Below are 922746 nucleotides of genomic sequence, written 5' to 3'. Positions count from 1 at the left end.
GACGCAGGGACGAACGCACAGGCAATTCGTCGAATGACGCAAGGGGATCGGGGGAAGACGTGACGGCTTTGGAGAGCATCTATATCGGTGGCAGCAACGGCAAGGACGAGATACTGACGCTGAAACTGGCCAACCGGCACGGATTGATCACCGGCGCGACCGGTACAGGCAAGACCGTTTCCCTCCAGATCCTCGCCGAGGGCTTTTCCGCAGCCGGTGTTCCGGTGTTCTGCGCCGATGTGAAGGGGGATCTTTCCGGCATCGCGGCCTGCGGCACCTCCAAGGATTTCCTGGAAAAGCGCGCTGAGGCGATCGGCTTCTCCGGCCGTTACAACTACGAAGCCTTCCCCGCCATCTTCTGGGACCTTTACGGCGAACAGGGCCATCCAGTCCGCACCACCGTGTCCGAGGTCGGGCCGCTGCTGCTGTCCCGTCTTCTGGAGCTGAACGACACTCAGGAAGGGGTGCTGAACGTCCTGTTCGAACTGGCGGATGACGAAGGCCTGCTGCTCCTCGACATGAAGGATCTGAGGGCGATGCTCGCCCATGTGGCAGACCGCGCCGATGAACTCTCGCGCCATTATGGCAATGTTTCCAAGGCCTCTATCGGCGCCATCCAGCGGCGGCTCCTGGTGCTGGAGCGTCAGGGCGGCGACCTGCTCTTCGGCGAACCGGCCCTCGACATCCGCGACCTGATGCGCACGGCTCCCGACGGACGCGGCATGGTCAGCATCCTGGCCGCCGACAAACTGATGCAGTCGCCCCGGCTCTATGCCGTGTTCCTGCTCTGGCTCTTGTCCGAGCTCTTTGAAGAGCTTCCCGAAGTCGGCGATCCGGAAAAGCCCAAGCTGGTGTTCTTCTTCGATGAAGCCCACCTCCTTTTCAATGGCGCGCCCAAGGCGCTGGTGGAGAAGGTGGAACAGGTCGTGCGGCTGATCCGCTCCAAGGGCGTCGGCGTCTATTTCGTCACCCAAAACCCGACAGACGTGCCCGAAACCGTGCTGTCCCAGCTTGGCAACCGGGTGCAGCATGCCCTGCGCGCCTTCACCCCCCGCGACCAGAAGGCGGTGCGCGCCGCAGCCGAGACTTTCCGCCCCAATCCGGAGCTCGACACGGAACGTGTGATTACGGAACTGGGCGTCGGCGAAGCGCTGGTATCCACCCTGGAAGGCAAGGGCGTCCCCTCGATCGTCCAGCGCACCCTTGTGCGCCCGCCCTCGTCCCGCCTTGGTCCCGTAACGGAGGCCGAGCGGCGGACGATGATCCAGACCAGTCCGATTTTCGGGCTCTACGACCGCTCGCGGGACCGGGAATCCGCCTATGAGCTGCTGATGGAGCGGGCTCAGGTCAAGCAGCGCCAGGAAGAACGGCAGCGCGCCGAGGAAGACCGGGTTGCCTCCCGAGAGGGTGCGCCGCGCAGGACGCGCTCCGGTTTCCAGATTCCTGACTTCGGCCGGGATGACCGTCCCCGCCCCGCCAGCACCCGCCAGCGGACGCAGCGCAGCTCAAGCCGGGACAGCGTGCTGGAAGCTGGCCTGAAATCGGCAGCCCGCAGTCTCGGATCATCCCTTGGGCGGGCCCTTGTGCGCGGCGTCCTCGGATCGCTGAAGCGCGGCTTCTGAGAGCATCAGGAAAAATTACAACTATCCTGACTGGTAAGTTTCAAATCTTTTCAGTCAGGATCCATATAATCAGGCAAGAATACTGGACACATCTGGAAACATTTTCTAAAAATTGTTTCAGAAACCCTTGTCCCAGATGATCGTTTTTCTGCCTGAGCCTCATGTCTTTCTCCCCCCCTCAAGAAGAAATAGCGCTTCAGGACAGCTTCTTTGAAGCAGCCCTTGCGCCGGAGAACTGGACTTCGAGCCTGGAACGTCTCTCCGACTACGTAGGGGGAGGTGCGGTCAATCTGATCCTGATCGAGAAGGCGGGAGCCCAGCCTGTCGACGTTCACTACGGCAAGGTCGATGAATTCGCCTACACAAGCTACATTCAGGACTACATCTCGATCGACCCGCGCATTCCCCGCGTCCTCGGCAGTCCCGTCAACACGATGTTGCTGGAGCATCAGGTTCTGACGGAGGAGGAGCGCCAGAAAAGCGCCATCTACAACGACCTCATGTCCCGCAGCGGCATGCGCAACCAGGTGATTTCCCTGCTTGCGGCGGACGATATCTTTGGCGGTTTCGGCGTGGCTCCTGCCCGCGATGCGGATCCCTTCTCGGCCGACCAGATCAGCCGCCTGTCCCGCCAGCTCACCAGCCTGAAACAGGCTGTTCGGGTCTACACGACCAACCGCGACCTGCAGCTCCAGCGCAATTCCCTCGGAGACCTGTGGAGCAAGTCCGGCAAGGCCGTTCTGCTGTTCGACGCTTTCGGGCAGGTGCTTTTCGCCAACTCCATGGCCGAGCATTTCATTCGCTCCGGCGTCCTGAAGCAGCGCCACCGGCAGATCGGCTTTGCAGACCGGGCGGCACAGGCGACCTGGATTGAGCTGTGGGCGCGCATGCGCCAGGACCCTGCCCCGCGCAGTCTTGAGTTCCTGGCCACCAGCAATCTTTCCCTGGAGCAGATCGGCGTGCGCCTCATCAGTGCCGAACCGCTGCTGTCCAAGGTCGCCAGCGCCAGCACCCCTGCCCTGGTCATGGTCCTGACTGTCCTGTCCGGCGAAACACCCATTACCCAGCAGGAAGTCGACCGGTTCTGCCAGCTCTTCGGCATCACCCAGGCGGAAAGCCGCGTGGTTTGCGCTGTTGCCAATGGCCTCAGCCTGGCGGAGCTGGCGGTGGAGCGGAACGTTTCGAATGACACCCTGCGCAAGCAGCTCAAGACCGCCATGGCCAAATGCGGCGTGACCTCGCAAAAGGCGCTGATCTCGCGCCTGGAGCGCTTTTGCTTCCTGACCCAGATCTGACAGACACTTGTGATCAAGACCTGCCGCCTTTCATCCGGTTGCGGTTTTGCATTTGCGCCATCCCGCCATCTGTGGCCATCTAGGGCTTCCTATCGGGCGTGGCCCCACCACGCCCGCATGACAAAAGTCCAGATATTCAAGGATTGCCATGAGCGCCCTCGACAAGGTCCTCGCACGGATCGATTCCGATCTCGACACCAGCCTCGAACGCCTGTTCGAGTTCCTGAAGATCAAGAGCATTTCCACTGATCCGGCCTACAAGGCCGATTGCCGGGCTGCTGCCGAGTGGCTGGCAGCGGATCTGACCCGCGCGGGAATTGCCTCCAGCGTGCGCGACACCACAGGCCATCCGATGGTCGTCGGCCATCACACATCCGGCAAGCCCGGCCCCCATGTGCTGTTCTATGGCCATTATGACGTTCAGCCGGTGGACCCGCTGGAGCTCTGGGATACGGATCCGTTCGAACCCCGCATCGTCACCCGTGAGGATGGCTCGAAGATCATCATTGCCCGCGGCTCGTCCGACGACAAGGGGCAGTTGATGACCTTTGTCGAAGCCGCCCGCGCCTATATCGCGGAAACCGGCAACCTGCCGGTGGATGTGACTGTGCTGTTCGAAGGTGAAGAGGAATCCGGCTCGCCGTCGCTCCACCCGTTCCTGACCGCCAACAAGGACGAGCTCTCCTGCGACCTGGCCCTGGTCTGCGACACAACCATGTGGAACGCGGAAACCCCCGCGATCTCCATCATGCTCCGCGGCATGGTCGGCGACGAAGTGGTGGTCAAGGCCGCCAGCCGCGATCTGCACTCCGGCTTCTATGGCGGCGCGGCCCAGAACCCGAACCACATCATCGCCAGCATCATTGCAGGTCTTCACGATGAAAACGGCAAGATCACCATTCCGGGCTTTTATGACGGCGTGATCGATCTGCCGGACGACATCGTCAAGATGTGGGACGGCCTGGGCTTTAACTCGGAAGACTTCCTGGGCAAGATCGGCCTAAAGACCCCGCGCGGCGAAAAAGGCCGTCTGCCTCTGGAGCACCTGTGGGCGCGCCCGACCGCCGAAGTCAACGGCATGTGGGGCGGCTATCAGGGACCGGGCAGCAAGACCGTCATCCCGGCCGAAGCCCATGCGAAATTCACCTTCCGCCTTGTCGGCGACCAGGACCCGGAAAAGATCCAGGAGGCCTTCCGCGCCTATGTGCGTTCCAAGGTTCCGGCCGATTGCACCGTCGAGTTCATTGCCAAGGAAGGCAGCCCCGCGCTCAGGATCGACTTCAACAACCCGTCGCTCGCCAAGGGCAAGGACGCCCTTTCCGCCGAATGGGGCACGGAAGCGGCCCTCATCGGCTGCGGCGGCTCGATCCCGATCGTCGGCGACTTCAAGCGCATGCTGGGCATGGACAGCCTCCTGATCGGCTTCGCGCTGGAAGACGACCAGATCCACTCGCCCAACGAGAAATACAATCTCAAGAGCTTCCACAAGGGCATCCGCTCCTGGGCCAGGATCCTGGACGAACTGTCCAAGGGGTAAGCTTCCGGATTACGGCGCCCATTTATGTTTGACGCCATGCCAGACTTGAGAAGGCATGGCGTCAAAACTCCTTCCCATTTGTTCATCGGAGGCAAAATTGTCTGACGCAAAGGTCGCTCTCATCACAGCTGGCGGTTCCGGCATGGGCGCAGCTGCAGCCCGCAAGCTCGCTGCAGACGGATACAAGGTCGCAATCCTGTCTTCCTCCGGCAAAGGCGAGGCGCTGGCCCATGAACTGGGCGGGGTTGGGGTTACCGGATCCAATCTCGAGACCGCCGATCTTCAGAGGCTGGTCGATCTTGCCATGGACAAGTGGGGCCGGATCGATGCTCTTGTGAACTCGGCCGGACATGGTCCCCGCGCTCCGATCCTCGAAATCACCGACGAAGACTGGCACAAGGGGATGGAAGTCTATTTCCTGAGCGCGGTTCGGCCGATCCGGCTTGTGACGCCGATCATGGTCTCGCAGGGCAGCGGGGCAATCGTCAACATCTCGACCGCATGGGTCACCCAGCCCACGGCCATGTTTCCGACCTCGACAGCCTTCCGGGCGAGCCTGACCTCCTTCACCAAGATCTTCGCGGACGACTATGCCTCAAAGGGCATCCGCATCAACAACGTCCTGCCCGGCTGGATCGACAGCCTGCCGCAGCTCGATGAACGGCGCGACAGCGTGCCGATGGAGAGATATGGCAAGGCCGAGGAAATCGCGGCAACCATCACCTTCCTCCTGTCAGAAGGTGCAGGCTACATCACCGGTCAAAGCATCCGTGTCGACGGCGGCGTCATCCGCTCTGTTTGACCTTATTTCCCCGCCTTGCCCTCCCCGCCCCACGCCTTTATCTTCCCGCCCTTCTGAAAAGGGTTCAGCGAACATGAAATCGATTTGCGTCTTCTGCGGGTCTAATTTTGGCACCCGGCTGGAGTATGAAATGGCGGCCCGGACGACCGGGGCGGCGATTGCGGCGAGCGGGCTGGCTCTGGTCTATGGCGGGGCCAAAGTTGGCCTGATGGGCGCAGTGGCCGATGGTGCGCTGGCCGCTGGCGGACGCGTGATCGGCGTTCTGCCCAAGGCGCTGCAGGAAAAGGAACTGGCCCACGAGGGTTTGAGCGAACTCCACATCGTCACCTCCATGCATGAGCGCAAGGCGAAGATGGCGGAACTGGCCGATGGCTTCATCGCCCTTCCGGGCGGCGCAGGCACGCTGGAAGAGATCTTCGAAGTCTGGACCTGGGGGCAGCTCGGCTTCCACTCCAAGCCGCTCGGCTTTCTCAACACGGAAGGCTTTTACGACGGGCTGCTGAGCTTCCTTGACCACCAGACCGGCGAAGGCTTTATGAAGCCGGAAATGCGCGGCATCATGCTGGCCGAGACCGACCCGGTCCGGCTGCTGGAGGCCTTTTCCAGCTACGAGCCGCCGAAGACCCCGAAGTGGATCAAGCGCGACGAGACCTGAGGCAGAGGGCCAAGATCTTCGGAAATCTTCAGGGGCGCCCACCTGCCGCCGCTGCGGAACAGACTCGCGGCAATCCCCAAGGCGCAGTTCTGCAACCTGCAACCTCTTGGCAGCCGGCAAAGAAGGGTGGTAAGGACCGGGTCACTTCATGGCCGGGCCGCCAAATCACCCTTTCAGGGCAGATCGGTCCCGCCTGTCCAACCCCGCTGCGGAGAAGGCTTTTCCCATCCGCACAGGGGCCCAGTTCCGTCCTCGGAGGACTATAAAAAATGCGCCTGTCGCTCGCCGGCTTTTCCTGTCTGATGGCTCTTTCTCTGGCGGCCTGTACGCCGACCATAGACGATGACGGCCCGCTGCAGATCGCGCGCACCTCCAACGTGACCCTGGTCCAGATCACGCCCGCTGGCGTCGGCGGCATCAATGCGGACACGACCTACGGCGAAAAGCCGATTGCCGCAGCATTGCCGGGCTTCACCACCAGTGGCACCCAGACAGCCGAAGAAGACAGCACCGAATGGGTGGTTGCCGCCTTCAACTCCGATGGTTTCCAGGTGCTGCAGGTCTTCAAGGGCTCCAACGGCAAGGTCCGCGCCGTCCACGGTGTCACCCATCACCTCACTGGCCCGAACGGTGAGCGCATCGGCATGACCTTTGCCGAAATCGGTACTTCGCGCGGCGACTGCCGCGACGGGCGGAACCTGTGGCGCGGCATGGCCATCTGCAAGGCCAAGGGCACGGACAACATTCAGCTCGTCTATGCCATTCCCGGCTATGACGGCCCCTTCGACCAGTTGCCGCCCCAGGGCGAATTGCGCGGCGCCATGCTGCAGCGGATCATCTGGACCGCGAAGAGCTGACCCAGCAGAGCGCGGCAGAGAAGCAAAAGACCTTCGCAATTCCCTCCGCGCCGTCCCGGCCTTGAGCCGGGACCTAAGCTGAACCTTTTATTTCAAAAGGTTAGAAATCGGAGTTCCCGGATCTTTAGCTTCGCTGCGTCCGGGAAAGCGTGACTGAAGGGCTTTTCTTCAAGCCCGGTTGCGGCTCCTCAGATCTGAGCCGGTGCGTTGATTTCGACCTCGCCAACCGGCCGCCAGATATGCGGCTTCTTGAGATATTTCTCCCGTGCGTCCGAATAGGCCATGAACAGCTGAAGCTCCCGCTCGCGCAGGCCCGGCAGGGACTTCGGATCAAGACCCGTCCAGGGCAGGAACGGATTGCGGCGCATGTGCCAGTGCACTTCGCAGCGGATGGTCGGCTTCTGCGACGGTGTGCGGCCATGGAAGGCAAAAGTGTCGGCAACGATCAAGGTGTTGGCCGGAACGGCCATGCGCACCGGCTGGGGCAGGCCCAGAGCCGACAGATCCTCATGAGGAATGCGGAAGGAACCGCTGGCGTGGTGGCCATCCGGATTCGCGGCGGCCGTCAGCGAGCATTCATGCTGCCACTCCAGACGTTCCGGGGTCAGCCGATGAGATCCGGGCACGAAGCAGAAGGGGCCATCTTCCTCGCCCACATCCTGCAGGAACAGCCAGGCCTTGGACGTGGCGTGGAATGTGTCGGAATGAACGTCCGCCTGCGGGTCCTTCTGATCGGACGGATTGACGATCACCGTCTGCAGGAAGCTCAGCGGCTGGCCGCCCTGGGATGCGGCATAGCGGATCTGGGAAACGGCCCGCGCATCGCGCACGGCACTCGCAAGCGCCGGGTTTCTGGCCAGGAGCTCCGGCGGCAGCGGGGTCATGCGGGTCACAGCCTGTCCCTGGCGCATTTCGCGGGCATCGAATTTCTGGCCAAAGACTTCCTTGCGAAGAGCCTCATACTGCTCATCTGGCAGGAAGTTCTTCGTCAGGAAAAAGCCGTTCTCGTCAAAGGACTTGCGGTCTTCGGCGCTCAAGGTTGAGGCCAGCCGTTCCCGCCGGGCGGCTGCCATTTTCGCGGCGATGGCCACCCGATTGCGATGAAGACCCTTCCGGTTGAGATAGGGGCTGCCGAGGATCGGGTTCTTGCGCAGGGACTTTTCCGCTCCCGCAACACCCATGAGCCAGAAGGGAGCATTCAGATAGTCGAGCGGTTTCATTCAATCGCCTTGTGTTTCAAATTTCTGATGATCCTAGCATGGGGAATGCGGCAGCAAAACAGCTTCCGCAGGGTCACCCGCTTCCGCCAAGTTCCATCGTGACGGGACCTGATTCCCCGTTTAAAGCTTGGGCATGAGCCAGATCCAGACCAGAGCCGCCCCGGACCCTAAAGCCTTGGCAGAGGACATCCTCGCCGGAAACCGGGCCGTTCTCGCCCGGGCCATCACCCTGGTGGAATCGCGCAAGGCAGAGCACCGGGCCATTGCCCGCGAACTGGTGCAGATCCTGCTGCCGCACACAGGCACCGCCCGGCGGATCGGCATCACCGGCGTTCCGGGCGTCGGCAAGTCCACCACCATCGACACGCTCGGCTCCAACCTGACGGCACTTGGCCACAAGGTGGCGGTTCTGGCTGTCGACCCCTCCTCGACCCGCACCGGCGGCTCGATCCTCGGCGACAAAACCCGCATGGCACGGCTGGCTGTCGATCCGGCGGCCTTCATCCGCCCCTCTCCTTCTGCCGGCACCCTCGGCGGCGTTGCGGCCAAGACCCGTGAGACCATGCTCCTGTGCGAAGCCGCCGGGTTCGACGTGATCCTGGTGGAGACGGTCGGCATCGGCCAGTCGGAGACGACGGTGGCCGAAATGGTGGATTTCTTTCTGGTCTTGATGCTGCCGGGCGCCGGAGACGAGCTTCAGGGCATCAAGAAGGGCGTTCTGGAGATCGCCGACATGATCGCAGTCAACAAGGCCGACGGGGACGGAGCCCTCCGGGCTAGGTCGGCAGCCTCGGACTATCGCGCAGCCCTTCACATCCTCGCCCCCCGCTCTCCCACATGGCACCCGCCCGTAGTCACGATCTCGGGCCTTTCCAACGAAGGTCTGGACGCTCTCTGGGAGCAGATCGAGCAGCACCGGGCGAAGATGACTGCGACAGGAGAGTTCCAGAAGCGCCGTGCCGATCAGCAGGTGGCCTGGATGTGGGACCTGCTTCAGCAGCGGATGATGGAAGCCTTGAAGAACGACACGCGCACCGCCGACCGGCTGAAGGAACTGGAGCTGAGCGTGCGCGGCGGCGAGACCGCCGTCTCCATGGCTGTCGAAGAGATTGCCGGCCTCATCGGGGTCTGACGAAAACACTTCGCTTCTCGTCAGACATTCGGGCATGGGCCTTGCTCTACAAGTGGCATGACCCAGCTCAAGCACCCTTATGAGACGACTGTTTCACCCGAAAAGACGGAGGCCCGGCCCGAAAAGGCACGGCTCAGCCGCCGGGCGTTTCTTTGCGGGACAGCGGCCCTGTCCGCTTTCGGGGCAGGCCTGTCCCTTTCCGGGACACGGGCGGAGGCTGCCAGCAACTTCATGAAGATGGCAGAGCTGCGCGGATCGATTGACGCCGCCGATTTTGGCCTGGTGCCGAACAGCCCGGACGACCAGACAGCTGTCTTCCAGCACGCCATCAACCGGGCCGTCGAAAAGGGCCGCGCCCTGTTCGTGCCTGCAGGCACCTATCCGGTCGCAAACCTGCGCTTTCCTTCAGGCACCTATATCGTCGGCATCCCCGGCCAGACCCGGCTCGTCTATCAGGGCGGCGGCGGACTGCTCGGCGTTTCGGAAGGCACGCGCAACATCGGCCTGACCGGCCTGACATTCGACGGGGTCAACCGGCCGATCGGCGATCATACTGAGGGCCTGCTGCACTTCTCCGGCGTGACCGATCTTGCCATTTCCGGCTGCACGATCACCGGATCCAGCCGCATGGGACTGTTGCTCGACCGCTGCGCCGGACGCGTGACCCAGTGTACTGTGACTGGCGCGGCAGAGGCGGGCATCCGCTCCAACGAGGCGACGGGCCTGCAGATCAGCGACAATGTGGTGGCTGATTGTGCCAACGGCGGGATCTGGGTGCACCGCTGGTCGGAAGGCGAGGACGGCACGCTTGTCAGCGGCAACCGGATCGAGCGGATCGGCGCCAAATACGGCGGCACCGGCCAGTGGGGCAACGGCATCAATGTCTTCCGTGCCCATGGCGTGGTGATATCCGGCAACCGGATCACCGATTGCGCCTTCTCGGCTATCCGTTCCAACACCGGTTCCAATGTCCAGATCACCGGCAACTCGTGCCTGCGCTCCGGCGAAGTGGCGATCTATTCCGAATATGCCTTTCAAGGGGCATTGATCGCCAACAACATCATCGATGGCGGCACCACCGGCATTTCGATTGCCAATTTCCTGGAAGGTGGCCGGCTGGCCGTCTGTACCGGCAACCTGATCCGCAACCTCTCCGCCGAAGGTCCATATCCTTCGGAAGGAGCCGGTTTCGGCATCGGCATCGCAGCTGAGGCGGACACGACCCTGACCGGCAATGTCATCGAAGGCGCTCCCCGTTTCGGCATGCTGCTCGGCTGGGGACCTTACCTGCGCAACATCATCGCCTCGCAGAACATCCTGCGCGATTGCGGAACGGGCATTGCCGTCAGCGTCGTCGAAGGTGGAGGACAGGCGTCGATCATGGGCAACATCATCCAGGGCGCCCGTGCAGGCGGCATCATCGGCTACCGCTGGACGGACATCGCTTCCGGCGAGCTGGATGGCTCGAAGGACTTTCCCAACATCGCGGTAAGCAGCAACAGCATTTCCGGCTGAGCCCAACCCTCACCCGCCGCTATGCGGCGACCTCTCCCAGGCTTGGGAGAGGTAGAAGGAGGAGAGGTTTGGGGACTACAGAACGTTTCTGATTGAGGGACATTCGGCCAGCTTGAAGTGACCCCAGGCACCTCCACACGCCTGAGCCTGCTCCCTTTCCCTTCAGGGAGAGGGTTGGGGTGAGGGATACAGCGAAGCTGCGGGAAAGGGTCTGATACTCTTTGCTTGCTCCGCCCCGGCCTCGCGATCCCGGTCCAACCCTCACCCGCCGCTGTGCGGCGACCTCTCCCAGACTTGGGAGAGGTGGAAGGAGGAGAGGTTTGCGTTCACAGAGAGGTTGGCCGGGAGGTAAACCTGCAGCCTAAGGCAAACCCATCCACACGCCTGAGCCTGCTCCCTCTCCCTTCAGGGAGAGGGTTGGGGTGAGGGTAACAGCCGAACTTATCAGGCCAGTGCCGCTCTCAGCGCTTCGACAAACTCATGGGACGGACGGACTTCGCCGGCCTTCACGTCCTTGCGGGTCAGAACCGCCGGGTTGGCAAAACGGGCAAGGACCTTGCGCTCCTCGACAGAGAGATCGAGCATGATTTCCAGGCAGGTGGCCATCATGGCTTCCGAACCGCGGGTGGCACCGTCATCGCATTTGAGGGCGATGCCGTAGCCCAGTTCCGGAACAGAGGCACAGAACACGCCTTCGGCGCCGGTCTTGGCAAAGACCCGTCCCCGGAAAGCTGCCATGACATCCGTGCAGAACCGGCCGGTTCCAGCCACCATGAAGGGCTCGTTGACGCAGGCCTCATAGAGCTTCTCGCAAGCCTCTGCCCGGTCAGGCTCCAGCCCTTCCCCGGTGCCGAACACGGCAAAGGCACGCGCAAGGCCCTTGAGCGGACTGGCATAGGTCGGGATCGAACAGCCGTCGATGCCGCAGACATCCTCGCTCACCGGTGCGCAGGTGAACTCCTCGATGACCTTGCGGATTTCCTGCTGGATCGGGTGATCCTTGGAGACATAGCCCCTCGTCGGCATGCCCAGAACCTTGGCAAGAGTCAGGAAGCCCGCATGCTTGCCCGAGCAATTGTTGTAGAGTGGTCCTGGCGCTTCATCGGCGCGCACGAGCGCTGCCACATCTTCCAGCCGCTTCGGCCAATGGGTGCCGCACTCCAGATCCTCTTCGCTCAGGCCTGCCTTCAGCAACATGACCCGCGCCGCGCTCACATGCACCGCTTCGCCATTGTGGGACGAGCAGGCAAGCGCCAGCTCCGCGTCATCCAGTTCCAGCGCTTCGGCAGCCCCGGATTCCACCAGCGGCAGGGCCTGCAGGGCTTTGATGGCCGAACGCGGAAACACCCGCTGCTCGATGTCGCCAATGGCGCAGATGACCTCGCCTGCGCTGTCGACAACGGCAAGGGAGCCCCGGTGACGGCACTCGACCAGATCACCACGGGTCACTTCAACGGTCACGGGATGGGTCATCGGCTTTCCTTGACTTGGCGTTTATTGGGCAGCGTCCACCGTGCGGGCGCTGGCAATCCAGCGGCCAAGGCGGTCGAGTGCCTCATCCAGCACATGATCCTGCTTGCAGAAACAGAACCGGATGAAATCCGTCGAGGCTTCGCCCGCATAGAAGGCAGAAACGGGAACAGCGGCAACGCCTGCTTCTTCCACCATCCGGCGGCAAACATCGACATCCGTATCGCCCAGCCCGAGACCGGTGATGTCGCAGGTGAGGAAATAGGTCGCCGCACAGGGCAGGACACCGAAGCCCAGATGGGTCAGGCCCGCAGCCATCCGGTCCCGCTTTGCGGCCAGATCGCCGGAAAGATCCTCGTAATAGGCGTCATCCTTGCCAAGGCCGAAGGCCACCGCCTTCTGCAGGTTCGGCGGCGTGGTGAAGGTCACATACTGATGGGCCTTGGCGATGGGATCGATCAGATGGGCAGAGCCGGTGACATAGCCGACCTTCCAGCCGGTGAGCGAAAAGGTTTTCCCGGCCGATCCGATGCGCACGCAGCGGTCATCCATGCCGTCGAACGTCATCAGCGGACGATGGGCTACCCCGTCAAACACCAGATGCTCATAGACCTCATCGCAAATGGCAAAGACATCATGCTGGACGCAGAGGCTGGCAATGGCGGCCAGTTCCGTCTCGTTGAAGACCTTCGCCGTCGGGTTCATCGGATTGTTGATGAGGATGGCCTTGGTGTTCTCGGTGAAGGCACTGGCCAATGCGACCAGATCCAGCTTCCAGGCAGGCGGAGAAACCCGCAGGCGCACCGGAATGCCCCCTGCCCGCTTCACCAGCGGCAGATAGCAATCATAAAGCGGTTCGACCAGGATCACTTCGTCTCCCGGCTCGATCAGGGCGAGAATGCAATCGGTCAGGGCTTCTGTCGCCCCGGACGTCACGACCACCTGGGTCTGCCAGTCGACATCCAGACCATAGAAGCGCTTGTTCGCCGCTGCCACCGCCTGGCGCAGCTCCGGCAGGCCGAGCATGGGCGGATACTGGTTCGGCCCGTCGATCAGGGCCTTGGCCGCCAGTTTGCGAATGTCGAGAGGGCCATCCACATCCGGAAACCCCTGTCCCAGATTGACCGCCTGATGCGCCACCGCGAGACGGGACATGGTCTCGAACACAGTGGTGGGCAGTCCGGTAAAAACGGGGTTCGTCGGCTTCATTGGAGATGTTCCTCCCAGGAGACTCACGCGCCACAAAGGCCTTTTCCGGCGTTGTAGCTGGAGGGGAAGGCAACGTCGAGGCCCAAGCCCCCGGTTGCTGTACGCCATCCCGTCTGAATAATGGCCACAACCCTCGAAATTTTGACGCAAACGCAGGCGTTTATCGACCTTCCACACTTCCCCACGGGTCACCCCGGGCGAGCACCGCGAGACCCGGGGTCAACTCGCGGATCTTCAGGCAAAGTGTTCAGGGATCTTCCCTGCACGTCCTCTTCTCATTTGAACCAACTCCAATTCGGGACGCGCCTCTGTGCGAAACCGCCACCGCTCTGCACATGAGTGGGCCCCGGCTCTCCGGCTTTGCCTGCGGCCGGGGTGACCGATGGGGGAAAGCCCGAGGGCAGCAGGCGCACTTACGCTAGAGATCCCTAGACAACGACATGCTGTTACAGATCCGCATCCCCTACACATACTTTACAACATACCAACTAGTCGGTATTATCATTTCATGACACAGACACCTTTATCTCCCCGCAAGCCCGATGCCCGGGAGAAGCTTCTTGCCTCGGCCCTGAGGCTGATCCGCACCAAGGGCTACACAGCCACAACCGTGGACGACCTTTGCAAGGATGCAGGGGTGACCAAGGGCGCGTTCTTTCACCACTTCCGCTCCAAGGACGATCTGGCCGTCGCCTCGGCCCGGCACTGGTCGCAGATTACAAGCGCCCTCTTTGCGGCAGCCCCCTATCACCTGCCGCAAGATCCTCTGGACCGGGTGCTCGGCTATCTGGACTTCCGCAAGGATCTCGTGCGGGGTGAAGTGGCGGAATACACCTGCCACGTTGGCACCATGGTGCAGGACGTTCACCTCAGCGCCCCGGAGATCCGGGACGCCTGCCACGACAGCATCTTCGGACATGCCCAGACCCTGGAAGCCGATATGGAAGCAGCCGCCAATGATCGCGGCATCACGCTTCCGGGTGGAGCCGCAAGCCTTGCGCTTCATACCCAGGCCGTTCTGCAAGGGGCCTTCGTTCTGGCCAAGGCGAGCGGCGACGCGGAAATCGTGCGCGACAGCATCGACCACCTGATCCGCTACATCCGCCAGATTTATCAATCACCTCATGTCGAAGGAGGAGACATGTCATGACCCATAGCGATGTCACATACCGGGAAACACCCCTTGGGCTGGAACTTGAACGGATCATCCCTGCCCCGCGCCAGGCTGTCTGGCGCTGCTGGGTTGAGCCGGAACTGCTGATGCAGTGGTTCTGCCCGAAGCCCTGGCGGGTTTCCAGGGCGGACATGAAGCTACGCCCCGGCGGCCGGTTCAATGTGGTCATGGAGGGCCCGGAAGGGGAACGGATGGAATGCCCCGGCATCTACCTGGAAGTCATCCCCGGCGAGGCCCTGACCTTCACCGACGCCTATCAGGAAGATTTCGTCCCCCAGCCCACGTCCTTCATGACCGGCTATGTCCGGCTGGAAGATACCGGCGAGGGGGCGACGCGGTTCATCTGGGGAGCTCGCCACTCCAGGGAGGAAGACAAGCAGCGGCATCTTGAAATGGGCTTCAAGGACGGCTGGAAGGCCGCGTCCGATCAACTTGAAACCCTCAGCCAGGAAATCGCGGCCCAATCCCGGGCCCCTGACTTCAAGGTTCCGGAATTCAAGGCAAAGGTTCGCACCTCGCTGTTTCTGGAAAAGGATGCGCTCCTTGCTGCCGAGTTTTACGTCTCCCTCCTGCCCGATAGTCGGATTGATGCGGTCTACCGTCCGGATCCGGCCGGACCGGAGCTGGTGGTGGAGTTCACGCTTGCCGGAACCCCCTACATGACCATGAACGGCAATCCGCAGGCCCAGCCGAGCTTCCTGTCCTCCATTTCGGTTCTGACCGAAGACCAGCCGGAAACAGATCGCCTTTGGCAAAAGTTGAGTGAGAAAGGCGGACAGCCTGGCAACTGCGGCTGGATCCAGGACCGGTTCGGCATTCACTGGCAGATCGTCCCCAAGGCCTTGCCCCGGCTGATGTCCCAGGGCGGCCCCGGCCAGGCCGCAAGGGTCCAGTCGGCACTGATGAGCATGACCAGGATCGACATCTCAGGACTGGAAGCCGCCGCCCAGGCCGCATGACATAATCCGCGTGATCAGGGCCAAGTGACCAGGGCCACGTGATCAGGGCTCCTCGTCAGGAGACAAAGGGGGCGCGAGACCTGAGGCTTTAACGCCAGATGGTCATCGGCTCCCCGCCCTGGATCCGGCCATCCATCCTGTTTGGCTGCGTGATGCGCAGGCTTGCGACCGGATCGCCAACGAAACTGGACAGAACCAGCTCATATCCCCTCAGGCTCCAGGATCCGACCTTGATCAGATCCGTGTTCATGCAGCCGAAGACGGAAGCCCGCCCTCCGCTTGCCCGTCCCTGGCTCAAGGTCAGTTCGCATTCCCGTCCGGCGGCCGCTACCCGCCATTTGCCAAGATAGGCTTCCGGGTTTGCGGCAGTCGGATAGGCTGACCGGCCGCCTCCCCCGATCAGATCAGACATCATGCCTGCCGCCGCATTGGGGTCCATGGAAACACGGACATTGCTTCCGGAACTGCGCGTGTGGCGTGTTCCATCTTCGCTGACCCAGGTTCTTGTCCGTGAACTGGAATAGTCCCGGCTGATCTGGCCACCGACCGGCGGAGGACTGATCCAGCCGGGTTCAGAGACACCATAGCCCGAAGGACGCTGATAGCTTTCGGCAGGACCATCGCTTTGACATCCTGAAAGAACCGCAGATGCCAACAGTCCGCAAACAAGCATTTTTCCTGAGATCACGCGCTTTCCAATCTATCAAAACGAGAATTGAAGCGAAAAATACAACCCAAACTCCTAAAAAGACTTATCAAAGGGACAATAGCGCCGGATGTATTCGAACATGCTCACCGGCGTCTTAATGCAGAGCAATCAAACAAGCTTCAATTCGATGAACCGTTCGCGCGGCAAGATCTCGTGGAGCAGCGGATACGTCTTTGACAACAGGCAATGCCTTCAAATTGCGAACCCCAGAACAAGGCATGCCCTTCCAATGCTTCCGGGCTGAACTCTTTGCGATGAACTCGAGTTTCACCGGTCACCAACAGGGCCGCAATTGCTGCAAAATGCTGGATGATTACGGCAAACATCCCCGGCACTGACTTGCTGACTTACAGAAAAGCGAGTAAAAGCCTCGCAAATCCTGAAATCCTCACGCTCCTTTGCGGCAGATTATCTGTTGCATCTCTGGCGGGCGTGGCAGTTCATTCCCTGAGCCAAGAGCTGGAGATCCCCGTGACAGCACGCGCCGCCGCGCCTCTTTCCGTTGCTGAAGACGTCAAACTCACCCCGTCGCGCATCAAGACCGAACTTCTCGCCGGTCTGACCGTTGCGCTGGCCCTCGTTCCCGAAGCCGTGGCCTTCGCCTTTGTGGCGGGGGTCAACCCGCTGGTCGGCCTCTATGCAGCCTTCTTCATCGGCCTGATCACTGCCGTCTTCGGCGGCCGCCCGGGCATGATCTCGGGCGCAACCGGCGCCCTCGCCGTGGTCATGGTGTCGCTGGTTGCCACCCATGGTGTCGAGTATCTCTTTGCCACCGTCGTGCTGATGGGGCTCATCCAGATCGCCGTCGGCCTGCTCAAGTGGGGCAAGTTCATCCGCATGGTGCCCCATCCGGTGATGCTCGGCTTCGTCAATGGCCTCGCCATCGTCATCTTCCTGGCCCAGCTCGGCCAGTTCAAGGTGCCGGATGGCGCAGGCGGCCTGACCTGGATTGCCGGGCTGGATCTCTATCTGATGCTCGGCCTTGTGGCGATGACCATGGCCGTGATCTGGCTGCTGCCGAAACTGACCACCGCCTTCCCGGCGCCGCTGGCCGGCATTCTGGCCTGCTCGGCCATCGTTCTGGGCCTTGGCCTCGACACCCGCTCGGTTGGCGACCTTGCCTCCATCGCCGGCGGTCTGCCGGAATTCCATATCCCGATGGTTCCCCTGACCCTTGAGACGCTGAAGATCATCGGCCCCTACGCCCTGATCCTCGCCGCTATTGGCCTGATCGAATCCCTTTTGACCCTGAACCTCGTTGCCGACTTGACCGGCACCAAGGGCGGTGCCTCCAAGGAATGTCTGGCCCAGGGCGCGGCCAACGTGGTCACCGGGTTCTTCGGCGGCATGGGCGGCTGCGCCATGATCGGCCAATCGATGATCAACGTGAAGTCCGGTGCCCGCACCCGCATTTCCGGCATCGTCGCCGCTCTGCTGCTCCTGTCCTTCATTCTGTTTGCCTCGCCCCTGATCGAGCGCATTCCGGTGGCGGCGCTTGTCGGCGTGATGTTCATGGTCGTGATCGGCACCTTTGCCTGGACGAGCCTGAAGATCATGCACCGCATCCCCATGACCGATGCGATCGTCATCGTGCTGGTGACCGGCGTGACCGTCTATTCGGATCTGGCAGTGGCCGTGGTGGTCGGCGTGATCATCTCCGCTCTCGCCTATGCCTGGAATGCCGCGAGCCGCATCAGCGCCCGCACCGGCACCTCCAAGGAAGGCTGGAAGGTCTACCGCCTCTCCGGCCCGCTGTTCTTCGGCTCGACCACCCGGTTCCAGGACCTTTTCGACATCGCCAATGATCCGGAAGATGTGGTCATCGACTTCATCGACAGCCGTGTTGTCGATCACTCGGGCCTGGAAGCCGTTGATGCGCTGGCGTCAAAATATGGTGCACTCGGCAAGCGGCTGCACCTGCGCCACCTGTCGCCGGACTGCCAGAAGCTTCTGTCCAAGGCCGGCCCTCTGGTGGAAGTCTCCGTGCTGGAAGACCCGGATTACGAAGTCGCCGTCGACTACGGCCACAAATTCGACCCGGCTCCCGCGAAGAGCTGACCGCCCTCTCCGAGAAACACAAACGCCGCGGCTTTCCCACCGCGGCGTTTTTTTATGACGAAGACAGCCCCTTCATCAGTCATCACGTCTGTTCGATGACCGGGGTGTCCCTCGATGGTCACCCCGGGCGAGCAGCGCGAGACCCGGGGCCTACTCATTTGCAGAGCTTCGCGATTGTGCTCCCCGCGCTATGGAAGCTAGAAAGCCATCAAGTCATTCCAAACAGGAGGAGCTTGCAGGCTCTGTCCGCACGCCATTCCATCCATTCCTCTCTGCAAATGAGTAGGCCCCGGATCTTCGCTTCGCTGCGTCCGGGGTGACCGTAGTGCGAGCTTCGGCTGTCTAACGAGACTGAGTATGCCCCGCTATGATCGGGCGACAGGTTTGTCATCAAACGAAAACCCCGGCACGTGGCCGGGGTTTGAATTCATGCCGGAAAAGATGCCTGCTGTGATCAGGCAGCGCGGCGGCGCAGGGCGCGGCGGGCGGGACGCCGGGAAGTGGCCACGGACAGGTCCACCGCACCGGCAGCTTCCAGGCAGCCGGACATCTGCGCCGTGGTGCCTTCCACCAGATCGATGGCAAGGAACCGGTGCCAGTCGACTGGGCCAGGCATGGTCACGTTTTCCAGGTGGCCGGCGCCGAAGCCGAACCGCTCGTAGTAAGGCAGATCACCCACCAGAATGATGGCGCCATGACCGGAAACGGCGGCCTGGTTCAGCGCATGACGCATCAGGCGCGCGCCAACCTTCTGGCTGCGGCAGGATTCTTCCACGGCAAGCGGGCCGAGCAGCAGGGCACGGTTGCCCAGAGCGTCGGTGACATGCCACAGGCGCAGCGTGCCCACCAGGTTGCCTTCGTCGTCCAGAGCGGTGAAGGCAAAGGCAGGAATACGGCCTTCGCGCAGACGCTCGGAGGTCTTCAGAAAACGGTCCGGACCGAAGGAGCGGTCGAGCAGGTCTTCCCGGGCACCGATGTGGACCGGAGCTTCATCAACAATGTCGATCATGGCGTGAGCCTTCAGATGACGTAGGAGGCGAGCGGTGCGAAGCCGTTGAAGCCAACAGTGGAATAGGTGGTGGTGTAAGCGCCGCAGGCTTCGATCAAGACCTTGTCGCCAATCGACAGGCTGACCGGGAGTTCATACGGCGTCTTTTCGTACATCACGTCGACGCTGTCGCAGGTTGGTCCTGCAAGGACACAGGGAGCGGTCAGGTCACCATCGCGCGCTGTGCGGATCGGGTAACGGATGGCCTCATCCATGGTTTCCGCCAGTCCGTGGAACTTGCCGATGTCCAGATAGACCCATCGGACAGTGTCTTCCGCGGACTTGCGGGAGATCAGAACAACTTCGGCTTCGATCAGGCCGGCGCTGCCGACCATACCACGGCCCGGCTCGATGATCGTTGCCGGCAGCCGGTTGCCGAAATGCTTGACCAGCGCGGCGAAGATCGCCTCACCGTAGCTCGGCACACCGGGAACGTCTTTCAGATAACGGGTGGGGAAGCCCCCGCCCATGTTGACCATCTTCAGCTCGATGCCGCGGAAGGCCATTTCCTTGAAGACGCCTGCCGCCATGGCGAGAGCGAAATCCCATGCGCCAAGATTGGCTTGCTGGGAGCCGACGTGGAACGAGACTCCGTAGGCTGCAAGTCCGTTGCGGTGGGCGTGTTCGAGGACGTCTGGAGCCATGGCCGGGTCGCATCCGAACTTGCGGGAGAGCGGCCATTCTGCGCCTGCGCCGTCGCAGAGGACCCGGCAGAAGACGCGGGACCCTGGAGCCGCACGGGCAATTTTTTCGACTTCTTCGAAGCTGTCCACGGCGTAGAGCCGGACACCGAGTTCGTAGGCGCGCGCAATATCTCGCTCCTTCTTGATCGTGTTGCCATAGGAAATCCGGGTTGCATCCGCACCGGTGGCCAGAACCATTTCGATCTCGCCCACAGAGGCACAATCGAAGGCAGAGCCGAGGCTTTCCAGCAGGCTCAGGATGGCCGGATCCGGGTTCGCCTTGACGGCATAGAAGACGGACGTGTCCGGCAGCGCCTTGGCAAAGGCACTGTAATTGTCACGGACGATGTCCAGATCCACCACGACACATGGGCCTTCACCCTGGCGCTGGCGGAGAAAATCGCGGATGCGTTCGCTCATCGGGTACTCCCGTCAATTCAACTTCACGTCGCAGGTAGCCAGATGTAAGAGCGTACGATCCCCCGAGGTGGAACCGGGAAGGCAAGCGCTTGCATATGGCGACGGTTGGGCGACGGGACCGTTGGACAAACGGTGACCGGACGCTTACCCGCGTGTGATGCCGTTGATTGGATCGGAAGACCGAACCGCACGTCTGGCAATGATGTAATAAGTGCCTCAAAAGTGACCCCGGAGGATGGAACCCCGGCAGAGACTAAAAGGCCCTCTTACGTCGTTGCTTTAAGCCGTCCGGTTTGCTGAGCCATCCCTTGATGGATCATCAGCGGCCCCGTCAGAAGTTTGGCACTTCTACGTGGACGACCACGGGCACGTGCGAATTTGGGCACCCCGTAGATGCGCTTATTTGCCCCTCGATTCAAGAGGAAATTTCAGGTGACGCGCATTTTTTTGAATGTGCACCGCACACAGTGCGGCGCATTCAAAAAACCCAGGAAAGCTCAAGGCTTTCAAGAGGCTATTGCCCTGTCAAAAAAGCAGAAGGGGCGCAAAGCGCCCCTTCTCCATCACTCGGGATTAGACGATCCGGACCTCAGTTGTCCTGATCCGGTTCGCCGCCGCCATGGAACCACATTCCCTTGCCGTGACGGCCTTCACCGCCCCGGTCTCCATGACGTTCTCCATGGCGATCGCCGTGACGCTCACCATGACGGCCTCCACGGTCGCCATCGCGGCCGTCCTTGCCATGGCGCTTGCCATGACGGAAGTCAGCCTTGGTGACGACACCGTCGCCGTTGCGGTCCATGTCCTCGACGAAATTCGCCATCGGACCGGCCATTTCCTCCTGGGTCAGACCCAGGTCACCGTCCTGGTCGAGCCGCTGGAACATGCGGACCGTGTGCGGCTTGGTCACTTCCAGCCAGATGGCCGGGAAGTCCTGCAGGGAGAACCCGCCGGAACCGTCCGTGTCGGCAAGGGCAAAGAACTTCGCCCGGCCAGCATCGAATTCTTCGCGGCTGACCTTGCCGTCCTGATCGGTGTCGAACTGGGCGAGCAAGGCAAACATGCCGCCGCCCATTGGGCCCATGCCCATTCCATGGCCCATACCATGTCCCATTCCGGGCATCATGCCATCACGGTCGCGGCGGCCCTTGCCATCGCGGTCACCATCCCGGTCCCCGTCCCGGCCATTCGCAGGCTTGTCCTTGCCAGCTTCACCAGCGGGCTTGTCCTTTCCGCCTGCACCGCGCGGTGCCGGGGCGAGGAAGCCGTCGCCATCCCGGTCCAGACGGCTGAACATGCGGTCGGTGGCCTTGTTGAACTCTTCCGTGGTGACCGTGCCGTCCCCATCCCGGTCGAGGTGCTGGAACATCCGCACCTGCATCGGCTTGGATTCGGCCAGGGCTGCCTCGCTGAACTCATCAAGGGTCACGGACCCGTTGCCGTCCTTGTCAGCGGCCTTGAAGCGGGCTTCGATGACGGCATTGACTTCATCCTGGGTGATGACGCCATCCCCATTCTGATCGAATTTTTCAAAAATGTGCTTGGCACCCCGGTCCCGGCCCGGGCCTTTACCACCCTTGTGCCAGCCCATCGGGCCCTTGCCATGCATCTGCGCTCCACCGGCCCAATCGCCGCCCCCCTGGGCGAAGGCGGTGACTGCGGAGCCGGCGACGCCAGCGGCCAGTGCCGCAATTGCAATTGTCCTGAACGGTTTCATGGTTATGAACTCCTAGTGGTACGTCTTGACGATCCTAACCTAGGGAATGTTTGTCGCAGAAATACCCTTGGATGAGGGGCCAAGTGTACCTGTCTGTCTCCATGACGAACAGCGGTACATCTTGTTACAATTTCACCAAACACCAAGCTTTCCCTGACCTTATCTCAGGAACTAGACAGAAAATGACAGCAACCCGGAGAGACAGGTGACTGAGCCCAACCCCCATATTCTGGTCGTGGACGACCATCGGGACATCCGCGAGACCCTTGCCCGTTATCTGGTCAAGAACGGCTTCAGGGCCTCCACGGCGGAAAGCGCTGCCCATGCGCGCAAGGCGCTGAAGGCGGCGGCTGTCGATCTCGTTGTCCTGGACATCATGATGCCCGGCGAGGACGGACTGTCCCTCTGCCGCCACCTGGTCAATGCGGAAAGCATGCCGGTGATCCTCCTCACAGCCATGGCGGAAGACACGGACCGGGTGATCGGGCTGGAGATCGGCGCAGATGATTATGTCACCAAGCCGTTCAATCCGCGCGAATTGCTGGCACGCATCCGCGCGGTGCTGCGCCGGGTCAATCAGGTGCCGAAGGACCGGGATCCGGTCAGCCAGGAGACCCTGGGCTTCGACGGCTGGGTGCTGAATGTCCCGCGCCGTGAGCTGTTCAATCCGCAAGGCGAGCCAGTTGCGCTTTCCAGCGGCGAGTTCCAGCTGCTCTGCGCTTTCCTGAAACGTCCAAAGATGGTTCTGAACCGGGACCAGCTGCTGGACCTGACCAGCGGCCGCACGCCCAATGTCTTCGACCGGTCGATCGACAACCAGGTCTCGCGCCTGCGCCGGAAGATCGAGGAAGACGTCAAGGACCCGAAGCTGATCAAGACCGTCTGGGGCGGCGGCTATATGTTCACCGCAGCGGTTGAGGACAATGCAGCATGATCAAGCGCTTTCTCCGCGCATTGCTGCCCTCCACCCTGGGCGGCCAGTTGATCACCCTTCTGGTGCTGGCAGTCGTGACGGCCCAGGCAATCAGCCTGTGGGCCTTTCACGACGAGCGGCGCCTTGCCTTGATGGAAGCCGCCAGAGACAATGTGTTGTCCCGCTCCGTTTCCCTGACGAAACTGATTGAGGACACGCCGGTCTCCCTGCACCCGCGCATTCTCGAAGCCTCTTCCAGCCGCAGCGCCGCCTTCTGGATCGGCCCGGAGCCGGTGGTGGCAAAGCCTGCGAGCAAGCCGTCCGAAATCGACCTGCAGAACTATGTCTCCGCCCAGTTCATCCCTTCAAGGGAAGTGCGGATCGACCTGGATTTCATCCGCAAGGGCGCAGGCGTGACCCGCCGCCTTCTCGGTGCCGACACCGCCCGCGAGCTGCGTGCCCAGCGCGCCCAGCGTGATCTGAGCGATGCCCAGCGCGAGGACCTCAGGGAAAAGCGGCTGGCCGCCCGCAATTTCCACCGGGACGACGAGCGGGGACGTCCCCAGATCGACCTGACCCTGTCGATCAAACTGGCCAATGGCTCATGGTTCAACATGGCGACCGACTATCGCCCGGCTCCGCCAAGCATCCTGCCGCTGGCCCTGCAGATGAGCCTGTCGATTGCGGCCATCATCCTGATCGTCGCGCTTGCCATGCGCCGGATATCTCGCCCCTTGCGCGAGCTTGCCCGCTCCGCCGACCGCTTTGGCAGGGGCGAAGATGTGCCGCCGCTGCCGCTGAACGGGCCGACGGAATTCCGTGCTCTGACCGGCGCCTTCAACGACATGCGCGACCGGTTGACCCGGTTCGTCAGCGACCGCACCCGCATGCTGGCCGCCATCAGCCATGACCTCAGGACGCCAATCACGTCTTTGCGCCTGCGGGCGGAATTCATCGAGGATGACGAAAACCGGGAAAAAATCATCGAGACGCTGGAAGAAATGGCGCAGATGACCGAGGCCACCCTGTCCTTCGCCCGGGACGAGGCAACCCGCGAGGAAACCGCAAGAACGGACCTCAAGGACCTGCTGGACGGGCTGGTCTGCGACCAGACGGAACTTGGCCACGACGCAGCCTTGAGCGAGGCCAGCAGCCCAGTCTTCGCCATCTGCCGGCCACTTGCCCTCAAACGGGCCTTGCGCAATATCATCGAAAACGGCATCCGCTACGGCTCGGCGGTGCGCATCGACCTGTCGACCGCAGGCAAGGAAGCGCTGATCCGCATCCGGGATCAGGGGCCGGGCATTCCTCCCGACCGCGTGTCGGATGTGTTCGAACCGTTCGTCCGGCTGGAGGAATCCCGCAGCGAGGAAACCGGCGGCATCGGCCTTGGCCTTGCCATCGCCCGCTCCATCATCCACGCCCACGGCGGAACCATCACGCTCCGGAACCATCCGGAAGGGGGACTGGAAGCGGAAATCCGTCTCCCGGTGGAGTGACCCTGCGCCTGCGGGTCACCGTTGCCGGGGCAGGAACAGCTGCCCCGACACCAGCTGCCTGAGCAAAAACGGCATGGGCGGCACCTGGCTGAGCGGGAACAGAAGATTGTCCCGGATCGGCGGCAGGAGCCTGCTGTCGCTTTGATAGGCTGGCGTGAACATGGCGCTGATCAGCTGATAGATCCGGATGTGCCAACGCCGCCGCCGGGCATAGGCGGGCAAGGCCTGATTGAGCGGCAGCCGCTCCAGTGCATCCGCGAGAGCGGCAGCATCCAGTAAAGCCATGTTCGCCCCCTGCCCCAGTTGCGGGCTCGCCCGCCGGGCCGCATCGCCGATGAAGACAATGCCATCCTCATAGGGGCGTGAAAGCGTTCCGTGGCTGTAGCGGGCCATGGTCAACTGGCTGGTGTCGGTGATCTGGTCCAGATAGGGAGCAACTTCAGGCCACAGAGAAAGCGCCTCCTCCTTCCAGGGGCCAAGGCCGCGGGCGCGCCAGGCCTCATGACCGTCTTGCGGCAGGGACCAGAAGAACGCGGCTTTCCTGACCGTTCCGCCGGGCAGGACACCAACGGGCAGGATGCCGATCATCCTGTCGGCCCGCAGATAGCGCTGGGACAGGTGATCCTCCGGCATCGCGCCCTCAACCCAGTCAAGCGTGCCCCAGACAGCGCCGAATGGCAGCGGCTTCGGGCGCATGGGGGACAGGGCGGAAGATGCGCCGGAGGCGTCCACGATCAGATCGAAGCGCTCGCTCTGCGCCTGCCCCTCGAACAGGAGCCTCCCCTTTTCGGCTCCCGTGATCTTGTGACCGGTCATCCAGCGGATGTCTTCGCCTTGTGCCTGATCATGGAGCGCCTGAAACAGGGCTGCACGGTGAATGCCCCGCCCGGTCTCCTTGCCGTAATGCACATCCAGCACCCGCCGACCGGAGCTGGCAGAACGCCCGAGGATCCGGTTGACCGGAGCACTCATCTCCCGCACCGCCGGGCCTGCGCCCAATCTGTCCAGAACAGCAAGGCCTGCGGACTGGATCATCAGCCCAGACCCAACGGGGGCAGGTGACAGGAACTGCTCGAAAACGGAGACCTCATGGCCCGCGCGGGAAAGAAGCGTGGCAGCGGCAAGGCCGCCGATACCGGCGCCGGCGATCGCAATTTTCATAAAGGAATCCAGATACAAACAAACACGGTCAAAAGACCGGAAGAAACCGGCTGTGCCCAACTGCCATTGGCGTGCCGGGGCAAAGGCCACCTGCCCTCAAAAACACCTATCCGGCATAGTCCTTGTCGCTGACCGGCTCGAGCCAGTCGGCAGCCGAGGCACCTTCCTTTTCCTGCAGTGCCAGATGAACCATCACGCAGTCCGCCCGTGCCCCATGCCAATGCTTGATATGCGGGGGAATCCAGACCGTGTCGCCCGGCAGAATATCCAGCCGGTCCTGCCCTTCCACCTGCACATAGCCCGCCCCCGTCAGCACCTGGAGGGTCTGGCCATAGGGGTGCGTGTGCCAGTTCGTCCGCGCACCGGGCTCGAACATGACTTTCGCTGCGGAAATCCGCGCCGGTCCCGGCGCATCGATCACCGGCTCCATCCAGACCGTGCCGGTGAAATACTCCGGATTGGCCCGCTGTGTCGGCCGCGACCCGGCCTTGTAGATCGTCAGATAGCTCATGGGACAGTCTCCGGATACAGATCTTGCGGCGGAAAGCCCGTTTTCGAGCACTCAGGTCTGCCTGTTGAAAGCAGGAACCTGAGAGCCCCAGATCAGGGCAGAATAAGCCGATGAAGCGCTTTTCGTAAGTGCGGCCGGGCGGAATTCTCTTTCGAGATCCAGATCTAGGTACAGCTCCGGGGCTCAGAACGTGGCAGGTGTGGCGACCCAGAGTATCCGGGTCACGCCCTTATCGATGTTCCGGTAGCGGTGCGGCAAGGTGGAGGCGAAGTAGAAACTGTCGCCGGGACCCAGCACATAGGTCTTGCCGGCCACGATCAGTTCCGCAGTTCCCTGCAGCACATAGCCGACTTCCTGACCGGCGTGATGAATATCCCCGCCGCTCTCTGCCCCCGGTTCCAGCGTGTGGATGTTGGCGTCCAGCATCAGATCGGGAAAGGTCGGTGACAGGCGTTCGAGCAGAATGGCCCCGCCCCCGCCTTCGCGCCGGACCCGAACCGAGGGGCGGCCACTGGCGCGGATGATGCTGATCTCCTCACCTTCCGGCGCGGGATCGGCCCCGAAAAGATGCACGATGGAGGTATCAAGCACGGCCACGATCCGGTGCAGCGTCCGCAAGGAAGGGGTCGCCTGCTCCGTCTCGATCTTAGACAGCATGGACGGCGAACAGCCGACTTCGGCCGCGACGGCCTTGAGGGTCATCTTCTTGGCCTTGCGCGCCTCGCGCACCCTGGCGCCGAGATCGGACAGGGCCATGCCATGCAAGGGCTCCGCATCACCAAGGCCCGTTGCCAGCACCAGAGAATCTTCCTCTCCGGCATCCTCCGGAAGTGCTGACGCCGGACCGGAGGCCGGCTTGTGGTGTTGGGTCATGCGGGTTCCGCCTGATTATTTTTTGCGCTCAAGGTGCCGTTCATTGCTCAATTGCAATTCAAAAATTGAAATTCATTCACTTTTTATAGTCAGTCATTTTTAAAAAGTTGAATGTCATTCAAACTTTTGTCAGGCTCCCTCCCCAAGGCATGAATGCCATTCAAGTCGCCCAAAGAAGGCGATCTCAGCAACGCTATCGCAGATACCACAGAGGGACAATGCAATGAATTCCAGGTTTGTGCGTAAAACGCAAAGACTTACACTGGCTGCAGCCACCGCCGCCAGCCTGCTGGCCACTGGCCCGGCCTTCGCCAAGGACACTGTTCACATCGGCTTCATCGGACCGCTGACCGGCGGCGTGTCCTCCATCGGTCTGGGCGGCCGCAATTCGGCAGACCTTGCCGTCAAGCTGCGCAATGCCGATCCGAATGCGAAATACACCTACGAAATCGAAGCGCTGGACGACGAGTGCAAGCCGAACGTCGGCGTGCAGGTGGCCACGAAACTTGCCGCAAACCGCAAGGTCGTTGGCGCAATTGCCCACTATTGCTCGGCCGTGGCCATGGGCACCGTGGACGTCTACCATAAGTTCGGCCTGCCGATGACGGTCTGGGGCGCGGTTCTCCCGGACATCACCTATGGCAACGAATATGGCGAGATCACCCGCGTCAACGGGACCATGATCAACCAGAACGAGACCGCCGCGAAGTTCATGCTCGAACAGGGCTACAAGACCTGGGCCGTGATCCACGACACCACCGACTACGGCAAGGGCCACAACACCTACTTCACCAAGTATCTGGAAGAAGGTGGCGGCAAGATCCTCGGCGCTTTCGGCGTGACCTCCGATCAGCAGGACTTCACCGCCGAGCTCACCCAGATCAAGCAGCTCAATCCGGATGTTGTCTATTTCGCTGGCCTCACCCCGCTGGGTGTGCGCGTGCGCCAGCAGATGGACAAGCTCGGCATCAAAGCCGTCTTCCAGGGCGTGTCCGGCATCAAGTCCGACGCCTATTTTGAAGGCCTCGGAGGGGAGCTTGCCGAAGGATCCGTTACCTTCCTGGAAGGGGCTCCTGCGGAAAAGCTGCCGGGCGGCGCCTTCTTCCTGAGCGAATATGAAAAGGCAGGCTACGACAGCGCGCCGGAAGCCTATGGCCCCTTCGCCTTCGCCGCGACGAGCCTGCTGATGGATGCCATCGAGGAAGTCGGTCCGGACCGCAAGAAGATCGTTGCCTACATGGCAACCGTGAAGGATCACGAGTCCATCACCGGCCCGATCACCTTTGACGATCATGGCCAGAACACCGTGGCCCTGATCACCCCCTACGTCGCTCAGAGCGGCCAGTGGGTTGTTTGGGAAGACAGCGAATACGCCTCCGGCGCACGCAAGCTTCCCGGCAAGCAGTAACCCCAGCTGTCGAATGACGCAGCCCCGGACCGGTCCGACCGGCCCGGGGCAATTTGAACTGCGTCCTCTTCCCGCTCAAAGGCTCGGATCATGGATATCGGACTTCTCGCACAATACCTGGCCAATGGCATCATGCTCGGCACGATGTATGCCCTTGTGGCCGTTGGCTTCACCCTCTTCTTCGGCGTTCTGGACGTGATCAAGTTCAGCCACGGCGACGTCCTGATGCTTGGCACTTTCGCCGGCTTCACCGTCTGGCTTGGACTGGAAGCCGCGGGGATCTCAAACCCCTGGGTCCAGCTTGTCCTGATCCTGATTGCCAGCATGGCCTTCACGGCAGCAGCCGGGGCCGCCATCGCGAAGTACCTGGTCCTGCCCCTGAAGAAGGCCCCGCCGCTGAACACCCTGCTCATCACCTTGATGCTCGGCACGGCGATCCGGGAAGCTGTCCGCCTGTTCTATCCGAACGGTTCCAATCCGAAGGCCTTTCCGTCCCTGCTGCCGGATGCCTCTGTCGATCTCGGCGGCTTCCTGCTGCGCGCCGACAGCGTCATCCTGGTTGTCGCGGGACTTGGACTGATCACGGGCCTGAACCTGATGCTCAACCGCACCCGCCTCGGCCTTGCCATCCGCGCTGTCGCGCAGGATGAGGAAACCGCGCGGACCATGGGCATCAACTACATGGTCGTGGTGCTTGCCACATTCGGCATCGGGTCCGGCGTTGCTGCCTTCGCCGGCATCATGAACGGCCTCTATTACAATGAAATCAACTTCGGGATGGGTCTGCTGCTTGGGCTGATCGGCTTCTCTGCTGCCATTGTCGGCGGCCTCGGAAACCTCTACGGCGCCATTCTCGGCGGCTTCATCTTCGCAGGCCTTCAGGTGGTCGGCTCGGCCTTGCTGCCCTTTGCCTCCGCTTACAAGGACGTCTTCGCCTTTGCCGTGGTCATCGCGATCATGGCCTGGAAGCCGACCGGCCTCATCCCCGAACGTACCAGCGACCGAGTCTGACAGATGACCGATATTGCCATCGACACGCCGTCCCGGCCCAAAGGCTGGCTTCCCGGTGTTCTCACCATCCTTTTCGTGGCTGTCTACAGCTGGGCCCTGCTGATTGCGGAAGAAGACTGGGAAGTGATGGGGCTGATCGCCCTCGCCGCCGCGGTCGTCGTCCTCGGTCTGTTCACCGGCCTTGGCAACAAGGTGAAGGCCTCCTGGTCCGCTCATGAAAAGCCCCTCAACCTGGGCGCGCTCATTGGCGTTCTGGCGGTGATCTTCACCCTCTCCGACCAGCATTTCCCGCTGCTGATGCTCACCACCACCCTGCTCTATTTCCTTGCCTCCCTCGGCCTGAACATCCAGTTCGGCTACACGGGCATGGTCAATTTCGCAGGCGCCGCCTTCTTTGGCGCAGGCGCCTACACCGCAGCGGTTTTCGGCAACGTGGAATGGTTCCCCCCGCTTCTGACCCTGGTCGCAGGCGGCCTGGTCGCCATGGCGCTCGGCCTGCTGCTGGTCTATCCCATCGTGCGCACCACCGGTCACTATGCAGCCGTGGTCACCATTGCCTTCGGCGTGCTGTTCAAGACCTTCCTGGAAGTCAACGAGATCCTCGGCGGCCCTCAGGGCCTGATGGTCAACTCCATGCGCCTGCCGGGCTGGGACTTCAACAACAGCCCCACGCTCTTCGGCATGGAAGCCTCCTTCTATTTCAACTACGCGGTCTTCGCGGCGATCCTGGTGGCTGTCATATTCACCTTCGTCCGGCGCATGGAGCGAAGCTGGCTGGGCCTCCATATGGACGCCGTGCGTCTGGATGAAACAGCCGCTGCCTGTTTCGGCATCTCGATCCACCGCACCAAGATCCTCGCCTTCCTGTCCGGCAACCTGATCCTCGGCATCGCCGGTGCGCTCTATGGCATGATGATCAGCTTCATTGCCCCCACCTCCTTCACCTTCTCCGACAGCCTGCTGATGGTCTCCATCGTGCTGCTCGGCGGAATGGGAAGCCCCTGGGGCGGTGCCATTGCTGCGGCCATCGTGGTGCTTCTGCCTGAAAAGCTGCAGATCCTGCAGGAATACCGCTTCCTGCTCTTCGCCGTGCTGGTGATGCTGGTGCTGCTGTTCCGTCCAGACGGCCTGCTGCCCCGCCAGATCCGCAACTACTTCCCCGGCGCGAGGAACGGACAATGACCAATTCCCTTCTGGAGTTCCGGAACCTCACCAAGCGCTTTGGCGGGGTGACGGCGCTGGACGATTTCTCCATGCACCTGAACCGGGGCGAAATCCTCGGCCTGATCGGGCCGAACGGCTCCGGCAAGACCACCAGCTTCAACCTTCTGACCGGCATCTATCCGGCCAGCGGGGGCAGCATCTTCTTCGATGGTGAGGACATCACCAACAAGAGCCCGCGCAAGGTCTATGAAGCCGGTGTGGTGCGCACGTTTCAGCGCTCGCGTCTCTGCCTGCCCCTGTCGATCTACGACAACATCATGATCGGCGACACCTCGCGCCTGAAGACCGGCATCTGCGCCAATCTTCTCGGCCGCAAGGCCTTCCGCAAGCAGTATGAGGAAACCTTTGAAAAGGCCCGCTCCCTGGTTGCCACCTTCTCCGGCAATCTGGCGGACCGAATGATGGAACCTGTCGGGGCCCTGCCCATGATCGAACGGCGCCGGATCGAGATCTGCCGGGCGCTGATCTCCGAGCCCCGCCTGCTGCTTCTGGACGAGCCGTCCGCGGGCATGACCCACGACGAGACCGATCAGCTGATGACCGACATTCTGGATGTGCGGGCACGCGGCGAAGGCCTCTCGATCATCATCGTCGAGCACGAAATGGGCGTTATCGAGCGCATCACCGACCGCTGCGTGGTGCTGAGCTATGGCCGCAAGATCGCCGAAGGGTCCTATGCCGAAGTGGCGGCGGACGCGGAAGTGCAGAACGCTTATCTGGGAGTTGACTGATGGCCCGCATCGAAATCCGCGGACTGCGCTCCGCCTATGACAAGGCCGATGTGCTGCACGACATCTCCCTCACTGTGGAAGAAGGCCGCATCACCTGCCTGCTCGGTTCCAATGGCGCGGGCAAGTCGACCCTGATCCGCGGCATTCTGGGACTGACCCAGCCGCACAGCGGCCAGATCCTGCTGGACGGGGAAGACATCACGCGTCTTCCCACCCACAAGATCATTTCCCGCGGCATCGCTGCCATTCCCGAGGGGCGCAAGATGTTCCCCAAGCTGACCGTGACCGAGAACCTGCGTCTCGGTGCCTATCAGGTCGGGGACGAGCGGACCATCCGCGCTCGCATGGACAGTGTCTTTGAGGCCTTTCCCCGGCTGGCGGAACGGCGGGACCAGTTGGCGGGCACCATGTCCGGCGGCGAACAGGCGATGGTCTCGATCGGGCGCGGCCTGATGGGCGCTCCCAAGATCCTGCTCATCGACGAACCCTCACTGGGGCTCTCCCCTCTCTATGTGAAGGAGAACTTCCGCATCATCGAGGGCATTCGCGACCAGGGGATCACGGTCTTCCTGGTGGAACAGAATGTGCGCCAGACCCTCGCCATTGCCGATTACGGCTATGTCCTGTCCGGCGGCAAGCTGGTGGGCGAAGGCACGGCGGAAGCCTTGCAGAATGACAGCGCGGTGCATGCCGCCTATTTCGGATAAGGCCATGAACGTCGTAGAACTGACCCGCCGTCTCGTTGCCTTCGACACGGTGAACCCTCCGGGCAACGAAGCCCCGGCCATGGATTTTTGCGCTGACCTGCTGAGATCCGCCGGCTTCGACTGCAGGGAAATCGCCCAGGGACCGAACCGCTCCAATCTGCTTGCCACGAAGGGCCTGGACAGCAAGCTGCCAGCCCTTGGCTTTACCGGGCATCTGGACACGGTGCCGCTGGGTGCGGCCCCCTGGTCGCAGCCACCGCACGGGGCAGAGGTTACCGGCGACAAGCTCTATGGCCGTGGCACCACGGACATGAAGGGCGGCGTCGCAGCCTTCATTCGGGCAGCCATCGACACGCCGGTGCCTCCGGGAGGCGTTGCCCTTCTGATCACCGCTGGCGAGGAAACCGGCTCCGACGGAGCGCGGGAAATGGTGCAGGCAGGAGATCTTCCCGCCATCGGCGCCTTAATCGTCGCCGAACCCACGCTCAACCGGGTCACCCAGGGTCACAAGGGGGCCTTGTGGCTGCGCCTTCTCACCCGGGGGATCACCGCGCATGGCTCCATGCCGGACAAGGGCGTGAATGCGATCCTGAAGATGGCAAAGGCCATTCAGGCCCTGGAGGATTTCGTGCCGGGTGAGTCCCATGAAGTAATGGGCAAGCCGACCCTCAACATCGGAACGATCTCCGGTGGCCTCAACACCAATTCGGTGCCGGATCTGTGCGAAGTGACCCTGGACATGCGCTCCGTGCCGGGCGTCGAACACGGCCCCTTGCGCGCAGCGCTGGCGGACCGGCTCGGCCCGGATGTCGAGATCGAGACGATCATTGATCTTCCCTCCGTCTGGACCGATCCCGCTGATCCCTGGCTGATGTCTCTCAGCCAGCATGCCGGACGCATTGCGGGCGCGGAAGCGGGACCGGCATCTGCACCCTATTTCACGGATGCCTCGATCTTCACGCCCGCCCTTGGCGGCATTCCGACGGTCATCCTCGGCCCCGGAGATCCGGCGCTGGCCCACCAGACCGACGAATACATCTCTCTTGACCGGCTTGCCCAGTCGGAAGAGATCTACTGCGAAGCGCTCAAGGACTGGAACCGGACAGAACAATGACTGAGACAGACAAGAAGCCGCGCTCCGCTCTGGAAACACGCAAGGCCATCGCGGAAGGCAAACTGACAGCCGTGGCTGCAACCGAAGAGCTGCTCGACCGGGTGGCTGCCCTGGAGCCGGACGTCGAGGCCTGGGTTCACATCAACACCAAGGGCGCGCTTGATGCAGCCGCTCAGCTTGACCGGTCCACGGACAAGGCTCCTCTTCACGGCGTAGCCTTCGGAGTGAAGGACCTTTTCGCGGTCAAGGATCTGCCCTGGCGCTGCGGTTCGCCGATCTGGAAGGACCGGACCGCCAGTTTCGATGCCCCGGTCATCGCCCTGCTGCGGCAGGCAGGCGGCATCGTTCTCGGCAAAACCGAAACCACGGAATTTGCAGGCTACAAGCCGAGCCGCACCCGCAACCCCGCCGCCCCCGGCCGGACGCCGGGCGGCTCCTCCTCCGGTTCCGCCGCTGCTGTTGCCTGCGGCATGGTTCCCCTCGCCTTCGGTACCCAGACCTCCGGCTCGATCATCCGCCCCGCCTCCTTCTGCGGTGTGGTCGGTTTCAAGCCGTCGTTTGACACGCTGGAGACCAGCGGCATTGCCCCCCTGTCCAGAAGCCTCGACACGGTCGGGCTTTTTGCCCGGGACGTGCCGGACATCGCCTTCGCCATGGAAGCCTTGACCGGAACAAGCCTGCAGCCCGGCGATGCATCGACGCCACCGGTCCCCCTCGGTGTGTTCCGCTCCGCCGCCTGGCCCTATGCAGAACCGGCATTGGTCACGGCCTGGGAAAGCTTCGAGGAACGGCTCGCCTCCCTTCAGGGGCCCGTCCCATCTCCTCTCCCGGATGACTTCACTGCGGCCCTTGATCCGGTGCTTGACCTGCATGTCCGGCTGATGGCGCTGGAAGCTGCCGAAGCACTTGCCCATGAATCGGCAATTGCACCGGAGCTGCTGTCCGAAGGCCTTGCCCAGCAGCTCGCAGATGGACGCGCGACCTCTGCCGGCCAGCGCAGGGAAGACCGGCAGCACCTCAACCGGCTGCGGGCCATGGCCTTCAACAGCCTGGCCCCGGATGCAGTCTGGCTGACGCCCTCCTCCTGCGGCCCTGCGCCAGCCTTCGAGGCGGGCACCGGCAACCCGGCCTTCAACCGCACCTGGAGCCTTCTCGGCCTGCCCTGCTGCAGCGTGCCGATCCTGTCAGATGCGGAAGGCCGTCCCATGGGCGTTCAGGTCGTCGGCGCCATGGGCAACGACCAGGGCGTTCTCGCCGCAGCCCATTGGCTGATGCAGGCATTTGCCTGAACCGTGAAAAAAGGGCCGGTGTTTCCACCGGCCCCAGAATGCTGACAAAGACCCAGTCACCCTTAAAGGCGTTAAATCAAGAAGAGTTGGATGTCATCCCTGCGAAGGCAGGGATCCAGTAACCATCTAAGGTAATTGTCTTTTTCAAAACCTCACTCTACGGGATACTAGATCCCGGTCTTGGTGCGGGGCACCAAACCGGGATGACCAGCAAACTTGACTGCTTTGCCATCAACCTCGGCCGGTGTTTCCACCGGCCCCTTGGTGCTTGCTTCTTGGGAGGATCAGAAGAAGCCCAGTTTGTTCGGGTTGTAGCTCATCAGGATGTTCTTGGTCTGCTGGTAGTGATCCAGCATCATCTTGTGGGTCTCGCGGCCGATACCGGACTGCTTGTAACCGCCGAAGGCCGCATGGGCCGGATAGGCGTGGTAATTGTTGACCCACACGCGGCCCGCCTGGATTTCACGGCCAAAGCGGTAGCAGGTGTTGGCATCGCGCGACCACACGCCGGCGCCAAGGCCATACATGGTGTCATTGGCGATCTGCAGCGCGTCAGCCTCATCCTTGAAAGTGGTCACGGAGACAACCGGGCCAAAGATCTCTTCCTGGAAGACGCGCATCTTGTTGTGGCCCTTCAGGATGGTCGGCTGAACATAGAAGCCGTTTGCCAGATCGCCGCCGAAGACGGCTGCATCGCCGCCCACCAGAACTTCCGCGCCTTCTTCACGGCCGATGTTCAGATAGCTCAGGATCTTGTCCTGCTGCTGGCGGGAAGCCTGGGCGCCAACCATGGTTTCCATGTCGCGCGGATCGCCCTGCTTGATCGCCTTGACCCGGGCAATCGCCCGTTCGATGAAGGCATCATAGATGTCTTCCTGGATCAGCGCGCGGCTCGGGCAGGTGCAGACTTCACCCTGATTAAAGGCAAAGAGCACGAAGCCTTCTACGGCCTTGTCGAGGAAAGCGTCGTCCTTGGCCATCACGTCACTGAAGAAGATGTTCGGGCTCTTGCCGCCCAGCTCCAGCGTCACCGGGATCAGGTTTTCGGTCGCATATTGCATGATCATGCGGCCGGTGGCCGTGGAACCGGTGAAGGCGATCTTGGCAATGCGCGGGCTCTTGGCCAGCGGTGCGCCGACTTCCGCGCCATAGCCGTTGACGATGTTCAGCACACCGGCCGGCAGCAGGTCGCCGATCAGCTCGGCCAGAACCATGATGGCAGCCGGGGTCTGCTCCGCAGGCTTCAGCACAACGCAGTTACCGGCAGCCAGAGCCGGAGCCAGCTTCCAGGCAGCCATCAGCAGCGGGAAGTTCCAGGGAATGATCTGGCCGACAACGCCCAGCGGCTCGTGGAAGTGATAGGCGATGGTGTCGCCATCAATCTCGCTCATCGTGCCTTCCTGGGCCCGCAGCACACCCGCATAATAGCGGAAGTGGTCGGACGACAGCGGCACGTCGGCAGCAGTGGTTTCGCGGATCGGCTTGCCGTTGTCCCAGGTCTCACAGCGAGCCAGGAGATCAAGATTGGCGTCGATCACATCGGCGATCTTCAGGAGAATGTTGGAGCGCTCGGCTGCGGACGTGCGGCCCCAGGCATCCTTTGCGGCATGGGCTGCATCCAGCGCCAGCTCAACATCGGCTGCATCCGACCGGGCCACTTCGCAGATCTTTGCGCCGGTGATCGGCGTGATATTGTCGAAATAGACGCCATTGACCGGCGCGACGAACTTGCCGCCAATGAAGTTGTCATAGCGGGTCTTGAACGGCGAGGTGTATTCGCGCGCAATCTGAGTCATTTGGTTCATGGAATTTCCTCCTCTGTGATCCGGCCTCCACCAGACACTTCAGAGGCTGCTCCGAACTTTCGCGCCCGTCACCCCGTCCGGACCTGCTCGCACGCGGCACCTGTCCCACTAGCGAGACAGGTCCTGCAGATTTCAGTTGATCCCCAGCCGCTTCATCCGCCGGTAGAGTGTTGCCCTGCCAACGCCGAGGGTTCGTGCTGCGGCAGATACATTGCCGCCTGCCCGGGCCAGCGCCCGGTTCACCGCCGCCCGCTCCGCCGTATCGAAGCCGCCCGGGCCATCCTCACGGCCGAAGAGATCGGAGGCGGGAATTGCTGTGACCGGACCGGTGGCGTTGAGCCGGAAGGCCTTGCGCGCGCCGCGGGTCGCGCCTAGCAGGATATCATCCTGATCGACGGCAAGCAGCATGGCCGCTTCGCTGTCGTCCGCCCCCGCCGCGATGATGCGGGCCTGAGGAAAGGCGGCGCGGAACGTATCCGCCTCGATCTGCCGCGCGGTCTGGGTCACCATCGCGGCAATGAGCTGGTTGAAGGCAACCGTCTGGTCGGCTCTGGCAGATGAGACATCCAGAGCCCCGATCAGCTCGCCCTCCGCGCCGAAGATCGGAGCATCCATGCAGCTCATGCCGGTGTTGCGGGCGTGGAAATGCTCGTCCCGGTGAATGATCACCCGGCGCCCTTCGGCAATGCAGGTGCCGATGCCATTGGTGCCTTCGGCAGCTTCCGACCAGTTGGAGCCAGGAGCCAGACCCCAGGCCTCGAAAGCGGACGCATCGCCGTCGGACATGCGCGCATCCAGAACGACGCCTTGCGCATCACTCAATAGCACGCCGCAGCCCGCATTGCCGACGAGGAGAAACAGGGCATCCAGTTTGGGGGCGGCCACGCGCAGCATGGCGTCCATCAGCTCGCGGCGCTCGCTCAGGGCAGCGCCGGAAATGCGCTCCAGACGCAGGCTCTGCGCGGGATCAAGACCATGATGGTCAAGAGAGCGGCGCCAGGACGCGGCAAGCCGCGATTGAGCCGCCGCGCTCGGGTGGCTCGCAACCTCCACCACTCGTTCCGCATGACGCGATTTCATTGCCAAAGCTTCCATCCTCCCGAGGCGCCTTTGCGGCGGCCTCTGGAGGGATGTTAGCGGATACGCCGCCTGCGGGAAAGATTGTGACAATCACGGCCCCTTCCCCTTGTGGAGAGCGGCCTTCGTGCAAGTGCCCGCAACGAGCCCTTTATTTGTCATGCAGACTGCGGCTGTCCACGGGCGCCTCGTCCCGCTCTTCCATGCCATAATCGCGGATGACGCCCGCGACCCGAAGCCGGTAGTCCTTGAAAAAGACATTGCGTCCGGCCGTCTGCGCCTTGCGGTGGGCCATCACCTTGCGCCACTCCGCCAGCGCTTCCTCATCCCGGAAGACGGAGAGCGAGAGCAGCTTGTCCGGATTGGTCAGGCTCTGGAACCTCTCTACGGAAATGAACCCGTCGATCTCCTCCAGCACCGGCTTCAGGCTCGCTGCCATCTCCAGATAGGCAGCCTTGTGCTCCGCATGGGGCATCACTTCAAAGATGACCGCGATCATGGATATTCCTCCTCACCTTTGGGGAGTTTCGGGAAGGTGGAGGCAGAGAGCAAGGGGGGAAATTGTGAGGGGCACAGAACATCTGAGCATCCCATCATCAAGGCCGCCAGGCCATCGGGCTGCGGCGGGATGAAACCGTCCAAATCGCTCAAATGTCACCCTGGACGCAGCGAAGCGGAGATATGGGGCCTACTCGTTCGCAGAGAGAGGCTGACCGGAAACGCAGAGATCCCCTCTCAGGAGAAGCTCGCACTCCTTTCACAAAGAACTGCAAGGCTCTGGCAATGAGTAGGCCCCGGGTCTCGCTTCACTCGCCCGGGGTGACGCCTAAGTGTCGCCTAGGGGAGGAGGGACAAAAGCGCTGCTCGAAGTCAGGAGACTTCAAAAGACTTTTTCTTCAACGGGTTAACGAGGTGCAGGCAAGCCAAACATTCAGAAGCAACGTGCCCAGCTTTGACCAAACATGCCGCGACTTTCGAAAGCAGGCCCCTCCCCGAATGTCACCCCGGACGCAGCGAAGCGGAGATCCGGGGCCCGCTCGTTCGCAGAGAGGCTGGCCGGAAACGCAGAGATCCCCTCTCAGGAGAAGCTCGCACTCCTTTCACAAAGCACTGCAAGGCTCTGGCAATGAATAGGCCCCGGATCTCCGCTTCGCTGCTTCCGGGATGACGAATTGATAGGTCTGTCACCAGCCTCTCCTGTCCCGGCACGAGGCCGGGACAGTGTTGTTACGGGCGAGGCCTTAGCCTGCGTTTTTCGCCTTGAACTCGATCCGGCGTCTGTGCAGCACCGGTTCGGTGTAGCCGTTGGGCTGGGCCGTGCCCTTGAAGACCAGGTCGCAGGCGGCCTGGAAGCCGATGGAGGCGTCGAAGTCTGCCGCCATCGGGCGATAAGCCGGGTCGCCTTCGTTCTGCTTGTCCACCAGGGCGGCCATACGCTTCATGGTTTCCATCACCTGCGCTTGCGTGCAGACACCGTGGCGCAGCCAGTTGGCGATATGCTGGGAGGAAATGCGCAAGGTGGCGCGGTCTTCCATCAGGCCGACATTGTTGATGTCCGGCACCTTGGAGCAGCCGACGCCCTGCTCGACCCAGCGGACCACATAGCCGAGGATACCCTGCGCATTGTTGTCCAGCTCCGCCTGGATATCCTCAGCGGACCAGTTCGGACGGGTGGCGACCGGAATGGACAGGATGTCGTCCAGCTTCGCGGGTGTACGGGTCTTCAATTCGCCCTGGCGCTTGGCCACATTGACCTTGTGGTAGTGCAGCGCATGAAGGGTCGCGGCGGTCGGGGACGGAACCCAGGCCGTGTTGGCACCAGCCTGCGGGTGGCCAATCTTCTGCTCCAGCATGGCCTGCATCAGGTCGGGCATGGCCCACATGCCCTTGCCGATCTGGGCATGACCCGGCAGGCCGCAGGCAAGGCCGACATCCACGTTGTTGTTCTCATAGGCACCAATCCAGCTGGCGGCCTTCATGTCGCCCTTGCGGATCATCGGGCCGGCTTCCATGGACGTGTGCATCTCGTCGCCGGTGCGGTCGAGGAAGCCGGTGTTGATGAAGAACACCCGGTCCCTGGCCTGGCGGATACACTCCTTCAGGTTCACCGTGGTGCGGCGTTCCTCATCCATGATGCCCATCTTGAGGGTGTTGCGGGCCATTCCCAGCGCATCCTCGATCCGGTCGAACAGTTCGGACGCGAAGGCGACTTCTTCCGGGCCATGCATCTTCGGCTTGACGATATAGACCGAACCGGCGCGCGAATTCAGATGCTTGCCGGATGCGCCGATGTCATGCAGACCGATCAGCGCCGTGACCATGCCGTCAAGGATGCCTTCGGGCACTTCGTTGCCATCCTGGTCCAGCACCGCGTCGATGGTCATCAGGTGACCGACATTGCGCACCAGCAGCAGCGAGCGGCCATGAAGCGACAGGGAAGACCCGTCCGGTGCCGTATAGACCCGGTCGCCGTTCATGCGGCGGGTCATGGTCTTGCCGCCCTTTTCGAAGGTCTCTTCCAGATCGCCCTTCAGGAGGCCCAGCCAATTGGAATAGACAACCACCTTGTCGTCCGCATCGACGGCCGCAACGGAGTCTTCGCAGTCCATGATGGTGGACATGGCCGATTCCAGAACCACGTCGGCGATATGCGCCTTGTCAGTCTTGCCGATCGGGTGGTTGGCATCGATCAGGATGTCGAGGTGAAGGCCGTTTCTGGACAGGAGAACGGAAGCCGGACTTGCCGCCTCTCCAGTGTAGCCCGCAAACTGTGCCCCATCTGCCAGAACCGTGGAGCTGGAGCCGGTGGCGATCTTCAGGACGCCGCCGTCGATGCTCAGGCCCGTGACATCCGACCAGGAACCGCTTGCCAGCGGGGTAGCTTCATCCAGGACCTTGCGGGCATAGGCGATGACTTCTGCGCCGCGGGCAGCATCAAACCCACCGCCAGCTGGCTTGGAGCCCATGGCATCGGTGCCATAGAGCGCATCATAGAGAGATCCCCAGCGGGCATTGGCTGCATTCAGCGCGTAGCGGGCGTTCATGACCGGAACGACGAGCTGCGCGCCTGCGACCTGGCCGATTTCCGGATCGACATTCCGGGTGCCGACCGTGAAGCTTTCACCTTCCGGAACCAGATAGCCGATCTCCGTCAGAAACGCCTTATAGGCGCCCAGATCAGGAACGCCCGGCTGGGCCTGATGCCAGGCGTCGATCTTTGCCTGCAGGTCGTCACGCTTGGCCAGAAGGGCGCGGTTCTTCGGCGCCAGATCATGCACGATCTTCGACAGCTCCTGCCAGAAGCGCTGCTGATCCACGCCAGTCCCCGGCAGGGCCTTGTCATTGACGAAGTCATAGAGGTTGCTCGCAACCTTCAGGCCAAAGGCATCGACACGGCTGGTCATGTGTATCTCCTGTTGCGGTGGCCGCCCGGAAGCAGCCCAATGTCTGGCAGCGTGAGGACGCAGGCTGTGTTGCACAGCGGTCTCCACCATATGCCCCTGTTTTGGGTCTGCAGAGGGTCAAGGTCAATCTGTGTCCGGCCTGAATGACTTTTTCCCTGAGGGAACAAATCGGCTTCATTTTCGCCAACCGGATTTCGCCGCGCCCCGCCAGAAGCTCTCGGCCAGACTGCAACGGCCTTGCACCGGGCAGAAATATCTGCAACCAAGAAGGCTGGACCGCCGGGGCTCGCGGTGACAGCCTCACATGCAGGCCGTCTCATCAGGATCTCCCGCTGCTCCCCATCCTTCCGCGGACCGCCCGCGTCATCCAAGAGTTTCCCAATGTCGGCCGCCTTCCGCACTCTCGTCTATGGCAATGCCATCCTGCTTCTCATGCTGACCACCCTGATGTGGGGCGGCAATACGATCGCGGGCCGACTGGCGATTGGCGAAGTATCCCCGATGATGGTGGTCGCCTTGCGCTGGGTGATCGTGAGCTCGGTGATGACGGTGACGATGTGGTCGAGAATTCGAGCGGAGTGGCCTCTGATCCGGGCCTCCATGGGCAAGATCGTGCTGATGGCGGTCTTCGGCTTCACCGGCTTCAATTCCCTGTTCTATGCCGCTGCCCATTACACGACAGCGGTGAACCTGGGCATTCTGCAGGGCTCCATGCCCATGCTGGTGCTTCTGGGCGCGCTGCTGTTCTACCGGGTGCCCGTGCGCCCGCTGCAGATCCTCGGGATCTTTGCCACCATGACCGGTGTCGCAATGATTGCAGCACAGGGGAGCCTCGAGACCTTGCTGAAGCTGACGATCAATCCGGGCGATGGGCTGATGCTGATCGCCTGCGTTTTCTATGCGGGCTACACGCTCGCCCTGCGCAGCCGCCCGCAGATTTCCGGCCTCGTCTTCTTCACGGTGCTGTCCATCGTCGCGGCCATCACTTCCATTCCGGGCATCCTTTATGAATCGGCGGCTGGCATCCTGCAGGTGCCGACCTTCAAGGGCTGGCTGATCATTCTTTATGTCGCCCTGGGGCCGTCCTGCCTGTCGCAAATCTTCTTCATGCGCGGCGTCGAGCTGATCGGTCCGGCGCGGGCCGGAATTTTCATCAATCTGGTGCCCATTTTTGCGGCCATCCTGGCGGTTCTGATCCTTGGCGAGGACTTCCGCATGCACCACGCCCTCGCCTTGACCCTCGTTCTGGGCGGCATCTGGCTTTCCGAGCGGCGCAGCAAGGCAGCAACCCAAGTCCAAGGTTAACGGCCCCTGCGGCAATATTTGCTCAAAACATCTGAAAAATGATCACCTTAGAGGCTTGGAATTGCCATAAGGGCGGGGCACATTGGTGATATCATGCATACACCGATCATTATCGCCGCATTTGCCGGACTGCTCGTCATAATCGCGCTGATCCAGCCCCTCGCCCGCCGCCTCGGACTGGCTCCGAGCGTGGTCGTTGCCATGGTCGGCACATTGATCGGAATTGGCGCCACCTATCTGCTCTACACGCCCCATACGGACGTGTTCAACGAACTGGCAAATGTCTTCGTGCATCTGCCGATCAATTCCGAGCAGATCCTCTACATCTTCCTGCCGATCCTCCTGTTCCAGACGACCCTGACGATGGACGTCCGGCGGATTTTCGAGGACATCGGCCCGATCCTGCTGATGGCCGTGGTTGCGGTGTTCTTCGCCACCTTCTTCATCGGCTTTGCGCTGCAGCCCTTCTCCGGAATGCCGCTGATCGCCTGCCTGCTGCTCGGCGCGATTGTTGCCACCACAGACCCCGTGGCCGTTGTCGCCATCTTCCGGGACATTGGCGCACCGGCGCGGCTTGGCCGTATCGTCGAAGGCGAAAGCCTTCTGAATGACGCCGCCGCCATCGTGCTGTTCGTGCTGCTGCTCGGCATCCTGACCGGCACCCAGTCGCCGGACCTCGGCGAAGCTGCAGCCGAGTTCCTGCGTGCCTTCGCAGGCGGCGTTCTGGCCGGTATCGTGGGCGGGCGCATTGCCGTCTTCATCCTGCCTACAATGCGCGATCTGCCCCTGGCACAGGTAACCTTCAGCCTCGCCCTGCCCTACCTGATCTACGTGGTCTCCGATCAGGCCTTCTCGGTCTCCGCCGTGGTCGCAGTCGTGTCCGCCGGGCTGGTCTTCAATCTCTATGGCCCAGCCAAGATTGCCCCGGAAAGCTGGAATTTTCTCCAGACCGTGTGGGAACAGATCGCCTTCTGGGCCTCGTCCCTCATCTTTCTGCTGGTCGCGATCCTGATCCCGCGCCTTGTCGACGGCTTCACACCGCTGGACATCGTGTTGCTGCTCATCCTCGTTGCCGCGGCCCTTCTTGCCCGCGCGGTGGTGATCTTCGGGCTCTTGCCCCTGCTCAGCTTCCTGAAAGTCGGCGAGGCCGTCAGCACCCCGTTCAAGACCGTCATCCTGTGGGGCGGCATGCGCGGGGCAGCGACACTGACCCTGGCGCTCAGCGTGTCCGAACACGCGGCGCTCACGCCGGAAGTCTCCAGCTTCGTGACCAAGCTGGCCACGGCCTTCGTGCTTTTCACACTGCTGGTCTATGGCACAAGCCTCAAGCAGCTGATCCACTTCCTGAAACTCGATCAGCTCTCTGCCCGCGACAAGGCGATGCGCAACCAATTCCAGGCGCTGGTTCTCTCGGACGTGCGCCAGGAAGTGGCCGAGACGGCAAAAGGCTACGGCATCGACAACCGGCTGGTGGAAATCGTCAGCGAAACCTACGATCACCGGGCCAGCGAAGTGGCGGAAGCCTCGAACCAGCTGGAGGACCTGAAGGACCGCGAGCGCGTCACCATCGGCCTGATCGCTCTGGCCGACAAGGAACGCTCGCTGGTGCTGAAGCACTTTCACGAGCGCACGATTTCCTCGCGCTTTGCTGCCCGCCACCTGGCCCTGGCCGGCCGGATCGGCGACCTGACGCGCACCGAAGGCCGTGCGGGCTATAACAAGGCGATCCGCGAACCCTTGCGTTTCGACTGGCGCTTCCGCGTGGCCCAGCGCCTGCACAAGCACCTGAAGATCGAGCGGTTCCTGCTGCGCCGCATTGCGGACCGGTTCGAGTTGCTGCTGGTCGACCGGATCATTTCCGGCGAGTTGATCGGCTTCAACCACCGGCGCATCACGCCGCTGGTGGGACAGCGTGTGGGCGACATCCTGGGCGATACGCTGACGAACCGCCACGAGGAAATCTGCCGAGCGATCGAGGCCCTGCGCCTGCAGTATCCGGACTATGCAGATGCGCTGGAGCTTCTGTTCCTGCGCCGCACGGCTCTGCGTCTTGAAGAAACCGCCTATGCGGAAGCCGCCTCCAGTGCCCTGATCGGGCAGGAGCTCTACAACGACCTGCAAGGCGAACTGGTCAAGGGCCGCATTGCCGCTGGCAAGCGCCCGAAGCTGGACCTTGGCATGGCCACCAAGGACCTCCTGACCCGCCATGCCCTGTTTGCCTGTCTGGATGATGCCCAGCGCAAGACCATCGCCAAGCTGATGCGCTCGCGCTTTGCCGTGCCCGGCGAAGTGCTGATCCGGCGCGGCGACCGGGGCGACAGCGCCTTTTTCATTTCTTCTGGCGCTGTGGAAGTGAACTCGCCCTCCGGCACCTTCCGCCTTGGCCGCGGAGACATGTTCGGCGAGATCGCCCTGATCACCGGCAAGCCGCGCACGGCGGATGTCGTCGCCCTCGGCTATTGCCAGTTGCTGATCCTGTCTCTTGCCGATTACCGCCAGCTGGTCGCCAAGGCTCCGGAAATCCGCGAGACCATGATGGAAGTGGCCGAGCAGCGCCAGATGATGAATGCGGCAGGACTGCTGCCAGAGCCCGAAGACGACCTGCTCGAAGATACGTCGCCTGAAACTCCTCCGGCTGAGACTGCGCCTCTGGACACGGAAGCTGCCGAAGCTGCTGCAGAGACGGAAAGCGCAGCCTCCGGCAGTGCCGAGGATGGTCAAACGGCGCTCGACGACGACCTGTTTGAAGCCGGCGAAAACGCTGAAGGAGAACCGGTCAAGCTGGACGAGCCGGTCATCGATCCGGAATTGATCGCACAAGGCGAGTTGATCGAGCCCGAGGTGATCACCGAAGCGGCCCTGGACACGCAGGAAGATGTCAGCCCCTTGCTCACTTCCGGAGAGGACGGGCAAGAACCAGTGCCTGAAACGGAAGCTGTCGAAGTGGAAGAGCTGGCAGCCCCTCAGGACGCCCCTGCGCTGTCTGCGGAGCTTGCCCCTTCAGAAGACATGCCCGCTCAGCCGGAAGACGAGACAAAAGCGGAAGAGACCGCCGAGCCCATGCCGGCTGCCGGCGTTGCAAATGACAACGGCCGCAGGCACTGAACGCCTGCAGCCGTTCGTTTGCTTCCAAAAGCGGAAAGCCTTGACCTCAGACGAGGCGCCGGAGGCTGTCAGCCCTCGCCTTCAGCAGCGCCGTCCTTCTTGCCCTTGAGCAGACCACCGAACCAGCCTTTTTTGGCCTCTTCCGGTTCGGCACTGTCTTCCTCACCGCCTGCCTGATCGGTCTGCGGGGCGACCACATTGCCGAAGGTGGTGAAAAACTCACCGGCAAGCCGTTTAGCGGTGGAATCGATCAGCCGCGCGCCAAGCTGGGCGATCTTGCCGCCGATCTGGGCGTCCACATCGTAATGCAGGATGGTCGCATCCTCGCCATCAGCCTCGAGACGCACAGTCGCGCCGCCCTTGGCAAAGCCCGCAACACCCCCGGATCCCTCGCCTGCGATCCGGTAGCTTTCCGGCGGGTTCAGATCCTCCAGCCTGACCTTGCCGTTGAAGGTCGCCTTCACAGGCCCGATCTTGAGCTGGACCTTGGCTTCCATGTCCGTGTCGGAACTCTTGACCAGTTCCTGGCAGCCGGGAATGGACTGGCGCAGAACCTCCGGATCATTGAGCGCAGCCCACACCGTGTCCCGCGGCGCCTGGATGCGCTGGCTATCGGCCATCTTCATGTCTGTCTCCTCCCGTCCTCACTCTGTCATCGATCCATATAGCGCCTTCTCCCCCAAGGGAACCGGTGGCTTAGGCTTCGGCCCCATAAATTTGATGAAAGCAGCGTGCGTACCGCTTTCCCCGATCCGGTGCTTGCAGCGGCAAATTCTCAACCCTAGGCTTCGATGGAAGCGAGCGGGGCCAATCCCGCTCCGGCGATAAACGGGAATGGGACGGACATGGCATCAGGCAAAGTAACGGACAAGGTGGTTCTGGTCACCGGCGCAAGCTCCGGCATCGGCAAGGCGACAGCAGCGACCTTTCTAAAGAATGGCGCGAAGGTCATCCTGACGGGACGGCGCGAGGACAGGCTGCAGGAAGTTGCGGCAAGTGCTGGCGGCGAAGCCTTATGCGTGCCCTGCGACGTATCGGACGCAGCGCAGGTCGATGATCTTTTCGGAGCCATCAAGGACCGGTTCGGCCGCCTGGACGTGTGCTTCAACAATGCCGGCAACAACGTTCCGCCCGCGCCGATCGACGAGATCTCCGTCGACGACTGGCTGAAGGTGCTGAACGTCAACCTGCATGGGGCCTTTCTGATTGCCCGGGGCGCCTTTGGCATGATGCGCCATCAGGACCCGCGCGGCGGGCGGATCATCAACAACGGCTCCATCTCGGCCCATGTGCCCCGCCCCGGCTCCGTGCCCTACACCACCACGAAACACGCGATCACGGGCCTCACCAGAACGCTCTCGCTGGATGGCCGCGCGTTCGACATTGCCTGCGGCCAGATCGACATCGGCAATGCAGCCTCGGAAATGACGGCCAATTTCTCCCAAGGCCTGCCGCAGGCCAATGGCACCAAGATGCCCGAACCGGTGATGGATGTTCAGAATGTAGCCGATGCCGTTCTGAACATGTCTTCCCTGCCCCTGTCGGCCAATGTCCAGTTCATGACCATTATGGCAAGTTCAATGCCCTATATCGGCCGTGGGTAACCACTCCGTTGGAGTGGATTTTGCCATGACAGCCCGCCAGAGACGCCAAACGCCTCTGGCGGAAATCACTTCAGGCCTTCTCTGCCTCAGGCCGGTACAGGGCAAGCCCTGAAGCCACAGCCCAGAAGAAGGAAACGCAGAGAAATCCGAGGGCGATGGCTGGCTGTGCACCGAGCACAAGGTCGAGCGCAAGCCATGCGGGAATGCCGGCAAGCGATGCGCCCAGGCGGTAGACCGTCTCCTTCCGGCTGCGCGCGTCAAGCCAGGTCCGGAACCGCCCGCCGGAAAATCGCAAGGCCGCCGCAGCTGCACCGTTCAGGGCCATCAACAAGGGTAAGGCTGCATCCGGCTGCCCCAATTGGACGAGTGCAAACGCAACCGCCACATTCGCCAGAATGGAAAGAAGGATCAGCATCGGGGGCTCCTGAGAATGGATCAGCGGCCAGTCTTCCCGGCACGCATCATTGCAAGCTGCGCCAAGTTACCCCTCAACCTTTAATTGTCTCAAGCTTTTCCTGAGTTTGCCCCTCATCTTTCCGTCCTGCCACCATCTCCCGCTTGCCGGCGAAGCCCTTTTGCTTGGCGATCTCGAAGCCGGCGGCTTGCAGGTTGCGGCGGACCCAGCCGGCGCTGGTGTAGGTGGCAAGGGTGCCGCCGGGACGGGTGAGGTCATGGGCGCGGGACAGAAGCCCGGCTTCCCAGAGTTCCGGGTTCTTTGACGGCGAGAACCCGTCCAGGAACCAGGCATCAATGGCGATCTGCGGCGGTGTCTCCCCCTCCCCATAGGCAAGGCCGCCGATCAACTTTCGTGCGTCGCCAATGCCGATGACAAGATCTGCCTGCCCGAAGCTCAGCCGGGTCCAGCCGGGCTGAGGGTTCCAGAGCGCCCGCAGACGGGCGGAGAGGTCTGACTGATCCGGAAAGGCCGAATGGGCTTTTTCGAGCTGCTCCGCCGTCATGGGATAGAGTTCGAAGGAAAGGAAGGTGAGTTTCGGTGCAGGCCGTTCCCTGGCAAAGGCTTCGATCGCCGCAAGGGTGGTCAGGAAATTGAGGCCGGTGCCGAAGCCGAATTCGGCGATGGTGAACCGCTCCCGCCCCACCCAGCGCTCCGGCAGGCCATTGCCGGCAAGGAACACATGGCGCGTCTCTTCCAGTCCGCCAGCGCGGGAAAAGTAAGTATCCCCGAACTCCGGTGCCCGCGGCACACCATCATCCAGCCATTCCAGTTCTGGTGCTTTCGGGGTCAGGTGATCAGACATCGGCGCGACGCTCCCTGTGTTGAGAGGTTTTACCCCCCTCTGCCCCCATACGGGGGCATCTCCCCCGCAAGGGGGGAGACAGCCGTGGGGAGAGGCTCAGGAGCAACGGCGAATCTGAAAGGACGCGGGAAACCCGCCTCCGCAGAGCCTGCAAGTCAGACTGAAACCTCGACACTTGCACCCGTCTCCCCCCTTGCGGGGGAGATGTCAGCGCCAGCTGACAGAGGGGGGCGAAGGCTTTCGGCAGGTTGCATGCACTCTTGCTCATCGTGCGTCTCCCCCTCACCCCTGCCCTCTTCCCAAGGCGAGAAGGAGTCATGCTCAGGCAAAAGGAGAGGTGGTTGCTCGAAAGCGTTTCCTTGCCGAGTGAGTTTTTCTGAAGGCTTGAAAGAAGCAGAAACCCGCCGCTGGCCTGAGCGCAGCTCCCTCTCCCTTCAGGAAGAGGGGTGGGGTGAGGGCGGAAAAGGTCCGTCTGGTCGAGGCGTCTTGTCTCAGTGGGCTTCAAGTCTGCCATTTCCCTTTGCGGTCCTGCGGCCTTGGCGGTATGTCCGGGGTCTCAGCGCTCTTCTACGCTGCTCCCCAGGCCGCGGCAATCGCTCTGCCTGCCTCCCGGGAGATCCCTCTTCGGACCAAAGGACTTTCATGGCCTCCTCCCGCTCCACCTTCGATCTGGCCGTAGTCGGCGCTGGTGTCTTCGGCCTTGCCATCGCCCGGGAAGCGATGCGCCAGGGATTGAGCGTCGTGGTTCTGGAAAAGGACAAGGTGGGCGCAGGGTCCAGTGGCGGGTTGCTGGGCGCCTTGATGCCCCACATGCCGGCCCGCTGGAACCCGAAGAAGGCCTTTCAGTTTGCCGCCCTTTCCAGCCTTGCCGCCCATGCGCAGGCGCTGGAAGAGGAGACCGGCGTCTCCACCGGCTATCTGCGCTGCGGGCGCATCCTGCCGCTGACCACCCAGGACAAGCTCGACCATCATCTGGAGCGGGCGGAGGAAGCGCTGGAACGCTGGCATCCGGAAGAAACCGGCTTCCGCTATCACGTAGAGCCAAGCGGCAGCCGGACAGACTGGATTTCGGCGCAATCCGCCCCCTTCGGACTGGTTCATGAAACCCTTGCGGCCCGCATGTCGCCGCGCGGATGCCTGGAAGCACTCGCCCGCTCTCTCTCCCTGTCGGACAGGGGCCGCCTGATCGAAGGCGCGGATGTGACCGGTTTCGACGAAGCTTCCGGCCGCATTTTGCTGGCAGAGGGGGCGGAAGAGATCGTGGCCGGGCGGCTGGTGGTTGCCACCGGCCATCACGCCTTCCCGATGATCGCGGAGCTGACCGGACAGATGATCGGCCGTGGGGAAAAGGGACAGGCCCTCCTGATGGAGGGCAAGGGCCTGGAGGACCGGCCCGCGATCTATTGCGACGGTCTCTATGTTGTCCCTCATGGCAATGGCACGGTGGCCGTCGGCTCGACCTCTGACCGGTCCTTCACGGACGCTGCCGTTGACCCGGAGCGCACACGGGAACTGGTGGAGCGGGCGACCGCCTTCTGCCCCAGCCTCGCAGGCCGGGAGGTGGTGAATGTCTGGGCCGGGATCCGGCCCCGCTGCAACCGGCGCGATCCGCTTGTCGGGCTGCTGCCCGGCCACAAGAAGACCTACGCGGCGACGGGCGGATTCAAGATCTCCTTCGGCATCGCCCATTTGGTGGCCGAATGCCTGGTGGCGGAGCTGACCGACCAAACGCCGGCAACACCCCTGCCCGGCAGCTTCCGCCCCGCCGCGCATTTCGAGTGAGTGGGTTTGAAAAGGCCAGCCTGACCGGACGGATTTGCGTCAAACCGTCCTTGGCCAAAGGCGCTTCACTCCCTAAGTTTGCGCCAGACCAATTCCTCCCGACCCTCCGGAGATATTCATGAGCCTTGAGAGCGTGCGCAACCATTTGGGCGAAGCGGCCCCGGACCTGACCGTCATGGTGACGGAAGCCAGCAGCGCCACCGTGGACCTGGCCGCCGCAGCCCATGGGGTGGAGCCGGGACAGATCGCCAAGACGCTGTCCTTCCGCATCAAGGATGAAGTCTGCCTGCTGGTTGCACGGGGCGATGCCCGCCTCGACAACAAGAAGGCCAAGGCGGCTTTCGGCGTGAAGATCAAGATGCTGGGACTGGATGAGGTCGAGGAACTGACCGGCCATCCGGTTGGCGGCGTCTGCCCCTTCGGACTGTCCCAGCCCCTGCGGGTCTTTTGCGATGTCTCGCTGAAGACCTATGAGGAAGTGATCCCGGCCGCAGGGGCGACCAATGCCGCCGTGCGCATCACGCCGGACCGCATGGCACACATCACCTCCGCCACATGGGTGGATGCCTGTCAGGATCCGCAGGGCTGACACTCACGGCTTTTACTGGGCCACGTACCAGTCCTTGCGGTGGTTGAGCGCAATCAGGGTGTTCAGGATGATGGCCCCGAACAGCGAGGCGATAACCGCCAGGCTGTCGATCACCGCAAAGCTGACGGCGAAGATGCAAAGATCAACGGCGAGCTGGAACCAGCCCGCCTTGAAGCCGGTCTTGTCCTGAATATAGAGCGCCAGCATGCCAAGACCGCCGGCGCTCGCCCCGTGGCGGAACAGGGCAATCAGCCCGACGCTGGCCGTGCAGCTCGCCACTGCGGCCGCCGCGAACATGTTCAGGTCACCGAACTGGATATAGTGGGGCATGAAATCGGCCATCAGGGAGATCGCCGTTGCCGAAATGAAGGAGCGGACGGTGAAGGCCACTCCCATGCGCTGCCAGGCAAAAACGTAGAACGGCAGATTGACCAGAAAGAAGACGACGCCGAAGCTCCAGCCGCTTGCATAGGAAATCAGGATCGAAAGGCCGGCGGTCTGGCCTGTGATCAGCCCTGCGGCCTTGAGGATCGTGATGCCGAAGGCGGCCATGACGATCCCGAACACCTGACCTTGCAGGTTGTCGATCCGGCTGTGAGCTGGAAGCTGCAATGTCTGTTCCCTGTGCATGTGCCTATCCCGTTGCCTGTGTCTTTCGCGATGCCATCACGGCCAACCATCCCGTTCTGGCCGATTTCCCGCAAATGCTCTATCGCGCAGCAAGGCCTGTGCCACAATCCGGAGGAACACGGGGTGCGGCAATCAGCCCGTTGGCGAGAGCTTGCGGACAAACCTGAGCCTGATAGTCTCGTTTTCATCAGAATTGAAGGAGTTTGAGGATGTTGGGGGTGTCGCGCCGGGAGTTTCTGCTCGGCACAGCCGGTGCAGGCGCAGCGTTTCTGGGCGGCGGCCTGATTGCACGGCAGGCCAATGCAGCCAATTTCACCCTTCCCATCACTTCTCTGGACCACACGCTTCTGCCCGAGACGGTCACCCGCAACATGATGGGCTTTGGCGCGGGCGGCCCGCCGCCTGTGCTGCGCATGAAGCAGGGCAAGCCTTTTGTGGTGGACGTCATCAACAATCTGAAGGAGCCGACCAGCGTTCACTGGCATGGCCTGCGCCTTAGCAATGCCATGGACGGCGTGCCCTATCTGACCCAAATGCCGATCGAGGCAGGCGAGACCTTCCGCTACACGATCACCGCACCGGATGCGGGAACCTTCTGGTATCACCCCCATTGCAACACGCTGGAACAGATGGCCCGCGGCATGACCGGCATTCTGGTCGTCGAAGACCAGGAAGATCCGGGCTTCGATCAGGACATCCCGCTCAACATCCGCGATTTCCGGCTGGGCGGGGACGGCCAGTTCATCGATTTCTACAAGCCGAGGCTTGCAGCCCGGGGCGGAACGCTTGGCACGGTTTCGACCGTCAACTGGAAGACGGACGAGACCCACGACCTTCCCGCGGGAAGCCTGGTGCGCTTGCGGCTGGCCGTAACCGACGTCACCCGGGTCGGCACCTATGACCTGACCGGCTTTGACACCGGCAAGGGTGCGGCGCAGCTCATCGCGCTCGATTCCAATCCCCTGCCCGCCCCTCAGGCTCCGGAGAACATCCTGCTGGCACCGGGCCAGCGTGCCGACATTGCCCTGCGGGTACCCGACACCGAGGGACAGGAAGTTCTGCTGACCCTCCAGACGGCCAAGGGGCCTCGCCTCCTTGCGAAATTCCGCTCCGTCGGAACCAGCCTGAACCGGGACCTGAAGGAGCTGCGGCCGCTGACACCCAATCCGGTGCCGGAAGCCGATCTTGCCAATGCGGAAGTGCTGGAGTTCGTCTTCGGCTGGTCTCCGGGTGGGGACGCTCCCAAGCCGAGCTTCTGCGGAACGCTGGGCTACACGTTCTGGTCCATCAACCGGGTGGCATGGGAAGGCGACAGCCCCGACCCGGTCGATCCACTGGCGGTGATGAAGCAGGGCAAGTCCTACATCCTGCGCCTGCGCAACGAGACCCAGAACGATCACCCGATCCATCTGCATGGGCTGTCCTTCCGGCTGCTGCGCTCCAACAAGCGCGAACTCCCGCCCCTCGTCACGGACACGGCCCTGCTGCAGTCCAAGGAAACGATGGACGTGGCGCTTGTGGCGGACAATCCCGGCAACTGGGCCTTCCATTGCCATGTCATCGAACATCAGAAGACCGGCCTGACCGGATATCTGAGGGTTGAGGCCTAGACCAGGCGCCATTGGCCGCTCCTTCCCCGCTGAGCCATCCGGGACGCTGCAATGCACGTCCCGGACGCGCATCGGTTGAATAGCTGCTATACAAGCTTCCAGATGACGTCTTGATTCTCCGGGCCCACGGTCCGTTTCCTCGACCAGATCACCGTCCCGGCCCATCAAGGCGTCCCATCGCCTTCAGATGCGAGGCTGATTGCGGCCGAGATCCCGAGCGAGGAACTCCGTGGCCCCTTCTGTGAGCCATATCCATGACTACGCTTTTGACACCGCGCAACACCGGCATTCTGTTTGCCGTGCTCGCGACGCTCTTCTTCTCGGTGATGGACGCCATGTCCAAATCACTGGTGGTGACCCACTCGGTCTGGTTCATCCTGATGGTCCGCTACTGGTTCCATCTGGTTGTCGCCATCATCTGGGCCAGTCTCAGCAAGCAGGGACTGCGCGGTGCCATGGCAACCAAGCGCCCTGCACTCCAGCTCATCCGCGGTTTTCTGCTGGTCAGCGAGATTGCCCTGATCATCTATGCCTACAGCATGCTGGGCCTTGCGGATGTGACGACCATCATCATGGTTCATCCGCTGATCGTGACCGGTCTGGCCGTGCTGTTCCTGGGTGAATATGTCAGCCTGCGCCGGGTCATGGCGCTTGTGCTGGGGCTTGTCGGCCTCGCAATCATCATGCAGCCGGGCAGCAACATGTGGAGCTATGGCGGCGTTGTGGCGCTTGCGGCCACCACCACCTTTGCGCTCTATCAGCTCTTCACCCGGATGGTCAGCGCCTATGACAATGTAATGACCTCGTTCTTCTATGCTGGACTGACGGGTGTGGTCCTGACCACCTACATGGGCCTCACCCACATGCCGCCGCTTGACCAGATCAACTGGCTGCTGGTCGTCGGGATCTGTATCTTCAGCACGGCTGCCCATTTCAGCGTGATGAAGGCCCTGTCCCTGACCCAGGCAAGTGCCATCCAGCCCTTCACCTACCTCCAGATCGTCTGGTCCATCCCGATCGGCCTTCTGGTCTTCGGCACCTTCCCGCTCTGGTCCACCCTGCTCGGCGCGGTGATGATCGTCTGCGCCGGTCTTTACTCCCTGCGCAACAGCGGCCCCGCGAAAGGCTGACGCTCACCTCTCAATCCAGAGACCAAATAAAGAAGGCGGCCACATTGGGCCGCCTTCACTGTTTTCAGAGATTGTTTCCGGCCCTCAGGCTGCCAGCGCCTTCCGGTCCTTGACCTGCAGCAGCACGACCGGTGTCCAGAGCAAAAGGCCCAGTGCCATGGTCGGCAGACCCGGTGCGATGAAGAGCAGGGATACAAGCCCCACCCACCAGCGCTGCCACTTCGGCATGGGGGCCAGGAAGAAGCCGGAGAAGGCCACCCCAAGACCTGCGATGCCCATCGCAGCGCCCGCCAGCGTGATGGCGAAGGCCGACCACGTGAAGCCTTCGGCAACGATCAGCAGCGATGGGGAATAGACGAAGACGAAGGGCACCAGCGCCTTGGCAATGCCGAGCCTGAAGGCCGTGTTGCCGGTCTGGAACGGGTTCGCCCCTGCAATGCCTGCCGCCGCATAGGCCGCGAGGGCCACCGGCGGCGTGATGTCGGCCAGAACCCCGTAGTAGAACACGAAGAAATGGGCGACCAGCGGCTGAACCTGCTGGACCGCAAGAGCGGGAGCTGCCACGGCCACCAGGATGATGTAGGTGGCCGTCGTCGGAATGCCCGCGCCCATGATGATACAGGCAAAGGCGATGAGGACCAGGGACATGAACAGCGACCACTGAGCCACCGTCGCATAGGACAGTGGCCAGATGGAGCCGAGTATGGCGCCAAGGTCATTGGCGGTCTGCACCACCACATAGCCGAGACGGAAGCCGACGCCGGTCAGTGTCACAACGCCAACGACGATGCCGACTGTTGCGGCGGCAGCGCCAACGGCGATGGTGTTGCGTGCCCCGTCCCCAAGCGCTTCCCACAGGTCGCGGATGGAGAGACGATTGACCGGGTTGAGCACCCCGACGATGACGCACGCAATGATGCCGTAGACCGCAGCATAGTCAGGCGTGCGTCCGGTCAGGATCATGTAGACCAGAATGATCAGCGGGATGATCGAGAGCCAATGCTGCTTCAGCACGATGCCGAGCTTGGGCAGTTCGGCAGCCGTCAGACCGCGCAGGCCCAGGCGCTTGGCTTCCAGATGCACCATGATGAAGATGCCGAAGTAATGCAGCATGGCCGGGAACAGCGCCGCGGCCAGAACATCGCGCAGCGGGATCTCCAGATATTCCACCATGATGAAGGCGGCAGCCCCCAGGATCGGCGGTGTGATCTGCCCGCCGGTCGAAGAGGTCGCTTCCACGGCGCCTGCGAAATGCGCCGGATAGCCGACGCGCTTCATAGCCGGGATGGTCAGGGCCCCTGTCGTCACCGTGTTGGCAATGGAGGAGCCGGAGATCGTGCCCATGAAGGCGGAGGAGAAGATCGCAACCTTCGCCGGGCCACCCGCATAGCGGCCGGCGATGACCATGGCCAGATCGATGAAGAGCTGACCGAGGCCGATACGCGTTGCCAGAACGCCGAAGAGAATGAACAGGAACACATATTTGGCCATCACGCCGATGGCGATGCCATAGATGCCCTGGTTGGTCATGTAGAGGTGGTTGACCAGCGCCAGCCAGCTTGCCCCGCCATGCTTCAACGGACCGGGCGCATAGGGCCCGAACAGCGCGAAGAGCATGAAGACGATGGCAATGATCGGCAGAGTTGGACCAACCGACCGGCGGCAGACTTCAAGGGTCAGCAGAATGAGAGCGCTGCCCATGAAGACATCCATCTGGGACGGATTGCCCACCCGCGAGGCAAGCGCCTCGGGTGGCAACAGGGGCAGATAGAGTGCCGCGCCAACCCCGAGCACAGCCCAGAGAATGTCAAGGAACGGAAGGCCATCCAGACGCCACCAGACCTTGGCCTGAGCCTGATCCACCGGGCTGCGCCGCCAGGAAAACAGCAGAAAAGCCAGGCAGAGCACGAAGGCCAGGTGAATGCCCCGGTGCAAAAGCTCCGGGATCAAGGCGAAACCGCCTGCATAGAAATGATAGATCGACATGGCTGCCAGAATGGCGCCAATCACATGGCCAGCCTTCGGCCCGGTCGGCCGGAACGCCAGCTCCGGATCATATTTGCGCTCGATCTCCGCCAGTTCTTCCGGCGTCAGTTCGGTGCTGCTCATCGCCCGCCCCCGTTTTGGAAAGTCTCGTTGGGTCAGAAACAGGAAAAGCGGGCTCCGGGGAGCCCGCTTTTCCAGCTTTTCGGCCTTACTTGATCAGACCAGCTTCCTTGTAGAAGCGTTCTGCGCCCGGATGCAGCGGAATGCCGATGCCGTCCAGAGCGGTTTCGAGGGTGATCACCTTGCCCTTGGCATGACCAACATCCAGCAGGACGCGGGTCTTGTCGTTCCAAAGTGCCTTGGTGATGTTGTAGATCAGGTCATCGGATTCCTTGGCGGACGTGATCCACTGAGCGCCAACGGCAACAGTCGCGGTGTCGCCAACGCCTTCATAGGCACTTGCCGGAATGTCGGACTGGGAGAAGAAGCCGTACTTCTCGGTCAGGGCAGCTGCGCCTTCGCCATCGATCGGGACAAGCTTGACCTTCACGGCAGAAGCCAGTTCCACGATCGCGCCGGTCGGATAGCCGCCAACGAAGAAGAACGCATCAATCTGGCCGTTGCGCAGTGCGTCACCGGCAGCGTTCGGCTTCAGGGCTTCCGCAGTCACCTTGTCGACGCCGAGGCCGAAGGATTCCAGGATCAGCTTGGCATCCACATAGGTGCCCGAGCCCGGCTCATCCAGGGACACGCGCTTGCCGGCCAGGTCAGCAACAGAGTTGATGCCGCTGTCTGCCAGGGTGACCAGGTGGATATGCTCCGGGAACAGGGCAGCAATAGCGCGCAGGTCTTCTGCGGCCGGCTTGCCTTCCATGGTGCCGGTGCCGGTGTAGGCCCAAAAGGCCGTGTCGGACTGGGCGAAACCGGAGTTGCGCAGGCCCGAGGAAATGGCGTTGAGGTTGTCAACGGAACCGCGCGAAGACACGGCCGAAGCGATCAGGCCCGGCACGCCGCAGCTGCCGCCTTCATCACACGGACGCGAGCCCGGGGGATTGGAGATGGCGTTGGCGATAACGCCGCCGATCGGATAGTAGGTCGCGCCGGTGCCGCCGGTGCCGATGGTGAAGAAATTGATGTCCTGCGCCTGCGCGGCGCCGCCGGCCAGCAGCAGAGCACCTGCAGCTGCCACAGCTCTCATGGACTTGAAAAAGGTCATTCGGACTTCCTCTCTGTTGGAAGGTATGGGTTTTCTCAGCTCGCTCCGGGCTTCGACCTGCTGGCCGCAAGCCCCTAAGACTTGGCCGGGGACTTGGCCGCCCCCTTGTTGACGTGAACATGCGGAAAGGTCTTCCGCAGTCAATGGCACCGGGCAAGGACTTCTCCCTCTCGTTGCCCGGATCAGCTCTATGTGGCTCGACCCGAACAGAGAGCGGCTTCCGCAAAACCCTAAATGCTGCCCTGGCCCCCAGCGGCGGAATGAGCCCACCAATGCGCTTGCCAACGCCCCACGGACGATTGCGGCACCTGGCACTCACATCAGACCTGGTCCACGCTTTCGCCCTGGCATAGCGACAAGGCTCTGGCTCTCATCACAGCCCGCCCCCAGACAACATCTTGCAGCTTGCCCGATGACCTATCCAAGACAAAAAAGCCTTTTAGGTCAATAGAGAAGACTCCTCTTCCCCACTCTCGGCCTGCAAAATCTCCCCTGGGGAAGATTCACCCCCCTGCCTCGCGAAAACCGCGGAGGCTCTGAAAGCGATAGAAGCGAGGACCTATTGGCTTATCGGAATGGACGTGGTGTCGACGGAAAGCCCCTCGAACGACTGCTTGAACGCATCGATGCACCCGGATCTCGCTCCGGAAGCATCGAGCCAATAGCCATATTTTTTCAGATAAGCCGCGTAGATAACCGGTGCGTCCCTATTGGAAAAGAACCCCAACAGCGTGTCCCAGAGCTCACGACAGACATAGGAGGAAGGCACCCCATCAGGCCGCTTTCTCTGATCAAGCGAAGAGAGATATCCGCGAATACCCTCATATTCTTTCCCGGAAATGGCCTCTTCAAAGGGAATTCCTGCCCCAGACGCTCCGACCAATGCATTTCTCAAGATCAGATCCAGATTGAGATTTTTGAACTTTTCCGCCTCAAAGACACCTACCAGTGACGGATCCACGTCAAATGAGACTGTAATATAGATACCATTGTTATAGAGGTCTCCACCTCCGCGCGGACCTCGGATGGAATAAACGACTTTGTTGGGATCATCGCTGCCATCATCAATGAATGACATTGAGACGTCAGTAGCCAGCTCTGCTTTGCGAGAAGAGTTCAACGCCTTGGCCATAATGCCAAGCGGCACTTCAAGGGACTGCGCCACATTCACCGCAGGCACGAGCGCCTTAAAGCTCAGGAGCCCGACCTGGTCGCTGAAATCATTATAAGTGTCGGTATTTACGGCCGCGTTCTCGGTTTTCTGCAGCTCAAGTCTGACCTGAAGGTGATTGTTGTTTGAATTGATCGGGAAATGGTCGGTCAGCCGGCCTTTGAAAGATATGTTGCTGGAAATGTCTGATGAGGTCGTGAAGAACAAGAAGCGTTTCTCTGACCAGGTAAAAGAAACAACGGCTCTCTTGGAGACTTCCCTCACGCCATTCTCCAGAATGAGGGTCAGAACATAGTTTCCATCCTCATTGCCAAAGGACTTGGAAACGACGGATTTCAAAAAACTTTCAAGACTACGTTTCGCATCATCCGGAACGACAGAAAATTCCACAGCATAAGAAACGCGTCCATAGACCTCATTCCATGGATAAACCGCCTTGTTCTCAGATGTTTGGTCAACCTTGATGTACTCCAAATACTGGGCGCTTGCGGCAGCGGAACTGAAAATCAAATACAGAAAAGCAAATCGAATTATACGCACCTTACCCCCCATCAACTAAAAATAGTACCTTGAAGATCATAGCAACCAGACAGAAGGCGGCAAGAAAAAACACAATAAACAGGGTAAGACATTCAGGCACCGGGAGCTCTCTCCCCAATTCCACTAGCGCCTTGCAGCATCCGCAGTCGTCTCCCCAAAGATTTCAAGCGGGAAAAAACGATTGCGGAGTTTCAAATTGCATTTGGAGCTCTGCGACAATGCTGCCGAAGAGAATTCAGGCAGATGGTCGCGAGACGTCCAATGCTCAAGCAGGGAGCAGTGATAGGCAACTGATTTTTGAGAGGGGGAAGGAGATGGTGCCCGGAGACGGATTTGAACCGCCGACACGCGGATTTTCAATCCGCTGCTCTACCAACTGAGCTATCCGGGCGTCTCTGTCAGCGGAGTGTTCCGCCGCGCTGAAAGCTTGGGTCTTATAGAAGCTGGCAAAGCGCTTGTCCAGCACCTCCAGGACTTTTTTCAGCGCCGTTTTCCGGACGCTGCAAAAAGCCCAAAGAAACCGCAGAAATCCTTAAGTTTCAGTCTCTTACCCAGACACAACAGCCTGGGGAAAACCTCTGACCTCTGGTTCCAGCCACCCCAATTGGAGCCGAAGCCCCTCCCCCGGGGCTAGAGGCGCCCGGAGACCGGAAAGAGCCTCTCGCGCCATTCACGCTTTGCGTCTGTCCGGTGCATGCCCGCAGGTCGAAAGCGCGGCGATGGTTCCCAGCAAAAAGGCCGCCTCGAGGGCGGCCTTTTCAAGTCTTACTGGAGCTGACCAGCGACGATGCCCGTCGCCTGCCATCCTGTGCCATCGTCGATGGTGAAATTCCCCATCACCCCGTCGATGAGACTATCCGGACCGGTCACGATCGCCGCATTGATCTGGCCTTGCATGATCTCGTTGGGATCGGCAATGCCGCCGCTGAACAGGTTGGTATCAGCACCGGTCGTCACTTCGGACATGTTCGAACCGAAGGTGTGACCATCGAAGTTGGTGATCGCAGCCGTCGCGTTGCGGGCCGCAAAATCGACTTCCAGTCCGAAATTGCCAGCTGCCAGATACTGCGCGCCGTTGTTCACGACACTGCCGACCGCATGACCGGCATAGGTTGCCGTGCCGCTGGTGGGCAGATCAGCGCTGGCCGTGGCATTCCCGGCAACCCAGGTGCCCAGATGCATGTTGTCGTAGCGCTCGCCATTGGTCAGGTTTGCCGCAGCATCCTCACCATTAAGCTGAACCGACGCCCCCCAGTAGCCCCACTCCAGGAAGGCACAGGTGCAGCGGTTGACGCCAACGAAGATGTCTGCATCCGCACCCGGCATCAGAGTATCGGGAATGAGGTAGCTGTTCGGGTTGTCCCCGTCCGGCTGTGTGACGATTGCACTGCTGTCGGTCACGACGAATGCTTCGCTCGTGTCCCGCATCTCGCGCGCGGCATAGGTATCGTCATCGATAAAGGTCGCACGGCCACTGCCGCCGCTGCCGTCCGTGTTCTGGCCAAAACCGAAGCTGTAGCTATCGATTTCGCTGTCAGCATCCAGCACATCCTCGACACTGACGAGCGCCGTCAAAGTGTTGCTGCCCGGCAGGAAGGTGATGCTGAAATCATCCGTGTCGGTGCTTGCAAAGAGCTTCGGCTCAAGAACACCACCGGTGACATTGTTGGACGATTCAAACACGCCGGTCGCAAAGCCCGCGAGAGTCCGCTGTGTCCGCTCGAAGGAGGAAACGGGCGTTTCTTCCGACAGGATGCCGACATGGACGGTCATGCTGAGCGGATCGGTGTAGTCAAGCGTATCCGGGCGAATGATATAGCCATCGCTGAACGGCTCATCAATATCAACGCCGCCGCTGATCACGAGACTCTGCGCATCCGACCCAAAGAAATTGGAGCCGTCAGACGCTGAAACGGTCTGGATCGTGCCGCCATAGCGGCCTGCAGTTTCCGAAGAATCCATCCGGTGGCTGCCGCGGCGGCCCGTGTCATAGGTCAGCTCACCAGCATCATCAAAGATGCTGCCGACGGACAGAGACAGGAAGGACTTCTGGTCTTCCCCGGTTCCCTGGATGAGGAAAGAGCTCGCCAGAACCTGAGACCCTAGCAGCGTGGAGGGATCGCTCTGGATCATGAGCAATTCCGTGGACTCGATCTCGTTCATGAAGCTTTCGCCCATCAACTGGGCAACCAGCGGGTTCATGTACAGAGCGTCGGTTTCAAGCGGAATCAGACCACCATCGCCGGTCTCAGTGCCCATGACAAAGGTCGTCAGCGGATCGGAAGACAGCTCATAGGTCCGGACCTGGGTCTCGGTCTTGTTGAACTGGGTCCAGTCGGTGCCAACCCCGTATAGGCCGAGGATCATGTTTGCGCCGTCGGGATCATAGACCGGACCGGTCTCGTCGAAGGACAGAGCCGGGAAATGGGCGAAGGCAACGAAGTCCTCGTTGCTCACCTGAACGCCGCGCGCGAAGCCGCTGATGTCGCCATATGTAGCGGTATCAATGTCTATTTCCGCATCAGGAACCACTTGACTGTCGCCCTGCTGGGAAACGTAGTCGCCGTCAGAGCTGAGGGTCTGAGTGTAGAAATAGACATTCGGCTCAGTGTCGAAAACAAACTGATAGAGCGGGTTGCCGTCCACTTCGCCATAATAGAGCGCGGTCGCGGATCCAGCAGTGATTTCACCGCCTTCGAACTCGACATCTTCGTCAGTTCCGTTCGAACCGCCCAGAAGCCCCTGGGCGCCCGGATTGGAAACAACAACTGTGCTGCCCGCCGGGGTATAGCCATCCCCTGCCCGCAAGATCCGGACGTTGACGATTTCAACCTCAGGCTCCGGCTGAGGGGGCGGCGTTTCTTCCGCGATCTCTTCCGTGTTCTCGTTCTGGGTGGTTTCCTGGATCTGGACCAGCGTTTCGTCAGTCTCGGTCACTTCCGTCGACTGAACAACTTCAGGCTTCGGTGTCGGCAAGGTGTTGGTCACCCCGAGATCGGAGTTTGCCTGACTGAAACCGGAATCCGTGACGGATGCTTCGGTCGGCTTCTGCGTTGCACCGCCGCTCTGCCCCGGCTTGCCGGAAAGGCCCTGCTGAACGCCGCCAAGATCCGCCTGGGTGGTCCGGCGAACCTCGGAGTTTGCCCCGCCGCCGCTGACCTGCAGCGTGTAGCCGGCCTCATAAACCCGGTTGGTATCGCCGTTGCGGCCGGTGAACGTCAGTTCCTCGCCGAAGAGGAGAGAGAAGACGCCGCCGCCGGAGGTCAGATCCATGTTGGCGATGCCGCCACGGATCCCGATGGTGCCGACCGGCGTATTGACGTTGACCCCGGCCTTGTTCTTCGACAGCTTGCCGCCGACGAAACGGGCAACGCCCTTGCCAAGGCTTGCGACCAGCTTGCCCTGACCCGTGTTCGGATCATAGACGAACTCATCGATCACCAGATCGGAATTCGGTCCGACCGTGAAGGTGGACCCGTCAACGAGCAGCACCTGAACCAGACCGGAGCCGGTGGTCTCGATCCGCTCACGGTAGATGACGTTGTCGCCAAGAACCTTGGTCTTGCGGTTGAGTCCCGGCGCGGTGCCGAAAGCAGACGTGTTGACCGCGGCGGCCACACCAACCTGCGACGCGGCCAATGCCGGCGCGGGGATCACGCTCGTGGCGGTCACGGGAAGAATAGCAGCCAGAAGGCCGAAATAACGAAGTTTCTGAAGATGGCGGCTGGTCATGAGAAGCCCCCTTTAAAAGTTCTTCGCAACAGACACCATCGCCGAAGCGTTGCTGTAGGTTGCCAGATCATAGTTGGAATAAACGCGCCGGAATTCGCCGGTCAGACCGATCGAGAAATCGTTCTTCAGCGGAACATTCAACGCCGCACGAACCCAGCCTTCATGGTCATTCTGGCTGTCGTTCTTGTTGATCAGCGGATCCGGGCTGTCGTAGAGGCGGCGGATATAACCGGCCTCCAGATCAATCGACCAGCGCTCCGGAAGGGCTTCAAACGGCGAAGCGAACTTGTAGGTCGCACCGACGCCGCCCCCGATTTCATAGCTCTGTTCCCAGGCCTTGGCGGTTTCTTCATAGTCACCAAAGATCAGCGTGCGGCCTGCCCAGTTCTGGGAGAACTGGTGAATCAGGGTCAGGCCACCCTTGTAGAAATGGCCATTGCGGTCAGAGACGGTCGAATAGGTGACCGTGTCATGATACCAGCGGTACCGGAACTCGAACTTGCCCGAGAGGGTCGTTGCCGGATCCAGACGCCATGCGAACCTGGAACCGAGACCCATGGCGCCAAGATAGTTGGACGTATCCAGACGCACGCCGGACAAAATGCCGTAGAAGCCAAGCCGGGCATTGTCGACGTTGAAGCGCCGCATATTGAAGGACGGACCGAAGGTCAGTTCCGCAAGGCCTGTGTCCAGCTTGGACAGATCCGCATAACGCGCTCCAAAGAGCAGCAGATCGGCTTCTAGCAGATCACCCTGGGTGCCCAGATCATAGCCGCCATGCAGGGTGGCAGCGACGAAGCCGTTCACATCGGACTGGCCGGTGGAGGTCTGGTTCAGCAGGAAGTTCACACCGTTCAGATTGATGCTGCGATCGCCCGGGCCGGCGTTGGCATTGCTCTGATAACGGGCACCGGCAAGCACCGTCGCGCGGAACTTGGCCGGGTTCTCATTGTTGCCGATGGCTGCCAGATATTCCTCAACGCGTGCCTGAACTTCCGGCGGCACTTCTGGGCCGGAAATTGCAGATTCAAAATAGCTGCGCGCGGCGTCCGTGCTGCCGAGACGGAAATAGAGCACGCCCAGCTCCAGTTGCACACGCGGCAGACCCGGAGAATAAATCAGCATGCGTTCAAACGTGCCGATCGCGGCTTCATAGTCGCCGATCTGGGCGGAGATCATCGCATATTCGAAAGAAACATCCAGATTGTCCGGCTGCTTCAGAAGAATGGTCAGAAGATGCGCCTGACGGGCTTTCAGCTCGTTGCTGGCCTGAGGATTTGCCCCCTGGGCATAGACTGGTGAAATGCTTTCGACAGCGCCGAGGCAAAGCCCCGCGCAAATCAATATGTTAAATAAATGATTAAACTTGACCGGCATGCCCCCGCCGCTCCTCTCAAATTCACAACTATCTAGCCTACAAAACTTCCAGACACCCGGCCAGCTTGCGCTGTCCCTTTCGTATCGTAAAGTTGCCGCGCGTAACTCAAATGCCACAGAAGCCCAGAGTTAAAGCTGCTCACATCCCCCAAATGGGGAATAGAACGGCCTTGATTTCTAGTCTCCACATGTAATTCGGCATGCTCTATTTCAGAAAACTCGCAAATAGAAATGCAAAAGGCGCCCCGTGCAACGGAGCGCCTTCCGATTCTGACTGACTGAAAAATGTCAGCTTTTACTTCGCGGTGATGCGGCCATCCGTGTAGGGAGTGTAACCGTTCTTCGCTGCCAGATAGTCAGCGACAACATCAGCAAGGTCCGGACCGAAGTCATAGGCATTCATGCCGCCAGAAGCGAAGACCTTGTAGCCGTCGCCACCAGCACGCATGTAGTTGTTGGAAACAACACCATAGACCTTGTCAGCTTCCAGCGGAGCGAAGGCACCGTTTTCCTCGACCATGACGTCCGAGATGCGCTCGCCTGCCGGCTTGGACTTGTCGAAAGTGTACTTCAGACCTGCAACCTGGGAGAAGCGGCCTGCGCCTTCTTCGATCTGGCTTGCACCATTCTCGAGAGCAGCAACCACATCGGCACCCTTGAGCCGGAAGGTTGCCAGCGTGTTCTGGAATGGCAGAACCGTCAGAACCTCACCCTTGGTCACCGGACCAGCGTCGATGGATGCACGAAGACCGCCACCGTTCTGGATTGCGATCTGGATGCCCTGTGCCTTCACACGGTCGAGCATGGCATCAGCCACCAGATTGCCCATCTCGCATTCCTGCGCACGGCAGATGGTGCGGTCAGCTTCGATCACGCCGGTGCTTTCGGCGATCACCTGGTTGCGCACTTCGTCAAGCGGCTTGGCGAGCTCAGCAACGCGCGCCAGAACAGCTTCATCCGGCTTCACGGATGCATCGAGCAGGATCGGCTCGCCTTCAGCCTTGATCACATTGCCTTCGTCATCAAAGGTGATCTCGATATCGCCAAGGAACTTGCTGTAGGCATAGGCCGTCACGATCGGCACGTCCTTGCCTTCCGCGTTCTTCACCACGGTCGGGTACGGGCCTTCGGCCTTTTCCTGGGTGTTGGACAGGAGGGTGTGCGAGTGACCGCCGACGATTACGTCGATGCCCGGCACATTCGCCGCAATTTCCTTGTCCTTGACGTAACCCTCATGGGTCAGCGCGATGATCTTGTTGACGCCTTCAGCCTGAAGCTTGGCAACAGCTGCCTTCAGGGCGTTTTCGGAATTGATGAAGCCGACGCCAGCGCCCGGAGAGGAGGTTTCAACCGTGTCTTCGGCCAGGGAAGAGATCACGCCGATCTTTTCGCCGCCACGCTCGAACACCAGGGTTTCGGCAACCCGGTCCTTCAGAAGCGGCTCGTTTGCCATGTCCAGGTTGCTGGAGATGACCGGGAACTTCACCTTGTCGAGGAAACCGGCAAGACCGGCCGGGCCGTCATCGAATTCATGGTTGCCGACAGCCATGCCATCATAGCCGATCAGGTTCATGAACTCGGCAGCCGCCGCGCCCTTGTAGGTGGTGTAGAACAGCGAGCCCTGGAACTGGTCACCGGCATCGAGCAGCAGATAGTTCTTGCCTTCGAGAGCCTTGCGCATCTCGTCAACCTTCGCCTTCACACGGGCGACGCCACCAAAGCACTTGCCCTCGCCTTCGTCTTCAGCGCCACAGGTCGAATCATACTTGTTGATCGACTCGATGCGCGAATGCAGGTCGTTGGTGTGCAGGATGGTCAGGGTATAGTCCGCGAATGCGGCACCGGAAAACGCCGTGGAAAGTACCAGCGCCGAAGCGCCAAACAGAAACTTTTTCATCAGAGCCTCGCCTTTGATCCGGGTCGTTGCCCGGTATGCGTACTGCTCCTGCCGGCCTGGAAATGTCGGGCCGGAAGAACAGCGATCCTCAACGGCCGGAACGAAATTCCGTCAGCCTCAGGAGCTGACGACCCTGCACTCTCAGCCATCGGACCCGTCTATGACACGGGTCTACGATTGCCATTATGACAGTGCAGAATTTTTCACGACAAGCGATATTTTTTACAAGCTTGCCCAAACAGTCGGCAAATCAGATGCTCTGCCGTCCTAAATGACGGCATCCTACTGAAATTATTAGCCGGTGAAGGTATCCGTGTCCGGATCGTCAATATCATCGGTCTCGACGACCGGGATGGAATAGCCCTCGGACAGCCAGCGGTGCAGATCGACCTTGGCGCAGCGGGGTGAGCAGAACGGATAGTCTTCTGTCGTCGAGAGCTTGGAACAGATCGGGCAAGGGCGCATGCGGCGCGGGGTGTCTGCCGGTGTCTTATCCGGGTTCTGGGACATGGGGCCCTCTCTCTTTTCAGGGTTTGCAGCTTGCAACAGGGACCTTGCAGGCGGCAAGTCCGGATCAGCCGGCCGCGGAGGCCGCCCAGTTGCCATGGACCGGATAGCCGGCAGCGGCAAGAAGCGCCATGGTCTCGGTCAGCGGCAGGCCCACCACATTCGGATAGGATCCAGTGAGCTTGGTCACGAAGCTGCCGGCGAGACCCTGGATGGCATAGCCACCAGCCTTGCCGCGCCATTCTCCGGAGGCGATGTAGCTGTCCATTTCGCGGCGGCCAATGCGCTTGAAGCGCACACGGCTCTCCACCACCTTCGTTCGCACGCGGCCATCAGGACCATGCACGCAAACGCCGGTAAAGACGCGATGTCCGCGACCGGACAGAAGAGACAGGCAGGCCAGGGCCTGATCGGTCAACTCGGTCTTGGGCAGATTGCGGCGGCCGACGGCCACGACCGTATCGGCAGCAAGAACCAGTGCCGTCTTGAGGTCTTCGGAGGCATCGGCGACGGCCCGTACGGCAGCCGCCTTTTCCTTCGCAAGGCGCAGAGCCAGCGCGCGCGGAGTTTCCAGCTTGCGCGGTGCCTCGTCAATATCGGCAGGCAGCAGGTGATCGGGTTCGATACCGATCTGCTGCAGCAGAGCCAGGCGGCGCGGAGATGCGGACGCCAGGATCAATGAAGGTGTCATTGTCATGCCTGCCAGGGCCTTGTTTCGGTGACGCTGCGAGGGTCTACTTGAAACGGTAGGTGATACGACCCTTGGTCAGGTCGTACGGAGTCATTTCGACAAGAACCTTGTCGCCAGCCAGAACGCGGATGCGGTTCTTGCGCATGCGTCCAGCCGTGTGGGCAATGATTTCATGATCATTTTCAAGTTTCACGCGAAAGGTCGCGTTGGGCAGCAGTTCCGTGACGACGCCCGGGAACTCCAGAGCTTCTTCCTTGGCCATATGGTATCCTGATTAAGGCGTTCAGATGAGCGGCGAACCTAACGGATCGCGGCTTGAAAGTGAACCGTTGTTTCGGCGCTCTTTCCCACAAAAGCGCCGATACATCAAGCCTTACGCATTTTGACTGCAAAGCAGGACCGTTAAGTCCTTCTTCCGCCATCGAAAGGCGCAGTGCAAAGTAGAGGGTTCCTCCTCCCCTAACCGCTCGGCGGCGGGGTCCATGCGAGGCGTTTCTTGATCCGCATGAGGAGCTGGTCGCGGATGCCCCGGTACGCGTCCATGATCTGCTCGCGGCTGCCGGTCGCAAGGGTCGGGTCCATCGTTGGCCAGTATTCCACGTCCACCGCCTCGGTACGGGTCAGCTCCAGTGCCTTGTGATGAGCCTCCGGAGCCAGCGTGACGACGAGATCGAAGCCCGACTCATCCAGTTCCTCGAATGTCTTGGGCAGATGCTTGCTGGTGTCCATGCCGATCTCGGCCATCACCGCATCGACAAAGGGATCGCGCTCGCCCTTGCGTACGCCGGCGGAGCGCACATAGATCTGGTTGGGAAACAGGTTGCGGGTGATCGCTGCTGCCATGGGCGAGCGCACGGCATTCATGCCGCATGCAAACAGCACCGCAGTCGGACGGACGCCCGGCCCGGTCAACGCGCTCACCCTTTCCAGTGCAGAGCGTAGACGAGGGTGAAAAGACGCCGGGCCGTCAGCATGTCGACCGTGATCTTGCCCTCCAGGCGCTCCATCAGGATGGATGAGCCTTCGTTGTGAACACCGCGCCGCCCCATGTCGATCGCCTCGATCTGGCTCGGGGAGGCATGGCGGATCGCTTCATAGTAGCTCTGGCAGATGAGGTCATAATCCTTCACCACCTTGCGCAGCGGCGACAGGGACAGGACATGGGTGACCAGAACCTCGCCGCCTTCGGTGCGGATCTCCAGCACCAGACGCTTTTCGACCACCGACAGCCGCAGAACATAATTGGCTGCGGGAAGCCCGATCGGCTGAAAACGGTTTTCCTCGATCAGGTCATAAATGGCGACAGCGCGGTCATGTTCGACGTCCGGCGTTGAACGGGCGATGGATTCCTCGTCCAGAATGACGTCGACCAGTTTCCCGCCGACATCCTCCGCCTTCAGAGCGGCCGCTTCATCCATGCCTGACACTCCCTGGTTCCGAACCTGTCCTCATGCGCGCAACGCTCCTCCCAGACCCTGGCGCCTCACCTCAAGGGTTGAGACCTAGAGGTTGAGACGGACCGCCACCGATCTTGCGTGACCGGCAAGGCCTTCCGCCTCTCCCAGCACAATGGCTGCCGGACCGATCTCCCGCAAGGACTGCGGCGTACACTTGAGGATAGACGTCCGCTTGACGAAGTCGAGAACGGAAAGCCCCGAAGAGAACCGGGCAGAGCGTGCCGTCGGCAGAACGTGGTTCGAGCCGCCAACATAATCGCCCACCGCTTCCGGCGTGTGACGGCCCATGAACACGGCCCCAGCACTGCGGACCTTCAGGAGCAGTGCCTCCGGATCGGCAACGGCAAGTTCGAGATGTTCGGCGGCAATCCGGTTGACCAGAGGCATGGCCTCGTCCAGGTCCCTGGTGACAATGACCGCACCGAAATCGCGCCAGCTGGCACCGGCAATTGCAGCCTTCGGCAGGGTCTTCAGCTGACGCTCGACCGCCTGTTCCACGGCACTGGCCAGGTCTGCACTGTCGGTGATCAGGATGGACTGGGCGACTTCATCATGTTCCGCCTGGGCCAGAAGGTCGGCAGCCAGCCAGTCCGGATCATTTTCCGCATCGGCGACGACCAGAACTTCGGACGGACCGGCGATCATGTCGATGCCGACCGTGCCGAACACACGGCGCTTGGCAGCCGCCACGAAGGCGTTGCCGGGACCGACGATCTTGCTGACCGGAGCAATGGTTTCAGTCCCGAAGGCCAGAGCGGCAACAGCCTGCGCGCCGCCAATCCGGTAGATCTCGGACACACCGGCAAGACGCGCAGCGGCCAGAACCTGCGGGTTCAGATCCCCGTCCGGGCTCGGCACCACCATAACGATGCGCTCCACACCGGCAACCTTGGCCGGCACAGCATTCATCAGCACGGAGCTCGGGTAGGAAGCCTTGCCGCCCGGCACATAAAGGCCGACAGCCTCGATCGCAGTCCAGCGTGAGCCAAGCTCAACCCCAACCGCATCAGTATAGCGGTCATCCTTGGGCATCTGACGAGCGTGGTGGCTTTCGATCCGGTCACGTGCCAGGGACAGGGCGTCCAGAACCTCTTGCGGCACGGCCTTCATGGCCGCTTCGATCTCGGCTTCCGTCACCCGCAGCTCAGCCATGCTGGCGGCGCTCAGGCGGTCAAACCGGGCCGTGTAGTCCAGGACAGCGGCATCGCCGCGCTTGCGGACATCTTCCAGAATATCCCGGACCACATGATCGACATCTTCCGACACCTCACGCTTGCCGGACAGCAGCTCGGCAAAGCGGGTTTCAAAATCGGCATCAAGGGTGGAAAGACGTATCGCCACGCTGGGGCTCCTCAAGTCCAATGTCCGGGAGGCCGTGCCTCCGGTTTCTCTGACAGGGCAGCATCTAAAGCCTGCCCTTCACTCCAAAATCAGTCCAGATCGTGGCTGGGCAGGTTCGGCGTGGACCAGGCAGCGCCCAGATCCGACATCTGAACCTCGATGCACTCGACCGTCAGCGCAAGGGCCGCGCCACCGGCGAAATCCAGACGGATGCGCCCGGCAGGTGCATCCTGCTCCTCGAAGGTCACGGCCAGAAGTTCGAGCACGTTTTCCCGCGCATCCTGACGAATGCCCGAGACCTTCATATCCAGAACACGGGAAACGGACAGGGCAGACCGGCGGCGCTCATGCTGGCGGCTGCGCTTGTCTGCAGCCTTGTCCCAGACGAACCGGTTCATGACGAACACGGCCTTCTGTTCGCGCGGCATATAGCGGATGTCGCCGACGATCATCACGGCATCCTGAACATGGGCGGAAACGACCTGAAGGTCTTCGGCATCGAGAGCGGTAAGTCTCAGACGGTCCATGGCGTTTGGCGTCATCCCTGATTGCGGCAGGACCGGAGCGGTCCGGCGGAAGAGGTCTCGTAGAAGTCCGGTGTCGAGCGGCCGGGCTGCGGCCGCAAATCAGACGGGCAGCCCGGAGGCTGCCCGAAAGTCATGACCTAGCTGTTAAATCCGGCTTTGACAATCCGCCAGAAGAGGCAGCTCAGCCGGAGATGCGCTCGATCTGCGCGCCGCAGCGGGTCAGCTTGTCTTCAAGACGCTCGAAACCGCGGTCGAGGTGATAGACGCGGCTGACGTGGGTCTCGCCTTCTGCGGCCAGACCGGCAATGACCAGCGACACGGAGGCGCGCAGGTCCGTTGCCATGACCGGCGCGCCGCGCAGGGTGTTGACCCCGTCGACGATAGCAGTGCGGCCATCGATATGGATCTGTGCGCCGAGGCGGGCCAGCTCCTGAACATGCATGAAGCGGTTCTCGAAGATGGTCTCGGTGATGCAGCTGCGGCCGCCTGCCCGGGTCATCAGGGCCATGAACTGGGCCTGAAGATCGGTCGGGAAACCCGGGAACGGCGCGGTGGTGATATCCACCGGCTGAATGCCGTTGCCATTGCGGTAGACGCGCAGGCCTTCCGGGGTTTCCGTGATATCCGCGCCGGTCTGGCGCAGGATCTCGATGGCGCTTTCCAGCAGGTCGGCACGGGCGCCCTGCAGCAGCACATCACCCCCGGTCATGGCGACAGCCATGGCATAGGTGCCGGTTTCGATCCGGTCGGCCACCACAGCGTGATGCGCGCCATGCAGGCGCTTGACGCCCTGAATGCGGATGGTCGGCGTGCCGGCGCCCTCGATCTGTGCGCCCATGGCCTTCAGGCAATTGGCCAGATCCACCACTTCCGGCTCACAGGCGGCGTTGACGATTTCCGTCTCGCCTTCGGCAAGGGTCGCCGCCATCATGATGGTGTGGGTGGCCCCGACCGAGACTTTCGGGAAGACGACGCGGTTGCCGATCAGGCCCTTGGGAGCCTTCACGACCACATAGCCAGCTTCAATCTCGATATCGGCGCCGAGCGCCTTGAGACCGTCGATGAAGAAATCGACCGGACGGGTGCCGATGGCGCAGCCGCCGGGCAGCGATACACGGGCTTCGCGCATGCGGGCGAGCAGAGGGCCAACGACCCAGAAGCTGGCGCGCATCTTGGAGACCAGCTCGTAGGGCGCTGTGGTGTCCACGATCTCGCGGGCAGTCAGATGCAGGGTCTGGCCTTCCAGATCGTCCTGACCGTTGCGCTTGCCGTTGACCGAATAATCGACGCCATGGTTCTGAAGGATCTGGGTCAGCAGAGCGACATCGCGCAGGCGCGGCACGTTGCTGAGCGTCAGCGTCTCATCCGTCAGAAGCGAGGCGATCATCAGCGGAAGGGCTGCGTTCTTCGCGCCGGAAATCGGGATCACCCCATTCAGCGCAGAGCCGCCCACGACCTTGATGCTGTCCATACCGCTATAACCCCCAAGAAGTCTGTTTGCCCCGGCGAAAGCCCCGCCTGGCGCGGAAATATATGTATTGCACCGCCGTCTACACGCAAGATGTGGCCCGCGCAAGGCGAAGACCCGGCAGAAGCCGGGAGTTTTCCGGCCTAAACCGGGCGAGTGCCGGTCAACAGCAAGGATCGCGCCGCTCTACCAACGGCAGACGCCGGTCGAACCGTCAGGATGACCGCTCTCTGGCAGCGGCCTTGCGCCGGCGCAAGTTTGCCCGCAAGGCTTCAGCCAGACGCTCTTCCCGCGTCGGCTTTGCCGGTTTCTCCTTGCCGCGCCGGTTCGGGACAGCCGCCTCGGAGGCGTCAGCTGCTTCGGGCGCATCCACGCCGTCCCGATCTTTTCCTGTGCCGCCGGCAGCGTCCACGTCGCTCATGTCAAGTGATCCCGCAGAGTGTCCCGTCAATTTGCCCCGAACAGGACAAGCTTCTGCTCACCGGTTCGGACCCTCTCTCTTTCCTGCATCAAGCAGGATCAAGGGGCAAGGGCAGCCTTGATGCCTTTCCACCAGGAGATTCCCCGGCAGGCTCCCGTGCCCGGCAAAGCTTTCCACAGGCCTGACGACGCCTCCCAAAGGCGACCAAGCCCTTGTTTCGTGCCATTTTTCAGCCCGCCCCTGCAAGTTCGCCATCCCATCCACAGGTCCAAAACAAAACTTCCCAAAAAAAGCGAAGATGGACGCTTGCGCCCCCCGGCCAACTGTGGCAAAAGCCACCGCATTCCGGACGGCATCGCCGCCGGGATCAAGCAGACGGTTCTTCCGCACCTGACCAACAGGCTGGTTCAAAACCAGAGGAAACGCACCGCAGATGCTGCCGTAGCTCAGGGGTAGAGCACTCCCTTGGTAAGGGAGAGGTCGAGAGTTCAAATCTCTCCGGCAGCACCATTTTCCAAAGACATTCAAAATACCCGGCATTTTGCAAGGCTTCGCTGTTGGCGCAGGTATTCTCGTATCTGCCGCCTTTCTGGTTTGGCAATGGGCACGATGGATCCGCGCGGTTCAGGGCAAGCGGATCAACTCCTCCGCGTCTGGCGGAAGTTTCGCTCATAATACTTGACTATAAAATTCATATTTATTAGTGCAGCAATCAGGATCCATCTTGGTCCGGCGGCAGTCATCTGCCGTCCTGCATTCTGCGCTTGCGCACGTCTTTCACCACGAGCCCTTCGACTGCCGGATGAACAAGGTTCTTCTCCCCTCCCCTGTTTCAGGACAGTCCGGACAATGACGTCCGCGCTGGAGGAGGTCTATCTGAGAATCCGGCGGTCCCTGACATCACGGATCCGGCGGATCGTCCAGGACCCGGGGATTGCCGAAGATCTGGTGCAGGAGACCTATATCCGGTCCCGATCCGCTGGCGAGGCCGGGACGATCGAGCATGCGGAAGCCTATCTGAACCGGACTGCCCAGAACCTCGCCCTTGATTACAAGCGCCGGCTCAAGCGGCAGGCCCGGGTGGAAGCCCGGCCCCTCGACGACAGCACCGCGGAGACGATTGCCAGCAACCAGCCCTCCCTTGATGAAATGCTTGCGGGCCGCGAAGATCTGAAACGTCTGGAAGCCGCCCTCTCCCTGCTGCCCGAGCGGGCACAAAAGGTGCTGATTCTCAGTCGTCTTGAGGGATGGAGCAACGCCCGCATTGCCGGACAACTCGGCATTTCGGAGCGGACGGTTTTCAACGACCTCAAACTGGCACTCGGCCATTGCCACGATGCGCTTTATGGAAGGAAGCGCTGATGGACCGCAAAATTTGCAGACTGAGCCAGAGACAAACGTCTGACCTATTGAACGGTTGTCGCAGCCATGGATGAGAAGCGGACAGATATGCCGGAGCACCGCCCGACCGAAACCCGAACCTCCCCTCAAGGGGAGCAGGACGCCCCATCCGTGACGGATGCGGCAGCCGACTGGTTTTTCAGGTTTCAGGCGGCTGCGGACCAGAGCGAGCGGGTTGCGCTTCAGCAGGGTTTCGATGCCTGGCTGGCTGAAGATCCCCGTCACAGTCAGGCCTTTGACCGGATTGCCGCCCTCTGGGAGGCCCCGGCTCTGGAAGGTGCCTTGCGGCTGCGGCAGGCGGAACTTTCCAAACCGGTTCCCCTCTTCAACGGCCGGAGTGTAAAGAGAGCCCTGGCGCCGCTTGGCATGGCCGCCTGCCTGGCTGCAGGTCTGGTCCTCAAGCTGGAAGACATTCGGGTCTATTGGCTTGCCGACTATCAGACAGCCGAAGGGGCGACAGGCCAGATCACCCTGCCCGATGGCTCAGCCATGACGCTCAATTCCGGCTCGGCCGTTTCCGTCGACTTTGACCAGGGACGCCGGGAGGTGGCCGTTCTCAAGGGGGAAGCCTATTTCGACGTGACCCACGATGAGGACCATCCCTTCAAGGTGACAGGGCACTTTGCGAGGGTGACCGTGCATGGCACCGCCTTCTCCGTGGACACAGCCGAAGACAGTGACGACGTCGTGCTGGAACGCGGCCACATTTCCGTGGAGCGGCTCGCCGATATTGGAGACAATGTCTCCCTGGTCGCAGGTCAGGCCGTGACCGCCACCGCGACAGCACTGACAGATGTTCGGGAAACCGACGCAGGGCTGGCCTTGTCGTGGCGCGAAGGGCGGCTGTTCTTTGATGACCAGCCGCTGGAAGTCGTGGCGAAGGAGCTCGACCGCTACATCCCCGGCAACATCGTCGTGCCCATGGAGCGGGTGCGCAAGTTCCATATTTCCGGAAGTTATCTGATCAGCGACATGGACAATGCCTTGCAGACGCTGGCGGATGCCGCGGGTGTCGGTTTGTGGCGCCTGCCGGGCGGCCTGATAATCCTGCAATAAATATTCAACTTTTTTTGCCGGTTTCCGAAAGCCGTTCGTCCAATCAAGTGAGAGCCCGGAAAACGCGAGTGATCCGGGCGGATTTCTGATTGGGGCAAGGGGTATAGTCGCAATGGTTCCGACCGTGCAGCGCAACACGAAGACACACTCGACAAGGATTGGACGCACGCTGCTCGTCCATCTGATGATGACCACCGGGCTGATGGCCCTTCCACTCGGTACGGCCCTGCCCGTGCTGGCGCAGCAGGCCGATGAAACGGCGGCCTTTGCCATCCCTGCCCAGCCGCTGCCGGCAGCGCTGACCAGCTTCATCCGCCGCTCCGGCTGGCAGATCAGCTATTCCTCGGATCTGGTACGCGGCAAGCGTTCCGCAGCCGTGAACGGCACCATGTCTGCAAGTGCCGCCCTGCAGCAGCTTGTTGCCGGTACGGGCATCAGCGTCCGGATCAGCGGTCCGCGGTCCGCTGCCCTCTACGACCCGGCAGCGCAGGCAGCTGCGGTCGGCGGTGACGGCACGCTGCTGGAACAGCTGACGGTCAACAATGAAGACACCGGCTATGTTGCCACCGACACGGTGACGGCCACCAAGACGGATACGCCGCTGGTCAAGGTGCCTCAGTCGGTCAGCGTGATCACGGAGAAGGAACTCAAGGACCGGCAGGTCACGGATCTCAACGACATTGTCGCCTATACGCCGGGCGTGCGGGCCGTGGACTATCCGGGCGGCCAGGGCATCGGCGCGATCTTCTACATGCGCGGCTTCCGCCACCAGTCCCAGCGCGCCTTCTATCTGGACGGTTTGCGCAATGGCTACAACCCTTACGATTCCAATCTTGAGCCCTATGGCCTGGAGCAGGTGAACGTTCTGCGCGGCCCCTCCTCCGTGCTTTATGGCGACGCGCTGCCGGGCGGCCTCGTCGACATGCGCACCAAGCGCCCGCCGAGCGAGCCTCTGCATGAACTCGGCGTCGAATATGGCAGCAACAACCGCCGCCAGGTCACAGGCGACTTCGGCGGACCGATCGATGCGGAAGGCAAGTTCAGCTACCGCCTGACGGTCCTGCACCGGGAGAGCGACACCCAGGTCGATCATTCGCCCGACGACATGCTCTATATCGCCCCGGCCTTCACCTGGACGCCGAATGACGCCACGCAGGTCACCCTGCTCGCTCAGTACCAGAAATGGACCACCGGCGGCTCCGAGCAGAGCCTTCCCTGGGACAGCGCGATCGGCGGCACGGCAGCCCCCATTCCGACCGACCTCTATCTCGGCGTGCCGGGCCTGACCGAATGGAACGGCGAGACCAAGTCCGTCGGCTATCAGTTCGAGCACCAGTTCGACAATGGCTGGACCTTCCGCAATGGCGCCCGCTACACCCATACGGAACTGGACTACATCTCGTCCTGGACCGATCCGGTCACGCTGGTCAGCAACCGCTACCTGAATGTCTATCTGCAGGACCGGCCGCGCGATTCCGACAGCTTCTCCTTTGACAGCAATCTGTCGAAGGACTTCCAGTTCGGCCAGATGGATCACAAGGTGCTGCTGGGCGCAGGCTTCGGCTATTCCCGCATTTGGGAATCGCGCACCAACAGCTCGAACGCCTTGGCGCTCGACATCAACAATCCGGACTATTCGTCCTACACCCCCAACTGGTGCTATCTCGGCGTCTATTGCCGGCCCTGGTTCGACAAGACCCTGTTCGTGAAGCAGTTCGGCGTCTACGCGCAGGACCAGGTCGACTGGAACAATTTCACCCTGACCCTGTCGGGCCGCTATGACTGGGTGGAAAACAAGACCGAGAACTACGCCTCGCGGACCCTGAGCGGTCTTCTTGGTGCAAGTGATGCGGTCGACACGGTTCAGGATCAGGCCTTCACCTATCGCGCGGGCCTTGCCTATTCCTTCGACAATGGCATCACGCCCTATGCCAGCTTCTCTACTTCGTTCGAGCCTCAGGCCGGCACGGCCTATAATGGCAGCGACTTCGAGCCGACCACCGGCCAGCAGTTTGAAACCGGTCTGAGGTTCAAGCCGGACTGGTGGAACGGTCTCTTTTCTGCCTCCTACTTCCACATTACCCAGCAGAACGTCACCTCTTCCGATCCGGATCACTCCGGCTATTCGGTTCAGACCGGTGAAGTTCAATCCCAGGGTTTCGAACTGGAGGCGTCCGGAGAGCTAGGCTACGGCTTCAACCTGCACGCCAGCTACACCTACACCGATGCGCGGGTGACCAAGGACAACACCAATGCAAACGGGGTCAACAAGACCGGGACCCGCGTGCAGGCCGTGCCCTACAACACCGCATCGGTCTGGCTGAACTACGACTTCCAGATGCCGGCACTCGAGGGCTTGAGCGTCGGCGCAGGCGTTCGTTATGTCGACAGTTCCCTGACCTTCGTCGACACCTCCACCGGAGCCCAGCTGGAAGTGCCGGACTATACGCTTCTGGATGCATCGCTGAGCTATGACTTCGGCGCAAAGATGCCCCAGTTGGCTGGCCTCTCCCTCACCCTGAGCGGCACCAACCTCACCGACGAGGATTATTACTCTCCGGGGTTCTATTCCAACTCGGTGATTGCAGGGCGCGGCCGGACGGTGAAGGCCAAGCTGAACTACCGCTGGTGATCCGCAGGCTTTGCCCGACATGACCAAATCCAACAGCACTGCGGAGGGGTTTTCCCCCCTCCGCCTTCGCCCGACCCGGCGGTCCGTCCTTGGCGGACTGGCGGGTTTGTGCCTTTCGCCCGGCACGGCCTTCGCTGAGGCAAGCCCAGCACGGGTTGCGGCCCTCGACTGGGCCAGCGCGCTCAATCTCCTCGCTCTCGGCATCGAGCCGGTGGCGGTTCCTGAAAAGCAGCGCTATGGCCAGTTTGTTGTCGCCCCGGCCCTGCCCGAAAGCACCGAGGAACTGGGGCTCCGGTCCGAACCCAATCTGGAACTGCTGGCACGGCTGAAACCGGATCTGATCGTCACCAACGGCGAATTGTCCGCCCTTCACGAGCGGCTTGACAGGATCGCCCCCGTGACGCTGTTCCAGCCCCATCCCTTTGGAGCCGACGCAACCCGCGGCGATCCCCTGTCCATCGGCTTTGAGCGGCTGGAAGCGCTAGCGGACACGACAGGGCGGCAGGATGCATTCGAGGCTTACAAGCAGTCCTCACTCGCCATGCTGGACGAAGCCGCGCAAAGACTTGGCGGATATGACGGCAGGCCTGTCTATCTGGTGACCCTGGTCGACCCACGCCGGTGCCTCGTCTTCGCACAAAACAGCCTCTACCAGCCCATTCTCGACCGGTTCGGCATTGCCAATGCCTGGAAGGACGGAGGCACCGCCTTTGGCCATCGAACGGTGACACTTGACGCACTGACCGCCGATCCTGAAGCGCGTCTGGTTACAATCGGCGACGAACGCCTGGTGCGCGGGGCAATTGCCATGAAGCTGCCCGTCCTCAGCAGTCTGGCCCCTGTCCGCGCCGGTCGCGTGACCTTCCTGTCCCAATCCCTTTTTTACGGCGGCGCCCCGGCGGCCCTGCGCTTTGGCCAGCTTCTGGCCGATGCGCTGACCGCGCCTGGCACCACCGGCTGACGTTCTTAAGCGAGCCTGTCGATGAGCGACCAAACCTCCGCTGTTCCTGCCGTTTCGGGCGGACTGCGCTCCGCCGCCTTGCCGGGCCTGTTTCTGGGCACGCTTGCGGCTGTGGCGGCAGCGCTCGTCTGGATCACCTTCAGCCGCCAGATCCCGGTGACAGGCTGGATGCAGACGATCCTTGCCCCGGACCTCGACAACACGGCTGAAGTGATCGCCCATTACAGCTATCTGCCACGCATCTCCGTTGCGCTTCTGGCCGGAGCGGGCCTCGCCTTTGCCGGGGCGGTGCTCCAGCACGTGCTCCGCAATCCGATTGCCGAACCTGCAACGCTCGGGATCGCCGGCGGCGCGCAGCTCGCCCTGACAATCGCAACCCTTTGGGCGCCCTGGCTCTTCGCCTTCGGGCGTGAATGGGTGGCTCTGACAGGCGCCGCGCTCGCCTTCACCTGTGTCCTGTCCATCTCCATGAGCCGGGGCCTGTCGCCGGTCTCCGTCGCTCTCGCCGGGCTGATCGTCTCGCTCTACACAGGCATGGCAGGAGCAGTGGTAACGCTCTTCAACCACGACCTCCTCATCGGCCTGTTCCTGTGGGGCGCTGGCTATCTCGACCAGACCGACTGGAGCAAGACGCTGTATCTGCTCTGGACCGTACCACCGCTGGCCTTCACTGCCCTGCTTCTCGTGCGCCCAGCCACCCTTCTCAGCCTGGGAGACAGCACCGCCAAGAGCCTTGGCGTGCCCGTCGGCCTGATCCGCTTTCTGGTGTTGGGCCTGGCCGTCGCATTGACAGCAGTGATCGTGGCCACGGTCGGCGTAATCAGCTTTGTCGGACTGGCAGCTCCGGCCGCCGTGCGGATGCTGGGCGTTCGGCGGCTGTTTCCCCAGTTGCTTCTGGCACCCGTGCTGGGGGCGCTCATCCTGCTCATCACCGATCAACTGATCCTGCTTCTGCCGGTGACTTACCGCGCCTTTCCGACAGGGGCCATGACCGCAATCCTCGGCGCTCCAATGCTGCTGGCCTTGCTGCCAAGGCTCAGGGCCGCGGAGCCGCCACGCCAGCAGGCAGCCCGGACGCCCTATCGTGCGCGGCGCCCGGCCGTGATCCTCGGCCTGCTGACGGCGGCTCTCTGTCTGATGCTTGCCCTGTCGCTGACCTCCGCAGGTAGCAATGCCGGGCTGCTCTTCGGCCATATGGACGAAGTTGCCGCATTCCGTCTGCCCCGCGCCCTGGCCGCCCTGTCCGGCGGCATGTCACTTGCCCTGGCGGGAGTCATCCTTCAACGCATGACCGCCAATCCCCTTGCCTCACCGGAAGTGCTCGGCATCTCTTCAGGCGCCATTCTCGGCGTCATTGCCGTCATGATCCTGATGGTCGCCCCCAACCGTCTCGATCAGATCGCGGGCGGCATGGCAGGTGCCCTGGCAGTCCTTCTGGTGATCGTGCTTCTGACCCGCAGGCAGGCCTTTTCCGGCACCCGCCTGCTGCTGGCAGGCATTGCCATGGGATCGGTCACAGGTCTCGTCATGGCGGTGCTGAAGACGTTTCAGGATCCCCGCCTCGGACAGCTTCTGACCTGGGTTTCCGGCTCGGTTTATGGCACTAGCCTGAACGAAGCGCTGATGGGCCTCGCTCTGGCCCTTGCCGCCCTTGCCCTCCTTCCCCTGATCAGCCGCTGGCTGACCCTGATGCCGCTCGGCACCAGCCTGCCCCGGAGCGTCGGGGTCCAGACGGGACGAGCCAACCTGTTGCTGCTTCTGATCGTCGCCGTCCTGAGCGCCAGCGCCACGCTGACCATCGGACCGCTCAGCTTCATTGGCATCATGGCGCCCCACTTCGCCCGCTATATGGGGCTCGTGCGCTCCGGAGAGCAGGCAATTGGAGCAACGCTTGCCGGCGGACTGGTGCTTCTGACGGCGGACTGGATTGGACGGACGGTGATCTTCCCCTACCAGGTACCGGCAGGTCTCCTCACAGCCATGCTTGGAGGGCCTGTGCTGCTCTACCTGATCCGCAAGCGCAGCTGAGAACCCTTTCGCAAGGAGAAGACGCAAGCTGCTGCCATTGCACGACTTTCCTTGCGTGCGCGAACGAAGCAGCCTATCCCAGTTGCCGTTAGCCTAGCGCCAAACCGGTGCGGCCCTGGAGATAGCATCATGCATCTGGAAGAAGCGATTTCCCTGCTCGTTGAAGCACGCAAATCTGGCAAGACCCTGGACCGGCTGCCGGAAAGCTGCCGTCCGCAAACCAATGCGGAAGCCTACCGGATCCAGAAAGAAGTCGCAGACCGCCTCGGTCTCACTGTTACCGCATGGAAAACTGCAGCCGCCGGGCCGACCGGTCCCGTTGCAGCGCCGATTTTTGCAGGGACGGTTCACAATGCGCCACTACGCTTGAAGGCTGCCGCACTGGAAACCGAAATCGCCCTGCGCGTGTCGAAGGATCTGCCGTCCCGCCCGGATGCTCCCTACAGCCGTGAAGAGATCCTGGCCCACGTGGATGCCATGGCCATGGCCTTTGAACTGGTCGACTGGCGTCTGACCTCTGCCGACCTCAGCCCCACCGAAAAGGCCGCTGACTATTTCGCCAATGCCGGGCTCGTCATCGGCACGCCGATCCCGATCGAAGGCGACATCAGCTCGCCCCTGGCCGACATCACCCTGACCTGCAACGGCGTTGCGGAACCTTACGTTCCCAACGAGATCGATCCGGTCGAATCCCTGCGCGCCTATGCCAGCACCGGCGGCGACCAGTTCGGCGGCCTGAAGGCCGGACAATGGGTCACGACCGGCTCCATGACCGGTGTGCAACGGTCACCCGCTGCCGGAAAATGGCACGCAAACTGGAAGGGGCTGACGGCCGTTGACCTTGAAATCGAAGGCTGATCAACTCATACTTTAGTCTAATTTATTGCTCCTGCACAAAATCGTCGTGCATTGCAAAAATTACGGGTAGTTCCCCGCAGAAGACTGTCATTGCTGCAAGGCAATATCCTGCCTTGCAGCTCCGTTTTCCGCAGATCCCCCTGCGTTCCGGACTGTCATCTGATCGTTGTGAAAGCAGGGTACAAAAGGTATTGCACATATGTGCAAAGCCTAGTTACCGCCTGTTTCCGGGCTTCCGGCGACAGCTTTCAACGAGCGGGGATACCTTGATGACCATTCTGTCTGCGAAGCTTCGGCAATCGACGGCCGCTGCCGTTCTTGCCCTCACTGCCACTGCTGTTTCCGGCGCAGCGCTTGCGAAGGACCTGACCATTACCGTGTGGTCCGGCGGCACCAATGAAACCGAATCCTACCGCATCGAGAACATCGCGATCGCAGCCGACCTGCTCGAGCGCGAATATGCTCTGCGTGGCGAAGAATTGAACATCAAGGTCGAAGGCAAGTACGACTTCGCCGGCTGGGCCGAGTTCAAGCAGGCTGTGACCCTGGCTGCTGAAGCCGGCACCGCACCGAACATCGTCGTCAGCTCCCACCTGGATCTGGCCCCGTGGAGCCAGGCTGGCCTGATCGTGCCGATCGAAGACTATGTCGATCTGGACGCATGGCCGCTGAACGACATCTACGAAAACCTGATCGACATCACCTCCTACAACGGCCAGGTCGTCGGCCTGCCGCAGGACGCCGAATCCCGTCCGTTCTTCTTCTGGCGCGAGACCTACAAGAAGATCGGCTACACCGACGAGCAGCTGGACGAACTGCCGGCAAAGATCCAGTCCGGCGAATACACCCTGAAGAACGTCTTCGAAGACGCCAAGAAGGCCGTCGACATGGAGATCGTCGAAAAGGGCTACGGCTTCTACCCGCGCCCGAGCAACGGCCCGGACTACGCCCAGTTCTACCAGTCCTTCGGCGGCACCCTGATGGACAAGGACAGCGGCAAGTTGGTTCTCGACAAGAAGGCCATGACCGAGTTCTACCAGTTCTTCGTTGACTGCGTGAACGCCGGCCTCACCCGCAAGAACCACCTCGGCACCGACTGGAACCAGTGGTACAACGAAGTGGCAACCGGCAAGGCAGCCACCTGGCACGGCGGCACCTGGCATTATGCCCGCTACACCGGCAAGGAAGGCCTGTCGGACTTCTTCGGCAACATCCAGTTCTCGCTGATCCCGGCCGGCAACGCAGAAGGCCACGCCAACACGATCACCCAGCCGCTGGCCTATATGATCACCAAGCAGAACGACGAAGAGGCCGTGGAAGTCGCAGCCCAGCTGGTGAAGATCGCTTCCGAACCGCGCCTGAATTCCTACCACGCGATCAAGTCGTCGCACCTGGGCATCTCCCGCCAGCAGTCGAACGTCGAGTTCTACGCCAACGACCGCTGGGCCGCAGAAGCAACCGAGCGTCTGCTTCCCTTCGCAAACGCCCAGCCGAACCACCTGAAGTACGGTCAGTTCTCCGAGCTGATGTACAAGGGTCTGGAAACCGCATGGACCGGCACGAAGTCCGCTGAAGACGCCGTGGCTGAAGTCGAAGTCGAAATGAAGGCCGCTCTTGGTGACGATCTGATCGTCCGCTAACCGCCTCCCCTGATGGCGGACGGGTCACTCCCTTTTTCCCGTCCGCCATTCACCCTCTAACAAGGGCAAAATTCATGCGGCGCTCCCATCTGCTTGGGCTCGGCTTTATGACGCCGGCCATCCTCCTCACGCTCGCGCTCTTCATCATCCCGGTCGTTCTGACCGGCGTCTTCTCCTTCACCAACATGAGCACATCGACCGGCATCACCGGTGGTGCCTATGAGATCAACCCGCGCTCCATCCGTCTGATGAAGGATGCAGGCCTGCGCGAGGGCCTGATCGGAGATCTGGAAGAGAACCTTTACAAGATCGACGCAGCTGGCCTGGCCCAGGTGGAAAAGGACTTTGGCAAGAAGCTCGCGGAGGAAATGAAGGGCGCCTATGACGGCCAGACCTTCAAGGACCGCCGTGAACTCGTCCGGGCCATCAAGGACCTGAAGTCGCGCCCCCGTTCCAGCCGCGACCTGAACAAGGCGGCTGACCTGTTCCAGAAATCCATCCTGAATGTGCGCTACGACGACGAGAGCGCCTTCCTGAACGGGCTGGGCAACCTGGGCATCACCCTTCAGGACGGCGAACAGGCGGAACTCACCCGTTTTGCCTATACGGGCTGGGTCTGGACGACCGAGAATTTCAGCAACATGGCGGCCATGCCCTCCACCTACCGGGCGGCCTTCAACACGGTGCTCTACATCGCCTTCACGCTGACCTTCAACATTGTCTTCGGCGTGTTCCTGGCGGTTGCGACCTTCTATCTGCCTTCAGCAGCCGCCTCGACGTTCCGGACCATCTGGTTCCTGCCGCGCATCCTGCCCCACGTGCTCTACGTGATCCTGTGGAAGTGGTTCACCTGGGACACCGGCTTCCTGTCGCAGGTTCTGGAGCCCTTTGGCGTCGCCCCACGCAACTGGATGATGGATACGGAAATCAACGCCTGGGTCAGCATCGTTTTGATCAACGGCTTCGTCGGCGCATCCTTGGGCATGATCCTGTTCTCCAGTGCGATCAAGGCAATCCCGTCTTCCATGCTCTATGCGAGCGAGGTGGACGGCGCCTCCCGCCTGCAGCAGGTCCGCTACATCATCCTGCCGCAACTGCGCTGGCCGATCATGTTCACTTCGATCTACCAGACGCTCTCCCTGCTGACCTCCTTCGACTACATCTACCTGGCGACGGATGGCGGGCCCGGCAGTTCCACGACGGTCTGGGCGCTCTATGCCTTCAAGACGGCGCTGAACAATTATGGCGGCAACCTGCAATACGGCTTCGGCGCGGCGCTGGCGCTCGTTCTGGTCGGCATCGGCATTCTGGCCTCGGTTCTCTACCTGCGGCTCTTCGACTTCAAGAGCATGAACGCCGCTCCGCGGATCGAGCAGTAGGAGGCTCTCATGACCAAGAACTTCAAGACCCTGCCGGTCTATATCCTCCTGAGCGTTCTCTCGCTCCCGCTGGTCATCATGTATGCCTATCTGGTGATAGACACATTCACGGTGACCACACCCGGCTCCCTCGTTCCGGGCCCCTTCACCCTGCATAACTGGCGGTTCCTCTGGGAACCGGCCAAGCCAGGCCAGGCCTCGATCTGGGCGGCAACCCTGAACACATTCCTGTTTGCCGGCGGCACGATGTTGATCGTGCTGATGACCTCCGCCACGGCGGGCTACGCCCTGTCCCGGCTCAGAATGCCGATGCGCAGCTTCATGCTCGCCGGCCTGATCATGCTGCACGCGTTTCCCACCGTGACGCTGATCATCTCGGTCTTCCTGATCCTGCAGATCATCGGTCTCTATGACACGTTGATCGGCGTGATCCTGGTGCGTGCCGCCCTAGACCTGCCGCTCGGCGTCTGGATCATGAAGGGTTTCTACGACAACGTGCCGTGGGAGATCGAAATGGCCGGGGTTCAAGACGGGGCCAGCCGTTTCACCGTCTGGTGGCGGTTGATCCTGCCGCAGATCCAGCCGGGCCTTGCGGCTCTCGGCATCTTTTCCTTCCTGCAGGCCTGGAGCGAATTCATCCTGCCGCAGGTCCTCGCTCCCGGCGCCAACGCCCAGGTCCTGTCTGTCTACATGCAGGCCGTGGTGAAGAGCGAAACTCAGATGGATTTCACCCTGTTCAAGACAATCGGGCTTTTCTACACCCTGCCCGTGGTCGTCATCTATCTGATCTTCAACAAGAAACTCATGAACATCTATGGCGGAGGCACGAAGGGCTGATGCGTATCCTGATCGACAATTTCACGAAGACATTCGGGACCACAACAGTCATCCGCGACATGACCCTGGACATCGAAAGTGGTGAGATGCTTGCGCTTCTCGGCCCTTCGGGATGCGGCAAGTCGACGACACTGTTCGCGGTCTGCGGCATTCACCGGATGAATGGCGGACGGCTTCTGTTCGGCGACCGGGACGTGACGACCGTCTCCTCTCAGGACCGGAACGTTGGCGTGGTGTTCCAGAACTATGCGCTCTATCCGCATATGAACGTCTTTGAGAACATTTCCTTCCCGCTCAAGATCCGGAAGGAAAGCAAGGCGGACATTGACGCCAAGGTGCGCGAGATGGCCAAGCTGGTCCATATCGAGGACCTGATGGAGCGCAAGCCAGCCCAGCTCTCCGGTGGCCAGCAGCAGCGCGTCGCGCTTGCCCGCGCCCTGATCCGCAAGCCGGACGTCCTGCTGCTCGATGAGCCGCTCGCAAACCTCGACGCCAAGCTGCGTCTGGAGATGCGCTCGGAAATCCGCCGCATTCAGCAGGAAACCGGCATCACCGCCATTCTGGTCACCCATGACCAGGTGGAAGCCATGTCCATGTGCGACCGGATCGCCATCATGAACAAGGGCCAGATCGTCCAGTTGTCATCGCCGAGCGAGATGTACAACGAGCCTGCCTCTGCCTTCGTGGCGGGCTTCATGGGCAACCCGCCGATCAGCTTCCTGGATGGCACCGTTGAGGGTTCATCCCTGCGTCTCGACCAGTCCAGCATCGTCCTGCCTCTGCCGGAAAGCAGCCGGCCTGCAAGCCCGGCGAGCCGGGTCAAGCTCGGGGTCCGTCCGGAATATTTCCAGCCAGAGAACCCGGACAAAGTCGAGGGCAAGATCAGCTTCATCGAAATCCAGGGCCGCGAGACCCTTTACGACGTGACGCTAGAAAACGGCGCGGTTCTGCGCTCAATCCAGAGTTCCGGCCCCCTCCACAAGCTGGGTGACACAGTCCGCTGGGGTGTCGACCACAGCCGCGTGCTGGCCTTTGACGAAAGCGGTGCCCGGCTATGACAAGCCCCTCCCCGACCACATCCAGAGTGGACATGGCCTGGCTGACCTCAGGCCGCCCGCTTGCCATCGCCCACCGGGGCGCCAGCGCCTATGCGCCGGACAACACGCTCGCGGCCTTCGCCCTTGCCGATGTGCTGGGCGCGGACATGTGGGAAGTAGACATCCAGTTGTCTTCCGATGGCATTGCCGTTGTCTGCCATGACAGCGACCTTAATGCAGTCGCCGGCCGGGATGAGCCTGTCTCGGCCCTGAGCGCGGAAGATCTTTCCACACTCGCCACGCTTTCCGGCGAGCCGATCCCGCTGTTCTCTCAGGTGGTGGAGCTGGCCCAGGCGAAAGGCGCAGCCCTCTATCTCGATGTGAAGAACAGCGCGGCTTATGAGGCAACCCTGAGGGTTCTTCAGGACACAAACTTCGAACGTGCCGTCTTCGGCATCAACGACCCGGCCTTTTGCCGCAAGCTGGTGGACGGTGGTTGCCCCTACCCGGTCTCTATCCTCTTCGGCATCGGCAAGGATCCGTTCGAGATGGCGGAGCTTTCCGGCGCGGATATTCTTCATCCATGCTGGGAGCGGGCGGGCGACCGGCCGGACCGGCTCCTGACCCCAGCCTTCTTTGCCGAGGCCCAGCGGCGCGGACTGCCGGTGGTCACATGGCACGAAGAGCGTCCGGACGTGGCAGCCAGCCTGCTTCAGCTGCCCGTTGCCGGGATCTGCTCCGACACGCCGCAGCTGTTGAAGTCTTACCGGCACCGCTTCCCGGACGCCCCCGAAGTTGTCTGCCACCGTGGCGCCTGTGCCATTGCGCCGGAAAACACGCTTGCCTCCGCTCATGCAGCCTTCGCAGCCGGTTTTCATGTGGTGGAGCTGGATGTGCGCCAGATTGCCGATGGCAGCCTGGCGGTCTTTCACGACCATAAGCTGGAGCGCACGACCGACGGCACGGGCCCGGTCGCGGCACAAACCGCCGATAGTCTTCAGGATCTGGATGCAGGTTCCTGGTTCTCCCGGCACTACACCGGCGAACCGGTGCCGTTCCTGTCCGAACTTCTGACCTGCGCCACCATCTGGTCGGGACAGCTCTATATCGAGCTCAAGGAAACGGATCCGGCTGCCATCCTTTCGGAAGTCGAACGCCATGACTTCTTCGGCAACTGCTTCTTCTGGTCCTTCAACGCCGAATATCTGCAGCAGATGAAGGCTCTGGAACCCCGGGCCCGGTTCATGGCGCGGCGGGAGGATTACGACAGCATCGAAGCCTGCCTGGCGGACCTGTCTCCTGTCATCGTCGAGTTCAATCAGGATAACCTTGATCCTGTCGACCTAGACAAGGTGCGCGCTTGCGGCGCCAGGATCATGATTGCTTATATGGGCCGGGACCGGGAGATTCAGGAGCGGATTCGGCAGCTTCGCCCGGACCTTGTGAACATCAACGATCTGTTCGGATGGTCCAGACTGATCGAAACCGCCTCGGCAAACTGACAGGGCAGCATGAGCGACACCAAGCCGCCAAAGCGCAAGGCGAACTCCATCGACGTCGCCATCCTTGCCGGGGTGTCCCGCTCCGCCGTTTCCAGAACCTTCACCGATGGAGCGAGCGTTTCGGAAGAAACCCGCAACAAGGTGATGCGAGCGGCGGAACAGCTCGGCTACCGGGTCAATGCGCTTGCCCGCTCCCTGCACAAGCGCTCGGAGCTGGTGGGGCTAGTCACGGCGGACATGCACAATCCCTTCCGCGCCGAGCAGATCGACTGGCTGTCCAAGCTGCTCGGCGAATTGGGCTTCAAGCCGATCCTTCTGCGCGGGGAACGCCAGACGGATGTGTCCGACATGATCGGTTCGCTGCTGGAATACCGGGTGGCGGGTGTGATCATCACCTCCGATACCCCGCCCCAGGAAATCTGCGAGGAATGCCAGCGCTATGGCGTTCCGCTGGTAACCATCAACAAGCAGGACACGGGCGCACCGCTGGACCGGGTGATCTGTGACTTTGAAGCCGGCGGCCGGATTGCCTTTGAGCATCTACATGCCGTTGGCTGCCGGAAAATGGGCCTCGTCCTGCCGGAACAGCCATCCTACACGATCGCTGGCCGTGCCGACGCCTTCCGCAGGCTCTGCGAGAAAGAAGGGCTTGAGCTGACGGAAGTCCGTCATGGCGGCCAGGACTACACGTCCGGTCTTGGCGCGGCGGATCTCGTCGGCGCGCAGAAGCACCGGATCGAGGGGCTTTTCTGTGTCGCGGACTATTTCGCGCTCGGTATCCTTGATGGACTGCGCCGCAAGCATGGCGTCCTCTTTCCGCAGGACATGCGGCTGATCGGCTTTGACGACATTCCCGAAGCCGGATGGGATGGCTACGCGATGACGACAATCCGCCAGAGCCGCGAAACCCTCGCCCGCCTCGCAATCGACCTCCTCTGCCGCCGGATCGACAGCCCGGAGCTGGATCACCAGGAGCTGATCTGCCCGCTGGAACTGGTCGTTCGGGAGACGTAAAGCCGTTTTGCGCTCAAGCTGTTTTGAGCAGGCGGTTACCCATTTGAGCTGAGCCACATCAGGCCCGGCATTTGCCGGGCCTGATGCATTTTCAGTGACTGATCATCCAGGGGCGCTTGGACGGGAAGGTCTTGCCGCCATCGGCGGTGAAGACCGTGCCCGACTTGCCCGTGCTGATGCCGGAGCAGCAGGAACAGCCCGAAGGATGCCGCTTCTTGCGGCCTTCGGCGGCAGCAGCCCGGCTGTCCCTGGTGGAGAGCCGAGGCTCATGCCGGGCCCGTTCGTTGGTCTCAAGAGCCGTCCGGCGCTCTGTCGACAGACCCGACATATGCGGAGCCTGAAGGATGGCTCTTGGAGCCTCCTGCTTGCAGGCCGGACAGGAGATCGGATCTGCATGCGCCGACATGGGCCGGAGCGCCCGGATCGGGCCGCAGTCCTCGCACAGATAGTCGTAAACCGGCATGAATGCCTCCTTAGAGATCCGGTGCGAGCGGGATGTCGATGGACCCGTCGAGGAACTTCGTCGGCCCGGCAGCGCCCGGCATCAGATCGAACTCGAAGATATCCGTCGGCAGCCACAGGGTTGCGCAGGCATTGGGAATGTCCACCACGCCGGAAATATGCCCCTGAACCGGGGCAGTCCCCAGGATCGCGTAGGCCTGAGCGCCCGAGTAGCCGAACTTCTTCAGATACTCGATGGCGTTCAGGCAGGCCTGACGATAGGCGATATGCACATCGAGATAATGCTGCTTGCCGGCTTCATCGACGGAGATCCCCTCGAAGATCAGGTAGTCATCGTATTTCGGCGTGATCGGCGACGGCTTGAAGATCGGGTTCTTGATGCCGTATTTGGACATGCCGTCCTTGATCAGGCTGACCTTGATGTGCAGCCAGCCGGCCATTTCGATGGCGCCGCAGAAGGTGATCTCGCCATCGCCCTGGCTGAAGTGAAGATCGCCCATGGAGAGCCCTGCCCCGTCCACATAGACCGGGAAGTAGATCTTCGAGCCACGCGACAGATCCTTGATGTCGCAATTGCCGCCATGTTCGCGCGGGGGCACGGTGCGGGCGCCTTCCGCTGCCGCCTTGTCCCGCGCTTCTCCCTTCAGTGCGCCCATATGGGCCGACTTGGTGTTGGGCAATTCGCACAGGGCCGGCACGCGGGTCGGATCGGTGGCCTTCAGCGCCTTTTCCCGGTCGTTCCACATGTCCAGCATCTTGCGGTCCGGCAGACAGCCGATCAGACCCGGATGGATCAGCCCGGCATAAGACACGCCCGGCACATGGCGGGACTTGGTGAACATGCCGTGGAAGTCCCAGATCGACTTCTGCGCTTCCGGGAAATGCTCGGTCAGGAAGCCGCCGCCATTCTGCTTGGAGAAGAAGCCGTTAAAACCCCAGAGCATCTCTTCCTTGGCACCGATATCAAGAATATCGACCACCAGAAGATCGCCAGGTTCCGCGCCCTTCACACCGATGGGACCGGAGAGATAGTGGACCTGTTCCAGCTCCACATCGCGCACGTCGGCTGCATCGTCGTCGTTCTTGATCTGACCGCCGGTCCAGTCATAGGTCTCGATCTTGAAATCGTCGCCCGGCTCGACCCACACGGCCATCGGAATATCCGGATGCCAGCGGTTGTGGATCTTCTCATTGGTATGCGGTGACTCCTTGAGATCCACCGAGATCAGGGTATCGGCCATCGTTTGCTCCTGTGGTTGGCGCCATCCCATGGCGCGGAGGGACTGTTCGGGATCAGACAGAAAGGAAGGCGGCCACCTTCTCTTCATTGACGCTAGCGCGGGGCTCGTCATGGACAAGACGGCCGTTCTCCAGCACGAGGATGCGGTCCGCGACATCGAGCGCGAAGGACAGCACCTGCTCGGAAACGACAATCGACAGGCCGCGCTCGTCGCGGATGCGTTTGAGAACACGGGCCATTTCGCGGATGATGGAGGGCTGGATGCCTTCGGTCGGCTCATCCAGCAGCAGGACCTTGGGGTTGGTGGCCAGCGCCCGGGCAATGGCAAGCTGCTGCTGCTGACCGCCCGAAAGATTGCCGCCCCGCCGGCCCTTCATTTCGAGGAGTACCGGGAACAGCTCATAGATGCCTTCGGGCACCTTGGAACGGCCGGAGACAGTCAGGCCAGTCTCGATGTTCTCCTGCACGGTCATGCTCGGAAAGATCATCCGGCCCTGGGGCACATAGGCAATGCCCTTGGCCACCCGGTCGAAACTCTTCAGGGCGGTGACGTCGATGCCATCGACTTGCGCCTTGCCGTGGCTGGTCGGCACGATCCCCATGAGCGACTTCATCAGCGTCGTCTTGCCCATGCCGTTGCGGCCCATGATGGCGACGATCTCGCCGGGGGCGACGGTGAAGTCCAGGCCGTGGAGAACCTCGCTCTGGCCATAGGCGACATGATATTGATCCACTGTGAGCATTGTCTGCCTCCTAATGACCCAGATAGACGTCGATGACCTTGGGATCGGCCTGAACCTTGGCCATGGAGCCTTCGGACAGGATCTTGCCCTGGTGCAGGACGGTGACCCGGTGGGCGATGTCCTCGACGAACTTCATGTCGTGCTCAACCACGAGCACGGACCGGCCCTTGGTGATCTCGTTGAGAAGTTTGGCGGTCTGCTTGCGCTCCGACACGCTCATGCCGGCGACCGGCTCGTCGAGCATCAGCAGTTCCGGGTCCTGGATCAGCAGCATGCCGATCTCCAGCCACTGCTTCTGGCCATGACTGAGCAGGGCTGCCTGCATGTCGAGCAGTGTGTCGAGAAAGACCATTTCGGCGATTTCCCGCACCCGTGAGACCACCTCTTCATCCCGCTTGAAGGTTAGCGCGCCAAAAACGTTGCGGCCGCGCGGGAAGGAAATCTCCAGGTTCTCGAACACGGTCAGGTCCTCGTAGATGGAGGGATTCTGGAACTTGCGTCCCACTCCTTCCCGAACGATCTCGTGCTCCTTCATGGAAGTCAACTCACGGTTGCGAAACTTGACTGACCCATCCGTAGCTTTTGTCCGCCCGCAGATCAGGTCCAGAACCGTGGTCTTGCCTGCCCCGTTCGGACCGATGATCACGTGGATCTCGTTCTCATCCACATAGAGGTTGAGGTCGTTGACCGCCTTGAAGCCGTCGAAGGACACCGTGAGGTTCTCGATCGACAGGAGGAAGTCCGTGTTGTTGGCTAGCGTATTCATGGACGATTGCTCCTATGCCTGGCTCATTCGGCCGCCTGGGGATCCTGGACCGGGGCATCCGGACCGCTCTTGCGGGTGTGCAGCCACTTCTTGACGCGGGGCGCGACCTGGGCCCGGTAGACACCGGCAAGACCGTTGGGGAAGACCAGAACAACCGCGATGAACAGCGCGCCGAGACCGAAGAGCCAGAGTTCCGGGAAGGTTTCGGAAAAGGTGGTCTTGGCCCAGTTGACGAGCAGAGTGCCGTAGACAGCTCCGAAGATGGACAGGCGTCCGCCGACCGCGCAGTAGATCACCATCTCGATCGACGGCACGATGCCGACGAAGGACGGCGACATGAAGCCGACCTGCAGGGTGAACATGGCCCCGCCGATGGCGGAAAGGACAGCGGCAAAGCAGAAGACGAAGATCTTGAAATTTGCCACGTCATATCCGGAGAACCGCACCCGGTCCTCCTTGTCGCGCAGGGCGACCAGAAGACGTCCAAGCTTGCTTTTCAGCACGAAGAGGCACAGCACGAGGACAGCCATCAGCAGACCGCCGTTGAGGAAATACAAGACGTATTTCGCGCTGTCCGTGCGGATGTCCCAGCCCATGAGCGTGCGCAGATCCGTGATGCCGTTGACGCCGCCGGTGTAGCCTTGCTGACCGATGATCAGGATGGTCAGGATGGCAGCGATGGCCTGGGTGATGATGGCGAAATAGACCCCGCCCACCCGGCGCTTGAACATGGCTGCCCCGACGATGAAGGCAAAGATGGCGGGAAGGATAAGGATCGCGGCAAGCGTGAAGCCGAAGCTCTTGAAAGGCTCCCAGAACCAGGGCAGCTCGGTGAGCTGGTTCCAGTCCATGAAGTCCGGAATGCCCGGGGTGGACTGGATCTTGGTGGCCTCCGGCGTGGAGGCCTCCAGCTTGAGGAACATGGCCATGCAATAGCCGCCAAGGCCGAAGAACACGCCCTGCCCGAGGCTCAGGATCCCGCCCATGCCCCAGCACAGCACCAGTCCGATGGCGACGAAGGCATAGGTCAGATACTTGCCGACCAGATTGAGCCGGAAGATATCGACGGAGACGGGCAGAACGATGAACAGCAGGGCAGCGAGAACCGCGAGTGCGAGAAGATCCTGCCGGGAGAGAAAGCTTTTTCCGTTGGTCATATGAGCCCCCTTCAGCGGCGGATTTTCAGAGAGAACAGGCCTTCGGGGCGCAGCATCAGGATGCCGACGACCGTCAGCAGCGTGAGCACCTTGGCCATGGACCCGGAGAGGAAGAACTCCATGGTCGACTGGGCCTGGCTGATGGCGAAGGACGAGGCGATGGTGCCAAGGAGGCTGGCGGCGCCGCCGAAGACGACGATCAGGAACGTGTCGACGATATAGAGCTGGCCGGCGGTCGGACCGGTGGACCCGATCATGGTGAAGGCGCTGCCGGCGATCCCGGCGATGCCGCAGCCAAGGGCAAAGGTCTTGCGGTCGACCCGCTCGGTGTTGATGCCGACGGCGCCTGCCATGACGCGGTTCTGAACCACGGCGCGGGTCTGCATGCCCATTCTGGAACGGAACATCAGGAAATAGACGGCGACCGCGATCACCAGGGTCAGGGCCATGACGAAGAGGCCGTTGATCGGCACTTCGATCGTATCGGTCAGGGCAACGGAACCGAGCAGCCAGTCCGGCAGGGTGACGCCGACTTCACGGGCGCCGAAGATCGAGCGATAGGCCTGCTGCAGCATGAGGCTGAGGCCCCAGGTGGCCAGCAGCGTGTCCAGCGGACGCTTGTAGAGATGCCGGATCAGGGCCCATTCGACCAGCGCGCCCAGCGCCGCCGAAGCGAAAAAGGCCAGGATCATCGCGCCGAAGAAATAAACGCCGAAGAGGCTGGGAACGTAATTCTCGACAATGTGCGAGCACAGATAAGTGACATAGGCCCCGAGGATCATGAACTCGCCATGGGCCATGTTGATGACCCCCATCTGGCCGAAGATGATGGCGAGACCGAGCGCCATGAGGACAAAGACCGAGAACAGGATGAGCCCGGCAAAGCCCTGCATGGCGAAGATGGAACCAAGTTCCGACCAGGTGTAATCGGCGAACATGCGCACGTCTCCATGCCGAGGAGCAGGTCCATGCTCCAGTCAAAAGGGGGAGGTTCGGAAAGACGGGTGCCGCAATGGCTGCGTCCTGCAGCACCCGAGGGGCCGGCAGCCGGAGCTGCCGGAGGGGAGGTCAGGACTTATTGGTAGCCTTCCGGGAAGGGGTTCGGCTCCATCAGGTCCTTGGTCTCGTAGACCACTTCATACTGGCCATCAGCCTTGGCGTGCCCGACACGGGTCTTGGACCACAGGTGGTGGTTCTCGTGGATCTTGACGTAGCCTTCCGGCGCTGTGGTCAGCTCGATGCCGGGAGACGCGGCCTTGATCTTGTCGATGTCGAAACTGCCGGCCTTTTCAACCGCAGCCTTCCAGAGCCAGGGGCCGAGATAGGCGGCCTGGGTCACGTCGCCGATGACGATCTCATCGCCATACTTGGCCTTGAAGGCTTCGACAAATGCCTTGTTGTTGTCGTTGTCGAGGGACTGGAAGTATTTCATCGTGGCATAGGCGCCGGCGATATTCTCACCGCCAATGCCGAGAATTTCATCCTCGGTCACCGAGATCGTCATGAGAACCGGCTTTTCCTTGGTCATGTCGATGCCGGCAGCCTTGAGCTGCTTGTAGAAGGCAACGTTGGAGCCCCCCACGACGATCGCATAGATCACGTCCGGCTTCTTCAGCTTGATCTTGTTGATCACCGAATTGAACTGGGTGTGACCGAGCGGATAATACTCCTCGCCCACGACGCTGAGGCCCAGCTTCTCGATGTGCTTGCGGGCAATCTTGTTGGACGTGCGCGGCCAGATATAGTCGGAGCCGAGCAGGTAGAAGCTCTTGGCGCCCTTTTCCTTCACCACCCAGTCAATGCCGGCGAGGATCTGCTGGGTTGCTTCCTGGCCCGTGTAGATCACGTTGGGAGACTCTTCCAGGCCCTCATAGAAGGTCGGGTAATAGAGCATGCCGTTATACTGTTCGAACACCGGCAGAACCGCCTTGCGCGATGCGGACGTCCAGCACCCGAACACGGCCGCCACCTTGTCCTGCACGAGCAGCTTCTTGGCCTTTTCGGCGAAGGTCGGCCAATCGGACGCGCCGTCTTCCTGGACGAACTCGATCTTGCGGCCCAGAACACCGCCCATGGCGTTGATCTGCTCGATGGCCAGCTTTTCCGCCTGCACCGAGCCGGTTTCGGAAATCGCCATCGTGCCGGTCACCGAGTGAAGGATACCGACCTTCACCGTATCAGCGGTGACCGCCAGACCGGTGGTGTTGGCATCGTCCGCATGCGCCTTGCCGACACCGAACTGAGAGAAAGCGGTTAGAGCGACAGCCGTCGCTGCCCCGAGGATCACGCCGCGCCTGGTCGAGCCAAGGCCGGTCTTTCTGCCGTTGTTAGTCATGGATGTCGCCACCTCCTGTGTGAGCTGCAGGTGCGGGGCCGGCATCGGCGCACCGCATGAGAGGAGGCTCGCGGAAAATGGTGCAGTGCCGCAATGCGTCAGTTGCTGTGGGTTAATTGACGTATTCCAATTTTCCGACCGATGTCCAAGACTACGGAAATCTGACAGAACAACGTATAAATATTCATGTTTGAACGGCGACTGAAAATCATTTCAGCCGCCTATCTTCATTTGAATATTTCTAAAACTTACATTCTGGAAACAGTTCAAAAGACAGACAAACACCGGCACGGTAATTGCTTATTACAAATCAAAAACAGAAATCAGGTGCACTACACGCAATATCTGCTTCGAAATTAGGCGATGGCGATGCCATTTCTGCGGCATCGCACAAAAAGCAACGTCTACGGCAGGATCGACTTGGGGCTGGGGTTATATGGCAGGTCATCAGCGGGTCGTACGCTTGCGCCGGACATACAATCAATGGGTCGCAAACCAGACCCTTGAGGACTACGCACTTCGCTTCACCGCCAAGAGCGGGCGGAGATGGTCAGCCATCCGGGTGGCCAACACCGCCCTTGGCGCGATTTCCTTTCTCGCCCTGGAGGCCATCGGCGCCTCGATCACCCTGAATTACGGCTACACCAATGCCGTCTCGGCCATCCTCTGCGTCGGACTGCTGATTTTCCTCACCGGCCTGCCGATTTCCTATTACGCCGTCAAATACGGGGTCGATATCGACCTCCTCACCCGGGGAGCAGGTTTCGGCTATATCGGCTCCACGGTCACCTCGCTGATCTACGCGAGTTTCACCTTCATCTTCTTCGCCCTGGAAGCCGCAATCATGGCGACGGCGCTGGAGCTCTTCCTCGGCATTCCGCTCAATATCGGCTACCTGATCTGCGCCCTGGTGATCATTCCCATGGTGATCTACGGCATCACGCTGATCAGCCGGCTGCAGGTCTACACCCAGCCGCTCTGGGTGGTTCTGCAGATTCTGCCGTTCCTGTTTCTCGCCTGGCAAGGCATCGCTCCGGTCGAGGAATGGCAGTCCTTCACCGGCAGGTTCGGAGACGAGAGCGGCTCCTTCAACGTGCTTCTCTTCGGCTCGGCCAGTGCCGTGGTGTTCTCACTGATTGCCCAGATCGGCGAGCAGGTCGACTTCCTGCGCTTCCTGCCGCGCGAGCGGCGGGGCAAGCGGGCCAAATGGTGGCTGGCCCTGCTGGCGGCAGGTCCGGGCTGGATCGTGATCGGTGCCTTGAAGCTGCTGTTGGGCTCGTTTCTGGTCGTGCTGGCCCTGTCCAATGGCGTGGCGCCCAATCTCGCCGTCGAACCGACCCATATGTATCTGGTCGCCTTCAAGCAGATGGCCTCACCGGAAATGGCCATGGCCCTTACCGGCGTGTTCGTGATCGTCTGCCAGATCAAGATCAACGTGACCAATTCCTATGCCGGGTCGATTGCCTGGTCGAACTTCTTCTCCCGGCTCACCCACAGCCACCCGGGCCGCGTGGTCTGGCTGGTGTTCAATGTGGTGATTGCCCTGCTCCTGATGGAACTCGGCGTCTACAAGGCGCTTGACCGGACCCTCGGGCTCTATTCCATCGTGGCCGTTGCCTGGATCGGCGCCATCTTCGCTGATCTGGTGATCAACAAGCCGCTGGGGCTCAGCCCGCCTCATATCGAGTTCAAGCGGGCGCATCTTTATGACGTCAATCCGGTCGGCCTCGGCTCGATGACCATTGCCAGCCTGCTGGCCCTCGTCGCCTATTCCGGCATTCTGGGGGATATCCCCCGCGCCTTTGCCAGCTATATCGCCCTTGCTGGTGCCATCGTTCTGGCGCCGCTGATCGCCTATGCCACCAAGGGCCGCTACTATCTGGCCCGCAAGGAAGAGCCGTTCCTGACCCCGGAAGGCAAGGCACCGGCCATGCTCAAGTGCTGCATATGCGAGCACAGTTTCGAGACCGAGGACATGGCCCATTGCCCGGTCTACACGGGCCCGATCTGCTCGCTTTGCTGTTCGCTCGATGCCCGCTGCGAGGATGATTGCAAGAAGGAAGCCCGCCTCGGCGACCAGTTGAAAGTCTTCTTCAAGACGGTGTTGCCGGAGACCATCGCCGTAAGGCTTGCCTCCCGGCTCGGGCTCTATCTCGGCATCATGCTGATTGTCGCCCTGGCGCTCGGCGGCATCCTCTCCTTCGTCTATTTCCACACGGAACCAGGCACGCTTGCAGGCTCACGGCTTGGCATCGGCCAGGCCCTCACACAGGTCTTCTTCATTCTCCTGATCATCTCCGGCGTCATGGCCTGGCTTTTCGTTCTGGTTCACGAGAGCCGCAAGGTCGCCAATGAGGAAACCCGGCGTCAGACCAGCCTGTTGATGCGGGAAATCCGCGCCCACAGCCGTACCGATCGGAAACTGCAAAAGGCCAAGGAAGCCGCGGAAGCGGCCAATCAGGCCAAGAGCCGGTATCTGATCGGCATCTCCCATGAGCTGCGTTCGCCGCTGAATGCGATTTCCGGCTATGCCCAGCTGATCCAGCGAGATCCGGATATTCCTGCCCGCAGGCGCGATGCGATCAAGGTGATCCGCCATTCCTCCGATCATCTGGCCGGGCTGATCGAAGGGTTGCTCGACATTTCCAAGATTGAGGCGGGCCATCTGACCATCTACCGCGACAGGTTCAACCTGCAGGATTTTCTGACCCAGATCGTCGACATGTTCCGCCTGCAGGCGGATGCCAAGTCCATCGAGTTCCGCTTCCTGCCTTCCGGCAACCTGCCGATCCATGTCTATGGCGATGAGAAGCGCTTGCGCCAGGTCCTGATCAACCTCCTGTCCAACGCGATCAAGTGGACCCATTTCGGCAGCGTCACCCTGAAGGTCGGCTATCAGAACCAGGTCGCGGAGTTTTCCGTGATCGACACGGGCATCGGCATTGCCGAGCGGGACCTGGAGCGGATCTTCATTCCCTTCGAGCGGGTGGAGACGGCAGAAAGCAGCTCCATTCCCGGTACCGGGCTGGGGCTTGCCATCACCAAGCTTCTCACCGAAGTGATGGGCGGAGACATTGGCGTGCAAAGCAGTCTCGGCAACGGCAGCACCTTCAGGGTCCGCCTGCTCCTGTCTGCAGCCCAGACGCCGGACCGCCCTGCCCCGGCAGAAAAGCAGATCTACGGCTACGAAGGGGCAACCCAGACCATCATGGTTGCCGACGATGATCCGGCCCAGCGCAACTTGCTGCGGGATTTCCTTGTGCCGCTCGGCTTCAAGGTCGTCACTGTGCCAAATGCCAAGGCCTGCCTTGAGCTGGCCGAAGAGGAATTGCCCGAGGTCTTCCTGCTGGACATCAGCATGCCAGGCATGTCCGGCTGGGAACTGGCCCGCAGGCTGCGCCAGTCCGGCCACGGTGCAGCCGTCATCATCATGATCTCCGCCAGTGCCGATGAGCGCGGCCGTGACCCGGTGCACCGGATCTTCCACGACGATTACCTGGTCAAGCCCTTCCGCCTGAAGGAACTGCTGGAACGGCTGCAGCACCATCTGAAGATCGTCTGGAGAACGGGAGAGCGTGAAGAAGCGCAGGCCCAGGCCCCCGAAGCGCCACTCTTTGCCCCCGGCATCCTGCCCAATGCGGAGAGCCTCAGGATGCTCAGGCAGCTGAGCCAGATGGGCCATATCCGCGGCATCCGGGAAAAGCTCGACGACATAGAGCGGCACCAGCCGCAATCGGCAGCCTTTGTCGCCCACCTGCGCGACCTCGTCAGCGAATTCGACATCAAACGCTATGAACAGCTTCTGGAGACAGTTGAGAATGATGATGATTGTTTCTAGTCCAAGCGACACAGTGCTGGTGGTGGACGACACCCCCTCCTCTCTCGGCATGCTCACCCATTCGCTCGAAGAAGCCGGCTACACCGTGCTTGTGGCCCCCGACGGGCAGCGCGCGCTGGACATTGCCTCGAGGATCACGCCCAACGCGATCCTGATGGATGCGGTGATGCCGAACCTCGACGGGTTTGAGACGGTCAAGCGGCTGAAACGCATGGATGACGTGCAGAACGTGCCCGTGATCTTCATGACCGGGCTGAGCGACACGGAGAATATCGTCCGGGGCCTTGAGGCTGGCGGCGTCGATTACGTGACCAAGCCAGTCAATACGGAAGAGCTGCTGGCTCGCCTGCGTGTCCACATCGCCAATGCCCGCAATGCCAACAGCGCCCATCTGGCGCTGGATGTCTCCGGACGCTTTCTTCTCTCCGTTACCTCCTCCGGCAAAGTCTGCTGGAACACGCCGCAGGCCAGAAGCCTGCTGGGACTGGACCGGCATGCGGAAGACCAGGATTTTGCCTCCGCCGTTGTGCTGCCCCAGGCAACCCTCGAATGGCTGCGCGCCTCCATCGCCGCCAGCAGCGCTGCAAGACCCGCAGACATTGAGGATCATTTCACGGAACTCGAAGGGACCGGCCTTCGCTTCACCTATGTCGGCGCGATCTCTTCAAATGAATATCTGCTGCGGGTCGCGAAAGGATCCCGGGTCGCAGGCAGTGATGCCCTGCGCCAGGAGTTCAGCCTGACGGAGCGGGAGGCAGAGGTTCTGACCTGGATCGCCAGCGGCAAATCCAACAAGGAAATCGCCAGCATCTTGGATATGAGCCCGCGCACGGTGAACAAGCATCTCGACCGGATCTTCGCCAAGCTGGGCGTCGAGAACAGAACCGCAGCGGCCATCCTGTCCCTGAAGAAGCTGCTGGATTGACCCGTTGCGGCGGTCTCACCCGCCATCGCGACCCTTCTGTCCGGTAGACATCCAGCGCACCTTCAAATACATGAATTTAAAATTCATGTATTTTCCCAACCGTTCCGCGGTGGGGATCTGAGGTGACAGGAGATCCAGGGCCATGCGGCATAGTATCAAGACAGTCGTGCAGACGGAATCCGCCCGCAAATATCTGCAGCAACTGTGCAAGCACTTCGCGCACAAGGTGCCCGCCAACTGGACCGAGGAAGCCGGCAGCGTGACCTTTCCCTATGGCGATTGCACCATGCAGGCCACAGAAAGCGAACTGGTGATCCAGTGCGAGACGGGAGAACCCGGAAACATCGCCCTGCTGAAGGATGTCATCGAATCCCATCTCCAGAAATTTGCCTGGCGCGAAACACCGCAGCTTATCTGGCAGGAACACCAGGCTGCCGCCAGCTGAGCGCTGAAAATGCAAAGAGCCGGAAAGCAGCAACGCTTCCCGGCTCTTTTTTTGTCGTCTGTCTGTGCCCGGATCAGGCGCTGGCAGCTTCGGTATCGACCGGCTTGCCCTTCTTGGGACCGGGGATCCGGAACCAGGCGATATAAAGCGCGGGCAGGAACAGCAGCGTGATCATGGTCCCGGCGAGAATGCCACCCATCATCGCATAGGCCATGGGCCCCCAGAAGATCTCCCGGGAGATCGGGATCATGGCGAGCGAGGCGGCGGCAGCGGTCAGCATGATCGGCCGCATGCGGTGCACGGTTGCCTCGAACACGGCCTCCCAGGGCTCGACCCCTTCCTTGCGCAGATCCTCGATCTGCACGACCAGAATGACCGAGTTCCGGATCAGGATACCGATCAGGGCAAGAACACCGAGCAGCGCCACGAAGCCGAGCGGCGCACCGCTGGGCACCAGAGCCGCAACCACGCCGATCAGGCCGAGCGGAGCCACCGCTATCACCAGGAACAGGCGCTGGAAGCTCTGCAGCTGCATCATCAGGATCGTCAGCATGACGAAGACCATCAGAGGAGCGACCTCCGCAATCGGGCCCTGGGACTTGGCGCTTTCCTCAACCGCACCGCCGGTGGCGATGAAGTAGTCCGGCGGCAGCTTGGCCTCGAGTGCCTTGATTTCCTTTTCAAGACGCATCACGACCGTTGCCGGCTGCACATTGCCGGTGATCCCGGCCATGACCGTGACCGTCGGCTGACGGTCCCGCCGCCAGACAACCGGCTGCTCCATCTCGTAACGGACATTCGCAATGGCCGCGAGCGGCACAGAGGAATTGCCCGAGGTCGGCATCTGGAGCTGCTGGATGGTCTTGATCGAGTGACGCTCCTCCGGGTCGGCGCGCGCCACCACATTCACCAGATAGATCGAATCCGGGATGCTAGTGACGGTGGTGCCACCAACGATGCTGTTCAGCTGGTTGGCAATGTCCATCGAGCTGATGCCGAGCTGGCGCGCCTTATCCTGCAGAACATCGACCTTCAGAACACGGCCCGGCTCGTTCCAGTCATAGACGACGCTGGTGACATTCTCGTCCTGGCCGACAATGCTCGCCACTTCACGGGAATAGGTGAGCACCTTGGCCACATCCGGACCGCTGACACGGTACTGGACAGGACGGCCGACCGGCGGTCCGAGCTCAAGGGTCTTCACATAGGCATCGATCCCGACGAAGTTCTCCCTTAGGATCTTTTCCAGCTTCGCCTGAACCGCCACGCGCTCTTCCAGCCCCTTGGTGACGATGACCACCTGACCGAAGTTCGGCTGCGGCATCTTCACATCATAGGACAGGATGAAACGCACCGCGCTCTGGCCGATATAGCTCGACCAGTGATCGATATCCTCTTCCTGCTTCAGATACTCCTCGAACCGGAGCACCTGATCGCGGGTATCGGCGATGGACGCGTTCTGCTGCAGGGTGAAATCGACAATCAGTTCCGGCCGGTCTGACGGCGGGAAGAACTGCTGCTGCACGAGGGCCATGCCCGCAATCGAAAGCCCGAAGGCACCGATTGTCAGGATGATCGTGATCCAGCGGAAGCGCATGGCCAACCGGAGCAATCCCTCGAAGGCACTGCCGAAACGGCCCTTCTTCTCGTGATGGGCCTTCATGGCCTTTGGAAGGAAGGTTACCCCGAGCAAAGGCGCGAAGAGCACGGCCACGATCCAGGATAGGATCAGCGACACGGCAATCACGACGAACAGGGTGAAGGTGAATTCCCCTGCCGCACTGTTGTTGAGGCCAACCGGAATGAAGCCTGCGATGGTCACAAGCGTGCCGGTGAGCATCGGGAATGCAGTCGAGGTGTAGACATATGTCGCCGCCTTGCTGAGCGGGTCGCCCCGCTCCAGCCGCGCCACCATCATCTCCACCGCGATCATCGCATCATCCACCAGAAGGCCGAGAGCAATGATCAGTGCACCCAGCGAAATTCGCTGAAGTGAGATTCCCAGATACTCCATGAACATGAAGGTCATGGCCAGAACCAGCGGGATCGACAGGGACACCACGAAGCCTGCCCGGAGACCAAGGCTGATGAAGCTGATCGCCAGAACAATGGCAACGGCCTCGAACAGGGCCTTGGTGAAGCCGCCCACGGCTTCCTCAACCACCTTTGGCTGGTCTGCCACCTGGTGAACACCAACCCCGACCGGGAGATCGGCAATAGCCTTCTGCAGCTCCTCATCCAGCGCTTCGCCGAAATCCAGCAAGTTCGCGCCAACGCGCATGCCGACGGCCAGGCCGATGGCCGGCTGACCGTTGTAGCGGAAGAGGTCAGACGGCGGATCCTGATAGCCACGGGTCACCGTGGCAATGTCGCTCAGGCGGAAGAAGCGCCCGTCGATGCGAAGGTTGACGTTCTCGAAGTCCTTCTCATCCCGGAACTGTCCGTCCACGCGCAGGCTGATGCGCTCGGGACCGGCCTGAACCACGCCCGATGGCACGACCGCGTTCTGCTCCTGCAAGGTGGCAAGGACACTGTCGCTGGTGATGCCCATGGCTGCCAGCTTGCGGGTGGAGAATTCCAGATAGATGATTTCGTCCTGAGCACCGAGCAGCTCGATCTTGCCGGTGTTTGGCACCGTGTAGAAGCGGGTGCGGACGCCTTCCACGTAATCGCGGAGTTGGCGGAAGCTGATGCCATCGGCCGTGAAGGCATAGACATTGCCGTACACATCGCCGAACTCGTCATTGTAGAAGGGCCCGAGCGTGCCGGAGGGAAACTCGGAGGCAATGTCGGCCATCATGTTGCGGACAAGCTGCCAGGTCGGCTTCACGTCCTTGGCCTTGGTCGTGTCCTGCAGGTTGACCATGACGATGGCGGACCCCGGGCGGGTCAGGCTCTTCGTGTAGTCGAGAGACGGGATTTCCTGCAGCTTCTTCTCGATCCGATCAGTGATCTGGCTGAGGGTTTCCTCGGTCGAGGCACCCGGCCACTGGGCCGTCACGAGCATGGTCTTGATGACGAAGTTCGGGTCTTCCTCACGGCCCAGGTTCACATAGGACAAAAGCCCTGCGACCACCGAGACGATCATGAAGTACCACATGAGTGACCGGTGATTGATCGCCCAGTCGGAAAGATTGAATTTCTTCATAGTGCCGGCTCCCCGCCGAGATGAACCTTTTGCCCTGGCTTCAGGCTATGAACGCCGGCGGTCACAATTCTCTGTCCCGGAACAACCCCGTCCTGGACCACGAAAGCCACATCTGTCTTGCGCCCAACGGTGACGGCAGCCTTCTCCACGGTCATGGAGGCCTCGTCGACCCGCCAGACATAGGTCTTGCCCTCTTCCTCAAAGAGCGAGGTCAGGGGGAGAGAAATAACCTCATCGCGGGCATCGCTGGAGCGAACGGTCACCAGGGAACCAAGACGGAAGTTGGGTGGCGGATTTTCCAGGGTCATGCGGACACGGCGGGTCCGGGTCGCGCTGGTTGCCTGAGGTGCAATCTCGCGAATTTCCGCCTTCACGGCAGGGCCCTTGACGGTCTGCAGGAAAGCTTCGAACACCTTGCCCTGAAGCTGGGAAATGAGCGCCTCCGGCACATCGACCACCGCATCGCGGGCGTCCAGACGCGCAATGCTGACGATCGTCTGACCGGCGCTGACCACCTGGCCAACGCTGGCATCGGTTGCGGTGACGACCCCGTCATAGGTTGCTGTCAGCCGCGTGAAGCCGAGCTGCTCCTTGGCCTTCTCGAGATCTGCCTCGGAGCTGGCGACGTTGGCCTCGGCGGTCTTGCGGCTTTGCTCCGCCGTATCCAGTGACGCCTTGGAGGAAACGCCCGTTTTGGCCAGAGCCTGAAGGCGCTTTTCTGCCCCTTCCGCATTGGAAAGCTGGGCTTTTGCCGCGGACAGGCTGGCTTCGGCCACCCGGACGGCAAACTCGAGGCTCGCCGGATCCAGCAGGGCAATCTGCTGGCCCTGCTTGACCTCGTCGCCGACATTGACCGACCGGCTGATCATCCGGCCGAGAACCTGGAACCCGAGATCGGTGGTGTAGCGCGGCTCAACGGTGCCGGTGAACTGGGCTTCTTCGGGCCACTGCTTTTCGGCCATGACGGAGAGAACCGGGCGGATAGGTTCGGCAACCTGCTGCTCTTCCTCGCCACAAGCGGTCAGGAGCGCGAGCGAAGCCAGCGCCGCGAAGCGAAAACCAACGGACATCATTCCGCCTCCTGCAGCACCGTCTCGACCTTGAGACCTGGGTAGAGATATTGCCCGCCGGCCGTGACGATGATCTCGCCATCTTCAAGACCATCCTCGATCAAGATCCGGTTGTTCTCATAGCGGGCGACCGTAACCTTGCGCAGGCTGACGGCCTGGCTCTGAGTGTCGACCACCCAGACGGCAGGTTCATTGTCCGTGGAACTCAGCGAACTCCACGGCAGGATAACCGTCCGCTCGGAACGGAACCTTGCCGCACCGGCGACGGGCGCACCCAAGGTCATCTCGGCAGGCGGGTTCTGGATGGAGAGTTTGACCTTCACGGACCCGGTCACCGGGTCGATGGTCGGAGAAATCTCGCGAAGGTGACCAACCGTCTTCACATCCGGGTCGGACTGCAGCCAGATCGAGAAGTCCGAGCCTTCCAGGTCATCGGACAAGAGGCCCTCAAAGACCTGGAACACAGCATCCCGTTCCCCGTCGCGGGCGATCGCGAAGACCTTTTCACCCGGCTGCACGACCTGACCGACTTCTGCGGAGCGTTCTGTGATCACGCCGTCCTCGTCCGCCCTGAGGATCGTCTCGTCCAATGTCTTTTCCGCATCCGCAAGCCGGGCCTTCGCCCCGTCGAGGTTGCCCTGGGCAACCCGGAAATCCTGTTCGGCGGAGTCATAGTCGCTGCGGGTGGTGAACCCCTTGGAGAGCAGTGCCTTCTGACGGTCCAGCGAGAGGGAGGCGTTGGTCAGGATGGCCGAGGACGAGGCCACGGAAGCGCGGGCGGCATCAAGATCCGCTTTCTGCTGCTGGGGATCCAGCCGTGCCAGGATCTGGCCTTTGGTGACATGATCCCCAACGCCGACAAGACGCTCGCTCACCCGTCCAGTCACCCGGAAGGCGATGTCATTGTGATAGCGGGCGTCGACTTCACCGACCAGAACAAGTTCCGGCGTGTAGTCCACGTGGACAGCCTTCTGGGCCTTAACAATAGCCAAAGGCTCGGCAAAAGCGGCGAGAGGACCAAATAATCCAATGCCGAAAACCGCCATTTTGATAAATGCCGGGACAATCTTCACATTCATTGCCTATGCAACCCCCGTCCGGCGCCCCCGGCAATGAGGGCTGCATCCCCTGAATTTTGAGGACACGGTCATTAATGACTGACTAGTTAGTCAATAAGAGACTTGATGACAAGACCTCGCCGCGCTAATTCTGAAAGCAGGCAGGAAAAATCCACACCGGCAATTGCCGGTCACGATACTACAACCAACGGAGAAATGAATGACCGCACGGCGGCGCAAGGCCGAACGTCCCGGAGAGATACTGGAAGCGGCGTTTGAAGAGTTTTCCAAGAACGGATTTGCTGCGACCAGGCTCGACGATATCGCTGCCCGTGCCAATGTCACCAAGGGAACGATCTACGTCTATTACAGCAACAAGGAAGTGCTGTTCGAGACCATGGTCCGCGAGCTGATGACCCCGGTCATTGCCGAAGTAGAAGCTTTGATGGCGATGGAAGCCACCGATGCAGAAGCGGTTCTGCGGGCCTTCATGAAGTTCATCTATGCGAATGTGGCTGCGGACCGTCAGTGCCTGGAGCTGATGCGCCTGCTGCTGCTGGAGAGCGAGCGCTTCCCGCATCTGTCCCACGAGCACTTCACGCAATTCGTCAATCCCATGCAGCTCAAGCTTCAGGACTGCCTGAACGAGCTGGCGGACAAGGGCCTGATCAGAAAGGCCCCTGCCCTGTCCCTGACCGACCTGATCTCGGGACCGGCCGTGGCGCTGAACGTCTGGCGCCTGCTCTTCCCTTTCGCCGGGGCAATCGACACGGACGAGCACATGGAAGCAGCGCTTGACCTGTTTCTCAACGGCTTGCTGCCCCGGGATTAAATCGGCTCAGGGCAGCCAGCCATCGTGCAGGGGATGGTCAGAGGCAAGCGGCAGATGCATGACCTTGCCCTCCCGGGCTGACGCATAGATCGCCGTGATCAACTCGATGGAATGCTCGCCCTCTTCCATGGCTGGCAGATAGAGCGGCTCCTTGCCATTGAGCGCCGCATGAATGTCCGTGAACAGCCCCAGGAACCTTGCTGGCGGCTCCTCGACAGAGGCGATTACCACATCGATTTCGGCCTGACGGGCCGGATCGGTTGCCTCGAAGGTCCAGGGCCCCTCCCCGATCCGGTAAGGATGAACACCGGAGGTCGCGGTGACATGTTCAAAACAGGCCCGGAAACGGGAAGAGCTTCCCGCAGATCCCAGAGTCACGGATGAGGTCACAAGAGCCCCTTCGGCCGTGCGCATGATTATAGCTGCGCAGTCTTCCGTCTCGATCGGGTTCACCCGCGTGTCGAGAAAAGCGGTCACGTCGCAGATATTGCCCGCAAGATGGGTCACCAGATTGTGGGCATGACAGGCGTGGGAGACGATGGCACCGCCCATTTCTCCTGCCCAGGTTCCCCGCCAGCGCTCAAGATAGTAGTCCGCCCCGCGCTGCCAGTGGGTTTCAAGCGACAGCGTGTAGGGCCTGCCCAGAAGGCCCCGCGCCTTCAACTCGTGAACTGCGCGATATCCGCCGCCATAGCGGTACTGGAATACGGGAAAGACCCGCTTGCCCGTCCGGGCGGCAACCGCCTTCATCTTCTGAACATCGGCAATGGAGCCCGCGAGCGGCTTTTCGCACACCACATGCTTGCCCGCCTCCAGCGCGGCCAGCGTCATGCGGGCATGGAGCTGTGGCGGCAGGCAAATGTCGACGAGGTCGATCTGAGGATCCGCACAGACCTCTTCGAAGCTTGTGACGGCCTTCGCGCCGGGGGCAAGCGCGGCCCCCTCCTGCGCCCGCTCCGGGTTGAGATCGCAGACGGCGCGAACCTCGAAGAGATCCGGAACCTCCGCATAGGAGGTGACGTGGGCCTTGCCGATACCGGCCCCGATGACGGCAACCCTGATCTTTCTGCTCATCTGGCCTGCTCCCGCTCGGCCATCTCCTGCGCTTCCAGCGCCAGCCGGGTCGCCAGGAAGGCATGGGCCTGGGTCATGGCCGTTTCCGTGCGCTCTGCCACATCCCATGCCAGGGCCGTATAGAAGGGTTTGCCTGCCCCGGTGGCATCGAAATGCTCCACTCCGGCCTTGTCCGCCAGGAACACGTGGTTGCCGCCCGGCCGCCCCGCGAGATCGATATACTTGCGCATCTCGATGGTGCCTTCGGTGCCCAGGATCGTGATCCGGCCATCCCCCCAGACCGGCAGACCATGAGGGGTCAGCCAGTCCACGCGGGCATATCCGCGGCCGCAATTGCCCTCCAGCAAGGCTTCGCCGAAATCCTGGAAATCCGGGCGGTCCGTATTCGCCGTGTTGCCGACATGAGCTGAAACCACCCTGGCCTCGGTGGAGCCGGTGAAATGCAGGAACTGATCGAACTGGTGAGCGCAGATGTCCGTCAGGATGCCGCCGGTCTGCTCCCGGCTCCAGAACCAGTCAGGCCGGACATCGGCATTCAGTCTGTGCGGGCCGAAGCCGACCGTCTGGACGACTTTGCCGATCCGCCCTTCCCCGATCAGACGGTCCACCAGTGCCGTGCTTTCCACGCCGACACGCTCGGAGAAAGACACGATCCAGCGCTGGCCAGTGCGCAGCGCGGCAAGCTGCAAGGTCTCGAGCTGATCCAGCGTGGTGCAGCCCGGCTTGTCGACCAGCACATCCTTGCCATGCTCCATTGCAGCAATGGCAACCGCCGCCCTTTCGCTGTTGATCGAAGCACTAAGGATCAGGGACAGGCTCTGATCCTCCAGGATTGCCTCCGGCTCCAGCTCGGGAATGCCGGACCATTTCTCCGCAGCCGTCTTGCGGCTGCTCTCCGGGGTCTGGCTGCCCGTGCTCCAGGCGACCAGGGTGAAGCCTGCCGCCTGCATGCCTTCAACCATGCCGTAGATATGTCCGTGATCGATGCCGATCACACCCATTCGCAGAGGAACTGCCATGACGCTGCCTGTCTGAAAGACCGAAGAGAGGAAGGAGGGGCACTAGGCCCCTATATGAATGCCACGGGACCGCAGCATGCTGGGTATATTGACCAGAGAACCGGTTTCGATGGAAGCATTTGCGGCAATGCCGGTCAGGATCGACCAGGCACCGGCCACATGATCGGAAGCGCGGCCGAAACGGTCCGGCTCCATGCCTTCCGGATCGAAGATATAGCCGAGCATGACCGGATCGGCACCGCCGTGATGGCCCTTTGCCTTGGGCACCTCCAGCATCACCGGCTTCTGGCCCGCAAGATTCAGCTCGGTCGTGATGGCATCTTCATCCGCATGGTCCCGTTCGCCGCCGAACACGCCGTGCACTTCCACATGCCTGTGGGTGATCTCGCCCTTGGTGCCCTGGAACTTGATCTCCAGCCCTTCCCATGGGGAATAGGCGGTCAGGGTGTAGTTGGCAGTGACACCGGACGCATAGCGGATATGGGCCTGCATCGTGTCCTCGATGCCGATCTCCTCATCAAAGACGCAGAGATCGCGGAAGTAGCCATCATCGGCTTCCGCATCGAGATAGAGGCTCTTGAGCGCCGCATCCTCGCCCATCTTGAGATCGAAGTCGCACTTGGCCGCGACCGGACAGCCCGTGCAGCGGGCGCCCCTGCCCTCAAGCCCGAGTTCCACGGCCATTTCCGGCCGGTAAAAAGCCCGACGGCCGGAGGCGAGGACCTCGACCGGCGCAGTGCCAAGCCACCAGTTCAGCAGATCGAAATGGTGCGTGGACTTGTGAACGAGAAGACCGCCCGAGTTTTCCTTCTGGCGATGCCAGCGGCGGAAATAATCTGCGCCATGCACCCGGTCCAGATGCCAGCGGAAATCGACAGCCGTCACCTCGCCGATGGTGCCCGAGGCGATCAGCTCCTTGATCTGGGTGCGGGCGGGCGAATAGCGGTAGTTGAAGGTGACCTTGATCTTGCGCCCCGTCCGGCGCTGCGTGTCTACGATCTGCTTCAGGCGTGACAGGTCGATGGTCAGGGGCTTTTCGCAGATGACATCACAGCCAGCCTCGAAGGCGCGGATGATATAGTCGGAATGCAGGAAGTCGGGCGTGGCGACCACGACCGTATCCGGCTTCTGCTCGGCAATGAGGCGGTCGAAGTCTGCCGCCAGATAGGTCGCAACCCCGTTGGTGCCCGGCTGGGAAACGGCCTTTGCCGCCTCGTTCAGCCGATGGGCGTTGCTGTCGCACAGGGCGACGATTTCATGCTTTTCCGGATAGTCCTCAACCACGGAATCGCGGAACATCTTGTGCCGCGACCCGCATCCAACGATGGCGATCTTCACTTGACTGGCTCTCGTTTTGTTAGCTCTCGACGCGCTGACCTGCGCTATCGAACACATGGAGGTCGGCAAGGTCGAAACCGAGGGTGACCTCCTCGCCGCTGCGATATTGGGACCGGCCGCTGTCGCTGACCAGAAGGGTTTGACCGGAAGACAGGGCGACATGCAGCAGGGTCTCGTTGCCCAGATATTCTACCAGGATGATCTTGCCCCGGGTCTGAACATCCCCGCCGCCCAGATGCATGCTGCCCGGACGCACGCACAGGGTCAGCGCGTCGTCGCCGGTGGCAAGCCCCGGCAACTGGAACGCGGGCATGCCGTCGATGGCAATGGTAGCGGCTCCCCCACTGCGCGACACTTTTGCTGCCAGCATGTTGATCTTTGGCGAGCCGATGAAACCGGCAACGAAGAGGTTCTGCGGCCGTGTGTAGAGTTCCTGCGGCGTGCCGACCTGCTCGATCTTGCCGCCGCGCAGAACCACGATCCGGCTGGCCATGGTCATGGCCTCCACCTGGTCGTGGGTCACGTAGATCATCGTGGTGCCAAGCCGGTTATAGAGCGAGGCTAGCTCGGCCCGCATCTGCACCCGCAGCTCGGCGTCCAGGTTCGACAGCGGCTCATCGAAGAGGAACAGCTGCGGTTCGCGCACGATGGCCCGGCCGATGGCGACGCGCTGCTTCTGCCCGCCCGAGAGCTGACGCGGCTTGCGGTCCATCAGCTGGCCGATCTGCAGGATGCGCGCAGCCTCCTCCACCCGGCGCTGGACTTCCGCCTTCGGCACATTAAAGTTCTGCAGGCCGAAGGCCAGGTTCTTGGCGACCGTCATATGCGGATAGAGCGCATAGCTCTGGAAGACCATCGACAGCTCGCGCTTGGAAGCAGGCAGGTCATTGACGATCTTGCCGCCGATGGAAATCGTGCCGTCGCTGATGTCTTCCAGACCCGCGATCATGCGCAGAAGGGTCGACTTCCCGCAGCCGGAAGGACCGACCAGGACGAGGAATTCGCCGTCCACCACATCCAGGTCCAGTCCCTTGATGATGGAAAGTGAGCCGTAGCTCTTGCCGACGTTGCGGAGCTCCAAACCAGCCATTCGTTCCAAGTCCTTATTTCATTCCCGAGGTGGCAATGCCGCGCACGATGAGTTTCTGGAAAGCCACGAAGAAGATCACCACCGGCACGAGCGACAGCACGGACATGGCGAACATCTGGCCGTAGGCGGACTCGCCTTCCTGGTCGAGGAACAGGCGGAGTGCCAGCGGCACGGTGTAGCTCTTGATGTCATTCAGGTAGATCAGCGGGGCTAGGAAGTCCTCCCACACCCAGATCAGGGAGAAGATGGCTGCCGTGCCCATGGCCGGAAGCGACAGGGGCAGGATGATGGCCCAGTAGATCTTGAAGGGCGAGCAGCCGTCGATCATCGCCGCCTCGTCCAACTCCCGCGGCAGCTGGCGGAAGAACTGCACCATCAGGAAGATGAAGAAGGCATCGGAGGCCAGAAACTTGGGCACGACGAGCGGCAGATAGGTATCGACCCAGCCAAGCTTCAGGAACTGAACATACTGCGGGATGAGCACCACGTGATAGGGGATCATCAGCGTCATCATCATCAGCGCGAACCAGATCGTCCGGCCGGTGAACTGCAGCCGTGCAAAGGCATAGGCTGCAAAGGAGCAGGAGATCAGGTTGCCCACCACCGACAGCAAGGTGACGATGGCCGAGTTCATGTAGAACACGGTGAAGGAGATGGGCAGCGCGTTCCAGCCCCTGGTGTAGTTGTCGAAGTGGAACTCTTCCGGCCACAGGGACAGGCTGCCGAAGATCTGGGTTTCCGGCTTCAGGGACGAGGCCACCAGCCAGAACAGCGGATAGAGCATCACCACGGACACGAGGATCAGGAACAGGTGCTTGAGATAGCGCGCCCTGCGGTTCCGCTGGTCCTGTTTTACCCGAAGCTCATGGGCAACCCGGGCGGCCTCGTCAAAGGCCATGGCCTTTTCGAGATCAGTCGCGGTCGTTGTCATAATGCACCCAGTATTTGGAAGACAGGAAGGCCAGCGCGGTGAAGACGCCAATGATGATCAGCAGCACCCAGGCCAGCGCCGAGGCGTAACCCATGCGGAAGAACTTGAAAGCCTCGTTGAAGAGATAGACCGTGAAGAACAGCAGGCTGTCCGCCGGTGCGCCCGTGCCATTGGAAATGATGAAGGCGCTGGAGAAGGTCTTGAAGGCATCGATGGTCTGCAGGACGAGGTTGAAGAAGATCACCGGCGCCAGCAGCGGCAGCGTGATGCGGGTGAACCGCCGCCAGCGCGGCGTGCCGTCGATTTCGGCCGCCTCGTAGAGGTCCTTCGGAATGCCGCGAAGGCCCGCAAGGAAAATAAGCATCGGCGAGCCGAACTGCCAGACCGCCAGCATCACCAGCGTGTAGATCGAGGTCTTCGGATTGGTGATCCAGTCCGTTCCCTCGATGCCCACGAGGGCCAGCATCTGGTTGACGACACCGGTCGCAGAGAAGAGCTCGCGCCAAAGGATGGCAATGGCGATGGACGCGCCCAGAAGGGACGGAAGATAGAAGATCGCGCGGTAAAGACCGATGGTCTTCAGGCCCTTGTCCAAAAGCATGGCAACAGCCAGGGCGAAGGCTAGGCGCAGGGGCACCGCGAAGGCCACATAGGTGAAGGTGACTTCGAGGGCCTTCCAGAAACGCCGGTCCCGGGTGAACATGTATTCGTAATTGCCCCACCCGATCCAACGCGGATCGCTGACCATGTCATAGCGGGTGAAGGACAGGTACAGGGACGCGAGAATCGGCCCGAGTGCCAGCAGGAAAAAGCCGAGCAGCCAGGGCGACAGGAAAAGGTAGCCGGGCGCGTTGCGCGCGAGAATGCGTTTCATGGGCAGTGCCTTGTTCTTCTAATGTGCGATGGGGCGCACGGCCCTCCCCCCGCAGGACGGGAGGAGGATTGGTCAGGCAGGCCTCTAGCGGGCGCGTTCCACGATGGACTGGGCATCCTCGATGAACATGGTGGCGGCATCGGCTGCGCTCATGTTGCCAAGGATGACTTCCGATGCGGTCCGGCGGAAGCTGTCGCGCACTTCGCCGGCCCCCTTGGGAGCGGGAAGCGGCAGCGGCGCCACCTTGTCCTGGATCGCGTTGAAGTAGGTCATCGTCAGCTGCTCGACAGGGCTGAGGTTCGGAGCAAGGGCCTCACGGACCTTGGCGGAACACGGAATGCCGCGCTCAAGGCCGAGGATCGCGGTGATTTCCGGATCATTGACCCAATCGTTCATGTAGGCGATCGCCGCATCCACATCCTTGGCATCGCGCGACAGGGACATGAACATGGACGGCTTGATGAACTGACCCGGCTTGCCATCCTTGAGGTGCGGCAGCATGGCGGCGCCCACTTCATCCTGCATCAGGGCCTGGGTGCCCACGACCTGGTTGGACCAGATGGCGGACATGGCCGCATCGCCCTTGATGATGCCGCGTTCAGCCAGCGCTTCGTCCAGGGTCAGGGTGCGTTCCTTGCCGACGATGATCTCCTTGGCGCGCAGGTCTGCCCAATGCTGCCAATAGGTGGACATGTCGTCCACGGTCGCCGAGACATTGCCGTCCGCGTCATAGAACTCGTTGCCGCGCTGGCGGATCCAGGCTTCAGCGTCTTCAATATAAACGGAGAGGTCGTCGCAGCCCTTGATCTTGCCGCCGCTTGCCTTGGTGACCGCCTCGCAGACTCGGGCGAAGTCCTCGTGGGTCCAGTTGATCGGATCGAACTCGACGCCGGCTTCCTTGATCAGGCGGGTGTTGTAGGTCACGACCTGGCTGTTCGAGCCGATGTTGAGGGCATAAAGCTGGCCATCAACCTTGCCGCCGGAAATCGGGCCCTGATCGAAGTCCTCGATCATCAGGGTCTTGCCGATATATTCGTCCAGCGGCTTGAGCGCGCCGCGGCGGGTGTATTCAAACAGATAGCGGTAGTCCATCTGCACCAGATCGGCCATGTTCCGGCCCGCGGTCTGGGTCGCCATCTTGGTCCAGTAGTCGCCCCAGCCGATGGTTTCGCCGGAAACTTCAATGTCCGGATGCTTCTTCTGGAAGGCGGCGATCACGTCGAAGGTCCGCTTGTCACGGTTCGGGTTGCCCCACCAGAAGTGCCGGATGGTCCGGTCTGCGGCCATGGCCGGAAGGCGCGGCAGCGCAGTTGCGGCGGCTGCCACACCCATGGTGCCCAGAAGGGTACGTCTCGTCAGTTTGGTCATTATATCTTCCTCCACTTTTTCCGGTGCCCTCCCCGGCCCGGACAGATTTCACGGGTCACCCCGTCATTCCCGCACAGCCGCCTCAGATATGGCTGCGCAAAAGCTCCGTCAGACACAGCATGGCCATGGCCTGCCCGTAAGGCATCGAGGTCAGCTTGATCTCGCGGTAGAAATCCAGGTCGCTGCCCATCGCGGTTCCGAAGGACACCTGCTGAAGCTCACCGTCCGCACTGATGTGATCGACCACGCCCTTCATCGCCCGCTCTGCGGTTTCCAGATACTCGCGGCCGAGATAGCGCTTGCGCACGCCCTTCATCAGGCCATAGGCAAAGCCAGCGGTCGCAGACGCTTCCACATAGCTATCCGGATCATCGATCAACGTGTGCCAGAGGCCCGTTTTCTGATCCTGATGTTCTTTCAAAGTCGCCGCCTGACGGGTGAGCAGCGACACCAGATGCCGGCGCAGGGCATCCCCTTCCTTCAGGTCGAGAAGCTCGATGAACTCGGGGATGGCAATGGTGATCCAGCTGTTGCCACGGGCCCAGAGTGCCTTGGCGAAGTTGTGATTGCCGTCGAACGTCCAGCCATGGAACCAGAGACCGGTGTGGGTGTCGCACAGATACTGGGCATGAACAAGGAACTGGTACTTGGCCTCTTCCACATACTCCGGACGGTTCAGCACAAGACCGATCTTGGCCAGCGGCAGCACGCTCATCATCAGCGTGTCGTCCCACATCTGCTGGTCGTTCACGCTGTTGTAGACGATATGCTGCAGGCCGCCTTCGCGGGTACGCGGCATTTCATGCATGACCCACTCGGCCCAGGTCTCCAGATAGGGCACGAAACGCGGATCCGGGGACAGCTCGTGAAGATGAGCAAGGGTCAGGAAAGGCGCGACCGTGTTGATGTTCTTGGTCGGTGTTCCCTCGGCCAGCCGGGCCTCGAACCAGTCCGTGATGATGGACATGGCCTTCTGATTGCCGGTCTGCTGCCAGTATTTGAACAACCCGTAGAGACCGATGCCGTGGGTCCACTCCCATCCGGCCCAACCCTTGGTGTCGATGACACGGCCATCTTCCAGCCTGAGCAGGAACTCGCCCGTCTTATCCTCGATGTTGATGAGGTTGTCGGTCAGGCGGTCAATCAGCTCACACACGCCGCTACGCGAGATAAAATGGTCTTTCTGCCTAAGCAGCGGATGCATGATGCCGGACCCTCCCAAGTCTTACGAAAAAATTTTCGGAACATCGTTTCGGAAAATAAGCAACCATACTCGACGGCAAATATCAACGCTGTTTTTGGCGAGGCAATTCCGCAGCGCACAATATGAAAACATGAATGTTTTCGGATTTTACCGGACCGCTTGACAGGCTGAAATTCAAAATTCAGAATGAGGTTCCGAAAAATAAAGAACAAGAATATGGCAGATCCACAGCCCAAAACCGAAAACGTCGCAGCCGTTCTCAAGGTCTTCGCCGTGCTGGAAACCCTCGTGGACGAAAAGCGCGCGAGCCTTGCCGATCTGGCGCAAAAGGCGATGACGTCAAAGACCACCGCCCACCGTTTGCTGCAAACGATGGTTGAGCTGGGCTATGTGGAACAGGATCCGGAAACGGAGAAATATGGGCTGACCCTGAAGCTGTTCAGCCTGGGCGCTCGATCGCTTAGCGAACAGACGGATCTCTTGCGGGTGGCGGACAAGGCGATGGCCAAACTGTCCCGCGCCACGGGCGAATCCATTAATCTGGGCATTCTGGATGAGCGCGACGGAAAGGTCGTCTACATCCACAAGTACGATTCCTTCTACAACCTGTCGATGAAGTCGACCCTGGGCCTGCGCAATCCCCTGCACAGCACATCCCTCGGCAAGGCCCTGCTTGCCTTCCGCAGCGAGGATGAGATTCGCGACCGGGTGAAGCAGATGTCGATGGTCAAGCTGGCGCCGCGCACCATCACCACCGCAGACGAGCTGCTCGGACAGCTTCAGCTGACGCGGCAACGCGGCTATTCGGAGGAAGTTGAAGAGAGCGAAGCCGGTGTGCGCTGCATGGCAGCCCCTGTCTTCAACCATCTGGGCAACACGATTGCCGCCATTTCCGTTGCCTTCCCGCTCTTCCGCTTCGATGAAGCCCGCAAGGGCGAGTATGTCAGCCTGCTGACCTCGGCAGCCGGCGAAGCCTCGGCCGCCCTCGGCTACCGCCCCTCGCAGATCTAACGGGTGCTCTGGCCCCTCTATTCCTTCGGCGGCAACGAGAAGGCGTTGAAAAGCGCCAGGGACTTCCAGGCGGTGAAGATTTCCGGCGGGCAATCATCCGCATCGACGAAATAGAGACCCGACATTTTCCGGCCGCCCATTTCCATGATCTGGCCATTGCCGATGGCCTCCGCCTCGGCCCGGTTTGCCTTGCCCACCCGGAAGAGAAACCGGCGCAGCCCGTTCTTCTCCCGCATGGCTCCACCCACCATGTGACCATTGACCAGAAAACAAGTCGCGCCCATCATGCGCTTCTCGCTGACACCCGGCAGACCGCCCAGGGCCTCGCGGAAAATCTGATCCAGTTCTTCATCGACAGCCATTCAGGTCCCTGATCCTCCGGCAAGGTGTCACCGCTTGGTCATTTTGCCATGTCAGGACAGGGCCGTCGCGCCCCGCATTGCAGAAAGCCGAAAGATGCCCGTCTCGCCCAACTCTCCGATGTTCTTTTCGAGACGGCAAATGATGGGCGCCCTGGCAGCGCTCGGGCTCACAGTTTCCACCGGGGTGGAGGCTGAAGAGCTGGGCCTGCAGCTGACGGGCGCGGCGGGCAAGGTTCTGGCCTTGCAGGACCTGGCCGGGGACAAACCGGTGCTCATCCACCTGTGGGCAAGCTGGTGCGCACCGTGCCGGGCGGAACTGCCGGAGCTCGCGGTCTTCAGGTCTGCGCTGCCGGAAGACCTCCAAAGGCGGCTGCTGATTGTCTCGGTCGACACCAAGCCTCTCGCTGCCGTCCAGTCTTTCCTGAGCGAGGATCTGGACTTGCCGGACCTGACGAGCCTGCAGGCGGCACCGGCAGAAGCCGGCCGCATCTTCAGAATCAAGGGCTACCCTTCAACGGTGTTCCTGAACGCGGACGGCAAGGTCACCCGCAGGATCGACGGCTCCGCCCCCTGGGGCGACGAGGCATACCAGTCAGAAGTCATCCGCTTTCTGAACGGGGAATAGTTCCCCCCTCCACCGTCATCCCGGACGCAGCGAAGCGGAGATCCGGGACCCACTCACTCGCAGAGCTTTTCTTGAAACGGGAACGGCTTGCAGCCCAAAGTACATTGAGAGCCGTTTCGGCAAAACTCCGTCAGCTTCCTTCTACTGCCCGCGTTCCCGAACAAGCGAGTAGGCCCCGGCTCGCGCTCCGCTTGGCCGGGGTGACGGCCCTAGAAGTTCCGAGCTTGATGAGACACAAAAGCGGCGCGGCATACGCCCGCCTCCACCCTCGCGGGGGAGATGTCAGCGACCGCAGACAGGATGTTAGTGGGAATGTCCAGCGTGGGAGTGGCCCTTGGCGTCGGCGGCTTCCACTTCGACGTCAACATCCAGATGACCGAGGTCGAGCTGCACTTCGACCTCGACAACGTCCCCTTGTTTCAGAGGTGCGGTCAGTCCGGTCAGCTGGAGGGCAAGGCTCTCCGGATCCAGATGCAGCTCGGAGCCGGGCTTGACCGGGACCTGCGGCAGCGGCACCAGTTTGGCCTCCCCGCCCTTGAAGTCGATGCCGACGAGAGCAACCGCACTCGCGGCTTCGCTTTCCCCGCCGATCAGTGTCACGGTCTTGTCCGAGCCGTTTTCCAGCTCAAAGAACACCAGCGCTTCCTCGTCTTCCGTTGCCCGGGTCCAGGCGTGAACGATGCGCACACCGCCCAGTTCGCTGACATGCTCGGCCTCCCCATGGTGATGACCGGCAGCATCTTCGCTGAAAGCGGGGACGGAAAGGGCAGCCAGCAGGGAGCAAGACACGGCAAAATTGGCAAGCATGGAAAGAAACCTTCAGCTTCTGAGGTCGGGAATCACCGGCCGGTTGAGAGAGAGAAGTGCGGGCAGCAGCGCCAGGAAAACGGTCAGGCTGACGAAGCCGGCAATGAGATGAAACTCCGGCCAGGAGAGGCTCGCCTCGACCAGAATGTCGGTCCGGCGGCTGATTTCCGCCGAGATGATGCCGCTTGCGGCAAATCCGGCCGCAAGTCCGAGCAAGGCTCCGGCCGCAATCAGCACCGAGGCATAGGACCAGACCACTGCAAAGACAAAGCGGCGCGGTGCGCCCAGGGCCCGCAACAGGGCAAGACGGCGGGAGAACAGCCGCACCAGCACCACCAGACCGGTGAGGACACCGGCCGTCACCAGAACCTGGGTCACCACGGCCATCAGGGACATGACCTGACGGATGTCGCCCATCAGGCTGTGGAGCCGGGAGAGGACGGCGCCGGGGAAGAAGGCCATGGTCTTGTCCGTGGTGAACTCGGACTTCAGGGCATAATTGGCCCAAAGCGCCTCCGCCCGGACCAGGACCGCTGGCGTACCGGGGAAATAGTCCGGATCGAAAGGCGGCCCGATCTGGTCTGCCCGCTCCGGCGCATGGCCATTGGCAAGGCCGTGCACTTCCCACACGGCTTCCACGGGAACCAGAATGGCCTTGTCCCACGGGCTGCCGGTGGCGGCCATCTTGCCGACGATCCGGGTCGTAGCCCCCGCGTGCGCCTCGTGATCGGCCCCCTCGCCGCTGCCATGGGCAGGCGTGAATTCCGCTCCGATGGCCAGATCCACCGCCGCACCGGCAATCGCCTCGCCCGGACGGGCAAACATCTGCCCTTCGGTCAGCGCGCCTGTCAGATGCTCGACAAATTGCGGCGTCGTGCCGACTACCGGGGAGCCTTCGAAGCTGTCCCCAAAGGCAATCGGGGCGGCGAGCTCCACATTTTCGGCAGTCGCGATCTTGTCATAGGCCGCGCCATCCAAGAGCGGCACGTCGCTCGGCTGCAGATAGACGGCGGCAAACATCATGGTGATCTCGCTACCCGGAGCCGAGACGATCAGGTCAAACTTCTCAGCTGCCCGCGCCGTACCCTGCCGGAGCCCCCGCTCCTGGGCGGTCAAGCCAACGCCAAGGCCAACGGACACCGCAATCAGCGCCACGAACATGAGATTGGTCCAGCGGTAGCGCCACAGCAACGAACGCACCAGAGCCAGCGGCCGGTAGCCTGCCGTCACGAACAGCCCGGTCAGGATCGCCGGGAGCAGCAGAAGCACCAGGATGACGGCATCCTGGGTGGCTGGAGCCAGATCCTGCCAATAATCAAGAAGCAACTCAGGCATGGGACGGCTCCAGCAGCTTTCCATCGGCGACTTCAAGACACCGGTCCATGCGGTCCAGAAGATGCCGGTCATGGCTGACCGCAATCAGCGTCTTGCCTTCCTTGCGGGCCAGATCGGTCAGATCGCCGATCAGCCGGTCGGCTGCGGCCCGGTCGAGGCTGGCGGTCGGCTCATCGGCCAGAATGATGTCCGGATCATTGGCGAGCGCGCGGGCAATGGCCACACGCTGGCGTTCGCCTCCGGAAAAACTATCGACATTGCGCCGCGAGCGGGAGACACCAAGGCGTTCCAAAAGGGCTGTGGCGCGGGATCTGATCGGGGCAATTTCCTGCCGGGGCGCAAAAGCGGCTGTCAGTGCGGCGTTGCCGAGGGCAGTCAGCTCCTCGAACAGCAGAAAGTCCTGGAACACCATGCCGACATGCTGACGCCGGAAGCGGGCCCGCTCTGCATCGCTGAACCGGGCAAGATCCTGCCCGCCCCAGTCGATCGTTCCGCCCACCTTGGGCTGAAGGCCCGCGAGCGCATAAAGCAGAGTGGATTTACCGGCCCCGGACGGGCCGCGAATGCCGATCGCCTCCCCTGCCTTCACCTTGAAGCTGGCAGGCTGCAGAAGGACGCGGCCACCTGCACCGGTGACCGTCAGGTCCAGCACATCGAGAGGCAGACCGGCCATGGCTCAGGCCTTGTCGTAGACGGCATCAACCAGGCGGACCCGGCTGACAAACTTTGTTTCCGGATCGGTGAAGGTGCCGAGCTCAAGCTTGCCGCGCGTCACGATGCGCGTGTTGAAGGAGATCACGTCGATCACCCGCTTGGCGTAGATGGCCAGAATATCGTCCGGCCACTGGGCTTCCGTTTCACAAAACGGGCAGACCGCCAGGGGGCGGTTGGTGAGGACGAAGAAATTGGTTTCCGCCTTGAGCGGCGGGGCCATGAAGCCACTGATCGAAACACGCTTTCCCTCGCGCTCCAGCGCATAGTCGGAAAAGCTGAGATCCTTGTTGTAAAGATCCCTGAGTTTCACCGTGTCATCGGCAAAGGCCGGGGTAAGGGCTGAAAGGCTAAGGCTTGCGGCGGAAAGCGCCGGACATCCCAGAGCACCCATGATGAATTGCCTGCGGTCCATTCGCATATTCCTTTTTCAAAACCCCAGCCCGAAAAGAAGCGAGAAAGGCCCGCAGGTGCGGGCCTTTCCCTGTTTTCCCGCAAATTACTTTGCGTTCACGGCATAGTTCATGACGTGGAAGATGTAGTTCTGCTCAACGACACCGTTGAACAGGTGTGCCCACGGGCCCTTTGCAAACAGGGCAACGTCTTCACCCGAGTGGGTTTCAGAAGACATCGGGATCAGAGCCTGCTGCAGGTAATCCGGGTCCATGGCCTGTTCCTGGGTCAGGTCCGGACGCGAACCGGTCCAGTTGTCGTCCTTCTTGAGAACGGAACCAGCGCCATTGAGGAAGCCGGCAACGGTGAACGGCTTGCCGTCATCGCCCAGCAGCGGCTTGTCCAGGTGCTTCACGCCAGCGCCATCGACATCGTAGCACAGGCCGGTGATCGGCGAACCGCGGCCACAATAGCCGTTGAAGGCGATCGCATGTTCGTGGTCGGCGGTCACGATGATGAGCGTGTCTTCATCGTTGGTCAGTTCGTCAGCCATTGCGATGGCGTCAGCGAAAGCCTTGCCGTCGGTCAGGGTGCGGAACAGGTTGCCATCGTGGTTGGCGTGGTCGACGCGGCCACCTTCAACCATCAGGTAGAAACCATTGTCGTTCTTGGACAGGTTCTTGATGGTTGCTGCGGTCATTTCGGCCAGGGACGGCTCGCCGGTGCGGTCGGTTTCGTACTTCATGTGAGAAGATTCGAAGAGAGCGAGAACCGGAGCGTTGCCGCCATCGCCGAGGGCCTTGAAGGTGTCTTCGTCCCAGGCGTACTGGGCGCCGAGAGACTTGGCTTCTTCAACGAGGTTGCGGCCGTCGGTGCGCTTGCCGCCCTTGCCCTCTTCGTCCTTGACGTCCTTCGGCAGGAACTGGCCACGGCCACCGCCCATGGCGATGTCGATAACGCCGGCCTTCATCTGATCGATGAGCTGAGCGGCGATGTCCTTCTGCTGGCAGCCTTCCGGCAGTTCAGCGTTGTTTTCCCAGTCGCGCTGAGCGGTCTTGGCGTAGACGGCAGCCGGCGTTGCGTGGGTGATACGAGCCGTGGAAACGACGCCGACAGACTTGCCAGCTTCGGAAACGATCTCGGCAAAGGTCTTCATCGTGTGATCCAGACCGGCAGCGCAATCGCCTTCGGCAACAGATTCATCAACGTTGATCATGCCGTTCTTGGACTTCACGCCGGTGTTCATGGCGGAAGCTGTCGGCGCGCTGTCCGGGGTCTGGCCATTGGTGGTGTAGGTCTTGACCAGAGCAGAGTTCGGGAAAGCTTCCTGCGGCTGCACATACTCGGAACCGAGCAGGCCGGCCTGCTGGCCGGAGAACAGACGGATCGCGTAGTTCGTGCCGACGCCATTGCCGTCAGCGGTGAACAGGATCACGTTCTTTGCACGCTTGGTGTTCGGCTGCTGGGCAACCATTTCCTGGATCTTGGCTTCAGCGTCCGTGAACCATTTGCTGTTCTGCTGCGGCAGAGCAGACTGTGCCAGAACGGCGTTGCTGCTGATGGCCAGAGCCATCACAGCGGCGAGTGCGGTCTTCATGTAAGTTCTCCCAGGTGTAGGCGGAGAGGAAATGCACGGCCTCATTAGGAGCGTTGTGTGACAGCTGGTTGACGGTTGCCCATGTTATGCGCCGGAAGCTGCAAACTTCACTTGCAGAATGACAGATCGGCATAGCCGTCATATTATTTTCATATGAACGTCTAGGAACATTCATATGAGCGCATTAGGCTTGGATTCTGCGGGAGCATCCGCTCCAGCCGCAGACACATCGAAGCAGAGCGCTGGCACCATCGGACCAGCGGGGAGATATCAGGGGTGACCGCACCCGTGCAAGCCAATCTTAGCAGCCGGCAAGCCGAGATCGCCGATCTCGTCCAGGCCTCCGGTTTCATGTCGGTGGAAGCCTTGGCCGAGCGCTTTGAGGTGACCACCCAGACCATCCGCAGGGACGTCAATGGTCTGTGCGAAATGGGGATCCTGCGCCGGACCCATGGCGGCGTGGAGCCGCCGGTTTCGGCCGGAAACATCCATTACAGCACCCGTCAGATTCTCAATCTGGCTCCCAAGAAGGTCATTGCGACCACTGTCGCGGGCCTTGTGAGCAACGGCCAATCCCTGGCGTTTTCCATCGGCACCACGCCGGAAATCGTCATGCAGGCCCTGTCCGGGCACGAGAAACTGAAGATCTTCACCAACAACCTGAACGTTGCCTTCACCGCCGCGGCCAATCTCAGCTTTGAGGTGACGATTGCAGGCGGACGACTGCGCAGCGGCGACCGGGACGTAGTGGGCCAGAGCGCCCAGGAATTCTTCTCCCAGTACAAGGTCGACATCGGCATCTTCGGCGTTGCCGGCGTGGATGATGATGGCACCCTGCTCGACTTCCACGAGGAAGAAGTGGCAGCCCGCCAGGCCATTCTCGCCAACTGCCGCCAGTCCTACCTGGTGCTGGACCACAGCAAGTTCACCCGACCGGCCCATGTGCGCGGCGGCCATCTGACCGATGTCAGCCACATCGTGACCGATGCGCCCTTGCCGCCTCATATCCAGCACCTGCTTGATGGTTCGCAGGTACAGACGATCGTCGGCGAGGACCAAAAGGGAGAGGCCTGAGCTTGTCAGGCCGGAGCTTGTCAGGCCGGAGATTTGTGACGGACCTCTCTACCGCGCCTTCCCGGACGAAGCGCAGCGGAGATCCGGGATCTCCCATCTTATTGTTATGGTGAAATAATGTGTCTCCAAGGATGGTCCCGGCTCAAGGCCGGGACGGCGCGGAGAAATGTCCTGAAGTCTCGGGTTTGGCCTTTTGCTTAACCAGAGTGTTCACGCCTTTGCCACCTGAGGGCGGGTGGAGACCTGACGGTTGCGGATCTGCCGAAAGGCGAAGGCCAGCAGGAACAGCCCGGTCAGCACCAGAATGATGGTCGGCGCCGGAGCGCTGTCCAGCCAGAAACTGGCGTAGACGCCACCGGTCATGGCCGCAAGCGTCACGGCAACCGCCGTCATCATCATCACGGAGAACTTCCGGGTGATGAGAAAGGCAATCGCGCCCGGCGAGATCAGCAAGCCGACAGCCAGGATCAGACCCACAGCGGTCAGGGTCGCGACAATGGTGACGGAAAGCACAGCCAGCAGACCGTAGTGCAGCAGCCGGACCGGCAGGCCGATGGCGCGGGCCTGTGCCGGATCAAAGGCATGGAGCAACAGGTCCTTCCACTTCACCAGAAGCAGCAAGGTCACGAGAACACCGACCGTTCCGGCGGTCCAGAGATCGTCCGGACCGATGCCCAGCATGTTGCCGAAAAGGATATGGTCGAGATGCACATTGGTGTCGACCTTGGTGTAGAGCACCATGCCGAAGCCGAACATGCCGGAAAAGACCACCCCCATCACCGTGTCCTGCTTCACCCGGCTGTTGTCCTTCAGGTAGCCGGTGGCCAGTGCGCAGACCATGCCGGCGCAAAAGGCGCCAATGACCAGCGGGATGTTGATGATGTAGGCGATCACGACACCCGGCAGCACCGCATGGCTGATGGCATCCCCCATCAGCGACCAGCCCTTGAGCACCAGGAAGCAGGACAGGATCGCCGTCGGCGGCGCCAGCAGCAGCGCCACCCAGAAGGCGTTCTGCATGAAGGGGAACTGGAACGGCATCAAAAGCGTGTCCATCATGCCTGCTCCTTCAGGGCGTCTGCGGCCCTGCGCCGGGCTGCCAGCAGGCCATGCTTGGGGGCCAGAACGAAGACCACCAGGAAGATCAGCGTCTGCAAGGTGATGATCAGACCGCCGGTGGCGCCGTCGAGAAAATAGGACAGATAGGCGCCGGCGAAACTGGTCAGCGCGCCGATGGCAACGCTCAGGATCAGGAGGCGCGGAAACCGGTCGCACAGCAGATAGGCCGTCGCCCCCGGTGTCACCACCATGGCAATGACCAGGAACGCGCCCACCGTCTGCAGCGCCGCCACGCAGGATGCGGACAAAAGCACGAAGAAGATGAAGCGCATGCGATCCGGATTGAGACCGATGGACCGGGCGTGGTTCTCGTCGAAGAAGGAAACCATCAGGTCCTTCCACTTCGCCAGAAGCACGGCGAGGGAAACAAAGCCGATGATGGCAAGCTGCAGCGTGTCCTCCGGCGTGATCGCCAGAATGTTGCCCATGATGATCGTGTTCACATCGACCGGCACGGGCGAGACGGACACCATGAACAGGCCGAGCCCGAGGAAGCTGGTGAAGATCAGGCCAATGACCGTATCTTCCTTGAGTCCGGTGCGCTGATTGAGAAACAGCATGGCACCCGCCGCCAGGCCGCCTGACAGAAAGGCGCCAAGTGCAAAAGGCAGCCCCAGCATATAGGCTCCGGCGACGCCCGGAACGATGGAGTGGCTGAGGGCATCGCCGATCAGGGACCATCCCTTGAGCATCAGATAGGCGGAGAGAAAGGCACAGACCCCGCCGACCAGCGCACTGACCCACATGGCATTTGTCATGTAGCCATAGCCAAAGGGCTCAAGCAGATAGGCGATCATCTCTCGCCTCCGGCAGGTGTCTCTTCCGCAGAGCCGGCCAAGGTCCGGGCCTCGTCCGCATAGAGCACGAAAGGCCGCTCGTCATCGGTCAGGATGGTGACTGCACGGGCATCGTCATCCTCATGAAGATCGGCTCCACCCAGGACGAAATGACGGAGCACGCCGCCAAAGGCCTCCATCAGGTTTTCGCGGGTGAAGGTGGTCGCAGTCGGCCCGTAACGCAGCACCGTGCCCTTGACCAGAACCGTCTGGTCGCAGAATTCCGGCACGGATCCAAGATTGTGGGTGGAGACCAGCATCACCCGGCCCTCAGCCTTCAATTCGCGCAGCAGAGTGATGATCGCCTCTTCCGTCTGCACATCCACGCCGGTGAAAGGCTCATCCAGGAGGATGACCCGGCCATCCTGCGCCAGGGCCCGGGCCAGGAACACGCGCTTGCGCTGGCCGCCGGACAATTCGCCAATCTGCCGCTTGCGGAAATCCGCCATGCCGACGCGCTCCAGCGCGGTAGCGACGGCCTTCTTGTCTTCGGCAGAGGGAATGCGCAGGAAGCCCATCCAGCCATAGCGGCCCATCATGACCACGTCTTCCACGAGCACTGGGAAGGACCAGTCGACTTCCTCGGCCTGGGGAACATAGGCCACCAGCCCCTCGGCCAGCGCCTTGCGCACCGGACGGCCCAGAATGCCGATTTCCCCGGCGCTCAGCGGCAGGAAGCCCATGATGGCCTTGAACAGGGTGGATTTGCCCGCCCCATTCACACCGACAAGGGCTGCGATGGAGCCTTCGGGAACGGCAAAAGTGGCATTGCGCAGGGCGGCCACGCCGTTGCGGTAGGTTACGCTGACCTGCCTCCCCCACAAGCCGGCAGTTTCCAGATGACGCGTCTCTTCCAAACTCACGGCTCAATTCCCGTTTCAGGAGACGAAAGAGCCAGCAGCTCTTTCGAAAAGATAACTGCCTGCTCCGCGCCCCTTACCGGGTGCTGCCGGTCAGGCCTTTGGCAATGGTGTCGCTGGTGACTTTCAGGAGATCAAGATAGGTGGGCACCGGACCACCCGCCTCCGACAGGCTGTCGACATAAAGAACCCCGCCGAAGGCAGCCCCGGTTTCGCGGGCAACCTGCTTGGCCGGGTCATTGTTGACCGTGCTTTCGCAGAAGACCGCCGGGATCTTGTGGTCCCGCACCGCATCGATCATGCGGCGGACCTGCTGGGGCGTCCCCGTCTGGTCCGCGTTGATCGGCCACAGATAGACTTCCTGCAGCTTGAGATCGCGGGCGAGATAGGAAAACGCGCCTTCACAGGACGCCAGCCAGCGCTGATCCTCCGGCACGGCTGCAAGCTCTGCCTTCACCGGCGCCATCACCTCCTCGACCTTGGCCTTGTAGGCCTCGGCATTGGCGGCATAGACCCCGGCATTGTCCGGATCCTGCTTGCTCAGCGCATCCCGGATGTTGTCGATGTAGATGATCGCATTTTCCGCCGACATCCAGGCATGGGGATTGGGCTTGCCCTCATAGTTGCCTTCGCGGATCGGCATGGGCGCCACGCCTTCCGACAGGGTTGCCGAGGGAACGCCGCGCATATTGGCCAGGAACTGCTCGAACCAGAGCTCCAGGTTCATGCCGTTCCAGAGAATGAGGCCAGCCCCTTGAGCGCGGATCAGGTCGCGCGGGGTCGGCTGGTAGCCATGGATTTCCGCACCGGGCCGCGTGATGGATTCCACGTCCGCCGCATCCCCTGCGACATTGCGGGCCATGTCTGCAAGCACCGTGAATGTGGTCACCACCTTCAGCTTGGCAAAGGCCGGCTGGGCGGCAGCTGTCCAGGCCGAAACGGCCAAGGCCAGAGCGATGGACGCTCCCCTGCCCCTTGCACCCGGCTTGCGCCGTCTTCCCGATGCCATGTCCACTCTCCTCGGCTTGCTGTTGTCCGGACGATATGGGACGCCGAAGGCTTCTGTCAATGCAAATGCGAATGATTTGCAAAAACTCATCCCAAGACACACTATGCAGCGCGCCAGCAGCAAGCCGGCGCGCGTGTCCTGACCTGATCAGGCTGCCAGCCGGATCAGCCGCTGCAGAGCAAGCTCATAACCCTGAACCCCGCAACCGGCGAGAACGCCATCTGCGCGCAGGGAAACATAAGAGTGATGCCGAAAACTCTCACGCTTGTGAACGTTGGAGATATGCACCTCGAACACCAGACCGTCGAAGGCATTGAGCGCATCCAGGATTGCGACGGACGTATGCGTGAAGGCCGCAGGGTTGATGACGATGCCGCAAGCGGTCTCGCGCGCTTCATGGATCCAGTCGATCAGCTGGAATTCCGCATTGGACTGATGAAACCGCAGCTCCATCCCTGCTGCATCCGTCAGCTTGCGGCAGGCCGCCTCGACATCCGCCAAGGTTTCCCGGCCATAAATTTCCGGCTGACGCTTACCCAGAAGGTTCAAATTCGGTCCATTGAGGACGTAGACGGTCTTCACCCTGCTCTCCCACATTTCCAAATCTGGAACACCCGGACAGAGAACTGCCGGGCTTTGCGATCATTATCAGATGCAGGCAAGGAAGGAAGGCGCGAGGGAAACCGGAGATGAAAAAAGGTCCGGGAACTTCAACGGAGGCGAATGGTTTTTTGGCTTATCCAGCTCTTCCGTTGAAGTTCACCGAAATTGATGGGGCACATGCTGTTTTTGATTTCATCCTATAAAATGAATTTTATCAGATGAATTGAGTTCCATGTCAAGTTTGAGTAGGATGATTGTGAACTAGGGACGCCCCATGCTTGACAAAGATCCAGACGGATCCGTTGGTGAGAACATTCACCGGCAGATCCGCAATGACATTATTTTCGGCCGGCTTTTACCTGGCCAGAAGCTTCGCCTGGAACCGATGCGTCAGGCCTATGGCATCAGCGTTGCCACCTTGCGGGAGATCCTCAGCAGACTGACAGCCGTTGGCCTTGTGACGGCGGAAGGACAGAAAGGCTTTTCCGTTGCCCCCGCTTCCGAGTGCGACCTCATGGAAGTGTCCGAACTTCGCATCATGCTGGAAGCCAAGGCCCTGAAGGATTCCTTCGCCCATGGCGATCTGAACTGGGAGGCCAATGTGGTGGCCGCCCACTACAAGCTTGAATCCGTCGAGGCGAAGGTCTTTGCACAGAAGGACGACATCCCACCGGATCTCAGGGAAGACTGGAAGCGCTACGACTGGCAGTTTCACCGCGCCCTGATCCAGGCCTGCCCTTCCAAGAACCTCTTGGATCTCCATGCGATCGTTTTCGGCAAGTTCCTGCGTTACCAGCTTCAGACAAAGACCATCCGGGGCGAGATTGCTGCCGACGAGCACCGCCAGCTTCTTGCCGCAGCAAAGGCAAGGGACACGGAAGCTGCGATTGCCATCTTGAAACAGCACATCTACGGCAGCGCCGCTCACCTGGCCCCCGCAGGCACCCCTTCGGCAGAAGACTGAAAACGATAGTTCCTTCAAGGCAATGGAATATTAACCTTGATTGTTAACCTTAAGGGACAGGCAGAACGCCGCCCGAGAGGAGACAAAGTTCATGGTGACCTATCGGCCAAGACTGGAATGCATGGAATCCCTTCACTCCGCGATCAACGGCTATCAGCATGTGCCGGCAGATGTGCTCGTGCGCTATCTGATCGATCACTACACCGTCGACCTCGACCTTCTGGTCGACTATCTGGATGGTCTTTCTGTCAAGGCAGAGCCCCAGCGGATCGCAGCCTGAACCAAGCATTGAGCACAGAGGGAGCCTGAAGGCGTCACGCCTCGGATCCCTTTGAGACCCCTCTCTTTTCAGAGACTTGCCGAGATCATTGGCGCTGCACCAACCTGTCGGCCTCAGAGCGGGATTGCGCCCGCCGCAGATCAAGCGCCGGCACCGCCTCACGCGGACGCGATCGTTCCCAAAATCGTTTCTCGGGAAGTGACAGAAGGCAACCGAGCCTCTTCCGGCCCGCAAGGGTCAGCCGATTGCGGCTGCGTTGCCCTCATTGCCCTGCCCGCCATCACCTTCAGAACCACCCTGCCAGATCTTCTGGCGGTTCCGGATCTCGCGCGGGGCGGGTCCGAAATAGGTCGAGGTCTTGATGAAGTCGCGCGGATGCAGGATCACGCTCGAGACTCGCTGATACAGGGCCTTTGCCGAAATCGGCTTGGACAAAAGTTCGTGAACACCCAGACGCCGCGCTTCCACGATCCGGCTGCGCTCGGTGTGGGCGGTCACCATGATGATCGGAATATAGGCGAAGGGATTGTTCGGCGTTCTGATCATGCGCACCATGTCGGCACCGTCCAGAATCGGCATCACCCAATCCAGGATCAGAATGTCCGGATTTGCGCGGTCCATGGCCTCAAGCCCGGACGCCCCGTCTTCGGCTTCAACGATGCGCCGGGCACCGAACCCCTGCAGCATGGTGCGCAGGATGGTCCGCATATAGGCGCTGTCTTCCACCAGCAGGAATGTCAGCGAGGCTAGATCGAGACTCACCAGATACCTCCGTGTTCACTCTCAGCCATGACATGAAAGTCTGAAGAAGGGGTTAGGGTCCGGACACATAAATCTGATTGGAATGGCGCATCAACTGGCGCGGAAAGGCAAGGCGAGTGGCGAAAAGCGGGCCGCCTGCCCGGTTGAGACGCTCAACGCCGCATTTCAATGCCAGTTGCGCGTCCCACAGGGATTTGGCGAAAATGGCCGGCTACCGCGTTGCAAGCCTTTGAAAGCCATTAGGCTTGCTACAGTCTTGCGCCTTGTATCCGGCCATTTTCGCTCAAACCATTCCCTTCAGATTTATGAGTCCGGACCCTAATAGGGGTGAACCCATAAGTATCGGTTCGCAAATCTGGAAAAAGCATTCAAAAAACGCTAAGTGTGTCGAATGGTCTTCGGGAATTGCTGAAATTGAGATCAATCAATTCCCGAAAGCTGCATGGCCTATAAGGTGCGCTTCATAGGCAGGGGCAAAAGCGCAGCCTGGCAGGACGGAAAAAGCCAAGCGCGTCAATCTGCCGTTAGACTAAAACGGGCCGGGAGTTTACGGTCCGCCGACAACGCCAGACATACAAGGTTCAGACAATGAACTATGAAGAAACCTTTGAACGCGCGATTGATGCTCTGCGTCAGGAAAAGCGTTACCGGTTTTTTGCTGATCTCGAACGAATCGCAGGTGAGTTTCCCAAGGCCATTTGGCGCGCCGAAAACGGCCTGGAACGGAAGATCACCGTATGGTGCTCCAATGACTATCTGGGCATGGGCCAGCATCCGGATGTGATCGAGTCCATGGCCGCGACCGCCCGCAAGATGGGCGCAGGCGCAGGTGGCACCCGCAACATTTCCGGCACCAATCATCCGCTGGTTCAGCTCGAGCTTGAACTCGCTGATCTGCATGGCAAGGAAGCGGCCCTGGTCTTCACCTCCGGCTTCGTCTCCAACGAGGCAGGCATCTCGACCATTGCCAAGCTGCTGCCGGACTGCCTGATCCTGTCAGATCAGCTCAATCACGCCTCCATGATCGCCGGTGTGCGCGGATCTGGCGCAAGCAAGCAGATCTGGCGCCACAATGATCTCGAGCATCTTGAAGACCTGCTCAAGGCGGCCGGCAAGGACCGGGCAAAGCTGATCGTGTTCGAATCCGTCTATTCCATGGACGGCGACGTTGCACCGATTGAACGCATTGCCGACCTGGCAGACAAATACAATGCCATGACCTACATCGATGAGGTTCATGCGGTTGGCATGTATGGCGAGCGCGGCGCGGGCATCTGCGAGCGCGACGGCGTCATGGACCGGATCGACGTCATCGAAGGCACGCTGGCCAAGGCCTTCGGTGTGATGGGCGGCTACATTGCCTCCAGTCAGGCGCTGGTCGATGCCGTGCGCTCCTATGCGCCGGGCTTCATCTTCACCACGGCAATCCCGCCTGCTCTTGCAGCCGCGGCCTGCACCTCGATCCGGCACCTGAAAGTGTCGAAGAGCGAGCGTGAAGGCCAGCAGCGTCAGGCACAGCGCACCAAGGAAACGCTGCGCGATGCGGGCCTGCCGGTGATGCCGTCGGACACCCATATCGTGCCGCTCCTGGTTGGCAATCCGGACCTGTGCAAGAAGGCCAGCGACATGCTGCTCGACAAGCACGGCATCTACATTCAGCCGATCAACTATCCGACCGTTCCACGCGGCACCGAGCGCCTGCGCATCACCCCGACCCCGCTTCATGACGACGCCCTGGTCGCTCATCTGCGTGATGCCTTGGTGGATGTGTGGAACGTTCTGGGCCTGCCGAAGGGTACCGTCGACGACAATTGCAATATCGTCGACGCCAATGGAAATGTCGCCCAGGCGATCTATCCGGCTGCCGGCGGCTAAAAATATTTCGATTGGTAAACGGTCGTTCATCTTTACGGGCTGGCAGTCAACTGCCGGCCCGTTTTGTTAGGAAACGGCTGAAACCTGCCGGAGTTTGCTCGATCTTCCGGTTCAGGACCATTTTTCAGGTTCGTTAAGAAGTGTCCTGCACGATCGCAAACCTCAGCGAAATAGCTGCAGACGAGCTCCAGAAAAACACCATTCAAAACAAAAGGATACGCGAGCTATCGCCTGTTTTACGGATGGTAAAAACCGAAAGTTTTAGCAAAAATGCTCCGCAGATTTCACCCCTTGGTAAAGTTGCGGGAGATTAACAACTTCTGACGGGGGATTTTAACTTGCCCTTCAGGGGTTCAGCACAGGATGCTCCGGGTCTGCGGAGAGGATTCCGCAGAGGGTTTTGTATTCAACAAGGTGAGTAATGGTGTCCCGTACGATCTTACAAACGAAGACCGCTCCGGAACCATTCGTTGCTGCTCGCCCACGATCCGGCAAGACGACGCCACGTCTGCGTGAAAACCTGCTGCTTTTGTCCGGTCTCGGACTGCTGGCAGTGGCTGCAACAATGGTTCTGAGTACGATCATATCCGGCTGAGGCATCTCAGCCAGATTGAGATGCGGTTTCTCCGCCGAAACCGCATTCTCCCCTTCCCTTGACGACTTGCTTTTCAGCCTGGCTTGCGATCGCGTCTGCGCTCCGCTCCCGTTCCTGTGCGCCTAGTTCCGGTCCTCCGGCAGGTCGTCATCATTCAGGATACGCCACTTCGCGCCTTCCAGATCATCATATTGTCCTGACTTGAGGCTCCACAGGAAGGCCACGAGCCCAAGCCCTCCAAGAAACAGCGCAACGGGGATCAGATAGATCAGAACAGACAAGGGAGCAGCTCCTAGCGGCTTCAGGATCTTGACCGGGAAACGCGAGGCCACCGGCAAGACACGCATTCAAACGCGATCAGCGGTCATTGCCCCAGCGCAGCCGCAAGGCATTGGCGGTCACCGCCAGAGACGACAGCGACATGGCGACAGCGGCAAGCAGCGGGGTCACGAAGCCTGCAACGGCCACGGGCACCGCAATGACATTGTAGATCGCAGAGATCCAGAGATTTTCCTCAATCGCCCGCCGGGCCTTTTTGGACAGGGCCAGAGCATCGGCAACCGGCTGCAGCTTGTCGCTCAAAAACACCGCATCTGCGGCGGCCTGGGACAAATGCACGGCAGACACCGGCGACATGGAGACATAAGCCCCCGCAAGCGCCGGAGCGTCGTTCAGGCCGTCACCGACCATCAGGACCTTGCGGCCCGCCTGCTTCAATTCTTCCAGACGGGCAATCTTGTCCGCAGGCTTCAGCCCTGCGTGCCAGCTGGAAATGCCCAGATCCTCGGCGGCCGTCCGCACAGCCCCTTCCCGGTCACCGGACAGAATCTCCAGCTCGTACCCCTTGTCCCGAAGAAGCCCGATGACCTTGACCGCATCCGCCTTGAGGCTCTGGCCCAGCGGCAAGAGACAGGCAGGCTCGTCTCCATGGCGCACCGCCAGAAAGGACGCACCGGGATAAAGGGCAGAAACTTCGGCAAGCTCTGCCTCTTCAACACCGCAGAATGCCGGGCTGCCCAGTCGCAGAAGCTTGCCATCTGTCTGGGTTTCGACGCCAGATCCGGTGACTTCACGCACGTCTGCAAAGGGCACGAGATTGCCGGCCCCTTCGGACAGGGCACGGGAAAGCGGATGCCGGCTGGAAACCGCCAGCCGCCGTGCCTTGGCGAGCAGACCTTCAGGAATGCCATCAGGATCGAGGAGATCAGGAGCTGCGATTGTCAGCGTGCCGGTCTTGTCGAACACGATCATGTCCGCATCCGCCAGCCGCTCGATCGCATCCCCGGAATTCAGCAACACGCCAGAGCGGAACAATTGGCCGGAGGCGACCACCTGTACGGCAGGCACAGCCAGCCCGAGCGCGCAGGGACAGGTGATGATCAGCACCGAGATCGCAATCACCAGCGACGGCTGCCAGCCCAGGCCATAGAACAGCCAGCCTGCGAAAGTGATCGCAGACGCCGTGTGAACGATCGGGGCGTATAGCCGGGCCGCCCTGTCGGCAATACGCACATAAAGCGACTTGGCCTGGGCCGCCGTCTCCAGCAGCCTGTTGACCTCATCCAGAAGCGTTGCCCCCGAAGCGGCACTGACCCGAAGGTGCAGCGTTCCGTCGCCATTGACGGTCCCGGCAAAAACATCGGCGCCGGGCGCAACGGCCACCAGAAGCGTCTCGCCGGTGACCAGGCTCTGGTCGATTTCCGAATTGCCCTGCACGACACGCCCGTCAACCGGGATCCGTTCCCCGGCGCTGACCAGAACCAGATCACCCGGATCGATCTTGGACAGGGGCACTTCGCGCACAGTGCCATCCGGGTTGATGCGCACGGCCACTTCGGCCTTAAGAGCCGCAATGTTTTCCGCCAGCGAGCGGGTGCGTCCCCGCATCATGTGGTCGAGATAGCGCCCGACCAGCAGGAAGAACAGCAGCATCACGGCGGATTCGAAATAGACCATGTGGTGATGCTGAATGGTCTGGACCAGCGACAGACCGACAGCAAGGAGAACGCCGATGGAGATCGGCACATCCATGTTGAGCCGCCCTGCCCGCACCGCCTTGAACGCGCTGACGAAGAACACGCGGCCGCAATAGGCCACCGTCGGCAGGCCGATCAGAGCCGAAAGCCAGTGGAAGAAGTCCCGGGTTTCCGGTGTGATGTCGGTGATATTGCCGGACCAGACGGAGACCGAGAGGAGCATGATGTTCATGCCCGCAAATCCGGCAACGGCCAGCGCCCTGAGGAGCTGCTTGCCGGTCTTGTCCTGATGCTGCTTCTGGGAGGCCGGATCAAAAGGATGCGCCGTGTAGCCGAGCCTGGACAGTTCCGAGATGATGTCATCCGGAGACGTCTTGTCCTTGACCCATTCCACCGCAAGACGGTGGCTGGTGAGGTTCACCCGGGCATTGACGAGACCGGGCAGCCGGGACAGGCCGCGCTCGATATCGCCCATGCAGGCGGCGCAGGTGATCCCCTCCACCGCCAGATCCATGTGCACCACCCCGTCTTCAGCGCCCTCACGGGCCGGGGTGGTGAAGGCATCCCAATCGCGCATATGCACGGTCACGGCAGACCTCTACTCGTTCAGGAACACACGGTTTTCGGACAGGAATATCCTTTCGCCATTCTGCATGGCGACGACTTCCAGCTGCCAGTTGCCCGCCGGAAGCGCATCGAGCTTGCCGGTGTAGACACCGCTCTCTGTCTCGCCAAGGTCAACGGTCAGATCCTGGCCCTGATAGACCGGATGCTTCAGCGTTGCCGTGAAAGCCAGACCCGTCAGCGGGGCACCGGTCTTGTCGCGCGCTTCCACGCGGACATCGCCGGAGCCGGTCAGGCCGCGGGTCAGGTCCACCCCGACCTTCCAGCCGCGCTCGCTTTGAGCGGTGGCCGCCGCAATGGTCTGGTTATATTCCTGTCCAGCCTTGTAGGAGCTCTCCACCACCACCCCGGGGAATGTCCCCAGGGCGTAGTAGATGAAGACGCCATTGGCCGCAAAGACCAGTCCGAAGAAGCCGAGCAGCCACATCAGGACGCCACGTCCGGTCAGCTCGCGGGCAGGCTTCGTGCCAGATACGGTTTGTGTCATGGTTTCCATCCTGCTCTGCCTCACGGCGCCTTGAAGAAGTCTTTTGCCGTCACGACCTCTCCCATCACGGACTCAGTCAGGCGGAAGACAATCGGCGTGCTTTCCGGCATTTTCACACCAGCCGGAGACGTGACCAGAACGCGCAGCTCGCGGGTCTGGTCCGGTCCGATCTCAATGATTGGCCGGTCGGCAAAGGTTGTGTCCACACCGACAGCCTCAACCTTCGTCCCCTGCGGCATCCCTTCTACATGAAGCATGAAGTGCCTTGTATGGGTACGCTTGTTGAGCAGGCGGACAGAATAGCCGTTGCGGATCGAGCCGTCCGTCTGGATCACATAGATCGGGTTGCGGTCATGCAGCGCGTTGATGCCGGCGAAATCGCGGGTCAGCAGCGCGGTGAGCATGGTCAGTCCGACAGCGACGATGACCGCTGCGTAGATGATCGTGCGCGGGCGGACGATGCTGTAGATCGGGTCCTTGCCCTCGATCCGGCGCTGGATGTTTTCATCCGTGTCATAGCCGATCAGACCCGTCGGCTTACCGACCTTGGTCATCACCGTGTCACAGGCATCGATACAGAGCCCGCACTGGATGCAGTCGAGCTGCAGGCCCTTGCGGATATCGACCCCTGTCGGGCAGGCATGGAAGCATTGGGCGCAGTCGACGCAATCACCGGCGGGAAGACCTTCGGCCTCCAGCTGCTTGTTGTGCTTCAGAGAGCCGCGCGGCTCACCCCGGTCCCAGCGGTAGGTGACGTTGAGTGCCTTCTCGTCTGTCAGGGCCGCCTGGATACGAGGCCAGGGGCACATGTAGATGCACACCTGCTCGCGCATGAAACCTGCCAGCAGATAGGTAGTGGAGGTCAGGATGCCGATCCAGATATAGGCGCTCCAGGGAGCCTGGAAGGTTGCGAGTTCGGTAACCAGCGTCGGGGCATCGGCGAAATAGAGCACCCATGCGCCGCCGGTCCACCAGGCAATCATCAGCCAGAGGAAATGCTTGGTCGCACGCTTGGCGATCTTCTTGCCGGTCCAGGGCTCCTTGTCGAAGGCAATCCGCTCACGCCGGTCGCCTTCTACCTTCCGCTCGATGAAGAGGAAGAGATCCGTCCAGACGGTCTGAGGGCAGAGATAGCCGCACCAGATGCGGCCAGCCACAGCATTCATCAGGAACAGGGCAACGGCTGCCAGGATCAGAAGACCCGTGAGGTAGTAGACTTCCTGCGGCCAGATCTCGATGAAGAAGAAATAGGCGCGCCGGCCGGTCAGGTCGACCAGAACCGCCTGATCGGGCGCGTTCGGACCCCGGTCAAAGCGGATGAAGGGCAGGAAGTAGTAAATTCCGAGAGTGATGAAGAGCAGGGTCCATTTGATCTTCCGGAAGAGCCCATGGACTGCCATCGGATAGATCTTCTTGGCCGATGCGAACCATTCCTCAGGTTCGCCACCGTGCCCGTGTTCGGTGTCGGCGCTCATGCCGTCCGTCCTTCTGTTCCGGATCCTGCCCCAAAAGGATCCTGTGGGTTCCGGCACGAGGCGGACGTGCCCGCCCGTGCTGTCTCCTGATTATCCGGCGCAAGGTTTTGACGCCTTGCGCCGGATCAAACCGGTCAGATTCCGGTGTGGTCTTTCAGACCGTCTTACTGGCCACCACCGAAGGAGTGGACGTAGACGGCAAGCGACTTGATCGTCGCCGGATCCAGGCGGCCTTCCCAGGACGGCATCACGCCGTTATGCGGGTTGGTGACCTGGGACTTGATCGCAGCCAGGGACTTCCCATAGAGGAAGGTCGCGGCGGTCAGGTTCGGGGCACCCATTTCCTGCATGCCCTTCAGATCTTCGCCATGGCAGGCCGCACAATTGTCGGCATAGACCGTGGCACCAGCTTCCAGATCGGCGCCTGCGTCCGTTTCCAGGCCGGTCTTGGAGGCAACGAAGTTGGCCACCTGATCGATCTGTTCCTTGGTCAGCAGCTCATCGCGGCCAAAGGCCGGCATGTCGCCGATGTGGGCTTCGTCATGACCGGACCGGATACCGAACTCGATCGTCTGGTAGATCTGGTCGATCGTGCCGCCCCACAGCCAGTTGTCGTCCTGCAGGTTCGGATAGCCCTTGGAACCGGTTGCACCGGACCCGTGACACGGAGCGCAGTTGTCGCCGAAAGCGGCTGCCCCGTTGGCATTGGCGAACTCCAGGAGTTCCGGGGTGGTGCGGATGTCCTCGAAGGAAGCATCCACCAGCTTTGCCCCGGTGACGGCGCGCTCTGCCATGCCGGCTTCATAGTCGGCAATGGCGTCGGCGCGCTGGCTGTAGCCCATGACACCTGTGGTGTATCCGGAGACCAGCGGCCAGGCCGGATAGATGACCCAGTAACCGATGGCCCACAGGATACAGGCGTAGAAGGAATAGAGCCACCAGCGTGGCAGCGGGTTGTTCAGTTCCTTCAGGCCGTCCCACTCGTGACCGGTGGTCTCGACACCCGTAATCTTGTCGATTTCTGTCTTATGTGTTTCCGACATGGATCAATCCTCCCGCAACGGGATCTGAGCGGCGTCTTCGAACCCCTTGCGGTTCTTCGGCCACAATGCGTAGGCCAGGACAGCGCCAAACATGATCATGAAGTAGAGAAGGCCCCAGGTCTGAGCGAAACCTGCGAAGGCAGTGTAGGTCTCATTCATCGCATCACCTCAGGTTTGCCTTGTCGTCGTAGATCGAGAAGTCGACGGTGGTGCCGAGCATCTGGAGATAGGCGACGAGAGCGTCCATTTCCGTGACTTCCTTCGGGTTGCCGTCGTAGTCGCGAACGACTGCGGTCGGGTACCGCTCAAGGAAGGCATCCGCGGCATCCGTGTCAGGCTGGGCCTGCGCCAGGATGTCCTTGGCTGCTGCGTCAATCTGCTCCTGTGTGTAGGGCACGCCGATGACTTCGTTGACCTTCAGGTGGCTTTCGATGTCCCGGGTGTTCAGCCGGTTTTCCTTCAGGAAAGGATAGCCGGGCATGACCGATGCCGGAACAACCGCACGCGGGTCCACCAGGTGGGCGACGTGCCAGTCGTCGGAGTACTTGCCGCCAACGCGTGCAAGGTCCGGACCGGTACGCTTGGAGCCCCACTGGAACGGATGGTCATACATGGACTCCGCAGCCAGGGAGAAATGGCCATAGCGTTCCATCTCGTCCCGCATCGGGCGGATCATCTGCGAGTGGCAGAGATAGCAGCCTTCACGGATGTAGATGTTACGGCCGGCCAGTTCGAGCGGCGTATAGGGACGAACGCCCTCGGTCTTCTCGATCGTGCTCTTCAGGTAGAAGAGCGGAGCGATTTCGACCAGGCCGCCGATGGCGACCATGACCAGAATGCCGACGAGGAGAACGATAGAGTTCTTTTCGAAGATTTGGTGTTTTGCCCAAACAGACATTTTGTCTCCTCCCCCTTATTCGGCCGCAGCCAGAGCGCCGCTCGGATTGGCTTCGGCTTCAGCAGCCTCGCCGTGACGAACGGTCATCCATAGATTGTAGGCCATGATCAGAGAGCCGAGGACGAACAAGAAGCCGCCAGCTGCACGGATCGCATAGTAGGGGAACATCGCTTCAACGGTTTCGATGAACGAGTATTCAAGGAAGCCGAGCTTGTCGTAGGCGCGCCACATCAGGCCCTGCATGATGCCGGAGACCCACATTGCGGTGATGTACAGAACAATACCGAGGGTCGACAGCCAGAAGTGCCAGTCCACAAGCTTCAGCGAGTAGAGGCTCTTCTTGTTCCACAGCCAGGGAACCAGGCAGTAGAGCGCACCGAAGGAAATGTAGCCCACCCAGCCCAGGGCACCGGAGTGCACGTGGCCAATGGTCCAGTCGGTGTAGTGCGACAGCGAGTTGACCGCACGAACGGACATGAGCGGACCTTCGAAGGTCGACATGCCGTAGAAGGCGACCGACACGACGAGCATGCGCAGAACCGGGTCGGTTCTCAGCTTGTCCCATGCGCCGGACAGGGTCATCAGACCGTTGATCATGCCACCCCAGGACGGCATCCACAGGATGATCGAGAAGGTCGCACCGAGGGTCGAAGCCCACTGCGGCAGAGCCGTGTAGTGCAGGTGGTGAGGACCAGCCCAGATGTAGATGAAGATCAGCGCCCAGAAGTGAACGATGGACAGGCGGTAGGAATAAACCGGCCGGCCAGCGCGCTTCGGAACGAAGTAGTACATGATGGCCAGGAAGCCGGCGGTCAGGAAGAAGCCCACCGCGTTATGGCCGTACCACCACTGAACCATGGCATCCTGTACACCGGACCAGACGATGTAGGATTTGGTACCGAACACCGACACCGGAATGGTGGCGTTGTTGACCAGATGCAGCATCGCGATCGTCACGATGAAGGCCAGGTAGAACCAGTTTGCCACATAGATGTGCGGCTCTTTGCGCTTCCACAACGTTCCAAGGAACAGGAACAGATATGCCACCCAGACAATGGTCAGCCAAAGGTCGGCATACCATTCCGGCTCGGCGTATTCCTTGCCCTGGGTTGCACCCAGAAGGTAGCCCGTGCCGGCAATCACGATGAAGGCGTTGTAGCCGATGATCACGAACCAGGGCAGCACACGGCCCGGCATGCGGGCGCGGCAGGTGCGCTGGACCACATACATGGAGGTTGCCAGAAGCACGTTGCCACCAAAGGCAAAGATCACTGCGGAAGTGTGCAGCGGACGCAGGCGGCCGAAATTCGTCCAGGGAAGGTCGAAGTTCAATGCCGGCCAGGCGAGCTGGGACGCGATGATCAGGCCTACGGTGAAGCCTGCGACACCCCAGAACATGGCTGCCACGGTGCCGAACTTGACCGGCCCCATGTTGTAGTTCGGCTTGCCGTTGATCTCCTGCGGAGCCAGCGTGCCGTCACTGTCGAAGAAAGTTTTGAAGATGGCGAACACACCGCCGGCAGCCACAAGGGCTCCGATGGTTGCGTGAAATGCCATCACTTGGTCGTATGTTTTGCCTGCTACGATTAGGCAGGCGAATGCCAACACCACAAGGAAAGCTGCAAACAGTCCTTCCTCGAGCGTGATGAGTCTGGCCTTGGTCTGTGCCATTTTCGCGCCCCAGTCTTATCAATCGTTACACTGTGCCAACGATTAGACGGACCATGCGCACGTTGCGCGGCAAGACACGTTGATTCAAATCAACCTGCCCCTCTGCCCCTCTAGAAAACCGCCGGTCAGTTCCTCGAGTGCGGCAATTGGCGCACACCGCCAAGCACCAACACCCACGCAACACAACTCAGAATAGCGGACATGCAAAAAAGAGGCATCAACCGCCGACCCCTCTTTCAGCTGCTGGTCCCGCATAGCTAACAGTGTCCGAAATATCAGCGGATGAGAAGACCCAATATGCCCCCGGAGCGTGTGAGAGACAAAATACCGCATGTATTACGGCAGCTTAGCGTTTCCTCAAAACCAGCGCCGTGACGATTGGAAGGAGAAGGACCATGCCGATGTAACGGGCAAGCTGATGGGCCGCAACGAAGGCCGGATCCAGGTCCAGCATGAAGGCCAGCAACGTCATGACTTCCAGTCCGCCGGGGGCATAGGCAAGCAGAAGCTGTCCGAATGGCAAGCCCAGGGCGTAGGAAACGGCCCAGGCCGCACCGGCCGAAACGGCAAGGCCAACCCCGACGGCGCCCAGCCCGACCCCAATCATGGACAGGAACGAGCGCCAGGTGGTCTGCTCGAACCGGCAGCCGATGAAACAGCCAAGGCCGATGTAACAGGGAATCAGCATCCATTGGGGCAGCGCCACCGGGATCGTGCCCGTGGCATTGAGCGCAGAGCTCATGAAGAAGGCGCCGGTGAGCCACCCGCCCGGCAGGCGGAGACGCACTGCAAGCAGGCTGGCAGCCGTGCATAGCGCAAAGAGAACTGCCAGTTCCGTGAGTGTCGGCAGGACCGGCCGCTCCATGCCATGCATCACATGATCCGTGCTGCCGGTCACCGCATAAGGCAGGACCGCCACCAGAATCAGCAGGCGGATCGATTGGGAGGCGGCGATCCGGGCGAGATCCGACTTGGTTTCCGCCGCAAGTGCCATGACGAAGGACAAGGCCCCGGGCAGCGCCCCGAAATAGGCGGAGGTGCGGTCCCAACCTGCTGTGATCCGCAGGAAGGCATAGGTCGCGAGCGTGACGAGAATCACCACGAGAAACAGCACCGCCATGGAAACCGGCCACTGGCTGACCCGCTGCACGACATCCGGACTGACGCCCGCGCCCATGGACAGGCCGAGAATGATGAAAAGCCCATTGCGCATGAGACCGGGAATGGCCACCGGCAGCCGCGACAGGGCGGCGATGGCAACCACGATCATGGCTCCCGAGAGCCAGGCAGCAGGAAGTCCGATGAACGTGAAGAGCAAGCCCCCCACCGCGCCGAGCGCAAGTGTCATGGCAAGAATGGCGGCCGGGCGCAGATCGAACACGCTGGAACCCTTTTTCGGCAGTTGAGAAAGATCAAGGACGGCGGGAGGTTGGGAAGGCAGTGTGCCGTCATGACTGACACATCTCTATCCTACGCGATGCGCAATGTCCCGCGCTACACCAGTTATCCAACGGCGCCGCACTTCAGCCCGTCGGTGACAGCCGACGCCTATGAAGGCTGGCTGGGCGGTCTGACGTCTTCGGATAGCTTGTCCCTTTATCTCCACGTGCCCTTCTGCCGGGAGATCTGCCACTACTGCGGCTGCCACACCAAGGCGACCCGGCAAGAGGCGCCGCTGGTCGCCTATGCCAGGACACTGGCGCAGGAACTGATCCTGACGGCAGGAAAGCTCGGCGGCCAGGGACCGGTGCGTCACATTCATTGGGGCGGCGGCACGCCAGGGCTCCTGCCCCGCGAAAGCCTTCTGGAACTGACGGGCCTGATCCGGGTCCTGTTTAATGTGGCGCCGGATGCGGAACACGCCATTGAACTTGATCCGCGCAATGTCACGCCCGATCTGGCCCAGACCCTTGCCGAATGCGGCGTCACCCGCGCCAGCCTGGGGGTTCAGGATTTCGACTTCGGAGTGCAAAAGGCCATCGGCCGCATTCAGCCCCACTCCGTGGTGGTCGCAGCCACCAAGGCCTTGCGGGACGCAGGGATCACCGCGCTGAACTTCGACCTGATGTATGGCCTTCCCGGCCAGAGCAGCGAAACGATCCGGGACACGGTGGCCAAAACCATCGCGCTGAAGCCCGGCCGCGTGGCCCTGTTCGGCTATGCCCACGTGCCCTGGATGCGCAAGCATCAACGCTTGATCGATGAAGCCACGCTGCCCGGCCCGGCCGAGCGCATCCGGCTCGCCGATCTTGCCAGAGCAGACCTTCTGGCCGCAGGCTACGAGCCGATCGGTCTGGATCACTTCGCCTTGCCGGACGACAGCATGGCCATTGCCCTGCACAACGGCACTCTGCGGCGAAACTTCCAGGGCTATACGACCGATCAGGGCGACCAGTTGCTGGGCTTCGGCGTTTCTTCCATCGGACGGCTGACGCAAGGCTATATCCAGAACATCGGTGATGTCGGTGCATGGCGCAGGGCCGTCGAGAGTGACCAGCTTCCGGTCGCCCGCGGCATGGCCCTGACCACGGACGATCTCCTTCGCGGCAAGATCATCGAAGAGCTGATGACCAGCTACACCTGCGATCTGGAAGAGGCTTGCCGGCGCTTTGACCAGCCGGTGGAAGAGCTCTCTGGTCCGGTCGGCGCTCTCAGCGAACTGATCGGCGACGGACTTGCGGAGGTCGACGGCTGGAAAGTGAAGATCCCGGCCAAGGGCAGACCCTTCGTCCGGCTCGCAGCCGCGGCCTTCGACGCCTATCTCGCCCCGGCCCATGCAGGCGAGCAGAAGCACTCGATGGCGGTGTGAGGCCGCATTTCAAGTTCCAAAAAGGCCGACATCGCGTGGTATCAGCCTCGGATTGCTGACAAAGACCCAATCACCCTTGATGGCGTCAAATCGCGAAGAGTTGGATGTCATCCCTGCGAAGGCAGGGACCCAGTAACCGTCTGAGGTAACTGCCTTTTTCAAGACCCCACTCTAGCGCGTACTAGTTCCCGGTCTTGGTGCAGGGCACCAAACCGGGATGACCAACAAACTTGGCTGCTTTGTCATGGGCCAAAAAGGCCGGCACCTGATGGCGCCAGCCTTTCCCGAAACGGGTCGATGGGAGCTTGTGCTTTTTTTGATGTGACCCGCGCCTGGGAGGTCAGATCAATGGAAGCCGGTCATCTGGCAGAGACCGCAAACGCGGTGCAGATGGATCTGGTCGGACTTGTCGGCGCGGATCACGCCCTTGCGCTTCAGTTCGGAAACCACGCGGCTGACCGTCTCGATGGTGAGGCCAAGGTAATCGGCGATTTCCTGGCGGGTCATGTGCAGCTTGATGTCACAGCTGTCATCCGTGCGCTCCGGATCAGGACCGACACAGCCGACGCCGCCCCGGTTGGGAACCAGATACATCAGGAAGCTGGCCACACGCTCCTGCGCCGACTTGCGGCCCAGCAGCACCGCATGGTCATGCAGGGCATTCATCTGCGAGGTCAGGCAGCGCGTCAGGCGGCGCTGGAATTCCGGTGAGGTTTCGACGTGGCGGAGATCGATTTCCTGAACCTGGGCATCGGTCAGGGTTTCTGCAGTGCAGTCATGCTCTTCCGAAGAAGCAAGACCAAAGATATCCCCCGGGCGCAGGACTTCCACCACCTGGCGGCGGCCATCAGGCAGCAGCTTGAACAGCATGACTGTTCCGCGCTCCAGATGATAAAGCCGGCGGGCTTCATCGCCTTCGTAATAGACGACATCGTGCGGAGCGAACTTCAGGCTCTTTGCACCGAACTCGGCAAAGCTGGCAATGGCTGCCTCATGCTTCGCACTGGCAGCATTGCGCCGTTGCAGATCCGTTGCAGCGACAATGTTCTGATCGAGGTAAGACATGTTTCCCCTCCTTGAAGAGCAACCGGAGAAGCAGGAGGATCACAGCTGCGATCCAGCCATCCTCCTGATCGATCTGCAATTTTGCAGCTGATCAGGCTTGGGATGAGAACCCTGCCTGCTGACCTGCCCCGTCCGACATGCCAGCATTGGTTGTTGAGAGGACCCTAGACGGAAGTTCGCATCTGCGAAATTCGGTCGATTGCGTAAGGCCAAATACATAGCCCGTATAGAAAATTAGACACAGACAGCAAAAACAGAAAGACACGCCTCAGCGCAACCGATCAGGCGGCTGAAAGGCATGCCATTCATACCCAGAAGCTCAGTTCAAGTGAGCAACCAGGGACGGCAGCGAGAGCGGCTTTCTAAGCACGACAATGTCGTCACGGCTGACCGGCAGCGAGCGGTCGATCATGGTTCGCGACCGGCCGGATATGACGATGAAACGGGCTGGATTTTGCTCGCTTTCAAGCTGACGAACCACTTCCTCACCGCCAATTCCCGGCAATCCGAGATCAACGATGACCATGTCGCCCGCGCCCGGACGGGCGGCATCCAGAAACGCCTCGCCATCATCAAAGCACACCGTCTGGTGCCCCAGCTCTTCCAGAAGGACCGAGAGGGCGTCTGAAACGGCCATATCATCTTCGATAATATATACCTGCACGAACTGGTTCCCGGCTCACATCATTGCGTCTGTCACAAAAATAGCGCTTCAAAGCCGTCTATTCTGTACGCAATAACACGAGCTGCCGTTAAGGAAATCGAAACGTTTCCCGGGAGCGGGCAAGCAGAGTTGAGGATTTCAGCCGGTTTCCGGCCCGCCAGATTGACACGGGCCGGTGTCCGAAAAATCTCTCAGGAGTGGCCGAGGACGATGCGGACCAGATCCGCCGCATTGCGGGCGCCAAGCTTTTCCATGATGCGGGCCCGGTGAACCTCGACCGTGCGCGGGCTGATGCCGAGCAGACGGCCAGCTTCCTTGTTGGAAGCTCCCCCGGTGATCGCATCCAGAACTTCACGTTCGCGGCGGGTCAGTTGATCTGCCCCTTCAAAGGTGCCCGGCTGATCTGCCCCGCGCTGGGACATGGCCATGATGCCTTCGTTGACCCGTTCGACGACCGTATCAGCGGTGAAGGGCTTCTCGATGAAATCGAAGGCACCGTTGCGGATCGCTTCCACGGCCATCGGGATATCGCCCTGACCGGAGATGATGAAGATCGGCGCCGGATAATGATCCGCGTTCAGGGCCTTGAGGATCTCGATGCCAGACCGGCCAGGCATGTGAACATCAAGCATCACGCAGGCTGGCTGGGTCTTGCTGGCAGAATCGATGAACGTATCGCCATCGGAAAAGGTCTCGACGACAAAGCCTTCCATGCTGAAGACGACCGACAGCGCATCCCGGACAGCCGGATCATCATCCACGATATAGATGGCTTTCGGTTCATTCGTCATGTGACCCACTTCCCTTTCAACCTGCCCTTTGTCAGAACTTTCGATTTCAAGCTCTAACCGGTTTTATTTCAAATACTTGTGACAGTCACTCATTCGCTGGCAAGCGCAGCACGAAGGTTGCGCCCCGGCCCATGTCCGGCATTCCAAGCATCAGATCTCCGCCGTGGTTCTGCGCTATCGAACGCGAAATCGCCAGCCCAAGACCCAGGCCTTTGCGTTTTTGTCCAGAGAAAGCCTTGAACAAATCCCCAGCAACTTCCTCTGGGACACCCGGACCCGTGTCAGAAACACGGATCTCTATGAAATCTCCGTCACTTCTGGCCGAGATGCTGACCTTCTTGATCTTGCTGCCAGCCACCGCTTCGCGGGCATTGCGCAGAAGATTGATCATGATCTGGCGAATCTGGACCGGATCGGCGGACAGGGGCGGCAGTCCCGGTTCCGTGTGGCAGGCGAAGAAGTCACGGCGCTCGTTGGTGCCCATGGCAACCAGATTGATACAGCCTTCCAGAAACTCCGGAATGCTGATCTCTTCGCGCTCCGGATCCTTCTTCTCGACCAGTTGACGCATGCGCTGGATGATCTCGCCGGCGCGCTCGGCTTCCTTCACCGCCTTGTCGATGATCGACAGGATCATCGGATCGATCGTGTCATTGCCCTGGGCCTTGCGGGAGACCGATTGCAGATAGAGCAGGATCGCTGTGAGTGGCTGGTTGAGCTCATGGGCAATGGCGGCGCCCATTTCGTCCATGGCGCTGATGCGGGTCATGTGAACCAGCTGGGCCTGAGCCTGGGCGAGACGCTCTTCAACAGAACGGCGGGGGCGAAGGTCACGGAGGATGCCGATGAACTGGCGGCCGGCCGGGGTCGAGGCATCGCCGACCGAAAGCTCTACCGGGAACTCGGTGCCGTCCTTATGGCGCCCGCGCACTTCACGTCCGATGCCGATGATGCGCTTCTCGCCAGTGTCCAGATAGCGCTGGACATAGGAGTCGTGATCCGCCGCATAGTCGGCCGGCATGATCGCGCTGACATTCTTGCCCAGCAGCTCTGAAGCGGTGTAGCCGAAGATGCTTTCGCAGGCTTTATTGAAGGCAAGCACCTGAAACCGTTCGTTGATCACAACGATACCGTCCACGGCCGTGTCAAAAACGCTGGCGAGCCGCGCTTCCGAAACAGTCCAGGCCGTTGCATCGGCGCCATGACTTGCGTTGTCCATATCCCCTCGCGAACGGGTCTTGAAACCTGCAACTGCAATACAGGTTAGTACTTACCCGTTCAGATTTAAGGGGTTCAGGAAAAAACGGCAAGCCGCAGGTTTTCAGGCCTTGGCCACCCAATCGACGATGCGCCCGACCACATCGCTCAGGTGGTCCTGGCGGCGGGCGAAGCAAAGCCGCAGAAACCCTTCTCCCGCAGCCCCGAATGCACTGCCCGGAGCCAGACCCACGCCGGTTTCCCGGACCAGATCAAGCGCCAGCTGGCGAGTGTCGGAGATGCCATCGACGCCGAAAAAGAAGTAAAAAGCGCCCTCTGGTGCAGCAAAGCGGATCCGCTGATGGGCAGAGAGCCCGTCAACCGTGATTCGCCGACCTTCCCGGGCACGGGCAATCTGTTCCTCCAGGAACTCCCGGCCCTTGGTGAGCCCGGTCAGAGCGCCGCGCTGGCTGAACACGGCCACGCCGGACGTGGTGTACTGAATGAGGTTCTCGATCACCTGGCCGAGTTCGGCCGGTGCAGACAGCCAGCCAACGCGCCAGCCGGTCATCGCCCAGTTCTTGGAGAAAGTGTTCACATAGAGAATGCGGTCATTTTCTTCGGCGACATCATAAAAGGACGGTGCCCGCTCGCCCGTGCCATAATAGAAGCGGCCATAGACCTCATCTGCGATGATCCAGAGGCCCAGCGCCCGCGCCCGCTCAAGGATCGCAGCCAGAAGCTCGCGGCTGGCAACCCAGCCCGTCGGATTGGACGGCGAGTTCAGGAAGATGGCCTTGGTGCGGCTGGTTACCTGCGCGAAGAGGCGGTCCACATCGAGGGACCAGCCTTCCGGCGAAAAGTCCATGGCGACCGGCACGCTTTTCGCGCCCATCACCTCGACGGCTGCGGCCAGGTTCGGCCAGGCCGGCGACGGATAGATGACCTCATCCCCAGCCCCGGCAACACACTGAACCGCAAGTTCGATTGCGTGCATGCCCGACCCGGTGACGAAGAACCGCTCCGGTGAGAAGGGACGGCCATAGAGTTCGCCGTGATAATCGGCGAGCGCCTGGCGCAGTTCGGGAATGCCGCGCTGATAAGTGTAGAACGTTTCGCCATCGTCCAGCGACAGCTTGGCAGCCTCGCGGATGAAAGGAGGCGTCGGCAGATCGCCCTCACCGATCCACAAGGGGATCAGGTTGCTTTGCTCACGCGCCGCATTGACGACTTCGACAATACCGCTTTCCGGCGCTTTCCGGGCTTCAGGGCGCAGGGTTTCAATGAGCTTCGACGACATCCGCCAGATTTCCCTTCAAAGAGTGGTCCATCTCTCATACCTGACGGCAGAGCCCCGGTCCCATTCATCTGTGTGAGAAATCGTTCACAAAATTTGATCAAAAGAGCCAGCAATGATGTTTCAAGGTGGGCCTTGTGAGCTTTCGGGAACAGGCGGCCACTAAGCTCTCGTTAGTCATCAACTCTGTTCTCAATAGTGTTCAAAAGGGCAAACCGGCCTTTCCTCTCGCCGTCATTCCGGGCTTGACCCGGAATCCATGCCGTTCCGCCTCCTGAAAGCACAGCTTTTCTGTGGGGCAAGGTTACGGCATGGATGCCATGGTCAAGCCATGGCAGGACGAAGACGGAGGGGATTTCTCCCGCGGAAAAGCTGACTTAGCCAGTTTTCCCGCCCAAAACCCATCCGCTTGTCATCCCGGCCAAGCGGAGCGCGAGCCGGGACCGGTGCCCCAAACGAGTATCGGTTTCAATCAACAGGCTATCGATACGCCTCGGCTCACCGATCCCGCATCTTCGCTTTGCTGCGTGCGGGATGACGAAAGGCCTGGCTTGCCATCAATCTCGGCCACCCCAGGACGGGGCGGCCTCGAAGAACGTGTCAGACCAAGACTACTTCTTCAGGAGATCGCGGATCTCGGTCAGAAGCACGATGTCCGCCGCGGGAGCGGCCGGAGCCTTGGGGGCTGCTTCCTTCTCACGGCGCAGGCGATTGACACCCTTGACCACGATGAAGAGCGCGAAGGCAACGATCATGAACTTGATCACCGCATTGATGAACAGGCCGAGGTTCCAGGTGACCGCACCGGCTTCCTTGGCCAGAGCCACGGTCGCATAGGGGCCTTCCGGCATGCCCTGCTTCAGGGTGATGAAGATCTCGGAGAAATCGACATTGCCGAGCAGCAGACCGATCGGCGGCATGATGATGTCATCAACCATGGACGACACAATCGCACTGAAGGCGGCACCGATCACGATACCGACGGCCATGTCGAGCATGTTGCCCTTGATGGCAAATTCCTTGAATTCCTTGAGCATGCGCCCTCCTGCTGCAACGGATCCGGGCAATTGCCCAGGGTCCCCCTTCGTCACCAAATCCTTAAGATGTTTCCCCGCCTCCGTCCATATGGCTCGCCGCTTCACCGCAAGACCAATAGACAGAACCGGCGACATATGATCCGATTTGGCGCAGGGGCGAATAAAGACAAGGCGTTGTGACAGCCGGAAGGCCCCTGGAGGAACCGCAACGGCATGATGCACGGCACATTCGTGATACTGGCTGCACTGGGCTATATCCTGCTGCTGTTCGCCATCGCCAGCTACGGCGACCGGATGCCGCGCCGGTTCATTCCCGGACGACGCGGACGGCCGTTGATCTATGCCCTGTCCCTGTCGGTCTATTGCACCTCCTGGACATTTTACGGCTCGGTTGGCGGGGCAAGCCACAATGGCTTCGAGTTCCTGACCATCTATGTCGGGCCGATCCTGGTCTTTGCCCTCGGCTATCCGGTGCTGCGGCGGATCATCAGCATTTCCAAGTCAGAGCGCATCACCTCGATCGCCGACTTCATCGGCGCACGCTATGGCAAGAGCCAGCCGGTCTCGGCTGTCGCGACCCTGATCGCTGTCATCGGCATCATCCCCTATATCGCCCTGCAGCTGAAGGCCGTTTCCCAGTCGATCACCACCATGATCGGGCCGCTGAATGCGCCCGAGGCCGTCCAGTGGATGCCTGTCTTCAACGACATGACCCTTCTGATCGCCATTTGCATGGCGGTCTTCACCTGGCTGTTCGGCACGCGGCATATCGATGCGACGGAACACCAGGCTGGCCTGATGCTTGCCATCGCGGCAGAGGCGGTGGTCAAGCTGGTTGCCTTCATGGCGGTCGGGATCTGGGTAACCTATTCGCTCTATGACGGGCCGGTGGACCTCATCCAGTCGATTTCCAGCGCACCTGAGGTGGCGGGCGTCTTCACCCAGTCGCTCAACCGGGACAACTGGCTGGTGATGACGCTTCTGTCTGCCTTTGCAGTGGTGGCCCTGCCCCGCCAGTTTCATGTGACGGTGACGGAAAACAATTCGGAAGCGGAAGTGCGCCGCGCCACCTGGCTGTTCCCGCTCTATCTTGTGCTGATCAACCTGTTCGTGGTGCCGATTGCAGCTGCTGGCCTCCTGCGCTTCGGCCATGACATCAACTCGGACACCTATGTGCTGGCCCTGCCGATCGACGCAGGCCAGGGCTGGCTGGCACTCTTTGCCTTCATCGGCGGTCTTTCGGCGGCCACCGCCATGGTCATCGTGGCCACCGTCGCTCTGGCGATCATGATCTCCAACGACATTGCCGTGCCGCTGATCCTGCGCCGGCGCAGCGAGGACGAACTGGTGGCCGCCGGCGGCAAGGACATGAGCCGCCTGCTTCTGACCGTCCGGCGCATGGCGATCTTCCTGATCCTGCTGCTGGCCTATGCCTATTACCGGGCGACGGGGAACACGGCAGCGCTTGCCTCCATCGGCCTTCTGTCCTTTGCCGCCATCGCCCAGTTTGCCCCGGCCCTGATCGGCGGGCTCTTGTGGCGCAGGGCAACAGCGAGAGGCGCTATTGCCGGCATGAGCGTCGGCTTTGCCATCTGGCTCTACACGCTGTTCATTCCGACTTTCGCCGTCTCCAATCTCATTCCCAGCACCTTTCTGGATACGGGCCCCTTCGGACTTGAATTCCTGAAGCCTCAGGCCCTGTTCGGACTGGAAGCCGCGCCCCTCGTGCATGGCACGTTCTGGAGCCTGGCTGGCAATGTCATCTTCTTCATCGTCTTTTCCCTGATCCGGAGGCCGGAGCCGGCGGAAAAGCTTCAGGCGAACATTTTCGTGCCTGCCGACCTGACCCCTGCTCCGAGCCTCCGCCTGTGGCGCACGACAGTGACCGCAGGCGATCTGCGCTCCACCATCGCCCGTTATCTGGGTGAGGAACGCACCGACAGGTCCTTCAACCGCTATGCGCGCGAACGCGGGCTGACGCTGGATCCGGCAAGCACCGCAGATGCAAGCCTCTTGCGCTTTTCCGAACAGATCCTTGCCAGCGCCATTGGCGCGGCGTCTTCCCGGCTTGTTCTGTCGCTGATGCTGAAGCGCCATGACCCCTCGGCAAAGGGCGCGGTCAAGCTGCTCGACGATGCCTCGGCGGCCATCCAATATAACCGCGACCTGCTGCAGACGGCGCTTGATCAGGTCCGCCAGGGGATCGGCGTGTTCGACCGGGACCTGCGCCTGATCTGCTGGAACCGCCAGTTCCGCGACCTTCTCGGATTGCCGACCGAATATGGCCAAGTCGGCACGACACTCGATTCCATCATCCGCTACAATGCGGAACGGGGTGAACATGGCGACGGCCCCATTGAGGCTATCGTCTCTGACCGGCTAGAACGTCTGGCGGTGGTCCAGGATACGTTCCAGGAGAGGCTCACCTCTTCCGGCAGCGTGCTGGAAGTCCGCATCAGCCCCATGCCGGACGGCGGCATCGTGACGACCTACACGGACATCACCGAACGGGTGATGGCGGAAGATGCCCTTGCCCGGGCCAATGAAACCCTGGAACGGCGTGTGCGCGAACGCACAGAGGAACTCACCTACGTGAACCAGCGGCTGGTGCAGGCGACCCATGCGGCTGAGGAAGCCAACATCGGCAAGACCCGGTTTCTGGCGGCGGCCGGCCACGACATTCTCCAGCCGCTGAACGCCGCACGGCTTTATTCCTCTGTGCTGGTCGACCGGCTGAAGGAAGGGGAAGCGGGGGATCTGGTGCGCAATGTGGAAGCAGCGCTGGAATCCGTCGAAGACATCATCGGCGCGGTGCTCGATATTTCCCGTCTCGATACCGGGGCTCTCAAGCCGGAACTTTCCGTCTTCCGGCTGGATGTGCTGCTGACGGCATTGAAACTGGAATTTGAGCCGGTTGCTCAGGAAAAGGGCCTGACACTGCGCTTCGTTCCCACCTCCCTCTCGGTCCGCTCCGACCGGAGGCTTCTGCGCAGACTGCTGCAGAACCTTGTTTCCAACGCGCTCAAATACACCTCCAGCGGCTCTGTGCTGGTTGGCTGCCGCCACAAGAGCGGCAAGATCGTCGTGGAAGTTCACGACACCGGCATGGGTATCCCGCCCGCCAAGCAGACGGTAATCTTCGAGGAGTTCCACCGGCTGGATGACGGCATGCGTGTCGCCAAGGGGCTTGGCCTGGGCCTGTCCATCGTCGAGCGGATTTCCAACGTGCTGGACCATCCGGTCAGCCTCAGTTCAAAGACCGGCCACGGATCCTGCTTCCGCGTGACCTTGCCGGTCGCGGCGGCAGTTCCTCTGGAAGCTGCCCCTTCTGTTGTTCCGGGAGTGCCCGGCCAGCTCACTGGCCTGTGTGTCCTGGCCATCGACAACGAACCGGACATTCTGAACGGCATGCGTCATCTGCTTGAGAACTGGCACTGCCAGGTGATCACCGCGCCCAATGATGTCGAGGCAGCCCACCTTCTGAACGAAGCTGGACAAAAGCCGGATGTCATTCTGGCGGATTATCACCTGGATGACGGCAATGGCATCGAGGCAATTGTCCGGCTGCGCTGGAAATTCGGCTCCCGCATTCCGGCCTTCCTGATCACTGCCGACAGAAGCCGGGGCGTGCGCAGTGACGCCTCGCGCAAGTCCATCGACATCTTCAACAAGCCCCTGAAACCTGCGGCCCTCAGGGCACAGCTGGCAAGATGCGCTGCGGAACGGGAAACGGCGGAACTGGAAGGCGTCAGCCCCGGGCAAACTGAGGCGTGATCACCTTGCCGCCACCGTCTTTCAGAAACCGGAACAGCTCACTGCTTCTGGTCGGCCGGCCGAAGTGATAGCCCTGCAGGCAGTCACAGCCTAATTTGCGCAGGGTTTCGGCCTGAACTTCGGTTTCCACGCCCTCCGCCGTCACGGTCATTCCCAGGGTATGAGCCATGGAAATGATGGCGGAGATGATGGCCTGACTGTCCTTGCCGCCGGACAGTTCGTCCACGAAAGACTTGTCGATCTTGATCCGGTCAAACGGGTAGAGCCGGAGATAGGACAAGGAAGAGTAGCCGGTCCCGAAATCATCCAGCGCAATGCTGACACCAAGCTCGGACAGTGCGTTCAGGATCGCCCCTGTCTGGCGGAAATCCTGGATCAGGACGGATTCGGTGATCTCGAGAATGAGCCGCTCTGAGGCAAGGCCAGTCTCTTCCAGGATGGCTTTGACCGTCTCGACGAAATCCGGAACCATGAACTGGATCGGCGACAGATTGACGGCGATGCTGATGTTGCCCGGCAGTTCCAGCGCCTGACGGCAGGCCCTGCGCAGAACCCATTCTCCGATCGGAATGATCAGGCCGGTTTCTTCCGCGACCGGAATGAACTCGGCAGGCGAGATGCCGTTGCGGCCTGGATGGTTCCATCGCAGCAGGGCTTCGTAGCTGAGGACAGACCCGTCCTTGCTGCTCACCACCGGCTGATAGGCAAGGTCCAGCTGATCCAGCTCGATCGCGAGGCGCAGCTCTTCCTCGATTTCCCGGCGGTTACGGATTTCCTCTTCCATGACCGACAGATAGGTCAGGGCACGTCCTCGTCCGAGGTGCTTTGCCTTGTAGAGAGCGATGTCCGCGTGGCGCATCAGCTCGTCCAGCGCACGGCCGTGGCCGGGACTGATGGCAAGGCCAATGGTCGCACCGACCTGCAGTGTCCGCTCGCCGATAAGGAACGCCGGACGCAAGACGTCGATGATCTGCTGCGCGAGAGCCTGCCCGTCTTCCGGATCGGAAAACCCGCCGATGGCGGCAAACTCATCGCCGCCGATGCGTGCCAGAAGGACCTTGCCCTCGCAAATCCGGGTCAGGCGCTCCGCCACCATGGACAGCAGCCGGTCCCCCACCGGATGACCGCAAATGTCATTGACCGTCTTGAAGTTATCCAGGTCGATCATGAAGATGGTCTGGCTGCGGCCGCTGGCATGGGCCTTGTCCAGTTCCCGCTGCGCCACCTTGAAGAACCAGCTGCGATTGCCGATTGAGGTCAGGGAATCATGCGCGGCCATATGCTCCAGCAACTCACTGGAGCGGCGGGCATCGGTCACATCCGAGCCAACGCCTCTGTAGCCGATAAAGGTGCCACGTTCGTCATAAGCTGGCCGGGCAGCCAGAGACCACCATCGCATTTCCTTACCGATCTGGACCGGCACGACCATGCTGTGAATGGATTGTCGGGAGATGAAGGCCTTCACCAGTGCCTTGCCCTCCTGGGCGATTTCCCCCGTCGCCTCCTGTTTCAGCAGAAGCCCGAAGTCCATCCCTTGCAACTCTTCACGGCTCCGCCCGCTCACTTCGACAAAACGATAGGAGACCCGCTGAAGACAGCCATCCGCGTCCGTTTCCCAGAGCCAGTCGCTGGCCGTCTCCTCGAATTCATTCAGCAGGAGAGCGATGAGTTCCTCTTTTCTCTTGGCTTCCGCTTCAGCAAGAAACCGGGAGACGAAAAGACTGGAGGACAGGATGACCGAGCCGAAAACAATGAAGCTGAAGCTGCACAGCAGGATCGCAAAGACGAGGCTGTTGGTGGTTCCCTCGATGACAAGCGCAACGATGGAACCCATGATCAGAATGCCGATCCAGGCGATGGCCGCAGCCGGAACGGTCGCAAGGGCGAAGCTCCCCGCCCCGATCATGCCGGTGGTCAGGGACGCAATGATGAGTTTCGTCTCGGGGCCGAAATAGGCGAAGGTAACGATTGGCACCACCGCCCAGAACGAGGACAGGACGACGGCATTGCGCACGGCCGCCTTCATTGCCCGTGGCGAGGCTTTCTTGATTGGCTGCCGCCGGCTCTTGAGCCAGGCCTTGATGCCAAAACCAAGGCAGAGCGACAGGCCGCAGACCCAGGCCGCCAGGACACTGGCCGGGATGGGGCCATGAAGCATCGCGACGACGACGAGAATATTGATGAGATTGGCGACGACCGTGAAAGGAAAGAGGTTCATGACGGCACGGATCTGAGCCGCACGCACCCGCGATGCCAGGGCGTCATCGATGACCTGCTTGCCGAAAGCAACGGACGTCGCAAGGCCGCGTGCCCGCACGGCCTCAGAGCGGCCGGGAGCAATGGTCTCCTCAGCCCCGGTGGTTTGCTTGCTCCCGTCGAGAGCATCAACCAGACCGAGAAAACTACCGATGCTGAAAATCGCCTTCACCGCAGCAACACCATCCTCTTCATCTGCGTCATGACGCAGGGAGAGGCAGGTGTATCTTACGGCCGCAAATTTCCGGTAAGCTGGACGTCTAAAATTCTAGCAAGTTTCTTAAGACCTGCCCGGACTGAAAATTTTCCTTTCAGCCGATCTGCCACTGCCCGGCCTCGATCTTCGAGGCGGCAATCACGGCCTGGGTCCGGCTTTCCACGCCCAGCTTTTGCAAGATGGCGGAGACATGCGCCTTGACGGTCGCTTCGGACACAGACAGCTCATAGGCGATCTGCTTGTTCAAAAGGCCTTCCGACAACATCATCAGAACGCGCACCTGCTGGGGCGTGAGAGTTGCCAGACGCTGGACCAGATCCGTCGTGCCGTCATCGGCGGACAGGTCCACTTCCGGCGGGGTCCAGACATTGCCCTCCATCACCGCTGAAATGGCATCGCGGATGACTTCGATCCCGTGGGACTTGGGAATGAAACCGGAGGCCCCGAACTTGATGCAGCTGCGGATTGCCTGGGGGTCCTCATTGGCGGACACGATGACGACGGGAACACCCGCGAACTGCGCCCGCAGATACATGAGGCCGGAAAAGCCGCGCATGCCCGGCATGGTCAGATCGAGAAGAACGAGATCCACATCGCTGCCGCCGCTCAGGAGAGCGGTCACATCCTCAAGGGTTCCTGCCTCCTCGATGCGGGAATCCGGATACTGAATTTCCAGCGTCTGTTTCAACGCCCCGCGAAACAACGGATGGTCGTCTGCAATGATGAATCGAAACGCTGTGTCCGGCACGCCGGGCTCCTCCTTGCTGTCCGGGCGGGTAACGTTCCGGCACCCTTGCCGGCGCCGAATCCAGTCAGCCCTCCCTCCCAGAAAGCCTGCCGTCTCGCGCCCGCCGCCAGCCTGCGTCTCCGCCTGCCGGCACATGTGCCGTATGTCTGCCCCGCCCCTGAGTTGGCAGTCTTTCTGCCTGATCTGACTTCATTTTTGCAGCGCTTATAAACTGCCGTCAATCCCACCGAAGTGAGCATCCCCTTCGTGGCAGCGATTTACTGTCTCAAACAGAAAATGGCGGTTCCAGCTAAGTAGTTGACCCTATCACGTTCCCAGATAGTGCAGGGTCACCGTCCGTTGGTGCTGACCTTTCCGGTGTTCAACAATGTAGATCGCCTGCCAGGTACCCAGATCCATTTGCCCGTCAATGACCGGGACCTGAAGAGAAACACCGGTCAGGTGGGACTTGATATGGGCAGGCATGTCGTCCGGCCCCTCCAGGTGATGCCGGTAGCCATCACCTTCAGGCGCAAGCCGGTCAAGTGCATCGATGATGTCTGCCTGAACATCCGGATCGGTGTTTTCCTGGATCGTCAGGGATGCGGAAGTATGTCTCAGGAACAAGGTCAGCAAGCCATCACCGGCTCCAGCGCTTTTCAGCCAGTCATTCACGGGCTGACTGATCTGGTGAAATCGTTGCCCCCTGGTCGGAACCACAAGACGGGCCATGGATTGCCGCAAGGAGCCCTCCGCCTCGTCCAATGTCCAAAGACCCAAAGACGAATGGGGTGCCATGAAAGTCGATCCTTCTTGCCGCCGCTTAATGAACCCAGTGATTTCAGGCCCTTAACAGAAGGAGGCCGGTATCTTTCCCGTTGGGACACCGCCCTGCCCCGTTAAATACAACAGAACAAAACTGCTTCAGAAATGAAACACACATCAGAGAAAATACGGACTTTTTTCGCAAATACAATCTCTGGTTTATCGACATAGAGCAATCATAAAACGATTACTCAAAAACAACGAATACAATGTGGAAATCGCCCCATAATCACAAGATAAGACACGGGCAACCGTGCAAAGTTAGGAAACATTCCGCAATGCCTTTTCAGGAAACTCTGCTTTCATTCGCAAGCCGATGGGAATGCGATGAGAACAACCATCTGAATATTCAATTTTATTTCGGGATTTTTGAAGAAGCTGACCGTCAGTTTCAGCTTTTGAGCGGCTTCTCCGATGCGATCGCCGGCCAGAGGCGCGTGCGTCACGTCCGCTTCCTCCGGGAAGTCAAAAGCGGCGACCTGGTGCGCGTGGCTAGCGGTGTTGCCTTTGACGGACCGCATATGCTGACCGTGGTCCATGAAATGTTCGACGGGGCGACCGGCGACCTGACGGCCACAGCCATCGACGGCTATGCGCCCAACGCTTCGTCCGCCCGCACCCTGCGCACCCGCTTCAAGGACTTCATGGTGCCGATGCCGGCCCATGCCAACCCGCAGGAAATCGCGGCAACGCCGGTGAACACACGCATGACCCTGGACACGCTCCTGTCCGCAGGCGCAGTGCTATCCCACCGTGCAACGGTTCTGGCCCGGCACCAGGGCGCGGACAATCGTGCGGATGATCAGTTCGCCGTCTCCTGCGCCAGCAATGCCTCACCGCATTTCTGGGAAAAGACGCCGTTGAAGCAGGCCTATCACAAGGAAAACGGCCTCGGACGCCTGACCACAGAGGCAAAACTGACCTGGCTCAGCCCGCTCAAGGCCGGGGATGCGATCCTGGTGCTGAGCAACCTGACGGCCGTGCAGGACAAGTCCTTCACCCTGCGCCATCACCTGTTTGAAAGCCGCACCAAACGGCTGGCTGCCGTTTGCGATTCCGCGGTTCTGCCGCTGGACCTGCAGATCCGCCAGCCCGCTGCCCTGCCCGAACAGACAAGGCGTGACCTGACGGCTCTCTGCCTCTGACAGGCAAATGACACGTAAAACCCCGGCAAGGCCGCAGCAAGATGTCTTGCCGGGACGTTCTCTCAAGGCGCGAAGTCAGCGTGCGGAAGGCTCGCCTTCCATATCCCGGCGCAGGTCCTGCATCAGACCGAAGAACCGGCGCATCGCCTTTTCAGAAAAATCCAGAACCTTGTTGAGCTCCTGCTCGTCCTTTTCGGAGAGTGACGGCTCAGTCTCCGCAGACTTGCCGTCTTCCGCCTTGGGAGAAGAAGGCAGCTCCGGTGCTTTCAGCGAGTTCCTGGCAGCTTCATCCAGAGCCTTTTCGCGCGCACCGGCTTCAAGCTCCGCAATCCGCTGTTTCAGCGCATCGATCTGGCCGTTCAAGCTGACAATCTCGGCTTCATAGGCATCTTCCGCCAGTGGCACCGGCGAACAGCGCCAGACCGCATTCTGCTTCTTGCAGACGCCCACCTTGCCGCTGTGCCGGTCAATCCGCAGAACATCTTCGCCGTTGCGGACAAGCTGGAAACGGTGGGGCGGACCGAACTCGGATTCGTCGGCATCAGCTGCCCCTTCGGAGCTTGGCACCGCATCATCCTGTTTTTCCGCCTCACGCCCGGCCTCCGGCTTGACACCTTCAGGAACACGGCCGTCGAATTTCTTGGCCCCGGCCGGAACAATGGCAGACCGAAGCCCGGCATCTTCGGCAAAGGCCGCCGGGGTCAGCGACAGGGTCAGCGGCAGGGACAAGACAGCCAGAACGGATCCGGCCGCGATCATCCGCAGTCCACCAGCCTTGAGAGTGGCTTTCATCCGCTTCGGTTCCATCTGTGCTTCTCCAGCCATCTGCCGTCTCATCCTTTGCCCTGAGTCCTGTTCTAGCAAATGCGAACCACAATCTCATGGTCAAAGAATGATGGAGGGCCGTCCTTCACAAAAGAACGGCCCTCCTGATCATGTCTTGCCTAGAATTCAGGCTGCCGCGCGCCTAGAGCGGACGGAAAGCCGGCCGGTCGGAGACCAGGGCCCGTTCCAGCAGATCCAGCCGGTCCTGCCCCCAGAAAGGTTCCCCTTTCAGGACATAGCAGGGCGAGCCGATGATGCCGGTTGCAATCGCGTCCTTCTTGTTGGCCTGATAGGCTTCCTCGACCTCATCGCCCTTGGCGGCAGTCAGAACCTTCGCCGCATCCGCGCCAAGGCTTTCCAGGACGGAGGTGATCACCCCCTCGTCGGCAATGTTCTGGTCCTTGGTCCAGATCGCCTGAAAAACACCCAGCGAATAGTCGAGCATATTGCCGCCGGACAGTTCGAAAGCGATGCCTGCACGATCCGCCAGTCCCGGAGCCACAGGAAAGAAGGCGGGCTTGAAGGTCAGCGGAATGCCCCTGGCTTCCTGCCAGCGTTGCAGTTCGATCAGGCGGTAGTCCATGCGGACAGGATGGCGCTTGGCAAGCGGCACGCCGCCACTGCTTTCAAACACGCCGCCCAGATCCACCGGACGGGCACGGATGGTAACGCCCTGCTTTGCGCAAAGCTCCCGAAAGGCCTGATGGCCGAGATAGGCCCAGGGCGACAGATGAGTGAAATAGTAATCGATGGTACGGGACATGCCCTCTTCCTTTGGTTTTCCCGGAGCCCCTCCTCCGGATGAATGCGCAGACCTTGACTACCCTGTCAGCAAGGCTTCCAGCGTTTCGATCCTGTCCGCCTCTGCGGGCGGCTTGTCCCACCGCAAGCGGGATATGCGCGGAAAGCGCATAGCCAGTCCCGACTTGTGGCGTGTCGACCGGTTCAGGCCTTCAAATGCCACTTCGAGCACAAGACCTGCTTCCTTGCCATGCAAAACTTCGCGAACTGGCCCAAACCGGTTGACCGTATTGGAGCGGACGAACCGGTCGATTTGCACCAGCTCCTCGTCGGTGAAGCCGAAATAGGCCTTGCCAACCGGCACAAGCACCTCGTTTTCCGGATCGCCGGACCAGACGCCGAACGTATAGTCGGAATAAAAGGAGGAGCGCTTGCCATGCCCCCGCTGGGCATACATGAGCACCGCATCCACCAGATAGGGATCGCGCTTCCACTTGAACCACTGGCCCTTCGGGCGGCCGGGTAGATAGGGAGCATCACGGCGCTTCAGCATCAGGCCTTCGACCGCCGCCGCATCCGGGCCGGCAAGAAGCTGCTCCGGGCTCTCGCGGGCAGCGGCGATCGCCTCCCAGCTGACAGCGGGCACTTCCGCGGACAGGTCGATCTCCGGCCTGCCCAGCGCCAGGATAAAGGCCTCAAGCTTCCGCCGGCGCTCCAGAAATGGCAGGGCACGCAGATCTTCCCCTTCCAGAACCAGAAGGTCATAGACCCGGATGGCAGCCGGATAGTCTCTTTGCAGCTTCGGCCCTGCAGTCTTCCGGTTGAGCCGCTTCTGCAAATCGGAGAAGGGCTGCACTGCCCCTTCCCGCCGCACGAGCAGTTCGCCGTCGATCACGGCATCAAACGTCATGACGGCCAGGATGTCCGGAAAGGCCGCGGATATATCCTCTCCCGTACGCGAATAAAGCCGTGCGACCTGCTGCCCTGCTTCATTTCTGGCGGCAGCTGCCTGAATGCGGATCCCGTCCCATTTCCATTCGACGAAAAGATCCTTGGCCGCATGATTTTCCGGATCGCTGTCCGCATCCAGAGGATGGGCCAGCATCACCGGCCGGAACGGCACCGGATCGCGCGACTGTGGCTTGTCTGCCCGCCCCTCGACCCAGGCGAACAGGGCTTCATAAGGTGGCTCAAGCCCGTGCCAGATCTCCTCAATCTCATCCGGCTGGACATTGCCGAGACGGGCGGCTGCGGTCTTGGCAAGGCGCGCAGACACCCCAACGCGCAGGCCGCCGGTCACGAGCTTCAGCAAGGCCCAGCGCCCGGTTTCATCCAGCCGGTCCAGCCAGTTGGACAGCAGTTCCGGGATCTCGGCCTTTCCCGCCGTCTTCAACGTTTCAACGACCGCCGCCAGGGACAGGTCCCCTTCCTTTGGCGCGGAGGAGGCCGGCGCCGGCCACATCAAGGCGATGGTTTCCGACAGGTCGCCGACAAAATCATAGGACAGGCCGAACAACACCGCATCGGTGCGGGCACTGACCAGTTCCCGCAGCAAAGCTGGCTTGGCATGGCGGAAGGACAGGTCCCCGGTCAGGGCCGCCAGTGCGTAGCCCCTGTCGGGATCCGGAACCTTGCGCAGATAGTCGACGAGCAACGCTTCCTTGGCGAGGCGCCCCGGCTCATAAGACAGTCGGTCGAGAAGGTGCGAAAACGCTTGCATCCGGGCCCAGGCGCAGAAGAACAGGAAAAGGATCAGTCCTCCTGACAATGTAGATGGTCCGGCCCTGTTGAAAAGCCCTCCGCAAAGCAGAAAGCCCGGCACCATGTCGATGCCGGGCTCAGGATGCGGACAAAGGCATCAGGTTCGCCTGTCATCAACTCTGTTCTCGAGAGTGCTGAAACGGGAAACCAGCCTTTCCTCTCGCCGTCATTCCGGGCTTGACCCGGAATCCACGCCGTTCCGCCTCCTGAAAGCTCAGATTTTCTGTGGGGTCAGTTTCGGCATGGCAGGACGAAGACGGAAGGGATTTCTCTTGCAGGAAAGCTGGCTTAGCCAATTTTCCCGCCCGAAACCTTTCCGTCGTCATCCCGGTTTGGTGCGTGAGCATCAAGACCGGGAGCCAGTATTCCCTGACGCAGCTTTAAAAAAACAGGTTGCCGCCCAAGGTTACTGGATCCCTGCCTTCGCAGGGATGACGAGCTTTTCGCGATCGTTTGTCCTCAAAAGCAGGGCCCGTTCCGAAGATTATTGCCCGGCACCATGCCGATGCCGGGCTTTGCTGGATTGCTGTGTGTTTGACCGGCAAGGCGCCGGCAGACGGGCCTCAGGCGGCGAGGTCGGTGTTCTGGCTTTCCTCGGTCTGGCGGCGCAGGGCGTCGCGGCGGGCGGTCAGGTCATTGCCCATTTCCTTCAGGAAGCCATGAACGGTGGTGGCGAGTTCCTCGACTATGTCCTTCACGTCTCTGGAAATGCCGTCCACGTGACCGGCCTCCTGCGAGGTCTGCTGAATGGCGCGGGTCACCCCGTCCACGCTGCGCAGCGCCTGAGAGGTGCCATCGGCGGCAACGGCGGCGCTGCGGGAAATCTCGCCCGTGGCAGCGCTCTGTTCTTCCACCGCAGCCGAGATGGCTGAAGTGACTTCCATGATGTTCTCGATGGAGACCGAAATCTCGCGGATCGAGTCGACGGCCCCATCCGTCAGTTCCTGCACGGCCTGGATCTGTCCGGCAATCTCCTCGGTCGCCTTTGCGGTCTGGTTGGAGAGTTCCTTCACTTCGGCGGCCACAACCGCAAAGCCCTTTCCGGCCTCGCCTGCCCGGGCGGCCTCGATGGTCGCGTTCAGGGCGAGAAGATTGGTCTGCTCGGCGATGTCACGGATCATCTGAACCACAGCACCGATCTTCTGGGCAGCCTCTGCAAGGCTGGACACATTGCGGTCCGTTGCCGTCGCAACTTCAGTGGCCGTGGAGATGATCGTCGTCGCCCGGCCTGCCTGGGCCAGGATCTCGTTGATGGCGCTCGACATTTCCTCCGCGGCTGAAGCCACCGACTGAACCGACGAGGACGAGTCCGAAGACGATCCATGAGCCACATCGGCAGCACGGGAGGCCGAGCCGGAGATGTCGGAGACCTTGCTGGCCACCTGGATCAGGCCCGAGACCTTTTCGTCCACATTGCCACTGACCTGGCCGATCAGCTGGCGGAAGTGCTCGATGATGGTTTCCACATGGCTCTGACGGCTGGCTTCGCGCTCCCGCTCTTCGGCAGCCTGGCGCTCAAGTGCGGCACGGGCACGGGCATTCTTCTGGAAGACAACGCCGGCACGTGCCAGGTCGCCAATGCTGTCGCGCCGGTCGGTCATCGGCATCTTGAAATCCAGATCAGACTGGGCGATCCGGTTCAGGCTGGTGGTGATCGCCTTGAGCGCTCCCGTGATGCTTCGCAGCTGCCACAGGCAGATGGCGAGCGTGACAAGCAGCAGGATCAAGCCTTCCGCCACTTCGATCATGACCTCGTTCCAGGCCTGATCAAGCAATTCCTGCGCACGCTCTTCAGCAGAGTGAATGAAGGTCATGGAGACTTCACGAACCAGCTCCAGACGCTTGGTTGCTTCCGCGAACCAGACATTACCATCGATGCCCTGACCATCCTTGGTCTCAGGCAGATGCAGCAGGATCTGGCGCCATTCCATGACCTTTTCGACAGATGGACCGGCTACGGTCTTTTCATAAAGTGCCAGCTGCCGCTCGGAAGCATGTTCCTCGAATTCGTCAAGGTTGGCGTGCTCAACGGCGACCTTCTCCACATAGTTCAGAAAGAGGTCAAAAGGCACTTCGCCGGTCGCAGCCACCTTGGCGAACAGCTGACCGCCATAAGCCCGCGCCAGACCACCCGCTTCCTTCGCATCAATAAGCATGTAGAAGGAGCTCATCTGCCGGGTGAAACGGGCATCGTCGCTGAATTCCACGATCGCGCGGACCACATCGCTGACCACATCGATGGTCTCTGAGTAGACCTCGATCACCTGGGCGGCACTTGCCTGCTTCCCGTCAACGGTCTTGCGGAACTCCTGCAGCTTGCCAAGCTCTGAGACTGCATTCCGGGTCACTGCTTCAAGGCGGGCGTCGTTAAGATGCATCCCCTCCACATGGACCTTCATGCTCGCCATCGCAGCATTGGTCGCTTCGCGCTGCTGGTCCACAAGACCGCGGCCCTGCGCTGAGTAGCTAGAGGCAATGAAGACGGCGGTGCGCCCGCGCTCTTTCTGCAATTCGTCGATGGCGCCTTCCGCAAGTTCTGCAACCCGCGTGAGCGGAACCAGATCTGCGTCATGCATCACCTCACGATAGCTTCCCGTGATAGCGATAACATCCGCGATCAGAAAAGCGAGAAGCGGAATGACCGCCAATGAGGCGATCTGAACACGAATTGATTTCAGCATAGAGCCCGTTCCTCTTGCACGACCAAACCGAGGAGGGAGATTACTTCACCGCTCTTGCAAAATAGTAAATCCGGACAATTAAACTTAAGAGCAAAACGAGTTTGTATTACTACTTATCGATCAAATTAAAAAAATAACTGTCAAAAATACGTAAGTTACGCCTCCCCAATGCTAATCATATGGATTAAATCGAGAAATAAACTTCAACTCAAAAATCTACCCCTGCAGGAAATCAAAAAACATCCAGAATTCAACAATTCAAGCAAGAAACCATTAGGTAAAATTCCAAAACCAGCACAAATGACTGATCCAAATCGAAAGCAAAATGTCTTCAGATGGATGCAACGCTGGCCCGGCCTCTCCGTCAGGCTGGCTAAAGACTTAATGGCAGCCACCCGGCAAGTCCGGCCGCAAAGGCAGCCATCCGGGACGAATTAACCGGTCCGGAGCAAGCATTTGAAGGGGTGAAGACACGCAGGTGCTTCCGGTTTCTGTAGACCTGAGCGGATTTCCCGCCTATATAGGGCCCAAATGGTACCGCGTTTCCGCGCATTGTCCGGCAAGAGCCCGCTGCGCCGCGCAGACTTCCTTTGAAAGTGATTGATGACAGATCTCAATAACGTCGCCCCGGCGTTGGCCGCCGCTTTGGCAAACCGGGGGTACGAAGCCCTTACTCCCGTGCAGTCGGCCGTCCTGACCGAAGCCCCCGCAGATGCCGACCTTCTGGTGTCCGCGCAAACCGGCTCCGGCAAGACCGTAGCTTTCGGCCTGGCGCTGGCGCCGACGATCCTGGGCGACGCAGAGCGCCTGGGCCCTGCAGGCGCACCGGTTGCCCTGGCCATTGCGCCCACACGCGAACTGGCCCTGCAGGTGAAGGATGAGCTGAGCTGGCTTTATGCCGATGCCAATGCCCGGACCGTCTCTTGTGTCGGCGGGATGGACCCGCGCACCGAACGCCGCAACCTGGACAATGGTGCACACATCGTCGTCGGCACCCCGGGCCGCCTGCGCGACCATATCGAACGCGGCGCCCTGGACCTGTCCGAGCTGCGCGCGGTCGTCATGGACGAAGCAGACGAAATGCTCGACATGGGCTTCCGCGAGGATCTGGAATTCATTCTGGACGCAGCACCGGCCAGCCGCCGCACGCTGATGTTCTCCGCAACGGTCCCCAAGCCGATCGCGGATCTGGCCCAGCGGTTCCAGCGGGATGCGGTGCGCATCAGCACGATCAACGCCCGCGAACAGCATGGCGACATCGACTACATCGCCCATCCGGTTGCGCCGAACGAGCGTGAAAACGCCATCATCAACGTCCTGCGTCAGCATGAAGCCGAAAAGGCCATCCTGTTCTGCTCGACCCGTGAAGCGGTGAAGCGCCTGACCAGCCGTCTGGCGAACCGTGGCTTCTCCATCGTCTCGCTCTCAGGCGAACTCAGCCAGGAACAGCGCTCCGCTGCCCTGACCGCCATGAAGAACGGCTCGGCCCGTGTCTGCGTCGCAACGGACGTTGCCGCACGCGGCATCGACTTGCCGAACCTGGACCTGGTGATCCACGCCGACCTGCCGACCGGCAAGGCCGCCCTGCTGCACCGCTCCGGCCGTACGGGCCGTGCGGGCCGCAAGGGCACCTGCGTGCTCATGGTGCCTTATCCGCGCCGCCGCGCCGCCGAGCGCACCCTGCATTTTGCCGGCGTCAAGGTGACCTGGGCTCCGGCCCCGACCGCTGACGACATCCGCGCCAAGGACCGCGAGCGCCTCCTGGCCGATCCGTCCCTTTCTGCTGAGATGGAAGCGGACGAACTGGCCATTGCCCGCGAGCTTCTGGAAAAATACGATGCGGAGCGCATTGCCGCTGCTTTCGTGAAGCTGCGCCAGTCGCGCCTGCCGGCTCCTGAAGACGTTTCCGAAGCCTCCGAGGACAACATCCGCGGCCGCGGCCCGGGTGAACAGGGCGGCCGCACCGCCGAGATCCGTGGCAAGTTCGAAGATGGCGTCTGGTTCCGCCTGTCGCTCGGCCACAAGCACCGCGCCGATCCGCGCTGGCTGCTGCCGATGATCTGCCGCGCCGGTCATGTGACCAAGAAGGAAGTTGGCGCGATCAAGATCTTCCAGAACGAGACCCGTTTCGAGATCGACGGCGCCCATGGCGAGCGTTATGCGGAAGTCATCCGCCGCGATGGCACGGGCGAAGACAATGTCACGATCACGGTGCTCGACGCCCGTGGCGGCAAGACCCCGCCCCCGCCCTTCGAGGACCGTGGCGGTGGACGCGGCGGCTTCGGCGGCGGTCCGCGCGGCGGTGGACGCCCGCGCCGGGATGCCTATGAAGGCGGCTCGGAAGACCGGATGGACCGTCCGTTCCGTGGCAATGACCGCAATGGTGGCGAGCGGGGTAATGATCGGGGCGGCGACCGCAATTTCGACCGGGCTCCCCGTGGTGACTTCGCAGGCCGTGGTCCGGCCAAGGGTGGCAAGCGCCGCCGCTTCGGCGACGACGAGCAGGCCCCGAACCATCCCGCCTTTGAACCGCTGGACATGAAGGCTCTGGCCCGCGACGGCGGCCGGGACCAGGACGGCGGCGACCGTCCGGCCCGCTTCCGCAAGGACGAGCGTCCGGCCCGCCGCGACTGGAACGCCGACAAGGCCCCCGAAGGCCGGGACGGCGGCAAGCCGGAAGGCAAGAAGCCCTTCAAGGCGAAAGCTGACGGTCCGAAGAAGAAGGCCCCGAAAAAGGCCAAGCCTTCCCGCTCCGAGCGCAAGGCCACCAAGGCCGGGTCATAAGACTGGATTTGAGACAAGAAAGCCGGGCAATTGCCCGGCTTGAGGTTGATGACAAAGGGATCCTCCCTCCCGTTCGTCATGGTCGGGCTTGACCCGACCATATGCAAGTCATTGACTTGTTTAGGTCCTCGGCTCAAGGCCGAGGATGACGGTGGAGAGGTAGAAGCTTAGTCAGCAGTCTGAAGCCGGGCAAACGCCCGGCTTTTTTAATGAGCTGCCCCCCCCCGCCACCGCGCTTTCCCGGAGGCAGCGAAGCGGAGATCCGGGATCTTTCGCCCATTTATTCTATTGAAAGAAATAGGATTTTTAGACAGATCCCGGCTCAGGGCCGGGACGGCGCGGAAAGAAAAACCTGAAGCCTTAGGTTTGTCATCAATCTCTCGATCGTCCCCCGGCCAAGCGCAGCGCGAGCCGGGGCCCACTCGCGCAAAGAAGGCTGCTGATGGCATCCTGCGGAAAGGGATCTCAAGCCAGACCCGTTTTCGCGATCTTCCGCGTCGTCCAGCAAAGCTCTGGCAATGAGTGGGCCCCGGATCTCCGCTTTGCTGCGTCCAGGGGACCAGCGGATCAGTTTCGGGCGGGAAAACTGGCTAAGTCAGCTTTTACGAGGGAGAAATCCCCTCCGTATTCGTCCTGCCATGGCTTGACCATGGCATCCATGCCGTAACCTCACCCCACAGAAAAGCTGTGTTTTCAGGAGGCGGAACGGCATGGATTCCGGGTCAAGCCCGGAATGACGGCGAGAGGAAAGGCCAGCTTGACCTTTTCAACACTCTTAAGCACAGAGTTGATGAGCAAGTGAGAGGTTTGTCATCAATCTTGAAAGCCGGGCAGCCATGAGCCCCTGCAGCGGGACAGCTTCTTCAACATGGAGACGCAGGAGCGCGGCAAAGCCAGCAGCTTTTTTTGATAAGTCAGCGATGTGCAGGAAGGCTGGCTGGGGCGGGAGGATTCGAACCTCCGAATGTCGGTACCAAAAACCGATGCCTTACCACTTGGCGACGCCCCAAAAGAGTTGAGATCGTATAGCCAAGCCCGCGTGCGGACGCAAGGCTTAGAACGGGTCCGGGACTGCTGTTTTGTCTGGGTTTTCCCCAGCAGGAAGACCGGCCCTTCCCTGCCCTCTGCCACAAGAGCCTTTTGCCGCCTCACTCATCCACAGGCAGGCGGCCAGCGCAGGCCTTTCTCTCGTCTTTTTTTCATCCCGCCCTTGCAAGCCTCTTGCAGGCGCCCGGCAGCAGTGCTAATAACCCGCCACACCAGACGGGCGGCACGCTCACTGGTTCCCGGCAAGCATTGATTTGCTTGATAAAAAATCGGTTCGGAGTGTAGCGCAGCCTGGTAGCGCACCTCGTTCGGGACGAGGGGGTCGGAGGTTCGAATCCTCTCACTCCGACCATTTTTCTCAAATACACAGCGTTAGGTGAGTGCCAAATCAAGACGTTTCAGCGTCTGGCGGCATTGCTGGCAGAGCTCTTCGTGGGACCTTCCGCGATAATAGCTCAGCGCAATCACGGCTCCATAGAGCGCCCATCCCCTTGCCCGGCTCCAATCATCCTCGGACAGGCCGCATTCGCTCCTGAAGAGGTCACGACTTTCTGGAGCAATCCATGTCCAGGCAGCCGCATAGTCCACCGCAGGATCACCAACGGCAGCAAGCCCCCAGTCGATAACGGCGGTGAGCCGGCCGTCCTGCGCCAGCATGTTGTCCGCCTTCAGATCTCCATGGATCCAGACCGGCCTTTGAACCGGCACAGCCGCACAGGCCTTGTCCCAGATCTTTCGTGCCGCCAGAACGTCGATCTCGTCTTCCAGCACATCGATGCTTGAAAGAACCGCTTCGGTTAAAAGCGGGAGCGGAACCCCGCGCTGGTGATTTCCCGGCCCGGCTTCTGGCGCGCCTTGCGGATCAACCAGATGCAACTGCCTTAGAAACCGGGCCAGGCATATGGCTGCCTGATCCGGCTGTGCGATTTCGCCAGGCACAGCGATCCGCCCCGGCTCCCAGCGGAAGATGCCGAAGTCATAGCCTGTGTCCTGTTTCGAGCTGCCATGAAACAGCAGGACCGGAACGGACAGCGGCAATCCCTGCAGCCTCGGCAGCCAACCGATCTCTTTCTCAAGTGGGATCACGGCGCTCCGCCGCTTCGGAAGCCTGAGAACAGCATCCTCCCCGAGCCGGAACAGGGCGTTGTCGGTGCCTGAAGACGCAACGTCCTGAATGGGAAGCTGAGCCCAATCAGTGGCATAGCTAACCAGAAGGTCTCTGGCCTGAACGATCGAAACACCGAATTCGTCCATGCAAAACCACCCCGATGCCGCAGGCTCACACCTGCTCGAGAGCCATATGTAATCTCAGCCTCGTTCGCCCAACTGACGATTTCACCTCATGCGTCTTGAGGCAAGCCGGAATGGAGCAAGCGGCCCATGCTTCGAGACGGGCCTGCTGCCCCTCACCCCACAGCCTTCGCGCGTTTCAGGCAGTCCTTCAAGGCCTCTCCATCGCCGATTTGCGCTGCCAGGAGCAGGATCAGGCGGGCGTTGAGAGCGTCGCTTTCGGATTTGGTCAGGCCCTCGTGAGCGGCCAGAAGGTCGGCGTAGAAATCATCCGGACGGGCAAAGCCCTGGAGCTGGTGCTGTGTCGTCATCTGCTTATGCCTCCCCCGCCTGATCCTGCTCCGAGATCCCCAGTGCCCGGCGCAGGGCCTTGTCAACTTCGTCCTGATCAAACCCCGTCCAGCGGGCGGCGATGTGCTGGTCGGGGCGCAGGAGATAGACGGCCTGCGGGGCCTCGCCCAGATACCGGGCGGCAAGCGCTTCGCCGGGCTCGGCCACGCCAAGACCCCGCACTTCAATACCGCACAAAGTCAGGCTGTCAGGCACCTTGCAGCCAATGCCAAGCAGTTGAAAGCTGCCGCCGAGGCGGTCTATCAGCCAGCCGCCGGCAAGCGGCGCATCGACGGCGGGCGCACCCGGGCGGGTGCGGACAGGCAATTCTGCGCCATCCGCGCCATTCAGGGGCGAGCCGTCATAGACGGCCGGCATGGACAGGCGGCCGGAGTTGACCAGCGGCCGGGCAAAGCTTTCGGTCTCCGAAAGATCCAGAACCGCATCGCGGAAGATCCGGCTGATCTCGGATTTCGGCGTGATGAAATCGGTCGAGCGGCTGGAGTTGAGAATATTCTCGTCTGCCGCAAAGACCCGTTCCTGATCGTAACTGTCGAGCAGGCTCTCCGGCGCCTTGCCATCCAGCACCAGCTTCAGCTTCCAGACCAGATTTTCCGCGTCCTGGAAACCGGAATTCGCACCACGGGCACCGAAGGGCGAGACCTGATGGGCGCTATCGCCCGCAAACAGCACCCGACCATGGCGGAACTTCTCCATCCGCCGGCACTGGAACGTGTAGATCGAGACCCATTCCAGGTCGAATTCCACCTCTTCGCCCAGCATCTGCTTCAGGCGCGGAATGACCCTCTCCGGCTGCTTTTCGGCTTCCTTGTCGATATCCCAGCCAAGCTGAAGGTCGATCCGCCAGACACCGTCCGGCTGCTTGTGCAGCAGCGCCGACTGGCCCTTGTTGAAGGGCGGATCGAACCAGAACCAGCGCTCGGTCGGGAAGTCCGCCTTCATGGTCACATCGGCAATGAGGAAATTGTCCTCGAACACCCGGCCGATGAAGTCGAGCCCCATCATGCGGCGCACGGGCGAGCCTGCGCCATCACAGGCAATCAGCCAGTCGCAGGCAAGGTCATAAGGTCCATCCGGTGTTGCCACCGTGATCCGGCATCCGCCCGCCCGGCTCTCGACACCGCTTACCTTGCTGTTGCCGCGGATCTCGATGGGCCTGCCTTCTGCCTGAAGGTCCCGCAGCCGCTCCACCAGGAACAATTCGCAGTAATATTGCTGGAGATTGATGAAAGCGGGCCGCTTGTGGCCATCCTCCGGCAGAAGATTGAAATCATAGACCTTCCGGTCGCCGAAAAAGACCTTGCCGACGTTCCACAGGACGCCCTTGTTCACATAGGCGTCGCCACAGCCAAGACGGTCCATGATCTCCAGCGTGCGCTTGGAAAAGCAGATGGCGCGGGAGCCGAAGCTGACCTTGTCGTTCTCGTCCAGAACGACAACCGGCACGCCTTGCTGGGCCAGATCGATGGCCACGGCCAGCCCGACAGGCCCGGCCCCGACGATGATCACCGGATGACGGACGGGCTCTCCCGCATCCTGATCCACGGAGCGCACATAGGGATAGAGCGGCGTTTCGAAAATCTTGGACATGTCTCCTCCCAGAGCCGATCCAGAAATGATTTTGACCGGCAGCCAGCGCCCGGATCTCCAGCGAAGGCAGCCTGCGCTGCCCCCTCCTCTTGCTGAAAGATCCAGGTGTCCTCCACCTGCCGGTCAAGGGATCTACTTATCCCTGAAGCTTCGCCCACATTTCTGCGTCGCGCTCGGCAGTCCAGATGCGCGGGGTGTCGATGCCGCGGGCTTCGTCATAGGCACGAGCGACATTGAACGGCAGGCAGTGCTCGTAGATGGCGTAGGTTTTGAACTTCGGATCACATTCGGCGCGCACTGCGTCCCAGGCTTCCTTCAGGGAGCCACCGCGCGCGGCCACCTTGGCCACCGGCCGGTAGGTCGAGGCGACGAAGTCGCGGGTGGATTCGATGGCCGCTTCCACCATGTCCGGACCGACCAGCGCATCGCCGCGCCCCGGAGCAATCGACCGTGGCTCGAAGGACTTGATGGCGTCCAGCGTGTGGCCCCAGTCTTCGAAATGGCCATCACCGCAATAGCAGGCCGAGTGATACTCGACGATGTCGCCGGTGAACATGACCTCTTCATCCGGCACCCAGGCGACGATATCGCCCGCCGTATGGGCCCGGCCCAGATGCATGAGATCCACCCGGCGCTTGCCGAGATAGACGGTCATGCGCTCGGAGAAGGTGGTGGTCGGATAGGTCAGGCCCGGAATGCTCTCGTGGCCCTGAAACAGGCGGGGAAAGCGCTGGAACTCGCTATCCCAGTCTTCCTGGCCGCGTTCCACGACCATGGCACGGGCCGTGTCGCTCATGATCACGGTCGGCGCGTTATAGGCCGCAGCGCCCAGCACACGCACAGCGTGATAATGAGTCAGAACCAAATGGGAGATCGGCTTGTCCGTGATGGACCGGACCTTTTCGATGACCTTGTTCGCCAGGCGCGGGGTGGCCTGGGCCTCGATGATCATGACGCTGTCGTCGCCGATGATCACGCCGGAATTCGGATCCCCTTCTGCAGTAAAGGCCCAAAGGTCCTTGCCCACTTCGGTGAAGGAAATCTTCTTCTCGCTCATGTCGCCGGCAGAGGCGAAGGTCTTGGTCATCGGGTCTTCCTTGAGGTTTGCGGGGTGCCTGCAAAGTTGCCCCCGCAAGCATCCCAATTTCGGACCGGCGGACCGGCCGTTCACTGACTGGAAATCTGGGCCGTCAGTTCATTGCGGATCGACAGCAGTTCGTTTTCCATCGGGGTCTGGATGTCATCGATCACCGCGCGGCCTTTTTCCTCGATCACGTTGAAGTAGGTCTCGGAATAGGCCTGATACTCGGGATCGGTTCCAAAGCAGGTCAGGCCCTGGAATTTGGCGGTCACGCGGGTGACGCCGCCTTCCGGACGGGCCGCCTCAATGGACAGGTTCTTCAAGGGGCAGCCGTCCTGACCGTTGACGATCACGTCCCAGTCAAAGGGCGAGCCCATTTCCTTGGCGGACGGGGTGTCTGCCGCCTTGCGGTACAGGGCAGCGAACTCCGCGCTGTAAAGGGAGGCAAGGCGCTTATCGGAGAAATAGTCCTGATAATCGCCCGGGTTTTCGGCCCAGTTCGCCTCGGCAGCGGCCATGACATCGCGCACCGGGGCCGTTGCATCAGCCGCCAGCGCCTGAACGGGCAGCACCATTACCGCAGCAAGCAGCCAAAACGTCTTCATTGGAATCAACCTTCTAGCAAGACCGCGCAAGCGGCGCGGCCCGCTGTATTTATCATGTCCCGCGCGTCCAGCATCGGGGATTTATACGGATCCCGATCACTTCCCTTTTCAAGCTGTCTTGCTCTTTTCGACCGTCTGCTCGATGGCCCCGAAAATGGAGTGGCCTGCCTTGTCGAACATCTCGATGCGGACAGTGTCGCCGAACTTCATGAAGGGGGTTACGGGCTTGCCCCCATTGATCGTCTCGATCATGCGGATCTCTGCAATGCAGGAATAGCCCACGCCACCTTCAGAGACCGGCTTGCCCGGTCCACCGTCCATCTTGTTGGAAACCGTGCCCGAGCCGATGATCGTGCCAGCGCTGAGCGGACGGGTTTTCGCCGCATGGGCAATGAGCTGCGGGAAGTCGAAGGTCATGTCGACACCCGCCTCAGCCCGGCCAAAGGCCTTGCCGTTGTAGTCCACCCGCAGGGGCAGATGCAGCTTGCCACCATCCCAGGCATCGCCAAGGTCCGCCGGCGTGACGGCCACCGGAGAAAAGGCTGAAGACGGCTTGGACTGGAAGAAGCCGAAGCCCTTGGCCAGTTCCGCCGGAATGAGGCCACGCAGGGACACGTCATTGACCAGCATGACGAGGCGGATGGCTTCGCGCGCTTCTTCAAGGCTCGCGCCCATGGGCACATCACCAACGATCACAGCAATCTCGCCTTCCATGTCGATGCCAAAGGCCTCATCGGCCATGCGGATCGGATCACGGGGAGCCAGGAAGCTGTCCGACCCGCCCTGATACATCAGGGGATCGGTCCAGAAGCTCTCCGGCATTTCTGCGTTCCGGGCCTTGCGCACCAGCTCCACGTGATTGACGTAGGCAGACCCATCCGCCCACTGATAGGCGCGCGGCAGGGGTGACAGCGCATCATGCTCGTGAAAGCGCATGGAGGGCACGGCATCATGGCTGAGACTCTCGGCCAGAACTTCCAGCTTCGGCGCCACCTTGTCCCAGTCATCAAGCGCAGCCTGAAGCGTCGGTGCGATATGGGTAGCCTCGGTGCAGCGTGTCAGGCTGTCGTTGACGATGACCAGCTTGCCGTCGCGGCTGCCGTCCTTGAGCGATGCGAGTTTCATTCAGCGTTTCCTAGATCTTGTTGTTGCCCTGCACCGACGCCGGTCGCATTACTTGTTCCAGGTGCCTTCTGGCGTCCCGTCGAACTTCTTCTCAAGGCTCTCCCAGCAGTCGATATAGTCATCCTGCAACGGCGCTTCCCTGGCTGCAAACTCTGTCAGATGCTGGGGGAAGCGGGTCTCGAACATGAAGGACATGGTGTTGTCCAGTTTCTCGGCCTTGAGGTCCGCGTTCGAAGCCCCTTCATAGGCATTCTTGTCGGGACCATGGGGCAGCATCATGTTGTGCAGGCTCATGCCGCCGGGAATGAAGCCCTGGGGCTTGGCATCATACTGGCCGTAGATGTTGCCCATCAGCTCGGACATGATGTTCTTGTGATACCAGGGCGGACGGAAGGTGTTTTCCGCAACCATCCAGCGTTCGCGGAAGAGCACGAAGTCGATGTTGGCCGTCCCCGGCACGCCGGACGGCGCGGTCAGGACGGTGAAGATCGAGGGATCCGGATGGTCGAACAGGATGGCCCCGACCGGGCAATAGGTCCGCAGGTCATATTTCACCGGTGCGTAATTGCCGTGCCAGGCAACGATATCGAGCGGAGAATGGCCGATCTTCGTCTCATGGAACTGGCCGCACCACTTGATGGTGATCTTCGACGGGGTTTCCCGGTCTTCAAAAAAGGCGACCGGCGACTTGAAGTCCCGGCGGTTGGCCATACAGTTGGCGCCGATTGGACCACGCCCCGGCAGCTCGAACTTCTGACCATAGTTCTCGCAGACGAAACCTCTGGCCGGGCCGTCCAGCAGCTCGACCCGGTAGACGAGACCGCGCGGAATGATCGCGATTTCCTTCGGTTCCAGATCGATGACGCCAAGCTCCGTGCAGAAGCGCAGGCGCCCTTCCTGCGGAACAATCAGCAGTTCACTGTCGGCGGAATAGAAATACTCGTCCACCATGGACCGGGTGACCAGATAGACATGGCTCGCCATGCCCACCTGGGTGTTCACGTCACCGGCCGTGGTCATGGTGCGCATGCCGGTCAGCCAGGTCAGCTCTTCCCCGGAATGGGGGACCGGATCCCACCGGTACTGGCCGAGAGAAATCACATCATCCACCACATGGGGTGCTGACTTCCAGTAAGGCAGGCTGACCTTGGCGTAACGGGTGGAATGCTTCACGGACGGCCGGATGCGATAGCACCAGGTGCGCTCGTTCTGATGGCTCGGGGCGGTGAAAGCGGTGCCGGAGAGCTGCTCGGCATAAAGGCCATAGCTGCATTTCTGCGGGCTGTTCATGCCCTGCGGCAAGGCACCGGGCAGAGCTTCGGTTTCAAAATCATTGCCGAAGCCCGGCATGTATTTCAGGTCATTCGCAGACATGTCCACGCGCTCCTCCCGAATGCGGTCCATGATGAATTAGTTACATATGTAACTTTTATCTGATGCATGGTCAAGAGGAGAGCTTGCAAGTTTCGTCACGTCAGATTAAAAAGAACAAAAGAGGAACATTAAGAGGTAAGCGGCATGTCCTTCATGATAAACTCTCATCAGATGGCGCTTCCGTGTTCCTGCGGATATGCCCGGCCGGGACACAGCAAGACGGCTGAAGAGCCCGTCACACTTGATGAGGAAACCGATATCGGCAAGCTCCTCGCCTATCTGCTGAAGACGAGGGACAAGGCCAAGATGATCCGGGAGAACTCCCCCGCAGGCAGCTATCTCGACAGCGTCCTGCAGCGGACCATCGCAGGCATTGAAACCGAAATCGCGACGCTCAGATATTTGAGCCCGGCAGATGCGGGCGACATCAAGTCAAAGTCAGCCCGGATGCGGCCGGCCCTGTAAGAGACACTGGGCACATGCGTCCGCCGGAAAATTCGCAGAATGATCTCAAGGCGTTAAAGAAACGGCACTTTGCCTTGGATTGTATGTGATGCGTATTCCAATCATTTCCAAAAGGTGACATTGAAACACAATCGGAAATATATCTTTCAGGAATTGACATGCTCAAGTTAGCAGCTCTTGCGTTCTCGCTTATTGCAGTTTCTTTGCCCGCCTCCGCAAAAACCATCTCGGACACTGTTCCGGCAGGCCGGTCTACTGTGGTCGGCAGTCATGCCGTCTATGGTCCGGGCTGCGTCTCCGGGCCGATCCCTGACATGAAAGTCAAAAAGCAACCGGAGCACGGCCGCGTCGAGTTCCGGACGAAAATTCTGCAGCTATCTGAGAAAGCCGGAAAATGCGCAGGCAAGAAGATCAAGGGCACCTTGATCATCTATACGCCCAAGAAAGGCTTCAAAGGTCCGGACAAGTTTACGGTCCAGTACGCCTATGAAAAATATGTCGGCACTCCGCGCATGAGCTTTGTGTCGGATACCTATAAACTCGACGTCAAGTAAGACGGCAGGAGGCCCGCCCCTTCGAAACAGGGCGGCTTGTTCCCTCAGGCGGCGGCTTCGTCGCCTGGGGCGGTCTGCCAGCCGAGATCTGTGAGGGTCACGATCCGGTTGCCACGCAGATCCGTGGCGCAGACCAGGAAGCCGCGTTCTTCCATGTGGCTGAGCAGCCAGCGGGCGCGTCCCGGCGAACGGGTGCCATAGGCGGTCGCGATCTCGATATTGCCCGGGCAAGGGTCCTTGGCCAGCGCGGCCTTCGCCAGCAGCAGATAGACGCCGCGCATGTCCTCCGGCAGTTCCGAGGCAATCAGCTCGGCCTTCTGCCAGTCGCTGTCATCAATATCGCCCTTTTCAACACCAGCCCGGGCAACCGACAGCTTCTCACGGAAGGTCTGAAGGTCAGGAGATCCGCCGGGCAGTTTCGCGATCCGGCAGCGGACCTGAAAATCCTGATAGAGCGAGGCGATCGGCTGGAAGGCCGCTTCCGGCTCCGCCAGAATCTCGCCGATGATGCGGCCAATGGTTTCTTCCCGCTCGCCGTAGTCCAGCAAGGTGGCGGCAGGTTCGATGGCATTGGCAGCCTCCCGGTCAGCGGCGGAGAGCTGATCCAGCACATCGGAGGTCGAGACAACCGGTTCTGCGATCCGCTGGCGCATGGGCACGGCTTCGCCCGGAGACGGGGTAAAGATGAGGTCCTTGGCTTCCGCCTTCGGCTGCTCGGGCAGCGGCATGAGCTTCGGGCTGCCTCCCCGGCCAGCCGTCTCCACCGCCCCGATCTTGACCGGCAGCGGACGGCGCGACAATGCCGGACCAAGAGCAATGAAATGTCCGCGCTCCAGGTTCCGGAAAGCTTCTGCCTGACGGCGTTCCATACCGAGAAGATCGGCGGCGCGGGCCATGTCGATATCGAGGAAGGTCCGGCCCATCAGGAAGTTGGAGGCTTCCGCCGCCACGTTCTTGGCAAGCTTCGCCAGGCGCTGGGTTGCAATCACGCCGGCCAGACCGCGCTTACGGCCACGGCACATGAGGTTGGTCATGGCCCCAAGCGAGCGGCGGCGGGCCTCTTCCGTTACTTCACCGGCAGCAGCGGGCGCAAAGAGCTGCGCCTCATCGACGATCACAAGCATCGGATACCAGAGATCGCGCTCCGCATCGAAAAGACCATCGAGGAAGGTCGCTGCGGCCTTCATCTGGCGGTCGGCGTCGAGCCCCTCCAGATTGAGCACAACGGACACACGGTGCTGACGCACCCGGCCCGCAATCATCTGCAGGTCTTTCTCGGTGCCCACGGCATCCACGACCACATGGCCGTATTTCTCGGCCAGCGAGACGAAATCGCCTTCCGGATCGATGATGGCTTGCTGAACCCACGGAGCAGACTGTTCCAGAAGGCGGCGCAACAGATGCGACTTGCCCGACCCGGAGTTGCCCTGCACGAGCAGACGGGTGGCCAGAAGTTCTTCCAGATCCATACCCGCGCGGGCTCCGCCCGCCATTTCCCCGATGTCGATACTAACCGTCATTCCGTTTCCCGCATCCCCGCTTGGCCGGACCGCTGTTTCTTGCGCAAGACCCTTCCCGGCTCTCCGGTGAAGGAAAACCCCGGAATGCCGGGCCGCTTGCGGACTTTGCTCTCAAGGGAACCGGAAACTCACCATGATTCCCGGCCAATGGCAAAACTCGGAGGCTGGAAAACCGCCGCTTTCCCCAGAGGTCACAGGTCTGATCACAGGAATTTCGGCCCAGCATGCGGCCATGGCTTGCGTCTAACGGTCCAGGACAGATCACGCAAGGGGGATATCCCCCTTCAGCCGAGCACAGACGGCCAGACAGCCGACCGGCTGCGGGAGAAGACTTCGATATGACCGATCCGGCCAAGCCCGAAATCAGTCGCCGTCAAAAGGGAGCGGCTGACACTGCGCGCCTTGAGCCGGTCTGCATACCGCCAGACGGCAACCGGCGGCACCATCTTGTCATCGCTCATGGTGACGAGCTTGACGTCCGCGTTCAGTTCCTCCTGCCGGGGCATGGGGAGGATGGTTCCAAGGTCTTTCTGATAGAACCCGCGCGTCGTGCACCATTTGCGCCATTGCCAGTAGACGCCAGCCGGCAGGTCTTCGCCAACTCCGAGATGCCGCCCGGGCAGATAACGCAGGGCCAGAACCGAAAGCGGCCCCGGGCCATACCAGAAGGCCAGTACCAGGGGCAGATAGCTGAGCGGATGATCTGCCAGATGCGCCATGCCGGCGCCAACCGTGATGACCCGCTCAAGACGCGGAGAGTTCCGCTGGAAGTCCAGCATCAGCCCGCCAAGCGAGTGGCCGACAATCCAGAGCGGCAGGGATGGCTCAATCTCCTCAGCAAAGTCGAAGGCAGCCGCCTGGTCCAGAACACCCCAGTCCGCCATGGTGGCCGGATTGCCGCGCAAGGAACCTGATCCTGACTGCCCGAAACCCCGGTAGTCATAGGTCAGAACCATGAACCCATGTTCCCTTGCCGCCCAGGCCGCGAAGTGCCGGTAGAAGGACTGCGGCACCCCTGTCGCCCCATTCAGCAGGATCAGGCCACGGGAAGCGCCCAAGGGCCGGTAGATCAGCCCCGCAAGCTGCAGATTGGCTGCAGGGATCCTGACAGCTTCGATGGTCACTTCATCCGACTGGTTCATTTCGCAAGCCTCTAGACTGATCGGTCTAACATCCAGCAACTAGACCGATCGGTCAAGAGGCGATATGATGGGGAATGACCCTGGCAACACGTGACCGCCTCATCCAGACCATGTCCTCCCTCTTGCGCAGCAAGGGCTATGGCGGATTTGGTGTCTCTGAAGTCCTGAGCCTGACCAGCCTGCCGAAGGGTTCGCTCTATCATCACTTTCCCGGCGGCAAGGCAGAACTGGCAAGAGAAGCAACACTCTGGGCCAGCAAGGCGATCTCCAGGGTGATCGAAAAGGCCTTCGCCGATGCATCAACCTTTCACGCAGGTCTGGCAAATGCGGCAGGACTGATCGGGGACTTCGTGTCCGCCAGCCAGTCCAAGGCGGAATCTCCTGCCTCCGGTGAACCAGTATCGGGGGGGCCAGTCTCGGTGAGGCCAGTCTCCGGTTGCCCGGTCTCAGGAATCCTGCAAGCCGAAAGCAGCACACCCGACCTTCGCGAGCTGGCAGCGACCATCTATGGCGGCTGGATTGACCAGCTTGCAGGTCATGCAGAGCGTCTGAATGAAATGGATGCCCACAAGACGGCAACTCTCGCTTTCATGACCGTTCAAGGTGCGTGGCATCTGGCCGTGGCGCAGCAAAGCCGAGAGCCACTTGATTTTCTGGCAGGCACCTTCCGGGACCAGGCCTGAGCCAGCCAACGGCTAACCAATTGGCATCATGCCGCTTCCAACCTCCCCTGTCCGGCCCTATCTTCCTATCAGGAGAATGATTTTGCGCCGGAAGGCAGGGGCAAGGTCCATGGGAGAAAATCAATGCAGATACACGCCGATCTGAGCAAAAAGGCCGTTGTGGCCAGCGCCGAACTTCCCTGGATCCCCTCTCCCATGCAGGGCGTCGAGCGCCGGATGCTGGAACGGGATGGCGCGGAAGTGGCGCGGGCAACCAGCCTCGTTCGCTATGCGCCGGGCTCTGCCTTCTCCGCCCACTCCCATGACATGGGCGAGGAGTTTCTCGTTCTTGAAGGCACCTTCTCCGATGAGACGGGCGATTACGGGCGGGGCATGTATGTGCGCAATCCGCCCGGATCCTCCCATACCCCGAACTCCAGGGACGGCGCGGTCATCCTTGTGAAACTCCGGCAGATGGCGCCCTGGGACAATCACGTGGTGCGTGTCGACACCAGCCATCCCCAAGCCTGGCAGGACGGCCGGCCGGGAGAAGCCATTCTGCCGCTCTTTGCCAATGCGCATGAGCAGGTGGACATGATCGACTGGGATCCCGAGGTAAAACTTCCGTCAGCGACCTTCCCCGGCGGGGTCGAATATTTCGTTCTGGCAGGCACGCTGGAGGACGATGAGGGCAGCTATCCAGCGGGCACCTGGCTTCGCCTTCCGCCAGGCACCAGCCAGAGCGTGCGCACCCTGACGGGCGTGCGCGTGTGGCGAAAGACAGGACACCTGCTCGGCGCTGGCTTCCAGGGATCTGAACCATAAAAAATCCCCCGAAGCACAGAGGGCACTCCGGGGGATTGTCATAAGCTCTTGTCAGCCACAGCCGTGAAATCAGCCGCCGAACTTGCCGGAGAAGGCGATTTCGGAGAGCGGCTTGCGCGGGCTTGGCTGCTCACGGTCCTTCAAGCCGTCGGGCAGGATCGAGGCATCGGCCCGGTGACCGATGGCGAAGCCGACTTCCGGCTTGAACCTTGCCGGAACGCCAAGGGCCGCGTTGATCTCCTCCTTCAGGATACCGGCCATCGCGTGGGCGTGATAGCCGAGCGCCGTGGCCTGAAGAGCTGCCTGCCCCCAGGCAGCACCCGCATCAAAGGAATGGCTGCCGGACGCACGCGGCTCCGCGCCTTCCTTGCCGTCGATCAGCGTGTCGGAGAAAAGATAGACCAGAGCGGAGGCATGCTGGGCCCAGTCCCGGTTGAACGGGTTCAGCAGATTGACCAGGGTCTCCCAGTTCTCGTCGCCGCGCAGGGCATAGACGAAGCGCCAGGGCTGGATGTTGAAGGCGGAAGGCGCCCAGCGGGCCGCTTCCAGAATGATCTTCAGATCGGTTTCCGGCATGGCAGAGCCATCAAAGGCGCGGGGAGACCAGCGGCTGACGAAGAGCGGCTCGACCGGATGATCAGCGGTGCGGTGGTCAGCGACATTGAAGTCACTGGTCTTATGAACGGTCATGGAAAATCTCCAGAGATATCGGCCGGTCTTGGGCGACCTGTTGGAATGATATGCAGGTGCGAGCTCACATATCCGGTTCGAAAGATTAAGTGAGCGTTGGATTCAAGGTCGGGGTTCTGCTCATCTGGGCAAAAGCAGAACAACAGCAGGCTCAGAGTTCCCTGCCCCATAGCTCGATCTGTGTGAGTGCGGGCAAATCGGAGGGGTCATCCGCTTTGACAAGGCTGTGAAGCTTTGCCCATTCCACTTCGCGCGCAGTGAAAGCGAAAGGCTGCACCTCGCCGGTTCGTTCGGTCGCGAAGACGTGCCCGGTACCATCGGACAGAGTGAGCGAGACCTGACGCCACCAGGAATCCTGTTTCCAATCTGCGCGCAGGTACAATTTCACCTCGTCAAGCAGCACCTTGCGGCCGAATTCAACGGTTATTTCCGCGTCTGGGCGCTTGTCGATCCCCCAACTCGTATAAGGCCATTTGCCATGACCATAGGTGGCCTTGATGCCATCGATTGCGTTTCTGGCGGCGAATTGCGCCTCTCCCCGGGTCACCGCATTGGCATGCGCATGGGGATAGAGCTCACCGTTTCCCGCCCAATCATGGGAGTTCAGGGCAAGATTGCGCCTGACCGATATTTCTTCAGGATAGGCGTAGCGCGCGGAAAGCTTCGACATTCCGCCGGTGAAGGCGTGAAGCGAATAGGGCTGGCGGTCCAGCCCGAAAGGAACCGGCAGCCTGAACGAATGGCCTTTCAGAAAGACAAGGCTGGGTGCGAGCGTATCATCCAGCTGCAGGAAAATGTGCCGCTGCGGCTCGGTCGATTCAATGGAGAGATAGTCGCCTTCGGCATAGTCGGAATTGAAAAGCAGGAAGACTTCGTCGCTGTCGATAGACTTGTTCTTGATCGCGCCATGCGCGTCGCAAACGCAGATTGTCAGGCTCATGGGTTCCTCAGCTCGGAGCACGAAACGGCCAATGGACACGAGTTTTCCGTCGAAGTCAGGACTTCCGGATTCGCGTGTGTTCGGGGCAGTTTCATAGCGGTATCATCAATTGTGAAATATGACACCACCGGCAACCACCTGCTGAGGTGAAGTCCCAACTTTGATGCGCGTCCGAAATCCCATCGGCCTTTCCTGAGAATGGCGCGGGCAAAGTGAACTTCGCTGGACTGTCAAACACCACCTTAACCCGGGATGACACAAGTCCTTCGATCTCGAGCGAAGAGGCGAATTACTCTCAATTGACCGAGCAAAATCTCTTTCTCATTGCATTTCCATTAGGCAAGTCAATACCCTTAAAGAGGGAAGTATTGATTTGCAAAATTTCAAGTTGTATATTCCGCTACGTAATTTAAAGTGGAGGAGGTTTTCTATGTATTCGAGAAGAACCATTCTGCAACATGGCAGCCTGACCGGCGCCGCAATTGCTTTCAGCGGAATTCTGCCAGGTTTAAAAGCAACGGCTCAGACCACCGTCCCCACCAGACACAGCCTGGGCGATATCGGCCTCGACGACAAAGACCTCGGCCTCTGGCGCGACTTTGTCGGCTACATGAAGGCGCAGCCTTCCGGCAACTCTGTAAGCTGGGTTGGCTTTTCCAGTATTCACGGCACTAACCAGGGCTTCAATTTGTGCCCCCATGGCGATTGGTACTTCCTGTCGTGGCACCGGGCCTATGTGTCCATGTATGAGCAAGCGGTCAGAACCTGGTCAAAGGACGACAGCTTTGCCATGCCCTATTGGGACTGGACAACTGATAGGCAAATACCCAAAGCCTATTCAGATCCCCAGTACAAGGGGAAACCCAACCCGCTCTACGACAGCACCAGAACTATGTCCGCGACGCAAAGCCTCCCCGACGACATGGTCGGGCCGGAGGTGATCCGGGGCATCCTTTCCGAAAGTGACTTCCAAGTCTTCGGCACATCAAAGAATCCGCAGCAAACGGATCTTGACCAGAGTTGGATCCCGAGAGGGGGGGGTGTTTCCGGTCCGCTGGAGAGCAATCCGCACAACAGAGTTCATTGCCAAGTGGGAGGCCAGATGTGCACGGCCACATCGGCACAAGACCCAATTTTCTTCATGCATCATGGAAACATTGATCGGATTTGGGCCTTGTGGAACCAACTGGGTGGTGTCAACACGACTGACAGTCTTTGGACGGACATGCCATTCGAGAACAATTTCCGGAAGATGGACGGCACCAACTACACCGTCATTTCTGGCAAGACACAAAGCACTGAAGCAATGGGCTACCAATACGATCTGCCCCCAGCAGCCGATCTGACGACGATCGCAATGGCACCACTTGGCGGCACGCTCAAAAGCGATTACCGGGCGATCCTCGGTGAAGGTCCCGCACCCGAGGGCCTGATCAAGGCTGTAAAGCAGAACAGCCGGGCTGCCACTGCGCTGAATCCGCTCGATGTCTCAGTCAACGTGTCAGCGGCTCAGGTGACGCAGGCCATCGAAGGCAGCACAAAAGCCATCAACTCTCTAGGCCTGTGGAGTTCTGCCAGCCGCTCACCCAAACAGATCGTTGCTGTGCTGCGGGACATACCACCGCCCACAGCCAATACCGCCGAATACCGTATCTTCGTTAACTGCGACTATCTCTCATTGGAGGTGCCAACGAGTGATCCTCACTATGTCGCAACATTCGGCTTCTTCGGAATCGCAGGCGATCACGAGGGACACGGAGGTGGACATGTTGCGAAGGAGCCGGGTTCCTATCTCGTCAATCTGACCGTAACGATGCAACGATTGGCGAGATTGGGACGCATCGCGGGCGATGACGTTGTTGTCCAAATTTTGCCTGTACCACGACAGGGCATTTCTCCCGCAGACGCGGCTCCAATCACGCCAGGTTCCGTTGAAGTCGCCATATTGTAGGCAGAGATGCCATCTAGTTTGAGAAGAGAGGGCGGCTATTGAGCACAGATTTTCAACTGCCGCCCCTCAAATTCGCCTGCGGAGATTTTTTGGTCCGAACCTGAAGGTGTCCCATGAGAGACTTTTTCGCTAATGGGCCTCTCCGCGAGGTATTTGGGAGCGCCGCTCTCCTTACATTGTCATTGAACGCCCATGGCATGGAGCGGTCAACTCATCCGGCTCCAGCCCCAGACGCAATACATTTGGCCGAAAGCGCTACATCAGGGGTGTATTCGGGCGTGGCAACAACTGGAAGCCCAGCAGTGCTTTGCCTGACGCCAGATCAAGCAGAGGCCAGTGCGCTAAAGTCTGGCTCGGTGCGGCTAATCCTATCCCTCGAAACCTACACGCCACCAGCAACCGACGCAGGAACCATCACAGTCACCAACGTAACCGCCGACGGGGTAAGGACATCGGAAATTGCGAAGATCGGTCTATTTCCAGTATCCTCTTTCGGTCCGAGCGATCCACCGCGACAGTTTTTCCTCCCTGTGGAAGCTGCAAACGAAATCCAGGCTGACATTCCACTATGTGTAAGCGTCTCCATCGGCACAGAGGCTTCCACGCGCCCACCTGCTGGCACCGGAAAAGGCGAAGCCAGATTCTCGTTAAAATCGCAGAAACTTGAATAAAAAAGCGGCTCCGGAAACGAGCCGGAACCGCCAAGGCCATAATTGGTTCAAGATCCTCAGGCGAAGTCGCCCTTGAACTGGTCGCGCAGGACGTTCTTCTGGATCTTGCCCATGGTGTTGCGCGGCAGGGTGTCCACCACATGCACCTGCTTGGGCTGCTTGAACTTGGCGAGCTTGTCCTTCAGCGCTGCGGCCACCGACGCTGTGTCGAGCTTGGCACCAGCCTTGGGGGCAACAACTGCCACAACGCCTTCGCCAAAGTCCGGATGCGGCACGCCGATGACGGCGCTTTCGGCAACACCTTCGATTTCATCCAGAAGCGCCTCGACTTCAGCTGGGTAAACGTTGAAGCCGCCGGTGATGATCAGGTCCTTCGAACGGCCAACGATGGAGACATAGCCATCGGCATCCACACGGCCCATATCGCCCGTGATGAAGAAGCCATCGGCCCGCAGTTCCTCGGCGGTCTTTTCCGGCATGCGCCAATAGCCCTGGAACACGTTTGGGCCACGCACCTCGATGATGCCGACATCCCCCTGGGCGAGAACCTTGCCACTGTCCGGCTCGGTCACGCGCAGCTCCACACCCGGCAGCGGATAACCGACGGTGCCCGGACGGCGGTCGCCGTCATAGGGGTTGGAGGTGTTCATGTTGGTCTCGGTCATGCCGTAACGCTCAAGGATCGCATGACCCGTGCGGGCGCTGAACTCCTTGTGGGTCTCGGCGGACAGAGGCGCAGACCCGGAAATGAACAGGCGCATGTGGGCGACCAGTTCCTTGGTGAAGGCATCCGAGCCAAGAAGCCGGGTGTAGAAAGTCGGAACGCCCATCATGCTGGAAGCGCGCGGCAGCAGCTTCAGCACCGTATCTAGATCAAACTTCGGCAGGAACAGCATGGAACCGCCAGCCATCAGCAGGCAGTTGGTGGCAACGAACAGGCCATGGGTATGGAAGATCGGCAGGGCATGCAGCAGCACATCGTCAGACGTGAAGCGCCAGTAGTCGACCAGCGTGCGGGCGTTGGAGGCCAGATTCTCGTGGCTGAGCATGGCCCCCTTGGACCGGCCGGTGGTGCCGGAGGTGTAAAGGATAGCCGCAAGATCATCCTTGCCACGGGCCACATCGGTGAAGTCACCGGATGCCCCATCTGCCAGATCACGCAGCGAGCCCTTGCCCGATGCGTCCAGCGTCTGCAGGCTTGCACCAACCTTGCCCGCCGTCGGGGCGAGCGCTGCCTGACGGGAGGGATCGCAGACAAAGACCTTCGGTTCGGCGTCGGTGACGAAATAGTCGATCTCGGCGGGGGTGTAAGCGGTGTTCAACGGCAGAAAGATGCCCCCTGCCCGCACGGTTGCCAGATAAAGCATCAGGGCATCCGGCGTCTTTTCAACCTGGACCGCGACACGGTCACCGGGCTGAACGCCGAGGGAGACCAGTGCATTGGCATAGCGCCCGGAAATTTCGATCACATCGCCATAGCTGATGACCGTTCCGTCCGCCGTCTCTAGGAAGGGACGGGACAGATCCGGCATGCGCGTGCGGATTTCGGAGAAAAGATGATTGGTCATGACAGTCTCTTTGTGTGTCATCAGTCAGCCCGCAACACCGGAAGGCGGCAGGCGTTGAACTCAGGCGGCAGGTACCAGCGGCTTTGCGTCAGGCACCAGCTTGGCTTGCTTGGTAACGGTGGAACTGGCCGCAACCGCACCGGTCGCAGCATAGGTCTCGTGGTTCTTCTCGATAAATTTCAGGTCATAGAGGTAGTTCACCATGATGCCATGAGACTGGGTGAGCCCATTGGGCGACAGATCCCCCAGCCAGTTGACCCGTTCCAGACGGGCCCCGTTGCCGATGTGGAACCGGGCGACAGGATCAAGGGCACGGCCCTTCTTGTCCTTTTCCCGGGTGAGATAATGGGCGCAGAGCGACGGCAGAACCGTCTCGAACGGCTTGGCAGCCGCAGCATCCGTAGCCCAGGCTCCTGCGGCCAGAGCCTCTCTCTGCGGTTCGCTGACCAGATCCTGGATAGCCGCATCGCCGCTTTCCAGAGAGCGGCGCAGCCAGCCTGCAAATCCGGGAACCGGTGACAGGGTGACGAAGGTCTTCAGGCCCGGCAGTTCGCGCCGTAGCTCTTCAACCACCTGCTTGATCAGGAAGTTGCCGAAGGAAATGCCCCTTAGGCCGTTCTGGCAGTTGGAAATGGAATAGAAGGTGGCGGTCGTCGCCTCTTCTGCCGTGATCTCCGCACGCTCTTCAGCAAGGATCGGACCGATTGCGCCCGGGATCTCGCGGGTTAAGGCCACTTCCACGAAGATCAGAAGGTCATCGACCAGAGCCGGATGGAAGAAGGCATAGAGACGACGATCCGCCAGACCTATACGGCGGCGCAGATCATCCCAGCCCTTGATCTCATGCACGGCCTCGTACTGGATGATCTTTTCCAGAATGTTGGCGGGCGTCGACCAGTCGATCCGGCGCATGACGAGGAAGCCCCGGTTGAACCAGGACGAGAACAGGTGTTCGAAATCCCGGTCCACATCCGCAAGGCCTGGCACCTCGCGCAGCATGGACAGAAGATCGGACCGCATGTCGACCAGCGCCCGGGTTCCGCCCGGCGCAAGGTTCAGACGGCGGATCAATTCCTGCCGCCGGGGTTCGGACACTTCATGCAGACGGTGCAGAAGCGCCTGATCCGCCGGGTCGGCATTCAGGGCGTCCAGCGCGGCACGGACTTCATCCGTGTCCGTGCCGAATTGGTCGCGCAGGGTTTCGAAGAAGGCCAGCTTGCGCTCCCGGCTTGCCGCCCGGTACCGCTCCAGAACCTCCCCCGCGATGGCCACTCCGGACGCTTCACCGCGCCCGGAGAGCAACGCTTCGCACAAGTCCGCCAGCGAGACTTCTCCCGGACGGCCAAGCCGGGATTCCAGCAAGGCACGGCCCTGCTCCGTTATCGAGGTCAGGAGATCGCTGAAAAAACTTGCGCTACTGCTCATACTGTCATCCTCGCATCATCTGTTCGGGCAACCAGGTCGCAATCTGCGGAAAGAAGCAGAGCAGGACTATGGCAGCCACCATGCACAGAACATATGGGACCGATCCGCGCAGGATCTCGCCCAGGGTGATTTTCGGTGCGATCCCGTTGATCACGTAGAGGTTCAGGCCCACTGGCGGCGTGATCAGGCCAATCTCCATGTTGATCGTCAGGATGACCGCGAACCAGTAAGGGTCGAAGCCGGCCTGAAGGATGATCGGCAGGAGGATCGGCGCGGTCATCAGAATCACAGCCACCGGCGGCAGGAAGAACCCGGCAACCAGCAGGAAGAGATTGATGATACCCATCAGCACCCAGCGGTTCACGTCCAGCGCCGTGATCCACTCCGCAATCGACTGCGTGATGAAGAGGGACGAGAGCGTGTAGGAAAACAGCTCGGAGGCACCGATGATCAGCATGATCATCACGCTTTCCTTGAGCGTGTCGCGGAACATGGCCGTGACCTTGGAGACACTCCACATCCGGTAGATGATCACCACCAGGATGATACAGAAGAGTGCGCCGACGCCGGCCGCTTCCGAGGGTGTGGCAACCCCGCCGTACAGCACGAAGAGAATGCCGGCGACGATCGCCAGGAACGGCAAGACCTTCGGCAGGACAGCGAAACGCTCGACCCAGGTGAACCGGCGTGACAGATCCATGAGACCGACGCCCTTGCGGTGGCAGTCATAGACCGTCCACAGCATGAACAGCGAGGTCAGCAGCAGTCCCGGCAGGATGCCCGCCAGGAACAGGCGCCCGATGGAGGTTTCCGTCGCGATGCCATACACGATCATGGTGACCGACGGCGGAATCAGGATCCCCAGCGTCCCGCCTGCGGCGATGGACCCGGCAGCGATCTCGTTCGGATAGCCACGCTTGGTCATTTCCGGAATGCCCATCTTGCCGATGGCAGCACAGGTTGCCGGAGACGAACCGGAGAGCGCGGCAAAGAGCGAACAGGCCCCGAGGTTGGACAGCACCAGGCCGCCAGGAACCCGGTTCAGCCAGCGGTCAAGCGCCTCATAAAGGTCCTTGCCTGCTGGCGACGAGGCGACCGCAGCCCCCATCAGGATGAACATGGGGACCGAAACAAGACCGATCGTCGCGAGCCCGTTGAAGAAGGTTTCTCCAAGGATCGACAGGCTGCCTGCGCCATCTACGATCAGCAGCGCGACAACGGAGACAAGACCGAGAGCGAAAGCAATAGGCGTTCCGATGCCGAGCAGCACCAGAAGCGCGAAGAGGACCGTAAGACCAGTGAAAAGCGGGCTCATGCGTCATCCCTCCAGATCTTCGCCAGTTCAGCGACATATTGAAGGGTCATCAGGCCGACACCGAGAGGCAGCGGCAGAAGCGGGATCCAGAGTGGCAGCTTCCAGACGGTTTCCGTAGTCCAGCCATAGGACCAGGCTTCCTCGAAATAGATCCAGCCAGACCAGGCCAGAAGCGCACAGAAGACGAGACCGGCAAGACCGGCAAGAGTGCGCACCACCTTGCGGCCAATGCGGCCCAAGGCCATTTCCAGAAGGTCCACATTCACATGGCCCTTCTCAAGAAGCACATAGGGCGAGGCCAGAAAGGTCATGGCGACGAGAGAGTAGATGACAAACTCTGTCTGCCAGACGGTCGAGGCTTTGAAGAAGTAGCGCAGCAGGGCCATCTGGGTCACGACCAGGATGGCTGCTGCGAGAAGAAGAAGCGCTGCAACTGCAGCAGCGCGGGAAAGGGTCGAAACCCATCGGATATATGCGGTCATAGGGCCGTTCCGGTACGCGCACCGCCCACCCGTCCGATTGCGCCGCGAAAGCAGCACTTCAGAGTGGCAGCAGCGCTGAAAGTCTTCATCAGGACAATCAGTTCCGGCCCACCGGGGCCGGAACTGCGGTTCGGAACGATCATTCGACAGCAAGAGCCTTATCGATCAGGGCCTGGCCGTTCGGGACGGTCTCGGCGAAGTTCTTGTAGGATGTCTCCTTGGCGATCGCGAGCCAGGCGTTGTAGTCATCCGGAGACATTTCGGTCACTTCGACACCCGCCTTGGAGAAGGCGTCAACGAGCTGGTCATCCAGGCCCTTTGCCTCGCCGGCGAAATAGTCCTGCGCCACCTTGCCGGCAGCCATCAAAGCATCCTGCTGCTCCTTGGAGAGCTTGTCCCAGCTGCGCTTGGACATGAGGATCGGCTCATACATGAACCAGAGGGCATTGGCGCCCGGCTTGGTCAGGCAGACGGTCTGTTCAAAGAGGCGATAGGACACGAAGCTGCCGGAAGACGTGTTGGCAGCATCCAGAACGCCGGTCTGCAGACCGGTGTAGATTTCGGAAGACGCCATCGAGGAGATGGAGCCACCGGCACCGACGAGCATCTGCTCAAATGCTGGGCCAGCAGCGCGGGTCACCTGACCCTTGATGGTGTCCGGGCTGGTGATGCACTGCTTCTTGGACGCAAACGCGCCGGCAAGCCATGCATCCGCGATCACCACGACGCCAGCGTCATTCACGATCTTCTTGATGTCATCCATGAAGGGTGAGTTGTTCAGGCGCGCAGCCCGCTCGTGGTTGCGGACAAGACCCGGCATCAGGGTCGCGGAGAACTCCGGATGACGGCCGGAGGCATAGTCCAGCGGGAAAGCCGCGATATCGAGCTGCCCCTTGGTCATGGCGCCCCACTGGTCCTTCGCCTTGAACAGGGACTGACCCGGATAAACCTGGACTTTCAGATCAACACCGGCCTTTTCCACCTCACGGGCCAGGATCTGAACCATCTCGTCGCGGACGTCACCCTTGCCGCCCGGCCACTGATGAGATGCTTTCAATACGGTTTCAGCCTGCACACCCGCGGTGGATGCGGCCAGCACAGCTCCAAGAGCAAGCGCGGTCTTGGCTACATAGTTCATTGTGGTTCCTCCCAATTGCGCGCACTGCGGTTCCCATGCCACAGCGATCGCGCGGATCGGCGCTCGTTCGCCTGGTGTCAGGCAATCACATTCAAAGCATGCGAGTCAACGATCTTTGTATACAAGACCAAATCCATTGCATAAGATCGCACCATGACAGAAGTTCTCGTCCACACGCGCCGCGCGGAAACCCTGCGCGAAGTTCTGGAAAACGACATCGTGACCGGGGCCTATCCGGCAGGAACCCGGCTGGACGAGGTCATGCTCGCGACACGGTTCAACGTCTCGCGGACGCCGATCCGCGAAGCATTGATCGAGCTGTCCGGCGCCGGACTTGTGGAGATCCGTCCCCGCCGCGGCGCCTTCGTGCGCGAGATCGGCATCACCCGTCTGATCGAGATGTTCGAGGTCATGGCAGACCTTGAGGCCATGTGCGGCCGTCTGGCTGCCCGCCGGATCCGGGCCGAGGAGCTGGCCGAACTGGAGCAGATCCACGAGGCCTGCGTCCATGCCAAGGCAGAGGGCGATCCGGATGCTTATTTCCGGGCCAACCAGGCTTTCCACGAGGCGATCTACAAGGCGAGCCACAATTCCTTTCTGGAGGAACAGGCATTGCTTCTGCAGAACCGGCTCAAGGTCTACCGCCGCCTGCAGCTGCGCGTGCCCAACCGCATTTCCGGCTCCCTCTCCGAACACGGCCAGATCGTCGAGGCGATCAAGGCAGGGGAACCGCAGCGCGCCGCCGAAGCCCTGCGCCAGCACATCCTGATCCAGGGCGAGCGCTTCAACGACTTCGTCGCATCTGTCGCCGGCCACGTCAAATCCGTCTCTTCCCGAAGCTGATTTCCGCCGCCCTTCCCCCTCCCATTCCCTGCGCTCTTTGGGCGCTGCAGATCTTCGTGGATGACACGACCGGGCGCGCGGTGGCTCTTGCATCGGTTTGCAGGGTGATGCACCCTTTGACCTGCCTTTAACGTCAAGGGGAGATGACAGTGGACAGGGTTCAGAGTTTTGCAGAAAAGATTGCCGATGGAACTGTCCATGTGATCGGCATAGCTCTTGGCATTGCGGCGCTGATAACCTTCATTGTCGTGCTCTGGCACAACCCGGATACCGGTCGTCAGGTCTCCGTGTTCATCTACGCAGGCTGCCTGCTGGCCATGCTGATCTGCTCGGCGCTCTACAATATCTTCGCCAAGGAGAACAAGACGGGCCTGCTGCGGCGGCTGGACCACGCCGCCATCTTTCTGCTGATTGCCGGCACCTACACCCCCCTCGCCTCCATGATCATCGGCGGCTGGACGGGCGGCATCCTGCTGGCCGTGATCTGGACGGGCGCGCTCATTGGCGTCGCCCTGAAGCTGTTTCACCTGCAAGGCGTCGAGAAGGTCACCGTACCGCTCTGCCTGGCCCTCGGCTGGGTGGTTGTCTTCGCCTTCAAGCCCCTGATGGACAATGCGTCCAACTTCGCCTTCTGGATGATCATCGCAGGCGGCCTGCTCTATACGGCCGGCACAGCTTTTTATGCCTGGAAGCGGCTGCCGTTCCAGAACGCGATCTGGCACGGCTTCGTCCTGGCTGCCGCAGTCTGCCATTTCGCCGCCGTTCTGAGCGATGTCGCTCTTGGCCCCGTCCTGAGCAGCTGAGCAGTCTTCAATGAAAAAGGGCGCCATCTGACGCCCTTCTCGAATTCTATCCTGATCCAGACCTCAGGAAGCCTCTTCCTGCTTGCCGAGCACCACAACCTTCGTGCGCAGAGGCACGCGGGAGAACAGGTCGATCACGTCCTGATGCCACATGCGGATGCAGCCGGAAGACACGTTCTTGCCGATGCTGGTCGGATCATTGGTGCCGTGGATGCGATAGAGCGTATCCCGGCTGCCCTGCCACAGATCCATTGCCCGGGCGCCAAGCGGGTTCTTGAGACCCGGCTCGAAACCCTTCTCCCAGTATTTCTTGAGCGCTGGCTTGCGCTCGATCATTTCCAGCGGAGGACGCCAGATCGGCCATTCGCGCTTCACCCGGATCTGTGCATCCCCGGCCCAGGCGAAGCCCGCCTTGCCGACGCCAACGCCATAGCGCAGGGCCTTGGTCGGTGTCAGGGTCCAGTACAGGAACGCATTGTAGGGGTCGACGATGACGGTGCCCGGCCGCTCTGAGGACTTGTAGTCCACCACCTGACGCCAGAAACGGCGATCGAAGGACTTGTAGTTGATGGCAGGAAGCTCGAAGTCACCATCGGTGCGGGCAGCATAGGCCAGCTCGTAATCGAACGTCTCGTCCGGCAGCGGCGGCTGATCGGGCAGACCGACCGTGTAGCATCCGGCCAGAGACAGACAGAGCGCCGAAAGACCGCCCATCATGAGGGCCCGGCGGCTGACGGACATGTCCGACGGCTCTCGGGTTTCGGAAAGATTGGAAGAAAAATCAGAAATTGCCATCAGCACCAGCTCGACAAGAAGGCGGAAAACGCCCACATGTCATGATGCAGCCGCCTGAACTTGGCAAGGGCTTTCGGAAGAATTCCTGCCCCCTTCGCCTTTCCTGTGATGCGTGGCACAGTCCGGTTCTTCTCCTGTCTTCGCAGCTCCTTGTCGAAGGCCCTCCCTGATAACGAGACCCAAAGCGCATGAACAAGCCAATTCCCGTTTTCGACGGCCACAACGACACGCTTTTGAAGTTCGTGCTGGAAAAGGGAACCGCACAGGAGCGGAGCTTCTTCACAAAAAGCGGAGCAGGCCATATCGACCTGCCGCGTTGCCTCGAAGGCGGACTGGCAGGTGGTCTTTTCGCCATGTTCGTCCCCTCGAACACCGGCCAGGATTTTTCCCGGCCCTACAACCCGGCGGATCCGGCGAATTACGCCGAAGTCGATCAGGCTGTCGCCCTGAACTTCACGTCCGCGATGATCGCCATGGCCCGCAAGATCGAGCGCGCCTCGCAAGGTCAGGTCCGGATCTGCCGCAGTGCTGCGGAAATCCGCAAGGCCATGGAAGAAGGCAGCCTTGCCGTGTCCCTGCATATCGAAGGTGCGGAAGCCATCGACAAGGATTTCAACGCCCTCGAAACCCTGCAGGCAGCAGGCCTGCGCTCGCTCGGTCCGGTCTGGAGCCGGAAGAACATCTTTGCCGACGGGGTGCCCATGGCATTCCCCTCTTCACCCGATACGGGCCCCGGCCTGACCGACACGGGCATGGCCTTGGTCAAAGCCTGCAATGACCTCGGCATTCTGATCGATCTGTCCCATCTCAACGAGAAGGGCTTCTGGGATGTGGCCCGCACCAGCCGGCACCCGCTGGTCGCCAGCCATTCCAACGCCCATGCCATCTGCGCCAGCGCCCGCAACCTGACAGACCGGCAGCTGGACGCCATCCGGGACACCGGCGGCCTTGCAGGGATCAATTTCCACGTCGCCTTCCTGCGCGAAGATGGCCGTCATGACCGCACGACGCCGCTGGAGACGATCGCCCGCCATGCGGCCTATCTGGTCGAAAAACTTGGCGAAGACCACGTTGGCCTCGGGTCTGATTTTGACGGCTGCATGCTGCCCCTCGACCTGAAGGATGTCTCGGGCCTGCCACGCCTGATCGACGCCTTCCGGGAGGCTGGCTTTGGCGAAGAGCTGATTGAAAAGATCGCCTGGAAGAACTGGCTCGACGTGCTGGAGCGAACGCAATCGCCAAGCCTTTGACGAAGCGAGAGCCGCATGCATTGATTTGCGGCGCCTCCCCTTTTACGGAGCCACGATAGGTAGAACGATCAGTTTACATAGTTATTTCTGACAATTCACTTGCGCCTTTTCCGCAACACCTCGTCACATCAGTACGATGAAACCAGAAATTTCCTTAACGGCAACGTATTAATACAGGCGCGCGCACCAAATCACTGCTGCTATGTTTCGAAGAACTGAAACAAGCTGGGCCGGGCACGGAATGGGGCATACGAGTTTTTTCAAATCCGATAGGGAAAACCTTCCGCCTGAAAAAGGGCATTCTGCTTTGCTGCGGGCGCGAGTGTGATGACATGCCCTGCACTGGATTGACACTTGAGGCCCTACTGGCCCCGCCGATTGCCGGAAAGAAGGCTGCGCCCGTCTATACCGAGCTGAAACGCCGGATCATGATCGGGCTCCTGACCCATGAAAGCCCGATCACGGAGCAATCCCTGGCGCAGGATTTTGCCTGTTCCCAAGGGACCATCCGCGAAGTTCTGCTCTGCCTTGAGCGCGAGGAACTGGTGGAGCGCCTCGGCTATCAGGGCACCTACATCACACGGCTGAGCGAACAGGAGGCCCTGACTTTCCTGCGCCTGCGCCTGGCCCTTGAAGGATCTGCGATCCGTCAGTCCGCCGCTCAAGTGACCTGCGAGAAGATGGCCCGTCTCAGAAAGATCGCCGGCTTCTATGCGGACTCACGCGGGGTCGAAGATTCCATCATCTCGGCGGAGCTGGACCGTCTCTTTCATCAGGAGCTCTTCACCCTGAGCGGCATGCCCGCCCTGATGCCGACCTTGAAACGGACCCTGCTGCAGTTGCATCGTTTCACGCTGACCCGGCATCGCGGCCATGTGATGTGGGGAGATCTCGCCCGCGATCCGCACAAGCCGATCCTGGACGCCTTGGAGCGCCGCGATGGCGAAGAGGCTCAGGAGCATCTCTCCCGGCATATCCTTGCCTTCTTCACCCAGTTCGCTTCCGATGTGCTCTATGACGAGTTCGGCAGCACGGATGCAACCGAACTGCTGCGCAAGCTGGCGTAACGACGGACGCTTTCGGCTTCTCCAAATGACAAGAGCCGGACAGGTTCCCCTGCCCGGCTCTTGTCGTTTCGAACTGATATGTCTTCAGGCGGAAGCCATCTGCTGTGTCAGCATGGCAGCAGCCATGAGCTCGCGGGTGTACTCGCTCTGCGGGGCCTCGAAGATGTCCCGCGTGCTGCCCGCTTCCACCACCTTGCCCCGCTGCATCACCATCACCGTGTCCGCAATCGCCCGCACGACCGCAAGGTCATGGGAGATGAAGAGATAGGTGAGGTTATGATCCAGCTGCAGCTTGCGCAGAAGATCAACGATCTGCTTCTGAATGGTCCGGTCCAGAGCGGAAGTCGGCTCGTCCAGAACCACCAGCTCCGGCTTCAGCACCATCGTGCGGGCAATCGCGATGCGCTGCCGCTGGCCGCCGGAAAACTCGTGCGGATAGCGATTGCGCACGGCCGGGTCCAGCCCCACTTCCTCAAGCGCCTGAGAGGTCCGCTCTTCCCGCTCACGGGCGGACAGCTGCGGCTCGTGCACGACGAGACCTTCGGCAATGATCTGTCCGACGGTCAGGCGCGGGCTGAGGGACCCGAAAGGATCCTGGAAGACCAACTGCATGTTCCGGCGCAGGGGCCGCATCTGTGACCGGTTCCGGCCCGTCACCAGTTCGCCGTTGTAGACGACACGGCCAGTGGACGGCAGAAGATTCAGCACCGCCCGGCCAAGGGTAGACTTGCCGGATCCGCTTTCCCCGACGATGCCAAGCGTCTGCCCCTTGCGCAGGGAGAAGGACAGGTCATCAACGGCTTTCAGGACCATGGACTGCTGGAACAGCCCGCCTTCGAGCACGAATTCCACCCCGACCTTCTGCGCTTCCAGAAGCAACTGTGCATCGGCAGCAACTGGCGCTTTGGTGCCCGTTGGCTCCGCATCGAGCAGCATCCGCGTATAGGGATGGGCCGGTGCGTCGAAGATCTGCTTCGCCTCGCCGGTCTCCACCACTTCCCCGCTCTTCATGACATAGACCCGGTCCGCAATGCGCCGGACGATGCCGAGATCGTGGGTGATGAAGATCACCGCCATGCCGAGCCGCTTTTGCAGATCGGCCAGAAGGTCAAGGATCTGCGCCTGGGTCGTTACATCCAGTGCGGTGGTCGGCTCATCGGCAATGAGGACATCCGGATCATTGGCAAGCGCCATGGCGATCATCACGCGCTGACGCTGGCCGCCGGACATCTCGTAGGGAAACGAGCGGATCTTGCGTTCCGGATCAGGGATATTCACCAGCTTGAGCAGTTCCAGTGCCCGCGCCTTGGCCGCCTTCCAGCTCAGCCCGCCATGGACGACCATGGGCTCGGCAAGCTGCCGGCCGATGGTGTAGAGCGGATCGAGTGACGTCATCGGTTCCTGGAAGATCATCGTGATCTTCTTGCCCCGGACCCTGTTCAGCTGACGGACCGGCAGACCGAGAATGTCTCTGTCTTCATAGATGACTTTGCCGCCAGTCTTGCCGTTGGAGGCAAGAAGGCCCATGGCTGCCATCATGGTCTGGCTCTTGCCAGAGCCGCTCTCGCCCACGATCGCGACCGTTTCGCCAGCCGCGACATTGATGTTGACGCCCCGCACCGCATTGACCGTGCCGGTCGGCGTGGAGAAGTCGACAGTCAGGTTCTGGATGTCCAGAACCGTCTTCTTTGCTTGTGTGTCTGTCATGTCCCGTCTCCTACCGGTCTTTCGGATCCAGCGCGTCGCGCAGGCCATCGCCGATGAAGTTCAGGGCGAAGAGTGTGGACGTGAGGAAGATGGAGGGGAACACCAGCATCCACCAGGCGCCCTGCATGTTGCGCGCGCCTTCGGAAATCAGCACGCCCCAGCTGGTCATGGGCTCCTGAACGCCCAGCCCCAGGAAGGACAGGAAGCTTTCCAGCAGGATGACCTTGGGCACCAGAAGCGTCATGTAGACCACCACCGGGCCAAGCGTGTTCGGAATGATGTGCCGCTTGAGAATGCCCCTGTCAGGCACGCCCATGGCTTCCGCCGCCTGCACATATTCCTGGCGCTTGATGGTAAGGGTCTGGCCGCGCACGATACGGGCCATATCCAGCCATTCGACGGCACCAACCGCAATGAACATCAGCACGAAGTTCCGGCCGAAGAACACCACCAGCATGATGACGAAGAAGATGAAGGGCAGCGAATAGAGAATGTCGACAACGCGCATCATCATCTGGTCAGCGCGGCCGCCCAGGTAGCCCGATGTCGCCCCATAGACAACACCGATGCTGATGGCGACCACCGTTGCCAGAAGCCCGATGGTGAGCGACACGCGGCCCGCAATAAAGGTACGGGTCATCATGTCACGGCCGTTGGCATCCGTGCCGAAATAGAAGCGCAGATAGTTCACGTCCGCATTCAGCACGGCGGATTTCTTGTCCTCCGACATGCTTTCAAGGCTGGGGTTCACGAACATGTCGCTGCGGTCGAAGTAGCGCGTGATGCGCGGATCGATCTCGCGGCTGGAGCTGACGGTGGCAGTGATCTTGCCATCGGTCTCGGTCAGGCTGTCAATCGACAGCCGGGCCCGCTTCAACAGGGCTTCGAAGGCCGGTTGAACCTGATCCGCACGCGGATAGGCCTCCAGACTGGCCGGAACCTTGACATAGTCACGATAGACCTTGTCGAAAGGATGCGGGGACAGCATCGGCCCGACGATGGAAATGATGGCGATCAGGCCCAGCACGATCATGCTGCCGACGGCGGCCTTGTTGGCCAGCAGACGGTCCTTGGCATCATCCCAGAGCGAACGCCCCTTGACCGGAGCGGAAACGGCTTGAGTTGTCATGGTCATGGCGCGCCCTCTCAATCGAACCGCACACGCGGATCGAGCAGCGCATAGAGCAGATCCACAATCAGGTTGAACAGGATGACGAAGCAGGCAACGACAACGACGGTACCCATGACCAGCGTGTAGTCACGGTTCAGGGCGCCTTGCACGAAATAGCGGCCAATGCCCGGAATGCCGTAAATGGTCTCCACCACCACGGAGCCGGTCAGAAGAGCGGCCGCAGCCGGGCCGAGATAGGACACGACCGGCAGGATGGCACCGCGCAGGGCGTGTACGACGATAACCAGATAGGCGCTGAGACCATAGGCGCGCGCGGTGCGCACATGGTTGGAGCGCAAGGCCTCGATCATCGAGCCGCGCGTCAAACGCGCCACCACTGCCACCTGCGGCAAAGCAAGGGTCACCACCGGCAGAATGACGTTGACGAAGGCGCCATTGTTCCAGCCGCCGACGGGCAGCCAGCCAAGCCAGACCCCGAGGATCAGTGTCAGGATAGGCGCCACGACGAAATTGGGGACGGTCACGCCGAGAGTTGCCGCTGCCATCACCGCGTAGTCGGTGCTCTGGTTCTGGCGCAGGGCCGCCACGACACCAAGCGTGCCGCCGACGACGAGCGCGAGGCAAAGCGCTGACAAGCCAAGCTGCATGGAAATCGGCAGGCTTTCAGCGAACAGCTCATTGATCGTGAAGTCGCGGAAATAGAAGCTCGGTCCGAAGTCCAGGGCTGCAACGCTCTTCAGATAGAGCAGGTACTGCGCCCAGAGCGGCTCGTTCAGATGATAGATCCGGCTGAGGTTTTCCATCACCTTCGCTTCCAGCGGACGCTCCAGATCGAAAGGCCCGCCAGGCGCGATCCGGATCAGGAAGAACGAAAAGGTGATGATGAGAAACAGGGTCGGGATGGCCCCGAGCAATCGCCCGATAACGTAGCGAAGCATGGATATACCCTTTTGTCTTTGACAGTGGTCTCGCGCCACCTTGACGGCAGGCCCTTTGGATCTGCCGTGTCATGAAACAGATCAGGCAGGCTCTGGCTGAACCTTCTGGGTCGCCGGAGCCTGCCTGTGTGATGCTTACTTGGAAATATTGATGTAGCGCGACGGATGCACGTTGAGGAGGTTGTCCTCAAAGCCCGAGACCTTGTCGGAAACAAGGTTGATAGAGCCATAGTACATCATCGGGATGAACGGCAGATCACGCATGAACAGCTCTTCGGCCTGCTTCAGGATGGCCGCACGCTTTTCAAGATCGATGGTGGCAGCAGCCTCATCCATCAGCTTGTCGTAATCCGGGTTCTTGTAGTGCGAGTAGTTGAAGCCGGTGTTGTCGGACTCGACCAGGAACAGGAAGTTCTGCGGGTCGGAATAGTCGCCGATCCAGCCTGCACGGGCCAGATCATAGTCACCGCCATCACGCAGCATGGCGTAATGGGTCTTGGTGTCGGTGTTGATCAGGGAGATCTCGACGCCAAGCGGCTTCCACATGTCGGCCAGAGCCACAGCGGTGTTCTTGTGGTTCTCGGACGTGTTGTAGTTGATGGTCAGCTTCAGCGGGTTTTCCGGACCATAGCCGGCAGCCTTCAGCAGTTCGGCCGCTTTTTCTTCGCGGTCGATCATCGGCATGTCCATGTAGTCCGCATAGGCCGGCTCACCATAGTTGCCGATGCCGGGCGGAACGAAGGAATAGGCAGCCACCATGGTGGAGCCCCAGATCTCGTCGGCCAGGAATTCACGGTCGATGGAGATGGACAGGGCCTGGCGGACTTCCGGCTTGGCAATTGCCTCGTCGTTGAAGTTCACGGCGTAATAATAGGTGCCCAGATACGGCGCCACGCGGAACTGGTCGCCCAGGTTTTCCCGCATGAACTTGACCTGCTCGGTCGGTGCGTCGTTGTTGGTGTCCAGTTCGCCAGCCTGGAACCGGCGGAGTGCCGCGCCACGGTCTTCGGTCGGATAGTAGATCACCTTGTCGACGGCCACATTCGCGGCATCGTGGAAGTTCGGGTTCTTCACGGCCGTGATGTGATCGTTCGGCACGAACTCGGTCAAGGTGAAGGCGCCGTTGGTGACAATGTTCTCCGGCTTTACGAAGTCAGTGCCGAACTTCTCCACGGAAGCCGGGTGAACCGGAAGGCCGGTCTGGTGCGCCAGAAGGTCAATGAAATAGGGAGTAGCAGCGCCGAGGGTGATTTCCAGCGTGTGGTCATCCACCGCCTTCACGCCCAGTTCCTCGCCCTTCTTCTCACCCTTGTTGATCGCTTCCGCGTTCAGGATCGGATACAGGACCGTCGCGTATTTCGCGCCAGTTTCCGGGTTCATGATCCGCTGCAGGGAGAAGACGAAATCGCCAGCAACGACCGGGTCGCCATTGGACCACTTCGCGTCATCGCGCAACTTGAAAGTGTAGGTCTTGCCATCATCAGAGACGGTCCACTCGGAAGCCACGCCCGGGATGATCTTGCCGTCTGCACTGTAGGCAACCAGACCTTCATAAAGGTCACGCAGGATGTGCGCTTCGTAGGTTGTCGAGGTCTTGTGCTGATCAAGCGTTTCAGGATCTGCCGTGTTGCCACGGTGATAGACCACTTCCGCCATCGCGGAAACGGACATGGCCGTCATGGACGCGGACGCCAGAAGCACCGCAGCCAGAGCCGTCTTGGTAAATGTTCGCAGCATGTGCTCTCCCCTTTTGGTTGTAATTGAGCCGTACGACAGCAGGCACGATTCCACGGAGCAGCACAGTTAGCAAGATTTCCCTAACGGTATTTTCCGGCAATGATCCAAAGAAGAATCCGTCACATTTGGTTCAAGTTCAAACTTGAACAGATTATTCCGGCGAGTTCGCCCCGCCGGAATAATTTTCCCGCAAAGGTGGATCAGCCTTCGCAGAAGCGCTCTTCACCACGATAGGTGATGAAAGTCCCCGAGCGGGGATCGAAAGAGCGGTACTTTCTGGCGCAATAGGCAGCCCATTCCGGTGTCCACGGCGCATAGGCGCGCGCGGGTGCATAGTAGACCGGAGGCGGCGGGGGTGGCGGCGCGTAATAGACCCGCGGCGGCGGCGGTGGTGCATAGCGAACCGGGGGCGGCGCATAATAAGCAGGCGGAGGCGGTGCCTGCGGAGCGGTCAGAACCGATCCAAGTACAGCCCCTGCAGCTAGGCCGATGATACCGGCAGCTGCAGCCTCGCCGCCATGATTGCGGTGCCCGGCAGCAGCCTCGCCGCTGGCAAGAACCGTTCCCAGAGCCAGTGCCCCGGCAAGACCCGCCGCACAGGCAAATCTACGGCTGAAATTCATGAAAGGTCTCCTGAGTCCCAAACAGACCGGCATTGCGCCTTCGCGCGAAATACCGAGCCTCACAAAAAACAACCGCAAAATTCAGCCCAAATCATGACGGAGCGCACCAAGGGGCTTGCAACTGGGCAGCGGATGGTTTTCCTGACCGCAATGGCAAGCCCCGGATCCGGGGCAGCCCCTTTCAAAGACATGGCAGACCCTAGACCTCATGGCCCCTCCTCTTCTGATCCTGCGCGACATCCAGCTGACCTTTGGCGGCACCCCGCTTCTGACAGGAGCCGATCTTTCGGTCTCAGAAGGCGAGCGCCTGTGCCTTGTCGGGCGGAACGGGTCGGGCAAGTCCACCTTGCTGAAGATCGCCGCGGGCATCGTGGAGGCTGACAAGGGCGAGCGGTTCTTCCAGCCGGGCCGGACCATCCGCTATCTGCCGCAGGAGCCGGACCTGTCCGCCTATGCCACCACGCTCGATTACGTGAACGAGGGGCTTGCCCCCGGGGACGATCCTTACCGTGGCCAGTATCTTCTGGATGTTTTGGGCCTGACCGGCAAGGAAGATCCAAAGGCCCTGTCCGGCGGGGAAGCGCGCCGTGCAGCTCTTGCCCGCACCCTGGCACCCGAGCCGGACGTACTGCTTCTGGACGAACCGACCAACCACCTCGACCTTCCGGCCATCGAATGGCTGGAATCCGAGCTGAAGAGCTTGAAATCGGCGATGGTCATCATTTCCCACGACCGGCGCTTCCTGGAGAACCTCTCCCGCGCCACCGTCTGGATCGACCGGGGACAGTCCCGCCGCATGGACCGCAGCTTTGCCCATTTCGAGGAATGGCGCGACCAGGTGCTGGAGCAGGAAGAACTCGACCACCAGAAGCTCGCAGCCAAGATCAAGCGCGAAGAGCACTGGATGACCTATGGCGTCACGGCCCGGCGCAAGCGCAACATGCGACGGGTGCGCGAGCTGTCGGATCTGCGCAAGCAGTATCGCGACCATCGCGGACCGCAGGGCACTGCCAAGCTTTCCGCCACCGACGCGGAAGCCTCAGGCAAGCTGGTGATCGAGGCAAAGTCCATCACCAAGACCTATGGCGAGCGCAGCATCGTTGGCGGCTTCTCCTCCCGTATCCAGCGCGGTGACCGGGTCGGCTTCGTCGGCGCGAATGGTGCCGGCAAGACCACGCTTCTGAAGATGCTGACCGGCGAACTGGAACCGGACACCGGTTCCGTGCGCCTCGGCACCAATCTGGAAATGGTCACACTCGACCAGAAGCGCGAGAACCTGGACCCGAATGATACGCTGTCTTCCGTCCTGACCGGCGGACGCGGCGACACGGTGGTGATCGGCGAAGAGACCAAGCATGTCATCGGCTACATGAAGGACTTCCTGTTCTCGCCCGAACAGGCCCGCACACCCGTCGGCGTCCTTTCAGGCGGCGAGCGGGCACGCTTGATGCTGGCCAGAGCGCTCGCCAACAAGTCCAACCTGATGGTGCTCGACGAGCCGACCAACGATCTGGACCTGGAAACCCTCGACCTACTGCAGGAACTGCTCGCGGACTATCCGGGCACGGCGCTTATCGTCTCCCACGACCGTGACTTCCTCGACCGCGTCGCGACCTCTGTGATCGTGTCGGAAGGCGATGGCAAGTGGCAGGAATATGCCGGCGGCTATTCCGACATGCTCGCCCAGCGCGGTGAAGGCGTCACCGCCCGCAAAACTGAGAAGGCGGAAAAGCAGGCCGCACTCAAGCGCAAGGATGGCCTTGCCGGAGAAAAGCCTGCTGCTGCCAAGCCAGCTGCGAAGTCCAAGCTGTCCTTCACCCAGCAGCATCTCCTGAAGACCCTGCCCAAGACCATCGAGGACATCGAAAAGAAGCTCGCAAAGCTTCAGGGCGAGATGAATGATCCGTCGCTCTACACCAAGAATCCGGACAAGTTCGCCAAGCTCTCTGCAGAGATCGCCAAGCTGACGGAAGAAAAGCATGCTGCCGAGGAGCAGTGGCTTGAACTTGAGATGCTGAAAGAAGAGATGGAGGGCTGAAACCAGCCTCCTGCCAACCACTTGCCAGCCGCGAAGCGGGCCTGAAGCTCTCATTCAGGTCCGCGCTCACCTCATCGCATATCCATAAAGCCGGGCGAGGTCATTGCCCGGCTTCTTGCTATTTCCCTGATATATCAATCGGTCATGAACCTTATCCCCTGCGGTCGGGACACAGGAATGACGATTGCTCGTGAGCTCATTCAAAAAGCCCGGGTCAATCGGACATTCTTACCTGTTGCTGCAAGAGGACTTTTGCAATGGCCAAGACTATTCAGACCATCGACTATCCGGAAGACCTGAAGGGCATACTTACCGATGGCGCCCTGAAGTCTGCCTTCCTGAAATACTGCCAGGGCAAACAGCTTCTCTATGCGTTTGAGTTCGCCTTCAAAAAGCCTGCCCCCAAGAATGCCGAGTTGGCCAAGACCTACTACAAGGCCCACTATGCCTCGGGTGCCCGGGCTCTCCCGGCTCTGCTCCAACATTCCGGTCTTTGCACGGCAGCGGCGAAACTCGCCCAGGGGCAAAAATGGGACGCCAAGTACTGGAAGCCCATTCACGCTGCTGCCCGGGCCTATATCCAGAAAGAGCTTCTAACGGCTCAGATCGATGACTTCTACAAGTCCGACAGCTTTACGCCTGCCCATCACCAGCACTTCACCAAGAAGTACAAGGCCAGCAAGACCGTTCAGGAAAAGCTCGGCGTCTACAAGAGCGACAAGCTCTTGAACCAGTTCATTGCCTCACTGGTGACCAGCAACGGCCAGGCCACGGCACTGGCAACCAAGCTGATCAAGAGCGAGAAGATGCTACAGGGAAACAAGCCTGCCGACCTGATCAATGCAGCGCAAAAGTACTTGCCGGAATGATGCCTGCAGAACGCCGATCTCTTGATACCTGAAAATGGTCTGCCCCTGAACGCATCGGTCCCGGCCATGAGCCGGGACAGAGCGGCACAAGCGCCAAGCCCCTGGTCTCAACCGAAAATCCGGGCCTTGTCCTCTTCCCCTAGAAGCTTCCATTCGCCTTCGGCGACACCTTCGAGATCAAGCTTGCCGATACGGATGCGGGCGAGTTCCTGGACGTGATTGCCGGTCGCGGCAAACATGCGGCGGACCTGATGGTAGCGCCCCTCGTGCAGGGTCAGGCGGACATGGGTTTCTGACAGAACCTCAAGCTCCGCCGGCTTCAAGGGCTTTACTTCGCTTTCCAGCATCATCTCGCCGGAAGCAAAGAGAGCAGCTTCGTCTCCCTTCAGCGGACGATCCAGAACTGCCTCATAGATCTTCGGCACCTCGGCCTTGGGAGAAATCACCTGATGCAGGAAGGTTCCGTCATCAGTGAAAAGCAAGGCGCCGGACGTGTCCTTGTCGAGACGGCCGATGGTGGAGAGCACCGGCTTGCGCATGCGGAACCGGTCCGGCAGCAGGTCATAGACCAGCCGGCCTTGATCCTTGGTCGAACAGGTATAGCCGACGGGCTTGTTCAGAAGCAGAACCATGCCCGGCGCCGGATCCAGCGGCTCGTCATCGAAGAGAATGTCCTCATGCGGTGTCGGGCTATCAGCCTTCAGGGTGTTGCCCTGCCGGTCGGTCAGCCAGCCATTGCGGATCGCAGTCTGGATTTCCTTGCGGCTGCCGTAGCCGAGATTGGCGATAAGCTTGACAAGACGCATGCTTATTTCCCCTTGGCCTTCACTGCCCGGATCACCTTGTAGCCGCCTTCATCCGCGATCATCTTCACATCGGCGAAGACCTCGTTGAGCGTATGCTCGTAGGGAAGGTGCCGGTTGGCGACGAGAAAGAACTGGCCGCCGGATCGCAGACCACGGGCAGCTGCCCGGATGAAGTTCTGCCCGACATCCGTACGGTCCGCCTTGCCGGACTGATGGAACGGCGGGTTGGAGACGAGGAAGTCATAAGGACCTTCGATACCCTTGGTCACATCAGACCAGACCCCGTTCATCGGCTTCTTGCCCTTGAAGGCAGCAAGGTTTTCTTCAGCCAGGTCCAGGGCCCGCTTTTCCGCTTCATAAAGATCCATGGAAGTGACCTTCGGCGCACGCTCCAGTACGGTACGGGCCAGGAAACCGAACCCAGCGCCAAGATCCGCACCGCGCCCTGCGAGCGTATCCGGCAGGTGATCGGCAAGAAGACGGGAGGCCGGGTCGATCCGGTCCCAGGCGAACAGACCCGGACGGCTTTTGAACGCCCCGTCCAGCACCTCGCGCGGGGCATCAAGGGCGGCCCATTCCGAAACCAGCGCCTGGTTCACGGTCGCCGTATCCACTGCGCCCCAAACCACACGGCACTTGTGCTTGGAGAGATGTTCGCTAGACCCGATCAGCGCTTCCAGATCCGCTTCCAGCGTCTTTGCGCCTTCCGTGTTCGGGGCGGATGCGATCACCAGACCACCGCAACGCACTTTCTGAACGGCGCGGGCCAGCTGCGCCCGGGCTTCCTGCCGCTGACGGGTGGGCAGAACCAGCACCGCGTCAAAGCCGGACGCGTCAATCTCCGCATCGACCTTCAGCCCCATGGCCTCCAGCGCATCCCGGTCCGGCGCAAAGCTCTGCTCGCAGACCAGCTTGTGGTCGCGAAGCATCGCCAGCTCGCGCCCGGCACGGGCCCGCAGGAACAGGATGTTGCTGTCCGCGGACAGTTCGACAGAACCATCTTCCAGCGGCAGAAGCAGGGTTTGCAGGGCGGGATCACTCATGAGGGTACACTCTTTCCAAATAGCGGCAGCAGGCCAGCAAAAGCGCCCCGCGGGCGGTCTGTTGCGCGAGCTATAGGGCCGAAGACATCCAAGGTCAAAGTCCAGCCTGGGATCAATGCGCGTTTCTCCAGGAATCTGCCCTCGTCAGCGAGCAAATCCTGTGCAAGTGTTCGCCCCGGAGAAAACGGGAGACACCTGGGGGAGCTTGCAATGAACCTGTCGAGAATGCTGGGAAGACGTGCTGAAGAAGGACGCCCGATCCGTGTCGGGATCATTGGCGGCGGCAAATTCGGTTCGATGTACCTGACCCAGGCCCGGCTCACCAAGGGCATCCACATTCTCGGGATTGCAGACCTCAACCCTCCCCGTCTGAAACAGACCCTTGCCCGGGCGGGCTGGCCGGACAGCCAGTCCTCGGCCACGTCCTTCACCGATGCCTACACAAGCGGAAAGACCTTCATCACCGACAGTGCCGACGCCCTGATCACGGCGGGCGGCCTAGATGTGCTGATCGATGCCACCGGCGACCCGGCGGCCGGTATCCGCCACTGCCTGAAGGCCATCGATTATGGCCGGCATGTCGTGATGGTGAATGTGGAGGCAGATGCGCTGGCGGGCCCACTTCTGGCCAAGCGGGCCGAAGCGCAAGGCCTCGTCTATTCGCTGGCCTGGGGCGACCAGCCAGCATTGATCGCAGAACACGTGGACTGGGCGCGCACCTGCGGCTTCAAGGTGGTCTGTGCAGGCAAGGGCACCCGGTACCTGCCGACCTATCACCAGCTGACCCCGGACACCGTGTGGGACACGCTGCAGACCTATCTGGCGCTCAAGGATCCGAACCAGATCAATCTGAAGATGTTCAATTCGTTCCTGGATGGCACCAAATCCGGCATCGAGATGACCGCCGTCAGCAATGCTACAGGCCTCGTGCCGCAGGAGAACGGACTGTCCTTTCCGCCAGCATCCCGCTTCGAACTGTCTTCGGTCTGCAAGCCGAAAGAATTCGGCGGCACTCTGACAAGCAGCGGCACAACGGAAGTCGTCTCTTCCCTGACGCGGGATGGCAAGGATATTCCCCATCACCTGGCCATGGGGACCTATGTGGTGATCGAGGGCGAGACCGACTATGCCCGCCAGTGTTTCACCGAATACCACATGCTGGAAGACGATAGCGGCCAGTTCGCGGCGCTTTACCGGCCAACCCACATGATCGGCATGGAGCTGGGCCTGTCCGTTGCCTCCGCCGTGCTGAGAGCCGAGCCAACCGGATCGCCCATCGGCTTCCACTCGGATGTGGTGGCGACCACCAAGAAAGCCATGCGCAAGGGCGAGGTGCTGGACGGCGAAGGCGGGTTCACGGTCTGGGGCAAGCAATGCCCCGCCAGCACGTCCCTTGCCCGCGGTTACCTGCCGCTTGGCCTCGCCAGCCATGTCGCCCTGAAGCGGGATGTCGGTGAAGGCGAAATGCTGACCTGGGACGATGTGATCCTTGACACCAGCGACATGGCCTACAGGTTCAGAAGAGAAATGGAGGCAGCATTCAGCTGACTGGGACGGAAGGGTGGACGCCCCTTCCCTCCTTGCCTTGTGAACCGAAAGACAGCGGAAAGGGCGCAGGTATCTGACCGGATATCGGCGCGGAGAGGACCGCATGACCTTGAAGTTTTTTTCCGACAAGAACCGCCCGGTTCATCTGGGGCCTTATCCGCTGGAACGGTTGAAACGCCAGATCGGTGTTCCTCGCCTGAGCAGGATACCGGCAATCGCCCCGCTGAGCTTTCACCGGCCCGAGCAGCCGGAGAGCATCGTCAACGCCATGGGCGAATATCAGGCGATGATGGATGCCCTGCGCGACGGGTTGGTCAATCCGGCAAGGGCGGACATTCCCTCAGACCCGCAGGAGCGGTCCAACCACCTCAAGGCCTTCGGCTATTTCAACGACGCTTCCATGGTGGGGATCGGCCGTATTCCGGACAGCGCTCGTCTGGAGGAAGCACGCCTCAATCCGGATATCGGCCGTCTTGCCCATGCCTTGATGACCCGCCAGACCAAGACCCTGGCCTCTGGCATCGATCTGATCATGGCGGACCTGAAGGACAGCATGAATGCGCCGCCGGGCTCAATCGAAACGCACAGCCATGCAGTCGTCTTTCTCTATGAACATCTGCGTGATCCCGAGGCTCACGAGCCTGGCTGCGACTGGATCATGGATGCTCAGGATCACCGGGCCTGCCTGCGCAGTTCCGAAACGGCGGTGGTGATCGCCAACTACATCCGCCTTCTGGGTTTCTCCGCCAAGGCTCACAGCCTGTCCTCGACCGACGTGGACCTCAATCAGCTGGCCGTTGCCAGCGGTCTTGTCACCGTGGAAGACGACCGGCTGGTTGCCCCCTGGCTGGGAGAACGCTTTGGCCTGGCCGTCGTCACGACCGACATGGATCTTGCCCATGATGCCCCGCTTGCTCCGATGGAGTTTCAGCCCTGGCGGCATCTACGCGGGTTCGACTGGTGGCTTGGCCGGCACTCGTCCAAGAATGCGCTCAACCGTGATCCCTTTCGCAACCGCCGCTACGTGGATGGCGCCTATCCCTTCGAGCGGCTGAAACGCGTCGACGAACCGACCACCTTTATCGACGAGATGAATGTCGCCCGGGTGCCCAAGCGCGCAGACATGTTCGCCCGCGCCCAGTTCGGAGACATGGGCAAATCCGTGCAGGACGGGGCAAAAGGTGGACATTATGCCAGAAAATCCGCGCCGAGCTTCGCCCAGCGCCGGGCACTTGGCGCCTTTGTCCTACTGCAGGATGGCGAAAGCACCGAGGGCCCGCGCCCGGCGGATGGCGAACGCAATGCCGCGAACCTGAAAGCGGCAAGCTATTTCCTCGGCGCGGATGCCGTCGGCCTGTCCCGCTGCCCGGAATGGGCCTGGTACAGCCACGATGCCACAGGCGCCCCGATCGATCCGCCCCATGATCAGGCCGTATCGATGATCATCGACCAGGGGTTCGAGACCATGGAAGGGGCCAGCGGAGATGACTGGATTTCCGTTGCTCAGTCCATGCGCGCCTATTTGCGGTTTTCGCTGATCGGCGGGGTTCTGGCCCAGCAGATCCGGAACCTTGGCTACAAGGCCAAGGCCCATACTGTGATGGACGGCGAAGTGCTTCAGCCTCCACTGCTGCTGCTCTCGGGTCTTGGCGAAGTGAGCCGCATCGGCGAAGTGATCCTGAACCCCTATCTCGGTCCCCGGCTCAAGTCCGGCGCGGTCACGACCGACATGCCGATGGCCCATGACAAGCCCATCGACTTCGGCCTTCAGGCCTTCTGCGAGGCCTGCAACAAATGCGCCCGCGAATGCCCATCCGGGGCCATCACCGCCGGGCCGAAGCTGATGTTCAACGGCTACGAGATCTGGAAATCCGACAGCCAGAAATGCGCCACCTATCGCATCACCACACAAGGAGGTGCGATGTGCGGACGCTGCATGAAGACGTGTCCGTGGAACCTGGAAGGCCTTTTTGCCGAAGCCCCCGTGCGCTGGGCGGCTTCCCACATTCCGGCAGCCGCTCCCCTGCTCGCGAAACTGGATGATGCCGCCGGACGTGGCGGGCTGAACCCCGTCAAGAAATGGTGGTGGGATATCGAGCTACAGACCGATGGCGCCTATCGTGCCGCCAATCAGCCGGTAAACCGCCGGGACCTGCAAAAGGATCTGGACCTCAAATACGAGGACCAGACGCTGGCGGTCTATCCCGCGCCGCTGGCACCCCCACCCTGGCCCTACCCCTTCCCCATGGACCGGGAGGCGGGAATTGCCGCCTATCAGGCGATGATCCCGGCCGCCGAATACCGCAAGCGGCTGGCAGCAGGCGATAGCACCATCTTCCACCGCTATCAGATTCCGGGAGATGCACCGGTCATCCAGGTCCAGGTGGTCAAGGCGGAAGCCATGACGGCGGATGTCACCAAATACGAACTGGCCACCGTCGACGGCTCTCCGCTGCCCGAATGGACGGCCGGTGCCCATATCGACGTGCTGGTCGCACCCGAATTCCTTCGTCAGTATTCCATGTCCGGTGATCCGGCCGACCTCGGCCGCTATCAGATCGGCGTCTTGCGCGAGGATCTGGGACGGGGCGGCTCCAGGCTCTTGCACCGGATCTTTTCGGAAGGCCGCAAGATCTTCATCTCCAAGCCGGTCAATCACTTCCTCCTGGAAGAAAACGCGGCGAAGACCTTCCTCATGGGAGGCGGCATCGGCATCACGCCCATGATCGCCTTCGCCCACCGGCTCAATGCGCTCGGCCGGGAGTTTGAGCTGCACTATTCGGCCGCCAGCCGGTCATCCGCCGGATATCTGCCGGACCTGGAAACAGTGCCCTGGAAGGACCGGGTCCATCTGCATTTCTCTAGTGAAGGCAGCCGTGCGGACCTGAATAAAATCCTCTCCGGCTATCAGGATGGATATCACGTCTACACCTGCGGGCCCGATCGCTACATGCAGGGTGTGATGGAAGCAGCAGTGCAACAGGGCTATCCGGAGGACGCACGGCACCTGGAGTATTTCGCGGTTCCCGAACAGCCGGACTGGGTCAATCATCCCTTTGAGCTGAAACTTGCCCGTTCCGGCCGAACCCTGTCCGTGCCAGCCGAAAAGACCGCCTCAGAAGTTCTGATCGAGAACGGCTATCCGGTGGACGTGAAATGCTCGGACGGTATCTGCGGTGTGTGCAAATGCGGCCTGATCTCCGGTGAGGTGGAACACCGGGACTTCGTGCTTTCCAACGCCCAGCGCCGGACCTCCGTCATTCTCTGCCAGAGCCGGGCGAAGGACGATGGCGGGGTGATGGAGATCGACCTCTAGGACGCGCGCCCTCAGTAGCTGGAGAAAGCCTCGCGCAGCACGCGCTCTTCCTGACGGATCCGCAGGAAGAGGATCACGAGATAGACAGGCAGGCCGATGGCCAGCGTCGTGACCGCATGGAGCGCGAGGGCAAAGCCGATCAGCTCCGGAATGATGTTGAGATAGTAGTTCGGGTGCCTGAGCGTCCGGAACAGCCGGTTGGTGACCAGAACATGGTCCCGGGCCACGATGATCTTCACCGTCCAGAACTGGCCCAGCACCTTCAACACCCACACCAGCGCCACCATGGCTAAAGCGTAAATTGCCAGCCCCAGATAGGTCAGGCCGGTGACGGGAGCCTCCCGCCAGACACCTTCGCCAATGGCGGCCAGATAGAAAACGATATGGGTCGCAGCCAGCAGGGTGGACGTGCCCGCATGATACTCTACCGCCCCATCCGCCTTCATCCGCTTCTCATTGCGGATCGACACGAACAGCGCCGCAAACCGCAGGAAGGCAGCAAGGAAGACAAAGGCAATCAGGAAGGAGGGCATGGGGAGGTCCTTAGCAAATGATCCGGCCATTCCCCCTCACCCTGGCCCTCTCCCCAAGGGGCGAGGGAACGGAGATGGAGAGATTTTCCGGACCGGAAATCATCATTCCAAGCTGCCACAGAAGCCGTGAGACAAACAGATCAGCGGCACGTTCCTGCCTTCTCCCTTGAGGGAGAAGGTGCCCGAAGGGCGGATGAGGGTGTTCTGCCCTCAGGACTCGTAAACGATCTCGCGGGTCTCGCGGAACTTCACCGTCGGGAACTTCTCGGTGACGTAGCCGATTTCCCAGGAGTTCTTGAACAGGAATACCGGCTTGTCGTCGCGGTCGTTGGCGACGGACATGCGGTGGGCTTCGATCAGCTTGTTCAGGGTCGGCTGATCGCACTCGATCCAGCGGGCGGTGGAATAGGGCACGGTCTCGAAGCCGATTTCGGTGCCATATTCATTGCGCAGGCGGTCGATCACCACGTCGAGCTGCAGCATGCCGACGACGCCGACGATCCAGTTGGAGCCAAGGTCCGGCTTGAAGATCTGCACGAGGCCCTCTTCCGCCAGATCCTGAAGCCCCTGACGCATCTGCTTCACCTTCATGGTGTCGCCGAGACGCACGCGGCGCAGGACTTCCGGCGCGAAGGCCGGCAGGCCGGTGACGTGGATTTCTTCACCCTCGGTCAGCGTGTCGCCAACGCGCAGCTGGCCATGGTTCGGCACACCGATGACGTCGCCCGGAAAGGCCTCCTCGGCAATTTCACGTTCTTCGGCGAAGAAGAAGATCGGCGCGGAGACAGCGATGCTCTTGCCCGCACGGACATGCTTCAGCTTCATGCCGCGCTTGAAGGTGCCCGAGCACAGGCGCACGAAGGCAATGCGGTCGCGGTGCTTGGGGTCCATGTTGGCTTGCACCTTGAAGACGAAGCCCGTGACCTTGTCTTCTTCCGGCATGATCAAGCGCCCGCCGGTAGCTGGCTGGGAATGGGGAGCCGGGGCATATTCCGCGATGAAATCGAGCAGATCATCAATGCCGTAGTCGCGCAGGGCCGATCCGAAGAACACCGGCGTCAAGTGGCCTTCCAGGAAGCTCTCCTTGTCAAAGGCCGCATAGCCGCCCTCGCCCAGCTCCACGTTCTCGGTCAGCTGGTCCATGATCCGGTCGAAGACGAACCCGGTCAGGACCTCATCCTCCAGGCCGGAGACTTCCAGAGTGCGGGCATAGGCGCCGCCCCGGTCACCGGAAGACGTGTGGAACTTCTGCTTCTGCCAGTCATAGACACCGAAGAAATCCGAGCCCATGCCCACCGGCCAGGTCATCGGCGCCACGTCCAGCGCCAGAGCCTCCTGCACCTCGTCCAGGATCTCCAGGGCATCACGGCCCTCGCGGTCGATCTTGTTGACGAAGGTGATGATCGGAATATCGCGCAGACGGCAAACCTCGAACAGCTTGCGGGTCTGGGTTTCGATACCCTTGGCCGCATCGATCACCATGATGGCCGCGTCCACGGCGGTCAGCGTCCGGTAGGTGTCTTCGGAGAAGTCCTCGTGGCCCGGCGTATCCAGAAGATTGTAGATGATGCCGCCACGCTCGAACGTCATCACCGAGGACGAGACCGAAATGCCGCGTTCCTGCTCGATCTTCATCCAGTCAGACCGGGCGCGGCGGCGTTCGCCGCGGGCTCGCACCTGACCAGCCGCCCGGATTGCCCCGCCCGAAAGCAGCAGCTTTTCCGTCAAGGTGGTCTTGCCGGCGTCAGGGTGCGAAATGATCGCGAAGGTGCGGCGGTTCTTGTAGGTGGCGGTCATGGCCTGTCCTTGCAGTCGCGGCACCCTTTCAGAACGGCGCTCAAACGGGCAAAGCCCGGCGCGCATCACACTCTGAACAGCGGTGCCGATTGATGTTTCGTTGGCGCAGGTTTCTAGAGGGTAAGAGCATCAATTGCTAGTGCTATGAACTCACTCACAATAATTCGCCGTCGCGATCTAGATTGAATCACGGATTAAATTGCACTGGCTTTCCAGAGGCAACCCAAACCTCCATTTCATCAAGAATTTCACGAGTTGGAAGGGTTTTCACTTGCTGCTCAGAGTGACCTTCATGGATTTTCTTTTCCATCATCCATCCTTGAAAGGTCACATACTCAGACTCAAGCTTTGCTGAACCCGGAGCCTCTATTTGTGCCTCAACTTTTAGAAAGTCACGAATATGTCGGATTACTTCTGAAAAATCGTCCTTATGCGAGACAACATCTTGACCCGAGATATCAGAAAGCGCGCGTTTCAAATCATAGGCATCTCTTTCAAAAATAAGATACTTCTTATCTCGAAATGCGGGATCGTTTCCTCGACGGAATCCAACATCAATGCCCAATTCAAAAGGCATATTCATTCTTGAATAATCGCCAATACGCTCAGAACGACAGATTGAAAGGTCATGAATAGAGAATCTGCATGACTTAATTAGTTCAACGATTTTATCGAGACGATTTTGACCTGCTTCCAGGCTCTCATTTGCCAACCTAGGTTTAAATCCCAGATATGTGACGCAGAAGAGCGCAGCTTCCAGAAGAGGTGCGTAAGCCTTATCAAATGGGCAATTTATAAAAACTGATTTATCGAAATCGATGTCTGGCAAATTTTAGCCTTTCGGAGGGAATGGGTCTTTCCCATAAGAATTCCGCTCACGAATCTTGCCATCCTTACCGTGAATGTACATTTCAGTACCGGATTTCTTTGCCTTTGATCTAGCAACCTGGACTGCTTCGCCCTGAGTATCAAAAGTTCTACTCGCACGGGATGCTCCAGAGCTGATTATGCTCCAGCGCCCAGAGCTCGGAACAACATGCAAAGACTTTTTAGTCATAGTGGTTACCTGTCGGCTCCCATCTGCCTCAATTAACTTCCTATGCCACAATATATTTTTTATGCAGGCTTTGTGCAAGAAATTGCCAGAGAAGATTGCAGGGGCCATACAAGCCTGCCCTGTTCGTAATTCATCAGCCCGAAGGAACCGGACGTTTGACGAAATCCAAAATATGGATCACGGGCATTGCCATGATCCTGGCCACAGCGGGGATCCTTCTTGCGATGGGACGGATCCCGATCTGTGAATGCGGCTATGTGAAATTGTGGACGCCTGCCGATGATGTGTCCGGCAGTTCCCAGCACATCGCCGACTGGTATACCCTGTCCCACATCATTCACGGCTTCCTGTTCTTCGCCCTGTTCCGCTATCTGCTCCCCCGCCGCAGCACCGGTGAATGGGCACTCGGCGCCATCTTCATCGAGGCTGCCTGGGAGCTGGTGGAAAACAGCCCCTGGATCATCGACCGGTACCGGGAAGCGACGATTGCCGCAGGTTATACCGGCGACAGCGTCCTGAACTCGGTCTTCGATATTCTCTGGATGCTGGCGGGCTTCTGGTTTGCCGCAAGGATGCCTGTCTGGGTGACGGTTCTGACTGCCATCGCCTTCGAGCTTCTGGCGCTCTATGTGATCCGCGACAACCTGACCCTCAACGTGATCATGCTGGTCTATCCGGTGGACGCCATCAAAGTCTGGCAAGGCGGCTGAGCAAGCCCGATCCTCATCTGCCTGTTCGTGAGACAATCGCGGCCGGAGCTGTTCACGCAGCTCCGGCCATTTTTTTGTTTCGATCTAATCGTCTGTTTCTGAATGTCTTTTTCCGCCAACCGAGAAAAAAGCAAAAAAATCTGCAGCTAGCTGCATCCAAACGCCTGTCCTGCGTGTCTCCCGTTTGGAAGGGCGGCCCCTGCCGCTCTGCTCCATCCAGACAGGGAGTAACTGGAATGACCCTTTTGAAGACCACTCTTGCCACCACCTGCGCACTTGTTCTCACCACCGGCCTTGCCTCCGCTACGACCGCTGTCGGCCTCACCGGCGACAAGACCCTGGTGATGATCGACAGCGCGACCGGAAAGGTTGGCAAGTCCATGAACGTGAACGGCGTCGACAGCCTTCTTGGCATTGATCTGCGTCCGGCGACCGGGCAGCTGATCGGCGTCAGCGCCGCGCATGAGGTCGTCGAGATCGATCCGGCCACGGGGGCTGCAAAGGTCATTTCCAAGATGGACAAGATGCTGCCGCTCAAGGATGGACAGCCGGTCATCGTCGATTTCAATCCGATGGCCGACAAGCTGCGCTTCATGACCGGCACCACCAATCACCGCGTCGATGTGGACAGCGGCAAGGTGACCGTGGACGGCAGCCTGGCCTTTGAAGCCAAGGACATGCATGCGGGCGAAGCGCCGAACATTGTTGCCGCGGCTTACATCAATTCCTTCGGCAAGCCGGAAAAGACCGCTATGTACGACATCGACGCCACCATCAACGCCGTGATCCGACAGGTCTCGCCGAATGACGGCACGCTGGCTGCCGTCGGCAAGCTCGGTATCGACAAGCCGGAGAGCTATGCCTTCGACATTGCCACGACGGCCACCGGGGAAAACACGGCCTGGCTGGCCGGTGGCAAGCAGCTGCACACAGTCTCTCTGGAGAACGGCAAGGTCACGGGAAGCTGGACGCTGGAAGGCCTGGATGCGCCCTTGCGCGACATCACCTTCATGACCGCCAACTGACGCTGGATCTGTCTGCAGCCCGGCAAATGATCCGGGCTGCAGACATCCTACCGGACCAGACCATGACCAACGCAGCAGTGCACCGAGCCAAAGTGCAGGAGGCCGCCGGAGCGAAAAGTTTCCCTGCGGCAGGCTGTGGTTGTTCAGGAAAGATTTGCTCTGTAGATTGTCCTGACCCGGGCACTGGAGCCTTCGGGCGCCACGGCAACAGATCGGTGACAATGGACAAGGATGCGACTGCAGGCAATCTCTCCATCCTGATCGAGGCTTGCGCGCGCTCGGACACTTCCGCCCTGCGCCTGATCATGGATGCGGAAGGCCCAAGGATGCTTGGCGTTGCCCGCCGCATTCTCAACCGGGGCGATCTTGCTGAAGATGCGGTTCAGGACACATTCGTCCAGATCTGGCGCAAGGCTGCCCAGTTCGGCACGGCGCACGGTACGATCGGGGACACTCCCGAGGCCTCTGCCCGCTCCTGGATCTACGCCATCTTGCGCAACCGCTGCCTGACGCTTCTGCGCAGCGCCGCGCGCGAGGTCGCCACGGAAGATGACCGGCTGGAAAAACAACTTGATGCGGACACGATTGACCAGGCCTGGACAAGCCTTGGCCATGAAAGCGACCTGCGCCACTGTCTTGGGGCGCTCCAGGAAGAAAAGCGGACTGCCGTACTGATGGCCTATGTTCTCGGATACAGCCATGGAGAAATCGCCGGGCGTCTCAACGCCCCGCTCGGATCGGCGAAAGCATGGCTGCGGCGCGGACTGGCCGCCCTTCGGGAGTGCATGTCATGACCAGCCCCCTCCCGAACCTTGCAGAATTCGCAGATGAACTCGTCATCGGCCTGCTGGATCCGGCGGATCAGGCCCGTGCAGAGCGGCTGGAACGGGAGGATCAGACGTTCGCCCAGCTCGTCAACGCTGCCCGCAAACGGTTTTCCGCGCTCGACCAGACCGCTCCGCAGCAAGACCTGCCCTCGGGCATGTGGCAGCGCGTTCTTGACGCCATCGAGCAGGAGGCTCCTGAAGCACAGGCCGCCGCCAGCGAACCTGTCGATCTGGACAAGGCCCGCCAGCGCAGATCCTCCTCCGCGCTTTTCTGGACTACGGCAACCAGCCTGGCGGCCAGCCTTTTCCTGGCGGTCGCACTCGGCTGGAACCTGATGTCGACGGTCGAACCGAAGGTGGTTGCGATCCTGCTCAGTGACGCCGGCCAGCCTGTGGCCATGATCGAGGGCGCTGCGGACAACACCACCCTTGTCACCATGCTTGGGGAAACCACCGTGCCGGGCGACCGGGTCATGCAACTCTGGACCAAACCGGACCCTGCAGGTCCCCCTGTCTCTCTCGGTGTCTTTGACAAGCCGCGAAAGACCGTCTTGAGCGTCAGCGGGCTTCCAAGCCCCTCAACCGACCAGCTCTACGAAATCACTTTCGAGCAGCCGGGAGGCTCGCCAACTGGTCTGCCCACCGGCACGATCCTCGGCAAGGGCTTCAGCTCCCAGCCACACTGAGCTCCCGCCGGTGGCGGAGACCGCATCGCGCTGCGTCAGAGGCTCTGCAGATGTTTGATGTGCTTTTGGATCGCGACCGGCCCAAGCGGTCCGCCGTGTCCCAGATCAGCCGCAAGGTGCTGACGGAGGAACTACGCAGCCTGGAAGGCAATGGGCTGGTGCTGCGGGCTGAGCTTGGAGATGAGCGCAAGCGCGTGCGCTATGCCTTGACGCCGAAGGGCAAGGGACTGGCGGAAATTCTCGGCCAGATGTTCACCTGGGCGATGGAACACCGCCCCGAAATCCGCCTTTCGCAGAGCGCCTGAGGAGCGAGGGACAACGGGCTGCCGCTATCCCTTGCAAAGGATCAACCGGCCATCGCCATGGATTGCTGGAGGAATTCGAGACCCAGATTGTCTCCGTAGCGCCGCACGATGCGGCACCGCCGCCTGCCGAGTTCTTCGCCCATGTCCAGGTCGAAACTGTCCGGCAGTTTTTCCTTATCGGAGACCACGACCCGTGCCCCGGCTTCAGAAATATCGCGCAGGGCGCATTTGATTATCCGGCCGCCACTAAGCACGATCTCCGCGTCCTCAAAGACACGTTTGCGAGGATGACGGCGGCGGTCTTCCATGCCGATCACCCAGTTGTCGAGACTGTCGCAGACAGAGGCGACATTGCCTGCAGCCCGCTCAAGCTGACCATTGATCTCGTCGGTGGCCTGGCACTGGGCCTCGGCCGCATCCGTCGTGCTGCGCACAAGCCCATGCACCTCGGAAATGGATAGGCTGATCGACTTCAGCGCATCGTCCACAATACCTGCAACAGACTGCATCTCCGCGATTTCGGAGAAGATGCGGGTTGTCGCCTGAGAGGTCTGGTTCGCGAGCGTCTTGACTTCATTGGCGACAACCGCAAAGCCGCGGCCGGCCTCACCGGCGCGGGCAGCCTCGATCGTCGCGTTCAGCGACAAAAGGTTGATCTGATCCGCGACCTTGGAAATCAGCTGCACCACATCGTCCATGGACCCTGCAGCAAAACGCAGGCGCTCCGTCGACTGGCCAGCCTTTTCCGAGAGGGACTGCATGTCGTCCACAGCGGTCCGGGCACTCTCCATTCCACTGGCGATCTCGTGGGCCGATCCACTGACAGACTGCGCTACCCCTGCGGACTGCTCGACAGTGCTCAGAGTTTCCTCAGCTGCTTGAATGGCTGTCTGGCGCGCATTCATGTTCTCGGTGATATCCGTGGCAAACTTGGTCACCTTGATCAGCTCGCCAGAGGCTCCGAAGATCGGATTGTAAGTTGCCTGAAGCCAAAGCGGCTGACCGGACTTCTTGACGCGCTGATAGATGGCGGATGTGTGCTTGCCGTTGCCCAGCTCCTGCCAGAAGGCCGCATATTCCGGACTTCCCGCGTAGGATTTCTCGACGAACATCCGGTGATGCTTGCCGATAACCTCGTCTCGCGTATAGCCGGTCGCAGAAAGGAAATTGTCATTGGCATCCAGGATGATGCCATCCTTGGTGAAAGAGATCATTGCCTGGCTGCGGCTGATGGCCTGGATCTGACCCTCATATTCCGCGTTGCGCAGCTTATCTTCGGTAATGTCCGTTGCGAACTTGACGACCTTGAAAGGTTTGCCGGACATATCGAGGATCGGGTTGTAGCTGGCCATGATCCAGACACGGCGCCCGTTCTTGCCGATCCGCTCGAACTCGCCCGACTGGAACTTGCCCGCCGCCAGGTTCTTCCAGAACTGCCTGTATTCAGCGCTGCCCTTCAGCCCCTCTTTAACGAACATGCTGTGGTGCTGTCCGACCACTTCCGCGCTGGTGTAGCCCATGGCATCAAGGAAATTCTGGTTGGCTTCGAGGATCCGGCCTTCGAGATCGAATTGGATCACAGCCTGGGATCTATCGATGGCCTCAAGCTGGCCTCGAACTTCGGCATTGCGAAGCTTGTTCTCGGTCACGTCAGTGGCGATCTTGACGATTTTCAGGACCTTGCCCGACCGGCTCACGACAGGATTATAGGACGCCTGGATCCAGACTTCATGGCCATCCTTGGCGATGCGCTTGAACTGGGAAGAGACGAACTTGCCAGCGGCCAGTTCCGCCCAAAAGGCTTTGTATTCCGAAGAAGACGCATAGGCGGGATCGACAAACATCCGGTGATGCTTGCCGCGCACCTCTTCCAGGGAGTATCCGACGGCTTTTAGAAAATTCTCATTGGCGTCAATGATCGTTCCGTCCGGCTTGAACTGAATGATCGCCTGCGACCGGCTGAATGCATCAAAAATGCCGCGCCAGCCACCTTGATTGAAATAGGTCATTTCCGCCAATAGCCCGCAAAAAGTGAAAGCATCTATTTTTTATGGCAGCAACGGATTTAGAAACGCTTAATGCGAAATTTTACGAATGAGATCTAAATATATCCAAAAATATATCTTTCAAATACTTAAATAACTCACAAAGTAACGCAATTGAATGCACCCAAAATACGAAAATTCCCCTGTCAAAAATGACGATTAAATCAGCAAAGCGCGCGCTGCAACCTCAGGTGCTGCCGGACACCATCTGTGGACATGTCTCCCCCGTCAGCCTGCAGCGCGGCCGTGATTCCTGCTGCATGACCGGTCGCAAAGGCCGTGCCCATCACCCGAAGTGAGCCGTATGCAACGCTATCAGCCCCAGCGACGCGGCCTGCCAGGAGCAGATTGCTCATGCCAAGGGCGCGAATTGCTCCGGGAGGAATGTCCGCATAGCCGTCGCCGCCGATTTCGGCAAAGCGAACCCGGCCAGGCGCCTCATGAACTTCCATCGGCCAGGCAGCACGTCCAATACCGTCAGGGCGTTTCTGTCCAGCCGATAGTATAGCCTCGGTGACATCTTCACTTGACTTGGGACGACGTGTTTCCCGGATACCAATCTGCGGCCCAGTGGAAACAAGATAGGCTTGTTCGAACCCGGGCAACTGCTTCAGCAGGGACAGGTTCCGCCAAGCCTGACGGCGTGCCTCCTGTTCGACCCTGCTGAGATCGGCGCCTTCAAGGCCACCCGTCTCGAGATCGACAGTCATCCACCATACATCCCCGGACACAGGCAGACGGGAAATAACGCCGCCATCCGGTCTGGAGACCGGGGTAATAGCGGTCTCGTTATAGACCTTGATGATCTCTGCCATGCGCTTGTGATCGAGAGCGGCCCCAGGAGCGACACCGCCGATCCGGACCGGCAGGGAAGCAGGCTGCACCTTGTCCCCGGCCAGACTGCTCACCCGCATCGGCACACCTGCCAGATGAGACAGGGTTGCCTCGCCGCTTGCATCAACGAAGCTCTCAGCCTCCAGAACCACCTCACCGGCATGATCGGCTAGCGTCACAGCTTTTACGCGTCCATCGCAGACCTCAGCGGCGACCAAACGGCTATGGAGAAGGACCTCCACACCGGCGGCGCCGCACAGGCGGTCAAAGGCAAACTTGACCGCCTCCGGATCGAGCATGACGATCCAGTTGCCGCTCTTGGAAACGATGGGATTTGAAGGCTGGCCAAGCGTTTCCAGTTCATCCAGCAACTCCTTGCCGATGCCTCCGACCGCCAGAACCGGCTCCGTGCCCCGCTGAAAGAAACCGCAATAAGCCAGCACCAGGGAATTGGAGGCGGCTCCACCGAGAAAGCCGTAACACTCGACAAGGATCACGCGGCCACCGAGGCGCGCGGCGGCCACAGCTGCGCTCATGCCCGCAGCACCGCCGCCAACCACCACCACATCGGCTTTTTCCTTGCGGAGATTACGCATTGGAGTTCTCCGCGCTGAAAATGCCCATGGCCTGGCCGAGCTGGATCATCTGGGCAGCCGCCATTTCCGCGCCGGTCTGGATGGCCAGCCCGCGCTTCCGGGCAGCTTCAAGGAAAGGCGTGATTTCGGGAGAGGTGACCACATCTGCGGCCAAAGAACCGGCGGGCATCTGATCGAGAAGGTTTTCTGAGACCGGAAGCGCATCACCGGGGCTCATGCCCATGGGGGAACAATTGACGACAAGGTCAAAGGCCCCCTCGGCCGGTATGCCGGTCTCGACGGTGCAAGAGCCATAGGCCAGGCGCAGTTTCGCCGCCAAAGCCCCGGCCCGGTTGCCGTCCAGATCACGAAGCACGAGGTGTGACAGGCCTTCATCGGCCAGTGCGAGCGAGATGGCACTGCCTGCACCGCCAGCGCCCACCACCAGCGCGGACTTGCCCGCCACTGAGAAATGGCGCTGCTTCAAGGCTTCGACAAAGCCGGTGCCATCGGTCATGTCGCCAGTCAGGCGCCCATCGGGATCACGGCGGACTGCATTGACGGCGCCCAGAAACCGCGCCCGCGGGCTCATCTCGTCCACAAGCTCGGCGACAGCACCCTTGTGAGGGATCGTCACGACAAACCCGTCCAGATTGGTCCATCCCCTTGCCGTTGCGATGAAATCCTTCACCGCCTCTGGCGTCAGCTCCATGGCAATCATCGCCCGGTCATCGTTCTGGGTGTCGAAATGCCGGTTGAAGTTTGCGGGGGATTTCACCTGCGCGATGGGAAAACCGATCATCGCGACCAGCCGTGTCTCGGCGCCGATCATGGGGATGTCCTTCGTTGAATAGCGCAAGGATAGAAACCACCAGGCATTGACGCCAATATGCAAACGGACGAGATGTATAATCAAAATTTATAGACTGGACCGACCCCGCCGTGATCAAGCCGAAACTGAAACAGCGTCATCTGGAAATCTTCCGCACCGTCATGGCCACGAATTCGCTGACAGCGGCGGCCAAGCATCTGGGCGTGTCACAGCCCAATCTGTCGGTGGCGATCAAGCGGCTTGAGGATCAGCTCGGCATCTCGCTGTTTGCCCGCATCTCCGGCCGCATGATCCCGACGGAAGAAGCCCGGCTCATTCTGACGGAGGTCGAGCGGGTTCATCAGCAATCGGAAATGCTGTCCGAAGCGGTCTATGCCATCGCCAAGGGCAAGGGCACCACGTTCCGTTTTGGCGCGACCCCCAGCATCGGCACACGGCTGGTGCCCAAGGCCGTGCGCCAGCTTCAGCTCAAGGAAGCGGCTGCGACCTATTACTGCGACTCGCTCTCCCAGCGCGATGTGCGTGACTATCTGCTCTTCGGCCAGGGGTCGTGTGTGGCGACAATTGCCACGGTCGAAGACCCGCTGATCGAGACCGTCGAAATTGCCCGCTCTCACCTCGTCTGCGTGGTTCCCGAGGGCCACCGGCTTGCCGCACGTTCCTCCGTCTCTCCCAGAGACATCGCCGGTGAACCTCTCATTTCCTTTGCGCCGGCAACCACCCACGGCATTCATATCGACGAGACCTTCCGGCGCTGGAACGTGACACGCGAGACCTCGGTCTTCGTCCACTTCGCGGAGGCTGCCCTCTCCTTCGCGGTCGAAGGCATTGGCGTCACCATTCTCGATGCGTTTTCAGCGATGGATTGCCGGTCCCGCGGGCTTGTCGCCCTGCCGCTGGAAAACAGTGTCGAGATCACCGCCTATCTTCACTTCTACCGGCTGCGGCCGCGCCCCGTTGCAGCCGATGCGCTCTTGAGCGAGCTGCGCAGCATTGCCGCCAGCGTCTGAAGCCCGGACGACTTCTCCCGGGCCACATTCCGCCTTGCGCCATTGTTCCCGGGTCTTCCTTGTCCTATGTGTGGAACCCTGCGGCAATCTTCCGGACGTATAGGCAGGAGGAAGGTCCAGGATCCGACGGTTGGGAGGCCGCGTTTGATCCGGACAATGCCAGTTCCCAGTTCACGCAAGGTTTCCCGAAAGCCCGCCATGGGAATTGACGATTTGGATGATATCCCCCGCACTCCGGCGCAGCCGCTACTCAGCCTGCGTCAGATCGAGGTCTTTCACACGGTCATGGAAACCAGGTCCATTACCGGCGCATCGCGCATGCTGAACGTGTCCCAGCCCGCTTTGAGCCGAACCATCCGGCGTATTGAAGACCAGCTGTCGATCTCCCTGTTCACGCGCTACCGCACGGGCCTGGTTCCGACCTCCGAGGCGCTGGAGATCTATGCCGCCATCGATCCGGTGCTCAAGCAGGTCGCAAGTGTCGGAATGCAGATCGAGCGGATCGCCCGCGGCGAGACGGCTGTCTTCCGGATCGGCTCCACCGCCAGCGTGGCGCGGGCCCTGGTGCCGCAGGCCCTCAAGGCCCTGTCCCAGACCGTTCCGGGGATCGAACTCTTCTTCGACGTCCTGCCGGTCGATCAGGTGGCCGAATATCTGACCACGGGCCGCGGCGAGGCCATTGTGACCATTGCGTCCCTGGATCATCCCTCCATCGCTTCCCAGCGGGTGGGACATGGGGATCTCGTTGCGGTTATTCCGAAATCGCATCCCCTGTCAGGGGCAGATGTGATCCGGGCAGCGGATCTTGCAGGTGCGGATTTCATCGCCTTTGCCCAGGGCGGCGCCCATCAGCGCGTGGTCGACAGCTTCCTCGACCGCTTCAAGGTGGAGGTGAATATCAAGGCCTTTGCCCGCTTCTCGGACACGGCACTGGCCCTGGCAAACGAGGAAATGGGCATCGTTCTGGTGGATCAGATGACGGTTCTGGGTCCTTTGGGCAGCAATCTTGTGGTCAGACAGATTGAAGATGCGCCTCAATTTGATATCCACGTGCTGTGGAACCGGCGGCGCCCTCATTCCGCCAGTCTGCAGAAATTCATTGAAATTCTTGGCCAAAACCTGACCAACCTGCCTTCACTGCGCTGACCTTGCGCAGTATACCGCCCGAACACCTGTCATGCTCTGAAGACATGAGAGGCATAATCATTGTTTGTTGTCATGGATAATCCGTGATGGCTAATAAAGCCCCAGCGACGCCTCAAGGGCGCTGCACACCGGAGGAGGAAATTATGGAATTCAAGATCAACCGCCGTCAGGCGCTGTATGGCATGGGCGCATTGGGCGCTTCCGCCGCATTCGGTCTGCCTGCGTTCGCCGCAACGCGCAACCTTGCGGTTCTGCATCTCGCCAGCCATGCTCCGAGCTTCATCGCCTTCGAACGCGGTTACTTCAAGGAAGCCGGTCTTGAGATCGACCTGAAGTTCTTCGAAGCTGCCCAGCCGATGGCTGTCGCCATTGCCTCCGGCGATGCCGACTTCGGCGTGACCGCCATGAGCGGCGGCCTGATCAGCCTGGCGCAGAAGGATGCGGTCAAGGTCATCGGCGGCGCCCTGCGCGAAGAAAAGGGCCTGCCGGGCGCAGTCGTCCTGGCCTCCAACAAGGCTTATGACGCTGGCCTGACCGATCCGTCCAAGCTGGCCGGCAAGACCTTCGGCATCACCACCGCCGGTTCTTCCTTCCACTTCATGGCGCACAAGATTGCTGAAGCCAACAACGTCAAGCTGTCGGACATCGAGCTGCGTCCGCTGCAGAAGCTCGGCGCCATCGTCGGTGCACTGTCCACCGGCCAGATCGACGCCTGGGCCATCCAGCCGAGCGTTGCCAAGAAGCTGATCCGTGAAGGCGCTGCCAAGCAGATCGGTCTCGTTTCCGACTATGCACCGAACTACCAGGTGACCACGGCCTTCACCTCGACGAAGAATGCCAAGGAAGAGCGCGCTCTGACTGAATCCTTCGTTGCAGCCTATTCCAAGGCCATCGCCGACTACAACGCTGCCTTCGTGGACAAGACCGCCGACAGCGCCGAGATCGACGCTCTCGCTGCCATCGTTCACAAATACGTTGAAACCGGCAGCGCGGCAGACGTTGCCAAGCAGAACCTGATCGATGGCGCCATGCGCATCAACCAGGACCTGGCCCTGTCGCTCGACAGCTGCGTTGAACAGCTCGAGTGGTTCAAGTCCGAAGGCATGGTCAAGGATTCCATCTCCAACGACCAGCTGTTCGACACGTCCTACGTCAAGACGATCTGATCACCCGGTGATCAGCATGCGGAGGCTCATGAGCCTCCGCCAGGAGGTCAAATGGATCTGAAGCTCAACAATATCAGCCATTACTATGGCTCCGTCGAAGTCCTGAAGGACATCTCCCTGGAGATCCCGAAGGGACAGATCGTCTGCCTGATCGGACCGTCCGGCTGCGGAAAGTCCACCTTGCTGCGGTTTCTCGGCGGCCTTGAACGCCCGTCCAAGGGTGAGGTTCTTCAGATCGGCGAACCGCCGGCGGATTCGCTCAATCCCTTGACCTATGTCTTCCAGCATTTCGCGCTGCTGCCGTGGCGCACCGTCGAGGGCAACATCAAGCTTGTCCTTGAGGACCACGGCATCAGCCAGCGCGACATGAATGACATCGTGACGGATGTCCTTGAGCGCACGAAGCTCTCGGACTTCCGCAACGCCTTGCCGAAGCAGCTGTCCGGCGGCATGCGCCAGCGTGTTGCCATCAGCCGGGCACTGGCCGTGAAACCTGCGGTGATGCTGATGGACGAGCCCCTGTCGGCGCTCGACAGCCAGACCCGCGAACTTCTGATGGACGATCTGGTCTCCCTGTGGACCCGCCAACCGTTCACCTCCGTCTATGTCACTCACAATCTCAACGAGGCCGTTCGGCTCGGGCACCGTGTGGTGGTCCTGTCGCGCCGCCCCGGCCAGATCCGCGAGATCGTCGACATCGACATTCCGCTCACAGACCGTCATCTGGGCGACCCGCTGCTGGATGAAAAGCAGGCCCAGCTCTGGGAATTGATGAGAGAAGAGGCCAAGGCCGCAGACGAGGAACTGGTGAATGTCTGATCTTGCAAGCTCCCTCACCAGCCTCCCCCAGACTGAACCCGCAAAGCCGGTCGCCTTCCGGGGCGGCGGCTTTGCTCCCGTGCCGGTGCGCGGCGTCAGCCTGGTTCTGTTTGCAGCGCTGATTGCCATCGCCGAAATCGGCACGCGAACGGGCTTCATCTCCAGCCTGACCCTGCCCCGGCCTTCCGCGGTGCTAGAAACCTTTGTCCAGCTCTGGGAAACAGGGCTTCTGTGGAAGCATCTCTTCCCCTCGCTCGAACGTCTGCTCGTCGGCGCATTCCTCGGCATTTCCGCAGGCATTTCCCTCGGTGTCGTGATCGGCCTCTTCAGCTATGCCCGCGCCGGTCTTGTCCCTCTGGTCGCAGCTCTTTTCCCGATCCCGAAGATCGCGCTCTTGCCACTCTTCGTTATCTGGTTCGGCATCGACGAAATGTCCAAATACATGCTGATCGCATTTGGCACCTTCACGCCGACCGTCGTTGCCACCTATGGCGCCGTCGACAACGTGGACCGCACCCTGATCCGCATGGGCCAGAGCTTCGGCCTCAGCTGGTGGTCAATCGTCCGCAAGATCGTGCTTCCCGGCGCGTTCCCGGCGATCCTCTCCGGTCTGCGGGTTTCGATCTCCATCGCGATCATTCTGCTGGTTGCCGCCGAAATGCTCGGCGCCCAATACGGCATCGGCTCCTACATCCTGGAAGCCGGCTCGCTTTATGACCTGGAGAAGCTCTTCGCAGGCGTGACCATTCTGTCGGTCATGGGTCTGATCGTGAGCTACCTCATCGGCCGTCTCGAAAAACACTTCCTTGGCTGGCGCGGCTGATAGCCCGCCAGTTTTCCGGAGACCATCACCATGCAGGCATTGCAAAAAGTCCGGCCCGCCGCCGGGCTGGAATTCCGCTCGTGCGCAGAACCGGTTCCAGAGGCCGGTGAGGTTCTGGTGAAGGTTCATTCCGCGGCGATTTGCGGCACGGACATTCACATTGCCGAATGGACGCCTGGATATGAATCCATGGAAAAGGCCATGCCCGTCACCCTCGGGCATGAGTTCTCCGGAACGGTCATGACTACCGGCCCCGGTGTGGATCCGGCACTTGTGGGCAAGCAGATAACGGCACGCCCCTCCACCACCTGCGGGCAATGCCGCTTCTGCCTTTCGGGAGACGAGGACAATTGCACGGGACGCAAAGGCGTCGGCATTGGCCGGAACGGTGCCTTTGCCGAATTCGTCTGCGTGCCCGCAAAGAACTGCCATGTCCTGCCGGACAGTCTCGACCTTGCCATTGCAGCCCTGACAGAACCGATGACCGTCTGTGCGGAAGCTGTTGCCACGGCAGAGGTCAGTGCGGGCCAGAAGGTTCTCGTGGTGGGGCCGGGCTTCATCGGACAGGGTATCGCGATCCTCGCCCGGGCCAAGGGAGCAGAGGTCGTGGTCCTTGGCCGCCAGGATGGCCCGCGCCTGTCCGCTCTGCGGGCGGCCGGCTTCGAGCATCTCATTGATACAGCCGACACCCCCATGGGAGAGGCCTTGGCCGAGCATGGCGCCTTCGACGCGGTGATTGAAGCAGCTGGTGTTCCTGCCCTGATCAATCCCTGTCTGCAGGTCCTGAAGAAGCGCGGCATTCTCGCTGTTGTCGGCATTCATCCGCGCCCCGCCGAGGTGGACCTCACCCGTCTGGTGCGCATGCACCAGCAGATCCGTGGCTCCTATCGCGCACCTGCCCGAACCTGGGACGAAATCATCGATTTTCTCGATCAGAACCAGGGACTGATGGGCGGACTGATCTCTCATCACCTGCCGCTCGCAGAGGCCATGGACGGGTTCGCCCTGTCAAAGCAGCGCATCGCCTCCAAGGTCGTGCTGAAGATCGGGGACGACAGATGAAAACCGCCTTCCTTGCCCTTTGGAACGATTATCCGGTCTCCCTCGAGGAGGAATATGAAACCTGGCATACGTTCGAACATGTGCCGGAGCGGCTGACGACACCGGGTATCCTGTCGGCGCGGCGCTACCGCTCCAGCCCGCGAGACGGGCGAAATCACTATTTCACGCTTTATGAACTCGGCAGTTTCCAGGCGATCGACAACCCGGTCTATTTCGATCTGGTGAAGAACCCGACGGACTGGTCCGCCCGCATGCGCGAACACTTCTCCCATGTGCTGCGCATTCCGGCGCAGCCTCTCAAATCCGCCGGCCGGGGCATGGGACGGCATGCCCTGATCCAGGCCTACACGGTCGGCAGGATGCAGGTAGATGCCATCTCAGCCCGGCTTGAACAAAGCCTCGAGGCCCAGCGCATGAGCGGCAGAATTCTGGGCTACACGATTGGAGACGGAGAGCCCAATCAAGCCTATGAGGTCTTTGCACAAGAGCAGCAGTCAGGCGGCGATATCGTCAATCTGGTGGTGCTTGTCGAAGGGTTGACCCAGGACAATCTTGAACAGATCCAGACCTCTCTCGGCCCCATCTGGCAGTCCCTCTCAACGGCTCAGTGCCTTCGCGACGACCTCTTCGAATTCCTCGCAAGCTTCGAGGAAAGAGAAGTGCCAGCAGAACGCACGGCTCTTGCTGCCTCCCCTGCCCTGCGTGCCCGGTTTTGAAGCTAAATGCGACGCAGGGTCAAGGCGGCACACATGAAGCTTCATCCGGGACGTGTTCTCTAGCGCATTCCACCATAAATTCTTCTTCGAATGGTGGAATCCTGCAAATTCGACGTACAGACCAGCCATATTTGCTCAGAACCGGCTAATATAGCCAGCTACTCTCCACGGAACGCTGGAGGAAGACCCATGAGCAATGCCCATCTGAAGACCATCGAGCAGCGCCTGCTTTGGCTCTCGCACTGGATGATCCACAACGCCAATCACCTGCGCCCCAAGACGGATGGCATCAAGGTGGGCGGGCACCAGGCCTCTTCTGCCTCCATGGTCTCGATCATGACGGCCCTCTATTTCTCCGCCCTGAAGCCGGAAGACAGGGTCGCAGTCAAGCCGCATGCGTCCCCCATCTTCCACGCCATGCACTATCTCATGGGCAACCAGACCCGCGAGAAGATGGAGAATTTCCGCGGCTTCGGCGGGGTGCAGAGTTACCCGAGCCGCACCAAGGACATTGACGACGTCGACTTCTCCACCGGCTCGGTCGGCCTGGGCGTCGGCATTACTGCAATGGCCTCCATGGTACAGGATTTCATCACCGCCAAGACCTGGGGCAAGGACGCCCCGTTCGGGCGCATGGTCGCTCTGGCAGGCGACGCGGAACTGGACGAAGGCAACATCTACGAAGTGCTGCAGGAGGGTTGGAAGAACGACCTGCGCAACACCTGGTGGATCGTCGACTATAATCGCCAGTCCCTGGACGGCATCGTCCGCGAAGGCCTGTTCGGCCGGGTCGAGAAGATCTTTGAGGCCTTCGGCTGGGATGTCGTCAAGGTCAAGTATGGGGTGCTGCAGCAGGCCGCCTTCAAGGAACCGGGCGGCGGCAAGCTGCGCGCGTGGATCGATGACTGTCCGAATGCGGAATACTCCGCGCTGACCTATATGGGCGGCGCTGTCTGGCGCAAGCGGCTGATGGACGACCTGGGCGATCAGGGGGACGTGACCGCCCTCATCGAAGGCCGTTCGGATGCGGAGCTGGCCGCCCTGATGGAGAACCTTGGCGGCAACTGCGTCGAGACCATGGCCGATGTCTTTGCAGGCATCGCCCATGACCGGCCTGTCTGCTTCCTGGCCTATACGATCAAGGGCTGGGGCACGCCAATTGCCGGTCACAAGGACAACCACGGCGGCCTGATGACCAAGACCCAGATGGCTGACTGGCAGAAGCACATGGGTGTTCCGGAAGGTCAGGAATGGGAGCCCTTTGCCACGGTAAAGGACGTCTCCGGTCTCCAGTCCTTCCTGAAGACCGTTCCCTTCTTTGAAAATGGCCCGAGGCGCTTTTCGGATGACCGCCTGAGCGTGCCGGCGATTGCCATCGACACCGAGCGGGAAATTTCCACGCAAACCGCCTTCGGCAAGATCCTCGATGATCTCGCCAAGGGCGGCAGCGACCTAGCCTCCCGCATCATGACTACCTCACCGGATGTGACGGGCACTACCAGCCTTGGTCCCTGGGTTAACCGGCGCAAGCTTTTTGCCCGCAACGAACTCAAGGATGCGTTCATCGAGCACCGCATTCCCTCCACCGCCAAGTGGAACTTCGCGCCCGAAGGCCAGCATATCGAGCTGGGTATCGCGGAAATGAACTTGTTCCTGCTTCTGGGCGCTGCGGGCCTCTCCCACAGCGTCTGGGGCAAGCGTGTCATTCCCATCGGCACGGTTTATGACCCCTTCGTCTGCCGCGGCCTCGATGCGCTCAACTATGCCTGTTACCAGAACGCCCGCTTCATCATCGCCGGAACGCCGTCGGGCGTGACGCTTGCTCCCGAAGGTGGCGCTCACCAATCCATCGGCACGCCGCTGATCGGCATGAGCCAGGACGGCATTGCCGCCTTTGAACCCGCCTTTGCCGATGAGCTGGCGGTGATCATGGAATGGGCCTTTGACTACATGCAGCGCGATGGCGAGGGCGATCCGGACGAGCGCACATGGTTGCGCGATGATACCGGCGGCTCCGTCTATCTGCGCCTGACCACCAAGCCGATGGAACAACCCATCAGCCGCAGCGACGATGCCTTCCGCCAGGGTGCGGTCGACGGGGCCTACTGGCTGCGCAAGCCCGGCCCGAACTGCTCCGTCGTGATCGCCTATCAGGGGGCTGTGGCGGACGAAGCCATCGCGGCCGCCGGCATGATCGGCGAAACCCGTCGGGACATCGGCGTTCTGGCTGTCACCTCAGCCGACCGGCTCAACGCAGGCTGGACGGCCGCCCAGCGGGAACGCGCCCGTGGCAACCCGAATGCCAAGAGCCATGTGGAGACGCTGCTCGACCCGCTGCCCAGCCATTGCGCCCTCGTGACCGTCATCGACGGGCACCCGGCGACCCTGTCCTGGCTCGGCGCTGTCGCTGGCCACAAGACCATTCCGCACGGGGTGGAGCATTTCGGCCAGACCGGAACCATCGGCGACCTTTACCGCCACTTCCGCATCGACCGCACCGCCCTCGCCGCCTCCATCAGCCAGCTGACCAGCGGCAAGAAGGCCTTTGCCTGAGGAGGGAAAGGCCGCGTTCCCTCTTCCCTGCCCGCGTCAACTTCGCTCTAAGGGGCTGGATAGAGAACCCAGCCTCTCCTCCCGCCGTCATTCCGGGCTTGACCCGGAATCCATGCCGTTCCCCCTCCTGAAAGCACGGCCTTTCCTTGAGGCGAGGTCACGGAATGGATGCCATGGTCAAGCCATGGCAGGACGACGGAGAGGTGTTCTCCACCTAACCCAGCCGCGACATCTGGCCTTTCACGCGGCGGATGGCGAGGGAGGATTCGATGGAGGCGACACCGGGGACCTTGGTGAGGCGGCCAGTCAGGAAGCGCTCGAATTCTTCCATGCTGGAAACGGCAACGCGCAAGAGATAGTCCCGCGTTCCCGTCATTAGCCAGCAATCCACCACCTCGGGACAGGCAGCCAGCGCCTTTTCGAAACTCACCAGCCGGTCATCGATCTGCTGATCCAGTTTGACCGACAGGAAAGCCGTCAGGCCGAACCCCATCTTCTCTTCATCGATACGGGCCGAATAGCCATCGATGAACCCGGCCGTTTCCAGATTGTGGACCCGCCGGGCACAGGGGGTCGGGGAAAGCCCCACCCGTTCGCTCAGCTCCTGATGGGTCAGGCGTCCGTTGCGTTGCAGTTCGGCCAATATCCGCCGGTCGGTTTGATCAAGATCGCGCTTCATGCCCCGACGATGGCTGATTCAGCTCCAATCTTCAAGAAATCGAGCCAGATCCTCCAAACAGTGGTATCCCGCCCAACAGGCCGGTCAATCCAGCCGTTTCTTGAACCTCAGGGCCGCCAGCGTCAGCCCGATGACCAGAAAACCCGCCAGCCAAAGCGCATCCTTGTGCAATTCGGCAAGTCCGGCGTCCCGGAGCACGAAGCCACGGATCATCCGCATGAAATGGGTCGCAGGCAGAACCTCAGCGATATATTGGGCGATCACCGGCATGCCCTCATAGGGAAAGGCAAAGCCCGACAGCAGGATTGAGGGCAGGAGCACGAAGATGGTCATCTGCGTGGCCTGAAGCTGGCTCTGGGCAAGGGTCGACAGAACCAGCCCCAGAGACAGGCTGGAGCCGATGAACAGCAGCGTACCGACAAACAGATCCAGCATCCGAGCGCCCATGGGCACGTTGAACAGCACGTTGCCCAGACCAAGAATGATCGCCGTCTGGATCAGGCCGATGAAGATGTAGGGAATGATCTTGCCGATCATCAGCTCCATCGATTTGACCGGCGTGTTGATCAGCATTTCCATGTTGCCCCGCTCCCTCTCCCGCACGATGGCGGCGGAGGTGAACATGATCATGGTCATGGTCAGGATCATACCGACAAGACCCGGCACGATGTTGACGGCGGTGCGCTGCTCCGGATTGTAGAACAGCGAGACTTCGAAAGTCGGCGTCGAACGGTTGGGAGCCTTCCGGAAGACTTCGGTCAGAGGCATCGCCCGCAGGCTCTTGATCGCCGAGGCAATCATGGTGTCAGACCCGTCCACGATCCACTGCGCGACAGGCCGGCTGGTTTCCTCGTCGGTGGAAGCCGGTGTGCCGAGACCAATGCTGGAAGAGCGGGCAAGGCGTCCATCCACATCCGCCGGAATGATCAGCGCGGCGCGCACCCGGGCGGCCTTGATCGCCTCTTCGGCAGCTTCCGGCGTCGGCAGGCGTTCTGTGACCTTGACCACCTGTGTGGCCTGGACGATCTGGATCAGCGTCCGGCTGATGCCGGTCTGGCTCTGGTCGACCACGGCCACGGGAATGTCCCGCACATTGGTGTTGATCGCATATCCGAACAGGATGAGCTGGATCAGAGGGATCATGATGACCATGCCGAAGGTCATCCGGTCCCGCCTGAGCTGCGCCAGTTCTTTCGAGAAGATCGCCCAGATGCGGCGCGCGGAACGGCGGGGAGAAAGGCCGGTTGGCCGTTTTGGTGCACTCATTGCCGCCCCTCCCCTGTGGAAGTGACAAAGACGTCTTCCAGATTCGGCCGGACCTGTTCGATCAAGGTTGCCCCTGCGGTCTCCGCCCTGCCGGTCAGAAAGGCGACAGGATCGGAAATGGATTTGCTGACAAGCACACGCAGCCGCGCTCCAAGCTGGGCGGCAGACACGATGCCCTCGACCGTCAGAAGCTTCCGCCTGATTTCGCGCAGGGTCGGGCCTTCCAGCTCGACAACGCTGGCGCCCATGGCGTTCATCAGATCCTGCGGCCGGCCATCGGCCCGCACTTGCCCCGCTTCCATGATCGCAATCCGGTGGCAGCGTTCGGCTTCGTCCATGAAATGGGTGCTGACGACAATGCTGGTGCCGGCATCGCACAGATCGAAGAGCTGCTCCCAGAAATGGCGGCGCGATTCAGGATCGACCGCAGAGGTCGGCTCATCCAGGAACAGAAGCTGCGGCTCATGCAGGACGGCGGCGGCAAGGGCAAGGCGCTGGCGCTGACCGCCACTCATCTTGCCCGCAAAGCGGTCGGACAGCTCCGTCAGCTCATAGCGTTCCAGCAACTCGGCGATCCGCCCCTTTTGCGCGGATGGCTCAATCCCGTAGATTTCCGCCATGAACTTCAGGTTTTCCATGACCGTCAGATCGCCATAGAGCGAGAAAGCCTGGGTCATGTAGCCGATGTGATACTTCAAGGCCTCGGCGTCACGGGGCACGCTCATGCCGAGCACCTCGACAGTGCCTGCGCTCGGCGTCAGCAAGCCGGTCAGCATCCGCATCGCCGTCGTCTTGCCGCAGCCATTGGGGCCGAGGAAACCGTAAATCATGCCCCGTTCGATGGTCAGGTTCATCCCGTCCACCGCCTTGAAGCCCTTGAAGGACTTGGTCATCCCCCGCGCGGTGATGACTGTTTCACCCATGCCGGCACTCACTTGAGGAGAACCTGGGCCGGCACGCCATCCGGCAGGCTGGAGGCGCTGTCGGGCAATTGCACCTCCGCCACATACATCAGCCGCGCCCTGTCGGACTGGTTGAGCGCATAGTAAGGCGTGAAAGAGGGTTCGGACGAAATCCAGCGCACGGTCCCTTCCATGGTCTGGTCCAGACCATCGATGCGGACTTGCAGCTTGTCGCCTTCCTTGATGGCAACCCGGTGCGGCTCGGGCACATAGACCCGCGCATAGGGCGCTTCGCCTGCCAGCAGCACCGCCAGAGGGCTGCCGACGGTCACCCGTTCACCCAGGTTCCAGGGCAGGTTGTTCAAGGTGCCATCCCGGGAAGCGCGGATCGTGAGATCGTCCAGGGTCTTTTCGGCGCTGGCAAGGATGGCTTCAGCAGCTTCCAATCCGGCCCTGGCAATGTCGAGGTCTTCAGCTCTCGCTCCATTGACCAGCTGGCGCAGCTGTTCCTGAGCAATCTGCAGCTTGGCTTCGGCGGAATCCCGTGCGGCCTGGGCCGTATCCAGCTGTGCCTGACTGGAGGTGCCGCGGCCGGTCAGATCCTGCGTGCGTTTGTACGTGGTGTCCGCTTCCAGCAAGGAGGCCTTGGCACCGGCCACGGTCGCCCTGGCTTCCGCGATTTCTTCCTCGCGCGCGCCATTTTGAAGCTTGGTCAGCTCCGCCTTGGCCTTGGAGACTTCTGCCCGGGCCTGATTGACGATGGCCTGCTGGGCCGTATCGTCCAGCTTGACCAGAATGGTCCCCTTCGTGACCTTCGTTCCCTGGGGCACCGGCAGGTCCATGACCACTTCCGCAGCCGTTGCCGTCAGCGCCACACGGTCGCGCTCCAGGGTGCCGAGAGCGGTGGACCCGTCGTCCTCCCAGCAGCCGGCAAGGGGCAAGGCAGCCAAGGCCAACACGAGTGAGCGTGGAACAAACCGGCACAGCATTGCAGAACCCCCATAGGTCAAGGGTGGAAAGTTCATTCCTTCCCACCCTCTGAATCATCGGGAGCTTAGCGCGATCAGACACATCGCGACAAACGGGTATTCACCTAGTCGGCACACTCTAAATGAGCTGCCCCGATGAAATGCCCATGCTGAAGGTCAACCTGCCCGCTTGAAGACGTGATACCAGCGCCGGGTCGGCAGCACCTGCACCCGCTCCAGGATTTCAGCTGCAAACAGCGCGGCGTTTTCCTGGGCCTTGTCCAGATTGGTCACCTGGCGCGGATCCTGGGCTCGAAGACCACCGCCAAACTCGAAGAGATCGCGATAGGCAGCCCGCTCCACGATCGGCGTCATCAGCACGTCAATGCCCTTGACCGCCAGGAACTCCTGCACGGCCTTCAGCGCCCGGGTGGTCACGGCCGCGTTGGTGCGGGTCAGGGCCACGCAATGGCGGATGTCATGCTTGACCACCTTCTCCAGCTTCTTGATCAGCGTCAGGATCTTGGCGCCGCCCCGGGCATCCATGCTGGAGCCCTGGATCGGCACCACGACGAGGTCGGACACGGACAGCGCATTGGCAACGATCAGGTTTTCAGTGCCTTCAAGATCCACGATCACATAATCGCTGTCCTCGGCCGCATCCATGATCTGCTCCGCCAGGGACGCCGGTGTGATCTGGCTCACCACGGAGATATTTCTTGGCCGCCCGGGGAGATCTGCCCAAGTAGAGATCCATTTCTGCGGATCGGCGTCGAAGATCGTCACACGCTTCCCCCGGTCGGCAATTTCCGTCGCAAGCAGAAGCGCTGCTGTGGTCTTGCCCGCTCCACCCTTGGCATTGGCAAAGGAAATAACCGGCATGTTCATTTCTCCTGGCTTGACCCGAAAGACGCCTTCTGCGCCCTCACCTTTGGAAAGCAAGTCTCAGGAAATTATGGTTACCAATCCATTAACTGCGCCCAGAAGGATCGTTTTTCTTCAAGGACCTAGGAAAAACACCAATGCAAAATGCAATTTTCTTACGCAGTTCTGACAGGAGCCGGAGCAGGAAACTGTCCCCGCCCTTCGTTTCGCATCTGCTGTCCCTGCATTGCGGCGCAGGGGGCGAAGCGTCTATGATTTGGGCAAATCAGCCTTGATAGGGCAACCGGTGGGAAGGAGCATCATGCGACAGTTTCGGGCAACGGCTTGGGCAACGATACTTGGTCTGGGACTGGCCTTGACCGGAGCGGTCCATGCTCAGGCAGAGGCCCTGGCCCCGTACAAGGACAAGCTGTTCCGCTACCCGAAGATTACCGCCACACATTTTGACGGCGATTTCGTCGCCGTCGACTATTCCAAGCAGAGAGACCTGCGCGACCGGGACAAGGTCGACGAGCAGGAAGTCTTCGGCCACTACGTCTCCTACAAGCCCAAGAGCAGCCAGGAAGATTATACGCTTCAAGCCAATGGCCGCGCGATCCGCTACATGGGGGTCGGCAAGGCGAAGGGTGGCGCGAAATTCGTGGTCATCTATATTCACGGCCAGGGCGGCAACCGCTTTCAGGGCATGAACGACGTCAGCTTTGGCGGCAACTTCAACCGCATCAAGAACCTGATGGTCCGCAATGGCGGCGCCTATCTGTCTGCCGACATTACAGACTTCACCGGCAAGGGCACCCAGGACATCACGGCCCTGGTGCGCTATCAAAAGCAGCTGTCTCCCGGTGCGAAGGTCGTTGTCTCCTGCGGCTCCATGGGGGGCATCATCTGCTGGAACCTGTTGAAATCGGACACATCCGCCAGTCTGCTCAGCGGCGTGATGCTCATGGGCTCGCCAAATGACCCCGCAATCCTGTCCCGCTCAGTATTGAGCCGCCGCGTGCCGATCTACATGGGCCATGGCAGCGACGACAGGGTTTACAACTGGGAAGAACAGGCAAACTTCTTCAAGAAAATCCGCGAAAGCGCACCTGGATACCCGGTCAAGTTCACGCTGTTTGACACCGGCAGCCACGGCACGCCGATCCGCATGACTGACTGGCGGCTGATCCTGAACTGGATGTTCGCGCAAGGCTAAATTTCTCAACCTCCTAAATAAAACATCCAGAAGTTGATTTAAATACGATAGATCCTGACACTTTCGCCAAGGTAACGAAGAGTAAAGGCAAGTCAGTAAGAATACGTGCCAGACAGAATATTCCCAGAAGGACTCTGGCATGAAGATCTCAACCAAGGTTATGGCGCTGTTCTCCGGCATCATGATTGCTGTCATGGCGTCCGGCATGATCACCTACCTGACCGCGAAACAGGTTGGCTCGGATGGCCTCGCGCTCGGGAGAGAGCTGGCTCCCCTTGGCGATGCAGCCATGGAAATCAAACTATCCGCAACCCACGCCCACCTTCTCTTTGAAGAGATCATGTCCGGCGATGCGGGTGAAAGTATCGATGAGGTCTGGGGACTTCTGGAAGATACCCGTTTCTACGCCAACGCAGTGATCAATGGCGGTACGAATGACGAGGGCACGTTCTACCCGACAGAATCCGAGACAGTCCGGTCCAAGATGGCGGAAGTGCTCAAGCAACTCGACACGTTCGTCGACGTCGCCCGTGCCCGCTACACCAATGTCGGCAAGGACATTGCTGGCTCTGACGCAGACGTGAAATTTGATGCCTCCTTTGAGGCGCTGATCTCTCTCGCGGATGAAGCAGAAGAAGTCATTCACGACGACATGGACCAATATGCGTCCGACCTGGAAAAACGCATCGAATGGGCTGGTACCATTCAGTTGATCGGCGTCGGTGTCTGCATGCTGGTGGCGATCCTTGGCTGGATCTTCCTGAGCAAGCGGGTCGCGAGCCGGGCGGGAGAACTGGCGGAAGCTGCCCGCGCCTTTGCCGATGGCAACACCAGCCATGCCCTCCCCCAATGGCAGTCCTCCGATGAGATGGGCGAGCTGAAGCAGGCCCTCAGTGTGTTCCAGGCTTCGGTCATGGAACAGCAGCGCCTTTCGGAAGAAATCCGGCAGCGCGAACAGGCGAGCGAAGAAGACCGCCGCAAGCTGCTCTCCGATCTTGCCCAGCAGTTCCGCTCCCGCACCGACCGGTTCCTGACGGATCTGGATTCCGCATCCGGCGATCTGACCTCCGCCACGCAGCTTCTGGGAGATGTGGCAGTCTCCTCCAGTGAGACCGTCAGTGGCACGGCTTCCTCCGCAGAACTCGCCTCCCACAGTGTCGAAACCGTCGCGTCAGCCGCTGAAGAACTGTCCGTGTCGATCATGGAACTCGGACGCCAGATCGAGACCACCGCCAAGGTGGTCGCGGAAGGCACCAAACAGGCGGAAACGAGCAACGAAAACATCGAAGGCCTTGCGACTGCAGCAGAGCGCATTGGCGAAGTCATCACGCTCATTCAGGCTATTGCCGAACAAACCAACCTCCTGGCCCTCAATGCCACCATCGAGGCAGCCCGCGCCGGGGAAGCCGGCAAGGGCTTTGCCGTTGTGGCTGCGGAAGTGAAGGAGCTGGCCAGCCAGACCGCCCGGGCAACCGACGAAATCAGCACGCAGATTTCCGCAATCCAGTCGTCTACCGCCACGGCCGTGAAGGCGATCGAAGGCATCACGCGCACCATGCGTACGATTGACGAGCACACCCGCTCGATCAACGAGGCCATCGAACAGCAGGGCGCTGCCACGGGCGAAATTGCCAGCAACTCCCAGAACACCGCATCGCGCACCAGCGAAGTGACCGAAAACATGGGCCGCCTGCAGTCCAGCACCGAGAAGGTGAACGAGGCGACGGTTCTGGTTCAGACCTCCAGCGACCTGGTCAGCCGCCAGACCCGTCAGTTGCGCGGCTCCGTCGAGGAATTCCTGAAGCAATTGACCGCAGCCTGATTAAGGCCTCAGCCCGAAACAGACCCTCAAGAGGCCGCAGTCCGCCAAAGGCTGCGGCCTTTTTCGACGCCGATACGCGCGACAGGCAAGGACTAAGCCGGGGAACTTTTTAACCTCAGAAGAGTTAAACCCTCGACATTTCGCCATATTGCAGTGCAATAATGTCAAAATCCGGCGCTTACGCGTTCTCTTCGGACACGGAACATGAGCAATTTCAAGGCGATCATAGACCTATTCGGTTTCACCGAAGAAGGCGCGGCCCAATTTCTGAGCGTCGATCAGGCGCAGATATCTCGCTGGTGCAACACGGCGGACGGCCCGCCCGTGGAAGTCTGGCAGGCCCTCGTATCCTTGTTCGACAAGATCCGCTTTGCCGCCGAGGATGCCGCAAAATCTGCCGATCTGGATCATCTCGATGCATCCGACCTGAACCGGATCGCCCTGATTGTTCCCGACAGCCTCGCTGGTGAGACCGGGATCGACCAGACAGGCCCCCGAAGAGCTGCCACGGCCATGGCCGTCACAACTCTCGCACGGGTGTTTGTCTAAGGCCCTGGTCCAAGGTCCTAGGCAGAGTTTCAGAAAGCGGTCCAGGACTTATTCATTGATGATCATGACGATGGACCAGGCCTCGCCGTCAAACATCATGTGATAATGGCAAGTGAACTCGAATACGGCTTCACCGTCCGCATTCTCCTGCTGCCAGTCGAGGCTCACCATGGCCGTGATGCCGCTGATGTGGCTGGCTGAAACCTGGAAACTTGAGAGGCTCACGCCTTCCTTGTCGAGGGCCTCGAGCAGCGCCTCGATGTTTTCCATCAGCTCGTCTTCATCATGAAAGACATAGCCGCGGTCGTGCTGCCAGATGGTGGCAGGCAACGCAAAGCAGTCGCAGATCTGCTCCGGATCAAAATCGTTGAAGCCGGCCAGATAGTCTTCAAAGAGCGCCGCAATTGCCTCTTCGGATTCGACCTGATCACTGACCTCTCCGGAGATCTCGTCATCGCGGGTCAAGTCCAGTCCTGCGTCCCGGTCATCCGACATGATTTTGCGCTCCCGCCTGTGCTTCAAAGTGAACGGGGCCATCAGCCTCCTCCCCGTCTCCGTAGCCTATCATATTGAGCGGCCGTGCCTTTCGTCCATGGGTTTCACACCAATATACAAGGGCTTCTTCAGCACCATGGGTCACCCAGACCTGCTCGGCACCGGTTTCGCCGATGGTCCGGCACAGGTCGTCCCAGTCAGCATGATCGGAAACCACGAGAGGTAAAACGGCACCTCTCTGCCGGGCTCTCGCCCTGACACGCATCCAGCCAGAGGCAACCGCCGTGACGCAGTCGCCAAAACGGCGGCTCCAGCGGTCCGTCAACTGCCCGGGCGGACACAGTACAATCTCACCCGCCAGTTCCTTGCTGCGGCTTGCGACAGGCTCGACCATCCCCAGATCGATACCCTGTGACTGGTAATACTGCGTCAGCCGCTCCAGCGCTCCGTGAAGATAGATCGTCCGCTCATAGCCAGCTGCCCGAAGCTCGGCGATGACCCTCTGTGCCTTTCCGAGTGAATAGGCTCCGACAAGATGCACCTTTTCGGGAAAGAGACCGAGGGAAGCCAGAAGCTTGCGGACCTCCTCGCCCGCAGGCGGATGCCGGAACACCGGCAACCCGAAAGTCGCCTCGGTGATGAACGTCTCGCAGAGCACAAGTTCAAAGGGCGCGCAGGTCGGGTCGGCCCGGCGCTTGTAGTCCCCGGAAATGACCGTGCGCCCGCCTTTACCCTCAAGGCGGATCTGCGCGGACCCAAGCACATGACCTGCCGGATGCAGGGAGATGGTCACGCCGGAGACCTGCAGCCTCTCGCCATAGTCCAGCGACTGAGCGCTGGCGCAAAAGGCCTCGCCATAGCGGATTGCCATGATGTCGAGGGTCTGCCGCGTTGCCAGTACGGCTCCATGCCCCGCCCTTGCATGATCCGCATGACCATGCGTGATCAGAGCGCGCTCGACCGGGCGAACCGGATCGATATACGCATTGATCTGAGGACAGAAAAGCCCCTCCGGAGTCTGGGTCAGAAGATTGGACATAAGGAGAGTGTAGGTTTCCCGTTGGAATAATCCAGACAGCCGTTTGCCGTGATTGTTCTTTGCCAGCCTCGAGCAATGGTTCTCCTCGCCTTCCCGCCGGATCGGACATACATAGAAGGTCATGCAAACCGGCCTTCTTCCTCCCCGATTCCAGACCTGGTTCCAGTCTCGCGGCTGGTCACCCCGGCAGCATCAGCTCGATCTCATCGGCAAGCTGGCGGAAGGAAAGTCGACACTGCTGATCGCACCGACGGGCGCGGGCAAGACCCTTGCCGGCTTTCTGCCGAGCCTGGTCGAACTCGATAGCGAAGCAGGCCGCAGAAAGCCCGGAAGCGCAGGCAGCAAGGGCGTTCACACGCTCTATATCTCCCCGTTGAAGGCGCTTGCGGTCGATATTGCCCGGAACCTTGAAGCGCCTGTTGCGGAAATGGGTCTCAAGATCCGGATCGAGACCCGTACCGGCGACACGCCGACCCACAAGCGGCAACGCCAGAAGGTCAACCCGCCGGACATGCTCCTGACCACGCCGGAGCAGATCGCCCTGCTCCTGTCCGATCCGGCATCGGAACAGGTGCTCAGGTCCGTGCGCACGGTCATTCTGGACGAGCTGCATGCGCTGGTTACCTCCAAGCGCGGTGACCTTCTGGCTCTGGGCCTGGCCCGTCTGCGCCGGCTTGCTCCGAACCTCAGAACCATTGGTCTGAGTGCGACCGTCGCCCAGCCGGAAGATCTGCAAGCCTATCTGGTGGGCCAGCCGGATCCGGAGCACCGCGCCCTGGCGGATCTGGTGGAGGTGAAGGGCGGGGCCAAGCCGGATATCTCCATTCTGGACTCCGGCGAGCGCCTGCCCTGGGCGAGCCACACGGCCCGCTATGCGGTGGAGGATATGTACCGGCTCATCAAGGGACACCAGGTCACGCTGCTGTTCGTGAACACCCGCTCCCAGGCCGAAAGCATCTTTCAGGAACTCTGGCGGATCAACGAGGACACGCTGCCGATTGCCCTGCACCACGGCTCCCTGGACGCAGGCCAGCGGCGAAAGGTGGAAGGCGCGATGGCAGCCGGTGTCCTCAGGGCGGTGGTCGCCACATCCTCCCTGGACATGGGCATCGACTGGGGCGACATCGATCTGGTGATCAACATCGGCGCGCCCAAGGGGGCCAGCCGTCTTGCCCAGCGCATCGGCCGCGCCAACCACCGCATGGACGAGCCGTCCAAGGCCATCCTGGTCCCGGCCAACCGGTTCGAGGTTCTCGAATGCCAGGCCGCCCTCGCCGCCTCGGAAGACGGGGACCAGGATACGCCTCCCCTGCGCAAGGGGGCGCTCGACGTGCTTACCCAGCACCTTCTCGGCCTCGCCTGCGCAGCGCCCCTCGACGCGGAAGAGACCTACAATGAGATCCGCTCCTGCGAGACCTACCGGCATCTGAGCCGCGAGAGTTTCGACCGGGCGCTGGATTTCGTCGCGACCGGCGGCTACGCGCTCAAGACCTACGACCGATACGCGCGGCTGAAGCTGGACCAGAACGGCCACTGGCGCATTGCCAATCCCAAGATCGCCCAGCAATACCGGTTGAATGTGGGCACCATTGTCGAAGCCCCCATGCTGAAGGTCAGGCTGGTGCGCTCACGGGCGGAGGGCCGCCGGACACCGGTCGGCCGCGGCGGGCGGGTTCTGGGGCAGATCGAGGAATGGTTTATCGAGCAACTTGCTCCCGGCGACACCTTCATCTTCGGCGGCGAGATCCTGCGTTTCGAAGGCTTGAGCGAAAACGAGGCCCAGGTTTCGAGGTCCAAGGCCCAGACGCCGATGATCCCCTCCTATCAAGGCGGCAAGTTTCCCCTCTCCACCTATCTTGCCGACCGGGTGCGCGGCATCCTGTCCACGCCGCAGAGCTGGCAGCGCCTGCCCTCTCAGGTGCGCGAGTGGCTGGAGCTTCAGCAGGACAAATCTCGTCTGCCGGACCGCAATGGACTGCTGGTGGAAACCTTTCCCCGTGCAGGGCGCCATTACATGGTCTGCTATCCGTTTGAGGGCCGCCTTGCCCATCAGACCCTCGGCATGCTGCTGACGAAGCGGCTTGAGAGATGGGGCGCGCGCCCGATGGGCTTTGTGGCCAGTGACTATGCCCTGGCCGTCTGGGGCCTTGGTGACCTGCAGACCCTGTTTTCCAGCGGCAAACTGAGCCTGGACACCTTGTTCGAGGAAGACATTCTCGGCGACGACCTGGATGCCTGGCTGGCGGATTCCAGCCTGCTGAAGCGCACCTTCCGCAACTGCGCGGTCATTGCCGGACTGATCGAGCGCAGGCATCCGGGGCAGGAAAAATCGGGCCGCCAAATAACTGTTTCCTCCGACCTCATTTATGACGTATTGCGGCGTCATGAACCCGGCCACATCCTGCTGGAGGCGACCTGGAACGATGCCGCGGAAGGACTTCTGGATATCTCACGGCTGGGCGAACTTCTTGCCCGCATCAGGGGTCGAATCGCGCATACTTCCTTGCAACGCGTATCCCCTCTGGCTGTCCCGGTTCTCTTGGAAATCGGGCGCGAACCGATTTACGGCGAGGCTATGGAAAGCATCTTGAGTGAAGCTGCGGATGACCTCGTGAGCGAGGCGATGAGCAAATGAGTTTGCTGCCGTCCCATATGCGCGACTTCATGGTCGTCCCGGTCTGCCATGACATTCAGATCAATGGCCAGACCATCGGCTTGCACGACAGCGGCGTTCTCTGGTGGCCGGAAGAATCCACCCTGGTTGTCGCTGATCTTCACCTTGAAAAAGGCTCATCCTACGCCCGGCGCGGCGTGATGCTGCCGCCTTATGATACCGCCGCAACGCTGGAAAAGCTGGCTGCGGTGATCGACGCCTTTGACCCGGCACGAGTCATTGCCCTCGGCGACAGTTTCCATGACATGGGCGGCTCCGACCGTCTTCCCCCCGCATACCGGGCCATGCTGACCACCTTGCAGCTGAACCGGGAATGGATCTGGGTCACCGGAAATCATGACCCGATCGCGCCTGTGCGGCTGTGCGGGGAAACGGTCGACGAAATCACCCTTGGTGCCCTGACGTTCCGCCACGAACCCGTTGAAGGCATCAATGCGGCCGATGGCGAGGTTTGCGGACACCTGCATCCCGCAGGCCGTGTGCGCCGCTTTGGACGGTCGCTCCGCCGCCCCTGTTTCGTCACCGACGGCTCGCGGCTTGTTCTGCCGGCCTTTGGCGCGCTGACCGGCGGCCTGAACGTCATGGACAAGGCCTATGAGACCCTGTTCGAGAGACGCCGCTTCTCGGCCTTTCTCCTCGGCGAAAACCGGCTTTATCCCTTCACGGCCTCGCGCCTGATCGCCGACTGAACCAGCTTCTTCCCAGCATTGACCATGCGCCCATTCAATGGGCGCATGATTTTCTTCGTGAAAGTGGAAGAACCGTTTAGTCGCGGCGGAAGATGACGCCTGCCAGCCAGCCGGTCAGAACCGCCAGTACAACCGCCAGCAATCCGTAGAAGAACGGGTAGTTCCGGGACAAGTTGAAGGTCAGCTGCTCGAAGCCGACCTTGCCGACATAAAGCTGCGCTTCCTGGCGGGCCAGAAGTGAACCATCTTCAAACAGAAAACTGCGCACCTTGTAGGCCCCGACCGGAATGTTGGCCGGTAGTGGAACCGTTGTCCGGAACATGGTGTTGGTCAGGAACTGGATGGCGCCGGGGCGCTCGGAATAGAGCCCCTCCTGCTGCCGCAGCTCCAGGAAGGCCTTGCGGAAATCATCCCGGTCATTCACCGGCACCCCGGAATGGCCGGAGACCGGCAGATTGAGGTGGAAGAGGCCGATGGCATTGTCATCCAGCACATCCCGGTGCGCCAGATCACCGACATTACGGGTCGTGGCCGCAGCATAGAAGGACGGCACGTTCTGGAAGGTCTCGTAGTGACGGTTGATCCAGACACCCAGAAAGCGGTCCTTGCGGCGGGTGGTGATGTCCTGGCTGGGGCCTTCCACGGTGATCGCCAGATCGTATTTAGAATCCGGATGGCTCTTCTTCAGACCATCGGAGATCTGCCCGAAGATGACGATCTCGGTTCCTGTGAAATTGGACTGGATCGAGACGATGTCGGACGACATGGACGTGACCAAATCCTGGGTCGCGATTTCCTGCTGCCCCCCAGCCTGAGTCGTCTGCCCGAGCTTGACCTGTGCCATGGTCATCGACGAGGACGCCAGCAGCGAAAGGGCGACGATGGCCCCGGCCAGCGGGGATGTCAGGCAGCTCGCGAAGGAGGTCATGCGCCAGCCCCCTTCATGATCGCGATGGAATAGACGTTTTCAGGTGTCAGCAGCAGGTCGATAGCGAAGCGAAGGCCGACGCCCAGCACGAGCAGCGCCAGCAGCAGGCGCAAATGCTCCCCGCGCAGGTTCTGCCCCATGCGCGCGCCAAACTGTGCGCCGATCACGCCGCCGATCATCAGCGTCAGCGCCAGAACGATATCGACAGTCTGGGTCGACATGGAATGCAGGATTGTCGCCGCCGCCATGGTGAAAAGGATCTGCAGCAGCGACGTGCCGATGACGATGCCGGTCGGCACCCGCAGAAGATAGATCAGCGCGGGCACCATCATGAAGCCGCCGCCTATGCCCAGAACCGTGCCCAGGAAGCCGATGGAGCTGCCGAGGAACAGGATCGGTATCACGCTGACATAGAGCTTGGATTGGCGGAACCGCATCTTGAACGGCAAGCCGTGGATCCAGTTGTGCTGCCCGGGACGCCGGGCCGAGGGAACGTGACCCGTGCGCCGGCGGCGGATCGCCCGGAGCGATTCCACCAGCATCAACCCGCCAATTGTGCCCAGAAAAGTCACGTAGGAAATGGAAATGACCAGATCCAGCTGACCGAGGGACTGCAGCACATCGAAGAGGACAACACCAAGCGCGGATCCGGCGATACCACCGATCAGCAGCATGAAGGCGAGCTTGAAGTCGATCGCCTTGCGGCGCCAGTAGGTGATAACCGCCGAGGCGGAAGAGGCAACGACCTGGGTCGTGACGGTCGCCACGGAAACCGCAGGGGGAATGCCTGAGAAGATCAGGAGCGGGGTCAGTAGAAAACCGCCACCAATGCCAAACAGCCCCGAGAGGAAGCCCACAGCTCCTCCCATGCCGAAGATGACAAAGATGTTGACCGGTATCTCGGCGATGGGCAGGTAAAGTTGCACTGTAACTGGCCGAAGTTTGCGGGCGCCCGGTCCGGGATCCTCTGAACGACTACTGGTTAAAGACCCTCTTTGGAAGGTCTGTCAACCATGACAAACGGGGGGCTCCGCAGGTTTTGATGCGAGGCCCCGGCCGCAAGTCTCACTCTAGATGGATTGGCTTTCCAGTTCCTTGATAAGGTCGTTATCAACCTCACCGGTTTCCGGCTTGCCCAGACTGCGCTGGAAGGCGCGGATGGCGCTGCGGGTGCGCGGCCCCATCTGCCCGTCCGGAGTTCCCGTTTCAAAGCCGAGACGATTCAACTCGTCCTGGGCCTTGCGGACCATTGCCTCGTAATTGGGGATGCCTTCAAAGCCAACGGCTGCTCCAGGAGACGCCGCGCCAACGACCCAGGACGGATCTGCAACGACCTTGTTGGCCGCATCCTGCGGGGTCTTGAGCTGGAAGGTTTCGACGGCCTTGCGGGCAAGCGCCAGTGTGGGCTCGTCCATCATGTTGGCCACATCGTCCCGCTTCTTGGCTGCGTCCCGGTCGCCCTGTTCGGCGGCGATGGCAAACCACTTGTAGCTCGCGATCAGGTCCTTCTCGACGCCCAGACCGCGGGCATAGAGAATGCCGAGGTTGAACAGGCTGTCCTTGACGCCGTAATTCGCGGCTTCCTCGAACCACTTCGCGGCTTTGGCGAAATCCGGAGCGCTGTCCGAGCCTTCCGCATAGAGAACCGCCAGATTGTGCATCGCCTTGGCGTTGCCGGCTTCCGCTGCGCGCGAGTACCAGTCCTTTGCCTTGGCTATATCCTGCTCAACGCCACGGCCCTTTTCGTAAAGGCTGGCCAGACGGTATTGGGCCGGAGCAAGGTTCTTGTCGGCAGCCTTCTGATACCACTTGGCAGCCTCTGCCAGATCAGCCGTGATGCCTTCGCCCTCGGTGTATTTCACGCCGATGATGAAGGCAGCTGCGGCATCGCCGCCTGCTGCAGCCTTGCGCAGGGCCAACGGACCAACATCTTCCGGCGGCAGAGCCGCTTCAAGACTTGCAGACAGCACGCCCGGATCTTCAGAGCTGAAGGACGATCCAGGCTGCACTGGCGCTGTACCGAAACTGCCCGGAGTGGCACTGGGTGAAGAGAAGGCCAGAGGAGCCTGAGGATTTTCTGCAGTGCCTGCCGAAGGCGCAACGGCGCCGGCATCAGCAAGGGCTGCCGGATTCTGGGCCATGGGCGCAGGCACAGGGCCTGCGGAAGGTGCGGCCATCGGGGTCTCTGCCGGAGCCGGCAACTGGCTCTGCGCCGCCGGTACTTCCGGGGTCAGGCTTTCAGAAGATCCGCTTTCCGGCGACAGGCTAGCCAGATCGGAAGCCGTATCGGACGGGACGGCCGGCAGCTCCCCTTGCGCCTCTGCCAGATCCTGCGCGCCTTCCATCTGTTCCATCGGCGCTTCGGCCAGAAGGTCTGCACCCGTATCGGACCCACCGGTCACAGCGCGGAACACCTGCAGCGTACCGAGAGCCAGAACGACAGCAGCCGCAGCAAAGAGCAGAGCGCGCTTGCGTCCGCCGCCGCCTGCGGGCGCGGCGTCCTCTTCGAGACCGGCATGATCCGGCTCGTCCAGTTCCTTGGTCTCACGCGGCACTTCGACAACAGGAGCACGGCGCACATCTTCCCGGCCCAAGGCACGGGCCTTGATCGCCTCGGACGGGCTCTGAGCAGGTTCGCCCGTTTCGTCGGAGCGCTTGAGAACCTTGCGCAGCCATCCGGCCCGCGCCTTGCCCGGCGCATCCTCGGCCTGAGGCTTGGACGGCTCGCGGCCCATCTGGGCTTCAATGCTGGCCGCTTCCTCGGAGGCGGCCTGAGCGGCGCGGCGGGCAGCGGCAATAAAATCTGCCTTCCGGTCGCGCACGCGCTCAACCGGACGGTCTTCTTCCTTCTCGACCTTCCGACGCAGGCTCAGCTTGCGAGACGGCGCAGATGGCACTTCAGGTGCTTCGGCGCGCGGACGCGAACCGGAGCGTTCCAGATGATCCAGCCGGTCGGTCAGCGCAGACAGAATGTCCTGAACGCCCTTGAAGGTGTTGCGGGTCCGCTCATCGGCCCCTTCTGCCGCATCCAGAAGGCGGCGAAGATCCGACTGCAGGCCCTCGATGGCATCGTCATACTGGGCCGACTTGGTCGCGGGCCGTGCGGCAACAGCCTCACGCGCTGCCGCCTTGGCGATTTCAGCCGCATCGGTACGGGAGGAATTCAGGCCGTCCTCGATCCGGGCAAGCACAGCGCCGAAGCGGGAAACGTCATCATCCAGATGGCTGACGCTTTCGATCTGTTCGGCAAGGCTGGCAACCTTGGTGGCTAGATATTCAAGACGCGGATCATCGCCTGCATCCCCGCCACGGGCAACCGCATCCGCCAGCTCGCTGATCCGCTGCTCAAGCGCGGAAGTTTGCGGACGGGCCTCAAGCTTCGCCCGCATGTCGCTGATTTCCTGGCTCAGCCGGGCAATATCATTGGTGGTCACGCTTTCGCGCGGACGGTCCAGCTCGGTGGTCAGCGTCTCGATGCGGGACTGCAGATCGCTCAGGACCTTGCTGCTCTTGCCAGCCATGCCGGCGAGCGCCTGGACCTGCGCCGCCGTGGTGCGCTCAGCCTTTTTCTCGATGGCTTCGATCTTGCCGGAGATCGCATCCAGGCGTTGCTCGATGGCAGAGAAGGCAGCGGGTTCCGATGACGGAGCCGGTACGACCTTTTCCATGCGGTCGAGACGGCTGGAGATTTCCTGAAGCTTGGTGTCAACGCCGATGAGATGGGCCGGATCGCCCTGCCCGCTCCGGTCGCCAGACATCATGCCGACAATGTCTTCCAGACGCCCCTGAAGACGGTTCAGCACATCGGCATCAGGCAGACGGTCTTCCATTGCGGAAAGACGGCTGTCGAGACCCTTCTGGTGATGGGCAAGCTTTTCGATATCGTCCAGACGGCCTGAGACAACCTTCATGCGGTCATCGATGGCTTCGACCAGGCCGGAAACGTCAATGTCTTCGACAAAGGCGCGCACGTCACGCAGCTCTGCGCGGAGCGGCTCGATCTCGGACCGGCTGTTCTGGCGCAGCAGGTGCTCGACCCGTTCGGAAATATCGGCAACGCGGTCCTGAAGCAGGGACATCTGCTCGCCGCGCGGCAGCGCGGCAAACGCATCCTCGATCTCAGACAGGCGTTCGGTCACGCTGTGCAGAATGCGCGGATCAACGGTTGCGCGGGTCAGTTCGTCCAGACGCTGGAGAATATGGGCATAGCCGTGCTCGAGGCTTTTCAAGGCCCCGTCCACATTGGTGCGCCCCACCATGGTCTTCAATTCGGCGACTTCCTTGCGCACTTCGCGTGCAAAGGTGTCATCGGTGCGTTCAACCCGCAGGCGGGAGACCATTTCGGCAAGGCGGCGCAGCTCGCTGTTCTGCTGCCCGACCTTTTCATCGGTTCCAGCCGTATAGGTGCCGATGGCGGCCTTGAGTGAGCCGAGCTCCTCGCGCACCATCTTGTAAGCTTCTTCCTGCGGCTTGCGCAGGGCATCGATCCGGCGGCTCAGATCCTTGTAGATCGACATGTCCGGCGCTGCGGGCGGCCGTTCAGCCAGCGGGCGGCGCGACCGGAAGGGCTCGCGTTCGGCATAATAGGGACGTTCCGTCTCGCCATCCTCATAGCGGGCTGCGCTGTAGGAAGCTGCCTCCTCGCGGCGGGATTCGTCCTCGTAGGGACCATCCGCGAAAGGCCGTTCCTCGTCGTATCTGGCAGGCGCAGCATAGGCTTCTGCAGGACGGCGCGGGGCAACGCGGGGAGCCGGACGGCGGGGCTCCTGTGCGGGAGCTGCCTGTTCGCGTGAAGCGCGGCGCGGGGCAACGGCTTCCACCGTATCCCACTCGTCGTCCAGACCGACATCCTCAGCCTCATAGGCATAGACGTCGTCTTCCTGCTCATAGGTATCGCGGAAGGACGCTTCATCGCGCCAAGCCGGTTCTGGCTGGCGGCGGGCTGCCCTTGCGGGCGCTCTGCGGCCGCCACGCGGTGCCCGGTCGCTCAACAGCCGGTCCAGCTCGCTGGCAACGGCTTCCATTTCCCCTTCGTCGACAGCATGGCCGCCGGCGGGAACACGGGTCCGTCCGAGAGAGGTGGCGGTTCGCGTCAGCCGCTCGACACGGCTGGCGGGTTCTTCCTGCATGCGCCTTGGATCGCTCGCATAAGCGTCGTCGGAATACTGTCCGGACCGCTCGTCACGCTTCATGTGACCATCGCGATGAAGGCGTCCTGCCTCACGTGTTTTCCAAGCCGGCATATTCTGAACCCTGGCCTGCGATCCGGAGACCGCTCATGAACTGTTTTGGGCTGCACGACGAAAAACTCACTACAAACAATCAGGGCAGCATTTACGGAATCTTTCTCCGAACAGGGTAAACACGGCGTTAATCGGCATTGCCAAATGCAACACCGGCCGCTTTGGCAACCTGATTATCGGGAAAAATCCGCACCCGCGGCCAACATCCCCGGTTAACGAAACTGCGTTGTTGGAGTTGCTGACGCTGGACCTTGACCTTCGCGTAAGGTACACGTGATTATCAAGACACGCGCCGGAGCGCGCGCGGCCTTATCCACATTCGCCGGAAGAGACTTGGCAAAACGACGGGTAACCCCGTCGCCAAAGGAACCGGCTTTGCATGAAGATAAAGACCTCCGGCCCCTCCGCCCGGACAGGAAAGACGTAATGAGCGAAGCACTTTCGATACTGGACGAGAACGAACTCGTTGATGTCGTTGCAGCACGCGACGAAAGCACGAAGAAGATCCAGTTCACGATTGGCGACCTTGCCAAGGAATTCAAATGCACCCTGCGCACCTTGCGCTTCTATGAAGACAAGGGCCTCCTCAACCCCAAGCGTGATGGTCTGAACCGGGTCTACACCCGCCGGGACCGTGCCCGCCTGAAGCTGGTTCTGATGGGCAAGCGCGTCGGCTTCTCGCTGACCGAGATCCGCGACATGCTGGATCTTTATGATCTGCGCGATGGCCAGGTCACCCAGTTGCGCGTCGCCCTGTCGCGCTTCTCCGACCAGATCGCCGTTCTGGAAGAACAGCGCCGGGATATCGAGCAGGCCATCGAGGAGCTTTCCCGCACCGTGGAAATCGTCTCCGGCATGCTCAAGCACAAGGAAGCCTCTGGCGAGGAGTAATCTCCTCATCAGACCGGCAGACCTTTGAACCCGCTCCGGCTCCGGAGCGGGTTTTTTCTTGCCTGTCCTTAGGCAAATTTGCAGGAGCAACCCTTTCCCGCTGCCCCCGATGCGTGTTTCCGGATTTCGATTGACGGATTGCGCGCAGAAGCGCTTCATTCGGGAAACTGCGAAAAACGGACAAAAACGGCCTCAGGCGCCTCTCGTTTCGTTACGGCAAACCCGAAAAATGCCTCAGATGGGTGGAAAATCGCAAAAATAAGCACACGTTTCCCCTGGGACACCCCCTTGCTGAGAAGAATGAGCCTGACTATAAACAAGACAAGGTGACGTTTACGGAAACGTCAAGCACAGCAGTCACCGGCAAATCTGGGAGGATTTCCATGCCGAGCTATACCGCACCTGTCGACGACACGCTTTTCCTGCTCAACGACGTTCTGGGCCTCGACGCTTATGCCGACCTGCCCGGCTTTGCAGATGCAAGCGGCGACCTTCTGGAAGCGATCCTGCGCGAAGGCGCGAAGTTTTCCGAAGAAGTGCTCCAGCCGCTGAACCTCTCCGGCGATCAGGAAGGCTGCACCCGGCACGACGACGGCACCGTCACCCCGCCCAAGGGCTTCAAGGCCGCTTACGACGCCTTCTGCGAAGCTGGCTGGGGCACGCTGTCTGCCGATCCGGAGTTTGGCGGCCAGGGCCTGCCGCACACGCTGGCCATTGTCCTCAACGAATATCTGTCCGCGTCCAACATGGCCTTTGCCATGTATCCGGGCCTGACCGCCGGCGCCGTGGCGGCCCTGACCCTGCATGCCAGCGACGAAATCAAGGCCAAGTATCTGCCGAAGATGATCTCCGGCGAATGGACCGGCACGATGAACCTGACCGAGCCCCATTGCGGCACGGATCTGGGTCTCATCCGCACCAAGGCCGTGCCCCAGGCAGACGGCAGTTACAAGATCACCGGCACCAAGATCTTCATTTCCGCAGGCGAGCACGACATGGTGGACAACATCGTCCATCTGGTTCTGGCCCGGATCGAAGGCGCACCGGAAGGCGTGAAGGGCATTTCCCTGTTTGTCGTCCCGAAGAAGAGCGTCGGCGACGACGGTTCGATCGGCGCAGCCAACGGCGTTTCCTGCGGCTCCATCGAACACAAGATGGGCATCCACGCCAATGCCACCTGCGTCATGAACTATGACGCGGCTACCGGCTGGCTCGTTGGCGAAGAGAACAAGGGCCTGCGCGCCATGTTCACCATGATGAACGAGGCCCGTCTCGGCGTCGCGGTTCAGGGCCTGGCCCAGTCAGAAGTCGCCTATCAGAATGCTGTTGTCTATGCCAAGGATCGCATCCAGGGCCGCGCCCTGACTGGCCCGAAGGCACCGGACAAGGCAGCAGATCCGATCATCGTTCACCCGGACGTGCGCCGCGTGCTGATGCAGATCCGCTCCTTCAACGAAGCGGCCCGCGCCCTCGTCCTTTGGACGGCCCTTCAGGGGGACGTCTCCCACCGCTCGCCGGATGAAAAGGCCCGCACCAAGGCCGATGACATGATGGGCCTGATGACCCCGGTCCTGAAGGGCGTTCTCACCGATACTGGCTTTGCCAATGCGGTCAACGCCCAGCAGATGTTCGGCGGCCACGGCTACATTGCCGAATGGGGCATGGAACAGTTCGTCCGTGATGCCCGCATCGCCATGATCTATGAAGGCGCAAACGGCATCCAGGCACTGGATCTGGTCGGCCGCAAGCTGCCCGCCAATGGCGGCCGCGCCGTGATGGGCTTCTTTGCGGAGGTCAACGCTTTCCTGAAGGAAAACGGCGAGGACGAAGCGCTTCAGCCCTATCTGAAGCCGCTGAAGCAGGGCCTTGATCATCTGCAGCAGGCGACCATGTGGTTCATGAACAACGCCATGAAGAACCCGGATCATGCGGGCGGCGGCTCCGTCGACTACATGCACCTCTTCGGCCTGGTTGCCCTTGGCTACATGTGGGCGAAGATCGTCAAGACCGTGAACGCCAAGCTGGCCGCCGGTGCAGATGGCAAGGAAGAGTGGCTGAAAGCCAAGCTCACTTTCGCCACCTTCTTCATGGAACGCCTGATGCCTGAAACCGGAGCGCATCTGGCCCGGATCTCCTCCGGCGCAGACACCATGATGTCGCTGGACGCTGCCCAGTTCTGATCCTGAACCGGCAGGGAGGGAGCCCGCCTGGCACCCTTCCTTGCTGGCCGAATGGCCGGCCCCCGCATAGGAAAGTCATGTCATGTCCGACTATACGCTTCATTGTTTCGCCCAGTCCGGGAATGCCTACAAGGTTGCCCTGATGCTGGAACTCAGCGGCGCGGACTGGACGCCGCAATGGGTCGATTTCTTCAACGGCGCCTCCCGCTCACCCGAGTTCCGGGAAACCGTCAACGAAATGGGCGAGATCCCGGTTCTGGACCACAAGGGCACCCGGCTCACCCAGTCCGGCGTGATCCTGGACTATCTGACGTCCGAGCTTGGAACCTTCGGCTGGAAGAATGAGGAAGAGCGCCGCGAAGTCCTGCGCTGGATCCTGTTCGATAACCACAAGCTGACCAGCTACACGGCGACGCTCCGGTTCCTGCGCATGTTTGCCAAGACCGGCGAGACCGAGGTTACGGCCTGGCTCGAAGGCCGGGCGAAGGGCGCCTATGCGGTGCTGGATGCGCATCTGAACGGGCGCAGCTTCACCGTCGGTGACCGGCCCACGATCGCTGACTTCTCGCTCTGCGGCTACCTGTTCTGGCCGGACGAGATCGGCATCGACTTCAGCGCATATCCGAACATCAACCGCTGGCTGGACGCAATCCGTGCCCTGCCCGGCTGGAAATCACCTTACGACCTGATGCCCGGCCATCCCCTGCCGGCCAAGTCGTAAAAGATCATAATTTGAGGAGGACACCATGGCGGAAGCATTTATCTACGACCACGTGCGCACGCCACGCGGCCGTGGCAAGAAGGACGGCGCCCTGCACGAAGTGCCTGCCGTTCGTCTGGCCGCAACCACCCTTGAGGCCCTGCGCGAGCGCAACGGCCTGGACACATCCCGCGTCGACGATGTGATCCTCGGCTGCGTTGACCCTGTGGGCGAAGCCGGCGGCGACATTGCCCGCGCGGCCGTCTTTGACGCGGATTACGACACCTCCGTTCCGGGCATGCAGATCAACCGCTTCTGCGCTTCGGGCCTCGACGCGGTCAACATGGCTGCGGCACAGGTCATGTCCGGCCAGCACAAGCTCGTGATCGCAGGCGGCGTGGAAAGCATGAGCCGCATCGGTCTTGGCGCGTCCGGCGGGGCATGGCCGATTGATCCGATGGTGGCTGTTCCCTCCTATTTCATGCCACAGGGTGTATCCGCCGACCTGATCGCAACCAAATACGGCTTCAGCCGCACCGACTGCGACGCCTATGCGGTGGAAAGCCAGAAGCGTGCTGCCAAAGCCTGGAACAAGGGCCGCTTCGAAAAGTCGGTGGTTCCGGTCAAGGACATCAACGGCATCACCATTCTGGACCGGGATGAGCACATGCGCCCGGAAACGGACATGCAGTCGCTGGGTGCGCTCAATCCGTCCTTCGAGATGATGGGTGCCATGGGGGGCTTTGACGGGGTCGCCATCCAGGCACATCCGGAACTGGAAAGCGTCCGTCACGTGCACCATGCCGGCAATTCCTCCGGGATCGTGGACGGTGCCGCGGCCGTGCTGATCGGCTCCTCTTCGGCCGGACGTTCTGCGGGCCTGAAGCCGCGCGGCCGGATCAAGGCCTTCGCCAACATCGGCTCCGAGCCGGCTCTCATGCTGACCGGACCAGTGGATGTGACCGAAAAGCTGCTGAAAAACGCCAAGATGACCATGAAGGACATCGATCTCGTCGAGATCAACGAAGCCTTTGCCTCGGTTGTCCTGCGCTATCAGCAGGCCTTCAAGCTTGATCCGGAGATCGTCAACGTCAACGGCGGCGCCATTGCCATGGGCCATCCGCTGGGCGCAACCGGCGCCATGATCCTTGGTACGGTTCTGGACGAACTGGAACGCCGCGACCTGAACACCGCCATTGTCACCCTGTGCATTGGCGCAGGGATGGGCACCGCGACGATCATCGAGCGCGTTTGAGAGCGAACCGGAGGAGACAAAAATGACCTACAAGAACTTCACCGTTGAAACCGGTTCCGACGGCATTGCCCTGATCACCTGGGATATGCCGGGCAAATCCATGAACGTCATCGACCTCACGGTCATGGAAGAGCTGAACCAGATCGTTGATCAGATTGCGGGCGATGAAGCCGTCAAGGGCGCCATCATCACTTCCGGCAAGGCCGCCTTCTCCGGCGGCGCTGACCTGACCATGCTGGAAGGCCTTCTGACCGACTTCCACAAGCAGCGTGCCAAGGACCCGGAAGCGGCCGCCAAGGCTCTCTTCGAGGGCTCGCGCAAGCTGTCGCTGATCTACCGGAAACTTGAAACCTGCGGCAAGCCGTTTGTCGCGGCGATCAACGGCACCTGCATGGGCGGCGGCACGGAACTGGCACTCGCCTGTCATGCCCGCCTCGGCTCAGAGGACGATGGCTTCAAGATGGGCCTGCCGGAAGTGAAGGTCGGGCTTTTCCCGGGCGCCGGTGGCACACAGCGCGTCATGCGCATGGCCGATGGCCAGCAGGGCATGCAGTTCCTGCTGCAGGGCAAGACCCTGCGCGGTGCACAGGCCAAGCAGCTCAAGCTCGTCGACGACCTGGCCCCTTCAAAGAAACTGGTGGACGCGGCGCGCAAGCTGCTCGCAGCCGGTGTCGACCCGGTCAAGCCCTGGGACAAGAAGGGTTTCAAGCTGCCGAACGGCCCGGTCTATTCGCCGGCCGGTTTCCAGTTCTGGCCGGCCGCCAATGCCATCTACCGCCGGGAGACCTATGACAACTATCCCGGCCCGCGCTACCTGATGAGCGCGGTCGTGGAGGGTCTGCAGCTGCCGATGGATCTCGCCCTTCAGGTCGAGAGCCGCTACTTCGCCAAGGTGCTTCAGACGCCGGAAGCCGCGAACATGATCCGGTCGCTTTTCGTCTCCATGCAGGAGCTGAACAAGGGCGCCCGCCGCCCGGCAGGCCAGCGCCCGAACAAGATCAAGAAGGTCGGCATTCTCGGCGCAGGCTTCATGGGAGCAGGCATTGCCTATGTCACCGCGCAGGCCGGCATCGACGTTGTGCTGATCGACCGGGACCAGGAAGCTGCCGACAAGGGCAAGACCCATTCGGAAAGCCTGATCACCAAGTCCGTCCAGCGTGGCCACGCCACCCAGGAGCAGAAGGACAAGCTGCTGGCCAAGATCACCGCCACCGCTGACTACGACGCTCTTGGCGACTGCGATCTCGTGATCGAGGCCGTGTTCGAAGACCGGGAAGTCAAGCGCCAGGTAACGGAGAAGGCCGAGGCGGCGATGAAGCCCCGCGCGATCTATGCCTCCAACACCTCTACCTTGCCGATCACGTCTCTGGCCGAAGCGTCCAGCCGCCCGAAGAACTTCATCGGCATTCACTTCTTCTCGCCTGTCGACAAGATGATGCTGGTCGAAGTGATCATGGGCAAGAAGACCTCGGACAGAGCCCTGTCCATGGCACTCGACTACATCAAGGCCATCAAGAAGACGCCGATCGTCGTCAACGACAGCCGCGGCTTCTACACGTCCCGCGTGGTGATGACCTACATCCGCGAAGGCCTGATGATGCTGGCGGATGGCGTGCCTGCCGCCATGATCGAGAATGCCGGCAAGATGGCGGGCATGCCCGTCGGCCCGCTGTCGCTGGGCGACGAAGTCGCGCTGGATCTGGCCTGGAAGATCGTCTCCGCTACCCGCAAGGACCTGGGCGTGAAATATGTCGAAGGCCCGCTGGACAACATCCTGGAAGAGATGGTGGTCAAGCGCGAGCGCTTTGGCCGCAAGAACGCCAAAGGCTTTTATGACTACGAGGGCAAGAACAAGAAGCTGTGGCCAGGCATTCCGGAGGTCACCGGCCAGCCCAAGCCAGCATCCAGCTTCCACATCGAGGAGCTGAAGCAGCGGCTTCTGGTGATGCAGGCGCTTGAGACCGCCCGCATCTTCGAGGAGAAGTGCCTGACCGACGTGCGCGAGGCCGATGTCGGCTCGATCCTCGGCTTCGGCTTTGCCCCCTACTCCGGCGGCACGCTGAGCTACATCGACACCATGGGCACGGCCGCCTTCGTGGAGCTTTGCAAGAAGTTCACCCGCAAATGGGGCCCGCGCTTCAAGCCGAACAAGCTGCTGCGCGACATGGCCAAGGGCAACGAGACCTTCTACGGACGGTTCCCGCCCGAAAAGGCAGAAGTTCAGGTCGAAGAAGCCGCCTGACCGTCTGGTCCACTCGATTACAGATCCCGCAGAACGTCCCCGCACGTTCTGCGGGATTTTTGTTGTTCATCGGACATGCGGGGCGGCATGCAACGCAACATTCGACATGACGAAACTTTAGGGCACGACCCCAGCAAAACGGCCAAAGATTACTTTTTTGTCGAAATTTTTTGCATTTAATTCCATATCTTGGCATTTTGTGACAGGATGGCATTGGGAGAAACGACAAGCAGTCGAACGGGGCGTCGTCTGATGAACGTGAAAAATGACTGGTGCAGATGCGAAGCTCTGCGCGTTTTACGCGATCATCCTCTTACGAGCGGCATGAACTGGCGGGATCTGGCCCGCAAATACCAGTTCGACCTTGCGGCACTTGACGATGCGGAAGGAACAGCTCCGTTCAGAGCCTGGTTCGGCGTGTTCGAAGACGCGGCGACCTATGTCGGCAACGATGCCATCATGTTCGATATTTTCTACGACATCGACCTGGGCACATTTTCCGTCTTTGACTATCTCTTCAGTTGCGCCCCGACCTTGAGAGAATCCTGCCAGTCCTGGGTGAATTACATCCGGATGCGCAACAACGTCTATCTTCTCGAGTTCCGGGAGACGGAAAACGAAGGGTGTTTCGAATGGCCGATCGTTGATGACTTCGGCTGCTGGCGCCAGAACATGTTCGGACGGGTTGGCTGGGCCATTCGCCGGTTCGAAACCGCGATTGGTGAGGAAATTGCCCCACTAAGGATTGAGCTGGCCGCAGAACGCCCTTCAGGACCCAGCAAATTTCTGGAAAAATATGCTGATCGGATTGCCTTCAATCAGACCCGCAACGCGGTGATCCTGCCGAAGGATCTTCTTGACCGGCGGCCCGTGGGCGGCGACCGGAATCTCTATGCCATTCTTGTTCAGGCAGCCAAAGAGGAACTGGAACAGCACAATTCCAGCAAGACCAAGCTATCACCCGTCATGGATGCCATGGCGGACTGCATGAAGCTGGGCAATTTCAACCTGAACACAGTTGCCGACCAATTGGGGGTCTCTGCCCGCTCGCTTCAACGCACGCTGGAAGCGGAAGGAACCTCGTTCCGCCAACTAAGCGAGGACTTCCGGCGGGAGGCTGCCGAGAGATACATTCTGGGCACAAAGTTGCCGATGAAAGAAATTGCCTATCTTCTCGGCTTCTCCGAGTTGAGCACTTTTTCGCGAGCGGTAAAGACCTGGTTTGGCACTTCGCCGCGAAACCTGCGTCACTAGATTGCCGGAATTGGTTGGGTTATGCGAGGAGACTTTTTCCTCTCGCCTCAATCCCAAATAGAAAACCGAGTTATTTGAATAACCTAACGAGGGCAAAAGTAAGTAAAAACAATTATAATAATATAAATGATATATCTTTTAAAATCGCACCATAGTAAATCTACTGGTAATGCTGATATGATATATAAATGTTTTATCTATTTTAGCAAAAAATTAGAATTATTATCAATATACAGAATAAATCAGATGCATTACCTTTTCTTTGACCAGATCATAACGTCTTGATTGTCCAATGAATGAGCAAGGGGCGTACCTTGCGGGAGGCAGCGGGGAGCGATGCCAAACCGGGCGAAACTTCTTAATCCGGGTGCGGATGAATGGGTCACGGCTGGCCCGGTCATTCTGCTGGAGAACCTGGCTGCGAAAGCAGGGGCAGACTGGCAGCGGATCATTGCCAAGTCCCATTTGAACGCCTGCATGCTTCTGAGTCCGGACAACAGGATCCCGATCCAGCCAACGCTGGCCCTATTTGAAGATTTCGGCGCCTCCTGCAACGATCACGACGCCCTGTTCGACGGCTTTCACCGGTTGCCCAGAGGGGATGCGGGAAGTTTCGACTACATGGCATTATTTGCTCCGAGCATTCGCCAGGCTCTGAAGAACTGGAGCATCTTCTATCCGCTGCGCAGCAATTGCATCGGCCTTACCTATCAGGAGACCGCGCAGGACGGCATTCTGACCTGGGATTTGCCCGACCGGTTCGGCCCTCGCACGATCTACAGCATGGCGTTCATGGCCTATCTGGTCGGCCGGCTGGAGCGCATGCTCGAACAGGATACCGCCCTGCCGATGCGGATCGAATTCGCCTCCCTGCCTCTCAAGACCATGCCGGAGTTTTTGAAGCCCTACGCCCAGCGCGTGCGTTTCAACTGTCAAACGACACGCCTTTTGATCTCCGCTTCGCTTCTGGATCGCAAACCGTCAGGATCAGAAGCCAATCTCTATGTGATCGTGGAAGGCGCGGCCCGCCGGGCTCTTGCGGAAGCAACCTCTCAACCTTCGGCCATCAGTTCAATCACCGCTGCCATCAGTTCGGAGATGCAGAAGGGGGACTGTTCCGTCAGGGCCATCGCCCAGGCGCTTGGCATGTCCGAGCGCTCTCTCCAGCGCACACTTGAAAGCGAAGGAACGACGTTCCGAAAACTGCTGGATGATGTGCGCAAGCGCCGGGCGCAAACCTATCTGATGGAGACGGACTGGCCAGTCGGGGAAATTTCCCAGCACCTCGGCTTTTCCGATATCAGCGCATTCTCCAGAGCCGTCAAGCAATGGTACGGCGTCTCGCCGCGGGGGCTGCGCATGGAAGCTTCTGCGCCGCAGGCTGTGAGCGAGAAAAACGCAAGGCTTCGTTAGAAGAGCCAGATTTCAAATCTTCGGAAGGAAGAGGAGCGCGGGACGACCCAATCCGGGTGTCCCGCGCCAACTTGATACCTGCGAAGAGCACCGGGAGGGAGGGACCGGGCACCTTCATCGGAGTTTCACCTGATTGAGACTGCAAGTCCGCCAACATGCAATCCCCAGTGAAACCCTGGCATCACGACAGGTTCAGCCATTATATGCTCTGTTCAGGCGGGCGCCGAAATCGAAACCTGCGCTACCGATGGGGCGAGTGCTTCAGGGTTCTTATGTGACCGGCTGTCCCGCCATCCGGCGAGCTGAACCAGAAGAGATGCAGGCCGCAAGTCCTGCGCTCAACACATCCCTTCCTAACGCTGAGGTATACCTCAATTAAGGGTGTTTGTATTTGGCACAAAAGCCTTCAATCTTAACAGTAGATGCCAATATTGCACTTTTCCAGACCCCTTTTGCCACTCATGCTTGCGGTCAGCTGCGGCAGGTCACTTGTTCAACACCGACACAACAGAGGATGCGAACCTGCCATTGCGGTCAACGCGGTTCCAACCTAAGTAGGCAGTAGCGCCGTTTCGCGCAGTCAGGAGACACGTCATGTCCGATCACAATCTGGCCCGGTTCATGGGAGGCTCGCCTGCTCAGGTCATCCTGCGGCTGGTCTTCCTGTCCTTCGTGGTCGGGGTCATCCTCTCCGCGCTCAACCTGGATCCGCTCAGCCTGTTCTATCATGCCCTCGACTTCATCGAACGGCTCTGGAACATGGGCTTCGCGGCGGTCGGCAACCTGATGCGCTATTTCGTACTGGGCGCCATCATCGTCGTCCCGATCTGGCTCCTCTCCCGCATCCTGTCTGCCGGACGGGGAAAGTAAGCCCTAGCAATCCGCTAGAAATGACGCGGCGGCGGCCCGGTGCAAGTTGCAGTGCCGGTCCGCAAGTTCTTCGATGTCGGTGGAATAGCCCCCGCCCAACACGCCGGCCAGCGGCAGCCCACTGGCGCGCAAAGTCTCGATGACCATCTTGTCCCGCGCCATAAGCCCTTCCTGTGTCAGCGACAACCGGCCAAGACGGTCGCCTGCGAAGGGATCGACCCCGGCGTTGTAGAAGACAATGTCGAAAGGCCCCGCCTCCAGGACCGTGTCCAGAGCCGGCCTCAGACGATCGAGATAGGCCGCATCGCCCACCCCATCCTCAAGTCCGATATCCAGCACGGAGGGCACCTTGCGCACCGGATAGTTCTTCTCGGAGTGCATGGAAAAGGTGAAGACGCTGCTGTCACCGGCAAAGATGTCAGCCGTACCATCGCCCTGATGAACGTCGAGGTCGATCACCAGAGCCCGCCGGATCACTCCATCGGCTTGCATCACCCGGATCGCGACCGCCACATCGTTGAAGACACAGAAGCCCGCTCCATGCTTCCAGCGGGCATGATGGCTTCCCCCGGCTGTGTTGCAGGCAATGCCGTGCTCCAGCGCCAGATAGCCGGTCAGTACCGAGCCGCCGGTCGCACAGCGCGCGCGCAGGGCAATGTCCTCTTTCATCGGAAAGCCGATTTCGCGGGCAACCGCATGAGGTACCGAACAGGAAAACACCTGATCGACATAGGCAGGATCATGGGCGAGAGCCACCCATTCGAACGGTGCGGGGCGCGGGCGATGGAACTTGCCGCCTGCTACCAATCCCTCGGCAGTCAACTGGGCAGCAACCGCACGGAACTTGTCCATCGGAAACCGGTGGCCTTCAGGAAGATCCGCGCAATAAGCAGGATGATGAACAATCGGAACAGGCATACAGAAGTCATAATTCACCGGAGCTATGGTTCAAGCTCCCAGTGAAAAATCGGCACGGGGTATGCCCGTCATTTTCCGATGCGTCTGAGCGCATCGCGTACAATCAGGATGTGGAACGGCATGACGGCCGCCAGATAGAGCCGCCCGAAGACATTCTTCGGCTGCACCCAGGTGGCCATGTGAATGTGCCCGTCCTCACGCATCACCGAAATCCGGAAATCCAGATGCTTGTCGGGCATGCCAAGCATGATTTCCCGGCTGTTTTCAAAGGTGACGGGAAACATCCCGATTGCATCGCCTGTTGCAGGCCGCGAGGTCTTCAGGCCAAAGGGGCGCACAAGAAGGTTCCGCAGCCTCAGGAGCAAATTGGCCCAGCCAGGCATGGCCAGCCCTGTCTCTGCGGCCTCTCTGGCCCCGCGTTCGGAGGGAACCGAATAACCATCGACAAAGTCGCCCGGTTCGACAAGGAGCCAGATATGCGATTCCAGCGGATGGGAGGTTTTTTTGACGGGGCACATGGAAAGCTTCCTGTTCTGAGGAGGCTGAATCCTGTGCGCTCACGACAAGAAACACCAGAGCCACGATGACGCACGCGGCAATCGGTCATCCCTCGGGCCGATTGTGGATTGTCTTGACCTTCCGGTGGCGGCCACTGACTATCCGGTTCTGGCTTCCTTCAGGATTCCCCATGACCGTCTCTTCTTCCCAGGCCTCTTCGCAGGCTCAGGCCTTCTCGGTCACGCATCGCAGTGTGCTGGCCATCGCCGTCCCGATGACCCTTGCCTATCTGTCGACGCCCCTGCTCGGGATTGTCGACACCGCGGTCATCGGCCAGCTTGGCGACCCGGCTCTGCTTGGCGGCATCGCGGTCGGCGGCGTAATCTTTGACGTGCTGTTCATGAGCTTCAGTTTCCTGCGCTCGGGCACCACGGGTCTCACCGCCCAGGCCCTCGGAGCGGATGACCAGATCGAGATCAAGGCAACCGCCCTGCGCGCCCTGATCGTTGCCTGCCTTATCGGACTTGCCATCCTGCTGGTCCAGAGCCTTGCCCTGGGAGTGGGCCTGAGGCTGATCGGCGGCAGCGCCGAGGTCCAGGACGCAACGGAGCGCTATTTCTCGACGCGGATCTACAGTGCCCCGTTCCTGCTGGCCAATTATGCCATCCTTGGCTGGTTTCTCGGCATCGGCCGCGCAGGTACGGGCCTTTTGCTGCAGCTGGTCAGCAACGGTCTCAACATCGTCCTGTCCCTGATCTTCGTGCTCTGGCTGGACTGGAGCGTGGAAGGCGTCGCGGCCGGAACGGTCATCAGCGAGGCCGTCACGGCGCTTCTGGGCGCCAGTCTCTTCCTCCGTTCGGCCCGCCATACGCCCTGGCCGGCGCGCGAGACGATCTTCGACAAGCGCCTGCTCTTGCGGATGATGGCGGTGAACCGGGACATCATGATCCGGTCCTTCTGCCTGCTCAGCGCCTTCGGCTTCTTCACCAGCAAGTCTGCGGCGCAGGGCGACGTTTTGCTTGCGGCCAATGCGCTTCTGGACAAGCTGTTTCTGGTGGCCAGCTATTTCCTCGACGGTCTGGCGACGGCTGCCGAACAGTTTGCAGGCCGCGCGGTCGGAGCGAGAAACCGGAAGGCCTTTGACCTGGCCCTGAAGATCACCAGCCTCTGGAGCTACGTTCTGGCGGGCGTGCTCGCGGCCATCTTCCTGAGTGCCGGTCCAGCCCTTCTCGATCTGATGACAACCGATGCCGCCGTCCGTGAAACCGGAAAGGCCTATCTGATCTGGTCAGCCCTGACGCCCCTCTCGGGTGTTCTTGCCTTCCTGATGGATGGCGTCTTCATTGGCGCCACCTGGTCGCGGGACATGCGCAACATGATGCTGCTGTCTCTCGCGGTCTTCATCGCAGCCTTCTACGTCCTGTTTCCGATACTCGGAAACCATGGACTATGGCTGGCGCTGAACATCTTCTTCGGCATGCGGGGGTTCAGCCTCTGGCTGATCTGCCGGAAGCGCCGGGCGGATCTGTTTCCAGAGCCCGGCAGCTCGCTTTTGCCCGTCTGAGCCCCGCTCACGCGGAGCTCAAGCTTTGTCTCAGGTGAGGGAGGCCTTGGCCCAGCCATCCGCATTGATGCCGACCGCATCTTGCAGGCTGGAAAAGCCATTGCGGTCCAGCTGTTCGGCAAGACCATCAAGGATCTGCCCGACCAGGCCCATGCCCTCATAGACCAGCGCGGAATAGAGCTGCACCAGATCCGCGCCTGCGGTGATCTTGGCCCAGGCCGCTTCGGCGCTGTCGACACCGCCAACGCCGATCAGCGGCAAGTCCGGCCCCACGAGCTTGCGCACCTTCGCCAGCACAATGGTAGAACGGCGGAACAGGGGACGGCCGGAGAGACCGCCGGCCTGATCCGCATTGGCATCCGCTGACAGGCCTTCCCGGGAAATGGTGGTGTTGGAGACGATCAGCCCGTCCACCTGCTTGGCCAGAACCTCCTCGCAGATCTCCGAAAGCTCGCGGTCCTCAACGTCCGGGGCGATCTTGAGCAGCACCGGAACCTTCCGGCCGAGCTTCTGGGTCTGGCTGTCCCGCGCGGACATCACGCCGGAGAGCAGTTCCGCCAAGGCGTCGCGCGCCTGGAGATTGCGCAGGCCGGGCGTGTTGGGCGAGGACACATTGACCGTGAAATAATGAGCCAGATCGGCAAAGGCATCGATACCGGCGACATAGTCGGCCACACGGTCCGTGGCGTCCTTGTTGGCACCAACATTGATCCCGACGATCCCGGGCCTGCCCTTGCGCGCTTCCATGCGCTGGCGCAGGGCAATGTGACCTTCGTTGTTGAAGCCGAAGCGGTTGATCACGCCCTGGTCCTTGGGCAGGCGGAACACGCGCGGCTTCGGATTGCCCGGCTGAGGCTTCGGCGTCACGGAGCCCACTTCCGTAAAGCCGAAACCGGCCTTCAGCAGCGCATCCGGCACTTCGCCATTCTTGTCGAACCCGGCTGCCATGCCGACCGGATTGGGAAATTGGAGATCCCAGATCCGCCGGGACAGTCTTGTATCCGCAGACCTGGCGCAAGTGGGAACCAGCCCGGTCTTCAGGGCCTTGATCGTCACACCATGGGCAGCTTCCGCGTCCATCTGGTGAAGCCCCTTGAGGGCCAGTTTCTCAAGCAGGGAAAAGCTCATTGGTCCATTTCCGGGAATACGTGCTGACCATCATCGCCCAGCGGCAGCGGCTTGACCCAAAGGGCAGCGCTGGTGGCAAGGCTCGTGTAGAGATGCGGGAACAGGGCACCGCCGCGGGACGGCTCCCACTTCATGTCGCTGCCGAACTGGCCGGCATCAAAGGCTGCCAGCAGAAGTCCGGTCTGGCCCTTGAAGTGCTTGGCTGCGGTTTCCCGTGCCTGCGCAGACGTCGAGAAGTGAATGTAGCCATCCGCCAGATCGACCGGAGCACCGTGAAAAACACCCTCCGCTTCGGCAGCCTGCCACATGTCTTGTGGAACGATCTTGTAGATGTGGACCATCTGGCACCTTCTTGTGACAGGCACACCGGAGGGGGCAGCGCGGCCCGCGCCCTTGTCCGGCGGCAAGGAATTCGCGCGGAACCTACCGTTCCTCAGGGGCTGCGGCAAGCCGCGTGCGCCTGGTAAACCCCGGATTGCTGCATCCTTTCACACCGGAACGCTTTGACACTCAATTCCCGCGTCCACATAATCGCGAAAGAGGTTTTTATTCCTGTCAGCCGGAGAATATCGAGGAGGCACCACATGCTGTCGCATGCGCAGGTCTGGGCGGCGATTGACGGGCTTGCCCGCCGCTATGGCCTGTCTCCTTCGGGTCTGGCGAAACGGGCCGGGCTTGATCCGACGACATTCAACCCTTCCAAACGGTTTGCCGGAGACGGCAGGCCGCGCTGGCCCTCGACCGAGTCGCTGGCAAAGATCCTGGAGGCGACGGGCGAACCGGTCGAAGCCTTCGTCGCCACGCTGGCAACCGGGAAAGAAAAACCAGCTCCCGCCAGCCGGATGATGCCTTGCACAGGCTTCAGTGAGGCTTCACGCCAGGAAGCCTTTGACACCAAAGGGCTGCCCTCCGGCAGCCTCTGGGGCGAGATCGCCTTTCCAGACCCGGCGAACAAGGGCCTCTTTGCGCTTGAGGTCAGCGGCGACGACCAGCTGCCAATCTATCGGGCCGGTGATGTCCTGATCATTGCTCCCCTCACGGCTGTCCGGCGCGGCGACAGGGTGCTGGCAAAGATCCATGGCCGGGGCCTTTCGATACTGACCATGGAACGGCGGACCCAGGCCGGAATGCAGTTCAGCGCGCTCGACCAGCCCAGCGAAGCAGTTCATCTTGCCCATGACCAGATCGAATGGCTGGGACGTATCCTGTGGGCAAGCCAATGAGCGCATTCTCCGGCCTCCGACGCATCCCCTTTCCGGTCTTTCTCGCGCTCGCCTTTGCCGGCGGGGTCACCTGGCTCGTCTTGAGTGATCCACCAGAGCCGGAGACAGACCCATCACCGGTCCTGGCGAAGACCGCAGACGTCCCCGCCCTGCCCGCAGCGCCCACGCCCGCTCCGGAAGCGCCCACAAAGCTTGCGGATAATTCTGCCGTGCCCTTGCCGCGCCAGTTGCGCAATGTCTCGCCGGACGGCATGCGCACGCCGGTCGTCACTGCGCCGATCAAGCGGATCGAACCTTCCGAGATCTATCTCGAGCGGGTCAATCCACCGGTGGATCCTCTCCCCGAAGGGCCGCTCGAACTGCACAGACCAGAAGTCGTGGATGCCGGAACCCTGAAGACCAAGGCCTTCACGGTTCGCCTCGCCTGGATCAAGCCGCTTGGCCTCAAGGAAACCTGCGTGTCCCGGGTGGGCGGACAGTGGCCTTGCGGGGTCAGGGCCAGAACCGCCCTGCGCGGGCTGATCCGGATGAACAAGATCGCCTGTGAAAAGGTTGCGGAGGAAGGCCCCAACGCACTGTCGGCAAACTGCAGCAGAGGGCCGATCAATCTGGCAGCCTGGATGGTGGAGAACGGCTGGGCCGTGCCGGATGAAGGCGCACCGGAGGACTTCGCTGCATTGATGAACAAGGCACGGGAACAAAAGGCAGGCCAATGGCAGTCTGAATGGCTGACGGAACTGCCGCAAACTGCAGAAGCGCCCGAAGCCCTTGACGAGACATTGCTGCCGTCTGTTCAGGAGGGCGCGTCCCTGCGCACCAGTCTTGATGACAGCCTGAGCGCGCCTGAGGGAATGCAGCAGGAGACCGGGCCCGACCTTCTGAACCCGCTGGGCTTGCCCCAGGACCAAGGCACGGCCAGCTTTACCGGGCAGGAGCCCTAAAGCTCCGCAATCTTGTCCTCTGGCCCTTCAACGACCAGACGGACACCCTCCGCCGTGTAGTCTCTGGTGATGACAGTCAGGCCAAGGAGGGCGATCTGGCGTTCCAGATCCGAACTTGCGGCAAAGGCAGCCTCCAGCGTTCGCTGGGCCCGCCGGACAAAGGGGATCAGCTCGGCCTTGGCGATCGCATCGGCAGCAGCCCCCGAATAGGCCCTGGCCAGCCCGCCTCCCCCGAGTTTCACACCGCCGAAATAGCGCACGACGATGACGGCGGTTTCAACCAGACGCGCGCCTTGCATCACCCGCAAGGTCGGCATGCCGGAGGTACCTGCTGGTTCGCCGTCGTCCTTGCCGCTTTCCTCGATCCGGCCATCCTCCAGGATATGCCGATGCGCCGTGACGAAATGGTTGGCCTTGCGATGCTCGGCCCTGAGCGCCTCCAGCCGCGCCTCAAAAGTCGCAAGAGGCACCAGATAAGCGAGAAACCGCGACTTCCTGTCTTCCAGAAAGCCTTCGAATTCACGCTCGATCGTCTGATGGCTCATGGCCTGATCAAAGGGCTGGTGACTTGAAATGCTTGGAGAGCTTCAGGGCCTGACCCTGATAGTTGGAACCGATGCCTTCGCCGTAGAGGGTGCGCGGACGCTCCGCCATCTTTTCATAGACGAGGCGGCCGATGGTCTGCCCGTGCTCGAGAATGAAGGGCACATCATGGGAGCGAACTTCCAGCACCGCACGCGAACCGACGCCGCCGGCCTGATCGTGGCCGAAGCCCGGATCAAAGAAGCCGGCGTAATGCACGCGGAACTCACCGACCAGCGCATCGAACGGCACCATTTCAGCCGCATAATCCGGCGGAACATGTACCGCTTCCTGGCTGACCAGGATGTAGAACTCGTTCGGATCGAGGATCAGCTCGGCAGCGCCCCGGCGGTAGATCGGCTCCCAGAAATCCAGCGGTTCCTGTTCGCGCGGCAGGTCCACGTCGATCAGGCCCGAATGATGCTTGGCACGGTAGCCCACCAGCGAACCGGGGCCGGAGCCCTCCAGATCGATGGACAGCTGGACGCCGCCGCCGATGCGCTCGTTGCCGCCGCTCATCAGGGTATGAACCTTGTGCACGGCCTCCAGATCCGCATCGCTGATGACGGAGAGGCCGCGCCGGAACCGGATCTGGCTGAGACGGGAGCCAGCGCGCACCAGGATCGGGAAGGTGAGCGGCGAGATTTCGGCATAAAGCGGACCGCTGTAGCCTGCAGGCACCGTGTCGAAGGCCACGCCATGATCGGTGATCACGCGAGTAAAGACGTCCAGACGCCCGGTCGAGCTTTTCGGATTGGCGGTCGCGGAGATATCGGCAGGAAGATCCAGCGTTTCCTGCAAGGGCACGATATAGACGCAGCCGGTCTCGAGCACCGCGCCTTCGCTGATGTCGAACGTGTGCAGCTTGAGCGCCTCAAGGCGCTGCATGACCGAAGTGCCCTCGCCCGGCAGGAAACTTGCGCGGACACGGAACGCCGTATGACCGAGGCGCAGGTCGAGACTGGCAGGCTGAATCTGGCCGGAGACAGGAGGCGTTCCGGCGAAGATCGTGCCATCCGCGAACATCGCTTCGATGGTGTGCGCCGGCAAAATGCCCGTCGGTGCTGCTGTCATGGTCCGTCCTGCACGGTATCTTTATCGAGAACTGAGATTGAACAGTGTGCTTAGCGGATCGAAAGCCTGCCGCCAACCGCTTTCAGCGGCCAAAGTTGCAAACATACGGGCAACTCCTGACCCTGGAGCCGATTTGGACGGCCAGATTGACGGCAGGGCTCAATTGGCCTATTGAGGCAGCACTTCGTGGTGATTTGAGCCGGCCGGCTTGCAGCCACGTTAAATAAGTTGCTAAAAAGGCCGGGTTTGCGAAAAACCCTGGCTATACGGCCGGGGTTTTTGCGTTTGGAGCTAAGACATGACCACGAACAACAGCAAGACCGGCAAGAGCTGGCGTCCGGCAACTCAACTTGTTCACGGCGGCACCACCCGCTCGCCCTATGGCGAGACATCGGAAGCCATGTACCTGACCCAGGGGTTCGTCTACGGCACGGCGGAAGCGGCTGAAGCGCGCTTCAACGGGGAAGATCCCGGTTTTGTCTACTCCCGCTACGCCAACCCGACCACGGCCATGTTCGAAGACCGCATCCGCATGCTGGAAGGCGCGGAAGCTGCACGGGCAACGGCCAGCGGCATGGCTGCCGTCAACCTGGCGCTGATGGCTTCGGTCAAGGCCGGTGATCACGTGGTGGCCGCCAAGGCCCTCTTCGGCTCCTGCCGCTACATCGTGGAAGTCTTGCTGCCGCGCTTCGGCGTGGAATCCACCCTGGTGGACGGCACGGATCTCGACCAGTGGAAGGCAGCGGTCAAGCCGAACACCCGCGCCCTGTTCCTGGAAAGCCCGACCAACCCGACGCTGGAAGTCATCGACATCGCAGCCGTCGCCCAGATTGCCCATTCGGTCGGCGCCCGCCTGATCGTCGACAATGTCTTCGCAACGCCGCTCTACCAGTCGCCGCTCTCGCTCGGCGCTGATGTGGTCGTCTATTCCGCGACAAAGCACATCGACGGCCAGGGCCGCTGTCTGGGCGGCGTCGTTCTGTCCGATGAAAAGTGGATCAACGACGAGGTCATGCCCTTCGTCAAGCATACCGGCCCGCACATGAGCCCTTTCAATGCCTGGGTTCTGCTCAAGGGCATGGAAACGCTGGCCCTGCGCGTTGAACGCCAGACCTCCAGCGCTGCGCGGATCGCCGACTTCCTCGCCGGCCAGTCCAAGGTCTCCCGCCTGATCTATCCGGGCCGCGACGACCATCCGCAGGCTGAAGTTGCCAAGCGCCAGATGCGTGCCGGCTCCACCATGTTGGCAGTCGAGATCGAGGGCGGCAAGGAAGCAGCCTTCCGCTTCACCAATGCGCTGGAAGTCATCAAGCTTTCCAACAACCTGGGCGACGCCAAGAGCCTGATCACCCATCCGGCCACCACCACGCACCAGTCCGTCGCGGCAGAAGCCCGCGCGGAGCTCGGCATCTCCGATGGCATGCTCCGGCTGTCCGTCGGCCTTGAAGATCCGCTGGACCTTCTTGAAGACGTTGAAGCAGCACTCGCAGCAATCTGACCGCGAAAGCGATCCAGAAAAACAAAACAGGCCCGGACAGCATCCGGGCCTGTTTTTTTTCAAACACCTTGGTGCGTTTTAGACTGAAATCCGGCGGCCATTGGGGCCCGCGATCAGCCAGATCAGGAAACCAAGCACCGGGAAGATCAGGATACCAAGTATCCAGAGCACCTTTGCCCCCGTCGACGCACCGCTGGAAATCACTTTCAGGATCGCGTAGATGTCGAGCGCGAGGATCAAAAGTCCAAAAAGTCCATATTCCATAGCAACTCTCCGTGGCTGTTCATGCCAGAATAACGAGCGGCAAGCGGAATAGTTCCTCAGAGGATCATTATTCCTTGCCGTGGCCTCGCACGCGCAGCAAAAGCCCCTTCAACAGCTCTCATGGACAAGCACTTTCCGGTTCCGGACATCAAATTTGGCGCGGAATGCGGGATCTGTCACATGCATCTCAGCTGATCCCTTTCATCAATGCCTTATCCACCCTATAAGCAGGCCAAAGAGGGCGCTGTGCGCCCGCACAATGCGCTATGGAGAGCTGGCACATGTACCGTGCTGTTACCGAAGGCATCGAAGTCTCGGTTGAGCCATATTACCTGGATGACGAGTCCGAACCGGAAAAGGGCCACTATGTCTGGGCCTACATGGTCGAGATCCGCAACGACACGGATGCGCCGGTCCAGCTTCGGACCCGCTACTGGAAGATCATGGATGGTCTTGGCCGGGTCGAGGAAGTGCGCGGTCCGGGCGTAGTTGGAGAAGAGCCGGTGATCGAGCCGGGCGAGACCTATGAATATTCCTCGGGCTGCCCGCTGAAGACCAGCTCCGGCATCATGGTCGGCAGCTATGGCATGGAGCGGGAAGACGGCACCAAGTTCGACGTGGAAATTCCTGCCTTCTCGCTCGATCTGCCTGATGAGGTGCGCAGCCTGAACTGAGGCTGCGCCAATTTCCTCACGCCGTCATCAGCCGCGGCGGTGGCGGGCAATCGCGCCGCGCTCGATGGCCGCAACGGTCAGTTTGTCGAGATTGAACCGGTCGCGCAGCAGCTGCAGGATGCGCAGCTCTTCCTTGGACACATCCAGATCCGCAGCCGCAACCTCGACAGCAAGCGCATAGGCCGTGTCGAAGAGATGAACTGGAAGCGTGTCCGCCACCAGAGCCAGAACATCGCTCAGGCCTTCCGGCTCCTGCAGCCGCTCGCCGCAGCGCTGTGCCGCCGGCAGGACATTGCCCGGATCATAGTCGGTAAACACCGGAAGGGTCTTCACCACACCGCCCATGGTTGCTAGTTCGGCATCGGTCATCGATGCGTCAGATGCTGACGTGATCACCATGACGTAGATCAGGGCTTCCTGAATGCTAATCGTGTCGCTCATCATGTCTCTTGCGCCTCGCGCGTTTCCGGTCATCCAAAATCAATCCGACAGGTAACCCCTCCGCAGGTCCCGTTCAAGGAGGAAGCGGGATCGGGCCGTTTCCCTGCCCTTTCCTTCTCACTAGTCATTGACGCGGGGGCTGCGCTTTTCTAGTGTCGCCGCGCCTTCGCTGGTGCGGGAATACCCGTTTCTTCCGGCTCGGCTCCCATTTTCCTAACAAACAGAACAGAACCAAAGATGACCGAACGCTCCCTGCCACCGCTTGACCTCTCGCGCGATCTCGTCGAGGCGGCCCAGACTTCCAAAGCCTGGCCCTTCGAAGAAGCACGCAAACTGGTCAAACGGGTTGAGAAACGGGATCCGTCAGTGCCGGTTCTGTTCGAGACCGGCTACGGCCCCTCGGGCCTGCCGCATATCGGCACGTTTGGCGAAGTGGCCCGCACCACCATGGTGCGGACGGCTTTCCGCATCCTGACCGAAGACAAGATCCCGACCCGTCTCCTGTGCTTCTCCGATGACATGGACGGCATGCGCAAGATTCCGGAAAACGTTCCGGACATGAAGGCGCTCGAGCCCTATCTGCAGATGCCGCTGACCGTCGTGCCGAACCCGTTCGGCGGCGACTACAAGAGCTTTGGCGACCACAACAACGCCATGCTCCGCCGGTTCCTCGACACTTTCGGCTTCGATTACGAATTCGCCAGTGCGACCGAGTATTACAAGACCGGCAAGCTGGACGGCATTCTCCTGAAGGCAGCTGAAAAGTATCAGGCGCTGATGGACGTGATGCTGCCGACGCTCGGCGAGGAACGCCGGGCGACCTACAGCCCGTTCCTTCCGATCTCGCCGATCTCCGGCCGCGTGCTCTACGTGCCGATGAAGGAAGTCGATGCCAAGAACGGCACCGTCACCTTCCAGGACGAAGACGGGCGTGACTGCACCCTGCCGGTTACCGGCGGCCACGTGAAGCTGCAGTGGAAGCCGGACTTTGGCGCCCGCTGGGCCGCCCTTGGCGTCGATTTCGAAATGTTCGGCAAGGACCACGGCCCGAACATGCCGGTCTATGACAAGATCTGTCAGGTCCTGGGCGGCACCCCGCCGGAGCATTTCGTCTATGAGCTGTTCCTGGCCGATGACGGCGCCAAGATCTCCAAGTCCAAGGGCAACGGCCTGACCATCGACGAGTGGCTGACCTATGCACCGACCGAGAGCCTTGCGCTCTACATGTTCCAGAAGCCGAAGACCGCGAAGAAGCTCTATTTCGACGTGATCCCGAAGGCCGTGGACGAGTACTTCACCTATGCGGAGAAGTATTCTGCCATGTCGGCGGAACAGAAGCTGATGAACCCGGCCTGGCACATTCATTCCGGCAATGTGCCGGCTATCGACATGCCTGTGCCCTTCGCAATGCTGCTGAACCTGGTGTCGGCTTCCAACGCCGAGAACAAGGATGTGCTGTGGGCCTTCATCACCCGCTATGCACCTGGCGTGACCGCACAGACCCATACCAAGCTCGATGAGCTGGTGGGCTACGCGATCCGCTACTTCGACGACTTCGTCAAGCCGACCAAGTCTTTCAAGGCAGCTGACGATGTGGAGCGTGCAGCCCTTGAAGCGCTGGATGCAGCGCTGGCAGCCCTGCCCGCCGATGCGGATGGCAATGTCATTCAGGACGCGATCCTGGATGTCGCCCGCCCGATCGAGCGCTACCAGGACACCAAGAAGACCGGTCCCGATGGTGGCCCGGGCGTCTCCGTCGTCTTCTTCCAGATGCTCTATCAGGTGCTTCTGGGTCAGGAACGCGGCCCGCGCTTCGGGTCGTTTGTGGCGCTTTACGGCATCAGCGAAACCCGCACGATGATCGCAAAGGCCCTGAACGGCGACTTCGCTGCCTGATAGGCGCAATCACGAACTGCTTCGATGGCGGCCAGGGGTTCAAGCCCTTGCGCCGCCATCCTTGTTCTGAGCTCAGCCGCGCGGGCGGGTGAACCGCTGCATCTGCCGCCGCAGCCCCTCCACTTCACGCAGGATGCGATCCGTCTCCGCACGAATAAGCAGCCGCTCGGCTTCCGCCTCCACGGCGAACTCCTCCGACAGCAATCTGGTCTCAAGCTGCATGAGCTTCATTTCCGAAGTGGCCTCCTGCACGAGTTCGAGCTCCTCTTCCAGCTCCAGTGTTTGCCAGAAGTCCGGCATCAACAGCCGCAGGCAATGAGCCAGACACAGGAGAGCCGCCAGTGCCCAGACCGTCATGACGAGCCAGATGGCCAGACTGCCAAGACCATTGGCTTCGCTCCCCAGCAGATCCAGAACGTGGACCAGAGTGAAAAAGCTCCGCGAAAGCGTGCCGAAGTGATCAGGATAGAGATCCGCGAAAGCGGCGGTCAGAAGCAGGACTGCGCAGGCAAACAGGATCAGCAGGGCAAGAAGCCCCCTGAGCAGCTGGCGGATCATCCTGACGAGGTATTTTCCCGCCCAAAGAAGCGCTGCCAGTTCCGGCCAGAGACCTAATGCCGGAAAGAGGCGCAACAAGAGCAACGCCAGCAGCCCCGGCCACTCCAGCATGAAGGACAGGGCCAGCACGGCCAGGGCGAAAAGGCTCCAGACCTCGCGCAAGAAGCCAGCGCCCTGAAGCAGCAGATGCGAAGCGAGGACAAGCGCGAAGCATACCATCAGCAGCTTGAGCGCTCGCTCCGCAAGGATCAGAGCCTCTGCGGCCAGAAACCCTGACAGGGCCAATGACAGCGCGATTATCAGCAGCACCGCCAGGAAAGCTCCGAGCCGCTCCAGAAGGCGTATCAAATGCCGCCGGAACGTCCACCATTGATCCATCAAGCCTTCCCCTTCCTCTCCGCCCATTTGAAGGACGCGGCAGGAAGGGGAAGATGAAGAAAAATGTCAGATCAGGATTTCAGTCCGCTCCGGCGCAGTTCTGCCACTTCCTGGCGCAGCGCACGCACTTCGGCCAGGATCAGCTCTGCCTCATCCTGCATCGCCTGCCGGCTTGTCTCCGCCTCGGCCTCATGTTCCTCCTGCATGGCGGACACAATGATACCGATAAAGAGGTTCAGGACCGTGAAGGACGTGCACAGGATGAAGGGCACGAAGAAGATCCAGGCATTCGGATAGACCTCCATGACCGGCCGGACGATGCCCATGGACCAGCTTTCCAGCGTCATGACCTGGAACAGGGTGTAGATCGAACGGGCAATCGTGCCGAACCACTCGGGGAAAGAGGCGCCGTAGAGCTTCGTTGCCATGACAGCGAAGACATAGAAGACCAGCGCCAGCAGAACCACGATAGAGCCCATGCCGGGCAAGGCCGCGATCAACCCGCCGATGACCCTGCGCAAGGACGGCAGGATGGAAACAAGGCGGAGCACCCGGAGGATCCGCAGCGCGCGCAGGACGGAGAACGGTCCGCTGGCGGGGATCAGGGCGATTGCCACGATGATGAAGTCGAAGAGGCTCCAGGGATCCCGGAAAAAGGCCAGTCTGTGCACATAGATCCGCAGCACGATCTCGATCGTGAACAGGGTCAGGATCACGGTGTCGAAGACCAGTAGCAAGGGCCCGATCTTGCCCATGATCGTGGGACTGGTTTCCAGCCCGAGGGTAATGGCGTTGAGGGTGATGATAACAATCACACCCATTTCCCAGGCGGGACTGGCGATCAGTTTTGCGAGCCGTTCGCGCATCTCGTCTTCAAGCTCCGGTTGGACACGTCAGAATGATCCCATCCGGTCAGAGCTTGCAATGGCCTGGAGATGGTCGCAGCAAACTTGGGGGCACCAATGCCTCCAAGCAAGGGCCAGAAGTGGCAAAATCGATGGCGCCAGAGAGACTTGGAGCAGAGCACTGTGCATCGCCCGTGCTTTCGCTTGACAGAACCCCGGCGGCAGAGCAGAAACGGGCAGCAGGCGGGTGTAGCTCAATGGTAGAGCAGAAGCTTCCCAAGCTTACGACGAGGGTTCGATTCCCTTCACCCGCTCCACTTTCTCCTCACATCGCCGACCTTTAAAACCGGAAGCTTCTCTCCGGCGGCCTTCGTGCGTTCAGACCGGCTCGGTGCCAATGGAATTGTCAGGCGGTTCTCGCCCGGCGCAGCAGGACCAGCGCGACCAGAAGCGGGCCACCAATGAAGGTTGCCATGGTCCCGGCAGGTAGTTGCCAGGGGAAATAGGCCACCCGCCCGAGATAGTCGGCGAGGATCATCAGCAAACCACCGAAGGCTGCAGCACCCGCCATTTGCGGCAGGCTGCGCAGGAGACCGGCGCGGCGGGCAAGATGGGGAGCCATCAGCCCGACGAAGCTGAGCGGACCGATCGCGAGCGTCGCCACAGCCGTCAGAACGGCCGCAAACACCAGCACCAGCAGACGCGCGGCGCGCAATCCAATGCCTGCCGACTGCGCGGCTTCATCCCCGAGCTTCAAGAGGGTCAGTACCCGTGAGAACAGGGGCGCGGCCAGAAGGGCTGCACAAGCAATGGCCGCCAGTAGAGCCGCCGACGTCCAGTCGGCCTGGGACGTGGAACCGGTCATCCATTGCAGAAGCAGCATGGCCCGGGGATCGCCCGAGGCAATCACGGCTGAGACCAGCGCTGTCAGGAAGGCACCAAGGGCAACGCCGCTGTAAAGCAGACTGTCCGAACTGCGGGACCGGCGCTGTTCCATGGCAAGCAGGATGCCGAAGACTGCGAGCGCTCCGGCAGATGCCCCCGCTACCTGCACCAGATACCCGCTGCCAGCGGCCAGGAACTGCACCGCAAGGACGCCGAAGACGGCACCGGAACTGATGCCGAGCACTTCCGGACTGGCCGCCGGATTGGCGGTCAGACGCTGGATGAAGACACCCGCAAGCCCCAGAAGGATACCGGCTGACCCGGCAACAAGGGTTCGCGGCAGGCGCCAGGGCAGCAAGTCCTCAAGCTGGTCGAAGGGCGACAGCAGGAAGCTGCCATCAATGCCCCGGCCAATCAGAACCGCAGCCGCGACCGCCAGCAGGCAAGCCCCGGCAAGGCCCGCGACCATCCAGACAGGGGCACGGCTGCGCTCGGGAGCGATCTTTTCAGCTGAAGAGGCACGATGCGCGCGGGCTGGAAGCCTGCGGACAAGAACGAGCAGCAAAGGCGCGCCCAGCATGGCAGTGACGGCACCGGTCGGCAGGAAGATCCCTGTTCCGCTTTCCAGGATCTGAAGCAGCTGATCGGTGGTTGTCAGCAGCAGGGCACCGCTGATACCGGACAGAAGCAGACGGCTGGCGGGCGTCCGCGCACCGGTCATCCTTGCGAAGGCAGGCGCTGCCAGACCGACAAATCCGATGATCCCGACCGCAGAAACCACAAACCCGGTCAGGGCTGCTGCAATCGCGAGCCCGGCAGCCCGGATCTGCGCAATCTTGAGACCGAGACCCTTTGCCCCCTCGTCCAGGGACAGCAAGGTCAAAGGCCGGAGCAACAGCAAGGCCAGCACCAGCCCTCCGGCCACACGCGGCAGGAGGCTTATAACGGGACGCCAGTCCTGCTGCACCAAAGACCCGCCGCCCCAGATGAAGAGGCCGCCAAGATAGTGTTCCTTCATCAAGGCCAGAAGCGTGACGCAAGCACTGGCGTAGAGCCCGGCCATCAAGCCTGCCAGCATGACGGACAAGGGCGAAAAGCCCGCCTGCCAGGCCACCAGGAAGACACCCAGCATCGCCAGACTACCGCCCCCAAGGGTGACGAGATCACGGCTCCAGCCCAGAAGCACCGGAAAGAACACCATCGTGACAGCGAGCGCGAGCTGCGCTCCAGCTTCGATGCCGACGGTCGAGGGCGAGGCCAGAGGATTGCGCAGGATCTGCTGCAGCAAGGCCCCGGCAACGCCCAGGGCACCACCTGCCAGGAAGGCCATGGCAAGGCGCGGCAGACGGCTGAAGTGAAACTGGACCGCCGGCTGATTTGTCATGTCATCGACGCCGAAGATCACGCTGCCGCCAAGATCCGCAAGCGCCGGTCCGAGATTGGTAACGGTTGCAGCAAGGGCGAAGAGCGCGAGAAGCACCAGCCAGGCGCCTCCCGGAACCTTTCTCACGTCGGATATCCGGCTCATCTCAGGCATGGTGAACGGCAGCCTCGGAAAGAATTCTGGCAAATCGTGACATGGAGGGCAGCGTTCCGAACATGAAGCAATGGGGCAGCCTGTAGACGGCGCCAGCCTTTACAAAGGGCAGGCTGTTCCAGAGCGGACTTCCTTCCAGCGTCGGAAAGACATCCGGCGGAACATCCTCCATGCAGAACAGCGTGACGTCCGGGTCGGGCGGCAGCTGCTCATAGCCAACCGTGGCAAAACCCCAGCTGTTGGAGGCGCCGTTCCAGCCGTTGGTCAGTTCCAGAAGGTCGAGCACATCCTGATAGTTCCCGCCGGGGCCATAGACGCGCACGTGCCGGGTATCGAGAAAGGAGACAAAGACCAGTGGCTTGCCCCGAAGCGGAGCGACCTTGTCGTAGGCAGCGGCAATCTGGCTTTCCGTCCGGGCAATCAGCGCCTCGCCCTCGCTGACGAGACCGGTCAGCTCCGCCAGCTTGCGGGTGGCCGCCAGGATATGGGGATAAGGCGAGCCTCCGACATTGTGGATCGGAAAACTCTCAACCGGCGCAATTCGCTCGAGCTGGGAGCGGTAGGCTTCCAGAAAGGGCGTGGAGACAATCAGGTCCGGCTTGAGCTGCACCAGCAGGCTCATGTTCACATCGGTTGTTGCGCCGATATTGACGACGCTGTCCGGCAAGGCAGGCTCACCGCACCACCTGTCCCAGTCATTGGCGTTGACCAATCCCAGAGGCACCGCCCCCAGTTCGATCAGGGTCTGGGCAAGGCCGTAGTCGAGACAGATGATCCGCCTGGCATTGGGCGCCGCCAGAACCTGCGGCACGGCAAGGAGCGACAAGGCCCCGGCGGCAAAGCTCCGCCGGGTAAGACGCAAGCCCGTGTCTGCCTTGGTTTTCTCAAGCAACATAAGAGATCGGCGCACCGGTCTTCGGGTGAGCAAGCACACCCATCGGCACGCCATAGATCGCTTCGAGCCGGCTCTCGGTCATGAGCGACTGCGCAGTTTCCTGCGCGATGAGCCGTCCACCGGACAGCGCAACGATGTCATCGCAGTAGCGCGCCGCCACGTTGACGTCGTGAAGAACGACAACAACCGTCATGCCATGTTCGACCGCACAATCGCGCACCAGTTCCATGACTTCGATCTGATTGGAGATGTCGAGGGCGGAGATCGGTTCGTCCAGCAGCAGGCAGCCGCTGTCCTGGGCAACCAGCATGGCAATCATCGCGCGCTGGCGCTCACCGCCGGACAGCGTGGTCACGATCCGGTTCTCGAAGCGCTCAAGCTCGGTCCGCTTCAGGGCACGGTCCACATGGGCGCGGTCCTTGTCGGTAAAGCGGCCCAGCGCCCCGTGCCAGGGGTACCGTCCGAGCGAGACCAGCTCGCGCACGGTCAGTTCATCCGTATCCGGGCTCTGCTGGGGCAGATAGGCGACCTTGCGGGCAAAGTCACGGGCACTCAGCTTGTTCGAAGGCACACCGTCCAGCAGGATCTCGCCGCTGGAGGGCGCAATCTGGCGGGCCAGCAGCTTCAGCAGCGTGGACTTGCCGGAGCCATTGTGGCCGAGCAGACCCGTGACACGACCGGATGCGATGGTCAGATCCAGAGGCTGCAAAAGGGTCTTGTCGCCAATGGCGAAGGAAACGGAGTTGATCTTGAACATGAAACTTCAGAACCAGCATGTGCGGGAGACGCCGGAAGACGGCGTCCGGATGGTGGCTAGGTTCTCATATTTATGAGTTTCCTAGTCAAGTTAATTCTCATTCTCCTCCCCCGCCTCAAGCCAGCCAAGCGGCTGAAGAGCAAAGGCAGTCTGAATCGCGCGGCCGACCGAGACCGGCAGGACAGACATATGGGTCTCATAGGGAAAGCTCTCGAAATGACTTCTGATCTTCCCGCCGGGCAGAGCCATCAGATCCCGGGCAAGCTCCTCAGCAAGACCCGCCGTCCGGATCTCCCGGTTCTTCTTCAACCGCGTTTCCGCATCTGGTGCGCGTGTCTGAAAAGGCGCGAGGCCATCGCCTTCATAGGCCCCAGCAGAAAGGTGTACGAAGATTTCGAGGTCCTTTGGAGGATCGGCGAAGAACGGCTTGCTGTAGCGTTCGAGAAGTCCGTCGTCCCATGAGATGGCGGGGCTGACGGCGATATAATTGCGAAAGGCCTTGGGTCTCGTGAAGAGTGTGAAGAGAGCAAAGAGCCCGCCGAAGGAATGGCCGTAGAGGGATTGCTTGCTGATATCGACCGGAGCCAGCCTGCCGACAAACGGCTTCACTTGATTTTCCAGGAACTCCAGAAACTCGTTGCCGCCCCCTGTCCGAACCTCAGGAGTGCCGGGATAGAAGGGTGGATAGGACTTTCCGGGCTGCGGGCATAGATCCCACGACCGCCTCAGCGGATCATACGCCTCACTGGTAGGGTAGCCGATCGCGACCACCACCCCATGGGACACATTCGTGCCGCCAGGATAACTGGCCTGAGCCCGCAGACAATCAACGGCCGTGGCGATGACTGCGTTGCCATCGGTCATGTAGAGAACCGGCCAGCCAGCTTCCGGGGCCTCGCCTGCCGGAACATGCACGAGAAAACGATAGACCTCTCCGTTCTGCTCGCACGTGAGGTCGTGGGCTGTCGTGTGGGCAATCGGGCAAGGGGCCCCGGCCGATCCGGTCATGAGACGTATCTTCCGCGTCTTGGAACTACAGGAAAGCATTGGCCCGGGCAGATCGCTCTGCCCAGGCCCGGCATCTTCAGAACTTGGCGGTCAGCATTGCCTTGAAGGTCCGGCCTTCGCCCAGAATGCAGCTCGAGCTGCCATTGCAGGTGGCGTAATAGGTCTTGTCGAAGACGTTGTTGACGTTGAAGGACAGACCAAAGTTCTCGCGTTCATAACGCAGGGCCGCGTCCACCAGCGTGTAGCTGTCGACCTTCACCGTATTGGCCGTGTCGCCGAAGCTTTCACCGATATAGCGAACGCCCGCCCCGAAGCTCACGCCTTCGAGCAAGCCCTCCTGAACCTGATAGTTCGCCCAGAGCGAGGCCTGATGCTCGGGAACGAGGCCCGGCCGGTTGCCCTGATCACCGTCGTTGCTCTTGGTGATTTCGGCATCGAGATAGGTGTAGCCCCCGGTCAAAGACAGGCCGCTGCCCAGGGAGACATTGGCTTCCAGTTCCACACCCCGGTGATTGACTTCACCGGTCTGCACGCTGAAGCCCGTGTTGACCGGATCAGAGGTCAGCACATTGGTCTTGGTGATATCGAAGACGGCCACCGTGAAGAAGCCGTTGAAGAACGTCGGGCGGTACTTGATCCCGGCTTCGAACTGCCGCGCCTCGGAAGGCTTGTAGAGCTCGCCGCTGAAGGTGCTGCCGACATTGGAGACGAAAGATTCCGAATAGCTCGCATAGGGCGTGATGCCATTGGCGAAATCATAGCCAAGCCCGGCAAAACCCGAGAAGTTCGTATCGAACTGGCTGGTGTCGCTGCCATAGAGTTCGTCTTCAAAGCTGTTGTTCAGCCAGGACTGGCGTCCGCCCAGGGTCAGCAGCCAGTTGTCGAAGATCCGGGACTGGTTCTGCGCATAGAGGCCGACCCGGTCGATCGTCTGAACGCCCTTGTAGTAGATGGCCGGATCAGTGACCGTGAAGTTGTAGTTCGGATTGGTGACGCTGATCAGATAGTTGCCGCCGTAGCCGTTCTCACCATCCACCTGGTGGCGGGTGTAGTCAGCACCGACCAGAAGGGTGTTCTCCACGCCCGAGAAATTCGCGTCATATTGCAGCTGGTTGTCGACATTGAAGATAGTCGCAAACTCGTCGACCGTGAAGGCCACGTAGGCCATCTCGGTCGCGCTGGCCATGCCGTTGTAATAAAGGTGCTGGTAGTCGGTCTTCTGAGCCGCGTAACGCAGCTTCTGGCGGAAAGTCAGAGCATCCGTGAAGGCATGCTCGAACTCGTAACCGACGGCACCGTTCTCCGTATCGAATTTGTTGAAGTCCGACTGGCTGAAGATGAAGCTGTCCGGCAGGCTGCCGAGCGAGGCATCATAGCTGAGACCTGCCACCGGCAGGAAGGAGTTCGGCGTCAGCTTGTCGGACTGATAATGCGTGAGGATCGTCAGGCTGGTCTGATCATTCGGCTTCCAGGTGAAGCTCGGCGCGATGAAGTAACGGTCGTTTTCCGCACCGTCCACTTCGGTGGAGCCCTGACGCACAAGACCTGTCAGACGGAATGCCATGGTGCGCTCTGCATTCAAAGCTCCCCCAACATCCGCCCCGGCTTCGAATGTGTCGAAGGAACCGTAGCTCAGGAAGCCGGCATAAAGCGGATCGAACACCGGACGCTTGGTGATCACATTGACCAGACCACCGGCGTCATTCTCTCCGTAAAGCACACCGCCCGGGCCCTTGAGCACTTCCACGCGCTCGGCGCCATAGGGCTCGACCTTGAAGCTGGAAAAGTTGATGACTTTCTGGCTGAGACCATCACGGAAAATACCGGAGGTGCCGATATCGAAACCGCGGATAAGGAACTGGTCGAACCGGTCATCCGTGCCCCAGATGGACGTGGCGACGCCCGGCGTATAGGCCAGCACATCCTCAAGCTGCGCGGGCTGCCGGTCGTCGATCTGCTTGCGGGTCACGACGGAGACAGACTGCGGAATGTCCTTGATGTCGGTTGCTGTCTTGGAGCCCGTGGTTGTGGTCGGAGCAACATAGCCATCCCCGCCGCCCAGCGGATCCTGACCGCCATTCGACACGGCGATCTCTTCCAGAACCGTGGTTTCCTGGGCGAATGCCTTTCCAGGCAACCCGGTTGAAAGCACGGTTCCGGACAGGAGAACGGCGCAAAGGCCGGCATATTTTTGAAAAATCACAGCACGGCTTGCGCCGGCCCCGTGGGCCGGTCGGATCTGGTCGGTCATTGAGTAGCTACCCCTGCTTAAGTCACTTGAACGGCAGCTTCCCGCGCGATGCCGTTGCCCTGTTAAAGCTGAGTAATTATCTCATATTTTAAGGTCAAGGGCTGACGGCCATAATTTGGGCACATGCTATGCCCCTGTGTCCCTTTCAACACAGTGAGACGGTCAGGGCACCCCGTCCGGCGCGCGCTGGCTGTAACACCGGTCGGACCTTAAAGAGCGCACCTCGCAGAAGCTGGTCAAAGCCGGCCTGGAACACCCCGGCGGCTGGAGAGACCGTGAGCGGTCTTGTTCCACTGAAACGGCCTTGTGAAGAACTCCCAGACCGCACAGTAGAAGGCGGCGCTGGCGCAGGCCCAATAGACAGGCACCAGCAGCAGATCCAGCGGATTGGGCCTGTAGCCCCGCTTCTTTCCGGCCAGCCAGGCCGCCACGGCCGCCCCGGTGTAGCCAAGGAACATCGAAGAGATGCAAAGCGTCAGAAAGGCCTTTTCCGCCAGCGTTTCCGTTCCGGGCACAGGCGCCAACCCCGCAAAATACCCCCCCATGATCAGCAGGATGAACGGGTGCAAGGCCATCATCAGGAAGCTGCCGGCAATCATGGCAAGCAGGACGCCGCATCGCGCCGAGCCGAGATCAAGCCAGATCTGCCGCGGATCTCTCAAATGAACGCAAAAGGTCTGCATCCAGCCTTTGAACCAGCGGGTGCGCTGCGCCCGCCAGGCCTGCCAGGTCAGCGGTGCCTCCTCGAAAGTTGTGCTGGGGAGAACGCCAATCCGGTATCCGAACCGGGCAAGCCGGACGCCAAGATCAGCATACTCGGTCACATTGTACCTGTCCCAGCCGCCGACCGCCTCCAGAACGGACCGGCGGAAGTGATTTGACGTGCCTCCCAGGGGAAAGGGCCAGGACTTCTGATGAAACCACGGCAGCACTTGGTCAAACAGGCAGGCGTATTCCAGAGCGAACTGACGGGAAAAGAAACTCTCATCGAAATTGTCGATGGCAAGCCGCGCCTGAAGGCAGGCAAGCCGGTGGGGCGCCAGAGAAAAGAAGACTGCAGCCTTTTTCAGCTGGTCAGGCTCCGGCCTGTCCTCCGCATCATAGATGGTGATCAGCTCGCCCCTGGCCTTTTCCAGCCCATGGGCAAGCGCTCGGGGCTTGGTGCGCGGCATGCCATCAGGCACCAGAACAACCTGCATATGTTCCGGCAGCCTGTGGGCAAGAAAGGCCTGGCGGGTTTCCGGATCATCCCTTTCCAGAAGAAACAGGATCTCCAGCCGGTCAGCGGGATAGTCCAGTTCTCCCAGCCCCTTGATCAGGTCCTCGACAACAGACGCCTCCCGGTAGAGGGGCACCAGAACCGTGTAGACCGGCCAGCGGATCATCGGATCGGAAAACGGCTCGGGCAACCGGTAGTCCATCATATGTTGATGGGTTCCGTAGGCACTCAGCAGCCGGACGAGCCCGGTCGCAGCGCAATTCAGCGCGAAAAGACACCCCGTCAGATAAATGAGAAGAATAGGCGGAACCAGCATCCCCAGCAGGAAAGCCGCAATGGCCGTGAGCAGGAGAGTAAGCTGGATTTGAGAAAGCCGTGACTTGGCGCTGTAATGCGGAAACCGGCTTTCAAGATCCCCTGCCGGGGAGTTCAGGATCGTCGAAGCATGACGCGCCGACGATGGTGTGGTCATGCGGACCTGGCCTGCCAGATGAGGATAGCGCTCAAGATGAGCCTTCACCTGATCAAATTCGGAGAACTCGGGCGCGATGACATAGAAGGGCTGGCGCGTCCCCACCCCCGTCAGCAAGGGGCCGTGATCCAGACTGCCAAGCCCAACCGGGATCGAATTGACCGACTGAGGCCGGAAGCCCCGGTCCGGGATAAAGGGAATACCGCAATATTCCGCCATGGCGCTGTAGATGGAAGCCTCGGAGATAACCGCCTTGCAGACGAGATATTCCGCTGCGGTCATGCCCAGTTCAGGCGCCTGCCTCATGGCCGTTCTCAACGTTCCTTCGGCAATTCCGCGCTGGTGCAACACTCCCAACACGCCAGGCAAGCTATCCGCCATGATCCGTTCCCCCCGGAACGTCACCGTGCTAGTGCTACGGTGAGCGACCAACCATCCGGCCACCCCAACAGCCGACGAATGCGATTTAGCCACATGTCAAGATTACCATCAATAGTTTTAACAGGAATTTTCGCATTCCCTGGTTGTGTATTTTTCAGTTCCGGCAGCATGGCTCAGGATGCGGGTCCAACCGTACCGAATTACTGGGATCCGAAGACGGTTCTGGACCGCCCCGCGCAGATACCTGACAAGATCCAGTTTCTGGCTTCGGATGACTTTCCTCCTTTCGTGTTCCGCGATGAAACCGGCCGGTTGACCGGCTTCAATGTTGACCTCGCCCGTGCAATCTGCCTCGAGCTTGGCAGTTCCTGTTCCCTGCGCATCAAGGAATTTGACGTTCTGACCGAAGCGCTGGAGGAGGGAGAAGGCGATGCGGTGATCGCCGGCCTGACCCCGACCCCTGAACTGCAGAACAAGCTGCGCTTCACCCAGGATTACCTGAAGCTGCCTGCGCGCTTCATCATCCGCAAGGACGCCACCTTCAACGAAACATCGCTTGCCGGGCGGGTTCTGTCCGTGGAGGCAGGGTCCCGCCACGAGGCCTTCGTGCGGACCTTCTGGCCGGAGGCCACCCTGATCACCGAGCCGGATGTCGAAAAGGCCCGCGAAGATGTGGCTCAGGGCAGAGCCGATGCCCATTTCGGCGATGGTCTTTCCCTGTCCTTCTGGCTGAACAGTGAAGCGGCCAAGGATTGCTGCGCCTTTGCCGGAGGCCCGTGGATGGAACCCGGCTACTTCGACCATGGACTCTCCGTCGCCCTCCGCAATGATGACGTGGAGCGCTCGGACGCCATCGACTATGCGATCCGGATGCTTGCGCAAAAGGGCACGTTCCGGGAACTCTATCTCAGATATTTCCCGCTGAGCTTCTATTGAGCCGGCTCAACCTGAGCGACTGCCAGGACGAAAGGCGATGCGCGCGGTTCTGCGCCTTGCCCACATGCTGAAAACAGGCTAGGTCCGCCCTTCCTGATATTTGATCTCAAGCGGCGCGTCTTGCGCCGAACCGGAACCCATCTATGGCTGACTTTCTCTGGACCCGTCCGGACCAAACTCCTACCGCCGTCCTTCTTCTTGCTCACGGCGCCGGCGCCGCCATGGACAGCAGCTTCATGAACCGCCTGTCGACTGCCCTGGCCGCCCATGGCATAGCGGCCTGCAGGTTCGAGTTCGCCTATATGGCAAAGCGCCGGGATGGCGGCCCCAAGGCACCGCCGCCCAAGGCAGACAAGCTGATCGGCGAATTTCAGACCGCTCTCCAGAAGCTGCTCGCAGAGATGAAGGCGGAAGGACTGGATTGCCCGGTTCTGATCGGCGGCAAGTCCATGGGCGGCCGGGTTGCCGCCATGCTTGCGGGCGGCAGCTCCCTGCCCTCGCGCGTGAAGGCGGTCGCCTGTTTCGGCTATCCCTTCCATCCGACAGGCCAGTCAGATGCGCCCTGGCGCATGGAACCGCTGGAGCAGGCCAACCGGCCGGTCCTGATCCTTCAGGGCGAGCGCGATCCATTCGGGAACCAGGAAGAACTTTCAGGCATCACGTTGCCGGAAAAAGTCTCGATCACCTATCTCGAAGACGGCAACCATGACTTCGGCCCGCGCGGCCAGTCGCCGGCAACCCTCGACAGCAACGTGACCGCCGCCGCAGCAGCCGCAGCCGAATTCGCCGCCAAGCTGGCACAGGCCTGAGACAAGCGTTAAAGCTGTCTAACAAATAAAAAAGCCGCCCGGAAATCCGGGCGGCTTTTCAATTTTCACAAGGCATCAATCAGTTGCCGTCTTTGTCGAACTCGTAGCTCGTGCTGCAGAACTCGCACTTGACGACAATCTTGCCCTCGACCGTCATGTCTTCCACTTCCTCGGCGGAGAAGGTGTTGAGCACGCTTTCAATCCGCTCACGGGAGCAGCGGCACTTGTCCGCGATCTTCTGCGGCTCATAAAGACGCACGCCCCGTTCATGGAACAGGCGGTAGAGCAGGTTTTCGACTGAGATGCCGGGGTCCGTCAGTTCGACGTCCTTGACGGTCTCGACCAATGCACGGGCTTCCACCCAGGCATCATCCTCTTCGAAATCGCCCTCATCCGTTTCATAAGGCGCGTCGCCCGGATCAAGATCCGCCTGCCGCATGCGCTCAGGCGCTTCAGGCAGGAACTGGATCAGGATGCCGCCAGCGGTCCAGCTATGCGCCGGCGCTTCGCCCTCGGCACGGGTGAACAGCTCGCCGACAGCAAGACGCACTTCGGTCGGTATCTGTTCCGAGCGGGCGAAGTAGCGGCGTGCCACTTCTTCCAGGGAAATGCCATCCAGCTCCACCATGCCCTGGTAGCGCTGCATGTGCTGGCCCTGGTCGATGGTCATGGCCAGATAGCCCTTGCCAAGCAGCGCTTCTGGCGTTGCCTTGCCCGCCTCCATCAGCTCCCGGACCTGGGCATCTTCAAAGCTTGCACAGGCACGGATCGCATCTGGAGAAGAGAAATCCACCACCAGCATGGACACAGGACCATCGGTCTTGGTCTGCAGGGTAAACCGCCCCTCAAACTTGAGCGAAGTGCCGAGCAGGCTGGTCAGAACCACAGCCTCGGCCAGAAGCCGGGACACCGGCTCCGGATAGGCATGCCGGTCGATGATGGCAGCAATGACGGGACCGAGCGACACCGCCCGGCCACGCACATCAAGCCCTTCGACAGAGAAGGGACGCACTGCATCAGGCCCGGCAGGCGTTACGCCGAACTCTTCAGGATCGAATGCCAAGTCTCTGCCTCTCAGACCGCGTCAAAACACCAGGCAAGAATGCCCTTCTGCGCGTGCAGACGGTTTTCCGCCTCGTCGAAGACCACCGAGTTCGGGCCATCCATGACTTCAGAGGTCACTTCCTCGCCGCGGTGGGCAGGAAGGCAATGCATGAACAATGCATCGCCATTGGCCTCGTTCATCAGGCGCTGGTTCACCTGATAGGCAGCCAGCAGGTTGTGACGCTGTTCCTCGTCATCATCGCCCATGGAAACCCAGCAATCGGTGATGACACAATCCGTGCCCTTCACCGCTTCAAAGGGATCATCGGTCACGACGATTGAGCCACCTTCCGCACGGGCCCGTTCGATCAGGTCCTTCGGAGGAGCCAGTTCGCCAGGGGTCGCAATGCGCAGTTCGAAGTCGAGGCGCGGTGCCGCATGAACCCAGGAGGCCAGCACGTTGTTGCTGTCCCCGGTCCAGGCAACCGACTTGCCCTTGATGGAGCCCCGGTGCTCTTCAAAGGTCATCAGGTCGGCCATGATCTGGCACGGATGGGACCGCTTGGTCAGGCCGTTGATCACCGGAACAGTGGCGTTTGCAGCCAGCTCGTTGAGGTCATCATGGCTGAGGATACGGATCATGACCGCATCGACGAAGCGGGACAAAACCCGCGCCGTATCGGCAATGGTCTCGCCGCGGCCAAGCTGCATTTCCGCGCCGGTGAGCATGAGGGTTTCCCCGCCCAGCTCACGCATGCCGACATCAAAGGAGATACGGGTTCGCGTCGACGGCTGCTCGAAAATCATCGCCAGAACCTTGCCCGCCAGCGGGCCTTCGCCGCGGCGCACGCCGTTCCGGGTGCTCTTGATATCGCGGGCGCGCTGCAGGATCGCCCGCAGCTCGTCACCGTTAAAATCCGTCAGGTCGAGAAAATGCCGCGAGATGCCGTTCGTCGTCACACCGTCGCTCCTTCGTCACTCATTGTCTTCTCAATAGCGCTTGCTGCAGCATCCAGCCGGACAAGCGCCTCATCAATTTCTTCCTCGGAGATGGTCAGCGGCGGGATGATCCGCACCACATTGTCCCCTGCCGGAACGGCCAGAAGCCCATGCTCGCGCGCCTTGGCAACAAATTCGCCAACCGGCACGACACACTTCAGGCCGAGCAGCAGCCCCTTGCCGCGCACATCGGACACCACCTTCGGGTGGGTATCGACGAGAGCTGCGAGCTTCTGCTTGAGCAGAAGGCCCTTGGCCTGCACACCTTCAAGGAAGCCATCCGCCAGGATGATGTCCAGAACCGCGTTGCCAACCGCCATGGCCAGCGGATTGCCGCCATAGGTGGTGCCGTGGGTGCCCGGAACCATGCAGGAGGCAACAGCTTCCGTTGCAAGGCAGGCGCCGAGCGGGAAGCCGCCACCAATGCCCTTCGCAATCGCCATGATGTCCGGCGTGATGCCGGCCCATTCATGAGCGAAGAGCTTGCCGGTCCGGCCCACACCGGTCTGGATCTCGTCCAGGATCAGCAGGATGCCTTCGTCGTCACACAGCTTGCGCAGCTGGCGCAGGAAGTCGACCGGGATCTCGCGGATACCGCCTTCGCCCTGAACCGGCTCGATGCAGATCGCTGCGGTCTGCGGACCGACAGCCTTCTTGACGGCTTCGATATCGGTAAAGGGGATCTGGTCGAAACCAGGCGCCTTCGGACCAAAGCCCTCGAGGTACTTTGCCTGCCCGCCCGCCGCGATGGTCGCGATGGTCCGGCCATGGAAAGCCCCCTCAAAGGTCAGGATGTGAAACCGCTCGGGATGACCGTGGTCATAATGATAGCGCCGCGCTGCCTTGATAGAGGCTTCCATGGCTTCCGCGCCGGAGTTGGTGAAGAACACCTTGTCCGCGAAGGTAGCCTCGGTCAGACGCTGGCCAAGCTTCTCCCCGCCCGCAGGAGTGTGCAGGTTGGAGGTATGCCAGAGCTTGGAAGCCTGTTCGGTCAGAGCAGCAACGAGATGAGGATGACTGTGACCCACGGAGTTGACGGCGATGCCGGACCCGCAATCGAGGAATCGTCGGCCGTCACCAGTCACAAGCCAGACACCTTCCCCACGATCGAACTCCAGGCCCGATCTTGCGTAAGTACCAAACAGCGTAGACGCCGACATATTCTCAACTCCCCGGGAGTGTTGGTGAAGACGACATGAGCCCTGTTTCACAGCCCGAGATGAACCGCTAAAAACGAAACATGCCGCCCCGATGAGGCGGCACGCGCATGTCGAGACCGCTTATACACCCGGAGGGCGGTTTGCTGTCAATGCAATTGGCCCAAAACCGCCAATCCGCGCGGACGGGCCCTGATCAGGCTATTCTGGGGAAAAGTCTTTTCATCCCCACATGAATCCGGGCAGGAACTTGCCTCAGATTTTACCGCTATTGTAGGCTTCAACCCGTCGGACACGACATCTCGTGTGCAAATCACTTTTCGGCACTAGATATGCCATCACTGGCACGCCATTGCGTGCCTTAATACTAGGTTAATGCCTCGTGGCATGGCCACGGACCAACGAGGTGCGGTAAAATGAGTTGGACGAACGAACGCGTGGAGCTTTTGAAAAAGCTCTGGACCGACGGACTGAGCGCAAGCCAGATCGCCGGTGAACTTGGCGGCGTCACCCGAAATGCAGTAATTGGCAAGGTTCACCGCCTTGGCCTGTCTGGACGCGCGAAGACCGCCGCTCCTGCAGCAAAGCCGCGCAAGGCTCGCCCAGCAGCGGCGCCGGCAGCAAGCAGCAGCAGCCGGCCGGCAAGCGCGCAGCCCCAGACACAGGGCGCAACCGCGCTGAAGATGGACGCCGAACCGGCCAACGTCATCGCGATCAAGCCGCAGATTGAACCGGTTGCGGAACTGGTGCCGATCTCCGAGCGTGCCACGATCCTGACCTTGACCGAGCGGACCTGCAAGTGGCCGATCGGCGATCCGAGCAGCCCGGACTTCTACTTCTGCGGCCGCAACTCGGACGTGGGCGTGCCTTACTGCGCCCATCACTGCAAGGTTGCCTACCAGCCGGTCAGCGACCGCCGCCGCAGCAATGATCGCAAGGCGATCTCCGCCTGAGTTTAAGCCTGAGTTAAACGGGCTGCCCTTCAGCATCCGTCAGAGGCCAGGACGGATACTGCCGCATCCCGACCTTGAAAGCCCGCCCTCCGGCGGGCTTTTTTTTCGCCTAGCTGCACCTGTTCTATGCAGGAAACCATGCGGAAAAACCGGACAAAAGGGCCCGGCATCAGTAAAGATGAGTATTTACTTCATATTATTTCTTTGCGAGAACGCACCTGTCTTCGGACACGACCTGCCCTGCCCTAAAGCTCTTAGCGTGAGTTGAGGCTTTTCCCTAAAGGAGGGTCCGTTTCAGGCCCCCAACCTCTTCAAGGTCAGGGAACCACGGACCGTCGGAAGGATCAGGTCGAAAGCGATTGGCCTCATGCTCCTGTTCCCACCAACAGCGCATGAGGCCAAGCCGCAATCCTGCCGCCTCCCCCAATTAAAATCTGCCTCTGAATGCAAAAAAGGGCGCCGGAGCGCCCTTTGAGTAGATTGATCTGCATGGAGAGTGATCAGACGGTCGAGAACTGATCATTGAAGGCATAGCCAGCACCGCGCACGGTACGGATCGGATCCTTGGCCTTGCCGCGGTTCAGCGCCTTGCGCAGACGGCCGACATGCACATCCACAGTCCGCTCGTCCACATAGACATCATGACCCCAGACGCCGTCCAGAAGCTGTTCGCGGGAGAAGACCCGGCCCGGGGATGTCATCAGGAATTCCAGCAAGCGGAACTCGGTCGGCCCCAGATGGATTTCCTTGGTGTCCCGGCGGACGCGATGGGTTTCCCGGTCCAGTTCGATATCCCCTGAGCGCAGCATCGAGGAGACGACCTCGGGGCTGGCCCGGCGCAGGATCGCCCGGACACGCGCCATCAGTTCCGGCACGGAAAACGGCTTGACCACATAATCGTCTGCACCGGTGGACAGGCCGCGGATCCGTTCCGCCTCCTCGCCACGGGCCGTCAGCATGATCACCGGAAGCCGCTGGGTTTCCTCGCGCATCCGCAGACGGCGGCACAGTTCAATGCCAGACAGGCCCGGCAGCATCCAGTCGAGCAACAGAAGATCCGGCTGGCTTTCGCGCAAACGCACCTCTGCCTCATCCCCTCTGTCACAGACTTCAGCCTTGTAGCCTTCGGCTTCAAGATTGTACTTCAGCAGCAGGCTGATGGGCTCTTCGTCTTCAACGATGAGTACCTTCGGCATGGCGCACAGCTCCGAATTTTCTTAATTAAGCAGCTTGGCTGGATCAGCGATCCAGCCCGCCTTCCGCACCGGTCTCGTCAACCTTCGGACGTTCGTCCGTCAGGCGATCGCCGGTGACCATGTAATAGACGTTTTCCGCGATGTTGGTCGCGTGGTCGCCGATACGCTCGATATTCTTGGCACAGAACAGAAGATGGGCGCACTGGGTGATGTGGCGTGGATCTTCCATCATGTAGGTCAGAAGTTCACGGAACAGGGAGGTGTAGATTGCATCCACTTCGCTGTCGCGCTCGCGTACCAGACGGGCCTCTTCCGCATTGCGGCGGGTGTAGGCATCCAGAACGGCCTTGAGCTGGGCCTGGGTCAGTTCGACCATGTGCTCCAGGCCGATGGCCAGGGTCTTGGACTTCACGCCGCTGTCCATTGCGATGACGCGTTTGGCAACGTTCTTGGCCAGATCGCCAACGCGCTCCAGATCGTTCGCGATACGGCCGGTCGCCATGATCTCCCGCAGGTCCTGCCCCATGGGCTGGCGGCGGGCGATGATGTTGACGTTGCGCATTTCGATGTCGAGCAGCAGCTCATCCAGGCGGGCGTCCTGAGCGATGCTGCGATGTGCAAGCTCCAGATCCTGGGTCATCAGGGCAGTGACGGAATCCGTGATCAGGGTCTCGGCCAGTCCGCCCATTTCCGCGATGCGGCCGGCGACGGCGGTCAGCTCCTGGTCATATGCAGTTACCGTATGTTCGGTCATCTCATGTCATCCTTTTCCAGCCACGGCGGGCAAATCAACCAAAGCGTCCAGTGATATAGTCCTGGGTGCGCTTGTCGACCGGGTTGGTGAAGATATCCTGGGTATCGCCAATTTCCACGAGGTTACCCATGTGGAAGAACGCGGTGCGCTGAGACACGCGGGCGGCCTGCTGCATGGAGTGCGTGACGATCACGATGGTGAAGTTCTCGCGCAACTCATCGATCAGCTCTTCGACCTTGGCGGTTGCGATCGGATCCAGTGCCGAGCACGGCTCATCCATCAGGATGACTTCCGGGCTGACGGCAATTGCGCGGGCAATGCAAAGGCGCTGCTGCTGACCACCGGAAAGGCCGGTGCCGGGACCATCAAGACGGTCCTTCACTTCGTTCCACAGGCCGGCCTTCTGCAGGCTGGAGGCAACGATCTCGTCCAGCTCTGCCTTCTTGCGGACCAGGCCGTGAATGCGCGGGCCATAGGCGATGTTGTCGTAGATCGACTTCGGGAACGGGTTCGGCTTCTGGAACACCATGCCAACCTTGGCGCGCAACTGCACCGGGTCAACGCGGCTGTCGTAGATGTCCTCACCGTCCAGATCGATGTTGCCTTCAACGCGGCAGATATCAATCGTGTCGTTCATCCGGTTCAGGCAGCGCAGGAACGTGGACTTGCCACATCCGGACGGGCCGATGAAGGCGGTAACGGCACGCGAGCCGATCTCGATGTTCACATCCTTGATCGCGTGGGTATCGCCGTAATAGACCTGCACATTGCGGGCGGAGATTTTCGTATCGGTCATTTTTGCTGCCTTGATCGTTCCGGGCATCTGGGTCATTGCTCGCTCCCGTTCTGTTACCAGCGGCGCTCGAACTTGCGGCGCAGGAGGATGGCAAGAATGTTCATGCTCATGAGCACCACGAGCAGAATGATGATCCCGCCCCAGGCTCTTTCGTAAAACGCCGGGTCAGCGCGCTTGGCCCACTCGTAGATCTGCGCCGGCATGGCGGAGTTCGGAGAGAAGAAGCCATCGGCAACACCGGCCGGATAGTTGGAGGCGATGAAGCCGACCATGCCGATGAGAAGCAGCGGAGCCGTTTCGCCAAGGGCCTGAGCCAGACCGATGATCGTGCCGGTCAGAATGCCCGGCATGGCCAGCGGCAGCACATGGTGGAACACCGACTGCATCTTGGAAGCCCCGATCCCCAGAGCCGCGCTGCGGATCGACGGTGGAACCGCCTTCAGGGCCGCACGGGTGGAGATGATGATCGTCGGCAGGGTCATCAGGGTCAGAACCAGACCACCGACAATCGGCGCGGACTGCGGCAGATGAGCGAACTGGATGAAGGCTGCCAGACCAAGGATACCGAACACGATGGAGGGAACGGCCGCCAGGTTGGCAATGTTCACTTCGATGACGTCGGTCCAGCGGTTCTTCGGTGCAAATTCTTCCAGGTAGATGGAAGCGGCCACGCCGATCGGCAGGGACAGGACCAGAACCACCAGCATCATGTAGAGCGAACCCAGCATGGACACGCCGATACCGGCCTGTTCGGGACGGGAGTCCGATGCATCCGACCCGAAGACGAAGCTCCAGTTGAAGGTCTTGGCAATGACACCGGCCTTGATCATCGCGTCGACGATATCGAGGTGGGCCGCATCAAGGTTCTTGTCGTTGGCAAGGGCTTCACGGGTCACGCGGTCCTTCAGGTAGCCATCGACGCGGGACGAGGCCAAAAGATCGAAGGGAACCGTCGAGCCGTACTTGTCCGGGTTGTCCAGAACGAAGGCACGCACCGTGGAAGCAGCACCGGAGGACAGGATCTTCATCAGATCCTTGACCGGCATGCCGGTTTCGATGTGAGCGGCAGTCAGCTTCTCTTCGAGAGCTGCACCGATCATCTCGTTGTACTTCGACGTCTTCACGACAGACTTTTCGGCACTCTCGATTGCAGCCTTGTCCAGGTGCAGGTCGATGCTGATGGAAGTCTGCATGAAGGCAGTCAGGCCGTTGCTCAGGATTGCCCAGAGCAGCGCGACGAGGAAGAACAGGCCGATCAGGACCGCGCCGATGCCGTAGAAGCGGAAGCGGGTCTCGGCTGCGTTGCGGCGCCGGGTGTGGCTGTCAACTTCCAGGAGCGACCGGCTCTTGGTGGCAGAGGCCGGAGCAGAGGCCACGTTGGGGAGGATCGCGTCGGTCATTCGTACTGTTCCCGGTACTTGCGAACGATGTAGAGGGCGATGACGTTCAGACCGAGGGTCATCACGAAGAGGGTCATGCCGAGAGCGAAGGCAACCAGAGCTTCGGGGGACGCAAAGTCAGCATCACCGGTCAGCTGGCTGACGATCTTGGCCGTCACTGTGGTCATCGCATCGAAGGGGTTCATGCTGAGGCGCGCAGCCGCACCGGCCCCAAGAACCACGATCATGGTCTCGCCGATGGCACGGGACGCTGCCAGCAGGATAGCGCCAACGATACCGGGCAGCGCGGCAGGAAGAATGACCTGCTTGACCGTCTCGGAATGGGTGGCGCCGAGGCCGAGAGATCCATCACGCATGGCCTGAGGAACGGCGTTGATGATGTCATCGGACAGGGAGCTGACGAAGGGGATCAGCATGATGCCCATGACGAGACCTGCGGTCATGACCGCGGTGCCGCCCTGCATCCAGCCCAGGTGCAGAACACCGTTTGAGCCGAAGATGTCGACCAGAAGCGGGCCGACGGTCAGAAGGGCAAACAGACCGTAGACGATGGTCGGGATGCCAGCCAGCACCTCAAGCAGTGGCTTGGCCACGGAGCGGACCAGGGGAGCTGCATATTCGGAGAGATAGATGGCCGCGAAGAGACCGACCGGCACGGAGACCGCCAGAGCGATCAGGGAGATGTAGAGCGTCGCCCAGATCAGCGGCAGGATGCCGAGGTCAGAACCGCCACCAAAGCTCGGGCTCCAGGTCAGGCCGAAGAAGAAATCGGCTGCCGGATAAAGCTTGAAGAATTCGACGGTGTTGAAGATCAGCGAGAAGACGATGCCGACCGTGGTCAGGATCGCGATGGAGGCTGCTGCGATCAGCAGACCAAGGATCACCCGCTCGACCGTGTTGCGGGCGCGGAAATCCTTGTTCGTGCGCACAACACCGAAGACCAGGCCGCCAAGGGCGAGCGCCAGCACCGCAATGGTGCGCAGGAGACCGCTCGTCGCGGAGAGGTCCCGGTAGCTCTGGGCCGCCTGAAGGGTTTCGTTGCTGACGTCGGAGCCAAGCGCAACGCCGACAGCGCCGAGACGCTCGCGGACATTCATGCTCTCAGCCGTTGCACCCGAGACTTCAGCCTCGGTCATGGCACCGGCTTCGACAGCCTTGTTCAGGCCTTCGGCAACACGCCTCACGTCACTCATGATCAGATCCAGCGAGCTTGCCTCGACGGACTGAGTGGAAATCATCTGAGAGACACTGGAGTTAATCACAAGTGGCTGGACGGCCAGCCAAATAACAAGCGCTGCCATGGAGGGCAGCAAAACCATCAACGCCGAGTTCCAGCCGTAGTAGCCGGGAAGCGAATGAAGTTTCCGGATATCCCCGCCTGCCGACTTGAAGGCCTTGCCACGTCCCATAAGGAACGCCAGAGCCGCAATCAGGAGACAGGAGGCGAAGAGCAGGGAAAGCGGCATAATATGTTTCCAGCACTCAGGTCAGGAAGAAAGGGCGGCTTTCGCCGCCCTTTCGATTTGATCAGTTGAGGCTTAGTGAGCCATGACCGTTTCGGCAGCAACTGCGGCCTGGGTAGCAGCCAGTTCCGGATCGGAAACCAGGCCGTACTGAGCCAGCGGGCCTTCCGGACCGGCCAGTTCGTTGGAGACGAAGAATTCAGCGAATTCCTTCAGGCCCGGGATCACGCCGATGTGTGCCTTCTTGACGTAGAAGAACAGCGGGCGGGAAACCGGATACTCGCCAGAAGCGATGGAAGCGGTGGACGGAACAACGCCGGACATGGTTGCGACCTGCAGCTTGTCGGTGTTGTTTTCGTAGAAGGAAAGACCGAAGACGCCGATGCCGTCCTTGTTCGCTTCGATGCGAGCCAGGGTCTCGGTGTAGTCGCCGTCGATGTCGACTGCCAGACCGTCGGTGCGGACAGCCATGCACTTCTTGCCAGCTTCCTTGGCGTCGATGCCGGAAGCAACGAAAGCTTCCTTGGCGCCGGTTTCTTCACAGCCAGCTGCAAGAACCTTCTCTTCGAACACTTCACGGGTGCCATGCTTGGTGCCCGGGATGAAGGCCAGGATCGGCTGAGCCGGGAAGTCCGGGTTCACGTCAGCCCAGGTCTTGGCGGTGTTCGGAACAACCTTGCCGTCGACGACGACTTCAGCAGCCAGCGCCTTGAACCAGTCAGCCGGGGTGAACTTGAAGCCGTTACCCTTGATGTCGGAAGCGAACACGATGCCATCGTAGCCGATGCGGACTTCGATGATTTCCTTGACGCCAGCTTCGGCACAAGCGGACACTTCGCTGTCCTTGATCTTGCGGGAAGCGTTTGCGATGTCGATGGTGTTCTCACCAACGCCTTCACAGAACTTCTTCAGACCAGCGGAGGAGCCGCCGGACTCAACGACCGGGGTCGGGAAATCGGTGTTTTCGCCGAAAGCTTCAGCAACGATGGAAGCGTAAGGCAGAACGGTGGACGAACCAGCAACCTGGATCTGATCGCGCGCCTGGGCGGCGCCAGCGACGAAGGAACCGGCAACGGTGAGGGCTGCCACGCTAACGAGGGTCGTAAACTTCACTTGACCACTCCCTTTGAATGTCAAGGTTTAAGATGATCACCTCAGGCCCGTTCGGCCCCGGCGATGTGGCGGAACCTAGTCCTGTTGGATGTGACTTCTATGAAGGTTTTGTTTCAGTTTTATGACATTTTAAGTCATTGAAATATTTTGATATTTTCAGTCGATCTGGCGCAGTATTTCAAAATGCCGGATTGAATGTGTCACAGACCCTAATTGGCCTTCCGGGAATCTGCCATTGCGGTAATTGTCAGGATCCTGAAGGATCCTCTCAGGCAGAACTCACGCAGCGGGAAAATGAACCGAGAAGCAAGCGCCCTCGCCCGGCTTGCTGACGATTTCAAGCCGCGCCCTGTGACGGGCAATGATGTGCTTGACGATGGCAAGCCCAAGGCCCGTGCCCTTCATGGTCCGGCTGGAGCCGACATCAACCCGGTAGAACCGCTCCGTCAGACGCGGCAAATGCTCGGCAGCAATGCCATCGCCAAAGTCGCGCACGGACAGGCACCACCCGCCTGAACCATTGCCGGATGAGCGAGCGATGGACACAACGACACGCTTGCCGGAACTGCCATATTTCATGGCGTTTTCCAGCAGGTTTTCCGTCACCTGGATCAGCTCGTCCCGGTCACCCTTGACGATAGCCGTGTCGGCTGGGGTTTCGGTCTCGATTTCGACTTCAAGTTCCCGCCCAAGGGGTGCCAGCGCATCGGCGGAGTGACGGACAACCTCCGTAAGATCCACGGAGTTCGACGGCTTGACGTTGGCCTTCATCTCGATGCGCGACAGGGACAGGATGTCGTCGATCAGCCGGCGCATGCGCGAAGCCTGCTCATGCATGATAGCCAGAAAGCGGTCCCGTGCATCCGGGTCGTTCTTGGCTGGCCCCTGCAATGTCTCGATGAAGCCGGACAGGGACGCAAGCGGCGTCCGCAGTTCATGGCTGGCGTTGGCGATGAAATCCGAGCGCATCCGCTCCAGGCGGCGCTGCTCGCTCTGGTCATAGACGACAACCAGAATGAAATCCGGCTGACCGCCCTCATCCGAGGAACCTGTGCTGCCAGGCATGTAAACCGGCGCGATATGGGCTTCGAACCAGGCTTCGGCGGGAACCTTCTCTCCCCAGGAGATCCGCTCGGACTTTCCGGACACGGCCACCCGGTCGAAAGCCTCCAGAAGGGATGGCGCGCGCAGGGCAAAGGACAAGGGATCGCCGGGCCGCACTTCACCGTAAAAATCGAGAGCGGCCTTGTTCACATAGCGGGTAACGCCTTTTCCATCCGCCACGAAGCAAGGAGATGACAGGGCATCGACAGTCACCTTCATGCCGGTGCCGGGCCACATGCGGCGCATTTCGCGTTGCTTGACGGCCTGCAAACGGCGTGAACGCACCCGCACCGGTGCCAGGGCAATCACGATGGCCAGCACCAGGAAGCAGATGACCGCCGTGCTCCACGGCACGCGATAGATCAGCACGGCCATCGCTGCCATCGCGGCTGCCACAAGAAGCGGCCAGCGGCTGTCGACAATACGGGTCCATGGTCCCGGCAGGGTTACCTGGGCGTCCTGAAGCTCTGGAGGTGTCGGCATGCTTGTCACGTTTCTTCGGCGCCGGAAGCTGGCGAGGTTATTGAAGCATCAAAAGAAGAGAAGCCCGTGGGTAACATGCAATGCGTGTCAATCAGACGACAGCCTCAAAATTATTTTTCCGGCAAACAAGACGGCAGCGTCTTGGCGTGTCCATCAAGTCTCCTCGCGCCCCCGATCAGAAGCGGGTCGTCGCTGCGGCTGCCTGAAGACTTGCCAGACGCGCCGGCCAGCCGCCCTCGCCCCGAGCCGCTTCCAGACTTGCCTGCGCATCCTCGCCATGACGGATGAAATCAGTATGGACCAGTTCCAGGCGGGTGCCGCCCGCTGCTTCTCTCAAGGAAATCATGACACGGCTGGCCGCGGCGGAATCACGGATGGGTTTGCCGTCGGACGTCACCTGCCAGGCCAGACGGATGTAGAGCGGCCGCTCGATCGACAACACCGTTCCCCAGACCAGATGGCCGTGGTTTGCCGTGATTTCGTAGCAAACGCCACCGGCATGGGGTTCTAGCCCGGCGTCCTGCACCTTGTCCCGTACGCCGCCGCCAGGCGCGACTGCCAGCCACCAGGCGGAAAGATGGTCCGCGAGCAGCGCGAAGGCCTTATCGCGGGGCAAATTCAGGAAAATCTCGAAGTGGCAATTCTCTTCAGCAGGCATGATCTCAACTATCCGTTGATTACAATCAGACCAGTGATCGCATGCTAAATCAACAGGCAGATGGCAATATCCTCAAACCTCAAATCATGGCCGTTTGCCTTGGCTCAAAGGGAGAGCATACCCTTGGCAAATGCATCGGGATCAAGCCCCTGCCCGATCAGTGCTTGACCTCCTGCACGCATTGCCTGTGAGATGCACCCTGACAGAATTCTCCATAGCCCGCCGACAACCGAGCCCCGATGAAGCACGACCGACAGTTCGACCCCGCCTATGGCACCGCCGTTGAAATCGCCCCCGGCCTGCGCCGTATGACTGTTCCAAATCCGGGACCGTTCACTTTCCACGGCACCAACACCTATCTCGTCGGACAGGGCAATGTGACGGTTATCGATCCGGGGCCCGAGAACCCTGCACATCTCGATGCGCTGATGAAGGCCACACAGGGAGAACGGATCGAAGCGATCCTGGTCAGCCATACCCATATGGACCACTCTCCCGCAGCCAGAACCCTGGCGGCGCGCACGGGCGCTCCAATCATCGGCTGCGCACCTCACACAGCCGCCCGGCCACTGGTGGATGGCGAAACCAATGCGCTCGACGCCAGCGCGGACAAGGACCACCAGCCGGACACGATCCTGCAGCATGGCGAGAGCATCACCCTGTCCGGCCAGCGCTTCGAGGCGCTGCATACGCCAGGCCACACCCAGAACCACCTGTGTTTCGCACTGGCCGGGACGGACTTTCTGTTTTCCGCAGACCATGTGATGGTCTGGGCAACCTCAATCGTCGCCCCGCCGGATGGCAACATGCTCGCCTACATGGCCTCGCTTGACGTGCTGCTGGCGCGGCCCGAGACAATCTATCTGCCCGGCCACGGCGGACTGGTGCAGGAAGCCCATGCCTATGTTCAGGACCTGAAGGAACACAGGCTGCGTCGGGAGGAAGCGATCCTGAGCAATCTGGAGCAAAGCCCGATCTCGATCGCCGAACTGGTGCTGCGGGTCTACAAGGGTCTCGACCCGGCCTTGCGCGGCGCGGCCGGATTGTCCGCCTTTGCCCATCTGGAAGATCTGGCTGAACGGGGCCTGGTGCGAGCCGAACCGGGCCTCACTCTCACGGCGCTTTACAGTCTCGCCTAAAGGCTAGCGCCGCTGAGTTGCAGCCGCGCCATCGTCCAGCGGACCATCGGCAGGAGCCGCTTCCCCTTCTGCGCCCGGGATATAGGGCTTGAACCCCGGAATGCGGATGCCGCCGCGGCCGTCGCCCTGCGGGGTCAAAAGGTCTTGCTGCCCCTCTCCTGCACCGGCCTCTTCGCCCGTTTCACCCGTCTCGGCTTCAAGTACCGGCTCACTGGAAATTTCCCCATAAGTCTCCAGCAGCACTTCGTCGATCTGCCGGAACAGCTCCCGGATCCGGTCTGCATTGCCCGTCAGATCCGGCAAGGCCACCCGGGACGCAGCACGAATATCCAGAAGTGCCCCGACCCGGTCCGGGCGGATGCGGAATGCAACGTCTTCCACCAGCCCGAGGAAAGACGTGCGGACTTCGATCTGCAGACGCGTGGGCGCATCGGGCAGATCAGGCGGCGTCTCATCGGTCAGCGTCCATCCGTTGCGGGCCACGACTTCCCGCACAGCCGCATGCAGATCCATCGGGATCAACCGGTAGCGCCGGGACACGATATCGGGAAACTGGTCCCGCTGGTCCTCATTCAGCCCGAGATGGGCGACAAGCATGGGGGGCCAAAGCGCCGCCTCCTGACGCTCGATCGCCGGCGGATCAATGACGCTCGTGGACACATCGGGAGACTGGTCCAGGAAGCGGGGAGCCAGCACCAGCGCAGACGCCGGCAGAAGTGCAATCGCCCCATAAAGAAGCCCTGCCAGAGCGTTGCCGAGACCGACACCACCCTGCCGCCAGATCACCACGAGACCAGCAATGCACATCACGATGGCCAGAAGCGCCAGGCATGCGGCAAAACCAATGGCAGCCAGCATTTCGAACAGGCCGAGATACTTGGCGCGATGAGCGAGAACCGCAATCACGATCATGGGAAGGGCGACAGAACCAATCAGGCGGCCCGACCCCGCGATCCGTGCTTCGTATATGGAATAGCGCTTCATCCATCCGCCCATGCAAAGGTTCCGGACCTGTCTTATACCAACCTCAAGAACACCGGAAGTCCATGTGCAGGAGCCGTTCCTGCGCCGACGAAACAATTCGACATGGAACGTGACTTGGTGGATGCCCACATGAGAGGCATGATGATTAAGGTTTAATCACAGTTTTAACGATGCCCTAGCGTAAATAGATGAGCGCCGGTCACAGAGTTGACACAATCCGAAATCAAGGGCAGCGGCGTTTCTGACACCATGGACGACGAAAATGTCTGACAAAGCAGCCACCAGCGCAAAGCCTCAATCCGCCAGCTCCACTCTGGTCAACCTCTACAAGCCTGTAGGCATTGCGGCCCTTAATGCGGCCACCCTCTGCAAGGGTCAGAAAATCGCGGTCAAGGGCGCCAAGTAAGGCCCCCGCCCGCAGGCATTGCATGCGGGCTGACCGATATCTGCTTCTCAGTCAGGCCGATGAAGGTCTTGCGAACACGATCGCGACTTGCGCGAGCCGTGAACGGCAGGGCATGTTCGGGCGAGACTCATCGGGGAGCGGAGCCCTTCGGAATGATCATTGCCTATTGCCCTTCATCCAGCGGCCTTGAGCGTATCGAGGTCCCCGCAGGACAGGCGCCACCCTCCACCTCCGTGTGGATTGATCTGTTCCGGCCGACACCAGAAGAGCACAAGCTCGCCGAAAACCTGATGGGTGCGGAAATTCCCGCCAAGAAGGAACTCGGCTCGATCGAAGTGTCCGCCCGCCTTTATGATGAGCCCGGCGCATTGGTGATGATGGTCATGATGCCCATGGCTGCCCGGATCCCGGACCCGGAACTTTCCTCTGTCAGCCTGGTGCTGTCTTCCAAGCGGCTTGTCACCGTGCGCCACGGCGAGCTGCAATCCATCGCCCTGTGCTCCAAGAAGGTTCAGGTCGACCGCACGATTGCCAACACCGGCCCGGCGGTTCTGAGTGCCCTGATGGAGATTGTCATCGACCGCTGCGCCGATGTGATGGAAGAAATTTCCACGAATTTCGACCGCATGTCCAAAACGGTCTTCGAAGAAGGCATCTCAGCCCGCAAGAAGGACGTCTACCACGAAGCGATCCGGACCCAGGGACGGATCGGGCTACAGGTGGCACGCATGCATGACGTCTGCGCCAGCCTGTCGCGCATGCTGATCTATCTCGACAGCCACGCCGCCAAGGTCTCCTTGAGCGACCAGCAGTCCAAGACCTTTGACATGTATTCCCGCGACCTTCACTCCATCAAGGAGCATGGGGACGCGCTGGACAACAAGCTGTCATTCCTGCTCGACGCCACCATCGGCCTGGTCAATCTGGAGCAGAACCAGATCATCAAGATCTTCTCGGTTCTGGGCGTGGTGTTCCTGCCGCCGACCCTGATCGCCTCGATCTATGGCATGAACTTCTCGAACATGCCCGAACTGAGCTGGCAATACGGCTTCATGTTCTCAATCGGCCTGATGCTCGGGTCGGTGGCGGTCACCTACATCTATCTGAAAATGAAAAAGCTGCTTTAGGGTTCGCACCGCACTTGCAGGTCCGAACCCTGGTCTGGCCCGCCCTTACGGATAGAGCCGGTCACGGGTCCAGTCCTCGCCATCCGCGTTGCGGCGGAACACAACCCGGTCATGCAGGCGGAACGGACGGTCGTGCCAGAACTCCATCTGGGTCGGGACCAACCGGAAGCCGGACCAATGCTCCGGGCGCGGAATTTCGCCCACGGCAAACTTGGCCGTGTAGCGGGCGACTTCCTTTTCCAGCGCGAAGCGGTTTTCCAGAGGGCGCGACTGTTTGGATGCCCAGGCGCCAATCCGGCTGCCGCGCGGGCGGGACTGGTAATACTCGTCCGCCTCGTCATCGCTGACCTTGACCACCGTTCCACGGATCCGGACCTGCCGGCGCAGGGATTTCCAGTGGAAACACATGGCCGCCTTGCCTGCGGAGAGCAGTTCCTGGCCCTTGGCGCTTTCAAAATTCGTATAAAAAACGAACCCGCGCTCATCGAAGCCCTTCAGGAGAACCATGCGCACATTCGGCAGGCCGTCGGGATCGACCGTTGCAAGCGCAAGAGCGTTGGGATCGTTGATCTCGCTGGCCGTTGCATCCACAAGCCATTCACCGAAAAGCGCGAATGGTTTCGTAACTTCAGTAAAGTCATCTTTTGTTAAGGGTTTTGACGAAGGCTTAGGGTCGGTCATGGAGCACCTGTCGATAAGTGTCGCTGATGCGTTCTGTGAGCCACAAAACGGGCCGCAAGGCCAGAGAGGTCGTCTGCTTGTTTCACCGCGTTTCCTATGACGCCGTCAAGACCAAGTTCCAGAAGGTCCGGTTTGCGCCGGTTGCACTGGCTTGCGTGCTGGCTGGCTGCGGGCAGGTTTCCATGCCGCTCGGCAGCAATGACGTCGAAACGCCTCTGGTGCTGACAGGATCGATTCCCTCAAGCTCGGACGTCGCCTTCGCCGACATCGGCGAAACGGACCGTGAAATCATCGCCATGTCCATCGACCAGCTGGTCAGTGGTACCGGCATGGAAGCCAGCGCGCTGGCCGATGAAGGCACCATGCGCACCGCCGTTTCCTGGACCAATCCGGACAGCGGCAATTCGGGCAGCATCGCCAAGCTGGACAAGAGCAAGCTGGACGACACCGGCTGCCTCGACTTCGAGACCACGGCAAACACCATTGCCGGCATCCGTCTCTACAAGGGCACGGCCTGCCGCGATATCCGCCAGGTCATGGCGATTACCGCCCTCACCGTCTCTGGCGCGTGACCTGCCGCTTGAATAGCGGTGGTTTCCCGGTAAAACACGACGGAATGCAGATCGATGGATCTGGTATTTTTTCCTATCAATCACGATATTGTGCAGGAAGACATTTTGGGCGTGATGCGAGCCGGGCGATCCTTCCCCAAGGAAGCGGATCAGCCGCCGTGTCAAATCCTGCCCACAACAGGTGAACCCAATGCGTGATCCCTACAGCGTCCTCGGCGTCGCAAAGAACGCGAGCGAAGCGGACATCAAGAAGGCCTTCCGCAAGCTGGCCAAGAAATACCATCCGGATCAGAATCAGAATGATCCGGCAGCGCAGTCGCGCTTTTCCGAGGTGAACCAGGCCTACGAAATCGTCGGCGACAAGGACAAGCGCGGCAAGTTCGACCGTGGCGAAATCGGCGCGGACGGCAAGCCCAAGTTCCAGTCCCACGGCTTCGACGGCTTCCGCGACTACGAGGACTTCGGCTCTTCGGGCGGCGCGCGCGGCTTTCGCGGCCAAGGAGGCGGCTTTGGTGGCGGAGCCTCCGGCGGCGGCGGCGGCTTCGACGATATCCTGAACGACATTCTGGGCGGCTTTGGCGGTGGACGCAGGGCCCGGGCAAGCGCTGGTGCGCAGTCCGGCGCAGGCGCTTCTGCCGGCCGCAAGCCGCAGGCCGCCAAGGGCAGCAATGCCGAGCTGACGGCCTATGTGTCGCTGGAAGATCTGGTCAACTCCGGCAAGGCCCAGGTGACGCTGCCGAGCGGCAAGACCGTCAATGTGACCATTCCGGCCGGAACCGTGGAAGGCGAGAAGATCCGCCTGCGCGGTCAGGGCCATCCGGGCGAGATGGGCGGCCCTGCAGGCGATGCCATGGTCGAGATCCGCTTCCGGACGCACAAGCTCTTCGAAGTGCGCGGCAGCGACCTCGTCCTCGATTTGCCGCTGACGCTTTACGAGGCCGTTCTGGGGGCCAAGGTCCGCACGCCGACCCTGACCGGCGCGGTCAACCTGACCATTCCAGCCAACACCTCCGGCGACAAGACCATGCGCCTGAAGGGAAAGGGCCTGCCGACCAAGACCGGCGGCCATGGCGACCTTCTGGTCCGCCTGCAGATCCAGCTGCCGCCCAATGCGGACAGCGAACTGGAAACCCTGATGAAAGCCTGGCGGGACGTCACCCCCTACCGGGCGCGCGGTCCGGAATTCGACTGAACAGTTCGGCTCTGATGCAACATTCCTGAAAGACAAAACGGCGCGAAAGACCTTCGCGCCGTTTTATTTTTCGCCCCCGCGCATAGTGAACCGAGACAAAAATGACGCCCCATAACTACAACATTTAAAAATATTACCCCAAAAAACCAACAACATCACGATGAACAAAATATCTCTTCGTAGATCCCTTTCTTAAACTAGAAATGATCTGGTCTTTGGTCGAGTATCTTTGCAACTCAGGAACAAAAACAGATTTCATGAAATCTACAACAGCTTCCTCGCGCTGCTGTTGGGAGACACCACGATCCTCCAGATTAAATACTATATCCGCTCTTTCAACCTCCTCCCCTGACAGTAGAGAGGTCAACCGAAAGCGAATGTGACACCTATATTCTTTGGGAAATATTTCATTTCCCAATTCACGCAGATAGACGCCGCCATTGAGATAATACTGACTTCCATAGGAAGACTTTTGCAAATTTGCCACCAAGATGACTTCATCATTTTCAAAGTACCAATTTCTATTTTTCTTTTTAAAGCCAAGTCCCTTTAACTGGTTCGATATTATATTAGAAAACGGCTCCGAAACAGGCACCATACCCCCAACAACCCAGTTCACTAAATTGGGTTTTCTATACGATTCAAAATTTGAGCTCAGTTCGATTGCGCTAAGCCTGATTGTCTAAATCTAGCTCAAATGGAAGAGTCCAAACTCATTCGCCCTTCGCTGGAAGGAAACCAGCTTTTCGCGACACTCAGCGATCACGAGATCTGTGCGATCATACCCGCCCAACACCCGAAGACCTGCACCAATAAAGTACACGTCCATCAGCCTAATCTCTCTCAAACTGTTCACAAGAACGTCTTCAAGAAGGCCTGAATTCGCCTCAAGCCTCCGCAATGGCCCTGGACGATTACAGATGACCCCATCACCAGACAGGGATGAGTAAAACCTCAAGAACTTTCGCTCGCCGCGCATGTATTCCTCGAGGCATCCAGCATCCAGCGCAATCGAATAGCTCATTAGCGGACTGTCCGCAGCTTCCTGCTCACTTAGCCAGCGATCGAATATGGAAACATAGCAGGACGAAAGACCAAGTTGGACCAATTCATCTTCATGAAGATCAAAAGCAGGGAAATACCCGGAAAAATCTTCCAATACTATTTCTCTCAAAAATTCAATCATCACTTCTGCAGAAAGCCATCACGATGCTTTGCCACCTCGCAGGAAGCTGGAAACTTCAAGGCCCATTCTTTCAGAGCATTCCTTAATTTCGGACCTAACCACCTCAGGAATCGGGATATTCTCCTCGAGGAATATCCCGATTACCGTCTCCAGGGCCAAGCCATATTCGCCAACATCAACGAATTGGCGGACCTCCTGCACCAGATCTTCAGACAAGCACTTGTCGAGCAGGCCCAGCAAGTTCTCAAGCTGCCTTTCGGTTACCGAAAGCTGTTCCGATAAGCTCAAAATGCCCAGTTCAGACATTTTTACCCTGCCTGAATAACAGCACGGACGCGCCTTCTTCTCCACTCACCCCTTCACCGGCCCCATATTGGCGGGTGGGATGCTGTCGGCGGGGACGAAGAAGTCCGGGGCCAGCGACTTGCTCGGGTCGACGCGGTAGTGGTCGAAGTCGGTCACGCCGCGCCCGGACAGGAACGTGTCATCGATCAGGAACTGGCCGGTCAACTCGCGCGACGGCGTGGTGAAGATCTCGTGGGCGGCATCGGCGAGAATGTCCGGCGTCCGGCTCTGGGAAACCATCTGGTCGCCGCCCAGAAGGTTCTGCACCGCAGCAGTGGCAATTGTCGTGCGCGGCCAGAGCGCATTGACGGCAATCCCCTTCTTGCGCAACTCGCCTGCGAGCCCCAGCACCACGAGGCTCATGCCGTATTTGGCGATGGAATAGGGCGTATGGCCAGCAAACCACTTTTCCGACATGTCCAGCGGCGGCGACAGCATCAGGATATGCGGGTTGGCGGACTTCTCCAGATACGCGATGGCATGCTTTGAACAGGCCAGAGTGCCGCGCGTGTTGATCTGGTGCATCAGATCAAAGCGTTTCATGTCCGTCTGGGCGAGCGGGGTCAGCTGAATGGCGCTGGCGTTGTTCACCAGAATATCCAGCCCGCCGAAGGTTTCAGCCGTCTTTGCGATGGCCGCCTGAACCGCTTCGTCATCGCGCACGTCGAGGACAAGCGGCAGGGCCTTGCCACCGGCGGCCTCGATTTCCTCGGCGGCGGTGTAGATCGTGCCTTCCAGCTTGGGATGCGGCTCGGCTGTCTTGGCCGCAATCGCGATGTTCGCGCCATCGCGGGCGGCGCGCAGGGCAATGGCCTTGCCGATGCCGCGCGAGGCCCCGGTGATGAACAGCGTCTTGCCGGACAGACTCTTCGTGGTTTCGGTCATCAAATTCCTCCCAGAATGTCCCGCTTACGCCTTGGACGCAGTTGTCTTCTTGGTCATGAAAGCCTGAAAGGCCCCAATGGTTTCCGGAGCGCTCAGGCGGCTTCCGAAAATGCGGGCTTCCTCATCGATCCGCTGATCGATCAAGGTCCTGTCCCCGCGCAAGAGAGCACGGGACAGGGCCATGGCTTCCGGTGGCTTGGATGCGATCTTGCGGGCGCAGTCCATGGCCAGTTCTTCCGCATTCTCCGCGACGTGATTGACGATGCCCGCCTCCTGCGCCCGGGCAGCATCGAAGCTTTCGCCAAGGCACAGGAGTTCGAAAGCCCGTGCATGACCCATCACGACCGGCCCGAGAAGGGAAGACCCCGCCTCGGGCACCAGTCCCAGATCCACGAAGGGCGTCTTGAACAGGGAGCCAGGTGTTGCAAACACCATGTCGCAGTGAAACAGCAACGTGGTGCCGAGGCCGATCGCCAGACCGTCTACCGCTGCCACCAGGGGCTTGCGGTTCTCCCCCAATGCCTTGAGGAACTGGAGCACCGGTGTTTTATCAAGACTGCTCTGTGAGGCATATTTCAGAAAATCCGCAATATCGTTGCCTGCAGTGAAAGCACCCGGCTGGCCGCAGATCACATGACAACGCAAGTCCTTGTCGTCATTTCCGGCTTCAAGAACGGCAGACATGGCATTGTACATGTCGCCGGTCAGCGCGTTCTTCTTGTCTGCGCGGTCCAGCCTCAGTGTGCTGACACCGTCGTTCATCTCATGCTGGATCATGTGCTCCTCCCTTGAGCCAAACCGTTAGGACGCAAGTGCTTCCGGATCGAAGGCCAGAATGACTTCGGAAGACCCGGTGACATCCGCCTTCAGACCCGCGACTTCCTTGAGCAGGGTGAAGGTGTAGGTCCGGGCCAGCAGGATCCGCTGATCCCGCGCCGCCTTGTGGCCATCGTCCGAGGCCGCTGCCCCCTTGGCCAGAAGCACACCCGCGAAGGTGAGCCCAGCAAGGCGCAGATAGGGCGTTGCGCCCGCCAGCGCGTCGGCCATGCGGCCTTCCGCCTGTGCCGTCATGATCCAGGCGGTTGCCTCTTCCAGATCACGAAGCGCCTCGGTGAGATGGATTGCCATGTCGCCAAGCTCCGGCAGGTTGGACGCGGCAACGCCCTCGATGATCCCCGCCAGTTCTCCCAGGAAGGCCTTGATATGCTCACCGCCGGAAAGCGGCAGCTTGCGGGTCACAAGATCGATGGCCTGGATGCCGTTGGTACCTTCATAGATCGGCGCGATCCGGGCATCGCGCAGATACTGCGCCGCACCGGTTTCCTCGATGAAGCCCATGCCGCCGTGGATCTGGACGCCAATGGACGCAGCCTCGACGCCAAAGTCGGTCGGCAGCGCCTTGGCGAGCGGGGTCAGCAGACCGGCCCGCTCCGACCAGAATTTCCGGTCTTCTTCGGTCTCGGCGATATGCGACATGTCGATGGCATGGGCGCAGGCAAAACACAGCACACGGGCCGCCTGGGCACGGGTCTTCATGGCCAGCAGATTGCGCTTGATATCCGGGTGACGGGCAATGGGGCTCATTGCAGGACCGCTGTCGCCAGGCGCACGGCCCTGCTTGCGCTCCAGCGCATAGCTGAGCGCTTCCTGATAGGCCCGCTCGGCAATGCCAAGCCCCTGAATGCCAACCGCGAGGCGGGCGTTGTTCATCATCGTGAACATGCAGGCAAGACCGCGGTTTTCTTCGCCGATCAGATAGCCAGTCGCTCCGCCCTCGTCGCCGAACACCATGGTGCAGGTGGGTGACGCGTGAATGCCCAGTTTGTGTTCCACGCCTGCGCAGCGCACGTCGTTATGGGCACCCAGGGAGCCATCCGCGTTGACGAGGAATTTCGGCACCAGGAACAGCGAGATGCCACGGGTCCCGGCCGGCGCATCCGGCAGGCGGGCGAGAACCAGATGGATGATGTTGTCCGTCAGGTCGTGTTCGCCATAGGTGATGAAGATCTTCTGGCCAGAGATGCGGTAGCTGCCGTCTTCTGCCCGCTCTGCCTTGGCGGTTAGGGCATTGAGATCGGATCCGGCCTGCGGCTCGGTCAGGTTCATGGTGCCCATCCACTCGCCGGAAATCAGCTTGGCGAGATAGGTCTCCTTGAGAGCATCCGAGGCATGCTTTTCCAAAGCCTCGACAGCACCGATGGTCAGGGTCGGACCGAGGGCAAAGGCCATGGAGCCGGAGTTCCACATTTCCAGTGCCGCAGCGGAGAGCATCATCGGCAGCCCCTGCCCGCCATAATCCGGCGTTGCAGTCAGTCCGTTCCAGCCGCCTTCAATCCAGTTGTGATAGAGATCGCGCCATCCCGGAGCCGCCTTGACCTTGCCATCGGCGAAGATCGTGCCCTTGCGGTCGCCGACAACGTTCATCGGCGCAATTTCCTCGGCAGCAAACCGGCCGGCCTCGTTGAGGATAGCCTCGACCAGATCGTCTCCGAGATCCGCATGGCGTTCGCTGGCCTGAATATCACCCAGCCCGCAGACTTGCTTGAGCGTGAATGCGATCTCTTCAATTGGCGCGCGGTACATGCATGATCTCCCTAATACCGTTGCTTCCGCCTTGACTGTCCCTGCCGCACGCAGCAAAAGGCCCCATCAGACGATGTTGTTGACCGGACACTAACCCGGTTGACGTAAACGTCAAGCACTGTCCCCACGGCAAGTGAGGGGGCAAATGCACGTTGCTCAACACTTTATTTCGGATGGAGCCTGGCCCGATGCGGCGATGGATCATCGACCTCTCACAGGAAAACTGGCGGGAAGCGCCGGAAGCTGCGGATGTGTGCGAGGCTCTCACCGACGGCCAGCTTGCTGCCATCCCGACCGAGACGGTCTATGGGCTCGCAGCGGATGCGACGAATGGACAAGCCTGCGCCCGGATTTTTTCCGCAAAGGGACGCCCTCAGTTCAATCCTTTGATCTCCCACGTGGAATCGGTCGATGCGGCCCTGAAGCATGGCTCCTTCAACGAAGATGCCATGAAACTGGCAGAAGCCTTCTGGCCGGGCCCGCTGACACTTGTGGTTCCCAAGCACCCGGACTCGCCCATCAGCGACCTTGCAACCGCCGGACTGCAAAGCGTCGCCCTGCGCGTTCCCTCAGGCCCGGTGATGCGCTTCCTTGCCGAACGGACCGGACGTCCGCTCGCAGCGCCCAGTGCCAATGTGTCCGGCCGCGTCTCCACGACAACCGCTGATGCGGTGGAAGCTGATCTTGGTTCCGCTCTGAGCTTCATCGTCGACGCCGGCCCCTGCCAGATCGGAATTGAATCCACCATCGTCGCCCTGACGGACGAAACGCCCCGGCTCCTTCGTCCGGGCGGCGTTCCGCGCGAGGCCCTGGAAGCCGTTCTTGGCCGCCCTCTGGCGGCCCCGACGGGTCAGGCCACCCGCCAGGATGCCCCTCAGGCCCCCGGCATGCTGACCTCTCACTATGCTCCAGCCGCCGCGGTCCGCCTCAATGCGCAGGATGTCCGCGCTGGCGAGGCCTATCTCGCGTTCGGCCCTTCACCGCTCAAGGGAGCAGAAGACGCCGCGGCCACCTTCAATCTGAGCGAAACTTCGGACCTGACGGAAGCTGCTGCGCATCTCTTTGCAGCGATGCGGCACCTCGATTCGTTTGGGGCAACCACGATCTGTGTCCAGAGCATCCCGGAAACGGGACTTGGCGAGGCCATCAACGACCGTTTGCGCCGTGCGGCCGCCCCGAGAACGGTCGGCCATTGAAATAGTTTTATTTTCCAGAATGGCAGCACAAAAAACTCAGACTTACGCATAGGCAGATTCAAGTAATTTTCAGATCTGGCTTAACGCTTCCCCAACTGTGGCTCTGAAATTTACACAGATTTCCTTTTGCCGGTTACGTTTCTGCTCGCGCCCACGTGGTCATTCTTCTAATCTGAAAATCATAGTTTTGCAGCGGACCTCCCCACGGGCCTAGATGCCCGCACCTTGCAGGGAGCCGGAGCCATCGGGACCGGCTCCTTTCCTTTGACTGCAGTGACACATTGGCAAACAGGAACGTCAAACCCAGCATTCAACGTTCGTTGACCTCAATCAGAACTCTGGCTCCATCTTTCATTCCCTGAGTCTGCTTGAAGATGTCCGCGGTGAAGTCAAACCACTCGCGCCACGAAATAAGAATTATATTTTCACAGCTATACTCCCCACCAAAAATCGGAAGCAGTCTGAACCCATAACATTGGGTGGGGTTAGGTCGAAGGCCCGCATCCCAACACTTATCGGCCAATGGACGAAGCAGCCATCCATCCTCATCGAGGATGCATTTCTCCCGAAATTCTCCTTCGGACTTCGCGATATGAGAAATTGATGCAGCCGAAACCTCGAGCATATGAACAGCACCGAGATAGTCGTCACGCAAAAAAACATCACCGAACAAACTGGCATTCAACACAGTGTAACGGGCAGGCAGAATGTCCGCCCATCCACTGAGATCAACCGCCCTGACTTCATCCGCCAGGAAATCTTTTCGTATCTGGTTCATTGTTGGAACTTGGCCGATAGATTGCACAATCACAAGCAGCAACAGCCTGCAATCTTTCCCGCTGCAGGACATAGCCCAATTACAAGATTGACAGCAGCGGACCGCCCCGGTCTGATGGCCGCAAACCATTCCATCCAAAGCGGATCCTGACGTTGTCCACGCTGCTCCTGCATCACACAACCTACCTTGATCATCTGACGCCGGTTGGCCATCCGGAACGGCCGGACCGCCTGCGCGCCATCGACAGGATCCTGGAACACGAGCAGTTTCAATCGCTGGAGCGCGAGCTCGCCCCGATTGCACGGCGCGAGGACATCATCCGTGCCCATCCGATGGCCTACCTCGACTATCTGCACAATCAATCCCCTGCAGAAGGTCTGAACCGGCTGGATTCCGATACGACCATGTCTCCCGGAAGCTGGGAGGCCATTCTGCGCGGTGCAGGCGGTGCGTGCCTGGCCGTGGAAGAAGTGATGGAGAAGAAGGTTGGCAACGCCTTTTCCGCGTCCCGCCCCCCGGGACACCATGCGGAAAAAGACCGGGCAATGGGCTTCTGCTTCCTGAACAACGTCGCCATTGCCGCCCGCCATGCGCAGGCAAAATACGGCGCCGAACGCGTCGCCATTGTCGATTTCGACGTGCATCATGGCAACGGCACGCAGGATATCTTCTGGGATGACGGCACGGTCATGTACTGTTCCACCCACCAGATGCCGCTCTATCCCGGCTCGGGCGCGGCCAATGAAACCGGCACCAAGGGCACGATCGTCAATGTGCCCCTGATGGCAGGAGATGACGGTGCGATCTTCAAGGAAGCCTTTGAAAGCGTGATCCTGCCGCGGCTGGACGGCTTCGCCCCGGATCTTGTCATCATCTCGGCCGGCTTTGACGCCCATATCCGCGACCCGCTCGGTTCCCTCAATCTGGTCGAAGCGGATTTTGCCTGGGCCACCCGCCAGCTGATGAGCGTTGCAGACAAGCATTGCGAGGGGCGTGTCGTCTCCATTCTGGAGGGCGGCTATGATCTGGAGGGCCTCGCCCGCTCCACGGCAGCCCACGTCCTCACCCTGATGACGGGATGAGTGCAAGCGCCTGAGGAAACTCCCCGGCGCATGCGTCCCGCCCCTTGACCCGGCCTCAATCGGACGTAACTGTCTGCCGGTGATTCAGAGTGAATGTGAAGAGGACCGGACAATGACCAGCGAAGCCGCTCAGACAGATGTAGCAGCCCTCAGCTTTGAGGATGCCCTGCAGCAGCTCGAAACCATTGTCCGCCAGCTCGAACAGGGCAATGTTCCGCTTGAGCGCAGCATCGAGATGTATGAGCGCGGCGCCCAGCTGCGCAAGCATTGCGACGGTCTGCTCAAGGCCGCCGAAGCCAAGGTCGAGAAGATCCAGATGAACCAGGACGGCTCTGCCGCCGGCACAGTGCCTCTGGACCCGGAAACCGCCTGACCGCACACGGCTCGCAGGAATTCCTGACATCGGCGTTTTTTCTGATGGCTGGCGGATCAAGTTGCTTTAAACTTAAAGTCACGACGAACTGAGCGCCGCCTCCCATACGGATCCGGCAAAGCCTGTGATGCCCGACGATGATCACGATTAGCCCTCAGGATGAATTCAAGGCCTTGGAGCGCATTCAGGAATGCGCGTCCAACAACTTGCTCTGGCCGGAAGCCATCAAGCAGATCGAGCGCTCCTGCAACTGCCTGTGCTTCATGATCGAGCTCACCTTGAACGGGGTGCATACAGAGCGCTTCTGTGCGTCCGAGACCGCTGCCGATCTTCTGCATTACCTGCGCACGACCTGGGTTGATGGCGGTCAGGACACCCAGTCGTTTCTGCTGCGCGAAGCGCCGGTTCACTATCCTTTTTGCAAGATTGCCCTTACCGGCCTCGACCCCCTGACGGTCGATGACGGCATCGCCTTCGAGAACCGCGGCATTCGCGAGTGGCCAGGGCTGATCATGCCTGTCCTGCGCAACGGTCCAACCGTCGTGCTGTTCTCCTGCCTGTGGCCCAGCGTCTCAGCCAGCGTGATCCGTCCCGAAAACGTGATGCCGACCTTCGCGCGGATGGGCAAGTCCGTCGCCTCCAGCCTGCAATCCGGTTATGAGCTGAAACGGCAGAGTGACCAGAACACCGCCTTGCTCGCCTTTGCCTCTGCCCAGCGCCAGGCCTCCTGCCTTATCGATGATGAGCTCGCAATCCGCTTCAAGACACCGACCTTTGAGCAGGTGCTGCGGGATGGCGACATTTTCGTCTATGACGGAACACGGCTGCATCCCCTTCGCAAGGATCTGGAAAGTGCACTTTCCGGATTGTTTGACACAGCCGTTGACAGCACTCCCGTCTCATCTCACGATCTGGAAGAGGTTTCGCAGGACAAGCAATCCCTGCTTTTGATGCGCAAGAACGAGAGCCTTTGCCAGGTCATGTTGCGCCGTGTTCAGCCGGGTACTGCGCCTTTCCAGGGCGACGACAAGCCTGACGCAGGCCAGCGCAGCTTTGTGCTGATCGAGGTCAAGGAACCGACTATCGTTCCGGCCGAGATCAAGAGCGTGCTTCAGGGGGCTTTCAGCCTGTCGCAAAGCGAAGCGCGGCTTGCCTATGATCTGTCGGCCGGCGGCGTTCTGTCTGAGACCCTTGAGAGGCTCGACATTACCCGGAACACTGCCAAGACCCATTTGCGCCGGATTTATGAGAAGACCGGCACCCAGTCGCAGCTTGAACTTTCCAAGCTGATTCACAGTCTCGCTGGAATGCTTTGAAAGCTGAGCTTTTCGCTCAGCGCGGCCAGATCGTCCGTAGCTTTAAAAAAAGGGGCCGCCAGAAGGCAGCCCCAGTCAATCACTGTGCACGTGGCCCCATCGACCACGGTGTAATTGATATGTCAGTTCCCTTGAGATTGCATCACCCAAATGGGTGACTAAGAGAGCAATTTTGGAAACAATGCGGCTTTTTCGGAGCTTTTCGATCAGGATAAAGCCTCTGATGCAGGCAATGCTAAATTTAGAACAGTTCCACTCAGCGATTTGCACCCTATATAGGCTTGGTGTAAGGCTGCGAGCCATACATCGACATCAAACTCAGGCCTGCGTTGTCCAATGCCGAACACCCCTTTGCTTGACCAGATCAAAAGCCCAGCGGATCTGCGCAAGCTTCCCGAAGCCGACCTGAAGCAGCTCTCCGACGAGCTGCGCACCGAAATGATCGACGCCGTGTCGATCACCGGTGGCCATCTGGGGGCGGGCCTTGGTGTTGTCGAACTGACGGTGGCGCTGCATTACGTCTTCAACACTCCGGACGACCGGCTCATCTGGGACGTCGGACACCAGTGCTACCCTCACAAGATCCTGACAGAGCGCCGGGACCGGATCCGCACCCTGCGTCAGGGCGACGGCCTGTCCGGTTTCACCAAGCGCTCCGAGAGCATCTACGACCCGTTTGGTGCCGCTCACTCCTCAACGTCGATCTCGGCAGGCCTCGGCATGGCCGTCGGGCGGGATCTGAACGAAGGCGACAACAACGTCATCGCGGTGATCGGGGACGGTGCCATGTCCGCGGGCATGGCCTATGAGGCCATGAACAACGCCGGCCATCTCGGCTCGCGCCTGATTGTCATTCTCAACGACAACGACATGTCGATCGCCCCGCCGGTCGGCGCCATGTCCGCCTATCTGGCTCGCCTTGTTTCAGGCAAGACCTACAAGTCCCTGCGCGATGCAGCCAAGAGCTTTGCCAAGACCCTGCCCAAGCCCTTGCAGGAAAAGGCTGCCCGGGCAGAGGAATTTGCACGGGGCTTCTGGACTGGCGGCACGCTGTTCGAAGAGCTCGGATTCTACTATGTCGGTCCGGTTGATGGTCACAATCTCGACCACCTGCTGCCGATCCTGAAGAACGTTCGCGACACCCACCAGGGTCCGGTTCTGGTTCATGCAGTTACCCAGAAGGGCAAGGGCTACGCGCCGGCGGAAGGCGCAAAGGACAAGTATCACGGCGTTGCCAAGTTCGATGTGGTGACCGGCAAACAGGCCAAACCCGTTGCCAATGCGCCGAGCTACACCAATGTCTTCGCCACCTCGCTGGTGCGGGAAGCCCAGGAAGACGACAAGGTCGTCGCCATCACCGCGGCCATGCCGGACGGCACGGGCATCGACCTGTTCCAGGAAGCCTTTCCCCAGCGCACCTTCGATGTCGGCATTGCCGAACAGCATGCGGTGACTTTCGCAGCAGGGCTCGCGACCGAAGGCTTCAAGCCCTTCACTGCCATCTATTCCACCTTCCTGCAGCGCGCCTATGACCAGGTGGTGCATGATGTTGCCATTCAGGGCCTGCCGGTCAGGTTTCCGATCGACCGCGCCGGACTTGTCGGTGCGGATGGCGCGACCCATGCAGGCGCGTTCGACACCGCCTTCCTTGCCTGTCTGCCCGGCTTCGTTGTGATGGCGGCAGCCGATGAAGTCGAACTGCGCCACATGGTCGCAACGGCCGTTGCCTATGACGAAGGCCCGATCTCGTTCCGCTATCCGCGCGGCGAAGGCGTTGGCCTGGAATTGCCGGAGCGCGGTTCGGTGCTGGAAATCGGCAAGGGCATGATCCGCCGGGAAGGCACCAAGGTCGCCCTGCTGTCCTTCGGCAGCCGCATGAAGGAATGCCTCCTGGCTGCGGATGAACTGGAAGCAGCCGGTCTTTCGACGACTGTGGCCGATGCCCGTTTCGCCAAGCCGCTGGATACGGATCTTCTGATCCGCCTGGCCCGTGAACACGAGATACTCGTCACCGTGGAAGAAGGGTCCGCTGGCGGCTTCGGCAGCCACGTGCTGACCAAGCTTGCGGAACTCGGCCTTCTGGACCGTGGCCTCAAGGTCCGCACCCTGATGCTGCCGGACCGCTATCAGGATCACGACAAGCCGGAAACCATGTACAAGGATGCTGGCCTGACCTGCTCGGGCATCACTCATCAGGTCTTCATGGCACTTGGCAGCGGCGACATGAGCGCCTTTCAGCGCGCCTGATCAGAAACGGAACCGATCATGAGCCCGATCTGAGTGATTAAACCGGGCTCCGCAGCGATCCGGGAGACTTCCATGGCGAAAATGCTCGCCTCCATTTCCGCCCTGCTGCTGTCGGTTGCGTTCCTCGTTTTCGGACACGGCCTGCAATCGACGCTGCTTCCGCTCGCGGCAAACAAGGCCGATTTCAGCGAACTTGCCATCGGTATTGTGTCGTCGGGCTATTATGTCGGCATGGTGCTCGGCTGTCTCGGCGCGCCCCATGTCATCATGCGCGCAGGCCACATCCGGGCGCTGGCGGCCCTTGTCTCGCTCATGTCCGCGTCGGCAATTCTCCATCCGGTGTTCGTTGATCCGGTTGCCTGGTTCCTGATCCGCGTCGTCTCCGGTTTCTGCCTCGCAGGCTTCTACACCATCGTTGAAAGCTGGCTGCACGAGACCGCCACCAACGAGACCCGCGGCACGGTCATGTCCATCTACATCGTGGTGCTCTTTGCCTCGATGATGATCGGGCAGGTATCGATTGCGGGCATGGAGATCACCTCCTTCGTGCCCTTCGCCGCCGCATCCGTTGCCGTCAGCCTTGCGGTGATGCCGGTCTGCCTGACGACCGCCAACCAGCCCGCTCCGATCACACTGGTCCGGTTCCGGCCTACCAAGCTCTACAAGACTTCTCCTGCAGCCCTGGTCGGCACGCTGCTGATCGGTGTCGCCAATGGCGCCATGTGGTCCCTCAGCCCGCTCTACGGCTCCGAGATCGGCCTGACGACCAATCAGGCGGCGGTCTATGCTGCCTCGATCATTGCGGGCGGCATGATCTCCCAATGGCCGATCGGCCGCCTGTCGGACAAGATGGACCGACGCGTTGTGCTCATCGCCCTATCCGTCATCAGTGCGGTGATCGCGGTTGTCATCGCCGTTCTTCCGACAAGCTCCTTCGCCACGGCCTTGATGCTGGCGATGGTGATCGGCGTCTTTTCGCAGCCGACCTACTCAGTCGCCGTGTCCCACGCCTTCGACCACGCAGCGCCCGAGGATTTTGTCGAAACCTCCTCCGGCCTTCTAATGGCCTTTGGTCTGGGATCCGTGGCAGGTCCTATCTCTGCCTCGCTGCTGATGCTGATGAGCGGTCCGGCAGGTCTCTATCTGCTCGTGGCTATCGTCTACAGTGTCATGGGCGCGTTTATCCTGACCCGCGTCTTTGCCCGCAGCGCTCTGGATCCGGAAGACAAGACGGACTTCGAATTCGCCGCGACCGCACAGGTTGGTGCGGTTGTCTCGCCAGAGCCTCTGGATATCGAAGCGGCCAACGTCATCGCGCCGGAAGAATTCCCAGCCTATGACGATCTGGCGCACAGCCAGGAGACGGACACGATCACCGAAGAGGTTGTCGTCCCCGATCAAGGCGCAAGTTCCGAAGACGAGATGGAGAAGCCCGCCTCCGTCGCGCCGGAAGGTCTTGGCTAGAGCATGTCTCCTAAAAGGGGATACCTCCGTGGGAGGAAGACATGCATCAATGCAAGAGCGTGAGCGCTGTGCGTAAATGCAAATGAAGCTGACCCACTCTCGCGCGTGGTCCGGCTCTCCCTGTGACGAAAAGGCCGCTCGACGGCACATGTAAAGAAACGCATAGTCCCCCTATGATCAACCGCCGTTCATCCCTGCAGATCCTGCGTAAGGAGCGCCACCCGCTGGCGGTCCTCGGCATGCTTGCGATGGTCATGCGGGTGATCATTCTGGTGCTCGGCACGTCTGCGGCAGCGGACCCGGCCTCCGCAGGCATCTTCGTGACCTGCCAGAACCTCGCATTGGCGGGTGAAGACAAGGGTGCGGTCCCGGCCAGCCAGCCGCATCAGGCAGAGCACTGCATTTGCGGCCCGGCCTGCCCCCATGGCGTGCACCCTGCCGCCCTGCCGCTGAAAGCCCCGGCGCCCCTGCCGTCCGCAGTTGTGAGCTCGGCTCCCCATCAGGTTCTGGCGCGCAGATCACCGCACCCGGCTTCCGTTCAATCCACCGATCCGATCAGAGGTCCTCCCGTTTCATTGACCTGACCTTTCCGGGCCAATGCGCCCATCAATTCTCTATTCTCAGGATCAATGAAATGTCTCTTCTGAAATCTCTGGCCGCAGCCGCTGCCCTGACCATGCTCGTCTCCGCTTCCGCTTTCGCTCATGAATACAAGCTCGGCGACCTGGTCATTCACCACCCCTGGACCCGCGCGACACCGCCGAAGGCGATGGCCGCAGGCGGCTTTGCAGCCATCGAGAACACCGGATCAACCGATGACCGGCTCCTGTCCGTTTCCACCCCGGCAGCAGGCCGCGCCGAAATCCACGAAATGACAGTTGCCAACGGCGTCATGACCATGCGCCAGTCCGAAAACGGCTTTGCAGTGCCAGCAGCGGCCACATCCGAAATGAAGCCGGGCGGCTTCCACCTGATGCTCATGGATCTGAAGCAGCCGTTCGTCGAAGGCGAAAAGGTGCCGGTGACCCTAACATTTGAAAAGGCTGGTGAAGTAACCGTTGAACTGGCCGTCGAAAAGATGGGCGCCAAGGGCATGGATCACAGCAAGATGGACCACGGCGCAATGAAGGCCGGGGACCACAGCCAGCACGGCAAGAATTGAGGCAGATATGTCGAACCTGAAAATCATTCGCTATGGAGCTTGGGCGGCAGTTGCCGTCCTTGCCCTCGCCTCCGGCGTCGTTGTCTATCAGCAGACAGCAGGCACCAAGAGCGTCGAGAATCTTGTTTCTCCGATCTCCGCGATCGGCGGCCCCTTCTCTGTGGTGGATGGCAACGGCCAGCCCGTCACCGATGCGGATATGAAGGGCAAGCCCTCGCTCTATCTCTTCGGCTTTACCTTTTGCCCGGATGTCTGCCCGACCACCCTGTCCGACATGCAGGGCTGGATTTCAGCGCTTGGTCCGGATGCGGACAAGCTGAACTTCGCGTTTGTCTCCGTGGATCCGGAGCGCGACACGCCCGACGTCATGCGGGACTATGTTGCCGCCTTCGACAGCCGCATCAAGCCGCTGACCGGCAGCCGTGAGCAGATCGACGGCATGCTCAAGGCCTACCGGGTCTATTCCAAGAAGGTGCCGCTTGACGACGGCGGCTACACGATGGACCATTCGGCTGCCGTGTTCCTGATGGATGCGGACAACCACTTCTTCGGCACCATCGCCTATGGCGAGGCAGAGGAAAGCGCTCTGGCCAAGCTGCGCCGGATGATCGAGAAGTCGGGCAAGTCCACCACCTGAGACACGGGACCGATGGAGCCAGACGCCATGCGCATGTCCCTTTATGCCGGTCTGTCTGCCGGCGGCCTGATCATTCTGGCCGCCAGCAGCCTGCTTTGGCTGCGCTATGGCGAAAGGATCTATTTCGACAAAATGGCAGCCGCCATCGCCGGGTGTTTCTGAGCGCCGGTTTTCAAGCCGCGTGAAACCGTCTATGAGCGGCGCATGAGCAAACAGCGTCTCGATCAGCATCTGGTAGACACCGGCAATTTCCCGACCCGCGCCCGGGCACGGGATGCCATCCTGCGCGGCACCGTCAGCCTCGACGGCATCGTCTGCCTAAAGCCAGCCCAGAAAGTTGCCACCAACTCGGTGATTTCGGTCGCAGATCCTGCTGCTGGCTATGTTTCGCGGGCGGCGCTGAAGCTGATCGAGGGGCTGGATGCCTATCAACTCGACCCGGCAGGATTGATCTGTCTCGACATCGGCGCCTCCACAGGCGGCTTCACACAGGTCCTGCTGGAGCGTGGCGCTGCCAAGGTTCATGCGATCGACGTGGGCCATGACCAGCTTCACGATACGATCGCCAGCAATCCGAACGTGCGCCGCCGTGACGGGCTCAATGCCCGCGACCTGACCCTTGAAGATCTGGGCGGCGACCGTCCGCAGTTTCTTGTCTCGGACGTCAGTTTCATTTCCCTGAAACTCGCTCTCCCCCCGGCGCTGGATCTGGCCACGCCGGGTGCCAAGGGCGTGTTCCTGGTCAAGCCTCAGTTTGAGGCTGGGCGCGAGAACATTGGCAAGGGCGGCCTTGTCGATCCGCAGGTGGCAGAACAGACAGCGCATCAGTTGCGCGACTGGCTTGCAGGCCTTCCCGGCTGGAGCGCGGGCGATCTCGTTCCCTCGCCGGTCAAAGGCGGCGATGGCAATGCGGAATGGCTGCTCAGCGGTTACAAGAACGACTGAAACCCTCGCAGAACGCTTGCCCTTGCGGTTCATCGCGAGTATCGCTCTCGCATGACCCAGATGACACTTGAAGTAAACCTGCTCGGCCACCGCGGTGACGGCATCGCGCAGAGTGATGGCGGCCCTGTTTTCATTCCCGGCGCACTGCCCGGCGAAACAGTGAGCGCCCGCGTTGCCAATGGCCGCGCCAGTGATGTGACCATCGTTACGGCCAGCCCAGACCGTATCGACCCGGCCTGCCGCCATTTCGAAGCCTGCGGCGGATGCTCCGTTCAGCATTACGCAGAAAAGCCTTACCTTGCCTGGAAACAGGACATGGTGGTGAAGGCTCTGGCCGACCGCGGCATTGAAGAGCCCGTTGGCGAAACGATTGCCGGAAAGCCGGGAAGCCGCCGCCGGGCGGTTCTGACCGCGACCCGCGCAGGCCGCGCTATCCTTCTCGGCTATCACGAGAAGGCAACCCACAAACTGGTCGACATCAAGGAATGTCCGGTTCTGGATCCGGCTATCGTCCAGTCGCTTGCAGGTCTCAAGTCCCTGTGCAGCGAACTGATGCCGAAGAAGGGTGACTTGCGGCTGACGGTCCTTGCGACACCTCACGGGCTGGATGTCGCCTTCGAACAGGCCAACAAGGCCTATGACAGCCGGTTTGCCGCCCTCTCCACCCTGGCCATGACCCATAATCTGGCGCGTCTCACCGTCAACGGCGAGACCTTGATCGAGATCCGCCCCCCGGCACTCACCATGGACGGACTGACCGTCGTGCCCGCTCCGTCCGCCTTCACCCAGGCAACGGCAGAAGCCGAAGAAGCCCTGAGCAAACTGGTGCTGGACAACATCGGCAAGGCCAAGAAGGTTGCAGATCTCTTCGCTGGCATCGGCACCTTTGCACTGCGCATTGCCCGTCATGCTTCCGTGCATGCGGTTGAAGGTGATGCAGCTGCGATTGCGTCTCTCGACCGGGCGCTACGCGTGCCCAAGGGCTTGAAGAAGGTGACCCATGAACGCCGGGACCTGTTCCGCCGTCCGTTGATGGCGGCTGAACTCAATGCCTTTGACGCGGTCGTTTTCGACCCGCCCCGCGCGGGTGCTCAGGCTCAGGCAGAACAAATCGCGGCCTCGAAAGTTCCGACCGTAATTGCCGTATCCTGCAATCCGGCAACGCTAGCACGTGACCTTAGGGTCCTGCTTGATGGCGGTTACCGGATAAAGACAATCACGCCGGTTGATCAGTTCCTCTGGTCATCACATATCGAGTGCGTGGTTACTCTGGAAAAATAAAATAGACCGTTCCCCTCCGGGGAAGGCTTCTGGCTGCAACGTTGGATATATTCGTCATCAATCAGGACCAGTCGCGAGACCGGCTCCGATTGATGTCGGATCTGTTCAAGCTGCATCGCGTCCCCCTTCGACGGATATGACTGCGGCAGATTGACCGCCTTTCAGTATCGCTGAAATTTCTACTCCCATTCGCTTGTAAACCAGCCCAACCGGCGTTACATCGGATTCATGAGACTAGATCACTGGCTGCAGGAACAAGGGGAAAGCCGCAGCGCCTTTGCGCGACGGGCCAACTTGTCCGCGGCATCCGTCACCGCCCTCTGCAACGATCCGAATGTCTGGGTGTCCCGGGACATGGCCCGCAAGATTGCGGAAGCCACTGGTGGCGCCGTCACGCCCAACGACTTCCTCGGCCTTGCCACCAACAAGGAGCATCCCGTGTCCCAGACCCGTGTCGCCGAAGCCATCCGCGCTTTCGAGCGTGGTGAAATCGTGGTCGTTACCGATGACGACGACCGCGAGAACGAGGGCGATCTGATCGTCGCTGCCTCGCGCATCACCCCAGAACAGATGGCCTTCATGGTCCGCCATACCTCCGGCATCGTCTGTGCACCGATGACGGTCGCTGCGGCCCGCAGGCTGCGTCTTGACCCGATGGTCTCTCACAATGACGCGCCGCTCGCGACCGCCTTCACCGTATCCGTGGACTACCGGCGCGGCCTGACCACCGGCATTTCCGCCGAGGAGCGCTGCTTCACCGTCCGCGCCCTTGCAAACCCGAACGTCGGAGCCGAGGATTTTGTCCGCCCAGGCCACATCTTCCCGCTGGTTGCCAAGGAAGGCGGCGTCCTGATCCGCTCCGGCCATACAGAAGCCGCCGTCGACCTCTGCCGCCTTGCCGGCCTTGAGGAAGTGGGTGTCATCAGCGAACTGGTGAACGACAACGGCACGGTCATGCGCGGTCCGGACGTTGCAGCCTTTGCCGCAGAGCATGGCTTGAAGACCGTTTCGGTCTCCGATCTCATTGCCTGGCGTCAACGCACCGAGCGGCTGGTGGAGCGGGTCAACGAGCAGCCGATCGAAACTTCTGCAGGCCCGGCCTATGCCATCACCTATTCCACGCCCTATGACCCGATGCATCATGTCGCCGTGGTCTATGGCGACATTCTCGATGGCCGAAGCGTGCCTGTACGCCTGCAGCTGGAATCGGTTCTGGACGACGTCTTCGGCTGCTCTCAGCCTCTGGACACGACCATGAAGCATCTGGCCGAACGCGGACGCGGCGTGATCGTCTATCTGCGCGAAGGCTCTGTCGGCGTTGCGCGTCAGTCCAAGCGCAGCCGGACCGATCTGGAAGCTGCCGGTGATGAGGAGCACAGCTCTGCCCAGACCCGCCAGGAACAGTGGCGAGAAATCGGCCTTGGCGCGCAGATCCTGAAAGACCTTGGCGTGACCTCGATCCGCCTTCTCTCCTCCCGAGAGCGCCACTACGTTGGCCTGGAAGGCTTCGACATCAAGATCGAAGCAACGGAAATTCTGGACCACTAAAACCCAAACTGATGTCCCGCATCGCGTTCTAAATGCAATGTGGGACGCCGCCAGACTACACTTCCGAGTGCAAATACGATCCGGATCTGATAAGGCAGCCTTACGAGGTGTCCTGCCTCCCTCCAGTTTTCACATATCCGGATATCGACAGATGGCACCCAGCATGTTCCGCTCGGCGTTGATCCTTGGCCTGATGGGCGCCATCGGCCCCTTTGCGATCGACATTTACCTGCCTGCCTTACCGCAGATCAGCAGCGACCTGAATGCGTCGGTCACGACCACTCAGCTCACGCTGACCGCATTCTTCTTCACCTTCGGCATTTCCCAGATGGTCTATGGCCCCCTGTCGGATCAGATCGGCCGCAAGCTGCCCCTTCTCGTCGGACTGGTCATCTTCATCGCGGGCTCCATTGCCAGCGCTCTGGCACCGACCATCGAACTGCTGATCGCTGCCCGGTTCCTTCAGGGCATCGGGGCGGCCGTGGTAATGGTTCTGCCCCGGGCGATCATCCGTGACATGTTCACCGGTTACCAAGCCACAAAGATGATGGCCATGGTGATGCTGGTGATCAGCGTTTCGCCGATGTTCGCTCCCCTTGCGGGCACATTGCTGATGGGTCTCGGCAGCTGGCGCTTCCTGTTCTACTTCCTGGCCGGCGCCGCCGTTCTGGCCATGGCGCTGGTACAGTTCGCCTTCCCGGAAACGCTGAAGCCCGAACAGCGGGTCAAGATGAACGGCAAGTCCTTGCTGCGTGGGACAAGGACGCTGGTCCGCGATCCGTTCTTCATGGGCCTGACCCTGATTGGCGGCTGCGGCATGGCGAGTTTCTTCGTCTTCATCGCCAATGCCTCCTTCGTCTACACGGGTTATTTCGGCCTGACGATGGTCGAATTCAGCATTGCCTTCGCCGTCAATGCGATCGGCTTTTTCGGCTCGTCTCAGGTCGCAGCCTACCTTGGCTACAAATACGGAATGACCCGGATCATCAGTCTGGCGGTGACCGGCTTTGCCCTGGTGGAGATCTGCCTGCTTGCCTTGACGCTTGCCGGTTTCGGCACCCTGCCCGTGCTGGTGATCTTCCTGTTCATGGGCAATGCCTGCCTTGGCCTGGTCATCCCCTCCGCCATGGTTCTGGCTCTGGAAGATCACGGCGAAATCGCAGGCCTGGCCTCCTCCCTGGGTGGCACCATCCAGATGGTGACCGGCGGACTGATGATCGTTGCCGCAAGCCCGTTCTTCGATGGCACGGCGGCTCCGCTGGTGGGGGCCATCGCGGTCTGCGCCATTGCCGCCTTCGTGCTTCTAAAGGTGCTGAATGTCGGCCGGCCTCGCCTCCCGGCAACAGAGGCTGCCTGATCAAAGGGCCAAAACACAGGCGCCCGTGTCAAAGGTCTTTGACATTGGCGCCTGCCCTTGGAACAAGGAAGACAGCTCTGAAACCTGCTTCACAAGGCTGTCCATGACCTCCGGCGCGCCCGATCCCTTTGCCGAAGATGAACCGCAAGGTCCCGTTCCTTTCGCGATCGGTTTCCGAAAGTCCAGTGGCGAGGCCATTGTCTTTGGCGGCGCCCTGCTTGGCGCGGGCCTCCTCCTTCCTGCCCTGCTGACCGGACATCAGCTCCTCGCCCTGTCGGCACTGGTCCCGCTTCTGACCGCCTTCTGGCATTATCCGATGATCGACAGATCACACCCTCAACTGGGCGCCAATGGCGACGGGCTCTTCGTCGAGCGGCTGGGCTTTCTGGATTGGGGCGCGGTGACCAGTCTGGAACTGCGCCGCACCGCCGTGCGCAACATCGAACTGGTTACACTGGTCATTGGCCTGACCCGCCCTGTGGAAGAAGCAGTCTCCAAGCCACAAGCCGTTGCCCCCTGGAAGCGCCTGATGTTGCGAAACTGGACAAGGGAGGCGAAAGAAGACGGCAATTCGCTGCTTCTCGTTCGTCTGGACACGCTCACCGGCAACCCGGAAGACGTTCTGAACCGCATCCGCTCCTATCGTCCGGTCTGATGGGAGCCTGATCTTCGGCCAGAATTCACGCCTTGAAAAATGACAAGGTCACCTTCGACACTCTCTGCGGTTGCCACGTTGCAATCAACGTTGCATCTTCCAGTCGAACCACATTTCAGGCCCCGGCCGCTTGCGACACCTGCCGGGACTTGCGCAATCAATAATACTCAAGGGGAGGTCCCATGTTGAAACGTCTTGCAACCGTCAGCCTTGCAGCTTTGGCCGCTGTCACGCTGGCATCCCAGTCCAATGCGGAAACACGCATCACCTACAAGTCCGCAAAGGCTGCCTCCTCCTATTACCAGATGGGCGTCGAAATCGCGGAAGCGCTGAAGACCGGCACCAATGGCGACATGATCGTCACTCTGGAAGAAAGCCAGGGTTCGGTTCAGAACGTGATGGAAGTGCGCGCCCGCGGCGGTGACTATGTCTTTACCGCCCCGCCTGCCCTCGCCTCTGCTGCAGCCGCCGAGAAAGGCCCATTTGAAGGCAAGGGCAGCCCTAAGTTCGCGGATATCCGCGCCCTTTTCCCGATCCCGTCCCTGACCATGCACTTCGTCCTGACCAAGGACAGCGGCGTCAACGATTTTGCAGGCCTTGAAGGCAAGACCCTGCTGCTCGGCAAGGGCTCCTTTGGCGCCACCGAAGGTGAAAACTATCTTCAGCTCTTCGGCCTGAAGGACAAGGTCACGGAAGCCAATGTCGAGCTGTCCAACGCGGTTCCGGCCATGAAGAATGGCCAGATCGACGGCTTCGTCACCGCAGGCTCCTGGCCGGCCCCGAATGTCGTGGAGGCAGCTGCGTCTACCGGCGTCACAATCCTGTCCCTGAGCGATGACCAGATCGCCCAGACCAAGCGGACCAAGACCGTGATCCCGGCCGGCACCTATGCAGGTCAGGACAAGGACATCACCACCACCTCGCTGCCGGTTGTCGCCTTCGCCACCACCGCCATGGACGACGACACAGCCTACACGCTGACCAAAACGTTCTGGGACCAGAAGGCAACCATGTCGGAAACCTCTCCCTGGTGGAAGGGCGTCGACAAGGACCTGATGGGCACCATCACCGGCAAGATCCATCCGGGCGCCCTGCGCTACTATCAGGAAGCCGGATTTGACCTGACCTACGCCCAGAAATAAGCGTTTTCCGATATCAAGCTCACCAGGACCGGGCGTGTCAAAGCGCCCGGTCTTTTGCCTCTCCGGATACCCGCCATGTCTGCCGAACTCCTTTCGGATACCCCCCAGTCTTCCGCCTCGCGCCTGTTCTGCTTTTGCCTCGCGCTCCTGCTGACGGCATTCCACATCAGCCTCATTTTTTCGGGCCTGGTTCCCAATCTGGTGAGCCGCCCCTTGCACATGGCCCTGGCGCTTCCCTGGATTTTCGTCTTTACCGCAAAAAGCCAGTGCGCACGTCTCAGTGGCATCGTCCTGACGCTTGCCGGGGTAGCTGCCTGCCTCTGGACGGCCCTGAACGAAGACATGCTCAATGACCAGTACGGGTTCCTGGAGGGCAACTTCCAGGTGGTGATCTCCGTCACCTTGCTGCTCGTCGTGCTAGAGGCCGCCCGCCGGGCGATCGGCTGGCCCTTGCCGCTGGTGGCGTTGGCCGCCCTTGCCTATGGCCTTTTCGGCCAGCATATTCCCGGAGAATTCGGCCATTCCGGCACCCCTCTGGAAAGCTTCCTCGGCACGCTGACCATTGCCGAAGGCGGCATCTGGGGCAGCCTGACCGGCGTTTCCGTCTCGGTGGTCTCGATCTTCGTCATCTTCGGCGCGGTCCTGAACGCAGGGGAAGCCGGACAAGGCTTCATGAACCTTGCCTCCTCTGCAGCAGGGCGCCTCAAGGGCGGGGCCGCCAAGGTCTCCGTGATCTCCTCTGCGCTGTTCGGCTCGATCTCGGGCTCGGCTTCTGCAAACGTGGCCTCGACCGGCGCCATTACCCTGCCCGCCATGACCAGGCTCGGATACCCGAAGCGGCTGGCAGCTGCCGTGGAAGCTGTCGCCTCTTCCGGCGGCCAGATCATGCCGCCCCTGATGGGCGCAGGTGCCTTCGTCATGGTCGAGCTGACGGGCATTCCCTACACGTCCATCATGGCCGCAGCGATCCTTCCGGCAGTGCTCTACTTTCTGGCAGTCTGGATCGGCATCAATGCCTATGCGCGGCGCTTCGAGCTGAAAGGTCTTGCCGAGGAAGATCGGCCTGCCCTGCGCGATGTGCTCGTCACCTCGGCCTTCTTTCTGGTTCCCTTCGCGGTCCTGCTCTGGGGCATGTTCGTCATCCAGTACACGGCGCAATATGCTGCGTGCCTTGCCATCATCGCCGGCGCCCTGATGCTGCTGATCAATGGCAAGCTGCAGATCCGCCCGCGGGAAATCGCCCTGAAGCTGGAGAATGCGGTCCTCTCCGCCGCCCGCCAGGTGGCAATGATCGCTTCGATCATCCTCTGCGCCTCAATCATTATCGGCGTGCTGTCGATCACGGGCCTTGGCGTCAAGATCACCTCGCTGATCCTGTCCGGGTCCAACGAGATGCTCTGGCCCTCACTGCTTCTGACGGCGCTTGCCTGCCTCATCCTTGGCATGGAAGTGCCGACCACGGCGGCCTATGTCATCTGCATCTCCGTGGCAGGTCCGGCCCTCACCCGTCTCGGCCTCGAGCCGTTGCAGGCACATCTCTTCGTTTTCTGGTTCGCGCTGCTGTCGACCATCACGCCGCCCGTCTGCGGCGCGGTCTTCATCGCGGCGGGCATGATCGGAGAAAACTGGTTGAAGGTCGCCCTGACCGCCATGGCGCTCGGCGTCGGCCTCTACATCATCCCGCTCGGCATGATCGCCAATCCGAACGTGCTGCGCCTGACGGATGACCCGGTCATGGCCCTCTTCGCCTTCGCCCGCATTGCGGCCGGCCTGGGCCTGATCTCCTACGGCCTGATCGGGGTGCGCAACCTTGCAGCCAAACTCGGGCTCATTGCCCTTGGCCTTGTTGCCGTCTTCGCCTGGGCTGCGGTCTGAAACAAAAGAAGCGCCCGGGCGGGGGTCCGGGCGCTTCTCTTGAAGGAACAGGCGTCAGGTCAGGAAAGGTATTTCTTGAAGAAGGCGATGGTGCGTTCTTCCGCCAGTTTCGCCTGCGCCTCGTCGTATCGGGGCGTCGTGTCATTGTGGAAGCCATGGTTGGCCCCCTCGTAGATATAGGCCTCATAGGTCTTGTTGTTGGCCTTGAGCGCCTCTTCAAAGGCCGGCCATCCGGCATTGATGCGCTCATCCAGGGCGCCATACTGGATCATCAACGGCGCCTTGATTGCCGGAACGTCTTCTGCTGACGGCTGACGGCCATAGAAGGGCACACCGGCAGAGAGCTCCGGATAGGCCACCGCAATCGCATTCACGACACCACCGCCATAGCAGAAGCCGACCGCTCCGACCTTGCCGGTGGAGGCCTCATGCTTCAGCAGGAATTCGAAACCTGCAAAAAAGTCATTCATCAGTTTCGTCGGGTCGACCTTCTTCTGGAGTTCACGGCCCTCGTCATCATTGCCGGGATAGCCGCCCACGGACGTCAGGCCATCGGGCGCCAGCGCCAGGAACCCGGCCTTGGCCATGCGGCGGGCGACATCTTCGATATAGGGGTTGAGGCCCCGGTTCTCATGGATGACCAGAATGGCCGGCAATTTGCCCGTCGCCCCGGCAGGCTTCACCAGATAGCCGTTCACCTCGCCATTGCCGTTTGGCGAGGGATAGCTGATGCGGTTGGTCTCGATGCCGGCATCGTCGGGAGCGACTTGCTGTGCCAGAGCATAGTCCGGCTTCAACTGGTCCAGCAGCATGCCAGCGGTGACACCTGCGACCGCGAAGCGGGCGGCCTTGTCCAGGAATTCACGCTTGCTAATCTTGCCATGGGCATAGAAATCGTAGAGTTCGAGCAGTTCCTGCGGGAAGTCCTTGGCCGTCTTGCGGCGTACGGGCGTCATCTCGTTCATCGTTCCCTCCTGTCTGGTGACCGGTTCCTGGGAACCGCGCACTTCGGAGGGAAGTGAAGCAGTCCGGAGCGGGCCTGCCCACCCCGAAGTTTGTATCCAAACGTAACAGGGCGGGATTTTCCGCCCTGCTCGCAAAGATGTGATCGCCTCAGCCGATCTGGCCGCGGTGGCGCAGGAAATGGTCAGCCAGCACGCAAGCCATCATCGCCTCGCCCACTGGCACCGCCCGGATACCAACGCAGGGGTCATGACGGCCCTTGGTCATCACGTCCACTTCCTCACCCTGACGGGTGATGGACTTGCGCTCGGTCAGAATGGAAGAAGTCGGCTTGACCGCGAAGCGAACGACCAGCGGATCACCGTTGGAAATGCCGCCCAGAACGCCACCGGAATTGTTGGTCAGGAACACCGGCTTGCCCTCGGCACCCATACGGATCTCGTCGGCATTTTCCTCGCCTGTCAGGCAGGCAGCTTCAAAACCATTGCCGATTTCCACGCCCTTGACCGCATTGATGGACATCATCGCTGCCGTCAGATCCGTGTCGAGCTTGCCATAAAGCGGCGCGCCCCAACCGGCAGGAACGCCTTCGGCAATGACCTCGACGACAGCGCCGACAGAAGAGCCAGCCTTGCGCACGCCATCCAGATACTCGGCCCACAGGGAAGCCGCTTCCACGTCCGGGCAGAAGAACGGGTTGTTGTCGATCTCGGCCCAGTCCCAGTTGTTCCGGTTGATCTTGTGCGGACCGACCTGCACCAGCGCAGCGCGGATGGTGACACCCGGAATGACCTTGCGGGCAACAGCCCCGGCGGCAACCCGCATAGCCGTTTCACGGGCAGAAGACCGGCCGCCGCCGCGATAGTCGCGGATGCCATACTTGGCATCATAGGTGAAATCCGCGTGGCCCGGGCGGAACCGGTCCTTGATCTCGGAATAATCCTTGGAGCGCTGGTCGGTGTTTTCAACGAAGAGCGAAATCGGTGTGCCGGTAGTCTTCTGGACACCGTCCTCATCCACCATGACGCCGGACAGGATCTTCACTTCATCCGGCTCGCGGCGCTGGGTCGTATACTTGGACTGACCCGGCTTGCGCTTTTCCATGAAGCCCTGGATGTCGGCCTCGGTGAGCGGGATCAGCGAGGGGCAGCCATCGACGACACAGCCGATCGCCGGTCCGTGACTTTCGCCCCAGGTGGTCACGCGAAACAGATGGCCGAACGAATTATGCGACATGCCTTGGCTTCCCTCTGCCGGTCCGGAACGCTCCGGATCCGCTTGATATCTTGGCGCAAGCGATAAGCCATAGGCACGCCGATCTCAAGTGCGGAAGCAGAGTGGAAAGACCTCAGACCCCCATGCTGAGCGAGGCAAGTCGCTGCTTGAAGTCAGTTGCTGCCATGGAAAGGCCGCCATCTGCCCCATCGATGAAATGCACATGATGGCTTGCCCCGAGATCCGAGACGAAACAGGTCATCAAGGCACTGTCCGCCTCGTGCAGGCCGAAGACCAGACGGCCATTGCGGAAGGCAGTCTCCAGATAGGCCTTCAGGCTCTCAAGCTGTTCAAGGGTCACATCCAGCACCAGGCGCAGGGAATCATCGAGCTTGCGATGATCGGTCTGGCGGCTGATCTCCTTCAGATAGCGGTCGCGGTTGAGCGGACCGATCGTCCAGCCGGTCCTGTAGGAGATCACGAAGGCAAGGCTCTGCAGCGCGCCCTTCAGCCATTGCAGGCTCCGGCTCCAGTTCGCCCCGGCATAGCCAGCCTCCAGCGACAGGCCCGGGGGCGGAAACTTGAAGCGGAGCCTGGACGGCGTGACGTGATTGGCATCCACCGTTTCGCCAAAAGGATCTCTTCCGACAATATCCCGGATACCTTCCTGAATTTCGGCCAGAGGCACCAGCCCCGCCCCAATCCGGCGCGGCTTGATGATGAGAGAGGCGATCCGGCCACGCTCCGATGGCAAGGGCTCCCAGCGGCAGGAGAGGCCGTCAAGATTGGGCCGTGGCGGGCTTTCGATCCGGACGGCAAAGGGTTTGACCTCCTCCGGATCCTTCAGGATCCGGTCGGCCAGCTCAAGGCCGTCGCCAATGGCCATGGCAAGATAGGTGTCAGGACCGAGCTCATATTTCCGCAGCAGGATATCCGCCCCCTGCGCCCGCAAGTGTGCAACAGGAATGGCGGCAATTCGCAGATCCAGCGCAGATTCCTCGTGAGCCAGCCGGGCAATGCCTGCCAGCGCCTCCCGGCCTGCCTCTTCATCGGAAGCGGCGACAAGCAGGAATGCACCATCCCCACCGAAGACGAACGGCACCTTGTCACGGCCCACCCGGTTCAGAACCGCCGAGATGACCGCAGCCGCGATCATGTTCACGTCCTTGTAGCGGCCGGCCGCTATGGCGTCGCGGGAGCGCACGATATCGGAGGCCAGCACCACCCAATCGCCAGGAACCGGCCGATAGGAAGCCGTGTCACCGACCGTGTTGAAGTCGGCAAACGCGGGCAGATCCCGATAGAAGAAGTCTTCAGCCGCAGACATGGCCTCTCCTTTTCCCCTGCCGCTTACGCAATATACGGGTGACCGGATTGCAGGCTGCACCCCGGACACTGTCACGATGGCGTGGAAGTGATGTGAAGGGAAGCCCTTTGCTCACACCCAGCGGAACTGGCCGTCCCGCCAGACGAACACTTTGTCCTGGGGCACATCAAGCTTTGGGATCACGGTGGTATCGAGGCGTTCAAGCAGCCCTCTCAGCACACGGAAGACGCCCCCATGGGCCACCACGACGCTCGGCCTGTCCAGGGACACCAGCCAGCTTTCGATCCGGCCGGAAAGCATTTCGTAGCTTTCACCCTTTGGCGGCACGAAACCCCATTTGTCGAGACGGCGCTTCGCGACGAGATCCGGCTCCTGCTCGGCGAGCTCTTCCAGAGTGAAGCCTTCCCAGTCCCCGAAGGAAATTTCCTTCAGAATGTCCTGTAGACGATAGTCCTCAGGGGTGAGATCCATGGCCTTGCGCAAGCGTTCCATGGTCGCCCGTGTGCGGCCAAGCGGCGAGGAAACCCAATCAAACCCGGAGGCACTCAGCCCTTCTTCCGCGAAAAAGGCCTTCAGCCGTTCGCCGTTGCCGCTGGCCTGGACTTCGCCGATGCTGTTCAGCGGAATGTCCTTCTGGCCTTGCATCCGGCCTTCTGCATTCCAGCTCGTCTGACCGTGACGGATGAAGATGAGAAATTCCGGATTGTAGGTGGCGGGCGTCGAAGTCATGAAATCTCCGGTGCGGGCTTTTCTTGAAAACAGTGCGGACGGGTGTCCGGCGGGAGGGCCTTCGAGATAAGGCCAGCGCAATATAAAAGGCAAGAATGGCAGAAACAAAAAAGCCGGCCCGAAGGCCGGCTTGATCAGGACCAAAGGCCCTTATTCCTTGTTGACCGAAATATCCGGAGCATCGACAGCCTTCATGCCGACGATGTTGTAGCCGCAGTCAACATGCTGGATTTCACCGGTGACGCCTGCGCCCATGTCGGACAGCAGGTAGAGAGCGCCGTTGCCGACATCTTCAATGGTCACATTGCGGCGCAGCGGCGAGTTGTACTCGTTCCACTTCAGGATATAGCGGAAGTCGCCGATACCCGAAGCTGCCAGGGTCTTGATCGGACCGGCAGAAATCGCGTTGACGCGGATGTTCTTCGGGCCGAGATCCATGGCGAGATACTTGACGCTTGCCTCAAGAGCCGCCTTGGCAACACCCATGACATTGTAATGCGGCATCACCTTTTCGGCGCCGTAATAGGTCAGCGTCAGGATGGAGCCGCCATCGCTCATCAGCTTCTCGGCGCGCTGGGTGACAGCGGTCAGAGAATAGACGGAGATGTTCATGGTGCGGTCGAAGTTGGCAGAGGTGGTCTCTACATAACGACCGGTCAGCTCATCCTTGTCGGAGAAAGCAACGGCATGAACGAGAAAATCGATCTTGCCCCACTTCTCTTCCAGGCCCTTGAACACGGCATCGATCGTTTCGGGATCGGTCACGTCGCAATGGCCAGCAACATATGCGCCCAGCTGCTCGGCAAGCGGCTCAACGCGCTTCTTCAGGGCATCACCCTGATAGGTCAGCGCGAGCTCTGCACCGGCGTCGCTCAAGGCCTTGGCAATTCCCCAGGCAATCGACTTGTTGTTCGCGACGCCCAAAATCAGGCCGCGCTTGCCGTTCATCAATCCCTGCGTTCCCGCCATCGTCATCTCCAAAAGGATACTTTCCCTCACCCTCAAATGGGTCGGCACCGTATGGCACACCCCCCCTCATCCTTCAAGACTGCCAAGACCGGAATGAACCGTCGACGGCTCAGGGTCCTGCCACTATGTTACCGCCCGGATTTGACCCTTTCAGAAATGAGGACATGCGCTCATGGAGCCCCTGAACCACGCAGCCGGATTTGCCGCGATCATCGGAGAGGCGCATGTGCTGACACGCGACGATGACAAGGCGCCGTACCTGCGCGAGTGGCGCGACAAGTATCAGGGCAAGTCGCAGATCGTGCTCCGCCCGGCCTCCACCGCCGAGGTCAGTGCGGTGATGAAATATGCTTATGCGCACCACCTCAAGATCGTTCCGCAAGGCGGCAATACGGGGCTCGTCGGAGCCCAGATCCCTTTGGAAACCGAAGAAGAAATCGTCCTTTCCCTTAGCCGGATGAATTCTGTCAGAGCCATTGATCCGGATGGTTATACGATCACCGTGGACAGCGGCATCGTGCTTGAAACCCTGCAACAGGAAGCGGAAAAAGCCGACCGGCTTTTTCCTCTCTCGCTCGGTTCTCAGGGCTCTTGCCAGATCGGCGGCAACATCTCTTCCAACGCCGGCGGCACCGCGGTTCTGGCTTATGGCAACACCCGCGATCTTGTCCTGGGACTGGAAGTCGTGCTCCCGAATGGGGACGTCTGGGACGGTCTCAGAACCCTCCGGAAAGACAATACCGGTTATGATTTGAAACAATTATTTATCGGCGGAGAGGGCACTTTGGGGGTCATCACGGCCGCCTCCCTCAAACTTTTCCCCAGGCCGAAGAAACTTGAGGCGGCTTTTGCCGGCATGCGCGATCCCCATGCCGCCCTGAAGCTGTTTTCCCTGGCCAAGGCGCAGGCAGGTCCGGTTCTGACCGGCTTCGAAATTATGCCGCGGATCGGCATGGAGTTCTGTACCGCCCACTTGAGCGGTGCCCGTGATCCGCTAACTGCCCCGCACCAGTGGTATGCCCTTCTGGAACTCTCCAGCGGCTCGGAAGCTTTCCCGGTGAAGGATCTGATGGAGTCCATCCTCGCAGAAGCCTTCGAGGCAGGCGAGGTCGAGGATGCGACGATCGCCCAGTCCGTCGGACAGGTCACCGAGTTCTGGCGGCTGCGCCATGGCATGTCGGAGGTCCAGAAGAAGGAAGGCGGCTCCATCAAGCATGATGTGTCCGTCCCGGTCGGACGCATTCCGGACTTCCTAGATCAGGCCATCGCCGCAGTCATCGGCTTCATCCCCGGCTGCCGGCCCGTGCCCTTCGGCCATCTTGGCGACGGCAATATCCATTTCAACATCAGCCAGCCGGTCGATGGGGACCGGGAGGCATTCCTGTCGAAATGGGACGAGATGAACGCCCTGGTCCACGGCATCGTCATGGAGTTCGGCGGTTCGATCTCTGCAGAACACGGCATCGGCCGGATGAAGCGGGAACTGCTTGCCGAGGTCAAAAGCGACGTCGAGCTGGAGATGATGCGCAAGATCAAGGCTGCGCTCGATCCCAAGGGCCTTCTCAATCCGGGCGCCATGCTTCAGGCCCAATCTTGACAAAGGCGCAGCGGCTTCCTATTTCGGCGGCTGGGCAGAAGGTCCCGGCCGCTCGCAGCCTCTCAAGGGCCATGGTGAAACCTTCGCGGCAGCGGCCTGAGCGTCCGCTTCCGGCAAGATCAGCCTTTGCGAAAAGCAGGCCGATGGCAATGCGGGCCCCATCACATGGAAATGCCTGCGGCCGCGGAAAGGCGCGATCCATGACACTTCCCTCGATTACCGACCTCAAGGCTCAGGCCAAACGGCTAAGAGCTGCCCTTCCTTCCGGCAGTGGCCAAACGCCCAGCCATGGCCAGGCATTGGACCTCATTGCCCGCCAATATGGCTACCGGGACTGGAACACGCTGTTTGCCGCCAAGGGCAATCAGCCAGACCTCACCCTGTCTCCGGGCGACCGGGTCAGCGGAACCTATCTGCATCAAAGCTTCACCGGCACGCTCGTTTCCGTGTCGAGGATCGGTGCGGAAGGATGGTTCCGTCTGGCAATCGACTTCGACACGCCCGTCGATGTGGTGGCCTTCGACAGCTTCTCCGCCTTCCGAAAGCGGGTGAATGCCACGATAGGTCCGGACGGCAGGACGGTTGAAAAGACCTCGGACGGTGAACCGCACCTCAGCCTGAAGAAATTGCAGGCCTGACCAACGTGTCCGTGAGATCAATCTCACGGACACGAAAAAGTTGCACAACTCATAAGCTCATCGTTGTCCGGCAACACAGCGCAAGAAGATATAAGTGTTTTCACTCGGCAAGAATGGCGGAATTCTCCCCGTCTTCGGACAATTCTACTGAGGCCCTTCTGATTTTTTTCAGTACCCGAATTTTCCTAGTCTCACCAAGGATTTCCTACAAACCAGGGCTGAGCCTATACCCAGGGGAATTATGAGGGAGCAGGAATCCGTCAATTTTACCTATGACTTGCGGGGGAAATTCGCCCAAATAGCTCCAAAAAATTGCAAGAAGTTAATTTTTCTTTGATTTTCTCATTTTTGCTGTTCAATACTTACGTCAGTTAAGCAAGACTGGAATCAGGCGACAGCAAGAAAGGCCTGCGATATTTCACAATGAAATACCGCCTCGGCTCAATCTAGTAAGAACTAGAGATAACCTTGCGAAAACTACAAGGACAGGCAAATAACGATCTGTCATAAATAGAATTCCACTCTTTACTTAAATACAACGAATACAGTGCGCGTGAATGCAAATCACTCCGGTTTGTAATGGCGGGAGTGTTTGCCCAGAAGACTGCGGATCAATCCGCAAAAACGAAGCCCGGCAGGTGGGTGTGTGCTTGACCGGGCCAGACAAAAACTGGCGGATGAGTTGGCCGCTTTCCTTTTCAGGAGGCGAGAATGCAAGTGCAGACCATAACCAACGCGGATGGCTGGGACCGCGTGAGAACAAAGCTCCGGGCAGAACTTGGCGACGATGCCTTCCAGAACTGGTTTGGCGGCGTCAATCTTGAAGATCAGGACGGCAGGACCATCCGGCTTTCGGTGCCGACCCGTTTTCTGAAGAACTGGATCCAAAGCCATTACGAAAAGCGGCTCCTCGGTCTGTGGCGGACAGAATGCGAGGATGTGAATGGCGTAGAACTGGTTGTTCGCGGGGCCCTTCGCCCCAAGCCTCAGATGAATGAGATCGCAGGTCACGGCAAGCATCTTGACCGGATGGGCAGCAGCCCGCGCCTGGCGGTCGTGCGTGCAGACTATCAGCAGACCAGCCTGCCGGACGCCCTGCGCTATCCGCAGGTTCCCATTGCCCTTGGCGATGCGGATGACGCGACCATTCTGGAGTTCCTGAAAGGTGCGCCCCTGACCCGCCGCTTCACCTTTGACACCTTCGTGTCAGGGGAATCCAATGGCTTTGCCGTTGAAGCAGCCAGAAGCATCGCTGATGGCAGCGCGGAACATGTCAATCTTCTCTGCCTGCATTCGGCGGTCGGCCACGGCAAGACCCATCTTCTGCAGGCGGTCGCGGCGCTTGCCCGCTCCAGAGGCCTGAATGTCTCCTACCTCACCGCAGAATATTTCATGTACCGGCTGGTGCCAGCACTGAAATCCCGGTCCTGCCACGCGGTAAAGAAGATGCTGGCGTCCCTTGACCTTCTTCTGATCGACGACATGCAGTTCCTTCATGGAAAACAGGTGAAGGCAGAGTTCTGCGAAACGCTTCAGCTCCTGATCGAACCCGTGAAGCAGGTGATCATCGCAGCTGACCGTCCGCCCCAGGACATCGACACGCTGGATCCGGGCCTGCGTCAGCGTTTCACCAACGGCCTTGTGGTCAAGCTCCACGCACAGGACTTCAGCCTGCGCCGGGGCATCCTGACCGCCCGGCTGAAGGCGGCCCAGGCCAAGCTGCCAGGCTTTGAAGTTCCTTCGGAAGTGCTGGACTATGTCGCCAGCCACATCACTGCTTCTGGCCGTGACCTCGAAGGCGCGATGAACCGGCTCTTTGCCCATCACCAGCTGACCAGCCAAGCAATCACGCCGTATCTCGCGGACAAGATCCTCAATGATCTGGTGCGCACCGGAGAAAAGCGGCAGATCAAGATCGAGGATATCCAGCAGGCAGTCTGCAAGCACTACAATGTCAGCAAGGCGGATCTTCTGTCTTCCTGCCGGGCCCGCAATCTGGTCCGTCCCCGCCAGATCGCCATGTATCTGTCAAAGACCATGACACCGCGCTCCCTGCCGGAGATCGGCAAGCGCTTTGGCGGCCGCGACCACACGACAGTGCTTCATGCGGTCCGCAAGATCGAAGAACAGGTGAAGTCCGATCAGTCCCTGGCTCAGGAACTGACCTTGCTCAGACGGATGAGCTACAGCTGATCTTCCTCACTCAAGGAAGACGCGCACAAGGCGGGGGCCAGTGGCTCCCGCTTTTTTTGCTTTCCAGAGCCGGCTCACGCCTTGCGGGCAATGACCAGATGGCCAGGAACAGGTTCCCCGTCCTCAAGGCGCACGACAATCGGCTCCAGATGCACAAGCTCAAACCCGGCCTCATCCAGCCCCTTGCGCAGATAGCCTTCGCCCTGGGCAAAGCGCTGCTTGCGCCCGACCATATAAGGCCGGCCGCCCAGAACCTCTTCCGGCAGGGTCTCGGTAGAGAAGGCAAAATAGCCACCAGGAACCAGCCGGTTCGCAGCACCGGCCATCATCCGTTCGATAGCCCCAAGATAGGGAAAGACGTCCGTTGCGGCGATGAAGTCCCAGGAAGGCAGGCTGCCATCTTCTTCCTCGAACTCCTCAAGGAAGGAAACAGCTTCGCCGACATAAAGGTCATCATAGACCTCCCGGTCGAAGGCCAGTTCGACAATACGTTCAGACAGGTCCACACCGGTCTTGTGACCGGTGCAATCGTCGAAGGCCACACCGGTCAGGCCCGTGCCGCAGCCCAGATCAAGCAGGCGCTCGAAAGGGCCAAGCCCGAGTTCACGCACCTTCTCCCGCAGCAGCAGCGGCACACAATAACCCAGCTGATCGACGAGAATGTCGTCAAACACATCCGCATGCTGATCAAAGAGAGTGGCCACATAGGCCTCCGGCATGGTCTCGGGCGAAGGCGCCCTGCCCATGGCAGCCAGCCGGATCGAAACCCCGCCCGTGTCGGAAGGGTCGATCGACAGCGCCTCCCGGTAGGCCGCTTCCGCGCCATCCAGATCGCCAGACTTCTCCAGTTCGAGGCCACGGTTATAGGCTTCGGCCAGGGCGTCTTCGTCAAATTCGGTCATATGCGGCTACCTTTTGGATTTGCGCCCTCATAGCCGCCCCAGCGGCTGCAGACCAGAAGTTTCTTGGAAAGTCCTTGTCCCCTCAAAAGAGATCAAGCTGCCCCTGATTGTCCGGCGGCTCGCCGCCAGCCTTCTTGCGGCGCGGGGCAGGCAACGGCGCTTTGGCAGCCGCCACCTCGTCCCTTTCAACCAGGGCTTCATCATCATTGGCGACGGAGTTGACCCGCGAAGAGACCGAAATGGCTTCAAGATAGCCATCGGGTGCTGACCGCAAAAGCTTGTGGGCGTCTTTGGCCATGACATTCGCCGTATCCAGCCAATCATCGAACTGCTCGGGCATGATGATCGCCGGCATCCGGTTATGGATCGGCGCCATCAGGCTGTTGGCCTCGGTGGTCACGATTGCAGCCGTGTCGATGTCCCCGCCATCAGGGTCTGACCATGTCTGCCACAAGCCGGCAAATCCCATGATCCCGCCATCCACCGGGCGGATGAGAAAGGGCTGCTTGCCTTCGGGCGTGCGCCGCCACTCGTAAAAGCCGCTTGCCGGGAAAAGGCATCTGCAATTGCGCATGGAATTGCGGAACGAGGGCTTCTCCAAAACCGTTTCGGCCCGGCCATTAATCAGAAGCGTAAAGCTGGCAGGGTCCTTTACCCAGGACGGGATCAGCCCCCAGCGCACCAGTTCGAAGTGGCGGCCGCCATGCTCGTTTCGCACCGTCGCGACCGGCTGGGTGGGCGCAATGTTGTATCGGGCAGGAAAATTCGGCTGTTCTTTATATAGAAACAGGCGCCGCACTGCTTCGGGCGGGGACGTCAATAGAAAGCGGCCACACATGTTTCTCGCCTGACATTAAGTTAGGTAATTGGCAACAAAGACAAGTTAGGGTCAGCCTATTGTATTTCGTGGGGGACAAGAATGGAACTCGACGCTCCAGTTCTCGGTGCTGGACTTCTGTCCGCCGATCGGCTGGAACAGGCCAACATCAATCCGTCGACCGGGCTTGCCACGGACTACCTCAACCATTTCAACGAAGTGGTCATGCTGCTCGAGATGCTTCCGGCCATGCCGGATTGCGCTGCGGATGTATTGGACTGGGAACCGCTCGACTACGAGGCGCATTTCGAAGGCTCCAACTTTTCCGACAAGAAGCTCGCGGTCCTTGCCTATCATGCTGCGCCTGTGAAGCTGCGGACGCATCTGGAAAAGCATGTGTCCCAGATCAATGAAGCCGTGCATTCGGCTCAAGAGCTCATTCGCAACACTCCAGACATTTCCATTGTCGCCCAGCAGATCGCCGATGTCGCGACCAATGAGATCAAGCCGCTGATTTCCAGTGCCAGTGGTGTCATTCATGGCCACGTCAGACCCGATGCCATCCAGCTTGAAGGCGAAGATGCGCAGGCGGAAATCGACGCCCTGTTTGCCTGATCACCTGCTGGTCCTCCACATGGCTGGCGCTGTCCGGCAGGCATGGTAGAACTCTGTCATGATTGTGCCCCGGCTTTACCCCCCCGTCCCGCTTCTGGGCGTCAGCGTCCTGTGCCATCACCAGAACAAGGTGCTGATGATCAGGCGCGGCAAGAACCCCTTTGCCGGACATTGGAGCCTGCCTGGGGGAATGGTTGAAGTCGGTGAGACCCTGAAGCAAGCCGCCGAACGGGAGCTGCTTGAGGAAACGGGCCTCGTTGCCTCCCTCACCGAACCTGCCGAGATCTTCGACAGCATCCAGCGCGATGAAGACGGGAAAGTGCAGAGCCACTTCGTCCTGACCGTTTTTGCCGCTCCCTATCTATCGGGCATACTCAAAGCGGGAGATGATGCGATGGAGGCCGCCTGGCTTGATCCGGAAGATCTGGAAGATAGGCCGACAACGCCCGGCACGCCGGACCGGATCCGCCGTCTGCTTGCATCCTCACGCTGACCGGGGATCACGCCGCCAGCGGTTTTCCCCTGCCCGGCCGCTGTTGGATGTTGCGTGTCCCAATTGAAACCAGCATGATCCGGCCATGAAACGCCGCCTGCTCCCCAGATCATGCCTGAGCCTCCTTGCAGGTGCCGCACTTCTTGCGGCCTCCCCTGCAGCTGCCCAGAGCGAGCGGGAAGCGCCGCCCTATGAGGCAGATCTCATGCGGCTTGCGGAGGTGCTGGGCGCACTGGATGTTCTTCGTCCCCTGTGCGGCTCCGCCGACACCCCCAGCTGGCGCGACCAGATGCAGTCCCTTCTGGAAGCGGAAACGGACGAGGCAAATCAGCGGCGCCGTTACATCGAGCGTTTCAACCAAGGTCATCGCGGATTCGCGTCGGTCTATCGCAACTGCACCCCATCTGCACGTCTCGCAATGGAACAGTATGTGACTGAAGGCCAGAAATTGATCTCGGATGTGACCGGCCGATACGGGCGGTAATCAGCCAATCCCCTGCGTCATCTCTTAGAAACTGGTTAATGAGTGCAATCAATACTGTGGGTGGACGTTAAGAAGATGTTCACCCCCGGTTAACACTCAGCCCCTCCGTGTTAGGATTCTTCTTAGAGATTCGTTATCCGCCTTTCAGCTCCCGGGGGGCTTGCGCGGGAGAAAGCGGCAAGGGGAACAATGACTTACGACGATTTCAACGAAGCAGAGATGGAAGCAGAGTTCGCCGAGGACGAGGATATCCGGCGGGCAGCACTTGGCTTCATTTCTGATGCATGGGCCGAAGCGATTGCTTCCGGCGTCGATACGGATGCTGTGGCGCATGCGGCGATGTTCACGGCTCTGGCCGATCTGGTCGCGACCTACGGTGAAGACGCCGTTGCAAAGCTTGCAGAAGGTCTCCCGGACCGGATCCTGCGCGGCGACTACACGGTCAACCGCATTCTGCAGTGAGCCATTCGGCTTGGTCCTGTACCGGATCAGCAAGAGAACAAGTTGAAACCGGGGCGGCTCTGCCGCCCTGTTTGATTCTTGCCCGCCATTTCCGGGTCTTCAGGTTCCGAGTCTTCAGATGAAGTCCAGAAACAGATCTGCAAAGACTGTCAGCGCGAAGATCAGCAAGAGAATGCCGGCAATGCGGTTCGCCCGCTCAAGCCAGGCATCATCGATCTTGGAGCTGTAGCGCGCTACCAGCGCCGAAATCATGCACCACCAAGACAGGGCGCCAAGCGCCACGCCCAGCACCATGGCCAGGTTGCCCACATGATCCTCCGGCTCCGGCCGCCAATGCCCAAGCCCGCCGATGATCGCGATGAACCCCAGCACCGCGCCGGGATTGGTCAGGGTCATCAGAAAAGCTGCGGCCGCATCGCGGCCCATGCCCTGCATCCCCTCATGCTCTGTGTTCTCGATATGCGGGTGGGTCATCATGACCCTGAGACCAAAGCCGGTGAGCAGCAACGCCCCTGCCAGTTTGATCCAGTCGGCATGGCCTTCGATGAATTGGGTTACCGCGGAAATGCTGAAGATCGCGACGCCTGCATAGAGCGCATCGGCAAGCACGGCGCCTGACCCGACGACGACGCCTTCCCGCCAGCCGCGCAAGGCCGCATGGCGGATGGTCATGATATTGACCGGCCCGACAGGTGCACTGGTCACAATGCCGATCACAACTCCGACCAAAAGATGGAACAAGTCTGTCACGCGCTCGCTTTCCGCAATGAGCCTAGGTATCTGGCCCCGTATACCGGGGTCGATACCTTCCCTGCCGCACCGGCGCAAGTCCCGGAGGACACAAGCGGATTGTGAGTAGCCGCAAGGGGGCGAATATGTGTATTGAGTGCCCATCACCAGAAGAGACAGCCCGGAGCCGCTCATGTTGAGGACAGCAATCGCCTTGGTGCTTATGGTTTGCGCGGGATCGCTTCCTGCCGCCGCCAAGACGGTCAAGACAGACACTATCCTGGTTGCGCCGACCGTTGCCGACCCCAATGCAGCGTCCATTCCGGATGAGGACCTGCCGGACGCAACGGGTGGTGAAACCGGCGACATGGAAGAAAACCTGCCGATCATCGACGAAGAGCTTCAGCCGATCGGCAAGAGCCCGAATGCGCCGACGGAAGTGCCACAGGTCTTTTACGACAGGTCCAGCCTGCCGCCGCTTGTCGCCCGCATGCATGACCAGCTGATGGATGCAGCCAAGTCCGGCGACATGGACAAGCTGCGCATGGTGCTGGAATCCAACGAGGTTCCGCCGACCTTGTCCCTGACGGAGATCGGCGATCCGATCGAGTTCCTGAAAGGCGTCTCCGGCGACCAGGACGGGCTTGAAGTCCTGGCCATCCTGGCGGACACGCTGGATGCGGGCTTCATCCACGTGGATGAAGGCACGCCCCAGGAAATGTACATCTGGCCCTATTTCGCCCGCTATCCCTTTGCGTCCCTGACCAAGGAGCAGAAGGTCGAGATGTTCCGCCTGATCACCGCGACGGACTTTGCCGAAATGGAGGCCTATGGGGTCTGGCTGTTTTATCGGGTCGGCATCGGCAAGGATGGCACCCTGCACTATTTCGTCGCCGGGGAATAAAGGCTCGCGCCGTCTGCGCCCAGTTCCGCGTAGACGGCATAGCCCCGATAAAGCGGCAGGAAGCGCTTCTGAAGACCTTCTGCCGCTGCCAGCACGGCCAGTTCCTGATCCAGCCCCGCACGCGGGGTGACATGGAACTTGGCCAGCCAGGCATGAAGCAGCGCTCGGAACCAGCCCGGAAGCCTCTCCTGCTGCCCGAAGTCGACAACCGATATACGGCCGCCTTCCGCAAGAGCACCCGCACCTGTCTGAAGCGCCTCGCGCCAGACCGGGATCATGGACAGGGTGTAAGAAAAGAAGACCCGCTCGAACGCCCCAACGCCGAAGACCGAGGGCGCTGACGGATCGGAAGCATCGCCTTTTGCAAGCAGGATCCTGTCGGAGAGACCGGCCTTCGCCACGTTGGCGGTGGCCGTCTCCAGCATCTCCGAGGAGATGTCGATGCCGTAAAACCGGACATTCGAATGACGGCGGGCCGCCGCAATCAGATTGCGCCCCGTTCCACAGCCAAGCTCCAGCACATGGGAACCGGCTTCCGGCTCCAGCCGCTCGATCAGGAGGTCCCGGCCCAGAAGATAGTATTTCCGGGTTAGGTCGTAGAAATGGCGCTGGTTGCGGTAGACCGCATCCATGACCCTGGCTGTGTCTGCCGTTGCCGGCGCAGCATCATCCCTTGAAGACATAAAGATGAAACCCGCCATAGATCGAAGAGCGGTCCAGGTTGTTCAACCGGAGGCTCTCTTCGGCTTCATAGGTCCAGCGATCCAGCGTTTCATCGCGGACGCGGCCCGGAAGCAGGGTCGGCTCGGCGGCGGTGCGGAAGATCACGCGCGCGCCCGGCTTGGCGGTGCGGGTGATTTCATCCCACAGCCCGTTCAACTGGGCATCGGTCATCCAGTCCTGGGCATCCAGCAGCACATAGGCATCCAGACTGCTGTCCGGTTCGCTCTGCAGATGCTCCGTGAAGTTCCGGTTCAGAACCCGCACCCGGCCCGAACGCTCGCGGATCGCCTCGAAATGCTCGCGCTTGAGATAGGGCGGCAGAGGGCCGGCAGCACCGCCTTCAACCGGCGCATAGCCGCGGCTGAAGGCCTGCCAGGCAAAGTAATTGTCTGCCATGGAGAAGTTGCAGGCGAGCTTTTCCAGACGCTGGCGCAGAACCGAGGACATGTCCCCTTCCGCGCTGGCCGAGACGAGCGCCTCGTATTGCGCGGGCGGAATGCCGAGACCATAGAGCGACATCTTCTTGGAGGTCGCCCAGCGCACCAGCCGCTTGTCAAAGAGCGGGGCCAAAGCGGTGTCGAAGAAGCTGCGCTGCTCTTCTAGGGAGCGGGCACGGACCATGTGCTTCGGGTCGATGCCATAGAGCCGGGCGACGAAATGGCCAACCCCGATGCAATAGCCCAGCAGGCCGTGATGATAGAGATCGCGGGAGAAGAGCGAGATGCGCTTGCGGCCCCAGCCGGCAAGATCGCGGCCTTCCCAGTAGCTGCGGGAAGCCGGATCCAGCTCGTCGCGCAGGAAGCGCTCATAGGCTGCGATATTGGCCTTTTCGTCCGCTTCGCCGAAGAAGCGGTAGAAAGTGTCGTAATTCGGCAGGCGCTTGGCGGCCAGAAGCTTGAGCCGTCCAAGAGCCACATGTGCCCGGTTCAGGTCGACCGCGGTGATCTCCGCCGGGTTGGCCGTAAGATAGGACAGGACGTTGCAGCCACCGGAGGCGATGGTCACCATGCGCGAGTCCGGAGTCAGCTTGAGCGCCTGCATGTCCACGTCCGGATCTTCCCAGATCTGCGGATAGACAAGGCCCTTGAAGGCGAATGTGAAGAGGCGTTCCAGCATGCCCTCGCGCGACGTGGCGCTGGAGCGGTGTACGGCTTTGCCGAGCCGGTCTTTCGATGCTTTCAAAGTTCCGGACGTCATCTTGCCCTCTCCCGTAATCCTTGCCTCGGGTTCGGATCCGGATACGTGAGAGTTGCAACAGTTTGGTGACGCAAGGTCGGGCCATGCCGATTAAACGGCAAATTTCCGCCGGAAACTGCACATCAGGATCGGCAGGCGTTACCCGTCAAAGGAGTTCGGGCTGCTCTGGAAACCAGGTCGGTTCTGCTCAAACGTCTGGGTCAGAAAGCAAAAATCCCGGCCGGTAATTTCAACCGAACCGGGATCTTGACTGATCAGGCAATTCGCAAGCTGCGCAGCCGTCTTTCGTCGGCGCAGCTTGAATTCAGTTCGTGATCACCACGAAATCCGTGCCGAGGCCCGTATTGCGGGCAAAGCTGCGGTCGGTGATGATCAGGGAGCTGCCGGGGGTCAGCATCTCGCCAAGCTCGCGGCGGACACGCTCGGAGATCTCGAGACGGGCAAGCGCCTCTTCCGGAGTTCCCGCTTCCGTGCCTTCAGCGGCAACGCCCATCCACTCGGTCCGGGTCGCGCCATGCTGAAAGCCCAGCGCCGTGAACACATGCGTGCCAATTGGCGCCGCCGGATCCTTGAGGGTCACACCGGCTTCATAGACATCCTTGAAGTTGCGGCGGATGCGCAGAACAGCATTGGTCGGCTTTTCGTAGCCAGCATCTGCATAGATGGAACGGACAAGGCCATCGGTGATCCGTCCTGTGATGGGCAGGTCCGCACCTTCCTGATAGGTTTCGATGGCCGCGCGGGTCTTGCGGCCGGCAACCCCATCAGCAGGGCCTGCATCAAACCCCATCTGACCGAGAAGACGCTGCAGCGTCTTGACCTGATTCTCCGGCGCCCGAGGCGTCACGATCATCCGGAGCGGCTGGTTGAAGTTTTCCGGGATCTCGTTGGCAGAGGACATGTCCGGCTGGATTGCGGCAGATTCGATGGAGCCGCGCAGCGCCGGATCGGCCTCGATCATCTTGCTCGACAGGCTCGCGACCGTGTTGCCGACGGCAACCGGCTGGGGCAAGACCGAGCTGTAGATCATCTGCGGCGCAGCTTCATCGCTCGTGACAACAACATGCAGGCCACGCTCGGTGATGCCGAACAGGTCCTTGGCGAAAGCGCGTGGCAGACGGATGCAGCCGTGAGACGCCGGATAGCCCGGCAGGCGACCTTCGTGCAGAGCAACACCGGACCATGTCAGGCGCTGCATGAACGGCATCGGCGCATCGTCATAGAGATTGGAGAAATGCTTGCGGCGCTTTTCCAGGATCGAAAACACGCCCGTCGGTGTCGAGTGGCCTGTCTTGCCGGAAGAGATCGGCGAACTGGTGACCAGCTCGGTGCCGCGGTAAACGTTAATCCGCTGCTCCTTGATCGACACCATCATCTGCAGGGGCGCATTGTCCTGCACTTCGGCAGTGACCTCTACGGGCTGCTTGTCACGTGCGGCGGCAGGCACCATCAAGGAAGCGACAACCGTGAACGCAGCCGCAGAAATGCGGGCGGACCGGGAGATTCCGGTTAAAAAAGTTGACGATTTAATATTCGAACCGTGGACCTGCATCGCACGAGCCCCTTACTCAAAACCAATGAAAAGCTCGAACAAAGCTTTAACGGCAAGCTGTGTATTTTACGTTATTGAACAAGGTTACCAAAGTGTTCCAGCCCTGCTCACCCCTGCATCATAGGGTGATAATCCACATTCAGGCTGTAACGCAGATCACATTTGCGGCACCGCACTGAGTTTAGGGACAGGGCACAGTATCGCACTCTAGCCGCGGCATTCTTCCGCAAGTCCCGCAATCAGAGCGGCCACGGACCGGGCATCGGTATCTGAATCGCGCACGAGCTGGTCGAAGTGATCCGTCAAGGCGCGGATCTGCCGGTTCTCGCGGAAGACCATGTAGTGGCCACCGATGTAGATCACCGCAAGCAGCGGACCGAAAATGGTCACCGGCGCCGAGAAGACCACCTTGGTGTCGTAGAGATAGAGCCGAAGCGAGGGATAAAGATCCCGGCAGCATCTGGCCATGTGCTCGATCTGCTCTTCTCTTGCCGCCTTGGGCAACCCGCGCCAATAGCCCTCACCGCGCGCCAGCGACTCGACCAGCTCCCGCGAACAGCAGATCTCATAGTCCGACCCGGGCCGCCGCAGCCAATCAGCCTTGCTGCGCATGGCGGAGATAGCCTGATCGGGGGTCCTGTCCCGGAAAGCGGCATATTCAAATTCGAACACCGCATCGGTCTTGAGCAGGTCGGGCAAGGTTGCAGGCACATGGCGGATCTTGTAGCCGGCCGCCTCCCGGTGCCACTCGTCAATCTGCGCATCGGCGAAGGATCGCTCAGCCTCCGTCACGCGGAAGGAGGAATCCAGAAGATCGGCCGCAGTTTCGCTCCGCTCGGTCAGGCCCAGCAGCCAGTCGGCACTCACGGAAAGCGCGGAGGCGCATTCCGCGGCCAGATGGGCATTGGGCAACCTGCCCTGATCATCGCCCAGCAGAAGGGCGATGGTCGACCTGTCGACAGCGCAGGCACGGGCCAGCGCTGCCCGGCTCATCCCTGAGCGCTGCATGGCTTCGTTCAGACGATCACGGAAGAGAAGAGAACGGTCTCGCTTGTCCATATGAGACTTAAATCATCAGAGGTGATCTAAATCAACAGTTCGGGATATATTCTGCAAAAATGCGTGGTTCCTGCAAGCTTACCTCTCCGGGTATGGCTGACCTTCAGATCCACCGTTGGAGGCCCACTTGGAAACCACCCGCCGCACCCTGCTCAAGACCCTGACCTGGCAAACCATGGGCGTTATCAGCATGACGCTGCTGAGCCTGCCCCATACAGGATCCTTCCTGGGGGCGCTGACGCTCGCACTGTCAGCTTCGGCGACCGGTTTCGTCTGCTTTTTCCTGCATGAGCTGGTCTGGAACCGGGTTGGATGGGGGCGGCACCCGGACACGAAAAAAGCGGCCCGCTGAACCAGCGGACCGCTTTCGAATTCACACCGGACGGAACTCTCAGTTGCGCGGCAGACCGTCCTGGAAAAGAACCGCTTCGCCTCTGGACGGCGTGGTCAGTTCCGCGTCCCACATGACCCTCTGGCCACGGACAATGGTGCCGACCGGCCAGCCGGTGACTTCCTTGCCGTCATAAGGCGTCCAGCCGCACTTGGAGGCGATCCAGTCATTGGTGATGGTCTGGCGCTTCTTCATGTCGACAACGGTAAAGTCCGCATCATAGCCGACCGCAATGCGGCCCTTGCGGGCTGTCTGGAACAGGCGGGCCGGGCCAGCGCTGGTCATGTCGACGAAACGGGCAAGGCTCAGGCGACCTGCATTGACGTGGTCCAGCATGATCGGAACCAGCGTCTGCACGCCGGTCATACCCGAGGGCGATGCCGGATAGGGCTTCTGCTTTTCTTCCAGAAGATGCGGCGCATGGTCAGATCCGAAGATGTCCAGGATGCCCTGTTCCAGACCCCACCACAGTCGATCCTTGTGGCGCGGCGCCCGTACCGGCGGGTTCATCTGCACCAGCGTGCCGAGGCGGGTATAGGCCTCGTCGGTCAGGGTCAGATGATGGGGGGTCACCTCGATGGAAGCCACGTCCTTGTGATCGATCAGGAAGTCCACTTCCTCGGCCGTCGACAGGTGCAGGATATGGATCTTGGCGCCGGCTTCGCGGGCAATGCGCACCAGACGCTCGGTGCATTGCAGCGCTGCGATCTCGTCGCGCCAGACCGGGTGGCTGCGCGGATCATTGGCGATCTGCTCGCCCTTGCGCTCGCGCAGGCGGAACTCGTCTTCGGAATGGAAAGCCGCGCGGCGGCGGGTCGTCGACAGAATGGCCTTCACGCCGGCATCATCCTCGACCAGGAGGTCACCGGTGGACGAACCCATGAAAACCTTGATCCCGGCGGCGCCCGGCAGGCGCTCCAGCTCGGGAATGTCCTTCACATTGTCGCGGGTGCCCCCGACCCAGAAGGCAAAATCGCAGTGCATGCGATGATGGCCACGCTTCACCTTGTCCGCCAGCGTTTCGGCAGTGGTGGTGAGCGGGTTGGTGTTCGGCATTTCGAAGACAGCAGTGACGCCGCCCATCGCAGCAGCGCGGGACCCGGATTCCAGATCTTCCTTGTGGTCCAGACCTGGCTCGCGGAAATGCACCTGGCTATCGATCACGCCCGGCAGAACATGAAGACCCGTGCAGTCGATGGTCTCTCCGGCCTCAGAGGAGTCGAACTGGCCCAGCCCGACGATCCGGCCGCCACGGATCGCGACATCCCGTATCCCTTCGCCGTCCTGATTGACAACCGTTCCGCCCTTCAGGATCACATCATAGGTCTGGCTCAAGGACTTAACTCCCGCTCGTGTTTGCTCCGGGAGGCTTATACGCGGATGATCGTGGAAGGGCCAGCCTCAACCGTACCCGGCTTTGCTTCCCGGCCTTGCCCCACAGGCCAAAGCTGACTATGTGCCAAGGGGAAACGGATGGTCCCTCGGATCATCAGCAAAGGGGCTTGCGTCATGACACATTCACAGTTCGCCGTGCTTTCAAACCGCGCCCTGATCCGGATAGGTGGCCCTGACGCAACCCATTTCCTGCAAAACCTCGTCACCTGTGACGTGGAGACCATTTCTGAAGGCAGCGCAGGCTTCGGCGCACTTCTGACCCCGCAGGGCAAGATCTTCTTCGACTTCCTGATCGCCAGGACCGCTGACGGCTATCTTCTGGACACGCCGCGCGAAACGGCAGCCGATCTTGCCAAGCGGCTGACCTTCTACCGGCTCAGGGCGAAGGTCGAAATCACGCTTTTGGACGAGACGGAAGGCACCGTTGCCGTCTGGGGCGCGCCGGCCCCAGCCCTTCAGGACGGACTGACCGTGACCGACCCGCGCCTTGCCGCGCTCGGCCAGCGGGTTCTGGGCCCTATCACCGACATCGCTCGGGCCCTTGCCGGCGCGGGTGCAGAACAAAGCACCTTCGAGGCCTATCACATCCAGCGCATTGCCCTAGGCGTGCCGGAAGGTCTCGCCGACTTTGCCTATTCCGATATTTTCCCCCATGACGCGGACATGGACCAGCTTGGCGGCGTGTCCTTCACCAAGGGCTGCTATGTCGGGCAGGAAGTCGTCTCGCGCATGCAGCACCGCTCGACCGCCCGCAAGCGGATCATCCAGGTCGAAACTGAAGCTGCCTTGCCCGCAGCAGGCACTGAGATTACCGCAGACGGACGGGCCCTCGGATCCCTGACGTCAGCAGAAGGCCGGAACGGCCTCGCGATCCTGCGGCTCGACAAGGTCAAGTCCGCGCTGGATCAAGACCTTCCCATCTTCGCTGGGGATGTTCCAATCACCGTCCGTCTGCCAGAATGGGCAAGGTTCGGCTGGCCGGAAACGGCGTCGAACGACTGAACCTCCCCCTTTCATTTCCTTTCACGCATTCCGAATTCATGGCCGCTGACAAACCCTCCAAATCGCCCCGTGCCTGGCAGCGCATGCTGTCCGGCCGCCGCCTCGATCTTCTGGACCCTTCGCCGCTGGATGTGGAAGTGGCCGACATTGCCCATGGCCTTGCCCGTGTTGCCCGGTGGAATGGTCAGACCTTTGGCGACCATGCCTTTTCCGTCGCCGAGCACTCTTTGGTGGTCGAGGAGATTGCCCGGCAGCTGAAGCCGGACCTGACGCCGGACTGGCAGCTTGCGGTTCTGCTTCACGACGGCCCGGAATATGTGATCGGTGACATGATCTCGCCTTTCAAGGCGGTGATGGGCGGCGCCTACAAGGCGGTTGAGCACCGGCTGCAATCCGCCATTCACGTGCGCTTCGGCCTACCGGCCGAAATTCCGCAGAGCGTGAAGAAACTCGCCAAGCAGGCAGACATCATCTGCGCCTATTACGAGGCGATTGAACTGGCCGGGTTCGACGAGAAGGAAGCCGCCAAGATCTTCGGGAAACCCAAGGCTTTCACAGCAGACGGCAAGGCTCCGGCCCGTCTCGGTCTCGCCCCTCTGCCCGCCTCGCAGGCGCAGGCCCGCTTCCTGGACCGGTTCAACCAGATCGAAGCGGCGAGAAAGTAACAGCCAGACCGGGAAAACCCTCTGAAACATGGGGGCTGCCGGGTGACCAGACCGCGCAGACCCGTTAGGATTCGTCCAACCTCAAGAAACGGATCGCCATGCTGCACGTCTGCTCCCTCTCCCGCCTGACAGAGACCGTCACGAAGACGGGCGCGTCCCATGTGGTCACTCTGATCAATGCGGAAACGATGGTGCCGACACCACAGGGCATCGCTCCGGAGGGGCATCTGTTTCTCGGCTTCAATGATATTGTCACGCCGGTCGAAGGCCTGAAGCCCCCGGCAGAGCAGCATGTCCAGCATTTGCTGGATTTCGTCAGGGGCTGGGACCGGTCTGCCCCGATGGTGATCCATTGCTGGGCCGGTATCAGCCGGTCGACAGCCGGGGCCTATATCACCGCCTGCGCGCTGCAGCCCCAGGCGGACGAACAGGAACTTGCACTGCTCTTGCGGCGCAATGCTCCTTCTGCGACCCCGAATGCCCGGCTCGTTGCCTTTGCCGACAAGTTGCTGCAACGAAACGGCCGTATGATCGACGCTATCCGTGGCATCGGCCGGGGCGCTGACGCATTTGAAGGCACGCCTTTTTCCCTGCCGTTGGAGTAACATGACACCGGAGACCGGACGACAGGGGAGCAGAGCATGAACTCAGCCGGAGCTGCTATTGAGATCGGCCTCAATGCCGTCATCGTTGCCGTTGCCCGGGGAGTTCCTTTCATCGTCCAGGTGGATGATCCTGCGGGGATCGAGCCAGACAGCCTGCCTTTCGGCCCCTTCGACCCGTTGCATCACCGGACATTCGACATCGGCCTGCGCTCCTGGGTGGAGGAACAGACTGCCCTGCGTCTCGGCTATGTGGAACAGCTCTACACATTCGGCGACCGCGGCCGTCACCGGACCCGAGACGATGCAGGCCCCCATGTGGTCTCTGTCGGATATCTGGCCCTCACCCGGCAGACCCCCGGATCGGAAGATGCGCTTGCCCGCCATCACTCCGCCTGGCGCTCCTGGTACGATTATTTCCCCTGGGAAGACTGGCGCAATGGCCGCCCGTCCATTCTCGACCGCGAGATCATCCCGGCTCTGACCGCCTGGTCGGAAAAGGCCCCGGACGACATTTCCCCCCAACGGGCGCTGACCCGGAAGGAACGGCTGAAAATTGCCTTTGGCGCCCCTCTTTCCGGAGCTGCCGGGGAATGGGACGAGGAGCGTGCCCTCGAACGCTACGAGCTTCTCTATGAAGCTGGCCTCATCGAAGAGGCTCTGCGCGACGAACGGGCAGCCGCTCTTGACCGGGACAGCCTGCCCCGGTTTGGCCGGACCATGCGCTTCGATCACCGGCGCATTCTGGCAACGGCCATTTCCCGTCTCAGGGCCAAGCTGAAATACCGCCCGGTCGTCTTCGAGCTCATGCCGGCCGCCTTCACCCTGACCGAATTGCAGACCTCGGTAGAGGCCATTTCAGGCCGTCACCTGCACAAGCAGAACTTCCGGCGGCTCGTTGAAAACGCCGATCTGGTGGAGCCGACCGGCGCCACATCCACGGAAACCGGAGGGCGCCCGGCAGCCCTGTTTCGGTTCCGTCATGAGCTTCTGAACGAGCGGCCGGCCCCGGGACTGCGCGTCGGCGGCCGCTGAGTTTTAACCATAACCACCTGACTTTTCACTCGTTTCCCTAGGGGTTTCGCGGTTTTTCGCGGCCATTAACTCTCTTTCAAGGTTAAGAGCGCAATTTCAATTTTAGTGGTCGGACATGGACTGGCCTGATTTGGGGATCTGCACATTGTGCGGTCCTGCGCGTATCGAGTTGGAGTTGGCTGCGTATGTCTGGCCCCCGTCACCGCCCTTCCGGGCGGCATTCCTCCCGTGCCCTTCCCAGGAAGGTCCGGCTGAAGTCCACGGCAGACCGTCTGAAGCGCCTTGCCCTGGCAGGTTCCGCCATTTTTCTCACCATGACCGCCTCCATTGGCCAGCAGGATATCGTTGCTCTGCTGACAGCGCAGCACAAGGAAACGCCGCGCTGGATGATGGCGCTTGAGCCAGCCAACTTCGCCACGAGCGTCACGCCGTCGCTGGCTCTTGGCAGCAATGAGCAACTGGCCGAACGGGCAAACCCCGCAAGCGCGCCGAAGCTGCTGCTGACCTCGGCCGCGAAAGGTGCGCAATCCACCGAAGTCACCGGCCTGGAAGCCCTCGCGCGCGAACAGTTTCCGACCGAAATTCCGGACGAGATCGAGATCAACCGGACCGGCAAGGGCAACCGTTTTGTCTCTCTGGCACCGGACCGGCAGATGGTCGATATGGCAGCAGGCGCCGTCTATTCCCTGCCCAGCCTGATCAGCGATGAAAAGCATGACGACATGCCCCGCGTGGCCTTTGTGCTGCCCGAGCCCTATTCCCACGGCAAAGGCACGCAACTGGCAGGCAACGTGAGCGCCAACGCCGATGGCAAGCCGATCGACCTGCAGAAGGTCATGATGGCCCGCAACGCGGCAGCTGCCAGCTTCTCGCTTGTGTCCGCCTATTCTCCCGAATCCGTCATGGACACGCGCCAGCCGTTTGATGCGCTCTTTGGTGCGCCAAAATACGAAGACGACATGCCGCCGCCGGAAGATCCGAACAACCCGCATTGGTGGGCCCAGAAGCCGCTGCCGCTGTCCGTCATGGAGCCGAAGGAACAGAAGTGCCTGGCCGAAGCGATCTACTTCGAGGCCCGTGGTGAAAGCGAAGATGGCCAGGTGGCCGTTGGTCAGGTCGTCCTGAACCGGGTCAAGAACCCCGCCTATCCGGATTCGATCTGCGGCGTCGTCTACCAGAACCGCAACAAGTTCAACCGCTGCCAGTTCTCCTTTGCCTGCGACGGCATTCCGGACCGCATCTCCCAGCCTGACAGCTGGAAGACGGCCCAGAAACTGGCCAAGGACGTGATCGGCGGCACCCGTTATCTGAAGATGGTCGATGCCTCGACCCACTACCACGCCACCTATGTGGCCCCGCGCTGGCGCAAGTCGATGGTCAAGCGTGGCCAGATCGGCGAGCACATCTTCTACAAGACCTATGCAGGCGGCTGGAACTGATCCAGCCCACCGCAAGAGGATCACCAGAAACCCCGGACCGGTTCCGGGGGTTCAGACTGCTGAAAAGCCCCAATCCCTCTTGAGGCGTCAGATTTCGAAGAGTTGGTTGTCATCCCTGCGAAGGCAGGGATCCAGTAACCACCTGAGGTAAATGGTTTTTTCAAGAGCCCACTCTACGGGATACTGGATCCCGGTCTTGGTGCTGGGCACCAAACCGGGATGACCATCAATCTTGGCTGCTTTGTCATCAATCTCCCCCCGGACCGGTTCCGGGGTTTTCTTTTTCCTGCCCACGCTTTCAACAAGACAAGCCGCGCGGAAATTTGACAAACTGGCCCCCGAAAGGTTGTTAGGTCCCGCACGACCCATTCCGGGGTGCATGATCGACTCACCTCAGAGGATCTCTCATGACACATCTTCGCGGGCTTCTGGCCCTTGGCACGCTCTCGCTGAGCCTCACCGCCCTCACCAGCCCGGCACTCGCCCATCTGGACCCGTCCGAACACGGGTCATTTGCCGCGGGCTTCACCCATCCCGTCTTCGGCCTCGACCATGTTCTGGCGATGATTGCTGTCGGCCTCTGGGGCGCATTGGCGGGCGGCAAGGCGATCTGGGCTCTGCCTTCGGCCTTTGTCGGCTCCATGGTGGCCGGCTTCCTGCTCGCGCTCGGCGGTGTGCATCTGCCCTTCGTCGAGCCGATGATCCTGGCAAGCGTTGTGGCAATCGGCGCCCTGGTCGCGCTCGCACTGCCTCTGCCGCTTGTGGCCTGTGCCGTGATCACCGGCATCTTCGGCCTCTTCCACGGCCATGCCCATGGCGGTGAAATGGGTGCTGCAGCCGTCCTGACCTATGGTCTCGGCTTTGTCTGCGCCACCGCGCTTCTGCATGGAGCTGGCGTTCTGATCGGCTACGGCACCCGCACTGGTCTTGACGCCGAAACCCGCCGTGGTGAAGTCGCCACCCGCGTTCTCGGCGCCCTGACTGCCGCTGCTGGCCTCTTCCTGATCGCTGGTTAAGCAGGAAGGCGTGGCGGTTCGCCGCCGCGCCTATCCGATCTCGATATCGAGGCCCAGATCCAGAATCGGGGAGGAGTGGGTGATCCAGCCGGATGAGATCAGGTTCACACCCGCCTCGGCAATGGCCGTGATCGTATCCGCCTCGATCCCGCCGGAGGCCTCCAGCAGCACCTGACCGCCCGCGATGGAGACGGCCTCGCGCAACTGCTCAGGCCCCATATTGTCGAGCATGATCACATCAGGCTTGCAGGCCAGCGCTTCCCGCAGCTGGTCCAGCGTGTCGACTTCGACCTCGATCTTCACCAGATGACCGGCGAAAGCCTTGGCCGCTTCGATCGCAGGCCGCACACCGCCTGCAACGGCAATGTGGTTGTCCTTGATCAGGATGGCATCATCCAGGCCGAAACGGTGATTGGAACCGCCACCGCAACGCACGGCGTATTTCTCGAAAGCCCTGAGGCCCGGCGTGGTTTTGCGGGTGCAGACGATGTCGGCTTCCGTGTGGGCGATCAGATCTGCGAACCGGGCGGTTGCCGTGGCGATGCCCGAGAGATGGCAGGCAAAGTTCAGCGCCACGCGCTCCGCCGACAGGATGGCACGGGCCGGCCCTGTCATGCGGGCGGCAATGCTGCCCTTTTCGAGCCGCGCCCCGTCCTGCAGGACAGTCTCGAAACGGACCCGCGCATCGGTCTGGCGGAAAGCGCTTTCCGCCAGCGCCAGACCTGCAAGCACACCGGGCTTGCGCGACGCGATGACCGCCGTTGCCTGAGCATCCGCCGGAATGGTCGCCTGGCTCGTCACGTCCCCTGCCCGGCCCCAGTCTTCAAGCAAAGCGGCCTTGACCGCTTCGTCAACCATCAGTCGGGGCAGCTCGGGCAGATAACCGGCCATCAGATCATTCTCCTGCGGCAACAGCCGCTGCTTCCTTTGCGATCGCATCCACTTCCTTCAGGCTGGTGAAGGAGCGGCGCGCCTGAGCCGGATCGGCCTCCGGGAAGTCCGAGCGGAAATGACCGCCACGGCTCTCGGTGCGCTTGAGTGCAGAGGCGGCGATGATCCGGCCGGCAATCATCATGTTACGGATGGAAATGCGCTCGCAGCGCGCTTCGGCAGCAGCGATATCCGCCAAGGCCCGGCGCAGGCTGTCGGCATCCCTCTCCACGCCAACATTCCGGCCCATGGTCTCACGCAGAGCCGTGATGGCTTCACGCTCATCAAAGTTGCGCTGGCTCGGCAGGCCCGGCTCGCTGTCGAGCTCGTTCCAATAGGCGCTGCGCGGGGTCGGCATGAGGCCCTGGATGTCATCGGCGATGCGGGCAGCAAAGACGACCGCTTCCAGCAGGGAGTTGGACGCAAGACGGTTCGCCCCATGTGCGCCGGTCGAGGCGACCTCGCCGGCAGCCCAGAGGCCGTCGAGCGACGTACGGCCATTGGCATCGGTGAGAATACCGCCCATGTGATAATGCTCGGCAGGCGCAACCGGGATCGGCTGAGTTGCCGGATCGATACCGGCTTCGACGCAGGCCGCATAAACGGTCGGATAGCGGTCCTTGAAGGCGGCACCGACGGCAGAGCGGCAATCGAGGAACGCTCCACCGCCGGAGGTCACTTCCCGGTGGATTGCCCGGGCCACGATATCGCGCGGTGCAAGCTCTGCCAGATCATGGACCTTGGTCATGAACCGCTCACCGGCGGAGTTGATCAGGGTTGCCCCATCGCCGCGCAGTGCTTCGGTTGCCAGCGGAGCCGGATCACGGCCCACATTGAGCGCCGTCGGATGGAACTGAACGAATTCGGCATCCGCGATCACCGCACCGGCACGCGCTGCCATGGCAAGGCCGTGGCCGTTTGCTTCACCCGGGTTCGTGGTGACGGAATAGAGATGGCCAATGCCGCCGGAAGCCAGCACCACCGCGTGAGCCGGAAACGCCATGCGCTCCAGTCCGCCACGTTTGCGTGCCAGAACACCGGTTACATACCGGCCCTCACCCATCAGGCTTTCGCCGATGAAGCCTTCCAGAATACGGATCGACGGGGTCCTGCGGACTGCAGCGATCAACGCATCCATGATGGCCCGGCCCGCCATGTCGCCGCGCACCCGCACCACCCGGTTTTCCGAATGGGCAGCTTCGCGGGACAGCTGAAGGCGGCCTTCCAGATCCTGATCGAAGGGAACGCCATAAGACAGGAGATCGCGGACACGGTCGCCAGCTTCCCGGGTCATCTGCTCAACGATCTTGCGCTCACAGATGCCGGCGCCTGCGGCCAGCGTGTCATCGCGGTGTTTCTCGAACGTGTCCTGCTCGGATACCGCCGCCGCAATGCCACCCTGGGCCCATGCAGACGATGCCCCCTGGCCGATGGCCGCGTTGGAGATGACGGTGACCGGCCGCGGCGCCAGTTTCAGCGCGCAGAACAGACCAGCGAGACCGCCGCCCAGAATGACGACGTCATCAACGTCCTTGCCCGCAAGCGCGGGAGCGAAATCTTCGACCGAAATGCCCATAGGAATGTCCCATGATGAACCCGCGGCTTTAGGCGTACGGGCGGAAGGCTCTGCCGGAGCCAGTCCGGCAGCCACCTTCATTCTAGACCAGAACGACCAATCAGTTCTTTTTCAGATTGATCATCCGCTCGACCGCGACGCGTGCCTTTTCAGCAACGACCGGATCGACAACCACTTCTTCCTTCATCTCGACCAAGGTGTCGAGGATCTTGTCCAGCGTGATGCGCTTCATGTGCGGGCACAGGTTGCACGGACGGATATAATTCACGCCCGGGGTCTCGCTGGCAACATTGTCAGCCATGGAGCATTCGGTGATCATCATCACCTTCTCCGGCTTACGGGTCTTCACCCAGTCGATCATATGCGCGGTGGACCCGGCAAAGTCGGCTTCTGCAACGACTTCCGGCGGGCACTCGGGGTGCGCGATGATCTTGATGTCCGGTTCGATCTTGCGGTAGTCGCGCAGTTCCTTGGCGGTGAAGCGCTCATGCACCTCACAAGCGCCGTCCCAGACCAGAACTTCCACGTCGGTCTTGTTGCCGACATTGGCGGCCAGATACTTGTCCGGAATGAGGAACACCCGGTCGACACCGAAGCTCTCGACAACTTCCAGCGCGTTGGACGAGGTGCAGCAGATGTCGCATTCGGCCTTCACGTCGGCGGAGGTGTTCACATAGGTGATGATCGGCACACCGGGATTGCGTTCGCGCAGGGCACGCACGTCGGCACCGGTGATCGATTCGGCCAGGGAGCAGCCCGCCCGCATGTCCGGGATCAGAACCGTCTTTTCCGGGCTCAGGATCTTCGAGGTCTCGGCCATGAAGTGCACGCCGCACTGAACGATGACCTGTGCATCCGTCCGGGTTGCCTCGATGGCGAGCTGGAGACTGTCACCGACGATATCGGCCACACCGTGATAGATGTCCGGCGTCATGTAGTTATGCGCCAGGATCACGGCATTGCGCTGCTTTTTCAGCAGGTTGATCGCATGAATGGTCGGAGCAAGCGCGGGCCACTCGATCGCCGGGATGATGTGCTTGAGCTTCTCATAGATCGGAGCCGTCGCTTCGGCGACTTCCGGCGTATAGGTGAGATCCGGACGCGGAAGGCGGCCGAAACGCTCGAGAGCGACGGGAGTGGCGCCCTTGAAGGCGGCCGGAGAACTGGTGATGGTCATGGAGACCTCCCTCAGGACTTTATACTCAATTTGAGTATATGTATTGCCAAAGAAAACGGGCCGTATCGCCCTTGCTCAACCTTCTGCTCTTTGAGAGCTTATATAGAACCTGCAAAGTGGAAAATCCATAGGCATTCACAAAACTGAGCATTTTGTCTCAAAAGCTTCATCATTTCATGATCTTGCCAAAATCATCCAAAGCGGATCAGAGCTGTTTGCCCTGATCTGAGGCAATCGGAGACCGGATTTTTGGCGTCATGCAGACGGAGCACTCCGCATTCTATTCCGGTTCATCATCAAAGAGAGAGGCGGGTTCCATTCACGGCACTGATGGATCATTCACGAAATATCGTTTCGGCTGAGCCAGACTCCGGCATATCCTGCGGCTCCTTCTGTCTCAGGTGAAAGACCCCGATGAGCAACACCTCTTCTGCGGCAGTTTCCAGCCGCCCGAACATTCCGCTGGTGATTGCCTGCGGCTGTCTTATCGCCCTGATTTCCTTTGGGCCGCGCTCGGCCATGGGCCTGCTGCTGCAGCCCATGACGGAAGCACGTGAATGGAACCGGGAAATCTTCGGTCTGGCCATCGCGATCCAGAACCTCATGTGGGGCTTCGGCCAGCCGGTCGCCGGCATGTGCTCCGACCGGTTCGGCACCTGGAAGACCATGACCCTTGGCGCGGTTTTCTACGCCGTCGGCCTCTACATGATGGCAGACGCCACCAGCCCGGTGATGCTGCATATTTCTGCAGGCGTCCTGATCGGCCTGGGTATCGCGTTCTCGTCCTTCTCGCTGGTTCTGGCGGCCTTCGGACGGACGGTCACGCCGGACCAGCGCTCGCTGGCCTTCGGCATTGGCACCGCTTCCGGCTCGCTTGGCCAGTTCCTGTTTGCCCCGCTCGGCAATGCCCTGCTCGACGGCGTCGGCTGGCATCAGACCCTGATCATCTTTGCGGGCATCACCATGGTGATCCCCTTCCTGGCAGTTGCACTCAAGGGCAAGAGCGTTGCACCTGCCAGTCAGGCAGGTGTGGCACCTCAGAGCCTGAAGCAGGCCATCTCGGAAGCCTTCGCCACCAAGGGCTTCATCCTGCTGAGCTTCGGCTTCTTCGTCTGCGGCTTCCATGTGGCCTTCATCACGGTTCACCTGCCGCCCTATATCGCTGACCTTGGCATGGATCCGTCCTGGGGCGCGATTGCGATTGCCTTGATCGGACTGTGCAATGTCGCCGGCTCCCTGATCTCCGGCTATATCGGCGGACGCTATTCCAAGCCGATTTTCCTGTCGGCAATCTATCTGGCCCGCGCCGTGGTCATCACCATCTTCCTGATGGTTCCCCCGTCACCCGTTACCGTGCTGCTGTTTGCCGGTGCCATGGGCCTGCTCTGGCTCTCGACTGTCCCGCCGACCTCCGGTCTGGTCGCCGTCATGTTCGGGCCACGCTACATGGCAACCCTGTTCGGCTTCGTCTTCGTGTCGCACCAGGTCGGCTCCTTCCTGGGCGTCTGGCTCGGCGGCAAGATCTACGAGGCGACCGGTTCCTATGATCCGATCTGGTGGATCGGCATTGCCCTCGGCATCTTCGCGGCCATCGTGCATTGGCCGATCGAGGAAAAGCCCGTTGCCCGCCTGAGCGCCGAAACCGCATGACCCCTTTCCCGGAGACAGGATGAACGACCCACACCCAAGTCTCCGGAACGCTGCCGCCGTCTGGCTGAAAATCGGCGTCCTCTCCTTCGGCGGCCCCGCCGCGCAGATTGCGCTCATGCACCGGGTTCTGGTGGATGAGCGCAAATGGCTGACAGAGCGGCAATATCTCAACGCCCTCAGCTTTTGCATGATGCTGCCCGGCCCGGAAGCGATGCAGCTTGCCACCTGGTCCGGCTGGCGTCTGCATGGCACCCTGGGCGGGTTGATTGCCGGTCTTGCCTTCGTGATGCCCGGCGCGCTGGTGATCCTGGCGCTGGCGGGTCTTTACGCCGCCTTCGGGGCTGCGCCGCTGACACAAGCGCTGTTTCTCGGCATCAAATGCGCCGTCATCATCATTGTCGTGGAAGCGCTCCTGCGCATCGGCAAGCGTGCCCTGAAGGGAGCGGACCAGTGGATCCTCGCCGCTCTTGCTTTCATCGGCATCTTCTGTTTCGCAGTGCCGTTCCCGGTGATCATCCTGTTCGCTGCCCTTTATGGCAGCCTGCGAAGCTGGAATGATCCGGCAGAGACGCCCCTTCCACACAGATCCGCGTCCGCCCGGTCTCTGCTGAAGACTGCGGCGCTCTGGCTGGCAATCTGGCTTCTGCCGCTTGCTGCCCTGCTCTTTGCGCTCGGTCCTGACCACCTCCTCAGCCAGATCGGCATCCTATATTCCAAGCTCGCCGTGGTGACCTTTGGCGGCGCCTATGCAGTCCTGACCTATCTGGGGCAGGAAGTGGCGCTTGCCCGGAACTGGCTGAACGCCAATGAAGTGATCGACGCGCTTGGCCTGGCCGAAACCACCCCCGGGCCGCTCATTCTCGTGACCGAATTCGTCGCCTATCTGGCGGGCGAGAAAGCGGGAGGCATAGGCCTGGGCATCGCCAGTGCCGCCGTCGGCTTGTGGGCGACCTTCGCGCCCTGCTTCCTCTGGGTTTTCACCGGCGCCCCCTTCATCGAGCGGCTGGACAGCGCCCCGCGCCTGCGCGGCGCCTTGTCCGCGATCACTGCAGCTGTGGCAGGTGTGATCCTCAACCTCGGTCTCTGGTTCGCCCTGCACGCCTTGTTTGGCGTGGTCAACCGCGAAAGCTTTGGCCCGGCAGCGCTCTGGGTGCCGGATCTCGCCACTCTGGACTGGCGGGCGGCTCTGCTCACCCTGCTCGCCGCCCTCCTGCTTTTGAAGCTGCATCTGGGGCTCGGCAAGACCCTCGTCATCATGGCCATCAGCGGTTGGATCACCACCCTCATTCCCCTCTAGGAGCGCGGCTGAGGGTTGTCATCAAAGCGTCAGCAAACCGTGTCCGTTCTTTCATGGATCTGGCGCATATGGAGCCGAACCCGGTCCGGGACAGGCGCTTGCTTCTGCCCGGACTGCTCTCCATTTCTGCCTGTGAGCTTGTCCATGCTGAACCGTCTTCTGGGTACCGCGTCCCTCGCGCTGCTTCTTTCCACGTCCGCCCATGCGCTGGATATCGGCAGCCGCTTTGAAACCGCCTGCCCCCTGTCTGATTGCGACGCCCCAATCAGCTTGTCCTTTCTGGGCGAAGTCACCATCCCGACCGGCGAGATAATTGACGGTGTGGAATTCGGCGGCATCTCCGGGCTCGACTTCGACCTGCCAAGTCGCCGCTTCATCGCCATCTCGGACGATCGTTCGGAAAAGGCGCCCGCCCGTTTCTATGACCTAGACATCCAGGTCGACGGCAAGGGCCTGCACGCGGTGAAGGTGATCCGGACCACAACCCTGCTCGATACCAATGGCGAGCCCTTTGCGGCCAAGACCGTCGATCCGGAAGCGATCCGCTTCAGCCAGGACGGCATTCTCTGGACCAGCGAAGGCGACGCGAAGGCGGGGATCTCCCCCTTCCTGCGCATCACAGGTGATGACGGCCGCTTCGTGCGGGAATTCGTACTGCCGAACGGCTTTGCCCCCACCCCTGACAAGAGCTCAGGCATCCGCAACAACAACGCCTTCGAAAGCCTCACGGTCATGTCCGGTGGAGATATTCTGGTCGGCCTGGAAGCTGCCCTTTATCAGGATGGACCGGCTGCGACCCTGACCACCGGCAGCCTTGCCCGCCTGATCCGCTTTGACGCGACGACCGGCCTTGCCAAGGCCCAGTATGTCTATCCGGTCAGCCCGATCCCCCAGGCACCAGTTGAGGCCGATGGCTGGAACGACAATGGCATGCCGGAATTCCTGGCCCTCGACGACCACCGTCTCCTGACCTTGGAGCGCGGATTTGCGCAGAACATCGGCAACACGATCCGCGTCTTCATGACCGATCTGGAAGGCGCAACGGATGTGTCAAAAATTGACAGCCTGACGAGCACCAAAGAGCGGGTCGTTCCGGCACGCAAGGCGCAGATCCTGGATCTGGGCGCCATCGGCCTGAAGCCGGACAATGTCGAAGCCATGACTTTCGCCAAGGGACAGGACGGCACCGACGTTCTGATCCTGGCCTCGGACAACAATTTCAACGACGAACAAACCACCCAGTTCATCGCCTTCGAAGTGCTGAAGCGTCCGAAATAAGCACAACGATTCCGGGGAGAGCATGCCCCGAAGAACGCTCACGCCAAATGTAAAAAGCCCCGCCTGGAGAGATCCGGGCGGGGCTTTTCGTGTTTGATACTCTTAGCCGTTAGCCAGCGACCTTGGAGAAATCGGCGACCACGTGGGCGGCGTCGCGGATTTCGGCGAGGAGACGCAGGCGGTTGAGGCGGAGGTCAGCGTCGTCCGCGTTGACCAGAATGGCCTCGAAGAACGCATCAACCGGTGCACGGAGCTTGGACAAAGCGGTCATGGCCGCTTCGAAATCTTCCGCCTTCACCGCATCGGCGGCTTCCGAACGGGCGCTGTCGATGGCAGCTGCCAGATCGATTTCCGCCTGCTCGCGCAGGTGATCCGCATGCGGCTTGCCGGTCACGGCAGAGCCGTCCTTTTTTTCTTCCGCCTTCAGGATGTTCACGGCACGCTTGTAGCCGGCAGCGAGGTTCTTGCCGTCTTCCGTGTCGAGGAACGAGCCCAGAGCCTCCACCCGCTTGACCACCATCAGAAGGTCATCCTGGCCACCAAGAGCAAAGACCGCATCGATAAGGTCGTGGCGTGCGCCATGATCCTTGAGGTGGTTCTTCAGGCGGTCGGCGAAGAAGGAAAGGAGATCTTCAACCAGAGCATTTGCATCGGCAACGCTTGCCTTGTGGGTCTTCAGCGCGGACAGCAGGCTGGTCTGCAGCGGCAGGCGCAGGCCGTTTTCCAGCACGATGCGGATCACACCAAGCGCGGCGCGGCGGAGCGCGAAGGGATCCTTGGAGCCGGTCGGCTTTTCGTCGATGGCCCAGAAGCCCGTCAGGAGGTCCAGCTTGTCGGCGAGCGCAACGGCGATGGCGACCGGATCGGTCGGCACCTTGTCGCTCGGACCCTGCGGGCGGTAATGGTCTTCGATGGCAATGGCAACAGACGCGTCCTCGCCCTGCTTCTGGGCATAGGTCCGGCCCATCTGACCCTGAAGTTCCGGGAACTCATAGACCATGGAGGACACGAGGTCGGCTTTTGCCAGCGTTGCGCCGCGCTTGGCCTTTTCGACATCGGCACCAACCAGCGGTGCGATCTCCGCGGCCAGAGCCGTCAGACGCTGAACCCGCTCGCCCTGTGTGCCGAGCTTTTCGTGGAAGACGATGCTGTCGAGCTTGGGCAGATTGTCCGCAAGCCTGGTCTTGAGGTCAGTTTCCCAGAAGAAACGGGCATCGGAAAGACGCGCACGGATCACCTTCTCGTTGCCGGCAACGATGGTCTTGCCGCCATCGGGCGCTTCGATGTTTGAGGTCAGCACAAAACGGTTCGCCAGCCGGCCCGTCTGCGGGTCCTTGAGCACAAAGCACTTCTGGTTGGCGCGGATCGTCAGACGAATGCACTCGTCCGGAATATCAAGGAAAGCTTCCTCGAAATTGCCGGTCAGGACCACTGGCCATTCGACAAGCCCTGCAACTTCTTCCAGAAGGCCTTCGTCCTCGACCAGCTCCAGACCCAGCGCCAGAGCGCGGTCCTTGGCGTCGTGCAGGATCATGTCCTTGCGGCGGTCGGCATCCAGCACGACCTTGTGCTTTTCCAGCTTCGGCGCGTAGTCATCAAAACGGCGCACCTCGAAGGCCTCATCCGCCAGGAAGCGGTGGCCGCGGGTGGCATTTCCAGCCTTGATGCCATCCACTTCAAACGGCACCACATCCGGCTCTTCGGTTTCCGGACCAAAGGTCGCGATGATGGAATGCAGCGGACGCACCCAGCGCATCTGGCCAGAGCCCCACTTCATGGACTTCGGCCAGGGGAAGTTGCGGATGATGCCCGGCATGAAATCGGCGATGATATCGATCGCCGGACGGCCCGGCTTCTCGATCACTGCCACATAGAACTCACCCTTCTTCGGGTCGGCCTGAATGGTCGCCTCGTCGAGGGAAGTAAGGCCTGCGCCACGCAGAAAGCCTTCGATGGCCTTTTCCGGGGATCCGACGCGCGGGCCCTTGCGCTCTTCACGGGTCGCGGAGGACGCAGCAGGCACACCAGCCACATGCAGAGCCAGGCGGCGCGGGGTCGCGAAGGCCTTTGCGCCTTCGTAGTGAAGGCCGGCATCGACCAAGGCATTTGTGACCAGGGATTTCAGGTCTTCAGCGGCGCGGCGCTGCATGCGCGCGGGGATTTCCTCGCTGAACAGCTCAAGCAGGAGATCGGGCATCGGAATAACAAGCCTTTGGTACGAAGTGGGCAGGAAGCCCAGCCAATTCATTGGCTCGTCCGTTACCAATTCCGCCTCTTCTTGTCACCCCCTGCGTGCGCTGGCGGCCGACTTTTGCGGGCATCCTTTCCGCAGGCCCGCCGCCTCAGAGCGACAGGAACAGCCAGATGATTGCGGCATTGGCCAGATCGGCAAAGAAGGCGGAAACCAGCGGCAGGATCAGGAAGGCCTGAACGGCCGCACCATATTGCTTGGTCACGGCAGTCATGTTGGCAATGGCCGTGGGGGTGGCGCCCAGCGCGAAGCCTGCGAACCCTGCCCCAAGCACTGCAGCCTCATAGTCCCGGCCCATGACGGGAAACAGCACATAGATGACGAAGAGCGCGGCTCCTGCGATCTGCGCCGCAAGGATGAGCAGCATGGGTCCGGCAAGCCCGGCGATGGTCCACAATTGCAGGCTCATCAGAGACATGGCCAGAAAGACCCCCAGTGCCAGATCGGAAATCACCGCCAGGGAACGGGATCGCGCGGGCCAATAGATGCCTTTGAACAGCAGTGGCACCGTGTTGGACAACAGGATGCCGCTGAACAGGCAGACGACAAACATCGGCAATTCGATCCCGAGCCCGAGGCGCAAGATCTCCTCAAGGGTGACGCCAACCGCGATGGCCAGGTTCAGGACCAGAAGGCTGGCCATCATGCCCGTATGGGTCACGGTCGCGGTCGCCTCGTCTTCCCGCTCCAATCCCACAACAGGCGTTTCATCCTGCAAGGCTGCGACCGGCCTTGCCCCGCGCCTGTTGATCAGAAACTCTGCAATGGGACCGCCAAGAAGCGACGCGGCAATCAGGCCCAGAGTTGCGGTAGCTGCCCCCAGTTCGACCGCTCCGGTGACCCCATGGCTGTCCGCCAGCTGCGGACCCCAGGCAATGGCGGTCCCGTGTCCGCCGATGAGGGAGATGGTTCCGCCCAGCAGGCCGAAGCCGGAGGGAAGCCCCATGGCAACGGCAATCACGGTGCCAATACCGTTTTGCACGAACATGTATCCGACGGTCAGGGCAAGCAGGAGAAGCAAGGGCTTCCCACCTGACAGAAGGTCCGCAAAGCGGGCATTCAGGCCAATGGCGGTGAAGAAATAGAGCAGCAGAAAGTCCCGAGCGCCGAGCGAAAAGCTGATCTCGGCCCCGAACAGGAGATAGGCAAGAAGCGCCGAGCCAGAAACGACAAGCCCGCCGGAGACAGGTTCCGGAATGTTGTAGTGGTTGAGAAAGGGAATGGCGCGGTTCAGGCGCACCCCGAGAAAATAGACGATGATCGCGATGTTGAAGCTGGAAAACTCTGAAATCGTCAGAACATCGTCAGGCATGGGCAAGGGTCCACCAAGGCGTGCAGGCTCAACTCTCCACCATCTAATCAGAGTTCCGTGACGCCGCGAACCTGAAACACCGGGTTTTCTTGCGCTCCGCAGCGAATTTGGCAGCCGCTTCAAAATGCATTCAGCGCCCACGTCCTCATCCCTGAAGCGGGAGAAGAACGGGGCGCTGAAAATAGTCTCAGTTCACCAGACCCTTAGAAGCGGTAGGTGATACCTGCACCGATCAGCCAGGGGTTCAGCTCGGCCTTGCCGGACATCTTGGTGCCTGCAACGGTCACGTCAAAATCAGGCTCCATGAAGATCTTCTTCACGTCCAGGTTCACGCCCCAATGGTCGTCGATCATGTAGTCGAAACCGGCTTGCACTGCAGCACCGAAGGCGTTCTTCACATGCAGCTTGTCGGCACTGTCAGCGGACTGGCTGTAGAAGATCGTGTAGTTCACACCGGCACCGACATAGGGCTTGAAAGCGCCGAAGTTGGTGAAGTGATACTGCAGGGTCAAGGTGGGCGGCAGCACCCAGGTCTTGCCGATCTGGTTCAGACCGGAGATGGAGCCTTCACCGTAAACCTTGGCGTAGGTCGTGCCCAGGATCAGTTCCGCAGCAATGTTGTCGGTGAAGAAATAGGTGATGTCGAGTTCAGGGATCACCGTGTCGGAGAAGGAGAGATCGGAACCGGCAACACCGTCCACAGAGCCGTCGTCCTGAGTGATCACACCCAGAGCGCGCACGCGGATCTGCCAGGGGCTCAACTGCTTGAAGACCGTCACATCAGAGGCATCCTGTGCGACCGGCAGATCTGCAGCAGCAGCCTGACACACGAGCGCACCCATTCCCACTGAAGCAAGAAGCCCCAGCAGCCCAGCCCTTTTCCTATTCATCTCTATCTCCTAAGTCCTTGCGCAGAACAGCGCTAGGACCGGACTAGGATCAAGCTCGCCTTCGAACATTGAGATAGATCAAGAATCAGACGGGTTTCAGTGGACGGCGTCAGTGCGTCGCAGTCAATAAAAACAATGACCTAGCGTCAAGTTTCAAAAGACAGAAACCAAGCAGGACGGGAGCTTACCAGCCCCCGCCTCCCCCTCCGCCGCCGCCACCACCGGAGGAGCCGCCGCTGCTTGAAAAGCCAGAGCTGGAACTATCCGTTTCCGGCAGCGAGGACGAGAAGCTTCCCGACATGGCAGACACGGCCGAACTCAGCGAAGAGGAGAAATTCCTCCCCGAGAAGTGCTGATCCGAACACCAATGCGGATCATAGCTGACCTCATCACTCCCGGTCGCCTTCTTCAGCCAGGCCTCGAACGCTGCCGACCAGGGTGCCTCGACGCCCAGCGCCACCGCGTAAGGCAAAAGTGCCTCGAAGTGGGAGGGACTCATGCTGGGGGCGCCCTGCATGTTCATCCGGTCGGCTTCCGCGACCGAGAGATACATTTCAAGGCCCTCGATCTCGTCCAGAACCTGACGGCCATGCGCGGTCGGGGTGGCCAGCAAAATGGCGAAGATCAGTGTCAGGCAAGACAGGGCAAACAGCACCGGCATGACCAATGGCACACTGTCGCTGCTGAAGGAGCCCAGGATGCACAGCAGGCAGATCACCAGCGCAATGCACAGGGCAATGACGAAACTCCGCTGGAGCTTGTCCGGCATGCTGCGTCCGATCACCGAGACCACGGCTGTGAAGATGCCCACGATGAAGATGAAGACGACATGATACTCCTCCATGGCGCCAGACAGCGCCAGGACCAGCAGCGTGACGAGGGAAACGCCGACACCCGGCAGGATCCAGCGCCAGTTGGTCAGGAAATAGCGGTCCTTGTTCTCCGTGGAGATGGCGGAACAGAAGTCAGACCCCAGGGAGGAAACAGACGTGCCGTTCTTCTTGTTGATGACGGCCTTGCCATCCCGGTCGGTCAGCCAGGCATCAATGATGGCCTCGCCCTTCGGCAGAGGCTCCGCGCCTTTCTTGCCGGTCTTCACCAGCTTCAAATTGCTGTCCAGATCCTGAAGCGTGATCAGCCCCTTGACCGCCAGCGACAGGCAGGCAGCCGCCACCGCAATCCACCCACCGGAAGAAAACCCCTTGTTGTAGATGAAATGGGCCAGCGCCGGAGACACGCCAGCAGGCGCCTCGAAACGCGGGAAGATCACACCCGACTTCGGATCGCGGCCGACCTTCATCCAGGCAATGATGTAATAGAGAAACGCAACCAGCAGACCGCCAAGACCCACGAGCTGAACCGAGTAGTCGGTCAGGAAGTAGCCGGCTTCATCCGAAAAGTCCGGCTGCTCAATCGTGCCGGCGGGCAGAGCTGCAACAATTGTCATCCCCTCCGTCGGCCCGAGCAGACGCGTTGTCTCGAAGAGCAGGACATTGTTTGCCGCTCCGGCGCGGACTTTGAAATCCTTTCCGGTCTGACCATAGGTTCCGGTATAGGCCGTCCATTTGGTGAAATCGGTTCCCTCCGGCGCATGCAGCTCTGCCGAGGCGTGGCCGATGCTGAAAGCCCATTCATTGCCGGTGACGTTCCAATAGAGCTCATCATGGGTCTCGAAGAACCGGATCTGGCGGGTGGTCTCGTATTGGATTGTGTAGGTGTAACGGCCCGGCTGCAGATACACATCCGGAGAGCCAATGTAGATGCGAATGCCGTCATCGGAGCGGTTGACCCGGAACGTCTCGCTTGCACCGTCCCGTTCGACCGAAAGCACCTCGATCCCGGCCTGATGCAGGCGGCCGCTCTCGCCCCGGAACTGGGTCGGAATATCCCTGAAGATCCCGCGCTGGATCCTCTGCCCTTCCGCAATGACCGTGATGGTCTCCTCGACCCGAACGAGGCCGGAGACATCCATATTGATCAGGGACTTGAAGTCGACGATGCGCTCCTGCGCCATCGCCCCTTGAATGAAGAACAGAAGCATAAGCGGCGCAAGAACCGCGCGAACCAGGAAAGCCGCAAGGCTGGATCTGATCATTGTCACTCCGGCTCAGAAGGAAACGCTCGGGACGGAACGATCAGCGGCGTCCTCGATCTCGAAATAACCGGCCTTCTCGAACCCGAAATTCCGCGCCACCAGATTGGAGGGGAAGCTCTCGACCGCCACGTTCAGTCCGCGTACGGCACCGTTATAATAGCGCCGGGACATCTGGAGCTCATGTTCCACCTTGTCCAGGGAAGCCTGCAGATCGACAAAATTCTGGCTGGCCTTGAGATCCGGATAGCTCTCCGCCACCGCCATCAGGCGGCCAAGCGCCTGGGAAAGCATCCCCTCCGCCTTGGCCCTGCCTTCAATGTCATCGCCTGGAACAGCTTCCGCCTGGGAGCGCATGCGGGTCACCGCTTCCAGCGCCTCGCGCTCGTGGGAGGCATAGCCTTTCACCACCTCGACAAGGCTGGGGATGAGATCTGTCCGGCGCTTGAGCTGGACATCAATGCCGCTCCAGCCCTCGTTCACCATCTGACGTTTCCTGACCAGCCCGTTGTAGAGCGAGATGAGATAAAGGCCGAGAACGCCGACAATCGCCAGAAGGAACCAGGACATAAAAAAGCCTCCGCGTAGAAATGACGCGGAGGCTATCTTCATAGAAAGGGGTTGTCACCCCAAAGCGTTCGAGCTCAGCCCTCGTAACCTGCGTTACGTGTCTTTGACAGACTTATCTCTAAACGAAGGAATTGGCTCAGGGCTTGGCTACGCCTTAGCGGTTCGGTGACCAGGTTTTAGAATCCGTGCCAAGACTGTAAAACCCTTTGAAGGCCCTTTTGTCTGTCCAGCCACAAGCGCCGCCCGTCAAAGGGCGAACGCAAATATGATCACCGAAAGCCGAATTCTTCTCAATGATCATTTTCGTTCTCGGAAATGGTTTGCAGTCAACATCGAGTGGCGCACCAAACTTCGACTTCTCGTTTATTTTCGACAACTCGCGGCGGTTGGTTTCCAAAAGACGATAAAGCCTCTTGTTCTCTTCATCGCGCTTCTTTTTCGGCCAGTTTTTGTCAATTCTATCTCTGAAATATTGATAGAATTCACGCTCATGCGTTTCCGTTCGCGTAATGACTGCGTCTAGCACCTTTTCATAGTCATCTTTTGTCTTGCAGCTTGACCAAACATTCAAGCCACCCTTGATCGCATCCTTGGATGCAGACAGAGTTCCAATCGCAAATCGAGGAAGAACAGTTCGAGCCTGCGCCAATGAGCCCAAAGCAAACAAACTGATAACGAACAGAGAAACGATGCGAAGCAAGAATTCAACCTCCGAAAATATATCGGAAGTTGATTCACGCGATTCTACAAGCCGTGTCCATCCAAAACGTTATAGAGCTCAGCCCTCGTAACCCACGCCACCGGCTTTCGTTTCCAGGAAAGCGGCGCCACAGGCCTTGGCCAGTTCCCGCACGCGCAGAATATAACTCTGGCGCTCGGTCACCGAGATCACGCCGCGCGCGTCCAACAGGTTGAACGCGTGGGAGGCCTTGATGCACTGGTCATAGGCGGGCAGAACGACCTGGTGCACATCGGCACCGGCCTCATCACGAGCCTTGGCGCCAGCGGCCAGCAGCGCCTTGCACTCGCCTTCCGCATCCTTGAAGTGACGGAACAGCATTTCCGTGTCGGCATGCTCGAAGTTATGCCGGGAATATTCCTGTTCTGCCTGCAGGAACACGTCCCCGTAAGTGACCTTCTCGGCACCTTCGCGGCCGTTGTAGTTCAGGTCATAGACGTTATCGACGCCCTGAATGTACATGGCCAGGCGCTCCAGGCCATAGGTCAGTTCGCCGGACACAGGCGAACATTCGAAGCCTGCCACCTGCTGGAAATAGGTGAACTGGGACACTTCCATGCCGTCACACCAGCATTCCCAGCCAAGACCCCAGGCGCCCAGCGTCGGGCTTTCCCAGTCATCCTCGACGAAGCGGACGTCGTGGATCTTCGGATCAAGGCCGATGGCATAAAGCGAGTTGAGATAGAGCTGCTGAAGATTGTCCGGAGACGGCTTCAGGATCACCTGGAACTGGTAATAGTGCTGCAGACGGTTCGGGTTCTCGCCATAGCGGCCGTCAGTCGGGCGGCGGGACGGCTGCACATAGGCGGCCTTCCACGGACGCGGACCGAGAGAGCGCAAGGTGGTCGCCGGATGGAAGGTGCCAGCGCCGACTTCCATGTCATAGGGCTGCAGAACCACACAGCCCTGATCCGCCCAGAACCGCTGCAAGGTCAGGATCAGTCCTTGAAAGGAATTCTCGGGGCGCATATGCGCCGGCAGGGCGTCGCTCGACATGGAACCGTTCCGTGCAAAAGATAAAGGATTGGCGGGCTGTTCCCGCGCGTGCCGCGACAGGTGCCACGGAGGAACCGTCAGGTCAAGCGGATGGTCCGGCAGGGCTCCGGAAAGCAAGTGACAAATCGTGTCTCAGATCACAGTTCCGCTGGGGAAGGTCTGCCATGATCCTCTCACCGCCTCCAGAGGGAGCCGGACAGAAGCGAATGAGGAATTCGCACCATGGAGACCGTCATGAAAACACAAGCAACCACCGCAATGGGTCTGATCCTTGGCCTGAGCCTGAGCCTTTCCGCCGCGCTTGCCCCGGCAAATGCACAGCAGGCTTCCAACAACCAATCGTCCGGCCGGTCATCTTCCAGTTCGGGAGCAACCGGTGGCTCCGATCCGACGGGAGGAGTGATCCTTTGTGCCTCGAAGAACTGCATGATGCAGAAGGCAGCTTCTTCTTCGAACTATCCGCCAACCCACCGCAATCCCAAGCGCCCGCGCCTTGTGGTGGAAGAGCATGAGGGCTGTTCAGTCGAATGGCGCTATATCCGCCTGAGCAATGGCATGGTTCGCAAGATCCGCGAATGCGAACGCCCGATCCGGCCGGTTCACTACCGCTGAGCGGTCAACGGCGCCGGGGGACTTTCTCCCGGCACCGCTCCCTGATTTGCCTCTCCACTCCAAGCGCTGCCGGCCCTCTCCGCAGCGCTTTTTCCTTGTAAAAAACCTCAATCCAGACGCGCGCGCACACCCTTTGCGAATTCGTTCACCATGCCAGAAACGTCAAAAATCCGCCGTTTTCTGATGGTCTTAGGCGAATTCTGCAAGGCGTAAACGACTTGGTTACCAAGAAACTTCATTATTCAAAGTCGTTGGATCGGTGCCCGTGGGGACGCCATTCCCAGCAGAGCGACAGTATCAATGCACGGCCCAGTTCGCCGTGCGGGGACGCGTAGTTTGGACCCTTATGTATCTGAGTAAACAGCCATCCGCGATGAGCGGACGGGCCGCGGACACGTGTGGTTTGGCGAGCCCTCGCAAGGTAGTCTTCTGCCTTCTGACCATCTTATGCGGCGCAGGTGCCGCAATAGCCTATTCTCACAAGCAGGACCCGGATCCAATTTCCCCTGCTGCACTTGAACAAAGCACTCCTGCAAAGGTTTCTGCCCTGGAACCGGCTCAAGGTCTGGCTGCTCCTGAGCGGCTGAGTCCTGCGGAACGCGCTTCAGCCTTTGCCCGTTCCATCGCCTCAAGGGTTGGAAAGCTTGAGGCGGAAACGGAAGCCACTCTCAAGGTCCAGAAGCTGGAGGCCGACATCACCGTCGCCAAGGCGGATCTGCGTGAGAAGCTGGAAACCCGCTACAAGGCTGTGATTGCCCTTCAGGAGGCAACCGAAGCTGCCAGAGTACGGGCTGCGAAGATTGCAGCCGCGGCGGAAGCGGAAGCAAAGGCAAAGGTCGCAGCTCTCGAGCAGGCAAAGAAGGAAGCGGAAGCGCAGGTCGCCATGGCCGATCCTGTCGAACCGGAAACCATTCCGGTTCCCTTCAAGCGGCCGGATTATACGCCTAAGCCTGAAGCGGCAAAGCCAGTCGTGGCGCAGGCCTCAAAGCCGGCAGCCGCGCAGTCTGCCAAGCCCAGCGCACCGGCCGCCATGGCCTATGCTTCGGCTGAAGACCCGGCCACGGACGAGAAGAGCCCATTCAGCGGACTGTCAAAGATCTTCAGTTCGACCGCCAAGAACATCGAGCTTCCGGGCCGGAGCAGCGGTATCGCAGTCTATGACATCAGCTCTGCCACGGTTCACATGCCGGATGGGAGCAAGCTGGAAGCCCACTCGGGCATCGGCAAGATGCGGGACAATCCGAAATTCGTGCATGTGCGCAACAACGGACCGACGCCGCCGAACGTCTATCACCTGCGGATGCGTGAAAAGCGCTTCTATGGTGTCGAGGCGATCCGGATGCTGCCGGCAGACCCTTCCGCCATGCATGGCCGCGACGGAATGCTGACCCACACCAATCTGCTGCGGGGCCGTATCGGCTCTCATGGCTGCGTGGCTTTCACCAACTACGAGAAGTTCCTCTCGGCCTTCAAGGCGGGCAAGGTGAAGAAACTGATCGTGGTACCGAGCATGAACGAACTGCCGACTTATATGGCTTCGCTCTAGGACTGCCTCCCGTCAGGATCCAATGGATCAGACAAATAGGGCCGCCTCCGCGCATTGCGGGTGCGGCCCATTTGTTTTCAAGACTTGAGATGCCGGGGCGTGAGGTTGGTATCAGCCCTGCTCAGGCCGGTACCGGCCCGTCTTCGGATCCCGGATCAGATTGCCAGCATCGCGCGGCGCGCCGGTTGCCCGGGCAGAAATGTCGGCGAGATGCTTTTCCACCTCAGCCATCTTCCGCTTCATGCGCGAATAGATCCAGTATCCCCCAGCCGCAAGGGCGGCAAAGCCGATGATCTCGGTCATGATGTTCTTCCTTCAAGCAATCCACTTAAAGCCCATAGCGTGCCCAGAGGCTTCGCTCTTCAAGGCTCGAAATGACGTCTCCCCCAAGTCCCTGTCCGCCGGACGACAAGGAGGCCAGTGCCGATACGCCGCCAACGGAACTGCGGCGTCCCAGCAAACCCCTGGGCGCGGAAATCAGCTTCGGCTCAGCCTTGCTGCCATAGCGCTCCTTCAGCGTTCCCCGAAGATCACCGAGACCGTCAATCAGCCCCAGCCCCCGGGCGGAACCACCGGTCCAGAACTTGCCTGAAAAGACCTCGTCACTGGAACTCAGCACATCTCCGCGCCGCGACTTCACCATGTCGATGAAGATCTCGTGGATCTCCTGCTGCAGACCCTTCAGATAAGCGATGTCATCAGCATTCTCAGGCTGGAACGGATCCAGAATGACCTTCTTTTCGCCTGCCGTATAGACCCGCCGCTCCACACCGATCTTCTTGATAAGATCGGTAAAGCCGAAACCGGCTGAGACAACTCCGATGGATCCGATGATCGCGCAAGGGTCGGCAATGATCTCGTCGCCGGCAAGGGCGATCATGTAGCCGCCGCTTGCCGCCACATCCTCAACGAAGACAAGGACTTCTTTTTCCTTCTCTTTCGCAAGGTCGCGGATGCGCTGATAGATCAGGCGGGATTGAACAGGTGACCCGCCAGGCGAGTTGACGATGAGCGCCACCGCGGGTGCCTTCTTCATGGCGAAGGCCTTTTCCAGAGGCTGTGCGACAGAGGCAAGCGACAGACCCGGCCTCAAGGGCGTTGCCATTCCGATGGCACCTTGCAGCCGGACCACCGGGATCACCGGCCCCTCGGACCGGAACTTCTTGGGCAACAAACCGCGCAGGGTATCGATCACATCTCACCTTCCTGAAAAGACAATATCTCTTCCGGATATAGGAACATTGGCTGGAGGAAAAAAGACCAGCCCGAGACGATCGGCCTATTTGCCTTTCTTGGGACCGCGCGTGCCGAACGCATCAGCGCGGCGCTTCCGGGCCTTGCCTTTTTGCGCTTCTTCCCCCTCGCCCGTCTGCAATTCGGCATCGGCAACGCGGGACTTCAGATCACTCTGCCGGGAGAATTGCCAAAGCAACAGCACCCCTGCGCATCCAGGTTGGCGCCATTTGATCTCGCCATTCACCGGCATGTCCAGTCCCGGTATATGCAGCCGGATATCGGTAGGAATCATGTCCAGGTCCCGCGCCTCGACCCTGCAGCCAGACTTGCTGGCATCCACAATGATCGAAGGTATGACGAGACCGCCACGCCGGTCGGATATTCTCGCCGGAATGCGCACGGGCCGCCTCGGCTCCTTGCGCTTCTCACGCACGACAGCGTTTTCGAATTCGAACGAAATGAGCGCGTTGCTGTTGGTGACGGACGTAATGCGCCCGCGGATCATCTTGTCGAGACCATCCACCCGAAGGCCAACGGTCTCGCTCAACTCACCTATACGGTCAGAATGGAAACGGCAGCCTTTGCGGCTGAACTCGGTGGCAGCCCCTTCAACGCAAAGGAGCCCTTCCAGGTCCACGACCAGAACAGGCAGACTGGGACCCGGAGCATGCACTTCGGTCGTAGACAAGTTGACCCCCAACGAGTTTTCAGGGGCAGGTTATCGTTGGAAACGTAATTTTATAATTAAAAACAATGTGCAAAATGACGATACACTGTCATTTTTACAGATATCAAAGCGGAACTCTTGAAACCATGACGAAAAGCTTCCGGTGCGGAAGAAATTCGCTCCCGGCTAACCTCTGAGCCGCTCTCTCAGTGCGAGAAAATCCAGCCAGGTCAATCTCTTATCCAAGGGGCTGCGGAGCAGGAAGTCCGGATCATAAGTCGTCAGACATGGCAATTGCCGGCCGCCGGCCTCATAGACACCCCAACGCCCACGCAAGTTGCGAATGGCCTCCTGTGTTCCAAGCAGGCTCTTTGCGGAGGCCGCTCCGAGAAGCACCAAGAAATCCGGAGTGACCAGTTCAATCTGGCGGGCGATGAACGGAAGGCAGATTTCCGTTTCCTGAGGCGTGGGCGTTCTGTCTCCCGGCGGCCGCCAGGGCACGACATTGGCCAGATAGACATCTCCGCGGTTCAGCCCGATGGCAGCCAGCATCTTGTTCAGAAGCTGGCCGGACCGGCCAATGAACGGCACTCCGGCCGCATCCTCATCCCGTCCAGGCGCGCCACCGATCAGCATGACGCGCGCATTCGCCCGGCCATCCGCAAACACCAGCGACTTTGCCGTGAGTTTGAGATTGCAGGCTGAAAAGGCTCCGAGACTGGCCTTCAGCTCTTCCAGACTGCCTGCAGCTCTGGCCGCTTCCCGCGCCATGTCGATGGCTGCCTTGTCCGGCACGACGGCCTCGCCCATTGGCGAAGAGGCGGCGGGCTCAGGTTGGGCCTGAAAAGACTTGGAAAAATCCTTGAGGGGCCCATCGTGAGGTCTTTGCAGAACAGCCGGAGCCGGAGCTGCCGGCTCACGCTGGACCGGTGGCTGCACAGAGTTGCCGGGACCCGGCATGGCACGGCGCGCAGTTGCAACCTCTGACAGGGCGAAACTGTCGACGGCTTCCTCTTCCAGAAAGCAATCCAGACCGGCCGCGGTCAGGAAGTCCAGAAGCGATTCTAATTCGCGCTGTGCAAGCTCTGTGTTGTGCAAAATCCATTGCCTCCGGGCGGCAAACTAACGTGTAAGCCCCCGCATGACAAAGGGATTGCGCGCATTTCCCGCCGAGGACGGAGCTTGCGGTGAATTGTCCCCGTAATCCGCGCCCACTTGACGGAAAAGGCCGATTGCACAAACTTACGTTTACGTAATAGGAAGGTTACAAACTTTCCCGGCACGACGAGGCGCAGCCCGGAAGTTAGACGATCGGACACTGGAAAACGGCCCGAACCGGGAGGCTAAAGGTGTAGAAAACCGGTGTCTTGATCTGAAAAAAGTGCAAAAAGAAACTTTGCTGGACCACTCCAGACGGAATGAGGGAGAAAATCATGTCGGAACAGGACGCATTGGGCGAACGCGAAAGCATGGAAGTCGACGTTGTCATCGTCGGCGCCGGCCCGGCGGGACTGGCGGCAGCCATTCGACTGAAGCAGATCGCCGCCGAAAAGGGCGAAGAGATCAGCATCGTCGTTCTGGAAAAGGGCTCGGAAGTGGGTGCCCACATCCTGTCTGGTGCCGTGATCGATCCGATTGCCCTGGACAAACTGCTGCCGGAGTGGCGCGAAGACGCAGACGCTCCCCTGAAGACACCGGTGACCGCAGACCAGTTCCTGGTGCTGGGCCCGGCAGGCTCCATGCGCCTGCCCAATATCCTCATGCCGCAGCTCATGAACAACCACGGCAATTACATTGTCTCGCTGGGTAATGTCTGCCGCTGGCTTGCCGCCAAGGCAGAGGAACTTGGCGTCGAGATCTATCCGGGCTTTGCGGCTGCTGAGCTGCTCTATGATGATGCCGGCCGCGTTGTCGGCGTTGCAACCGGCGACATGGGCATTGGCCGGGACGGCAAGCCGAACGCCATGTTCACACGCGGCATGGAACTGCGCGGCAAATATGTGCTGATCGGCGAAGGCGCACGCGGATCCCTTGCCAAGCAGTTGATCGAGAAATTCGACCTTGCCAAGGACAGCGACGTGCCGAAATTCGGCATCGGCATCAAGGAACTGTGGCAGGTCGATCCGGCCAAGCACCGCCCGGGTCTGGTGCAGCACTCCTTCGGCTGGCCGCTGGACGGCAAGACCGGTGGCGGCGCGTTCCTTTATCATCTGGAAGACAATCAGGTCGCCGTCGGTTTCGTCGTGCACCTGAACTACCAGAACCCCTGGCTGTCTCCGTTCGACGAGTTCCAGCGCTTCAAGACCCACCCGGCCATCCGCGAAACCTTCGAGGGCGGCAAGCGTATTTCCTACGGCGCACGCGCCATCACGGAAGGCGGCTATCAGTCGGTTCCCAAGCTTTCCTTCCCCGGCGGCCTGATCATGGGCTGCTCGGCAGGCTTCGTGAACGTGCCCCGGATCAAGGGGTCTCACAATGCCATGCTGTCGGGCATGCTGGCGGCCGAGGAAGTCATGGCTGCACTCGGACGCGGCGAAGAAAATGCGGAACTCACCAGCTATGACACCGCCTGGCGCGAAAGCGAGATCGGCGCTGATCTCAAGCGGGTGCGTAACGTCAAGCCGCTCTGGTCCAAATACGGCACGGTTCTGGGTATTGCCCTCGGCGGTCTGGATATGTGGACCAACCAGCTGTTCGGCGTTTCCTTCTTCGGAACGCTCAAGCATGGCAAGAGCGACGCTGCGAGCCTGAAGCCCGCCAAGGATTGCAAGAAGATCGACTATCCGAAGCCGGATGGGGTCATCTCCTTCGACAAGCTCTCTTCCGTGTTCCTGTCCAACACCAACCATGAGGAAGATCAGCCGATCCACCTCAAGGTGAAGGATGAAACCCTGCAGAAGCTCTCCGAGCGCGACGTCTTTGCCGGACCGTCCAACCGCTATTGCCCCGCCGGGGTCTATGAGTGGATCGAGGAAGGCGAAGACGCCCCGAAGTTCCAGATCAACGCGCAGAATTGCGTTCACTGCAAGACCTGCGACATCAAGGATCCGAACGGCAACATCACCTGGACGGTTCCGGAAGGCTCGGGTGGCCCGAACTACCCGAACATGTAAGACCCTCTGAAAGTCGTTTCATAGCCTGGAAATACAGACGGCGCCGGCATTCGGAACAAGTTCCGAGCGCCGGCGCCGTTGCCTTGTGGACGATGGGGGATCCGGCGCCCTCTCCTGGTCAAAGGGGACGCCGGTTGCGAACGGGGTCACACGTCTCCGGGCGCGCCGCCTATATTGGCGATCTGTCCCGCACCGGACGACACATGGTTCGCAGCCACAAGCTGAACTGATTACCCGACCGGCATTCGGAACAAGTTCCGAGCGCCGGCGCCGTTGCCTTGTGGACGATGGGGGATCCGGCGCCCTCTCCTGGTCAAAGGGGACGCCGGTTGCGAACGGGGTCACACGTCTCCGGGCGCGCCGCCTATATTGGCGATCTGTCCCGCACCGGACGACACATGGTTCGCAGCCACAAGCTGAACTGATTACCCGACCGGCTTTCTGCCAGGTTCAGGGCATGCGTTTCCTCTGCGCCGGAATCGCTCTCGGCACTGAACATCTTTCTCAGAATGAAAAGGCTGGCCGCCGCCCGTTTTGAATTGGAACGCGCGGCCAAGATCACACCAGATACCGATCCGGTGTGAGAGCATCATTCATTACTTGAACATCATTTTGGGCAGCCCGAAATCAGGCCATTGAACTGGCCATGCGCCGAAAGGCTCTCTCGAGAGCTTCATTCGCGCCGTGCTGCCGATAGGGAAGCTTTTAGCTTACGTAAGCGGAATGATCAAGATATTTTTCAATCAGTGAAAAAATCCTCAAAATGTAAAATATTTAAATTTTTCAATTAATTAGATTAATTTTACTGACAAAAACATTTTCGCAGCTGCATTGCAAGAACTGCATAGCTCGCTCAAAAGAAAAGGCCGGCTGTAACCAGCCGGCCTTCTGATACTTCAATGTTGCTCAGCTTAGGCTGCAGCGGACCGCTCGCCCTGAGGGCGACGGCGCGGGCGCCGGGGACGCCGGCTGGCATCCGGACCGGAATTGCCACCTTTTGCCTTCGCCTTGGCACCCTCACGTCCACCATGACCACCACCGCCAGAACGCTGACGCTGGCCACCGCCACCGCTCTTGCCGCGGCGCGGCGAGACGGCTGCATGGTCGGACGGCACATCGCCGCTGGCGACTTCGATCTTGTTGCTCGTCAGCTTCTCGATCTGGCGGAGCAGGCCGATTTCTTCCGGAGCACACAGGGCAATGGCATCACCATTGGCACCGGCACGTGCCGTCCGGCCGATCCGGTGCACATAGGCTTCCGGCACTTCCGGCAGCTCGAAATTGTAGACGTGGCTCACACCCGGAATGTCGATGCCGCGGGCAGCCACATCCGTCGCGACCAGAACATTGATCTCGCCTTCACGCAGGCCCTTGATGGCCCGGTCACGCTGGTTCTGGCTCTTGTTGCCATGAATGGATCCTGCCGAAATACCGCAGGACACGAGCTTCTTCATAAGGCGCTCGGCGCCATGCTTGGTGCGGCAGAAGACCAGGGACATGTCGTCCGGACCTTCGCAGAGCAGGTTGATGAGGAAGTCGGTCTTTGCCTTCTGGTCCATGAAATGGACCTTCTGGGTGACCTTGTCCGCCGTCTTGCCGGCCGGAGCCACTTCCACCCGGACCGGATCGGTCAGGTAGGACTGTGCCAGTTCGTTGATCTGCTTCGGCATGGTGGCCGAGAACAGCAGCGTCTGACGCTTCTTGGCGACCAGCGATGCGATCTTGCGCAGGGCATGGATAAAGCCGAGATCCAGCATCTGGTCGGCTTCGTCCAGAACCAGGAAGGTGGCCGTGTCGAGACGCACAGCCCGGCGATCTACCAGATCCAGCAGACGGCCCGGTGTTGCCACCAGAATGTCCGTGCCGCGCTCAAGGCGCTTGATCTGGGCGTTGATGGAAACACCGCCGACGATGGAGGTGACGCGCAGCGGCGTCCCCTTGACGAAGGAGATGAGATTCTTTGCGATCTGGTTCACCAGTTCGCGGGTGGGAGCCAGGATCAGGGCGCGGGTTCCGCGCTGCTGGGAAGCTTGCGGATTTGCCAGCAGCCGGTCGACCAGCGGCAGCCCGAAGGCGGCGGTCTTTCCGGTACCGGTCTGGGCCAGACCCATCAGGTCATCGCCCTTGAGAACATAAGGGATTGCGTCACGCTGAATTGGCGTCGGCGCATCATAGCCGTTCGCCTCAATGGCCTTCAGAAGCTGGTCGGAAAGGCCAAGCGATTTGAAATCAGTCAAGTTTAAACCTTCGTATTGGCGCCCTGGCAGATCCACATGCATGGATCCGTTGCCGGCACCTCGTCATGAGACTGCCGGACATGGCGGTTGCGGCCTCAGCCGTCAGAACCCCGCGTGAATTGGGAACCAGGGGAATTGCCTCCGGTTGGAGGCTCTGTGCCAGACCTTGCGGTGTGGAGGACCGTTCCTGCAGCGTCCTGAGACGGAGAACGGCGAACGCGGGCTGCTCACGCGGCAGCCGGATCCAGCGCCCCGGATATCGGTCCTTCATGAGCTAAAGTCAAGATCAAAGGCTGCCCACTCCCTTCTCCCTGCCCTCTGCACCGCTCTTCTACCCACACCTCGGACGCAGGAGCGGCTGAATACTTAAGGAAATTGGAAACTCTTTCACCCTAGGTTAGTTTTGCAATCAATTCGGCGCATCATATGAAAAGACTCAACAAATTCCGGAACCTGAGCCCAGCAACAACCGATGCAATTCTTGCGACATTCTGCGCAGTAATTGCATTGATAATTATGTCTATGCTGGACGCCTATGAAACGCTGAGCGAGTTCACCCGGGATCATGAAGAGTATCAGCTCGACGAGATCATTCTCGGCCTGATGTGCGCCGGGGCTGCCGGATATGTCTATGCGATCCGCCGTCTGAAAGAGCTGCGCCGGGAGACCAAGGCCCGTACAATCGCCGAAACAAAGGCCACCTGGATCTCGTTTCATGACTTTCTGACCAAATTGCCGAACCGGCGGTTTCTGGATGAGGAAGCGGCAAGGATCGTGCGCGAGAACTTCCCCGATGGCTATGCGGTCTGTGCCATCGATCTTGACGGCTTCAAGAAGGTCAATGACCTGATCGGCCATGAAGGCGGCGACAGTCTTCTTGTTGCGATCTCCAACCGCCTGACCAAAACCTTCAAGGAAGCAATCATCATCCGCCTGGGCGGGGATGAGTTCCTTGTTCTCAGCCCATGCCATGACCCGGAAGACTTGCGCGCGCTCTGCGTATCCGCCGTAAAAGAGCTTTCAAATCCGATTGAGATCTGCGGTATTCACGCGGAAGTCGGCGCTTGCATCGGCCATGCGCGGTTCCCGGAAGACGCCCTGTCCCTGAAAGATCTGACCATGTGCGCCGATGTGGCGCTTTATGCGGCCAAGAACCGGGGACGCAATCAGGTCACAGCCTATCAGGCCCACATGAGCGACATTCTGGCCAAGCGGGCGGAAGTGGAGGCCAAGCTCCGGCAGGCGATCAGGGAAAAGACCATCACCCCCTATTACCAGCCCTTGATCGACCTGAAGTCAGGGCAGTTGCGGGGCTTCGAAGCGCTGGCGCGGTGGCCGGTCGGGACCTCCCGCTCCATCGGGCCGGATGAGTTCATTCCCATGGCGGAAGACATTGGCCTGATCGTGGAGCTGTCAGAACATCTCCTGCGGCAGGCTTGCCTTGATGCCAAGACCTGGCCAGCCCATCTCACGCTGGCTTTCAACATTTCGCCGACCATGATGGTCGACCGGCTGCTGGGAATCCGGATCGTCAAGGTTCTGGGCGAGACAGGCTTCAATCCACGCCGCCTGGAAATCGAGATTACCGAAACCGCTCTGGTGCGGGATATCAATCTGGCGGCCAAGGTCATCACCGACCTCAGGCAAGCCGGGATCAGCGTCGCCCTGGACGACTTTGGCACCGGCTATTCCAGCCTCTCGCAATTGTCGAAATTTTCCTTCGACAAGATCAAGATCGACCGCAGCTTCATTTCAGCCCTGGAAACGGACGAGAAGAAGATGAACATCGTGCGGACCATGGTGGCACTCGGTAAGGGCCTGGGCATCGCGACCACCGCCGAAGGCATCGAGAACCCGCAGCAGCTGGATGCGCTGAAGGATTTGGGCTGCAGCTACGGCCAAGGGTTTCTCTTCGGCAAGGCCGTCCCGGCGGAAGAAGCCATGGCTTTCATTCAGGCGGAAGGCCAGAAGCAGAGCAATCCTATTGGGCAGGCACAGCTTCGCGAGGCGTGACGCCTCCCTCACCACCCGATCACTCCACATCCTGAGACGGCTACATCAGATCCAGGCGGATGAGCTTGCCCTCATCGCTGTCAGTCAGAAGATAGATCTTGCCGTCCGGACCTTGCCTTACATCCCGGATGCGCTCGCCAAGATCTTCCAGCAGCTTTTCCTCGCCAGTGACATTCTCTCCCTCAAGAGAAAGACGGCTAAGGTGCTGACCGGCAAGAGCACCGATGAGCAGGCTTCCCTCCCAGCCCGGATACACACTACTTGTCACGAAAGCCATGCCTGAGGGAGCAATTGAGGGATCCCAATAGTGTAAGGGCTGCTCCATGCCCTCCTTGTGGGTGCCCTCACCGATCGGCAGGAAGGTATAGTGGCGGCCATAGGAAATGACGGGCCAGCCATAGTTCTTTCCGGCCTCGGGACGATTGATCTCATCCCCTCCGCGTGCGCCATGTTCGACGGTCCAGAGCTGACCCGTTTGCGGATGAATGGCAGCGCCTTGAGGGTTGCGATGCCCCATGGACCAGATCTCCGGCTGGAAGCCAGCCTTTCCCACGAAGGGATTGTCCTGCGGGACGCCCCCATCACGGGTCAGGCGCAGAACAGATCCGCCGTGATTGTCCGGGTTCTGCGCACGCTCGCCATCACCGCGCTCTCCGGCGGTGATGAAGACCATTCCATCCGGAGCAAAGGCAATGCGGGATCCGAAATGCTTGCCGCCCGAGGTCCGGTTGTTGCCGGAGAAGACGACCTTGCCTTCAGTCAGGCGGAACGACCCTGCCTTCCCTTCCAGCTTGGCGCGAAAGAGCGAGGTTCCAGCTCCATCTGGCGAGGGCTCGGAGAAGGTCATGTAGATCTCGTGGGTGTCCTGAAAGTCTGGCGCAAGCGCGATGTCCAGAAGACCACCCTGCCCGCTGGCAGCCACCTTGGGCGCGCCGGAGACAACGGAGGATGACCCGTCGCCAGCGACGAATTTGAGCACGCCGTCCCGCTCTGTGACCAGATAGCCGCCGCCAGGCAGAAAGGCCAGGCCCCAGGGAGAGGCCAAGCCCGAAGCAACCGTCACGGGTGCAACACGGGTTTCAGCCTGAACTGCAGCAGGCAGCGATACGGTTGCCAGCACAGGCAGAACGCAAGCCACCTTTAGGCTCGATCCAAGGGAAAGGGTCATGTGCATCTGATTTCTCCTGTGACAGCAAATGCTTGTTCCTTGGAACAGATAGTGCCGCAGAAGCCCGATCCCAGACGATAAACTCAATGTGAAGATCAAAACACGAAAACGGCGGCCGAAGCCGCCGTTCTGATTGGTGCAAACTCAGCCACGAAGGGATCAGCCCAAGGTGGCTGCGCCCTTCTTCTGCGCTTCGACGCAGGCCAGTGCAGACATGTTCACAACACCACGCGAAGTCACCGATGGCGTCAGAATATGCGCAGGCTTGGAGGTCCCGAGCAGGATCGGCCCCACATGCAGCGCCTGGGTCGCCACCTTCAGAAGGTTCAGCGCAATGTTTGCCGCATCCAGATTGGGGAACAGCAGCAGATTGGCTTCGCCCGTCAGCTTGCTGTCCGGCATCACGCGCTGGCGCAGCACTTCGCTGAGAGCAGAGTCGCCATGCATTTCACCATCCACTTCCAGATCCGGGCACTTGTCCCAGAGGATCTGAAGCGCATCGCGCATCTTGCGGGATGAGGCCGTGTCACGGGAGCCGAAGTTGGACAGGGACAGAAGCGCGACCTTCGGCGCAATGCCGAAGCGTTCGATTTCCTCTGCAGCCAGCAGGGCCATTTCCGCCAGTTCTTCCGCATCCGGTTCTTCGGTCACGAAAGTATCGCTCAGGAACACGGCACCGCGGCTGTTGATCAGCAAGGACAGGGCCGAAAGATCCCGGACACCCGGACGCGGGCCGATGATCTGACGGATGTCGCGCAGGTGACGGATGTAACGGCCTTCCAGACCACAGATCACCGCATCCGCATCACCGCGGCGCACGGCCAGGGCCGAAATCACCGTGGTGTTGGTGCGCACGATGGTGCGGGCTGCATCCGGCGGAAGCCCCTTGCGGCCAACGCAGGAGAAATACTCGTCGACATAGTCGCGGTAGCGCGGATCGTCCTGCGGGTTGATGAACTCAAAGTCGACGCCAGGACGGATCTTCAGGCCGAAACGCTCGCAGCGGGTTTTCAGAACATCGGGACGGCCGACGAGGATCGGCACAGCCACCTTGTCTTCCAGCAGAACCTGAGCGGCACGCAGCACGCGCTCGTCTTCACCTTCCGCATAGATGACGCGCTTCGGATCCTGGCTGGCCGCCTGGATGATCGGCTTCATCACCAGACCGGAGCGGAATACGAAGCGGTTCAACCGGTCCAGATAGGCGTCGAAATCCTCGATCGGCCGGGTCGCAACACCGGTTTCCATCGCAGCCTTGGCAACGGCCGGGGCAATGCGCAGGATCAGGCGCTGATCGAAGGGCGACGGGATCAGGTACTTCGGACCAAAGGTCTCTGTCACGCCGCCATAGGCGCGGGCAGCCACATCGGACGGCTCTTCCTTGGCGAGTTCCGCAATGGCCTTCACGGCCGCGTGCTTCATCTCTTCGTTGATCGTCGTCGCGCCAACATCAAGCGCGCCGCGGAAGATGTAGGGGAAGCAGAGCACGTTGTTGACCTGGTTCGGATAATCCGAACGGCCCGTGCACATGACCACATCCGACCGCACGGCCAGTGCGTCTTCCGGCATGATCTCCGGACGCGGGTTGGCGAGCGCCAGAATGAGCGGGCCATCGCCCATGCGGGCGACCATGTCCGGCTTCAGAACGCCGGCTGCCGACAGGCCGAGGAACACGTCCGCGCCGTCGATGATTTCGGCGAGCGTGCGCTTGTCGGTCTTCTGCGCGAATTTCGCCTTCCACTCGTCCATCAGGGTCTCGCGGCCCTCATAGACCACGCCCTCGATGTCCGAGATCCAGATGTTCTCGACCTTGGCGCCGAGCGAAACGAGCATGTTGAGGCAGGCAAGCGCAGCCGCGCCAGCACCGGAGGCCACGATCTTCGCCTCGGACATGTCCTTGCCCGCAAGTTCCAGGCCATTGCGGACAGCCGCGCCCACGATGATGGCGGTGCCGTGCTGGTCGTCATGGAAGACCGGAATGTTCATCCGCTGGCGGAGCTTGGCCTCGATCTGGAAGCACTCGGGAGCCTTGATGTCTTCAAGGTTGATGCCGCCGAAGGTCGGCTCAAGCACGGCCACCGCATCCACGAAACGGTCAACATCCAGCTCGTCCACTTCGATGTCGAAAACGTCGATACCGGCGAATTTCTTGAAGAGGACGGCCTTGCCTTCCATCACCGGCTTGGACGCGAGCGGACCAATGGCACCGAGACCGAGAACAGCCGTGCCGTTGGAAATCACGCCGACCAGATTGCCGCGCGCGGTGTAATCCGCAGCTTTTGACGGATCCTTGGCGATTTCCTCGCAAGGGGCAGCAACCCCCGGAGAATAGGCCAGTGCAAGGTCTCGCTGGTTGCCGAGCGGCTTGGTTGCCTGGATCTCCAGCTTTCCCGGCCGGGGATGCTGGTGGAAGTACAGCGCGGCTTCCGTAAGATCACTACCCTGGTTCTTATTTTCGCTCATGAGCTCGAAGGCCTTTTTATGAACCACCCCTATCCGTGCCAGAACCGATGCGCCCGGGCACGAACCCCTTGCCGAAACTGACCTTCACGAGGGCCGAAACGACTTATTCTTTCTCGGGTTTAACCTCGCTTCAGGGAAATGAGAACCCAGAGAAGCGAAAAGAGAACGGTTCCGTTCAAAATATGCCACAGGAAATGCGTTCCGAGCGGCAGGGACCCGCAAAGCGGCGAGTCCAGTGTGCGAAGGGTGACCGAAAGCGCAAAAAGCCCACCAATTGCACAAAGAGATACTCCCGCCTTGCGCTCAAGCGGCAGGGCTGCAAGCCCCACGACGAACAGGGCGGCGAGCGCCGGAACATAGCCCGAGGAGGATCCGGCAATCCCTTGCACCGCACCACCGACATAGGGCGACACGAAAAGAAAGAGCACAGTTGCTGCGAGGGCGAGCCACCAGCGCAGACCAAGCACGCGGATCAGCGCGATCAGCAGATAGGCATGAATGAAGATGGCTATCGGGATCACATCCGCCAGCATGGCCCATCGGGTGGCGATGGTGTGAAACAGGAACGATCCGATGCCCGTTGCCAGCACCACAAGGATCAGGCCCAGGATCGGCCAGTCCCGCTGCGGCAGACGCCGCCACAACAGGAACCCTGCAAGGGCGGCGATAATGAACGCCAGATTGCTGAGGGCGTTGACGGGCTCCGCCCAGAAATCCGGGCTGAGCCTTTCGCAATAGTGATCAAGGGCTTCCGTCAGGTCCATGAGCGTCTGCCCTGCCTTCCCGTCTCTCTGTCAGCCCGCCTCAGGCAGGCTGCAGAGCCGAGGCGAACAGCTTGCCGAGGCGGCTGATACCGGTCTCGATCTTCTCCGGACTGGAGCAGGAGAAGCTGAGGCGCAAGGTATTGGCTCCGGAGCCATCTGCAAAGAAGGCCTTGCCTGGAACGAACGCGACCTTTTCTTCCGCAACCGCCCGTTTCAACAGCGCACCGCCGTCGAGACCTTCCGGCAGGCGCAGCCAGATGAACATACCACCTTCCGGACGGCTCCATGTGACACCGGCAGGCATGTGCTTTTCAAGGGACGCCAGCATCGCATCGCGGCGCGCCTGATAGGCGGTCTTGATCTTGGCAACCTGATCGGCAAAGGCGCTGCGGGCGACAGAATTCATGATCATCTGATTGACGGTCGAGGAATTCAGGTCCGACGCCTGCTTGATCAGGACCAGACGGGAAATCACCGGAGACGCTGCCACGACCCAGCCAAGACGCAGGCCCGGCGACAGGGTCTTGGAGAAGCTGCCGCAATAGATCGTCCGGCTCTGCTCGATGCCGCCTGAACGCTCGATGTCCAGCGCCAGGATTGGCGGAATGGCTTCGCCGTCATAGCGAAGGGACTGATAGGCCGCATCTTCAATGACCGCGACATCCAGCTCTCCCGCCAGATCCAGAACCCGCTCACGAGCAGTGCGGTCCATCGTCTCGCCGGTCGGGTTGGCGAAATCCGGCAAGGCATAGGCGAACTTCACTGCGCCGCCATTGGCCTTGGCCGCATCCCGGTAGTCCGACGCGCTGCGGTTGGAATAGGGCTCCAGACGGTCATAGAGCGGCTCATAGGCATTATAGGCCTGCAGGGCGCCGAGATAGGTCGGCCATCCGGCCAGGATCGTGTCCCCCGGAGAGATGAACAGCTTGCCCAGATAATCCAGCGCCTGCTGAGATCCGGAGGTGATCATGATGTTTTCGATGCCGCAGGTGATGCCGATTTCGGCCATCTGCCCGGCGATCCATTCGCGCAGAGGGGCATAGCCCTCGGAAACGGAATATTGCAGAGCTGCGTGTCCGGCCGGACTGGTGAACAGCTCGCGGTAAGCCTTCTCGAACACATCGGTCGGAAACAGGGCCGGATCCGGAATGCCGCCGGCGAAGGAAATCATGTCTGGCTGATCGAGAAGCTTGAGCAGTTCACGGATTTCCGAAGCCCCCATGCGCGAAGAGCGCGAGGCGTAGATATGCGACCAGTCCAACATGGCATTTCCACCTTTCTAATTTTGCCAGACAAAACCACACGTGCAATTAAAGGTCAATAATGCTGTCCTATATTTTTTGAAAAAGTCCGAAAATTGCAAATCTGCGCAATATTTGGAAAGCTCGATTTCCCAGCATCTGTTCAATTGCGAGATTGCTCCCGTCTGGAAACCCAGCCCTGCAGCGCCTTCCGCCGCCCGCGCCATCGTGCCCACTGGCGCCGCCTTGCCCGGTCCACTATGTCTTTCCCTGACGTCTGCTGCCGAGGAACCAGCCATGAACCGCATTGACGAAAGCCGCCCGTTCATTCCGCTCAACATCGCGGTTCTGACCGTGTCGGACACACGCAGCCTTGAAGAAGACAAGTCGGGCGCGACCCTTGCGGAGCGCATCACGACGGCCGGGCACCATCTAGCAGACCGGAAGATCGTCAAGGATGATGTCCCTGCGATCCGCGCCGTGGTTCAGGGCTGGATTGCCGACAAGGGCGTTGATGTGGTGATCACCACCGGCGGCACGGGTTTCACCGGGAGGGATGTGACCCCCGAGGCCCTTGAGCCGCTGTTCGAAAAGCGCATGGACGGCTTTTCGGAGGTCTTTCACCGGATTTCCTATGACAAGATCGGAACGTCGACCATTCAGTCCCGCGCGACAGGCGGGGTGGCTGGCGCGACCTACATCTTCGCCCTGCCCGGCTCCACCGGCGCCTGCAAGGACGCCTGGGACGGCATCTTGAAGGGGCAGCTTGACTACCGGCACATGCCCTGCAACTTCGTGGAGATCATGCCGCGACTGGATGAGCATCTGAAGCGCGGCAAGCTGCGCGAGGCATGAACGCTCAACTCAGTCCAAATAACGGCTGGGCACCAGGCCAGTCATCCGCTTGAACATGGTCGAGAAGGCGGCAGCACTTTCATAGCCCAGATCCAGGGCCACATTCGTCACCGCCTCACCACCTGCGAGCCTCGGCAGGGCTGCAAAGATGCAAGCCTGCTGACGCCAGGCGGACAGGCTGAGACCTGTCTCTGACCGGAACAGGCGGGTGAAACTCCTCCGGCTCATGCCTGCCCGGTCTGCCCAGTCATCAATGGCCGCCCCCAGAGACGGATCCTCGACAAAACCCCGGCAGAGAGTTGCAAGCCGGGCCGTAGCCGGCATGGGCAGCCCCAGCGGCCGCTCCGGCAGATTGGGAATTTCCTCCTGAATGAGCGCCAGGATCAGCGCAGCCCGGGCTGGCAGTCTTTCTCCCAGGGGTAGCTTCACGGCTTCCAGGATCAGGCTGCGCATCAGATCCGTCAGCCCGACCGCGCGGCATGCCTCAGGCAGATCCGCGACCGCTCCCGGCATGACATAGATGGACCGCATGCGCACCGCACCAATGGCCGTGACCGAGTGCACCACGCCCGCCGGCACCCAGAGCGCATGGCCCGGCGGCACCATCCAGCGGCCGAGTTCCGTTGAAACCGTGACCACGCCAGCATGCGCATAGATGAGCTGGGCCCGGCTATGGCTGTGAGGCGGCACCACGTGACCGTCGACATAATCGCTGGCTTTGGCGATGACCGGCCCCTCCAGCCTGTCCAGCCGCTCCACGATCTGGTCATGGCTTTCCAGAACCGGAAAGGACGGATCCTGGCCCTTGTCCCGCTCCCCCACCCGAGACCACACGCTGTCCGCCGCTTTCGGCTCGCTCCCCATCGTGATCTCCGCTCTCTTCACTGCTTTGGCCCAATTGAAAAAGAAATGGACCATAACACGAAAGCGGGCCGGGAAAAGCCGTCTATGCTTTTTCAAGCAATCGCCCTCAAGGGCAACTGGACGGAGTAATACCTTGAGCAATGCCCAAACGGCTGCAGCCCCTGCCTCGGCTGCCGTCCCTTCTCAGGCTGCCTCAACGACCACCTTCACCGTGATCGCGGCCCTGAGCTTCTGCCACATGCTGAACGATATGATGCAGTCGCTTCTTGCCGGGATCTATCCGATCCTGAAAAGCAGCTATGCCCTCGACTTCGGCCAGATCGGCATGATGACGCTGACGTTCCAGGTCACCGCGTCCCTGCTTCAGCCGCTCGTCGGCATCTACACGGACAAGCATCCCCAACCCTACTCGCTGGCCATCGCCATGGGTTCGACCTTCGCCGGGCTGATCCTGCTTGCCTATTCGACGGAATATGGCCTGATGCTGGTGGCCTGCGCCCTTATCGGCCTCGGCTCTGCCGTCTTCCACCCGGAAGCCTCGCGCATTGCCCGCATGGCCTCGGGCGGACGCCATGGACTGGCCCAGTCGCTGTTCCAGGTGGGCGGAAACTTTGGCACGGCGCTCGGCCCCTTGCTGGCCGCCTTCATCGTGCTTCCTCATGGGCAGAAAAGCGTTGCCTGGTTCTGCGCTGCCGCCCTCCTGGCCATGCTGGTCCTGTGGCAGGTCGGGAGCTGGTATGCAGGCCGGCGCAAGGCACCGGCCAATCGTGCGGCGGTAGCATCCAACCCCTTGCCTCGCCGCAAGGTAATCGTCGCCCTGACCGTTCTGGGCCTGCTGGTCTTCTCGAAATACATCTATCTCGCCAGCCTGACGAACTACTACACCTTCTATCTGATGGAGAAATTCGGCGTCGACATCCGGGACTCTCAGCTTCTGCTGTTCGTCTTCCTGGGGGCAGTTGCGGCCGGAACCGTTATCGGCGGACCAGTCGGGGACCGGATTGGCCGCAAGGTCGTCATCTGGATCTCTATCCTGGGCGTCCTGCCCTTCACCCTGATCCTGCCCTACGCCAACCTGTTCTGGACGGCAGTGCTGACGGTGATCATCGGCGTGGTCATTGCTTCGGCTTTCTCGGCCATCATCGTCTTTGCCCAGGAGCTGGTGCCAAGCCGCATTGGACTGATCGCCGGTCTTTTCTTCGGCTTTGCCTTCGGCATCGCCGGGATCGGCGCAGCCGTTCTGGGCGACATCGCTGACACGATGGGCATCGAGTTCGTCTACCGCGCCTGTGCGTTCCTGCCGGTCTTCGGCATCCTGACCGTGTTCCTGCCCAAGCTCGAACACAGATGACATAAAAGGCCGCAAGTTTCCTGCTTGCGGCCTTTTGCTTGTCACTTCAGGCAAGTCCGGAAAAGGGTCTCTCACAAATCCTGTCAGCATTCGTCCTTCAGGAAGGGCACTTGCCCGAAAAGCTGGAGGACCATGCAATGACAGGTGACATCAAGAGACCTTTCCTGAAGGCAGCGGCCATGAAGGCCGGATGCGCAGCATTTCTGCTTTTGGCAGCAGCCCCTGCTTATGCCACCGCTGATTTTGAACTGAACTTCACCTTCCAGGGGGCTGGACGCCATCCAAACCCGGAGGCGTTCCGGACCAATTACATCCTGGCCTGCCTTCCGGCGGGTGCGCGAACCTTTGCAGGCAATCCGGCAGATTCCGCCGGGCCCTGGGATCTGGAGATGCCCAGCTACAAGGTTGGCAAGGTTGAGAAGGAATACACAGCCGATCAGGTCCACATGTATCTGTGGAGCTGCAACGTAAGGCCGGATCGGGTGAGTGGCATTCAGGTCACTCCCAACTAGCACATTGCATCAAATAGATGAGGCTGCACGCTGCCTCATCCGTGCAGCTTGAGCACCAGTTTGGTCGGCAGCCGGAACGTGCCGACGACAAAGCGGGCGAGTGCACGGCGAGTGTTGGTAAGCATGCCCTGGTCGCGTTCCTGACGGCCGGAAGAAATCGCAGCAGACCGGAGCGAATGCAGGCGCCTTGCGCCGATGCGTTTGACGAGATCCAGATCTTCCATCTCCGGCAAGGGCCGGTGACCGCCAATCCGAGTATAGAACCGGCGCGAGATCAGGAGGCCCTGGTTGCCATAGGGCATTCCAAGCAGGCGGGAGCGGATCATCGCAAGGGCTTCAGACACGCGCGGACCAAGGCCGAAGGCGTCGTATCTCAGCATGAAGGCCGCAGCCGTCCGGTCGCCACCACCGGAACGCTCGGCACGCTCGATGAAGGACTGGGCCTCATGATGCCAGCCGCTTTCGAGAACGGAATCGGCAGACAGGAACAAGAGCCATTCGCCGCGCCGGGACTGGCTCACACCTGCGGTGAGCCTTTCACCACGGCTTGCCGGGATGGCCAACCACTCGCAACCGGCTGCGTCTGCAACCTGATCCGTGTGGTCCGTTGAGCCACCATCAACAATGAAAACCTCTTTCACCACGCCTTCTGCAGCCGCCGGAACCAGGGCCGCCAGCGTGTGGGCGAGGTCTTTCTCGGAGTTCAAGGTCGGGATGATCACGGTAATCATGACAATGTTGTAACGGCTTTTTCGCTGGATTGCGAGAAGAGCGCCTTGAATTATCGCGCACTTCGATTAATGTTCCTGTTATGTTCTGATTTGAGCGAACGAGCCCAGTTTCCATGCCGCGTCCCATTCTAAACGATTCAAAGACTTATCCGGACATGGAGCCTCAACTTTCTCCGCAGGCCCCGGTTGCAGAAACACGCCGGAGAGGCCGCGGCGCTGGTCTGAACATGGCCGGACGGTTCGAAAGGCTTGCAACGGAGGCCTTCGATGATGGCTGGGACGGTCTGGAGGAGTTGCCCGCCTTCAAGACAAGCGTTCAGGAGGAACGCGCCCGGACCATCATCACCCGCAACGCCTCGCCCGATTTGTCCTTCGACCGCTCCGTGAACCCTTACCGGGGCTGCGAGCACGGCTGCATCTATTGTTTTGCCCGGCCGAGCCATGCCTTCATGGGCATGTCACCGGGGCTGGACTTTGAAACCCGGCTCTTTGCCAAGCCCAATGCGGCCGAGCTTCTTGAGCGGGAAGTGTCCCGGCCGGGCTACACGGTCCGGCCGATTGCCATCGGCACCAACACGGATCCCTATCAGCCGATCGAGCGGCGCTACAAGATCATGCGCGAGGTTCTGGAGGTCCTGGACCGGTGCAGCCATCCGGTGGCCATCGTCACCAAATCGGCCCTCGTCGTTCGGGACGCGGACATCCTCTCCCGCATGGCCGAGCGCAATCTGGCCAAGGTTGCCCTGTCCATTACCACCCTTGACCGGAAGCTCTGCCGGGCCATGGAACCGCGCGCGTCCACGCCGCAAAAGCGCCTTGACGCGGTCAAGGCCCTGTCGGAGGCAGGCATTCCCACCTCCGTCATGATCGCCCCGGTGATCCCCGCTCTCACGGACAGCGAGTTGGAGAGCATCCTGGAGGGAGCACACGAGCATGGCGCTGCAGAAGCAGGTTTCATCCTTCTGAGACTTCCCCTTGAAGTGTCCGAACTCTTCCGGGACTGGCTGGTGCGCGAGCGGCCGGACAAATACCGTCATGTGATGAGCCTCATCCGCTCCATGCGGGACGGCAAGGACTATGACGCCAAATGGGGGGAGCGCATGCGCGGCAAGGGTCCCTATGCGGATCAGATCGCCCGCCGGTTTCAGCTGGCGGCAAAACGCCTGGGCCTCAATACGCGGCGCCATAAGCTGGACTGTGAACAGTTCATCTCGCCGCAAAAAGGCGGGGTGCAACTGGATCTCTTCGGCAACTGAGACTTGCCGGGACGCCGCCGCCTTGCCACTGTCGGGCATGAGCCGTTTTTCTGCCCCCTCCCTTTTCGACCTTCGTTTCGACGATGCCCCTAATCTGAAGCTGGAGCGCAAGCACGCTGCCCAGTTCGACGGGCTTCTGGCCGGCGTCGACGAGGCAGGCCGCGGCCCCTGGGCCGGGCCCGTTGTCACTGCGGCCGTCATTCTAGACTACAAGCGGGTTCCGGAGGGGCTGAACGATTCCAAGAAACTGACCGAGGCGAAGCGTGAATTGCTCTTCGATCAGATCATGACCAGCGCCCGTGTCGGCATTGCCAGCGCTTCAGCCGCCACGATCGATCAGCGCAACATCCGGGCAGCGACCCTTTCGGCCATGGTGCGGGCGGTCAAGGCCCTGCCCGATGCGCCCCGCATGGTCATGGTGGATGGCAAGGACGTGCCCCCCGGGCTCGGGATCGACGGCCAAAGCCTCATCAAGGGCGACGGGCGTTGCCTTGCCATTGCAGCCGCCTCCATCGTGGCCAAGGTCCTGAGAGACCGGATGATGGTTCAGGCAGATGCGGAATTTCCTGGCTACGGCTTTGCCATTCACAAGGGCTACGGCGTGCCGCGCCATCAGGCCGCCTTGCAGGAGCTTGGGCCATGCCCGCTGCACAGGCGCTCATTCAAGCCGATCAGAGATCTCTTGTCCTGAATTTCCCGGGCAAAGCCTTCACGGCTCAAACCAGATAACAGGCATAAAAAAAGCGGCCCGGAGGCCGCTTTTCAAAAACTGATGACCATGACGATCAGTTCAGCTTTGCCTTAACCTGATCGATGCTCTTGGAAAGAATATCGTCAGCAACCTTGTCCTTCACCGTGGCAGACAGGATCTGCTCGGCAGCGGCAACAGCGATATCTGCTGCGCGGGCGCGGACTTCGGAGATTGCCTGGGTTTCAGCCTGGGAAATCTTCTCTTCCGCAGCCTTGGACCGGCGTGCGATCAGCTCTTCAAGAGCCTGATTGGTTTCAAGCGTCAGACGCTCGGCTTCGGCAGTGGCTTCAGCAACGATGGCTTCGGCTTCCGCTTCCGCTTCGTGGCGCTTGCGCTGATAGTCAGACAGAAGAGCCTGAGCTTCTTCGCGAAGCCGGCGGGCTTCGTCCAGTTCAGCGCGGATAGCGTCCGCACGATTGTCCAGAGCTCCGCCGATCTTCGACGGAATCTTGATCCAGAACATCGCTGCGAGGAAGATGACGAGGCCTACAAAGGCCCAGAATGTTGCATCCATTGTCGTCTCCTCAGTTCATCGCAGCTTTGACGGCCTTGGACAGATCGGCTTCCTTGGGAGCCTTCCCAACCAGAGCTTCGACAAGTGCCGAGGTGGTTTCACCGGCAATCTCGCCAACCTGAGACAAAGCTTTTGCCTTGATGTCCGCGATGTTGCTTTCGGCAGCGGCCAGCTTCACAGCCAGATCTGCTTCAGCCTTCTCACGGCGGGCTTCGTTTTCGGCCTTCAGCTTCGCACGCGTTTCAGCGGCAATGCCGTGAGCCTTGTTACGAGCTTCGGCAAGAGCCTGCTCGTAAGCTGCAATGGCTGCATCGGTTTCCTGCTTGAGGCGGTTAGCTTCAGCAAGATCACCAGCAATGCGATCCTTGCGGTCTTCAAGGATGCCAGCCAGCCGAGGGACGGCCACGTTCTTCATGATCCAGTAGAACAGGCCAAAGAAAATGGCCAGCCACAGGATCTGCGATGCAAACGTATTGCTGTCGAACGGCGGGAAACCCGCACCGTGCTCACCCGCAGGCACATCGATCGCTTCGTGCGTGCCTTCGGTGTTAGAATGGGTTTGGCTTGCCATTTCCTGTCTCCAAATTCCGGTTAGGCGGCGCTGTTAAGGCGCCGCCACCGGAGTCGCGTCAAACTCGCTAGGGTCTAGCGGTTGCTTACGCGAAAAGGAGAAGAAGGGCGATCAGCAGGGAGAAGATGCCCAGAGCTTCGGTAACGGCGAAGCCGAAAACCAGACGGCCGAACTGGCCATCAGCAGCGGTCGGGTTGCGCAGTGCGCCTGCCAGGTAGTTGCCGAAGATGGTGCCGAGTGCGATTGCTGCACCACCCATGCCGAGGCATGCGATACCGGCGCCGATGTACTTTGCTGCTTCTGCTTCCATGACACGTGCTCCTAGATTGTGTTTTCGCAGATTTCACCAGGCGACGCCGGTCAGGCGCCGCGTGAACTTGTGATGCTTAGTGTGACGGGTGAAGGGCGTCGTTCAGATACATGCAGGTCAGGACCGTGAAGACGTAGGCCTGCAGGAAGGCGACGAGGAATTCAAGCGCAGTAAGCGCCACCGTCATTCCCAGCGGAAGAACCGCACCGAAGATGCCGACTGCGCCCATTGCGCTCAGGCTTACAACGAAACCTGCGAACACCTTCAGGGTGATGTGACCGGCGAGCATGTTCGCAAAGAGACGAACAGAGAGGCTGACCGGACGGGAAAGGAAGGAAATGATCTCGATCGGCGCCACAATCGGAATGAGGGCAGCCGGAACGCCCGAGGGGACGAACAGCGAGAAGAAGTGAAGACCATGGCGCATCAGGCCGTAGATCGTCACGGTAAGGATCACCAGCATCGCCAGGGCGAAGGTCACGATGATGTGGCTCGTGATGGTGAAGAAATAGGGGAACATGCCGAACAGGTTTGCCACCAGAACGAACATGAACAGGGAGAAGACCATCGGGAAGAAGCGCATGCCTTCTGTTCCCGCAGAGCTTCGCAGCATCCCCGCCACGAATTCATAGGCCATTTCCGACACGGACTGCATGCGGCTCGGAACCAGACCACGACCACTGGTCGAGAAGATCAGGAAAGCGGAAGCCGCCGCCACGGTCAGCGCCATGAACAGCGAGGAATTGGTAAAAGAGAAATCCACACCGCCGACTTCAATCGGAAACAGTTTCTGGATCTGGAACTGATGGATCGGATCGTTCGCCACCGGTCAGCCTTCTTCGCTCGTTCGTCTCAGGGCGCGCCACATGGCGCAGGAATTATTTGGAACTGTCGCCGTCGGACTTTTTGCCGCCTAGCCTTGCTTCCGGATCAGCGACATACCCCACTGACCTTAGAACATTCAAGACCCCTGCGGCGAAGCCCAGCAATAAAAAGATCACCAACCCGAAGGGAAGTGTCCCAAACCACTGGTCAATGGCCCAGCCGATACCGCCCCCAACCACAATACCGGCGATGAAGTCCGAGGACAGTTTCATCGCTTTCCCGTAACCGGTGGAACTGGATTTGACCTTGGCAGCATCAGCTTCTTCAGCTTTGCGCCGGCCCTCCAGCATCCGGTTCAGCCGGTCCCGCCTATCAGACAGTTCCGCCTGTGAAGCTTCGTCCTTCGGATCAAAATCTGGGTCGTCATGTGCAGAGCCAACCATGTCTTTTCCGCACCCGTCCAACTTTAAATCCGGCAGCCCAAAAGCCCCCTTAAGCCGGGCGCACCATAGTCGGCACCCCCTGCCCTGTCAAGAACAGGCTATAGTTATTTAAGTTATTGATTTATAAGGATAAATATTATGAAGACAGCTTTTCTCCAGCCATAAGTCGAATAGCAGGAGCCAATGTTTCCCTTGGAAGGGCCTGTCAGACCGCTTCCCGGAATCGCTCGGCCGTCTCCAGATCAACCGAAACCAGCTGTGAAACGCCGCGCTCGGCCATGGTCACGCCGAACAGGCGGTTCATCCGGGCCATGGTGATCGGGTTGTGGGTAATGACCACGAAACGGGTCTCCGTCCGGCGCGACATTTCTTCCAAAAGGTCGCAGTAACGCTCAACATTGGCGTCATCCAGCGGCGCGTCCACCTCATCGAGCACGCAGATCGGGGCGGGATTGGTAAGGAACACGGCGAAGATCAGCGCCATGGCTGTGAGCGCCTGCTCACCGCCCGACAGCAGCGTCATCGTCTGCGGCTTTTTGCCCGGCGGGCGGGCGATGATCTCAAGACCTGCGTCCAGGGGATCATCGGAATCAACAAGCTGCAATTCGGCCGTACCGCCGCCAAAAAGATGGGTAAAGAGCCGCTGGAAGTGATCATTGACGATCTCGAACGAGGCCAGAAGCCGTTCGCGGGCCTCCCGGTTGAGATTCGAGATACCCGTGCGCAACCGCCGAATCGCCTCGATCAGGTCGTCCCGCTCGCTCGTCAGTGTGGTCCGCTGCTGATCGATTTCCTGCAGCTCGTCCTCCGCCCGAAGGTTCACTCCGCCCAGACGCTCCCGCTCCTGGCGCAGGCGGTCCAGTTTGCGCTCCGTCGCCTCGGCGTCCGGCAGCGGCGCCCCGTCCCTGAGGCCCGCCAGCTCCGGCAGCGCGGACATGGGGACATCAAGATCCTCATCCACCCGTGCCTCGATGGCAATCTTGCGCTCCCGTGCGGCCTGCAGACGCTCTTCCGCGCGCACCTTCTGCTCACGGGCCGACGACAAGGTTTCCAGAGCGGTCCGGGCGACCCGGTCCACATCGGACTGATCGGATTCGGCCCGCTGAAGCTGGTCGTCGGCTTCTTTCTTCGCCTCTTCCGCCTTGGCGATCTCGGAGAACAGATCACGCCGCTTCAACTCGATTTCTTCCGGCGCCTCGATCAGCTCAACCCTTTCGTCCTCGGCTTCCTGCTGGCGCTCTTTCAGCACCGCGATCTGTTGAGCTGCGTTGGCCGCACGGGTTTTCCAGCTGTCGAATTCGCGAGCGATGGCTTCCAGGCGCCGGTCGCGCATGAGCTGTTCGCGGGCAAGACCTTCCGAGACAGCCCGCGCCTCTGCAAGGGCACTACGAGCCGAAGAGACATCCCCCTGCAGCCTGGCAATCTGGTCGGCGAAGCCCTGAACTTCCGGAGCCTCAGCCAGCGCCTCTTCCACCTCGGTCAGAATTTCTCGGGCCTCGGCAGCCTCTTCGCTCAGTCTTTGGGAGCGCTCTTCCGCAGCACTCTTGCGGGCAGCAAGCTGCGACATGGCACGTTCAGCGCGCGCCAGCGCTTCACGCGCCTCTGCCAGATCCTTCTGGCGGTCACGGGTCCGCTGACGGGCGGCCTGCTCGTTTTCCTGCGCTTGCTGGACGAGGTCGACCGCTGCCTGCAGGGCCTCGCGGCGGGTTTCGGCCTGAAGTCTTGCAGTCTCGATCTGATCGACCAGTTCGGCCAGCCGGTTCTTCTGGGAAAGCCTTTGAGCTGCGGGCGTCGGCGCTTCCGCCCCGACGACAAAACCATCCCAGCGCCAGAGATCGCCCTCCCTGGTAACGATCCGCTGCCCCGGCTTGAGCTGCCGTTGAAGATCCGCCCCTTGCGAAGCCTCCACGATCCCGATCTGCGCAAGGCGGCGGCCAAGAACAGACGGGGCGTCGACCACGCTTGATAGCGGCCTGACACCGGCGGGAAGCGCAGGGTCATCGGAAGCATCAAAGCCCCCTCCCCAGCGCACAGGCGACGCGGCATCCAGAGGCGCATCAAGATCCTCACCCAGAGCTGCGCCCAGCGCGGTCTCAAAACCCGGCTCGACCTTGAGCTGGTCCACGGCCGGCGGCCATTCGCCGCCAAAGGACACGTTCAGAACCTTCTCCAGCGTGCGTGCTTCGGTCTCCAGAGCGGACAAGGCCTTTTCCGCCTCCGCCAGTGGCTGACGGGCTGATTGCTCGCCCTCACGGGCCAAACGTGTGCGCTCTTCAGCCTCCTCGACACCGGCCTCCGCTTCAGCCAATGCCTCACCGGCCATTTCGACCTCTTCCTGCCGCTCGCTCATGCCATCGATCGCAGAAAGCTCCGCCAACACCTGCTCGAGTGCATGACGCGCTTCGGCGGCCTGTGCCGACAAGCGTTCACAGCGCTGACGGCTATCGGCTGCCCGACGCTCCAGCGCCTGTCGTTCGGCCACCGCCCGTGCCTGCTCTGTTGTCAGCTCGGAAAGGGCCGCTTCAAGCTCACCCACCTGCTCTTCGGCTTCCACCACCTTTTCGCGGGCAAGCTCCGCACGCTCCAGAACGGTTTCGTTTTCTTCCTGAAGCTCTGCCCGCTCTTCATTGAGCCTTTCCAGGACCTCGTCATTCTCCGAAACCATCCGCTGTTCGCGGGTGACGTCTTCGGCCAGTTGCACCAGCCGCCGTTCCAGATCCTGCAGCCGTTCCTTGACCCGGCGCTCCTCGGAATCAAGCTCGTTGCGGGCAATGATCAGCCGCTGCAGAACGGCCCCGGCCCGGGCAGAGGCATCGCGAAGCTCCGGCAGTTTGTGGGCTGCGATCGCCTGAACCTTGGCACTGTCAGCCTGAAGCGTGGCCGCTTCTGCCACCTGCTGCTGGGCTGCGTTGAACTGACTTTCCGCTTCGCCAAGAACTTTGCCCGCCTCGGTCCAGCGCAGGTAATGAATGGTCGCCTCGGCAGCCCGGATCTCCGACGAGAGATTGCGATAGCGCGAGGCCTGGCGGGACTGGCGGCGCAGACTTTCCAATTGGGCATCAATCTGCACCAGAACGTCTTCAAGGCGCTCCAGGTTCTGTTCCGCCGCGCGAAGCCGCATTTCGGCTTCCTTGCGGCGGCTGTGCAGGCCGGAGATCCCGGCAGCTTCTTCCAGGATCTGGCGCCGGGCCGTAGGCTTGGCGGAAATCAGCTCGCCGATCATGCCCTGGCGCACCATGGCCGGAGACCGCGCACCGGTCGAGGCATCGGCAAAGAGCAGCTGAACGTCGCGGGCGCGCACATCCTTGCCGTTGATCTTGTAGTTGGAGCCGGATTCCCGCTCTATCCGCCGGCTGACCTCAAGAAGGTCCGCGTCATTGAAGGCGGCAGGCGCGGTCCGGTCCAGGTTTTCCAGGAACAGCGTCACTTCGGCCGTGTTGCGGGCCGGACGGTTCAGGGAGCCGGAAAAGATCACGTCGTCCATTCCGGACGCACGCATGTTCTTGTAGGAGTTCTCGCCCATCACCCAGCGCAGGGCTTCAACGAGGTTGGACTTGCCGCAGCCATTGGGCCCGACCACACCGGTCAGCCCCTTGCCGATGACGAACTCCATCGGCTCGACGAAGGATTTGAAACCGACGACCCGGAGGCGGGAGAACTTCATGCGCAAAGCCCTCCGTCGCTGGCAGGAGAATTCGAACGGTCCGGCATCAATGCAAACAGGCGGCCCTTGTTCAGGCCGCCTGCGAAAGAAGCGTTTCGGGCATGGCTCAGGGTGCCCCCCGCGCCATGCGCCGGAAGGTCAGAGCTTGTCGTTGATGAGCTTGCCCATTTCTTCAATGCTGAGTGCCCCGGACTGCTTCTCGCCGTTGATGAAGAAGGTCGGCGTTGCATTCACGCCAAACTCGTTCGCACCGCGGTCGCGTACAGCATTCACTGCGTCAAGCAGGCCCTGGTTTGTCAAGGCTTTCTCAAAGGACTCCTGTGTAAATCCGATCTGCTTGGAGAAATTGAGCAGTGAATTATACGGATTATCCGTGAAAGCCCATACACTCTGCTGCTCGAACATGGTGTCGACGATTTCGAAATATTTGTCGTCGGGCATGGAGCGGGCGAGCATGAAAGCAGCAGCGGCAACGGCATCCAGCGGGAACTCGCGGAAGATGAACCGAACCTTGCCCGTGTCGATGTAATCGGCCTTCAGAGCCGGATAAGTGGTCTTGTGAAAATGCGCACAGTGACCGCAGGTCATCGAGGCATATTCCACGATCGTCACCGGAGCATCTTCGGACCCAAGGATCTTGTCGCCAAGCGGGCCGGGCTTCAGCAACTCTTCCATGTTCACAGTCTCGGCCATGGCTGCCGCCGGCAGGGTCATGACAGCACCGGTGATGGCAAGACCGGATGCGGCCTGAAGAAGGTGTCTGCGGGTAAGGTTCACGGGAAAATCCTGTCCTGTGTTCAACTCGATTGCTGAGGCTGCCCAAGTATGGCGAACCAGATCTGTCATGTGCCTGCCTGAACTTGCTGCGTCAACTGACCTGATTTCGAACACACTGTCAAAAAGCGCCAAATTCGTGTCAGGGCTGGTCAGTTCACCGGGAATTGATCGCGGGCCAATGGCGCGCCTCTCCCAGCCTTTGCCAAGCCCGCCTGATCCACTCCGCCTTGACACTGTGGCCTCCCGAATGAAGGCAGAGCTCAAGCGCACCTTCTTCCGGCGCCCATTTGCGGCAGGCCAGTTCGCCAACCTCGAAAATCTCGGGAGACGTCCCGGCGATGCCAGCCTGGCGCAGCCAGACATCGAAGCTTTTCAACACGTCCCCCTGCTTCCACCGGCCGTCGCCCAGCCAGCGCCCTTTCATGGGAACCACTGTGTCCGAGGTTCCATGAGTGTGAAACAGATAGGGGATCTGCTTGCTGGTGCAGCTCTCAGGCAAGGGCTCCCAGAAAGCCCCTGCGACGGGCGCATAGCCTGAAAACCGTCCCGCATCATCGCAGGCCAGATACCAGGTCATGAAGGCCCCGGAGGAAAAGCCGCTGAGCATCGTTCGCTCCCTGTCGATGCCGAACCGTTGCTCCGCATCCGCCAGCACGTGGTCAAAGAAGGCGAATTCATCGCGTTTATGATCCGGCGCGGTTGGAAAGGACCAGCGCCCCTCAAGCCCTTCAACGGCGATAAACGCCACACCGAGGTCATCCGCCATCTTGCGGAAGGACGCATTGCGGATCCCGTTGAGACCGTTGCCCCGGTGCCCGTGCAGGAAGAAGATCGCTCCCAATCCCACGTCTCCCACGCTTCCGCCCTCTGGCAGATGAACATAGTAGCGTCCATCAGGAAGCTCGCAGGCGGTCTCCTCTCCACAGGCAGCATCTGCTGCTTGCGCTGAAGCATGATCCGCAAATTGCGGGAGAGAGAAAGGCAACAGTGCCGCTGCGGCCACCAGCAGGCGGGACCACGAAATTTTCCGTCCTGATTTCATTCCACTCGCCTTCGACCAGCAAGGCACACCAATGCCCTGCCCCTCCAGATCCAGGCACATGCTGCCTCCGGCATCGGAGAAAGAAAACAAGGCGTTGATCACGAAAGCTTTATCGGAAGACCCGGACCGGTCTTTGAAACTCAGGAGCCAGTGCCGCTGTTGCGGGCCACGACCTGCGCACCCAGCTTCTTCAAAGCTTCGCGCAGACGGTCGTTGGCAACACCCGAAACCGTCTGGTCGATCCTGCTCATTTCATCATTGCTGAGGCGCCGCAGAGCCGGACGCTGCTGGCGATGACGCACTTCAACCGGCTTCTGGACGATCTTGATACGGCCAACGGCTGCCCATCCGTAGAAGGTGTTGATGCGCTGGATGATCTGCGGCATTTCATGGGTGAGCAGCAGAGCGGTCGCACCATCCGTGTGGACGACCAGCGTCGCGGGTTCCGCGTTGAGATCACTCTCGTTTCCGGTCTGCCGCGGCCAGATCAGCCGCTGTGGCTGGACCCGCTCTCCGTAGCGTTCGCCGACGATATCCGGCCAGGCCGCAAGAATATCGACTGAAGCGAAACCGCGCTTCCGGCATGCCGGTGTCATCGCCTTGCTGACCAGGTCAGAAAGCTGCATGGCACCCTTGCTTGCACGCGCACCGGAAATAGCGCTACTCCTCACGGACATACGTTGGCGGCACAAGCCGCTTGGGCGCAAATCCAAACCGATTCGCACCAGTCAACGTAGAGGGTGTCGCAGAATTTGCGTCAAAAAAAAGACAAGCCGAAGAAACCCGCCAGCCGGGACAGCATATGCGGGCGTTATCCCCAAGCTGTCCTTTCCGTCAGCCACAGTTCTCAAAGACGAATCCGCCCTCCCGATCATGAAGACTAGTCCAGCAGCAAACGAACTTCTTGAATGGTACGACCGGCATGCCCGTACCCTGCCCTGGCGGGTCTCGCCGGAGGACAGGCGGCTAGGTGTCGTGCCAGATCCCTATCATGTGTGGCTGTCGGAAATCATGTTGCAGCAGACCACTGTGGCGGCTGTGAAAGACTATTACGTCAAGTTCCTCTCCCTCTGGCCAAGGGTCGGGGATCTGGCTGCAGCTCCCGAAGAAGATGTCATGAAGGCCTGGGCGGGGCTTGGCTATTATTCCCGGGCGCGGAACCTGAAGCGCTGCGCGGAAACCGTCGCGGATCAGCATGAGGGCAGTTTCCCGGAAACGGCGGAAGGTCTCCTTGCCCTGCCGGGTGTCGGCCCCTATACGGCGGCCGCCATCGCAGCCATTGCCTTCGACCAGCCGGCGGCCGTCGTGGATGGCAATGTGGAGCGCGTCATGTCCCGGCTTTTTGAGATCACGACGCCCCTGCCCGAGGCCAAACCTGAAATCAAGGCAGTCATGACGGCTCTGACGCCAGCCTCCCGTCCGGGGGACTTTGCCCAGGCCGTCATGGATCTGGGGGCGACCCTCTGCACCCCCAAACGGCCCGCCTGCAGCTTGTGCCCCTGGAGCAGCGGCTGCGAGGCCCGCGCCAGCGGCCTCGCCGAAACCCTGCCCCGAAAGGCGCCGAAAAAGACCAAGCCGACACGCACCGGTGCAGCCTTCGTTGCGCTTCGTGAAAGCGACAATGCGGTGATGCTGCGGCGGCGGCCACCCAAAGGCCTGCTTGGCGGCATGAGCGAGGTGCCTGGCACGGAATGGTCAGTGGATGCGGATGAAGCCGGCTTTGTCCTGTCCGCCCCCCTTCAGGACAGCGGAACGGACCTGGACTGGCGCCCTGTTGCCGGCGTGGTGCGGCATACATTCACGCACTTTCACCTGGAACTGACGATCTTCCGCGCCCATGTGCCGGACAGCACCCTTTTACCGGGAAATTGCTGGTGGTCTGCGCCCGCGGAATTGCCGGACGAAGCCCTTCCGACGGTCATGCGCAAGGCCATTGAGGCGGCCTTTTGAGGATTTGATCTTGGGGTGATCAAATCGACACTTCGCTTTCTCTCCGGCGGAGAAAGTCAAACTGCATTTTCAATTTGCCAACTTCGTGTTTTGAGCGTTCTTGCGATGCCTGATCGTCGATAAAGGCTCCCTGAATGTTCACGCATTCTCTTCCCAAACTCTTCTCCAAAACCGAAACGCAAGAAATCATCCGTCTCAGCGAAGATGGCCGCCAGAAGCGCGGCGGTCTTGTCGGCGGAATCCGCCATGACAACATCCGCAGGGCCGAGATTTCCTGGCTCGATGACCAGGGCAGCGCGGCCTGGGTGATGGACCGCATCGTCGACGCGGTCGCAAGGTCCAACCGGGACGCCTTCCAGTTCGACATCACCGATTTCAAGGAACGTCTTCAGGTTGCAGCCTATGACGAGGCGGACGAAGGCCATTACGACTGGCACTCGGACATTGGCGATGGCCCGATTGCCCGTCACAGGAAGCTGACCATTGTCACCCAGCTGTCGGAAGCCGAGAACTACGAAGGCGGCGAGTTGGAGATCAACTTGGGCAGTGCCAGCTACAGCGCGCCCAAAGAGCTTGGTTCGGCGACACTTTTCGCCAGTTTCATGCTCCACCGGGTGGTTCCCGTCCAGAAAGGTCAGCGCTTTTCGCTCACTTGCTGGTGTCACGGCCCCCAGTTCCGCTAAGCTTCTCCCGCCTGGTTGCAGACTGGCCTCAAGGTCGGTGAACAATAATCGTGAAAATTGCGGGCAGGCACTGGACTGTTGTTTGGAATAATTCTAAATTCCGTCCATCTGATCAAAACCGGAGGCTTCCGCCATGAAGGGCAACCCGAAAGTCATCGAACGTCTGAACGAGGCCCTCTTCCTCGAACTCGGCGCAATCAACCAGTACTGGCTGCACTACCGCCTGCTGGACGACTGGGGCTACACGCGCCTCGCCAAGAAGGAACGGGCCGAGTCCATCGAAGAGATGGAACATGCCGACAAGATCACGTCGCGCATCATCTTCCTCGAAGGCCACCCGAACATGCAGAAGGTTGCACCGCTGCGCATCGGTCAGGACATCAAGGAAGTTCTGGAATCAGATCTGGCCGGCGAATATGACGCCCGCGCCTCCTATTCCAAGTCCCGCGAAATCTGCCGCGAAGAAGGTGACTTCGTTTCCATGCAGCTGTTCGAACAGCTTCTGGCAGACGAGGAAGGCCACATCGACTTCCTGGAAACCCAGCTTGAGCTGCTCGACAAGATCGGCGTTGAGCGCTACGGCATGCTCCAGTCCGCACCGGCTGACGAAGCCGAGTAAGCCAAAGCGGCCTTACCTCAAGAGATTGGAAACGCGGGCCTTCGGGCCCGCGTTTGAGATTGGTGACAACAAAGCCAAGTTTGTTGGTCATCCCGGTTTGGTGCCCTGCACCAAGACCGGGATCTAGTATCCCGTAGCGTGGGACCTTTAAAAAAGTCTTTTACCACAGATGGTTACTGGATCCCTGCCTTCGCAGGGATGACATCAAACGCTTCGTGACTTGACGCCTTCAACGGTGATTGGAACCTTTGTCAGCAGTCTGACGCGGGCCTTCGGGCCCGCGTTTTTTTATGGCTCAAGCATCTTCGTCCGTCTTCTCGGTCTTGGAGGATGCCCGGACCGGCTTGCTGACCTTCTGGTTGTTTGCCTTCCGGCCCAAAAGGTCGCGCACCCCGTCCAGCAAGTGACTGACATTCCTCAGGTCAAACGTCGGTTTCCTGTTCGCTTTCTTGCGCCGCTTCACCAATGCGGAAGCCAACGGCAAGGCACCGTCTTCCCCATTCTTGATGAGCTTCAGCGACAGGCGCTTGAGCTCCGGAATCTCTTCCACATCGACATCGTACAAACCGCAGAAGTGCTCCCAGTCCACCTTGTTGACCAGGCCGGGTGACAAGTCAGCGTTTCCACTTTGGCCGGTCTCGCCCCGCTTCTTGCGCCCTTGTGACTGTGCGAAATGAAGCTGCACCGACAGTTTCACCAGATCCCCAACGCTATACTTGGCGTTCTTGCCACCTTCTCTCTGCAGACGCGCGTGCAGTAAGGTTGCGGCCTGAACAATGAGTTTGCCGTTGCGGCTATCCTGCAAAGCGGCAAGTTTGCCCAGCTCCTTCCTGATATCCACCGGCTCGCCACCGCGTGCAGACCCGTTGCCACCGTCACCTGGGCCGCCGTTACCTGAGCCACCGTTACCTGGACCACCGCCACCGCCGGGTCCTCCGGGGCCACCTGGACCTGCCGGACCACCCGGACCACCAGGTCCGCCTTGGGGACCTTCAAACTGGTTTCCGGCACCAGCTTCCTTCCGCCGCTTTTTCTTCCAACGGTTCAGAATGTAGTTCAGGAGCTGCTCCGAACTTAAGTCTCCCACCGATGTAAACTGCAAGGTCACCGAAAGGGCTTGCCTCAGCAAATCGTCCCGCTCTGCAATGTTGGAGGTCGCATGAGCCTCGACAATCCGCGTCGCCAGTCGAATGAACGCCGGATTGGTCCACAGTTTATCGGGTGATTGCCCGCCATCTTCAGCACCGTCGTACTCGAAGTCGTCCTTTTTCTCGTCGCCGTCCTGTTCGTTGTCGTCAGACAACTGGCCGTCAAACACTGCGTCGCTGCCAAGATCAATTTCCGCGGCAATGGACGCTTCCAGAGCGTCCATGGTCAGAGCAGGATTGCCGGTAATCTGACGGGCCAGTTCCAAGGCGGAGCCAAGAGCGGAAGCTTCTGCAAGAGGGTCGTTTTTTTCCCGCGCCTCTTGAAGCCGTCTTATCAACTGCTGGAACTCTGCATTCTGCCAGGGATCTAGATCATCTCCCTCCTCATCCACGTCATTGTTCCGGCTGTCTGCACGCGCTTCACGCCTTGCGGCAGATTCTCGCCGGGCAGCCGCCTCGTTCCGAAGGAACCCGCTGATGTCGACGTCAAATTCCTCACCCGCCTGTTGCAGCAGGCGGCCTGCCGTGATGGTTTCGCCTGGTTGGGCGGCGGCACGGGCAAAGTTGACAGCCAGCCTCAGCAGACGCCGGACTTCATCATAGTCTTCGGCCATGAGGGCCGCCGCGATATCCTTGAGAAGCTCCTCCTGCGAGGGCGGCGGAGGCGGTGGCGGGATCGTGGCATCGTCATCCCCCTCATCAAATTCGCTGGGCGGAGGCGGGGGTGGAGGCGTGCCACCCTGATCGCCGGACTCCAAACTGTCGCGCAGAGAATCCAGCGGATCGTCACTCGGTGGCGGTGGCGGCGGCACATCATCATCGCCGCCGTCATTTCCCCCCGGAGCTCCGCCACCGTTGTTCCCAAGCTGCCGGGTCACCTCGCGGCGGGCCCGTTCAAGGATCGTTTGCCGGGTCTGGCTGATTGGCTGGGTAAGGTTCAGCGTGGCCGCGGTATTGGCCCGCAGAAGATAGGCAAGATTGTTGGCAGCCTGACCAGCATTGTATTCGTTCCCGTCCGCCAACGCTCTAACGAGCTTCTTAAACTCCCGAGTAATGTCCCTCTCGTCCTGGATATTCCAGAGACGCATGAGAATACGAACGATGTCCGTAATCTGTTGAGGTGTCGCCATGGCAATTGCTCCAGCTAAAGGCAAAGAAAACACTCTTTCTGAGTGCCTTAAGCAGGGCAGAAGGTTCGCTGACCTCCGTTATTTCTGCGGAGGCGCTGCAGATCATTGTCAGGGCAAAACAGAAACGGCCGGGATGTCCCGGCCGTCAATTTGCTGATGCGTATCTACGGCCCTACTGGAAGGCCGTTTCCGAGAAGCTTCTGAGCTTGCGGGAATGCAAGCGGTCACGGGGCATGTCGCGCAGCTTTTCGAGGGCGCGAATGCCGATCTGCAGATGCTGGGCGACCTGACGCTTGTAGAAATCCGTCGCCATGCCCGGCAGCTTCAACTCCCCATGGAGCGGCTTGTCGGAAACGCAGAGCAGCGTTCCATAAGGCACACGGAAGCGGAAACCATTGGCGGCAATGGTGGCCGACTCCATATCGAGCGCAATCGCGCGGGACTGGGAAAACCGCTGAACGAGGCCGCGCTGGTCCCAGAGTTCCCAGTTCCTGTTGTCGATGGAGGCAACCGTGCCGGTGCGCATCACCCGCTTCAGCTCATATCCGTCGTAGCCGGTCACTTCGGCCACCGCGTCTTCCAGCGCGATCTGAACTTCGGCCAGTGGCGGGATCGGCACCCAGACCGGCAGGTCCTGATTGAGAACGTTGTCGTCGCGCACATAGCCATGAGCCAGAACGTAATCCCCGAGGGTCTGGCTGTTGCGCAGACCCGCGCAGTGACCAAGCATCAGCCAGGCATAGGGGCGCAGCACCGCAATATGGTCGGTGATGGTCTTCGCATTGGACGGGCCAACGCCAATGTTGACCATGGTGATCCCCGCCTGCCCCTTGCGCTTCAGGTGATAGGCCGGCATCTGCGGCAGCTTGGCAAGCTCGGTGCCGCTGGATGGCGCCGTTTCCCCGGACAGGGTCATCAGATTGCCCGGCTCCACGAAGGCTTCATAGCCACTGTCCGAATCGGCGAGCAGCTCCCGCGACATGCGGCAGAACTCGTCGATATAGAACTGGTAGTTGGTGAAGAGCACATAGTTCTGGAAATGCTCTGCCGCCGTCGCTGTGTAGTGCTGCAGGCGGTGCAGGGAATAGTCCACCCGCGGCGCCGTGAAGGAGGCAAGCGGCATCACCCCGCCAACCGGTTCATAGGTGCCGTTGGCAATGGAATCATCCATCACGGTCAGATCCGGCAGATCGAACATGTCCGCCAGTGGACGGGCGATCTTTGCTGCGGCAGCCCCGCCCTCGACATGGGTGCCGTCATAGAAGGCGAAATGCAGCGGGATCGGCGTTTCGGACGTTCCGATCATCACCGGCACCTGATGATTGCGGATCAGCAAGGAGATCTGGGTTTCCAGATAGGAGCGGAACAGGTCCGGACGGGTGATCGTCGTGGAATGGGTGCCCGGGCCGGAGACAAAACCATAGGCAAGGCGGCTATCGAGCCGGAAGTGGCTTTCAGTCACGATCTGTACCTGCGGATAGCAGGCGCGGATCCGGCCATCAGGCTCGTTGCCTTCGATCAGATCATGGAAGCCTTTGCGGATGAAGGCCGTGTTGGCCTCGAAGATATCGATGAGGCGCTTCACCGCATCCTTGGCATCGGAAAACGATTCCATGGGCCAGTCAGGCGCGTTGAGAATGGGCCGCGCCCGGATGCCAAGCAATCCGCTGGGAGGGATGGTCAATGCATGTCTCCTTATTGTTGTTTTTAACCGTCCAAGATCTGCCTTCGAATTGCGAGCGTCAAGACTTGTAGCGGCTCTATGCGAAACATTTTTCACAAACTGAAAGAAACTGCATAATCATCGAAGAGTGCCGGGACTTCGCGCTCTTCCATACGCCGGCGCCCTTCACAGCTTTGCCGGTTAGGCGCTATTGTGCAGCCCAACACTCCGGCCTTTCAAAGGCTGGCACCCCGCACAGTTCCTCAGGAGAGTTCATGCGTTCCTTGTTTTCCCTTCGCCCGATCAGCCTTGCTGCCGGCCTTGCAAGCCTCGCCCTCGCCGCCGCGCTTCCGGCGAATGCAGCAGATCTTCCGGATCTGAAGGGACGGGAAGTCGTGGTCGTGACGGAAAACGCCTATCCGCCGCTGCAATTTGTCGACAAGACGGGTCAGGCGGTCGGCTGGGAATATGACGCCATGAACGAGATGGCCAAGCGCCTGAACTTCAAGGTCGTGTACGAGAATGTCAGCTGGGAGGCGATGATCCCCGCCGTTTCCAATGGCCAGTTCGATATTGGCATGACCGGCATCACCATCCGCGATGACCGCAAGGAAAAGGTCGACTTCTCCGATCCCTACATGCATTCGGAAATGCGCATGCTCGTCTCCGCCAAGGAGGACCGCTTCACCGATGCCAAGTCCTTTGCTGCGGACGATGACCTGCTCGTTGGCGCCCAGCCGGGAACGACCCCCTTCTATGTGTCGGTCTATGACGTTCTGGATGGCAATGAAGCGAATCCGCGTATCAAGTTGTTCGAGACCATTGGCGCTGCGGTACAGGCCCTTCGGGCGGGTGACGTGGACCTCGTCCTGACCGACAGCACGGGCGGCAATGGCTATGTGTCTGCCTATCCGGACACCTACAAACTGATTGGCGAGCCGCTGGGCGCAGAAGACTTCGGTTTCATCTTCAAGAAGGGCTCTGATCTGGTCGAGCCGGTCAATGCGGTCATCGCGGCCATGAAGGCCGATGGCACGATGGACAAGCTGAACCAGAAGTGGTTCGTCGACTACAAGATGGGCGAATAAGGCTCAAGGCTCCGGTCCCTTGCCGGAGCCAGCAACGCCCATGGCGCAGTCTCCCCGCACCTCCCCCAAAAGCGATTTTCCCTACTGGCTGCTCGCAGCCGGTGGGATTGCCGCCTATCTGCTGTTTCAGATCTCGGCAGATGACACCTACCGCGAGATCCTGGCCATCACGGTCAAGGGGCTTGGGGTCACGGTCTTCGTGACACTCACGGCCTTCGCCCTTGCATCCTTGGGCGGTCTCGCCCTGGCAGTCGGCTCCCTGTCGCGCTTCATCATCCTGAGGCAGCTCTCACGCTTCTACATCGAGATCGTGCGCGGTGTGCCGGTCATGGTCTTGCTGCTCTACGTCGCCTTCGTTGCCTCGCCTGCCCTTGTTGCAGCCGTCAACTGGGTTCTTGAAGCCATCGGCACGGATGTCTCGATCCGGTCGCGGGACTTTTCACTGCTCTGGCGAGCCATCCTGGCCCTCTCCATCGGCTATTCGGCCTTTATCGCGGAAGTGTTCCGGGCAGGCATACAGGCAGTCGACAAAGGGCAGATCGAAGCAGCAGAAGCGCTCGGCATGGGGCCCTGGCTGCGGTTCCGGCTTATCATCTTTCCCCAAGCGCTCCGGACGATCCTGCCGCCGCTTGGCAATGACTTCATCGCCCTGATCAAGGACAGCTCCCTCGTCTCGGTTCTGGGCGTTGCGGACATCACCCAGCTCGGCAAGGTCTATGCCGCCGGCTCCTTCCGCTTCTTCGAGACCTACAACGTGGTGGCCCTGCTCTATCTCCTGATGACGGTGACACTTTCCCTGGCGCTGCGCCGGTTCGAAGCAGGCAAGCAGTACAAGGACCGGTAGCGCCCAAGTCGCCCCGAATTCATCCCCACTTGGTTAAAAACAGAAAGCCGGAATGCATTCCATTCCGGCTTTTTCATAAAAAATCAGGGTGCCTTTCAAAGGGTCTTTTTAACCATGGCGTCCCTGTTCGGGACAGGCGGGGACGCGGAAACTGCGGTTTTCCGGCATTTTGCCCTGCTTCGCATTCTTAACCTGCATTAACACTTTTACCAACGTAAACAAACCATTGATTCATTAGGAAATTTCTCTTTCGTAACTTAACGCCTGATTTACCAAAACCGGTAACCATGACACTCGAAATTGCGTGAGGTTTTGCGTCGCAATGAGTGTTCTGCGTACCGGGGTGTCCTCCGTGGCACCCCTTTCCCCTTCCGGGCTTTCCGCTGACGCGGCCTGGCTCGACACGATCATCAAGGGCGACTGTGTAGCCGCTCTCAACCGTCTGCCGTCCAAGTCGGTAGATCTGGTCTTTGCTGACCCACCGTACAATCTTCAGTTGGGCGGGGACCTGCACAGGCCGGACGATTCCAAGGTCGACGCCTGCGACGACCATTGGGACCAGTTCGAGAGCTTCGAGGCCTATGATGCCTTCACCCGCGCCTGGCTTCTGGCCGTGCGCCGCGTGATGAAGGACGACGGCTCGATCTACGTGATCGGCTCCTATCACAACATCTTCCGCGTTGGCGCGATCCTCCAGGATCTCGGCTTCTGGATCATGAACGACATCATCTGGGTGAAGTCGAACCCGATGCCGAATTTCCGCGGCAAACGGTTCACCAATGCCCATGAGACCATGATCTGGGCAACCAAGTCCAAGACCGCAAAGCCGACGTTCAATTACGATGCGCTGAAGACGTTCAACGACGACCTTCAGATGCGGTCCGACTGGCACCTGCCGCTATGCACTGGCGGCGAGCGCCTGAAGGACGATGACGGTCAGAAAGTTCACCCGACCCAGAAGCCGGAGAGCCTGCTTTACCGCGTGCTGACGGCCTCTTCCAAGCCGGGCGACGTGGTTCTGGATCCCTTCTTCGGTACAGGCACCACCGGTGCCGTTGCCAAAAAGCTGGGCCGCCACTTTGTCGGCGTCGAACGTGAACAGTCCTATATCGATGCGGCGACGGCCCGGATCAAAGCCATCGAGGCTGGCTCCGGCGTGTCTCTGGAAATGCAGAAGGGCAAGCGGGCTGAACCGCGCATCCCGTTCGGCAATCTTCTGGAAGCCGGCCTTCTGGAACCTGGAACGGAGCTTTCCTGCGCAAAGGGCCGCCACCTCGCGGTAGTCCGGGCGGATGGCTCGCTGAAATGCGGCGACTACGTGGGCTCGATCCACAAGGTCGGCGCGCTGGTTCAGGGCGCTGTGTCATGTAACGGCTGGACCTTCTGGCACACGAGCAAGGGGCGCTCCCGCTCCCCGATCGACGAATTGCGCCAGCAAATCAGATCCCGCCTGCAAGCATAAGCAGGAACGACCTCGCGATTTCCCCGCGACGCTTGAATCCCCGGTCTTCATCTGAAGGCCGGGGATTTTTTATGAGATTGAGAACGCTGACAGAACCAGAGCCTAGCAGGCGGTCTTGTGGTCCAGACCTGCAACGACCTTCACCGATGCCGTCCTCTGCTTCAGCAGGATGCTGGTGATGTCCTCCGCAGGGGCAGGACGGCCAGTCAGATAGCCCTGAACATTGTCACATCCCAGGCGCCGCAAAGCCTCAAGCTGCTGAGAGGTTTCAACCCCTTCGGCCGTGACCGTATGCCCGAGCCGGTGCGCGGTCTCGATGACCGAACTGATCAACACTTCTGCATTCGGATCGGAACTGATGGTTTCGATGATCGACCTGTCGATCTTCAGATGGTCGAACGGCAGCCGGTAGAGCTGGGACAGGTTGGAGTAGCCAATCCCATAATCATCAATGGCAATGCCGAAGCCCGCCGACTTCAGGCGTTCAAGCTGGCGCCGCGCCTTGTCGACATCCTGCATCGCGACGGTTTCGGTGAGCTCGATTTCAAAATCCGAAGGCGAGACCTGCTGGCTGAGGCAGAAGAGAATCAGGCCATCTGCGAATTTCTCGTTCGAGAACTGGCCCGGACAGACATTGATCGCCACGACCATGGGAGATCCTGCCTTTTTCCAGTGACGGATATACTCGGCAGACTTGCGCATGACCTGCTGGCCAAGCTTGGGCAGAAGGCCATTTTCCGCGGCGATCTCCAGAAAGTCTCCGGGAAACAGCAAGCCGAGTTCGGGATGACGCCAGCGCACCAGAGCCTCCACACTGGAAATGGCTCCATCCCGCAGGCGAATCTTGGGCTGGAAATGAACCTCGAGCTCGTCCCGCTCCAGACCTGAAACGAAATCCGCCGTCAGCCGCGCACGCTTCACGGCGCGTTCCTTCATCATCTGGTCGAAGACAACCACCTGTCCCCGTCCCTGGGTCTTGGCTTCATACATGGCCAGATCTGCAAACTTGATCAGGTCTTCCGCCGTATAGGCGTCCTCATTGAGGATCGCAGCCCCCACTGACGCGCCGATCTGGATCATCTGGCCGCCAAAGGCAAAAGGCTCGTTCATGGCCTCGATGATCCTACGGGCCACAACAGCAGCTTCGGCACGGCCGGCACCGGGAAGAATCGCAACGAACTCATCACCGGCAAAGCGGAACAGAGCCGGCTGGTCCGGAGCATTCTCGCTCTCATCGATCTGCAAGCCCTGCTCCAGCAAGCGCTTTGCAGCGGCTCGCAGGATCATGTCACCTGCGGCATGGCCATAGGCGTCATTCACCTGCTTGAAGTGGTCCAGATCGATAAAGAGCAGTGCACCGCTCAGGTCCCTTTGGCCGTCCAGTGTTTCTTCCAGAACCGCCCGGTTTGGCAGGCCAGTGATCGTGTCCTCATAGGCCAGCGTCCGGATGCGCGCCACATTTGCATTGAGGCGGGTGACCATCTTGTCAAAGCTTGCCGCCAGTCCGCCGACCTCGCAAAGGCACTCTACATTCACCGGTGTCTCATAGTCGCCCTTTGCAATGGCCTCCGTGGTTGCCCGGAGGTTCTCGATCGGCCGCGTCAGGTTTCCGGTCATCAGATAGGTGATCGCGGCCGCACTCAAGATAACGAGACACGTCACCCCGAGGATCACGAGGTCGCCATGCAGGTGGCTGGAACTCCAGGCCGCAGCACAAGCAGCGGCAGCACCAAAGACGCCTGACATCAGCGCAAAGCGCACCCGAAGACTGTTGAGACCCTTACCAAATTTTGACGGCATTTTGACCTCTGCAAATAACCGTCAGAAATTAAGGCAACAAAACATAATGAGACCTGAATCTGGTCATCTAAACCAGGGTCAGAAGCAAATAGAGCTCATGAAACAATTACACAATAAATACAATTTTAATGACTTCCGCTGAGAGAGAATTGCGCCGGAAGGAGCCCATGCCCCTTCCGGCATGCATGATTTCACTCAAAGGCAACGAGCGCCTTCTTGCGGCGGCCAACGGCCAGGGACAGGCGCTCGCCTGCTGCCAGATCCCCGATGGCAAGCGTTCGGCGCGGATCCTGGATCACCGATCCGTTGAGACGCACGCCGCCACCTTCCACGAGGCGCCGGGCATCGCTGTTGGAAGTGGCAAACCCGAGCTCGGTCAGAAGGTCAAGCAGCCCCATGCCTGTGGCAAGACGGAGGCTCGCCAGTCTGTGGGTCGGCTCTGCCTCCTCCCAGCTTTCGGAAAACAGGGTATCGCCTTGTTCCAGCGCATGACGGGCCGCTTCCGCTCCGTGAACGATGGCGGTGACCTGCGTGGCGAGGATCTTCTTCGCCTCGTTGCGTTCAATGCCTTCCAGCATAGACAGGCGCTCGACTTCTCGGATCGGCAGCTCGGTGAAAAGACGCAGGAAGCGCGGAACATCCGCATCGGCGGTGTTGCGCCAGAACTGCCAGAAGGCAAAGGGCGACAGATGCTCGGGATGCAGCCAGACCGCCCCGGCGGCGGTCTTGCCCATCTTGGCGCCATTTGCAGTGGTGATCAGCGGCACCGTCAGGCCGAAAAGCTGCCGGCCATCGCCCTTGCGCCCCAGTTCCACCCCATTGACGATGTTGCCCCACTGATCGGACCCGCCGACCTGTAGCGTGCAGTCATGGCGGCGCGAGAGCTCCAGGAAATCCACCGCCTGTAGCATCATGTAGCAGAATTCCAGCACGGTCAGAGGCATCTGGTTGTCCAGACGGGATCTGACACTGTCGAAGGTCATCATGCGGTTGACCGTGAAATGCGGGCCGAAGTCCCGCAGGAATTCAAGGAACTTGAACTCGGTCAGCCAGTCGGCGTTGTCGACGATCAGCGCACCGCCCTCCGGAGACAGATCGATCAGGCGTTCCACCGAGCGACGGATGCCCGCGATATTGGCCGCGATCTGGCGCTGTTCCAGCATCGGCCGGGCTTCATTGCGGAAACTCGGATCGCCTACCTGGCTCGTCCCACCGCCCAGAACCATGATCGGCTTGTGCCCCAGCTTCTGCAGCCAGCGCATGGACATCAACGGCATCAGATGGCCGACATGAAGGCTGGAGGCTGTTGCATCGAACCCGGCGTATGCAGTCACGGGTCCGGCGCTGAGCTTGGCGTCAAGCGCTTCCAGATCCGTGCATTGATGCACCAGACCGCGCTCGAACAGCACCTGGAGGGCTTCGGATTTGAGTTTTGTGGCCGGCTTTCCGGCTTCGATCATATGCTGGGTCATTTTCGGCTTTCCTGGGGGTTTCCCGGCCAGGAGAGCCTTTGAAAACCAAAAAGCCGCCTGACGCGGCGGCTTTTTCGGGTTCTAGTTTGAGAGCAAGATCCTACGCAGCCGCCGATATGTCGGTGACGTAATAAAAATACGCGAAGGAGATGGCTGCGATCTTGATCATGGCGGCATTTGTGCGTCAGTCCCAGCCGTCTGTCAAGCGCTCGCTGAGGCTTACTTTTCGCGAAAGCCCTCTCCTGCCCCTCTCCCACCAGAATTGCCCAAACTCCAGGCAGGCGGTTGATGTGTTTAAAATGTACAATCTATGAGTGCTAATCCTCCCATATAGCACGTATAGCATTTAGAAAGAGGCGCTCATGTCTTCTGATCCCAAGCCGTTTGTTTCCGCCCTTGCCGAGACCTCTGCCGAGCAGTCCCTGCCTTGCAACATGACTTTCAGCTATTCAAAACTCCCGGAAGGCAATTACGTTGTGTCGCTCTTCGGCTTCACCGCCGGACCTCCTGCCACCATCAACTCTCCCCAGTTGATCGTTTCCAGCTACAATCCGGCCGCGATGTTCAATGGCTGGTCGATCGGCGGCCAATATGGTGCCTATGCAATGGCCTATCTAGGCGAGGAAAAGGGCGTCCCGACCTTGTTCTTTCAGGGCTGGATCACCAGTATCGAGAGCGGTGCCGCGTTCCAATATGTCAGCTACAGCTTCGCCCTGACCTGAGGCCTTGGCAATAGCTGCCGTTCCTTTGCAGCACAACGCGAAAAAAGAGGCGCCATCGAACCGGCGCCTCCAACTTCGCCAATGCTCCCTAAAGCCCAAGCGCCTGGTTCATGCTGTTGCCCCAGGCATCTGCCGTTTGGGAGGCCGTTGTGGACATGGAATATTCCCAGCCCATGACGCCGCCAAAGCTGTTGCCGAATTTCTGGATCAGCGGCTGAACGAGGAATGACACAGTGTCGGCAGCGTCCAGGTACCCTGCATTCTGCTGGTCGGAACCGGCGTTATCGAGGCTCGTAACCCGGCCCAGAACCAGTTTCTCCGGCGGGGTTCCCACCAGTTGGGAAAGAGCTACGTAGCTCCAGCCATCCGGCGCCCCGCCGGTAAGGCCAGTAATCTTCTGCTCCTGCGTTGGACCGTCGTTCGAGGGGCCGTTGTACCAAGTACCGTTGTTGTAATACTGGACGTTGAACCAATCGATCGCGTCCCCCGCCTTCGCTGCGATCTGGGAATAGGGAGCACCATACCAGGCAGGGTCGAAATAGGGGGGCTGCGGGGCATGACTCACAAGGCAACCCGCCGATCCCGCTGCGCTTTTGACAGCTGCGGAGATCTCCGCCAGGAACGCGACCGGGTCATATCCGGCTTCAGCGGCATTCTGAAAGTCGGCTGTTTCTTCGAAATCGAAGTCGATGCCATCGAAATTGTTTGCCTGAAGGAAGCTCCAAATGGCGCTAGCCGCCTTGCCCGTGTCCTGAGCCAATGCGGCCCAGGCACCGTCTGCCACGTTCGCGCCGCCGAGCGAGACAAGCACCTTGCGCTTGCCGCCGTCCTTGATCAGATCGACAAGACCTGGAAGGGAAAGGAATTTCTGCAGCTCGTAGCTGGGGGCAACAGTTCCATCCGTTTGCGGCAGCAGAAAGCAGACGATCACAACATTGAAGGGACTGTCCTTCAACTGGCTCTGATCGATGTTCTGGCGCAGGCTATAGATGACATTTCGCAGACCTTGGGACATGAAATTCTCGCAAAACTGAAAGCGGAAGGGATCCGATGCAAAAGCACCGTCCCTTTTTGGACTTCACGTGGAAGGTCTTGTGAAAAACCCCGAGGCGTTTCCGCCCCGGGGTTTTTCTTTTCTCTGGCTGAGGCGCTTACTCGGCTGCGACCGGCGTCACTTCTGCCGGTTCCGGAGCGGTCCATTTCAGGACCGGATTCCGGGCCGCCTTGGTTTCATCCAGGCGGCGGCGCGGGGACAGGTAAGGCGCACCGGAGAAGCGGGCGGTCTCGCCGCGCTTGGCACTCAGAACCAGGTCCCGCATGGTGGCGATGAAGAGATCGAGGGCTGCCCGGCTTTCGCTTTCGGTCGGCTCGATCAGCATTGCGCCATGGACGACCAGCGGGAAGTACATGGTCATCGGGTGATAGCCCTCGTCGATCATCGCCTTGGCGAAATCGAGAGTGGTCACGCCCGTGTCCTTCAGGAACGTGTCGTCGAACAGCACTTCGTGCATGCAGGGACGCTCGCCGAAAGGCAGGCTCATGAGATCCTGCAGGCCGACGCGGACATAGTTCGCGTTCAGCACCGCATCCTCGGACGCCTGGCGCAGGCCATCCGACCCGTGGCTCAGCATGTAGCTGAGGGCACGGACATACATGCCCATCTGGCCGTGGAAGGCGGTCATGCGGCCGAAGGGCTTTTCGCCCTCAACGGTGCCGGCTTCCGTTTCCACCAGCACCGGACCATTTTCGCCCTTGCGGATGAAGGGCAGCGGCGCGAAGGGGGCCAGACGGTCCGACAGGACCACCGGACCGGAGCCCGGACCACCGCCGCCATGGGGCGTCGAGAAGGTCTTGTGCAGGTTGATGTGCATGGCATCGACGCCAAGATCCCCCGGACGGGCCTTGCCGACGATGGCGTTGAAGTTGGCGCCATCGCAGTAGAAATAGGCATCGGCTGCGTGGATTGCTGCTGCGATCTCGATGATCTCGCGCTCGAACAGCCCGCAGGTGTTCGGATTGGTCAGCATGATCGCCGCAATGTCACCGGCATGTTCGGCAATCTTGCGCTTCAGGGCTTCCAGATCGACCGTGCCGTCCTCGTCCTTGGCATCGATGGACACCACCTTGTAGCCGAGGAGAGCTGCGGTCGCCGGGTTGGTGCCATGGGCGCTTTCGGGAACCAGAACGATCTTCGGATCGCGGCCAGCTGCCGTATGCGCTGCCTTGATCGCCATCATGCCGCAAAGTTCACCATGGGCACCCGCCTTCGGGCTCATGGCAACCGCAGACGTGCCGGTCAGGGTCATCAGCCAATGGCTCAGCTGGTCGATCAGCTCGACAGCTCCCTTGACGGTGGACAAGGGCTGAAGCGGATGAATGTCACCGAAGCCTGGAAGACGCGCCATCTTTTCGTTGAGGCGCGGATTGTGCTTCATGGTGCAGGAGCCCAGCGGATAGAGGCCGCTGTCGATGGCATAATTGTTCCGCGACAGGCGCACATAATGGCGCATGGCTTCCGGCTCTGCCAGACCCGGCAGCTCCAGCGCATCCTTGCGCTCATTGCCGCCGAGCTCGGCAACAAAATCTTCCGGCTCATCCAGATCGACGCCGGTCACATCCAGGCGGCCGAATTCAAAGATCAGCGGCTCTTCCATGTCGAGAGCCCGGTTGCCGGTAAAGGTCTTCGGGCGGAAAGCCTCGCCCGCTTCGCCCGCAGAGGTCGGGCGTCCCTGAGTGTTCATGCTCATGCCAGCACCTCCTTCAGAGCGGCGGCAAAGTCTGCGCGGTCCTCATCGGTGTTCACTTCCGTTGAAGCGACGACCAGCAGGTTTTCAAGCTCCGGCTTGCCCGGGATCAGACGGGAGACCGGGACGCCAGCCAGAATACCCTTTTCCGCCAGGGCTTCGACCACACCATGGGCAGCCTTCGGCAGCTTGACGGTGAACTCGTTGAAATAGGCGGTGTTCAGCACCTCCACGCCCGGAACAGCTGCGAGCAGCCCCTTCAGCTTGACCGCATTGGCGTGGTTGATCCGCGCCAGCTGGGTCAAGCCCGTGCCGCCCAGAAGCGACATGTGAATGGTGAAGGCCAGGCAGCAAAGCCCAGAGTTGGTGCAGATGTTGGAGGTTGCCTTGTCGCGGCGGATGTGCTGCTCGCGGGTCGACAGCGTCAGCACGAAACCGCGCTTGCCATCCACGTCGGTGGTTTCCCCGCAGAGACGCCCCGGCATCTGACGGACGTATTTCTGACGCGTTGCAAAGAGACCGACATAAGGACCGCCAAAGTTCAGGCCATTGCCGATGGACTGGCCTTCGCCGACGACGATATCCGCGCCCTGGGTTCCCGGCGGCTCGATCAGGCCGAGAGACACGACTTCGGTGAAGACGGCAACCAGCAGCGCACCGCATTCGTGAGCTTTTTCGGCGACCGGCTTCAGATCGATGATCTGGCCAAAGAAGTTCGGAGACTGAACGACGACGCAGGAGGTTTCCTTGTCGATCTGCGACAGGATGTCTTCCGTTCCCTTCGGATCGGCAGGCAGAGCCACCACAACGTCACCAGCCTGACCGGAAAGGCCTTCGACCACTTCGCGGTACTGGGGATGCAGGCCGCCGGAGAGAACCGCCTTCTTGCGCTTGGTGACCCGGTGCGCCATCAGCACGGCTTCGCCGGTGCCGGTCGAGCCGTCATACATGGAGGCGTTGGCCACATCCATGGCGGTCAGGCGGGCAACCTGGGTCTGGAACTCGAACAGATACTGCAGGGTCCCTTGAGTGATTTCCGGCTGATACGGCGTGTAGCTCGTCAGGAACTCGGAGCGCTGGATCAGGTGATCGACCGTAGAGGGAACATGATGCTTGTAGGCACCGGCACCCACGAAGAACGGCACGGACGAGGCCGGAACGTTCTTGGACGCCAGAGCAGACAACTGACGTTCCACCTGCAGCTCGCCTGCGCGGCGCGGCAGATCCACCAGATCGTTCAGACGGGCCTTGGCGGGAATGTCCGCGAACAGCTCGTCAATGCTGTCGACGCCCACGCGGGCCAGCATGTCGGCCCGGTCGGTATCGCTTAAAGGCAGGTAGCGCATCTCGCGGCTCCCAGTTTGGTTTAAACTCAAATCGAGGAAGAACAGGTCGTTCCTCCCGTCACCCCGGCCAAGCGAAGCGCCGAGCCGGGGCCTACTCATTTCCAGAGCCGCGCAAAGCGCGTCTTCATCTCATCGGCATCGCATCTGCAAGCGTCACCGCGATTGGGTCCCGGATCTTCGGCTTCGCCTGCGTCCGGGATGACGATGGAGAGGCTTCTTCCCTAGTGCGAAATCAGTCTCGCCGGTTGCGGCTCCACCACGATCTCGCACTTGACGGAGTTTGCGATGAAGCAGACTTCATGCGCCTCATGATGAAGCGCCTCCAGCCTTGCTGCATCCGGCTCCGCCTCGGACCGGAAGGTGATCACCGGCCGGAGCGTCACCCTTGTGATGCCCATGCGCTTTGGCGCAGCTTCAGCCGAAATCACGTCCATCAGCGCTTCGGCCTTGTCCTCATAAGCGGCAATGACGAAACCGGCCCGTCGGGCCAGATCCAGGAACGTCATCATGTGGCAGGAGGAGATGGCTGCGGCGAAGGCTTCTTCCGGATCCACGGCCGCCTCCGAGGAAAGCGGCAGCGGAACGACCGAAGGCGAGGCAGAGGCCGGCACCTCGACACCGCCGTCGAACCGCCAGACATGCGCACGCGAATAGCGCCCTTTCGGGAAGCTTTCGCCTTCGCAGGTCCACAGGACTTCAGCCGTATAGAGATGCCTGCTCATGATCAGAGCGTGTCCACGTAAGCCTTGTAGGCAGCTTCATCCATGAGATCGGCGAGCTGGCCTTCATCGGCAACGGTCATCTTCCAGAACCAGGCAGCGCCTTCCGGATCTTCGTTGACCTTGGCCGGCTCGTCAGCCAGCGCTTCATTGCCTTCGGTCACTTCGCCGTCGATCGGCGCGTAGACTTCGGAAGCAGCCTTCACGGATTCAACCACAGCAGCTTCATCGCCCTGGGAAAGGCTCTTGCCGGCTTCCGGCGTCTCGACATAGACGACGTCGCCGAGCTGCTGCTGTGCATAGGAGGTGATGCCGACGGTGGCGGTGCCGCCTTCGACGGAGATCCACTCGTGGTCCTTGGAATAATAGGTGGTCATGATGCGTCCCGGTTTTCTGGAAGATTGGGGTTAATTCAGGAATTCGGCTTGCGGTGGTAGCGGTTCGGCACGAAGGGCATATCCACCACTTCAGCCGGCAGCTCCTTGCCGCGAACGAGAAGGCTCAGTTTCGTGCCGGTCTTGGCGTGTTCGGTGGCCACGTAGCCCATGGCAATCGGGCCACCGACGGTCGGAGCAAAGCCGCCCGAGGTGACCGTACCAACGGCAGCGCCGCCCGGCAGATGGATCGCAGCGCCTTCGCGGGCCGGTGCCCGGCCTTCGAGCTTCAGGCCGACGCGCAGACGGCCCGGGCCATCCTTGAGCTCGGCCTGGATGCGATCCGCACCCGGAAAGCCGCCTTCGTCGCGGCGGCGCTTCTGCATGCAGAACGTGATGTTACCCTCGACCGGGGAGATCGTCTCGTCGAGGTCGTGGCCATAAAGGCAGAGACCGGCTTCCAGGCGCAGGCTGTCACGGGCGCCAAGGCCAATCGGCTTCACGCGCTCATCGGCCAGCAGCGCACGGGCGATGGCTTCGGCAGCGCCAGCGGGAACGGACATTTCCACCCCGTCTTCACCGGTATAACCGGCGCGGGAGATGTGGCAGGCAATGCCGTCGAATTCCATGAAGTCGCCGGACATGAAGGCCAGATCGGCTGCAGCGGGCGCATGAGCTGCCACGACATCCACAGCCTTTGGTCCCTGAATGGCGATCAGTGCCTTGTCGGTGACGATCTCGAGACGAACGGTGTCGGGCAGACCAGCTGCGATGAGCGGATAGTCCACATCCTTGCGGGACGCATTGACCACCAGATAGAGGCGTCCATCCTGATCTTCCGCCACCGGACGGGTGACCATAAGGTCATCAACCACGCCGCCTTCGGCGTTGAGCAACACCGTGTAGCGCTGCTTGCCGCGACCAAGCTCGACCATGTTGGACGGCACCATGGCTTCCAGGGCACGGGCGGTGGTTTCATGATCCGGGCCGATCAGGATCGCCTGTCCCATGTGGGAGACGTCGAACAGACCGGCGCTGTCGCGGGTCTGCTGGTGCTCGGTCATGATGCCGGTCGGATACTGCACCGGCATTTCATATCCGGCGAAGGGCACCATGCGGGCGCCAAGCTCAACATGGAGATCGAAAAGCGGTGTCTTCTGAAGTGTGCCGGATGTGTCGGCCATCAATCGTCCTCGGAATCAGGGTTGCGCGGATTCCGAATCCTTAACGGATCCGTCCGCACCCCCTCTGTCCGAGTACCTGAGAGATTTCCCGCGGGACCCTACTCTGGCCCTTCGCGGTTACTCCTTCGGTGAGCGGCCCTTCCCGCGTTCAGCGGTCCGGATAGCTGCTTTCCAGAGCGTTATCGGCAAGCGGTCCATTTGCCTGAGAGTTTCCGGGGCGGTTGCTCCTTCGGCGCCGGTATCTTTTCATCCGGCCTCTCCCGCTTGACGTCAAAAGCTGAATTTTTGGCCTATTTCAGCCAGAACACGCAGCTTTTCCCGACTCGGGAACGACCCGAGCCGGTAGCTGGCATATTTCCCTTGGCCGTTTCCGCTTGTCAATAAGCCGGACAAGAGAATCCTTATGAACGTGATTAGCGGCGCTTTTTCTGGGGGCCTTCGTCAAAACCGAAGACAACCATCACTTCCGTGTTGCGCTGGACCACGTACTTGTTCTCGACCATTGTCCAGCCTTCGGCCGGCGCCCCCTGACCAACGGTCACGGGAACAGAAACGAGATCGGACATCAGCGGCTTTTCGCTGTCACCGGACGGCATGACGGCAACGCGGATCGGCAGGACGATTTCCCCACCCTTCCAGGCAGGTCCCGGCGTCACATTGCCGGAGAGACCGAGCTTGATGCGGGTCTGATCGGTGCCTTCGCGGCTGCACTCACGCGCCCATTCCTGAAGGGTCGCCTGATACAGCAGATGCTTGGGCTCGTCCTCGTGGCCGCGCTCGTACTTCATGATGAGATATGTGTTCAGGCGCGGCTTGATCGGCGGGCAATAGATCTCTGAGGCAAACGCATCCGGATTGACCTCTCTCGGTCCCTTGCCGCTGGTCAGGATGGAGCCGAAAACACCACCAGTTCCCGAGCTGCTGCTTCCCGACCCGCCAGCGGAACCGCCGCCGGAAACCGTTTCGTCAGAACTGCTCATGCAACCCGTCAGGAGACCGGCGCATAGCGCCCCTGCAGCGGCTGCCTTGATCCAGCGGAGCCCCACAGTTTGGACGGCCTTCAACATATACTCACCTGCGTGTTAACTCATCACCTACGGCCGAGCTTCATAACAGGTCCATTCCCGCTTGGCGAGACATGAGAGCCATTGACCAGTTGCACCTTGACATGACAGGCCCTGCCCCCCTTATTGCGGACATGCCAAGCCCAGGGACAGACATGACTGCCGCCATTTCGACCAAGCCTCCTCTTACGGTTCGCCTGTGTGCGCCGCGCGGGTTCTGCGCCGGCGTCGATCGCGCCATTCAGATCGTGGAACTGGCTCTGGAGAAATTCGGCAGTCCTGTCTACGTGCGCCACGAGATCGTCCATAACCGTTATGTGGTTGATGGATTGAAAGCCAAGGGCGCGGTCTTCGTGGAAGAGCTGTCGGAGATCCCGGCAGATCACCACGACCGGCCCGTGATCTTTTCCGCGCATGGCGTGCCCAAGGCCGTGCCTGCGGACGCCCAGTCACGGCAGATGTTCTATCTGGACGCCACCTGCCCGCTCGTCTCGAAGGTCCACAAGGAAGCCGAGATCCATCACAAGCGGGACCGGGAGATCGTCCTGATTGGCCACAACGGCCACCCGGAAGTGATCGGCACCATGGGCCAGTTGCCTGAAGGCACCGTCTCCCTGATCGAGACCGAGGAAGATGCGCGCCGCTTCCAGCCGAAGACCGACCGGCCCCTCGCCTTCCTGACCCAGACCACCCTGTCGGTTGACGACACTGCCGGCATCGTCGCGGTGTTGAAGGAGCGTTTTCCGGAGATCGTCGCGCCCCACAAGGAAGACATCTGCTACGCAACCACCAACCGGCAGGAAGCCGTGAAGGCGGTCGCCCCCCTGGTGGAAGCGATGATTGTCGTCGGCGCACCCAACTCCTCCAACTCGCAGCGTCTGCGCGAAGTGGCGGAACGGGCCGGATGCCGGATTTCCCATCTGGTGCAGCGGGCAACCGAAATCGACTGGGCTGCCTTTGAAGGGGTCACTTCGCTGGGTCTTTCTGCGGGCGCCTCTGCGCCGGAAACCCTGGTCGAGGAAATCATCGACGCCTTCAGTCAGCGGTTCGAGGTAACGGTAGAGACCGTCCGCACCGCGGATGAAACCATTTCCTTCAATCTGCCGCGCGAGTTGCGCGAACCGGCCCCGATGGCCGCAACGCCTGCAGAGTAAGACACCATGGCCGTTTATACCGAAGTTGCCGATGAAGAGCTGTCTGCCTTCATTGACACATACGACATTGGCAAGCTGCTGTCCTACAAGGGCATTGCCGAGGGCGTCGAGAACAGCAACTTCCTGATCCATACGGAGACCGGCCATTACATTCTCACGCTCTATGAAAAGCGCGTGGATCCGAACGACCTGCCGTTCTTCCTGAACCTGATGCAGCATCTGGCCGAGCGAAAGCTGTCCTGCCCGCTGCCCGTTGCCGCCCGCTCCGGTGCCCTGCTCGGCACGCTTGCCGGGCGCCCTGCCGCCATCGTCACGTTCCTGGACGGGATGTGGGTCCGCCGCCCTCGTCCGGAACATTGCGAAGAACTGGGACGGGGCATGGCCGCCCTGCATCTGGCCGGAGCCGACTTCAACATGGTGCGCCGCAACGCCCTTGATGTTGACGGATGGCGCCCGCTCTTCAACCAGAGCGGCGAGCGATCCAATTCGGTGGTGCCGGGCCTTGCTGAGGAAATTACGCGCGAACTGGACTTCCTGGAACAAAACTGGCCAAAGGACCTTCCAACCGGCGTGATCCATGCGGATCTTTTCCCGGACAATGTGTTCTTCCTGTCCAACAAGCTGTCTGGCCTGATCGACTTCTATTTCGCCTGTACCGATGCCTTTGCCTATGACGTGGCCATCTGCCTCAACGCCTGGTGCTTCGAGCCGGATGGGTCGCTCAATGTCACCAAGGCCAGGGCGATGATGAACGGTTACCGTCAGGTCCGTCCGCTGTCGCAGGCTGAGATTGACGCCCTGCCGGTTCTGGCGCGAGGCTCGGCCCTGCGCTTCCTGCTGACGCGGCTCTATGACTGGCTGTCCGTTCCGGAAGGCGCACTCGTGACACCGAAGGATCCGGTGGAGTATCTGAAGAAGCTGCGCTTCCATCAGAAGGTCGAAACCGCCAGCAGTTATGGCCTGAGCCTATGAGCGATCAGCAGCGTGTGACCATCTACACCGACGGCGCCTGTTCCGGAAATCCCGGACCGGGCGGCTGGGGCGCGATCCTGCGCTATGGTGAGCACGAGAAAGAACTGAACGGCGGCGAAGCCCTGACGACCAACAACCGGATGGAGCTGACGGCCGCCATCGAGGCGCTCAACAGCCTCAAGCGGGCCTGTCCGATCGACCTTTACACGGACTCCGTCTATGTGCGTGACGGCATCACCAAGTGGATGTTCAACTGGAAGCGCAATGACTGGCGCACCTCCGACAAGAAGCCGGTAAAGAACGCCGAGTTGTGGCAGGCTCTTGATGCGGCCAGCAAGCGCCACGACATTTCCTGGCACTGGGTCAAGGGTCATGCCGGCCACCCGGAGAATGAACGGGCCGACGAGCTCGCCCGGGAAGGGATGGCCCCCTTCAAGAAGTCCAGCAAAGGTACAGGCGACCAATGACCTCCGTCGACACAGCGTCTCAATCAGGTGATGTGTCGGCCAGGCAAGCCTCGGTCCGCCAGGTCATGATCCTGGCCAATCCGACCAGCGGCGGTTACCAGCCTGAAGCCCTTGAAGAAATCCGCTCCATTCTGGAAGCAAACGGCGTCAGGGTGACCTTGCACCTGACCACCCGGGCAGGAGAGATCGGCGAGATTGCCGCCAACCCGCAACTCCTGGCATCGGTTCTCGCGGTGGCCGGAGGCGACGGGTCCGTCAACGAGGCGGTGACCGGCTTCCAGTCCAATCCCAATCCGCCCGACCTTGCGGTCATTCCTTGCGGCACCGCGAATGTGCTCGCCCATGAACTGGGTTTGCCGCAAAAGCCTGCCCAGATCGCCAGAGCCATCCTCAATGGCAAGCGGGCGCCACTTCATTCCGGCCTTGCCAACGGCCGCCCCTTCGTTCTGATGGCGTCCATGGGCTTTGACGCGGAAGTGGTGCATGGGGTGCCGCTGTCCCTGAAGCGCAAGCTGGGCAAGCTGGCCTATGTGATAACTGCCCTGCGCCTGGGCTTTGCCCGCAAGAGCTCCGACCTTCAGGTGGAGTTCGACGGCAGGCAGGAGAAAGGCAAGCTGGTCGTAGCAACCAATGGCCGCTGCTATGGCGGGCCTTTCACGGTCCACCCGGACGCCTCGGTCACTAGCCCAGGTCTTTATCTTCTGCTTCTCAAGCGGGATGATCCCCTGTCGACGATCCGCTTCGGCGTAGCCCTGCTGATGGGCCGGGTCTACAAGGCTGCCGGCGTTGTGGTCTGCCCCTTCAAGCGTGCCACGGTAACCTCCCTGCGCCCGGTCGCAGCCCAAGTCGATGGCGACCCCTTCGGCACCACGCCAATCGACCTGTGTGCCTCCGACGCCAATCTGTCGATCATCGTGCCCTGAGGGCTGACCGCCCCCTTTTCAGGCGCAAAGAAAAACCCCGGAGCATGACGCTGCCGGGGTTTTTGCTGTTCAACTAGACTGATCAAAAGCCCTGTCAGGCGCTTACGGCCTGCTTCGGCGCATCCCGCAGCAGGCGGGTCGCCTCTTCCGCCGTGACCGCCTGGCCAAAGAAGAAGCCCTGCGCATATTCGCAGCCCAGCTGATAGAGCTCGAGCGCATCGGCTTCGCTCTCGGCGCCCTCTGCCACGACGGACATACCCAGATCCCGGCCCATGGCAACGATGGACCGCAGCAGCACCGGACGGGCAGAATTGCCGTTGGACTTCACGAAAGACTGGTCGATCTTGATCGTGTCGAAGGGGAAACGCTGCAGATAGGCCAGCGAAGAGTGCCCCGTGCCAAAGTCGTCCAGCGACAGGCCTGCGCCGAGCGCGCGCAGACGCTCCAGCACCTTGGAGGAATACTCCGGATTGGCCATGACGAGAGACTCGGTCAGCTCCAGCTTCAAGGTGCCCGGTGCCAGCGACTGGCGGGACAGAACGGCCTTCACTTCGTTGATCAGGTCGTGCTTGAGCAATTGCCGTGAGGAAATGTTGATGCTGGCGAAAAGCGGACGCTCCCGCGGAATGGATCGCTGCCACTGGGCGAGCTGATGCGCACCCTTTTCCAGCATGTAGGTGCCCAGCTCGTTGATGAGACCGGACTGCTCGGCGACCGGAATGAACTCGGAAGGCGACACCCGGCCACGCTTCGGATGGGTCCAGCGGGCGAGAACTTCGAAACCGGCGATAGACTGGTCTTCGAGACGGACGATCGGCTGGAAATAGACGCCGAGCGTTTCCTTCTTGATGGCTTCGCGCAGGTCCGTTTCCAGATCCACCAGGTTCTTGCCCAGCGGACGCAGGATCGGACGGAAGACTTCCTGACGGTCTCCGCCAAGACGCTTGGCGTGATTCAGGGCGATTTCCGCATTCGTGACCAGATCCTCGATCGACTGCTTCTCGCCTTCGTAAAGCGCGATGCCGACAGAACAGGTGAGGAAGATTTCCCGGTCGCCGAAGGTGATCGGCGCGCGGACTGCCTTGCGCAGGGCATCGGCCACGGTCACGATCCGGTCCGGCTCCAGCTCGGACAGAAGCACCAGACCATATTGGTCGCCATTGAGGCGGGAGAGGGAATCCTGCGGCCCAATCAGGCGGCTGAGACGGCGGGCAACGGTCAGGAGGATACTGTCACCAGCCGAAAGCCCGATGCTATCGTTGACCTGCTTGAACCGGTCGAGATTGATCACCAGAACGGTCGGACGGTTGTTGTTCTCGGCCTTGGCGCGGGCAAGCGCTGCCTTCAGCCGGTCCATGAACAATTCGCGGTTCGGCAGACCGGTCAAATTATCGTGGACCGCGTCATGCAACAGGCGTTCTTCGGCCGTGCGCTCTTCGGTCACGTCCAGCAAGGTGCCGACGCAGCGGATCACTTCCCCGTCTGAGCCAACAATCGGGCGGGCCCGCAAGCGGAACCAGCGGAAATGGCCATCCTCGGAACGCAAACGGAAGTTCTGCTGGATCTTGCCACGGCGCTGGTCGATGACCGCATCGAGGGTAGAACGGAACCGGTCCCGGTCCTGAGGATGCAGAACTTCCAGCCAGTCACGGGCCGGACCATCCAGCGCACCGTGGCGCAGGCCCAGCAGATCCTCGACCTCATTGCCGGTGTAGATCCGGTCACGGTCCACATCCCAGTCCCAGATGATGTCGCCAGAGCCGGTGAGCGCCAGAGCCCGGCGCTCGACGTCGGAAATCAGCCCCTGCGCAATCGCGCCGCCCGCAAAAGCGTGCTGCATCACGGTGAAGCCGATCAGAAGGACAATCAGAACGAGACCGCCGCCGAGTGCCGGCTGGACGATGTCGTTGGCAAGAACACCGGTTACGGTCATGGCCGCGCCGATTTCCCACGCGAGCAACAGGAACCAGGTGGGGATCAGCATGATCGCCCGGTCATAGCCCTGGAAAGCAAGCACCAAAATGGTTGCAAAGCCCAGGACGCCGATGATGCCGAGCGAGAGCCGCGCAATGCCTGCTGCAATGGACGGATCCCAGACCGCAACGCCCAGAAGCCCCAAGAGCAGCACCAGCGTGGTCAAGGCCAAGTGGGAATAATGAATGTTCCAGCGGTTGAGGTTCAGATAGGCGTAGAGGAAGATGATCAGGCTGGCCGCCAGCATCACCTCCGCACAGGCCCTGAAGAGCTGATCCTCGCCCAGATCCAGATTGAAGACCCGCGCCCAGAAGCCGAAGTCGATGCACAGATAGGTCAGAACCGACCAGGCAAGTGCGGCGGTCGCCGGGAACATGACCGTCCCCTTGACCACGAAAAGGATCGTAAGGAACAGGGCGAGAAGGCCTGAAATGCCCAGGATGATGCCGCGATAGAGCGTGTAGGCGTTGATCGCCTCTTCATAGGCATCCGGCTCCCAGAGACGGAACTCCGGCAGATCCGGGGTCGTCATCTCGGCCACGAAGGTCACCACAGCGCCCGGGTCCAGCGTGATCAGATAGACATCCGCTTCAAGGCTTTTCTGGCGTTCCGGGGCAATGCCCTGGCTCGGCGTGATGGAGGCGATGCGCGAAGAGCCGAGGTCCGGCCAGAACATGCGCGATCCAACCAGACGGAAATAGGGAGCAACCAGCAGACGGTCGACCTGCTCGTCCGAGGTGTTGGCCAGGGCAAACACGGCCCAGTCCGAATTCACCCCGTCGCGGGAGGACACCTCGATACGCCGGACGATGCCGTCAGCGCCCGGCGCCGTGGACACCTGCATGCGCGGGCCAGCGCCGGCGCGGATCTCGATCGCCTGCGTCAGATCAAGCGCATCCGCGTCCAGGGGGACGGGAATGGGCTCCAGAGCTCTTGCCGGTCCACTGCCAAGCAAGCAAATCGCCACCAGAAAGAGTGCGGCAATAAACTTCGCGGCACAGTTGACCTGTTCCGGTATTCTTTTCGACATGGACCGAAGCACTACCGGGTTGCGTTGCATGTCACAAGAATTCTTTCAAATTGCTCCCCGGTCGAAGTCCGGAGCTGCTTGTCGCGAGGGCGTGATCTTCCGCCAGGCAGGAAAACAGGATGTGGTCCTGCCATGAACCGTTGATCAGGAGATAGTTTCGGGCGTACCCTTCCCGTCTAAATCCGGCATTTTCAAGAAGCCGGATCGATGGGCCGTTGATAGGCAGACATGCTGCCTCCACCCGGTGCAATCTGAGTTCCTTGAAACAATAGGGCAGGATCATCGAAACGGCTTTGGACATGTGGCCCTTGCCCGCATGCCGTGCCCCCATCCAGTAACCGATGGTCGCCATTTGCGCGACGCCCCGGCGGATGTTCGACACTGTCAGCCCGCCCAGGATTTCGTCCGTCTTCGCACTGAACAGCAGGAAGGATTGGCTTCTGCCGTCCTTGCGCTCCTGAGCATAGCGGCGCAGGCGGCGGCGGAAGGAGGCCCGCGTCAGATCGTCCTCTGGCCAAAGCGGTTCCCAGGGAGCGAGGAAGGCCCTGCTTGCCTCACGCAGGGCCGACCATTCGGCAAAATCGGACATGATCGGCGGCCGCAGATAATGCGTCGGCCCCTCGATCCGGATCGCAACCTCCAGCGACAGGGCCGGACGCAGGAACGACATGTCCGCCCCTCCCCGGTGTTACAGGGATGCTGCCTGGAGTGCCGGACCTGCCAGGCGTTCCGTCATCTCAGCAAGGCCCATCACATTGCCCACCGGGCCAACGGTTGTCAGCGTCGGCTGCGTGCCCACAAAGGTCTCGCGTGCAACGCGGCGGATATCTTCCGTCGTCACGGCTTCGATCTTCTCGGTCACTTCTTCCATCGAGATCACCCGGTTGTGGATGAGCATCTGACGGGCAATCTGACCGGCACGGGCGGCCGGGCTTTCCAGCGCCATCATCAGACCGGCACGGATCTGGGCACGGGCACGGGCCACCTCTTCGTCGGTGATCGTCTCGCTGGCAGCGGCCAGTTCGTCCAGAATGACCGGCATCAGGGCCGCAATGTCATCCTCGCTGGTCGCCGCGTGAAGGCCGAAGAGCCCCGTGTCGGAGAATGCCCAGTGGAAGGAATAGATCGCATAGCAGAGGCCGCGCTTTTCCCGGATTTCCTGGAACAGACGCGAAGACATGCCGCCGCCCAGTACGGATGCGAGGATCTGAATGGCGTAATAGTCCTTGGACTTGTAGGGACGTCCCTCGAAGCCCATCAGGATCTGCGCTTCCATCAGATCCTTGACCAGACGCTGTTCGCCGCCACGATAGGACGCAGGCGTTTCGCTCGCTGCCGCTTCTGAGGAAATTTTGGTGAACTTCTCTTCAGCCAGCCGGACCAGTTCGTCGTGATCGACAGCACCGGCTGCGGCCAGGACCATGTCAGGCCCGCGATAACGATCGCCCAGATAGGCATCCAGCGCCTCGCGGGAGAAGCCCTGCACCGTTTCCGGCGTGCCCAGGATCGGACGGCCAAGCGCCTGATCCGGCCAGGCCGTGGACTGGAACAGGTCGAAAGCCTGGTCTTCGGGGGAATCCAGCGCAGCGCCGATTTCCTGAAGGATCACATGCTGCTCCCGGCGCAGCTCTTCATCGTCGAATGTGGAGTTCTGAAGAATGTCGGCCAGAAGATCCACGGCCAGCGGCAGGTCTTCCGCCAGGATCCGGGCATAGTAGTTCGTATGCTCGATGCTGGTGGAGGCGTTCAGCTCGCCTCCAACCGCTTCGATCTGCTCGGCAATCTCACGCGCTGTCCGGGACAGGGTGCCCTTGAACGCCATGTGCTCGAGCAGGTGGGTGATGCCGTTCTGGTCCGGAGTTTCGGCCCGGGACCCTGTGCGGACCCAAACCCCGAGAGCGACAGTCTTGAGATGCGGCATCTGGTCAGTGACCACCGTCATGCCATTTGCCAGATTGGTGGTACGAACCTGCATGCCTCAGACCTCGTTATGAACGGCGCGGGCGTGGTCTTCGATATGACGCTCCACCGATTTCTGATCCGCGGCAAGAACAGTCTGCCGCTCCTGTGCGCTCATCATGGGCTGCAATTGTGGCGGCAGCTCCGGACGGACCCCGCAGGCCGCCTCGACCGCATCCGGGAATTTTGCCGGATGGGCTGTGCCGAGAACAATCATCGGAACGCCCGGCTTTTCATGCGACTTGGCAACATGAACACCGATGGCCGTATGCGGATCAAGAAGATAGCCGCTTGCCTCCAGCGTTTCGGAGATGGTCGCGGCAGTTTCCTCGATGTCGCAGCGTCCGGCGGCGAAGGTCTCGCGGATCTTCGCCATGGCAGCGTCGTCGATGGAGAAGCTGCCCGACTGGCCAAGCTGGCTCATCATGCGGCGCACGGTTTCGCCGTCGCGGCCGCAAGCTTCGCTGAGCAGGCGTTCGAAGTTGGACGAAATCTGAATGTCCATGGACGGCGCCGTGGTCGCGGTCACGCCCTTCATCTCGTAACGGCCCGTTGCCAGGGTCCGGGCGAGGATGTCGTTGACGTTGGTCGCAACAATGAGCTGATCGACCGGCAGCCCCATCTGCATCGCGGCATAACCGGCGAAGATATCGCCGAAGTTGCCTGTCGGCACCGTGAAGGAGACCTTGCGGGCCGGTGCGCCGAGGGCGACACCAGACACGAAATAATAGACGATCTGCGCCAGGATACGCGCCCAGTTGATCGAGTTGACGCCGGACAGGGCAACCCGGTCGCGGAACGGGAAGTTGTTGAACATCCCCTTCACGATGGTCTGGCAGTCGTCGAAATTGCCTTCCAGTGCGAGCGCGTGAACATTCGCCTCGGACGGGGTGGTCATCTGGCGACGCTGCACCGGAGACACGCGGCCATCCGGGAACAGAATGAAGATGTCGGTCCGCTCACGGCCGCGGAAGGCTTCAATGGCGGCGCCGCCGGTATCACCCGATGTCGCACCGACGATGGTCGCCCGCAGGCCGCGCTTGGTCAGCACGTGGTCCATCAGGCGGCCCAGCAGCTGCATGGCCACATCCTTGAAGGCCAGCGTCGGACCGTGGAAGAGTTCGAGAACAAACTGGTTCGGAGCGATCTGCACCAGCGGCGTCACGGCCTTGTGGCGGAAGCCGGCATAGGCGTCGCGAATCATGTCCTTGAGGTCACTATCGCTGATTTCTCCGGCCACAAACGGCTGGATCACTTCAAAGGCGACGTCCTCATAGGGTTTTCCGGCAAAGGATGCGATCTTGGCTGCGTCGAACTGGGGCCAGGTCTCGGGAAGATAGAGCCCACCATCGCGTGCCAGCCCTTGCAGAAGAACATCGGAAAAACCGAGAACCGGGGCTTCGCCACGCGTACTGAAGTATTTCACCGCGCCCATTTCCTCCAATTTTGCGTCTTTTGCTCCAGATACTCATGGAGCCTTCTTTGCCGCACCCTAGCTCAAACTTCGACGGATTTAAAACAAAACCCTGTCTTTAAATTGTCTGGGTAACAGCCTGAGCCTTTTTTCGCAATTTGCTTGCGATCCAGCCCGCCAGATACACCATTCAGGCGTGCCCGGCATCTCTAAAGAGCATCGCCGGATCAACGCCCATGGACAAAAGCGCCTTGTGCCACAAGCCGCCTGCATCCGGATCGAAGACGATGCTGCGTTCTGCCGGTCCGGTCAGCCAGCCATTTGCCTGGATCTCGCTTTCCAGCTGTCCCGGTGCCCAGCCGGAATAGCCCAGGGCAAGAAGAGCCTGCTGAGGGCCACGCCCCTCGGCCATGGCCTTGAGGATCTCCAGAGTGGCGGTCAGGCAGATGCCGTCCTGGATCTCCAGGGTCGAGCGGTCGATGACATAGTCATCTGTGTGGAGCACGAAGCCGCGCTCCATCTCCACCGGCCCGCCCTTGTGGATGTTCATTTGGCGGATCTGGGATGGCAGGCGGATGGCGCTGTCACCGTTGATGATGTTCAACTGGTGAAAGAGCTCTTCGATGTTCAGGTGACTGGCGATCTGGTTGAGCACCAGTCCCATGGCGCCCTGCTCCGTATGGGAGCATATGTAGATGACCGAATGCTCGAAGCGGCTGTCCTCCATGTTGGGCATGGCGATCAGAAACTGACCTTCAAGCGTCGGGATCATCAGCTATTCCTTTTTGACCAAAACCTGACCGGCGACAAAAAAGCCGTGCCGTCTGAAACACTTTAGGGCAAACGAACCTCGCTTCCAGACACTACTCCGAGAACCCGCCGATGTTAACTGCCTCTGAGCGCACATCAGTAACGGCGCTATCCGATAAATTCACCGCGCCGGGAAACGGCCCCTCACGTGAATATGAAAGCAGGAATGCGGGCGTAACGTGTTTTTTCACAGTTCATGCGCTACGTGTCATTTCATGATGAACCGTTCAAACCGCCGCCAGACCTGCTTCACGCTCAGCGCCCGGAAAGGCGCTTCGGCACGACATGCGCTATTTGGGGCCTCGCTTGCCCTTCCGCTTGCAGTCCTTCCTGCAGGTGCGCGAGCGGAGACGTCCGAATGGGTGAACGTTCATGGCGGCGCAGTGCGCCTGATCTCGGAAGGCGGCACCCAGACCGGCCTCTATTCCGCGGGTCTCGAATTCTCCATGGAACCAGGCTGGCACACCTATTGGCGCAATCCGGGAGAAGCCGGCATTCCGCCGATCCTGACGACGGACGGCTCCAAGAACCTTGCCGTGTTCAAGGTCGGCTTTCCCGTTCCCGAACGGCACGACGACGGGTTCAGCACCACGCTTATCTACAAGGAGCAGATCGTGCTGCCCCTGGACGTGGCTGCAGGGGTTACGAACGAACCGGTGGAACTGCATGTGCAGGTCGCCTTCGGGATCTGCAATGACATCTGCGTCCCCGGAGAAGCAACCCTGTCCATGGTTCTGGAACCGGACAACCCTGCCGACAGGACGTCCAGTCTCTTGATCGAGCGGGACAAGAAGGCCGTTCCGCAGGTCGTTGCCCCCGAGCAGTCGAGCATCGTCTCCGTCGAGCGCCTCGGCACCGAGACACCTGCCCTGCTGGAGGTTTCCGCCAAAGTCACCTCGAGCAACCCGGCGGACCTTGATCTCTTCGCGGACGGTCCGGAAGGTTCCTATGTGGGTGTGCCGGTCTTCGAAAAGCTCGAGAATGGCGAGGCGACCTGGAAGGTCAGCCTCAGGGGGCTCAAGCCCAAGGAGGATGGCTCCGAACTGATGCTGGTGCTGAAGGACGGTGCAAAGGCCGAGGAAAGCTGGCACCCGGTTGCCAGGGATCTTCTGGAAGGCGGCTGATCCTCGACGCGCCACGACCTGCACCTTTGCCCCTTCTCGCAAATTACCCTCGACGCGCAGCCCGTTTGATCCTATCTCCTAAGTGAAACCCCTCACGATTTTCGGGTGACGGGTAGTTTGGAGCAATGGCATGACCATCAAGGTTGGTGATCGTCTTCCCGAGGCGACCTTCAAGATCAAGACGGCTGACGGGCCGGCAGAACTCAGCACCGATGATCTCTTCAAGGGCAAGACTGTCGTGCTTTTCGGCGTGCCGGGTGCATTCACCCCGACCTGCCACATGAACCACCTGCCGGGCTTCATCGAGCATGGCGACACGATCAAGTCCAAGGGCGTCGACACCATTGCCGTGCTTGCTGCCAACGACCTGTTCGTGATGGACGCCTGGGCCAAGTCGACCAATGCCAAGGGCATCGAATTCCTGTCCGATCCGTCTGCTGACTTCATCAAGGCGCTTGGCCTTGCTCTCGACGCCCCAATCTTCGGCCACACCCGTTCCCAGCGTTTCGCGCTGATCGCCAAGGACGGCGTCGTGAGCTTTGTCAGCGTTGAAGAGACCCCGGGCACTGCAACCGCCACCGGCGCTGCAGCCATTCTGGAAGCCCTCGCCTGAGCGGCATCAAAGAATGCTCTCCGCAGAATTCGAACGGGGGCCTCGGCCCCCGTTTTCATTTCTTGAGGTTGGTATCAGGCCTGATCCCGCCCCTTGCGCCAAAGGCTGACTGCATAGGCGAGATAGACCCCCACAAGCGTTGCAGCCAGACCGAACCAGGTCAGTGCGTAGCCAAGGTGGTCATTCTTGAACTGAACGATGGTTTCGCCTGCCTGCGGCAATCCATCCTCGCCCGTGAATTGGGCATCCAGATCTATGCTGTAGGCGGCCAACTCGCCTTGACCGTTGCCCATCACATCGGCCATGTCGTCCGTGTCACGGGCAAACCAGATCCGCTTGGTCTTGTCGGCTGCAGGCGTTGTCCAGTTGGGCTTTTCAGATCTGCGCAGAAGGCCGGTAAGCGTCTGCACGCCTTCGGGGACCGTCTCGACGCGCTCGACATCGGCAGCTGCAAGGCCCTGGGGAACAAAGCCACGATTGACCATCACCCGCCAGCCCCCGGTGGTCATGAACGGGCTGTAGACGAGATAGCCAGGCCCCTCTAGCCGCCCCTTCGCATCAGAGAGGGAGGTGTAGTAATAGGCGTTGCCTCCCATGTACTGGCCGGTGACTTCCACATGCCGGTAGTCAACAAATTCCAGCTCGGCCTCTTTGACATAACTGCTCGGGCCTGGCGCAGGCACGGCGGGCTTCACCACATCTGCGGAAACATGAGCGATCAGGGCTTCTTTCCAGGCCAACCTGTCGACCTGCCACATGCCCAGATTGAGCAGGATGACCAGTCCGATCCCGGTTGCAATCGTCGGGAAGAGAAGCTGGCGCAGGAGGCCTTGCTGCCGCGGCTGGGACTTGGTCACGTCTTGGTACTCGATCTGGCTTTCAGGGCCACATGGCCCACGTCATTGTTTATTGGTCTGGACCGGTTCCGCCGTTGTCCAGTTTGCCTTCTTCGGCGTTGTGACGGTACTGGAGCGCGATCAGAAGTCCCTTCAGAGGCCGCATGATCCCGGCGCCCAGGATGACCGTGAGCGGCAGCCAGAGCAGCATATGCACCCAGATCGGCGGCTGATAGGTCAACTCAACCGCAAGCGCCAGGCCTACGACCACAAACCCCACCAGCATGATGATGAAGGCAGCAGGGCCATCGCCGCTGTCGGCAAAGCTGAAATCCAGCCCGCAATTGGAGCAGTTCGGCCGGACCGTAAGATAGCCCTTGAACAGCCGGCCCTCGCCGCAGCGGGGACAATGGCCGGAAAGTCCCGAGGAAACCGGATTGACCGGAGCGAAGTGAGCCTTGTCGGACATGCCAGCCTTTCCGGCGCCCTGCGCCTGAAGGTGAGGGAGCAATGCGCCCCTGAAAGCAGAAACGCCCGACCCGGTGATCGGATCGGGCGTTCCAAAGGAGGTTACCCTCTCATCTGGATCAGTGAGCGGCCGGTGTGCCAGCGCCCCAGATGTAGATGGAGACGAAGAGGAAGAGCCAGACAACGTCCACGAAGTGCCAGTACCAGGCAGCGGCTTCGAAACCGAAGTGCTGTTCCTTGGTGAAATGGCCAGCGAGGGCGCGGAACAGGCAGACAGCCAGGAAGATGGTGCCGACGATTACGTGGAAGCCGTGGAAACCGGTCGCCATGAAGAAGGTCGCACCATAGATGTTGCCGTCGAAGGTGAAGGCAGCATGGCTGTACTCGTAGCCCTGGCAGATGGTGAAGATCACGCCGAGGATCACGGTCAGGGTGAGACCCCACTTCAGACCATCGCGGTCATCATGCAGCAGAGCGTGGTGTGCCCAGGTAACCGTCGTGCCGGAGCACAGCAGGATCAGGGTGTTGAGCAGCGGCAGGTGCCACGGATCAAACGTCTCGATGCCTGCCGGCGGCCAGTGACCGCCAGTGACTTCCGCACGGGCGTACTGAATGGCTTCGCCGCTGAACAGGGATGCATCGAAATAGGCCCAGAACCAGGCCACGAAGAACATCACTTCCGAAGCGATGAACAGGATCATGCCGTAGCGCAGGTGCAGAGACACGACGCGGGTGTGATAGCCCTGCTGTGCTTCCTTAATGGTATCGCGCCACCAGGAGAACATGACGAAGAGAACGATTGCCAGGCCCAGGAAGAACAGGCCCTTGCCGCCAAGGTCCGCGCCCAGAACGATGAAATCGTTTCCGCCGTGCGAACGCATGAAACCGACGGCGCCAATCGCCAGGATCAGAGCGCCAACAGACGCCAGGAACGGCCACGGACTGGGATCGACCAGGTGGTAGTCGTGATTTTTGGTATGTGCCTCAGCCATCGGCATGCTCCCCAAACACAAAGATATCCTCTGCCTTATGCGGCATCGGGGTCATAGTTTCGTTTCGGCAGCGGGCTCTTGCGCCCGCGCCGCGACAGGTTTTTCCGGCGTTTCTGCCGGGAAGAAGGTGTAGGACAGGGTGATCTCGCGAACGTTCTTCAGTTCCGGGTCATTGTCCATGTCCGGGTCGACGAAGAAGATGACCGGCATCTCCACCATTTCCCCCGGTTCCAGCGCCTGCTCGGTGAAGCAGAAACACTGCAGCTTGTTGAAATAGGCACCGGCTTCAAGCGGCGTGACGTTGAACACCGACGTGCCCACCGTCTTCTGCGAACCCTGGTTGACGGCCACATAATTCATCTGGGCCGTCTCGCCCATCTTGATCTTGATCTCACGGTGCTCCGGCTTGAAGGACCAGGGCAGCGTATGATTGACGTTGCCGTCGAAGCGGACAGTCACAACGCGGTCGATTACCCGGTCGCTGGCCTGCTCGGCCACCTGAGTGGTGCCGCCAAACCCGGTCGCCCGGCAGAAAAGGTTGTACAGCGGCACGGCCGCATAAGCAGCGCCGATCATGGAGACGAAAAGACACGTGCAGGCAATGGCAACCTTCCTGTTGCTATTGCCACCCTGCGGCTTGCCGTTCTGATCGTTCTGGTCGGTCATTTCTTCCTCTGCCTTACAGCGGCCGGCTCATGATTTGCGGTCCCATCTTCACGATGGTCACCACATAAAACAGCAGCACAAGCGCGCCAAGCGTCAGGGCGATGGCCACAGACCGGGCACGGCGGCGCTTGGCCTGTTCCTCGGTCAGCTTGATGCCCTTTTCTTCGCCAGTCATGAAACTCACAGACCCATTACGAGGCTTTCGGCCAAAAGCAGCGCGAAAAGCATGAAAAGATAGAAGATGGAGAAGGAGAAGAGACGGATGGTCGCCTTTCGAGCCGCATCCCCTTCACGCACGCGCCAGACCTGGAAGGCCAGCCCGAGGAACACCAGACCGAGAACCGCGGAGGCAACACCGTAGAAGCTTCCGGCGAAGCCGAGCATCCAAGGGGAAACCCCGAGCGGCGCGAGAAGCACCGAATAACCGAGGATCTGGTTGCGGGTGGAGGTCTCACCGGCCACGACCGGCATCATCGGAACGCCTGCAGCCTTGTAGTCACCGCACTTGAACAGGGCCAGGGCCCAGAAGTGGGGCGGGGTCCAGATGAAGATGATCAGGAACAGCACGAAGCTTTCGATGCTGACATTGCCCGTGACCGCTGCCCAGCCGATCATCGGAGGGAAGGCACCAGCCGCACCGCCGATCACGATGTTCTGCGGCGTCGAGCGCTTCAGCCACATGGTGTAGACGATCACATAGAAGAAGATCGTGAAGGCCAGGAAGGCACCGGCGAACCAGTTCACCAGCAGGCCAAGCGTGACCACGGAGCCGATCGACAGCGTGATGCCGAAAGCAAACGCCTCTTCGCGCGACACCTTGCCGGCCGGGATCGGCCGCTTCTGGGTGCGCGACATGATGCGGTCGATGTCGGAATCGTACCACATGTTCAGGGCACCGGAGGCTCCGGCGCCAATGGCAATGCACAGGAGCGCGACAACGCCCAGCACGGGATGGATATGTCCCGGGGCCAGCATCATGCCGACGAAGGCCGTGAAGATCACCAGCGACATGACACGCGGCTTGAGGAGGGCGATGTAATCGCCGACCGAGCCCATTCCGCCAGACCAGGCGAGGCTCTCCGTATCAATCAGATCCTGGCGCTCAACGAGCGACATGGGCGCGTCCTTCAAAACTTGTTCTTGTTTTCCAAGAGCGGGCCGCTTCCGGTCTTCCGTCTCTTGCTGAAGGACACCGCGCCGCATCCGGCGCGGTGTCTGTTCTTTTCGCGTTCAGCAGGCAGTCCGCCTGCCCTGCCTTACTTGATGCGCGGCAGGGTTTCGAACTGGTGGAACGGCGGCGGGGAGGACAGGGTCCATTCCAGCGTCGTTGCGCCTTCACCCCACGGATTGTTGCCGACAACGCGCTTCTTCATGAAGGCTTCGACGATACCGAAGAGGAACACCAGAACTGCGAAGGCGGAAATGTACGATCCGATGGAGGAGACGTAGTTCCAGCCAGCAAAGGCATCCGGGTAATCCGCATAGCGGCGCGGCATGCCGTTCAGGCCCAGGAAGTGCTGCGGGAAGAACACCAGGTTCACGCCGATGAAGGTGATCCAGAAGTGAGCCTTACCGATCGTCTCGTTGTACATGTAACCGAACATTTTCGGGAACCAGTAGTACCAGGCCGCGAAGATCGCGAACACGGCGCCGAGCGACAGAACGTAGTGGAAGTGGGCAACCACGTAGTAGGTGTCATGCAGCGAACGGTCGAGACCAGCGTTTGCCAGCTGCACCCCGGTCACACCGCCAACGGTGAACAGGAAGATGAAGCCGATTGCCCAGACCATCGGAGTGCGGAACGTGAGGGAACCGCCCCACATCGTTGCAATCCACGAGAAGATCTTCACGCCCGTCGGAACCGCGATCACCATGGTGGCGGCAACGAAGTAAGCCTGGGTCTCGGAAGACATACCGACCGTGTACATGTGGTGCGCCCACACGATGAAGCCGACGACGCCGATGGCGACCATGGCGTAGGCCATGCCCAGGTAGCCGAAAATCGGCTTGCGGGAGAAGGTGGAAATGATGTGGCTGATGATCCCGAAGCCTGGGAGGATCAGGATATACACTTCCGGGTGGCCAAAGAACCAGAACAGATGCTGGAACAGGATCGGGTCCCCGCCGCCTGCCGGGTCGAAGAAGGTTGTGCCGAAGTTACGGTCGGTCAACAGCATGGTGATGGCGCCTGCCAGAACCGGCAGGGACAGCAGCAGCAGGAACGCTGTGATCAGCACGGACCAGGCGAACAGCGGCATCTTGTGCAGGGTCATGCCCGGCGCACGCATGTTGAAGATGGTCGTGATGAAGTTGATCGCGCCAAGGATCGACGAGGCACCAGCCACGTGCAGGGACAGGATCGCCAGATCCATCGCAGGACCAGGCTGACCAACCGTGGACAGCGGCGGGTAGATGGTCCAGCCACCGGCAACACCGGTGCCACCTGCTTCACCGTCAACGAAGAGCGTGAGGATCAGCAGAATGAAAGCCGGCGGAAGCAGCCAGAAGGAGATGTTGTTCATGCGCGGGAATGCCATGTCCGGCGCACCGATCATGATCGGCACGAAGTAGTTGGCATAACCGCCGATCATGGCCGGCATGACCATGAAGAAGATCATGATCAGACCATGGGACGTCGTGAAGACGTTGAACATGGTCGGATTGGAGAAAAACTGCAGGCCCGGCTCCATGAGCTCCATACGGATACCCACGCTGAGCGCGCCGCCGACGATCCCTGCGAAAATCGCAAAGAACAGGTACAGAATTCCAATGTCTTTGTGGTTGGTCGAGTAGACCCAGCGGCGCCATCCTGTCGGATGACCGTGTCCCGCATGTGCATCGGTCGCAGCCATTTTGTGCTCCCTCGTTACGTCCGACTGGCGCAGCGCCCGGGCCTTATCAAGCCCCGGCGCGCGCCCTTAATCTGATGAACCGGCGCCGTTACTTGGCGGCGACGGTGATTTCTTCGATGCTGCGCGCAGCGGTCTTCTTGGTGGCCGCGATGGAAGCCAAGAGCTGCTTGTTCGCACCATCAAGGTCGTCCTTTGCAGCGGCTGCCCACTGCTCGAACTGCTCCTTGGAGACGACACGGATCGCGATCGGCATGAAAGCGTGGTTCTTGCCGCAAAGCTCCGAACACTGGCCGTAGTAGACGCCCTGCTCACGTGCATGGAACCAGGTTTCGTTCAGACGGCCCGGAACTGCATCCACCTTCACGCCGAAGGACGGCATCGCGAAGGAGTGGATCACGTCTGCTGCGGTCACCTGCACGCGGACAGTGGTGTCGACCGGGATGACCAGGTCATTGTCCACGGAAAGCAGGCGCGGCACTTCATTCAGGGTGACACCGCGTTCTGCAGCGACCGATTCACGGTCTGCGTCGGTAACCATGTAGGAATCAAAGGAGATGCCACCCATGTTCTCGTCGGTGTACTCGTAACCCCAATACCACTGGAAGCCGGTGGCCTTCACGGTCATGTCGTACTGCGGAATGTCCAGTTCCTTGAACAGGAGACGGAAGGACGGAACAGCAATCACGACCAGGATCAGGATCGGCGCGATGGTCCAGACAACTTCGATCATCGTGTTGTGGGACGTGCGCGACGGAACCGGATTGGCCTTTGCGTTGAACTTGACCACCACGAGGATCAGCAGTGCCAGCACGAAAACCGTGACGACTGCAATAATCCAGAAAGTGAAGTGGTTGAACCAGGTGATGTCGTCCATCACATCAGTGACAGACTTCTGGAAACCAAGCTGCCATGGCTTGATCCCAGCTTCCTCGGCAACAGCCGCGGTGGATACCCCGGCCATGACGGCCGCCATCGCGACCAGATTGATGAGACGCTTGAAGATGCCCTTCACGTCCGCGCTCCCTTCCCTCAACCGCCACACTTTGGCGGCGCACGCATGCATATTCTTGGAGCGTGGCCGCTCCAGAACCATTTCAAGCCCCGCCGGAATGTGTTTCCCACGGGGCATGCCTCCGCCCTGCCACAAAGGCAGGCCGGTTTTTCGCCATGATACTCACAATCGCGGCATGTGCGCGACGGAGCCCATGGTCTAAGCGACAATCTGCCGCATCCGACTCCGAAGGCCCTTAACGGGCACAAAAACCACAAGAAACGCCTGCCTGCAATGGTCTTGCCATTTTTTCGCCCGACGAGACCTGCTTCATCAACTTGATCAGGATCAAAGACAGAGGGTTTTCAGTCGAAAAATCCACGATCCCATATGCATTTCCACGGCCGGGCTGGTCAGAAGCCAGCGCATGCGGCAATGTTAACCCTGAGATTTGAAGCCGATTCGCGCCTGTGGACTGGTTATCGCGCCGCAAGGCTGCAGCCGGAACAGGACGTGACAGGAGGACCCCTTGCTGCGCCGTTTGTCATCGTTGGGAACAGCCCTAGCCCTTATTGCCGGAATCACTCTGGTTCCGCTCAGCCCTCTCCCCGCCCTGGCTCAGGGTGAAGTCAAAGCCACCCATGGCGACTGGCAGATGCGCTGCGATACCCCTCCGGGAGCGGCCAGCGAGCAATGCGCCCTGATCCAGAACGTGACGGCGGAAGACCGGGAAAACGTCGGCCTTTCCGTGATCATCCTGAAGACGGCCGACAAGCAGGCCCGTATCCTGCGCGTTCTGGCGCCGCTGGGTGTACTGCTGCCGTCCGGCCTTGGCCTTCGTGTGGACAATGCGGACATCGGCCGCGCCGGTTTCGTGCGCTGCCTGCCCAACGGCTGCATCGCCGAGGTCATTCTGGAAGACCAGCTTATCAGCAAGATGAAGTCCGGATCCCAGGCAACTTTCATCATCTTCCAGACACCGGAAGAGGGAATCGGCATTCCGATCTCTCTGAAGGGCTTCTCGGCAGGCTTTGACGCCCTGCCCTGATCAGGACCGTCGCTCGAGAATCAGAACAGCCCGGCAAGATCCTTGCCGGGCTGTTTTCGTTTCTGGACTTAGGAGTTTCAGTGTGGTCCAGACACTGCCTCTAAGCCTTGTCTTTTAAGCATTGTCCGGCGCATTGCTGCGCGGGGTCACCCCATGCAGCCGGTCCACACCTGCATAGAGGCCTTCCTGCATTTGGATATCCAGCCGCTCTTTGTCGCGGCGCCGGACATCTTCCTCGATCTGGCTGATACGGTCCTGCGGGATGCCGAGCTGTTCGAGTGCCGCCCTGCCAAAGGCAAGGCTCGACTCGAAAGTCTCGCGGATCTGATAATCCACGCCCTTGCGCGTCAGCTCCAGTGCATGCGCCCTGTCCGTGGCCCGGCAGAACAGCAGCACGCCCGGAAAACCCTCGCGGATCAGATCGATGGACTGCATCATGACCTTGTCATTCTCGATGCACAGGGCAATCAGGGCCGCCTTTCCGGCCCCGGCGGCAGCCAGAACATCCGGACGGGTCGCATCTCCATAATAGACCTTGTAGCCAAGCTTGCGGGCATAGGCGATGCGGTCCGGCCGGTTATCGAGCGCGCGCACTTCCAGACCTTCCGAGGTCAGGATCTGGGCAACTGTCATGCCGAAGCGGCCAAATCCAACAACCAGAACTGTCGGTGTTGCTTCGTCGAAGGTCTCAATGGCCGGGTTTTCAACGCCCCGTGCCTTCAGCCGTTCGGCGATCCAGTCCAGAGCCAGACAAGCAATCGGCGTCATCACCATGGTCAGCATGACGATGGAGCTCAGGATATTCGACACTTCATAGGGCAAGACTGCATTGCCGACCGCCGCGGTAAACAGGACGAAGGCAAACTCCCCGCCTTGCGGCAGGGTTACGGCGATACGCAGAGCATCCTGATTTGAGGAGCCGGTCAGGCGCGCCAGCCCCCACAGGAACAGCCCCTTCACACTCATCACCAGCACGACACCGCCAATCACGACGCCCAGATTGCTCACCAGGACACCAAGGTCAAAGGTCATGCCGACGGCGACGAAAAACAGCCCCATCAGCAGGGACCTGAAGGGCTCGATATCCGCTTCCAGCGTGTGGCGGAAACTCGATTCAGCAAGCAGAACCCCCGCCAGGAAGGCACCAAGCGCCATGGAAAGACCGACAAGATGCATCAGCGCGGCGCTGCCCAGAGCCACCAGCAGGGCGGCTGCCAGCATGATTTCCCGCGCCCGGCTGACGGCCAGAAGCGAGAACAGCGGCGAGGCCAGATAGCGCCCGGCCACAACCACCGTACCGATTGCGCTGATCGTCAGACCTGCTTGATAGAGAAAATCGTGGCTGACACCGCTGCCATCGTCTGGTGCGAGAACCGCAACCATCGCCAGAAGCGGCACGATCGCGATATCCTGAAACAGCAGGATGCCGAAGGCGCGCTGGCCATAGGGCGTCGTCAGCTGGCCGCGCTCCTGAAGGATCTGCACGGCAAAGGCGGTGGAAGACAGGGCAAGGCCGAAGCCCCCGACCAGAGAGACGTTAGGATCAATCCCGATGGCCAGGCCGAAGAGATAGAGGGCAAAGCCGGTCACGAGCACCTGAGCCCCACCAAGCAGGAAAATATCCCGGCGCATACGCCAAAGTTTTTTCGGATCCAGCTCCAGGCCGATCACAAACAGAAGCAGGACAACGCCGATTTCGGCAAACCCCAGGACCCGCTCACCAGAGGTGAAGAGGCCAAGCGCAGAAGGGCCAACAGCGATCCCGGCGGCGAGATAGCCAATCACGGATCCAAGCCCCAGACGCTTGCTCAAGGGCACGGCAACGACAGTCGCCGCCATCAGCAAGATGGCTTCGGTCATGTAAGGGGGGGCGCCTGCGGCGGCCATGGGCTCTCCTGACGGTCCAAATTGGAATGCTATCCGGCAGATTAACCGGATTTCCCCTGCAAAACCTTAAGTTTGCAGGAAAGGACAGCGAGGCCCTAGCACGCATCGGACAGTCAGAACAATCCGGGTTTACCCCGGGTTGAACCCGCACTTGCGCAAGAAGGCCGCAAGTTCCGCAGGGGATCTGTAGAGATGGGCGGTCAGGCCCGCCGCCTCGGCACCGATAATGTTCTCGTCCCGGTCATCGACGAACAGGGTTTGACGGGGCTCATGGCCATAATGGGCACAGATGCGCAGGAAGACATCCGGCTCCGGCTTGCGTGCCTTGAAGTCGGCCGAAACGTGAGACTTTTCAGCAAAAATCTCAATCACTTCAGGAGCACAGACCGGGAGCGCCTTCTTCAAAAGCATGCCGTTGTTAGTCAGAAGGGCCACATCGGTCTGTTTTGAAAGGCGGCGGACCATGTCTAATACATCCTTGCGCGGACGCATCATCCGGCGGCGGATATCAGCCCAGGTGTCGAAGTCGATCGGATAGCCGAGCAGGTCCGCGAACTGGGCCAGATAGCCGTCAGCCGTATCCGGCTGCCCTGCCTCGGCAAGGTTTTCATGGGGCCCGCCCCAGACCGCCTCGTGAATCTCGGCCTGAGGTTTCCCGGTCAACTCTTCCAGCAGCTGCAGCCGGACGGGGTGCTCGAAATCATAGAGCACTTCGTCCATGTCGAAGACCGCGAAAGTGTAGCCGGTCATACTGCCGTTCCACCAACCGTCAGGGCATTGATGCGCATGGAAGGCTGACCGACGCCGACAGGCACGCCCTGCCCCTGCTTGCCGCAGGTGCCCATGCCTGGATCGAGCTGCATGTCATTGCCGATCATGGCAACACGGGTCAGCGCATCCGGCCCGTTGCCAATGAGCATCGCGCCCTTGACCGGTTCCCCCACCTTGCCGTCGCGAATGCGGTAAGCCTCGGTGCAGGAGAAAACGAACTTTCCGGAAGTGATATCTACCTGGCCACCGCCAAAATTCACGGCGAAGATGCCATCCTTGACCGAGGCCAGGATTTCTCCCGGCTCCTTGTCGCCGCCAAGCATGATCGTGTTGGTCATGCGCGGCATCGGGATATGGGCGTAGGACTGGCGGCGGCCATTGCCGGTGGGCTCCATCCCCATAAGACGGGCGTTCTGCCGGTCCTGCATATACCCTTTCAGAATGCCGTCCTCGATCAGCACTGTCCGGCAGGCAGGCGTGCCCTCATCATCGACGGTGATCGACCCGCGACGGTCAGGGATTGTTCCGTCGTCGACAATCGTGACACCGGGAGCTGCGACGCGCTGGCCCATGAGCCCTGAGAAGGCCGAGGTTTTCTTGCGGTTGAAATCGCCCTCAAGGCCATGACCGACGGCTTCGTGCAGCAGGATGCCTGGCCAGCCCGGCCCCATGACCACATCGAAGGTGCCCGCAGGTGCAGGAACCGCATCCAGATTGACCAAGGCCTGGCGCAGGGCTTCCTGAACTCCGCCCTGCCAGCAGTCCGGCGTGATAAAGCGCTGGAACCCTTCCCGGCCGCCGCAGCCAAAAGACCCGGATTCCTGCCGGGCATCTGTTCCGGCAATCACGCTGATGCCGAGACGCACCATCGGCCGGACATCGCGGACCAGATGGCCATCGGCCCTAAGAATCTCCACCACCTGCCAGGACCCGGCCAGGGAAGCTGTCACCTGCCGCACCCGCGGGTCCAGATCGCGCGCATAGGCATCGATCTCCTGCAGAAGCTTGACCTTGTCTTCAAAGCTCGGCGCGCCAAGAGGATTTTCGTCCGTATAGAGTTTGACATTTGTTCGGGAGGGGGCCGCAGCATAGCTGCCGGCATGACCGCTCTTCACCGATGCTACAGCGTCGGCAGCCCGCTTCAGCGCCCCTTCCGAGATTTCTCCGGAATGGGCATAGCCTGCCGCCTCGCCCGCCACGGCCCTCAGACCGAACCCCTGTGCGGTGTCGTAATTTGCGCCTTTCAGACGGCCATTGTCGAAGACAAGACCTTCGCTCTGGCGGTATTCCACAAACAACTCGCCATCATCCGCCCCTTGCAAGGCCTCGGCCGTGATCCGGCGGGCAGCCTCCAGGCCAAGGCCCGAAGATTCAATGAGGTCTGTGGTGTGGTCGGTCATGGGATGTCCCGTTCAGAAACTGGCAGTTTGAAGATGCCTAACATAAGCAATGCTGTGGCGATTGCACCCTGTAAACCGGGTTCTCCACCCTTGCCGCGCAACGGTTCCAGCCATTTGCGCGCGGATATGCAGGCTTTTCGGCAGTTTCACCGGACCTGACGATTGACAGATGACCGCTCAGGCGCAAAGAGAGGAAAACCTCCCCAGCCCCGGAAGAAACCGGGTCTGGCTTGCCGGAACCTGCCGCCATGCGTAGGATTGCGTCACTCATTGCCCGCCGCTGGCGAGGCAGCTCATTCCACCGGACCAAAAGACCAATGATGAACCGCTACGAAAATCCCCGCGTTCCGACTGAAGCCCGCATCCGCTATCTGGACGGGGACTATCAGATCGAAGCTCCGGGCACCTTCGTGCGCTGCGCGGTCACCGGCACCACCATTCCCCTTGAAGAGCTGAAATACTGGTCCGTGTCCCGTCAGGAAGCCTATGTGGATGCCTTTGCGGCCTTGAAGCGCTTCAAGGAAGACGGCAAGGCCTGATTGATTGAAGGGCCTATTGGTAGCCCTCCGCCAGACGCTCAGACCGGCTTGAAGGTGCGCTGCCGGATCCGTTCCCGGATCAGGGTCACCAGCCGGTCTTCATCACTGATCCTCATTTCGACCGGCAGCACCTCCGTGCGCGATGTCAGCCAGCGGAAAATCTGGTGCTCGTTGCTGCGAAGCCGTGCCATGTCCTTGGCCGTCGTCACGAGCTGCAGGCCCTTGTCCTCGGCGGTTTTCAGCAGCGACTGGGCTTCGGATTGCGTGAAGGGATGATGGTCCGGAAAGGACCGTGTCTCAGCGACGTCCAGCCCCTCATCCTTCAAGCTGTCGAAGAACTTGCCGGGACGGCCAATCCCCGCGAAAGCCAGAAGCGGACCATTTCTCAGGCTGTCCGGAACACTTGGCTGCAAACGCCCATGCAGGATCGGAAGCCCGCGCCGCGCTGCCATGTGAACGGTCTCATCAGCACCCGCCCCCTCCCCGATGACCGCAAGCACATCGGTGCGGACCACCTGGTCCTTCATCGGTGCCCGCAAGGGACCTGCCGGGAAACACTGGCCATTGCCGACACCCGTCGCCGCATCGACCAGAACAATCGCAAGATCTTTTGCCAGCGCCGGGTTCTGGAACCCATCGTCCATGATCAGGACGTCAATGTCCTGCGCCTGCGCCAAGGCTGCACCTGCCACACGGTCGGCCGAAACGACAACCGGACCGGCTTCGGCAAGAAGCAGAGCCTCGTCGCCGACCGCTTCTGCGTCGTGACGCTCCAGATCCACGACAAGCGGACCGGTTTCCCGTCCACCATAGCCCCGCAGCAGGAAACCTGGCCTGAAGCCCTCATCGGTCAGCCGGTCATAAAGCCGGAGTGAGAACGGCGTCTTGCCTGCCCCACCCAGCACATAGTTGCCAATACACAGGACAGGAATACCTGCCCGGCCGAGGGCTTTGCCCTTCATCCGCTTTGCAGACACACGTCCGTAGATCCAGCCGACCGGCGCCAGCAGGACCGATTGCCAGGACCTGCCCGCACTGAACCAGAAATCAGGAGCCTTCGTCACACACGCCGCCCTCCGCCGCCAAGCCCTATCCTGTCCAGAAAGGGACCCAGCGCGTCAAGCGTTCGTTGCAAAGCACCACGACCACCATCAATGATTTCTTTTGCAGCCACCCGCATGGACTGGCGGCGGGCACGGTCATCGAGCAACTGGGAGATTGCGCCAGCCAGTTCCTCCGGCTCCTCAAGCCGAAGCGAAGCGCCAGCCTCCCAGAGCGACCTGTAGACGGGCCGGGCATTCGGAACTTTCGGGCCGCTGACAATCACCGTGTCCAGAGCAGCAGCCTCGACCGGGTTGTGTCCACCCACATCCGCAAAGGAGCCGCCCAGGAAGGCAACACCGCTTACGCCGTAGAGGAGCCCCATCTCTCCGAGCGTGTCCCCGAGATAGACCTGGGTTTGCGGATCAATCGGCTCTCCAAGGCTCCGCCGGGCAAGGTGCAGTCCTCTTGCCTTCACCATCTCCGCGACCTCATCGGCACGAGCCGGATGGCGCGGGGCAAGCAGAAGCAGCAGATCCGGACGCTCTTCCAGCAGCTTCAGATGAGCCGCGAGCACCGCCTCGTCCTCGCCCGGATGGGTCAGCGCCGCAAGCCAGCGCGGCCGCTCGCCGATCTGACGGTTGATCTCGGCCTGGTCCTCGGCAGGGGCTGCCGGCGGCTCCGCATCGAATTTCAGGTTGCCGGGCACGTCCACCCTGCGGCAGCCAAGAGCCTTGAGCCGCTCGCCATCCGCTTCGCTTTGCGCCAGACAAAGATCAAGACAGCCAAAGACATAGGCTCCGGCAGCAGGAATGAACGACCAGTTGCGGGCAGATTTCGCAGACAACCGGCCATTGATCAGCACAAAGGGAATGCCGCGTTGCTTTACGGCATCAAAGGCTGCGGGCCAGACTTCGGATTCAACGGTCAAGGCCAGATCCGGCGACCAGTGATCCAGGAACCTGCGCAGAAAGACCGGGCTGTCATAGGGGATGAACTGATGCCTTGCCCCTTCCGGCAGCCTCTGGCCGGCAAGTTCTGCGGAGGTGCGCGTTACCGTTGTCAAAAGCACATTTGCGCCGAGGGCAACAAGCTCGTTGATCAAGGGCAGAACCGAATTGGTTTCACCGACGCTGGCAGCATGGATCCAGACGAGCGGGCCTTGCGGGCGGGCTGACCCGGCAATGCCGAACCTTTCGCCGCCGCGCAAGGGATCATCCTTGCCAGAACGGCGGCGCAGAAAATGAACGAGGTGATAGGCAGGCACCGCGAGCCTGGCCAAGGTCAGATAGGCCGAGAGCGCGAGCGGGCGCGCTTCAGCCATCATCTCGGCCGACCAGTTGATAGGCTCTGCGGGTCGTTGCATTGAGACCTGCCTCAACAGCAAGACGGGCCTTTTCCAGCGCCTCGTCATCCGCGTCCGCCGTGACATGGATCAGTTCGCCGAAAGCAATGCCTCCCTTGCCGAACGGCAGGTTGATGCTGGCCTTGTCCCAGGTGTTCAGTTCGATGCTGCGGCTGGTGGCCACCGCAACCGGCAGAATTGGACGGCCTGAGTGCTTGGCAAGCTGGACAATCCCCTGCCCGGCCACGCGCGCAGGCCCCTTGGGAACATCCGCCGTCAGCGCCATGATGTGGCCCTCCTTCAGCGCACGCAGCGCCTCGATGAAGCCGCGCATGCCGCCGCGCTTGTTGATTTGATGTGCCTTCTGGCTGCCGGATGCCCGGATAAGACCGAGCCCAAGCTTGCTTGCAGCGATCGCGTTCACTTCACCATCCGCAGAGCGCGAGATCATGACCTTGGCGCTCCACCCGTCCGGAAGGCCGAAGGGCGTCATAAAGTGTTGCCCGTGCCACATGGCAACAATGACCGGAAGATCGGGCAGAATTTGATCATAGAAACCGGCAGGCTCGATCACGAACCGGTTGGTCCGCCGAACGAGTTTCAAATAGCTTGCCAGAAGTGAGCCAACACCCTTCAAGATGACAGGGTGACGGCCAAAACGCTTGATCATGGATTAGTCCGTATCGCGGGCTGCCTTCAAGCAGCCGTCTCCGGGTCAAGAAGACGATGCATGTGCACGATGAAATAGCGCATGTGAGCGTTGTCGACCGTCGCCTGAGCCTTCGCCTTCCAGGCCTTGTAGGCTTCGGCATAGTTCGGGTAGATGCCGACGATGTCTAGCGCTGCCAGGTCACGGAAAGTCAGGCCTTCCGGGTTGTCCAGTTCACCGCCAAAGACAAGGTGGAGAAGCTGCTTCGGAGTTTCGGCTTCGCTCATATCGCTGATCCTGCTCGTTGCCATTCAATTGTTCGATGGGGTCAACTGACCACGCCCTTCAGCGCTCCGCAGACGGCTGAAATCAGCTGTCCAGGTGCCGCAATCAGGGCCGGATGGCGGGTGGAAGACCGGTTGTAGGAGACGGTCTGCCCATCAAGGTCGGTTAATCTGCCGCCTGCTTCCTGCACCAAAAGATCCGCCGCTGCAAGATCCCAGTCATTGGCATAGGCCCGCGCAGCCGCAACTTCCAGCCTGTTTGCAGCCACCATGGCAATGCGGTAGGCCAGCGACCGGATGCCCGGTTCGGCCTGAAAGCCCATGGCCCGCACCCCCGCATTGGCCGTGACCGAATGCGGGCCGGACAGGCGGGAACCTGCCAGCTTTTCATGGCTGGAGACGCTCATCCGCTTTCCGTTGAGCGTCGCGCCCTGCCCCAGGGTCGCCAGAAACATCTCGCCGCGCACAGGACACAGAAGAGCTGCGGCAACGGGCCGCCCCGCTTCGGCGATTGCGAGGGAGACTGTCCATTCATCCCCCCCGAGCAGAAACGCCCGCGTGCCATCAATCGGATCGACGATGAAGGTCCGTTCGCGGGACAGGCGCTCGGGACTGTCCACAGTCTCTTCCGACAGCCAGCCATAGTCCGGCCGGGCGCTGCGCAGCACCTCGACGAGATGCGCATCAACGGCCATGTCGGCTTCCGACACCGGTGAATTATTGTCCTTGAACCAGCGCCTGGGATCCTGGCCGAAGAAACCCATTGCGACCTCCCCGGCACTGCGGGCCGCCGCTTCAAGCAGGACAAGATCGCGCTGGTTCAGGGGTCCACTAGTCTCCGGCAATGGCAAGCCCCTCGATCATGATCGACGGGGTTGCCGTCGAATAGCGCGCATCCAGATCGCTGGCCGGGACCATCCGGGCAAACATATCAGTCAGATTGCCGGCAATCGTGATCTCGCTGACCGCCTGGACGATCTCGCCATTTTCGAACCAGAAACCGGCAGCACCCCGGGAATAGTCGCCGGTCACGCCATTGACCCCATGCCCGATCAGGTCGCTGACCAGAAGCCCGCTGCCCATGTCCCTCATCATGTCCTCGGGCGACGTTTCGCCCGGCATGAAGGTCAAGTTGGTCGAGCCCGGCGAGGTACCTGCTCCGCCGCGATGGGCGCGGCCATTGGGCCGCAAGCCGAGTTCACGCGCCGTTGCTCCATCCAGGAACCAGTGTTTCAGGATACCGTCTTCGACCATGTTCAGCACTTCCGCGCCCGTGCCTTCGCCATCGAAGGGACGGGTCGCCCCGCCGCGCGGCTTGAACGGATCATCAACGATCCGGATCCCGGCTCCGAAGACTTGCTGGCCCATGCGGTCCTTCAGGAAGCTGGTCTTGCGGGCAATCGACGCTCCATTCACCGCACCGGCAAAATGACTGAGAAGGCTGCGGGCAGCACGAGATTCATAAAGGACATTGGCCGTTCGGGTGGAAATCTTCTTCGGATTGAGGCGGCGCACGGCCCGCTCGCCGGCCCTGCGGCCGATCAGGGCCGGATCTTCCATGTCCTCGAAAAAGGTCTGGGAATCGAAGTCGTAGTCCCGCTCCATGCCCGTGCCTTCACCGGCAACTGCGGTCATGGAGATCCCGTGGCGCGAGCTGAGATAGGAACCGGAAAAGCCATGGCTGGTAACAAGAACGACACCTGCCAGTCTCCAGGACGCGGACGCACCACCAGACTTGGAAACACCAGAGACAGAAAGACCCGCAGCTTCCGCCTCACGGGCACGGTCTGCCAGACGGGCCGCATCCATCTCCGAAGGATCCAGCAATTCCAGTTCGGGAAACCGATTGAGCAGCAGGTCCTGATCCGCAAGCCCGGCAAAGGGGTCTTCGGGTGTGACCCGGGCCATGGCGACCGCACGTTCGGCAAGGGCCGCCGGATCATCAATCCGGTTGGCGGAGACGGATGCGGTCCGGTTGCCGACGAACACCCGCAAGGTGACATCGTCGCCTTCGGCCCTGTCGGTTTCCTCAACCTTGCCATCGCGCACATCAACCGCCAGGGACACGCCGGTTACCGCAACCGCATCGCAGGCATCGGCGCCCGCCTTCCGGGCGGCGTCCACGAGCTGGCCTGCGCGGCGCTCCAGTTCACTCTGGTCGATGATGTCTGCCATGGTGCGTGTCTCTCCTGATGGGAAACCCTGTTTAGGACGATGGCCAAGGGGGAGCAAGCGCAGGCGGACCGCCACCCCCAGCCCTCTTGGTTTCGTAAACGTTACCGCTCGAGTTAGATTTAAGTAACCCTCTTTAAAATCAAACTTTTTTAACCGTATCCGTTAAGTGGATCGCCACTGCCCAGCGCTAGTGTGAGCTCATTCGCGAGACCTAAAAAAACAACCAAGGTCCGACGGAGAGGCAAATTGGGACGTCAAGCATTACAAGACAGGGCTTTTGAGCACGGAACGGAAGTTCAACCACTTCTTGATCCTTCATTACTGCCCAACACTTTCCAAAGCAGGATGCCGGATGCATTCAGCGGCGCCTTTACTGGCGAGCCGGTGGACGTTCATCTGGACCGCACCAGTGTTTCGATCACCCGCCACCAGGCAGGTGCTGAAAACGCCACTGTGGTTCTTCCGGTTCAGTCCTTCTGCGGTGTGATGGTGCAGATCACCCCGGGCTCCACTCCCGGCGCGATCCGGGCAAAGCTGATCCTGAAGCATACTGATCCGCAGCTTTCGGTGCTTCTGGCAGACACAGAACGGGCAGAACAGCTTGCAGCGGCCTGGCCGGCATGGGCCTCCGCTCTCGAACTGCCGATGCTGGTCTGTGATCTGGGCGGCCGGGTCAAGCCAATCGAGGCCTATAGCGCCAATCCAGCAGGTCAGCCTGCGCCGCGCCGCAAGCTGGCGCTGCTCACGGGCCGCCGCCCGCGCTTCCTGGTCCGCCGCCAGCGCGGTGCCAAGGAAGCATCTCTTACCGTTCACCGGGATGAGCGCGAAATCATCGCCCGATCCTGAACCGGACCGGACGATGGAATATCTCAGAAATTCCCGATCAGGGAATCCAGAACGAGACCAATGAAGAGGATCCAGCCGTAGGTCGTGTTGGATCTGAACAGCTTCAGACACTGATCCGGATCATCGATGTCGAGAATGATCGCCTGCCACAACAGGTGAAGGGCACCGATGGCAATGCCGGCAAACGCCGCAGGCCCCGCATCCGCCAGGGTTGCGGCAAGGGCAAACAGGATTGTTGCTGCCGTGTAGAGCAGCAGCATGGCAGGCTTGGTGAAGACACCGAACAGCCGTGCCGTCGACTTCACTCCCACGAGTGCATCGTCTTCCTTGTCCTGATGGGCATAGATCGTGTCATAGCCGATCGTCCAGCAGATCCCACCGATGTATAGCGCGACCGGTGCCCAGCCGAGATGGCCGAAGACGGCCGCCCACCCCATCAGCGCACCCCAGGAGAAAGCCAGCCCAAGGAAGAATTGCGGCCAGTTGGTCACCCGCTTCATGAACGGATAGACGGCAACCGGAGCCAGTGACGCGATCCCGAGCAGGATCGTATAGGTGTTGAACTGCAACAGAACCACCAGACCAATCACCGCCTGAAGAACCAGGAAGATCTTGGCTTGCGTTCTGGACACTTGACCAGCGGGAATGGGACGGGACCGGGTCCGATCGACCTGGGCGTCAATTTCCTCATCCACCAGATCATTGTAGGTGCAGCCAGCCCCGCGCATGGCAACAGCGCCAATCAGGAACAGGGCCAGATGCCAAAGGTTCGGCCCAAGATGCCCGGCCTTGATCGCAGCCAGAGCTGCAGACCACCAGCACGGCCACAACAGCAGCCACCAGCCAATGGGACGCTCCCAGCGGGCCAGCCGCGCATAGGGGCGCGCCCAGGCGGGAAGCCGCGTGTCGACCCAGTGACGCTTGACGGCATCAGCCACAGGGCCCGTGTCTTTTGTTCCGAAAATCATGATCACGGTTTAACGCGCCGGCGCGATGCTTGGCGAGTGTTTTCTAAAACTTAGTTTGAGCTGTTGGGCTCGGATGCCGGGAGGGGGCCGGAGACCTGGTTCCGCCCCTGCCGCTTGGCCTGATACAGGCGCTGATCGGCAATGCTGAAGAGCTCGTCCAGCTGCCGCGCGTCATCCGGAGCGGTCGCAACACCGATGCTCACCGTGACCCGTTCCGGCAGCGTCTCCTCGCTGAAGATCTCGATCTGCCTGCGGATACGTTCAGCCAGCCTCATGGCGGCAGCAGGTGTCAGCGAACAGGCAAGCATCACGAATTCTTCGCCGCCAACCCTGTAGAGACTGTCATCCTGACGGACGTTCTCCTTCAGGAGCTTGCCGACAGCCTTAAGAACCTCATCGCCAGTCTGGTGGCCGAGCCGGTCATTGATGCCCTTGAAGTGATCGATATCGAAAATCAGCATGGACAGAGGCTCACCCGCCTCAAGGCATCCCTTGAGGATATCCGGCCCGAATGCATCGTACCGCCGCCGGTGGAAGGCCCCGGTCAGATGATCCAGGCTCGTGGTCTCCAAAAGGTCCTGATAGCGCTCACGGAAAGTGAGCACCTGAAACACGTCCCGGAAAGATCTGTTGGTGCGCCAGCCCTTCTCGTCATCGAAGAATTTGAGATAGGCAATGAAGAAGCCCGTGTAGATCACAGTCGCGAACATCTTCGCGCCCCAGCCGCCCACAAAGACCTCGAACGGCGCGCCGGAAATCACCCGCAACGCGAGATAGAAGCCTGCCTGGTCGAAGGTCAGCATGACCGCGCCGCAGAACAGGAAACGCCAGCCCAGATGCCGGCCGAAAAGCTGCCCGATCCGCTCATAAAGAACGATGATGCCAACGGAATCCAGGAACAGCAAAATGGTGCCCCAGACCATCAGCCACCCCATCTCATCAACGAACCCGATGTCAGGGACATGTCCGGGGACAACCGACACCGTGTCGTGGTTGCGCAGGATCATAACCAGACCGACGATCAGGAAGTTCCCGATCAACAGGCCATAGATCGGTTGACGCACGACGGCAGCATCTTCACGGATATAAAGCAGCAGGATCATCAACAGCTTGCCGGAAAACATCACCGTCGAACCGGGAGAGATGATGCCGAAGGGAAGTTGAATGTAGAAGACGCTCGCGAGATAGGTCTCGAGAAAGTGCATGACGCCGAGCGCGCACATGAAAACACCGATGCCAATCGCCTTGCGGGCGCGCAGCAGCGACATCATGACGGTGAAGTAAAGTGTCGCCTGAACGACCAGCAGAAAGACATTCGATGAGAGCATGCCTCTCTCTAGCAGCCTTGATGGTTTTGACAAGGCGGTAAACTGCTTGGATTTCAGCCAATTTTGCCCGCCGCTACGGCATCGGATCGAAATCCTGCAAGCAACAGTGGTAGAGCCGCACGCGCTCCACCTTGAAACACTCCTGTTCAAGCAGGTGCGCCAGCTCACTGTCCGGATGCGCCTGCGCATCGACACCCGATATGCCGAAGGAATCCAGATCGATCAGGATTTCCCTGAGAGCCTTCCGGGCAACCGGCCGGCTGTAGAGCCTCTGCCGCAAATAGAAATCGCTGATGACCGCGATCCGGCCAGCCGGCCGGACCGAGTGTCTGAACAGGACGATGACAAAGCCTGCAGGCTCACCAGACAGGTTCAAAAGATAGATGCGTCCAGCCCCCGCATCGACCAGAAGCCGGTTAAAGGCATCCGCTTCTTCCTTCGCCCAGACGGCCGCCTCTGCCGCGAGCGCCTCCTCGGCAAGACTGCGCAGGATACGGCCATGAGCCGGGCCGCCGAGGATCAGGTCAAGATTGGCGCGCATCGGCCCCTCGCCCGCATTGTTCCTTGCCCCCTGTCATGCTAGACCGCCGCTCAAACAGCCTCCTGCCAATCCGGGAGGCATCCGGTCCCCGGCAGCACCTGCCATTACTAGAGAGACTGCGCTTCATGAATATCCTCCTGATCGGCTCCGGAGGCCGCGAACATGCTCTTGGCTGGGCGCTCGCCAACTCCTCCCTCGTCACCGCCATCTATGCTGCCCCCGGCAATGCGGGCATTGCGGATGTCGCGACGCTTGCCGATCTGGACGTTTCCGACCATGCAGCCGTGATTGCCTTCTGCAAAGAAAAGGCAATCGACTATGTGATCGTCGGACCTGAAGTGCCGCTCGTCGATGGTATCGTCGATGATCTGAGCGCAGCCGGCATCAAGGCTTTCGGCCCCAGCAAGGCCGCAGCGCAGTTAGAAGGCTCAAAGGCCTTTACCAAGGGCGTCTGCGACGATGCCAACATTCCGACCGCTGCCTATGGCCGTTTCACCGAGCGCGACGCAGCCCTTGCCTATGTGAAGGCACAGGGCGCTCCGATCGTCATCAAGGCTGACGGCCTTGCTGCGGGCAAAGGCGTGGTCGTGGCCATGACCGAGAAGGAAGCGCTCGACGCTGTCGAAGACTGTTTCAACGGCCAGTTCGGCTCAGCCGGCGCTGAAGTTGTGGTCGAAGAATTCCTGACCGGCGAAGAAGCCAGCTTCTTCGTGCTGGTCGATGGCACCCACTGCCTGCCGCTTGCCACTGCTCAGGACCACAAGCGTGCCTTTGATGGCGATGAAGGCCCCAACACCGGCGGAATGGGCGCCTATTCTCCGGCGCCTGTCATGACCGACGAGATCACCGAACGCACGATGAAGGAAATCATCGAACCGGCGGTCGCCGAAATGGCAAGGCGCGGAATCCCCTTCAAGGGCGTGCTTTTTGCGGGCCTGATGATCTCGGAAGCCGGCCCCAAGCTGATCGAATTCAACACCCGTTTCGGTGATCCGGAATGCCAGGTGCTGATGATGCGCCTCAAGGATGATCTTCTACCCCTCCTGATGGCTTCCACCGACGGGACCCTCGACAAGATCAGTGCCCGCTGGCACGACGAGGTCGCGCTGACCGTTGTCATGGCCGCCGAGGGCTATCCGGGCTCCTATCAGAAAGGCACGGAAATCCGTGGCCTTGAAACTGCCGGAACTGAAGATGGCGTTCAGATCTTCCACGCAGGCACCAAGGCCAGCGATGGCAAGATCCTCGCAAATGGCGGCCGCGTTCTCAACGTCACCGCCCGTGGAAAGACCGTTCGCGAAGCCCGCGACCGGGCCTATGCGGCCATTGCCAAGATCGACTGGCCGGAAGGCTTCTGCCGGTCGGACATTGCCTGGCGCGCCCTTGCCCGCGACGCCTGAGTAAATGACATCGCTCCGGCAGCCCACATCCGGCTGCCGGAGCGATACTCTGGTCGAATTGCGCCTTTGGAATAGACTGTGCCACCTTACCCGGACCGCGCTTCGGGAGATGCACAGTGACCAAGCCCCTTCCCGGCCATGAGTTGCCGGAACTCTTTCCAGGGTTCGACACCCGCCAAATTGCCTGCGGCGGCACGGACATCCATCTGCGCCTCGGAGGAGAAGGACCGCCCCTGCTGCTGCTTCACGGCTATCCGCAAACCGGAGCCATGTGGCACAAGGTGGCACCGGAGCTTGCCCGGCACTTCACCCTGATCATTCCCGATCTTCCGGGCTATGGACAAAGCGGCATCCCGCCGTTGTCGGCAGACCATGCCGCCTATTCCAAACGGGCCATGGCACAGACGATGGCCACGCTGATGTCGGAGCTTGGCTATTCCCGCTTCTGCCTTGCCGGTCATGACCGCGGCGCAAGGGTTTCCTACCGCTTGGCGTATGATCATCCCGAACAGGTGGAACGGCTCGCCGTACTCGACATTCTGCCAACCCACACCTATTGGGCCAGAATGGACCGGGCCTTTGCCTTGAAGGTCTATCACTGGGCCTTTCTGGCCCAGCCTGCCCCCTTCCCGGAAAAACTGATTGCCGCCTCGGCTGCGAACTTCCTCGACCACACATTGGCAAGCTGGACCGCAGCCAAGTCGCTGAATTGCTTCTCAAAGGAAGCGCTTGCCCACTATCATGCCTTCTTCGCACAAGAAGAGCGGATTGCCGCAACCTGTGAAGACTACAGAGCCGGAGCGACCTGCGATGTCGAACATGATGCGGCTGATGTCGAAGCCGGAAATAAGATCCGGTGTCCCACGCTCGCTCTCTGGGGGGAGACTGGCATTGCACAGGCCAGCGAAACGCCTCTGGACGTCTGGTCGCGCTGGGCGAAAGACGCTAGCGGGGCGGGAATAGACGGCGGGCATTTCATCGCCGAGGAAAACCCTCAAGGGTTGCTGTCGAAGATGCTTCCCTTTCTTCTCGGATAGGCTGTCACCCCTCACACGGCAGAAGCGTTCAATGTCCGCAGGCTCCCGCCCGAAAGCTCCGGAAATTTTCTGCTCAGAGGATGAGCAAAATCGTCTTGAAAGAAAACAACAGAACAATTTGAAACCGTTTCAGCCGCGAAGATTAATAGATCATAATAAGTTCAGATGATCAGATCTGGAGATTCAACTCAAATTAACGCCTGCGGTCTATCCTTTATCGCCGGTCGAAGATTTAATGGCCTTGTACCGCTTAGAATCTGGCCAGATTAGAGCAGTTGATACTCCATTTCTGAGATGTCCAGCACGGACACTCCCACAGGATTACGGAGAAGCTTAGGGTGTCGGCCAATGCAGAATCAGAAAGTCCGGTAGACCTCACAATGGAGGAAACCCGCGGAATCTCCGCCCACATGGAGAAGATCCTTCTGCTTTGGAGTAAAAATGGCCGTCAGCTTGCGCGGCCGTTGAAGATTACGCTCATCTGTTTCTTCATAGCGCTGTTCCTTTCGCTCGCTATCTTCAACACGGTCAACGAGCTTCGCCACGTCGACCGGGCACTGGAGCGCAAGACGGCAATCACCCAGCGGCTGTTGAATTTTCAGAAGACCCAGACCATCGCTGGCCTTGAGAAAACTCTTCAGGTTCTCAAGGACATGTCAATTCTGGAGACAGTAGTCCAATCAAGAAATCCGGACCAGCTGCGTGCCATTCTCGACAAGATGATCCCGATCATACCCGGGAACCAGCAGATCTCGGAGCTCAACCTTTTTGATGCCGACCGCCAACTGATTGAAACCCAAGGCAGCCTCCCGAGCAGCGAGAAGCCGACTGTTTGGGTCTTGCTCGAACAAGCGGCCCGCACCGGAGAGATCGCCAGCGGATTGGTACCTGGAAAGGACGGCAGCCCCACGTTTGCTGCAGTGGCACCGGTCTCGGATTCCCGCGGCGTGATCGGCTATATCCGCCTTGGCGTCGAAATGCGGCATTCGCTGATGTTTGTGCATACAGCACTGAGTGTTGGGATCATCGAGTACCAGCCAGCTGCGCAGATGATCTCCAGGCCTGGTGTGCCAACAACCTCTCTCCGGCTTTGGCAGAGAACAGAAAACGCGGCCTACCGGCCAGTCGGCAAGACCCTTTTGCCTGCCGACATCACCATGTTTCTTGGTGGACGCAACACCAACGACGGGCTGCTGGACCGGATGATCTGGACGCAGGACAGGCTCCTGGTCGTCGACCAGGTCGACCTTCCCTATGCGGACAAGAGCAAGCATTCCACCCTGCTCATTACCCATGACATCACAGAGGACGCACTGACGCTGCTGAAGAGCCTGGCCTTTGCGACCCTGCTTTTCTGTCTTCTTGCAGTCATCACCTGGGTGCTGTTCAACCGTCTGTCCAGCGGACTTCAACGTGCCGTCTACCGCACGCGCGCGAAGCTGGAAAAAGCCGTCCAGGAAAACACCAAGGCGCTTGAGCAACAGAAAGACCGGCTCGAGGAAGCCCAGAGGATTGCCGCAGTCGGAAGCTGGGAACGGAACCTGCGTACAGGGGAAGTCACCTGGTCCGAGCAGATCTACACCATTACCGGCATCCCTCACTCGGTCAATTCAACCAACGCTGTCGAGAGCTATTACAGCATGGTCCCTGCAGACGAGCTGCAGAAGATCCTGAAACTGTTCGAAGAACATACCAAGACCTGCACGCCTTTCGAGATCGTTCATCAGCTCGTGCGCGAGAACGGCGATGTCCGCCATCTCCATGTCCGCTGCAACATTGAAGCGGGAGAGGATGGGTTGCCATTGCGCATATTCGGGACAACACGCGACATTACCGAGCAGCACAACGCCCTGGACCGCAGCCAATGGCTTGCCGGCATTCTCGAAGCATCGCTGAACGAGATCTATGTGATCGATCCCGAAACCTTTGTGTGCGTGCATGCCAACCAATGTGCCCGGGAGAACCTTGGCTATGCGGAAGAAGAGCTGCTGGGGCTGAGCCTGTGGGAAATTACCCAGGAAACCAACCGCGCCTTCGTGATCGGCGTCATTCAGAAGGTCGTCGATGGCAGCGTCACCTCTCTCAAGTTGGAAGCCATCCACAAACGCAAGGACGGCTCGCTTTATCCCGTGGAGGTCCGGCTTCAGGGGCACAAGTCTCGAGGCAAGGTATCCCTGGTCGCAATCTGCAACGATATTTCGGAACGAATGCAGCGAGAGAACGAGGCGCTGCTCGCACGGGAAGAAGCCGAGCGCCTGGCTTATTTCGACCCACTGACTGAGCTGCCAAACCGGGCGGCCTGCCAGCGGGACGCCAAGATTGTCTTCGCGCCGGAAAACCCGGACAAGCCTGCCTTCATCATCCATATCGACATCGACAATTTCAAACGCATCAACGACACACTCGGCCATTCAGCCGGTGACGCCTGCCTTGAGGAAACCGGTGAGCGGCTGCAGACCGGCTGTTTCGGCCTCGGCACGGCCTACCGCTGGGGCGGCGATGAATTCGTGATCGTTGCCTCTGGCCCGGACTCCGACCCGGAGGAACTCTGCGAACGGCTCAACCTGGTGATGCGGGGGCCGATGGAATATGAGGGCAATCAGATCTGGCCCTCCGTGTCCATGGGCGTTGCCCGCTGCCCGGATGACGGCGAAGACTTCTCCTCCCTGCTGGTGCATGCGGACCTCGCACTTTACCGCTCGAAAGACGAAGGCAAGGACCGCTGGAGCTACTTCACCAGCGACATGAAAATCGACAGCGACGAAGAAGCCCGTCTGGAGCAGGAACTCCGCCATGCCTTGCGCCGGGATGAATTCTTCCTTGTCTTCCAGCCTCAGGTGGACAACCGCACCCAGCAAGTCACCGGCGTGGAGGCCCTTGTACGCTGGCAGCACCCGACCCGTGGTGTTCTTGCCCCCGGTGCCTTCCTCGATGTGATGGAAAAGACCAGCCTGGCCGTGCCGCTCGGCCAGATTGTCCTGGACAAGGCCATCGCAGCCGCTGGCAAGTGGAAGAAAGCCGGACTGCATTTCGGCCGGATGGCTGTGAACCTGTCCCCTTCGCACCTGCCCTCAGGAACACTGCTTCAGGACTTCCTGAACGCCATGACAAAATATGATGTCGGGCCAGAGCTGCTAACAGCAGAAGTGCTGGAATCCGTCTTCCTCGACACGGAGCGAAATCACAACTGGCACGTTCTGGAAGAGCTCTATGACCGGGGCATCCATATCGAGCTGGACGACTTCGGCACAGGCTATGCATCGCTCTCCCATGTGGCCGACCTGCCGATCAACGGCCTGAAGATCGACCGCAGCTTCACCGCCCAGATTCTGACCGACAACAAGAAAGAGATCGTGGTCAACCACCTGATCCATCTTGCAAGGGCGCTGAACATCAATGTGGTCTGCGAAGGCGTGGAAACGGAAACCCAGTTCGAACGGTTGCGGATGATGGGCAACTTCTCCGTCCAGGGATACCTGATTGCCCGGCCAATGACATTCGATCAGATGACCACCTGGCTCGATGCCAGCCCCAACGATCTTACCTATTTCATCTGACGCGACTTTGAGCTTTTGACGCTGGATCGCTCGTCCCCGGCATTTTAGGCACTCGCCCTTGCCACACGCAGGGATGAGCGCCACTTTCCGCATGAAACTCACGCTGGAGAATTTCATGCAGAATCCCCGTATCGGCCTGGCCCTTGGCGGCGGCGGAGCCCGAGGCCTCGCCCATATTCCCGTTCTGGAAGCCTTTGATGATCTGGGACTGAAACCTGCCGCCATCGCGGGCACTTCCATCGGCTCGATTTTCGGCGCAGCCTATGCTTCCGGGCTTTCCGGCCAGGCCCTGCGTGGCATCACTCTGGAGACCCTTGGCGACCGGAACGCTGTTCTTGGGCGCCTTTGGAAGCTGCGTCCGCGCAAATTCAACGAGTGGTTCGATGGCAGCATGGCCCAGTTCGATCCGCTTAAGGTGCTCAAAGTTTTCATTGCGGAGCATCTTTCCGAGAACTTCGAGGACCTGGAGATCCCGCTGCAGGTGCTGGCCACGGACTTTTACGGCTGCCGGGAATACCGCTTCTGCGAGGGGCCTCTCCTGCCTGCCATTGCCGCATCGATTGCCATTCCGGCAATCTTCAAGCCGGTCCGGCATGAGGACGTGGTGCTGGTCGATGGCGGTGTGACCAATCCGTTGCCCTTCGATGTGTTGCCGGAGGATCTGGACCTCATTGTTGCCGTCGATGTTGTCGGCGTTCCAGTCCCCAGACCCGGCCGGCATCTGCCGGGTTCCGTAGATGCCATTTTCGGCACGACCCAGATCCTGATGCAGACGATTACGACCGAGAAACTCAAGTCACGTGCTCCCGGCATCCTGATCCAGCCGGAACACGACAATGTCCGGGTCCTCGACTTCCTGAAGTCCAGACAGATTCTCGACAGTGCGGAACCCTTGCGCGCCCAGACCCGCAGCCTGCTGACCGCGGCAATCGAGGCTATGTAGATTTCCGAGTATATCCTCCCGTTCCCATAGGTAGTTCCTGCAGATCAAGTGAAGTTTATTTCACATCAGGGCAAAATTAACTTCTCGTTAACCATTTAAAACAATGCTCAAATATACATTAACCGAGCATTCTGCCATGACCAACATCACCGACCCCCACAGCACGGACGACTGTCCCGTTCCGGAAGCCCTCTTCTCTCAAATGGTCTCCGCACCGCTTGAGACGGCCATGGCGCTTGCTCAGGCCTTGCCCGAAACCCAGCGCAGCCGGCTGGCCGTCTATTGCTACCGCCGGGCGCATCTCAGACGGCTTGGCCTTGCCATCGCCGCCGGCTGCTCGAAACGCTCCCTCGTGGAGGAAAGCGGCTATGCAGGCGAGCTCATCCACTTTCAGGCCCTGAACATGGAAGCAACCCTTTCAGGCGACCGCTACCTTTCACCACGTGCAGGCAAACGTCCGATCAGCCTGCACAGCTGCTGACACCTTCCATTCCGAGACAGGCCCTCCTCCCAACTGTCTCCACCTGGCAACCGTTCCAAATCAATTTGTCTCCCTTCGGAACGGTTGCCTTCTTCTCCCCCTCCTCAGCCCTGCCGTTCATTTGCGCTTGCATTCCTTTCGCCAGTGCCTACCCTTTCCCATGCGTCAGGTTCCCTGACACAAGGAGGCAAGCATGGGTCGGAATGCGGTTTCCAGACGAAGACACAGCCGGATGCTCGCAGGGCTGGGCGCCTTTATTGCGGGCCTGATCGTCTCAGCTCCGGCTTTTGCCATCTGTCAGGTAATCGCGGACGGGGCCTTTGGCCCTGCGCGGATCTACAAGGCTGCCGTCGAGACCGGGTCGGTCCGGATCCAGTATATCGGGCATTCCACCTTCGAGATCGAAACGCCCGGCGGCATCCGCATTGCGACCGACTACAACGACCAGATCCGACCGCCCCTGCCGCCAACTGTCGCGACAATGAACGGCGCACACAGCACCCACTACAGCCTGGCACCTGATCCGGACATTCAGCATCTTCTGCCCGGCTGGAACCCGGATGGCTCGCCCGTGGACTATGATCTGACCGTCGGCGATGTGCGGATCCGCAACATCCAGACCAACATCCGCGGCTGGGAGGGAGACAGCCGGAGGCTCGGGAACTCGATCTTTGTTTTCGAAGTGGGGGATCTTTGCATTGCCCATCTCGGACATCTGCACCATCAGCTGACGGAAGAAGACCTGCTCCGGCTCGGTCAGATCGATGTGGTCTTTGCCGCCATCGACAATTCGACCACCTTGCGCATGGAAAGCATGATGAAGGTCCTGAACGACATCCGGCCCGCGATGGTGATCCCGATGCACTTCCATTTCCCGGGAGCCCTGCAGGCCTTCGCCGCGCGGGCCGCCAGCGATGGTTATCAGATCAGCATGGACACGGATTCAGAGCATGTGGTGAGCCGGACCAATCTTCCGGCCCAGCGCACCGTTCACATCATGCTGCCGAAGTCGTAGTACCAACCTCAGCCCGGTCAGTCGTTCACGCGCAGGAATACGATCTGACTGTCACCCGCGCTGCGGCGGTCCAGTTCCTCAAAGCCGGCAGGAATGGCAATCGTCGCAGACGCCCGCTCTTCCAGAACACAGATTGTTCCGGGCTTCACCCAGCCGCCAGCGAGAGCAGAGGCAAGTGCCTGTTCCCCCAGTCCCTTGTCATAGGGCGGATCGGCAAACACGAGATCAAACGGATCAATGGTTCCGGAGGCACCCAACTGCGTTGCATCCCGGCGGAAGATCTTGGCCGCACCGTTCAGGCCCAGCGTTTCCATGTTCTGGCGGATCACGCCCCGCGCTTCGGCACCTTCCTCAATAAAGGTGCAATGCCGTGCGCCCCGGCTGATGGCCTCGAAACCGAGAGCGCCCGTGCCTGCGAAGAGATCCAGAACCCGGGCACCATCGAGATCAAGCTGAATGCCATGGGCCAGAATGTTGAAGATGGTTTCCCGCAACCGGTCGCTCGTGGGCCGCGTGGCCTGGGTCTTGGGAGCGGCGAGAGCCGCTCCCTTGAACTTGCCTGCGACGATCCTCAAGACCGCCCTCCACGATGAGGCGGACGTCCGCCCCGATCGCCACCACGGTGTCCGCCGCGTTCGCCGCCGCGGTCACCACCGCGGCCACCCGGACGATCACCGCGCGAACCGCGGTCAGGACGGTCAGACCGGCCGCCGCGATCAAAACCGCCACTGCGTTCACCGCCGCCTTCACCGCCGCGGCCACCCGGACGATCGCCGCGCGGGCCACGGTCAGGACGGTCGGACCGGCCACCGCGATCAAAACCACCGCTGCGCTCAAAGCCGCCTTCACGGTCTGGGCGCTTCTTGTCACGGCCCGTCCGGTCTTCCTGGCGCTTGTCCTCGACGATGCCCTCTTCGCTCCAGATGCGGCGCGGAGGACGTGCTGGCCGGGAGAACTCTTCGCGTTCCGGACGCGACTTCGGCTCGCTGGTCAGCCGGAACCGGCTGCGCGGCGACACCTTCATCTGACGCTCGCCTGCATTCTTGCGCCGGTTCTGGCCACCGGAAGGACGTCCGCCTTCCTTGCGGCCCTCTTCCCGGTTGCCGCCACGGCCACCGGATCTGGTCGCGCTTTCGCCTTCGCGCTGGGTCATCCAGGAGCCCTTGGCAGCCGGCTTGCCGCCGCGATCGCCGCCACGCTCACCACCGCGGCCAGCTGGCCGTTGCGGTTTGGCTTCCTCAGGCTGAGGCTGATGATAGAGCGGCGCATCAAAGTCGGCGCCGGCTTCTTCGGCAAGGCTTTCGCCAAGCTGGTCACGCAGAACGCGGCCACGGATTTCCCGCACTTCGCCTTCGTCCAGTTCCATGAGCTGGAACGGACCGAAGGACAGACGGATCAGCCGGTTGACCGACAGGCCGAGATGCTCAAGCACGCGCTTTACTTCGCGGTTCTTGCCTTCCCGCAGACCAACGGTCAGCCAGCAGTTGTCACCCTGCTGCTTGTCGAGGGTTGCTTCGATGGCTCCGTAGAGCACGCCGTCAATCGCAACGCCATCAGCCAGGGAATTCAGCTGCTCCTGGGTCACGGAACCGAAGGCGCGAACGCGGTAGCGGCGCAGCCAGCCAGTTGCCGGCAGCTCGAGCACGCGGGCCAGACCGCCGTCATTGGTCAGCAGCAGCAGGCCTTCGGTGTTGATGTCGAGACGGCCAACGGCAATCACGCGCGGCAGGTCCCGCGGCAGGCGTTCAAAGACGGTCGTCCGGCCTTCCGGATCCTTGTTGGTCGTCACCAGACCGCGCGGCTTGTGATAGAGCCACAGACGGGTCCGCTCGCGCATCGGCAAGGGCTCACCATCCACGACGACCTTGTCCTTTGCCGTAACGGTTACGGCCGGCGTCTCAAGCTGGGTGCCGTTGACTTCGACGCGGCCTTCCGCGATCCAGGCTTCCGCATCCCGGCGGGAACACAGACCGGCACGGGCCATCACCTTGGCGATGCGCTCGCCCTTTTCCAGATCGAAGCTCTCGACCTCGGCATCGCGCTCTCTTGCCGGACGCTCGGACCGCTTGTCCGGACGGGGACCGGACCGGCGCCCTTCAGGAGCGCCACGGCCTGCGCCGCCACCCCATTTGCCACCGTCCTGGCGCTTGCCGCCGCCGTCACGCTTGCCGCCACCGTCACGCCCGAAGGACTTCTTCGGGCCGAAACCGGGCTTGCCGGACGGGCGCTGCGGACGCGCGCCATCGCGATCTTCGCGGCGGCCTTCAAAGCCGTCACCAGAAGCGGAGGAAAACCGGTTGCCGCGAGGGCGCGAATCCCGATCCCCGGGCTTGCCGCCGGAAAAACGGGACTTTGATCCGCCAGCCGGACGGGATCCGCGGCGGTTCTTTGGGGGCTGTTCTGTCGTCATGCGCGCGTCATAGCAGAGCCGGAGGATTTCGGGAATCAGCAAGTGCATGCTTTTTCGCAGAACAGCCCGGCTTTGAAGGCATAGCGTTACCATTCCAGCTCTGTTTTCAATAAGGGCTGACAGAAAATGGCTCAAAGGCTACAACCAGCCATTCCTGCAATCAGACTGGACCCTGCTGCCAATGCCGGACGGCACGCCCAATCCCTCTCCCAAGCCTTCCGAGCCAGCTGGCAACCTCTTCATGGAGGAAGCCCTGAGGCAGGCCGAGCTGGCAGGCGCGCGCGCAGAGGTGCCGGTCGGAGCCGTGCTCGTACACGAAGGGCGCATCCTGGCGGCCGATGGCAACCGGACTCTGGAACTTCATGATCCCACGGCCCATGCAGAAGTTCTTGTGATCCGGGCAGCCTGCAAGAAACTCGGCTCCCAGCGGCTTCCGGACTGCGACCTCTATGTCACGCTGGAGCCATGCCCCATGTGTGCGGGCGCGATCTCCTTTGCCCGTATCCGGCGCCTTTACTTTGGGGCAGGAGATGAAAAAGGCGGTGCGGTCGAACACGGGACACGCTTTTTCTGCCAGCCGACTTGCCACCATGCACCGGATGTCTATTCGGGTATTTCTGAACGTCCTGCAGCTTTGCTATTGAAAACGTTCTTCAAAAGCCGTCGCATCCAGGACACAGACCTTTAAAATCTTGATGGCGGCCATTTCGCACCGCACAAATATACCGCAGCGGAAACAGTGGCTTGGCCACTCTTCGACCCTGTAAATAATCCCGATCCGATTTCCTTCACATTTTTTATGCTTATGAAAACCTCTGTTTAATACTTTCCCTAAATTCTCGAGTGTGTTGAGTGGTTTGGGGCTTGTGATGGCGAAGAAGTTGCTGGTCCGCTGGGGCTTGGGGAATGCGGCGTGCTCGGCTGTCTTGCTGCTCATGGCAAACACGGCTTGGGCCACAGATAATGGTGTTGTGCTGCAGCAAGCCCATGAAAGCTTGCGCCAGAGCCTCGACCTCATCTGGGTGATGGTTGCCGCTGCCCTTGTGCTGATGATGCAGGTCGGCTTCATGCTGCTGGAAGCTGGACTTGTCCGCTCCAAGAACTCGATCAACGTTGCCCAGAAGAACCTTCTGGACTTTGCTTTCAGTGTGATCGCCTTCGCCAGTGTCGGCTTCATGTTCGCCTTTGGTGCATCGAACGGCTTCTGGGTCGGGCTGGACCAGAACCTGTTCCTCCTCGGCAATCTGGACACCTGGGGCTATGCCTTCTTTGCCTTCCAGGTGATGTTCTGCGGCACGGCCGCCACCATCATCTCCGGCGCTGTTGCCGAACGGATGAAGCTCGCCGCCTATGTCTGGTGCTCGCTGTTCACCGCCGCCATCATCTATCCTGTCTTCACCCACTGGGCCTGGGGCAATGCCCTGGTCGAAAACTCCACCGCGTTCCTTGCCCAAAATGGCTTCGTCGATTTTGCCGGCTCTACGGTGGTTCATGGCACCGGCGGCTGGATTGCTCTCGCCGCCTGCCTTCTGATCGGCCCGCGGCAGGGCCGCTACGATCACAATGGCCTGCCCATGCGCATCCAGGGGCACAGTTCAGTTCTGGCAACGGCTGGCGCCCTGCTGCTTTTTGTCGGCTGGATCGGCTTTAACGGCGGATCGACGCTCAAGGCCTCTGCCGACGTTGCGCCGATCATCGTCAACACCGTTCTGGCCGCGGCCATGGGCGCCGCTGCGGGCTATTTCCTTGGCTGGTCGCAGGACCGGGTCATCCTGCCTGAAAAGTCCCTGTCCGGCCTTCTGGGCGGTCTCGTCGCAATCACCGCCGGATGTCATGTCCTGACGCCAGCGGGCAGCATTGTCATTGGTGCGGTCGGAGGCCTCGTTGCGGTCTATTCAACCACCCTTCTCGAACGCCACCTGAAGGTCGACGATGCGGTCGGGGCCATTGGCGTTCACGGGTTCGCAGGTGTCGTCGGCACCCTCGGCCTGGCTCTGCTTGCACCGGAAAGCCACCTGCCCCTTGGCGACCGTGGCGCCCAGTTCCTGATCCAGCTTGAAGGTGTCGCCCTCAACTTCGTCTGGTGTTTTGGCGCAGGCTACGTCTTCCTCCGCACCCTTTCGCTGGTGATGCCACTGCGCATCGATGCCGCGTCCGAAGACATTGGCATGAACGAAAGCGAACATGGCACCCGCCTCGGCATCGGCCATGTGGAAGATGCGCTGGAAAAGGTCATCGCCGGCAAGGCCGATTTGAACATGCGCCTCGCGGTCTCCCGCGGCGATGATTCAGAGCGCCTGACGCGCATGTTCAATGCCCTCATGGACACGATCCAGAACGTGGAAGTGGCCCAGGGCAAGGCTGCGGATGCCAAGCGTTCGCGGGAAGAAGGCGAGCGCATGTCAGCTCTTGCCAACGCAACCTTCGACGCCATCGTGATCTCGGTCGACGGCCGTATCCTGGACGGCAACGCCGCCCTTGAGGATCTGCTTGGCTACAAGATCGAAGAACTGAAGATGCGTGGCCTCTATGAGTTCGTGCAGTCCGAGCTGGCCGGCACCCTGGAGAGCCATCTGGCCAAGGCCGAACTGCAGCCACGCGAAATGGAACTGGTCAACCGCAGCGGGGAACCGATCCCGGTCGAAATCCGCACACGCGTCATTGCCTACCGGGGCACTCCGACCCGCGTCTCCGCCCTGGTTGACCTTCGCCAGCGCAAGGCCGCAGAGGCAAAGATCCTGCATCTTGCCCAGCATGACACGCTGACCGACCTGCCAAACCGGGCCGTGTTCAATTCCGAGATCAATCACGTCATCGGCTACTGCAAGACCACAGGCAATTCCGCCGCCCTGCTGTTGCTGGATCTGGACCGGTTCAAGGATATCAACGACCTTCACGGTCATCCGGTCGGCGACAAGGTCATACGGGTCACTGCCGACCGCTTGCGCGAGCATACCCGCCCTGCTGACACCATCGCCCGCCTTGGCGGCGACGAGTTCGCGGTTATCCTGCGCGGGATCGAGTTTTCCAATCAAGCGGCTGACCTTGCCCACCGGCTGGTGCATCTCCTCGCCGAGCCGATCGATTGCGGCAACGGGCTGGTTCTACGCCCAAGCGCCAGCATCGGCGTCGCGCTGATCAACCGGGAGACGGAAAACGCCGAGGTGACCATCTCGAACGCCGACATCGCCCTCTACAATGCCAAGGATCTGGGCCGCCGCACCTACAAGATCTATCAGCCTGGCATGGGCGACGAGATGCGTGAACGGCGGCTTCTGGAGGAGGATCTGCACGACGCCATCCAGTCCGGCCAGTTCGAGCTGCATTACCAGCCAAGACTCGACCTGAAGACCCTGAAGATTGCCTCCTATGAAGCGCTCATCCGCTGGAACCATCCGACCCGTGGTCAGGTAAGCCCGGCCGATTTCATTCCGGTTGCCGAGAACTCCGGCCAGATCATTCCGATCGGCCAGTGGGTCATCGACGCGGCGCTTTCTGCCGCAAAGTCCAGCATCCTTGATGCCCGGATCAGTGTGAATGTCAGCCCCGTTCAGTTCCGGGATGCCGACTTCCTGGAGAACGTGCGCCAGTCTCTTGTCCACCACGGCATCGACGCCAGCCGTCTGGAGTTCGAGATCACAGAAAACCTGCTGATCGAGGACGACGAACGTGCCCTCGCAATCCTGAAGAGCCTCAAGGATATGGGCTTCAAGATCGCGCTCGATGACTTCGGGGTCGGCTATTCCTCACTGGGCTATCTCAGCCGCTTCCCCTTCGACACGATCAAGATCGACCGTTCCTTTGTTCAGGAAGCAGGCGTCAATGCCCCAGCCCAGGCCATCGTGGAGACGGTGGTCCGCCTCGGCAAGGCGCTCAACATGAGCATTGTGGCAGAGGGCGTAGAAGAAATGGACAAGCTTCTGTTCCTGGCCAACAGCGGTTGCGACGAGATCCAGGGGTTCCTGATCGGCCGCCCAAAGCCGCTGGCAAACCTGCAGCGGAACCTGCCGCCGCTTGTGCATGAGGCTCTGTTGAGCCTCGGCACAATCGGCACACCGCAAGTGGTCTACCGCGAACCATTGCCGCAGAAGGCGGCCGCCGGCTAAGGCTTATACCAACCTCAAGAAATAGCGACCTATTTGATGGCCTCAGCCAGGTTCCCAGCTAGGCGCGCTGCTTGCCCGATGCCGGGGAGCCGGAAGTGGCCACCGGAGGCCGCTATTTCTTGAGGTTGGTATTATTTGCGGCCGAACAGCTTCTCGATGTCGGAAAGCTTGAGTTCCACCCATGTCGGGCGGCCGTGATTGCACTGACCCGACAGCGGCGTTGCCTCCATATCCCGCAGGAGCGCATCCATCTCTGGCGCCCGCATGCGCCTTCCGGCGCGAATGGATCCGTGGCAGGCCATGGTCGCGGCCACATGATCAAGCCGCTCCCGCAGGCCGGATGCGGTGTCCCATTCGGCCAGTTCATCCACCAGATCCATGACCATGCCGCGAATGTTCATGTCCCCCAGCATGGCCGGCGTTTCACGCACGGCAATCGCTCCTGGCCCGAAGGCCTCCAGGGAGAGCCCGACGGCTTCCAGGGCATCGGAATGCTCCGTGAGCCGGGCGACATCCTCTTCCGGAAGTTCCACGATTTCGGGGATGAGCAGCATCTGCCGGGCGACGGATTTCTTCGCCAGAGCTTCCTTCAGGCGTTCATAGACCAAACGTTCGTGGGCGGCGTGCTGGTCCACAATGACAATGCCATCCTCAGTCTGGGAGATAATGTAGGTGCCGTGCACCTGGGCTCGCGCGGCCCCCAGCGGCAGCGCCATATGCTGTTCATCTGCTGGAATGTCATTGGCCCGCGCATCTGCCGAAGGCATGACCAGCGAGGACAGGCTTTCCTGATGCTCGGCCACGTAAGCGGACGCCGGTTCCGCAAAAGCACCCTCGGCCCCGAAAGACATGCCCGTCATCGAAGATGAAGATGTCTCCGAACCTGCCGGACGGAAGACATCGGCGGACCATGACCGTGCGGGCTGAGGCTGCCAAACAGGCGCCTGGCGCGGGGCTCCGAAACCGGTTGCCCGGATGGCGTCCATCGCCACGGCCGCGTTGGACGTCGAGGACCTGTGACCTGCCTGAAGCAATGCCTGCTTGATGGAGCCGACCAGCAGGCCACGGACGAGTTGCCCGTCCCGGAACCGCACATCGGCCTTGGCAGGATGCACGTTGACGTCCACGAGCTGGGGCTCGAGATCCAGGAACAGCACGACAACCGGATGCCGGTCCCGCGCCAGAACATCAGCGTAGGCGCCGCGCAGACCGGACAGAAGCAGCTTGTCCTTGACCGGACGGCCATTTACGAAGAAGAACTGGAACTGCGCCGTTCCCCGGTGGTGTGTCGGCAGACCGGCAAACCCGGTGAGACGCACCCCTTCCCGCTCCGCGTCAATTTCCATCGCATTGTCGACGAAATCCTGCCCGAGCACCTGGGCAATTCGGGCCAGACGCGGATCCTCGCCCCGCGCTGCGGGCCAGGTCTGGGGCTGACGATCCGCGCCGGAAAGCGAGAAGCCGACATGCGGATAGGCAAGTGCGATGCGGCGGATCACTTCCGTTATGGCAGATGCTTCCGCGCGGTCTGACTTCAGGAACTTCAAGCGGGCAGGCGTTGCAAAGAACAGATCCCGGACCTCGACCTGAGTGCCCTTGTGCCGGGCTGCCGGCATGGCGGAAGTCTCTCGTCCCCCTTCGACAGCGATCTGCCAGGCATGGTCTTCCTGCGCATGGCGGGTCTGGATGGACAGGCGGGCGATGGACCCGATGGAAGGCAGAGCTTCGCCCCGGAAGCCGAGTGTCCGGATATCGAACAGGTCATCTTCGCGCAGCTTCGATGTGCAGTGACGCCGGATCGCCAGTTCCAGATCGTCCTGGGTCATGCCGATGCCATCATCAGACACCCGCATCAAGGTCTTGCCACCCGCAGCCGTCACAATGTCGACGGAGGTTGCTCCCGCATCGACGGCATTTTCCACGAGTTCCTTGATGACACTCGCCGGCCGCTCGATCACTTCCCCGGCGGCAATCCGGTTGATGACCTCTTCACTGAGCTGGCGAACCTGCATCCAAATTCCTTTCCGTGGTTCCGTCTGTCACACGCATCCTGTAAGGTCCGCGCGGCTTCCCGGCCGATTCCGGCCTACCTTATCAGATCCCCCAGCTTCCGAGTGACCCGCCATGAACGCTTCTGCACCGCTTCTTGTCTCCGGCCTTCAGGACATTGCACCGGAGTACTCAGCCGTCCTGTGTGACGTCTGGGGCGTGCTGCACAATGGCGTTTCCAGGTTCGCGGGCGCTGCGGAAGCCCTCACCGATTTCCGCCAGAAGGCTGGTGGTGCGGTTGTCCTGATCACCAATGCACCGCGCCGCAACGCCCCGATCCGCGAGCAGCTTCTCGCCCTCGGCATCGGCCCGGAGGTCTATGATGACATCGTGACGTCCGGTGATGTGACCCGTGAATATATCGCCGCACACCCGGGTGCAAAGGTTCTGCATATCGGCCCGGAAATGCATCTGTCGCTGTATGAAGATCTGGACCTGACCCTCACGGAATCCGAGGAAGAGGCAACGCTCGTCAGCTGCACCGGCCTCTTCAACGACGAGCAGGAAACCCCGGACGATTACCGTGACCAGCTGGAGCGTCTGGCCAAGCGCGGCCTGACCATGATCTGCGCCAATCCGGACATCGTCGTGGAACGCGGCGACCGGCTGATCTGGTGTGCAGGCGCCCTCGCCCGGCTGTTTGAGGATTTCGGCGGCACGGTTGCCATTCTCGGCAAGCCCCATGCCCCGATCTATGATGCAGCCTGCCAGCGCCTGGAAGCCCTGCGCGGCGCGCCCGTCGACCGCCAGAAGATCCTTTGCGTGGGCGATGGCCTGCCGACTGACATTCGCGGCGCCGTGTCTCAGGATCTGGATGTGCTCTTCATCACCGGCGGCATTCACGCCTCCGACTTCGGTCCGACCCTTGAGCCGGATGAAGCGCTCGTGCGCCGCCGTCTTGCGGAAGAAGGCCTGCGGGCCCGCGCCGCAGTTCCCCGGCTCGTCTGGTAAGAGACGTTCCAGAGAAGCTTAAAATGTAAAAAAGGCCGCCCAGAACGAGGCGGCCTTTTTCAATTCATTCAAATGCTTTCCGTCAACCGAACAGCTTGTCGATATCGGCCTGCGGGTCATTGAGCATTTCGTCGATGTCGTTCTGGGAAACACCCTCGCCATCGTGCTGCGGCCCATGAAGAATGAGCTCGCGCTTGCGCCGGTCTTCGTCGGTTTCCTCCGACGGGGCTTCAAAGCCCTCGGGAATCCGAAGCTGATCGACAAAAGCGCTCACACGCTGATCGATATAGTTCAAAGTCGAGACAACCTTCGAAATCCGCTGTCCAGTGATATCCTGGAAGGTGCAGGCCTCGAAAATCTCGATCATCTTGTCGCTGACCATCTGCTGGTAAGCGTCAACGTCACTCGTGTCAGCAGACATGATTTCTTCTGCCGCTGTCATGATCGAATGGGTTGCCTTTTCGGTCGCCTCGACAATCGCATCCAGTTCGCGTCCCGCACTCGGGATCTTGCTGGTCTTCATGTCGTTTGCGCGCAGCGCTGCGATTTCCGACTTCATCCGGGTGATTTCCCGGGCGATCGCAGTCAGCTCCCCCGTGACCGCCGGCTGAACGGCTGCCACAACTTCCTGCATCGATCCGGACATGACTTCAGCAAGCTGCATCACGTCCGTCAGAGAAACATCCCCGCCGCGATTCTTGTTTTCTTGAAGAAAGTCGATGACTTTCGACACGCTTTCCTGCGTCATTGCGGCCATTGGACTAGCCTTTCTTTAAAGAGAAGGGGCCAACTGCTCCGGACCCCACCCCACGGGGGACAACACTCGAAGCAGTTTGAATTGGTCCCGGTCCCATGCTCCCCAGCATGGGCCCTTTTATCCTGTGAGCGGCATCTGGCGGCGCAACGTTCTGCACCGCCTGCTTTGCGCTCAAATCTTAGTCGGAGAACACTGCCTCGATCTTGCCCTTCAACGTCTGCGCATTGAACGGCTTCACGATGTAGTTGTTCACGCCGGCCTTCTTGGCCGCGATCACGTTTTCCGTCTTGGATTCTGCAGTGACCATGATGAATGGGGTCTTGCTCAGACTTCCATCCGCACGAACCTGCTTCAGCAGTTCGTATCCGGTCATAGGTTCCATGTTCCAGTCAGAAATGACCAGGCCATAGCGGCGCTGTTTCATCTTCTCGAGCGCTTCGGTGCCATCTGCTGCGTCATCGATGTTTTCAAAACCAAGCTGCTTAAGCAGGTTCCGGATAATACGGATCATCGTCTTGTAGTCATCGACCACGAGGACCGGCATCTGAAGATCAAGGGCCATCGTATACTCCATACTGTCAAACTACGCGGCCCGTGGCCATGGGCCGGGAAACGCGACATGACGTCAAAGGAGAGAGACACAAAACGTGTCCTCGCCTCCCCACACTCTAGGGAAACTAATCTAAGCCCCTGAAAACTCCGTTAATGCGCCTGACTTTATGCATCCAAAGCCCAATTGCCCCTTCGGATCGGGCTGCCTAACGTATGCAAAGCTTGGTTTTTTCAAGCCTTGAACGGGATGGCGCGATGCTGGAATTGCAGACACTTTACTTCGAAGACCTGTCGGTCGGCATGGAAGAGACGCTGGAAAAGCATGTCAGTTCTTCCGATGTGGTGGGGTTCGCGGAGGTCTCCGGAGACCGCAATCCGATCCATCTGTCAGAACATTTTGCCGCACGGACCCCGTTCAAGACCCGGATCGCCCACGGACTTTATACCGCGAGCCTCATCTCAGCCGTTCTTGGCACCCGGCTGCCCGGACCCGGCGCGATCTATCTGTCGCAAACCCTCAACTTCAAGGCGCCTGTGCGGATCGGGGATGACGTGCTCGTGACGGTCCGGGTCGAAGAATTGCTGGAACGGGGCAACCGGGCACGCCTGTCCTGTGTCTGCAGTGTCGGAGATACCGTGGTGCTGGAAGGCGAAGCGCTCGTGAAGGTTCCTTCCCGGTCAGAGGATCTTTGAGAAAAGAACGGTTGCGGAAAGCGCCCGGATCAGGCACTTGCCTTGCTTGACCTTTGAGACGCAAGCCGTCAGGTTCCAGCTCAGTGGTTACACCTGACCTGTCACGCACGACGCGCTGGCAGTCTGTCCAGTCGTTCGTCCTGACGCCCTGACGTCAGAGCCTTCAGGGTAGTTCGCATGCCTGCATCCCGGTCCGCAGCTTTTGCTGTCGTCAGTGACCCGAAAGACTTTTCGGAAAGCCTGAAAGGCGGCGTCGTCGCAATCGGCAATTTCGATGGCGTCCACCGGGGTCATCGTGCCGTGCTTGATGTTGCCCACGAACAGGGCGCAGCTCTGGGCGAACCGGTTTTCGCGATGACCTTCGAGCCGCATCCGCGCACGGTGTTCAATCCGGCCAGCCCTGTATTCCGCCTGACGCCAGCTGATCAGAAGGTCGACATTCTGAAGGCCTGCGACCTGAGCGGCGTTCTGGTCATGCCCTTCAACAAGGACTTTGCCGGGATGGAGGCTGATGCCTTCGTCAAGGACATCCTGATCGGGCAGCTTGGCATCTCCCACGCCGTGACCGGGTACGACTTCCACTTCGGCAAGGCCCGCAAGGGAACGCCCGACTACCTGTGCCAGGCGGGAAGCGAACTGGGTTTCGGCGTCACCATCGTCTCGCCTGAAAAGGACGAAGGGGCAGAGGTGATCTCCTCCTCGCGCATCCGCACTGCCCTGACCGAAGGTGACATTGCACTCGCGAATGGCCTGCTAGGCTACCGCTGGTTTTTCGACTCCAGCGTCCAGCATGGTGACAAGCGCGGCCGCGATCTCGGTTATCCCACTGCCAACCTCAGCCTTGGAGACAATTGTCCTCTCAAGCATGGCATCTATGCCGTGAAGGTGCGCGTTGGCGATGAAAAATATGATGGCGTTGCAAGCTATGGCCGCCGCCCGACCTTCGACAATGGTGCGCCGTTGTTCGAGGTCTTCCTGTTTGATTTTTCCGGCGACCTTTACGGCAAGAAGCTTCGGGTTCACCTGATTTCCTACCTGCGCGGTGAGGAAAAGTTCGACAGCGTCGAGGCGCTGATCGCTCAGATGGACCGCGACAGCGAGGAAGCCCGTGCCGCCATCGCCGCGATCGAACCTCTGTCCGGTCTCGACTTCAGCCTTCTTCTGGGTGAGTAACCTTTAAAATGACCGCTCCCAACACTTCCGATGCCGACCAGCGTGAAAACATGGTCGCCATCGGCATGATGACACTGGCGATGTTCGTTCTGCCGGTCATGGACACGATCGCGAAATATCTGTCTGTCCGGATCCCGCCGCTGGAAATCACCTTCGCGCGGTTCTTCTTCCAGCTGCTGATCTGTGTTCTGGCGGCGGCACTCACGGGCAACCTGCGCCGCCTGAAGAGCCGCCGGCTCGGCATTAATCTGCTGCGCGGGTCGATGCTGACCTTCTCGTCGCTTTGCTTCTTCACGGCCCTGAAGTTCATGCCGGTGGCAACCGCCATGGCGATCTTCTTTGTCGAGCCGATGATCCTGACCATTCTGGCGGTGCTGTTCCTGAAGGAAAAGATCGGCGTCCGCCGCATCGCGGGGATCCTGGTGGGCCTCGCTGGTGCCATGCTCATCCTGCGCCCGAGCTTTGCCGATGCTGGTCTTGCTGCGCTTCTGCCGCTCTGCACGGCGACGCTCTTTGCCTGCTATCTGATGCTGAACCGCCGGTTTGCCGGACAAGAAAGCCTCTATGCAATCCAGTTCAGCACGGGACTTGCCGGCACCATCATCATGGGTATCGTCATGACCGTTACGACCCTGTCCGGCCAGACAGACTATGCCTTTGTCATGCCCAATGTCGGAGAAATGCCGCTTCTGGCGATGATCGGCGGCATCTCCTTCCTTGGCCACGCCCTTGTGGTGCAGGCCTTCCAGAAGGGTGAGGCTTCGATGCTTGCCCCGCTCAACTACATCGAGATCATCGGTGCAACGCTGCTGGGCTATCTGGTCTTCGGCGATTTCCCCGATGGCATGACATGGGCCGGGATCGCCCTGATCGTCGGCGGCGGGCTCTACATCGCTCACCGCGAGCGGATCAAGAAACCGGCTTGACCAATATCGGCAGCAATCCTGATGGAATTGCTTTATTACCTGACCAACTGCTGCTATGTCCTTGCGCCATGAATGCTCGTTTTGACCTCATCGCGAGCCAGTTCCCGAGCTGGTCTCCCCGGATATCCGGCCGAATTACCGGCCCGGCCTTCGGCTGACGCGATCCACGCGGCGCCGCAGGACCGGGATTATCCCCTTGCGCAAGCGGCCCCTTCCGGCCGCCGACATTTTTAGACCGATGGCGCATGCCCAGTTGAGGCAGCAGGCGCTCTGACCGGATCCTACCGAACGATGACCGATACCAAGACTCGCGACTATTCCGAGACGCTGAACCTTCCCACGACCGAATTTCCGATGCGCGCCGGCCTGCCCAAGAAGGAGCCGGAAATCATCGCGCAGTGGCAAAAGCTCGGGCTTTACAAGAAACTGCGGGAAGCCGGACAAGGCCGGAACAAGTTCGTCCTGCATGATGGCCCTCCCTATGCAAACGGCAACATCCATATCGGCCATGCGCTGAACAAGACGCTGAAGGATATGGTCACCCGCTCCATGCAGATGACCGGCTGGGACAGCAACTATGTTCCGGGATGGGACTGCCACGGCCTGCCGATCGAGTGGAAGATCGAGGAACAGTACCGCGCCAAGGGCAAGAACAAGGACGAGGTTCCGGTCAACGAGTTCCGCCAGGAATGCCGTGACTTCGCCAATCACTGGGTCGGCGTCCAGAAGGAAGAGTTCAAGCGCCTCGGCATCGAGGGCGACTGGGACAATCCTTACCTGACCATGCGCTTTGAAAGCGAAGCCGTCATCGCCAACGAGCTGATGAAATTCGCCATGTCCGGCCAGCTCTATCGCGGTTCCAAGCCCGTGATGTGGTCAGTGGTCGAAAAGACCGCTCTGGCCGAAGCCGAAATCGAGTATCACGACTATCAGTCCGATGCGATCTGGGTGAAGTTCCCGGTCGTGGAAGCGGGCAGCACCGACGAAGCTGCTGCCGAACAGCTGCTGGACGCCTCCGTCGTCATCTGGACCACCACCCCCTGGACCATCCCGGGCAACCGGGCGGTTTCCTACTCTTCGCGCATCGACTACGGCCTCTATGAGGTGACGCAGGAAGGTCTGCCGGAAGAAAACTGGGTCCAGAAGGGCGATCTTCTGGTGCTGGCCGACAAGCTGGCCGGCGACGTTTTCAAGAACGCCCGCATCACCGAGTTCAAGCGCGTGCGCACGGTCTCCGCAGATGAACTGGGCGCGGCGACCCTGGCCCATCCCTACCGGGACCTGGAGCTCGGCGGCTATGAATTCGATGTGCCGCTGCTCAACGGCGACCATGTGACGGATGATGCCGGTACGGGCTTCGTGCATACGGCCCCGAGCCACGGCGTGGACGACTTTGAGATCTGGATGTCCAGCTCCCGTGAGCTGGAAGCCCGCGGCATCGACAGTGCGATCCCCTTCACGGTCGCCGATGACGGCTTCTACACCAAGGACGCGCCGGGCTTTGAAGGCCATCAGGTGATCACCCACAAGGGAGAAAAGGGCACCGCCAACAAGGCGAACATCGAGAAGCTGAAGGAAGCAGGCGCGCTGATCGGTCTTGGCCGGATCAAGCACCAGTATCCGCATTCCTGGCGCTCGAAGAAGCCGATCATCTTCCGCAACACGCCGCAGTGGTTCGTCTATATGGACCGCAATATCGGCGGCGAAGGCGACACCCTGCGTGCCCGCGCCCTGAACGCGATCGACAACACCCGCTTTGCTCCGGCCTCCGGTCAGAACCGCCTGCGGTCGATGATCGAGAACCGTCCCGACTGGGTTCTGTCCCGCCAGCGTGCCTGGGGCGTGCCGATCACCGTCTTCATCCACAAGGACACCTCCGAAGTCCTGAAGAACGAAACCGTCAACCAGCGCATCTTTGACGCCTTCACCACGGAAGGTGCGGATGCCTGGTATGTGGACGGTGCCAAGGAGCGGTTCCTCGACGGTCAGGTCAATGACGTCAACGACTGGCTCATGGTCAAGGACATCCTGGATGTGTGGTTCGACAGTGGCTCGACCCATGCCTTCTGCCTGGAAAAGCGCGAAGACCTGATGCCGAACCGCCAGGGCACCGGCGGCAAGGACTATGTGCTTTATCTCGAGGGTTCCGACCAGCACCGCGGCTGGTTCCACTCCTCGCTGCTGGAAAGCTGCGGCACCCGTGGCCACGCGCCCTATGATGCGGTTCTGACCCACGGCTTCACCATGGCCGAGGACGGACGCAAGATGTCCAAGTCCCTGGGCAACCAGGTGTTCCCCCAGGACGTCATCAAGCAGTATGGCGCTGATATCCTGCGTCTCTGGGTGGCCTCTGGCGACTATTCGGAAGACCAGCGCATCGGGCCGGAAATCCTGAAGACTTCGGTCGACAGCTACCGCAAGCTGCGCAACACCCTGCGCTGGATGCTGGGCTCCCTGGCTCATGCGACTGGTGAGGAAGTGGCGCTCGCCGACATGCCGGAACTGGAGCAGCTGATGCTGCACCGTCTGGCAGAACTGGATAAGCTGGTTAGCGAGGCCTACTGGGACTTCGACTACAAGCGCGTGTTCCACCATCTGTTCACGTTCATGACAGTGGACCTGTCGGCCTTCTACTTCGACATCCGCAAGGACGCGCTCTACTGTGACGCCCAGTCATCGGTGCGCCGCAAGGCCGCGCTTTATGTGATCGACAAGCTGTTCAACTGCCTGGTGACCTGGATGGCTCCGATGCTGCCCTTCACCATGGAAGAAAGCTGGACGTCCCGCTTCGGCGAAGACAAATCGGTTCACCTCGAGCAGTTCCCGAAGGTCCCCCGCGAATGGAAGAAACCGGAACTCGCCGAGAAGTGGGAAAAGATCCGCACGGTCCGCCGCGTTATCACCGGCGCTCTTGAAATCGAACGCCGTGAAAAGCGGATCGGCTCCTCGCTGGAGGCCCATCCGGTTGTCTATGTCACCGATGCGAACCTGATGGCTGCACTCGATGGCCGCGACATGGCGGACATCGCCATCACCAGCCAGCTGACGCTCAGCGCGGATGCCGCCCCCGAGGGCGCCTTCACGCTGGACGACACCCCGGGTGTTGCCGTGGTTCCGGGCCTTGCAGAAGGCACCAAATGCGCCCGCTCCTGGAAGATCCTTCCGGAAGTTGGCAGCGACAAGGACTATCCCGATGTGACGCTCCGCGATGCGGAGGCCCTGCGGGAATGGGACGCGGCTCACGCCGGTTAAGCCCAGATGACAGGAGAAGCAATGACCACAACGGATCGGCCGTCCTTCAGGAACCAGTGGTTCTGGGGGCATTTCAGTGGGTTCGTTGCGCTCATCGCGCTTGTTGGACTGATCCTCGACCAGGGAACGAAGCTGTGGCTGGTCCACGGCTTCGACCTTGCGGTCAATGGACCGGTCCGGCTGCTGCCGGTGCTCGACATTGTCCTCGTCTGGAACCGGGGCATTTCCTACGGCCTGTTTCAACAGGATGGCGACCTTGGCCGCTGGATCCTGGCGCTTTTCACCGTCGCTGCAACCATCGGCCTGTGGGTCTGGTCCGTGCGGGCGCAGAACCGGTTTGTCGCCCTGGCGCTGGCCCTGATCATCGGCGGCGCGATTGGCAACGGCATCGACCGCCTCGCCCTCGGCGCGGTTGTGGACTTCGTGCACTTCCACGTAGGCAGCTTTTCCTGGTACGTGTTCAACCTAGCGGACGTCTGGATCGTTGCCGGAGTGGCAGGTCTCCTGTATGACGGTCTGCGAGGGCGGTCCTAATTCAGCCGCAAACAGCAGGTTAAGTCCCTGAGGGGTCGAGACTCGCAAAAATTCTCGCGCGGGATTTTCCCGTGCTCTGGTTCAGGCAGGAACAAGGAGTCCGGGGTGCTGCGGACGATAATGAAGACATTCTCCCGACCGCTGTTGGTTTTGATTGCGGCCGCGGGTCTTGCTGCGTGTGAAGCCCCAGATGGCACCACTCAGGCTCCCGACACGGCTTTGGTAGCCGGCCTCATGTCCGGCCTTGGCGCGGTTGATCCGCATGCCAAGCCGATCGAATATGCACCGCGCGCGCCTCTGGCCATGCCGTCCAACATGGACAACCTGCCCCAGCCCGAAACCCGGGTCGCTGGCAAGGGCTCCGCATCCTGGCCGCAGTCTCAGCAGAACAAGGATCTCGCCGAGATCCAGGAAGTCTACAAGGGCACCGGCCGGATGCACTCCGGCGTTCTGCGCTCCGAGCAGATGCGCGGCATCAACATCCGCAATGACGCGAACATCGACCGTCTGGCCGAGAGCCGCGATCAGCAGGTCATCTCAGGTGACAAGCTGAGCCCTGCGGAACTGCGCGCTCAGAATTCCTCGGCGAACTCGCTCAGCCGTGAAGCCGCCGGAACCGGCAATGAAGCCGGGATCAAGCGCCGCTATCTGACCGATCCGCCCACCAAGTACAGCCAGTCCTCCGATGGAGCGGCGCTGCCCGAGGTGAAGGAAAAGACCCAAGCGACCAATTACGATCCCTATGACAGCCGTCCTCTGGACATGCGCTGTCTGGAAGAGACCGGCGGATCTTGCCAGCGCGGCCAGAACTGAACCGGCGTAAATGAAGAGAAATGGGGGCCGCCCGGATTGATTTCCCGGCGGCCTTTTTATTGCCATGCTTTCTCAGCCCCCTATCCTTCTGGCAGAGCGTTTTAGGAAAGCTCATTGCCAAAGCTCTGACGGACAGCGGCGGCCATGCCTGCTTCACGCAAACATGACCAAACTTTAAGGCGACCTTTTCGGACGGTCCGCCTATATCACTTTGAAACGATGTGCCTTTGCGCGGGACCGCGCATGGGCCGGAATGTTCCACGTTTCGATCAACGGAGACCAAGTTGCTCATTTCCCGCCATCGGAAACTCCTGAGAAGCGGCGGCGCACTTGCCGTCATCGCCCTTTCCCTGACCGCACCAGTCAGCTTGCCCGCTTCTGCCTGGGCGCAGGACAAGCCGGCGGAGACGGTTCAGATCGCACCGAACCTCAGCCATTTCACCCTCTCCAATGGCCTGGAAGTGGTCGTGATCCCGGATCACCGCGCACCGGTTGTCACGCACATGATCTGGTACAAGGTCGGCTCTGCCGATGAACCGGAGGGAGAATCCGGTGTCGCCCATTTCCTCGAGCACCTGATGTTCAAGGGCACCAAGGATCATCCGGACGGCGCCTTCTCAACCCTGGTTGCCGAGATCGGCGGGCAGGAGAATGCCTTCACCAGCTATGACTACACCGCCTATTTCCAGCGCGTCTCCAAGGACCATCTGGCCAAGATGATGGAGATGGAAGCTGACCGGATGCAGAACCTCATCCTCAGTGACGAAGTGGTCAATCCGGAACGGGACGTGGTGCTGGAAGAACGCCGCATGCGCGTTGAAAACGAGCCCGGCTCCCGCCTCAGCGAAGCCCTGACAGCCATCACCTTCGTGAACCATCCCTATGGTTCGCCCGTGATCGGCTGGAAGAGCGAGATCGAAGCGCTCGACAAGGAAAAGGCCATCGCCTTCTATGACCGTTTCTACACGCCGAACAACGCCATTGTGGTGATCGCCGGTGATGTGGAAGCCGATGCGGTCAAGAAGCTTGCGGAAGAGACCTATGGCAAGGTGGCCCGGCGCGCCGAGCCGGGTCCGCGCGTTCGCCCCGCAGAACCGCCGCTCTCCGGCGAACGCCGGATCGCAGTGACCGATGACCGTGTCCGGCAGGAATCCATCACCATGAGCTGGATCGTGCCGAGCCAGCACACCGGAGAAGGCAACACCTCCGAGGCTTTGGATGTTCTGTCCTACATCATGGGCGGAGGGGCAACGAGCCGCCTGCACAAGGAAGCCGTGCTGAACCGCAAGATCGCGATCAGTGCCGGCAGCTACTACTCCGGGGACGCCCTGGATGATGGCCGCTTCGGCTTCTATGCAACGCCGGTCCCCGGCCACACGCTGGACGAAATGGAAGCGGTGATCCACGAGGAGCTGACAAAGCTCGTCTCGGGCGGCGTGACAGAAGAGGAACTGGCCCGCGCCAAGAACTCCATGGTGGCCGACGCCATCTATGCGCAGGACAGCCAGCAGACCCTTGCCCGCATCTTTGGCGCCGCATTGGCCTCCGGACAATCTATCGACCAGGTGCAGAACTGGCCCTCCCGCATTCAGTCCGTCACGGCGGAAGAGGTGCAGAATGCTGCCCGCACCTATCTTGCCGGCGACCCGGTCATTGGCGAGTTGAAAATGCCCAAGCCGGCCGAGGCACCAGAAGCCAATGCAACCAACGCAACTCCGAAGGGCTGATCGCATGTTCCAGTTCATTTCCGCTGCCCTGCCGCGAAAGGTTGCAGCCCCCCTCACCGCTCTCGGTCTCCTGGCCTTTTCCGCAGCTCCCTCGGCTGCTGTCGAGATCGAGCGCGTCACCAGCCCCAAGGGCATCGAAGCCTGGCTGGTGCACGACGAGACCATTCCCGTCATCGCCCTGAACTTTTCCTTCGCCGGCGGAACGGCTCAGGATCCGGATGGCAAGGAAGGCGTGACCCGTCTTCTCGCTGCGACCCTGGACGAGGGCGCTGGCGACATGCCCTCCGAGGAGTATCAGGCCAAGCTTGAAGACCTGGCCGTCAGCGTCAGCTTCAATGCGGACAAGGACAATTTCTACGGCTCCCTCCGCACCCTGACGACCACCCAGAGCGAAGCTTTCGACATGCTGCGTCTGGCTGTGAACGACCCGCGCTTTGACGAGGTGGCGATCAACCGGATGAAGACCCAGATCGCCTCCGGCATCCGCCGGGCGTCCCAGGACGCCGATACGGTGGCCAGCCGGGACCTGATGAAGGCAATAGTCGGCGACCATCCTTACGCACGCCCCAATGACGGCACGGAAGAAACCCTTGCCGCACTGACAGCGGAAGACCTGAAGGCGATGAAGACCCGTCTTCTGACCCGCGACGGCCTGAAGATCGGCGTGGTTGGTGCCATCGATGCCAAGACGCTTGCCCCGCTTCTCGACGAGGTCTTTGCCGGTCTGCCGGAAAAGGGCGAGCTGACCACGGTGCCGGAAGTGACGGCTGAAACAGGCAAGATCGTCAACAGCACCATGGATGTGCAGCAGACTTCCATCCTCTTCGCCCTGCCTGGCCTGAAGCGCGATGACCCGGACTATCAGGCGGCCTTCGTGATGAACCACATTCTCGGCGGTGGCACCTTCACCTCCTGGATGTATGAGGAAGTGCGCGAGAAGCGCGGCCTGAGCTATGGCGCCTATACCCAGATGGCCCCGTATGATCACACAGGCATCCTGTTTGCCTCGGCTGCCACCCGCGCCGACCGGGCCAACGAGACCATTCAGGTCATGCGTGACCAGCTGACCCGTATGGCAACCGACGGCCCGACCCAGGAAGAGCTGGACAGCGCCAAGCGCTTCATCACCGGCTCCTACCCCTTGCGCTTCGATTCCTCCGGCAAGATCGCCCTGCAGCTTGTCGCGATCCAGAACGCCAAACTCGGCATCGACTACTTTGACCGCCGCAATGCGGAGATCGAAGCCGTGACCCTGGCGGACGTCCAGCGCGTCGCAAAGCGCCTTCTCGATGCCAAGGAGCCTTCCATCTCCACGGTTGGTCCGGACATCAAGGCCAACTGACCGCGAGCAAATGAGACCGAAAAGCAAAGGGCCGGGAATTGCTTCCCGGCCCTTTTTACTTTGATGACAAAGCAGCCAAGTTTGTTGGTCATCCCGGTTTGGTGCGATGCACCAAGACCGGGATCCAGTATCCCGTAGAGGGGAATCTTGAAAAAGTCAGTTACCTCAGATGGTTACTGGATCCCTGCCTTCGCAGGGATGACATCCAGCTCTTCGTGACTTGACGCATTCAGAAGTGATTGACTCTTTGCCATCAACCTCTCAGTTCGTCATCCCGGACGCAGTGAAGCGGAGATCCGGGATCGGCGAGCCGAGGCGTACCGGTCATCAACGATTTGAAACCGATAGTCTTTTGGTTCACCGGTCCCGGCTCGCGCTCAGCTTGGCCGGGATGACGATCGAACGGTGAAAATCCAGAATGTCCGGGAAGACTCAGATGACCGATCTTCCCAAAGGAAGAACACCGGTCGGAAAGATACTTGCCTTGCCTCGCGGTAAGAGCGATCAGGCCCGCTTGCGGGCCGCAGGAGCCGGGGCGCCCTGGAGGACTTCGGCACGAACCGGACGGGGCGGCGAGAAGAGGTTGCCCTGAGCGAGCTTGACCTCGTAGTCCAGCAGTTCCAGCACCTGAGACTCGGTCTCGACATGATCCGGGATCAGCTCGATGCCGTAGCGATGCAGAAGATCGCCGAAGTCGGACGGATGGATGTGCCCGTGATCGGCGGCCCGGCGGCCGATCAGATAGTCCGCATGCAGCTTGGCATATTTGAAGCCGCGCTGTGCCAGGGTCTTGAAGTCCATCTTCATGTCGGTGATGCGGTCGACCGAGAAGTGGAAGCCGATCTCGGCAAGCGCGCTGAGGCTTTCCATCTCCATCACGCCCATCTGGGCCACGTCTTCCTGGGAGAACTCGAAGACGATCACGTCCGCGAAGCTCTTGTTCGAGCGCACGAACTCCAGGAAGCCGGGGAAGAAGGTTTCATCCACCAGCGACAGGGACGAGACATTGCAGAACAGCGCTGCGTTGCGGTTGCGGGCTGTCAGACGCCGGATGACCTGCACGGAGCGGAAAAGCTGCAGATTGTCGATACGGGCGATCAGGCCGGAGCGGACCGCTTCCGGCAGGAAGGTCGCGGCGTCGATCAACTCACCCTGGGAATCCCTGAGGCGTGTGAAGGCCTCATAGTACTTCACCTGGCGCTGCGGCAGCGTCACGATCGGCTGAAGATGCAGTTCAACGCGATTGGCGTTGAGGGCCGACAGGATCAGTTCCCGCATGCCCGGATCAGAGGCAGCCGGAGCTGACGGCCGGGGCGCGGGCGCAGGTGCTCGGGCGTAGTCGTCCGGCCCTGAGGTGGAAACCTGCGGCGCGGCCTGAGCCGCAGGACGCGACATCGGCGACTGCGGCATCACCGGCGGCGCCGCATAGCCCTGATTGGACGGGGCGTGATTTCCATAATCGCGCGCAGGCTGCTGCGGCACATAGCCTCCGGCCCTGTCCGGCGACGGCGCGGCAGAAGCGGACTGCGGGACATAGGGATTGCCCTGCTGGTTCTGCAGATGCGGCAGCGGCCCGTTGTCGTAGCTGCTCCGCTGCCCATAATGCGGCAGTTCCTGCATCTGCGGCGGCGGGGGAAGCTGCTGTTGATCCTCGAAGCGGGTTTCCAGATCGGACATGGCTTCTGCCATCTGCTTGACCAGGGTGCCCAGAACCTCGACCTCGGCAAACAGCGGATCGATTTCCTCGCGGGTGCGGCGTGGGATCGTGTGTTCGACGCCCGTCAGGCGGCCTTCGAGATTGCCGACATCCTCATCGATCTCGTTCATCCGGTCTTCGAGTCGCTCCACCGCCTCTGTGACGGAGCTGCGCTCGCGGGAGCGGCTGAGCAGAAGATGCAGCAGGATCATCGTGCACATGAGCGCCAGGGACAGCGACACGGCCTCCCCGAACGGGCGGCCAAACTGGAACACCAGCACAGCGGAGACCGACATGGCGATCACCGCCATGCAGATCACGATAAAGATGGTCGCGATGCGCCCCATTTATCCCCGAAAGCTCTCATACTCGAATCACAAAACTGACGTTAATCATGCCTTAAGAAACGTCCCCCTCCGAATCCTTGAGGTCCATGCATCTGGGGATAGAACCGGTTGTCCCCCACTAACGGCCACAGAACCCAGCATTTTAAAGACTTCGTTCAGGTCTATCGCAGGGAGCCTGCCTTCCGCCAACTTCGGAACGGCAGAAATCCGCCCGCCTCAGATTGGTTTTTCTTTTCGCAAGACTGACAACCCTTTGTTTACCCTGTTCAGGGAATTATTCTTTCAAGGTCAATCCTTGGCCAAGCAGTAAACGCGTAGCCACGAGCGACGGGGGAAGCCCAGCAATGGGGAGTAATCAGGCCTTCACAAGGCCCGTAACAGTTCGCGTTCTAGACATGTCCGCTTCAGAAGCCGCCCGGTCCGCAGCCGTGACCGCCAAGCTGAAGGTGCGCTGTTCAGATCCCGTCCTTTATTCGGACCCGGCATCCTGCCTAGACGATCTTGCCAAGAACAACACGGATGTTCTGGTGCTGGATCTTGAGACCATTGGCGGAGACGAGGCTCTGGAAGCCTTCGCGGTCCGCTGCCCATCATCGGTCATCATCGCGGTTTCCGCCAAGGGATCCGTTTCCCGGGCGGTGAGCGCCATGCGGGCCGGGGCGCATGACTTCCTGACCAAGCCCTTCTCGCTGGACATGCTGGCCTCCAAGATCTCCTTCCAGCTGGATCAGCGCAAGCCGATGCCGATCGCCATTCAGGCGGCAGGCGTCACGCCGGAGCAGCTTCTGCAGGATCAGTCGGACACCGCTATCCGTCTTCCGCGAAGCCCGGCCGCGAGCGGCCTAGAAAAGCTGATCGGCCGCTCGTCTGCCATGACCGTGGTCTATGACCAGATCAAGCGCATGGCGCCGTCACAGGCTCCCGTCTTCATCACGGGCGAGTCCGGCACCGGCAAGGAACTGTGCGCCAACGCCCTTCATTCCCTTTCCGAACGCAAGTCCGAGCGTCTCGTCACGATCAACTGCGCGGCCATCCCGCGAGACCTGATCGAAAGCGAAATCTTCGGCCATGTCCGGGGTGCCTTCACCGGCGCGACGGACAGCCGTGCAGGCGCAGCCGAACAGGCAGACGGCGGCACGCTGTTCCTGGACGAAATCGGCGAAATGGACCTGCTCCTTCAGAGCAAGCTGCTCCGTTTCCTGCAGACCGGCACGTTCCAGCGCCTTGGCGACACCGCCACCCGCAAGGTGGATGCCCGCATCATCTGCGCAACCAACCGCAATCCGCTGTCGGAAGTCGCGGCAGGCCGGTTCCGGGAAGACCTTTACTACCGGCTGCATGTGCTGCCGATCCAGCTTCCGCCCCTGCGCGAGCGCCGGGACGATATCCTGACCCTGGCCCAGACCTTCCTGGACCGGTTCGCCGCAGAAGAACGCCGCGGGTTCCGTGGCTTCGACGCGGATGCCGAGGCACGCCTGACGGCCTACAACTGGCCGGGCAACGTGCGTCAGCTGGAAAACACCATCCGCCAGATCGTGGTGATGAACGACGGGCTCGCCGTCACCTTCGACATGCTGCCCATGCTGATCCGCGATCCGTCGGGCCGCAGCGGCACGATTGTCGACCTGTCCCGCGAGCGTGCCCGCGCAGCAGCCCCTGCCCGTGCCTTCTCCACCATCGAGCCTCTCTGGGCCCAGGAAAAGCGGATCATCGAAGACGCACTGGATGCCTTCGACGGCAACATCGCCATGGCCGCAGCCGCCCTGGAAATCAGTCCCTCGACCATCTACCGCAAGCGCCAGTCGTGGCAGGAGCGCAGTGGTTAGCCGGACGGCATTTACCGCATCTCTGTCATTTTCTTGTGCGTGGCCTGAAGTCGGTCTATATCGACTGAAAACAAGTTGAAAAAACAACACGCTTGGGCTTTTGCAGGGGGCATTGATGACGGCAGGTTTCATCCGGCGGCGCGTGGCCGCGGGTTCGGTTTTGGCAATGTGCGCGGTTTTCCCGCATTGGGCGGCTGCAGACCCTGCGGCTCCAACCGTGCCGGCACCCGCTCCCGCCCTCGTGGAAAGCTTCAGCCAGCTTGACGCAGCATGGGCCAGCGCTCCGCTTGCCTTTACTGCCGCAGACTTCGCCCAGGCACCTGCCCGTGGCTTTGGCAAATATCAGCCTCGCGGCTCTGCCGTCTTTGCCCCCGGCGAAACCATGACGGTCTATGTCCAGCCGGTCGGCTATGGCTTCACCAGCTCGGACGCGGGGCTTTCCTACGACATTCAGGCCAGCTACCGCCTGATCATGCCTTCCGGCCAGGTTCTGGCTGCGGAAGACAAGTTTGCCTCGATCCAGGGCACTTCCCGCAGTGAAGACCGCCAGGCCTTCACCTCGATGACCTTCACGTTCGAAGGCCTTCCGGAAGGCGCCTACAGCCTCGAGACGACTTTCACGGATGCGGCCAGCGGCAAGCAGGGCATCATCACGCTGCCGTTCGAGATCAAGGCAGCGAAATAAGCTCTCCCTGAGCACCCTCGGGAAAGGGACAGGCAGGAAGGTGGCGGAGATCAGATCCGGCGCCTTCCGGAAGACAAAATGACGACAGGTCATCTGCAGCGCGACAATCCGCCGGATGACCTGAAAAATGACTCAAACCCGAGTCTTTTTCTTCCCCAGCGCCATTGACAAGAAACAGGCCCGCTCCTACATCGGAAGCGCTGTTAGCACTCGCTTAAAAGGAGTGCTAACACGCCTCGGAGTATTTAACTCCGGGTATCTTTCGACCCGAGTTCATCATGCCCGCACGCTGCCTGAAGGTGGGGGCGTGCACCATGAGAGGAAAGAGCCAAAATGACATTTCGTCCGCTGCACGACCGTGTCGTTGTCCGCCGCGTAGAATCTGAAGAGAAGACCGCTGGTGGCATCATCATTCCGGACACCGCTAAGGAAAAGCCGCAGGAAGGCGAGATCGTCGCCGTCGGCGCTGGTGCCCGCAAGGACAACGGAGACCTGATCCCGCTCGACGTCAAGGCTGGTGATCGCGTTCTGTTCGGCAAGTGGTCCGGCACCGAAGTCAAGATCAACGGCGAAGACCTGCTGATCATGAAGGAATCCGACATCATGGGCGTTCTCGCTTAATCCGCGACTGTCCTGATTTCCCGATATTCCAATCAAGAAGTGAGATGTAAAAATGGCTGCTAAGGACGTAAAGTTCGGTTCCGACGCCCGCGAGAAGATGCTCCGCGGCGTGGACATCCTCGCCAACGCCGTCAAGGTGACCCTGGGCCCGAAGGGCCGCAACGTGGTCCTCGACAAGGCTTTCGGCGCACCGCGCATCACCAAGGACGGTGTGTCTGTTGCGAAGGAAATCGAACTCGAAGACAAGTTCGAAAACATGGGCGCACAGATGGTGCGCGAAGTGGCTTCCAAGACCAACGACATCGCTGGTGACGGCACGACCACTGCGACCGTTCTGGCCCAGTCCATCGTCAAGGAAGGTGCCAAGGCTGTTGCTGCCGGCATGAACCCGATGGACCTGAAGCGCGGTATCGATCTGGCCGCTGCTGAAGCCGTCAAGACCCTGATGGCTTCCACCAAGACCATCACCACCTCTGCAGAAGTTGCCCAGGTTGGCACCATCTCTGCTAACGGTGACGTGCAGGTCGGCAAGGACATTGCCGAAGCCATGCAGAAGGTTGGCAACGAAGGTGTGATCACCGTCGAAGAAGCCAAGTCGCTGGAAACCGAACTCGAAGTCGTAGAAGGCATGCAGTTCGACCGCGGCTACCTGTCTCCGTACTTCGTGACCAACGCAGAAAAGATGCTGGCTGACCTCGAAAAGCCGTACATCCTGCTGCACGAAAAGAAGCTTTCCAACCTGCAGGCAATGCTGCCGATCCTGGAAGCAGTCGTCCAGTCCGGCCGTCCGCTCCTGATCATCGCTGAAGACGTCGAAGGCGAAGCACTGGCGACCCTCGTCGTCAACAAGCTGCGCGGCGGCCTCAAGATTGCTGCTGTCAAGGCTCCAGGCTTCGGCGACCGCCGCAAGGCCATGCTGGAAGACATCGCGATCCTGACCGGCGGCACCGTGATCTCCGAAGACCTCGGCATCAAGCTGGAAACCGTCACCCTCGACATGCTCGGCACCGCCGAGAAGGTGTCCATCTCCAAGGAAAACACCACCATCGTTGATGGCGCTGGTTCCAAGGACGACATCCAGGGCCGCGTCGCTCAGATCAAGGCTCAGATCGAAGAAACCACTTCCGATTACGACCGCGAGAAGCTCCAGGAACGCCTGGCCAAGCTCGCTGGCGGCGTTGCCGTTATCCGCGTTGGCGGTGCAACGGAAATCGAAGTGAAGGAAAAGAAGGACCGCGTTGACGACGCCCTGAACGCAACCCGCGCTGCGGTTGAAGAAGGCATCGTACCGGGCGGTGGCACGGCTCTCCTGCGCGCCAAGAAGGCTGTTGAAGCTCTGTCTTCCGACAACGCCGACATTGCAGCAGGCATCAAGATCGTCCTGCGCGCTCTGGAAGCCCCGATCCGTCAGATCGCTGAAAACGCTGGCGTCGAAGGCTCCATCGTTGTTGGCAAGATCCTCGAGAACGACGACGTGACCTTCGGTTTCGACGCTCAGTCCGAAACCTTCGTCAACATGATCGAAGCCGGCATCATCGACCCGACCAAGGTTGTCCGTACGGCTCTTCAGGACGCAGCTTCGGTTGCCGGCCTGCTGATCACCACCGGCGCAATGGTTGCCGAGCTGCCGAAGAAAGACGCTCCGGCAATGCCGGCTGGCGGCATGGGCGGCATGGGCGACATGGGCTTCTAAGAAGCCCATAAAGTCGACCATCTCGTTAAATGCTGAACCCGCTACGGCGGGTTCAGTGGCGACATGGGCTTCTAAGAAGCCCATAGAGCCAAAGCTCAAAGCTTACGGAAAGGGCGGCCATTGGCCGCCCTTTTTGTTTTCCGGACTTGGCATGATCTTCCGGAACGTTTCCGTTTCACATACCCCCTTCCGGAGAGAACCCTGCCCGCAAGGAAACAATCAGATGCACTGATGAGTTTACCTTCATAAAAAGGGCTTGCGTAACAAAAGTTCCCCGCACCCGCACAGATTACAAAGTGTTACAATTTCTTCGGATCAGGCTCCGTTTTGGAACTTGTCAGTCCTACGTAGTCATGCGCATGTCTTTCTAAGCTTGAGCTTTTGTTGCGCATTTTTTGGGTGTTTGAATGGCGATCTGGAAGCAGATAACTCTGACGTTGCTCGTGGTTCTGACCGCAGCTGTCCTATGGGCCAAGTTTTATCCTGGCGCTGGCGACCAGCTCGCGCGCTGGGGCGTGACCGGCCTGCCATTCGAAACGGCCTCAAAGCAGCAGGAAGGAAATTCTGGCAGAGAGCAAGGTGGTGGCCGCAGGGCACCGCAAGGCAGCGTCGTGACGGCTCCGGTGATCGAAGAGACCATCAATGACCGCCTCTCGGCCATCGGAACCGGCCGTGCAGTGCGCTCTGTGGAAGTGACGCCTTTCACCAGCGGCCGCATGACCCAGTTCCTCGTCAACTCTGGCGAGACCGTCAAGCCTGGCGACGTGATTGCAAAGCTGGATTCCGATGCAGAGGAAATCGCAGCCGAACGTGCTGCCCTGGCTCTCAAGGATGCGGAAGCACGCCTTGAACGCATGAAGCTGCTGCTCAAGTCCAACACCGCCACGACCGTCCAGGTCACCGACGCCGAACTGACCGTGGACAATGCGAAGCTCCAGCTGCGCGAAGCTCAGCTCAATCTGTCCCGGCGCTCGGTTGAATCCCCGATCAGCGGCGTCGTCGGCATTCTGCCCATTACCGCGGGCAACTACATCACCTCCCAGACCGTGATCGCGACCGTCGATGACCGGTCCGAGATCCTGATCGATTTCTGGGTGCCCGAACGCTTTGCCTCCGCCATCAAGGTTGGCGCTGCCCTGACAGCGACATCGGTCGCACGCCCCGGTGACGTTTTCGACGGGGTTGTCAGCGCCATCGACAACCGCATCGCAACGGACAGCCGGACGCTTCAGGTTCAGGCCCGTATCCAGAACGGCGAAGACAAGCTCCGTGCCGGCATGTCCTTCCAGGTCTCCATGAAGTTCCAGGGCGACACCTTCCCGGCGGTCAATCCGCTTGCCGTGCAATGGGGCTCGGATGGCGCCTATGTCTGGGCCGTGCGTGACGGTACTGCGCAGCGCGTTCTCGTCGACATCATTCAGCGCAATACGGACAGCGTTCTGGTCAAGGCCGAGCTGACCCCGGGCGAAGAGATCGTCACCGAGGGGCTCCACCTGGCACGCCAGGGCGCGAAGCTGAACATTCTGGACCGCCAGAAAAAGCCTGAATCATCGCGCGACCAGAAACTGTCGTCCGCAAACAGCAGCTCCTGAACGCCGCGAGGCTAAGTGATGAGCACACAGCATAACCATGCCTTCGGCCTGACGGCACTTTTCGTCCGCCGTCCCGTTCTGGCGTTCGTCATCAACACGCTGATTGTCGTGGCAGGTGTCGCAGCCTTTTTCGGCGTCGAAATCCGCGAGCTGCCTGATGTCGACAGGCCGGTGATCACAGTTCGGACGAGCTACGATTCCGCAGCAGCAGAGACCATCGACCGGGAGGTAACCGGCGTCATCGAAGGCGCGATTTCCCGCGTCTCGGGCGTCAAGTCCATCTCTTCCGCCTCATCCTATGGCGAAAGCCGGGTGACTGTCGAATTCTCCAGCGACGTCAATCTCGACACGGCCGCCTCCGACATGCGCGACGCTCTGGGGCGGATCGTCAACGACCTGCCGGAAGATGCGGATGCCTCGCGCATTATCAAGGCGGACGCCAACTCCCAGCCTGTTGTCCGTCTGGGTCTGACCTCCGACACGGTTCCGGTCGAGGACATGACTGTACTTGTCGAGGACGAGATTTCGGACATTCTGGCCGCAGTGCCCGGTGTTGCCGACGTGCAGACCTATGGCGACCGGGAGAAGATCTTCCGGATCGACATCGATCAGGCCAAGATGGCAAGTCTCAATCTCACGGTTGCCGACGTTGCCAATGCCCTGTCCTCGATGGCGTTCGACCGGCCTGCCGGGTCCCTGACCAGCCGCAATCAGGATCTCATCGTCCGGGCAACGGCTTCGGTCAACACGCCGGAAGCCTTCGAGCGGATGATCATCAACCGCCGGGCTCGTCTTGGCGACTTCGCGATTGTCACCCTCGGCCCCGATCTCGGTCAATCCGAGTTGCGGGTGAACGGGCAGAACGGCATTGGTCTGGGCATCGTCCGCGCAGCCCAGTCCAACACGCTCGAAATTTCCGAGGGCGTGCGTGCTGCGGCAGAACGCATTCAGGAAAACCTGCCCGCCGGCATGAAGATCGAGATCACCAGCGATGACGCGGCCTTCATCACCGGCGCTATTCATGAAGTTGAAATCGCGCTGGTCATTTCCGTCAGCGTCGTTCTCCTGATCATCTATCTGTTCCTGTGGGACTGGCGGGCGACGATCATCCCGGGCGTCTCCATGCCCGTGGCGCTCATCGGCACGCTTGCCGCGATCTATCTTGCGGGCTTCTCGGTCAACATCCTGACCCTGCTGGCGCTCGTGCTGGCAACGGGCCTCGTGGTGGACGATGCCATCGTGGTGCTGGAGAACATCGTCCGGCGCAGAAACCAGGGAACTGGCCCGCGTGCGGCGGCCGTTCTTGGCACAGACGAGGTGTTTTTCGCCGTCATCGCCACAACGGCCACCCTGGTGGCGGTTTTCGTGCCCCTCTCCTTCCTGCCCGGCCAGACCGGCGGTCTCTTCCGGGAATTCGGCTTCGTTCTGGCAATCGCGGTCTTCCTGTCCTCCATCGTGGCCCTGACCCTGTGCCCCATGCTTGCCTCGCGCATCCTGAAGGCCGGCAATGATCACAAGGAACACAGTGGAGTGACCGGCAGCCTGGGACGTCTGCTTGGCAATGGCTACAGCCGCGCGCTGAAAGCCTGCCTGGACGCGCCGCTGGTTGTCATCGTGGTTTCTCTGCTCTTTGCAGGCACGGCTGGCCTGTTGTTCGGCTCGATCAAGTCCGAACTGACGCCGACCGAAGACCGGTCCATGGGTTTCCTGCGGATTTCAGCCCCACAGGGCGTGAGCCTTGACTATCTCTCGCAGGAAATGCGCGGGATCGAGGAATTGCTGCAGCCACTTCGCGAAAGCGGCGAGATCCTCAGCACCTTCTCGATTGCAGGATCCGGCGGCACCGCCAACAGCGGCTTCATCGTGGTCCGTCTTGCTCCGTGGGAAGAGCGCACCCGGTCCCAGCAGGAAATTCTCGGCGAAGTCAGCAGGCTCGTTCAGAATGTTCCGGGCGTGCGGGCCTTTGCCTATCAGCCCAACAGCCTTGGTATCCGTGGCGCAGGCTCGGGCCTTCAGTTCGCCGTTGCCGGCAGCAATTATGAACAGCTCGGCACCACTGCAGACAAGATCATCTCCGAACTGGAAAAGGACCAGCGCTTCCGTCAGGTCCGGCTGTCCACCGAAGCGACACAGCCCCAGCTTTCGATCTCGGTCGACCGGGAACGCGCCTCGGATCTCGGCATCGACATCAACGGCCTCGGCACGGCCATGCAGGCGATGCTGGACGGACGAAAGGTCGGGCAGGTCTTCATTGGCGACCGGGCCTATGACGTGAAATTCGTCTCGACCACCAACCCGATCAACGACCCGACCGATCTGGAAAACATCTTCATCAAGACCCGTGATGGCCGGTTCGTGCCGGTCTCGACCATCGCAAGCCTGGTTGAAAAGGCCGTGCCGCCCTCGCTGACCCGCGAACAGCAGATGCGCTCGGTTGCCATCACCGCCGCCCTCACCCCGGACTTCGCCCTGGGAGAGGCCTATGCAACCGCCCTGCAGGTGGCTGAGCCCCTGCTGCCGCCAGGCACCCGCATCATTCCGCTGGCAGAGGCCGCCACTCTTGGCGAACAGTCCTCCAGCATGCTGCGCACCTTCGGCTTTGCCATCCTGATCATCCTGCTGGTGCTCGCCGCTCAGTTCGAGAGCTTCATCAGCGCCGTGATCATCATGGCGACCGTTCCCCTTGGCCTTGCCTGCGCGGTGATTGCCATGGTGCTGACCGGGACGACACTCAATGTCTACAGTCAGATCGGGCTGGTGCTCCTGGTCGGGATCATGGCGAAGAACGGCATTCTGATCGTCGAATTCGCCAATCAGTTGCGCGATCAGGGGCAAAGCGTGCGGGAGGCGGTCGAGAATGCCTCGAACATCCGCCTGCGCCCGGTGATGATGACTATGATCTGTACCATCGTCGGCGGCGTGCCGCTGATCCTGGCCAGCGGCGCTGGCGCAGAGGCCCGTGTGGCTCTGGGCTGGATCATCGTCGGTGGTCTTGGCCTGGCGACGCTGTCCACCCTGTTCCTGACACCAGTCGCCTATCTGATCCTGGGACGCTTCATCAAGCCTAAGGCGGAAGAAGAGGCGCGGCTCTATAAGGAAATAGCCGGAGCCAAGCTCGATAATCCGGCTCCAGGTGAGTAAAACAAAAATGACCCCGTCAAGGTTCACCTTGACGGGGTCTTGCTTTTGAAAGGCGTGTTAGCCGCGCGCAGGAATGTTTGTGGCCTTTTCACTGGCCGGACGGGCCAGACAGGTCTCGAACCAGCGAACCACGTTCTTGCGACTTGCCAGATCGACATGCTCGCCGGCCTCATAGAAGCCCGAGATTGTCCGGACCCAGGGCCAGGACGCCATGTCGGCGATCGTATACTCATCCCCCATGATGAAGGCACGGCCTTCAAGGCGCTGATCCAGCACGCCGAGCAGGCGCTTGACCTCGTCCCGGTAGCGTTCGAAGGGACGGCGGTCCTCAAATTCGCGGCCTGCGAACTTATGGAAGAAGCCCAGCTGACCGGACATGGGGCCAAAGCCGCCCATCTGCCACATGAGCCACTGAATGGTTTCGTATTTATCGGCCGGATCCTGGGAGAGGAACTTGCCGCTCTTTTCTGCCAAGTAAATCAGGATCGCGCCGGACTCCCAAAGACCGAGCGGCTTCCCGCCGGGGCCATTCGGATCGAGGATTGCCGGGATCTTGTTGTTCGGGTTGAGCGACAGAAACTCCGGGCTCATCTGATCGTTGGAGCCGAAATCAACCAGATGAGGCTCATAGGCCAGGCCGCTTTCTTCCAGCATGGCGCTGACCTTGATGCCATTGGGCGTCGGCAGCGAATAAAGCTGGATCACCTCGGGGTTTTTGGCAGGCCACTTTCCAGTGATCGGAAACATACTCAAATCGGTCATTTGTCTCGCCTTGCTCCGGAACTTCCGGCATTCCGCGGTGGATTTTACCTGGTTCAGGTTTCTTGTCCTTGTCCGGGTCTGCTATCTGACCCGGGTAACAAGCAAGATTCCCTCAGCCATTTTGCGGATGAGGTCAAATCATACTGGCGAAATCAAATAAAGGAAAATTCGATGTTCTTGATCTGGAGAGGCTGGGGTCTTTTGCTTCCACTCGGCGCTGGCTTTGGTGCTCTCATGGGCATGCTGGCCGCCTCCTTGCTGGTGACCACAGCAGTTTCTGACATGATGCCAGCCGTCGTCGCCATCGGCGCGTGCCTGGGTGCCTACGGCGTCGTCCGCCTTCTGGAAGGCACCGACAAGGGCCGCGCTGTCATCGACAAGAAGACCGGTCAGGAAATCCTCCTGGTGCGTGGGGACAGCCTGTTCTTCATCAAGGTCCGCTACTGGTTCTATCTTCTGGTCTTGATTGCCATTGCATTTTTCGTATTCGGCATCGTCCACATGATCACGGGCTGACGTCCGTACCGGACCGGGAGCAAGCGGCCCGGTCCGGTTTCCTGCCGCAAGATGGGCGCCAATGGCTTTTCCTCGCCTTCGCGGATGATTGCGGCTAAGAGTGCAGCTCAGCCAAAAGGACGGGACACGCCATGGACCACGAGACACGGATCGAAAAACTCGAGATCGACCTGGCACATGCCAATCACACGATCGACGAGCTGAATTCCGTCGTGTTCGAGCAGGGCAAGCAGATCGACCGTCTGACCCGCAAGCTCATGGCCATGACGGACCAGATGGAAGAGCTGATCGAAAACGCCCTTCCTGGCCACCAGATCGACAAGCCGCCTCACTACTGAACGACGGCCGCCGGGTTCAAAGACTGATCAAGGTCACGAAGGCCAGGCTCATCGCCGTCAGAACCAGAACCGAGAGAAGAGCAGCCACTATCACCTTGCTGCTGGCATGAGCCAGCTTGCGAATGTCCACAGCGAGCCCCAGCCCTGCCATCGACAAGACGGTCAGGAAGCCCGAGACCCGGTTGATCGTCTCAACCATTTGCAGCGGGATTACCTCCGCAGAGCGCAAGGTTATCATCAGCCCAAAGCCGATGATGAACCAGGGAACGACTGCCTTCCAGGCAATCCTGGCGCCTTCCTTTTCCGTGTTTCCCCGCGCACTCAGAACACCGAGCAGGATCAGAACGGGGCCCAGAAGCATGACCCTCACCAGCTTCACCAGAGCGCCGGTCTGAACAGCGATCAATCCACCAGGCTGGGCTGCAGCCAGAACTTGCGGTACCGCGTAGACTGTCAATCCAGCCAGCGTGCCGTAGCGGGCAGCATTCAGCGAGAAAGCCCCCATCAGAAACGGCAGCCCCAAAACGATTGCGATGCCAAGGATCGCCGTGAAGGCGATCGAGGCTGCAACATCCGAAGCTTTCGCACGAATGACCGGAGCAGCCGCAACAATCGCCGAATTGCCACAGATCGAGTTTCCGCAGGCGACGAGCAGGGCCAGCTTGTTATGCAGGCCCAGCGCTCTCCCGATGAAATAGCTGAAAAAGATCGACAATCCGACGATACACGTGATGCCCAGGATGGTCAGCACGCCGACCGCCTCGAGAGCCTGCAAACTGATCGACGCGCCAAGCAGCACGATCGCAGCCTCAAGAAGCGCCTTGGCAGCAAACCGGATTCCGGGTTCGAAATGTTCCGGCAGTCTGAAAGTCGAGCGAAAGATCATTCCGAGCAGAATGGCCAGCACCAGGTTCTCAAGAACGGCATCATTCATCAGATGCACTTCCAGCCACTCCGCAGCATAAGCCGCCAGAGCGATTGCACTGGTCAGCAGCAGCCCCGGCGCGAGGTCCCCCATCGTCCGCAGTCTCTGCACCCCACCAAAACTGAACGCATTTGCACGGATCATGTCTGCCTCACTCTCACGAGTGGAAGCTGACATGCGCGTTTATGCATTTCTATCGAATATTATTTTATGTATCATTCGATCAGATAGAATGATTTTCTCAATTCACGATGACTCTCGAACAGCTCGCCATCTTCATTGCCGTCGCAGAACGGGAGCATCTGACCCGCGCTGCCGACCATCTTCATCTCACGCCTTCGGCCGTCAGCTCCGCGCTCAAGAAGCTTGAGGCGACCTATGGCGTTGCCTTGTTCGATCGGGTGGGCCGCGGCCTTTGCCTGACCAATACGGGCAAGACCTTCCTGGAAGAAGCGCGCGCAACGCTTGCACGCGCACAGACCGCAGAGCGGGTTCTGGCGGATCTTGGAAATCTACAGCGGGGTGCTATCAGCATCTATGCCAGCCAGACCATCGCCAGCTATTGGCTGCCTCCGGTGCTCATGCGCTTTCACGCCGCTTATCCCGGGATCGATCTTTCTCTCACCATCAGCAATACGGCAGGCGTTGCAGCTGCCATCACGCAGGGGATCGCTGATGTTGGCTACATCGAAGGCGCGCTTGATAATCCGCTGCTGCGCCGCCAGCACTTGATCGAGGATGCGCTGACAATCGTCACCAGCCCAGACCATCCTTTTGCCAGCAGGGCGCCCGCCAATGCCAAGGCCCTGATCACGGAGACGACCTGGGTCCTTCGGGAGAAGGGATCGGGCACCCGATCCGAATTTGAAAGTGCCCTTATCCATTTTGGCGAGACCCCGTCCGACCTGAAGATCATCCTGGAGTTCCCCTCCAACGAGGCCATTCTCTCCGCCGTGCGCTTCAGCCAATCGGCGGGCGTCATATCCAAGGCTGCCGCTGCTGCCTCGATTGCTGAAGGCGTGCTGACCTGCGTTGACTTCGCCCTCCCCTCCCGTACTTTCTCCCTGCTTGGCCACAAGGAGCGGCACCTGAGTGCAGCGGCTGCAAAGCTTGTATCGCATAGCCTTGAAGAGGCCAGCAGGCCGTCAATGCAGCCCTAGCCAGGCGAGCTGTCAGAAATTTACGTTTCGCTAACCATAAATTCCGCAGGTCACAGCGCTGTTGACGGGCTGTGACTGTGATCACGTTTGCCCGTCGCCAGATCCCATATAGCAGTAACCCAGGAGACGTCAGCGCTTCCGGCCAGATGTGCAAGGAAGCCGCCTCACCGGCTCCCGTGAAGCTGAATACAACCTGAACCCCGCATTCAACCGCGGCTCAGACGCTGATTGCTAGGGTTTTTGCATTCAGTTTGTGACCCAGGGGGATAAACCCATGAAACGTACAGTCCGGAACCTTCTCGCCCTCACCCTCGTCCTTGCCGCAGGCGCTGCGGCCAAGGCTGACGAAGTGCTTCTCCAGTCGGCCAAGTCCGGCCTTTATGTCACCGTCGTCAATGGCACTCTGGCGGCCTCAGCACAGGATGCCCGGCAAGCGGTCAAGCTCGACACGGTCCGTCTGGAAGGCAACAAGATCGCCTTCCGGGATGTGCGCAGCGGCACCTATGTCCGGGCCGGTGTCGGCCAGGGGACGATGCTGGCCACAGGCAGCCCGCACATCAGAAGTTGGGAAACCTTCGAGCTGGACCGGACTGGCAGAGGGGAAGTTGCGCTTCGCTCCAGTCAGAATGGCCTCTATGTCCGGGCAGGCGTCGGTCGGGGCTCCCATCTGGCAGCCGTCTCCGAGCGGGCTCGTGACTGGGAAACCTTCCGATTGGTCGATGTCCGCAACGCGGGCGGGCACCAGGACCGTCCGCGTCCTGGTCAAGGCAACGGCAATGGCAACCACAACGCTGGCCAAGGCCCGGATCTGAGCAGCTTGATTGGCAATTACCGCATTACCCATGTGACTGCGGACAATGGTTTTCTCGTCCCCCTTGGGCGGGAGCTCGCAGGCCGTGCCCGCATGTCCATCGAAGGACGCGGCAACTTGAGCGCGACGGCCGGCTGCAACAGCATCTCCGCCCGGATTGCGGTCGAGAACGGCCGGTTCCAGACCCGCAGCCAGCCGATGAGCACGAAGATGGGTTGCGTCATTCGTGGCCAGTCCCTGGTGGAAAACCGGATTTCCCAGATCCTGACCGAAGCCCGCACGGTCCAGCGGGATGGCCGGATCGTGACCCTGCGAGCCCGCAATGGTGCCGAATTGCTCAAGCTTCGCAGGATGTGACAGGAACCCGTGAGGCTGGCCAGCATCGGCGGTCAGCCTCCCCTTCCGCCGCCAATGTTTTGTCACAGGGCAGGAAGACACTCTCTTGAATGCAGGTCCAAGCCGTGAGATAAGACCCGCATCATCAAGAGAAGGGCTGGCGCCCTCGCCAACCTGCCGACCGGGCAAGGTGGTCCCCGCAAGGGATGTGATCAGGATGGTTCCTGATAACCAAGCGGCTTTCTGAATTCCTGCGCCAGTCCTCCTCGGGGAACCGAAGGAGGATTTTTTTGTCTCAGCACCCCTTTCTGCCACAGGCCGACAGCCTGTCCCGGATTTCGCGCGAAGCCCTGTCCAGCGCGGATGACACAAGCTTCATCCATGCTGCTGAAACCTGCGTCCTGACGCGGCTCAAGACGCTTCGGATCTTCGGCGGCCTACCCCTGCAGAAAAGGGAAATGAGCGAAGAGGAACGGTTGAGCCGCCTGAAGGCTCTCCTCTCCTATTGGGCAAATGGCTGCCCCTTTGTCATCGACGAACAGCTTTTCGCGGATGTCGCAAACCGCCGGCGCCGCGCCTGACGCACGGCCACCGGCACGTTGCCGGATGGATCAGTCCGCAGTCTCACCCCGGTTGGGAACAGGCCGCGGGCGTCCGTCCTCATCCACCGCCACCATGGTGAACATGGCCTGGGTGACCTTTTCACGCGTGCCATAGCGGTGGCGCAGCGCCCAGGCTTCCAGCAGGATCTCCATGGACGAGCGGCCGATACGGCCAACGCTGCTGTAGATACACAGAACATCGCCCACATGCACCGGACGGATGAATTTCATCTTGTCGACGGCGATGGTCACGACACGGCCTTCTGCCCGCTGACCGGCGGCGATACCGCCTGCCAGGTCCATCTGGGACAAGACCCAGCCACCGAAAATGTCGCCTGCCGCGTTGGTGTCTGCCGGCATGGCCATGGTGCGAAGGGTCAATTCGCCCTGCGGCTTTTCCTCTTCGCTGGGTGCGCTCTGATCTGCAGCCAAGTTCGAATCTCCCCTCTTGCGCCTGCGTTTCCACAAACCTAGCGGAGAATTGACCCGAAAGCCCCAATCATTTCAACGGTGGTGTTTCAGGCGGAGACCTGACCCTTTGTCCCGGTCATCCCCTCAGGCAGCGGGCAGCCTGCGGTGCCGAAAGAGGCGAACCAGAGGCTTTGGGCGATGCGCTCGGCGACTTCAATGACGGCAAGGCCTGCTTCTTCGCCGAAGATCTCGAGCGCCACCGGCCGGAAGATCTGAAGCCAGTCGGGATAGTCCGACACCTGGAGCCCCTGAAGCTGCATATGCGCCGGAACAGGCTTGCCCTTGTAGGCACCGGTCTTCAGCAACACGGATTGCCAGAAGGTTTCCATCTTGGCGAGATGTTCGGGCCAGCGGCCGGCCAGTTTTTCCTCGAAGATCGGGCCGAGCCGGGCATCGAGCCGGATACGATCATAGAATTCCGAGACCAGCCGGGTGATCTGCTCCTCGGTGATCGAAGGGTGCACCGGCTCGCGCGCGATCGCCGGACGAATGTCGGGGAGCGGTTCGCCCTGCCGTCTCGCAGGCCTGTCTGACATGGGATCTGCCTCTTTCATGACGAGCCCATTCTAGGCGCAATCCACCCTCGCCGCAGCCTTTTGAACCGTGTCAGAGCGTCGCGGCGTCGCGCAGGAGATCCGGTTTTTCGAGGCAGTAATAGCCCGAAATCCGGGAGATCGTGCCACAGCGGCGCCAATCGTTCAGCACCCGGCTGACATTCTCGCGGGCAGCTCCCGACATGTTGGCGATATCCGCCTGGCTGAGTTTGTAGTGGATCAGCACCCGCCCATCATCCAGGGTCTTGCCGAAGGTTTCGGACAATTGCAGCAGGGTCTGGGCGACACGGCCCGGCAGGGGGAGGAAGGAGCGGGCGGCCAGAACATCGTTTGAATGGCGCAGGCGCTTGGACACGATGGCCAGCATGTGCCGGTACACAGCCGGGTTCTCGTCGGCAAAGCGCTCGAAGGCCGCCTTGTCGATGAAAGCCAGACGGGCTTCCTTCAAGGCGCTGACGGTTGCCGAGCGCGGACGGCCGTCCAGCAGCGCCAGTTCGCCGACAAGATCGCCGGGGCCGAGAACCGCAAGCAGCTGTTCATCGCCTTCGACTGACAGGATCGACACCTTGAGCGAGCCTTCCAGCACCGCATAGCAGCCATTGCCCGGATCGCCGTTCTCGAACAGGATCGTCCCGGCCGGGATCTTCATGGGGCGGGCAAGACTTGCAAGCTGCTCGGCCAGATCCGCCGAGAGACCTTCTAGCGAAAAGCTGTTGCGCAAAAAATGCTGAACTTCGGACACGGCCCTGCTCCCGTTTCTCAAAACTTGTGCTGAACCCGAAGCGCAAGCCCGCGTTTAATACTGCATTCGCGCTATTGTGTGACCCACATCACGTGCAAATTCGAAAATCAGCCCTACATATTTACGCATGGAAGCCGCAGACCTCCAACGCTTCCTTTCCGAAAAACGGTTCCGTGTTCCCCGCCGGAGCCGTTTTTTCGTTTCCAACCGTCGATTGGTCTAGTTCAGGAAGACATCTTTCTGGTCCAGCGTCTGGAAAAAGCGCCGGCTGGCCAGAACCAGGCGCTGACATTCCCGCACCGCCAGCTTCGGCTTCGGCTCATCCCGGCGCAGACGGTCATCTGCCTCGCCCGGTATGCAGGGAATGAAGGTCATGTCCGAAAGCCCGTCAAAATGCCCGCGCAAGAGCCGGTGCAGCTCTTCCGTGTCGGCCACTTCCGGCAAGGCAGGACCACGGGGCAGCAGATTGTAGCCTTTCGCAGCAACATCTTTCTTCAGGCGCTTGTAGTGCCGCCCTTCATGATCAGCAGCCACCAGCAGCGGGCGAGTGACAAGACCGGCTTCCTCGACTGCGGCAAGAACCAGCCGGGCAACTTCGCGATATTCCATCAACCCGTCGCGCAGGGCGATGAACTCCGGCTCAGCCTCCATCCGGCTGACAAAGGCCTGGATCTGCTTGACCATTTCCCCGACCAGAATTTCGTCCGGCATCAACCGGAAGATGGCGCGGCGGGCAAGCCAGCCCCGGCTTGGCATGACCCCCTGTTTGAGGTCCTGCATGCGGCGGCTCATGGGAGCGACCCGGTCGCCGGATAGGGCAATGGTCAGGCCGATCATCGCGCGGTTGACCAGGCCAGGACTGAGATCCAGCAGCGGCTTGTAGTCCCGTGACCAGAGGTCGGTCGCGACAAGGCAACCGACTGCGCTCAAATGGCCCATTTCAAGCAACTGGCGCAGTGTCCGGTCAACACTGAACGACAAACCATAGTCGAGGGACCCGAGTACAATACGCTTCATGAAATGGCGGACCCTGAGGAACTACAGAACAACTGAACCTATCCTTGGGGCATTATTGCCGCAATTTCAACAAGGTTGGTGCAAGGCAGCCCTTGCCGTCACGGATCGACCTTGGTGCTGACTGGATCGAGAGGATCCCCGACCGGCTCACTGACCTGATAGACGACCAGGTTCTCCAGCACCGTGCCATCGACCTTTCGCGGCAGCAGGGCAATCTGCTCGACCTTGCCGAATTTCGGACGCAGCAGCCTGTCGGCAGCGTTGCGGCGCTCCTCGCTGATATAGAGACCCGTGCCATGGAACAGCACCTGATCGGGTGCCGGCAGCATCACATAGCGGATCCGCTCATCAAGCTGGACCACCGGCAAGGAGTTGTCCTTCATCAGGAAGGCAAGCTGACCGTTAAGGCCATAACCGCTCGTCGCGATATAGGTGGCGTTGGTCTTCAGGGCGAGATCCTTGACCTCTTGTCCGATTTCCGGCCAGCCACGCAACTGGAAGGTCGGGTCCTTGCGGGCAAAGCGCCCGGTCAGCGCGTGAACCGCATGGATCTGGACCACAACGGCGACCACCAGTCCGAGAAGCACCGCGCCCCGGGAGAAATACCCCCAGAACCGGCTGCCGGTCTCGACCCTGCTCACGAAGACCCCGGCCATGATGGCGAAGGCCGGGAAAAGGGGCGCAGGCCAGTTGCCCTGCACCCTGGCATGAAGCGAATGGATCAGCAGATAGACGAGGAACGGCAGCACGGTCAGGACGATCAGACCTGCAGCCCCATCGCCCTTCAATGTGCGGCGCACGAGCAGCCCGGCCCCGGCGAGAGCCGGAATGGCAATCAGCGGATTGAGCAGGCCCAGAACGGCGCCCAGGAACTCGAAGACATATTTGGAGGTCAGCTCTCCCCGCCCGGCGCGGCCGAACTGCTTGTAGAAGCTGACCCAGTCATGTCCGGCATTCCACCACAGGACCGGTGCGAAACACGCGATGGCCACAACGCCTCCGGCCCAAAGCTGCCAGCTTGCGAGCCACTTGCGCGCGGACGGAACCAGAAGAAGCCAGAGAACGATGCCGGCGCCCAGGAAGAGCACCGAGTATTTGGAGGTCAGGCCCAGGCCCGCGAAAAGCCCGGCGGCCAGCCACCAGCCGCCTTTCTGCGAGACATGAAGTTCGGCAAGCGCCCAAAGCGCCAGACCCCAGAAAAAGACGGATGGGGCATCCGGCGTCGCCAGAATGCCGCCAACCCCGACCAGAATGCTGGCATTGAAAAAGAGGACCGACCATCCGGCAGCCAGCCGTCCGAACAGGATATCCGCTGTGCGCCAGAGGAACAGGGAGCCAAGCGCAGAGGCCAGGATCACCAGCAGGCGGACGGCCAGAACCGTGTCGCCAAGCACCCATTGGCCTGCGGCAATCCACCAGCCGATCATCGGCGGATGATCGTAATAGCCCCAGGAGGGGCCAAGACCCCAGAGCCTGTAATAGGCCTCGTCCTCCACGAAATGCGCATTGGCGCCGGACCAGAGCCGCAGAGCAGTCAGGGCAAGCACGAGAACCGTCAGACCGGATGGCCTGAGCCAGACCGGCACCTCTTCCGCCTGCATGCGGCCTTCCATGGTTCAGCCCTTGCGCCAGGTTAGGGCGGAGCTTGCCGCGTAGTTCCAGACCGCGCCCATGACAGCCCCGGCCGTGCCGGCGATGAACCACCAGTAGGCGTCGTTCACATAGATGAGGTTGGCAACGCCCACATTGGCCAGAACGCCCACGCTGCAGACCGCATAGAAGGTCAGAAGACCGACGATCATCCGGATGCCATGCAGACGGCGATCGCGGTAGGTGAGCTGGTTGTTCAGGAAGAAGTTCGAGGTCATTGCCACGAAGGACGCGACGGTCTGGGCGAGATTGAACTCGAACCCTTCAAGGACCATGAGCATTCTGAGCGCGACGAGGTGGACAACAAGACCGCTTGCGCCGACCAGACCGAACATCAGGAAGCGGACAGAGATCGCATCGCCGAAATACTTGGCCAGCAGCAGGCCGAAATAGTCGAGGGTCACCAGCGTATCGAGCTTGCTTTCGCCGTGCTGGCGCTCGCGGAAGGTGAAGGGCAATTCCTTGATGCGCAGCGCACCATCCGAGGACGAAACGATATCGAGCAGGATCTTGAAGCCCTGGGCCGACAGTTTCGGCGCAACGGCTTCCGCCTTTTCCCGGCGGATCATGAAGAAGCCGCTCATGGGATCAGACAGGCTAACCTTCAGCAGTTTCTGGGCCAGGGAATTGGCAATGTTGGATCCCCAGGCGCGAACCGAGGACAGACCCTCGCCGATGGTGCCGCCTGCAACCTTGCGGCTGGCGACAACCAGATCGGCCTCTCCGCCCTTCAATTCGGCAAGCATCTTCGGCAGCAGGCTTTCATCATGCTGGAGATCGGCGTCCATCACCGCGACATATTGGGCGGAGCTGGAGAGAATGCCTTCGATGCAAGCGCCTGACAGGCCCCGGCGGCCAATGCGGCGGATCACCCGGACACGGGGATCAATCGCTGCAATCCGGCGGGAAACGTCGCTGGTGCCATCGGGAGAATTGTCGTCAACGACGATCACTTCCCAATCGATACCCTTGAGCGTGTCCTTGAGCAGACCCACGAGGATCGGCACATTTTCCGCTTCGTTGAAGGTCGGCAGGACAATGCTGAGCTCGGCGGCCCGCACAATCTCTTCCCGGCCACCGGCCCCGGCATTGCCGGAGGAGGCCCTATCAATCTGCGCGCTGTCCGTCATGTTCACTGTCCCGAAGGTCTTTCTGTCGTCTGCCCCGCCTGCAAAAAGGCGGGTCCGAAGTGCGCGGACCATAGCCACGCCGCGTCATATTGCAAGACGCGATGCGCCAGAGCCCAGTCCTCCGGTGTTTCCGTTGCCACACCCATGGCAGAAACTCATTACTTTTCCGTATGACCAGCCCCCGCCCGCCTGCCTGCGCCTTGCCCTCGTGACCCGTTTCGTCTAGGACAGCCGGGAAAAACCGGCGCGTTTTCCGGCCTCCTGCCAGGGCGGATGCCAACCGGTCCTCTCATGACCTCGCCAGGACCAGACAGACATATGGCCAAGACACCCAACAAGCTGAAAGCCCGCCTGCCGCGTGGCTTCGTCGACCGCTCCGCTGCCGATATCCGTGCAACGGACGAGATGATCGGCAAGATCCGGGAAGTCTATGAGCATTATGGCTTCGATCCGGTCGAAACGCCGCTGTTCGAGTACACCGACTGCCTCGGCAAGTTCCTGCCGGACACGGACCGGCCGAATGCGGGCGTCTTCTCCGTGCAGGATGATGACGAGCAGTGGATGAGCCTGCGCTACGACCTGACGGCGCCGCTGGCCCGTCACGTGGCCGAGAACATCAACGAGATCCAGCTTCCCTACCGCACCTACCGGGCGGGCTATGTGTTCCGCAATGAAAAGCCGGGGCCGGGCCGTTTCCGCCAGTTCATGCAGTTCGACGCCGACAGCATCGGCGCACCGGGCGTTCAGGCGGATGCCGAGATGTGCATGATGTTCGCCGACACGCTGGATGCGCTGGGTCTGAAGGGTCAGTACATCATCCGCGTCAACAACCGCAAGGTTCTGGACGGGGTGATGGAAGCCATCGGCCTTGGCGGCGATGAGAACGCCGAGACCCGGCTGACGGTTCTGCGCGCCATCGACAAGCTGGACAAGTTCGGCACGGAAGGCGTCAAACTGCTTCTGGGAGAAGGCCGCAAGGACGAAAGCGGCGACTTCACCAAGGGTGCGGGCCTGAATGCCGACCAGATCGAGAAGGTTCTGTTCTTCGTCAGCATCACCAGCTATGCCGAGAGTGCCGAAGCGCTGGCCGAACTGGTGGCTGGATCTGAAAACGGACGATCCGGTGTCGCGGAACTGAACGACATCCGCGCTCTGGTGGAAAGCGCCGGGTACGGCGAAGACCGCATCAAGATCGATCCGTCTGTCGTGCGCGGCCTCGAATATTACACTGGCCCGGTCTATGAGGCCGAGCTGACTTTCGACGTGACCAACGAAAAGGGCGAGAAGGTTGTCTTCGGCTCTGTCGGTGGCGGCGGGCGGTATGATGGCCTGATCAAGCGCTTCACGGGCCGCGACGTTCCGGCGACCGGCTTCTCCATCGGTGTCTCCCGCCTGATGACGGCTCTCAAGAACCTCGGCAAGCTCTCCAGCAGCAGCGAAGTTCAGGAACCGGTTCTGGTCACCGTCATGGACGGCGACATCGAAGCCCTCGGCCGCTATCAGAAGATGACGCAGACCCTTCGCGCTGCGGGAATCCGCGCCGAAATGTACCAGGGCAACTGGAAGAAATTCGGCAACCAGCTGAAATACGCCGACCGCCGCAATTGCCCTCTGGCGATCATCCAGGGCTCGGACGAACGGGCTGCCGGTGAAATCCAGATCAAGGACCTGATCGAGGGCAAGCGTCTGTCCGGCGAGATTACCGACAACGTTACCTGGCGCGAAAGCCGCCCGGCTCAGCACAGTGTCAAGGAAGCCGAACTGGTGGCGACAGTGCGCCAGCTTCTGGACCAGCAGGCCGAGGATACCCGCCGCCAGAACGGGGACAACTGATCATGACCAGCGTGAAAAGCCCCGGGGCAAAGCAGATCGAGGCCGCGCTCGCCGTCCTCAGCGCAGCCGGTCACACCGGGATCACGCCGCCGATCCTGCAGCCGGCGGACGTGTTTCTGGACCTCATCGGCGAAGACATCCGCCGCCGCCTGTTCCTGACCAACGGCTCGGACGGCGCAGACCTTTGCTTGCGTCCGGACTTCACCATTCCGGTCTGCCGTCAGCACCTGGAAACCGGGCCTGCAGGACGTCTAGCTGCCTATTCCTACCATGGTCCGGTCTTCCGCCAGCGGGTGGAAGGTCTGGGTGAAATCCCGCAGATCGGTGCTGAAAGCCTCGGCCGCACCGATCTGGAAGCAGCCGACGCGGACATGCTGGACCTGTCCGTCAAGGCACTCGGTGCGTTCGGCGTGACCAAGCTGGACATCCGGATTGGCGACGAGACCCTGTTTGTCGCCGTGCTCGCCGGTCTGAACCTGCCAACCGTCTGGCAGCGCCGCCTGCGTGATCTATTCGGCGAAACCGACAAGCTGGCATCGGCCATCCGCCGCATGGCCGGAACGGATGCCGCCAGCGACGACAGCCGCGATGTTCGCCTGGGCTTCCTCTCCGCACTGGAAGGCGCCGACCCGAAGGCCGCCCATGCCGTGGTCGAGGATCTTCTGTCCATCGCCGGCATCTCCGCCGTCGGCGGCAGAACGCCCTCGGAAATTGCCGACCGCTTCCTGGAACAGGCTGCCCTTGCCAGCGGCACGGGCGCGGACCCGAAGGCAGCGGAGACCTTGCGCAAGTATCTCGCCATCGAAGGCCCGGCTTCCGAAGCCGTCGACGCACTGGAGGCCTTTGCAAGGGAAGCCGGTCTCGATCTTGCCCAGCCGATTGCCAGCTTCAAGGCCCGTCTTGCAGCCATGGCCGAGCGTGGCCTCAAGGTTGCGGACATGACCTTTGCCGCCGATTTCGGACGCCGCCTCGACTATTACTCCGGCTTCGTCTTTGAAATTCATTCCGCATCCGCCCAGTCCGGCGGACAGCTCGTCGGCGGCGGACGCTATGACCGTCTGGTCAAGCTTCTGGGCGCGGACACGGACGTTCCGGCCATCGGCTTCTCGCTGTGGCTCGACCGCATTGCCGCCCTGCCCTCAAGCCAGCAGACTTCGGGAGCCAGCGCATGAGCAAGCTCATCATCGCCATTCCCTCCAAGGGCCGGCTTCAGGAAAACACCCACGACTTCTTCGCCCGGGCAGGCCTGCAGGTCACCCAGCCCGGCGGCGCGCGCAATTACCGCGGTGCGATCAAGGGCATGAAGGACGTGGAGATCGCGTTTCTCTCGGCCTCTGAAATTGCCCGCGAGCTGGCCGCAGGCACCGTGCATTTCGGCATCACCGGGCTCGATCTGGTGCACGAATCCATCGCCGATCCGGCAGGCAGCGTCCACATCGTGACGCCGCTCGGCTTCGGCGGCGCCGACGTGGTCACCGCCGTTCCGAAAGCCTGGATCGATGTGGAAAGCATGGCCGACCTCGGCGATGTGGCTTCCGACTTCCGCAACCGCCATGGCCGCCGCCTGCGGGTTGCAACGAAATACGTCAACCTGACCCGCTCGTTCTTTGCCGCTTACGGCATCGCGGATTATCGCATTGTCGAGAGCGCCGGGGCAACGGAAGGCGCACCGGCTGCCGGCACGGCGGAGCTGATCGTCGACATCACCTCGACCGGTTCGACGTTGCATGCCAACAACCTGAAGATCCTGTCCGATGGCGTGATGCTGCGCAGCCAGGCCCATCTGGTCGCCTCGCTCAGCGCCGATTGGAGCGAGACGGCCCTTGCCGGTGCCCGCGCCATCCTGGACCAGGTCGCGGCTGAAGAAGCGGCCCGCATCCACAAGCTGGTCCGCGCCAAGGTGCCTGACCGCAAGGCCGCGCTTGAAGCGGCTGCGGAAGAAGGCGTCAGCGAGCTCTTCGAAGGCGTTGCCGGCGAGGTCCTCACCCTGCTCTGCCCGAAGGCAGGCGTTGCAGCTTGCGCCCGCAAGCTGATTGCCCTTGGCGCATCCCGGGTGACCGTTGAAACCCTGGACTATGTTTTCGGCGACGAGAACCCGCTTTTTGCCCCGCTGGCCGTCAAGGTGACAGCCGCCTGAGCTAGAGCCTCAGAAAAACAAAGGGGACCACCTTTTTAAGGTGGTCCCCAAGCTTTGCAGCAGTCTTAGGGGGGTAGGTGCTGCGTGGCTTCCAGGGCAATCTGTGGCCCGGGAACTGGACGGCTTATCGGACGGGACCGTCTTTCCTCACCATACGCAGCATGCTGACCACCGGATCAGTCTCCGGCACGAATTTCAGACAGGTCTTTTGAAAGCAGCCCTTGCTGCTTCGACCTGCGCCCGGCAGCAGCATCCATCCAGATGGTCATTGACCATGCCCATGGACTGCATGAAGGCATAGACCGTGGTCGGCCCGACAAAACTCCAACCGCGCTTTTTGAGGTCCTTGGAAAGGGCCGTGCTCTCGGGCGTGCTGCCAAGCGTTCGGGCGACGGCGAGATCCAATTTCTGCGGACGATTTTCAGGCCTTGGCTCGAAGCGCCAGAAATAGGCGGCCAGGGTTCCGAACTCCTCGCGCAGCTCAATGGCCCGCTGGGCATTATTGATGGTCGAGCGGATCTTGCCCCGGTGACGGACAATTGCGGCATCCGCAACGCAGCGCTCGACATCCTCGTCGGTGAACCTTGCGACCTTCTCGAAGTCAAAACCGGCAAAGGCATTCCGGAAGCCTTCGCGCTTGCGCAGGATGGTCAGCCAGGACAGGCCCGACTGGAACCCCTCCAGACAGATTTTCTCGAACAGGCGGATATCATTGTCGACCGGCTGTCCCCATTCCTGGTCATGATAGCGCTGATAGTCCTCCAGGTTGCCGTGCCACCAGCACCGGTCAAACCCGTCCTCGCCCGTCAGAAGCCCTGTGATCTCGTCGCGCTCAGCCATGCCGGTCTCCGCAATATTCATGCTTTGTTCTGCATAGCTGGCAAGCCCCGGCAAGGCAACAGCAAAAGGCCCGGCGCAGGGCCGGGCCTTTGATAGACTTGCAATGACGCGGCCTGTCAGGCGAAGAGGGCGTCGATGTCGTCCTGTGTCGCCACGTCCACATCGGTTTCCAGAGACGGCCCATTGAGGAGCGCTGCGTCGCCAACCTTGGCCTTGCGCTGCTCGACTTCGATTTCCTTGAAGGACTCGATGCCGCCCCAGATATCCATCATCCGGATGATTTTATCTTCAATGAAGCGCAGGGTGCCCACCACCTTGGTGATGCGCTGACCGGTCAAATCCTGGAAGTTACAGGCTTCGAAGATCTGAATGACCCGTTCCTGGATGTCATTCGCCATTTCCGCGTCATGGCCCTTGAGGCGGGCAGACAGGGTGTTGGCGGTCTCATCAATATATTCGGCTGCCGACAGGATGCTTTCCGTCGCGCCTTCCGTTCCGGACACGACTGCGTCCAGTTCGTTGGTTACGCGGGCCATGTCCTCGCTCTCTGCGCCTGTCGTGTGGTGCAGAGTTGCAATTTCACGCTTGGTCTGGGCAATGGCTTCGTAGATCGAATCCAGCTCGACCTTGAGCTTGGCGGCCTCCGAGAGTTCCTTGCGGAACTCCTGCATGAACTTCTCGCTCATGGCTTCGGGATCAAGGGCATTGGCCGCATTCTGGCCACGCGCCAGCATGGACTTGACGGAGGCAATCTCCTCAAGCAACTGCCGGTGGCGCCTTTCTTCAACCAAAGCCGGATCGTCATTCGCACTTGCGCTGAGCCGCATCAAGCTTTCCGCGCGAAAGGACCTCTTCACCGCAGCCATAACTTCTCCGTCGGTTACCCCGGCCGCTTCATTCCGGCCGCAACTTCACCGCTTATAACCGGAAGTCTTTAAAGAATTATTTTGCCCCTGCGTTAAAGGCCGCCTATTGGATTGATAGATTTCCGGTTTCTATTCCGCACCGCATTGTCTATGTTTTTTGGGTTAATGGCAGGCACGGCTCCGGGCTTTGCCTTTTTTGGATCAAGCAAGTCTGTCATGTTCCGGCTCCTGCCCGCACTTCTTTTGGCTTTTCTCATCCTTTCGCCGGTGCCCGCAGCGACAGCGAGCCCGTTCAGCATTCCCGAGCTGACGGATGCCTTCAAGAAAACGGTCTTCGGACTGGAATACCGGTCCTGGAGCTGGCGGCCTTACCTCGTCAAGAAATACAGCGTTCCCGTCCGCATCTATGTCCATAATCTTGCCAAGCAGGACCGCACCCACATGGTGCATCAGTTCATTCGGGACATGGACGTGAAAATCAGCGGGCTGAAGGTCGAGATAGCGGCAGCGCCGGACACAGCCAATTTCCAGGTCTATGTGGTCGACCGGGCGCAATATCAGCAAGTCGTGCTCAAGGACATTTTCGACAAGGGCGAGAAGATTGCCCCCGGCCGGTGTCTGGTGCGCGTCATTTCCGGGCGGCGCGGCATCAAGAGATCCGCTGCGGTCATCGTGTCAGACGAAGGTGAATTCCTGTTCCGCCGCTGTATGGTCGAGGAAATCCTTCAGGGGCTCGGCCCCATGAACGACGACGACAGCCTTGTCCATTCCGTTTTCAACGACGAATCCCGGCACAGCCGGTTTACGGTCTTTGATCAGATCCTGCTCAACATGCTCTATGATCCCAGGATCGAGCCAGGGATGTCCCTGAAGCAGCTGGAGACGCTCTTGCCCCAGATCGCCATCGACGCGCGCAGCCGTGCACGGTAACTGCGTTGGATTTTCATTTTTAGATTAATTTTATCAAAGGCTTGAAAAACGGCCTTGGCTCCGTTGCACAATGGGTTAATGCGGCGGTAACCAAAAAGCACAACCAAACGCTAACCATAGATACAAATTACAATCATGGTTACGGTTCGATTCACCAAACCCTTCAGGTCTGTGCCCTACCTTCTTGTTCAACCGGGTCTGTTTTCCCTGCCCGGAGCGATCAAGTGTAGTGAGTAGATCGATGAAACCATTTGCCATGCTGACGCTGGCCGCCGCGCTGGTCTTGCCTGCGGCTTTGGCCACGGCTGGAACTTCCGGGCGTGTTTCTCCGCCGCCGTTGGTTCTCAGCCCGAACCTGACAGAACCCTGGATGCTGCAGCTCAAGCGCGTTGCCCCGCCGCCGCAGCGTAGCGGCTTCTCCTTCTTCGGATTTGGCAGCCGCCAGGCCGCTCCACAGCGGATCTATGAACCGGACAACCGCACCCGGACCGCCGCCGTTCATGCGCCCCGCCCTGCAACGGCCCGTCAACCGCGCCAGATCTCACCGGAATTCCTGCCGACGATCGTCAATTACGATGGTCCTTACAAGGCCGGAACCATCGTGATCGATACCAATGCGAAGTACCTCTATCTGGTACAGCGTGACGGCACCGCCCGCCGCTATGGCGTTGGTGTCGGCAAGGAAGGGTTCGAGTGGTCCGGAACCCAGAAGATCAGCCGCAAGGCGGAATGGCCGGATTGGCGCCCGCCGGCTGAAATGCGCCAGCGCCGCCCGGACCTGCCGGTGTTCATGGCCGGTGGCCCGGAAAACCCACTAGGCGCCCGCGCTCTCTATCTGGGATCGACCCTCTACCGCATTCACGGCTCCAACCAGCCCTGGACCATCGGCCATGCCGTGTCTTCCGGCTGTATCCGTATGCGCAACGAAGACGTGACGGATCTCTATGAACGCGTGCCGATTGGCACCACGGTCCACGTGATCTGACGTCTTTCGGTTCCCGATGAAAATCAACGGCGTCCCGGTCTCCGGGGCGCCGTTTTCCTTTGTGCCTAGATGGCAAAGGGCATGAGGCTCGGGCGGGAGAGATATTCCCGGAACAGGGATCTCCATTGCCGTTTGTCGCCTGTCCACTCGCTGTCATCCGGCTCAAGAATGGTCAGCTCCGGAAGGCTGATGCCGCCATGACGCTCCGGGTGGCTGACGATCAGGTACTCGCAAGGACGGCCGAGCCAGAGATCGACTGCCCGCTGGAGACGCAGCAGCTCGCCCTCATCAAAGGTCAGGTCCTCGATGCCGGTTTCTTCAGCCACTTCAGACAGATTGTTCTGACTGTTCGAGATGATGAAAACCACCCTCCGCCGCTCCGCCAGGGCCTTGAACTTGCCGCGCAGATAGCTAAAGCGCGACAGATCCTCGGTGAAATGGGCGTCTATGTCCGCCTCCTGCCCTTCCTCACGGAAATGGTGAAGAAAGCGAAGGCCGTAAGGCTGCCAGGTCGGATGGCCCGGCCCATCGGCAATGTCTTCGCGCCGGAAGATCGGAAATCCGTCCTCGAAGAGTTGCGCCATACCGGCAACGGGCGAAATCAGTCCATCGAAGAAATGCCGCTCCGGTTCCAGCGTTTCCCCCAGAGATTCTGAAAGGATCTCCAGACTGGTGCGGATCTGGCGGGCACTCTGGCAAGACATGCCGAGACTGACGATAGCGGTGTTTGGACTTCCGGCGGACATATCTCATCGCAAGGTGAGCGGTTGGCAGGCAGCCCCCGCCGGGCCTCCGGCAAGGGACATCAGCCCAGACAAACTATGGGGTGGCCGACTGTATTTTCCAACACCTTGCTTGCCAACGAGCGCCCGTGAGAGCTGGTCACTCCGCCGCAGAGCGGGACAGAACCGTATCGAGACCATCGGGCACCGGCCCGCCATAGACCCAATCCAGAAGCTCGGCCGTGTGAATGACCGGAATTTCCGTGCCGCTGCCGATCTGGGTCATACAGCCGATGTTGCCGGTCGCGACCAGATCCGGGCTGGTCTTGCGGATATTGACGATCTTCCGGTCACGCAGCCGCCCGGCGATTTCCGGCTGGAGAATATTGTAGGTTCCGGCAGAGCCGCAGCACAGATGCCCTTCCGGCACATCCTTGACTTCGAACCCGGCGGCCTTCAGCAGATCCTTCGGCTGGCGGGTGATCTTCTGGCCATGCTGCATGGAGCAAGCCGAGTGATAGGCCACGCGCAGGTCGGGCTTGACCACAGGCTTGCCAAGGTCCGCGCCAACCAGAAACTCCGTAATGTCCTTGGCAAGGGCCGATACCCGCGCCGCCTTGTCCGCATAGGCCGGATCGTCCTTCAGCATGAAGCCGTAGTCCTTGATCGTCGTGCCACAGCCGGACGCGGTGATCAAAATGGCGTCGAGCCCACCGGCATCTGCTTCCCGCGTCCAGACATCGACATTGCGGCGGGCATTTTCCAGGACAGCGTCTTCCTTGCCCATGTGATGGACCAGCGCACCACAGCAGCCTTCGCCCTTCGGCAGAACAATCTCGTAGCCGCTGCGCTGAAGCAGACGGATGGTTGCCTCGTTGATGGAAGGCTTCAGAACCGGCTGGGCGCAGCCGGACAGCAACGCCACGCGGCCCTTGCGAACAGGTTGAGCGGACGGGAACGTGCCGGGGCCTTCCAGCGAAGAGCGTCCCGGCATCCTGGACGGTGCGAGTGAAAGCATCGCCCCGAGCTTGGCAAAGGGACCGCCTGCGGCCTTGAACGCTCCGGCGAGCGGGCGTGCAAAAAAGGCTCCGGCCAGCGCCAGACGGAACCGGCCCGGATGCGGCAGAATGGCGGAGAGTACGGCCCGCAGGAAGCGGTCGGACAGCGGGCGCTTGTAGGTCTTTTCGATATGCGCGCGCGCATGATCGACCAGATGCATGTAATGCACGCCGGAGGGACAGGTGGTCATGCAGGAGAGACAGGACAGGCAGCGGTCGATGTGCTTGACCACCCGCGCATCCGCAGGCCGGTTGTTTTCCAGCATATCCTTGATCAGATAGATCCGCCCGCGCGGGCTGTCGAGTTCGTCCCCCAGAAGCGTGAAGGTGGGGCATGTGGCCGTGCAGAAGCCGCAGTGAACGCATTTGCGCAGGATCTTTTCGGACTCAGCGACGGCGTGATCCTTGAGCTGCTCAGCGGTAAAATTGGTCTGCATGCGTCCCGCACCCTTTGGCCGTAACCGGCCCTCCCCCCATGACATCCTGACCCGGCTCCTCAGCCGGTCACGATGACAGAACACTATTTGCAGACACCGGGTGAAACAAGCCGACTTCCGGTTACAACGGTTTTGCCGAAATGGCGCAAATGCCGTGCGCCTTCTCGAGAAGTCCTTTCCCGCCAAATGAATGCCACCTGAACAGGCAGCTCAGAACCGGTTCAACCGGCCTCGCCTAACGTTGCGTCAGTGGGTTTCATAAAGGCAATAGGAATTGAACAATGTTTAAGGCAATCAAATTGACTGCAGCCGTCGCCCTGATCGGCATTTCCGCAACCTCCGTGCAGGCAGCAGACTGGATAGACTCAGTCAAGCTGAGCCAGGGCATCATTAAACCGGCACCGGTCGAGGTTACCGCCAGCAGCAACGGCTATACCGCGATCAAGACGCAGCAGACGTCCATCAACTTTTCCCTCCACGCCACCGCGAAAAAGGGCAAGCGCATCGCTGCCATGCGGCTTGGGTCCTACAAGGGGGTTTATTACTTCGAATATGCCGGTGACCTATGGCACCAGGACTACGAAGGCCGCGATACCGGTTCAGGCTCAAAGGCAACCGTGAACCTCGACAAGACCATCAATGTCCCAACGACCAAGATAAACTGGTACGTCAATCCGGTTCAGCTGTGCCAGAAGAACCTTGAAAACCAGATGAAGAAGGGTCTGCACAAGTCGGAAGTCCTGGCGAAGAGCTGGAGCATGGATGCCGCCGCCTATTTCGAGCTGGACGCAGTCGCAGCCCGGAAAAAGGATGCGGAAAGCGGCAAGATCACTCTCAAGAACACCACCAGCCAGCGCTCCGGCGCGCCTTTCACCATCCCGGTGAAGTGCAACTCCACCCTGAAGAAAGCTCCGTGACTGATGCGCATCACAGGCCGAAAAGAGACAAAATGCCCCGGTACATGCCGGGGCCTTTTCAATTGGCTGACGGCCGTCGTGACCTCAGACGGCAGGCACCATCCGGCCCGGATTGAGAATTCCATGCGGGTCGAACTGGGCCTTGAGCCGGCGGGCAAGCGCGGCCAGGGCATCTGGCTGGGGCTGAAACACCGGAACGGCCGCGCGGGTTGAGGCATCGGCCCGGACGAGGGTCGCATGGCCGCCGCCGCAGTCGGCGATCGCATTGCGGATCTCCACATCATGCGGCAAGCCGTCGAGCGGCTTCAGCCAGACAAGCCCGCCGCTCCAGTCCAGATAAGCGTCCAGGTCGAACAGGTGCCGCAGGTTGGCCAGAAGAGCTGCCCCAGACGCCGGGGCAACCGAAATCCGCCAGACGGGCTCGGCACCATCTGCCAGCGGCAGACAATCGCGAACAGAAACCCAGAGGTGGCGGGAGGTCTCGGGACTGAGGCGATGAACGCCCCCAAATCCCTTGAGCAATCTGGCCAGCGCCTCAAACCGATAATCGACAGAGGCCTGGAAGCCTTCGAGCCGCAGAACCGTCTCAGCCCCCTCACCATTGAACCCGCGTGGAAGGTGAGCTGCACCGGACACTTCGGCAGAGGACCCCATGGCGAGGCACATGGCTTCCACAGCCCGCTCTTCCGTCAGACCGGATAGCACGAGAGATGTCGACGTCTCGGCAGCCGGTGTCACCTTGAGCGTGACCGTGGTCGCAACCGACAGGGTGCCCCAGGACCCGCACAGGGCACGGGGAAGATCGTAGCCGGTGACGTTCTTCACCACCTTGCCACCGGAGTTGAACAGTTCCCCCCGGCCGGAGATGGCTTCCAGTCCCAGCACCTGATCGCGGGCAGCCCCTGCCTTGATCCGCCGGGGACCAGACAAATTGGCCGCCAGCATGCCGCCGATGGTCCCCGCCCCGGCCTTGTGGCCAAGCAGCGGACCGTAGTCCATCGGTTCAAACGCCAGTTCCTGACCCGACGCCGAGACAATTGCCTCGACATCGGCAACGGGTGTTCCGGCCTGAACGGTGAGGATCAATTCCTCCGGCTCGTAATTGACGATGCTGGAGAGTTCGGAGAGATCCAGCACATGGGCGGTCTGGACCGGCCGGCCCAGCGCCCGCTTCGATCCCGAGCCCAGGATCTCCAGCGGCTGCTCTTCTGCTGCGGCCCAGCGCAAGACGTCGCAGGTTTCGCGCGAGTCGCGCGGCTTGAATGTAGCGTCCATCTGAAACCCTAGAAGCGCGGAATATCCGGAAAGGGCAGTTTGCCCTTGTGCACATGCATGCGGCCAAGTTCGGCGCAGCGGTGGAGAACGGGAAAGACCTTGCCCGGATTGAGCAGGTGCTTTTCGTCAAAGGCGCATTTGACCCGCTGCTGCTGCTTCAGGTCGTCTTCCGTGAACATGTCCGTCATCAGATCGCGCTTTTCGATGCCGACACCATGCTCCCCGGTCAAGACACCGCCCACTTCAACGCAGAGCCGCAGGATATCCGCACCAAAGGCCTCAGCGGCCTCCAGCTCTCCCGGCTTGTTGGCATCATAGAGGATCAGTGGATGGAGATTGCCGTCGCCTGCGTGGAATACGTTGGCGACGCCCAGGCCATGCTTTTCGGAGAGTTCCCGCATGCGGGCGAGAACCTTCGGTAGTTCCTTGCGCGGGATTGTGCCATCCATGCAGAGATAGTCGGGAGAGATACGTCCGACCGCCGGAAAGGCCGCCTTGCGTCCCGCCCAGAAAGTCATGCGCTCTTCCTCGCTGGTGGAGATGCGCAGATCGCTGGCGTTGTTCTCCCTGGCGATGCTTTCCACCCGTTCGATCAGATAGTCCACCTCCGCTTCCGGGCCGTCCAGCTCGACAATCAGGAGTGCCTCGACATCCAGCGGATACCCGGCGTTGACGAAGGCTTCGGCCGCGTGGATCGCGGGCTTGTCCATCATTTCCAGCCCCCCCGGAATGATGCCCTTCGCGATGATCTCCGCAACGCAGCGGCCACCATCCTCACTGCTCGGAAATCCGACGAGCAGGGCACGGGCGGTCTCCGGCTTTTGCAGGATCCGAACCGTGACCTCGGTGACGACGGCCAGCAGCCCTTCCGAACCGGTCATGAGACCGAGAAGATCATAGCCTTCGCTGTCGAGATGCTTGCCCCCCAGCCGGATCACCTCTCCGGTGATCAGCACCATTTCGAGGCCGAGAACGTTGTTTGTCGTCAGGCCATATTTGAGGCTGTGAACACCGCCGGAGTTCTCCGCAATGTTGCCGCCGATCGAGCAGGCAATCTGGGAGGACGGGTCCGGCGCATAATAGAAGCCTTCATGCTCCACGGCCCGGGTGATGCCGAGATTGGTGACGCCGGGCTGGACCACGACAGCCCGGTTCGGGAAGTCGATATCCAGCACCCGGTTGAACTTCATCATGGACATGAGCACGCCATCGGCCAGCGGCAAAGCCCCGCCGGAGAGCGATGTGCCAGCCCCACGCGGGACAACCTTCACCCCGTTCTCATGGCAATAGCGAAGCACACGGGAGACCTGATCCACGGTTTCCGGCAGCACCACGATCAGGGGCATTTGCCGATAGGCCGTCAAGGCGTCCGTCTCATAGGGGCGCATTTCGGTATCGTCGCTGATCACGCCTTCACCGGGCACGATGGCCTGCAAGGCCGCGACGATCTCCTCCCTGCGGTCCATCACCGACCTGTCCGGCTTTGGCATCGCGATGGCGACCATTCCTCTCTCCCTTTCCTCCACGGCATAAATGTGTTGCATTCTTGCCGGAATGGCGCAAATCAACCTGACGCTGATTTGGCCTGAATGTCATTCTGACAAAAAACAGCGGGCTGCGATATGCCACTCCCGCCATAGATCGTTTTCCGGATGGTTGAAAATGAGCAACCTCACTGACATGGAAATCTTCGCCCGCGTGGTCAGCGCCGGCAGCATGTCCGCAGCCGGCCGGGAGATGAATCTCTCACCCGCCGTCGTCTCCAAACGCATCCGGCGGCTGGAGGACAAACTCGGCACACGGCTGCTGCAGCGGACCACGAGGCAGATCGCCCTGACGGAATCAGGTCAAGGGTTCTATGAGCGGGTGATTGCGATCCTCGCCTCCGTGGAGGAAGCGGAAGCTTTCGTCTCGCGCGGCTCGGCACAGGCACGCGGCACGCTGAAGGTTGCGGCACCAACCTCCTTCGGCCGGCTGCATATCGCACCGCATCTGGGCAAGTTCCTGGAAGTGAACCCGGACCTTTCCCTCAATCTGGATCTGGATGACGGCTTCGTGGACATCGTAGCGGAAGGCTATGATGTGGCGATCCGGATCGCGGAACTGTCCGACTCAAGTCTGGTTGCCCGCAAGCTTGCCCCGATCCACCGGCTGCTCTGCGCTGCGCCTTCCTATCTGGAGCGCCATGGCGAACCGGCGAGCATCGAGGATCTGGCCGCAAACCACATATGCCTTGCCGCGCACAATCAGGACCCCTGGCGGCTGGCCGGGCCGGATGGGCTGGAGACCGTAAGGACCAATTCCCCCATCCGCACCAACTCGTCGGAGGTGGTGCGAGAGTGCCTGCTGGCGGGCGTCGGCATTGCCCTCAGGTCCACATGGGACATCGGGCCGGAGCTTCGTGAAGGCAAGCTGCGCATCGTGCTTCCCGCCTACCGGGCCTCCAAGGATGTCGGACTTCATGCTGTTTATCCAAGCCGCAGGTTCCTGCCGGCCAAGGTCCGCGTCTTCATCGATTACCTTGCCCAGCTTTATGGCCCCTCCCCCTCCTGGGATCAGGGTCTGACGCAATGGCTCCAGCCCGCCGAAACGGAAAACGCACCAGCCTCCGGTCCCGCGCCTCTTGAAACTGCGACAAAGGTTCCTGTTTAGTCAGAGGCAACGACCTGCTACTCAATAGCATTCTGACGGGGCATGGATCGGCTGATCTGGTCCCCGGACGAGACACGAGGGAGAATTACATGAAGCGAATGATGATGGTCGCTGGTGCCGTTCTGGCCCTGACCACGCACGCCTTTGCTGATGGCGACGCGGCCAAAGGCGAAAAGGTCTTCAAGAAGTGTGCCGCTTGCCATGCAGTTGGCGAAGGCGCGAAGAACAAGGTCGGTCCCGAGCTGAACGGCATCGTTGGCCGCACCACAGCTTCCGTTGCCGACTACAAGTACTCCCCTGCCATGAAGGAAAAGGGAGACGAAGGCCACGTCTGGACCGCTGAAGAGCTGGACACCTATCTTGCCAACCCTAAGGGCATGGTCCCCAAGACCAAGATGGCCTTTGCAGGTCTGAAGAAGGAAGACGAGCGCGCGGACGTGATCGCCTACCTCAAGACCTTCGGCGCCGACGGCAAGGCGCAGTAAGAACAGCGGCGCAAGCCGGGTTCGAGACATACAAAGGCCCGCCAAAAAGGCGGGCCTTTTTTGTTCTTGTCAGCCTGCCTCATCCTCTTCGGCATGATGCTTGCGGATGCGCCGGACCGTGTACCACATCAGGAGAACGACGGCCGGAACGGCCAGGCCCGTTGCCACGGCGGGATTGGGCATGTGCAGCCCCGCCTCCTTGGCCGCCTTGATCAGATAGGAGATCAGGCCGACCACGTAATAGCTGACGGCGGCCACGGACAGGCCCTCGACCGTCTGCTGCAGACGCAATTGCAGACGTGCCCTCCGGTTCATCGATTCCAGCAAGCTCCGGTTCTGCTGCTCCAGATCCACATCCACACGGGTCCGCAGCAATGTGGAGGCACGGGCAAGCTTGCGCGAGAGATTCGCCTGCCGGTCCTCGACCGAATGGCAGGTGCGCATGGCTGGCGCCAGCCGCCGGCTGAGGAAGGCGGACATGCTGAGATCGCCGGGCACAGGCTCCTCATCCAGGGCCGTCAGACGGGCCAGGACGATGTCATAATAGGCCCGGCTTGCGCCAAAGCGATAGGCACTTTCAGCTGCCCCCGCTTCCAGAGAGCTTGCCAGCCGCGAGAGCTGATCCAGCAGGGACTTGTTGTCGTCCAGACCGGCACTGTCGCGCATCCGGTTGGTCAGCTGAACCAGTTCACGCTCGATCCGGCTGACCTCCGGCTGCTGGCGGTTCGCCTCGAAGAGGCCCAGCATGGCCAGCATCCGGTAGGTCTCGACTTCCAGAAGGCGCTGAACCGCCGCCCCGGCCTGTACCGCATTCATGCCTTCGGTAAGCACCAGGATCCGGGTCATGCCGTTTCCATCCGGGCGGAAGTCTGTTGCAGCCAGAGCGCTACGGCCTTCAACGTGAAAAACTGTCAGGCTGGCCGGATCGTAGTGCCGCCGCCAGTCGCCACCTGCCTCGGATGGAAACAGATCAAGCCGTGTTGCCACCAGCATGGCGCCCGGAGCCCGGAACGCCGCACCGAAGGGATGCGACACCGGCAGAGCTGCAAAGGGCTCCTTTCCCGCCGGCCCTTCCCAAGTGTAGGTGACGAATTCCGTATGCCTCTCCCAACTGAGCAATCCGCTGCTCATGGACAGCGTGTGATAGCGCGCAGACGCCCCTGGTCCGGGCGCCCCCTGGGCAGAACAGAAATCAGAAAACCAGGCATGATCCTCGGAGGCCTCATCCGAATTGGTGATGAAGGCATAGTGGAGAACCGTGCTGGCTCCCTTGATCGGCCGGAATGGCCGCGCATGCACTTCGCCAAGCGCGGCCTCCCGCAAGTCATGGCAGTCAAACGCCGGAAAATGGTCTCCCGAGCTTCGCTCCCCCAGCCCCATGCAACCCCCTCAATGCAATTTCGCAGGCTTGAGCCTGTCGTGTGAGCCTTACCGTCCGTAACGTAAGCCTGCGCATAGGAGGAACCGCTTGTCATCACGAACTTTACGGGCGGTTTGCGGCATTTTGACCGGGAATCTCAATCACTGAGAATTGGACAAATTTATTGACCAATTTTGCAAGCTCCTGTTTAGTCACTCGCGAAGACGGCCAATCAAAGTGGCCGGAAACACAGCTCAGAGATCATGTTCAGGAAAGTCGATCATCAAAGGACCGCAGACGCAGTGGTGCTTCAGCTTGAAGAACTGGTGCTCAACGGCGTGCTGCGCCCCGGGGACAGGCTGCCAGCCGAACGGGATCTCGCCCTGGACCTCGATGTCTCGCGCCCCGTTCTTCGCGATGCCCTGAAAGATCTGGAAGACCGCGGCCTGATCGCCAGCCGTCAGGGCGGCGGCACATTCATTGCCGATGTCATCGGCCCGATCTTCTCCGAACCCCTGATCGGGCTGATCGAGCGCCATCCTTCAGCCACCGCCGATTATCTGGAATTCCGCAAGGACATAGAGGCCACCGCAGCCAGGCACGCAGCCAACCGGGCGACAGAGGCTGACCGGGCGAGCCTCTCAAGCATCCTTGCCCGCATGGATGCGGCCTATGAGGCCGGAGATCATGATCTGGAGGCCGAACTCGACATCGAGTTTCACCAGACCGTCAGTGAAGCCGCCCACAACCTGATCCTGCTTCACGCCATGCGCTCCTGCTACAGACTGCTGGCCAATGGCGTCATTCTAAACCGCCAGCGGCTGTATGATCCCGATGGCGCCCGCACCGATCTGCTCGCCCAGCACAAGGAGATTGCCCGCTGCATTCTCGATGGCGATGCAGACGGAGCCAGCGAGGCCTCCCGCAAACATATCGATTACGTTCAGGCAGCCCTTGCAGCAGCGGAACAGAACGCATCCCGCCAGTCGCTCGCGGATTTGCGCCGCATTCAGCGCGAAGCCTCGCCGTCGCCCGCCAGCCCGAAACGCCGCGCACGCGGCTCATCCTGACCCTCATTTCGACTTCTCAGCCTCAAAGGACACACCATGGCTCCGATCACTTCCATCGCCGATCTGCAGGCTCTCGCCCGGCGGCGTGTTCCGAAAATGTTTTATGATTATGCAGACACCGGTTCCTGGACCCAGGAGACCTATCGCGACAACGAGGCCGCCTTCCAGCGCCAGAAGCTGCGCCAGCGCGTTGCCGTGAACATCGACAACCGCAGCCTTGCCACCACAATGATCGGTGAGCCGGTGACCATGCCGGTCGCCCTGTCCCCGGTGGGCCTCACCGGCATGCAGCACGCAGACGGCGAGATACTGGCAGCACAGGCGGCGGAAAAATTCGGCGTTCCCTATACCCTCACCACCATGTCGGTCTGTTCGATCGAGGACGTGGCCGAACACACGAGCAAGCCGTTCTGGTTCCAGCTCTATGTCATGCGCGACCGGGGCTTCTCTGAATCCCTGATGCAGCGCGCGCTCAACGCCAACTGCTCGGCCCTGTGCCTCACCCTTGACCTGCAGGTTCTCGGACAGCGCCACCGGGACATCAAGAATGGCCTTTCCACGCCGCCGAAGCCGACCCCGCGGGTGCTGCTGGATCTGGCCCTCAAGCCCCGCTGGTGCTGGAACATGCTGCAGACCAAGCGCCGCCAGTTCGGCAACATCCACGGTCATGTGAAGGGCGTCGAAGACATGGCGTCCCTGTCAGAATGGACCGCAAGCCAGTTCGATCCGACCCTTGACTGGTCTTCCGTGGAGTGGGTGAAGAAGCATTGGAACCGCAAGCTCATCCTCAAGGGCATCAACGATGTCGAGGATGCCAAGATTGCCGCGGAGATCGGCGCAGACGCCATCATCGTTTCCAATCACGGCGGCCGTCAGCTCGACGGTGCGATGGCCTCCTACGACGTGCTCAAGGAAATCGTCGATGCGGTCGGTGACAAGATCGAAGTCCACATGGACGGCGGGATCCGCTCCGGTCAGGACGTGTTTAAGGCCATGGCCATGGGCGCGAAGGGTACCTTCATCGGCCGGTCCTATATCTACGGTCTGGGCGCTCTGGGCCGCCCCGGCGTCACCACGGCCCTGGAGATCATCCGCAAGGAACTCGACATCACCATGGGCCTGTGCGGAGAGACCGACATCAAGAAGGTTGGCCGCCACAATCTGGTTCTCTGACATCGAAAGGCCGGGTGGAAACGCCCGGCCATTTTTCATTTCCTCCGACCCGGACCAAAGAATGAAACAGCCGCTGCAAAACCGGGTGCTGCCGACCGGTGAAATCGCCGCCATCCCCCAGCGCGGTCTCTTGATGGGCAACCGCGGAGGCCGGATGCATGACCCGCAGACGCAAAAGCTGACCCGCAAGAGCCATGTCTCCCGGCGCTGGATCTGCTGCACACTGGAGTTCAGAAGCCGGCAGCGAACCGTGATGGGGGAGGGCTATACGGAACTGTTCTTCCTGGATGAAGTCACCGCCCTTACTGCCGGTCACCGGCCCTGTTTCGAATGCAGGCGCGCCGATGCGCTGGCCTATCAGGCAGCCTTCTCGGCGGGCAACCACCTTCAGGAACCGGCTGGCGCTGACCAGATGGACAAGCTTCTCCATGCAGACCGGCTGACCGGCCAATCGCAGAAAAGGACGCGTCTTAAGGCAGGAGCCCTGCCCGAAGCTGTCATGGCCATGATCAATGGCCGCCCGCATGCAAGGCATGCAGGAGGATGGCTGCTTTGGACCGAAACAGGATATGAGCTCCCCCTTTCCGGCCAGCTTCCTTTCGGGAATGAAGAGATTGACGTGCTCACCCCGCTCGCAACCGTGCAGGCACTGAGCGCTGGCTTTTCCCCGATCTGGCATCCCTCGGCGACATTGGGGCTTCAGAATCCCTGATGGATACTTCACAAACTATCATTTGCGTTGAACAATAACCGGGCGCAGGATCCGCTTCGATCTTCTGCAACGGATGCCCTGATGAGCCTTGCCCTTTCTGCCGGACGCGCGCCCAGCGACGGCCTTACTGCCCGCGATTACAGTCTCTATGGCATGACGGTCTTTGCCTGGGGCTTCAGCTGGATCGCGATCCGCGGACAGGTGGGAACCGTCGCTCCGGAAGTCTCGGTGTTCTGGCGCTTCGTGCTGGCGGCCCTGGTGATGGTTGGCTGGAGCCTTATCCGCCGGGAAAAGCTCGCCTATCCCTTGCGCACCCACATCCGCTTTGCGGCCCTGGGTGCCCTGCTCTTCTCGACCAACTTCACCCTGTTCTATTTCGGCGCGAGCCTGCTGCCGTCAGGCCTTCTGGCCGTGGTGTTCTCGCTGGCGTCTGTGCTGAACCTCTTTCTCGGGTTCCTGATCTTCGGCCAGCGCCCCGGAACCCGCAGCCTGATTGCAGGTCTGATCGGCTTCAGCGGCATCGCCTTGATGTTCGAGCCACAGATTGCCAAGACCGATGTGGGCGGCGATGCGCTGCTCGGGCTGCTGTTCTGTTCCCTCGGTACGCTCTCCTTCTGCCTGGGCAACATGGTCTCCGCCTCGACCCAGCGCATCGGCATTTCGGTCACCGCTGCGACCACCTGGGGTATGCTCTATGGCGCCTTGTTCCTGGGATGCTTTGCCGCCCTGCGCGGCAGCAGCTTCTCGGTCGAGATGACCCCCGCCTATCTCGGCAGCCTGGTCTATCTGGCCATCGTCGCCTCGGTCATCGCCTTCGGCTCATATCTGACCCTTCTCGGCCGCATCGGATCCGCCCGTGCAGGCTATGCAACCGTCATCTTCCCGGTGATTGCTCTCTCAGTCTCGACCGTCTTTGAAGACTATCACTGGAACGCTGCAGCTCTTGCGGGCCTTGTCTGCGTCATTGCAGGCAATATCCTGATGCTTCGCAGCAAGTCCTGACCTCAGTCCAATTCCTGGAACAAAATCATGCGCCTTCACATCGCCAACAAGAACTATTCCTCCTGGTCCTTGCGGCCCTGGGTTCTCATGCAGCATCTCGGCATTGCCTTCGAGGAAAAGCTCTATTCCTTCTATGGCGACACCTGGGATGAGCTGAAGGCTCTCTCTCCGAACAACAGGGTGCCCATGCTTGAGGACGATGGCCTCAAGGTCTGGGACTCGCTCGCCATCGTCGAATATATCGCCGACCGCTTCCCCGGTGTCTGGCCAGAAGACCGCACGGCACGGGCTTTTGCCCGCTGCGCGGCTGCGGAGATGCACTCCGGCTTCTCCGATCTTCGCAATCTCTGCCCGATGAACTGCGCCTTGCGCATCGAAGTGCAAAACTGGACACCTGCGCTGCTGAAGGACTGGGCGCGCATCGACCAATTGTGGAGTGAAGGCCTGTCGCGGTTCGGCGGTCCTTTCCTGGCCGGAGACCGTTTCACGGCCGTGGACGCCTTCTTCGCGCCGGTTGTCTTCCGGGCCCAGACCTACAGCCCGGCCCTCTCTGCTGAAGCATCCGCCTATGTGGACCGCATTCTCGCACTGCCAGTCATGCAGGACTGGTATCAGGCCGCACTGAAAGAGCCCTGGAAGGAAGCCTCCCACGAGCAGGAAGCAGCGGAAGCCGGAACAATCCTGCAAGACCTTCGCGGCTGAGACTTCCGCTAGAGACTTTCTCTCACTCGGCAGCCTGCGGAACCGACAAGTTGTCGAGTGAGGAGATAATGTGTTCCACCAGCGCTTCAATCACCCGGGTGTTCTGACGCCAGGACCGCAGCACCCCGATTTCGCAATCGGGCAGCTTCGGGAAGCCATCGGCCTCGCACAGGACCCTCATGCCTGACCGCAGGGCTGACTCTGGCAGAACCGACACCGCAAGGCCTGCCAGAACGGCCGCGCCGACGGCCGTGGAATTCCAGCTCGAATAAAGCAGCCGGTTCTCCCGGTTGGCGGCAGCAAGTGCAGCCTGTGCAGCCCGGCGCCAGTCGCAATCGGCACGTCCAAGCGCAAGCGGCAGCGGGTTCTCGTTTTCCACCGCATGACGGGCAGAGGCGACCCAGAGCAAGGGTTCCCGCCGGATCACATCCGCTCCCTTGCGGCCCTTCTTCTGAACATGGGTGACGATCGCCACATCCAGTTCGCCCTCGGCCACCTGCTCGAACAGGTTGGGCGTGGGTGCACAGACCACACTGACTTCGGCTTTCGGATTGGAGCGGGAAAACCGGGCCAGGATCTCCGGCAGGAACCGGTCGGCATAATCATCCGGCGTTCCCAGACGCACGAAACCGGAGACTTCGCTTTCATCGAAAGCCGCCAGCGTCTCGTCATTCAATTGCACCAGCCGGCGGGCGTAATGAAGCAGGCGTTCGCCGTTTTCCGTCAGACGTGACATGCGCCCATCACGAACGAAGATCGGACGTCCGATCCGCTCTTCCAGTCGGCGCATCTGCATGGACACCGCAGACTGTGTCTTGTGCACGGTTTCGGCGGCGCGTGTGAAACTGCCACATTCGGCAATCGCCACGAATGTACGAAGCTGGTCGAGATCAAGCATGGCGGAAGCCTCTCATCAATTTTTCATATGAATATCATTAAAAACATTCGTTTGTGAAATCATTCTTTGCATGTGCATAGTCACCTCGTTCCCAACCCTCCAAACCGAACCGGCACCGTTCCCTCCAAAAGGACCGTGCCTGGAGCACCAGCGATGACCAGACAGTCAAACTGGCTGCTGCGCATGACTGCGCAGGTCAGCCGCCTTATCGAAGTCCAGCGCAACCGGCGGGCCGTCCGCCAGCTTGCCCACTGGAGCGACCATGAACTCAGCGACATCGGCCTGTGCCGGACCGATATCGTTTCCGCCCTTTCTCAGCCGCTGCTGCTCGATTCGAGTCACAGTCTGAAAGAGGCCAGAAGCGAACGCCGAGGCAACAGCAAACGCCCATCCGCACCCGCCGCCCTTGCCCGGTCTGGCGCGTAACCAACGGCGGACAGCAGGAACGGCGCGAAGACCGGCGCAAGGCATGAGACCTGCCAAGCCCCGCATTTCCGCCAGTTCCTGCCCCGCATCCCACAGTAGCCGCAAAGGCATAACTAAAACCGATTGGTCATATAAAAAACATTCGTTGGATTAATGCAGAGTGATCAGACATGGTCCGCGCGTTCCCGGCGAGTGCTGCCCCAAAAGACCGCCAGGAACCCGACGGCACTTGCCGCCGTCCTTCAGGAGTAGAACCATGACATCGACCACGACCAACAGCCAGACCGCCACGTTTTGGGCCAAGGTTGCCCGTGTGTGGACCGTCCTGAAGAACCGCCGTCAGGTAAACCGTCTGTCTCATCTGACCGACGAGCAGCTGCTGGACATCGGCCTGACACGGAGCGATGTTCGATGTGCCTTGCGCGCGCCCCTATCGTCCGATCCAGCCGTGGTTTTGACCAAGGCAGCTGAAAGCGCCCGGCAAATGCCCCTGGTTGCCCGTCCGCAATCCGCTGTCCTTCTGGCCTATGAAGCGCCGCGTTCCGTTCCTGGAGCGCGCCCGGCCACCGAAGATCATCTGGCAGCCTGAAGCGCTGCCGGTCTGCTGCCGGTCCCTATTTGCCGCATGGCACACCTAACCCTGTCGGCGAGACCCCGCTGACCACCTTGGCCCGCTGCCCCCGGCGGGCCATTTTTATTTGTCCCTCAAGAGCGTCCGGCAGTCATGTCCTTGATGGCTTTTTCAAAAAAGCTGTCAAATGCCTTGAACTGGCTGGACTGGAAGTCCCGTCCGGCGGTCATCCAGTCGGACACCATGGCGCCGAACTCCGTTGACTGCTCGGGATCTTCCGCGCCAGCCTCCGCTTCGTCCGGTGCATCGGAACCGGGCAGGACAATTTCCTCATCCTCAAGCTCTTCGGGCTCCGGCTCTTCAACAGCCGCCTCCTGGCGCTCGAACGGCTTCAGGAACCCGGCCCAGAAGCTCTGCATGGCCTGGGTATAGCCCTGAAGATAATCGGCGGGGCCAGGAACCGGCTTGGGCCTGCCACGGGCGTAGCCACGCAAAAACGCATCCAGCAGCTCCCGCGCCTCCCCTTGCAGATAGGGCCTTGCGACCTGGCCCATCGCCAGCGTCGCGGCAACAGGCATCATCTCGGCGATGGCTTCACGCTGCAGGCCGGTGACCTGGGCGATCTGATCGGACACCGCATCCCGCACGAACTTCGGACCGAAGAAGGGCAGAAGGTGATCTGAACTGTCGGAAGAGACCAGAGGCAGGGAAAAGGGATTGGCCGATCCTTGGGAAGGCCAGCTGCCCAGGAAGGGCTGCAGAGACGGAACGAAGGGGCCGAAATTCTTCAGGCCGCTCATGGCTGCCGGCATCAGCTGCCGCATGGCCTCACCCAGATCTCCCTCGCTCCACCCGAACCGCTGCTGCATGTCTCGCGCAATGGCGGCCAGATCGAGCGGAAATGCGGATCCGGGATTTTCTGTCATGACTGCAGCCTCTTAACGCATGGTCTCGCAAGCATGATCCGCTTTACGAGGCATCTCGTCAAATGGAGGATGCAACTTGCCCGGAAAAGACACCGGGCAAGTCTGATTTGGCCGAGTTAAGTGCCGAAGCCTAGTAGGCGTAGTCCTTGTAGATCTGGCTCAGATCACCGCCCCAGCTGCCATTGTAGCGGTTGAGCAGCACGTCAGCCGGGCACATGCCCGCCGCCAGGCCTTCCTCGATGGGGGCCAGATGCACGGTCTCGTCGAGGCCGCCATCGCTGAGATGGCCGCGCCGCTGAAGACCCTTGCGGGACAGCGCCGTTGCCTCACGTGCAATGTCCAGAACCGTGCCGGAGCGGAACGGCGTCTGCAGGGCATCCTTGGGAACGCCGGCGCGCAGGGCAGCCCGCTCTTCCTGGGTCCAGTCACGCACCAGCTGCCAGGCTTCGTCCAGCACGCCCTCATCATAGAGTAGACCGACCCAGAAAGCCGGCAGCGCGCAGATGCGGCGCCACGGGCCACCGTCAGCACCGCGCATCTCGATGTATTTCTTCAGGCGCACATCCGGGAACAGAGTGCCAAGATGGTTGTTCCAGTCACCGAGGGTCGGACGGGCATCCGGCACCCGGCCTTCCAGCGCACCATTCATGAACTGGCGGAACGTGGTGTCAGTGACGTCGAAATAGGTATCGCCGCGCTTGACGAAATACATCGGCACGTCGAGCGCCCACTCCACATAGGCCTCGAAGCCGAAACCATCCTCAAAGGCAAAGGGAAGGTCGCCGGTGCGGTTCCGGTCCGTGTCGGTCCAGATATGGGCCCGGTAGGACTTCAGGCCATTGACCTGACCATCGGTGAAGGGCGAGTTCGCGAAGATGGCCGTTGCGATGGGCTGCAAGGCCAGGCCGACGCGCATCTTCTTGACCATGTCGGCCTCGGACGAAAAGTCCAGATTCACCTGAATGGTGGAGGTCCGGTACATCATGTCCAGACCCATCGTGCCGACCTTCGGCATGTAACGGGTCATGATCTCGTAGCGCGACTTCGGCATGACCGGCATGTCTTCGCGGCGCCAGGTCGGCGTCATGCCGACACCGAGGAAGCCGATGCCCAGCGGATCGGCGATCTCACGCACTTGCGCCAAATGCGCATTGGTCTCGCGGCAAGTCTGGTGCAGGGTTTCCAGAGGGGCACCGGACAGCTCGAACTGTCCGCCCGGCTCGATGGAAATCGCACCGCCGCCAATCGTGTCGGCAAGGCCGATGATCTTGCCGTTGTCCTCGATCGGCTCCCAGCCGAGCAAGCCTTCCATGCCCTTCAGAACAGCTTCGATGCCGTTGGGGCCATCATAGGCAACGGGGGAATGATCGGCGAGGTGGAAGCCGAACTTCTCGTGCTCGGTGCCGATGCGATAGGACTCCTTCGGCTTGCATCCCTCTTCGAGGACTGCCGCCAGGCCAGCAACGGTTTCAATCGGAGTCGTGTCCACGGTATCGCGGGCCATATGGAATTCCCATCTTTCAGCAGAGACTCACACCCGGCCGGAGGCGGCAAGGCGGTCACATCAGGATTTGGTGTCAGGCACCGCCCCCCAAAGGCGGATCCGTGAACGGCTTACGGCATTTATTCATGCGAAGAGGTGAAAGCAAGACACCGTTAAGGCGTAATTTGCGCTTCACGGATTGCTGATGGGATAGAAGCTGGAAGAATTCACCTAGCGCCAGTCGCCCAGGGTTGCCTGAATAACTGCAAAGGCCGCGACGGCTGCCGTGTCCGCCCTGAGAATGCGCGGCCCAAGGGGAATGGGCTGGACGAAGGGCAGAGAACGCAAAAGGGCGCGCTCTTCTGCCGAAAAGCCTCCCTCCGGCCCGATCAGGACCGCGAGCTGCTTGCAGCCCCGCTCGGCGAGTGCGGCAAGCACCGCCAGCGGGTTCTGGCTTTCCTCGCCCTCGTCGCAAAAAAGCAGTTGGCGCCCCGGCTCGGCAGTCGCCCACTGGGCCAGAAGATCCTTCAGAGACAAGGGCTCCAGAACAGGTGGCACGGCAATGACGCCGCACTGCTCGGCGGCCTCGATGACGTTGGCCTCCATGCGCTCCAGATTGACCTTGGAGGTCTGGGTATGCTGGGTAAAAACGGGACGGATCGCCCCCGCGCCCATTTCCACGGCCTTCTGCACCACATAGTCCAGCCGCGCATGCTTGAGCGGCGCGAAGAGATACTGAATATCGGTCAGGGCGACCTGCGGCCGGACCTGCTTCTTCAGTTCCAGATGACACGCCTTGCGGCCCGTGGCGCGGATGCTGGCCACCCACTCGCCGTCGCTGCCGTTGAAGACCAGGATTTCATCACCATCCGACAAGCGCAAAACATTGAGGAGGTAATTTGCCTGACCGCGGTCCGCTTCGACGGAAGCACCATCGGCCAGGATGTGACGGAGAAAAAGACGCTGCATTCGGTAATCATATCGGGTCATGTGACCATAATTAGGACGGTACGCCCCGAAATTTCAATGCCCATGGAGGACGCGGGCCTGTCCAAGGCTTTTCCTGACATGCCACCCGCTTGACCCTCCATCCGGCAGGCGCCACCTTGGGCCGTGAACAGGGAATCACTCATTTGACCGACAGCGCGACCAGCAACCAGACCAATGCTCCGGAGTTTTCCGTCTCCGAGATCTCGTTTTCCATCAAGAAGACGATGGAAGACACGTTTGGCTATGTGCGGGTGCGCGGTGAACTGGGCCGGATCTCCCGTCCGGGCTCCGGCCATATCTATCTGGATCTCAAGGACGACCGCTCGGTGCTGAGCGGGGTCATCTGGAAGGGCAATGTCAGCCGGCTGAAGATCCAGCCGGAACAGGGCCTGGAAGTGATTGCCACGGGCAAGATCACCACCTTCCCCGGCCAGTCCAAGTATCAGATGGTCATCGATTCCATCGAGCCTGCGGGCGCGGGCGCCCTGATGGCGCTTCTGGAAGAGCGCAAGCGCAAGCTGGGCGCAGAAGGCCTGTTCGCACCTGAGCGCAAACAGCTTCTGCCCGGCATGCCGCGGGTGATCGGCGTGATCACCTCGCCGACCGGCGCAGTCATACGGGACATCCTGCACCGGATCTCCGACCGGTTTCAGCTCCATGTTCTCGTCTGGCCTGTCCGGGTTCAGGGCGAGACCTGTGCGGCGGAAGTCGCCAATGGCATTCGCGGTTTCAATGCCCTGCCCGCGGGTGGGGCCATTCCGCGCCCGGATCTCCTGATTGTCGCCCGCGGCGGCGGCAGCATCGAGGACCTTTGGGGTTTCAACGAGGAAGTGGTAGTCCGGGCCGCGGCAGACAGCCAGATCCCGCTGATTTCCGCAGTTGGCCACGAAACCGACTGGACCCTGATCGACCTTGCCGCCGATGTGCGCGCACCGACGCCGACGGGCGCGGCTGAAATCGCCGTGCCGGTCAAAGCTGAACTCATGTCGACCGTAGACGACCTGTCGCGGCGTCTTGCCTCCGGTCTTGTCAGACTTATCTCGACCCGGCGCACGGAACTGCGCGCCGCAGGTGCCGCCCTTCCTAGCCCGCAGGAATTGCTCGCCCTGCCGCGCCAGCGGTTCGATCATGCAGCAACGCGGCTGGAACATGCGCTGACGGTGAACACCCGCAGTCATCGCGGCAACTACCAGAATGCCAGCGCGCGCCTGTCGCCGCTGCTGCTGACCCGGGGCCTCACCAGCGCGGGCGACAAGCTGACAGGCCTTGGCGAGCGGCAGCAACGGGCGCTCGGCGTTGCCATCAACCAGAAACGGCAGGCGCATGCAGCGGTCACTTCGCGCCTGTCCCCTGCCCGCCTGACCCAGCAGATCCATCTGGGCACGGAACGCCTGACCGCCTTCACCGAACGCCTGGACCGGGCCTATGCGGCCCGTCTCTCCAAACAGCGCGACCGGCTGGACGGACTGGAAAAGCTGCTGAAGTCGCTCTCTTACAAAGACGTGCTGGCCCGTGGCTATGCGCTGGTGCGCGATGAAACCGGCCAGCCCATCCGCTCCGCCGCAAGCGTCGCTCCCGGCGCGGCTCTATCCATCGAGCTGGCGGATGGCGTGGTGGATGCGGTGGCAAGTGGCGAAGGCAGCCAGCCCCCGAAGACCCCGCCCAAGGCCACCCCGGCAAAGCCCAAAAAGGCAGCAGCCAAGACCGAGCCAAGCAGTCAGGCGAGCCTGTTTTAAAAGGGCTGCGGCTCCACCAAGTCAAAGCAAACTTTGAAAATTGTCATCCCGGTTTGGTGCGCCAGCACCAAGACCGGGATCACGAGGAAATGCGCCAAGGCTTGGAAAGACGCTATCCAAACCCCGGTCCGCGCAGGTGCCTGCGCGGACCGGGGTTTGGCGTTACATCAGTGACGGCAGCCAGGTGATGATCGAGGGGAAGGCAAGCAGCCCCGCGATGGTGATCACATCCGCCACGAAGAACGGCACGCAACCCCGGAACACTTCCTGCACCGGAATGTCCGGACGCACGCCCGAGACCACGAAGCAGTTGAGGCCGATGGGCGGCGTGATCAGGCAGAGCTCTGCCATCTTCACCACCAGAATGCCGAACCAGATGGAGCAGGCCTCCCCTGACATGCCAAAGGCGCTGTCCGCCGCCGAGACGGCTTCGCCGCCATTCAGGGCCATCACCGCCGGATAGACCACTGGCAGGGTCAGAACCAGCATGCCGATGGCGTCGATAAACATGCCCAGCACCGCATAGGCGCAGAGGATCAGGACCATCGTCAGCATCGGATCATGCGGCAGGGCGACGATGAAATCGCGGAACGCATCCGGCAGGCCGGCAAAGCCGAGGAAGCGGACATAGACCAGAACACCCCAGATCAGGGTGAAGATCATGACCGCGAGCTTGGCCGTCTCATGCAGGGCCTGTCCCAGCTGCTTGAGCCGCATGCCCTTGACGATCGCAGTCAGCAGCACGACGAAAGCGCCCAGCGCCCCGGCCTCGGTTGGCGTAGCAACGCCGAAGTAAAGCGAGCCGAAGATGATGGCCACCACCGCCAGGATCGGCAGGGTTCCAGGAATGGATGCAAAGCGCTCACCCCAGGTGAAGCCCTTGATCGCAGGCGCATCGCCCTTCCAGGCCGCCATGCCGACGATGATCAGGATGTAGATCACCGCCGAATAGATCCCCGGCACGAAACCGGCGATCAGCAGTTTGCCCACCGATTGCTCGACCAGAATCGCGTAGATCACCAGGATCGCGCTTGGCGGAATGAGCGAGGCCAATGTACCACCAGCGGCAACGACCGCGGCAGCGAGCCGCTTGGAGTAGCCGACCGCGAGCATTTCCGGAATGGCGACGCGGGCAAAGACCGCAGCCGTTGCCACCGATGCGCCAGAGACCGCCGCAAACCCCGCCGTCGCAAACACCGTTCCGACAGCCATGCCCCCCGGCAGCCAGCCGAGCCACCGCTTCGACGCCTCGAAAAGCTGCTTGGTCAGACCTGCGTAGAAAGCAAGGAACCCGATCAGGATGAAGGTCGGCAGCACCGACAGGGAATAGGTCACGGACTTGGAATGCGGGATGGTTCCCGCCATCTGCAACGCCGTCCAGAAACCGCGCTCGAAGCCCTGTTTCATCGTGAAGATGATGATCAGGCCGACGACACCGACAAAGGCGGCCGCAAAGGCCACACGCACGCCGATGACAACCAGAACCAGCAGGACGCCGGTCATCAGAAGTCCGACTTCAAACGGGGTCATCGCCGCGCCTCCTCATCCGTGCCATCACCAAGGGCTTCATCGATCTCGCGGCGGGCTTCTTCTTCAACATTCAGGACGACCGGCACGGCGACCGGAACACGGGATGGATCTGCGATCAGGCGCCCATAGCCATATAGCTGCATCAGGAGGCGCAGGCACAACAGGGTCATAGCAACCGGCACCAACAGCTTGGACGGCCAGGTGGCGAGACCAATGTCGATCGTGGAATCCCCCAGTTGCCAGGCGCGCAGGAAATGGAACCAGGACCCGGTCACCAGTGTCACGACCACGATCAGAATGACCAGGACACCCAGGAATTCGGCAATCCAGAGCGTTCGGCCCCGCAGGGAGCCAAGGACGATTTCCATGCGGATATGACCGCCAACCCGCTGGCAGTAGGCAATGCCCATGAAGGTGAACACCGCCATCGCCTGTTCGGTGATGTCGATGAAACCCGGAATGGGGGCGTTGAACAGGGTGCGCAGGAAGATCTGCGCGACTGCCATCAGCATCAGGATAAGGATGCTGGAAGCGGCAATCAGATTGAACACGTCCTCGACCGTTGCAAGGACGCCGTCGAACATCCGGTAGCGCGGGGCTTCGGAAGTCACGACCGGGCGGTCATCAACTCTCATGGATCGGTCTCACAAAAGGATGGCCCCCGGCGCGGTCTGCGCCGGGGGATGGCAGAAAATGAAGGACAAGCAGGGCCTTTCGGCCAAGCCCTCAGTTGCCAACAGTGCTGGTGACCAGGTCGAGAAGTTCCTGACCGGGGATGCCCTTGGCATCCATCTCATCAACCCACTTCTTCCAGACGGGAGCCGCCTTGGAGCGCAGATCCGCCAGATCTTCCTCGGTGAATTCGATCTGCTGGATCTTGCGGGCCTCAAGTTCCGGCCACCACTTTTCATAGACCTTGTCGTAGGTGGCGATGTAGTGCTCCATCGCCGGGGCAATGGCCTCATTCAACGCGGTCTTGAACTCGTCCGGCAGGGCATTGTAGGCGGTGATGCTGACCACGACCGGACACTGCACGGTGCCCGGGTTCATGTTCTTGGTCCACCAGGTGCCCACTTCAACCGTCTTGAACGACAGATGCGCGTGAGGCGCGAAGGACGCAGCGCGAACCGTGCCCGATTCCATCGCTTGATAGGTTTCAGACGCCGTCACGGTGGTCGGCACGGCGCCAACTGCAGACATTAGCTCGCCGATGCCGCCAAGCGCACGCACGCGCATGCCCTCGAAATCCTTGGTGGTCTTCGGCACATCGCCGTTGCCGACGAAGTTATACTGCGGCATCGGCGTTGCCATCAAAGCCATAGCATCCCAGCGGGCCAGGTCCTTCTTCACCGCCGGATGCTCATAGAGCGCCATGCTGACCTTGTTTTCCATATCCAGGTCCTTCACGCCCAGGAACGGCAGCTCCAGAACGGTCAGGGTCGGGTTCTTGTCGGCATGATAGGAGGCGCAGATCTGCGCCATTTCGAAAGCACCGAATGAAATGCCGTCCAGGTTCTCTTTCGACTTGGACAGGGATTCGCCATAGGCCATCTTGATCTCGAACCGGCCGTTGGTCTTTGCGGCCACTTCCTCAGCCAGCTTCTCGACATTCTCGGTGAAGGCGCGGCGTTTGCCCCAGAGCGAAACGTTCCAGGTTACGTCCGCTGCAAAGGCTTCGGACACGAACAGCGCACCAAGTGCGGTGGCGGTCAGAGCAGTCGTAAATTTCGTGGCTTTGAGCATGCATATCCTCCCAGATACCTCGGCTCGCAAAGACTGGCAGCCGGCTGGCAGCGCAATGCGCAAGCCGATTGGCCACCGGTGTGTTCCAGCTCGTCGCTCCCTTTCGAAGAGCTGGTGAAAGACCGGACGTAGAGTTGCCCGCAGGACACCTTAGCCCGCAAGATCCAGAACCGCAAAACATTGTGGCCATTGTTCTTATTCGACCTTCGTGCAGTATACTCCAGGACCTTCCGCTGCGGCGGACAGACATTTCCCTGATGCAGGTCCGGTGATCCGTTTCAGCCGAGAAAATGGACATGGACAAAGTCCTGAGGCCGCCACTACGCTACCGCAAAATTTCTAGGGAGCGAGACAGATGGACTTCAACCTCACGGACGAGCAGCAGATGATTGCCGACACCGCCAGCCGCTTTGGTGCCGAAAGGCTGGCGCCGGTAGCCGAAGCGCTTGACCGGGGAGAGGGCCGGGCCGAGCTTCTGGCCAACCTGAAGCAGCTGGCCGACAACGGTTTCATGGGCCTCAACGTCTCGGCCGACTATGGCGGGACGGAAGCCGGTGCCGTCAGCTTTGCCCTTGCAGTGGAAGCGCTCGCCGGACACTGCGCGTCGACGGCTGTCACGGTGTCCGTCACCAATATGGTCGGCGAAGTCATTCAGGCGGTTGGCACGGAAGATCAGAAGGCAGCCTATCTGCCGAAACTGACCGACGGCACCTATCCGGCGGGTGGATTTTGCCTGACGGAATCCTCCGCGGGCTCAGACCCCTCTTCCATGAAGACCCGCGCCGTCAAAGACGGTGACGACTATGTTCTGAACGGGTCCAAGCTCTACATCACCTCCGGTGAATATGCGGGCGTGTTCGTCGTCTGGGCGGTCACCGATCCTTCCGCGCCGAAGGGCAAGGGCATTTCCTGTTTCCTGATCGAAGCGGGCACGCCGGGACTTGTCATCGGCAAGGCGGAAAAAAAGATGGGACAGACCGGATCCGCCACCAACGAAGTGCTGTTCCAGGATTGCCGGGTGCCGGCATCCGCTCTCCTCGGCAAGGAGAATGACGGCTTCCGGATTGCGGTCGGCGAACTTGCCGGCGGCCGGATCGGCGTTGCGTCCCTTGCTCTGGGCATTGCCCGCGCCGCCATGACCGCAGGCAAGGCCTATATCAAGGAACGGCAACAGTTTGGCCAACCGCTTTCCACCATGCAGGGCCTGCAATGGATGATCGCCGACCGGGAAACCGAACTGGAGGCGGCGCGGCTTCTGATCCTCCAGGCCGCCTGCCTGAAGGATGCAGGCAAGCCCTTCGCACGGGAAGCTTCGATGGCGAAGCTCTTTGCCTCGGAGGCCGCGCAAAAGGCGACCTACACGGCCCTGCAACTTCATGGCGGCGCAGGCTATATCAAGGACTTCCCGCTGGAGCGCTATGCCCGGGACGCCCGCATAACCACCATCTATGAAGGCACCTCCGAAATTCAGAGGCTGATCATCGCCCGTGAAGCGTTGAAGGCAATGTGACGCAGGCCACGTCAGCGTCACATGGCGTGTATAGCTTGACGAGCACACGCTTCAGGGCGTTTGATTCCTGTCAAAGCTGACAAGCGAACCCGCGCATAGAATTCATTCAGTGGAGGAACCGGGCATCCGTCCGGATCCGCCTGTTTTAGGAGGCCGTCATGGCATTGAAGGACATTCTCACGATCATTGACCTTGCTGGCAGCCAGCCGGCGGTCAACTACGCGCTGGACCTGGCAAGCCGCAGCGACGCCCATGTGACCGGCCTTGCGATGGCCTTTGAGCCCGTGGTTCCAGCCTTTGCCGCAGCGCCCATGCCCGTTGACTATCTGCAGGCAGCTCACGAGCAGGCGGTTTCCGCAGCCAAGGATGCCCGTGGTGCCTTTGACGAACTGGCCCGCCGCGCCGGCATCAATTCGGAAAGCCGCGTTGCCGATCTTCTGACCGGTGGCCCGCTGGAAAGCGTGCTGCAGCACTGCCGCACGACTGATCTTGTTGCCGTCAGCCAGGCGAACCCGGATTCTCCGGAGCCCATGCGCGATCTCCTGATCGAGACCATCCTGTTTGAAAGCGGCGTTCCGGTTCTGCTCGTGCCTTACATCGGCGCGCCGACCGGTGCTCCGAAGCATGTGCTGATCGGCTGGGACGGCAGTTCCACGGCAACCCGTGCGGTGCATGCCGCTCTGCCGCTGTTGTCGAGCGCGGAAAAGATCACCGTTCTGCTGGTGGAAAAGAAAGCCCGCGGCGGCGGTCAGCCGGGTGCGGAAATTGCCACCTATCTTGCCCGCCATGGCCTCGACGTGACCATCGACGTGGTCACCAATCCGCAGGCCGGTGTGGCCGACACGCTGCTGAACTACGTCTCTGATCATGGCATCGACCTGGTTGTCATGGGGGGCTATGGCCACAGCCGCATGCGCGAGTTCCTGTTCGGCGGTGCCACACGGGAAATCCTTGCCAGCATGACCGTGCCGGTTCTGATGGCGCACTGATCAAACGCCTTCCGAAATTTCGGAGCAAAAATCCTCTGGCCAGACCGCTCAGTCTGGCCAGAGCATCATGGGCAGGAGCCGGAGCCCGGGAGGAGCCAAGGCCAGGCAAGAACGCACTTTCGCCAGAGGCATATCAATGACGATCCGCAATCTTGATGGTTTCTTCGCCCCCACCTCCATTGCCGTGATCGGGCCGAGCCGGCATCCGGAGGCCTTGCTCTCCGCTCTTGCAGAACGGCTCGCATCCCTCAAACAGAAACTGCCCCTCACCCTTTCCGGCCTGAATGACCTCGGTGACCTGTCCGGGCTGGAGGGAACGCACACCGCTTCTGTCGATGACATCCCGCAGGGCGCGGCCGATCTCGCGATCTGGCTTGGCGCAGCGGAAGACACACCCGATGCGATCGCCAGGCTGGCCGGAAAGGGCACCCGCGCGATCCTGATCCTGTCCTCGGGCTTCGAAAGCTGGCCCCAAGATCTTCTAGATCAATGCCTGACCGCCAGCCGTGAGAAATGTGTCCGGCTGATCGGTCCCGGCAGTCTCGGTTTCGCCATTCCCCATCTCGGTCTCCTCCCGCTGCTCAGCGCCGATCTTCCGGCGGCAGGGGACATCGCCTTCTTCGCCCGCTCCGGCGCGGTGATGAATGCGACCTTGTCCTGGGCTGCCGCCCACCAGACCGGCTTTTCCGGCATCGTGTCCCTTGGCGCACGCATGGACGTGGATGTGGGCGATCTCATTGACTATTTCGCACGGGATTACCGGACGCGGGCGATCGTCATCCACCTTGAAGCCATTTCCAGTCCGCGCAAATTCCTGTCCGCCGCCAGAGCTGCTGCCCGCAGCAAACCGGTCGTGGTCATCCGCTCCGGCCACCGGGCTCCTCCGAGCGGCCTTGCCTACCAGACCCACGCAGGCCGTCTTGCCACAACCGACCTCGTCTATGACGCGGCCTTCCGCCGCTCCGGCATGTTGAGGGTTGCGGATCTGGACGCCATGTTCGAGGCGGTGGAAACCCTCTCCCGCGTCCGCGCACAGGATCTCAAGGCGATCGCGCTTCTTTCCAACAGCCGCAGTCTTGCCAGCCTTGCAACAGAGCGCTTGCGTGAAAGCGGTGTCGCCAATGCGCGGCTGTCCAATGAGACCATCGACCAGCTGGCCCCCATGCTGCACCAGCAGATCCCCCAGCGCTATCATGACGATCCGGCCTATACCGGTCCGCTCATTCTGCAGGAAAGCCTGCCGCCGGAAACGCTGCAGAAAGCCATCGGCATCCTGCTGAGGGACCCGGCAACCGATGGGGTTCTGACAGTGAATGCCCCGACGGCCTTCACGCCGCTTCATGCGCTGGCGGAGGCAATTGCAACGGCCGCAAAGGACGACAAGCGGCGCACGGGGCGGCGCAAGGCCATCGTTGCCTGCCTCGCCGGTGCGGATCTTGAAGCGCAGGCCAAGCTGGATGCCGCCAAGGTGCCCTGCTTTGCCAGCCCTGCCCAGGCAGCAAGGGCCGTCTCCTATCTGGCGCAAGATGCGGAAGCACGCGACTTCCTGATGGCCTTGCCGCCAAGCCTGCCGGAGGACTTCACACCGGACACGGCCGCCGCCCGCGCGATCATCGAGAGCGCCATGGCGGAAGGCCGCTCCAGCCTGTCCCCGAAGGAGGCTGCCGCCATCCTGACGGCGTATCAGGTGCCGATCCTCGAAACGCACATGTGCACGACGGCAGCCGAAGCAGGCCTTGCCGCCCGCGCATTGCTTGGCGCATCAGGCCGATGCGTGGTCAAGCTCATCTCGCCCGACCTGCCCTTCAAGTCCCGGATCGACGGTTTGCGGTTCGGTCTGGAAACCCCGGAGGCTGTGAAGGCGGCCGCGCAGGAGCTTCTGGATCAGACCGCAAAGACCTACCCGCACGCCCGGATCACCGGAGTTGCCGTGCAGCCGATGCTCGAAGACAGGCATGGGATTGAACTCTATGCAGGGCTTGCCGAAACCCCGGTCTTCGGACCGGCACTCGTTTTCGGCCAAGGCGGAACGGCCGTTGAAGAGCTGATTGATATTGCCGTCGAGCTGCCGCCGCTCAACCTGCATCTGGCGGACGCGCTGATTGGACGGACGCGGATTGCGCGGCTGATCGACGGCACCAGCAGCCGCCCTGCCCTCGACCGGGCAGCCCTTGCCCTGACGCTGGTGAAACTCTCCCAGATCGCAAGTGATCTGCCGGAAATCCGGGAACTCGATATCAACCCTCTGGTCCTGCAGAAAGAGGGCATGATCGCTCTTGATGCCCGGATGACCCTTGGCGTTCCGATCCATCACCCGGGCAGAAGCGGCACGTCCCGCCTCGCCATCAGCCCCTATCCGAAGGAGTGGGAGGGCACGCTGACGGTCAAGGATGGGCAGAGTGTTCTGGTGCGTCCCGTGCGGCCGGAGGACGAGGGACTGTTCCGCGCCTTCTTCCAGTCCGTCACGCCGGAAGACCTGCGTCTGCGTTTCTTCGCGCCAGTGAAGGACTTCAATCACCGTTTCCTCGCCCAGCTGACCCAGCTCGACTACGCCCGGTCCATGGCTTTCGCCGCCATTGATCCGGAGACGGGCAAGCTTCTGGGCGTTGTGCGGCTTCACTCAGACCCGGATCATAAGTCCGGGGAATATGCGGTGATTGTCCGCTCCGATCTGAAAGGCATCGGCCTCGGCTGGGCCTTGATGAAGCACATCATCCGCTATGCGAAGGCGGATGGAATCGAAACCATTCATGGTGAAGTGCTGAAGGAAAACACCAGCATGCTGTCGGTCTGCCAGGCTCTGGGTTTCCATGTCGCAACCTCTCCGGATGATCCGGGCATTGCCCATGTCACCTTGCCGGTCTCGACCGACCTACCTGCGAACTGAACCGGGCCTGAACGAAAACCCCGGCAAGGCGCCAACGCCTGCCGGGGATTATAAATGCGCCCTTCAAGACTGATCAGCGCCTGGCTTCGGCTTCCGTGCGGATCTGGGTCAGGGACCGGGCCGGTGTGATGGCTTCAGGGTCGAGCTTCAAATGCAGCAGCGCAGGCAGGCCGGAGGCTTTGGCCCGCTCGAATGCCGGACCGAATTCCTCTGTGGTCGTGACCGTTTCTGCAAAGGCGCCATAGGATCGGGCAAGGGCTGCAAAATCCGGATTGACCAGCTTGGTTGCGGACGGGCGGCCCGGATATTCACGCTCCTGATGCATGCGGATCGTGCCGTACATGCCATTGTCGATGGCCAGCACGATGATCGCAGCCCCTTCCTGGCAAGCGGTGCCGAATTCCTGCATGGTCATCTGCAGGCAGCCATCACCAGCAAAACAGACCACATCCTGATCTGGACAGGTCAGCTTGGCGGCCACGGCACCTGGCAGGCCATAGCCCATGGACCCGGAGGTCGGGGCAGCCTGAGTGCCGAACTTGCGGAAGCGGTGAAAGCGGTGCAGCCAGGTGGCATAGTTGCCGGCTCCATTGGTGAAGATGGTGTCATCTGCACAATGCCCCTCGATCCAGTCCATGACACCGGACATCTGGAGGCTGCCTGCGGTCTGCGGGCGCGCACCCGACCAGGCCAGATAATCCTCATGAGCGGCCTTGGCGTCGCCAGAATTCTTGAGCTCGACCGGCGGCTGCAGGCCTTCTGCAGCCTTGCAGAAGGCGGCGGGGCTGGCGTGAATGGCCAGGGACGGACGATAGACCCGGCCCAGTTCCTCCGCATCCGGATGCACATGCACAAAAGGCTGCGACGGCTGGGGAATATCCAGCAGCGTGTAGGACTGGCTGGGCATTTCCGACAGGCGGCCGCCGACCAGCAGGATCAGGTCAGACGCCTTGATCCGCTCGGAAAGCTTGGGGTTGATGCCGATGCCGACATCCCCGGCATAATTGGGGTGCAGGTTGTCGAACAGCATCTGGCGGCGGAAGGAACAGGCGACCGGCAGGTCGAACCGCTCAGCGAACCGGGTGAAGCCGGCAACGGCTTCGGCCGTCCAACGGCTGCCGCCCAGAATGGCAATCGGACGCTCGGCAGCCCAAAGGCGCTTCTGCAGATCGGCCATGACGGTCAGACCCGGATGGGTCTCCACCTGGCGCCAGGGGTCGGGCTGGGCCACATCGGCCATCTCGACCAGCATGTCTTCCGGCAGCGCCAGAACAACAGGGCCCGGACGGCCGGAGGTTGCCACGTGATAGGCACGGGAGATGAATTCGGGAACGCGGTGGGCATGGTCGATCTCGGCCACCCATTTCGTCATGCCGCCGAACATCTGGCGGTAATCGACTTCCTGGAAGGCCTCACGTTCGCGCATGCCGCGCTCGATCTGGCCGATGAACAGGATCATCGGCGTGGAATCCTGCATGGCCACGTGAACGCCTGCAGCGGCATTGGTCGCGCCCGGACCGCGGGTCACCATGCAGATGCCCGGCTTGCCGGTCAGCTTGCCATAGGCGTCGGCCATCATCGCCGCGCCGCCTTCCTGACGGCAGACGGTCACTGCGATCGATGCGTCATAGAGCGCATCCAGAACCGCGAGGTAACTTTCACCGGGAACACAAAAGACACGGTCCGCGCCATGGGTTTCCAGTGCATCGACCAAAAGCTGGCCACCTGATTTCTGCGCCATGTCCATTCCCTGCATTCATGAAGCCTGCGGCGCATTTCAGCGCCTACAAGCTCTATAGCGCAGTTATGGCCAGCCCCGCATCAGCCAAGAGGCGGCTGACGCAAGGCTTTTGGCAATGACATCATTCCCCGGTGGAACGAAGTCACGCTTTCCGGAGATCAGACCGGCAGAACCGTCACGACCTGGAAGGTGTGCATGTCGCCGTCTTCATCCTTGATCGAGACGTATTCGCCCGGCTCGAAGGGATGAGCACCGAAGCGATAGCCAGCTTCATCATCCTCGTCCCCGTCAATGTCATAGCGGAAGGCCCAGGAGCCGCCCGGACGATGAACCAGATGACCGATATCTTCCTCTTCGCCTGCCCAGAACCGCCGGACCCGGCAATGGTCGCGATCCTTCTTCCAGGCCACCGGATCAATATGGCCACTTCCGTCCAGCGGGGCGGTGAACTCATACCCATGCTGGGCAGAGCCGTTCGGAAATTCCTTCGTCCGGGCCAGGTTCAACCTGATCTTCTTCAGAGCCGAATGGTCACTCATATGCGTTTCCTCCTGGGAATGTGTGACATCAGAGTCTCATATTCACCTGGGATATCCTTGAGCAGGATCAAGGATCTGCCAAGATGCTGGTCCACAATCGGATCGAAGGCCATTGATTGCGCAGGACACCGCCTCATGACGGAACACACGGGACAGGACGAGATCTTCAGCTTCCTGACTGGCCTTTCCAGGGCCGCAGGCAATCCGCGCCGGATCGACACCCATGCGAACACCGTCTTTCTCGGCGGCGACCGGGCCTACAAGGTCAAGCGGGCGGTGAAATACCCCTTTCTCGACTATTCCACCTTGGCGCTGAGAGAAGAAGCCTGCAAGCGGGAGATTTCCTATAACTGCCGCAATGCGCCGGACATCTATCTGGAGGCCCTGCCCATCACCCGGGAGACATCCGGTGACCTGGCCCTTTCCGGCAAGGGTGAGCCGGTGGAATGGGCCGTGGTCATGCGCCGCTTCGACGACAGCCTGCAACTCGACCTCCTGGCCTCTGCCGCGCCGCTTGATCTTGAGATCTGCGACAAGCTGGCCCGGATGATGCTCGGAGCTCACGAGGCTGCACCAAAGCACCCGGACAAGGCCGCAAGCTTTCTCGCGGAGCTTGAAAGCTACACCCGGCAGAACGAAGCAGCCTTTGCCGAGCACCCGGACCTCTTCCCCCCCAGTGATGCGGCCCGCCTGACTGCCCTTTCCCATGCCTGGCTGGAGCGGACCGGCGACCTGATCCTGAAGCGCGGCGGCGCGGGGCTCGTGCGCCTGTGCCATGGCGACGCCCACACCCGGAACATTGTCCTGATCGGGAATGAGCCGGTTCTCTTCGATGCCATCGAGTTTTCCGATGCCATCGCCACCACGGACACGCTCTACGACCTCGCCTTTCTGCTGATGGACCTGTGGACCCGGGACCAGAAGGCTGCCGCCAACAGGGTGTTCAACCGCTATCTGGACCATGCCCGAGCCTGCAGGCTGGAGGGGCCGGAGCATCCCGACGGGCTGGCTACCCTGCCCTTCTACCTGTCCATGCGAGCCGCCATCCGGGCCAAAATCGCCGCCAGCGCTGCGGCGAACCAGCAGGATGAAGAAATGCGCATGGGCCAACAGGCCGACGCACGGCTTTATTTTGCTCATGCGCTGGAGTTTCTGGAGCCAAGCACGCCCTGCCTTGCAGGCATTGGCGGATTTTCAGGAACGGGCAAAAGCCACCTTGCCTATCGTCTGGCTCCGGAAATCGGCCGGGCGCCGGGGGCCCGCGTTCTGCGCACGGATGTGGAACGCAAGGCGCGACTTGGCCTCAAGGAAACCGACAAGGCTCCGCCAGAGGCCTACACGCAGGACGCCTCCGATGCCGTCTACAAGGCACTGGAAGAGCGGGCCCGGACGTGTCTCGCGGGCGGTCACTCCGTTCTGTTCGATGCGGTTCTGGCAAAGCCAGCCGAGCGGGAAAAACTCCAATCCATCGCGGCAAGTTGCGAAGCGGGGTTCACCGGCTTCTGGCTGGAGGCAGATGAAAGCGTGCTGAAGCAACGGGTTTCCGGGCGCGTTGGCGATGCATCCGACGCCACCGCCGAGGTAATCGACCTGCAGCAGAGTTACGACATCGGCCCTCTGGGCGTTTGGGTCAGGATCGACGCTTCCGGCACACGGCAAGAAACGGCAGAGCAGGCCCGCAAACATCTTCTTGCCGCCGCGGACGAAAGCTGATCAGACACCGAAGTGGCGCAGGGCCGCAACGGCGAGAACGGCGGCAGCAACCGCCAGCGTGTCTTTCTTCAACAGCGCCATCACCGCGCCAGAGACAATGATGCCCGCGCTCATGGCCAGCCCGCCCTGAAGTGCCATTGGCAGGATGGTGGAAATGATGATCGCGCCCGGCAAGGATTCCAGCGCCCGGCGCACGCGCGGGGTAAGCGGCACGCGGCCCATGACCCAGTAGCCGCCCGCACGCATGGCATAGGTGGCCGCAGCCATGACCAGAACCGCGGAAACGAACATGGAATCCGCGCTGAAAAGCCCCTCACTCATCGAGATAGGCTCCCGCAAGTGCACCAGCGATGCCGCCGGTCAGAATGCTCCAATAGCCGCCGAAGAGAGACCATGTCACCAGCGCCACCAGCCCGGCGATGCCCCAGCTCATGGTCTGGCGGCGCCCTTTCCACAGCGGCATGATCAGGGCAATGAAAAAGGCCGGCATGACCACATCGAGGCCCCAGACCTTCGGATCGCTGACAATGCTGCCGAAGAAATAGCCCGGCAGCATCGCAAGCGACCAGACGAACCAGAGAAACACGCCGCTGCCGAGATAGAGCCCCCAGTCCCGCTCGCCCTTGTCATATTCCCGAAGCGCCAGCAGCCAGTTGAGATCGGTCAGGAAGAACAGGGACGGATAGGTCAATCCGGCGGGCACCTGACCAAGCCAGGGGCGCAGGCTGGCCCCGATCAGCAGCATGCGCATATTGACGGCCGTCGTGACGCCAACCATCGCAATCAGGACGCCCCAGGTCACCGGATCGGAATAGACCTCCATGGCGACAAACTGGGAGGCGCCTGCAAAGACAACCGAGTTGATCAGCGCTGTTTCCAGCAGTGTCAGACCCTTCTGGGCGGCAACCGTGCCGAAGACCATGCCGAACACGATCACGCCCGGCAGACCCGGCAGACAGAGAGAAGCCCCGCGCAGGCAGCCCGCCATGGTCAGGGTCACAGTTTTGGAACTTTGCATGTCTGACTTTCAGCCCGCAGCAGCCTCTTGGGAAAAAGAGCTGGCGGGACCAGCCATTCGGAGACAGCGCTTCAGAAGTGTCAGCAACATTGACCCAAAGGATCTACCGCCACCAATCAAAACTGATGATGAGTTCATTCAGCCCAGTGATGAAAACCTGCCCGGCAGGGCACTCACGTCACATCAGAACCTTGTAGATCATCCGCGCACCGGTGAAGGCCAGGAACACAGCAAAGACGAGACGCAGCTTTTCCGGCGGAATGGTGTGGGCGAGCTTGGCCCCGAGCGGAGCCGAATAGACGCTCGCCGGGATGATCAGGAAGAAGCCAACCAGATTGACATAGCCAAGGGAAAACGGCGGCAGGTCCGGATTGCCATACCCGTACCAGATCGACATCAGCGTTCCGGGAATGGCGATGATGAGACCGATGGCAGCAGCCGTGCCGACTGCCTTGCGGATCGGGAAGGAGAAGAGCGTCAGGATCGGCACGCCGAGGGTTCCCCCGCCGATGCCCATCATCACGGAAACACCGCCAATGATGAAACCCAGGACCTCGCGCAAGGGGGAGCCGGGGAGCTGATCCGCGATGCCGGAGCCTTCCTTGCGCAGCACCATGTTGGCAGCCACCAGCAGGGCGACCACACCGAAGATCAGGGTCAGCATGCCGCCGCTGAGATTGCCCGCAAGGGCGGAACCGCAGATGACGCCGATGGCGATCGGCAGCAGCCAACGCTTCAGCAGGTCCATGTCGATACTGCCGCGCTTGTAATGGGCGCGGGCAGAGGAAGCCCCGGTGGCAATGATCGTGGCCAGCGAGGTGCCGACCGCCAGATGCATCAGAACACTGTCCTGAATGCCGACGAGCGGAAAGATGTAATAGAGCACGGGCACGATGACGATGCCGCCGCCAACCCCCAGAAGACCGGCGGTGATGCCTGCGATTACGCCTGTCGCCAGCAGCGCAACGGCCAGAAGTGCCAGCGAAATGAAACTGATATCGGCCATGTGCGTCCTCTTATTTGCCCGCGCCGGAGGGGAACGCCTCCCTGTCACGCGACAGCAACAGATCCTGCGAAGTTTGCCTGGTGGGCAACAGCCGCTTTCAAGCTCGCAGTCCTGCCCCTAGACTGTCGCGGCAACCTCATGAGAAAGATCTAATTGCATACAATTTGAAAGGCAAGACGTATAAATGTCGACAATTCTGATTGCTGGCCGATGAGGGGCTACTGGCTTGCAGCCTATACATTCGGCCAATTCCTTGACCGGGCAGACTCGCCAGCCCTGAAGGACTTCTTTGACAGTGAGCCGGCTGTTCTAAGGAGGCTGGAAGCCTCAGCGGGCTTCATCGCGAGGTCTGGCTATGACAGCGGCGAAGACCCGAAGAGCTGGGGAACGCAAGTGTTCCCGAAATACTGGCAGGACAACGGCGACGGCTGGGCACCTTCGAGCCTGTCACTCTGGACGGATCCTGAAGCTCTGGCGGCAGCGACCTATCACGGGCTCCATGGCGCAGCCTTCAAGCGCGGGCGCGAGTGGAACCTTCCGGCCATCAATTGGCCCGGCTATGCGCTGTGGTGGGTGAAGTCCGGTCACCGCCCAGATTGGCAGGAAGCCGTCGAGCGCCATGAGCATCTGGGAGACCACGGTCCCTCGCCCCGTGCCTTCACCTTCAAGCAGCTCTATCTGCCTGATGGCACGCCGTCCAAGCTGGACAGCGCAAAGGTCAAGAACCTTGCAGGCACCAGACAGCATTCAGGCGAAGCCTGAGCGGGTAACCAGAAAACTGAAACTGTGTGGGGAGATGGTACAGACGAGTGGATTCGAACCACCGACCTTCGGAGCCACAATCCGACGCTCTAACCAACTGAGCTACGTCTGCGTATCTTTTGATCCCGGCTATGCCGCCGGGGTCAGCGTGGTGCGGAACATAGTCGTGTCCGCTGCTGCTTTCAAGGGGCTTTTAGCGTTCTTTCCACTGCCCCACAAGAGCGAATTTCGCCCCTGTCGATAACTTGAAAAATCAGCAGAAACGCTGGCGGCCCACGCCCCTTCCCAGAGGGAGGACGCCCGGCAACCCCTCACCTGTCCGAATAAAAATGCCCCGGACAGAGACCTGTCCGGGGCATTTCAGCAAACCCTCAGCCGGCAAACCGGCCGAACCCTGGCGCCATCAGGCAGCCTTGAGGTCCTTGAAGGAACGTTCCATGGCTTCCTTCACCGGCGCGGTCACTTCCGTGCTCAGCTTGGTCGCGAATTCCTGCATGTCCTTGGCCTGGCTCGACAGGGTGTCGAACTGCTGACGGGCGAAGGTGGACTGCAGTTCAATGGCTTCTGCCAGAGACTTCACTGCCATCAGGTCCTTGATGAAGGAGAAGGTGGCGTCGGTGTTCACCTTGGCTGCATCGACAGCCTTGTGGTTGAACTCGACAGCGCCCTGACGGGAGGTTTCGAAAGTGTCTTCGATCAGGTCGGTCGCGTCTTCTGCAGCGGTCTTGACCTTTGCATAGGTGTCACGAGCCTGTTCGATGCTCTTTTCCGCGACTTCACGGAAAGCAGCCGGAACTTCCATTTTCGGCATTGCAAATGCTTCGAAGTCCGGGAAACCAGCAGCACCGGTCTTGGCTTTGGTGGTACGGGCCTTCGGGGCCGGCTTTGCAGCCGTCGTTGCGTCAGTCATGATCTTTGCTCCTAAACTGGTTCGGATGCGATCATCATGTTCCAACTGGCCCGCCACCAATGTCTTGGGCAGGCCATTTCGTCATCCGCACTGTCTATATAAGGCAAGACGTGCTGCATTGCAATATTATTTTGCACTGCACAATGAAATGACGGAGGGGAACGCTGGGCTGAAGCTCCCTTGCCCCGCCGGCCCGAGGATCAGGATCCGGCTGAAAGACACATTCCGCAGACAGGCCACGGTGGGGAGCGATGCACCTGACTGGTGCCTGGGCTGGAGACGCGGCGGACCTTGAGGCCGCCGCATACCCTTGTCATTTCAGGGAACCGGTCAGCTCTTGACCGTCTTCGCTGCGTCCTGGGCTGCCTTGGTGGCAGTGTTGCCCAGATCGCGGGCCTGTTCGCCCAGGGCTTCCATCTGCCGACGCATGTAATCCTGCTGCAGCTTCATCATTTCTTCCACGTCCTTTGCCCGGACAACCTGCTGGGCGAACTTGAAAGCTGCATCGACATGTTCCTCGGCGAAGGTCAGGGCCTTCTTGTTCACGCCGGAGGTGCCGGTCTGGACAACGGAGGCCGTGTCTTCGACATTGGCGACCGCCTTCTGGGTCATGTTCATGAAGTCATCGAATGCCTTGCGGGCCTGATCCACGCTCTTTTCCGCGAAATCGCGCATCTGATCAGGAATTTCAAAACCATTCTTGTCGGCTGCCATGGATTCTGCTCCTCCAAGCTCGCGCCAAGGTTGGGCCCCGGAACCTTCGCACCGCGACCATGCCAAAATTTCGTATCACGAACTTGCGGATGACGGCAAATCCAACTGGTACAATTAACCACGCCTTCATGCGGGAGGCCTAGGAAACCTCCTTTACATGGACGCTCAACGGGATTGGCGGTATTAACGTTGGGTTTACCATGCTTGGTCTGCCGGAGTGTCCGGCGCCATGCCCGCACCCGGACGGTGACCCGCCCGGCAACCGATCCGTGCCGCAAGCCCCTGTGGAGTTGAAACTTGGACAACCAGTTGCAAACCTTCATGGAACTCAGCGCTCTTCCGGTTCTGGCAGAGCTTGCCGGGGACCGGCGCGCAGCATGGGTCTGGTCTGCAGACGGATCACGCATCCTCTGGGCCAATGCCGCGGGCGCAGCCTTCTTTTCCGTGCGCGAAGCCTCCAGCCTGGCACGGCTGGACGGTCTTGCCCGCTCGCCTGCCCGCCCGCATATCGCCCGCATCGCAACGTCCGGCTCCATAGAGAAGCCGAGCATCGACCGGCTGCGCTTCTATCGCGGGCTGCGCGTGCTGCTGCTTACCTGCCAGTGCCAGCGCCTGCAGCTGGAGGACGGCCATGATGCAGCTCTTGTCATCTGCGCGGACAAGGGACTTGCTCTGGCCGAGGCCGCTCTGCCAGCCTTCGCCGCACTTGTTTCCGGCTCGGGACGCACTGCCATCCTTCAAGATGCGTCCGGCGCTGTTCTCGAGCGCAAGGGCGAACTGACCGGCTCACCGGAATATCTCGATCTGCCCGAAGACCAGCGCATTCTGTCCGGACCGCTCGAGCTGGACGGCGGCTACCATGAAAGCACGATCCTCGTGATCGACGCCCAGACCCGCCTCGTGCTTCTGTCCAATGAAGTGCTGGAAATGGACGAGCCGGAAGCGGAAGACGACGCAGAAGACGCCGATACGCTCGAGACCATTTCGAAGATCCTGGCAGCAGCCGAGTTGAAAATTGCTGAGACCGGCACTCCCGACCCGGTAATCGAGCCAGTACCGGCAACGGAGACGGAACTCCCGCCCATCGCTGCGGCATTTGAAGCGCAAGACGCTGGATCCAGATGGGCGCGGGCCGAAGATCTCGATGAAGCCGAGGCTGAAGCCCTGCCCGGAATGGCTCTGGAACCGGACGCTGAGGCCTCCGTCCAAGATGAGGTTCCTGCGGAGGAACAGCTGGGACAAGACGTCGAAACCGCCAATCCCGGGATCATTGCGGAACTGCCAGAACTTCCAGAGGAAGAAACCGTCGAGGAATTCCGGTTCATCGCCCGCAGGAGACCTGTGCGCTTTGCCTGGAAGATGGATATCGACCAGCGCTTCACCTTCATTTCCGACGAATTCATCGACACGCTTGGACCGGGGGCAGCGGATATCGTCGGCAAGACCTGGGCGGACGTGTCCAGTGCCTTTGACCTGGATCCGGCAGGATCGATTGCCCGTTCCCTGGACCGCCGCGACACCTGGAGCGGCAAGACGGTCGACTGGCCCGTGACGGGCATGGCCCTGCGTGTTCCGGTCGACATGGCAGCCCTGCCGGGGTTTGACCGGGACCGGCGGTTTGAAGGCTATCGCGGCTTTGGCGTCTGCCGCACGGCAGATGCCATCGAAGACCCGCTTGCGCCACTGCTTCCCCTCATCGCAGAAACTGGCGACCTGAACCTTGCCGGGCCGGAAATTACCCTCCAGCCTGAAGCAATTGATTTCGGCGCCCCAACGGGCGAAGCGGTGGCAGAAGCAGCCCTTTCCTTGCTGGAGAGCGACGCGGTTTCTGCCGACGAAACGCCCTCGGAGACATTAGGCACCGAACCGGTGGAAGCCGTGATCATCCCGGCCGAAGAAGCTCTGTCCGGGGAAACTCCGGCTGAAGAGGTTGCGACGACCGAAATCGACGAGGTTGTCCCGGAGACGACCGGGGGTCTTCAAGCGTTCGAGGAACCGACTCCAGAGGCCGCACCGGTTGATGAAGAGCCAGCGTCTGCTCTCGAACCCGCGCTGGACCAGCCAGATTCTGAAAACCAGACGGAAGTCGGCGCCGCACAAGACCTGGCGATGGCTGGAGCGCAAGTCACCGAACCACAGCCGGTAGTCTCGCCGGTAGCCCCGTCAGAACCGGAGATCTCTTCCGACGGTTCCGACGCTGCCGCAGACATGGCTCCGGAAGACGAAGGTCCAGCTGAAGCTTTCCAAGCATTGGAAGCTGAGCCGGTAGAACCCGCGATTGCGGCAGAAGAAAACGCTGTGCCGGAACCAAAGGCAGACCTCGCGCCTGAACCGGTGTCCGCGCCGGAGGTTGAGGCGGAACCATCCACCACCGAAGCTCCCGCTCAGGCCGAAGAGTTGACCGAGGTAGAAGAAGATGCCGCGTTTGAAAGCCTGGACAACGAGCCAGCTCTAGCTGCCGCAGAAATTATCGAGCCAAATGCAGAGGCGGAGACTGAGGCGGAGACCGAAACTGAAGCCGAAGTCGAGCCTGTTGCGCAAGCAGAGCCCTCACCGGAAGCCAAACCGGAAGAGCAGCCCGACCTGACGCCCCAGCCCAAACAACCGCTTGCAGGCGGCACGTTGATCGGTGCCAGCGCGGCTGCCCTGCTGAACGGTCTGTCCCTGAAGACCTCCCGCCCGGCGGCGCCTGTCCAGCAAGCCACGGAGCAGGATCTTTTCCCGCGGGACGAGGCCGCACCGGTTACCGAGCGCAAGACTGCCGCGACGGAAACCGCAACAGAGCCCCAATCGTCCGCTGCACCATCGCAACAAGCGGAAGAGCCGGTCGGCATCAGCGGCTCCGCGCTTCTCCATCCCTCGGAGATCGAGACGGCCGTCCGCACGCTGGCCAAGAACTATGGCCGCAAGCCGCAGGAAACTCTGCCGCTGACCGCCCCGTCAGAGCCAGACGCCCCAAGCGAGGAAGCCGCAGAGAAAGCCGCGCCTCTAACAAACGCTCCGGCTGCTCAGGACATTTCTTCGCCTGCCGAGACCAGGACCGGCAACGACAACCTGCGGCATGACAATGATGCCCGCGAGGACGATGCCGACCTGTTCCCGACAGATTCCGCCGGTGAAGATCAGAGCGCATCTTCCACGCCGGACGACGAAGACTCCAAGGTCATTCATCTGGTTGGCCGCCGTCCGCGGGTCGTTCCTGTCGATACATCGCGCCTGTCCCGTCCGGAACGCGCCGCGTTCCGCAAGATCGCCGAGGCTCTGGGCGCCCGCCTGGAAGGCGACATGGAGGAAGGCCGGGAAGACGAAGCGCCGGATCAGGAACTCGAGCAGGAACTGGCCCGTTTCAACGCCCCGCCCCAGGCTGGCCCGATTGATCCGCGCCTGCTTGACAGGCTGCCGATCGGCATCGCCATCGCCCATGACCGGGACGTTCTTTATGCCAATGACACGCTGCTGGCGATGCTTGGCTACAAAACCCTCGCAGCCCTCGCGGACGCTGGCGGGCTGGAAGCCATGTTCGTTGAGGATGACGACAGCTTCCCGGATGCCGAGCGCATGGAAGGCACCGTCGATGACACCTTGAAGGTGCGCCTGGCAGGCGGCGGCCTGAGGGCCGTGGATGCACGCATGCATTCGGTCCCCTGGAACGGTGGCAGCGGATTGATGATCTCCATCACCGAACGCCCCGCTCCTGCTGCCCCCGCTGCAGCTCCGGCGGTCGCCCCTGCAGACACTGCTGCCCTGAAGAAGGCGCAAGACCAGGTCGCGGAGCTGGACACAATCCTGGAAACGGCAACAGACGGTGTCCTCGTGCTCGACCGCCACGGCACGATCACCAAGGTCAACCGGTCAGCCGAAGCGCTGTTCTCAGCGAACCGGGTGGACATGGAAGGCGCGCCGCTGACCGAGTTCCTGGCTCCGGAGAGCCATCGCTCCGCCGCCGACTACCTCGACGGGCTGATGCGCAACGGCGTTGCCAGCATTCTGAATGACGGGCGCGAAGTGCTGGGCCGGGTTTCTTCCGGCGGCCTGATCCCGCTGTTCATGACCGTCGGCCGGATCTCCGGCAACGGTGGCGAACCGAAATTCTGCGCGGTGCTGCGTGACATCACCCAGTGGAAGACCGCCGAGGAAGAGCTGACCCAGGCCAAGCGTCAGGCGGAAAATGCCAGCTCGCAGAAGTCAGATTTCCTGGCCAAGATCAGCCATGAGATCCGCACGCCGCTGAATGCGATCATCGGCTTCTCGGAAGTCATGATCGAAGAGCGCTTCGGCACCATCGGCAACGACCGCTACAAGGAATATCTGAAGGACATCAGGACTTCGGGCTCGCATATCATGAGCCTCGTCAATGACCTGCTCGATCTGTCGAAGATCGAGGCGGGCAAGATGGACCTGCGCTTCTCCGCCGTCTCCCCAAACGAGGTGATGAGCGAATGCGTGGCCCTGATGCAGCCGCAGGCAAACCGAGAACGGGTGATCATTCGCGCCAGCCTGCCGGATAGCGTGCCGAGCATCGTGGTCGACCAGCGGTCCCTGCGCCAGATCATGCTCAACCTCCTGTCCAATGCCATCAAGTTCAACAAGTCCGGCGGTCAGGTGATCATTTCCAGCGCGCTGGAAGATACGGGGGAAGTGATCCTGCGCGTGCGCGATACCGGCACAGGCATGAGCCCGCAGGATCTGTCGGCAGCGCTGGAGCCCTTCCGCCAGGTCCACACCTCCCGTTATGGCGGGGGAACCGGTCTGGGCCTGCCTCTCACCAAGGCGCTGGTGGAAGCCAACCGGGCTTCCTTCCGGATCGACTCCACCCCGGACCAGGGCACCCTCGTCGAAATCCGCTTCCCGTCCCAGCGGGTGCTGGCGGAATAACGAGGGTTAACGCCCCTCACCCCAGCCCTCTCCCGGCGGGAGAGGGAGCAGGCTGTGCCATGCGGCATGGCTGCCGGGAACAACGGTTTCTTAGAGACTGAGACTTCCGGCAGGGACACCTCTCTCTGGGAGAGGTCGGACCAAAGGCCCGGGTAAGGGTTACCGGCACGAAAGCGCTTCAGCCTGCTTCTCTCTAATAGTCAGGGAGAAAGGCTCGCCGCGAAGCACCGAGCCTTTTCCTGAAACTCAGACTTTACCCTGACGCTTCAGCTCGGCGTAGGTGTCGTCCAGCGTCTTGCGAGCGGTGGCGACCAGCAGATCAGCTTCATCATGGGACAGAACCAGCGGCGGCGAGATGATCATGCTGTCGCGCACGGCGCGCATGATCAGGCCATTCTGGAACGAAATATCCCGGCAGATCGTGCCAACCGTGCCCGTGTCGGCAAAGGCCTTCTTGCGGTTGCCCTTTTCCGGCACCAGTTCCAGCGCACCCACGAGACCAACCATGCGAGCCTCGCCGACGAGCGGATGCTCGCCCAGCGCTCTCCAGCGGCTCTGGAGATAGGGACCGATGTCGTCCTTCACCCGCTCGACCAGCTTTTCGCGCTGGATGATTTCCAAATTGGCAAGGGCCGCCGCCGCGCAGGCCGGGTGACCTGAATACGTGTAGCCGTGGTAGAACTCGCCGCCCTTGTCAATCACACCTTCAGCGACACGGTCGGAGACGAGGACCCCACCCATGGGCAGATAACCGGAGGTCAGACCCTTGGCGATCGGCATCAGGTCGGGTTTCAGGCCGTAATAGTCAGACCCGAACCAGGTGCCCAGCCGGCCGAACCCGCAAATGACCTCGTCGGCGACAAACAGGATGTCGCGTTCAGACAGGATCCGCTTGATTTCCGGCCAGTAGGTTTCCGGCGGAATGATCACACCGCCCGCCCCCTGGATTGGCTCGGCAATGAAGGCGGCAACCTTGTCTTCGCCGATCTCGTCGATCTTCTGCTCAAGCTGGCGGGCAATATGAACGCCGAACTCGTCGGGGCTCATGTCCCCACCCTCGCCGAACCAGTAAGGCTGGTCGATGTGGTCGACACCCGGAACCGGCAGATCGCCCTGCTCATGCATGGCCTTCATGCCGCCCAGACTGGTGCCGGCCAGCGTCGAGCCGTGGTAGCCGTTCCAGCGGCCGATGATGACCTTCTTGTCCGGCTTGCCCATCTGGTCCCAGTAGTGCCGGACCATCCGGAACACGGTGTCATTGGCCTCTGATCCGGAAGAACAGAAGAACACGCGGTTCATATGATCCGGCGCGATCTCCGCGATCTTCTCGGCCAGGGCAATCACCGGCGGATGAGAGGTCTTGAAGAAGGTGTTGTAGTAGGAAAGCTCCAGCATCTGCTTGTGAACGGCGTCAGCAATTTCCGGCCGGCCATGGCCAACCTGCACGCACCAGAGCCCCGCCATGCCATCAAGAATGCGCCGGCCTTCCGAATCCGTCAGCCAGACCCCATCCGCCTTGGTGATGATGCGCGTCCCTTCCGCATTCAGCTCCTTCGTGTCGGTGAAGGGATGAATGTGGTGGGCAGCATCAACGGCCTGCAGGGCAGCGGTCGGATAGATATTGGATACGGCGGTCATTTTCTAAAAACACTCTCCGATAGCATGGCCGACGGCATGGCCAATGGCATGGAAAGACGCCGGAGCCCGGCGTCAGACGTTGAGCAGCAGATATTCCCGTTCCCAGGGGCTGATCACGGACATGAAGGTCTCGAACTCTTCCTGCTTGATGGCCCGGTAGGTCTGGACAAACTTGTTCCCGAAGACTTCGCGGATGTCCTCGTTCTCCTCGAACAAGGCCACCGCCTCCTGCAGGCCGCGCGGCAGGGACTTCTGCTTCTCGCTGCAGTCGCCTGACTGCGGCTGGTCCGGCGTCAGTCCCTTGATCATGCCGAGATAACCGCAAGCCAGAGAGGCTGCGAGCGCCAGATATGGGTTGGCATCCGATCCCGGCACCCGGTTTTCAAGCCGCCGCGCCTGCGGGCTGGAATAGGGCACGCGCAAGCCGACCGTGCGGTTGTCATAGCCCCAATAGACATTCACCGGCGCTGCGGAACTGGGCGCGAACCTGCGGTAGGAATTCACGAAAGGCGCCATGATGCAGGTGACATAGGGCAGGAACTGCTGATGGCCCGCGATGAAGGACAGGAACGCCGGGGTTTCTTCGCCGTTCTCGCCGGAAAAGATATTGGCGCCCGTTTCCTTGTCCACCACCGACTGGTGGATGTGCATGGCCGAACCCGGCTGGTTGGACATGGGCTTGGACATGAAGGTGGCATACATGTCGTGCCGCAGCGCCGCTTCACGGATTGTGCGCTTGAACAGGAAGACCTGATCTGCCAGGGCAAGCGGGTTGCCATGGCGCAGGTTGATTTCCATCTGCGCAGCGCCCTCTTCGTGGATCATCGTGTCGATTTCCAGCCCCTGCTTTTCAGAGAGGTCGTAGATGTCGTCGATCAGATCATCGAACTCGTTGAGGGCGGAAATGGAATAGGACTGGCGCCCGACTTCCGGGCGGCCCGAACGGCCCGTCGGCGGCTCAAGCGGGTAATCCGGATCCGTGTTCGGCTTGACCAGATAGAACTCGATTTCAGGGGCAACAACCGGCTCCCAGCCCTTAGCCTCGTAAAGGCCGAGGATGCGCTTCAGCACGTTGCGCGGCGCCGTTTCCACCGGCTCGCCTTCGCGTGTGTAGGCATCATGGATCAACTGTGCGGTCGGATCGGTTTCCCAGGGAACCGACGTCAGGGTCTGATAGTCCGGGCGGAAATAGAGATCGCCGTCGATCGGATTGTGCTGAAACCGGTCGTCATCTTCCGGATAGTCGCCGGAAATGGTCTGGGCGAAGATCGAGGCGGGCATCGTCATGACTGGACCGGAGAAGAACTTGCCCGTTGGCATCATCTTGCCGCGCGCCACGCCCGCAATATCCGGCACGATGCACTCAATATCCTGAATGTTGCGCTCGTTCAGCCAGACACGGGCTTCGTCAACGTCAGCTACGCCGCGCAGGCCATCGCCATAGGAAGTGTCGGTCTCGGATGTTTCGTTGCTCACGGGTGGGCTCCGGTGGTTGGTGCAAGACCCCAGCATTTGGGGCTGAAGGCATCATAATCGAGGATTTCAGCAGCCATAGACCGAACTTTGACCGAGCCGCAGCAATGCCCCGATTTCTCAACCTTGCACCTTGGCCTCTAATTTGTGATCACATTTTCCGCAAGTCAACCACCCTCATCTCAAAGGGCAGCTATTCATCTTCAACGACCGCAAAGCTGGAGCGGCCGAGCAGCCCCATGCCCTCGCGAATGTCGCTGGCCATCGCCGCCCGGAGCCCGGCGGCACTGCCACCACGGATCGCCTTGATGGCTTCCTTGTGCCAATCAACCAGATGCGCGGTGCCAACCCGCCCATAGACCGTGCGCATGAAAGGCGCGAATTGCAGCCACAGGCTTTCCACGAGGGGCAGCAGAATGGTGGAGCGGGAGGCTTCGTAGATCCGGAAATGAAAATCGTGATTGAGCGCCATATAGGCTTCCGCATCACCGGTTCCCAGGCTGGCATCAATCTCCAGATCGATCTTTTCCAGCTGCCGGGCATCAAGCCTGGCACCCGTCTCCAGGGCCATCGCCGCCAGTTCCGGCTCAAGCAGAAGCCGGGCCTTCAGAACTTCATCGAAGCGCGAAGCTGTCATCCTGGGCACCTGAACGCGGCCATTGGGCAGCACTTCCAGCGCATGTTCCGCAGCCAGTCTCTGAATGACTTCCCGGACCGGCATCGGGCTGACGCCAAGCTCCTGCGCGAGACCGCGCAGGGTGACCGCCTTTCCGGGAATGAAGCGGCCGGTGAGCAAGGCAGAGCGGACCGCCTGATCGACATGCGCCCGCATGCCACCCCGTTTTAACAGGATTGCGGGAGAAGTCTCTCGCGTGGCCTTTCCGGCAGGCTTGTCAGTCTCCAAGAGAGATCCATCCTATGAAAGAGAAAGGGACAGAAAATGCACCATCTGCAGAGCAGGTGCCGTTTCTTCCCGCAAATCCTGTGGCCTCGTGCCTAGATCTGCGCCTTGACACAGTTTTTTGAACGTGATCACATTTTGTCAATAGCTTCCTGGCCGCGCCTATCAACTTGGCCTCAACCGGAAACATGGTGGACTATGGTAGACCTGCCTCACCTGACACTCGAGCATCCCGCTGAACCGGGATGGAAGAAGGACGTCGAGGCGTTTCTCGCGGAGCACCCGGACCTCGACACGGTTGAAGTGGTTCTTCCGGACACCAACGGCGTGCTGCGCGGCAAATGGCTGCCTGGATCCGCCGCCTCCAAGGTATTCAGCCAGGGCGTTGCCCTGCCCTTCTCCCTTTTCGGCCTGGATGTCTGGGGCCGCGAGGTGGAAAGCACCGGCATGCACATTGAGACCGGCGACAAGGACGGTGTCTGCTGGCCTATTCCCGAGACGCTTAAGCTTGTTCCCTGGACCGATCGCAAGACCGCCCAGGTGCTTCTGTCCATGTATGACCGGGAGGGAGACCCCTTCCTGGCCGACCCCCGGCATGTGCTCAAGCGCATGGTCGACAAGCTGGCCGAACATGGCCTGACAGCCACATGCGCTTTCGAGCTGGAATTCTATCTGCTTGAGGAGACGGACGGGGACTGGAGCGAACAGCCGAAGCCTCTGTTCTCGACACATCTCGGCCCGGCCCGGCAGAACATGTATGCCCTGTCGGACCTGGAAGCCCTTCAGCCGGTGGTGGACGATTTGCGCCGTGCCTCAGATCTGCAGGGAATTCCGGCAGATGCGGCGGTCTCGGAAGCCGCCCCCGGTCAATTCGAACTCAACCTGCACCATCGGCGTGATCCACTGCTTGCCGCGGATGATGCGGTGCTGCTCCGCCGGCTCGTGCAGGGCGTTGCCCGCAAGCATCAGCTCAAGGCCTCGTTCATGGCCAAGCCTTTTGTCGAATGGCCCGGCAACGGCATGCATGTTCACGTGTCGATGGAAGACAAGAACGGCAACATCTTTGCGGACCCAGACAGCGGATCGGAACGGATCGGCCATGCCATCGCGGGGCTTCTGGACACCATGCCGGAAGCCTTGCTGCTCTTCACGTCCACCTTCAACGGTTTCCGCCGGATGCAGCCGGGGTCCTACGCACCGACCTCCATCTGCTGGGGCTACGACAACCGCTCGGTCGCGCTGCGGGTCCCCGCCAGTTCGCCGGAAGCGGCCCGGATCGAGCACCGGATCGCGGGCGCAGATGCCAATCCCTATTTCGTGCTGGTCGGCGTCCTGGCCGGCATGCTGGAAGGCCTGCTTGCCAAGAAGACGCCGCCGCCGCCGGTGCTCGGCAACGCTTATGAGGCCCGTCACAAGAAGCTGACGCCCTGGATGGACGAAGCCATCGATGCCTTTGCCGCGTCCGAACGAATGAAAGAAGCTGTCGGCAGCGAAATGCACAAGGTGCTCACGGAGATCAAGCGAGAGGAACTAAACGAGTTCGGCCGGGAGATTTCAAGCCTGGAGCGGCAGACCTACCTTTGAGGCAGAAAATGCCGCCGCCAGACGGAACATGTTGGGAAGGCATGATTTTTGACTGGCGGGAAAACCAAACCAGCACCATTGTCGGATGCTGGAAGAACACTGTAAAAATGTCCCATGGAAGACTGACTGGTCCTTCCTTCTGGAGTGGAGTTCAAAAGATGATCAAGCGCATTTTGAGTGGGGTTGCCGTGCTTGGCCTGATGGCCGGTTCGGCATTGGCGCAGGACCGCGTCGTCAACGTCTACAACTGGTCCGATTACATCGATGATTCGATCCTGACCGACTTCACCAAGGAGACGGGCATCAAGGTCGTCTACGACGTGTTCGACAGCAACGAAGTGCTGGAAACCAAGCTGCTGGCAGGCGGCACCGGTTATGACGTCGTGGTTCCGACCGGCACGTTCCTCGGCCGTCAGATTCAGGCCGGCGTATTCCAGAAGCTGGACAAGTCCAAGCTGACCAATCTGTCGAACATGTGGAAGGACATCGAACTCCGCCTCGAGAAGTATGACCCGGGCAACGAATACGCCATCAACTACATGTGGGGCACCACCGGCATCGGCTACAATGTCGAGAAGGTGAAGGCAGCCATTGCCGATGCGCCGGTCAACAGCTGGGATCTGGTGTTCAAGCCGGAGAATGCAGCCAAGCTGGCCGATTGCGGCATCTTCATGCTCGACACTCCGGAAGAAATGGTCCCGGCAGCCCTGAACTATCTTGGCCTTGACCCGGATTCCAACAGCGCCGAAGACATCGAGAAGGCTGGTGAACTGCTGAAGTCCATCCGCCCCTATGTGCGCAAGTTCCATTCCTCCGAGTACATCAACGCTCTGGCCAACGGCGACATCTGCCTGGCCGTGGGCTGGTCCGGCGACATTCTCCAGGCCCGTGACCGCGCAGCAGAAGCCAACAACGGCGTGACCGTGGAATATACGATCCCGAAGGAAGGCGCCCTGATGTGGTTCGACAACATGGCGATCCCGGCCGATGCTCCGCATGTGGCGGAAGCACATGAATTCCTGAACTACATCATGCGTCCGGAAGTGGCTGCCAAGGCGTCCAACTACATCTTCTACGCTAACGGCAACAAGGCCAGCCAGGAGTTCATCGACAAGGAAGTCCTCGAAGATCCGGCGATCTACCCGAACGAGGAAACGGTCAAGAAGCTCTACACGGTGAGCACCAAGCCCGCCAAGGTCTCCCGGGTTCAGAACCGGGTCTGGACCGAAGTCAAGAGCGGCAACTAACCGGCACCGGGCGGGTCCTCAAGGACCCGCCCTTTCTGGTTACGGGGACAAATGGGGACAGGACCTTGGCGAAAAAACCAATCGGCCCGGTAAGACGTGCTTTTTCACCTTGGGATGATCCGGCAGCCAAGCCGTTCATCGAATTCCGGAATGTGACCAAGCGGTTCGGGGACTTTACCGCGGTCGACAATCTCAGCCTGAAAATCTACGAGCGCGAATTCTTCGCCCTGCTTGGCGGGTCCGGCTGCGGCAAGACCACCATGATGCGCATGCTCGCAGGCTTCGAGACGCCGACCGAAGGCCAGATTCTTTTGGACGGCCAGGATCTCGCCGGTGTCCCGCCCTACAAGCGCCCGACGAACATGATGTTCCAGTCCTACGCGCTGTTCCCGCATATGAATGTCGAGGCAAACATCGCCTTTGGCCTGAAGCAGGATGGCATGCCCAAGGCGCAGATCGCCGAGCGTGTTGCCGAGATGCTGCGGCTGACGAAGCTGGTCCCTTTCGCAAAGCGAAAGCCGCATCAGCTTTCCGGCGGCCAGCGCCAGCGTGTCGCCCTCGCCCGCTCACTTGCCAAGCGGCCCAAGGTACTGCTTCTCGATGAGCCGCTGGGAGCCCTTGACCGCAAGCTGCGCGAGGAAACCCAGTTCGAGCTGATGACCCTTCAGGAAGAACTGAAGATGACCTTCCTGATCGTGACCCACGATCAGGAAGAAGCCATGACCGTTGCCGACCGCATCGCCGTCATGGATGCGGGCAAGATCATCCAGATGGCTCCGCCTGCCGAGATCTACGAAACGCCGAACTCCAAGTTCGTTGCAGACTTCATCGGCGATGTGAACCTGATCGAGGCCAAGGTGGCTGAAAAGTCGCCCCAGGGCACGATCCTTCAGGCCGCATCCGGCGAATTCTGTATCGATACCATCCAGGAAACCCCGGCCGCCGTCGGCGATACGGTCTGGTACGCAATGCGCCCCGAGAAGATCCGCATCGCCCATGGCGACACTCCGGAGGCCAATGCGGTCAACAAGGTGGGCGCGGAAGTCTGGGACATTGCTTATCTCGGCGATATATCGATCTTCCATTCGCGGGTTGGCGAAAAGGAAACGCTACGGGCGACCGTTGCAAACATCACCCGGCTGGTTGAACGCCCGATTGCCTGGGACGACAAGGTCGTCCTGAGCTGGGAGCGGGATGCAGGCGTCATCCTTACGGCATAAGCGCAGAGGAAGCGGGGCAGCACATGAGCACCGGGACACAAGACAAACCGCGCAGGTCAGCCGGTGGCTGGCTGCTGATTGCCATGCCCTTCCTGTGGCTGATGGTGTTCTTCCTTGCGCCGTTCTTCATGGTCTTCAAGATCTCCTTCTCGGAAGTGGCGGTCGCCATTCCTCCCTATCTGCCGACCTTCGACCTCTCTGATGGGCTGGCTGGGATCAAGGATGCCTTCTCGACCTTCTCCTTCGATAATTACATCTGGCTGACCGAGGATGACCTCTACTGGAAATCCTATCTCTCCAGCGTCAAGATTGCCGCTGTCTCCACACTGATCACCCTTCTGGTCGGCTATCCGGTTGCCTATGGCATGGCACGGTCCCCGAAGGCCTGGCGCCCGACCCTGCTGATGCTGATCATCCTGCCGTTCTGGACCAGCTTCCTGATCCGCGTCTATGCTTGGATCGGCATCCTGAAGAACGAGGGCCTGCTCAACCAGTTCCTGCTGTGGACCGGCCTGATCGACCAGCCCCTGATCATCCTGAACACCAATCTCGCGGTCTATATCGGCATCGTCTATTCCTATCTGCCCTTCCTGGTGCTGCCGCTCTATGCCAGCCTGGAAAAGCTGGACATCAGCCTTCTGGAGGCAGCCTCGGACCTTGGCTGCCCGCCCTGGAAAGCCTTCTGGAAGATCACCCTGCCGCTCTCCATTCCCGGCGTGATCGCAGGATCCTTCCTGGTCTTCATTCCGGCGGTGGGCGAATTCGTCATTCCGGATCTGCTCGGCGGCTCCAACACCCTGATGATCGGCAAGACCCTCTGGGTGGAGTTCTTCTCCAACCGTGACTGGCCCGTTTCGTCCGCCGTCGCCGTCATCCTGCTAATGATCCTGGTGATCCCGATCGTCCTGTTCCAGAACCAGCAACAGAAAGCCGCGGAGAAACAAGCATGAAATCCGGTCCGTCCTGGTTCAATGTCACCTCGCTGGTGCTCGGCTTTTCGTTCCTCTATCTGCCGATCCTGCTGCTGGTGGTCTTTTCCTTCAATGAATCCCGGCTGGTGACCGTATGGGGCGGCTTTTCCACGAAGTGGTATGTCGAGCTGATGAAGAACCAGCAGCTCATCGATGCTGCCATCATCACGCTCAAGGTCGCCTTCCTATCCGCCAGTATCGCCACCATTCTCGGAACCATGGCTGCCCTGGTGCTGGTCCGCTCTGGCCGTTTCATTGGCCGGTCGCTTTTCTCCGGGATGATCTTCGCGCCGCTGGTGATGCCGGAAGTCATTCTCGGCCTGTCGCTGCTGCTGCTCTTTGTGGCCATGGACCAGGCGAGAGGCTTCTGGACCATCATCCTTGCCCACACGACTTTCACCATGTGTTACGTCGCGGTGGTCGTTCAGTCCCGTCTGGTCGGCTTCGACAAGAGCATCGAGGAAGCCGCGGAAGACCTCGGCTGCCCTCCGGTCAGGACCTTCTTCCTGATCACCCTGCCGATCATCCTTCCTGGCGTGATTGCGGGCTGGATGCTGGCCTTCACCCTGTCTCTCGATGATCTGGTGATCGCCAGCTTCACGACGGGCCCCGGGGCAACCACGCTGCCCATGAAGATCTATTCGCAGGTCCGCCTCGGCGTGACGCCGGAAATCAACGCAGTCTGCACGATCCTTGTCGCCCTGGTGACAATGGGTGTGATTGCCGCGTCGATCGCCACCAAGCGCCAGCAAGTCCAGCGCGAGCGGGATGAACGCGCAGCTTTCGGAGCAGCTGGCTAGAGACAACGCCTCTCTGGTCACTTCCTATCGACATCACCAGAAAACTTGAGAATTTCAGTGAAAATTAGCGGATCATATGCTTTAGTTCCTGCATCTTTGGATTGATATTTTCAAGGTCGCATATCGCTATGCAAGCTACACAGCCAGATTTGGCTTACTCCTTTCCGGACGAGCCTTCACAGGCACGTTCGGGTGAGAGTGACTGCTTTGAGATTAAAGTGCATGCTGCCCCGGCACGCGAGGAAATGGAACAGCTTTGGGCACGGCTGCCGGGTGGCTCGGCCTCTACGCCTTTTCAAACCATCGGTTTTTTTGAAGCTTTCCAGCGCAACATGCTCACATCGAGCAGCGACCGGTTCGAAATCCACGAAATCCGGCAGGCTGAAACGGGCGAAACCGTGATGCTGGTACCGCTCCACCGGAGCAGACGCGGCCCCCTCAGAATTGCATCCATCCCTGACCTTGGCCTCGCTGATCAATCCGGCCCGATCATCAGCAACAACCTCCATCTGTCGACCACACAAGCACAGGTCATCTGGCTCCAGCTGACCAAAAGCCTGACAAATGTCGATCTGATCATGATCCGGAATATTGTCCCGAAGCTGGGCTCCCATCTTAGTCCACTCTACCAGCTTGCGTGTGCCCGAGATGAGGCAACGATGCTAATGCTGGCACTTGCTCCGGAAGGCGAACAGGAGTTTTGGCGCACACGGCCTGTGTTCAAGGAAATCCGGCAGAAGAACCGCAAACTGGATGCCCAAGGCGTCCGGTTGGTCGAGGTCCGTGCCGTTGAAGACAGGCTCGAGATCATCGAAATGATCCGGGAGCAGCGGCGCATTCGTTTTGAAGCCATGGGGCGCCCCAATTCTCTTGAGTTTCCGGGTCGCGTCGGTTTCTACAAGGATATCGCCAGCCTGCGATCTTATGATAGCAACGCCGTTTTTCTCGCATTGCGAACCGACACCGAGATTGCAGCAGCTGTCATGACCTTCATCAACCAGGACATGCTCAACGGCGTGCTCATCGCAATAGGGGACGAGAAGTGGCACAGGATGTCCCCCGGGGTCGTGCTCTTCGCCCGGACGATGGATTGGGCGAAAGCCAACGGCATCCGCCAGTTCAGCTTCGGCACTGGCATGCAAGACTACAAGCAGCGGTTTGGCCCGCAGGAAGTGCTCTTGAAGCGCATCCAGCTTCCACTCACCCGGATCGGCAAGTGCGCCTTGAAACTTCACCGGGTGAAGCAAACTCTCCGGAACTACCTGCGTAAGGAAAATGGGGGCTGAGCCTCAGACTTTTGATCACACCCTACGCTCTTGACGCAGCGCACAATCCGCGCTCAAGTGCCTCCCATCAGGGAGACTTCTGGGAGTAAAACATGAACAAGATTTTTCCGGACGCGGCGGCTGCGCTGGACGGACTGGTTTTCGACGGAATGACGATCATGGCCGGCGGCTTTGGTCTTTGCGGCATTCCGGAGAACCTGATCGCAGCTCTGCGCGATACCGGCACCGGCAACATCACCGCCATTTCCAACAATGCCGGCGTGGATGATTTCGGCCTTGGTCTCCTGCTGCAGACGCGCCAGATCAAGAAGATGATCTCTTCCTATGTGGGTGAGAACGCCACGTTCGAGCGCCAGTACCTGAACGGCGAACTTGAGCTGGAATTCAACCCGCAAGGCACTCTCGCCGAACGTATCCGCGCAGGCGGAGCCGGCATTCCGGGCTTCTACACCAAGACCGGCGTTGGCACGCTGATCGCGGAGGGCAAGGAGCACAAGGACTTCAACGGCGAGACCTACATCATGGAGACCGGACTGGTTTCCGATGTGTCCCTGGTCAAGGCCTGGAAGGCCGACAAGGAAGGCAACCTGATCTACCGGAAGACCGCCCGGAACTTCAATCCGATGATGGCCACCGCAGGCAAGATGACCCTGGTCGAAGTCGAAGAGATCGTAGAGACCGGAGAACTGGACCCCGACCACATCCACACGCCGGGCATCTTTGTTGACCGCATCATTGTGGGCACCTTCGAGAAGCGCATCGAAAAGCGCACCACCCGCGCGGCCTGAGAAACGGGAGACAGACACATCATGGCTTGGACTCGTGACGAAATGGCCCAGCGGGCCGCTCAGGAACTCGAAGACGGTTTCTACGTGAACCTCGGCATCGGTATTCCGACGCTGGTTTCCAACTACATTCCGGAAGGCGTCGACGTGGCGCTGCAGTCGGAAAACGGCATGCTCGGCATGGGCCCCTTCCCGACCGAGAATGAAGTCGATGCCGACCTCATCAATGCCGGGAAGCAGACCATCACCGAACTGCCCCGGACCAGCTATTTCTCCTCCGCAGACAGCTTTGGCATGATCCGCGGCGGTCACATCGACCTGTCGATCCTGGGCGCCATGGAAGTGTCCGAGAATGGCGATCTGGCCAACTGGATGATCCCGGGCAAGATGGTCAAGGGCATGGGCGGCGCCATGGATCTGGTCGCCGGCGTGAAGCGTGTGGTCGTCCTGATGGACCACACCTCCAAGGCAGGCGACTCGAAGCTGCTGAAGGACTGCACCCTGCCGCTCACCGGCGTGAAATGCGTTGACCGCATCATCACCAACCTCGGTGTCTTCGACGTGGTCGAAGGCGGGCTGAAGCTGGTGGAACTGGCTCCGGGTGTTTCCGAAGACGAGGTCAAGGCCTCCACGGAAGCAACGCTGGTCTGAAGCAAGCGCTTCTCTTGGAACGACAGACGGCCTCCTCAACGGGAGGCCGTTTTCGTTTGGGGTACGGTTTTAGGCCACAGCCTTGCGGCCGCGCGTGCTGGTGCGCGTGCGGAAGGACGACGCGCTGGTGCGGGCAAGATAGATGACCGGCAACAGACCGACGATGAGGATCGTAAGTGCTGGAAGCGCCGCATCCTCAAATGCCTCGCGGGATGCTGCTTCAAACACGGTCGTCGCGAGTGTGTTGAAGTTAAAAGGCCGCAGCAGGATCGTGGCCGGCAATTCCTTCATGCAATCGACGAAGGTCAGGAGCAGAGCGGACAAGAGCACCGGACGCAACAGGGGCAGATGGATCTGTCCGAGGGTCTGGGACGCATTGCGGCCCAGAGTGCGCGATGCCATGTCCAGATGGGGAGAGATCTTGCCGAAGCCCCCCTCCACCTGGCCATAGGACACGGCCAGGAAACGGACCATATAGGCGTAGACGAGGCCCACTCCCGAGCCCACGAGCAGCAGGCCGGTTCCGATGCCGAACCATGCTTTCATCTGCGCATCGACGAAATTGTCGAGAGCTGCGAGCGGAACAAGGATACCAACCGCCAGAACCGTGCCAGGGATGGCATAGCCAACAGCTGCAAACCGCACGCCCATCACCAGAGGCCGGGTCTTGCGGAGCCGCAGGGCATAGGCCAGCGCGATGCTGATCACCACGGTCAGAATGCTTGCGACCGCGGCCAGCGACAGGCTGTGCCAGGCAGACAAGAGGAATGGTTCCTGCAGGAGGTCATTGAGACGACGGCTTGCCCGGTCCGCCAGGAGGGCTGCAGGCACGCCAAAGCCAAGGATGACGGGAACCAGACAAAGCACCAGCGCCCCGCCAGCCTGCCAGCCGCTCAGATCAAACCGTGCGGGCTGACGCTGCTTGGAATGGCCTGCATCAAACCGCTGCTTGCGGCGGGCAAAGCGCTCGAGCCAGAGCAGGGCAAACACCATGATCAGCATGGCAATCGCGAGCTGGGCTGCGCCGGTCAGGCTCGAGCGGTTGAGCCAGGTTTCATAGACCGAGAAGGTCAGGGTCTTCACACCGAAGAAGGTCACCGCACCGATGTCGTTCAGGCATTCCATTAGCGCTAGAGACACGCCCACAACCACCGCCGGCCGGGCGAGCGGCAGAGCAACTCGGAAGAACACCCGATAAGGAGACGCCCCGAGTGTGCGTGACACATCAAGAATGGAGGCAGACTGGATCAGGAAACTCGCCCGGGTCGTCAGGTAGACATAAGGGTAGAGCACCACGCTCATCACGAAGATCGCACCGCCAAGGGACCGGATCTCCGGAAACCAGTAGTCCCGCGATGTGTGAAAGCCGAAGAGCTGGCGGATGAAGGACTGGACCGGGCCTGTGTAGTCCATCACCTCCACATAGGCGAAGGCGATGATGTAGGTCGGCACCGCAAGGGGCACGAGCAGAAGCCAATCCAGGATCTTCTGCCCCGGAAACCGGCACATGGTGGTGAGCCAGGCCGTGCCGATGCCAAGCACAGCGGTCACCACGCCAACGCCGAGCATCAAAATGACCGTCGTGGAAATCGCTCTCGGCAGAACCGTGCTGATCAGATGCGACCAGACCTCCCCTGCCCCGCCGAAGGAAATCCAGCCAATGGAGGCAAGCGGAAAGACCACCAGAGCTGCCACAGCCAGAGCGGCGATCTGCCAGAAGCGTTCTGCAGATGTCATGAGGCGCAGGCGTGACAAGGGTTGGGGGTCTCCCGGGGAAAGCAAAATCGGAGCTGTTCGGTCTAGTTAAAGGGTGTGAAGCTGAAATGCAAAAGGCGCCGCACATGTGCGGCGCCTTGTCCCGGGAAACCCGAGTTTTCAGCAATCAGGATGCGGGGCCGTCGTCAAAGGCGACCCGGTCCACCATTTCACTGGCGGCCTTGCGGTACTTCGCAATTTCGGACAGGGAAATGTCATCCGGCTTGAGCTCACCCCAGCCCTTGACGCGCTCCGCAATCGCGACACCCGGCGTCAGCGGATACTCGAAGTTGGTTTCCGCATAGATCTCCTGAGCATCCGGCGTGGTCAGAAACTCGATCAGCTTCATCGCATTGTCCCGGTTCGGAGCATACTTGTTGAGGATGACGCCCGAAATGTTCACGTGCGTTCCGCGATCTTCCGCATTCGGGAAGATAAGGCGGACGGAGGCTGCCCAATCCTTCTGCTCCGGTTCCGCGTCATTGGTTTCCATCTGACCCATGTAATAGGTGTTGCCGAGTGCGATATCGCATTCGCCGGCATAGATGGACTTCACCTGGGCGCGGTCATTGCCGGTGGGCTTGCGCGCAAGATTGTCACGCAGGCCGACAAGCCACTTTTCGGTTTCAGCTTCACCGTGGTGCACGATCATGGAAGCGATCAGGCCGAGGGTATAGTCGTGCTGGCCCGAACGGGTGCAGATGCGGCCCTTCCACTTCGGGTCTGCCAGCTCTTCATAGGTGATGGCCGTCTGGTCCACACGCTCGCGGGACGCATAGATGATGCGGGCACGGGCGGTCAAGCCAACCCAATCCCCATCCACATCGCGGAACTGAGAGGGAATGTCTTTCGCAACAACTTCGGACTTGATCGGCTCTGCAATGCCGAGCTGCTTGGCAGTGTCGAGACGGCCGATGTCCACGGTGAGCATAACGTCAGCCGGGGAGTTCTCGCCCTCAGCCGCAATACGCTCGCCGAGCCCCTTGTCGGAGAAGACCACATTGGTCTTGATGCCGGTCTTGGCAGTGAAGGCATCCAGCAGAGGCTGAATGAGAGAAGGCTGCCGATAGGAGTAAACGTTCACTTCCTCATCTGCGAATGATTGCCCGCTGGTTAGCGCCGTCGTGGCCAGTATCACCGCGCAGGCAAATGCCTTCCTTGCTCCGTGCATATATCGTCTCCCGGAATGATCCTTCCGCTGCGGACCACCGCGCGGATGCTTGCTATTTCCGCGCGGACTATGGTCCGCACCCCTTTTCAAGTCAATAAACCCCTAGTTATCAATAGTTTAGAATAATTCCAATCTAATCGGTATCTATAACTCAAGTTTTCTCTTCATTTCCATCATCTTGCGGATTTTTCGGAAGAGGCACCTTCGATGAAGGCTGCCCTCCCAATCCACAGGCCCCGGTCACGTTCCCGTGAGTGCGCTCAGGAAAGCGCGGCTTCGCAACAGCGAAACAATCGCCGCCCATGAAAAAAGGTCCCGCACCTGACCGGCCGGGACCTTCTTCAAAAGACAGTTTGCAAAGCCCAGGGCTTACTCGGCCGCCTCGGCGGTCGAAGAGCGCAAGGACAGGCGAGCCCAGGGACGGGTGCCAGCCGGGGCTTCCTCGACAGCACCGACGGGCTGAAGATAGCGGGTCACTTCCGGCCATTCGCCCTTTTCGAGCGCGGCCAGAACTTCCGGCTTCACGATCTCGAAGCTGCTGACACCACAACGGCGCAGCAGCGGGATCTGGTCGAGGATGTAGAACCCGACAGCGCGGATATCGCCCTTGTAGCCGAATTCCTCACGCAGCACCCGGGCCGAGGAGAAACCGCGGCCATCGCTGAACTTCGGGAAATCAACGGCCACAAGCGCCAGCTTGTCCAGATGAGCGACGATGTCTTCCACATTGTCACCCGGAGACACCAGCACAGCGATGGAAGCGTCACTGCCGCTCAGGCTTTCGGCTTCCGCCAGATAGCGGGCAAGCGGAACAAGCACGTTTCCGGATGCCGGAACCGGCTCTTCGCTGGCGACGCGGATCCAGTCTTCCTCATGGAAAGCGCCGTTCTTGTAGATCTTGCTCATTCGTCTTCGCGTCCCTTCGCGGACCGGACAGACTATCCGGGACCCGCACTGTCTCTTGCCGGCCGCAGCCGGAATTTCTCAAATGCCGCTACCGTCGACTTCCTTGCCAAGGGTCGGCAGGTGAATGCCGCACTCGGTCTTGTCCTGCCCGCGCCACCGGCCCGCCCGGGCATCTTCACCCGGCTTGACCTTGGAGGTGCAGGGCATGCAGCCGATCGACGGATAGCCCTGGGCTACCAGCGGATGCGGCGGCAGGTTCTTTTCCCTGGCATAGGCAAGAATGTCTTCTGCCGTCCAGTCCGCGAGCGGATTGATCTTCACCCGTCCGCCTTCATACTCGAAAGGCGGCAGGCTGGATCTGGTCGAACTCTGGAACCGCTTGCGGCCCGAAATCCAGCTTCCAAAGCCAAACAGCGCCTCTTCCAGCGGAACCACCTTGCGCACATGGCAGCAAGCGTCCGTATCACTCATCCAGAGCATGCCCGCAGGATCGACCTCGGACAAGACCGGCTTCGCAGGCTTCTGCGAGCGGACATCCGTCAGGCCGAGCTGCTCGGTCAGCTGATCCCTGTACCGCAAGGTATCGGGAAAGAGCTTGCCGGTATCGACCATGATCACCGGCGCAGAGGGATCGATCTCGGACACCATGTGCAGAAGCACAGCGGAATCCGCACCGAAGCTGGACACCATGGCGATGTCACCGGCAAAGCGCTCCCGGAGCGCATAGCGCAGGATCTCCTGCGCCGTTGCCCCGGCGAACCGGATGTTCAGAGCGTCGATTTCATCCCGGATGCCGGCAGGTTCCGATGTCTCGTATCTGCCAGCAGGTTCAGCCAGTCCCATAAAGGGCCTCCTTGAAGGGGTCATCCCCTACACGCCGGTAAGCATCGAGGAAGGTTTCTTCCTTGCTGCTCCGCAGACCCAGATAGGTGTCCACCAGGGTTTCGATTGCATCGACTACTTCTTCCGAGGAGAAGCCGCGGCCGATGATTTCACCAATCGAGGAATTCTCGTTCGCAGAGCCGCCAAGCGTGATCTGGTAGAATTCCTCGCCCTTCTTCTCCAGGCCCAGAATGCCGATGTGGCCAACATGGTGGTGACCGCAGGCGTTGATGCAGCCGGAGATCTTGATCTTCAGCTCGCCGATTTCCGCCTGACGGTCAGCACCGCCAAAGCGTTCGGAAATCCGCTGAGCGACCGGGATCGAACGGGCCGTTGCGAGGGCGCAATAATCCATGCCCGGGCAGGCGATGATGTCGGTGATCAAACCGGAATTGCCTTCAGCCATGCCACCTGCGACCAGACGGTCGAAGATCGCCGGGACATCCGCCAGCTTCACATGCGGCAGGATGACGTTCTGCTCATGGCTGATGCGGATCTCGTCATGACCATAGGCCTTGGCGATGGCTGCGATCTCATCCATCTGCACATCGGTCGCATCACCGGGGATGCCGCCAATCGGCTTCATCGAGATGGTCACGCTGACATGGCCCGGAACCCGGTGCGGGTTGAGGTTATGCGCCACGAACTGTGCGAAAGCCGCGTCGGCTGCCTTGCGGGCTTCAAAAGCACCATCAGTTTCCGGCAGGACTTCCAGCGGGGGCGGTGCGAAATAGGCCTCGATACGGCGCACTTCTTCATCCGGCAGTCGCAGCACGCCATAACGGATCTTGGCGAATTCTGCCTCGATGTCCGCCTTCAGCTCTTCAAGACCGGTCTCGTGAACCAGGATCTTGATGCGGGCCTTGTACTTGTTGTCGCGGCGGCCATAGAGATTGTAGACGCGCAGGATCGCTTCGGAATAGGCCAAGAGGTCCTCTTCCGGCAGGAAGTCGCGCACCTTGCGGCCGATCATCGGCGTGCGGCCGAGGCCACCACCAACAAAGACCACAAAACCGGTTTCACCAGCTTCGTTGCGGGTCAGCTGCAGACCGATGTCATGCACCTGAACGGCTGCGCGGTCGTGCGGCGCGCCGGTGATGGCGATCTTGAACTTGCGCGGCAGGAACGAGAACTCCGGATGCAGCGACGACCACTGGCGCAGGATTTCCGCGTAGGGACGCGGGTCGGCGATTTCGTCGGCAGCAGCTCCGGCGAAATGGTCGGCGGTCACATTGCGGATGCAGTTGCCCGAGGTCTGGATGGCATGCATCTCGACTTCGGCCAGCTCTTCCAGGATCTTCGGCGTATCCGCCAGGCTCGGCCAGTTGAACTGGATGTTCTGCCGGGTCGTGAAGTGGCCGTAACCGCGGTCATAGGTGCGGGCGATATGCGCCAGCTTCTGCATCTGACGGCTGTTCAGCGTGCCATAGGGAATGGCAACACGCAGCATGTAGGCATGAAGCTGAAGGTAGAGACCGTTCATGAGGCGGAGTGGCTTGAACTCTTCCTCAGACAGCTCACCAGACAGGCGGCGGCGCACCTGGTCCTTGAACTGCTCGGTGCGCTGGGTCACGAAGCCCTGGTCGAATTCGTCGTAACGGTACATTTCGCGTCTCCACTCCGGCTGGGCCTTGTCCGAGGCGCTGACCGGTCATCTTCCCGGAGCATCAGGGGCCAAGTGCCCGTCACCGATGCTCAGTCATTTCAAGGTCGACCGGCTCTTCCTCCAAGATCTCCCGAAGGAGATCCCTGCCGATCCAAGACCGTCATCTGACGGCCTCACATCTTTGTCCGGCTCAGGCCTGGGAGGCCTGTGCCTGCTTGCCCAGTTCCGGATGGGTGGTTGGACCCTTTGCGCGGATCTTTTCGCGCAGGCGCACCGGAACCAGCTTTCCGTCTTCCTCGGTCACGTCGACTTCATAAACGTCGACCACTTCCCGGCGTTCGGCAGAAGCAAGACCTGCAGCAAGAGCCGCGGCAACGTCATCCTTGCCATCCAGCACCAGTGCTTCGGAGACCTGGCCAACCCAGGCGTTTCCGGCACCGAGCCAGACCACTTCGCCATCGATCAAACGGTTGGCGGTAACAATCTTCATTGCCCTTATCTCCTCAGGCGGCGAATTCACGTTTCAGCGGCCAGGCCGCAATGGGTTCGGCTTTTTCAAGAGCAGCATGCCCGACCGCCTCACCAATGACGATCAGCACGGCTCCATCAATGTCGGAGCGATCCGACAGATTGCTCAGGTCAGCCAGCGTGCCACTGAACTGACGCTCGGAAGGATGGGCCGCATTCTCGATGATTGCGACGGGTGTGCCGGAGCGAAGACCGGCGGATACGAGCTTGGTGGCAACGTCCGCCGCAACAGTCCGGCCCATGTAGACCGCGACCGTCGCCCCTTTCAGGGCCAGACCCGCCCAGTCGGGCAGAACTTCGGACTTGGCATTGTGCCCGGTGGCAAAGACCAGCGTGGAGGCAACACCGCGCAAGGTCAGCGGAAGCTGAGCCGAGGCCGCAGCGGCAAAGGCAGCCGTCACACCCGGCACGACCTCAAAGCTGATGCCGGCTTCGCGCAGCGCATCCATTTCCTCTGCCGCACGGCCGAAGATCATTGGGTCACCTGCCTTGAGCCGGACGACCTTGAGGCCTTCACCGCCAAGCTTGACCAGGAGCTTGCAGATGTCGGCCTGCGACACGGAATGCGCGCCCTTGCGCTTGCCGACCGAAATCCGCTCTGCATCCCGGCGGCCCATGGCCACGACCCCGGCGGGCACCAGAGCGTCATGAACAATCACGTCTGCTTCCTGCAGCAGCCGCTGGGCGCGCAGGGTCAAGAGATCTTCCGCGCCAGGGCCAGCGCCCACCAGCCAGACAAAGCCGGTTTCATCGGCAGCGCCGTTCAGAAGACGCTGTGCTTCCGCACGGGCGGCATCCTTGTGGCCAGCGTAGACATTATCGGCAACCGGACCGGAGAAGAACCGGGCCCAGAACCGGCGGCGGGCAGCGGCGTCCGGAATGACACGGCTTGCTGCATCGCGCAGGCCCTCGGCCAGACGCGCCAGATCGCCCGTGCCCTGCGGCAGCATCGCTTCGATCTTCGCGCGGATGTGGCGGGCAAGAACCGGGCCTGCGCCCGTCGAGGTGATAGCCACCGCAATCGGCGCACGGTTGACCAGAGCGCCCGTGTAGAAATCGCAAAGATGCGGCTTGTCCACCGCATTGGCCGGCACACCCATGATCCGGGCAGCTTCAACAACAGCGCGGTCCAGAACCTCGTCTTCGCGGGCGCTGAATACAAGAGCCGCCCCGTTCAGATGCGACGGACGGAAGGCTTCTGCAACATGAACGGCGCCGGCAGCGGCAATTGCCTCGGCCAGTTCGCGTTCGATCTCTTCGGCGATAACTTCGATGCGGGCATTGGTTTCAGACAGAAGACGGACCTTGGCAGCGGCTTCACCGCCATGACCGATGACACAGACGCGCTGTCCCGCAACCTTGAAGAAGGTCGGGAACACATCAAGCCGCCGGCGCGCCGGGGCGATCTCACGTTGTTTCTCTGGTCCAGCCATAGGGCCTCTCCCGGGCATTCGCATCCACGGTCTCAATTTAGCGATTTGGTGAAGAAAACTGCGGGCATCGGATTTCAAAGTGCGTGGCAAGGAGAGAAAAGGAATCCTCTCTTGTCCGGTTCGGCGAACAATGCCGCCAGACAACCCGGATTGCAGGCTTTCGCCCCTCGCCCTGAATTCAGCTAACGCAGTGCATTCAATGCGCCCGGACGGCCCTATCCCTGCCGTTCGGACCTTCCCGAAAAGCAAGTTGATGCTGCGCTGCACATGAGCTTCCCCAACCACATCTCACGTTGGAGTTGAAAATTGAGGTGCAGCCAATCCGCCTCTTTTGTATACAAAAATATTGACTCTGTACGCAGACTCCCAGCACGATCATGCAAGCTTGATCTTTTCAAGCGACATGGGAGGACATTGATGAACAGAAAATACGCCCTGCCGGCAGCCTTGCTGGCAGCAACCGTTTTGTCTGGCAACGCCCACGCAAGGGTCACCGGCTTCCAGATTCAGTCATCCAGCCCCGCTTTCGAGGGACAGACCTTCGGCGACACCGGAGCCTATGAGCGGATCGATGCCATCGCCACGATCGCGGTCAATCCGGACAGCCCCGCCAATGCCGGCATCGTCGACATCGAAAAGGCGCCCCGCAACGCCAAGGGTGAAGTGGAGTTCAGCACCGAGGTCTTCATTCTTCGCCCGGCTGATGCCACCAAGAAATCGCCTTTCCTGTTCTATGAAGTTCCCAACCGGGGCCGGAATCTGAGCTTCATGCTGCTGAATCGGACCGAGGGCTCGGGCGTTCCCGAGAAAAAAGAGGACGCGGGCGACGGTTTCCTGATGACCCGGGGGGATACGGTCGTCTGGAGTGGATGGCAATCGGACCTGCCGGACGCAGGCATCAACATCACCCTGCCGACCCTCTCCGGGGTGAAAGGCACCTCCCGCGAGCAAATGATTTTCGACAAGCCGGGTGAAACGGGAAAGATATCCCTCACCTATCCGGCAGCGGACATGGATCCATCCAAGGCAACGCTGACCGTACGCGCGACACCCAATGACGCCGCATCCACCCCCGAAGGCCTGACCTTCAAATATGTCAGCGCCACCGAAGTCGAGATTACCCGCCCCGCTGGGCTGGATGCGGGCGCGATCTATGACTTCGTCTACCCGGCGGAAGGCAGCGTGCCGGCCGGGCTCGCCTTTGCCGCCACCCGCGACGTGATTTCATTCCTGCGCGGCAACGAGGGCCACGACGCGGAAAACCCGCTGAGCGGCGTCGAGCATACGATCGGCATGGGCATTTCCCAGTCCGGACGCTTCGTCCGCGATTTCATCTATCAGGGCTTCAATGCCGATGAAGGCGGCAAAAAGGTTTTCGACGGCGCGATGGCCCATATCGCCGGCTCCCGGAAGACCTATACAAACTATCGCTTTGCCCTGGCGGGCCGCTATTCGCGGCAGCACGAGGATCATGACTATCCGGGTGATCAATTCCCCTTCACCTACGCGCTGACAACGGATCCGCTGACCAACAAGCGCGAAAGCATCCTGAGCGCCTGCACCGTCAGCGACACCTGCCCGAAGATCATGCATTCGGACACCTCGACCGAATTCTGGCAGGGACGTGCCTATCTGGTCTCGACCTCTCCGGAAGGCGAGCCGCTGACCATGCCGGACAATGTTCGGCTGTATTTCCTTGCCGGCGCCCCGCACTTCAACTCCTGGGGCACCCAGTCGAACATGAGCAAGACCTGCGTCAACCCGACCAACCCACTGAGCTCTGCCCCGGTGATGCGCGCCCTTTATGCGGCAATGGAAGATTGGGTTTCCAAGGACACGGCTCCTCCGGCCAGCAGCTTCCCAAGCCTTGCCGAGGAAACCCTGGTCAAGCTTGACGATCTGAAGCTGCCGCAGATTGCGGGCACCACGGAAAAACCGAGGTTCAATACCCTGCGGGTGATGGATCACTCTGAAAAGCCGCCGGTGCAAGGCGCCGCCTACATGGAATACGTTCCATCTGTCGACAAGGATGGCATTCCTCTCGGCGGGATCCGGCTTCCTGTGGTTGCCGCCCCGCTTGGCAGCTATGCCGGCTGGAACCTGCGCGGCGCAGGCTTTGCAGAAGGTGAGCTCTGCAGCCTGACCGGCAGCTATCAGCCCTTCCCGAAGGCTGCGGATAGTCAGGACAGCCGCGATCCGATCGACGCACGCTACAAGGACGAACAGGCCTATCTGGATGCCGTGAAAGCGGCAGCAGAAGGATTGATCGCCCAGAAGCTGATGCTTGAAGGCGATGTCGACTATGTGCTGGAACGCGCCAAGGCAGACGCAGGCAAGGTCTGGAACTGATCGCCCGTCCAGACAAAACAAAACCGGCGGCCACTGGCCGCCGGTCTCATGATCTGATCGACTGCTTTTTTCAGCTCAGGCCGCGATGTCGCGGATGAACTTCTCGATCTGGCCGGTCAGGCTCTGCGTGCCTTCAACGACCGACGTCACCGCGCCAGAGACTTCCACAACCACATTCGATGACTTGCGGGCATTGCTGGAAACGCCGGAAACGCGCTCGCTTGCGGTTTCCGTGCCGTGAGCTGCTTCCTGAACCCCGCGCGAGATTTCGCTGGTGGCGGCGCTTTGCTCATTCACAGCCGCCGCAATTGCAGAGGTTTCAGAGGAAATGCTGTCCATGATCTGGGAGATTTCCCGGATCGACCGGGCCGCCTCGTTGGTCGCACCCTGAATGGCGGCAATCTGCTGGGTGATGGTCTCGGTCGCCTTGCCGGTCTGGTTCGCAAGGGCCTTCACCTCATTTGCCACAACCGCAAAGCCCTTGCCTGCATCACCCGCACGGGCGGCCTCAATGGTGGCATTCAGAGCCAGAAGGTTGGTCTGTTCGGCAATGGTTGAAATCAGCTGGACAACGTCCCCGATTTCCTGCGCGGCGGCGGACAGGCGCTCAACCTTGTCGTTGGTCGCTGCGGTGGTTTCTGCGGCCTCCGAGACGACGGCAGTGGTAGAGGTCACGCGGCGGTTGATCTCTTCGATCGAAGAGGAAAGCTGCATGGTGGCGGCGGCCACTGCTTCCACATTCGACCGGGCATCCTGCGACGAGGAAGCGGCTTCGTCAGCAAAACGTTCCGTGTCGCTGGTCACCGTGGACAGGGACTGAGCGGTGTCTTCCAGACGGGACATGGTGTGCGAGACGGAGTCCAGGATACCTGCAACACCGGCCCGGAACCCGTCGATTGTCTTTTCACGGGTGAGAACACGCTGCTGGCGCTGTTCCATTTCCTTGCGGTTGGCTTCCGCCAGCTGACGGCGCTCCGCAGCATTGTCGCGCAGCACCAGGATCGAGCTTGCAAGGTGGCCGATCTCATCCCCGCGGACATTTTCCTTCAGCTGAACTTCATAGTCGCCATCAGAGATCTTGCGGACAGCGCTCGCCAGATTGCCAAGCGGCTTCAGAACACCGAGATGTAGAGCAAGACTTCCCAGCGCCACGCTCGTCAAAAGCACAGCGATGATGGCGTAGACCACATCAACAGCCAGAGCTTCGCTGGAGTCAAAACTCTCACCGCGTTGAATAAGCTCTGCACGCTCGGCTTCCAGCTCGGCAATCTGCTTTTCGAACACAGCCTCAACGGCTTCGGTCAAGGTGGAGGCGTTGGCATCGAAGGTCGCCATTTCCTTGTTTCCGGCAGACGTCCCCTCGGCGATATAGGCCTTGGCCATCTTGGTACCAGCCGCAAAATAGCTCGGGAATTTGGCACGGACGTCGGCAATGCCGCTCACGACATCACTGTAGCCAAGACGTTCCGCGATGGCCTTTGCCTCAAGGCTTTCCGACTCGAAATTTGCTGCAAATTCTTCAGACAGCGCGAAACCGTCGTCCAGACCATCTTCCCCGCGCGTTGCGGAGATGTCGGTAAGCCATTGCTGAACCTGAACAATGTTGAAGCGCATCTTCTGCAGGGAAACCGCAAGATTGAGGACGTCGCCCGAGAACTGCTGCCCCTTCACTTCCAGCTCGGTCGCTGACTTCGTCATCGAGCTAAGACAAATGAGAAGACCAATGCTGAACGCGAGAATTGTCGCGAAAAACACGCCGGCTGCTACTCCGGTTTTTGCCTTAAGACTTTTCAAAGCCAATCCCCCAAAACCTGGCCCAAAATTGGGACCCATGATTGGAGCGATACGGGAGTGCGGGTATCCAATTACTTAACGGAACAAGCGACCCATCAAAAATAATATAAACTTGGTGAAGTTTTTAAGTAGAACCCCTGAGTTCCGCAACGGCCCGTTGAAAAAGGCCGTTGCGGAAGGTTGAAAGCTACTTCATCGCCTGCAGGATGGATACGTAGTTGGCAACGGCTGCACCGCCCATGTTGAAGATGCCGCCGATTTCCGCATCCTTCACCTGAATGCCACCTGCTTCTCCGGTCAACTGCATGGCCGTCAGGACATGCATGGAGACGCCGGTTGCGCCGATGGGGTGCCCCTTGGCCTTGAGCCCGCCCGATGGATTGACCGGCAGCTTGCCGTCCTTTTCAGTCCAGCCCTCAAGGATCGCCTCTGCACCGCGCCCCTCTGCGGTCAGGCCCATGGCTTCATACTCGATCAGTTCAGCAATAGTGAAACAGTCATGGGTTTCCACCAGGGACAGATCCTCGAGCGCAAGACCGGCCTCGCCCAGCGCCTGACCCCAGGCACGGGAACAGCCTTCAAACTTCAGGATGTCGCGCTTGGACATGGGCAGGAAATCCTGGACATGAGCCAGCGAGCGGAAAGCCACCGCCTTCTTCATGCCGAGCGCGGTCGCCGGATCCGTCAGGACCAGCGCGGCAGCACCATCCGACACCAGCGAGCAATCCGTGCGCTTGAGCGGCCCGGCAACAAAGGGGTTTTTCTCCCCTTCCTGACGGCAGAATTCATAGCCAAGATCCTTGCGCATCTGGGCATAGGGATTGGAGACGCCGTTTCGATGGTTCTTGGCAGCGATACGGGCCAGCGCGTCCGACTGATCGCCATGCTTCTGGAAATAGGCTTCCGCGATCTTGCCGAACACGCCAGCAAAACCAGCCGGTGTGTCGCCATCTTCCGGCAGATAGGAGGCCTTGAGAAGATTGCGCCCGATCTCTGCACCCGGCGTCGTGGTCATCTGCTCGACCCCGACAACCAGCACGAAGCGGGCATCGCCAGAACGGATGGCCCGGACGCCTTGGTGAACGGCGGCGGATCCGGTCGCACAGGCATTCTCGACACGTGTCGCCGGTGTGAAGCGGAGGACAGGATTGGCCTGAAGAACCAGAGAGGCCGTGAAATCCTGCTGGGAAAAGCCGGCGTTGAAATGGCCAAGAATGATCTCGTCGATTTCCTCCGGGCCGATGCCTGCATCTTCGATGGCCCCGACGGCCGCCTTGACGATCAGGCTCTCGACCGTTTCTTCCGCGTGCTTGCCGAACGGCAGATGCGCCCACCCAACCATTGCTGCGGTCATGCGTCTTCCTCCCTCAACCGGGTTAACTTTGCCCCGAGAGTTCCAGCTTGTCAGCGAGTTGGCAAGAGAATTTTTGACCTAAACGTCAACTAGATGATTTAAATCATTAAAATTCAATAAGATAATTACAAAATCATCAGCAAGCGCCATCTCTCCCTTTTTTTGAAGTACCCGACGTCATTTTCATCTGCCTGTCATGGAACGGCGGCATAGTCCCCTTGTTTCAAGCGTTTGATTTTTTCATTCCTTTATTGAAAGGCCGGTCTTTCGGGACCGGTCTTTTTTTATGTGAGACGCGACGAAACCGCCGGCTCCTCCTTCCCGGCTCCCGGACAATTGCGGATACTTGCAGGACACTGGCCTGGCCCCTAAAAAGGCGAACCGGCTCACGGCCGGACAGTCCTCATGACACAGGGTCTCAATGTCTCAGCCTCTTCCTCTTTCGGTGTTCATCATCGCCAAGAATGAAGCCGACCGGATCGGGAAAAGCATCCAGTCGGTGATCGGCTGGGCCGACGAAGTGATCGTGATCGACAGCGGCTCCACCGACGGAACACCGGAAGTCGCCAGTTCCCTTGGGGCCAGGGTCATTCACAATGACTGGCTCGGTTACGGTCCGCAGAAGCGCTTTGGAGAAGACCAGTGCCGCAACGACTGGATCCTCAACATCGATGCGGATGAGGAAGTTACGCCCGGGCTCGCCTCTGAAATCCGTGCACTGATGACTTCTGACGGCCACCTTGCAGCAGGCGGCTGGCGGATCATGATCCGGGATATCTATGCCCATGAAACGGCCCCGGCCCCCTGGGCCTATGGCTATCATCAGATCCGGCTCTATGACCGCAGGCAGGGCCGTTTTTCCGAGTCTTCGGTTCATGACACCGTCCGCCCGAATGAAGGTACGGTGCTCAAGAACCTTTCGGGCATCATGGCGCACCGCTCGATCCGGTCTCTGGAATTCCAGGTCGGCAAGTACAACCGCTATTCCGACATGCAGGTCGCCGACATGCAGAAGCGCGGCCGCAAGCTGCCCCGCTGGCGTCTCCTGAGCGAATTCCCGGGCGCGTTCCTGAAAGCTTATGTCGTGCGGAAATACTGGCGCTATGGCTGGTGGGGATTGATCCTGTCGATCAATTATGGCCATGCCCGTTTCCTGCGGGTGGCAAAAGCCTATGAGGCCGAGTTGAAGCAGGCAGCAAGCCGCAGAGCCGAGTGATCCGAGGAAGAATGGGAGGCTGACCGCCCTCCTCTCACGCCCCGATCATCTCCAATTCACCGTTGGAGGCCGTTGGCGGTTGCTCTTCGCGATGGACGCGGATCGGCTGGCGGATACCTGAGACGTGATTGTACTGGTCGAGCCTGCGGATCGTCGTGCCGGTGAGCTGATGCCCCCGAGAGAGCACGAGTTCGTGGCTTCCTTCGGACAGCACGTCATCCACCAGAACGTCGCCCGGACGCAGAGCCCGGATATAGCAAAGAGTGATTGCACGGTTCTGCTGATCGCTGACCATATCCAGCAGTTCTTCACGAGCGACTTGCAAAATTTCAGGATCATACTGACGCCGGTTGATGGCGAGCGCCTCGAAAGCCGCCGCATCCACTCCGGTTTCCGGGCTCGCGAACCAAAGATCGGTGAGCACCTTCAGGATCCGGGACGTCACAGGAATGTCGACACCAACCGGGCCATCAACAGGGAAGCCTGAACCGTCGAACCCCCGGCTGGACAGATAAAGGCACTCTGCCACACGGTCGAGCTGGGGAATGTTCTTCAAAAGATCGCGTGTCTGCGCCGGCGCGCGCGCCAGGATTTCACGCTGCTGATCGGTCAGGGGTTTCGCAGTCCTGTATCTGGCCAGGATCTCCTTCGGCAGCAAGGCTTCACCCAGGGGTGAGAACATCACGGCCATGTCCAGTTCCCAGGTCTTTTTCACGCCCATACGCTGGGCGATCCGCATGGCCTGAGGGCGCATGACCGACGTTCGGCGGAAGGCTTCGGAATGAAACAGCGACAGCATTTCAATCAGAAGTTTAACCGAACCGGAAAGAGTGCGCTCCAAAACAGTGCGTTCTTGCAGAAGCCGGTTATGCTGTGTCATTCCAGCATGGACAGCGGCGGTCAGTTCGGCTTGTGAGCAGGGTTTGGTCAGAAGCATGAAGATATGGCCGTTGTTGACAGCCTGCTTGACCAGATCAACCGATTTTTCGGCAGTCAGCAGAATTCGGGCGGCATAAGGTGCAGCAGCTTCACAGGCACTGAGGAAGGAAACGCCCCCCATGCCGGACAGGTTGATTGCAGAAACAATGACTGCAACACCAGGATTTTCCTTGATCCAGGGGAGTGCCTTGTTGGGCTCGTCGAAGGTGGCAACACGGTATTGGTCGGAGAAGATACGCTCGAACGCACTCAACACCTTGGGGTCGGCGTCAACGACAAGAATCTGGCTCAGACTTTTGACCATCGTCTCCTCCACTTCTTCCCTCTGCGCGCCAGATCCAGACAGCCCCTCCATGGCCTCGGGTCCGGCTTTGCGAAGCCCTTGCATTCATGCAGATCGCCTCTTGTCTTGCCCCTTTCATGCTGCTATCGGCGGCTGCGTACCCCTTATATTTCACGAGTTTCCTAACAATTCATACAACCAAACCGACTAAAAGTATTGATTTTTAGCAACCATCTCCACTGACAACCAATCATAACAAATAACTTGCCCCAAACAATGAATACACCCAGAAGGAAACCATGTTAAAAGTACTTATTATTGGCGCGGGTCCTGCTGGCTTGATGGCTGCCGATCATCTGTCTTCACTATCCTATCAAGTCACCCTTGCAGACAGAATGCCTTCTCCGGCTCGAAAGTTCCTGATGGCAGGGCGTGGCGGCCTCAATCTTACGCACAGTGAGCAGCCAGACATCTTTCTGGCACGCTACCGGGAGGCAGCAGGCTTCCTGGAGGCTTATCTGAAAGCTTTTCCGCCCGAAGACCTCAGAGCCTGGTGCCAGGATCTCGGGCAAGAAACCTTTGTCGGCTCGAGCGGACGCGTCTTTCCGATTGCCATGAAAGCCTCTCCGCTGCTGCGGGCACTGCTCCAGCGCCTGGACCAGCCTGGCGTGACCTTCCTGAGCCGGACAACCTGGACCGGATTTGCCGAGAACGGCAGCGCGACATTCGATACGCCTGAGGAACAGGGCAAGACAATCGAGGCCGATGCCGTTCTTCTGACACTTGGCGGCGCCAGCTGGCCCCGGCTTGGTTCTGACGGTGGCTGGACCTCCGCTCTTGAAGACAAAGGCATAGCGATCAGTCCGTTGCGCCCAGCCAATTGCGGCTTTCGCATCGGCTGGAGCCCGCTTCTGACCGAGCGTTTTGCCGGAACTCCGCTCAAGCGACTGCGCATGACCGTCAACGGTCAAAGCGCAATGGGAGAAGCAGTGATTTCGTCCACCGGTCTTGAAGGAGGCCTAGTCTACGCTTTCAGCGCGGATCTCAGGAGCCTGATCGAGACGAATGGCTCGGCGGACTTCTCCCTCGACCTTCGTCCCGACCTGAGCCTTGATCAACTCACGCGCAAGCTCGGCGCTCCCCGCCGCAAGCAGTCCATCAGCACCTTCCTGCGCAAGGCGGCTGGCTTGAACCCGGCGGAGACGGCCCTCCTTCGCGAGCCCGGTCCATTGCCGGATACCGCGCAGGGCCTCGCCGAGCGGATCAAGGACCTGAAGCTCACGACCCATGCCACCTATGACATGGATCGGGCTATCTCCTCCGCAGGCGGCATTTGCCTCGATCAGCTGGACGATGGCTTGATGCTGAAAGCCCTTCCCGGCGTCTTTGCCGCCGGAGAGATGCTGAACTGGGAAGCTCCGACAGGAGGCTATCTGCTGCAGGCGTGCTTTGCCACCGGACTTGGCGCGGCCCGCGGGATCGACCGCTACCTGAGCCAGCACAAGGGATAGGCCATGACCATTCTCTATGTCGATGCAGATGCCTGCCCCGTGAAAGAAGAAGCCGTGCGGGTGGCCGAACGGCACAAGGTCGAGGTCAAGATCGTGTCCAACAGCTGGATGCGGATGCCCGACAGCGATCTGGTCGAACGGGTGGTGGTTCCTGAGGGGCCTGATGTGGCGGATGACTGGATCGCGGAACGGGCCAAGACCGGCGATGTCGTCGTTACCGCCGATGTGCCCCTAGCCTCGCGCTGCGTCAGCACGGGCGCGCTGGTCATTTCGCCCAACGGCAAGCCCTTTCGCGAGGATGCGATGGGAATGCGGCTGGCGATCCGTAATCTCAACACACACCTGCGGGAAATCGGCGAGATCCGTGAAAGCGGCCCGGCCTTCACCAAGGCCGACCGGTCGCGTTTCCTGAACCAGCTCGAGACCATCATGCGCGCCGCCAAGCGGCAATCTGGCATCTGATCAGGCAGCTTAAAATGAAAAGCCCCGGGTGGCAGGCCACCCGGGAGCTTTTTCAAATCCAGATCTGCAATCGTCCGCCCGTTACTGGCAGAAGCGCGGCTGACCGGAATAGGTCACGAAATAGCCGGTGCGCGGATTGAACGAACGATACCGTGCAGAGCAGTATTCATACCAGGCCGGGGTCCAGGGAGCCGGACGGTAGCCGTAATAGACCGGAGCCGGACGGCGCGGAGCGTAGTAGACCGGCGGCGGGGGCGGCGGCGCATAGTAGCGCGGCTGGCTGGCGGCAGAGCCAATGATGGCGCCGGCGACAAATCCGCCAGCAGCGGCGGCACCGGTTTCCCAGCCACGGTTACGGGCTTCGGCAGAGCCTGTGCCGGCTGATACGGTCATGACCGCTGCGCAGATGGCGGAAGCGGCAGTCAATGTGATCTTATTGAACATTGCCTTGGTCCTTTCTGATCAGGGATGCCCTGAAGCAGCGGCATCGCGTTTCTGATGAGAAAAGACTATCCGCATGTGCCGCTGCGGGATGTGACCCCCGTCACAAAGGAACGGTTTGACGGAACGAAGGTTCCTTAACGTGACATCCAGGCGGATTTATATGTCGGGAAAGGGCTGCCAAGGTCCTGAAAACCCGCGAAAAAGGCAATAAATCCGGCTCTTCGCGTTACAAAACTATCCCTTGTAATGGGCGGCACGACACCCTACCTTGGCGTTCATCGGCTCCACGGCCGGACGGGACATGAAATAGACCCGGTTAAGATTGGTTTCGGCAGGCAGCCCCACTGCCTGCTCTGAATGTCGAGACTTTTCCGTTTCTAGCTGACTGTTCGCAACTGTGCAGAGGGCGGGTTCGCTGCGTCCTGCACTTAAAACAACGGAAAGGTTTCTCTCATGCGTGAGAACGGCACCATCAAGTTCTTCAACTATGACCGCGGCTTCGGCTTCATCACTCCCGAAAACGGCGGCAAGGACGTGTTCGTGCACATCACCGCTTTCGAGCAGGCTGGTCTCGGCGCTCCGGAAGAAGGTGCAAAGGTAACTTTCGTTGCTGAAGATGATCGTCGTGGCCGTGGCAAGCAGGCAGCTCAGCTGGAACTCGCTTAAGGCTATGCCGCCATCAGGCGGCTGACAGAATTTCAAGAACGCCGCCGGTCTCCGGCGGCGTTTTTTATTGCCTGTTTTCCAGATCTGGACCTTCTTCGGTTTCCAGCCCCTTGGAAGGGTCATGACCATTGCGCAGGTCTTCAAGCGCCTGCATGCGCTTCTGGCTGCGTTCCGGATTGGCAGCTGTAACGCCCGCAATCAGCACTTCTGCGATCGACATCAGGGCCGTCGAGGAATCCCAGGGCGAGGGAACCGCCACGCGGGCTGGTAAGACGAAGCTTGCAAATCGCCCGACCGGCGACATCCAGCTGTCGGTGACCAGAACGACACTGGCCCCTTGAGCCGCTGCCGTCTCCGCAAAGCGGATGATCTCCGTCTGATACCGGCGGATGTCGAAGACCACGATGACGTCTTTCGGACCGACCCCCAGAAGCTGGTCGAACCAGTTTCCCTGCTGCCCCGCCACATGGATGACATTGGGCCTGACAATGCGCAGATGCGCTGCCGTATATCGGGCCAGCGCATCGGTGAAACGCCCGCCGATCAGGTGAATGGTCCGCTTCTCGTCCGCCAAAAGCCGGATCACGCCCTCCAGCTCCCCCCTTGGCAAATGTGCAAAGGTTTCGCGCACATTGTCCACCATCTGGGCAACCAGAGGATCCATGTTGTCCGGCTGCGCCTGCGGCAGTTCGGAACTACGGGCAAGTGGCGTGTTCAGCTGGCTGGCCAGTTCCTTGCGCAGCCGGGCCTGAAAATCGGCAAATCCGGGAAAGCCGAGCCTTGCGACAAAGCGCAGGATAGTCGGCGAACTGACCCCCGCCGCCCTTGCAAAATTGGCAACAGTATCCAGCCCTTGCACCGGATAATTGGCCAGAAGCGCATAGGCAGCCTTGCGTTCCGTCGATGTAAATTCATCGATCCGGTCGTGGATTTCTTCGATCAAGGGCCGATCCATACCAGGTCTCCAGCGCGCTGCCCCTGCGGCTCCAGCCTTCCACCCCCTGCGTCAGGATCCGGGGATCACTGCTCAGGATTTGTGTTTGACTTCGCCGCAAACTGTGTATCAAATCATACAAGGTTTGATCGTTCTGACAATTCTGTAACAAAAAATACAACAGTTAACGATCAGGAAACCGGACGAGGGGAATAGCAAATGACACTCCAGGCGTCGGACTCCGCGCCAGGCGTGGCGGTTCTACCGCCCGTCGAGGTCGTGAATGGGCAGGGAAAGGGTCCGTTTGTGCTGGTCTGCGACCACGCAAGCAACCATCTGCCGCCTGCCTATGGGACGCTCGGACTGAGCGAAGCCGATCTAAAGGCGCACATTGCCTGGGATCCCGGCGCCCTTGGCGTCGCCATTGCCCTATCGAAACTGATGGACTCGCCTCTGGTGCATTCCTGCGTTTCGCGGCTGATCATCGACTGCAACCGGGACACCCTGGCACCGGATCTCATTCCGCCCGTCAGCGAACTTACCGGCATTCCTGGCAACCAGAACCTTGACGACACCCAGCGCGCTGAGCGTATCGCCCTCTCGCACACCCCGTTTCACAGCACCATTGATGCCGTGATCGCACAACGGCTCGCAGAAGGCGTGGCAACAGCCGTCGTGTCCATCCATACCTATACGCCGGTCTACAAAGGGGTTTCCCGCCCCTGGGAAATCGGCCTGATCTATGACGCGGACACCTCTCTTGCTGGACCTGCTCTGGCAGCGCTCAAGGCTGACGGGCATCTGACCGTAGGCGACAACGAGCCCTACTCTCCGGCCGATGGCGTCTATTACACGCTCATGCGGCACGGACAGGACCTGGGACTGAAGTCCCTGATGATCGAAATCCGCAATGACGAGGTTGCCTCTCCCGAAGCCGAGCTGAAATGGGCTGAACGCCTGGCGCCGATCCTCATGCAGGCCCTTGCGACGGCGGGAGGTGCGAATGCGTAGTCTCGCCTGCGCCTATGTCCGGGGTGTCGACCGGTTCAACAAGGGCCTCGGCCTGGTCATGATCTGGGGGGTCTTTGTGATGGCCGGGATCCTCTTGTGGTCGTCCATCTCCAAGACATTCTTCCACCCGTCCCTCTGGACGCTGGAAATGGCCCAGTTCGCCATGGTCGCCTATTACGTGCTTGGCGGCCCCTACTCGATCCAGATGGGCTCGAATGTGCGCATGGATCTTTTCTATGCGGAATGGTCGCACAAGAAGAAGGCCTGGTTCGACGCCTTCACCGTCTTCGTGCTGATCTTCTATCTCTGCATCCTGGTCTATGGCGCATTCAGCTCCACCGCCTACTCGCTCGGTTATTTCGGCAAGGAGCCCTTCGTCTTCTACAAGGACCTTTTCGTCGGCTTCCTGACCGGTGGTGTTGATGGCGCGTCGGAGGTCATGGGCCATCTGGAACGCAGCCCCACAGCCTGGCGGCCCTATCTGTGGCCGATCAAGCTCGTGATGATCTTCGGTTTTGTTCTGATGCTGATGCAGGCTGTTGCGGAGCTCATCAAGGATATTGCCCGCATCCAGGGAGAAGAGATCTGATGTCCTATGAGATGATCGCTCTTCTCATGTTCTCGTCGATGATGCTGATGCTGCTCACCGGGCAGCGCGTCTTCGGCGCCATCGGCGGCGTTGCCGCGCTCGCCGCCCTGCTCCTGTGGGGGACGGGCGGATCGGAACTGCCGTTCTCGGCCGCCATCAAGCTGATGAAATGGTATCCGCTGCTGACCTTGCCCATGTTCATCTTCATGGGCTACCTGCTGTCGGAAACCAAGATCGCCGACGACCTCTACAAAATGTTCCACGTCTGGATGGGACCGCTCAGCGGCGGGCTTGCCATCGGCACGATCTTCCTGATGGTGCTGATCTCGGCCATGAACGGCCTGTCGGTCGCCGGCATGGCCATTGGCGCAACCATCGCCCTGCCGGAACTTCTCAAGCGTGGCTATGACAAGAAGATGGTATCCGGCGTGATCCAGGCAGGGTCCTCGCTTGGCATTCTAGTGCCGCCCTCTGTCGTGCTCGTGCTCTATGCGATGATCGCCCGTGCGCCTGTCGGCCAGCTCTGGCTTGCCGGAGTGCTGCCTGGGCTGATGATGGCGGCCCTTTTCGTCATCTACATTGCGATCCGCTGCAAGCTTCAGCCGGAGCTCGGTCCGGCCCTCTCCAGGGAGGAGCGCGAGACCTACAAGGATGAGAAGTACAAGCTGCTCTTGTCCGGCCTCCTGCCGGTGATCATCTTCGCCACCATGATGGTGCCTTTCGTCAACGGCTGGACCAGCCTTGTCGAAAGCTCCGCCATCGGTGCGCTGGCAGCGCTTCTGGCAGCCCTTGCCAAACGACGCCTGACCATGCCGATCCTGATCGTCTGCCTGAAGCAGACCCTCGGCATCTCCTGCATGTTCATGTGGATCATCCTGGCCGCCCTGTGCTTTGGCGCTGTCTTCGACGGGCTCGGCGCCGTGAAGGCCATCGAAAGCGTCTTCACCGAGAAGCTCGGCCTCGGTCCCTGGACCATTCTCATCCTGATGCAGGTCTCGTTCCTGATCATGGGCACGTTTCTGGACGACACCGCGATGCTGGTCATCGTTGCGCCGCTCTATGTGCCGCTGGTCGGGACCCTGGACCTCGGCCTGCCACGCGGCGAAGTCTTGATCTGGTACGGCGTGCTCTACACGATCACGACGCAGATCGCCTACATGACGCCGCCGTTCGGCTACAACCTGTTCCTGATGCGGGCCATGGCCCCGAAGGAAATCACCATGCGCGACATTTACGGCTCTATCACGCCGTTCGTTCTGGTGATGATACTCGCCCTGGCAATTGTCATGGTGTTCCCGCAGATCGCACTCTGGCTGCCAGACTATGTCTACAACCGGTAATGTGCCTGTCTGCAGGAGATTTGGGAGTTCGTGAATTGAAAGGGGCCGCCGAAAACAAGCGCCAAAAGGCACGGCGGGCCTGAAAGTGGATCACTCAAAGGGGAGTACACTGAAATGACGAATAGACGCGATTTTCTGAAGAAGGCCGGTGCCGGCACGATCGCCGCCGCAGGTGCAGCAACCCTTGCTGCCCCCGCAGTCAAGGCACAGGCCCCGATCAAGTGGCGCCTGCAGACCTATGCAGGTCCGGCTCTGGCCGAACATGTCGTCAAGCCCGCCATCGATGCCTTCAACAAGGCCGCCAATGGCGAAATGGTCATCGAGCTCTACACCGCCGACCAGCTCGTCCCGACCGCCGAACTGTTCCGCGCCATGCAGAACGGCACGATCGACGCCGTGCAGTCCGACGATGACTCCATGGCCTCTCCGACCGAAGTGACCGTGTTCGGCGGCTACTTCCCCTTCGCTTCCCGCTATTCCCTGGATGTGCCGGTGCTGTTCAACCAGTACGGCCTGAACGAGATCTGGGCGGAAGAATACGAAAAGGTCGGCGTGAAGCACATTTCCGCAGGCTCCTGGGATCCGTGCCACTTCAACACCACCAAGCCGATCCGGTCGCTGGAAGACCTGAAGGGCCTGCGCCTCTACACCTTCCCGACAGCTGGACGCTTCCTGACCCAGTTCGGCGTCATTCCGGTCACCATTCCCTATGAAGACGCGGAAGTGGCTGTTCAGACCGGTGAACTGGACGGCATGGCCTGGTCGGGCATCACCGAAGACTACACGGTGGGCTGGGCCAATGTGACCAAGTACTTCCTGACCAACAACATCTCCGGCGCATGGATCGGCCACTTCTTTGCCAACATGGAACGCTGGAATGAAGTGCCGGATCACCTGAAGTCCCTGCTGCAGCTCGCCATGAATTCGTCTCACCTGCACCGCCAGTGGTGGTACTGGGGCGGCGAAGCCTCCTTGCGTGTTGGCGGCGGCAAGTTGGAACTGACCACCATTCCGGACGCAGAATGGGCAAAGGTCGAAGAAGCAGCCGTAAAATTCTGGGACGAGATTGCAGCTGAATCCCCGACCAAGGCGAAGGTCGTCGAGATCTTCAAGAAGTACAACGCCGACATGGCCAAGGCTGGACGTCCGTACCGCTACGGCTGAGCTGCGTGAGCGAAACGCCGGTCCGGGGCCTGCCTCCGGACCGGCACAGACCGCGATGACCCCTGTTTGAATGGACCACGACCAAAATGGCCGGCAACCTGACCCTCGACGCCCTCAAGTCCGCTGTCTCCGGCGGCGAGATCGATACCGTGATCGCCTGCATCACCGACATGCAGGGTCGTCTGATGGGCAAACGCTTTCATGCCCAGCATTTCCTGAACAGCGCCTGGGAAGAGACCCATTGTTGCAACTATCTGCTGGCAACCGACCTCGAGATGTACACCGTTGAGGGTTATGCCTCGACGAGCTGGACCGCCGGCTATGGCGACTATGTCATGAAGCCGGACCTCAGCACCCTGCGCTATGTGCCCTGGCTGGAAGCCACCGCCATGGTGATGTGCGACGTGCTGGACCACCACACCCACGAGCCGGTGCCCCATTCGCCCCGCGCCATGCTGAAGAAGCAGATTGCCCGGCTTGATGCGCTCGGCCTCACCGCCATGATGGCAACGGAGCTGGAGTTCTTCATCTTCGGCGGCACCTATGACGAGATCCGCAAGAGCGGCTTCCGCGATCTGGATCCCTATTCCGCCTATAATCAGGACTACAACATCCTGCAGACCGGCCGGGAAGAAGACGTGATGCGTCCGGTGCGCAATCATCTCTTCAATGCCGGGATTCCCGTCGAGAACACCAAGGGCGAAGCCGAAACCGGTCAGGAAGAGCTGAACATCCGCTATGCGGCAGCCCTTGATACGGCCGACTATCACACCATCGCAAAGCACGCGGTGAAGGAGATTGCCTGGCAGAAGGGCCGGTCTGCGACCTTCCTCGCCAAATGGCGCTCAGACAAGGTCGGCAGCTCGGCCCATGTGCACCAGTCGCTCTGGAATGCCAAGGGCGAGAATGCCTTCTTCGATCCTTCCGCCCAATACGGCATGTCGGAACTGATGCGCCAGTATACGGCCGGCCTGATCAAATATGCGCCGGACTACACCTATTTCCTGGCGCCTTACATCAACAGCTACAAGCGCTTCCAGAAGGGCACCTTCGCGCCAACGAAGACGGTCTGGTCCATCGACAACCGCACCGCCGGCTTCCGCCTGTGCGGTGAAGGCTCCAAGGGCGTGCGAATGGAATGCCGCATCGGTGGCTCGGACCTGAACCCTTATCTGGCTCTGGCTGTTCAGATTGCAGCCGGGCTCAAGGGCATCGAGGAAAAGCTGGAGCTGGCGGCCCCGTCCTCCGGCGATGTCTATTCGGCAGGCAAGGCACCGGAAGTGCCTGGCACCCTGCGCGATGCACGCGAGACCCTGCTCGGGTCGAAAATGCTGCGCGAGGCGTTTTCGGATGCAGTGGTCGACCACTATGGCCGTGCAGCCGAGTGGGAGATCGACGAGTTCGACCGCGCGGTGACCGATTATGAGATTGCACGCGGCTTCGAGCGGGCCTAAGCCAGCCGGAGCCCTTGCCGGTTTGCGGAACGGCATTTGCCGCCGCAGATCCCTTTAAGCAGCCTGGCCCTGCCGCAAGGCATGGCCTCTTGAGGTGAAACATGTCTGAAACGATCAAGCTCATATCCCCGGTGGACGGCAGCATCTATGCCGAGCGGCCCGCTCTGGATGAGGCCGCCGTCAGCCGGGTGGTCACCACCGCCCGGACTGCCCAGGCGTCCTGGGCCGCTGTTCCCCTGGAAGACCGCATTGCATGTTGCCTGAAGGCGCTCGACGCACTGAAGGCCATGAATGACGAAGTCGTCACGGAGCTGGCTTGGCAGATGGGCCGTCCGGTCCGCTACGGCGGCGAACTGGGTGGCACCATCGAGCGCACCACCTATTGCGCCAACATTGCCGCGGAAGCGCTTGCGGATATCGAGCGCACCGACAAGCCGGGTTTCAAGCGCTATCTGAAGCGTGTGCCGCTCGGCATCGTCATGGTGATCGCGCCCTGGAACTACCCGTTCATGACGGCGATCAACACGATCATGCCGGCACTGATGGCAGGCAACGTCATCATCCTGAAGCATGCTGCCCAGACGCTGCTGGTCGGCGAGCGCCTCGCCAAGGCTTTTGAAGCCGCCGGTCTGCCGAAGGGCGTGTTCCAGAACATCGTTCTCACGCACGGCGGCACCGAGAAGCTGCTCGGCTCCGGCCTGATCGACCATGTCAACTTCACCGGCTCCGTTGCCGGCGGCCGGGCCATCGAAAAGGCTCTGGCAGGCACCTTCGCCACCCTGGGCCTGGAGCTCGGCGGCAAGGATCCGGCCTATGTGCGCGCGGACGCGGATCTCGATTACGCTGTCGGCAATCTGGTCGATGGCGCCTTCTACAATTCCGGCCAGTGCTGCTGCGGCATCGAGCGCGTCTATGTGCACGAGAGCCTCTATGACCGGTTCGTCGACGGTTTCGTGGACCTGACCAGCCAATACAAGCTGGGCAATCCGCTGGATGAAGCCACCACCCTCGGGCCGATGGCTCAGGCCCGCTTTGCCGCCTGGGTGCGCGAGCAGACCGAGGAAGCCCTGCGCAAGGGCGCGAAGGCCCATATCGATGTATCCAGCTTCGAGGCCAACAAGGAAGGCACACCCTACCTTGCGCCGCAAGTCCTGACCAATGTCGACCACCAGATGTCCGTCATGCGCGAGGAAAGCTTCGGTCCGGTCGTCGGCATCATGAAGGTGAAGGACGATGCGGAAGCGCTTCAGCTGATGAACGACAGCCCCTATGGCCTGACCGCGTCGCTGTGGACCGAGGACGTCGATGCGGCCGCCGGCATCGCTGACCAGATCGAGACCGGCACGGTCTTCATGAACCGCTGTGACTATCTGGATCCGGCTCTTGTCTGGACAGGCGTGAAGGACACGGGCAAGGGCGCAGCTCTTTCCGAAATCGGCTTCCACAACCTGACCCGTCCGAAGTCCTTCCACTTCCGCGTGGAACACTGACGAAAAGGCGCTGCGGTTGGCTCCCTCTCCCCCAGGGGGAGAGGGCCGGGGTGAGGGGGAATTCAACAAATTGAGGCTCTTCCCCTCACCCCCAGCCCCTCTCCCCAATGGGGAGAGGGGAGCAATCCGCAGCCCCCAAACCTGCACCGGACACCATCCGGTCCTTACCGTTTCCCTCTTGGCTGATTAAGAGAACCGCCATGACCACCCTTCCCTCCGTCAACTGGTCCTATCCCACTTCCGTCCGTTTCGGCGTTGGCCGGATCAAGGAACTGCCCGACGCCGTCAAGGCCGCAGGCATGAAGAAGCCGCTGCTCGTCACCGACCCCGGCCTTGCCTCCCTGCCGATGGTCGCCGACGCGATCGCCAGCCTGAAGGCCGCCGGTCTGGACGCTGCCGTTTTCTCCGATGTGAAGCCGAACCCGATCGACAAGAATGTCGAGGCTGGTGTTGCTGCCTACAAGGCCGGTGGTCATGACGGTGTGATCGCCTTTGGCGGCGGCTCCGGTCTTGATGCCGGCAAGCTGATTGCCTTCATGTCAGGTCAGTCACGGCCAATCTGGGACTTCGAGGACATCGGTGACTGGTGGACCCGCGCCGATCCGGCAGGCATTGCCCCCATCGTCGCCGTTCCGACCACGGCAGGCACGGGCTCGGAAGTCGGCCGCGCCGGTGTGGTCACCAATTCCGCGACCCATACCAAGAAGGTGATCTTCCATCCGAAGATGCTGCCTGCCGTGGTGATCTGTGACCCGGAACTCACCTCCAAGATGCCCCGGATCATCACCGTCGGCACCGGTATGGATGCGCTGGCCCATTGCCTGGAAGCCTATTCCTCGCCCTTCTATCACCCGATGTCGGAAGGTATTGCGCTGGAAGGCATGCGGCTGGTGTTTGAAAACCTGCCGAAGGTCGTTGCTGACGGTTCCGATCTGGAAGCCCGCGGCCATCTGATGAGCGCGGCGGCCATGGGCGCTGTCGCCTTCCAGAAGGGTCTTGGCGCCATCCACTCCCTGTCCCACCCGGTCGGCGCGCTCTATGACACGCATCATGGCATGACCAACGCAGTCTTCATGCCCTATGTGCTGCAGTTCAATAAGCCCGCCATCGAGCAGAAGTTCGAACGTCTTGCCGGCTTCCTGGGTTTCAAAAACGGCTATCAGGGTGTCCTTGAAGCCGTGCTCAAGCTGCGGGAAGACCTCGGCGTACCGCACACGCTTTCCGGCCTGAACGTGGATGATGCCAAGCGCGACCTGATCGCGGAGATGGCCATCGTCGACCCGACCGCAGGCGGCAATCCGGTCGAACTGACCAAGGACGGCGCGCTCACGATCTTCGACAAGGCGATGAGCGGCGAAGTCTGAGGCTTCACTTCAGAAACATGAAAGTAAATTTCATGTATTCAGGCTTCGCCCGCGAGGGCGTAGCCTGTTTCATTTGAACTGGACGTCAGATGCAGCTCAATCGTAACCAAGCAGAGCCAAAGTGTAATAGTTTGTAACTTATGGGCTTTTACGGAAGACATGCACAACGGACTGCTGCATATCCGGGAAACCGAACGCAACAGAGACGCAAGCCATGTCAAAACTCTTTTCCAAATATGCCACCCCCTTCACCACCGGCCTGTTTCTGGTCTCCCTGATCTCGGGCATCGCCCTTTTCTTCCACGTCGGCCCATCTGCCTTTCACGGCATGCACGAGTGGCTCAGCATGGTGCTGATCCTGCCATTCGTTCTGCATGTCTGGAAAAACTGGCGACCTTTCGTTTCCTACTTCAAGCGCCTGCCGATGCTGATTGCCCTGGTGGTCTCGCTCGCAGCTTCCGCCATCTTCTTCATGCCGAGCGAAGGTGAAGGCGGCGGCGGCAACCCGCTGGTGGGGATCATGCGCAAGGTCCAGGCTGCACAAGTCTCGGTCATCGCTCCGCTTTACGGACTGGAACCTGCCGAGCTGACTGCAAAGCTCTCGGATGCAGGCATGCCTCCTGCGAGTGTTGACCAGAGCATGGCCGAGATTGCCTCAAGCAACGGCAAGTCGGATCGCGACATGCTGAGCTTCCTGTCCAGCCTGAAGCGCTGACCCTCGGGTCACATCTCTTGTTTTCAAGAGTTTGCCGGGCGGCAAACCGGAAGCCGCATCGCCCCGAACCCGCTTATGGCGCGGACTTGTAGGCCCGCGCCTTTGCTCTCAGCGCGAACAGCTCCGGATCCTCGATGCCCAACAGCTCGAAGGCATCGGCCAGTTTCTCGACATAGTCGATGTTCGGCCCCAGATGCCCTTCTGCCCGTGCAATGATGCGGGCTGTTTCCTCCAGGCTCATCGGCGGCAGCAGCAACGGATTGTCCGGATTGACCACAAAGGACAGGGCTTCAACCGGGCCCTGCCTTGTTCCAACAGGCAGGAACTCGGGCACGTAGGAAAAGAAGAGCATTTCCCTGCGCCAGACAAAATGGCTCTCTTCTTCGGCGATTTCCGCCGGAATGCGGAACACGAGGCCATCACAGGATCCGCCCTTGTCGAGACCTGCCATCAGGCCTGGGCACCCCGGCGTTCCCCGGCCATATTCGGACCGAAGGCAGAAGCGGCGGTGATATCCGTCCAGATGCGCCCGGCGCACTTCTGAAAAATGAAACGCCGGTTCCCACATCAGCGACCCGTAGGCAAAGACCCACATGTCCTGCCCTTCCCGCCCGGCGAGCGTGGCACGGCGGGAGGCTTCCCGGTTCTCATCGCTGCGCCGCATGATTTGCGGCAGGCCGTTTTGCTTCAGCCTTTCATCCAGATCACTGAAATCGCGTGTCCTGTAGGTCGACTGGTCAGCAGGAACGATCTTGCCGCGCAGGGCAGGATGATGGCGGAACGGATCTTCAGTCACCTGCGGCAAATTCCTTGATCAGGCGGGGAAGCGGAAAGAAGTGAACCGAGCGGCGAACGCACTCTGACCCAGATGGTAAGAGCCGGAGACGGAAACTCAAGCACTTCCTGACCAACCAGCCGAGACCGCCCGGCCCATTCATTCGCCCTGTCAGGAGAGGCAGGAGAGAATGTCAGCTTCCGTGATGCGGCCCACCGGCCCTGCAGTTCCCATGACGAAGATATCGCCACACATGTCCTGCTTCTGCCGGATGACCTGGCGCAAGGGCGCATCCGGCGCACAAGTTGCGGCATCTGACGGCACAGGCATGCCTGCAAGATCTGCCATGACATCCTTGGCGCGCAGCACGTTCAGCGGGTTCATGTGCCCAACGAAATCCGCGACATAAGGCGTTGCAGGCCTGCGCACGATTTCCTGCGGCGTGCCGAGCTGGATCACCCGCCCGCCTTCCATGATCGCAATGCGCGAACCGATCTTGGCGGCTTCGTCCAGATCGTGGCTGACGAAAATGATGGTCCGGTTGAGGCTTTTCTGCAGGTCCAGAAGCTCGTCCTGAAGACGGTCGCGGATCAACGGGTCAAGCGCTGAGAAAGGCTCATCCATCAACAGGATAGGAGCCTCAGTGGCAAAGGCCCGGGCAAGTCCCACGCGCTGCTGCATGCCGCCGGAGAGCTCGTGAACATATTTTCCTCCCCAGCCGTCCAGGCCGACAAGCTTCAGCTGATCCTCGACCCTTGCACGCCGCTCCCGTTCCCGGACGCCGGCAAGCTCCAGACCGAAACCGACATTTTCGGCAACTGTGCGCCAGGGCAGCAGGGCAAATTGCTGGAACACCATGGCGATGCGGCGGCGGCGGAGGGCCTTCAGCTCCTCGGCAGAGCAATCGGCCGGATTGATCACGCTGTCCCCGTCCCCCACTTCGACTGCACCGCGAATGACCGGATTGAGACCGTTGACGGCGCGCAGCAAGGTGGACTTGCCTGATCCGGACAGGCCCATGAGAACGATGACCTCGCCCTCGTTGATATCGAAATTCGCTCCCGCCACCCCAAGGGTCTGGCCAGTCTGCGCCTGGATCTCCTCACGGGTCGCACCCTTGTCGATCAGGGGCAGAGCGGAAGCGGGCTTGTCGCCAAAGACAATATCGACATACTTCAGGCTTACGATCGGTCTGGTCATCCCTGCGCTCCCTTACCGTCCCGGGTCTGGAAAAAGCGGTCCAGGATAATGGCAATCAGGACGATGGCGACGCCCACTTCAAAGCCCTTGGCGATATCAGCCCGGCCCAACGCACGGACGATCTCCGTGCCAAGACCCGGCGCGCCAACCATACCGGCGATCACCACCATGGAAAGGGACAGCATGATGGTCTGGGTCAGGCCTGCCATGATCTGCGGCAGCGCATAGGGCAGCTCGATTTTCCAGAGGATCTGGGACTTGGTCGCCCCGAAGGCCTGCCCGGCTTCCAGAAGATGGGTCGGAGTCGTGGAAACACCAAGCTGGGTCAGACGGATCGGCGCGGGAATGGCGAAGATCACCGTCGCGACAAGACCCGGCACCATGCCGAGACCGAAGAGAATGAGCGCCGGGATCAGATACACGAAAGTCGGGATGGTCTGCATCATGTCCAGGATCGGGCGCATGACGAGATAGAGCCTGGGGCGGTGAGCGGCGGCCACACCGATCGGCACGCCGATCAAGACACAGACGAATGTGGAAGCGATGACCAGGGCCAGCGTTTCCGTTGTCTCGGTCCAGTAGCCCTGATTGATGATCAGAAGCAGTGCAACAGCGACAAAGGCAGGAAAGGACAGGCTGCGCCGGACAAGATAGGCAAGACCGGTGGCCAGCGCGACGATCACGAGCGGATGGGGCGCCTGCAGGAGATACAAGATGCCATCGATCATGCTTTCAAGAGCGACGGATATGCCGTCGAACACCCAATAGGCGTTGTCTGTCAGCCAATCCACCAGGGCCTTTGCCCAGGCTCCAATGGGGATCTTGTGATCAATCAGCCAGTCCAAAACTCGGATCTCCAGGAATATTTCCGGATTTCCCCTTGCCTGGGATCACCGGGACTGCCGCACCGGACAGACCGGCGCGGCACTTCAAATGCATGATTTCAGGATAATGTCCCGAAGTCAGAGGGCCTTCTTCACCGCATCGAGACCTGCAGAGCCATCGAACGTGGTCACGCCATCAAGCCAGACACCATAGACGTCCGGGTGCTTCTTCAGCCATTCGCGGGCGGCATCCTTGCCGTCCTTGCCGTCGTTCAGGATAGCACCCATGATCTCGTTTTCCATCGGCAGGGTGAACTCGAGGTTCTGCAGCAGCTTGCCGACATTCGGGCACTCGGCGACGTAGCCCTTGCGAACGTTGGTATAGACAGTGGCCCCGCCATAGTCCGGACCGAAGACATCATCGCCACCATCCAGATAAGCCATCTCGAAATTGGCGTTCATCGGATGCGGCTCCCAGCCGAGGAAGACGATGTCCTTGTTGCGCTTTTCGCTGCGCGCAACCTGGGCCAGCATGCCCTGCTCGGAAGACTCCACAACGTCGAACCCCTTGAGGCCGAAGGTATCCTTGTCGACCATATCGAGGATCAACCGGTTACCGTCATTGCCCGGCTCAATCGCATAGATCTTGCCGTCCAGATCATCCTTGAACTTGGCAATATCGGCAAAAGTCTTCAGACCCTTGTCATAGGTGTATTTCGGCACAGCCAGCGTATATTTCGCGCCATGCAGGTTGGCACGCACGGTCTCGACACTGCCCTCCTCGCGGAATGCAGCGATATCGCCTTCCATCGTGGGCATCCAGTTGCCGAGGAACACGTCGATCTGACCGTTCTTCAGCGAAGCATAGGTGATCGGCACAGCAAGGACAGTCGTTTCGGTCTTGTAGCCGAGGGCTTCCAGAACCACAGTTGTCGCGGCCGTTGTCGCGGTGATGTCGGTCCAGCCCACATCCGAGAACCGCACAGTCTGGCAGCTTTCCGGCTCAGCGGCATGGGCACCTGCAGTCAGGGCAAAAGTCATCGCAACCCCAGTGGCCAGCTTGGCAACAAGGTTCATGGAAGATCCTCCTGTTTTCATAAATTCCAGTGCACGGCTATGGCGTCAACATGCCGGGGACGCTAGACAAGTGGCCGCCTCGACCCATGTCAGAACATGGGAATGCAACCAGCTCTGACCACCCCGAAGCGGTTTCAGCCGTCGATTTCGCGCTAAGGCAAACATTTTAGGACAAGGATTTCAAGTTTTTTATTGATTGACTGATCAATCAAAAATAAATTGCCCGGGTTATCTGGAGTTCGGCATGCCCAAAGTCGGAATGGAAGTCATCAGGCGGAAGAGCCTTATAGAAGCCACCGTGGACGCAATCCACGAGAAGGGCTTCTGTGACGTGACCGTTGCACAGATTGCAAAGAAAGCCGGCGTCTCCCCTGCCCTCGCGCATCACTATTTCGGCTCCAAGGACCAGCTTCTTGCCGCCACCATGGGTCAGCTTCTGCGAGACCTCAGCGACGGCATCCGCCAGCGGCTGGCAAAGGCAAAAACACCAAGAGAGCGGATCTCCGCAATCATTGACGGCAATTTCTCTCCCGCCCAGTTCCGCCCGTCGGTCATCGCGGCCTGGCTGGCTTTCTATACCCAGGCCCGCACAACCCGGAGCAGCCAACGGGTGTTGACGATCTATTCCGCACGGCTGCGCAGCAATCTGACCTACAACCTGCGCGCCTTCATGCCGCGCGAACTGGCCTTGATTGCTGCGGAAGGCACTGCCTCCATGATCGACGGCGTCTGGATCCGCCAGGCGCTGTCCGACGGCCCGAGCGACCGGGAAACCGCCATCGCCATGGTCGAGGACTATGTTGAAACACAAATCAGGCTTCATGCCGGAAAGGACGCAGCAGCCGGCGCAACCGGCAGTCCCAAAAGCCAATGACAGATATCTACGATTATATCATCGTGGGCGCCGGATCTGCCGGATGCGCCCTCGCCTATCGCTTGTCCGAGAACCCGTCCATCCGGGTGCTGCTGCTGGAATTTGGTGGCACGGACGCGGGTCCGTTCATCCAGATGCCTGCGGCCCTGTCCTATCCGATGAACATGTCCCGCTATGACTGGGGCTTTGAAAGCGAAGCCGAACCGCACCTCGGCGGGCGCAAGCTTGCGACCCCGAGAGGCAAGGTGATCGGCGGGTCTTCATCCATCAACGGTATGGTCTATGTGCGCGGACATGCGCTCGATTACGACACCTGGCAGGACATGGGCGCCTCCGGCTGGTCCTATCAGGATGTGCTGCCCTATTTCCAGCGAATGGAAACAAGCCACGGCGGCGAAGCCGGGTGGCGCGGAACCTCCGGCCCCTTGCATGTCACCCGCGGCACCAAGTGGAACCCGCTGTTCGATGCCTTCAAAACTGCCGGGAGCCAAGCCGGCTATGGCCTGACCGAAGACTATAACGGCTCCCGGCAGGAAGGCTTCGGCGACATGGAGATGACGGTCTATAAGGGCCGCCGCTGGTCTGCTGCCAATGCCTATCTGAAACCTGCCCTCAAACGTCCCAACCTGCAGCTCATCAAGGGAGCCCTGGCCCGCCGTGTCCTCTTTGAGGGCAACAAGGCAAGCGGCCTGGAATATGAGATCGGCGGCGAGATCCAGAGCGTACGCGCTGGCCGCGAGGTCATTCTGGCGGCATCCTCCATCAATTCGCCCAAACTGCTGCTGCAGTCCGGCATTGGCCCGGCAGCGCATCTTCATGCCCACGGGATCGACGTGCTGGCAGACAGACCGGGCGTCGGCCAGAATCTCCAGGACCACCTGGAGCTCTACATCCAGCAGGCCTGCCTGCAGCCGATCACGCTCTACAAGCACTGGAACCTGATTTCCAAGGGCCTCATCGGCCTGCAATGGCTGCTGCAGGGTCGCGGCCTCGGTGCGTCGAACCATTTTGAAAGCTGTGCCTTCATCCGGTCCGGAGCAGGTGTCCAGTATCCGGACATCCAGTACCATTTCCTGCCCTTTGCCGTGCGCTACGACGGCAAGGCAGCGGCAGAAGGCCATGGTTTCCAGGCCCATGTGGGCCCGATGCGGTCGAAATCCCGGGGACGGGTTGAGCTGACGTCAGCTGATCCGCGCGAGAAACCGTCGATCCTCTTCAACTACATGTCCCATGAAGACGACTGGGCGGATTTCCGCACGGCCATCCGTCTGACCCGCGAGATCTTCGGCCAGGATGCTTTCACGCCTTATAGGGGCAAGGAGATCCAGCCAGGGTCAGCGGTCCAGTCCGATGCGGAACTCGATGACTTCATCAAGGAGCATGTCGAAAGCGCCTATCATCCCTGCGGCACCTGCAAGATGGGCGCGGCAAACGACCCGCTCGCGGTGGTCGATCCGGAGTGCCGCGTGATCGGCGTGGAAGGCCTCAGGGTTGCGGACAGCTCGATTTTCCCGCAAATCACGAATGGCAACCTGAACGCCCCGTCGATCATGGTCGGTGAAAAGGCCGCCGATCACATTCTGGGCAAAGGAATGCTGCCAAGATCCAATGCGCAGCCCTGGATCCATCCGGACTGGGCAACCCGTCAACGCTGAACGCCGTGAAGCTGCACCGGGAACCCGGGGCAAGAACAGACAAGAGAGACAGACATGCGCGCACAACCCACCGCCTCCCATTATATCGGCGGCCGTTATGTGGAAAGCGAAGCTGGAGAACCCTTTCCCTCGATCTATCCGGCGACAGGTGAAGCCATTGCCACGTTGAGAAGCGCGGATGATGCCATCATCGCGGCAGCAATCGCCTCTGCCGTCGAGGGCCAGAAGATCTGGGCGGCCAAGGCACCGTCTGAACGGGCCAGCGTTCTGCGCCGGGCAGCGCGGATGCTGCGCGAGCGCAACCACGAACTCTCTGTTCTGGAAACTCTCGATACGGGCAAGCCGTTGCAGGAGACCCTCGTTGCGGATGCGGCTTCCGGCGCGGAGTGCCTTGATTATTTCGGCGCCCTCGCCTCCTCCCTGACCGGCGAGTACATCGACCTTGGCGGCTCCTTCGCCTACACCCGCCGCGAGCCGCTGGGCGTGTGCGCAGGCATCGGCGCCTGGAACTATCCGATCCAGATCGCCGCCTGGAAGGCCGCCCCTGCCCTTGCCTGCGGCAATGCCATGGTCTTCAAGCCCTCCGAGATCACGCCTCTGTCCGCACTGAAGCTGGCCGAGATCCTGACGGAAGCAGGGCTGCCGGACGGGGTCTTCAACGTCATCCAGGGCTTTGGCGATGTGGGCGCGAAGCTCGTGACCCATCCGTCCATTGCCAAGGTCTCTCTGACTGGGTCGGTTCCGACGGGAACGAAGGTCGCAGCCCTTGCAGGCGCGCATCTGAAAAAGACCACCATGGAGCTAGGCGGCAAGTCTCCCCTGATCATTTTCGATGATGCGGATCTGGAAAGCGCCGTCTCCGCTGCGATCAACGCCAATTTCTATTCCAGCGGCCAGATCTGCTCCAACGGAACCCGTGTCTTCGTCCAGAGCGGCATCCGGGACCGGTTCCTGGATCGGCTGGCAGAGCGTACGGCAAATGCGCGGCTTGGGGATCCGCTGGACGAGGCGACGAACATCGGCCCGCTGGTTTCCCTGTCTCAATACGACAAGGTTCTGCACTATATCTCGCTCGGCAAGGGCGAAGGCGCCCGCCTCATCTGTGGTGGCCAGGCCGCGAAGGTGCCGGACTTCCAGGATGGGCTCTTTGTCGAGCCGACCGTCTTTGCCGATGTCACAGATGACATGCGCATTGCCCGGGAAGAAATCTTCGGCCCGGTGATGTGCGTTCTGTCCTTCGAGAGCGAAGACGACGTCATTCCCCGCGCCAATGACACCACCTTCGGACTGGCCGCCGGCGTCTTTACCAGGGACATTCAGCGCGCCCACCGGGTCATCGGCAAACTGCAGGCAGGCACCTGCTGGATCAACACCTACAATCTGACACCGGTCGAAATGCCGTTCGGCGGCAACAAGCAGTCCGGCATCGGCCGGGAAAACGGCCATGCGGCGATTGAGCACTACAGCCAGATCAAGAGTGTCTATGTCGAAATGGGCAGCGTCGAAGCCGCTTTCTGATCCCCGGCACACGACCGGACCCTTCAAGGCCGCGCAGCAAAGAAAAGCTGTCGCGGCCTTTTTCATCAGGCCCTATAAGCAGCAGCATGCGAAATCTTGATGTCCTGATCATCGGCGCCGGGGCCGCCGGCCTCATGTGTGCCATTGAAGCCGCCAAGCGCGGCCGGAACGTGCTGGTGCTCGACCATGCCCGCAAGCCTGCCGAAAAGATCCGGATTTCAGGCGGGGGCCGGTGCAACTTCACCAATCTCCACGCCACGCCCGCCAATTATCTTTCCCAGAACCCGAGGTTCTGCGTGTCCGCGCTCAAGCGCTACACCCAGCATGAATTTCTGGCGATGGTGGACCGTCACCGGATCCCCTGGCACGAAAAGACACTTGGCCAGCTCTTTTGCGATGACAGCGCCCAGGACATCATCGCCATGCTACTGCGCGAGTTGGAAAACGCTGGCGGCAAGCTGCAGCTGGAGACAAGCGTTACAAGCATCGAGAAGACCGGCGACCGGTTTCACCTTGCCACCAGCGGCGGCCCCATGTCCGCCCAGTCGCTGGTCATCGCGACAGGCGGCCCTTCCATCCCGAAGATGGGTGCAACCGGCTTCGGATATGACGTGGCCCGCAGGTTCGGCCTGAAGATTGTCCCGCCCCGGGCAGGTCTCGTCCCCCTGACATTCTCCGATGCCAACAAGGACCTTTGCCAGCGGCTCGCGGGCGTCTCCATCGACGCCCTCGTGACCTTCGGCAAGACCCGGTTCCGGGAAGGCCTGCTCTTTACGCATCGGGGGCTTTCCGGACCCTCGATCCTGCAGATTTCCTCCTACTGGCAGGAGGGCAAGCCGCTCACCATCGACCTCAATCCGGCAACCGACGCCTTTGAGGTGCTCCGGCAGGCCCGCACCCAGTCCCCACGCCAGGACCTCAAGACTGCCCTCACCCAGGTGCTGCCTTCACGTGTGGCCGAGGAATTCTCCAAAGAGTTCGGTCTCGCCGGCCGTCTTGCGGACCAGTCCGACAAGAAACTGCGTCATGCGGCAGATCACGTGAACGGTTGGCAGGTGCTGCCTGCGGGCACGGAAGGATATCGCACCGCAGAAGTCGCGCTTGGCGGTGTCGACACGGATGAGCTTTCTTCCAAGACCCTGGAAACCAAATCCGTTCCGGGTCTCTTTTTCATTGGCGAAGTCGTTGATGTTACGGGGCATCTTGGTGGGTTCAATTTCCAGTGGGCCTGGTCATCCGGCTGGGCAGCCGGACAGGCGGTCTGATCGCGCGAATTATTTCAGACATAAAGTTTGCTGCTCCGCACACAAGATGATGACCGCTCCTCTTTTGGCGCTATACTGCCTGCCAAAAGGGAGGCTAAATGCGCAGGGTCACCATTCATGATGTAGCCAGCAAGGCAGGCGTCAGCCTTGCCACCGTGGACCGGGTGCTGAATGGCCGGCCAGGTGTGCGCAAGGTCACAATCGACCGGGTTCAGGCCGCCGTCCGCGACCTCAACTACGAGCCGGACGCCTTTGCCGCAGGCCTCGCCAAAAGACGAAGCTACCGCCTGCATTTTCTCATTCCCAACGGCCCGAATGCCTTCATGGAAGACCTGAGCCGGGAGGCGCGGGACTTTGCCGCAACGCTGATGCGCGAACGCGTAAGCGTCCACATCGAGCCCATCGACGCCTTTGATGCCCACCGTGTCACGGGAACCCTGGCCATTCTGGACAAGTCGGTCTGCGACGGCGTTGCCGTGGTCGCGCCCTCCTTTCCGGAAGTACGCGCCGCCATCGACCGGCTGCAGGACCGGGGCGTGCATGTGGTCACCCTGGTCTCCGACCATCCGGCTTCTTCCCGTCGCCATTTCGTCGGCATAGACAATATGGCTGCGGGCCGCGTCGCCGGGCGCCTGCTCGGCCGTTTCCTGCCCAAGGAGCCCGCCAAGATCGCCTTCATTGCCGGGTCCCTCGGCCTGCGCGACCATGCGGACCGCTATGCCGGCTGCACCCAGGTGATCGACAACGAGTTCCCGCATCTTGAGCTTCTGAAAGTCCGCGAAGGCCGGGACGACAATGGCAAGAACCACGATATTGCCCTGAAGCTTCTGGCGGAACACCCGGACCTTGCCGGGCTCTACAACATCGGCGCGGGCAATCGCGGACTGATCGCAGCGCTTGAAGAAACCCGAAGGGGCGCAGGCCTGACCTTCATCGGTCACGAACTCACCCCCTACACCCGTGCAGCCCTCCAGAACGGCACCATGGACGCCCTGATTGCCCAGGATCCGGGCCATGAAGTGCGCAGCGCCATCCGTGTTCTCAAGGCCCTTTGCGACGGCGCACCGATCGTCGAAGGCCAGGAGCGGATCGGCATCGACATCTTTCTGAAGGACAATCTTCCGGATCTCGCCTAAGCTGCTGGCAGGGAGACCAGCCAGCAAAAGCTGTAGAGATGACAAGGGCGAATGCCCAGACGGGAGGAACTGACCAGAAATGAGTAACGCACCTCAAGCGATTCAGAATCCGATTCTGCCCGGCTTCAATCCGGACCCATCTATCTGCCGGGTCGGCGACGACTATTACATCGCGACCTCCACCTTCGAGTGGTTCCCCGGCGTTCAGATCCACCATTCGAAAGACCTTGCCAACTGGCAGCTGGCGGCACGCCCCCTCAATCGGGCAAGCCAGCTCGACATGCGCGGCAATCCGGACAATTGCGGCATCTGGGCCCCCTGCCTTACCCATTCTGACGGCCTGTTCTGGCTGGTCTACACGGACGTGAAGCGCAACGAGGGCAACTTCAAGGACACGCATAATTACATCGTGACCGCGCCGAGCATTGAAGGCCCCTGGTCCGATCCGGTGCGGGTGAATTCCTCCGGCTTCGACCCTTCACTTTTTCATGACGACGACGGCCGCAAGTGGTTCGTCAACATGGTCTGGGACCAGCGCAAGACCCCGACGGCCTTCGCCGGTATCCTGCTGCAGGAATATGACCCGGTTCAAAAGCGTCTCACCGGCCCGGTGCGGAACATCTTCAAGGGCACGGAACGGGGCCTGGTGGAAGGGCCACATCTCTACAAGCGCAACGGCTACTACTACCTGCTGACAGCAGAAGGCGGCACAGGCTACCGGCATGCGGTCACCCTGGCCCGCTCCAAACGGCTGACAGGTCCCTATGAACTGCATCCGGACAAGCATGTGGTCTCGTCGCTGACCTTCCCAGACAATCCGATCCAGCGGGCGGGCCACGGCGACATCGTCGAGACCCAGACCGGCGAAACCTATCTGGTCCATCTCATGGGCAGGCCGGTCCCCGGTCTGAACCGCTGCCAGATGGGCCGGGAAACTGCGATCCAGAAATGCGTGTGGGGCGAAGATGGCTGGCTGCGGCTTGAAGGAAAGCCACTTGAGCCGCAAGGGACCGTCATGGGTCCGGCACTACCGCCGCACCCCTTTCCGGCGGAGCCTGTGCGGCAGGAGTTTGACGGCGACGCCTTACCCCCGGCCTTCCAGTGGCTGCGCTCTCCCGAGCCGGACCGGCTCTTTTCCACCACCGCCCGCAAGGGGCATCTGCGGCTGTACGGTCGCGAATCCCTCGGCAGCTATTTCGAGCAGGCACTCGTCGCCCGCCGTCAAACCAACTACCACTACCGGGCTGAGACCAGCGTCGATTGCGATCCCGAGACCTTCCAGCACACAGCCGGGCTGATCGCCTATTATGGCCGGTTCCAGTTCTTCTATCTGGCGGTGACCTGGGACGAGAAGATCGGCAAGTGCCTGACCATGATGGCCTGCCACGGCCGCTTCCCCTCCGGCGATCTCACCTTCCCGCTGGACGCCCCCCTGCCTCTGAGCTCCAGCGGCCCTGTGCGGATGAAGGTTGAAACCCAGGGGCAAGCCCTGCGGTTCTGGTATGCAGTCGAGGGACATGACTGGAATCGCATTGGTCCCGTCTTTGATGCCACGATCCTGTCGGATGAGGCGGGACGCGGCGAACATGGCAATTTTACCGGTGCCTTTGTCGGCATGCATGCCATGGACCTGACAGGACAGGCCTGGCCGGCGGACTTTGATTACTTCGCCTATCAGGATCTACCCTAGCGGAATCATGACCTAATTGCCGTTTGACGCTTCGTCCCCCGTGAAAACCAGATTATAAAACTCACATATTCCCGTTGACGCGGGGGACCAGAGACCGCATATCTAGAACCATGCGCCTGACTCAACAAACCAATTACGCGGTTCGTGCGCTGATGTACTGCGCCGCGAACCCGGAGCGTCCTAGCAAAGTTGCGGATATCGCAGCCAGCTTCGACATGTCTGAAACCCACCTGTTCAAGATCATGAAGGTTCTGGTCGATGCAAATCTGATCAAGACCATTCGTGGCCGGAACGGCGGTGTGATGCTTGCCCGCCCCGCAGAGACGATCACCGTGGGTGAAGTCGTCCGCGCTGCGGAAGAAAGCTTCCTTCTGGCAGAGTGTTTCGACTCGGGCCGCACAGACTGCCCGCTGATCATGTCCTGCGGCTTCAACGGCATTCTTCATGAAGCGCTGGAAGCCTTCATGGACGTGCTGGACACCAAGACCATTGGCGACCTCTCCGAGGACCGCCCGTCCCTTCGTCATCTTCTGAAGATCGAAGAGAAGTTCCCGGTCGCAGCCGCCAGCTGACGTATTTGCACGGAACCACCGGCCCGGGTCAGGCCAGCCGGTGGTTTCGTGCGTTTTGATTTCCGTGATCTGATCATCAAAAAAGCCCCGGCGCCTATGGCACCGGGGCTTTTTGTTACTGTCGTGGTGTTTGACGCGACCACGTCGCGTGCCCTGTGAAATGACCTGGCTGGCTGACCGCTGAGGGAGAGGAGAGGGCGGTTGGCTTGCCGGACATTCTAGCACTGGGCTAGCCCGCTGCAGGGATCCGAAGGACGCGATTTCCGAACCGCTGCAGATCAGGCATTGCCTTCATACTTAAACTTGAGTATCAGTGTCAACAATAAATGTTGAGTTTCTTACTCATATTTTGAATCGTTCAAAACTAGCGACTGAAGGCTCGAAAAATGCAGATGTCCAACGTACGGCGTGACAAGCTTACCCTGTCCCTGAACCGGCCCCGTTCGTCCCAGCAAGATGGCCCGAAAGACCTGGTTCTCGATACCAAATCGCTGTTCAAGGGCACGCGCGAGCTAAAGATCCAGCACAATGCCGAGACTTACCGATTGACGATCACCAAGCTGGGCAAGCTGATCCTGACCAAGTGAGCGAAGATCCGGGATCTCATTTAATTCCCGGCAAACGGTGCTGCTTCCAAATCAGGTCCCGGCTCAAGGCCGGGACAGCGCGGAGCCGATCTTTAAATACGCTTCCTCTCAACAAAAAACCGGCGGCCAATGGCCGCCGGTTTCGCGTTTCAGGACAAGGATGATCCTGATCACTTCATCTCGGACACGACTTCAAAGCCGTTTGCGCCAACCTTGAACAGGGAATAGGCGCCCGGAACGTCACCGGCCTGATCGAAGTTCAGGTCGCCAGCAGCGCCCTTGTAGTCGATGGCTTTGCCAGCTGCGATCAGCTCCTTGGCCTTCTTCCACTCGCCCGGCAGGATGGCTTCGCCTTCACCGCTGGACACGGCCCGCAGAGCTGCCGGAATGCCCGCCTTGTCGCCGCCAGCCTTTTCCACGGCCAGAGCCAGCAGGAAGGCAGCGTCATAGGAGGTGGTGACGAAGATCGCATCCGGATCGCCGCCAGCGGCCTTGAAGGCTTCGTTGAAGACGTTCAGGGCATCGGACTTCTCGCCAACCGGAGAGGAGGCGTAGAAGGTGGTGAGGTTTTCAGCGCCGAGTTCCTTAATCGGAGCGTCGGACTTCATGCCATCGCCGCCGATGAACTTTTCGAAGAAGCCGTTTTCCAGAGCCTGACGCAGCAGGGTGAGACCGGTGCCATCGCCGTAGTCGAAGATCACCAGCGTGTCTGCGCCACCAGAAGCCAGGTCGGCCAGGTTCGAACGGTAAGAGGCCTTGCCGTCTTCATGGGCTGCAAAGCCTGCGATTTCGCCGCCCTGTGCTTCAAACTCGGACTTGAAAGCATTGGCAAGACCGGTGCCGTAGTCGTTGTTGATATAGGCGACGGCAACCTTCGAATAGCCTTCTGCCTTCAGGGTACGGGCAAGAGCGCGGCCCTGGAAGTCGTCAGACGGAACGGTGCGGAACACGGTGTCATTGTCAGCAAGACCGGTGATTTCCGGCGAAGTGCCGGACGGGGTCACGACGGTAACGCCTGCCGGAATGGTCACGGAACCAGCAGCAGCCAGAACAGCGCCCGAGCAATGCGGGCCAACGATGGCGGTGACGCCTTCGATGTTCACAGCCTTGGTGGCCGCATCCGTGCCACCCTGCGGGCTGCAGGCGCTGTCGCCGACTGCACCGACGATCTTCTGGCCATCCAGAACACCGCCCTGCTCGTTGACTTGCTGGAAGGCAAGCTGAGCTGCGTCGATCATGGCCGGGGCCATGGCCGCGATCGGGCCGGAGACACCGCCAAGCAGGCCGATCTTGACGTCAGCATGGGCCGGAGCGCCGGCCAGAGCCGTTGCAGCGAGCAGGCCACCTGCCAGCGCCAGCGCGAAGAACTTGGACTTCATAAAACTACCTCCACTCATCACCGGGCGGATGCCCGGGAAACTCTTTGCCGTTGACCGTCTGGCGCATTTGGCTGCGCCAGCGGGACCCTCAATCTTTTTCCTGTGCCGACACCTGGGCCGGCCGGCTCTCGCCCCGGGTCGGTTCCGGCAGAATGCCTTCCGGACGGAACCGCAGCACCAGCTGCAGCATCAGGCCGATCAGGAACAGGCGGATGTATTTCGCCTTGATCGCATACTCGGCCGGAAGCTGGTCGGTTGCAATCTCGGACATGGACCAGATGATCCATACAACCGCAGCCCCGAGGATGGCGCCCTTGTTGTTCCCCTGCCCGCCCAGGATCAGCATGATCCAGACAAGGAAGGTCGCAACCATCGGGTCAATGGCCTCCGGCGTGATCGACCGGTTGAAATGGGCAAATAGCGCTCCGCCAAGCCCCATCAATGCAGCCCCGAACATGAAGGCTTCGAGACGGCGCCCCTCGATGTTCTTGCCCATGGCGCGTGCGGCAAGTTCATTGTCGCGGATCGCCCGCATCATGCGGCCCCAGGGCGCATTGAACTGACGCTGAACCAGGAAATAGCACAGGCCCAGGCACAGAAGGACAATCGACAGATAGGCCGCCTGGGACTGCACATAGGGCAGATCGCCGAAGGGGCGCGGGATGTTGGTGATGCCGCGGGCGCTGTTGGTCAGCGTCTCTTCGGACTTGACCACGAGCCGGATGATTTCCGCAACGCCGATGGTGGCGATGGCAAGATAATCCGAGCGGAAGCGCAGGCAGATCTTGCCAATCGGCCAGGCAATCAGACCGGCCGCAACCATGGCTCCGGCCCAACCGACGAAGAACGGCATCTCGAAACCGCCGAGGCGGCCTTCCGCATAGGGAGAGGTCAGGATCGCGGAGGTATAGGCACCGACCGCGAAGAAGCCGGCGATCCCGGCATTGAAGAGGCCTGCAAAGCCCCATTGTATGTTCAGCCCCAGCGCCAGCAGCGCATAGATGCCGATGAAGATGCCCATGAACAGGGCGTAGTTGGCAAGACCGATCAGTTCCATCGCCGTGCCTCCTTAAAGAACCTTGCCGCGCAGCAGACCCGTCGGGCGCACCAGCAGCATGAACAACAGGATGACGAAGGCCATGGCCGCCTTGTATTCGCTCGGCAGCACCAGAACCGACAGTTCTTCCGCAACACCGACCACAAGACCGCCCAGAACCGCACCCTCGACCCGGCCAACCCCGCCCAGAATGGCGGCGGCGAACATCGGCAGCAGCATGTTCCAACCCATCATGGACTTGATCTCGGTGTTGATGCCGAGGAACACGCCGGAGGCCGCACAAAGACCGCCAGCGATGATCCAGGTGAGCATCACGACCTTGCGGTTGTCGATGCCGGAGAGCAGAGCCAGATTTGGATTGTCGGACATGGCGCGCATGGCCTTGCCCCACTTGGACCGGGCCAGGAACAGCATCAGGCCGCCCACGAGGAACAGCATGAAGAGCACGGTGTAGATCTCACGATCCTTTATCCGCAGGCCAAAGTAGGTCTGCGGACGGACGATACCGCGCACATAGCTTTCCGCATCCACGCCCCAGATGACCTGCACGACCGAGCGGATCATCAGCGCGATGCCCAAGGAAGCCATCACCGTCACGATCTTCGGCCGCTCGCGCAGGTGCTCGTAGAACACCTTGTCGATGCCGACGGCGACCGCCGCCGTGAAGATCATCGCCACGGGCAGGGCCGCAAGCGGCGGGATCCCCAGACCGGTCACCACGGCCAGCGCGACAAAGGCCCCGAGGGTTGCCAGATCGCCCTGTGCCAGATGCGCATAGCGCAGGATGGCAAAGACCAGCGTGATGCCAACAGCACCGAGGGCATAGATGGACCCGAGCACAAGCCCCGGAATAATGTAGAAATTCACAAGTTCAAGGAAGGTCATGTCCGGTCCTCATCCGCCGAGGAACATTTCGGCGACTTCACGGTCAGCCAGAAGTTCGGCGCCCGTGCCTTCGTGCCGGTTCTGGCCTGCCGCCAGAACATAGCCGCGGTCGGCAAATGCCAGTGCCTGTTTCGCGTGCTGCTCGACGAGCAGGATCGCAACGCCCGTTGCCCGCACATCGCGGCAGATCTGGAAGATCTGCTCCATGTACTTCGGCGACAGGCCTGCCGTCGGCTCATCCAGCAGCAGCAGCTTCGGGTCGAGCATCAGCGCGCGGCCCATGGCCACCATCTGGCGCTGACCGCCGGACAGGCTGCCTGCCATCGTCTTGCGGCGCTCCTTCAGATCGGGGAACAACTCATAGACCCGGTCATAGGCAGCAGACAGATCGCCCTTCTTCAGGAAGGCGCCCATCTCCAGATTCTCGTGGATCGACATCTCCCGAAAGATGTTGTCGACCTGCGGCACATAGCAGATGCCCCGCTGGACGATCCGGTTCGGCGCCCAGTTGAGGATCTCGTCACCGTCAAAAAGGATCGAGCCGCCACGCAGGGTCAAAAGGCCGAAGACCGACTTCATCGCCGTGGATTTGCCTGCCCCGTTGGGGCCAACGATCACGACAATCTCGTCACTGGCAACGTCAATCGAGACGCCATGGAGGATATCCGCATCCCCATAGCCGCCGCGCACATTCTTCATGGAAAGCAACGGGGTCATGCCGCATCTCCTGCCGTTTCGCCGAGATAGGCTTCCAGCACACGGGCATCGGAGCGCACGGTCTGGAAATCTCCCTGGATCAGCACCCGCCCCTCGGCCATGCAGACCACCGGATGACAGAGCTTCTCGATCATTTCCATGTCGTGCTCAATCAGGATGAACGTGTATCCGCGCTCCCGGTTCAGGATCAGGATCTTTTCTTCCAGCTTGCGCAAAAGGGTGCGGTTGACGCCGGCAGCCGGTTCATCGAGCAGCACCAGCTTCGCATCGGTCATCATGGTACGGCCGAGTTCCAGCAGCTTCTTCTGCCCGCCGGAGAGCTCGCCTGCCCGCTGGCCCGCCACATGGGTCAGTTCCAGGAACTCCAGCGTCTCCCACGCCTTGCGTTCCACCTCCGCCTCGTGGCGCTTGACGCTGCCCCAGGAAAGCCAGTTGGAAAAGAGATTCTCGCCAGGCTGGCCCGGCGGCACCATCATCAGGTTTTCCAGCACCGTGAGACGGTGAAATTCGTGCGGAATCTGGAACGTGCGCACCAGCCCCTTGTGGAACAGCACGTCACTGGACGCACCCGTCACATCCTCGCCGAGGAAGCGGATCGTACCGCCGGTTGGCTTCAAGGCTCCGGCGATCAGATTGAAAAGTGTGGTCTTTCCGGCCCCATTCGGGCCGATCAAGGCCGTGATACTGCCCTGCTCGACGTTGAAGGAACATCCATTCACGGCCCTGAAGCCGCTGAAGTCCATCACGAGCTGGTCGAGTTCCAGCATTTATGCTCCTTGCGGCCGTCCCCCGGCCTTTCTTCTTATTTTCCCGGACTGCCGCCTCCTGCTGGAGCAAGGGGTCTCAAGACCGCTCTGACAGGAGCCGCATCGAGCCCTTCCAGCAGCAACGGCAGGGCTATGAGTTCATAGTCACCGGGTTTGACGCCCGCGAGTACCAGATTCTCAAGAATCCGCAAGTCTGCGCGTCTTGCGGCCATGTGCGAAGGCAGGTCCTTGGAAGTCTCAGGATCAACCGACGGCACATCCACCCCGACAAGGCGCACGCCTGATGCAACCAGAAGCTCAATCGTCTCGGGCGCAAGTGAACGGAAGCCTTCCGGCCAGACCATCGGATCAAGCTTTTCCTCCAGCCGCAGCAGAACACGCTCGGGCACGCCCTGCAACTGTCCGGCGATCTCCTCAGGCAGGCACAAAGGCCCCTTGCCTCTGGCGTCGATCACGCGGGCCGGACCAATGAAGTCATTCAGGTCCAGCTGATCGATGGAGGCACCGTTTTCATCATAGTGCAGTGGCGCATCCGCATGGGCACCACAATGGGTAGAGAAGGAAATCTCCGTCACATTCACCGGACAGCCCGGGCCGATCGAAAAGGTCTGGGTGACCTCGCAGGGCGCATCACCGGGGAAGAACGCCATGCCGGCGCGGACGGGCGGGGTGATGTCGATCAGAGTGCTCAAAGGTCTGCCCTCAGGTCCCAGAGTTCGGGGAAGAGCACCACATCCAGCATCCGCCGGAGATAGGTTACCCCACTGGTGCCGCCAGTGCCCCGCTTGAAGCCGATGACCCGCTCCACCGTGGTGACATGGTTGAAGCGCCAGCGGCGGAAATAGTCCTCGAAGTCTACAAGCTTCTCGGCCAGTTCATAGAGCGGCCAATGTGCATTTGGATCACGGTAGACAGCCAGCCAGGCATTCCGCACGCTGTCATTCGGCTGATAGGGCTCGGAGTGGTCACGCGAGAGAACCGAGGCATCGATCTCGAGACCCGAACGGGACATCAATGCAATCGCCTCGTCATAGAGGCTGGTCTGGTTCTTCAGGCTGACCAGCCAGTCGTGGACCTTCGGCACATGAGCATGCGGACGCAGCATGGCGGCATTCTTGTTGCCCGCCAGGAACTCGATTGCCCGGTACTGATAGGACTGGAACCCGGAGGATTGGCCCAGCGCTTCGCGGAACGTAGTGTAGTCGCTTGGCGTCATGGTCCGCAGCACATCCCAGGCGGAATTCAGCTGTTCGAAGATCCGGGCCGTCCGGCTCAACATCTTGAACGCCGGCGGCAGGTTGCCCGCAGCGATGGCGGCCTTGGCAGCCGTCATCTCATGCAGGGCCAGTTTCATCCAGAGTTCGGAGGTCTGGTGCTGCACAATGAAAAGCAGCTCGTCATGTGCCTGAGAGAGAGGCGCCTGAGCATCCAGCACCTTGTCCAGGGAGAGATAGTCTCCATAGGACATGCGCTGATCGAAGGTCATTTGCGCACCGTCTTGCGCCGGATCGAACGGCTTCACCACATCAGCCATTTCAAGTCACCTTCTGCTTCTTCTTGAATTCATCCTGCATCCAGGTCTTGTTGCGCAGGATACCTTCGAGAATTTCCGCGGCGCGGACCACGTCCGCATGAGACAGGTAAAGCGGCGTGAAACCGAAACGGGCAATATCCGGCGCGCGGAAATCACCGATCACCCCTTCCGCAATCAAGGCCTGCATCAGCGCGTAACCTTCTTCGAAACGGAAGGAGACGTGACTGCCGCGCACAGAGGGATCCCGTGGGGTCACCAGTTCCAGTTCCGGACAACGGCTCTCCACTTCCTTGATGAAAAGATCGCAGAGCGAAACCGATTTGCGATGCACGGTGTCCATGTCGACGTCATCGAAGACGTCAAGCGCTGCATCCAGGGCGCTCAGAGACAGGATCGGCGGCGTACCAACCCGCATGCGGTCGATGCCGGTTGCCGGACGGTAGTCGAGATCAAAGGCAAAGGGTGCCTCGTGGCCCATCCAGCCGGTCAGCGCCGGGTTCAAGGCACCATGGTGACGCTCGGCGACATAAAGGAACGCCGGAGCACCCGGGCCACCGTTGAGATATTTATAGCCACAGCCGACTGCGAAATCGGCCTTCGCCCCATCGAGATCCACCGGAACCGCGCCTGCGGAATGTGCCAGATCCCAGATCGCGATGACGCCATGTTGATGTGCCTTGGCGGTCAGGGCCTTCATGTCGTGACGGCGGCCGGTCTTGTAGTCGACCTCGGTGATCATCATCACCGCAATGTCGTCACCAAGATTAGCTTCCACCTTGTCCGGATCAACGATACGCAGCTCGTGACCGGCATCCAGAAGCTTTGCCAGACCGCTCGCGACATAGAGATCTGTCGGGAAATTGCCATTATCCGACAGGATGACCTTGCGGTCCGAACGCATGGTCAGGGCAGCAGACAGCACCTTGAAGACATTGATGGAGGTGCTGTCACCGGCAACGACGGAACCGGGCGCCGCCCCGATCAGGCGGCCGATCCGGGCACCGACACGCTGGGGCAGATCAATCCAATCGTGATCGTTCCAGCCACGAACGAGGCTCGTGCCCCATTGGTCCTTGATGACCTCGGCCATCCGCGACGGAACATGAGCCGGCAGGACGCCGAGCGAATTGCCGTCCAGATAGATAACACCTTCCGGCAGATCAAAAGCCTCGCGCTTCGTCGCTAGGACATCTGCGGCATCAAGTGCGTGAACCACGGATGAAACTCCCTGGATAATGGGTTTCCTTTCTGCCAGAAACTGGCAGGCTGATCTCAAAAGGCCAGTCGATTGCTTGAGGCCTCAACTTTCCAGCCCAGACTAGCAATGGAAATTCCATCCCACAAGGATTATATATAATCTTGGTCATTAGATATAATTGAAAGCCTGCCGATCGAATGTCACAGACCAGTTCCGCCTACTCGACCCTGCGCAAGGCCATTCTGGAGTGCGAGCTTGCCCCCGGCTCCTCCCTCGCCATTTCAGGCCTCAAGGCCCGCTTTGGCTTTGGCTGGACGCCGCTTAGGGAGGCTCTGCCCCGGCTTGAGAGCGAGCATCTTGTGCGCTTTGAGGCCAACAAGGGATACCGGGTTGCCACCGTGTCGCTCGAAGGGCTGAGGGACCTGCAGGTTGCCCGCGAGGCTGTCGAGACAACGTTGCTGGCCCGCGCCATGACCCGCGGGGGAGATGAATGGGAAGCAACCCTGATTGCGGCCCATCACTTGCTGGAGCAGGTATCCCCCAACACACCCGGCGCCCCAACACCGGAAAGCCTTGTCTGGGAAGAACGGCACGATGCCTTTCACCGCGCCCTGACCCGGGGAGCGGATGCGCCCTGGCTCGGCCACCTCGCCCAGCAGACTGCAGACCAGCAGCGCAGACATCACTTCTTCATGCTGCACAGTCAGGACGTGATCGAACGGCTGGAAGAAACGGACGGCCCGGATCTCCGCCGGATCTTCGAACAGACCCTCGGGATCGCCCATCACACCGAACTGATGAATGCGGCCCTTGCGCGGGACATTCCCAAGGCACAGTCGCTGATGCGGGAGCACATCGGTTTCTCGCTCGCCGTCTATGAAGCCCTGTGGCCTCAGACGGCAGGCAGCCGCAAAGGATGACGCGGCAGATTTTCCGGTCCATGATCCGGCACAAAGAGGCCCCTTCCGGGTCGGACTATCAAGCTTTCACATACTGAGGAGCAGCAGGGATAATGCCGTATATCGTGACCCCGCTTTACGCAGGCATCCTTGCCCTGATCTACGTTTATCTGGCTGGGCGCGTCATCGCGCTCAGACGCAAGTTCTGGATCAGCATCGGCGACAAGGGCAATGAGCAGCTGCTCCGCCAGCAGCGCGTCCATGGCAACTTCGCGGAATATGTGCCGCTGGCACTTTTTCTGATGCTCTGCACGGAATTGCAGATCGTGCCGGTCTGGGCGACCCATGGTCTTGGCATCGCGCTGGTTACAGGCCGCGTCCTGCATGCGCTCGGCGTTGGCCGCGACCCGGAATCCCTGACCATGCGCACCTATGGCATGATCCTGACCTTCGCCGTTCTGGTGATCGGCGGGTTGCTGAACATCAGCTATTTCTTCCTGATGCGGAATTTCGCCGGCTAGGCCTGACGGCAGTCAGACCTGCTGCAGCCGGGTCTTGTGGGCGTGGGCGATGTGGCGCCGCGCAGCGGCATCGGCCGCCACGCTGTCTCCAGCGGCAATGGCCGAAACAATGGCCGCATGTTCCTCGACGGCGATCTCGCGGCGCTCGGGCGTATCCAGCGTCGTTCCGGCCATCAGGATCAGCGACAAGCGCAGATGATCGATCTGATCGACCAGATAGCGGTTGTGCGAGGCTAGGCACAGGCGGCGATGGAATTCCCGGTTGGATTTGACCAGGCTGTCCTCGTCGGTGATCCGCTTGCGGTCGGCCTCGACCAGATCCTGCAGGATCTCCACTTCTGGTTTTGAGGCATGTTTGGCGGCAAGGCCAGCCGCAGTCCCCTCCAGAACCTCCCGCATGAAATAGACCTCGTTGATCTGTCCATGATCAAGGGTCGGGATCACCATGCCCCGGTTCGGCTCGTGAACGGCCAGCCCCTGCGCTTCAAGCCGCTTCAGACCCTCCCGGATCGGCGTTCTGGACACGCCGAATTCATCGGCAAGATCCGCCTCACGCAAGCGGTCGCCAGGCTTCAGGACACGGTCCTCGATGAGGCCGATCAAACGGTGGTAGATTTCGGAGCCATTCATGGCCAAAGCTCATATCCCATTTCCGCTGACAAATCAGCTTCTTCGTCACGCGATCCGGCGCTGGGACTGCGGCAAAAAAAGTTTGCCGCCGCAGACAGGTCTCGCGGCTCCTGTGGTGCTGGGAAAAGAGGTGGGCAGCCCCGCCTGGAAGCGGGCACCCAGGAAGGCCATCGCCTGAGCTTCCAGCGCGTTGCCATCGATGTGAAAGTCCTCACTCGGACGAACCCCTCCCGCCAGCGCCGAGGCCAAGGCCGCCATCAGGGTCGGGTTGAGCCGGCCACCACCGCAGACAATCCAGAGCGCCGGAATCTTGGGCAGAAGCTTTTCCGACAGACCAATGGTTTCCGCAGTCAGGGCAACCAGAGTGGCAGCGCCATCTTCGAGGGACAGCCCTTCTGCCACGGCCATGGAAAAGGCATTGCGATCAAGGGATTTCGGGCCGGGCGCGACAAAGAACGGATGCGACAAGGCCTGATGCAGCCGCTCGGCCTGCACAGTGCCTTTTGCGGAAAAAGCCCCATCGTCGTCGAACTCGCCTGCATCATGTCGGCGGATCCAGTCATCCAGCAGAGCGTTACCCGGACCGATGTCGAAGGCAAGAATATCTTCGCCGTCGAGATAAGTCAGGTTGGACACGCCGCCGATGTTGAGGAAGCACAGGGGCTGGGCGAGGTCGCGGGCAAGGGCCTGATGATAGACAGGCACGAGCGGCGCCCCCTGCCCGCCTTCGGCCATATCCGCCTTGCGCACATCGCCGATCACAGGCAGACCGAGACGGTCCGCCAGACGCTGCGGCTCCCCAAGCTGCACGGTCTCGCCGATGGAGGGGTCATGCCAGACGGTCTGGCCGTGAAAGACCACCGCATCCGGAGCCAGATCATTGGCGGCAAGAAACGCCTCCAGCGCGACAGCATGATCATCCGTCACCGCTCGCGCCAGTGCCGGCCAGGCGCTGCGGTCCCTGGGACCTGCCGCGATTGCCTCAAGCACTGCCCTGCGTGTCTCCGGCTGATAGGGCGTGGTTCCGCCCGGACCGAACCGCTCGACGGCTACGCCATCCGTCACGATCTCGGCCAGATCAATGCCGTCCGCCGAGGTTCCGCTGATGGTTCCGACCACAGACCACATGATGTGCGCTCCCTTCAAAGACCCTTGGAGACGTCTTCGATACCGGCCTCAGCCAGATCGAACAGATCATTGATCTGGGCTTCGCTGATGATCAGCGGCGGACAGAAGGCCATGGAATCCCCCATGTTGCGCGAAATCAGCCCACGGGCATGGAACGCGCCATTGGCCAGCGCCCCAAGTGCGCCCGGCTTGTCGAGGAACGCGCCATGGGTCAGCTCTGCAGCGCCGATCAGTCCGATGCCACGGGTTTCAATCACCAGCGGGCTGGCCGCAAGATCCTTGAGGCGCTTCTGGAACAGCGGGCTGATCGCCTTCACATGGCCGACCAGATCCCGTTCCTCGATGATCTTGATGTTTTCGAGCGCAACAGCTGCCGCAACCGGATGTCCGCTGGCCGTATAGCCATGCCCCCAGACGCCGATTTTGTGGCTTTCGTCGGCAACCGGGCCGTAGACGGCCTCATTCACCATCAGCGCGGAAATAGGCAGATAGGAGGAGGAAATCGCCTTGGACAGGGTGATCATGTCCGGCTCAAGGTTGAAGGTGGTGGTGCCGAACATTTCGCCGGTCCGGCCAAAGCCGCAGATTACTTCATCGGCGACGAACAGGATGCCGTATTTCTTCAGCACCGGCTGCACGGCTTCCCAATAGCCCTCCGGCGGCACGATCACCCCACCGGCCCCCATGACCGGTTCCGCAAAGAAGGCGGCAATCGTTTCAGGACCTTCCGCAAGAATGAGATCTTCCAGATCCTGCGCACAGCGCTTGGCAAAGGCGGCCTCGTCCTCGCCGTCCTTTTTCATGGTCCGGTAATGCGGGCTCGTCGTGTGGAGGATGCGCGGCAGCGGCAGATCGAAGGAACGGTGGTTGTTCGGCAGGCCGGTCAGGCTGGCGGTGGCAACAGTCACGCCGTGATAGCCGCGCATGCGGGAAATGATCTTCTTGCGCTCCGGCTGGCCCAGCGCGTTGGACCGGTACCAGATCAGTTTCAGGGCCGTGTCATTGGCCTCTGATCCTGAGTTGGTGAAGTAGACCTTGGACATGGGAACCGGCGCCATGGACACCAGCTTTTCCGCCAGTTCCACCGAGGGGCCGTGGGTCTTGTGGCTGAAGGTGTGATAGAAGGGCAGCTTCTCCATCTGGCGCGTTGCAGCCTCAACCAGCCGCTTCTCGCCAAATCCCACCGCGACGCTCCAGAGGCCCGCCATGGCCTCGATATAGCGCTTGCCGCTGTTGTCCTCGACATAGATCCCTTCGCCCTTTTCGATCACGAGCGGACCGGTTTCCTCGTGGCGGCGGGCATCCGTATAGGCATGAAGCTGATAGGCGACATCCCGCGCTTCGAGAGAGTTGGGCAGATGAGACATGAAGAACCTCTAGGACTGGACTGACCTGCAGTGAGCCATTCGAAACGGCTTCCGCGACGCAGGCGCTTGATCCAGACTAGATCGGCTTCGGCAGATTTTCACCCACCAAAATTGCAGGCGTCAGGATCGGCTGAAACAAAGGCCGAAACCCTATAGCTGAACCTTGCGCAGGTCTTCCAGCAGATCAAGCAGCGTATCCAGCTTCTCGCGGCCAAACTCTGTCTCCAGCCGGGTCATGATCGCATTGCTCTCGCCCGCATGGGCGCGGATCAGCTCCCGCCCGGCCTCGGTGATGGAGACAATGGACTTGCGCCGGTCAGCCTGATCGGTCTGCCGGGTGATCATGCCCTCGGCTTCCATGGCGTAGAGAATGCGGGTCAGGCTTGAAAGGAGAAGGCAAGCGGCATCGGCGATGCCGGTCTGCTCCATGTCGCCATGCTCTTCCAGTACCCGGAGCACGCGCCACTTCTGCTCATTGAGCTTGCTGGCCGCCAGCATGACCCGGATCGGCCCCATGACGGTTTCCCGCGCCCGTAGGAGCGCAATCGGCAAGGAGCGTGAGGTCTTGCGCAAGACAGGCCCGGAAGCCGCAGCTTCCAACGGTTTGTTACGGTTCGTCATTCCTTTCCTATGAGCGTAAACCGGCAGGAACTCAAGAGCCGCGGCAAAAACGATTGTTGACACAACAACTAAATTACTTGATAAAGCAACTAATATAAGCGTCAGGAGGAGACGCCATGCCCCACTTTCATATCGACTATTCGCCGAACCTGGAAAGCCGGCTGGATATCGCCGGACTGTGCCGCACCATCCGAGATGCCGCCGTGGAGACGGGCCTGTTCCCGCTGGCAGGCATCCGCATCCGGGCAACGGCCTGTACCCATGTGGTGATGGCCGACGGCAACCCGGATCATGCCTTTCTGGATCTCTCGGTCCGCCTGCGGGCAGGCCGGACGGATGAGGCAAAAAAGGCGGCCACCCAGACCATTTTCGCAGCCATGGAAGCCTATTGCGCAGAGGTGATGGAAACCTCCTCCTTCATGCTCTCCATGGAAATGCGCGACATCAACCCGGAGCTCAGCCCCAAGGCCAGCTCCATCCGCAGTTACCTGCCGGGAGACGCCCAGTGACGGACCTCACGACCCAACTTGCCAAGCTTGAAGCCCATCTCGGCCGTTACCGACCGGAAGGACTTCAGAACCTGATCAACGGCGAAACCTGTGCAGCCCGGTCCGGCGCTCATTTCGAGACCCGCTCGCCGGTCGATGAAAGCCTGATTGCCACGGTCAGCCGCAGCGGCGCAGACGACATTGATGCCGCCGCAAAGGCTGCCAAGGCTGCCTTCCCGGAATGGGCTGCCATGAGCGGCGCCAAGCGTAAGGCGATCCTGCACAAGATCGCCGACCTGATCGAGGAGCGGGCGGAAGAGATTGCCCTTTGCGAATGCTGGGACACCGGCCAGGCCTACCGCTTCATGTCGAAAGCCGCCCTTCGCGGAGCGGAAAACTTCCGCTTCTTCGCAGACAAGGCTCCCTCCGCTCGGGATGGCCAGTCCCTGCCGGCACCGCAGCACATGAACGTGACCACCCGCGTGCCAATTGGCCCGGTCGGTATCATCACGCCCTGGAACACGCCTTTCATGCTGTCGACCTGGAAGATCGCGCCGGCGCTTGCCGCGGGCTGCACCATCGTCCACAAGCCGGCAGAGTTCAGTCCGCTGACGGCGCGGATCCTGGCAGAGATCGCCCATGACGCCGGATTACCCGCAGGCGTCTGGAACCTGGTCAACGGCTTTGGCGAAGAAGCCGGCAAGGCCTTGACCGAACATCCGGACATCAAGGCCATCGCCTTTGTCGGCGAAAGCAAGACCGGCTCCATGATCATGAAGCAGGGTGCGGACACGTTGAAGCGCGTGCACTTCGAGCTTGGCGGAAAGAACCCTGTCGTCGTGTTCGAGGATGCAGATCTTGACCGGGCACTCGATGCGGCCGTTTTCATGATCTACTCCCTCAACGGCGAGCGCTGCACCTCCTCGTCCAGACTGCTGGTGCAGGACAGTATTGCCGACGCGTTCGAAGCCAAGCTGGTCGAACGGGTGAAGAACCTGAAGGTGGGACATCCGCTGGACCCGGCAACGGAAATCGGGCCGCTGATCCACAAGACCCATTTCGACAAGGTCTGCTCCTATTTCGCCATTGCCGAAACGGATGGCGCCAGGATCGCCGTCGGCGGCGGGCGCAAGGGCAACGAAGGCTGGTTCGTTCAGCCGACCCTTTTCACCGGGGCGAACACTTCGATGCGCATCGCCCAGGAGGAAATCTTCGGCCCGGTTCTGACCTCCATCCGTTTCAAGGATGAAGCCGATGCGCTGACAATTGCCAATGACGTGCAATACGGCCTTGCCGGCTATCTGTGGACCAATGACCTGACCCGGGCCCTGCGCTTCTCCAATGCACTGGAAGCCGGGATGATCTGGGTGAATTCGGAAAACGTCCGCCACCTTCCAACGCCGTTTGGCGGCGTGAAGGCCTCAGGCATCGGACGCGACGGGGGAGACTGGTCGTTCGAGTTTTACATGGAACAAAAGAACATCGCCTTTGCGCTGGGTCAGCACAAGATCCAGCGGCTCGGAGCATAAGGGCGGAGAGATCCGCCGGGAGGAAAACCTATGCCGATACCCGCCCCCAATCTTTACCCCGCCTTCAATATCGTCCGGCTCAGCCATGTGGAGCTGGCCGTGACGGATCTTGCCAGGAGCCGGGCCTTTTATGTCGACACCCTTGGCCTTCAGGTCACGGACGAGACATCCGACACGATCTGGCTGCGCGCGATGGAGGAACGCGGGCACCATTGCATTATCCTGAAGAAATCCGGCAAGGCGGAAGCGCGGGATCTGGGCTTCAAGGTGTTCGACGAGGACCATCTCGACAAGGCTGCGGCCTTTTTCAAAGACAAGGGTCTGCCGGTCGACTGGGTCGAGCGCGCCTATCAGGGCCGCACCTTCATAACCCGCGATCCCCATGGCGTGCCGCTGGAATTCTACGCGAAGATGGACCGGCTGGAGCCGATCCATCAGAAATACGCGCTTTACAAGGGTGTGAAGCCGCTGCGCATCGACCACTTCAACTGCTTCTCGCCAGATGTCGATGCTTCGGTTGCCTTCTACAACGAGCTCGGCTTCCGGGTGACGGAATATACCGAAGATGAGGAAACCGGCCGTCTCTGGGCCGCATGGACCCACCGCAAGGGCGGCGTTCATGACATTGCCTTCACCAACGGCCTCGGCCCCCGCCTGCACCACACGGCCTTCTGGGTGCCGACGCCGCTGAACATCATCGACCTTCTGGACCTGATGGCGACAACGGGCTGGGTCGGCAACATCGAGCGCGGCCCAGGCCGTCACGGCATCTCCAATGCCTTCTTCCTCTATGTGCTCGATCCGGATGGGCATCGCATCGAGATCTATTGCTCGGACTACCAGACGGTCGATCCCGATCTGGAAGCTATCCGGTGGGACCTGAAGGACCCGCAGCGCCAGACGCTCTGGGGGGCCCCTGCCCCGCGCAGCTGGTTCGAGCACGGTTCCCGCTTTCATGGAGCAGAACCCCGGCAGAGCGATCTTGCCGCTTCCCCGATCATTGCCCCGTGAGGCATTCTCGGCGCGGCTGATCTCTCAGCCGCAGCTCACCTGACAGGGGACCGGCTCTCCGGTCTCCTCAAGCATGTATGGAGGATGGCTTGAACTGGAGCGAGTTTGCCCGCTGGGGCGCACGTATATCCGACTGGGCGGCAAACTATCACGGCGGCTTGCGGGACAAGCCCGTGCGCGCGCAGACCGCTCCCGGCTCGATTGCTGCGGCACTTCCCGCTACCCCGCCGGAATCCGGCACGGATATGGAAGCCATCTTCTCGGACTTCGAAACGCTGGTCATGCCCGGCATGACCCATTGGCAGCACCCGCGTTTCTTCGCCTATTTCCCGGCCAATGCCGCGCCCCCATCCATGCTGGCTGAATTCCTGGTCACGACGCTCGCTGCCCAATGCATGCTCTGGCAGACTTCGCCTGCGGCAACGGAAGTCGAAACGGTGATGGCCGACTGGCTGCGCCAGGCACTGGGCCTGCCGGACAGTTTCCAGGGCGTCATTCAGGACAGCGCCTCCTCGGCGACCCTCGCCGCCGTTCTGGTCATGCGCGAGAGGGCGCTGAACTGGACCGGCAACACGGCGGGACTGAGCGGACAAAAGCTGCTCCGGATCTACTGTTCCGGAGAGGTGCACACCTCGATTGACCGGGCCATCTGGATCTCCGGCATCGGCTCGGACAACCTGGTGCGCATCCCGACAAAAGGCCCCTTGCGTTCCATGGATCCGGAAGCGCTCGCTGCCGCGATCGAGGCGGACAAGGCCGCCGGTCATGTGCCTGCCGGAGTGATCGCCTGCACCGGCGGCACCAGCACAGGCGCCTGTGATGACCTGAAGAAGGTTCTCGCGGTTGCCCGTGCCCATGGTCTCTATTCCCATGTGGATGCAGCCTGGGCAGGCTCCGCCATGATCTGCCCTGAGTTCCGCACGCTCTGGGACGGAGTGGAGGACGCGGATTCCATCGTGTTCAATCCGCACAAGTGGCTGGGCGCTCAGTTCGACTGCTCCCTGCAGTTTTTGAAGGATCCGGACAGCCTGGTCAGAACCCTCGCGATCCGGCCGGAATTCCTGAAGACCCACGGCGCGGACGGCATCATCAATTATTCCGAATGGTCGGTTCCGCTCGGGCGCCGGTTCCGCGCCCTGAAGATCTGGTTCCTGATCCGCAGCTATGGTCTCGAAGGCCTGCGCCAACGGATCCGCAATCACGTGGCCTGGTCCTGCGCGCTGGCTGAAAGGCTGCGGGAGGATGGGCGCTTCGAGATCGTCACCGAACCGGTGCTCTCGCTTTTCACCTTCCGCCGCAAGGGATGGGATGACGACGCCCATATCGCCTTCGTCAATGCCATCAATGATGATGGCCGGATCTATCTGACCCAGACCCACACGGGCGGCCGCATTGCCGTCCGCTTCCAGGCAGGCCAGTTCGACGCCACCCGGGAGGATGTCGAAACCGCCGGAGCCGTCATTTCAGAATTTGCAGGAGCTTCCTGATGTTTGCGACTTTCCGCTCGAATGGCGAGCAGTTCTACGGTCTCGTGGCAAACGGCGGCATGATCGCCCTCTCCCCGGAGTTTCCGCAGTGGAAGACCCTGCGCAATGTGATCGAAGCGGGCGAATTGCGCACGCTGGCCAAAGCAGGACAAGGTAAGGCCGTCACCCATCCGGAGGGCAGCTTCACCTATGAGATCCCGGTGCCGGACCCGGAAAAGATCATCTGCGTCGGCGTGAATTTTCCGGACCGCAATGCAGAGTACAAGGACGGGCAGGAAGCCCCGCCCAACATGTCGCTCTTCATCCGCTTTCCCCGTTCCTTCGTCGGTCATGGCGTGCCCTTGTCCCGCCCGCCGGAAAGCCCCCAGCTCGACTATGAAGGCGAGATCGCCATCGTGATCGGAACCGGAGGACGGCGCATTCCCGAAGAAGACGCGCTGAGCCATATCGCCGGTCTAACCCTGTGCAATGAAGGCACGATCCGCGACTGGGTGCGCCATGCGAAATTCAACGTCACCCAGGGCAAGAACTGGGACGGGTCCGGCTCCATCGGCCCTTCGCTCGTGCCCTTCACCGCCCCGGCCCAGCTTGCCGATGTCGGTCTGGAGACCCGGGTGAATGGTGACTTGCGCCAGCAGGACCGAACCAGCCGCATGCTGTTCCCGATCGCGCGGCAGATTGCCTATATCTCCACCTTCACCACCCTTGTGCCGGGCGACATCATCGTCACGGGCACGCCGACCGGGGCCGGCGCCCGGTTTGATCCGCCAGTCTGGCTGAAGCCCGGCGATGTGATCGAAGTGTCGGCGGAAGGCATCGGAACCCTGCGGAACGGAGTGGTGGACGAATGACCCCGGCAGAGATCAAAGCTGCAGCTCAGGCACTCCATCAGGCAGAACTGACCGGCAAGCAATGCGGCCTCCTGAGCCTCGCTTATTCCGGCATGACGCTGGACAATGCTTATGCCGTTCAGGACGAACTGATCCGGATGAAAAAGGAGGCAGGGGCAAAGGTCATCGGCTGGAAGATTGGCCTCACCAGCCGCGCCATGCAGCAGGCCCTTAACATCACCACACCGGACAGCGGCGTGCTGCTCGATGACATGCTGTTCCAGAGCGGTGACACCGTGCCTGCAGGCCGCTTCATTCAGCCGCGTATCGAAGCGGAGATCGCCTTCGTGCTGAAGCACGACCTGAAAGGTCCCAATGTCAGCCGTGAAAATGTGATAGCCGCGACCAGCCATGTGGAGCCGAGCCTTGAAATTCTCGACACGCGGATCCTGCGAGCCGATCCGGAAACCGGCAAGGCACGTGTCATCCAGGACACCGTATCGGACAATGCTGCCAATGCGGGAATTGTCCTGGGCAAGGAAACCCACACGGTCGATGCCTTCGATCTGCGCTGGGTCGGAGCCATCGTCAAGCGTGACGGAATTGTCGAGGAAACCGGTCTGGGTGCAGGGGTCCTGAACGATCCGGTTGAGGGCATCGTCTGGCTGGCACATCGGCTCGCAAACTATGGCGCCGGGCTCTCCGCTGGTGATATCGTCCTGTCCGGATCCTTCATCCGTCCGCTGGAAGCCCCTTCCGGCAGCTCTTTTCACGCAGACTTCGGCCCCTTCGGCCAGGTTTCCATTCATTTTGCATGAGGACATGACATGCCCGCCCCCCGCAACGAACTGAAGCATCGTCTGGCCGCAGGAGAGGTTCTCCATGGCTGCTGGGTCAGCATGGCCGACCCTTATGCCACCGAAATGGTGGCAACGGCAGGCTTCGACTGGCTGCTGATCGACGGCGAACATGCTCCCAACGACATCCGCTCCCTGTCCGGCCAGCTGGCCGCCGTGCTCGCCAGCCCATCCCTGCCGATCATGCGGCTGGTGGACGACAACCCGGCAACGATCAAGCAGGCGCTGGACATCGGCGCCCAAAGCCTGCTGATCCCGATGATCGAAAGCAAGGCGCAGGCCGAGCGCACGCTCAAGGCAACCCGCTATCCGCCAAACGGCTTCCGCGGCGTTGGCGCAGCTCTCGCCCGTGCCTCCAAATATAACAGCGTGCCCGACTATCTGACCACGGCAGATGCAGAAATCTGCCTGATCCTTCAGGTCGAGTCCCGGGCGGGGCTGGACGCGCTGGATGATATCCTCGCCATTGAGGGGATCGACGGTGTCTTCATCGGTCCATCCGACCTTGCGGCGGACATGGGCCACCTTGGCAATCCCTCCGCGCCGGAAGTGCTGGACGCCGTGACCGGTGCCCTGCGCCGCATCCGGGCAGCGGGCAAAACCGCTGGCGTTCTCTCAACTGATCCGGCCTATATCGCCGCCTGTAAGGAAGCCGGTGCGAACTTCGTTGGCGTTGCCATCGACGTGCTGGCCTTTGTCGGTGCCCTGCGCACCGCTGCTGCCAGCTACAAGAAGAGCTGACGCCCTTCCGGTCAATCTGACGTCCTGTCCGGACCATGGCCTGGACAGGACGGATTGGCGCAGAAATGACATTGCCAGTTCTGGCCCAGCCCCTATTCTCGAGAAAAATCACCAGAACCAGGGGACCATCTTGAGCATTTCGAAATCCACCGACCCTGCCGATCTCGGCGCTGTCGAAGCCCGCAGCCTGATTGCCCGCAAGGCGCTTTCTCCCGTCGAACTGGCCGAGGCCTGCATTCGCCGCATCGAAGAGGTCAACCCGGCCGTCAATGCCATGGTTGCACTCGATCTGGAGGGATTGCGCAAGGCAAGCCGGGCCGCCGAAGCCGACGTCATGAGCGGCAAGCCGCTAGGCGCCCTGCACGGTCTGCCCATCGGCATCAAGGACATGGTGGACGTAAAGGGATTGCCGACCACCTTCGGCTCCCTGATCTTCAAGGACAATATCGCCGCAGCCGATGATGCCTCCGTCACCGCGCTGAGAGCCGCTGGCGGCATTCCGATGGGCAAGACCAACAATCCGGAATGGAGCGCCGGTGCCAATACGGTCAACCGCGTCTATGGCGCTACAGCCAATCCCCATGACCTGACCCGGTCAAGCGCCGGTTCCTCCGGCGGGTCGGCAGCGGCTCTTGCGAGCGGCATGGTGCCTCTGGCAACTGGCTCCGACCTCGGCGGCTCCCTGCGCAATCCTGCCTCGTTCTGCGGCGTGGTCGGCTACCGGCCAAGCTTTGGCGTCGTACCCGGCGGCGCAAGGGCCACAGCTCTCTTCCCGCTGGGTACAAGCGGCCCCATGGCACGCTCGGTCGCCGATGCAGGACTGCTTCTCTCCATCCAGGCTCAGCCGGACAACCGGGATCCCTATACTGCGGTCGTTGGCGGTAAGACCGCCTGGGCACCGGAAGGTTTTGCCAATCTGCCCCGCCGGGATCTCTCTTCGCTCCGCATCGCCGTAACCGATGACTATGGCTATGCACCGACAGAAAGCATCGTCCGCAGCCATTTCGCAATGGCGATCAAGGAACTGTCTCCCCTGTTCGCCAGCGTGGAAGAAACCCATCCGGACTGCACGGGAGCGGACAGGATCTTCTCGGTCCTGCGCTCGGTGATGTTCCTCGGGCATCACGCGAAACACCTGGACGAACAGCCGGATCTTGTCGGGGACAATGTCCGCCAGAACGTTCTGGAAGGCCGCAGTTACAGCGCGGAAGACGTGGGCAAGGTGCTCGTCATGCACAGCACCTATCAGCAGGCCTGGCAAAGGTTCTTTGAAACGGCGGATTTCATCCTGGCGCCAGCCGTTACCATCAGTCCGCGGGATTGGCACGAACTCTATCCGACAGAGATCGATGGCAAACCGACCAAGAGCTATTATCACTGGCTCGGCATGGCCTATGCGTCAACGCTCTCCGGTCATCCGTCGATCACGATCCCCTGTGGCAAGGACGCAAACGGCATGCCCTTCGGCCTGCAGATCGTTGGCCACAGACATGACGACCTCGGCGTTCTGACCGTTGCAGCAGAACTGGAGCGGGTGATTGCAGCTTCCGGCAGCCTGGCCCTCGCAGGTCCGGATATAGCCGCGCTGCGCAAGGCGGCTCCCTTGAGTGAAACGCCCGGCTTCCTGACCACAGGCTGACGGACAAAAAAGGGGTGCGCCCGTCAGGACGCACCCAGTCGGCTGCAAAGGGAGGTCAGTGGACCTTGTTCAGGACAGCCGAGCATCCTTGTGCGGTTTCGCAATCGCACGATGCTCGGCCCGCCCAAGGAACCGGGGCAGGAGGAGCCCCACTTCCTCAGGCGTTTGCCACCTTCTTCTGCTTGCCTTCGTCCTTCGGCTGAAGCCCGGAGAGGGTTTCGACCAGGAGCAGGATCACGAGTGCCTGGCCGTAGGGAGCCGGGACATTCGGAAGCTTGCGGTAAAAATCGAGGTCGTGACCCATCGGCGTGCCATCAGACACTTCCAGAACGATGCCGTCCTCACCGATCCGCTCGACAACCGCGTCATAGGCCTTGTCGGCAACAGCACGCGTGCTTTCCGGCAGGATCCCCTCTTCGATGCCGCGCAAAATGCCATAGGCAATGCCCGCAGTCGCAGAGGTTTCCAGCGGCGAGTCCTTGTCGTCGAGCAGGGTCGAGAACATGCCGTTGTCATGCTGCAGGCCGCTGAGCGCACGGACCTGGGACTGCAGGACACAGGTCAGGAAGCGTGCATCGGACGGTGCGATCGCATCCCCAACCAGACCGAACAGCTCCGGGATGGCGACCGTGATCCAGGAATTGCCACGGCCCCAGAAGGCCTTTGCGAAATTGTGGCGGCCGTTGAAGTTCCAGCCATGGTACCAGAGACCTGTGACCGGGTCGGCCAGATACCGGGTGTGGACCAGGAACTGATAGACGGCTTCATCGATCCAGTCCTTGCGCTCGAAGCGCTTGCCGGCCTGGGCGAGGAACAGACAGGTCATGAACAAGGTGTCGTCCCACAGTTCACCGTCGTTCATGCGCTCCTTGACCACGTGCTGGAAGCCACCGTCCTCGGTCTTGGCAAGATCGTTCACCAGCCAGTCTGCCCAATCCTGAACAAGCGCCTCCCAGTCCGGGCGGTTGACGTGATCGATCAGGATCGACAGCGCCAGCATCGGCGAGGACGAGTTGACCTGGCGAGGCGGCAAGCCACGGCCGATCTGCCAGTCGTACCAGTCCGCGATCGACGCGATCAACTCACGGTCACCCGAAGTTTCCGCATGACGCAGGAGGCCATAAATGCCGACGCCGACTTCCCAATCCCATTCATCGAACTGGAGCGAGAACCCTTCGCTGGCCAGCGGGGCCGTTTCATTCATGCCTTTGAGGCGGGCAAGCCCGATGGAAACGCTGGATAGCAGTCGGGAGATATCTTCGATGCTCTTCATGGCAGGTTCTTTCAAGAGTTATCCGTTGCGTCGGATCCCAGAACGGCAGCGGCACCGAACGAGACCAATGGTTCGAGGTCAGGATGGGGGAACGGATGCGGCTTTCCGCCAACCGTGAGCCCATCCAGGTAATTCAGGGTCAATACGGGGCGGCCCGGCCGCTCCAGCGAGAGGGTCATTTGTGATGGGTCGAAAGACGTCTTCACGCCGTCCAGCATGCTCCGAACGGTTTCGAGACCGCCGCCATCCGGCAGATCGCCAACGAGGACAACCCAACCGGCCTTGCGGCCATCTGCCCGGTATTCACGGTTCTGGCCCGGCCCCTTTTCGACCGGCTCCAGTGCCTTGCAAGGGGTCAGGGCCGCGTAGCCTCTGCCTGACTGCAGCAGCAGCCAATTGCCATGAAGCTCTGTGGCTTCAAAGGCATCCGACGGTGCATAGGCGTGGGTGAAGTCGATCCGGTGGGTTTCAGGAATATCGAACAGCATCAAGGCTGCATCGCCGAACTGGCCAACACGGGGCATGGTGCCGTTACCCGCCCAGTAGGACGGGCGCTGATGGCCCCAGGGATCATCTTCACCGGGATGATTGACCCAAGCCCGGGCGAAGGCATGACCGGCAAACCGGACATCCAGAATATGCTGCTGGTGCCCCTTGGAACCCGGCTCCCCATCGATGGAAGCGGAGAGCTGGACGGAGGCAGACTTGTAAAGTGCAAGCCGGCCTGCATGGCCATAACCCTGAACATAATGCGCTTCGACCGATTGCCCTGCTTCCGGCAACGCAAGTGCCGTCAGGTCCGCAGGCGGCTCATAATTGCCGGCACAGAACATGGGCAGGGCAGCAACGCCCTGATTGAACCAGCCGAGGCCGAAGGCCACTGCTGCGAACGGCGCAAGCTCGGTGCAGGGGCCTGCGCGAAGTTCCTTGTCATAGGCACGGCCCATGGACCCGGCCGGAACACCTGCCAGCGTGTGAAGCGCGATCATCTTGAACAGGCGCGTCAGGAGCCTGTCTGCCCGGCTTGCGATCTCGCCCTCACCCCAATGCTGGAGTGCAAGCAGACCAATGAAGTCAATCGGGTAGTAAGCTGCGGAGTTCCATTCGGCAAAGCCATGGCTTTCGACGGAATCGAACCACTTCGCCAGACGCTCCGTTGCAAGATCGAACTGCTCCTTGCCCAGACGGCCGGAAGTCTCGAACCGCTCACCCGGCAGCATCAGACCAGCCAGATACTGGGAAACATGGAAGCAGAGGACGTGGTTCTCGCTCCAGAACCACATCGTGTCGTTGCCCGGCTCGTCCACCCAGTACCGATAGTTCAGGATCGAGGCCTTGACCGTTTCGGCGAGATCCGCAGGAAGCTGGTCCCGGTATTCACCGTAGATCCAGAGCAGCGGAACAAGAACGAAGTCCGAACAGTCGCGGCGTTCGTCGACCGCTTCCATCGTATATTCGATCAGTTCGCGGCAAAGCCGGGTACAACCATCGCCAGACGCAAGAATGGCCAGTGCCCGGCCGATGCGCAGATCGCCATGATCGGCAGAGTAACGCAGGGCGGCCCGCTTGCGGCCCGCGAGCGAGGCCTCACCCTTGGCCGGCTGGACATCGCGGAGCAAGCCGAAGGCAATCTTACGGAAGACACGGGTTTCGCCAACGCTGAACACAAGATTGAGCGGGTGATAGGCCTCGGCCATCCCGTCCAGCCCGTGGATCTCGACACTTGTCTGACCGGCTTCCAGCACAGTCTTGGCGGAAAGGATCGGCGGCGTTCCACGGCGGTGAACGCTTGGCAGAACCTGCGCGGAGATTTCGACGGCAGAGACCGGTGCTTCATCAAAGGTCAGGACGAGCGGATTGCCCGTGCAGAACTCGCCAACAGGGCGCACGTCGCGGGCAAGTGCCATCAGCTCGCGGATGACCTCTGAATCTGCCGCACTCGGAATGGCGGAGGTGACCGCCTGATCGCCGAGCAGCGTCAGTTCCACGTACCAGTTGGTATCGCGCTCGGCCATGTCCTCGGACAGCATGATGACTTCGCTGCCGGATGCCTTGAGCGGCAGCGTGATGTCGCTCTGCTGCTCCTTGTTGCGGGAATAGGGCTCGAACCTGGCGGCGAGCACGCCATCCACCCAGATATGAACGCCGCCACAGGTGGCAACGCGGAAGCGGACATCTCCGTCCCTGGCCGGTTCCAGAATGGTCTTGCACCAGCGCTTCAGGCGCGTCGGACGGTGCCAGAAGTCGGAGAACTCCAGCCGCCGATTGAAGCCCGGCAGATTGATGCTTTCGACCGCCCAATCGGTCTCCAGGTCCACCTTGCGCTTGGCAATGTCCTTCCAGACCGCCACGCGGCAGGGCAAATCGCCGACATCCACGAAGCCATTGATGAAGCGGTAGTTGACCCGATCCTCGGCAAGCGCGACTTCGCCCGGATAAAAGGTCTCCGAAATGCCGGAAAGCGCCCAGGCCGTCACCGTATCTCCCGGCAGGACCGGGAAACGGGACAATTGCCGCTCGGCTGTTTTGTGTGCAACTGCGCTCATGCGCTCCTCACTGCAACTTGCGTTCTGGCCGTCCCTGCCATCTGCTCTTCGAGCGATTTCAGCAGGGTCAGAAAATCGATAGGGGTTTCGAACCGGTGTTCGGGAGCCGCGTCTGACGGGACAGACGGCACATTCCGCGTCCAGACCAGTTCTGCGGTGTGGAGACCAAGCGCCCTGGCAGACTTGACCGTGTCCTGCGTTCCGCCAAGAAGCAGCGCGGAAGAGCCGGCGTGGCCACCGAGATCGGCAGCTTCAAAGGCAAATGGGCTGGCCCCGATCTGACGATGCTCATCGAAGAAGTCCTGAAGACCCGCAGCCTTCAGGAGACCGGCAGCACTTGCCGCGCTCTCATCTCCCAGGAGCACAATCCAGTAGCCTGCGCCCCGCAGCCTTTGCAGCATTCCACGGACACCGGGCACCAGTGCCGGACCGGAGATCAGGCTTGCTCCACCGTCCTCAGTTCCGTCGATGAAGATGGTCCTGATCTGTGGCATCCGGTGACGCAGATCTTCCATCAGATGCTTCACACGGTCCGGGATCCACGTATCCAGCGCGGGCCAAGGAACAAGAGCGATCAGCTCGTCATTTGCCGGATAAAAGCGATAGGTCGGCCGGAAGGCATCCGCCTTCATCTGCAGCTTCGCCAGCCGGTGATCGGTTGCCTTCGGCGTAACCTTGCCGCTCTCGCAATACTGGTTACCGAGATGCACGCCTTCAAAGGCTGCAAGGTCACCGCACATGGCCGGAAGATAGGCCCCGGCCTCGCGCCGCATCTCGTCGCCGTCCGCCCAATGGGCATGCTTGCCGGCTTCCGAATAGACCACGGCCCGGTTTTCTCGAGACTGGAACCGCCCGTCCCTGGCTTCCATCGTTATCCGGTTGCCATGACGGGACGCATCCACCCGCACAGGCTGACCTCCGGCATCCAGATAGACCCAGACATGTTCCAGATCGTACATGTGCTGGATGTCCCAGTCGTACCAGATGGCATATTCGATAACCGGGCCGCCCATGGCGCCGCCTTGAGGCACGACCTGGAACTTTGAGGAGGGAGACTGCCCCGCATCCTCAAAGACCGTGTAGCCCATCGCCAGAGGCGGATAGGGTTCGGCCTCGTCCAGCATGATGACCGGCATGTGCAGGCGGGCCAGATCCGCATGGGATCCAGCCTGCGCAGTTGCCCGCAAGTCTTCCAGATGACTTGAAAGACGCGTGGGGCTGGTCATTCACCCACCCCGGTCAGATCCAGCTCTTCGGCATGGTGGCAGCGGACCTGACGGCCGCTGATTTCCCGAAGCGCCGGGATCGTCGTCCGGCACAGGTCCGTCGCATAGGGGCAGCGCGGGTTGAAGGCGCAGCCTGAAGGCGGGTTGGCCGGGTCGGCAATTTCGCCCTTCAGGATGATGCGCTTACCTTCCTTGCGGCGGCGCGGATCCGGCTGGGGAACAGCCGACAGAAGCGCTTCCGTGTAGGGATGCAGCGGCTTGCGGAAGATCTCGGCAGTGTCGCCCAGTTCCACCATGCGGCCGACATACATGACCCCGATCCGGTCGGAGATATGTTCCACCATGCCCAGATCGTGGGTGATGAACATATAGGTCAGGCCGAACTTCTCCTGCAGGTCCTGCAGGAGGTTGATGTTCTGCGCGGCGACCGACACGTCAAGGGCGGACACCGCCTCATCGGCTGCAATAAAGCTGGGATTGAGAGCCAGTGCGCGGGCAATACCGATACGCTGCCGCTGCCCGCCGGAGAAGGCGTGCGGATAGCGCATCACATATTCCGGACGCAGGCCAACCAGACCCAGAAGCTCCTGCACGCGATCGCGAATCTCGTCCTTCGTCAGCTTGCCCTGGATGACCAGCGGCTCGCCGATGAGGTCGAGAAGACGCATGCGCGGATCCAGCGAGGAATAGGGATCCTGGAAGATCATCTGCATTTCGCTGCGGATTGGGCGCAGCTGCTTTTCGTCCAGGCCGCCCAGCTCCGTGATGCTGTCGTCCGCCCGGCGGAACCGGATCGAACCGTCCGTCAGCGTATAGGCACGCAGGATCAGACGGGCGACGGTGGACTTGCCGGAGCCGCTTTCGCCCACAAGGCCGAAGGTCTCACCCTTCTTGATGTCAAAGGTGACATCATCGACAGCCTTGACCTCACCCACCTGACGCTGAAGCCAGCCGTGGTTGATCGGGAAATACTTCTTCAGGCCATTGACGGAGAGAAGAACGTCGTCGGGAACAGGTGTCATGTCACTCATCACGCAACCTCCTGCGGGAGCTTTCCGGCAAGGTGGCAGCGGGCCTGCTGATCATCGGAGAATCGGACAAGAGGGGGCACTTCGACGTTGCAGGTTCCTTGAACAGCGAATTCGCAACGCGGGTTGAAAGTGCAGCCCCTGGGCACATTGAAGGGATCCGGAACCATGCCCGGGATCGTCTTCAGCCGGTGCACCGGGCTCTGGCCAAGACGCGGAACCGACTGGAGCAGCGCCCGCGTATAGGGATGCTGCGGATTGTAGAAGATGTCATCCACGGTGCCGGTTTCGACGACCTGGCCGAGATACATCACCGCGACCCGGTCAGCGATATCCGCCACCACCCCGAAATTGTGGGTGATGAAGATGATCGACATCCCCGTTTCAGCCTGCAACTCGCGCAGAAGATCCAGGATCTGGGCTTCCGTCGTCACGTCAAGCGCGGTCGTCGGCTCATCGGCGATCAGAAGAACCGGATCACACGACAGAGCCAGCGCGATCATCGCGCGCTGACGCATGCCGCCGGACAGCTGGTGCGGATAGTTATCGACCAACTGCTCGGGACGGGGCAGCTGCACCTTGCGCAGCAGCTCGATTGCCCGCTCGCGGGCTTCCTTCTTGCTGCAGTTCCGGTGCAGCAGGATGGTCCGCATGATCTGGGTGCCGATCGTGTGCACCGGCGACAGAGCCGTCATCGGCTCCTGGAAGATCATGCCGATGGCATCGCCGCGCAGGTCGCGGATTTTCTTCGACTTCGAAGACAGTCCGTCGATGCGGATTTCCTCACCCGGCTTCGGCTGAAACAGGATCGAGCCATCATCACGCGACGTGTTCTTCGGCAGCAGCCGCATGATCGAACGGACGGTCACGGACTTGCCCGACCCGCTCTCGCCAACGATGCCGAGCACTTCGCCGCGGTTCACATGGTAGGACACGCCGTTGACGGCCCGCACGGTTCCTTCGCGCAGCTCGAACTGGACATTGACGTCCTTGAGTTCGAGCAGACGTTCAGGTGGCAGATTTGTTGTCGTATTGGTCATTTTTCCTCCCCGTCAATGGCCGTAGGGATCGGCTGCATCACGCAGGCCATCGCCGAGAAAATTGAAGGCCAGGACAACGAGCACGACCGCAATGCCGGGGCTCAGAAGCCAGGGGGCCAATGAAATGGAACGCAGGTTCTGCGCGTCCTGGAGAAGCACGCCCCAGGAAACGACCGGAGGACGAAGGCCAAGGCCCAGGAAGCTGAGGGCCGTTTCACCCAGGATCATCTCCGGCACCGCAAGGGTCATCGCCGCGATGATGTAGCTGGTCATGGCCGGAAGCATGTGCTTGGTCACGATCCGGTACTCGGATGCGCCGCACAGGCGGCTTGCGAGCACATAATCCTCCGTGCGCAGCGACAGGAAGCGGCCACGGACCACGCGGGCCAGATGGGTCCAGCCGATGAGCGACAGGATGATGGTGATCAGGACGTAGACGAACAGCGGATCCCAGGCGACCGGCAAGGCTGCCGCAAGACCCATCCAGAGCGGGATCGTGGGAACCGAGCGGATGAATTCCATCAGGCGCTGGATGCCGGAGTCCCACCAGCCGCCGTAGTAGCCGGCGATCGATCCGAGCGCGAGACCAAGAACGAAGGAGAACGCCACACCGATGAGACCTGCGGACAAGGTCACACGAGCTCCATAGAGAAGCCGGGTGAAGAGATCGCGGCCAAGGGAGTCCGTTCCAAGCAGGTTGATCTGCTGCTTGCGGTCGCTGACGCCGAAGAGATGCATCTGGGTCGGGACCAGCCCCAGGAACTTGTAGTCCTGCCCCTTCACGAAGAACTCGATCGGGAGAACCTTGGTCTTGTCTTCCTCGTAGAGGACGCGGGCCGTTTCAGGGTCACGCTTGCGCTTGACCGCATAGATGAACGGCCGGTGCAGCGAGCCATCATGGATCACACGCACCACGCTCGGCGGCGCGAAGGTGTTGAGCTTGCTGAAGCTGAAGGGCGTGTAGGGCGAAATGAAGTCCGCAAAGATTGCCATGATGCCGAGGACGATCATGAAGATCAGAGAGGCAACGGCAAGCTTGTGCTTGCGGAAGCGCCACCAGATCAGCGTCCAGGGCTTCGCAGTGTAAAGATCTTCCTCGCGGCTGGCGGTTTCCGGTTCCACAGGGGCGGCAGTTGCTTCAAGTGTCATTGTCGCCTCCTCACGAATAACGGATGCGCGGGTCGGACCACGCCAGAAGGATGTCGGAAACAAGCGTGCCGATAACGGTGAACACGCTCAGGATGAGGATGAAGCTGCCCGCCAGATACATGTCCTGCATCTTCAGCGCCTGCAGCAGCAGGGGACCGGTCGTCGGCAGGTTCAGCACCACGGCCGTGATCACGTCGCCGGAAAAGAGGGCCGGCAAGGCCCAGCCAACCGTCGAGATGAACGGGTTCAGAGCAACGCGGACGGGATAGCGCCAGACAACCGTGCGCTCGGAGAACCCCTGGGCATAGGCGGTTTCCACATAGGGCTTGCGCAGTTCATCCAGCATGTTGGCGCGCATCACGCGGATCAGGCCAGCGGCACCGCCAGTCGCGAGCACCACAAGCGGGATCCAGATATGCGACAGCATGTTGATGATCTTGGCAGTGTCCCAGGGCTTCCCCTCAAACTGCGGCGAAATCAGCCCGCCAACGTCAAGGTTCATCCAGATGAAGGCGACCCACATCAGGATCAGGGCCAGCAGGAAGTCCGGAATGCCTTTGCCGAGAAAACCGAAGATCGTGAAGATATAGTCGAAGAAGGAATACTGCCGGGTCGCCGAATAGACACCAACCGGAATGGCGATGATCCAGGTGAACACCATGCTGAGGGTGGAAATGATCAGGGTCAGAGCCAGGCGGTCCCAGATCAGGTCGCTCACGGGGGCGTTCCATTCGAGGGAACGGCCAAAGTCTCCGTGGAAGATGATCGCGGAAATCCAGCGCCAATATTGTACCAGCAGCGGGTCGTTCAGACCGTACTGAGCCCGCATCATCGCTTCTTCGATCTCGGTGACGTATTCGCCGCCATTGCGCAGCTGCGCCACATAGGCGGTCACGAAGTCGCCCGGTGGAAGCTGAATGATCACGAATGAAATGAATGACACAAAGGCCAGTGTGGGTATGGCCCACAATGTGCGCCGGACAATAAAGCCTAGCATTTTTCCTCCCCCTGTTTCGCTCGGAAGCAGACACGCTCCCCGCCTGCGGGACGGTTTCCCGTCCGCCGATCTACGAAACCCAGGATCTATCAGAAGTTACGAATGCCCCTTGCCGCCGCCCTCACGCGTCGAGAGCGGCGGCTTTTTCAGGGACGAGGTTCAGGATGAAGCCGTTACTGCTTCATCCACATCTGCTGGGTGACACCGATGCCGATGCCACGCGTGATGTCGTCTTCGATGAGGCCGTCACGGAAGTTCATGAAGTCATTCTTCACAACCGAGATGGCCGGCACTTCGCCTACGACACCGATCACGTAGCCTTCAGTCACGAAGGTCTTGATCAGATCGTTGAGGGCGGCATCCGCATCTGCGCGGTTGCCCGCGCTGGCTGCCTTGTCCCAATCGGCAAAGATCTTGCGGATCGGATGGTCAGCCGGCGGCTCCATGCCCGAAGCACCGTTGGTCGAGTACCAGATGTAATACTGGTGACCATAGGTGTCGTTGCCCATCATGATGCGCGGATCGGCTGCAACGACCGAAAGACGGTCGAACGGGAACCACTGCATCTGGAAGTCGTTGTTGTCGCGGCTTGCGTCCCACTGTGTGCGGTCGATCAAGCGCGGCAGCAGTTCGATCCCGACATCCCGGTAGTTGTCAGCCACGACTTCCATGGTCTTCGGACCATTCTCGTGCTGCATTTCAACCACGATCGACAGGCGCTTGCCATCCGGACGCAGACGGAAACCGTCCCCATCGCGCTTGTCGAGGCCGAGGCCATCGAGCAGCTCATTGGCCTTGTCCGGATCATATTCTGCCCAATGGGTTTCCAGATCCGCATCGAAGTTCGGAGAGCCGCTAACCGGAGAAGCCGAGCGGGCTTCTGCCAGACCGGAGAACACCAGTTCATTGACGGTTTCACGGTCGATGGAGATGCTCAGCGCTTCACGGAAGTCAGCCTGGGCAAAGAGCTCGCGCAGACCTTCGTCCTTGACGGTCAGGTTCGGAACCAGGGACCAGGTCTGGGCCTGGGTCCAGCGGCGGACCTTGTAGTCACCCTTGGCTTCGTTTTCCTTGTAGAAGGTGAAGTCCTGCGGCTCGACATAGCGCATCTGCATGTCGATCTGCCCCTGCACGATCATCAGGTTGAAAGCTTCCTGGTTGTCGAACAGCTTGTGAGCGATGCGGTCAATGTACGGCAGCTGATTGCCAGCCTGGTCCACGGCCCAGTAATAGGGGTTGCGGACCATGGTCACGACATCGCCCGGAGCCGGCTTTTCAATCTTCCAGGCAGTGATGACCGGAAGATCCGGGTTCTGCCACCAGGCCGTAGCCGGGCCCTTGGAGCCCCACATGTCGGACCACTTCTCGACGCCGAACTTCTTGGCAGCGGCCGCAAGCTCTTCTTCGGAAGCGTAGTGGTTGTTGAACTGCTTCAGGTAGTGCTTCGGGAACAGGAAGCTCGGACGGTCCAGGCTCGGGTTGCCTGTGGAGTCCTTGGCCAGGATATCCAGGAAATAGACATAAGGCTCATCGAAACTGACCTTGAAGGTCTGCTCGTCGATGATTTCCAGCTTCATCGGCTTGCCGCCAGGTGCAAGGGTCTGGTCGATGGCCGAGAGAATATCGGTGTTGAGGAAAACGTCGTCATACCAGAACTTGACGTCTTCGGTGGTGACCGGCACGCCATCGGACCACTTCAGGCCCTTCAGCAGGGTGAAAGTGTATTCGCGGGAGTCTTCGCTGACTTTGTAGTCGGAGATGTAGCCCTTGGTCAGACCGAGCTGGCCTTCCTCATCCTGCGACCACTTGAGCACGCGCTCTTCCATGAGCTTGGTCGGACCCCAACGGTCACCCGGCCCCTTGTAGGCGCGATGCCAGGTTCCGCCGAACTGGCCGACTTCAACAGCGTTGACCACGGTCGGATGCTCGGGCAGGCGCTCATCGACGGACGGCAATTCGCCCTTCTTGACCATTTCCGTCAGCATCGGCGATTCCTGGAAGGCGAAAGCCGACGTGGACGCCAGCAGGCCTACCGCAAGCGCTGCGAGAAAATTGGTTGCTTTCATTTCGCTACTACTCCTCCATTTTCCGGCTCTCCCCGCTTCATGACCAGAAGCGCCGGCATTCCCCCTTCTCAGAAAAGTTGCGAAATGTTTTTCACAACTCTCCGGCAGACAATGAAAACAGGTTATAAAAATATTTTCACAATCCGCTCTCTCGTCAGAGATTAATTAGACAATTGCTCGAACTAAATCCGTAAATCAACTAGAAAATTTTTTCATAACCATCGCCTACGCGAATCTACGAAGCAAATTTTTTCATGAAATTTATGCGGCAATGCACTCAGTGCCACGCCATCACAAAGGCTCTCGCAACGGCAGGTGACTGACAATCAAAGGCCTTGCCCGTCGCTGCCTTGCAGCAACGGGCATGCCTTCCGCGATTGGGCCGGCCGGGGACAACCGCCCCCGGACCACCGGCTCAAATCTCGATCCGGATGCTTCTGATCTGGAACGGCCGGAAGGAGAGCGGAAGCTTTCCGGCTGCGGCCTCAAGACGCACCGGCTCCCTCTCCAGGATATCCACCTCGGCCAGGGATTTGACACCTTCCGGCAGCAGCAGCTCTGTCGCCGTTTCCTGACCGTGGGTTTCCCATAGCCGGATCACGACCCCCGAACCGTCTTCGGATTGCTTGACGCTCTCGACCGTGACGCTACCGCCTTCCAAGGCTATGAGAGCGTCTGGAGAGTCCAGCAGAAGCGATGTGTCAGCTTCCCCTGCATCTTCAAGCCGCAAGGGATGATTGAACGCTTCCGCCTTGGCGGGAATGCCCTCGCCCTCGAAAAGCCCGTGATGTACGGCAAGGGCATAGCGGAAGTGGTGCTCGCCCTGATCAGCTTCCGGCCAGGGATAGGTTGGCGAGCGCAGGATGGTCAGGCGCAGCTCCGTTCCCTTCACGTCATAACCGTATTTGCAGTCGTTCAGCAGCGCGAGGCCGAAGCCCGGTTCGGACACATCCACCCAGCGGTGCATGGCCGTCTCGAACCGCGCCTGATCCCAGGACGTGTTGCGGTGGGTCGGGCGGCTGACATGACCAAACTGGATCTCGGCCGTCGACTTGTCCGTCATCACATCGACCGGGAAGGCTGCCTTGATCAGGGTATTGTGCTCACGCCAGTCAATGAAACTATCGATCTCGACCTCGGCACAGCCATCTTCCAAGGACACGACCTGCACGATGCGCGAGCTTTCATAACGCCACTCAAAGCGGATCGCTGCCCGGTACGGCCCTTGCTCCACGACCTCAGCAGACACAAGATCATCAATTTCCCAAACCTGATCTTCGAAACTGTCGTCGATATCCCAGGCATCAAATTGCGCAGGCATGTCCCGATAGGCCTGAAGACGGTTTCCAACACGCCCACGCATCAGGACCTCCCGGTCCTTGCGCTTGTCAAAGAGGGACAGGATGCGCCCCTTGTCATCAAAACGAACCGCAAGCACTGCGTTTTCCAGACGGGTCTCGGAAACAATCAGCTCGGAACTGCCTGGGATGTCGGGCCCTTCGCTCACCATGACCGGCGTCAGGCTGAGGGGCGCGAGCCCGGCGACTGGAGCTGCCTGCTCGACTGAACCATCAGCCCGGTGCACCGTCTGGGTGGTCGCGGACATGTCTCCCGTCTTCAGCACCTTGGGTGTTTGCCCGGCGAGCGTCACGAGACCGCTTCTCGGGCGGCCAAACACGTTCAAGATGGCCTGCCCTCCGGCACCAAGAGCTGCAAGGTTCAGATCACGCCTGAGGTTTTCCGCAGCGCAGAAGAAGTCCGCATAGTCACGGTCACTGTCATCAAAGACCTGGCCAATGGACGAGCCCGGCAGAATGTCGTGGAACTGGTTCAGCATCACGATCCGCCACAGCCGGTGCAGTTCTTCCGCCGGATAGGCATGCCCCTTCTGACGCGCCAGAACGGCAAGTGCCTCGAGCTCCCGCAGCGCCTGCTCGGCCTTGCGGTTGTTGCGCTTGTTCTTGGCAACAGAGGTCAACGTGCCCCGGTGGAACTCGAGATAGAGCTCACCCACCCATTTCGGGAACCGGTCGGGCTCTGCATTCATGCGCCCGACAAGACCGTTGAAGAAGGGGGCCATCGGCCCGTGAACCACGGCAGGGCACCCCGGTATACCGCGCTCCATGCGGCGGATATTCTCCAGCATCTCGCGGGTCGGGCCGCCACCGCCATCCCCATGGCCATAGACCAGCCAGAGATCCTTGTTGAGGTCCTGCTGCCCATGCCGGCGCCAGGCCCCCATGACATGGGTCGCCTTGAGGTTCGGGCAGTAGGTCGTGCCGATGCTGGTCGAAGTGTAAGGCTGACAGGTCAGGAAATAGGCCGGTACTTCCGTTCCGTCGATGCCCTGCCACCAGAAGGTTTCGTTCGGCATGCGGTTGGTGTCGTTCCAGCTCATCTTGTGGGTAACGAACACCTCGATACCGGACAGGCGCATCAGCTGCGGCAGCGCCGCCGCATAGCCGAATGTGTCCGGCAGCCACATGATCTTCGGCCGCACACCAAAGGTCTGCTCATGATAGGCAACACCATGCATGATGTGGCGGATGAAGGATTCACCGCTGGTGACATTGGCGTCCGGCTCCAGCCAGAGCGCCCCTTCGATCTCGAATTGCCCACCGTCATGCTTGGCTTTCAACCGGTCGAACAGCTCCGGATAGTCTTCATTGAGGTAGTCGAGCAGCAGGCCCTGATTGTACATGAAGATGTAGTCGGGATACTGATCCATCAGGCTCAGCGCCGTCGCCATGGAGCGCGCCATCTTCTGGCGCGTTTCGCGGATCCGCCAGAGCCAGGCAACATCGATATGTGTATGGCCCGTCACGGTGATAACGGGCTTGTCCGCAAAATCCTTCGTCTCGTAGATCACAGCTGCAACCGCACGGGCCTGTTCCAGCGATGCGGCAAAACGCGCAGCATCCCCGGCACGGAAATCGACCACCTTCAGTGCGTCATCAATCGCATTCAACAGGAAGTGCCGGCGCGGATCATCCTCTTGCAAGAGACGGGCGACATCCAGCGGCACGGCCAGATCATAGAAGACCGTTTCGGCGAGAAGGTCATGAATCTGCAGGTGACAAGAGAACCCGGCCTGGCGCCGACTTTCAATCGTCCCGGCTTCAATGGCGATGTCGAACCTGTCCCCGGCCTTCGCCTCTTCGCTCAGGAGCAGCTCGCGGTGATTGCCATCGACACCTTGACTGACCTTGCCGTTGACGCGGACCAGGCACTGGGGATCGGAGCGGCCCATGACATTGCCGAATTGCGCCTCGACCCGCAGATAGAGCCGGCAGCCTTCGGCTTCCTGCGGCACTTCTGCAATGCCCGCAAACCAGAAATAAGCCTCCGGCTCGCCCCAGATCAGGTCTTCAGTCACCTCGACCCATTTGTCCCGGGTTTCGGCCAAGGCCTTGCCACGTTCCTCCGGCAAAGCCCTGCGGAACCGCAAGGGAACATCGCCGTCAACGCGCGTGAAAATGCGCTCCCGCAATTGTGCGAGGAGGTGGTCAAGCTTCTTGATGCGCTGCATGTCTTTCTTTGCAGGCCACCTGGAAGATGGCCTCTCCCTTGATTTTGAATTAATTGCGCGGTGACGACCTATGCAAGGCCGCTCGCGCCATTGCCTTAAGGCAGGTTTGCGACGCTGGACCGCTCGATGATGCTGCAGCCCAGCTCAAGCCGGTGAGCCGCCCGGTCGCTGTCCGCAGAAAGAATGCGCTGCTCAAGAAGATTGAGTGCCGCAGGGCCCATCTGTTCCAAAGGCACCTTCACCGTGCTCAGGGGCGGCATCACCAGTTCGCCAAGTGCGACACCGTCAAATCCCATGACAGACACATCGTCCGGCACTTTCAGGCCAGCCGCGACAAGTCCCCGGATCGCGCCGAAGGCCAGGTTGTCCGATGCGCAGAACAGAGCGGTGACCCCGTCCATGCCGCCATGTTCAGCCAGCCACTGGCGGATAGCCTCTTCTCCGAAACGCGGCTCGTAACCACCGACCCGCAGCACGGGCGCATCGGACAGCGGCAAACCGCTGGCACGGAACGCGTCCTGAAATCCGTCGAGACGCCGGTGAATGGTGGTTCGCCCAGCCCAGGTGATATGAAGGATCTTGCGGTGGCCATGCGAGATCAGCCAGCTTGTGGCGAGCTGCGCCGCGAACCGGTTCCCGGGGGTCACGCTGTCAACCTGCATGCCCTGATCTTCACCGTTGATCAGGACGGCGGGAATGCCGCCAGCACGAATGCCGTTCAGAAGGTCCCGATTGTCGTCATTGACGATGATCACACCGTCCGCACTCACCTCACTTGCGGCCGCCAGAACCTGCTCCGCACTGAGATTGCCGGCCGCAGCAAAAGGCGCAAGCCGCACACCTCTGCGCTCGCAGTCCCGGCTCAAGGCATTGAGCACGGTCCAGGAAAAGAGGTTGGTCTCGTTCTCGGGCAGAGCATCATCATTCACAGCCAGGAGAACCGTGCGAAGAGCCGAAATGGTCGCCTTGACCTTTCGTTCCGCGAGATAGCCGAGCTCCGTTGCCGCATCCAGCACCCGGGCCCGCACTTCGGGAGAAATCGACGCCGTTCCGTTCAGAACGTGCGAGACAGTTGAGTTGGCAACCTGCGCCACGCGCGCAACGTCCTTGATACCAACTTTCCGATTGCCTGCTATTGTCCCAACTCCCTCCCGGACACCGGCATATCCACCAGCAGCCAAACCGGAGGTTTGCCCGCATTCCCTTGATGCCAGTAAAAATTATTTCATCACTCTATTCCTCAACAGAGCGAATGCGCCTGATAACAGAACAAGAATGGCCAAAACACAACAGATTTTTGAAAACTGCGCGTTTTGGCCATGGATAGCTGTGACTAAAATTTTTTCATTCGCCAGATAAGATCAAGTCCAGCGATTGGGCTCTCCGGTCAACACAACGATCTCCTGCGCATTCCACCCTTGCGGCAAGGGTGCCGGACGGCTGACCGACACCGCTTCGACCTGAAGGTTTTCAACGTTGCTGGCAAAGACACCCGGCATGCCACCGGGATAAGGCACGAGGCCAATCACCTTGCCCTCCGCATCCTTGACCCAGGCATTCGCCCGGCCCGCTGCATCCGGCGAAGGCTCAAGGTCGAAACGGGTGGGACGGACATCATAGCGCAGACCATTGTAGCTGCTCGTCTCCTGCAGCACCGACACCCGGCGCAAGGACACATTGCGGATGCCGGCTGGCGCATCGGCAACCAGATTGATCGCGCCTTCCATCCGTCCGGTGATATCCTCGAACAGAACATTTTCGACCGTTCCGGCCGGCTTGGACTTGCGGCGGTCGACGCAATTGACCGTGATGGCCTCACCAGAACCCCAGAAGCCTTCCGGGGTTTCCGCGCAATCGATATCGATGCGCTGGAACAGCACATTGCGCACCGCCCCGCCGTCTCGGGAGAAAATGCCCAGCGCCCGGTTCGAGCGGACGATCTTGCAATCGACGAACTGGATGTTCTCGAAATTGCCGAAACTCTCGGTCCCGAGCTTAAGGGCGCAACTGCGGCTTTCAACGATACAGCCGGACACAGTGATCGAGCGGCAAATGCCGGCCGGCTCGCCATCGCTCCGGGCACTGGTCTTCAAAACCACGCCATCATCCGCTGTCGCTATGTTGCAGGCGGTAATCACGACATTGGTGCAGGCATCGATGACCACACCATCGGTGTTCGGCATTTCCCGGTCATTGTCGACATGGATCCGCTGGATGGTCACCCCATCCGTCCCAATCAGGTGGATGGTCCACATGGGGGAGCGATGAACGGAAAAATCCTCGAGGGTGATGTTCGAGCAGTTTTCAAACACCAGAACACGCGGTCGCAGCGCTGCGGGAATATGGGTTCCCATTTCGGCCAGATAGCCGGTGATGAAGGCTGCGCCCTGCCCTTCGATCACGCCCTTGCCGCTGATGCGGATATTGGAGGCGTTCTGGGCCAGGAGCGCTGCACGATCCGAACTTTCGGCGATCACATCCACCTTGTTGCTTGCAAATGCATCATAGCTGTCGGCCAGACGCAGGATTGCCCCATCCGCAAAGTGCAGGTGCGTGCCGGACGGAAGACGCAAAGCGCCGCAATGGTGAACGCCTGCGCCAAGCACCAGAGTAGAACCGGTTTCGGCGGCAGAATTCATCTCAGCCTGCAGTTCGGAGGTGCAATCACCTTCCCGGCAGGAAAACACAATTTCACGATCACGCATTGCGACGCTCCCTTCGCAGTCGAAGTATTGAAGATGTCAGGACAAGGCCGGTTCGGGCAGACCGCCCGCCGTTTGGTGTTATTGACAGAGCAAGATTTAGCTGCCAAGTCAATTAGTCAGTTTAACGAACTAATTATCTACAAGCCGTGATCATGCCCGACGACAGCCATTTGCCGATTGATCCAGCATCATCCGCCGCTAGTGAAAGGGCCCAAGATCCCGGCCTTTTCATCGGCATCGATCTGGGTGGAACCAAGATCCTGGCCCTGATTGCAGATGCCCGGGGCCAGATCCTCGCAAGGATCAACGAGCCGACAGCCCATGGCCCGGATGCGCCGGTTCTGGAGCAACTGGTCCGGATCACTGACGATCTTGCCACGCAGGCAAGCGCGACTCTGACAGACATTTGCACGCTTGCAATCGGGATTCCCGCAGCCGTCTCGCCGCAAACCGGGCTGGCTTCGCTTTCGCCCAACCTCTGCCTGCCGGAAGATGTGCCTCTCGCGGCTCTTCTTGCGAAACGGCTGCCGGGTACCCGCATTCTTGTCGAGAATGACGTCAATCTGGCCGCCTATGGAGAAGCTTTCGCTCTGGCGGCAGAAAACGGACAGCCGGTTGTCTTCCTGTCCTTCGGAACCGGTGTCGGCATGGGACTTGTCATCGGCAAGACCTTGATCCGCGGCGCCTTTGGGCGGGGGGGAGAAATCGCTTATCTGCCCACCGGCGCAACCCCTCATGAGAAAGCCGGCGCCTCACAAAATGGCCTCTTCGAGGACATCGTCGGGACGCCTGGCATCCGTGCCCGATATTGCGAGGACGGGGAAACGGTCGCGGATCTCTTTCAGAGGGCGGACGCCGGCGACAAGCATGCCGCCAAGGCCATCGAGCAGATTGCCCGCGAAGCTTCCGTTGGCGTTGCGGCGATCCAGAGCCTTCTCGACCCGCAAGCCATCGTGATTGGCGGCGGCATTGGCAGCCAGGACAGGTTCCGGCAAGCACTTGCCCGGCAGGCGGACAGCCTTCTGCCCTTTCCCTGCCCACTGCAACCCAGCCGTTTCGGATCAGACGCCGGGGTCATCGGCGCCGCGCTGTTTGCGCAGCAGCACCCTTAGAAACCCACTCCTCTCTCGCAAGTCCCCGTCATGCCCCGAGAAGCCTGCCGGCTTGAAGGGAATTACGTTGCTTGCACAGGCGGCAGGCGAAGCTGACTTGGAATGTCCTGCGGGGAAAACAGGCGATTGTGCATGAGGTTCAGGGCAATGGCCACGGCGCCGACGAGCGGTGCCCGCAGTTCAAGCTGACTGCGCTCAAGCCGGATCGCCCGGCGGGTGAAGCTTGGCAAGATGGCCTGCACTTCTTCCAGAAGGCCCAGCACCAGACCGGACGTTCCACCCAGCACGATCTGTTCCGGGTCAAACATTGCATCGATGGAGACCAGCGCCAGAGCCGCAAGACGGGCGGTCTCACGCAAGACCTCTGCGGCTGCCTCATCTGCCTGGTGGGCCCGTTGCAGAATGTCTGCCGCCTGAAAACCGCTCGCCCCTCCGGTGAGCCTGTCATAACGTTCAATGATGCCGCGCGATCCCAGGACACATTCCAGCGCGCCGCGCTCCAGACCTTCAGGAGCGTCCGGGTTGCCGCCAAAAGGCAGATATGCGAGTTCGCCTGCCGCGCCGCGCGCACCGCGGATCAGCACACCGCCAGCCATCAGACCCAGTCCGACGCCCTCGCCCAGCGACAGGAATGCCGAGGTCTCGACACCGGCAGCGCATCCTCGCCAGGCTTCCCCCAGCATCGCAGCATTGATGTCATTCTCGACGGAAACTTCACACCCCAGAACTGCCTGAAGAGACCCGGCGACATCAAGGCTTTCGGAAGGGTCCATATCCGGCGCAAGCCGCAATCGGCCTGTTGACGGTTCAACCGCACCAGGCATCGCCACAGTCGCAAGCAGCAAACGATCTCCGGGGATCCCCTCCTCACCGAGGAGGCCGGTCACCATCGCACCGGCCTTTGCCACGAGCGCAGCACCATCGCCATTGACCGCCTGTTCGCGCTCGACCCGGACCCTGCCGGTCACATCGACGAGCGCGACACGGATAAGGCCGCTGCCGATCTCAATTCCGGCCGCAAAACCACGTTCACCATTGAATTCATAGGTGACCGCGCTGCGCCCCACACGCCCGGTCTCAACACCCTTGATCTGCACCCATCCGTCTTCTTCCAGAATCCGGATCACCTCGGACATAGTCTGCTTGGAAAGGCCCGTCTTCTTCGCCAGGGTCGCCCGGGAGGTTGGCCCTTCCTGCAGGAGCATATCGACGGCTGCGCGAACGGAAATCTGACGCAGAACCGGGTAGGACGTCGCCGAAATTGTCATGCAACCAACCTTTTGTGCCAGAAACCTCAGTTAACTTGTCCAGAATCTCAAGTCGGCTTGCAAGCAGGGAACGCCAGACCAGCGAAATTCCCAAGGGAAAGCTGGGGGAAGACTGGCGGTGAAACCATCTCCCAAATGCAAATGCCCGCACACTCTCAAGAAGAGGGCGCGGGCATTCTGAATGTCGGGCAGAAGACTTACTTGGCGTCCGCCGTATAGACCGTGACGCCTTCCTTGATCGTCTCCAGAACCTTCACATCATGAAGGGTCTCAGGATCAATGGCTGTCGGGTCCTCGGACAGGATCACGAGATCTGCAAGCTTGCCGGGTTTGATCGACCCTTTCTGCGCTTCTTCGAAGTGCTGATAGGCGGGCCAGATGGTCATGGCCTTTAGCGCGGTCATTGCATCCACGCGCTGGTCCGGACCGATGATGTCACCAGACCGGCTGCGGCGTGTGACTGTTGCCGAGAGGATCCGCATGGAGTCCGGCAGAGCCACCGGCGCATCGTGGTGAGACGAGAACATCAGCCCGCGCTTGCGGAACCAGCCGGTCGGCGAAATGTTGTCTGCCAGTTCCGGCCCGACCGTATGATCGCGGTGCCAGTCCCCCCAATAGAAGGTGTGCATCGGGAACAGGGACGGGAAGACATGAAGCTGGGCTGCGGCATCGACCTGATCTTCGCGAAGGAACTGGCCATGGATCAGGACCGGACGGCGGTCGGCCATGCCGTATTTCTGTTCCGCCGTTTTGATGGCCGCCAACAGAAGATCGCTCGCCGCTTCCCCGTTGGAATGGGTCAGTATCTGAATGTTGTTGCTGAAGGCCCAGTCAACCGCATCAAAGACCTGATCGGAAGTTGCGGCAGAAAAGCCCGCATAATCAGACCGGAAATGTTCCGGCGGATTGTAATAGGGCCGGTCACGCCAGGCGGTAAAACCCTGCGGCGATCCGTCGATCGTCAGCTTCGCACCCGCAACGCGCATACGGTTTTCATAGCTGCCGGAAACCGTATTCTTGATCATGTCCCGGTCGATCAGAACGTCCGGATAGACGACCACATCGATCGGCAGTTTATTTTTCTTGGCAGTCGCCTGCATGGCCGCGAACTGCTTCGGCATTGCCCGGCCTTCCTGAGCGGTCGTGTAGCCGTAGCTCTTGACCAGATCGAGACCCGCCAGGAACATCGTCTCGGCATTTTCGGCGCTCAGATCGCTGGTCAGCTTCACAAGCGCGTTGAAGTGCGCCGATTCTTCCAGGACCCCGGTCGGATTGCCCTTGTCGTCCCTGCGGATCACGCCGCCCGGCAATTCCTTGGTCTCGGCCGTATAGCCGATGATTTCCAGTGCCTTGGAGTTGGCGACGCCCAGATGACCGGATTGATGGATGACGTAGATGGGCTCATCCGTGGAGATCGCGTCCAGATCTTCCTTCGTCGGATGACGCTGTTCCTTGAGCTGGCTGTCGTCATAACCGAAGCCGGGGAAGAGCTTGGTCGCCTTCACCTGCGCACTGTTCTTGCCGTACCACTCCTTCATCACGGACTGGAGCGCGGCAATGTCATTGACGGTTCCGTCGGGCGCCGGCAGCAGATTTGCTGACTTTGCCTGAAAGCCAACCATGAAGACGTGACCATGCGCATCGAAAAAACCGGGAATCATGGTCTTTCCGCCCAGGTCGATCGCCTTGGTGTTCGCGCCCTTGAGCTTCTCCAGGTCCGCGGCAGTGCCGGCAGCAAGGATCTTGCCGTCCTTGACGGCAACCGCTTCCACCTTGGGCTGATCGTCTTCCATGGTCAGGATCGTACCGCCGGAATAGACGAGGTCTGCACTCTCCTGAGCTTTCGCCGCGAAGGAGACACTTGAGCTCAAGGCCGCAAAAACCACGGCGCCGATTAGAAGTCTGGATGTTTTCATCGCAAGATTCTCCCATTCAAAAATAAATGCCGCGCCAGCCCAGCCCTGATGGGCGTGGACCGGCGCGGCGGCAAATTTGTGCGGTTCGTTTGGAATCAGAACCGGAGATTGACCCGTGCAAATCCGCCAATCGCAGAAGATGTCGGAGCCAGAGTGGACTGGCCTTGCAGGGAGAAGGTGATCCGGTCGTTGATCTCGGCATTGAGGCCTGCTGCGAGATTGACCTCGAAGGCGTCATTCTCAACCAGCACACCAAGATCACTCAGGCCCGCAGCAGCTCCCGACAGACGGCTCGTCATCTTGACGTCAGGATCGGTCAGACGCGCCCCAATTCCACCACGGAGATAGGCAACGGCCGCAGACGACCCCCAGTTGAAAGCCTTACCAATTTCCAGCGACGGACGGAAGACAACCGAAGTCTCGGAAAGGGCATCGACTTCCCAGTTCATGCCGCCCGTACCGGTTTCCCGGTAAGCATCCTGCCACATCTGCGTGACGGACAGAGCCGCACTTGGCTTGACGTAGACACCGCCCTGCTCGAGGACCGAGTAAACGCGAGCTTCTGCCGACAGGAACCGGCCGTTGATGTCGGCATTCGCAGTCTGGAGACCACTGGACGCCGCATAGCTGCGAACACTGTCATACTGGTAGAAGCCGCCTGCCACGCTGCCGGAGAAGGTGAAGACACCCAGTTCCCGCTTGAGGGCAGCACCGGCACCAAGGCGATAGCCATCCTGAGAGAAGTTGTCTCCGCTGATGGAAACGTCTTCGTACTGGCCGCCAGCTTCCAGGAAGACATCATCCAGGATTTCAAACTGGGCGGCAGTTGCTACGCCGACGACGGATTCATCATAGGCAGCCTGCGTGTCCGTGCCGCTCTGGCGGGAGACCCCACCCATGGCCTGGGCCCAGACGCATTCCTGCTGCTTGAAGAAACCGCCCGGATCCTTCGGATCCAGCTCCGGACAGCTCTGTAGCAGACCATGAACCGCACTGCCTGCCGCATGGGCGCGGCTGATGCCGTTGCCCACTTCATTGAGCACATGCTGCTCATAGAGCTTGGCAAGTTCCGTCGAGGACTGTGCATTCAGGGCCTGAAGCCCAAGAGCCTTCAGCTCCGTTGCAGCCGCATCGGACTTGGTCTCCTCGATGGCTGCAATTGCCCCGGCAAAGTAAGTGCCGAAGGCCTGCGTGTTGCGGCTTGCCGCCACACCGCCAGCCGCTGCACCCGTGTAATCCACGGTGTAGTTGAGGCCGACCTTTGTGCCGTCGGTGCTCTTGTCAAGGGAGTACGCAACCGCACCACCGGCAGTCGACGTGCCCAACTTGGAGATATCGAAGGAACTCCCGCTGCCTGCCTTGAGTTCGAGCACATCAAGAGTGCCGGAGGCTCCGCTCTGCACAACGTCGGAACCGATCCAGTTCGCGGTCAGGATACCGCCAATGGAACCACCCTTGTCGAAGTCGAGGATGAACTTTCCGGACTGGACTGCCTGGCTCAGATCGGTGTCGAAGCTCATCACACCGGTGCTGGTCTGGGTGAAGGAACCACCAGAGGTGACCGTCACTGTACGAATGTCATTTGCCCAACCCGGCTTCAGCGTTCCCGCATTCACGAAGGTGGTGTTGGCGTTCGTGCCCAACATGGAGTCGCCAAGATTCATCTTGCCGCCACTCAGGTTGTTGACCGCGTTCTGCGCCTTGCCATCGCTCTGGAACGACATCCGGCCATAGAAAACGCCGTCATTGTTGAACCGCAGAGCGCTTTCTCCATCCGTCACCAGTGCGAAGGTCTTCGAGAAGATCTCGCCATGGTTGGTCAGAATGTTCGACTGCTTGATGACATTGCCACTGATCACCTGACGGCCGCCAATAAAGGCGATCGCTTCAGCAGGCTCCGCGTTGGTCGTCTCGACCTTCGCTCCCTTTTCAATCGTGATCTGGGCAACGCCGCCGCTCGTGTCGTTGGCATCGAACTTGGTGCCGCTTTCATCAACGTTCACCAGGATCGCACGGCCATTCTTGCCGCTCGCAGTCACCGTGCCACTGACGTCGACCACGACGCCCTTGGAATAGCTTGCGCCATCACCACCCGCCGAACTCTGGGCGAAGACAGCAACCGCATTTTCGCCGGAGACAGACACGCTGCCATCAACCTTCACGGAGACCACGCCGCTGGCACCCTTGGCCTTGCCGCTTCCCAGCTTCGCCTGGTCCACCACGAAGGACTGGGCGTCTCCGTCGTATTTGTAGGTCATGGCACCACCGCCACCACCGCCAACAGACTGGGCCAGGATACCATGGGCACCGTAACCGGACGTGGTGATCTTGGCACCCTTGGCAACGCCCACGGTGACATCACCGCCGTCACCACCTTCGCCTTCATCCGACACAGCGATATCGACGATGCCGAGATTTGCGGCGAGCGTTTCGAGATCACCCCAGATTGAGGTCTCGACGTCGCCGCTTGCGCCGCCACCACCGCCAACCGACTGGGCAAAGATGCCCATGGCGCGATCGCCTTCAGTGGTGATGGTGCCCGTGTTGGTCACATTTACATCACCGCCGTCACCGCCGCCGCTGCCGCTGCCCGGCCAACCCCATTCGTTGATCAGGCCACCGGTCGCATCACCGCCATGACCGCCACCGCCGCCAACCGACTGTGCGACGATCGCCGTGGAATCCGCGCCCTTGGTGTAGAGGCTGCCGTCATTGGTGACGGTGACCGTATCCCCCTTGCCTTGCGCACCTTCCTTGCCGCCGATATCGACAGAGAAGCTCTCACGGAACAGATCCCTGAATTCAGCTTTGGTGATTTTCTCGTAAGCCTCGAGGGCTTCCTTGGCGTCTTCATACTGCTCTTTGAGGTCGTAAAGGTCGGCCATCCAGCCGTTCAGAACGTCCGGTTCGCCATTGCCGCCATTACCGCCGCCGCCGCCAACGGATTGGGCGAAGATCGCGTAGGAGCCCTTGCCGTGGGTTTCGATTGCGCTGGAGTTGCTAACCGTTACCGTGCTGCCATCACCTGCGGCGCCACCGGAGCCGCCCAGAGTGAAGCTGAGTGAATAGCCCTTGTTCTCGGTGTCTTTCTTGTCCGTCAGCTTGGTCTGCTTGGTGTAGCCGAGCGAATAAGCGCCCGCATCACCGGCATTCCCGCCACCGCCACCAACGGACTGGGCATAAATGCCGTAGGACAGATCATTGTCGGTAGTGATGGAGGCACCATTCGTGACGGAAACCGCAGAAGAATGCATCCCCTTGCCACCACTGCCACCTGCCTGCGCATTGGCCTTGATCTGCACATAGTTTTCCTTGGTCCACTCCCCATCGAGAAGGAAGCCGACCGCCGATCCACCATCACCACCATTGCCGCCGATGGACTGAGCGAAGATCGCGTGAGCATTGCCGCCAGTGGTGCTCAACTTGCCGGTGTTGTTCACCGTTACTGTACCACTGACAGCGCCGTCACCACCGCTGCCACCGATGATGACGTTGCTTTCAAATCCCGAAGGCTTACCGAAGGTGCCGGAACCGACATAGCTCGATCCGCCATCGCCGCCGTTGCCGCCGATGGACTGGACATAGATCGCAGAGGCAAGGTCACCGGACGTGACGATCTCACCCGAGTTGTCGACTTCTGCGTTGCCACTCTTGCCGCCGGCGCCGCCTTTCCCTCCAACAGCAACATTGACGCTGATGCTACCTTCAGACGATGCCGTGATGGAACCAGCATAGATGGAGCCGCCAGAGCCGCCGCTGCCGCCTGTGCTTTGGGCCGCGATACCGGCGGTCTTGAATCCATTGGTCGTGATCTTGGCATCATTCGTGACCTTGACATCATCGGCCTTGCCACCGCTGCCACCGTCCCCGCCGACGGAGACATTGACCGATCCGGCGATCTCGCCAATCGTTACGGTGCCACTGACGACCATACCGCCAGAGCCGCCCTGGCCGCCGTGGCTTTGCGCCAGAATGCCCACAGCCTTCTCGCCAAGCGTGCTGATCGCACCATGGTTCTCGACTGTAACCTTGCCAGCCGATGCACCCGCGCCACCGTCACCACCGATGTTGATACCGATTGTGCCAACGCTCAGCGTACCGTTGACGACCATCCCGCCGGAGCCGCCGCCGCCGCCGATCGACTGGGCCAGAATGCCATAGGCCTTTTCACCCTCCGTCGACAGTTCGCCATAGTTGATGGCATGAACGTCGCCCGCGACGCCGCTGTTACCGCCCGTACCGCCGTGATTATAAGTCAGGGACGCACCGCTGACTGTGCCATCAACGATGACGCTTGCATCGCCGCCGCCGCCGCCGTTTGACTGTAGCTGAAGCGCAACGCCCATGCTGCCCTGGGTCGTGATCGAGCCATGGTTGGTTGCAGTTACTGCACCGGCAGTTCCGCCATCGCCACCATCCGCGCCCAGGGTGGCGCTAATTGTAACGCCAATCGAAGCGGTGACCGTTGTCCCGCTCTTGCCGCCGCCACCTGCCTGGCTCTGCAGGAAGATGCCCTTGGAGTTTGCACCGGTTACCAGGATTTTGCCGCTGTTGGTCAGGGTCACGTCACTCGAATTTCCGCCCGAGCCGCCTTTTGCCCCAAACACATTGGTGAGGCCGAAGCCGCTCAGATCCGTACCAACGGTCGTATTCACCACGGTGCTGGACGTGCCGCCACCACCGCCAACAGATTGCATGCTGATGCCGTCAGAGTTGTCGCCGGACGTGGTGACGTCGGCAGTGCTGGTCAGTTCGACCTTGCCACCGTTGCCGCCGCCGCCGCCGCTTGCCCCCAGATCATGTCCAATCGACAGACCGACCGTGGTCGTGACATGGGCACCCGCGTAGCCACCGCCACCGCCGGTGCTCGACAGATAGATACCGGTCGAATTGTGTCCTTCGGTGATGATGGTCCCGCCGAGAGACCCATGCACATAGCCGCCATCATTTCCGGAGGCCGCCAATTGGCTGCCCAAACCGGTTTCATTGCCGACATCAAAGACATCAACCGTGAAAACAGCTCCACTGTCACCGCCGCCGCCACCGACGCTTTGCGCAGAGAAGCCCTTGGCATTCGCACCCTTGGTATGGATCTGATCGGCGTCGGCACCCGTGAAATTGACTTCACCGCCCGTACCGCCACCGCCACCGGTTGCCCCCATCTTGTTGGAGGACATGATCTCGAGCTTGGAGGTATCGCCCCCCTTGCCGCCGCCACCGCCGATGGAATGCAGGGACACACCATCCGCATGATCGCCGGCGGTGCTGATGTTCACGCCGTTGTTCTGGGACGTGTAGGTCACGGTGCTGCCATTACCGCCGCTGCCGCCGCTTTGCCCCATTGCAATGAAGCCGGTCGCACTGGTCGACACACCGCCGCCCGCACCGATACTGGCCGCATAAATACCGAAGCCGTGCTCTTTTTCGGTGGTGATCTTCACACCGTCGAGAGTGACATTCACGGTGCTGCCATTGCCGCCAACGCCAGCCTTGGCGCCATGGGAGACCACTCCGTTCGCGCCGCCCGAGGCACCGCCGCCACCGCCAACGCTGGTGACAATCAAACCGGCAGACTTTGCACCCTTCGTCGTGATGGTCGTGGAGGTCAAGGTCGCTTCGACGGCACTTGCATCCCCACCGGCCCCGCCTTCCCCGCCAAGGGCGGAGATTGCATCAGTGCTGCCACCGATACCGCCGCCGCCGCCGACGCTTTGAACGACAACACCGAAAGAGATGTCACCAACCGTATTGATCGTCGAGTTGGACAGGGCAAGTTTCGCCGATCCACCGGCGCCGCCGCTGCCACCATCAGCGCCATAGCCCGAAAAGCTCCCGCTGCTGTCGCTACCGGTGGACCCGAAGCCACCGACGCTCTGGGCAAGGACGCCTACAGATTCTTTGCCGTCCGTGCTGATGGTCGCGTTTTGCAACGTCAGGTCGACCGCGCCCCCCATCCCAGGATCACCGACATTGCCGTGATGGGTGTGGAAACTTGCCCCCGATGTACCGCCAATGGAGCCATTTGCGCCACCGGCGGACTGCACGATTACACCGAAATGCTTGTCGCCCGTGGTGGTCACCTTGCCCGCATAGGAAACGGTGATGTCGCCCCCGTTGCCGCCCGCAGCGCCATCGCCCGGGTGCGTGCCGCCGCCGGACCCTTCGCCGCCGTTTCCGCCACGTCCGCCCTTGGACTTGAAGAAAAGTCCATGCCCCGCGCTGGTGGTGACCGAGTTCAAGGGTGATGTCGCAGTGAAGGAGATTGCCCCGCCGTCGCCACCAACGCCACCTGTGCCGCCATAGCCGCTGGCGCCAGACTTGCCCTGGCCGCCGTCGCCACCTTTCCCGCCAAGGGAAACGATATTCAGACCCGAGTGATCGCCCGATCCGGTAATAGAGGATTTGAGATACGAGCCCGCCTTGAACGTGACCGTGATGGCACCCCCATTGCCACCATGGCCACCGAAGCCGCCGTATCCATTGTGCCAAACGTCGTCGTGATACCCTTCACCGCCAGTCCCACCAGCCCCGCCAGTGGTTTGAAGGTTCAGAACAGAATTCGAGGAACCGCTGACAAGGCCTTCACCGTCCTTGGAGCCACCGTTGACCGTGACGGTAATTGCGCCGCCTGCACCGCCATCGCCGCCATATTCCCCGCGCGCAGTGCTCCAGAAATCACGATCTTCTTTTCCGTTTCCGCCATCGGCCCCGGTCGAAATATGCCGGATAGCCCCTCGCGAGCTCTTCAGATCATATCCGTTGTTGAGAGTAAGTGTCGTAGATTGATTGGAGGCAACCGCCCCACTTCCAGCTTTGCCGTAAGTGTGGGACTTGCCCCCCTGATCATCAATGTCCTTGGCTTCGAACTTCTTGTTCTCGCCGTTTCTTCCCGATTGATTTTCGACAATAATATAGTCGCTGTTCGACCCGGCAGACGTCATGTCAGCCGTCAGGTTCTGAACGGTAACATTGACGATCTGATTGCCTGCAGCGTTGTAAATGACCGGTGCGACGGAGCCGGAGCAGGTGACCGAGTGACCGTCCGATCCAGTCGAACAATTTGCAAGCGCAGGCGTCAGAGACGTTGCAGATAGTAAAACTACGGACAGCGGCAGCTGCCGTCTAACAAAATTAGCACCAAACAATGTTTCAGCCCTCAAAAATAGAAACCGGGAAAGCTTCTAGCCCAGGCTCAAACTCGCGACCCTCAAGTTAATTATTTGTTAATTGAATATATTGTTGTGAACAAACGTCACCCCATGACTCAATCACGAGTCGTCATGACTTGTACGCATACATTGAGTTACCGGGATACTCATTGGGACACCCAAAAAACTTTAAATTTCAAAGTTCAGGAACCGCTGGACACGACTCGCTTTCTAACGCGACATCTGGAAAACTTTTGCAACTCTAGAGAAGCATTCCGATTGAATCTGCGGTGAAGACAATCTGGAGCCAGAACTAATATCCAGCAGCAACCAGGCTACAAATCCTGGCCGCATCTGATCTTCAATGAAGCTGGAAAATCAATGCATTTTCAGCAACTTACGACCCAGGAAAATCAGGGGTAATTGCGAATAATCGTCAAGATGTCGTTTTGAAGAAGAGGAAATGGCGCGCCCGAAGAGATTCGAACTCCTGACCCCCAGATTCGTAGTCTGGTGCTCTATCCAGCTGAGCTACGGGCGCGCAATACCTTGGTGGCAACCGCTTGGGATCATGTGATCTCTGCGAAGTATGCCGGAGGCATCCGTCCGGGGTGCGTTGTTTGCACCCCCGGAATGGGCGCATCTCTACTGCCCTCCCCTGATGAATGCAAGAGCGGTTTTTGATTTTTTTCGCGAGAAAGTTCCGAAAGCCAAAAAACTCAAGAAAACAATGGGTTTTCAGCCTGTTGATAATCCAGGCGCCAAGCGCATGGTTTTTGTTTGCCGGAAAATTTTTCCGTCAGACATTTTCGCGATCGGGCAAATCGATCCGGAAACTTGCGCCCGCACCGCCTTCTTCCAGCACGATCGTGCCGCCATGAGCACGAATGAGCTCGGCCGCGATGGCGAGGCCAAGTCCAGTCCCACCTGTCTTGGACCGGCTCTGAAAAGCCTTGAAGAGGGTCTTGCGCAGCATTGGCGGAATGCCGGGCCCCGTATCAGAGACCTTGAGCCAGACACCCCGGCCCTCCCGCCCTGCTTCCAGAACGATCCGGCGGACAAGCGTTTCATCCCGCTCGGCCTCAAGCACCTGGACGGAATTCCGGCATAGGTTCAGGAGCACCCGGAACAATTGCTCCGGATCCGCGTCCACTTCCAGCACCACCGGAATCTGGTTGTCAAACTGAATGGCCGCATGCTCGTTCAGGCCCAGAACGTCGCAGACATCATCCCCAACCCGGCTCAGCGCAAGCAGGCGCCGTTTGGGTGGCTCTTCACTGGCCTTGCCATAGGACATGACTGCCTGGGTATAGGCAACCGCGCGGTCGAGTGTTGCCAGGATCTTTGGCGCCAGGCGGTTGACCGTGGGATCCGGCACATGTTCCAGGCGTTCCAGAAACAACTGGGCAGAGGCCAGCAGGTTCCGCAGGTCATGATTGATCTTGGAAACGGCCAGGCCAAGGTCCGCCAGATGCTGTTTTTGCTGCAGCGCCCGGTTCAGAGCCTGTTGCATGGCGGCGAGCTGCGCCTCCGCATCTCCCAGCTCATCATCGCGCGGAGAGGCCTGAACGATGCGCGAAGCATCTTCCGGATCCTCGGCAAAATGCACCATCGACCGGGTAAGGCGCTGCAGCGGCCGCACAAATAGGGCGCGCAGGCTCAAATAGACGAGAGAGGCCGTAACGATGGAGATGACGAAGGAGACGCCGAGGATGCGCACGGAGAAGGCGAGCATGTCCTTCTTCAACGGCCCAACCGGCAGCACGATGTCGACCTTCATCACCTTGCCCATCGAACCTGCACCGATGACCCGCATCAGATCCTCCGACGGGGTGAAGAGGGTTTCGAAGCTTTCCATGATCGCGCGCCAGAACATCATGTCGCCCATGTCGACGATCATCTGGACCTCGGGCGGCATCTGGCTCATGGCGATGAGCGACCGACGGCTGCCCTGATCAAGGGAAATGGCGACAGCACCTGTTGTGCGCAGCAACTCTTCCTGAAGGCGGGGGGCAATGGTGTTGGTCTCGCTGAGAACCGCAGCGGCCACCCCTGCGGTCGTCAGACGGTCCTTGAGCCAGTTGTTCCGAAAGTTTGCGACCGACGGCACATAAATGAAAATCTCGGTCAGCATGATGAAGGCAATGGTCAGGAACAGCAGCTTGCCGGACAGGCCGCCAAAACGCCGTTTGCCCACAAGCCCGCTCCCCGTCTCCAGCACAGAGGCCTGAACAGAGACAGAAGGGTCCTTCGCTCCGGTGGGAAGTCCGACATGCTTCATTCAGAATCACTTTCAGTCAGTCAACTTGTCAGACCGCCGGCACCGGCAACCGTGCAAGGGACCGATTCCACGACAACTGCAGAGACGGCGCAACTGCTGCCAGTGCCGCACCGTCATGCTCAGATAAAGTGCCACAAATTCAGACCGACCCCGCATTGTCAAATCTCCTGACCCTTGATCAAGGACGGCGAGAGCTAGGCTTCCGCTGCAAAAGCAGGAGCCAGAAGCACCTTTTGCGGGCTCTATTCTAAACAGGTTGAAGCTGGCCGATGTGACAGTCTCCTGACCGGCATCCGTCCATTTTCCGGGAATCCCGTCGATTCTCGAAAGGCTTCCACAGCCATGCCGTCCATGAGTCCCTTGCTTGTACGGCTGCTTCTCACCCGCGATCTGACTGCTTTCAAAGCCAGCTAAGGCCCGATAGAGGTCACACACAAGTGACCGTTCAGTGAGATAAACCAAGCTTCTGCCTGTGATTGACCGCAAAGAATGCACCTAATTGCAGTGCTGCGCGTTGACTTGCCCCGGACTCATCCGTATAAGCGCCTCCGACTGGGACATGCATTCGGAACAACGCTCCTGTCTTGGGCGCGCCTTATGGCGCTTCGAGTGCTTCCTCCAAGAACATTTGAAAAACAAGGGCCGCGCAGTTCGCGCGGGGAAGAACAATGAAGCGTACGTATCAACCGAGCCGTCTTGTCCGCAAGCGCCGTCACGGCTTCCGTTCGCGCATGGCGACGAAGAATGGCCGTCAGGTTCTCGCTCGCCGCCGGGCAAAGGGCCGCAAGCGCCTGAGCGCCTAAGCAGCCAGCGCATGCGGCTTTGTAGGTGATGACTGTCAAGGACACCCAACAAACGCCGCCGCACATGAACACACTTAAAAAGCGCTCCGAGTTCCTAGCCGTCGCCAAAGGTGGACGGGTGGGCCGGTGCGCTTTTGTGTTGCAGGGGCTGAAGCGTGATGGCAGCGAGCCTCCGCGCATTGGCTATACGGTCACAAAGAAGACCGGGAATTCGGCTGTGCGCAGCCGGATCAAACGCCGGCTTCGGGCAGCCGTCGCCGCCCTTGCCCCAGAAGACATCCCGATCCAGGCAGATTTTGTTCTCGTGGCCCGCGAAGCTGCGTTGACTGCACCCTTTGAAAATCTGATATCGGACCTTAAATCCGGACTTCCGCTCTCGCTTGACCCGAAGTCCGCACAGCGCCACAGGTCTCCGCGCAAGCCTAAGGCAAAGGCTCAGCCCGGAGGCGCATCCGCGCCGGGCAGAAAACAGGGGTAATCCAGTTGTTCTCGGAAAATCGCAATATGATCCTGGCGATCGTCCTGTCCCTGGCGGTTCTGCTGGGCTGGCAATATTTCGTTGCCAACCCCCAGCTTGAACGTCAGCAGGCCGAATTGCAGGCACAGCAGCAGGCTGCTCAACAGACCGCTGATGCGTCCGCGCCGTCGCCGACCGGCACACCCTCCGCAGCGTCTGGCAGCACCGCCGCTCCGACCGCTGCTGCAGCAGCCGTAACCCTGACCCGCGACCAGGCGATTGCCGCCGGCCCGCGCGTTCAGATCGACACGCCCCGCCTCGTTGGCTCCATCAGCCTGACCGGTGGCCGTATCGACGACCTCCGCCTCAAGGACTACCGGGAGACGGTGGACAAGAACAGCCCGCTGGTTGAACTCCTGTCTCCCAAGGGCAGCCCGAACCCCTATTATGCCGACTACGGCTGGGTCGCGGATCCTGGCGTGAAGGTCGCCCTGCCGGACGCCAATACCGTCTGGACGGTCGAAGGCAACGACAAGCTGACCCCGGAAACCCCGGTGGTGCTGAGCTTCGACAATGGCGAAGGCCAGATCTTCAAGCGGACCATTTCGATCGACAAGGACTACATGTTCAACATTGAACAGTCGGTCGAGAACTCCACCAGCACAGCTCTCAGCCTCTATCCCTATGGCCTGATCGCCCGCACCGGTCTGCCGGATCACAAGAGCTTCTACATCCTTCACGAAGGCCTGCTCGGCGTCTTTGGCGACGAAGGCCTGCAGGAAGTGAAGTATTCCGATCTGGAAAAGGAAAAGCAGGTTCGTCCGGCTCGTGTTGACCAGGGCTGGCTCGGCATCACCGACAAGTACTGGGCCACCACGCTGATTCCGGCACCCGGCACCAGCTTCCAGCCCGGCTTTGCCTATTCTGATGTTTCCAAGAACTATCAGGCCGATTTCCTGGGCGCTGCCGTAGACGTGCCGGCCAATGGGTCTGGCAAGTCCAACTCCTATCTCTTCGCTGGCGCCAAGCAGAAGGCAGTGCTTGATCAGTACGAAGAATCGATCGGCGTACAGAAGTTCAACCTGCTCATCGACTGGGGCTGGTTCTACTTCCTGACCAAGCCGATGTTCTGGACCATTGACCACCTCTATCACCTGGTGGGCAACTTCGGCATCGCCATCCTGCTTGTGACCGTTCTGGTGAAGGCGATCTTCTTCCCGCTGGCCAACAAGTCCTACGTCTCCATGAGCAAGATGAAGCTCGTGCAGCCGCAGATGACCGAAATCCGCGAGCGCTATGCGGATGACCGGGCCAAGCAGCAGCAGGCCCTGATGGAGCTCTACAAGAAGGAAAAGATCAATCCGCTGGCAGGCTGTCTGCCGGTGCTGATCCAGATCCCTGTCTTCTTCTCGCTCTACAAGGTTCTGTTCGTCACCATCGAAATGCGCCACGCGCCGTTCTTCGGCTGGATCCATGACCTCAGCGCTCCGGATCCCACGACGATCTTCAACCTCTTCGGCCTGATCCCCTGGGATCCGCCGCAGATGCTGATGCTCGGCGTCTGGCCGCTGATCATGGGTGTGACCATGTTCGTGCAGATGAAGATGAACCCGGCCCCGCCGGATCCGACCCAGCAGATGATCTTCACCTGGATGCCCGTGATCTTCACCTTCATGCTGGCATCGTTCCCGGCAGGTCTCGTGATCTACTGGGCCTGGAACAACACCCTTTCGGTGACCCAGCAGTACATCATCATGCGCCGTCAGGGCGTGAAGGTGGAGTTGCTGGACAACCTGAGAGCCACATTCAAGCGAAAGCCTGCAGCTGCCGACAAATAACGGCTGAAGCACAAGGCAAACGCTGATACAAGAAAAGGGCTCCGTGATCGCGGAGCCCTTTTTGCATGTCCGGATACAGTCCGAGCGCCGAGCACAGGGAACCGCAGGCCAATGATCCACTAAGTTCAGACCCGTTCAGCAAGGTGACATCACCCGCCACGGGTCGTCAGCGCTCACGCGTTGCCCCTTCCCTTGCACCATCTGAGCTCAGGAGGCCCCATGCACGGCCCGAATCCCGATGAGCGCTACCCGTTTCAGGGGGCGCCTCACACTGTTTTCATCAAGAACGTCATCACCGGCTCAAACATTGAGGCTGGCGACTACAGCTACTTCCATGATTTCGAGGGCGCGGACCAGTTTCAGGAGAAATGCGTCCGCTATCATTTCGACTTCATCGGCGACCGGCTCGTCATCGGAAAGTTCTGCGCCATCGCCTCCGGTGTGCAGTTCATCATGAACGGCGCAAACCATGCGATGGACGGGGTGAGCACCTACCCTTTCAGCATCTTCCAGAATGGCTGGGAGAAGGACTTCAATCCCGAGAGCTTTGCCAGAGCCAACCGGGGCGACACGATGATCGGCAACGACGTCTGGATCGGCAATGGCGCGACCATCCTGCCCGGCGTGAAAATCGGTAATGGCGCGATCATCGGCGCCAAGTCGGTCGTCGCCGGGGATGTACCCGACTATGCCGTGGTGGCCGGCAATCCGGCGCGTGTGGTCAGGCTCCGCTTTCCGGAGGAAGACATTCGCAGGCTTCTGGCTGTTGCCTGGTGGGACTGGCCCGCGGACAGGATCACCGGGGCTTTGACCGCCCTGCGCCAGTCCGGCATCACAGCTCTTGAGGAAATCGCTGCCAGAGAGCCATGAAACCAGGCCGTCCGGCACCTGCTGCTACTCGACGGGAGCGTTTTTGCCCGCTAGAAGTCGTCACATGAGCGACGATGCAAAATTCTCCACAGAACAGCTGGAAGCCGGACGGCTGCTGTTTGCCAAGCCCTGGACCTTCCGCACAAGCGTGGCGGACATGGCCAACCTGCCTGCCATCGGCAACACCGAGATCGCCTTCGCAGGGCGGTCCAACGTCGGCAAGTCCAGCCTGATCAACGCCCTGACCGGGCGCAAGGATCTGGCACGCACGTCCAGCACTCCGGGCCGGACGCAGATGCTGAACTTCTTTGCAGCGGATGACACGCCTCTGACCATCGTCGACATGCCAGGCTACGGCTATGCGCAGGCGCCAAAGGAATTGGTCGACTCCTGGACGAAGCTCGTCTTCTCCTATCTGCGCGGCCGCCCGACTCTGCGCCGTGTCTTCCTGCTGATCGACAGCCGCCACGGCCTGAAAGCCAATGACCTGGAAGCCATGGCGCTTCTGGACAAGGCCGCCGTGATCTATCAGGTGGTGCTCACCAAGTCCGACAAGATCAAGCCGCCCGCCCTTGTCCGCCTGATGGAAGAGACCTCCGCGAAGCTGATCAAACGGCCCGCCGCCTATCCCGAAATCCTCGCCACGTCTTCGGAAAAGGGCCACGGGATGGCAGAGCTGAAAGCCGAAATTCATCAGCTCGTCACCAACTGACGATACGCAGCCGCCGATTGAGTGCCGGTTCAAAACCGGCTATCAAGCGAAACTCTGTTCACTCCAGTCAAAGCGAGTTCACCTGCCCCATGACCACGACTGAAGAACTCAACCGCGCCCATATCATTGCCCAGGCCCTGCCCTACATGCAGCGCTACGACAACCGGACCGTGGTGGTGAAATACGGCGGTCATGCGATGGGCGACCCTGAACTGGGCAAGGCTTTCGCGCGGGACATCACCCTGCTGCGCCAGTCCGGTGTCCAGCCGGTCGTCGTCCATGGCGGCGGACCGCAGATCGGCAGCATGCTGACCCGTCTCGGCATCGTCAGCGAGTTCCAGGGCGGTCTGCGCGTGACCGACAAGGCTACCGTCGAGATCGTCGAGATGGTTCTGGCCGGGTCGATCAACAAGGAAATCGTTCAGACGATCAACGCCGAAGGCGGCCGCGCGGTCGGCCTGTGCGGTAAGGACGGCAATATGGTGACAGCCGAGAAGCTGCGCCGCACGTCTATTGATCCGGATTCCAACATCGAGAAGGTGATTGATCTCGGCTTCGTCGGCGAACCGGCAACCGTCAATCCGACCGTGCTGAAGCTGGTGCTCAAGGAAGACCTCATCCCGGTCATCGCACCTGTTGCCCCCGGCGTTGATGGCGAGACCTACAACGTCAATGCGGACACTTTCGCAGGCGCTATCGCCGGCTCCCTGAACGCCAAGCGGCTGCTGTTCCTGACGGACGTGCCCGGCGTTCTGGACAAGGAAGGCAAGCTGATCAAGCAGCTGACCGTTGCCCGCGCCAAGGAACTCATCAACGACGGCACCATCTCCGGCGGCATGATCCCCAAGGTCGAAACCTGCTTCGAAGCTCTCGAACAGGGCGTCGAAGGTGTCGTGATCCTGAACGGCAAGGTTCCGCATGCGGTGCTGCTCGAGCTGTTCACCGACGGCGGCGCGGGGACGTTGATCAGACCGTGACAGGCAAGAAAACCCTTCCGGCGGAAGGCCAGCACGCCCACCGCCGGGACCTGCGTGTGTTTCATGGGGTCGAAGCCTGGGTCTTCGACCTCGACAACACGCTCTATCCGGCAGATGCGGATCTTTTCACGCAGATCAACGACCAGATTGCGTCCTATGTGGCGCGTCTGCTTGGCATCAGCCAGGACGAAGCCCAGATCCGCCAGAAAGCCTACTATCATGAGTATGGCACCACCCTGCGCGGGCTGATGGTCGAGCACAAGATCGATCCGGACGAATTTCTCCGCCACGCCCATGACATCGACTATTCGGCATTGAAACCCAATCCCGAATTGCGCAAGGCCATCGCAGAGCTGCCGGGCAAGAAGTTCATCTTCACCAATGGCGACCGCCCTCATGCGGAGCGCACGGCGGAAGCACTTGGCATCACCGGTGAGTTCGAGGACATCTTCGATATCGTCGCAGCCGACCTTCTGCCGAAGCCGAATCTTGAGACCTACGAGCTGTTTGTGCAGCGCACCGGCATTTCGCCCGTCCGCGCCGCCATGTTCGAGGACCTTCCGAAGAACCTGGATGCCCCGCACAAGCTCGGCATGCAGACCGTCCTGATCGTGCCCCCCGGCACCCGCGACGTCTTCCGGGAAGACTGGGATCTGGAAGCAGAAGGTACCAAGCACGTGGACTTCGTGACAGAAGACCTTGCCGGCTTCCTGGCAGCCGTTGGCGGGGCCATGCGCACTCTGTCCTGAGGACAGGCCGAAACTCAGACACAGGACGGTGCACCCGGAATGATCAAGATGAATCCGATCGTTCAACGGCTGGGCCGTCCTGCACATGCCGCCTCGCGCACCGAGCGGCTGATTCATGCCAACCTTCCCAGGGTCTACCGCATGCTGGGCAAGGGATGGTTCGCCAGGGCTGCCGTCGAGTTCCTGGCCTTCGGCATCAAGCAGGCCTATGCCTGCATCTATGGCGGGCTCCTGCTGGCGCTGATCCTTGGAACGCGGTTTCTTTATCCGGATGACGCGGCGCTTACCCGGTACGATTTTCTCTTCCTTTCAGCCGTCGGCATCCAGATCTGGCTTCTCGCCGCAAAGCTCGAAACGCTGGATGAGGCGAAGGTGATCATCATCTTCCACATCGTCGGAACGGCGATGGAAGTGTTCAAGACCGCTGCCGGCTCCTGGGTCTATCCGGAGGAAAGCCTGTTCCGCATTGGCGGGGTGCCACTGTTCACCGGCTTCATGTATGCGGCCGTCGGCAGCTATCTGGCCCGTGTCAGCCGCATCTTCGATTTCGGCTACACGCGCTATCCGCCGCTCTGGGCGACCTGGCTTTTTGCCGCTGCCATCTATGTGAACTTCTTCTCCCACCACTACATCATCGATCTTCGGATCGGTCTGTTTGCGTTGCTGTTCCTGCTCTATGGCCGCACGTGGGTTCATTATTCCGTCTATCGCTACCGGCACAGGATGCCGCTGGTCCTGGGCTTCTTCCTGGTCGGGCTGTTCATCTGGCTGGCGGAGAACATTGGCACCTTCGCGAATGCCTGGCGCTATCCCGGACAGGAACATGGCTGGCAACTGGTCTCGCTTGCAAAACTCAACGCCTGGGTTCTGCTGATGATCATTTCCTTCGTTCTGGTCACCCTGATCAGCCCGCCGGAAAGCGAGGCAGACCGCCAAAAGAAAAAGGCTTGATGCCGCGCCCACTGGACGCGGAACGGGCTTGGATCTATTGATTGAAACTCAACTGTTTCAAGAGATCCACCATGGCGTCCCTGCGTGCCCTTCATGCCTTTTCCCTCCTGGCCCGTCATGGTCGCGCAGCACAGGCCGCGGAAGAACTCGGCGTCTCTCCGTCCGCCCTGTCCCACCTCATGCGCAAGCTGGAAAGCGAGCTGGGAACCACCCTCGTCCTGCGCGACGGGCGCGGTCTGACCCTGACCGAAGAAGGGCAGAGACTTGCGGTCGGAATCGGAGATGCCTTTGAGCGGATCGATGGCGCTGTCGACAGCTTCCGGCGCCGGGGCCGCACAGAATTACGCATCAGCACCGTCTCCACATTCGCCACCCGCTGGCTGATTCCCCGCCTTCCAGAATTCCAGGCCCGCCAGCCGGATGTCGAGATCCTTCTGTCCGCCTCAACCCGCGTGATCGATCTGGAACGGGAGAACTACGACTGCGCCATCCGGCTCGGCAGAGGCAACTGGACCGGGGTGGACCGCTCGCTGCTCTGGCAGGAGCACCTCGCCGTCACCATGGCGCCCAAGCTGCTTCCGGACAGCAAGAGCGAGATCCAGCCGTCCCTGTCCCGATTGCGCCTGCTGCACAGCGCCAGCCGCCGCAACGACTGGCCGCTCTGGCTGCAGAAGACCGGCCTGAGCCATTCGGACGCGGCCTCCGGCACGCTGCTGGAAAGCCGGGACCTTGCCATTCAGGCAGCCGTCGCCGGAATGGGGGCCCTTGTCATCGACAGGCGCTTCGTCGAGCAGGAAATCCGTGCAGGGCACCTCGTGATGCCGGACTGGCCGGTTCTGGAACTTGAGACCGGCTACTGGTTCGTCCGTTCCCCCAACCGGCCGATTTCCCGGCCAGTGGCCGCCTTCCGGGACTGGCTTCAGGAGACTGCGGCTAGCCCCACAGAATGAGCCCCAGCACCGCGCCGATGATCAAGGCGCAGCCGGCGACTTCGATGCGGGACACATGCTCGCGGAAATACAGCCAGGACGCGGCAAAGGTGAAGACCAGCTCGATCTGGGCCAGGGCACGGACATAGGCCACCTGCTGCAAGGTCATGGCCGTGAACCAGCCCACAGATCCGGCAATGCCCGCAAGGCCGATCCAGCCCGCCACCCGCCAATGCCGCACGCAGGAGACAAGCTGATCAGGTGCGCGCCAGCCCATCCAGAGCCCCATCACGACCGTCTGGAAGAAGGTAACGCAGGCCAGAGCGAAGCCTGCCCGCATGGCGACTTCCCCGCCATCCAGAGAGAGGGTTGCTGCCCGGTAGAAGGCCGCAGACCCGCCAAACAGCGCGGCGGAGGCAAGTCCGATCAGGGCGGGCTTTCCAACCAGGGCCGATCCGACAGCCTTGAGCGTCAGGGGCGTGCGCGCCACCGAAATCACGATCACGCCAATCACGCCAACGAGAATGGAAAGGGCGGCAATCAGCGTCAGTTGCTCACCCAGAATCAGAAAGCCGAACAGGGCCGCTTGAACCGGCTCGGTCTTGGAATAGGCCGTGCCGACAGCAAAATTCCTGTAGGAGAAGAGGTGAACCAGCAGAAACGTCGCAGCGATCTGCGCCAGACCGCCAATGGCTCCGTTGATGGCGGCAGCCAGGGTCAAGCCCGGAAAGGCTAGGCCAAATCCGAAATGCAACACGGCCACATAAATCACCGCAAAGGGAAAACCGTAGCTGAAACGGACAAAGGTCGCGGCCGTCGTGCCGAAGGTCCCCTTCATCTTCTTCTGCATGGCGGAGCGGAGGTTCTGGCAAAAGGCCGCAAAAAGCGTGATCGGGATCCAAAGTTCCATCAAGACCTCCTGTCTGCCTCATGCAGATATCTCAAGCGTTCCTTGCCCGATACCACGGCGAAGCGGGCGAAAGGTGGGACATAAACTCAACGATGCTTGACGTTGCCACTGAAGGTCGGCTTGACAGCGAAGCGCACTGGCGCTTAGGTCCGCTCCACATCCATGCCAACAAGCCTCGCAGGAGACTTTCCCGTCCATGACCACTGACCTCGCCAATCTGGCCTCGACCATCGACGCCGCCTTTGACGACCGCGCCAACATTGACGTCAACACCCAAGGGGACGTTCGGGACGCCGTTGAAAAGGCACTGACCCTCATGGATCAGGGCACCCTGCGCGTTGCAGAAAAGAAAGACGGTGACTGGGTCGTCAATCAGTGGGCCAAGAAGGCCGTGCTGCTGTCGTTCCGCCTGAACGACATGGAAGTCGTGAAGGGCGGCCCGGGCGAGTCCACCTGGTGGGACAAGGTGCCGTCCAAGTTCGAAGGCTGGGGCGAAAACCAGTTCCGCTCCGCAGGCTTCCGTGCTGTTCCGAATGCTGTTGTCCGCCGTTCTGCCTTCATCTCCAAGGGCGCCGTTCTGATGCCGTCCTTCGTGAACCTCGGCGCCTATGTCGGCGAGAACACCATGGTCGACACCTGGGCCACTGTTGGCTCCTGTGCCCAGATCGGCGCAAATGTGCACCTGTCCGGCGGCGTCGGCATTGGCGGCGTTCTGGAGCCGCTTCAGGCCGGCCCGACCATCATTGAAGACAACTGCTTCATCGGCGCCCGCTCGGAAGTCGTGGAAGGCTGCATTGTGCGCGAAGGCGCCGTTCTCGGAATGGGCGTCTTCATCGGCAAATCCACCAAGATCGTCGACCGGGCAACCGGTGAGATCATGTATGGCGAAGTTCCGCCCTACTCGGTCGTGGTTGCAGGTACGCTGCCGGGCAAGCCACTGCCGAATGGCGAGCCGGGCCCGAGCCTCTACTGCGCCGTGATCGTCAAGCGTGTGGACGCCCAGACCCGCTCCAAGACCGGCATCAACGAACTGTTGCGCGACTGAGCGCAAGCCGCACAGAGCGACCTGTTACGATTGGCCGGGGCGTTTCCACGCTCCGGCCTTTCTGCATTTGGACGGTCCAACAGCTTTCCAGACTATTGAAGGGCACGCCCCCAGAAACCTGAGTGTATTGTCAGTCAATCCTAACCTTCCCGAGAGAAAGCGGCGCCAATTGCACAATTGGTTACCCTCCCCCGGATGATTTGTTTGAAATATCTCGCGATTCAAACCTAATATATCTGAACGGCCCAGCACGGTAATCTCTAGCAGGTGCAGTGCTGGTTTCAGACAATTCATTCCCGCCCGGGTGTTTGCCCTTTTTGATTGAACTCGGACAGTGCGCTTTCGGACATGATTTCAAGTATGACCCGTTTTGTTGTTAGCCATCTCTCTGCCTGCTCTGTCTTTAAAAGGGCTGGAGCGACCGCGGCACTCTGCCTGATCTGGCTCTTCTCACATCTGGCAACATCCGAAGCAGCCACCTGGAACACCATGCCGCCGACCAATCCGTCCTCCGAAGGGACGCGGCTGGCGCTGGTGATCGGCAATGCAGCCTATGGCAACGTGACCCCGCTCGCCAATTCGGTGACCGATGCGCGCTCCGTCGCCAATGTCACCCGCGACCTCGGGTTCACCACCACGCTGGTGGAAGATGCCGGCCGGTTCGACATGAACCAGGCCATCGACCGCTTTCTGGAATCCATCACGCCTGATGCCGAAGTGATGCTCTATTACGCCGGGCACGGCGTGGAACTTCAGGGCGCAAACTATCTGCTGCCGATCGACATCCCGTCGCTTGACTACAATGACGACCGGCTGCTGCGCAGCGAAGCGATCAACCTGTCCGACCTTATCCTGGATATCGAAGGCCGGTCCCCTCGTGTGACTCTCGCCATCCTGGACGCATGCCGGGACAATCCCTTTGCCCGCAACCGGACCCGCAGCCTGGGCAACACCAGGGGCCTTGCACGGGTCGACCCACCCACAGGCTCCTTCGTGATCTTTTCCGCTGGCGCAGGCGAAGCAGCCCTCGACTCGCTCGGCCCCGAAGACACGAACCCCAACGGTCTCTTCACGCGCAACCTCCTGAAGCTCATGCAGCGCGATGGGGTGGAACTGCGCACAATGGTGCGGGAACTGCGCAAGGAAGTGCAGGTCGCCGCGCTCCAAGGCACCGGCCTGTCACAGGTTCCAAGCTATTATGACCAATTGATCGGCGACTTCTATTTCAAGCCGAAGTCCCAGACTCCCGCGAACCCGGCCTCTCCAAAAGCGCCCGAGCCTGCGGCTCCTCCTGCCCTCGTGCGCAACCTCTGCGAAACGATGGTCGATCCGGATGCGCCCAAATCCTCGATCATTTTCAACGACTACAACAACATCATTGCCGCCTGCGAAGGCCTCGCATCCGAACAGCCTCAGAACACGCAAGTTGCGTCCCTTCTGATGACGGCACGAGAACAGCAAGCCTATCAGCGCGTCGTGACGAGCGAGAGCACGCAGTTTGCCGAAGCCTATCTCCGCCTCTTTCCCGATGGCCGGCACAGGGATGAGGTGCAGACCCATCTGGCGAGCCTGACCCCTGCCGACATTCAGCCTCAGCAAGCACCGGCGCCCGCACCGACCGTGACAGCCCAGATTGATCCGGAAGTGCTTGTGCGCGGCCTGCAAAGCAAGCTGTCCGAGGCAGGCTGCTACACCGGCAAGATCGACGGGGACTGGGGACGGGGAAGCCGGACAGCGCTTGCGGCCTATGCCAAGCACAGCGGCAGGACACTCAGCGATGCAGAACCCTCGTTGGCTCTACGCGAGGAACTGGCGGCAATTACCGGCCGTGTCTGCCCGCTGGAGTGCGGCGCGAAATATGACGAGATCGGCGGCAAATGCGTGCTGAAGACCTGCCCTTCCGGTCAGGTGCTGTCTTCCGCCGGCAAATGCTACGTGCAAAAAGCCAAGGAAACCCCGAAGCGTTCAACGGGCGGCAGCCGCTCGGGCAACTGCTTCATGTTCAACGGCCAGCAGTTTTGCGACTGACCTATTTTTCACACCAGTCGTTTCACCCGATGACAGGACAAATGCCTTGCTGGAAAGATTATCCTTGCTCGTAGCGGCTCTTGCCGCATTCGCCTTGCCCGCACAGGCGGATGAAGTGTTCGGAAAGTCCATCAAGATCGATGGCAGCTTCGAGACCCAATATTGTTTTTCTGGCCGCCCCTGTAATCCAAAGACCGAAAGCCGGGAAGCCACCCATATGTATGTCTCGGAAGATGGCAAGAACATCTTCATCTACGCCGGCAAGAACAAGGGTGAACTTCAGCCGAACGGCAAATGGGTCGACTATGGCAAGCGCGGAAAGGTGCGCGTCACAGCCCGGGGCAATCAGGTGACTGTCGACGGGTCTCTCGATCCCATCACCTTAAAGCGGGACATCCGGGTTTCCGGCAAGACGTGCAAATCCGGACTTCAATACTTCGCCCGTGGCGCGAAGTCCTCGACCCGCTATCTCAAAGTCACCTGTTCCGTGACCAAGGGAAACCGTTTCCAGAAATAGATTTCCAATCAAAGGAATTGAGATGCGCCTTATCTTTCCTCTCGCGCTGATGCTGCTTTCTTTCAGCACCCCCGCGCTTGCCGCCAATCCGATTTATGGGAAGTCGATCTATCTGGACTACAGCTACACGCTCAAGTTTTGCCAGGGCAAGAACGACTGCACCGACTCGCTGACCTATAGCCATGAGAAATACAAGTTCTATCTCTCCCAGGATGGCCGCCATATCTTTCAGTACGACAAGAACAGCGGCGGCGATTTTCTGGTCAACGGCACGACCTTCCAACAAGGCAATACGCGCGTAACAAGTTCAGCGGCTGGCAACGCACTGGAGATCCGGCTGAAGGGCAAAACCGTCACCAACACCCTGCGCATCACGGTAAATGGCAGCAAATGCAAGTCGAGCTACAAGGTTGATGCAGTCGGCCGCGACACGGTCATGAAATACACCACCCACACCTGCCGCGTCTCCGAAGGCAATATCTTCAAGTAGGTGCTGCGATTGCGAAAATACTGAAAGGCTGAGTTTTCAGCCTTTCGTGCCTCTTCCAGAAGTTCTTGACCGGCTGGGTCAGAAGCCCAGAAGACGGCCCGAAAGTTCGCTGATCAAGAGCGACAGGACGAAGTCCAGGATCACAATGCCGACGGACGCGCTGACGGTCGCGCCAAGCGCAATCCGGGCGATGCGGAAGTGATACCAGGCAACGATCATCAACCGCGCCAGTGAGAAGAGCACCATGATCCCGGCCGGGATCACACCGATGACGTAGAGCAGTCCGGCAAGGGCGTAAGGCGCGGTTGAAATCAGGCTTGCCCAGTTCCGCACGATGATGAAGGGCACATAGCTGCGGGAATATCCGAGCCAGCCGGCCAGCAGGGCAAACAGGACCGGGAAGGTCACCCAGTCGATGGCAAAGTTGAGGGACTGGGCCAGCCAATAGGCTTCGCCCGGCAGGTCTTCCGGGCTCAGACCCGTTTCAGACAGAATGAGCTGCCATTCGGCGATCGACGTGATGAAGAAGGCGGGCAGCAGAAACACCGCCACGCCAAATGACCGCCAGAACCCCGAAAGGGACAGGTCGAAATAGCCCATGCCCTCAGGCCGGTTGAACAGCAGCAACCAGGCCCCTCTGAGGGAAAGCCGCAGCTCCTGACCCGATGGCAGCATGTCGCCCCCTACGCCTTGACCGCGAAATAGGAATCCAGAAACACCCGGTAGATCTTCGCCAGGTGATCAAGATCCGCCACCTTGGTGCATTCGTCGACCTTGTGCATGGTCTGTCCGACCAGGCCGAACTCCACCACCGGGCAATAATTCTTGATGAAGCGGGCATCGGACGTGCCACCGCCGGTGGACAGTTCCGGACGGCGTCCGGTGCTGGCCTCTACCGCATCGCTGAGCGCGCCGATCAGAGTGTCGTCCTTGGTCAGGAACGACTCGCTGCAGTCGCGCCGGAACTCCAGGGTCCAGTCGAGCCCGTCGACTGCTGCCTCTTCCAGCGTCGCGGTGATCTTTGCCTTCAGGGTGTCCAGCGTCCACTCGTCGTTGAAGCGGATGTTGAACCGGGCCTGTGCCCGGGCCGGGATGACGTTGAAGGCCGGATTGGCAACGTCAAAGGTGACGATTTCCAGATTGGAGGGCTCGAACCGCTCATTGCCGCGATCAAACTCGACCGCATCCAGAGCCGACATCAGACGCATGAGGCCCGGGATCGGGTTGTTGGCCAGATGCGGATAGGCGGCATGGCCCTGAACACCGTTGACCGTGACAATGCCGGAAAGCGAACCGCGGCGGCCAACCTTGATCGCGTCCCCCAGAGCATTGGGGTTGGTCGGCTCGCCAACGATGCAGGCATCAAAAACATGGCCCTGCTTCTCGGCCCAGTCGAGCAGCTTCACCGTCCCATTGACGGCGGGACCTTCCTCATCGCCCGTGATCAGGAAAGAGATCGTGCCGCCGAAATCTGCGCCTCGTGCGCCGACGAATTCCAGGGCTGCCGCAGCAAAGGAGGCAATACCGCCCTTCATGTCGACCGCGCCGCGGCCATACAGAATGCCGTCGGATACTTCCCCTTCAAACGGGCTATGGCGCCAGTCCGCCGCATTGCCTGCGGGCACCACATCCGTGTGCCCGGCAAAAACGAAATGCGGCTTGCCGGACCCAATCGTGGCGAACAGGTTTTCCACGTCCGGCGTGTCCTCATCCTTGAAGATCACACGATCAACCTTGAACCCCGCCTGCCCCAGAAGCTGCTCCAGAAAGGCCAGCGCACCGCCTTCAGCAGGCGTGACAGACGGGCAACGGATCAGATCGCGGGCGATCAGGGCGGCGTGCGGAAGCTGTGCGGACATTCGGAAACCTCGAAGGAGTGGCCAGAGCCGGCCAGGTGAGCGGTCAGATACTCAGGCGGCTGGCTTGCGGTAATAGCTGTTCGGCATCGGGCCGTACCTGTTGGGCCGCTGCTGGCTGGGCACGAAGCCCATCACGGCAACAAACAGCACATTGGCGATCGGCACCAGCACCATCATGCCGGCAAAACCCGGCAGGCCGGCGTCCTGGCAACGCTTCATGACAAGCGCCAGCTCGATCCATTGCAGCACAATGAAAAGGATCGGAAACAGCGGGTTGGACTGGACGAAGGCCGCGATGTTCAGCTCTTCGACAGGCACACTCGTGTCCAGCGTGTTGAGCCACATGCTGATCGCGACGCCAATCACCAGCCAGCTGAAAATCATTCCGAGCCAATAGGGCTCACGGCCAAGCCGCCCGATCGGGCTTGCGAACAGCCACCCGAGGCTGGGAGTGAGATTGGCAGGTACGTTCTGAAACGACATCGGAAATCCGGTCTGTGATGCTTCTAGTGCCTAGGAGTTAGTTGGAACTTTGCCCCGGATCAAGTGTGGCCGGTGCCGCAGCACAATTTACTGCTTTCTTCCCATTGGCAACTCGCACGGCCCACTGCATTGTGAAGAGGTCCTGGGAGGGGCAGAGGGAGGAACTGATGACTGAAAACACGCATACACCCGCTGAAGGGATCGAACCCTCTCACCGGCCCATGCCCACTGTTCGCCAGATCACCACAAATGATGTTGTGGATGCCCTGGCCGCCGGTATCCGGGATTTCCGCAAAGCGCCTGTCTACGGGCTCGTGATCGGCGCCTTTTATGCAGTGGGAGGGTTGCTGATCATCCTGACCGCCTCTGCGCTCGGCATGACCTATCTCAGCTATCCGCTGGCAGCGGGCTTTGCCCTGATCGGCCCCTTTGCGGCTGTCGGGCTTTATGAAGTCAGCCGCCGCCAGGAAATCGGCGCTCCGCTCAGCTGGAGCGCGATCCTTGGCACCATGTGGGACCAAAAGGGGCGAGAGCTGTCCTGGATGGCCTTTGTGGTGCTCTTCGTCCAGATCATGTGGATGTATCAGGTCCGCCTGCTCCTGGCAGTCTTCATGGGCTTCCAGTCCTTCGCTTCTTTCGGGGAATTCGTCTCGGAGATTTTCGGTACGCCCGAAGGCCTGATGTTCCTGGCCATTGGCCATGTCGTCGGCGCGATCCTGTCCGTCGTGCTCTTCTCCCTGACGGTGATCTCTTTCCCGCTTCTTCTGGAACAGGACCGGGACTTCATCACGGCCATGATCACGAGCGTGAAGGCTGTCGTGACCTCTCCCGTGCCAATGATCGGCTGGGCAGCCATCGTCACCGTGACGCTGATCCTGTCGATCGCACCCGGATTCCTGGGACTGATCGTGACGCTGCCCGTGCTCGGGCATACGACCTGGCATCTCTACAGGAAGTGTGTCGAGCCGGAGCACGCTGCCTGATCAGGTTTCAGGCCAATAGGAATGGCAAGGTCAGGCTTCGCCGTCGTCATCTGCGGCGCTGGCCTGACCTTCATCCTGCAGCGCTTTCTCGCTTTGCCAGGCAGCTTCAGCTGCCTGATCGGCTTCCACTGAGCGATAATCAACCCGGGTGAGATAAAGCCCGTCCGCGGGCGCGACCGGGCCGCAGGCCGTGCGATCACGGGCTGCCAGGGCCTTGGTGATATCCCCCAGCTGCCATTTGCCCTCGCCCACTAGACGCAAGGTGCCGACCATGGAGCGGACCTGATTGTGCAGGAAGGAGCGGGACGAGCACTCTGCCAGGATCATCTGCCCTTCCCGGCGCACGGAGAAATGCTCCAGCGTCTTCATCGGGCTTTTGGCCTGGCACCGGGAGTGACGGAACGTCGTAAAGTCATGATGGCCGACGAATTCCTGCGCGGCCTCGTTCATGATCTCCGCATCCAGATCCGCCTTCACATGCCAGGCGAGGCCCAATTCATGGGTGAGCGGCGGGATACGGTTGAATATCCGGTAGCGATAGGACCGGCGGATCGCGGAGAAGCGCGAGTCCCATCCCTCATGCATCTTCTCGCAGTCGATAATGACCACCGGATCCGGCTGGCAATGAAAGTTCATCGCCGCCATGACCGTCGCCGCAGGCCAGTCCTTGGTCAGATCCGCGTGGGCCACCTGACCGGTGGCATGAACGCCGGTGTCCGTCCGCCCTGCCCCGCCTACGGCGATATCCTCTCCGCAGAAAGACTTGATGGCGCGCTCCAGCACGGCCTGAACGGATGGGCCGTTCGCCTGGCGCTGCCAGCCACAGAAGGGCCGGCCATCATATTCCACGGTCAGTTTGTAACGGGGCATGAGCGTTCTTATTCAAATTCCTGGAAGGGCGTCGCAAATCCGACTTCAACGGGCAGGTTGCGGGTCCCGTCTTCACTCAAGGCAAGCGCCATGAAAGCATTGCCCGCATAAGGGGCCTTCACCTTGCGCGCAAGCCCGGCGTCAAAGCCGAAGCGCGGATAATAGGCGGGCGGGCCCAGAACGAGAATGAGGTCCTCTCCCATGTCCCTGAGCCGGGAAATCCCGGCCTCGATCAAGGCAGACCCGACACCCTGGCGCTGGAACTCCGGCCAGACGGAAACGGGCGCCATGCAGGTGATGGCGAGGGACTGCCCCGGACCGACATCGGCAGGCGTCACCCGGCTGAAGCCGACATGGCCAAGGATGCGCCCATGCGTCGTCGTTGCAACCAGCTCAAGCACGAAGGCACCACAGTGACGCAGGCGATGCACCAGCCCGGCTTCCGTATCCTGATCAAAGGCAGCCGTCACCAGCTCCTTGACGCCGGTCTCATCGGCAGCGACGACAGGACGGATCTGGACAGGTATCTTCTCTTGCGCATCACTCATTGGCCGCCTCCCCGCTTTCAGCTCAGATCCTGCCCTGCGGACAGTTTGGCGCCGCGCTGAAACTCTTCACCGGACATGGGCTTCTTGCCCGCGCGCTGCACCTGAACAAGCCGAACAGCTCCATGGCCGCAGGCGATCACCGGTCCCACACCTTCAACCGACAGAACGGTTCCGGGCGCACCAGCGCCCTCGGCCAGCTGGCTGCGCAGGATCTTCACGCGCTCCGGCTTGCCGGACAGGTTCATCTCGCACCATGCGCCCGGGAACGGCGAAAGACCACGAATGTGATCATGCACCTCTTTGCCCTCTTGCGACCAGTCAATCCGGGTCTCGTCCTTGGAGAGCTTGCGAGCGTAGGTCACGCCCTCTTCCGCCTGGGGGGTCTCGTTCAGGGCGCCGCGCGACAGGGCCGCCAATGCGCGCACCATCAAATCACCGCCCAGCGCCGACAGGCGGTCATGCAGATCTCCTGCCGTCATGGTCTCGCTGATTGGCAGGGTTTCGGACATGCAGACAGCACCTGTGTCCAGCCCCTCTTCCATGCGCATCACCTGAACCGCGGTCTCCCGGTCCCCGGCCATGATCGCCCGGTTGATCGGGGCAGCTCCGCGCCAGCGCGGCAGGAGCGAGGCATGAAGATTGAGGCAGCCTTCGCGCGGCGCGTCCAGAACGGCCTTGGGCAGCAGAAGGCCATAGGCCACCACCACGGCCACATCCGCATCCAGGTCCGCAAATTTCTGCTGCTCTTCCGGATCCTTCAGGGAGACGGGTGTGAAAACCGGAATGCCAAAGGATTCCGCCGCCTCATGTACCGGAGACTTCTTCAACTCCATGCCGCGGCCAGCTGGACGGGGCGGCTGCGAATAACAGGCAACCACATCATGCCCCTGGCCGACGATTTCCATCAGGGTGGGCACGGAGAAGTCCGGGGTTCCCATGAAGACGATACGCAAGGACATGATGCTTCCAGGTATTTTGAGGACAATAATTGCCCTTATTGCGCAATCAGGCGAGGCCGGGCAACAGGGCTTTGAGGCTCGAGGTCATCATTTCCATCGCAATTGCGGCGAGGATCATGCCCATGAGGCGGCTCATGATGCTTGTGGCCGTCTGTCCGAGCTTCTGCCCGAGCCAAGGGGCTGCCAGAAACGTCGTGCCCAGAAGCACGACGGAAGCGGCAATCGCTGCGGCATAAGCGATCATCTGCTCTGCGCCATGGGTCTGTTGGCGGAAGATGATCAGGGTCGAGATGGTGCCTGGTCCGAGCAACAGCGGAACAGTGAGCGGATAGATGCCCGGATTGTCGAGCGTCTCGTGGTGCTCTTTTTCCTGATCGGTTCCGCTATGCGATTTGCTCTGCTCACCAGAGACCATCTTCAGGGCGATGAGCAGAATGAGCAGGCCGCCCGCAAGGCGGAAACTATCAACGGAAAGGCCAAAGAGATTCAGGATCGCTTCGCCCGCAAGCGCCACAAGAACGGTGCCGACCGCAAGGCTAGCAATCACCGTCAGCGCGATGGCGCGCTGTCCGGCGGTGTCCCGGTCATCGGTCAGTGACAGGAAGACGGGCAGGTTCGCAATCGGGTTCATGATCGCGAAGAGCGCGGCGAAGAGTTTCAGGAAGAAGGCAACATCCATTTCCTGTCTCCTTTTGCGCTGCCACCCGGGCTGTTGACTGGGTCAGCCCTTGCCGGTCAGCTTGGCTTGCTTCAGGAACTTCTTCATGACCCTGTCCCGCTTCAGCTTTGACAGATAGTCGATGAAGAGAACGCCATTGAGGTGATCGAGCTCATGCTGGATGCAGGTGGCCAGCAGGCCGTCTGCCTCGATCTCGCCCTTCTTGCCGTTGCGGTCCAGATAGCTGACGCGCACCTGAGCCGGACGCTCCACATCCTCATAATATTCGGGAATGGAGAGGCACCCTTCCTGATACACCGAAAGCTCTTCGCTTTCCCAGGTGATCTCGGGGTTGATGAACACCATCGGCTCCTTGGGAGCGTCTTCCTTGGCCACATCCAGAACGAAGATGCGCTTGAGGACGCCGATCTGGCTGGCGGCCAAGCCAATACCCGGCGCTTCATACATGGTTTCCAGCATGTCATCGGCGAGGGCGCGAATGCTGTCGTCCACGGAAACGATCGGATCACAGACCTGACGGAGCAGCGGATCGGGGATGATGATGATGTCACGTTTTGTCATTCGCATCACATAGGCAAAGCAGCCGCGCCGGTCAACGCGTTTGAACACGGATCTGACTGCAATCAGACCCGAATCGTTCTATGTTTGTTTCATGCAGGATATTCTCTTCGTCATAGGCGGACGGGCGGTCACCATTCTGGAGGCATCTGTCGCCGCCGGCTTCATGCTGTTGGGTCTCATCCTGATGGTTGCCTGGTCCGCCTTGCGCCAGATCCGGTACCGTTCTGACGAGGAAAGCGTGGCGGCCGAGCGCATCCAAGAGCTGGAACAGCACCTGTCCATGCTGCTGCGTTCTCAAGGCGAGATGTCCGGCCGGATGCAGACCATGGCCGAGATCTTCGGCTCCCGCCAGTCCGACATGATGCGGGCCGTCAACGAACGTCTCGACGGCATGGGGCACAAGCTCGGTGTCTCCATGGCCGACACGACCCGGCAGACCCATGAGGGCCTGCGGCAGCTGCACGAACGGCTGGCGGTGATCGACCGGGCCCAGCGCACGATCACGGATCTGTCCGGGCAAGTGGTCGAACTGCAGTCAATCCTATCCAACAAGCAGACACGCGGCGCTTTCGGTCAGGGACGGATGGAAGCGATCATCCAGGATCAGCTCCCCTCCTCTGCCTATACGTTCCAGGCGACTCTTTCGACCGGGACACGGCCGGACTGCCTGGTGCACATGCCCAATGGCGCCCCGTCCCTTGCGATCGACGCAAAGTTCCCGCTGGAGGGCTTCAATCTTCTCCGCAAGGCCCAGAACGAAGATCATCTGAAGCAGGCACAGGCGCAGTTCCGCCGCGACTTTTCCAAGCACATTCAGGACATTCACGAGAAATATCTGCTGCCCGGGGAAACCCAGGACACGGCCTTCCTGTTCGTGCCGTCCGAAAGCATCTTCGCGGAATTGAACGAAAGCTTCGAGGACCTGATCCAAAAGGCTCATCGTGCCCGGATCGTCATAGTCTCCCCATCCCTCCTGATGCTGTCCATCCAGGTCATCCAGGCGGTGCTTCGCGATGCCAAGATGCGCGAGCAGGCCCATCTCATCCAGGCTGAAGTCGCGCATCTGACCGACGACGTCGGCCGACTGAATGACCGGGTCACCAAGCTGCAGAGCCATTTCGGTCAGGCGAACCGGGATATCGAACAGATCCTGATTTCAACGGACAAGATCACGCGCCGCAGCCGCAAGATCGAGGAACTGGACCTTGGGGATCTGCCGTCAGCACATCTTGAGACAGGCCAGAGGCTGCCCGCCTCCAGCTGAGCCAGCAGCCTTGCCGCTTCTGCCGCCGGCTCACCCGAGACGGCGAACCCCGGTCACGACACCCCATTCGGTTGCCGCAATCCGCTTGATCGCGGCCTCCAGAGGCTCGATGGCCACCGTCATGGTGTAACCGTTGGCGTGGAGCAGACTGTCCGGAGAGCGGACAATCGCCACATGGCCGCGCCAGAACATCAGGTCACCGCGCTTCAGGCCGGACAGATCCTCATGGGCAATTGCCTCGCCCGCCTCTGCCGCCTGCATGTCGCTGTCGCGCGGCAAGGCATGGCCGCCGAAGCTCGCCGCAATCTGGGACAATGCCGAACAATCAAGGCCAAGGCTAGATCTACCTCCCCAGAGATAGGGCGTTCCGATCAGCTCCTCCGCGACAGCCACCCAGTCAGCTTCAACGGACCCGAGAGGCACAAGGTGCTGAGCGACAACAGCGGAGCCGTCGCTCAGCAGGGCATATTCCAGCCCCCGCGTGACGGTATGACCGGTGACCGTCACCAAGGATCCAATGCTGATGAGGCCAAGTGGAGGGAACTTCAGGTCAGCGCCCGGGTATCGGAAAGTCCGTAGAGCCCGCACCCGGTGGGTGGGTGCGGCAGCTTCAGTCAGACCGCTGGTCCTGACCCAGCCCACATAGCCATCCGTTCCAAGCTGTCCCCAGGACCAGCCGTCAGCCGTCTCGTCGAAGACCTGAAACGCTTCGCCATGAAGAGCCTGAGTGTCGATGCCCTTTTCCAGCTGGGCAACCGGCCGCAGGTCCAGAACATCTGCGCCAATGCAGCGGCTCGTGCCTTCGACAAATCGGTCAGCCTCAACCCTTCCCTTGTAGGACAAGGCGGCAAGATCCGGCCGGACCGGATGACGGCGCCGGTCGAAGGAAGGGGATGGTGTGGACATCGACATATTGCTCCTGGCGCAACCCCAACCGGAGCTGCATTGCCTTTCCGCTATCGCGGCAATTCACGCGCTTTTTCGACCACGAGATCGCCAAGCGTATCAAGATAAAGCGCACCTTCGACCGTGCGTGTGATGATCACATTCCGCCGGTCCGCCTCGTCGCGCTTGCGCGACAGAAGCCGCATTCCGCCCAAAGTGTCCAGTGCCCGCGTGATCGCAGGCTTGGTAACATTGAGCTTGGCCGCCAGACCACGCACCGTGTGCGGCGGCGGTTCAAGATAAACCGTCAGCAATATCGTGAGCTGGCGCGCGGAGAGATCCTGTTCTCCATCGCGCACCAGCGCAAGATTGACTTCGTGCATCAGCTTCAGCGCCTGAGAAGCGCGAATGTCTACCGCCATTGTGCCTGGCAAACCCCATCCGGTAACTTTCAGGCCTATTTAAGCACGCAAATCGTTTCGGAGCCGTTATTTAGCGGCAGGATATCTCTCGCTTAGAAGATCGAACAGACACCGGATGCCCTGGGCTTCGCCGCCGGCCGGTTTGCCTGCCCGTTCGATCGGGGTCCAGCCAAAGATATCGAAATGCACCCAGCTGCCGGCGTTCTCGACAAACCGGGACAGGAACAGGGCAGCCGTAATGGACCCGGCAAAGCCCGCGCCCGAGGTGTTGACGTGGTTGATGTCCGCGATCTTGCTGTCGAGGTACTTCATGTAGGGCTGCCAGAGCGGCAGGCGCCAGAGCGGATCGGCGCTTGCTTCCGACACGAGGGCGATCTCTTCCGCCAGGTCTTCGTCATGGGTGTAGAAGGGCGGCAGATCGGGGCCGAGAGCGACACGGGCAGCGCCTGTCAGCGTCGCCATGTCGATCAGCAGTTCCGGACTTTCCTCGTCGGCCAGTGCCAGGGCATCGCCCAGCACCAGACGGCCTTCGGCGTCCGTATTGCCGATTTCCACCGTGATCCCCTTGCGGCTTGGCAGAATGTCGCCAGGACGGAAGGCATTGCCGGAGATCGCATTTTCAACGCAAGGCACGATGACGCGCAGACGAACAGGCAGCTTCGCGGCCATGATCATGGAGGCCAAGCCCAGCACATTGGCCGCCCCGCCCATATCCTTCTTCATCAGGAGCATGGAGCTGGAAGGCTTGATGTCGAGACCGCCCGTATCGAAGACCACACCCTTGCCGACGAGTGTCACCTTCGGCGCATTCTCGTCGCCCCAGGTGAAGTCAGCCAGACGCGGTGCGCGGTCGCTGGCCCGCCCGACGGCATGAACCATCGGGAAGCCTTGAGCGAGAAGATCATCTCCGACAATCACCGACCCCTTGCCGCCGTTGGCCTCGAAGACCTTACTGATCGCGGCTGCCAGTTCCTCCGGCCCCATGTCATTCGACGGAGTGTTGATCAGATCACGGGCGATCGCCACGCCGTCCAGGATGGCCTGGATCCGGTCGATATCGACCCCTTCCGGAACAACAAGGCGCGGCTGTGATGCCGAGTTCTTGCGGTAGCGGGTGAAACGATAGGACGAGAGGGCAAAGCCAAGAAGAGCCTGCTCCGGATCCGGGAAAGGTTGGGCAAGTTCATAGTCCCCAGCCGGTAGACTGCTGGCGAGGCCGCCAAGTGCAAAAGCCTGCGGAAGAGCCTCGGCCGATGTTCCAAAGAGAACTGCAGCCTGCCCGCCCTCACCGGCGGGCACCACGAGAGAAGTCCCTTCAGCAGCAGAATAGCCATTGAGGCTGACCCAGCTTTTTGCCGTTGCGCCGAGCGTTTCCAGGACTGCGTCCAGGGTCTCCGGCGTAACCGGATGGATCTGGACGGTCTGGCCGGCTTCGGATTTGCGGATCAGGGAATTGCGCAAGATGAACTCCATTCTGGCAGGTGGCCCATGTGTCTCACGGGCTGTCGCTTAAAGAGTTAAGCGCCTCAAATGCTGTTGGCAACCGGCAGCACCTGAAATCCCTGCCATCGGATTCACATGCAAAATGCACGGTTTAAGAAAGCGTTAGGGTTAACAAGGTATTTCAGAAGCAGGCGCTATCGCGCATCCAATTTCATTTGGAGAGAGAACATGGCTTTCGCTGTTCATCGCCAGCCCTCCAAGCGGCACAGGCTGCAGATCGCTGCAGCCATGACCGCTGTTGCCCTGCTCGCGGGCGGCTGCGCATCTTCCAAGCAGAGTGCGGTCGGCAGCCACGCTCCCTCGTCTTCCATGCCCTATGCTGCACCAGGTTCTGCGGCTGCCAGAAGCGCCGTGTCCTCCTGGTCAGACAACTACAAGCGCAATCCGAAAGACAAGTCTGCGATCCTGGGCTACTCCAACGCTCTTACCCAGAACAGCCAGGTCTCCCAGGCAACTGCAATTCTGCGCAGCGCAGTGATCAACAATCCGGGTGACCGCGAAATCGCATCCGCCTATGGCAAGATCCTCGCGATGAACGGTCAGTTTCCGGAAGCGCTGAACGTTCTGCAGGGCGCCCAGACACCGCAAATGCCGGATTGGCGCCTGCTATCGGCGGAAGGTGCGGTCCATGACCAGATGGGCAACCACGACCGGGCCCGGTCGCTTTATCATCAGGCCCTGAAGATCCAGCCGGACGAACCGTCACTGCTGAACAACCTGGCACTGTCTCACCTTCTCTCAAATGAGCTGCCGGAGGCGGAGTACAACCTGCGCCGCGCTGCCGCCCTTCCGGGGTCAGACAGCCGCATCCGCCAGAACCTCGCACTTGTCCTTGGTCTTCAGGGCAAGTTCGGCGAAGCAGAACAGGTTGCCACAGCGGAACTCAGCCAGGCGGAAGCAGCCGAGAACGTCGCTTACCTGCGAAAGATGTTGAGCCAGAGCCGCGGCTGATCGCGCCTCCCTTTCCCAGACAAACAAAAACGCCGGAGGCTGTTTCAGCACTCCGGCGTTTTTGTTCCTATAGCTAAAGAGCTTAGTTCTTACTGGAAAGTATCCATCACCTGCATCACGGCGGGTCCGAGAATGACAAAGAACAGGACCGGCAGGAAGAAGACGATCATCGGAACGGTCAGCTTCGGAGGCAGGGACGCCGCTTTCTTTTCGGCCTCCTGCATACGAGCTTCACGATTGTCATCAGCCATGACGCGGATGGCATTGCCGACGGGCGTCCCGTACCGCTCGGCCTGAATCAGCGCCATCATGACGTTCTTGACGCCATCGACACCTGTCCGCTTGGCAAGGTTCTCATAGGCCTGCCGGCGTTCGCTCAAGAAGGAAAGCTCTGCATTGGTGAGCGTCAGCTCTTCGGCAAGCGGAATGGACTGAGTACCAATTTCCTCCGCGACTCGTCCGAATGCCGCTTCGATGGACATGCCGGATTCCACGCAGATCAGCATCAGGTCCAGCGCATCGGGCCAGGCCCGGCGGATCGAAAGCTGACGGTTCGTGATCTTGTTCTTGATGTAGATGTTCGGCAGGAATGCACCGAGGCCGCTCACGATGATCGTGCCGCCGAGTTTCGACATCACCGGCACCGTGTCCGGCAGCAAGACAACGGCATAGATCCCGGCAAGGACAAACAGCACGACCGGGATGGCAACACGGGCGAACAGGAAGGTGTAGAGCGGGCGGCTTCCCCGGAAGCCCGCCATCCGCAGCTTGTCCTGCGTCTGCTCATCCGCCAGCTTTGCCTGCAGGTTCAACTGGTCGACGATCCTCTTCATCTGCGCCTTAGGCTCAGACCGCAGGGATGCACGCGGCGAAGATTTCTCTGCAGCGACACGTGCCCGCTCCCGTGCGCGGATCTTCTCGCGCTCCAGAGCCACCGACTTCATCCGCGATTTCAACCCGTCCCGCTCGAACATCGGCAGAAGAAGAGAAAACAAGGTTCCCGCAACCGCGACCAAGGCGAGAGCTGCGAGCAGAAACTGGCTGTCGGCGAGCTTGTCGATGTTCATGATGGCCCGCTCCTCAGAAGTCGAAGTTGATCATCTGCCGCATCACCATGATGCCACAGAACATCCAAAACAGGCCGCCACCGATGATGATGTTGCCGGTTGTCGTTGTGAAAAGCAGGCCGATGTAATCCGGAGCGGTCAAACCGAGAATCCCGCTGACGACGATCGGCAGAGAACCAATGATGCCCGCAGAGGACTTGGCTTCAGAGCTGAGAGCCTTGATCTTGCGCTTCAGGGTCTTTCGACCGCGCAACACTCTCGACAGGTTGCTCAAGGCTTCGGAAAGGCCGCCACCAGCCTTTTGCTGGATTGCGACCACGATCGCGAAGAAATTGGCTTCAGCAAGAGGAACACGGTCCGGAAGACGCGCAACTGCATCAGACAGCGAAATGCCCATGACCTGCGTTTCCACGATCTTCTGAAACTCGGACGCGACCGGCTCATTCGCTTCCCGGGCTACGATCTTGATGCAGTCACCAAGCGGCAAACCAGCCTTCACACCACGCACAATGATGTCCACGGCAGAAGGCAGTTCATCCAGGAACTTGTTGAAGCGCTTCTGCCGCTTGTAGTTGACGTACCAACGCGGAAAACCAAGCGCACCTGCGAAAGTTAGTCCGAGTGTGACCCAGATATTCGGGCTCACGATGAGGGCAATCACCATGAAAACCACGCCACTCGCGATGCTGAAATAGATGAAGTGCTTTCGTTCCCAGCTCAGCCCGGCTTGCTCGATACGAACACTCAGCGTCGGATTGTTGCGACGGCTTTGCTTGTTCTTCTGCCGCTCTTCAAATTCCTTGAGCTGCTCCTGGACGGACCGGCGCTTGCGGTCGCTGTCCTTCACCTGACGCCGCTTCTCAGTAGATTGCGGCCTTGCGGCAATCACGTGCATGCGCGCGTCCCGGCGTTTGGAGCCAGACAGCGCGGGCTGAAACACAGCATAGATGACCCCGCCAATGCACAAGGCAAAAAGCAATGCGACGGCCAGGGTACTGATCGTTGAGGGCAAGGTATCAGCCATGATCACACTCAATCATTGACGTATTCCGGCATTTCGGAAGCATCCAGAGCTGCTGCGAGCCTCTGTTCTTCGCCATAATAACGGGCGCGTTCCCAGAATTTCGGACGGCCAATACCGGTCGACCGGTGACGACCGATGATCTTGCCATTCGCATCTTCCCCGATCATGTCATAGAGGAAGATGTCCTGGGTGATGATCACATCGCCTTCCATGCCGACCACCTCGGTGACATGGGTGATGCGGCGGGAGCCGTCACGGAGACGGGCAGCCTGAACCACCACATCGATGGAAGACACGATCATCTCACGCAATGTGCGCGAGGGCAGCGAGAACCCGCCCATGGTGATCATGGATTCCAGACGGGAGAGAGCCTCTCGCGGGGAGTTGGCGTGCAGGGTGCCCATGGATCCGTCGTGACCGGTGTTCATGGCCTGGAGCAAGTCGAATGCCTCCGGGCCACGCACTTCGCCGACGATGATGCGTTCAGGCCGCATACGCAGGCAGTTCTTGACGAGGTCACGCATGGTGATCTCGCCCTCGCCTTCGAGGTTCGGCGGTCTGGTTTCAAGGCGCACCACATGAGGCTGCTGAAGCTGCAATTCTGCGGAGTCTTCGCAGGTGATGATGCGCTCACTCGTCTCGATGTAACCGGTCAGGCAATTGAGCAAGGTTGTCTTGCCCGAACCTGTTCCGCCGGAAATCAGAACGTTACAGCGCGACCTGCCAATGATCTGAAGGATCGTCGCCCCATCCGGGGTGATCGAACCGTAGCGCACGAGCTGATCAAGCGTCAGCTTGTCCTTCTTGAACTTACGAATGGTAAGGGCAGGACCATCGATCGCCAGCGGCGGTGCAATGACGTTTACACGTGAACCATCAGGCAGACGCGCGTCACAGATCGGACTGGAATCATCAACGCGGCGGCCGACCTGGCTTACGATGCGCTGGCAGATGTTCATCAGCTGCGCATTGTCGCGGAAGCTGATGCTGGTCTGCTGCATCTTGCCCTGGGTTTCGATGTAAACCGTGTGGGCGCCATTGACCATGATATCGGCAATATCATCGCGGGCCAGAAGAGGTTCCAGCGGTCCATAGCCGAGAACGTCGTTGCAGATGTCATCGAGCAGATCTTCCTGCTCGGCAATCGACATGACGACATTCTTCAGGGAAATGATGTCGTTGACCACGTCCCGGATTTCATCCCGGGCATCTTCCGCCCCGAGACGAATGAGCTGGGAGAGATCGATCGCTTCGACAAGCGAGTTGAAGATCTGGCTCTTGGTCTCGTAATAGTCGTTGGACTTGCGCTTGCGGGACTCTTCCGGCGCGCGCTGCGGTTCGGGCGCAGGCGGCGGAGTGGCCGGTTTTGCAGGAGCAACAGCAACCGGCGCAGGCGCACTCGCAGGCTGCGGCGCTGGTGCGGCAACAGGTTCTGCCGGCATTTGAACCCTTACGGGCGCCGGGCTATTTGATGTTGTGCCGCGTCTACCGAACATGACGACTATCGCACTCCCTGTTAGGCCGGTCAGGCCGACTTGCGCTTCAGTCTCGACAAAAGCGAATTGATGGTGGAGCGTTTGGTCTTGTTGCCATCGCTCCGGCCGGAAACGACCTGAGCAATGCTGCCCAGCATGTCACTGACAGCGTGCCGGTTGTCCACTTCCCCGATCATCTGGCCGTTGTTCGCGGCTGTACCGAACAAATGCGGCTCGAACGGGATGGCACATTGCACGTTCAGACCGAGCGCGGTGGCAAATTCCTCGGGCTTGATCTCGGGCCGCTTCGGAACGTTGACACGGTTCAGCACAAGCATTGGCGGATTGTCGTTGGGCCGCAGCTGCCGGAGAGTATCAATCACGTTCTTTGCGTTGCGCAAGTTCGCCAGATCGGGCTCGGCGACAATCACCACCTGATCGGAACTGACCAGGACCTTGCGGACCCAGGCATTCCAGGCGTGAGGCACATCGAGAACAATCGACGGCGTGCTGTTGCGCATCGTGTCCATCAAACTGTCGAAGGAGCTCTCCGAATAGTCATAGGTGCGCTCCAGCGAGGCCGGAGACGCCAGCAGGCTCAGGTGATCCGAACACTTGGACAAGATGCGGTCGAGCAAGGTCTCATCCAGTCGCTCCGGCGCGGAAACGGCCTCATACACGCCTTGCAATGGGTCCTGGTTGAAATCCAAACCCGCTGTTCCAAACGGCAGGTCCAGATCTGCAACGGTTACTTCGTTGCGGTAGCTGCGCGCCAGGGACCAGGCAACATTGTGGGCAATCGTGGAAGCACCACAGCCACCCTTGACGCCGAAGAACGCGATCGTACGCCCAAGCGGCTCCGTTCCAGGCTCGGAGTACTGGGCACCAATGGCTCCGATAAGCTGATAGAGATTGATCGGGGCAACCAGATACTCGCTGACGCCACGATGCATCAGCTCGCGGTAGAAGGCCACGTCATTGATCTCACCGATCACCACGACCTTGGTGCCGGCATCGCAATACTCGGCAAGCTGATCGAGATCGCTCATGAGCTTTTGAGCGTCGCTCCCAACCTGCAGAACCATCAGGTTCGGAGTTGGTGCCTGCGCATAGAACTCGATCGCAGCCGGAATACCGCCCATGTGAACCTTCACATGGGCCTTGGCCATGCGCCGATCCTCGGCAGCAGCTTCCACAACCTTCGCCGTTTGATCGTTCAGACAGAAGGCCTGAACGGAGATGCGCGGCACAGGACGCAGACTGGCCGTGTCAGCCATTACGGGAGCTTGATCGAGCCAGTCAGCCGCATAGTCCTTGCGGTCATCCGGATCTGGAATGATTGGGTCGAGGTCTGTCATCACTTGGTATCCGTCAGAGAAGCGCCACTTTCTGAGCTCAGCTTGATTTCGCCCTTGCGATACTTGTCAAAGGTGTCGGCACGGCGCTGCTGATCGACTGGCGTGCTTGCCCGCGGCCGCAACAGGTCCGACGGATTGGCGATCATCGCGGCCAGATTGGCCTGCGAGGCGCATCCATAATTCTCGTAGTCAACATTGCTGTTGAACTTTCCATCGATGCTGCTCGGCCAGGCTCCGCAAGGCCCGGCACTTGCTTTCACCCGCATGTAGGACAGGCGGATAGGTGCTTCAGCGGCAGGATCCGAGACCGCGTAGGACCGGGTGGTCACGGCGGACCTGGACAGGCCGCCAGCTTGCAGCGCCCTGCGAAGATCAGGTGTCACTGAATGGATTGCCGCTTCATTGCTTCCGCCGGAAGGAACAAGGATCTCCACACGGCCATTTCCTCTCTCGCGAGACTCGGCCGCAAACTCCATGACACTATCGACGAGTTGCGGTCCAAGATGCCTGGTCTGCGTGCCGACCGGCATGTCAAACGTTTCCGGTTGTTCGGAGACAATGATTGGGTGGCGAACGCTATAGTCCGCCAGGGCCAATTGTGCGGTATCACTCCCCTGCGACTGGCTCTGGCAGGCAGCAAGTGATGCCACCATAAGACCGCAGGCCAGGCTCTTAGCGGCAAAGCCGGCAAGATGGACAGGACTAAAGCTCATCTTCCATCCTCACTTATAAATGAAGCCGACTTGGCCATGGTAGGATTCCTGCGGCGCGACATCGATTGAAGGCCGGAAGATCTTGTTGAGACGGTTCAGGAAAACCGATTCCGCGTCAGATGCAGGCATCAGGTTCTGATCTGGGCGCTGGATCTGGCTGGGAGCAACGGGCGTGACCACATAGGGCGTCACGAAAACTACCAGTTCCGTCTGTTCACGCAGGAAGTCGCGGCTCTTGAACAACGAGCCGAGGACCGGAAGCTGCATCAAGCCGGGAACACCGTTGATCGACTGCTTGTAGGATTCTTTCAGAAGACCAGCCATGACCAGCGTTCCGCCTGAGGGAAGCTCGAGCGTCGATTCTGCCCGGCGGATCTTGAGGGCAGGAACGCTCACCCCGCTGAGCTGCACGGCTCCTTCGCTGGAAAGCTCGCTCACCTCAGTCTTGATCTTCAAGCTGATGCGGCCACCCGACATGACCACCGGCGTGAAATCCAGGCCAACACCGAATTTCTTGTAGTCCAGCGTAACCGTGTTGGTTTCGTTGTCATACCCGACCGGGATCGGGAACTCGCCGCCGGCAAGAAAGTTTGCGTTCTCTCCGGAGATCGCGGTCAGCGTCGGTTCGGCCAGCGTCCGGATTACGCCGTCACGCTGAAGAGCCTCGATATTGGCAGCCATTGATGTGTTGCCAGCGATAAAGGATCCGGCAAGCGAAGACTGGCTGGTGACGTTTGTGTTGACGTTGTAGGAGGCAGGCATGTTGAAGCCGGCCGTATAGTTGCCGATGCCGACGGTACCGGACATCTCGACGCCCAGGCGCTTGATGATGGAGCGCTCGACTTCGGCAACAGTCACCTTCAGGTGAACCTGGTCCTTCTCGTCAACAGCAACCATGTTCAGAACCGACGCCGTGCCGGACTCAGGTGCGCCACCGGTTCCGAGGAAACGTGTGGCAATGTCACCTGCCGCTTGTGCGTCTGCCGTGGTCGCAGCAGAGCCGGTCAGAATGACACTGCCATTCAGCGTCTCAACCGAGATCCGTGTGCGGGGCAACAGGCGCTTGATCAGGGACTGAAGGTCGGAGGAATCCGCTTCGACCATCAGGTTGAAGCTCGCCAGTTCCCGGCCGCTTGATGCGAAGAGGACCAGATTTGCCTGGCCAAGCTTGTTGCCAAGCACAAAGACGCGGTTCTGGGTGCGGACCACGGCATCCGCAATACCAGGATTGGAAACCAGAACATCGGCAACGGGTTCAGCCAGATCGATGACCACGGACCGGCCGACACCCACGCGCAAAATACGGCCTTGCGTTCTCTCGCCCGCAGCAATGTGGATCTGCTTGGGGAAGCCGCTGTCCGCAAAGGCTGGAGCCTTGGCCTGGAACGCAGTGCTGGCGGCAACCGCCAGAACCACGGCCAACAGCCTGGCGCGTCCGTTTCCTGAAAGAACTGATCTTCTGAAGAATTCTATCATTTTGTCGCTGCCTGACTGGAAATGCCATACTTCACAAAATTCACGCCGCCACGTTCCCGCATCACTTCGCTCTCGGCATCGTCGGAAGAATCCTGAGCACTGCGCAGTGCCAGTGAAATCGTTCCGGCCTGCTGAGCCTGGGCAACCACTTCCGCTTCCGTCGGGGTGAGTTCAAGGGTCGCCGTCCGCTTCGGGTCCAGGTTCTTTTCGTCCTGCTCTCCTGCGGTCGTCGTATCGATTGCAAGCACGCGAACGTTTTCCAGGATGGTTTCACTGGATGGTGCGGACTGCTGGTTCTCACGTCCCTTGGTCAGGATGAGATCGACCTTGTCACCCGGAAGAATGAACCCGCCGGCAGTGGTTTCGGCTTCGACCCGCACAGCAATCGCCCGCTTTCCCTTTGGCAGGATTGCCGCCATGAAACCGCGGTCAGTGTTCACCAGACGCTGCGGACGGATCGGTTCACCTTCGTAAATCGGAGACTTTGCGATCTGGCCGACATAGGTGTCCATTGCCTCAGGCTCGACCACCTTGCTGATGACGCCCTTGGGCATGGAATCCTTTGGCCAGGTATTCCAGGCCAGATCCGCCGCGTTGAGCTTGGACCCAAGCAAGATATCCTTGGAGGCAACCAGAACGTCTTCCGTTTCGGGCGCCGCCACTTCGGGAGCCGGCATCGGCAGCGGTTCCGGTGTGCTTTTGGTCATGACCATACGGGCTGCCAGCAATCCGGCGCCCAAGGCCACTCCCAAAACCAGAAGACGTGCGTGTTTCATCACAAATATCCCATTCAGGCAGACAGGAATCCCCGTCGTTTGAGCCTAGTTTGGGAGCGAATTCGTCAAAACATGGTTAAATATATATGAGAATAATTGGTTAATTAGTCTTAACTGTCTTTAATGAAGAATGAAAAATTGCGTTAAGCAACAAAATTAACAATCTGTTTACCATAGCGAACAAAGACGAAGCCGCTCGAACGAACGCACAGGCTCGTTCTCACATCGCGAGCTTCAACCAGCCAGCAGTGCTATAGACGTGAAGTGCAGCAGCGGCGATGGCAATCCCATACGGAATGCCGGTCTTGGGATGGTGCAGGCGTGTAAGCCAATCCTGACGAGCCAGGACGCCAGGGAGATAGGGCACCAGACGGAAAGCCAGCAACCCATAAGTCAGGATCAAGCCGTAAACTGCCGTGAACAAGACAAAGGCCAGCAAATCCGGTCCAAATCCGAACCATAGGGCGATGGCACTGGCAATCTTTGCATCGCCACCGCCCATCCAGCCCAATCCAAACATGACCAGGCAGGGAACGAACACAACCACGCCACCAAGGACGTGTGCCTTCCATTCGTCAGCGGACATGCCGACCGCGAAGGCCATGATCACAAAGGCCGCAACAAGAAGCACCGAAACCCGGTTCGGAATTGTCATCGTGAAGAGATCCGAACTGCCCGAATAAGCGACCAGGATCGGGAAAACGACGAGGATTGCTGCTTCAAGCATGCGTTCACTCTCCAAGGATACGCGGACAACCACAAAGCCTAGAAGGCAGATCTGGATTTTGTGTTACCGGCAATAAAAAAAGCGGGCAGCATGCTCCCCGCTTTCTTCGCTCACGTACTTCATGACATCTCGGTCAGAACCCCGAAATATGGGGCAGGACCAGTCATCAGGAAGTAATCAGGTAACCTTGCCCAGAGCGGTCTGGATCTTGGTGAACACGGTGGTCAGGGACGTTGCCGTGGACATCAGAATTGTCACGAGTGCGACAGCGATAAGGCCAGCGATCAGACCGTATTCGATAGCAGTCGCGCCAGATTCATCCTTGGCAAAACGTGCAAGAAATTTCTTCATTAGTTTGCTCCTAGTTACCACTTATTGACAGCTCAGGTTCGCCGACCCGTTGACCAGCCGTTCGAACATGAGAGAACCATACGGAACACGCCTTTCCAGACAGTTAAATTTCAAAGCCGCCCGAATAAATATCAATTCGAACGACCTATAGTTAACGAAATATCCCCGAAATAACTAACGATTGTTTCCATATTTATCTAAATTATCGAAGTAAAATTACAAATTTACTTTCTATATTGTAGAAATATGCATTAATTTCGAATTAAAACTTTAACTCGAATTTGAAATGCCTTCGTTCTATGTCAGACTTTGAAAGTCCTGACGGGTGAGTCTGGACCTGCTTTTTCTAGAAACTCCAAATCCAAATAAACCAGACACATCGAACAGCCTTCCGCCGCACGCTGAACCAACCCTTCACTACAGGCTGAAAGCAGAGAAAAGTCAGCGTTAGGGCTTCCTTCACCATAGTCTTGGTAAATGCTCATGAACCGGTTTGGACGTGGAGTAGGCTTGGTCATGAACACCGATTTCAAGAGAATGGTCGGGATAGCTTCCCTTTTTGCGGTGGCAATGTGTGGACATGCCAACGCAGGTGAAGGCGTTCACGTTGTGATGGATCACGCAAAAGTCTTCCGGATCGACGAACCTGCCGCTTCCGTGATCGTTGGCAATCCGCTCATTGCAGATGTTGTGATGCAGGACCGCAATACTGTGGTTGTGACCGGAAAGCTTTACGGCAACACGAACCTCATTATTCTGGATGCCAAGAACGAACCCATCATCGATGAGGTCGTGACAGTCAGTGGCGCTGCAGCCAACACTGTCGTCGTCACCCGCAAGACCGAACAGGACACATACTCCTGCTCACCGCAGTGTGACCCGACCCTGAAGGTTGGCAATTCTGAAAACGGCTTCAAGGTAATCACCGAACAGGCCACTGCCCGCAACTCACTATCGCTCGGAGCCGCAGTCGGCTCGCCGGCTTCGGCCCCTTCCAATTAGGCGACTTCCAAATGCCGCTCTTCCCGTTTCATTGTTCCGAAACACACGAGGCATCCGGAATGCAGCGCAAGATTGGCATCAAACCTTTCCTGCTCCGCCTGAAACGGGACAAGCGCGGTGTTACCGCGATCGAATTCGCGGCGGTCAGCATTCCCTTCTTCATGCTGCTGTTCGGGCTGATCGAATTCGGGCTCGCCTTTTTCGTCAATCAAGTGCTCGATCATGCCACGCTTGAATCTTCTCGCCTGCTGAGAACCGGCCAGGCACGGAACTTCACAAAAGAGCAATTCAAGACGGATCTTTGCGAGAACCTCAGCATCTTCTGTGTTGCCTCCCGGCTCGAGATCGATGTTCGTGCTTTCAATGATTTCGCGTCGCTTGCGGATTCCAACAACCTGCCTTCCATGACAGATGCGGACGGCAAGACGGCGGGCACAAACTCCTATACGTCAGGTTCGGCGAGTTCCATCATGGTCGTCCGGGTTCTGTACCGCTGGCCCATGTTCACATCGTTCACGCGAATGGATGCCGGCGACACCAGCAATATGGAGCGGCTGATCTATTCAACCGCCGTCTTCCGCAACGAACCCTACGTTTACGGAGGATAAGAACAGAGATGATCAAGCTTTCTCTAATTCGCCGCCTCCTCAGAAACACTCGCGGCGTCGCTGCAGTCGAATTTGCTCTGATCCTGCCCTTCCTTATCATTCTGCTCATCGGCATGGCGGAAACGACCACTGCCCTGAACCAGAACAGAAAAGTGAGCCAGGTGGCCAACGCGATCGGCGACATCGTGGCCCGCGCAACCACCGTGACCTCCACGGGACTTGCCGACCTGATGCAGGCGCGCACCTACATCATGGAACCGTACGATGCCAGCAGCATGACTGTGATTGTTGCCAGCGTTTCGTTTGACGCTGACAAGAAGGCAACCGTCGACTGGAGTTCAAATCAGACCGGCGGCACGCCATGGACCAGCGGACAAGCTCCGCCGATCACCATTCCAAGTGGTGTCATCGCTGCCAACAAGTCCATTATCGTCTGCCAGACCAAGTACAACTATGTCGCCATGTTCGCGACGCTTGCCCAGAATATCTTTCCACGGGCGACAAAGTTCGAAATGTCCGGTGCCGTCTACCTGCGCCCGCGCCTGACGACCAAGGTCACCAAGACCTGAGCCGGCTCTGCGCTTGCGCTATTTCGCAAGGATTGACGTGGCGCAATAATGACTTGTCCTGACTTGATTGCTCGCAACCGTTGACTAGGTTGCGCTTGTGCCGCACTGCAGCAGCCCGGTTCGGGCGCCTGCTGCAAGCCAGAGACAAGGGGCCAATCATGGCGACGAACAAGACGTACGACCAGATCGCAATCGGCGATGTGGCGGAGATCACCAAGGTTTGCTCGACGAACGATCTGCTGATCTTCGCTCATGCTTCCGGCAACCGGAATCCGCTGCATCTTCCCGACACCGACTGGACGGGCGACGGCAAGAACGACAAGCCATTTGCACCGGCCATGTGGATCGGCGGCCTGATCTCCGCCGTTCTTGGCAACATCCTGCCTGGCCCCGGGACTGTCTACAGGTCACAGACCCTGAACTTCCGCAAACAGGCAGGACTCGGCGACAGCCTGACGATCCGGATCGAGGTCACGGAAAAACTGCCGGACAACAAGATCCGTCTGACCACGCGCGTACTTCTGCCCGATGATACGGTCGTGGCCGAAGGCATCGCTGAAGTCTCGGCGCCAACCCGGCAGATCGAGTTTGACGGCTCGCAGATCCCCGCGCTTCTGATCGAGCGCCATCGGCATTTCAATCGGTTGATTTCCCTCGCCCGGACCCTGCCGAGCCTGCCCACGGCCGTCGTCGCCCCCGAGGATACATCGTCCCTGGCAGGCGCGCTCGATGCTGCGCGCAAAGGACTGATCGAACCGATCCTGATTGGCAACAGCACGAAGATCGAGGAAACGGCTCGGGAGCTTGGTGCCGATCTGTCCGGCCTGACCATCGTCCACACGGAAAACGAGGATGCTGCCGCAGCCCGCGCCGTCGCCATGGTGCATGAAGGCAGGGCTGGCGCCGTGATGAAGGGCCACCTTCATTCGGACGACCTGCTCCGCCACATCGTCAAACGCGACGGAGGCCTGCGCACCCGCAAGCGCATCAGCCACGTCTTCATCATGGACATTCCCGGCCGGGAAACGCCTGTTCTGATTTCCGATGCTGCGATCAACATCTCTCCGGATCTGGAAGCAAAGGTCGACATCACCCAGAACGCCATCAATGTCGCCCTGTCTCTCGGCATGGAAATGCCGAAGGTCGGCATCCTGTCGGCCATCGAGACGGTGAACCCGGCAATCCCGTCCAGCCTGGACGCCGCCATCCTCTCCAAGATGGCAGACCGTGGCCAGATCCGTGGCGGCATCGTTGACGGTCCGCTGGCCATGGACAACGCAATCGACCTGCAGGCAGCCCGCACCAAGGGCATCAAGTCTCTGGTGGCCGGTCAGGCCGAGGTTCTGATTGTCCCGAACCTTGAATCCGGCAATATGCTGGCGAAAGAACTCACCTTCATCGCCCACGCGGAGGCAGCCGGCCTTGTGGTCGGGGCAAAGGTGCCGGTCATCCTGACATCCCGCGCCGATGATGCCCGCTCGCGCATGGCGTCCTGTGCCCTCGCCCTGCTCTACCATCACTGGCAGGAAACCGGCTCCGCCGTTGCGCCCTTCACAGCCGCGGAGTGACCTGCATGAGCCAAGGCATCACAACGCTAGTTCTCAACTGCGGCTCCTCCTCCATCAAGTTCACGCTCTATGACGGGTCCTGCGAAAGGCTGCACGGACAAGTGTCAGGCCTCGGCACAAGTCCGAGGATTGAACTGAAGGTGATCAAGTCCGGCCAGAAGCGGGATGAAGCTCTGTCTGCAACAGAGGGCCAGGATCACCGCCATGCCCTGCAGGCGGTTCTGGCTGCCATCAGCGCAACGTGCGGCGACCTCAAGGTGGACGCGGTCGGCCATCGGGTGGTCCATGGCGGACACTCTTTCGTGGCACCTGTTGCGGTTGATGACAGCGTGATCCGTGATCTGGAAGCCCTGATCCCGCTTGCGCCTTTGCACCAGCCGCACAATGTGGCGGGCATTCTTGCCGCCCGGCAGGCCTTCCCGGAGGCCTTTCAGGTGGCCTGTTTCGACACCGCCTTTCACCGGGACCACCCTTGGGTCAACGACACCTTCGCGCTTCCCAGGGAGCTTTATGACGAAGGTGTCCGGCGCTACGGCTTCCACGGGCTGTCCTACGAATATATCGCCTCCCATCTTGCGGACCGGCATCCGGAACTCTCCAAGGGACGGGTGATCGTCGCCCACCTGGGCAACGGCGCCTCCATGTGCGCCCTGCAGGCAGGGCAAAGCATCGACTCCACCATGGGCTTCACCGCCCTGGATGGATTGCCGATGGGCACACGAACCGGTCAGCTGGACCCGGGCGTCGTTCTCTATCTCCTGGCGACCAAGGGCATGACCGGGGCCGAAATCTCGGATCTTCTCTACAAGAAGTCCGGTCTGCTCGGGCTCTCGGGGATCAGCTCCGACATGCGGGCCTTGTCTGAGAGCCGCAGCGCAGAGGCCCGCAAGGCCATCGACTATTTTGTCTTCCGCATCCGCAGGGAAATCGGCGCTATGGCCGCTGTCCTGGGCGGCCTGGATGCAGTCGTCTTTACCGGCGGCATTGGAGAGCATTCAGCCCTCGTGCGGTCCGAGGTCTGTGCCAATCAGGACTGGCTGGGCATGGAAATCGACGCAGCCCGGAATGCAGCGGCTGAAGCGGTCATTTCCAAGGACACGTCCGGGGTCAAGATCCTGGTGGTGCCGACAAATGAGGAAGAAATGATCCGCCGGCACACGTTTTCGCTGTTACCGGCTTAGGGTTCGGACCCTTAAACTCCTCTATGGCTGAGGGCGCTCGAGAACCTTCCGGGCGTCCTCACCAAACGTCGCCTTGAAGGCATCATAATCGGCTTCCTTCACGCTCAGGAACCCGCCCGGCAAGTCAGGCTCGATGGCCAGATAGACATCCGGAGCCTGGCCCAGAAGCTGCAACAGCCCGTCCTTCAGCCGCGTCTTGAGATCATCCGGCAGATTTACTCTCACCGCATGCGCATCATAGGGCAAAGGCGCAGACGTCCAGGCGACCGTGAGCTTGTCGAGCCCTCTCGCGCCGCTGAGGAAATAGTCATTGAGCGTGCCGGCCGTGTAACCGGTTTGCGGACTGCCAGTCAGGGTCGACCAGCCAAGGCTGGCATCGGCACGGCCATCCATGACGGCCAGCAATCCGTCGACGCCGGTTTCAACGCGAAGCAGCGTGCGGAAATGCTCCCTGACATTGATCCCCTGCTTCTCAAGATTGGCGAGCGGTATCCGATAGCCTGTCGTGGAACCGCTGTCCTGAACGGCCAGCCGCTTGCCTGCGAGATCCGCCATGGTCAGCGGGCGCCGGGAAATCACAACCGCATGATAGCGCCCGTTGCCCACGTCAGGTCTTGCGCTGACCAGCGGCTCCACGCAGCCGCAAAAGGCAGAAGCTGCCCCATAGGCAGAGCCGGACAGCACTGCATAATCCACGTCGCCATTGACGAGGGCGGCGGTCAGTTCGTCCAGGGTCGGAATGAGAAACAGATCAACCGGCCTGTCCAGAACCTCTTCCAGATACAGCCTGAAGGGCTCGATCCGCTCGCGGATCTCTTCATCCGTTCCAACGGCGACGCCAAACTTGAACCGTGAGAACGATTGCGCTGACGCGGAACTGGTCAGGCCCGACACCAGCAGAGTGCAGACGCAGGTCAGGATGCCAAGAATTCTCACGACCATTTTTCTGCCATTTCAGATAGGCTTCCTTCCATCCGGAGCGAGTCGCTCACCTGAATTTACCAGTTTGACCTGCCTATTTCATGCGGCACATTCAGCCGCAACATTTGGGGACCCCATGACCGCAAAAGCAACCACCGTCGTCTTTGACATCGGCAATGTCCTGATCGAGTGGGACCCGAACCATCTCTATCAGCACCTGCTTCCTGACGCGGCAGAGCGTGCGCATTTCCTCACCGAAATCTGCAGCTACGACTGGAACCTCGAGCAGGACCGGGGCCGCAGCTGGGATGAGGCCGTGGAGCTTCTGGTCGCGGAATATCCGGAAAAGCGCGACCTGATCACAGCCTACCGCGACCGCTGGCACGACATGGTGCCGGGTGAGATTGCCGGAACGGTCGCAATCCTTGAAGAACTCAAGGCCGCGCAAACACCGCTTTATGCGATCACCAATTTCTCCTCCGAGAAATTCACCGAGGCCCAGACCCGGTTCCCCTTCCTGAAGACATCGTTCCGGGACATCGTCGTCTCCGCTGACGAGCGTCTCCTGAAGCCGGACCTGCGCATCTATGAGGTTCTGCTGGAGCGGAACGGACTGGACGCCGGAACTTGTGTCTTCATCGACGATTCCCCGAAGAACGTCGACGCAGCCCGCGCAGCGGGTATGCATGCCGTCCATTTCCAGCACCCGGACAAGCTGCGTGAAGAGCTCAAGAAACTCGGGCTGCCGGTCTGATCCTGGGTTTGTTTTAAATACTGTCCCGGCTCTTTGCCGGGACAGACGATCGGAAGTCCCCGCTTAGGCGCGCTTGAAGCCGTCCAGAACATTGACGCAATTCGTGCCCAAGGCATCGACCGCGTAGCCGCCCTCCATGAGAAAGACGATCGGCAGGCCAAGCCGCTTGAGACGCTGCCCGAGCGACGTGAAGTCTTCGCTGTTGAAGCGGAATTTCGAAATCGGATCCTCCCGGTAACAATCCATGCCGAGAGACACCAGAAGATAGTCCGGCTTGTAGACATGGAGCCAGCGGCAGGCCTCTTCCAATGCCTCCGAATAGGTTTCCCAGCCTGTCCCAAGCGGCAGGGGCCAATTGCGCGTAAAGCCTGTTCCCGCCTTCTCACCGGTTTCATCCTCATGACCGAGAAAATGCGGATACTCATGCCGGGGATCCGCATGAAGCGACAGGAACAGCACGTCCGGACGGTCGTAGAAAATCGCCTGCGTGCCATTGCCGTGATGATAATCGACGTCGAGGATCGCAATCCTGTGCGCGCCCTGATCCAGCAGCCACTGGGCAGCAATCGCTGCATTGTTCAGGAAACAATATCCGCCGAAGAAATCCTTGCCGCAGTGATGCCCGGGAGGACGGCAAAGAGCGAAAGCAGAACCTTCTCCTCCATCCTTGACCAGTTGAGCTGCCGTCAGCGCAGCATTGGCCGAGGCCTTGGCAGCTTCAAAGGTGAAAGGACCGATTGGCGTGCCCGCATCCATGGAATAGCGCCCGAGCAATCCATCGATATGCTCCGGCACAGGATCAGCCCTTAGGCTCCGGATGGGCCAGACATAGGGAAAGGCCTCTTCCGCCGTCCGGCCTTCGGCGATCCACCTGTCCCAGAAACTTTCCATGAACGCCAGATAGTCGGCGGCATGAATACGGTGCAACGGCTGCGAACCGAAATCGAGGGGCTCGACCACCTCGCCAAGCGCCCGCTCCTGAACCGTACGAAGCACGATTTCCGCCCGCGACGGGATTTCGACGGCCGGCCGAAGCTGACCGTCAGCAATCTCGTTCTTCGGCGCATGCTTGAGTTCGACCGGCGAAAACACCGTCTTCATGAGCGGGCAGCCTTTCTTTCAAGTCCGTCAGGAGAACCGGAACTCCGTGACATGGCTATAAGTCTCACCCGGATGCAGCAGAACGGGCGTGAAATTGCTGCGGTTCACACTGTCCGGCCAGCGCTGGGTCTCAAGACAGAGGCCCGCGAAGGCGCCGTAGGTCTGGCCTCCGAGACCGGGAACGGGAACATTCACCCCTTGCGCATCATAGAGCTGAACACCTGGCTCGGTGGTCCAGACCTCCATCCGGCATTCCCCCTGGCTGTCTTCGAGCGCCGCGGCAAAGGCCACGTCCTCGCGCGGCGCATCACTGAGGCAGAAATTGTGATCATAGACCACGCCCTCTTCCCCAGCCTTCCGGCGGATCTTGCGCCCTTCCCGGAAATCATAGGGCGTCCAGGCCACGTTGCGGATTTCACCGGTCGGGATCAATTCCGCATCGACGGGCAGATAGGTCTCGGCGGCAATCTCGAGCGTGTGGTCCAGAATGTCCCCCTCACCATCGAGATTGAAATAGGCGTGCTGGGTCAGATTGACCGGCGTCACCTTGTCCGTGGTGGCCGTGAATTTCACCCGCAAGGCGCCAGATCCAGTGAGTGTGTAACGGCAAAGAACCTCACAACGGCCCGGATAGCCCTCCTCCCCGTCATCGGAGACGTATTTCAGGAGAACACTGGCCTTGTCGTGCTGCTCGATCGTCCAGATCCGCCGGGCAAACCCGTTCGGTCCACCATGGAGATGATGCTTGCTGTTCGGGTTCAGTGCAAGCTGAATGGTCTCTCCCTCCAGCTCGAACCGGCCATTGGCAATCCGGTTCGCACAACGGCCCGGAACAGCACCGTAATAGGGGCCGTACTTGAGATAGCCTTCCAGGCTTTCGAACCCAAGGATCCTGGACTTGCCGTCAAAGATCAGGTCCCGGATGATTGCGCCGAAAGTCAGAACCCTGGCTTCCAGCGCGCCCTTCTTCAGGGTGATTTCCTCAACGACGGTACCGTCTTCAAGCCGGTCGAATTCCCGGATCATCTTTGTCTCTTCCTTGCCCCAAGCGTCTCATGCACGGCTGAAAAACGCCGCCCTTGTTAAGATACAAAAAGGGCGGCGCAAGCATGCGCCGCCCAATCTACAGCATGGATCAAAAGATCACAGCGTCTGATTATATTCGCCGACTTCCGGGTTTTCCCGCAGAACAGCGTCCACTGCCTTGAACATGGCATGCAGGCGCTCTTCGGAAGCCGGGCTTTCGACAACGACCACCAGTTCCGGCTTGTTGGACGATGCCCGGACCAGGCCCCAGGTGCCATCTTCCGTCACAACGCGCACGCCGTTGACGGTGATGAGATCGACGATCTTGGATCCGGCGACGGTTTCACCCTTCGCCTGCATGTCCTTGAACCGGGCGACCACCTTGTCGACGATGCCGTACTTGATCTCGTCGTCGCAATGCGGCGACATGGTCGGAGAACCCCAGGTCTTCGGCAGATCCCGGCGCAGGTCCGCCATGGTCTTGTCCGGGTTCCGGTCCAGCATGTCGAGAATGGCGAGTGCGGACACGACGCCATCGTCATAGCCACGGCCGATCGGCGGGTTGAAGAAATAGTGGCCGGACTTTTCAAAGCCGACAATCGCACCCAGCTCGGTCACCCGGCGCTTGATGTAGGAATGGCCGGTCTTGAAATAGTCGGTCTTCGCGCCGTTGGCCTTCAGAACCGGATCGGTGTTGAAGAGGCCGGTGGACTTCACGTCGACCACGAACTGGGAGTTCGGGTAGATCGCGGAAATGTCCCGGGCCAGCATGACGCCAACCTTGTCGGCGAAGATCTCTTCGCCTTCATTGTCCACCACGCCGCAGCGGTCGCCGTCGCCGTCAAAGCCGAGACCGACTTCTGCGCCAACTTCCAGAACCTTGTCACGAAGCGCATGCAGCATCTTCATGTCTTCCGGGTTCGGATTGTAGCGCGGGAACGTGTGATCGAGTTCGGCGTCGAGCGGAATGACTTCCGCACCAAGCATTTCCAGAATGCGCGGAGCAAATGCACCGGCCGTGCCGTTGCCACAGGCTGCCACGACCTTGATCGGGCGCTTGAGCTTGGCGCGGCTGGTCAGGTCCTTGATATAGACCTCTGCAAAGCCGTCGACATACTTGTAGCTGCCGCCACCGCGAACGTCGAACTTGGCTTCCAGGACGATGTCCTTCAGACGGCCCATTTCTTCCGGTCCGAAAGTCAGAGGGCGGTCGATGCCCATCTTCACGCCGGTCCAGCCATTGTCATTGTGCGAGGCGGTGATCATCGCCACAGCCGGAACATCCAGCGCGAACTGCGCGAAATAGGCCATTGGCGACAGGGCAAGACCGATGTCATGCACGTTGATGCCGGCAGCCATCAGGCCATTGATCACAGCCATCTTGATGGACGCGGAATAGCCGCGGAAGTCGTGACCAACCACAATGTCCGGCCGCACGCCGCGCTCATGCATCAAGGTCCCGATCCCGAGACCGAGAGCCTGCATGCCCATCAGGTTGATTTCCTTCTCGAACAACCAGCGAGCGTCATACTCGCGGAAGCCCGTCGGCTTCACCATGGGCTGCGATTCATAGGCATAGGTATTCGACTTCAGGAAAGCCTGCGGCTTCGGAAACATCTATCACTCCTCAGGAACTGCCGGACGTGAACTTGCACTCAATAAAGAACTGCATAGAAACGGCAGGGATACTATTGAACCAGAACTAGTGTGTCATTGGAAAAATGGAACCGGCTCAGCCGGTTGAGGGCGGACATGCCCAGCAATGGGGTCGAAAGAGCTCTGTCCGGCAACACAAGGGCCGGAATGTCTTTCAGTCGAACGTCTCCAAGCTCCAGATCCCTCACGTTGGCCGATGCGCCGTTGACAATGCCATTAGCGGTTTTCACGGGAATTCGAAAGTCGGAAGGCTGGGCAAAAATACCCATAGATCGGGCATCCCGCTCCGGAAGCGCCACGGCACTTGCACCAGTGTCAATCAGCATTGTCAGCGTTCGTCCATTCACCCGCGCTTCAGTCATGTAGGCACCATTAGGCGACATTTGGACAACATGACGGCGGCCAGTGCCCGTTCTGTCCGATTGTTCACCGGAGTTTGCGCCCGGCGACCGCTCGTCCTTCGGACGGATAACGCCCGCACCCTCGTTCTGGTTCCCGAAATACTGGGGGACAAGCGGAACGAGCGCCAGAATGAAGCCAATGAAAATGGCGTAACGCCACATGAACGCAGGTTCTCCCCCTCAGATCTCCCGGTTTCTACCAGAGGACCCTTATCATCCTGTGAAAGAGACGAGCCTGTTGAGGGGACCAGTCTTCCAAACCATTCAGGGTCACCACAAAAATGGCGCCAGACCGGAGTCTGGCGCCATCAAAAGTCAGAAATGGCCGCGAGAGCTTATTTCGTGCCGTACATCCGGTCACCGGCATCACCGAGACCCGGGACGATATAGCCGTGGTCGTTCAGCTTCTCGTCGATGGAAGCGGTGAAGACCGGTACGTCCGGATGAGACTCGTTGAACTTGGCAACGCCTTCGGGAGCGGCCAGCAGGCACAGGAACCGGATATTGGTCGCACCGCGATCCTTCAGCTTCTGAACCGCGGCGATTGCGGAATTCGCGGTTGCAAGCATCGGGTCAACGACGATCACGAGACGCTCGTTCAGGTCTTCCGGTGCCTTGAAGTAATATTCGACCGGCTTCAGGGTTTCCGGATCGCGATAAAGACCGATATGCGCCACGCGAGCGGACGGAACCAGATCCAGCATGCCTTCCAGAAGGCCGTTACCAGCGCGCAGGACCGACGCGAACACGAGCTTCTTGCCAGCAATCGTCGGGGCCTGCATCTCACAGATCGGAGTTTCGATGGTCTGCAGGACCACCGGCAGGTCACGGGTCACTTCATAGCAAAGGAGCAGCGAGATTTCGCGCAGCAGGCGGCGGAAACCCTGGGTGGACGTTGCCTTGTCCCGCATGATGCTCAGCTTGTGCTGGACCAGGGGATGATTGACGACAGTGGCTCCGGACATGATGTGCCTCTCTTGTGCTCTGGCCCCTTGTCCGGGGCGGAAGTGGATGATCTGTTTTACCGTCCTATGCCCCGAACGGAAGCCAAAAAACACCCCCGCCACCAAGGCTATTCGCTGCTTTGTCCCAATGGACCGGATTTTTACCCGCAATTTCTCGGGCCGCCGGCAAAGTTGCTGCAGCCATCAGGCATGTGAGAGGCAGCTCGTCAGAAGACGCCTCCATCCTGCCGCGCAGAAGGCTCGCCAATTTTTCCAGAAGAACCAGCGCAGTTGCCCGCAGTTCGATCATCCGGTCCAAGGCATCCTGCTGGCTGAGCGGGGTCCCCTCCCGGCCGGACTGGAGCGTCAAAACACCGGTCTCCAGAAAGAAGAACACGTGAGTGAGATCTGCAAGGCCGGGGAGATCTTCGAGACCCGAGACAAGAACGCCCGCCCAAGCCAGGGGCTCAAGGAAGGAATAGGTGATCTCGAGGGCGGGCAGGTGAAAAGGCACCAATCCCGGAGCATCCCCCTCTTGAAGCAGGCGCGAATGCTGCCAGCAATCACCGAGGAGGACCTCGTTGAGGCTCTCCCCGCCCTGCCAGAGAGGGGAGAGACCATCAAGAACAAGCTCCAGACACTGGGCAGCGGAAACCATTCCGTCTTCGGCGTCAGCCCAAAGCTGTTCAAGCAGGTGGCCCGGCCGGGTGCTTTCGTCCCTTTCGAAGAGATCCGGCCGCAAGCCGATTGCTTCACCAAGGCGCTTCAGATGATGGGTGATGTCCCTGATCAGATCCGAATGGGCGTCAGGATCAAGCTGCAGGCCTGCGGCGATTTCGTCTGCTTCCAGCCGGATCAGCGCATGCGCATCCAGACGCAAGGGATCCTCCGGCTCTGCGGAAAAGCTGCCAGCTGCAAACATGGTCAAGGCAGCGATGGCCCGGCCGGCAGCACCCTGATATGTCCTGCCGGTCAGCTGTTCCTCAAAACGCCAGCCTTCGGGTGTCCTGACATTCAGCACCGATGCAAGGATCACCAGATCCCCCGCACAGCGCAGCATTTCTTCAGCGGAGGCAAACTCCCTTGCGGAGGCCAGCATGGCCCAGCGGTCGAGTCCGTCCAGCTCAAAGAAGCGCCAACACCCGTGCGGAGGCAGCTGAAGGTCCGGGAAGCCCCCGGTCATGGTCTTTTCAGCCAGATCCGCTGCAGCCTCCAGTTTTTCCAGATCCGCACTTACACCGGTTTGCGACAGGCCATCCAAGACCGTCTTGGCGACAAGCGCTGTCCTCGTTTTCACCTCCGCAGCTGAGAGCATCCGGATGGCAGCAGAGGGAAGATCAGGGGCGGTCAAGGTCAGCTCCAGCGAGAAAATGAGCGGCAGCTCAACTTGAACGGAGTGTGGGCCGTTCGACAAGCTGCCTTGAAAAGAAACCAATGTCGTGAAACCCTTCTCCAATGATTGCGATCAGGGTGCAACCTGATACGGCATTGAAACCTCTGGAGACTGCTTCATGTACCTCCTGCAGAGCGTTTCTCAGCGCGAGCCCGTTTCCTGCCATCGAATTTGATTGAGTCCGCATGTCCACAGTCATTTCCATCGCCGCCCTGCTCATCGGATCCGCCCTTCTGCTGCTGGCAGGCGGGTTGCACGGTCTGCTTCTGCCGGTCCGGGGTCTTGCAGAGGGCTTTTCCGACACGTCCCTCGGCCTTCTCGGAGCAGGCTGGGCGATGGGCTACATGGCGGGCTGCCTGCTGGTGCCGGTGATCGTGAAGCGTGTCGGCCATGTGCGGACCTTTGGTGCGCTCTGTTCGCTGGCCGGGATCACTCTGCTTCTAAATCTTCTGCTGATGAACCCGCTGGCCTGGGTAATCCTGCGGTCCTTGTCCGGCTTCTGCTTTGCCGGCGCAGCGATGATCGTGGAGAGCTGGCTGAACGAGCGAGCGACCAATGAAACCCGCGGCAGGATCTTCGGCATCTACACGATGATCAATCTCGGAGCGACGACTGCCGGCCAGATGCTGCTGACCCTGGGCGATCCCAATGGTTTCACCTTCTTCGTCATCGGCTCGATCATCTATTCGCTCGCGCTGCTGCCCACGGCCCTGTCCACCGCCACCAGCCCGACACCCCTGACCCAGGCCCGCCTCGATCCGAAGAAGCTCTGGCGCAATTCGCCGATTGCGGTGGTAGCCGTGTTTCTGGTCGGCATCTCCAACGGGGCTTTCGGCACTCTGGGCGCCGTCTACGGGCGCAGGATCGGTCTCGAAGTCTCCGACATTGCCATCATGATGAGCCTTGCGCTGCTGGCAGGTGCGCTGATCCAGATCCCGGTCGGCTTCATCTCCGACCGGACTGACAGGCGCCTGGTGCTTGTCGGCCTTGCCCTCACGGCCATGGCTCTCGGCACGTCGATCTCAATCTTCGGCGGCACCAACCCGGTGCTTACCATTGCCATGATCGGCGGCTTTGGCGGCACGATCTATTCCATGTATCCGGTGATTGTCGCCCATGCGAGTGACCACGCGGATCCAGGCGATTTCCTCAAGACCAGCGGCGGCCTGCTTCTCATCTTCGGCACGGGCACCATGATCGGCCCGCTGGCCGCCGCAGGCCTCATGACCGCGACTTCTCCAAGTGCTCTTTTCCAGGTCACCGCTGCAGCGCACCTGACGATGATGCTGTTTGCGATCTGGCGCATCACTCAGCGGGCTGCTCTGACAAAGGAAGAAAAGACCGACTTCGTTCCGGTCGTTTCAACCACCCGGATCAACACGCTGGAAGCTGCAGTTCTGGATCCCCGAACCGATCAGGAAGAAGCCATCGAGATGCAGGAAGCGAGCTGAAGCCCCTTTGGGACTTCACGCATGCTTTTCTCCCAAAACCGGGGTCAACTTTTGGGAGACGTGCACTAGCCGTGCCGGGCGCTGTCCAGACGAACCAGAAGCCGCTGGCGCGTGCCTTCGTCGCAGAAGGCCGCTTGTAACGCGGTGCGGGTAATGTCCATCTGCTCTTCGAAGCTCCACCCGAATATCTTGGCAACGGAGGAATATTCCTTGCCCAGCGTTGTGTGGAAGAACGGCGGATCGTCGGAGTTCAGCGTCACCCGGATTCCTGCCTTGCGCAGCATGTTCACCGGGTGGAAGCGCAGAACCGAATAGACGCCGAGAGCCGTGTTCGAGCCGGGGCATACCTCCAGGACGATCTTTTCATCGACCAGGCGCTTCATCAGGTCCTTGTCCTCAATGGCCCGGACACCATGACCGATCCGCTTGACCCGCAAGAACTCAAGGGCGGCAACGATGCTGTCTGCACCGCCAAATTCTCCCGCATGAGCGGTCAAGCCGAGGCCTGCCTCTCCGGCAATACGGAATGCCTTGGCGAAATTGGCCGGATGTCCCTCCCGCTCGTCACCTGCCAGACCAAACCCCGTCACCATGGGATGTGGCGTCGACGCCACTTCCCGGGCAACCCTTTCGACAGAGGCTGCACCGAAGTGACGAACGCCAATGGCGATCATCCGCCCTTCAATGCCCGTGCCTTCCTTGGCCGCTTCAATCCCGGCGGCAAGCCCTTCGACATAGGCGCGATAAGAAAGGCCGGCGGACTGGGCATGATCGGGCGAAATGAAGATCTCCCCGTAGATAGCCCCTTCCGCCGCAAGCATCCGGAAATAGGTTTCCGACAGCAGGGCATAGTCTGCAGGCGTGCGGAACACCGAGCTTGCCAGATCGTAGGCTTTCAGGAAGCTGGTGAAATCGCTCCAGATATATTGGCCCTTGGCGTTGATGACCGAAGACACATCAACGCGATATTTTTCGGCAAGGCGCTGGACCAGCGAAGGCGGTGCTGCGCCTTCGATATGGCAATGCAATTCTGCCTTTGGCATGGTGACATGCTGGATCATGGCGCTGCTGAACCGACCTCTGCGGATGACGTTCTAAAAGGACTACGCGGCTTCCCGATTCCCGTCCAGCGCGTTTGCCCCCGGTGAGACGCCTCGAAGCGAGGCGTTACAGGAAGCTGGTGCCGTGCGGGCCTTTCGGGATGCCGAGATGCTCGGCAATGCTTTCGCCGATATCCGAATAGGTTGACCTGCCGCCGATACTGCGCCCCTTCAGACCCGGCCCAGCGACCAGAACCGGAACATGCTCGCGGGTATGATCTGTCCCGCGCCAAGTCGGATCGCAGCCGTGGTCAGCCGTCAGGATAAGAAGATCCCCTTCCCGCATGCGGGCAATCATTTCCGGCAGCCGCCGGTCGAAATGTTCGAGCGCTGCCGCGTAACCGGGAACATCCCGCCGGTGCCCATAGAGCGAGTCAAAATCGATGAAGTTGGAGAAGACGAGGTCCCCGTCGCCCGCCTGATCCATCGCCTCCAGGGTCTTGTCGAACAGGGCATCGTTGCCCGCGCCCTTCAGCACCTTGGTGACGCCCTGATGGGCAAAGATATCGGAGATCTTGCCGACGCCGATCACGGTGCGGCCAGCCTCCGTCAGACGGTCCAGCAAGGTCGGCTCCGGCGGCAGAACCGAATAGTCGCGCCGGTTGGGTGTGCGCTGGAAATCAGCGGAAGAGGTTCCCTCAAACGGACGGGCAATCACCCGGCCGATGTTATAGGGATCAGCCAGTTCCCGGGTGATCTCGCAAAGTTTGTAAAGCCTCTCGAGACCGAAAGTCTCTTCATGGGCAGCAATCTGGATGACGCTGTCGGCCGATGTGTAGAAGATCGGCTTGCCGGTGCGCAGATGCTCTTCACCCAAATCCGCGATGATTTCCGTGCCCGAGGCATGCTTGTCACCAAGAATGCCATCGATATCGGAAGCCGCAATGATCTTCCCGATCAGCTCCGCCGGGAATGTCGGGATGGTTTCCGGGAAATAGCCCCAGTCGAACCGGACCGGAACGCTGGCGATTTCCCAATGGCCGGACGGCGTGTCCTTGCCGTTGGAAACTTCCGCCGCATAGCCCCAGAGACCTTCCGGTTCCACATCTGCCGGGAGCCCGGCGGCGGGTGACCCGGTGGACAGAAGGGCTGCAGCTCCAAGCCCCAGACGGTTCAGGTTCGGCAGATGCAAGGGACCAGAGCGCAAGCCTTCCCGGTCACCCTGACCGCTGGCACAGGCAGCTGCGATATGGCCAAGCGTATCCGATCCGGCATCGCCGAACCGGTCAGCATCCTCTGCTCCGCCAATGCCGAAACTGTCCAATACGCACAGGATCGCACGAGCCATGGGAGTTTCCCCTTTTGTCATGACCGGCAGACTGCCGGATGAAGAATGGGCCAGCTTGTCTGCCGGCTCCGGATTGATCAGGGCGCGATGCGGCCGACCACGCAGGGCCGGTCGGTCACTTCGGCAGGAGAGCCGACCTTGTAGGCCCGGCGCAGCATCACGGCGGCTTCCTCCGCATCGGCTTCCGTTGCCGCATGCACGATGGCAATGGGCGCATCCGCATCGACCGAATGTCCAACGCCCGCCAGATCCGTGAAGCCGACAGATGGGTCGATCACATCAGCAGCGGCCCGGCGTCCACCGCCCAAACCAACGACTGCAACGCCGACGGCACGGGTGTCGATCCCGGTAACGACGCCATCGTGCTCAGGATAAACCGGGGCGATGACCTTGGCCTTTGGCAGGTAGAGCTCCGACTTTTCCATGAAGTCGGCCGGACCACCCAGAGCCGTCACCATGCGGGCGAAGACTTCCGCCGCCTTGCCGCTTTCAAAGGCGGCACGCATCTTGTCTTCGCCGTCGCTGGCAGAGGCTGCAAGACCGCCGGTTGCCAGAAGCTCACCGCCCTGGGCAACCGTAATGTCCCACAGACGGTTGTCGATGGCCGTGCCTTTCAGGAAATCGACGGCATTCTGCATTTCGACCGCGTTCCCGGCAGCGGAGGCCAGTGGCTCGTTCATGTCGGTCAAAAGGGCTGTGGTCTTCAGCCCCGCGCCATTGGCAACCAGCACGAGGCTTTCTGCCAGCGCATGGGCATCTTCGAGCTTTGCCATGAAGGCACCAGTGCCCCACTTCACGTCCAGAACGAGACCCTGCAACCCGGCGGCAAGCTTCTTCGACAAGATGGAGGCTGTGATCAGGTCGAGGCTTTCCACCGTGCCGGTCACATCGCGGATGGCATAGAAGCGCTTGTCGGCAGGGGCAAGATTGCCGGTCTGACCGATGACAGCGCAGCCAACTTCCTTGACCACCTTGTGAAAGAGCTCGTTGTCCGGCTGGGTCTTGTAGCCGGGGATGCTGTCGAACTTGTCCAGCGTTCCCCCGGTGTGGCCAAGGCCACGGCCGGAAATCATCGGCACCGCAGCGCCGCAAGCTGCAAGAGCAGGCGCCAGCATGAGGGAGACGTTGTCGCCAACGCCGCCCGTAGAATGCTTGTCGAGCACCGGCGCTTCGATATCCGACCAGTCCATGACGTCGCCGCTGTCACGCATGGCCAGCGTCAGCGCCACGCGCTCATCGACGCTGAGGCCCTTGAAGAACACGGCCATGGCAAGAGCAGCCACCTGGCCCTCGGTCACACTGCCATCGGCAAGCCCCTTCACGAAGAAGGCGATCTCTTCCTTGTCCAGCGTGCCGCCATCCCGCTTCTTGCGGATCAGTTCCTGAGGCAGCATGTCAGTATCCTTCTCCGGCACCCTGGCCGGTTCCGTCCAGGGCGCCGAGAAGCGCATCCAGCAGACCGCTTGCGCCGAAACGGAAGGTCGAGGCAGACACCCAGTTTGCGCCGAGGATCTTGTCGGCGAGTGTCAGATAGGAAGCCGCATCCGCCACCGTGCGAATGCCGCCGGCAGGCTTGAAGCCAACATCCTTCAAGGCGTCGCGGCGATGCTCCTCGATCACGGTCAGCATGATCTCGGCTGCTTCGATTGTCGCGTTGACCGGCACCTTGCCGGTGGACGTCTTGATGAAATCAGCGCCCGCCTTGACGGCAATCTCGGAAGCCATGTGGATCAGCAGCGGATCCTTCAGTTCGCCGGTTTCCAGGATGACCTTCAGGATGGCAGGAGTCGGAATGGCCGCCTTCACCCGGATGATCTGTTCTTCCGCGAAGCCCTTCCGGCCCTCCATGAAGGCCCGGTAGGGCATGACGAGATCAATCTCGTCAGCACCATCACGGATCGCAGCTTCCGTCTCTGCGACGACCGCGCTGGTGTCGATGCCACCCGCAGGGAAGTTGACGACAGTCGCGACCTTGACCCCGGAGCCTTTCAGCTCGGAGACGGCCTGCGCCACGAAACGCGGCCAGATGCAGACGGCCGCAACGGAGCCGTGCACCGTCACAGCGCGCTTGCACAGCGCCGTGATGTCGGCAGCCGTGCAGTCGTCGTTCAGATTGGTGAGATCCACCAGCCCCAGAATGCGGCGGGAGGCAGAGGCAACGGCCTGATCAATCATTTCCGATTTCCTTCACGAAACCACGGACGAGCTGCTTCATCCGGCTCATGCCGGTCAGCGCCACACTCTTGGTTTCGTCATGTGACAGGGCATGGCTTTGCAGCCCGGCGCCCAGATTGGTGATGATGGACATGGCGGCAACGCGCATGCCAAGGAAGCGCGCGATGATCACTTCCGGAACCGTGGACATGCCGACCGCGTCCGCGCCAAGGGTCTTGGCCATGCGGATTTCCGCCGGGGTCTCGAAAGACGGGCCGGAGAACCACATGTAGATGCCTTCAGCCAGCGGCTGGCCACTTTCTACGGCGACCTTCTGCATGACCGCCCGAAGTTCGGGATCATAAGCGGCACTCATGTCGAGAAAGCGCTTTTCGTCTTCCTCGCCGATCAGGGGGTTCATGCCCGACCAGTTGATGTGATCGCTGATCAGCATCGGGCTTCCCGGGGGAACGGATTCGCGCAGGGATCCGGCGGCGTTGGTGGCCAGCAGGATTTCGCAGCCCAGTTCCTTCAGCGTTTCCACCGGCGTGCGCATGATCGCGGGATTGCCGCTTTCATAGTAATGCGCCCGGCCAGCCAGGATCACCACCGGGACGCCGCCCAAGGTGCCCGCCACCAGCTCGGAAGAGTGGGACGTTACCGTGGAAATTGGAAACTCAGGCAGCTTGGCATAGGGAATGCGGACCGCGTCCTCGACTTCCTCTGCCAGGGATCCAAGACCAGAGCCCAGGATCATGCCGATACGATAGGACCCGGGGCGGGCAGCGCGGACAATATCCGCGCATTCTCGTCCAAAACCGCTCATCGCTGTTCAGTCCTTTTGTTCAAGTACGAAACCGGCGGGCAGAAGCTCCGCCATGGTAAAGCTCTGACGGATGCCGTCCAGATTGGCGACATGAACGGCCACATCCGCACCGGCGAATTCCTTGAGCTTCTGGCGGCAACCGCCGCAAGGTGTGCAAAGCGCTGCATCTCCGACGACGACAGCCTCCATGATCCGGCTTGCGCCACCAAGGATCATGGCCGCGATGGCTCCTGCTTCCGCGCAGGTGCCCTCAGGATAGGCGCCGTTCTCCACATTGCAGCCCGCATAGACCTTGCCGTCGTCCGCAAGGATCGCCGCCCCGACCTTGAAGCGGGAATACGGCGCATAAGCGGCCTTTTGTGCCGTGAGAGCCGTTTCGAACAGCTTTTGTACCGCACTCATGTGCGCTCCTTGAGATAGGGCTCACCCGATGCCTTGGGCGGAATGGCCTTGCCGATGAAGCCGGCCAGAAGGATCACGGTGAGGATATAGGGCAGAGCCTGGAAGAACTGCACCGGCACCTGGCCGATGCCCGGGATTTCCTGCCCCTGAAGACGAAAGGCCCATGCATCAAGGAGACCGAATAGAAGACAGGCCCACATGGCATTGCCGGGCTTCCACTTAGCGAAAATCAAAGCCGCTAGCGCGATGTACCCCCGACCAGCGGCCATATCCCTGATGAAGCCCGAGGACTGGGCAATCGACAGGTAACTGCCTGCAACGCCGCACAGGATCCCGCAGGCGATGACGGCCCGGTAGCGCAGCCAGGTGACGGAAATGCCCGCCGTGTCCACGGCAGCCGGGTTTTCACCGACGGCCCGAAGGCGCAGACCGAAGCGGGTACGGAACAGGATCCACCAGGTCAGCGGCACCATGGCAAAGGCGATATAGACCAGAATGTTGTGGCCGGAGATCAGTTCGGAATAGATCTGGCCAACAATCGGAACATTTGCGAATTCGGTTGCGAAAGGCAGTTCGATGCTGCCGAACCGGCCGCCCTCGGGCAGCGGCGGTGTGCGACCGCCCTGACGGAACCAGGTCTGGCCGAGCAGCGCTGTGAGGCCAAGCGCCAGAAAGTTGATGGCCACACCGGAGACGATCTGGTTACCCCGGTTCGTGATCGAGGCAAAGCCGTGAATAAGAGCCAAGACAACCGCAACGGCGATTCCAGCGAGAAGCCCCAGCCAGGCATTGGCGGTCAGATAGGCGATGGCGCCAGCGCCGAAGGCCGCGCCCAGCATCTTGCCCTCAAGGCCGATATCCACCACGCCGGACCGTTCCGAATAAAGACCGGCCAGACAAGCTAGAATTAGGGGAGCTGACACACGTACCATGGAATCGAGCGTGAGAATGTCAAACATGGCGCACTCCTATACGGCCTGAGTTGCCGGCGTGCGGGCAAAACTGAATATCTGCACCAGCGCAGGGCGGAACATGTACTCCAGCGCACCGGCAAAAAGGATCACCAGCCCCTGGATCACGACGATCATGTCGCGGGTGATGGCGGGCATTTCGAAGGAGAGCTCAGCACCGCCCTGATAGAGCATGCCGAAGAGAATGGCCGACAGAACGATGCCGATCGGATGAGCCCGCCCCATCAAAGCCACGGCGATCCCCACGAAACCGTAGCCGGAAACGAACTCCAAGAGCAGGCGGTTCTGTGCGCCCATGATCTCGTTGATGGCCATCAGCCCAGCAAGACCGCCGGAAATCATCATCGTGATGATGGTGATGCGAACAGGCGAAATACCGGCATAGACAGCCGCCGCTGGATTTGCACCGAAGGTGCGGATTTCATAGCCGAGACGGGTGCGCCAGATCAGCGCCCAGACGAACACACAGGCGATCAGCGCGATGATCAGCGCCAGATTGACCTGCGAGGTACCAAAGAAATCTCCCGGCAGCAGCGCATTCAGCAGCGGCAGGCGGCCTCCCTCTTCAAAGGTGCGGGTTTCCGGCTGCATGGAGCCGGGCTTCACCAGCACATCGACCAGCAAATATCCCATCAGCGCGGCACCGATGAAATTGAACATGATCGTCGTGATCACGACATGGCTGCCCCGCTTGGCCTGAAGCCAGGCCGGGATGAAGGCCCAGGCCGCGCCGAAGAGAGCGCCGCCCAGAACGGCAAACGGCAGGGTCACCCACCAGGGCACATAGCGGTCGAGGGCAAGGCAGGCGAGCGCAACACCCAGACCACCAACATAGGCCTGGCCTTCACCGCCGATGTTGAAGAGGCCGGCATGAAAGGCAACGGCGACAGCAAGACCGGTGAAGATGAAATTGGTGGCGTTGAAGAGCGTGAAGCCGATCCCCTCGCCATAGCCCAGAGACCCCCAGATGAGGATCTTGACCGCCTCGATCGGATTTTCACCGATCAACAGAACCACCAGTCCGGACACAAGAAACGCGGCGGCCAGATTGAAGGCCGGAATCAGTCCGAAATCGACCCAGCGCGGCAGTTGTCCTGCACTCATCGGGCGTCTCCCTCTACGCCGGCCATCAGCAGGCCGAGTTCACCTTCATCTGCTTGCGCGCCCCGCTCGCCGACAATCTTGCCGTCAAACATGACCAGCACCCGGTCAGCCAGGGACCGGATCTCGTCCAGTTCCACGGAAACGAGCAGGACACCCTTTCCGGCATCCCGGAGTTCGACCAGACGCTTGTGAATGAATTCAATTGCCCCAATGTCGACGCCGCGGGTCGGCTGGCCGACGAGCAGCACCGTCGGGTCCCGCTCGATCTCGCGAGCCAGAACAACCTTCTGCTGGTTGCCGCCAGAAAAATTGGCTGTCTTCAACTGGCAATTCGGCGGGCGAATATCGTATTTCTCGATTTCCGCATTGGCGTTCGCCTTGATGGCGGGAATGTCGAGGAATGGCCCCTTGGCGTATTTCGGGTCCTTGTGATAGCCGAGTATGGAATTCTCATACTCGGCGAATTTGGTGATCAGGCCCATCCGGTGCCGGTCTTCCGGCACATGGCCAAGACCCTTGTCCCGCATTTCCGCAGGATCAATCCGGGTCTCACCCAGATTTGACTGATCCCCATCGATCCAGAGAGTGCCCTTCGACGCCTTTCGGATCCCTGCCAGTGTTTCCAGCAGCTCCGACTGACCATTGCCGGACACGCCTGCGATGCCGACGATCTCACCGGCCCGCACCTCGAAGGAAACGTCTTTGACGACCTTCACGCCCCGGCTGTCGATCACGTCCAGGCCATCGACCTTCATGACGGTCTTGCCCGGCTTGGCGGGCTTCTTCTCGACCTGCAGCAGAACCGAGCGGCCAACCATCAGCTCTGCCAGTTCCGGCATCGAGGTTTCGCTGGTCTTGCGGGTTGCCACCATCTCGCCGCGGCGCATGACCGATACGGTGTCGGTGATCGCCATGATCTCGCGCAGCTTGTGGGTGATCAGCAGAACGGTCTTGCCCTGATCGCGCAGCACTTCGAGGATGCGGAACAGATGGTCAGCCTCGGCAGGGGTTAGAACACCGGTCGGCTCGTCCAGGATGAGAATATCCGCACCCCGGTAAAGCGCCTTGAGAATTTCTACGCGCTGCTGGAGACCAACCGGCAGATCCTGGATCAGCGCATCCGGATCGACCTTGAGACCATAGTCATTTTCAAGCCTCGACAGTTCCTTGCGGGCCTTGGACACACCACCGCCCAGAAGCGCCGCCCCTTCCGCGCCCAGAATGACATTCTCCAGCACGGTGAACGTGTCGACCAGCATGAAGTGCTGATGAACCATACCGATGCCAAGCGCGATGGCGGTCTTGGAATCCGGAATGGAGACCTTCTTGCCATCAACGAGAATGTCGCCGTTGTCCGCCTGATAGAAGCCGTAAAGGATCGACATCAGCGTCGATTTGCCCGCGCCGTTCTCGCCGATGATGCCGTGGATGGACCCCTTGCCCACCACAAGATCGATGTCCTTATTGGCGTGAACCGGACCAAATCGCTTGTTGATCTTGCGCAGCTCGATGGCTGGTGTTCCGGTCATGTCCTTCCCCGCTGCTGATTGTGCCGGAGTGTCATCTTGTTCTTGTCCCGTTGCTGCACCGTCTCAGGAGACAGGGCACGCGCCTTCCGTAACAACGTCATGCACGTGGATTGACCCGTCCGAGATCCCCGCCGTTGCCGCATCTGCCGCGGCCTTCATGTCGGGGGTGATCAGATCCTTGTTGTTCTCATCCAGCACCCAGTCCATTCCGCCTTCCGCAAGGCCCAGAACGCGGATACCCGGCTTGAAGGCCCCATCCCGAGCCGACTTGAAGCTGTCATAGACCGCATTGTCGAGCCGCTTGCGGATTGAGGTCAGCACATTGCCCGGGTGCAGACCGTTCTGATTTGAATCCGTGCCGATGCCAAGAACACCAGCATCCGCAACCGCTTGGAGAACGCCAATCCCGGTGCCTCCGGCCGCCTGAATGACAACGTCGGCGCCGGTGCGGATCTGAATTCTGGCCAGCTCCGCTCCGCGGGCCGGATCTGCGAATGCAGCCGGCGTGCTGCCTGTCATATTGAAAAGAACCTTGATGTCCTTGGAAACGGACTTTGCGCCCAACTGATAGCCGCACAGAAACCGGCGGATGATCGGAATATCCATGCCGCCGACAAAACCGATCGTTCCGGTCTTGGAAGCCTTGGCCGCCAGAACGCCCGCAATGTAGGAGGCTTCCTGTTCCTTGAAGACGTAAGAGGCGACATTCGGCGCGTCGACAACCATGTCGATGATCGCAAAATCCGTATCAGGATAAGCCTTGGCAGCTTCCGCCACCGCCGATGCCTGATTGAAGCCAATGGCCACGACGGGCTCTTCGCCCCGCCCTGCAAATGTGCGCAGGGCCTGAAGGCTCTGGGCATCTCTCTCCAGTTCGAACTCACGAACGGTTGCGCCAGTCTCGTTCCTGAACCGCTCGACCCCGCGGAAAGCGCTTTCGTTGAACGAGCCGTCGAATTTGCCCCCGACCGAATAGACGATCGCAGGCTCCGCCACAGCCGGTCCGGAAGAACCTGCTGCCACGGTCAACGCCATGAGGAGAAAATGCCAATGAGCCTTCATCACAACCTGCCTTCATCCCGGACTGGTCCGGGTACAATGGCGCCCCATGCCCTCCGCCCCCGGAGGTCATGGGGCCACCTTGTCAGGACTTAGAACGGGCAGGAGCTGTCCGGCATGTAGTCGTGCACCTTCACCGTACCGGAAATGATGTCTGCCTTTGCCTTGTCGGCTGCAGCCTTCATTTCAGGAGTGATCAGCTTCTCGTTGTATTCGTCGAGAGCCCAGTCCACGCCGCCGTCAGCGAGGCCGAGAACCTGAATGCCGGAGGTCCAGGCATCGTTCTTGGCATCTTCAAACGCCTTGTAGACGGCAATATCGACGCGCTTGAGCATGGAGGTCAGGACGGAACCCGGATGCAGGTTGTTCTGATTGCTGTCGACGCCAATGCCGAGCTTGCCAGCATCGGCTGCAGCCTGAAGCACGCCGATACCGGTGCCGCCAGCCGCGTGATAGACGACATCCGCGCCACGATCGAACTGCGACATGGCCAGTTCGCCACCCTTCACCGGATCGTTCCAGGCTGCACCAGTTGTGCCGGTCATGTTTTCAAAGATCTCGGCATCGGCATTGGCAGCCTTGACGCCCTGCTTGTAGCCGCAAGCAAACTTGCGGATCAGTGGAATGTCCATGCCGCCAACGAAGCCGACCTTGCCGGTCTTGGAGGCCATGGCAGCCAACATACCCACGATATACGAGCCTTCATCTTCCTTAAACTTGATCGACCGGACGTTCGGCAGATCCACCACTTCGTCAATAATAGCAAACTGGATGTCCGGGAATTCCTTGGCGACCTTTTCAACTGCGTTCGCCTGGGAGAAGCCGATGGCGATCACCGGGCTCTGGCCGCGCTTTGCAAAGTTGCGCAGGGCCTGTTCGCGCTGGCTGTCGTTCTGGATTTCGAAGTCGCGGTAAGCCACACCCGTATCGGCGGTGAACTTTTCCGCGCCGGTATGGGCGGCTTCGTTGAACGACTTGTCGAACTTGCCACCCAGGTCATAGACCACGGCCGGCTTGATGTCCGCAGCCATGGCGGATGCACTGAATGCAACGCCGGCAATGGCAGCGCTGATCGTCAGGAACTTCTTCACTTTCATGTCCTCCGACACCGGAGCCGGCGTTGGGCCGGTCCCCTTGTTACTTCCCCATCTGGAACACCCGGCATCATGCCGAACGCGCCAACTCCAAACCGATCCGCTCCCGCAGACCCCTTCCCAGGGTCTCATCTGCGATCAAATCGGTAATGACACCGGCACGCAGTGCCGCAAGGGTCGCCTCGACCTTGCTTTCACCACCCACCAGCGCAATCACACGGGCACCGCGCACCTCGTCAAAATGAAGGCCGACGGCACAATCTCCAAGCCGGACGGGCGCCAGCTTGCCATCAATGGTCAGGAACCGGCCCATGAGGTCGCTGACAGCGCCGCTCTTGTTCAGCTCCGACTGCTCTTCCTTGCTGATCATGCCGCGCTGGATCAGGTGCCCCTCTTCCTCAACGGAACCGATGCCGACGATGAAGACATCCGACTTGCGGGCCCGCTGAAGGAGATCCTGCACACTGCGCTGGCCGAGGAACATGTCCTTTTCCTCAAGGCTTTCAGCAAAATACGGAACGGGCAGATAGTAACCTTCTCCACCGGTCCGGTCCTGCAGCAACTGCACGACGTCGAAAGGGTTTGCGGAAAGGGTACGGGTCAGGGATCCGCAGATCGAGATGACCGCAAGGTCCGAACGGGCCAGGCGTGGCATCTCCTCGACAGCCGCCTTGAGGGTGCGCCCCATGCCGACACCAACCCGGCCGACGGACGGCGAGGACAGGATGCCGGACAGAACCTGAGCCGCAGCGGACGACACGGACTTGATGGAGGTTTCCTGATCACCGGATCCGAGATCCGGGGCAATAACGCAGCTTTTCAGGCCGAAATGAGAGGCAATCTCATCTTCGAGTTCCAGGCATTCAAGCGGACGGCCATCGACCTGGAACTTGACGTAGCCAGCCTTCTGCGCATGGGCGATGAGCCGGTGGACCTTCGCAGGAGAAATGCCGAGTTGATCAGCGATCTCCCCCTGAGTCCGCCCGCCAACAAAGGACAGCCAGGCCGCCCGGATGGCAAGGTAAGTGGTCCAGTCGTCATCCCGCGCCTGCATGGGCGTTTTCAATGCCTTCCCGTTTAAAAACGTCATTCCATTGTGCTAAAGTCCCGCGCGGCTAGATCAGATCCACCTCGCGCCATGCGCAGGTCGAAAATTTCTTCACCGGCTGAGAATTTATTCAGATAGTGACCCGCCCGAAGCCTTCCCGTCAAGCGGAGAACCGGCAAATTCCCGTGACTTTTGACTCATTTTTGAACTCTGCTTAATTCGGAGGCGGAGTCACCGGCGCATGAGCAGCCCGAAACGCAACACTGCCCAAAGACCGGGCGATTGCGCCCTCCTTTCCCCCTACCGGCATAAAGGCGTGACAGCAACCATTCCGGATGCGGGTTCACGCAGCGCTCCCATCAACGTCACAATGATGAGAGGCAGGCAATTTCCTTTGCCGGATTCAAGTGAATCAGGCAATATTAACTCTTCTCATCAAAGTATTATGTGTTTTGACAACTAACGTCAGAGGAGAACATACGCGCTTTTTACGAGGAACGAAGCGATAAGAATTTCGTCCTTACGATGACACCTGGGGAGACGTGACGAAGCTGCCGTAAGGCAAAGCCAGGAGAACAAGTCATGCGTCTCGATTTTTGCAGATCATCAGTTCGCGTAGCCGGCGCGTCTCTGCTTGCCGGTCTTGTCTCGCTTCCCTTCTCCACGCCCGCCGAGGCTCTGGACGCCCTCAGAACCGGCGCCTCCTCCTTCATGTCGGCCTATGATGCCTCCAGAGAGGTTGATGTCGAACTGGTGCTGGCGGTGGACATCTCCCAATCCATGGATACAGACGAGCAGGAAGTGCAAAGGGCCGGCTATGTTGCGGCCATCATGTCCCCGGACGTGCTGGAAGCCGTCCGCTTTGGACCAATTGGCCGCATTGCCGTGACATACATGGAGTGGGGCGGCGTCGACGAGCATTTCGTCGTCGCAGGATGGACCGTGATCGAGGACGATGCTTCCGCCGCCTCTTTCGCCGCCCAGATCGCCGAGGCCCCCCTTCGGCAGGTGCAGCGCACCTCCATCGCCTCAGCCCTCACCAAAGCCGTCGAAATGATCCAGTCCAACGATTACAGCGGCATGCGTCAGGTCATCGACATTTCCGGCGACGGGCCGAACAATCAGGGTGGATCGGTCACCAAGGCCCGCGACAAGCTGCTGGCGACCGGCGTCACCATCAACGGCCTGCCACTGATGATGAAGTCCAACTCCAATGCCTGGCAGGCGATGCTGAACCTGGATCACTATTACGAGGATTGCGTCATTGGCGGCCCCGGCTCCTTCGCCATTCCCGTGAGATCCAAGGAAGGCTTTGCCGATGCCATCAAGATGAAGCTGGTGATGGAAATCGCCGGACTGCAGATGAAGCAGCCGCTGGTTCACCATGCTGCGGGCCGCGAACCCGTGCATTGCTCCATCTTCGACTGAAACAAGCAAGGACCTGACTTTGCCGGGACACTCTCCCGGACGGCTGAATGCGCGCATTTCCCGGCTCAACAAAACAACTTTGCGGAACGATCCTCATCATTTCAGCAAGTTGGCCTTGCGCCTGTCCACCATTGGGCTAAACCAGCACAAGCTTCCTTCTCTGCAAGTCATGGAGATGCCGTGCTGATGACTGCCCGACCGACGCTCGCCCTCGTCGCACACGACGCCAAGAAAGACCGTATGGTCGAGTTTGCCACCCGCAATCGCGAAAAGCTGGCCAGCTTCTCCCTCGTTGCAACAGGCACCACCGGCGGCCGGATTCAGGAAGCCTGCCCGGAACTCGACGTGACCCGTCTCAAGAGCGGTCCGCTCGGCGGTGATCAGCAGATCGGTGCCATGATTGCAGAAGGCCGCCTGCAGGGACTGATCTTCTTCGTCGACCCTCTGTCTCCCATGCCTCACGATGTTGACGTCAAGGCGCTCATGCGGCTTGCCCTCGTCTATGACATGCCGATGGCTCTCAATCTCTCGACCGCAGAAATCCTGCTACGGTCAGCGCGTCTTACCGGTCTCAAGAGCACCTCTGCCACGCCTGAAATCGGCGGAACCGCCCAATGAGTGCGGCGTCCCTGTCCACTGCCGCTTTCCCTTTCCCGGTTCTGGTGGCCGATATCGGCGGAACCAACGCCCGCTTCGCCTTGGTGCGTGACGCGAACAGCCCGGCCATTCACAGTGCCCAGACGGCAACGGCGGACCATCCGAATATTTCCGACGCCATCCGCAAGAGCCTAGCGGTCTCTGGTCTGGAAGCCCCGAAGACCGCCATCATCGCGGTCGCCGGCCCGGTCACGGGTGACGCCATTCCGCTGACCAATGCAGATTGGGTGATCGAGCCGCGCAAGATGATCGCGGATCTCGGCTTGCAGACTGTCATCGTCGTGAACGACTTCGAGGCGCAGGCCCTGGCTCTGCCGGGTCTCTCTGGCGCTGATATTGAACAGATCGGTGGCGGCAGCATTCGCGAGGCTTCGACCAAGTTCGTGCTTGGCCCGGGAACCGGACTTGGTGCAGCCGCCCTCATCCATGCTGCCAACACCTGGATCCCGGTTCCGGGCGAAGGCGGTCACGTGGAACTGGGGCCAGTGAGCCCGGAGGAGTTCCGGATCTGGTCGCATATCGAACAGGTCGGCGGCCGTCTTGGCGCCGAGCAGATCCTCAGTGGCACCGGAATGCCGCGTCTGGCGCGGGGCGTCGCTGCCGCCATGAACATGGATCGCGCCTTCGCCAATGCAGCGGACATCACCAAGGCAGCAGAAGCCGGTGATCCGGTCGGTGTCACCACCCTGCAGATCTTCGCAAGGGCCCTTGGCCGCGTTGCGGGCGATTTCGCCCTGACGCTGCTGGCCCGTGGCGGCGTCTATCTGACCGGCGGCGTCACCCCGCGGATCGGAAGCTTCCTGACCGACGGCGCCTTCCGGGCCGCTTTTGAGGCGAAGGCTCCGCATGACCGGCTGATGGCGTCCATTCCCACCTTCATCATCCGCCATGACAATCCGGCTCTGGAAGGGCTTGCTGCGTTCGCCCGCCATCCTGACCGGTTTGCCGTCGACATGACCGGCCGGCGCTGGAATGCGGGGGAAGATCAGGCCACCTGATGCCGGATGGAAGTGGCCATGTCCCGATCCTTTAAGTTACCACTTCCCATCGATGCTGCGCTGCCTGCGCTAGAGGCTGCGCTCGTTTCCGGCCCCAACGCGGTGCTGGTGGCAGAGCCCGGAGCAGGCAAGACCACGCGGGTGCCGCTGGCTCTGCTGGACACTCCATGGCGCGGGGACGGCAAGATCCTCATGCTAGAGCCAAGGCGGCTGGCAGCCCGTGCCGCAGCCCGCCGCATGGCGTCGGAACTGGGGGAGACCGTCGGAGAGACCGTCGGCTACCGGGTCCGCATGGACACCAAAGTGAGCAGCCGGACCCGGATCGAGGTCATCACCGAGGGCGTTTTCACCCGGCTAATCCTAGAAGATCCGGAACTGACCGGCATTGCCGCCATCCTGTTCGACGAATTTCACGAAAGGTCCCTGGATGGCGACCTGGGTCTGGCCCTTGCGCTGGATGTGCAGGCGGCCTTGCGGGAAGACCTGAGACTGCTGCCCATGTCCGCAACAATTGATGCGGCATCCGTGGCCGGGCTGCTGGGCAATTGCCCTGTGGTGGAAAGCAAGGGCCGCAGCTTTCCCGTCGAGACCCGCTATCTTGGCCGCAAACCCCAGGAACGGATCGAACCTCAGATCGCGGAGGCTGTCCGAAAGGCCCTTCAGGAAGAAACAGGCTCCCTTCTGGTGTTCCTGCCCGGGCAGGGCGAAATCCGCCGCGTCGAGGAGCTTCTTTCGGCCCGCTTGCCGGCCAATTGCACGCTGGCGCCGCTCTATGGCGCGCTGGACGGAAAGGCGCAGGATGCTGCAATCCGCCCGGCGCCCGAGGGCACCCGCAAGATCGTTCTGGCCAGCGCCATTGCCCAGACGTCCCTGACCATCGAGGGTATCCGCGTCGTGATCGACAGCGGCCTTGCCCGCGTGCCGCGCTATGAGCCGCAAACAGGGCTGACACGGCTGGAGACCGTCCGCGTTTCCCGCGCATCGGCAGATCAGCGCCGCGGCCGTGCTGGCCGAACCGCACCCGGCGTCTGCTACCGGCTCTGGGATGAAGCCCAGACCGTTTCCCTGCCTGCCAACGAAAATCCGGAGATCCTGGAGGCGGACCTGTCATCCTTCGCGCTGGATCTTGCCGCCTGGGGCGTGACGGACCCGGCTGCCCTGCCCTTCCTGACCCCGCCACCGGAAGGCGCGTGGTCCGAAGCCATCACCCTGTTGAAGGCGCTGCATGGCCTGGATGATGCCGGACACCTGACCGACGCCGGAAAGGCACTGGCCAAACTGCCGCTCAGCCCCCGGCTCGCCCATATGCTGCAGGAAGGAGCTGCCCGCGGTGACGGTTTGACCGCCGCCTATCTCGCAGCTCTCCTGTCCGATCCAGGTCTTGGCGGGCGCGACCCGGACCTGCGAGACCAGATCCGCAGGCTGCGGGAGGACCGCTCTCCCCGCGCCAAGGACAGCCGCACCATGGCGGAGCGCTGGCTCAAACTCGCTGGCGGAACAGCTGACGGGATCGTCGATCCGGATCTTGCCGGCAGTCTTCTGGCTCTCGCCTATCCGGACCGGGTGGCCCAAGCACGCGGCCAGCGGGGCCGGTTCCGGCTGGCCAATGGCCGGGGCGCCGAACTTCCCGAAGAACATGCTCTTGCCGCCAGCCCGTTTCTGGTCGTCGCGGATATTCAGGGCAAGGCAGCCAATGGCCGGATCGCCCTTTGCGCCCCTGTCAGCCGGGAAGATATCGAGAGCGATTTTGCGGATGACATCATCGAGGAAGATGAAGTTCGCCTGGAGCAGAACGGATCCATTCGGGCACGGCGCGTGCGCCGTTTCGGCGAAGTGGAGCTGGAGAGCAGGCAAATCAGCAATCCGGATCCGGCTGCCGTCGAGCGGGCTCTGGTACAGGAGCTGAAACGGCGCGGGGTTCACCGACTGCCCTGGACCAATGACCAGATCCGCTGGCGGGCGCGTGTGGACTATCTGCGCCAGTCCGGCGAGAGCGATCTGCCGGATCTTTCGGATGCAGCCCTGACCGAAAGCCTTTCCGACTGGCTGGCACCATTTCTGGCAGGAAAGACCTCCGTGGCAGCCGTCGATGCCGCCTGCCTCGGCGATGCGCTTGCAGCCTGGCTGCCGTTTGACACGCCGCAGCGGCTGGACAGGCTTGCCCCTTCCCATTTCACCGCGCCCACCGGAAGCCGGGTTCCGATCGACTACGGCGCCGAAGCCGGACCCTCCATTTCGATCCGCGTGCAGGAACTGTTCGGCCTTGCAGTGCATCCTTCCGTCTGCGGCGGCAAGATCCCGCTGACACTGGAGCTGCTTTCCCCCGCACAACGCCCGATCCAGATCACTCGGGACCTCCCGGGTTTCTGGGCCGGTTCCTGGTCGGACGTCAAAGCGGAGATGAAGGGGCGCTATCCACGGCACCCCTGGCCTGACGATCCCTCCCAGGCCGAGGCAACACGCCGGGCAAAACCGCGAAGCTGATGCTGCAGAGCATCTGCCGGTCGTCGCCCGCCGACAGAGCCTGTGCTAGAGTTGCAGAAAAGGGGCGGAAATGCCGGGGACAGGAAACTTATGAACCGCCAGGAGCTGATCGCATCGCTTGCCCGCAGGGACCTCTTTCCCTGGCGGACGATCGGTCTTTGCCTGGACCGGCCGGAACTCTGCATCCCGCCGCTTCTGCTGCTGCTCGAGCGCAAGGCCCGCGGGCTGTTTCTGAGCGAAGACGAACACCGTGCGCTCTATTATGGCGTCCACATTCTGGCTGCCTTGAAGGTGCGTGAAGCGGCCTCTCCGCTGACCGCAATCTTGTGCGGAGATCTGGAAGAGGCTGCAGAGCTTGTGGGCGATGCCATCGGCGACACGGTTCCCAGGATCCTCATGGCCTTCATGCCGGCACTTGCCGACCGGGCATGGGATGTTGTCGCCTCGCCGCAGATCGACTGGATCATCCGCGAGGCCTTCTTGCGGGCATGGACCTATGCGGTGCTGGAAGAGGCTGTGCCGCTGGAGATTGCCGCTGAAAAGCTGAGACAGTTCCCGTCCACGGTCTGCCCGGAACCAGACAGCTTTCTTTGGGCAGGCTGGCTCAATGCCATTGCCGATCTCGGCCTTGGCAGCCTGAAGGCAAATGCCATGCGGGCGTTCGAGACAGGGCAGATCGCCGCGGATGAGTTCGGCTTCTTTCCAGCCGATATCGAGACGTTCCACTCAGATCTTGCGCGAATGGACGCCTCGACCGCTCAACAACGCAGGGCATTTCTGCTGCGCCGGGGCTACAGGCCGTTTCAGCCGACCCATGACGAGTTTGCCCAGGCATCACGTCATGTGCTGGTTCGCGAGACTGAAGAGAAAGGCTCTCTGCTGCTGAAAGCTGCAGAGAGCGATACGCCCTACAATCATTGAGTACGGCAGAGCTGGATAGGCGCCTGCCTGATTATTCGGAAGCTTCTGCAGAGCCGGACTGAAGCAGACCGTAACGCTCGATGCCGATCCGTTCGATAAGGTTCAGCTGGGTTTCCAGGAAGTCGATGTGACCTTCCTCATCCGCCAGAAGATCCTCGAACAGTTTCATGGAAACATAGTCGCCCGCTTCGTCGCAGACCTGACGGGCTTCGTGATAAAGCGCGCGGGCGGTGTATTCACCGGCCAGATCGCACTCGAGGCAATCCTTCAGCGAAGTGCCGATGCGCAGCGGATCAAGAACCTGCAGGTTCGGAAGACCTTCGAGGAACAGGATGCGGTCCATCAGTTGCTCGGCGTGGGCCCGCTCTTCGAGCGATTCTTCGCTTTCCTTTTTGGCCAGATGGGTGAAGCCCCAATCAGCCAGCATGCTTGCATGAAGGAAATACTGATTGACCGCAGTCAATTCATGCCGCAGAGCCTTGTTCAGATATTCAATGACCCGCGCATCACCCTTCATGAGAGCATCTCCTCAAACATAAATCCGTGTCAGCTGCCCGAAGCGACTCTCCTGAGCCGGCAACAGGTTTCTTCCTGCCCTTCAGACGCCTTTTCGTGAATCAAGTCAATGACCCTCGGAAAGCAACTGCCACATTTCGGACGGCAGCCAAGATGGCGGAAGACTGCGCCCGGCGTTGGCACCTTGCCGTTCGGATCAGCCCGCATCTCTTCGGCCGCCTTGCGCAGCTGTTTGTCGGACAACACATTACACGAGCAGATGATCATTCCCGGGTCCGCGACGTTTCGTATATATGGCCTTCAGATGCGCTATTGTGGCGTGAAGGCTCATTGGGCATATCTAAAGTGAAGTGAAAGAGTCAACTTTCTTTCGACCGCATCGACTATTCGACCAAGGCAAGGCGCATGAACGAGACCAAGAAAATTGATGAACGGCGCACGATCGTCCTGACCGGCGCCAGCCGTGGTATCGGCCATGCGACCGTCAAGCGTTTCTCCGCAGCAGGATGGCGGGTTATCACCTGTTCGCGGTATCCTTTCTCTGACAAGTGCCCCTGGCCGATGGGTCCGGAAGACCACATTCAGGTTGACCTCTCGGACCCGGAAAACCTCGGCTACGCGGTGCAGGAAATGCGCAAGCGGCTTGAGCCGCATGGCTCAAAGCTTCACGCGCTTGTGAACAACGCCGGCATCAGCCCGAAGGATGACAACAAGGGCCGCCTCGACTCGATCACGACGCCGATGCATGTCTGGCGGCACGTGTTCCAGGTCAATTTCTTTGCCCCGATCATGCTTGGCCGTGGCCTCTTCAACGAGTTGAAGAACGCAGGCGGCTCCATCGTTAACGTCACTTCGATCGCCGGCTCCAGGGTCCATCCGTTTGCAGGCACGGCCTATGCGACCTCCAAGGCGGCTCTTGCATCCCTGACCCGCGAAATGGCCGCCGACTTCGGTCCCCACGGCATTCGCGTCAATGCAATCGCCCCGGGCGAGATCGACACGGCCATCCTGTCTCCGGGCACGGAAAAGATGATCGACGACATTCCGCTGCGCCGTCTTGGCCGTCCGGATGAAGTCGCCGACACCATCCATTTCCTCTGCACCAGCCCCTCTTCCTATGTGACGGGCGCGGAGATCCACATCAACGGCGGCCAGCACGTCTGACGCTGGCATCCCACTTTCTTTCAAGTTCCGGCAAGGCGCTCACATGACAAAGCTCATGTGAGGGCCTCGTCATTTTGGGCAGGATAAATCCGCCGAACCCCGCAACCCATGAACGAAATATCCCTGTCATTTTCACCAAGAGCTCAGAATCAAACCCAATTCCTCAAATCTTTCAGTAAATTGCACAGTAAATAGCAATTGACGCATTGAACGGAAAGATTAACCCTTCCATTTACGCTCCTTTCAGCACTTCCCAGCATAATAGACCAAACAATAAACGCACTTCTTTGGTGCGCTGCGGGAGGTGTGGAATGCTCGGTCTGACCAGAAGACTCAACGACCTCAAGTTCAGCTACAAGGTGGGAGGTGGTTTCCTTGCCATTCTGCTGCTGACAGCTGTGGTTGGATTCTCCGGCTTCCTTGCAATCATCAATCTGTCCTCCCGTTTCGAGGTCAATGACGAATCCGCAAAGGTTGTGCAGCTTCTGCAAACAGCCTCCAGCTTGCGCGAGACCTATCTTAACGCGCCGGACGCTCAACGGGCAGAAGAGACCCGCACAGTGGTTGCCAGCCTGCAGAGCGCCCTCTCTGGCCTTTCTGCCTCCGTCTCAACTGATAGCGCGGCAAAAGCCCAAACCGATCAAGCCATTGCTTCCGTCCAGGAGTTCGCCAACACCTTCGACAGCGTCGTTGCCGAGACCACCAACCAGGCGGCCCGCCTGAACACCCTGCTGGAAGCCACTGCCTCCCTCGAAAGCGTTGCGAGCGAGATCGAAACCGTTGTCCAGACCATGGCAGACGAGCTTGAAGAGCAGGCCATGAAGTCGAACAACGCGCTTTATGACGCCAATCAGATTGCGCAGCAGATCTACACCATCAAGGAACAGGCTGGCGCGATCCAGGCGCTGTATCTGAAGGCCAACGGGAACCTGGGCGGTGATCAGCTGGCCAAGGCGCTGGAACTGACCGAGAGCCTGCTGCCTGTGGCCAAGGGGCTGCAGTACAAGCGGGTTGAAGGTGTCGAGCCCGCCCTCCTGAGCAGCATGGCCATCTACGGCAAGAACCTCACCGAGGGGCTGCACAAGATGGGGTCGCAGCTCTCCTTCAACGAAGTCTTTGAAGTGCGCACCGCTATTGGCGAAGCCATCGAAAACCTGACTGTTACCACTGACAAGATCCTTGCCCAGACCTTGCCCATCGTTGAAAACGCCAAGTCCACGGCTATGGAAGCGACGACCCAGCTGAGCCTCGCCCGCAACATCTGGGAAAAGGCATCGGAACTGAGCAACCGGTCGATCGCCGCCAAATCAGATACGCTGGAGCTGTTCGGCAACTTCGCTGCTGGTGATGCAGCAGCCGTAGAATCCCGCGTTGCCGAGCTTTCCGCCGTTGAAGAGCAGGTGGCTTCCATGTCGAAGGGGGTCACCGGCATCGAAACGGCTGTCGGCAACATTCCGGTTGCCCTTGCTTCCTTTGACCGGGCCTTCAAGGAAATGGTCGCTTCACGGCAAGACCTGAGGGCGCAAAAAGCCAGCCTGAACACCATTGCCGCCTCCATCAATGATCAGATCTCTGCGCTTGTTGTCGCCCAGAGCGAACAGGCGCGGGATGCGGGCAAGAATGCCCAGGCGACCATCGGCCTGACCCTCCTGATCGCCATTCTGGCGGGCATCGGCATTGCTCTTGGTCTGAATTTCGCAATCTCCCGCCCGATCCGTGTCACCACCGCCTTAATGCAGCGGCTGGCCGAAGGCGACAATGGCGTCGAAATCACCGACGTGAACCGGGGTGACGAAATCGGCGACATGAACCGAACCGTTGAAATCTTCCGCCGCAATGCGCTTGAACGCGCCCAGCTTCGCCAGCAGCAGGCAGTGGAAGAAGAGGCGCAAAAGGCTCGTCAGAACCGGATCGACAGCCTGATTTCGAACTTCCGCGCAACAGCCTCCGAGGTTCTTGCGACCGTGGACGAAACCGCCGACGGACTGGACGAAACCGCCCGTTCGCTGACGGAGATTGCCCGGGAAAGCTCAGGACACGCCAACCAGACCCTGAGCGCTTCCGACACGGCAACACAGAACGTCCAGACCGTTGCAAGCGCTGCAGAAGAACTGGCAGCCTCCATCGGCGAGATCTCCCGTCAGGTCGCCCAGACCACGGGCGTCGTCGCCAAGGCCACTCAGGGCACCCGCGAGACGAATGAAAAGGTGGAAGGTCTTGCAGCTTCCGCCGCCAAGATCGGCGAAGTCATCACACTGATCCAGGCAATTGCCGAACAGACCAACCTCCTGGCGCTGAATGCGACGATTGAAGCCGCCCGTGCCGGTGATGCCGGGCGGGGCTTTGCGGTCGTTGCCTCCGAAGTGAAGGAACTGGCGACCCAAACCTCGAAGGCAACGGAAGAAATCGCCGGTCAGATTTCCGCAATCCAGGGTGCAACGAAGGAATCCGTCGATGCGATCGCCCAGATCAGCAGCATCATGGAAGAGGTGAATTCCTACACGGCGACCATTGCCTCTGCCGTACAGCAGCAGGGATCCGCCACCGCCGAGATTTCGCAGAATGTGCAGCGGGCAGCTCAAGGCACCACGCAGGTTTCCAGCAACATGTCGGAGCTCTCGCAAGCCGTCGACCAGACCACCCAGTCCGCCGACATGGTTCTGTCTGCGTCCGGCGACCTGTCTGAAAAGACCGACCGGCTGAAGGCCGAGGTCGAGCGGTTCCTGCAGGAAGTTGCGGCCGCCTGATCAGGCCCAGACGCTGATAGACAAAAAGGCCGGGCAATCGCCCGGCCTTTTTTCTTTTTCAATCGGAGCGTCCGTTCAGGCAGCGGCAACAGCACGCTTGGCCATGACGGTCACAAGATTGGCCCGGTATTCCGCAGAACCATGGATGTCCGACAGAAGATCATCCGCAGATACGGAAATGCCTGCGACTGCATCCGAAGACCAGTTGGACGACAGGGCGCTTTCCATTTCCTCGACCCGGAAGACCCCGTTCTGGCCAGCACCGGTGACAGCGACCTTCACCGCGCCATCCTTGCCCTTGGCCACGAAAACGCCAGCCATGGCATAGCGGGAGGCCGGGTTCGGATATTTGGAATAGGCGCTCTTTTCCGGAACCGGGAAGCTAACCGAAGTGACGATCTCACCCTCATCCAGCGCCGTGTCGAACATGCCCGTGAAGAAGTCTTCGGCGGACAGGCTGCGCTGGTTGGTGGTGACGGTCGCGCCCAGCGCGATCAGGGCAGACGGATAGTCGGCAGCCGGATCATTGTTGGAAATCGAACCGCCGATTGTGCCCATGTGGCGCACTGCCGGGTCGCCGATGCCGCCGGCAAGGGCCGCAAGGCCCGGAATCAGGCGCTGGACGACAGGCGAGGTCGCAACCGCGTTGTGGCTGGTGGCAGCGCCGATCTTCACAGCGCCGCCTTCCTCGGAAATGCCCTTCATGTCCGCGATATGGCGCAGATCGATCAGATCGCTCGGCGCCGCCAGACGCTGCTTCATGGTCGGGATCAGGGTCTGGCCGCCGGACAGGTATTTACCGTCCTCGGCCTTTTCCATCTGAGCCGCCGCATCCGCGACGGAGGCTGCCCTGTGATAGTGGGTCTCATACATGTTTCGGTCTCCCTTATTCGGCGGCCTGAGCGAGCGCAGCCCGGCTTGCGAGCCAGACGCGTTGCGGCGTTGCCGGCATGGCGAGGTCGTTGTTGTTGATGGCGTCGGTGATGGCGTTGATCACCGCCGGCGGCGAACCAATGGCCCCTGCCTCACCGCAGCCCTTCATACCGAGCGGATTGCCCGGGCAGATGGTTTCGGTGGTCAGGAGCGTATAGGAGGGCAGGTCATCGGCGCGAGGCATGGCGTAGTCCATGTAGGAGGCCGTCAGCAGCTGACCGGTCTCGTCATAGGACACGCTCTCCAGAAGCGCCTGACCGACACCCTGAGCGATACCGCCGTGGACCTGGCCTTCCACGATCATCGGATTGATGATCTTGCCGAAGTCATCGGCGGCAACGAAGTTGATGATCTCCGTCTTGCCGGTTTCCGGATCCACTTCCACTTCGCAGGCATAGGTGCCTGCCGGGAAGGTGAAGTTGGTCGGATCGTAAAAGGCGCCTTCCTTGAGGCCCGGCTCCATGCCTTCCGGCAGGTTGTGAGCGGTGTAGGCCGCCAGCGCGACTTCGGTGAAGGTCAGCTTCTTGTCGGTGCCTGCAACCTTCAGCTCACCACCCTCGATCTGGATGTCCCCTTCAGAGGCTTCCATCAGATGGGCTGCGATCTTCTTGGCCTTGGCTTCGACCTTGTCCAGAGCCTTGACGATGGCGGACATGCCGACCGCACCGGAGCGGGACCCGTAGGTGCCCATGCCGAACTGAACCTTGTCCGTGTCGCCGTGAACGATGGAGACACTGTCCGTATCCACGCCGAAGCGCTCGGAGATCAGCTGGGCAAAAGTCGTCTCGTGACCCTGACCGTGGCTGTGGGAACCGGTCAGAACCTCGATGGAGCCGACTGGGTTCACGCGAACCTCGGCGGATTCCCAAAGACCGACACCAGCACCAAGGGAGCCGACGGCCGCAGAAGGCGCGATGCCGCAAGCTTCGATATAGCAGGACAGGCCGAGACCGCGCAGCTTGCCGCGCTTGGCCGCTTCCGCCTTGCGGGCCGGAAAGCCGTCATAATCGATGGCCTTCAATGCCGCATCCAGCGTCGCATCATAGTCACCGGCGTCGTAGCACATGATCACCGGGGTCTGATGCGGGAAGGAACGGATGAAGTTCTTGCGGCGGAACTCTGCCGGAGACAGGCCGACCTGACGGGCGGCAGTTTCCATCATACGCTCCACCAGGAACGTCGCTTCCGGACGGCCGGCACCGCGATAGGCATCGACCGGCGTCGTGTTGGTGTAGACCGCCTTCACGTTGCAGTGGATGTTCGGGATATCATACTGGCCGGACAACAGTGTCGCATAGAGATAGGTCGGCACCGAAGACGAGAAAAGCGACATGTAGGCGCCGAGGTTCGCAACGGTCTTGACCCGGAAGCCGGTGATCTTGTTGTCCGCATTCAGAGCCAGCTCCGCATGCGAGACGTGATCACGGCCGTGGGCATCGGTGAGGAAGGCTTCGGTGCGGTCGGAGACCCACTTCACCGGACGGCCGACGCGCTTGGAGGCCCAGAGCGCGGCAATTTCCTCCGGGTAGATGAAGATCTTGGAGCCGAACCCGCCACCGACATCCGGAGCAATGACACGCAGCTTGTGCTCGGGCGCGACATTGTAAAAGGCAGACAACACCAGGCGCGCCACATGCGGGTTCTGGGAGGTGGTGTGGAGCGTATAATGCTCTTCCGCCTCATCATAATCCGCAACAGCTGCGCGCGGCTCCATCGGGTTGGGCACCAGACGGTTGTTGACGAGATCCATCTGAACGACGGTTGAAGCAGCGTCGAAGGCAGCATTGGTTGCCGCTTCATCGCCGATGTCCCAGTCATAGATCAGATTGCCCGGCGCTTCCGGATGAAGCTGCGGCGCACCGCCCTTCAAGGCATCGATGGTGCTGACAACGGCGTTCAGCTCTTCATATTCCACCACCACGGATTCTGCGGCATCCCGGGCCTGGCCCTGGGTATCCGCAATCACCACGGCGACTGCCTGACCTACGAACCGGACCGTTTCCGGCTCTAGAGCGCGCCACGCGCCCATCTTCATCGGCGTGCCGTCCTTGGAATGGATCATCCAGCCGCAGATCAGATTGCCGATGCCGTCACCGACAAGCTGCTCACCGGTCAGAACCGCCTCGACGCCCGGCATTTCCAGCGCGGCGGAAGCGTCAATGCTGACCACCTTGGCGTGGGCATGCGGTGAGCGGACAAATGCCGCATAGGTCATGCGCGGCAGGGTCATGTCGTCTGTGTAACGGCCTTTGCCGGTGATGAAACGCTTGTCTTCCTTGCGAAGGGCGCGTGCCCCGATACCTTGAACTCCCATGGCGTGTCTCCCAAGCCAGCTCGGTATTTCCCTCTGGATTCCGTCAGATTGGCGATGTGCCCGGCTTATTCTGCCGCGGTCTTCATGGCCGCCATCTGATCGGCTGCCGCCTTAATCGCCTTGACGATGTTGTGGTAGCCCGTGCAACGGCAGATATTGCCTTCCAGCTCGTGACGGATCGTCTTTTCATCGAGGTTGGCACCGTGACGGCGGATCATGTCGACGGCGGTCATGATCATGCCCGGGGTGCAGAAGCCGCACTGCAGGCCATGATGTTCACGGAAAGCGGCCTGAACCGGATGCAGTTCGCCGCCGCTTGCAAGACCTTCGACGGTCGTCACGTCTGCGCCATTGGCCTGAACAGCCAGCATGGAGCAGGACTTGACCGCTTCGCCATTGACGTGGACCACGCAGGCCCCGCACTGGGAGGTATCGCAGCCGACATGGGTGCCGGTCAGGTTCTGCGCCTCGCGGATATAATGGACAAGAAGGGTACGATCCTCGACATTTGCCGAGACCTTCTTGCCGTTCAATGTCATAGACACTGTCGTCATTTTTCTCTCCCTCTGAATTTCCGAACCGTCCCCTTCGCGACAAGGGGCGGAAACCTTATTCCCGGTTCCGAACCCTCAGTTCAGAACCGCAAGAACTGCTATCAAGGCCGCAAGGGCAATCAGCCCCCAGACAAACGGCCCGCCCAGGACTCCCTTGCCTGCGGCGACCTCGATCTTTTCTTCCGTGTCGTGGATTTTGTCCTCGACCGCATGTTCGATGTCCGTTACCGCTTCGGACAGAAGCACCGGAGCCTCATCAACCGCGGCATCCTGAGCTGCGGCGATCTCGCCCGCGTCCAGCTCGTCATCGTCTGTGGTTTCGGTTGCCGCTTCGCCGCCAACCACTTCGGTAAACTTGCCGAAAAACTCATCGGCCATCTTCCGGGCAGTGGAATCGATCAGACGGCTGCCGAGCTGGGCCAGCTTGCCGCCAACCTGAGCGGTCGCATTGTAGGTCAGGATCGTGCCTTCCGGGCTTTCTTCCAGATGCACATCCGCACCGCCCTTGGCAAAGCCGGCAACTCCACCCTTGCCCTCTCCGGCAATGGTATAGCTCTCGGGCGGATTGATATTCTGAAGGGTCACCTCCCCTTTGAACTTGGCCTTGACCGGACCGATCTTGCTGGTGACCTGCGCAGTCATCTCGGTCGGGCTCGTCATTTCGAGCTCTTCACAGCCGGGGATACACTGTTTCAGGATTGCAGGGTCGTTCAGAGCTTGCCAGACCGCCTCCCGGCTTGCGGGAATTACATATTTGCCGGTCATTTCCATGTGACGAGGCCTTTCGATGAACTGCTGTCAGACAAGGCGGTGCGCGAAGGGAATGCCGCCACCGGCAGGGCCAGAAGGCGGAAGCGCGCTACACTGGAAAGGAATGTGACTGTTAAATCAGGCGGTTGCAAGACCACATCAACCAGAGAATGTGAAACTTGCGTCATATTCCGCCAGACAAGTGCCTTGCCCGGCAGACAGATCCTGCGACGAAAACCAGCCCATATCCGGAGCAAACCCCCGGTTTTCCGGCAATCTATCGCCTCTACCACTCAGCTCCTCCCAAAGCCTCGTATTCCGGGGTTGGCAAAGGCCAGCCATCCGCAGCGGAAGTGTGCGCAGGAGCGGATCCGAAAGCAAAGCACCTCCATCCACCCTGCCGGGAAACTGTCTCAAACGTGAGACAGTGCCGTTTTGACCACCCTTTACAGGCAAGCCGTCAGCTGCCGGCTTCCTCAGCGCTCAGACCATGCTGGTTCATGCGGCGGTACATGGTTGCCCTGCTGATCCCGAGATCCTTGGCGGCCGCCGTCACGTTGCCCTTGCGCCGTAACAAGGCCCTGCGGATTTCCGACTTTTCCGCCCGGCCAATCCCCTGCCGGATATCTGCCCCCTCAAGAACCTCGGACAATGCAGGCAGCAGACTCAGGCTTTCCGTGGTGATGCCCAGAGTGCGGCGGGCAAGACGGGACGCGCCGATCACCAGATCGTCTTCATCCACGGCGAGCAGAGACACTCCGGCAACGCCGTGGCCTTCGGTCATGATGAAACGGGCACCGGGATGCGACGCACGGAAAAGATCTGTCTCGACGCTTCTCGCACTTTCAGTCACCACAGCACCGAGCACCTGGGCGAAGGACTGGGTCAGGTCGTTCCGGCAGTTGGAAACATCCAGCACAGCAATCAGCTCACCGGCAGCATCATGAATAGGCGCGCCCATGCAGCTCATCGCGATATTCTTGGCCCGGAAATGCTGGTTCTGGAAAATGATCACGGGCCGCTTTTCGGCAAGACAGGTTCCGATACCGTTGGTCCCCTCGCTGGCCTCGTTCCAGACCGCGCCTTCCACCAGACCCCATTCCGAAAAGGCCTTCTGGTCTCCCGCTGTCGTGCTGGTTTCCAGCACCATGCCATCCGCATCGGTCAGCGCCACGCAACAGCCCGCACGGCCGGCGGTGTGAAACAGGCGCTCGAGACTTGGCCGGGCAATTTCAAGGAGTTTGCCGTTACGCTCGCGGGAAATGGCCAGCGCGGAGGCTTCAAGCCGCACGGGAGAGGAAGACTTAGCCGGATCGAGACCATAGTAGATCATCGACCGCCGCCAGGATGCGGCCACGATCGACGTCGCAGCATTCATGCTGTCGCGGACGGTTGCCGCAACCACATCCACGTGAGATGCCGCCATGCTTGCAGGTGCCATCAGCCGTTCTCCTCCCTCAACGCCGGACGGCTTCCCCAGCGCCACCTCAAGTCGAGCAAACAACGGCAGGCTTGTCAAAGGAATTAGCTTGCGACCATCGGCGGAGGCCTGTTCCGGACAGTCATGCGGGAATTCATCGACAGAGAGCGCTCTTTTGGAGATACACTGGCGCGAAGCACAGCGTCGAACCATGGCCGGGCGATTGACCCCGGGCCATATCAAGACTAAGGCGACGCTCAAACAAGATCGAACCCGCGAGAGACCCCTTGACGGATACTGCCCTGCCCCTTCCCGGCCAGCCTCCCAAGCAGACCTGGCCCGTGATCCTCGAAACACGCGGCTGGAAAGACTACCGCCTGCTCGACATGGGCAACGGCCGCAAGCTGGAGCGCTATGGCCGCTACACGGTTGACCGGCCCGAACCCCAGGCAATGGGTAAGCCGCGCCTGAAGCAGAGCGCCTGGGACAAGGCGGATGCGGTCTTCACCGGCGACACGGACGAGGAAGGCCCCGGCCGCTGGAAGTTCTCCGGCAATGTCGAGGAAACCTGGAACATGGCCTATGGCCCGGCACGCTATGTCGGCCGGTTCATGTCTTTCCGCCATGTGGGCGTGTTTCCGGAACAGGCCGCCCACTGGGACTGGGTCAGCGGCAAGATCCGCGAAGAAAAGGCACGTCAGCCAGACAAGCCGCTGAAGATCCTCAACCTCTTCGGTTATACTGGGCTTGCCTCGCTGCTTCCGGCAGCAGAGGGCGCGCAGGTGACCCATGTGGACGCTTCCAAGAAAGCGATCACCTACGCCCGCGAAAACCAGGAGCTTTCCGGTCTTGAGGATCTGCCGATCCGCTGGATCTGCGAGGACGCCTCCAAGTTCGTCGCCCGCGAAGTGCGCCGCGGAAGCACCTATGACGGCATCATTCTCGATCCGCCCAAATACGGCCGCGGCCCCAAAGGCGAGGTCTGGGACATTTACACCTGCCTGCCGGAGATGCTGGACAACTTGCGGCAGATCCTGTCGAAAGACGCGCTGTTCATGATCCTGACCGCCTATGCGATCCGTTCCAGCTTTGTGTCTATTCACGAGCTGATGGCCGAGACCCTGACCAGCCAGGGCGGGTTGCTGGAGTCCGGCGAACTGGTGCTGCGCGAAGAAGACGGCAAGCGCGCCCTGTCCACGTCCCTCTTCACGCGCTGGAGCAGCCGATGACCGATACGTCCCGTCCCCAGCGCACTGGCGCGGTCAAGCAGATCACCAGCCACTCAAATCCAATCGTCAAGGAGATCAAGGGGCTGGTTTCCATGCGCAAGTTCCGGACCCAGTCCGGTCTCTTCGTCGCAGAAGGTCTGAAACTTGCCACTGACGCACTCGATGCCGGTTGGGCCTGTTCCTATCTGGCCATTGGCCCGGAAGCACGCGACAACCCGATCGCCCAGAAGGCTGCAGCAACGGCCAAGGCGCGTGGCGCCCTGATCCTCGAGGTCAACACCGCGGTGATGGCGGCCATGACCCGCAAGGACAACCCGCAGATGGTGGTCGGTGTCTACGAACAGCGCCTGCTGAATGCGGAAGCTGTTGACCCGCGCCAGTCCACGGTCTGGATCGCCCTCGACCGGGTCCGCGATCCGGGCAACCTCGGAACAATCATCCGCACCGCCGACGCTGTCGGTGCTTCCGGTGTCATTCTTGTGGGCGACTGCACCGACCCATTCGCGGTTGAAACCGTGCGGGCAACCATGGGGTCCCTGTTCCATGTGCCACTGGTCAAGATGCAGAAGGACAAGTTCAAGCAGCTTGCGGCCAGCTGGCCCGGCAGCGTGGTTGGCACCCATCTGAAAGGCTCCGTCGATTACCGCACGCCTGAGTACAAGGAACCGACGCTCCTGCTCATGGGCAATGAGCAGCAGGGGCTGGAAGACGATATGGCAAGCTGCTGCCAGACGCTGATCCGCATTCCCCAGGTGGGACAGGCGGACAGCCTCAATCTTGCCGTGGCGACGGGCATCTCTCTCTACGAGATCCGCCGCAAGCAGCTCGAACTCTAAAGATCTAGACAGAAAACCAGACAGGACCGGGGTCTTTGATGCGGCTTTTCGTTTTCGGCGCAGGCTATTCTTCTCAGGCATTCATCGAAGAAGTGCGTGAGACATTCGACTGGATCGGCGGCACGACACGTTCTGCTGAAAAGGCGGAAATGCTTCGCGCAAAAGGCATCACCCCGTTTCTGTTTGACGGAGAAAAACCCGGCGAGGGCATTGCCGAAGCGCTGGCAGAAGCAACGCATGTTCTCCTGTCCATCGCGCCGGATGAAACCGGTGATCCGGTCCTCATTCATCATGGCCAGGACATCGCACGGGCGCGCCCCGAGTGGATTGCCTATCTTTCGACTGTCGGCGTCTATGGTGACCATGACGGCGCCTGGGTGGATGAAACCACTCCCTGCAAGCCCGTCTCGAAGCGCTCTGTCCAGCGGGTGGCGGCAGAAGAGGCCTGGCTCGACTTTGCCGGAACCGAAGAGCTGCCCGTCCAGATCTTCCGGCTGTCCGGCATTTACGGACCAGGGAGAAACGCGCTCGAAAACCTGCGCAAGGGCACCGCACGGCGGCTGATCAAGCCCGGTCAGGTGTTCAACCGCATCCATGTTGCAGACATCGCCGGAGCCCTGGCTGCCTCGATGAAGAAGCCGCAAACCAACATCTTCAATCTGACCGATGATGAGCCGGCTCCGCCTCAGGATGTGGTTTCCCACGCGGCATTACTACTCGGAATTCAACCACCGGAAGAAACTGCTTTCGAAGATGCGAAACTAACGCCCATGGCTAGGTCTTTCTATGGAGAAAACAAGCGAGTCTCGAATAGAAAGATCAAGGAAGTTCTTGAATACAACTTCCGTCTTCCAGATTTCAGATCCGCACTAAAAAATATAATTGAGCAAGAGAACAAATAGATCATTCAGGAAAATTTTTTCACAAAAAAATACTCAAAATTTCGATATTTTTCTCTTTTATTGTATTTTTTGTCAGTGCTTTTACGGCACCTTTCGGAATCAACATCCAGTTTTCTTTAACATTTTGAGCGCAGTATCCGGGTCACTCAACACACTCTAGGTGACCCAAAATGCCAACAAAAACCGGTTTCGCCAGGGCCCTGACTGTTCTCGGCTGTTTGCTTCCGACCACCGTTTTCGCGCAGCCCGCCGCCCCGGACGTTGCAGCATTGATCACTCCGAAGGTCATTGCGTCCGTCCGTGAATGGCTTGCAAATCCGATCGTCGATCTCTCTATCAACGCACAGAACGATCTGCGCGGCTCGCTGAGCCAGAGTGAAATCGACGCCCTGGACCAGCAGTGGGTCAAGGAGCGCGAGCAGGACGACAAGCCGCTCATCTCCGCAACTCTAAGCGCCCCACTCTCGATCTATCTACTGCGCGTGCAAGCACAGAACCTCGGCCTTTTCACCGAACTGTTCATCATGGATGCGAACGGTCTCAACGTTGGCCAAAGCTCCATCACCGGTGACTACTGGCAGGGAGATGAAGCGAAGTTCCAGAAGACCTTCCCGGTTGCTGCGGATGCCGTGTTCATCGACGAACCCGAATGGGATGAAGATCTCAAGATCTGGCGCACCCAGTTGAACATGACCATCGCCAGCCAGGAGAGCGGCAAGGCCATTGGCGCCGCGACCATCGAGATCAACCTGACCGAACTGCAGCGCCGCAACACTCCCGCTAGCTAATCGCGTACCAGTCGAAAGAGCCATGAAAATGCTGGGAAATATATCTGTCACGAAAAAAGGCGCGACCGCCTTCTTCGCTCTTGCCCTGATAGGCGCGATTGCCGGCGGACTGTCTTACATCAAGACGGTCGGCGCTATGAATGAAGTGCGTATCGCCTCCGAGGTCAGCACGCTGGCAACAGAAGCCCTGACGCTCGGTGGCGAAATCAATTCCGAAGCCCTGTCGATCAAGACATTCCTTCTGACCGGTGACCGGGCCTGGCTCGACCGGGCCAAGGAGACCCGCGTTTCGATTGCTGACAATTTCACAACGCTGAAGTCAGGCATTCAGGAATTCGCACCAGAGGCCAGCAGCCAGATCGGCGAGATGAATGCGGCCTGGTCGGCCTGGAGCAATGGATTTGCCGGCAAACAGGTTGCCTTCATGCGAGATCCCAAGACGGTGGACCTGGCCCGGGCCATGGAACTCACCAAGGAAAGCCGCGACCTGATGAGCGCCATCGAGGCAAGCCGCATCAAGTTGGCCAACACCTTGAACGGGCTGGAAGCTGCAGCCCTGGCCGAACAGAGCGCTGAGCTGACCGCCGTCAAGTTCATTGCCCTGACGAGTGCCGTCCTGATTGTTGCCTTCGCCGTCGCTCTTGGCTTCATCAACCACGCCCTTGTCTCGCGGCCGCTGGCTCGCCTCAACAAGATCGTCGAAAGCCTGGCCAAGGGTGATACCGACCAGACCGTGGACTTCGGCGACCGTACGGATGAAATCGGCACCATGGGCGGGGCTCTCAAGATCTTCCGTCTGAACCTCATCAAGACGCGCGAACTTGAAGAGCAGGCCGCTCACCAGCGGGAACTGGCGGAGATCGAAAAGCGCGCCGAAATGGAACGCGTTGCAGGCGACTTCGAACGCACCGTCCTCAGCATCAGTGAGGAAATCATCCAGCAGCTCGACACCCTCAATTACAAGTCGGGCACGCTGTCTGAAATTGCCAATGGCACGTCACAGCAGGCCATGTCAGTTTCCGCCGCAGCCGAACAGGCAACAGCGAACGTCAACACGGTTGCTGGTGCTGCGGAAGAAATGTCCGCCTCCATCCGCGCCATCACCGAACAGGTGCGCGCTTCCTCGCAGCTGGCGAGCGACGCTTCCCACGAAGTGGAACGGTCGAACCAGGCGGTCAGCACCCTTCAGCAGGTGGTTGCCAAGATTGGCGACGTTACCAGCCTGATCAACGAGATCGCGAACCAGACCAACCTTCTTGCCCTGAATGCGACGATTGAAGCCGCACGTGCCGGGGAAGCAGGCAAGGGCTTTGCGGTCGTGGCATCGGAAGTGAAGGCACTCGCGACCCAGACCTCCAAGGCGACCGAGGAAATCGACCGCCAGATCAGCGAAATGCGGGCGGCAGCCGACGACAGCATGTCCGCAACGAGCAGCGTCGCCGACATGGTTCGCTCCATTGCCGAACGGACCTCTTCCATGGCTCAGGCCACGGAGCAGCAGAATCTGGCGACCAGCGAGATTGCGACCAATGTCACGGAAGCGGCCGACGGCACCAAGAGCGTGTCCCAGTCGATCACGGATGTCAGCAGCTCCGCAAACCAGACTGGTGAGCTGAGCGCCGACATGCGCCACGCCGTCGAACATCTTCATGTGCGCTCGACGGAACTGCGCGATGCTATGCACCGGTTCCTCTCGGAGGTGAAGGCTGCCTGACCTAAAGGCAGACAAGTAAAGACTAAAATCCGAAAGGCCGCGCTCCAGGGCGCGGTCTTTTTTCTGTCTCTTGCACACAGAAGCGCTGTCCCGGGCTCCACCTGCCGCCAGATTTTCTTTTTTATCGCAATGACATCTTGTAATTCTGCCCAGACCTCCCCAAATAGGGACTGCAGACGAAATGTCTAAGCCGCCTTGCCAGCCTCACGTCTGGCAGCCTCCCCCCGCATCCGCCAATATGGCTAACGAAACATTAATCTGTTTCGCCGATGCTGATTAAGAGGCCTAAGCCAAAGGCTAGGGCGGGTATTTCATAAATAACTGTCATCAGGACGTCGAAAACCTCCGCTAAGAGCAGAGTGTTGAGATGTCAGAATTATAAGAACGGAAGTACTGACTCCATGTATCATGGAAACGTAAAGTGGTTTGACCTGAACCGAGGTATCGGTTCCATCGAACCGGAACAGGGCGAGGACATCCTCGTCGACAGCGCTGCCCTGCGGCGCTCTGGTATCAGCACGCTGCGCGAAGGTCAGGTTGTTGCCTTTGACCTCAACTGGCGCCGTGGTGAAGCCATTGCAGAGGACCTCAAGGTTCTCTAACGGAAGCGAAAGTTTCTGGATGAAAGGGCGGTTCACCGCCCTTTTTTATTGGCCGGTCTCTTTGGGGACTTTCGCAGGCATTATTTTGCTTTATTCTCGTTATTTGCTTTGGCACCGAATTTCAGCGGAAGCGACCCTGGAGATTTTTTGAATGGCGTCCGATGTTTGCAATGTATTGCTTGTTTTTCCGCGTTTCAGCGCCGGTTCCTTTTGGAACTACGGTGCGACATGCGAACTGATCGGCGCAAAATATCCGGCACCGCCACTCGGCCTCATCACCGTTGCAGCCATGCTGCCGGAAAACTGGAACGTTCGCCTGATCGACAGGAACACCGATCCCTATGAGGAGAAGGACCTGGATTGGGCCGACATGGTCTTCACCGGCGGCATGCTTCCCCAGCAGGCCGATGCGCTCAAGGTCATCCGTCAGTGCAAGGCGAGAAACGTTCCCGTGGTCGTTGGCGGCCCGGACGCCACCTCCAGCCCGGACGTCTACCGGGAAGCCGATTTCCGCGTGCTGGGCGAGGCTGAAGGCATTCTGGAACGCTTCCTTGAGGCCTGGGCGCAGGGAGAGCGGTCCGGCACCTTCTCTGCCGAGAAGTTCAAGGCGGATGTAACCTCCACGCCGATCCCCCGCTTCGATCTGCTGAAGTTTGAAAATTACGTCCAGGTCAATGTCCAGTATTCCCGCGGCTGCCCGTTCACTTGTGAATTCTGCGACATCATCGAGCTTTATGGCCGCGTTCCGCGCACCAAGACCAATGAGCAGATGCTCGCGGAGCTGGACCGGCTTTATGACCTTGGCTACCGCGGCCATGTCGACTTCGTGGATGACAATCTGATCGGCAACAAGAAGGCGGTGAAGGGCTTCCTGCCGGAACTGATCAAGTGGCAGAAGGACCGGAACAATCCGTTCGAAATGTCCACCGAAGCCTCGCTCAATCTTGCCGATGACGAAGCCCTGCTCAAGCTGATGCAGCAGGCCCGCTTCTTCTCCGTGTTCATCGGGATCGAGTCCCCGGATCCGGAAGTTCTCAACGCCACCCGCAAGAAGCAGAACACCCGCCGCGACATCGCCAAGAGCGTTCACAAGATCTATGACGCCGGGATCTGGGTGCTGGCCGGCTTCATTGTCGGCTTTGACCAGGAAAGCGATCAGGTGGCCAGCGAGATCACGGCCCTGATCGAGGAAGCGGCCATTCCGGTTTCCATGGCCGGTCTGCTTTTTGCCCTGCCCAACACGCAGTTGACGCGCCGCCTTGCAAAGGAAGGCCGTCTGCATACCGGCTTCGATCACTTCGAGGAAGACGACGGGTTCGGCGATCAGTGCACCTCCGGCCTCAACTTCGAAACCGTTCGCGACCGGGCCAAGATCCTCAGGGACTACCGCAAGATCATCGACGAGATCTATTCGCCGGAAGCCTATTTTGGCCGGGTGCGCAAAGTGGCGGATATGCTGAACATGGAGGGCGAGAACGGCTCCCTGATCGGCGCTGGCCTGATGCATGACCTGAAAATGTTCGGCAAGCTGGTGTGGGCGATGACCTTCAAGAACACGACCTACCGCGGTCCGTTCTGGCGCACGCTGATGCACACAGCCTTCCATAATTTTGGTGCCGTGAAGCCGGTCATGATGATGATCGCGCTCTATGTGCACCTTGGTCCCTTCTCCCGCTATGTCGTTGGCCAGATCGACAAGCAGATTGAAGAGATCGAACGGGGAGATTGGAAAGCCCCGGCACTGGTTGCTGCTGAATAACGATCGCTTGTTTCCGGCCCGGATCTCCGGGCCGGGATCACTCTCAGCCTGAAAAGCGGATCCTGTCCGGGCGTGCAGCCGAATTCCGGTTGAACGTCCCAGGAACTTGGTGTGATAAGGGCGGCTCATGCCTGCCCAGCGCGGGCCGTTTCACTGCGCACCGCTCACAGGAAGGTCCGTGTCCATGGGAGAGCCCGTCTCCACCCGCAAGGCCCTCATTTTCATCTTCGCGACCGTCGCCATCAACTCAATGGGCATCGGCCTGATCATGCCGGTTTTGCCGTCGCTGCTGGTTGAGCTGACAGAGACCACCGTTGGTGAGGCCGCAAAGTGGGGCGGAGCGTTGAGCGTCGTCTACGCCTTGATGCAGTTCCTGTGCGGACCGACGCTCGGCAACCTCTCGGACCGGTATGGGCGCCGACCTGTTCTGCTGATTTCCATGCTGGTTCTGGCCGTGGATTACATGATCATGGCGATGGCCGGGAGTCTGGCCATCCTGTTCATCGGACGGACCCTGTCGGGCGTCGCGGGAGCGAACTTCTCTTCTGCCTCCGCCTATATCGCCGACGTCTCCACAAAGGAGCAGCGGGCACGCAATTTCGGCCTCATCGGCGCGGCCTTTGGGATCGGCTTCATTCTCGGACCTGTTGCTGGCGGGTTCCTTGGAGAATATGGCTCGCGCGCGCCCTTCTTTGCAGCGGCAGCGCTCTCGCTCGCGAATTTTCTGTATGGCTTCTTCTTCCTGCCGGAAACACTGAAGGAAGAGAACCGCCGCCCGTTCGACATCAAACGTGGCAACCCTCTCGGTGCGCTCAAGCAATTGGCAGACTATCCGCCGGTGAGGATCTATCTTCTTGCCCTGCTGCTGTTCGATATTGCCCATTACGTCTATCCGGCGGTCTGGAGCTATTACACGGGCGAAACCTTCGGCTGGGGTCCGGCGGAAATCGGCGGATCTCTTGCCGTCGTCGGCATCGGCTTTGCGTTCGTTCAGGGCTATCTGATCCGGGTGCTGGAACCGAAGCTTGGTCCGATGAAGACGCTGACCTTCGCGCTCGGCGCAAATGTCATTGCCTACGCCGGTCTTGCCGTCATCGATGCGGGCTGGATGGTGTTCCTGTTCCTGCCCTTCGCCTCGCTCGGCGCACTGGCCACCCCGTCCTTTTCCGCCCTCATGGCAAATGCCATTCCGGACAATGCCCAGGGCGAACTGCAGGGCTTCGTGTCCAGCGTTTCCGGCATTGCCATGGTGATCAGCCCCTTCGTGATGACCCAGCTGTTCAGCGCCTTCACCGCCGATGACACACCGATCTACTTCCCGGGCATTCCCTTTGCGCTGGCAGGTGTCCTGATCGTGTTGTCCTACCTCCTGACGCGGGTTGCCCGCTCGAAGGACACGTCCGAAGAGGAAGCCCCTGCGTGACAGCCAGCACCGTTCACCGGATCGAACCTGCAGGAGGCCGCAAGGCCCGCCAGCTTGTTGTGCTGCTTCATGGCTACGGCTCTTGCGGCGCAGACCTCATCGCTCTTGGGCGCGCCTGGTCCGGCGTGTTGCCGGACGCGGTCTTTATCGCACCGGATGCACCAGAGCCCCTTCCCCATGAAAGCCTTGTTGGCCGGCAATGGTTCGCCTTGAGCGAAAGAGACATGCGGGAGATCGAAACAGGCGCTGAGGCTGCCGCCCCCAAACTGCAAGCGCTGATGGATACCGCCCTGAAGCACTACGGCCTGGACAATCGCCAGCTTGCTGTCGTCGGCTTCAGCCAGGGGGCAGCCATGGCGTTCCAGACAACCTTGCGCCGTCACCCGGCACCTGCGGCCCTGCTTGCCTTTTCAGGAATGCTGCCCGGCCCATCGAAGCTGGATGACATCCAGACGGACACGCCGGTCCTGATCGTACATGGGGATGCAGACGATGTGGTGGCGCCGGATTTTTTGACCGCGGCAGAAGCCGCTCTCACACGCGCCGGGGTCACTGTTGACGCCCACATGCTGACCGGCCTGGATCACTCCATCGATGAACGGGTCATGGTGCTTGGCGGGCGCTTTCTCGCCTCAGCCTTTGCCTGATCCTCTCGCATTCTGCAATTGCGACAGCAAAACTTAACAGGATCTTAAGACTTCATCTGGCAGTGTGCAGACGAACCAAAGGATTTGGTTCAGGCGGCAAAGCCGCCGGTTCAGATGAGGCGCAGGATGCAGATTTCCATCGAGACCACCAGGCAGAGTGCAAGTCTGGCGACCTTTTCGTCGGTCGCAAGTGGCGGCACGTCTGCAGCCAAGACCTCTGGCTCCTCCGATGCCAGCGCCTCCTCGGCAACATCCTCCGCTCTGGAATCGGCTTCCAAAAAGGCGGCCGAAGATTCTTCCGTTGTTGCAGCTCTGCAGGCTGCCGTGGAATTCCGCCGTGGCGAAAGCGCTGAAAACAGCGCCCGCAAGGCCATGAAGCAGATGGAAGACTACCAGAAGGCTGCAAACCAGCTGAAGCAGGCCCTTGGCATGGATGTCAGCAGCGAAGACACCGAGGCGGCAACCTCCGCCGCCTTTGAAGCCGCCACCGTCTCCACCACGACCATCGAAGCCAGCATGGGCGGGAACAGCCTGTCCGCTCAGTTTGTCTCCTATGAGCGGGCATCCTACAGCTCGTCCTCGGGACTGTCTGTCCGCTCGGCCAGCGCCTCGTCGATCCAGGCTCTTTTCGGCAACACCAGCGCCAGCTACCAGAGCGCCTCTGTCAGCTCGCTTTATGCGGGCACCGGTCCCCAGCTCGCCGATCTCCTTGAAGGCTACGCCTGAGAGATCCGCATTTCCACGCTTGAGACAGACACCAGCCTCCGCTACACCCCGTTGAGGACATCGATCAGCAAGGGTTAAGCGGACATGGATAATCTGAAGGCGGAGCTGCTGCGCGGACTTTGGTACGTCGCCTGCCCAGGTTCAGACATCAAGCCTGGCGCCATGACCGGCAAGAAGCTGATGGGCGAAATGGTCCTTCTCGGCCGTGACAAGCATGGCAAGGTCTTCGCCCTGCGCGATATCTGCCCGCACCGGGGCATTCCGCTCCGCCATGGCTGGTTCGACGGCGAGCACGTCCAGTGCTGCTATCATGGCTGGAAATTCGGAACGGACGGCACCTGCGTCGACATTCCCTCCACCCATGAATACCAGACCATCGATTATTCCAAGATCACCTGCGGTGCCTATCCCTGCATCGAGCAGCAGGGCCTCGTCTGGGTCTATTTCGCTGAAAACGGCGAAAAGCCCGAAGACGGCCGCCAGCCACAGCCGCCGATGCTGCCAGACTTCGCGGTGGATCAGGGCCCGAGCGTTGAAATCATGCAGCATTTCGTCTGCTCGGTGGACCACGCGGCTCTCGGCCTGATGGACCCGACCCACGCCGCCTTCGTTCACACGTCCTGGTGGTTCAAGAAAAACGGCACGAAACTCCGCCCCAAGGAGAAGCAGTTCGAGGCTGCGGAACTTGGCTGGGCCATGGTCCGCCACAAGATCCCGCCTCAGAACATTGCCTACCGCTACCTGCTCGGCGACAATGTGACGACGGAAATCAGCTACCGCCTGCCGGGTCTGCGGATCGAACACATCAAGGGCGACAAGCATTCCGTCGTCGGCCTTACCACGATTACCCCCGTCACCGAGGACGAGACCGAAGTGCGGCAGATGTTCTGGTCCACCATGGGCTGGGTCAAGCCGCTGAAGCCGCTCGTCCGCCATCTGATGAACGTGTTCCTGGATCAGGACCGGCGGGTGGTTGTTCAGCAGCGCGAAGGGCTTGAGTACAATCCCAAGCTCATGCTCATCAACGACGCTGATACACAGGGCCGCTGGTGGATGCAGCTGAAGCGGGAATGGGCCAATTCCTCCGCAGAAAAGCGCCCCTTCGAAAACCCGGTCAAGGGCCGGGTCCTGCGCTGGATGAGCTGAAAAGGCTCGGGGAATTGCGTGGTTCAGTTTGAGGATTTTCGCCCTTAAGAAGACGAGCTTAAGACAAGCCGTCTGAATACGCTGCGCGCCGATAGACGAGAAATGACCCAGAAAATCACCATCAGATTATATTTTATTCTGAGCTTACTTTCGCATATATGGACACCAAAGTGATCAAGCACTTTTGGACATCTCCATTTGAAAAATTACCGTTTGAGTAAACAAGCATTTTAAGAGGGCGTCTGTTTTCTTTTGGGCTTTCATTAAGTAGCGCAGAACAAACGAATTCATACATCTTATTCGAGTGATAGATGGATAGATTATCAATCCGCTCTATCGCCTGCCCTAGCTCAACAACATTTGAATCTTTGTTCATCATATAAAATAACTGAAAAAGAGGATTGTGCTCCACTACAGAAAGAGGCTCATTAATGACCCAAACATCACCAAACTTAAAATAATCGAGAGAATCTCGAGAATTTTGGCCCATCAATTCAAAGCTGAATTCGCTTTTAAGTGATAAAATCACTTCCTTTGATATTTCATCAGTAGAATTATAAAAATATACCTCGAGTTCCTTGAAATAAGGTTGAGCTCTATCAGACGCGACTAAAGCCTCTTCAATTTTTTCACTCAACAAATCAGCTCGACGATCTTCCGAAGAAAACGCAGACGGAGAGAGGCAAGAAACCAAAAATGCAATCAATAGAAATCTAATCATTTATATCAACTACTTATCAACCTCGTAGATTCACGAATAAAATGTCATTTTACAACGCCTGAACTATATTCCAGACCCTTCCCACAGTGTATTCGGAGCGCCCTGTTTTATGGGACGCTCCGATTTCATTCCTGCCCTCAGGCCTGCTTCAGGTAGGCAGCCAGAATGTCACGGGCTGCGACCAGATCCTTGCTGGAAATCATCTCGGTCACCGTGTGGATGTAGCGGGTGCCGACGACAATGCCGACAGCCTTCGCACCGGCTGCGGCCTGCTGGGCGGCAGCGCCATCCTGACCACCCGAGCGCAGCATGGTGCGCTGGAACGGGATCTTTTCCGCAATGGCCAGGGCTTCCAGTTCCTTCACCAGATCCCGGTCCGCGATGAACGAGCCATCCTTGACGTGCAGGCCAAAGCCTTCGCCCTGAACCGTCGTGCGGTCCTGCTCGGGAACGCCCGGCGTGTCGCAGGCAAGCGTGGTGTCGACCCCGAAGCCGATATCCGGCTTGATCGCATAGGCCGCGGTGCGGGCACCGCGCAGTCCGACCTCTTCCTGACAGGTAAAGGCAACGTGGATCTCGCAGGTGTGCTTGGCCTTGCCGAGCGCACGGATGGCCTCGATGCCCAGCCAGCAGGCGATGCGGTTATCGAGCGCCTTGGAGACAATCTTGCTGCCGACCTCGATCAGTGGCTCATCCATGGTCACCATGTCGCCGATGCGGATCTTCTGCTTGGCGTCCTCGCCGGTCATGCCGAGATCGATGATGAATTCGGCGGGCTCCGGAATCTTCTTGCGTTCTTCGGGAGATGAAATGTGGATCGGGCGGCCGCCCGGGTTCATCACGCCCTTGAAGTCGCCATCATCTGTAGAGACAAGAACACGACGCGAAAACAGGTTGCGCGCATCGAACCCGCCAACCGGCTGAACATAGAGAAAGCCCTTGTCGGTGATATGCGACACCAGAAAGCCGATCTCGTCCATATGACAGAGCAGCATGACCTTCTTGGGATCCGCCCCCTTCTTGGGCGACTTGCGGGCATCACGCTTGCACAGGAGCGACCCCATGGGGTCGACAGTCACTTCGTCAAAAAGGCCTTCGATCTCCTTGAGAATAAGATCACGGACCCGATGCTCGTGACCGGGAACGCCCGGGGTTTCGCAAAGGCGGCGGAGAAGGTCGATATTCATTTTCTGATCCCTGAAGACAGAATTGCAATTCAGGCACCCTACCCCCAAGCCCTTGGTTCTGAAAAGGGCTTGGCCGTTGCCCACAGAAGGAAACACCCGGCCCCTTGCCGGGCAGAAGGCTTGGTCTCAAGCTTGGACCATAAAATCAGCGGGACCGGCGAGGCCGGGAGTTTGCCAAGATGACCCTATCCATCCCCACATTGCGCCTTGCTGCGCGGTTCTCCCTCCGGCCCGCACTGGCGGCTGGGGCTGTGCTTCTGGCCTCACAAGCCTTTGCGGAAGCCCCGCTGCCGCCCTCCAAGCCATCAGTGGCAGAGACTGCCGCAAGCCCGGCGCAAGCGCCCGCCGCTGCGAAGGCGCAAGGGAGCAATCCGCGTCTTGCATCCCTCAAGGACGACGCGCCCGCGAAGGATTATTTCGGGGCCATGAAGACCCCGGCAGCCCTTCAGGCCCGCGCCATCGGATCCTATGCGAAGGGCTGCCTTTCCGGCGGCAACGCACTGCCCGTGAATGGCCCGACCTGGCAGGTCATGCGCCTGTCCCGCAACCGGAACTGGGGGCATCCGGACCTGATCCGGTTTCTTGAAGACCTTGCGGCCGATGCTCCCTCGCAGGGATGGCGGGGACTGCTTGTCGGCGACCTCGCCCAGCCGCGCGGCGGGCCGATGACATCCGGCCATGCCAGCCACCAGATCGGCCTAGACGCGGACATCTGGCTGACCGAAATGCCAAACCGGACCCTGACCCGCGAGGAGCGCGAGAACATTTCGGCCGTCTCCATGCTGAAAGGTCCGATCGATGTGACTGGGGCTGACCGCAGCGTCGACCCGAAGAAATGGTCAGACAGCCGCGCCCGGCTGATCCGCAGCGCGGCAAGCGATCCCCGGGTGGCCCGGATTTTCGTCAACCCGGCGATCAAGCAGGCGCTTTGCAAGTTTGAAACCGGCAAGAACCGGGATTGGCTGCGGAAAGTCCGCCCCTGGTGGGGCCATGACTATCACTTCCATGTCCGCCTCGCCTGCCCTGCCGGCAGCGAGGGCTGCAAGGATCAGGACACACCGCCTCCGGGCGATGGTTGCGGCAAGGAACTGACCTGGTGGCTTTCGGATGAGCCCTGGGTGCCCAAGAAGCCCAGCAAGCCCGAGAAGGTGGTGAAGAAAAAGCCGATGGCCCTGGCAGCCCTGCCCCCGAGCTGCAAGCAGGTCCTGACTGCACAGTAAGGCGCGATCAGGCCGAAGCTGTGGGCTCCGGCAAGCTGGACGCAGGGGCCGGCGCATCGTTCAGCACAAGGGTCGCGAAATGCAGATCCAGCCAGCGGCCGAACTTGGTGCCAATCTGGGGCAAGAGACTTGAAATCTCGAAACCCATCTTGCGGTGGAAGGCGATGGACTTTTCGTTCTCGCCATCCACGGCACCGATCAGCACATGATAGCCCTCGCCCCGGGCGCTGGTGATCAGCCGTTCCAGAAGCGCTCTTCCAACGCCGGATCTCTGTCCATCCGGACAGACGTAGATGGAATGCTCCGCCGTCAGCCGGTAGCCGGACCTTGCCCGGAACGGCCCATAGGTTCCAAACCCGATCACCTTCCCGGCATTGCCTTCGACCGCGACGAACACCGGCAGGCCGGCCTTCTGCCGGTCTTTCAGCCAGGTTTCCCGGTCCTGCAAACTGTCCTGGATTTCGGTCCAGGCGGCCGTCAGATTGCAGACAGCGAAGTTATGGATTTCAAGCAGCGCCGGAACATCCTCAAGGACGGCAGGGCGGATCGTCAAAGCTTGCGTGGTCATGATGTCGTTCCGGGCCTCACAGCCACTAGCGGTCAGCGGGCGGGTTTGTCTTGTCATCGAGCAGCAGCGTCATCAGCACCAGATCCAGCCAGTCACCGAACTTCATGCCGACCTGAGGCAGACGGCCAACAACCTTGAAACCGCATTTTTCATGAAGCGCGACTGAGCCGGTGTTCTCGCCGTCAATGGCGGCCACAAGCACATGATAGCCATCTTGCCGGGCAACCTCGATCAGGCGCTCCAGCAAGGCACGGCCAGCGCCAAGCCCTCGCGCTTCGGGCAAAACATAGACCGAGTGCTCCATGGTCAGGCGGAAGCCTTCCTTTTCCCGGTAAGGTCCAAATGACCCGTAACCAACCACCTGACCGCTTTCATCTTCCGCCACGATGATCGGCAGCCCGGCGGCCTTGCGGGCATCAAACCATGCCCTTCGGCTTTCCAGCGTCTCCTGCCTGTCGGTCCAGATCGCCTTCAAGGTGCGGACCGCATCATTATGGATGTTCAGAAGGGCTGGAACGTCCTCCCCGATTGCGTCTCTCAGATGCATGAAAAGCTCTTTCAAATTAGGTTCACTCATAATATCTCTTAGTTTGCTAAAAGAAATTATGTTTCGCATCAGAAGATCAAATGGATATCGAACAACTTCGCACATTTGACAGGGTTGCGCGCGACGGCAGTTTCACGAAGGCCGCCGCCCGGCTGAACGTGACTCAGGCAACCGTCTCCATGCGCATTCAGGCCCTTGAGAATGACATAGGCGCGCAGTTGTTCAACCGGGGACGGCAGGTCCGCCTCACCGATCAGGGCTTGAGCTTTCTTCCCTATTGCCGCCGCATGCTCGGCGTGCTGCAGGAAGCCCGCGAAACACTGAGACGCGCGGAGCGTGGCCGGGTCGCTGTCGGCTCCCTGTCGACCATGATCATGCCATTGATCAGCGGACCGCTGGTGCGATACCAGAAGCGCCACCCGGATATGGATGTGGTCATCCGCGAAGGCCGTCACAATCAGATCTCCGCCATGCTGCACGAGCGGGATGTGGACCTTGCGGTCATGTGCTGGCCGAACCTTGATCCGCTGCTGACCTCGGCGGAGCCCTTGCTGATTATCCGGGAAGATGCGCCACTGGTTGCGGCCCCCGAGCTTGCAAGAGAATTCGGCCCCAAGCCAACCCTTGCCCGCGTTCTGGAAAAAGCGCCCCGGTTCCTGACCCTGAACTGGTGGCAGATCGCGCCGCACCGCGCCATTTCGGCGGCTCAGGCAGCCGGCTCGCGCGTGGAATTGCCGACGGATCCGGGCCGCAATCTTGCGCTCTCCGGCCATGGCGTCGGCTTCTTCGTCCGCTCGACGGTTTCCGATGCCTTGAGTTCCGGCGAACTCGTCGAGATCGACGTCTCCGACATTGAACCACTTTACCGGGATATTGCCCTGGTGGTGCAGTCACTCACGGCTCTCGACCAGCCGGCACTTCTCGAATTTGCCGGGGAGATTGCCTCGGAAGGCAGAAAACTTGGCAGGGTCCTGCGTGACAGCTTGTCCGGACTGACTCCCACCGTCTGACCCGTCTCAGGTCAGGAAATAGCTGCTGATCGGGCACTTCTAAGTCATAAACCGCAACGCTTGATCATCCGGTTTTTACTGGCGTCAGATCCGGCTCCAAGGCGAACCCTGTAACGGCTTGAGGTATCAAATCCCTCCCGCCCGCCGATGAGCCGACTTCCTATCGGACAACAGCCTGCTGGAACGATGGATAAGTCAGCTCGCTTATGCGCGTGAAGTCACCAAATCCCTTTGCGTTCTGCGCTGCCAGTGGTAAACGAGCGCCATGACGACGCAGAAGATTTCCAACATCCGCAATTTCTCCATCGTGGCTCACATCGACCACGGCAAGTCGACGCTTGCCGACCGGCTGATCCAGATGACGGGAACGCTGACCGACCGCGAAATGACCTCGCAGGTTCTCGACTCGATGGACATCGAGCGCGAGCGCGGCATCACGATCAAGGCGCAGACCGTGCGACTGATCTACAATGCCCAGGATGGACAGCAGTACATCCTGAACCTGATCGACACGCCAGGCCACGTTGACTTCGCCTATGAAGTCTCCCGGTCGCTGGCGGCCTGTGAAGGGTCTCTGCTTGTCGTGGACGCCAGCCAGGGCGTGGAAGCCCAGACGCTGGCCAACGTCTATCAGGCCATCGACAACAACCACGACATCGTGACCGTTCTGAACAAGATCGACCTGCCGGCGGCCGAGCCGGACCGGATCAAGGAACAGATCGAAGACGTCATCGGCATCGACACCGCCGAAGCTTGCATGATTTCGGCCAAAACCGGCATGGGCGTCGACACGGTTCTGGAAGCCATCGTCAAGCAGCTTCCTGCTCCGACCGGTGATCCGAACGGCCCGCTGAAGGCGATGCTGGTCGACAGCTGGTACGACACCTATCTGGGCGTGATGGTTCTCGTCCGCATCATCGACGGCTCCCTCAAGAAGGGCCAGCGTATCAAGATGATGGGCACGGACGTGGTCTATGACGTCGACCGCGTCGGCGTGATGACACCGAAATTCCTGCAGGTCGATGAACTGAAGAGCGGCGAGATCGGCGTTCTGACCGCGTCGATCAAGGAAGTTGCCGACACCCGCGTCGGGGATACGATCACCGATGACCGCAAGCCCTGCGCCGAAGCTCTGCCGGGCTTCAAGCCGGCTCAGCCGGTGGTCTTCTGCGGCCTCTTCCCGGTGGATGCGAACGATTTCGAGGATCTGCGCGCTGCCATGGGCAAGCTGCGCCTCAACGACGCCAGCTTCTCCTTCGAGATGGAAACCTCGGCCGCTCTGGGCTTTGGCTTCCGCTGCGGCTTCCTCGGCCTGCTGCACCTGGAAATCATTCAGGAGCGTCTGTGGCGCGAGTTCAATCTCGACCTGATCGCAACCGCACCGTCCGTGGTCTACGGCATGACCCTGACCGACGGCACTGTGCTGGATCTGCACAACCCGGCCGACATGCCGGACATCGTGAAGGTGGCCGAGATCCGCGAGCCGTGGATCCGTGCGACAATCATGACGCCGGACGAATATCTGGGCGGCATCCTGAAGCTCTGCCAGGAGCGTCGTGGCCTGCAGATCGACCTGAACTACGTCGGCAGCCGCGCCATGGTCACCTATGACTTGCCGCTGAACGAAGTGGTCTTCGACTTCTACGACCGCCTGAAGTCCATCTCCAAGGGCTATGCCTCGTTCGACTATCAGATCTCCGACTACCGCGCGGGCGATCTGGTGAAGATGTCGATCCTGGTCAACGACGAGCCGGTTGATGCTCTGTCCGTTCTCGTGCACCGCAGCCAGGCCGAGCGCCGCGGCCGCGCCATGTGCGAGAAACTGAAAGAGCTGATCCCGCGGCACATGTTCAAGATCCCGATCCAGGCCGCCATCGGCGCCCGCGTGATTGCCCGTGAAACCATCTCCGCCCTTCGCAAGGACGTGACCGCCAAGTGCTACGGCGGTGACGCGACCCGTAAGCGCAAGCTCTTGGAAAAGCAGAAGGCCGGTAAGAAGAAGATGCGCCAGTTCGGCAAGGTGGAGATTCCGCAGGAAGCCTTCATCCAGGCCCTCAAGATGGACGAGTGAGACCTCACTCTCCAGCGCAAACGATTTGCCTTTTTCCGCCGGCCATTGCCGGCGGAACTATTTTCAAGACCCAATAGGAGCACACCATGAGCCTGGAACCCCTGTTGCGGGAGCGCTCCGGCGGCACCTGCGAGCTTTGCGGATCAGCAGAAACCCTCTCCGTTCTGCCGGTCGGCCCGGACAAGCCCGAGGATGCGGACCACGCGATCTTCGTGTGCGAGACCTGCGCCTCTCAGATTTCCGGCAGCGCTGCCCTTGATGGGGCCCACTGGGCCTGCCTGAATGAAAGCGCCTGGAGCCAGGTTCCAGCCGTACAGGTCTCCGCCTGGCGGCTTCTCAAGCGCCAGTCCGGCGAAAGCTGGGCACAGGAGCTGCTCGAGATGATCTATCTCGAGGACGAGGTTCTGGACTGGGCAAAAGCCGGTCAGGCCGCCTCGGCGGGAGACGATGCAATCGTGCACAAGGACACCAACGGCGCAGTGCTTTCGGCAGGAGATACGGTGACCCTGATCAAAGACCTGAAGGTCAAGGGCGCGAATTTCACTGCAAAGCGCGGCACTGCCGTGCGCAACATCTCTCTGGTTCACGACAACGCCACCCAGATCGAGGGCAGGGTCAATGATCAGCGGATCGTGATCCTGACCGAATTCGTCAAGAAGGCCTGATTTCCCGGCCAGAACAGGACAAGGCGGGGTGCCCGAGCGGCAGATCCGCCTGCTCTCTCAGGCTCATCCGGCGAATGGCCGGGTGGGCAAAGGGATCGCAGTTGGCGAGGTCGTGAGGCGTTGTTTCCTCGCCCAGCCATTGCAGAAGATTTTCTATAAGCTTCATCATAGCTAAACCATCGCACAGCAGAACTCCGGAAAAAATCGACTTATTCTGCGATATGGTTTAGTTTTCCTATATGCAAAACCTCAACCGCGTTCATCTGGCTGGCCTGCGGGCCGTGGAAGCCGTCGCCCGTCTCGGCAGCCTGAAAGCGGCGGCCGAAGAGCTTGGCGTCACGCCGGGAGCCGTCAGCCAGCAAGTGCAGAAGACCGAGCTGCAGCTCGGCATGCCTCTGTTCGACCGGCACCCACGCGGCTTGACCCCGACCCGAAACGGCGGGCCCATCCTGCACCAGCTCACCGCCGGAATGACCGCCCTGTCTGCAGCCATCGCCATGACCGGCCGGGGGCGGGAAGATGCGCTGACCGTTTCCGTCGCACCGGTCTTTGCCGGAAAATGGCTGGTCTGGCATTTGCGCGACTTCAACAAGATCTACCCGGACATTCGCGTGCGGGTCGATGCCAGAGTGCATCTGGTTGATCCGGACACCAGCGACGTTGACCTTTGCATCCGCGTCGGCAAAGGACCCTACAAGGGCGTGACGGCAGAAAAGCTGCGCAGCCAGAAGGTCTTTCCCGTGTGCAGCCCCGCGATTGCCGAACAGCTGAAAACCCCCGCAGACCTGGCCAATGTTCCGATCATCAAGGACCCGGGCCAGATGTTCTCATGGAACGAGTGGCTTGCTCCCAATGGACTGGACATGAGCATCCTCGGCAAGGGACCCACATTCTCCGACGGCTCCCTTTGCCTGGATGCTGCCATTGCCGGACAGGGCGTTTTTCTCGCCTGGGAAACCCTCGCCTATCACGCCCTGGAAGTCGGCCAGATTGTCCGTCCCTTTCCTGGCAGCTATCAGACGCCGTTTTCCTATTGGCTTATTTCCGGCAAGCACACGCCAGCGACAGGAGCGATGAAGGTCTTCAGCGCCTGGCTCAAGGAAGAATTGGCCCGGTCCCTCTCGGGTCTCGACTAACCGGCCTGCAAACCGGCGCCGAGTTGCCGCAATCGCACCGAACTTCCTCAATCCGGCCGGAACTTGGGCACACAATCCCAATCACAGATTATCTTTCTGTAATTTGCAGGCAACGCCCCGCCGTCAGATAGTGCCTCCGCGGACGAGAGATCGCCGGTGGTAGAAGAAGGCCACGACGCGACGATCCCGGATCGCCCGCACATTGCAGGGGCAAAAGCCAAGGGCCAGCCCCTTCATCGAAAGGACCGCACTCATGCGTCGTCTGATTGTTCCGGCACTTGCCGCCGCTGTTCTCGCAACGTCTTCCGCAGCCTTCGCAGCACAGACCGCCACCGGCACTGTGAAATCGATTGATGCGAAGCACAAGACGATCACCCTCAGTGATGGCGCGGTCTATCACATGCCGGCCAAGTGGAAGAACCCAGGCCTCAAGCAGGGGGCCAAGGTGGCCGTCACCTTCGACAAGCAGAATGGCGCCAACAATGCATCTCAGGTGAAGATGGAATAATCCCCCAGCCCCTTTCCAGCTCCTGAGACAAGCGAAAACGGCCCTGACCAACGTCGGGGCCGTTTTTCGTTGCAGCCATCAGCCAAATCCGAACTGGCGCAAGTGTGACCGCGATCACGGTCACCGCCTCAGACTGACATAGACTGGCTCTTCATTTGATAGAGGGATTCAGATGTCAGTTTTTCATCGTACGGTTTCAGCTTCACTCATCTGCCTGTCCATGGCGCTGCCGGCCAAGGCCGCAACGGACACCTTCTGCGACCTGGAGGTCAGCCACTGGGAAGTGGCGATCCCCAGTCAGATCGATGGATTCTGGCAGGTAAAGAACGGCGCCGGCACATTGACCATGATGGGCAAGACCATGCCGCTGCCACCGGGGCAACCTTCCGATGGCGCGATTGAGGCCAAGGCCGATGGCTCCATGATGATCAGTTCCCAGGAAATGCAAGGCAGCTTTCCCATCACCTTCGTCAAGACCGGTGACTTGAACTTCGATCTCGATAAGGACACCCCGCTGGAGAGCAAGGATGTGCTGGAAAATCAGGATATCGAGGTTCTGACCGGCTGCAAGCCAAGTGCCTTTCCCCGCCTGCGGGCGACAGGCAGTTATCAGGAAGAAGCCGGCACTGTCGATTTCGAGCTCCACCTGATCGTCATCAGCCCGAAGATCATGTACGGCGTGACCTTTGGAGAGTTCAAGGGTCCGCAGGGGGCAGGCAAAGCCCAGCGTCTCGTGACGTTCAGCCGGTAATCACAAGGGTTTCACACCGCAATTGCCTTTGGGAACTTGTTCTGGGCGCCGGCTGCTGTATGGTGCAGCACCATGACCACCCGGCCCCACTCTTCCCAGCCCCGCAGAAGCGCTTTTATTGCGCATGGTTATCTGCGCCTGCTGCCTGGGCACGGTCCTGCCTGCGGCCGATTTAGTCGCTGAGACCTCACCTTCCGCCGATCCTGACGTGCACCTGCGCAAATCCTTGCGCGGAATGTGGCAAGATCCGGCATATCTGCTAAAAGACCATCGACTTTTTCCGAACGTCCAACGGCGCCCCTCGCCCGAGGACCCATCGTGCAATCCGATCGAGGACCCATGTCCGACCTGACCACTCTCGAAACCGAAATCCTGGCCGCCATTGAGAGCGCAGAAACCGAAGCAGCGCTGGAAGATGTCCGCGTTGCCGCGCTTGGCAAGAAGGGCAGCCTTTCCGAACTGATGAAGACCCTCGGCGGCATGAGCCCCGAAGAGCGCAAGACCATGGGCCCAGCCCTGAACGGCCTGAAGGCCAAGGTCACCGACGCCCTTGCCGCCCGCAAGGAAGTGCTGACTGAAGCCGCTCTTGAGGCCCGTCTGGCCAGCGAAAGCGTCGACGTGACCCTGCCGCTGCGCAGCAGCCCGCTGGAAACCGGCCGCATCCATCCGGTCAGCCAGGTAATCGATGAGCTGACCGCGATCTTCGCCGACATGGGCTTTTCCATCGCCGAAGGTCCGGATATCGAAACGGACGAGCTGAACTTTACCGCGCTGAACTTCCCCGAAGGCCACCCGGCGCGCGAGATGCACGACACGTTCTTCTTCAATCCGAAGGAAAACGGCGAGCGCCTGCTGCTCCGCACGCACACGTCTCCGGTCCAGATCCGCACCATGCGCAATCAGGAGCCGCCGATCCGCGTGATCATTCCGGGCCGCACCTACCGCTGTGACAGCGACCAGACCCACACGCCGATGTTCCATCAGGTCGAAGGCCTGGTGATCGACAAGGGCGCACATTTCGGAAACCTGAAGTGGGTTCTCGAAGAATTCTGCAAGGCGTTCTTTGAAGTTGACAACATCAAGATGCGCTTCCGCCCGTCGTTCTTCCCCTTCACCGAGCCGTCCATGGAAGTGGACGTCCAGTGCGACCGTTCCGGTGGCGAAGTGAAGATCGGCGAAGGCAACGACTGGCTGGAAATCCTCGGCTGCGGCATGGTTCATCCGAACGTGATCCGCAACTGTGGTCTGGATCCGGACGTCTATCAGGGCTTCGCATGGGGCATGGGCATCGACCGCATCGCCATGCTGAAATACGGCATGGCTGACCTTCGCGCGTTCTTCGATGCGGATGTGCGCTGGATCCAGCACTATGGCTTCCGTCCCCTTGACCTGCCGACCCTGTTCGGCGGCCTGTCGAGCTAATCCGTCCGTTTCGTTTCGTTGAGAAGGCACCGGTTCCACATGACCCTGATCAGCCGCCTTTTTGCCTGCCTTGCCGCTGTTGTCCTCTGCCTGAGCCTGGCGCTTCCCGCCAGCGCCCAATCACAGGACAGCTCACAGGTCAACACTCCGGCCAAGACCTCTTCGGATCGCGTCTCGACCCCGACCTCCTTCCTGGAGGCCTGCGCCGAGAAGATCGAGAGCCGCGGCCGTCTGCGCTTCTGCGACACCTACTTTCAGGAGAAGCTGGGACCGCAGGCTGATGCGCTGCTGTATCTGAGAGACCGGATCACCGGCCTGCGGGCAACCCACGAAGCGGCTGCAACGGAGAAGTACAACAGCTTCCTCTCTGCAGTGGCGATCGTGGCGTTCCTGACCATTGTCTCGATCGTGCTGGTGGCCAGCGAAAAGCGCATCCAGGGCATCGGCAAATGGGCGAGCCTGGCTTCGTCTGCCGCCCTTCTGGTCGTGGTCGTGATGATGTCGCTCGGCTGGCTGGGCAAGTACCGGGCGGAATATGCGTCCCAGGTGGAGCTTGGGATGCTGCGCGACCGGATCGAGGCTGAATCGGCACAGGTCATCGCGACCGGCAAGAGCATCACCCCGGAGATGGTCACCGAGTGGACCCGCGAGCTGGGCAACATTGGCGAGCGCTTTGCGAACAACTACGGCGCGGCGTCTCCGCTGCCCGAGTTCAGCCGCTTCAAGGCCGATTGACCAGCCTTCTTCGCAGATACGAGATTTTCCGGCCTGAGGGCCGTTGACCCGAGATAAAGAGCAAACCGATGAAATTCACACTGTCCTGGTTGAAGGAACACCTTGAGACCGACGCAACCCTGGAGCAGATCGCCGAAAAGCTGACGATGATCGGCCTGGAAGTTGAGGATGTCTCCGATCCGGCAGCCCGTCTCGCGCCGTTCAAGATCGCCCGCGTGATCGAAGCCGTTCAGCACCCGAACGCCGATCGTCTGCGCGTCCTGAAGGTCGACACTGGCGAAGGCGATCCGATCCAGGTCGTTTGCGGCGCTCCGAATGCCCGCACCGGTCTGGTGGGCGTGCTCGGCAAGCCGGGCGACTACGTCCCCGGCCTGGATGTCACCCTCTCCGTCGGCAAGATCCGCGATGTCGAGAGCTTCGGCATGATGTGCTCCGAGCGCGAGCTCGAGCTTTCCGACGAGCACAACGGCATCATCGACCTGCCGGAAGATGCACCGGTCGGCATGAGCTATGCCCAGTGGCTGGGTCTTGATGATCCGGTTATCGAAATCGGCCTGACTCCGAACCGCCCGGACTGCACCGGCGTCTATGGCATCGCCCGCGATCTGGCAGCTGCCGGCCTCGGCAAGCTGAAGGAACGCAAGGCTGAACCGGTCCGTGGCAGCTTCCCCTGCCCGACCAAGGTCGAGTTCGCTTTCGGCGACACACACCCCCTGTGCAAGGCCTTCGGCCTGCGCCTCGTCAAGGGCGTCAAGAACGGCCCGTCGCCGAAGTGGATGCAGGACCGCCTGCGCGCCATCGGCCTACGCCCGATCAACACGCTGGTCGACATCACCAACTACATGACCTTCGACCAAGGCCGTCCGCTGCACGTCTTCGACGCTGCCAAGGTTGCCGGAAACCTGATTGTCCGCCGCGCGGTTGAGGGTGAAAGCATCGAAGGCCTGAATGGCAAGACCTACCAGCTCGATCCCAGCATCTGCGTGATCTCCGACAACAACGGCATCGAAAGCCTCGGCGGCATTCTCGGCGGCGAGCACTCCGGCTGCACCGAGACGACCACCGATGTCCTGATCGAATCCGCTCTGTGGGACGAAAACGGTATCGCCGCGACCGGCCGCAAGCTGGGCGTCAACACCGATGCCCGCTACCGCTTCGAGCGCGGCGTCGATCCGGACTTCATGCAGCCTGGCCTTGAAATGGCGACCCGGCTGGTCCTGGACCTGTGCGGCGGCGAGGCTTCCGAGCTGGAAGTGACCGGCAAGGTGCCGGATGCAACCAAGATCATCGACTTCCCCTATGCGGAAGTGAAGCGCCTGTCCGGCATCGACGTCTCTGTGGCCGAGATCAACGTCACGCTGAAGGCCCTCGGCTTCTGGCTGTCCGGCTCCGGCGATGTGGTCAAGGTGGCTGCTCCGAGCTGGCGCCCGGACATTGAAGGCAAGGCCGACCTGGTCGAGGAAGTGGTCCGCATCATCGGTCTCGACCGTGTTGTCTCTACGCCGCTTCCGCGCACCAGCTCTATCAGCGGCAAGGTTCTGACCCTTGGCCAGATCCGCCGCAACCGGGCCCGTCGGTCTCTGGCGTCCCGCGGACTGAACGAGGCAATCACCTGGTCCTTCATCGCCAAGGCAACGGCGGAAGCCTTCGGCGGTGGCAAGCCGGAACTCGCGCTTGCCAACCCGATTTCCGCAGACCTTTCGGACATGCGCCCGAGCCTGCTGCCGGGTCTCCTGGCCGCAGCACAGCGCAATGCGGACCGGGGTTATCCGGACGTTGCTCTCTTCGAGATCGGCCAGATCTTCGCAGGCGACGCACCTGAAGATCAGTCCATGGCCGCAGCCGGCATCCGTCGGGGCACTGCCAAGCTCCAGGGCGCTGCCCGCCACTGGTCCGGTTCGTCCGCGTCCGTGGATGTGTTCGATGCCAAGGCAGATGCGGAAGCCGTTCTTGCCGCCATCGGCGCGCCTGTCGACAAGCTGCAGGTCTTCCGGGACGCTCCGGACTATTTCCATCCGGGCCGCTCCGGTGCCCTGAAGCTCGGCCCGAAGAACACGCTCGCCGTGTTCGGTGAGATCCATCCGCGCACCCTGGCTCTTCTGGATATCGAAGGCCCGGTTGTCGCGTTCGAGATCTTCCCGGACAACCTGCCCCAGCCGAAGGGCAAGGCGACCCGCTCCAAGGGCGCTCTGGACACGTCCGGTCTGATGCCGGTCCGCCGTGACTTTGCCTTCGTGGTGAAGAAGGACGTTTCTGCAGAAACCCTGCTCAAGGCCGCCCGCGGTGCGGACAAGGCCCTGATCACGGATGTGAACCTCTTCGACATCTATGAAGGCAAGGGCGTTGCAGAGGACAGCAAGTCGATTGCCATCGACGTCACCCTGCAGCCGCGCCAGAAGACCCTGACTGACGAGGAAATCGATGCGGTCGCAAAGAAGGTGATCGCCACCGTCGAAAAGGCAACCGGCGGCACCCTGCGCAGCTAAGCGCTACGATACGACACGCCCCTTCCCGCTCTGGCGGGAAGGGATCTCTCCTGAGGTCCGAATCTGCTAGTCAGAGGTCACTGGGACCTTCAGGGAGAGCGGCATGCAGAATGATCTGGACTGGAGCGACGGGACACTTGCCGATCCCTACCGCGCGTCAGAAGACGACCGCAAAGCCGCCCTGCGAAGCCTGATCCGGCACTCTCCCGTTCTGTTCGATATTCTGACGGCCCTGCGCGACCTGGCGCTGCCCGACGCCTGGCTTGTCTCCGGCGGGCTCTATCAAAACCTCTGGAACCACCTGACCGGCCGGCCCTTCGGCTACGGCATCAAGGACTATGACGTCATCTATTTCGACGGCACAGACCTGAGCTATGAGCGCGAAGATGCGGTGATCCGCAAGGTGCAGCAGCGGCTGAGCCATGTGGAAGCCGAGATCGAAGTGCGCAACCAAGCCCGCGTGCACCTCTGGTACAAGCAGCGCTTTGGTGTCGATTATGCGCCGCTGACCTGCGCGCTCGAATCTCTTTGCAGCTATGCCTCACGAACCCACTCGGTCGCCGCCCGGCTTGGGCGCAATGATGAAATCGAGATCGTCGCACCGTTCGGACTGACCGCCCTCTTCGCGCTTCGGATTGTCCCGAATTATGTGGTCCCGAACCGGAAGACCTATGAGGAAAAGGGAGCGAGAATGCTGGCGCTCTGGCCGGAGCTGACAATCGAACCATGGAATGAAACCGCCGGTTAGGAAATCACTGTCACCGGAATTAGTCCCCGGACGGAATTGCCGACAAAGACCTTGGCCCCACCGAGATCTTCACGCCGGAGATCCGCTTCCACTGCGATCCCCTGCTCCAGAAGCCCTGCCCGGAAGGTGCCCGGCAGGAGACCATGACGCAGGCCGGGCGTCAGCAGACGGCCATTCTGCGCAACAAACAAACTCGTAAAGCTGCCCTCGGTCAGATAGCCCGCCTCGTTTACGAAGAGAACCTCATCACATCCGGATTCCGCGGCCATCTGCTGCCGGGTGTCATCATAGAAGGCCCGGTTCGTGGTCTTGTGATAGAGAAAGACATCATCGCTGCGGGTGCGCTGAGAGGCAATCCGCACGTGCCAGACCGTGTTGTCACTGGCAGACACGAGGGGAGCGGCCGAGATGCTGACCCCACCATCCTTACCGAGAAGAACACGTATCCGCTGCGGGCCGGACCAGCCCTCCGCCCGTCGTGTCAGCTCCGCGCAAAGTCTTTCCCGGTCGAAGTCATAGGCGAAATACCGTGCTGAAGACGCGAGCCGCGCCAGATGCCGCTCCAGCAGAACGAAGCCCTCATTGGGCATCCAGGCGAGGGTTTCCAGGAGCTCAAAGGATTTAGTTTCCCGGCTAATAAAACTCAATTTGAGTTTGCATTCGTCGTACTCCGGACCTGCTCCGCTATCGAAAACGACGCCTGACCCGGTGCCGGCAATGCACCTGCCGTCCTTGCGAAGGTCCAGCGTCCGGATCGCCACGTTGAACGCAAAATCGCCAGAAGGCTCGATGTGACCGATGGAGCCTGTATAGATCCCCCGCGGGCTGGTTTCGAGACGATCCGCGATCAGCATGGCGCTCAGCTTCGGAGCACCGGTGATCGAGCCGCAGGGGAACAGATTTTCGATGATACGGGAGAACTCCACGTCCTCCTCCAGCTCGGCCTCGATGGTCGACGTCATCTGGAAAAGGCTCTGGTAGCGCTCCACATCGCAGAGCTTCGTCACCTGAACGCTTCCGGGAACAGAAATGCGTGACAGGTCATTGCGCATCAGGTCCACGATCATCGTGTTCTCGGCGCGCTGTTTCGGATCGCTCGCCAGGTCGCAGGCAATGCGCTGGTCACCGTCTTCATCCAGCCCCCGGGGCGCAGTCCCCTTCATGGGCCGCGTGCGCAGGATCTTGCCTTCCCGCTCCAGAAATAGCTCCGGGGACAGGGACAACACCGCCCGGTCCTCAAGATGCAGATAAGCGGCGTGGGCAACAGGCTGGTTGCGCATCAGCCGCAGAAAGAGAGCCTCGGGCGAACCTTCGTGACGAAGGCTGGCGCGGATAGTCAGATTGACCTGGAAAATGTCCCCCTTGGCCAGGTGATCCCGCACCTTCGCGAAGGCATCGCCATATTGGTCCGAAGTCATGTCGAATTCGGGCGGCCCGAGACTGGACGTCTTGTTCCCTGCAGCAGCAGCCAGCAGGTCTTCCGCGTCACTCAGGCTCAATGTCTCCGGCGCATCGTAGACACCGAACCAGCCGAGCAGATCGCCAGTCCGCTGCCAGCGCTCGCGCAGCTTCGGCTCGAAGGCGTAACCCAGCTCATAGGCAAGAAATCCCGCAACATGGGCACCTTGTGCCCTTGCGGTCTCCACCTCTCTCAGAAAGTCCGGAACCTCGCGAAGCTCGCGGCAGACAATCTCCCGGCTCGCGCTGCGAAACAGCAATGCGCGCTTCTTCTGCAGCATGTCGAGCAGAAACACGGTACCGGCAGGAAGCGGAGAATTCGGCAAGGTCGGAAACTCGTGCAAGGGTCAAGGGCTTACAGCACCCGCAGGCTTGCTGCGCTCTTGGCATTCCCTTGCCTCAGCGTCAAGGCCGTGCGGCAAGGCTTCTTGAGCCAGCCGCACGGAAATCTTCAGGGTTTATAGCCAGCGGTGAAAACAGCACGATCCGCCGGCAATCCTGCCGGGTTCAGAGGCTGCAGGACACGCCCGTACCGCGAATACCGCAATAGCCGTTCGGGTTCTTCGCCAGATACTGCTGATGATAGTCTTCAGCGTAATAGAACGTCTCGTCAGCACGGATTTCCGTGGTGATCGACCGGGTAACACCGGCCTCGCTCAAAGCCTGCTGATAGAGGGCTTTGGACGCCTCGACAGCCGCCATATCTTCCGGGCCAACATAGATGGCAGACCGGTACTGGGTGCCGGTGTCATTGCCCTGGCGCATGCCCTGGGTCGGGTCATGATTTTCCCAGAACACCTTCAGCAAGGCCTCCAGCGAGATCTGCGCGGGATCATAGACCACCAGCACCACTTCCGTATGGCCGGTTCGGCCGGTGCAGGTCTCGTTGTAGGTCGGATTGGGTGTATAGCCGCCTGCGTAACCAACGGCCGTCACCCAGACGCCGGGCTGCTGCCAGAACAGGCGCTCGGCACCCCAGAAGCATCCCATTCCGATCTGAAGAACCTTCAAGCCCTCGGCAAATGGCGGCAGAAGGGAATTGCCATTCACATAATGCGGGGCGGAAGGAATGATGGCTTCAGAGCGTCCCGGCAAAGCCTCTTGCGGAGACGGCAGGGAAAACTTCTTCGTCAGCATGGTCATGAAAGACATGATCGGCTCCTTGGCGCTCACTTGGTCTTGCCGCAGACGTCCCGGAAAAGGACTTGCCCCCGCGTCCACTAAAGGAAGCGGTCAGGCAGACCGCAACAGTTCAGTACCAAAGATGGCGGTCAACGCGGCTGGCTGCAAGCCCGCACACACAGCCGTGTGCGGGTTTTGAGAGCCGGGCGGGAAACACCAGGAGGCAGGTCAGATATAGCTGGGCTGGCGCACACGCCTGCGACTGCCGAGCCAGAGGGTGACAGATCCAGTCAGCAGCGCGACGAGCCAAAGCGGCCAGGACAGAACCGGTTCGACAGCAACATCCCAGACTTGAGGATCGACCGTACTGGTCACACTCTCCCGCATGGTTTCGGGGCCCTGGACCGACACCCCTTCCCACATCTGGCGCACGGAAGTGACCACGACTTCTGACCGCGCGATTGATTTGCTCCCGTCGGAGACCATCGCGACCAAAGCTGTCGCAAAAAGAACGATGCCAGCAAAACGCATCAGGAACTTGATCAAGGCAATCATACTCGGCAACTCACTCAAAACTCAAAACCGATTGGGATGTATAAAAACACAACCAAAGCAAAAACTCAGCCGCCCTTAAATGGTTCCGGCTGCAGAGCTTTTTCTCGGACGTCTTCCCAATGGAAAAACTCTAATCAAAGATTTCCGCTACGGCAATTGTTTCTTTTTCGTTAAATTTTACGGGTCAGCGCATGCCCCCATGGCCTCAACAATCCACAGGCATAGACAGGAAAATAAAAAAGTTCAGAGGCCGCTTGCGCTTATGCGTTTCGTGAGTATATTGCGCGACTTGCAGGCAGCGCTTGACGCTGCTTCGAACGGACAGGTGGCCGAGTGGTTGAAGGCGCACGCCTGGAACGCGTGTATACGGGCAACCGTATCGAGGGTTCGAATCCCTCTCTGTCCGCCATTCTCTTTAAATTGCTGATCTGATGCGTTTGCCCTCAGGGGCAAAGAGAATGACGCTTTTTCCCAGCTTCAAGACTGCCTATTCCGCTTCGGTGCACCTGAAAGCACTTCAGGGCTGCACCCTTCATCTTTGAAGTGTAAGGTAGCTGCATACTCACCTTGGATTTCAGGGCTAGAGAACCTGAAACCTTGCCAGAGGGTGCAGCGGTGGCCAGTTCCGGAGACAATCTCCATTCAAACCTTGCGGCCGCCGGCAATTTCCAGCTGGCCGATGCCTCCGAGCAGGCAGCTCTGCAGCCATGGATTCCGATGGAATGCCTCCAGCTCGGCGCGGGATCTGATATCGGACAACTCGAACGCATTGACCTGAAACACCAGCATATTGTGCGCGAAACGCAGGCCGTGGCCGTTCAGAAAATGGGTGTCCTTCCGCCCGGCCTTGCCACGCTTTCCTGCTGCACACCGGATCCAGGTTTCCGGTTCTCCGAACATGGATCGGAGAGCGATGACACGGTCTTCTTCATGGCCGAAGGAACGGAGTTCGATCTTCGTGTTCCTCACGCAGTGCAAACGGCCTATATCAGCTTCAATCAGTTAGAATTCCTGAGAGATGCCCGGCTCGTGAACCCACGCAACTGGGACAATCCGCCAAAGGGCATTCATCCGCTAAAAATGGGCCGCAAACCGCAGCTCAGGGCCGCGATCGGCCTGCTTTTCAAGGCACTTGATGCGGCCAAGACCTGCAACCTCCAGCCAAAGCCGAATGTGCTGGCGCATGCAATCCATCAGACCCTTCTTGATGTCGCAGCGGTCACCACTGCTTTTCCAGAGCAGATTCAGTTCCCGGCACTTCGCTCCCGTTCCTTGCAGATCTGCAGACAAGCGCGGACCTATGCGGAAGCAGAGCTGGATGCAGGCGATCTCCCAACCACTGCCGGCATATGCGGAGCAGTGAGGGTCTGTGAAAGAACCCTGCAATATGCCTTTCGCGACTATGCCGGCATGACCCCCACCGCCTATCTGCGGCTCCTGCGGCTCAACCGGGTGCGGGCCATTCTTTCAAAGGCAGAGGCTGACGGGACCACCGTCACCGAGGTTGCCATGCGTTTCGGCTTTCTACATCTCGGCCGCTTTGCTCAGGACTACAAGAAAGTCTTTGGCGAAAGTCCCTCGGCCACCCTTTCAAGCTGAACATTTTCACCCTTCATTTACCCAAAGTGGCAGACCTTGCAGGCATGCGGAATCCGGATAGCCACTGCAGCCATCCTGATTAACTTGGGTTCCGAACCGAGCCGGTGCTTTAGCGTATCGATTTTTTTAAACGCTGAACGCCCGGGTGCAGACAAACAAAGGGATCGTTTGACATGCAAGAGACAGGGTTTTTCCTGCGACCGGTTTATCGCGCATATGCGCGTCACTTCACTTCACTTTTTGCTCCGGAAGGAGGCGTCCGGAAATCCATAATCGGCGCAGTCTCTGCGCTCACTGCGCTCTGGCTGACATCCGCCTGCGCACAGGCAGAAGAGCTGAAAACCTATCTTGAGTTCATCCGGGTGCAGAACAATCTGCCCGCTCTGGCGGCGGCTGTGGTCAAAAATGGCGAGATCGTCGAAGTTGCGGCCACCGGAACGCGGATCGCCGGACAGGACATCCCCGTTTCCCTGGATGACAAGTTCCACATCGGCTCCAACACCAAGGCAATGACGGCAACCCTTGCCGGCATGATGGTCGATGAAGGCAAGCTCACCTGGAAGAGCACCATCGGCGAAATTCTGGGCGAAAAGATCCCGGGCATGAGCGGCAGCCTTCAAGCCGCAACCCTGGAACAGCTCCTCTCGCATTCGAGCGGCATTCCCAGCGACGATGAAGAAATCGCCGCTCTCTATTACGACACAGATGCCTTTGATCATGACGTTTCCGAGGTCCGGCGCCGTATTGTCGACCGCTGGAAAGACAACGAACTGGAGATCCCGGAAGGGTCTCCCTTCCAGTATTCCAATCTGGGCTACATCATCGCAGGCTTGATGATCGAGGAAGTCAGCGGCACCACCTGGGAGCAGTTGATCCGCGAGCGCATTTTCCAGCCGCTGAGCATGACGACGGCAGGTCTCGGTGCGCAGGCGACCTACGGCCTGATCGACGCGCCGGTCGGACACCAGCTTCAGCCGGATGGCACGGTCACGCCGATCAAATGGGGCCCGGCCGCTGATGCACCGCCAAGCCTTGGACCGGCAGGCATCGCCCATATGTCCATCTCCGATTATGCGAAATGGGCCGGTTGGAATGCGGCCAAAGGCACGCGCGGACCGCAGCTCGTCAAGCCGGAGACCCTTGCCGAGATCCAATCCGTGCATGTGGAAACGCCTCCCCTTCCCTCCGCTCCTCCCGGCACACCGGGCACCGGCGGCTATGGCTTGGGCTGGGGCATGATGAAGTTCGACTGGGCAGAAAAGCGCCTGCTTGCGCATTCCGGCTCGAACTCAATGAACCTTGCGAAGATTCTGGTGGACCAAGATCAGGACCTCGCAGTGGTTGTCACGACAAACTTCCCCGGGCGGCAAGCCGACGACGCCTTGAGCGGCGTGCTTGGCCATCTCTACAAGCAATATGCTCAGTGAATGAAAGGTGGCACCGGTTTCTGGTGCCACCGTCCGACAGCAGGCTGCCCGGTTCCGCACTTTGACATTTGTCTCAGACAAATCTTTGTTTCCAAGGAGGAATTATCATGTGCCAGAATTGTTCAGATCAAGCTGTCGGACGCCGCAGTCTTTTGAAAGGCGGATTGGCGCTCGGCCTTGCGGCCCCCTTCATCTCCATGGCTCAGGCCGCCGATCTTCCGGCAGATGGCCCCCGGCCTGAAACCGCTGATGAAGCTTTCAAGGCACTGGCAGACGGCAACGCCCGCTATGTCGCCAATCAGGCGATCAATACGGATCATTCCGTCGGACGGACCGCGAGATCCCAGGGCCAGCAACCCTTTGCAGCCGTCGTCACCTGCGCGGATTCCCGCGTGGTTCCGGAACTCATCTTCGATCAGGCTCCCGGCGATCTGTTCGTGGTCCGGGTTGCCGGCAACTTCATCAATGAAGACGGGCTGGCAAGCCTGGAGTATGCCGCTGCCGTTCTCGGCATCAAGGCGATCCTCGTGCTTGGCCATACCTCCTGCGGGGCAGTCGATGCGACGATCAAGTCGATCCAGGACAACACCCTACCCCCGGGCCACCTGCCGAGCCTCGTTAACGCCATTCGCCCGGCCGTCTACGATGTCATGGGCGACAGGCCCGCAGATCTCCTGGCCGCAGCCACCGCGCAAAACGCCAAGCTGAATGCCAGGAAGGCGGAAACCTCTGCACCGATCCTTTCGGAGTTCCATTCCTCCGGCAAGATCAAGTCGGCCGCTGCGATCTATGACATTGCGGCCGGCAAGGTCTCGGTGCTCTGACCGAGTTTTGACAAGACGTCCCTGCCCCTCCCGGAAACCCATTCCGGGAAGGGCCACCTCAGCCTGGCCATGATGAGGCGAAGGGACGCACCTGTCCCTGACGCGCCAGAAACCAGCAGAATCCCGGCGCGCCTTGCTTTTTCCAGGCCCTTAATAGGGTCTATTGCGTATTGCCCGCTCCACCCGCACGGGTTGATATGGCACTGTTTGCAGTGCAAAATTTCAGGAGCTGACAATGTCCAGCGAAATGAAAGCAGCCGTCGTGCGGGCCTTTGGCAAACCGCTCGATATTTCTTCCGTCAAACGCCCCAAGGCCACTCGCGGCAAGATCGTCGTCAAGATCGAAGCCTGCGGCGTCTGCCATACCGATCTCCATGCTGCAGAAGGTGACTGGCCGGTGAAGCCGGAACCGCCATTCATTCCGGGCCACGAAGGCGTCGGGTTTGTATGTGAGGTTGGCGAAGGGGTTACCAGCGTCAAGGAAGGCGACCGTGTCGGCGTTCCCTGGCTTCACACCGCCTGCGGCCATTGCCGCCATTGCGTCGGCGGCTGGGAAACGCTTTGTGCCGATCAGCAGAACACCGGCTACAGCGTCAATGGCGGGTTTGCCGAATATGTTCTGGCCGATCCGGATTATGTCGGCCACCTGCCGGACGGTCTGGACTTTGCTCCGGCAGCGCCGATCCTTTGCGCAGGCGTCACCGTCTACAAGGGGTTGAAGGAAACCGACACCAAGCCGGGCGACACGGTCGTCATCGCCGGTGTGGGGGGCTTGGGACACCTTGCGGTTCAATATGCAAAGGCCATGGGCCGGCACGTGATCGCGGTCGACATCGCCGACAGCAAGCTGGAGCTGGCAAAATCCCTCGGTGCGGATCTGACCATCAATGCGGCAACGACCGATCCGGTAGCGGAACTGACCAAGCTCGGCGGAGCCAATGGCGTTCTAGTGACGGCGGTCTCCCCCAAATCATTCTCGCAAGGGGTGGGCATGCTGGGCAGAGGCGGCACGATGGCGCTGGTTGGCCTGCCGCCCGGAGATTTCCCGCTGCCGATCTTCGAGACGGTGCTGATGCGCAAGACCATTCGCGGCTCGATCGTCGGCACGCGCAATGATCTGGTGGAATCCCTGCAGTTTGCTGCGGAGGGCAAGGTCGCCTCTCACTACAGCGAAGACAGCCTCGACAACATCAACGCCATCTTCGACAAGATGCGCAAGGGCGCCATCGACGGCCGGGTGGTCATGACACTCTGAAGCATTTGACGAAGTCAGCTCCGGCCCATTGCTTGAATGGGCCGGAGATCTGGTCAGTCGATCAGGTTCACATCCGCCATCATATCGGCGGCCGTTTCCTGGACAAATTCGGACAGCGCAGCCGGGCTCAAGCCCTCGGGCAGGCGCAGGTCCGCAGACGCCTTGAACAGCATCTCACCGGACATGGACCCTGGAACCACCTCGGTTTCCAGATGCTCGATACTGACCCCATGTTCGCGCAGAACCCGTGTGATCCGGCGCAAGATGCCCGGATGATCCTGCGAAATGAGGTCCAGATGGGCCGCCGCGCCCTTGAGCGGCTCAGGCCGCGCCTTGTCCGAGCGCAAGGTGATGGCAATCCCATCCTTGAGCAGCACATCGAACTTCTGATGGAGGTTGCCGATGGCCTCTTCATCGATATCGACGCTGACGATGCCGGCGAATTCGCCCCCAAGCCGGGCCATGGAGCTTTCCACCCAGTTGCCACCCGCATCGGCAATGGCCTCGGCAAGACGCTCCACCAGACCGGGACGGTCCTTGGCGATGACAGTTAACACCAGATGGCTCGGCATTTATGGTCTCCTCTGCAGGCCTGGAGGCGGGTTGCGGGCTTGCTGGAACAACGCCCCCAAGGCGAAATCCAGCATACCCTGAGACCCAATCCGTGCAAAATCGTGACGCGAACACGTCTTGCGTCCTCCGCTCTTGACCGTTAAGAAGCGCCCCTCATTTCCTCTTGTTCCATGCATACGGCCACGCGGCATTTTGCTGTGCTGCGTGTTTCAGAAAGATTCGCCATGTCCCAAGCTTTTGGTCTCGATTTCGGCACATCAAATACGGTGATGGCCCAAAGCCTTGAGCAGGGCAGCGCCGCGACCCTGGCCTTCGGCGCAGAGCCGGACATCCTGAAGGGCATTGCCACGGTGCTGAGCTTTCTGGACGGCGGCGCATCCCGCGCGCCGGAGCCGGAAGTCGGCCCCTGGGCGATCCGGCAGTTCATCGAGCATGCGGGCGACGTGCGTTTCATTCAGTCGCTGAAGACCTTTGTCGCCAGCCGCCAGTTCAAGGGAACCGGTGTCTTCGGCCGCCCGTTTGATTTTGAGGCGCTGATGGAGACGCTGATCTCAAAGGCTTTCGACCATCTGACAGTGCCGCTCGACCCCAATGGCGCGCGTCTCGTTGTCGGCCGTCCGGTTATCTTTGCAGGTGGGGCGCCAGATGAAATGCTGGCCATGGCCCGGTACCGGGCAGCCCTGTCCCGGCTCGGCTTCGGGGAAATCCTGTTCGTCTATGAACCGGTCGCAGCCGCGTTCTCCTTTGCCCAGCGCCTGAAGAACGATGCAACCGTGCTTGTCGCCGACTTTGGCGGCGGTACGACGGACTATTCCCTCATGCGCTTTTCCGTCGAGGGCGGCCATGTCAACGCAACGCCGCTCGGCCGTGGCGGCGTGGGCATTGCAGGGGACACGTTCGATTACCGGATCATCGACAACGTGATCCTGCCGGAACTTGGCAAGGGCAGCACCTATCGCAGCATGGGCAAGCAGCTGGAGATGCCGCCCAACCTCTTTTCCAACTTTGCCCGCTGGCATCTTCTGTCCGTCTTCAAGACCTCCGACGACTACCGCGAGATGAAGAAGCTGCTGCGCTGGTGCGATGAGCCGGAAAAGATCGAGCAGTTCATCGAACTGGTGGAAGAGGACCAGGGTTATCCGCTCTACAAGAGCGTCTCCGATGCCAAGGCAAGGCTCTCCAGCGAGGAAAGCGCCGAGCTGCGCTTCGAGCCGCTCGGAAAGGACTTTGCCGTCACCATCGGCCGGGATGATTTCGAAAGCTGGATTTCCGAAGATCTGACCCGCATGAACACCGCACTGGATGCGACGCTCAAGGACGCTGGTCTTGCCGACACCGACATCGATCAGGTGTTCCTGACGGGCGGCACGTCCTTCGTTCCTGCCGTCCGGCGCATGTTTGCAAACCGGTTCGGCCAGGAGCGGCTGGCCAGCGGCGAGGAACTGTCCTCCATCGCCACCGGCCTTGCCGTTATCGGCGCCCGTGAAGACGCGGCGGACTGGGCTGTCGGCTGACGAACCCAAGCCCAAACCACACGCAGATCAGGCAAACACCCTGCGCAGGCCCGGCACCTTCGACAGGATCAGGAGATCCAGCGTCAGCACGACGAGAAAGGTCAGGCCTGCCAGCGGAAAGGCCATGGACACAGCCAGCATCAGCACCATCGCGCCGCGCCAGTGAGGCCGGTTTTCCGGCACCTGCGGCGCGAAAAAGCGCAGCGCTGTCTTGCTCGGCCGGCGGCTCCACCACATGAGGATGCCGGTCACGCAGAGAACCTGGACCGATAGGCAGACCAGCGTATTCAGGATCAGGTTCCAAAGCCCCGCCAGCCCCATGTGCAGCGGAATGCTGACGGCCATGGTCTTGCCTGCCAGCGAATAGTCCGCAAACCCCACGTTGGCCAGAACACGGCCCGTATAGCGGTCCACATGTACCGTGCGGTCCGAGAACGGATCTTCCGCATCTGCGCTCATCGTGTCCTGATTGATCGTCCAGACGCCAGTTTCCCCCTTCGGATAGGCAATCCGGTAGCGCGCGTTGAAGCCGGCTGCCTTCGCCAGATTGGACAGGCTGTCGATATCGACAGGGACGCCGGGCGCAATTCCGATCACCCCTGCCTGCGAGCCGGATGCCGGCATCAGTGTCTGCTCCAGAGCCCAGGGCACATCGGACATGGCGCCATGGTTCATCGAGGCATGAGTCTGATCGGACAGGGGCACATTGTCCCACTTCTCTGCCGGAAACGTGCTCCAGGCCTGAACCAGCTTGGTGCCCCAAACCCCCGTCCAGGACATGCCGGACAGGAGAAACAGCAGAAGAAGAAACGACACCCAGATGCCGACCACACCGTGCAGCGACTTGACCAGGGCCCGCCCCGACTGACCGAAAGCGGGGACAAGGGCGTCCCGCAGGCGCTGGCCGCGTGGCCACCAAAGATAAACACCGGAGATCAAAAGCACGATCGCAAGCCCTGCTGCGATTTCCAGAATGCGGTCGCCCGGATCTCCCAGCAGAAGATCGCTGTGAATGTTGTCCGCAAAATCATACCAGCCATCGCGGCGGACCCAGGTTTCGACAATCCCGCCGCTGTATGGTTCAACGGCCACCATGGTCTGGATGCCGTCCGGCGCCTTGACCCGGAAAACTGAGACACTGTCCGCAGTCTTGGGGCTGAGCCATTCGACAATGGTTCCGCCGGGAATGGCCTTTACAGCCATCTCCCCCTGACGGGAGACCGAGAGGGCAGTCGCCTCAAGGGGAACGGACACGGTGATGTTCTCACCGTCCCGGCCGTCGAAATAGCCGATATACATCATCATCATGCCGGTCACGGAAAGGATCAGCAGGAACGGAATGACGAAAAGGCCCGCATAAAAATGCCAGCGCCAGGCCGCGAGATAGAAGCGGCGGTCATGGGAGTGTGCCGATGTGCCGGCTGCGGCAGTGGCCGCATCGAAGGAAATGCTGTTGTCTGTCATGGGATACCCCAGCCGCCCGTGATCAGCCGATGGCTGTCAGGCAGCTTGCGCGTTCAAATTTTCGGAAAGTGGCTCAGGTGGTTCAAAGAACCACGGGAGGCGCCCGCGCACCGCGGCGGCCGGGGATGCCGCTCTTCAGCGCGAGTTTGACGGGGACCGGGTGATGTACCGACCGCTGCCTAATGAAGGAGTGTTCAACGGAAGGGCTGAGTATTGCCGCAAGGCTGGCTGCGGCAGCAAAGGCACAAAGGCCGGAGCTGACCTGCGACCCTTCCCTTCCGCCCTTGGAAGGCAGACCATGGTCCTCACCCGCCTGTGTCCCATCCGCGTTGAGCAGGACGGTCTGCAGACCGTTGGAGGTACACAGGACAACGGTGATCCGGCCATCCGGCGTCACATCCGGCATGTAGCCATGCGGGACCAGCAAGCCAAGCAGCATCGGCAACAGCAGCAAGATCCTTGCAGCTGCAGCGAGTTCTGTCTTCAAGGCTGGAATAACCCCGGTCCGGCGCATCATGTCCCCAATTCGCGGCGAGCCTTACCCCAGCTGGAACCTTGTGGCAATCCGTAGAGCCCCTCGGTGCGGGACAGGGTCATCCCCCTTCGACGGCTTGACCAAAGAGTGCAATCAGACCGCCGAGGACAGCAAGACAGCCGAACAGGCCAACGTGCCAGCCGCCAGTCCCTCTGGCCCGTGCATAGGAGACGGCAAGCGCTGCCTGAAGCATGTAGTAGAGAGCGAAAGCCCGCGAGGCGTAGTTGATGATATCGAAGACATCGGCAACCCAGGTGAGGCCGATGCCTGTGAGCGACAGCAGGAGATATCCATGCCGGCTTGAAACTCTCCGGCCGGATTCCTCCTCGATCAAACCACCCGATCCCGCCGTGTCCGCAATCGCGGCACTGAATTGGGCCGCGAGGGCAGCCCCTACAAGCAGCACCGGCAGGATCGGCGTCACCAGCTCCATCATGTCGATGATTGCGGTTTCCGAGGTGCCCAGCTCGGAACGGGGAAAGACGAAGGCGATCAGCAGCATGTAGACGAGATAGATTCCGGTCGAGATGATCTGGGCCTGGCGCATGGACCGGATGCGGGTGTCCGCCGAATATTCACCGCCGAGATAACGTGACGTTTCGAACCCCTGGACTGTGATCAGCAGGCCGAAGGCCAGGAACAGGGCATTCCAACCACTCACATGTGGGGCCTCGAAGATCAGGTCTTTCTCCAGAACATGCCCGGCGAAGAATGCGGCGAGGCCGACGAACAGCCCGGCAATGATCGCGAGCTTAATCGCGACAGAACCGTATTCCAGCCGTTCCAGGGACTGAAACCCCCGGAACCAGCCGACAAGCAGAATCACGACGAACACTGCTGTCGTAAGCAGCTTGGCATGAAACGTCTCTGTGCCCGGGATGAGATTGACGCCGAAGGAGCCGAAGAGATTGAGGTAATAGGCCACCGAGATGAAATAGGCGAAGGCCAGCGACCAAGAGGCCGCTGTCTCAATTCCAGCCCCCCAACGCCCCTGGGCCACCTTGTCTTCGATCGCCCTGATGTTGAAGCGGATGGCCGACCCGAAGAGCCAGGCGGCAGCGCAGAGCACCGCCATCATTGCCGGGGCAAAGACCCCGTAGTTTCTGGCAAGAATCGGCCCCAGAACCAGAAAGCCACTGCCGATGATTGAGGCGAGCGGCGTGATGACTGCCCGCCATTCCTGGCTTGTTCGCAATCTGGGGGCCAGCAGAACAGAGCCGGCAAGCACAACCACCAGCAAGATCAAACCATCGAGAATCATCAGGCAACAAACTCGTGAAACAGGAAGGCGTGGGTGCGCCGGAAAGCCCGGTTCCGGACCATTTGCGTAAGGAGCGTCAGGTCAGGCCTTGCTCTCCACATAGAAGGGACGCAGAGCTTTATGGGCTTTCACCCCTTGCCCCTGCAAGCAGAATAGGCAGAAGACAGCCTCCCACCCCTTCGCACGTATCCGCTCATCATCCTTCCATCCCGATTGGAGCTTGATCGCATCGGCCCGCTCAACTAGCTTGGCGCCACACAGGACGGCGTCCTCATGAGGGGACTGAAAGCGATTCCGGTGGCGGTTGACCCAATTCGGGGACCCAGTCCGGAGCTGTCGACGCTAAATTCCACCCCGTGTTCCCGGCAAGGGATCGCGGTGGCTTGGTATATTTTGCGCCGCTTTCTCCCTCAGCCGGGCGCAACAGGATTTTTCGGCAGCGATCTGCCGGCGACGCAGGATTGATGAGGGAGATTTCCATGTTCAAAACCGCAGGCACGCTCGTGTCCGCATCGGCTTGTGCGCTTCTTGCCATGAACGGTACGGCTCTCGCGCATCTCGGCCATTTGGGTGAACTGGCAGGCCACTCCCATTGGACTGGCGCTGCAGCACTTGCCGGCGCCGTGATCGCTGCAGGCATTCTGGCGGTCAAGGGCCGCAAGAAAGCCGCCAAGGCCAAGGAAGAAACCAGCCGTGCACCTTCTGGCGCCCAAGCTGAAGCCGAAGGAGCAGCAGCGTGATGAGCGAAAAACTCGGTCTGATGATTTGCGGCCACGGCAGCCGCAACAAGGGTGCGGTCAAGCAATTCGCACAGCTGGCGGAAGCCCTGAAGAAGCGCTTTCCTGACTGGCCGGTGGAATATGGCTATCTGGAATTTGCCAATCCGGTCATCCATGACGGCCTGAACAAACTGAAGGAACAGGGCTGCACCCACGTGCTGGCGGTTCCGGGCATGCTCTTTGCTGCCGGTCACGCCAAAAACGACATCCCTTCCGTTCTGAACACCTATCAGGCCCAGAACCCGGGCATGAAGATCACCTATGGCCGGGAACTCGCCGTCGACACCCGCATGGTGCGCGCCGCGGGCGAGCGCATCCAGGAGGCCCTGACGGCGGCTGGCGGCGATGTGCCTCTGCACGAGACCCTGCTGATGGTCGTTGGCCGCGGCGCTTCGGATCCGGATGCGAACTCCAACGTCATGAAGATCACCCGCCTTCTGTGGGAAGGCATGGGCTTCGGCTGGGCGGAAACATCCTATTCCGGCGTGACATTTCCGCTGGTTGCGCCCGGTCTCGAACATGCGGTGAAGCTCGGCTACAAGCGCATAGTCGTGTTCCCGTATTTCCTCTTCACTGGCGTTCTGGTGCAGCGGATCTACTCAGCAACGGACGAGATCGCGGCAAAATATCCGGACGTTGAATTCATCAAGGCGGGCTATCTGAACGACCATCCGCAGGTGATCGACACCATGGCCGACCGGGTGCAGGAAATCCTGCAGGGCGCCAATGTGATGAACTGCCAGATGTGCAAATACCGCGAGCAGGTTCTGGGCTTCGAAGCGGAAGTCGGCCTTGCCCAGGAAAGCCATCACCATCACGTGGAAGGCCTGGGAGCTGACGCGGAATGCCGGCTCTGCGACGAGTTCTGCACCGGAGCCTGCGAGGAAAAGGTGCGCGAGGCCGCCCATCACCACCACGATCACGATCATGGACATCATCACCATGATCACTCCCATGAACATGGGCATGATCACGGGCACGGACATCACCACCACCATGATCACGGCCATTCTCATGATCATGGCCACGCGCATGGACACTCGCACGACCATGGTCATGGGCACTCCCATGATGGCGAGCACGGACACCATCATCACCCCTATCCCCATGCGGACCATCCCCTTGGCCCAAAGTCGATGAGCAAGAAGCCCTGATGCCGGACACGCCGTCTTATTCCTATGAGCATGACCCGGCTGCGATCTACCGGCAGTCCTTCGCCACGGTGCGGGCGGAGGCGGACCTCGGCCGCCTGCCGGAGGACATGCAGGATGTCGCAATCCGGCTGATTCATGCCTGCGGAATGACGGATATTGTCCAGGATCTGGCCTTCAGCCCGGACGCAGCGGCGGCAGGCAGGGCAGCTCTTGCCTCCGGCGCTCCGGTGCTGACCGACGTGGAAATGGTGTCCCACGGCATCATCCGCCGTTATGTCATTACCAGCGACGTGATCTGCACCTTGAACGAGCCGGAGGTGCCCTCACTTGCGGCGAGCCTCGGAACAACACGCTCGGCAGCGGCCGTGGAATTCTGGAAGCCGAGCCTTGAAGGCGCTGTGGTCGCCATCGGCAATGCGCCGACGGCCCTGTTCCACCTGCTGGAAGCCATAGCCAAGGGTGGACCGAAGCCCGCGCTCATTCTGGGCTTCCCGGTTGGATTCGTCGGCGCGGCGGAATCCAAGCAGGCGCTGGCAGAGAACCCCTTCGGCGTTCCCTATATCGTGCTGCATGGCCGCAGGGGCGGCTCTGCCCTGGCAGCTGCAGCCGTCAACGCTCTCGCGGCCGGATTGCCCGAGGAGAAGAGCCGTGGCTGACAAGACCGATCAGCCGGGACTGAAATCCCGGGGCAGCAGGCAAGTTCCGCAAAAACCTGGAGCGAAGCTGCAAGACGCAAAACCGGGTCTGAAATCGCGGGGCATGCTCTCTCACGGTGGCGGCCTTGAGGCCGATGGCACGCCGAAGCCGAAGAAGTCACGTGGCATGCTGGCCCATGGCCCGGATGTCAATTCCGGCGAGGCGAAGACCCTGGACGGACCGAAGCCGCGCCGCCCCTACTCTCTGGGGGACGAATGACGCGTCCCTGGCTGACCCTCATCGGCATCGGCGAAGATGGTGCGCTCGGCCCAGCAGCACGAGACGCGCTGAACTCGGCTGCGGTGGTTTACGGCAGTGTCCGTCATTTCGAACTGGCAAGCGGTTTCCCAGGCGAGGCCCGCACTTGGCCCAGCCCGTTTTCCGCTGTCTATGAAGCCCTCAAGGCACTTGAAGGCACCCCGACCGCCATTCTCGCCACTGGCGACCCGCAATGGTATGGCATTGGTGCCTCCCTCGCCCGCCATCTGCCAGCAGAAAGCATGCGGGTGCTCCCCTCGCCTTCCGCGTTCCAGCTGGCCGCTGCCCGTCTTCACTGGCCCTTGCAGAACGTCGAATGCCTGTCCATCCACGGCAGACCGGTCGAGACGCTGAATGGCTTTCTTCATCCTGGCCGCAGGATCATTGCCCTCACCAGCAACGGCGAGGCCCCGGCGCAGGCTGCTGCGCTTCTGACCCGCGCAGGCTTCGGTCCCTCCCGTCTCTGGGTGCTGGAGCATATGGGCGGCGACAGGGAAAAGGTTCTGCAAGGCACGGCCGAGAGCTGGAAGGAAGCGCGCACCGCCGATTTCAACACGCTGGCCATCGAGCTTGCCACCAAGCCCGGCGCAGCCATCTACAGCCGTGCGCCCGGCCTGCCTGATGAGGCCTTCCGCCATGATGGCAAGATGACCAAGCGCGAAGTCCGCGCGGTCACCCTTGCCGCCCTTTCCCCCCGCCCCGGCGAATTGCTGTGGGACGTGGGCGCGGGCAGCGGCTCCATCGGCATCGAATGGATGCGGGCAGCCACCGGCGCGAAAGCCATCGGGCTGGAACCTCACGCAGACCGCCGGGCTGTTGCCGCAGACAACGCGCTCGCCCTCGGCACACCCGGACTGGAGCTTCGAGACAGCGCCGCGCCGCAAGGACTGGATGACCTCCCGGAGCCAAACGCTATCTTCATCGGCGGCGGCCTGACCTCGGAAGGGACTGTCGAGACTTGTTTCAACGCCCTGCGCCCTGGCGGCCGTCTGGTCGCAAATGCGGTGACGCTGGAAGGCGAAGCGGTGCTCCTGAAGGCCTGGCAAACCTATGGCGGCGACCTCTCCCGCATCTCCGTCCAGCGGGCAGATCCGGTCGGCGGCCTGACCGGCTGGCGGCCCATGATGCCGGTCACCCAATGGGTTCTGACCAAGAAGGAAATACACATTCCATGAGCGGCACCCTTTACGGTATCGGCCTTGGCCCCGGAGATCCCGAGCTGCTGACGCTGAAGGCGCACCGGCTGATTTCCTCTGCCCGTGTGATTGCCTATCCGGCACCCGACACCGGCCCGAGCTTTGCCCGGTCCATCGCAGCAAGCTATCTGCCCGAGGCTGTCCGCGAGATCCCGATCATCGTGCCCATGCGCGTGGAGCGGTTTCCGGCGCAGGAGATCTATGACAAGGCAGCGGAAGAGATCGCGGCTGTTCTGGAAAGCGGTGAGGACGTCATCACCCTGTGCGAAGGCGACCCGTTCTTCTATGGCTCGTTTATGTATTTGTTCGAGCGGCTGTCGGGCCGGTTTCCTTGCGAGATCGTGCCGGGCGTCACCTCACTGACCGCCTGCGCTGCCCAGTTGCTGCGCCCGCTCACCAGCCGGACGGATATTCTGACCGTCATTCCCGGGCCGCTGCCCGACGAGGACATCCGCTCGCGCATCGAAACGGCCCAGTCTCTGGCGATCATGAAGGTCGGGCGGCATTTACCGCGCCTCAAGGCCCTTCTCGCGGACATGGGGCTGCTGGACAAGGCGGGCTACGTCGAACGGGCCAGCCTGCCGGACCAGAAAGTCAGCCGTCTGGCCGATGTGCCGGACGGACCCGCACCCTATTTTTCCATGATCCTAATCTACAAGGGAGATGAAGCGTGGACGCTTCCCCCATCGTTCTCGTCCTGAATTCCGCAGGCCTTCACACGGCCCGCCGCATTGAGGCAAGCCTGCCGCAGGCTTCCATCCATGGCCTTGCCGGACGCATCCGGGAAGCCGATACGCTGTTCGATGAAACCATCGCGCATATCCGGCTGCTGTTCAGCGCCGGACACCCGATCATTGGCGTGTGCGCCAGCGGCATCCTGATCCGCGCCCTGGCCCCGCTCCTGACCGACAAGCGCAACGAGCCGCCGGTTCTGGCCGTCTCGGAAGATGGCGCCAGCATCGTGCCGCTCTTGGGCGGCCACCGAGGCGCAAATGATCTGGCCCGCCGCCTGGGTCAGTCCCTGCGCGGCCATGCGGCTGTGACCACCGCAGGTGACACTGCGCTTGGCATTGCGCTCGACGCCCCGCCCGAAGGCTGGAGCCTTGCCAATCCGCAGGACGCCAAGCCGGTGATGGCCGAGCTTCTGTCCGGCGCTGCCGTCACCATCGAAGGGGATGCGCCATGGCTGAGCGAGGCAAAGCTTCCCATCTCTGAAACCGCTCCAATCACCCTCACGGTGACAGACGCGCCGGTTCAGGGCTCGCCCACGCGCCTCGTGTTCCACCCGCGCCGCCATGTGGTGGGTGTCGGCTGCGCAAGAGGCTGCACGCCGAAGGAGCTGATCGATCTGGTGGACGCATGCCTGACAGAGGCGAGCATTGCCAAGGGTGCGGTTGCGGCTGTTGCCAGCGTGGATCTCAAGGCTGATGAGCCTGCCATGGAAGCGCTCGCCCGGCATCTCGGCGTGCCGTTCCGCGTCTTCCCGGCAAGCCGTCTTGAAGAAGAGACCCCACGCCTCAAGAACCCGTCGGATGTCGTCTTTGCGGAAGTCGGCTGTCACGGTGTCTGCGAAGGGGCAGCCCTCGCGGCGGCTGGCAGTGAAGCCATCCTGCTTCAGGACAAGCGCAAGACCGCCAATGCGACTGCCGCCATTGCACAGGCGCCCCAGCCTCTGGACGCCAGCCTGATGGGCCGGGCACGGGGACATCTTTCCGTCATCGGCATAGGTCCGGGTGCGGACGAATGGCGCACGCCCCAGGCAACCCGGCTTCTCTCCGAGGCTGAAGATGTTGTCGGTTACTCGCTCTATCTCGACATCGTCGCCCCGCATATCAACGGCAAGACCCACCACAATTTCCCGCTCGGTGAAGAGCAGGAACGGGTGCGCTTTGCACTGGAGCGGGCCGGTGAAGGCCGCAATGTCGCGCTGGTCTGCTCGGGCGACGCGGGCATCTATGCCATGGGCGCCCTCGTCTATGAACTGCTCGACCGCAGCCCGGAAAACGGCGGCGTGTCGGATGCGGCCCGGCGGGTGAGCATTCTCAACGCGCCGGGGATTTCCGCGCTTCAGGCCGCCTCCGCCCGCATCGGCGCTCCGCTCGGCCATGACTTCTGCGCCATCTCGCTTTCCGACCTGCTGACGCCGTGGGAGTCTATCGAAAAGCGCCTGCATGCCGCTGCCGAGGGCGATTTCGTCATCGCCTTCTACAATCCGGTCTCCAAGCGCCGCCGCACCCAGCTCGCAACGGCTCGCGAGATCCTGCTGAAGCACCGGCCCGCAGACACGCCTGTTGTGCTTGGCGTCAATCTGGGCCGCCCGGAAGAGACCGTGCGGGTCACGACCCTCGAAGCCCTCACAGTGGATGAAGTCGACATGCTGACCACCGTCCTCGTCGGCTCCTCCAACAGCCGGGCGGTTCTGCGCGGCGACGGCAAGCCCTTCGTCTACACCCCGCGCGGCTATGCCAAGCGGATCGATGCGCCAGAACCGGTAGAACAGACCACCCCTGAAGGAGAAACTGCATGACCGTCCATTTCATTGGTGCTGGTCCCGGCGATCCGGATCTCATCACGGTACGCGGCCTGCGGCTGATCCAGTCCTGCCCGGTCTGTCTTTATGCCGGATCTCTGGTGCCCGAGCAGATCGTGGCTGCGGCACCTGAAGGCGCGCGCGTCATCGATACCGCACCGCTGACGCTGGACGAGATCATCGCTGAAATCGTGGCCGCTCATGAGGCGGGACAGAATGTCGCCCGCGTTCATTCCGGCGATCCTTCGATCTATGGCGCGACTGCCGAACAGATGCGCCGTCTCGATGCGCTGGGTATCGACTATGACGTGACCCCCGGCGTGCCTGCCTTTGCAGCGGCGGCAGCCGCTTTGAAGACCGAGCTGACCATTCCGGAAGTGGCGCAAACGATCATCGTCACCCGCACGTCCATGCAAAGCTCGGCCATGCCGAACAACGAGGATCTGGTGACCCTCGGCAAAAGCGGCGCGACGCTTGCGATCCACCTGTCGGTCCGGAACCTGCGCGAGATCGAACGCCAGCTTACCCCGCTTTATGGTGCCGACTGCCCGGTCATCGTTGCCTTCCGCGTCGGCTGGCCGGACGAGGCCTTCATCCATGGCACGCTGTCGGACATCGCAGAGAAGGTCCGCAAGGCCAAGCTCACCCGCACTGCATTGATTTTCGTCGGCCGCGCCTTGAAACCGGATGCGGATTTCCGCGATAGCGCGCTCTATGACGCCGACCATGTGCATGTGCTGCGTCCGAAAAAGAAGGCCAAGGCTGGCGAATAATAAAAAGGCCAGACCGGGAACCCGGTCTGGCCTGAGGTTGATGACAAAGGGGGACTCTATCCCGTTCGTCATGGTCGGACTTGACCCGACCATCTGCAAGTCATTGACCTGTTTAGGTCCTCGGCTCAAGGCCGAGGATGACGGTGGAGAGGTGGCAGCTTTGCCAGCAGTCTGAGGCCAGACCGGTTTCGCGGTCTGGCCTTTTCGCTTCATCGATTGGTCTGATCGGCGTCGAAAATCAACGGGTTGCGTTGATGATCGCCGAGACGATTCCCGTGCTGATGGCGATCAGGACGTAGTCGTTGTTGTGGCGGACCCACTGATAGCCTTTTGGCGGCTGCTTGAGATTGTGCTTGCGGTAGTCGACCGGCTCTCCGCGGAAGTTTTTTGGCATCTTTCCGCCCTTGTGCTTCCAGTCCGGATTGGCATGGGCATTCTTGGCCGGCGTTTTGTGCTGTTGCTTTGAATTGCTCTGTGGCTTTGAATCAGGCTTGTGCTTGGAGGCCTGGGATTTCTGTCCGGCCTGCGTCTTCTGCCCTGAATGCTGCCCAGACTGAGCCTTCTTTTTCTTCAGAATTTCTTCCTGGGAATGCTTGTCCTTGGCGAGAGCAGCCGTCGGCGCTCCTGCGAGGCCGACCGAGATACCAACCATCAGGACGGCTGCTGCAAGACGCGGGAAAATTGTCGTTTTCATAAACCTACTCTCTTCTTCATGCCCCTCCCTGTAACGTTCAGAGCAGGAAAATCAGGCAGAAAGTAAGGCAGTCACGCGAAGACTTGTCAGGTTCCGCAGCCCCGCGCGCAGATCAAATGCGCAAAGGAACCAAGGGTTTTACCGGTTCGGAGCCCCATTTCCGGCAGCGTTTCGCCTTCCGCATCCCTTGCAGAAAACAGCCGGTCAGCGGCTCCCTCGTGAACGATGGAAGCGTAGTGGAATTCATGGGCGGCCAGCCCCATTCCCTTGCTCCATCCCGGAACCGGCACGTCGTGCAAAAGGCTCAGTTCCCGGTAGCCCAGATGACGCTTGCGGGTAGCAAAACTTGTTTCCAAAGGCAGAAGTCCCAGCATCTGATGACGCATTTCCTGCGCATCGATCAGACCATCTCCGAGAACCATGTAGCCCCCGCATTCGCCATAGATCAGCGCGCCGCGGGCTGCGGCTGAGTGCAGGCTGCCCCGGAACCCCTCATTGGCCGCTAGCCGTCCGGCATGGAGTTCGGGATATCCCCCCGGAAGATAAATCGCGTCCGCATCCGCAGCTGCGCCCTCATCAGCCAAGGGCGAGAAAAAGCTTAAGTCCGCCCCAGCCTCGCGCCACCCCGACAGAAGATGCGGGTAAGCAAAGGCAAAAGCGACGTCAGAAGCGACTGCGATCCGCTGCCCGAGAGGCGGGAGCAGATCGCCTCCGGCGTCAGAGGTTTGAATGAGCGGCAAGGCAAGTCCGGAAAGGGCACTCAGATCGGCATAAGCCTCAAGATGCTCCGCTGCCTGATCCAGAAACCGGGACAGTTCCGGATGCTCTTCCGCCTGCACAAGTCCGAGATGCCGCTCGGGCAACATCAGGCCCTGCAAACGCGGCAAGGCGCCGACAACAGGAATACCGAGCGGTGCCAGCGCTCTGCGCAGCATGGCCTCATGCCGCGGACTGCCGACCTTGTTGAGCAGAATACCCGCGACCGGCACATCTTGCCGGAAAGACGCAAAGCCGGACACGAGCGCGGCAACGGATTGAGCTTGTTTCGCACAGTCAACGACGAGCACCACGGGAAGACCGAGACATGCGGCAAGGTCTGCCGCAGAGCCCCGCCCGTTGGCGGCGCCGTCAAAGAGGCCCATGGCCGCTTCCACGACTAGAAGATTCGCACCTTGCATCTGCGAGGCTGCCAGGGACTGGATCTGTGCGGATTCCATCGCCCAGGCATCCAGATTGATGCAGGCGAGCCCACTGGCCGCTTCATGAAACTTCGGATCGATATAGTCCGGCCCGGATTTGGCCGATACGGCAGGAACGCCCCGATTGCGCAGGGCCCTGAGGAGCGCGAGTGTCACGGTGGTCTTGCCGGAGCCCGAAGACGGCGCGGCAATCATCAAGCCCCGCGGGCCTGCCGGGTTCATCCGAGATCCTGCACCTTGCTGCGCCCAAGCTGAAGCGGATCCGCATCCAGGATGCGGCCCTCCATCGCCCCGAGCCAGTCGAGACCGGAACGAAGCCGCACGACCTCTCCCACACAGACGATGGCTGGCGGCTCAAGACCTGCGGCTTCCGCGTCTTCGGCGCAGCGCCCGAGCGTCGTCTCCAGAACGCGTTGTCCGGCCAGGGACGCATTGCACACAATGCCCACAGGCTCATCCACAGACCGTCCACCGGCTATGAGTTTGCCGGCAATCACGGAGAGATGCTTCATAGCCATATACATGACGATGACAGGAGATCCCTTGGCAACACCTTCCCAATTGACCGCATCCGGCGTCAGCCCAGTCTGGTCATGGCCTGTCAGGAAGGTCACGGCCTGATTGGTGTCCCGGTGCGTGGCGGGAATGCCCGCATAGGCCAGCCCACCGATCCCGGCGGTAATGCCCGGAATGACCCGGAACGGGATACCGGCCCCGACTAGGCCCAGCGCTTCTTCCCCACCCCGGCCGAAAACGAAAGGATCACCGCCCTTGAGACGCAGCACGCGCTTTCCCGCGCGGGCATAGTCGATCAGCTTCAAAGTGATGTCGCGCTGCTTGGGGCTTGGCTTGCCGCCGCGCTTGCCCGCGTAGTCAATCACAGCGCCCGGCTTCACCCATTCCAGGATCGTCTGATCGACAAGAGCGTCATAGACCACCACGTCTGCCTGACGCAGGCCGTTCAATGCGTGCAGCGTCAACAGGCCCGGATCACCGGGGCCCGCGCCAGCCAGCCACACCCAGCCCGGCTCGAACGCGGGCAGCCGGGAGGAAAGATCTTGGGTCAAGGGATCAATATTCATTCCTTCTTTCTAGTCCCCCCTGCGCCTCAGGCCAAGCATCAGAAAGCGGGGAAGCGCATCTTCCCTGTGCGAAGGCGCAAATGGTTCGCGGTACTGCGGAATTTCGCGGTATAAGCCAAGCATGACTGGGGAAGCACCACGAGAGCTGAGACGCGGCTGGACGACCGGGGCCTGTGCCACCGGCGCGGCAAAAGCTGCTTTCCAGGCGTTGCTGACCGGTGATTTCCCGGATCCCGTAACCATCACCCTGCCGAAAGGCGGCGAGACGGCCTTTGCCCTGGCCCGGCACGAATTGTCCGCAGACAGCGCCAGCGCCGCCATCATCAAGGATGCCGGCGATGATCCGGACGTGACCCACGGCGCTCTCGTCAGTGCCAGCGTCAGGCGGCTAGCCAAGGGGCAAGGCGTTCAGTTCCGGGCAGGTCCCGGCGTCGGCACGGTTACACGGGCAGGCCTGCCAATTCCGCCAGGCGAGCCAGCCATCAATCCCGTGCCCCGGCAGATGATGCAGACCGCCATCGCCGAAGTCTGCAATGAAACCGGTGCCGAGGGCGATGTCGAAATCACCATTTCCATCGAGGACGGCGAGGCTCTGGCGCTCAAGACACTCAACGGGCGTCTGGGCATTGTAGGCGGCCTTTCCATCCTGGGCACCACCGGCATCGTCCGCCCCTTTTCCTGCGCGGCCTGGATTGCGTCCATTCACAGGGGCATCGATGTGGCGCGGGCTGCGGGTCTCACCCATGTTGCCGGTGCCACCGGCTCCACTTCAGAAGACGCAATTCGTGCCCGCTATGATCTGGAAGAGGCTGCCTATCTGGATATGGGCGACTTTGCCGGCGGACTTTTGAAGTATCTTCGGGCCCATCCCCTGCCCCGGCTGACGCTGGCGGGCGGCTTTGCCAAGTTCACCAAGCTGGCCCAGGGCGCGCTGGATCTGCACTCCGCCCGAAGCCAGGTCGACTTCCAGTTCCTTTCACAGCTGCTCGAACAAGCCGGGGCATCCAGCCAGCTTGTCGAGCGTTGCCTGACCGCGAACACGGCCAAGGAGGTGCTGGACCTTTCCCTTGAAGAGAAAATCGACCTCAGCACCCCACTGGCATTCAAGACCCGGGAAGCTGTCCGGGTGCTCCTGCGCGACGCACCCATTGCCCTGGAGGTCATGATCGTCGACCGCGCCGGGAACGTAACCGGGGAAAGCGGCTGGGATGGCTGAGCGCCCGAAGATCCTGGTCCTGGCCGGAACTCCGGAAGCCCGCAGCTTGATCCGGGTCCTTTCTGGAAGTCAGCCGGATGTGGATCTGCTGGCTTCCTTTGCCGGAGCCGTACAGGATCTGCCAAAGATCGATGCGCCCGTCCGTGTTGGCGGTTTTGGCGGCGCAGAAGGTCTGGCCGCATTCCTCAAAACAGAGCAGTTCACCTGCCTCGTGGACGCAACGCACCCCTTCGCGCAGATCATAAGCTCCCATGCAGTCAATGCAGCCAGCGTGGCTAGGATCCCGGTGCTGAGGCTGGAACGTCCCGCCTGGGTGCAAAACCCGGAAGACCGCTGGATCCCGGCAACTTCCCTTGAAGAAGCTGCCCAGCTTCTGCCGGAGGGCTCACGCCCCCTGATTGCCGTCGGCCGCAAGGAAATCGGCAGCTTTACACATCGAAGCAATCTGGCTGCCGTCGTCCGGATGATAGAGCCGCCCGCCACTGCGCTGCCGGAAAGCTGGCATCTGATCCTGGAGCGGCCCAGCGCCGACATGGACACCGAAGCGGCCCTGCTGCGCAAACATGGCATCAGTCATGTGGTCTCGAAAAACAGTGGCGGCGAGCAGTCCCATGCCAAGATCGCAGCAGCCGCCGCGATCGGACTGCCGGTGATCATGGTTCAAAGGCCTGCGCTCGCATCAGCGCCCACGTATGCGTCTACAAAGGATCTTGTCGAGGCAATTTCCCGGCTGCCTGAGCGTCAATCCTGAGCGGGCTGAGACCGCTTGAGACGCCGGATGGCCCAGAGAAACCTCGGAATTCCGATCACATAGCGGCGGAACAGACGGCGCGGCTCCTGCAGTAGGCGGAACACCCACTCGCACCCGATGGCCCGCACCCAACCCGGTGCCCGCACGACCGATCCGGACAGAAAGTCGAAGAGCGCACCAACGCCCATTGTCACCGTCGTGCCGAGCTTGTCCCGGTTGCCGACAATGAATTGCTCCTGCCGGGGATTGCCCATGGCAACCAGAAGCAGATCCGGCTTCGTCGCTGCGACGGCTGCACAAATCTCGTCCGTTTCGTCCGCCTGGAAATACCCATTCCGCAACCCCACGATCGTGTGGGAGGGATAAGCCTTGCGGATATGCTCCGCAGCCCTTTCAACCTGCTCTTGCCTTGCCCCCAGAAGATAGATGCGAAGCGGCACACCGATCCGGCTCAAGAGCTGCGGCACGAAATCCGTTCCGTTTAGGTTTGCCGGAAACCCGCTGCCGCTCAGCTTTCTCGCGGCAATCTCGATCCCGATGCCATCGTTGAGCAAGGTCATGGCCTTGAGCGTCGCCGCATAGTCCGGCTTTTCCAGCGCCGTCAGAAGCGTATGAGCGTTGCAGATGGCAATGTCCGTGCGCTGCCCAGCCACTACGGCAGAGCGCACCAGCTCAACGGCCTGATCCTGATCCAGACGCAAGATATCCAGTGAGCCAAATCGAAAGCTGTCCTGTTTCAAATGACCTTCCGCCACGCTGTTCACTGTCATCCCATAGCTGCCCATTGAGGGTCAAAAGAACTCCAGAAGACTTGGCCGGACCCCGATTTGAATAAAGAAAACTCCAGACCGTTACCGCGCCGCAGCTGAGCGCTCTGCAGGCTCCCGCCACCCGCGCATCGGCACATCCGACCTGTAGAACGGTTGCCTGGGCTTGATCTCACGGGCAGGATTTCCTGCATAGACCGTCCAGGGTTTCAGGTTCTTCACCGTCACCCCATGCGTTCCCAGCACAGCCCCCTCGCCAACGATGACCCCCGGCCCCACGAAGGCATCGGCGGTGATCCAGGCATAGTCTCCAATGACGATCGGAGACGTCATCAACTGAAAGAACTCGCCGTCGATGTCATGCGTGCCGGTGCAAATATGGGCTCGCTTGGAAATGACGGCGTATTTTCCGATCGTAATCTGCGCCATGCAGTAAATGTCTGCATGATCCGCGATGGCTGCGAAATCCTCCAGAACCAGATTTCCCGGGTACCAGATCCGGGCAGAGGGAGCAACGTAGACGCCCTGCCCCACCTTGGCTCCGAAAAGACGCAACAGAAACCTGCGCCAACCGTGGAACGGCTGTGTCCAGGATCCGAGCAAAGCCCAGGTCACGCCCCAGGCGAGACGTGTAACCCTGTGCCGCCACCCAAATCTCGGCTCGCTCGCACCAACGCTTAAAGTTTCTGCTTCCATTGCCAATATGCTCACTTCCGGATCACGCCAGATTGCCACCGCCAGCGCTTTCCGTCTCCCAAATCAATCATTTCAGGGTCCGGAAAATTTCAGACCTTCATCCTTTTTTGAGAGCCAATGGTGGATCTTGAGTGAACAAACACGGCTAGAGTTACAATTTTCAAGTTTGTGCAGCCTTTCAGAGACTGTTCCTCCCTTCTGCGGACGAAATTTAGTTTCCGGCCTAGCTCGTTGCGAGCAACCGAGAATGCACAGTCAGCGACCATAGGGAGAAGCCAGACAATGAGCATGCGAGAACCGGCCGACTATCAGACCGGCCCCCGCATTCTTCATATCAGCGCGGATTATCCCAACCCGCACAGGAACCGGACGACCACCGCGATTGAACGCCTGGTCCGGCGGGCAGCCGGTGCTGAAGGTAACGCCCAAATTGGCGAACACATCGTCATGTCGCTCAACCGGACCAGTAAGCCCTGGAAGACCCACTTCATTGATTGCGGCGAACGGCATGGGGTCCGGGTCTATTCCTACCGCTATTTCGGCCTGCCCATGGGACTGGGCCTTGCTCGTACCATGCGGAGAGTTGCACGCAAGATTGCATCAACGCTCAGTGCGGAAAGCTGGAAGCCGGATCTGATCCACGCCCACAAATTCGCCTTCGAGGGGATCGCAGGCCTTTGGCTCGCCGAACACTATGGGGATGACGTTCGTCTGTTCGTGTCTGTACGGGGTGAGTCTGAGCGCAATGTGCTGCTCTTCAAACCCGACTACCGCCCGCTGATGAGACGCATCGCCGCCCATGCCGACATGCTCTATCATGTCTCTGCCTGGTTCCGCCCCGCGTTTCATGAACATATTCCGGAGCAGCCGGAAAAAGAACGCCTGCTGCCGAACATCGTAGGCAATACATCGGCTGCCCTTCCTTCCCTTCCGGCCAATGGACGCTTTGCCACTGTTCTGCATCTCAATCTGCGCAAGCGGAAAGGGCTAAACGATCTGCTGAAGGGTTTTGCGCTCTTCCTTGAAACCAACCCCGGTATCTGCCTCGACATCATCGGTCCCGGTGACGATGAAACCGTTGCCGCGGTGATCAAGGAAATCGACGAACTGGATCTTGCGGCCAGCGTCAAACTGCTTGGCGGCATGGATGGCAAGACCCTGTTTTCCCACTTGCCAAACTACCTGGCTCTGGCGTTGCCGAGCCATCAGGAAACCTTTGGCATGGTTTATCTGGAGGCACTGTTTGCCGGGATTCCAATTCTCTACAGTCAGAATACCGGGATAGACGGCTATCTGGATGGCATGGACGCAGGCGTTGGGATCGAGGCCGGAAACGTTCAGGACATCGCATCGGCACTTGAAACGCTTTACCGGAAGAATGAAGCATACCGGCAATCAATTGCGGCATCTGGCCAGCTTCTGCATGATCGCTTCAACCCTGATGCGATCGCCGAAGGCTACCGGGCAGATATCGAACGCTTCTGCTGTCAGACCAACTCGAGGGAAACAGCCAAATGAACTGGAAACTCGGCCGCAAAATCGCACTTCTGGCACTTGTCGTGGTGTCTGGAGCAGCGCTCGTTGCCGGTCTGAGGTTTTCCGGATTGCTCGAGGGAGCAAATCCCGCAACAGCTCAAACTGTCCAGTCCCAGGTACCGCTGACAGTTCCTGAATTCAAGCGTGGAACAAATCTCGCGCGGATCATGGGATTTTCATATCGTGATCCGGCAAATCCCGGTCAGTACCTCTGGCCTCCCTTCCAGGGCAGCATGTCCCGCTTTTCCGACGCAGAGTTGCAACAACTAAGCGACCTGGGACTGGACTTTATCCGCCTGCCGGTCGATGCGGGTCCGTTCCTGGCGGCGTCGGATACAGATCGAAGATTGCTGCTGGATGATCTGAGAGCCTGGGTGCTCAGATTGCTGGATAGCAAGTTCACCGTCATGGTCGACATGCATCCGGCAAACTATGCCTCCAACTGGAAGCCTGTCGATATTCTGAAAGACCCGCAAGGCCCCGCCTTTGAAGCCTACCGAACCCTGCTGCGCGACGTTGCACGCCGGATAAAGGATCTCCCTGCAGACAAGATTGCGCTCGAACTGATGAACGAGCCGCAACCGATGTGTTTCAGGACGGACGGAGAGGACTGGACCGTTTCACAGGAAAGTCTGTACCGGGCGGTCAGAGAGGTCGCCCCGGATCTTCCGGTTGTCATTACCGGAGGCTGCTGGTCCTCTATCGACGGGCTGTCGACCCTCGATCCTGGGATCTACGACAGCCGGACCCTGTTCGACATTCACAATTACGAGCCTCACTTCTTTTCCCATCAGTCTCTTCTGTGGGCCTCTCCGCCCGCACGCTATATGGCCGGAATGAGCTATCCATGGTCCAATGGCTCGATCGAGCGTTCGGAACAGCTGACCGAGAAGCATCTGGCCGAGCTTGCGAAGGCTGGGCACCCTCAGTCCGAGAGCGCCCTCAACGAAGCATCCAGACATATTAGGAACTTCTACAATCGCGAGAAGCCTGACAAAGCCTATATGGACGCAAGGTTCAAAATTATCTCCGATTGGGCCGCAGAACACGGCATTGCGCCTTCCCGCATCATCATTGGCGAGTTCGGAGCGACACGGCTGCCTGCCTATATCCCGGATGATGGAAGCCGGACGTCCTGGTACAGGGATCTCCGCTCAACGGCAGAAAAAAACGGATTTGGCTGGGCAATCTGGGATGATCATGTCAACTTTGGTCTGTTCACCGGAGATGGCAACAGCGATTTGGACAAGCCTGTCGTCGAAGCTCTTGGTCTGAACGGCCAAAATCTATCAAGATGAAGAAGCTCTTGCCTGCAGTTTCGGCTGAGCGTTTACGCATTCAGGAACCCGGCGTGTGACTGACCAGCGACTGACAATGGGACAATCTGCGGGGATTGAAACCAGCGCATCCCGCAAACAGGACTTGGCAGGGCTAATTCTCAGTTGGCTTCCCACCTTGATGTTTGGCTACGCGATCCTGATTGCACCCATGATGATGCGGACTTCCGGAGGGCCGGAGGATGGCGACATCAACATTGCAGCTTCAAAGTCAAACGTCCTCAACCAGTTGTTCTGGCTGGCCCTTTTTGGCCTCGCATTTCTTGCCTCCCTGAAGCGCTTGAACCGTCTGCCTGCCGTTCTTCTGCATCCCGTCGTTCTCGCGATCTTCGCTTATCTCGCCTTTTCGGGGCTCACGGTTTTCTGGTCGCCGGTTCCCGGGATTGCGTTCCGCCGGCTGATCTTGCAGCTCATCTTGCTGTTGTGCTTCATCCTGTCCATAGGACTGGGGGACAGCCGGGAGGCGACCTTGAACCGCATGCTGGCGCTTGTGGTGCTGACAGTCGCGATCAACAGTCTTGCGGTCGTGCTCATTCCGCCAACACCGATCGGATACGCTGGCATCTATCCGCAAAAGAATGGACTTGGCGCCGTGATGGCCTTTGCCATCCTGGTCACGATCTATGGAATGTCGGTCAAGACCGGGATGACGCGTTTCATTCTCCTGGGGACCACAGTTGTCGCGTTCGGGCTTCTCGTGATCAGCCAGTCAAAAACCTCGCTTGGTCTGGCCGTCCTGATTCCAATCATGGTCTATGTTTTCGTCGGCCTGGCCTATCATTTGCGCATCAACGCCTTCGTGCTCTTCCTGCTACTCGCATCGACCGGGATCGTCTCCGCAGCCTTCCTGTCCGCCCTCACCGGCTTCGGATTAGACGACCTGTCGATGATCCTGTTCCACGACACGACGTTCACTGGCAGAACCGTAATCTGGAACTTTGTGCTGGACGTCATTTCCCGGTCCTGGCTTGGCGGGCAAGGCTATTCGTCCTTCTGGGGAGCTGGCGTTGACTCCATCGTCTTCCGCGAAGCGCCTAGTTTTGTGTCCCTGCTTTTGCAGGCTCACAACGGGTATCTGGACGTACTGGTCGAGACCGGTGTCATAGGCTTCACCATCCTAATCTGCCTTATCCTTTTCGCCTTTCGCTCAGCGACCCAACTGGTGCAGACAGACCGTCAGACCACACGCTTTTGCCTGATGCTGATCCTGTTCGTCGTCTGCCACAATCTGCTCGAGAGCAGCTGGTTCCGGAGCTTTTCGCAAATCTGGATGCTTTTCATTTTCGCGGCCTTGCTTCCACTCTTGCCCTCCGAGAAGGAGGCCCAGGGCAGGAATGCCAAAAGTGACCGATTTTAAGCCATAGCGTTAGCAGTTCCCTAACCATAAAATGGCTAACACTAGGTCTTTGACACACCTACACATTTCAAGGCCTGCGCTCGTGGAGACTTCTTCAGCTACGCCCCGGAAGGGGAACCAGAACCTGCTAGATGCCCTTGAGCTTTTCAGCATTCTGCGGGCGCGGCTGAAGTTCGTGCTGCTGGTAGCGCTGCTGTTTGTGATCGCCAGCGTCGGTATTTCCCTGATGCTGACACCGGTCTTCACTGCGACCACTGCCGTCTTGATCGACCCCACGGTCCAGCAGCCATTTGACACACAGCAGCAGTCTCGAAATCCGCTGGTCGATAGCCTGGCAATCGATAGCCAGGTCGCTGTCATTCGGTCTGCAACCATCCTGCGTCCCGTGATCCGATCCGAGGATCTCGTCAATGACCCGGAGTTCGGAACGGGCGGCACTTCCGGACTGGTCGGATTGATCCTGAACGCTATCAAGCCTGGTGCAGCAAAAGACACGGACAGCGGTGTTCAACTGGCCGAGGACAAGACGTTGAAGGCCCTCGCGGAGGCAACTACCGTCAAACGCGATGGCCAGACCTTCATCATCACCATCTCGGTCGATTCCAAGGACCCCGCCAAAGCCGCAAGGCTATCCCGGGCCATTGCGGAAAGTTATCTGAGCGACCAGCGCCGGCAACTCGAGAATGCCTCAAGCCAGGTGAGCTCCCAGATTGATGACCGGCTTATCGGATTGCGCGAGCGCCTGAGACTTGCCGAAGACAAGGTCCAAGAGTTCCGGGCGCAGAACAATCTCCAGGTCGTTGGTGAAGGCGGGCTTGTCACTCAGCAGGATCTTTCAGGCGTCAACACGAGCCTCATCGAAGCTCGAGCTGCCCTTGCAGCCGCCCAGGCCAAGAATGCAGAAATTCAAAGGCTCCTGCGTCAGGGCGTCGACGCCGAGTCCATCAGCGACGCCATCAACTCGACGACAATCTCGCGGCTTCGCGAACAATATTCAGACGCAGCCCGCACCGCCGCCAACTTGTCCGCGGATCTTCTGCCGTCGCACCCGAACCTGGTGCGCGCACGGTCCCAGCTTGCGCAGATCCAGCAGCTGATCCGAGACGAAGTCGCTCGAATTGGGGAATCAGCCAAGATCGAGCTCAAGGTCGCTCAGGACCGTGTCACCAATCTGCAGCAGCAGCTTGATACGACCCGGACTCTGACCAATGCAGATGACGCAGCACGGATTCGCTTGCGGGAGCTGGAAACTGAGGCCGCGGCAACACGCACGCTCTATGAGACGGCGCTGGCGCGGGCAAAGCAGATTTCAGAACTCGATCAGGTGGTCATCCCGGACGCACGGATCATTTCTCCGGCGGTCACACCCGAAAGCCCGTCCTGGCCAAAGAAAACGCTGATCGTTGCGCTCGCTGCCATTCTTGGCACCCTCGTAGGGGCTTGCCTGGTCATCGCAGGAACGGCCTTCAGACTTCTGAAACAACGGCTGTTTTCGGAGATCGAGGAAACACCAGAGGAACAGGCGCTGACCGTCCAGCAAGCCGCACCTCCCCCCCTGTCAGTCTCGGCAGAAGCGGAAGCCCCTGCCCAGATCGCAAGCGATCCGGTCAAGCCAAGCCTTCCGCGTGCCTCCCGGCGCATCAAGCCCGGTATTCCAAATCTGACCACACTCAGCAGCATTCCCCGCCTGACAGAAACCGGTATCAGCCATAACAGTGTTGGCCGTCTGGGCGAGGAGGTGGAAGCCATCCGCCACGCGCTCGACCTATTCTATGCGGACCAGGCGACCGGCAAGGATGCGGAGTTTGGCGAAGCGATCGAGGCTGTTCACGAGCGGATCGACCAGCTGGCAGAAGAATCCGACGCGCGCGTTGCTCTTCTCACCGCACCGGTAACAGGCCAGGGACAGACCTTGTCTGCTTTCGCCATCGCAGTTGCCGGAGCCTGCCGCGGCCTGAAGGTTCTTCTGGTCGATGCAGACCCCTTGCAAAGAGACCTCACGCGCGGTCTCGACGCAGGCGTCTCCCGGCGTCTGCAGCCGCTTGCAAACCGCGTTCGGGAAGACAAGGAACTTGGCCTGTCCTTCGTGTCGCTGATCGCTGGGCAGCCGCGTCACAAGCCGTTCGAGTTGAGCGGGCAAGCGACCCGGGAGCTGGCTGAAATTGCAAGAGACCACGATCTGACAGTGATCGATGGCCCATTGCTGCGGGACCTGACCAGCGACGCACCGCTGGTCGCCGTTTCAGACCTGATCCTGATCTCGCTCGCCAAGGACAACCGTGAAGCCCTGGCCACACAGGAACTAACTGAAACGCTTGGAAAGCTTGCAGGCGACCGGCCTCACGCAGTCCTGCAAACCGGAGACTAGGTCATCCCGGTCAACGAAGGCCAAAGCCTTTCACAAAACTCAGAAGCTGAGCCGTGATGACCTCACGTGCAGCAAGCGGGCTGAGATTGTGATCGGCATCGGGAACTCTTGAAAAAGTCACGTTCGGATAGGCAGCCAGACCGGATGCATCCGACCCAAACCAGTCGGAGATCTCAAGCAGTCCCCGGTCCCCCTCGCTGTAAACCAGCGCCACCGGCACATTGCGCTTCTCCAGCGACTTCAGCCTGTTCGTAACCTGGCTTCCCAATCGATGGTGACGTGACAAGCCCCCAAGAACGGGCGCAAGCCTTCTGTCTGCCGCTTTCTTGATTGCGGTAGTGACCTTCCGGATCGCCGTCGACAATGCCAGTTCTCCAGACAGCAATCGCTTGAATTGCCTGGGATCGGTCATCTTGCTGCGATAGGTATCAAGTGTCTGAATGGGTTCCCGGATGGCCTGATCGACATCTTCATGAGGGTCCCAGACAAGCTTGCGGGAATTGATCAGAAACGCCCCTTCGATGCGCTCATCCAGATCCGCTGACACGAAGGCCTGATAGGCGCCGCTGCATCGTCCCGAGATGAGAACTCTCGTCCCGGGCAGGTTCTGCTTCAGCCAGTCCACTGCATTGCGGACATCCTCATTCTGACGGGGCGAATAGAGAACCTGCTCGCCCTGCCCGGGCCAATAAGGGGTCTCGCCGATACCTGCCAGATCCATGCGCAGCATCGCAAAGCCATTCCCGGCCATCTCACGCGCCAGATCAACTGTGTAGCGTCCCCATCCGCTGGAATGGTCATAGCCCGCATTGAGCATCAGGACGGCAGTCGGAGCCGTTCCGGAGGCGGGTTCTGTCAGAACCCCGAAAAACATGTCATCAGGCCCGAACCTGACCTGGGTTTCACGGAACCCCTGCCCCTCGAGGACAGCAGAAAGATGCGGGCCAGGCGCATCCGTCCTGGTAGGCTCATTCAGCGGAAAATGTGCCTCGACCCAAGATACAACGGCCCGGATAGGCCCTTCCGGTAGCCGGGACAGCGTCGGATTGGAAATGTAGTCGACATACCCCTCGAAGGCGCTGAGATCGACCTGACCTCCACCGGCAGCAAGATGCTCTGCCAATTTCACATCGGCAGGATTGCCCGGGCGTCCGACAACGAGACTTCGGTCCACCTTTGGAGCTTCATTTTTCAGGAGGTTGAGCCCCTTGATCTCCGAAAGGGTCTCCGCCGAAAGCACGAAGCCGCCCGCCATCAGCCCGCCTTCCGGCCCATCGGAGGGCCGGACCAGGAAAGTTGGCTGCGTCATGGCTGTCCAGGCGGAGATTTCCCGCAAGTGGGCACGCCCCTGTGACACGGCCCCCAGATAGATAACGCCGTCGACCTTGCGGCTTCTGGCCAGTTCACCGGCAAAGAGACCGCCCAGGCCCTGACCGATCAGGATAATCCGCTTGGCAGAAGACAGCTTGATCAGTTCATCGAGCGCAGCTTCCGATGCCTTCTGCCAGGCTGAAACGTCCCGGATGGCATCACTGGCAAGAGCTGAATGGCAGGTACCGGGAAAATCGAATCTCAAACAGGGATAGCCAGCCTCTGCGAGATTTTCGCCCAGAATCCGGTATGTCTTTCGCGAGCACAATTCCTCATAGGCCCATGGACTGAGCATGAGGACAGCAGTCGAACCTCCGGCAGCATGGTACATACCGGCAAGATCACCAAAAACGACGGGGCGAGCTATTGACAAGAAGTAATTCCTGGAACAAGTCGAGGAAACCCCGACGGCAGGAGAGTGCCACCGAACAGGTTCCTTGAATGTGGATAGCGCTGTTTTCAACTCGATGAAACAAGCAATCTCAAAAATCCTGCGCTTCCTTTAAACTTGTTTCAAAGGTGAGGGCTCATAGTGCCGGCATCCGGCAGCTGTTTGGAGCATTAGCGTTTTGGAGCGTGTCACGATTGCAATCGCCAGCATCGGCAGGCCGTGTCTGGCGGAAACTCTGCGTTCTCTGGCCAATATCAACCAGGTTCCGGGCAAGATTTTGTCCGTGCTGATTGCTGATGACTCCCAGGATGCTGCAGCGACCCGGCTGGTTGCTGGGCTGCGTCTTCCCGGCCTTGATGTAACGTGCCTTTCAGTTGCCTCCGGCAACATCTCGATCGCCCGCAATGCCCTGCTCGACGAAACGACCGGCGAATGGATTGTCTTCGTCGATGACGATGAATGGGTCGAGCCAGACTGGCTGGAAAAGCTCTTTGCCTGCCAGCAGGAATTTGCCGCCGATGTGGTGATTGGCCCTGTGCATCCTGTCTATCCGGATCACGCGCCGGGCTGGCTGGTGAAGGCAAACCCGCTTTATGCCGACTGGGGCCACAGGGGCAAGCGCCTGCTGACCGGCCGAGGGGGAAATACCCTCGCCGACATGCGGTTCTTTCGCCAGTACGACCTGCGCTTTGATCCGGCGCTCGGCCGCTCTGGTGGCGAAGACACGGCCTTCTTCGCCAAGGCGGCCACTTGCGGTGCCGTCATCATAGCAACAGACGATGCCATTGCCCGGGAGCATGTACCAGATGAGCGGCTTAACCCCCGCTACATTTTCCGCCGCGGTGTCCGCTCGGGCCAGTCCTTTGCCAACTCCCGCAAGGCCGACAATCCCGGCCTGCAATGGCGGCTGCTTTTTGGCGGGGATGCCTTGATCAAATGCGCAGCCGCCTTTGTCCTCGCCGCGGTTTTCCGGCCATTTGACCGGGCACGGTCCTTCCGCATGCAGCAGAAGCTTGCGCTGAACTTCGGCAAGATCCGCTCCGTTCTGAACCTGCCGCTCGCGCAGCTCTACGCACCGCGTCCCTAGGATTCAGACCTAGATCCGGTAGCGCAGCCGGCGAAGCTGTGCGTAGGCAGTGCCTCTTAGGATCTGACCGAAGGACATGCGCGGCGGCAGATCCCGTTCCGGCGAAAAGGTCTCCTGCACCGACCAGCGCGGACGGAACCAGGCGTTCTGATACCCCATTCCGGATGTACTGGTTGAAACCTGGGAATAGCCAGCAGCCTTCAGGCTCGACAGGACAAGCGGATCGAACGCCCCAAACGGAATGGCCGCGGTCTTGACCGGAACACCCGCCTCATCCTCGATCCTCCGGCGCGCGTCATAGAACTCCCGCTGCCGGCCAGCCTCATCAAGCTTGGTCCAGTTGACATGGTTCCAGCCATGACTGCCGATCTTCATGCCAACTGCAGCCATCTCGCGGATCTGTTCTCCGCTCAAATACCCCTGCTGGCCAATACGCCCAGCGAGCAAGAAGAACTCACCGGTACGGCCTGCATCGAGCAATGCCGGAAAGCCCACTTTGAAATCTGACAGGTTGCCATCATCGAAGGTCACGACAACCCGGCAACCCGACTGCTTTTCCATCTTGTCCAGCACTGCAATCGTCCGGCGGTAGATGTCCGCTGAAACAAAGTATCGTCCCTCCCCCTCGCTCAAGTGAACCACCGGCTCACCAATGCCGTGGAAGGTGATCGCTAGATTTTTGGTCAGCATGCCGGGATCCTGAAAAAGGCTTGGTTTTAATTCCCGGCACTCTGGCACGAAATGTTCAACGGATGATGAGCAATGCCAAGGGCAGGATATTCGGTGAAATTAACCCCGGCGGAAGACCCTTGTGCTAAATCAAGCCAATTGTTCTGACATTCCCAACTGGCCACTTTCATTTCCAGCCGGACCAAGCGGACGACTGTATGCAAACCAACACACCCGGGAGCCCCATGTCCAAGGTGAAAAATCTTATTGGACAGGCCCGAAAATCCAGCCTGGTTCGCAATACCTTGTCCTACACGGTGAACTTCGGGCTTCAGCTGGTCATTCAGCTTGCCTTCTTCATGCTGATTTCCCGAACCCTTGGTGCGGAAGGCTACGGCGTCTTCATCAGCATCACGAGTACGTCGATCATTGCCGCATTCATCATTGGCCTGGGCAGCGAGTATCTTCTCGTCCAGCGCGTCGCTGTCGATCCTAAAGCGTTTCCGCGCTATTTCGGCCATGCCCTGATCATGATGGCTCTAACCTTGCCACTGGTCGCCATCCCGATGATCGTCTTTCTGCACTATCTGGTCGGCGACACGATCAGCCTTGTGCATCTGTCCGTCATCTCTCTGACCGATCTGATCTTCACCCGGCTCGTGGTTTTGGCTGCACAGGCCTATATGGCCTTCGACAAGGCCAACAAGCAGCTCTTCATCAACGCCTTCATGGCGATCTCCAAGCTCGTTTTCCTGGTCGCGGCCACCAGCCTGCACAGCAAGCTGACTGTGTCCGACTGGACCTGGTGGTATTTTGCATCGGGCATGCTCTCCGCAGTCGTCGCCATCGCCCTGGTCATTCGGGACCTTGGGCGACCGGTCATGACGATTGTCCGGGAAGACCTGAGGCTCAGCAGCCTTTACTGCGTCGAATTTCTCGCCATCGGCAGCATGAAGGATCTCGACAAGCCGGTCGTTGTGCATGCGATCGACGCCCACGCAGGCGGTCAATATGCAGCAGGCTTTCGCATCATTGACGCGGCCTCGGCTCCGGTGCGCGCGTTTCTTTATGCCACCTACACGCGCCATTTCCGCCATGCCGAGGTTGGCAAGGAAAACAGCTACAGCTTTGCGCTGAAGCTGCTGCCTGTGGCGGTTGGCCTCGCCCTGCCGGTCGCGATCGGACTGTTTGTGATTGCGGATTATATTCCGCTGGTTCTCGGCGAGGACTTTGCCGACACACCGAGCGTCATCAAGTGCCTGGCGTTCTATCCGCTGCTGATGGGCCTCTCCGGCATTGGCGCAGACCTCCTGCGCGCAATCGGGCACCAGAAGGTCCGCATGGCGCTGCTGATTTTCACCAGCCTGGCGCTTGTCCCCGTTGTCTGGTTCGGAGCGGTCATGGGTGGCCTTGTCGGCGCGGCCCTCTTCCGCTTCGCCGTGCAGTCTGCACTGACCTTGCTGACCTGGGCCGCCATTCTCGTCTCAAGAAAGCGCAATACGGCCTGAGGTCCCTTCCCGAAGGGCCTCTACCCCCGGAGACTGATCTGGCTGTTTGACGAGACCGCACGGAGGGTTCCGGCGGGCGTCCCATCGCTCTCCACTTCGGCAACAAGGCGAATGCGTTTCGCTGCACCCGGTGCAATATGGAACCAGTTGTCCGAAGGCAGGAACCCGTCCACGTCCAGATGCACAAAACGGGCAGTCCGGTTTGCAGTCAGGGTCAGCAGCCAATCTGCTTCTTCGCCCTGTGCCAGATCCGCCTGAAGGTCCAGTGGCAGACGTGCCGGATCGAAGCCTTGCGGGAAATGGAAGGCTTCCGACAGGACTTCACCCGTCCCCTCATCGACAAGCCGCGCCACAGTGACATCGTGGGCAGGCGGCCCGAAACGGAAGGCATAAGTCGTGTCGAAAAAGGCTCCGAAAAGATCCGTCACCGCCACGTCCTGACTGGAGTGCGGGGCGAGCTCAAATAACCTTTTTCCGGAAACCACCGGCGTCATTCCATCGCGCAGACAGGTCACGGACAAAGCCAATTGCCGCGCAACGGGTGTCTCATTGTGGATATGCGCAAGAAGCCCGTTGGTGCCCTCGTCGCTGAGGGTGACATTCAAAGGCTGAAAGGCGCGCCGCAGCGCATGCCAGACCGGCTTCGGACGCCCCAGGGCATCGATCAGCCCCCAGCCTGCACCGGGAAGAAGGTCCTGAAACGTCCAGACCAGCGCCCCCCGGCAAGTGGACTGCGCCCGCCGCCATTCAGCAAATGTCTGTTCCAGAATGTCTACTGTCACGGCTCTCGACAGATCCAGATACCGGTCCGGGTCTCCGTATCGCAGCGCGAGCGGATCGATCCCGTAGAGGGACTTCAGATAATGATCGCGCACATCCTCGAAGTCCCAGCCAGCCCCTCTGTCTCTTGGAATGCGCGCTTTCCAGCGCGGATCATGCCCCGGATTGACGGGAAGATGCTGCTCCAGCGTCCGGGCTTCCGGAATATTGGAAAAGGCCAGGCACTCAGCGGCGAAACGGACGTCCGCACGCCGGGCATCTTCCAGGGGACGCAGATAGGCGCCAACGCCGTAGTAGTGGGCAACCCCTTCATTCGGGGAAAAGGGCAATGCACCGCCGCAAGGCGAATTGGCAACGTAAGGCACATCCGCACGATAGGCTCCTGCAGCAGCGCGCAGAATCTCCTCGCAAAGCGGACCCTTCCAGCGGCTTTCGGGCAGGCCCATCATCGCGCCCTGCTGATAGATCTCACTTCCGCCGCACAGAACAGCCAGCGACGGAGAGCCCTGCAAACGGGTGAGCTGCTGGCGAACCTCTTCCTTCACCAGCACCGCAAATGCCTCATCCTGAACCGGATAATCGTAATTCGCGAACTGGAGATCCTGCCAGACGAGGATCCCGAGTTCATCGCACAGCTCGAAGAAAGCGCGCGTTTCGTAGACCATCGTGCCGCCGATGCGCAGCATGTTCATGCCGGCAAGACCGGCCTTTTCCAGCAGCGGCCGATAGGTTTGCTTGTCTCCGGAAAGGCCAAGCAGGTCGGCATTGGTCCATACGGCTCCGCGGCAAAACACCGGCACATCATTGACAGTCAGGCCGAACCCCCGGCCATCCGCACCGGTTTCAACCTCGATCCGCCGGAAGCCGGTACGTCCGAGGTCGATAGACATTGCCCCCAGTTCCAGATGAACGTCATGAAGATGAGGCTCTCCATGGGTATGCGGCATCCAGGGCTGAACGTCGGGTATTTCAAGCGTTCCTACCCAACGGCCCGGCTCAACCTGCTCGAGGACCAGCCTGTACCCCGCACAAACGAGATGGACGTCACCTTGCCAGCCCTCGAGCTGACCGGAGAACGTGAGATATCCCTTTCCGTCCCGCCCCAGATTGGTCAGCAGTTCAAGCCCGGATAGCGTGGGTTGACCGGTCTCATGCAGGGCAATTTCCCGCCAAGGGCCAACCGCATGGATCTCCGGGCACCACCCCGGCATATGGCCGAGAAGAGTGGTGCGGACGAGACGAAGACCCTGAGACGTCGCCAGCTGGGGCCGCCAGCGGGCACGTGGCCCCTTGGCTTCCAGATGAGGAGCAAGGGCCCGGAAACAGATATCAAGGCGGGATTGAGCCTTCAGATGGACCGGCAGCTCATGACCTTCGAACATGCTCCCGGACTGGAGGATCAACGCCCCGTCCAGATAGACTTCCGCAATGGTTGCCAGACCATCCAGCGAGAGCGTTCTGTCCCCCTCGCCGAAGCTGCCGAGAGCAGCCCGGTACCAGATGTCCTTGTCATGCAGGCTTTCGGGATCAAGCGGGTCATAGCGGCCGGCAGCTGCCAGGGCAGCCGCAGCCGTTCCCGGCGCCTTGGCTGGAACCCAGTCTTCGACTTCGCTCAAAGTCTGTGGGGAAGCCACCGCTCCCGCCGGCGTCACCGCCAGTTCAAAGCAGGTGACGGGCTGCCCGGATGACGGACGCAGGGCGGGAAAGGAATTCGGCATGTTGATCCGCTCGGACTGAGGGAAATAGATCAGGCGGCGCGGAGCCCTTGCGCCACCATATGCGCATCGAGATCTGCCATCAGATCGTCCCATGCACTGACCGCCGGAGCAAGCGCCGGCACCAGCTTGTCAAAGGACTTGCGCATGACGGCACGGGCAAGCTGGAACTGGACCGTTTTACAGGTCGAGGAGATCAGGCGGGCTTTTCCGGCCGCATCTTCAAGACCGGTGACACCATTGCGTCCAAGCCAGTCAAGATGCGCACTGAAGAGTTCGAAATTCGCTCCGAGCTGCCTCAATGTGTTGAAAGCATAGAGATGGAAAAACTCGAAAGGACGCTCGGAGATCTCGGCAACCTGCTTCGGAAAGACTACGGAGAAAGCCGCAATCGGATTGCGCGCCGGGCGCTTGGAAAGATGCGAGGCCAGCAGGGCCAGAGCCCGTTCCACGATAACGTCCTGAGCAGGCGCTTTGTCCGGGAATTTCACGAATTCCGTATAGGGCAGGAACGGCAGTGGCTGTGCCTTGTCGCCCCTCTGAAACACCCCATCGAAATCTTCGCCTTCCAGATGATGAAGGCCAAGCCCATGGAAATAGTCCATGGAGCGGCCTTCGATATCCAGCCGGTTGACCGCAACGGTCGTCTTGCCGTGAGCATTGTGATAGCCGACGCCCTGCGTGTCCGGCAGGTAGAAACTGTCGACTTCCACCAGGCTTAACCGGCCCCGTTCGATCTGGGCCGCCACATGGTTTTCCACCCGGTCATAGATGGCAAGTTCCGTGACCCGCAGACCATAGAGCGCTTCCAGATCCTCAAGGGGGACCTTGAAGAAGGTGAACTGGTCGCCCTCGAAATCCTGGGTCACGGAATAGGCGAGGCAAGCTTCAGGTGGCAGGCCAAGCGAGGGCAGCACCTCGATCCAGACATCCAGATAGCAATTCGTCTCCGGCCAGTCCCGCTCCGCCGAGTGCAGCGGATGACGCTTGTAGCCGGCCGGGTCGAGGCCCGGAAATATGCGCTCAGCCATGATCGCCTCTTTCTGCCTTAGCCCCAGAGTGCCTTGCGGACGCCTTCCGGCCACTGAGCCGTGTCGAGCCCGTGATGGCGGAACAGGGCAAGTGCGAGACGCTCCAGACCAAAGCCCACACAGGCAGTGTGCGCCGGCGTTCCGTCAGCCAGGGTAATGCCCCAGGCCTTGCCGAAATTATCCATATGATAGTTGAAGCTCATGCAAGCGGTCGGGCCTGCACCGTCATTCACCGGCACGAGCATCTCGAACTTCAGTTCCTGCTCGCGCTGGCTGACGCCCATCATGCGGCCCGCGCGGCCGAAAAAGGGATCGTTGGCCACGTCCACTTCATGGGGAAGCTGCAGCAGTTCCATGATCTCGACGCCGCGTTGCTTCCAGGTTTCCCGGAACGCAATCGTCTGCTCCTGTGTCCCAACACGCACATATTCGCGCTGGCGGAACATCTGCATCCGCGTCGGCTCCTTGGAGGGCTCATGACGGAAGCAGTAGGACTGCAAGGCAACATAAGCCCCTTCTTCCGGCAGTTTGCCGCGCCGTGCCAGGATCGGATACAGCGGATAGCAAGCCGCAGGGGTCAGGGCGATGTCGGTGATCTTCTGGTTCGCCGTCCAGTCTTCGCCCGCTGCCATGCACTGGATCAGACCCATGTGGTCATGATCATTGCCACAGAAGGAATGGACCGTCCCTGCAAGCTGCGGAAAGTTCTTCATATATCCGCTGGTCTTGAAATCCGGCACCGGCATGCCGGGCGGGAAGACCATGGCTTCAGAAATTTCATCCTTGCCAAGGTTCAATGCCAGCTGTTCGAAGCGGGAAATAACATCTTCGAACACTGCGCTGCGGCCATAAAGACCGTCAACGCCGCTGTCATATAGAAGACCCTGATCAAATAACTTGTCGAGAAAAGTCGCGGGTGCGCTCATTATTCACCCCAAAAGGCTTGTGTCTTGCTTGTTGACCAGAAGCATCGTCGACGTGTTGCCGAGAATACGGTCGTTCGAAATCATCAGCTGGGCAGAATGCGCATCGCGCAGATGCCGTCCGAGGCTGTAGGGCGTGCCGTTCTTGTAGGCGGCAATGCCGCAGATCAGCATGCAATGATTGATGATCACCAGGATCATCTGAGACGTGCCGACCTTGATGTTGTTCATCGCCACGGAGAAACTCATGGCGTTGAGGGCATCACCGTCACCCTTGGCCGCTTCGAACTGCTTCAGGCCCGCCACGACATTGGCCTTGACCTGCTGCAGCAGATTGGACGCTTCCGCGAGACGCAGGGCTCCGGGAGGAACCTGCCCCGGCGATTTGCGGGCAGCAGCCCGGACAAACGCCTGCGATTTTGCCACGGCATCCGCAGCAATGCCGTACCACAGCGCCCCCCAAAGCAGGTGGGAAACTGCCAGCATGGACTGAGCGGCGATTTCCGCAAACGGACGCGGCAGGATCTGTTCTGCGGGGCATTCGCCCCGGAAAATATATCCATCAGAGCAGGTTCCGCGCATGCCGAGCGTGTCCCAGACAGACGTCTGCTCGAGCGTATACTGCTCTTTCAGGAAAAGGGTCGCGACCTGATCTGAGTGCGCTGCTTCCGCATTCCGGCGGGAAGTGACCATGATCGCATCCGCGGCCGCACCATAGGAAATGACGGTGGCGTCCTTGGTCAGGCGGGCAGTAGCTCCCTCCACTTCGATCGCACAGAGAGAGTTGCGCAGGTTTCCGCCGATGCCCGCCTCACTTGTCGCCGAGGCGACAAGAAGCTGTTCATCGCAGATCCGCTTCAGGAAGGCCTCATGCCAGGCGCTGCCAACGGCGTAATCCGCCAAGCTGGCAATCTGGATCTGATGCATCGCATAGGTCATTGCCGTTGCGGCGCAAGACTGGCCAAGAATGGCGCAGACATCCGCGATGTGGGTCACGGTCGCGGCCTCGCCGCCAAGCTCCGGACGGATCATGACTCCCATCAGCCGCTCAGCCTTGATCGCATTCATTCCCTCGACGGGAAAACGGCCTTCGGCATCGACACGATCAGCGAATTCGGCTGCGACCTTCGCCGCACGACTAGCGCGCTCCGCGAGGTCCAGCGCAGCAACCTGGGCTGAAGCGTTCATATCAGGCCACCTGACGGTCTTTGGTGATATCGGCAAGCGCCTCGGCGATGGCTGCGATGGAGGAGAACGTCTTGCGGTTCAGATAGGCCTCCGGAAACTCGATATCGAACTCGTCCTCAAGGGCGAGCATCAGCTGCACGGAAGCAAAAGACGAGAGGCCCGCATCATACAGGTCAGCCGTATCGGCGATCTGATCGACGGCAACCGGCAAGCCGCCGTGCTTGGACAACAATTCGCGAATAATATCGTTCATTTGGCAATCCCTTCTCTGGCCGGGTCAGGCATATAGCGCCATGGCCGAACGTCCCTAGAGAGAACTAACTATACAGAAATGGATAAATCCAGCTTAAGGGGCTTGGTTAATTATCCATAATATTGAGAGTGCCACTATCTTGAATATGGAAATAGTTAGAAAAATTTAATGTTGAAAACAGCCCATAAAAATTAATAGAAGCCAGGACACGCAGAAGCCCCCACCAAATTTCGGGTAATCAGATCTATTCATATTGAGGAAAAAGAAAACCCGGCCTCTCGCGAGACCGGGTTCGAAAGAAAACTATACAGATCTGAAGGATCAAGCAGCGTTCGAAGACGCAACCGGCTGGGTCAGAAGTCCGTAGATCGTCTCGGCATCCGCAGTGCCGCGCAGGCCTCCAGCGACCTTTGCGTCGCGAAGCTGGCGGGCAATACGAGCCAAGGCCTTCAGATGATCGGCGCCTGCACCTTCAGGGGCAAGCAGAAGAAACACGAGATCAACCGGCTGATCATCAAGCGCATCAAAATCGATCGGCTTGTCGAGACGCGCAAACAGCCCCACAAGACGGTCAAGCCGGGTCAGCTTGCCATGAGGGATCGCGATTCCATGCCCGACACCCGTGGATCCAAGCCTTTCGCGCTGAAGCAGGGTGTCGAAGATTTCCCGTTCGGAAAGTCCCGTCAGTTCCGCAGCCTTGGCGGACATATCCTGGATCACCTGCTTCTTGCTCTTTGCCTTCATACAGGCAATGACTGCGTCTTTCGTTAGAAGATCACTCAGATCCATTTTTCCGCCTAACAAGTCCGTCCGCGCCGGTCTGATCGACCGGCGCGGCAATTCCATCCGTTTACTCGGCAGCCTGCTGAGCGACAAGGGCCGGATCAATCCAGCCGATGTTACCGTCAGACCGGCGATAAACCACATTCACACCGCCGTTCGCCGCGTTCTTGAACAGGACGACCGGTGCTTCGGTCAGGTCAAGTTCCATCACGGCCATGCCGACGGTCAGGGTTCTCACCTTGGCCGATGTTTCCGCGATCACCAGCGGGTTGAAATCAGCCGGCAGCTCTTCCTCATCCTCGGTGGAGGCGAGAACATAAGAGGCTGCCTCGAACGCTTCACGCGCCGATGCTGAAGACGGACCGTGGTGATCCTTGAGCTTGCGCTTGTAACGGCGCAGCCGCTTCTCAATCTTGTCCGCGGCGAGATCGAAACTGAGGCGCGGCTCCTGGTCCTGAGCCGATACCTGCAACACAATCCCCGTATCGAGATGCAAGGAACATTCCGATTTGAAGCCCGTGCCTTCGCGACTGAGCGTCACATGGCCGGTGTAGCCACCCGCAAAGTACTTGGACAGCGCATCCTCAATCCGGTCAGTGACGTGGGTACGCAGGGCATCTCCAACGTCGACGTTTTTTCCCGAAATCCGCAGTGTCATGGGGACCTCTTTTCTAATTGGACCAAAGGTCGCCAGCGCGAGAGGCTGGCGTATGAAATGCGATGCATTCCATACCTATAGATATGGACCACTCAGCGCCCGAGCGCCATCCCCTTCACGAAGGCCCATGAGGCGGCCCGTATACGCACCTGACTGCCGGGTGTCAATCCGCAGGTCTTGCGAGCGACGGAGGCATCTGCCCAAAGAGATACGCCGAATGGCTTCCAGCAACAGAAAAGCCAGTGAAAGACTAGAAATTTCTATACTGGAACAGCGACTTATCTACGGGCGCGTTTTTCGCGGCGGCGCTGCACGGAAGACGGGATCTTCATGGCCTCGCGATATTTCGCCACAGTACGCCGGGCAATATCCACGCCTTCATCCTTGAGGATCTTCACAAGCGTGTCATCCGAAAGAATGTCGTCCGGGGACTCAGCATCAATAAGCTGACGTAATTTATGACGGACGGATTCTGCCGAATGGGCGTCATTTCCCTCCGTTGCGGAGATCGCAGAGGAGAAGAAATATTTCAGCTCGAAGATGCCGCGCTGGGTCGCCATGAACTTGTTCGAGGTCACCCGACTGATGGTGGATTCATGCATCCCGATCGCTTCCGCGATGGTCTTCAGGTTCAACGGGCGCAGGTGTTCGATGCCATAGGTCAGGAAGCCATCCTGCTGCCGGACAATTTCAGTCGAGACCTTCAGGATCGTCCGCGCCCGCTGATCAAGGCTTTTGACCAGCCAGTTCGCGGTCTGCAGACAATCCGTCAGATATTCCTTTTCCGACGCATTGCGGGCCGTTTTCGTCACCGTGGCATAGTAGGTCTGGTTGACCAGAACCTTTGGCAGAGTGTCGCTGTTGAGTTCCACCGTCCAGGATCCATCCGCAGCCCGGCGCACAAGGACATCGGGCACCAGCGTTTGAACCAGGGCGCCACCAAAGCCGCTGCCGGGCTTCGGGTCCAGCGCCTTGATCTCGGCGATCATGTCCGACAGGTCTTCATCATCGACACCGCAGAGCTTGCGCAAGGCGGAATAATCGTGCCGGGCGAGCAACTCGATGTTCTGAAGCAGAATCTCCATCGCCGGATCAAACCGGTTCCGCTCAAGCAACTGAAGCTTCAGGCATTCAGACAGGCTTCGGGCAAACACACCGGAGGGCTCGAACGTCTGCAACACGGCCAGAACAGTTTCCACCCGCTCCAGCTCGGTTCCGAGCTGTTCGGCCACGTCCTCCAGATCGACATAGAGATAGCCGTTCTCATCGAGGGAATTGATCAGATGAAGCGCGACGAGCTTGTCCGCCGGATCAGACAGGACCAGATGCATCTGGTCTTCCAGCATCTGGGAAAGGGACGTTTCTCCGGCCACAAAGGCTTCGAGATTGTAATCCTCGCTTGCCCCGCCCGAACCACTGGAGAATGTGTCCGACCCTTTCAGGGCTGCCGGGTCCGGTCCTGCCGAAACGCCGGGCTCATCCGGAAACACATTGCCGAGGTCCGTATCCATCCGGCTGGCGATGCCTTCTGCGCCTGTCTCCAGCTGGCTTTCCATCCAGTCGCCGGAGCGCGGCTCGTCCCGGGCATCCTCAGCTCTCGGACCACCGTCATCTCCGCCGGAGATTTCCACTTCGCTACTGGCAGGAGACTCGATTTCGCTCTTTTCAAGCAGCGGATTGCGTTCAAGTTCCGCATCCACATAGGCCGTCAGATCGAGATTGGACATTTGCAGCAGCTTGATCGCCTGCATCAGCTGCGGCGTCATGATCAGCGACTGGCTCTGCCGCATCTCGAGCTTGGTGGAAATTGCCATCTCGCCTTGGAGGCTCCCGCTTTGTGGACTGGTCCGCTTTTTGCTTCTCTATTGCTTATAGAGTAATCACGGGCTTGTCATCAAAGCGTAAATTGCTCGCCGAGATAGAGACGCCGCACATCCGGATTGGCGACGATGTCCGCCGGCAGGCCTTCGGTCAGAACTTCACCGGCTGCGATAATATAGGCCCTGTCGATCAGACCAAGGGTTTCGCGGACGTTGTGATCGGTAATCAGCACGCCGATGCCACGCTGGGTCAGATGCCGCACAAGCTGCTGAATGTCGCCAACCGCAATCGGATCAATACCGGCAAACGGTTCATCGAGCAGCATGAAGGACGGGCGGCTTGCGAGTGCGCGGGCAATTTCCACACGGCGGCGCTCACCGCCGGAAAGGGCAATGGACGGCGACTTGCGCAGATGTGTCAGGCCGAACTCGGCCAGAAGCTCATCCAGATCCTCGTTCCTGCGTCTGCGGTCCGGCTCGATCACTTCCAGAACGGCCCGGATGTTCTCTTCCACGGTCAGGCCGCGGAAGATCGAAGCTTCCTGCGGCAGATAGCCGATCCCAAGTCTCGCCCGGCGGTACATGGGCAGACGGGTGATATCGAACCCATCCAGGGTGATCTGGCCCTGATCCGGACGAATCAGGCCTGTGATCATGTAGAATGTGGTCGTCTTGCCCGCACCGTTAGGACCCAGAAGCCCGACGGATTCCCCCGGACGGACTTCCAGGCTGACGTATTTGACCACCTGGCGGCGGCCATAGGTCTTGCCGATCCCTTCGACCACCAGTGCACCGGGCGCTGCTTCGGCCTCATGAGACTTCGCGCCATCCGCGCCTTTGTGTCCGAAGGGGAACAGTTTCACGTCATGCTTCCGCTGGTTCGCCGGCGCATCGCGCCAGGGGATGGGAGAAAGCCTTCATGGCCGGGAGATGAAACAGAGCCTATTTCTTGTTGAGGCTGTTCGGCTGGATGAGAACCTTGACGCGGCCGGAGCTCGGCGCCTGGAGATCAGCCTTGCCGGTCTTCAGGTTGACCGTCAGCTTGTTGCCGACAACCACGTTCGGGCCCTGGCTCAGAACCACTTCCTTGCCAGTCATCACCATGATTTCCTTGGTCATGTCGAAGCTGGCCTGGTCACCGGTCGCGGTCTGATCCTTGGAAGAAATATAGACGCTGCCCGAAGCCTCCAGACGGGAGATCTTCTGCTGCACGTCCCCTGCAGCCGATCCGTCATAGAAGACCCGCAGATGATCGGTCTTCATGTGGGTCTCGCCCTGGGACACCACGACGCCGCCGGTAAAGGTCGCGCTGTTGGACTTGTCCTCAACCTGCAATTCGCTCGCCTCGATCTGGATCGGCTCCTTGTCGTTGGAGCCAAACCCGGCGAAGGCGTTGGAGAATGTCTGTGCCTGGCTGGTGGCAGCCAGAGCGAGCAGGCAGAAGGTCCCGGCCACCGCGCTCTTGAGAAATCCACTCATCTACTCAGTTCCCTGTCTGCCGCCTACATGCCCCGGGCGCCGGGGAAGAGGGTCATCTTGATACCATCCGTGAACCGGACGATCCCCTGCTTCTGGTCATAGGTCAACTGACCAGCCTGGATATCGCCCTTTTCCGATTTGATCTCGACGGGCTGGGAGGTCTTCATCGCGCCAGAGCGCAGATCCACCGTCACGTCGGCCAGATCGATCGTGTAGCCTTCGCTCCACGTCACCTGCAAGCCGTCATAGAGCAAAAGTGTTTCCGCGCCGTTGTCGTATGTGCCCCGGCTGGCGGTGATTTTCGCATCCTGCTCCGGATTGAGCACGATATTGGCCTCGATCGTCTCCAGATCGATGATCCTCGGATCACTCAGACGCTGGATCGCCCGGACGGCCGACACCTTGTAGGACCGCTCGCCATCGTGGCCGGACAACTCGGGCCGGTCCATGACCAGCCCATCCGCGCTGAAGCTGATGTTGCCGATCCCCAGGCTGTTCAGGAAATTGAACAGAATGATCATGCCGGCCATGCCGGCAAAGATCAGGAGGCCGAGCAGCGGAAACAGCACGCGCAAGACACGCACCCAACGGCTGTGCCTGCGGGCGGCGCGCTGGACGGGGCGTTCTGCGCCGGGCTTGCCCGCCGGAACCTTGTCCATGTCTGCCACATCCGCCTTCATGCTGCGCGCTGCCTGCCGTTCATCTCTGTGATCTTACGAATGGGCGAAGATATCGGTTTCTTCCCAGCCCATCAGATCAAGATCCGCACGGGTGGGCAGGAATTCGAAGCAGGCCTCGGCCAAGTGGGTGCGCTCTTCGCGCGCCAGCATATATTCCAGACGCTCTTTCAGCTTGTGCAGATAAAGAACATCAGAAGCTGCATAGGCAAGCTGGGCTTCGCTCAGGGTTTCTGCTGCCCAATCCGAGCTCTGCTGCTGCTTGGAGAGCTCAACTCCCAGTAGTTCGCGGGTCAGTTCCTTCAGGCCGTGCCGGTCCGTATAGGTGCGCACGAGCTTGGAGGCGATCTTCGTGCACCAGACCGGCTTCACCTCGATACCGAGATAGGCCTTCAGCACCGCCACATCGAAACGGGCAAAGTGGAAGATCTTCGGCTTGGAGAGATCGGTGAAGAGCCTTTCAAGGTTCGGCGCAGACTTCTGGCCACGCTCGATCTGCACGACGTCTGCCGTGCCATCGCCGGGCGACAGCTGCACAACGCAGAGACGGTCGCGAATCGGGTTGAGGCCAAGCGTTTCCGAATCGACCGCGACAGCTTCCGCATTCGTGTAGGCGGAGAGATCAGGCAGGTCGTTCTTGTGATAGCGGATCGTCATGGCGTCGAAAGGCTCCTCGAAACGGCCTTCCGGCCAGCAGCGATACCCGAATGGGCAAACAGTTTTCCAAAGACCCGCGGCAATCTGCCCGGCCCTCCGGCAATAATCCACATGTCAGGTAAAGGCTGGCAAGCGGATTGGCAAGGTTCCGGGCACATCAGCCGCAACGTCGGATCGTTTCAATCAGCCAGCGACCCGTGCCGAACGGCAAAAAATCCAAAGCCAAAAACGAAAAAAGCCCCGGTGAACCGGAGCTTTTTTCGTTTTATCGGACCTTGGTAGTAAGTCCGAAGAAGTAATTTGGTGCCCAGGAGAGGACTCGAACCTCCACGCCGTTTCCAGCGCTAGCACCTGAAGCTAGTGCGTCTACCAATTCCGCCACCTGGGCTGTGAAGGCGCTTTTAAGGATGGCTCAGGGACTTGTCAATCAGTCCGGCAAAACAATTTTCAATCTTTCACAGGTGGCCTGTGCACAGCTCTTCACAGGACCCCTTCAAAGGGCTAAGAGACTGAAGGAACGCGCGGCTTTGCAGCCTCGCAAGTTATCTACAGGACGCGACAAGGGGGCACCCGGCATGTCCACAGCTCTCAATGGAAAGCTCGTAACGGTCTTCGGCGGCTCAGGTTTCGTAGGCCGTCACGTGGTTCAGGCTCTGGCCCGCCGTGGCTACCGGATTCGCGTGGCCGTGCGCCGCCCGGATCTGGCAACTCATCTTCAACCGCTCGGCGCACCGGGTCAGATCATGCCGGTTCAGGCGAACCTTCGTCACCGCTGGTCGGTTGACCGGGCCGTTGCCGGTTCCGATGCGGTGATCAACGCCGTCGGCATTCTCGCCCCTTCCGGCAAGAACAGCTTTGACGCGGTTCAGGCCTTCGGGGCCCGCGCCGTGGCAGAAGCTGCCCGCGCTGCCGGCGTGAAATCGGTTGTCCATATCTCCGCCATCGGCGCGAACGCAGATTCGGCCTCTTCTTATGCCCGGTCCAAGGCCAAGGGCGAAGCAGCCGTTCTCGAAACGCTGCCAGACAGCATCATCATCCGCCCCTCCATCGTGTTCGGCCCGGAAGATGATTTCTTCAACCGCTTCGCCAGCATGGCTCGAATCAGCCCGGTTCTGCCGCTGATCGGTGGTGGCAACACCCTGTTCCAGCCGGTCTATGTCTGCGACGTGGCAGAAGCTGTCGCCAAGGCTGTGGACGGCGAACTGACTGCAGGCGCAACCTACGAACTGGGCGGCGCCCAGACTGCCAGCTTCCGGGATTGCCTGGATCTGGTTCTGGAAGTCACCCGCCGCAAGCGCATCCTCGCGCCGCTGCCGTTCGAAGTGGCTGGCGTTCTGGCGAAGATCCTCCAGATCATCCCGGGCGCTCCGCTCACCAGTGATCAGGTGGCCCTGCTGAAGAATGACAACGTCGTCTCCGAGGCTGCCAAGGCAGAAGGACGCACGCTGGAAGGCATGGGCATCAAGCCGGCAACGCTGGCCGCCATCCTGCCGACCTATCTGGACCGTTTCCGCGAACACGGCCAGTACGACGCGCATCGCCTCGCCTGAGGATTGTGAGATCAAGGGATAGAAAAAGGCGGCCACTGGCCGCCTTCTTTTTTGCTGTTGTGAAAGCCGGTCACTGCCTTCTGGGATTGCGCCGCCCGCCATCAATCAATTCGTATCCCACCGATGTGCGCCGCACGCCGATGTCCTGCAGATCCCGGTCGCCAAGACGCCCGAGTGAGCGCATGGTCGCGCGCCTGCGCAGATACAGGGAAACGCTTCTGAAGACCCATCCTGCTGCCTGAAAGGTCAGCCGGGAAAAGCCGTTGATGGTGTTGGTGCTGCGTTCATGAATCAGGGTCATTTTCCGCTCCTGCTGCTTATCTGAACCCGGGGTCTCTCCCGGCCTGAAAGCAGTTTCGCAAACCAAACCTGACAGCAGTGAGTCAGGTTTGATCGCGTTATGTTCCACAAAATGCAAATCAGTTAGGATAAGCATTCTGTGTGTCAGCAAACGCGGAGCCGGAACCCGGCTTGAGGTCCGAAAGCTGGCCGATCCTGGATCTTCTGAACACCGGAGCCCGGCCCCGCATGAACCCGATAGAACGCGCCCTAGGCATTCTGCTGCTCCTGACCGGTGGAAAATTGGTGACCGCGAACACCTTGTCCGAGCGTTTCAACGTTTCGCATCGGACAATCTACCGGGACATCGACCGGCTAATGGCCCTTGGCGTGCCCGTTGATGCCGAACGGGGAGCGGAAGGCGGCTACAGGCTGGCGAAAGATTATCTTCAAGCGCCCGTTGCGCTGACCCGCAACGAAACGGCCGCCCTGCTGACGGCCCTGGCGCTGGTGCGCAGCATCCGGACCATTCCCCTCGCCGCCGACCTGGAGTCAGCTCAGCGCAAGCTAGTCGCGACCTTGCCCAAGGCGGTGCATGCGCTTCTGAGTGAAGCCGAGCGGATCATCGGCATCGAACCGGTGCCAGCCGACATCTTTCATTCCAACACCAAGGCGGAGCCGACACCTCTTTGGCAGGAGGCGATCGACGGCTTCATGCAAGGGCTTCTGGAAAGCAAACGCGTGCGCTTTCTTCACAACAATCCTGCGAGGGGGGAGCCCAGGCCCCATGATGTCGAGCCGAGGGGCATCCTCTATGACCGGGACCTCTGGTATCTGGCAGGCTTCTGTGTCGACACCAGCCAGATCAAGGTCTACCGGGCAGACAGGGTTCGTCAGATGGAGGTCAGTGGTTTCCGCTTCCGTCCAGACAAAAACTTTGCGATCGAAACCCTGCTCGGCGGCGCCTGGCTAAAGCAGGCGATGCGGCGCTGGGAAGCAGAAAGCCCGATTGCCCGGATCCGAATCACAGAGGCACAGGCCGCGAAACTGTCGGCGGACTGGTACTACCGCCACGCGGTCTTCACAGCAGATCCGGTAGGGGGAATGATGATTTCCATTCCCGACACCGCCAGCTCCCGCATTCTTGCCCTTGTCCGCTGGCTGGGACCAGGCGCCGAGCTTCTTGAGCCGGAACACATGCGGCAGGAGCTTGCAGAGGAATTGAGAAGCCTGGCACAAGCCCATGGCGGGCTGCCCCAGGCTTCCTGAAGTGTGTCTCAGCCCATCAGGTAAAGCGCGGCAAATCCGGCGATACCAACTGCGATGCGCCAATAAGCAAAGGGTGCAAAGCCGTGACGGGACACGAAGTTCAGCAGCCCCTTGACCACGAACACACCCGCAATGAACGAGGCCACAAAACCGATGCCGATGAGCATCGCATCGTCCGCGGACAGCACGTCCTTGTTCTTGTAGAGGTCATAGGCAAAAGCGCCCGCCATGGTCGGCATGGCCAGGAAGAAGGAAAACTCGGCAGCCGAACGCTTGTCCGTGCCCATCAGCAATGCGCCTGCGATCGTGGATCCGGAGCGGGAAACCCCGGGAACCATGGCCAGGCACTGGCAAAAGCCGATCTTGAGGCAAAGGCTCAAGGGATAGTCCATCACGTTCGTGTAGCGCGGCTTCAAAGGCAGCCGGTCGATCCACAACAGGATGATCCCGCCGATCAGCAGCGTCGAACAAATGAGCTGCGGAGATTCAAACAGGACTTCCTTGATGAAGCCATGGGCCAGAACCCCGATCACGGCCGCAGGCAGAAATGCAACCAGAATGCCGAAGACGAAGCGGCGGCTTTTCGGATCGGACGGCAGGGTAATCAGCAGGTTCCAGAGCCTTGCGAAATAGACCGAGAGGATGGCCAGAATGGCGCCGAGCTGGATCAGAACCTCGAAGGTCTTGCCCTTGCTTTCAAAGCCCAGGAAATGGCCGAGAAGCAGAATGTGGCCGGTCGAGGAAACGGGGATAAACTCGGTCAAGCCTTCCACAATGCCCAGGATCAGCGCATTTACGATCGTCTGTTCTTCCAATTGGTAGACCCTCATGTCTTCTGATAGAGGCGGCTGTCTGGGAAAAGCTGTGCAAACGGTGGATATGTTCAGCCGGGGCGCAGCATAGTGCAGCGCGTCAAGCGCTTGATAACCACCGTTCAGACATAATTTCCAGCTATCGGCAGCCGCGGTACTGCCTAAATTCCGTCCCGCACCTCGTACCCGTCAGGCCCAAACAAGCCCTTCATGCTTACGCTCTATCATCATCCATTCTCGCCGTCTTCCAGGTTCGTACGCCTCATCTTGAGTGAATACGGTGCCAACTTTGATGACAAGCTGGTCAATCCCTGGGAACGGCCGCATGAACTGCTGCTTCTCAACCCGGCCGGCACCGTCCCCGTTCTGGTGGAAAACGACGGGCCTCCGATCTGTGGTGCGCAGACGATCCTCGAGTACCTGGACGAAACCCGTGGCTATGCCATGGCGGACCGCCGTCTGATGCCGGATCATCCGGATGCCCGTGCGGAAACGCGCCGTCTGGTCGACTGGGCACTTGGCAAGTTTGATATGGAAGTCATCGGCCATCTGGTGCGCGAGCGGATCTACAAGCAGACCATGCCGCGCTCCATTGGTGGAGGAGAGCCGGATTCAGGCGCTCTTCGTGTCGCCCGTGCAAACATCCACCACCACATGAAATATTTCGGCTATCTTGTCGCATCCCGCAGGTGGCTTGGCGGCGACCGGCTGACCTTTGCCGATTTCGCTCTGGCCGCGGAACTCTCCTGCGCTGACTATTTGGGCGAAGTGCCATGGGCGGAAGAGGAGAACGTGAAGCATTGGTACGCACGGGTGAAATCTCGCCCGAGCATGCGTCCTCTGCTGGGCGAGAAGGTTCTCGGTCTTCCCGCCGCCACGACCTATGCGGATCTGGACTTCTGAGCGGCACAGCCAAACAGGACAAGAAAACGGAAAAGCTGCTGCAGGCCTTTGTGGAAAAGGCCGCGCAGCTTGGCTTTGACGATCTCAAGATCGCAGCAGCCGACAGCATTCCCCAAGCCCCTGAGCGCCTGAAACAGTTCGTGGAATCCGGATATCACGGCTCCATGGGCTGGATGGAGGAAACCCAGGAGCGGCGCGGCGATCCTCGCGTCCTGTGGCCGGAGGTCCGTTCGGTCATCATGCTCGCCATGAATTACGGGCCGGATTGTGATCCGCTGGCCCATCTGGAGACACCGGACCGTGCAGGCATCTCCGTCTATGCCCGCAACCGGGACTATCACGACATCATCAAGGGCAAGCTCAAGGAGCTGGCAAGTTTTCTCGTGTCCCGGGCTGGTGGAGACGTAAAGGTCTTCGTCGATACAGCTCCGGTGATGGAGAAACCACTGGCCGCATCCGCCGGGCTTGGATGGCAGGGCAAGCACACCAATCTGGTCTCCCGGCAGCTCGGCTCCTGGTTCTTCCTGGGATCGATCTTCACCTCACTCGATCTGCCCCCGAGCGGTGCGGAGCGGGACCATTGCGGCACATGCCGGTCCTGTCTGGACAGTTGCCCGACAGAGGCGTTCCCGGCGCCCTATCAGCTCGATGCCCGGCGCTGCATTTCCTATCTGACCATCGAGCATGCAGGCCCTATCCCCCGCGAGTTCCGGTCACAAATGGGCAACCGCATCTATGGCTGCGATGATTGCCTGGCCGCGTGCCCCTGGAACAAATTCGCCCAGACTGCGAGCGAAGCCAAACTCATGGCCAGGTCGGATCTGATCTCCCCTCACCTGTCAGATCTCCTTGCACTGGATGATGCTGCTTTCCGGTCCCTGTTTTCCGGGTCTCCGATCAAGCGGATCGGCCGGAACCGGTTTTTGCGCAACGTGTTGATCGCAGCCGGAAACTCCGGCGAAAGCGGCCTGTTCGACGACGTGCGCACGCATCTCGATGACTCGGATCCGGTGGTACGGGGGGCGGCCGTCTGGGCCTTGTCGCGGATTGCGCCGCTTGCACAGTGGAGTGAGCTGGCAAAGCAACACGAGATCAGCGAGCCGCACGACATGGTCCGCGAGGAATGGGCGCTCGGCTGCGGCGAAGATAAATCGTCAATTTATTAAGAGCTTAAGCGCCTTCACGGCCGGTCTTGCCACATCGCTGCCACATGATCTGGACACATGATGTCCAGCGCCCTTTTTGGTTGCTCATCCTGGTATTTCCACCCTGGAGAGATCTCTTGGCATTTTCTGTTCATTCAACTGTTCACCCCTGCATTTCCGGCAAGGCTGCCCCTGCAGCACGGCGGAAACGCTCTAGATTGACCCTCGCCGTTCTGGCCTCGACCTGCCTGATGCGGCCAGACCTGGCTCTTGCCCAGAGCGCAGCGGAAGACACCTATCGCAGCTATATTGAGGACCTGAAGAAGCTGGGCATCGAAGTGACCAGCGATCCGGTCAAGTATGATGCCGGCAGCGACGAGCTGACCGTGCCGAACATGCGCATGGAGTTTTCCGGCAGCTTCACCTTCACCCCGCCACAGACCAACAAGGCGGAGGCAGAGGTCGAAGACGACGTGACCGAGATGGCAGCCGATGAGGCGCCAACCGAAGACCAGACGGCTGCCACCCCCGAGGCAAAAGCGGATACGGATGCGGATGCCGATACCGGTGCAGACGCTTCCCAGGAAACGGACGCCCTGGAGGATGCTTCGCAGGACGCACCCGAGCCCGTGACCGTTACTTACAAGGCAGGCTGGTCCAGCAAGCAGCTCACCCTGAAGGGCGTCGCGAAGGAAGATGGCCGGTACAGTTTCAGCACCGTGACCTATTCTGACGACACCAGCTTTGACGGGTCGATTGATTTCGACGGAGCGGCCAGCCTTTCCATGGACGGCACCATGGCCGGCGTGACCGCCGAGAATTATTCGGTCGTTCTGCCAGATCTGCCCGCCGAAGATGAATATCATCAGGCTTCCCGCTGGCTGCCCTTCATCAAGTCTCTGCTGGCAAGCTCTTATGACACACTCCTCTCTCCGGAAGCCACGATCAGCTTCAAGCTGAGCACTCCTGACGGTCTGGATCTGGGCGAAGAAACGGCTGGAAACGAGATTTCCTCCATGACCGGCAAGTCCGTGATCAAAGGCTTCCGGGCCTCCGGCGTCAAGGAGGGCAACTTCGGCTCCTATGGCTTCGACAGCATCGTCGCGACCACCGAGATGACCCCCAAGTCCGGCGAGCCGCTGAAGCAGACCATCAGCCAGGGCAAAACCGTCTATAAAGATGTGTTTACAGCCAACATGATCGCCCTGTTCGATCCGGCTGTTCCGGAAACGGGCGAGCGGCTGCCCTTGCTCGGGCACCACCGGATCGAAGACTACAAGCGGAGCCAGGAGCTGGAGCCCGGCAAGAGCCTTGAGCTCGAACTCTCCGAGACTGAGGTCAATGGCATTTCCCTGATCAAGCGCGACATGGACCCCCTCGGTTTCCTCGACCGCCTGATGACCGGGAATGAGCCCTCCACTTCGGAAATGCTCATGCTGCCGCTGCAGCTGTACCGTTCGTTTGCGGTGGAAGACAACTCGGCCAAGGACATCAAGTTCACCTTGCCGATCCCGGACGGGTCGGATGCGGTTCTTTCCGGTGAAGTCGGCAGCATCAATGTGAAGGACATCAGCTCCGACAGGTTCGGCGAGGTCGTTCTGTCTGATGTCTCCGTTCCGTCAATGCCGGGCGGTGGCAACCTCTCGCTGGGTGAGTTCCGCCTGGCAGACCTCGAGTTCGCCCCCTTTGGACCGATTGCCGATCTGATTTCCGTCTTTGTTGAAGGAACAGGGAACGCGCCCGACACGCTTGGCATCGCCCGTGCGGTCATGCCCCTGTCCATGTCCTATGGCCTGCAGGACCTGAAGGTCGTGCTTCAGGACGGCACCGAAGTGTCGGCAGACAAAGCCGGTTACGACATGGCAACCGTCGTGCCGCCCGTGCCCACCAACTTCGTCCTGAAGAACGAAAACGTCTCCGTTCCCGTGGCCGTGCTGGACAATGAACAGGCAGCGGCCTTCCTGAAAGCAGCTGGTCTTGAGAAGCTCAATGTCTCCAATGACATCAAGCTCTATTGGGACGAAGCCACCCAGGATCTGACCCTGTCTCCGCTGATGATCGATGTCACCGGTCTTGGGCACCTGGAAGGCTCCATCAGCCTCGGCAACGTTCCGAAGGCTGCTCTGGCAGATCCGGAAGGCCAGGGCCCGCTCGCCCTCGCCATGGCCAACTTCAAGGGTGCCGAGTTCACCTTTGACGACAAGGGCCTGACCAATGCCGGCATCAGCTATACGGCAACCCAGCAGGGGATCGAGGAAGCTGCCTTGATCCAAGGGCTTCTTGCACAGGCAGGACTGATGGCAGGTCAGCTGCAGAACGAGGCCTTCACCGAAATGGTCAACGAAGCTGCCGCAAACTTCCTGACCAACCCTGGCCGCCTGCACATCGCCCTGACCCCGGAAAATCCGGTTCCAGTGGCTCAGATCATGGGCAGCATGGTCACCCCGCAGGTCCTGCCCGACCTGCTGAACGTTTCCATCAAGGCGACGAACTGACAAAAAACCCCGCGCGGCCAAGAGCTGCGCGGGGTTCTCCGCCTTATAGGCGAACATTCTTCAGACCTGATCAGATCAGGCAGTCAGATGTGCGAAGGCCGACACGACCTGCTCGTAGACCGGCCGTTTGAACGGCACGATCAGCCCCGGCAGGACCGATGCCTCTTCCCAGCGCCATTCACCGAATTCCGGGCTGTGCCCGTCCGGCGGCGTCAGAATGTTGATCTCGCTCTCCGCGCCTTCGAACCGGACCGCATACCACTTCTGAGCCTGGCCCCGGTATTTGCCCTTTCGGGTATCCGCCAGGATCTCAGCCGGATAGTCATAGGTCAGCCAGCCCTCGGTCTCTCCGATCACGGAAACGCTCTTCATGGAGGTTTCCTCGTACAATTCACGCAAGGCAGCCAGTTTCGGGTCTTCCTGAGGATCGATACCGCCCTGGGGCATCTGCCAGGCGAATTCGTAATCCGCAGACCCGTTGCCGTCATCCCGCTTGCCGACCCAGACCTTGCCCTGGCCGTTGATCACCATGATCCCCACGCAAGGCCGGTAGGGCTTGCCATCGACCTCCGCCGGAAATCCCGGCAGCACCCCATTTCTTGTCACGATTTCCTACCTGTCGATTGTCGAACTGACCGGAACGAGCAGCAACCCGCGCTGTTCAAGGTCTTTTGACCAGATTTCCAGTTCGCGCACCGTAACCGGCAAGGCAGAACCGGCAGCGACCGCAACACCCTTGGCCCGGGCGATGCTTTCAAGCTGCAGCAGCTTTGCCTTGATCTCGTCTTCACGGGGCGAGGCATCCAGAACCACATCCACGCCGCTGAAGGGTTCCTTCACGTCCTTCGCCACTCTTTCCGCAATGCTGCGGGAAGAGGTCCCGTTGTCCACGAACATCAGCCCACGGCCCCTGAGGGCCTCCATCAGCGACTTCATGGCAGGTTCTGTCGAGGTGTAGCGTGCGCCCATCTGGGGGAACAGACCAACATAATTGGTCATCCGCGTCATGATCCAGGCCAGGCGATCCAGCATTTCCGCCGGCTTCAGATTGACCAGCAGGGTTTGCGGGCCTGGGTCATTGTCGGGAAAATCAAACGGCTCAAGCGGCAGCTGCAGAAGCAGTTCATGCCCCTTGGTACGGGCCTTCTGCATCCAGCGGTCCAGCCCGGAGCCATAAGGGGCAAAGGCGAATGTCACCTCTTCCGGCAACGCATCCAGGGCATTCTGCGTTCCGGCCTCGCTGAGGCCCAGCCCGCTTACAACGATCGCAATCTTCGGAATGGAAGCGAATTCGGTTGAGAATGGCCGGGCATAGACGTCAAGCGGCCGGACGCCTTCCGAACTGATCTTCGGCAGGAAGCCATAGTCCGAGCGCTCGCTCACCCTCGGATCAGGATTGGTCAGCTGCGACGCTGTCGGCGCGTTGCCTTCTGCATCCTTCTGAAGCTCGTAGCGGGGGCCTAGGGTCGCTTTTTCGGTATTGGTCCGAAGGTTTGGCCCAAGATCCGCGTCATCCCCCGGCCGGATCTCCACGACTTCGATGTCGCGCGTCGCAAGGCCCTCAACGGAATTTTCAAGGGGAACAAGAGCGACAGGTTCGCCGCCCAGAGGATCGTCCACGACCCCGATCCAGATCAGTGCCGTCGTCGCGACAACACACAGGATACCGGTACCGATCAGGCCAAAGGGAAGCCGGAGAAGCCGGCGCTTGCCCAAACCTAATGGGGCCGTGAGATCATCGCTCGCCATGGCGTCCCTTGCGGCGTCCTGTCTGGAAAACAAAAGCCGCCGGCAGGGAGGATCCCAGCCGGCGGCATTTCAATCAGTTCTTCATCACAGCCTTGTCGTCGCCGGACGGCGGGAAGGCATTGTTGACCTGAACACCGCGCAGAAGGTCGAGTGCCAGCTTGAGCTGGACATCGTCCTTGGCATCGGCCGGCACATAGGCCTGGCTGCCGGAGGCTTCCTTGTCTTCGCCTTCTGCCTGAAGGTGACCACGCAGACCGGCTTCGCCGGTGGTCTCTGCACGGCCCTTCAGCTCATCGGGAAGCACCTGCAAGGCCTCGATGTCCGGAACAATGCCCTTGGCCTGAATGGACGTGCCCGACGGGGTGTAATAACGCGCCGTCGTCAGGCGGATCGCGCCGTTCGCACCGAGCGGAATGATCGTCTGGACGGAGCCCTTGCCGAAGGACCGGGTGCCGAGAATGGTGGCACGGCGGTGATCCTGCAGAGCGCCGGAAACGATTTCGGAAGCCGAAGCGGAACCGCCGTTGACGAGGATGATCACCGGCTTGCCGTCGGTCAGATCCCCTGCACGGGCGTTGTAGCGCTGGGTCTCGTCCGCGTTACGGCCACGGGTCGAAACAATCTCGCCACGATCCAGGAAGGCATCCGAAACGGCAATCGCCTGATCGAGCAGACCGCCCGGGTTGTTGCGCAGATCGAGAATGTAGCCCTTCAGCTTGTCATTGCCGATGTCCTTGGACATTTCGCTGATCGCCTGGCTGAGTCCGTCGAAGGTCTGCTCGTTGAACTGGGTGATGCGGATGTAGCCGACATCGCCCTCTTCGCGCCAGCGCACGGAGCGGATCTTGATGATGTCACGGGTGATCGTGATATCGATCGGCTCGGCCACGCCTTCGCGGCGCACCGTGATCTTGATATCGGTGTTGACCGGGCCACGCATCTTTTCGACGGCTTCGTTGAGGGTCAGACCCTGAACCTGCTCGCCGTCAATCTGGGTGATGAAATCGCCGCCGAGAACGCCAGCCTTCGCAGCAGGCGTGTCATCGATCGGGGTCACGACCTTGACCAGACCTTCTTCCATGGTGACTTCGATGCCGAGACCGCCGAACTCGCCGCGGGTCTGAACCTGCATGTCCCGGAAGCTCTTCGGAGACATGTAGGAGGAATGCGGGTCGAGGGACGAAAGCATGCCGTTGATGGCATTTTCCACCAGCTGGGCATCATCCGGAGTTTCGACATAGTCGGACCGGACACGTTCGAACACATCTCCGAACAGGTTAAGCTGCCGGTAGGTGTCAGAGGCTGCTGCATTGGCCGCTGCGCTGATGTGGAAGGGTACCTGTGACAAGGTGGTGACCGCAGTGGCCCCCATCAGAGCGCCGACGAGCAGCAGTGAAGCTTTCCGAATCATCCGCGAGCCTTTTCTTCTTCGATGCGCGCCCACCATGGTGTGGGGTCTACCGCACTTCCGTCTTTTCGAAATTCAACATACAGGATCGGCTGGGTAGAACCCAGACCAATCGTGGAGGCGCTCGCCCACCGGGTTGCGCCCATTATGCCAACCGGCTCACCGGCCAGCACGAATTGACCCAGTTCGGCGTCGATTCGGTCCATGCCAGCCAGAAGCACATGGTAACCGCCGCCCGTGTTCAGGATCAAGAGTTGGCCGAAGGAACGGAACGGTCCCGAATAGACCACCCACCCATCAGCCGGCGAAGTAACTCTCGAACCCGCCCGCGTTGCAATCGACTGCCCTTCCGTCAGACTTCCGAAATCGTCGATCTGACCGAAGTCCTGAACCATGTCGCCTGACACCGGCCGTGGCAAGCGTCCCTTGGCGTCTGCAAAGGCGATCGCAGGGGCAAGACGGCCCGGATCGGAGAAGGGATCTCCCCCGCGGCCGGTACGGCCCGCATTGCGCTCAGCCTCCCGGGATTTTTCTGCAGCCTCCCGGGCACTTTTGATTTCCGTCTCCAGCTGGGCGATCAGGTCCTTCAGAGTGCCTGCCTTGCCGGCAAGTTCCTCGGCACGGCGCTTCTCCTTGTCCAGCTCACCCGCTGTCCGGTCCCGCTCCTGCCGCTTGGCGCTCAGCAGCAGTTCGATGCGGGACTTTTCTTCCGCCAGCCGCATGGCGTCGCCACCAAGCCGCTTCTTTTCTTCCGCGATCACGGACTTCAGACGGTTCAATTCCGTCAGATCCGCAGCCAGGGCCTCCGTTTCCACCCGGATTTCCGGCATCACCGCATTCAACAGGATCGCACTTCTCACCGCCGCCAGTGCATCACTTGGCTGCACGGCAAGCGCCGGTGGCGGTCTGCGGCCAATACGCTGCAGCGCTGCCAGAACCTCCGCCAGAATCCCTCGGCGGCTGTTCAGCGAGGCACGGACAGAGTCCTCGTTCTCGCCCAGCTTGAGAAGCCGCCGCTCCGTGTCGGTCAGCTTCGTTTCCAACCCCTTGATCGTGTCCGCCGTCCGCAGGATCCGGTTGTTCAGACTTTCCCGGTCCCGGTCGATCACGGCGATCTCCCGTTCAATTTCCTTTTGCCGGTCCGACGACACGTCAATGTCACGGGACAGAGCGGAAAGCTCTTCCTCCCGCTGTTTCTTCCGGGTCAGCGCATCCTGGACCGCCGGATCCACCGCAGCTTCGACCTTGGTCTGATCCGCCTGGTCAGGCTCGCTTTCCGTCGCCATCGCCCCAGACGAGACCCAGAGCACCCCAGCCGTCATGGAAATGCACACAAGTGAAAGCAGCAGGCCGTTCAGGCGCGACTTTCCGGGAGCCCTGATCAAGGGCACCCAGGCACGTGCTTTTTCATTTCCAATCTTGCGAGCCACCATCTGGTTTCGATACCGGGACACCCTTTAAGGAAGTGTTTACCAAGATCCAAAGGTACCACGCTTGTAGAACTGCAGCGGAGATTAGGTGGGGATTGAGGCGATAAACGGGCAGGTATCCAACGAAAACCGACTTTTGCAATCCGGCCTGGACACGGCCCGCACAGGCGGCCTACTCGCGGTGGTAGGGATGACCGGATTGAATGGTCAGGGCCCGGTAGATCTGCTCGGCCAGAAGGATGCGAACGATCTGGTGCGGCCAGGTCATCGCCCCAAAAGCGATCTTGAGATCGGCCCGCGCCAGGAGGGCATCCCCGTGGCCATCGGCCCCGCCAATGGCAAAGACGACATCCGGCACGCCATCATCTTTCCAAGCCTCCAGCTTTGCGCTGAAGTCGGTGCTGGACATGGATTTTCCGTGCTCATCCAGAACGACGACACGGGCATTCTGGGGAATGGTGGCATCCAGCGCCGCGGCTTCCTCAGCCTTGCGGTCGGCTGCCCGCTGGGCCCGGCTTTCCGTCAGCTCCTGCAGGGCGACAGCCGTCACACCAAGTCCGCGCCCGGTCTTGCGGGCACGATCAAGATAGCGGTCGAACAATTCCTTGTCGGCGCCTGATTTCATCCGCCCGACACAGGCAATCGTGAACCGCATGAATTCTCTTCCGGGCAATGGCCCGGAACTCCAAAGGTCTGCCGGGCCGGATAAACCGGCCCGCATCACCGCATCCAGTCCCTCAGCTGATCAGCTGGGGAGCGTCCTCGGGCTCAGGTGCCCACATCTTCTCGAGATTGTAGAAGGCGCGGACTTCAGGACGGAAGACATGAACGATCACGTCACCGGCATCGATGAGCACCCAGTCACAAGTGGTCTCGCCTTCGATGTTGGCATTGCCTGCACCGGCGTCCTTCAGGTCGCGCAGCACGTGATCCGCGATCGCGCCCACATGACGATGGGAGCGGCCGGACACGATCACCATGTGATCGGCCAGGGACGACTTCTTGCCAATGTCGAGGGTGACGATCTCTTCGGCCTTGGAATCGTCCAGGCTGGTCAGGATCGTTTCGAGCAGCTTCTCCGGAAGAATTTCACTTGCGGGAACCTGGATGTGAGCGGACTTTTCGGCCCCCTCGCTTTCAAAGGTCATGGTCAGAAGATTTGCCTTTCGCATTGCTTGCTCCGCCGGACGGATCCTGATCGGAAGCAGTTTGACCCTTACCCCGGCTGCCTACCAGTGCAACCAGAGCTGAGAATACGCCCGCGAACCTGTCCGTTTCAAGACACAGCCTGTTCGCGGGCCCTCAATTTCCGTTACTTCCTGCGTAGTTTTCGCAGGTTTGTCGATGACGCTGCATCCAGTCTGGTTCTCAGGAAGACCCAGGCCGGAGGTTTCAATCCCGGCAATGTCACCGCATCCGTTTCATCGATTCGATGCCGCGCAAAGACCCGAGCGAAGGGTGCCGACATCACGGACAGAGACGCGCCCGGCCTGTCCACCACCGCAATCGGAACCGCGGAAGCAATCGACCGCCAGTTCTGCCAGCGGTGGAACGAGGCAAGATTGTCAGCCCCCATGATCCAGACGAACCGGACACCGGGTCTGCGTGCCAGGATGCAGGCCAGGGTTTCCGCCGTGTATGACGTTCCCAGAACCGCCTCATGGCCGGTCACCCGCATGCCCGGATGATCCGACAGACGCTCGACATTGCGGATCCGCTGTTCCTGCGGTTCCAGCTCCGAATGATCCTTCAAGGGATTACCCGGAGACACCAGCCACCAGACCTGATCCAGATCCAGCCGTTTCATGGCGGTTTCTGCCACAAGCTGGTGCCCGGAATGTGGCGGATTGAACGATCCGCCAAACAACCCGATCCGGTTTCCCCGTTCCGCATGGGGCAGCTTCAGCCAGTCCGGCAAGACAGTGCTGAACGCCTTGTCTTCTGTCATGCCCGGGTCTGCCCTTCCCCGTGCACGCGGTATTTGAAGCTGGTCAGCTGCTCGACACCGACTGGCCCGCGCGCATGCATGCGCCCGGTCGCAATGCCGATCTCCGCCCCCATTCCGAATTCGCCGCCATCGGCAAATTGGGTGGAGGCATTGTGCAGAACGATGGCTGAATCCACCTTCTGGAAGAAGCTTTCTGCGGCCGCAGCATCTTCCGTCAGAATGCAGTCGGTGTGGTTTGACCCATAGGCAGCGATATGCTCGATGGCAGCGTCCAGCGAAGGAACCACCTTCACGGCCAGGATCTTGTCCAGATATTCGGTCGACCAGTCCTCTTCGGAGGCCGGAACTGCAGCGGCGCAAATCTCCTGCACACGGGCATCTCCGCGCACTTCGCAGCCGGCCTCCCGAAGAGCCGTCACGATGGCCGGAAGCTGGGCCTCGGCAACTTCCTCATGAACCAGAAGCGTTTCGAGCGCACCACAGATGCCGGTGCGGCGCATCTTGGAATTGAGGATCACGGCCAGCGCCTTTTCAGGGTCCGCCGCCTTGTCGAGGAAAATGTGCACCAGGCCTTCCAGATGCGCGAAGACTGGCACACGCGCCTCATCCTGAACACGCGCCACAAGGCTCTTGCCTCCGCGCGGCACGATCACATCCAGATTGCCGTCGAGCCCCTTCAGCATCTCACCAACCGCAGCACGGTCGGCAACAGGCACCATCTGGATGGCGTCTTCCGGAAGACCCGCAGCCTTCAGCCCCTTCTGAAGAGCCGCATGAATGGCCTTGTTGGAATGAAGCGTGTCCGACCCGCCGCGCAGAACTACTGCATTGCCTGCCTTGAGGCAGAGAGCACCGGCATCTGCAGTCACATTCGGACGGCTTTCATAGATCACGCCAATGACGCCCAGCGGGGTACGCACCCGCTCGATCTTCAGACCGTTGGGGCGGTCCCAGGCCGCAATGACGCCGCCAACCGGATCGGGGAGCTTGACGATTTCTTCCAGAGCACCGGCAATGGCTTCGATCCGCTCGGCAGTCAGGGTGCCGCGGTCCAGGAAGGACGCGGTCTGGCCATTGGCCTTCATGGCAGCGACATCCAGTTCGTTGCCCTTCAGGATCTCCGGGGTCGCAGCGCGGACGGCCTTTGCCATCTCGGCAAGAGCCTTGTCCTTGGCTTCGGTTGGGGCGATCGCAAGCTGCCGTCCTGCAGCGCGGGCACGGCGCCCGATCTCTGCCATCACAGTCTTGATATCGCTCGTCTCAACCTTGTCCAACATCTCTTCCACCCTTTGTGGCGGGAAGCCCGCCGTTCCATTGTCCGTCTCACGGCACAGACGCGAGCATCACCCCCGCGCCGGCAGGATCCCGTCGTCCAGAACCATATCGTCCCGGTGAACCATTTCCGCGCGGCCGGGATAGCCGACGATTGCCTCGATCTCCCGGCTGTTGCGGCCGGCGATCATCCGCGCCTCGTCATGATCATAGGCAACAAGCCCACGTCCAACGGCACGGCCATCCGGACCAATGAGCTGCACCGCGTCACCACGGGTAAAATCACCGCTGACATCGGTCACCCCTGCCGGAAGCAGGCTCTTTCCGGACAGAAGCGCATTGAGCGCGCCCGTATCCAGACGGATCTCGCCGCGCGGCACCAGATGACCACCGATCCAGGCCTTTCGGGCGCTGGCAGGCGTTGCAAGCGCCGGGAACCAGGTGCAGCGTGCGCCCTCATCCAGCGCCTTCAGCGGATGCATCGTCTTGCCGGAGGTGATCACCATCGAGGTGCCCGCCGCCGTCGCGATCTTGGCCGCGTCGACCTTGGTCTTCATGCCGCCGCGGGATAGCTCAGACCCGGCACTGCCGGCCATCGCCTCGATTTCCGGCGTGATCTTTAGAACCTCGGGCAGGAACACTGCATCCGGGTTGGTCTGGGGCGGCGCCGTATACATGCCGTCGATATCCGACAGAAGCACCAGGCAATCAGCGCTGACCATCGTGGCAACGCGGGCTGCCAGACGGTCATTGTCGCCATAGCGGATTTCGGATGTCGCGACCGTGTCATTCTCGTTGATGATCGGCACGGCACCGAGTTTCAGCAAGGTATTGATCGTCTCGCGCGCATTGAGATAGCGGCGGCGCTGTTCCGTATCGCCCAGGGTCAGCAGGATCTGGCCTGCCTTGCGGCCATATCCACCAAGAGCCTCGGCATAGGCCTTGGCGAGCTCGATCTGACCGGCAGAGGCCGCCGCCTGGCTTTCCTCAAGCTTCAGCGGGCCACTGGGCAATCCGAGGATGCCGCGCCCAAGCGCGATCGACCCGGAGGAGACGACCATCACCTCCGCTCCCCCTTCGGCAAGCGCAACAAGATCCGCGATCACGGCGTTCAGCCAGTCACGCTTGAGCTGACCGCGCTCCACCAGCAAGGCAGAACCGATCTTGACCACAATCCGGTTGTGACCGGACAGACGATGACGCGATGCCATCAGGGATGCCACCCCTCCTCGGGCTTGGACGGCACCTGATTGGCCTCGTCCTGCTTGTCTTTATCAATTGCTCTCAGGATCATCCGCAGCGCCCGGTCCACATTGAGACCACTAGCGGAGGAGAGAATAAGGGGCTTCTGGCCGCAGGCCACCTCCAGCGACGCGGAGCGCTCGGCGATCATCTCGTCGGTCAGCGCATCACACTTGGACAGGGCCACGATTTCCGGCTTTTCGGACAGACCATTGCCATAGGCTTCCAGCTCGCCGCGCACAACTTCATAGGCTTCGCCCGGGTCTTCCACGCCAGAGCCATCCACCAGGTGAAGCAGCACACGGGTACGCTCCACGTGACCGAGGAAACGGTCACCGAGGCCGGTGCCTTCATGAGCGCCCTCGATCAGGCCCGGAATATCGGCAATCGCAAAGCTGCGCGTATCGATCTGCACGATGCCGAGGTTCGGATGCAGGGTGGTGAAGGGATAATCGGCGATCTTCGGCTTGGCTGCGGAGACGGCCGCCAGGAACGTCGACTTGCCGGCGTTGGGCAGGCCCACGAGACCTGCATCTGCGATCAGCTTCAGGCGCAGCCAGATCCACTTTTCCTGGCCTTCAAGGCCCGGATTGGCGCGGCGCGGAGCCTGATTGACCGAAGATTTGAAATGAGCATTGCCGAATCCGCCGTTGCCGCCCTTGAGCAGCAGGACCTTCTGGCCGACTTCGGTCAGATCCGCGATCAGCGTCTCGTTGTCTTCTTCCAGGATCTGGGTTCCGATCGGCACCCTAAGGGTCACATCTTCCCCGTTTGCACCCGCACGGTTCTTGCCCATGCCATGGATGCCGGTGCTCGCCTTGAAATGCTGCTGGTAGCGATAGTCGATCAGGGTGTTCAGCCCGTCGACGCATTCGACCCAGACGTCGCCGCCCCGGCCACCATCACCGCCGTCCGGTCCGCCGTATTCGATGAATTTCTCGCGCCGGAAGGACACGCTGCCTGCGCCGCCATTGCCGGAGCGCACATAGATCTTGGCCTGATCAAGGAATTTCATTGTTCTTCTCTTTCATCCAGCGGTCAGGCCGGGCTTTCAATTCATCAGATCCTGACGGCGGATCTCGGTCCGGATCGCAGGAACGCCACAGCCCCGCGAAAGGCTGTTGCAAACCGCGTTGCCCGTCACCTTGAAGCCGGCTTTCGTCAGGACTTTCAGCGAGGCGGCATTGTCCGCCATGGCTTCACCGGCCAGAACATCGTGACCCGTGTTGGCAAAGAACCAGGACACCATCGCACCGGCAGCTTCGCTCATCAGGCCCCTGCCCCAATAATCTCTGCCCAGCCAATAGCCGATCTCGGGGTTCAGTTGCAATGATTTGAGCGAAATGCAGCCAGCAAGGTTACCATCCAGCGTGATCATTGCGCTCAGATCTTCCATCTGATCCGGATCATGCCAGCCCCTGTCCGCCGCGGCGAGCCAGGCCCGCCCTGCCTCAAGATCATAGGGGTGAGGCACGCGCGACAGGTTCTTCACCACCTCATAGTCGCTCAGAAACCTTGCGATTTCAGAGAGATCCGATGCAAGCGGAGGCCGGAGCACGAGGCGCTCCGTCACAATCGGAAAGCCGTTCATGCCGCAACCCGCCCTGCCTCATAAGCCGCCCGGTCCAGACGCACCACAATACTGGTGACCTTGCGATCCAGCGGCCTGGAAAAGCGCACATCCTTGCCAGCAGGCGCAAACCCGTGCTTGCGCAAGAGAGCCCGCGACGCCGCGTTCTCCTCATAAGCGCGTGCGGCCACCGCCGGACAATGCTGCACCTCAAAGGCCCAGTCGAGCACGGCCTGCAGGGCCTCCGAGGCATAGCCGAAGCCATGGAACGACCGTCCGATCCAGTAGCCGACAGTCGGGCAATCCGACTGCTCGCCATCCAGGTCTCCGGGCGCCGTGAGTTCGATTGCGCCAATGAACACGCCGCCAAGCGTGATGGCGAAGGCCGCAGTTTCCGCCTGAGAGCCGGACAGGACCTTTTCGACATAGGCCTCCGCCTCGCCATCCTCATAAGGCCAGGACGGACCGGTGAGCCAGCGAACGATCGCAAAGTCCCGGTTGCCAAGCATCGCGATGCTTTCCGCATCCCGCCGCTCCAGCGGCCGCAAGACCAGTCGTCGCGTCGTCAAGCTGGGATGAGCCATCACGACCTCCCCCACTGCTTGAGCGAAGCCCAGACGGACCGGTCCAGCAGATACCGCTCGATCGGAACCGAACCGCCCGCGCCGATGGAGCGGATCATGGACTGATCCCGGTACTGGAACCCGGACTTGACCAGAACCCGACGCGAAGCCGGATTGGTGACCCGGCAGGCAGCAGTCAGCTCCCGCATCGTGCCATAGGTGAAGGCATGATCGACGAGGCCGTGAACGGCCTCGGTCGCCAGCCCGTGACCCCAGAAGGGCTCCCCCAGCCAGTAGCCGACGTGAACCGGGCATTCCGGCTCGACCGTCGCATAGCGGGCAACACCGATGAGCCGGCCGGTCGACTTCAACCGGATGGCAAACGTCGCATTGTTGCCCCGGGCAGCGTCCGCCCGTGCAATCAAGGCCTTGGCATCATTGAGAGAAAAGGGATGCGGCATGTTCGCGAGATTTGCCGCAATGTGACGGTTGTTGGCGAGAAATACGATATCGGCCAGATCGTCCGTACGCGGCATGTCCAGCCGGATCCGGAGGCTTTCCTGCGGCAAAGGGGCCGCACCGGGACAACTCTCGTCTAAGAAACTCTCACTTTCGACAACCATGTTCATGCTCCAGTCAAGAAAAAAGAAAAGGGGAGATGGCGACCCATCTCCCCTGTCATTTTCTTGACCGGTTCATCCACGTGAACCGCCGGGGCTATGGGGCGCCGGCGGTTTGGATGACACGTCGGCTTTACTCCGCTGCTTCCGCTACCGGAAGCACGTTGATGAAAGTTCGGTTGTTGGCTTTAGCTTGGAACTCAACCTTGCCTTCGACGGTTGCGAAGATGGTGTGGTCCTTGCCCATGCCAACGCCCGTGCCTGGATGCCAGGTGGTGCCGCGCTGACGCGCAATAATGTTGCCCGGAATCACAGCTTCGCCGCCGAACTTCTTGATGCCGAGACGGCGACCCGCGGAATCGCGGCCGTTACGCGACGAACCGCCTGCTTTTTTATGTGCCATGACGAAACTCCTCGTCTTTGCTGTTCAGTTAAGACCCAAGTGGCGGCGATTATTCGCCAGCAGCTTCTTCGGTCTGTGCCTTCTTCGTTGCGCGCTTCTTGGCAGCCGGCTTTGCGCCTGCAGCAAGAATGTCGGTGATCTTCACAAGCGTGTAGGCCTGACGATGACCGTTGCGGCGACGCGAGTTCTGGCGGCGGCGCTTCTTGAAAATGATGATCTTGCGGGTGCGGGCCTGGTCGACAACTTCTGCAGTCACAGAAGCGCCTTCAACAAGCGGTGCACCAACAGTGGTGTCTGCGCCTTCGCCGATCATGAGCACTTCATCAAAGGTGATGGTGCTGCCTGCTTCGGCGTCCAGCTTTTCGACCTTCAGGAGGTCATTTGCGGCGACGGTGTACTGCTTACCGCCGGTCTTGATCACTGCGAACATGTCTCGCACGTCCTTCTTTTCGTTCTTCTACACGCTGTGCTGCTGCATTCATGCAGTCATGCCAGCGCTGTTCCAGCTGCCGATCGGCGCCCGCAAACCGTTGTCACGGAAAGTGGATCTTTGCGACGTAAGATCTTGAATTATGGAGAATTCGAAGATCTGACCATCAGGCCTTGGACAGGAAGAAAGGGCAGACTCAGGGTCGATCCTGCCTTTTCAAGCTCGCGCAATATAGACAAGGAACGCTGCGAGTCAACGCGCAAGTGCCGCGAACTTGCGGGTTTCTTGTCCCTTTTTGAGGAGCAATGACTAGAGCCAAAGCCTATCACAAGCGCCTTGAACCGGCTCAAACTCTCCCGGGGAGCAAATCCCACACCTGCGAAGCCCTTGATTTCCCGCTTTTCCCCCGGCTTTGCATCGGCAAACAAAAAAACGGCAGAAACAGCAAGCGAGCCCCTTGCGGGCGCCCGGCACCTTGTCTATGTTCCGCGCCACTTGAGACCCGTTTGTCGACAAGTACCGCGGAGAGGTGCCGGAGTGGTTGAACGGGGCGGTCTCGAAAACCGTTGAGCGCGCAAGCGTTCCGAGGGTTCGAATCCCTCTCTCTCCGCCATATTTTCTTTTAAGCAATTGATATAATGAATTAAATCGGGACAGTTAGCGTGGATCCCCACTTCCTTCCCCAATTGCGATTGGGGCACTCATCTAGCGAGTGCACTCAGACAACGGTCAGCATCTCACCGGTTTGAACGACTTCATAAGTGGCTCCATACTTATCTAGCGGGCTCACTGAAGCGCCTCTGTCGAGCTTATAGCTGATTTGAGCAGGCAGGCCATGAACACAGCTAATTAACCGCCCATACCGTTAGAGCCCGCAGAGACAGGCATCTTAACCTTCAAATTTTGTGATATTTTTGCAACAAGCAGCGGTGTTCAGGCATTTTTAAAGCCAATCCGCCATTAAAAACTTGACAAGCACGCCAAAGTGTGCGCTTATACGTATTTGTCTGAATAAGCGCATCTGAAATTATATGAACATTGTCAAGTTCGTTTCTAGTGCATCGCAGACATCGTGTCAATAGAAATGGGAATAATTTTTTGGAAACCTCTCAAATCAAACTCGCATACTCAATCAATGAATTTTGCGCGGCGCATTCAATCAGCCGCTCCAGCTTTTACGCATTGCTGAAGAAGGGTGACGGACCTGACATCATCAAAATCGGAGAGCGCACGCTCATTGCCGCCGAAGACGCGGCAGCATGGCGCAATCGCCACAAGCGTCCGACCCTTACCGCTTAGGCATCAGCGAAACCGCCCAGCGCGGCTTCTGACTTAAATCCAAAAGACTTTGCGGATCGAACCGCATTTGCCCGCCGCTTCCCGCTGAGCGCCGGAACGGCTTTCTGCGCCCAATTATTATGAAAGGCCGCTAATGACAATTAAGACAAATATCAAAACTTCTGGCTCTTGGAATGCTGGCGATCCTGATCGCCCGCAATGGGGCTTCGGAACAAGGCAAGTCGCCAAGTACGAATATACAGATGAGAAGAATCGGCACCTGTTCTTTATCTGCAAGGGCACCAACGCTGACGGCGAAAAGGTTTTCCGAACACAACATATTAACCCACTTGGTTATTCGGAGCGGTTTGAGTCCAACGAGTTGGCTGACATCCTATCAGGTATGGGCGAAGCGCAGCCGGTCCCGTATCGCCTCCATGAGCTTGTCTCTTCCAACGCTCATGAGCCCGTCTTCATTGTCGAAGGGGAAAAGGATGTTGAGACACTTAGAAGTCTTGACCTTACTGCGACCTGCAACCCTTTCGGCGCACTGAAATGGAAAGACTCATTCAGCCAATGGCTAAAGGATCGGGATGTCGTCATCCTTCCTGATAACGATGAGCGCGGCGAAGCCCATGCAAAACAGGTGCTGCAATCCGTTCTGCCCGTCGCAAAGAGCGTACGCGTCATTCGTCTTCCGGGCCTTCCGCTCAAGGGAGACGTGACGGATTGGCAGGAGGCTGGAAATAGCAAGGCGGGCCTGCTTGCTCTTGTCGCGCAGCAAGTGCCTGAGAGACCGACTCCGATTATCAAGATCGTGCCCGGCGAATTGGACCGAATGGCAGACGAGGCAGAAGATGCATTCATCAATGCCGCAGTTCCCATCTATGTTACCGGCGCTGGGCTGGTAAAGGTTGCAAAGGAACAGACTCAAGCCACCAATGGCGCGGTGGTCGATGCAGCGCGAACAATTCCATTGAGCGAAGACAGTTTGATTGACTTCCTCTCGCGTTGCTCTGAATGGCAAAAATACGACCTGAAGCAGAAGGCATGGAAGAGGGCTCATCCAGACCGAAACGCAGCAAAGATCCTGCTTAGCCGCGATGGTGAGTGGCGTTCCCCCAAGCTGCGCGGCATCCTGACAGCGCCGACACTTCGTCCAGACGGTTCAGTTCTCCTGAACCCCGGCTATGACCAAGCGACAGGCCTTTACCTTGCTTCCAACCTGGATCTGTCTTCTCACCCGCAGAACCCCTCAAGATCAGACGCAGAAGCTGCCCTGACGCTTCTGGAAGGGCTTCTGAATGGATTTCCCTTCGCTTCGCCTGCAAGCCGTTCAGTGGCGCTTTCCGCGCTCATTTCTCCGGTTGTGAGAGGGGCAATTCCACAAATGCCTCTCCATGCCGTTCGCGCCCCAACCGCAGGAACCGGCAAGAGCTATCTGATCGACCTTGCCAGCGCCATTGTTTCAGGGCATCGCGCCCCTGTCATTTCCGCAGGAAGCGGAGAGGAAACAGACAAGCGTCTGGGCTCAGCTTTGTTAGGCAATCCTGCCCTTCTGTCCATCGACAACGTGAACGGGCAACTCGGCTCCGACGTTCTTTGCCAGATGGTTGAGCGCCCGCTGATTGAAATCCGCCCACTCGGCAAATCGACATTGATCAAGATTGAAAGCCACTGCTCAGTGTTCGCGACCGGCAACAATATTCAACTTGTCGAAGACATGAACCGCAGAACCGTTCTTTGTTCTCTGGACGCCAATATGGAGCGCCCTGAAACAAGATCCTTTGCCGACAGCCCCTTTGATCTGATCCTGAAAGACAGGGCAAAATACGTCAGCGCAGCCCTCACCGTTGTGCAGGCTTATATCAGTGTCGGAAAACCAAACTCGCGTAGGAACCTTGCCAGTTTTGAAGATTGGTCGGCCCTGGTCCGTTCGGCCTTGATCTGGCTTGGCAAGGATGACCCTTGCGAGACCATGGAAGATAATCGGCAGAATGACCCTTCAGTTGAGCGGCTTTCGAACCTGGTGGACGCCTGGCAAAAAAGGATCGGCCTGAATCGACCCATGACGGCAGCGGAACTGAAAGCTGAAGCGAGCAGCTCCGAAGCAAACACACTGGATGATCCGTTCTATGAAGCTCTCAGGGCTATCGCGGCAACAAAGACGCACGCAATTGACCCTCAAAGACTCGGCACCTTCCTTTCACAGAACGAAGGGAAGGTTTCAAATGGACTCAAGATCATCAAGCAAGGAAAAAGCACCAAAAAATGGTCTCTTACCAAGATCAATTGAAATGCATAAAGGGGGCTCAAGGGGCTGTAAGGGCTATTTTCAGCTCTTATGAAATTTTTGTTTTAAGTAATAAGCCATTTTTCTAGAAGCAGTAGGAAATAGCCCTTACAGCCCACCTAGCCCCCTATTTGAAATCCATAAACTTACAGAACACAGGAGCAATATTTTCATATGTCACAAATGCAAATTGATATGAATCAATGCCGAGTAATCAATGGTGTCACTGTATATAGCAGACGCAACATTGAGAGTGAGTACAATATAATTAAATGTTTTCTTAATAGTTCACATGAAGTAGAACTAAATGTAATAGACTTAATATTTGCTGACAGTAAGAATAATTCTATTGAAATATTTTTAAAAGATGATAAATACCTATCTATAGGCCCAAAGTTAATAAGATTTATAGAAGTTAAGAATCATGGATACTTCTCCGTTGGCGTACATCTATTGTCAGGAAAAGAAATTTTTCGAGAGAATACTGCATATATAGAATAGCAACTATTCTGAGATCACATTAACAACCCGTCCAGCTTCTCTCTGACCCTGCATTACTACGGTAACTGCCTGAGTTTTTCGTCCATTTTGTATCATTATATTATGAACCAAAGCTCCGGCCTCCGCCATGCAAACTGAGTAACCAATCACAGACCAACCAGCATCAAGTTTATCGCCAAACTCTCGCATATTCATTGCCGCCGCCCCTAATTACATTTGTAAATAATTTCATACTGGCCTTGAATTACCTTTTTTGTCTCAAAAATACTACAACTTTCGCGTCCTGTGCTCTTTAGATATTCTTTCGCCATCTCTTGATGCTGTAAACCTTCAGGCAACGCCCCAGCAATGCCGAATGTAAGCCCACGCGCCGTTCCTGCTGAAATTCCAGCTCCAATCGAAGGCGTTGTCATCATCTTTCCTTCAGCTGGCTTATCAAATATTCGCCAATTATCTCCAGCATACTCAAAGCGCTGTATCGGCGTTCCTTGATATTTCATTGCTTCGGTAACACCAGCGCAGCCAGAAACCATAAAGCACAACGAAATTAGAAATCTAGACTTCATAAATTTTGCCCTCAATTCCTGCAAGAAACGCAATAGTTCGCCCAATCCTGCATGAGCTTTCTGCGCTTTTCAATCGCGGCTTGCCGACGATACGCTCGTTCAACCGCATTGCCAATCTGGTGCGCAAGTGCTTCCTCCGCCAATTCTCGCGGATAGTCAGTCTCGTTTCCGCACCAGTCCCTGAATGTCGATCTGAAGCCGTGCGCGGTAACCGTTCGCTCCCGCCCATCAACAACGGTTGTCACCTTCCACCGACGCAGCAAGCCGGTGAGCGTCATATCGCTCATGGGGGCGTCAATCTTTTGCCCCGGAAATACAAACTCAGAAACCTGATTGGCTTTCAGTTTCCCAATCAAAGCGGCAGCCTGCTCACTCAGCGGGACGCTATGTTCTTTCTGGGCTTTCATCCTGGCAGCCGGAACAGTCCATATCTTCTTTTCGAGATCAAACTCCGACCATTTCGCCTCCCGCACTTCGCCAGAACGTGAAGCCGTCAGAATTAGAAATTCTAGAGCGCGCGCCGACATCGAATTCGCAGCCTGCAAGCGCTCGAAAAACTCCGGCAAAGCGTTAAAATGCAGCGCAGCCATATGACCGCGTGCCAGCTTCTGCCTCTTGGGTAAGATATGCTGAAGGTTTCCGCGCCAACGCGCAGGGTTCTCTCCGTCGCGCCAACCATTCGACTTCGCATAATCGAGAACCCGTTCTATCCTGCCTCTCAAGCGACTAGCTGTCTCGTTCTTGCTTGCCCAGATCGGTCTCAAGCAGGCCAAGACCTGCTGATCATTCACCTTTGAAACCGGCAGCTTCCACATGCGCGCGCAATAAGTTGTCAGGGTATTTCCCCACTGGCCCTGGTGCTTTTCATTTTTCCATGACGACTTGTGCGCCGCGATGTATTCCTCAGCGCATTCTCCAAACGTCTTTTCAAGCTGCCGATCCCGCTCCGAGATTGGATCAAAGCCATGTTCGACCAGTTTCCTGCAATCGTCAGCCCTTGAACGCGCATCAGCCAGCGAGATTGCCGGGTAGGAACCCAAGCCCATTTCCCGGCGCTTGCCGTTTACCGCCCACATGAAAATCCAAGAGCGCGTTCCCGCTCCGGTAACATTCAGATAGAGCCCGCCGCCGTCACTATGTCGCTTCGGCCCTTCCAGCTTCGGAACCTTCAAAGGGCTGAGTTTGTGAATTGATCTGGTCATTAATCCCCACTTCCTTCCCCACTATATGGGGTGGACATGAATGACTATCAATGCACAGATAGAGACAATAATCGCAGAATTAAGCCAGAAAATTGCGAGTTTTTCGACACCTTAAAGCAGCAAAGAACAGTGATTCGACGGACTCTCTCTCCGCCATTTTAACCTACCCCCTAAGCCGCCCTCCTCGTCTGGAAGAACATCTTCGGATGTGCACCGTGTTTGACGACCAAAGGCGACACGACAATCTACGCTCGCCCTTTACAGCCTCCAGCGCCGTGCAAACCTTGAAGCTGGGTTCATGATTTCGGCGTTATGAGGCATTCTGACCTCCCCCACCCAAGAATGCAGCAAACGGCAGACCGCTACATACGTCCCCGCGCAATGTCCGGAGACGCGCTCAAAGCATCGAGTGATTACACAACCCCAGCGTGAATCCAATCGCTACAGCTACCGAACGAACCATGCCAATCGTTAGAAAATAACGTGTAGTGCAAGAGAAAAATATTGCAGTATCCTGAGATACTACCTGCTCTTGGTTTTTGGGAAAAATGAAGATAATTCACATCATTTCAATGAATGTCGAAGAAGAAGAGAAGAGGAATTTCTTCGAAATCGGCATCAACCTAAAACCAGGATTCTGCACCTTCAAAATTGATGAAGATGACGAACGATGGCCATCAATAAAAGAACTTGTTAACAAATACTCCTTTGTAGATTTCACATACACAGAATTTTCACGAACAGAAATTGAAAAGGCAAAATATCTTGCCATTTCAGCAAGCTGGCATCATGGATACCCACAGCCGGAGGACAATTTTGGCTTTTTGGAAGCAACCTATGATTTAAGTCAATATTGCAAAACATGTGGAAGTGGGCTCATACAAAAAGCACCATTTCGGTTTAAGAAGGCCCCAGCTTGGGGGAAGAAATCTATACTTCAGGCAAATTGGATTTTTGACGAGTACTTTGTTCCCCCTGATGTTTGGGAACGCGTTTTCAAGCCGCTTGGCATCGAGTGCAGGCCGGTACTGCTACACAAAGACGGCTTGACTATTGAGACTGTCGTTCAGCTAGACGTGAGCCATATTGTCGAATTGCAGATGAATGACATACATAATTATTATAAGTGCGATGCTTGCGGGATAAAAAAATATCCTCCAATTTCTAGAGGTCACACTCCTTCACCAAGGTTCGACACCAATCATCACATGTTTAAATCTGCGCAGTATTTTGGAAGCGGAGGCGTAGCGAGAAAAATAGTTCTAGGTTCACATGAACTACAACAGGCTATAAGTTCCGCAGGGATTAAAGGCGGGAAATTTCTCGTATGTGGCGACCCAAATTGAGCAGAAACATAGATTATTATTCCCGATCAAAAGAGTAATCCTGATCATTTTTTTGGATTTGAACTTCGACTTTTCTGACTGATTCATATTTCTGAGACGATTTGCAGCTCGATTGCGATCCCTCAAAGCCGGATCAAGCCGCCTTCGCTGAGCAATGCCTTTGGCTTGAACTCATACATGTTCCCGAATTCGCAGAATTCGGCCGGGCCCAGCCGGATGCCGGACAAGGCTTCGCGGTGCGGAGCGAAGATCTGGTGGCAGATGCGGATGACTTCTTCCGCCTGTTCTGCCTCCATGAACCGGGTGCGATAGGCCAGTGTCACGTGGAAGCGGTAAGTGTCATGGTTCGGGCGGGAGAAGCCCAACGCATCGCGCAACTGATTGCGGAAGCGGCGCAAGCACTCTTCGACCTCTTCCCCGTCCGGACGCACCATCATGGAATAGCCGCCATGAAGATGCGCCAGACTGATGCGCAGACCCGAAGGAGCGGTCAATCCTTCCAGGCGCTCGATGAAGAGCCGGGTGACGTCCTCCAGCGGCAGACCCCGCTCCAGCCTTTCAGGCCAGTCTTCCGGATCGAGCGGTTCGCCGCCAACGCCGCTGAAGACGGTCATGTGAAAGCTGGGCTGCGGCAGATAGGTGAAATGATCTGCAAAAGGCTGCGCCATCAGCGCGTCCTGGATCCGGCACAGGGCCGAATAGGCGGGCGATGCCTTGTCGATGTGAAAAATGAAGGTGTTGCCGGGCCAGGGCAGTACGGTGCCATCCGGCGTGAACTTGCCGCCATCACCGGCCCCGGTAATCGATCCGGGCCGCCCCGTCCCTGCGCCACCGCCGGTCAGCGCATCCATGGCACGCTTGTGCAGCATCTCGGGACTGTCTGTCGGGGAAGCAAGATCTGCGGTCATGGAGGGCTCCTCTGGCAGGGACAGAAAGTCCAGTCTGCCGAAAGACATAGCGCAGGCTCATGACCCTTTGGCGACGGACAGGGGGCATCGCCACCATAGACATGGTTCCGGGAGCGGGCCAAGACCCGGCTCCCGGACCTGAGTGGTCAGCGGCGCGGGCAATCGCCTTCGCCAATATCCCAGAAGAGACCGGCCATCAGGCGCAGGGCGTCCCGGCTCAGGGACTTCAGCGCGTGCTCATTCGGTGCGTGCTGGGAACAGGCACGATAGGAATGGGGCACCCAGACGGTCGGCAGGCCGAGAATGTCGGTGAAGCTGTCATTGGGCAGAGACCCGGCAAGGTTCGGCAGAACATGCGGCTCACGGCCGCCCGTGCGCGTCAGCGAATCCTTCACATAGGTCACCCAGGGATGATCCGGATCCAGGCGGGTCGCCCGGAAGAAGCCGCGCTCATGGGGAACGATCTGAACCTTTTCAAAGCCATGCTCGTCTAGATGGCGGCGCAGGGAAGGCAGAACGGCTTCCGCATCGGTGCCGACCACATAGCGCAGCTGGCAGGCAGCCCGTGCCTTTGCGGAAATTGCATTGACCGGAGCCTCCGGCACGCCGCTCGTCATGGCGAGAATGGCAAAGCTGTTCCAGCCATATGCCCGCTCGGCCGGGGTCAGGCTTTCCTCGCCCCAGTGCATGTCGATCTCCGGTCCGGCTTCACTTTCGATCGGCAGGCCATCCAGCGCTTCGCGGATCGCCGGGGTCAGGCTGGTCGGGCGCCATTCCGGGATCTTCAGCTGGCCCCTGGCGTCGGTGATGGTGGAAAGCGCCTGAACCAGGATCATGGCCGGATCAGCCAGAAGCCCGCCCCAGTTGCCGGAGTGATGGGCACCTTCCCGAAGGTCCACGACCAGATCAAAGGTGATGCCGCCGCGCGAGCCCATGAACATGGTCGGCCGGTCCGGCTGCAGACGCGGACCATCGGAGGCGATCAGCACATCCGCGGTCAGTTTTTCCTTTTGGGCCTCGAAGAACTCAGCCAGGCCGGACGAGCCGACTTCCTCGCTCATTTCCACAATGAAGCGGCTGTTGAAGCCAAGCTTGCCGCGGGCCGCGATCACCGCTTCCAGAGCCGCCAGGTTGATCAGGTGCTGGCCCTTGTTGTCTGCCGTGCCACGGCCATAGAGCTTGTCGCCGTCTTCCACCAGCTTGAACGGATGCAGACCTTCGCGCCACTGGTCGGTCTGGGCGCGAATGACGTCGCCATGGCCATAGGTGAGAACCGTCGGCAGGCCGTCTCCTTCGTGGCGCTCGGCGATCAGCAGCGGTCCGCCGGTCGGGTTCGGATTATCATAGATCTCGCAGGTAAAGCCGGCGGCCTCGAACCGGGGCTGCATGGCTTCCTTCAGATAGCGGTAGAGCTCCGGCTGCTGAACCGGGTTCTGGCTTTCTGTCTCGAAGGCGACCAGACCAGCCAGATCGCTGACAAAGCTGCCTTCGTCAAAGTAAGTGGAGACGTGTTCGATCGCTGCGTCGCGTGTCATGGCTTTTGGGTGTCCTGAATATCTGCTTCAGAGATGGCATCGCCCCAGGGCGACATGATTTCGGTGCAGCCGGAGTTGAGCTCACCCCGGCGCATCACCCCTGCCGGACAGGCAAAGGCATAAGGAAATACGGTTCTGCGTGTGCGGTGCACTTCATGCCGTGTGGCAAGGGCGTCAATCACAGCGGATGGAAGCTTGTCATCCGCAACGATGAACGCGCCACCGGAGCTGTCGATCCGCGGCTGATGGAAGACGTCTTCCACGCCCATGTCGAAGTCGAGCGCGAAGGACGACATCTGGCTCACGGCGGAGACAATCTTCCGGCCACCCGATGCGCCGAAGGCAATACGGGTCTGGCCCTTTTCGCCGATGACCGGGCAGACATTCATAAGGCACCGCTTCGAGGGCCCGAGGGAATTGGGACGCCCCTGGACCGGGTCGAACCACATAAGGCCGTTGTTCATCAGCAAGCCCGTGGACGGCGAAACCACACGAGAGCCAAAGATCGACAGAAGCGTCTGGGTCTGTGCCACCATGTTGCCCTTGCGGTCGACGACCGAGAAATGCGTCGTGCAGGCAGGGGTTTCGGGGCTTTCGTTCTCATCGCCCATGGTCGACAGCCGCTTTTCATAGGCCGCCTTCAGAGCGTCCGCATAAGCGAGATAAGTGTCAGCATCCGGCGCATCACCAAACCGGCTTTGAGCAAGTGCCTCGAAGGTGGTCTTGAAGGTCGGGCCAGCCGTGAGACCGGGAACCGCATGGAGCCTTGCATCGCGATAGTCGAAGCTCAAGGCTTCCATGAGCTCGGCCCGATAGGCCACCAGATCGTCGCGGCTCATCACGCTGCCCTTGGCGCGCATGTCGGCAACCATGGCAGCGCCGACCTCACCGTCATAGAGCTCTCGGGCACCGTTGCGGGCGATCTGCTCCAGCGTTGCCGCCATGCGCGACTGATCGAGCCGCTTTTCCGCAAGGGCCGTCCAGCCGGAAATGGTCGGCCACTGACCGTCCTCAAGGAAAAGCGCTGCAGCATCGGGATCGACAGCAAGCGCCCGTGTGCTGGAGGCAATGATCAGCGCAGCATACCAGTCGACCAGAAGGCCTTCCCTGGCGTGCCTGATGGCTGGAGCCAGAAGATCGGCCCAAGGCATCTTGCCGAATTTCGCATGCACCTGGCCGAGGCCATCGACCGTGCCTGGAATGGCGACAGCCGTCGCGCCGAAGACATTGCGGTCATCCACCACCTGTTCCCAGGGGAAAAGATCGCCCGCCTTGCCGGCTCCGCTGAGCGGATAGTCGGCCGGATCAAGGGCCGCGGGGGACTTCATGCCGTGGTTCAGAGCATAGGCGCGGCCTTCTTCGGCCCGCCAGAGCATCATCGCCCCACCCGCTGTCGGTCCGCTCATCCAGGGTTCGACCACGCCGATGGCAAAGGACGTCGCCACCGCAGCATCGACGGCATCGCCGCCGGCTGCCAGGACTTCCGCCCCCGCGCGGGCCGCCAGGCCATTTTGGGCGGCCACCACACCATAGGGTGTCTCGATGACGGTCTTGCGGACGCTCTGCGTTCCGGAAAGTGCTATCTCAGCCATGTCTCCACCGCTCATGCCGCGTGAACCTGATCGGACATTTCAATGTCCGGGTCGTGCAGGTGGCACTCCACATGGCCGCCCGGGATCGGAATCTGGCGTGGGGCCTTGGTGAAGCACGGCTCACCGCGCAAGGGGCAGCGCGGATGGAAGTGACAGCCCGGCGGCGGCGCAATCGGATTCGGATAGGCCATGCCGAGCTGGGTGTCCGGAACGCCAAGGCCGGGTTCCGGCGTCAGCACCGACTTGAGCAGCGCCTTGGTATAGGGATGACGCGGATTGTCGAAGAGGCTGGCCACATCGGTCTCTTCCACGATCTGGCCGAGATACATCACGGCAACACGGGTTGCCAGATGTTCCACCACCGCCAGATTGTGGCTGATGAAGAGATAGGTGAGACCGAACTCACGGCGCAGGTCCCCCAGAAGATTGAGGATCTGGCTCTGTACCGACACGTCCAGAGCGGAGGTCGGCTCATCGCAGATGACGATTTCCGGCTTCATGATCAGGGCACGGGCGATCGCAACGCGCTGACGCTGGCCACCGGACATCTGGCTCGGATAGGAATTCATCACGCGGGACGGAAGCCCCACCACATCCAGCATCTCCCGCACCTGCTTCATGCGGCTGGCGTGATCACCGATCTTGTGAACCACAAGCGGAAGGGAAATCACGTCCGCAATGGACTTGCGCGGATTAAGCGAGGAATAGGGATCCTGAAAGATTGGCTGAATACGTCGTGCAAGAGCCAGACGGTCATGAGCGCCAATCTCTTCGCCATCCACCAGCACGCGGCCGGCTGTCGGCTGTTCGAGACCGAGCAGGATCTTGGCCATGGTCGACTTGCCGCAGCCGGATTCACCGACGAGGCCCAGCACGTCGCCCTTCTGCAAGGAAAGGGAGACATTGTTGACGGCCGTAAGAGGCTTCACACCGCCGAAAAGGCCCTGCTTGACCCGATAGGTCTTGGTAACGCCTTCAAGCTCCAGAACAGGTTTGTCTGTCATGCCGGGACCTCCTCAGCGTGGCGCATGCCATCGGGGTGTATGCAGCGGAATGTGTGCGCGCCTTCCGTATGACGCGGAATGGCGTTGCGGCAGGCATCTGCGGCATAGTCACAACGGGTGCGGAACACGCAGCCCGAGACTTCGCCCACCAGGGACGGCACGATGCCGGGAATGGTGCCCAGCTCGCTGCCGCGCTCGGTCTTGCCGGGCAGCGGAATGCAGCGCAGGAGGCCACGGGTATAGGGATGGCAGGGCTTGGCGAAAATGTCCGCCGCAGGACCGGTTTCCACCAGTTCGCCCGCATACATGACCGCCACCTTGTCCGCGACACGGGCAACGACGCCCAGATCGTGGGTGATCAGGATCATGGCCATGTTCATCTCGCGGATAAGGTCCACGAGTAGGCGCAGGATCTGGGCCTGGATGGTCACGTCGAGAGCCGTGGTCGGCTCATCGGCGATGATCAGTTCCGGGCCGCACATCAGCGCCATGGCGATCATCACGCGCTGGCGCAGACCACCGGAAAGCTGATGCGGATACTGGCCGAGACGGCTTTCGGCCGCCGTGATGCCCACTTTTTCCAGAAGCTCGATGGCCCGGGCGCGGGCGGCCTCGCGGCCCACCGGCTTGTGCAGCAGCAGGGCCTCCATCAGCTGGTCGCCGATGGTGTAGGCCGGGTTCAGGGAAGTCATAGGTTCCTGGAAGATCATCGACATACGGCCGCCGCGCAGCTTGCGCAGCTCTTTGGCCGACATCGTGGTCAACTCGGTGCCGTCGAACGTCATCTGATCGGCCTTGCGGACGATGCGTTTGCCCAAAAGTCCCATCAAGGCCAGGGAGGTCAGGGACTTGCCCGATCCACTCTCGCCGACGATACACAGGGTCTCGCCGCGCTTGAGGTCGAAGTCGATGCCGCGCACCGCATGAAGCGTGCCGCTTGCAACGGGAATATCCAGCTTCAGATTGCGGACATTCAGGAGAGGTTCAGTCATGGATCAGCTCCTGTTTTCCGGGGCTGTGACGTCACGCAGACCATCACCCATCAGATTGATCGCCAGCACGAGCACGAACAGCACCGCGCCGGGAATGAGAACCAGCCAGGCATCAAAGAGCATCATCTTCTTGCCTTCGCTCACCATCAGGCCCCAGCTCGGTGTCGGCGGCTGCACGCCGACACCCAGGAACGAAAGGGCAGCTTCCAGCAGGATCGCATGGGCCATTTCGAGGGTGACAACGACGATCAGGTTGTTGACGATGTTCGGCATGATCTCGGAAAGGATCACCCGCGGCGTCGAGGCGCCGATGGCCTGGGCCGCAGCGACATATTCCCTGCGCCGGATCTGCAGGGTGGAGGAGCGCATGACGACCGCGAACCGGTCCCAGAGCAAGAGCCCCAGCACCATGATCACGATCTCCAGCGAGCCGCCCATGACAGCAACGACGGCCAGAGCCACGAGAACCACCGGCAGGGCCAGACGCACGTTGATCAGGAAGGTTACGGCAGCATCAACCCGGCCGCCAAAATAGCCGGCACTGACGCCGAGAGCTGTCCCGATCAGGCCCGAAATCAGAGCTGCGATCGCGCCGATCATCAGGGAGACCCGTGCGCCATAGATCAAGCGGGAGAGATAGTCACGGCCAAGGTGATCGGTGCCCAGCGGGTATTCCCAGGTGCCACCAAGGAAAACCGGCGGCTTCATGCGCATCAGGAGGTTCTGGCTGTAGGGATCATGAGGCGCCAGCAGCGGCGCGAAGATCGCAACCAGCGCCAGAAGGGCCACAACCACGAGACCAAACATCAGACCATTGTGCGTGACGACGCGGCGGAAAAGGATCTGGCGCGGGGACGGTCCGGAGACTTCCTGCAGAAGGGGATCGTTTGCGTTCATATCTGTCATCTCAGCTGCTCCGCATACGGGGGTCGAGCCAGGCATTCAGAACGTCTGCCAGGAAGGTGAAGACGATGTAGAACATCGCGAAAACCAGAATAAGCGCCTGCACGGTCGGCAGGTCGTTCCGGCCAATGCTTTCCCAGGCCAGGAAGCCGGCGCCATGGAGCGCGAAGATCGATTCAACGACGATCGAGCCACCCAGCATGAAGCCCATCTGGACAGCTGCCAGCGACACCACCGGAATGATGGCGTTGCGCAGACCATGCTTGAACAGCACCCTGACTTCGGAAGCGCCTTTCGCCCGCGCGGTCCGGATGTAGTCGGACGACAGAACATCCAGCATCCCGGCACGAGTCAGACGCATGATCGCAGGCATGGCGTAATAGCCAAGCACGATGGTCGGCATGATGAAGTGCTTCCAGGTGCTTGCCCCCGAAGGCGGAAGCATGCCGAACTTGATGGAGAACACAACGATCAGGATGAGACCGAACCAGAAACTCGGCATCGCCTGCCCTGCCACGGACATGAATAGAGAAAGGCGGTCGATGAAGGAGTTCGGGCGGATGGCGGCAGCCACCCCAAGCGGAACGGCCGTCAGCAATGCGAAGGTAATCCCGCATAGGCCGAGTGTCATCGTCACCCCGAGACGGTCAGCAATCAGGGACGCGACCGGGAGCTTGAAATAGTAGCTCTGCCCAAGATCACCGGTCAGAGCGGAACCGAGCCACTCCCAATATTGCACCAGCATTGGACGGTCGAACCCGTAGAGGGTCCGGATCGCTTCAATATCCTCACCACTGGCCGTTTCCCCAGCCAGAGCGGCTGCGGGGTCACCGGACAGGAACATGAGGCTGAAGCTGATAAAAGATACCGTCAACGCGACGATGGCGGCCAGCATGAGCCGCTTCAGGATGAACTGCAGCACGGCGACTACTCCAGGGAAATTCGGGCAATAGTGCTCTGTCTGGCCGCATGGCGGCCAGTTGAAACCTAAACTAAATCGGGCGGCGGCATGCGCCGCCCGATCGAGCCTGTTAGTTCCAGGTCATGGTCGCGAAGCGAAGGACCTCATCCGCCGTCGGCGTGTAGGACACTTCCTTCGTGAACACGTAGTTCGTGTTGTAGGAGAACATCGGAGCCCAGAAAGCTTCATCCGCAATGCGCTTCAGAGCCTTGCTGTAGTGTTCCTTGCGGACTTCCGGGTCGGTTGCGCTGTCGGCAACGTTCAGATCCGCCAGAACCTGATCATCACGGGCATCGTCCAGGGAACCGTGCTTGAAGTACTGGCTGACCATGGCAGACGCATCGTTGATGGAATAGCTGCCCCAGGTCTGGAAGGAGATCGGCACTTCGCCCTTCATGTTGAGCTCACGAAGCGCGGAGTACTGCAGCATCTTGAAATCAGTCTTGATGCCGACAGCATTCAGGTAAAGCGCAATGGCTTCGCCGTATTCACGGTCACGATAAACGTAGAATTCGGTCGAGAACCCGTCCGGATAACCGGCTTCAGCCAGAAGCTGCTTGGCCTTTTCCGGATCGTAGTCGTAATGCGCCACATCCTGTTCGCAGCCGAACTGGCTCGGGAAGCAAGCGGTCCAGATGACCTGGCTCTTGCCCTGAAGCAGTGCGCTGACGAGGGTCTTGCGGTCGATGGCGTAGTTGACGGCCTGACGCACTTTCAACTTGGTGAAGGGCGTATCGGCACCGGTACGGCCAGCGGCATCCATGGCGAGGTAACCGACGCGCATGGTGGATTCGTTGGCGACGGTGAACTGTTCCATGCTGGACAGACGCTCGGACAGATCGGCAGGCACCTGCCAGATCAGATCCAGCGTGCCGCTGAAGAGTTCAGCCATCTGGGTGTTCACGTCCGGGATGGTGCGGATATCAACCTTGCCAATTGCCGGCTTGCCCTTTGGTCCGTCGAAATAGTCTTCGTTGCGCTCAAGCACGAAGTGCTGGCCAGGCACCACTTCGGTGACCTTGTACGGGCCGGTACCAACCGGCTTCAGGCCCATGCCGGACGGACCGACTTCGGCGTAATATTCGTTCGGATAGATCGCGACCGGACCAGAGAGATATTCGATGGCTGCCGGGAACTTTTCCTTGAGATAGATGCGGACGGTGTAATCGTCGATCTTCTCGGCGGACTTCATCCAGTTGACGTTCCGCTGGGTCTTTACGCCGTTTTCTTCCTTCGCGACGAAATTAACCGTGTAGACCACGTCGTCTGCGTTGAAGGCTTCACCGTTGTGGAACTTCACGCCCTGGCGGAGCTTGAATTCAAGTGTCGTATCGTCGATCCAGGTCCAGGACTCTGCAAGGTTGCCCTTGTATTCATTGGTCGCCGGATCACGATAGATCAGGCCATCCCAGATAGCCCGCATCAGAACCACGCCTTCACGTGCCGAGTTGAAATAGCTGTCGACGTTCTCCAGCTCTTTCGTGAAAGCGACATTCAGGGTGTCATTGGCCTTGTCGGCCCAAGCGGAGCCAGCGGCGGCCAGAAGTGCCGTTGCTGCAATGGTGGTCTTCAGAAAAGATCCCTTCATTCCCCTGTTCCTTGTGTTGGCATGCACGGACGACATGCTTCTGCTGCTCTGAAAGTATTATATTTTAATACTTAGTATTTTTTTTATTTTGGAAATATTCTAGGATCAGTCAGGTTCGTCAAGCCTCGATTCAAAAATTTGCTCAGGGAAGCGGCGTGCATGAATGCGAAGCAAAACACACTCTTTGTCAGTTCCCTTGCAAAAGGCCTGAAGATACTAAGGGCTTTTGATGATCAGCACACCGATCTTTCCCTGATGGATCTGGTCGAGCGGACGGGACTGGATAAAAGCGCAACCCAGCGGCTTGCGAACACCCTTCATGTGGAAGGCATGCTGGACAAGGATCCGGTGACCCGCCGCTACAGGCCTTCACATGCCTGGCTCGAGCTTGCCTTCGCCTATTACTGGGCTGATCCCATTGTCGGCCGCACATTGCCCAAGCTGATCGAACTGTCGCAGCAGCTCGGCGAGACGGTCAATCTGGCGGAATTGTCCGGAGATCACATCATCTATATCAACCGCCTGCCCTGCAAGCGGACGCATTTTGCGGCAACTGTTGTCGGGCGAAAACTGCCAGCCCTTATGACGACAAGCGGCCGCGTCATGATTGCAACCTGCCCGGAAGAAGAGCGTAAGCGGATTGTCGAGACCTGGTCCCTGCGCGCCTTCACGCCGCATACAGTTCTGGACCGGGAAGAGCTGGGCAGGGCCGTCGAACAGGCCGCCCGTGATGGCTACGCGATTGCCACCAGTCAGATGATCATCGGCGAGCTTGCCATTGCAGCTCCGATCATCGGTCCGGATGGCAGATCCATTGCCGCCATCCAGTGTTCTGTTTCCGCGCATCACTACGACGAGGAGCGGCTCCTGAAGGAGATCCTCCCGGCGCTGCGGGATACGGCCAACGCCATTTCACCGACCATGCGCCTTCCGGCCATCCGGGAATTCACGCCCGGGCTCTGACCCTTCCCCGGCCAGAGCCGCAGATCAGACGAGACAAGACCGGACGGGGCAAGCCCCGCCCGCAAGATCCGCTCAGCGGTAGACCTGGCCCTCGCCCGGGAAGGCGCGGCTCTTGACCTCTTCCGCATAGTTCTTGACGGCATCTTCGATCTGCTCGCCCAGCGAACCATAGACCTTGACGAATTTCGGCGGCTTCGGGTTGAGACCCAGCATGTCTTCCAGCACGAGAATCTGCCCATCGCAGACGGAAGAAGCGCCAATGCCGATGGTCGGGATGTGGACTTCCTTGGTGACGGCAGCCGCCAGCGGCTCGACCATGCCTTCCACCACAAGGCTGAACGCTCCTGCCTCTGCCACGTCACGGGCATCCTTCAGGTGATGCTCCCAATCGTTCTCTGACCGGCCCTGGGTCTTGAACCCGCCCATGACATGAACCGACTGCGGGGTCAGACCAATGTGACCCATGACCGGAATGCCGCGCTCGGTCAGGAAATGGATCGTCTCGGCCATACGGCTGCCGCCTTCCAGCTTCACCGCACCGCAGCCTGTCTCCTTCATGATATGCGCCGCATTGCGGAACGCAACGGAGGGACTTTCCTCATAGCTGCCGAAAGGCATGTCAACGACTACAAGCGCCCGCTCGGTGCCGCGCACGACGGCCTTGCCATGGGCAATCATCATGTCGATCGTCACACCGATCGTGGTCTCCAGGCCATGCATGACCATGCCCAGGCTGTCGCCGACGAGAATGAAGTCCGCATATTTGTCCACGATTGCAGCTGTGTGCGAGTGATAGGACGTCAGAGAGACAATCGGCTCTCCGCCCTTGCGCGCAGCAATCTGGGGGACCGTGATCCGGCGGACGGCTTTCTGAACGCTCATGGCGTTTCCTTTCAGCAAGTGTGCCTGGGCAGCGGCCCGGTGCTTCCGGACCACAGGAAATTCAAGGGGCGATGACACGCTGGTCGATCAGGAGCACCGGTCCGAACCGCACAGCGAGCAGAACCACGGCTTCCCGGTCCAGCTTGCCGGTCAGGGGAGCAAGGGTTGCCGCGTCGCGGATATCGACACTTTCGACCTTGCCGCCAGGTGCTTCGGCCAGAACCACGCGGATGGCGCTTTCAAGCCCGGCAATATCGGGGCGGGAAGCCGCGAGCTCCGCTGCTGCAGCCAGAGACCGGCTCAAGGCCGGAGCCTCCGCCCGGTGCTCAGGTGCAAGACGCACGTTGCGAGACGACATGGCGAGACCGTCTTCTTCACGGACCGTCGGATGACCCACGACCTGCAGCGGCATGTCCAGATCACGCACCATCTGGCGGATGATGGCCAGTTGCTGGAAATCCTTCTCGCCAAAGACGGCGACGTCCGGCTGCACGATGTTGAAGAGCTTGGTCACGACGGTCGAGACGCCGCGGAAATGCCCCGGCCGGAGCGCGCCTTGAAGCACGCCCGAGAGCCCCGGCACCTCGACGAACGTATCGCCGCGGGCACCGTACATCTCTTCCACATCTGGCATGAAGACCGCGTCGACCCCTTCGGCCCGGAGCTTTGCCAGATCACCTTCCGGATCACGCGGATAAGTCGTCAGATCCTCATTGGGACCAAACTGGGTCGGATTGACGAAGATGGAGACGATCACACGGTCCGTCCGGCGCGCGGCCTCCCGCACCAGTGAAAGATGCCCTTCATGGAGAAAACCCATGGTTGGCACCAGACCGACGGTCTGCCCCTGGCGGCGCAGGCCGGTCACCCGGTCGCGCACTTCCTGTTTCCTTGCACAAATCTGCATGGCGTCCTTCCCATGGGTCCTGTGTAAGCAACGCTCCCGGACCCTTTTCTTGAGCAAAGTACTTATCGCCTCCGCGCCGGGCGGGTCCAGCGGGAAATTGTGCAGCGCGGTCGCCTGATCCGAAATTATAGCTAGAAGCTATAGTTATAAGAATTCGATACAAACATTCCGCCTGCCATCGTAGCTTCTCCTCACCAGTCCTCCGGGCTGGACCTTTCACATCCCGAGGGATCTCGTCCTCATGGCTCACCCCCATTATGACCTTGCCGTTGTCGGCGCTGGAATTGTCGGCCTCGCCCATGCCCTGGCCGCCGCAAGGCTTGGCAAATCCGTGGTGGTGATTGACCGGGACGCGGCAGCCAATGGCGCCTCGATCCGCAATTTCGGCTTCGTGACTGTCACCGGCCAGCAGGCAGGAGACTGCTGGGAAAAGGCCTGGCGAAGCCGGGCCGTCTGGGCAGAGGTCTCGGAAGCTGCCCGCATCCCCGTGCTGCATCAGGGCCTGACCATGACCGCCCGGCGGCCCGAGGCCGAAGCCGTGATAGATGCCTTTCTTCAGACCCCCATGGCCGAAGGCTGCCGGCGGATGTCTCCCAAGGAGGCAAAGGCTCTCTCCCCTTGCCTGCGGGAGGAAACAATCACGGCGGCGCTCTATTCGCCCCATGAACTGCGCGTTGAATCCCGCGACGCCCTACCCCGGCTGGCCGCCTGGCTGGAAGAGCAGTTCGGCGTTGCCTTTCTCTGGCAGACGAGCGTCACGTCGGTCGAAGCACCGAAGCTCGAGACATCCCGGGGAAAGGTCCATGCGGAAACCGTTGTCATTTGCCCCGGCGATGATTTTAGCGGACTTTTCGCAAGCCGGATTGCTCCATTCGAGGTCACCCGCTGCAAGCTGCAGATGCTCAGGCTTGCGCCGAAGGCCCCCATGACCCTTGGCACGGCTGTCATGTCCGACCTCGGCCTTGCCCGTTATCTTGGCTATGCGGAACTTCCAGAAGCAAAAGCCCTGAAACAGCGCCTCGACAGGGAACAGGCGGAGCTGCGCGAAAATGGCGTTCACCTGATCGTGGTGCAATCTGCGGATGGCAGCCTGGTCGTCGGCGACAGCCACCATTATTCGCCAACACCCGACCCGTTCCTGCACAAACGGGTCAACGAACTTATCCTTGAGGAAATGGACGCGGTCCTGGATCTTGGCCCCTATCAGATCAGTGAGAGCTGGATCGGGACCTATGCCTCTGCAGCCGACCGCTGGCGCTTCACCGACGCGCCAGACGAGGCCACCCGCATCGTCATCGTCACGGCAGGCTGCGGAGCCTCGACGGCCTTCGCCATTGGCGAGGAAACAATTTCAGATCTGTTCGGCAAGGGAGCCGCCGCATGACCAAATTCAAGGCTGTCGTCTTCGACTGGGCCGGAACCATGATCGACTTCGGGTCCTTTGCGCCCATGGGCGTTTTCGTGAAGGCCTTCGCAAAGTTCGGCATCACTGCGACCATCGAACAGGCCCGGGCCCCGATGGGAGCGCCGAAATGGCATCATATCCGGGCCATGATGAATGACCCGGACATCGCGGCCCAATGGAAGCAAACCTTCGGGCAATTGCCACAGGACGAGGATGTAGACGCGGTCTACAAGATCTTCGTGCCAATGAACGAGGACGTGGTCGCAGATTATGCATCACTGGTCCCCGGAGCCCTCGACACCGTGCGATGGCTGCGGAGCCGAGGCATGAAGATCGGCTCCACAACAGGCTACACGAGGTCGATCATGGAGAGGGTTCTGCCTGTTGCAGCGGCCCAGGGCTATGAGCCGGACAATCTGATCTGTGCCGATGATCTGGCAGAAGGACGGCCCGGTCCTCTCGGCATGTATCAGTGTTTCGTGGATCTGGCTGTCTACCCGCCCAGCGCCGTGATCAAGGTGGACGACACTGAACCTGGCATTGCAGAGGGCGTCGCTGCCGGCTGTGTGACGGTTGGCCTGGCTCTGTCGGGCAATTACGCGGGCAAGACCCCGGAAGAGCTGGCAAGCCTGCCGCCGGAAGCGGTCGACGCACTCCGGCTTTATGCGACCGCCCAGTTGAAGGCAGCAGGCGCCGACCATGTCATCGACACGGTTGCCGATCTGCCCGCTCTGATCGAAAGCCTGGAGACGCGATGACGCGGCGGCCGAACATTCTGCTGATCACGGCTGACCAGTGGCGTGGAGACAGTCTCGGCTGTGCCGGGCATCCCACCCTCAAGACGCCGAATGTGGATGCGCTGGCAAAGCAAGGCACCCTTTTCACCCGCCATTTCGCGGCAACGGCCCCCTGCTCTCCGGCACGGGCATCGCTTTACACCGGCCTTTATCAGATGAACCACCGGGTGATCTGGAACGGATCGCCTCTGGATGCGCGCTTTGACACGATAGCTCTGGCCGCCCGGCGCGCCGGTTACCGGCCGACGCTCTTCGGCTACACGGATACGGCACCGGACCCACGGCGCCTCGCCCCCGAAGATCCGGCGCTTTTGACCTATGAAGGCGTTCTGCCGGGCTTTGAAGTCGGCCAGATCCTGCCGGAAGACGATGGACCCTGGCTGAATTGGCTGAAGGAGCGCGGCTATGGCGAGGAAGACCTGGCGGCAATCCACCACGTCGAAACGGAGCCTGGCGAACGCGTTTCGCTGAAACCGGCAAAATATGGTGCGAATGAAACCCAGACTGCATTCCTGACGGACAAATTCCTGGACTGGCTGGCAGGTCAGGAGACAGGCCAGCCCTGGTTTGCCCATGTCTCGTTCCTGCGGCCTCACCCGCCGCTTTGTGCGCCTGCCCCCTATAACACCCTCTATGATCCGGAGGACGACGCGGGATTTGAAGGTACGGAGACGGCCGGAGAGGAAGCAGCCTTCCATCCGCTGGTCAAAGCGCTGCAGCATACCCAGAAGATCTCAAGCCATATTCCCGGAGCAGATGGTCTGGTCAGGGATCTCGGCCGCCGCGACCTCAAGCGCATCCGGGCACTCTATCATGGCATGATCTCAGAAGTGGACACCCAGCTCGGCAGGCTGCTGGAGGGGCTTCGAACCTCCGGCATGGATGAAGACACGGTCATCTTCTTCACCTCCGACCATGCGGAGATGATGGGCGACCACTGGATGCTCGGAAAAGGTGGGTTCTACCCGCAGAGCTACCACATCCCGCTGGTGATCCGCCTGCCGGGGGCCAAAGCTGGCCAGACCTGTGAGGCCTTCACCTCCGCCACGGATATCTTTCCAACGCTGGCAGCGCTCATGGGCATTGCCCCGGAACATGCTCCCGATGGTCAGTCCCTTCTGCCGATCCTGCAAGGCGAGGCTCCTGAGGCCTCCCGGACCAGCGCCGTCTTTGAATATGACTTCCGCAATCTCGCTGTCCGACCGGAAGGCATCGAAGAAGGCGCGAAGAGTGGACTGTCCGTCCTGTGCCTGCAGACACAGGACTGGCTCTATGTCCATTGTCCGACGTTGCCGCCGGTGCTGATGAAGACCGGCGCCGCAGAGAGGCATCAGAACCTCGCAGATGATCCGGCACACCGGGACGTGTTGATGGACTGCCAGAGCCGGCTGCTCAGCACTCGCATGCGGCTTAATGACGAGACACTCTCGCAAAAACTGGTCTGGGAGTTCTATCCGGAACCGCCTCAAAGCCGCCCGTCATAAGCCCTGTCGGAGATCCGGCAGGCCAGAAGGGTAAAGCCAGGGCGCGCCAGAGCCTCCTCAGCGGCCTTGGTCAGAGTGGCTGCATCTTCCACCCAGACGCCAGTTCCGCCATAGGCTTGCGCAACTGCGACAAAATCCGTCTCGCCGAACCCGACCCCGACGGTAAGCCTTTGGCTGGCGCGCTGCTTGAGTTCGATCAGGGACAGGCAGCGGTCCACCAGGACGCAGATGATCACCGGGATCTGCAGATCCCGGAGGGTCGACAATTCGCCAAGGCACATTTCCAGCCCGGCATCGCCAACAAATGCAACAACCGGCGCCTTGTCCGCATCGATCAGCCGGTGCCCCATTGCCAGCGGCACGGCGCATCCCATGGTGCACAGCGCCGAGGACTGCAGCATTCCCCGGGGCGAATGGCTGCGCCAGATCTGGCTGACCAGAATGCGGTGCGCACCGCTATCCGCCGTCGCAACGGTTTCAGGCGGCAGAACCTGATTGAGCGTATGGAAGACCGTTGCGGGCCCCCAGCCGGAGGCTTCCGGCGCGAAGGCCACTTCGAGCGCGGCCCGAGCCCGCTCCGGCTCCCCATCCGGCCAGGACAGGGCCTCTACGCTTCGCGCCGCAGTCAGCATATCCAATGCAGGGACCACGGAACTGCGGAGGGCAACGCTAGACTTGTGCATGCCGTGGGTCCGCAGCACCGGTGCAACGTCAATGACAGCTGCCGTCTCCGGCCAGGGGTTGCGCCAGTTGATCCGCATCTCGATCGGGTCATAGCCCAACAGCAGGATGCAATCGCTCTGGTTGATCAGCGGCAGGAGAATTCCGTCCGCCTTGGGAGACAATCCTGCCCCGCCCAGCGCCAGCGGGTCTGTCTCTTCCAACAGACCTTTGCCCTTGTAGCTGGTCACCAGCGGAATGGAGAACTTCCGGCAAAAAGCGGTAATCTCCGGCCCTGCCCCCTCATTCACCGCATCGACGCCTGCGATCGCAATCGGCCGTTTGGCGCCTGCAAAAAGGGTCAGTGCCTGCTGCAAGGCTGGCCCCGGAGCCGGAGCGAGGATAGCAGGCCCCGGCAAGGGGGTGCTCGACCAGGGCTCGCTGGTTTGCGCCTCGGCAACGGAGATCGGCACATCGATGTGAACGGGACCTGGCTGGCCATCCAGAGCAATGGCAATGGCCTTTTCCATCATGACGTCCAGTACGCCAAGCTCCGCCCGGAAGCTCGCCTTCACGATGGGCCGCAGCATCTGCTGGTGATCGAAGACCTGATGGGTGTAGCTCTCCGCCTCGGCGCCACTGACACAGCCGGTCAGGAAGATCAGAGGCACCCGGTCCTGCCAGGCATTTGCAACCACATTGACCGCATTGGCAGCACCTGGACCAAGCGTTGCCAAAAGCACACCGGGCGCGCCGTCCGCATGCCAACCGCCCTCGGCCATGAAGCCACCGGCATTCTCGTGCTTCACCAGCACGAAACGCAGGCCCGCCTGATCCAGTGCCCCCATGAGCGCCAGAACCTCTCCGCCCGGAATGCCGAAAGCGTGACGGCACCCCGCCGCATGCAGCTTGCCTGCAATGATATCCGCGCCGGTGATGCTGCCCGAATCTGCGCCTGAAGTCATGACGATGCCTGTCTTCCCATACCTGTCTGTGTCAGGTCAGCACCTGACCCCGGCAGCTCTTCCGGGTCAACAGTCAGAAAGGGCAGACCCAACACGTTGCGGTGAAAGACATGTCATCGGCCGGAGCTCAGCTCCACTCGCCCTCGGTCGGAATGTTCAGAACCTTGCCGCAATGTTTGCAATGCACCGCATCCGGATCATGCCGGGAGAGACCGCAATCCGGACAGGGGACCTTCACCTTGGCAGGACGGAAAATTGTCTGAACCAGGCGCAGGAACAGGGCCACGCCGAAGATCATGATCGCGACCGTGAGGAGCCGTCCCATGCTGTCGGTCATGGTGATGTCCCCGAAGCCCGTCGTGGTCAGGGTGGTCACGGTGAAATAGAGCGCATCAAGGTAATTGTTGATCGAAGCGTTACGGTCATGCTCGACCACATAGACAATCGCGGTCACCACGAAAATGAACACCGACAGGTTCAGGCCGGAGTGAATGATTTCCTCGTTCCGCTTGAACCAGGCGGAGGAACTTCTGAGTTCCTTGAGCAGATGATAGGACCGCAGCAGCCGCAACATCCGCACCACGCGCAGGAAGCCGAAATTCTCCAGAATAGCGGGAACGAGGAGGGACACGATCACCACGAGATCGGCCAGCGACACAAATTCCATCGCGTGGCGCATAGGCCTGTCCGATGCCAGGAGACGGCCGATGTAGTCGGCAGCCAGAATGGCCGCAATCACATAGTCCAACTCATGATGGACCCGGTCAGGATCGACCATCGATGAAACGATGAAATAGAGAATGGTGAGGATATCAAAAGCCAGGATGGCATAGCGCCAGATCCTTGCTTCCCGTGTTTCGCCGAAATAGAGACCTCTCAGCCTCTGCCTCAAAGGGGACATTGCTTCACTCATAAAAAGACCATGACAAAATGAGTTGCCCGCACATAGCGGAATAGTTCTTTACCCCTGAAAAATATCAGCAAGATAATGACCTGGTACGGGTGTTCGAACCGCAAGCCCGGCAATTCTATCGTTCTTTGGAGTATCTGGCGTGACTGACCTTTCCGGCAAGACTGCCCTGATCACCGGAGCAAGCCGTGGCATCGGCGCGGCTACCGCCCGCCACCTTGCTGCCAGCGGCGCGACCGTGTTCCTGACCGCCCGCACCCAGGAAGCCGTAGAGCCCGTCGCCGAAGCAATCACCGCCGACGGCGGCCGTGCCCATGCCCTTGCCTGCGACGTCTCCCGGTTCGCCGATGTGGAAGCTGCCGTCCGTGCGGCTCTGGCAGTGACCGGGCGTCTCGATATTCTCATTAATAACGCAGGGCTGATCGAGCCTATCAGCCGTCTGGAAACATCCGATCCGGACGCCTGGGCCAAGGTGGCGGACGTCAACATAAAGGGCGTCTATCACGGGCTGCGGGCAGCGGGTCCCGTCATGCTGGAGCAGAAAACCGGAACAATCATCAACCTGTCCTCGGGGGCGGCAAGCCGGCCGATCGAGGGCTGGAGCCACTATTGTGCCTCCAAGGCGGCCGTTCTGTCCCTTACCCGCTCGGCCGACCTGGAATGGCGCAGAGAGGGTATCCGCGTCCTGGGCCTCAGCCCCGGCACGGTGGCAACCGGCATGCAGGCCAGCATTCGCGCATCCGGCATCAACGATTACAGCCGCCTCGCCCCCACGGCCCATCTCGACCCGGACTGGGTCGGACAGGCCATCGCCTGGCTCTGCGGCAAGGCAGGCGATGCATATCTGGGAGAAGACTGCTCGCTCAAGGACCCAGTGGTCCGCAAGGCTCTTGGCATCGGGTAAGTCTGAGCCGAGTTTGATGACCAGCCCATCCCTTCGTCATCCCGCACGCAGCGCAGCGAAGATGCGGGACCGGTGAGGCGTAGTCTCTCGACAGTCAGCCTTTCGCAATCGTTAGGCGTTCTGCTCACCGGTCCCGGCTCGCGCTCCGCTTGGCCGGGATGACTATCATGCACATGATACCTCTATCAGGAACTCTGAAACCTACTCCGCATCCGGCTGATTGGCAGGGGCTGCTTTCTGAAAGGCAGGCAGTTCCATGCAGCGTTCGTAAATGGCGGAAATGACCGGATAGGGCATCATATCGACAGCAAACCGCTTGTTGTTCGTCACCTGCGCCACCACGCAGATGTCCGCAAGCCCCGGCGTATCACCACAGCAATAGGCATGCGCGACAGGCCGGTTCGCCAACAGGCTTTCCAGAGGGGCGAACGTTTCGGCCACCCAATGCCGGAACCAGACCGCGACAGCCTCTTCTCCTGCTCCGAATTCGGTCTTCAGATAGGTCAGGATCTTGAGGTTGTTCAATGGATGGATTTCACAGGCGATCATCTGGGCCATTGCCCGTGCCTGCGCCCGTGCGACAGGCTCCTTTGGCAGCAGCGGCGGCTCCGGAACGGTTTCGTCCAGATATTCGATGATCGCCATCGACTGGGTCAGTACCGTTCCATCCGGCAGTTCAAGCGCGGGCACCAGCCCTTGCGGATTGAGCTTGAGATAGCCGGGAGAGCGCTGCTCGCCAAGGCGCAAGTGATGGGCCCGGTATTCCGTTTCGATGCCCTTGAGGTTCAGCGCAGCGCGCAGCCTGAACGAGGTGGAACTGCGGAAATAGGAATGAAGCACCGGTATCATCTGTCACCTCCCAGGGACCTGCGTCTGCTCCGGACCGCTTCCTCCAAAGCAGAAGGTCCGGGGACACATATGGAAGGTTGATTAGTTACACACGCAACTTAATCCGGCAAGGCCGCTCAGGCCAACGACGAATTGGGCGTTTCAAAAGCAAAGAGGGCCGCAGCTGCGGCCCTCCCATGAGATCGATTTGACCTAATTGTCCGGATCAGATCCCGGCGAAACTGCGCGACACCAGAGGCTGCTCCAGCACCGGCAAATTCCGCCCAGACTTTTGGGCCAATTTCGGGGTCTCACTAGACATGGGCACACCTCCTTTCAAGCTGTTGACGATATAAAGAGTGTGGGGATTGTTGTGCCCTTGTGCAAGACCGTTAAACAGGCAAAGCCGATGAAAGAGACGCCAGAACCGGCTAAGAAATGACCTTCACCAGCCGTAGATCCGGCCTCACGCCTGCCGCTCCAGACAAAGCCATGCGCCACCGATCCTTCGCCCCCGACTGCAATCAGCCTCTCGATGGCCTCGACTATGAAGCCGGGCGGCCCTTTGCCGGATGGCAGTCCCGTCATCTTGAAACGCTGATTGGGGGCTGGTTGCAGCTGGATCCGCCCAACCTGGAACTTGCAACGCTTGCGCTTGAGGAGCTCACGGAGCGGCGGGAGGATCTGAATGCGCGGATGAAATTCGCAAGGCTGGAGCTTGCACCGATCCCCTGGCTGGGTGCCGCGCGCGCGGCCGTTCTCGGCACGCTTCTGCCGCAACTCACCAGTGAACGAAAAGGCACCAGCGGCAGAGGCAAGGTCTATGTGATCCTGCGTGGCGGATACACTGAAACCAGCCAGTGGTACGGCGCCTATGTCGGGTCAACGTCCCGCCCGGTCGCCAGCCGCTTCAAGGAACACCGCAAGGGAGGAGCCAGATCGGCAAGAGGGCTGCCGGTCCATGGCATCGAGCCGCTCTACAGCCTGTTTCTGCCGCTCAATCCTGTTGGGTCAAGCCGGGCCAAGATGGTGGAATGGGAGACGCGGCTGCATGAATGCCTCGCCCCCATCATTCCGAAGGTTACGGGTGACGTCGCCTTCTGAGGACAGGCTCAGCCCATTCCCAGTTTCAGGCGGAAGCGGGTGCCGAGAAGGCTGCCAAGGAAGCCGAACACCAGCCACAGCCATCCGTGCAGTGAACCGGACACGATGCCGCCGAGATAGGCGCCAATGTTGCAGCCAAAGGCAAGGCGGGCACCATAGCCCATCAGCAGGCCGCCAATGATTGCGGTTGCCAGGTCTTTGCCGGAGAGTTTCCAGACAGGTGAGAACTTGCCCGCAAGCGCTGCCGCTGCAAAGGCTCCGATCAGGATGCCGAAATTCATCACGGAGGTGACGTCCTTGAAGACGCTGCCTTCGATGGCCGCGACCTGCCCCTGCCAGAACGGCCAGGTTTCAACGGGTATGCCCGCCGCGTGAAAGATCTTTGCACCCCACAGCGCAAAACCTGACGTGATCCCCCAGGGACGGCCGACCACAAGGAAGGTCAGAACCGAGACAACGGCGATCATCACCGCGCCCAGCATCGGCGACCAGGGACCGCGCAGCAGCGATCCTGTCTTGCGCGGCTCCAGAAGCTGGCCATGAGCCTTGCGCTCGATCACAATCGTCAACAGAGCAATGGCACCCAGAACCAGCGCGGTCAGCAGGAAGGCCAGCACGGGGCCAAAAGTCGTCACGATGGAAACGGCTGGCAAAGCCGGAAGCGCCGACCACAGATGCAGATGCGCGGTCGCGATCACCGATCCCAGAATGAAGGCAACGAGGGTCACCATCATACGGGTGGAGCCACCGCCAGCGGTAAACAGGGTGCCGGAGGCGCATCCGCCCCCAAGCTGCATGCCGACGCCGAACATGAAGGCGCCGATGGCAGCCGCAACCCCGAACGGGAACACATAGGCGCCGGTCGGCAGGCCGAAGTCCGATCCCCAGGCAATCAGCGGGAACGAGATCGCAGAGGTGAGAAGAAGCAGGACGAACTGGGCACGAAGACCGGTGCCTTTTTTCTCCGTCACGATGTGGCGCCAGGCGGCGGTAAAGCCGAAGCTGGCGTGATAAAGCGCCAGACCTGCAAGAGCGCCGATCAACACGGCCCCGGCCTGTTTCGGCCCGGAAGCGCCATAGGCAAGAGCCGCGACAAGGCCAAGAGCGATGGCAGCGCCGATCACGGCGAGCCGCTGAGATGCGGGAAGAGATACGTTCGTCATGGTCACCCCACTAAGGGGTTGTGAAGAAATTCACAAGCGAACGAGCCCCTCAACACACGCATAACACCATCTTGTGTTTTGCAGTTCAGAACCGGCCTGAGCTTTTCTGGAGGTCACCACCCAAGCCCGATAGTGAACCAAACCCATGAGAGGACCCCACCAAATGGCTCAAACTGACCAGTTTGGATATGAACTGAGCCTCTCAAGTGCGGAAGCCACCGTCTTCTGGAACAAGACCGTGACGGCCTTTCTCTCCCACGGACGAGACACGCCAGTCTGTCTGGGCAAGGTTCTGGATCTTGAGCCTGGTTTTGCCCTGGCCCATGCGGCCAAGGGGCTTTTCTGCCTGATGCTGGGGCGTCGTGAAATGGTCGCAACGGCCGCCGAGGCCTGGATGGCTGCCGATGCTGCCAGAAAGGCCAGTCCCGTGACCCAACGCGAGGCGGCGGTGGTCGATGCCCTGCGCGACTGGCTGGACGGTTGGCCGAGCCGGGCTGCGCACAGGTTGGATCAGGCCCTGACGGCCTTTCCCGGGGATGCTTTCCTGCTCAAGCTCGTTCACGCTACCCGTTTCATCCTGGGTGACAGTATCGGCATGCGGACGTCCATCGAGGCTGTGCTGGGCACCTATGACGAGACCCATCCAGCCTATGGCTATGTTCTTGGCTGCCGTGCCTTTTCGCTGGAGGAGACTGGTGACTACCGGCAGGCAGAAGCCTGTGGAAAGCGCGGCCTGGAATTTGCGGCCGATGATGCCTGGGGTCTGCATGCGGTGGCGCATGTGCATGATATGACCGGACGCTCCGAGGAAGGCATCGGCTGGCTCGAAAAGCGCCCTGAGGGCTGGGCCCATTGCAACAACTTTGGCTATCACGTCTGGTGGCACCTGGCGCTGATGTACCTGGACCGGGGCCAGCCGGACAAGGCTTTGGCTCTGTACGATGACGAAGTTCGCCGCGATCAGACCGATGACTTCCGTGACATTTCCAACGCTGTCTCGCTTCTGGTCCGTCTGGAGCTGGAAGGCGTTCAGGTCGGTGCGCGGTGGCAGGAACTGGCGGCGCTTGCCGACAAGCGCGCAGAAGACGGCTGCAACGTCTTTGCCGACCTTCACTACATGCTTGCCCTGGCAAGCTGCGGCCGCAGCCAGGCCAGCGACCGGCTGTTGATGAACTTGCGCCAGCGGGCACGAAACCCCGAGGGAGACATGCAGCCGGTTGCCGAAAAGGCTGGGCTCCCCGCTGCCCAAGGTCTGGAGGCCTTCCGGGAAGGCCACTATGGCACGGCCTTCAAATACCTGACCCTCGCGCAGCAGGATCTCCAGTCCATTGGCGGGTCCCATGCCCAGCGCGATGTCTTCGACAGGATCGCCATCGACGCCGCTTTGAGAGCCGGCCTTGCCTCCGAGGCCGAAGCCGCTCTTAGAGAGCGCACACGGCGCAGAGGGGCTTTTGACCGGTTTTCGGAAATGCGGCTGGAGACCTGTAGCAGGATGAAGTCTGCCGAGAGCGTCATGCTCGATGGCCGCCTTCGCGCCACAATGACATGACAATCCGGCTAGGAACCTGTAGAGGGGCGCCCCCTGTCCCCTCGCATAGCTTGTAGTTGAACGTGAACGCACAGACCCAAATCAAGAAGCAACGTGACCCTCGCCTGGATTTCTTCCGGGGCCTCGGCATGTTCATCATCTATATCGCTCACCTGCCGAACAGCTGGTGGGCCCTCTGGATTCCGGCCCGCTTCGGCTATTCGGACGCAACGGAGATCTTCGTCTTCTGTTCGGGCATGGCCTCGGCAATTGCTTTCGGCAAGATTTTCGATCTGCACGGCATGGCCCTCGGGACTGCGCGTATCGTCCATCGCATGTGGCAGGTCTACTGGGCGCATATTGGCCAGTTCCTGGTCATCGCCGCGGCTCTTGTTGCCGTCCAGTCCAGCGGCTATCTGACCGAGTGCTGCAATCTCGACTACAATTATGTTGAGGCCTTGAATCTCCACAGGTTCTTCGGCGCGCCGGAAACCACGTTGCCGGGCCTCCTCACCCTCACCTATGTGCCGAACTATTTCGACATCCTGCCGATGTACATCGTCATCCTGGCACTGGTGCCTGTGATGATGGCGGTCACCCGCCTGTCCGTGGCGGCCGGTTTCGTGCTGTCGATCTCGCTCTGGCTTCTGGCGACCTTCGGCTATCTGAATCTTCCGGCAGAGCCCTGGTCCGACCGTCCCTGGTTCTTCAACCCGTTTGCCTGGCAGCTGATCTTCTTCACTGGCTTTGCCTTCATGCGCGGCTGGATCCCCGCTCCGCCCGTCGACCGGCGGCTGGTCATCCTGGCAGCTGTTCTGGTCGTCGGCACCATTCCGCTCGCCTGGTTCCGGGTTCAGGAAGCTGTACCGAGCATTTCCCAGTTCAACGCGGACATTGAGCCGCTGCGGGTGAAAACCGAATTCGGCGTCCTCCGCTTCATGCACTTCCTCTCTCTTGCCTATCTGGCCTGGGTCGCCGCAGGAAAGCACGGCCGCCGTCTCGTCGCCAGGGAAGGCAGCCTCTGGGGCAAAACCGTTCATGTGATCCAGAAGGTAGGCCAGCAGTCCTTGCCGGTCTTCATGGCCAGCCTCGTGATTGCCCAGGGCGCAGCCCTCTTGCGTGACATGGCAGGCGGTCACGACACTCTGGCCGGACAGCTGCTGTCGAACGGGCTTGGCATTCTGGCCCTGATCGCCGTGGCCTATGTTGCCGGCTGGTTCAAGAGCCAGCCCTGGCGCAAGCCGCCTGCAACGCTGATCTCCCCCAAGCCCTCGTCCGATACGGGAGCCGGGGCAGTCTCGGCCAGCCCGAAGAAGGTTCTGGAAAAGGCCTGATCGCCGGCAAGGAAACGCACCTGCCACAAACATAAAAACGCCGGCCAATTGGCCGGCGTTTTCACTCTCAGACGAGCAACCTGATTTCAGTGCAGGCTGACCATTTCCAGGTCATGCTCGAAGGCATTCGCCAAGGCTGCTTCGCGGCTGTCGGCAACCAGAATCGGCGTTCCGTCCGCGTTCAACAGCGCCCACAGGACGGTGGTGTCCTGGGTCGGTGGCGCTTCCGGGAAATACTTCGCCAGATCCTTGGCCTGCACCTCACGCACATAGGCAACGATGCCGGCTCCCAGGCTGGCCAGAACTTCCTCGCTCATGGCAGCAATTTCCTGCTCCCGCACGATGGCGGCGGGATCGTTGGGATCACGCGTCATAGGATGACTCCAAATGGGTAAGTCCGGCGGTGGCGATCAGTCGCCGCTGGAGATTTCAATCTTCCGGATGACTCGTTCCGGCTCAGGACGCGCCAGGTCGATGGACAGAAGCCCATCCCTAAGGTCAGCTCCCAGGATCTCGATTCCTTCTGCGAGCACGAAGGCACGCTGGAACTGCCGGGCTGCGATACCCCGGTGGAGATACTGGCGGGTCTTGTCATCCACCTGACGGCCACGGATCACCAGCTGGCTTTCCTCGACCGAAACATCAAGCTGGTCACGGGTGAACCCGGCAACCGCAAGCGTGATGCGGATGATATCGCCCTGACCGCCAGCCTTCTGCAACCGCTCTATGTTATAGGGCGGATAGCCGTCGTTGGCGGCTTTAGAAACTCGATCCAGCACACGCTCGATATCATCAAAACCGAGCATGAAAGGGCTGGAAAACGCTGACATGCGTGTCATCGTCAAAGTCCTTCACAAAGCGACCTTGCGCCCGAACCCTCTTCTAGGCATCCGGACTGGAGTGCTCACCACTCCATATTGATTTGAATATGGCGTCACTCGAACAGGGATTCAAGTTCACCTCAACGGATGCTTCCGGCATGCCCTGATTTATGAGCCGACATCCTTAATCCCCACAGAAAAGGCTTGGCAATTTCATCAGGAGCGGATCAACTTTCCCTCAAATGGGCAAGCTTGCACTTGTCATCAAGCAGGATCGGCAACCATGACACGGGATCAATTCGACGCCTTTTGCGGCACCTTGCCCAAATCAATGCATGTCATCCAGTGGGGAGGAGCCTCCGTCTGGAAGATCGGCGGCAAGATTTTCGCGATCTGCCATCACCGGGCGGATGCCTCAGGAGGCAAGATCAGCTTCAAATGCTCAGATCTTTCCTATTCCCTCCTGATCGAGGTTCCCGGCATCCTTCCGGCGCCCTATCTCGCACGCGCCAAATGGGTGCAGATCGACCAGGCAGACGCCCTGTCTGACGAGGACCTCAAAGCCTACCTTGCCAACGCACACAAACTCATTGCCGCGAACCTGTCCCGGAAACTTCAGGCTGAGCTCGGCCTTGCCTGAACATTCAACGCTTGAAAACCGGCCCGCGTCACAGGCTGCATTCCATTGCGTCCTGATTGGAAACTCTGATCAGGGAGACACCCCATGAGCACCACCGTCCAGAACCTGACCGGGATCGACGTGTCCCACTATCAAGGCGACATCAACTGGCAGGAAGTCGCGGCCAACCCGACCAGCTTTGCCATCATCAAGGCAACCCAAGGCACGGGTTTTGTCGATCCGATGTTCCAGACAAACTGGCAAGGCGCCAATGCAGCAGGACTGAGGACCGGCGCCTATCACTATTTCATGCCGGAAAAGAGTTTCCTGGAGCAGGCCGACCTTCTGCTGACCCAGCTCAAGGCAGTTGGCTATGATGCCTCAGCAGACCTGCCCCCTGCCATCGACTGTGAAGTCATGGATGGGGTCAGCAACGCGGCCTATACCTTCGCCCTTTCCAGCCTTGTCGATATCCTGCGCCGCCAGCTGGGCGTCTCGCCGATGATCTATACAGCCCCGGCCTTCTGGGACGCTCTTGGTGACCCGGACTTTTCAGAATGCCCTCTCTGGATCGCTAACTACACCAGTGCGGACCAGCCAACCCTGCCAGGCTCCTGGTCAGGCTACGCGATCTGGCAATACACATCAGAAGGGTCGGTGAACGGCGTTGAGGGGAACGTCGACCGCAACCGTCTCGGCAATGATGTGTCCGCCCTGACCAGCGCAAGACGGGTTCTGGACTGGTTCTGAATGATGAAAGGCCGCCCCGGTCTCCCGGAGCGGCCTTTTCGTCAACCGCCAGTACCCTCGTAGAACCGGCGGCGAACGTTCCGAAAAATCAGCTTTCCACCCGGCGCCCGGTATCTGCATCGAAGAAATGCACATCCTTGGCCTGAGCTGTCAGGGTGATTTCCTGACCCGGCTCGAAGCGCGCATGGCTTTCCACCCGGATCACGATTTCCTGACCTGTGCCGCCGCAGCTCGCATAGAGATAGCTTTCCGCGCCAACGGGTTCGAGCACGTTCACCGTTGCCTTCAAGGTCAGAGCACCTGCCGGAACGCCTGCCTCAACCAGAGACAGATGTTCCGGACGCACACCAAGGGTGTACCGGTCACGGCCGTAGGGATTGGCTGCGGTGAGGCCAGATCCCGTTTCCAGCTCCAGACCGGCCGCACCCTTGCGAACCTTCAAAAGGTTCATGGCTGGCGAGCCGATGAAACTGGCGACAAAGGTCGAGGCCGGCTTGTCATAGACATCGATCGGAGCCCCGATCTGCTCGATATTGCCGCCGCTCAGAACCACCAGCCGGTCAGCCAGGGTCATCGCTTCCAGCTGATCGTGGGTGACATAGACGCTCGTGGTCTTGAGCGACTTCTGCAGACGCTTGATCTCCACGCGCATCTGCACGCGCAGCTTGGCGTCCAGGTTCGACAGCGGCTCGTCAAAGAGGAAAGCGGCCGGTTCGCGCACGATGGCGCGGCCCATGGCCACGCGCTGACGCTGGCCACCGGACAGGGCCCGTGGCTTGCGGTCGAGATAGTCGCCGATCTCGAGGATCCGCGCAGCTTCCTTCACCCGGCGGTCGATCTCATCCTTCGCCATGCCCCGGTTCTTCAGGCCATAGGCAAGGTTGTTGTAGACCGTCATATGCGGATAGAGCGCATAGTTCTGAAACACCATGGCGATGTCGCGGTCGGCCGGATCAACCTTGTTGACCACCTTCTCGCCAATGCGGATTTCGCCGGTGCTGATTTCTTCCAGTCCGGCAATCATGCGCAGAAGCGTGGACTTGCCGCAGCCGGAGGGCCCGACGAGCACGATGAACTCGCCGTCGGCGATATCGATCGAGACGCCTTTGACCGCCTCAACACCACCTGCATAGACCTTCCGGACCGTATCAAGAGTAATCGTAGCCATTTTTCAGATGCTCACTTGTCGCTTTCGGTCAGGCCCTTGATGAACCAGCTTTGGAAGATGAGGACCACCAGGACAGGAGGCAGCATGGCCAGAACGGCCAGGGCAAATGCCTCGTTGTATTCGGGAATCTGGGACCCGACCCAGACCAGCAGGATCTGCTTGATGCCACGCACGAGGGTGAAATGCGCCTCGTCGTTGGTCATCATCATGGGCCAGAGATACTGGTTCCAGCCATAGACGAACATGATGATGAAAATCGCGGCGATCATCGTCTTGGAGGTCGGCACCAGAATGTCGATGAAGAACTTGAACGGTCCGGCACCATCGATGCGCGCCGCTTCCAGGAGTTCATCCGGAACCGACTTGAAGAACTGCCGGAAGTAGAAAGTTCCCGTCGCCGAGGCAAGCAGTGGCACGATCATGCCGCTGTAGGAGTTCAACATTCCCAGCTGCTGGACCACCTCGTAGGACGGCATGATACGCACTTCGAGCGGCAGCAGCAGCGTGGTGAAGATCACCCAGAAGAAGAACGTGCCCATCCGGAAGCGGAAGTAGACGATCGCATAGGCTGCCAGCATGGACAGAACGATCTTGCCGATGCCGAACCCGATCCCGAGGATCAGGGAGTTGATCAGCATCCGCACGCCCGTGACCTGGCCGGTGAAGCCCCCTTCCTTGAACAGGACCTTGTTGTAGGTCTCGGTGAAGTGATCCCCCCAGGAAGCCATCAGGCCGAACCGGTGCACTTCAACCGCATCATGGGTGGAGGTGAGAAAGACGATCAGAACCGGTCCGATCATCAGCACGGAGCCGAGGATCAGGATCAGGTGATCCGAGAGTTTGGACTTGTACATGACTGCGCCCCCCTCAACCGTAATGCACGCGCCGCTCGATGAAGCGGAACTGGAAGATTGTCAGGACGAAGACGACAAGCATCAGGATGACCGACTGGGCGGAAGAACCTCCCAGATCGCCGCCACGGAAGCCGTCCATGTAGACCTTGTAGACCAGCGTGATCGGGTTGTTGGCTGCCTTGTCCTTCACCACGACGTCCACGATGCCGAACGTGTCGAACAGCGAATAGGTCATGTTTATGATCAGGAGGAAGAAGGCCGTCGGCGCCAGTAGCGGCAGGATGATCGACCAGAACCGGCGGAAACCGGACCGGCAGTCAATCATGCTCGCCTCCCGCACGGACTTCGGAATCGCCTGAAGCCCCGAGAGGAAGAAGATGAAATTGTAGGGAATCTGCTTCCAGACAGCGATCACCACCATTGCGAAGGCCGTATCGAAATAGTTCAGCCCGATCTTGAAATCCCAGCCGAAGAAAGCGGCGACCTTCAGGAAGGGGCCGATGTGCATGTCGAAGAACATCACCCCCATCAAACCGGCGACCGGCGGCGCCACCGCATAGACCCACATGAGCAGGGTCTTGTAAGTCGACGAGCCCTTCAGCACCGCATCCGCCTTCACGGCAAGGAGCAGGGCGATGGACAGGGAGAGAAACGTCACGAGCAATGTGAAGGCGATCGTGAACCGCGCAATACTGGCGTATTCATTCGATCCGAGCACATCCGTGTAGTTCTCCATCCCAACAAAGGTCGAGCCAAAGCCGAACGGATCCTCCAGATAGAAGGAGGACTGAATGGCCTGTGCCGAAGGCCAGTAGAAGAAGATCACGATGATCGCCAACTGGGGCAGCAGCAGCAGATACGGCAGGCTGGCGTTGGTGAACTGGACACGTTTCATGGGCTGTCATCCAGCTTTCGCAAAAGAGAAACAGGACAAACCGGGGAGCGGAACTCCCCGGTTTGCATCGGTCATTTCGGCTGATTAGCCTGCAGTCTTGGCGAAACGCTCGAGGAGCTTGTTGCCCTCTTCCTCAATGGTCTTCATTGCATCGTCGACGGAGGTCTCGTTCGCGAAAATCTTGTTGTATTCGCGTTCCATGATCTCACGGATCTGCGGGTAGAAGCCCATGCGGTAGCCCTTGGACCATTCGCCACCCTTCAGCATGAGCTGCTGGATGCCGACTTCAGCCTGCGGGGTTTCCTTGTAGTAGCCCTGCTCCTGAGCCATTTCGTAGGCAGCCTTCGTGATCGGCACATAACCGGTCGACTTGTGCCAGAAGTACTGGATCTCTGCGGAGGTCAGGAACTGGAAGAAGGAAGCGGTGCAGTCGTTTTCTTCCTTCGGCTTCTTGGCGAATGCGAACAGCGCAGCGCCGCCGATGAAGCTGTTGGTGCCAGCACCTTCAACCGAGCTCCAGTAAGGCAGGAAGGTTGCGGAGAACGGCATCTGAGCGGACTTCTGCAGGCCACCGAAGGAGCCCGAGGAACCGATCCAGAATGCGACCTTGTTCTCTTCAAACGGCTTCTGGTTGTCGGACCAGCCAGCGCCATAATAGCCGAAGAAGCCGTTGTCGTACCATTCCTTGAGCTTGGAATACATCATCTTGTGCTCAGGAGTGTTGACGAGGATCTTCGTGTCCTTCACGCCGTCGTAACCGTTGTTGTTGGTCGCGAACTGCAGATTGTGACGGGAGAAGAAGTTCTCGGTGAATTCCCAGGTCAACTGAGACTGAACGAGCGGAATGAAACCGGCTTCCTTCAGCTTCGGAGCGATGGTTTCGAATTCTTCCCAGGTCTTCGGAGCTTCAACGCCGGCCTTTTTCAGGGCTTCGTCGTTGATGTACATGATCGGAGCCGAAGAGTTGAACGGCATGCCGATGAACTTGCCATCCTTGTCGGCGTAGAAGTAGCGAACGCCGTCGATGAAGGCGTCACGGCTGAACTCGTGGCCAGCGTCCTTGATCAGGTCTTCAGCAGGAACCACAGCGCCCTTGGCGTTGATGATCGTGGCTGCGCCAGCATCGAAAACCTGAAGGATGTTCGGCTGTTCGCCTGCGCGGAATGCGGCGATACCGGAGTTCAGGGCTTCTTCATAGGTGCCCTTGCTGAGCGGCGTCAGATGGCATGCGTCCTGAGAGGCGTTGAACTTCTCGGAGATCTCGTTGATGACTTCCTGGTTCCGGCCACCCATGCCGTGCCACCAGCTGATTTCGGTAGCTGCGAAAGAAACGTTGGAAGTTCCGAGCAGTGCAGCAGCGGCAACAAGGCTCGCGACCGTCTTACGATAAGCCATTTTTTTGCTCCCATCCCTGGGGGTAATTCCCCGGTCAGCAGTACGACATCCAGAGGGTCAGCCTGTTGGCGGCAGCGCCCTCGTGACAACACCTGCGCTTCGTATTGTTTTCGTATGAACGCCTTGTGACATTCATATGAACCTTAAACGACAGTTCGAGTGAACGGAAAGCGGTTTTTTGTTTCCCTTAGCCGGATAACTTCGAGATTTTTGAGGGCATAAAAAAAAGACCTTTAGTTAAATGTACTTATGCCAAATCGAAGCTATTTTCCGGCTCATCACTTTTCCAATCGTGGCCCGGAAGCGCGCGCCGTTGCATGAAGAGGCCCATTGACGCAACTTGAACACTGCTCCGGCCGGCTGTCACAAAAACAACTCTTCCGGGAATTAAAATTCAGATGCAACATCGGAAGGGTTCATTTCGAACCTGAGGGAGACGCGAAATGAAGCGTATAGCCATTGCCCTGACCGAAGACTTTGCCGACTGGGAATGCGCCCTTGTGAGCGCCGCTGCCCGCTCCTACCTCGGCGCAAGCGTGACCACGGCGAGCACAGACGGCAAACCCGTCACGTCCATGTGCGGCCTTACTGTTCTTCCTGATGGCGCTTTTGCGGATCTGGATCCCGAGCGCTTTGACGCCCTGCTCATCCCGGGAGGCTTGTCCTGGGAAAAGGGCACGGCACCAGACTTGTCGGGCCTCATCCTGGCATTCAAGGCCAGGGGACGTGTCGTTGGCGGCATCTGCATGGCAGCGAGCGCGATAGCGGCAAGCGGGGCTGTGAACGCGCTGAAGCACACGGGCAACTCCCTCGCCACCCATCAGCGACAGGAGGGCTATGCGGGAGAGGCCCTCTACCAGAATCAGGCTGCTGCCGTGTCTGACGGCGGCATCATCACTGCGGCCGGGACAGCACCGGTGAGCTTTGCCGAGGAAGTTTTGAAGGCGCTCGACCTCTGGACTGCGAATGCGGAAGCCGAACTTGCGCCGTTTGCCCGCGAGCATCTTGAAAAGATCCAAGCCGGCGAAGCCTGAAAAAGCTTGCCATCCCACCCTTGTCGCGGGATATCATGACCCTTGATGGTTCCGCCAAGCAATCTGCACGGCGGATTAAAAGGGAACACGGTGAGGCGTACCCAAAAGGGACCGAGACCGTGGCTGCCCCCGCAACTGTGAGCGGAGAGCCGACCCATGTGTGCCACTGGACCAATGGTCCGGGAAGGCGGGACAGGCGAAGAACCGCAAGCCAGGAGACCTGCCATTGAGAACCGGGCATCCCGATGGGCTGCCTTCGTCAACTCTTTCCCACGGTGGGTGGGGACAGGAGAATAACATGCATATCGAACCAGGCATCGTTGAAGGTGCCAAGCTTTCCCTGAGCATCGTGACCGCCATTGGCTCGCTCGGACTTGCCGCGAAGATGGCTCTGACAAATCTTCGGCAGGATGGCGGCTTCGGCGGACTTGTCAGCCGCAGCATTCTGACCACGGCCCTCGTCTTCAGTTTCTTCGAGATCCTGCCGCATTATCCGGTTGGCGTGTCCGAAGTGCACCTGATCCTCGGCTCCACCCTGTTCCTGATTTTCGGAGCAGGACCGGCAGCCATCGGTCTTGCCGCAGGCCTTCTGCTTCAGGGACTGTTCTTCGCGCCCTTCGATCTTCCGCAATACGGCATGAACGTCACGACGCTGCTTGTGCCGCTGTTTGCAGTGTCGCTGCTGGCAAAGAAGATCATTCCGCAGAAGTCCGCCTATGTTGACGTGACCTATGCTCAGGCCCTGGCCCTGTCGACCGCCTATCAGGGCGGCATCGTCACCTGGGTCGCGTTCTGGGCCTTCTACGGCCATGGCGTCACGGCAGAGACCTTCACCTCGGTCGGCACGTTCGGCGCAGCCTATATGACCGTTGTGCTGCTGGAGCCTCTCGTTGATCTGGCTGTCCTCGCAGGAGCCAAGGCCCTCAACGGCCTGTCCCAGACCCCGGTCGTGCAGCGCCGCCTCTACAGCGCCGCCTGATCGAGACAATCGCCTAAACATAAAAAGCCCGGTGGAAACGCCGGGCTTTTTTCATGCCTACCAAAGAACCAGAGCTGCGATGACCAGATAGCGCACCGTCTTTGCAAGAGCGACGAGCAGCAGGAACGGCAGAAACGGTTCCCGCAGCACTCCAGCCGCCAAGGTCAGCGGATCGCCGATCACCGGCGCCCAGCTCAACAGCAGGCTCCATTTGCCCCAGCGCTGATACCAGGCCGATGCACGATCAAGCTGGGACGGCGTCACCGGAAACCAGCGCCTGGAAGAAAACCGCGCCACGCCCCGGCCCAGGAACCAGTTGACCACGGACCCCAGCGTATTGCCCGTACTGGCCACCAGAATCAGCAACCAGACAGGCGCCGCATCTGCAACAAGCAATCCTGCCACCCCCAGCTCGGATTGAGCAGGAAGCAGGGTCGCAGCCACAAAGGAAACGAGAAACAGGCCCAGAACGCTGGAGATCGCAGTCATGACGCCTCCGCTTCACTCGCGACGGCACATGGACGATCTGGATGCGATGATCCAGACATGACGAATATCCGCTTCAAGAGCAGACAACCGAAATGAAAATTTTGGGAAGTTTTTGAGGAGATGGTGGAGCTAAGCGGAATCGAACCGCTGACCTCTTGAATGCCATTCAAGCGCTCTCCCAACTGAGCTATAGCCCCGATCTCCGTGGCCGGTTTGGGTGACCGGCTGTCGATGAGGGCGGTTTATAGACGTGCCGCCCGCATCGATCAAGAGGAATTTCACGGCAAAGGAAAATCCCCCTGTGGAAAACCCCTGAAACCTAAAAAGGCTTCAGGGGCAAAGACTTAAAGTTCCTGCTCGTCTTCGCGTTCAACGCGGATGCCCGGAACGGACTCTTCGTCCTCGTCTTCATCGTCGATGAAAATCTCATCGTCGTCGCCGTCATCTTCCAGATCGACGTCTTCATCGTCGATATCCGGCACATCCTCATCGGATCCGCCTTCGGCTTCGGCATCGGCCTCTTCCAAGGTTACGATCTCCGGACCGACGTCATCCTCGTCTTCTTCATCCTCGACTTCCTCGACAACCTTCGATGCCTTGGCCGCACGCGAAGCCATGATGGCTTCGAAAATCGTGCCGCACTTGGGGCAGGTGATCGGGTTCCGATTCAGATCGTAGTATTTGGATCCGCAGCTGGGGCACAGCCGCTTGGTGCCAAGTTCAGGTTTTGCCACTGTGCTAACCCTTCATCTTCGTGAGCTTTGTCGCGCCCCATACCCTTGGACGTGACCCTGTGTCAAAGCGAAATCGTGAAAAAACTGTCTGAGCCAGACTTCAGCAAGAGGCAAGGAAAAATTCAAGGTGACGAACAGATGACGAATGCGGATCCACATGATAGCAAGGGGCTCATTTTTCTACGTGCCAGCAAATCCTGGAAGATCCGCATGTCACATGGTTCCTCGCCCACCCCTTTGACCGCCTGCACAAGCGGGCCGCTGACCGGCACCATCCGCGTTCCCGGCGACAAGTCGATCTCCCATCGCGCCCTGATGTTTGGTGCGCTTGCAGTGGGTCACTCAACGGTCAAGGGCTTGCTGGAATCGGAAGACGTCCTGGCAACGGCAGCTGCCATGCGCGCTGTTGGCGCGAAGATCGAAAAGGATGCCGACGGCACCTACCACATTGACGGCATTGGTCTCGGCTCCCTGCTCGAGCCTGAAGGCGTGATCGATTTCGGCAATGCCGGCACTGGCGTACGTCTCACCATGGGCATCTTCGGCACCCATGACATTGCCGCGACTTTTGTCGGCGACGCTTCCCTGTCGAACCGGCCGATGGGCCGCGTTCTGGATCCGCTGCGTCAGATGGGCACCTCTGTCGTTGCCCGCTCCGGCGACCGCCTGCCTGCCTCCATCCGGGGCGCAAAGCAGCCGCTGCCGCTGACCTACCGGGTGCCGATGCCTTCTGCTCAGGTGAAATCCGCCGTTCTCCTGGCCGGTCTGAACGCCCCGGGCATCACCACGGTCATCGAACCGATCCCGACCCGTGACCATACGGAAAAGATGCTTGCCGGATTTGGCGCCGAGATTTCCGTCACGCTCAACGAGGCAGGCGAACGGGTCATCAAGCTCAAGGGCCAGCCGGAACTGAAGCCGCAGGACCTGGACGTTCCTGGCGATCCGTCTTCTGCCGGCTTTCCGATTGTCGCGGCCCTGATCGTGCCGGGCTCGGACGTGACCATCGAGAACGTGCTTCTCAATGAGCACCGGACCGGCCTGATCACCACCCTGATCGAAATGGGTGGCAACATCGAGATCCTGAACCGCCGCGATGCCAGCGGTGAGGAAGTCGGCGACATCCGCGTCCGCGCCAGCCAGCTCAAGGGCATCACCGTTCCGGCCGTCCGCGCGCCCTCGATGATCGATGAATATCCGGTTCTGGCCGTCGCAGCTGCCTTTGCCGAAGGCGACACATTCATGCCCGGCCTCGACGAACTGCGCGTGAAGGAATCCGACCGCCTGGCCGCTGTTGCCCGTGGTCTGGAAGCCAACGGCATTCCCTGCATTGAGGGCGAAGACTGCCTGACTGTGACAGGCGGCGCCAACAACATCGGCAATGGCACGGTCGTCACCCATCTCGATCACCGGATCGCCATGTCCTTCCTGGTGCTCGGCATGGCCGCCCACAAGCCGGTTACGGTTGATGATGGCGCGGTGATCGCGACCAGCTTCCCGACTTTCACTGGTCTGTTCTCCGGCATGGGAGCAGATATCCGCAATTCCAGCAGCGAGGCCGCATGATTATTGCCATCGACGGTCCGGCCGCTTCCGGCAAGGGCACTCTCGCCCGCAGGCTGGCGGCTCATTTCAATCTCCGCCACCTGGACACGGGACTGACCTATCGTGCAGTGGCCGCCGCGCTTCTGGCACAGGGCCTGCCCCTTGGCGACGAAGCTGTCGCCATCGAGATTGCCAGCCACCTCGACCTCGGCAAGATGGACAAGAACGCCTTGTCCGCCCATGAGATTGGCGAGGCAGCTTCCCGCGTGGCTGTTCTGGGCGGTTTGCGCGAAGAACTGGTCCGTCTGCAGAAGGAATTTGCAGCCTCTCCTCCGGGCGCTGTGCTCGACGGCCGTGACATCGGCACCGTTGTCTGCCCCGATGCGACCGTGAAGCTTTTCGTGACCGCTTCTCCGGAAGCCCGCGCCCGTCGCCGGACCGACGAAATGCTGTCCAAGGGCCAAGAGGCTGATTTTGCATCTGTTCTCGACGACCTCAAGCGCCGCGACCTGCGCGACAGCCAGCGCACCGTTGCTCCGATGCGTCAGGCGGACGATGCGCACTTGCTTGATACGACGGAAATGGATATAGAAACCGCGTTCCGGGCGGCTGTGGATATCGTATCCCGCGCCTGCAACGCTTGAAGCCAAACAGCCCGGTTTCTGCGGCCTGCAACAAGCAGACGAGAAGCTCAGCACGGTCTTCGCGTTGTGAATAGCCGAACAAAAAGCTGGTGCGGGCCCGAAGACGACGGGCCTGTCCGGCTTATCGGCGTTTCCGGAGCACCGGATTTTGGACCGGGAACAGGCCCAGCAAGGTCAGCTCCCAGCCCTTGAGAATACCGCATCTGGTGATGTCACCGGATGCGAGAAACAGGACCCTGCGCCTTCTGCCCCGCCGGCCTGTCCGATTTTCGGATGGCAGGCATGGTCAAAGACCATGCCCGGGAGTTTCAGGATCCTTACTGCAACACAAACCCGCCGGCGGCCTGCCCGGAGTGGCACCAGGAGTTTCAATGTCTGACTTTAATCCCTCTACCGAGGATTTTGCAGCTCTTCTCGAAGAGTCCTTTACCCAGAACGATCTGTACGAAGGTGCCGTCGTTAAGGGTATTGTTGTCGCAATCGAAAAGGACCTCGCCGTTATCGACGTAGGTCTGAAGGTCGAAGGCCGCGTGCCGCTGAAGGAATTCGGCGCCAAGGGCCGCGACGGCGACATGAAGGTTGGCGACGAAGTCGAAGTCTACCTTGAGCGCGTTGAAAATGCGCTCGGTGAAGCCGTTCTGTCGCGCGAGAAGGCTCGCCGCGAAGAGAGCTGGGTCCGCCTGGAAGTCGCTTTCGAAGCTGGCGAAAAGGTCAACGGCCAGATCTTCAACCAGGTCAAGGGTGGTTTCACCGTCGATCTGGATGGCGCTGTTGCCTTCCTGCCGCGTTCGCAGGTCGATATCCGCCCTGTGCGCGATGTCACCCCGCTGATGCACACCCCGCAGCCGTTCCAGATCCTGAAGATGGACAAGCGCCGCGGCAACATCGTGGTCTCCCGCCGCGTCGTTCTGGAAGAAACCCGCGCCGAACAGCGTTCGGAACTGGTCCAGAGCCTCGAAGAGGGTCAGACCGTGGAAGGCGTGGTCAAGAACATCACCGATTACGGTGCGTTCGTCGACCTCGGTGGTATCGACGGCCTGCTGCATGTCACCGACATCGCATGGCGCCGCATCAACCACCCGTCGGAAGTTCTCACCATCGGCCAGACCGTTCGCGTGCAGATCATCCGCGTCAACCAGGACACGCATCGCATCAGCCTCGGCATGAAGCAGCTTGAAACCGATCCGTGGGATGGCATCGAAGCCAAGTACCCGATCGAAGCCAAGTTCTCTGGCCGCGTGACCAACATCACCGACTACGGCGCATTCGTTGAACTGGAGCCGGGCATCGAAGGCCTGATCCACGTCTCCGAAATGTCCTGGACCAAGAAGAACGTCCATCCGGGCAAGATCGTTTCCACTTCTCAGGAAGTCGAAGTGATGATCCTGGAAGTCGATCCGGTGAAGCGCCGCATCTCCCTGGGCCTCAAGCAGACCCTGCAGAACCCGTGGGATGCCTTTGCTGACCGTTTCCCGGTCAACACCGAAGTCGAAGGCGAAGTCAAGAACAAGACCGAATTCGGCCTGTTCATTGGCCTCGACGGCGATGTCGACGGCATGGTTCACCTGTCCGATCTGGACTGGAACCGTCCGGGCGAGCAGGTCATCGAAGAGTACAAGAAGGGCGACATCGTCAAGGCAGTCGTTCTTGATGTTGACGTCGAGAAGGAGCGTATCTCCCTCGGCATCAAGCAGCTCGGTGGCGACCCGATGGAATCGGGTGCAGCTGGTGAACTGCGCAAGAACGCTATCGTGACCTGTGAAGTCATCGAAATCACCGATGGTGGCCTGAACGTCAAGATCGCAGACAGCGACCTGACCGCGTTCATCCGCCGCGCCGACCTGTCCCGCGATCGTGCGGATCAGCGTCCGGAGCGTTTCTCCGTTGGCGACAAGTTCGATGCCCGCATCACTCAGTTCGACAAGAAGACCCGTCGCGTTTCCGCGTCCATCAAGGCGCTGGAAATTGCTGAAGAGAAGGAAGCAGTCGCTCAGTACGGCTCCTCCGACTCCGGCGCGTCTCTCGGCGACATCCTGAGCGCGGCTCTGAAGGCTCGCGACGAAGACTAATCGTCTTCTGGCAACCGACATGGAAAAGCCCGGCCTCGTGCCGGGCTTTTTTTGTTGCCTAATCTCCCCTGGTGACGTCATTCAGAAAAAGGCGCGTTCCGCTCACGGCACCGTTTCGTTTCTCCTGGAGTCATCGCATGAAAAGTTCCAGCTCCCTGAACGGCCCCTTTGTCAGCTTGTGCAGACTTGCTGCGGTCGTGGCAAAGGAACATGCTGAAGCGGCCCAGAAGCGGGAAATGAGCTGGCACTGGGGCAACACAGGACGGCTGCAGGCGGAAGCGCTGGATCATTGCCTGTCCATGCTGGCCGAAGCCTGCACAGCGCAAGGATTTGTCTCCTTGCCGGAAGCCATTCAGGCCCATGAAACCTACCGGGACAGGCTCAGCCGCGGCAGCTATGACTCGGACGGCTTCATGTCCGCAACGGTTGCAGAGGTTCTCAAAGTTCTGAAGCAGCTCGAGAAAAGCCGACTGACACAAATCGCCGCTGCCCTGCCCTTCGCCGCAGCCTTCAACAAAGGCCGCGTTCTCCAACTTTTCAGGCAGGAACCCTGGGCTTCCGGCCCGCACTTTGACATTTGAGACCAGCCGGTTAGGCTGTCAAGAAGATCTGCACTCTGGCGGACAGCCTGGGCTGCCCTAACTTTTTCCAAGGATCAGCCAGCTAAACTTGGCAGATTCCATCACCGAGTATCCGCGCAAGACAGGCGTGGCCTCATGAAATTCAACCACAAGACAACAAAAGAGGCACATGATGTCCGAAGTCAAAGCGGGCGACACCGTTTCCATTCATTACACCGGAACCTTGAACGATGGCTCCGTCTTCGACAGTTCAGAAGGCAATGAACCACTTCAGTTCACCGTGGGCTCGGGACAAATCATCGCAGGTCTCGACAAGGCACTGCCGGGCATGACCGTTGGCGAGGAAAAGACCGTCAATGTTCCGGCAGATGAAGCTTATGGCCAGAAAGACCCGCGTGCGATGCAACCGGTTCCGCGTGAGCAGTTCCCGGCCGACATTCCGCTCGAAATCGGCATCCAGCTTCAGGTGCAGACGCCGAATGGGCAAGTCATGTCCGTTTCCATCGCAGAAGTCGGCGAGGAAGCTGTGGTCCTGGATGCCAATCATCCGCTGGCAGGCAAGGACCTGACCTTTGCGATCAAGCTCTTGAGCATCAACTAAAGCGCGTAGATCCAAGCGCTTTTTCTTCCCGCTCAGCGCTTTGGTCTTTGCCGGAACGCATGATCACGTTACGTTATCAACGCGTTCCGTGCAGCTGGGGGAGAAGATATGCGTGGCGTTGCTTTATGGTTCTTCGTGACCGCAATTTTATATGTGATTGCCGGAATGCTCTTCGGCATTCACATGTCTGCCAGCCAGGATCATAGCCTGGCACCGGCCCATGCTCACCTCAATCTTGTTGGCTGGGCTTCGATGGGCCTCTTCGGTCTCTACTACCACTGTGTGCCCAAGGCTGCAGAGGGGCTGCTGCCAAAGATCCATTTCATCGTGGCAACCATCGGCCTGTGGGTCCTGATCCCAGGGATCGTGTCCGCAATTCAAGGCACAGGGGACATCATGGCAAAGGCAGGTTCCGTCTTGACGGTTGTCTCGGCAGTGCTGTTTCTGGTCATCGTCGTCCGCTCGCGTGCCCCCGCCTGGCAATAAATCGCTTTTGGAAGAAAAATGAAGGGCTTCGGGGCTTGCCCCGGAGCCTTTCTGGCCTTTGTATCGTCATCTGGGCAATTGCAATTAATGGGCATTGTTGCCTATCAAGAAGGACGACTGAGTTTCAGGCCATGGAGCATGCAACCTAATGAGTGTTGACGCGGACTATCTGGTGGACCGGCGCCGTATCCGGCGAAAGCTCACGTTCTGGCGCGTGGCAGCCTTTGTCATCCTCGTCGTTGCGCTGATCGGCTGCATTCTTGCCGTCTCGAATTTCGGCGAGACCTCGAAGCGCTCCGCCCATATTGCAAGATTGCCGATCAACGGCGTCATCCTGGACAATCGCGACCAGCTCAAGCTGATCGAGAAACTTGGCAAAACGGCGTCTGTCAAAGGCGTGATCGTCTCGATCAATTCTCCAGGCGGCAGCACGACCGGCGGTGAAACGCTCTACAATGCCCTGCGCGACCTTTCGACAAAGAAGCCGGTGGTTGCCGAAATCCGGACCGTTGGCGCTTCTGCCGGCTACATGATCGCCCTGGCCTCCGATCACATCGTCGCCCGCTACAATTCGATCACCGGCTCGATCGGCGTCCTGTTTCAATTCGGCAATGCGGCCAAGCTGATGGAAACGCTTGGGCTGGAGATGGATGCCGTCAAAAGCACTCCTCTCAAGGCTGAACCGGATTTCTATTCCCCGGCAAGTGAGGAAGCCAAGGGCGTTCTGCGCGATCTGGTGATGGACAGCTTCGACTGGTTCGTCGCGCTTGTTGCCGAGCGGCGCAACCTTGCGCCTGAAGAAGCCCGGCGTCTGGCAGACGGCCGGATCTATTCCGGTCATGCTGCCAGCCAGAACGGCCTGATCGATGCCATTGGCGGCGAAGAAACCGCGATTGCCTGGCTGACCGACGAAAAGGGGGTCGAAAAAGATCTTCCGGTTCTCGACTGGACCGTTGAGGAAGATCGAAATAACCTCCCGTTGTCTGTCAAAATGTCACAAGCGATCGGGTTTGGGGTCGCAGAAGGTCTATTTGAGCAGGTTGGGGGGGCTAAGCGGCTGATTTCACCCGCTTTTACGCTTGACGGTCTCGTATCCGTTTGGCAGGCTCCGGGAGCGGATCAAGAAAAGTCTTTAGGACGAGGGGGCGGCCGATGATTAAGTCTGAATTGGTTCAGCAGATCGCTGAACAGAATCCCCATCTCTACCAGCGCGACGTCGAAAACATCGTCAACGCCATTCTGGACGAAATCACCGAAGCCCTGATGCGTGGAGATCGCGTGGAATTGCGCGGCTTCGGAGCATTTTCGGTCAAGAACCGTCCGGCTCGTACGGGGCGCAATCCCCGCACCGGCCAGAAGGTGGAAGTTGAAGAGAAATACGTTCCCTTCTTCAAGACCGGCAAGGAAATGCGTGTACGCCTCAATGACGGGGTAGACCACGGCGAAGACTAACGGGTAGACAAAAGACTGGACCGGTGACCCGAACGGCCACCGGCGCTATCTCTTTGTCTCCGGGAGCAGGACATGACCCGTTTCATCAAGAACGCGATCCTTTTCATCATCGCGATCATTCTGGTGCCTCTGTCGGTCGCCAACAGACACCCGGTCACTCTGGCCCTGAACCCCTTTGACCCGCAGGACCCGCGCCTTTCCATCACCGACATTCCGTTGTTCTGGGTGATCTTCGCCAGCCTTGGCGCCGGCATCATCGTCGGCGGCATCGGTGCCTGGATGAAGCAAGGCAAGTGGCGCAAGGAGGCCCGGGTGAAGCGCCGCGAAGCCCGCGACCTGCACAAGGAAGCCGATCAGCTGCGGGAAATTGCCAATCAGCAGACCCCAAGCCCGGTTCCTGGCCTCGCTGCCCCTGCAGGAAAACGGCCCGCTGCCTGATCTGATCAACCTGGCCAGGCTTTGACATGCGCGTTCTGTCCAGCAGCGAAATCGATGCCATCGTCAATCACAGGGAACTGGTCGAGACGCTCCGCCGGGCCTATCGCTCGCAGACCGTCGTCCCTTCCCCTGTGAACCTTCCCATCGAGCGCCCCGAGACCGATGGCGCGGCATTGATCATCAGCCCGGCCTGGACGAATTTCAAAGCGCAAGGACATTCCAAGCGGGGCTATATCGGTTGCACGATCAGCGCAGCCCTGGACGGAGGTACGCCAAGTGGCGCCTACCTCCTGCTCTCCGGTGTCAATGGCTTGCCCATCGCCATTCTGGATGGTGCACGGCTGGCCGCATGGCGCCATACCGCCGTTCATGCGCTTGCCTGTCAGTATCTCGCCCGGGAAGACTGCGAGAGGCTCCTGATCCTCGGATCTTCACCCTTGCTGCCCCTCCTCGTGCGGGCGCTCGCCACCGTGCGCGACATCCGCTCCGTTCTCGTGGCAGGCGCCGAGGATGAGACACTCGCACAACTCGCCGCCATGCCCGGCACAGGCAAGATCACCTTCGGCTCGACTGAGGATCTGCAGGGCGCCATCGACGGGGCAGACATGATCTGCTGCGCAGAGGGCGGGCTTGCCCTGATGGCGGGAGCAAACCTGCCCGACGGCATTCATGTGAGTGTGCTAAACCCTGCGGAAGCACCTCCCGAGGCGCTCTTCACGGATATCCGGCTCTTCACCGCCGACCGGCAGGACCGGGCAGCCAAAGGCATCGCCGATCTTGCAGCAGATCTTGGGGAACTGACGCAAGGCCAGAAAGCCGGACGGCGCTTCTATGGACAAAAGACGCTTTTTGCCGGAGGCGATATCACCGGCCTGACCGATCTGGCCACAGCAGGTCACATCTTCCTGCGCAGCTAAGGAGAAAGCTCCGCCTTATTTCCTGCGCACAGGCGGCTTGTAGCCGGGAAGTGACCAGCCCTTCTCGATAGCCCCGCCGCGCAGGATCAGTGACAGCGTCACGCCCGCAATGGCCGCGACCCAGCCGTTGAAATCCGCCATCATCAGGACAACATAGGCCCCGGCACCGACGAAAGCCGCACTGACATAAATCTCCGGCTTCACGATGGAAGACGGCTCGCCAGCGATGACATCGCGCAGAACCCCGCCGAAGGTTGCCGTTGCCACGCCCATGAGCACCGCCACGAAGGCGGTGGTGCCAAGGCTCAGGGCCTTGGCCGCCCCCATGACCGAATAGGCGGACATCCCGATCGCATCAGCCCAGCGCAAGGGCTTGCCGAAGCCTTCGATGATATGGGCGAAGAACCACATGAAAATCGCCGTGCCGAGACAGACAAGCAGGTAGCCATCGGCGCGGATCCAGAACACGGGTGCGTCAAGAAGCACATCGCGCAACGTGCCGCCGCCCATGCCGGTGAAGGTGGCAAAAAACAGAAAGGCAATGAAATCCAGCCCCTTGCGGGACGCTGCGATTCCGCCCGCGGTGGCGAAAACCACCACCCCCAGATAGTCCAGAACCTGAAACAGCATGTTGGCTCCCTGTTCAGTGCCTTTTGCTGATAGCACGAAGGCCGCTCTCCCGGCACAGGAAAGCGGCCTTCATTATTCGCTGGAGACGCTGATGCGCTCAGGCGTTCTTGTCGACGGTCTGGCCCGGCTCGCCTGCTGCATCCGCAGCCGGAGCATCTTTCGGGCCACCCTTGGCAACACCGACCATGGCCGGACGCAGCACCCGGTCACCGATCTGGTAACCAGCCTGCACCACCTGAACGACCGTGTTGTTCGGCACATTCGGGTTCGGCACTTCAAACATGGCCTGATGGAAGTTCGGATCGAACTTCTGGCCTTCCGGCTGAAGCTTCTTCACACCATGCTTTTCAAGCTGGGACAGAAGGTCCCGCTCGGTCATTTCAACGCCTTCGATCAGGGCCTTGATGCCGTCATCGATTGCCGTGCGCAGCTCCTCGGGAACGGAGTCGAGTGCGCGGCGCAGGTTGTCGGAAACGGACAGCATGTCGCGCGCAAAGCTGGAAACAGCATAGACGCGGGTGTCCTTGATTTCCTTTTCCGTGCGGCGGCGCAGGTTTTCCATTTCCGCCATGGTGCGCAGAGCCCGGTCCTTCAGGTCGGAATTTTCCGCCTTCAGAACCGCGATCGGGTCGAGCGCATCCTCACCGGCAGCCTCAGCCTGGGATGCGTTTTCAGCCGCGGCAGCCGCTGCCTCCGGCTCCTGGTCTACGGGGGTGTTGTTCTCGTCGGTCATGTTCGGTCCGCTAACAATGCTGGCCGGCGGCGGCCAGTTCAGGTCTTAAAAACAAATGGGGCGGACATGCTTGTGCATATCCGCTCCGGCTTCGTCAAGCAGAGCCGCCGGAGCGGCCAGATTTCCGTCCGGAGCGGCTGAGCCGCCCGGACAGTATCAAAATCAGAGCGCGCTCTTGATCCAGTCAGCCAGCTTGCCCTTCGGAGCTGCACCAACCTGCTGCGCCATCGGCTCGCCATCCTTGAACAGGATCAGCATGGGGATGGAGCGTACGCCATACTTCATGGCGGCGTTCTGGTTCTCGTCGATGTTGATCTTGGCGATCTTGACCTTGCCGGCCATCTCTTCGGAGATTTCCTCAAGCGCCGGAGCAATCATCTTGCACGGGCCGCACCATTCAGCCCAGAAATCGACAACAACCGGTTCGGAAGAATTCAGAACGTCGGATTCGAAGCTGGCATCGGTGATCGTGGTGGTAGCCATGACATGTCTCTTTCGTGAATTTGCCGGACAGCGCCTGCCGTCCTTTCGAGTTGCACCGAAGGTAGGAAGCCCGGCTGTCTCCGTCAAGCCGGAGTCCCGTCCCGGCGCAGTCCTGCAAGGGTCTGATCCAGAACTTCACCCGGAATCCGCATCAAGCTGGGCGCAGAGGTCCACAAGAGAGCCGCATTCACCCCCCGCCCCGGATAAATATCCTGCAAGAGGCGCCGGTAAACGCTGAGCTGCGCCAGATATTCCAGCGGGACAGAATCGGCTGAGGCGGCCGGATTGAGATTGGTCTTGTAGTCGACGATCAGGATCTCGTCCGGCGTCACGACCAGACGGTCGATCTGACCGGAGATCGAGACTTCGCTTCCATCCGCCGCGATCAGCGTGCCGACAACCGGCACTTCCGCGCGGGCATTTCCCGAGAAGAGCGGCGCAAAGGCCGCCTCGTCCAGCACAGCGCCGATTTCCCGAAGCAGAGTGTCGCGGAACCGCTGGAACTCTTCTGACAGAGACTGATCAACAAGACGCGCAGCAGCATCTTCCCTTCGGCCCACCGGAATGTCTGGCAGCACTTCCAAAAGCCGGTGGACCAACCGCCCTCGCTCCAAAGGCCATGCTGCAGGCTGACGGCGGGCTTGAAGACGCGAGGCGCCTGCGGGCTGTTCGGTGCCTTCCTTGTCCTCCATCGCCTCAAAGGCGCGGGAGGGCTGAAGACGTGTCTTGCGAACAGGCTGATGCGCCCGTTCAAACAGCCAGGATGGCGCAGGTTCAACCACTGCGTCCGGTGAGCTTTCGCCGTGACTGCCGTGTTTCGAAGGCTGGTCATTGTCCTGGGTGATCGATCCCGGCTTCTGCCAGCGCCAACTGCTGACTTCCCCCGATGCATCGCGCAGTTCTGCCGCATCCGGCAGCAGCGCGCGGGAGACGAGATTGTACCAGCAATCGTCATGTGCCCCGCTCTTGGGCTCCCAGCCGCAGACCACCAGCCGGTCTTCAGCGCGGGTCAAGGCCACGTAGAGCAGCCGCCGGTATTCTTCAGCCTGGGTTTCCCGAAGGGCGTCGATGGTTTCCGAATGCCAGGCCAGTGCTTCCGCCTTGACCGGACGCCAGACAAGCGCAGGCGGCAGCAGCGGATTGTTATGGCGCAGGCGCGGCAGGAAGGACGGATCATGCCGTGAACTGACTGGCGCACTACCCGGATCCACAAGGATGACCACCTTGGCTTCAAGTCCCTTGGAGCCGTGAACGGTCATGATCCGCACCATGCCCTTGGAATTGGTCAGCTCGCGCTTGATCTCCGTGGGCGCTGCCGCCATCCAGGCAAGGAACCCTTCCAGACCGGGCGTACCTGCCTGCTCATAGGCCATGGTGAGGGCCAGAAACTCATCCAGAACGTCATCCACCTCGACGCCGAGCCGGCCCCGGAACCGTTGACGGCCACCGTCGGCCGACAGAAGCCTGGCGTAGAATTCATAGGGCGGCATGAAGTCGGCGCGGGACCGCCAGAGTTCCAGAAGCTGCCGCGCCTCCAGCCATTGCGGCTTGAACTCGGCCTTCTTGACCAGGGACTGCCAGAGGGTTCCCGCCCGCGGCTTGTCTGCCGCATCCCGGGAAAGGGCCGTCAGATCCTCGTCATCAAGGCCGATCAAGGGGCTCTTCAGCACAGCTGCCAACGACAGGTCATCCTCCGGGAGCAGCAGGAAGCGCCCGAGTGCAGCCAGATCCTTGACCGCGATGTGATCGGTCAGGACAAGCCGGTCACTGCCAGCCGCCGGAACGTTGAGGCTCTTCAGTTCGCGGTTCAACGCTTCCACGAAAGGTCCGCGCTTGCGCACGAGCACCATGACCTCACCCGGATTTGCGGTGCCATCGCGCATCCAGCTAGCAATCGTCTCGGCAATACGCCGCGCCACCTTGAGCATGGGGCTGCCACTACCGACCCGATCCAGCGGTTCAGTCCAGTCTTCCGGCTCCTGAACTTCCGAAACCTGTTCCAGCGGCCAGATTTCAACAACGCCCGGATCTTTCCGGATCGCCTCATGCACCGGTGCCTTCAACTCCTGGGACAGGCCCTTGAAGGCATCCTGCAAGGCGAAGACCTGGTCGACCGCCCCGAGCACATCCGGCGTCGAGCGGAACGAGAGTTGCAGATCGACCGAATGAAACAGCCGCTCCGCTTCTTCCGATCGCCTGGCGAAAGCCCGGCGCATTTCGTCGAAATAGGCGGGAACTGCACCCTGGAAGGAATAGATCGACTGCTTTTCATCGCCGACGGCAAAGATCGTGCGGACCTGTCCTCTTGCACCTTCCCCGGTGAAGAATTCTTCCGCCAGCGCCCGCACCACCTGCCACTGGCGCGGGCTGGTGTCCTGCGCCTCGTCGACCAGGATATGATCCAGCCCCTGATCAAGCTTGTATTGCACCCATTGAGCGGCATCGGAGCGGGAGAGCAGGTTGGCCGTGCGCACGACCAGATCTTCAAAGTCCAGGAAACCCTTGGCCGCCTTGGCCGCCTCGTAACGGGAGATCACCGCCCCGGCGAGGCGCAACAGCGCTGCAGTCCCGGTCATGGTGACCACAGCCTTGCGCTCTTCCAGCAGGGCCAGCAGACGGTCGCGTTCTTCGCCCATCCGCTCCATCATCTGCGGAAAGGCTTCCGCGACCTTCTTGGTCGCAAGCGAGGCACGGGGCTCCAGCTTCCCGGTCAGAAAGACCGACAGCCAGGCTTCCCGGAAGGCAGCCGCGTCATCCAAGCGCCAGGGAAGAAGCAGACGGTCCGCAGCCTTCTGGTCATTGGCTGAGCCGGTGCGATAGGCTTCCGCATAGGCCTTGGCCGTGTTCTCATCGATCAGGCTCTCACTGCGGAACCGGGCATCCAGCAGATCAAGCGAACCATTTGGATCGGCTCCCAGATCATGGGCCAGCCGGGAGAGCGCCGTCTCCAGATCACCCTCGTCATCGATCCAGCGCCGGAAGGCATCCCTGCTGCCGATCAATTCATCCAACGCGCCTTCCGCGCTGGAATCCGGCATCAGGCTGATCAGCGCGGCAAGAGACTGACCAAAGAGGCTTTCGGGATCGGCCTCGGCTTCCTGCAGCACGGAACCGCGCGCCTCCGCCATCAGCTCACCCGCAATCCGGTCGTCCAGAACGGTGAAATGGCCAGCCACATTGGCTTCCAGCGGGAACTGGTGCAGCAGGGCTTCGCAGAAAGCGTGAATGGTCTGGATCTTCAGTCCACCCGGCGTTTCCAGTGCCCGTGCAAAGAGGCGCCGCGCCAGCGCAATGCGCTTGGCATCCGGCTTGCGGCCATCGATGGCGGTCAACTCGGCTGCCAGCTTGCCATCATCCAGCGTCACCCAGTCGCCCAGAATGCGGAACACACGGGTCGCCATTTCAGCGGCGGCGGCCTTGGTGAAGGTCAGGCAAAGAATGCGCGCCGGGTCCGTGCCGTCGAGCAGCAGACGAACCACACGCCGGGACAGAACGAATGTCTTGCCGGAACCCGCATTGGCGCTCACCCAGGCGGAAGCACGCGGCTGGGAGGCGCGGTCCTGCTTCTCACGGGTCAGTTCGGGGATCTGAAAGCCGCTCATTCGCCGTCCTCCCCGCCTGCGGACCATTCCTGCACGCGCGCCAGATGGTCATAGGGGCCATCGGTCCGCCCCTCCATCATCACCCGCGAGCGGGAGAGATATCCATTCTCCAGCTTGGCATAGTGAGCCACCAGCTTTTCCAGCCGCTTCCAGGCGTCTTCCGCCAGATCTCCGAGATCCGTGTCCTTTGGATTGCGCGGGAAAGGAATGACGGGTGTTGCCCCACCCTTCAGCTGCACATAGAGCAGGGAGGAAACTGGCGCGGTTGCCGGAACATCCTTGAAGCCGAAGCGCTTGATCATGGCTGCCTCCAGCGGAAGCTGAGGCGCAAGCAGACTTTCCACCTGCTTGAGGGAAGGCGCCTGCCCGGTCTTATAGTCGATCACCACCAGAGAGCCGTCCTTCAAGAGGTCAAACCGGTCGGCCCTGCCCCGAAGACGAAACTCAACGCCGGGAAGCTTCAGCTCCGCGCCCCCGGAAATCTCCAGGAACCGGCGCTCAATCTCCGGCGCGCGCTCTGCTTCAAAGGCGATAAAGCCTCTGGCGATGCGCTGGAAGCGGGGCCACCACAACGCCCGGATTGCTGGAAAAGCGTCGAGTGGCGCGAAATAGCCGGAGCCCACCTCGATCAGCCGCTGAACCGCCCGCTCGTCAAAAGGACCGTCCCAGGCTTCCAGGAACTCGGCCAGTGCATCATGGATGATCGTGCCCTTGTCCGCAGCCCCCGGCTCGCCGCCAATCGGGTCGACTGGCTCCAGGTCGAGCACGTGTTTTGCAAAGATCGCGTAGGGGTCACGCACCAGCCGCTCGATTTCGGTGACGGACAGGGATTTGGGGCGTGCCGCCAGAGGCGGAAAGGGCTCCGGCCGGGCCGCAGGGCGCACAGGCCCTTCCGGCCTGTCGAGCATGGCAGAGAACCTGGTATAGACCCTGCCCCGTCCTTCCATTTCGGCCTGAACGTCCGGGCCTGCCAGCGTGATCAGGCGCTGCAGCCAGCGGGAAGCCACGGTCGGCGCACCATCGGCCCGCGCGGCACGCGACATGAGCACCCGGCGGGCACCAAGCCCTTGGGCAAAATCATGAGCAGCAGCGCCGATGCGCCGTTCGGGCGGGTCCAGCCCAAGATCCCGTTTCATGGGACGGTTGAGCCATGGATCGTTGCGCGTCCGCTGCGGCCAGATGCCTTCGTTCAGGCCACTCAGAATCACAAGATCCGGCGATTGGAGGCGGGCCTCCATCGGACCGAGAATCTGGATCCGAGGATCCCCAGGCAGCCTGCGGCGCACGGAGATGCCGCCCATCAGCGCAGCAAACACCGAGGGCCAATCATGCGGGGCAACCATCAGGCCGCTGCTTTCGGCATCAATCAATCCGGCCAACATCTGGGCCAGCGCATCCCCGGTTTCGCCGGAATAAAGCTCTGCATCCGATCCGGCTTCGTCGCGCGACAGCAGATGCATCACATCCGCATGGGCCTTGGCCAGATCCGTGACGGCAACCGGTTCATAGCTGCCAGCAAGCCGTTCCAGAGGCGCAAGCGCTTCGGCGAGCCGGTCGACGAGATCCAGAATCGCCTCCCAGTCACCATCATGGATCTTTTTCCAGCGGGGCGGCGTCCGGCCCTTTTCAGCCGCCTCCCGGCTCGCCAGAACGGCCTCACGCAGACCTGCCGTTCCTGCCCGGGCACGCGGACCACGCAGCACCCCGCGCTCAAGCGCACGGGCTGCGGAACGGATATCCTTAACCGGCAAACCAAGTCGTGCAAGCGGGTGTTTCAGCAGGGACAGAAGATCAATCGGATCGCAGCCATCAAGCGCAAGCTGCGCTGCCAGACTTGCCAGAATCGCTGGCGGTGTCTGGTCCAGCGGACGGCCGGCACTGTCATCCACCTGGATCTGCCAGCGGGCAAGTTCATTGGCCACCCGGCGGGCCAAAAGCCTGTCCGGGGACACCAGCGCAGCAGTCTCGCCCCGTTCCAGGGCCTCCCGCAAAGCGATTGCAACGGACAAGGCTTCCTCTGCCTCGTTTGCGGCGGTGATCATGCCGACCTCCGCAAGAGCACGAGACCGCCGCTCTTGCGGAAAGGCCGCCAAGAACCCGGTCCAGCCCTCAGAGGTATCGGCAGGGCGTAGCGCCTCAGACACCAGGATTTCACGGTCGCGAAGGGCCTCGCTCTCAACGGGCGCCAGCAGCTCGACGTCACCGCGGGGAAGCCCGAGTTCGCCCAGAAGCTGCTTCAAGCCATATTGCGGATGGCCTGGCACAGAGTCTCCACCGGCAGGCGCCGCAATCTGACCCTGTCTTGCAGGCCTGCCACCGAGGCTTTTCCAGGACTCATCATCAAGATGGAGGTCAAGGCCGGGCAGCACGATGGCACCATTTTCAAGACCCGCTACAGCCTTTAGCAAGGCAGCTGTTGCGGGCACGGAACCGGTTGCCCCCGCCACGATCACCGGGCCTTTCGGCGGATCAACGGCGAGCCGCTCAGCCTCACGGCGGATCAGGAGAGACCGGCGCACCTTCGGGTCCATGCGGTTCTGCTGCGCCAGATGGGCGGGCCAGGCTTCCTGCACGATCTTCAGAAAATCGAGCGTGATCTGCCAGTAGCGGGCGTGATCTTCCGGCACCAGGCCGGCAAGATCGGTCCAATCAGCCTCTTCCGTCGCCACCTCATCCATGAGGGAGAGAAGATCACTGGCAAGCCAGGCGGCATCGGCAGCAGAGGCCGGAACGCCAAGCGGCTCATCCAGTTTCAGGTTCAGGACTTCGCGGCGGAGCGCGCCCTTCCAGGCGAGCACCAGCCGGGTCATGGCGAGCTGACGCTCCAGCGGCGGCATGGCTGGCGGCAGGGGATCTGCATCCCGCTCCGCCCGCAGCATCTGGTCTTCCTCGTCCACATCGCCAATGGGCAGGATCTTCGGCAGAAGCACAGGACGGCCGCCGAAAAGCTCCTGAAAGATTTCCGGCAGCAAACGGGCCGCGCGGCGTGTCGGCAGATAGAGCGTAACGGTCGATAGCAGCAGCGGATCATCGAGAGGGCGGAAACCCGGAAGCAGCGATCCGTCCACCAGCTTTTGCGCCAGGGTTCTCAGAAAGGGAACCGATGGCGGAATGGTGGTGACCCTTGGCGCTGCTCTCCTGTCCGCCATCCCTTACGCCGCGCTCTCGCGGATTGCGTATTCCGCCGCAGCGATGGCGTCCGGCGTCCCGATATGCAGCCAGATCCCGTCCATCTGGACACCGTAGAGCCGGCCAGCCTCGATTGCCTTGTCGAACAGCTGGTTCATGGAAAAGGATCCCTTCGGCGCACCTTCAAACAGACGCGGATGCAGGATGGCAGCGCCCGCATAAGCGAAGGGCGTGACGCTCTTTTCCGGGCGGCGGGACAGAGCCCCATCCTGTGCCATCACGAAATCACCCTTGCCGGAATAGCCAACCGAATGGACCGTCTCGGCAACCAGCAGCAGCGCATCCATCTTGCCGGCATCGAAGGTCTCGATCATCAGCTCGAGGTTTGGCTGCACGCCTTCAATCCAATAGGCCGTATCGGCGTTGATCTGGAAGAACGGATCCTCGCCCAGCATCGGCAGAGCCTTGACGATACCGCCGCCGGTTTCCAGCAGTTCTGCGCGTTCGTCCGAGATCAGGACTTCCATGTCCTTGCGCTTCAACGCATGAACCTCGACGAGATCTGCCAGATAGTGAACGTTGACCACACAGCGCTTCACCCCTGCGTCGGCCAAGCGATCCATGCCATGGTCCATCAAGGCCTTGCCATTCACTTCGATCAGGGGCTTGGGAGTTGTTGCCGTGATCGGCCGCATGCGCTTGCCGTGGCCTGCAGCCAGAATCATCGCAGTATGAGGTCTGAAAATATCGCTCTTCATTTGGGGTCCGTGGATCTCTCCGGTTCGCTTAAATGCCCATCGGAGATAGGAAGGTCAGCAGGCAACAGCAAGATGACGATGGTACGCCGGAACCGCTCAACCGCCAAGGCTGCTGCGGAACCACCTGTGCAAATCGGCAAGGACCGGATGGGCCAGCACCCTGTCGAGATAACGGGTCATGCGTGGCATATGCTGCATGTAGGCGGGCTTGTGTTCCTGCTTGTCCAGCCGGACGAAAATTCCGAGGATCTTGGCAATCCTCTGCGCGCCCATCACCGCATAGGCGGCCCGGAAAAGCCCTTCGTCAAAAGCGGGATCGCGCTGCTTGCGGGAAGAAATATAGCCAGCTAATAAACTCTCCTCCAACTCTGCCCGCACATCCGCTCTTGCATCCATCAGCAAAGACGCAAGGTCATAGGCAACGGGCCCGATGAGACAGTCCTGATAGTCGATCAGGCCAATCTTCGCGGTCCCTTCCCGATCCGGTTGCCAGAGGATGTTCGGGGAATGATAGTCGCGGAAGACCCAGCCAGTCTGCGCGTCTGCGATCGCCGCGAAGGCGTTGCGCCAGAGAGTGCGGTAGTCTTCGCGTTCTGCCGGACTGACGTCAGCAGGAAAGCGATCGGCTCCGGCGACGTAAGGCATGTACCAGTCAAGGAAGAGGTCCGCCTCGGTCAGAAGCGCCTCTTCGCTGTAATGCGGGATCAGATAGGACCCGCCAGAGGCGATCGGCAGCTCGCGCGGAAAATCATCCGCGGCATGCAGCTCCGCCAGTAGGTCTACTGCAAGGCCGTAGCGTTCCGGGATCGGTTGGCGACCCGCTGTCAGAACACCATCCTGACCAAGATTCTCCAGGATGAGCAGGCCCGCCTGCCGGTCACTGGCAAGGATCTCCGGGGCAGACAATCCGCGCTGCCGCAAGGCTTCGGTCATGGCAATGAAGGCATCAACCGTACGGGCCCGGTGAACGGTCTCGCCATAGCTTTTCGCTTCGCCTGGCGCTGCCAGTTGATAGGCTTCCGGCGCATTCATCAGGATCGCATCCACCGCCGGGCCAGTCAGCTTTTCATAAACCCGGTAGGACGCATCCCCGCTGAGAAAAGCCCGTGAAGCCAGAAGGCCAGCGTCGGTCATCAGGCCGCGAATGCGGAAAGTCCGCAGCAGCCTCGTCTGCCAGCGCAAGGCTGCCTCTGGCGACAGCAAGAACTCAACCGTCCGCTGGTCGCCTTCGCCACCATGGCTGATGCGCATGACGAGATGATCCCGTGGCAGGCCGTCCCAGGCCCGCTCCGGCCATTCGATCAGAGCTGCGCCGGTTTCAGCCAGTTCATCCAGCCCCAGTTCCTCCAGCTCTTCCGGCTCTTCCAGCCGGTAGAGGTCGAAATGGGAGATCGTCAGGCGACCGAGGTCATAGGTCTGGACCAGGGTGAAGGTCGGGCTTGGCACCTCAAGCTCCGGATCCCCTGCAAAGCTGCGCAGCAAGGCCCGCGAGAACGTCGACTTACCCGCCCCCAGGTCGCCGGAGAGCGCGATGACATCGCCCGGCTTCAGGATCGCCGCGATGTCTTCGGCCAGACGCACCATGGCGTCTTCATCGGCAATCTCGACGGTCTTGAACGGGGAAGACGGGGCGTCCTGCGCCATGACGGTTATTCTGCGGCAACGCGGCCGCCGACCTGCGGCTTGGCCGGGAAGGTGCAGGTCACGGTCGTGCCGCGGCCTTCTTCGGATTCGATATCGACATGACCGCCATGAAGCTCGACGAAGCTCTTGACGATGGCAAGGCCAAGCCCTGCGCCCTGGCGGCGGGAACCGGCATCACGGCCAACAAAGCGGTTGAACACCTGGGTCAGGATATCTGCCGGAATGCCGCAGCCATGATCCTGAACGACAAAGACGATATCGCCATTCTGACGCTTGCAGCTCAAGTCGACAACGCTGTCGTCCTGGGAATAGCGCACTGCGTTGGAAATCAGATTGAACAGAACCTGGCGCAGACGCTTTTCGTCGGCAAACATCGTCCCGATGTCATTCGGCACCTGGGTGCGCAGGGTGATCCGGGTTTCGTTCAACCGGTCCTTCAGCCCTTCGACAGCGGCGGAGACGGTGGCCGCCACATCGACCTCACCAAGGTCCAGTTCCATGATACCCGCATCCAGCGTTGCGAGATCCAGAATGTCATTGATGATGGCAAGCAGCGCAGAGGACGAGGACAGGATGTAGTCTGCGTATTCGCCCTGCTTTTCGGACAGGTCACCGAATTTCGGATCGGACAGCAGCTGGGCAAAGCCGATGATGTTGGTCAGCGGAGAGCGCAACTCATAGGAGACATGCTGGATGAAGGCGTTCTTGAGCTGATCCGCCTGTTCCAGAGCCTCGTTCTTTTCGACCAGCGCCCGTTCCACATTCACGCTGTCGGTCACATCGACGAAGGTCACCAGCGTGCCGCCATCGGGCAACGGAACGGTTGCGTAATCGAGAACGGTGCCGTTGTGGCGCTCCATCCGGCTGACCACCTGAGTGCGATTGTCCATGAGGCCAGTCACGCTCATGGCCAGACGGTCCCAGGCATCGCGCTCGTCTTCGCGTTTGGCACAAGCCCGAACCACTTCCTTCACATGCGGCAGTTCGGATAGCTGGTCTTCCGGCAGGCTCCAGATCCGGCCAAACGCCGGGTTCCAGAGGCGCAGACGGCCATCGGAGCCGAACACGGCGACCGCTTCCGACAGATTGTCGAGCGTCTCGCCCTGAACCCGCGCAAGCGCATTGTAACGGCTTTCCAGATCCAGCTGTTCGGTGACGTTCTCGTAGATATAGGTCACGCCGCCCTGCGGATGCGGGTTGGCGATGACGCGCAGCGTCCGGCCATCGGGCAGATGCCACCAGCTTTCGCGCGCCTCGAGAGACTGATAGCTCTCGAGCATCTTGTTACGCCAGCCGCGATAATCGGCCTGTTCCGGGATCTTGCGGGCAGCGCGCAGGGCGTCGAGCACGGCGCCGTCATCCGGATGCCCATCCAGGAACCCTGCATCCAGATCCCAGAGCTGACGGAACGCGGCATTATAGAATTGCAGCTTGCGCTCTGCGCTGAAGATCGCAACAGCGGTTGCAAGCTGATCAAGCGTCCGGCCATGGAACTCTTCCGCCCGGCCGAGCTCCTTGCGCACCTGCTCCAGTTCACTGATGTCGATGGCAATGCCGGCACTTCCGACATTGGCCGACACGTCGGTGACTTCGAAGATGCGGCGCTCGCCACCAGCCACAATCGGCATGCGGGCGTTGAAGCAGCCATCCTCGTTCCGGGTCAGCGTCATGGCCTTGCGGGCCGCAGCATCCAGGAAGGCAGCATCATCGCGAACAGCCGCAGCTGCATCGACCACTTCAACAGCGTCCGCATAGGCCTGATTGGCCCAGAGCATGGCCCCTTCCGCATCCCGCTGCCAGGCCGGTGCCGGCATGGCATCCAGAAGCGCATGCAGCATGTGGAGTTCGCCGGAAATGCGGGCGTTACGCGCGGCAAGCTCGGCCTGCATCTGCCGCTCACCTGTCAGATCGCGCAGGCGCAGAACGACAGCGCCCCCGGTGGTTCTGCCGGAGGCTTCAACATAGGTGCCGGAGTTCGTCTTGAAGGACGTGCAGAAAGATTCGCCCGTCTGGAAGAGACGGTCGAGCTGCAGTTCCAGATCGGCGGCGCATTTGGCGGTCAGCCAGGATCCGAAAGCCAGCAATTGACCAGCGGCCCGCGGCACGCCGGATGCCTCAGGCAAGACACCCCAGATCTTGGGATGTGAGCCGGACCCGCTCCAGACGATGACGCGCTGCTCGTCCGTATTGAGCATCGCCTCAAGCCGGTCGATCCCGAGCTTCAGGTCCTGGTTCTCACGCGTCAGGCTGGCGGCCTTGCGGGAAGAATGTCTCTGCAGATGAATGAAAGCTGCGGCAGCAGTGACGGCAAAGGCGCAGACGCCGCCCAGAACGCCGAGCCACATCATGCTGCCAGCGTCGATCGAAGCTTCGGGGAAACCGGTCAGGCTGGCTGCATCGGCGGGATAGCGCGTGGTCAGCAAGGCAACGGCACTCACGGTCAAAAACTTGACCGAAGTCCGAATCCTTCCTCGCCACGCCGCGCCTTCGCGCGCGCCGTCTGAGCCGACAACCGGCATGTTGATGATCCCCTTAACGCCGCCAGATCCCCGGGTGCCCGGTTCCAATCACGTGCATGTGCCTCAGCGCCGTGATTCGTTAAAACCATAACCTTTTTGGGAATCGCGAAGAAGAGTCTCTTGCCGAAAAGTTAACGGGATCACTCAAATTGTGGTTTTCCGTTAACACTTTTTCTGGTGGCTCAAATGAAGAAGGCCCCACATGTTGTGGGGCCTCCGGAGATTTATCAGTACTTGTAGTGCTCGGACTTGAACGGACCGGTTTGGTTAATCCCCAGATATCGGGCCTGGGAATCCGTCAGTTCAGTCAGGGTAACACCGAGCTTTTCAAGGTGCAAACGGGCCACCTTTTCGTCCAGGTGCTTCGGCAGCACATAGACTTCATTGCCGTACTGCTCACCCTTGGTCCAGAGCTCGATCTGAGCCAGAACCTGGTTGGTGAAGCTTGCGGACATCACGAAGCTCGGGTGGCCGGTTGCGTTGCCAAGGTTCACCAGACGGCCCTGAGACAGAAGGATCATGCGCTTGCCATCCGGGAAGACATACATGTCGACCTGGTCCTTGACCGGGCGGCGCTGAACGTTCTTCAGGCTTGCGACCTGAATTTCATTGTCGAAGTGGCCAATGTTGCAGACGATGGCCATGTCCTTCATCCCCTTCATGTGCTCAAGGGTGATGATGTCCTTGTTGCCGGTCGCGGTGACATAAATGTCGCCTTCCGGCAGGGCCTGCTCGATGGTCTTGACTTCGTAGCCGTCCATAGACGCCTGCAGAGCGCAGATCGGGTCAATTTCGGTCACGATCACGCGGGCGCCAGCGCCTGCCAGGGACTGAGCGGAGCCCTTGCCCACATCACCATAGCCACAGACCACGGCAACCTTGCCGGACATCATGACGTCGGTGCCGCGGCGGATACCATCGACCAGGGACTCACGGCAGCCGTAACGGTTGTCGAACTTGGACTTGGTGACGCTGTCGTTGACGTTGATCGCCGGGAACGGCAGTTGGCCATTCTTCTGCATTTCATAGAGACGCAGAACGCCGGTGGTGGTTTCTTCGGAAACGCCCTTGATCAGAGCCTTCTGCTTGGTGAACCAACCCGGGTTGGCAGCCATGCGCTTCTTGATCTGCGCGAAGAGGATCTCTTCTTCTTCAGAACCCGGATTGTCGAGGAGGCCGGTTTCGCCAGCTTCGACACGTGCGCCGAGGAGGATGTACAGCGTCGCATCGCCGCCATCGTCCAGGATCATGTTCGCGCCTTCCGGGAAGTCGAAGATCTTGTCTGCGTAATCCCAATACTCTTCCAGGGTTTCACCCTTGATGGCGAAGACCGGAATACCGGCAGCGGCAATGGCAGCAGCAGCCTGGTCCTGGGTGGAGTAGATGTTGCAGGATGCCCAGCGCACTTCAGCACCCAGGGCGACCAGGGTCTCGATCAGAACGGCGGTCTGGATCGTCATGTGCAGGGAACCGGCAATACGGGCGCCCTTCAGAGGCTTGCTCTCACCGAACTCGGCGCGGCAGGCCATCAGGCCCGGCATCTCGTGCTCGGCGATTTCAATTTCGGTGCGGCCCCAATCCGCAAGTTCAATGTTCTTGACGATGTAGTCGGTCATGAAAACGTCCTGAATGGTTGCTCTGCGCGAGGCAGCATATGGATGACGGGGTTTGGCACACATGAAGGCGCTCCCCTTGCGGAGAACATGCCATCCCATTGGCGCCTGTATATAACCCGGACCGCCTCATGTAGCAATGGAGATATAAAGATTTCTTTATATCGATTTGAAGCGTCAGATTTTCAAGCCAGGCAGACCAAGCTGACCAAGGAGACCGGAGGGAAACAGGCCAAATCCAGCAAACCTGTCGTAAAGCAGCAGCAGGACCGCAATCGCAACGGCCCAAAGGATGCTGCACAGGGACCCGATGAGGAAATATTCTGCGCGGATCTGCTTATCGAGTTCCTTGTAGCGGGCAGTGGTTTTCAGGGCGATCACAGCGACCAGCACTTCCCATTTCCCGAGAAGAAGTCCGGTCAGAATCAGCAGGCGCTCCAGCCCGCCAATCACGCGCCCTGCCCTGAGCTCTTTGCTGTCAGCATCCTGCTGCTGGCTTGAAGTCTGGATCTCTTCGGAACCACCCCCTTGCTCCGGGGAGATGGAAGACTGAGGCACGACCGTTTTGACGGAGGATGTGACGACCCATTTGATCAGGCCGTTTCCTGCCCACCAAATGAGAGGCAGAAAGACGAAGTAACCCAACCCGATCATCACCTGCTCGAAGATCCCGGTCATTCCTTCTCGCTCCCAGCTTCATCCCGGCTTCCCAGAAACACCAGCAAGGCCTCAACCTGATCCTGATAGAAACCCAGGTTCGCAGCGGCCAGCACCTTGTAGACCGCCCGTTCGGTCACTTCATTCTTTGCGGCAATTTCCGGCACATCCGCCCCATCCAGAATATGGGACAGAACATAACTTGCCTGTGTCGGTGTCCAGCCCTCTTCCGTCAGGGTCAGCGCCTTGCCGACCGCTTCCAGCAATCCGGAAAGCGGCTTGTCCCGATAGAAGGAGAACCGGTAGGCGTTGCCATCCTTCTTGTCATTCAGCCGCTCGCGCGCCTGGGCCAGACCATTGCCCATCATGTTCCAGGCCCGGTCCTTGTTGAGCGGCGTCGCCAAATCGACTGGCCCGATCACGAACCGGCACAGCGCCCCGGCCCGTAGCAGCCGCAGCCGCAGGGCAAGCACGATCCGCAGAGCCTCTGCGGCCTGGAGGGTCAGTCCCTGGAACTCATCGCCCAAGGTAATCGTCAATGGGGATGACAGGTTGACGGCAAATTGCGCATTTACGGCAGATACCGCATTATTGAAATTCTGATGAAGCTGCGCTCTGGAGGTCACGCTCTCGCTGGAGACCAGGTCCCCCATGACCGCAATGAAGCGGCCGCCTCCGGTTTCCTTCCGCATTAGACCTCCTTCCGCGCCTGACATCACGCTCTTGCAGGTCAGCAGCCTATCACAGTCACACAGAAAGAACTATTACTGGTTCAATTCTATCTAATGAACTAAATTTGGTTCAATTCTATCAAAAGAACCGAAACTGGTTCTTTTTGACTCTAGACACAGCACAAGCCGCGCCTTCCCAAGTTTCAGGAAGGCGGAAAAACTAACAATGAGAGAAAGATGCGACGCGCTGGAGTGGCGTCAGTCGTTTTCGCCGAACCCGTCTTCGACAAGGTCCGTGATCGCCGCCAGGGCACTGTCAGCTTCATTGCCGCTGACCGCCACATGAATGCGGCACCCGGGGCTGGCAGCGAGCATCATCAGGCCCATGATGGACGTGCCGCCCACAGTCTGCCCATCCTTGGAGACATAGACTTCAACATCAAAGGTCTCGACCAACTTGACCAGCTTGGCCGAGGCGCGGGCATGGAGGCCCCGCTGATTGACGATGACAAGATCCTTTTCAAGCACAGGCAGATCCATCAAGTGTGTCCTCAGCCTTGACCGGAGAGAACCTGGCTTGCGACAGAAATGTATTTCTGCCCAGCCTGCCGCGCTTCATCGACCGCATCTGCAAGGGTGCGGTCACCGCGAACGCTTGCGAGCTTGATCAGCATGGGAAGATTGACACCAGCCACCACTTCGACCGAACGGCCATCCATGACGGAAATGGCAAGGTTGGAGGGCGTGCCGCCGAACATGTCGGTCAGGAGAACAACACCCTGCCCCGTATTGGCCCGCTCAACAGCCGCCAGAATATCCTGACGGCGCTGCTCCATATCATCATCCGGTCCAATACAGATCGTCTCGACCTGCTGCTGCGGTCCGACAACATGCTCGAGCGCCGATTTGAATTCCTCTGCGAGGCGTCCATGGGTAACGAGGACAAGTCCGATCATGTGTTCCGTGACCTGAGTGTTTACTTCTGGCCGATCCGGCCGCCCAAATGGTTCGCAGCACTGTCGGCAACCAGGAAGCCAGTTGCAAGCAAAATTGCGGTTACCGCCCTAAAGATAGCCAGAGCTATTGGGGAAAAGCCTAAGGAATGCCCAACGTATCCGCCGGATCGCCTCCTGCGGCAAATTCGCCGCAACTTCGATGCGCGCGACCAGAACACCCTCGACAAGCTCTTCCAGGATCTGGTGTTCCGGCAAACGGTCGATCTTGCCAGCAGGCAGAAGATCGACAATCAGACGGATAACCGCCTCCGGCTCATGAGCAACACTCAAAATGCCCGCGCCGCGAACTTCCAGCAGCCCTTCAAGCCCCTTGGCGGGACGCGCAACCAGAATGCCGCCAGTCCGGCCTTCGAGTACGGTGCGGTCGTCGCTGACATGGGCGGCAAAATGCCCTTTGGCACCCGCTTGCTGAACAAGACAGTCTGCCAGGGCCGACTTGCCACTGCCCGAGGCACCGCGCAAGAGAAGGCCGAATGGCCCGACAAGGACGCAGCCCGCATGAATGGACGGCTGCGACGCGCTCAAGCGGAGCCACCTGCAGGCAGACGGATAATGAAGCGAGCACCCTGGATCACCTGCTCGCCGGTCTCAAGATCCCGGACGGTGCGGTTTTCCGCTGCGATCGTTCCACCATGCGCCTCGATGATCTGGCGCGAGATGGAAAGCCCGAGACCGGAGTTGTTGCCGAAGGCTTCGCTGTCCGGCCGGTCTGTGTAGAACCGCTCGAAGATCCGGTCGATGTTCTCGGCGCGGATCCCGCGGCCATCGTCATCCACCAGCACGACGATCTTGTTGTCCTCACGCGACAAGGAGATCCGGACGCTGCCGCCCTTCGGAGAGAACGAGCGGGCGTTGTCCAGAAGATTGCGGATCACCTGACCAAGGCGAATGTCATGACCGAGGATGACAAAGGGCTTTGCACCGGACACCCGCTCCACCTTGAGGATGACCTTCGCACTGTCCTGATCGCCGCGCTGGTTGGTCGCGCTGGCGATGTTGGCCAGAAGATCTTCCATATCCAGCGGCTCCGCCTGTGCACGGGCAAGTTCCGCATCCAGACGCGAGGCATCGGAAATATCGGTGATCAGGCGGTCAAGACGACGGACGTCATGCTGAATGACGTCAAGAAGCCGTTCCTTCGAATTCTCGGATTTGGCCAGTGGCAAGGTTTCAACCGCGCTGCGCAGGGACGTCAGAGGGTTCTTCAGCTCATGCGCCACGTCCGCTGCAAACTGCTCGATCGCATCGATACGGTTATAGAGAGAGTTGGTCATGTCACGGAAGGCCCGCGCCAGGTGACCGATCTCGTCCTGACGATCGGAGAATTCCGGAATTTCCTGACGGGAGTTGGTTCCCTTGCGCACACGCTCGGCAGCTGCCGCCAGACGGCGTACCGGTCCCGCAATCGTGCCGGCCAGCAGGATAGACAGCAGCGTCGTCACCGTGGCAGCAACAAGAAACACGCGCAGAATGGCCAGGCGCTCGGCGCTGACGATGGCATCGATGTCGCCGCCCTGGGTGGACAGAAGCAATGTGCCCAGAACCGCCCGGAACCGCTGAATCGGCACCGCCACGGAAACGATCAACTCGCCGCGCGGCGACACACGCACCACGCTGGCAGGAGAGCCAGCCAAAGCCGCTTCCACTTCCGGATAGATGCGACCGTCCCCGCCGCCCGCTTCCTGATAAAGCGGCAGGTCCCCCTGACGCAGCCAGAGCTTCATCTTCTGCCAGATCTGCTCGAACAGGCCCTCCTCTTCGGAGGTCGGTGCCGGAAGATCAAAGCGCAGGATCTGTGCGCTGGAATAAAGATGGCGGGAGTCCAGGATCAGGATGCCGTCGGGGTCATAGATCCGGGCGCGGGTCTTGGTCGGAGAAATCAGACGCCGCAGAACCGGACCGACGCGCTCCGGGTTGACCGGAAAATCGAGGGAATCAAAGTCATCGCTGCTCGGACCGATGCTCTCACCCGCCTGCAGCTTCAAAAGCCGCTCGGGATCGACAGTGATTGCACCTGTGTCCACCGTAGCGGATGCGGCAATGGCCCCGGCGATGATTTCACCCTGGGTCAGAAGGCTCTGCACCCGTGCGTCGATCAGACCGGCCCGGAACTGGTTCAGATAAAGAATGCCGATCAGAAGAGCGATCAGGCCGACAAGATTGATGGCAACGATCCGACGGGTTACCGACGAGAGGACATAGGTCCCGAACAGCTTGCCGAACCGGCCCAGCAGCAAGCGCCGGATACGCCGGTTGCCAAGCCGCCGAAGCTGCGACCGGTCAGGCTGCGCCGCCGCAGGAACTCCCGCAGCGGGCGCATCAGTGTCAGACATCTTGTCAGCCGCAGACATAATGGAAGCGCTCAGGCCTCCCTGAAGCGATAGCCAACGCCATAGAGGGTTTCGATCATGTCGAAATCATCGTCGACGATCTTGAACTTCTTGCGCAGGCGCTTGATGTGGCTGTCGATGGTCCGGTCATCCACATAGACCTGATCGTCATAGGCCGCATCCATCAGGGCGTTGCGGCTCTTCACGACGCCGGGGCGCTGGGCGAGAGCGGACAGGATGAGGAACTCGGTCACCGTCAGCGTGACCGGCTTGTTGTTCCAGGTGCAGGTGTGACGCTCCTGATCCATCAGGAGCTGGCCGCGCTCGAGCAGCTTGTCCGCATCTTCACGCGGCGCGCTCGCATCTCGCGGCTGGGCGCGGCGCAGCACGGCGCGCACACGCTCGACCAGCAAACGCTGGGAGAACGGCTTCCGGATGAAATCATCCGCGCCCATTTTCAGCCCGAACAGCTCGTCGATCTCGTCATCCTTGGACGTGAGGAAGATCACCGGAAGGTCAGAATTCTGGCGCAGGCGGCGCAGCAGCTCCATCCCGTCCATCCGCGGCATCTTGATGTCGAAGATCGCCAGATCAGGGGCATCGCTCTGCAAGCCGTCGAGTGCGGAAGTGCCATCGGTATAGGTCTGGACCCGGTATCCTTCGGATTCCAGTGCGATCGAGACGGAAGTCAGGATGTTGCGGTCATCATCAACCAGCGCAATTGTCGGCATTGTCGGATTCTGATCCCTTGTCTGCTAGGCCAAACAGGCCTCTCAATTGGACAAATAGGCAATGGCCTCGAAAATGCGAGGAAAATATGACGCTTGGCAAGACCTGCGGATCATAGCCATCAAGTGAGCACTGCATTATATTAGAGTGAGGTCTTACTGAACTGGCCCACCTTCTCATTTTACCATCATGAACAGGAAAACCGGAATCGCTGATTTCCGGACAAAAATTCTATTTCCATTCCAATATGAAATATTCATTCCATTAAACTTGAAAAAATTGCCACAAAAGAAGTGCCATACAAGATAAACTGAGACCATCCACAGGACCAATCGATTATTTTGCCGGTCAAATTAAATACCATTGCCAACTAAACCAGTTTTAATCGATTAAACATCTGACCTAGTCCTTTGTCCGACTTGTTGCAGAAAGGTGTTTCCACTAGGTTCCGCGTGCCAAAGCAAACGGCCATTGCAGTATTTCCGGATAAGAACCGGACAGGCCATTCAAGATCACAAGGACATCGGGATCATGAAAGAAGTAGGCGTGCGGAATTCCTCTTTCGGCGTGGAAACCTTCGGACTGAACGGTCTGAAGGCCGTCTATTGGAACCTCAACGAGCCTGCTCTTTATGAGCACGCCCTCAACCGGGGCGAAGCCCGCGTCGCAGCCAACGGCCCCCTCGTCGCCGACACCGGCGTTCACACGGGCCGTTCGCCGAAGGACAAATATGTTCTTCGTGACGCATCCACCGAGAACACTGTCTGGTGGGACAACAACCAGGCGATGACCTCCGACCAGTTCGAGACGCTGCTGGCGGATTTCCGCAAGCACGCGGAAGGCATGGAACTCTTCGCCCAGGATCTTTGGGGCGGCGCTGAAGAAGCCTACCGTCTCCCGGTCCGGGTCTACACCGAATAT

Annotated in this window: 817 protein-coding genes, 11 tRNA genes and 5 riboswitches (1 of these 833 only partly in view); of the genes, 366 read left to right on the top strand and 462 right to left on the bottom strand. The window is 60.4% G+C overall.

The window, feature by feature from the left end:
- The first annotated feature begins 59 nt into the window (after positions 1-59).
- The 6 genes from BUA94_RS05160 to BUA94_RS05135 all read left to right on the top strand — a co-directional run bounded on the left by BUA94_RS05160 (position 60) and on the right by BUA94_RS05135 (position 6768).
- Positions 60-1622 carry a helicase HerA-like C-terminal domain-containing protein gene (locus BUA94_RS05160; protein WP_073009637.1) on the top strand — a complete coding sequence of 521 codons (1563 nt, stop codon included), beginning with the start codon at positions 60-62 and terminating at the stop codon, positions 1620-1622.
- Positions 1623-1783: 161 nt separating this feature from the next.
- Complete coding sequence (locus BUA94_RS05155) at positions 1784-2917, top strand: helix-turn-helix transcriptional regulator (protein WP_073009635.1); 1134 nt, start codon at positions 1784-1786, stop codon at positions 2915-2917.
- Between the two features lie 148 nt (positions 2918-3065).
- Entirely contained in the window at positions 3066-4454 is a 1389-nt protein-coding gene (locus BUA94_RS05150; RefSeq protein WP_073009633.1) for a dipeptidase, read from the top strand.
- A 97-nt stretch (positions 4455-4551) separates the two neighbouring features.
- Positions 4552-5256, top strand: coding sequence for an SDR family oxidoreductase (locus BUA94_RS05145; protein ID WP_073009631.1), 705 nt, complete (start codon positions 4552-4554; stop codon positions 5254-5256).
- Positions 5257-5329: 73 nt separating this feature from the next.
- Entirely contained in the window at positions 5330-5911 is a 582-nt protein-coding gene (locus BUA94_RS05140) for an LOG family protein (protein ID WP_073009629.1), read from the top strand.
- Positions 5912-6180: 269 nt separating this feature from the next.
- The gene (locus tag BUA94_RS05135; RefSeq protein ID WP_073009627.1) at positions 6181-6768 is read left to right on the top strand and encodes a DUF1131 family protein; all 588 of its coding nucleotides are present in this window, start codon (positions 6181-6183) and stop codon (positions 6766-6768) included.
- Between the two features lie 188 nt (positions 6769-6956).
- Here BUA94_RS05135 and BUA94_RS05130 read toward each other — a convergent pair whose 3' ends face one another.
- A complete protein-coding gene (locus tag BUA94_RS05130) occupies positions 6957-7988 on the bottom strand; it encodes a phytanoyl-CoA dioxygenase family protein (protein ID WP_073009625.1) in 1032 nt (343 codons plus the stop codon).
- A 133-nt stretch (positions 7989-8121) separates the two neighbouring features.
- On the opposite strand from BUA94_RS05130, the gene meaB reads away from it, so the two are divergent.
- The gene (gene meaB / locus BUA94_RS05125; RefSeq protein ID WP_073009623.1) at positions 8122-9120 is read left to right on the top strand and encodes a methylmalonyl Co-A mutase-associated GTPase MeaB; all 999 of its coding nucleotides are present in this window, start codon (positions 8122-8124) and stop codon (positions 9118-9120) included.
- 57 nt (positions 9121-9177) lie between these two features.
- Complete coding sequence (locus BUA94_RS05120) at positions 9178-10635, top strand: TIGR03808 family TAT-translocated repetitive protein (protein WP_073009621.1); 1458 nt, start codon at positions 9178-9180, stop codon at positions 10633-10635.
- 444 nt (positions 10636-11079) lie between these two features.
- Here BUA94_RS05120 and BUA94_RS05115 read toward each other — a convergent pair whose 3' ends face one another.
- Positions 11080-12108 carry an asparaginase gene (locus BUA94_RS05115; RefSeq protein ID WP_073009619.1) on the bottom strand — a complete coding sequence of 343 codons (1029 nt, stop codon included), beginning with the start codon at positions 12106-12108 and terminating at the stop codon, positions 11080-11082.
- Between the two features lie 21 nt (positions 12109-12129).
- Positions 12130-13314 carry an aminotransferase gene (locus BUA94_RS05110; RefSeq protein ID WP_073009617.1) on the bottom strand — a complete coding sequence of 395 codons (1185 nt, stop codon included), beginning with the start codon at positions 13312-13314 and terminating at the stop codon, positions 12130-12132.
- Between the two features lie 508 nt (positions 13315-13822).
- On the opposite strand from BUA94_RS05110, the gene BUA94_RS05105 reads away from it, so the two are divergent.
- Both BUA94_RS05105 and BUA94_RS23750 read left to right on the top strand, forming a co-directional pair.
- Entirely contained in the window at positions 13823-14464 is a 642-nt protein-coding gene (locus BUA94_RS05105; protein ID WP_073009614.1) for a TetR/AcrR family transcriptional regulator, read from the top strand.
- Positions 14461-15447, top strand: coding sequence for a VOC family protein (locus BUA94_RS23750; RefSeq protein WP_235860445.1), 987 nt, complete (start codon positions 14461-14463; stop codon positions 15445-15447). The genes BUA94_RS05105 and BUA94_RS23750 overlap by 4 nt, the downstream gene beginning before the upstream one ends.
- An 88-nt stretch (positions 15448-15535) precedes the next feature.
- Here the strand turns inward: BUA94_RS23750 and BUA94_RS05090 are convergent, their stop codons facing one another.
- Entirely contained in the window at positions 15536-16135 is a 600-nt protein-coding gene (locus tag BUA94_RS05090) for an AprI/Inh family metalloprotease inhibitor (protein WP_139251010.1), read from the bottom strand.
- Between the two features lie 492 nt (positions 16136-16627).
- On the opposite strand from BUA94_RS05090, the gene BUA94_RS05085 reads away from it, so the two are divergent.
- The gene (locus tag BUA94_RS05085; RefSeq protein WP_084081805.1) at positions 16628-18214 is read left to right on the top strand and encodes a SulP family inorganic anion transporter; all 1587 of its coding nucleotides are present in this window, start codon (positions 16628-16630) and stop codon (positions 18212-18214) included.
- A 454-nt stretch (positions 18215-18668) separates the two neighbouring features.
- On the opposite strand, the gene BUA94_RS05080 is transcribed toward BUA94_RS05085, so the two are convergent.
- The 3 genes from BUA94_RS05080 to BUA94_RS05070 all read right to left on the bottom strand — a co-directional run bounded on the left by BUA94_RS05080 (position 18669) and on the right by BUA94_RS05070 (position 22082).
- A complete protein-coding gene (locus BUA94_RS05080) occupies positions 18669-19223 on the bottom strand; it encodes a GNAT family N-acetyltransferase (RefSeq protein WP_073009607.1) in 555 nt (184 codons plus the stop codon).
- Positions 19224-19234: 11 nt separating this feature from the next.
- On the bottom strand, positions 19235-20365 hold the full coding sequence (locus tag BUA94_RS05075) for a type III PLP-dependent enzyme (RefSeq protein ID WP_073009604.1): 1131 nt from the start codon (positions 20363-20365) through the stop codon (positions 19235-19237).
- Between the two features lie 589 nt (positions 20366-20954).
- Positions 20955-22082: an EF-hand domain-containing protein gene (locus BUA94_RS05070; protein WP_073009601.1), complete on the bottom strand. Its 1128-nt coding sequence runs from the start codon at positions 22080-22082 to the stop codon at positions 20955-20957.
- A gap of 205 nt (positions 22083-22287) precedes the next feature.
- Between BUA94_RS05070 and BUA94_RS05065 the strand changes: the two genes are divergently transcribed.
- Together BUA94_RS05065 and BUA94_RS05060 are read left to right on the top strand one after the other, a co-directional pair.
- The gene (locus BUA94_RS05065) at positions 22288-23016 is read left to right on the top strand and encodes a response regulator (RefSeq protein WP_073009598.1); all 729 of its coding nucleotides are present in this window, start codon (positions 22288-22290) and stop codon (positions 23014-23016) included.
- A complete protein-coding gene (locus BUA94_RS05060; RefSeq protein WP_073009595.1) occupies positions 23013-24494 on the top strand; it encodes an ATP-binding protein in 1482 nt (493 codons plus the stop codon). Before BUA94_RS05065 ends, BUA94_RS05060 begins: the two co-directional genes overlap by 4 nt.
- Before the next feature lie 15 nt (positions 24495-24509).
- On the opposite strand, the gene BUA94_RS05055 is transcribed toward BUA94_RS05060, so the two are convergent.
- From BUA94_RS05055 to BUA94_RS05045, 3 genes are all read right to left on the bottom strand, one after another.
- Positions 24510-25655: an FAD-dependent oxidoreductase gene (locus BUA94_RS05055; RefSeq protein ID WP_073010948.1), complete on the bottom strand. Its 1146-nt coding sequence runs from the start codon at positions 25653-25655 to the stop codon at positions 24510-24512.
- A 106-nt stretch (positions 25656-25761) separates the two neighbouring features.
- Complete coding sequence (locus BUA94_RS05050) at positions 25762-26157, bottom strand: (R)-mandelonitrile lyase (RefSeq protein ID WP_208980011.1); 396 nt, start codon at positions 26155-26157, stop codon at positions 25762-25764.
- A 192-nt stretch (positions 26158-26349) separates the two neighbouring features.
- Positions 26350-27039, bottom strand: coding sequence for a cupin domain-containing protein (locus BUA94_RS05045; RefSeq protein WP_235860444.1), 690 nt, complete (start codon positions 27037-27039; stop codon positions 26350-26352).
- 223 nt (positions 27040-27262) lie between these two features.
- Between BUA94_RS05045 and BUA94_RS05040 the strand changes: the two genes are divergently transcribed.
- The 7 genes from BUA94_RS05040 to BUA94_RS05010 all read left to right on the top strand — a co-directional run bounded on the left by BUA94_RS05040 (position 27263) and on the right by BUA94_RS05010 (position 34523).
- Complete coding sequence (locus BUA94_RS05040) at positions 27263-28447, top strand: branched-chain amino acid ABC transporter substrate-binding protein (protein ID WP_073009589.1); 1185 nt, start codon at positions 27263-27265, stop codon at positions 28445-28447.
- 90 nt (positions 28448-28537) lie between these two features.
- A complete protein-coding gene (locus tag BUA94_RS05035; protein ID WP_073009586.1) occupies positions 28538-29458 on the top strand; it encodes a branched-chain amino acid ABC transporter permease in 921 nt (306 codons plus the stop codon).
- 3 nt (positions 29459-29461) lie between these two features.
- Positions 29462-30640, top strand: coding sequence for a branched-chain amino acid ABC transporter permease (locus BUA94_RS05030; RefSeq protein WP_084081708.1), 1179 nt, complete (start codon positions 29462-29464; stop codon positions 30638-30640).
- On the top strand, positions 30637-31413 hold the full coding sequence (locus tag BUA94_RS05025; protein WP_073009583.1) for an ABC transporter ATP-binding protein: 777 nt from the start codon (positions 30637-30639) through the stop codon (positions 31411-31413). The genes BUA94_RS05030 and BUA94_RS05025 overlap by 4 nt, the downstream gene beginning before the upstream one ends.
- Positions 31413-32120, top strand: coding sequence for an ABC transporter ATP-binding protein (locus tag BUA94_RS05020; RefSeq protein WP_073009580.1), 708 nt, complete (start codon positions 31413-31415; stop codon positions 32118-32120). The genes BUA94_RS05025 and BUA94_RS05020 overlap by 1 nt, the downstream gene beginning before the upstream one ends.
- Positions 32121-32124: 4 nt before the next feature.
- Positions 32125-33234 (top strand): M20 family metallopeptidase, encoded by a 1110-nt coding sequence (locus BUA94_RS05015; protein WP_208979967.1) that lies wholly within the window; start codon positions 32125-32127, stop codon positions 33232-33234.
- Complete coding sequence (locus tag BUA94_RS05010) at positions 33231-34523, top strand: amidase (RefSeq protein WP_073009577.1); 1293 nt, start codon at positions 33231-33233, stop codon at positions 34521-34523. The genes BUA94_RS05015 and BUA94_RS05010 overlap by 4 nt, the downstream gene beginning before the upstream one ends.
- A gap of 284 nt (positions 34524-34807) precedes the next feature.
- Here the strand turns inward: BUA94_RS05010 and adh are convergent, their stop codons facing one another.
- From adh to BUA94_RS04990, 4 genes are all read right to left on the bottom strand, one after another.
- Positions 34808-36319 (bottom strand): aldehyde dehydrogenase, encoded by a 1512-nt coding sequence (gene adh, locus BUA94_RS05005; RefSeq protein WP_408011915.1) that lies wholly within the window; start codon positions 36317-36319, stop codon positions 34808-34810.
- 141 nt (positions 36320-36460) lie between these two features.
- Complete coding sequence (locus BUA94_RS05000) at positions 36461-37408, bottom strand: GAF domain-containing protein (RefSeq protein WP_084081804.1); 948 nt, start codon at positions 37406-37408, stop codon at positions 36461-36463.
- A gap of 148 nt (positions 37409-37556) precedes the next feature.
- A complete protein-coding gene (locus tag BUA94_RS04995) occupies positions 37557-37904 on the bottom strand; it encodes an antibiotic biosynthesis monooxygenase family protein (RefSeq protein ID WP_073009567.1) in 348 nt (115 codons plus the stop codon).
- Between the two features lie 742 nt (positions 37905-38646).
- On the bottom strand, positions 38647-40809 hold the full coding sequence (locus BUA94_RS04990; RefSeq protein WP_073009564.1) for a malate synthase G: 2163 nt from the start codon (positions 40807-40809) through the stop codon (positions 38647-38649).
- A gap of 381 nt (positions 40810-41190) precedes the next feature.
- On the opposite strand from BUA94_RS04990, the gene BUA94_RS04985 reads away from it, so the two are divergent.
- Together BUA94_RS04985 and BUA94_RS04980 are read left to right on the top strand one after the other, a co-directional pair.
- Positions 41191-42114, top strand: coding sequence for a DMT family transporter (locus BUA94_RS04985; RefSeq protein ID WP_175557998.1), 924 nt, complete (start codon positions 41191-41193; stop codon positions 42112-42114).
- 93 nt (positions 42115-42207) lie between these two features.
- On the top strand, positions 42208-45219 hold the full coding sequence (locus BUA94_RS04980; RefSeq protein ID WP_073009561.1) for a cation:proton antiporter domain-containing protein: 3012 nt from the start codon (positions 42208-42210) through the stop codon (positions 45217-45219).
- Positions 45220-45287: 68 nt separating this feature from the next.
- Here the strand turns inward: BUA94_RS04980 and BUA94_RS04975 are convergent, their stop codons facing one another.
- The gene (locus tag BUA94_RS04975; protein ID WP_084081707.1) at positions 45288-45845 is read right to left on the bottom strand and encodes an SRPBCC family protein; all 558 of its coding nucleotides are present in this window, start codon (positions 45843-45845) and stop codon (positions 45288-45290) included.
- Between the two features lie 219 nt (positions 45846-46064).
- On the opposite strand from BUA94_RS04975, the gene BUA94_RS04970 reads away from it, so the two are divergent.
- Positions 46065-46823 carry an SDR family oxidoreductase gene (locus BUA94_RS04970; RefSeq protein WP_073009559.1) on the top strand — a complete coding sequence of 253 codons (759 nt, stop codon included), beginning with the start codon at positions 46065-46067 and terminating at the stop codon, positions 46821-46823.
- A 70-nt stretch (positions 46824-46893) separates the two neighbouring features.
- Here the strand turns inward: BUA94_RS04970 and BUA94_RS04965 are convergent, their stop codons facing one another.
- Both BUA94_RS04965 and mnmD read right to left on the bottom strand, forming a co-directional pair.
- On the bottom strand, positions 46894-47238 hold the full coding sequence (locus tag BUA94_RS04965) for a hypothetical protein (protein ID WP_073009556.1): 345 nt from the start codon (positions 47236-47238) through the stop codon (positions 46894-46896).
- A 73-nt stretch (positions 47239-47311) separates the two neighbouring features.
- Positions 47312-48082: a tRNA (5-methylaminomethyl-2-thiouridine)(34)-methyltransferase MnmC2 gene (gene mnmD, locus BUA94_RS04960; protein WP_073009553.1), complete on the bottom strand. Its 771-nt coding sequence runs from the start codon at positions 48080-48082 to the stop codon at positions 47312-47314.
- A gap of 642 nt (positions 48083-48724) precedes the next feature.
- On the opposite strand from mnmD, the gene BUA94_RS04955 reads away from it, so the two are divergent.
- Both BUA94_RS04955 and BUA94_RS04950 read left to right on the top strand, forming a co-directional pair.
- Positions 48725-49864 carry an NAD(P)/FAD-dependent oxidoreductase gene (locus BUA94_RS04955; protein ID WP_073009550.1) on the top strand — a complete coding sequence of 380 codons (1140 nt, stop codon included), beginning with the start codon at positions 48725-48727 and terminating at the stop codon, positions 49862-49864.
- A 118-nt stretch (positions 49865-49982) separates the two neighbouring features.
- Positions 49983-50453, top strand: coding sequence for a YbaK/EbsC family protein (locus tag BUA94_RS04950; protein WP_073009547.1), 471 nt, complete (start codon positions 49983-49985; stop codon positions 50451-50453).
- Positions 50454-50465: 12 nt separating this feature from the next.
- On the opposite strand, the gene BUA94_RS04945 is transcribed toward BUA94_RS04950, so the two are convergent.
- Positions 50466-51083, bottom strand: a complete 618-nt coding sequence (locus tag BUA94_RS04945) for a YitT family protein (RefSeq protein WP_073009544.1) — start codon at positions 51081-51083, stop codon at positions 50466-50468.
- A 209-nt stretch (positions 51084-51292) separates the two neighbouring features.
- On the opposite strand from BUA94_RS04945, the gene BUA94_RS04940 reads away from it, so the two are divergent.
- Together BUA94_RS04940 and BUA94_RS04935 are read left to right on the top strand one after the other, a co-directional pair.
- On the top strand, positions 51293-52693 hold the full coding sequence (locus BUA94_RS04940; protein WP_073009541.1) for a multicopper oxidase family protein: 1401 nt from the start codon (positions 51293-51295) through the stop codon (positions 52691-52693).
- A gap of 254 nt (positions 52694-52947) precedes the next feature.
- Complete coding sequence (locus tag BUA94_RS04935) at positions 52948-53823, top strand: DMT family transporter (RefSeq protein WP_084081706.1); 876 nt, start codon at positions 52948-52950, stop codon at positions 53821-53823.
- Between the two features lie 84 nt (positions 53824-53907).
- Here the strand turns inward: BUA94_RS04935 and BUA94_RS04930 are convergent, their stop codons facing one another.
- From BUA94_RS04930 to BUA94_RS04855, 16 genes are all read right to left on the bottom strand, one after another.
- Positions 53908-55932 carry a TRAP transporter permease gene (locus BUA94_RS04930; RefSeq protein ID WP_073009538.1) on the bottom strand — a complete coding sequence of 675 codons (2025 nt, stop codon included), beginning with the start codon at positions 55930-55932 and terminating at the stop codon, positions 53908-53910.
- 85 nt (positions 55933-56017) lie between these two features.
- Positions 56018-57025 carry a TAXI family TRAP transporter solute-binding subunit gene (locus BUA94_RS04925; protein ID WP_073009535.1) on the bottom strand — a complete coding sequence of 336 codons (1008 nt, stop codon included), beginning with the start codon at positions 57023-57025 and terminating at the stop codon, positions 56018-56020.
- Between the two features lie 559 nt (positions 57026-57584).
- Positions 57585-58736 carry a hypothetical protein gene (locus tag BUA94_RS04920; protein WP_139251008.1) on the bottom strand — a complete coding sequence of 384 codons (1152 nt, stop codon included), beginning with the start codon at positions 58734-58736 and terminating at the stop codon, positions 57585-57587.
- Between the two features lie 315 nt (positions 58737-59051).
- Positions 59052-59127: transfer RNA gene (locus tag BUA94_RS04915), tRNA-Phe, on the bottom strand.
- Positions 59128-59501: 374 nt separating this feature from the next.
- Positions 59502-62468 carry a FecR family protein gene (locus BUA94_RS04910; RefSeq protein ID WP_073009529.1) on the bottom strand — a complete coding sequence of 989 codons (2967 nt, stop codon included), beginning with the start codon at positions 62466-62468 and terminating at the stop codon, positions 59502-59504.
- Positions 62469-62480: 12 nt separating this feature from the next.
- Positions 62481-63845 (bottom strand): tetratricopeptide repeat protein, encoded by a 1365-nt coding sequence (locus BUA94_RS04905; RefSeq protein ID WP_139251007.1) that lies wholly within the window; start codon positions 63843-63845, stop codon positions 62481-62483.
- 295 nt (positions 63846-64140) lie between these two features.
- Positions 64141-65742, bottom strand: a complete 1602-nt coding sequence (locus BUA94_RS04900; RefSeq protein WP_175557997.1) for a bifunctional metallophosphatase/5'-nucleotidase — start codon at positions 65740-65742, stop codon at positions 64141-64143.
- A 294-nt stretch (positions 65743-66036) separates the two neighbouring features.
- On the bottom strand, positions 66037-66252 hold the full coding sequence (gene yacG, locus BUA94_RS04895) for a DNA gyrase inhibitor YacG (protein ID WP_073009519.1): 216 nt from the start codon (positions 66250-66252) through the stop codon (positions 66037-66039).
- 64 nt (positions 66253-66316) lie between these two features.
- Positions 66317-66946, bottom strand: a complete 630-nt coding sequence (locus BUA94_RS04890) for a Maf family nucleotide pyrophosphatase (protein ID WP_073009516.1) — start codon at positions 66944-66946, stop codon at positions 66317-66319.
- Between the two features lie 37 nt (positions 66947-66983).
- Positions 66984-67202 carry a translation initiation factor IF-1 gene (gene infA, locus BUA94_RS04885; protein WP_006939340.1) on the bottom strand — a complete coding sequence of 73 codons (219 nt, stop codon included), beginning with the start codon at positions 67200-67202 and terminating at the stop codon, positions 66984-66986.
- Between the two features lie 197 nt (positions 67203-67399).
- Entirely contained in the window at positions 67400-67852 is a 453-nt protein-coding gene (locus BUA94_RS04880) for an arsenate-mycothiol transferase ArsC (RefSeq protein ID WP_073009513.1), read from the bottom strand.
- A gap of 5 nt (positions 67853-67857) precedes the next feature.
- Positions 67858-68358, bottom strand: a complete 501-nt coding sequence (locus BUA94_RS04875; protein WP_073009510.1) for a UPF0262 family protein — start codon at positions 68356-68358, stop codon at positions 67858-67860.
- A gap of 84 nt (positions 68359-68442) precedes the next feature.
- Positions 68443-69738, bottom strand: coding sequence for a histidinol dehydrogenase (gene hisD, locus BUA94_RS04870; RefSeq protein WP_073009507.1), 1296 nt, complete (start codon positions 69736-69738; stop codon positions 68443-68445).
- An 89-nt stretch (positions 69739-69827) separates the two neighbouring features.
- Positions 69828-70265 carry a DUF2948 family protein gene (locus BUA94_RS04865; RefSeq protein ID WP_073010926.1) on the bottom strand — a complete coding sequence of 146 codons (438 nt, stop codon included), beginning with the start codon at positions 70263-70265 and terminating at the stop codon, positions 69828-69830.
- 181 nt (positions 70266-70446) lie between these two features.
- Complete coding sequence (gene murA / locus BUA94_RS04860; RefSeq protein ID WP_073009504.1) at positions 70447-71736, bottom strand: UDP-N-acetylglucosamine 1-carboxyvinyltransferase; 1290 nt, start codon at positions 71734-71736, stop codon at positions 70447-70449.
- A 211-nt stretch (positions 71737-71947) separates the two neighbouring features.
- Positions 71948-72154, bottom strand: coding sequence for a hypothetical protein (locus BUA94_RS04855; protein ID WP_073009501.1), 207 nt, complete (start codon positions 72152-72154; stop codon positions 71948-71950).
- 435 nt (positions 72155-72589) lie between these two features.
- Between BUA94_RS04855 and BUA94_RS04850 the strand changes: the two genes are divergently transcribed.
- The 13 genes from BUA94_RS04850 (at position 72590) to BUA94_RS04790 (ending at position 88499) form a co-directional block, all read left to right on the top strand.
- Positions 72590-72664, top strand: a tRNA-Thr gene (locus BUA94_RS04850).
- Between the two features lie 339 nt (positions 72665-73003).
- Positions 73004-73516 carry an RNA polymerase sigma factor gene (locus BUA94_RS04845; RefSeq protein WP_073009499.1) on the top strand — a complete coding sequence of 171 codons (513 nt, stop codon included), beginning with the start codon at positions 73004-73006 and terminating at the stop codon, positions 73514-73516.
- Between the two features lie 66 nt (positions 73517-73582).
- Positions 73583-74611 carry a FecR family protein gene (locus BUA94_RS04840; protein WP_084081705.1) on the top strand — a complete coding sequence of 343 codons (1029 nt, stop codon included), beginning with the start codon at positions 73583-73585 and terminating at the stop codon, positions 74609-74611.
- A 112-nt stretch (positions 74612-74723) separates the two neighbouring features.
- Positions 74724-77243 carry a TonB-dependent siderophore receptor gene (locus tag BUA94_RS04835; protein WP_084081704.1) on the top strand — a complete coding sequence of 840 codons (2520 nt, stop codon included), beginning with the start codon at positions 74724-74726 and terminating at the stop codon, positions 77241-77243.
- 19 nt (positions 77244-77262) lie between these two features.
- Positions 77263-78204: an ABC transporter substrate-binding protein gene (locus tag BUA94_RS04830; protein WP_073009495.1), complete on the top strand. Its 942-nt coding sequence runs from the start codon at positions 77263-77265 to the stop codon at positions 78202-78204.
- Between the two features lie 21 nt (positions 78205-78225).
- Positions 78226-80232, top strand: coding sequence for a Fe(3+)-hydroxamate ABC transporter permease FhuB (gene fhuB, locus BUA94_RS04825; RefSeq protein WP_073009493.1), 2007 nt, complete (start codon positions 78226-78228; stop codon positions 80230-80232).
- A gap of 129 nt (positions 80233-80361) precedes the next feature.
- Positions 80362-81090 (top strand): hypothetical protein, encoded by a 729-nt coding sequence (locus tag BUA94_RS04820; RefSeq protein WP_073009490.1) that lies wholly within the window; start codon positions 80362-80364, stop codon positions 81088-81090.
- Positions 81091-81359: 269 nt separating this feature from the next.
- Positions 81360-82730, top strand: a complete 1371-nt coding sequence (locus tag BUA94_RS04815) for an ABC transporter substrate-binding protein (RefSeq protein ID WP_073009487.1) — start codon at positions 81360-81362, stop codon at positions 82728-82730.
- 74 nt (positions 82731-82804) lie between these two features.
- Positions 82805-84109 (top strand): carbohydrate ABC transporter permease, encoded by a 1305-nt coding sequence (locus BUA94_RS23520; RefSeq protein WP_073009484.1) that lies wholly within the window; start codon positions 82805-82807, stop codon positions 84107-84109.
- 9 nt (positions 84110-84118) lie between these two features.
- Positions 84119-84946, top strand: coding sequence for a carbohydrate ABC transporter permease (locus tag BUA94_RS23515; protein WP_073009481.1), 828 nt, complete (start codon positions 84119-84121; stop codon positions 84944-84946).
- Positions 84946-86004, top strand: a complete 1059-nt coding sequence (locus tag BUA94_RS04800) for an ABC transporter ATP-binding protein (RefSeq protein ID WP_073009478.1) — start codon at positions 84946-84948, stop codon at positions 86002-86004. The genes BUA94_RS23515 and BUA94_RS04800 overlap by 1 nt, the downstream gene beginning before the upstream one ends.
- Complete coding sequence (locus tag BUA94_RS04795; protein WP_084081703.1) at positions 86001-87485, top strand: glycerophosphodiester phosphodiesterase family protein; 1485 nt, start codon at positions 86001-86003, stop codon at positions 87483-87485. The genes BUA94_RS04800 and BUA94_RS04795 overlap by 4 nt, the downstream gene beginning before the upstream one ends.
- A 9-nt stretch (positions 87486-87494) precedes the next feature.
- Positions 87495-88499: a LacI family DNA-binding transcriptional regulator gene (locus BUA94_RS04790; protein WP_073009472.1), complete on the top strand. Its 1005-nt coding sequence runs from the start codon at positions 87495-87497 to the stop codon at positions 88497-88499.
- Positions 88500-88590: 91 nt separating this feature from the next.
- On the opposite strand, the gene BUA94_RS04785 is transcribed toward BUA94_RS04790, so the two are convergent.
- From BUA94_RS04785 to urtA, 7 genes are all read right to left on the bottom strand, one after another.
- On the bottom strand, positions 88591-88962 hold the full coding sequence (locus BUA94_RS04785) for a zinc ribbon domain-containing protein (protein ID WP_073009469.1): 372 nt from the start codon (positions 88960-88962) through the stop codon (positions 88591-88593).
- A 10-nt stretch (positions 88963-88972) separates the two neighbouring features.
- Entirely contained in the window at positions 88973-90202 is a 1230-nt protein-coding gene (gene fmdA, locus BUA94_RS04780; RefSeq protein WP_073009466.1) for a formamidase, read from the bottom strand.
- Between the two features lie 52 nt (positions 90203-90254).
- Complete coding sequence (gene urtE / locus BUA94_RS04775; RefSeq protein WP_073009464.1) at positions 90255-90944, bottom strand: urea ABC transporter ATP-binding subunit UrtE; 690 nt, start codon at positions 90942-90944, stop codon at positions 90255-90257.
- A 10-nt stretch (positions 90945-90954) separates the two neighbouring features.
- Positions 90955-91710: an urea ABC transporter ATP-binding protein UrtD gene (urtD, locus tag BUA94_RS04770; protein ID WP_073009461.1), complete on the bottom strand. Its 756-nt coding sequence runs from the start codon at positions 91708-91710 to the stop codon at positions 90955-90957.
- 23 nt (positions 91711-91733) lie between these two features.
- Positions 91734-92867, bottom strand: a complete 1134-nt coding sequence (gene urtC, locus BUA94_RS04765; protein WP_073009458.1) for an urea ABC transporter permease subunit UrtC — start codon at positions 92865-92867, stop codon at positions 91734-91736.
- 11 nt (positions 92868-92878) lie between these two features.
- Positions 92879-93805: an urea ABC transporter permease subunit UrtB gene (urtB, locus tag BUA94_RS04760; RefSeq protein WP_073009454.1), complete on the bottom strand. Its 927-nt coding sequence runs from the start codon at positions 93803-93805 to the stop codon at positions 92879-92881.
- 137 nt (positions 93806-93942) lie between these two features.
- A complete protein-coding gene (gene urtA, locus BUA94_RS04755; protein ID WP_073010921.1) occupies positions 93943-95202 on the bottom strand; it encodes an urea ABC transporter substrate-binding protein in 1260 nt (419 codons plus the stop codon).
- A gap of 436 nt (positions 95203-95638) precedes the next feature.
- Between urtA and BUA94_RS04750 the strand changes: the two genes are divergently transcribed.
- From BUA94_RS04750 to BUA94_RS04740, 3 genes are all read left to right on the top strand, one after another.
- The gene (locus tag BUA94_RS04750; RefSeq protein ID WP_073009451.1) at positions 95639-99040 is read left to right on the top strand and encodes a hybrid sensor histidine kinase/response regulator; all 3402 of its coding nucleotides are present in this window, start codon (positions 95639-95641) and stop codon (positions 99038-99040) included.
- Entirely contained in the window at positions 99024-99965 is a 942-nt protein-coding gene (locus BUA94_RS04745) for a response regulator transcription factor (RefSeq protein WP_073009448.1), read from the top strand. The genes BUA94_RS04750 and BUA94_RS04745 overlap by 17 nt, the downstream gene beginning before the upstream one ends.
- Before the next feature lie 142 nt (positions 99966-100107).
- Positions 100108-100410 carry a DUF2218 domain-containing protein gene (locus BUA94_RS04740; protein ID WP_073009444.1) on the top strand — a complete coding sequence of 101 codons (303 nt, stop codon included), beginning with the start codon at positions 100108-100110 and terminating at the stop codon, positions 100408-100410.
- A gap of 73 nt (positions 100411-100483) precedes the next feature.
- Here BUA94_RS04740 and BUA94_RS04735 read toward each other — a convergent pair whose 3' ends face one another.
- From BUA94_RS04735 to BUA94_RS04725, 3 genes are read right to left on the bottom strand one after another with little or no spacing between them, the layout of a single operon-like run.
- Entirely contained in the window at positions 100484-103558 is a 3075-nt protein-coding gene (locus BUA94_RS04735; protein WP_073009440.1) for an efflux RND transporter permease subunit, read from the bottom strand.
- The gene (locus BUA94_RS04730) at positions 103555-104628 is read right to left on the bottom strand and encodes an efflux RND transporter periplasmic adaptor subunit (RefSeq protein WP_175557996.1); all 1074 of its coding nucleotides are present in this window, start codon (positions 104626-104628) and stop codon (positions 103555-103557) included. The genes BUA94_RS04735 and BUA94_RS04730 overlap by 4 nt, the downstream gene beginning before the upstream one ends.
- Positions 104628-105674 carry an efflux RND transporter periplasmic adaptor subunit gene (locus BUA94_RS04725; RefSeq protein ID WP_073010919.1) on the bottom strand — a complete coding sequence of 349 codons (1047 nt, stop codon included), beginning with the start codon at positions 105672-105674 and terminating at the stop codon, positions 104628-104630. The genes BUA94_RS04730 and BUA94_RS04725 overlap by 1 nt, the downstream gene beginning before the upstream one ends.
- A 232-nt stretch (positions 105675-105906) precedes the next feature.
- On the opposite strand from BUA94_RS04725, the gene BUA94_RS04720 reads away from it, so the two are divergent.
- Complete coding sequence (locus BUA94_RS04720; RefSeq protein WP_073009434.1) at positions 105907-106518, top strand: TetR/AcrR family transcriptional regulator; 612 nt, start codon at positions 105907-105909, stop codon at positions 106516-106518.
- 6 nt (positions 106519-106524) lie between these two features.
- Here BUA94_RS04720 and BUA94_RS04715 read toward each other — a convergent pair whose 3' ends face one another.
- From BUA94_RS04715 to bglB (BUA94_RS04680), 8 genes are all read right to left on the bottom strand, one after another.
- The gene (locus tag BUA94_RS04715) at positions 106525-107592 is read right to left on the bottom strand and encodes a Gfo/Idh/MocA family protein (protein WP_073009431.1); all 1068 of its coding nucleotides are present in this window, start codon (positions 107590-107592) and stop codon (positions 106525-106527) included.
- Entirely contained in the window at positions 107589-108611 is a 1023-nt protein-coding gene (locus BUA94_RS04710; RefSeq protein ID WP_073009428.1) for a Gfo/Idh/MocA family protein, read from the bottom strand. Before BUA94_RS04710 ends, BUA94_RS04715 begins: the two co-directional genes overlap by 4 nt.
- 42 nt (positions 108612-108653) lie before the next feature.
- Entirely contained in the window at positions 108654-109949 is a 1296-nt protein-coding gene (locus BUA94_RS04705) for a Gfo/Idh/MocA family protein (RefSeq protein ID WP_084081701.1), read from the bottom strand.
- Between the two features lie 19 nt (positions 109950-109968).
- Positions 109969-111039, bottom strand: coding sequence for an ABC transporter ATP-binding protein (locus BUA94_RS04700; protein WP_073009425.1), 1071 nt, complete (start codon positions 111037-111039; stop codon positions 109969-109971).
- A 13-nt stretch (positions 111040-111052) separates the two neighbouring features.
- Positions 111053-111937, bottom strand: a complete 885-nt coding sequence (locus tag BUA94_RS04695; protein WP_408011914.1) for a carbohydrate ABC transporter permease — start codon at positions 111935-111937, stop codon at positions 111053-111055.
- A 13-nt stretch (positions 111938-111950) separates the two neighbouring features.
- Positions 111951-112844, bottom strand: coding sequence for a carbohydrate ABC transporter permease (locus BUA94_RS04690; protein WP_073009419.1), 894 nt, complete (start codon positions 112842-112844; stop codon positions 111951-111953).
- A gap of 84 nt (positions 112845-112928) precedes the next feature.
- On the bottom strand, positions 112929-114212 hold the full coding sequence (locus tag BUA94_RS04685) for an ABC transporter substrate-binding protein (RefSeq protein ID WP_073009417.1): 1284 nt from the start codon (positions 114210-114212) through the stop codon (positions 112929-112931).
- Between the two features lie 82 nt (positions 114213-114294).
- Positions 114295-115416, bottom strand: a complete 1122-nt coding sequence (gene bglB / locus BUA94_RS04680; RefSeq protein ID WP_073009415.1) for a beta-galactosidase BglB — start codon at positions 115414-115416, stop codon at positions 114295-114297.
- Between the two features lie 216 nt (positions 115417-115632).
- Between bglB (BUA94_RS04680) and kdgR the strand changes: the two genes are divergently transcribed.
- Positions 115633-116427 (top strand): DNA-binding transcriptional regulator KdgR, encoded by a 795-nt coding sequence (gene kdgR / locus BUA94_RS04675; protein WP_073009413.1) that lies wholly within the window; start codon positions 115633-115635, stop codon positions 116425-116427.
- A gap of 17 nt (positions 116428-116444) precedes the next feature.
- On the opposite strand, the gene BUA94_RS04670 is transcribed toward kdgR, so the two are convergent.
- Positions 116445-116789 (bottom strand): TfoX/Sxy family protein, encoded by a 345-nt coding sequence (locus BUA94_RS04670; protein WP_073009411.1) that lies wholly within the window; start codon positions 116787-116789, stop codon positions 116445-116447.
- A 139-nt stretch (positions 116790-116928) separates the two neighbouring features.
- Here BUA94_RS04670 and BUA94_RS04665 point away from each other — a divergent pair, with 139 nt between their 5' ends.
- Complete coding sequence (locus tag BUA94_RS04665; RefSeq protein ID WP_175557995.1) at positions 116929-117414, top strand: TlpA family protein disulfide reductase; 486 nt, start codon at positions 116929-116931, stop codon at positions 117412-117414.
- 303 nt (positions 117415-117717) lie between these two features.
- Here BUA94_RS04665 and BUA94_RS04660 read toward each other — a convergent pair whose 3' ends face one another.
- From BUA94_RS04660 to BUA94_RS04640, 5 genes are all read right to left on the bottom strand, one after another.
- The gene (locus BUA94_RS04660; RefSeq protein WP_073009407.1) at positions 117718-118221 is read right to left on the bottom strand and encodes a copper chaperone PCu(A)C; all 504 of its coding nucleotides are present in this window, start codon (positions 118219-118221) and stop codon (positions 117718-117720) included.
- A gap of 12 nt (positions 118222-118233) precedes the next feature.
- Positions 118234-119556: an FtsX-like permease family protein gene (locus tag BUA94_RS04655; RefSeq protein ID WP_073009406.1), complete on the bottom strand. Its 1323-nt coding sequence runs from the start codon at positions 119554-119556 to the stop codon at positions 118234-118236.
- Complete coding sequence (locus BUA94_RS04650; protein ID WP_073009404.1) at positions 119549-120229, bottom strand: ABC transporter ATP-binding protein; 681 nt, start codon at positions 120227-120229, stop codon at positions 119549-119551. The genes BUA94_RS04655 and BUA94_RS04650 overlap by 8 nt, the downstream gene beginning before the upstream one ends.
- A 3-nt stretch (positions 120230-120232) precedes the next feature.
- On the bottom strand, positions 120233-120682 hold the full coding sequence (locus BUA94_RS04645) for a hypothetical protein (RefSeq protein WP_073009402.1): 450 nt from the start codon (positions 120680-120682) through the stop codon (positions 120233-120235).
- Positions 120683-120766: 84 nt separating this feature from the next.
- Complete coding sequence (locus BUA94_RS04640; RefSeq protein WP_073009400.1) at positions 120767-122257, bottom strand: alkaline phosphatase; 1491 nt, start codon at positions 122255-122257, stop codon at positions 120767-120769.
- 276 nt (positions 122258-122533) lie between these two features.
- On the opposite strand from BUA94_RS04640, the gene BUA94_RS04635 reads away from it, so the two are divergent.
- Positions 122534-123331, top strand: coding sequence for a DeoR/GlpR family DNA-binding transcription regulator (locus BUA94_RS04635; protein WP_408011907.1), 798 nt, complete (start codon positions 122534-122536; stop codon positions 123329-123331).
- A 210-nt stretch (positions 123332-123541) separates the two neighbouring features.
- Here the strand turns inward: BUA94_RS04635 and BUA94_RS04630 are convergent, their stop codons facing one another.
- From BUA94_RS04630 to aroQ, 5 genes are all read right to left on the bottom strand, one after another.
- The gene (locus BUA94_RS04630; RefSeq protein ID WP_073009395.1) at positions 123542-124390 is read right to left on the bottom strand and encodes a metal ABC transporter permease; all 849 of its coding nucleotides are present in this window, start codon (positions 124388-124390) and stop codon (positions 123542-123544) included.
- Positions 124387-125247 (bottom strand): metal ABC transporter permease, encoded by an 861-nt coding sequence (locus BUA94_RS04625; RefSeq protein ID WP_073009392.1) that lies wholly within the window; start codon positions 125245-125247, stop codon positions 124387-124389. Before BUA94_RS04625 ends, BUA94_RS04630 begins: the two co-directional genes overlap by 4 nt.
- On the bottom strand, positions 125244-126149 hold the full coding sequence (locus BUA94_RS04620; RefSeq protein WP_073009389.1) for a manganese/iron ABC transporter ATP-binding protein: 906 nt from the start codon (positions 126147-126149) through the stop codon (positions 125244-125246). The genes BUA94_RS04625 and BUA94_RS04620 overlap by 4 nt, the downstream gene beginning before the upstream one ends.
- Before the next feature lie 73 nt (positions 126150-126222).
- Complete coding sequence (locus tag BUA94_RS04615; protein WP_073009386.1) at positions 126223-127155, bottom strand: metal ABC transporter substrate-binding protein; 933 nt, start codon at positions 127153-127155, stop codon at positions 126223-126225.
- A 147-nt stretch (positions 127156-127302) separates the two neighbouring features.
- A complete protein-coding gene (aroQ, locus tag BUA94_RS04610; protein ID WP_073010912.1) occupies positions 127303-127737 on the bottom strand; it encodes a type II 3-dehydroquinate dehydratase in 435 nt (144 codons plus the stop codon).
- A gap of 295 nt (positions 127738-128032) precedes the next feature.
- Here aroQ and BUA94_RS04605 point away from each other — a divergent pair, with 295 nt between their 5' ends.
- The gene (locus tag BUA94_RS04605; RefSeq protein WP_073009384.1) at positions 128033-128722 is read left to right on the top strand and encodes a GntR family transcriptional regulator; all 690 of its coding nucleotides are present in this window, start codon (positions 128033-128035) and stop codon (positions 128720-128722) included.
- A 91-nt stretch (positions 128723-128813) separates the two neighbouring features.
- Entirely contained in the window at positions 128814-129002 is a 189-nt protein-coding gene (locus BUA94_RS04600) for a hypothetical protein (protein WP_073009381.1), read from the top strand.
- A gap of 237 nt (positions 129003-129239) precedes the next feature.
- Here BUA94_RS04600 and BUA94_RS04595 read toward each other — a convergent pair whose 3' ends face one another.
- A complete protein-coding gene (locus tag BUA94_RS04595; RefSeq protein ID WP_073009378.1) occupies positions 129240-129764 on the bottom strand; it encodes a response regulator in 525 nt (174 codons plus the stop codon).
- Between the two features lie 588 nt (positions 129765-130352).
- On the opposite strand from BUA94_RS04595, the gene hemA reads away from it, so the two are divergent.
- Positions 130353-131639 carry a 5-aminolevulinate synthase gene (gene hemA, locus BUA94_RS04590; protein WP_073009375.1) on the top strand — a complete coding sequence of 429 codons (1287 nt, stop codon included), beginning with the start codon at positions 130353-130355 and terminating at the stop codon, positions 131637-131639.
- A gap of 717 nt (positions 131640-132356) precedes the next feature.
- Here the strand turns inward: hemA and ccoS are convergent.
- From ccoS to BUA94_RS04545, 9 genes are all read right to left on the bottom strand, one after another.
- Positions 132357-132515, bottom strand: coding sequence for a cbb3-type cytochrome oxidase assembly protein CcoS (gene ccoS, locus BUA94_RS04585; protein WP_073010909.1), 159 nt, complete (start codon positions 132513-132515; stop codon positions 132357-132359).
- Between the two features lie 76 nt (positions 132516-132591).
- Positions 132592-134799 carry a cation-translocating P-type ATPase gene (locus BUA94_RS04580; protein WP_073009372.1) on the bottom strand — a complete coding sequence of 736 codons (2208 nt, stop codon included), beginning with the start codon at positions 134797-134799 and terminating at the stop codon, positions 132592-132594.
- 9 nt (positions 134800-134808) lie between these two features.
- On the bottom strand, positions 134809-135321 hold the full coding sequence (locus BUA94_RS04575; protein ID WP_073010906.1) for a FixH family protein: 513 nt from the start codon (positions 135319-135321) through the stop codon (positions 134809-134811).
- A gap of 20 nt (positions 135322-135341) precedes the next feature.
- Positions 135342-136796: a cytochrome c oxidase accessory protein CcoG gene (gene ccoG / locus BUA94_RS04570; protein ID WP_208979966.1), complete on the bottom strand. Its 1455-nt coding sequence runs from the start codon at positions 136794-136796 to the stop codon at positions 135342-135344.
- Positions 136797-136960: 164 nt separating this feature from the next.
- Positions 136961-137839, bottom strand: coding sequence for a cytochrome-c oxidase, cbb3-type subunit III (gene ccoP, locus BUA94_RS04565; protein WP_073009368.1), 879 nt, complete (start codon positions 137837-137839; stop codon positions 136961-136963).
- A gap of 3 nt (positions 137840-137842) precedes the next feature.
- Positions 137843-137998: a cbb3-type cytochrome c oxidase subunit 3 gene (locus BUA94_RS04560; RefSeq protein WP_073009363.1), complete on the bottom strand. Its 156-nt coding sequence runs from the start codon at positions 137996-137998 to the stop codon at positions 137843-137845.
- Positions 137999-138002: 4 nt separating this feature from the next.
- Positions 138003-138737, bottom strand: a complete 735-nt coding sequence (ccoO, locus tag BUA94_RS04555) for a cytochrome-c oxidase, cbb3-type subunit II (protein ID WP_073009360.1) — start codon at positions 138735-138737, stop codon at positions 138003-138005.
- A gap of 15 nt (positions 138738-138752) precedes the next feature.
- Entirely contained in the window at positions 138753-140408 is a 1656-nt protein-coding gene (gene ccoN / locus BUA94_RS04550; protein ID WP_073009356.1) for a cytochrome-c oxidase, cbb3-type subunit I, read from the bottom strand.
- Between the two features lie 346 nt (positions 140409-140754).
- Positions 140755-141789, bottom strand: coding sequence for an AbrB family transcriptional regulator (locus BUA94_RS04545; protein WP_208979965.1), 1035 nt, complete (start codon positions 141787-141789; stop codon positions 140755-140757).
- 69 nt (positions 141790-141858) lie between these two features.
- Between BUA94_RS04545 and hemN the strand changes: the two genes are divergently transcribed.
- Positions 141859-143217: an oxygen-independent coproporphyrinogen III oxidase gene (gene hemN, locus BUA94_RS04540; RefSeq protein ID WP_073009351.1), complete on the top strand. Its 1359-nt coding sequence runs from the start codon at positions 141859-141861 to the stop codon at positions 143215-143217.
- A gap of 345 nt (positions 143218-143562) precedes the next feature.
- On the opposite strand, the gene BUA94_RS04535 is transcribed toward hemN, so the two are convergent.
- The 6 genes from BUA94_RS04535 to mscL all read right to left on the bottom strand — a co-directional run bounded on the left by BUA94_RS04535 (position 143563) and on the right by mscL (position 149268).
- Positions 143563-144282, bottom strand: coding sequence for a Crp/Fnr family transcriptional regulator (locus tag BUA94_RS04535; RefSeq protein WP_084081699.1), 720 nt, complete (start codon positions 144280-144282; stop codon positions 143563-143565).
- A gap of 319 nt (positions 144283-144601) precedes the next feature.
- The gene (locus BUA94_RS04530) at positions 144602-144946 is read right to left on the bottom strand and encodes a response regulator (protein WP_084081698.1); all 345 of its coding nucleotides are present in this window, start codon (positions 144944-144946) and stop codon (positions 144602-144604) included.
- A gap of 191 nt (positions 144947-145137) precedes the next feature.
- Positions 145138-145737, bottom strand: a complete 600-nt coding sequence (locus BUA94_RS04525) for a response regulator transcription factor (RefSeq protein ID WP_073009348.1) — start codon at positions 145735-145737, stop codon at positions 145138-145140.
- 85 nt (positions 145738-145822) lie between these two features.
- Complete coding sequence (locus tag BUA94_RS04520; RefSeq protein ID WP_073009345.1) at positions 145823-146956, bottom strand: two-component system sensor histidine kinase NtrB; 1134 nt, start codon at positions 146954-146956, stop codon at positions 145823-145825.
- 102 nt (positions 146957-147058) lie between these two features.
- The gene (locus BUA94_RS04515; protein WP_073009339.1) at positions 147059-148234 is read right to left on the bottom strand and encodes a pyridoxal phosphate-dependent aminotransferase; all 1176 of its coding nucleotides are present in this window, start codon (positions 148232-148234) and stop codon (positions 147059-147061) included.
- A 608-nt stretch (positions 148235-148842) separates the two neighbouring features.
- Positions 148843-149268 (bottom strand): large conductance mechanosensitive channel protein MscL, encoded by a 426-nt coding sequence (gene mscL / locus BUA94_RS04510; protein WP_073009335.1) that lies wholly within the window; start codon positions 149266-149268, stop codon positions 148843-148845.
- A 213-nt stretch (positions 149269-149481) separates the two neighbouring features.
- Between mscL and BUA94_RS04505 the strand changes: the two genes are divergently transcribed.
- Complete coding sequence (locus tag BUA94_RS04505) at positions 149482-153042, top strand: PAS domain-containing hybrid sensor histidine kinase/response regulator (protein WP_175557994.1); 3561 nt, start codon at positions 149482-149484, stop codon at positions 153040-153042.
- Here BUA94_RS04505 and BUA94_RS04500 read toward each other — a convergent pair.
- The 3 genes from BUA94_RS04500 to BUA94_RS04490 all read right to left on the bottom strand — a co-directional run bounded on the left by BUA94_RS04500 (position 153017) and on the right by BUA94_RS04490 (position 157040).
- Positions 153017-155470, bottom strand: coding sequence for a putative bifunctional diguanylate cyclase/phosphodiesterase (locus BUA94_RS04500; protein WP_084081697.1), 2454 nt, complete (start codon positions 155468-155470; stop codon positions 153017-153019). The two genes, BUA94_RS04505 and BUA94_RS04500, sit on opposite strands and share 26 nt — an antisense overlap.
- A 139-nt stretch (positions 155471-155609) precedes the next feature.
- Positions 155610-156263, bottom strand: a complete 654-nt coding sequence (locus BUA94_RS04495; RefSeq protein WP_073010888.1) for a response regulator transcription factor — start codon at positions 156261-156263, stop codon at positions 155610-155612.
- A gap of 306 nt (positions 156264-156569) precedes the next feature.
- Positions 156570-157040, bottom strand: a complete 471-nt coding sequence (locus BUA94_RS04490; protein ID WP_073009332.1) for a secondary thiamine-phosphate synthase enzyme YjbQ — start codon at positions 157038-157040, stop codon at positions 156570-156572.
- Positions 157041-157276: 236 nt separating this feature from the next.
- Here BUA94_RS04490 and BUA94_RS04485 point away from each other — a divergent pair, with 236 nt between their 5' ends.
- Positions 157277-158212, top strand: coding sequence for a thioesterase family protein (locus BUA94_RS04485; RefSeq protein ID WP_328586276.1), 936 nt, complete (start codon positions 157277-157279; stop codon positions 158210-158212).
- Positions 158213-158287: 75 nt separating this feature from the next.
- Here the strand turns inward: BUA94_RS04485 and BUA94_RS04480 are convergent, their stop codons facing one another.
- From BUA94_RS04480 to BUA94_RS04465, 4 genes are all read right to left on the bottom strand, one after another.
- On the bottom strand, positions 158288-159037 hold the full coding sequence (locus tag BUA94_RS04480; RefSeq protein ID WP_073009322.1) for a hypothetical protein: 750 nt from the start codon (positions 159035-159037) through the stop codon (positions 158288-158290).
- A 142-nt stretch (positions 159038-159179) separates the two neighbouring features.
- Positions 159180-159800: a 2-hydroxychromene-2-carboxylate isomerase gene (locus BUA94_RS04475; RefSeq protein ID WP_073009319.1), complete on the bottom strand. Its 621-nt coding sequence runs from the start codon at positions 159798-159800 to the stop codon at positions 159180-159182.
- A gap of 57 nt (positions 159801-159857) precedes the next feature.
- On the bottom strand, positions 159858-161498 hold the full coding sequence (locus BUA94_RS04470; RefSeq protein ID WP_073010885.1) for a cisplatin damage response ATP-dependent DNA ligase: 1641 nt from the start codon (positions 161496-161498) through the stop codon (positions 159858-159860).
- 604 nt (positions 161499-162102) lie between these two features.
- Positions 162103-164220 carry a methyl-accepting chemotaxis protein gene (locus tag BUA94_RS04465; RefSeq protein WP_073009316.1) on the bottom strand — a complete coding sequence of 706 codons (2118 nt, stop codon included), beginning with the start codon at positions 164218-164220 and terminating at the stop codon, positions 162103-162105.
- 603 nt (positions 164221-164823) lie between these two features.
- Between BUA94_RS04465 and BUA94_RS04460 the strand changes: the two genes are divergently transcribed.
- Positions 164824-167004 (top strand): DEAD/DEAH box helicase, encoded by a 2181-nt coding sequence (locus BUA94_RS04460; protein WP_073009313.1) that lies wholly within the window; start codon positions 164824-164826, stop codon positions 167002-167004.
- Between the two features lie 934 nt (positions 167005-167938).
- On the opposite strand, the gene BUA94_RS04455 is transcribed toward BUA94_RS04460, so the two are convergent.
- Positions 167939-168013: transfer RNA gene (locus BUA94_RS04455), tRNA-Gln, on the bottom strand.
- 313 nt (positions 168014-168326) lie between these two features.
- On the opposite strand from BUA94_RS04455, the gene BUA94_RS04450 reads away from it, so the two are divergent.
- A tRNA-Pro gene (locus BUA94_RS04450) sits at positions 168327-168403 on the top strand.
- 20 nt (positions 168404-168423) lie between these two features.
- Here the strand turns inward: BUA94_RS04450 and BUA94_RS04445 are convergent.
- From BUA94_RS04445 to hmgA, 7 genes are all read right to left on the bottom strand, one after another.
- A complete protein-coding gene (locus BUA94_RS04445; protein ID WP_073009311.1) occupies positions 168424-169305 on the bottom strand; it encodes an aminoglycoside phosphotransferase family protein in 882 nt (293 codons plus the stop codon).
- Positions 169306-169457: 152 nt separating this feature from the next.
- On the bottom strand, positions 169458-169652 hold the full coding sequence (locus tag BUA94_RS04440; protein ID WP_073009308.1) for a DUF2783 domain-containing protein: 195 nt from the start codon (positions 169650-169652) through the stop codon (positions 169458-169460).
- A 4-nt stretch (positions 169653-169656) separates the two neighbouring features.
- A complete protein-coding gene (locus BUA94_RS04435) occupies positions 169657-171282 on the bottom strand; it encodes an FAD-dependent oxidoreductase (protein ID WP_073009305.1) in 1626 nt (541 codons plus the stop codon).
- 136 nt (positions 171283-171418) lie between these two features.
- Positions 171419-172369, bottom strand: a complete 951-nt coding sequence (locus BUA94_RS04430; RefSeq protein WP_073009302.1) for an MBL fold metallo-hydrolase — start codon at positions 172367-172369, stop codon at positions 171419-171421.
- Between the two features lie 80 nt (positions 172370-172449).
- A complete protein-coding gene (locus BUA94_RS04425) occupies positions 172450-172968 on the bottom strand; it encodes a hypothetical protein (protein WP_073009299.1) in 519 nt (172 codons plus the stop codon).
- Between the two features lie 108 nt (positions 172969-173076).
- Positions 173077-174093 carry a fumarylacetoacetate hydrolase family protein gene (locus tag BUA94_RS04420; RefSeq protein ID WP_073009296.1) on the bottom strand — a complete coding sequence of 339 codons (1017 nt, stop codon included), beginning with the start codon at positions 174091-174093 and terminating at the stop codon, positions 173077-173079.
- Between the two features lie 48 nt (positions 174094-174141).
- Positions 174142-175467: a homogentisate 1,2-dioxygenase gene (gene hmgA, locus BUA94_RS04415; protein ID WP_139251005.1), complete on the bottom strand. Its 1326-nt coding sequence runs from the start codon at positions 175465-175467 to the stop codon at positions 174142-174144.
- A 144-nt stretch (positions 175468-175611) separates the two neighbouring features.
- Between hmgA and BUA94_RS04410 the strand changes: the two genes are divergently transcribed.
- Positions 175612-175932 (top strand): hypothetical protein, encoded by a 321-nt coding sequence (locus BUA94_RS04410; RefSeq protein WP_073009290.1) that lies wholly within the window; start codon positions 175612-175614, stop codon positions 175930-175932.
- A 158-nt stretch (positions 175933-176090) separates the two neighbouring features.
- On the top strand, positions 176091-176486 hold the full coding sequence (locus BUA94_RS04405; protein WP_073009288.1) for a hypothetical protein: 396 nt from the start codon (positions 176091-176093) through the stop codon (positions 176484-176486).
- 44 nt (positions 176487-176530) lie between these two features.
- Here BUA94_RS04405 and BUA94_RS04400 read toward each other — a convergent pair whose 3' ends face one another.
- Positions 176531-178006 carry a helicase HerA domain-containing protein gene (locus tag BUA94_RS04400; protein WP_073009285.1) on the bottom strand — a complete coding sequence of 492 codons (1476 nt, stop codon included), beginning with the start codon at positions 178004-178006 and terminating at the stop codon, positions 176531-176533.
- 284 nt (positions 178007-178290) lie between these two features.
- Positions 178291-179148 (bottom strand): alpha/beta hydrolase family protein, encoded by an 858-nt coding sequence (locus tag BUA94_RS04395; protein WP_073009283.1) that lies wholly within the window; start codon positions 179146-179148, stop codon positions 178291-178293.
- Positions 179149-179222: 74 nt separating this feature from the next.
- Between BUA94_RS04395 and BUA94_RS04390 the strand changes: the two genes are divergently transcribed.
- Positions 179223-179831, top strand: a complete 609-nt coding sequence (locus BUA94_RS04390) for a TetR/AcrR family transcriptional regulator (RefSeq protein ID WP_073009279.1) — start codon at positions 179223-179225, stop codon at positions 179829-179831.
- A gap of 123 nt (positions 179832-179954) precedes the next feature.
- Positions 179955-180635, top strand: coding sequence for a cupin domain-containing protein (locus BUA94_RS04385; RefSeq protein WP_073009276.1), 681 nt, complete (start codon positions 179955-179957; stop codon positions 180633-180635).
- A gap of 69 nt (positions 180636-180704) precedes the next feature.
- Here BUA94_RS04385 and BUA94_RS04380 read toward each other — a convergent pair whose 3' ends face one another.
- Both BUA94_RS04380 and BUA94_RS04375 read right to left on the bottom strand, forming a co-directional pair.
- A complete protein-coding gene (locus BUA94_RS04380; protein WP_073009273.1) occupies positions 180705-181325 on the bottom strand; it encodes a nitroreductase family protein in 621 nt (206 codons plus the stop codon).
- 151 nt (positions 181326-181476) lie between these two features.
- On the bottom strand, positions 181477-182265 hold the full coding sequence (locus BUA94_RS04375; protein WP_073009270.1) for a hypothetical protein: 789 nt from the start codon (positions 182263-182265) through the stop codon (positions 181477-181479).
- Positions 182266-182695: 430 nt separating this feature from the next.
- On the opposite strand from BUA94_RS04375, the gene BUA94_RS04370 reads away from it, so the two are divergent.
- Positions 182696-184216, top strand: coding sequence for a tyrosinase family protein (locus BUA94_RS04370; RefSeq protein WP_073009267.1), 1521 nt, complete (start codon positions 182696-182698; stop codon positions 184214-184216).
- 727 nt (positions 184217-184943) lie between these two features.
- On the opposite strand, the gene BUA94_RS04365 is transcribed toward BUA94_RS04370, so the two are convergent.
- The 5 genes from BUA94_RS04365 to dctP all read right to left on the bottom strand — a co-directional run bounded on the left by BUA94_RS04365 (position 184944) and on the right by dctP (position 190815).
- Positions 184944-186455: a malonate--CoA ligase gene (locus tag BUA94_RS04365; protein WP_073010882.1), complete on the bottom strand. Its 1512-nt coding sequence runs from the start codon at positions 186453-186455 to the stop codon at positions 184944-184946.
- Positions 186456-186515: 60 nt separating this feature from the next.
- Positions 186516-187880 carry a malonyl-CoA decarboxylase domain-containing protein gene (locus tag BUA94_RS04360; protein WP_073009264.1) on the bottom strand — a complete coding sequence of 455 codons (1365 nt, stop codon included), beginning with the start codon at positions 187878-187880 and terminating at the stop codon, positions 186516-186518.
- Positions 187881-187884: 4 nt separating this feature from the next.
- Positions 187885-189195: a TRAP transporter large permease gene (locus tag BUA94_RS04355; RefSeq protein WP_073009261.1), complete on the bottom strand. Its 1311-nt coding sequence runs from the start codon at positions 189193-189195 to the stop codon at positions 187885-187887.
- Complete coding sequence (locus tag BUA94_RS04350) at positions 189192-189677, bottom strand: TRAP transporter small permease subunit (protein ID WP_073009258.1); 486 nt, start codon at positions 189675-189677, stop codon at positions 189192-189194. The genes BUA94_RS04355 and BUA94_RS04350 overlap by 4 nt, the downstream gene beginning before the upstream one ends.
- Before the next feature lie 139 nt (positions 189678-189816).
- Positions 189817-190815 carry a TRAP transporter substrate-binding protein DctP gene (gene dctP, locus BUA94_RS04345; RefSeq protein ID WP_073009255.1) on the bottom strand — a complete coding sequence of 333 codons (999 nt, stop codon included), beginning with the start codon at positions 190813-190815 and terminating at the stop codon, positions 189817-189819.
- Between the two features lie 153 nt (positions 190816-190968).
- Between dctP and BUA94_RS04340 the strand changes: the two genes are divergently transcribed.
- On the top strand, positions 190969-191658 hold the full coding sequence (locus BUA94_RS04340; protein WP_073009252.1) for a GntR family transcriptional regulator: 690 nt from the start codon (positions 190969-190971) through the stop codon (positions 191656-191658).
- Positions 191659-191807: 149 nt separating this feature from the next.
- Positions 191808-192461: a PAQR family membrane homeostasis protein TrhA gene (gene trhA / locus BUA94_RS04335; RefSeq protein WP_208979962.1), complete on the top strand. Its 654-nt coding sequence runs from the start codon at positions 191808-191810 to the stop codon at positions 192459-192461.
- Positions 192462-192524: 63 nt separating this feature from the next.
- Here the strand turns inward: trhA and BUA94_RS04330 are convergent, their stop codons facing one another.
- Positions 192525-193256 (bottom strand): L,D-transpeptidase, encoded by a 732-nt coding sequence (locus BUA94_RS04330; RefSeq protein WP_084081800.1) that lies wholly within the window; start codon positions 193254-193256, stop codon positions 192525-192527.
- Positions 193257-193444: 188 nt separating this feature from the next.
- On the opposite strand from BUA94_RS04330, the gene BUA94_RS04325 reads away from it, so the two are divergent.
- Together BUA94_RS04325 and BUA94_RS04320 are read left to right on the top strand one after the other, a co-directional pair.
- On the top strand, positions 193445-194506 hold the full coding sequence (locus BUA94_RS04325; RefSeq protein WP_073009246.1) for a dipeptidase: 1062 nt from the start codon (positions 193445-193447) through the stop codon (positions 194504-194506).
- Between the two features lie 332 nt (positions 194507-194838).
- Positions 194839-195573, top strand: coding sequence for a GntR family transcriptional regulator (locus BUA94_RS04320; RefSeq protein ID WP_084081694.1), 735 nt, complete (start codon positions 194839-194841; stop codon positions 195571-195573).
- 84 nt (positions 195574-195657) lie between these two features.
- Here the strand turns inward: BUA94_RS04320 and BUA94_RS04315 are convergent, their stop codons facing one another.
- The 5 genes from BUA94_RS04315 to BUA94_RS04295 form a co-directional block, all read right to left on the bottom strand.
- Positions 195658-197280: an ABC transporter ATP-binding protein gene (locus BUA94_RS04315; RefSeq protein WP_073009240.1), complete on the bottom strand. Its 1623-nt coding sequence runs from the start codon at positions 197278-197280 to the stop codon at positions 195658-195660.
- Between the two features lie 10 nt (positions 197281-197290).
- A complete protein-coding gene (locus BUA94_RS04310; RefSeq protein WP_073009237.1) occupies positions 197291-198415 on the bottom strand; it encodes an ABC transporter permease subunit in 1125 nt (374 codons plus the stop codon).
- Positions 198416-198426: 11 nt separating this feature from the next.
- Positions 198427-199350: an oligopeptide ABC transporter permease OppB gene (oppB, locus tag BUA94_RS04305; RefSeq protein WP_073009235.1), complete on the bottom strand. Its 924-nt coding sequence runs from the start codon at positions 199348-199350 to the stop codon at positions 198427-198429.
- Positions 199351-199485: 135 nt separating this feature from the next.
- Positions 199486-201087 (bottom strand): peptide ABC transporter substrate-binding protein, encoded by a 1602-nt coding sequence (locus tag BUA94_RS04300; RefSeq protein ID WP_073009232.1) that lies wholly within the window; start codon positions 201085-201087, stop codon positions 199486-199488.
- Positions 201088-201287: 200 nt separating this feature from the next.
- The gene (locus BUA94_RS04295; RefSeq protein ID WP_073009229.1) at positions 201288-201710 is read right to left on the bottom strand and encodes a BA14K family protein; all 423 of its coding nucleotides are present in this window, start codon (positions 201708-201710) and stop codon (positions 201288-201290) included.
- A gap of 208 nt (positions 201711-201918) precedes the next feature.
- On the opposite strand from BUA94_RS04295, the gene BUA94_RS04290 reads away from it, so the two are divergent.
- The gene (locus BUA94_RS04290; RefSeq protein ID WP_073009226.1) at positions 201919-203748 is read left to right on the top strand and encodes an ABC-F family ATP-binding cassette domain-containing protein; all 1830 of its coding nucleotides are present in this window, start codon (positions 201919-201921) and stop codon (positions 203746-203748) included.
- Positions 203749-204005: 257 nt separating this feature from the next.
- Positions 204006-204617 carry a type III-B CRISPR module-associated protein Cmr5 gene (locus tag BUA94_RS04285; RefSeq protein ID WP_073009222.1) on the top strand — a complete coding sequence of 204 codons (612 nt, stop codon included), beginning with the start codon at positions 204006-204008 and terminating at the stop codon, positions 204615-204617.
- Positions 204618-204724: 107 nt separating this feature from the next.
- On the opposite strand, the gene BUA94_RS04280 is transcribed toward BUA94_RS04285, so the two are convergent.
- A complete protein-coding gene (locus BUA94_RS04280) occupies positions 204725-205423 on the bottom strand; it encodes a pseudouridine synthase (protein ID WP_073009219.1) in 699 nt (232 codons plus the stop codon).
- 2 nt (positions 205424-205425) lie between these two features.
- The gene (locus BUA94_RS04275) at positions 205426-206466 is read right to left on the bottom strand and encodes a class I SAM-dependent methyltransferase (RefSeq protein ID WP_073009216.1); all 1041 of its coding nucleotides are present in this window, start codon (positions 206464-206466) and stop codon (positions 205426-205428) included.
- 210 nt (positions 206467-206676) lie between these two features.
- Here BUA94_RS04275 and BUA94_RS04270 point away from each other — a divergent pair, with 210 nt between their 5' ends.
- Together BUA94_RS04270 and BUA94_RS04265 are read left to right on the top strand one after the other, a co-directional pair.
- Complete coding sequence (locus BUA94_RS04270) at positions 206677-208014, top strand: NAD(P)H-dependent oxidoreductase (RefSeq protein WP_073009213.1); 1338 nt, start codon at positions 206677-206679, stop codon at positions 208012-208014.
- Between the two features lie 103 nt (positions 208015-208117).
- Positions 208118-211330 (top strand): reductive dehalogenase, encoded by a 3213-nt coding sequence (locus tag BUA94_RS04265; protein ID WP_073009210.1) that lies wholly within the window; start codon positions 208118-208120, stop codon positions 211328-211330.
- Positions 211331-211341: 11 nt separating this feature from the next.
- On the opposite strand, the gene BUA94_RS04260 is transcribed toward BUA94_RS04265, so the two are convergent.
- The 4 genes from BUA94_RS04260 to BUA94_RS04245 form a co-directional block, all read right to left on the bottom strand.
- Positions 211342-211863, bottom strand: a complete 522-nt coding sequence (locus BUA94_RS04260) for an isoprenylcysteine carboxylmethyltransferase family protein (protein WP_073009205.1) — start codon at positions 211861-211863, stop codon at positions 211342-211344.
- 210 nt (positions 211864-212073) lie between these two features.
- Complete coding sequence (locus BUA94_RS04255; RefSeq protein ID WP_073009202.1) at positions 212074-213660, bottom strand: peptide chain release factor 3; 1587 nt, start codon at positions 213658-213660, stop codon at positions 212074-212076.
- Between the two features lie 187 nt (positions 213661-213847).
- On the bottom strand, positions 213848-214489 hold the full coding sequence (locus BUA94_RS23245) for a hypothetical protein (RefSeq protein ID WP_139251004.1): 642 nt from the start codon (positions 214487-214489) through the stop codon (positions 213848-213850).
- A gap of 3 nt (positions 214490-214492) precedes the next feature.
- Positions 214493-214717 carry a DUF2188 domain-containing protein gene (locus tag BUA94_RS04245; RefSeq protein ID WP_073010873.1) on the bottom strand — a complete coding sequence of 75 codons (225 nt, stop codon included), beginning with the start codon at positions 214715-214717 and terminating at the stop codon, positions 214493-214495.
- A 155-nt stretch (positions 214718-214872) separates the two neighbouring features.
- Here BUA94_RS04245 and BUA94_RS04240 point away from each other — a divergent pair, with 155 nt between their 5' ends.
- From BUA94_RS04240 to BUA94_RS04220, 5 genes are all read left to right on the top strand, one after another.
- Complete coding sequence (locus BUA94_RS04240; RefSeq protein ID WP_073009199.1) at positions 214873-215427, top strand: DUF2585 domain-containing protein; 555 nt, start codon at positions 214873-214875, stop codon at positions 215425-215427.
- 236 nt (positions 215428-215663) lie between these two features.
- Positions 215664-216452, top strand: coding sequence for a DUF4394 domain-containing protein (locus BUA94_RS04235; protein WP_073009196.1), 789 nt, complete (start codon positions 215664-215666; stop codon positions 216450-216452).
- Positions 216453-216673: 221 nt separating this feature from the next.
- A complete protein-coding gene (locus BUA94_RS04230) occupies positions 216674-217246 on the top strand; it encodes a sigma-70 family RNA polymerase sigma factor (protein WP_073009193.1) in 573 nt (190 codons plus the stop codon).
- Positions 217243-217965 (top strand): anti-sigma factor, encoded by a 723-nt coding sequence (locus BUA94_RS04225; RefSeq protein ID WP_073009190.1) that lies wholly within the window; start codon positions 217243-217245, stop codon positions 217963-217965. The genes BUA94_RS04230 and BUA94_RS04225 overlap by 4 nt, the downstream gene beginning before the upstream one ends.
- Positions 217966-218015: 50 nt before the next feature.
- Complete coding sequence (locus BUA94_RS04220; protein WP_073009187.1) at positions 218016-218270, top strand: winged helix-turn-helix transcriptional regulator; 255 nt, start codon at positions 218016-218018, stop codon at positions 218268-218270.
- A 41-nt stretch (positions 218271-218311) separates the two neighbouring features.
- Here BUA94_RS04220 and BUA94_RS04215 read toward each other — a convergent pair whose 3' ends face one another.
- From BUA94_RS04215 to BUA94_RS04205, 3 genes are all read right to left on the bottom strand, one after another.
- Positions 218312-220279 carry a methyl-accepting chemotaxis protein gene (locus tag BUA94_RS04215; protein ID WP_073009185.1) on the bottom strand — a complete coding sequence of 656 codons (1968 nt, stop codon included), beginning with the start codon at positions 220277-220279 and terminating at the stop codon, positions 218312-218314.
- 200 nt (positions 220280-220479) lie between these two features.
- Positions 220480-221745: an FAD-dependent oxidoreductase gene (locus tag BUA94_RS04210; RefSeq protein ID WP_073009181.1), complete on the bottom strand. Its 1266-nt coding sequence runs from the start codon at positions 221743-221745 to the stop codon at positions 220480-220482.
- Positions 221738-222556 (bottom strand): shikimate dehydrogenase family protein, encoded by an 819-nt coding sequence (locus BUA94_RS04205; protein ID WP_073009178.1) that lies wholly within the window; start codon positions 222554-222556, stop codon positions 221738-221740. Before BUA94_RS04205 ends, BUA94_RS04210 begins: the two co-directional genes overlap by 8 nt.
- Positions 222557-222666: 110 nt before the next feature.
- On the opposite strand from BUA94_RS04205, the gene BUA94_RS04200 reads away from it, so the two are divergent.
- The 8 genes from BUA94_RS04200 to BUA94_RS04165 all read left to right on the top strand — a co-directional run bounded on the left by BUA94_RS04200 (position 222667) and on the right by BUA94_RS04165 (position 231851).
- On the top strand, positions 222667-223566 hold the full coding sequence (locus BUA94_RS04200; protein ID WP_073009176.1) for a LysR family transcriptional regulator: 900 nt from the start codon (positions 222667-222669) through the stop codon (positions 223564-223566).
- A gap of 213 nt (positions 223567-223779) precedes the next feature.
- Positions 223780-224712 carry a LysR family transcriptional regulator gene (locus BUA94_RS04195; protein WP_208979961.1) on the top strand — a complete coding sequence of 311 codons (933 nt, stop codon included), beginning with the start codon at positions 223780-223782 and terminating at the stop codon, positions 224710-224712.
- Positions 224713-224855: 143 nt separating this feature from the next.
- Entirely contained in the window at positions 224856-225878 is a 1023-nt protein-coding gene (locus tag BUA94_RS04190; protein ID WP_073009171.1) for an ABC transporter substrate-binding protein, read from the top strand.
- A 51-nt stretch (positions 225879-225929) separates the two neighbouring features.
- Positions 225930-226697, top strand: coding sequence for an ABC transporter ATP-binding protein (locus BUA94_RS04185; protein WP_073009169.1), 768 nt, complete (start codon positions 225930-225932; stop codon positions 226695-226697).
- Positions 226690-227520: an ABC transporter permease gene (locus tag BUA94_RS04180; RefSeq protein WP_073009167.1), complete on the top strand. Its 831-nt coding sequence runs from the start codon at positions 226690-226692 to the stop codon at positions 227518-227520. Before BUA94_RS04185 ends, BUA94_RS04180 begins: the two co-directional genes overlap by 8 nt.
- Positions 227521-227550: 30 nt before the next feature.
- Positions 227551-228582 carry a zinc-dependent alcohol dehydrogenase gene (locus tag BUA94_RS04175; RefSeq protein WP_073009165.1) on the top strand — a complete coding sequence of 344 codons (1032 nt, stop codon included), beginning with the start codon at positions 227551-227553 and terminating at the stop codon, positions 228580-228582.
- Positions 228579-229298 carry a DUF4286 family protein gene (locus BUA94_RS04170; protein WP_073009164.1) on the top strand — a complete coding sequence of 240 codons (720 nt, stop codon included), beginning with the start codon at positions 228579-228581 and terminating at the stop codon, positions 229296-229298. The genes BUA94_RS04175 and BUA94_RS04170 overlap by 4 nt, the downstream gene beginning before the upstream one ends.
- Positions 229299-229487: 189 nt before the next feature.
- Positions 229488-231851, top strand: a complete 2364-nt coding sequence (locus tag BUA94_RS04165) for a transketolase (protein WP_073009162.1) — start codon at positions 229488-229490, stop codon at positions 231849-231851.
- A gap of 214 nt (positions 231852-232065) precedes the next feature.
- Here the strand turns inward: BUA94_RS04165 and BUA94_RS04160 are convergent, their stop codons facing one another.
- The 5 genes from BUA94_RS04160 to BUA94_RS04140 form a co-directional block, all read right to left on the bottom strand.
- On the bottom strand, positions 232066-232530 hold the full coding sequence (locus BUA94_RS04160; protein ID WP_073009160.1) for an Lrp/AsnC family transcriptional regulator: 465 nt from the start codon (positions 232528-232530) through the stop codon (positions 232066-232068).
- Between the two features lie 84 nt (positions 232531-232614).
- Positions 232615-233796 carry an ABC transporter permease gene (locus BUA94_RS04155; RefSeq protein WP_073009158.1) on the bottom strand — a complete coding sequence of 394 codons (1182 nt, stop codon included), beginning with the start codon at positions 233794-233796 and terminating at the stop codon, positions 232615-232617.
- Positions 233793-234719, bottom strand: a complete 927-nt coding sequence (locus tag BUA94_RS04150; RefSeq protein ID WP_073010870.1) for an ABC transporter ATP-binding protein — start codon at positions 234717-234719, stop codon at positions 233793-233795. Before BUA94_RS04150 ends, BUA94_RS04155 begins: the two co-directional genes overlap by 4 nt.
- A gap of 8 nt (positions 234720-234727) precedes the next feature.
- Positions 234728-235723 (bottom strand): HlyD family secretion protein, encoded by a 996-nt coding sequence (locus tag BUA94_RS04145; protein WP_208979960.1) that lies wholly within the window; start codon positions 235721-235723, stop codon positions 234728-234730.
- Positions 235724-235843: 120 nt separating this feature from the next.
- The gene (locus tag BUA94_RS04140; protein WP_073010866.1) at positions 235844-236548 is read right to left on the bottom strand and encodes a ParA family protein; all 705 of its coding nucleotides are present in this window, start codon (positions 236546-236548) and stop codon (positions 235844-235846) included.
- 304 nt (positions 236549-236852) lie between these two features.
- Here BUA94_RS04140 and BUA94_RS04135 point away from each other — a divergent pair, with 304 nt between their 5' ends.
- The 3 genes from BUA94_RS04135 (at position 236853) to BUA94_RS04125 (ending at position 240117) form a co-directional block, all read left to right on the top strand.
- Positions 236853-237746 (top strand): alpha/beta hydrolase, encoded by an 894-nt coding sequence (locus tag BUA94_RS04135; protein ID WP_073009156.1) that lies wholly within the window; start codon positions 236853-236855, stop codon positions 237744-237746.
- Positions 237747-237885: 139 nt separating this feature from the next.
- Positions 237886-239568, top strand: a complete 1683-nt coding sequence (locus BUA94_RS04130) for a methyl-accepting chemotaxis protein (RefSeq protein ID WP_073009154.1) — start codon at positions 237886-237888, stop codon at positions 239566-239568.
- Between the two features lie 204 nt (positions 239569-239772).
- The gene (locus BUA94_RS04125) at positions 239773-240117 is read left to right on the top strand and encodes a hypothetical protein (RefSeq protein ID WP_073009152.1); all 345 of its coding nucleotides are present in this window, start codon (positions 239773-239775) and stop codon (positions 240115-240117) included.
- A 48-nt stretch (positions 240118-240165) separates the two neighbouring features.
- Here the strand turns inward: BUA94_RS04125 and BUA94_RS04120 are convergent, their stop codons facing one another.
- The gene (locus BUA94_RS04120; RefSeq protein WP_073009150.1) at positions 240166-240612 is read right to left on the bottom strand and encodes a nuclear transport factor 2 family protein; all 447 of its coding nucleotides are present in this window, start codon (positions 240610-240612) and stop codon (positions 240166-240168) included.
- Complete coding sequence (locus BUA94_RS04115; protein WP_073010864.1) at positions 240602-241651, bottom strand: ligase-associated DNA damage response exonuclease; 1050 nt, start codon at positions 241649-241651, stop codon at positions 240602-240604. Before BUA94_RS04115 ends, BUA94_RS04120 begins: the two co-directional genes overlap by 11 nt.
- Positions 241652-241772: 121 nt before the next feature.
- On the opposite strand from BUA94_RS04115, the gene BUA94_RS04110 reads away from it, so the two are divergent.
- Both BUA94_RS04110 and pdeM read left to right on the top strand, forming a co-directional pair.
- On the top strand, positions 241773-244286 hold the full coding sequence (locus BUA94_RS04110) for a ligase-associated DNA damage response DEXH box helicase (RefSeq protein WP_073009148.1): 2514 nt from the start codon (positions 241773-241775) through the stop codon (positions 244284-244286).
- A complete protein-coding gene (gene pdeM, locus BUA94_RS04105) occupies positions 244283-245014 on the top strand; it encodes a ligase-associated DNA damage response endonuclease PdeM (protein ID WP_073009146.1) in 732 nt (243 codons plus the stop codon). The genes BUA94_RS04110 and pdeM overlap by 4 nt, the downstream gene beginning before the upstream one ends.
- A gap of 76 nt (positions 245015-245090) precedes the next feature.
- Here pdeM and BUA94_RS04100 read toward each other — a convergent pair whose 3' ends face one another.
- The 3 genes from BUA94_RS04100 to BUA94_RS04090 all read right to left on the bottom strand — a co-directional run bounded on the left by BUA94_RS04100 (position 245091) and on the right by BUA94_RS04090 (position 251134).
- Positions 245091-245942, bottom strand: a complete 852-nt coding sequence (locus BUA94_RS04100; protein WP_208979959.1) for a TIGR02186 family protein — start codon at positions 245940-245942, stop codon at positions 245091-245093.
- Entirely contained in the window at positions 245939-246868 is a 930-nt protein-coding gene (locus BUA94_RS04095; protein ID WP_073009142.1) for a sulfite exporter TauE/SafE family protein, read from the bottom strand. Before BUA94_RS04095 ends, BUA94_RS04100 begins: the two co-directional genes overlap by 4 nt.
- Before the next feature lie 144 nt (positions 246869-247012).
- Positions 247013-251134, bottom strand: coding sequence for a peptidoglycan-binding protein (locus BUA94_RS04090; RefSeq protein WP_208979958.1), 4122 nt, complete (start codon positions 251132-251134; stop codon positions 247013-247015).
- 477 nt (positions 251135-251611) lie between these two features.
- Here BUA94_RS04090 and BUA94_RS04085 point away from each other — a divergent pair, with 477 nt between their 5' ends.
- From BUA94_RS04085 to BUA94_RS04050, 8 genes are all read left to right on the top strand, one after another.
- A complete protein-coding gene (locus tag BUA94_RS04085; RefSeq protein WP_073009137.1) occupies positions 251612-252076 on the top strand; it encodes a MerR family transcriptional regulator in 465 nt (154 codons plus the stop codon).
- A 383-nt stretch (positions 252077-252459) separates the two neighbouring features.
- Positions 252460-254256: an acyl-CoA dehydrogenase C-terminal domain-containing protein gene (locus tag BUA94_RS04080; protein WP_073009134.1), complete on the top strand. Its 1797-nt coding sequence runs from the start codon at positions 252460-252462 to the stop codon at positions 254254-254256.
- Between the two features lie 82 nt (positions 254257-254338).
- On the top strand, positions 254339-254977 hold the full coding sequence (locus BUA94_RS04075) for a glutathione S-transferase family protein (protein WP_073009131.1): 639 nt from the start codon (positions 254339-254341) through the stop codon (positions 254975-254977).
- 25 nt (positions 254978-255002) lie between these two features.
- Positions 255003-256211: an acetyl-CoA C-acetyltransferase gene (locus BUA94_RS04070; protein WP_073009128.1), complete on the top strand. Its 1209-nt coding sequence runs from the start codon at positions 255003-255005 to the stop codon at positions 256209-256211.
- Positions 256212-256233: 22 nt separating this feature from the next.
- Positions 256234-258453, top strand: coding sequence for a 3-hydroxyacyl-CoA dehydrogenase NAD-binding domain-containing protein (locus BUA94_RS04065; RefSeq protein WP_073009125.1), 2220 nt, complete (start codon positions 256234-256236; stop codon positions 258451-258453).
- A gap of 252 nt (positions 258454-258705) precedes the next feature.
- On the top strand, positions 258706-259707 hold the full coding sequence (locus tag BUA94_RS04060; protein ID WP_073009122.1) for an AraC family transcriptional regulator: 1002 nt from the start codon (positions 258706-258708) through the stop codon (positions 259705-259707).
- A gap of 336 nt (positions 259708-260043) precedes the next feature.
- Entirely contained in the window at positions 260044-261120 is a 1077-nt protein-coding gene (locus tag BUA94_RS04055) for an AraC family transcriptional regulator (RefSeq protein WP_073009119.1), read from the top strand.
- 594 nt (positions 261121-261714) lie between these two features.
- Complete coding sequence (locus BUA94_RS04050) at positions 261715-261990, top strand: DUF6460 domain-containing protein (protein ID WP_073009116.1); 276 nt, start codon at positions 261715-261717, stop codon at positions 261988-261990.
- Positions 261991-261993: 3 nt separating this feature from the next.
- Here the strand turns inward: BUA94_RS04050 and BUA94_RS04045 are convergent, their stop codons facing one another.
- Together BUA94_RS04045 and BUA94_RS04040 are read right to left on the bottom strand one after the other, a co-directional pair.
- Positions 261994-262908 carry a histone deacetylase family protein gene (locus tag BUA94_RS04045; RefSeq protein ID WP_073009113.1) on the bottom strand — a complete coding sequence of 305 codons (915 nt, stop codon included), beginning with the start codon at positions 262906-262908 and terminating at the stop codon, positions 261994-261996.
- Positions 262909-262976: 68 nt separating this feature from the next.
- Positions 262977-263426, bottom strand: coding sequence for a DUF2867 domain-containing protein (locus BUA94_RS04040; RefSeq protein WP_073009111.1), 450 nt, complete (start codon positions 263424-263426; stop codon positions 262977-262979).
- Between the two features lie 170 nt (positions 263427-263596).
- On the opposite strand from BUA94_RS04040, the gene BUA94_RS04035 reads away from it, so the two are divergent.
- A complete protein-coding gene (locus BUA94_RS04035; RefSeq protein ID WP_073009108.1) occupies positions 263597-264970 on the top strand; it encodes an MATE family efflux transporter in 1374 nt (457 codons plus the stop codon).
- 30 nt (positions 264971-265000) lie between these two features.
- Here BUA94_RS04035 and BUA94_RS04030 read toward each other — a convergent pair whose 3' ends face one another.
- Positions 265001-266098 carry a quinone-dependent dihydroorotate dehydrogenase gene (locus tag BUA94_RS04030; RefSeq protein WP_073009105.1) on the bottom strand — a complete coding sequence of 366 codons (1098 nt, stop codon included), beginning with the start codon at positions 266096-266098 and terminating at the stop codon, positions 265001-265003.
- Entirely contained in the window at positions 266095-266439 is a 345-nt protein-coding gene (locus BUA94_RS04025; RefSeq protein WP_073009102.1) for a DUF952 domain-containing protein, read from the bottom strand. The genes BUA94_RS04030 and BUA94_RS04025 overlap by 4 nt, the downstream gene beginning before the upstream one ends.
- A 243-nt stretch (positions 266440-266682) precedes the next feature.
- On the opposite strand from BUA94_RS04025, the gene BUA94_RS04020 reads away from it, so the two are divergent.
- Positions 266683-267321, top strand: a complete 639-nt coding sequence (locus tag BUA94_RS04020) for a S24 family peptidase (protein WP_073009099.1) — start codon at positions 266683-266685, stop codon at positions 267319-267321.
- A complete protein-coding gene (locus tag BUA94_RS04015; RefSeq protein ID WP_073009097.1) occupies positions 267318-268262 on the top strand; it encodes a thermonuclease family protein in 945 nt (314 codons plus the stop codon). Before BUA94_RS04020 ends, BUA94_RS04015 begins: the two co-directional genes overlap by 4 nt.
- On the opposite strand, the gene BUA94_RS04010 is transcribed toward BUA94_RS04015, so the two are convergent.
- Positions 268259-268807: a YigZ family protein gene (locus tag BUA94_RS04010; protein WP_073009094.1), complete on the bottom strand. Its 549-nt coding sequence runs from the start codon at positions 268805-268807 to the stop codon at positions 268259-268261. The two genes, BUA94_RS04015 and BUA94_RS04010, sit on opposite strands and share 4 nt — an antisense overlap.
- Positions 268808-268814: 7 nt before the next feature.
- The gene (locus BUA94_RS04005; protein ID WP_073009091.1) at positions 268815-269918 is read right to left on the bottom strand and encodes a 2'-deoxycytidine 5'-triphosphate deaminase; all 1104 of its coding nucleotides are present in this window, start codon (positions 269916-269918) and stop codon (positions 268815-268817) included.
- 176 nt (positions 269919-270094) lie between these two features.
- A riboswitch (SAM riboswitch) is annotated at positions 270095-270174 on the top strand.
- A gap of 42 nt (positions 270175-270216) precedes the next feature.
- Here BUA94_RS04005 and BUA94_RS04000 point away from each other — a divergent pair.
- Positions 270217-271416: an O-succinylhomoserine sulfhydrylase gene (locus BUA94_RS04000; RefSeq protein ID WP_073009088.1), complete on the top strand. Its 1200-nt coding sequence runs from the start codon at positions 270217-270219 to the stop codon at positions 271414-271416.
- Between the two features lie 78 nt (positions 271417-271494).
- Here the strand turns inward: BUA94_RS04000 and BUA94_RS03995 are convergent, their stop codons facing one another.
- Positions 271495-271680, bottom strand: a complete 186-nt coding sequence (locus BUA94_RS03995; protein WP_073009085.1) for a PLDc N-terminal domain-containing protein — start codon at positions 271678-271680, stop codon at positions 271495-271497.
- A gap of 281 nt (positions 271681-271961) precedes the next feature.
- Here BUA94_RS03995 and apaG point away from each other — a divergent pair, with 281 nt between their 5' ends.
- Complete coding sequence (gene apaG, locus BUA94_RS03990; protein ID WP_073010860.1) at positions 271962-272354, top strand: Co2+/Mg2+ efflux protein ApaG; 393 nt, start codon at positions 271962-271964, stop codon at positions 272352-272354.
- A 27-nt stretch (positions 272355-272381) separates the two neighbouring features.
- Here apaG and BUA94_RS03985 read toward each other — a convergent pair whose 3' ends face one another.
- The gene (locus tag BUA94_RS03985; RefSeq protein WP_073010858.1) at positions 272382-272795 is read right to left on the bottom strand and encodes a tellurite resistance TerB family protein; all 414 of its coding nucleotides are present in this window, start codon (positions 272793-272795) and stop codon (positions 272382-272384) included.
- A 237-nt stretch (positions 272796-273032) separates the two neighbouring features.
- On the opposite strand from BUA94_RS03985, the gene BUA94_RS03980 reads away from it, so the two are divergent.
- A complete protein-coding gene (locus BUA94_RS03980) occupies positions 273033-274691 on the top strand; it encodes a lysine--tRNA ligase (protein ID WP_073009082.1) in 1659 nt (552 codons plus the stop codon).
- Positions 274692-274763: 72 nt separating this feature from the next.
- On the opposite strand, the gene BUA94_RS03975 is transcribed toward BUA94_RS03980, so the two are convergent.
- Together BUA94_RS03975 and BUA94_RS03970 are read right to left on the bottom strand one after the other, a co-directional pair.
- Positions 274764-275627 carry a hypothetical protein gene (locus BUA94_RS03975; protein WP_139251003.1) on the bottom strand — a complete coding sequence of 288 codons (864 nt, stop codon included), beginning with the start codon at positions 275625-275627 and terminating at the stop codon, positions 274764-274766.
- A 71-nt stretch (positions 275628-275698) separates the two neighbouring features.
- Positions 275699-276493 carry an ion transporter gene (locus tag BUA94_RS03970; RefSeq protein WP_073009074.1) on the bottom strand — a complete coding sequence of 265 codons (795 nt, stop codon included), beginning with the start codon at positions 276491-276493 and terminating at the stop codon, positions 275699-275701.
- A 222-nt stretch (positions 276494-276715) separates the two neighbouring features.
- Here BUA94_RS03970 and BUA94_RS03965 point away from each other — a divergent pair.
- A tRNA-Gly gene (locus BUA94_RS03965) sits at positions 276716-276789 on the top strand.
- Between the two features lie 89 nt (positions 276790-276878).
- On the opposite strand, the gene fhuB (BUA94_RS03960) is transcribed toward BUA94_RS03965, so the two are convergent.
- The 6 genes from fhuB (BUA94_RS03960) to BUA94_RS03935 all read right to left on the bottom strand — a co-directional run bounded on the left by fhuB (BUA94_RS03960) (position 276879) and on the right by BUA94_RS03935 (position 285802).
- Positions 276879-278867 carry a Fe(3+)-hydroxamate ABC transporter permease FhuB gene (gene fhuB / locus BUA94_RS03960; protein WP_175557993.1) on the bottom strand — a complete coding sequence of 663 codons (1989 nt, stop codon included), beginning with the start codon at positions 278865-278867 and terminating at the stop codon, positions 276879-276881.
- Positions 278868-278886: 19 nt separating this feature from the next.
- Positions 278887-279789, bottom strand: a complete 903-nt coding sequence (locus BUA94_RS03955; protein WP_073009070.1) for an ABC transporter substrate-binding protein — start codon at positions 279787-279789, stop codon at positions 278887-278889.
- Positions 279779-280546, bottom strand: coding sequence for an ATP-binding cassette domain-containing protein (locus BUA94_RS03950; RefSeq protein ID WP_073009068.1), 768 nt, complete (start codon positions 280544-280546; stop codon positions 279779-279781). Before BUA94_RS03950 ends, BUA94_RS03955 begins: the two co-directional genes overlap by 11 nt.
- 90 nt (positions 280547-280636) lie before the next feature.
- Complete coding sequence (locus BUA94_RS03945; RefSeq protein ID WP_073009066.1) at positions 280637-281554, bottom strand: alpha/beta hydrolase; 918 nt, start codon at positions 281552-281554, stop codon at positions 280637-280639.
- 76 nt (positions 281555-281630) lie between these two features.
- A complete protein-coding gene (locus BUA94_RS03940; protein WP_084081687.1) occupies positions 281631-283805 on the bottom strand; it encodes a TonB-dependent siderophore receptor in 2175 nt (724 codons plus the stop codon).
- Between the two features lie 236 nt (positions 283806-284041).
- Positions 284042-285802, bottom strand: a complete 1761-nt coding sequence (locus BUA94_RS03935) for a glycosyltransferase (RefSeq protein ID WP_208979957.1) — start codon at positions 285800-285802, stop codon at positions 284042-284044.
- Between the two features lie 243 nt (positions 285803-286045).
- On the opposite strand from BUA94_RS03935, the gene BUA94_RS03930 reads away from it, so the two are divergent.
- Positions 286046-286813 carry a transporter substrate-binding domain-containing protein gene (locus BUA94_RS03930; RefSeq protein WP_073009063.1) on the top strand — a complete coding sequence of 256 codons (768 nt, stop codon included), beginning with the start codon at positions 286046-286048 and terminating at the stop codon, positions 286811-286813.
- A 143-nt stretch (positions 286814-286956) separates the two neighbouring features.
- Entirely contained in the window at positions 286957-287622 is a 666-nt protein-coding gene (locus BUA94_RS03925; protein ID WP_073009061.1) for an alpha/beta family hydrolase, read from the top strand.
- 79 nt (positions 287623-287701) lie between these two features.
- Here the strand turns inward: BUA94_RS03925 and BUA94_RS03920 are convergent, their stop codons facing one another.
- Genes BUA94_RS03920 through BUA94_RS03910 form a run of 3 tightly spaced genes read right to left on the bottom strand, consistent with a single transcriptional unit; the run spans position 287702 to position 290825 of the window.
- Positions 287702-288685, bottom strand: a complete 984-nt coding sequence (locus BUA94_RS03920) for an Hsp33 family molecular chaperone (RefSeq protein WP_073009059.1) — start codon at positions 288683-288685, stop codon at positions 287702-287704.
- Positions 288686-288696: 11 nt separating this feature from the next.
- Positions 288697-289626, bottom strand: a complete 930-nt coding sequence (gene argF, locus BUA94_RS03915) for an ornithine carbamoyltransferase (RefSeq protein ID WP_073009057.1) — start codon at positions 289624-289626, stop codon at positions 288697-288699.
- Complete coding sequence (locus BUA94_RS03910; protein ID WP_073009055.1) at positions 289623-290825, bottom strand: aspartate aminotransferase family protein; 1203 nt, start codon at positions 290823-290825, stop codon at positions 289623-289625. The genes argF and BUA94_RS03910 overlap by 4 nt, the downstream gene beginning before the upstream one ends.
- A gap of 413 nt (positions 290826-291238) precedes the next feature.
- Between BUA94_RS03910 and BUA94_RS03905 the strand changes: the two genes are divergently transcribed.
- Positions 291239-291775 carry a GcrA family cell cycle regulator gene (locus BUA94_RS03905; protein WP_073009052.1) on the top strand — a complete coding sequence of 179 codons (537 nt, stop codon included), beginning with the start codon at positions 291239-291241 and terminating at the stop codon, positions 291773-291775.
- 500 nt (positions 291776-292275) lie between these two features.
- Here BUA94_RS03905 and phoB read toward each other — a convergent pair whose 3' ends face one another.
- The 8 genes from phoB to BUA94_RS03865 form a co-directional block, all read right to left on the bottom strand.
- On the bottom strand, positions 292276-292971 hold the full coding sequence (gene phoB, locus BUA94_RS03900) for a phosphate regulon transcriptional regulator PhoB (RefSeq protein WP_073009049.1): 696 nt from the start codon (positions 292969-292971) through the stop codon (positions 292276-292278).
- Between the two features lie 43 nt (positions 292972-293014).
- Positions 293015-293725, bottom strand: a complete 711-nt coding sequence (gene phoU, locus BUA94_RS03895; RefSeq protein WP_073009046.1) for a phosphate signaling complex protein PhoU — start codon at positions 293723-293725, stop codon at positions 293015-293017.
- Positions 293726-293759: 34 nt separating this feature from the next.
- Entirely contained in the window at positions 293760-294548 is a 789-nt protein-coding gene (gene pstB / locus BUA94_RS03890; RefSeq protein ID WP_408011913.1) for a phosphate ABC transporter ATP-binding protein PstB, read from the bottom strand.
- Positions 294549-294574: 26 nt separating this feature from the next.
- Positions 294575-295921, bottom strand: a complete 1347-nt coding sequence (gene pstA, locus BUA94_RS03885; protein WP_073009040.1) for a phosphate ABC transporter permease PstA — start codon at positions 295919-295921, stop codon at positions 294575-294577.
- Positions 295918-297387 carry a phosphate ABC transporter permease subunit PstC gene (gene pstC, locus BUA94_RS03880; RefSeq protein ID WP_073009037.1) on the bottom strand — a complete coding sequence of 490 codons (1470 nt, stop codon included), beginning with the start codon at positions 297385-297387 and terminating at the stop codon, positions 295918-295920. Before pstC ends, pstA begins: the two co-directional genes overlap by 4 nt.
- A 72-nt stretch (positions 297388-297459) precedes the next feature.
- A complete protein-coding gene (locus tag BUA94_RS03875) occupies positions 297460-298497 on the bottom strand; it encodes a substrate-binding domain-containing protein (RefSeq protein WP_073009035.1) in 1038 nt (345 codons plus the stop codon).
- A gap of 279 nt (positions 298498-298776) precedes the next feature.
- Complete coding sequence (locus tag BUA94_RS03870) at positions 298777-300084, bottom strand: ATP-binding protein (protein ID WP_073009032.1); 1308 nt, start codon at positions 300082-300084, stop codon at positions 298777-298779.
- A gap of 175 nt (positions 300085-300259) precedes the next feature.
- Positions 300260-300742, bottom strand: coding sequence for an SRPBCC domain-containing protein (locus tag BUA94_RS03865; RefSeq protein ID WP_073009029.1), 483 nt, complete (start codon positions 300740-300742; stop codon positions 300260-300262).
- Positions 300743-300981: 239 nt separating this feature from the next.
- On the opposite strand from BUA94_RS03865, the gene BUA94_RS03860 reads away from it, so the two are divergent.
- Positions 300982-301881, top strand: a complete 900-nt coding sequence (locus BUA94_RS03860) for an MBL fold metallo-hydrolase (RefSeq protein WP_073009026.1) — start codon at positions 300982-300984, stop codon at positions 301879-301881.
- Positions 301882-301884: 3 nt separating this feature from the next.
- On the opposite strand, the gene BUA94_RS03855 is transcribed toward BUA94_RS03860, so the two are convergent.
- Entirely contained in the window at positions 301885-302877 is a 993-nt protein-coding gene (locus tag BUA94_RS03855; protein ID WP_073009023.1) for a DUF1499 domain-containing protein, read from the bottom strand.
- A gap of 250 nt (positions 302878-303127) precedes the next feature.
- Between BUA94_RS03855 and BUA94_RS23510 the strand changes: the two genes are divergently transcribed.
- Together BUA94_RS23510 and BUA94_RS03850 are read left to right on the top strand one after the other, a co-directional pair.
- Positions 303128-303271 carry a hypothetical protein gene (locus BUA94_RS23510; protein ID WP_175557992.1) on the top strand — a complete coding sequence of 48 codons (144 nt, stop codon included), beginning with the start codon at positions 303128-303130 and terminating at the stop codon, positions 303269-303271.
- Positions 303272-303423: 152 nt separating this feature from the next.
- Positions 303424-304398 (top strand): CorA family divalent cation transporter, encoded by a 975-nt coding sequence (locus BUA94_RS03850; protein ID WP_073009021.1) that lies wholly within the window; start codon positions 303424-303426, stop codon positions 304396-304398.
- A gap of 45 nt (positions 304399-304443) precedes the next feature.
- On the opposite strand, the gene pdxH is transcribed toward BUA94_RS03850, so the two are convergent.
- Positions 304444-305079 (bottom strand): pyridoxamine 5'-phosphate oxidase, encoded by a 636-nt coding sequence (gene pdxH / locus BUA94_RS03845; protein ID WP_073009018.1) that lies wholly within the window; start codon positions 305077-305079, stop codon positions 304444-304446.
- Positions 305080-305156: 77 nt separating this feature from the next.
- Here pdxH and BUA94_RS03840 point away from each other — a divergent pair, with 77 nt between their 5' ends.
- The 3 genes from BUA94_RS03840 to BUA94_RS03835 are packed head-to-tail and all read left to right on the top strand — an operon-like array spanning position 305157 to position 306843.
- Entirely contained in the window at positions 305157-305651 is a 495-nt protein-coding gene (locus BUA94_RS03840) for an RT0821/Lpp0805 family surface protein (protein WP_208979956.1), read from the top strand.
- A 54-nt stretch (positions 305652-305705) separates the two neighbouring features.
- A complete protein-coding gene (locus BUA94_RS23505; protein ID WP_175557991.1) occupies positions 305706-305849 on the top strand; it encodes a hypothetical protein in 144 nt (47 codons plus the stop codon).
- Positions 305842-306843: a DnaJ C-terminal domain-containing protein gene (locus tag BUA94_RS03835; RefSeq protein ID WP_073009015.1), complete on the top strand. Its 1002-nt coding sequence runs from the start codon at positions 305842-305844 to the stop codon at positions 306841-306843. The genes BUA94_RS23505 and BUA94_RS03835 overlap by 8 nt, the downstream gene beginning before the upstream one ends.
- A 133-nt stretch (positions 306844-306976) precedes the next feature.
- Here the strand turns inward: BUA94_RS03835 and BUA94_RS03830 are convergent, their stop codons facing one another.
- The 6 genes from BUA94_RS03830 to BUA94_RS03805 all read right to left on the bottom strand — a co-directional run bounded on the left by BUA94_RS03830 (position 306977) and on the right by BUA94_RS03805 (position 311842).
- Complete coding sequence (locus tag BUA94_RS03830) at positions 306977-307462, bottom strand: DUF4304 domain-containing protein (RefSeq protein ID WP_139251002.1); 486 nt, start codon at positions 307460-307462, stop codon at positions 306977-306979.
- Positions 307463-307531: 69 nt separating this feature from the next.
- Positions 307532-308029, bottom strand: a complete 498-nt coding sequence (locus tag BUA94_RS03825; protein ID WP_073009008.1) for a hypothetical protein — start codon at positions 308027-308029, stop codon at positions 307532-307534.
- 18 nt (positions 308030-308047) lie between these two features.
- A complete protein-coding gene (locus tag BUA94_RS03820) occupies positions 308048-308335 on the bottom strand; it encodes a MafI family immunity protein (protein ID WP_073009006.1) in 288 nt (95 codons plus the stop codon).
- Between the two features lie 45 nt (positions 308336-308380).
- Positions 308381-309259: an SDR family oxidoreductase gene (locus BUA94_RS03815; RefSeq protein ID WP_073009004.1), complete on the bottom strand. Its 879-nt coding sequence runs from the start codon at positions 309257-309259 to the stop codon at positions 308381-308383.
- A 24-nt stretch (positions 309260-309283) separates the two neighbouring features.
- Positions 309284-310036 (bottom strand): crotonase/enoyl-CoA hydratase family protein, encoded by a 753-nt coding sequence (locus BUA94_RS03810; RefSeq protein ID WP_073009001.1) that lies wholly within the window; start codon positions 310034-310036, stop codon positions 309284-309286.
- A gap of 24 nt (positions 310037-310060) precedes the next feature.
- The gene (locus tag BUA94_RS03805; RefSeq protein ID WP_073008998.1) at positions 310061-311842 is read right to left on the bottom strand and encodes an acyl-CoA dehydrogenase; all 1782 of its coding nucleotides are present in this window, start codon (positions 311840-311842) and stop codon (positions 310061-310063) included.
- Positions 311843-312030: 188 nt separating this feature from the next.
- On the opposite strand from BUA94_RS03805, the gene BUA94_RS03800 reads away from it, so the two are divergent.
- On the top strand, positions 312031-313038 hold the full coding sequence (locus BUA94_RS03800; protein ID WP_073010852.1) for an L-threonylcarbamoyladenylate synthase: 1008 nt from the start codon (positions 312031-312033) through the stop codon (positions 313036-313038).
- A 310-nt stretch (positions 313039-313348) separates the two neighbouring features.
- Here BUA94_RS03800 and BUA94_RS03795 read toward each other — a convergent pair whose 3' ends face one another.
- A complete protein-coding gene (locus tag BUA94_RS03795; RefSeq protein WP_235860464.1) occupies positions 313349-313849 on the bottom strand; it encodes a T6SS immunity protein Tdi1 domain-containing protein in 501 nt (166 codons plus the stop codon).
- 119 nt (positions 313850-313968) lie between these two features.
- Between BUA94_RS03795 and BUA94_RS03790 the strand changes: the two genes are divergently transcribed.
- The 16 genes from BUA94_RS03790 (at position 313969) to BUA94_RS03720 (ending at position 330900) form a co-directional block, all read left to right on the top strand.
- Complete coding sequence (locus BUA94_RS03790) at positions 313969-314898, top strand: histone deacetylase family protein (RefSeq protein WP_175557989.1); 930 nt, start codon at positions 313969-313971, stop codon at positions 314896-314898.
- 112 nt (positions 314899-315010) lie between these two features.
- Positions 315011-315271 (top strand): exodeoxyribonuclease VII small subunit, encoded by a 261-nt coding sequence (locus tag BUA94_RS03785; RefSeq protein ID WP_073008992.1) that lies wholly within the window; start codon positions 315011-315013, stop codon positions 315269-315271.
- A gap of 137 nt (positions 315272-315408) precedes the next feature.
- Positions 315409-316587: a helix-turn-helix transcriptional regulator gene (locus BUA94_RS03780; RefSeq protein ID WP_073008988.1), complete on the top strand. Its 1179-nt coding sequence runs from the start codon at positions 315409-315411 to the stop codon at positions 316585-316587.
- Between the two features lie 336 nt (positions 316588-316923).
- Positions 316924-318834 carry a 1-deoxy-D-xylulose-5-phosphate synthase gene (gene dxs / locus BUA94_RS03775; RefSeq protein ID WP_073008985.1) on the top strand — a complete coding sequence of 637 codons (1911 nt, stop codon included), beginning with the start codon at positions 316924-316926 and terminating at the stop codon, positions 318832-318834.
- A 72-nt stretch (positions 318835-318906) separates the two neighbouring features.
- A complete protein-coding gene (locus BUA94_RS03770; RefSeq protein ID WP_073008980.1) occupies positions 318907-320298 on the top strand; it encodes an MFS transporter in 1392 nt (463 codons plus the stop codon).
- A gap of 173 nt (positions 320299-320471) precedes the next feature.
- On the top strand, positions 320472-320882 hold the full coding sequence (locus BUA94_RS03765) for a hypothetical protein (RefSeq protein ID WP_073008977.1): 411 nt from the start codon (positions 320472-320474) through the stop codon (positions 320880-320882).
- Between the two features lie 50 nt (positions 320883-320932).
- Positions 320933-321460: a copper chaperone PCu(A)C gene (locus BUA94_RS03760; RefSeq protein ID WP_073008974.1), complete on the top strand. Its 528-nt coding sequence runs from the start codon at positions 320933-320935 to the stop codon at positions 321458-321460.
- A 7-nt stretch (positions 321461-321467) separates the two neighbouring features.
- Positions 321468-322097 (top strand): SCO family protein, encoded by a 630-nt coding sequence (locus BUA94_RS03755; protein WP_073008971.1) that lies wholly within the window; start codon positions 321468-321470, stop codon positions 322095-322097.
- A 27-nt stretch (positions 322098-322124) separates the two neighbouring features.
- Positions 322125-322259, top strand: coding sequence for a hypothetical protein (locus tag BUA94_RS23870; RefSeq protein WP_268877507.1), 135 nt, complete (start codon positions 322125-322127; stop codon positions 322257-322259).
- A gap of 42 nt (positions 322260-322301) precedes the next feature.
- Entirely contained in the window at positions 322302-323042 is a 741-nt protein-coding gene (locus BUA94_RS03750; RefSeq protein WP_073008968.1) for a TlyA family RNA methyltransferase, read from the top strand.
- A gap of 51 nt (positions 323043-323093) precedes the next feature.
- Complete coding sequence (locus BUA94_RS03745) at positions 323094-324323, top strand: class I SAM-dependent RNA methyltransferase (RefSeq protein WP_073008965.1); 1230 nt, start codon at positions 323094-323096, stop codon at positions 324321-324323.
- 228 nt (positions 324324-324551) lie between these two features.
- Positions 324552-325871, top strand: a complete 1320-nt coding sequence (gene ribB / locus BUA94_RS03740) for a 3,4-dihydroxy-2-butanone-4-phosphate synthase (protein WP_073008962.1) — start codon at positions 324552-324554, stop codon at positions 325869-325871.
- A gap of 151 nt (positions 325872-326022) precedes the next feature.
- Positions 326023-327228 carry a multidrug effflux MFS transporter gene (locus BUA94_RS03735; RefSeq protein WP_073008959.1) on the top strand — a complete coding sequence of 402 codons (1206 nt, stop codon included), beginning with the start codon at positions 326023-326025 and terminating at the stop codon, positions 327226-327228.
- A gap of 25 nt (positions 327229-327253) precedes the next feature.
- Complete coding sequence (locus tag BUA94_RS03730; RefSeq protein WP_139251000.1) at positions 327254-327883, top strand: hypothetical protein; 630 nt, start codon at positions 327254-327256, stop codon at positions 327881-327883.
- A 182-nt stretch (positions 327884-328065) separates the two neighbouring features.
- Entirely contained in the window at positions 328066-329025 is a 960-nt protein-coding gene (locus BUA94_RS03725; RefSeq protein ID WP_073008956.1) for a TAXI family TRAP transporter solute-binding subunit, read from the top strand.
- Between the two features lie 75 nt (positions 329026-329100).
- Positions 329101-330900 (top strand): TRAP transporter permease, encoded by a 1800-nt coding sequence (locus BUA94_RS03720; protein ID WP_073008953.1) that lies wholly within the window; start codon positions 329101-329103, stop codon positions 330898-330900.
- Between the two features lie 59 nt (positions 330901-330959).
- Here BUA94_RS03720 and yghX read toward each other — a convergent pair whose 3' ends face one another.
- The 5 genes from yghX to fabI form a co-directional block, all read right to left on the bottom strand.
- Positions 330960-331865, bottom strand: a complete 906-nt coding sequence (gene yghX, locus BUA94_RS03715; protein WP_073010846.1) for a YghX family hydrolase — start codon at positions 331863-331865, stop codon at positions 330960-330962.
- 148 nt (positions 331866-332013) lie between these two features.
- A complete protein-coding gene (gene aroC / locus BUA94_RS03710) occupies positions 332014-333099 on the bottom strand; it encodes a chorismate synthase (RefSeq protein ID WP_073008950.1) in 1086 nt (361 codons plus the stop codon).
- A gap of 112 nt (positions 333100-333211) precedes the next feature.
- On the bottom strand, positions 333212-334405 hold the full coding sequence (locus tag BUA94_RS03705) for a DUF3095 family protein (RefSeq protein WP_073008947.1): 1194 nt from the start codon (positions 334403-334405) through the stop codon (positions 333212-333214).
- A 111-nt stretch (positions 334406-334516) separates the two neighbouring features.
- Positions 334517-335134, bottom strand: coding sequence for a histidine phosphatase family protein (locus BUA94_RS03700; RefSeq protein WP_073010843.1), 618 nt, complete (start codon positions 335132-335134; stop codon positions 334517-334519).
- A gap of 150 nt (positions 335135-335284) precedes the next feature.
- A complete protein-coding gene (gene fabI, locus BUA94_RS03695; RefSeq protein ID WP_073010840.1) occupies positions 335285-336103 on the bottom strand; it encodes an enoyl-ACP reductase FabI in 819 nt (272 codons plus the stop codon).
- Positions 336104-336275: 172 nt separating this feature from the next.
- Here fabI and BUA94_RS03690 point away from each other — a divergent pair, with 172 nt between their 5' ends.
- The 3 genes from BUA94_RS03690 (at position 336276) to dnaA (ending at position 340531) form a co-directional block, all read left to right on the top strand.
- Positions 336276-337700 (top strand): FAD-binding oxidoreductase, encoded by a 1425-nt coding sequence (locus BUA94_RS03690; protein WP_073008944.1) that lies wholly within the window; start codon positions 336276-336278, stop codon positions 337698-337700.
- A 200-nt stretch (positions 337701-337900) separates the two neighbouring features.
- The gene (locus tag BUA94_RS03680) at positions 337901-338338 is read left to right on the top strand and encodes a glyoxalase superfamily protein (protein WP_073008938.1); all 438 of its coding nucleotides are present in this window, start codon (positions 337901-337903) and stop codon (positions 338336-338338) included.
- 711 nt (positions 338339-339049) lie between these two features.
- A complete protein-coding gene (gene dnaA / locus BUA94_RS03675) occupies positions 339050-340531 on the top strand; it encodes a chromosomal replication initiator protein DnaA (RefSeq protein WP_073008933.1) in 1482 nt (493 codons plus the stop codon).
- Positions 340532-340605: 74 nt separating this feature from the next.
- On the opposite strand, the gene BUA94_RS03670 is transcribed toward dnaA, so the two are convergent.
- Together BUA94_RS03670 and BUA94_RS03665 are read right to left on the bottom strand one after the other, a co-directional pair.
- Positions 340606-341433, bottom strand: coding sequence for a class I SAM-dependent methyltransferase (locus BUA94_RS03670; RefSeq protein WP_073008931.1), 828 nt, complete (start codon positions 341431-341433; stop codon positions 340606-340608).
- A gap of 82 nt (positions 341434-341515) precedes the next feature.
- Positions 341516-342271 (bottom strand): SOS response-associated peptidase, encoded by a 756-nt coding sequence (locus BUA94_RS03665; protein ID WP_073008929.1) that lies wholly within the window; start codon positions 342269-342271, stop codon positions 341516-341518.
- Between the two features lie 81 nt (positions 342272-342352).
- Here BUA94_RS03665 and BUA94_RS03660 point away from each other — a divergent pair, with 81 nt between their 5' ends.
- The 4 genes from BUA94_RS03660 (at position 342353) to BUA94_RS03645 (ending at position 344304) form a co-directional block, all read left to right on the top strand.
- On the top strand, positions 342353-342865 hold the full coding sequence (locus BUA94_RS03660) for a hypothetical protein (RefSeq protein WP_073008927.1): 513 nt from the start codon (positions 342353-342355) through the stop codon (positions 342863-342865).
- Positions 342866-342923: 58 nt separating this feature from the next.
- Positions 342924-343358 (top strand): NUDIX hydrolase, encoded by a 435-nt coding sequence (locus BUA94_RS03655; RefSeq protein ID WP_073008925.1) that lies wholly within the window; start codon positions 342924-342926, stop codon positions 343356-343358.
- 85 nt (positions 343359-343443) lie between these two features.
- Entirely contained in the window at positions 343444-343842 is a 399-nt protein-coding gene (locus BUA94_RS03650; RefSeq protein ID WP_073008923.1) for a TIGR02301 family protein, read from the top strand.
- Positions 343843-344031: 189 nt separating this feature from the next.
- On the top strand, positions 344032-344304 hold the full coding sequence (locus BUA94_RS03645; RefSeq protein WP_073008921.1) for a hypothetical protein: 273 nt from the start codon (positions 344032-344034) through the stop codon (positions 344302-344304).
- A gap of 114 nt (positions 344305-344418) precedes the next feature.
- On the opposite strand, the gene BUA94_RS03640 is transcribed toward BUA94_RS03645, so the two are convergent.
- The gene (locus BUA94_RS03640) at positions 344419-345054 is read right to left on the bottom strand and encodes a LysE family translocator (protein WP_073008919.1); all 636 of its coding nucleotides are present in this window, start codon (positions 345052-345054) and stop codon (positions 344419-344421) included.
- A gap of 172 nt (positions 345055-345226) precedes the next feature.
- Between BUA94_RS03640 and BUA94_RS03635 the strand changes: the two genes are divergently transcribed.
- A complete protein-coding gene (locus BUA94_RS03635) occupies positions 345227-345937 on the top strand; it encodes a hypothetical protein (RefSeq protein WP_073008917.1) in 711 nt (236 codons plus the stop codon).
- Here BUA94_RS03635 and BUA94_RS03630 read toward each other — a convergent pair.
- The 4 genes from BUA94_RS03630 to BUA94_RS03615 all read right to left on the bottom strand — a co-directional run bounded on the left by BUA94_RS03630 (position 345916) and on the right by BUA94_RS03615 (position 350468).
- Positions 345916-346620, bottom strand: a complete 705-nt coding sequence (locus BUA94_RS03630) for a class I SAM-dependent methyltransferase (protein WP_208979955.1) — start codon at positions 346618-346620, stop codon at positions 345916-345918. The genes BUA94_RS03635 and BUA94_RS03630 overlap by 22 nt on opposite strands.
- Entirely contained in the window at positions 346604-347857 is a 1254-nt protein-coding gene (locus BUA94_RS03625; RefSeq protein WP_073008913.1) for a BtaA family protein, read from the bottom strand. The genes BUA94_RS03630 and BUA94_RS03625 overlap by 17 nt, the downstream gene beginning before the upstream one ends.
- 304 nt (positions 347858-348161) lie before the next feature.
- The gene (locus tag BUA94_RS03620; protein WP_139251044.1) at positions 348162-349307 is read right to left on the bottom strand and encodes a L,D-transpeptidase; all 1146 of its coding nucleotides are present in this window, start codon (positions 349305-349307) and stop codon (positions 348162-348164) included.
- A 309-nt stretch (positions 349308-349616) separates the two neighbouring features.
- On the bottom strand, positions 349617-350468 hold the full coding sequence (locus BUA94_RS03615; RefSeq protein ID WP_073008908.1) for a helix-turn-helix domain-containing protein: 852 nt from the start codon (positions 350466-350468) through the stop codon (positions 349617-349619).
- 127 nt (positions 350469-350595) lie between these two features.
- Here BUA94_RS03615 and BUA94_RS03610 point away from each other — a divergent pair, with 127 nt between their 5' ends.
- Positions 350596-350820 carry a DUF2061 domain-containing protein gene (locus tag BUA94_RS03610; RefSeq protein WP_073010837.1) on the top strand — a complete coding sequence of 75 codons (225 nt, stop codon included), beginning with the start codon at positions 350596-350598 and terminating at the stop codon, positions 350818-350820.
- Between the two features lie 39 nt (positions 350821-350859).
- Here the strand turns inward: BUA94_RS03610 and BUA94_RS03605 are convergent, their stop codons facing one another.
- Entirely contained in the window at positions 350860-352194 is a 1335-nt protein-coding gene (locus BUA94_RS03605; RefSeq protein ID WP_073008905.1) for a dihydroorotase, read from the bottom strand.
- Between the two features lie 174 nt (positions 352195-352368).
- Between BUA94_RS03605 and ygfZ the strand changes: the two genes are divergently transcribed.
- The 6 genes from ygfZ to BUA94_RS03575 all read left to right on the top strand — a co-directional run bounded on the left by ygfZ (position 352369) and on the right by BUA94_RS03575 (position 358013).
- Positions 352369-353256: a CAF17-like 4Fe-4S cluster assembly/insertion protein YgfZ gene (gene ygfZ / locus BUA94_RS03600; RefSeq protein ID WP_073008902.1), complete on the top strand. Its 888-nt coding sequence runs from the start codon at positions 352369-352371 to the stop codon at positions 353254-353256.
- 38 nt (positions 353257-353294) lie between these two features.
- Positions 353295-353921 carry a YfbR-like 5'-deoxynucleotidase gene (locus tag BUA94_RS03595; RefSeq protein WP_073010833.1) on the top strand — a complete coding sequence of 209 codons (627 nt, stop codon included), beginning with the start codon at positions 353295-353297 and terminating at the stop codon, positions 353919-353921.
- A 98-nt stretch (positions 353922-354019) separates the two neighbouring features.
- Entirely contained in the window at positions 354020-354526 is a 507-nt protein-coding gene (locus BUA94_RS03590) for a tyrosine phosphatase family protein (RefSeq protein ID WP_073008899.1), read from the top strand.
- A gap of 36 nt (positions 354527-354562) precedes the next feature.
- Positions 354563-355558, top strand: coding sequence for an NUDIX hydrolase (locus BUA94_RS03585; protein WP_073008896.1), 996 nt, complete (start codon positions 354563-354565; stop codon positions 355556-355558).
- A gap of 185 nt (positions 355559-355743) precedes the next feature.
- On the top strand, positions 355744-356997 hold the full coding sequence (locus BUA94_RS03580) for a cell wall hydrolase (RefSeq protein WP_073008893.1): 1254 nt from the start codon (positions 355744-355746) through the stop codon (positions 356995-356997).
- Between the two features lie 407 nt (positions 356998-357404).
- On the top strand, positions 357405-358013 hold the full coding sequence (locus BUA94_RS03575; RefSeq protein ID WP_073008890.1) for a HupE/UreJ family protein: 609 nt from the start codon (positions 357405-357407) through the stop codon (positions 358011-358013).
- 30 nt (positions 358014-358043) lie between these two features.
- Here BUA94_RS03575 and nadC read toward each other — a convergent pair whose 3' ends face one another.
- From nadC to nadA, 3 genes are all read right to left on the bottom strand, one after another.
- Positions 358044-358904: a carboxylating nicotinate-nucleotide diphosphorylase gene (gene nadC / locus BUA94_RS03570; protein ID WP_073010830.1), complete on the bottom strand. Its 861-nt coding sequence runs from the start codon at positions 358902-358904 to the stop codon at positions 358044-358046.
- 4 nt (positions 358905-358908) lie between these two features.
- Positions 358909-360519: an L-aspartate oxidase gene (locus BUA94_RS03565; RefSeq protein WP_073008887.1), complete on the bottom strand. Its 1611-nt coding sequence runs from the start codon at positions 360517-360519 to the stop codon at positions 358909-358911.
- Positions 360520-360619: 100 nt separating this feature from the next.
- The gene (gene nadA / locus BUA94_RS03560; RefSeq protein WP_073008884.1) at positions 360620-361696 is read right to left on the bottom strand and encodes a quinolinate synthase NadA; all 1077 of its coding nucleotides are present in this window, start codon (positions 361694-361696) and stop codon (positions 360620-360622) included.
- 414 nt (positions 361697-362110) lie between these two features.
- Between nadA and BUA94_RS03555 the strand changes: the two genes are divergently transcribed.
- The 3 genes from BUA94_RS03555 to BUA94_RS03545 all read left to right on the top strand — a co-directional run bounded on the left by BUA94_RS03555 (position 362111) and on the right by BUA94_RS03545 (position 365921).
- Entirely contained in the window at positions 362111-363346 is a 1236-nt protein-coding gene (locus BUA94_RS03555; protein ID WP_073008881.1) for an MFS transporter, read from the top strand.
- 19 nt (positions 363347-363365) lie between these two features.
- Entirely contained in the window at positions 363366-364643 is a 1278-nt protein-coding gene (gene chrA / locus BUA94_RS03550; RefSeq protein WP_073008878.1) for a chromate efflux transporter, read from the top strand.
- A gap of 144 nt (positions 364644-364787) precedes the next feature.
- Positions 364788-365921 (top strand): esterase-like activity of phytase family protein, encoded by a 1134-nt coding sequence (locus BUA94_RS03545; protein ID WP_073008875.1) that lies wholly within the window; start codon positions 364788-364790, stop codon positions 365919-365921.
- Positions 365922-366030: 109 nt separating this feature from the next.
- Here BUA94_RS03545 and glyS read toward each other — a convergent pair whose 3' ends face one another.
- From glyS to BUA94_RS03510, 7 genes are all read right to left on the bottom strand, one after another.
- Entirely contained in the window at positions 366031-368118 is a 2088-nt protein-coding gene (gene glyS, locus BUA94_RS03540; RefSeq protein WP_073008872.1) for a glycine--tRNA ligase subunit beta, read from the bottom strand.
- A gap of 145 nt (positions 368119-368263) precedes the next feature.
- Positions 368264-369484, bottom strand: coding sequence for a sodium/glutamate symporter (gene gltS, locus BUA94_RS03535; RefSeq protein WP_073008869.1), 1221 nt, complete (start codon positions 369482-369484; stop codon positions 368264-368266).
- Positions 369485-369687: 203 nt separating this feature from the next.
- A complete protein-coding gene (locus BUA94_RS03530; RefSeq protein WP_073008866.1) occupies positions 369688-370374 on the bottom strand; it encodes an OmpW/AlkL family protein in 687 nt (228 codons plus the stop codon).
- A 184-nt stretch (positions 370375-370558) separates the two neighbouring features.
- A complete protein-coding gene (locus BUA94_RS03525) occupies positions 370559-372469 on the bottom strand; it encodes a DUF2207 domain-containing protein (protein ID WP_073008863.1) in 1911 nt (636 codons plus the stop codon).
- A gap of 12 nt (positions 372470-372481) precedes the next feature.
- Positions 372482-373036, bottom strand: coding sequence for a LemA family protein (locus BUA94_RS03520; RefSeq protein ID WP_073008858.1), 555 nt, complete (start codon positions 373034-373036; stop codon positions 372482-372484).
- A 154-nt stretch (positions 373037-373190) separates the two neighbouring features.
- Positions 373191-373736 (bottom strand): hypothetical protein, encoded by a 546-nt coding sequence (locus BUA94_RS03515; protein WP_073008856.1) that lies wholly within the window; start codon positions 373734-373736, stop codon positions 373191-373193.
- 78 nt (positions 373737-373814) lie between these two features.
- Positions 373815-374744, bottom strand: coding sequence for a glycine--tRNA ligase subunit alpha (locus BUA94_RS03510; protein ID WP_084081796.1), 930 nt, complete (start codon positions 374742-374744; stop codon positions 373815-373817).
- A gap of 261 nt (positions 374745-375005) precedes the next feature.
- On the opposite strand from BUA94_RS03510, the gene BUA94_RS03505 reads away from it, so the two are divergent.
- Together BUA94_RS03505 and BUA94_RS03500 are read left to right on the top strand one after the other, a co-directional pair.
- Positions 375006-375383 (top strand): hypothetical protein, encoded by a 378-nt coding sequence (locus BUA94_RS03505; RefSeq protein ID WP_139250998.1) that lies wholly within the window; start codon positions 375006-375008, stop codon positions 375381-375383.
- A gap of 403 nt (positions 375384-375786) precedes the next feature.
- Positions 375787-376929, top strand: a complete 1143-nt coding sequence (locus tag BUA94_RS03500; RefSeq protein ID WP_235860442.1) for a DUF2778 domain-containing protein — start codon at positions 375787-375789, stop codon at positions 376927-376929.
- Positions 376930-377040: 111 nt separating this feature from the next.
- Here BUA94_RS03500 and BUA94_RS03495 read toward each other — a convergent pair whose 3' ends face one another.
- The 4 genes from BUA94_RS03495 to BUA94_RS03480 all read right to left on the bottom strand — a co-directional run bounded on the left by BUA94_RS03495 (position 377041) and on the right by BUA94_RS03480 (position 379930).
- Positions 377041-377232, bottom strand: coding sequence for a hypothetical protein (locus BUA94_RS03495; protein ID WP_073008850.1), 192 nt, complete (start codon positions 377230-377232; stop codon positions 377041-377043).
- Positions 377233-377257: 25 nt separating this feature from the next.
- Positions 377258-378124 carry a S49 family peptidase gene (locus BUA94_RS03490; RefSeq protein ID WP_073008847.1) on the bottom strand — a complete coding sequence of 289 codons (867 nt, stop codon included), beginning with the start codon at positions 378122-378124 and terminating at the stop codon, positions 377258-377260.
- Between the two features lie 84 nt (positions 378125-378208).
- Positions 378209-378853, bottom strand: a complete 645-nt coding sequence (locus BUA94_RS03485; protein ID WP_139250997.1) for a PilZ domain-containing protein — start codon at positions 378851-378853, stop codon at positions 378209-378211.
- Positions 378854-379018: 165 nt separating this feature from the next.
- On the bottom strand, positions 379019-379930 hold the full coding sequence (locus tag BUA94_RS03480; protein ID WP_073008840.1) for a uracil-DNA glycosylase: 912 nt from the start codon (positions 379928-379930) through the stop codon (positions 379019-379021).
- A 335-nt stretch (positions 379931-380265) separates the two neighbouring features.
- Here BUA94_RS03480 and BUA94_RS03475 point away from each other — a divergent pair, with 335 nt between their 5' ends.
- Positions 380266-381945, top strand: coding sequence for an electron transfer flavoprotein-ubiquinone oxidoreductase (locus tag BUA94_RS03475; protein ID WP_073010820.1), 1680 nt, complete (start codon positions 380266-380268; stop codon positions 381943-381945).
- Between the two features lie 911 nt (positions 381946-382856).
- Here the strand turns inward: BUA94_RS03475 and BUA94_RS03470 are convergent.
- Complete coding sequence (locus BUA94_RS03470) at positions 382857-384182, bottom strand: DEAD/DEAH box helicase (protein WP_073010816.1); 1326 nt, start codon at positions 384180-384182, stop codon at positions 382857-382859.
- 516 nt (positions 384183-384698) lie between these two features.
- On the opposite strand from BUA94_RS03470, the gene BUA94_RS03465 reads away from it, so the two are divergent.
- Positions 384699-386195, top strand: coding sequence for a putative bifunctional diguanylate cyclase/phosphodiesterase (locus BUA94_RS03465; protein WP_175557988.1), 1497 nt, complete (start codon positions 384699-384701; stop codon positions 386193-386195).
- Between the two features lie 40 nt (positions 386196-386235).
- Here the strand turns inward: BUA94_RS03465 and BUA94_RS03460 are convergent, their stop codons facing one another.
- The 4 genes from BUA94_RS03460 to BUA94_RS03445 form a co-directional block, all read right to left on the bottom strand.
- Positions 386236-387363, bottom strand: coding sequence for a PQQ-dependent sugar dehydrogenase (locus BUA94_RS03460; RefSeq protein ID WP_073010813.1), 1128 nt, complete (start codon positions 387361-387363; stop codon positions 386236-386238).
- Between the two features lie 159 nt (positions 387364-387522).
- Entirely contained in the window at positions 387523-389826 is a 2304-nt protein-coding gene (locus BUA94_RS03455) for an NADP-dependent malic enzyme (RefSeq protein ID WP_073008834.1), read from the bottom strand.
- Positions 389827-389945: 119 nt separating this feature from the next.
- Positions 389946-390590 carry a ceramidase domain-containing protein gene (locus BUA94_RS03450; RefSeq protein WP_073008831.1) on the bottom strand — a complete coding sequence of 215 codons (645 nt, stop codon included), beginning with the start codon at positions 390588-390590 and terminating at the stop codon, positions 389946-389948.
- 40 nt (positions 390591-390630) lie between these two features.
- Entirely contained in the window at positions 390631-391854 is a 1224-nt protein-coding gene (locus tag BUA94_RS03445) for an aminotransferase-like domain-containing protein (RefSeq protein WP_073008829.1), read from the bottom strand.
- A 274-nt stretch (positions 391855-392128) separates the two neighbouring features.
- Here BUA94_RS03445 and moaB point away from each other — a divergent pair, with 274 nt between their 5' ends.
- Positions 392129-392686, top strand: a complete 558-nt coding sequence (gene moaB / locus BUA94_RS03440; protein ID WP_073010806.1) for a molybdenum cofactor biosynthesis protein B — start codon at positions 392129-392131, stop codon at positions 392684-392686.
- Between the two features lie 9 nt (positions 392687-392695).
- On the opposite strand, the gene BUA94_RS03435 is transcribed toward moaB, so the two are convergent.
- Entirely contained in the window at positions 392696-393508 is an 813-nt protein-coding gene (locus BUA94_RS03435; RefSeq protein WP_408011912.1) for an AraC family transcriptional regulator, read from the bottom strand.
- A 175-nt stretch (positions 393509-393683) separates the two neighbouring features.
- On the opposite strand from BUA94_RS03435, the gene BUA94_RS03430 reads away from it, so the two are divergent.
- Both BUA94_RS03430 and BUA94_RS03425 read left to right on the top strand, forming a co-directional pair.
- Positions 393684-394901, top strand: coding sequence for an MFS transporter (locus BUA94_RS03430; protein WP_073008825.1), 1218 nt, complete (start codon positions 393684-393686; stop codon positions 394899-394901).
- Between the two features lie 137 nt (positions 394902-395038).
- Complete coding sequence (locus BUA94_RS03425; protein WP_139250994.1) at positions 395039-395413, top strand: hypothetical protein; 375 nt, start codon at positions 395039-395041, stop codon at positions 395411-395413.
- Between the two features lie 35 nt (positions 395414-395448).
- On the opposite strand, the gene BUA94_RS03420 is transcribed toward BUA94_RS03425, so the two are convergent.
- The gene (locus BUA94_RS03420; RefSeq protein ID WP_073008820.1) at positions 395449-396144 is read right to left on the bottom strand and encodes a glycosyltransferase; all 696 of its coding nucleotides are present in this window, start codon (positions 396142-396144) and stop codon (positions 395449-395451) included.
- A gap of 155 nt (positions 396145-396299) precedes the next feature.
- On the opposite strand from BUA94_RS03420, the gene BUA94_RS03415 reads away from it, so the two are divergent.
- Together BUA94_RS03415 and BUA94_RS03410 are read left to right on the top strand one after the other, a co-directional pair.
- The gene (locus BUA94_RS03415) at positions 396300-397400 is read left to right on the top strand and encodes a PA0069 family radical SAM protein (protein WP_073008817.1); all 1101 of its coding nucleotides are present in this window, start codon (positions 396300-396302) and stop codon (positions 397398-397400) included.
- A 37-nt stretch (positions 397401-397437) separates the two neighbouring features.
- On the top strand, positions 397438-398091 hold the full coding sequence (locus BUA94_RS03410; RefSeq protein ID WP_073008814.1) for a ribonuclease HII: 654 nt from the start codon (positions 397438-397440) through the stop codon (positions 398089-398091).
- Between the two features lie 94 nt (positions 398092-398185).
- Here the strand turns inward: BUA94_RS03410 and BUA94_RS03405 are convergent, their stop codons facing one another.
- The 9 genes from BUA94_RS03405 to BUA94_RS03365 all read right to left on the bottom strand — a co-directional run bounded on the left by BUA94_RS03405 (position 398186) and on the right by BUA94_RS03365 (position 406923).
- On the bottom strand, positions 398186-398665 hold the full coding sequence (locus tag BUA94_RS03405) for a F0F1 ATP synthase subunit B family protein (protein ID WP_073008811.1): 480 nt from the start codon (positions 398663-398665) through the stop codon (positions 398186-398188).
- Positions 398666-398675: 10 nt separating this feature from the next.
- Positions 398676-399236: a F0F1 ATP synthase subunit B gene (locus BUA94_RS03400; protein ID WP_073008808.1), complete on the bottom strand. Its 561-nt coding sequence runs from the start codon at positions 399234-399236 to the stop codon at positions 398676-398678.
- Between the two features lie 85 nt (positions 399237-399321).
- The gene (locus BUA94_RS03395; protein ID WP_073008805.1) at positions 399322-399546 is read right to left on the bottom strand and encodes a F0F1 ATP synthase subunit C; all 225 of its coding nucleotides are present in this window, start codon (positions 399544-399546) and stop codon (positions 399322-399324) included.
- A gap of 76 nt (positions 399547-399622) precedes the next feature.
- Complete coding sequence (locus BUA94_RS03390) at positions 399623-400372, bottom strand: F0F1 ATP synthase subunit A (RefSeq protein WP_073008802.1); 750 nt, start codon at positions 400370-400372, stop codon at positions 399623-399625.
- Between the two features lie 52 nt (positions 400373-400424).
- Positions 400425-400814 carry an AtpZ/AtpI family protein gene (locus BUA94_RS03385; protein WP_084081681.1) on the bottom strand — a complete coding sequence of 130 codons (390 nt, stop codon included), beginning with the start codon at positions 400812-400814 and terminating at the stop codon, positions 400425-400427.
- Positions 400815-401019: 205 nt separating this feature from the next.
- Positions 401020-404478: an AAA family ATPase gene (locus BUA94_RS03380; protein ID WP_073008796.1), complete on the bottom strand. Its 3459-nt coding sequence runs from the start codon at positions 404476-404478 to the stop codon at positions 401020-401022.
- Positions 404479-404616: 138 nt separating this feature from the next.
- Positions 404617-405255 (bottom strand): DsbA family protein, encoded by a 639-nt coding sequence (locus tag BUA94_RS03375; protein WP_073010801.1) that lies wholly within the window; start codon positions 405253-405255, stop codon positions 404617-404619.
- 154 nt (positions 405256-405409) lie between these two features.
- Entirely contained in the window at positions 405410-406102 is a 693-nt protein-coding gene (locus BUA94_RS03370; RefSeq protein WP_408011911.1) for a CE1 family esterase, read from the bottom strand.
- A 335-nt stretch (positions 406103-406437) separates the two neighbouring features.
- A complete protein-coding gene (locus BUA94_RS03365) occupies positions 406438-406923 on the bottom strand; it encodes a DUF721 domain-containing protein (protein WP_073008793.1) in 486 nt (161 codons plus the stop codon).
- A 247-nt stretch (positions 406924-407170) separates the two neighbouring features.
- On the opposite strand from BUA94_RS03365, the gene mutY reads away from it, so the two are divergent.
- From mutY to bfr (BUA94_RS03350), 3 genes are all read left to right on the top strand, one after another.
- Positions 407171-408247 (top strand): A/G-specific adenine glycosylase, encoded by a 1077-nt coding sequence (gene mutY, locus BUA94_RS03360; protein ID WP_073008789.1) that lies wholly within the window; start codon positions 407171-407173, stop codon positions 408245-408247.
- Positions 408248-408381: 134 nt separating this feature from the next.
- Positions 408382-408930: a 2OG-Fe(II) oxygenase gene (locus BUA94_RS03355; RefSeq protein WP_073008786.1), complete on the top strand. Its 549-nt coding sequence runs from the start codon at positions 408382-408384 to the stop codon at positions 408928-408930.
- Between the two features lie 133 nt (positions 408931-409063).
- The gene (gene bfr / locus BUA94_RS03350; protein ID WP_073008783.1) at positions 409064-409549 is read left to right on the top strand and encodes a bacterioferritin; all 486 of its coding nucleotides are present in this window, start codon (positions 409064-409066) and stop codon (positions 409547-409549) included.
- Positions 409550-409844: 295 nt separating this feature from the next.
- On the opposite strand, the gene BUA94_RS23500 is transcribed toward bfr (BUA94_RS03350), so the two are convergent.
- Positions 409845-411827, bottom strand: a complete 1983-nt coding sequence (locus tag BUA94_RS23500) for a hypothetical protein (RefSeq protein ID WP_175557986.1) — start codon at positions 411825-411827, stop codon at positions 409845-409847.
- A gap of 172 nt (positions 411828-411999) precedes the next feature.
- Positions 412000-413442, bottom strand: coding sequence for an AMP nucleosidase (locus BUA94_RS03325; protein ID WP_073010797.1), 1443 nt, complete (start codon positions 413440-413442; stop codon positions 412000-412002).
- A gap of 323 nt (positions 413443-413765) precedes the next feature.
- Between BUA94_RS03325 and BUA94_RS03320 the strand changes: the two genes are divergently transcribed.
- From BUA94_RS03320 to BUA94_RS03310, 3 genes are all read left to right on the top strand, one after another.
- Positions 413766-414578, top strand: a complete 813-nt coding sequence (locus BUA94_RS03320; RefSeq protein ID WP_073008768.1) for a transporter substrate-binding domain-containing protein — start codon at positions 413766-413768, stop codon at positions 414576-414578.
- A gap of 40 nt (positions 414579-414618) precedes the next feature.
- Positions 414619-415422, top strand: a complete 804-nt coding sequence (locus tag BUA94_RS03315; RefSeq protein ID WP_073008765.1) for an amino acid ABC transporter permease — start codon at positions 414619-414621, stop codon at positions 415420-415422.
- A gap of 322 nt (positions 415423-415744) precedes the next feature.
- Positions 415745-416884 carry a site-specific DNA-methyltransferase gene (locus tag BUA94_RS03310; protein WP_073008762.1) on the top strand — a complete coding sequence of 380 codons (1140 nt, stop codon included), beginning with the start codon at positions 415745-415747 and terminating at the stop codon, positions 416882-416884.
- Between the two features lie 102 nt (positions 416885-416986).
- Here the strand turns inward: BUA94_RS03310 and BUA94_RS03305 are convergent, their stop codons facing one another.
- Positions 416987-418684 carry a bifunctional diguanylate cyclase/phosphodiesterase gene (locus tag BUA94_RS03305; protein ID WP_084081679.1) on the bottom strand — a complete coding sequence of 566 codons (1698 nt, stop codon included), beginning with the start codon at positions 418682-418684 and terminating at the stop codon, positions 416987-416989.
- 191 nt (positions 418685-418875) lie between these two features.
- Positions 418876-420156 (bottom strand): tyrosine--tRNA ligase, encoded by a 1281-nt coding sequence (gene tyrS, locus BUA94_RS03300; protein WP_084081678.1) that lies wholly within the window; start codon positions 420154-420156, stop codon positions 418876-418878.
- Between the two features lie 362 nt (positions 420157-420518).
- Between tyrS and BUA94_RS03295 the strand changes: the two genes are divergently transcribed.
- Complete coding sequence (locus tag BUA94_RS03295) at positions 420519-420878, top strand: hypothetical protein (RefSeq protein WP_073008756.1); 360 nt, start codon at positions 420519-420521, stop codon at positions 420876-420878.
- A gap of 88 nt (positions 420879-420966) precedes the next feature.
- Here the strand turns inward: BUA94_RS03295 and BUA94_RS03290 are convergent, their stop codons facing one another.
- The 7 genes from BUA94_RS03290 to BUA94_RS03260 all read right to left on the bottom strand — a co-directional run bounded on the left by BUA94_RS03290 (position 420967) and on the right by BUA94_RS03260 (position 428225).
- Complete coding sequence (locus BUA94_RS03290; RefSeq protein ID WP_073008754.1) at positions 420967-421893, bottom strand: glycosyl hydrolase family 18 protein; 927 nt, start codon at positions 421891-421893, stop codon at positions 420967-420969.
- 136 nt (positions 421894-422029) lie between these two features.
- Positions 422030-423625, bottom strand: coding sequence for an aminomethyl-transferring glycine dehydrogenase subunit GcvPB (gene gcvPB / locus BUA94_RS03285; protein WP_073008751.1), 1596 nt, complete (start codon positions 423623-423625; stop codon positions 422030-422032).
- Positions 423622-424968, bottom strand: a complete 1347-nt coding sequence (gene gcvPA / locus BUA94_RS03280; protein ID WP_073008748.1) for an aminomethyl-transferring glycine dehydrogenase subunit GcvPA — start codon at positions 424966-424968, stop codon at positions 423622-423624. Before gcvPA ends, gcvPB begins: the two co-directional genes overlap by 4 nt.
- A gap of 221 nt (positions 424969-425189) precedes the next feature.
- Positions 425190-425690 carry an OsmC family protein gene (locus BUA94_RS03275; protein ID WP_073008745.1) on the bottom strand — a complete coding sequence of 167 codons (501 nt, stop codon included), beginning with the start codon at positions 425688-425690 and terminating at the stop codon, positions 425190-425192.
- A gap of 2 nt (positions 425691-425692) precedes the next feature.
- Positions 425693-426064, bottom strand: coding sequence for a glycine cleavage system protein GcvH (gene gcvH / locus BUA94_RS03270; protein WP_073008742.1), 372 nt, complete (start codon positions 426062-426064; stop codon positions 425693-425695).
- Positions 426065-426099: 35 nt separating this feature from the next.
- A complete protein-coding gene (gcvT, locus tag BUA94_RS03265) occupies positions 426100-427245 on the bottom strand; it encodes a glycine cleavage system aminomethyltransferase GcvT (protein ID WP_073008739.1) in 1146 nt (381 codons plus the stop codon).
- A 62-nt stretch (positions 427246-427307) separates the two neighbouring features.
- A riboswitch (glycine riboswitch) is annotated at positions 427308-427422 on the bottom strand.
- Between the two features lie 3 nt (positions 427423-427425).
- Positions 427426-427518: riboswitch (glycine riboswitch) on the bottom strand.
- 140 nt (positions 427519-427658) lie between these two features.
- Positions 427659-428225, bottom strand: a complete 567-nt coding sequence (locus tag BUA94_RS03260; RefSeq protein WP_139250993.1) for a hypothetical protein — start codon at positions 428223-428225, stop codon at positions 427659-427661.
- Between the two features lie 239 nt (positions 428226-428464).
- Between BUA94_RS03260 and ispH the strand changes: the two genes are divergently transcribed.
- From ispH to BUA94_RS03240, 4 genes are read left to right on the top strand one after another with little or no spacing between them, the layout of a single operon-like run.
- Positions 428465-429463 carry a 4-hydroxy-3-methylbut-2-enyl diphosphate reductase gene (gene ispH / locus BUA94_RS03255; protein ID WP_073008733.1) on the top strand — a complete coding sequence of 333 codons (999 nt, stop codon included), beginning with the start codon at positions 428465-428467 and terminating at the stop codon, positions 429461-429463.
- A 6-nt stretch (positions 429464-429469) separates the two neighbouring features.
- The gene (gene thrB / locus BUA94_RS03250) at positions 429470-430435 is read left to right on the top strand and encodes a homoserine kinase (protein WP_073008730.1); all 966 of its coding nucleotides are present in this window, start codon (positions 429470-429472) and stop codon (positions 430433-430435) included.
- A complete protein-coding gene (gene rnhA / locus BUA94_RS03245; RefSeq protein WP_073008727.1) occupies positions 430432-430902 on the top strand; it encodes a ribonuclease HI in 471 nt (156 codons plus the stop codon). The genes thrB and rnhA overlap by 4 nt, the downstream gene beginning before the upstream one ends.
- The gene (locus BUA94_RS03240) at positions 430899-431825 is read left to right on the top strand and encodes a diacylglycerol/lipid kinase family protein (RefSeq protein WP_073008724.1); all 927 of its coding nucleotides are present in this window, start codon (positions 430899-430901) and stop codon (positions 431823-431825) included. The genes rnhA and BUA94_RS03240 overlap by 4 nt, the downstream gene beginning before the upstream one ends.
- Before the next feature lie 94 nt (positions 431826-431919).
- Here the strand turns inward: BUA94_RS03240 and BUA94_RS03235 are convergent, their stop codons facing one another.
- The 5 genes from BUA94_RS03235 to BUA94_RS03215 all read right to left on the bottom strand — a co-directional run bounded on the left by BUA94_RS03235 (position 431920) and on the right by BUA94_RS03215 (position 438974).
- Positions 431920-434829 carry an EAL domain-containing protein gene (locus tag BUA94_RS03235; RefSeq protein ID WP_073010793.1) on the bottom strand — a complete coding sequence of 970 codons (2910 nt, stop codon included), beginning with the start codon at positions 434827-434829 and terminating at the stop codon, positions 431920-431922.
- 31 nt (positions 434830-434860) lie between these two features.
- The gene (locus BUA94_RS03230; RefSeq protein WP_084081677.1) at positions 434861-435499 is read right to left on the bottom strand and encodes a GNAT family N-acetyltransferase; all 639 of its coding nucleotides are present in this window, start codon (positions 435497-435499) and stop codon (positions 434861-434863) included.
- An 18-nt stretch (positions 435500-435517) separates the two neighbouring features.
- The gene (locus BUA94_RS03225; protein WP_073008720.1) at positions 435518-436804 is read right to left on the bottom strand and encodes a M16 family metallopeptidase; all 1287 of its coding nucleotides are present in this window, start codon (positions 436802-436804) and stop codon (positions 435518-435520) included.
- Between the two features lie 3 nt (positions 436805-436807).
- Positions 436808-438214, bottom strand: a complete 1407-nt coding sequence (gene thrC / locus BUA94_RS03220) for a threonine synthase (protein ID WP_073010789.1) — start codon at positions 438212-438214, stop codon at positions 436808-436810.
- Positions 438215-438392: 178 nt separating this feature from the next.
- On the bottom strand, positions 438393-438974 hold the full coding sequence (locus BUA94_RS03215; protein WP_073008717.1) for a YqgE/AlgH family protein: 582 nt from the start codon (positions 438972-438974) through the stop codon (positions 438393-438395).
- Positions 438975-439227: 253 nt separating this feature from the next.
- Here BUA94_RS03215 and BUA94_RS03210 point away from each other — a divergent pair, with 253 nt between their 5' ends.
- Positions 439228-440136: a protein-disulfide reductase DsbD domain-containing protein gene (locus BUA94_RS03210; protein ID WP_084081676.1), complete on the top strand. Its 909-nt coding sequence runs from the start codon at positions 439228-439230 to the stop codon at positions 440134-440136.
- Positions 440137-440266: 130 nt separating this feature from the next.
- Complete coding sequence (locus BUA94_RS03205) at positions 440267-440749, top strand: peroxiredoxin (RefSeq protein ID WP_073008714.1); 483 nt, start codon at positions 440267-440269, stop codon at positions 440747-440749.
- 74 nt (positions 440750-440823) lie between these two features.
- On the opposite strand, the gene BUA94_RS03200 is transcribed toward BUA94_RS03205, so the two are convergent.
- From BUA94_RS03200 to coxB, 8 genes are all read right to left on the bottom strand, one after another.
- A complete protein-coding gene (locus BUA94_RS03200) occupies positions 440824-441606 on the bottom strand; it encodes an SURF1 family protein (RefSeq protein ID WP_073008711.1) in 783 nt (260 codons plus the stop codon).
- A 49-nt stretch (positions 441607-441655) separates the two neighbouring features.
- Positions 441656-442054, bottom strand: a complete 399-nt coding sequence (locus BUA94_RS03195) for a DUF983 domain-containing protein (protein WP_073008708.1) — start codon at positions 442052-442054, stop codon at positions 441656-441658.
- Positions 442055-442172: 118 nt separating this feature from the next.
- Positions 442173-443045, bottom strand: coding sequence for a cytochrome c oxidase subunit 3 (locus tag BUA94_RS03190; protein ID WP_073010785.1), 873 nt, complete (start codon positions 443043-443045; stop codon positions 442173-442175).
- A gap of 51 nt (positions 443046-443096) precedes the next feature.
- Positions 443097-443711, bottom strand: coding sequence for a cytochrome c oxidase assembly protein (locus tag BUA94_RS03185; RefSeq protein WP_073008705.1), 615 nt, complete (start codon positions 443709-443711; stop codon positions 443097-443099).
- A 13-nt stretch (positions 443712-443724) separates the two neighbouring features.
- Positions 443725-443886: a hypothetical protein gene (locus BUA94_RS23495; protein WP_175557984.1), complete on the bottom strand. Its 162-nt coding sequence runs from the start codon at positions 443884-443886 to the stop codon at positions 443725-443727.
- A gap of 5 nt (positions 443887-443891) precedes the next feature.
- Entirely contained in the window at positions 443892-444827 is a 936-nt protein-coding gene (locus BUA94_RS03180) for a heme o synthase (RefSeq protein ID WP_073008702.1), read from the bottom strand.
- A gap of 140 nt (positions 444828-444967) precedes the next feature.
- On the bottom strand, positions 444968-446563 hold the full coding sequence (gene ctaD / locus BUA94_RS03175; protein WP_073008699.1) for a cytochrome c oxidase subunit I: 1596 nt from the start codon (positions 446561-446563) through the stop codon (positions 444968-444970).
- 88 nt (positions 446564-446651) lie between these two features.
- Positions 446652-447536, bottom strand: coding sequence for a cytochrome c oxidase subunit II (gene coxB, locus BUA94_RS03170; RefSeq protein WP_073010783.1), 885 nt, complete (start codon positions 447534-447536; stop codon positions 446652-446654).
- Positions 447537-448104: 568 nt separating this feature from the next.
- Here coxB and BUA94_RS03165 point away from each other — a divergent pair.
- Positions 448105-448602, top strand: a complete 498-nt coding sequence (locus BUA94_RS03165) for an invasion associated locus B family protein (protein WP_073008696.1) — start codon at positions 448105-448107, stop codon at positions 448600-448602.
- A 114-nt stretch (positions 448603-448716) separates the two neighbouring features.
- Here BUA94_RS03165 and BUA94_RS03160 read toward each other — a convergent pair whose 3' ends face one another.
- The 3 genes from BUA94_RS03160 to tldD all read right to left on the bottom strand — a co-directional run bounded on the left by BUA94_RS03160 (position 448717) and on the right by tldD (position 452660).
- Positions 448717-450489, bottom strand: coding sequence for a monovalent cation:proton antiporter-2 (CPA2) family protein (locus tag BUA94_RS03160; RefSeq protein WP_073008693.1), 1773 nt, complete (start codon positions 450487-450489; stop codon positions 448717-448719).
- Between the two features lie 129 nt (positions 450490-450618).
- On the bottom strand, positions 450619-451239 hold the full coding sequence (locus tag BUA94_RS03155) for an HAD-IA family hydrolase (RefSeq protein WP_073008690.1): 621 nt from the start codon (positions 451237-451239) through the stop codon (positions 450619-450621).
- Positions 451236-452660 carry a metalloprotease TldD gene (tldD, locus tag BUA94_RS03150; RefSeq protein WP_073008687.1) on the bottom strand — a complete coding sequence of 475 codons (1425 nt, stop codon included), beginning with the start codon at positions 452658-452660 and terminating at the stop codon, positions 451236-451238. The genes BUA94_RS03155 and tldD overlap by 4 nt, the downstream gene beginning before the upstream one ends.
- A gap of 317 nt (positions 452661-452977) precedes the next feature.
- Here tldD and BUA94_RS03145 point away from each other — a divergent pair, with 317 nt between their 5' ends.
- Positions 452978-453199, top strand: a complete 222-nt coding sequence (locus BUA94_RS03145) for a DUF2093 domain-containing protein (protein ID WP_073008684.1) — start codon at positions 452978-452980, stop codon at positions 453197-453199.
- A gap of 38 nt (positions 453200-453237) precedes the next feature.
- On the opposite strand, the gene lpxK is transcribed toward BUA94_RS03145, so the two are convergent.
- From lpxK to BUA94_RS03115, 6 genes are read right to left on the bottom strand one after another with little or no spacing between them, the layout of a single operon-like run.
- Positions 453238-454263, bottom strand: coding sequence for a tetraacyldisaccharide 4'-kinase (lpxK, locus tag BUA94_RS03140; RefSeq protein WP_073008682.1), 1026 nt, complete (start codon positions 454261-454263; stop codon positions 453238-453240).
- A complete protein-coding gene (locus tag BUA94_RS03135; RefSeq protein WP_208979953.1) occupies positions 454260-455606 on the bottom strand; it encodes a 3-deoxy-D-manno-octulosonic acid transferase in 1347 nt (448 codons plus the stop codon). Before BUA94_RS03135 ends, lpxK begins: the two co-directional genes overlap by 4 nt.
- The gene (locus BUA94_RS03130; protein WP_073008679.1) at positions 455557-456255 is read right to left on the bottom strand and encodes a lysophospholipid acyltransferase family protein; all 699 of its coding nucleotides are present in this window, start codon (positions 456253-456255) and stop codon (positions 455557-455559) included. Before BUA94_RS03130 ends, BUA94_RS03135 begins: the two co-directional genes overlap by 50 nt.
- A 26-nt stretch (positions 456256-456281) precedes the next feature.
- The gene (locus BUA94_RS03125; RefSeq protein ID WP_073008673.1) at positions 456282-456521 is read right to left on the bottom strand and encodes a DUF4170 domain-containing protein; all 240 of its coding nucleotides are present in this window, start codon (positions 456519-456521) and stop codon (positions 456282-456284) included.
- A 41-nt stretch (positions 456522-456562) separates the two neighbouring features.
- The gene (locus BUA94_RS03120; protein WP_073008670.1) at positions 456563-457363 is read right to left on the bottom strand and encodes a 3'(2'),5'-bisphosphate nucleotidase CysQ; all 801 of its coding nucleotides are present in this window, start codon (positions 457361-457363) and stop codon (positions 456563-456565) included.
- Positions 457350-458693 (bottom strand): TldD/PmbA family protein, encoded by a 1344-nt coding sequence (locus tag BUA94_RS03115; RefSeq protein WP_073008667.1) that lies wholly within the window; start codon positions 458691-458693, stop codon positions 457350-457352. The genes BUA94_RS03120 and BUA94_RS03115 overlap by 14 nt, the downstream gene beginning before the upstream one ends.
- Before the next feature lie 345 nt (positions 458694-459038).
- Here BUA94_RS03115 and BUA94_RS03110 point away from each other — a divergent pair, with 345 nt between their 5' ends.
- Positions 459039-459539, top strand: a complete 501-nt coding sequence (locus BUA94_RS03110) for a DUF6101 family protein (protein ID WP_073008664.1) — start codon at positions 459039-459041, stop codon at positions 459537-459539.
- Between the two features lie 23 nt (positions 459540-459562).
- Here the strand turns inward: BUA94_RS03110 and ubiA are convergent, their stop codons facing one another.
- The 3 genes from ubiA to BUA94_RS03095 all read right to left on the bottom strand — a co-directional run bounded on the left by ubiA (position 459563) and on the right by BUA94_RS03095 (position 462376).
- Positions 459563-460507 carry a 4-hydroxybenzoate octaprenyltransferase gene (ubiA, locus tag BUA94_RS03105; RefSeq protein WP_073010776.1) on the bottom strand — a complete coding sequence of 315 codons (945 nt, stop codon included), beginning with the start codon at positions 460505-460507 and terminating at the stop codon, positions 459563-459565.
- A 50-nt stretch (positions 460508-460557) separates the two neighbouring features.
- The gene (locus tag BUA94_RS03100) at positions 460558-461835 is read right to left on the bottom strand and encodes a GGDEF domain-containing protein (protein ID WP_073008661.1); all 1278 of its coding nucleotides are present in this window, start codon (positions 461833-461835) and stop codon (positions 460558-460560) included.
- 73 nt (positions 461836-461908) lie between these two features.
- Positions 461909-462376 (bottom strand): hypothetical protein, encoded by a 468-nt coding sequence (locus BUA94_RS03095; RefSeq protein ID WP_073008658.1) that lies wholly within the window; start codon positions 462374-462376, stop codon positions 461909-461911.
- A gap of 125 nt (positions 462377-462501) precedes the next feature.
- Between BUA94_RS03095 and purD the strand changes: the two genes are divergently transcribed.
- The 6 genes from purD (at position 462502) to BUA94_RS03065 (ending at position 470809) form a co-directional block, all read left to right on the top strand.
- The gene (gene purD, locus BUA94_RS03090) at positions 462502-463776 is read left to right on the top strand and encodes a phosphoribosylamine--glycine ligase (protein ID WP_073008654.1); all 1275 of its coding nucleotides are present in this window, start codon (positions 462502-462504) and stop codon (positions 463774-463776) included.
- Positions 463777-463892: 116 nt separating this feature from the next.
- Positions 463893-464813, top strand: a complete 921-nt coding sequence (locus BUA94_RS03085; protein ID WP_073008649.1) for an alpha/beta fold hydrolase — start codon at positions 463893-463895, stop codon at positions 464811-464813.
- A 410-nt stretch (positions 464814-465223) separates the two neighbouring features.
- A complete protein-coding gene (locus BUA94_RS03080) occupies positions 465224-468370 on the top strand; it encodes a bifunctional diguanylate cyclase/phosphodiesterase (RefSeq protein ID WP_175557983.1) in 3147 nt (1048 codons plus the stop codon).
- Between the two features lie 115 nt (positions 468371-468485).
- Entirely contained in the window at positions 468486-469313 is an 828-nt protein-coding gene (locus BUA94_RS03075) for a patatin-like phospholipase family protein (protein ID WP_073010773.1), read from the top strand.
- Between the two features lie 136 nt (positions 469314-469449).
- Entirely contained in the window at positions 469450-469794 is a 345-nt protein-coding gene (locus tag BUA94_RS03070; RefSeq protein ID WP_208979952.1) for a hypothetical protein, read from the top strand.
- 193 nt (positions 469795-469987) lie between these two features.
- A complete protein-coding gene (locus BUA94_RS03065) occupies positions 469988-470809 on the top strand; it encodes an MBL fold metallo-hydrolase (RefSeq protein WP_084081674.1) in 822 nt (273 codons plus the stop codon).
- A 17-nt stretch (positions 470810-470826) separates the two neighbouring features.
- On the opposite strand, the gene rsmD is transcribed toward BUA94_RS03065, so the two are convergent.
- Together rsmD and BUA94_RS03055 are read right to left on the bottom strand one after the other, a co-directional pair.
- Positions 470827-471384, bottom strand: a complete 558-nt coding sequence (gene rsmD / locus BUA94_RS03060; RefSeq protein WP_073008637.1) for a 16S rRNA (guanine(966)-N(2))-methyltransferase RsmD — start codon at positions 471382-471384, stop codon at positions 470827-470829.
- Positions 471381-473219, bottom strand: a complete 1839-nt coding sequence (locus BUA94_RS03055; RefSeq protein ID WP_084081785.1) for a pseudouridine synthase — start codon at positions 473217-473219, stop codon at positions 471381-471383. Before BUA94_RS03055 ends, rsmD begins: the two co-directional genes overlap by 4 nt.
- A gap of 181 nt (positions 473220-473400) precedes the next feature.
- On the opposite strand from BUA94_RS03055, the gene BUA94_RS03050 reads away from it, so the two are divergent.
- Together BUA94_RS03050 and amt are read left to right on the top strand one after the other, a co-directional pair.
- Positions 473401-473907 carry a nucleoside deaminase gene (locus BUA94_RS03050; protein ID WP_073008633.1) on the top strand — a complete coding sequence of 169 codons (507 nt, stop codon included), beginning with the start codon at positions 473401-473403 and terminating at the stop codon, positions 473905-473907.
- 181 nt (positions 473908-474088) lie between these two features.
- Positions 474089-477325: an ammonium transporter gene (amt, locus tag BUA94_RS03045; protein WP_073008631.1), complete on the top strand. Its 3237-nt coding sequence runs from the start codon at positions 474089-474091 to the stop codon at positions 477323-477325.
- Between the two features lie 131 nt (positions 477326-477456).
- Here amt and mutL read toward each other — a convergent pair whose 3' ends face one another.
- Entirely contained in the window at positions 477457-479337 is a 1881-nt protein-coding gene (gene mutL, locus BUA94_RS03040; protein ID WP_073008629.1) for a DNA mismatch repair endonuclease MutL, read from the bottom strand.
- A 112-nt stretch (positions 479338-479449) separates the two neighbouring features.
- Between mutL and BUA94_RS03035 the strand changes: the two genes are divergently transcribed.
- Complete coding sequence (locus BUA94_RS03035; protein ID WP_073008627.1) at positions 479450-480325, top strand: TIGR01459 family HAD-type hydrolase; 876 nt, start codon at positions 479450-479452, stop codon at positions 480323-480325.
- Between the two features lie 82 nt (positions 480326-480407).
- On the opposite strand, the gene BUA94_RS03030 is transcribed toward BUA94_RS03035, so the two are convergent.
- Positions 480408-481082, bottom strand: coding sequence for a protein phosphatase CheZ (locus BUA94_RS03030; protein WP_208979951.1), 675 nt, complete (start codon positions 481080-481082; stop codon positions 480408-480410).
- A gap of 178 nt (positions 481083-481260) precedes the next feature.
- Complete coding sequence (locus tag BUA94_RS03025; RefSeq protein ID WP_073008625.1) at positions 481261-481644, bottom strand: response regulator; 384 nt, start codon at positions 481642-481644, stop codon at positions 481261-481263.
- 245 nt (positions 481645-481889) lie between these two features.
- Between BUA94_RS03025 and BUA94_RS03020 the strand changes: the two genes are divergently transcribed.
- From BUA94_RS03020 to BUA94_RS02985, 9 genes are all read left to right on the top strand, one after another.
- Positions 481890-482327 carry a MaoC family dehydratase gene (locus tag BUA94_RS03020; RefSeq protein WP_073008623.1) on the top strand — a complete coding sequence of 146 codons (438 nt, stop codon included), beginning with the start codon at positions 481890-481892 and terminating at the stop codon, positions 482325-482327.
- A 177-nt stretch (positions 482328-482504) separates the two neighbouring features.
- A complete protein-coding gene (locus BUA94_RS03015; RefSeq protein ID WP_073008621.1) occupies positions 482505-483500 on the top strand; it encodes a bifunctional riboflavin kinase/FAD synthetase in 996 nt (331 codons plus the stop codon).
- Between the two features lie 8 nt (positions 483501-483508).
- The gene (locus BUA94_RS03010; RefSeq protein ID WP_073008618.1) at positions 483509-484426 is read left to right on the top strand and encodes a DMT family transporter; all 918 of its coding nucleotides are present in this window, start codon (positions 483509-483511) and stop codon (positions 484424-484426) included.
- Positions 484423-484584 carry a hypothetical protein gene (locus BUA94_RS23490; protein ID WP_175557982.1) on the top strand — a complete coding sequence of 54 codons (162 nt, stop codon included), beginning with the start codon at positions 484423-484425 and terminating at the stop codon, positions 484582-484584. The genes BUA94_RS03010 and BUA94_RS23490 overlap by 4 nt, the downstream gene beginning before the upstream one ends.
- A gap of 133 nt (positions 484585-484717) precedes the next feature.
- Positions 484718-487678, top strand: coding sequence for an isoleucine--tRNA ligase (gene ileS / locus BUA94_RS03005; RefSeq protein ID WP_073008615.1), 2961 nt, complete (start codon positions 484718-484720; stop codon positions 487676-487678).
- A 21-nt stretch (positions 487679-487699) separates the two neighbouring features.
- Positions 487700-488212: a signal peptidase II gene (gene lspA, locus BUA94_RS03000; RefSeq protein WP_073008612.1), complete on the top strand. Its 513-nt coding sequence runs from the start codon at positions 487700-487702 to the stop codon at positions 488210-488212.
- 105 nt (positions 488213-488317) lie between these two features.
- A complete protein-coding gene (locus BUA94_RS02995; protein ID WP_139250992.1) occupies positions 488318-489025 on the top strand; it encodes a hypothetical protein in 708 nt (235 codons plus the stop codon).
- Positions 489026-489309: 284 nt separating this feature from the next.
- Positions 489310-490752, top strand: coding sequence for a M16 family metallopeptidase (locus BUA94_RS02990; protein WP_235860441.1), 1443 nt, complete (start codon positions 489310-489312; stop codon positions 490750-490752).
- 4 nt (positions 490753-490756) lie between these two features.
- The gene (locus BUA94_RS02985) at positions 490757-492094 is read left to right on the top strand and encodes a M16 family metallopeptidase (RefSeq protein WP_073008606.1); all 1338 of its coding nucleotides are present in this window, start codon (positions 490757-490759) and stop codon (positions 492092-492094) included.
- 504 nt (positions 492095-492598) lie between these two features.
- Here BUA94_RS02985 and BUA94_RS02980 read toward each other — a convergent pair.
- Entirely contained in the window at positions 492599-494137 is a 1539-nt protein-coding gene (locus BUA94_RS02980; RefSeq protein WP_073008603.1) for an EAL domain-containing protein, read from the bottom strand.
- Between the two features lie 395 nt (positions 494138-494532).
- Here BUA94_RS02980 and BUA94_RS02975 point away from each other — a divergent pair, with 395 nt between their 5' ends.
- From BUA94_RS02975 to BUA94_RS02950, 6 genes are all read left to right on the top strand, one after another.
- Complete coding sequence (locus tag BUA94_RS02975) at positions 494533-495963, top strand: sigma-54-dependent transcriptional regulator (protein ID WP_208979950.1); 1431 nt, start codon at positions 494533-494535, stop codon at positions 495961-495963.
- Between the two features lie 115 nt (positions 495964-496078).
- On the top strand, positions 496079-496648 hold the full coding sequence (locus BUA94_RS02970) for a hypothetical protein (protein WP_073008597.1): 570 nt from the start codon (positions 496079-496081) through the stop codon (positions 496646-496648).
- A 333-nt stretch (positions 496649-496981) separates the two neighbouring features.
- Positions 496982-497269 (top strand): co-chaperone GroES, encoded by a 288-nt coding sequence (gene groES / locus BUA94_RS02965; RefSeq protein ID WP_073008594.1) that lies wholly within the window; start codon positions 496982-496984, stop codon positions 497267-497269.
- Positions 497270-497321: 52 nt separating this feature from the next.
- A complete protein-coding gene (gene groL / locus BUA94_RS02960) occupies positions 497322-498962 on the top strand; it encodes a chaperonin GroEL (protein ID WP_073008591.1) in 1641 nt (546 codons plus the stop codon).
- 407 nt (positions 498963-499369) lie between these two features.
- Positions 499370-500554 (top strand): efflux RND transporter periplasmic adaptor subunit, encoded by a 1185-nt coding sequence (locus tag BUA94_RS02955; RefSeq protein ID WP_073008588.1) that lies wholly within the window; start codon positions 499370-499372, stop codon positions 500552-500554.
- A gap of 18 nt (positions 500555-500572) precedes the next feature.
- Complete coding sequence (locus BUA94_RS02950; protein ID WP_073008585.1) at positions 500573-503695, top strand: efflux RND transporter permease subunit; 3123 nt, start codon at positions 500573-500575, stop codon at positions 503693-503695.
- A 57-nt stretch (positions 503696-503752) separates the two neighbouring features.
- On the opposite strand, the gene BUA94_RS02945 is transcribed toward BUA94_RS02950, so the two are convergent.
- Positions 503753-504457 (bottom strand): glutathione binding-like protein, encoded by a 705-nt coding sequence (locus BUA94_RS02945; RefSeq protein ID WP_073008583.1) that lies wholly within the window; start codon positions 504455-504457, stop codon positions 503753-503755.
- A gap of 171 nt (positions 504458-504628) precedes the next feature.
- Between BUA94_RS02945 and BUA94_RS02940 the strand changes: the two genes are divergently transcribed.
- Both BUA94_RS02940 and BUA94_RS02935 read left to right on the top strand, forming a co-directional pair.
- Positions 504629-504973, top strand: coding sequence for a hypothetical protein (locus tag BUA94_RS02940; protein WP_073008579.1), 345 nt, complete (start codon positions 504629-504631; stop codon positions 504971-504973).
- A 131-nt stretch (positions 504974-505104) separates the two neighbouring features.
- A complete protein-coding gene (locus tag BUA94_RS02935) occupies positions 505105-505311 on the top strand; it encodes a SlyX family protein (RefSeq protein ID WP_073008576.1) in 207 nt (68 codons plus the stop codon).
- Positions 505312-505327: 16 nt separating this feature from the next.
- On the opposite strand, the gene BUA94_RS02930 is transcribed toward BUA94_RS02935, so the two are convergent.
- The gene (locus BUA94_RS02930; protein ID WP_073008573.1) at positions 505328-506380 is read right to left on the bottom strand and encodes a YeiH family protein; all 1053 of its coding nucleotides are present in this window, start codon (positions 506378-506380) and stop codon (positions 505328-505330) included.
- 107 nt (positions 506381-506487) lie between these two features.
- Here BUA94_RS02930 and BUA94_RS02925 point away from each other — a divergent pair, with 107 nt between their 5' ends.
- From BUA94_RS02925 to BUA94_RS02915, 3 genes are all read left to right on the top strand, one after another.
- Positions 506488-507396, top strand: coding sequence for a LysR family transcriptional regulator (locus BUA94_RS02925; RefSeq protein ID WP_073008570.1), 909 nt, complete (start codon positions 506488-506490; stop codon positions 507394-507396).
- Between the two features lie 274 nt (positions 507397-507670).
- On the top strand, positions 507671-508564 hold the full coding sequence (locus BUA94_RS02920) for an META domain-containing protein (RefSeq protein WP_073008567.1): 894 nt from the start codon (positions 507671-507673) through the stop codon (positions 508562-508564).
- 116 nt (positions 508565-508680) lie between these two features.
- A riboswitch (SAM-I-IV-variant riboswitch) is annotated at positions 508681-508788 on the top strand.
- Positions 508789-508833: 45 nt separating this feature from the next.
- Complete coding sequence (locus tag BUA94_RS02915) at positions 508834-509124, top strand: hypothetical protein (RefSeq protein WP_073008565.1); 291 nt, start codon at positions 508834-508836, stop codon at positions 509122-509124.
- 30 nt (positions 509125-509154) lie between these two features.
- Here BUA94_RS02915 and BUA94_RS02910 read toward each other — a convergent pair whose 3' ends face one another.
- The 6 genes from BUA94_RS02910 to BUA94_RS02885 all read right to left on the bottom strand — a co-directional run bounded on the left by BUA94_RS02910 (position 509155) and on the right by BUA94_RS02885 (position 514709).
- On the bottom strand, positions 509155-509511 hold the full coding sequence (locus BUA94_RS02910) for an acyl-CoA thioesterase (RefSeq protein WP_073010758.1): 357 nt from the start codon (positions 509509-509511) through the stop codon (positions 509155-509157).
- Between the two features lie 152 nt (positions 509512-509663).
- On the bottom strand, positions 509664-510152 hold the full coding sequence (locus BUA94_RS02905) for a group III truncated hemoglobin (protein ID WP_073010755.1): 489 nt from the start codon (positions 510150-510152) through the stop codon (positions 509664-509666).
- 70 nt (positions 510153-510222) lie between these two features.
- Positions 510223-510912: a Crp/Fnr family transcriptional regulator gene (locus tag BUA94_RS02900; protein ID WP_073008562.1), complete on the bottom strand. Its 690-nt coding sequence runs from the start codon at positions 510910-510912 to the stop codon at positions 510223-510225.
- Positions 510913-511131: 219 nt separating this feature from the next.
- A complete protein-coding gene (locus tag BUA94_RS02895; RefSeq protein WP_073008557.1) occupies positions 511132-511929 on the bottom strand; it encodes a ChbG/HpnK family deacetylase in 798 nt (265 codons plus the stop codon).
- Between the two features lie 98 nt (positions 511930-512027).
- Positions 512028-513542, bottom strand: coding sequence for an ArnT family glycosyltransferase (locus BUA94_RS02890; RefSeq protein WP_073008554.1), 1515 nt, complete (start codon positions 513540-513542; stop codon positions 512028-512030).
- Positions 513543-513545: 3 nt separating this feature from the next.
- Positions 513546-514709: a glycosyltransferase gene (locus BUA94_RS02885; RefSeq protein ID WP_073010752.1), complete on the bottom strand. Its 1164-nt coding sequence runs from the start codon at positions 514707-514709 to the stop codon at positions 513546-513548.
- A gap of 318 nt (positions 514710-515027) precedes the next feature.
- Between BUA94_RS02885 and hisS the strand changes: the two genes are divergently transcribed.
- From hisS to hisG, 3 genes are read left to right on the top strand one after another with little or no spacing between them, the layout of a single operon-like run.
- Positions 515028-516542 carry a histidine--tRNA ligase gene (gene hisS / locus BUA94_RS02880; protein ID WP_073008551.1) on the top strand — a complete coding sequence of 505 codons (1515 nt, stop codon included), beginning with the start codon at positions 515028-515030 and terminating at the stop codon, positions 516540-516542.
- Positions 516543-516544: 2 nt separating this feature from the next.
- The gene (locus BUA94_RS02875; protein WP_084081673.1) at positions 516545-517714 is read left to right on the top strand and encodes an ATP phosphoribosyltransferase regulatory subunit; all 1170 of its coding nucleotides are present in this window, start codon (positions 516545-516547) and stop codon (positions 517712-517714) included.
- Complete coding sequence (hisG, locus tag BUA94_RS02870; RefSeq protein ID WP_073008548.1) at positions 517711-518679, top strand: ATP phosphoribosyltransferase; 969 nt, start codon at positions 517711-517713, stop codon at positions 518677-518679. The genes BUA94_RS02875 and hisG overlap by 4 nt, the downstream gene beginning before the upstream one ends.
- Positions 518680-518874: 195 nt before the next feature.
- Here hisG and BUA94_RS02865 read toward each other — a convergent pair whose 3' ends face one another.
- Both BUA94_RS02865 and BUA94_RS02860 read right to left on the bottom strand, forming a co-directional pair.
- Positions 518875-519519, bottom strand: coding sequence for a DNA-3-methyladenine glycosylase I (locus BUA94_RS02865; protein WP_073010747.1), 645 nt, complete (start codon positions 519517-519519; stop codon positions 518875-518877).
- Between the two features lie 116 nt (positions 519520-519635).
- Positions 519636-520346, bottom strand: coding sequence for a protein phosphatase CheZ (locus tag BUA94_RS02860; protein ID WP_208979949.1), 711 nt, complete (start codon positions 520344-520346; stop codon positions 519636-519638).
- 255 nt (positions 520347-520601) lie between these two features.
- Between BUA94_RS02860 and BUA94_RS02855 the strand changes: the two genes are divergently transcribed.
- Together BUA94_RS02855 and BUA94_RS02850 are read left to right on the top strand one after the other, a co-directional pair.
- Complete coding sequence (locus tag BUA94_RS02855) at positions 520602-521315, top strand: DUF2927 domain-containing protein (RefSeq protein ID WP_073010745.1); 714 nt, start codon at positions 520602-520604, stop codon at positions 521313-521315.
- Positions 521316-521556: 241 nt separating this feature from the next.
- The gene (locus tag BUA94_RS02850; RefSeq protein ID WP_073008542.1) at positions 521557-522300 is read left to right on the top strand and encodes a L,D-transpeptidase; all 744 of its coding nucleotides are present in this window, start codon (positions 521557-521559) and stop codon (positions 522298-522300) included.
- A 65-nt stretch (positions 522301-522365) separates the two neighbouring features.
- Here the strand turns inward: BUA94_RS02850 and BUA94_RS02845 are convergent, their stop codons facing one another.
- Both BUA94_RS02845 and glcF read right to left on the bottom strand, forming a co-directional pair.
- A complete protein-coding gene (locus BUA94_RS02845; RefSeq protein ID WP_139250991.1) occupies positions 522366-523046 on the bottom strand; it encodes a hypothetical protein in 681 nt (226 codons plus the stop codon).
- A 136-nt stretch (positions 523047-523182) separates the two neighbouring features.
- The gene (gene glcF, locus BUA94_RS02840) at positions 523183-524517 is read right to left on the bottom strand and encodes a glycolate oxidase subunit GlcF (protein WP_073008535.1); all 1335 of its coding nucleotides are present in this window, start codon (positions 524515-524517) and stop codon (positions 523183-523185) included.
- Between the two features lie 281 nt (positions 524518-524798).
- Here glcF and BUA94_RS02835 point away from each other — a divergent pair, with 281 nt between their 5' ends.
- A complete protein-coding gene (locus BUA94_RS02835) occupies positions 524799-525434 on the top strand; it encodes a hypothetical protein (protein ID WP_073008532.1) in 636 nt (211 codons plus the stop codon).
- A gap of 84 nt (positions 525435-525518) precedes the next feature.
- Here the strand turns inward: BUA94_RS02835 and glcE are convergent, their stop codons facing one another.
- Both glcE and BUA94_RS02825 read right to left on the bottom strand, forming a co-directional pair.
- A complete protein-coding gene (gene glcE, locus BUA94_RS02830; RefSeq protein ID WP_073008529.1) occupies positions 525519-526709 on the bottom strand; it encodes a glycolate oxidase subunit GlcE in 1191 nt (396 codons plus the stop codon).
- Between the two features lie 8 nt (positions 526710-526717).
- Complete coding sequence (locus BUA94_RS02825; protein WP_073008526.1) at positions 526718-528214, bottom strand: FAD-linked oxidase C-terminal domain-containing protein; 1497 nt, start codon at positions 528212-528214, stop codon at positions 526718-526720.
- Between the two features lie 157 nt (positions 528215-528371).
- Between BUA94_RS02825 and BUA94_RS02820 the strand changes: the two genes are divergently transcribed.
- Complete coding sequence (locus tag BUA94_RS02820) at positions 528372-529361, top strand: LysR family transcriptional regulator (RefSeq protein WP_084081672.1); 990 nt, start codon at positions 528372-528374, stop codon at positions 529359-529361.
- Positions 529362-529450: 89 nt separating this feature from the next.
- Positions 529451-529846 carry a c-type cytochrome gene (locus BUA94_RS02815; RefSeq protein WP_073008523.1) on the top strand — a complete coding sequence of 132 codons (396 nt, stop codon included), beginning with the start codon at positions 529451-529453 and terminating at the stop codon, positions 529844-529846.
- A gap of 69 nt (positions 529847-529915) precedes the next feature.
- On the opposite strand, the gene BUA94_RS02810 is transcribed toward BUA94_RS02815, so the two are convergent.
- Positions 529916-531226 carry a DUF3422 family protein gene (locus BUA94_RS02810; RefSeq protein ID WP_073008519.1) on the bottom strand — a complete coding sequence of 437 codons (1311 nt, stop codon included), beginning with the start codon at positions 531224-531226 and terminating at the stop codon, positions 529916-529918.
- Between the two features lie 282 nt (positions 531227-531508).
- Here BUA94_RS02810 and BUA94_RS02805 point away from each other — a divergent pair, with 282 nt between their 5' ends.
- The 5 genes from BUA94_RS02805 to BUA94_RS02785 all read left to right on the top strand — a co-directional run bounded on the left by BUA94_RS02805 (position 531509) and on the right by BUA94_RS02785 (position 535865).
- Positions 531509-532276, top strand: a complete 768-nt coding sequence (locus BUA94_RS02805) for a FadR/GntR family transcriptional regulator (protein ID WP_235860440.1) — start codon at positions 531509-531511, stop codon at positions 532274-532276.
- A gap of 36 nt (positions 532277-532312) precedes the next feature.
- Positions 532313-533449 (top strand): alpha-hydroxy acid oxidase, encoded by a 1137-nt coding sequence (locus BUA94_RS02800; RefSeq protein ID WP_073008513.1) that lies wholly within the window; start codon positions 532313-532315, stop codon positions 533447-533449.
- A gap of 61 nt (positions 533450-533510) precedes the next feature.
- Positions 533511-534161 (top strand): hypothetical protein, encoded by a 651-nt coding sequence (locus BUA94_RS02795; RefSeq protein ID WP_073010743.1) that lies wholly within the window; start codon positions 533511-533513, stop codon positions 534159-534161.
- Between the two features lie 81 nt (positions 534162-534242).
- A complete protein-coding gene (locus BUA94_RS02790) occupies positions 534243-535163 on the top strand; it encodes a DMT family transporter (protein WP_073008511.1) in 921 nt (306 codons plus the stop codon).
- A 24-nt stretch (positions 535164-535187) separates the two neighbouring features.
- Entirely contained in the window at positions 535188-535865 is a 678-nt protein-coding gene (locus BUA94_RS02785) for a glutathione S-transferase family protein (protein ID WP_073008508.1), read from the top strand.
- Positions 535866-535887: 22 nt separating this feature from the next.
- Here the strand turns inward: BUA94_RS02785 and BUA94_RS02780 are convergent, their stop codons facing one another.
- Positions 535888-536763, bottom strand: a complete 876-nt coding sequence (locus BUA94_RS02780) for a LysR substrate-binding domain-containing protein (RefSeq protein ID WP_073008505.1) — start codon at positions 536761-536763, stop codon at positions 535888-535890.
- 153 nt (positions 536764-536916) lie between these two features.
- Between BUA94_RS02780 and BUA94_RS02775 the strand changes: the two genes are divergently transcribed.
- Both BUA94_RS02775 and BUA94_RS02770 read left to right on the top strand, forming a co-directional pair.
- Positions 536917-537189, top strand: coding sequence for a DUF1127 domain-containing protein (locus tag BUA94_RS02775; protein ID WP_073008502.1), 273 nt, complete (start codon positions 536917-536919; stop codon positions 537187-537189).
- A 256-nt stretch (positions 537190-537445) separates the two neighbouring features.
- Positions 537446-537778 (top strand): DUF1127 domain-containing protein, encoded by a 333-nt coding sequence (locus BUA94_RS02770; protein WP_073008499.1) that lies wholly within the window; start codon positions 537446-537448, stop codon positions 537776-537778.
- A 116-nt stretch (positions 537779-537894) separates the two neighbouring features.
- Here the strand turns inward: BUA94_RS02770 and BUA94_RS02765 are convergent, their stop codons facing one another.
- From BUA94_RS02765 to BUA94_RS02755, 3 genes are all read right to left on the bottom strand, one after another.
- Entirely contained in the window at positions 537895-538686 is a 792-nt protein-coding gene (locus tag BUA94_RS02765; RefSeq protein ID WP_073008496.1) for a DUF937 domain-containing protein, read from the bottom strand.
- A 130-nt stretch (positions 538687-538816) separates the two neighbouring features.
- Positions 538817-540190 carry a glutamate--cysteine ligase gene (locus BUA94_RS02760; RefSeq protein ID WP_073008493.1) on the bottom strand — a complete coding sequence of 458 codons (1374 nt, stop codon included), beginning with the start codon at positions 540188-540190 and terminating at the stop codon, positions 538817-538819.
- A 210-nt stretch (positions 540191-540400) separates the two neighbouring features.
- A complete protein-coding gene (locus BUA94_RS02755; RefSeq protein ID WP_408011906.1) occupies positions 540401-541138 on the bottom strand; it encodes a 16S rRNA (uracil(1498)-N(3))-methyltransferase in 738 nt (245 codons plus the stop codon).
- Between the two features lie 164 nt (positions 541139-541302).
- Here BUA94_RS02755 and xseA point away from each other — a divergent pair, with 164 nt between their 5' ends.
- Entirely contained in the window at positions 541303-542895 is a 1593-nt protein-coding gene (gene xseA / locus BUA94_RS02750) for an exodeoxyribonuclease VII large subunit (RefSeq protein WP_073010741.1), read from the top strand.
- Positions 542896-543057: 162 nt separating this feature from the next.
- Here the strand turns inward: xseA and BUA94_RS02745 are convergent, their stop codons facing one another.
- The 3 genes from BUA94_RS02745 to BUA94_RS02735 form a co-directional block, all read right to left on the bottom strand.
- Positions 543058-544425: a TRAP transporter large permease gene (locus BUA94_RS02745; RefSeq protein WP_073008486.1), complete on the bottom strand. Its 1368-nt coding sequence runs from the start codon at positions 544423-544425 to the stop codon at positions 543058-543060.
- Complete coding sequence (locus tag BUA94_RS02740; RefSeq protein ID WP_073008484.1) at positions 544422-545060, bottom strand: TRAP transporter small permease subunit; 639 nt, start codon at positions 545058-545060, stop codon at positions 544422-544424. The genes BUA94_RS02745 and BUA94_RS02740 overlap by 4 nt, the downstream gene beginning before the upstream one ends.
- Positions 545061-545151: 91 nt before the next feature.
- Positions 545152-546168 (bottom strand): C4-dicarboxylate TRAP transporter substrate-binding protein, encoded by a 1017-nt coding sequence (locus BUA94_RS02735; protein WP_073008482.1) that lies wholly within the window; start codon positions 546166-546168, stop codon positions 545152-545154.
- Positions 546169-546523: 355 nt separating this feature from the next.
- On the opposite strand from BUA94_RS02735, the gene BUA94_RS02730 reads away from it, so the two are divergent.
- From BUA94_RS02730 to BUA94_RS02720, 3 genes are all read left to right on the top strand, one after another.
- Positions 546524-547678, top strand: coding sequence for an acyl-CoA dehydrogenase family protein (locus BUA94_RS02730; protein WP_073008479.1), 1155 nt, complete (start codon positions 546524-546526; stop codon positions 547676-547678).
- 158 nt (positions 547679-547836) lie between these two features.
- Positions 547837-548667, top strand: coding sequence for a universal stress protein (locus BUA94_RS02725; RefSeq protein WP_073008474.1), 831 nt, complete (start codon positions 547837-547839; stop codon positions 548665-548667).
- A gap of 136 nt (positions 548668-548803) precedes the next feature.
- Positions 548804-551554, top strand: a complete 2751-nt coding sequence (locus BUA94_RS02720) for a bifunctional acetate--CoA ligase family protein/GNAT family N-acetyltransferase (protein WP_073008471.1) — start codon at positions 548804-548806, stop codon at positions 551552-551554.
- Positions 551555-551627: 73 nt separating this feature from the next.
- On the opposite strand, the gene BUA94_RS02715 is transcribed toward BUA94_RS02720, so the two are convergent.
- Positions 551628-553295: a thiamine pyrophosphate-binding protein gene (locus BUA94_RS02715; RefSeq protein WP_175557981.1), complete on the bottom strand. Its 1668-nt coding sequence runs from the start codon at positions 553293-553295 to the stop codon at positions 551628-551630.
- Between the two features lie 158 nt (positions 553296-553453).
- Entirely contained in the window at positions 553454-553834 is a 381-nt protein-coding gene (locus BUA94_RS02710) for a hypothetical protein (RefSeq protein ID WP_073008465.1), read from the bottom strand.
- 135 nt (positions 553835-553969) lie between these two features.
- Here BUA94_RS02710 and BUA94_RS02705 point away from each other — a divergent pair, with 135 nt between their 5' ends.
- On the top strand, positions 553970-555547 hold the full coding sequence (locus tag BUA94_RS02705) for a bifunctional aminoglycoside phosphotransferase/ATP-binding protein (RefSeq protein ID WP_073008461.1): 1578 nt from the start codon (positions 553970-553972) through the stop codon (positions 555545-555547).
- On the opposite strand, the gene BUA94_RS02700 is transcribed toward BUA94_RS02705, so the two are convergent.
- The 3 genes from BUA94_RS02700 to BUA94_RS02690 form a co-directional block, all read right to left on the bottom strand.
- On the bottom strand, positions 555548-555868 hold the full coding sequence (locus BUA94_RS02700) for an AzlD family protein (protein WP_073008458.1): 321 nt from the start codon (positions 555866-555868) through the stop codon (positions 555548-555550).
- The gene (locus BUA94_RS02695) at positions 555861-556565 is read right to left on the bottom strand and encodes an AzlC family ABC transporter permease (RefSeq protein ID WP_084081669.1); all 705 of its coding nucleotides are present in this window, start codon (positions 556563-556565) and stop codon (positions 555861-555863) included. The genes BUA94_RS02700 and BUA94_RS02695 overlap by 8 nt, the downstream gene beginning before the upstream one ends.
- A gap of 178 nt (positions 556566-556743) precedes the next feature.
- Entirely contained in the window at positions 556744-557571 is an 828-nt protein-coding gene (locus tag BUA94_RS02690) for a sulfite exporter TauE/SafE family protein (protein ID WP_073008454.1), read from the bottom strand.
- A 210-nt stretch (positions 557572-557781) separates the two neighbouring features.
- On the opposite strand from BUA94_RS02690, the gene BUA94_RS02685 reads away from it, so the two are divergent.
- On the top strand, positions 557782-558333 hold the full coding sequence (locus BUA94_RS02685; RefSeq protein ID WP_073008452.1) for a DUF3291 domain-containing protein: 552 nt from the start codon (positions 557782-557784) through the stop codon (positions 558331-558333).
- A gap of 35 nt (positions 558334-558368) precedes the next feature.
- On the opposite strand, the gene BUA94_RS02680 is transcribed toward BUA94_RS02685, so the two are convergent.
- The 3 genes from BUA94_RS02680 to BUA94_RS02670 form a co-directional block, all read right to left on the bottom strand.
- Positions 558369-558445 (bottom strand) — tRNA-His (locus tag BUA94_RS02680).
- Positions 558446-558736: 291 nt separating this feature from the next.
- Positions 558737-559243, bottom strand: coding sequence for a phasin (locus tag BUA94_RS02675; RefSeq protein WP_073008449.1), 507 nt, complete (start codon positions 559241-559243; stop codon positions 558737-558739).
- A gap of 330 nt (positions 559244-559573) precedes the next feature.
- A complete protein-coding gene (locus BUA94_RS02670) occupies positions 559574-559957 on the bottom strand; it encodes a phasin (protein ID WP_073008446.1) in 384 nt (127 codons plus the stop codon).
- 297 nt (positions 559958-560254) lie between these two features.
- Between BUA94_RS02670 and BUA94_RS23745 the strand changes: the two genes are divergently transcribed.
- Complete coding sequence (locus BUA94_RS23745) at positions 560255-564832, top strand: ATP-binding protein (RefSeq protein ID WP_073008443.1); 4578 nt, start codon at positions 560255-560257, stop codon at positions 564830-564832.
- A 246-nt stretch (positions 564833-565078) separates the two neighbouring features.
- Here the strand turns inward: BUA94_RS23745 and BUA94_RS02660 are convergent, their stop codons facing one another.
- From BUA94_RS02660 to BUA94_RS02650, 3 genes are all read right to left on the bottom strand, one after another.
- Positions 565079-566470: an aspartate aminotransferase family protein gene (locus tag BUA94_RS02660; protein ID WP_073008441.1), complete on the bottom strand. Its 1392-nt coding sequence runs from the start codon at positions 566468-566470 to the stop codon at positions 565079-565081.
- 72 nt (positions 566471-566542) lie between these two features.
- Positions 566543-567982 (bottom strand): glutamine synthetase family protein, encoded by a 1440-nt coding sequence (locus BUA94_RS02655; RefSeq protein ID WP_084081668.1) that lies wholly within the window; start codon positions 567980-567982, stop codon positions 566543-566545.
- Between the two features lie 154 nt (positions 567983-568136).
- Positions 568137-568847, bottom strand: a complete 711-nt coding sequence (locus BUA94_RS02650) for a GntR family transcriptional regulator (RefSeq protein WP_208979948.1) — start codon at positions 568845-568847, stop codon at positions 568137-568139.
- Positions 568848-569042: 195 nt separating this feature from the next.
- On the opposite strand from BUA94_RS02650, the gene BUA94_RS02645 reads away from it, so the two are divergent.
- The 8 genes from BUA94_RS02645 to BUA94_RS02610 all read left to right on the top strand — a co-directional run bounded on the left by BUA94_RS02645 (position 569043) and on the right by BUA94_RS02610 (position 577388).
- Entirely contained in the window at positions 569043-570428 is a 1386-nt protein-coding gene (locus BUA94_RS02645) for a glutamine synthetase family protein (protein WP_073008435.1), read from the top strand.
- Positions 570429-570589: 161 nt separating this feature from the next.
- Complete coding sequence (locus tag BUA94_RS02640; protein WP_408011910.1) at positions 570590-571675, top strand: polyamine ABC transporter substrate-binding protein; 1086 nt, start codon at positions 570590-570592, stop codon at positions 571673-571675.
- Between the two features lie 65 nt (positions 571676-571740).
- Entirely contained in the window at positions 571741-572895 is a 1155-nt protein-coding gene (locus BUA94_RS02635; RefSeq protein ID WP_073008433.1) for an ABC transporter ATP-binding protein, read from the top strand.
- Between the two features lie 23 nt (positions 572896-572918).
- Positions 572919-573845, top strand: a complete 927-nt coding sequence (locus BUA94_RS02630) for an ABC transporter permease subunit (RefSeq protein ID WP_073008431.1) — start codon at positions 572919-572921, stop codon at positions 573843-573845.
- A complete protein-coding gene (locus BUA94_RS02625) occupies positions 573842-574666 on the top strand; it encodes an ABC transporter permease (protein ID WP_073008429.1) in 825 nt (274 codons plus the stop codon). The genes BUA94_RS02630 and BUA94_RS02625 overlap by 4 nt, the downstream gene beginning before the upstream one ends.
- 101 nt (positions 574667-574767) lie before the next feature.
- On the top strand, positions 574768-575952 hold the full coding sequence (locus BUA94_RS02620) for a GNAT family N-acetyltransferase (protein WP_139250990.1): 1185 nt from the start codon (positions 574768-574770) through the stop codon (positions 575950-575952).
- A gap of 92 nt (positions 575953-576044) precedes the next feature.
- Positions 576045-576740 (top strand): CoA transferase subunit A, encoded by a 696-nt coding sequence (locus tag BUA94_RS02615; protein ID WP_073008426.1) that lies wholly within the window; start codon positions 576045-576047, stop codon positions 576738-576740.
- A gap of 21 nt (positions 576741-576761) precedes the next feature.
- The gene (locus tag BUA94_RS02610) at positions 576762-577388 is read left to right on the top strand and encodes a CoA transferase subunit B (RefSeq protein ID WP_073008424.1); all 627 of its coding nucleotides are present in this window, start codon (positions 576762-576764) and stop codon (positions 577386-577388) included.
- Between the two features lie 69 nt (positions 577389-577457).
- Here the strand turns inward: BUA94_RS02610 and BUA94_RS02605 are convergent, their stop codons facing one another.
- The 7 genes from BUA94_RS02605 to cysG all read right to left on the bottom strand — a co-directional run bounded on the left by BUA94_RS02605 (position 577458) and on the right by cysG (position 585669).
- Positions 577458-579125, bottom strand: a complete 1668-nt coding sequence (locus BUA94_RS02605) for an ABC transporter permease (protein WP_073008422.1) — start codon at positions 579123-579125, stop codon at positions 577458-577460.
- A 145-nt stretch (positions 579126-579270) separates the two neighbouring features.
- Positions 579271-580314, bottom strand: a complete 1044-nt coding sequence (locus tag BUA94_RS02600; protein WP_073008419.1) for a Fe(3+) ABC transporter substrate-binding protein — start codon at positions 580312-580314, stop codon at positions 579271-579273.
- A 369-nt stretch (positions 580315-580683) separates the two neighbouring features.
- Positions 580684-581220 (bottom strand): DUF934 domain-containing protein, encoded by a 537-nt coding sequence (locus BUA94_RS02595; RefSeq protein WP_073008415.1) that lies wholly within the window; start codon positions 581218-581220, stop codon positions 580684-580686.
- Between the two features lie 78 nt (positions 581221-581298).
- Entirely contained in the window at positions 581299-582063 is a 765-nt protein-coding gene (locus tag BUA94_RS02590; RefSeq protein WP_073008412.1) for a phosphoadenylyl-sulfate reductase, read from the bottom strand.
- Entirely contained in the window at positions 582050-583708 is a 1659-nt protein-coding gene (locus BUA94_RS02585; protein ID WP_073008409.1) for a nitrite/sulfite reductase, read from the bottom strand. Before BUA94_RS02585 ends, BUA94_RS02590 begins: the two co-directional genes overlap by 14 nt.
- A 190-nt stretch (positions 583709-583898) precedes the next feature.
- Complete coding sequence (locus BUA94_RS02580) at positions 583899-584198, bottom strand: DUF2849 domain-containing protein (RefSeq protein ID WP_073008406.1); 300 nt, start codon at positions 584196-584198, stop codon at positions 583899-583901.
- A 13-nt stretch (positions 584199-584211) separates the two neighbouring features.
- The gene (gene cysG / locus BUA94_RS02575; protein ID WP_073008403.1) at positions 584212-585669 is read right to left on the bottom strand and encodes a siroheme synthase CysG; all 1458 of its coding nucleotides are present in this window, start codon (positions 585667-585669) and stop codon (positions 584212-584214) included.
- Between the two features lie 417 nt (positions 585670-586086).
- Here cysG and BUA94_RS02570 point away from each other — a divergent pair, with 417 nt between their 5' ends.
- Positions 586087-588018, top strand: a complete 1932-nt coding sequence (locus tag BUA94_RS02570) for an alpha/beta hydrolase domain-containing protein (RefSeq protein ID WP_073008400.1) — start codon at positions 586087-586089, stop codon at positions 588016-588018.
- A 75-nt stretch (positions 588019-588093) separates the two neighbouring features.
- Here the strand turns inward: BUA94_RS02570 and BUA94_RS02565 are convergent, their stop codons facing one another.
- Positions 588094-589716: a methyl-accepting chemotaxis protein gene (locus tag BUA94_RS02565; RefSeq protein WP_175557980.1), complete on the bottom strand. Its 1623-nt coding sequence runs from the start codon at positions 589714-589716 to the stop codon at positions 588094-588096.
- Between the two features lie 283 nt (positions 589717-589999).
- The gene (locus tag BUA94_RS02560) at positions 590000-591166 is read right to left on the bottom strand and encodes an acetyl-CoA acetyltransferase (protein ID WP_073008394.1); all 1167 of its coding nucleotides are present in this window, start codon (positions 591164-591166) and stop codon (positions 590000-590002) included.
- A gap of 421 nt (positions 591167-591587) precedes the next feature.
- On the opposite strand from BUA94_RS02560, the gene BUA94_RS02555 reads away from it, so the two are divergent.
- Entirely contained in the window at positions 591588-592382 is a 795-nt protein-coding gene (locus BUA94_RS02555; RefSeq protein ID WP_073008390.1) for a glycosyltransferase family 2 protein, read from the top strand.
- Between the two features lie 34 nt (positions 592383-592416).
- Here BUA94_RS02555 and BUA94_RS02550 read toward each other — a convergent pair whose 3' ends face one another.
- Positions 592417-593625 carry an HD domain-containing phosphohydrolase gene (locus BUA94_RS02550; RefSeq protein WP_073010737.1) on the bottom strand — a complete coding sequence of 403 codons (1209 nt, stop codon included), beginning with the start codon at positions 593623-593625 and terminating at the stop codon, positions 592417-592419.
- A gap of 278 nt (positions 593626-593903) precedes the next feature.
- Between BUA94_RS02550 and BUA94_RS02545 the strand changes: the two genes are divergently transcribed.
- A complete protein-coding gene (locus BUA94_RS02545) occupies positions 593904-595115 on the top strand; it encodes a TIGR03862 family flavoprotein (protein WP_073008387.1) in 1212 nt (403 codons plus the stop codon).
- A 3-nt stretch (positions 595116-595118) separates the two neighbouring features.
- Positions 595119-595577, top strand: a complete 459-nt coding sequence (locus BUA94_RS02540) for a YaiI/YqxD family protein (RefSeq protein ID WP_073008384.1) — start codon at positions 595119-595121, stop codon at positions 595575-595577.
- 81 nt (positions 595578-595658) lie between these two features.
- Here the strand turns inward: BUA94_RS02540 and BUA94_RS02535 are convergent, their stop codons facing one another.
- The gene (locus BUA94_RS02535; RefSeq protein WP_073008381.1) at positions 595659-596021 is read right to left on the bottom strand and encodes a BA14K family protein; all 363 of its coding nucleotides are present in this window, start codon (positions 596019-596021) and stop codon (positions 595659-595661) included.
- A 453-nt stretch (positions 596022-596474) separates the two neighbouring features.
- On the opposite strand from BUA94_RS02535, the gene BUA94_RS02530 reads away from it, so the two are divergent.
- Complete coding sequence (locus tag BUA94_RS02530; protein WP_073008378.1) at positions 596475-596687, top strand: cold-shock protein; 213 nt, start codon at positions 596475-596477, stop codon at positions 596685-596687.
- 64 nt (positions 596688-596751) lie between these two features.
- On the opposite strand, the gene BUA94_RS02525 is transcribed toward BUA94_RS02530, so the two are convergent.
- On the bottom strand, positions 596752-597642 hold the full coding sequence (locus BUA94_RS02525) for a MurR/RpiR family transcriptional regulator (RefSeq protein WP_073008375.1): 891 nt from the start codon (positions 597640-597642) through the stop codon (positions 596752-596754).
- A 198-nt stretch (positions 597643-597840) separates the two neighbouring features.
- On the opposite strand from BUA94_RS02525, the gene BUA94_RS02520 reads away from it, so the two are divergent.
- The 8 genes from BUA94_RS02520 to BUA94_RS02485 all read left to right on the top strand — a co-directional run bounded on the left by BUA94_RS02520 (position 597841) and on the right by BUA94_RS02485 (position 606748).
- A complete protein-coding gene (locus tag BUA94_RS02520) occupies positions 597841-598632 on the top strand; it encodes an N-formylglutamate amidohydrolase (RefSeq protein ID WP_073008371.1) in 792 nt (263 codons plus the stop codon).
- Positions 598625-599221: a TRAP transporter small permease subunit gene (locus BUA94_RS02515; protein ID WP_073008368.1), complete on the top strand. Its 597-nt coding sequence runs from the start codon at positions 598625-598627 to the stop codon at positions 599219-599221. The genes BUA94_RS02520 and BUA94_RS02515 overlap by 8 nt, the downstream gene beginning before the upstream one ends.
- A complete protein-coding gene (locus BUA94_RS02510; RefSeq protein ID WP_073008365.1) occupies positions 599221-600561 on the top strand; it encodes a TRAP transporter large permease in 1341 nt (446 codons plus the stop codon). Before BUA94_RS02515 ends, BUA94_RS02510 begins: the two co-directional genes overlap by 1 nt.
- A gap of 114 nt (positions 600562-600675) precedes the next feature.
- Positions 600676-601725, top strand: coding sequence for a TRAP transporter substrate-binding protein (locus BUA94_RS02505; RefSeq protein ID WP_073008362.1), 1050 nt, complete (start codon positions 600676-600678; stop codon positions 601723-601725).
- Positions 601726-601811: 86 nt separating this feature from the next.
- Positions 601812-603179, top strand: coding sequence for a glutamine synthetase family protein (locus BUA94_RS02500; protein WP_073008359.1), 1368 nt, complete (start codon positions 601812-601814; stop codon positions 603177-603179).
- Between the two features lie 101 nt (positions 603180-603280).
- The gene (locus tag BUA94_RS02495; RefSeq protein WP_073008356.1) at positions 603281-604669 is read left to right on the top strand and encodes an aldehyde dehydrogenase family protein; all 1389 of its coding nucleotides are present in this window, start codon (positions 603281-603283) and stop codon (positions 604667-604669) included.
- Positions 604670-604869: 200 nt separating this feature from the next.
- Positions 604870-606033 carry an iron-containing alcohol dehydrogenase gene (locus BUA94_RS02490; protein ID WP_073008352.1) on the top strand — a complete coding sequence of 388 codons (1164 nt, stop codon included), beginning with the start codon at positions 604870-604872 and terminating at the stop codon, positions 606031-606033.
- A 214-nt stretch (positions 606034-606247) separates the two neighbouring features.
- Positions 606248-606748, top strand: a complete 501-nt coding sequence (locus BUA94_RS02485) for a DUF4405 domain-containing protein (protein WP_073008349.1) — start codon at positions 606248-606250, stop codon at positions 606746-606748.
- 73 nt (positions 606749-606821) lie between these two features.
- On the opposite strand, the gene BUA94_RS02480 is transcribed toward BUA94_RS02485, so the two are convergent.
- From BUA94_RS02480 to BUA94_RS02465, 4 genes are all read right to left on the bottom strand, one after another.
- Positions 606822-607544, bottom strand: a complete 723-nt coding sequence (locus tag BUA94_RS02480) for a gamma-glutamylcyclotransferase (protein ID WP_139250989.1) — start codon at positions 607542-607544, stop codon at positions 606822-606824.
- 150 nt (positions 607545-607694) lie between these two features.
- Positions 607695-608723, bottom strand: coding sequence for a choline ABC transporter ATP-binding protein (choV, locus tag BUA94_RS02475; RefSeq protein WP_073008346.1), 1029 nt, complete (start codon positions 608721-608723; stop codon positions 607695-607697).
- Positions 608720-609568, bottom strand: coding sequence for a choline ABC transporter permease subunit (choW, locus tag BUA94_RS02470; protein ID WP_073008343.1), 849 nt, complete (start codon positions 609566-609568; stop codon positions 608720-608722). The genes choV and choW overlap by 4 nt, the downstream gene beginning before the upstream one ends.
- Positions 609569-609685: 117 nt before the next feature.
- On the bottom strand, positions 609686-610624 hold the full coding sequence (locus BUA94_RS02465) for a choline ABC transporter substrate-binding protein (RefSeq protein ID WP_073008340.1): 939 nt from the start codon (positions 610622-610624) through the stop codon (positions 609686-609688).
- A 244-nt stretch (positions 610625-610868) separates the two neighbouring features.
- On the opposite strand from BUA94_RS02465, the gene betI reads away from it, so the two are divergent.
- The 8 genes from betI to hemP all read left to right on the top strand — a co-directional run bounded on the left by betI (position 610869) and on the right by hemP (position 619921).
- Complete coding sequence (gene betI / locus BUA94_RS02460) at positions 610869-611498, top strand: transcriptional regulator BetI (RefSeq protein ID WP_073008337.1); 630 nt, start codon at positions 610869-610871, stop codon at positions 611496-611498.
- Positions 611495-613153 carry a choline dehydrogenase gene (gene betA, locus BUA94_RS02455; RefSeq protein WP_073008334.1) on the top strand — a complete coding sequence of 553 codons (1659 nt, stop codon included), beginning with the start codon at positions 611495-611497 and terminating at the stop codon, positions 613151-613153. The genes betI and betA overlap by 4 nt, the downstream gene beginning before the upstream one ends.
- A 54-nt stretch (positions 613154-613207) precedes the next feature.
- Positions 613208-614671 carry a betaine-aldehyde dehydrogenase gene (gene betB, locus BUA94_RS02450; RefSeq protein WP_073008331.1) on the top strand — a complete coding sequence of 488 codons (1464 nt, stop codon included), beginning with the start codon at positions 613208-613210 and terminating at the stop codon, positions 614669-614671.
- Between the two features lie 86 nt (positions 614672-614757).
- Entirely contained in the window at positions 614758-615936 is a 1179-nt protein-coding gene (locus tag BUA94_RS02445; protein ID WP_073008328.1) for a BaiN/RdsA family NAD(P)/FAD-dependent oxidoreductase, read from the top strand.
- Positions 615937-616034: 98 nt separating this feature from the next.
- Entirely contained in the window at positions 616035-617072 is a 1038-nt protein-coding gene (locus BUA94_RS02440; protein WP_073008325.1) for a LacI family DNA-binding transcriptional regulator, read from the top strand.
- 79 nt (positions 617073-617151) lie between these two features.
- On the top strand, positions 617152-618762 hold the full coding sequence (locus tag BUA94_RS02435) for a glycoside hydrolase family 43 protein (protein ID WP_073008322.1): 1611 nt from the start codon (positions 617152-617154) through the stop codon (positions 618760-618762).
- 110 nt (positions 618763-618872) lie between these two features.
- Positions 618873-619334 (top strand): iron-responsive transcriptional regulator RirA, encoded by a 462-nt coding sequence (rirA, locus tag BUA94_RS02430; protein WP_073008320.1) that lies wholly within the window; start codon positions 618873-618875, stop codon positions 619332-619334.
- 392 nt (positions 619335-619726) lie between these two features.
- Positions 619727-619921: a hemin uptake protein HemP gene (hemP, locus tag BUA94_RS02425; RefSeq protein ID WP_073010733.1), complete on the top strand. Its 195-nt coding sequence runs from the start codon at positions 619727-619729 to the stop codon at positions 619919-619921.
- 170 nt (positions 619922-620091) lie between these two features.
- Here the strand turns inward: hemP and BUA94_RS02420 are convergent, their stop codons facing one another.
- The 8 genes from BUA94_RS02420 to kynU form a co-directional block, all read right to left on the bottom strand.
- A complete protein-coding gene (locus BUA94_RS02420; protein WP_073008317.1) occupies positions 620092-621300 on the bottom strand; it encodes an ABC transporter substrate-binding protein in 1209 nt (402 codons plus the stop codon).
- Between the two features lie 88 nt (positions 621301-621388).
- Positions 621389-622357 carry a branched-chain amino acid ABC transporter permease gene (locus tag BUA94_RS02415; protein WP_073008316.1) on the bottom strand — a complete coding sequence of 323 codons (969 nt, stop codon included), beginning with the start codon at positions 622355-622357 and terminating at the stop codon, positions 621389-621391.
- Between the two features lie 12 nt (positions 622358-622369).
- Positions 622370-623242 carry a branched-chain amino acid ABC transporter permease gene (locus BUA94_RS02410; protein ID WP_073008314.1) on the bottom strand — a complete coding sequence of 291 codons (873 nt, stop codon included), beginning with the start codon at positions 623240-623242 and terminating at the stop codon, positions 622370-622372.
- Positions 623243-623251: 9 nt separating this feature from the next.
- Positions 623252-623959: an ABC transporter ATP-binding protein gene (locus tag BUA94_RS02405; protein ID WP_073008312.1), complete on the bottom strand. Its 708-nt coding sequence runs from the start codon at positions 623957-623959 to the stop codon at positions 623252-623254.
- Entirely contained in the window at positions 623956-624726 is a 771-nt protein-coding gene (locus BUA94_RS02400) for an ABC transporter ATP-binding protein (protein WP_073008310.1), read from the bottom strand. The genes BUA94_RS02405 and BUA94_RS02400 overlap by 4 nt, the downstream gene beginning before the upstream one ends.
- 35 nt (positions 624727-624761) lie before the next feature.
- A complete protein-coding gene (gene kynB, locus BUA94_RS02395) occupies positions 624762-625418 on the bottom strand; it encodes an arylformamidase (protein WP_073008308.1) in 657 nt (218 codons plus the stop codon).
- On the bottom strand, positions 625415-626260 hold the full coding sequence (gene kynA, locus BUA94_RS02390) for a tryptophan 2,3-dioxygenase (protein ID WP_073008306.1): 846 nt from the start codon (positions 626258-626260) through the stop codon (positions 625415-625417). Before kynA ends, kynB begins: the two co-directional genes overlap by 4 nt.
- A 1-nt stretch (position 626261) precedes the next feature.
- A complete protein-coding gene (gene kynU / locus BUA94_RS02385; RefSeq protein ID WP_073008304.1) occupies positions 626262-627476 on the bottom strand; it encodes a kynureninase in 1215 nt (404 codons plus the stop codon).
- A 179-nt stretch (positions 627477-627655) separates the two neighbouring features.
- Between kynU and BUA94_RS02380 the strand changes: the two genes are divergently transcribed.
- A complete protein-coding gene (locus BUA94_RS02380; RefSeq protein WP_073008303.1) occupies positions 627656-628378 on the top strand; it encodes a GntR family transcriptional regulator in 723 nt (240 codons plus the stop codon).
- A 92-nt stretch (positions 628379-628470) separates the two neighbouring features.
- Positions 628471-628878 (top strand): MAPEG family protein, encoded by a 408-nt coding sequence (locus BUA94_RS02375; RefSeq protein WP_073008301.1) that lies wholly within the window; start codon positions 628471-628473, stop codon positions 628876-628878.
- A gap of 12 nt (positions 628879-628890) precedes the next feature.
- Here the strand turns inward: BUA94_RS02375 and BUA94_RS02370 are convergent, their stop codons facing one another.
- From BUA94_RS02370 to hpaR, 4 genes are all read right to left on the bottom strand, one after another.
- On the bottom strand, positions 628891-629508 hold the full coding sequence (locus BUA94_RS02370; protein WP_073008299.1) for a GntR family transcriptional regulator: 618 nt from the start codon (positions 629506-629508) through the stop codon (positions 628891-628893).
- A 45-nt stretch (positions 629509-629553) separates the two neighbouring features.
- Entirely contained in the window at positions 629554-630636 is a 1083-nt protein-coding gene (locus BUA94_RS02365; protein WP_073008296.1) for an anhydro-N-acetylmuramic acid kinase, read from the bottom strand.
- Between the two features lie 14 nt (positions 630637-630650).
- Positions 630651-632003, bottom strand: a complete 1353-nt coding sequence (locus BUA94_RS02360) for an aspartate aminotransferase family protein (RefSeq protein WP_073008294.1) — start codon at positions 632001-632003, stop codon at positions 630651-630653.
- 150 nt (positions 632004-632153) lie between these two features.
- Positions 632154-632624: a homoprotocatechuate degradation operon regulator HpaR gene (gene hpaR, locus BUA94_RS02355; protein WP_073008292.1), complete on the bottom strand. Its 471-nt coding sequence runs from the start codon at positions 632622-632624 to the stop codon at positions 632154-632156.
- A gap of 116 nt (positions 632625-632740) precedes the next feature.
- Here hpaR and BUA94_RS02350 point away from each other — a divergent pair, with 116 nt between their 5' ends.
- The 8 genes from BUA94_RS02350 (at position 632741) to BUA94_RS02315 (ending at position 641206) form a co-directional block, all read left to right on the top strand.
- A complete protein-coding gene (locus tag BUA94_RS02350) occupies positions 632741-633133 on the top strand; it encodes a 5-carboxymethyl-2-hydroxymuconate Delta-isomerase (protein WP_073008289.1) in 393 nt (130 codons plus the stop codon).
- On the top strand, positions 633130-634641 hold the full coding sequence (gene hpaE / locus BUA94_RS02345; RefSeq protein ID WP_073008285.1) for a 5-carboxymethyl-2-hydroxymuconate semialdehyde dehydrogenase: 1512 nt from the start codon (positions 633130-633132) through the stop codon (positions 634639-634641). Before BUA94_RS02350 ends, hpaE begins: the two co-directional genes overlap by 4 nt.
- A gap of 30 nt (positions 634642-634671) precedes the next feature.
- Positions 634672-635652: a 3,4-dihydroxyphenylacetate 2,3-dioxygenase gene (gene hpaD / locus BUA94_RS02340; protein WP_073008282.1), complete on the top strand. Its 981-nt coding sequence runs from the start codon at positions 634672-634674 to the stop codon at positions 635650-635652.
- Positions 635653-635741: 89 nt separating this feature from the next.
- On the top strand, positions 635742-637139 hold the full coding sequence (locus tag BUA94_RS02335; RefSeq protein ID WP_073010731.1) for a pyridoxal phosphate-dependent decarboxylase family protein: 1398 nt from the start codon (positions 635742-635744) through the stop codon (positions 637137-637139).
- Entirely contained in the window at positions 637139-637990 is an 852-nt protein-coding gene (locus BUA94_RS02330; protein WP_175557979.1) for a fumarylacetoacetate hydrolase family protein, read from the top strand. The genes BUA94_RS02335 and BUA94_RS02330 overlap by 1 nt, the downstream gene beginning before the upstream one ends.
- A complete protein-coding gene (gene hpaH / locus BUA94_RS02325; RefSeq protein WP_073008276.1) occupies positions 637987-638787 on the top strand; it encodes a 2-oxo-hept-4-ene-1,7-dioate hydratase in 801 nt (266 codons plus the stop codon). Before BUA94_RS02330 ends, hpaH begins: the two co-directional genes overlap by 4 nt.
- Before the next feature lie 9 nt (positions 638788-638796).
- Complete coding sequence (locus tag BUA94_RS02320) at positions 638797-639567, top strand: aldolase/citrate lyase family protein (protein ID WP_073008274.1); 771 nt, start codon at positions 638797-638799, stop codon at positions 639565-639567.
- Positions 639568-639703: 136 nt separating this feature from the next.
- Positions 639704-641206 carry an amidase gene (locus BUA94_RS02315; protein ID WP_073010729.1) on the top strand — a complete coding sequence of 501 codons (1503 nt, stop codon included), beginning with the start codon at positions 639704-639706 and terminating at the stop codon, positions 641204-641206.
- Between the two features lie 157 nt (positions 641207-641363).
- On the opposite strand, the gene bglB (BUA94_RS02310) is transcribed toward BUA94_RS02315, so the two are convergent.
- The 11 genes from bglB (BUA94_RS02310) to pglB form a co-directional block, all read right to left on the bottom strand.
- Positions 641364-642494, bottom strand: a complete 1131-nt coding sequence (bglB, locus tag BUA94_RS02310) for a beta-galactosidase BglB (RefSeq protein ID WP_073008272.1) — start codon at positions 642492-642494, stop codon at positions 641364-641366.
- Positions 642491-645025, bottom strand: coding sequence for a hypothetical protein (locus tag BUA94_RS02305; RefSeq protein ID WP_073008270.1), 2535 nt, complete (start codon positions 645023-645025; stop codon positions 642491-642493). The genes bglB (BUA94_RS02310) and BUA94_RS02305 overlap by 4 nt, the downstream gene beginning before the upstream one ends.
- Entirely contained in the window at positions 645022-646251 is a 1230-nt protein-coding gene (locus tag BUA94_RS02300) for an HAD family hydrolase (protein ID WP_073008268.1), read from the bottom strand. The genes BUA94_RS02305 and BUA94_RS02300 overlap by 4 nt, the downstream gene beginning before the upstream one ends.
- Positions 646248-647282 (bottom strand): ABC transporter ATP-binding protein, encoded by a 1035-nt coding sequence (locus BUA94_RS02295; RefSeq protein ID WP_208979947.1) that lies wholly within the window; start codon positions 647280-647282, stop codon positions 646248-646250. The genes BUA94_RS02300 and BUA94_RS02295 overlap by 4 nt, the downstream gene beginning before the upstream one ends.
- Complete coding sequence (locus BUA94_RS02290) at positions 647282-648319, bottom strand: ABC transporter ATP-binding protein (RefSeq protein WP_073008266.1); 1038 nt, start codon at positions 648317-648319, stop codon at positions 647282-647284. The genes BUA94_RS02295 and BUA94_RS02290 overlap by 1 nt, the downstream gene beginning before the upstream one ends.
- Before the next feature lie 12 nt (positions 648320-648331).
- Positions 648332-649468, bottom strand: a complete 1137-nt coding sequence (locus BUA94_RS02285) for an ABC transporter permease (protein WP_073008264.1) — start codon at positions 649466-649468, stop codon at positions 648332-648334.
- 10 nt (positions 649469-649478) lie between these two features.
- Positions 649479-650465 carry an ABC transporter permease gene (locus BUA94_RS02280; protein WP_073008262.1) on the bottom strand — a complete coding sequence of 329 codons (987 nt, stop codon included), beginning with the start codon at positions 650463-650465 and terminating at the stop codon, positions 649479-649481.
- A gap of 173 nt (positions 650466-650638) precedes the next feature.
- Positions 650639-652531 (bottom strand): ABC transporter substrate-binding protein, encoded by a 1893-nt coding sequence (locus BUA94_RS02275; protein ID WP_073008260.1) that lies wholly within the window; start codon positions 652529-652531, stop codon positions 650639-650641.
- Positions 652532-652946: 415 nt separating this feature from the next.
- Positions 652947-656060, bottom strand: coding sequence for an alpha-mannosidase (locus tag BUA94_RS02270; protein WP_073008258.1), 3114 nt, complete (start codon positions 656058-656060; stop codon positions 652947-652949).
- Positions 656061-656155: 95 nt separating this feature from the next.
- The gene (locus tag BUA94_RS02265; RefSeq protein ID WP_328586271.1) at positions 656156-657241 is read right to left on the bottom strand and encodes a LacI family DNA-binding transcriptional regulator; all 1086 of its coding nucleotides are present in this window, start codon (positions 657239-657241) and stop codon (positions 656156-656158) included.
- Between the two features lie 180 nt (positions 657242-657421).
- Positions 657422-658765 (bottom strand): polygalacturonase PglB, encoded by a 1344-nt coding sequence (gene pglB, locus BUA94_RS02260; protein WP_073008256.1) that lies wholly within the window; start codon positions 658763-658765, stop codon positions 657422-657424.
- A gap of 152 nt (positions 658766-658917) precedes the next feature.
- On the opposite strand from pglB, the gene BUA94_RS02255 reads away from it, so the two are divergent.
- Positions 658918-659877 (top strand): ROK family protein, encoded by a 960-nt coding sequence (locus BUA94_RS02255; protein ID WP_084081664.1) that lies wholly within the window; start codon positions 658918-658920, stop codon positions 659875-659877.
- 62 nt (positions 659878-659939) lie between these two features.
- Here the strand turns inward: BUA94_RS02255 and BUA94_RS02250 are convergent, their stop codons facing one another.
- From BUA94_RS02250 to BUA94_RS02230, 5 genes are all read right to left on the bottom strand, one after another.
- Positions 659940-661145 (bottom strand): ROK family transcriptional regulator, encoded by a 1206-nt coding sequence (locus BUA94_RS02250; RefSeq protein ID WP_073008252.1) that lies wholly within the window; start codon positions 661143-661145, stop codon positions 659940-659942.
- A 197-nt stretch (positions 661146-661342) separates the two neighbouring features.
- Positions 661343-663061 carry an amidohydrolase gene (locus tag BUA94_RS02245; protein WP_073008249.1) on the bottom strand — a complete coding sequence of 573 codons (1719 nt, stop codon included), beginning with the start codon at positions 663059-663061 and terminating at the stop codon, positions 661343-661345.
- Positions 663062-663156: 95 nt separating this feature from the next.
- On the bottom strand, positions 663157-670002 hold the full coding sequence (locus BUA94_RS02240; RefSeq protein ID WP_084081663.1) for an autotransporter outer membrane beta-barrel domain-containing protein: 6846 nt from the start codon (positions 670000-670002) through the stop codon (positions 663157-663159).
- A 671-nt stretch (positions 670003-670673) separates the two neighbouring features.
- A tRNA-Arg gene (locus BUA94_RS02235) sits at positions 670674-670750 on the bottom strand.
- Positions 670751-671008: 258 nt separating this feature from the next.
- A complete protein-coding gene (locus BUA94_RS02230) occupies positions 671009-672490 on the bottom strand; it encodes a sensor histidine kinase (protein WP_084081662.1) in 1482 nt (493 codons plus the stop codon).
- Positions 672491-673158: 668 nt separating this feature from the next.
- On the opposite strand from BUA94_RS02230, the gene rpmH reads away from it, so the two are divergent.
- The 9 genes from rpmH (at position 673159) to BUA94_RS02185 (ending at position 680797) form a co-directional block, all read left to right on the top strand.
- Entirely contained in the window at positions 673159-673293 is a 135-nt protein-coding gene (gene rpmH / locus BUA94_RS02225; protein ID WP_067220180.1) for a 50S ribosomal protein L34, read from the top strand.
- A gap of 28 nt (positions 673294-673321) precedes the next feature.
- Complete coding sequence (gene rnpA / locus BUA94_RS02220) at positions 673322-673771, top strand: ribonuclease P protein component (RefSeq protein WP_073008246.1); 450 nt, start codon at positions 673322-673324, stop codon at positions 673769-673771.
- Between the two features lie 5 nt (positions 673772-673776).
- The gene (gene yidC, locus BUA94_RS02215; RefSeq protein WP_268877500.1) at positions 673777-675588 is read left to right on the top strand and encodes a membrane protein insertase YidC; all 1812 of its coding nucleotides are present in this window, start codon (positions 673777-673779) and stop codon (positions 675586-675588) included.
- A gap of 219 nt (positions 675589-675807) precedes the next feature.
- Positions 675808-676458, top strand: a complete 651-nt coding sequence (locus tag BUA94_RS02210; RefSeq protein ID WP_073008241.1) for a CatB-related O-acetyltransferase — start codon at positions 675808-675810, stop codon at positions 676456-676458.
- 64 nt (positions 676459-676522) lie between these two features.
- On the top strand, positions 676523-677170 hold the full coding sequence (yihA, locus tag BUA94_RS02205; RefSeq protein WP_073008238.1) for a ribosome biogenesis GTP-binding protein YihA/YsxC: 648 nt from the start codon (positions 676523-676525) through the stop codon (positions 677168-677170).
- Positions 677171-677259: 89 nt separating this feature from the next.
- On the top strand, positions 677260-678147 hold the full coding sequence (gene argB / locus BUA94_RS02200; RefSeq protein WP_073008234.1) for an acetylglutamate kinase: 888 nt from the start codon (positions 677260-677262) through the stop codon (positions 678145-678147).
- The gene (locus tag BUA94_RS02195; RefSeq protein WP_084081661.1) at positions 678144-678896 is read left to right on the top strand and encodes a pyrimidine 5'-nucleotidase; all 753 of its coding nucleotides are present in this window, start codon (positions 678144-678146) and stop codon (positions 678894-678896) included. The genes argB and BUA94_RS02195 overlap by 4 nt, the downstream gene beginning before the upstream one ends.
- A gap of 48 nt (positions 678897-678944) precedes the next feature.
- Complete coding sequence (locus BUA94_RS02190) at positions 678945-679847, top strand: DUF817 domain-containing protein (protein WP_073010708.1); 903 nt, start codon at positions 678945-678947, stop codon at positions 679845-679847.
- Positions 679848-679918: 71 nt separating this feature from the next.
- Positions 679919-680797 carry a LysR substrate-binding domain-containing protein gene (locus BUA94_RS02185; RefSeq protein ID WP_073008232.1) on the top strand — a complete coding sequence of 293 codons (879 nt, stop codon included), beginning with the start codon at positions 679919-679921 and terminating at the stop codon, positions 680795-680797.
- Here BUA94_RS02185 and BUA94_RS02180 read toward each other — a convergent pair.
- On the bottom strand, positions 680781-681686 hold the full coding sequence (locus BUA94_RS02180; RefSeq protein ID WP_073008231.1) for a DMT family transporter: 906 nt from the start codon (positions 681684-681686) through the stop codon (positions 680781-680783). The two genes, BUA94_RS02185 and BUA94_RS02180, sit on opposite strands and share 17 nt — an antisense overlap.
- Before the next feature lie 196 nt (positions 681687-681882).
- Between BUA94_RS02180 and dapD the strand changes: the two genes are divergently transcribed.
- The 4 genes from dapD (at position 681883) to BUA94_RS02155 (ending at position 685766) form a co-directional block, all read left to right on the top strand.
- Positions 681883-682731, top strand: coding sequence for a 2,3,4,5-tetrahydropyridine-2,6-dicarboxylate N-succinyltransferase (dapD, locus tag BUA94_RS02175; protein WP_073008229.1), 849 nt, complete (start codon positions 681883-681885; stop codon positions 682729-682731).
- A 360-nt stretch (positions 682732-683091) separates the two neighbouring features.
- Positions 683092-684759 carry a caspase family protein gene (locus BUA94_RS02165; RefSeq protein WP_175557978.1) on the top strand — a complete coding sequence of 556 codons (1668 nt, stop codon included), beginning with the start codon at positions 683092-683094 and terminating at the stop codon, positions 684757-684759.
- Positions 684760-684823: 64 nt separating this feature from the next.
- Positions 684824-685276, top strand: a complete 453-nt coding sequence (locus BUA94_RS02160) for a hypothetical protein (RefSeq protein ID WP_073008220.1) — start codon at positions 684824-684826, stop codon at positions 685274-685276.
- 22 nt (positions 685277-685298) lie between these two features.
- Entirely contained in the window at positions 685299-685766 is a 468-nt protein-coding gene (locus BUA94_RS02155) for a hypothetical protein (protein WP_073008218.1), read from the top strand.
- A gap of 78 nt (positions 685767-685844) precedes the next feature.
- Here BUA94_RS02155 and BUA94_RS02150 read toward each other — a convergent pair whose 3' ends face one another.
- The 3 genes from BUA94_RS02150 to BUA94_RS02140 are packed head-to-tail and all read right to left on the bottom strand — an operon-like array spanning position 685845 to position 688108.
- Entirely contained in the window at positions 685845-686441 is a 597-nt protein-coding gene (locus BUA94_RS02150; protein WP_208979946.1) for a hypothetical protein, read from the bottom strand.
- 8 nt (positions 686442-686449) lie between these two features.
- Positions 686450-687625 (bottom strand): succinyl-diaminopimelate desuccinylase, encoded by a 1176-nt coding sequence (gene dapE / locus BUA94_RS02145; protein WP_073008216.1) that lies wholly within the window; start codon positions 687623-687625, stop codon positions 686450-686452.
- 51 nt (positions 687626-687676) lie between these two features.
- Entirely contained in the window at positions 687677-688108 is a 432-nt protein-coding gene (locus tag BUA94_RS02140; RefSeq protein WP_073008214.1) for a DUF805 domain-containing protein, read from the bottom strand.
- Between the two features lie 167 nt (positions 688109-688275).
- Here BUA94_RS02140 and BUA94_RS02135 point away from each other — a divergent pair, with 167 nt between their 5' ends.
- On the top strand, positions 688276-689091 hold the full coding sequence (locus BUA94_RS02135; RefSeq protein WP_073008212.1) for a DUF2189 domain-containing protein: 816 nt from the start codon (positions 688276-688278) through the stop codon (positions 689089-689091).
- Between the two features lie 30 nt (positions 689092-689121).
- Here the strand turns inward: BUA94_RS02135 and truA are convergent, their stop codons facing one another.
- Genes truA through def form a run of 5 tightly spaced genes read right to left on the bottom strand, consistent with a single transcriptional unit; the run spans position 689122 to position 692708 of the window.
- A complete protein-coding gene (gene truA / locus BUA94_RS02130) occupies positions 689122-689961 on the bottom strand; it encodes a tRNA pseudouridine(38-40) synthase TruA (protein WP_073008210.1) in 840 nt (279 codons plus the stop codon).
- A gap of 8 nt (positions 689962-689969) precedes the next feature.
- On the bottom strand, positions 689970-690509 hold the full coding sequence (locus BUA94_RS02125; RefSeq protein WP_073008208.1) for a GNAT family N-acetyltransferase: 540 nt from the start codon (positions 690507-690509) through the stop codon (positions 689970-689972).
- A 17-nt stretch (positions 690510-690526) separates the two neighbouring features.
- Positions 690527-691462, bottom strand: coding sequence for a methionyl-tRNA formyltransferase (gene fmt, locus BUA94_RS02120; protein ID WP_208979993.1), 936 nt, complete (start codon positions 691460-691462; stop codon positions 690527-690529).
- A gap of 52 nt (positions 691463-691514) precedes the next feature.
- Positions 691515-692147 carry a MarC family protein gene (locus BUA94_RS02115; RefSeq protein WP_073008204.1) on the bottom strand — a complete coding sequence of 211 codons (633 nt, stop codon included), beginning with the start codon at positions 692145-692147 and terminating at the stop codon, positions 691515-691517.
- A 42-nt stretch (positions 692148-692189) separates the two neighbouring features.
- Positions 692190-692708 carry a peptide deformylase gene (gene def, locus BUA94_RS02110; protein ID WP_073010703.1) on the bottom strand — a complete coding sequence of 173 codons (519 nt, stop codon included), beginning with the start codon at positions 692706-692708 and terminating at the stop codon, positions 692190-692192.
- Between the two features lie 91 nt (positions 692709-692799).
- Between def and BUA94_RS02105 the strand changes: the two genes are divergently transcribed.
- Complete coding sequence (locus BUA94_RS02105; protein WP_073008201.1) at positions 692800-693972, top strand: DNA recombination protein RmuC; 1173 nt, start codon at positions 692800-692802, stop codon at positions 693970-693972.
- Between the two features lie 30 nt (positions 693973-694002).
- Here BUA94_RS02105 and BUA94_RS02100 read toward each other — a convergent pair whose 3' ends face one another.
- The 3 genes from BUA94_RS02100 to BUA94_RS02090 form a co-directional block, all read right to left on the bottom strand.
- Positions 694003-694878, bottom strand: a complete 876-nt coding sequence (locus tag BUA94_RS02100) for a C40 family peptidase (protein WP_208979945.1) — start codon at positions 694876-694878, stop codon at positions 694003-694005.
- Positions 694879-694928: 50 nt separating this feature from the next.
- On the bottom strand, positions 694929-695279 hold the full coding sequence (locus BUA94_RS02095) for a MarR family transcriptional regulator (protein ID WP_073008195.1): 351 nt from the start codon (positions 695277-695279) through the stop codon (positions 694929-694931).
- Between the two features lie 66 nt (positions 695280-695345).
- A complete protein-coding gene (locus tag BUA94_RS02090) occupies positions 695346-696740 on the bottom strand; it encodes a leucyl aminopeptidase family protein (protein WP_073010700.1) in 1395 nt (464 codons plus the stop codon).
- 210 nt (positions 696741-696950) lie between these two features.
- Between BUA94_RS02090 and BUA94_RS02085 the strand changes: the two genes are divergently transcribed.
- Positions 696951-697733, top strand: a complete 783-nt coding sequence (locus tag BUA94_RS02085; RefSeq protein WP_073008192.1) for a tetratricopeptide repeat protein — start codon at positions 696951-696953, stop codon at positions 697731-697733.
- 89 nt (positions 697734-697822) lie between these two features.
- Here the strand turns inward: BUA94_RS02085 and BUA94_RS02080 are convergent, their stop codons facing one another.
- The 9 genes from BUA94_RS02080 to BUA94_RS02040 form a co-directional block, all read right to left on the bottom strand.
- Positions 697823-698800 (bottom strand): type II secretion system F family protein, encoded by a 978-nt coding sequence (locus tag BUA94_RS02080; RefSeq protein WP_073008189.1) that lies wholly within the window; start codon positions 698798-698800, stop codon positions 697823-697825.
- 13 nt (positions 698801-698813) lie between these two features.
- On the bottom strand, positions 698814-699824 hold the full coding sequence (locus BUA94_RS02075) for a type II secretion system F family protein (protein WP_073010697.1): 1011 nt from the start codon (positions 699822-699824) through the stop codon (positions 698814-698816).
- Between the two features lie 8 nt (positions 699825-699832).
- The gene (locus tag BUA94_RS02070) at positions 699833-701320 is read right to left on the bottom strand and encodes a TadA family conjugal transfer-associated ATPase (protein ID WP_073008186.1); all 1488 of its coding nucleotides are present in this window, start codon (positions 701318-701320) and stop codon (positions 699833-699835) included.
- 29 nt (positions 701321-701349) lie between these two features.
- A complete protein-coding gene (locus BUA94_RS02065; protein WP_328586269.1) occupies positions 701350-702657 on the bottom strand; it encodes a CpaE/TadZ family protein in 1308 nt (435 codons plus the stop codon).
- Complete coding sequence (locus tag BUA94_RS02060) at positions 702657-703370, bottom strand: CpaD family pilus assembly protein (RefSeq protein WP_084081658.1); 714 nt, start codon at positions 703368-703370, stop codon at positions 702657-702659. Before BUA94_RS02060 ends, BUA94_RS02065 begins: the two co-directional genes overlap by 1 nt.
- Positions 703371-703379: 9 nt before the next feature.
- Positions 703380-704786 (bottom strand): type II and III secretion system protein family protein, encoded by a 1407-nt coding sequence (locus tag BUA94_RS02055; RefSeq protein ID WP_073010690.1) that lies wholly within the window; start codon positions 704784-704786, stop codon positions 703380-703382.
- A 56-nt stretch (positions 704787-704842) separates the two neighbouring features.
- Positions 704843-705622: a Flp pilus assembly protein CpaB gene (gene cpaB / locus BUA94_RS02050; RefSeq protein WP_073008182.1), complete on the bottom strand. Its 780-nt coding sequence runs from the start codon at positions 705620-705622 to the stop codon at positions 704843-704845.
- Between the two features lie 220 nt (positions 705623-705842).
- Positions 705843-706349, bottom strand: coding sequence for an A24 family peptidase (locus BUA94_RS02045; protein ID WP_073008179.1), 507 nt, complete (start codon positions 706347-706349; stop codon positions 705843-705845).
- Between the two features lie 177 nt (positions 706350-706526).
- Positions 706527-706700 carry a Flp family type IVb pilin gene (locus BUA94_RS02040; protein WP_073008176.1) on the bottom strand — a complete coding sequence of 58 codons (174 nt, stop codon included), beginning with the start codon at positions 706698-706700 and terminating at the stop codon, positions 706527-706529.
- 477 nt (positions 706701-707177) lie between these two features.
- On the opposite strand from BUA94_RS02040, the gene BUA94_RS02035 reads away from it, so the two are divergent.
- From BUA94_RS02035 to BUA94_RS02015, 5 genes are all read left to right on the top strand, one after another.
- Positions 707178-707702 carry a pilus assembly protein N-terminal domain-containing protein gene (locus tag BUA94_RS02035; RefSeq protein ID WP_408011905.1) on the top strand — a complete coding sequence of 175 codons (525 nt, stop codon included), beginning with the start codon at positions 707178-707180 and terminating at the stop codon, positions 707700-707702.
- 59 nt (positions 707703-707761) lie between these two features.
- Complete coding sequence (locus BUA94_RS02030; RefSeq protein ID WP_073008170.1) at positions 707762-708310, top strand: TadE/TadG family type IV pilus assembly protein; 549 nt, start codon at positions 707762-707764, stop codon at positions 708308-708310.
- 8 nt (positions 708311-708318) lie between these two features.
- Positions 708319-708879: a TadE/TadG family type IV pilus assembly protein gene (locus tag BUA94_RS02025; RefSeq protein ID WP_073008167.1), complete on the top strand. Its 561-nt coding sequence runs from the start codon at positions 708319-708321 to the stop codon at positions 708877-708879.
- Between the two features lie 158 nt (positions 708880-709037).
- Positions 709038-710447 (top strand): bifunctional enoyl-CoA hydratase/phosphate acetyltransferase, encoded by a 1410-nt coding sequence (locus BUA94_RS02020; protein ID WP_073008163.1) that lies wholly within the window; start codon positions 709038-709040, stop codon positions 710445-710447.
- 5 nt (positions 710448-710452) lie between these two features.
- The gene (locus tag BUA94_RS02015; RefSeq protein ID WP_073008161.1) at positions 710453-711628 is read left to right on the top strand and encodes an acetate/propionate family kinase; all 1176 of its coding nucleotides are present in this window, start codon (positions 710453-710455) and stop codon (positions 711626-711628) included.
- 21 nt (positions 711629-711649) lie between these two features.
- On the opposite strand, the gene BUA94_RS02010 is transcribed toward BUA94_RS02015, so the two are convergent.
- On the bottom strand, positions 711650-712564 hold the full coding sequence (locus BUA94_RS02010; protein WP_175557977.1) for a phosphate/phosphite/phosphonate ABC transporter substrate-binding protein: 915 nt from the start codon (positions 712562-712564) through the stop codon (positions 711650-711652).
- Between the two features lie 121 nt (positions 712565-712685).
- Between BUA94_RS02010 and BUA94_RS02005 the strand changes: the two genes are divergently transcribed.
- Positions 712686-713303 carry an HAD family hydrolase gene (locus BUA94_RS02005; protein ID WP_073008155.1) on the top strand — a complete coding sequence of 206 codons (618 nt, stop codon included), beginning with the start codon at positions 712686-712688 and terminating at the stop codon, positions 713301-713303.
- A 63-nt stretch (positions 713304-713366) separates the two neighbouring features.
- Here the strand turns inward: BUA94_RS02005 and BUA94_RS02000 are convergent, their stop codons facing one another.
- The 6 genes from BUA94_RS02000 to BUA94_RS01975 form a co-directional block, all read right to left on the bottom strand.
- The gene (locus BUA94_RS02000; protein ID WP_073008152.1) at positions 713367-714404 is read right to left on the bottom strand and encodes a histone deacetylase family protein; all 1038 of its coding nucleotides are present in this window, start codon (positions 714402-714404) and stop codon (positions 713367-713369) included.
- A 27-nt stretch (positions 714405-714431) separates the two neighbouring features.
- Positions 714432-715430: an aldose epimerase family protein gene (locus BUA94_RS01995; protein ID WP_073008149.1), complete on the bottom strand. Its 999-nt coding sequence runs from the start codon at positions 715428-715430 to the stop codon at positions 714432-714434.
- Positions 715431-715547: 117 nt separating this feature from the next.
- Positions 715548-717047, bottom strand: a complete 1500-nt coding sequence (locus BUA94_RS01990; RefSeq protein ID WP_073008146.1) for a phosphomannomutase/phosphoglucomutase — start codon at positions 717045-717047, stop codon at positions 715548-715550.
- A gap of 71 nt (positions 717048-717118) precedes the next feature.
- Positions 717119-717649, bottom strand: a complete 531-nt coding sequence (locus BUA94_RS01985) for a retropepsin-like aspartic protease family protein (protein WP_073008143.1) — start codon at positions 717647-717649, stop codon at positions 717119-717121.
- 173 nt (positions 717650-717822) lie between these two features.
- Complete coding sequence (upp, locus tag BUA94_RS01980; RefSeq protein ID WP_073008140.1) at positions 717823-718452, bottom strand: uracil phosphoribosyltransferase; 630 nt, start codon at positions 718450-718452, stop codon at positions 717823-717825.
- 64 nt (positions 718453-718516) lie between these two features.
- Positions 718517-719782 carry a DUF1688 family protein gene (locus tag BUA94_RS01975; protein WP_139250986.1) on the bottom strand — a complete coding sequence of 422 codons (1266 nt, stop codon included), beginning with the start codon at positions 719780-719782 and terminating at the stop codon, positions 718517-718519.
- A gap of 227 nt (positions 719783-720009) precedes the next feature.
- Between BUA94_RS01975 and BUA94_RS01970 the strand changes: the two genes are divergently transcribed.
- The gene (locus BUA94_RS01970; protein WP_073008137.1) at positions 720010-721275 is read left to right on the top strand and encodes an MFS transporter; all 1266 of its coding nucleotides are present in this window, start codon (positions 720010-720012) and stop codon (positions 721273-721275) included.
- A gap of 65 nt (positions 721276-721340) precedes the next feature.
- Here the strand turns inward: BUA94_RS01970 and BUA94_RS01965 are convergent, their stop codons facing one another.
- From BUA94_RS01965 to BUA94_RS01910, 12 genes are all read right to left on the bottom strand, one after another.
- Positions 721341-722336, bottom strand: a complete 996-nt coding sequence (locus BUA94_RS01965) for an adenosine deaminase (protein ID WP_073008134.1) — start codon at positions 722334-722336, stop codon at positions 721341-721343.
- 106 nt (positions 722337-722442) lie between these two features.
- Positions 722443-723663 carry a phosphopentomutase gene (locus tag BUA94_RS01960; RefSeq protein WP_073008131.1) on the bottom strand — a complete coding sequence of 407 codons (1221 nt, stop codon included), beginning with the start codon at positions 723661-723663 and terminating at the stop codon, positions 722443-722445.
- A 77-nt stretch (positions 723664-723740) separates the two neighbouring features.
- The gene (gene deoA, locus BUA94_RS01955) at positions 723741-725057 is read right to left on the bottom strand and encodes a thymidine phosphorylase (RefSeq protein ID WP_073008128.1); all 1317 of its coding nucleotides are present in this window, start codon (positions 725055-725057) and stop codon (positions 723741-723743) included.
- A gap of 1 nt (position 725058) precedes the next feature.
- Positions 725059-725838 (bottom strand): deoxyribose-phosphate aldolase, encoded by a 780-nt coding sequence (gene deoC / locus BUA94_RS01950; protein WP_073008125.1) that lies wholly within the window; start codon positions 725836-725838, stop codon positions 725059-725061.
- Positions 725831-726643, bottom strand: coding sequence for a purine-nucleoside phosphorylase (locus BUA94_RS01945; protein ID WP_073008122.1), 813 nt, complete (start codon positions 726641-726643; stop codon positions 725831-725833). Before BUA94_RS01945 ends, deoC begins: the two co-directional genes overlap by 8 nt.
- Before the next feature lie 6 nt (positions 726644-726649).
- The gene (locus BUA94_RS01940; protein WP_073008119.1) at positions 726650-727045 is read right to left on the bottom strand and encodes a cytidine deaminase; all 396 of its coding nucleotides are present in this window, start codon (positions 727043-727045) and stop codon (positions 726650-726652) included.
- Positions 727042-728004, bottom strand: a complete 963-nt coding sequence (locus BUA94_RS01935; RefSeq protein ID WP_073008117.1) for an ABC transporter permease — start codon at positions 728002-728004, stop codon at positions 727042-727044. The genes BUA94_RS01940 and BUA94_RS01935 overlap by 4 nt, the downstream gene beginning before the upstream one ends.
- Positions 728005-728013: 9 nt before the next feature.
- Positions 728014-729120 carry an ABC transporter permease gene (locus tag BUA94_RS01930; protein WP_073008115.1) on the bottom strand — a complete coding sequence of 369 codons (1107 nt, stop codon included), beginning with the start codon at positions 729118-729120 and terminating at the stop codon, positions 728014-728016.
- Positions 729117-730649, bottom strand: a complete 1533-nt coding sequence (locus BUA94_RS01925; RefSeq protein ID WP_073008113.1) for an ABC transporter ATP-binding protein — start codon at positions 730647-730649, stop codon at positions 729117-729119. Before BUA94_RS01925 ends, BUA94_RS01930 begins: the two co-directional genes overlap by 4 nt.
- A 63-nt stretch (positions 730650-730712) precedes the next feature.
- Entirely contained in the window at positions 730713-731711 is a 999-nt protein-coding gene (locus tag BUA94_RS01920) for a BMP family lipoprotein (protein WP_073008111.1), read from the bottom strand.
- A gap of 89 nt (positions 731712-731800) precedes the next feature.
- The gene (locus BUA94_RS01915) at positions 731801-732799 is read right to left on the bottom strand and encodes a BMP family lipoprotein (protein WP_073010687.1); all 999 of its coding nucleotides are present in this window, start codon (positions 732797-732799) and stop codon (positions 731801-731803) included.
- A gap of 73 nt (positions 732800-732872) precedes the next feature.
- Positions 732873-733868, bottom strand: coding sequence for a sugar-binding transcriptional regulator (locus BUA94_RS01910; RefSeq protein ID WP_208979942.1), 996 nt, complete (start codon positions 733866-733868; stop codon positions 732873-732875).
- Positions 733869-734432: 564 nt separating this feature from the next.
- Between BUA94_RS01910 and BUA94_RS01905 the strand changes: the two genes are divergently transcribed.
- The 5 genes from BUA94_RS01905 (at position 734433) to BUA94_RS01885 (ending at position 740338) form a co-directional block, all read left to right on the top strand.
- On the top strand, positions 734433-735278 hold the full coding sequence (locus tag BUA94_RS01905) for a DUF1194 domain-containing protein (RefSeq protein WP_084081655.1): 846 nt from the start codon (positions 734433-734435) through the stop codon (positions 735276-735278).
- Between the two features lie 186 nt (positions 735279-735464).
- Positions 735465-735896, top strand: coding sequence for a methylglyoxal synthase (locus tag BUA94_RS01900; RefSeq protein ID WP_073008107.1), 432 nt, complete (start codon positions 735465-735467; stop codon positions 735894-735896).
- Positions 735893-736933, top strand: a complete 1041-nt coding sequence (gene glk, locus BUA94_RS01895) for a glucokinase (RefSeq protein ID WP_073008094.1) — start codon at positions 735893-735895, stop codon at positions 736931-736933. Before BUA94_RS01900 ends, glk begins: the two co-directional genes overlap by 4 nt.
- A gap of 18 nt (positions 736934-736951) precedes the next feature.
- Positions 736952-739417 carry an ATP-dependent helicase HrpB gene (gene hrpB / locus BUA94_RS01890; RefSeq protein ID WP_073010684.1) on the top strand — a complete coding sequence of 822 codons (2466 nt, stop codon included), beginning with the start codon at positions 736952-736954 and terminating at the stop codon, positions 739415-739417.
- Between the two features lie 90 nt (positions 739418-739507).
- Positions 739508-740338: a DUF1186 domain-containing protein gene (locus tag BUA94_RS01885; protein ID WP_073008090.1), complete on the top strand. Its 831-nt coding sequence runs from the start codon at positions 739508-739510 to the stop codon at positions 740336-740338.
- Between the two features lie 31 nt (positions 740339-740369).
- Here BUA94_RS01885 and bfr (BUA94_RS01880) read toward each other — a convergent pair whose 3' ends face one another.
- Positions 740370-740855 (bottom strand): bacterioferritin, encoded by a 486-nt coding sequence (gene bfr, locus BUA94_RS01880; RefSeq protein WP_073008086.1) that lies wholly within the window; start codon positions 740853-740855, stop codon positions 740370-740372.
- A gap of 29 nt (positions 740856-740884) precedes the next feature.
- Positions 740885-741121, bottom strand: coding sequence for a (2Fe-2S)-binding protein (locus BUA94_RS01875; RefSeq protein WP_073008084.1), 237 nt, complete (start codon positions 741119-741121; stop codon positions 740885-740887).
- Between the two features lie 138 nt (positions 741122-741259).
- Between BUA94_RS01875 and BUA94_RS01870 the strand changes: the two genes are divergently transcribed.
- Positions 741260-742018, top strand: coding sequence for an SDR family NAD(P)-dependent oxidoreductase (locus BUA94_RS01870; protein WP_073008081.1), 759 nt, complete (start codon positions 741260-741262; stop codon positions 742016-742018).
- A gap of 311 nt (positions 742019-742329) precedes the next feature.
- Positions 742330-744765, top strand: coding sequence for a methyl-accepting chemotaxis protein (locus BUA94_RS01865; protein WP_073008078.1), 2436 nt, complete (start codon positions 742330-742332; stop codon positions 744763-744765).
- 75 nt (positions 744766-744840) lie between these two features.
- On the opposite strand, the gene BUA94_RS01860 is transcribed toward BUA94_RS01865, so the two are convergent.
- The 5 genes from BUA94_RS01860 to BUA94_RS01840 all read right to left on the bottom strand — a co-directional run bounded on the left by BUA94_RS01860 (position 744841) and on the right by BUA94_RS01840 (position 750757).
- Entirely contained in the window at positions 744841-745638 is a 798-nt protein-coding gene (locus BUA94_RS01860) for an FAD binding domain-containing protein (RefSeq protein ID WP_073008075.1), read from the bottom strand.
- Positions 745639-745651: 13 nt separating this feature from the next.
- Positions 745652-748012 carry a xanthine dehydrogenase family protein molybdopterin-binding subunit gene (locus tag BUA94_RS01855; RefSeq protein WP_073008072.1) on the bottom strand — a complete coding sequence of 787 codons (2361 nt, stop codon included), beginning with the start codon at positions 748010-748012 and terminating at the stop codon, positions 745652-745654.
- 65 nt (positions 748013-748077) lie between these two features.
- Positions 748078-748566, bottom strand: coding sequence for a (2Fe-2S)-binding protein (locus BUA94_RS01850; RefSeq protein ID WP_073008069.1), 489 nt, complete (start codon positions 748564-748566; stop codon positions 748078-748080).
- A gap of 75 nt (positions 748567-748641) precedes the next feature.
- Complete coding sequence (locus BUA94_RS01845; protein ID WP_073008066.1) at positions 748642-749337, bottom strand: SRPBCC family protein; 696 nt, start codon at positions 749335-749337, stop codon at positions 748642-748644.
- Between the two features lie 439 nt (positions 749338-749776).
- Positions 749777-750757, bottom strand: a complete 981-nt coding sequence (locus tag BUA94_RS01840; protein ID WP_073008063.1) for a GAF domain-containing protein — start codon at positions 750755-750757, stop codon at positions 749777-749779.
- A gap of 266 nt (positions 750758-751023) precedes the next feature.
- On the opposite strand from BUA94_RS01840, the gene BUA94_RS01835 reads away from it, so the two are divergent.
- The 11 genes from BUA94_RS01835 to BUA94_RS01785 all read left to right on the top strand — a co-directional run bounded on the left by BUA94_RS01835 (position 751024) and on the right by BUA94_RS01785 (position 762508).
- Positions 751024-751965 (top strand): class I SAM-dependent rRNA methyltransferase, encoded by a 942-nt coding sequence (locus BUA94_RS01835; protein WP_073008061.1) that lies wholly within the window; start codon positions 751024-751026, stop codon positions 751963-751965.
- Positions 751962-752801 carry a TrmH family RNA methyltransferase gene (locus BUA94_RS01830; protein WP_073008058.1) on the top strand — a complete coding sequence of 280 codons (840 nt, stop codon included), beginning with the start codon at positions 751962-751964 and terminating at the stop codon, positions 752799-752801. Before BUA94_RS01835 ends, BUA94_RS01830 begins: the two co-directional genes overlap by 4 nt.
- Before the next feature lie 38 nt (positions 752802-752839).
- Positions 752840-753703, top strand: coding sequence for an SDR family oxidoreductase (locus BUA94_RS01825; RefSeq protein WP_073008056.1), 864 nt, complete (start codon positions 752840-752842; stop codon positions 753701-753703).
- A gap of 170 nt (positions 753704-753873) precedes the next feature.
- The gene (locus BUA94_RS01820) at positions 753874-754491 is read left to right on the top strand and encodes a hypothetical protein (protein ID WP_073008054.1); all 618 of its coding nucleotides are present in this window, start codon (positions 753874-753876) and stop codon (positions 754489-754491) included.
- Between the two features lie 28 nt (positions 754492-754519).
- On the top strand, positions 754520-756205 hold the full coding sequence (locus BUA94_RS01815) for a methyl-accepting chemotaxis protein (RefSeq protein ID WP_073008052.1): 1686 nt from the start codon (positions 754520-754522) through the stop codon (positions 756203-756205).
- A 401-nt stretch (positions 756206-756606) separates the two neighbouring features.
- Entirely contained in the window at positions 756607-756807 is a 201-nt protein-coding gene (locus BUA94_RS01810; protein WP_073008050.1) for a cold-shock protein, read from the top strand.
- A gap of 151 nt (positions 756808-756958) precedes the next feature.
- Entirely contained in the window at positions 756959-758566 is a 1608-nt protein-coding gene (locus BUA94_RS01805) for a B12-binding domain-containing radical SAM protein (RefSeq protein ID WP_073008048.1), read from the top strand.
- Positions 758567-758750: 184 nt separating this feature from the next.
- Positions 758751-759989: a TCR/Tet family MFS transporter gene (locus tag BUA94_RS01800; protein ID WP_073008046.1), complete on the top strand. Its 1239-nt coding sequence runs from the start codon at positions 758751-758753 to the stop codon at positions 759987-759989.
- A complete protein-coding gene (locus tag BUA94_RS01795; RefSeq protein ID WP_073008044.1) occupies positions 759986-760636 on the top strand; it encodes an alpha/beta hydrolase in 651 nt (216 codons plus the stop codon). The genes BUA94_RS01800 and BUA94_RS01795 overlap by 4 nt, the downstream gene beginning before the upstream one ends.
- A 126-nt stretch (positions 760637-760762) precedes the next feature.
- Complete coding sequence (locus tag BUA94_RS01790) at positions 760763-761362, top strand: hypothetical protein (RefSeq protein ID WP_073010682.1); 600 nt, start codon at positions 760763-760765, stop codon at positions 761360-761362.
- A gap of 84 nt (positions 761363-761446) precedes the next feature.
- A complete protein-coding gene (locus BUA94_RS01785; protein WP_073008041.1) occupies positions 761447-762508 on the top strand; it encodes an aromatic ring-hydroxylating oxygenase subunit alpha in 1062 nt (353 codons plus the stop codon).
- Between the two features lie 133 nt (positions 762509-762641).
- On the opposite strand, the gene BUA94_RS01780 is transcribed toward BUA94_RS01785, so the two are convergent.
- The gene (locus BUA94_RS01780) at positions 762642-763145 is read right to left on the bottom strand and encodes a hypothetical protein (RefSeq protein WP_175557976.1); all 504 of its coding nucleotides are present in this window, start codon (positions 763143-763145) and stop codon (positions 762642-762644) included.
- Positions 763146-763366: 221 nt separating this feature from the next.
- Positions 763367-764416 (bottom strand): M42 family metallopeptidase, encoded by a 1050-nt coding sequence (locus tag BUA94_RS01775; RefSeq protein ID WP_073008035.1) that lies wholly within the window; start codon positions 764414-764416, stop codon positions 763367-763369.
- Positions 764417-764595: 179 nt separating this feature from the next.
- Between BUA94_RS01775 and mepA the strand changes: the two genes are divergently transcribed.
- Complete coding sequence (gene mepA, locus BUA94_RS01770; protein ID WP_073008032.1) at positions 764596-765636, top strand: penicillin-insensitive murein endopeptidase; 1041 nt, start codon at positions 764596-764598, stop codon at positions 765634-765636.
- Between the two features lie 7 nt (positions 765637-765643).
- Here the strand turns inward: mepA and BUA94_RS01765 are convergent, their stop codons facing one another.
- Together BUA94_RS01765 and BUA94_RS01760 are read right to left on the bottom strand one after the other, a co-directional pair.
- A complete protein-coding gene (locus tag BUA94_RS01765) occupies positions 765644-766204 on the bottom strand; it encodes a GNAT family N-acetyltransferase (RefSeq protein WP_139250983.1) in 561 nt (186 codons plus the stop codon).
- A gap of 25 nt (positions 766205-766229) precedes the next feature.
- A complete protein-coding gene (locus BUA94_RS01760) occupies positions 766230-766751 on the bottom strand; it encodes a GNAT family N-acetyltransferase (protein ID WP_073008029.1) in 522 nt (173 codons plus the stop codon).
- Positions 766752-766831: 80 nt separating this feature from the next.
- Between BUA94_RS01760 and BUA94_RS01755 the strand changes: the two genes are divergently transcribed.
- The 10 genes from BUA94_RS01755 to BUA94_RS01705 all read left to right on the top strand — a co-directional run bounded on the left by BUA94_RS01755 (position 766832) and on the right by BUA94_RS01705 (position 778283).
- Complete coding sequence (locus BUA94_RS01755) at positions 766832-767761, top strand: LysR family transcriptional regulator (protein ID WP_073008026.1); 930 nt, start codon at positions 766832-766834, stop codon at positions 767759-767761.
- A 265-nt stretch (positions 767762-768026) separates the two neighbouring features.
- Positions 768027-769832 carry a translation elongation factor 4 gene (gene lepA / locus BUA94_RS01750; RefSeq protein WP_073008023.1) on the top strand — a complete coding sequence of 602 codons (1806 nt, stop codon included), beginning with the start codon at positions 768027-768029 and terminating at the stop codon, positions 769830-769832.
- 86 nt (positions 769833-769918) lie between these two features.
- Complete coding sequence (locus tag BUA94_RS01745) at positions 769919-770497, top strand: PhnA domain-containing protein (RefSeq protein ID WP_073008020.1); 579 nt, start codon at positions 769919-769921, stop codon at positions 770495-770497.
- Positions 770498-770736: 239 nt separating this feature from the next.
- Positions 770737-771633: a LysR substrate-binding domain-containing protein gene (locus BUA94_RS01735; protein ID WP_073008014.1), complete on the top strand. Its 897-nt coding sequence runs from the start codon at positions 770737-770739 to the stop codon at positions 771631-771633.
- Positions 771634-771886: 253 nt separating this feature from the next.
- Positions 771887-772141: a DUF1344 domain-containing protein gene (locus tag BUA94_RS01730; protein ID WP_073008011.1), complete on the top strand. Its 255-nt coding sequence runs from the start codon at positions 771887-771889 to the stop codon at positions 772139-772141.
- A gap of 172 nt (positions 772142-772313) precedes the next feature.
- The gene (locus tag BUA94_RS01725) at positions 772314-772892 is read left to right on the top strand and encodes a hypothetical protein (RefSeq protein ID WP_073008007.1); all 579 of its coding nucleotides are present in this window, start codon (positions 772314-772316) and stop codon (positions 772890-772892) included.
- Positions 772893-773231: 339 nt separating this feature from the next.
- Positions 773232-774314 (top strand): phenylalanine--tRNA ligase subunit alpha, encoded by a 1083-nt coding sequence (pheS, locus tag BUA94_RS01720; protein ID WP_073008004.1) that lies wholly within the window; start codon positions 773232-773234, stop codon positions 774312-774314.
- Positions 774315-774353: 39 nt separating this feature from the next.
- Complete coding sequence (locus BUA94_RS01715; protein WP_073008001.1) at positions 774354-775049, top strand: phenylalanyl-tRNA synthetase subunit alpha; 696 nt, start codon at positions 774354-774356, stop codon at positions 775047-775049.
- 68 nt (positions 775050-775117) lie between these two features.
- On the top strand, positions 775118-777535 hold the full coding sequence (pheT, locus tag BUA94_RS01710) for a phenylalanine--tRNA ligase subunit beta (RefSeq protein WP_073007997.1): 2418 nt from the start codon (positions 775118-775120) through the stop codon (positions 777533-777535).
- A 103-nt stretch (positions 777536-777638) separates the two neighbouring features.
- Positions 777639-778283, top strand: coding sequence for a nucleotidyltransferase family protein (locus BUA94_RS01705; protein ID WP_073007993.1), 645 nt, complete (start codon positions 777639-777641; stop codon positions 778281-778283).
- Here BUA94_RS01705 and pabB read toward each other — a convergent pair.
- The 3 genes from pabB to BUA94_RS01690 form a co-directional block, all read right to left on the bottom strand.
- Entirely contained in the window at positions 778280-780067 is a 1788-nt protein-coding gene (gene pabB, locus BUA94_RS01700) for an aminodeoxychorismate synthase component I (protein WP_208979941.1), read from the bottom strand. The genes BUA94_RS01705 and pabB overlap by 4 nt on opposite strands.
- Before the next feature lie 181 nt (positions 780068-780248).
- The gene (gene msrA / locus BUA94_RS01695; protein WP_073010676.1) at positions 780249-780893 is read right to left on the bottom strand and encodes a peptide-methionine (S)-S-oxide reductase MsrA; all 645 of its coding nucleotides are present in this window, start codon (positions 780891-780893) and stop codon (positions 780249-780251) included.
- Positions 780894-781091: 198 nt separating this feature from the next.
- Positions 781092-781418 (bottom strand): hypothetical protein, encoded by a 327-nt coding sequence (locus BUA94_RS01690; RefSeq protein ID WP_073007990.1) that lies wholly within the window; start codon positions 781416-781418, stop codon positions 781092-781094.
- Positions 781419-781737: 319 nt separating this feature from the next.
- Between BUA94_RS01690 and BUA94_RS01685 the strand changes: the two genes are divergently transcribed.
- The 5 genes from BUA94_RS01685 to adhP all read left to right on the top strand — a co-directional run bounded on the left by BUA94_RS01685 (position 781738) and on the right by adhP (position 786523).
- Positions 781738-781827 (top strand) — tRNA-Ser (locus tag BUA94_RS01685).
- A 206-nt stretch (positions 781828-782033) separates the two neighbouring features.
- Entirely contained in the window at positions 782034-783017 is a 984-nt protein-coding gene (locus BUA94_RS23060) for a helix-turn-helix domain-containing protein (RefSeq protein ID WP_084081654.1), read from the top strand.
- Between the two features lie 173 nt (positions 783018-783190).
- Positions 783191-784444, top strand: coding sequence for a serine hydrolase domain-containing protein (locus BUA94_RS01670; RefSeq protein ID WP_084081653.1), 1254 nt, complete (start codon positions 783191-783193; stop codon positions 784442-784444).
- Between the two features lie 107 nt (positions 784445-784551).
- Positions 784552-785268: a carbonic anhydrase gene (locus BUA94_RS01665; protein WP_073007981.1), complete on the top strand. Its 717-nt coding sequence runs from the start codon at positions 784552-784554 to the stop codon at positions 785266-785268.
- Between the two features lie 235 nt (positions 785269-785503).
- Positions 785504-786523 carry an alcohol dehydrogenase AdhP gene (gene adhP, locus BUA94_RS01660; RefSeq protein ID WP_073007978.1) on the top strand — a complete coding sequence of 340 codons (1020 nt, stop codon included), beginning with the start codon at positions 785504-785506 and terminating at the stop codon, positions 786521-786523.
- Positions 786524-786576: 53 nt separating this feature from the next.
- Here the strand turns inward: adhP and BUA94_RS01655 are convergent, their stop codons facing one another.
- The gene (locus tag BUA94_RS01655) at positions 786577-787095 is read right to left on the bottom strand and encodes a glycine cleavage system transcriptional repressor (protein WP_073007975.1); all 519 of its coding nucleotides are present in this window, start codon (positions 787093-787095) and stop codon (positions 786577-786579) included.
- Positions 787096-787320: 225 nt separating this feature from the next.
- Between BUA94_RS01655 and BUA94_RS01650 the strand changes: the two genes are divergently transcribed.
- Positions 787321-788610 carry an Hsp70 family protein gene (locus tag BUA94_RS01650; protein ID WP_073010669.1) on the top strand — a complete coding sequence of 430 codons (1290 nt, stop codon included), beginning with the start codon at positions 787321-787323 and terminating at the stop codon, positions 788608-788610.
- Between the two features lie 27 nt (positions 788611-788637).
- Here the strand turns inward: BUA94_RS01650 and BUA94_RS01645 are convergent, their stop codons facing one another.
- From BUA94_RS01645 to BUA94_RS01635, 3 genes are all read right to left on the bottom strand, one after another.
- Positions 788638-790074, bottom strand: a complete 1437-nt coding sequence (locus BUA94_RS01645; protein ID WP_073007972.1) for a PepSY-associated TM helix domain-containing protein — start codon at positions 790072-790074, stop codon at positions 788638-788640.
- Between the two features lie 82 nt (positions 790075-790156).
- Positions 790157-790591, bottom strand: a complete 435-nt coding sequence (locus tag BUA94_RS01640; protein WP_073007968.1) for a DUF2946 family protein — start codon at positions 790589-790591, stop codon at positions 790157-790159.
- Positions 790592-790667: 76 nt separating this feature from the next.
- The gene (locus BUA94_RS01635) at positions 790668-791870 is read right to left on the bottom strand and encodes an APC family permease (RefSeq protein ID WP_175557975.1); all 1203 of its coding nucleotides are present in this window, start codon (positions 791868-791870) and stop codon (positions 790668-790670) included.
- A gap of 479 nt (positions 791871-792349) precedes the next feature.
- Here BUA94_RS01635 and BUA94_RS01630 point away from each other — a divergent pair, with 479 nt between their 5' ends.
- The 8 genes from BUA94_RS01630 to cobM are packed head-to-tail and all read left to right on the top strand — an operon-like array spanning position 792350 to position 799256.
- The gene (locus BUA94_RS01630; RefSeq protein WP_208979940.1) at positions 792350-792610 is read left to right on the top strand and encodes a DUF6732 family protein; all 261 of its coding nucleotides are present in this window, start codon (positions 792350-792352) and stop codon (positions 792608-792610) included.
- The gene (locus BUA94_RS01625) at positions 792610-793803 is read left to right on the top strand and encodes a sirohydrochlorin chelatase (RefSeq protein WP_073007964.1); all 1194 of its coding nucleotides are present in this window, start codon (positions 792610-792612) and stop codon (positions 793801-793803) included. The genes BUA94_RS01630 and BUA94_RS01625 overlap by 1 nt, the downstream gene beginning before the upstream one ends.
- On the top strand, positions 793803-794459 hold the full coding sequence (locus BUA94_RS01620) for a precorrin-8X methylmutase (protein WP_073007961.1): 657 nt from the start codon (positions 793803-793805) through the stop codon (positions 794457-794459). Before BUA94_RS01625 ends, BUA94_RS01620 begins: the two co-directional genes overlap by 1 nt.
- Positions 794452-794718 (top strand): hypothetical protein, encoded by a 267-nt coding sequence (locus tag BUA94_RS01615; protein WP_073007957.1) that lies wholly within the window; start codon positions 794452-794454, stop codon positions 794716-794718. Before BUA94_RS01620 ends, BUA94_RS01615 begins: the two co-directional genes overlap by 8 nt.
- A complete protein-coding gene (cbiE, locus tag BUA94_RS01610) occupies positions 794715-795932 on the top strand; it encodes a precorrin-6y C5,15-methyltransferase (decarboxylating) subunit CbiE (protein WP_073007955.1) in 1218 nt (405 codons plus the stop codon). The genes BUA94_RS01615 and cbiE overlap by 4 nt, the downstream gene beginning before the upstream one ends.
- Positions 795929-796654 carry a precorrin-2 C(20)-methyltransferase gene (cobI, locus tag BUA94_RS01605; RefSeq protein ID WP_073007952.1) on the top strand — a complete coding sequence of 242 codons (726 nt, stop codon included), beginning with the start codon at positions 795929-795931 and terminating at the stop codon, positions 796652-796654. Before cbiE ends, cobI begins: the two co-directional genes overlap by 4 nt.
- Complete coding sequence (cobJ, locus tag BUA94_RS01600) at positions 796624-798480, top strand: precorrin-3B C(17)-methyltransferase (protein ID WP_073007949.1); 1857 nt, start codon at positions 796624-796626, stop codon at positions 798478-798480. Before cobI ends, cobJ begins: the two co-directional genes overlap by 31 nt.
- On the top strand, positions 798477-799256 hold the full coding sequence (gene cobM, locus BUA94_RS01595) for a precorrin-4 C(11)-methyltransferase (RefSeq protein ID WP_073007946.1): 780 nt from the start codon (positions 798477-798479) through the stop codon (positions 799254-799256). The genes cobJ and cobM overlap by 4 nt, the downstream gene beginning before the upstream one ends.
- A gap of 238 nt (positions 799257-799494) precedes the next feature.
- Here cobM and BUA94_RS01590 read toward each other — a convergent pair whose 3' ends face one another.
- The 3 genes from BUA94_RS01590 to cobA form a co-directional block, all read right to left on the bottom strand.
- Positions 799495-799950: an RcnB family protein gene (locus tag BUA94_RS01590; RefSeq protein WP_073007942.1), complete on the bottom strand. Its 456-nt coding sequence runs from the start codon at positions 799948-799950 to the stop codon at positions 799495-799497.
- Between the two features lie 86 nt (positions 799951-800036).
- Positions 800037-801371, bottom strand: a complete 1335-nt coding sequence (locus tag BUA94_RS01585) for a cobyrinic acid a,c-diamide synthase CobB (RefSeq protein WP_073007938.1) — start codon at positions 801369-801371, stop codon at positions 800037-800039.
- Positions 801368-802231 (bottom strand): uroporphyrinogen-III C-methyltransferase, encoded by an 864-nt coding sequence (cobA, locus tag BUA94_RS01580; protein WP_073007935.1) that lies wholly within the window; start codon positions 802229-802231, stop codon positions 801368-801370. Before cobA ends, BUA94_RS01585 begins: the two co-directional genes overlap by 4 nt.
- A 121-nt stretch (positions 802232-802352) precedes the next feature.
- On the opposite strand from cobA, the gene BUA94_RS01575 reads away from it, so the two are divergent.
- Positions 802353-803447, top strand: a complete 1095-nt coding sequence (locus BUA94_RS01575) for a cobalt-precorrin-5B (C(1))-methyltransferase (protein WP_073007932.1) — start codon at positions 802353-802355, stop codon at positions 803445-803447.
- A complete protein-coding gene (locus tag BUA94_RS01570) occupies positions 803440-804198 on the top strand; it encodes a cobalt-precorrin-6A reductase (protein ID WP_073007929.1) in 759 nt (252 codons plus the stop codon). The genes BUA94_RS01575 and BUA94_RS01570 overlap by 8 nt, the downstream gene beginning before the upstream one ends.
- Here BUA94_RS01570 and BUA94_RS01565 read toward each other — a convergent pair.
- Both BUA94_RS01565 and BUA94_RS01560 read right to left on the bottom strand, forming a co-directional pair.
- On the bottom strand, positions 804189-804968 hold the full coding sequence (locus BUA94_RS01565; RefSeq protein ID WP_073010660.1) for a WecB/TagA/CpsF family glycosyltransferase: 780 nt from the start codon (positions 804966-804968) through the stop codon (positions 804189-804191). The two genes, BUA94_RS01570 and BUA94_RS01565, sit on opposite strands and share 10 nt — an antisense overlap.
- A gap of 81 nt (positions 804969-805049) precedes the next feature.
- On the bottom strand, positions 805050-805520 hold the full coding sequence (locus tag BUA94_RS01560) for an LbetaH domain-containing protein (protein WP_235860438.1): 471 nt from the start codon (positions 805518-805520) through the stop codon (positions 805050-805052).
- 423 nt (positions 805521-805943) lie between these two features.
- On the opposite strand from BUA94_RS01560, the gene BUA94_RS01555 reads away from it, so the two are divergent.
- The 4 genes from BUA94_RS01555 (at position 805944) to BUA94_RS01540 (ending at position 812259) form a co-directional block, all read left to right on the top strand.
- On the top strand, positions 805944-807179 hold the full coding sequence (locus BUA94_RS01555) for a glycosyltransferase (protein WP_073007923.1): 1236 nt from the start codon (positions 805944-805946) through the stop codon (positions 807177-807179).
- Positions 807176-808495 (top strand): glycoside hydrolase family 5 protein, encoded by a 1320-nt coding sequence (locus BUA94_RS01550; RefSeq protein ID WP_073007917.1) that lies wholly within the window; start codon positions 807176-807178, stop codon positions 808493-808495. The genes BUA94_RS01555 and BUA94_RS01550 overlap by 4 nt, the downstream gene beginning before the upstream one ends.
- 160 nt (positions 808496-808655) lie before the next feature.
- Complete coding sequence (locus BUA94_RS01545) at positions 808656-809891, top strand: O-antigen ligase family protein (protein WP_073007914.1); 1236 nt, start codon at positions 808656-808658, stop codon at positions 809889-809891.
- 82 nt (positions 809892-809973) lie between these two features.
- Positions 809974-812259 carry an exopolysaccharide transport family protein gene (locus BUA94_RS01540; protein WP_073007911.1) on the top strand — a complete coding sequence of 762 codons (2286 nt, stop codon included), beginning with the start codon at positions 809974-809976 and terminating at the stop codon, positions 812257-812259.
- 10 nt (positions 812260-812269) lie between these two features.
- On the opposite strand, the gene BUA94_RS01535 is transcribed toward BUA94_RS01540, so the two are convergent.
- A complete protein-coding gene (locus BUA94_RS01535) occupies positions 812270-814003 on the bottom strand; it encodes an alpha/beta fold hydrolase (protein ID WP_139250981.1) in 1734 nt (577 codons plus the stop codon).
- Between the two features lie 196 nt (positions 814004-814199).
- On the opposite strand from BUA94_RS01535, the gene BUA94_RS01530 reads away from it, so the two are divergent.
- The gene (locus BUA94_RS01530) at positions 814200-815108 is read left to right on the top strand and encodes a glycosyltransferase family 2 protein (RefSeq protein WP_073007903.1); all 909 of its coding nucleotides are present in this window, start codon (positions 814200-814202) and stop codon (positions 815106-815108) included.
- A 9-nt stretch (positions 815109-815117) separates the two neighbouring features.
- Here BUA94_RS01530 and BUA94_RS01525 read toward each other — a convergent pair whose 3' ends face one another.
- Positions 815118-815798, bottom strand: coding sequence for a polysaccharide deacetylase family protein (locus BUA94_RS01525; protein WP_073007900.1), 681 nt, complete (start codon positions 815796-815798; stop codon positions 815118-815120).
- Between the two features lie 224 nt (positions 815799-816022).
- Between BUA94_RS01525 and BUA94_RS01520 the strand changes: the two genes are divergently transcribed.
- Entirely contained in the window at positions 816023-817285 is a 1263-nt protein-coding gene (locus tag BUA94_RS01520) for a lipopolysaccharide biosynthesis protein (RefSeq protein ID WP_073007897.1), read from the top strand.
- Between the two features lie 20 nt (positions 817286-817305).
- Here the strand turns inward: BUA94_RS01520 and BUA94_RS23485 are convergent, their stop codons facing one another.
- The 13 genes from BUA94_RS23485 to BUA94_RS01455 form a co-directional block, all read right to left on the bottom strand.
- The gene (locus BUA94_RS23485) at positions 817306-819783 is read right to left on the bottom strand and encodes a glycosyl hydrolase 2 galactose-binding domain-containing protein (RefSeq protein WP_073007894.1); all 2478 of its coding nucleotides are present in this window, start codon (positions 819781-819783) and stop codon (positions 817306-817308) included.
- A gap of 29 nt (positions 819784-819812) precedes the next feature.
- The gene (locus BUA94_RS01510; RefSeq protein ID WP_073007891.1) at positions 819813-820811 is read right to left on the bottom strand and encodes a DUF1839 family protein; all 999 of its coding nucleotides are present in this window, start codon (positions 820809-820811) and stop codon (positions 819813-819815) included.
- A 17-nt stretch (positions 820812-820828) separates the two neighbouring features.
- A complete protein-coding gene (locus BUA94_RS01505) occupies positions 820829-821737 on the bottom strand; it encodes an amino acid--[acyl-carrier-protein] ligase (RefSeq protein WP_073007888.1) in 909 nt (302 codons plus the stop codon).
- Between the two features lie 3 nt (positions 821738-821740).
- Positions 821741-822922, bottom strand: a complete 1182-nt coding sequence (locus BUA94_RS01500) for an acyl-CoA dehydrogenase family protein (RefSeq protein WP_073007885.1) — start codon at positions 822920-822922, stop codon at positions 821741-821743.
- Position 822923: 1 nt separating this feature from the next.
- Entirely contained in the window at positions 822924-823175 is a 252-nt protein-coding gene (locus BUA94_RS01495) for an acyl carrier protein (protein WP_073007883.1), read from the bottom strand.
- Between the two features lie 321 nt (positions 823176-823496).
- Complete coding sequence (gene ptsN / locus BUA94_RS01490; RefSeq protein WP_073007881.1) at positions 823497-823964, bottom strand: PTS IIA-like nitrogen regulatory protein PtsN; 468 nt, start codon at positions 823962-823964, stop codon at positions 823497-823499.
- A 61-nt stretch (positions 823965-824025) separates the two neighbouring features.
- On the bottom strand, positions 824026-824616 hold the full coding sequence (gene hpf, locus BUA94_RS01485) for a ribosome hibernation-promoting factor, HPF/YfiA family (RefSeq protein WP_073007878.1): 591 nt from the start codon (positions 824614-824616) through the stop codon (positions 824026-824028).
- Between the two features lie 278 nt (positions 824617-824894).
- Positions 824895-826430: an RNA polymerase factor sigma-54 gene (gene rpoN, locus BUA94_RS01480; protein ID WP_073007875.1), complete on the bottom strand. Its 1536-nt coding sequence runs from the start codon at positions 826428-826430 to the stop codon at positions 824895-824897.
- Between the two features lie 80 nt (positions 826431-826510).
- Positions 826511-827293, bottom strand: coding sequence for an LPS export ABC transporter ATP-binding protein (lptB, locus tag BUA94_RS01475; RefSeq protein ID WP_139251038.1), 783 nt, complete (start codon positions 827291-827293; stop codon positions 826511-826513).
- Positions 827294-827378: 85 nt separating this feature from the next.
- Positions 827379-827915, bottom strand: coding sequence for a lipopolysaccharide transport periplasmic protein LptA (lptA, locus tag BUA94_RS01470; RefSeq protein WP_073007868.1), 537 nt, complete (start codon positions 827913-827915; stop codon positions 827379-827381).
- Between the two features lie 23 nt (positions 827916-827938).
- Entirely contained in the window at positions 827939-828574 is a 636-nt protein-coding gene (gene lptC, locus BUA94_RS01465) for an LPS export ABC transporter periplasmic protein LptC (RefSeq protein ID WP_073010658.1), read from the bottom strand.
- A 54-nt stretch (positions 828575-828628) separates the two neighbouring features.
- Positions 828629-829249 carry a ribonuclease D gene (locus tag BUA94_RS01460; protein WP_073007865.1) on the bottom strand — a complete coding sequence of 207 codons (621 nt, stop codon included), beginning with the start codon at positions 829247-829249 and terminating at the stop codon, positions 828629-828631.
- A gap of 301 nt (positions 829250-829550) precedes the next feature.
- A tRNA-Leu gene (locus BUA94_RS01455) sits at positions 829551-829637 on the bottom strand.
- A gap of 187 nt (positions 829638-829824) precedes the next feature.
- Between BUA94_RS01455 and BUA94_RS01450 the strand changes: the two genes are divergently transcribed.
- Positions 829825-830799, top strand: a complete 975-nt coding sequence (locus tag BUA94_RS01450; RefSeq protein ID WP_073007862.1) for a complex I NDUFA9 subunit family protein — start codon at positions 829825-829827, stop codon at positions 830797-830799.
- Positions 830800-830869: 70 nt separating this feature from the next.
- Here BUA94_RS01450 and BUA94_RS23230 read toward each other — a convergent pair whose 3' ends face one another.
- On the bottom strand, positions 830870-831100 hold the full coding sequence (locus BUA94_RS23230) for a DUF1127 domain-containing protein (RefSeq protein ID WP_073007860.1): 231 nt from the start codon (positions 831098-831100) through the stop codon (positions 830870-830872).
- Between the two features lie 170 nt (positions 831101-831270).
- Between BUA94_RS23230 and BUA94_RS01440 the strand changes: the two genes are divergently transcribed.
- Entirely contained in the window at positions 831271-832347 is a 1077-nt protein-coding gene (locus tag BUA94_RS01440; RefSeq protein ID WP_208979939.1) for a helix-turn-helix transcriptional regulator, read from the top strand.
- An 8-nt stretch (positions 832348-832355) separates the two neighbouring features.
- Here BUA94_RS01440 and BUA94_RS01435 read toward each other — a convergent pair whose 3' ends face one another.
- Positions 832356-833162 (bottom strand): undecaprenyl-diphosphate phosphatase, encoded by an 807-nt coding sequence (locus BUA94_RS01435; RefSeq protein ID WP_073007857.1) that lies wholly within the window; start codon positions 833160-833162, stop codon positions 832356-832358.
- 207 nt (positions 833163-833369) lie between these two features.
- On the opposite strand from BUA94_RS01435, the gene BUA94_RS01430 reads away from it, so the two are divergent.
- The 3 genes from BUA94_RS01430 to BUA94_RS01420 all read left to right on the top strand — a co-directional run bounded on the left by BUA94_RS01430 (position 833370) and on the right by BUA94_RS01420 (position 837702).
- Entirely contained in the window at positions 833370-834062 is a 693-nt protein-coding gene (locus tag BUA94_RS01430; RefSeq protein WP_073007854.1) for a glutathione S-transferase family protein, read from the top strand.
- A 50-nt stretch (positions 834063-834112) separates the two neighbouring features.
- Positions 834113-835228, top strand: a complete 1116-nt coding sequence (gene queG / locus BUA94_RS01425; RefSeq protein WP_235860437.1) for a tRNA epoxyqueuosine(34) reductase QueG — start codon at positions 834113-834115, stop codon at positions 835226-835228.
- Between the two features lie 116 nt (positions 835229-835344).
- Positions 835345-837702, top strand: coding sequence for a hypothetical protein (locus BUA94_RS01420; RefSeq protein ID WP_139250979.1), 2358 nt, complete (start codon positions 835345-835347; stop codon positions 837700-837702).
- 75 nt (positions 837703-837777) lie between these two features.
- Here BUA94_RS01420 and BUA94_RS01415 read toward each other — a convergent pair whose 3' ends face one another.
- From BUA94_RS01415 to rplU, 15 genes are all read right to left on the bottom strand, one after another.
- Positions 837778-838308: an RNA pyrophosphohydrolase gene (locus tag BUA94_RS01415; RefSeq protein ID WP_073007847.1), complete on the bottom strand. Its 531-nt coding sequence runs from the start codon at positions 838306-838308 to the stop codon at positions 837778-837780.
- A gap of 6 nt (positions 838309-838314) precedes the next feature.
- A complete protein-coding gene (locus tag BUA94_RS01410) occupies positions 838315-839451 on the bottom strand; it encodes a divergent polysaccharide deacetylase family protein (protein ID WP_073007845.1) in 1137 nt (378 codons plus the stop codon).
- Between the two features lie 73 nt (positions 839452-839524).
- A complete protein-coding gene (locus tag BUA94_RS01405; RefSeq protein ID WP_073007843.1) occupies positions 839525-840862 on the bottom strand; it encodes a S41 family peptidase in 1338 nt (445 codons plus the stop codon).
- The gene (locus BUA94_RS01400) at positions 840859-842289 is read right to left on the bottom strand and encodes a murein hydrolase activator EnvC family protein (RefSeq protein ID WP_208979938.1); all 1431 of its coding nucleotides are present in this window, start codon (positions 842287-842289) and stop codon (positions 840859-840861) included. Before BUA94_RS01400 ends, BUA94_RS01405 begins: the two co-directional genes overlap by 4 nt.
- Positions 842290-842461: 172 nt before the next feature.
- A complete protein-coding gene (rlmH, locus tag BUA94_RS01395; RefSeq protein ID WP_073007841.1) occupies positions 842462-842944 on the bottom strand; it encodes a 23S rRNA (pseudouridine(1915)-N(3))-methyltransferase RlmH in 483 nt (160 codons plus the stop codon).
- An 82-nt stretch (positions 842945-843026) separates the two neighbouring features.
- On the bottom strand, positions 843027-843461 hold the full coding sequence (gene rsfS / locus BUA94_RS01390) for a ribosome silencing factor (protein ID WP_208979937.1): 435 nt from the start codon (positions 843459-843461) through the stop codon (positions 843027-843029).
- Positions 843462-843601: 140 nt separating this feature from the next.
- Positions 843602-844237 (bottom strand): nicotinate-nucleotide adenylyltransferase, encoded by a 636-nt coding sequence (locus tag BUA94_RS01385; RefSeq protein WP_073007839.1) that lies wholly within the window; start codon positions 844235-844237, stop codon positions 843602-843604.
- On the bottom strand, positions 844234-845514 hold the full coding sequence (locus tag BUA94_RS01380; protein ID WP_073007837.1) for a glutamate-5-semialdehyde dehydrogenase: 1281 nt from the start codon (positions 845512-845514) through the stop codon (positions 844234-844236). The genes BUA94_RS01385 and BUA94_RS01380 overlap by 4 nt, the downstream gene beginning before the upstream one ends.
- 66 nt (positions 845515-845580) lie before the next feature.
- Complete coding sequence (gene proB / locus BUA94_RS01375) at positions 845581-846720, bottom strand: glutamate 5-kinase (RefSeq protein WP_073007836.1); 1140 nt, start codon at positions 846718-846720, stop codon at positions 845581-845583.
- Positions 846720-847766: a GTPase ObgE gene (gene obgE, locus BUA94_RS01370; protein ID WP_073007834.1), complete on the bottom strand. Its 1047-nt coding sequence runs from the start codon at positions 847764-847766 to the stop codon at positions 846720-846722. Before obgE ends, proB begins: the two co-directional genes overlap by 1 nt.
- 36 nt (positions 847767-847802) lie before the next feature.
- Positions 847803-848342, bottom strand: coding sequence for a GNAT family N-acetyltransferase (locus tag BUA94_RS01365; protein ID WP_073007832.1), 540 nt, complete (start codon positions 848340-848342; stop codon positions 847803-847805).
- Complete coding sequence (locus tag BUA94_RS01360; RefSeq protein ID WP_073007830.1) at positions 848339-848905, bottom strand: GNAT family N-acetyltransferase; 567 nt, start codon at positions 848903-848905, stop codon at positions 848339-848341. The genes BUA94_RS01365 and BUA94_RS01360 overlap by 4 nt, the downstream gene beginning before the upstream one ends.
- Positions 848905-849507: a GNAT family N-acetyltransferase gene (locus tag BUA94_RS01355; RefSeq protein ID WP_073007827.1), complete on the bottom strand. Its 603-nt coding sequence runs from the start codon at positions 849505-849507 to the stop codon at positions 848905-848907. Before BUA94_RS01355 ends, BUA94_RS01360 begins: the two co-directional genes overlap by 1 nt.
- Before the next feature lie 130 nt (positions 849508-849637).
- Entirely contained in the window at positions 849638-849907 is a 270-nt protein-coding gene (rpmA, locus tag BUA94_RS01350; protein ID WP_073007824.1) for a 50S ribosomal protein L27, read from the bottom strand.
- Positions 849908-849956: 49 nt separating this feature from the next.
- Positions 849957-850337 (bottom strand): 50S ribosomal protein L21, encoded by a 381-nt coding sequence (rplU, locus tag BUA94_RS01345; protein WP_073007820.1) that lies wholly within the window; start codon positions 850335-850337, stop codon positions 849957-849959.
- Positions 850338-850860: 523 nt separating this feature from the next.
- Here rplU and BUA94_RS01340 point away from each other — a divergent pair.
- A tRNA-Ser gene (locus tag BUA94_RS01340) sits at positions 850861-850950 on the top strand.
- Between the two features lie 819 nt (positions 850951-851769).
- Positions 851770-853911, top strand: a complete 2142-nt coding sequence (locus BUA94_RS01330; RefSeq protein ID WP_139250978.1) for a hypothetical protein — start codon at positions 851770-851772, stop codon at positions 853909-853911.
- 704 nt (positions 853912-854615) lie between these two features.
- Here the strand turns inward: BUA94_RS01330 and BUA94_RS23225 are convergent.
- Positions 854616-855008, bottom strand: coding sequence for a hypothetical protein (locus BUA94_RS23225; protein WP_139250977.1), 393 nt, complete (start codon positions 855006-855008; stop codon positions 854616-854618).
- Complete coding sequence (locus tag BUA94_RS01325; protein WP_073007814.1) at positions 854987-856177, bottom strand: tyrosine-type recombinase/integrase; 1191 nt, start codon at positions 856175-856177, stop codon at positions 854987-854989. Before BUA94_RS01325 ends, BUA94_RS23225 begins: the two co-directional genes overlap by 22 nt.
- A 548-nt stretch (positions 856178-856725) precedes the next feature.
- Here BUA94_RS01325 and BUA94_RS01320 point away from each other — a divergent pair.
- Positions 856726-857523, top strand: coding sequence for a hypothetical protein (locus BUA94_RS01320; RefSeq protein ID WP_073007811.1), 798 nt, complete (start codon positions 856726-856728; stop codon positions 857521-857523).
- A 122-nt stretch (positions 857524-857645) separates the two neighbouring features.
- Here BUA94_RS01320 and BUA94_RS01315 read toward each other — a convergent pair whose 3' ends face one another.
- The 8 genes from BUA94_RS01315 to BUA94_RS01280 all read right to left on the bottom strand — a co-directional run bounded on the left by BUA94_RS01315 (position 857646) and on the right by BUA94_RS01280 (position 867006).
- On the bottom strand, positions 857646-858431 hold the full coding sequence (locus tag BUA94_RS01315) for a DUF1868 domain-containing protein (protein WP_175557973.1): 786 nt from the start codon (positions 858429-858431) through the stop codon (positions 857646-857648).
- 146 nt (positions 858432-858577) lie between these two features.
- Positions 858578-859966, bottom strand: a complete 1389-nt coding sequence (locus BUA94_RS01310) for a M20 family metallopeptidase (protein WP_073007808.1) — start codon at positions 859964-859966, stop codon at positions 858578-858580.
- Positions 859963-861558: a gamma-glutamyltransferase gene (locus tag BUA94_RS01305; RefSeq protein WP_073010639.1), complete on the bottom strand. Its 1596-nt coding sequence runs from the start codon at positions 861556-861558 to the stop codon at positions 859963-859965. Before BUA94_RS01305 ends, BUA94_RS01310 begins: the two co-directional genes overlap by 4 nt.
- An 11-nt stretch (positions 861559-861569) precedes the next feature.
- The gene (locus tag BUA94_RS01300; protein WP_073007805.1) at positions 861570-862562 is read right to left on the bottom strand and encodes an ABC transporter ATP-binding protein; all 993 of its coding nucleotides are present in this window, start codon (positions 862560-862562) and stop codon (positions 861570-861572) included.
- Complete coding sequence (locus tag BUA94_RS01295) at positions 862559-863554, bottom strand: ABC transporter ATP-binding protein (protein ID WP_073007802.1); 996 nt, start codon at positions 863552-863554, stop codon at positions 862559-862561. Before BUA94_RS01295 ends, BUA94_RS01300 begins: the two co-directional genes overlap by 4 nt.
- A 3-nt stretch (positions 863555-863557) precedes the next feature.
- Positions 863558-864460 carry an ABC transporter permease gene (locus BUA94_RS01290; protein WP_073007799.1) on the bottom strand — a complete coding sequence of 301 codons (903 nt, stop codon included), beginning with the start codon at positions 864458-864460 and terminating at the stop codon, positions 863558-863560.
- 1 nt (position 864461) lies between these two features.
- Positions 864462-865379, bottom strand: coding sequence for an ABC transporter permease (locus BUA94_RS01285; RefSeq protein WP_073007796.1), 918 nt, complete (start codon positions 865377-865379; stop codon positions 864462-864464).
- Between the two features lie 109 nt (positions 865380-865488).
- Positions 865489-867006: an ABC transporter substrate-binding protein gene (locus tag BUA94_RS01280; RefSeq protein ID WP_073007793.1), complete on the bottom strand. Its 1518-nt coding sequence runs from the start codon at positions 867004-867006 to the stop codon at positions 865489-865491.
- 159 nt (positions 867007-867165) lie between these two features.
- On the opposite strand from BUA94_RS01280, the gene BUA94_RS01275 reads away from it, so the two are divergent.
- Positions 867166-867969: an IclR family transcriptional regulator gene (locus BUA94_RS01275; RefSeq protein WP_073007790.1), complete on the top strand. Its 804-nt coding sequence runs from the start codon at positions 867166-867168 to the stop codon at positions 867967-867969.
- A 72-nt stretch (positions 867970-868041) separates the two neighbouring features.
- Here BUA94_RS01275 and panB read toward each other — a convergent pair whose 3' ends face one another.
- Both panB and panC read right to left on the bottom strand, forming a co-directional pair.
- A complete protein-coding gene (gene panB / locus BUA94_RS01270) occupies positions 868042-868851 on the bottom strand; it encodes a 3-methyl-2-oxobutanoate hydroxymethyltransferase (RefSeq protein WP_073010636.1) in 810 nt (269 codons plus the stop codon).
- A 61-nt stretch (positions 868852-868912) separates the two neighbouring features.
- Entirely contained in the window at positions 868913-869758 is an 846-nt protein-coding gene (gene panC / locus BUA94_RS01265) for a pantoate--beta-alanine ligase (protein ID WP_073007787.1), read from the bottom strand.
- Between the two features lie 241 nt (positions 869759-869999).
- Here panC and BUA94_RS01260 point away from each other — a divergent pair, with 241 nt between their 5' ends.
- From BUA94_RS01260 to BUA94_RS01250, 3 genes are read left to right on the top strand one after another with little or no spacing between them, the layout of a single operon-like run.
- Entirely contained in the window at positions 870000-871142 is a 1143-nt protein-coding gene (locus tag BUA94_RS01260) for a TIGR03364 family FAD-dependent oxidoreductase (protein ID WP_073007784.1), read from the top strand.
- On the top strand, positions 871139-871921 hold the full coding sequence (gene phnX / locus BUA94_RS01255; protein WP_073007781.1) for a phosphonoacetaldehyde hydrolase: 783 nt from the start codon (positions 871139-871141) through the stop codon (positions 871919-871921). Before BUA94_RS01260 ends, phnX begins: the two co-directional genes overlap by 4 nt.
- Positions 871918-873444 (top strand): sulfatase-like hydrolase/transferase, encoded by a 1527-nt coding sequence (locus tag BUA94_RS01250; RefSeq protein ID WP_073007778.1) that lies wholly within the window; start codon positions 871918-871920, stop codon positions 873442-873444. The genes phnX and BUA94_RS01250 overlap by 4 nt, the downstream gene beginning before the upstream one ends.
- On the opposite strand, the gene BUA94_RS01245 is transcribed toward BUA94_RS01250, so the two are convergent.
- Entirely contained in the window at positions 873426-875069 is a 1644-nt protein-coding gene (locus BUA94_RS01245) for a thiamine pyrophosphate-binding protein (protein ID WP_175557972.1), read from the bottom strand. The genes BUA94_RS01250 and BUA94_RS01245 overlap by 19 nt on opposite strands.
- 127 nt (positions 875070-875196) lie before the next feature.
- Positions 875197-875970, bottom strand: coding sequence for an ion channel (locus BUA94_RS01240; RefSeq protein WP_208979936.1), 774 nt, complete (start codon positions 875968-875970; stop codon positions 875197-875199).
- 151 nt (positions 875971-876121) lie between these two features.
- Here BUA94_RS01240 and BUA94_RS01235 point away from each other — a divergent pair, with 151 nt between their 5' ends.
- On the top strand, positions 876122-876883 hold the full coding sequence (locus BUA94_RS01235; protein WP_073007773.1) for an SDR family oxidoreductase: 762 nt from the start codon (positions 876122-876124) through the stop codon (positions 876881-876883).
- 201 nt (positions 876884-877084) lie between these two features.
- Here BUA94_RS01235 and maiA read toward each other — a convergent pair whose 3' ends face one another.
- Complete coding sequence (gene maiA / locus BUA94_RS01230) at positions 877085-877732, bottom strand: maleylacetoacetate isomerase (RefSeq protein WP_073007770.1); 648 nt, start codon at positions 877730-877732, stop codon at positions 877085-877087.
- 417 nt (positions 877733-878149) lie between these two features.
- On the opposite strand from maiA, the gene BUA94_RS01225 reads away from it, so the two are divergent.
- Positions 878150-878815: a hypothetical protein gene (locus BUA94_RS01225; RefSeq protein WP_208979935.1), complete on the top strand. Its 666-nt coding sequence runs from the start codon at positions 878150-878152 to the stop codon at positions 878813-878815.
- Between the two features lie 8 nt (positions 878816-878823).
- On the opposite strand, the gene BUA94_RS01220 is transcribed toward BUA94_RS01225, so the two are convergent.
- Positions 878824-879978: a YeeE/YedE family protein gene (locus tag BUA94_RS01220; protein WP_073007764.1), complete on the bottom strand. Its 1155-nt coding sequence runs from the start codon at positions 879976-879978 to the stop codon at positions 878824-878826.
- Between the two features lie 163 nt (positions 879979-880141).
- Between BUA94_RS01220 and BUA94_RS01215 the strand changes: the two genes are divergently transcribed.
- Both BUA94_RS01215 and BUA94_RS01210 read left to right on the top strand, forming a co-directional pair.
- Positions 880142-881527 (top strand): tetratricopeptide repeat protein, encoded by a 1386-nt coding sequence (locus BUA94_RS01215; protein ID WP_073007761.1) that lies wholly within the window; start codon positions 880142-880144, stop codon positions 881525-881527.
- Positions 881528-881655: 128 nt separating this feature from the next.
- Positions 881656-882840, top strand: coding sequence for an OpgC family protein (locus BUA94_RS01210; RefSeq protein WP_084081765.1), 1185 nt, complete (start codon positions 881656-881658; stop codon positions 882838-882840).
- A gap of 86 nt (positions 882841-882926) precedes the next feature.
- On the opposite strand, the gene BUA94_RS01205 is transcribed toward BUA94_RS01210, so the two are convergent.
- Together BUA94_RS01205 and BUA94_RS01200 are read right to left on the bottom strand one after the other, a co-directional pair.
- On the bottom strand, positions 882927-883214 hold the full coding sequence (locus BUA94_RS01205) for a BQ00720 family protein (protein ID WP_073007758.1): 288 nt from the start codon (positions 883212-883214) through the stop codon (positions 882927-882929).
- A gap of 36 nt (positions 883215-883250) precedes the next feature.
- On the bottom strand, positions 883251-883679 hold the full coding sequence (locus BUA94_RS01200; protein ID WP_073007755.1) for an Hsp20 family protein: 429 nt from the start codon (positions 883677-883679) through the stop codon (positions 883251-883253).
- Between the two features lie 265 nt (positions 883680-883944).
- On the opposite strand from BUA94_RS01200, the gene BUA94_RS01195 reads away from it, so the two are divergent.
- The gene (locus BUA94_RS01195; RefSeq protein ID WP_073007752.1) at positions 883945-884301 is read left to right on the top strand and encodes an MmcQ/YjbR family DNA-binding protein; all 357 of its coding nucleotides are present in this window, start codon (positions 883945-883947) and stop codon (positions 884299-884301) included.
- 84 nt (positions 884302-884385) lie between these two features.
- On the top strand, positions 884386-885030 hold the full coding sequence (locus BUA94_RS01190; RefSeq protein ID WP_073007749.1) for a glycoside hydrolase family 25 protein: 645 nt from the start codon (positions 884386-884388) through the stop codon (positions 885028-885030).
- An 88-nt stretch (positions 885031-885118) separates the two neighbouring features.
- On the opposite strand, the gene BUA94_RS01185 is transcribed toward BUA94_RS01190, so the two are convergent.
- The 4 genes from BUA94_RS01185 to BUA94_RS01170 form a co-directional block, all read right to left on the bottom strand.
- Positions 885119-886198 carry a sn-glycerol-3-phosphate import ATP-binding protein UgpC gene (locus BUA94_RS01185; protein ID WP_073007746.1) on the bottom strand — a complete coding sequence of 360 codons (1080 nt, stop codon included), beginning with the start codon at positions 886196-886198 and terminating at the stop codon, positions 885119-885121.
- Positions 886199-886209: 11 nt separating this feature from the next.
- Positions 886210-887052, bottom strand: coding sequence for an ABC transporter permease subunit (locus BUA94_RS01180; protein WP_073007742.1), 843 nt, complete (start codon positions 887050-887052; stop codon positions 886210-886212).
- A 13-nt stretch (positions 887053-887065) separates the two neighbouring features.
- Positions 887066-887947: an ABC transporter permease subunit gene (locus BUA94_RS01175; protein WP_073007739.1), complete on the bottom strand. Its 882-nt coding sequence runs from the start codon at positions 887945-887947 to the stop codon at positions 887066-887068.
- A gap of 84 nt (positions 887948-888031) precedes the next feature.
- Positions 888032-889342: an extracellular solute-binding protein gene (locus BUA94_RS01170; protein WP_073007736.1), complete on the bottom strand. Its 1311-nt coding sequence runs from the start codon at positions 889340-889342 to the stop codon at positions 888032-888034.
- A 443-nt stretch (positions 889343-889785) separates the two neighbouring features.
- Here BUA94_RS01170 and BUA94_RS01165 point away from each other — a divergent pair, with 443 nt between their 5' ends.
- Together BUA94_RS01165 and BUA94_RS01160 are read left to right on the top strand one after the other, a co-directional pair.
- Complete coding sequence (locus tag BUA94_RS01165; protein ID WP_073007733.1) at positions 889786-890376, top strand: DJ-1/PfpI family protein; 591 nt, start codon at positions 889786-889788, stop codon at positions 890374-890376.
- A 29-nt stretch (positions 890377-890405) separates the two neighbouring features.
- Positions 890406-890618: riboswitch (cobalamin riboswitch) on the top strand.
- 56 nt (positions 890619-890674) lie between these two features.
- The gene (locus tag BUA94_RS01160; protein WP_073007730.1) at positions 890675-891355 is read left to right on the top strand and encodes an energy-coupling factor ABC transporter permease; all 681 of its coding nucleotides are present in this window, start codon (positions 890675-890677) and stop codon (positions 891353-891355) included.
- Between the two features lie 57 nt (positions 891356-891412).
- On the opposite strand, the gene BUA94_RS01155 is transcribed toward BUA94_RS01160, so the two are convergent.
- From BUA94_RS01155 to BUA94_RS01145, 3 genes are all read right to left on the bottom strand, one after another.
- Entirely contained in the window at positions 891413-891844 is a 432-nt protein-coding gene (locus tag BUA94_RS01155; protein ID WP_073007727.1) for a YqaA family protein, read from the bottom strand.
- 121 nt (positions 891845-891965) lie between these two features.
- Positions 891966-892041 (bottom strand) — tRNA-Ala (locus BUA94_RS01150).
- Between the two features lie 147 nt (positions 892042-892188).
- Positions 892189-892578, bottom strand: coding sequence for a TIGR02300 family protein (locus BUA94_RS01145; RefSeq protein ID WP_073007723.1), 390 nt, complete (start codon positions 892576-892578; stop codon positions 892189-892191).
- Positions 892579-892788: 210 nt separating this feature from the next.
- On the opposite strand from BUA94_RS01145, the gene aroA reads away from it, so the two are divergent.
- The 10 genes from aroA to BUA94_RS01095 all read left to right on the top strand — a co-directional run bounded on the left by aroA (position 892789) and on the right by BUA94_RS01095 (position 901311).
- Positions 892789-894144: a 3-phosphoshikimate 1-carboxyvinyltransferase gene (gene aroA, locus BUA94_RS01140; RefSeq protein ID WP_139250975.1), complete on the top strand. Its 1356-nt coding sequence runs from the start codon at positions 892789-892791 to the stop codon at positions 894142-894144.
- Positions 894141-894767 carry a (d)CMP kinase gene (cmk, locus tag BUA94_RS01135; RefSeq protein ID WP_073007720.1) on the top strand — a complete coding sequence of 209 codons (627 nt, stop codon included), beginning with the start codon at positions 894141-894143 and terminating at the stop codon, positions 894765-894767. The genes aroA and cmk overlap by 4 nt, the downstream gene beginning before the upstream one ends.
- Positions 894768-895138: 371 nt before the next feature.
- Positions 895139-896836, top strand: a complete 1698-nt coding sequence (gene rpsA, locus BUA94_RS01130; RefSeq protein ID WP_073007718.1) for a 30S ribosomal protein S1 — start codon at positions 895139-895141, stop codon at positions 896834-896836.
- A 137-nt stretch (positions 896837-896973) separates the two neighbouring features.
- Entirely contained in the window at positions 896974-897417 is a 444-nt protein-coding gene (locus tag BUA94_RS01125; protein ID WP_073007714.1) for a hypothetical protein, read from the top strand.
- Positions 897418-897589: 172 nt separating this feature from the next.
- Positions 897590-898018, top strand: a complete 429-nt coding sequence (locus BUA94_RS01120) for an FKBP-type peptidyl-prolyl cis-trans isomerase (RefSeq protein ID WP_073010625.1) — start codon at positions 897590-897592, stop codon at positions 898016-898018.
- Between the two features lie 108 nt (positions 898019-898126).
- Positions 898127-898504 carry a hypothetical protein gene (locus tag BUA94_RS01115; RefSeq protein WP_073007712.1) on the top strand — a complete coding sequence of 126 codons (378 nt, stop codon included), beginning with the start codon at positions 898127-898129 and terminating at the stop codon, positions 898502-898504.
- Positions 898505-898652: 148 nt separating this feature from the next.
- Entirely contained in the window at positions 898653-899660 is a 1008-nt protein-coding gene (sppA, locus tag BUA94_RS01110; protein ID WP_073007710.1) for a signal peptide peptidase SppA, read from the top strand.
- Positions 899657-899956, top strand: coding sequence for an integration host factor subunit beta (ihfB, locus tag BUA94_RS01105; RefSeq protein ID WP_073007707.1), 300 nt, complete (start codon positions 899657-899659; stop codon positions 899954-899956). Before sppA ends, ihfB begins: the two co-directional genes overlap by 4 nt.
- Positions 899957-900028: 72 nt before the next feature.
- A complete protein-coding gene (locus BUA94_RS01100; RefSeq protein WP_073007704.1) occupies positions 900029-900394 on the top strand; it encodes a lipopolysaccharide assembly protein LapA domain-containing protein in 366 nt (121 codons plus the stop codon).
- A gap of 26 nt (positions 900395-900420) precedes the next feature.
- Positions 900421-901311: a hypothetical protein gene (locus BUA94_RS01095; RefSeq protein WP_073007692.1), complete on the top strand. Its 891-nt coding sequence runs from the start codon at positions 900421-900423 to the stop codon at positions 901309-901311.
- A 15-nt stretch (positions 901312-901326) separates the two neighbouring features.
- Here the strand turns inward: BUA94_RS01095 and BUA94_RS01090 are convergent, their stop codons facing one another.
- The 16 genes from BUA94_RS01090 to BUA94_RS01015 all read right to left on the bottom strand — a co-directional run bounded on the left by BUA94_RS01090 (position 901327) and on the right by BUA94_RS01015 (position 921827).
- A complete protein-coding gene (locus tag BUA94_RS01090) occupies positions 901327-901941 on the bottom strand; it encodes a trimeric intracellular cation channel family protein (RefSeq protein WP_073007689.1) in 615 nt (204 codons plus the stop codon).
- A 97-nt stretch (positions 901942-902038) separates the two neighbouring features.
- Complete coding sequence (gene grpE, locus BUA94_RS01085; RefSeq protein ID WP_073007684.1) at positions 902039-902674, bottom strand: nucleotide exchange factor GrpE; 636 nt, start codon at positions 902672-902674, stop codon at positions 902039-902041.
- A 162-nt stretch (positions 902675-902836) separates the two neighbouring features.
- The gene (trxA, locus tag BUA94_RS01080; RefSeq protein ID WP_073007678.1) at positions 902837-903157 is read right to left on the bottom strand and encodes a thioredoxin; all 321 of its coding nucleotides are present in this window, start codon (positions 903155-903157) and stop codon (positions 902837-902839) included.
- Positions 903158-903240: 83 nt separating this feature from the next.
- The gene (gene addA, locus BUA94_RS01075; RefSeq protein WP_073007677.1) at positions 903241-906759 is read right to left on the bottom strand and encodes a double-strand break repair helicase AddA; all 3519 of its coding nucleotides are present in this window, start codon (positions 906757-906759) and stop codon (positions 903241-903243) included.
- The gene (gene addB, locus BUA94_RS01070; RefSeq protein ID WP_073007675.1) at positions 906756-909908 is read right to left on the bottom strand and encodes a double-strand break repair protein AddB; all 3153 of its coding nucleotides are present in this window, start codon (positions 909906-909908) and stop codon (positions 906756-906758) included. Before addB ends, addA begins: the two co-directional genes overlap by 4 nt.
- A gap of 3 nt (positions 909909-909911) precedes the next feature.
- Positions 909912-910646 carry a nucleotidyltransferase family protein gene (locus tag BUA94_RS01065; protein ID WP_073007672.1) on the bottom strand — a complete coding sequence of 245 codons (735 nt, stop codon included), beginning with the start codon at positions 910644-910646 and terminating at the stop codon, positions 909912-909914.
- A 96-nt stretch (positions 910647-910742) separates the two neighbouring features.
- The gene (gene tsaE, locus BUA94_RS01060; RefSeq protein WP_073007669.1) at positions 910743-912290 is read right to left on the bottom strand and encodes a tRNA (adenosine(37)-N6)-threonylcarbamoyltransferase complex ATPase subunit type 1 TsaE; all 1548 of its coding nucleotides are present in this window, start codon (positions 912288-912290) and stop codon (positions 910743-910745) included.
- 5 nt (positions 912291-912295) lie between these two features.
- Entirely contained in the window at positions 912296-914728 is a 2433-nt protein-coding gene (locus BUA94_RS01055; protein ID WP_328586283.1) for a PAS domain-containing sensor histidine kinase, read from the bottom strand.
- Positions 914729-915036: 308 nt separating this feature from the next.
- The gene (gene ahcY, locus BUA94_RS01050; protein WP_073007666.1) at positions 915037-916425 is read right to left on the bottom strand and encodes an adenosylhomocysteinase; all 1389 of its coding nucleotides are present in this window, start codon (positions 916423-916425) and stop codon (positions 915037-915039) included.
- A 174-nt stretch (positions 916426-916599) separates the two neighbouring features.
- A complete protein-coding gene (locus tag BUA94_RS01045; RefSeq protein WP_073007664.1) occupies positions 916600-917100 on the bottom strand; it encodes a hypothetical protein in 501 nt (166 codons plus the stop codon).
- The gene (locus BUA94_RS01040) at positions 917097-917771 is read right to left on the bottom strand and encodes a SatD family protein (RefSeq protein ID WP_175557971.1); all 675 of its coding nucleotides are present in this window, start codon (positions 917769-917771) and stop codon (positions 917097-917099) included. The genes BUA94_RS01045 and BUA94_RS01040 overlap by 4 nt, the downstream gene beginning before the upstream one ends.
- Before the next feature lie 237 nt (positions 917772-918008).
- On the bottom strand, positions 918009-918290 hold the full coding sequence (locus BUA94_RS01035; protein WP_073007662.1) for an HPr family phosphocarrier protein: 282 nt from the start codon (positions 918288-918290) through the stop codon (positions 918009-918011).
- Between the two features lie 11 nt (positions 918291-918301).
- Positions 918302-918706, bottom strand: a complete 405-nt coding sequence (locus tag BUA94_RS01030) for a PTS sugar transporter subunit IIA (protein WP_073007660.1) — start codon at positions 918704-918706, stop codon at positions 918302-918304.
- 108 nt (positions 918707-918814) lie between these two features.
- Positions 918815-919291, bottom strand: a complete 477-nt coding sequence (locus BUA94_RS01025) for an HPr kinase/phosphorylase (RefSeq protein WP_073007657.1) — start codon at positions 919289-919291, stop codon at positions 918815-918817.
- Positions 919288-921099 (bottom strand): sensor histidine kinase, encoded by a 1812-nt coding sequence (locus BUA94_RS01020; protein ID WP_073010615.1) that lies wholly within the window; start codon positions 921097-921099, stop codon positions 919288-919290. The genes BUA94_RS01025 and BUA94_RS01020 overlap by 4 nt, the downstream gene beginning before the upstream one ends.
- A gap of 29 nt (positions 921100-921128) precedes the next feature.
- A complete protein-coding gene (locus BUA94_RS01015; protein WP_073007654.1) occupies positions 921129-921827 on the bottom strand; it encodes a response regulator transcription factor in 699 nt (232 codons plus the stop codon).
- A 529-nt stretch (positions 921828-922356) separates the two neighbouring features.
- On the opposite strand from BUA94_RS01015, the gene BUA94_RS01010 reads away from it, so the two are divergent.
- Positions 922357-922746: the 5' end (the start) of a phosphoenolpyruvate carboxykinase gene (locus BUA94_RS01010; protein ID WP_073007652.1), read on the top strand. It continues 1221 nt past the right edge of the window; the window shows 390 of its 1611 coding nt (coding positions 1-390); the start codon lies at positions 922357-922359; its stop codon lies beyond the right edge, outside the window.

The sequence above is a fragment of the Roseibium suaedae genome (genome assembly GCF_900142725.1).
In the GTDB taxonomy this organism is placed as follows: domain Bacteria; phylum Pseudomonadota; class Alphaproteobacteria; order Rhizobiales; family Stappiaceae; genus Roseibium; species Roseibium suaedae.
Note: the sequence above shows the minus strand (reverse complement) of the source record. Positions and strands in the feature narration are given on the sequence as shown.

Bases quoted from the DNA above. Each gene is read 5' to 3' on its own strand.
- BUA94_RS03475 (WP_073010820.1), top strand. From the start codon at position 380,266: ATGTCGGAACAGGACGCATTGGGCGAACGCGAAAGCATGGAAGTCGAC.
- BUA94_RS04110 (WP_073009148.1), top strand. From the start codon at position 241,773: ATGCAAACCGGCCTTCTTCCTCCCCGATTCCAGACCTGGTTCCAGTCT.
- BUA94_RS03210 (WP_084081676.1), top strand. From the start codon at position 439,228: ATGATGAACCGTTCAAACCGCCGCCAGACCTGCTTCACGCTCAGCGCC.
- tsaE (WP_073007669.1), bottom strand. From the start codon at position 912,290: ATGGCGCAGGACGCCCCGTCTTCCCCGTTCAAGACCGTCGAGATTGCC.
- BUA94_RS23500 (WP_175557986.1), bottom strand. From the start codon at position 411,827: ATGGCGACACCTCAACAGATTACGGACATCGTTCGTATTCTCATGCGT.
- BUA94_RS04940 (WP_073009541.1), top strand. From the start codon at position 51,293: ATGTTGGGGGTGTCGCGCCGGGAGTTTCTGCTCGGCACAGCCGGTGCA.
- BUA94_RS01115 (WP_073007712.1), top strand. From the start codon at position 898,127: ATGCGTGGCGTTGCTTTATGGTTCTTCGTGACCGCAATTTTATATGTG.
- pglB (WP_073008256.1), bottom strand. From the start codon at position 658,765: ATGCGTGATCGTGAAATTGTGTTTTCCTGCCGGGAAGGTGATTGCACC.
- cobM (WP_073007946.1), top strand. From the start codon at position 798,477: ATGACCGTCCATTTCATTGGTGCTGGTCCCGGCGATCCGGATCTCATC.
- BUA94_RS03030 (WP_208979951.1), bottom strand. From the start codon at position 481,082: ATGGCCGCAATGACGCAGGAAAGCGTGTCGAAAGTCATCGACTTTCTT.
- BUA94_RS02800 (WP_073008513.1), top strand. From the start codon at position 532,313: ATGGCTCCGATCACTTCCATCGCCGATCTGCAGGCTCTCGCCCGGCGG.
- BUA94_RS04525 (WP_073009348.1), bottom strand. From the start codon at position 145,737: ATGACGAATGAACCGAAAGCCATCTATATCGTGGATGATGATCCGGCT.
- BUA94_RS02585 (WP_073008409.1), bottom strand. From the start codon at position 583,708: ATGTACCGTTACGACGAATTCGACCAGGGCTTCGTGACCCAGCGCACC.
- BUA94_RS01985 (WP_073008143.1), bottom strand. From the start codon at position 717,649: ATGTGGCGTTACGCCATTTTCATTGGCTTCATTCTGGCGCTCGTTCCG.
- BUA94_RS01630 (WP_208979940.1), top strand. From the start codon at position 792,350: ATGTTCAAAACCGCAGGCACGCTCGTGTCCGCATCGGCTTGTGCGCTT.
- BUA94_RS01225 (WP_208979935.1), top strand. From the start codon at position 878,150: ATGACCTTCACCAGCCGTAGATCCGGCCTCACGCCTGCCGCTCCAGAC.
- BUA94_RS02760 (WP_073008493.1), bottom strand. From the start codon at position 540,190: ATGGCCCGCGATACCGTGGACACGACTCCGATTGAAACCGTTGCTGGC.
- rpsA (WP_073007718.1), top strand. From the start codon at position 895,139: ATGTCTGACTTTAATCCCTCTACCGAGGATTTTGCAGCTCTTCTCGAA.
- dapD (WP_073008229.1), top strand. From the start codon at position 681,883: ATGACCACTGACCTCGCCAATCTGGCCTCGACCATCGACGCCGCCTTT.
- BUA94_RS02930 (WP_073008573.1), bottom strand. From the start codon at position 506,380: ATGATCCGTGCAAATGCGTTCAGTTTTGGTGGGGTGCAGAGACTGCGG.
- BUA94_RS04710 (WP_073009428.1), bottom strand. From the start codon at position 108,611: ATGGCAGTTCCTCTGCGAATGGGTGTGATCGGCATCGATCACGGACAT.
- mepA (WP_073008032.1), top strand. From the start codon at position 764,596: ATGACCCTATCCATCCCCACATTGCGCCTTGCTGCGCGGTTCTCCCTC.
- BUA94_RS04650 (WP_073009404.1), bottom strand. From the start codon at position 120,229: ATGGCCGGTCTGCCTCTCGATGTGCTGGACCTGACGGTCACCGGTGCA.
- BUA94_RS02590 (WP_073008412.1), bottom strand. From the start codon at position 582,063: ATGGGACTGGCTGAACCTGCTGGCAGATACGAGACATCGGAACCTGCC.
- BUA94_RS01450 (WP_073007862.1), top strand. From the start codon at position 829,825: ATGTCCACAGCTCTCAATGGAAAGCTCGTAACGGTCTTCGGCGGCTCA.
- BUA94_RS01840 (WP_073008063.1), bottom strand. From the start codon at position 750,757: ATGGCACCTGCAAGCATGGCGGCATCTCACGTGGATGTGGTTGCGGCA.
- BUA94_RS01575 (WP_073007932.1), top strand. From the start codon at position 802,353: ATGACTGGGGAAGCACCACGAGAGCTGAGACGCGGCTGGACGACCGGG.
- BUA94_RS03125 (WP_073008673.1), bottom strand. From the start codon at position 456,521: ATGAGCGAAGCCGAAACTCCGAAGCAGCTTCTCCACCTTGTCTTTGGC.
- BUA94_RS02715 (WP_175557981.1), bottom strand. From the start codon at position 553,295: ATGGCGCAGAAATCAGGTGGCCAGCTTTTGGTCGATGCACTGGAAACC.
- BUA94_RS05015 (WP_208979967.1), top strand. From the start codon at position 32,125: ATGAACGTCGTAGAACTGACCCGCCGTCTCGTTGCCTTCGACACGGTG.
- BUA94_RS05140 (WP_073009629.1), top strand. From the start codon at position 5,330: ATGAAATCGATTTGCGTCTTCTGCGGGTCTAATTTTGGCACCCGGCTG.
- pstC (WP_073009037.1), bottom strand. From the start codon at position 297,387: ATGCCGCTTTCCCTGCTCTTCGCCTCCTGTCTCCTGATTGCGGCTCTG.
- BUA94_RS02530 (WP_073008378.1), top strand. From the start codon at position 596,475: ATGCGTGAGAACGGCACCATCAAGTTCTTCAACTATGACCGCGGCTTC.
- BUA94_RS04600 (WP_073009381.1), top strand. From the start codon at position 128,814: ATGGTGACCTATCGGCCAAGACTGGAATGCATGGAATCCCTTCACTCC.
- BUA94_RS03545 (WP_073008875.1), top strand. From the start codon at position 364,788: ATGCTGAACCGTCTTCTGGGTACCGCGTCCCTCGCGCTGCTTCTTTCC.
- mnmD (WP_073009553.1), bottom strand. From the start codon at position 48,082: ATGTCTGATCACCTGACCCCGAAAGCACCAGAACTGGAATGGCTGGAT.
- BUA94_RS04945 (WP_073009544.1), bottom strand. From the start codon at position 51,083: ATGCACAGGGAACAGACATTGCAGCTTCCAGCTCACAGCCGGATCGAC.
- BUA94_RS04120 (WP_073009150.1), bottom strand. From the start codon at position 240,612: ATGTCGGATGACCGGGACGCAGGACTGGACTTGACCCGCGATGACGAG.
- BUA94_RS01355 (WP_073007827.1), bottom strand. From the start codon at position 849,507: ATGGTTGTCGAAAGTGAGAGTTTCTTAGACGAGAGTTGTCCCGGTGCG.
- BUA94_RS02780 (WP_073008505.1), bottom strand. From the start codon at position 536,763: ATGCTTGATCTCGACCAGCTTCGTACATTCGTGGCGATTGCCGAATGT.
- BUA94_RS01935 (WP_073008117.1), bottom strand. From the start codon at position 728,004: ATGTTTGACATTCTCACGCTCGATTCCATGGTACGTGTGTCAGCTCCC.
- BUA94_RS03495 (WP_073008850.1), bottom strand. From the start codon at position 377,232: ATGACCGAGATCATCGGCTTTGCCGCCCTTGCGGCTGGGGGATACTGG.
- BUA94_RS01960 (WP_073008131.1), bottom strand. From the start codon at position 723,663: ATGGCTCGTGCGATCCTGTGCGTATTGGACAGTTTCGGCATTGGCGGA.
- BUA94_RS04300 (WP_073009232.1), bottom strand. From the start codon at position 201,087: ATGCTGCGAACATTTACCAAGACGGCTCTGGCTGCGGTGCTTCTGGCG.
- BUA94_RS03700 (WP_073010843.1), bottom strand. From the start codon at position 335,134: ATGACTTCGACGCCCGCCACCTACAATCCGGAATTTCTCATCTTCATC.
- BUA94_RS04365 (WP_073010882.1), bottom strand. From the start codon at position 186,455: ATGACCAATCATCTTTTCTCCGAAATCCGCACGCGCATGCCGGATCTG.
- BUA94_RS02725 (WP_073008474.1), top strand. From the start codon at position 547,837: ATGGCATTGAAGGACATTCTCACGATCATTGACCTTGCTGGCAGCCAG.
- BUA94_RS03385 (WP_084081681.1), bottom strand. From the start codon at position 400,814: ATGGTTGGCTCTGCACATGACGACCCAGATTTTGATCCGAAGGACGAA.
- BUA94_RS02730 (WP_073008479.1), top strand. From the start codon at position 546,524: ATGGACTTCAACCTCACGGACGAGCAGCAGATGATTGCCGACACCGCC.
- deoA (WP_073008128.1), bottom strand. From the start codon at position 725,057: ATGCTGCCTCAGGAACTGATCCGCAAGAAGCGGGATGGCGGCACGCTG.
- nadA (WP_073008884.1), bottom strand. From the start codon at position 361,696: ATGACCATCACCAGTTCTCCGGCCGCCTTCAAGGGCGCCACTCCCGTC.
- BUA94_RS02775 (WP_073008502.1), top strand. From the start codon at position 536,917: ATGACCAGACAGTCAAACTGGCTGCTGCGCATGACTGCGCAGGTCAGC.
- BUA94_RS02420 (WP_073008317.1), bottom strand. From the start codon at position 621,300: ATGAAGTCCAAGTTCTTCGCGCTGGCGCTGGCAGGTGGCCTGCTCGCT.
- BUA94_RS01015 (WP_073007654.1), bottom strand. From the start codon at position 921,827: ATGCCGACAATTGCGCTGGTTGATGATGACCGCAACATCCTGACTTCC.
- BUA94_RS05150 (WP_073009633.1), top strand. From the start codon at position 3,066: ATGAGCGCCCTCGACAAGGTCCTCGCACGGATCGATTCCGATCTCGAC.
- BUA94_RS02400 (WP_073008310.1), bottom strand. From the start codon at position 624,726: ATGCTGGAACTCGACCAGCTCGTGATGGACTTCAGCGGCTTCAGGGCC.
- msrA (WP_073010676.1), bottom strand. From the start codon at position 780,893: ATGTCTTTCATGACCATGCTGACGAAGAAGTTTTCCCTGCCGTCTCCG.
- cpaB (WP_073008182.1), bottom strand. From the start codon at position 705,622: ATGAAACACGCACGTCTTCTGGTTTTGGGAGTGGCCTTGGGCGCCGGA.
- BUA94_RS03095 (WP_073008658.1), bottom strand. From the start codon at position 462,376: ATGCGCGCCAATCTTGACCTGATCCTCGGCGGCCCGGCTCATGGCCGT.
- BUA94_RS03865 (WP_073009029.1), bottom strand. From the start codon at position 300,742: ATGCCTGCTGAAGAGAATTGCCACTTCGAGATTTTCCTGAATTTGCCC.
- BUA94_RS03725 (WP_073008956.1), top strand. From the start codon at position 328,066: ATGTTGAAACGTCTTGCAACCGTCAGCCTTGCAGCTTTGGCCGCTGTC.
- ubiA (WP_073010776.1), bottom strand. From the start codon at position 460,507: ATGATTTTCGGAACAAAAGACACGGGCCCTGTGGCTGATGCCGTCAAG.
- BUA94_RS02920 (WP_073008567.1), top strand. From the start codon at position 507,671: ATGAAACGTACAGTCCGGAACCTTCTCGCCCTCACCCTCGTCCTTGCC.
- BUA94_RS03395 (WP_073008805.1), bottom strand. From the start codon at position 399,546: ATGGAAGCAGAAGCAGCAAAGTACATCGGCGCCGGTATCGCATGCCTC.
- BUA94_RS04045 (WP_073009113.1), bottom strand. From the start codon at position 262,908: ATGCCTGTTCCGATTGTTCATCATCCTGCTTATTGCGCGGATCTTCCT.
- BUA94_RS02945 (WP_073008583.1), bottom strand. From the start codon at position 504,457: ATGACCGATTTGAGTATGTTTCCGATCACTGGAAAGTGGCCTGCCAAA.
- BUA94_RS01635 (WP_175557975.1), bottom strand. From the start codon at position 791,870: ATGATTCTCGATGGTTTGATCTTGCTGGTGGTTGTGCTTGCCGGCTCT.
- BUA94_RS04000 (WP_073009088.1), top strand. From the start codon at position 270,217: ATGACCACGAACAACAGCAAGACCGGCAAGAGCTGGCGTCCGGCAACT.
- BUA94_RS01590 (WP_073007942.1), bottom strand. From the start codon at position 799,950: ATGAAAACGACAATTTTCCCGCGTCTTGCAGCAGCCGTCCTGATGGTT.
- BUA94_RS03955 (WP_073009070.1), bottom strand. From the start codon at position 279,789: ATGTTGCTTGAGAAAACCAAGGCAGACACGGGCTTGCGTCTTACCCGG.
- BUA94_RS04350 (WP_073009258.1), bottom strand. From the start codon at position 189,677: ATGACCGCATATATCCGATGGGTTTCGACCCTTTCCCGCGCTGCTGCA.
- gcvT (WP_073008739.1), bottom strand. From the start codon at position 427,245: ATGGCCGACACATCCGGCACACTTCAGAAGACACCGCTTTTCGATCTC.
- BUA94_RS05030 (WP_084081708.1), top strand. From the start codon at position 29,462: ATGACCGATATTGCCATCGACACGCCGTCCCGGCCCAAAGGCTGGCTT.
- BUA94_RS02910 (WP_073010758.1), bottom strand. From the start codon at position 509,511: ATGGCCATGCCGGCAGACACCAACGCGGCAGGCGACATTTTCGGTGGC.
- BUA94_RS03665 (WP_073008929.1), bottom strand. From the start codon at position 342,271: ATGTGTGGCCGCTTTCTATTGACGTCCCCGCCCGAAGCAGTGCGGCGC.
- BUA94_RS01290 (WP_073007799.1), bottom strand. From the start codon at position 864,460: ATGACAGATATGAACGCAAACGATCCCCTTCTGCAGGAAGTCTCCGGA.
- BUA94_RS04520 (WP_073009345.1), bottom strand. From the start codon at position 146,956: ATGGACAACGCAAGTCATGGCGCCGATGCAACGGCCTGGACTGTTTCG.
- BUA94_RS03530 (WP_073008866.1), bottom strand. From the start codon at position 370,374: ATGAATAGGAAAAGGGCTGGGCTGCTGGGGCTTCTTGCTTCAGTGGGA.
- BUA94_RS02895 (WP_073008557.1), bottom strand. From the start codon at position 511,929: ATGAAGCGTATTGTACTCGGGTCCCTCGACTATGGTTTGTCGTTCAGT.
- BUA94_RS01640 (WP_073007968.1), bottom strand. From the start codon at position 790,591: ATGATGCGCCGGACCGGGGTTATTCCAGCCTTGAAGACAGAACTCGCT.
- BUA94_RS03750 (WP_073008968.1), top strand. From the start codon at position 322,302: ATGAGCAAACAGCGTCTCGATCAGCATCTGGTAGACACCGGCAATTTC.
- BUA94_RS04275 (WP_073009216.1), bottom strand. From the start codon at position 206,466: ATGAGTGATCCCGCCCTGCAAACCCTGCTTCTGCCGCTGGAAGATGGT.
- BUA94_RS01865 (WP_073008078.1), top strand. From the start codon at position 742,330: ATGCTCGGTCTGACCAGAAGACTCAACGACCTCAAGTTCAGCTACAAG.
- BUA94_RS05075 (WP_073009604.1), bottom strand. From the start codon at position 20,365: ATGAGCGAACGCATCCGCGATTTTCTCCGCCAGCGCCAGGGTGAAGGC.
- BUA94_RS04425 (WP_073009299.1), bottom strand. From the start codon at position 172,968: ATGAAGACGTTTTGGCTGCTTGCTGCGGTAATGGTGCTGCCCGTTCAG.
- BUA94_RS01810 (WP_073008050.1), top strand. From the start codon at position 756,607: ATGTATCATGGAAACGTAAAGTGGTTTGACCTGAACCGAGGTATCGGT.
- BUA94_RS01990 (WP_073008146.1), bottom strand. From the start codon at position 717,047: ATGTTTCCGAAGCCGCAGGCTTTCCTGAAGTCGAATACCTATGCCTAT.
- BUA94_RS04480 (WP_073009322.1), bottom strand. From the start codon at position 159,037: ATGGCTGGAGAAGCACAGATGGAACCGAAGCGGATGAAAGCCACTCTC.
- BUA94_RS04190 (WP_073009171.1), top strand. From the start codon at position 224,856: ATGGAATTCAAGATCAACCGCCGTCAGGCGCTGTATGGCATGGGCGCA.
- BUA94_RS02360 (WP_073008294.1), bottom strand. From the start codon at position 632,003: ATGTCTCATCTGCCCAACTCTCTCGAAGCGCGGGATGTCGCCTATCAG.
- BUA94_RS23515 (WP_073009481.1), top strand. From the start codon at position 84,119: ATGACCAAGAACTTCAAGACCCTGCCGGTCTATATCCTCCTGAGCGTT.
- BUA94_RS04205 (WP_073009178.1), bottom strand. From the start codon at position 222,556: ATGATCGGCGCCGAGACACGGCTGGTCGCGATGATCGGTTTTCCCATC.
- BUA94_RS03065 (WP_084081674.1), top strand. From the start codon at position 469,988: ATGGGTCGGAATGCGGTTTCCAGACGAAGACACAGCCGGATGCTCGCA.
- BUA94_RS02885 (WP_073010752.1), bottom strand. From the start codon at position 514,709: ATGACGGACAGCGCGCAGATTGATAGGGCCTCCTCCGGCAATGCCGGG.
- BUA94_RS02770 (WP_073008499.1), top strand. From the start codon at position 537,446: ATGACATCGACCACGACCAACAGCCAGACCGCCACGTTTTGGGCCAAG.
- BUA94_RS02935 (WP_073008576.1), top strand. From the start codon at position 505,105: ATGGACCACGAGACACGGATCGAAAAACTCGAGATCGACCTGGCACAT.
- BUA94_RS01830 (WP_073008058.1), top strand. From the start codon at position 751,962: ATGACCGATACGTCCCGTCCCCAGCGCACTGGCGCGGTCAAGCAGATC.
- BUA94_RS03320 (WP_073008768.1), top strand. From the start codon at position 413,766: ATGCGTTCCTTGTTTTCCCTTCGCCCGATCAGCCTTGCTGCCGGCCTT.
- BUA94_RS04660 (WP_073009407.1), bottom strand. From the start codon at position 118,221: ATGCTTGCCAATTTTGCCGTGTCTTGCTCCCTGCTGGCTGCCCTTTCC.
- BUA94_RS02560 (WP_073008394.1), bottom strand. From the start codon at position 591,166: ATGACCGCAGCAATGGTTGGGTGGGCGCATCTGCCGTTCGGCAAGCAC.
- BUA94_RS01730 (WP_073008011.1), top strand. From the start codon at position 771,887: ATGCGTCGTCTGATTGTTCCGGCACTTGCCGCCGCTGTTCTCGCAACG.
- BUA94_RS03970 (WP_073009074.1), bottom strand. From the start codon at position 276,493: ATGCGCGAACGGCTCGCAAAACTGATCGCCAGTCCCGCCTGGGAAATG.
- ccoN (WP_073009356.1), bottom strand. From the start codon at position 140,408: ATGGCACAGACCAAGGCCAGACTCATCACGCTCGAGGAAGGACTGTTT.
- BUA94_RS05130 (WP_073009625.1), bottom strand. From the start codon at position 7,988: ATGAAACCGCTCGACTATCTGAATGCTCCCTTCTGGCTCATGGGTGTT.
- BUA94_RS02020 (WP_073008163.1), top strand. From the start codon at position 709,038: ATGGCGACGAACAAGACGTACGACCAGATCGCAATCGGCGATGTGGCG.
- cbiE (WP_073007955.1), top strand. From the start codon at position 794,715: ATGACGCGTCCCTGGCTGACCCTCATCGGCATCGGCGAAGATGGTGCG.
- BUA94_RS02925 (WP_073008570.1), top strand. From the start codon at position 506,488: ATGACTCTCGAACAGCTCGCCATCTTCATTGCCGTCGCAGAACGGGAG.
- BUA94_RS01825 (WP_073008056.1), top strand. From the start codon at position 752,840: ATGCGGCTTTTCGTTTTCGGCGCAGGCTATTCTTCTCAGGCATTCATC.
- BUA94_RS03100 (WP_073008661.1), bottom strand. From the start codon at position 461,835: ATGCTCTCATCGAATGTCTTTCTGCTGGTCGTTCAGGCGACACTTTAC.
- BUA94_RS02000 (WP_073008152.1), bottom strand. From the start codon at position 714,404: ATGAAGACGGTGTTTTCGCCGGTCGAACTCAAGCATGCGCCGAAGAAC.
- rnpA (WP_073008246.1), top strand. From the start codon at position 673,322: ATGACTGTCAAGGACACCCAACAAACGCCGCCGCACATGAACACACTT.
- BUA94_RS01245 (WP_175557972.1), bottom strand. From the start codon at position 875,069: ATGACTTCAGGCGCAGATTCGGGCAGCATCACCGGCGCGGATATCATT.
- BUA94_RS04460 (WP_073009313.1), top strand. From the start codon at position 164,824: ATGACAGATCTCAATAACGTCGCCCCGGCGTTGGCCGCCGCTTTGGCA.
- BUA94_RS03950 (WP_073009068.1), bottom strand. From the start codon at position 280,546: ATGTTCAAGATCAACTCCGTTTCCTTCGCCATTGGCGACAAGACCCTT.
- BUA94_RS05055 (WP_073010948.1), bottom strand. From the start codon at position 25,655: ATGAAAATTGCGATCGCCGGCGCCGGTATCGGCGGCCTTGCCGCTGCC.
- cobI (WP_073007952.1), top strand. From the start codon at position 795,929: ATGAGCGGCACCCTTTACGGTATCGGCCTTGGCCCCGGAGATCCCGAG.
- BUA94_RS01555 (WP_073007923.1), top strand. From the start codon at position 805,944: ATGAGCATGCGAGAACCGGCCGACTATCAGACCGGCCCCCGCATTCTT.
- rlmH (WP_073007841.1), bottom strand. From the start codon at position 842,944: ATGCGGTTCACGATTGCCTGTGTCGGGCGGATGAAATCAGGCGCCGAC.
- BUA94_RS02645 (WP_073008435.1), top strand. From the start codon at position 569,043: ATGGTAGACCTGCCTCACCTGACACTCGAGCATCCCGCTGAACCGGGA.
- BUA94_RS01800 (WP_073008046.1), top strand. From the start codon at position 758,751: ATGGGAGAGCCCGTCTCCACCCGCAAGGCCCTCATTTTCATCTTCGCG.
- BUA94_RS03185 (WP_073008705.1), bottom strand. From the start codon at position 443,711: ATGACCGACCAGAACGATCAGAACGGCAAGCCGCAGGGTGGCAATAGC.
- kynA (WP_073008306.1), bottom strand. From the start codon at position 626,260: ATGGCTGATGTGGTGAAGCCGTTCGATCCGGCGCAAGACGGTGCGCAA.
- BUA94_RS02595 (WP_073008415.1), bottom strand. From the start codon at position 581,220: ATGAGCAAGATCTACAAGAACGGCGCTTTCCATGAGGAAGACTGGATC.
- BUA94_RS23495 (WP_175557984.1), bottom strand. From the start codon at position 443,886: ATGACTGGCGAAGAAAAGGGCATCAAGCTGACCGAGGAACAGGCCAAG.
- hisS (WP_073008551.1), top strand. From the start codon at position 515,028: ATGGCCAAGACACCCAACAAGCTGAAAGCCCGCCTGCCGCGTGGCTTC.
- BUA94_RS04175 (WP_073009165.1), top strand. From the start codon at position 227,551: ATGCAGGCATTGCAAAAAGTCCGGCCCGCCGCCGGGCTGGAATTCCGC.
- fabI (WP_073010840.1), bottom strand. From the start codon at position 336,103: ATGGCGGGAACGCAGGGATTGATGAACGGCAAGCGCGGCCTGATTTTG.
- BUA94_RS03925 (WP_073009061.1), top strand. From the start codon at position 286,957: ATGGCTGACTTTCTCTGGACCCGTCCGGACCAAACTCCTACCGCCGTC.
- bfr (WP_073008086.1), bottom strand. From the start codon at position 740,855: ATGAAGGGTGATGCGCGGGTCATTGAATATCTGAACAAGGCTCTGCGG.
- BUA94_RS02855 (WP_073010745.1), top strand. From the start codon at position 520,602: ATGTTCCGGCTCCTGCCCGCACTTCTTTTGGCTTTTCTCATCCTTTCG.
- dxs (WP_073008985.1), top strand. From the start codon at position 316,924: ATGCCGAACACCCCTTTGCTTGACCAGATCAAAAGCCCAGCGGATCTG.
- BUA94_RS01705 (WP_073007993.1), top strand. From the start codon at position 777,639: ATGCAGAATGATCTGGACTGGAGCGACGGGACACTTGCCGATCCCTAC.
- glk (WP_073008094.1), top strand. From the start codon at position 735,893: ATGAGTGCGGCGTCCCTGTCCACTGCCGCTTTCCCTTTCCCGGTTCTG.
- BUA94_RS04405 (WP_073009288.1), top strand. From the start codon at position 176,091: ATGCTCAAGTTAGCAGCTCTTGCGTTCTCGCTTATTGCAGTTTCTTTG.
- BUA94_RS01215 (WP_073007761.1), top strand. From the start codon at position 880,142: ATGGCTCAAACTGACCAGTTTGGATATGAACTGAGCCTCTCAAGTGCG.
- BUA94_RS04865 (WP_073010926.1), bottom strand. From the start codon at position 70,265: ATGGACCGTCTGAGACTTACCGCTCTCGATGCCGAAGACCTTCAGGTC.
- BUA94_RS01670 (WP_084081653.1), top strand. From the start codon at position 783,191: ATGCAAGAGACAGGGTTTTTCCTGCGACCGGTTTATCGCGCATATGCG.
- BUA94_RS01360 (WP_073007830.1), bottom strand. From the start codon at position 848,905: ATGGCTCATCCCAGCTTGACGACGCGACGACTGGTCTTGCGGCCGCTG.
- tldD (WP_073008687.1), bottom strand. From the start codon at position 452,660: ATGACCGACCACACCACAGACCTCATTGAATCTTCGGGCCTTGGCCTG.
- BUA94_RS01250 (WP_073007778.1), top strand. From the start codon at position 871,918: ATGACGCGGCGGCCGAACATTCTGCTGATCACGGCTGACCAGTGGCGT.
- BUA94_RS05135 (WP_073009627.1), top strand. From the start codon at position 6,181: ATGCGCCTGTCGCTCGCCGGCTTTTCCTGTCTGATGGCTCTTTCTCTG.
- BUA94_RS01200 (WP_073007755.1), bottom strand. From the start codon at position 883,679: ATGACACGCATGTCAGCGTTTTCCAGCCCTTTCATGCTCGGTTTTGAT.
- BUA94_RS03910 (WP_073009055.1), bottom strand. From the start codon at position 290,825: ATGTCGGCGTCTACGCTGTTTGGTACTTACGCAAGATCGGGCCTGGAG.
- BUA94_RS04440 (WP_073009308.1), bottom strand. From the start codon at position 169,652: ATGACGACACAGCACCAGCTCCAGGGCTTTGCCCGTCCGGATGATTTC.
- BUA94_RS04665 (WP_175557995.1), top strand. From the start codon at position 116,929: ATGATGGGCGCCCTGGCAGCGCTCGGGCTCACAGTTTCCACCGGGGTG.
- BUA94_RS02140 (WP_073008214.1), bottom strand. From the start codon at position 688,108: ATGTCGTTTCAGAACGTACCTGCCAATCTCACTCCCAGCCTCGGGTGG.
- BUA94_RS01090 (WP_073007689.1), bottom strand. From the start codon at position 901,941: ATGCTGTTTCAGGTTCTGGACTATCTGGGGGTGGTGGTTTTCGCCACC.
- BUA94_RS02605 (WP_073008422.1), bottom strand. From the start codon at position 579,125: ATGACATCTGCAGAACGCTTCTGGCAGATCGCCGCTCTGGCTGTGGCA.
- BUA94_RS05080 (WP_073009607.1), bottom strand. From the start codon at position 19,223: ATGATCGACATTGTTGATGAAGCTCCGGTCCACATCGGTGCCCGGGAA.
- BUA94_RS03275 (WP_073008745.1), bottom strand. From the start codon at position 425,690: ATGAGCAGGCATCTCTATACGGCTGAAGTCCTGTGGACCTGCGAAGGC.
- BUA94_RS04640 (WP_073009400.1), bottom strand. From the start codon at position 122,257: ATGAAGACCGCACTCGCCGCTGTGATGGCTCTGGCCATCAGCAGCAAC.
- BUA94_RS03670 (WP_073008931.1), bottom strand. From the start codon at position 341,433: ATGACCGAATTTGACGAAGACGCCCTGGCCGAAGCCTATAACCGTGGC.
- BUA94_RS03505 (WP_139250998.1), top strand. From the start codon at position 375,006: ATGAAAACACAAGCAACCACCGCAATGGGTCTGATCCTTGGCCTGAGC.
- BUA94_RS01295 (WP_073007802.1), bottom strand. From the start codon at position 863,554: ATGACTGAACCTCTCCTGAATGTCCGCAATCTGAAGCTGGATATTCCC.
- BUA94_RS02415 (WP_073008316.1), bottom strand. From the start codon at position 622,357: ATGGAACTGATCGGTCTTGCCAACTACGCCCTGTTCATGGGCATCTTC.
- truA (WP_073008210.1), bottom strand. From the start codon at position 689,961: ATGCCCCGTTACAAACTGACCGTGGAATATGATGGCCGGCCCTTCTGT.
- BUA94_RS02500 (WP_073008359.1), top strand. From the start codon at position 601,812: ATGGCCGGCAACCTGACCCTCGACGCCCTCAAGTCCGCTGTCTCCGGC.
- BUA94_RS02515 (WP_073008368.1), top strand. From the start codon at position 598,625: ATGCGTAGTCTCGCCTGCGCCTATGTCCGGGGTGTCGACCGGTTCAAC.
- BUA94_RS03510 (WP_084081796.1), bottom strand. From the start codon at position 374,744: ATGCGCCCCGAGAATTCCTTTCAAGGACTGATCCTGACCTTGCAGCGG.
- kdgR (WP_073009413.1), top strand. From the start codon at position 115,633: ATGGCAGATCCACAGCCCAAAACCGAAAACGTCGCAGCCGTTCTCAAG.
- BUA94_RS01495 (WP_073007883.1), bottom strand. From the start codon at position 823,175: ATGAACGATATTATTCGCGAATTGTTGTCCAAGCACGGCGGCTTGCCG.
- BUA94_RS02875 (WP_084081673.1), top strand. From the start codon at position 516,545: ATGACCAGCGTGAAAAGCCCCGGGGCAAAGCAGATCGAGGCCGCGCTC.
- BUA94_RS04965 (WP_073009556.1), bottom strand. From the start codon at position 47,238: ATGCTGATCCTTCTTTCCATTCTGGCGAATGTGGCGGTTGCGTTTGCA.
- BUA94_RS02670 (WP_073008446.1), bottom strand. From the start codon at position 559,957: ATGGCAGCCGACAAGAATGGTTTTGAAATTCCTGATCAGATGCGCGAT.
- BUA94_RS03230 (WP_084081677.1), bottom strand. From the start codon at position 435,499: ATGTCGTTCCTGCGTCCGGCCCTGTCGCTGGAGGTTGCGATCCGGATC.
- BUA94_RS02305 (WP_073008270.1), bottom strand. From the start codon at position 645,025: ATGAGCGCAGTTGCACACAAAACAGCCGAGCGGCAATTGTCCCGTTTC.
- BUA94_RS01570 (WP_073007929.1), top strand. From the start codon at position 803,440: ATGGCTGAGCGCCCGAAGATCCTGGTCCTGGCCGGAACTCCGGAAGCC.
- BUA94_RS03585 (WP_073008896.1), top strand. From the start codon at position 354,563: ATGAACTCAGCCGGAGCTGCTATTGAGATCGGCCTCAATGCCGTCATC.
- BUA94_RS03160 (WP_073008693.1), bottom strand. From the start codon at position 450,489: ATGGCCGCCGCAGGCGCCCCCCCTTACATGACCGAAGCCATCTTGCTG.
- BUA94_RS03050 (WP_073008633.1), top strand. From the start codon at position 473,401: ATGCCGGACGGCACGCCCAATCCCTCTCCCAAGCCTTCCGAGCCAGCT.
- BUA94_RS05020 (WP_073009580.1), top strand. From the start codon at position 31,413: ATGGCCCGCATCGAAATCCGCGGACTGCGCTCCGCCTATGACAAGGCC.
- BUA94_RS02435 (WP_073008322.1), top strand. From the start codon at position 617,152: ATGAGTAACGCACCTCAAGCGATTCAGAATCCGATTCTGCCCGGCTTC.
- BUA94_RS03800 (WP_073010852.1), top strand. From the start codon at position 312,031: ATGCGGCGATGGATCATCGACCTCTCACAGGAAAACTGGCGGGAAGCG.
- BUA94_RS02975 (WP_208979950.1), top strand. From the start codon at position 494,533: ATGTCCGCTTCAGAAGCCGCCCGGTCCGCAGCCGTGACCGCCAAGCTG.
- BUA94_RS04745 (WP_073009448.1), top strand. From the start codon at position 99,024: ATGATGATTGTTTCTAGTCCAAGCGACACAGTGCTGGTGGTGGACGAC.
- BUA94_RS03590 (WP_073008899.1), top strand. From the start codon at position 354,020: ATGCTGCACGTCTGCTCCCTCTCCCGCCTGACAGAGACCGTCACGAAG.
- BUA94_RS03235 (WP_073010793.1), bottom strand. From the start codon at position 434,829: ATGTCGAAAAGAATACCGGAACAGGTCAACTGTGCCGCGAAGTTTATT.
- BUA94_RS03295 (WP_073008756.1), top strand. From the start codon at position 420,519: ATGTCTTCTGATCCCAAGCCGTTTGTTTCCGCCCTTGCCGAGACCTCT.
- BUA94_RS03290 (WP_073008754.1), bottom strand. From the start codon at position 421,893: ATGTCCCAAGGTCTGCGAAATGTCATCTATAGCCTGCGCCAGAACATC.
- BUA94_RS02815 (WP_073008523.1), top strand. From the start codon at position 529,451: ATGAAGCGAATGATGATGGTCGCTGGTGCCGTTCTGGCCCTGACCACG.
- BUA94_RS01160 (WP_073007730.1), top strand. From the start codon at position 890,675: ATGCATATCGAACCAGGCATCGTTGAAGGTGCCAAGCTTTCCCTGAGC.
- glcE (WP_073008529.1), bottom strand. From the start codon at position 526,709: ATGGACGCTACATTCAAGCCGCGCGACTCGCGCGAAACCTGCGACGTC.
- BUA94_RS03820 (WP_073009006.1), bottom strand. From the start codon at position 308,335: ATGTCTGAACTGGGCATTTTGAGCTTATCGGAACAGCTTTCGGTAACC.
- BUA94_RS04735 (WP_073009440.1), bottom strand. From the start codon at position 103,558: ATGAAGAAATTCAATCTTTCCGACTGGGCGATCAATCACCGGTCACTC.
- BUA94_RS02155 (WP_073008218.1), top strand. From the start codon at position 685,299: ATGCGCCTTATCTTTCCTCTCGCGCTGATGCTGCTTTCTTTCAGCACC.
- BUA94_RS03205 (WP_073008714.1), top strand. From the start codon at position 440,267: ATGACCATCAAGGTTGGTGATCGTCTTCCCGAGGCGACCTTCAAGATC.
- BUA94_RS03735 (WP_073008959.1), top strand. From the start codon at position 326,023: ATGGCACCCAGCATGTTCCGCTCGGCGTTGATCCTTGGCCTGATGGGC.
- BUA94_RS01210 (WP_084081765.1), top strand. From the start codon at position 881,656: ATGTTCATCATCTATATCGCTCACCTGCCGAACAGCTGGTGGGCCCTC.
- BUA94_RS03215 (WP_073008717.1), bottom strand. From the start codon at position 438,974: ATGATCCCGACGCTTGAAGGTCAGTTTCTGATCGCCATGCCCAACATG.
- BUA94_RS04010 (WP_073009094.1), bottom strand. From the start codon at position 268,807: ATGAGCCATCAGACGATCGAGCGTGAATTCGAAGGCTTTCTGGAAGAC.
- BUA94_RS02555 (WP_073008390.1), top strand. From the start codon at position 591,588: ATGTCTCAGCCTCTTCCTCTTTCGGTGTTCATCATCGCCAAGAATGAA.
- BUA94_RS03855 (WP_073009023.1), bottom strand. From the start codon at position 302,877: ATGGGCGGATGGATGAAGCGCTATTCCATATACGAAGCACGGATCGCG.
- BUA94_RS02150 (WP_208979946.1), bottom strand. From the start codon at position 686,441: ATGCTGCCATCGGGTCAGGAGCTGCGGCTTTCCCTCAGAGGGGCCTGG.
- BUA94_RS03115 (WP_073008667.1), bottom strand. From the start codon at position 458,693: ATGGCAGACATCATCGACCAGAGTGAACTGGAGCGCCGCGCAGGCCAG.
- yghX (WP_073010846.1), bottom strand. From the start codon at position 331,865: ATGAACGAGATGACGCCCGTACGCCGCAAGACGGCCAAGGACTTCCCG.
- rsfS (WP_208979937.1), bottom strand. From the start codon at position 843,461: ATGCGAAAGGCAAATCTTCTGACCATGACCTTTGAAAGCGAGGGGGCC.
- BUA94_RS04050 (WP_073009116.1), top strand. From the start codon at position 261,715: ATGTCCGATCACAATCTGGCCCGGTTCATGGGAGGCTCGCCTGCTCAG.
- obgE (WP_073007834.1), bottom strand. From the start codon at position 847,766: ATGAAATTCCTTGATCAGGCCAAGATCTATGTGCGCTCCGGCAATGGC.
- amt (WP_073008631.1), top strand. From the start codon at position 474,089: ATGGCGAAGAAGTTGCTGGTCCGCTGGGGCTTGGGGAATGCGGCGTGC.
- BUA94_RS03190 (WP_073010785.1), bottom strand. From the start codon at position 443,045: ATGGCTGAGGCACATACCAAAAATCACGACTACCACCTGGTCGATCCC.
- BUA94_RS04255 (WP_073009202.1), bottom strand. From the start codon at position 213,660: ATGACCGCCACCTACAAGAACCGCCGCACCTTCGCGATCATTTCGCAC.
- BUA94_RS04400 (WP_073009285.1), bottom strand. From the start codon at position 178,006: ATGACGGTTAGTATCGACATCGGGGAAATGGCGGGCGGAGCCCGCGCG.
- ileS (WP_073008615.1), top strand. From the start codon at position 484,718: ATGACCGATACCAAGACTCGCGACTATTCCGAGACGCTGAACCTTCCC.
- gcvH (WP_073008742.1), bottom strand. From the start codon at position 426,064: ATGACCACCTATTATTCCAAGGACCACGAGTGGATCTCCGTCGAAGGC.
- BUA94_RS02735 (WP_073008482.1), bottom strand. From the start codon at position 546,168: ATGCTCAAAGCCACGAAATTTACGACTGCTCTGACCGCCACCGCACTT.
- BUA94_RS03035 (WP_073008627.1), top strand. From the start codon at position 479,450: ATGAACGCTTCTGCACCGCTTCTTGTCTCCGGCCTTCAGGACATTGCA.
- mutY (WP_073008789.1), top strand. From the start codon at position 407,171: ATGAAGACTAGTCCAGCAGCAAACGAACTTCTTGAATGGTACGACCGG.
- BUA94_RS02580 (WP_073008406.1), bottom strand. From the start codon at position 584,198: ATGAAGATTGTTACCGCCAACCGTTTGATCGATGGCGAAGTGGTCTGG.
- BUA94_RS03020 (WP_073008623.1), top strand. From the start codon at position 481,890: ATGCTGGAATTGCAGACACTTTACTTCGAAGACCTGTCGGTCGGCATG.
- BUA94_RS03580 (WP_073008893.1), top strand. From the start codon at position 355,744: ATGTCTGGCCCCCGTCACCGCCCTTCCGGGCGGCATTCCTCCCGTGCC.
- BUA94_RS02465 (WP_073008340.1), bottom strand. From the start codon at position 610,624: ATGAACCTTGTTGCCAAGCTGGCCACTGGGGTTGCGATGACTTTTGCC.
- BUA94_RS04950 (WP_073009547.1), top strand. From the start codon at position 49,983: ATGAGCCTTGAGAGCGTGCGCAACCATTTGGGCGAAGCGGCCCCGGAC.
- BUA94_RS02230 (WP_084081662.1), bottom strand. From the start codon at position 672,490: ATGAAGCATGTCGGACTTCCCACCGGAGCGAAGGACCCTTCTGTCTCT.
- BUA94_RS02240 (WP_084081663.1), bottom strand. From the start codon at position 670,002: ATGACGTCTGCCGGGTCGAACAGCGACTATATTATTGTCGAAAATCAA.
- BUA94_RS01855 (WP_073008072.1), bottom strand. From the start codon at position 748,012: ATGGGAGTTCAAGGTATCGGGGCACGCGCCCTTCGCAAGGAAGACAAG.
- BUA94_RS03025 (WP_073008625.1), bottom strand. From the start codon at position 481,644: ATGGCCCTTGATCTTCAGATGCCGGTCCTCGTGGTCGATGACTACAAG.
- BUA94_RS01505 (WP_073007888.1), bottom strand. From the start codon at position 821,737: ATGAGCGCACCCGCGACTTTTCTCGACAAGTTATTTGATCAGGGTCTT.
- BUA94_RS04070 (WP_073009128.1), top strand. From the start codon at position 255,003: ATGGCGGAAGCATTTATCTACGACCACGTGCGCACGCCACGCGGCCGT.
- proB (WP_073007836.1), bottom strand. From the start codon at position 846,720: ATGGCATCGCGTCATCGTCTGTCCGGTCACAACCGGATTGTGGTCAAG.
- nadC (WP_073010830.1), bottom strand. From the start codon at position 358,904: ATGGCCGGTTATCTGCCCGAGCTGCCCCGACTGATGGTTGACGAAGCG.
- BUA94_RS03525 (WP_073008863.1), bottom strand. From the start codon at position 372,469: ATGATCAGATCCAGCCTTGCGGCTTTCCTGGTTCGCGCGGTTCTTGCG.
- BUA94_RS02705 (WP_073008461.1), top strand. From the start codon at position 553,970: ATGACGGAACACACGGGACAGGACGAGATCTTCAGCTTCCTGACTGGC.
- BUA94_RS04005 (WP_073009091.1), bottom strand. From the start codon at position 269,918: ATGACAGCAGCACCGACGGGCATTTTGCCGGCGCACACCATCGAAGCG.
- pdeM (WP_073009146.1), top strand. From the start codon at position 244,283: ATGAGTTTGCTGCCGTCCCATATGCGCGACTTCATGGTCGTCCCGGTC.
- BUA94_RS01765 (WP_139250983.1), bottom strand. From the start codon at position 766,204: ATGACCACGCAAGCTTTGACGATCCGCCCTGCCGTCCTTGAGGATGTT.
- BUA94_RS01380 (WP_073007837.1), bottom strand. From the start codon at position 845,514: ATGTTGGACAAGGTTGAGACGAGCGATATCAAGACTGTGATGGCAGAG.
- def (WP_073010703.1), bottom strand. From the start codon at position 692,708: ATGACAAAACGTGACATCATCATCATCCCCGATCCGCTGCTCCGTCAG.
- BUA94_RS03305 (WP_084081679.1), bottom strand. From the start codon at position 418,684: ATGCCGTCAAAATTTGGTAAGGGTCTCAACAGTCTTCGGGTGCGCTTT.
- BUA94_RS01320 (WP_073007811.1), top strand. From the start codon at position 856,726: ATGAAGATAATTCACATCATTTCAATGAATGTCGAAGAAGAAGAGAAG.
- BUA94_RS04695 (WP_408011914.1), bottom strand. From the start codon at position 111,937: ATGGCCTTTGACGAGGCCGCCCGGGTTGCCCATGAGCTTCGGGTAAAA.
- BUA94_RS03555 (WP_073008881.1), top strand. From the start codon at position 362,111: ATGAGCAACACCTCTTCTGCGGCAGTTTCCAGCCGCCCGAACATTCCG.
- BUA94_RS04380 (WP_073009273.1), bottom strand. From the start codon at position 181,325: ATGACCGTTCATAAGACCAGTGACTTCAATGTCGCTGACCACCGCACC.
- BUA94_RS04320 (WP_084081694.1), top strand. From the start codon at position 194,839: ATGCCCTGCACTGGATTGACACTTGAGGCCCTACTGGCCCCGCCGATT.
- BUA94_RS04690 (WP_073009419.1), bottom strand. From the start codon at position 112,844: ATGAAACGCATTCTCGCGCGCAACGCGCCCGGCTACCTTTTCCTGTCG.
- hemA (WP_073009375.1), top strand. From the start codon at position 130,353: ATGAACTATGAAGAAACCTTTGAACGCGCGATTGATGCTCTGCGTCAG.
- BUA94_RS02825 (WP_073008526.1), bottom strand. From the start codon at position 528,214: ATGGTCGCCATCGCGATGCCAAAGCCGGACAGGTCGGTGATGGACCGC.
- rnhA (WP_073008727.1), top strand. From the start codon at position 430,432: ATGAGCGATCAGCAGCGTGTGACCATCTACACCGACGGCGCCTGTTCC.
- BUA94_RS04730 (WP_175557996.1), bottom strand. From the start codon at position 104,628: ATGTCCGTTGGTTTTCGCTTCGCGGCGCTGGCTTCGCTCGCGCTCCTG.
- BUA94_RS04220 (WP_073009187.1), top strand. From the start codon at position 218,016: ATGTTTGATGTGCTTTTGGATCGCGACCGGCCCAAGCGGTCCGCCGTG.
- BUA94_RS03010 (WP_073008618.1), top strand. From the start codon at position 483,509: ATGACCGCTCCCAACACTTCCGATGCCGACCAGCGTGAAAACATGGTC.
- BUA94_RS03135 (WP_208979953.1), bottom strand. From the start codon at position 455,606: ATGCAACGACCCGCAGAGCCTATCAACTGGTCGGCCGAGATGATGGCT.
- BUA94_RS04970 (WP_073009559.1), top strand. From the start codon at position 46,065: ATGGCATCAGGCAAAGTAACGGACAAGGTGGTTCTGGTCACCGGCGCA.
- BUA94_RS03755 (WP_073008971.1), top strand. From the start codon at position 321,468: ATGTCGAACCTGAAAATCATTCGCTATGGAGCTTGGGCGGCAGTTGCC.
- meaB (WP_073009623.1), top strand. From the start codon at position 8,122: ATGAGCCAGATCCAGACCAGAGCCGCCCCGGACCCTAAAGCCTTGGCA.
- BUA94_RS04170 (WP_073009164.1), top strand. From the start codon at position 228,579: ATGAAAACCGCCTTCCTTGCCCTTTGGAACGATTATCCGGTCTCCCTC.
- betI (WP_073008337.1), top strand. From the start codon at position 610,869: ATGCCCAAAGTCGGAATGGAAGTCATCAGGCGGAAGAGCCTTATAGAA.
- BUA94_RS02040 (WP_073008176.1), bottom strand. From the start codon at position 706,700: ATGAAGAAATTTCTTGCACGTTTTGCCAAGGATGAATCTGGCGCGACT.
- BUA94_RS02655 (WP_084081668.1), bottom strand. From the start codon at position 567,982: ATGCTGGGGTCTTGCACCAACCACCGGAGCCCACCCGTGAGCAACGAA.
- BUA94_RS01850 (WP_073008069.1), bottom strand. From the start codon at position 748,566: ATGACGACAGTGTCTATGACATTGAACGGCAAGAAGGTCTCGGCAAAT.
- BUA94_RS02740 (WP_073008484.1), bottom strand. From the start codon at position 545,060: ATGAGAGTTGATGACCGCCCGGTCGTGACTTCCGAAGCCCCGCGCTAC.
- rplU (WP_073007820.1), bottom strand. From the start codon at position 850,337: ATGTTCGCAGTGATCAAGACCGGCGGTAAGCAGTACACCGTCGCCGCA.
- BUA94_RS01510 (WP_073007891.1), bottom strand. From the start codon at position 820,811: ATGGCTGAGCGCATATTTCCGGGCCTCGACCCGGCCGGCTACAAGCGT.
- BUA94_RS03520 (WP_073008858.1), bottom strand. From the start codon at position 373,036: ATGTCCTGGTTCCTTCTGGCGATTGTCGGCGTTCTCGGCCTTTATCTC.
- BUA94_RS03660 (WP_073008927.1), top strand. From the start codon at position 342,353: ATGGAACTCGACGCTCCAGTTCTCGGTGCTGGACTTCTGTCCGCCGAT.
- yacG (WP_073009519.1), bottom strand. From the start codon at position 66,252: ATGTCCCAGAACCCGGATAAGACACCGGCAGACACCCCGCGCCGCATG.
- BUA94_RS01790 (WP_073010682.1), top strand. From the start codon at position 760,763: ATGCAGATTTCCATCGAGACCACCAGGCAGAGTGCAAGTCTGGCGACC.
- BUA94_RS01310 (WP_073007808.1), bottom strand. From the start codon at position 859,966: ATGACACGCGACGCAGCGATCGAACACGTCTCCACTTACTTTGACGAA.
- BUA94_RS02275 (WP_073008260.1), bottom strand. From the start codon at position 652,531: ATGAAAGCAACCAATTTTCTCGCAGCGCTTGCGGTAGGCCTGCTGGCG.
- BUA94_RS04135 (WP_073009156.1), top strand. From the start codon at position 236,853: ATGCGACAGTTTCGGGCAACGGCTTGGGCAACGATACTTGGTCTGGGA.
- BUA94_RS01885 (WP_073008090.1), top strand. From the start codon at position 739,508: ATGAACCGCCAGGAGCTGATCGCATCGCTTGCCCGCAGGGACCTCTTT.
- BUA94_RS01275 (WP_073007790.1), top strand. From the start codon at position 867,166: ATGAATGCGAAGCAAAACACACTCTTTGTCAGTTCCCTTGCAAAAGGC.
- BUA94_RS04330 (WP_084081800.1), bottom strand. From the start codon at position 193,256: ATGGCAATTTCTGATTTTTCTTCCAATCTTTCCGAAACCCGAGAGCCG.
- BUA94_RS04420 (WP_073009296.1), bottom strand. From the start codon at position 174,093: ATGAAACTCGCATCGCTCAAGGACGGCAGCCGCGACGGCAAGCTGGTC.
- ygfZ (WP_073008902.1), top strand. From the start codon at position 352,369: ATGACACATTCACAGTTCGCCGTGCTTTCAAACCGCGCCCTGATCCGG.
- BUA94_RS04700 (WP_073009425.1), bottom strand. From the start codon at position 111,039: ATGGCTGGTTTGGAGCTCCGCAACGTCGGCAAGAGCTACGGCTCACTT.
- BUA94_RS01405 (WP_073007843.1), bottom strand. From the start codon at position 840,862: ATGATTCGGAAAGCTTCACTGCTGCTCGTCGGCGCTCTGATGGGGGCC.
- BUA94_RS02485 (WP_073008349.1), top strand. From the start codon at position 606,248: ATGTCAAAACTCTTTTCCAAATATGCCACCCCCTTCACCACCGGCCTG.
- BUA94_RS01845 (WP_073008066.1), bottom strand. From the start codon at position 749,337: ATGGAAATGACCGGCAAATATGTAATTCCCGCAAGCCGGGAGGCGGTC.
- urtB (WP_073009454.1), bottom strand. From the start codon at position 93,805: ATGTTCGCCGATTACACCTGGTCGGAACTTGGTTCCATCTTCGCCATG.
- coxB (WP_073010783.1), bottom strand. From the start codon at position 447,536: ATGGCGGCCGTCATGGCCGGGGTATCCACCGCGGCTGTTGCCGAGGAA.
- BUA94_RS03240 (WP_073008724.1), top strand. From the start codon at position 430,899: ATGACCTCCGTCGACACAGCGTCTCAATCAGGTGATGTGTCGGCCAGG.
- BUA94_RS01095 (WP_073007692.1), top strand. From the start codon at position 900,421: ATGCGCGTTCTGTCCAGCAGCGAAATCGATGCCATCGTCAATCACAGG.
- BUA94_RS02765 (WP_073008496.1), bottom strand. From the start codon at position 538,686: ATGACAGAAAATCCCGGATCCGCATTTCCGCTCGATCTGGCCGCCATT.
- BUA94_RS02250 (WP_073008252.1), bottom strand. From the start codon at position 661,145: ATGACAATTTCGGCGACGTCCTACCCGGTTCTGCGTCAGATTTCCGTT.
- BUA94_RS04470 (WP_073010885.1), bottom strand. From the start codon at position 161,498: ATGCAAGCGTTTTCGCACCTTCTCGACCGACTGTCTTATGAGCCGGGG.
- BUA94_RS01690 (WP_073007990.1), bottom strand. From the start codon at position 781,418: ATGATTGCCTTGATCAAGTTCCTGATGCGTTTTGCTGGCATCGTTCTT.
- BUA94_RS05155 (WP_073009635.1), top strand. From the start codon at position 1,784: ATGTCTTTCTCCCCCCCTCAAGAAGAAATAGCGCTTCAGGACAGCTTC.
- rpoN (WP_073007875.1), bottom strand. From the start codon at position 826,430: ATGGCAATTTCCACCAAGCTCGAGATGCGGCAGAGCCAGTCGCTGATC.
- BUA94_RS01665 (WP_073007981.1), top strand. From the start codon at position 784,552: ATGTGCCAGAATTGTTCAGATCAAGCTGTCGGACGCCGCAGTCTTTTG.
- panC (WP_073007787.1), bottom strand. From the start codon at position 869,758: ATGCAGATTTGTGCAAGGAAACAGGAAGTGCGCGACCGGGTGACCGGC.
- BUA94_RS04725 (WP_073010919.1), bottom strand. From the start codon at position 105,674: ATGGCGGTTTTCGGCATTGGATTATTTGGTCCTCTCGCCGCTTTTGCC.
- BUA94_RS04655 (WP_073009406.1), bottom strand. From the start codon at position 119,556: ATGCCTGAGTTGCTTCTTGATTATTGGCAGGATCTGGCTCCAGCCACC.
- BUA94_RS04155 (WP_073009158.1), bottom strand. From the start codon at position 233,796: ATGAGTGCACCAAAACGGCCAACCGGCCTTTCTCCCCGCCGTTCCGCG.
- BUA94_RS03975 (WP_139251003.1), bottom strand. From the start codon at position 275,627: ATGGATCAATGGTGGACGTTCCGGCGGCATTTGATACGCCTTCTGGAG.
- lptC (WP_073010658.1), bottom strand. From the start codon at position 828,574: ATGGACAAGGTTCCGGCGGGCAAGCCCGGCGCAGAACGCCCCGTCCAG.
- glyS (WP_073008872.1), bottom strand. From the start codon at position 368,118: ATGCCCGATCTCCTGCTTGAGCTGTTCAGCGAGGAAATCCCCGCGCGC.
- BUA94_RS01205 (WP_073007758.1), bottom strand. From the start codon at position 883,214: ATGACGCGTGATCCCAACGATCCCGCCGCCATCGTGCGGGAGCAGGAA.
- BUA94_RS02535 (WP_073008381.1), bottom strand. From the start codon at position 596,021: ATGTTCAATAAGATCACATTGACTGCCGCTTCCGCCATCTGCGCAGCG.
- BUA94_RS02100 (WP_208979945.1), bottom strand. From the start codon at position 694,878: ATGTCCACACCATCCCCTTCCTTCGACCGGCGCCGTCATCCGGTCCGG.
- lspA (WP_073008612.1), top strand. From the start codon at position 487,700: ATGACCACAACGGATCGGCCGTCCTTCAGGAACCAGTGGTTCTGGGGG.
- lptA (WP_073007868.1), bottom strand. From the start codon at position 827,915: ATGAGTGGATTTCTCAAGAGCGCGGTGGCCGGGACCTTCTGCCTGCTC.
- BUA94_RS04995 (WP_073009567.1), bottom strand. From the start codon at position 37,904: ATGATCGCGGTCATCTTTGAAGTGATGCCCCATGCGGAGCACAAGGCT.
- BUA94_RS02255 (WP_084081664.1), top strand. From the start codon at position 658,918: ATGCCCGACGACAGCCATTTGCCGATTGATCCAGCATCATCCGCCGCT.
- mutL (WP_073008629.1), bottom strand. From the start codon at position 479,337: ATGCAGGTTCGCCAGCTCAGTGAAGAGGTCATCAACCGGATTGCCGCC.
- BUA94_RS04125 (WP_073009152.1), top strand. From the start codon at position 239,773: ATGAGCAATTTCAAGGCGATCATAGACCTATTCGGTTTCACCGAAGAA.
- BUA94_RS04150 (WP_073010870.1), bottom strand. From the start codon at position 234,719: ATGGGTGAAACAGTCATCACCGCGCGGGGGATGACCAAGTCCTTCAAG.
- BUA94_RS03690 (WP_073008944.1), top strand. From the start codon at position 336,276: ATGGAGCCCCTGAACCACGCAGCCGGATTTGCCGCGATCATCGGAGAG.
- BUA94_RS01030 (WP_073007660.1), bottom strand. From the start codon at position 918,706: ATGATCGGACTTGTCCTCGTTACCCATGGACGCCTCGCAGAGGAATTC.
- BUA94_RS02495 (WP_073008356.1), top strand. From the start codon at position 603,281: ATGTCTGAAACGATCAAGCTCATATCCCCGGTGGACGGCAGCATCTAT.
- BUA94_RS01315 (WP_175557973.1), bottom strand. From the start codon at position 858,431: ATGACCGCAGATCTTGCTTCCCCGACAGACAGTCCCGAGATGCTGCAC.
- BUA94_RS04055 (WP_073009119.1), top strand. From the start codon at position 260,044: ATGCCAAACCGGGCGAAACTTCTTAATCCGGGTGCGGATGAATGGGTC.
- BUA94_RS03595 (WP_073010833.1), top strand. From the start codon at position 353,295: ATGGCCGCTGACAAACCCTCCAAATCGCCCCGTGCCTGGCAGCGCATG.
- groL (WP_073008591.1), top strand. From the start codon at position 497,322: ATGGCTGCTAAGGACGTAAAGTTCGGTTCCGACGCCCGCGAGAAGATG.
- BUA94_RS03940 (WP_084081687.1), bottom strand. From the start codon at position 283,805: ATGACCGACCAGATCCGACCGGCCCACGGGGCCGGCGCAAGCCGTGCT.
- murA (WP_073009504.1), bottom strand. From the start codon at position 71,736: ATGGACAGCATCAAGGTCGTGGGCGGCTCTGCGCTGAATGGGGTGATC.
- BUA94_RS02685 (WP_073008452.1), top strand. From the start codon at position 557,782: ATGAGGGGCTACTGGCTTGCAGCCTATACATTCGGCCAATTCCTTGAC.
- BUA94_RS03425 (WP_139250994.1), top strand. From the start codon at position 395,039: ATGACAGGTGACATCAAGAGACCTTTCCTGAAGGCAGCGGCCATGAAG.
- pheS (WP_073008004.1), top strand. From the start codon at position 773,232: ATGTCCGACCTGACCACTCTCGAAACCGAAATCCTGGCCGCCATTGAG.
- BUA94_RS02300 (WP_073008268.1), bottom strand. From the start codon at position 646,251: ATGACCAGCCCCACGCGTCTTTCAAGTCATCTGGAAGACTTGCGGGCA.
- BUA94_RS02860 (WP_208979949.1), bottom strand. From the start codon at position 520,346: ATGCGGCTCAGCGCAAGTGCGAATGACGATCCGGCTTTGGTTGAAGAA.
- BUA94_RS01805 (WP_073008048.1), top strand. From the start codon at position 756,959: ATGGCGTCCGATGTTTGCAATGTATTGCTTGTTTTTCCGCGTTTCAGC.
- BUA94_RS01430 (WP_073007854.1), top strand. From the start codon at position 833,370: ATGCTTACGCTCTATCATCATCCATTCTCGCCGTCTTCCAGGTTCGTA.
- BUA94_RS01940 (WP_073008119.1), bottom strand. From the start codon at position 727,045: ATGAGTGCGGTACAAAAGCTGTTCGAAACGGCTCTCACGGCACAAAAG.
- BUA94_RS02980 (WP_073008603.1), bottom strand. From the start codon at position 494,137: ATGGGGCGCATCGCGACCATCTTTATCGTGATCTGCATGGCGGTGATC.
- BUA94_RS02845 (WP_139250991.1), bottom strand. From the start codon at position 523,046: ATGTCCGCCGGAAGTCCAAACACCGCTATCGTCAGTCTCGGCATGTCT.
- BUA94_RS03635 (WP_073008917.1), top strand. From the start codon at position 345,227: ATGTTGAGGACAGCAATCGCCTTGGTGCTTATGGTTTGCGCGGGATCG.
- BUA94_RS03650 (WP_073008923.1), top strand. From the start codon at position 343,444: ATGAAACGCCGCCTGCTCCCCAGATCATGCCTGAGCCTCCTTGCAGGT.
- hemN (WP_073009351.1), top strand. From the start codon at position 141,859: ATGACTGACACATCTCTATCCTACGCGATGCGCAATGTCCCGCGCTAC.
- ribB (WP_073008962.1), top strand. From the start codon at position 324,552: ATGAGACTAGATCACTGGCTGCAGGAACAAGGGGAAAGCCGCAGCGCC.
- urtC (WP_073009458.1), bottom strand. From the start codon at position 92,867: ATGACCAACGGAAAAAGCTTTCTCTCCCGGCAGGATCTTCTCGCACTC.
- BUA94_RS03070 (WP_208979952.1), top strand. From the start codon at position 469,450: ATGACCAACATCACCGACCCCCACAGCACGGACGACTGTCCCGTTCCG.
- BUA94_RS03575 (WP_073008890.1), top strand. From the start codon at position 357,405: ATGACACATCTTCGCGGGCTTCTGGCCCTTGGCACGCTCTCGCTGAGC.
- BUA94_RS01190 (WP_073007749.1), top strand. From the start codon at position 884,386: ATGAGCACCACCGTCCAGAACCTGACCGGGATCGACGTGTCCCACTAT.
- BUA94_RS04930 (WP_073009538.1), bottom strand. From the start codon at position 55,932: ATGAGCAGCACCGAACTGACGCCGGAAGAACTGGCGGAGATCGAGCGC.
- BUA94_RS03180 (WP_073008702.1), bottom strand. From the start codon at position 444,827: ATGTCGCTCGTTGAGCGCCAGGATCTGATTGATACGGAGAGCCTCGCC.
- pheT (WP_073007997.1), top strand. From the start codon at position 775,118: ATGAAATTCACACTGTCCTGGTTGAAGGAACACCTTGAGACCGACGCA.
- BUA94_RS03930 (WP_073009063.1), top strand. From the start codon at position 286,046: ATGGCTCAGGATGCGGGTCCAACCGTACCGAATTACTGGGATCCGAAG.
- panB (WP_073010636.1), bottom strand. From the start codon at position 868,851: ATGAGCGTTCAGAAAGCCGTCCGCCGGATCACGGTCCCCCAGATTGCT.
- BUA94_RS05120 (WP_073009621.1), top strand. From the start codon at position 9,178: ATGACCCAGCTCAAGCACCCTTATGAGACGACTGTTTCACCCGAAAAG.
- BUA94_RS02180 (WP_073008231.1), bottom strand. From the start codon at position 681,686: ATGGAACTTTGGATCCCGATCACGCTTTTTGCGGCCTTTTGCCAGAAC.
- BUA94_RS05000 (WP_084081804.1), bottom strand. From the start codon at position 37,408: ATGAAATCGCGTCATGCGGAACGAGTGGTGGAGGTTGCGAGCCACCCG.
- BUA94_RS23520 (WP_073009484.1), top strand. From the start codon at position 82,805: ATGCGGCGCTCCCATCTGCTTGGGCTCGGCTTTATGACGCCGGCCATC.
- aroA (WP_139250975.1), top strand. From the start codon at position 892,789: ATGTCACATGGTTCCTCGCCCACCCCTTTGACCGCCTGCACAAGCGGG.
- maiA (WP_073007770.1), bottom strand. From the start codon at position 877,732: ATGATACCGGTGCTTCATTCCTATTTCCGCAGTTCCACCTCGTTCAGG.
- BUA94_RS01965 (WP_073008134.1), bottom strand. From the start codon at position 722,336: ATGATCCAGCATGTCACCATGCCAAAGGCAGAATTGCATTGCCATATC.
- BUA94_RS01165 (WP_073007733.1), top strand. From the start codon at position 889,786: ATGAAGCGTATAGCCATTGCCCTGACCGAAGACTTTGCCGACTGGGAA.
- BUA94_RS04505 (WP_175557994.1), top strand. From the start codon at position 149,482: ATGATGCACGGCACATTCGTGATACTGGCTGCACTGGGCTATATCCTG.
- BUA94_RS04465 (WP_073009316.1), bottom strand. From the start codon at position 164,220: ATGCTGAAATCAATTCGTGTTCAGATCGCCTCATTGGCGGTCATTCCG.
- BUA94_RS03815 (WP_073009004.1), bottom strand. From the start codon at position 309,259: ATGACCGAAACCACGAAGAGTCTGTCCGGCAAGACGCTGTTCATCACC.
- urtE (WP_073009464.1), bottom strand. From the start codon at position 90,944: ATGCTCACAGTGGATCAATATCATGTCGCCTATGGCCAGAGCGAGGTT.
- BUA94_RS04035 (WP_073009108.1), top strand. From the start codon at position 263,597: ATGACCGTCTCTTCTTCCCAGGCCTCTTCGCAGGCTCAGGCCTTCTCG.
- BUA94_RS02350 (WP_073008289.1), top strand. From the start codon at position 632,741: ATGCCCCACTTTCATATCGACTATTCGCCGAACCTGGAAAGCCGGCTG.
- BUA94_RS04025 (WP_073009102.1), bottom strand. From the start codon at position 266,439: ATGGTCCACATCTACAAGATCGTTCCACAAGACATGTGGCAGGCTGCC.
- BUA94_RS02410 (WP_073008314.1), bottom strand. From the start codon at position 623,242: ATGACCTTCCTTGAACTTGTGAATTTCTACATTATTCCGGGGCTTGTG.
- BUA94_RS01545 (WP_073007914.1), top strand. From the start codon at position 808,656: ATGTTTGGCTACGCGATCCTGATTGCACCCATGATGATGCGGACTTCC.
- BUA94_RS03615 (WP_073008908.1), bottom strand. From the start codon at position 350,468: ATGGACAAGCGAGACCGTTCTCTTCTCTTCCGTGATCGTCTGAACGAA.
- BUA94_RS03625 (WP_073008913.1), bottom strand. From the start codon at position 347,857: ATGACGTCCGGAACTTTGAAAGCATCGAAAGACCGGCTCGGCAAAGCC.
- BUA94_RS04840 (WP_084081705.1), top strand. From the start codon at position 73,583: ATGGATGAGAAGCGGACAGATATGCCGGAGCACCGCCCGACCGAAACC.
- BUA94_RS04280 (WP_073009219.1), bottom strand. From the start codon at position 205,423: ATGCGTCTTGTCAAGCTTATCGCCAATCTCGGCTACGGCAGCCGCAAG.
- BUA94_RS03810 (WP_073009001.1), bottom strand. From the start codon at position 310,036: ATGATCCAGCATGAGATGAACGACGGTGTCAGCACACTGAGGCTGGAC.
- phoB (WP_073009049.1), bottom strand. From the start codon at position 292,971: ATGCCGAAGGTACTCATCGTTGAAGACGAAGAGCCCATCAGCCTGCTG.
- BUA94_RS04535 (WP_084081699.1), bottom strand. From the start codon at position 144,282: ATGTCTTACCTCGATCAGAACATTGTCGCTGCAACGGATCTGCAACGG.
- BUA94_RS23870 (WP_268877507.1), top strand. From the start codon at position 322,125: ATGCGCATGTCCCTTTATGCCGGTCTGTCTGCCGGCGGCCTGATCATT.
- BUA94_RS02370 (WP_073008299.1), bottom strand. From the start codon at position 629,508: ATGAATGGCTCCGAAATCTACCACCGTTTGATCGGCCTCATCGAGGAC.
- BUA94_RS01175 (WP_073007739.1), bottom strand. From the start codon at position 887,947: ATGAAACGTGTCCAGTTCACCAACGCCAGCCTGCCGTATCTGCTGCTG.
- BUA94_RS04090 (WP_208979958.1), bottom strand. From the start codon at position 251,134: ATGAAGCGTGACGAGCGGTCCGGACAGTATTCCGACGACGCTTATGCG.
- BUA94_RS04605 (WP_073009384.1), top strand. From the start codon at position 128,033: ATGCTTGACAAAGATCCAGACGGATCCGTTGGTGAGAACATTCACCGG.
- BUA94_RS02790 (WP_073008511.1), top strand. From the start codon at position 534,243: ATGAGCCTTGCCCTTTCTGCCGGACGCGCGCCCAGCGACGGCCTTACT.
- BUA94_RS04390 (WP_073009279.1), top strand. From the start codon at position 179,223: ATGACCCTGGCAACACGTGACCGCCTCATCCAGACCATGTCCTCCCTC.
- BUA94_RS01040 (WP_175557971.1), bottom strand. From the start codon at position 917,771: ATGCGGAAGGAAACCGGAGGCGGCCGCTTCATTGCGGTCATGGGGGAC.
- BUA94_RS01180 (WP_073007742.1), bottom strand. From the start codon at position 887,052: ATGTACAAGTCCAAACTCTCGGATCACCTGATCCTGATCCTCGGCTCC.
- BUA94_RS04630 (WP_073009395.1), bottom strand. From the start codon at position 124,390: ATGATGGACACGCTTTTGATGCCGTTCCAGTTCCCCTTCATGCAGAAC.
- sppA (WP_073007710.1), top strand. From the start codon at position 898,653: ATGAGTGTTGACGCGGACTATCTGGTGGACCGGCGCCGTATCCGGCGA.
- BUA94_RS03825 (WP_073009008.1), bottom strand. From the start codon at position 308,029: ATGATTGAATTTTTGAGAGAAATAGTATTGGAAGATTTTTCCGGGTAT.
- BUA94_RS04815 (WP_073009487.1), top strand. From the start codon at position 81,360: ATGACCATTCTGTCTGCGAAGCTTCGGCAATCGACGGCCGCTGCCGTT.
- BUA94_RS04285 (WP_073009222.1), top strand. From the start codon at position 204,006: ATGGCCAAGACTATTCAGACCATCGACTATCCGGAAGACCTGAAGGGC.
- BUA94_RS02865 (WP_073010747.1), bottom strand. From the start codon at position 519,519: ATGGCTGAGCGCGACGAGATCACAGGGCTTCTGACGGGCGAGGACGGG.
- BUA94_RS01185 (WP_073007746.1), bottom strand. From the start codon at position 886,198: ATGGCTACGATTACTCTTGATACGGTCCGGAAGGTCTATGCAGGTGGT.
- BUA94_RS03400 (WP_073008808.1), bottom strand. From the start codon at position 399,236: ATGGCAAGCCAAACCCATTCTAACACCGAAGGCACGCACGAAGCGATC.
- BUA94_RS04820 (WP_073009490.1), top strand. From the start codon at position 80,362: ATGCATCTGGAAGAAGCGATTTCCCTGCTCGTTGAAGCACGCAAATCT.
- BUA94_RS04230 (WP_073009193.1), top strand. From the start codon at position 216,674: ATGGACAAGGATGCGACTGCAGGCAATCTCTCCATCCTGATCGAGGCT.
- BUA94_RS04325 (WP_073009246.1), top strand. From the start codon at position 193,445: ATGAACAAGCCAATTCCCGTTTTCGACGGCCACAACGACACGCTTTTG.
- BUA94_RS03680 (WP_073008938.1), top strand. From the start codon at position 337,901: ATGACACTTCCCTCGATTACCGACCTCAAGGCTCAGGCCAAACGGCTA.
- BUA94_RS02700 (WP_073008458.1), bottom strand. From the start codon at position 555,868: ATGAGTGAGGGGCTTTTCAGCGCGGATTCCATGTTCGTTTCCGCGGTT.
- hpaR (WP_073008292.1), bottom strand. From the start codon at position 632,624: ATGACGAACCGTAACAAACCGTTGGAAGCTGCGGCTTCCGGGCCTGTC.
- BUA94_RS03155 (WP_073008690.1), bottom strand. From the start codon at position 451,239: ATGACCGGCTACACTTTCGCGGTCTTCGACATGGACGAAGTGCTCTAT.
- BUA94_RS03785 (WP_073008992.1), top strand. From the start codon at position 315,011: ATGACCAGCGAAGCCGCTCAGACAGATGTAGCAGCCCTCAGCTTTGAG.
- BUA94_RS01195 (WP_073007752.1), top strand. From the start codon at position 883,945: ATGACACGGGATCAATTCGACGCCTTTTGCGGCACCTTGCCCAAATCA.
- BUA94_RS03770 (WP_073008980.1), top strand. From the start codon at position 318,907: ATGGCGAAAATGCTCGCCTCCATTTCCGCCCTGCTGCTGTCGGTTGCG.
- BUA94_RS04360 (WP_073009264.1), bottom strand. From the start codon at position 187,880: ATGAGCAGTAGCGCAAGTTTTTTCAGCGATCTCCTGACCTCGATAACG.
- BUA94_RS04375 (WP_073009270.1), bottom strand. From the start codon at position 182,265: ATGAGCCTGACAATCTGCGTTTGCGACGCGCATGGCGCGATCAAGAAC.
- BUA94_RS02835 (WP_073008532.1), top strand. From the start codon at position 524,799: ATGTTTAAGGCAATCAAATTGACTGCAGCCGTCGCCCTGATCGGCATT.
- BUA94_RS01645 (WP_073007972.1), bottom strand. From the start codon at position 790,074: ATGACAGACAACAGCATTTCCTTCGATGCGGCCACTGCCGCAGCCGGC.
- BUA94_RS02105 (WP_073008201.1), top strand. From the start codon at position 692,800: ATGCAGGATATTCTCTTCGTCATAGGCGGACGGGCGGTCACCATTCTG.
- BUA94_RS02755 (WP_408011906.1), bottom strand. From the start codon at position 541,138: ATGCAGCGTCTTTTTCTCCGTCACATCCTGGCCGATGGTGCTTCCGTC.
- BUA94_RS03980 (WP_073009082.1), top strand. From the start codon at position 273,033: ATGACCGAACGCTCCCTGCCACCGCTTGACCTCTCGCGCGATCTCGTC.
- BUA94_RS02890 (WP_073008554.1), bottom strand. From the start codon at position 513,542: ATGGAAGGCCGCATGCAGGCGGAAGAGGTGCCGGTCTGGCTCAGGCCA.
- BUA94_RS05060 (WP_073009595.1), top strand. From the start codon at position 23,013: ATGATCAAGCGCTTTCTCCGCGCATTGCTGCCCTCCACCCTGGGCGGC.
- infA (WP_006939340.1), bottom strand. From the start codon at position 67,202: ATGGCCAAGGAAGAAGCTCTGGAGTTCCCGGGCGTCGTCACGGAACTG.
- BUA94_RS01715 (WP_073008001.1), top strand. From the start codon at position 774,354: ATGACCCTGATCAGCCGCCTTTTTGCCTGCCTTGCCGCTGTTGTCCTC.
- cobA (WP_073007935.1), bottom strand. From the start codon at position 802,231: ATGAATATTGATCCCTTGACCCAAGATCTTTCCTCCCGGCTGCCCGCG.
- BUA94_RS03745 (WP_073008965.1), top strand. From the start codon at position 323,094: ATGACCCAGATGACACTTGAAGTAAACCTGCTCGGCCACCGCGGTGAC.
- ptsN (WP_073007881.1), bottom strand. From the start codon at position 823,964: ATGGATCTGAGTGATCTTCTAACGAAAGACGCAGTCATTGCCTGTATG.
- BUA94_RS02570 (WP_073008400.1), top strand. From the start codon at position 586,087: ATGAACAGAAAATACGCCCTGCCGGCAGCCTTGCTGGCAGCAACCGTT.
- rirA (WP_073008320.1), top strand. From the start codon at position 618,873: ATGCGCCTGACTCAACAAACCAATTACGCGGTTCGTGCGCTGATGTAC.
- BUA94_RS03080 (WP_175557983.1), top strand. From the start codon at position 465,224: ATGGAGAAGATCCTTCTGCTTTGGAGTAAAAATGGCCGTCAGCTTGCG.
- BUA94_RS02445 (WP_073008328.1), top strand. From the start codon at position 614,758: ATGCGAAATCTTGATGTCCTGATCATCGGCGCCGGGGCCGCCGGCCTC.
- BUA94_RS01500 (WP_073007885.1), bottom strand. From the start codon at position 822,922: ATGAACGCTTCAGCCCAGGTTGCTGCGCTGGACCTCGCGGAGCGCGCT.
- BUA94_RS03405 (WP_073008811.1), bottom strand. From the start codon at position 398,665: ATGGATGCAACATTCTGGGCCTTTGTAGGCCTCGTCATCTTCCTCGCA.
- BUA94_RS02015 (WP_073008161.1), top strand. From the start codon at position 710,453: ATGAGCCAAGGCATCACAACGCTAGTTCTCAACTGCGGCTCCTCCTCC.
- BUA94_RS04445 (WP_073009311.1), bottom strand. From the start codon at position 169,305: ATGGACGAATTCGGTGTTTCGATCGTTCAGGCCAGAGACCTTCTGGTT.
- BUA94_RS01585 (WP_073007938.1), bottom strand. From the start codon at position 801,371: ATGAACCCGGCAGGCCCGCGGGGCTTGATGATTGCCGCGCCGTCTTCG.
- BUA94_RS02950 (WP_073008585.1), top strand. From the start codon at position 500,573: ATGAGCACACAGCATAACCATGCCTTCGGCCTGACGGCACTTTTCGTC.
- phnX (WP_073007781.1), top strand. From the start codon at position 871,139: ATGACCAAATTCAAGGCTGTCGTCTTCGACTGGGCCGGAACCATGATC.
- BUA94_RS02525 (WP_073008375.1), bottom strand. From the start codon at position 597,642: ATGGATCGGCCCTTGATCGAAGAAATCCACGACCGGATCGATGAATTT.
- BUA94_RS03315 (WP_073008765.1), top strand. From the start codon at position 414,619: ATGGCGCAGTCTCCCCGCACCTCCCCCAAAAGCGATTTTCCCTACTGG.
- groES (WP_073008594.1), top strand. From the start codon at position 496,982: ATGACATTTCGTCCGCTGCACGACCGTGTCGTTGTCCGCCGCGTAGAA.
- BUA94_RS04910 (WP_073009529.1), bottom strand. From the start codon at position 62,468: ATGACCAGCCGCCATCTTCAGAAACTTCGTTATTTCGGCCTTCTGGCT.
- BUA94_RS03055 (WP_084081785.1), bottom strand. From the start codon at position 473,219: ATGACGACAGAACAGCCCCCAAAGAACCGCCGCGGATCCCGTCCGGCT.
- hmgA (WP_139251005.1), bottom strand. From the start codon at position 175,467: ATGTCTGCGAATGACCTGAAATACATGCCGGGCTTCGGCAATGATTTT.
- BUA94_RS01385 (WP_073007839.1), bottom strand. From the start codon at position 844,237: ATGACAGAAGACAAGGCGTTCAGCACTGTCTTGCCGGACTGGCTGAAG.
- BUA94_RS04515 (WP_073009339.1), bottom strand. From the start codon at position 148,234: ATGTCGTCGAAGCTCATTGAAACCCTGCGCCCTGAAGCCCGGAAAGCG.
- grpE (WP_073007684.1), bottom strand. From the start codon at position 902,674: ATGACCGACGAGAACAACACCCCCGTAGACCAGGAGCCGGAGGCAGCG.
- BUA94_RS03450 (WP_073008831.1), bottom strand. From the start codon at position 390,590: ATGGACCTGACGGAAGCCCTTGATCACTATTGCGAAAGGCTCAGCCCG.
- BUA94_RS04975 (WP_084081707.1), bottom strand. From the start codon at position 45,845: ATGAAGATGGCCGATAGCCAGCGCATCCAGGCGCCGCGGGACACGGTG.
- BUA94_RS02440 (WP_073008325.1), top strand. From the start codon at position 616,035: ATGCGCAGGGTCACCATTCATGATGTAGCCAGCAAGGCAGGCGTCAGC.
- BUA94_RS05045 (WP_235860444.1), bottom strand. From the start codon at position 27,039: ATGACCCAACACCACAAGCCGGCCTCCGGTCCGGCGTCAGCACTTCCG.
- BUA94_RS01735 (WP_073008014.1), top strand. From the start codon at position 770,737: ATGCAAAACCTCAACCGCGTTCATCTGGCTGGCCTGCGGGCCGTGGAA.
- dctP (WP_073009255.1), bottom strand. From the start codon at position 190,815: ATGAACTATGTAGCCAAGACCGCGCTTGCTCTTGGAGCTGTGCTGGCC.
- BUA94_RS03945 (WP_073009066.1), bottom strand. From the start codon at position 281,554: ATGACCGGATCGGCCGGGGCCCCTTGCCCGATTGCCCACACGACAGCC.
- BUA94_RS03805 (WP_073008998.1), bottom strand. From the start codon at position 311,842: ATGTACCGCGCGCCAATTGAAGAGATCGCATTCACGCTCAAGCAAGTC.
- BUA94_RS03325 (WP_073010797.1), bottom strand. From the start codon at position 413,442: ATGGAATCGTTTTCCGATGCCAAGGATGCGGTGAAGCGCCTCATCGAT.
- BUA94_RS04800 (WP_073009478.1), top strand. From the start codon at position 84,946: ATGCGTATCCTGATCGACAATTTCACGAAGACATTCGGGACCACAACA.
- aroC (WP_073008950.1), bottom strand. From the start codon at position 333,099: ATGTCGCATAATTCGTTCGGCCATCTGTTTCGCGTGACCACCTGGGGC.
- BUA94_RS04980 (WP_073009561.1), top strand. From the start codon at position 42,208: ATGCATACACCGATCATTATCGCCGCATTTGCCGGACTGCTCGTCATA.
- BUA94_RS02955 (WP_073008588.1), top strand. From the start codon at position 499,370: ATGGCGATCTGGAAGCAGATAACTCTGACGTTGCTCGTGGTTCTGACC.
- BUA94_RS04060 (WP_073009122.1), top strand. From the start codon at position 258,706: ATGAACGTGAAAAATGACTGGTGCAGATGCGAAGCTCTGCGCGTTTTA.
- BUA94_RS04385 (WP_073009276.1), top strand. From the start codon at position 179,955: ATGCAGATACACGCCGATCTGAGCAAAAAGGCCGTTGTGGCCAGCGCC.
- adh (WP_408011915.1), bottom strand. From the start codon at position 36,319: ATGACTCAGATTGCGCGCGAATACACCTCGCCGTTCAAGACCCGCTAT.
- BUA94_RS03355 (WP_073008786.1), top strand. From the start codon at position 408,382: ATGTTCACGCATTCTCTTCCCAAACTCTTCTCCAAAACCGAAACGCAA.
- BUA94_RS01905 (WP_084081655.1), top strand. From the start codon at position 734,433: ATGCGTCTCGATTTTTGCAGATCATCAGTTCGCGTAGCCGGCGCGTCT.
- BUA94_RS04085 (WP_073009137.1), top strand. From the start codon at position 251,612: ATGAGCGAAGCACTTTCGATACTGGACGAGAACGAACTCGTTGATGTC.
- BUA94_RS03225 (WP_073008720.1), bottom strand. From the start codon at position 436,804: ATGCAGGTTCGTACCACCAATCTGGCAAATGGCATGACGGTGGTCACT.
- ahcY (WP_073007666.1), bottom strand. From the start codon at position 916,425: ATGACCGACTACATCGTCAAGAACATTGAACTTGCGGATTGGGGCCGC.
- BUA94_RS02115 (WP_073008204.1), bottom strand. From the start codon at position 692,147: ATGGATGTTGCCTTCTTCCTGAAACTCTTCGCCGCGCTCTTCGCGATC.
- BUA94_RS03765 (WP_073008977.1), top strand. From the start codon at position 320,472: ATGATCAACCGCCGTTCATCCCTGCAGATCCTGCGTAAGGAGCGCCAC.
- BUA94_RS04560 (WP_073009363.1), bottom strand. From the start codon at position 137,998: ATGAATGAGACCTACACTGCCTTCGCAGGTTTCGCTCAGACCTGGGGC.
- gcvPB (WP_073008751.1), bottom strand. From the start codon at position 423,625: ATGAGCATGAACACTCAGGGACGCCCGACCTCTGCGGGCGAAGCGGGC.
- BUA94_RS04625 (WP_073009392.1), bottom strand. From the start codon at position 125,247: ATGATCGCCTATCTGCTTGAGCCCTTTGGCTATGGCTACATGACAAAT.
- BUA94_RS04855 (WP_073009501.1), bottom strand. From the start codon at position 72,154: ATGAGCGACGTGGACGCTGCCGGCGGCACAGGAAAAGATCGGGACGGC.
- BUA94_RS02045 (WP_073008179.1), bottom strand. From the start codon at position 706,349: ATGCTTGAAGCAGCAATCCTCGTCGTTTTCCCGATCCTGGTCGCTTAT.
- gcvPA (WP_073008748.1), bottom strand. From the start codon at position 424,968: ATGCGCTACCTGCCTTTAAGCGATACCGACCGGGCCGACATGCTGGCC.
- mscL (WP_073009335.1), bottom strand. From the start codon at position 149,268: ATGCTCAAGGAATTCAAGGAATTTGCCATCAAGGGCAACATGCTCGAC.
- lepA (WP_073008023.1), top strand. From the start codon at position 768,027: ATGACGACGCAGAAGATTTCCAACATCCGCAATTTCTCCATCGTGGCT.
- BUA94_RS02030 (WP_073008170.1), top strand. From the start codon at position 707,762: ATGCAGCGCAAGATTGGCATCAAACCTTTCCTGCTCCGCCTGAAACGG.
- BUA94_RS05035 (WP_073009586.1), top strand. From the start codon at position 28,538: ATGGATATCGGACTTCTCGCACAATACCTGGCCAATGGCATCATGCTC.
- BUA94_RS01410 (WP_073007845.1), bottom strand. From the start codon at position 839,451: ATGGCGAGCGATGATCTCACGGCCCCATTAGGTTTGGGCAAGCGCCGG.
- BUA94_RS04845 (WP_073009499.1), top strand. From the start codon at position 73,004: ATGACGTCCGCGCTGGAGGAGGTCTATCTGAGAATCCGGCGGTCCCTG.
- BUA94_RS01945 (WP_073008122.1), bottom strand. From the start codon at position 726,643: ATGAGCGGTTTTGGACGAGAATGCGCGGATATTGTCCGCGCTGCCCGC.
- BUA94_RS02610 (WP_073008424.1), top strand. From the start codon at position 576,762: ATGGCTTGGACTCGTGACGAAATGGCCCAGCGGGCCGCTCAGGAACTC.
- BUA94_RS03720 (WP_073008953.1), top strand. From the start codon at position 329,101: ATGTCTGCCGAACTCCTTTCGGATACCCCCCAGTCTTCCGCCTCGCGC.
- BUA94_RS02060 (WP_084081658.1), bottom strand. From the start codon at position 703,370: ATGAGCTTTAGTCCTGTCCATCTTGCCGGCTTTGCCGCTAAGAGCCTG.
- BUA94_RS04720 (WP_073009434.1), top strand. From the start codon at position 105,907: ATGACCGCACGGCGGCGCAAGGCCGAACGTCCCGGAGAGATACTGGAA.
- BUA94_RS02365 (WP_073008296.1), bottom strand. From the start codon at position 630,636: ATGTGGTCTGTGGTCGGAACCATCAGCGGAACCTCGGCGGACGGCATT.
- BUA94_RS03380 (WP_073008796.1), bottom strand. From the start codon at position 404,478: ATGAAGTTCTCCCGCCTCCGGGTCGTCGGTTTCAAATCCTTCGTCGAG.
- BUA94_RS01870 (WP_073008081.1), top strand. From the start codon at position 741,260: ATGAACGAGACCAAGAAAATTGATGAACGGCGCACGATCGTCCTGACC.
- BUA94_RS04065 (WP_073009125.1), top strand. From the start codon at position 256,234: ATGACCTACAAGAACTTCACCGTTGAAACCGGTTCCGACGGCATTGCC.
- BUA94_RS01625 (WP_073007964.1), top strand. From the start codon at position 792,610: ATGAGCGAAAAACTCGGTCTGATGATTTGCGGCCACGGCAGCCGCAAC.
- BUA94_RS02625 (WP_073008429.1), top strand. From the start codon at position 573,842: ATGAAATCCGGTCCGTCCTGGTTCAATGTCACCTCGCTGGTGCTCGGC.
- hpf (WP_073007878.1), bottom strand. From the start codon at position 824,616: ATGACACTGCGGATTTCGGGAAAAAACGTCGACGTTGGAGATGCCCTG.
- BUA94_RS02035 (WP_408011905.1), top strand. From the start codon at position 707,178: ATGCTCATGAACCGGTTTGGACGTGGAGTAGGCTTGGTCATGAACACC.
- urtD (WP_073009461.1), bottom strand. From the start codon at position 91,710: ATGAATACGCTAGCCAACAACACGGACTTCCTCCTGTCGATCGAGAAC.
- BUA94_RS03365 (WP_073008793.1), bottom strand. From the start codon at position 406,923: ATGCAGCTTTCTGACCTGGTCAGCAAGGCGATGACACCGGCATGCCGG.
- BUA94_RS03985 (WP_073010858.1), bottom strand. From the start codon at position 272,795: ATGAGCGACACGATTAGCATTCAGGAAGCCCTGATCTACGTCATGGTG.
- BUA94_RS03780 (WP_073008988.1), top strand. From the start codon at position 315,409: ATGATCACGATTAGCCCTCAGGATGAATTCAAGGCCTTGGAGCGCATT.
- dnaA (WP_073008933.1), top strand. From the start codon at position 339,050: ATGCAAGTGCAGACCATAACCAACGCGGATGGCTGGGACCGCGTGAGA.
- BUA94_RS01970 (WP_073008137.1), top strand. From the start codon at position 720,010: ATGTCCACAGTCATTTCCATCGCCGCCCTGCTCATCGGATCCGCCCTT.
- ccoG (WP_208979966.1), bottom strand. From the start codon at position 136,796: ATGAGCGCCGACACCGAACACGGGCACGGTGGCGAACCTGAGGAATGG.
- BUA94_RS01815 (WP_073008052.1), top strand. From the start codon at position 754,520: ATGCTGGGAAATATATCTGTCACGAAAAAAGGCGCGACCGCCTTCTTC.
- BUA94_RS01725 (WP_073008007.1), top strand. From the start codon at position 772,314: ATGTCAGTTTTTCATCGTACGGTTTCAGCTTCACTCATCTGCCTGTCC.
- BUA94_RS03760 (WP_073008974.1), top strand. From the start codon at position 320,933: ATGTCTCTTCTGAAATCTCTGGCCGCAGCCGCTGCCCTGACCATGCTC.
- BUA94_RS01620 (WP_073007961.1), top strand. From the start codon at position 793,803: ATGCCGGACACGCCGTCTTATTCCTATGAGCATGACCCGGCTGCGATC.
- adhP (WP_073007978.1), top strand. From the start codon at position 785,504: ATGTCCAGCGAAATGAAAGCAGCCGTCGTGCGGGCCTTTGGCAAACCG.
- BUA94_RS04430 (WP_073009302.1), bottom strand. From the start codon at position 172,369: ATGACCAAGACCTTCGCCTCTGCCGGCGACATGAGCGAGAAGAAGATT.
- BUA94_RS01655 (WP_073007975.1), bottom strand. From the start codon at position 787,095: ATGCCGAGCCATCTGGTGTTAACTGTCATCGCCAAGGACCGTCCCGGT.
- BUA94_RS04410 (WP_073009290.1), top strand. From the start codon at position 175,612: ATGTCCTTCATGATAAACTCTCATCAGATGGCGCTTCCGTGTTCCTGC.
- BUA94_RS03015 (WP_073008621.1), top strand. From the start codon at position 482,505: ATGCCTGCATCCCGGTCCGCAGCTTTTGCTGTCGTCAGTGACCCGAAA.
- BUA94_RS04225 (WP_073009190.1), top strand. From the start codon at position 217,243: ATGACCAGCCCCCTCCCGAACCTTGCAGAATTCGCAGATGAACTCGTC.
- BUA94_RS02095 (WP_073008195.1), bottom strand. From the start codon at position 695,279: ATGGCGGTAGACATTCGCGCTTCTCAGGCGCTGAAGCTGATGCACGAA.
- BUA94_RS04160 (WP_073009160.1), bottom strand. From the start codon at position 232,530: ATGAAGCGCGATCTTGATCAAACCGACCGGCGGATATTGGCCGAACTG.
- BUA94_RS02070 (WP_073008186.1), bottom strand. From the start codon at position 701,320: ATGTTCGGTAGACGCGGCACAACATCAAATAGCCCGGCGCCCGTAAGG.
- BUA94_RS03145 (WP_073008684.1), top strand. From the start codon at position 452,978: ATGATGAACCGCTACGAAAATCCCCGCGTTCCGACTGAAGCCCGCATC.
- BUA94_RS04340 (WP_073009252.1), top strand. From the start codon at position 190,969: ATGACAGAAGTTCTCGTCCACACGCGCCGCGCGGAAACCCTGCGCGAA.
- BUA94_RS02600 (WP_073008419.1), bottom strand. From the start codon at position 580,314: ATGCACGGAGCAAGGAAGGCATTTGCCTGCGCGGTGATACTGGCCACG.
- BUA94_RS02850 (WP_073008542.1), top strand. From the start codon at position 521,557: ATGAAACCATTTGCCATGCTGACGCTGGCCGCCGCGCTGGTCTTGCCT.
- BUA94_RS03455 (WP_073008834.1), bottom strand. From the start codon at position 389,826: ATGAGCGAAAATAAGAACCAGGGTAGTGATCTTACGGAAGCCGCGCTG.
- BUA94_RS02520 (WP_073008371.1), top strand. From the start codon at position 597,841: ATGACACTCCAGGCGTCGGACTCCGCGCCAGGCGTGGCGGTTCTACCG.
- BUA94_RS04315 (WP_073009240.1), bottom strand. From the start codon at position 197,280: ATGACAGACACACAAGCAAAGAAGACGGTTCTGGACATCCAGAACCTG.
- BUA94_RS02380 (WP_073008303.1), top strand. From the start codon at position 627,656: ATGTCACAGACCAGTTCCGCCTACTCGACCCTGCGCAAGGCCATTCTG.
- BUA94_RS04750 (WP_073009451.1), top strand. From the start codon at position 95,639: ATGGCAGGTCATCAGCGGGTCGTACGCTTGCGCCGGACATACAATCAA.
- BUA94_RS02545 (WP_073008387.1), top strand. From the start codon at position 593,904: ATGTTAAAAGTACTTATTATTGGCGCGGGTCCTGCTGGCTTGATGGCT.
- BUA94_RS02320 (WP_073008274.1), top strand. From the start codon at position 638,797: ATGCCCGCCCCCCGCAACGAACTGAAGCATCGTCTGGCCGCAGGAGAG.
- BUA94_RS01785 (WP_073008041.1), top strand. From the start codon at position 761,447: ATGGATAATCTGAAGGCGGAGCTGCTGCGCGGACTTTGGTACGTCGCC.
- BUA94_RS04020 (WP_073009099.1), top strand. From the start codon at position 266,683: ATGCTGTCGCATGCGCAGGTCTGGGCGGCGATTGACGGGCTTGCCCGC.
- BUA94_RS01125 (WP_073007714.1), top strand. From the start codon at position 896,974: ATGAAAAGTTCCAGCTCCCTGAACGGCCCCTTTGTCAGCTTGTGCAGA.
- BUA94_RS01365 (WP_073007832.1), bottom strand. From the start codon at position 848,342: ATGAACGGCTTTCCGATTGTGACGGAGCGCCTCGTGCTCCGGCCTCCG.
- BUA94_RS02985 (WP_073008606.1), top strand. From the start codon at position 490,757: ATGTTCCAGTTCATTTCCGCTGCCCTGCCGCGAAAGGTTGCAGCCCCC.
- BUA94_RS03850 (WP_073009021.1), top strand. From the start codon at position 303,424: ATGATCATTGCCTATTGCCCTTCATCCAGCGGCCTTGAGCGTATCGAG.
- BUA94_RS02280 (WP_073008262.1), bottom strand. From the start codon at position 650,465: ATGCTAGGCTTTATTGTCCGGCGCACATTGTGGGCCATACCCACACTG.
- BUA94_RS01280 (WP_073007793.1), bottom strand. From the start codon at position 867,006: ATGAAGGGATCTTTTCTGAAGACCACCATTGCAGCAACGGCACTTCTG.
- phoU (WP_073009046.1), bottom strand. From the start codon at position 293,725: ATGACCGAACATACGGTAACTGCATATGACCAGGAGCTGACCGCCGTC.
- purD (WP_073008654.1), top strand. From the start codon at position 462,502: ATGAATATCCTCCTGATCGGCTCCGGAGGCCGCGAACATGCTCTTGGC.
- BUA94_RS02285 (WP_073008264.1), bottom strand. From the start codon at position 649,468: ATGACACTTGAAGCAACTGCCGCCCCTGTGGAACCGGAAACCGCCAGC.
- BUA94_RS04785 (WP_073009469.1), bottom strand. From the start codon at position 88,962: ATGCCGGTTTACGACTATCTGTGCGAGGACTGCGGCCCGATCCGGGCG.
- BUA94_RS04875 (WP_073009510.1), bottom strand. From the start codon at position 68,358: ATGGATGAAGCGGCCGCTCTGAAGGCGGAGGATGTCGGCGGGAAACTG.
- BUA94_RS04265 (WP_073009210.1), top strand. From the start codon at position 208,118: ATGACCTTGAAGTTTTTTTCCGACAAGAACCGCCCGGTTCATCTGGGG.
- BUA94_RS05105 (WP_073009614.1), top strand. From the start codon at position 13,823: ATGACACAGACACCTTTATCTCCCCGCAAGCCCGATGCCCGGGAGAAG.
- BUA94_RS03420 (WP_073008820.1), bottom strand. From the start codon at position 396,144: ATGATTACCGTGATCATCCCGACCTTGAACTCCGAGAAAGACCTCGCC.
- BUA94_RS05110 (WP_073009617.1), bottom strand. From the start codon at position 13,314: ATGAAGCCGACGAACCCCGTTTTTACCGGACTGCCCACCACTGTGTTC.
- trxA (WP_073007678.1), bottom strand. From the start codon at position 903,157: ATGGCTACCACCACGATCACCGATGCCAGCTTCGAATCCGACGTTCTG.
- BUA94_RS04145 (WP_208979960.1), bottom strand. From the start codon at position 235,723: ATGAACTTTCCACCCTTGACCTATGGGGGTTCTGCAATGCTGTGCCGG.
- BUA94_RS04900 (WP_175557997.1), bottom strand. From the start codon at position 65,742: ATGAAAAAGTTTCTGTTTGGCGCTTCGGCGCTGGTACTTTCCACGGCG.
- BUA94_RS02550 (WP_073010737.1), bottom strand. From the start codon at position 593,625: ATGGTCAAAAGTCTGAGCCAGATTCTTGTCGTTGACGCCGACCCCAAG.
- addA (WP_073007677.1), bottom strand. From the start codon at position 906,759: ATGAGCGGCTTTCAGATCCCCGAACTGACCCGTGAGAAGCAGGACCGC.
- BUA94_RS02695 (WP_084081669.1), bottom strand. From the start codon at position 556,565: ATGCAAAGTTCCAAAACTGTGACCCTGACCATGGCGGGCTGCCTGCGC.
- BUA94_RS02660 (WP_073008441.1), bottom strand. From the start codon at position 566,470: ATGACCGCCGTATCCAATATCTATCCGACCGCTGCCCTGCAGGCCGTT.
- yihA (WP_073008238.1), top strand. From the start codon at position 676,523: ATGAGCGACGATGCAAAATTCTCCACAGAACAGCTGGAAGCCGGACGG.
- cysG (WP_073008403.1), bottom strand. From the start codon at position 585,669: ATGGCTGGACCAGAGAAACAACGTGAGATCGCCCCGGCGCGCCGGCGG.
- BUA94_RS05115 (WP_073009619.1), bottom strand. From the start codon at position 12,108: ATGACCCATCCCGTGACCGTTGAAGTGACCCGTGGTGATCTGGTCGAG.
- BUA94_RS02405 (WP_073008312.1), bottom strand. From the start codon at position 623,959: ATGACCCCGTTGCTTTCCATGAAGAATGTGCGCGGCGGCTATGGGGAT.
- BUA94_RS03935 (WP_208979957.1), bottom strand. From the start codon at position 285,802: ATGAGGCAGGCGCCTGAACTGGGCATGACCGCAGCGGAATATCTCGTC.
- BUA94_RS04235 (WP_073009196.1), top strand. From the start codon at position 215,664: ATGACCCTTTTGAAGACCACTCTTGCCACCACCTGCGCACTTGTTCTC.
- BUA94_RS03075 (WP_073010773.1), top strand. From the start codon at position 468,486: ATGCAGAATCCCCGTATCGGCCTGGCCCTTGGCGGCGGCGGAGCCCGA.
- BUA94_RS01760 (WP_073008029.1), bottom strand. From the start codon at position 766,751: ATGCATCTGAGAGACGCAATCGGGGAGGACGTTCCAGCCCTTCTGAAC.
- BUA94_RS01220 (WP_073007764.1), bottom strand. From the start codon at position 879,978: ATGACGAACGTATCTCTTCCCGCATCTCAGCGGCTCGCCGTGATCGGC.
- BUA94_RS05070 (WP_073009601.1), bottom strand. From the start codon at position 22,082: ATGAAACCGTTCAGGACAATTGCAATTGCGGCACTGGCCGCTGGCGTC.
- BUA94_RS04645 (WP_073009402.1), bottom strand. From the start codon at position 120,682: ATGGACCGCAGGCAATTCATCATGGGTGCTCTGGGATGTCCGGCGCTT.
- BUA94_RS03860 (WP_073009026.1), top strand. From the start codon at position 300,982: ATGAAGCACGACCGACAGTTCGACCCCGCCTATGGCACCGCCGTTGAA.
- glcF (WP_073008535.1), bottom strand. From the start codon at position 524,517: ATGCAGACCAATTTTACCGCTGAGCAGCTCAAGGATCACGCCGTCGCT.
- BUA94_RS04015 (WP_073009097.1), top strand. From the start codon at position 267,318: ATGAGCGCATTCTCCGGCCTCCGACGCATCCCCTTTCCGGTCTTTCTC.
- bglB (WP_073009415.1), bottom strand. From the start codon at position 115,416: ATGCATCCGCTGCTTAGGCAGAAAGACCATTTTATCTCGCGTAGCGGC.
- BUA94_RS02165 (WP_175557978.1), top strand. From the start codon at position 683,092: ATGACCCGTTTTGTTGTTAGCCATCTCTCTGCCTGCTCTGTCTTTAAA.
- BUA94_RS04040 (WP_073009111.1), bottom strand. From the start codon at position 263,426: ATGTGCCCCGTCAAAAAAACCTCCCATCCGCTGGAATCGCATATCTGG.
- hisG (WP_073008548.1), top strand. From the start codon at position 517,711: ATGAGCAAGCTCATCATCGCCATTCCCTCCAAGGGCCGGCTTCAGGAA.
- thrB (WP_073008730.1), top strand. From the start codon at position 429,470: ATGGCCGTTTATACCGAAGTTGCCGATGAAGAGCTGTCTGCCTTCATT.
- BUA94_RS02630 (WP_073008431.1), top strand. From the start codon at position 572,919: ATGAGCACCGGGACACAAGACAAACCGCGCAGGTCAGCCGGTGGCTGG.
- BUA94_RS02135 (WP_073008212.1), top strand. From the start codon at position 688,276: ATGACTGAAAACACGCATACACCCGCTGAAGGGATCGAACCCTCTCAC.
- BUA94_RS02085 (WP_073008192.1), top strand. From the start codon at position 696,951: ATGGCTTTCGCTGTTCATCGCCAGCCCTCCAAGCGGCACAGGCTGCAG.
- BUA94_RS02540 (WP_073008384.1), top strand. From the start codon at position 595,119: ATGACCATTCTCTATGTCGATGCAGATGCCTGCCCCGTGAAAGAAGAA.
- BUA94_RS02690 (WP_073008454.1), bottom strand. From the start codon at position 557,571: ATGGCCGATATCAGTTTCATTTCGCTGGCACTTCTGGCCGTTGCGCTG.
- BUA94_RS04115 (WP_073010864.1), bottom strand. From the start codon at position 241,651: ATGTCCAATCTTCTGACCCAGACTCCGGAGGGGCTTTTCTGTCCTCAG.
- BUA94_RS03620 (WP_139251044.1), bottom strand. From the start codon at position 349,307: ATGGTGCCTGCCGCCGCACGTGACAAGCAGCCCGTAGAGGTCACTGCC.
- ispH (WP_073008733.1), top strand. From the start codon at position 428,465: ATGACTGCCGCCATTTCGACCAAGCCTCCTCTTACGGTTCGCCTGTGT.
- deoC (WP_073008125.1), bottom strand. From the start codon at position 725,838: ATGATTGATCAGGCCGTTGCCTCTGCCTCCCGCCGCATTCTGGGGCTG.
- BUA94_RS04985 (WP_175557998.1), top strand. From the start codon at position 41,191: ATGTCGGCCGCCTTCCGCACTCTCGTCTATGGCAATGCCATCCTGCTT.
- BUA94_RS04080 (WP_073009134.1), top strand. From the start codon at position 252,460: ATGCCGAGCTATACCGCACCTGTCGACGACACGCTTTTCCTGCTCAAC.
- BUA94_RS04100 (WP_208979959.1), bottom strand. From the start codon at position 245,942: ATGACCTCCTTCGCGAGCTGCCTGACATCCCCGCTGGCCGGGGCCATC.
- BUA94_RS04130 (WP_073009154.1), top strand. From the start codon at position 237,886: ATGAAGATCTCAACCAAGGTTATGGCGCTGTTCTCCGGCATCATGATT.
- choV (WP_073008346.1), bottom strand. From the start codon at position 608,723: ATGACCAGACCGATCGTAAGCCTGAAGTATGTCGATATTGTCTTTGGC.
- BUA94_RS01100 (WP_073007704.1), top strand. From the start codon at position 900,029: ATGACCCGTTTCATCAAGAACGCGATCCTTTTCATCATCGCGATCATT.
- betA (WP_073008334.1), top strand. From the start codon at position 611,495: ATGACAGATATCTACGATTATATCATCGTGGGCGCCGGATCTGCCGGA.
- BUA94_RS01745 (WP_073008020.1), top strand. From the start codon at position 769,919: ATGAGCCTGGAACCCCTGTTGCGGGAGCGCTCCGGCGGCACCTGCGAG.
- BUA94_RS04795 (WP_084081703.1), top strand. From the start codon at position 86,001: ATGACAAGCCCCTCCCCGACCACATCCAGAGTGGACATGGCCTGGCTG.
- moaB (WP_073010806.1), top strand. From the start codon at position 392,129: ATGAACCGCATTGACGAAAGCCGCCCGTTCATTCCGCTCAACATCGCG.
- BUA94_RS03410 (WP_073008814.1), top strand. From the start codon at position 397,438: ATGAGCCGTTTTTCTGCCCCCTCCCTTTTCGACCTTCGTTTCGACGAT.
- BUA94_RS01565 (WP_073010660.1), bottom strand. From the start codon at position 804,968: ATGACAGTGAACAGCGTGGCGGAAGGTCATTTGAAACAGGACAGCTTT.
- BUA94_RS04740 (WP_073009444.1), top strand. From the start codon at position 100,108: ATGCGGCATAGTATCAAGACAGTCGTGCAGACGGAATCCGCCCGCAAA.
- BUA94_RS04935 (WP_084081706.1), top strand. From the start codon at position 52,948: ATGACTACGCTTTTGACACCGCGCAACACCGGCATTCTGTTTGCCGTG.
- BUA94_RS03110 (WP_073008664.1), top strand. From the start codon at position 459,039: ATGCCGGATGCATTCAGCGGCGCCTTTACTGGCGAGCCGGTGGACGTT.
- BUA94_RS04490 (WP_073009332.1), bottom strand. From the start codon at position 157,040: ATGGCACCCCATTCGTCTTTGGGTCTTTGGACATTGGACGAGGCGGAG.
- chrA (WP_073008878.1), top strand. From the start codon at position 363,366: ATGAACGACCCACACCCAAGTCTCCGGAACGCTGCCGCCGTCTGGCTG.
- BUA94_RS03195 (WP_073008708.1), bottom strand. From the start codon at position 442,054: ATGTCCGACAAGGCTCACTTCGCTCCGGTCAATCCGGTTTCCTCGGGA.
- BUA94_RS04835 (WP_084081704.1), top strand. From the start codon at position 74,724: ATGGTTCCGACCGTGCAGCGCAACACGAAGACACACTCGACAAGGATT.
- BUA94_RS01930 (WP_073008115.1), bottom strand. From the start codon at position 729,120: ATGAGTGCAGGACAACTGCCGCGCTGGGTCGATTTCGGACTGATTCCG.
- BUA94_RS01775 (WP_073008035.1), bottom strand. From the start codon at position 764,416: ATGAATATCGACCTTCTCCGCCGCCTTTGCGAAACCCCGGGCGTTCCC.
- BUA94_RS01650 (WP_073010669.1), top strand. From the start codon at position 787,321: ATGTCCCAAGCTTTTGGTCTCGATTTCGGCACATCAAATACGGTGATG.
- cmk (WP_073007720.1), top strand. From the start codon at position 894,141: ATGATTATTGCCATCGACGGTCCGGCCGCTTCCGGCAAGGGCACTCTC.
- BUA94_RS02810 (WP_073008519.1), bottom strand. From the start codon at position 531,226: ATGGGGCTGGGGGAGCGAAGCTCGGGAGACCATTTTCCGGCGTTTGAC.
- BUA94_RS02720 (WP_073008471.1), top strand. From the start codon at position 548,804: ATGACGATCCGCAATCTTGATGGTTTCTTCGCCCCCACCTCCATTGCC.
- BUA94_RS01045 (WP_073007664.1), bottom strand. From the start codon at position 917,100: ATGACCGGGATCTTCGAGCAGGTGATGATCGGGTTGGGTTACTTCGTC.
- BUA94_RS03655 (WP_073008925.1), top strand. From the start codon at position 342,924: ATGATTGTGCCCCGGCTTTACCCCCCCGTCCCGCTTCTGGGCGTCAGC.
- betB (WP_073008331.1), top strand. From the start codon at position 613,208: ATGCGCGCACAACCCACCGCCTCCCATTATATCGGCGGCCGTTATGTG.
- BUA94_RS04310 (WP_073009237.1), bottom strand. From the start codon at position 198,415: ATGACCATGACAACTCAAGCCGTTTCCGCTCCGGTCAAGGGGCGTTCG.
- BUA94_RS02970 (WP_073008597.1), top strand. From the start codon at position 496,079: ATGACGGCAGGTTTCATCCGGCGGCGCGTGGCCGCGGGTTCGGTTTTG.
- BUA94_RS01240 (WP_208979936.1), bottom strand. From the start codon at position 875,970: ATGTCCCCTTTGAGGCAGAGGCTGAGAGGTCTCTATTTCGGCGAAACA.
- BUA94_RS02080 (WP_073008189.1), bottom strand. From the start codon at position 698,800: ATGAACATCGACAAGCTCGCCGACAGCCAGTTTCTGCTCGCAGCTCTC.
- hemP (WP_073010733.1), top strand. From the start codon at position 619,727: ATGTCCAACGTACGGCGTGACAAGCTTACCCTGTCCCTGAACCGGCCC.
- BUA94_RS01460 (WP_073007865.1), bottom strand. From the start codon at position 829,249: ATGACGATCCGCTATCACAAGAACGACCTGCCTGATCTCTCCGCCTAC.
- BUA94_RS02025 (WP_073008167.1), top strand. From the start codon at position 708,319: ATGATCAAGCTTTCTCTAATTCGCCGCCTCCTCAGAAACACTCGCGGC.
- ccoP (WP_073009368.1), bottom strand. From the start codon at position 137,839: ATGTCGGAAACACATAAGACAGAAATCGACAAGATTACGGGTGTCGAG.
- BUA94_RS02210 (WP_073008241.1), top strand. From the start codon at position 675,808: ATGCACGGCCCGAATCCCGATGAGCGCTACCCGTTTCAGGGGGCGCCT.
- upp (WP_073008140.1), bottom strand. From the start codon at position 718,452: ATGTCCGGAGCCACTGTCGTCAATCATCCCCTGGTCCAGCACAAGCTG.
- BUA94_RS03870 (WP_073009032.1), bottom strand. From the start codon at position 300,084: ATGCCGACACCTCCAGAGCTTCAGGACGCCCAGGTAACCCTGCCGGGA.
- BUA94_RS04395 (WP_073009283.1), bottom strand. From the start codon at position 179,148: ATGAACCAGTCGGATGAAGTGACCATCGAAGCTGTCAGGATCCCTGCA.
- BUA94_RS03565 (WP_073008887.1), bottom strand. From the start codon at position 360,519: ATGGGCATTTCGGTCGAAGATTTCGCTCCCGCGCTTGCGGGCAAGGAC.
- BUA94_RS02190 (WP_073010708.1), top strand. From the start codon at position 678,945: ATGAATCCGATCGTTCAACGGCTGGGCCGTCCTGCACATGCCGCCTCG.
- BUA94_RS02795 (WP_073010743.1), top strand. From the start codon at position 533,511: ATGAAACAGCCGCTGCAAAACCGGGTGCTGCCGACCGGTGAAATCGCC.
- BUA94_RS02245 (WP_073008249.1), bottom strand. From the start codon at position 663,061: ATGAAAACATCCAGACTTCTAATCGGCGCCGTGGTTTTTGCGGCCTTG.
- BUA94_RS02675 (WP_073008449.1), bottom strand. From the start codon at position 559,243: ATGACTGACGCAACGACGGCTGCAAAGCCGGCCCCGAAGGCCCGTACC.
- pdxH (WP_073009018.1), bottom strand. From the start codon at position 305,079: ATGACCGACCCTAAGCCTTCGTCAAAACCCTTAACAAAAGATGACTTT.
- BUA94_RS04615 (WP_073009386.1), bottom strand. From the start codon at position 127,155: ATGGCATCGGGAAGACGGCGCAAGCCGGGTGCAAGGGGCAGGGGAGCG.
- BUA94_RS01925 (WP_073008113.1), bottom strand. From the start codon at position 730,649: ATGACCGGAACACCAGCCATCGAGCTGCGCAAGATCAACAAGCGATTT.
- BUA94_RS02940 (WP_073008579.1), top strand. From the start codon at position 504,629: ATGTTCTTGATCTGGAGAGGCTGGGGTCTTTTGCTTCCACTCGGCGCT.
- BUA94_RS01550 (WP_073007917.1), top strand. From the start codon at position 807,176: ATGAACTGGAAACTCGGCCGCAAAATCGCACTTCTGGCACTTGTCGTG.
- BUA94_RS01860 (WP_073008075.1), bottom strand. From the start codon at position 745,638: ATGTATGAGACCCACTATCACAGGGCAGCCTCCGTCGCGGATGCGGCG.
- ihfB (WP_073007707.1), top strand. From the start codon at position 899,657: ATGATTAAGTCTGAATTGGTTCAGCAGATCGCTGAACAGAATCCCCAT.
- BUA94_RS01065 (WP_073007672.1), bottom strand. From the start codon at position 910,646: ATGAAGAGCGATATTTTCAGACCTCATACTGCGATGATTCTGGCTGCA.
- BUA94_RS03130 (WP_073008679.1), bottom strand. From the start codon at position 456,255: ATGATCAAGCGTTTTGGCCGTCACCCTGTCATCTTGAAGGGTGTTGGC.
- rpmA (WP_073007824.1), bottom strand. From the start codon at position 849,907: ATGGCACATAAAAAAGCAGGCGGTTCGTCGCGTAACGGCCGCGATTCC.
- BUA94_RS04075 (WP_073009131.1), top strand. From the start codon at position 254,339: ATGTCCGACTATACGCTTCATTGTTTCGCCCAGTCCGGGAATGCCTAC.
- BUA94_RS04790 (WP_073009472.1), top strand. From the start codon at position 87,495: ATGAGCGACACCAAGCCGCCAAAGCGCAAGGCGAACTCCATCGACGTC.
- BUA94_RS04905 (WP_139251007.1), bottom strand. From the start codon at position 63,845: ATGCCGGTCAAGTTTAATCATTTATTTAACATATTGATTTGCGCGGGG.
- BUA94_RS03310 (WP_073008762.1), top strand. From the start codon at position 415,745: ATGAGTGTTCTGCGTACCGGGGTGTCCTCCGTGGCACCCCTTTCCCCT.
- BUA94_RS04180 (WP_073009167.1), top strand. From the start codon at position 226,690: ATGTCTGATCTTGCAAGCTCCCTCACCAGCCTCCCCCAGACTGAACCC.
- BUA94_RS01820 (WP_073008054.1), top strand. From the start codon at position 753,874: ATGCCAACAAAAACCGGTTTCGCCAGGGCCCTGACTGTTCTCGGCTGT.
- BUA94_RS04210 (WP_073009181.1), bottom strand. From the start codon at position 221,745: ATGCGTAATCTCCGCAAGGAAAAAGCCGATGTGGTGGTGGTTGGCGGC.
- BUA94_RS05040 (WP_073009589.1), top strand. From the start codon at position 27,263: ATGAATTCCAGGTTTGTGCGTAAAACGCAAAGACTTACACTGGCTGCA.
- BUA94_RS23750 (WP_235860445.1), top strand. From the start codon at position 14,461: ATGACCCATAGCGATGTCACATACCGGGAAACACCCCTTGGGCTGGAA.
- BUA94_RS05025 (WP_073009583.1), top strand. From the start codon at position 30,637: ATGACCAATTCCCTTCTGGAGTTCCGGAACCTCACCAAGCGCTTTGGC.
- fmdA (WP_073009466.1), bottom strand. From the start codon at position 90,202: ATGGCCGATACCCTGATCTCGGTGGATCTCAAGGAGTCACCGCATACC.
- BUA94_RS04245 (WP_073010873.1), bottom strand. From the start codon at position 214,717: ATGACTAAAAAGTCTTTGCATGTTGTTCCGAGCTCTGGGCGCTGGAGC.
- argB (WP_073008234.1), top strand. From the start codon at position 677,260: ATGACCACGACTGAAGAACTCAACCGCGCCCATATCATTGCCCAGGCC.
- BUA94_RS23230 (WP_073007860.1), bottom strand. From the start codon at position 831,100: ATGACCCTGATTCATGAACGCAGCACCAACACCATCAACGGCTTTTCC.
- BUA94_RS04355 (WP_073009261.1), bottom strand. From the start codon at position 189,195: ATGAGCCCGCTTTTCACTGGTCTTACGGTCCTCTTCGCGCTTCTGGTG.
- BUA94_RS01900 (WP_073008107.1), top strand. From the start codon at position 735,465: ATGACTGCCCGACCGACGCTCGCCCTCGTCGCACACGACGCCAAGAAA.
- rpmH (WP_067220180.1), top strand. From the start codon at position 673,159: ATGAAGCGTACGTATCAACCGAGCCGTCTTGTCCGCAAGCGCCGTCAC.
- fhuB (WP_073009493.1), top strand. From the start codon at position 78,226: ATGAGCGACCAAACCTCCGCTGTTCCTGCCGTTTCGGGCGGACTGCGC.
- BUA94_RS01520 (WP_073007897.1), top strand. From the start codon at position 816,023: ATGTCCAAGGTGAAAAATCTTATTGGACAGGCCCGAAAATCCAGCCTG.
- BUA94_RS01330 (WP_139250978.1), top strand. From the start codon at position 851,770: ATGACAATTAAGACAAATATCAAAACTTCTGGCTCTTGGAATGCTGGC.
- BUA94_RS01120 (WP_073010625.1), top strand. From the start codon at position 897,590: ATGTCCGAAGTCAAAGCGGGCGACACCGTTTCCATTCATTACACCGGA.
- BUA94_RS04475 (WP_073009319.1), bottom strand. From the start codon at position 159,800: ATGTCCCGTACCATCGATTACTATTTCACTCATCTGTCGCCCTGGGCC.
- BUA94_RS04260 (WP_073009205.1), bottom strand. From the start codon at position 211,863: ATGCCCTCCTTCCTGATTGCCTTTGTCTTCCTTGCTGCCTTCCTGCGG.
- BUA94_RS04685 (WP_073009417.1), bottom strand. From the start codon at position 114,212: ATGACCAAACTGACGAGACGTACCCTTCTGGGCACCATGGGTGTGGCA.
- BUA94_RS02565 (WP_175557980.1), bottom strand. From the start codon at position 589,716: ATGACGAAGTCAGCGACCGAGCTGGAAGTGAAGGGGCAGCAGTTCTCG.
- BUA94_RS04990 (WP_073009564.1), bottom strand. From the start codon at position 40,809: ATGACCAGCCGTGTCGATGCCTTTGGCCTGAAGGTTGCGAGCAACCTC.
- BUA94_RS02005 (WP_073008155.1), top strand. From the start codon at position 712,686: ATGACCGCAAAAGCAACCACCGTCGTCTTTGACATCGGCAATGTCCTG.
- BUA94_RS04925 (WP_073009535.1), bottom strand. From the start codon at position 57,025: ATGACCTTTTTCAAGTCCATGAGAGCTGTGGCAGCTGCAGGTGCTCTG.
- ctaD (WP_073008699.1), bottom strand. From the start codon at position 446,563: ATGGCTGCGACCGATGCACATGCGGGACACGGTCATCCGACAGGATGG.
- BUA94_RS01170 (WP_073007736.1), bottom strand. From the start codon at position 889,342: ATGGCTTATCGTAAGACGGTCGCGAGCCTTGTTGCCGCTGCTGCACTG.
- BUA94_RS03460 (WP_073010813.1), bottom strand. From the start codon at position 387,363: ATGACCCTTTCCCTTGGATCGAGCCTAAAGGTGGCTTGCGTTCTGCCT.
- BUA94_RS01755 (WP_073008026.1), top strand. From the start codon at position 766,832: ATGGATATCGAACAACTTCGCACATTTGACAGGGTTGCGCGCGACGGC.
- BUA94_RS02295 (WP_208979947.1), bottom strand. From the start codon at position 647,282: ATGAGTGACATGACACCTGTTCCCGACGACGTTCTTCTCTCCGTCAAT.
- BUA94_RS04955 (WP_073009550.1), top strand. From the start codon at position 48,725: ATGGCCTCCTCCCGCTCCACCTTCGATCTGGCCGTAGTCGGCGCTGGT.
- BUA94_RS23510 (WP_175557992.1), top strand. From the start codon at position 303,128: ATGTCTGACAAAGCAGCCACCAGCGCAAAGCCTCAATCCGCCAGCTCC.
- BUA94_RS04715 (WP_073009431.1), bottom strand. From the start codon at position 107,592: ATGAGCAGAAAGATCAGGGTTGCCGTCATCGGGGCCGGTATCGGCAAG.
- BUA94_RS02185 (WP_073008232.1), top strand. From the start codon at position 679,919: ATGGCGTCCCTGCGTGCCCTTCATGCCTTTTCCCTCCTGGCCCGTCAT.
- BUA94_RS02290 (WP_073008266.1), bottom strand. From the start codon at position 648,319: ATGACCAATACGACAACAAATCTGCCACCTGAACGTCTGCTCGAACTC.
- BUA94_RS02490 (WP_073008352.1), top strand. From the start codon at position 604,870: ATGACCACCCTTCCCTCCGTCAACTGGTCCTATCCCACTTCCGTCCGT.
- BUA94_RS03445 (WP_073008829.1), bottom strand. From the start codon at position 391,854: ATGTTGGACTGGTCGCATATCTACGCCTCGCGCTCTTCGCGCATGGGG.
- BUA94_RS04215 (WP_073009185.1), bottom strand. From the start codon at position 220,279: ATGACCTATTTCAATCAAGGTGGCTGGCGCGGCATTTTTGATGCATTC.
- BUA94_RS04575 (WP_073010906.1), bottom strand. From the start codon at position 135,321: ATGACACAAACCGTATCTGGCACGAAGCCTGCCCGCGAGCTGACCGGA.
- BUA94_RS03905 (WP_073009052.1), top strand. From the start codon at position 291,239: ATGAGTTGGACGAACGAACGCGTGGAGCTTTTGAAAAAGCTCTGGACC.
- BUA94_RS01260 (WP_073007784.1), top strand. From the start codon at position 870,000: ATGGCTCACCCCCATTATGACCTTGCCGTTGTCGGCGCTGGAATTGTC.
- BUA94_RS01155 (WP_073007727.1), bottom strand. From the start codon at position 891,844: ATGACTGCGATCTCCAGCGTTCTGGGCCTGTTTCTCGTTTCCTTTGTG.
- BUA94_RS04670 (WP_073009411.1), bottom strand. From the start codon at position 116,789: ATGGCTGTCGATGAAGAACTGGATCAGATTTTCCGCGAGGCCCTGGGC.
- BUA94_RS02125 (WP_073008208.1), bottom strand. From the start codon at position 690,509: ATGAGTGATGCGCAAGAGAAGATACCTGTCCAGATCCGTCCTGTCGTC.
- BUA94_RS01875 (WP_073008084.1), bottom strand. From the start codon at position 741,121: ATGATCATCTGCTCGTGTAATGTGTTGTCCGACAAACAGCTGCGCAAG.
- BUA94_RS01300 (WP_073007805.1), bottom strand. From the start codon at position 862,562: ATGACAGACAAACCTGTTCTGGAGCTTGAAGGCGTTACCAAGACCTAT.
- bfr (WP_073008783.1), top strand. From the start codon at position 409,064: ATGAAGGGCAACCCGAAAGTCATCGAACGTCTGAACGAGGCCCTCTTC.
- BUA94_RS02745 (WP_073008486.1), bottom strand. From the start codon at position 544,425: ATGACCCCGTTTGAAGTCGGACTTCTGATGACCGGCGTCCTGCTGGTT.
- hpaH (WP_073008276.1), top strand. From the start codon at position 637,987: ATGACCCCGGCAGAGATCAAAGCTGCAGCTCAGGCACTCCATCAGGCA.
- BUA94_RS02270 (WP_073008258.1), bottom strand. From the start codon at position 656,060: ATGCAGCGCATCAAGAAGCTTGACCACCTCCTCGCACAATTGCGGGAG.
- BUA94_RS03645 (WP_073008921.1), top strand. From the start codon at position 344,032: ATGACTTACGACGATTTCAACGAAGCAGAGATGGAAGCAGAGTTCGCC.
- BUA94_RS01020 (WP_073010615.1), bottom strand. From the start codon at position 921,099: ATGTCTGACACTGATGCGCCCGCTGCGGGAGTTCCTGCGGCGGCGCAG.
- BUA94_RS04370 (WP_073009267.1), top strand. From the start codon at position 182,696: ATGTATTCGAGAAGAACCATTCTGCAACATGGCAGCCTGACCGGCGCC.
- BUA94_RS03260 (WP_139250993.1), bottom strand. From the start codon at position 428,225: ATGAGCAGTTCTGACGAAACGGTTTCCGGCGGCGGTTCCGCTGGCGGG.
- BUA94_RS04185 (WP_073009169.1), top strand. From the start codon at position 225,930: ATGGATCTGAAGCTCAACAATATCAGCCATTACTATGGCTCCGTCGAA.
- BUA94_RS02510 (WP_073008365.1), top strand. From the start codon at position 599,221: ATGTCCTATGAGATGATCGCTCTTCTCATGTTCTCGTCGATGATGCTG.
- dapE (WP_073008216.1), bottom strand. From the start codon at position 687,625: ATGTCCGCACAGCTTCCGCACGCCGCCCTGATCGCCCGCGATCTGATC.
- hpaD (WP_073008282.1), top strand. From the start codon at position 634,672: ATGCCGATACCCGCCCCCAATCTTTACCCCGCCTTCAATATCGTCCGG.
- BUA94_RS02330 (WP_175557979.1), top strand. From the start codon at position 637,139: ATGTTTGCGACTTTCCGCTCGAATGGCGAGCAGTTCTACGGTCTCGTG.
- BUA94_RS23505 (WP_175557991.1), top strand. From the start codon at position 305,706: ATGGATCTGGTATTTTTTCCTATCAATCACGATATTGTGCAGGAAGAC.
- BUA94_RS04435 (WP_073009305.1), bottom strand. From the start codon at position 171,282: ATGTCCAAGATTTTCGAAACGCCGCTCTATCCCTATGTGCGCTCCGTG.
- BUA94_RS04030 (WP_073009105.1), bottom strand. From the start codon at position 266,098: ATGAGCTTTTCCCTGCTTGAGAAACTGGCCCTCAAGGGGCTTCACCAG.
- BUA94_RS04165 (WP_073009162.1), top strand. From the start codon at position 229,488: ATGAGCAATGCCCATCTGAAGACCATCGAGCAGCGCCTGCTTTGGCTC.
- BUA94_RS03465 (WP_175557988.1), top strand. From the start codon at position 384,699: ATGTCTATGCTGGACGCCTATGAAACGCTGAGCGAGTTCACCCGGGAT.
- BUA94_RS04140 (WP_073010866.1), bottom strand. From the start codon at position 236,548: ATGCCGGTTATTTCCTTTGCCAATGCCAAGGGTGGAGCGGGCAAGACC.
- BUA94_RS02615 (WP_073008426.1), top strand. From the start codon at position 576,045: ATGAACAAGATTTTTCCGGACGCGGCGGCTGCGCTGGACGGACTGGTT.
- BUA94_RS03705 (WP_073008947.1), bottom strand. From the start codon at position 334,405: ATGTCTGCGGCTGAAGACTTCTTCTATCGGGATCTGCCCGCGTTTGCC.
- addB (WP_073007675.1), bottom strand. From the start codon at position 909,908: ATGGCGGACAGGAGAGCAGCGCCAAGGGTCACCACCATTCCGCCATCG.
- pstA (WP_073009040.1), bottom strand. From the start codon at position 295,921: ATGACCGACGCGATCCTCCCCAACGTGGCCTCTGCTCCGGCCTCTGCC.
- BUA94_RS05010 (WP_073009577.1), top strand. From the start codon at position 33,231: ATGACTGAGACAGACAAGAAGCCGCGCTCCGCTCTGGAAACACGCAAG.
- BUA94_RS01035 (WP_073007662.1), bottom strand. From the start codon at position 918,290: ATGGATCTGCCTGTGCTTGAAAAGGATCTTGTCATCGTCAATCAGCGG.
- BUA94_RS03835 (WP_073009015.1), top strand. From the start codon at position 305,842: ATGCGTGATCCCTACAGCGTCCTCGGCGTCGCAAAGAACGCGAGCGAA.
- BUA94_RS04830 (WP_073009495.1), top strand. From the start codon at position 77,263: ATGACCAAATCCAACAGCACTGCGGAGGGGTTTTCCCCCCTCCGCCTT.
- BUA94_RS04290 (WP_073009226.1), top strand. From the start codon at position 201,919: ATGGCCCCTCCTCTTCTGATCCTGCGCGACATCCAGCTGACCTTTGGC.
- BUA94_RS02065 (WP_328586269.1), bottom strand. From the start codon at position 702,657: ATGACAGACCTCGACCCAATCATTCCAGATCCGGATGACCGCAAGGAC.
- BUA94_RS02820 (WP_084081672.1), top strand. From the start codon at position 528,372: ATGAGCAACCTCACTGACATGGAAATCTTCGCCCGCGTGGTCAGCGCC.
- BUA94_RS01995 (WP_073008149.1), bottom strand. From the start codon at position 715,430: ATGATCCGGGAATTCGACCGGCTTGAAGACGGTACCGTCGTTGAGGAA.
- BUA94_RS04485 (WP_328586276.1), top strand. From the start codon at position 157,277: ATGTGGAAATCGCCCCATAATCACAAGATAAGACACGGGCAACCGTGC.
- tyrS (WP_084081678.1), bottom strand. From the start codon at position 420,156: ATGACCCAGCATATGATCGAAGCCGGAAAGCCGGCCACAAAACTCAAA.
- gltS (WP_073008869.1), bottom strand. From the start codon at position 369,484: ATGCCTGACGATGTTCTGACGATTTCAGAGTTTTCCAGCTTCAACATC.
- ccoO (WP_073009360.1), bottom strand. From the start codon at position 138,737: ATGTCTGTTTGGGCAAAACACCAAATCTTCGAAAAGAACTCTATCGTT.
- BUA94_RS01305 (WP_073010639.1), bottom strand. From the start codon at position 861,558: ATGGCTGAGATAGCACTTTCCGGAACGCAGAGCGTCCGCAAGACCGTC.
- BUA94_RS23485 (WP_073007894.1), bottom strand. From the start codon at position 819,783: ATGCCGAATTCCTTTCCCGCCCTGCGTCCGTCATCCGGGCAGCCCGTC.
- hrpB (WP_073010684.1), top strand. From the start codon at position 736,952: ATGTCCCGATCCTTTAAGTTACCACTTCCCATCGATGCTGCGCTGCCT.
- BUA94_RS02710 (WP_073008465.1), bottom strand. From the start codon at position 553,834: ATGAGTGACCATTCGGCTCTGAAGAAGATCAGGTTGAACCTGGCCCGG.
- BUA94_RS03995 (WP_073009085.1), bottom strand. From the start codon at position 271,680: ATGGAATATGGACTTTTTGGACTTTTGATCCTCGCGCTCGACATCTAC.
- BUA94_RS02505 (WP_073008362.1), top strand. From the start codon at position 600,676: ATGACGAATAGACGCGATTTTCTGAAGAAGGCCGGTGCCGGCACGATC.
- BUA94_RS01525 (WP_073007900.1), bottom strand. From the start codon at position 815,798: ATGCTGACCAAAAATCTAGCGATCACCTTCCACGGCATTGGTGAGCCG.
- BUA94_RS01920 (WP_073008111.1), bottom strand. From the start codon at position 731,711: ATGAAGGCTCATTGGCATTTTCTCCTCATGGCGTTGACCGTGGCAGCA.
- pstB (WP_408011913.1), bottom strand. From the start codon at position 294,548: ATGCCCGGAACGATCAAGGCAGCAAAAATGACCGATACGAAAATCTCC.
- BUA94_RS02905 (WP_073010755.1), bottom strand. From the start codon at position 510,152: ATGTCAGACAGGCCTGCGAGACGGCAGGGCGAACCGCTCCCCGACATT.
- BUA94_RS02075 (WP_073010697.1), bottom strand. From the start codon at position 699,824: ATGGCTGATACCTTGCCCTCAACGATCAGTACCCTGGCCGTCGCATTG.
- BUA94_RS02375 (WP_073008301.1), top strand. From the start codon at position 628,471: ATGCCGTATATCGTGACCCCGCTTTACGCAGGCATCCTTGCCCTGATC.
- BUA94_RS03415 (WP_073008817.1), top strand. From the start codon at position 396,300: ATGGAGCCTCAACTTTCTCCGCAGGCCCCGGTTGCAGAAACACGCCGG.
- BUA94_RS04295 (WP_073009229.1), bottom strand. From the start codon at position 201,710: ATGAATTTCAGCCGTAGATTTGCCTGTGCGGCGGGTCTTGCCGGGGCA.
- BUA94_RS01325 (WP_073007814.1), bottom strand. From the start codon at position 856,177: ATGACCAGATCAATTCACAAACTCAGCCCTTTGAAGGTTCCGAAGCTG.
- apaG (WP_073010860.1), top strand. From the start codon at position 271,962: ATGTACCGTGCTGTTACCGAAGGCATCGAAGTCTCGGTTGAGCCATAT.
- BUA94_RS04890 (WP_073009516.1), bottom strand. From the start codon at position 66,946: ATGACAATGACACCTTCATTGATCCTGGCGTCCGCATCTCCGCGCCGC.
- BUA94_RS04270 (WP_073009213.1), top strand. From the start codon at position 206,677: ATGAACCTGTCGAGAATGCTGGGAAGACGTGCTGAAGAAGGACGCCCG.
- BUA94_RS03630 (WP_208979955.1), bottom strand. From the start codon at position 346,620: ATGTCTTCAAGGGATGATGCTGCGCCGGCAACGGCAGACACAGCCAGG.
- oppB (WP_073009235.1), bottom strand. From the start codon at position 199,350: ATGCTTCGCTACGTTATCGGGCGATTGCTCGGGGCCATCCCGACCCTG.
- urtA (WP_073010921.1), bottom strand. From the start codon at position 95,202: ATGACTAACAACGGCAGAAAGACCGGCCTTGGCTCGACCAGGCGCGGC.